Source organism: Stenotrophomonas sp. 01N47, from assembly GCF_056399165.1.
The window spans coordinates 1-850,497 of sequence record NZ_JBFTQU010000001.1 but is presented as its reverse complement, the minus strand read 5'-3'; the positions used below and the strand labels follow the sequence as shown (position 1 = coordinate 850,497).

The 850,497-nt window shown below is 65.9% G+C and carries 771 protein-coding genes, 10 tRNA genes and 4 pseudogenes; 420 read left to right on the top strand and 365 right to left on the bottom strand.

Annotation, left to right across the window (positions count from 1 at the left end):
• Nucleotides 1-165: 165 nt before the first annotated feature.
• From pgaD to AC1DKR_RS03880, 10 genes are all read right to left on the bottom strand, one after another.
• The gene (gene pgaD / locus AC1DKR_RS03925) at nucleotides 166-657 is read right to left on the bottom strand and encodes a poly-beta-1,6-N-acetyl-D-glucosamine biosynthesis protein PgaD (RefSeq protein WP_478031180.1); all 492 of its coding nucleotides are present in this window, start codon (nucleotides 655-657) and stop codon (nucleotides 166-168) included.
• Entirely contained in the window at nucleotides 654-1,901 is a 1,248-nt protein-coding gene (gene pgaC / locus AC1DKR_RS03920; protein WP_189914630.1) for a poly-beta-1,6-N-acetyl-D-glucosamine synthase, read from the bottom strand. The genes pgaD and pgaC overlap by 4 nt, the downstream gene beginning before the upstream one ends.
• Nucleotides 1,902-1,908: 7 nt before the next feature.
• Nucleotides 1,909-3,816 (bottom strand): poly-beta-1,6-N-acetyl-D-glucosamine N-deacetylase PgaB, encoded by a 1,908-nt coding sequence (gene pgaB, locus AC1DKR_RS03915; protein WP_363732596.1) that lies wholly within the window; start codon nucleotides 3,814-3,816, stop codon nucleotides 1,909-1,911.
• Between the two features lies 1 nt (nucleotide 3,817).
• Entirely contained in the window at nucleotides 3,818-5,857 is a 2,040-nt protein-coding gene (gene pgaA, locus AC1DKR_RS03910) for a poly-beta-1,6 N-acetyl-D-glucosamine export porin PgaA (protein ID WP_478031178.1), read from the bottom strand.
• A 372-nt stretch (nucleotides 5,858-6,229) separates the two neighbouring features.
• The gene (locus AC1DKR_RS03905; protein WP_223495754.1) at nucleotides 6,230-7,435 is read right to left on the bottom strand and encodes a CynX/NimT family MFS transporter; all 1,206 of its coding nucleotides are present in this window, start codon (nucleotides 7,433-7,435) and stop codon (nucleotides 6,230-6,232) included.
• 238 nt (nucleotides 7,436-7,673) lie between these two features.
• Nucleotides 7,674-7,750, bottom strand: a tRNA-Pro gene (locus tag AC1DKR_RS03900).
• A gap of 138 nt (nucleotides 7,751-7,888) precedes the next feature.
• Nucleotides 7,889-7,965 (bottom strand) — tRNA-Pro (locus AC1DKR_RS03895).
• A gap of 56 nt (nucleotides 7,966-8,021) precedes the next feature.
• Nucleotides 8,022-8,135 carry a cytochrome bd-I oxidase subunit CydX gene (gene cydX / locus AC1DKR_RS03890; protein ID WP_025876452.1) on the bottom strand — a complete coding sequence of 38 codons (114 nt, stop codon included), beginning with the start codon at nucleotides 8,133-8,135 and terminating at the stop codon, nucleotides 8,022-8,024.
• Nucleotides 8,136-8,189: 54 nt separating this feature from the next.
• Nucleotides 8,190-9,344, bottom strand: a complete 1,155-nt coding sequence (gene cydB / locus AC1DKR_RS03885; RefSeq protein ID WP_025876453.1) for a cytochrome d ubiquinol oxidase subunit II — start codon at nucleotides 9,342-9,344, stop codon at nucleotides 8,190-8,192.
• 15 nt (nucleotides 9,345-9,359) lie between these two features.
• Complete coding sequence (locus AC1DKR_RS03880) at nucleotides 9,360-10,943, bottom strand: cytochrome ubiquinol oxidase subunit I (protein WP_478031176.1); 1,584 nt, start codon at nucleotides 10,941-10,943, stop codon at nucleotides 9,360-9,362.
• Nucleotides 10,944-11,171: 228 nt separating this feature from the next.
• Between AC1DKR_RS03880 and cydD the strand changes: the two genes are divergently transcribed.
• Both cydD and cydC read left to right on the top strand, forming a co-directional pair.
• Entirely contained in the window at nucleotides 11,172-12,917 is a 1,746-nt protein-coding gene (cydD, locus tag AC1DKR_RS03875; RefSeq protein WP_313249766.1) for a thiol reductant ABC exporter subunit CydD, read from the top strand.
• Nucleotides 12,914-14,593 carry a thiol reductant ABC exporter subunit CydC gene (gene cydC, locus AC1DKR_RS03870; protein WP_478031174.1) on the top strand — a complete coding sequence of 560 codons (1,680 nt, stop codon included), beginning with the start codon at nucleotides 12,914-12,916 and terminating at the stop codon, nucleotides 14,591-14,593. The genes cydD and cydC overlap by 4 nt, the downstream gene beginning before the upstream one ends.
• A 49-nt stretch (nucleotides 14,594-14,642) precedes the next feature.
• On the opposite strand, the gene AC1DKR_RS03865 is transcribed toward cydC, so the two are convergent.
• The 11 genes from AC1DKR_RS03865 to ccmA all read right to left on the bottom strand — a co-directional run bounded on the left by AC1DKR_RS03865 (nucleotide 14,643) and on the right by ccmA (nucleotide 23,005).
• Complete coding sequence (locus AC1DKR_RS03865) at nucleotides 14,643-14,987, bottom strand: DUF1294 domain-containing protein (RefSeq protein WP_223495745.1); 345 nt, start codon at nucleotides 14,985-14,987, stop codon at nucleotides 14,643-14,645.
• The gene (gene metX, locus AC1DKR_RS03860; RefSeq protein WP_140225749.1) at nucleotides 14,987-16,099 is read right to left on the bottom strand and encodes a homoserine O-acetyltransferase MetX; all 1,113 of its coding nucleotides are present in this window, start codon (nucleotides 16,097-16,099) and stop codon (nucleotides 14,987-14,989) included. The genes AC1DKR_RS03865 and metX overlap by 1 nt, the downstream gene beginning before the upstream one ends.
• Before the next feature lie 155 nt (nucleotides 16,100-16,254).
• On the bottom strand, nucleotides 16,255-17,247 hold the full coding sequence (locus tag AC1DKR_RS03855; RefSeq protein ID WP_313249786.1) for a tetratricopeptide repeat protein: 993 nt from the start codon (nucleotides 17,245-17,247) through the stop codon (nucleotides 16,255-16,257).
• Complete coding sequence (locus AC1DKR_RS03850) at nucleotides 17,241-17,699, bottom strand: cytochrome c-type biogenesis protein (RefSeq protein WP_478031171.1); 459 nt, start codon at nucleotides 17,697-17,699, stop codon at nucleotides 17,241-17,243. Before AC1DKR_RS03850 ends, AC1DKR_RS03855 begins: the two co-directional genes overlap by 7 nt.
• 4 nt (nucleotides 17,700-17,703) lie before the next feature.
• Nucleotides 17,704-18,321 carry a DsbE family thiol:disulfide interchange protein gene (locus tag AC1DKR_RS03845; RefSeq protein WP_478031169.1) on the bottom strand — a complete coding sequence of 206 codons (618 nt, stop codon included), beginning with the start codon at nucleotides 18,319-18,321 and terminating at the stop codon, nucleotides 17,704-17,706.
• Nucleotides 18,322-18,330: 9 nt separating this feature from the next.
• Nucleotides 18,331-20,250, bottom strand: coding sequence for a heme lyase CcmF/NrfE family subunit (locus AC1DKR_RS03840; protein ID WP_312110977.1), 1,920 nt, complete (start codon nucleotides 20,248-20,250; stop codon nucleotides 18,331-18,333).
• Complete coding sequence (ccmE, locus tag AC1DKR_RS03835) at nucleotides 20,251-20,712, bottom strand: cytochrome c maturation protein CcmE (RefSeq protein WP_099784807.1); 462 nt, start codon at nucleotides 20,710-20,712, stop codon at nucleotides 20,251-20,253. It lies immediately after the preceding gene.
• Entirely contained in the window at nucleotides 20,709-20,894 is a 186-nt protein-coding gene (ccmD, locus tag AC1DKR_RS03830; RefSeq protein WP_312110982.1) for a heme exporter protein CcmD, read from the bottom strand. Before ccmD ends, ccmE begins: the two co-directional genes overlap by 4 nt.
• Nucleotides 20,891-21,655: a heme ABC transporter permease CcmC gene (ccmC, locus tag AC1DKR_RS03825; protein ID WP_025876477.1), complete on the bottom strand. Its 765-nt coding sequence runs from the start codon at nucleotides 21,653-21,655 to the stop codon at nucleotides 20,891-20,893. Before ccmC ends, ccmD begins: the two co-directional genes overlap by 4 nt.
• Nucleotides 21,656-21,698: 43 nt before the next feature.
• Nucleotides 21,699-22,394 (bottom strand): heme exporter protein CcmB, encoded by a 696-nt coding sequence (gene ccmB / locus AC1DKR_RS03820; protein ID WP_025876478.1) that lies wholly within the window; start codon nucleotides 22,392-22,394, stop codon nucleotides 21,699-21,701.
• Entirely contained in the window at nucleotides 22,391-23,005 is a 615-nt protein-coding gene (gene ccmA / locus AC1DKR_RS03815) for a heme ABC exporter ATP-binding protein CcmA (protein ID WP_425507119.1), read from the bottom strand. The genes ccmB and ccmA overlap by 4 nt, the downstream gene beginning before the upstream one ends.
• A 205-nt stretch (nucleotides 23,006-23,210) precedes the next feature.
• On the opposite strand from ccmA, the gene AC1DKR_RS03810 reads away from it, so the two are divergent.
• From AC1DKR_RS03810 to AC1DKR_RS03795, 4 genes are all read left to right on the top strand, one after another.
• The gene (locus tag AC1DKR_RS03810; RefSeq protein ID WP_154880851.1) at nucleotides 23,211-24,359 is read left to right on the top strand and encodes a pyridoxal phosphate-dependent aminotransferase; all 1,149 of its coding nucleotides are present in this window, start codon (nucleotides 23,211-23,213) and stop codon (nucleotides 24,357-24,359) included.
• Entirely contained in the window at nucleotides 24,299-24,982 is a 684-nt protein-coding gene (locus tag AC1DKR_RS03805; protein ID WP_478031165.1) for a DUF4304 domain-containing protein, read from the top strand. Before AC1DKR_RS03810 ends, AC1DKR_RS03805 begins: the two co-directional genes overlap by 61 nt.
• A gap of 59 nt (nucleotides 24,983-25,041) precedes the next feature.
• Nucleotides 25,042-25,848: an amidohydrolase gene (locus tag AC1DKR_RS03800; RefSeq protein ID WP_478031163.1), complete on the top strand. Its 807-nt coding sequence runs from the start codon at nucleotides 25,042-25,044 to the stop codon at nucleotides 25,846-25,848.
• Between the two features lie 105 nt (nucleotides 25,849-25,953).
• Nucleotides 25,954-26,391, top strand: coding sequence for a hypothetical protein (locus tag AC1DKR_RS03795; protein WP_301908859.1), 438 nt, complete (start codon nucleotides 25,954-25,956; stop codon nucleotides 26,389-26,391).
• Here AC1DKR_RS03795 and AC1DKR_RS03790 read toward each other — a convergent pair.
• Together AC1DKR_RS03790 and AC1DKR_RS03785 are read right to left on the bottom strand one after the other, a co-directional pair.
• Nucleotides 26,378-26,671 carry a hypothetical protein gene (locus tag AC1DKR_RS03790; RefSeq protein WP_478031159.1) on the bottom strand — a complete coding sequence of 98 codons (294 nt, stop codon included), beginning with the start codon at nucleotides 26,669-26,671 and terminating at the stop codon, nucleotides 26,378-26,380. The genes AC1DKR_RS03795 and AC1DKR_RS03790 overlap by 14 nt on opposite strands.
• Nucleotides 26,672-26,766: 95 nt before the next feature.
• Entirely contained in the window at nucleotides 26,767-27,894 is a 1,128-nt protein-coding gene (locus AC1DKR_RS03785) for an MFS transporter (protein ID WP_442244294.1), read from the bottom strand.
• Nucleotides 27,895-27,984: 90 nt separating this feature from the next.
• Here AC1DKR_RS03785 and AC1DKR_RS03780 point away from each other — a divergent pair, with 90 nt between their 5' ends.
• A complete protein-coding gene (locus AC1DKR_RS03780) occupies nucleotides 27,985-28,773 on the top strand; it encodes an AraC family transcriptional regulator (protein WP_442244295.1) in 789 nt (262 codons plus the stop codon).
• 64 nt (nucleotides 28,774-28,837) lie between these two features.
• Here the strand turns inward: AC1DKR_RS03780 and AC1DKR_RS03775 are convergent, their stop codons facing one another.
• The 4 genes from AC1DKR_RS03775 to AC1DKR_RS03760 are packed head-to-tail and all read right to left on the bottom strand — an operon-like array spanning nucleotide 28,838 to nucleotide 33,114.
• Entirely contained in the window at nucleotides 28,838-29,563 is a 726-nt protein-coding gene (locus tag AC1DKR_RS03775; protein ID WP_478031156.1) for a hypothetical protein, read from the bottom strand.
• A gap of 27 nt (nucleotides 29,564-29,590) precedes the next feature.
• A complete protein-coding gene (locus AC1DKR_RS03770) occupies nucleotides 29,591-31,330 on the bottom strand; it encodes a pseudouridine synthase (RefSeq protein WP_478031154.1) in 1,740 nt (579 codons plus the stop codon).
• A complete protein-coding gene (scpB, locus tag AC1DKR_RS03765; RefSeq protein ID WP_140227409.1) occupies nucleotides 31,323-32,195 on the bottom strand; it encodes an SMC-Scp complex subunit ScpB in 873 nt (290 codons plus the stop codon). The genes AC1DKR_RS03770 and scpB overlap by 8 nt, the downstream gene beginning before the upstream one ends.
• 13 nt (nucleotides 32,196-32,208) lie before the next feature.
• Entirely contained in the window at nucleotides 32,209-33,114 is a 906-nt protein-coding gene (locus AC1DKR_RS03760) for a segregation and condensation protein A (protein WP_140225759.1), read from the bottom strand.
• A 372-nt stretch (nucleotides 33,115-33,486) separates the two neighbouring features.
• Here AC1DKR_RS03760 and AC1DKR_RS03755 point away from each other — a divergent pair, with 372 nt between their 5' ends.
• From AC1DKR_RS03755 to AC1DKR_RS03710, 10 genes are all read left to right on the top strand, one after another.
• A complete protein-coding gene (locus AC1DKR_RS03755; RefSeq protein WP_025876500.1) occupies nucleotides 33,487-33,786 on the top strand; it encodes a YciI family protein in 300 nt (99 codons plus the stop codon).
• A complete protein-coding gene (locus AC1DKR_RS03750; protein WP_312785976.1) occupies nucleotides 33,783-34,058 on the top strand; it encodes a BolA family protein in 276 nt (91 codons plus the stop codon). The genes AC1DKR_RS03755 and AC1DKR_RS03750 overlap by 4 nt, the downstream gene beginning before the upstream one ends.
• Nucleotides 34,059-34,206: 148 nt before the next feature.
• On the top strand, nucleotides 34,207-35,244 hold the full coding sequence (locus AC1DKR_RS03745; protein WP_033831551.1) for a LacI family DNA-binding transcriptional regulator: 1,038 nt from the start codon (nucleotides 34,207-34,209) through the stop codon (nucleotides 35,242-35,244).
• Between the two features lie 76 nt (nucleotides 35,245-35,320).
• Entirely contained in the window at nucleotides 35,321-38,377 is a 3,057-nt protein-coding gene (locus tag AC1DKR_RS03740; protein ID WP_363732624.1) for a TonB-dependent receptor, read from the top strand.
• 244 nt (nucleotides 38,378-38,621) lie between these two features.
• The gene (locus AC1DKR_RS03735; RefSeq protein WP_478031150.1) at nucleotides 38,622-40,226 is read left to right on the top strand and encodes a glucoamylase family protein; all 1,605 of its coding nucleotides are present in this window, start codon (nucleotides 38,622-38,624) and stop codon (nucleotides 40,224-40,226) included.
• 64 nt (nucleotides 40,227-40,290) lie between these two features.
• Entirely contained in the window at nucleotides 40,291-41,571 is a 1,281-nt protein-coding gene (locus AC1DKR_RS03730) for a sugar ABC transporter substrate-binding protein (protein ID WP_363732929.1), read from the top strand.
• Nucleotides 41,568-42,449, top strand: coding sequence for a carbohydrate ABC transporter permease (locus AC1DKR_RS03725; protein ID WP_089236186.1), 882 nt, complete (start codon nucleotides 41,568-41,570; stop codon nucleotides 42,447-42,449). Before AC1DKR_RS03730 ends, AC1DKR_RS03725 begins: the two co-directional genes overlap by 4 nt.
• Nucleotides 42,446-43,282, top strand: a complete 837-nt coding sequence (locus AC1DKR_RS03720; protein WP_089236185.1) for a carbohydrate ABC transporter permease — start codon at nucleotides 42,446-42,448, stop codon at nucleotides 43,280-43,282. Before AC1DKR_RS03725 ends, AC1DKR_RS03720 begins: the two co-directional genes overlap by 4 nt.
• On the top strand, nucleotides 43,279-46,446 hold the full coding sequence (locus AC1DKR_RS03715; protein ID WP_478031147.1) for a discoidin domain-containing protein: 3,168 nt from the start codon (nucleotides 43,279-43,281) through the stop codon (nucleotides 46,444-46,446). Before AC1DKR_RS03720 ends, AC1DKR_RS03715 begins: the two co-directional genes overlap by 4 nt.
• A gap of 2 nt (nucleotides 46,447-46,448) precedes the next feature.
• Nucleotides 46,449-47,333 carry an endonuclease/exonuclease/phosphatase family protein gene (locus AC1DKR_RS03710; RefSeq protein WP_478031145.1) on the top strand — a complete coding sequence of 295 codons (885 nt, stop codon included), beginning with the start codon at nucleotides 46,449-46,451 and terminating at the stop codon, nucleotides 47,331-47,333.
• Nucleotides 47,334-47,447: 114 nt separating this feature from the next.
• Here the strand turns inward: AC1DKR_RS03710 and AC1DKR_RS03705 are convergent, their stop codons facing one another.
• Nucleotides 47,448-50,684, bottom strand: coding sequence for an Rne/Rng family ribonuclease (locus AC1DKR_RS03705; protein WP_478031142.1), 3,237 nt, complete (start codon nucleotides 50,682-50,684; stop codon nucleotides 47,448-47,450).
• Nucleotides 50,685-51,090: 406 nt separating this feature from the next.
• Between AC1DKR_RS03705 and AC1DKR_RS03700 the strand changes: the two genes are divergently transcribed.
• The gene (locus AC1DKR_RS03700) at nucleotides 51,091-52,065 is read left to right on the top strand and encodes an RluA family pseudouridine synthase (protein ID WP_313251239.1); all 975 of its coding nucleotides are present in this window, start codon (nucleotides 51,091-51,093) and stop codon (nucleotides 52,063-52,065) included.
• 503 nt (nucleotides 52,066-52,568) lie between these two features.
• Here the strand turns inward: AC1DKR_RS03700 and zupT are convergent.
• The 3 genes from zupT to AC1DKR_RS03685 all read right to left on the bottom strand — a co-directional run bounded on the left by zupT (nucleotide 52,569) and on the right by AC1DKR_RS03685 (nucleotide 54,239).
• On the bottom strand, nucleotides 52,569-53,378 hold the full coding sequence (gene zupT / locus AC1DKR_RS03695; RefSeq protein WP_025876721.1) for a zinc transporter ZupT: 810 nt from the start codon (nucleotides 53,376-53,378) through the stop codon (nucleotides 52,569-52,571).
• Nucleotides 53,379-53,475: 97 nt separating this feature from the next.
• Nucleotides 53,476-53,892: an energy transducer TonB gene (locus AC1DKR_RS03690; protein WP_312787851.1), complete on the bottom strand. Its 417-nt coding sequence runs from the start codon at nucleotides 53,890-53,892 to the stop codon at nucleotides 53,476-53,478.
• Complete coding sequence (locus AC1DKR_RS03685) at nucleotides 53,889-54,239, bottom strand: 4a-hydroxytetrahydrobiopterin dehydratase (protein ID WP_230110908.1); 351 nt, start codon at nucleotides 54,237-54,239, stop codon at nucleotides 53,889-53,891. The genes AC1DKR_RS03690 and AC1DKR_RS03685 overlap by 4 nt, the downstream gene beginning before the upstream one ends.
• Nucleotides 54,240-54,329: 90 nt before the next feature.
• Between AC1DKR_RS03685 and AC1DKR_RS03680 the strand changes: the two genes are divergently transcribed.
• Nucleotides 54,330-54,929 carry an NfuA family Fe-S biogenesis protein gene (locus tag AC1DKR_RS03680; RefSeq protein WP_025876727.1) on the top strand — a complete coding sequence of 200 codons (600 nt, stop codon included), beginning with the start codon at nucleotides 54,330-54,332 and terminating at the stop codon, nucleotides 54,927-54,929.
• Between the two features lie 10 nt (nucleotides 54,930-54,939).
• Entirely contained in the window at nucleotides 54,940-56,694 is a 1,755-nt protein-coding gene (locus AC1DKR_RS03675) for a hypothetical protein (protein WP_478031139.1), read from the top strand.
• 122 nt (nucleotides 56,695-56,816) lie between these two features.
• Here the strand turns inward: AC1DKR_RS03675 and AC1DKR_RS03670 are convergent, their stop codons facing one another.
• A complete protein-coding gene (locus AC1DKR_RS03670; RefSeq protein ID WP_223495712.1) occupies nucleotides 56,817-57,230 on the bottom strand; it encodes a barstar family protein in 414 nt (137 codons plus the stop codon).
• Nucleotides 57,227-57,682 carry a guanyl-specific ribonuclease gene (locus tag AC1DKR_RS03665; protein ID WP_312787990.1) on the bottom strand — a complete coding sequence of 152 codons (456 nt, stop codon included), beginning with the start codon at nucleotides 57,680-57,682 and terminating at the stop codon, nucleotides 57,227-57,229. Before AC1DKR_RS03665 ends, AC1DKR_RS03670 begins: the two co-directional genes overlap by 4 nt.
• A 223-nt stretch (nucleotides 57,683-57,905) precedes the next feature.
• On the opposite strand from AC1DKR_RS03665, the gene AC1DKR_RS03660 reads away from it, so the two are divergent.
• The gene (locus AC1DKR_RS03660) at nucleotides 57,906-58,517 is read left to right on the top strand and encodes a superoxide dismutase (RefSeq protein WP_089236174.1); all 612 of its coding nucleotides are present in this window, start codon (nucleotides 57,906-57,908) and stop codon (nucleotides 58,515-58,517) included.
• A gap of 153 nt (nucleotides 58,518-58,670) precedes the next feature.
• Here AC1DKR_RS03660 and AC1DKR_RS03655 read toward each other — a convergent pair whose 3' ends face one another.
• Nucleotides 58,671-59,507, bottom strand: coding sequence for an endonuclease/exonuclease/phosphatase family protein (locus AC1DKR_RS03655; protein ID WP_442244302.1), 837 nt, complete (start codon nucleotides 59,505-59,507; stop codon nucleotides 58,671-58,673).
• A gap of 162 nt (nucleotides 59,508-59,669) precedes the next feature.
• Between AC1DKR_RS03655 and AC1DKR_RS03650 the strand changes: the two genes are divergently transcribed.
• Nucleotides 59,670-61,235 carry a POT-type proton-dependent oligopeptide transporter gene (locus AC1DKR_RS03650; protein ID WP_033831542.1) on the top strand — a complete coding sequence of 522 codons (1,566 nt, stop codon included), beginning with the start codon at nucleotides 59,670-59,672 and terminating at the stop codon, nucleotides 61,233-61,235.
• Between the two features lie 7 nt (nucleotides 61,236-61,242).
• Entirely contained in the window at nucleotides 61,243-61,869 is a 627-nt protein-coding gene (locus AC1DKR_RS03645; protein ID WP_025876742.1) for a rhomboid family intramembrane serine protease, read from the top strand.
• A 58-nt stretch (nucleotides 61,870-61,927) separates the two neighbouring features.
• On the opposite strand, the gene AC1DKR_RS03640 is transcribed toward AC1DKR_RS03645, so the two are convergent.
• Nucleotides 61,928-62,089, bottom strand: a complete 162-nt coding sequence (locus tag AC1DKR_RS03640; protein ID WP_162887673.1) for a hypothetical protein — start codon at nucleotides 62,087-62,089, stop codon at nucleotides 61,928-61,930.
• A 208-nt stretch (nucleotides 62,090-62,297) separates the two neighbouring features.
• Here AC1DKR_RS03640 and AC1DKR_RS03635 point away from each other — a divergent pair, with 208 nt between their 5' ends.
• The 4 genes from AC1DKR_RS03635 (at nucleotide 62,298) to AC1DKR_RS03620 (ending at nucleotide 65,572) form a co-directional block, all read left to right on the top strand.
• Nucleotides 62,298-62,600 carry a GNAT family N-acetyltransferase gene (locus tag AC1DKR_RS03635; RefSeq protein WP_025876743.1) on the top strand — a complete coding sequence of 101 codons (303 nt, stop codon included), beginning with the start codon at nucleotides 62,298-62,300 and terminating at the stop codon, nucleotides 62,598-62,600.
• 36 nt (nucleotides 62,601-62,636) lie between these two features.
• The gene (locus AC1DKR_RS03630; protein WP_478031135.1) at nucleotides 62,637-63,518 is read left to right on the top strand and encodes a DUF3298 and DUF4163 domain-containing protein; all 882 of its coding nucleotides are present in this window, start codon (nucleotides 62,637-62,639) and stop codon (nucleotides 63,516-63,518) included.
• A 19-nt stretch (nucleotides 63,519-63,537) separates the two neighbouring features.
• Nucleotides 63,538-64,653, top strand: coding sequence for a cyclopropane fatty acyl phospholipid synthase (gene cfa, locus AC1DKR_RS03625; protein WP_478031133.1), 1,116 nt, complete (start codon nucleotides 63,538-63,540; stop codon nucleotides 64,651-64,653).
• Between the two features lie 160 nt (nucleotides 64,654-64,813).
• Entirely contained in the window at nucleotides 64,814-65,572 is a 759-nt protein-coding gene (locus tag AC1DKR_RS03620) for a hypothetical protein (RefSeq protein WP_447945353.1), read from the top strand.
• A gap of 103 nt (nucleotides 65,573-65,675) precedes the next feature.
• Here the strand turns inward: AC1DKR_RS03620 and AC1DKR_RS03615 are convergent, their stop codons facing one another.
• The gene (locus AC1DKR_RS03615; RefSeq protein ID WP_312107033.1) at nucleotides 65,676-67,844 is read right to left on the bottom strand and encodes a M3 family metallopeptidase; all 2,169 of its coding nucleotides are present in this window, start codon (nucleotides 67,842-67,844) and stop codon (nucleotides 65,676-65,678) included.
• Between the two features lie 159 nt (nucleotides 67,845-68,003).
• Here AC1DKR_RS03615 and AC1DKR_RS03610 point away from each other — a divergent pair, with 159 nt between their 5' ends.
• Entirely contained in the window at nucleotides 68,004-68,483 is a 480-nt protein-coding gene (locus tag AC1DKR_RS03610; protein ID WP_312107031.1) for a glutathione peroxidase, read from the top strand.
• Between the two features lie 75 nt (nucleotides 68,484-68,558).
• Here the strand turns inward: AC1DKR_RS03610 and AC1DKR_RS03605 are convergent, their stop codons facing one another.
• From AC1DKR_RS03605 to AC1DKR_RS03585, 5 genes are all read right to left on the bottom strand, one after another.
• Nucleotides 68,559-69,338: a ferredoxin--NADP reductase gene (locus tag AC1DKR_RS03605; protein ID WP_230110900.1), complete on the bottom strand. Its 780-nt coding sequence runs from the start codon at nucleotides 69,336-69,338 to the stop codon at nucleotides 68,559-68,561.
• A 79-nt stretch (nucleotides 69,339-69,417) separates the two neighbouring features.
• Nucleotides 69,418-71,289, bottom strand: a complete 1,872-nt coding sequence (locus AC1DKR_RS03600; RefSeq protein ID WP_478031128.1) for an ABC transporter ATP-binding protein — start codon at nucleotides 71,287-71,289, stop codon at nucleotides 69,418-69,420.
• Nucleotides 71,290-71,820: 531 nt separating this feature from the next.
• Entirely contained in the window at nucleotides 71,821-72,270 is a 450-nt protein-coding gene (locus tag AC1DKR_RS03595; protein ID WP_478031126.1) for a carboxymuconolactone decarboxylase family protein, read from the bottom strand.
• 172 nt (nucleotides 72,271-72,442) lie between these two features.
• Nucleotides 72,443-72,907 (bottom strand): hypothetical protein, encoded by a 465-nt coding sequence (locus AC1DKR_RS03590; RefSeq protein ID WP_478031124.1) that lies wholly within the window; start codon nucleotides 72,905-72,907, stop codon nucleotides 72,443-72,445.
• 57 nt (nucleotides 72,908-72,964) lie between these two features.
• Complete coding sequence (locus AC1DKR_RS03585; protein WP_478031122.1) at nucleotides 72,965-73,849, bottom strand: RNA polymerase sigma-70 factor; 885 nt, start codon at nucleotides 73,847-73,849, stop codon at nucleotides 72,965-72,967.
• Between the two features lie 148 nt (nucleotides 73,850-73,997).
• On the opposite strand from AC1DKR_RS03585, the gene AC1DKR_RS03580 reads away from it, so the two are divergent.
• The 3 genes from AC1DKR_RS03580 (at nucleotide 73,998) to AC1DKR_RS03570 (ending at nucleotide 76,757) form a co-directional block, all read left to right on the top strand.
• Nucleotides 73,998-75,515, top strand: a complete 1,518-nt coding sequence (locus AC1DKR_RS03580) for a fumarate hydratase (RefSeq protein ID WP_025876754.1) — start codon at nucleotides 73,998-74,000, stop codon at nucleotides 75,513-75,515.
• Between the two features lie 250 nt (nucleotides 75,516-75,765).
• Nucleotides 75,766-76,068 (top strand): hypothetical protein, encoded by a 303-nt coding sequence (locus AC1DKR_RS03575; protein WP_263292067.1) that lies wholly within the window; start codon nucleotides 75,766-75,768, stop codon nucleotides 76,066-76,068.
• A gap of 53 nt (nucleotides 76,069-76,121) precedes the next feature.
• Nucleotides 76,122-76,757: a glutathione S-transferase family protein gene (locus AC1DKR_RS03570; RefSeq protein ID WP_312107018.1), complete on the top strand. Its 636-nt coding sequence runs from the start codon at nucleotides 76,122-76,124 to the stop codon at nucleotides 76,755-76,757.
• Between the two features lie 49 nt (nucleotides 76,758-76,806).
• Here the strand turns inward: AC1DKR_RS03570 and arsC are convergent, their stop codons facing one another.
• The 3 genes from arsC to AC1DKR_RS03555 all read right to left on the bottom strand — a co-directional run bounded on the left by arsC (nucleotide 76,807) and on the right by AC1DKR_RS03555 (nucleotide 78,910).
• On the bottom strand, nucleotides 76,807-77,148 hold the full coding sequence (gene arsC, locus AC1DKR_RS03565) for an arsenate reductase (glutaredoxin) (protein ID WP_032978833.1): 342 nt from the start codon (nucleotides 77,146-77,148) through the stop codon (nucleotides 76,807-76,809).
• Entirely contained in the window at nucleotides 77,148-78,302 is a 1,155-nt protein-coding gene (locus AC1DKR_RS03560) for a phospholipase A (RefSeq protein ID WP_032978835.1), read from the bottom strand. The genes arsC and AC1DKR_RS03560 overlap by 1 nt, the downstream gene beginning before the upstream one ends.
• Before the next feature lie 122 nt (nucleotides 78,303-78,424).
• On the bottom strand, nucleotides 78,425-78,910 hold the full coding sequence (locus tag AC1DKR_RS03555) for a DUF456 domain-containing protein (RefSeq protein WP_033831531.1): 486 nt from the start codon (nucleotides 78,908-78,910) through the stop codon (nucleotides 78,425-78,427).
• 237 nt (nucleotides 78,911-79,147) lie between these two features.
• On the opposite strand from AC1DKR_RS03555, the gene AC1DKR_RS03550 reads away from it, so the two are divergent.
• Nucleotides 79,148-79,357, top strand: coding sequence for a cold-shock protein (locus tag AC1DKR_RS03550; RefSeq protein ID WP_025876765.1), 210 nt, complete (start codon nucleotides 79,148-79,150; stop codon nucleotides 79,355-79,357).
• 88 nt (nucleotides 79,358-79,445) lie between these two features.
• Here the strand turns inward: AC1DKR_RS03550 and AC1DKR_RS03545 are convergent, their stop codons facing one another.
• Nucleotides 79,446-79,940, bottom strand: a complete 495-nt coding sequence (locus tag AC1DKR_RS03545; RefSeq protein WP_032978839.1) for a glycine zipper 2TM domain-containing protein — start codon at nucleotides 79,938-79,940, stop codon at nucleotides 79,446-79,448.
• Nucleotides 79,941-80,070: 130 nt separating this feature from the next.
• Nucleotides 80,071-80,505: a cytochrome c gene (locus AC1DKR_RS03540; protein WP_363732673.1), complete on the bottom strand. Its 435-nt coding sequence runs from the start codon at nucleotides 80,503-80,505 to the stop codon at nucleotides 80,071-80,073.
• Between the two features lie 79 nt (nucleotides 80,506-80,584).
• Between AC1DKR_RS03540 and AC1DKR_RS03535 the strand changes: the two genes are divergently transcribed.
• Nucleotides 80,585-81,412, top strand: coding sequence for a tRNA threonylcarbamoyladenosine dehydratase (locus tag AC1DKR_RS03535; protein WP_312785629.1), 828 nt, complete (start codon nucleotides 80,585-80,587; stop codon nucleotides 81,410-81,412).
• 33 nt (nucleotides 81,413-81,445) lie between these two features.
• Here AC1DKR_RS03535 and AC1DKR_RS03530 read toward each other — a convergent pair whose 3' ends face one another.
• Together AC1DKR_RS03530 and AC1DKR_RS03525 are read right to left on the bottom strand one after the other, a co-directional pair.
• Nucleotides 81,446-82,219 carry a TatD family hydrolase gene (locus tag AC1DKR_RS03530; protein WP_478031119.1) on the bottom strand — a complete coding sequence of 258 codons (774 nt, stop codon included), beginning with the start codon at nucleotides 82,217-82,219 and terminating at the stop codon, nucleotides 81,446-81,448.
• Nucleotides 82,216-82,431, bottom strand: a complete 216-nt coding sequence (locus AC1DKR_RS03525) for a DUF6116 family protein (RefSeq protein ID WP_080148438.1) — start codon at nucleotides 82,429-82,431, stop codon at nucleotides 82,216-82,218. The genes AC1DKR_RS03530 and AC1DKR_RS03525 overlap by 4 nt, the downstream gene beginning before the upstream one ends.
• Before the next feature lie 163 nt (nucleotides 82,432-82,594).
• Between AC1DKR_RS03525 and AC1DKR_RS03520 the strand changes: the two genes are divergently transcribed.
• The 11 genes from AC1DKR_RS03520 (at nucleotide 82,595) to AC1DKR_RS03470 (ending at nucleotide 96,234) form a co-directional block, all read left to right on the top strand.
• On the top strand, nucleotides 82,595-83,434 hold the full coding sequence (locus tag AC1DKR_RS03520) for a glycine zipper 2TM domain-containing protein (protein ID WP_363732677.1): 840 nt from the start codon (nucleotides 82,595-82,597) through the stop codon (nucleotides 83,432-83,434).
• A 101-nt stretch (nucleotides 83,435-83,535) separates the two neighbouring features.
• Entirely contained in the window at nucleotides 83,536-84,078 is a 543-nt protein-coding gene (locus AC1DKR_RS03515; protein WP_363732680.1) for a GNAT family N-acetyltransferase, read from the top strand.
• A 178-nt stretch (nucleotides 84,079-84,256) separates the two neighbouring features.
• Entirely contained in the window at nucleotides 84,257-84,916 is a 660-nt protein-coding gene (locus AC1DKR_RS03510) for a glutathione S-transferase family protein (protein ID WP_025876778.1), read from the top strand.
• Nucleotides 84,917-85,005: 89 nt separating this feature from the next.
• A complete protein-coding gene (locus AC1DKR_RS03505) occupies nucleotides 85,006-87,285 on the top strand; it encodes a thiamine pyrophosphate-dependent enzyme (RefSeq protein WP_478031115.1) in 2,280 nt (759 codons plus the stop codon).
• A gap of 3 nt (nucleotides 87,286-87,288) precedes the next feature.
• Nucleotides 87,289-89,232, top strand: coding sequence for an asparagine synthase (glutamine-hydrolyzing) (asnB, locus tag AC1DKR_RS03500; RefSeq protein ID WP_478031112.1), 1,944 nt, complete (start codon nucleotides 87,289-87,291; stop codon nucleotides 89,230-89,232).
• Between the two features lie 66 nt (nucleotides 89,233-89,298).
• Nucleotides 89,299-89,859, top strand: coding sequence for an NADPH-dependent FMN reductase (locus tag AC1DKR_RS03495; RefSeq protein WP_033831525.1), 561 nt, complete (start codon nucleotides 89,299-89,301; stop codon nucleotides 89,857-89,859).
• A 212-nt stretch (nucleotides 89,860-90,071) separates the two neighbouring features.
• On the top strand, nucleotides 90,072-91,502 hold the full coding sequence (locus AC1DKR_RS03490; protein ID WP_099821134.1) for a replicative DNA helicase: 1,431 nt from the start codon (nucleotides 90,072-90,074) through the stop codon (nucleotides 91,500-91,502).
• A 223-nt stretch (nucleotides 91,503-91,725) separates the two neighbouring features.
• A complete protein-coding gene (locus tag AC1DKR_RS03485; protein ID WP_312108801.1) occupies nucleotides 91,726-93,969 on the top strand; it encodes a TonB-dependent receptor in 2,244 nt (747 codons plus the stop codon).
• On the top strand, nucleotides 93,969-95,558 hold the full coding sequence (locus AC1DKR_RS03480) for an alkaline phosphatase D family protein (RefSeq protein ID WP_478031109.1): 1,590 nt from the start codon (nucleotides 93,969-93,971) through the stop codon (nucleotides 95,556-95,558). The genes AC1DKR_RS03485 and AC1DKR_RS03480 overlap by 1 nt, the downstream gene beginning before the upstream one ends.
• Before the next feature lie 200 nt (nucleotides 95,559-95,758).
• Complete coding sequence (locus AC1DKR_RS03475) at nucleotides 95,759-95,977, top strand: hypothetical protein (protein ID WP_100552980.1); 219 nt, start codon at nucleotides 95,759-95,761, stop codon at nucleotides 95,975-95,977.
• Complete coding sequence (locus AC1DKR_RS03470; RefSeq protein WP_312108798.1) at nucleotides 95,974-96,234, top strand: hypothetical protein; 261 nt, start codon at nucleotides 95,974-95,976, stop codon at nucleotides 96,232-96,234. Before AC1DKR_RS03475 ends, AC1DKR_RS03470 begins: the two co-directional genes overlap by 4 nt.
• Nucleotides 96,235-96,346: 112 nt before the next feature.
• On the opposite strand, the gene AC1DKR_RS03465 is transcribed toward AC1DKR_RS03470, so the two are convergent.
• The 7 genes from AC1DKR_RS03465 to purB all read right to left on the bottom strand — a co-directional run bounded on the left by AC1DKR_RS03465 (nucleotide 96,347) and on the right by purB (nucleotide 106,950).
• Nucleotides 96,347-96,583, bottom strand: coding sequence for a hypothetical protein (locus AC1DKR_RS03465; protein ID WP_312108796.1), 237 nt, complete (start codon nucleotides 96,581-96,583; stop codon nucleotides 96,347-96,349).
• 276 nt (nucleotides 96,584-96,859) lie between these two features.
• The gene (gene lpdA / locus AC1DKR_RS03460; RefSeq protein WP_032951934.1) at nucleotides 96,860-98,296 is read right to left on the bottom strand and encodes a dihydrolipoyl dehydrogenase; all 1,437 of its coding nucleotides are present in this window, start codon (nucleotides 98,294-98,296) and stop codon (nucleotides 96,860-96,862) included.
• 63 nt (nucleotides 98,297-98,359) lie between these two features.
• On the bottom strand, nucleotides 98,360-99,559 hold the full coding sequence (sucB, locus tag AC1DKR_RS03455) for a dihydrolipoyllysine-residue succinyltransferase (RefSeq protein ID WP_478031107.1): 1,200 nt from the start codon (nucleotides 99,557-99,559) through the stop codon (nucleotides 98,360-98,362).
• A 39-nt stretch (nucleotides 99,560-99,598) separates the two neighbouring features.
• Complete coding sequence (locus AC1DKR_RS03450) at nucleotides 99,599-102,430, bottom strand: 2-oxoglutarate dehydrogenase E1 component (RefSeq protein WP_478031105.1); 2,832 nt, start codon at nucleotides 102,428-102,430, stop codon at nucleotides 99,599-99,601.
• A 186-nt stretch (nucleotides 102,431-102,616) separates the two neighbouring features.
• A complete protein-coding gene (locus tag AC1DKR_RS03445; protein WP_478031103.1) occupies nucleotides 102,617-103,519 on the bottom strand; it encodes a GNAT family N-acetyltransferase in 903 nt (300 codons plus the stop codon).
• 3 nt (nucleotides 103,520-103,522) lie between these two features.
• Nucleotides 103,523-104,920, bottom strand: coding sequence for a ribosomal protein uL16 3-hydroxylase (locus tag AC1DKR_RS03440; protein ID WP_478031101.1), 1,398 nt, complete (start codon nucleotides 104,918-104,920; stop codon nucleotides 103,523-103,525).
• A gap of 662 nt (nucleotides 104,921-105,582) precedes the next feature.
• On the bottom strand, nucleotides 105,583-106,950 hold the full coding sequence (gene purB / locus AC1DKR_RS03435; RefSeq protein WP_140225790.1) for an adenylosuccinate lyase: 1,368 nt from the start codon (nucleotides 106,948-106,950) through the stop codon (nucleotides 105,583-105,585).
• 236 nt (nucleotides 106,951-107,186) lie between these two features.
• Between purB and AC1DKR_RS03430 the strand changes: the two genes are divergently transcribed.
• Nucleotides 107,187-108,626: a class II fumarate hydratase gene (locus AC1DKR_RS03430; RefSeq protein ID WP_478031100.1), complete on the top strand. Its 1,440-nt coding sequence runs from the start codon at nucleotides 107,187-107,189 to the stop codon at nucleotides 108,624-108,626.
• 81 nt (nucleotides 108,627-108,707) lie between these two features.
• Here AC1DKR_RS03430 and AC1DKR_RS03425 read toward each other — a convergent pair whose 3' ends face one another.
• The 6 genes from AC1DKR_RS03425 to AC1DKR_RS03400 all read right to left on the bottom strand — a co-directional run bounded on the left by AC1DKR_RS03425 (nucleotide 108,708) and on the right by AC1DKR_RS03400 (nucleotide 113,053).
• Nucleotides 108,708-109,133 carry a hypothetical protein gene (locus AC1DKR_RS03425; protein WP_032951937.1) on the bottom strand — a complete coding sequence of 142 codons (426 nt, stop codon included), beginning with the start codon at nucleotides 109,131-109,133 and terminating at the stop codon, nucleotides 108,708-108,710.
• Between the two features lie 107 nt (nucleotides 109,134-109,240).
• Complete coding sequence (locus AC1DKR_RS03420) at nucleotides 109,241-109,843, bottom strand: DUF2884 family protein (protein ID WP_428705071.1); 603 nt, start codon at nucleotides 109,841-109,843, stop codon at nucleotides 109,241-109,243.
• 30 nt (nucleotides 109,844-109,873) lie between these two features.
• Nucleotides 109,874-110,758: a GIN domain-containing protein gene (locus AC1DKR_RS03415; RefSeq protein ID WP_312108555.1), complete on the bottom strand. Its 885-nt coding sequence runs from the start codon at nucleotides 110,756-110,758 to the stop codon at nucleotides 109,874-109,876.
• A 23-nt stretch (nucleotides 110,759-110,781) separates the two neighbouring features.
• Entirely contained in the window at nucleotides 110,782-111,807 is a 1,026-nt protein-coding gene (locus AC1DKR_RS03410) for a hypothetical protein (RefSeq protein ID WP_025876815.1), read from the bottom strand.
• A complete protein-coding gene (locus AC1DKR_RS03405) occupies nucleotides 111,804-112,694 on the bottom strand; it encodes an ABC transporter ATP-binding protein (RefSeq protein ID WP_025876817.1) in 891 nt (296 codons plus the stop codon). Before AC1DKR_RS03405 ends, AC1DKR_RS03410 begins: the two co-directional genes overlap by 4 nt.
• Nucleotides 112,694-113,053, bottom strand: a complete 360-nt coding sequence (locus AC1DKR_RS03400) for a GntR family transcriptional regulator (RefSeq protein ID WP_012511573.1) — start codon at nucleotides 113,051-113,053, stop codon at nucleotides 112,694-112,696. The genes AC1DKR_RS03405 and AC1DKR_RS03400 overlap by 1 nt, the downstream gene beginning before the upstream one ends.
• Before the next feature lie 623 nt (nucleotides 113,054-113,676).
• On the opposite strand from AC1DKR_RS03400, the gene AC1DKR_RS03395 reads away from it, so the two are divergent.
• The 6 genes from AC1DKR_RS03395 to AC1DKR_RS03370 all read left to right on the top strand — a co-directional run bounded on the left by AC1DKR_RS03395 (nucleotide 113,677) and on the right by AC1DKR_RS03370 (nucleotide 119,795).
• Complete coding sequence (locus AC1DKR_RS03395; RefSeq protein ID WP_312108552.1) at nucleotides 113,677-114,264, top strand: glutathione peroxidase; 588 nt, start codon at nucleotides 113,677-113,679, stop codon at nucleotides 114,262-114,264.
• 96 nt (nucleotides 114,265-114,360) lie between these two features.
• The gene (locus AC1DKR_RS03390; protein ID WP_223495665.1) at nucleotides 114,361-115,338 is read left to right on the top strand and encodes an FKBP-type peptidyl-prolyl cis-trans isomerase N-terminal domain-containing protein; all 978 of its coding nucleotides are present in this window, start codon (nucleotides 114,361-114,363) and stop codon (nucleotides 115,336-115,338) included.
• A gap of 23 nt (nucleotides 115,339-115,361) precedes the next feature.
• Nucleotides 115,362-116,711: a UDP-glucose dehydrogenase family protein gene (locus AC1DKR_RS03385; RefSeq protein WP_478031098.1), complete on the top strand. Its 1,350-nt coding sequence runs from the start codon at nucleotides 115,362-115,364 to the stop codon at nucleotides 116,709-116,711.
• Nucleotides 116,704-116,943 carry a SlyX family protein gene (locus AC1DKR_RS03380; RefSeq protein ID WP_025876828.1) on the top strand — a complete coding sequence of 80 codons (240 nt, stop codon included), beginning with the start codon at nucleotides 116,704-116,706 and terminating at the stop codon, nucleotides 116,941-116,943. The genes AC1DKR_RS03385 and AC1DKR_RS03380 overlap by 8 nt, the downstream gene beginning before the upstream one ends.
• A 10-nt stretch (nucleotides 116,944-116,953) precedes the next feature.
• Nucleotides 116,954-117,637 (top strand): DUF2058 domain-containing protein, encoded by a 684-nt coding sequence (locus AC1DKR_RS03375; RefSeq protein WP_447945333.1) that lies wholly within the window; start codon nucleotides 116,954-116,956, stop codon nucleotides 117,635-117,637.
• Between the two features lie 67 nt (nucleotides 117,638-117,704).
• The gene (locus AC1DKR_RS03370; protein WP_363732706.1) at nucleotides 117,705-119,795 is read left to right on the top strand and encodes an acyltransferase family protein; all 2,091 of its coding nucleotides are present in this window, start codon (nucleotides 117,705-117,707) and stop codon (nucleotides 119,793-119,795) included.
• A gap of 110 nt (nucleotides 119,796-119,905) precedes the next feature.
• Here AC1DKR_RS03370 and metH read toward each other — a convergent pair whose 3' ends face one another.
• From metH to AC1DKR_RS03355, 3 genes are read right to left on the bottom strand one after another with little or no spacing between them, the layout of a single operon-like run.
• Nucleotides 119,906-122,590 carry a methionine synthase gene (metH, locus tag AC1DKR_RS03365; RefSeq protein WP_478031096.1) on the bottom strand — a complete coding sequence of 895 codons (2,685 nt, stop codon included), beginning with the start codon at nucleotides 122,588-122,590 and terminating at the stop codon, nucleotides 119,906-119,908.
• A gap of 54 nt (nucleotides 122,591-122,644) precedes the next feature.
• Nucleotides 122,645-123,739 carry a homocysteine S-methyltransferase family protein gene (locus AC1DKR_RS03360; protein WP_428705068.1) on the bottom strand — a complete coding sequence of 365 codons (1,095 nt, stop codon included), beginning with the start codon at nucleotides 123,737-123,739 and terminating at the stop codon, nucleotides 122,645-122,647.
• A gap of 7 nt (nucleotides 123,740-123,746) precedes the next feature.
• Nucleotides 123,747-124,676 carry an ArsR/SmtB family transcription factor gene (locus tag AC1DKR_RS03355; protein WP_312110045.1) on the bottom strand — a complete coding sequence of 310 codons (930 nt, stop codon included), beginning with the start codon at nucleotides 124,674-124,676 and terminating at the stop codon, nucleotides 123,747-123,749.
• A gap of 163 nt (nucleotides 124,677-124,839) precedes the next feature.
• Between AC1DKR_RS03355 and AC1DKR_RS03350 the strand changes: the two genes are divergently transcribed.
• Complete coding sequence (locus AC1DKR_RS03350; protein WP_394196555.1) at nucleotides 124,840-125,988, top strand: acyl-CoA dehydrogenase family protein; 1,149 nt, start codon at nucleotides 124,840-124,842, stop codon at nucleotides 125,986-125,988.
• Nucleotides 125,989-126,133: 145 nt separating this feature from the next.
• Entirely contained in the window at nucleotides 126,134-126,421 is a 288-nt protein-coding gene (locus AC1DKR_RS03345) for a hypothetical protein (RefSeq protein WP_223495653.1), read from the top strand.
• Nucleotides 126,422-126,575: 154 nt separating this feature from the next.
• On the opposite strand, the gene AC1DKR_RS03340 is transcribed toward AC1DKR_RS03345, so the two are convergent.
• Genes AC1DKR_RS03340 through AC1DKR_RS03330 form a run of 3 tightly spaced genes read right to left on the bottom strand, consistent with a single transcriptional unit; the run spans nucleotide 126,576 to nucleotide 131,685 of the window.
• Nucleotides 126,576-129,749: a multidrug efflux RND transporter permease subunit gene (locus AC1DKR_RS03340; RefSeq protein WP_312110053.1), complete on the bottom strand. Its 3,174-nt coding sequence runs from the start codon at nucleotides 129,747-129,749 to the stop codon at nucleotides 126,576-126,578.
• 14 nt (nucleotides 129,750-129,763) lie between these two features.
• A complete protein-coding gene (locus AC1DKR_RS03335) occupies nucleotides 129,764-131,029 on the bottom strand; it encodes an efflux RND transporter periplasmic adaptor subunit (protein ID WP_033831510.1) in 1,266 nt (421 codons plus the stop codon).
• Nucleotides 131,029-131,685 carry a TetR/AcrR family transcriptional regulator gene (locus AC1DKR_RS03330; RefSeq protein ID WP_025876846.1) on the bottom strand — a complete coding sequence of 219 codons (657 nt, stop codon included), beginning with the start codon at nucleotides 131,683-131,685 and terminating at the stop codon, nucleotides 131,029-131,031. The genes AC1DKR_RS03335 and AC1DKR_RS03330 overlap by 1 nt, the downstream gene beginning before the upstream one ends.
• Nucleotides 131,686-131,935: 250 nt before the next feature.
• On the opposite strand from AC1DKR_RS03330, the gene AC1DKR_RS03325 reads away from it, so the two are divergent.
• From AC1DKR_RS03325 to AC1DKR_RS03315, 3 genes are all read left to right on the top strand, one after another.
• On the top strand, nucleotides 131,936-136,912 hold the full coding sequence (locus AC1DKR_RS03325) for an NAD-glutamate dehydrogenase (protein WP_478031091.1): 4,977 nt from the start codon (nucleotides 131,936-131,938) through the stop codon (nucleotides 136,910-136,912).
• Nucleotides 136,913-137,105: 193 nt separating this feature from the next.
• Entirely contained in the window at nucleotides 137,106-137,879 is a 774-nt protein-coding gene (locus AC1DKR_RS03320; RefSeq protein WP_312786435.1) for an NAD kinase, read from the top strand.
• A 46-nt stretch (nucleotides 137,880-137,925) separates the two neighbouring features.
• Nucleotides 137,926-138,870 carry a 5'-nucleotidase gene (locus tag AC1DKR_RS03315; RefSeq protein WP_033831508.1) on the top strand — a complete coding sequence of 315 codons (945 nt, stop codon included), beginning with the start codon at nucleotides 137,926-137,928 and terminating at the stop codon, nucleotides 138,868-138,870.
• 180 nt (nucleotides 138,871-139,050) lie between these two features.
• On the opposite strand, the gene AC1DKR_RS03310 is transcribed toward AC1DKR_RS03315, so the two are convergent.
• The 11 genes from AC1DKR_RS03310 to asnS all read right to left on the bottom strand — a co-directional run bounded on the left by AC1DKR_RS03310 (nucleotide 139,051) and on the right by asnS (nucleotide 148,613).
• Nucleotides 139,051-139,602 carry a DUF2939 domain-containing protein gene (locus tag AC1DKR_RS03310; RefSeq protein WP_223495648.1) on the bottom strand — a complete coding sequence of 184 codons (552 nt, stop codon included), beginning with the start codon at nucleotides 139,600-139,602 and terminating at the stop codon, nucleotides 139,051-139,053.
• A 73-nt stretch (nucleotides 139,603-139,675) separates the two neighbouring features.
• Entirely contained in the window at nucleotides 139,676-140,362 is a 687-nt protein-coding gene (locus AC1DKR_RS03305; RefSeq protein ID WP_478031089.1) for a DUF2461 domain-containing protein, read from the bottom strand.
• On the bottom strand, nucleotides 140,359-141,798 hold the full coding sequence (gene sbcB, locus AC1DKR_RS03300) for an exodeoxyribonuclease I (protein ID WP_312107246.1): 1,440 nt from the start codon (nucleotides 141,796-141,798) through the stop codon (nucleotides 140,359-140,361). Before sbcB ends, AC1DKR_RS03305 begins: the two co-directional genes overlap by 4 nt.
• A complete protein-coding gene (locus AC1DKR_RS03295) occupies nucleotides 141,798-143,165 on the bottom strand; it encodes an FAD-dependent oxidoreductase (protein ID WP_223495644.1) in 1,368 nt (455 codons plus the stop codon). Before AC1DKR_RS03295 ends, sbcB begins: the two co-directional genes overlap by 1 nt.
• A 29-nt stretch (nucleotides 143,166-143,194) precedes the next feature.
• Complete coding sequence (kynU, locus tag AC1DKR_RS03290) at nucleotides 143,195-144,469, bottom strand: kynureninase (RefSeq protein ID WP_394196547.1); 1,275 nt, start codon at nucleotides 144,467-144,469, stop codon at nucleotides 143,195-143,197.
• A 167-nt stretch (nucleotides 144,470-144,636) separates the two neighbouring features.
• Complete coding sequence (locus AC1DKR_RS03285; protein WP_363732727.1) at nucleotides 144,637-145,158, bottom strand: 3-hydroxyanthranilate 3,4-dioxygenase; 522 nt, start codon at nucleotides 145,156-145,158, stop codon at nucleotides 144,637-144,639.
• Between the two features lie 21 nt (nucleotides 145,159-145,179).
• Nucleotides 145,180-145,842: a carbonate dehydratase gene (gene can, locus AC1DKR_RS03280; protein WP_006376530.1), complete on the bottom strand. Its 663-nt coding sequence runs from the start codon at nucleotides 145,840-145,842 to the stop codon at nucleotides 145,180-145,182.
• Nucleotides 145,843-145,915: 73 nt separating this feature from the next.
• Nucleotides 145,916-146,554 carry an FMN-binding negative transcriptional regulator gene (locus AC1DKR_RS03275; RefSeq protein ID WP_363732730.1) on the bottom strand — a complete coding sequence of 213 codons (639 nt, stop codon included), beginning with the start codon at nucleotides 146,552-146,554 and terminating at the stop codon, nucleotides 145,916-145,918.
• Nucleotides 146,555-146,563: 9 nt separating this feature from the next.
• A complete protein-coding gene (locus tag AC1DKR_RS03270) occupies nucleotides 146,564-146,878 on the bottom strand; it encodes a hypothetical protein (protein ID WP_025876872.1) in 315 nt (104 codons plus the stop codon).
• 7 nt (nucleotides 146,879-146,885) lie between these two features.
• Entirely contained in the window at nucleotides 146,886-147,185 is a 300-nt protein-coding gene (locus AC1DKR_RS03265) for a hypothetical protein (RefSeq protein ID WP_006376524.1), read from the bottom strand.
• A gap of 33 nt (nucleotides 147,186-147,218) precedes the next feature.
• Complete coding sequence (gene asnS, locus AC1DKR_RS03260; protein ID WP_012511556.1) at nucleotides 147,219-148,613, bottom strand: asparagine--tRNA ligase; 1,395 nt, start codon at nucleotides 148,611-148,613, stop codon at nucleotides 147,219-147,221.
• 130 nt (nucleotides 148,614-148,743) lie between these two features.
• Between asnS and AC1DKR_RS03255 the strand changes: the two genes are divergently transcribed.
• Nucleotides 148,744-149,082, top strand: coding sequence for a HesB/IscA family protein (locus AC1DKR_RS03255; protein WP_033831500.1), 339 nt, complete (start codon nucleotides 148,744-148,746; stop codon nucleotides 149,080-149,082).
• A 61-nt stretch (nucleotides 149,083-149,143) separates the two neighbouring features.
• Here AC1DKR_RS03255 and AC1DKR_RS03250 read toward each other — a convergent pair whose 3' ends face one another.
• Nucleotides 149,144-149,377 carry a hypothetical protein gene (locus AC1DKR_RS03250; protein WP_478031079.1) on the bottom strand — a complete coding sequence of 78 codons (234 nt, stop codon included), beginning with the start codon at nucleotides 149,375-149,377 and terminating at the stop codon, nucleotides 149,144-149,146.
• Between the two features lie 29 nt (nucleotides 149,378-149,406).
• Between AC1DKR_RS03250 and AC1DKR_RS03245 the strand changes: the two genes are divergently transcribed.
• The 6 genes from AC1DKR_RS03245 (at nucleotide 149,407) to zipA (ending at nucleotide 156,091) form a co-directional block, all read left to right on the top strand.
• Nucleotides 149,407-149,952: a CbrC family protein gene (locus tag AC1DKR_RS03245; RefSeq protein ID WP_312786470.1), complete on the top strand. Its 546-nt coding sequence runs from the start codon at nucleotides 149,407-149,409 to the stop codon at nucleotides 149,950-149,952.
• A gap of 213 nt (nucleotides 149,953-150,165) precedes the next feature.
• Nucleotides 150,166-150,603: a 30S ribosomal protein S6 gene (gene rpsF / locus AC1DKR_RS03240; protein WP_025876882.1), complete on the top strand. Its 438-nt coding sequence runs from the start codon at nucleotides 150,166-150,168 to the stop codon at nucleotides 150,601-150,603.
• A gap of 11 nt (nucleotides 150,604-150,614) precedes the next feature.
• Nucleotides 150,615-150,845: a 30S ribosomal protein S18 gene (gene rpsR / locus AC1DKR_RS03235; RefSeq protein ID WP_002804494.1), complete on the top strand. Its 231-nt coding sequence runs from the start codon at nucleotides 150,615-150,617 to the stop codon at nucleotides 150,843-150,845.
• Between the two features lie 105 nt (nucleotides 150,846-150,950).
• Nucleotides 150,951-151,403, top strand: a complete 453-nt coding sequence (rplI, locus tag AC1DKR_RS03230; protein ID WP_025876905.1) for a 50S ribosomal protein L9 — start codon at nucleotides 150,951-150,953, stop codon at nucleotides 151,401-151,403.
• A gap of 400 nt (nucleotides 151,404-151,803) precedes the next feature.
• The gene (gene smc, locus AC1DKR_RS03225; RefSeq protein ID WP_478031076.1) at nucleotides 151,804-155,307 is read left to right on the top strand and encodes a chromosome segregation protein SMC; all 3,504 of its coding nucleotides are present in this window, start codon (nucleotides 151,804-151,806) and stop codon (nucleotides 155,305-155,307) included.
• A gap of 46 nt (nucleotides 155,308-155,353) precedes the next feature.
• On the top strand, nucleotides 155,354-156,091 hold the full coding sequence (gene zipA / locus AC1DKR_RS03220; protein WP_317220031.1) for a cell division protein ZipA: 738 nt from the start codon (nucleotides 155,354-155,356) through the stop codon (nucleotides 156,089-156,091).
• Between the two features lie 73 nt (nucleotides 156,092-156,164).
• Here the strand turns inward: zipA and AC1DKR_RS03215 are convergent, their stop codons facing one another.
• Nucleotides 156,165-157,289 (bottom strand): pyridoxal phosphate-dependent aminotransferase, encoded by a 1,125-nt coding sequence (locus tag AC1DKR_RS03215; protein ID WP_478031071.1) that lies wholly within the window; start codon nucleotides 157,287-157,289, stop codon nucleotides 156,165-156,167.
• Nucleotides 157,290-157,470: 181 nt separating this feature from the next.
• On the opposite strand from AC1DKR_RS03215, the gene ligA reads away from it, so the two are divergent.
• The 7 genes from ligA to AC1DKR_RS03180 all read left to right on the top strand — a co-directional run bounded on the left by ligA (nucleotide 157,471) and on the right by AC1DKR_RS03180 (nucleotide 169,015).
• A complete protein-coding gene (gene ligA, locus AC1DKR_RS03210; protein WP_478031221.1) occupies nucleotides 157,471-159,942 on the top strand; it encodes an NAD-dependent DNA ligase LigA in 2,472 nt (823 codons plus the stop codon).
• 51 nt (nucleotides 159,943-159,993) lie between these two features.
• On the top strand, nucleotides 159,994-160,479 hold the full coding sequence (locus AC1DKR_RS03205; protein WP_025876917.1) for a GNAT family N-acetyltransferase: 486 nt from the start codon (nucleotides 159,994-159,996) through the stop codon (nucleotides 160,477-160,479).
• Entirely contained in the window at nucleotides 160,476-161,432 is a 957-nt protein-coding gene (gene epmA, locus AC1DKR_RS03200) for an EF-P lysine aminoacylase EpmA (RefSeq protein ID WP_478031069.1), read from the top strand. The genes AC1DKR_RS03205 and epmA overlap by 4 nt, the downstream gene beginning before the upstream one ends.
• Nucleotides 161,433-161,566: 134 nt before the next feature.
• The gene (locus AC1DKR_RS03195; protein ID WP_223497277.1) at nucleotides 161,567-162,298 is read left to right on the top strand and encodes a DUF3011 domain-containing protein; all 732 of its coding nucleotides are present in this window, start codon (nucleotides 161,567-161,569) and stop codon (nucleotides 162,296-162,298) included.
• 48 nt (nucleotides 162,299-162,346) lie between these two features.
• Nucleotides 162,347-163,411, top strand: coding sequence for an S-methyl-5-thioribose-1-phosphate isomerase (gene mtnA / locus AC1DKR_RS03190; RefSeq protein WP_478031065.1), 1,065 nt, complete (start codon nucleotides 162,347-162,349; stop codon nucleotides 163,409-163,411).
• 233 nt (nucleotides 163,412-163,644) lie between these two features.
• The gene (gene gyrA, locus AC1DKR_RS03185) at nucleotides 163,645-166,359 is read left to right on the top strand and encodes a DNA gyrase subunit A (protein WP_478031063.1); all 2,715 of its coding nucleotides are present in this window, start codon (nucleotides 163,645-163,647) and stop codon (nucleotides 166,357-166,359) included.
• A 130-nt stretch (nucleotides 166,360-166,489) separates the two neighbouring features.
• A complete protein-coding gene (locus tag AC1DKR_RS03180; RefSeq protein ID WP_478031060.1) occupies nucleotides 166,490-169,015 on the top strand; it encodes a membrane-bound PQQ-dependent dehydrogenase, glucose/quinate/shikimate family in 2,526 nt (841 codons plus the stop codon).
• Nucleotides 169,016-169,099: 84 nt separating this feature from the next.
• Here AC1DKR_RS03180 and AC1DKR_RS03175 read toward each other — a convergent pair whose 3' ends face one another.
• Nucleotides 169,100-170,089 carry a zinc-dependent alcohol dehydrogenase family protein gene (locus AC1DKR_RS03175; protein WP_478031058.1) on the bottom strand — a complete coding sequence of 330 codons (990 nt, stop codon included), beginning with the start codon at nucleotides 170,087-170,089 and terminating at the stop codon, nucleotides 169,100-169,102.
• A gap of 122 nt (nucleotides 170,090-170,211) precedes the next feature.
• Between AC1DKR_RS03175 and AC1DKR_RS03170 the strand changes: the two genes are divergently transcribed.
• Genes AC1DKR_RS03170 through AC1DKR_RS03160 form a run of 3 tightly spaced genes read left to right on the top strand, consistent with a single transcriptional unit; the run spans nucleotide 170,212 to nucleotide 172,142 of the window.
• Nucleotides 170,212-171,120: a LysR substrate-binding domain-containing protein gene (locus AC1DKR_RS03170; protein WP_312107843.1), complete on the top strand. Its 909-nt coding sequence runs from the start codon at nucleotides 170,212-170,214 to the stop codon at nucleotides 171,118-171,120.
• A gap of 40 nt (nucleotides 171,121-171,160) precedes the next feature.
• Complete coding sequence (locus AC1DKR_RS03165; protein ID WP_478031055.1) at nucleotides 171,161-171,712, top strand: DUF4952 domain-containing protein; 552 nt, start codon at nucleotides 171,161-171,163, stop codon at nucleotides 171,710-171,712.
• A gap of 46 nt (nucleotides 171,713-171,758) precedes the next feature.
• The gene (locus tag AC1DKR_RS03160) at nucleotides 171,759-172,142 is read left to right on the top strand and encodes an energy transducer TonB (protein WP_157805975.1); all 384 of its coding nucleotides are present in this window, start codon (nucleotides 171,759-171,761) and stop codon (nucleotides 172,140-172,142) included.
• A 4-nt stretch (nucleotides 172,143-172,146) separates the two neighbouring features.
• Here AC1DKR_RS03160 and AC1DKR_RS03155 read toward each other — a convergent pair whose 3' ends face one another.
• The 4 genes from AC1DKR_RS03155 to AC1DKR_RS03140 form a co-directional block, all read right to left on the bottom strand.
• Nucleotides 172,147-172,539: a DUF3037 domain-containing protein gene (locus tag AC1DKR_RS03155; protein ID WP_312107845.1), complete on the bottom strand. Its 393-nt coding sequence runs from the start codon at nucleotides 172,537-172,539 to the stop codon at nucleotides 172,147-172,149.
• Nucleotides 172,517-173,293 carry a HipA family kinase gene (locus AC1DKR_RS03150; RefSeq protein ID WP_312107846.1) on the bottom strand — a complete coding sequence of 259 codons (777 nt, stop codon included), beginning with the start codon at nucleotides 173,291-173,293 and terminating at the stop codon, nucleotides 172,517-172,519. The genes AC1DKR_RS03155 and AC1DKR_RS03150 overlap by 23 nt, the downstream gene beginning before the upstream one ends.
• Nucleotides 173,294-173,357: 64 nt before the next feature.
• Nucleotides 173,358-174,788 (bottom strand): XVIPCD domain-containing protein, encoded by a 1,431-nt coding sequence (locus tag AC1DKR_RS03145; RefSeq protein WP_478031052.1) that lies wholly within the window; start codon nucleotides 174,786-174,788, stop codon nucleotides 173,358-173,360.
• A gap of 13 nt (nucleotides 174,789-174,801) precedes the next feature.
• Nucleotides 174,802-175,308 carry a hypothetical protein gene (locus AC1DKR_RS03140; protein WP_394196529.1) on the bottom strand — a complete coding sequence of 169 codons (507 nt, stop codon included), beginning with the start codon at nucleotides 175,306-175,308 and terminating at the stop codon, nucleotides 174,802-174,804.
• 760 nt (nucleotides 175,309-176,068) lie between these two features.
• Here AC1DKR_RS03140 and AC1DKR_RS03135 point away from each other — a divergent pair.
• The 4 genes from AC1DKR_RS03135 (at nucleotide 176,069) to AC1DKR_RS03120 (ending at nucleotide 180,363) form a co-directional block, all read left to right on the top strand.
• Nucleotides 176,069-176,404, top strand: coding sequence for a hypothetical protein (locus AC1DKR_RS03135; protein WP_025876944.1), 336 nt, complete (start codon nucleotides 176,069-176,071; stop codon nucleotides 176,402-176,404).
• 154 nt (nucleotides 176,405-176,558) lie between these two features.
• A complete protein-coding gene (locus tag AC1DKR_RS03130; RefSeq protein ID WP_312107849.1) occupies nucleotides 176,559-179,021 on the top strand; it encodes a S9 family peptidase in 2,463 nt (820 codons plus the stop codon).
• 121 nt (nucleotides 179,022-179,142) lie between these two features.
• On the top strand, nucleotides 179,143-179,904 hold the full coding sequence (locus tag AC1DKR_RS03125) for a hypothetical protein (protein WP_428705053.1): 762 nt from the start codon (nucleotides 179,143-179,145) through the stop codon (nucleotides 179,902-179,904).
• Between the two features lie 135 nt (nucleotides 179,905-180,039).
• Nucleotides 180,040-180,363 (top strand): hypothetical protein, encoded by a 324-nt coding sequence (locus AC1DKR_RS03120; RefSeq protein ID WP_312107850.1) that lies wholly within the window; start codon nucleotides 180,040-180,042, stop codon nucleotides 180,361-180,363.
• Nucleotides 180,364-180,376: 13 nt separating this feature from the next.
• Here the strand turns inward: AC1DKR_RS03120 and AC1DKR_RS03115 are convergent, their stop codons facing one another.
• The gene (locus AC1DKR_RS03115) at nucleotides 180,377-181,360 is read right to left on the bottom strand and encodes a hypothetical protein (protein ID WP_428705052.1); all 984 of its coding nucleotides are present in this window, start codon (nucleotides 181,358-181,360) and stop codon (nucleotides 180,377-180,379) included.
• Nucleotides 181,361-181,500: 140 nt separating this feature from the next.
• Between AC1DKR_RS03115 and AC1DKR_RS03110 the strand changes: the two genes are divergently transcribed.
• From AC1DKR_RS03110 to AC1DKR_RS03095, 4 genes are read left to right on the top strand one after another with little or no spacing between them, the layout of a single operon-like run.
• Nucleotides 181,501-182,463, top strand: coding sequence for a DUF2268 domain-containing putative Zn-dependent protease (locus AC1DKR_RS03110; protein ID WP_478031047.1), 963 nt, complete (start codon nucleotides 181,501-181,503; stop codon nucleotides 182,461-182,463).
• A 53-nt stretch (nucleotides 182,464-182,516) separates the two neighbouring features.
• Nucleotides 182,517-183,287: a hypothetical protein gene (locus AC1DKR_RS03105; RefSeq protein WP_478031045.1), complete on the top strand. Its 771-nt coding sequence runs from the start codon at nucleotides 182,517-182,519 to the stop codon at nucleotides 183,285-183,287.
• On the top strand, nucleotides 183,287-184,858 hold the full coding sequence (locus tag AC1DKR_RS03100; protein ID WP_223495589.1) for an FAD-binding protein: 1,572 nt from the start codon (nucleotides 183,287-183,289) through the stop codon (nucleotides 184,856-184,858). Before AC1DKR_RS03105 ends, AC1DKR_RS03100 begins: the two co-directional genes overlap by 1 nt.
• 13 nt (nucleotides 184,859-184,871) lie before the next feature.
• Complete coding sequence (locus AC1DKR_RS03095; RefSeq protein ID WP_223495587.1) at nucleotides 184,872-185,660, top strand: SGNH/GDSL hydrolase family protein; 789 nt, start codon at nucleotides 184,872-184,874, stop codon at nucleotides 185,658-185,660.
• A gap of 2 nt (nucleotides 185,661-185,662) precedes the next feature.
• Here AC1DKR_RS03095 and AC1DKR_RS03090 read toward each other — a convergent pair whose 3' ends face one another.
• Nucleotides 185,663-186,532, bottom strand: coding sequence for a LysR family transcriptional regulator (locus AC1DKR_RS03090; RefSeq protein WP_478031042.1), 870 nt, complete (start codon nucleotides 186,530-186,532; stop codon nucleotides 185,663-185,665).
• A 261-nt stretch (nucleotides 186,533-186,793) separates the two neighbouring features.
• Between AC1DKR_RS03090 and AC1DKR_RS03085 the strand changes: the two genes are divergently transcribed.
• Together AC1DKR_RS03085 and AC1DKR_RS03080 are read left to right on the top strand one after the other, a co-directional pair.
• The gene (locus AC1DKR_RS03085) at nucleotides 186,794-187,798 is read left to right on the top strand and encodes an agmatine deiminase family protein (RefSeq protein WP_478031040.1); all 1,005 of its coding nucleotides are present in this window, start codon (nucleotides 186,794-186,796) and stop codon (nucleotides 187,796-187,798) included.
• A 63-nt stretch (nucleotides 187,799-187,861) separates the two neighbouring features.
• Nucleotides 187,862-188,293, top strand: a complete 432-nt coding sequence (locus AC1DKR_RS03080; protein ID WP_223495584.1) for a hypothetical protein — start codon at nucleotides 187,862-187,864, stop codon at nucleotides 188,291-188,293.
• Between the two features lie 39 nt (nucleotides 188,294-188,332).
• On the opposite strand, the gene AC1DKR_RS03075 is transcribed toward AC1DKR_RS03080, so the two are convergent.
• The gene (locus AC1DKR_RS03075) at nucleotides 188,333-188,878 is read right to left on the bottom strand and encodes a thioesterase family protein (protein WP_478031038.1); all 546 of its coding nucleotides are present in this window, start codon (nucleotides 188,876-188,878) and stop codon (nucleotides 188,333-188,335) included.
• A 69-nt stretch (nucleotides 188,879-188,947) separates the two neighbouring features.
• Here AC1DKR_RS03075 and AC1DKR_RS03070 point away from each other — a divergent pair, with 69 nt between their 5' ends.
• Nucleotides 188,948-189,526: a TetR/AcrR family transcriptional regulator gene (locus AC1DKR_RS03070; protein WP_478031036.1), complete on the top strand. Its 579-nt coding sequence runs from the start codon at nucleotides 188,948-188,950 to the stop codon at nucleotides 189,524-189,526.
• Nucleotides 189,527-189,538: 12 nt separating this feature from the next.
• Here AC1DKR_RS03070 and AC1DKR_RS03065 read toward each other — a convergent pair whose 3' ends face one another.
• Nucleotides 189,539-189,847, bottom strand: a complete 309-nt coding sequence (locus tag AC1DKR_RS03065) for a hypothetical protein (protein WP_478031033.1) — start codon at nucleotides 189,845-189,847, stop codon at nucleotides 189,539-189,541.
• 166 nt (nucleotides 189,848-190,013) lie between these two features.
• Here AC1DKR_RS03065 and AC1DKR_RS03060 point away from each other — a divergent pair, with 166 nt between their 5' ends.
• The 4 genes from AC1DKR_RS03060 to AC1DKR_RS03045 are packed head-to-tail and all read left to right on the top strand — an operon-like array spanning nucleotide 190,014 to nucleotide 192,592.
• The gene (locus AC1DKR_RS03060) at nucleotides 190,014-190,391 is read left to right on the top strand and encodes a VOC family protein (RefSeq protein ID WP_478031031.1); all 378 of its coding nucleotides are present in this window, start codon (nucleotides 190,014-190,016) and stop codon (nucleotides 190,389-190,391) included.
• Entirely contained in the window at nucleotides 190,388-191,137 is a 750-nt protein-coding gene (locus tag AC1DKR_RS03055) for a hypothetical protein (protein WP_478031029.1), read from the top strand. The genes AC1DKR_RS03060 and AC1DKR_RS03055 overlap by 4 nt, the downstream gene beginning before the upstream one ends.
• Before the next feature lie 55 nt (nucleotides 191,138-191,192).
• Nucleotides 191,193-192,059, top strand: a complete 867-nt coding sequence (locus AC1DKR_RS03050; protein WP_478031026.1) for a hypothetical protein — start codon at nucleotides 191,193-191,195, stop codon at nucleotides 192,057-192,059.
• Nucleotides 192,035-192,592 (top strand): hypothetical protein, encoded by a 558-nt coding sequence (locus AC1DKR_RS03045; RefSeq protein ID WP_478031024.1) that lies wholly within the window; start codon nucleotides 192,035-192,037, stop codon nucleotides 192,590-192,592. The genes AC1DKR_RS03050 and AC1DKR_RS03045 overlap by 25 nt, the downstream gene beginning before the upstream one ends.
• A 46-nt stretch (nucleotides 192,593-192,638) precedes the next feature.
• Here the strand turns inward: AC1DKR_RS03045 and AC1DKR_RS03040 are convergent, their stop codons facing one another.
• The 7 genes from AC1DKR_RS03040 to hutI form a co-directional block, all read right to left on the bottom strand.
• On the bottom strand, nucleotides 192,639-194,747 hold the full coding sequence (locus tag AC1DKR_RS03040) for a TonB-dependent receptor family protein (RefSeq protein ID WP_478031022.1): 2,109 nt from the start codon (nucleotides 194,745-194,747) through the stop codon (nucleotides 192,639-192,641).
• A gap of 58 nt (nucleotides 194,748-194,805) precedes the next feature.
• Complete coding sequence (locus tag AC1DKR_RS03035; protein WP_478031020.1) at nucleotides 194,806-195,606, bottom strand: restriction endonuclease; 801 nt, start codon at nucleotides 195,604-195,606, stop codon at nucleotides 194,806-194,808.
• 96 nt (nucleotides 195,607-195,702) lie between these two features.
• Nucleotides 195,703-197,139: a serine hydrolase domain-containing protein gene (locus AC1DKR_RS03030; protein ID WP_478031018.1), complete on the bottom strand. Its 1,437-nt coding sequence runs from the start codon at nucleotides 197,137-197,139 to the stop codon at nucleotides 195,703-195,705.
• Between the two features lie 144 nt (nucleotides 197,140-197,283).
• Nucleotides 197,284-198,951 carry a urocanate hydratase gene (hutU, locus tag AC1DKR_RS03025; RefSeq protein WP_478031016.1) on the bottom strand — a complete coding sequence of 556 codons (1,668 nt, stop codon included), beginning with the start codon at nucleotides 198,949-198,951 and terminating at the stop codon, nucleotides 197,284-197,286.
• Nucleotides 198,948-199,802, bottom strand: a complete 855-nt coding sequence (gene hutG / locus AC1DKR_RS03020; RefSeq protein ID WP_025876972.1) for an N-formylglutamate deformylase — start codon at nucleotides 199,800-199,802, stop codon at nucleotides 198,948-198,950. The genes hutU and hutG overlap by 4 nt, the downstream gene beginning before the upstream one ends.
• Nucleotides 199,799-201,340: a histidine ammonia-lyase gene (gene hutH / locus AC1DKR_RS03015; protein WP_478031013.1), complete on the bottom strand. Its 1,542-nt coding sequence runs from the start codon at nucleotides 201,338-201,340 to the stop codon at nucleotides 199,799-199,801. The genes hutG and hutH overlap by 4 nt, the downstream gene beginning before the upstream one ends.
• Nucleotides 201,337-202,560: an imidazolonepropionase gene (gene hutI / locus AC1DKR_RS03010; RefSeq protein ID WP_478031011.1), complete on the bottom strand. Its 1,224-nt coding sequence runs from the start codon at nucleotides 202,558-202,560 to the stop codon at nucleotides 201,337-201,339. Before hutI ends, hutH begins: the two co-directional genes overlap by 4 nt.
• Before the next feature lie 67 nt (nucleotides 202,561-202,627).
• Here hutI and AC1DKR_RS03005 point away from each other — a divergent pair, with 67 nt between their 5' ends.
• Together AC1DKR_RS03005 and hutC are read left to right on the top strand one after the other, a co-directional pair.
• Entirely contained in the window at nucleotides 202,628-203,998 is a 1,371-nt protein-coding gene (locus AC1DKR_RS03005; RefSeq protein ID WP_478031008.1) for a formimidoylglutamate deiminase, read from the top strand.
• A 28-nt stretch (nucleotides 203,999-204,026) separates the two neighbouring features.
• Nucleotides 204,027-204,755, top strand: coding sequence for a histidine utilization repressor (gene hutC / locus AC1DKR_RS03000; RefSeq protein WP_165377534.1), 729 nt, complete (start codon nucleotides 204,027-204,029; stop codon nucleotides 204,753-204,755).
• Between the two features lie 131 nt (nucleotides 204,756-204,886).
• Here the strand turns inward: hutC and AC1DKR_RS02995 are convergent, their stop codons facing one another.
• The 3 genes from AC1DKR_RS02995 to AC1DKR_RS02985 form a co-directional block, all read right to left on the bottom strand.
• Complete coding sequence (locus AC1DKR_RS02995) at nucleotides 204,887-205,903, bottom strand: restriction endonuclease (RefSeq protein WP_478031005.1); 1,017 nt, start codon at nucleotides 205,901-205,903, stop codon at nucleotides 204,887-204,889.
• 238 nt (nucleotides 205,904-206,141) lie between these two features.
• A complete protein-coding gene (locus tag AC1DKR_RS02990; RefSeq protein ID WP_025876984.1) occupies nucleotides 206,142-206,633 on the bottom strand; it encodes a phasin family protein in 492 nt (163 codons plus the stop codon).
• 80 nt (nucleotides 206,634-206,713) lie between these two features.
• A complete protein-coding gene (locus AC1DKR_RS02985) occupies nucleotides 206,714-206,989 on the bottom strand; it encodes a polyhydroxyalkanoic acid system family protein (RefSeq protein WP_025876985.1) in 276 nt (91 codons plus the stop codon).
• Between the two features lie 125 nt (nucleotides 206,990-207,114).
• Here AC1DKR_RS02985 and AC1DKR_RS02980 point away from each other — a divergent pair, with 125 nt between their 5' ends.
• The 4 genes from AC1DKR_RS02980 to aroA all read left to right on the top strand — a co-directional run bounded on the left by AC1DKR_RS02980 (nucleotide 207,115) and on the right by aroA (nucleotide 211,797).
• Nucleotides 207,115-207,924, top strand: coding sequence for an FHA domain-containing protein (locus AC1DKR_RS02980; RefSeq protein ID WP_025876986.1), 810 nt, complete (start codon nucleotides 207,115-207,117; stop codon nucleotides 207,922-207,924).
• Nucleotides 207,925-208,087: 163 nt separating this feature from the next.
• On the top strand, nucleotides 208,088-209,173 hold the full coding sequence (gene serC, locus AC1DKR_RS02975; RefSeq protein WP_033831459.1) for a 3-phosphoserine/phosphohydroxythreonine transaminase: 1,086 nt from the start codon (nucleotides 208,088-208,090) through the stop codon (nucleotides 209,171-209,173).
• Nucleotides 209,174-209,224: 51 nt separating this feature from the next.
• Nucleotides 209,225-210,415 carry a prephenate dehydratase gene (pheA, locus tag AC1DKR_RS02970; RefSeq protein WP_025878757.1) on the top strand — a complete coding sequence of 397 codons (1,191 nt, stop codon included), beginning with the start codon at nucleotides 209,225-209,227 and terminating at the stop codon, nucleotides 210,413-210,415.
• Nucleotides 210,416-210,489: 74 nt separating this feature from the next.
• A complete protein-coding gene (gene aroA / locus AC1DKR_RS02965; protein ID WP_478031003.1) occupies nucleotides 210,490-211,797 on the top strand; it encodes a 3-phosphoshikimate 1-carboxyvinyltransferase in 1,308 nt (435 codons plus the stop codon).
• A 152-nt stretch (nucleotides 211,798-211,949) separates the two neighbouring features.
• Here aroA and AC1DKR_RS02960 read toward each other — a convergent pair whose 3' ends face one another.
• Together AC1DKR_RS02960 and AC1DKR_RS02955 are read right to left on the bottom strand one after the other, a co-directional pair.
• A complete protein-coding gene (locus tag AC1DKR_RS02960; RefSeq protein WP_033831457.1) occupies nucleotides 211,950-212,519 on the bottom strand; it encodes an energy transducer TonB in 570 nt (189 codons plus the stop codon).
• Between the two features lie 118 nt (nucleotides 212,520-212,637).
• Entirely contained in the window at nucleotides 212,638-213,282 is a 645-nt protein-coding gene (locus tag AC1DKR_RS02955) for an energy transducer TonB (protein WP_033831456.1), read from the bottom strand.
• A gap of 113 nt (nucleotides 213,283-213,395) precedes the next feature.
• Here AC1DKR_RS02955 and serS point away from each other — a divergent pair, with 113 nt between their 5' ends.
• Nucleotides 213,396-214,676 (top strand): serine--tRNA ligase, encoded by a 1,281-nt coding sequence (gene serS, locus AC1DKR_RS02950; protein ID WP_025878753.1) that lies wholly within the window; start codon nucleotides 213,396-213,398, stop codon nucleotides 214,674-214,676.
• A 206-nt stretch (nucleotides 214,677-214,882) separates the two neighbouring features.
• On the opposite strand, the gene AC1DKR_RS02945 is transcribed toward serS, so the two are convergent.
• A complete protein-coding gene (locus AC1DKR_RS02945; RefSeq protein ID WP_478030999.1) occupies nucleotides 214,883-215,233 on the bottom strand; it encodes an SH3 domain-containing protein in 351 nt (116 codons plus the stop codon).
• Nucleotides 215,234-215,363: 130 nt separating this feature from the next.
• Entirely contained in the window at nucleotides 215,364-215,951 is a 588-nt protein-coding gene (locus AC1DKR_RS02940) for an FMN-dependent NADH-azoreductase (protein WP_033831454.1), read from the bottom strand.
• A 122-nt stretch (nucleotides 215,952-216,073) separates the two neighbouring features.
• Between AC1DKR_RS02940 and AC1DKR_RS02935 the strand changes: the two genes are divergently transcribed.
• Nucleotides 216,074-217,066 carry a LysR family transcriptional regulator gene (locus tag AC1DKR_RS02935; protein WP_025878750.1) on the top strand — a complete coding sequence of 331 codons (993 nt, stop codon included), beginning with the start codon at nucleotides 216,074-216,076 and terminating at the stop codon, nucleotides 217,064-217,066.
• A gap of 85 nt (nucleotides 217,067-217,151) precedes the next feature.
• Nucleotides 217,152-217,241: transfer RNA gene (locus tag AC1DKR_RS02930), tRNA-Ser, on the top strand.
• Nucleotides 217,242-217,365: 124 nt separating this feature from the next.
• Here the strand turns inward: AC1DKR_RS02930 and AC1DKR_RS02925 are convergent.
• Nucleotides 217,366-220,119 carry a UvrD-helicase domain-containing protein gene (locus AC1DKR_RS02925; RefSeq protein WP_478031216.1) on the bottom strand — a complete coding sequence of 918 codons (2,754 nt, stop codon included), beginning with the start codon at nucleotides 220,117-220,119 and terminating at the stop codon, nucleotides 217,366-217,368.
• A 192-nt stretch (nucleotides 220,120-220,311) separates the two neighbouring features.
• Here AC1DKR_RS02925 and AC1DKR_RS02920 point away from each other — a divergent pair, with 192 nt between their 5' ends.
• Both AC1DKR_RS02920 and AC1DKR_RS02915 read left to right on the top strand, forming a co-directional pair.
• Nucleotides 220,312-221,046, top strand: coding sequence for a hypothetical protein (locus tag AC1DKR_RS02920; protein ID WP_442244348.1), 735 nt, complete (start codon nucleotides 220,312-220,314; stop codon nucleotides 221,044-221,046).
• Between the two features lie 488 nt (nucleotides 221,047-221,534).
• A complete protein-coding gene (locus AC1DKR_RS02915; protein WP_265951113.1) occupies nucleotides 221,535-221,942 on the top strand; it encodes a hypothetical protein in 408 nt (135 codons plus the stop codon).
• A gap of 67 nt (nucleotides 221,943-222,009) precedes the next feature.
• Here AC1DKR_RS02915 and AC1DKR_RS02910 read toward each other — a convergent pair whose 3' ends face one another.
• Nucleotides 222,010-222,369 carry a helix-turn-helix domain-containing protein gene (locus AC1DKR_RS02910; protein ID WP_265951112.1) on the bottom strand — a complete coding sequence of 120 codons (360 nt, stop codon included), beginning with the start codon at nucleotides 222,367-222,369 and terminating at the stop codon, nucleotides 222,010-222,012.
• A gap of 175 nt (nucleotides 222,370-222,544) precedes the next feature.
• Between AC1DKR_RS02910 and AC1DKR_RS02905 the strand changes: the two genes are divergently transcribed.
• From AC1DKR_RS02905 to AC1DKR_RS02895, 3 genes are all read left to right on the top strand, one after another.
• Nucleotides 222,545-222,760, top strand: coding sequence for a hypothetical protein (locus tag AC1DKR_RS02905; RefSeq protein ID WP_265951111.1), 216 nt, complete (start codon nucleotides 222,545-222,547; stop codon nucleotides 222,758-222,760).
• Between the two features lie 129 nt (nucleotides 222,761-222,889).
• Nucleotides 222,890-223,753 carry a Smlt3025 familytype IV secretion system inhibitor gene (locus AC1DKR_RS02900; RefSeq protein WP_363734387.1) on the top strand — a complete coding sequence of 288 codons (864 nt, stop codon included), beginning with the start codon at nucleotides 222,890-222,892 and terminating at the stop codon, nucleotides 223,751-223,753.
• Nucleotides 223,754-223,779: 26 nt separating this feature from the next.
• Nucleotides 223,780-225,105, top strand: a complete 1,326-nt coding sequence (locus AC1DKR_RS02895) for a Smlt3024 family type IV secretion system effector (RefSeq protein ID WP_478030992.1) — start codon at nucleotides 223,780-223,782, stop codon at nucleotides 225,103-225,105.
• Between the two features lie 46 nt (nucleotides 225,106-225,151).
• Here AC1DKR_RS02895 and AC1DKR_RS02890 read toward each other — a convergent pair whose 3' ends face one another.
• The 7 genes from AC1DKR_RS02890 to AC1DKR_RS02860 all read right to left on the bottom strand — a co-directional run bounded on the left by AC1DKR_RS02890 (nucleotide 225,152) and on the right by AC1DKR_RS02860 (nucleotide 232,105).
• The gene (locus AC1DKR_RS02890) at nucleotides 225,152-225,529 is read right to left on the bottom strand and encodes an EF-hand domain-containing protein (protein WP_265951108.1); all 378 of its coding nucleotides are present in this window, start codon (nucleotides 225,527-225,529) and stop codon (nucleotides 225,152-225,154) included.
• 31 nt (nucleotides 225,530-225,560) lie between these two features.
• The gene (locus AC1DKR_RS02885) at nucleotides 225,561-225,959 is read right to left on the bottom strand and encodes a hypothetical protein (RefSeq protein ID WP_478030990.1); all 399 of its coding nucleotides are present in this window, start codon (nucleotides 225,957-225,959) and stop codon (nucleotides 225,561-225,563) included.
• Between the two features lie 90 nt (nucleotides 225,960-226,049).
• Complete coding sequence (locus AC1DKR_RS02880; protein WP_478030988.1) at nucleotides 226,050-228,002, bottom strand: MacB family efflux pump subunit; 1,953 nt, start codon at nucleotides 228,000-228,002, stop codon at nucleotides 226,050-226,052.
• Between the two features lie 8 nt (nucleotides 228,003-228,010).
• The gene (locus AC1DKR_RS02875; protein WP_478030986.1) at nucleotides 228,011-229,201 is read right to left on the bottom strand and encodes an efflux RND transporter periplasmic adaptor subunit; all 1,191 of its coding nucleotides are present in this window, start codon (nucleotides 229,199-229,201) and stop codon (nucleotides 228,011-228,013) included.
• 136 nt (nucleotides 229,202-229,337) lie between these two features.
• Nucleotides 229,338-229,760 carry a hypothetical protein gene (locus AC1DKR_RS02870; RefSeq protein ID WP_478030984.1) on the bottom strand — a complete coding sequence of 141 codons (423 nt, stop codon included), beginning with the start codon at nucleotides 229,758-229,760 and terminating at the stop codon, nucleotides 229,338-229,340.
• 321 nt (nucleotides 229,761-230,081) lie between these two features.
• Nucleotides 230,082-231,431, bottom strand: coding sequence for a sensor histidine kinase (locus tag AC1DKR_RS02865; RefSeq protein WP_478030981.1), 1,350 nt, complete (start codon nucleotides 231,429-231,431; stop codon nucleotides 230,082-230,084).
• Nucleotides 231,431-232,105, bottom strand: coding sequence for a response regulator transcription factor (locus AC1DKR_RS02860; protein ID WP_080148505.1), 675 nt, complete (start codon nucleotides 232,103-232,105; stop codon nucleotides 231,431-231,433). Before AC1DKR_RS02860 ends, AC1DKR_RS02865 begins: the two co-directional genes overlap by 1 nt.
• A gap of 210 nt (nucleotides 232,106-232,315) precedes the next feature.
• On the opposite strand from AC1DKR_RS02860, the gene AC1DKR_RS02855 reads away from it, so the two are divergent.
• Nucleotides 232,316-232,597, top strand: a complete 282-nt coding sequence (locus AC1DKR_RS02855; protein ID WP_033831436.1) for a hypothetical protein — start codon at nucleotides 232,316-232,318, stop codon at nucleotides 232,595-232,597.
• Nucleotides 232,598-232,654: 57 nt separating this feature from the next.
• Here AC1DKR_RS02855 and AC1DKR_RS02850 read toward each other — a convergent pair whose 3' ends face one another.
• Together AC1DKR_RS02850 and AC1DKR_RS02845 are read right to left on the bottom strand one after the other, a co-directional pair.
• On the bottom strand, nucleotides 232,655-234,796 hold the full coding sequence (locus tag AC1DKR_RS02850; protein WP_478030976.1) for a TonB-dependent siderophore receptor: 2,142 nt from the start codon (nucleotides 234,794-234,796) through the stop codon (nucleotides 232,655-232,657).
• A 73-nt stretch (nucleotides 234,797-234,869) separates the two neighbouring features.
• Nucleotides 234,870-235,514, bottom strand: a complete 645-nt coding sequence (locus tag AC1DKR_RS02845) for a TetR/AcrR family transcriptional regulator (RefSeq protein WP_478030974.1) — start codon at nucleotides 235,512-235,514, stop codon at nucleotides 234,870-234,872.
• Between the two features lie 82 nt (nucleotides 235,515-235,596).
• On the opposite strand from AC1DKR_RS02845, the gene AC1DKR_RS02840 reads away from it, so the two are divergent.
• Nucleotides 235,597-237,132: an FAD-dependent monooxygenase gene (locus AC1DKR_RS02840; protein WP_478030972.1), complete on the top strand. Its 1,536-nt coding sequence runs from the start codon at nucleotides 235,597-235,599 to the stop codon at nucleotides 237,130-237,132.
• Between the two features lie 38 nt (nucleotides 237,133-237,170).
• On the opposite strand, the gene AC1DKR_RS02835 is transcribed toward AC1DKR_RS02840, so the two are convergent.
• The 4 genes from AC1DKR_RS02835 to AC1DKR_RS02820 all read right to left on the bottom strand — a co-directional run bounded on the left by AC1DKR_RS02835 (nucleotide 237,171) and on the right by AC1DKR_RS02820 (nucleotide 238,396).
• The gene (locus AC1DKR_RS02835; RefSeq protein WP_478030970.1) at nucleotides 237,171-237,419 is read right to left on the bottom strand and encodes a hypothetical protein; all 249 of its coding nucleotides are present in this window, start codon (nucleotides 237,417-237,419) and stop codon (nucleotides 237,171-237,173) included.
• Nucleotides 237,420-237,547: 128 nt separating this feature from the next.
• Nucleotides 237,548-237,817: a hypothetical protein gene (locus tag AC1DKR_RS02830; RefSeq protein ID WP_312106567.1), complete on the bottom strand. Its 270-nt coding sequence runs from the start codon at nucleotides 237,815-237,817 to the stop codon at nucleotides 237,548-237,550.
• Between the two features lie 144 nt (nucleotides 237,818-237,961).
• Nucleotides 237,962-238,138: a hypothetical protein gene (locus tag AC1DKR_RS02825; RefSeq protein WP_223482921.1), complete on the bottom strand. Its 177-nt coding sequence runs from the start codon at nucleotides 238,136-238,138 to the stop codon at nucleotides 237,962-237,964.
• A 9-nt stretch (nucleotides 238,139-238,147) separates the two neighbouring features.
• Nucleotides 238,148-238,396, bottom strand: coding sequence for a hypothetical protein (locus AC1DKR_RS02820; protein ID WP_117310721.1), 249 nt, complete (start codon nucleotides 238,394-238,396; stop codon nucleotides 238,148-238,150).
• A 177-nt stretch (nucleotides 238,397-238,573) separates the two neighbouring features.
• Here AC1DKR_RS02820 and AC1DKR_RS02815 point away from each other — a divergent pair, with 177 nt between their 5' ends.
• The gene (locus tag AC1DKR_RS02815) at nucleotides 238,574-238,861 is read left to right on the top strand and encodes a barstar family protein (RefSeq protein WP_478030967.1); all 288 of its coding nucleotides are present in this window, start codon (nucleotides 238,574-238,576) and stop codon (nucleotides 238,859-238,861) included.
• A gap of 91 nt (nucleotides 238,862-238,952) precedes the next feature.
• On the opposite strand, the gene AC1DKR_RS02810 is transcribed toward AC1DKR_RS02815, so the two are convergent.
• Nucleotides 238,953-240,161, bottom strand: coding sequence for an MFS transporter (locus tag AC1DKR_RS02810; RefSeq protein WP_099784627.1), 1,209 nt, complete (start codon nucleotides 240,159-240,161; stop codon nucleotides 238,953-238,955).
• A 77-nt stretch (nucleotides 240,162-240,238) separates the two neighbouring features.
• On the bottom strand, nucleotides 240,239-240,691 hold the full coding sequence (locus AC1DKR_RS02805; RefSeq protein WP_478030965.1) for an HD domain-containing protein: 453 nt from the start codon (nucleotides 240,689-240,691) through the stop codon (nucleotides 240,239-240,241).
• Nucleotides 240,692-240,813: 122 nt separating this feature from the next.
• Here AC1DKR_RS02805 and AC1DKR_RS02800 point away from each other — a divergent pair, with 122 nt between their 5' ends.
• The 19 genes and pseudogenes from AC1DKR_RS02800 to AC1DKR_RS02710 all read left to right on the top strand — a co-directional run bounded on the left by AC1DKR_RS02800 (nucleotide 240,814) and on the right by AC1DKR_RS02710 (nucleotide 259,146).
• The gene (locus AC1DKR_RS02800; protein WP_025878723.1) at nucleotides 240,814-241,071 is read left to right on the top strand and encodes a hypothetical protein; all 258 of its coding nucleotides are present in this window, start codon (nucleotides 240,814-240,816) and stop codon (nucleotides 241,069-241,071) included.
• A 36-nt stretch (nucleotides 241,072-241,107) separates the two neighbouring features.
• The gene (locus AC1DKR_RS02795; RefSeq protein WP_478030963.1) at nucleotides 241,108-242,787 is read left to right on the top strand and encodes a type IV secretory system conjugative DNA transfer family protein; all 1,680 of its coding nucleotides are present in this window, start codon (nucleotides 241,108-241,110) and stop codon (nucleotides 242,785-242,787) included.
• Nucleotides 242,788-243,203: 416 nt separating this feature from the next.
• Nucleotides 243,204-243,650: a hypothetical protein gene (locus AC1DKR_RS02790; RefSeq protein ID WP_025878721.1), complete on the top strand. Its 447-nt coding sequence runs from the start codon at nucleotides 243,204-243,206 to the stop codon at nucleotides 243,648-243,650.
• An 89-nt stretch (nucleotides 243,651-243,739) separates the two neighbouring features.
• A complete protein-coding gene (locus AC1DKR_RS02785) occupies nucleotides 243,740-244,786 on the top strand; it encodes a VirB8 family type IV secretion system protein (protein WP_033831429.1) in 1,047 nt (348 codons plus the stop codon).
• A complete protein-coding gene (locus tag AC1DKR_RS02780) occupies nucleotides 244,783-245,562 on the top strand; it encodes a TrbG/VirB9 family P-type conjugative transfer protein (RefSeq protein WP_033831428.1) in 780 nt (259 codons plus the stop codon). The genes AC1DKR_RS02785 and AC1DKR_RS02780 overlap by 4 nt, the downstream gene beginning before the upstream one ends.
• The gene (locus tag AC1DKR_RS02775) at nucleotides 245,559-246,830 is read left to right on the top strand and encodes a TrbI/VirB10 family protein (RefSeq protein WP_033831427.1); all 1,272 of its coding nucleotides are present in this window, start codon (nucleotides 245,559-245,561) and stop codon (nucleotides 246,828-246,830) included. The genes AC1DKR_RS02780 and AC1DKR_RS02775 overlap by 4 nt, the downstream gene beginning before the upstream one ends.
• Before the next feature lie 13 nt (nucleotides 246,831-246,843).
• Nucleotides 246,844-247,887, top strand: a complete 1,044-nt coding sequence (gene virB11, locus AC1DKR_RS02770; RefSeq protein ID WP_478030960.1) for a P-type DNA transfer ATPase VirB11 — start codon at nucleotides 246,844-246,846, stop codon at nucleotides 247,885-247,887.
• A 3-nt stretch (nucleotides 247,888-247,890) separates the two neighbouring features.
• Entirely contained in the window at nucleotides 247,891-248,862 is a 972-nt protein-coding gene (locus AC1DKR_RS02765) for a lytic transglycosylase domain-containing protein (protein WP_478030958.1), read from the top strand.
• Between the two features lie 73 nt (nucleotides 248,863-248,935).
• Nucleotides 248,936-249,364: a TrbC/VirB2 family protein gene (locus tag AC1DKR_RS02760; RefSeq protein ID WP_033831424.1), complete on the top strand. Its 429-nt coding sequence runs from the start codon at nucleotides 248,936-248,938 to the stop codon at nucleotides 249,362-249,364.
• Nucleotides 249,357-249,665 (top strand): VirB3 family type IV secretion system protein, encoded by a 309-nt coding sequence (locus AC1DKR_RS02755; protein WP_033831423.1) that lies wholly within the window; start codon nucleotides 249,357-249,359, stop codon nucleotides 249,663-249,665. The genes AC1DKR_RS02760 and AC1DKR_RS02755 overlap by 8 nt, the downstream gene beginning before the upstream one ends.
• A gap of 83 nt (nucleotides 249,666-249,748) precedes the next feature.
• A complete protein-coding gene (locus tag AC1DKR_RS02750) occupies nucleotides 249,749-252,196 on the top strand; it encodes a VirB4 family type IV secretion/conjugal transfer ATPase (RefSeq protein WP_478030955.1) in 2,448 nt (815 codons plus the stop codon).
• Nucleotides 252,193-253,044, top strand: a complete 852-nt coding sequence (locus AC1DKR_RS02745; protein ID WP_033831421.1) for a hypothetical protein — start codon at nucleotides 252,193-252,195, stop codon at nucleotides 253,042-253,044. The genes AC1DKR_RS02750 and AC1DKR_RS02745 overlap by 4 nt, the downstream gene beginning before the upstream one ends.
• A gap of 61 nt (nucleotides 253,045-253,105) precedes the next feature.
• On the top strand, nucleotides 253,106-254,254 hold the full coding sequence (locus tag AC1DKR_RS02740; protein WP_033831420.1) for a TrbL/VirB6 family protein: 1,149 nt from the start codon (nucleotides 253,106-253,108) through the stop codon (nucleotides 254,252-254,254).
• A gap of 39 nt (nucleotides 254,255-254,293) precedes the next feature.
• Nucleotides 254,294-254,836, top strand: a complete 543-nt coding sequence (locus AC1DKR_RS02735) for a DUF4189 domain-containing protein (protein WP_100436494.1) — start codon at nucleotides 254,294-254,296, stop codon at nucleotides 254,834-254,836.
• A gap of 506 nt (nucleotides 254,837-255,342) precedes the next feature.
• Nucleotides 255,343-255,528 (top strand): annotated as a pseudogene (locus tag AC1DKR_RS02730) (DUF4189 domain-containing protein); the annotation flags it as partial.
• A gap of 13 nt (nucleotides 255,529-255,541) precedes the next feature.
• Entirely contained in the window at nucleotides 255,542-255,664 is a 123-nt protein-coding gene (locus AC1DKR_RS02725; RefSeq protein WP_265182670.1) for a hypothetical protein, read from the top strand.
• 360 nt (nucleotides 255,665-256,024) lie between these two features.
• The gene (locus tag AC1DKR_RS02720) at nucleotides 256,025-256,561 is read left to right on the top strand and encodes a hypothetical protein (protein ID WP_478031209.1); all 537 of its coding nucleotides are present in this window, start codon (nucleotides 256,025-256,027) and stop codon (nucleotides 256,559-256,561) included.
• A 57-nt stretch (nucleotides 256,562-256,618) separates the two neighbouring features.
• Nucleotides 256,619-257,635 (top strand): XVIPCD domain-containing protein, encoded by a 1,017-nt coding sequence (locus AC1DKR_RS02715; RefSeq protein WP_478030952.1) that lies wholly within the window; start codon nucleotides 256,619-256,621, stop codon nucleotides 257,633-257,635.
• A gap of 95 nt (nucleotides 257,636-257,730) precedes the next feature.
• A complete protein-coding gene (locus AC1DKR_RS02710) occupies nucleotides 257,731-259,146 on the top strand; it encodes a hypothetical protein (RefSeq protein WP_478030950.1) in 1,416 nt (471 codons plus the stop codon).
• Nucleotides 259,147-259,207: 61 nt separating this feature from the next.
• Here the strand turns inward: AC1DKR_RS02710 and AC1DKR_RS02705 are convergent, their stop codons facing one another.
• Both AC1DKR_RS02705 and AC1DKR_RS02700 read right to left on the bottom strand, forming a co-directional pair.
• On the bottom strand, nucleotides 259,208-260,527 hold the full coding sequence (locus AC1DKR_RS02705) for an XVIPCD domain-containing protein (RefSeq protein ID WP_478030948.1): 1,320 nt from the start codon (nucleotides 260,525-260,527) through the stop codon (nucleotides 259,208-259,210).
• The gene (locus tag AC1DKR_RS02700) at nucleotides 260,524-261,177 is read right to left on the bottom strand and encodes a hypothetical protein (protein ID WP_478030946.1); all 654 of its coding nucleotides are present in this window, start codon (nucleotides 261,175-261,177) and stop codon (nucleotides 260,524-260,526) included. The genes AC1DKR_RS02705 and AC1DKR_RS02700 overlap by 4 nt, the downstream gene beginning before the upstream one ends.
• Nucleotides 261,178-261,512: 335 nt before the next feature.
• Between AC1DKR_RS02700 and AC1DKR_RS02695 the strand changes: the two genes are divergently transcribed.
• Complete coding sequence (locus AC1DKR_RS02695) at nucleotides 261,513-262,016, top strand: GNAT family N-acetyltransferase (protein WP_478030944.1); 504 nt, start codon at nucleotides 261,513-261,515, stop codon at nucleotides 262,014-262,016.
• 30 nt (nucleotides 262,017-262,046) lie between these two features.
• Here the strand turns inward: AC1DKR_RS02695 and AC1DKR_RS02690 are convergent, their stop codons facing one another.
• Both AC1DKR_RS02690 and AC1DKR_RS02685 read right to left on the bottom strand, forming a co-directional pair.
• Nucleotides 262,047-262,484, bottom strand: coding sequence for an acetyltransferase (locus AC1DKR_RS02690; protein WP_478030942.1), 438 nt, complete (start codon nucleotides 262,482-262,484; stop codon nucleotides 262,047-262,049).
• Between the two features lie 105 nt (nucleotides 262,485-262,589).
• Entirely contained in the window at nucleotides 262,590-263,312 is a 723-nt protein-coding gene (locus tag AC1DKR_RS02685) for an OB-fold protein (RefSeq protein ID WP_478030940.1), read from the bottom strand.
• 224 nt (nucleotides 263,313-263,536) lie between these two features.
• Here AC1DKR_RS02685 and tadA point away from each other — a divergent pair, with 224 nt between their 5' ends.
• Both tadA and orn read left to right on the top strand, forming a co-directional pair.
• Complete coding sequence (tadA, locus tag AC1DKR_RS02680) at nucleotides 263,537-264,061, top strand: tRNA adenosine(34) deaminase TadA (RefSeq protein ID WP_230111988.1); 525 nt, start codon at nucleotides 263,537-263,539, stop codon at nucleotides 264,059-264,061.
• Between the two features lie 75 nt (nucleotides 264,062-264,136).
• On the top strand, nucleotides 264,137-264,709 hold the full coding sequence (gene orn, locus AC1DKR_RS02675; RefSeq protein ID WP_312106505.1) for an oligoribonuclease: 573 nt from the start codon (nucleotides 264,137-264,139) through the stop codon (nucleotides 264,707-264,709).
• Nucleotides 264,710-264,808: 99 nt separating this feature from the next.
• Here the strand turns inward: orn and AC1DKR_RS02670 are convergent, their stop codons facing one another.
• Nucleotides 264,809-265,369 (bottom strand): DUF4189 domain-containing protein, encoded by a 561-nt coding sequence (locus tag AC1DKR_RS02670; protein WP_478030936.1) that lies wholly within the window; start codon nucleotides 265,367-265,369, stop codon nucleotides 264,809-264,811.
• A 120-nt stretch (nucleotides 265,370-265,489) separates the two neighbouring features.
• Between AC1DKR_RS02670 and AC1DKR_RS02665 the strand changes: the two genes are divergently transcribed.
• Together AC1DKR_RS02665 and AC1DKR_RS02660 are read left to right on the top strand one after the other, a co-directional pair.
• The gene (locus AC1DKR_RS02665; RefSeq protein ID WP_089236008.1) at nucleotides 265,490-266,362 is read left to right on the top strand and encodes an EcsC family protein; all 873 of its coding nucleotides are present in this window, start codon (nucleotides 265,490-265,492) and stop codon (nucleotides 266,360-266,362) included.
• A gap of 188 nt (nucleotides 266,363-266,550) precedes the next feature.
• On the top strand, nucleotides 266,551-267,666 hold the full coding sequence (locus AC1DKR_RS02660; protein ID WP_478030934.1) for an alkene reductase: 1,116 nt from the start codon (nucleotides 266,551-266,553) through the stop codon (nucleotides 267,664-267,666).
• A gap of 75 nt (nucleotides 267,667-267,741) precedes the next feature.
• Here the strand turns inward: AC1DKR_RS02660 and AC1DKR_RS02655 are convergent, their stop codons facing one another.
• Both AC1DKR_RS02655 and ppsA read right to left on the bottom strand, forming a co-directional pair.
• On the bottom strand, nucleotides 267,742-268,635 hold the full coding sequence (locus tag AC1DKR_RS02655; protein ID WP_478030932.1) for a mechanosensitive ion channel family protein: 894 nt from the start codon (nucleotides 268,633-268,635) through the stop codon (nucleotides 267,742-267,744).
• Nucleotides 268,636-268,785: 150 nt separating this feature from the next.
• On the bottom strand, nucleotides 268,786-271,164 hold the full coding sequence (ppsA, locus tag AC1DKR_RS02650) for a phosphoenolpyruvate synthase (RefSeq protein ID WP_025879263.1): 2,379 nt from the start codon (nucleotides 271,162-271,164) through the stop codon (nucleotides 268,786-268,788).
• Between the two features lie 145 nt (nucleotides 271,165-271,309).
• Here ppsA and ppsR point away from each other — a divergent pair, with 145 nt between their 5' ends.
• The 3 genes from ppsR (at nucleotide 271,310) to AC1DKR_RS02635 (ending at nucleotide 273,344) form a co-directional block, all read left to right on the top strand.
• Nucleotides 271,310-272,131 (top strand): posphoenolpyruvate synthetase regulatory kinase/phosphorylase PpsR, encoded by an 822-nt coding sequence (gene ppsR, locus AC1DKR_RS02645; protein WP_154880768.1) that lies wholly within the window; start codon nucleotides 271,310-271,312, stop codon nucleotides 272,129-272,131.
• A 171-nt stretch (nucleotides 272,132-272,302) separates the two neighbouring features.
• Nucleotides 272,303-272,815 (top strand): DUF1249 domain-containing protein, encoded by a 513-nt coding sequence (locus AC1DKR_RS02640; protein ID WP_478030926.1) that lies wholly within the window; start codon nucleotides 272,303-272,305, stop codon nucleotides 272,813-272,815.
• A 40-nt stretch (nucleotides 272,816-272,855) separates the two neighbouring features.
• Nucleotides 272,856-273,344 (top strand): NUDIX hydrolase, encoded by a 489-nt coding sequence (locus AC1DKR_RS02635; RefSeq protein ID WP_478030924.1) that lies wholly within the window; start codon nucleotides 272,856-272,858, stop codon nucleotides 273,342-273,344.
• A gap of 48 nt (nucleotides 273,345-273,392) precedes the next feature.
• Here the strand turns inward: AC1DKR_RS02635 and AC1DKR_RS02630 are convergent, their stop codons facing one another.
• Entirely contained in the window at nucleotides 273,393-274,043 is a 651-nt protein-coding gene (locus AC1DKR_RS02630; protein ID WP_140227276.1) for a class I SAM-dependent methyltransferase, read from the bottom strand.
• A gap of 345 nt (nucleotides 274,044-274,388) precedes the next feature.
• On the opposite strand from AC1DKR_RS02630, the gene AC1DKR_RS02625 reads away from it, so the two are divergent.
• From AC1DKR_RS02625 to AC1DKR_RS02580, 10 genes are all read left to right on the top strand, one after another.
• Nucleotides 274,389-275,003: a CDP-alcohol phosphatidyltransferase family protein gene (locus AC1DKR_RS02625; RefSeq protein WP_025879258.1), complete on the top strand. Its 615-nt coding sequence runs from the start codon at nucleotides 274,389-274,391 to the stop codon at nucleotides 275,001-275,003.
• Nucleotides 275,004-275,025: 22 nt separating this feature from the next.
• On the top strand, nucleotides 275,026-276,114 hold the full coding sequence (phaE, locus tag AC1DKR_RS02620) for a class III poly(R)-hydroxyalkanoic acid synthase subunit PhaE (RefSeq protein WP_312109537.1): 1,089 nt from the start codon (nucleotides 275,026-275,028) through the stop codon (nucleotides 276,112-276,114).
• 3 nt (nucleotides 276,115-276,117) lie between these two features.
• Nucleotides 276,118-277,185, top strand: coding sequence for a class III poly(R)-hydroxyalkanoic acid synthase subunit PhaC (locus tag AC1DKR_RS02615; protein ID WP_025879256.1), 1,068 nt, complete (start codon nucleotides 276,118-276,120; stop codon nucleotides 277,183-277,185).
• Nucleotides 277,182-277,550 carry a YfeK family protein gene (locus AC1DKR_RS02610; protein WP_140227273.1) on the top strand — a complete coding sequence of 123 codons (369 nt, stop codon included), beginning with the start codon at nucleotides 277,182-277,184 and terminating at the stop codon, nucleotides 277,548-277,550. Before AC1DKR_RS02615 ends, AC1DKR_RS02610 begins: the two co-directional genes overlap by 4 nt.
• 50 nt (nucleotides 277,551-277,600) lie before the next feature.
• The gene (locus tag AC1DKR_RS02605; RefSeq protein WP_340569739.1) at nucleotides 277,601-277,804 is read left to right on the top strand and encodes a PspC domain-containing protein; all 204 of its coding nucleotides are present in this window, start codon (nucleotides 277,601-277,603) and stop codon (nucleotides 277,802-277,804) included.
• Nucleotides 277,801-278,253: a hypothetical protein gene (locus tag AC1DKR_RS02600; RefSeq protein ID WP_478030920.1), complete on the top strand. Its 453-nt coding sequence runs from the start codon at nucleotides 277,801-277,803 to the stop codon at nucleotides 278,251-278,253. The genes AC1DKR_RS02605 and AC1DKR_RS02600 overlap by 4 nt, the downstream gene beginning before the upstream one ends.
• Before the next feature lie 803 nt (nucleotides 278,254-279,056).
• Entirely contained in the window at nucleotides 279,057-279,272 is a 216-nt protein-coding gene (locus AC1DKR_RS02595; protein ID WP_025879252.1) for a hypothetical protein, read from the top strand.
• 207 nt (nucleotides 279,273-279,479) lie between these two features.
• Nucleotides 279,480-281,873: a Tex family protein gene (locus tag AC1DKR_RS02590; RefSeq protein ID WP_478030918.1), complete on the top strand. Its 2,394-nt coding sequence runs from the start codon at nucleotides 279,480-279,482 to the stop codon at nucleotides 281,871-281,873.
• Nucleotides 281,874-282,073: 200 nt separating this feature from the next.
• Nucleotides 282,074-284,275 carry a PAS domain S-box protein gene (locus AC1DKR_RS02585; protein WP_478030916.1) on the top strand — a complete coding sequence of 734 codons (2,202 nt, stop codon included), beginning with the start codon at nucleotides 282,074-282,076 and terminating at the stop codon, nucleotides 284,273-284,275.
• Between the two features lie 64 nt (nucleotides 284,276-284,339).
• Nucleotides 284,340-284,579, top strand: a complete 240-nt coding sequence (locus AC1DKR_RS02580) for a hypothetical protein (protein ID WP_312107450.1) — start codon at nucleotides 284,340-284,342, stop codon at nucleotides 284,577-284,579.
• Between the two features lie 30 nt (nucleotides 284,580-284,609).
• On the opposite strand, the gene AC1DKR_RS02575 is transcribed toward AC1DKR_RS02580, so the two are convergent.
• Nucleotides 284,610-285,698: a DUF5694 domain-containing protein gene (locus AC1DKR_RS02575; RefSeq protein ID WP_478030913.1), complete on the bottom strand. Its 1,089-nt coding sequence runs from the start codon at nucleotides 285,696-285,698 to the stop codon at nucleotides 284,610-284,612.
• 160 nt (nucleotides 285,699-285,858) lie between these two features.
• Between AC1DKR_RS02575 and AC1DKR_RS02570 the strand changes: the two genes are divergently transcribed.
• Both AC1DKR_RS02570 and AC1DKR_RS02565 read left to right on the top strand, forming a co-directional pair.
• Nucleotides 285,859-286,152, top strand: coding sequence for a hypothetical protein (locus AC1DKR_RS02570; RefSeq protein WP_312107448.1), 294 nt, complete (start codon nucleotides 285,859-285,861; stop codon nucleotides 286,150-286,152).
• 254 nt (nucleotides 286,153-286,406) lie between these two features.
• On the top strand, nucleotides 286,407-288,248 hold the full coding sequence (locus AC1DKR_RS02565) for a methyl-accepting chemotaxis protein (protein WP_478030911.1): 1,842 nt from the start codon (nucleotides 286,407-286,409) through the stop codon (nucleotides 288,246-288,248).
• Between the two features lie 19 nt (nucleotides 288,249-288,267).
• Here AC1DKR_RS02565 and AC1DKR_RS02560 read toward each other — a convergent pair whose 3' ends face one another.
• Together AC1DKR_RS02560 and AC1DKR_RS02555 are read right to left on the bottom strand one after the other, a co-directional pair.
• Entirely contained in the window at nucleotides 288,268-288,834 is a 567-nt protein-coding gene (locus AC1DKR_RS02560; RefSeq protein WP_478030909.1) for a GNAT family N-acetyltransferase, read from the bottom strand.
• 81 nt (nucleotides 288,835-288,915) lie between these two features.
• Nucleotides 288,916-289,001: transfer RNA gene (locus AC1DKR_RS02555), tRNA-Leu, on the bottom strand.
• Between the two features lie 138 nt (nucleotides 289,002-289,139).
• Here AC1DKR_RS02555 and AC1DKR_RS02550 point away from each other — a divergent pair.
• Nucleotides 289,140-289,520, top strand: a complete 381-nt coding sequence (locus AC1DKR_RS02550) for a response regulator (RefSeq protein WP_025879243.1) — start codon at nucleotides 289,140-289,142, stop codon at nucleotides 289,518-289,520.
• 9 nt (nucleotides 289,521-289,529) lie between these two features.
• Here the strand turns inward: AC1DKR_RS02550 and AC1DKR_RS02545 are convergent, their stop codons facing one another.
• Nucleotides 289,530-290,486, bottom strand: coding sequence for an SOS response-associated peptidase family protein (locus AC1DKR_RS02545; protein WP_478030906.1), 957 nt, complete (start codon nucleotides 290,484-290,486; stop codon nucleotides 289,530-289,532).
• 78 nt (nucleotides 290,487-290,564) lie between these two features.
• On the opposite strand from AC1DKR_RS02545, the gene AC1DKR_RS02540 reads away from it, so the two are divergent.
• Complete coding sequence (locus AC1DKR_RS02540; protein WP_478030904.1) at nucleotides 290,565-290,981, top strand: GNAT family N-acetyltransferase; 417 nt, start codon at nucleotides 290,565-290,567, stop codon at nucleotides 290,979-290,981.
• A gap of 63 nt (nucleotides 290,982-291,044) precedes the next feature.
• On the opposite strand, the gene AC1DKR_RS02535 is transcribed toward AC1DKR_RS02540, so the two are convergent.
• The 7 genes from AC1DKR_RS02535 to AC1DKR_RS02505 all read right to left on the bottom strand — a co-directional run bounded on the left by AC1DKR_RS02535 (nucleotide 291,045) and on the right by AC1DKR_RS02505 (nucleotide 292,419).
• Nucleotides 291,045-291,120: transfer RNA gene (locus tag AC1DKR_RS02535), tRNA-Glu, on the bottom strand.
• Between the two features lie 49 nt (nucleotides 291,121-291,169).
• Nucleotides 291,170-291,245 (bottom strand) — tRNA-Ala (locus tag AC1DKR_RS02530).
• Nucleotides 291,246-291,288: 43 nt separating this feature from the next.
• A tRNA-Glu gene (locus AC1DKR_RS02525) sits at nucleotides 291,289-291,364 on the bottom strand.
• Between the two features lie 49 nt (nucleotides 291,365-291,413).
• Nucleotides 291,414-291,489 (bottom strand) — tRNA-Ala (locus tag AC1DKR_RS02520).
• Nucleotides 291,490-291,671: 182 nt separating this feature from the next.
• Nucleotides 291,672-291,747, bottom strand: a tRNA-Glu gene (locus AC1DKR_RS02515).
• A 53-nt stretch (nucleotides 291,748-291,800) separates the two neighbouring features.
• Nucleotides 291,801-291,876 (bottom strand) — tRNA-Ala (locus AC1DKR_RS02510).
• 144 nt (nucleotides 291,877-292,020) lie between these two features.
• On the bottom strand, nucleotides 292,021-292,419 hold the full coding sequence (locus AC1DKR_RS02505) for a heavy metal-responsive transcriptional regulator (protein ID WP_478030902.1): 399 nt from the start codon (nucleotides 292,417-292,419) through the stop codon (nucleotides 292,021-292,023).
• Between the two features lie 183 nt (nucleotides 292,420-292,602).
• Between AC1DKR_RS02505 and AC1DKR_RS02500 the strand changes: the two genes are divergently transcribed.
• The 8 genes from AC1DKR_RS02500 to AC1DKR_RS02465 all read left to right on the top strand — a co-directional run bounded on the left by AC1DKR_RS02500 (nucleotide 292,603) and on the right by AC1DKR_RS02465 (nucleotide 302,609).
• Entirely contained in the window at nucleotides 292,603-293,670 is a 1,068-nt protein-coding gene (locus AC1DKR_RS02500) for a GlxA family transcriptional regulator (RefSeq protein WP_478030900.1), read from the top strand.
• Between the two features lie 85 nt (nucleotides 293,671-293,755).
• The gene (locus AC1DKR_RS02495) at nucleotides 293,756-294,559 is read left to right on the top strand and encodes a redoxin family protein (RefSeq protein WP_478030898.1); all 804 of its coding nucleotides are present in this window, start codon (nucleotides 293,756-293,758) and stop codon (nucleotides 294,557-294,559) included.
• A 30-nt stretch (nucleotides 294,560-294,589) separates the two neighbouring features.
• Complete coding sequence (gene dsbG, locus AC1DKR_RS02490; protein WP_478030896.1) at nucleotides 294,590-295,432, top strand: thiol:disulfide interchange protein DsbG; 843 nt, start codon at nucleotides 294,590-294,592, stop codon at nucleotides 295,430-295,432.
• A 520-nt stretch (nucleotides 295,433-295,952) separates the two neighbouring features.
• Nucleotides 295,953-297,389, top strand: coding sequence for a DcaP family trimeric outer membrane transporter (locus AC1DKR_RS02485; RefSeq protein ID WP_478030894.1), 1,437 nt, complete (start codon nucleotides 295,953-295,955; stop codon nucleotides 297,387-297,389).
• Nucleotides 297,390-297,467: 78 nt separating this feature from the next.
• Complete coding sequence (gene adiC / locus AC1DKR_RS02480; protein ID WP_099821496.1) at nucleotides 297,468-298,820, top strand: arginine/agmatine antiporter; 1,353 nt, start codon at nucleotides 297,468-297,470, stop codon at nucleotides 298,818-298,820.
• 20 nt (nucleotides 298,821-298,840) lie between these two features.
• Nucleotides 298,841-301,129, top strand: a complete 2,289-nt coding sequence (locus AC1DKR_RS02475; protein WP_478030892.1) for an Orn/Lys/Arg family decarboxylase — start codon at nucleotides 298,841-298,843, stop codon at nucleotides 301,127-301,129.
• Nucleotides 301,130-301,157: 28 nt separating this feature from the next.
• On the top strand, nucleotides 301,158-302,060 hold the full coding sequence (locus AC1DKR_RS02470) for a cation diffusion facilitator family transporter (RefSeq protein ID WP_394197233.1): 903 nt from the start codon (nucleotides 301,158-301,160) through the stop codon (nucleotides 302,058-302,060).
• Nucleotides 302,061-302,174: 114 nt separating this feature from the next.
• Nucleotides 302,175-302,609 carry a RidA family protein gene (locus AC1DKR_RS02465; RefSeq protein ID WP_025879232.1) on the top strand — a complete coding sequence of 145 codons (435 nt, stop codon included), beginning with the start codon at nucleotides 302,175-302,177 and terminating at the stop codon, nucleotides 302,607-302,609.
• Here the strand turns inward: AC1DKR_RS02465 and AC1DKR_RS02460 are convergent.
• The 10 genes from AC1DKR_RS02460 to AC1DKR_RS02415 all read right to left on the bottom strand — a co-directional run bounded on the left by AC1DKR_RS02460 (nucleotide 302,606) and on the right by AC1DKR_RS02415 (nucleotide 311,110).
• Nucleotides 302,606-303,319: an energy transducer TonB family protein gene (locus AC1DKR_RS02460; RefSeq protein ID WP_447945271.1), complete on the bottom strand. Its 714-nt coding sequence runs from the start codon at nucleotides 303,317-303,319 to the stop codon at nucleotides 302,606-302,608. The two genes, AC1DKR_RS02465 and AC1DKR_RS02460, sit on opposite strands and share 4 nt — an antisense overlap.
• Complete coding sequence (locus AC1DKR_RS02455; protein WP_478030889.1) at nucleotides 303,312-304,112, bottom strand: ChaN family lipoprotein; 801 nt, start codon at nucleotides 304,110-304,112, stop codon at nucleotides 303,312-303,314. Before AC1DKR_RS02455 ends, AC1DKR_RS02460 begins: the two co-directional genes overlap by 8 nt.
• On the bottom strand, nucleotides 304,099-306,573 hold the full coding sequence (locus tag AC1DKR_RS02450; protein ID WP_478030886.1) for a TonB-dependent receptor: 2,475 nt from the start codon (nucleotides 306,571-306,573) through the stop codon (nucleotides 304,099-304,101). The genes AC1DKR_RS02455 and AC1DKR_RS02450 overlap by 14 nt, the downstream gene beginning before the upstream one ends.
• Before the next feature lie 79 nt (nucleotides 306,574-306,652).
• On the bottom strand, nucleotides 306,653-307,576 hold the full coding sequence (locus AC1DKR_RS02445) for a FecR family protein (RefSeq protein WP_478030884.1): 924 nt from the start codon (nucleotides 307,574-307,576) through the stop codon (nucleotides 306,653-306,655).
• Nucleotides 307,573-308,082 carry an RNA polymerase sigma factor gene (locus AC1DKR_RS02440; RefSeq protein ID WP_313250715.1) on the bottom strand — a complete coding sequence of 170 codons (510 nt, stop codon included), beginning with the start codon at nucleotides 308,080-308,082 and terminating at the stop codon, nucleotides 307,573-307,575. Before AC1DKR_RS02440 ends, AC1DKR_RS02445 begins: the two co-directional genes overlap by 4 nt.
• 159 nt (nucleotides 308,083-308,241) lie before the next feature.
• Complete coding sequence (locus tag AC1DKR_RS02435) at nucleotides 308,242-308,781, bottom strand: hypothetical protein (protein ID WP_478030882.1); 540 nt, start codon at nucleotides 308,779-308,781, stop codon at nucleotides 308,242-308,244.
• Nucleotides 308,778-309,332, bottom strand: a complete 555-nt coding sequence (locus AC1DKR_RS02430) for a hypothetical protein (RefSeq protein WP_223495424.1) — start codon at nucleotides 309,330-309,332, stop codon at nucleotides 308,778-308,780. Before AC1DKR_RS02430 ends, AC1DKR_RS02435 begins: the two co-directional genes overlap by 4 nt.
• Nucleotides 309,333-309,417: 85 nt before the next feature.
• Nucleotides 309,418-309,642 carry a hypothetical protein gene (locus AC1DKR_RS02425; RefSeq protein ID WP_025879228.1) on the bottom strand — a complete coding sequence of 75 codons (225 nt, stop codon included), beginning with the start codon at nucleotides 309,640-309,642 and terminating at the stop codon, nucleotides 309,418-309,420.
• A complete protein-coding gene (locus AC1DKR_RS02420; protein ID WP_394197227.1) occupies nucleotides 309,627-310,340 on the bottom strand; it encodes a glutamine amidotransferase in 714 nt (237 codons plus the stop codon). The genes AC1DKR_RS02425 and AC1DKR_RS02420 overlap by 16 nt, the downstream gene beginning before the upstream one ends.
• Nucleotides 310,337-311,110, bottom strand: a complete 774-nt coding sequence (locus AC1DKR_RS02415) for a YggS family pyridoxal phosphate-dependent enzyme (protein WP_033831385.1) — start codon at nucleotides 311,108-311,110, stop codon at nucleotides 310,337-310,339. The genes AC1DKR_RS02420 and AC1DKR_RS02415 overlap by 4 nt, the downstream gene beginning before the upstream one ends.
• A 75-nt stretch (nucleotides 311,111-311,185) precedes the next feature.
• Here AC1DKR_RS02415 and ptsJ point away from each other — a divergent pair, with 75 nt between their 5' ends.
• Nucleotides 311,186-312,469: a MocR-like B6 salvage transcription factor PtsJ gene (gene ptsJ, locus AC1DKR_RS02410; protein WP_478030876.1), complete on the top strand. Its 1,284-nt coding sequence runs from the start codon at nucleotides 311,186-311,188 to the stop codon at nucleotides 312,467-312,469.
• A 10-nt stretch (nucleotides 312,470-312,479) separates the two neighbouring features.
• On the opposite strand, the gene AC1DKR_RS02405 is transcribed toward ptsJ, so the two are convergent.
• The 7 genes from AC1DKR_RS02405 to AC1DKR_RS02375 form a co-directional block, all read right to left on the bottom strand.
• Nucleotides 312,480-312,986, bottom strand: coding sequence for a hypothetical protein (locus AC1DKR_RS02405; protein ID WP_025879224.1), 507 nt, complete (start codon nucleotides 312,984-312,986; stop codon nucleotides 312,480-312,482).
• A gap of 82 nt (nucleotides 312,987-313,068) precedes the next feature.
• Nucleotides 313,069-316,179 carry an error-prone DNA polymerase gene (locus AC1DKR_RS02400; RefSeq protein ID WP_478030874.1) on the bottom strand — a complete coding sequence of 1,037 codons (3,111 nt, stop codon included), beginning with the start codon at nucleotides 316,177-316,179 and terminating at the stop codon, nucleotides 313,069-313,071.
• Between the two features lie 5 nt (nucleotides 316,180-316,184).
• Nucleotides 316,185-317,594, bottom strand: coding sequence for a Y-family DNA polymerase (locus tag AC1DKR_RS02395; protein ID WP_478030872.1), 1,410 nt, complete (start codon nucleotides 317,592-317,594; stop codon nucleotides 316,185-316,187).
• Nucleotides 317,595-317,603: 9 nt separating this feature from the next.
• Nucleotides 317,604-318,218, bottom strand: coding sequence for a translesion DNA synthesis-associated protein ImuA (gene imuA / locus AC1DKR_RS02390; protein WP_363733609.1), 615 nt, complete (start codon nucleotides 318,216-318,218; stop codon nucleotides 317,604-317,606).
• A 287-nt stretch (nucleotides 318,219-318,505) separates the two neighbouring features.
• The gene (locus tag AC1DKR_RS02385) at nucleotides 318,506-319,513 is read right to left on the bottom strand and encodes a cyclase family protein (RefSeq protein WP_223495412.1); all 1,008 of its coding nucleotides are present in this window, start codon (nucleotides 319,511-319,513) and stop codon (nucleotides 318,506-318,508) included.
• A gap of 34 nt (nucleotides 319,514-319,547) precedes the next feature.
• The gene (locus AC1DKR_RS02380) at nucleotides 319,548-320,198 is read right to left on the bottom strand and encodes a DsbA family oxidoreductase (protein ID WP_478030870.1); all 651 of its coding nucleotides are present in this window, start codon (nucleotides 320,196-320,198) and stop codon (nucleotides 319,548-319,550) included.
• A 92-nt stretch (nucleotides 320,199-320,290) separates the two neighbouring features.
• Entirely contained in the window at nucleotides 320,291-321,241 is a 951-nt protein-coding gene (locus tag AC1DKR_RS02375; protein ID WP_478030868.1) for a LysR family transcriptional regulator, read from the bottom strand.
• 107 nt (nucleotides 321,242-321,348) lie between these two features.
• Between AC1DKR_RS02375 and AC1DKR_RS02370 the strand changes: the two genes are divergently transcribed.
• Nucleotides 321,349-322,227: a sterol desaturase family protein gene (locus AC1DKR_RS02370; protein WP_478030866.1), complete on the top strand. Its 879-nt coding sequence runs from the start codon at nucleotides 321,349-321,351 to the stop codon at nucleotides 322,225-322,227.
• An 8-nt stretch (nucleotides 322,228-322,235) separates the two neighbouring features.
• Here the strand turns inward: AC1DKR_RS02370 and AC1DKR_RS02365 are convergent, their stop codons facing one another.
• Nucleotides 322,236-322,940 carry a helix-turn-helix domain-containing protein gene (locus tag AC1DKR_RS02365; protein ID WP_478030864.1) on the bottom strand — a complete coding sequence of 235 codons (705 nt, stop codon included), beginning with the start codon at nucleotides 322,938-322,940 and terminating at the stop codon, nucleotides 322,236-322,238.
• 265 nt (nucleotides 322,941-323,205) lie between these two features.
• Complete coding sequence (locus AC1DKR_RS02360) at nucleotides 323,206-323,640, bottom strand: VOC family protein (RefSeq protein ID WP_025878496.1); 435 nt, start codon at nucleotides 323,638-323,640, stop codon at nucleotides 323,206-323,208.
• A gap of 336 nt (nucleotides 323,641-323,976) precedes the next feature.
• On the opposite strand from AC1DKR_RS02360, the gene AC1DKR_RS02355 reads away from it, so the two are divergent.
• Entirely contained in the window at nucleotides 323,977-326,772 is a 2,796-nt protein-coding gene (locus tag AC1DKR_RS02355) for a beta-glucosidase family protein (protein WP_132824855.1), read from the top strand.
• Between the two features lie 102 nt (nucleotides 326,773-326,874).
• On the opposite strand, the gene AC1DKR_RS02350 is transcribed toward AC1DKR_RS02355, so the two are convergent.
• Nucleotides 326,875-327,780: a LysR family transcriptional regulator gene (locus tag AC1DKR_RS02350; RefSeq protein ID WP_363733599.1), complete on the bottom strand. Its 906-nt coding sequence runs from the start codon at nucleotides 327,778-327,780 to the stop codon at nucleotides 326,875-326,877.
• A 104-nt stretch (nucleotides 327,781-327,884) separates the two neighbouring features.
• Between AC1DKR_RS02350 and AC1DKR_RS02345 the strand changes: the two genes are divergently transcribed.
• The 3 genes from AC1DKR_RS02345 to AC1DKR_RS02335 all read left to right on the top strand — a co-directional run bounded on the left by AC1DKR_RS02345 (nucleotide 327,885) and on the right by AC1DKR_RS02335 (nucleotide 331,696).
• Nucleotides 327,885-329,243, top strand: a complete 1,359-nt coding sequence (locus tag AC1DKR_RS02345; RefSeq protein ID WP_442244559.1) for an MFS transporter — start codon at nucleotides 327,885-327,887, stop codon at nucleotides 329,241-329,243.
• Nucleotides 329,243-329,629 carry a DUF4440 domain-containing protein gene (locus tag AC1DKR_RS02340; RefSeq protein WP_442244560.1) on the top strand — a complete coding sequence of 129 codons (387 nt, stop codon included), beginning with the start codon at nucleotides 329,243-329,245 and terminating at the stop codon, nucleotides 329,627-329,629. Before AC1DKR_RS02345 ends, AC1DKR_RS02340 begins: the two co-directional genes overlap by 1 nt.
• Nucleotides 329,630-329,785: 156 nt before the next feature.
• Entirely contained in the window at nucleotides 329,786-331,696 is a 1,911-nt protein-coding gene (locus AC1DKR_RS02335; protein WP_336029121.1) for a CocE/NonD family hydrolase, read from the top strand.
• Nucleotides 331,697-331,845: 149 nt separating this feature from the next.
• Here AC1DKR_RS02335 and AC1DKR_RS02330 read toward each other — a convergent pair whose 3' ends face one another.
• Together AC1DKR_RS02330 and AC1DKR_RS02325 are read right to left on the bottom strand one after the other, a co-directional pair.
• Nucleotides 331,846-332,799: a helix-turn-helix transcriptional regulator gene (locus AC1DKR_RS02330; RefSeq protein ID WP_478030857.1), complete on the bottom strand. Its 954-nt coding sequence runs from the start codon at nucleotides 332,797-332,799 to the stop codon at nucleotides 331,846-331,848.
• Nucleotides 332,800-332,890: 91 nt separating this feature from the next.
• Nucleotides 332,891-333,223 (bottom strand): hypothetical protein, encoded by a 333-nt coding sequence (locus AC1DKR_RS02325; RefSeq protein WP_312108752.1) that lies wholly within the window; start codon nucleotides 333,221-333,223, stop codon nucleotides 332,891-332,893.
• Between the two features lie 128 nt (nucleotides 333,224-333,351).
• On the opposite strand from AC1DKR_RS02325, the gene AC1DKR_RS02320 reads away from it, so the two are divergent.
• The 9 genes from AC1DKR_RS02320 to AC1DKR_RS02280 all read left to right on the top strand — a co-directional run bounded on the left by AC1DKR_RS02320 (nucleotide 333,352) and on the right by AC1DKR_RS02280 (nucleotide 341,886).
• A complete protein-coding gene (locus AC1DKR_RS02320) occupies nucleotides 333,352-334,110 on the top strand; it encodes an SDR family NAD(P)-dependent oxidoreductase (protein ID WP_025878504.1) in 759 nt (252 codons plus the stop codon).
• A 132-nt stretch (nucleotides 334,111-334,242) separates the two neighbouring features.
• Nucleotides 334,243-334,692, top strand: a complete 450-nt coding sequence (locus AC1DKR_RS02315) for an MgtC/SapB family protein (RefSeq protein ID WP_032975262.1) — start codon at nucleotides 334,243-334,245, stop codon at nucleotides 334,690-334,692.
• 177 nt (nucleotides 334,693-334,869) lie between these two features.
• Nucleotides 334,870-336,528: an L-lactate permease gene (lldP, locus tag AC1DKR_RS02310; RefSeq protein WP_478030854.1), complete on the top strand. Its 1,659-nt coding sequence runs from the start codon at nucleotides 334,870-334,872 to the stop codon at nucleotides 336,526-336,528.
• Between the two features lie 52 nt (nucleotides 336,529-336,580).
• Nucleotides 336,581-337,345: a transcriptional regulator LldR gene (gene lldR, locus AC1DKR_RS02305; RefSeq protein WP_100460307.1), complete on the top strand. Its 765-nt coding sequence runs from the start codon at nucleotides 336,581-336,583 to the stop codon at nucleotides 337,343-337,345.
• 4 nt (nucleotides 337,346-337,349) lie between these two features.
• A complete protein-coding gene (lldD, locus tag AC1DKR_RS02300; RefSeq protein ID WP_478030852.1) occupies nucleotides 337,350-338,489 on the top strand; it encodes an FMN-dependent L-lactate dehydrogenase LldD in 1,140 nt (379 codons plus the stop codon).
• Nucleotides 338,486-340,192 carry a D-lactate dehydrogenase gene (gene dld / locus AC1DKR_RS02295; RefSeq protein ID WP_478030850.1) on the top strand — a complete coding sequence of 569 codons (1,707 nt, stop codon included), beginning with the start codon at nucleotides 338,486-338,488 and terminating at the stop codon, nucleotides 340,190-340,192. Before lldD ends, dld begins: the two co-directional genes overlap by 4 nt.
• 92 nt (nucleotides 340,193-340,284) lie before the next feature.
• On the top strand, nucleotides 340,285-340,716 hold the full coding sequence (locus AC1DKR_RS02290; RefSeq protein ID WP_478030848.1) for an SMI1/KNR4 family protein: 432 nt from the start codon (nucleotides 340,285-340,287) through the stop codon (nucleotides 340,714-340,716).
• Entirely contained in the window at nucleotides 340,713-340,889 is a 177-nt protein-coding gene (locus AC1DKR_RS02285; RefSeq protein ID WP_478030846.1) for a hypothetical protein, read from the top strand. Before AC1DKR_RS02290 ends, AC1DKR_RS02285 begins: the two co-directional genes overlap by 4 nt.
• Nucleotides 340,890-341,019: 130 nt before the next feature.
• On the top strand, nucleotides 341,020-341,886 hold the full coding sequence (locus tag AC1DKR_RS02280; RefSeq protein WP_478030844.1) for a hypothetical protein: 867 nt from the start codon (nucleotides 341,020-341,022) through the stop codon (nucleotides 341,884-341,886).
• A gap of 49 nt (nucleotides 341,887-341,935) precedes the next feature.
• Here AC1DKR_RS02280 and AC1DKR_RS02275 read toward each other — a convergent pair whose 3' ends face one another.
• Nucleotides 341,936-342,229 carry a hypothetical protein gene (locus AC1DKR_RS02275; RefSeq protein ID WP_025878511.1) on the bottom strand — a complete coding sequence of 98 codons (294 nt, stop codon included), beginning with the start codon at nucleotides 342,227-342,229 and terminating at the stop codon, nucleotides 341,936-341,938.
• Between the two features lie 168 nt (nucleotides 342,230-342,397).
• Between AC1DKR_RS02275 and AC1DKR_RS02270 the strand changes: the two genes are divergently transcribed.
• Nucleotides 342,398-343,060, top strand: coding sequence for a decarboxylase (locus tag AC1DKR_RS02270; RefSeq protein ID WP_478030842.1), 663 nt, complete (start codon nucleotides 342,398-342,400; stop codon nucleotides 343,058-343,060).
• Nucleotides 343,061-343,128: 68 nt separating this feature from the next.
• Nucleotides 343,129-343,902 (top strand): CDP-diacylglycerol diphosphatase, encoded by a 774-nt coding sequence (locus AC1DKR_RS02265; RefSeq protein ID WP_478030840.1) that lies wholly within the window; start codon nucleotides 343,129-343,131, stop codon nucleotides 343,900-343,902.
• On the opposite strand, the gene AC1DKR_RS02260 is transcribed toward AC1DKR_RS02265, so the two are convergent.
• Nucleotides 343,899-344,423, bottom strand: a complete 525-nt coding sequence (locus AC1DKR_RS02260) for a GNAT family N-acetyltransferase (protein WP_478030838.1) — start codon at nucleotides 344,421-344,423, stop codon at nucleotides 343,899-343,901. The two genes, AC1DKR_RS02265 and AC1DKR_RS02260, sit on opposite strands and share 4 nt — an antisense overlap.
• Nucleotides 344,424-344,723: 300 nt before the next feature.
• On the opposite strand from AC1DKR_RS02260, the gene AC1DKR_RS02255 reads away from it, so the two are divergent.
• Complete coding sequence (locus AC1DKR_RS02255) at nucleotides 344,724-347,450, top strand: TonB-dependent receptor domain-containing protein (RefSeq protein WP_478030836.1); 2,727 nt, start codon at nucleotides 344,724-344,726, stop codon at nucleotides 347,448-347,450.
• A 113-nt stretch (nucleotides 347,451-347,563) separates the two neighbouring features.
• Nucleotides 347,564-348,196, top strand: coding sequence for a hypothetical protein (locus AC1DKR_RS02250; protein WP_478030834.1), 633 nt, complete (start codon nucleotides 347,564-347,566; stop codon nucleotides 348,194-348,196).
• A gap of 27 nt (nucleotides 348,197-348,223) precedes the next feature.
• On the opposite strand, the gene AC1DKR_RS02245 is transcribed toward AC1DKR_RS02250, so the two are convergent.
• Nucleotides 348,224-348,865, bottom strand: a complete 642-nt coding sequence (locus tag AC1DKR_RS02245) for a hypothetical protein (RefSeq protein WP_059064427.1) — start codon at nucleotides 348,863-348,865, stop codon at nucleotides 348,224-348,226.
• A gap of 184 nt (nucleotides 348,866-349,049) precedes the next feature.
• Here AC1DKR_RS02245 and AC1DKR_RS02240 point away from each other — a divergent pair, with 184 nt between their 5' ends.
• The gene (locus AC1DKR_RS02240) at nucleotides 349,050-350,210 is read left to right on the top strand and encodes an amidohydrolase family protein (RefSeq protein WP_478031207.1); all 1,161 of its coding nucleotides are present in this window, start codon (nucleotides 349,050-349,052) and stop codon (nucleotides 350,208-350,210) included.
• A 574-nt stretch (nucleotides 350,211-350,784) separates the two neighbouring features.
• Here AC1DKR_RS02240 and AC1DKR_RS02235 read toward each other — a convergent pair.
• Nucleotides 350,785-351,666, bottom strand: coding sequence for a LysR substrate-binding domain-containing protein (locus AC1DKR_RS02235; RefSeq protein ID WP_478030831.1), 882 nt, complete (start codon nucleotides 351,664-351,666; stop codon nucleotides 350,785-350,787).
• Nucleotides 351,667-351,760: 94 nt separating this feature from the next.
• Here AC1DKR_RS02235 and AC1DKR_RS02230 point away from each other — a divergent pair, with 94 nt between their 5' ends.
• On the top strand, nucleotides 351,761-352,462 hold the full coding sequence (locus AC1DKR_RS02230; protein ID WP_478030829.1) for an ankyrin repeat domain-containing protein: 702 nt from the start codon (nucleotides 351,761-351,763) through the stop codon (nucleotides 352,460-352,462).
• Nucleotides 352,463-352,511: 49 nt separating this feature from the next.
• Entirely contained in the window at nucleotides 352,512-353,978 is a 1,467-nt protein-coding gene (locus tag AC1DKR_RS02225; RefSeq protein WP_478030827.1) for an amidohydrolase family protein, read from the top strand.
• A 15-nt stretch (nucleotides 353,979-353,993) separates the two neighbouring features.
• On the opposite strand, the gene AC1DKR_RS02220 is transcribed toward AC1DKR_RS02225, so the two are convergent.
• Nucleotides 353,994-354,923 (bottom strand): LysR family transcriptional regulator, encoded by a 930-nt coding sequence (locus AC1DKR_RS02220; protein ID WP_313446976.1) that lies wholly within the window; start codon nucleotides 354,921-354,923, stop codon nucleotides 353,994-353,996.
• 94 nt (nucleotides 354,924-355,017) lie between these two features.
• Between AC1DKR_RS02220 and AC1DKR_RS02215 the strand changes: the two genes are divergently transcribed.
• On the top strand, nucleotides 355,018-356,214 hold the full coding sequence (locus AC1DKR_RS02215) for an MFS transporter (RefSeq protein WP_478030825.1): 1,197 nt from the start codon (nucleotides 355,018-355,020) through the stop codon (nucleotides 356,212-356,214).
• Between the two features lie 589 nt (nucleotides 356,215-356,803).
• Here AC1DKR_RS02215 and AC1DKR_RS02210 read toward each other — a convergent pair.
• Together AC1DKR_RS02210 and AC1DKR_RS02205 are read right to left on the bottom strand one after the other, a co-directional pair.
• A complete protein-coding gene (locus AC1DKR_RS02210; protein WP_025878524.1) occupies nucleotides 356,804-357,457 on the bottom strand; it encodes a response regulator in 654 nt (217 codons plus the stop codon).
• Complete coding sequence (locus tag AC1DKR_RS02205) at nucleotides 357,450-360,473, bottom strand: sensor histidine kinase (protein WP_478030822.1); 3,024 nt, start codon at nucleotides 360,471-360,473, stop codon at nucleotides 357,450-357,452. Before AC1DKR_RS02205 ends, AC1DKR_RS02210 begins: the two co-directional genes overlap by 8 nt.
• Nucleotides 360,474-360,577: 104 nt before the next feature.
• Between AC1DKR_RS02205 and AC1DKR_RS02200 the strand changes: the two genes are divergently transcribed.
• The 7 genes from AC1DKR_RS02200 to AC1DKR_RS02170 all read left to right on the top strand — a co-directional run bounded on the left by AC1DKR_RS02200 (nucleotide 360,578) and on the right by AC1DKR_RS02170 (nucleotide 367,355).
• Nucleotides 360,578-360,910, top strand: coding sequence for a hypothetical protein (locus tag AC1DKR_RS02200; protein WP_032975282.1), 333 nt, complete (start codon nucleotides 360,578-360,580; stop codon nucleotides 360,908-360,910).
• A gap of 78 nt (nucleotides 360,911-360,988) precedes the next feature.
• Entirely contained in the window at nucleotides 360,989-361,405 is a 417-nt protein-coding gene (locus AC1DKR_RS02195) for a helix-turn-helix domain-containing protein (protein ID WP_478030819.1), read from the top strand.
• Nucleotides 361,402-362,058 (top strand): hydrolase, encoded by a 657-nt coding sequence (locus AC1DKR_RS02190; RefSeq protein ID WP_033831352.1) that lies wholly within the window; start codon nucleotides 361,402-361,404, stop codon nucleotides 362,056-362,058. Before AC1DKR_RS02195 ends, AC1DKR_RS02190 begins: the two co-directional genes overlap by 4 nt.
• Before the next feature lie 2 nt (nucleotides 362,059-362,060).
• Nucleotides 362,061-362,486 carry a DoxX family protein gene (locus tag AC1DKR_RS02185; protein WP_478030817.1) on the top strand — a complete coding sequence of 142 codons (426 nt, stop codon included), beginning with the start codon at nucleotides 362,061-362,063 and terminating at the stop codon, nucleotides 362,484-362,486.
• Between the two features lie 119 nt (nucleotides 362,487-362,605).
• On the top strand, nucleotides 362,606-364,453 hold the full coding sequence (locus AC1DKR_RS02180) for an amidohydrolase (RefSeq protein WP_478031205.1): 1,848 nt from the start codon (nucleotides 362,606-362,608) through the stop codon (nucleotides 364,451-364,453).
• Nucleotides 364,432-365,715, top strand: coding sequence for an alginate export family protein (locus tag AC1DKR_RS02175; protein WP_478030815.1), 1,284 nt, complete (start codon nucleotides 364,432-364,434; stop codon nucleotides 365,713-365,715). Before AC1DKR_RS02180 ends, AC1DKR_RS02175 begins: the two co-directional genes overlap by 22 nt.
• Nucleotides 365,709-367,355 (top strand): MFS transporter, encoded by a 1,647-nt coding sequence (locus tag AC1DKR_RS02170; protein ID WP_478030813.1) that lies wholly within the window; start codon nucleotides 365,709-365,711, stop codon nucleotides 367,353-367,355. Before AC1DKR_RS02175 ends, AC1DKR_RS02170 begins: the two co-directional genes overlap by 7 nt.
• A gap of 123 nt (nucleotides 367,356-367,478) precedes the next feature.
• On the opposite strand, the gene AC1DKR_RS02165 is transcribed toward AC1DKR_RS02170, so the two are convergent.
• Nucleotides 367,479-368,303, bottom strand: a complete 825-nt coding sequence (locus tag AC1DKR_RS02165) for an alpha/beta fold hydrolase (protein ID WP_312786587.1) — start codon at nucleotides 368,301-368,303, stop codon at nucleotides 367,479-367,481.
• A gap of 192 nt (nucleotides 368,304-368,495) precedes the next feature.
• Between AC1DKR_RS02165 and AC1DKR_RS02160 the strand changes: the two genes are divergently transcribed.
• Entirely contained in the window at nucleotides 368,496-368,885 is a 390-nt protein-coding gene (locus AC1DKR_RS02160; RefSeq protein WP_033831347.1) for a DUF4124 domain-containing protein, read from the top strand.
• Between the two features lie 56 nt (nucleotides 368,886-368,941).
• On the opposite strand, the gene AC1DKR_RS02155 is transcribed toward AC1DKR_RS02160, so the two are convergent.
• The 13 genes from AC1DKR_RS02155 to AC1DKR_RS02095 all read right to left on the bottom strand — a co-directional run bounded on the left by AC1DKR_RS02155 (nucleotide 368,942) and on the right by AC1DKR_RS02095 (nucleotide 381,527).
• Nucleotides 368,942-369,646, bottom strand: coding sequence for a DUF2968 domain-containing protein (locus tag AC1DKR_RS02155; protein WP_088100167.1), 705 nt, complete (start codon nucleotides 369,644-369,646; stop codon nucleotides 368,942-368,944).
• 100 nt (nucleotides 369,647-369,746) lie between these two features.
• Nucleotides 369,747-371,897 (bottom strand): TadG family pilus assembly protein, encoded by a 2,151-nt coding sequence (locus tag AC1DKR_RS02150; protein WP_478030810.1) that lies wholly within the window; start codon nucleotides 371,895-371,897, stop codon nucleotides 369,747-369,749.
• A gap of 8 nt (nucleotides 371,898-371,905) precedes the next feature.
• On the bottom strand, nucleotides 371,906-372,370 hold the full coding sequence (locus tag AC1DKR_RS02145; protein WP_312786590.1) for a DUF3613 domain-containing protein: 465 nt from the start codon (nucleotides 372,368-372,370) through the stop codon (nucleotides 371,906-371,908).
• Nucleotides 372,367-373,251 carry a tetratricopeptide repeat protein gene (locus AC1DKR_RS02140; RefSeq protein WP_478030808.1) on the bottom strand — a complete coding sequence of 295 codons (885 nt, stop codon included), beginning with the start codon at nucleotides 373,249-373,251 and terminating at the stop codon, nucleotides 372,367-372,369. The genes AC1DKR_RS02145 and AC1DKR_RS02140 overlap by 4 nt, the downstream gene beginning before the upstream one ends.
• 5 nt (nucleotides 373,252-373,256) lie before the next feature.
• Complete coding sequence (locus AC1DKR_RS02135) at nucleotides 373,257-374,186, bottom strand: type II secretion system F family protein (protein WP_478030805.1); 930 nt, start codon at nucleotides 374,184-374,186, stop codon at nucleotides 373,257-373,259.
• 28 nt (nucleotides 374,187-374,214) lie between these two features.
• Nucleotides 374,215-375,156 carry a type II secretion system F family protein gene (locus AC1DKR_RS02130; RefSeq protein WP_478030802.1) on the bottom strand — a complete coding sequence of 314 codons (942 nt, stop codon included), beginning with the start codon at nucleotides 375,154-375,156 and terminating at the stop codon, nucleotides 374,215-374,217.
• A 2-nt stretch (nucleotides 375,157-375,158) separates the two neighbouring features.
• Nucleotides 375,159-376,508 carry a TadA family conjugal transfer-associated ATPase gene (locus AC1DKR_RS02125; protein ID WP_025878541.1) on the bottom strand — a complete coding sequence of 450 codons (1,350 nt, stop codon included), beginning with the start codon at nucleotides 376,506-376,508 and terminating at the stop codon, nucleotides 375,159-375,161.
• On the bottom strand, nucleotides 376,493-377,749 hold the full coding sequence (locus AC1DKR_RS02120) for a CpaE/TadZ family protein (RefSeq protein WP_033831342.1): 1,257 nt from the start codon (nucleotides 377,747-377,749) through the stop codon (nucleotides 376,493-376,495). Before AC1DKR_RS02120 ends, AC1DKR_RS02125 begins: the two co-directional genes overlap by 16 nt.
• 28 nt (nucleotides 377,750-377,777) lie before the next feature.
• Nucleotides 377,778-379,136, bottom strand: coding sequence for a type II and III secretion system protein family protein (locus AC1DKR_RS02115; RefSeq protein ID WP_025878543.1), 1,359 nt, complete (start codon nucleotides 379,134-379,136; stop codon nucleotides 377,778-377,780).
• 18 nt (nucleotides 379,137-379,154) lie between these two features.
• Nucleotides 379,155-380,204 (bottom strand): Flp pilus assembly protein CpaB, encoded by a 1,050-nt coding sequence (cpaB, locus tag AC1DKR_RS02110; RefSeq protein ID WP_478030798.1) that lies wholly within the window; start codon nucleotides 380,202-380,204, stop codon nucleotides 379,155-379,157.
• Between the two features lie 24 nt (nucleotides 380,205-380,228).
• Nucleotides 380,229-380,702 (bottom strand): TadE/TadG family type IV pilus assembly protein, encoded by a 474-nt coding sequence (locus AC1DKR_RS02105; RefSeq protein WP_025878545.1) that lies wholly within the window; start codon nucleotides 380,700-380,702, stop codon nucleotides 380,229-380,231.
• Nucleotides 380,699-381,244, bottom strand: a complete 546-nt coding sequence (locus tag AC1DKR_RS02100; protein WP_032975294.1) for an A24 family peptidase — start codon at nucleotides 381,242-381,244, stop codon at nucleotides 380,699-380,701. The genes AC1DKR_RS02105 and AC1DKR_RS02100 overlap by 4 nt, the downstream gene beginning before the upstream one ends.
• A gap of 100 nt (nucleotides 381,245-381,344) precedes the next feature.
• The gene (locus AC1DKR_RS02095; protein WP_025878547.1) at nucleotides 381,345-381,527 is read right to left on the bottom strand and encodes a Flp family type IVb pilin; all 183 of its coding nucleotides are present in this window, start codon (nucleotides 381,525-381,527) and stop codon (nucleotides 381,345-381,347) included.
• Between the two features lie 692 nt (nucleotides 381,528-382,219).
• On the opposite strand from AC1DKR_RS02095, the gene AC1DKR_RS02090 reads away from it, so the two are divergent.
• The 4 genes from AC1DKR_RS02090 (at nucleotide 382,220) to AC1DKR_RS02075 (ending at nucleotide 389,816) form a co-directional block, all read left to right on the top strand.
• Complete coding sequence (locus AC1DKR_RS02090) at nucleotides 382,220-383,200, top strand: AraC family transcriptional regulator (RefSeq protein WP_025878548.1); 981 nt, start codon at nucleotides 382,220-382,222, stop codon at nucleotides 383,198-383,200.
• Nucleotides 383,201-383,921: 721 nt separating this feature from the next.
• Nucleotides 383,922-388,493 carry a YadA-like family protein gene (locus tag AC1DKR_RS02085; RefSeq protein WP_478030796.1) on the top strand — a complete coding sequence of 1,524 codons (4,572 nt, stop codon included), beginning with the start codon at nucleotides 383,922-383,924 and terminating at the stop codon, nucleotides 388,491-388,493.
• Between the two features lie 62 nt (nucleotides 388,494-388,555).
• Nucleotides 388,556-389,404: an outer membrane protein assembly factor BamE gene (locus tag AC1DKR_RS02080; RefSeq protein ID WP_478030794.1), complete on the top strand. Its 849-nt coding sequence runs from the start codon at nucleotides 388,556-388,558 to the stop codon at nucleotides 389,402-389,404.
• 121 nt (nucleotides 389,405-389,525) lie between these two features.
• The gene (locus AC1DKR_RS02075; protein ID WP_170929478.1) at nucleotides 389,526-389,816 is read left to right on the top strand and encodes a DUF6959 family protein; all 291 of its coding nucleotides are present in this window, start codon (nucleotides 389,526-389,528) and stop codon (nucleotides 389,814-389,816) included.
• An 85-nt stretch (nucleotides 389,817-389,901) separates the two neighbouring features.
• Here AC1DKR_RS02075 and AC1DKR_RS02070 read toward each other — a convergent pair whose 3' ends face one another.
• Nucleotides 389,902-390,729, bottom strand: a complete 828-nt coding sequence (locus AC1DKR_RS02070; RefSeq protein ID WP_478030792.1) for a class I SAM-dependent methyltransferase — start codon at nucleotides 390,727-390,729, stop codon at nucleotides 389,902-389,904.
• Between the two features lie 64 nt (nucleotides 390,730-390,793).
• On the opposite strand from AC1DKR_RS02070, the gene AC1DKR_RS02065 reads away from it, so the two are divergent.
• A complete protein-coding gene (locus AC1DKR_RS02065; RefSeq protein WP_312787580.1) occupies nucleotides 390,794-391,198 on the top strand; it encodes a MerR family transcriptional regulator in 405 nt (134 codons plus the stop codon).
• A 15-nt stretch (nucleotides 391,199-391,213) separates the two neighbouring features.
• On the opposite strand, the gene AC1DKR_RS02060 is transcribed toward AC1DKR_RS02065, so the two are convergent.
• The 3 genes from AC1DKR_RS02060 to AC1DKR_RS02050 all read right to left on the bottom strand — a co-directional run bounded on the left by AC1DKR_RS02060 (nucleotide 391,214) and on the right by AC1DKR_RS02050 (nucleotide 395,926).
• A complete protein-coding gene (locus AC1DKR_RS02060) occupies nucleotides 391,214-391,930 on the bottom strand; it encodes an MgtC/SapB family protein (protein ID WP_025878554.1) in 717 nt (238 codons plus the stop codon).
• Nucleotides 391,931-392,014: 84 nt separating this feature from the next.
• Entirely contained in the window at nucleotides 392,015-393,781 is a 1,767-nt protein-coding gene (locus tag AC1DKR_RS02055) for a chloride channel protein (RefSeq protein WP_051562466.1), read from the bottom strand.
• A gap of 63 nt (nucleotides 393,782-393,844) precedes the next feature.
• Nucleotides 393,845-395,926, bottom strand: coding sequence for a TonB-dependent receptor family protein (locus tag AC1DKR_RS02050; RefSeq protein ID WP_478030789.1), 2,082 nt, complete (start codon nucleotides 395,924-395,926; stop codon nucleotides 393,845-393,847).
• 131 nt (nucleotides 395,927-396,057) lie between these two features.
• On the opposite strand from AC1DKR_RS02050, the gene AC1DKR_RS02045 reads away from it, so the two are divergent.
• Nucleotides 396,058-396,978: a M14 family metallopeptidase gene (locus AC1DKR_RS02045; RefSeq protein WP_478030787.1), complete on the top strand. Its 921-nt coding sequence runs from the start codon at nucleotides 396,058-396,060 to the stop codon at nucleotides 396,976-396,978.
• A 67-nt stretch (nucleotides 396,979-397,045) separates the two neighbouring features.
• Here the strand turns inward: AC1DKR_RS02045 and AC1DKR_RS02040 are convergent, their stop codons facing one another.
• Complete coding sequence (locus AC1DKR_RS02040) at nucleotides 397,046-397,897, bottom strand: LysR family transcriptional regulator (RefSeq protein ID WP_394197579.1); 852 nt, start codon at nucleotides 397,895-397,897, stop codon at nucleotides 397,046-397,048.
• A 161-nt stretch (nucleotides 397,898-398,058) separates the two neighbouring features.
• Between AC1DKR_RS02040 and AC1DKR_RS02035 the strand changes: the two genes are divergently transcribed.
• From AC1DKR_RS02035 to betT, 4 genes are all read left to right on the top strand, one after another.
• The gene (locus tag AC1DKR_RS02035) at nucleotides 398,059-398,412 is read left to right on the top strand and encodes an SMR family transporter (protein WP_032975306.1); all 354 of its coding nucleotides are present in this window, start codon (nucleotides 398,059-398,061) and stop codon (nucleotides 398,410-398,412) included.
• Entirely contained in the window at nucleotides 398,412-398,732 is a 321-nt protein-coding gene (locus tag AC1DKR_RS02030) for a DMT family transporter (RefSeq protein WP_032975307.1), read from the top strand. Before AC1DKR_RS02035 ends, AC1DKR_RS02030 begins: the two co-directional genes overlap by 1 nt.
• A 67-nt stretch (nucleotides 398,733-398,799) precedes the next feature.
• The gene (locus AC1DKR_RS02025; RefSeq protein WP_478030783.1) at nucleotides 398,800-399,180 is read left to right on the top strand and encodes a VOC family protein; all 381 of its coding nucleotides are present in this window, start codon (nucleotides 398,800-398,802) and stop codon (nucleotides 399,178-399,180) included.
• Between the two features lie 201 nt (nucleotides 399,181-399,381).
• Entirely contained in the window at nucleotides 399,382-401,361 is a 1,980-nt protein-coding gene (betT, locus tag AC1DKR_RS02020; protein WP_025878562.1) for a choline BCCT transporter BetT, read from the top strand.
• A gap of 69 nt (nucleotides 401,362-401,430) precedes the next feature.
• On the opposite strand, the gene AC1DKR_RS02015 is transcribed toward betT, so the two are convergent.
• Together AC1DKR_RS02015 and AC1DKR_RS02010 are read right to left on the bottom strand one after the other, a co-directional pair.
• On the bottom strand, nucleotides 401,431-404,052 hold the full coding sequence (locus AC1DKR_RS02015; protein ID WP_478030781.1) for a TonB-dependent receptor: 2,622 nt from the start codon (nucleotides 404,050-404,052) through the stop codon (nucleotides 401,431-401,433).
• A gap of 217 nt (nucleotides 404,053-404,269) precedes the next feature.
• Nucleotides 404,270-405,292 carry a zinc-binding dehydrogenase gene (locus AC1DKR_RS02010; protein WP_478030779.1) on the bottom strand — a complete coding sequence of 341 codons (1,023 nt, stop codon included), beginning with the start codon at nucleotides 405,290-405,292 and terminating at the stop codon, nucleotides 404,270-404,272.
• Between the two features lie 482 nt (nucleotides 405,293-405,774).
• Here AC1DKR_RS02010 and AC1DKR_RS02005 point away from each other — a divergent pair, with 482 nt between their 5' ends.
• The 4 genes from AC1DKR_RS02005 to AC1DKR_RS01990 all read left to right on the top strand — a co-directional run bounded on the left by AC1DKR_RS02005 (nucleotide 405,775) and on the right by AC1DKR_RS01990 (nucleotide 410,008).
• Nucleotides 405,775-408,102, top strand: coding sequence for a ribonucleoside-diphosphate reductase subunit alpha (locus tag AC1DKR_RS02005; protein WP_478031202.1), 2,328 nt, complete (start codon nucleotides 405,775-405,777; stop codon nucleotides 408,100-408,102).
• Nucleotides 408,103-408,176: 74 nt separating this feature from the next.
• Nucleotides 408,177-409,217: a ribonucleotide-diphosphate reductase subunit beta gene (locus AC1DKR_RS02000; RefSeq protein WP_025878567.1), complete on the top strand. Its 1,041-nt coding sequence runs from the start codon at nucleotides 408,177-408,179 to the stop codon at nucleotides 409,215-409,217.
• A gap of 13 nt (nucleotides 409,218-409,230) precedes the next feature.
• Nucleotides 409,231-409,710, top strand: coding sequence for a flavodoxin (locus AC1DKR_RS01995; protein WP_478031200.1), 480 nt, complete (start codon nucleotides 409,231-409,233; stop codon nucleotides 409,708-409,710).
• Complete coding sequence (locus tag AC1DKR_RS01990) at nucleotides 409,682-410,008, top strand: thioredoxin family protein (RefSeq protein WP_033831324.1); 327 nt, start codon at nucleotides 409,682-409,684, stop codon at nucleotides 410,006-410,008. The genes AC1DKR_RS01995 and AC1DKR_RS01990 overlap by 29 nt, the downstream gene beginning before the upstream one ends.
• A 93-nt stretch (nucleotides 410,009-410,101) precedes the next feature.
• Here AC1DKR_RS01990 and AC1DKR_RS01985 read toward each other — a convergent pair whose 3' ends face one another.
• On the bottom strand, nucleotides 410,102-411,433 hold the full coding sequence (locus tag AC1DKR_RS01985; RefSeq protein WP_025878570.1) for an Nramp family divalent metal transporter: 1,332 nt from the start codon (nucleotides 411,431-411,433) through the stop codon (nucleotides 410,102-410,104).
• A 117-nt stretch (nucleotides 411,434-411,550) separates the two neighbouring features.
• Here AC1DKR_RS01985 and mntR point away from each other — a divergent pair, with 117 nt between their 5' ends.
• Nucleotides 411,551-412,027 carry a manganese-binding transcriptional regulator MntR gene (gene mntR / locus AC1DKR_RS01980; protein ID WP_025878571.1) on the top strand — a complete coding sequence of 159 codons (477 nt, stop codon included), beginning with the start codon at nucleotides 411,551-411,553 and terminating at the stop codon, nucleotides 412,025-412,027.
• Between the two features lie 62 nt (nucleotides 412,028-412,089).
• Here the strand turns inward: mntR and AC1DKR_RS01975 are convergent, their stop codons facing one another.
• From AC1DKR_RS01975 to fabR, 3 genes are all read right to left on the bottom strand, one after another.
• Entirely contained in the window at nucleotides 412,090-412,638 is a 549-nt protein-coding gene (locus tag AC1DKR_RS01975) for a thioredoxin-like domain-containing protein (protein ID WP_154880672.1), read from the bottom strand.
• Nucleotides 412,628-414,787, bottom strand: coding sequence for a TonB-dependent receptor plug domain-containing protein (locus AC1DKR_RS01970; protein WP_312787738.1), 2,160 nt, complete (start codon nucleotides 414,785-414,787; stop codon nucleotides 412,628-412,630). The genes AC1DKR_RS01975 and AC1DKR_RS01970 overlap by 11 nt, the downstream gene beginning before the upstream one ends.
• 196 nt (nucleotides 414,788-414,983) lie before the next feature.
• The gene (fabR, locus tag AC1DKR_RS01965) at nucleotides 414,984-415,640 is read right to left on the bottom strand and encodes an HTH-type transcriptional repressor FabR (RefSeq protein ID WP_312787736.1); all 657 of its coding nucleotides are present in this window, start codon (nucleotides 415,638-415,640) and stop codon (nucleotides 414,984-414,986) included.
• A gap of 92 nt (nucleotides 415,641-415,732) precedes the next feature.
• Here fabR and AC1DKR_RS01960 point away from each other — a divergent pair, with 92 nt between their 5' ends.
• Nucleotides 415,733-416,803 carry a ferredoxin reductase gene (locus AC1DKR_RS01960; protein ID WP_051584920.1) on the top strand — a complete coding sequence of 357 codons (1,071 nt, stop codon included), beginning with the start codon at nucleotides 415,733-415,735 and terminating at the stop codon, nucleotides 416,801-416,803.
• Between the two features lie 13 nt (nucleotides 416,804-416,816).
• A complete protein-coding gene (locus tag AC1DKR_RS01955) occupies nucleotides 416,817-417,965 on the top strand; it encodes a fatty acid desaturase family protein (protein WP_100465628.1) in 1,149 nt (382 codons plus the stop codon).
• Between the two features lie 4 nt (nucleotides 417,966-417,969).
• On the opposite strand, the gene AC1DKR_RS01950 is transcribed toward AC1DKR_RS01955, so the two are convergent.
• From AC1DKR_RS01950 to AC1DKR_RS01930, 5 genes are all read right to left on the bottom strand, one after another.
• Nucleotides 417,970-418,308, bottom strand: a complete 339-nt coding sequence (locus AC1DKR_RS01950; RefSeq protein WP_478030776.1) for a tetratricopeptide repeat protein — start codon at nucleotides 418,306-418,308, stop codon at nucleotides 417,970-417,972.
• Nucleotides 418,308-418,883 (bottom strand): flavin reductase family protein, encoded by a 576-nt coding sequence (locus AC1DKR_RS01945; protein WP_032975319.1) that lies wholly within the window; start codon nucleotides 418,881-418,883, stop codon nucleotides 418,308-418,310. Before AC1DKR_RS01945 ends, AC1DKR_RS01950 begins: the two co-directional genes overlap by 1 nt.
• Nucleotides 418,880-419,509: a superoxide dismutase gene (locus tag AC1DKR_RS01940; RefSeq protein WP_478030774.1), complete on the bottom strand. Its 630-nt coding sequence runs from the start codon at nucleotides 419,507-419,509 to the stop codon at nucleotides 418,880-418,882. The genes AC1DKR_RS01945 and AC1DKR_RS01940 overlap by 4 nt, the downstream gene beginning before the upstream one ends.
• 222 nt (nucleotides 419,510-419,731) lie before the next feature.
• Nucleotides 419,732-421,255 (bottom strand): thioredoxin family protein, encoded by a 1,524-nt coding sequence (locus AC1DKR_RS01935; RefSeq protein WP_478030772.1) that lies wholly within the window; start codon nucleotides 421,253-421,255, stop codon nucleotides 419,732-419,734.
• Nucleotides 421,256-421,355: 100 nt separating this feature from the next.
• Nucleotides 421,356-421,835 (bottom strand): GNAT family N-acetyltransferase, encoded by a 480-nt coding sequence (locus AC1DKR_RS01930; protein WP_478030770.1) that lies wholly within the window; start codon nucleotides 421,833-421,835, stop codon nucleotides 421,356-421,358.
• Nucleotides 421,836-421,889: 54 nt separating this feature from the next.
• On the opposite strand from AC1DKR_RS01930, the gene AC1DKR_RS01925 reads away from it, so the two are divergent.
• The 10 genes from AC1DKR_RS01925 to AC1DKR_RS01880 all read left to right on the top strand — a co-directional run bounded on the left by AC1DKR_RS01925 (nucleotide 421,890) and on the right by AC1DKR_RS01880 (nucleotide 433,625).
• On the top strand, nucleotides 421,890-422,825 hold the full coding sequence (locus AC1DKR_RS01925) for a TIGR03571 family LLM class oxidoreductase (protein WP_394197556.1): 936 nt from the start codon (nucleotides 421,890-421,892) through the stop codon (nucleotides 422,823-422,825).
• Nucleotides 422,826-422,946: 121 nt separating this feature from the next.
• Entirely contained in the window at nucleotides 422,947-423,276 is a 330-nt protein-coding gene (locus AC1DKR_RS01920) for a DUF3817 domain-containing protein (RefSeq protein ID WP_312787966.1), read from the top strand.
• 152 nt (nucleotides 423,277-423,428) lie between these two features.
• Entirely contained in the window at nucleotides 423,429-424,625 is a 1,197-nt protein-coding gene (locus tag AC1DKR_RS01915) for an MFS transporter (protein ID WP_478030766.1), read from the top strand.
• Complete coding sequence (locus tag AC1DKR_RS01910) at nucleotides 424,622-425,815, top strand: isochorismate synthase (RefSeq protein WP_442244814.1); 1,194 nt, start codon at nucleotides 424,622-424,624, stop codon at nucleotides 425,813-425,815. The genes AC1DKR_RS01915 and AC1DKR_RS01910 overlap by 4 nt, the downstream gene beginning before the upstream one ends.
• Nucleotides 425,812-427,464: a (2,3-dihydroxybenzoyl)adenylate synthase gene (locus AC1DKR_RS01905; RefSeq protein ID WP_478030763.1), complete on the top strand. Its 1,653-nt coding sequence runs from the start codon at nucleotides 425,812-425,814 to the stop codon at nucleotides 427,462-427,464. Before AC1DKR_RS01910 ends, AC1DKR_RS01905 begins: the two co-directional genes overlap by 4 nt.
• On the top strand, nucleotides 427,464-428,096 hold the full coding sequence (locus AC1DKR_RS01900) for an isochorismatase family protein (RefSeq protein ID WP_394197549.1): 633 nt from the start codon (nucleotides 427,464-427,466) through the stop codon (nucleotides 428,094-428,096). The genes AC1DKR_RS01905 and AC1DKR_RS01900 overlap by 1 nt, the downstream gene beginning before the upstream one ends.
• A complete protein-coding gene (locus tag AC1DKR_RS01895) occupies nucleotides 428,096-428,353 on the top strand; it encodes a phosphopantetheine-binding protein (RefSeq protein ID WP_336028965.1) in 258 nt (85 codons plus the stop codon). The genes AC1DKR_RS01900 and AC1DKR_RS01895 overlap by 1 nt, the downstream gene beginning before the upstream one ends.
• Entirely contained in the window at nucleotides 428,350-432,228 is a 3,879-nt protein-coding gene (locus tag AC1DKR_RS01890) for an amino acid adenylation domain-containing protein (RefSeq protein ID WP_478030760.1), read from the top strand. Before AC1DKR_RS01895 ends, AC1DKR_RS01890 begins: the two co-directional genes overlap by 4 nt.
• The gene (locus AC1DKR_RS01885; protein ID WP_478030757.1) at nucleotides 432,219-432,983 is read left to right on the top strand and encodes a 2,3-dihydro-2,3-dihydroxybenzoate dehydrogenase; all 765 of its coding nucleotides are present in this window, start codon (nucleotides 432,219-432,221) and stop codon (nucleotides 432,981-432,983) included. The genes AC1DKR_RS01890 and AC1DKR_RS01885 overlap by 10 nt, the downstream gene beginning before the upstream one ends.
• Nucleotides 432,984-433,181: 198 nt before the next feature.
• On the top strand, nucleotides 433,182-433,625 hold the full coding sequence (locus tag AC1DKR_RS01880) for an REP-associated tyrosine transposase (RefSeq protein WP_478030754.1): 444 nt from the start codon (nucleotides 433,182-433,184) through the stop codon (nucleotides 433,623-433,625).
• 114 nt (nucleotides 433,626-433,739) lie between these two features.
• Here the strand turns inward: AC1DKR_RS01880 and AC1DKR_RS01875 are convergent, their stop codons facing one another.
• From AC1DKR_RS01875 to AC1DKR_RS01850, 6 genes are all read right to left on the bottom strand, one after another.
• The gene (locus AC1DKR_RS01875) at nucleotides 433,740-435,200 is read right to left on the bottom strand and encodes an esterase-like activity of phytase family protein (RefSeq protein ID WP_478030752.1); all 1,461 of its coding nucleotides are present in this window, start codon (nucleotides 435,198-435,200) and stop codon (nucleotides 433,740-433,742) included.
• A gap of 22 nt (nucleotides 435,201-435,222) precedes the next feature.
• Nucleotides 435,223-437,523, bottom strand: coding sequence for a TonB-dependent receptor (locus AC1DKR_RS01870; RefSeq protein ID WP_478030749.1), 2,301 nt, complete (start codon nucleotides 437,521-437,523; stop codon nucleotides 435,223-435,225).
• A gap of 261 nt (nucleotides 437,524-437,784) precedes the next feature.
• Nucleotides 437,785-438,162: a DUF2894 domain-containing protein gene (locus tag AC1DKR_RS01865; protein ID WP_478030747.1), complete on the bottom strand. Its 378-nt coding sequence runs from the start codon at nucleotides 438,160-438,162 to the stop codon at nucleotides 437,785-437,787.
• Nucleotides 438,152-438,811 carry an OmpA family protein gene (locus tag AC1DKR_RS01860; RefSeq protein WP_025874313.1) on the bottom strand — a complete coding sequence of 220 codons (660 nt, stop codon included), beginning with the start codon at nucleotides 438,809-438,811 and terminating at the stop codon, nucleotides 438,152-438,154. Before AC1DKR_RS01860 ends, AC1DKR_RS01865 begins: the two co-directional genes overlap by 11 nt.
• Nucleotides 438,808-441,072: a DUF802 domain-containing protein gene (locus AC1DKR_RS01855; protein WP_478030745.1), complete on the bottom strand. Its 2,265-nt coding sequence runs from the start codon at nucleotides 441,070-441,072 to the stop codon at nucleotides 438,808-438,810. The genes AC1DKR_RS01860 and AC1DKR_RS01855 overlap by 4 nt, the downstream gene beginning before the upstream one ends.
• A 10-nt stretch (nucleotides 441,073-441,082) precedes the next feature.
• Entirely contained in the window at nucleotides 441,083-441,736 is a 654-nt protein-coding gene (locus AC1DKR_RS01850; protein ID WP_032975341.1) for a DUF3348 family protein, read from the bottom strand.
• 144 nt (nucleotides 441,737-441,880) lie between these two features.
• On the opposite strand from AC1DKR_RS01850, the gene AC1DKR_RS01845 reads away from it, so the two are divergent.
• The gene (locus tag AC1DKR_RS01845) at nucleotides 441,881-442,798 is read left to right on the top strand and encodes a M14 family metallopeptidase (RefSeq protein WP_025874316.1); all 918 of its coding nucleotides are present in this window, start codon (nucleotides 441,881-441,883) and stop codon (nucleotides 442,796-442,798) included.
• 53 nt (nucleotides 442,799-442,851) lie between these two features.
• Here AC1DKR_RS01845 and AC1DKR_RS01840 read toward each other — a convergent pair whose 3' ends face one another.
• Nucleotides 442,852-443,202 (bottom strand): hypothetical protein, encoded by a 351-nt coding sequence (locus AC1DKR_RS01840; protein ID WP_478030741.1) that lies wholly within the window; start codon nucleotides 443,200-443,202, stop codon nucleotides 442,852-442,854.
• A gap of 109 nt (nucleotides 443,203-443,311) precedes the next feature.
• Nucleotides 443,312-448,222, bottom strand: coding sequence for a putative Ig domain-containing protein (locus tag AC1DKR_RS01835; protein ID WP_478030739.1), 4,911 nt, complete (start codon nucleotides 448,220-448,222; stop codon nucleotides 443,312-443,314).
• A gap of 457 nt (nucleotides 448,223-448,679) precedes the next feature.
• Here AC1DKR_RS01835 and AC1DKR_RS01830 point away from each other — a divergent pair, with 457 nt between their 5' ends.
• Genes AC1DKR_RS01830 through AC1DKR_RS01815 form a run of 4 tightly spaced genes read left to right on the top strand, consistent with a single transcriptional unit; the run spans nucleotide 448,680 to nucleotide 450,889 of the window.
• Nucleotides 448,680-449,204: a phage tail protein gene (locus AC1DKR_RS01830; RefSeq protein WP_033831298.1), complete on the top strand. Its 525-nt coding sequence runs from the start codon at nucleotides 448,680-448,682 to the stop codon at nucleotides 449,202-449,204.
• A gap of 30 nt (nucleotides 449,205-449,234) precedes the next feature.
• Nucleotides 449,235-449,765, top strand: coding sequence for a phage tail protein (locus AC1DKR_RS01825; protein WP_478030736.1), 531 nt, complete (start codon nucleotides 449,235-449,237; stop codon nucleotides 449,763-449,765).
• Nucleotides 449,766-449,802: 37 nt separating this feature from the next.
• Entirely contained in the window at nucleotides 449,803-450,336 is a 534-nt protein-coding gene (locus tag AC1DKR_RS01820; protein ID WP_447945213.1) for a phage tail protein, read from the top strand.
• 13 nt (nucleotides 450,337-450,349) lie between these two features.
• Nucleotides 450,350-450,889 (top strand): N-acetyltransferase family protein, encoded by a 540-nt coding sequence (locus AC1DKR_RS01815; RefSeq protein ID WP_478030734.1) that lies wholly within the window; start codon nucleotides 450,350-450,352, stop codon nucleotides 450,887-450,889.
• A gap of 42 nt (nucleotides 450,890-450,931) precedes the next feature.
• Here the strand turns inward: AC1DKR_RS01815 and AC1DKR_RS01810 are convergent, their stop codons facing one another.
• Nucleotides 450,932-451,228: a DUF6916 family protein gene (locus AC1DKR_RS01810; protein ID WP_025874322.1), complete on the bottom strand. Its 297-nt coding sequence runs from the start codon at nucleotides 451,226-451,228 to the stop codon at nucleotides 450,932-450,934.
• A gap of 371 nt (nucleotides 451,229-451,599) precedes the next feature.
• Here AC1DKR_RS01810 and AC1DKR_RS01805 point away from each other — a divergent pair, with 371 nt between their 5' ends.
• Complete coding sequence (locus AC1DKR_RS01805) at nucleotides 451,600-452,163, top strand: fasciclin domain-containing protein (RefSeq protein ID WP_478030731.1); 564 nt, start codon at nucleotides 451,600-451,602, stop codon at nucleotides 452,161-452,163.
• Between the two features lie 278 nt (nucleotides 452,164-452,441).
• On the opposite strand, the gene AC1DKR_RS01800 is transcribed toward AC1DKR_RS01805, so the two are convergent.
• The 5 genes from AC1DKR_RS01800 to AC1DKR_RS01780 form a co-directional block, all read right to left on the bottom strand.
• Complete coding sequence (locus AC1DKR_RS01800) at nucleotides 452,442-453,056, bottom strand: hypothetical protein (RefSeq protein WP_312787429.1); 615 nt, start codon at nucleotides 453,054-453,056, stop codon at nucleotides 452,442-452,444.
• Nucleotides 453,057-453,137: 81 nt separating this feature from the next.
• Entirely contained in the window at nucleotides 453,138-454,586 is a 1,449-nt protein-coding gene (locus tag AC1DKR_RS01795) for an efflux transporter outer membrane subunit (protein WP_478030728.1), read from the bottom strand.
• Nucleotides 454,583-455,467, bottom strand: a complete 885-nt coding sequence (locus tag AC1DKR_RS01790) for an HlyD family secretion protein (RefSeq protein WP_478030726.1) — start codon at nucleotides 455,465-455,467, stop codon at nucleotides 454,583-454,585. The genes AC1DKR_RS01795 and AC1DKR_RS01790 overlap by 4 nt, the downstream gene beginning before the upstream one ends.
• Entirely contained in the window at nucleotides 455,464-455,679 is a 216-nt protein-coding gene (locus AC1DKR_RS01785; RefSeq protein WP_478030724.1) for a DUF1656 domain-containing protein, read from the bottom strand. Before AC1DKR_RS01785 ends, AC1DKR_RS01790 begins: the two co-directional genes overlap by 4 nt.
• A 4-nt stretch (nucleotides 455,680-455,683) precedes the next feature.
• Nucleotides 455,684-457,642, bottom strand: coding sequence for an FUSC family protein (locus AC1DKR_RS01780; RefSeq protein ID WP_478030722.1), 1,959 nt, complete (start codon nucleotides 457,640-457,642; stop codon nucleotides 455,684-455,686).
• Between the two features lie 77 nt (nucleotides 457,643-457,719).
• Between AC1DKR_RS01780 and AC1DKR_RS01775 the strand changes: the two genes are divergently transcribed.
• The gene (locus tag AC1DKR_RS01775) at nucleotides 457,720-458,535 is read left to right on the top strand and encodes an AraC family transcriptional regulator (RefSeq protein ID WP_478030720.1); all 816 of its coding nucleotides are present in this window, start codon (nucleotides 457,720-457,722) and stop codon (nucleotides 458,533-458,535) included.
• A 37-nt stretch (nucleotides 458,536-458,572) separates the two neighbouring features.
• Here the strand turns inward: AC1DKR_RS01775 and AC1DKR_RS01770 are convergent, their stop codons facing one another.
• The 4 genes from AC1DKR_RS01770 to AC1DKR_RS01755 form a co-directional block, all read right to left on the bottom strand.
• The gene (locus AC1DKR_RS01770) at nucleotides 458,573-459,103 is read right to left on the bottom strand and encodes a nuclear transport factor 2 family protein (protein WP_478031198.1); all 531 of its coding nucleotides are present in this window, start codon (nucleotides 459,101-459,103) and stop codon (nucleotides 458,573-458,575) included.
• Nucleotides 459,104-459,141: 38 nt separating this feature from the next.
• Nucleotides 459,142-459,567, bottom strand: coding sequence for a YbbD-related protein (locus AC1DKR_RS01765; protein ID WP_478030718.1), 426 nt, complete (start codon nucleotides 459,565-459,567; stop codon nucleotides 459,142-459,144).
• Between the two features lie 57 nt (nucleotides 459,568-459,624).
• Complete coding sequence (locus AC1DKR_RS01760; protein ID WP_478030716.1) at nucleotides 459,625-460,245, bottom strand: hypothetical protein; 621 nt, start codon at nucleotides 460,243-460,245, stop codon at nucleotides 459,625-459,627.
• A 1,106-nt stretch (nucleotides 460,246-461,351) separates the two neighbouring features.
• Entirely contained in the window at nucleotides 461,352-461,726 is a 375-nt protein-coding gene (locus AC1DKR_RS01755) for a hypothetical protein (RefSeq protein ID WP_478030714.1), read from the bottom strand.
• A gap of 576 nt (nucleotides 461,727-462,302) precedes the next feature.
• Here AC1DKR_RS01755 and moaA point away from each other — a divergent pair.
• The 11 genes from moaA (at nucleotide 462,303) to AC1DKR_RS01700 (ending at nucleotide 470,241) form a co-directional block, all read left to right on the top strand.
• Nucleotides 462,303-463,283, top strand: a complete 981-nt coding sequence (gene moaA, locus AC1DKR_RS01750) for a GTP 3',8-cyclase MoaA (protein WP_478030712.1) — start codon at nucleotides 462,303-462,305, stop codon at nucleotides 463,281-463,283.
• An 8-nt stretch (nucleotides 463,284-463,291) separates the two neighbouring features.
• Nucleotides 463,292-464,290, top strand: coding sequence for a bifunctional molybdenum cofactor biosynthesis protein MoaC/MoaB (moaCB, locus tag AC1DKR_RS01745; protein ID WP_478030710.1), 999 nt, complete (start codon nucleotides 463,292-463,294; stop codon nucleotides 464,288-464,290).
• Nucleotides 464,287-465,540, top strand: a complete 1,254-nt coding sequence (locus tag AC1DKR_RS01740; RefSeq protein WP_478030708.1) for a molybdopterin molybdotransferase MoeA — start codon at nucleotides 464,287-464,289, stop codon at nucleotides 465,538-465,540. Before moaCB ends, AC1DKR_RS01740 begins: the two co-directional genes overlap by 4 nt.
• Nucleotides 465,540-465,800 carry a MoaD/ThiS family protein gene (locus tag AC1DKR_RS01735; protein WP_025874341.1) on the top strand — a complete coding sequence of 87 codons (261 nt, stop codon included), beginning with the start codon at nucleotides 465,540-465,542 and terminating at the stop codon, nucleotides 465,798-465,800. The genes AC1DKR_RS01740 and AC1DKR_RS01735 overlap by 1 nt, the downstream gene beginning before the upstream one ends.
• 3 nt (nucleotides 465,801-465,803) lie before the next feature.
• The gene (locus tag AC1DKR_RS01730; protein WP_478030706.1) at nucleotides 465,804-466,283 is read left to right on the top strand and encodes a molybdenum cofactor biosynthesis protein MoaE; all 480 of its coding nucleotides are present in this window, start codon (nucleotides 465,804-465,806) and stop codon (nucleotides 466,281-466,283) included.
• An 87-nt stretch (nucleotides 466,284-466,370) separates the two neighbouring features.
• Complete coding sequence (mobA, locus tag AC1DKR_RS01725; RefSeq protein WP_478031195.1) at nucleotides 466,371-466,925, top strand: molybdenum cofactor guanylyltransferase; 555 nt, start codon at nucleotides 466,371-466,373, stop codon at nucleotides 466,923-466,925.
• Nucleotides 466,922-467,287: a hypothetical protein gene (locus AC1DKR_RS01720; protein WP_478030704.1), complete on the top strand. Its 366-nt coding sequence runs from the start codon at nucleotides 466,922-466,924 to the stop codon at nucleotides 467,285-467,287. Before mobA ends, AC1DKR_RS01720 begins: the two co-directional genes overlap by 4 nt.
• A gap of 69 nt (nucleotides 467,288-467,356) precedes the next feature.
• Nucleotides 467,357-468,133 carry a helix-turn-helix domain-containing protein gene (locus AC1DKR_RS01715; RefSeq protein WP_478030702.1) on the top strand — a complete coding sequence of 259 codons (777 nt, stop codon included), beginning with the start codon at nucleotides 467,357-467,359 and terminating at the stop codon, nucleotides 468,131-468,133.
• A gap of 19 nt (nucleotides 468,134-468,152) precedes the next feature.
• The gene (modA, locus tag AC1DKR_RS01710) at nucleotides 468,153-468,896 is read left to right on the top strand and encodes a molybdate ABC transporter substrate-binding protein (protein ID WP_478030700.1); all 744 of its coding nucleotides are present in this window, start codon (nucleotides 468,153-468,155) and stop codon (nucleotides 468,894-468,896) included.
• Between the two features lie 3 nt (nucleotides 468,897-468,899).
• Entirely contained in the window at nucleotides 468,900-469,583 is a 684-nt protein-coding gene (gene modB, locus AC1DKR_RS01705) for a molybdate ABC transporter permease subunit (protein ID WP_025874355.1), read from the top strand.
• Nucleotides 469,573-470,241, top strand: a complete 669-nt coding sequence (locus tag AC1DKR_RS01700) for a sulfate/molybdate ABC transporter ATP-binding protein (protein WP_478030698.1) — start codon at nucleotides 469,573-469,575, stop codon at nucleotides 470,239-470,241. Before modB ends, AC1DKR_RS01700 begins: the two co-directional genes overlap by 11 nt.
• A 128-nt stretch (nucleotides 470,242-470,369) precedes the next feature.
• Here the strand turns inward: AC1DKR_RS01700 and AC1DKR_RS01695 are convergent, their stop codons facing one another.
• From AC1DKR_RS01695 to AC1DKR_RS01680, 4 genes are all read right to left on the bottom strand, one after another.
• Entirely contained in the window at nucleotides 470,370-471,905 is a 1,536-nt protein-coding gene (locus AC1DKR_RS01695) for a diflavin oxidoreductase (protein WP_478030696.1), read from the bottom strand.
• Nucleotides 471,902-472,330 (bottom strand): PAS domain-containing protein, encoded by a 429-nt coding sequence (locus AC1DKR_RS01690; RefSeq protein ID WP_478030693.1) that lies wholly within the window; start codon nucleotides 472,328-472,330, stop codon nucleotides 471,902-471,904. The genes AC1DKR_RS01695 and AC1DKR_RS01690 overlap by 4 nt, the downstream gene beginning before the upstream one ends.
• Before the next feature lie 187 nt (nucleotides 472,331-472,517).
• Nucleotides 472,518-472,832 carry an AzlD family protein gene (locus AC1DKR_RS01685; protein ID WP_428704728.1) on the bottom strand — a complete coding sequence of 105 codons (315 nt, stop codon included), beginning with the start codon at nucleotides 472,830-472,832 and terminating at the stop codon, nucleotides 472,518-472,520.
• Nucleotides 472,829-473,563, bottom strand: coding sequence for an AzlC family ABC transporter permease (locus AC1DKR_RS01680; protein WP_099842655.1), 735 nt, complete (start codon nucleotides 473,561-473,563; stop codon nucleotides 472,829-472,831). The genes AC1DKR_RS01685 and AC1DKR_RS01680 overlap by 4 nt, the downstream gene beginning before the upstream one ends.
• Nucleotides 473,564-473,687: 124 nt before the next feature.
• Here AC1DKR_RS01680 and AC1DKR_RS01675 point away from each other — a divergent pair.
• The 15 genes and pseudogenes from AC1DKR_RS01675 to AC1DKR_RS01605 all read left to right on the top strand — a co-directional run bounded on the left by AC1DKR_RS01675 (nucleotide 473,688) and on the right by AC1DKR_RS01605 (nucleotide 500,015).
• A pseudogene (locus AC1DKR_RS01675) lies at nucleotides 473,688-474,151 on the top strand (Lrp/AsnC family transcriptional regulator).
• A gap of 148 nt (nucleotides 474,152-474,299) precedes the next feature.
• Complete coding sequence (locus AC1DKR_RS01670; RefSeq protein ID WP_478031193.1) at nucleotides 474,300-474,980, top strand: TonB-dependent receptor; 681 nt, start codon at nucleotides 474,300-474,302, stop codon at nucleotides 474,978-474,980.
• Nucleotides 474,981-474,996: 16 nt separating this feature from the next.
• Nucleotides 474,997-475,527 carry an RNA polymerase sigma factor gene (locus AC1DKR_RS01665; protein WP_089237960.1) on the top strand — a complete coding sequence of 177 codons (531 nt, stop codon included), beginning with the start codon at nucleotides 474,997-474,999 and terminating at the stop codon, nucleotides 475,525-475,527.
• 69 nt (nucleotides 475,528-475,596) lie between these two features.
• Nucleotides 475,597-476,577, top strand: a complete 981-nt coding sequence (locus AC1DKR_RS01660) for a FecR family protein (RefSeq protein ID WP_428704726.1) — start codon at nucleotides 475,597-475,599, stop codon at nucleotides 476,575-476,577.
• Between the two features lie 53 nt (nucleotides 476,578-476,630).
• Complete coding sequence (locus tag AC1DKR_RS01655) at nucleotides 476,631-477,182, top strand: hypothetical protein (RefSeq protein WP_033831260.1); 552 nt, start codon at nucleotides 476,631-476,633, stop codon at nucleotides 477,180-477,182.
• Between the two features lie 119 nt (nucleotides 477,183-477,301).
• Entirely contained in the window at nucleotides 477,302-477,886 is a 585-nt protein-coding gene (locus tag AC1DKR_RS01650; RefSeq protein WP_428704724.1) for a hypothetical protein, read from the top strand.
• Between the two features lie 57 nt (nucleotides 477,887-477,943).
• Nucleotides 477,944-478,381 (top strand): type II secretion system major pseudopilin GspG, encoded by a 438-nt coding sequence (gspG, locus tag AC1DKR_RS01645; RefSeq protein WP_478030688.1) that lies wholly within the window; start codon nucleotides 477,944-477,946, stop codon nucleotides 478,379-478,381.
• Between the two features lie 9 nt (nucleotides 478,382-478,390).
• The gene (gene gspK / locus AC1DKR_RS01640) at nucleotides 478,391-479,296 is read left to right on the top strand and encodes a type II secretion system minor pseudopilin GspK (protein WP_478030685.1); all 906 of its coding nucleotides are present in this window, start codon (nucleotides 478,391-478,393) and stop codon (nucleotides 479,294-479,296) included.
• On the top strand, nucleotides 479,293-480,459 hold the full coding sequence (gene gspL / locus AC1DKR_RS01635) for a type II secretion system protein GspL (protein ID WP_478030683.1): 1,167 nt from the start codon (nucleotides 479,293-479,295) through the stop codon (nucleotides 480,457-480,459). Before gspK ends, gspL begins: the two co-directional genes overlap by 4 nt.
• Nucleotides 480,456-480,983, top strand: a complete 528-nt coding sequence (gspM, locus tag AC1DKR_RS01630; protein WP_363733483.1) for a type II secretion system protein GspM — start codon at nucleotides 480,456-480,458, stop codon at nucleotides 480,981-480,983. The genes gspL and gspM overlap by 4 nt, the downstream gene beginning before the upstream one ends.
• A complete protein-coding gene (gspD, locus tag AC1DKR_RS01625) occupies nucleotides 480,980-483,355 on the top strand; it encodes a type II secretion system secretin GspD (protein WP_394195533.1) in 2,376 nt (791 codons plus the stop codon). Before gspM ends, gspD begins: the two co-directional genes overlap by 4 nt.
• Entirely contained in the window at nucleotides 483,352-484,794 is a 1,443-nt protein-coding gene (gspE, locus tag AC1DKR_RS01620; protein WP_222389312.1) for a type II secretion system ATPase GspE, read from the top strand. The genes gspD and gspE overlap by 4 nt, the downstream gene beginning before the upstream one ends.
• A gap of 7 nt (nucleotides 484,795-484,801) precedes the next feature.
• Nucleotides 484,802-486,001, top strand: coding sequence for a type II secretion system inner membrane protein GspF (gene gspF / locus AC1DKR_RS01615; RefSeq protein ID WP_478030677.1), 1,200 nt, complete (start codon nucleotides 484,802-484,804; stop codon nucleotides 485,999-486,001).
• Nucleotides 486,002-486,228: 227 nt separating this feature from the next.
• The gene (locus AC1DKR_RS01610) at nucleotides 486,229-487,419 is read left to right on the top strand and encodes a substrate-binding domain-containing protein (protein WP_312112461.1); all 1,191 of its coding nucleotides are present in this window, start codon (nucleotides 486,229-486,231) and stop codon (nucleotides 487,417-487,419) included.
• 200 nt (nucleotides 487,420-487,619) lie between these two features.
• A complete protein-coding gene (locus AC1DKR_RS01605; RefSeq protein WP_478030674.1) occupies nucleotides 487,620-500,015 on the top strand; it encodes a filamentous haemagglutinin family protein in 12,396 nt (4,131 codons plus the stop codon).
• Nucleotides 500,016-500,353: 338 nt separating this feature from the next.
• On the opposite strand, the gene AC1DKR_RS01600 is transcribed toward AC1DKR_RS01605, so the two are convergent.
• The 3 genes from AC1DKR_RS01600 to gspH are packed head-to-tail and all read right to left on the bottom strand — an operon-like array spanning nucleotide 500,354 to nucleotide 501,770.
• Nucleotides 500,354-500,968 (bottom strand): prepilin-type N-terminal cleavage/methylation domain-containing protein, encoded by a 615-nt coding sequence (locus AC1DKR_RS01600; protein ID WP_478030672.1) that lies wholly within the window; start codon nucleotides 500,966-500,968, stop codon nucleotides 500,354-500,356.
• The gene (gene gspI, locus AC1DKR_RS01595; RefSeq protein ID WP_478030670.1) at nucleotides 500,965-501,327 is read right to left on the bottom strand and encodes a type II secretion system minor pseudopilin GspI; all 363 of its coding nucleotides are present in this window, start codon (nucleotides 501,325-501,327) and stop codon (nucleotides 500,965-500,967) included. The genes AC1DKR_RS01600 and gspI overlap by 4 nt, the downstream gene beginning before the upstream one ends.
• Nucleotides 501,324-501,770 (bottom strand): type II secretion system minor pseudopilin GspH, encoded by a 447-nt coding sequence (gspH, locus tag AC1DKR_RS01590; protein ID WP_313248213.1) that lies wholly within the window; start codon nucleotides 501,768-501,770, stop codon nucleotides 501,324-501,326. Before gspH ends, gspI begins: the two co-directional genes overlap by 4 nt.
• A gap of 116 nt (nucleotides 501,771-501,886) precedes the next feature.
• Here gspH and AC1DKR_RS01585 point away from each other — a divergent pair, with 116 nt between their 5' ends.
• Entirely contained in the window at nucleotides 501,887-502,345 is a 459-nt protein-coding gene (locus tag AC1DKR_RS01585; protein WP_447945190.1) for a hypothetical protein, read from the top strand.
• A 7-nt stretch (nucleotides 502,346-502,352) separates the two neighbouring features.
• Here the strand turns inward: AC1DKR_RS01585 and AC1DKR_RS01580 are convergent, their stop codons facing one another.
• On the bottom strand, nucleotides 502,353-502,694 hold the full coding sequence (locus tag AC1DKR_RS01580; protein ID WP_447945189.1) for a hypothetical protein: 342 nt from the start codon (nucleotides 502,692-502,694) through the stop codon (nucleotides 502,353-502,355).
• Between the two features lie 201 nt (nucleotides 502,695-502,895).
• Here AC1DKR_RS01580 and AC1DKR_RS01575 point away from each other — a divergent pair, with 201 nt between their 5' ends.
• From AC1DKR_RS01575 to AC1DKR_RS01550, 6 genes are all read left to right on the top strand, one after another.
• Entirely contained in the window at nucleotides 502,896-504,518 is a 1,623-nt protein-coding gene (locus AC1DKR_RS01575; RefSeq protein ID WP_313248218.1) for a ShlB/FhaC/HecB family hemolysin secretion/activation protein, read from the top strand.
• 37 nt (nucleotides 504,519-504,555) lie between these two features.
• The gene (locus AC1DKR_RS01570) at nucleotides 504,556-506,340 is read left to right on the top strand and encodes a DUF2341 domain-containing protein (RefSeq protein ID WP_478030665.1); all 1,785 of its coding nucleotides are present in this window, start codon (nucleotides 504,556-504,558) and stop codon (nucleotides 506,338-506,340) included.
• 10 nt (nucleotides 506,341-506,350) lie between these two features.
• The gene (locus AC1DKR_RS01565; RefSeq protein WP_265951371.1) at nucleotides 506,351-506,764 is read left to right on the top strand and encodes an ExbD/TolR family protein; all 414 of its coding nucleotides are present in this window, start codon (nucleotides 506,351-506,353) and stop codon (nucleotides 506,762-506,764) included.
• A gap of 3 nt (nucleotides 506,765-506,767) precedes the next feature.
• Nucleotides 506,768-507,466: a cell envelope integrity protein TolA gene (tolA, locus tag AC1DKR_RS01560; protein WP_478030660.1), complete on the top strand. Its 699-nt coding sequence runs from the start codon at nucleotides 506,768-506,770 to the stop codon at nucleotides 507,464-507,466.
• 42 nt (nucleotides 507,467-507,508) lie between these two features.
• Entirely contained in the window at nucleotides 507,509-509,248 is a 1,740-nt protein-coding gene (locus AC1DKR_RS01555) for a putative porin (RefSeq protein WP_478030658.1), read from the top strand.
• 97 nt (nucleotides 509,249-509,345) lie between these two features.
• A complete protein-coding gene (locus tag AC1DKR_RS01550) occupies nucleotides 509,346-509,675 on the top strand; it encodes a hypothetical protein (RefSeq protein WP_089235815.1) in 330 nt (109 codons plus the stop codon).
• Between the two features lie 34 nt (nucleotides 509,676-509,709).
• On the opposite strand, the gene AC1DKR_RS01545 is transcribed toward AC1DKR_RS01550, so the two are convergent.
• The 4 genes from AC1DKR_RS01545 to AC1DKR_RS01530 form a co-directional block, all read right to left on the bottom strand.
• Nucleotides 509,710-510,108, bottom strand: a complete 399-nt coding sequence (locus AC1DKR_RS01545; RefSeq protein ID WP_478030655.1) for an OsmC family protein — start codon at nucleotides 510,106-510,108, stop codon at nucleotides 509,710-509,712.
• An 80-nt stretch (nucleotides 510,109-510,188) separates the two neighbouring features.
• On the bottom strand, nucleotides 510,189-510,830 hold the full coding sequence (locus AC1DKR_RS01540; RefSeq protein WP_478030653.1) for a hydrolase: 642 nt from the start codon (nucleotides 510,828-510,830) through the stop codon (nucleotides 510,189-510,191).
• 80 nt (nucleotides 510,831-510,910) lie between these two features.
• Nucleotides 510,911-511,591 carry a hydrolase gene (locus AC1DKR_RS01535; RefSeq protein WP_100465562.1) on the bottom strand — a complete coding sequence of 227 codons (681 nt, stop codon included), beginning with the start codon at nucleotides 511,589-511,591 and terminating at the stop codon, nucleotides 510,911-510,913.
• Between the two features lie 70 nt (nucleotides 511,592-511,661).
• Entirely contained in the window at nucleotides 511,662-512,528 is an 867-nt protein-coding gene (locus AC1DKR_RS01530) for a pirin family protein (protein ID WP_478030651.1), read from the bottom strand.
• Between the two features lie 150 nt (nucleotides 512,529-512,678).
• On the opposite strand from AC1DKR_RS01530, the gene AC1DKR_RS01525 reads away from it, so the two are divergent.
• From AC1DKR_RS01525 to AC1DKR_RS01480, 10 genes are all read left to right on the top strand, one after another.
• Complete coding sequence (locus tag AC1DKR_RS01525) at nucleotides 512,679-513,605, top strand: LysR family transcriptional regulator (protein ID WP_442243670.1); 927 nt, start codon at nucleotides 512,679-512,681, stop codon at nucleotides 513,603-513,605.
• A 128-nt stretch (nucleotides 513,606-513,733) separates the two neighbouring features.
• Nucleotides 513,734-514,237 (top strand): RNA polymerase sigma factor, encoded by a 504-nt coding sequence (locus AC1DKR_RS01520; protein WP_478030646.1) that lies wholly within the window; start codon nucleotides 513,734-513,736, stop codon nucleotides 514,235-514,237.
• Between the two features lie 82 nt (nucleotides 514,238-514,319).
• On the top strand, nucleotides 514,320-515,273 hold the full coding sequence (locus tag AC1DKR_RS01515; RefSeq protein ID WP_478030644.1) for a FecR family protein: 954 nt from the start codon (nucleotides 514,320-514,322) through the stop codon (nucleotides 515,271-515,273).
• A 234-nt stretch (nucleotides 515,274-515,507) separates the two neighbouring features.
• On the top strand, nucleotides 515,508-518,618 hold the full coding sequence (locus AC1DKR_RS01510) for a TonB-dependent receptor (protein WP_478030642.1): 3,111 nt from the start codon (nucleotides 515,508-515,510) through the stop codon (nucleotides 518,616-518,618).
• 56 nt (nucleotides 518,619-518,674) lie between these two features.
• Entirely contained in the window at nucleotides 518,675-519,439 is a 765-nt protein-coding gene (locus tag AC1DKR_RS01505; RefSeq protein WP_478030639.1) for a Slam-dependent surface lipoprotein, read from the top strand.
• A 90-nt stretch (nucleotides 519,440-519,529) separates the two neighbouring features.
• On the top strand, nucleotides 519,530-520,990 hold the full coding sequence (locus AC1DKR_RS01500) for a surface lipoprotein assembly modifier (protein ID WP_478030637.1): 1,461 nt from the start codon (nucleotides 519,530-519,532) through the stop codon (nucleotides 520,988-520,990).
• 100 nt (nucleotides 520,991-521,090) lie between these two features.
• Nucleotides 521,091-521,432 carry a type II toxin-antitoxin system prevent-host-death family antitoxin gene (locus AC1DKR_RS01495; protein ID WP_478030634.1) on the top strand — a complete coding sequence of 114 codons (342 nt, stop codon included), beginning with the start codon at nucleotides 521,091-521,093 and terminating at the stop codon, nucleotides 521,430-521,432.
• A 3-nt stretch (nucleotides 521,433-521,435) separates the two neighbouring features.
• Nucleotides 521,436-522,089 (top strand): ATPase, encoded by a 654-nt coding sequence (locus AC1DKR_RS01490; RefSeq protein WP_478030630.1) that lies wholly within the window; start codon nucleotides 521,436-521,438, stop codon nucleotides 522,087-522,089.
• Between the two features lie 35 nt (nucleotides 522,090-522,124).
• Nucleotides 522,125-522,745, top strand: coding sequence for a hypothetical protein (locus AC1DKR_RS01485; RefSeq protein ID WP_478030628.1), 621 nt, complete (start codon nucleotides 522,125-522,127; stop codon nucleotides 522,743-522,745).
• 67 nt (nucleotides 522,746-522,812) lie between these two features.
• Nucleotides 522,813-523,412: a hypothetical protein gene (locus tag AC1DKR_RS01480; protein ID WP_312785528.1), complete on the top strand. Its 600-nt coding sequence runs from the start codon at nucleotides 522,813-522,815 to the stop codon at nucleotides 523,410-523,412.
• 49 nt (nucleotides 523,413-523,461) lie between these two features.
• Here the strand turns inward: AC1DKR_RS01480 and proP are convergent, their stop codons facing one another.
• Nucleotides 523,462-524,949 carry a glycine betaine/L-proline transporter ProP gene (gene proP, locus AC1DKR_RS01475; RefSeq protein WP_025874399.1) on the bottom strand — a complete coding sequence of 496 codons (1,488 nt, stop codon included), beginning with the start codon at nucleotides 524,947-524,949 and terminating at the stop codon, nucleotides 523,462-523,464.
• 587 nt (nucleotides 524,950-525,536) lie between these two features.
• Here proP and AC1DKR_RS01470 point away from each other — a divergent pair.
• Together AC1DKR_RS01470 and AC1DKR_RS01465 are read left to right on the top strand one after the other, a co-directional pair.
• A complete protein-coding gene (locus tag AC1DKR_RS01470) occupies nucleotides 525,537-525,953 on the top strand; it encodes a baeRF12 domain-containing protein (RefSeq protein ID WP_025874400.1) in 417 nt (138 codons plus the stop codon).
• A gap of 5 nt (nucleotides 525,954-525,958) precedes the next feature.
• A complete protein-coding gene (locus tag AC1DKR_RS01465) occupies nucleotides 525,959-526,282 on the top strand; it encodes a thioredoxin family protein (protein ID WP_478030625.1) in 324 nt (107 codons plus the stop codon).
• Nucleotides 526,283-526,348: 66 nt separating this feature from the next.
• On the opposite strand, the gene AC1DKR_RS01460 is transcribed toward AC1DKR_RS01465, so the two are convergent.
• The gene (locus AC1DKR_RS01460; protein WP_478030623.1) at nucleotides 526,349-526,597 is read right to left on the bottom strand and encodes a hypothetical protein; all 249 of its coding nucleotides are present in this window, start codon (nucleotides 526,595-526,597) and stop codon (nucleotides 526,349-526,351) included.
• A 586-nt stretch (nucleotides 526,598-527,183) separates the two neighbouring features.
• Here AC1DKR_RS01460 and AC1DKR_RS01455 point away from each other — a divergent pair.
• Both AC1DKR_RS01455 and AC1DKR_RS01450 read left to right on the top strand, forming a co-directional pair.
• A complete protein-coding gene (locus AC1DKR_RS01455; protein WP_478030621.1) occupies nucleotides 527,184-528,416 on the top strand; it encodes a hypothetical protein in 1,233 nt (410 codons plus the stop codon).
• A 125-nt stretch (nucleotides 528,417-528,541) separates the two neighbouring features.
• The gene (locus AC1DKR_RS01450; protein ID WP_478030617.1) at nucleotides 528,542-530,893 is read left to right on the top strand and encodes a GH92 family glycosyl hydrolase; all 2,352 of its coding nucleotides are present in this window, start codon (nucleotides 528,542-528,544) and stop codon (nucleotides 530,891-530,893) included.
• Nucleotides 530,894-530,966: 73 nt separating this feature from the next.
• Here AC1DKR_RS01450 and AC1DKR_RS01445 read toward each other — a convergent pair whose 3' ends face one another.
• A complete protein-coding gene (locus tag AC1DKR_RS01445; RefSeq protein ID WP_478030614.1) occupies nucleotides 530,967-531,710 on the bottom strand; it encodes an SDR family oxidoreductase in 744 nt (247 codons plus the stop codon).
• A gap of 106 nt (nucleotides 531,711-531,816) precedes the next feature.
• Here AC1DKR_RS01445 and AC1DKR_RS01440 point away from each other — a divergent pair, with 106 nt between their 5' ends.
• Nucleotides 531,817-532,710 carry a LysR family transcriptional regulator gene (locus AC1DKR_RS01440; protein ID WP_478030611.1) on the top strand — a complete coding sequence of 298 codons (894 nt, stop codon included), beginning with the start codon at nucleotides 531,817-531,819 and terminating at the stop codon, nucleotides 532,708-532,710.
• 33 nt (nucleotides 532,711-532,743) lie between these two features.
• Here AC1DKR_RS01440 and AC1DKR_RS01435 read toward each other — a convergent pair whose 3' ends face one another.
• Genes AC1DKR_RS01435 through dkgB form a run of 5 tightly spaced genes read right to left on the bottom strand, consistent with a single transcriptional unit; the run spans nucleotide 532,744 to nucleotide 536,800 of the window.
• On the bottom strand, nucleotides 532,744-533,745 hold the full coding sequence (locus AC1DKR_RS01435) for an aldo/keto reductase (RefSeq protein WP_478030609.1): 1,002 nt from the start codon (nucleotides 533,743-533,745) through the stop codon (nucleotides 532,744-532,746).
• Between the two features lie 24 nt (nucleotides 533,746-533,769).
• Nucleotides 533,770-534,099: a MoaF-related domain-containing protein gene (locus tag AC1DKR_RS01430; RefSeq protein WP_478030606.1), complete on the bottom strand. Its 330-nt coding sequence runs from the start codon at nucleotides 534,097-534,099 to the stop codon at nucleotides 533,770-533,772.
• The gene (locus AC1DKR_RS01425; RefSeq protein WP_336028801.1) at nucleotides 534,096-535,034 is read right to left on the bottom strand and encodes a cyclase family protein; all 939 of its coding nucleotides are present in this window, start codon (nucleotides 535,032-535,034) and stop codon (nucleotides 534,096-534,098) included. Before AC1DKR_RS01425 ends, AC1DKR_RS01430 begins: the two co-directional genes overlap by 4 nt.
• A 19-nt stretch (nucleotides 535,035-535,053) precedes the next feature.
• Nucleotides 535,054-535,983 carry a TIGR03571 family LLM class oxidoreductase gene (locus tag AC1DKR_RS01420; protein ID WP_478030604.1) on the bottom strand — a complete coding sequence of 310 codons (930 nt, stop codon included), beginning with the start codon at nucleotides 535,981-535,983 and terminating at the stop codon, nucleotides 535,054-535,056.
• A gap of 13 nt (nucleotides 535,984-535,996) precedes the next feature.
• Nucleotides 535,997-536,800, bottom strand: coding sequence for a 2,5-didehydrogluconate reductase DkgB (gene dkgB / locus AC1DKR_RS01415; protein ID WP_478030602.1), 804 nt, complete (start codon nucleotides 536,798-536,800; stop codon nucleotides 535,997-535,999).
• A gap of 112 nt (nucleotides 536,801-536,912) precedes the next feature.
• Here dkgB and AC1DKR_RS01410 point away from each other — a divergent pair, with 112 nt between their 5' ends.
• Complete coding sequence (locus AC1DKR_RS01410; RefSeq protein WP_336028794.1) at nucleotides 536,913-537,815, top strand: LysR substrate-binding domain-containing protein; 903 nt, start codon at nucleotides 536,913-536,915, stop codon at nucleotides 537,813-537,815.
• On the opposite strand, the gene AC1DKR_RS01405 is transcribed toward AC1DKR_RS01410, so the two are convergent.
• On the bottom strand, nucleotides 537,757-538,674 hold the full coding sequence (locus tag AC1DKR_RS01405) for a helix-turn-helix transcriptional regulator (protein ID WP_478030600.1): 918 nt from the start codon (nucleotides 538,672-538,674) through the stop codon (nucleotides 537,757-537,759). The genes AC1DKR_RS01410 and AC1DKR_RS01405 overlap by 59 nt on opposite strands.
• A gap of 123 nt (nucleotides 538,675-538,797) precedes the next feature.
• Here AC1DKR_RS01405 and AC1DKR_RS01400 point away from each other — a divergent pair, with 123 nt between their 5' ends.
• The gene (locus AC1DKR_RS01400; protein WP_478030598.1) at nucleotides 538,798-540,987 is read left to right on the top strand and encodes a TonB-dependent receptor; all 2,190 of its coding nucleotides are present in this window, start codon (nucleotides 538,798-538,800) and stop codon (nucleotides 540,985-540,987) included.
• Between the two features lie 7 nt (nucleotides 540,988-540,994).
• Here AC1DKR_RS01400 and AC1DKR_RS01395 read toward each other — a convergent pair whose 3' ends face one another.
• Nucleotides 540,995-541,471, bottom strand: a complete 477-nt coding sequence (locus AC1DKR_RS01395; protein WP_478030596.1) for a MerC domain-containing protein — start codon at nucleotides 541,469-541,471, stop codon at nucleotides 540,995-540,997.
• A 32-nt stretch (nucleotides 541,472-541,503) separates the two neighbouring features.
• On the opposite strand from AC1DKR_RS01395, the gene AC1DKR_RS01390 reads away from it, so the two are divergent.
• The 8 genes from AC1DKR_RS01390 (at nucleotide 541,504) to AC1DKR_RS01355 (ending at nucleotide 548,131) form a co-directional block, all read left to right on the top strand.
• Nucleotides 541,504-542,037: a ZrgA family zinc uptake protein gene (locus AC1DKR_RS01390; protein WP_478030593.1), complete on the top strand. Its 534-nt coding sequence runs from the start codon at nucleotides 541,504-541,506 to the stop codon at nucleotides 542,035-542,037.
• The gene (locus AC1DKR_RS01385; RefSeq protein WP_394195562.1) at nucleotides 542,034-542,729 is read left to right on the top strand and encodes an ATP-binding cassette domain-containing protein; all 696 of its coding nucleotides are present in this window, start codon (nucleotides 542,034-542,036) and stop codon (nucleotides 542,727-542,729) included. The genes AC1DKR_RS01390 and AC1DKR_RS01385 overlap by 4 nt, the downstream gene beginning before the upstream one ends.
• Entirely contained in the window at nucleotides 542,722-543,975 is a 1,254-nt protein-coding gene (locus AC1DKR_RS01380) for an ABC transporter permease (RefSeq protein WP_478030590.1), read from the top strand. The genes AC1DKR_RS01385 and AC1DKR_RS01380 overlap by 8 nt, the downstream gene beginning before the upstream one ends.
• A gap of 35 nt (nucleotides 543,976-544,010) precedes the next feature.
• Nucleotides 544,011-544,526: a DUF3299 domain-containing protein gene (locus tag AC1DKR_RS01375; protein WP_189914692.1), complete on the top strand. Its 516-nt coding sequence runs from the start codon at nucleotides 544,011-544,013 to the stop codon at nucleotides 544,524-544,526.
• Nucleotides 544,516-545,142: a DUF3299 domain-containing protein gene (locus AC1DKR_RS01370; RefSeq protein WP_478030588.1), complete on the top strand. Its 627-nt coding sequence runs from the start codon at nucleotides 544,516-544,518 to the stop codon at nucleotides 545,140-545,142. Before AC1DKR_RS01375 ends, AC1DKR_RS01370 begins: the two co-directional genes overlap by 11 nt.
• Nucleotides 545,143-545,152: 10 nt before the next feature.
• Complete coding sequence (locus tag AC1DKR_RS01365; protein WP_478030586.1) at nucleotides 545,153-545,908, top strand: hypothetical protein; 756 nt, start codon at nucleotides 545,153-545,155, stop codon at nucleotides 545,906-545,908.
• Between the two features lie 125 nt (nucleotides 545,909-546,033).
• Nucleotides 546,034-547,566, top strand: coding sequence for an MFS transporter (locus AC1DKR_RS01360; protein ID WP_312965941.1), 1,533 nt, complete (start codon nucleotides 546,034-546,036; stop codon nucleotides 547,564-547,566).
• Between the two features lie 4 nt (nucleotides 547,567-547,570).
• The gene (locus tag AC1DKR_RS01355; protein WP_478030584.1) at nucleotides 547,571-548,131 is read left to right on the top strand and encodes a TetR/AcrR family transcriptional regulator; all 561 of its coding nucleotides are present in this window, start codon (nucleotides 547,571-547,573) and stop codon (nucleotides 548,129-548,131) included.
• A 28-nt stretch (nucleotides 548,132-548,159) separates the two neighbouring features.
• Here AC1DKR_RS01355 and fdhD read toward each other — a convergent pair whose 3' ends face one another.
• Entirely contained in the window at nucleotides 548,160-549,017 is an 858-nt protein-coding gene (gene fdhD / locus AC1DKR_RS01350) for a formate dehydrogenase accessory sulfurtransferase FdhD (protein WP_478030582.1), read from the bottom strand.
• Nucleotides 549,018-549,229: 212 nt separating this feature from the next.
• Here fdhD and AC1DKR_RS01345 point away from each other — a divergent pair, with 212 nt between their 5' ends.
• Nucleotides 549,230-551,515, top strand: a complete 2,286-nt coding sequence (locus tag AC1DKR_RS01345; protein ID WP_478030580.1) for an FdhF/YdeP family oxidoreductase — start codon at nucleotides 549,230-549,232, stop codon at nucleotides 551,513-551,515.
• 9 nt (nucleotides 551,516-551,524) lie between these two features.
• On the opposite strand, the gene AC1DKR_RS01340 is transcribed toward AC1DKR_RS01345, so the two are convergent.
• On the bottom strand, nucleotides 551,525-551,959 hold the full coding sequence (locus tag AC1DKR_RS01340; RefSeq protein ID WP_478030577.1) for a hypothetical protein: 435 nt from the start codon (nucleotides 551,957-551,959) through the stop codon (nucleotides 551,525-551,527).
• Between the two features lie 53 nt (nucleotides 551,960-552,012).
• Between AC1DKR_RS01340 and AC1DKR_RS01335 the strand changes: the two genes are divergently transcribed.
• Both AC1DKR_RS01335 and AC1DKR_RS01330 read left to right on the top strand, forming a co-directional pair.
• Nucleotides 552,013-552,393 (top strand): CopL family metal-binding regulatory protein, encoded by a 381-nt coding sequence (locus tag AC1DKR_RS01335; protein WP_478030575.1) that lies wholly within the window; start codon nucleotides 552,013-552,015, stop codon nucleotides 552,391-552,393.
• A 117-nt stretch (nucleotides 552,394-552,510) separates the two neighbouring features.
• Nucleotides 552,511-553,071 carry a DUF411 domain-containing protein gene (locus AC1DKR_RS01330; RefSeq protein WP_478030573.1) on the top strand — a complete coding sequence of 187 codons (561 nt, stop codon included), beginning with the start codon at nucleotides 552,511-552,513 and terminating at the stop codon, nucleotides 553,069-553,071.
• Nucleotides 553,072-553,113: 42 nt separating this feature from the next.
• Here the strand turns inward: AC1DKR_RS01330 and blaL1 are convergent, their stop codons facing one another.
• The 4 genes from blaL1 to AC1DKR_RS01310 form a co-directional block, all read right to left on the bottom strand.
• A complete protein-coding gene (blaL1, locus tag AC1DKR_RS01325) occupies nucleotides 553,114-553,983 on the bottom strand; it encodes a L1 family subclass B3 metallo-beta-lactamase (protein ID WP_478030571.1) in 870 nt (289 codons plus the stop codon).
• A 93-nt stretch (nucleotides 553,984-554,076) separates the two neighbouring features.
• Nucleotides 554,077-556,503: a TonB-dependent receptor gene (locus AC1DKR_RS01320; protein WP_478030569.1), complete on the bottom strand. Its 2,427-nt coding sequence runs from the start codon at nucleotides 556,501-556,503 to the stop codon at nucleotides 554,077-554,079.
• 83 nt (nucleotides 556,504-556,586) lie between these two features.
• The gene (locus AC1DKR_RS01315) at nucleotides 556,587-557,447 is read right to left on the bottom strand and encodes a FecR domain-containing protein (protein WP_033831203.1); all 861 of its coding nucleotides are present in this window, start codon (nucleotides 557,445-557,447) and stop codon (nucleotides 556,587-556,589) included.
• Nucleotides 557,444-557,977, bottom strand: coding sequence for a sigma-70 family RNA polymerase sigma factor (locus AC1DKR_RS01310; protein ID WP_478030565.1), 534 nt, complete (start codon nucleotides 557,975-557,977; stop codon nucleotides 557,444-557,446). Before AC1DKR_RS01310 ends, AC1DKR_RS01315 begins: the two co-directional genes overlap by 4 nt.
• Before the next feature lie 209 nt (nucleotides 557,978-558,186).
• Here AC1DKR_RS01310 and AC1DKR_RS01305 point away from each other — a divergent pair, with 209 nt between their 5' ends.
• Together AC1DKR_RS01305 and AC1DKR_RS01300 are read left to right on the top strand one after the other, a co-directional pair.
• On the top strand, nucleotides 558,187-558,453 hold the full coding sequence (locus AC1DKR_RS01305; RefSeq protein WP_099784268.1) for a hypothetical protein: 267 nt from the start codon (nucleotides 558,187-558,189) through the stop codon (nucleotides 558,451-558,453).
• 14 nt (nucleotides 558,454-558,467) lie between these two features.
• Complete coding sequence (locus AC1DKR_RS01300; RefSeq protein ID WP_478030562.1) at nucleotides 558,468-559,646, top strand: low temperature requirement protein A; 1,179 nt, start codon at nucleotides 558,468-558,470, stop codon at nucleotides 559,644-559,646.
• Nucleotides 559,647-559,666: 20 nt separating this feature from the next.
• Here AC1DKR_RS01300 and AC1DKR_RS01295 read toward each other — a convergent pair whose 3' ends face one another.
• From AC1DKR_RS01295 to pip, 7 genes are all read right to left on the bottom strand, one after another.
• Nucleotides 559,667-560,182 carry a DUF1697 domain-containing protein gene (locus AC1DKR_RS01295; protein WP_478030559.1) on the bottom strand — a complete coding sequence of 172 codons (516 nt, stop codon included), beginning with the start codon at nucleotides 560,180-560,182 and terminating at the stop codon, nucleotides 559,667-559,669.
• Nucleotides 560,179-560,820: a response regulator transcription factor gene (locus tag AC1DKR_RS01290; RefSeq protein WP_033831197.1), complete on the bottom strand. Its 642-nt coding sequence runs from the start codon at nucleotides 560,818-560,820 to the stop codon at nucleotides 560,179-560,181. Before AC1DKR_RS01290 ends, AC1DKR_RS01295 begins: the two co-directional genes overlap by 4 nt.
• Entirely contained in the window at nucleotides 560,813-561,871 is a 1,059-nt protein-coding gene (locus AC1DKR_RS01285) for a sensor histidine kinase (protein ID WP_478030556.1), read from the bottom strand. The genes AC1DKR_RS01290 and AC1DKR_RS01285 overlap by 8 nt, the downstream gene beginning before the upstream one ends.
• Nucleotides 561,872-562,177: 306 nt before the next feature.
• Nucleotides 562,178-562,915 (bottom strand): MgtC/SapB family protein, encoded by a 738-nt coding sequence (locus AC1DKR_RS01280; protein ID WP_478030554.1) that lies wholly within the window; start codon nucleotides 562,913-562,915, stop codon nucleotides 562,178-562,180.
• Nucleotides 562,916-562,940: 25 nt separating this feature from the next.
• Entirely contained in the window at nucleotides 562,941-565,700 is a 2,760-nt protein-coding gene (gene mgtA / locus AC1DKR_RS01275) for a magnesium-translocating P-type ATPase (protein WP_478030552.1), read from the bottom strand.
• 60 nt (nucleotides 565,701-565,760) lie between these two features.
• Nucleotides 565,761-566,060: a hypothetical protein gene (locus AC1DKR_RS01270; protein ID WP_025874438.1), complete on the bottom strand. Its 300-nt coding sequence runs from the start codon at nucleotides 566,058-566,060 to the stop codon at nucleotides 565,761-565,763.
• Nucleotides 566,061-566,325: 265 nt separating this feature from the next.
• Nucleotides 566,326-567,273, bottom strand: coding sequence for a prolyl aminopeptidase (gene pip / locus AC1DKR_RS01265; protein WP_478030550.1), 948 nt, complete (start codon nucleotides 567,271-567,273; stop codon nucleotides 566,326-566,328).
• Between the two features lie 139 nt (nucleotides 567,274-567,412).
• Here pip and AC1DKR_RS01260 point away from each other — a divergent pair, with 139 nt between their 5' ends.
• Entirely contained in the window at nucleotides 567,413-568,093 is a 681-nt protein-coding gene (locus AC1DKR_RS01260) for a TraX family protein (protein ID WP_478030547.1), read from the top strand.
• Between the two features lie 10 nt (nucleotides 568,094-568,103).
• Here AC1DKR_RS01260 and AC1DKR_RS01255 read toward each other — a convergent pair whose 3' ends face one another.
• The 5 genes from AC1DKR_RS01255 to AC1DKR_RS01235 all read right to left on the bottom strand — a co-directional run bounded on the left by AC1DKR_RS01255 (nucleotide 568,104) and on the right by AC1DKR_RS01235 (nucleotide 574,472).
• Nucleotides 568,104-569,459 (bottom strand): AMP-binding protein, encoded by a 1,356-nt coding sequence (locus AC1DKR_RS01255; protein WP_478030545.1) that lies wholly within the window; start codon nucleotides 569,457-569,459, stop codon nucleotides 568,104-568,106.
• On the bottom strand, nucleotides 569,456-570,037 hold the full coding sequence (locus AC1DKR_RS01250) for a hypothetical protein (protein WP_478030543.1): 582 nt from the start codon (nucleotides 570,035-570,037) through the stop codon (nucleotides 569,456-569,458). Before AC1DKR_RS01250 ends, AC1DKR_RS01255 begins: the two co-directional genes overlap by 4 nt.
• 78 nt (nucleotides 570,038-570,115) lie before the next feature.
• Nucleotides 570,116-571,915 (bottom strand): hypothetical protein, encoded by a 1,800-nt coding sequence (locus AC1DKR_RS01245; RefSeq protein WP_346601971.1) that lies wholly within the window; start codon nucleotides 571,913-571,915, stop codon nucleotides 570,116-570,118.
• Complete coding sequence (locus AC1DKR_RS01240) at nucleotides 571,912-572,889, bottom strand: hypothetical protein (RefSeq protein ID WP_478030541.1); 978 nt, start codon at nucleotides 572,887-572,889, stop codon at nucleotides 571,912-571,914. The genes AC1DKR_RS01245 and AC1DKR_RS01240 overlap by 4 nt, the downstream gene beginning before the upstream one ends.
• Before the next feature lie 2 nt (nucleotides 572,890-572,891).
• Complete coding sequence (locus AC1DKR_RS01235) at nucleotides 572,892-574,472, bottom strand: AAA family ATPase (protein WP_312109781.1); 1,581 nt, start codon at nucleotides 574,470-574,472, stop codon at nucleotides 572,892-572,894.
• A gap of 268 nt (nucleotides 574,473-574,740) precedes the next feature.
• Here AC1DKR_RS01235 and AC1DKR_RS01230 point away from each other — a divergent pair, with 268 nt between their 5' ends.
• From AC1DKR_RS01230 to xth, 4 genes are all read left to right on the top strand, one after another.
• Nucleotides 574,741-575,241 carry a hypothetical protein gene (locus AC1DKR_RS01230; RefSeq protein WP_478030538.1) on the top strand — a complete coding sequence of 167 codons (501 nt, stop codon included), beginning with the start codon at nucleotides 574,741-574,743 and terminating at the stop codon, nucleotides 575,239-575,241.
• A gap of 1 nt (nucleotide 575,242) precedes the next feature.
• Entirely contained in the window at nucleotides 575,243-575,719 is a 477-nt protein-coding gene (locus AC1DKR_RS01225; RefSeq protein WP_478030536.1) for a hypothetical protein, read from the top strand.
• A gap of 65 nt (nucleotides 575,720-575,784) precedes the next feature.
• Complete coding sequence (locus tag AC1DKR_RS01220) at nucleotides 575,785-576,897, top strand: DNA glycosylase AlkZ-like family protein (RefSeq protein WP_346601973.1); 1,113 nt, start codon at nucleotides 575,785-575,787, stop codon at nucleotides 576,895-576,897.
• 78 nt (nucleotides 576,898-576,975) lie between these two features.
• Nucleotides 576,976-577,767 carry an exodeoxyribonuclease III gene (gene xth / locus AC1DKR_RS01215; RefSeq protein WP_313248334.1) on the top strand — a complete coding sequence of 264 codons (792 nt, stop codon included), beginning with the start codon at nucleotides 576,976-576,978 and terminating at the stop codon, nucleotides 577,765-577,767.
• On the opposite strand, the gene AC1DKR_RS01210 is transcribed toward xth, so the two are convergent.
• From AC1DKR_RS01210 to AC1DKR_RS01165, 10 genes are all read right to left on the bottom strand, one after another.
• Nucleotides 577,764-579,482 (bottom strand): sensor domain-containing diguanylate cyclase, encoded by a 1,719-nt coding sequence (locus tag AC1DKR_RS01210; RefSeq protein ID WP_313248336.1) that lies wholly within the window; start codon nucleotides 579,480-579,482, stop codon nucleotides 577,764-577,766. The two genes, xth and AC1DKR_RS01210, sit on opposite strands and share 4 nt — an antisense overlap.
• Before the next feature lie 70 nt (nucleotides 579,483-579,552).
• Nucleotides 579,553-579,747 carry a hypothetical protein gene (locus AC1DKR_RS01205; protein ID WP_025874451.1) on the bottom strand — a complete coding sequence of 65 codons (195 nt, stop codon included), beginning with the start codon at nucleotides 579,745-579,747 and terminating at the stop codon, nucleotides 579,553-579,555.
• Nucleotides 579,744-580,379 (bottom strand): DNA-3-methyladenine glycosylase, encoded by a 636-nt coding sequence (locus tag AC1DKR_RS01200; protein WP_312109768.1) that lies wholly within the window; start codon nucleotides 580,377-580,379, stop codon nucleotides 579,744-579,746. Before AC1DKR_RS01200 ends, AC1DKR_RS01205 begins: the two co-directional genes overlap by 4 nt.
• 70 nt (nucleotides 580,380-580,449) lie before the next feature.
• On the bottom strand, nucleotides 580,450-581,400 hold the full coding sequence (locus AC1DKR_RS01195) for a cation diffusion facilitator family transporter (RefSeq protein ID WP_478030532.1): 951 nt from the start codon (nucleotides 581,398-581,400) through the stop codon (nucleotides 580,450-580,452).
• A gap of 117 nt (nucleotides 581,401-581,517) precedes the next feature.
• Complete coding sequence (locus AC1DKR_RS01190; RefSeq protein ID WP_478030530.1) at nucleotides 581,518-582,114, bottom strand: nucleotidyltransferase family protein; 597 nt, start codon at nucleotides 582,112-582,114, stop codon at nucleotides 581,518-581,520.
• Nucleotides 582,111-583,103, bottom strand: a complete 993-nt coding sequence (locus AC1DKR_RS01185) for an XdhC family protein (protein WP_478030528.1) — start codon at nucleotides 583,101-583,103, stop codon at nucleotides 582,111-582,113. The genes AC1DKR_RS01190 and AC1DKR_RS01185 overlap by 4 nt, the downstream gene beginning before the upstream one ends.
• Nucleotides 583,100-585,301, bottom strand: coding sequence for an aldehyde oxidoreductase molybdenum-binding subunit PaoC (gene paoC / locus AC1DKR_RS01180; protein ID WP_478030526.1), 2,202 nt, complete (start codon nucleotides 585,299-585,301; stop codon nucleotides 583,100-583,102). The genes AC1DKR_RS01185 and paoC overlap by 4 nt, the downstream gene beginning before the upstream one ends.
• Nucleotides 585,298-586,254, bottom strand: a complete 957-nt coding sequence (locus AC1DKR_RS01175) for an FAD binding domain-containing protein (RefSeq protein WP_478030523.1) — start codon at nucleotides 586,252-586,254, stop codon at nucleotides 585,298-585,300. The genes paoC and AC1DKR_RS01175 overlap by 4 nt, the downstream gene beginning before the upstream one ends.
• Nucleotides 586,251-586,895 carry an aldehyde dehydrogenase iron-sulfur subunit PaoA gene (paoA, locus tag AC1DKR_RS01170; RefSeq protein ID WP_032974655.1) on the bottom strand — a complete coding sequence of 215 codons (645 nt, stop codon included), beginning with the start codon at nucleotides 586,893-586,895 and terminating at the stop codon, nucleotides 586,251-586,253. Before paoA ends, AC1DKR_RS01175 begins: the two co-directional genes overlap by 4 nt.
• Nucleotides 586,896-587,039: 144 nt before the next feature.
• Entirely contained in the window at nucleotides 587,040-589,835 is a 2,796-nt protein-coding gene (locus AC1DKR_RS01165) for a PAS domain-containing hybrid sensor histidine kinase/response regulator (protein WP_478030519.1), read from the bottom strand.
• A 158-nt stretch (nucleotides 589,836-589,993) separates the two neighbouring features.
• On the opposite strand from AC1DKR_RS01165, the gene AC1DKR_RS01160 reads away from it, so the two are divergent.
• Complete coding sequence (locus AC1DKR_RS01160) at nucleotides 589,994-590,776, top strand: CHAD domain-containing protein (protein ID WP_478030517.1); 783 nt, start codon at nucleotides 589,994-589,996, stop codon at nucleotides 590,774-590,776.
• Nucleotides 590,777-590,867: 91 nt separating this feature from the next.
• Here the strand turns inward: AC1DKR_RS01160 and AC1DKR_RS01155 are convergent, their stop codons facing one another.
• From AC1DKR_RS01155 to AC1DKR_RS01095, 13 genes are all read right to left on the bottom strand, one after another.
• Nucleotides 590,868-591,128 carry a hypothetical protein gene (locus AC1DKR_RS01155; protein WP_025874461.1) on the bottom strand — a complete coding sequence of 87 codons (261 nt, stop codon included), beginning with the start codon at nucleotides 591,126-591,128 and terminating at the stop codon, nucleotides 590,868-590,870.
• On the bottom strand, nucleotides 591,125-592,474 hold the full coding sequence (locus tag AC1DKR_RS01150) for a TFIIB-type zinc ribbon-containing protein (protein ID WP_478030515.1): 1,350 nt from the start codon (nucleotides 592,472-592,474) through the stop codon (nucleotides 591,125-591,127). The genes AC1DKR_RS01155 and AC1DKR_RS01150 overlap by 4 nt, the downstream gene beginning before the upstream one ends.
• Before the next feature lie 24 nt (nucleotides 592,475-592,498).
• Entirely contained in the window at nucleotides 592,499-593,647 is a 1,149-nt protein-coding gene (locus AC1DKR_RS01145) for an SPFH domain-containing protein (protein WP_442243623.1), read from the bottom strand.
• 218 nt (nucleotides 593,648-593,865) lie between these two features.
• Nucleotides 593,866-596,304 carry an aminotransferase class V-fold PLP-dependent enzyme gene (locus tag AC1DKR_RS01140; protein WP_478030513.1) on the bottom strand — a complete coding sequence of 813 codons (2,439 nt, stop codon included), beginning with the start codon at nucleotides 596,302-596,304 and terminating at the stop codon, nucleotides 593,866-593,868.
• A 191-nt stretch (nucleotides 596,305-596,495) separates the two neighbouring features.
• Nucleotides 596,496-597,029 (bottom strand): lipocalin family protein, encoded by a 534-nt coding sequence (locus AC1DKR_RS01135; RefSeq protein ID WP_033831173.1) that lies wholly within the window; start codon nucleotides 597,027-597,029, stop codon nucleotides 596,496-596,498.
• Nucleotides 597,030-597,043: 14 nt separating this feature from the next.
• Complete coding sequence (locus tag AC1DKR_RS01130) at nucleotides 597,044-598,120, bottom strand: SAM-dependent methyltransferase (protein WP_442243621.1); 1,077 nt, start codon at nucleotides 598,118-598,120, stop codon at nucleotides 597,044-597,046.
• A gap of 5 nt (nucleotides 598,121-598,125) precedes the next feature.
• Nucleotides 598,126-598,902, bottom strand: coding sequence for a DUF1295 domain-containing protein (locus tag AC1DKR_RS01125; RefSeq protein ID WP_032974665.1), 777 nt, complete (start codon nucleotides 598,900-598,902; stop codon nucleotides 598,126-598,128).
• Nucleotides 598,902-599,444, bottom strand: a complete 543-nt coding sequence (locus AC1DKR_RS01120) for a DUF2878 domain-containing protein (protein WP_394195693.1) — start codon at nucleotides 599,442-599,444, stop codon at nucleotides 598,902-598,904. Before AC1DKR_RS01120 ends, AC1DKR_RS01125 begins: the two co-directional genes overlap by 1 nt.
• 1 nt (nucleotide 599,445) lies before the next feature.
• Nucleotides 599,446-600,711: an SAM-dependent methyltransferase gene (locus AC1DKR_RS01115; RefSeq protein WP_218787557.1), complete on the bottom strand. Its 1,266-nt coding sequence runs from the start codon at nucleotides 600,709-600,711 to the stop codon at nucleotides 599,446-599,448.
• Nucleotides 600,708-601,475, bottom strand: coding sequence for a DUF1365 family protein (locus tag AC1DKR_RS01110; protein ID WP_088100037.1), 768 nt, complete (start codon nucleotides 601,473-601,475; stop codon nucleotides 600,708-600,710). Before AC1DKR_RS01110 ends, AC1DKR_RS01115 begins: the two co-directional genes overlap by 4 nt.
• Complete coding sequence (locus AC1DKR_RS01105; protein ID WP_478030508.1) at nucleotides 601,472-602,749, bottom strand: NAD(P)/FAD-dependent oxidoreductase; 1,278 nt, start codon at nucleotides 602,747-602,749, stop codon at nucleotides 601,472-601,474. The genes AC1DKR_RS01110 and AC1DKR_RS01105 overlap by 4 nt, the downstream gene beginning before the upstream one ends.
• Nucleotide 602,750: 1 nt before the next feature.
• The gene (locus AC1DKR_RS01100) at nucleotides 602,751-603,707 is read right to left on the bottom strand and encodes an acyl-CoA desaturase (protein ID WP_478030506.1); all 957 of its coding nucleotides are present in this window, start codon (nucleotides 603,705-603,707) and stop codon (nucleotides 602,751-602,753) included.
• 84 nt (nucleotides 603,708-603,791) lie between these two features.
• Nucleotides 603,792-604,559, bottom strand: coding sequence for a hypothetical protein (locus AC1DKR_RS01095; protein ID WP_478030504.1), 768 nt, complete (start codon nucleotides 604,557-604,559; stop codon nucleotides 603,792-603,794).
• Nucleotides 604,560-604,703: 144 nt separating this feature from the next.
• On the opposite strand from AC1DKR_RS01095, the gene AC1DKR_RS01090 reads away from it, so the two are divergent.
• The 4 genes from AC1DKR_RS01090 (at nucleotide 604,704) to AC1DKR_RS01075 (ending at nucleotide 607,084) form a co-directional block, all read left to right on the top strand.
• Nucleotides 604,704-605,327 carry a sigma-70 family RNA polymerase sigma factor gene (locus tag AC1DKR_RS01090; protein WP_025874474.1) on the top strand — a complete coding sequence of 208 codons (624 nt, stop codon included), beginning with the start codon at nucleotides 604,704-604,706 and terminating at the stop codon, nucleotides 605,325-605,327.
• Nucleotides 605,324-605,998 carry a ChrR family anti-sigma-E factor gene (locus AC1DKR_RS01085; protein WP_025874475.1) on the top strand — a complete coding sequence of 225 codons (675 nt, stop codon included), beginning with the start codon at nucleotides 605,324-605,326 and terminating at the stop codon, nucleotides 605,996-605,998. The genes AC1DKR_RS01090 and AC1DKR_RS01085 overlap by 4 nt, the downstream gene beginning before the upstream one ends.
• Before the next feature lie 19 nt (nucleotides 605,999-606,017).
• Nucleotides 606,018-606,701 carry an NAD(P)H-binding protein gene (locus AC1DKR_RS01080; protein WP_478030502.1) on the top strand — a complete coding sequence of 228 codons (684 nt, stop codon included), beginning with the start codon at nucleotides 606,018-606,020 and terminating at the stop codon, nucleotides 606,699-606,701.
• Nucleotides 606,702-606,772: 71 nt separating this feature from the next.
• On the top strand, nucleotides 606,773-607,084 hold the full coding sequence (locus AC1DKR_RS01075; protein ID WP_363733373.1) for a hypothetical protein: 312 nt from the start codon (nucleotides 606,773-606,775) through the stop codon (nucleotides 607,082-607,084).
• Here AC1DKR_RS01075 and AC1DKR_RS01070 read toward each other — a convergent pair.
• Nucleotides 607,081-607,566 (bottom strand): TspO/MBR family protein, encoded by a 486-nt coding sequence (locus AC1DKR_RS01070; protein ID WP_363733372.1) that lies wholly within the window; start codon nucleotides 607,564-607,566, stop codon nucleotides 607,081-607,083. The two genes, AC1DKR_RS01075 and AC1DKR_RS01070, sit on opposite strands and share 4 nt — an antisense overlap.
• 80 nt (nucleotides 607,567-607,646) lie before the next feature.
• Nucleotides 607,647-609,842, bottom strand: a complete 2,196-nt coding sequence (locus AC1DKR_RS01065; protein WP_478030498.1) for an AsmA family protein — start codon at nucleotides 609,840-609,842, stop codon at nucleotides 607,647-607,649.
• A gap of 120 nt (nucleotides 609,843-609,962) precedes the next feature.
• Between AC1DKR_RS01065 and AC1DKR_RS01060 the strand changes: the two genes are divergently transcribed.
• A complete protein-coding gene (locus AC1DKR_RS01060; protein ID WP_478030496.1) occupies nucleotides 609,963-611,822 on the top strand; it encodes an XVIPCD domain-containing protein in 1,860 nt (619 codons plus the stop codon).
• Between the two features lie 48 nt (nucleotides 611,823-611,870).
• Here AC1DKR_RS01060 and AC1DKR_RS01055 read toward each other — a convergent pair whose 3' ends face one another.
• From AC1DKR_RS01055 to AC1DKR_RS01035, 5 genes are read right to left on the bottom strand one after another with little or no spacing between them, the layout of a single operon-like run.
• Complete coding sequence (locus AC1DKR_RS01055) at nucleotides 611,871-612,860, bottom strand: alpha/beta fold hydrolase (protein ID WP_363733369.1); 990 nt, start codon at nucleotides 612,858-612,860, stop codon at nucleotides 611,871-611,873.
• Complete coding sequence (locus AC1DKR_RS01050; RefSeq protein WP_033831163.1) at nucleotides 612,857-613,183, bottom strand: DUF6958 family protein; 327 nt, start codon at nucleotides 613,181-613,183, stop codon at nucleotides 612,857-612,859. The genes AC1DKR_RS01055 and AC1DKR_RS01050 overlap by 4 nt, the downstream gene beginning before the upstream one ends.
• A complete protein-coding gene (locus AC1DKR_RS01045; protein WP_447945138.1) occupies nucleotides 613,176-613,712 on the bottom strand; it encodes a GFA family protein in 537 nt (178 codons plus the stop codon). The genes AC1DKR_RS01050 and AC1DKR_RS01045 overlap by 8 nt, the downstream gene beginning before the upstream one ends.
• 28 nt (nucleotides 613,713-613,740) lie before the next feature.
• The gene (locus AC1DKR_RS01040) at nucleotides 613,741-614,661 is read right to left on the bottom strand and encodes a TolB family protein (RefSeq protein WP_478030492.1); all 921 of its coding nucleotides are present in this window, start codon (nucleotides 614,659-614,661) and stop codon (nucleotides 613,741-613,743) included.
• The gene (locus tag AC1DKR_RS01035) at nucleotides 614,658-615,722 is read right to left on the bottom strand and encodes a hypothetical protein (protein ID WP_478030489.1); all 1,065 of its coding nucleotides are present in this window, start codon (nucleotides 615,720-615,722) and stop codon (nucleotides 614,658-614,660) included. The genes AC1DKR_RS01040 and AC1DKR_RS01035 overlap by 4 nt, the downstream gene beginning before the upstream one ends.
• A gap of 88 nt (nucleotides 615,723-615,810) precedes the next feature.
• Between AC1DKR_RS01035 and AC1DKR_RS01030 the strand changes: the two genes are divergently transcribed.
• Genes AC1DKR_RS01030 through AC1DKR_RS01015 form a run of 4 tightly spaced genes read left to right on the top strand, consistent with a single transcriptional unit; the run spans nucleotide 615,811 to nucleotide 617,868 of the window.
• The gene (locus AC1DKR_RS01030; RefSeq protein ID WP_363733366.1) at nucleotides 615,811-616,740 is read left to right on the top strand and encodes a LysR substrate-binding domain-containing protein; all 930 of its coding nucleotides are present in this window, start codon (nucleotides 615,811-615,813) and stop codon (nucleotides 616,738-616,740) included.
• Nucleotides 616,737-617,198: a helix-turn-helix domain-containing protein gene (locus tag AC1DKR_RS01025; RefSeq protein WP_025874482.1), complete on the top strand. Its 462-nt coding sequence runs from the start codon at nucleotides 616,737-616,739 to the stop codon at nucleotides 617,196-617,198. Before AC1DKR_RS01030 ends, AC1DKR_RS01025 begins: the two co-directional genes overlap by 4 nt.
• A gap of 11 nt (nucleotides 617,199-617,209) precedes the next feature.
• Nucleotides 617,210-617,641 carry a VOC family protein gene (locus AC1DKR_RS01020; RefSeq protein WP_336028635.1) on the top strand — a complete coding sequence of 144 codons (432 nt, stop codon included), beginning with the start codon at nucleotides 617,210-617,212 and terminating at the stop codon, nucleotides 617,639-617,641.
• The gene (locus AC1DKR_RS01015) at nucleotides 617,638-617,868 is read left to right on the top strand and encodes a hypothetical protein (RefSeq protein WP_099842541.1); all 231 of its coding nucleotides are present in this window, start codon (nucleotides 617,638-617,640) and stop codon (nucleotides 617,866-617,868) included. The genes AC1DKR_RS01020 and AC1DKR_RS01015 overlap by 4 nt, the downstream gene beginning before the upstream one ends.
• 81 nt (nucleotides 617,869-617,949) lie before the next feature.
• Here the strand turns inward: AC1DKR_RS01015 and AC1DKR_RS01010 are convergent, their stop codons facing one another.
• Nucleotides 617,950-618,690 carry a DNA/RNA non-specific endonuclease gene (locus AC1DKR_RS01010; protein ID WP_363733365.1) on the bottom strand — a complete coding sequence of 247 codons (741 nt, stop codon included), beginning with the start codon at nucleotides 618,688-618,690 and terminating at the stop codon, nucleotides 617,950-617,952.
• 659 nt (nucleotides 618,691-619,349) lie between these two features.
• Between AC1DKR_RS01010 and AC1DKR_RS01005 the strand changes: the two genes are divergently transcribed.
• The 4 genes from AC1DKR_RS01005 (at nucleotide 619,350) to AC1DKR_RS00990 (ending at nucleotide 622,085) form a co-directional block, all read left to right on the top strand.
• The gene (locus AC1DKR_RS01005) at nucleotides 619,350-619,931 is read left to right on the top strand and encodes a hypothetical protein (protein WP_478030483.1); all 582 of its coding nucleotides are present in this window, start codon (nucleotides 619,350-619,352) and stop codon (nucleotides 619,929-619,931) included.
• A 123-nt stretch (nucleotides 619,932-620,054) separates the two neighbouring features.
• Nucleotides 620,055-620,402, top strand: a complete 348-nt coding sequence (locus tag AC1DKR_RS01000; RefSeq protein ID WP_478030482.1) for a hypothetical protein — start codon at nucleotides 620,055-620,057, stop codon at nucleotides 620,400-620,402.
• Nucleotides 620,403-620,515: 113 nt separating this feature from the next.
• Nucleotides 620,516-621,280, top strand: a complete 765-nt coding sequence (locus AC1DKR_RS00995) for a DUF72 domain-containing protein (RefSeq protein ID WP_478030481.1) — start codon at nucleotides 620,516-620,518, stop codon at nucleotides 621,278-621,280.
• On the top strand, nucleotides 621,237-622,085 hold the full coding sequence (locus tag AC1DKR_RS00990; protein WP_478030479.1) for a DNA-formamidopyrimidine glycosylase family protein: 849 nt from the start codon (nucleotides 621,237-621,239) through the stop codon (nucleotides 622,083-622,085). The genes AC1DKR_RS00995 and AC1DKR_RS00990 overlap by 44 nt, the downstream gene beginning before the upstream one ends.
• Here AC1DKR_RS00990 and AC1DKR_RS00985 read toward each other — a convergent pair.
• The 4 genes from AC1DKR_RS00985 to AC1DKR_RS00970 form a co-directional block, all read right to left on the bottom strand.
• Nucleotides 622,055-622,648: a cysteine hydrolase family protein gene (locus AC1DKR_RS00985; RefSeq protein ID WP_478030477.1), complete on the bottom strand. Its 594-nt coding sequence runs from the start codon at nucleotides 622,646-622,648 to the stop codon at nucleotides 622,055-622,057. The two genes, AC1DKR_RS00990 and AC1DKR_RS00985, sit on opposite strands and share 31 nt — an antisense overlap.
• A 120-nt stretch (nucleotides 622,649-622,768) precedes the next feature.
• Nucleotides 622,769-623,023, bottom strand: a complete 255-nt coding sequence (locus AC1DKR_RS00980) for a hypothetical protein (RefSeq protein WP_051501597.1) — start codon at nucleotides 623,021-623,023, stop codon at nucleotides 622,769-622,771.
• 116 nt (nucleotides 623,024-623,139) lie between these two features.
• A complete protein-coding gene (locus tag AC1DKR_RS00975; RefSeq protein ID WP_478030473.1) occupies nucleotides 623,140-623,637 on the bottom strand; it encodes a YciE/YciF ferroxidase family protein in 498 nt (165 codons plus the stop codon).
• 147 nt (nucleotides 623,638-623,784) lie between these two features.
• Nucleotides 623,785-624,054 (bottom strand): hypothetical protein, encoded by a 270-nt coding sequence (locus AC1DKR_RS00970; protein WP_025874499.1) that lies wholly within the window; start codon nucleotides 624,052-624,054, stop codon nucleotides 623,785-623,787.
• Nucleotides 624,055-624,229: 175 nt separating this feature from the next.
• On the opposite strand from AC1DKR_RS00970, the gene AC1DKR_RS00965 reads away from it, so the two are divergent.
• Both AC1DKR_RS00965 and AC1DKR_RS00960 read left to right on the top strand, forming a co-directional pair.
• A complete protein-coding gene (locus AC1DKR_RS00965; protein ID WP_478030469.1) occupies nucleotides 624,230-624,697 on the top strand; it encodes a BLUF domain-containing protein in 468 nt (155 codons plus the stop codon).
• Nucleotides 624,694-625,140 carry a DUF1579 family protein gene (locus AC1DKR_RS00960; RefSeq protein ID WP_363733353.1) on the top strand — a complete coding sequence of 149 codons (447 nt, stop codon included), beginning with the start codon at nucleotides 624,694-624,696 and terminating at the stop codon, nucleotides 625,138-625,140. The genes AC1DKR_RS00965 and AC1DKR_RS00960 overlap by 4 nt, the downstream gene beginning before the upstream one ends.
• A 52-nt stretch (nucleotides 625,141-625,192) precedes the next feature.
• Here the strand turns inward: AC1DKR_RS00960 and AC1DKR_RS00955 are convergent, their stop codons facing one another.
• Nucleotides 625,193-625,432, bottom strand: coding sequence for a hypothetical protein (locus AC1DKR_RS00955; RefSeq protein ID WP_394195610.1), 240 nt, complete (start codon nucleotides 625,430-625,432; stop codon nucleotides 625,193-625,195).
• A 247-nt stretch (nucleotides 625,433-625,679) separates the two neighbouring features.
• Between AC1DKR_RS00955 and AC1DKR_RS00950 the strand changes: the two genes are divergently transcribed.
• The 11 genes from AC1DKR_RS00950 (at nucleotide 625,680) to AC1DKR_RS00900 (ending at nucleotide 638,886) form a co-directional block, all read left to right on the top strand.
• A complete protein-coding gene (locus tag AC1DKR_RS00950) occupies nucleotides 625,680-626,213 on the top strand; it encodes a sugar dehydrogenase complex small subunit (protein ID WP_313248408.1) in 534 nt (177 codons plus the stop codon).
• A gap of 46 nt (nucleotides 626,214-626,259) precedes the next feature.
• Nucleotides 626,260-627,897, top strand: a complete 1,638-nt coding sequence (locus AC1DKR_RS00945; RefSeq protein WP_478030460.1) for a GMC family oxidoreductase — start codon at nucleotides 626,260-626,262, stop codon at nucleotides 627,895-627,897.
• Nucleotides 627,894-629,291 carry a c-type cytochrome gene (locus AC1DKR_RS00940; protein WP_394195612.1) on the top strand — a complete coding sequence of 466 codons (1,398 nt, stop codon included), beginning with the start codon at nucleotides 627,894-627,896 and terminating at the stop codon, nucleotides 629,289-629,291. The genes AC1DKR_RS00945 and AC1DKR_RS00940 overlap by 4 nt, the downstream gene beginning before the upstream one ends.
• The gene (locus tag AC1DKR_RS00935; protein WP_312108179.1) at nucleotides 629,288-630,559 is read left to right on the top strand and encodes a carbohydrate porin; all 1,272 of its coding nucleotides are present in this window, start codon (nucleotides 629,288-629,290) and stop codon (nucleotides 630,557-630,559) included. Before AC1DKR_RS00940 ends, AC1DKR_RS00935 begins: the two co-directional genes overlap by 4 nt.
• A 260-nt stretch (nucleotides 630,560-630,819) precedes the next feature.
• On the top strand, nucleotides 630,820-631,230 hold the full coding sequence (locus AC1DKR_RS00930) for a hypothetical protein (protein ID WP_127563140.1): 411 nt from the start codon (nucleotides 630,820-630,822) through the stop codon (nucleotides 631,228-631,230).
• 111 nt (nucleotides 631,231-631,341) lie between these two features.
• Nucleotides 631,342-632,154: a hypothetical protein gene (locus AC1DKR_RS00925; RefSeq protein ID WP_312785859.1), complete on the top strand. Its 813-nt coding sequence runs from the start codon at nucleotides 631,342-631,344 to the stop codon at nucleotides 632,152-632,154.
• Between the two features lie 30 nt (nucleotides 632,155-632,184).
• Nucleotides 632,185-635,949: a hypothetical protein gene (locus tag AC1DKR_RS00920; protein WP_478030455.1), complete on the top strand. Its 3,765-nt coding sequence runs from the start codon at nucleotides 632,185-632,187 to the stop codon at nucleotides 635,947-635,949.
• A 217-nt stretch (nucleotides 635,950-636,166) separates the two neighbouring features.
• Complete coding sequence (locus tag AC1DKR_RS00915; protein ID WP_049470759.1) at nucleotides 636,167-636,349, top strand: hypothetical protein; 183 nt, start codon at nucleotides 636,167-636,169, stop codon at nucleotides 636,347-636,349.
• Nucleotides 636,350-636,367: 18 nt separating this feature from the next.
• Nucleotides 636,368-636,745: a hypothetical protein gene (locus AC1DKR_RS00910; protein WP_336028579.1), complete on the top strand. Its 378-nt coding sequence runs from the start codon at nucleotides 636,368-636,370 to the stop codon at nucleotides 636,743-636,745.
• A gap of 132 nt (nucleotides 636,746-636,877) precedes the next feature.
• The gene (locus AC1DKR_RS00905; RefSeq protein ID WP_478030449.1) at nucleotides 636,878-638,452 is read left to right on the top strand and encodes a S15 peptidase family protein; all 1,575 of its coding nucleotides are present in this window, start codon (nucleotides 636,878-636,880) and stop codon (nucleotides 638,450-638,452) included.
• Between the two features lie 80 nt (nucleotides 638,453-638,532).
• A complete protein-coding gene (locus AC1DKR_RS00900) occupies nucleotides 638,533-638,886 on the top strand; it encodes a hypothetical protein (RefSeq protein WP_312108175.1) in 354 nt (117 codons plus the stop codon).
• 99 nt (nucleotides 638,887-638,985) lie between these two features.
• Here AC1DKR_RS00900 and AC1DKR_RS00895 read toward each other — a convergent pair whose 3' ends face one another.
• A complete protein-coding gene (locus AC1DKR_RS00895; RefSeq protein ID WP_312108173.1) occupies nucleotides 638,986-639,390 on the bottom strand; it encodes a hypothetical protein in 405 nt (134 codons plus the stop codon).
• 162 nt (nucleotides 639,391-639,552) lie between these two features.
• Between AC1DKR_RS00895 and AC1DKR_RS00890 the strand changes: the two genes are divergently transcribed.
• From AC1DKR_RS00890 to AC1DKR_RS00875, 4 genes are all read left to right on the top strand, one after another.
• Nucleotides 639,553-639,711, top strand: coding sequence for a hypothetical protein (locus tag AC1DKR_RS00890; protein ID WP_346602009.1), 159 nt, complete (start codon nucleotides 639,553-639,555; stop codon nucleotides 639,709-639,711).
• Nucleotides 639,712-640,225: 514 nt separating this feature from the next.
• Complete coding sequence (locus AC1DKR_RS00885; RefSeq protein ID WP_478030445.1) at nucleotides 640,226-640,783, top strand: hypothetical protein; 558 nt, start codon at nucleotides 640,226-640,228, stop codon at nucleotides 640,781-640,783.
• Between the two features lie 121 nt (nucleotides 640,784-640,904).
• A complete protein-coding gene (locus AC1DKR_RS00880) occupies nucleotides 640,905-641,357 on the top strand; it encodes a GFA family protein (RefSeq protein WP_312785853.1) in 453 nt (150 codons plus the stop codon).
• A gap of 60 nt (nucleotides 641,358-641,417) precedes the next feature.
• A complete protein-coding gene (locus AC1DKR_RS00875; RefSeq protein WP_478030442.1) occupies nucleotides 641,418-642,539 on the top strand; it encodes a hypothetical protein in 1,122 nt (373 codons plus the stop codon).
• Between the two features lie 93 nt (nucleotides 642,540-642,632).
• Here AC1DKR_RS00875 and AC1DKR_RS00870 read toward each other — a convergent pair whose 3' ends face one another.
• Nucleotides 642,633-644,294, bottom strand: coding sequence for a fatty acid--CoA ligase (locus AC1DKR_RS00870; protein WP_478030440.1), 1,662 nt, complete (start codon nucleotides 644,292-644,294; stop codon nucleotides 642,633-642,635).
• Between the two features lie 25 nt (nucleotides 644,295-644,319).
• Nucleotides 644,320-646,158 carry a 3-hydroxybutyrate oligomer hydrolase family protein gene (locus AC1DKR_RS00865; protein ID WP_478030438.1) on the bottom strand — a complete coding sequence of 613 codons (1,839 nt, stop codon included), beginning with the start codon at nucleotides 646,156-646,158 and terminating at the stop codon, nucleotides 644,320-644,322.
• Nucleotides 646,159-646,246: 88 nt separating this feature from the next.
• Between AC1DKR_RS00865 and AC1DKR_RS00860 the strand changes: the two genes are divergently transcribed.
• Nucleotides 646,247-646,921, top strand: coding sequence for a response regulator transcription factor (locus AC1DKR_RS00860; RefSeq protein WP_099842518.1), 675 nt, complete (start codon nucleotides 646,247-646,249; stop codon nucleotides 646,919-646,921).
• Between the two features lie 7 nt (nucleotides 646,922-646,928).
• Here the strand turns inward: AC1DKR_RS00860 and AC1DKR_RS00855 are convergent, their stop codons facing one another.
• The 4 genes from AC1DKR_RS00855 to AC1DKR_RS00840 form a co-directional block, all read right to left on the bottom strand.
• The gene (locus AC1DKR_RS00855) at nucleotides 646,929-650,261 is read right to left on the bottom strand and encodes a hybrid sensor histidine kinase/response regulator (RefSeq protein ID WP_478030435.1); all 3,333 of its coding nucleotides are present in this window, start codon (nucleotides 650,259-650,261) and stop codon (nucleotides 646,929-646,931) included.
• 69 nt (nucleotides 650,262-650,330) lie between these two features.
• Nucleotides 650,331-650,816, bottom strand: coding sequence for a MaoC family dehydratase (locus tag AC1DKR_RS00850; protein WP_478030433.1), 486 nt, complete (start codon nucleotides 650,814-650,816; stop codon nucleotides 650,331-650,333).
• Complete coding sequence (locus AC1DKR_RS00845) at nucleotides 650,813-651,691, bottom strand: alpha/beta fold hydrolase (RefSeq protein WP_478030430.1); 879 nt, start codon at nucleotides 651,689-651,691, stop codon at nucleotides 650,813-650,815. Before AC1DKR_RS00845 ends, AC1DKR_RS00850 begins: the two co-directional genes overlap by 4 nt.
• A gap of 11 nt (nucleotides 651,692-651,702) precedes the next feature.
• Nucleotides 651,703-653,877 (bottom strand): TonB-dependent receptor, encoded by a 2,175-nt coding sequence (locus tag AC1DKR_RS00840; protein WP_478031191.1) that lies wholly within the window; start codon nucleotides 653,875-653,877, stop codon nucleotides 651,703-651,705.
• Nucleotides 653,878-654,058: 181 nt separating this feature from the next.
• Between AC1DKR_RS00840 and AC1DKR_RS00835 the strand changes: the two genes are divergently transcribed.
• A complete protein-coding gene (locus AC1DKR_RS00835; protein ID WP_478030428.1) occupies nucleotides 654,059-655,462 on the top strand; it encodes a GntP family permease in 1,404 nt (467 codons plus the stop codon).
• A gap of 87 nt (nucleotides 655,463-655,549) precedes the next feature.
• Nucleotides 655,550-656,554 carry an extracellular catalytic domain type 1 short-chain-length polyhydroxyalkanoate depolymerase gene (locus AC1DKR_RS00830; protein ID WP_312785750.1) on the top strand — a complete coding sequence of 335 codons (1,005 nt, stop codon included), beginning with the start codon at nucleotides 655,550-655,552 and terminating at the stop codon, nucleotides 656,552-656,554.
• 116 nt (nucleotides 656,555-656,670) lie between these two features.
• Here AC1DKR_RS00830 and AC1DKR_RS00825 read toward each other — a convergent pair whose 3' ends face one another.
• The 3 genes from AC1DKR_RS00825 to msuE are packed head-to-tail and all read right to left on the bottom strand — an operon-like array spanning nucleotide 656,671 to nucleotide 659,369.
• Entirely contained in the window at nucleotides 656,671-657,711 is a 1,041-nt protein-coding gene (locus AC1DKR_RS00825) for a methionine synthase (protein WP_478030426.1), read from the bottom strand.
• Between the two features lie 40 nt (nucleotides 657,712-657,751).
• Nucleotides 657,752-658,729, bottom strand: coding sequence for a DUF1852 domain-containing protein (locus AC1DKR_RS00820; RefSeq protein ID WP_223495140.1), 978 nt, complete (start codon nucleotides 658,727-658,729; stop codon nucleotides 657,752-657,754).
• A 58-nt stretch (nucleotides 658,730-658,787) separates the two neighbouring features.
• Entirely contained in the window at nucleotides 658,788-659,369 is a 582-nt protein-coding gene (gene msuE / locus AC1DKR_RS00815; protein ID WP_478030424.1) for an FMN reductase, read from the bottom strand.
• Between the two features lie 176 nt (nucleotides 659,370-659,545).
• Between msuE and AC1DKR_RS00810 the strand changes: the two genes are divergently transcribed.
• Together AC1DKR_RS00810 and AC1DKR_RS00805 are read left to right on the top strand one after the other, a co-directional pair.
• Nucleotides 659,546-660,460 (top strand): LysR family transcriptional regulator, encoded by a 915-nt coding sequence (locus AC1DKR_RS00810; protein ID WP_336028513.1) that lies wholly within the window; start codon nucleotides 659,546-659,548, stop codon nucleotides 660,458-660,460.
• Between the two features lie 20 nt (nucleotides 660,461-660,480).
• Nucleotides 660,481-661,368, top strand: a complete 888-nt coding sequence (locus tag AC1DKR_RS00805; protein ID WP_478030422.1) for a methylenetetrahydrofolate reductase — start codon at nucleotides 660,481-660,483, stop codon at nucleotides 661,366-661,368.
• A 14-nt stretch (nucleotides 661,369-661,382) separates the two neighbouring features.
• On the opposite strand, the gene gcvA is transcribed toward AC1DKR_RS00805, so the two are convergent.
• Nucleotides 661,383-662,294, bottom strand: a complete 912-nt coding sequence (gene gcvA, locus AC1DKR_RS00800) for a transcriptional regulator GcvA (RefSeq protein ID WP_478030420.1) — start codon at nucleotides 662,292-662,294, stop codon at nucleotides 661,383-661,385.
• Nucleotides 662,295-662,425: 131 nt separating this feature from the next.
• On the opposite strand from gcvA, the gene AC1DKR_RS00795 reads away from it, so the two are divergent.
• The 4 genes from AC1DKR_RS00795 (at nucleotide 662,426) to AC1DKR_RS00780 (ending at nucleotide 665,273) form a co-directional block, all read left to right on the top strand.
• Nucleotides 662,426-663,247, top strand: a complete 822-nt coding sequence (locus AC1DKR_RS00795) for an MBL fold metallo-hydrolase (protein WP_478030418.1) — start codon at nucleotides 662,426-662,428, stop codon at nucleotides 663,245-663,247.
• The gene (locus AC1DKR_RS00790; RefSeq protein ID WP_478030416.1) at nucleotides 663,244-664,110 is read left to right on the top strand and encodes an MBL fold metallo-hydrolase; all 867 of its coding nucleotides are present in this window, start codon (nucleotides 663,244-663,246) and stop codon (nucleotides 664,108-664,110) included. Before AC1DKR_RS00795 ends, AC1DKR_RS00790 begins: the two co-directional genes overlap by 4 nt.
• A 94-nt stretch (nucleotides 664,111-664,204) precedes the next feature.
• Complete coding sequence (locus AC1DKR_RS00785) at nucleotides 664,205-664,840, top strand: hypothetical protein (RefSeq protein WP_312400360.1); 636 nt, start codon at nucleotides 664,205-664,207, stop codon at nucleotides 664,838-664,840.
• Nucleotides 664,841-664,889: 49 nt separating this feature from the next.
• The gene (locus AC1DKR_RS00780; RefSeq protein WP_025874534.1) at nucleotides 664,890-665,273 is read left to right on the top strand and encodes a nuclear transport factor 2 family protein; all 384 of its coding nucleotides are present in this window, start codon (nucleotides 664,890-664,892) and stop codon (nucleotides 665,271-665,273) included.
• Nucleotides 665,274-665,288: 15 nt separating this feature from the next.
• Here the strand turns inward: AC1DKR_RS00780 and AC1DKR_RS00775 are convergent, their stop codons facing one another.
• The 3 genes from AC1DKR_RS00775 to AC1DKR_RS00765 form a co-directional block, all read right to left on the bottom strand.
• A complete protein-coding gene (locus AC1DKR_RS00775; protein ID WP_478030414.1) occupies nucleotides 665,289-666,221 on the bottom strand; it encodes an ABC transporter six-transmembrane domain-containing protein in 933 nt (310 codons plus the stop codon).
• Between the two features lie 127 nt (nucleotides 666,222-666,348).
• Nucleotides 666,349-667,425 carry an ATP-binding protein gene (locus tag AC1DKR_RS00770; RefSeq protein ID WP_478030412.1) on the bottom strand — a complete coding sequence of 359 codons (1,077 nt, stop codon included), beginning with the start codon at nucleotides 667,423-667,425 and terminating at the stop codon, nucleotides 666,349-666,351.
• Between the two features lie 3 nt (nucleotides 667,426-667,428).
• Entirely contained in the window at nucleotides 667,429-668,145 is a 717-nt protein-coding gene (locus AC1DKR_RS00765) for a response regulator (RefSeq protein WP_478030410.1), read from the bottom strand.
• A gap of 236 nt (nucleotides 668,146-668,381) precedes the next feature.
• On the opposite strand from AC1DKR_RS00765, the gene AC1DKR_RS00760 reads away from it, so the two are divergent.
• The 5 genes from AC1DKR_RS00760 (at nucleotide 668,382) to AC1DKR_RS00740 (ending at nucleotide 674,612) form a co-directional block, all read left to right on the top strand.
• On the top strand, nucleotides 668,382-669,563 hold the full coding sequence (locus AC1DKR_RS00760) for an efflux RND transporter periplasmic adaptor subunit (RefSeq protein ID WP_478031188.1): 1,182 nt from the start codon (nucleotides 668,382-668,384) through the stop codon (nucleotides 669,561-669,563).
• Nucleotides 669,564-669,565: 2 nt separating this feature from the next.
• Nucleotides 669,566-671,503, top strand: a complete 1,938-nt coding sequence (locus AC1DKR_RS00755; RefSeq protein WP_478030407.1) for a MacB family efflux pump subunit — start codon at nucleotides 669,566-669,568, stop codon at nucleotides 671,501-671,503.
• Between the two features lie 113 nt (nucleotides 671,504-671,616).
• Nucleotides 671,617-672,789 carry a serine hydrolase domain-containing protein gene (locus AC1DKR_RS00750; protein ID WP_478030405.1) on the top strand — a complete coding sequence of 391 codons (1,173 nt, stop codon included), beginning with the start codon at nucleotides 671,617-671,619 and terminating at the stop codon, nucleotides 672,787-672,789.
• A gap of 69 nt (nucleotides 672,790-672,858) precedes the next feature.
• A complete protein-coding gene (locus tag AC1DKR_RS00745; protein ID WP_478030403.1) occupies nucleotides 672,859-673,440 on the top strand; it encodes a hypothetical protein in 582 nt (193 codons plus the stop codon).
• Between the two features lie 302 nt (nucleotides 673,441-673,742).
• On the top strand, nucleotides 673,743-674,612 hold the full coding sequence (locus tag AC1DKR_RS00740; RefSeq protein WP_478030401.1) for a S1 family peptidase: 870 nt from the start codon (nucleotides 673,743-673,745) through the stop codon (nucleotides 674,610-674,612).
• A 64-nt stretch (nucleotides 674,613-674,676) separates the two neighbouring features.
• On the opposite strand, the gene AC1DKR_RS00735 is transcribed toward AC1DKR_RS00740, so the two are convergent.
• From AC1DKR_RS00735 to AC1DKR_RS00720, 4 genes are all read right to left on the bottom strand, one after another.
• Nucleotides 674,677-675,162, bottom strand: a complete 486-nt coding sequence (locus tag AC1DKR_RS00735) for a hypothetical protein (protein WP_478030399.1) — start codon at nucleotides 675,160-675,162, stop codon at nucleotides 674,677-674,679.
• A 50-nt stretch (nucleotides 675,163-675,212) separates the two neighbouring features.
• The gene (locus AC1DKR_RS00730; protein WP_478030397.1) at nucleotides 675,213-675,473 is read right to left on the bottom strand and encodes a hypothetical protein; all 261 of its coding nucleotides are present in this window, start codon (nucleotides 675,471-675,473) and stop codon (nucleotides 675,213-675,215) included.
• Complete coding sequence (locus AC1DKR_RS00725; protein ID WP_478030395.1) at nucleotides 675,470-684,181, bottom strand: glycoside hydrolase family 94 protein; 8,712 nt, start codon at nucleotides 684,179-684,181, stop codon at nucleotides 675,470-675,472. The genes AC1DKR_RS00730 and AC1DKR_RS00725 overlap by 4 nt, the downstream gene beginning before the upstream one ends.
• Before the next feature lie 336 nt (nucleotides 684,182-684,517).
• The gene (locus AC1DKR_RS00720; protein WP_394195637.1) at nucleotides 684,518-685,483 is read right to left on the bottom strand and encodes an AraC family transcriptional regulator; all 966 of its coding nucleotides are present in this window, start codon (nucleotides 685,481-685,483) and stop codon (nucleotides 684,518-684,520) included.
• 104 nt (nucleotides 685,484-685,587) lie between these two features.
• On the opposite strand from AC1DKR_RS00720, the gene AC1DKR_RS00715 reads away from it, so the two are divergent.
• Nucleotides 685,588-686,832, top strand: coding sequence for an MFS transporter (locus AC1DKR_RS00715; RefSeq protein WP_312106647.1), 1,245 nt, complete (start codon nucleotides 685,588-685,590; stop codon nucleotides 686,830-686,832).
• 71 nt (nucleotides 686,833-686,903) lie between these two features.
• Here AC1DKR_RS00715 and AC1DKR_RS00710 read toward each other — a convergent pair whose 3' ends face one another.
• The 3 genes from AC1DKR_RS00710 to AC1DKR_RS00700 are packed head-to-tail and all read right to left on the bottom strand — an operon-like array spanning nucleotide 686,904 to nucleotide 689,850.
• Nucleotides 686,904-687,914 carry an NADP-dependent oxidoreductase gene (locus AC1DKR_RS00710; RefSeq protein WP_312106650.1) on the bottom strand — a complete coding sequence of 337 codons (1,011 nt, stop codon included), beginning with the start codon at nucleotides 687,912-687,914 and terminating at the stop codon, nucleotides 686,904-686,906.
• Nucleotides 687,911-688,693: an SDR family NAD(P)-dependent oxidoreductase gene (locus AC1DKR_RS00705; protein WP_394195640.1), complete on the bottom strand. Its 783-nt coding sequence runs from the start codon at nucleotides 688,691-688,693 to the stop codon at nucleotides 687,911-687,913. The genes AC1DKR_RS00710 and AC1DKR_RS00705 overlap by 4 nt, the downstream gene beginning before the upstream one ends.
• Nucleotides 688,694-688,752: 59 nt before the next feature.
• Nucleotides 688,753-689,850: an alkene reductase gene (locus AC1DKR_RS00700; protein ID WP_478030383.1), complete on the bottom strand. Its 1,098-nt coding sequence runs from the start codon at nucleotides 689,848-689,850 to the stop codon at nucleotides 688,753-688,755.
• 133 nt (nucleotides 689,851-689,983) lie between these two features.
• Here AC1DKR_RS00700 and AC1DKR_RS00695 point away from each other — a divergent pair, with 133 nt between their 5' ends.
• Complete coding sequence (locus AC1DKR_RS00695) at nucleotides 689,984-690,565, top strand: TetR/AcrR family transcriptional regulator (protein WP_230109497.1); 582 nt, start codon at nucleotides 689,984-689,986, stop codon at nucleotides 690,563-690,565.
• A gap of 90 nt (nucleotides 690,566-690,655) precedes the next feature.
• On the opposite strand, the gene AC1DKR_RS00690 is transcribed toward AC1DKR_RS00695, so the two are convergent.
• Nucleotides 690,656-691,549: a LysR family transcriptional regulator gene (locus AC1DKR_RS00690; RefSeq protein ID WP_478030379.1), complete on the bottom strand. Its 894-nt coding sequence runs from the start codon at nucleotides 691,547-691,549 to the stop codon at nucleotides 690,656-690,658.
• Between the two features lie 108 nt (nucleotides 691,550-691,657).
• On the opposite strand from AC1DKR_RS00690, the gene AC1DKR_RS00685 reads away from it, so the two are divergent.
• From AC1DKR_RS00685 to AC1DKR_RS00665, 5 genes are read left to right on the top strand one after another with little or no spacing between them, the layout of a single operon-like run.
• On the top strand, nucleotides 691,658-692,716 hold the full coding sequence (locus tag AC1DKR_RS00685; protein ID WP_478030377.1) for an alpha/beta hydrolase: 1,059 nt from the start codon (nucleotides 691,658-691,660) through the stop codon (nucleotides 692,714-692,716).
• Entirely contained in the window at nucleotides 692,713-693,915 is a 1,203-nt protein-coding gene (locus AC1DKR_RS00680; RefSeq protein ID WP_478030375.1) for an MFS transporter, read from the top strand. The genes AC1DKR_RS00685 and AC1DKR_RS00680 overlap by 4 nt, the downstream gene beginning before the upstream one ends.
• 5 nt (nucleotides 693,916-693,920) lie before the next feature.
• A complete protein-coding gene (locus AC1DKR_RS00675) occupies nucleotides 693,921-694,406 on the top strand; it encodes a cyclophilin-like fold protein (RefSeq protein ID WP_478030373.1) in 486 nt (161 codons plus the stop codon).
• A gap of 37 nt (nucleotides 694,407-694,443) precedes the next feature.
• On the top strand, nucleotides 694,444-695,112 hold the full coding sequence (locus AC1DKR_RS00670; RefSeq protein WP_442243558.1) for a carboxymuconolactone decarboxylase family protein: 669 nt from the start codon (nucleotides 694,444-694,446) through the stop codon (nucleotides 695,110-695,112).
• Between the two features lie 50 nt (nucleotides 695,113-695,162).
• Complete coding sequence (locus AC1DKR_RS00665) at nucleotides 695,163-695,540, top strand: putative quinol monooxygenase (RefSeq protein ID WP_447945103.1); 378 nt, start codon at nucleotides 695,163-695,165, stop codon at nucleotides 695,538-695,540.
• A 92-nt stretch (nucleotides 695,541-695,632) separates the two neighbouring features.
• Here the strand turns inward: AC1DKR_RS00665 and AC1DKR_RS00660 are convergent, their stop codons facing one another.
• Nucleotides 695,633-696,805, bottom strand: a complete 1,173-nt coding sequence (locus tag AC1DKR_RS00660; RefSeq protein ID WP_478030369.1) for an acyltransferase family protein — start codon at nucleotides 696,803-696,805, stop codon at nucleotides 695,633-695,635.
• A gap of 223 nt (nucleotides 696,806-697,028) precedes the next feature.
• Here AC1DKR_RS00660 and AC1DKR_RS00655 point away from each other — a divergent pair, with 223 nt between their 5' ends.
• A complete protein-coding gene (locus AC1DKR_RS00655; protein WP_256993946.1) occupies nucleotides 697,029-697,841 on the top strand; it encodes a LytTR family DNA-binding domain-containing protein in 813 nt (270 codons plus the stop codon).
• Nucleotides 697,842-697,920: 79 nt separating this feature from the next.
• On the top strand, nucleotides 697,921-699,108 hold the full coding sequence (locus AC1DKR_RS00650) for a serine hydrolase domain-containing protein (protein WP_478030367.1): 1,188 nt from the start codon (nucleotides 697,921-697,923) through the stop codon (nucleotides 699,106-699,108).
• A 12-nt stretch (nucleotides 699,109-699,120) separates the two neighbouring features.
• Here the strand turns inward: AC1DKR_RS00650 and AC1DKR_RS00645 are convergent, their stop codons facing one another.
• The 4 genes from AC1DKR_RS00645 to AC1DKR_RS00630 form a co-directional block, all read right to left on the bottom strand.
• Nucleotides 699,121-700,722 (bottom strand): phosphoethanolamine transferase, encoded by a 1,602-nt coding sequence (locus AC1DKR_RS00645; protein WP_478030365.1) that lies wholly within the window; start codon nucleotides 700,720-700,722, stop codon nucleotides 699,121-699,123.
• Nucleotides 700,723-700,834: 112 nt separating this feature from the next.
• Entirely contained in the window at nucleotides 700,835-701,227 is a 393-nt protein-coding gene (locus AC1DKR_RS00640; protein WP_478030363.1) for a diacylglycerol kinase, read from the bottom strand.
• Nucleotides 701,228-701,287: 60 nt separating this feature from the next.
• Entirely contained in the window at nucleotides 701,288-702,544 is a 1,257-nt protein-coding gene (locus AC1DKR_RS00635; protein ID WP_312785668.1) for a sensor histidine kinase, read from the bottom strand.
• Nucleotides 702,545-702,553: 9 nt separating this feature from the next.
• On the bottom strand, nucleotides 702,554-703,249 hold the full coding sequence (locus AC1DKR_RS00630) for a response regulator transcription factor (protein ID WP_312785667.1): 696 nt from the start codon (nucleotides 703,247-703,249) through the stop codon (nucleotides 702,554-702,556).
• A 123-nt stretch (nucleotides 703,250-703,372) separates the two neighbouring features.
• Between AC1DKR_RS00630 and AC1DKR_RS00625 the strand changes: the two genes are divergently transcribed.
• The gene (locus AC1DKR_RS00625; RefSeq protein WP_478030360.1) at nucleotides 703,373-703,912 is read left to right on the top strand and encodes an NADPH-dependent FMN reductase; all 540 of its coding nucleotides are present in this window, start codon (nucleotides 703,373-703,375) and stop codon (nucleotides 703,910-703,912) included.
• 41 nt (nucleotides 703,913-703,953) lie between these two features.
• Here the strand turns inward: AC1DKR_RS00625 and AC1DKR_RS00620 are convergent, their stop codons facing one another.
• Nucleotides 703,954-704,409 carry a hypothetical protein gene (locus AC1DKR_RS00620; RefSeq protein WP_312785665.1) on the bottom strand — a complete coding sequence of 152 codons (456 nt, stop codon included), beginning with the start codon at nucleotides 704,407-704,409 and terminating at the stop codon, nucleotides 703,954-703,956.
• Between the two features lie 58 nt (nucleotides 704,410-704,467).
• Between AC1DKR_RS00620 and AC1DKR_RS00615 the strand changes: the two genes are divergently transcribed.
• Both AC1DKR_RS00615 and AC1DKR_RS00610 read left to right on the top strand, forming a co-directional pair.
• Complete coding sequence (locus AC1DKR_RS00615) at nucleotides 704,468-705,466, top strand: GlxA family transcriptional regulator (RefSeq protein ID WP_478030357.1); 999 nt, start codon at nucleotides 704,468-704,470, stop codon at nucleotides 705,464-705,466.
• 132 nt (nucleotides 705,467-705,598) lie between these two features.
• Complete coding sequence (locus AC1DKR_RS00610; RefSeq protein WP_263928844.1) at nucleotides 705,599-705,946, top strand: RcnB family protein; 348 nt, start codon at nucleotides 705,599-705,601, stop codon at nucleotides 705,944-705,946.
• 79 nt (nucleotides 705,947-706,025) lie between these two features.
• Here the strand turns inward: AC1DKR_RS00610 and AC1DKR_RS00605 are convergent, their stop codons facing one another.
• A complete protein-coding gene (locus tag AC1DKR_RS00605) occupies nucleotides 706,026-706,304 on the bottom strand; it encodes a hypothetical protein (RefSeq protein ID WP_033832140.1) in 279 nt (92 codons plus the stop codon).
• Between the two features lie 141 nt (nucleotides 706,305-706,445).
• On the opposite strand from AC1DKR_RS00605, the gene AC1DKR_RS00600 reads away from it, so the two are divergent.
• Nucleotides 706,446-707,093 carry a hypothetical protein gene (locus tag AC1DKR_RS00600; RefSeq protein WP_312785663.1) on the top strand — a complete coding sequence of 216 codons (648 nt, stop codon included), beginning with the start codon at nucleotides 706,446-706,448 and terminating at the stop codon, nucleotides 707,091-707,093.
• Nucleotides 707,094-707,184: 91 nt separating this feature from the next.
• A complete protein-coding gene (gene arsN2, locus AC1DKR_RS00595; protein ID WP_478030355.1) occupies nucleotides 707,185-707,577 on the top strand; it encodes an arsenic resistance N-acetyltransferase ArsN2 in 393 nt (130 codons plus the stop codon).
• A gap of 24 nt (nucleotides 707,578-707,601) precedes the next feature.
• Here the strand turns inward: arsN2 and AC1DKR_RS00590 are convergent, their stop codons facing one another.
• On the bottom strand, nucleotides 707,602-708,639 hold the full coding sequence (locus AC1DKR_RS00590; protein WP_478030353.1) for a LacI family DNA-binding transcriptional regulator: 1,038 nt from the start codon (nucleotides 708,637-708,639) through the stop codon (nucleotides 707,602-707,604).
• 15 nt (nucleotides 708,640-708,654) lie between these two features.
• On the opposite strand from AC1DKR_RS00590, the gene AC1DKR_RS00585 reads away from it, so the two are divergent.
• The 9 genes from AC1DKR_RS00585 to AC1DKR_RS00545 all read left to right on the top strand — a co-directional run bounded on the left by AC1DKR_RS00585 (nucleotide 708,655) and on the right by AC1DKR_RS00545 (nucleotide 722,521).
• Nucleotides 708,655-708,777 carry a hypothetical protein gene (locus tag AC1DKR_RS00585; protein WP_258954267.1) on the top strand — a complete coding sequence of 41 codons (123 nt, stop codon included), beginning with the start codon at nucleotides 708,655-708,657 and terminating at the stop codon, nucleotides 708,775-708,777.
• A gap of 268 nt (nucleotides 708,778-709,045) precedes the next feature.
• Nucleotides 709,046-712,177: a TonB-dependent receptor gene (locus AC1DKR_RS00580; RefSeq protein WP_478030351.1), complete on the top strand. Its 3,132-nt coding sequence runs from the start codon at nucleotides 709,046-709,048 to the stop codon at nucleotides 712,175-712,177.
• 65 nt (nucleotides 712,178-712,242) lie between these two features.
• The gene (locus AC1DKR_RS00575; protein WP_025877142.1) at nucleotides 712,243-713,001 is read left to right on the top strand and encodes a SapC family protein; all 759 of its coding nucleotides are present in this window, start codon (nucleotides 712,243-712,245) and stop codon (nucleotides 712,999-713,001) included.
• A 21-nt stretch (nucleotides 713,002-713,022) separates the two neighbouring features.
• A complete protein-coding gene (locus AC1DKR_RS00570; protein WP_478030347.1) occupies nucleotides 713,023-714,024 on the top strand; it encodes a cupin-like domain-containing protein in 1,002 nt (333 codons plus the stop codon).
• A 13-nt stretch (nucleotides 714,025-714,037) separates the two neighbouring features.
• A complete protein-coding gene (locus tag AC1DKR_RS00565; RefSeq protein WP_478030345.1) occupies nucleotides 714,038-715,567 on the top strand; it encodes a tryptophan halogenase family protein in 1,530 nt (509 codons plus the stop codon).
• Between the two features lie 64 nt (nucleotides 715,568-715,631).
• A complete protein-coding gene (xylB, locus tag AC1DKR_RS00560; RefSeq protein WP_478030343.1) occupies nucleotides 715,632-717,125 on the top strand; it encodes a xylulokinase in 1,494 nt (497 codons plus the stop codon).
• 43 nt (nucleotides 717,126-717,168) lie between these two features.
• Nucleotides 717,169-718,503: a xylose isomerase gene (gene xylA / locus AC1DKR_RS00555; RefSeq protein ID WP_478030341.1), complete on the top strand. Its 1,335-nt coding sequence runs from the start codon at nucleotides 717,169-717,171 to the stop codon at nucleotides 718,501-718,503.
• A gap of 47 nt (nucleotides 718,504-718,550) precedes the next feature.
• Entirely contained in the window at nucleotides 718,551-719,960 is a 1,410-nt protein-coding gene (locus AC1DKR_RS00550; RefSeq protein WP_100436295.1) for a sugar porter family MFS transporter, read from the top strand.
• A 5-nt stretch (nucleotides 719,961-719,965) separates the two neighbouring features.
• A complete protein-coding gene (locus AC1DKR_RS00545) occupies nucleotides 719,966-722,521 on the top strand; it encodes a glycoside hydrolase family 3 N-terminal domain-containing protein (RefSeq protein ID WP_478030338.1) in 2,556 nt (851 codons plus the stop codon).
• 20 nt (nucleotides 722,522-722,541) lie between these two features.
• On the opposite strand, the gene AC1DKR_RS00540 is transcribed toward AC1DKR_RS00545, so the two are convergent.
• On the bottom strand, nucleotides 722,542-723,600 hold the full coding sequence (locus tag AC1DKR_RS00540) for a LacI family DNA-binding transcriptional regulator (protein ID WP_032974760.1): 1,059 nt from the start codon (nucleotides 723,598-723,600) through the stop codon (nucleotides 722,542-722,544).
• A gap of 111 nt (nucleotides 723,601-723,711) precedes the next feature.
• On the opposite strand from AC1DKR_RS00540, the gene AC1DKR_RS00535 reads away from it, so the two are divergent.
• The 7 genes and pseudogenes from AC1DKR_RS00535 to AC1DKR_RS00505 all read left to right on the top strand — a co-directional run bounded on the left by AC1DKR_RS00535 (nucleotide 723,712) and on the right by AC1DKR_RS00505 (nucleotide 735,500).
• Nucleotides 723,712-725,826 (top strand): alpha-glucuronidase family glycosyl hydrolase, encoded by a 2,115-nt coding sequence (locus AC1DKR_RS00535; RefSeq protein ID WP_478030336.1) that lies wholly within the window; start codon nucleotides 723,712-723,714, stop codon nucleotides 725,824-725,826.
• Entirely contained in the window at nucleotides 725,823-727,805 is a 1,983-nt protein-coding gene (locus AC1DKR_RS00530; protein WP_478030334.1) for a sialate O-acetylesterase, read from the top strand. The genes AC1DKR_RS00535 and AC1DKR_RS00530 overlap by 4 nt, the downstream gene beginning before the upstream one ends.
• Nucleotides 727,805-729,496, top strand: coding sequence for a glycoside hydrolase family 43 protein (locus AC1DKR_RS00525; RefSeq protein WP_478030332.1), 1,692 nt, complete (start codon nucleotides 727,805-727,807; stop codon nucleotides 729,494-729,496). The genes AC1DKR_RS00530 and AC1DKR_RS00525 overlap by 1 nt, the downstream gene beginning before the upstream one ends.
• The gene (locus tag AC1DKR_RS00520) at nucleotides 729,496-732,165 is read left to right on the top strand and encodes a glycoside hydrolase family 3 protein (protein WP_478030330.1); all 2,670 of its coding nucleotides are present in this window, start codon (nucleotides 729,496-729,498) and stop codon (nucleotides 732,163-732,165) included. Before AC1DKR_RS00525 ends, AC1DKR_RS00520 begins: the two co-directional genes overlap by 1 nt.
• 10 nt (nucleotides 732,166-732,175) lie before the next feature.
• Nucleotides 732,176-733,645, top strand: a pseudogene (locus AC1DKR_RS00515) (MFS transporter); the annotation flags it as partial.
• A 3-nt stretch (nucleotides 733,646-733,648) separates the two neighbouring features.
• Entirely contained in the window at nucleotides 733,649-734,638 is a 990-nt protein-coding gene (locus AC1DKR_RS00510; RefSeq protein ID WP_478031186.1) for a glycoside hydrolase family 43 protein, read from the top strand.
• Nucleotides 734,628-735,500 carry an aldose epimerase family protein gene (locus AC1DKR_RS00505; RefSeq protein ID WP_312786796.1) on the top strand — a complete coding sequence of 291 codons (873 nt, stop codon included), beginning with the start codon at nucleotides 734,628-734,630 and terminating at the stop codon, nucleotides 735,498-735,500. The genes AC1DKR_RS00510 and AC1DKR_RS00505 overlap by 11 nt, the downstream gene beginning before the upstream one ends.
• A 295-nt stretch (nucleotides 735,501-735,795) precedes the next feature.
• On the opposite strand, the gene AC1DKR_RS00500 is transcribed toward AC1DKR_RS00505, so the two are convergent.
• Nucleotides 735,796-735,993, bottom strand: coding sequence for a hypothetical protein (locus AC1DKR_RS00500; protein WP_478030327.1), 198 nt, complete (start codon nucleotides 735,991-735,993; stop codon nucleotides 735,796-735,798).
• Nucleotides 735,994-736,228: 235 nt separating this feature from the next.
• Between AC1DKR_RS00500 and AC1DKR_RS00495 the strand changes: the two genes are divergently transcribed.
• The gene (locus tag AC1DKR_RS00495) at nucleotides 736,229-737,281 is read left to right on the top strand and encodes a sensor domain-containing diguanylate cyclase (RefSeq protein ID WP_478030325.1); all 1,053 of its coding nucleotides are present in this window, start codon (nucleotides 736,229-736,231) and stop codon (nucleotides 737,279-737,281) included.
• Between the two features lie 92 nt (nucleotides 737,282-737,373).
• Here AC1DKR_RS00495 and AC1DKR_RS00490 read toward each other — a convergent pair whose 3' ends face one another.
• Complete coding sequence (locus AC1DKR_RS00490; RefSeq protein WP_478030323.1) at nucleotides 737,374-738,621, bottom strand: arsenic transporter; 1,248 nt, start codon at nucleotides 738,619-738,621, stop codon at nucleotides 737,374-737,376.
• Between the two features lie 516 nt (nucleotides 738,622-739,137).
• On the opposite strand from AC1DKR_RS00490, the gene AC1DKR_RS00485 reads away from it, so the two are divergent.
• Nucleotides 739,138-739,662 (top strand): DUF6622 family protein, encoded by a 525-nt coding sequence (locus AC1DKR_RS00485; RefSeq protein ID WP_478030320.1) that lies wholly within the window; start codon nucleotides 739,138-739,140, stop codon nucleotides 739,660-739,662.
• 130 nt (nucleotides 739,663-739,792) lie between these two features.
• Nucleotides 739,793-742,444 (top strand): excinuclease ABC subunit UvrA, encoded by a 2,652-nt coding sequence (locus tag AC1DKR_RS00480; protein WP_478030318.1) that lies wholly within the window; start codon nucleotides 739,793-739,795, stop codon nucleotides 742,442-742,444.
• A gap of 26 nt (nucleotides 742,445-742,470) precedes the next feature.
• On the opposite strand, the gene AC1DKR_RS00475 is transcribed toward AC1DKR_RS00480, so the two are convergent.
• A complete protein-coding gene (locus AC1DKR_RS00475; RefSeq protein ID WP_478030316.1) occupies nucleotides 742,471-742,947 on the bottom strand; it encodes a hypothetical protein in 477 nt (158 codons plus the stop codon).
• Nucleotides 742,948-742,971: 24 nt separating this feature from the next.
• The gene (locus AC1DKR_RS00470; protein ID WP_478030314.1) at nucleotides 742,972-743,328 is read right to left on the bottom strand and encodes a hypothetical protein; all 357 of its coding nucleotides are present in this window, start codon (nucleotides 743,326-743,328) and stop codon (nucleotides 742,972-742,974) included.
• A gap of 577 nt (nucleotides 743,329-743,905) precedes the next feature.
• Between AC1DKR_RS00470 and AC1DKR_RS00465 the strand changes: the two genes are divergently transcribed.
• The 6 genes from AC1DKR_RS00465 to AC1DKR_RS00440 all read left to right on the top strand — a co-directional run bounded on the left by AC1DKR_RS00465 (nucleotide 743,906) and on the right by AC1DKR_RS00440 (nucleotide 750,734).
• Nucleotides 743,906-744,616, top strand: coding sequence for a hypothetical protein (locus AC1DKR_RS00465; RefSeq protein ID WP_478030312.1), 711 nt, complete (start codon nucleotides 743,906-743,908; stop codon nucleotides 744,614-744,616).
• Between the two features lie 590 nt (nucleotides 744,617-745,206).
• Complete coding sequence (locus tag AC1DKR_RS00460) at nucleotides 745,207-745,410, top strand: hypothetical protein (protein ID WP_478030310.1); 204 nt, start codon at nucleotides 745,207-745,209, stop codon at nucleotides 745,408-745,410.
• 191 nt (nucleotides 745,411-745,601) lie between these two features.
• Nucleotides 745,602-746,129, top strand: coding sequence for a CPBP family glutamic-type intramembrane protease (locus tag AC1DKR_RS00455; RefSeq protein ID WP_478030307.1), 528 nt, complete (start codon nucleotides 745,602-745,604; stop codon nucleotides 746,127-746,129).
• A gap of 176 nt (nucleotides 746,130-746,305) precedes the next feature.
• The gene (locus AC1DKR_RS00450; RefSeq protein WP_478031184.1) at nucleotides 746,306-748,426 is read left to right on the top strand and encodes a peptidase domain-containing ABC transporter; all 2,121 of its coding nucleotides are present in this window, start codon (nucleotides 746,306-746,308) and stop codon (nucleotides 748,424-748,426) included.
• Nucleotides 748,423-749,667 carry an HlyD family secretion protein gene (locus tag AC1DKR_RS00445; RefSeq protein WP_478030305.1) on the top strand — a complete coding sequence of 415 codons (1,245 nt, stop codon included), beginning with the start codon at nucleotides 748,423-748,425 and terminating at the stop codon, nucleotides 749,665-749,667. The genes AC1DKR_RS00450 and AC1DKR_RS00445 overlap by 4 nt, the downstream gene beginning before the upstream one ends.
• Before the next feature lie 656 nt (nucleotides 749,668-750,323).
• Nucleotides 750,324-750,734 carry a hypothetical protein gene (locus AC1DKR_RS00440; RefSeq protein WP_478030303.1) on the top strand — a complete coding sequence of 137 codons (411 nt, stop codon included), beginning with the start codon at nucleotides 750,324-750,326 and terminating at the stop codon, nucleotides 750,732-750,734.
• 307 nt (nucleotides 750,735-751,041) lie between these two features.
• Here AC1DKR_RS00440 and AC1DKR_RS00435 read toward each other — a convergent pair whose 3' ends face one another.
• Nucleotides 751,042-751,203: a hypothetical protein gene (locus AC1DKR_RS00435; RefSeq protein WP_478030300.1), complete on the bottom strand. Its 162-nt coding sequence runs from the start codon at nucleotides 751,201-751,203 to the stop codon at nucleotides 751,042-751,044.
• A gap of 63 nt (nucleotides 751,204-751,266) precedes the next feature.
• Nucleotides 751,267-751,473, bottom strand: coding sequence for an isochorismatase family protein (locus tag AC1DKR_RS00430; RefSeq protein WP_478030298.1), 207 nt, complete (start codon nucleotides 751,471-751,473; stop codon nucleotides 751,267-751,269).
• Between the two features lie 587 nt (nucleotides 751,474-752,060).
• Between AC1DKR_RS00430 and AC1DKR_RS00425 the strand changes: the two genes are divergently transcribed.
• The 4 genes from AC1DKR_RS00425 to AC1DKR_RS00410 all read left to right on the top strand — a co-directional run bounded on the left by AC1DKR_RS00425 (nucleotide 752,061) and on the right by AC1DKR_RS00410 (nucleotide 757,711).
• Complete coding sequence (locus AC1DKR_RS00425) at nucleotides 752,061-754,964, top strand: winged helix-turn-helix domain-containing protein (protein WP_478030294.1); 2,904 nt, start codon at nucleotides 752,061-752,063, stop codon at nucleotides 754,962-754,964.
• Nucleotides 754,965-755,577: 613 nt separating this feature from the next.
• Nucleotides 755,578-756,426, top strand: coding sequence for an EAL domain-containing protein (locus AC1DKR_RS00420; RefSeq protein ID WP_478030291.1), 849 nt, complete (start codon nucleotides 755,578-755,580; stop codon nucleotides 756,424-756,426).
• A complete protein-coding gene (locus AC1DKR_RS00415) occupies nucleotides 756,419-756,715 on the top strand; it encodes a hypothetical protein (protein WP_478030289.1) in 297 nt (98 codons plus the stop codon). Before AC1DKR_RS00420 ends, AC1DKR_RS00415 begins: the two co-directional genes overlap by 8 nt.
• Before the next feature lie 186 nt (nucleotides 756,716-756,901).
• Entirely contained in the window at nucleotides 756,902-757,711 is an 810-nt protein-coding gene (locus tag AC1DKR_RS00410) for an EAL domain-containing protein (RefSeq protein WP_478030286.1), read from the top strand.
• Between the two features lie 807 nt (nucleotides 757,712-758,518).
• Here AC1DKR_RS00410 and AC1DKR_RS00405 read toward each other — a convergent pair.
• Together AC1DKR_RS00405 and AC1DKR_RS00400 are read right to left on the bottom strand one after the other, a co-directional pair.
• Nucleotides 758,519-758,890 carry a hypothetical protein gene (locus AC1DKR_RS00405; protein ID WP_478030284.1) on the bottom strand — a complete coding sequence of 124 codons (372 nt, stop codon included), beginning with the start codon at nucleotides 758,888-758,890 and terminating at the stop codon, nucleotides 758,519-758,521.
• Nucleotides 758,891-759,582: 692 nt separating this feature from the next.
• On the bottom strand, nucleotides 759,583-760,125 hold the full coding sequence (locus AC1DKR_RS00400; protein WP_478031182.1) for a fimbrial protein: 543 nt from the start codon (nucleotides 760,123-760,125) through the stop codon (nucleotides 759,583-759,585).
• Nucleotides 760,126-761,640: 1,515 nt separating this feature from the next.
• Here AC1DKR_RS00400 and AC1DKR_RS00395 point away from each other — a divergent pair.
• The 4 genes from AC1DKR_RS00395 to AC1DKR_RS00380 all read left to right on the top strand — a co-directional run bounded on the left by AC1DKR_RS00395 (nucleotide 761,641) and on the right by AC1DKR_RS00380 (nucleotide 769,597).
• Complete coding sequence (locus AC1DKR_RS00395; protein WP_478030281.1) at nucleotides 761,641-762,183, top strand: fimbrial protein; 543 nt, start codon at nucleotides 761,641-761,643, stop codon at nucleotides 762,181-762,183.
• A gap of 52 nt (nucleotides 762,184-762,235) precedes the next feature.
• On the top strand, nucleotides 762,236-762,982 hold the full coding sequence (locus AC1DKR_RS00390) for a fimbrial biogenesis chaperone (protein ID WP_478030278.1): 747 nt from the start codon (nucleotides 762,236-762,238) through the stop codon (nucleotides 762,980-762,982).
• A gap of 110 nt (nucleotides 762,983-763,092) precedes the next feature.
• Entirely contained in the window at nucleotides 763,093-765,525 is a 2,433-nt protein-coding gene (locus tag AC1DKR_RS00385; protein WP_478030276.1) for a fimbria/pilus outer membrane usher protein, read from the top strand.
• 1,129 nt (nucleotides 765,526-766,654) lie between these two features.
• The gene (locus tag AC1DKR_RS00380) at nucleotides 766,655-769,597 is read left to right on the top strand and encodes an autotransporter domain-containing protein (protein WP_478030274.1); all 2,943 of its coding nucleotides are present in this window, start codon (nucleotides 766,655-766,657) and stop codon (nucleotides 769,595-769,597) included.
• Between the two features lie 411 nt (nucleotides 769,598-770,008).
• Here the strand turns inward: AC1DKR_RS00380 and AC1DKR_RS00375 are convergent.
• The 3 genes and pseudogenes from AC1DKR_RS00375 to AC1DKR_RS00365 form a co-directional block, all read right to left on the bottom strand.
• Nucleotides 770,009-770,251: pseudogene (locus AC1DKR_RS00375) on the bottom strand (DUF4158 domain-containing protein); the annotation flags it as partial.
• Nucleotide 770,252: 1 nt separating this feature from the next.
• Nucleotides 770,253-771,350, bottom strand: coding sequence for a UvrD-helicase domain-containing protein (locus AC1DKR_RS00370; RefSeq protein ID WP_478030271.1), 1,098 nt, complete (start codon nucleotides 771,348-771,350; stop codon nucleotides 770,253-770,255).
• Complete coding sequence (locus AC1DKR_RS00365) at nucleotides 771,328-772,908, bottom strand: ATP-dependent nuclease (RefSeq protein ID WP_478030269.1); 1,581 nt, start codon at nucleotides 772,906-772,908, stop codon at nucleotides 771,328-771,330. The genes AC1DKR_RS00370 and AC1DKR_RS00365 overlap by 23 nt, the downstream gene beginning before the upstream one ends.
• Before the next feature lie 484 nt (nucleotides 772,909-773,392).
• Between AC1DKR_RS00365 and AC1DKR_RS00360 the strand changes: the two genes are divergently transcribed.
• Nucleotides 773,393-774,919 carry an LA2681 family HEPN domain-containing protein gene (locus AC1DKR_RS00360; protein ID WP_478030267.1) on the top strand — a complete coding sequence of 509 codons (1,527 nt, stop codon included), beginning with the start codon at nucleotides 773,393-773,395 and terminating at the stop codon, nucleotides 774,917-774,919.
• Nucleotides 774,920-775,311: 392 nt separating this feature from the next.
• Nucleotides 775,312-776,127: an abortive infection family protein gene (locus tag AC1DKR_RS00355; RefSeq protein WP_478030265.1), complete on the top strand. Its 816-nt coding sequence runs from the start codon at nucleotides 775,312-775,314 to the stop codon at nucleotides 776,125-776,127.
• Between the two features lie 179 nt (nucleotides 776,128-776,306).
• On the opposite strand, the gene AC1DKR_RS00350 is transcribed toward AC1DKR_RS00355, so the two are convergent.
• The gene (locus AC1DKR_RS00350) at nucleotides 776,307-777,176 is read right to left on the bottom strand and encodes a hypothetical protein (protein ID WP_478030263.1); all 870 of its coding nucleotides are present in this window, start codon (nucleotides 777,174-777,176) and stop codon (nucleotides 776,307-776,309) included.
• Nucleotides 777,177-777,970: 794 nt separating this feature from the next.
• Here AC1DKR_RS00350 and AC1DKR_RS00345 point away from each other — a divergent pair.
• Nucleotides 777,971-778,687: a hypothetical protein gene (locus tag AC1DKR_RS00345; protein WP_478030261.1), complete on the top strand. Its 717-nt coding sequence runs from the start codon at nucleotides 777,971-777,973 to the stop codon at nucleotides 778,685-778,687.
• 392 nt (nucleotides 778,688-779,079) lie between these two features.
• On the opposite strand, the gene AC1DKR_RS00340 is transcribed toward AC1DKR_RS00345, so the two are convergent.
• Together AC1DKR_RS00340 and AC1DKR_RS00335 are read right to left on the bottom strand one after the other, a co-directional pair.
• A complete protein-coding gene (locus AC1DKR_RS00340; RefSeq protein WP_478030258.1) occupies nucleotides 779,080-780,216 on the bottom strand; it encodes a hypothetical protein in 1,137 nt (378 codons plus the stop codon).
• Between the two features lie 82 nt (nucleotides 780,217-780,298).
• Nucleotides 780,299-781,384 carry a site-specific integrase gene (locus AC1DKR_RS00335; RefSeq protein WP_478030255.1) on the bottom strand — a complete coding sequence of 362 codons (1,086 nt, stop codon included), beginning with the start codon at nucleotides 781,382-781,384 and terminating at the stop codon, nucleotides 780,299-780,301.
• 103 nt (nucleotides 781,385-781,487) lie between these two features.
• Here AC1DKR_RS00335 and AC1DKR_RS00330 point away from each other — a divergent pair, with 103 nt between their 5' ends.
• A complete protein-coding gene (locus tag AC1DKR_RS00330) occupies nucleotides 781,488-782,405 on the top strand; it encodes a DNA-binding protein (RefSeq protein WP_478030252.1) in 918 nt (305 codons plus the stop codon).
• A 69-nt stretch (nucleotides 782,406-782,474) separates the two neighbouring features.
• Here AC1DKR_RS00330 and AC1DKR_RS00325 read toward each other — a convergent pair whose 3' ends face one another.
• On the bottom strand, nucleotides 782,475-782,936 hold the full coding sequence (locus AC1DKR_RS00325; protein ID WP_478030248.1) for a hypothetical protein: 462 nt from the start codon (nucleotides 782,934-782,936) through the stop codon (nucleotides 782,475-782,477).
• Between the two features lie 383 nt (nucleotides 782,937-783,319).
• Between AC1DKR_RS00325 and AC1DKR_RS00320 the strand changes: the two genes are divergently transcribed.
• Nucleotides 783,320-783,736, top strand: a complete 417-nt coding sequence (locus AC1DKR_RS00320; protein ID WP_478030244.1) for a DUF3653 domain-containing protein — start codon at nucleotides 783,320-783,322, stop codon at nucleotides 783,734-783,736.
• 625 nt (nucleotides 783,737-784,361) lie between these two features.
• Here AC1DKR_RS00320 and AC1DKR_RS00315 read toward each other — a convergent pair.
• The 3 genes from AC1DKR_RS00315 to AC1DKR_RS00305 are packed head-to-tail and all read right to left on the bottom strand — an operon-like array spanning nucleotide 784,362 to nucleotide 785,088.
• Nucleotides 784,362-784,760: a hypothetical protein gene (locus AC1DKR_RS00315; protein WP_478030241.1), complete on the bottom strand. Its 399-nt coding sequence runs from the start codon at nucleotides 784,758-784,760 to the stop codon at nucleotides 784,362-784,364.
• Entirely contained in the window at nucleotides 784,757-784,918 is a 162-nt protein-coding gene (locus AC1DKR_RS00310) for a hypothetical protein (protein ID WP_478030239.1), read from the bottom strand. The genes AC1DKR_RS00315 and AC1DKR_RS00310 overlap by 4 nt, the downstream gene beginning before the upstream one ends.
• Nucleotides 784,915-785,088: a hypothetical protein gene (locus AC1DKR_RS00305; protein ID WP_478030237.1), complete on the bottom strand. Its 174-nt coding sequence runs from the start codon at nucleotides 785,086-785,088 to the stop codon at nucleotides 784,915-784,917. The genes AC1DKR_RS00310 and AC1DKR_RS00305 overlap by 4 nt, the downstream gene beginning before the upstream one ends.
• Nucleotides 785,089-785,237: 149 nt before the next feature.
• Between AC1DKR_RS00305 and AC1DKR_RS00300 the strand changes: the two genes are divergently transcribed.
• The 4 genes from AC1DKR_RS00300 (at nucleotide 785,238) to AC1DKR_RS00285 (ending at nucleotide 789,882) form a co-directional block, all read left to right on the top strand.
• Entirely contained in the window at nucleotides 785,238-785,864 is a 627-nt protein-coding gene (locus AC1DKR_RS00300) for a hypothetical protein (protein ID WP_478030235.1), read from the top strand.
• A gap of 250 nt (nucleotides 785,865-786,114) precedes the next feature.
• Complete coding sequence (locus AC1DKR_RS00295; RefSeq protein ID WP_478030232.1) at nucleotides 786,115-786,312, top strand: DUF3693 domain-containing protein; 198 nt, start codon at nucleotides 786,115-786,117, stop codon at nucleotides 786,310-786,312.
• Nucleotides 786,313-786,931: 619 nt separating this feature from the next.
• Nucleotides 786,932-787,558: a response regulator gene (locus tag AC1DKR_RS00290; RefSeq protein ID WP_478030229.1), complete on the top strand. Its 627-nt coding sequence runs from the start codon at nucleotides 786,932-786,934 to the stop codon at nucleotides 787,556-787,558.
• Nucleotides 787,555-789,882, top strand: a complete 2,328-nt coding sequence (locus AC1DKR_RS00285) for an ATP-binding protein (RefSeq protein WP_478030228.1) — start codon at nucleotides 787,555-787,557, stop codon at nucleotides 789,880-789,882. Before AC1DKR_RS00290 ends, AC1DKR_RS00285 begins: the two co-directional genes overlap by 4 nt.
• 1 nt (nucleotide 789,883) lies before the next feature.
• On the opposite strand, the gene AC1DKR_RS00280 is transcribed toward AC1DKR_RS00285, so the two are convergent.
• The 9 genes from AC1DKR_RS00280 to AC1DKR_RS00240 form a co-directional block, all read right to left on the bottom strand.
• Nucleotides 789,884-790,639: a SapC family protein gene (locus AC1DKR_RS00280; RefSeq protein ID WP_025877209.1), complete on the bottom strand. Its 756-nt coding sequence runs from the start codon at nucleotides 790,637-790,639 to the stop codon at nucleotides 789,884-789,886.
• 111 nt (nucleotides 790,640-790,750) lie between these two features.
• Nucleotides 790,751-791,023 carry a hypothetical protein gene (locus AC1DKR_RS00275; RefSeq protein ID WP_025877210.1) on the bottom strand — a complete coding sequence of 91 codons (273 nt, stop codon included), beginning with the start codon at nucleotides 791,021-791,023 and terminating at the stop codon, nucleotides 790,751-790,753.
• A gap of 275 nt (nucleotides 791,024-791,298) precedes the next feature.
• Nucleotides 791,299-793,341, bottom strand: a complete 2,043-nt coding sequence (fusA, locus tag AC1DKR_RS00270; RefSeq protein ID WP_478030226.1) for an elongation factor G — start codon at nucleotides 793,339-793,341, stop codon at nucleotides 791,299-791,301.
• 402 nt (nucleotides 793,342-793,743) lie between these two features.
• Entirely contained in the window at nucleotides 793,744-794,493 is a 750-nt protein-coding gene (locus tag AC1DKR_RS00265) for a hypothetical protein (protein ID WP_478030223.1), read from the bottom strand.
• A 69-nt stretch (nucleotides 794,494-794,562) separates the two neighbouring features.
• Complete coding sequence (locus AC1DKR_RS00260) at nucleotides 794,563-795,324, bottom strand: heme ABC transporter ATP-binding protein (protein WP_336028313.1); 762 nt, start codon at nucleotides 795,322-795,324, stop codon at nucleotides 794,563-794,565.
• The gene (locus AC1DKR_RS00255) at nucleotides 795,321-796,364 is read right to left on the bottom strand and encodes a FecCD family ABC transporter permease (protein WP_100436257.1); all 1,044 of its coding nucleotides are present in this window, start codon (nucleotides 796,362-796,364) and stop codon (nucleotides 795,321-795,323) included. The genes AC1DKR_RS00260 and AC1DKR_RS00255 overlap by 4 nt, the downstream gene beginning before the upstream one ends.
• Nucleotides 796,361-797,407 (bottom strand): heme/hemin ABC transporter substrate-binding protein, encoded by a 1,047-nt coding sequence (locus tag AC1DKR_RS00250; protein ID WP_088099888.1) that lies wholly within the window; start codon nucleotides 797,405-797,407, stop codon nucleotides 796,361-796,363. Before AC1DKR_RS00250 ends, AC1DKR_RS00255 begins: the two co-directional genes overlap by 4 nt.
• A 50-nt stretch (nucleotides 797,408-797,457) precedes the next feature.
• The gene (locus AC1DKR_RS00245) at nucleotides 797,458-798,837 is read right to left on the bottom strand and encodes a YncE family protein (RefSeq protein ID WP_478030216.1); all 1,380 of its coding nucleotides are present in this window, start codon (nucleotides 798,835-798,837) and stop codon (nucleotides 797,458-797,460) included.
• 121 nt (nucleotides 798,838-798,958) lie between these two features.
• Nucleotides 798,959-799,987 (bottom strand): alpha/beta hydrolase, encoded by a 1,029-nt coding sequence (locus AC1DKR_RS00240; RefSeq protein WP_478030212.1) that lies wholly within the window; start codon nucleotides 799,985-799,987, stop codon nucleotides 798,959-798,961.
• A gap of 258 nt (nucleotides 799,988-800,245) precedes the next feature.
• On the opposite strand from AC1DKR_RS00240, the gene AC1DKR_RS00235 reads away from it, so the two are divergent.
• The gene (locus AC1DKR_RS00235; protein ID WP_180167029.1) at nucleotides 800,246-800,620 is read left to right on the top strand and encodes a hypothetical protein; all 375 of its coding nucleotides are present in this window, start codon (nucleotides 800,246-800,248) and stop codon (nucleotides 800,618-800,620) included.
• Between the two features lie 84 nt (nucleotides 800,621-800,704).
• On the opposite strand, the gene AC1DKR_RS00230 is transcribed toward AC1DKR_RS00235, so the two are convergent.
• Together AC1DKR_RS00230 and AC1DKR_RS00225 are read right to left on the bottom strand one after the other, a co-directional pair.
• Complete coding sequence (locus AC1DKR_RS00230; RefSeq protein WP_180167028.1) at nucleotides 800,705-801,106, bottom strand: DUF805 domain-containing protein; 402 nt, start codon at nucleotides 801,104-801,106, stop codon at nucleotides 800,705-800,707.
• Nucleotides 801,107-801,193: 87 nt separating this feature from the next.
• Nucleotides 801,194-802,492 carry a replication-associated recombination protein A gene (locus AC1DKR_RS00225; protein ID WP_478030204.1) on the bottom strand — a complete coding sequence of 433 codons (1,299 nt, stop codon included), beginning with the start codon at nucleotides 802,490-802,492 and terminating at the stop codon, nucleotides 801,194-801,196.
• 319 nt (nucleotides 802,493-802,811) lie between these two features.
• On the opposite strand from AC1DKR_RS00225, the gene AC1DKR_RS00220 reads away from it, so the two are divergent.
• Nucleotides 802,812-803,975 (top strand): hypothetical protein, encoded by a 1,164-nt coding sequence (locus AC1DKR_RS00220; RefSeq protein ID WP_478030200.1) that lies wholly within the window; start codon nucleotides 802,812-802,814, stop codon nucleotides 803,973-803,975.
• Between the two features lie 198 nt (nucleotides 803,976-804,173).
• Here AC1DKR_RS00220 and lolA read toward each other — a convergent pair whose 3' ends face one another.
• The 3 genes from lolA to AC1DKR_RS00205 all read right to left on the bottom strand — a co-directional run bounded on the left by lolA (nucleotide 804,174) and on the right by AC1DKR_RS00205 (nucleotide 809,268).
• Complete coding sequence (gene lolA, locus AC1DKR_RS00215; protein ID WP_100552505.1) at nucleotides 804,174-804,812, bottom strand: outer membrane lipoprotein periplasmic chaperone LolA; 639 nt, start codon at nucleotides 804,810-804,812, stop codon at nucleotides 804,174-804,176.
• Nucleotides 804,813-804,922: 110 nt separating this feature from the next.
• Entirely contained in the window at nucleotides 804,923-806,863 is a 1,941-nt protein-coding gene (locus AC1DKR_RS00210; protein ID WP_478030196.1) for a DUF3857 domain-containing protein, read from the bottom strand.
• A 41-nt stretch (nucleotides 806,864-806,904) separates the two neighbouring features.
• Nucleotides 806,905-809,268 (bottom strand): DNA translocase FtsK, encoded by a 2,364-nt coding sequence (locus AC1DKR_RS00205; RefSeq protein WP_478030193.1) that lies wholly within the window; start codon nucleotides 809,266-809,268, stop codon nucleotides 806,905-806,907.
• A 232-nt stretch (nucleotides 809,269-809,500) separates the two neighbouring features.
• Between AC1DKR_RS00205 and trxB the strand changes: the two genes are divergently transcribed.
• Nucleotides 809,501-810,472 (top strand): thioredoxin-disulfide reductase, encoded by a 972-nt coding sequence (trxB, locus tag AC1DKR_RS00200; protein ID WP_428704413.1) that lies wholly within the window; start codon nucleotides 809,501-809,503, stop codon nucleotides 810,470-810,472.
• 111 nt (nucleotides 810,473-810,583) lie between these two features.
• Here the strand turns inward: trxB and AC1DKR_RS00195 are convergent, their stop codons facing one another.
• Nucleotides 810,584-812,167 carry an N-acetylmuramoyl-L-alanine amidase family protein gene (locus AC1DKR_RS00195; RefSeq protein WP_478030189.1) on the bottom strand — a complete coding sequence of 528 codons (1,584 nt, stop codon included), beginning with the start codon at nucleotides 812,165-812,167 and terminating at the stop codon, nucleotides 810,584-810,586.
• An 87-nt stretch (nucleotides 812,168-812,254) separates the two neighbouring features.
• Here AC1DKR_RS00195 and AC1DKR_RS00190 point away from each other — a divergent pair, with 87 nt between their 5' ends.
• A complete protein-coding gene (locus AC1DKR_RS00190; RefSeq protein WP_478030187.1) occupies nucleotides 812,255-813,379 on the top strand; it encodes a GNAT family N-acetyltransferase in 1,125 nt (374 codons plus the stop codon).
• Between the two features lie 61 nt (nucleotides 813,380-813,440).
• On the opposite strand, the gene AC1DKR_RS00185 is transcribed toward AC1DKR_RS00190, so the two are convergent.
• Complete coding sequence (locus tag AC1DKR_RS00185) at nucleotides 813,441-814,709, bottom strand: hypothetical protein (RefSeq protein WP_478030185.1); 1,269 nt, start codon at nucleotides 814,707-814,709, stop codon at nucleotides 813,441-813,443.
• A 71-nt stretch (nucleotides 814,710-814,780) separates the two neighbouring features.
• Here AC1DKR_RS00185 and aat point away from each other — a divergent pair, with 71 nt between their 5' ends.
• The 3 genes from aat to AC1DKR_RS00170 all read left to right on the top strand — a co-directional run bounded on the left by aat (nucleotide 814,781) and on the right by AC1DKR_RS00170 (nucleotide 816,423).
• Entirely contained in the window at nucleotides 814,781-815,521 is a 741-nt protein-coding gene (gene aat, locus AC1DKR_RS00180; protein WP_088100319.1) for a leucyl/phenylalanyl-tRNA--protein transferase, read from the top strand.
• Between the two features lie 86 nt (nucleotides 815,522-815,607).
• A complete protein-coding gene (gene infA, locus AC1DKR_RS00175) occupies nucleotides 815,608-815,826 on the top strand; it encodes a translation initiation factor IF-1 (protein ID WP_005409596.1) in 219 nt (72 codons plus the stop codon).
• 201 nt (nucleotides 815,827-816,027) lie between these two features.
• A complete protein-coding gene (locus tag AC1DKR_RS00170; protein ID WP_447945064.1) occupies nucleotides 816,028-816,423 on the top strand; it encodes a hypothetical protein in 396 nt (131 codons plus the stop codon).
• 73 nt (nucleotides 816,424-816,496) lie between these two features.
• On the opposite strand, the gene clpA is transcribed toward AC1DKR_RS00170, so the two are convergent.
• Nucleotides 816,497-818,779 (bottom strand): ATP-dependent Clp protease ATP-binding subunit ClpA, encoded by a 2,283-nt coding sequence (gene clpA / locus AC1DKR_RS00165; protein ID WP_032974818.1) that lies wholly within the window; start codon nucleotides 818,777-818,779, stop codon nucleotides 816,497-816,499.
• 138 nt (nucleotides 818,780-818,917) lie between these two features.
• On the opposite strand from clpA, the gene AC1DKR_RS00160 reads away from it, so the two are divergent.
• Nucleotides 818,918-819,730, top strand: a complete 813-nt coding sequence (locus tag AC1DKR_RS00160; RefSeq protein ID WP_478030182.1) for an APH(6) family putative aminoglycoside O-phosphotransferase — start codon at nucleotides 818,918-818,920, stop codon at nucleotides 819,728-819,730.
• Between the two features lie 46 nt (nucleotides 819,731-819,776).
• Here AC1DKR_RS00160 and clpS read toward each other — a convergent pair whose 3' ends face one another.
• A complete protein-coding gene (gene clpS, locus AC1DKR_RS00155) occupies nucleotides 819,777-820,103 on the bottom strand; it encodes an ATP-dependent Clp protease adapter ClpS (RefSeq protein WP_025879127.1) in 327 nt (108 codons plus the stop codon).
• Between the two features lie 113 nt (nucleotides 820,104-820,216).
• Between clpS and AC1DKR_RS00150 the strand changes: the two genes are divergently transcribed.
• The 8 genes from AC1DKR_RS00150 to AC1DKR_RS00115 all read left to right on the top strand — a co-directional run bounded on the left by AC1DKR_RS00150 (nucleotide 820,217) and on the right by AC1DKR_RS00115 (nucleotide 825,852).
• Entirely contained in the window at nucleotides 820,217-820,705 is a 489-nt protein-coding gene (locus AC1DKR_RS00150; RefSeq protein WP_230112093.1) for a hypothetical protein, read from the top strand.
• Nucleotide 820,706: 1 nt separating this feature from the next.
• Nucleotides 820,707-821,168: an NUDIX hydrolase gene (locus AC1DKR_RS00145; RefSeq protein ID WP_032974820.1), complete on the top strand. Its 462-nt coding sequence runs from the start codon at nucleotides 820,707-820,709 to the stop codon at nucleotides 821,166-821,168.
• Nucleotides 821,165-822,307, top strand: coding sequence for a tRNA 2-thiouridine(34) synthase MnmA (gene mnmA, locus AC1DKR_RS00140; RefSeq protein WP_025879124.1), 1,143 nt, complete (start codon nucleotides 821,165-821,167; stop codon nucleotides 822,305-822,307). The genes AC1DKR_RS00145 and mnmA overlap by 4 nt, the downstream gene beginning before the upstream one ends.
• Nucleotides 822,304-822,918 carry a high frequency lysogenization protein HflD gene (hflD, locus tag AC1DKR_RS00135; RefSeq protein WP_176020744.1) on the top strand — a complete coding sequence of 205 codons (615 nt, stop codon included), beginning with the start codon at nucleotides 822,304-822,306 and terminating at the stop codon, nucleotides 822,916-822,918. The genes mnmA and hflD overlap by 4 nt, the downstream gene beginning before the upstream one ends.
• A gap of 164 nt (nucleotides 822,919-823,082) precedes the next feature.
• Nucleotides 823,083-824,273, top strand: a complete 1,191-nt coding sequence (locus AC1DKR_RS00130; RefSeq protein ID WP_025879122.1) for a methyl-accepting chemotaxis protein — start codon at nucleotides 823,083-823,085, stop codon at nucleotides 824,271-824,273.
• A 98-nt stretch (nucleotides 824,274-824,371) separates the two neighbouring features.
• Nucleotides 824,372-824,587 (top strand): hypothetical protein, encoded by a 216-nt coding sequence (locus AC1DKR_RS00125; protein ID WP_230112099.1) that lies wholly within the window; start codon nucleotides 824,372-824,374, stop codon nucleotides 824,585-824,587.
• 161 nt (nucleotides 824,588-824,748) lie between these two features.
• Nucleotides 824,749-825,213: a hypothetical protein gene (locus AC1DKR_RS00120; protein WP_394198514.1), complete on the top strand. Its 465-nt coding sequence runs from the start codon at nucleotides 824,749-824,751 to the stop codon at nucleotides 825,211-825,213.
• A 111-nt stretch (nucleotides 825,214-825,324) separates the two neighbouring features.
• Nucleotides 825,325-825,852 carry a hypothetical protein gene (locus AC1DKR_RS00115; RefSeq protein ID WP_394198512.1) on the top strand — a complete coding sequence of 176 codons (528 nt, stop codon included), beginning with the start codon at nucleotides 825,325-825,327 and terminating at the stop codon, nucleotides 825,850-825,852.
• Nucleotides 825,853-825,876: 24 nt separating this feature from the next.
• Here the strand turns inward: AC1DKR_RS00115 and AC1DKR_RS00110 are convergent, their stop codons facing one another.
• Nucleotides 825,877-826,320, bottom strand: a complete 444-nt coding sequence (locus AC1DKR_RS00110) for a hypothetical protein (protein ID WP_394198510.1) — start codon at nucleotides 826,318-826,320, stop codon at nucleotides 825,877-825,879.
• A 124-nt stretch (nucleotides 826,321-826,444) separates the two neighbouring features.
• Nucleotides 826,445-829,204: a bifunctional diguanylate cyclase/phosphodiesterase gene (locus AC1DKR_RS00105; RefSeq protein WP_478030176.1), complete on the bottom strand. Its 2,760-nt coding sequence runs from the start codon at nucleotides 829,202-829,204 to the stop codon at nucleotides 826,445-826,447.
• 143 nt (nucleotides 829,205-829,347) lie between these two features.
• On the opposite strand from AC1DKR_RS00105, the gene AC1DKR_RS00100 reads away from it, so the two are divergent.
• Together AC1DKR_RS00100 and AC1DKR_RS00095 are read left to right on the top strand one after the other, a co-directional pair.
• Nucleotides 829,348-831,450 (top strand): sensor histidine kinase, encoded by a 2,103-nt coding sequence (locus tag AC1DKR_RS00100; RefSeq protein ID WP_428704403.1) that lies wholly within the window; start codon nucleotides 829,348-829,350, stop codon nucleotides 831,448-831,450.
• A 4-nt stretch (nucleotides 831,451-831,454) separates the two neighbouring features.
• The gene (locus AC1DKR_RS00095) at nucleotides 831,455-833,230 is read left to right on the top strand and encodes an EAL domain-containing protein (protein WP_088099874.1); all 1,776 of its coding nucleotides are present in this window, start codon (nucleotides 831,455-831,457) and stop codon (nucleotides 833,228-833,230) included.
• 88 nt (nucleotides 833,231-833,318) lie between these two features.
• Here the strand turns inward: AC1DKR_RS00095 and AC1DKR_RS00090 are convergent, their stop codons facing one another.
• The 4 genes from AC1DKR_RS00090 to flgA all read right to left on the bottom strand — a co-directional run bounded on the left by AC1DKR_RS00090 (nucleotide 833,319) and on the right by flgA (nucleotide 836,001).
• Nucleotides 833,319-834,536, bottom strand: a complete 1,218-nt coding sequence (locus AC1DKR_RS00090) for an ATP-binding protein (RefSeq protein WP_025879115.1) — start codon at nucleotides 834,534-834,536, stop codon at nucleotides 833,319-833,321.
• Nucleotides 834,537-834,628: 92 nt separating this feature from the next.
• Entirely contained in the window at nucleotides 834,629-834,967 is a 339-nt protein-coding gene (locus AC1DKR_RS00085; protein WP_025879114.1) for a flagella protein, read from the bottom strand.
• Nucleotides 834,964-835,269, bottom strand: coding sequence for a flagellar biosynthesis anti-sigma factor FlgM (gene flgM, locus AC1DKR_RS00080; protein ID WP_025879113.1), 306 nt, complete (start codon nucleotides 835,267-835,269; stop codon nucleotides 834,964-834,966). Before flgM ends, AC1DKR_RS00085 begins: the two co-directional genes overlap by 4 nt.
• Before the next feature lie 75 nt (nucleotides 835,270-835,344).
• Nucleotides 835,345-836,001, bottom strand: coding sequence for a flagellar basal body P-ring formation chaperone FlgA (flgA, locus tag AC1DKR_RS00075; RefSeq protein WP_033831051.1), 657 nt, complete (start codon nucleotides 835,999-836,001; stop codon nucleotides 835,345-835,347).
• Nucleotides 836,002-836,135: 134 nt separating this feature from the next.
• On the opposite strand from flgA, the gene AC1DKR_RS00070 reads away from it, so the two are divergent.
• From AC1DKR_RS00070 to AC1DKR_RS00005, 14 genes are all read left to right on the top strand, one after another.
• A complete protein-coding gene (locus AC1DKR_RS00070; RefSeq protein WP_025879111.1) occupies nucleotides 836,136-837,080 on the top strand; it encodes a chemotaxis protein in 945 nt (314 codons plus the stop codon).
• A 139-nt stretch (nucleotides 837,081-837,219) separates the two neighbouring features.
• Entirely contained in the window at nucleotides 837,220-837,615 is a 396-nt protein-coding gene (flgB, locus tag AC1DKR_RS00065) for a flagellar basal body rod protein FlgB (protein WP_478030172.1), read from the top strand.
• Nucleotides 837,616-837,618: 3 nt separating this feature from the next.
• A complete protein-coding gene (gene flgC, locus AC1DKR_RS00060; protein ID WP_025879109.1) occupies nucleotides 837,619-838,026 on the top strand; it encodes a flagellar basal body rod protein FlgC in 408 nt (135 codons plus the stop codon).
• Between the two features lie 23 nt (nucleotides 838,027-838,049).
• Nucleotides 838,050-838,733 (top strand): flagellar hook assembly protein FlgD, encoded by a 684-nt coding sequence (locus AC1DKR_RS00055; protein ID WP_025879108.1) that lies wholly within the window; start codon nucleotides 838,050-838,052, stop codon nucleotides 838,731-838,733.
• A 32-nt stretch (nucleotides 838,734-838,765) separates the two neighbouring features.
• Nucleotides 838,766-839,989: a flagellar hook protein FlgE gene (gene flgE / locus AC1DKR_RS00050; RefSeq protein ID WP_032974827.1), complete on the top strand. Its 1,224-nt coding sequence runs from the start codon at nucleotides 838,766-838,768 to the stop codon at nucleotides 839,987-839,989.
• Between the two features lie 32 nt (nucleotides 839,990-840,021).
• Nucleotides 840,022-840,771: a flagellar basal body rod protein FlgF gene (locus tag AC1DKR_RS00045; RefSeq protein ID WP_025879106.1), complete on the top strand. Its 750-nt coding sequence runs from the start codon at nucleotides 840,022-840,024 to the stop codon at nucleotides 840,769-840,771.
• 103 nt (nucleotides 840,772-840,874) lie between these two features.
• Nucleotides 840,875-841,660: a flagellar basal-body rod protein FlgG gene (gene flgG, locus AC1DKR_RS00040; protein ID WP_025879105.1), complete on the top strand. Its 786-nt coding sequence runs from the start codon at nucleotides 840,875-840,877 to the stop codon at nucleotides 841,658-841,660.
• A 22-nt stretch (nucleotides 841,661-841,682) separates the two neighbouring features.
• A complete protein-coding gene (gene flgH / locus AC1DKR_RS00035) occupies nucleotides 841,683-842,375 on the top strand; it encodes a flagellar basal body L-ring protein FlgH (protein ID WP_025879104.1) in 693 nt (230 codons plus the stop codon).
• Between the two features lie 2 nt (nucleotides 842,376-842,377).
• The gene (locus AC1DKR_RS00030) at nucleotides 842,378-843,520 is read left to right on the top strand and encodes a flagellar basal body P-ring protein FlgI (RefSeq protein WP_025879103.1); all 1,143 of its coding nucleotides are present in this window, start codon (nucleotides 842,378-842,380) and stop codon (nucleotides 843,518-843,520) included.
• 1 nt (nucleotide 843,521) lies between these two features.
• On the top strand, nucleotides 843,522-844,715 hold the full coding sequence (flgJ, locus tag AC1DKR_RS00025; protein ID WP_025879102.1) for a flagellar assembly peptidoglycan hydrolase FlgJ: 1,194 nt from the start codon (nucleotides 843,522-843,524) through the stop codon (nucleotides 844,713-844,715).
• Between the two features lie 8 nt (nucleotides 844,716-844,723).
• A complete protein-coding gene (gene flgK, locus AC1DKR_RS00020; RefSeq protein ID WP_312111250.1) occupies nucleotides 844,724-846,604 on the top strand; it encodes a flagellar hook-associated protein FlgK in 1,881 nt (626 codons plus the stop codon).
• Nucleotides 846,601-847,803, top strand: a complete 1,203-nt coding sequence (gene flgL / locus AC1DKR_RS00015; RefSeq protein ID WP_033831049.1) for a flagellar hook-associated protein FlgL — start codon at nucleotides 846,601-846,603, stop codon at nucleotides 847,801-847,803. The genes flgK and flgL overlap by 4 nt, the downstream gene beginning before the upstream one ends.
• A gap of 367 nt (nucleotides 847,804-848,170) precedes the next feature.
• Entirely contained in the window at nucleotides 848,171-849,391 is a 1,221-nt protein-coding gene (locus AC1DKR_RS00010; RefSeq protein ID WP_223485473.1) for a flagellin, read from the top strand.
• Nucleotides 849,392-849,463: 72 nt separating this feature from the next.
• Nucleotides 849,464-850,497, top strand: a 1,034-nt coding sequence (locus AC1DKR_RS00005) for a flagellin (RefSeq protein WP_478030166.1), incomplete at its 3' end; no start/stop codon positions are given.

Genomic DNA, 850,497 nt, shown 5'->3' with positions numbered 1-850,497 from the left:
GTGTCGGATTGCGGGGTGTCAGCCGCATGGATGCGGCTGCCAAGCCTACAAGGACGTACTTGCGGCGTCCCCGCAATCCGACACCGCCCCGCCTCCCACGGAATGCCAGCTGTTGCTGTTGCTTCGGCCTCTGCGGGTGCCGGGCGCCGCCCGGCCGAACCCTCGTTACCTCAACAGCTGCGCGGTCATGCCCAGCGGCCGTGCATGCTCATCCATGTGCAGGGTGATGGCCTTGGCACCGAACATCTGTTCGGCAAGCTGATCGCTGGCGCTCAGTGAATGGGCGATTTCCGCACGACTTGCGTCCTCGTGCGGGCCGCGCCGTTCCTTGCCGGCGAAGCGGTAGCGGTTGTACTCGGCCCAGGCGATCAGCAGCAGCGCACAGCACGCCAGGATCACCGGCAGGGCGATGATCACGAACGGGTCCAGATGCTGCTTGCGCTCGTACAGCTGCAGCCACGCCAGCTGCCCACCGAGCAACCAGGACACCAGCGTGAGCAGCGGTGCCCACAGGTAGAAGTAGAACCCCCAGAATGCCAGGGTCACAAAGCCCCAGGCAGTGCGCTGCAGGCGGGGCTGCTTGAGCGGTTTCTGGATCAGGCGCGAGTCGAAGCGGTTGGACGGCGTCCTGGCAGTCGTCTGGCGATGTGCGTTCATCGGATACCTCTGTCTGGGCTGACCCAGGTGGCACGCTTGCCACGCCGCCGGAGAAGGGTCTTCGGCAGCGCCACCAGCGTGGTGAACAGGCTGATCAACCAGTACGCCATCGGGTACCAGATGACCCAGAAATAGTTGCGGCCGATATGCGTTTCGTAACGCCTGTCGATGATCAGGCTGCTGGCGAACTGCAGCAGGCAGACCAGGGCCAGGATCACGCCATGCCATTGCGGCAGCAACGTGTCGATGTACAACGACGGCGGCATCGGGATGAACTTGCCCACTGCCCACAGCAGGATGATCACCAGCATGGTGTAGGCCCACAGCACGCTGAGGATGTATTCCAGCAGCACGCCCCACATCCGCCGCTTGCGCCAGCTGAACAACGATGAGCCGTGGCGCAGCAGGACTTCCACGCCGCCCTGTGCCCAGCGCAGTCGCTGCCGCCACAGGCCTTTCAGCGTTTCCGGCATCAGGATGAAGCACAGCGCATTGGGCTCGTAACGGATGTCCCAATGATCCAGCTGCAGCCGCCAGCTGATGTCGATGTCCTCGGTGACCATGTCATCGGCCCAGTAGCCGATGCGATGCAGGGCGGTGCGACGGAACGCGGCAATGACGCCGGACACGGTGAAGATGCGGCCGTACACGCGTTGGGCGCGCTTGATCATGCCGATGATCGAGGAGAACTCCGCCACCTGCAGGCGGCCGAGCAGGGTGGAGCGGTTGCGGATCCGCGGGTTGCCGGTTACCGCACCCACGCGTGGGCCGCTGGTCAGGTGCCAGACCATCCAGTGCATGGCGAACTCTTCCAGCATGGCATCGCCATCGATGCACACCAGGTACTCCGATCTCGCGGCCAGCGCGCCCATGCGCAACGCATTGGCCTTGCCCAGGTTGCGGTCCAGATGGACCACGCGCAAGCGCGGATGAAGCGCTGCAAGCGCGTCCAGGCGGGTGCCGGTGTCGTCGGTGCTGCCATCGTTGATGGCGATCACCTCGAAGTCCGGGTAGCGTTGGGCCAGTGCCGCGCCGAGGGTGTCGTCCAGGTTCGCCGATTCGTTGTGGCACGGGATCAGCAGGCTGGCGAACGGATACTCCGCCATCGGTGGTGGGTCGTTGCGCGGCCGCGACTTCCGCTCACGGCGGAAGAAGTAGTACAGGCCCCCGGACATCCAGAAGAACGCCATCACCATGGGGTAGAAGAAGGCGAACTGGAACATGGCGTTGAGCCACGGATTCATGTCCACGTCACTTCTCCGGATACGGGAAGTTGCGCGCGGACATCGCCGCGCGTGCATCCTGGGTCGACGGCTTGTCGGCGATGAAATCGTCCGGGTACCACGCGAAATGGCGCACGCCCTGTGCCTGCAGGCGGCGGATCTGCGCGCGCAGCTGTTCGCCGCTGATCGGCCGCTGCGTGCGCCAGTCCACGGTCTGCAGCTCGAACATCGTGTGCTTCAGCTCGGGGTCGTGCGCACGCACGGCCACCACCAGCTTGTCCAGCCAACGCTGCGGGCGGCGGCTGCCTTCCATCCATGGCATCGCCATCAGCGCGGTGCGGTCGTAGGCCTTGTTGAACAGGTCCAGGCGCTGGGCGAACCACGCCGCGCTCTGCGGCTCCAGCACCGGCTGCGCGTACAGGTTGCGCACGGTGCCCAGCTTGGGGCGCCAGCGTTGTGCGCTGTCACGCAGTTCCAGCGTGAAATCAATCAGCGCCTGGGTGCGGCCGCCGTCGCTGCCTTCCTGCGGCAGCTGGGCAAGTTCGGTATCGCGCACGTAGCCGTCATCGTGGAACAGCAGGCCTTCGAAATACGAATTGATCGCCAGGTCTTCGTAGATGTCCTTGATGATCTGTCGTGCCTGCGGCTTGGTGAAATCCAGGCGGTACATGCCATCGCGTTCCGGGCTCTGGATGCCCAGCGCCGCACGCTGCGCGGCGTCGGGCAGTTCATAGCCCAGCACCGGCAACCACGCATACACCTTCACCCCGGCACGGGTTTTCAGCTGCCAGGCGACGCGGTTGAACAGGTCCGCGCGCATCGGCAGGTGGCGGTTCGGGAAGTACAGGGCATCGGCGGTGTTATTGCCGTCCGGATCGGCGAAGGCCTGCAGGTAGACATGGGTCGGGCCGATCCGCTTCACCCGCTCGATCAGCGCATCCAGGTTGCGCGCCTGCTGTGCAGGGTCACTGTCGTAGACCGAGTCCATATCGATCTGCAGTGCACGGGTGCCGTCCAGATTGACGTTGCGGCGCAGCTCGAAGGCCAGCGAGGTGATGTTCGGATTGCTGGTCACCAGCAGGCGTGCCAGGCCATGCAGGTCAGCCGTCACCGGCGTGCTGCGACCTTCCAGGTCGAAGGACACTGGCATGCCCAGCTGCTCGGCGATGTCGTTGCTCAACTGGTTGTAGGCGGCATACGGCCAGACGATCGCTTTCGGGCGTACACCCAGTTCCTTCTCGATGCGCTGCACGCTGCGGCCGAGATCGTCGCGCAGGCGCTTCTCGTACTCCTGCGCGCTTTCATAGCGCTGCGCCTTGGGGTCGTAGATGCGGGTGATCACCGCCGGGGTCTGGTTGCCCTGCGGGTTGGACTGCACGCCGTGGTGCAGGTTGTCGGTATGGCTGGCCAGTTCGATCAGGCCGCTGGCCTGCATCTCGCGCAGCTGGTCCCAGGTCAGGAAGTCGTCACGGCCGAAGGGACGGTAGCCGTAGTCGATGGTGCGTCCCGGTGCCATGTCCACGTAGTCGGTGATCACCGCCACCAGCGCCGGATAGTTGTACGCGCGCAGCAGGGGATAGACGCGGCTGTACACGCTGCGCAGGCCGTCGTCGAAGGTCAGCAGCACCGGCCGCGGCGGCAGCGTTGCTTCGCCGCGCGAGGCCTTGATCAGCTGTGACAGCGACACCGGGTGATAGCCATGCGCGGACAGCCAGTCCAGGTGTGCGGCGAAGTTCTGCGTGCTGACCGCGTAGGCGTCGCCGTCGGATTTTTCCAGCACATCATCGCGCACGTCGTGGTAGCTGAGCACAAGCAGGCCGTTGTCGGCCGCGTCCAGTTCCGCGGCCGAGCTGGTGCGCTGGGCGGCGGCGGGCAGGGCGAGGGCCAGCAGCGCCAGCAGCAGTACGGTCGTCAGGTTGCGAAGCATCCGTTCCATCTCATTCTCCCCAGCGCAGCGCGGCATCGAAGCCGATATGTCGTTCTCGTTGGCCGTCGTAGACCGGCCGCGACCAACTCACGCCGTACTCGAGGATCCGCCCTTGATCGAACTGCCATTCGTGGCGATAGGCCACGGTCGGAATGATTGAACTGCCAAAGCCTTCCTGCCAGTAGTTGCCCACCGACATCGTCAGGCGATGGCGGAAGTGGCGCTCGTAATGGCGCCACAGCTGCTGGTCGATGCGCAGGCCTACTTCCACCGAGCGATCCCGCGAGGGGTTGAAGTAGGGCGCATCGTCGCGGCTGCCACGGCTGGTGTAGACGCTGCCCAGGCCATCGATCAACAGGCGCGGGCGGGTCAACAGCCGTTGTTCGATCGCACTGTTCAGCGTATCGCGGCGGTTGCCATCGTCGTAACGGAACTGGCTGCCACCGAAGCTCCAGTGGGTGCGCTCGTTGCGCGTGTAGTCCACTGCAACCGCAACGCTGTCGGCGGTGATGCCGGCCACGCGTGCCTGCATCGAGGCTTCCGGGTCATTGCGGGCAGCGGTTACGCCGGCGTGCCAGCGATCATTGAACTGCCAGCCGAAGCCGCCGCGCAGGCCGGTGTCGCCGATGCTGTCGTTGGGGCGCATCACCGCCGCCTCGGCATCGAGGCGGTCGAAGCGGTAGCGCACGCCGGCACCGATCCACAGCGGATCGATGTCCTGGTCCTGGAAGCTGACCGAACGGCGGTCGGCGAAGGCAAACAGGCGCCAGCGGTCGTTGAGAACCGGCGAGGCCACTTCCACGCCGTAGTGCAGGTCGTCGTTGCCCAGCGGCGAGGTGCCGCCACCGCCGGAACTGCGGCCACCCTCGACCTTGGCCAGCAGCTGCCAGCCGCGATGGGCGCGCCAGTCGCGGTCCATGCGCTGCACCGCCGGCTGGCTTGGATAGCGAGCCAGCAGGTCGTCATGCAGCGGCCGCGCCAGGTCGTCGCGTTGCAGCTGCACGTAGGATTCGTACATGCCCAGGCGCGGCGCGATGTCACGCGGGTCCAGGGTATAGGCCATCTGGTGGCGCTCAAGTGCCCGCCGTGGCCAGCCGCGCAGCTGGTAGACGCTGCCCAGTGAAGTCTGCAGGCTGCCATTGCCCGGGCCGACCTCGACCAGGGCTTCCAGTTCGCGCTGGGCCGTGGGCAGGTCGCCGCTGTAGGCCCGCACCATCCCCAGGTTCAGGTCGGCCTCGTAGCGCGCCCAGTTCTGGAAGGGGGTCTTGCCGCCGCCCCAGCGCCAGGCCGGTTCGTCCTTCTGCCAGGCCTGCAGGTAGCCCACCGCCTTCTCCGCCTGCTCGGTTTCCAGATAGGCATAGGCCAGCTCCGAGCGTGACTCGAAGCGTGAGGGATCGTTCTTTGCGGCGGCCTCCAGCAAGGGAATGGCCTCTTCCGGGTTCTGGGTGGCCATCAGCGAGTCGCCTACGGCTGGCAGCACGTAATCAGGCAGTGCATGGCCTTCGCGCTGCAGCGCCCGCGCCTCGTCGCGCACCTGCGCGTGGCGGGCCAGGCGGTTGAGCAGGATCAGCCGGTCCATGCGGATCCGCAGCGGCGCTTGCGCCAGCGCGGTGCCATCGCGCTCGACGTACTGCTCCATTTCCGCCAGCGAAGCCTCGGCCTCGTCCAGCCGGGTGTCTTCGCTTTCCCCGTAGGCCAGGCTCCAGTTGACCAGTTTGGCCACGTAGTTGGCCTCCAGCCGCGCTCTCTGGTCCTGGTCGAACAGGTTGGGCCGGGCCTGGTAAAGCCTCCAGGCACGATGGGCGTTGCCGATGTCGCCCAGGGTCAGTACCTGCAGCTTGTACAGCAGGTCGTCGTTGGGCTCGCGCAGCTGCGCCCGCTCGATCGCCGCCAGCGCATCGACCCAGCGTGCCTGGTCACGGTAGTGCCCGATCTCGGCGAGCCGGTCGGCGCGCGTTATCACGGTGGGCGGCGGGGCCGCATCGGCCCAGTACGCCAGAGTGGCGCAGGCCAGACCGACGCACAGCGCCAGTGGACGGTGAACAACCATGAGACCCCCTAAGCATCCATTGCTGAACGATGTGCTGAAAAGTGTGACGCACATCACATGCCAACTATAGCTGACGCTCTGCCAAAGCGCCTACTTCCTATCCGTACCTTGTTGACGGAGAGTCCTTGGATGACCGGCCAGCCCTGTCGCAACGCGTTGTCGCGCATACACTTTCCGCTGTCCACTGGAACGGCACGGGGCAGCCTGAGGCCGCCCTGTGGGGGCGCACCACGCTGGCAGGGCCGGTTCTGGACACGAAACGGGTCAGCTTTGGACACGCTACGTCACCCGCTGCGGTGGCGGTGTGTAGATCGCGGTAGTGGGGTGTGTGGGTCCAGCTTCACGGCGGCGGGCGTCAGCCCGCCGGTCCGGTCACCACAGGTCTTCCAGCTTGCGCGGCTTGCAGGCCACCCACGAGGCGCACAGCATCAGCAGCGCGCAGCCGAACAGGAAGGCGAAGGGCAGGGTCCAGCCCTCGCTGACGGTGTGCAGCCAACCGACCAGGAACGGGCCCAGGCAGCTGAAGCTGTAGCCCACGCCCTGCATGAAGCCGGACAGGGCCGCCGAACCGGTGGGGGTGCGCGTGCGCAGATTGATCAGGGTCAGCGCCAGCGGGAACGTGGACGGCCCGACGCCCAGCAGGCAGGCCCACAGCAACGGCGCCTTCATCGGGGCGAACAGCAGGCCGGCGAAAGCGATGACGAAGGCCGAGAAGCCGATCAGCACCAGTGGGAAGGGATTCTGCAGGCGTACCGCCAGCGATGGGATCACCAGCGATGGCAGCAGGCCCAGTGCCGAAAACACCGCGACCATCACCCCGCCGAAGGCAGGCGTGGCGCCGGCTTCGACCACGATGCGCGGCAGCCAGGTGAACATCGAATAGGTCATCAGCGAGGTCATGCCGAACATCAGCGTCATGCTCCAGCCCAACGACGTACGCCAGACCCTGCCGTGCGGCTGCGCGGTGGGATCGTTGCTGTCCAGCACCGGTTTCGGTGCGCGGCGCGCCAGCAACAGCCATGGCAGCGTGGCGGCCAGCGCCAGCAGCGCCCACATGCCCAGCGACACCCGCCAGCCTGCGGCGTTGGCCACCGGCACCGCCAGCAGCGCCGGCATCATCGTGCCCAGCTGCAGCACGCTGATGTACAACGTGCTCATGGTGCCGACCTTGTTGGCGAAGTAGCGCTTCACCAGCGGCGGCACCACCACGTTGCCGATACCCATGCCCGCCAGTGCGATCACCGAGCCCAGCAGCAGGGTGCCGACATTGCCGGCGCTGGAGCGCAGCAGCAAACCGGTGGCGGCCATCAGCATGGCCAGCAGGGTGGTGCGCTCAAGGCCGAGACGTCTTGCCAGCGCCGGGGTGGCGACGCCGAACAGTGCGAACGAAGCGGTCGGCAGCATGCCCAGCACGCCGGTCATGGTGGTGCCGAAGCCGAACTGCTGGCCCAGCACGTCCAGCAGCGGGGTGATCGAAGTGACGGCAGTACGCAGGTTGACCGCTGCCAGCAGGATTGCGGCGAACGCCAGCAGGCGACCGTGCAACAACGATGGCGAAGGGGAGGTGGGGGACGTCATGCGGTGTTCCTTGCAGGTGGCGCACGCCGCGCAGGTGGCGTGCAGCGCCCGCACCGGACGGGGCCGGTGTGGCAGGTGGGGGAGTTGCGGCCATTGTACGTGGCCGGCCGCGTCGGGTCCTCGACCCCGCTCCGTTGCGTACGTGGCTGATGGCAGCGCAGCCGGCTGTCCCGGATTCCGGATACAAAAAAACCCGGAGGACACTGATGTCTTCCAGGCTTCTTGGTGACCACCGAAGTGGTCGGGGAGACAGGATTCGAACCTGCGACCTCTACGTCCCGAACGTAGCGCTCTACCAGACTGAGCTACACCCCGAAGGGAGCCGCCTATTCTAGCCATTTCCCCCGATGGCGGCAAGGGGGAGGGCCGTTCTGCTTCGCTGCCGTGGCAGCGACTCCTGCGGGAACAAAAAAGCCTGGAAGACTTCACCAGGCTTCAATGCGACCACCGAAGTGGTCGGGGAGACAGGATTCGAACCTGCGACCTCTACGTCCCGAACGTAGCGCTCTACCAGACTGAGCTACACCCCGAAGGAGCCGCCAAGAATACGGTGTGAAGGCCGTATCGGCAACCCTTTTTTACAGTTTCAACGCACTTCCTTGTCGGCGCGGGCGCTTTCGCGCGCTTCGAACCACATCCCGTTGAGGATGGCCACGACCGAAGCCAGGCCGGCGCCGAGAATCCAAGCGAAATACCACATGGTCAATCTCCTGTGTGCGAGGGGTGTGCCGACCCTGGGCCGGCACACGGGCAATCAGTACGCGTTGGGGTTGTCGTCCATGTCCTCGACCGTCGTCTTGCCCTTCAGCACGCGGTACACCCAGGTGGTGTAGGCGAGGATGATCGGCAGGAAGATGGCCGTGGCCAGCAGCATGACCCACAGCGTGAGGTGGCTGGACGAACTGTCCCAGACGGTCAGGCTGGAAGTGGGCTGGCTGGAGGACGGCAGCAGGAACGGGAAGATCGCAAAGCCGACGGTGAGGATGATGCCGGCAATGGACGCGCCCGAGGCGATGAAGGCCAGGCCGCCACGACGCGCGCGCAGCAGCACCGCGCTGGCAAGCGCACCCAGCAGGCCCAGCACCGGGAACACCAGCGTTGCCGGCATGCTGCTGTAGTTGCGCAGCCAGCCACCTGCGGCGGACCCCAGTTCGGCGGTCTTCAGCAGCGGATTGGTCGGCCCGTCGGTCACCACCTGCGAGGTGATCTGGTAGCCCGGCAGGCCGAAGGCCACCCAGGCGCCGGCAGCGGCGAACAGCACGAAGCTGATGATGGCGGCGATGCTGCCGTAGCGCGCTGCACGTTCGGCCACCGGGCCGTCGGTCTTGAGCACCAGCATGGCCGCACCGTGCGACACCAGCATGGCCACGCTGATCAGGCCGGCGATGAGCGCGAACGGCGTGAGCAGGCCGAAGAACGAACCGGTGTAGGTCACGCGCAGTGTGTCATCGAAGTGGAACGGCACACCCAGCAGCACGTTGCCCACGGCGACGCCGGCAATCAGGCCCGGCAGCAGGCCACCGACGAACAGCACGCGGTCCCAGTTGTCGCGCCAGCGCTTGGACGGCAGCTTGCTGCGGTACTTGAAGCCGACCGGGCGCAGGATCAGCCCGAACAGCATCGCAAACACCGCCAGGTAGAAGCCGGAGAAGCTGACCGCATACAGCGGCGGCCATGCGGCGAAGATCGCGCCGCCACCCAGCACCAACCAGACCTGGTTGCCTTCCCAGACCGGGCCGACGGTGTTGATCACCAGCCGGCGTTCTTCATCGGTCTTTGCCACGAACGGCAGCAGCGTGCCGACGCCAAGGTCGAAACCATCCATGACGGCCCAGCCGACCAGCAGGATGCCGAGCAGCAGCCACCAGATCACGCGGAGCGTGGTGTAATCAAGTGCAATGAATTCCATCTGGATTCTCCTGCCTCAGGCCTGGCCGGGGGCAACGGCATTGGGGGAAACAGGGCGGATGTCGGCCTGCAGCGTCGGCAGGATGTCATCAGGACCCTTGCGGACCGCCTTCAGCATCAGCTTGATTTCGATGATCAGCAGCACCGTGTACAGGCTGGTGAACACCGCCAGCGTGGTCAGGATTTCATGCAATGCCAGGCCCGAAGCCGCATAGAAGGTGGGCAGCACGCCGTCCACTGCCCACGGTTGGCGACCGTACTCGGCCACGAACCACCCGCATTCGATCGCGATCCACGGCGCCGGCAGGCTCCACACGGCCAGCTTCAGGAACCAGCGCTTGTCCTGGAAGTTGTTGCGGCACGAGTAGTAGAAGGCCAGCGCGAAGAAGGCGATCAGGTAGAAGCCCAACCCGGCCATGATGCGGAAGGTCCAGAACAGCGGCGCCACGCGCGGCACGGTATCCATCGCCGCCTTGGAGATTTCCTCCGGCGTCGCGTTGAGGATGTCCTCGCGGTAACGCTTCAGCAGCAGGCCATGGCCGAGGTCCTGCCAATGGCGATCGAACATTTCACGCGCTGCAAGATCGTTCTTGTCCTTCTTCACCCGTTCCAGTGCGCCATAGGCGATCTGGCCACCGCGGATGCGGTGCTCGGCACGCTCCACCAGTTCCAGGATGCCCGGAATCGGCTGGTCCAGCGAACGGGTGGCGATCAGGCCCATCAGGTATGGAATCTTGATTGCGTAGTCGTTGGTGTGGGTGTCCTGGTTGGGAATGCCGAAGGCGGTGAAGTCGGCCGGCGCACGCTCGGTCTCCCACATCGCTTCGATCGCCGCCAGCTTCATCTTCTGGTGCTCGCTGGCGGCATAGCCGCTCTCGTCACCCAGCACCACCACCGACAGCGAGGACAGCAGGCCGAAGGCCGCGGCCACCGCGAACGAACGGCGGGCCATGTCCCTGTGCTTGTTGCGCAGCAGGTACAGGGCGCTGATGGACATCACGAAGATCGCACCGGTCACGTAACCGGCACTGACGGTGTGCACGAACTTGGCCTGCGCCACCGGGTTCAGCAGCACCGCGGCGAAGTCGACCACTTCCATGCGCATGGTTTCCGGGTTGAACACCGCACCGGTCGGGTTCTGCATCCAGCCGTTGGCGATCAGGATCCACACCGCCGACAGGTTGGTGCCCAGCGCCATCAGCCAGGTCACGGTGAGGTGCTTGACCGGGCTCAGGCGCTTCCAGCCGAAGAAGAACAGGCCGATGAAGGTCGCTTCCAGGAAGAACGCCATCAGGCCTTCGATGGCCAACGGCGCACCGAAGATGTCACCCACGTAGTGGCTGTAGTACGACCAGTTCATGCCGAACTGGAACTCCATCACCAGGCCGGTGGCCACGCCGATGGCGAAGTTGATGCCGAACAGGGTGCCCCAGAACAGGGTCATCTGCCGCCAGACCTGCTTGCGGGTCATGACGTACACGCTTTCCATGATGGCCACCATGAAGGACAGGCCAAGCGTGAGCGGTACGAATAGGAAGTGGTACATCGCGGTCAGAGCGAATTGCAGCCGCGACAGTTCTACGACTGTCTGATCAATCATGGCCTGGCTACCTCGTTGGATAGTGCCGTTGCAGGTGGCGGGAAGGGTGGTCTACGGGGTGAATGATGTGACCGACTACTTCAAACAGCCTTGATCCAGATCAATGTATGAACAGGTATTCAGGAGGATCGTATGCCAACCCGATGAAGACTGCGACCGCCGGCCGCAGGGGAAGGCTGTTGCCTGCGCCTACAATGCCGTCCATCCCCCTGCTGCCTGTGAAGAGCCTTGAGCGCTGCCGAACCGACCGCTGACGCCCCTGATCGGGATGACGAATCGACCCGCCTGCGGCGTGTGCGTACCGCCTGGCTGGCCGATCTGGCCCGTGCCGCGAAGGGGCGGCAGCGGCTGGCGTCGCTGTGCATCAGCGTGTCCGGTGCGCTGTTGATCGCTCAAGCTGCCGCCATCGCCTGGCTGGTGCAGCAGGTGCTGGTCGAGCGCGTGCCGCTGGCCCAGGGCCTGCCGGTGCTGGCCGCGTTGGCGGTGATCCTTGTCGTGCGCACCCTGCTGGGCAGTGCCACCCAGGCTGCGGCGGGTGACGTTGCCGATGCCGCACGCCTGTCCCTGCGCGAGCGTGTCTTCGCGCGTCTGCTCGGGCACGGCCCATTGTGGCTGCGGCAGCGCCGTACCGGTGAACTGGGCGAGTTGATGCTGCATCACGGCGATGCGATCGAGAACTACTACAGTGGTTTCCTGCCGGTGCGCACCGAAGTGGTGGTGGTGCCGTTGTTGATCCTGGCTGCTGTGGCCTGGGTGGATTGGGTAGTTGCACTGATCCTGCTGTTCACTGCGCCACTGGTGCCGTTTTTCATGATGCTGGTGGGCTGGGGCGCCGAAGCCGCCGGGCGCGCGCAGCTGGGCGAGCTGGCGCGGATGAGTGGGCACTTCGCCGATCGCATCAAAGGCCTGGGCCTGCTGCGCCTGTATGGCCGTGGGGAGGCCGAGCTGGCCGGCATCGAGGCTGCGGCAGAAGGTGTGCGCGTGCGCACGATGAAGGTGCTGCGCATCGCTTTCCTGTCGTCCACCGTGCTGGAATTCTTTGCCTCGGTCAGCGTGGCGATGGTTGCGTTGTATCTGGGCCTGAGTTATCTGGGCCTGATGTCGCTGCATGCGTCTGTGCCGACGCTGGGGGCGGGCTTGTTCTGCCTGCTGCTGGCACCGGAGTTCTACGCACCGTTGCGGCGCCTGGCCGCGCACTATCACGACCGTGCCAATGCACTGGCCGCCGCCGCCGAGGTGGAGCGTCTGCTGCAGGTGCTGCCGGAAGACGAGACAACTACAATCGATGGCAGTGTGCCGCTGGCACCGGAGCCAGCCGAGGCCGCCCTGCCGCCACTGCAGGCGCACGGTCTGGTATTGCGTCCGTTGGGCGCTGCCCACGATGTGCTGCAGAATCTGGACCTGCAGCTGGAACCGGGCCAGCGTCTGGCCCTGGTCGGCCCCAGTGGCAGCGGCAAGAGCACGTTGCTGGAGGCGCTTGCCGGTTGGCTGCCGCCGCGTGCCGGCCGGGTGCAGCTGCGGCCGGGGCTGCAGGTGGCCTATGCCAGCCAGCGTCCCTATCTGTTCCACGGCACCATCGCCGAGAACCTGCGACTGGCCGATCCCGGTGCCAGCGACGCGCGCCTGCGCGCCGTTGCCGAAGCCGCCCAGGTGCTGCAGTTCGCACAGCGCCTGCCGCAGGGGCTGGATACGCTGATCGGCGAGCGCGGCTTTGGCCTGTCCGGTGGCGAAGCACGTCGCATCGGCCTGGCGCGCCTGCTGCTGCGCGATCCGCAGGTGCTGCTGCTGGATGAGCCGACCGCGTTTCTCGATGCCGAAACCGAAGCAGCGCTGCTGCGCAGCCTGGCCGCCTATGCGCGCGGACGCAGCGTGGTGGTGGCCACCCACAGCCCGGCGGTGATCGCCTGGGCCGACCGCTGCCTGCTGTTGCCCGAAGGGCGCCTGGTTGAGCCGGCGCAGGCGGTACGCGCATGAGCCGCTCTGCCGATTCGCTGCGCACGGTATTCCTGCGTCATCGCCCGCGCCTGCTGCTGGCAGTGCTGCTGCTGTGGACCACGATGCTGGCCGGCACCGCACTGCTGGGCCTATCCGGTGCCTTCCTCACTGCTGCAGCGCTGGCCGGTGCAGCGGGCCTTGGCCAGGGCTTCAACTTCTTCACTCCGTCGGCCGGCATCCGCGGCCTGACCATGGCGCGCATCGCATCGCGCTACTTCGAAAAACTGGTGGGGCATGACGCCACCCTGCGCATCGCCCGCGACCTGCGCGTGTGGTTCTTCCGTCGCGCGCTGCCACTGGCCCCGGCACGGCTGGGTGCGACCCGCACCGGCGATCTACTGGCGCGGCTGCTGGGTGACATCGGTGAAATCGATGGCCTGCTGGTGCGTGCCATCGGCCCGCTGCTGGCGCTGGGCGCGTTGACGTTGGTGGGCGTGGGCTCGGCAGCGTTGATCCTGCCATCGGCAGCGGTGCTGCTGGCGGTACTGGCGTTGCTGATCGGCATCGGCGTGCCGTGGCTGGGCGTGAGGGGACATGACAGTGAAGAGGCCGACCGAGCCGCACATCGTGCGGCGTTGCGCACGGCCGCATTCGAGGGGCTGGAAGGGGCGGCTGATCTGGCCGCGCTCAACGCTGGCAATGCCTGGCAGTTGAAGGTGCGGGTGGCGGCCAAGCAGGTGGCCTCGCGCGATCGTCGTCGACGCCTGCGGCTGATCGCTGCATCAACGCTGCATGGTGTGCTGGCCGGGCTCGGTCTGGTAGCGATGCTGGCGCTGGCGCTGCATGCGGCCGAACAACAGCGCATCGCGCCGGAAATGGCCGCCGGGCTGGTGTTCCTGACCGTGGCGATGATCGAACTGTGGGCGGGCATGGGCCTGGCCTGGCAGTCGCTGCAATCGGGCCGCATTGCGGCCGCGCGCCTGCAGGGCATCGTCGAGCAGGCACCTTCGGTGCAGGAGCCGGTGTCGCCGCAGCCGCTGGCGCCGGCGGCGACCGTGCATTGGGACGATGTGCACTTCCAGTGGCCGGGCGCCGCACGGCCGGTGCTGCGTGGCCTGCAGCTGACGCTGGCACCGGGCGAGCGCATCGCCATCCGTGGCGACAGCGGCAGCGGCAAGACCACCTTGTCGAGCCTGCTGCTGCGCCTGTGGGATCCGCAGCAAGGGCGGTTGACCTACGGTGGCCAGGACCTGCGTGATGTCGCCCAGGCCGATTGGCACCGGCACCTTGCGTGGCTGCCGCAGAACGCGCCGGTGTTTGCCGGCAGCGTGGCCGCGAACCTGCGGCTGGGCGATCCCGAGGCCAGCGACGAGGCGTTGTGGGCGGTGCTGCAACGGGTACGGCTGGGTGAATGGGCCGAGCGCAACGGCGGCCTGCAGGCGTGGGTGGGCGAGAACGGCGCAACGATGTCGGCCGGCCAAGCGCGGCGTCTGGCGCTGGCGCGCGCGCTGCTGCGCAATGCACCGATCCTGCTGGTGGATGAGCCCACCGAAGGCCTGGACGTGGATACCGCGCGCGCACTGCTGCAGGACCTGCCGGCACTGCTGGAAGGGCGCAGCCTGCTGATGATCACCCACGATGACCTGCCCGCGGGTGTGGTGGATGTGCAGTACCGGTTGGTGGACGGGGTGCTGGTCCGCGAACCGCTTCGGTAGATGCCGACCTTGGTCGGCTATCCACGCGTGGCGTGGATCTACAGGGCAGCTAGCGCGAAAACGCGCGCAGCATCACCGCGATCGAGGCCACGTTGGCCAGGACGCACAACCAGAACACCCACTGGAACGGCGCCTTGCGATGTTTGTGGCGGAACAGCGCCTGGCCGAGCAGCGCGCCGGGCCAGCCGCCGGCAAAGGCCAGCAGCTGCAGCGTGCGTTCGGGCGTCCTCTGCTGTTTTCGCTGCGCGGCGCGCTTGTCGTGTCCATACAGGCCGAACGACACCGCACTGGCCAATGCACACCATGCGCCCAGCCACAGCGGAAACACGCCGGTTGCGGTCAAGCCGATCAACGCACCGAGCGCGGCCAGTGCGAGATTGCGCCGCCACGCCACTACAGTTCGTCGAGGAAGCCGCGCACGGCCGGGCCGAAGCGCTCGAAGTCGACCAGGAACGCGTCATGACCCTGTGGCGATTCCAGGCCGATGAAGCGCGCGTCCGCGCCACCAGCGCGCAGGCCATCGGCGACCTGTTGCTGCTGCTGCACCGGAAACAGGATGTCGGTGTTGGCGCCGATCGCCAGTGCCTTGCCGACGCGGATGCTGGCCAGTCCGGCCAGCACATCGCCATCGCCATACTCGGCCAGATCGAACCAGTCCATCGAGCGGCTCAGGTACAGATAGCAGTTGGGATCGAAAAAGCGCACGAACCGGCGTGCATGGCCTTCCAGATAGCTCTCGACCTGGAACTCCAGGCCGAACGGATCATCGTCGGCCTGGTCTGAATCCAGCCGCACGCGACCGAAGCGGCCATCCCATTCCAGCGCCGAGCGGTAGGTGATCACGCCCAGCTTGCGTGCCATGCGCATGCCCGATTCCGGGTACGCCTCATTGTCGTAGTGGCCACCGTTCCAGCGCGGGTCCAGGCGGATCGCTTCGCGCTGCAGCGAACGGATGGCGATCGAGAACGGCAGGGCCTGCGCGCTGCCGGAAATGTTGATATGGCTGCGGGCGATGCCCGGGTGCAGCAGCAACACCGCCAGCGCCGTCATCCCGCCCATCGAATTGCCGATCACGCAGGCGAGTTGTCCGATGCCCAGTGCGCGCACCACGTCGATCGCCGCGCGTGCGCCGTCTTCGATGGACAGTTCCGGGAAATCCAGGCGATACAGTTCACCGTTGGCCGGATTGATCGAGGCCGGGCCGGTGGAGCCCTTGCAGCTGCCCAGCGAGTTCACACAGACCACGAACCAGCGATTGGTATCGATCGGCTTGCCGGGGCCAACCATGGCTTCCCACCAGCCTGGCGCAGGATTGGCTTCGTTGGCCGCCGCATGCGCGTCGGGCGACAGGCCGGTGACGATCAGGATCGCATTGCTGGCGCCTGCGTCCAGCGTGCCCCAGGTTTCGTAGGCCACGCGCGCACCATGCAGGGCGCCGCCGCGTTTGCACGGAAAGGGTGAGGGCAGGGCATGAAAGCGGGTGCCGGGCGGAATGAATTCGGTCATGGGTGCATTCTAGCGGGGCGGCATGTGCAGCTGGCGACACGCTGGTTTCCATGCGCTGAGGCCCAGGTAGTACCGGCCGCTGGTCGGCAACCACGCATCCACATCGAACATCGTGACGTTGCCGGCCAGCGGCCGGCACTACCGGGGATGTCGTGTTACGGGAACCGCAGTTCGACCACACCGTCATGTGGCAGGCTGACCTTGACCGGCGTGGTTTGCAGGTCCTCCGCGCTGCGATTGGCGCTGCCGCTGCGCGAAATGCGCGCCAGTACTTCCACTTCGCGATGCGCCGACAGCGGCGCAGTCGGCATCGGGCTGTCGCCGTCGCCCAGGCCGACCGTTGCAGGGAAGCCGACCAGGGGCAGCCTGCGTGCAGCCACCGGCATCGGCGGGCCGCCCACTGCGCGTGCCAGCACGAACACTTGGGTGCTGGCCGGCCAATCACTCGCTTTCAACGATGCGGGCAGGTGCACCCGTACCTGCAGCAGCGCCGGTGCAACCGCTGTCGGAGTGTCCGACGGCTGGCCGGCCGCCTCGCGGGCGATGGCGATCTGCGCCTGCAGCGCCTGCGCGGCACCCGGCTCCAGGCGTGGCAGCAGCGTGCTCCAGAGTTCGGCGGCCTCGGCATTGCGGCCCCGCTGGCGCAGGGCAATGCCAAGCAACCAGCTTGCGCGCTCGGCCTCGGGCGACAAGGTACGTGCGCGCTGCAGCCATGCCAGCGCGGTGTCATCGAACTGCTTGCCAGGATCGGCCTGGGCCCGTGCCTGCGCGGCCTCGACCAGCACGCCCGGTTCGTCCGGTGCAAGGGCTGCGGCGCGGTTGAAGGCGTCGGCCGCAGCGGCGACATTACCCAGCTCAGCCTGCGAACGGCCCAGCAGCGCCCAGCCATCGGCGCGCTGCGGGTCACGCTGCAGCGCCTGCTGCAGTGCCTCTACGCCGTCACGCAGGGTGGCGACCGAGGGTGCGGGCTGCACCTGTGCCGCGCGGGGATTGCCGACCAACAGGTACAGGCAGGCACCGGCTACGCCCAGTGTCACCACCCCCAGCACGAAGCTGCGACGGCCTTGCTGGCGCAGCGGCCACAGCACTATTGCCGCCAACAGCGCAGCGGCCACTGCGGCGACCATCGGCAACCACTGCGTCACCAGTCCTCTCCCTCGGTTGAATTCGCCGCAGCGGATGCATCCATCTGCCGGCTGCGACGACGGACGATGCCCACCACCACCAGCGCGCCAGCCCCCAGTACCAGCAGCGGACCGCCCCACAGCAGCCAGGTGCCCGGTTGCAGTGGCGGTTGATAGAGCACGAATTCGCCATAGCGGGCGACCAGGAACTGCTTGATCGCGGCGTCGTCCAGGCCCTGCTGCATCAACTGCAGCACTTCACGGCGCAGGTCCTGCGCGATCTGCGCATTGGAATCGGCCAATGACTGGTTCTGGCACTGCACGCAGCGCAACTGCGCAGCCAGGTCGTGGAAGCGCGCTTCCTCGGCGGCATCGCGGAACACCAGCGGCCGCGCATCATGCACCGGTTGTTGGGCGAGGCCGGAGTTTGGCAGCGCCAGGGTCATCGCCAGCAGCAGTGGCAGCAGCCAGCGCATGCGCTTACGGCGAGGCGTGCAGGGTGTTGCCGGCATCGCCCTGGGCCTTTTCAAGCTTTTCCAGCGCCGGAATCAATTTTTCGTCCACTACCTTCTGGGTCATCGCGCCGCTGTACTTCCAGCGCACGATGCCACTGCCATCGACCAGGAAGGTCTCCGGTGCTGCCGTCACGCCCCAGTCGATGGCGGTGCGGCCTTCGATGTCGCTCAACACGACCATGAACGGGTTGCCCAGCTGTTCCAGCCAGTGCAGCGCGTCGGTCGGTTCATCCTTCCAGTTGTAGCCGATCACGCGTACGCGCTTGCTCTCGGCGAAGCGGGTCAGCACCGGATGTTCTTCACGGCAGGCCGCGCACCAGCTGCCCCAGACGTTGAGCAGGTACGGCGCGCCACGCAGCTCCTCGCTGCGCACGATCATCTGCGGGTCATGCAGCACCGGCAGCGCGAACGCCGGTGCCGGCTTGTCGATCAGCGCCGAGGGCAGCACATCGCGCTGCGGGTCGCCCGACTTCATCACCCCGTAGATCATCAGGCCAAGCAGGCCGAAGAAGAACAGGACGCCGATCACGATGGCTACCGGCGGCAGCGGGCGGGAAGGGCGTGGGGCGGGTGACTCGGACATGGGGGACTCCTACGGACGACGAAAGCGGCGATCGGCAGCGGTGATGAATCCGCCCAGGGCCATCAACAGCGCGCCCAGCCAGATCCAGCGCACGAAGGGCTTGATGTGCACCCGTACCGCCCATGCATTGTTGCCCAGCGGCTCGCCCAATGCCACGTAGACATCACCGCTGAGGCGTGCATCGATGCCGGCTTCGGTCATCACCTGGCCGCCGCTGGCGTACTGGCGCTTCTCGGGATGCAGCAGGGCCAGTTCGCGACCATCGCGCAGCACCCGCAGATGGCCGCGATCAGCGATGAAATTGGGGCCTTCGCGGTGATCCACGCCTTCGAAGCGCACTTCGTGGCCGGCAACCACTACCTGCTGGCCCGGTGACAGCGCGACTTCGCGCTGTACGTTCAATGCCTCCACCAGCAGCGCGCCGGCCAGGAACACGGCAACACCTGCGTGGGCGACGATCATGCCAAGCATTTCGGCGGTGAAGCGGCCATTGCCGCGCAGGCGCTGCCAGACGAAGCGGGCAGTGCCCAGACCGACCCAGGCTGCGGCCGCGACGCCGATGCCTGCCTTCCAGCCATTCTGCGGCGCCTGCCACCAGGCCCAAGCGCCGAGCAGCACGGCCAGGCCCGCCCATGGCAGCAGCAATGCCAGTGCGCGCGAGGGTTGGTCGCGCTGCCACTTCACCAGCGGACCGAACGGCAGCAGCATCACCATCGGTGCCATCAACAGCAGGAACAGGCTGCCGAAGTACGGTGGACCCACCGAGATCTTGCCCAGCGACAGCGCATCGGCCAGCAGCGGGTAGAGCGTGCCGAGCAGGACCATCGCGCAGGCGCTGGCCAGCAGCAGGTTGTTGGCCAGCAGCAGGGTTTCGCGCGAGGTGGCGGTGAAGCCACGGCGCGGATCGCCGGCATCCACGGCCAGGCGTGGTGCGCGCAGCGCATACAGCAGCAGGCTGCCACCCACCAGCACCGACAGGAAGATCAGGATGAACAGCCCACGCGAGGGATCGGCGGCGAACGAATGCACGCTGGTCAGCACGCCGGAACGGACCAGGAAGGTGCCCAGCAGCGACAGCGCGAACGCCGCGATGGCCAGCAGCAGCGTCCAGCTGCCGAAAGTGCCGCGCTTTTCGGTCACCGCCTGCGAATGGATCAGTGCCGCGCCAACCAGCCACGGCATGAAGCTGGCGTTCTCGACCGGGTCCCAGAACCACCAGCCGCCCCAGCCCAGTTCGTAGTACGCCCACCAGCTGCCCAGTGCGATGCCCAGCGTGAGGAAGCCCCAGGCGACGTTGGTCCAGGGCCGCGTCCAGCGTTGCCAGCGTGCATCGACGCGGCCTTCCAGCAGCGCCGCCACGGCGAAGGCGAAGGGCACTGCGAAGCCGACGTAGCCCAGGTACAGCATCGGCGGATGGATGATCAGCCCTGGATCCTGCAGCAGCGGGTTGAGGTCACGGCCTTCCAGTGGCACCGGGTTCAAGCGCAGGAACGGATTGGAGGTGAAGATCAGGAAGGCGAGGAAGCCGACGCTGACCACGCCCATCACCGCCAGCACGCGCGCCTGTACTGGTGCCGGCAGATGGCGCGAGAACAGCGCCACCGCGCCGGTCCACAGCGCCAGCACCAGCGCCCACATCAGCAGCGAGCCTTCGTGCGCACCCCACACCGCCGAATAGCGGTAGATCAACGGCAGCAGTGAATTGGAGTTCTCGGCCACGTAGCGCACCGAGAAGTCCTGCTGCACGAAGGCCGCGGTCAGTACGGCGAAGGCACCGGCCAGCAGCACCAGCTGGGCAAAGGCCGCCGGGCGGGCAACGGCCATCCATGCGTCATTGCCGCGCTGCGCACCCGCCAGCGGCAGCACTGCCTGCAGCAATGAGGCCAGCAACGCGCACAGCAGGAGGATCTGACCGAATTCGGGAAGCACTCAGCGCACCTCGGGCGCCGTGACCGGCACATCGTGCTTGCGATGCGCATCGCCCATCTTGTCGGCCACTTCCTTGGGCACGTAGTTCTCATCGTGCTTGGCCAGCACCTCGTCGGCGACGAAGGTGCCGTCCTGCAGGCGACCGCTGGCGACCACGGCGGTCCCCTCGCGGAACATGTCCGGCAGGATGCGATCGGTACTGACCGGCAGCGTCGCATCGCCGTCGGTGACCACGAAGTGGGCCTGCAACGAGCCGCTGGGTCGATCGAAGGAGCCCTTGACCACCATGCCGCCCAGACGGAAGCGCGACTGCGCATCCACGTCCCCGCGCAGCACTTCCGAAGGGGTGTACAGGTAGGCGATGTTGCGCTGCAGGGCGAAGGCGACCAGCGTGGTGGCCAGCCCGGAGGCAAGCAGCAGCAGGAGCACCCAGATCATGCGGCGTCGCTGTACCGGCGTCATCGGCTGAGCTCGGTTGCCAGCGGAGCCTGTGCCGACGCGTTGCCGCGCGCCTGCAGCCGCTGCTGGCGGCGTTGCGCCAGCTGCCGGGCGCTGCGCAGGCGCAGCCACGAGCCCAGGGCATCGCAGCCCAGCACCAGCAGGAATACCGCGAATGCGGCGATGAGGTAGGGCAGGTGGGTCATCGCCGTGCCTCCCCATCCGCGGTGCCGAAGCGCTCGCCGATCCAGGCCTTGCCGGCCTCGCGCGCGATGTTGTCGGCGCGCGCCTTGGCCAGCAGCGAGCCGACGAACCACAGTTTGGTGGCGACCACCATCCACCACAGCGGGGCGATCAGTTCCGGCCGCACGGCGTTCTCGCCGAACACGTTGATCGACTGGCGCTGGTGCAGCGCGCCCCACCAGTCCACCGAATAGCGGATGATCGGCAGCAGGCCCACGCCGACGATGGCCAGCAGGCCGGCCGCGCGTGCGGCGCTGCGGCGGTCTTCGATGGCGTGGTACAGGCCGATCACGCCCAGGTACAGGAACAGCAGGATCAGCTCGCTGGTCATGCGCGGGTCCCAGTCCCACCAGGTGCCCCAGGTGCCCTTGCCCCAGATGCTGCCGGTCAGCAGGGTGATCAGGGTGAAGCCGGCGCCCATCGGCGCACAGGCCATCGCCAGGATCTCGCAGATCTTGATGCGCCAGATCAGCGCGATGGCGGCGTAGGCGGCCATCAGCGCGAACACGAACAGGCTCATCCAGGCACTGGGTACATGGATGTAGATGATGCGGAAGGCGTCGTGCTGGTTCTGTTCCGGCGGTGCCACGAACAGGCCCTGCCACAGGCCGATCAGCAGCACCGGAACAGCCGCGGCGTAAAACACGCGGGACCAGCGTGCGGCGAAACGATCGAAGGTCGGGGGCGAACCGAGTTGATGGAACCAGCGGACGATCGGATTCATGCGTGGCGGCTATCCAGCAGGGGTGGATTGGCTCTCAGCTCGGTCAACTCAGAGAAATACGGATCGCAGCAGCGGTGGCAAGCGGTGCCAGCACCAGGGCGATCACCAGTCCAGCGCCCAGCATCAGCAGCGCACCGACCGGATCCTGCCCGCGGCTGGCTGCTGCCAGGCTGCCGGCACCGAAGACAAGCACCGGTACGTACAACGGCAACGACAGCAACGCCACGAGAATACCAGAGCGCCGGATGCCGACGGTCAGTGCAGCGACCACGCCACCGATCAGGCTCAACAACGGTGTTCCCAGCAGCAACGATGCCAGCAACATCGGCAGCTGGTCATGCGGCAGATGCAGCATTTCCGCCAGCAACGGGCTCAGCAGGATCAGTGGCAGGGCGGTGGTCGCCCAATGCAGCAGCACCCGCACCAGCACCAGCCACGCCAGTGGCACCGGCGCCAGCAGCCATTGTTCAAGCGAACCGTCTTCGGCATCGGAGCGGAACAGCGAATCCAGCGCCAGCTGCCCGGCCAGCAGCACCGCCAACCACAGCACCGCACCGGCGGTGGCGGCCAGCGGCTGCGGGTCCCGGCCCTGGGCCAAGGCGAACAGCACCACCACCAGCAGGGCGAACAGCACCGGCTGCAGGGCATCGCCGCGACGCCGCCAGAGCAGGCGCAGGTCGCGCGCAATCAGGGCGCGGGCGGTCTGCCACAGGCCTGGTTCGGTGCCTGGCGCGATCATGCTTCACCTCCCAGGTCGAGCTGGCGGGTGCGTACCGGCGGGGCGGCGTAGGCACCATGAGTAGTGACCAGGGCGGCGCCACCGCTGCGCAGGTGTGCGGAAATCATCCGGTTGACGAGGTTGATGCCTTCCAGGTCGAGGTTGGCATAGGGTTCGTCCAGCAGCCACAGTGGTGCCGGCGACAACCAGATGCGGGCCAGCGCCAGCCGCCGCTTCTGTCCGGCCGACAGGTGCCGCACCAGGGTGTCTTCGTAGCCGGCCAGTCCGACGATGGCCAGCGCATTGCCCGGCATCTGCCGGGCGCGGCGGCCGTGCAGGCCGCACAGGAAATGCAGGTTCTCCAGCGTGTCCAGGTCCGGCTTCAGTGCCGGCAGGTGGCTGAGGTAGGCAACATAGCGCGCACGCTCGGCGTTGCTGGCCGGCCTGCCGTCGATCAGCACCTGGCCCGCGCCCGGGCGCGCCAGGCCCGACAGCACGCGCAGCAGGGTGGTCTTGCCTGCACCGTTGCCGCCCTGCACCAGCAGCGCCTCGCCGGCATCCACGTGGAAGTCCAGCGGGCCGAACACCGGCTCGTCATTGCGGGAGAAGCTCAGGCCGCTGGCGGCCAGCAATGCAGGGGTGTTCAAGGCGCAGGGGTCTTCATGCGGGAGTGCGGCGGCAATTGTAACGGTGAAACCGCATCGGGTAGTGCTGGCCGCTGGCCGGCAGCTCTGCAAGGGGCCGGTGTGGCGGGTCGAGGTTGCCGGCCAGCGGCCGGCACTACATCAGCACGGATTGCGTAAACTCAGGGGTCTGTCTCCCCATCCCCCCAGGCCGATGCAACCGAACACCAAGCTGCCCAAGGTCGGTACCACGATCTTTACCGTGATGTCCCAGCTCGCCGCCGAACACGGCGCGGTCAACCTCGGCCAGGGGTTCCCGGATTTCTCCGCGCCGCAGCGCCTGATCGACGAAACCACCAAGGCGATGGCCGCCGGCCTGAACCAGTACCCGCCGATGACCGGCGTGGCACCGCTGCGCCAGGCCATCGCGCAGAAGTCGCTGGACCTGTACGGCGCGATGATCGATCCGGACACCGAGATCACCGTCACCAGCGGAGCCACCGAGGCGATCTTCAACGCCATCCACGCCGTGGTGCGTGCCGGTGAGGAAGTGATCGTGCTCGACCCGGCCTACGACTGCTACGAACCGGCCATCGAACTGGCTGGCGCCACGGCAGTGCATGTGCCGCTGGACCCGCAGACCTTCGCCGTCGACTGGGATCGCGTACGTGCGGCGATCACTCCGCGCACCCGCCTGCTGATGGTCAACACCCCGCACAACCCGTCCGGCGCGATGCTGGACGAAGCGGACATGCAGGCGCTGGCCGATGTGCTGCGCGGCACGCAGATCTACCTGATCTCCGATGAGGTGTACGAGCACATCATCTACGACGGCCGCCGCCACGAATCGGCGCTGCGCTACCCGGAACTGCGCGAGCGCACCTTCGTCATCTCCAGCTTCGGCAAGACCTATCACTGCACCGGCTGGAAGATCGGCTATGCGGTGGCGCCAGCGGCGATGACCGCCGAGTTCCGCAAGGTGCACCAGTACAACACCTTCACCAGCTTCGGCCCGGCGCAGTACGGTTTCGCCGCGATGATCCGCGACGAGCCGCAGCATCATCTCGAACTGGGCGCGTTCTATGAAGCCAAGCGCGACCGCTTCCGCGAGCAGCTGGCCGGCACCCGCCTGAAGGCGCTGCCGGTGCCGGGCGGCTACTTCCAGCTGGTCGACTATTCGGCCATCAGTGACCTGCCGGACCACGAGTTCGTGAAGTGGCTGACCATCGAGAAGGGCGTCACCGCCATTCCGCTGTCGCCGTTCTACGAAACCGCGCCGGTCGGCCAGCGCCTGGTGCGCCTGTGCTTCGCCAAGAACGAGGCCACCCTGGACGCGGCGATCGAACGCCTGCGCCTGCTGTGAGCGGAGTGAGTCGGGGTGCAGATAAGGGGAGATTCTTCGAACTCCTTGAGTCGGAGTTCTTTCCGCGTTTGCTCCGAGAGGGGTTCGTCCGACAAGGACGGACCTTTCGCAGAATTTGCACTCCGCTGATTCATGTAGTCGAGTTCCAGCACGGTTCCGGCGGACAGTGGTGCTACGTGGAGATGGGGGCGCATCTGGCGTTCTTGCCGCAGCAGGGCGGCGGCGAGTATTCGCCGGAGACAATTGTCGAATCCGGCTGTGTGTTTCGCGAGCGGATTGTTGGGGACGGCGCGGTTACAGGAGGTGGTTGGGCCTATGGGGCATCCGAACCGGAAACTTTCGCTTCAGCGAAAGCGCTTTTTTCAGCATGGGAAAGCGCCGGTAGACAGTTCTTCGCGGCACACCAGAACTTTCCAGTTGATTATGAGGCGATGCTGGACAGTGCAGATTTCGAACAGGTTCGTGCTGCTGAGCTGCTCGTCTTTGCACGTATAGCGGCCAGCCTGAAACGTCAGGAGCAGGCCTCGGCACTGGCTCGCCAGGGGTTGGAGCGGGCAGCGCCAGCTGCAAGCTCGCTCAGGGCGCATTTGCGCCGTTTCATCGAAACAGACGGGTGCGGCTAAGGCCCTTGGCCGCGTCACCGCACTGGCAATCCGACTTCAAATTCTGCGAGTCCACGACCATGAATGACCTGCGCATTTCCCTCGTGCAAGGCGACACCCGCTGGCACGACCCGGCCGGCAACCGCGCCTACTACGGTGCGCTTCTGGCGCCGCTGGCCGGGACCACCGATCTGGTGATCCTGCCGGAAACCTTCACCAGTGGCTTTTCAAACGAAGCCATCGCCCAGGCCGAAGGCATGGACGGCCCGACCGTGGCGTGGGTGCGCGCGCAGGCCAAAGCCTTGAATGCGGCAGTGATCGGCAGCGTGCAGCTGCGCGATGGCGAGGGCGTCTACAACCGCTTGCTGTTCGCCACCCCCGAGGGTGGCCTGCAGTACTACGACAAGCGCCATCTGTTCCGTTACGGCGGCGAGCACGAGCGCTATGCCGCCGGCCGCGACCGCCTGTGCGTGGAATGGAAGGGCTGGCGGATCAATCCGCAGGTCTGCTACGACCTGCGTTTCCCGGTGTTCTGCCGCAACCGCTACAACGTCGAGCGTGCCGAACAACTGGACTTCGACCTGCAGATCTTCGTCGCCAACTGGCCTTCTGCGCGCGCCTATGCGTGGAAGACCCTGCTGCGCGCGCGGGCGATCGAGAACCTGTGTTTCGTCGCTGCGGTCAACCGCGTAGGCGTGGATGGCAACCAGCTGCAGTACGCCGGCGACAGCGCGGTCATCGACTTCCTCGGCCAGCCGCAGGTGGAGATCCGCGAGCGCGAGCAGGTGGTGACCACCACCATCTCCGCCGAAGCGCTGGCCTCGCACCGGGCACGCTTCCCGGCCATGCTCGATGCCGACGCCTTCCACCTGGATGTGCAGGCCTGATACGGCGGCTGAACGCTTCCCGCCTCACCGCGCGCGCCTGCATCCAACGTGCACGCGCGCGCTGCTAGATTCGCCCACATTCCGACCGATGTGGATGTTTTGCCGATGAATACCAAGCCGTTTGCCCTGCTGCTGGCGCTGGCCGCAGCGTCCCTGGCCCCGACCGCGCACGCCGGTGGCAACCTTGACTGCCAGCTGCGCTACAACCTGTCCGGCTGGTCACTGATCTACAAGACCGCCTCGGGCAACGGCACCATCCACTGCACCAACGGTTCCAGCATGCCGGTGCGGATCCAGCTGAAGGGCGGCGGCCTGACCGTCGGCAAGTCGAAGATCACCGATGGCCGTGGCAGCTTCACCGGCGCCAGCAGCGTCGGCGAGCTGCTGGGCACCTACGCCTCGGTCGGCGCGCATGCCGGTGCGGTGAAGTCCAGCAACGCGCAGGTGATGACCAAGGGCGATATCTCGCTGGCCCTGTCCGGTACCGGCAAGGGGTGGGACCTGGGTGTGGACGGCGCGGCGTTCACCATCAGCCGGCGTTGAGGCGGGAGGGCTCCCCGGCTTCCCAGCTGATGCGGATGTAGTGCTGCTCGGCGTCGCTGGGCAGCTGTTCGACACTGAAGCGGTTCTCCAGCAGTTGCTCGACGACACCGTCGACGAGGCGCTCGCTGGCCAGCGCCTTGTTGAAGCCGAACACGATGTAACGGCGGCCGTTTTCCGAGCCGACCTGGATCGATTTGTCCAGATCCCTGTAGTACTGCTCGATCGGTCGAATGGCGGCGTCAGCGTTTGCGCGGGCCTGTTCTGCGGTGATGGTGATCATCGGCATCTGCGTGGTTGCGGAGAACACGCACCATAGCCAGCGCTGCCGCGCGGTTTCCGGCAGTGGCGCACAGTGCAGGGCGTTTGCAGCAATTCCTAGGCCAGCGCGCTCCGCGGACGCAGCAACCACAGCGCCAGCAGTGCACAGGCGATGATGGATGGCGCCAGCATCTGCAGTGCGCCGACAACGGCCATCGCCGCGCCGATCAGCAGGTAGTAGAGCAGGCCGAACAGGGCGCCGGCACTGCCCAGGCAATGTGCATAGCCGCGTAGTGCCTGCCCGAGCACGTTGGGGATGGCCAGGCCGAATCCCGCCACGACCGGCAGCATCGCCATCACGATGACCGGTTGCCCGCGCAGCAGCGCGGCCAGTACGCCACCAGCCAGTACCAGCGATGCCGCGATGCGGATGCGCGTCAACGCAGGAACGCCGGCACGCAACAGGCGGCCATTGGCCCACGCGCCCAACGCCGAACCCAGTGCCAGCACCGCACCGCTGGCGCCGAACCAGCTGGCCGGCCAGTGCAGGCGTGCGAACACGAACGGCCCCAGCGCGTACCAGCTGTACATGGCCACGTTGAAGGCCATGACCAGCAGCGCCTGCGACCAGATCCAGCGGTCGCCCAGCAGTTGCCGCAGCAGGGGCCGCAGCGCTACGGGCGCGATCTGCGCGGGGCGGCTTTCACGCAGCCCGGTCACGCAGCCGAGCATCAGCAATGCAGCGATCAGCAGCAGGCCGGCCTGCACGCCTGCATAGCCATCGGCAGCGACCAGCAGCGAGCCCAGCGCCAGCCCGATCGCCGGACTCAGCGCCAACGCCATGCCAATCCAGGAGAACGCCTGCGCCAGCGCGGACCCTTCAAGGTGGTCGCGCAGCACGGTCTGCGTCACCACCGAGGCGGCGGCGGCGCCCAGGGCGGCCAGCATCTGCGCAACCAGCACCTGGCCGAACGTGCCGGCCGCCAATCCGCCCAGTGCCGCCAGCACGAAAACGGACAGGCCACCCAGCAGGGCAGGGCGACGGCCAACGCGGTCGGCCAGCCTTCCCCACAGCAGGACGCCCAGCGCGAACCCCAGCAGGTACAGGCTCATCGCCTGGCTGGCAGCGCTGGCCGGCAGGGCGAAGCGTTGCGCCAGATCGGCCAGCGCCGGGCTGTACAGGGTCTGCGCCAGCTGCGGAAACATCAGCAGCGCAATGGTGAGGGACAGCAGGCGAGGCGACATCGGCGCGCTCCGGAAACAGGGGCGCGCATTGTCGTGGCCATGCCGATGGCGCACTCTAGTGATTACGACAGTAGATGGATGAAATCGGACATGGCGTGGCTGCAGCCCGACGCTCGCTTCGATGCCGATGCCTGGAGCGCCCCGGTGATCGGTATCGCTGCCACGCTGGCCGAGCATGACTCCGGTTGGCACCAGCACGCACGTTCGCAACTGCTGTACACGCGCGCCGGTTGCACGCGGCTGACGTTCGGCGATCGCATCAGTCTGTTGCCGCCATCGCGCGCGGCGTGGATTCCGGGTGGTCTGCTGCACCGCGCGCAGATGCGGCGGGCGGTGGACTATCGGTCGCTGTACTTCGATGCCACGCTGTCGGCGCAGTTGCCGCAGCAGCCAGCAATCATTGGTGTCGGTCCCCTGCTGCAGGCGCTGCTGGAGCCGATCGCGCAGGCGCCGTTCGCACATGACTGGCAAGCGCCGCGAGCGGGGCATCAACTGGCGCTGTGCGTGCTTGAGATTGCCGCTGCGCCGGTGGAGCCGATGGAGCTGCCATTACCGCGCGACCCGCGCATCGCCCGCTGCCTGCCGGTGGCCGAGCAGCTGCCGCCCGAACTGGGCGAGCTGGCCCAGCGCAGCGGACTGAGCGTGCGTACGATCGGGCGCCTGATGCAACGCGATACCGGCATGGGCTACCAGGCGTGGCGCCAGCAATGGCGGTTGATGCGGGCCATGGAACTGCTGCTGCTCGGCCATCGTGTCGCGCACGTGGCGCTGGAACTTGGATTCTCGGCAGAGAGTCCGTTCATCGCCTTCTTCCGCAGCATGGTCGCGACCACGCCTGCGGCGTTCCAGCGCGCCGAAAGCGCTCGAGCGGCAGGATGAGAGTGGAGTGGTCGCGGCCGAACGCGGGGAAGCGGGCGCGTGGGCCCGGCTTCCGTCGCCGTGTCTACTGCTGGGCCATCAGCCAGGCCAATGTGCCGCGATGTGGTTCGGGCACGGTGCTGGACGCGGCATCAAGCAGCATCAGCGATGCCCAGCAGACGTCGGCAGCCGGTGCGGTGTCCATCCGCGGCAGGACCGCCATGGCCCGCGCGCGCGTGCTTTCGTCAGCCATCGAGGCCAGCAGGGCCTCGGTCGCCTCGGCAATCTGCTGTTCACTGGCAGGGGTTGCGGGTCGCTGTTCGAGCTCGGCGAGGCTGGCCTGGTAGCTCATCTCGAACCAGAAATCGATGTCCTGCGACGGTCGCTTCTCCAGTTCGTTGAACAAGGTCCTGCCTACCTGTGCAATGTCCGACGCCGTGGTGGCGCGGGCGATCAGTGCGCATTTCTCTACCGGCATTCCGCGCAGCATTGCGGCCAGCAGCTGCGCACGCCGCTCCAGCATGGGGCGGGGCAGGCGGCCGATGCCATCCAGTGCAAGCTGTGCGCCGGCGACAGCAGCCTTGTCCTTGCTGCCGGCCTGCTTGATGCGGGTGAGATAGCGCTCATCGACAATCAGCCGACGCAGCATGCGGTCGGCCGGATCGTGCAGGGCCGAAGATTTCGGCCAGGGATTCTGCGTGGCGGCGATTTCCTGCTTGAGCCGGTCGGCAGCGCGTTGGCAGCCGCCGACCAGCAACAGAACCACCAGCACGGCGCCGATGCGGGCGCCGAGGGACAACATCCGTGTCATCGCTGTGTCCTTCATTGAAGATGGAGATCAGCCGCCGCGCGGGCCGCTGCGACGCGGGCCACCCGGACCGCGGTTGCCGCCGGGGCCACCCGGGCCGCGGTTGCCACCCGGGCCGCCGGGACCACGGTTGCCGCCGGGGCCACCCGGGCCGCGATTGCCGCCCGGACCACCCGGACCACCCGGACCACGGTTGCCGCCCGGACGTGCATTCGCATTGCCGCCCGGACGACCGTTGCCGGCCGGACGCGAGCTGCCGTACGGGCTGAAGCCTGGATTGGCGTGGTCGGACGGGAAGCTGGGGGCATTGCCCGGATGGCCGTAGGGGTGCTTGTTGCCCTGGCCCTGCGAGCGGTTGCCCGCACCGGCCGGACGACCCTGGCCGCCTGCGCCACCGGCGCCACCGCGTCCTTCACCACCGTAGCCACCGCGTCCTTCACCACCGTAGCCGCCACGACCCTGGCCGCCACCGGCGCCTGCGCCTGGGCCCTTCGGCTTGCCGTACGGACGGCCCTGGCCGCCTGCACCTGCGCCCGGACCACGGGCACCCGGGCCACGAGCGCCCGGACCGGCATTGCGGTGGCCGCTCGGGCCGGTGCTCACGCCATCCGGCACGTACCAGGTACGGAATGCGGCCGGGTTGCCTTCCGGCAGCGAGCGGTCGTTCTTCGGCGCGCGCTGCTTGAACGGGCGCTGCGACTGCTTGGCAGCAGCTTCACCGCTGACGGTCAGGCCGCCCTTGAAACCACCACCACCCTTGCCGCCGCGACCGCGGCCGCGGTCTTCGCGCACGTTGTCGAAGCGACGCAGTTCGCGACCTTCATCGGCGGTGTTGTGACCATTGACGTAAGCGTTGCCGCGGCCACCTTCGCGCACGCGCACGGTGGTCTTGGCGGCGCGACGCTGGCCGATCACCGGCTGCAGGGTCAGGGCCGACGGCGCGCCTTCTTCCAGCTTCAATTCGGCGCGCAGCGCTTCGACCTGGCTGCCCGGCAGTTCGACGGACTGGCCGCGGGCCAGTTCGCGCGGCAGGCTGACCTTGCCGTAGCGGGTGCGCTTGAGGCGGCTGACCTGGCAGCCCTGCGATTCCCACAGGCGGCGCACTTCGCGGTTGCGGCCTTCCTTCACCACGACGCGGAACCAGTCGTGCGAATCGGTGCCGCCGATGCGTTCGATCTCATCGAACTTGGCCGGGCCATCTTCCAGCGCGACACCACGGGTGAGGCGGTCGACGACGGCATCGGGCACCTTGTCCTCGCCTTCCGGGGCACGCACGCGCACCACGTACTCGCGCTCAACCTCGAACGAGGGGTGCATCATGGCGTTGGCCAGCTCACCGTCGGTGGTCGCCAGCAGCAGGCCGGTGGTGTTGATGTCCAGGCGGCCGACGGCGATCCAGCGGGCACCCTTCAGCGCCGGCAGGGATTCGAACACGGTCGGGCGACCTTCAGGGTCTTCGCGGGTGGTCACTTCGCCTTCCGGCTTGTTGTAGACCAGCACGCGCGACGGCTCGGCCAGCGCGGTGGCGACGAAGCCGCGACCGTCGAGCTCGATCTTGTCGCCGCTCTTGACCGACATGCCGGTCTGGGCGACTTCACCGTTGACCTTGACCAGGCCTTCGGCAATGCGCTGTTCCAGCGCACGACGCGAGCCGAGGCCGGCCTGGGCCAGGACCTTGTGCAGGCGTTCTTCCAGCTTGAACTGTTCGGACGTGGCTTCGCGCTTGAGCGAAAGCTTGTTCAACGAGGGCTTGCGGGGGGTGTCACTCATCAGTTTTGCTCCGGCCGACGGTTTCGAGGTCGGCCTCTGGTTCGGAATCGGCTTGGTCAACAGCCACGGTCGTCTTCGCGACGGCGTTGTCTTCGCGTTCGTTCACTGTCACCGCGCGCTCGCCCGGCGCGGAATCGGGGTGCCCATCATCGGAGGGCGAAGGTGCTTGCTCATCGTCGGCCGCCGCAGGGAGTGCGTCGGCAGAATCGGGGGTGTCGCCAGCGGTGGTGCTGGTGTCGTCATTTGCCGCGGTGTCCGGGTCGGCGCTCACGTCCGGGCCCTCGGCGCTGGCGGCGAGCGGGGCGTCGCGATCCAGCGCCAGCTGCGGCTCCAGGTCGCCCAGGTCCTTCAGCTCGGAAAGGGGCGGTAGTTCGTCCAGGCGTTTCAGCCCGAAGTAGTCCAGGAAGCCCTTGGTGGTGCCGAACAGGGCGGGCTTGCCGGGTACGTCGCGGTGGCCGACCACGCGGATCCACTCGCGCTCTTCCAGTGCCTGGATGATGTTACTGCTGACCGCCACGCCGCGCACCTGCTCGATCTCGCCACGGGTGATCGGCTGCCGGTAGGCGATCAGTGCCAGCGTTTCCAGGGTGGCGCGGGTATAGCGGGTCTTGCGTTCGGTCCACAGCCGGCTGATCCAGCCATGTACCTCGGCGGTCACCTGGTAGCGGAAGCCCGAAGCCACCTCCACCAGTTCCACGCCACGGTCCTGGCAGCTCTCGCGCAGCCGCTCCAGCGCACGTTCGATGCTGCCCGGCGGTGCCGGCTCGTCTTCCGGGAACAGGTCCTTCAGCTGGGCCAGGGTGAGCGGCTGGCTGGAGGCCAGCAGCGCACCTTCGACAATGCGGTTGATCAGCGTTTGATCCATCGGCAGTCAGCGCTCACTCGTTTTCATTGGCGGCGTCGTTGTCGTCGAACTCGCTGCTGAACTGCAGCGGGGCATTGGTATTGCCGGCGGCCAGGGACTTCACGTAGATCGGCGCCAGCGGTTCTTCCTGCACGAGGTCCAGCAGCTGCTCCTTGGCCAGTTCCAGCACTGCCAGGAACGTGACCAGCACGCCCAGCTTGCCTTCTTCGGCGGTGAACAGGTTTTCAAAACGATAGAACTTGCCGTCTTCAAGCCGCCCCAACACTTCGCCCATGCGCTGCCGGACACTCAGTGCCTCGCGCTTGATCGCGTGGCCGGTGAACAGTTCGGCGCGCTTGAGCACGTCGTGCAGCGCCATCAGCATTTCCTTCAGGTCCACCGGCGGCGGCAGCTTCACTGCGGCGCGCTCGGGCATGAAGGCATGTGCCACGGTGGTGTCACGGTCCTGCCGGGGCAGGGCGTCGATATCCTCGGCGGCCTGCTTGAAGCGTTCGTACTCCTGCAGCCGTCGTACCAGCTCCGCACGCGGATCGGCTTCCTCGCCCTCCACGCTGGGGGGGCGGGGCAGCAGCATGCGCGATTTCACTTCCGCCAGGATCGCCGCCATCACCAGGTACTCGGCGGCAAGCTCGAAGCGCAGCTCGCGCATCACGGTGATGTATTCCACGTACTGCCGGGTGATCTCGGCCACGGGAATGTCCAGCACGTCCAGGTTCTGCCGGCGGATCAGGTACAGCAGCAGGTCCAGCGGCCCTTCAAAGGCGTCAAGGATGACTTCCAGCGCATCCGGCGGGATGTACAGGTCCTGCGGAATCTGCAGGACCGGTTGCCCATGCACCACAGCCAGCGGCATTTCCTGCTGCTGGGGGGCGGGCGGCCGGGTTGGCGTGTTCGCGTCGAGCGCGAGTTCGGAAGTCATCTAATGGAGATCAGGATTGCAACGGACCAGTCGCGGCACCTGGCACACCGGGCAACTGCCACGGACCGCCAAGACACCAGGCGCGCCTGTCTCGGCGCGGTTCCACACATCAAACAACAGGACGCTCCGCAGGACACGGCAGCGACAGGACTACGGGAGGTCGTCTACGGGGCCCGGTCGGGTGGACCGGTTCGAAGCAGCGGGTCGGTCGTCGGGGGCTGCGTTGGCCGCAAAAACCGACGGGCTGCTGCATCCAGCCACGTGCAATGGTCCCTAGGGTAAGCCTTTGCTGCGCCAGTGTCCAGCCGGGGCCGGGCAGGGGGCTGGATTGGCTAGAATCGCGTCACCAGCAACGCGAGCGAGGAAATGCCGGTGTGGTATGTGATTGAAGGATATGACGGCCAGGATGTACTGGCCCAGCGGCTGCAGGCGCGGCCCGAGCATCTGGCGCGGCTGACCGCATTGCGCGATGAAGGCCGCCTGCTTCTGGCTGGACCGTGTCCGGCGATCGACAGCGAAGACCCGGGCCCGGCAGGGTTCAGTGGCTCGGTGGTGATTGCCGGTTTCGACTCGCTGCAGCAGGCCCAGGCCTGGGCCGATGCCGACCCGTACGTCGCGGCGGGCGTCTACGTGCGGGTGCAGGTGCGTCCGTTCCGCAAGGTGCTGCCGTGAACGCGAAACGGATCGAGCAGATTCGTGATGCGCTGCAACAAGCGCTGGCCCCCAGCGTGCTTGAGATCGAAGACGACAGCCATCGCCATGCAGGCCACGCCGGAGCGCGCGATGGTCGCGGCCATTTCAACGTGCACGTGGTCAGCGAGCGCTTCGCGGGAATGGCCCCACTGGCCCGTCATCGCGCGGTCTACGCGGCGCTGGGCACGCTGATGGAAACCGACATCCACGCATTGTCCATCCGCGCACACGATCCGTCAGAGCAAGGCTGAAACCCTGTCCAAGCTGTCCTGGCAGGTCCATCGAGAGGCCTGCCAAGGACAGATTTCTGTGTCCGTTTAGGGACATTCGCCTAACGGACTGTTTACAAGCGCAGATGGAAACGCTTACATTCCGCGCCATTGCTGGTAGATCCAAGCCGTGGAGGGCGGCTTCGTGAACAAAGCAGCCATAACAATCAAAGACGTCGCCCGTGAAGCCAAGGTCTCTGTGGCCACCGTTTCGCGCGCGCTCAACGGGCATGAAAATGTCGCCGAACCGGTCCGCCAGCTTGTGCTGGAGGTGGCCGCACGGCTGCGTTACACCCCGCACGCCGCCGCCCGCAGCCTGAGCAGCCGCCGCACCAATACGGTGGGCGTGGTGCTTCCGGACCTGTACGGCGAATTCTTCTCCGAACTGATGCGTGGCATCGACAACGTCGCCCGCAGCCGGCGCCAGCACCTGCTGGTGTCGAGCTATCACGGCGACCAGGAGCAGCAGGGCGCAGCCCTGCGTGCCATGCGCGGCCGGGTCGACGGTCTGCTGGTGCTCTCGCCCTATGCCGAGAGCCCCGGGTTCCTGACCGACAACCTGCCGCAGGCATTGCCGACGGTACTCATCAACACCTACCTGCCTGGGCAGGACCATCCGGTGTTGAGCATCGATGACCATGCAGGGGCGATGGCGATGACCCGCCACCTGCTCGATGCTGGCCATCGGCGCATTGCATTCATTTCTGGCCCGGACCTCAACTTCGACGCGCGCGAGCGCCTGCGCGGCTTCCGTGACGCGCTGGCGGCGTTTGGCAGCGGCGCTGAAGGCATCGAGCTGCCCGGTGATTTCGACGAAGCTTCCGGCCATCGCGCCGGTCAGGAGTTGCTGGCAGCCGGCACGCTGCCCGATGCCGTATTCGCCGCCAACGACATGATGGCCCTGGGTTGCCTGTATGCCTTCGCGCAGGCAGGTGTCCATGTGCCATCCGACGTCGCCCTGGCCGGTTTCGATGACATTCCGCTTGCGCGTTTCGTTCACCCATCGCTGACCACCATGCAGGTCAGCATCGCTGAACTGGGCGATCGGGCGATGTCGCGCTTGTTGCAGTTGATGGACGGCACCTCCACGGATGGGACAGGGGACAAGCAGACCCTGGTCCCGCGCCTGATTGTTCGCGATTCCACCACTCCGCCATCCGGCCATTGAAGCCAGAGGCGTTCCTTCTTTTTTGATTGATCGCAGGTGCCGCGCAAGCGGTCACCGCCACCCGGAGATTGAGTTGATGATGCATTCCACTATCCGCACGCCGGCGCGCCGGCTGCTGAGCACCGCACTGGTCAGCTGCCTGATGCTGGCCGCCGCCCCGAACGTCATGGCGCAGTCGGCCAACGCCAGCCTGCGAGGCCAGGTCTCCGGCGCGCAGGCCGGTGCCGAAGTCACCGCCACCAACGTCGCCACCGGTACCGTGCGTCGCGGCACCGTGCGCGCCGACGGCAGCTATTCGCTGATGGGCCTGGACCCGGGCACCTACAACGTCGTTGCCAACGGCCAGACCCAGAAGGTCACCGTCACCGTCGCCTCGACCTCGACGCTCAACTTCGCTGGCGCTGCCGCCGGTGGCACTGGTACGACCGCCGCCACCAACCTGGACACCGTCAACGTCGTCGCGCCGACCCTGCTGCAGGAAGTGCGCACCTCCGAAGTCGGCAAGACCGTCAGCCTGCAGCAGATCCAGACCACCCCGCAGGTGTCGCGCAACTTCCTGGAGTTCGCCGACGCGGTGCCGGGCCTGATCTTCACCCGTGATGCCAAGGGCAACACCTCGCTGCGCGGCGGTGCCACCAATGCCGACGGTACCAACGTCTACATCGATGGCGTGGGCCAGAAGAGCTACGTCAAGGGCGGCGGCGTGGCCGGCCAGTCCGGCAGCGCCGGCAACCCGTTCCCGCAGCTGGCCATCGGCGAGTACAAGGTCATCAGCGGCAACTACAAGGCTGAGTACGGCCAGGTGTCGAGCGCCGCAGTGACCGCTGCCACCAAGTCCGGTACCAATGAATTCAAGGGTGAGGCGTTCTACCGCTACACCGACGAAGACATGCGCGCCAAGACCCCGGCCGAGCGCCAGGGCGGCAAGGACAAGATGGTCTCGGCCGAGAAGGAATACGGCTTCGCGCTGGGTGGCCCGATCATCCAGGACAAGGCGCACTTCTTCGTGACCTATGAAGCCAAGCGCTTCGACCTGCCGGTCACCATCGCGCCGGACGGCGCGGTCACCGGTGCTGCCGGCCTGCTGCCGCCCGTAGGCGCCGCCGGCCTCGGCCCGGCCAGCCAGCCGTTCCAGCAGGATCTGATCTTCGGCAAGATCGACTTCGAGCCGACCGACAACGATCGCATCGAGCTGACCTTCCAGGACCGCGACGAAACCCAGTCGCAGTTCAGTGGCCAGACCTCGCCGGAAGCCGGTCGTGAAGTGGTCAACACCGACCGTCGTTACGCCCTGCGCTGGAACCACAGCGGCGAGCGTTACTACAACGAAATGATGGTCACCCATGAAGATTCGTTCAACAACCCGACCCCGCTGACTCTGGCCAACGGCATCACCTACACCGCACCGGACGGCACCGAAGACCGCACCGTGGTGAAGATCGGTGGCGCATCGGCACTGGATTCGCAGGTGAAGGGCCAGAAGGGCTGGTCGATCGAAGACAACCTGACCCTGGACGGCATCCAGTGGGCCGGCGACCACACCATCAAGATGGGCGTGAAGTACAAGGCGATCGACCTGTACGCCTCCGATGCGGCGCAGATCAACCCGACCTTCACCTACAGCCTGGGCGATCCGGACTTCCCCGATTCCATTCCGTACAAGGCGCAGTTCGTCAAGCCGGTGACCGGCGTGGACGGCGTGTCCGGTGAAGTGCGTTCGAAGTCCAAGCAGTACGGTGTGTTCATCCAGGACGACTGGCAGGTCAACGACCACCTGCAGATCAACCTCGGCCTGCGCTGGGACTACGAAAAGACCCCGTCCTACCTGGACTTCGTCACCCCGCAGGCCGTGGTCGACGCGATCTATTCGCAGGATCCGCGTGCTGCCGCCGGCCAGACCTACGCCGATTCGCTGGCGCTGGGCGGCCTGGACATCAGCGACTACATCAGCAACGGCCACAACCGCAAGGCATTCAAGGATGCCTGGCAGCCGCGCCTGGGCTTCTCGTATGACATCAACGCCGACGAGCAGCACGTGATCCACGGTGGTGCCGGCCGTTCGTACGACCGCGACCTGTTCGACAACCTGCAGCTGGAAACCACCAAGCTGGCCCTGCCGCAGCCGACCATCTACTTCCGCAACCCGGCCACCGGCACCTGCATCAACGGCCAGGCCGCCTGCTATGACTGGAACCCGAACCTGCTCAACGGCATCGGCAACCTGCAGAGCCTGGTCGGTGCGACCAGCAATGCCGGCCTGGAAGTGGATCTGCTGAACAACAAGCTGAAGGCTCCGTACTCCGATCAGTTCAGCCTGGGCATGAGCAACCAGATCGGTGACTGGCTGACCGACGCCACCATCGCCCGTACCCTGAGCTACGACGGCTTCGCCTTCACCCTGGGCAACCGCTACCCGACCGGCCAGTTCTTCGATGACCCGCGCCTGTGCGGTGGCACCGAGCCGGGCCTGAGCCAGGCCTGGAGCTGCAACGTGCCGGGCTTCGGCAGCCTGATCATCGGCCAGCAGGGCATCAAGACCCGTGCGACCCAGATCCTGCTGTCGGCGCAGAAGCCGTTCACCCAGGAAAGCGGCTGGGGTACCTCGATCGCCTACACCTGGACGACCGCGCGCCACAACCGCGACATCAACGAGAAGTACGCCTTCGACCGCGGCCTGATCGAGGATTACCCGACCATCCGTTCCAACGGCGCGCCGCGCCACCGCCTGGTGGTCACCGGTTCGTACGCGGGCTTCTGGGGCATCACCTTCGGTGGCAAGATCACCCTGGCTACCCCGACCGCCGTCAATGACTGGTACCCGGTGCCGCAGGCCAGTGGCTACAACCTGCCGACGCCGCAGGCGGCTGTGCCCAACGCCAATGGCAAGTTCTTGGTGGGTGGCAAGATCTTCGGCTACCGTTCGGTCGACCTGCAGGCGACGAAGACGTTCAAGCTGGCGGGCGATACCGAGCTGTACGCGCGTATCGACATCATCAACGTGTTCAACTTCGACAACTTCTCCACCTACAACTACGTCAAGACCAACGGCAAGCTGCAGGCCAGCTACAACGAGACCGGCGACATCATCGGTACTCCGCGTCAGGTCAAGGCCGAAGTGGGCTTCCGCTTCTGATCGCGGGAAGTTGATGCAGTACGGAGCCATCGGTTCGCCGATGGCTCCGGTTTCAACGGCAATGGCCGGCCTCCGGGCCGGTCCATTGCCCACGCCATTGCCGGGCAGGGGGCAATGGCGTGGGCAATGACCGCGGTGTCATCAACCACGTTTTCGTGGTTTTTTAAGACCGCACTTTGTAAACGATTTCAGGTCATTGGACGTTATGCTCTTTCATCGATCAGCCCACCGGAGGAACCGCGCCATGCAGGCACGCCACCTGATGACCGCCGCTGCGATGACCCTGGCCATCGCCGCCTGCAAACCGGCCCAGCAGGAGCCTGGCAAGCCGCGCCCGCCGGTGATCCTGATCGAGGCCGACGCACCGCCGCGGCCGATGAAGCCCGAGCTGCCGCCGCTGTTCGATGACATCGAGCGCCGCACCTTCCAGTTCTTCTGGGATACCACCAACGAGATCAACGGCCTCACCCCGGACCGCTATCCGTCGCGGCCGTTCGCCAGCATCGCCTCGGTCGGCTTCGCCCTGACCGCTTATCCGATCGGCATCGAGAACGGCTGGGTCAGCCGCAACCAGGCGATCGACCGTACCCTGACCACCCTGAAGTTCTTCCGCGACGTGCCGATGGGCCCGCAGCGCACCGGCAAGGCCGGCTACAAGGGCTTCTATTACCACTTCCTGGACATGCAGGAAGGGCGCCGCTACGACAGCTGGGTGGAACTGTCCTCGGTGGATACCGCGCTGCTGATGATGGGCGTGCTGTTCGCCCAGTCGTACTACGACGGCGAGGATCCGCGCGAGAAGGAAATCCGGCAGATCGCCGACACCCTGTACAAGCAGGTCGACTGGCCGTGGCTGCAGCAGCGTGCGCCGCTGATCTCGATGGGTTGGTTCCCCGAGAACGGCTTCATCGACCATGACTGGATGGGCTACAACGAGGCGATGATGGTCTACATCCTCGCCTTGGGTTCGCCCAGCCATCCGGTCAGCCCGGATGCGTGGACGGTGTGGACGCGCACCTACGACAACGACTGGGGCGTCTACCAGGGCCAGGAATACCTGTCCTTCGGCCCGCTGTTCGGCCACCAGTACAGCCACGTCTGGATCGATTTCCGCGATATCCAGGATGCGTACATGCGCGAGCGTGGCAGCACCTACTTCCTCAACAGCCGTTCGGCGGCGCTGGCCCAGCGTGAGTACGCCATCGCCAATCCGATGAACTGGAAGGAATATGGCGAGAACGTCTGGGGCCTGACCGCCAGCGATGGTCCGCAGAACACCACCCAGGAATACCGGGGTGAGCAGCGCCAGTTCCGCCATTACTCGTCGCGCGGCGCAGGCCTGCGCGAGAATTTCGATGACGGCACGATCGCGCCAACCGCAGCGATCTCCTCGGTCGTGTTCGCGCCCGAGGAAGTGATCCCGGCCACGTTGGAGATGCACAAGCGCTACGGCGACTACATCTACTCCAGCTATGGCTTCCTGGATTCGTTCAATCCCAGTTTCAACTACGACATCCCGATCAAGACCGGGCGCGTGGTGCCTGACCGCGGCTGGGTCGCCAGCGACTACATCGCCATCGACCAGGGCCCGATCCTGACCATGATCGCCAACTACCGCAACGACTTCGTCTGGGATGTGATGAAGAAGAACCCGTACATCCGCAAGGGTCTGGAACGGGCGGGCTTCAGCGGTGGCTGGCTGGCACCGGAAGGTTCCTTCCAGCCGCTAGAGCTGCAGAAGGATGAAAAGGCCGCAGCAGCACGTGCGGTCGGTATCGCTGAATCACGTGCGGCCGCCGCGCAGGAACAGAAAAACAATGCCAACCGCAACACCGGCCAGGGGAAGTAACAAGGTGCACGACTGGAAACACCGCCTGCGACGCTGGGCATTGCCTGCACTGGCCGCGCTGGTCATGGCCGGCTGCGCCCGCCCCGAGCAGGGCACCACCACCGTGCGCTTCTGGGCGATGGGGCGCGAGGCTGAGGTGGTCAGCGAGCTGATCCACGAATTCGAAGCGGAGAACCCCGGCATCAAGGTCGATGTGCAGAACATCCCGTGGACGGCCGCGCACGAGAAGCTGCTGACCGCGTTCGCCGCCGACGGCCTGCCCGACGTGTGCCAGCTCGGCAACACCTGGGTACCCGAATTCGCTGAGCTCAACGCGCTGACGCCGCTGCAGCCGTTCGTGCAGCGCTCGACCGTGGTGGATCCGAAGGACTACTTCCAGGGCATCTGGGATACCAACGTGATCCACGACGAGCTGGTCGGTGTGCCGTGGTACGTCGATACCCGCCTGATCTATTACCGCAAGGACCTGCTGGCCAAGGCCGGCTTCGACCATCCGCCGCGCACCTGGGCCGAATGGGACGAGCAGATGGCCGCGATCAAGCGCATGCAGGGCCCGAACCGCTATGCGGTGCTGATGCCGATCAACGAGTTCGAGCAGCAGCTGTCGCTGGCCCTGCAGCAGCCCGATCCGCTGCTGCGCGACGACGACACCCGTGGCAATTTCTCCAGCCCCGGCTTCCGCCGCACGCTGGGGTTCTACGCCAACATGTTCGAGCAGGGCTGGGCGCCGAAGATGTCCGAGACGCAGATCTCCAACGTCTGGGATGAATTCTTCCGCGGCTTCAACGTGTTCTACATTTCCGGCCCCTGGAACATCCGCGAGTTCAAGAAGCTGCAGCCGAAGGAACTGGAAGGGAAGTGGGGCACGGCCGCGCTGCCGGGTCCGGACGGTCCGGGCGCGGGCATCGCCGGTGGTACCAGCCTGGTGATCTTCCGCAAGTCGCAGCAGAAGGAAGCGTCCTGGAAGCTGATCGAGTTCCTGTCGCGGCCGGCAATCCAGGCGCGCTTCCACTCGATCATCGGCGACCTGCCGCCGCGCCGCAGCACCTGGAACGCGCCGTCGCTGGCCAACGATCCGCTTGCTGCCGCGTTCCGTGACCAGCTGGAGCGGGTCAAGCCCACCCCGAAGGTGCTCGAATGGGAGCGCATCGTGCAGGAAATGCGCATCGTCACCGAACAGGTGGTGCGCGGTGGCCTGCCGCAGGACAAGGCCGTGGCCGAGCTGGACCAGCGCGTGGACAAGGTGCTGGCCAAGCGGCGCTGGATGCATGAACAACAACGCCTGCAGCGCAGCGCACCCGCCTCGGGTTCGACCAGTGCAGTCGCGGCCGGGAGCCCGCAATGAAACGTTCTTCCCTTGCCGGCTGGATCTTCGCCGGCCCCTCGCTGATCGTGCTCGGTGTGTTCTTCGGCCTGCCGGTGGCCTCTGCGCTGGCGCTGAGCGTGACCGACTTCGATCTGTATGCGCTGGCCGACAGCAGCAACCTGCGCTTCGTGGGTCTCGGCAACTACATCGACCTGCTGCAGACCCCGATGTTCTGGAAGTCGCTGTGGAACACCACCTACTTCGTGGTGATCGGCGTGCCATTGTCGATCGGCGTGTCGCTGGGCGCGGCGATGCTGCTCAACGCCCCGGCTGCGCGCTTCAAGGCGCTGTTCCGCACCGCGCTGTTCGCCCCGGTGGTGACCACGCTGGTGGCGGTGGCAGTGATCTGGCGCTACCTGTTCCACACCAGCTACGGCCTGGTGAATTACGGCCTGGGCCACCTGGGCATCAGCCCGATCGACTGGCTGGGCGACCCCAACTGGGCGATGCCGACCATCATGCTGTTCGCGGTGTGGAAGAACTTCGGCTACAACATGGTGATCTTCCTGGCCGGCCTGCAGGCGATCCCGCATGACCTGTACGAAGCCGCGCGCATTGATGGTGCCTCACGCTGGAAACAGTTCCTGCACATCACCCTGCCGATGCTCGGACCGGTGCTGCTGGTGGTCGGGGTGATCACTGTCTCCGGCTACTTCCAGCTGTTCGCCGAACCGTACGTGATGACCCGCGGCGACCCACTGCAGAGCACCGTCAGTGTGCTGTATTTCATGTTCGAGGAAGGCTTCAAGTGGTGGAACCTGGGACGCGCCTCGGCTGTGGCGTTCCTGCTGTTCCTGATCATCCTGGCGGTGACCACCGTGATGCTGCGCTTTGGCCGCAAGAGGCAGTTGGTATGAGTCGTGAAATCGGCCAGTCACGCTGGCACCCGTGGATGATCAACGGCGCGCTGCTGGTGCTGGCCCTGGTCAGCCTGGCACCGTTGCTGTGGATGCTGTCGGTCTCGTTCATGCCGCAGGGTGAGGCCACCCACTTCCCGCCGCCGCTGCTGCCGTCCAGCATCACCACGCACAACTACACGGAGCTGTTCGCGCGTACCGGCATGGGCGGCAACTTCGCCAACAGCCTGTTGGTGTCGCTGGCGATCACCCTCGGTTCGCTGCTGCTCAACACGATGGCCGGCTACGCCTTCGCCAAGCTCAACTTCGTCGGTCGTGAGCGCCTGTTCCAGGTGCTGATGGCGGCGCTGGTGATCCCGGCACAGGTGGCGATGCTGCCGCTGTTCCTGCTGATGAAGCAGCTGGGCCTGGTCAACAGTTTCGGCGGCGTGATCGTGCCGGCGCTGGCCAGCGTGTTCGGCATCTTCCTGGTGCGCCAGTACGCCCGCTCCATTCCCGATGAGCTGCTGGAAGCGGCGCGCATCGACGGGGCAGGGGAGCTGCGCATCTTCTTCCAGATCGTGCTGCCGATGCTCAAGCCGGTGCTGGTGACGCTGGCGATCTTCACCTTCATGGGCGCCTGGAACGATTTCATGTGGCCGCTGATCGTGTTGACCGACCAGGAGCACTACACTTTGCCGGTGGCGTTGGCCACCCTCTCGCGCGAACACATCATGGACGTGGAAATGATGATGGCCGGCGCAGTGGTCACCGTGGTTCCGGTGCTGGCGCTGTTCCTGGTGCTGCAGCGGTACTACATCCAAGGATTGTTGCTGGGGAGCGTGAAGGGATGAAGCGTGCGATCGCCGTTGGACTGGGCCTGTTGTGGTCTTCCCTGGCGATCGCCGCACCACCGGCGCTCCCCGCGCCGAAGGTGCTGGATGATTTCGACGACATCAGCGCCTGGAAGCTGGTGTTGTCGGACCAGGTCAGCGGCTCGCTGCGGCCGGTCAGTGGTGCCGGCGGTGGCCGCGCGCTGTGCCTGGATTACGACTTCCATGAGGTCTCCGGTTACGTCGGCATCCGTCGTCCACTGAACATCGAGTACCCGGCCAACTATCGTTTCGGCTTCCAGCTGCGCGGTGATTCGCCGTCAAATGACCTGCAGTTCAAGCTGATCGACGCCAGCGGCGACAACGTGTGGTGGGTCAACCGTCCCGGCTACGCCTTCCCCAAGGCGTGGACACCGGTGGAGTATCGCCGCCGTCAGATCGACAAGGCCTGGGGGCCATCGCCAGAGAAGGACATGGCGCGCAGCGCGTCGATGGAATTCACGATCTACAGCAAGGTCGGCGGCCGCGGTACCGTGTGCTTCGACAAGCTGACCCTGCAGGGCCTGCCCGCGCAGGATGATTCCGCGCTGCGGCCCTCGGTGATCGCCGATACCGCAACCGCGCTGCAGGACCGGATGATCGACGGCAAGTCCGATACCTTCTGGATCAGCGGTGGGGTCAAGCAGCAGACCATCAGCCTGGACCTGCACAAGAGCCGCGAGATCGGCGGTGCGGTGATCGACTGGCTGCCCAGCCTGGAAGCGAACCGTTATACCGTTCGCACCTCCGAGGATGGCCGTGACTGGCGTACCGTGCGCGAAGTGACCGCCGGTGCCGGAGGCCGCGACTGGCTGGCACTGCCCGACACCGATGCGCGCTACGTGCGTTTCGACCTGCAGGGCGGGCCGAACTGGCGCTACGGCATCCGTGACATCACCCTGAAGCCGCTGGCATTCGCCGCGACCCCCAATGCCTTCCTGTCCTCCGTGGCGGCCGACCTGCCGCGTGGCGCATTGCCGCGCGCTTACGTTGGCGAGCAGCCGTACTGGACCCTTCTTGGCCTGGACGGTGGCCAGGAACAGGCATTGATCAGCGAGGACGGCGCACTGGAGCCGGCCAAGGGCAGCTTCAGCATCGAGCCATTCATCCGCCTCGACGGCAAGCTGCTGGATTGGGCCGACGTTGCCATCACCCAGTCGCTGCAGGATCGCTACCTGCCGATCGCCACGGTCGACTGGGTGCACGAAAAAGCAGGCCTTTCAGTGACCAGCTTCGTGCAGGGCACGCCCGAACGCGCGCAGCTGATCGGGCGCTACCGGTTGAGCAATCCGGACAAGGTCGCGCACGAATACACCCTGGCGCTGGCGATCCGCCCGTGGCAGGTCAATCCGCCTACCCAGTTCCTCAACACGGTAGGCGGCTTCAGCCGCATCGACAGCCTGGACGTGGGCGAGCAGCTGGTGCGCATCAATGGCGAACCGCGGCTGTATCCCCTGCAGGTACCGGATGCGCGCTTTGCCAGCAGCTTCGATGGCAAGCTGGATGCGATGCACCTGGCCAGCGGCAAGCTGCCCGGCACTACTGCGGTGAAGGACCCGACCGGCATGGCGTCCGGCGCACTGCTGTACACGATCAAGCTCGAACCCGGGCAGAGCCGCGAGGTGGCGATCGTGCTGCCGCAGACCGGCAGCTGGGCGCCGCAGGCGCTGGACGTGGCCAAGGCACAGCAGCAGGTCGCGACGATGTGGCGCGACAAGCTGGGCGTGGTGACCCTGCAGGTGCCCGCCGCCGGCCAACCGCTGGTGGAAACCCTGCGCACCGCGGTGGCGCACATGCTGATCTCGCGGGTCGGCCCGCGCCTGCAGCCGGGTACGCGCTCCTATGCGCGCAGCTGGATCCGCGATGGCGCGATGATCTCCGAAGGCCTGCTGCGGATGGGTCGCAGCGATGCCGTGCGTGACTACGTGACCTGGTATGCGCCCTATCAGTTTGAAAACGGCAAGGTGCCGTGCTGTGTCGATGCGCGTGGCAGCGACCCGGTGCCGGAGAACGACAGCCACGGCGAACTGATCTACAACATCGCCGAATATGGCCGTTACACCGGCGACACCGCCTTCCTCGAGCAGATGTGGCCGCACGTGCTGGGCGCCTACAGCTACATGGAACAACTGCGGGGCAGCGAGCGCACCGAGGAGAACCGCGCGCGCAATCCTGCCTTCTACGGGATGATGCCGGCCTCGATCAGCCACGAGGGCTATTCGGCCAAGCCGATGCATTCGTACTGGGACAACTTCTGGGCGTTGCGTGGTTACAAGGACGCTGCGCAGCTGGCGGCGCAGCTGGGCAAGGTCGAGGCGATGCAGATCAGCGAATCGCGCGACCAGTTCCGTGATGACCTGCAGGCCTCGTTGTTGGCGGCCATGCAGCAGCATCGCATCGACTACCTGCCGGGCTCGGCCGAGCTGGGTGATTTCGACGCTACCTCCACCACGATCGCGTTGGCACCGGGTGGCGAGCAGGGGCGGTTGCCGCAGGAGGCGCTGGACGCGACCTTCCAGCGCTACTGGAATGAATTCGTCGCGCGCCGCGATGGCAAGCGCGAATGGAAGGACTACACGCCGTACGAATGGCGCAACGTCGCCGCGTTCGTGCGCCTGGGGTGGCGCGATCGTACCCGGCAGGCCACCGAGTTCTTCTTCAAGGATCGTGCCCCGCAGGCCTGGAACCAGTGGGCCGAGGTGGTCTCGCGTACGCCGCGCAAGCCGTTCTTCGTGGGTGACCTGCCGCACGCCTGGGTGGCCTCGGACTTCGTTCGCTCGGCGCTGGACATGTTCGCCTACAACCGCGATGCAGATGAGGCACTGGTGCTGGCCGCTGGTATCCCGGTGTCGTGGCTGCAGGGCGAGGGCATTGCCGTGCAGGGCCTGCGCACGCCGCAGGGGCAGCTCAACTATCGCCTGCAGCGCAGCGACAAGCAGCTGGTGCTGGACGTGCAGCCCGGGCTGGTGCCGCCGGCCGGTGGCGTGGTGCTGCCATGGCCGTATGCAGGCGAGCCGGGCCAGGCGACGGTCAACGGCGAGGCGGCAGAATGGGTCAACAACGAGCTGCATGTGCACCAGTTGCCGGCACGCGTCGAGATCGATGTGCCCAGCGCGGTGCGCCGCGCCGAACGCAAGGAAAAGTAAGCATGCGAGGTCCGCTCGGAATCGGTCGCGGTTTCTGCGCGCTGGGGCTGGCGATCGCGCTGGCCCTGCCGGGATTGGCGGCAGCCGCTGAGTCGGCCAGCGCCGCCGATGTGGCCACTGCGGTCGGCGAGCCCGGCATGAGCATGGTGACATTCAACCTGCACCACGACCGCGAGGACTGGCCCAGCCGCCGCCGGACGATCGTGGCCGAGCTCAAGCGCCTGCAGCCCGATGCCATCGCGCTGCAGGAGGTGATCCAGAAGCGCAACGTGCGCAACCAGGCGCAGTGGCTGGCCAGCCAGCTCGGTTACCGCTACGTATTCGTGTCCACCGATCCGGTGGGTGCACCCAAGCGTTATGGCAATGCGCTGCTGACCCGGCGCCCGATCGTGGCGCATGGCGAGCACCTGCTGCTGCCGCTGGATGACTACCGCACCGTGGCCCATCTGCGCATCGACGTGGAGGGCAGGCCGGTCAATGTCTATGCCACCCATCTCAACGAGCGCAGTGACGACGCCGGCCAGCGCATCCGCCGCAGCCAGGTCGAGGATCTGCTGCGTTTCATCGCCGGCAGTTCTGCGGGGGCACCGGTGGTGATTGCCGGCGACTTCAACGCCCTGGTCGATGCCGGCGATCTGAGCGAACTGCGCAGCCACTACGGCGACAGCTACGGCAGCGTGCACGTCAACACCGACCTGGCGGGTGTGAGCACGCTCAACCGCCATTACTACCAGGCGCCGTCGCGGATCGACCACATCTTCTTCCAGCAGGACGAGATGGTCGCGCGCGAAGCGAAGATCCTGTTCGACCAACCCGATGACGGCGGCCGTTGGGCGTCGGATCACTACGGGGTGTGGACCCGGCTGCAGTTCGCGCCGAAGCCCTGATAACGGCTTAGCGTCGCGGCGCATCTGCGTTTGCTACGTCATTTGGTACGTCACAAACAGAAACGGCGGGGATCATCGATCCCCGCCGTTTCGTTGTTGCCGATCAAAGATCGATCAGGCGGCTGGCGGCGTGCGCTTGCCGGCGTCTTCGTCTTCTTCCGAAGCCTGCGCGTCGGCGGCCTGTGCGGCAGCGTCGGCGTGGCCATCGGCAATCGGGTCGACCGCCGCCGACACGACCGGATCGGCGACCGGTGCAGCGGTTTCCACCGGTGCGGCTTCGACAGCCACCGGGGTTGCCGGCTGCTCGACCACCGGGGCGACTTCAACCTCGGCCTTCGGTTCGACCACCGGAGCAGCTTCAACCACCGGCGCAACGTCAGCCACCACCGGCTTCGGCTCGGCTACCGGTGCGGCTTCGACCACCGCGGTCGGTTCAGCGACCGGGGCTGCTTCGATCGCAGCAGCGGTCTCGACCACCGGCGGCTTCGCCTCGATCACCGGAGCCGCTTCAGGTGCGGGCTGCACGGGCGTCGCTGCATCGATGGCATCCAGCATGCTGGTCTGCACCGGCGACGGGGTCGGTTCGATCTTGGCGACGGCTTCCACCGGAGCCGGAGTCTGCACTGCGGCGGCCACTGGAGCGGCTGCCTCGACCACGGCACTGCTTACGGCAGCGACCGGCGCAACCGCGGCGGCCACTGCAACCGGCGCACGTGCTGGCTTACCGGCATCAGCTGCGGCCGGCTCGACTTCGTCATCGAAATCGAATTCCGGCTGCGAACGCGACGGCTGCGCGGCGGCTGCCGGTGCGCCGACCGAAGCCGGGGCGGTCTGCTCGACGGAATCGCCGTCGTTGTCCTCGCCCTCGGCATCATCGCCGTCGTCCAGGTCATCACCCAGTACGTCACCGCCCGCAGCGTTCTCGGCGCCACCACGACGACGACGACGACCACCGCGACGGCCACGGCGGCGGCGGGTTGCGCCTTCGCCGGTCTGATCGCCTGCGGCATCTGCCGCAGCATCCTCGGCAGCCCCGGTCGCAACCACGACCTCTGCATCGGTCGTTGCGGCGGTGTCCACGGCCGCGACAGCGTCGGCCACGTTTTCAGTGGCAACGGCCGGTGCCAGTGCCTTTTCTTCCTGCACTGCAACCGTGGCCGCAACCGCAGTCGTGGCAGCCACGGCAGCAGCAGCGGTCACGCCATCGGCCGGGGCTTCGGCAGCGGCACGCTGGGGCTTCTCGGCCGGCTTGTCACCGTCCTGCGGGCGCGGCTGCTTCGGCTGCTTCAGCTTCGGCTGCTGCTGGCCCTGACCCTGGGCCTGTTCGTTGCGCGGCTTGTTCTGCTGCTGCGGCTGCTGGACATCCTTCGGCTTGCCCTGCTGCTGCGGCTGCTGCTGGCCATTGCCATTGGCCTGGTTGCCGCCGTTGCGGCCATCCTTGCGCTGCTCACCGCGGTCCTTGCGGTTGCCGCCGTCCTTCTGCTGCTGCGCATTGCCATTGCCGCCGTTGCCACGGCTGTCCTCGCGACGGTCCTTGCGGTCCTTGTTGCGATCCTTGTTGCGGTCACGGCGGCCGCCATCCTGCTGCTGGCGCGCGGCCGGTGCCGGTGCGGGAGCGGGAGCGGGCTCGCCACCAAAGATGCGCTTCAGCCAACCAACCACACCACCGCTGGCGGCGGCAGCCGGAGCCACTGCGGCCACCGGCGCGGGTGCCGGCGCTGCGGCCGGTTCCACTTCGTCCCGCACCGGGGCGGGGGAGTTGTGCTTGACCTGGGTCACCATCGGCGGCGGGATGTTCAGCTGGCCCTTGGTCAGTGCGTGTACCGGCAGCTTGCGCGGGGTACCGCGCTGGTAGCTCGGCTTGCCGCTTTCCTCGCCCAGTTCGTTGTCGCGCAGGCGGGTGACGGTGTAATGCGGGGTGTGCAGCTGCTCGTCGGCAACGATCACGATCGGCGCCTCGTGGCGCTTCTCGATTTCGCCCAGTGCGCCGCGCTTTTCGTTCAGCAGGTAATTGGCGATCTCCACCGGCGCCTGTACCAGCACCTGCCCGGTGTTCTCCTTCATCGCATGCTCTTCAGCGACGCGGATGATCGACAGCGACAGCGACTCGACGCTGCGCATGCGGCCATGGCCGTCGCAACGCGGGCAGACGATCTGGCTGGATTCGCCCAGGCTCGGACGCAGACGCTGGCGGCTCATTTCCAGCAGGCCGAAGCGCGAGATGCGGCCGACCTGCACGCGTGCACGGTCGTACTTGAGCGCGTTGGCCAGGCGGTTCTCGACTTCGCGCTGGTGCTTGTTGGACGCCATGTCGATGAAGTCGATCACCACCAGGCCGCCGAGGTCGCGCAGGCGCAGCTGGCGGGCCACTTCCTCGGCCGCTTCCAGGTTGGTCTGGAACGCGGTGTCCTCGATGTCGCTGCCCTTGGTGGCGCGCGAGGAGTTGACGTCGACGGCAGTCAGCGCTTCGGTCTGGTCAACCACGATCGAACCGCCCGACGGCAGGCGCACGTTGCGCTCGTAGGCGCCTTCGATCTGCGATTCGATCTGGAAGCGGTTGAACAGCGGGATGTCGTCCTTGTAATGCTTGAGCTTGCGCAGGGTCTGCGGCATCACCTGCTGCATGAACTCCCTGGCGTGCTCGTACATCTCCTCGGTGTCCACCAGGATCTCGCCGATGTCGGCGCGCAGGTAGTCACGCAGGGCGCGAACGATCAGGCGCGATTCCTGGTAGATCAGGAACGGGGCCGGCTTGCTCAGGGCGGCTTCGGCGATGGCGCGCCAGACGTTCAGCAGGTAATCCAGATCCCACTGCAGCTCTTCCGCATCGCGGCCGACGCCGGCGGTACGGATGATGACGCCCATTTCGTCGGGGATGTTCAGCTTGTCCAGGGCGTCCTTCAAGGCCGCCCGGTCTTCACCCTCGATGCGACGGGAAACACCGCCGGCACTGGGGGAATTGGGCATCAGCACCATGTAACGGCCGGCCAGGGAGATGAACGTGGTCAGGGCAGCGCCCTTGTTGCCACGTTCTTCCTTGTCCACCTGGACGACGATTTCCTGGCCTTCCCTCAGCAGCTCGCGGATGCCGGCCTTGTTGTGGTCGACACCGGCCTGGAAGTAATCGCGGGAGATTTCCTTCAGCGGCAGGAAGCCGTGGCGGCCGCCACCGTATTCAACGAAGGCCGCTTCCAGCGAGGGCTCGATGCGGAAGATCCGGCCCTTGTAGATGTTGGACTTCTTCTGTTCCTTGGACGGCTGCTCGATGTCGATGTCATACAACGACTGGCCATCCACGATGGCAACACGCAGCTCTTCAGCCTGCGTGGCGTTGATCAGCATTCGCTTCATTGTTGCGTTCCTCGCAAGCGGCTACCGCGCGGAACGCCATGGAGTTTCGCCTCTGGACACGGCTCGCCGCCCATTCGCGCAAGCGCGGGGAGGGCGGCTTGGGTTTCCAGCGCTACGACACCACGGCAGGCCGCGGGAGCGCTTCAATTTTCTGGTTTTGGGTGTTGCAGGGCCGGAGGCAGCTGTCAGCCAGGCTGGAGCGCCGCACGGGACATGTTCAGCGCGACTGCGTGTCAGGCAATCGGCGATGGCCGGGAACGCCGGTGAGCCGCTAACATGGCCGCCCCGCGGGCGGTGGTCGCGCACTGTGCCGGATTCGTCGGAAGCGGGGCTTCTGGCCCTGAGTAACTTCCAACGAAATCAATCCCTTATCTCGCCCCCCGAGTGTAACAGAATAAACAGGCTGATGACTGCACAAGACCCCACCAAGCCGGCCGGCGACAAGCCTTCCGTGCGCATGATCACCGTTCCGGCCGACCGCGCCGGCCAGCGCCTGGACAATTTCCTGCTCGGCCAGCTCAAGGGTGCCCCGCGCAGCCTGGTCTACAAGCTGGTCCGCAGCGGGCAGGTACGCGTCAACGGCGGCCGCGCCAAGGCCGAGCGCAAGCTGGAAGCTGGCGACGAAGTGCGGATCCCGCCGGTTCGTCTCAGCGATGAAGGAGACAAGGCGGGACCACCGGAGGCGTTCATGCGTCGGCTGGAGCAGGCCATCGTCTTCGAAGATGCCCGCCTTCTGGCGCTGAACAAGCCGACCGGCGTCGCCAGCCATGGCGGCAGCGGCATCAGCTTCGGCGCCATCGAGACCCTGCGCGCTCTGCGCCCCGGCCAGACCCTGGAGTTGGTCCATCGGCTGGACCGTGACACCTCGGGCCTGTTGATCGTGGCCAAGAAGCGTTCGGCACTGAGCGAGCTGCAGGCACTGCTGCGTGAAGACCACGGCGCCGGCATCCGCAAGCGCTACCTGACCCTGTTGGCCGGGCGCATGCCGGACGGGGTGATGACGGTCGACGCGCCGTTGCACGTGGGCCTGCGCCAGGGCGGCGAGCGCCATGTGCAGGTCAATGCTATCGGCAAGGAATCGATCAGCCATTTCCGGGTGCTGGAGCGCAAGGGCGGCCATTCCTATTGCGAGGTGCGCATCGAAACCGGCCGCACCCACCAGATCCGCGTGCACGCCCAGCATCTCGGGCATCCGGTTGCCGGTGACGACAAGTACGGCGATCCTGCGGTCAACAAGCGGCTTCGTGAGCAGATCGGACTGAAGCGCCTGTTCCTGCATGCGGCGTCGCTGGAGTTCGCGCTGGACGACGGCAAGAGCCCGTATGTGCTGAACGCGCCGCTGGCCGATGAGTTGGTCGAGGCGCTGGACAGGCTGAAGTAGCCCCTGCGGGGCTGACCGGCCAACGGGCGCAGCCCCCTCGCGGCTGGCGTCCAAAGCGGGATCCCGGTTTTGGTCGGTTCGGATGGGGTGGCGGGGGACGCCGTGAACCCATCCCTGGGGGCTTGGCCGCGGCATCCATGCCGCGGACACCCCCGCCAACCCATCCGGACCGCCCTTCGACAGATCGCGCGCGTGCCAGCCACGGAACATCAAAAGAAAAGCAGACCCCGTCCGCGCGGCGGCCCGGGTAGAGTCGAGCAACGCTCGACTCACGCGCGCAGCGCGGGCTTTGCTTTTAGTTCTTTCATCGCGCGGCTGGCACGCACGTAGCCTGTCAGGGGCCGGGCGAGGTGGGTTTGCGGGGGTGTAAGCGCCATGGATGGCGCGCCCAAGCCCCCATGGATGGGTTTACGGCGTCCCCCGCAAACCCACCTCGCCCGGCCCAACCGCAGCATCTCGCTCTGCCAGCCGCGAGGGGGCTCAGCCCGTTGGCCGGAAACCCTTCACCACTTGAACAGCACCAGGCTGATCGCCAGCGTGCCCATGCCCGCCACCAGCCCGTACACGGTCTCGTGCCCTTTGGCGTAGCGCTTGGCTGCCGGCAGCAGCTCGTCCAGCGCCAGGAACACCATCACACCGGCAATCAGGCCGAACACCCAACCAAACGTGGCGTGGGACAGCGAGCCGGACAGCAGGACATAGCCGATCGCCGCGCCCACAGGCTCGGCCAGGCCTGACAGCAGGCTGGCGGCGAACGCGTAGAACTTGTTCTGCGTGGCGAAGTACACCGGCACCGCAATGGCGATGCCCTCGGGAATGTTGTGTATGGCGATGGCGAAGGCCAGCGGCATGCCCACCGACGGGCTCTCCAGCGTCGCGAAGAACGTCGCCAGCCCCTCCGGAAAGTTGTGCGCGGTGATCGCCACCGACGTCAGCAGGGCGACCCGCTTCAGGTACTCGCGGCTGTTCTCGCGGAAAGCCGGGTCCTGCTTGTCCAGGCTGTCATGCGGGTTGGGAATGAAGTGGTCGATCAGCACGATCACCACAACACCCAGCAGGAAGGCGAGGGTGCCGTAGGTGAAGCCGGTGCGCTCACCATAGGCCAGCGCGAACGAGGCGATGGATTTGTTGAGGATCTCCGACAGCGAGACGTACACCATCGCGCCGCCGGCAAAGGCCAGGCCGAAGGCCAGCAGGCGCGGATTGGGGCGGCGTGAGAACAGCACCAGCAGGCTGCCGATGGCGGTGGCAAGGCCCGCAGCGAGGGTGACCGCCAGGGCGATCCAGATGTTTTCGGGGGGAATCTGCAGCATGTACCGACGCGTTCCTTGTCATCAAGCAATCGCCCCGGCACGGGCCGGGGCGGCAAAGGCGAGGCGGGCGTCGGCTGGCCTCGTCACCGGCAGGCGATCAGCCTCCGCGGCGCAGGCTTTCTTCGATGGCGAAGCACTGGTCCGGCTTCGGCTGCGGCGGGTTGAAGCTGACCGGCACCTGGATCGTGGCCGGCACAGCCTCCCCATTGCGGGTGGCGGCCTTGAACTGCCAGCCCTGCACCGCGGTCTTGGCCAGATCGTCCAGCTGCGGGTTGCCGGCGCCGGTCAGCAGGGTGACCTCGCTGGGTTTGCCGTCGGTGCCGATCACCACCTTGAAGGTGCTGGTGCCGCCCACGCCGGTGCAGGCCAGTTCCAGCGGATACTGCGGCGGCGGGGTCTTCACCGCAGCCACTTCGGTGGGGGCCGCGGCCGGCGCTGCCGGAGGCTCGGAGGAGCCGCAGCCGGCCAGGCTGGTCACGGCAAGCAGGGACAGGCTCAGCAATCGCACGTTCATTTCGGTTGCTCCGTCAGGGCTGAAGTCTTCGCTGCGCAGATGAAGTCGTTCTCGCTCAGGCCACCCACGTCGTGGGTGGAGTAGCGGACGACGGCACGGTCGTAGTGGACACCGAGGTCCGGGTGATGGTCCTCGCCGTGGGCGATCCAGGCCAGCGCGTTCACGAAGGCCATGGTGGCGTAGTAATCCTTGAAGCGGAACGTGCGCACCAGCGCCTGGCCGGCCTCCGCCAGCTCCCAGCCGGGAACCTGCGGCAGCAGTTCGGCCAGCCGGGCCTCGCCCAGCTTGTGGTCGCTGCCTTTGCGCGGCACGCAACGGGCCTGTGCCAGCGGAATCAGGTCGGCCATGGGTTCCTCCACCTCGTGTTGACTGAACAATGCGCCGGCCGGTGTATAAAACGAATGAGCGGCTGACGCTTACTTGGCTAGAATAGCCTGATGATCCAGATCTCCGACACTGCCCAGACCCATTTCCGCAAGCTGATCGAACGCGAGGGCGTGCCCGGCATGGGCGTGCGCTTGAGTGCGGTCGATCCTGGCACCCCGCGTGCTGATGCCCGGCTGGAGTTCGCCGAGCCGACCGACCTGCTCGGCGACGAGTGGGCGGTGGACTGCGATGGCTTCACGCTCTATGTCGACGCAAGCAGCGTTGGCTGGCTCGATGGAGCAGAAATTGACATCGTGCCCGGCACGGCCGGTACCCAGCAGCTGACGATCAAGGCGCCGCGGATCAAGGGCGAAGCGCCCGGCGATGCCGCCTCGCTGGTCGAGCGCGTGCATTGGGTGGTGGAAAACGAAGTCAATCCGCAGCTCGCTTCGCACGGTGGCAAGGTCGCCGTGCAGGAAGTCTCGGCCGACGGCGTGGTGCTGCTGCGCTTCGGCGGTGGCTGCCAGGGCTGCGGCATGGCCGACGTCACCCTCAAGCAGGGCATCGAGAAGACCTTGATGGGCCGTGTGCCGGGGGTGACCGCCGTGCGTGATGCTACCGATCACGACAGCGGCCACGCTCCGTATATTCCGCGCGGCAACGCCGCCTGATCGCCAACGCGTGCCTCTGCCCAGAGCCGAGCAACTCATCGACCTGCTGCTGGCGCGCCAGCAGCGACCGCCCATCCTCGAGAAGAACACTGGCCTGCCGTACGGCTGGGCGATCTGGCTGCGGACGCTGACGCCGCTGCCGCGTCCGTTGCACGCGCGCGAAGTGATCGCGGTGCTGCTGCCGCGACCGCTGCCAGGCCCCCCGGGGCAATTGCCGGCGCTGGGGCCATGGGCGTCCCTGCGCCGCCTGTTCTGGCAGGACTGGGATCCGGCGCCTCGCGACCAGCGTTGGATGCGCTGGACCTCGGCGCTGCTCAGCGCGCTGCTGCATCTGTTGTTCTTCCTGCTGCTGCTGTGGGTGGCGGTGATCCGCACGTCTTCGCCGGACGAGCAGGGCAGCGAGGGTGAGCGCGTGCAGATTGAATTCGTCGGCCGTGCTGCACAGGAAGGCGGCGGCGACCAGCCCGGTGCCGAGGCAGCTGCCGCCGCAGAGGCCGGTGCCGCAGCCGCAGGCCAGGATGCCGGAGCGGCGACAGCGCCCCGGCCGCAACCGTCTGCACCTGCGCCGTCTTCTACTGCCGCTGCCACGGCACCGACCGCCAGCGTGCCGCCGCCGCCCGAGGTGGAGCCGGCGCCGGTGGCCGCACCGCCGCCCTCACCGGTACAGGCCACCGAAGTTGCAGAGGCGACCGCCGAATTCGTGGTGCCGCCGGTCGCACTGCCGCGCACCGAGGTCAGCATCGTGCCTCGCGACACCATTCCGACGGTGCGCGAGCGCAGCGTGCTGCCGGTACAGGCTGCGCCGATAGCAACGCCGGTACGCACGCCCGACGTGGCAGTGCAGGCTCCGCGCGTGCGCGATGTGCAGGTGCAGGAGCGCGAAATCAGCACGGTCGAAGCGCCGGTGGCGCCGCAGCCGATGCGGACCACCGACATCCAGGTACGCGTACCGCAACGCGACGTACAGGTGCGCGAGCGCGAAGTGCAGGCCGTGACCGATCCGCAGGTGCGCATGGCCACCGTCGCAGGGCGCGAGCCCACGGTGCGTGCGCCTGCCGGGCGCGAGGTGCAGGTGCGCGAACGGGAGGTTGCTGCCGCTCCGCAACCTGCCGCGTCGACTGCGGCAGGCAGCGCGACCACGCCGACGCCGGCACCCGCCGGCAGTTCGGCCCAGAACAGCGCCAGCGTGGCGCGCCCTGCGACGACCAGCACCGCCGCGGCACAGGCGGGCGCCCGTCCGGCACCAACCCCGGGCAACTGGGCAACGCCCGCACGCGGTGACGACTGGGGCGCTTCCAGCCGCAATCGCGACGGCGCCAACCAGGGCGCCGCGCAAACCAGTGCGGGCAAGGGCGACGGTCTGTTCAACGCTGACGGCAGCGTACGCGTGGCCGGCCAGGACGGGGCCGGCAAGGCCGAGCGCGGCGCACCCGGTGGGGCCAACGACGGCTGGAGCAAGGAGCGCATCGCCGAGTCCGGCAAATGGTTGAAGCGGCCGCCGTACGACTACACGCCTACCTCGTTCGACAAGTATTGGGTGCCGCAGGAATCGCTGCTCGCCGAATGGGTGCGCAAGGGCGTCAAGGCAATGGAGATTCCGTTGCCGGGTACCAGCACGAAGATTTCCTGCGTGATCTCGATCCTGCAGGCCGGTGGCGGCTGTGGCCTCACCGATCCGAACATGCAGGACCAGCCCGCAGTGGCGCGTCCGCCGCCGGATATCCCGTTCAAGAAAGAGCTGCAGGAAGATAACGGCAGCCGGTAGGGTGCCGCATCCACGCATGGCGTGGATCTACTGTGCATCCAGCTGCGCCGGGTAGATCCACGCCATGCGTGGATGATCCATGCGCTTCACGTGCATGCCGACCAAGGTCGGCCTCTACCAGGTCATTCGCTCTGCGACAGGAACACCCAGAACGGGACGTCGCGACCTACCCAGTCACGGCTGGCTTCATCCAGGATGTCCAGCAGCGTGTCGAACTCCTTGCCTGCACCGGCGCGCAGGGCATCGACATCGGCCAGGAACAGCGCATAGCCATGGGCAGGCAACCACTGCAGGTCGCGCAGGTTGTCGGCCAGTGCATCCCAGTTGCCGCCGAAGCCGGCAGGGAAATCAAGCTGGGCGGCCAGCCGCGCCAGCAGGGTGCGCTTGTCGCTCACGCCATCCAGGTCGATCCGGATAACCTTCAGGTCGGCATCGCGCATCGCTGCCGACAGTGCGCTGATATCGGAGCTGTCGATCGCGTAGACGCCGGCATTGTTGATGTCATGCAGGCCGAGGCCGAAATCATCGTGGCTCATGGGCGTTCTCCGGAGGCCGGTACGGTGAAGCTGCGGAACGATTCGTAGTGATCATCGGTGTAGTACCAGGCATCGGGCGGGTTGCCACCGGTGACGATGCGCCGCGCGCCGCGGTTGCCTGCACCGGGCGTGTCGACGGTGTACTCGCGGTAGTAGCCACGCGGGCGCTGTGGCAGCTGTTGTTCGCGGTTGCCGAAGGTGCTGCCATCCTGCCGATGCGGGAACGGGCCGCCGCGCTGGATCAGCGCGATGGTCTGGCGGGCCTCGGCCGGAAGGAAGGCGGGCAGGCCGCTGTCGCTGCTGCTGTTGCGCAGCGCCGGTGCGTTGGTTGCCGGAGTGCCCTGCAGGTCGGGCGCGAACTGCGGCGGCGGCGGCCGCTGCAGAAAATGATTGACGACCAGGCCGAGCAGCAGCAGGACGATGGCAGTGATCAACAGCCGGGGGTTGCGCATGGGCAGGAGCAGGCGAGGGTGGTGCGCCCACTGTAGCGCCTGCGCGCTGCACCCTGCATGAGGGCACGCGCCGCGTCACCGCTGCGTAACAATTGCCGGCATGCTCACCTGCAGGACGCAATTTCCTTTACATCCCCCTTGGTAATCTGGCGGTCTGTCCCCATCATTCACCGCGCACCGCCCGACGATGCCGTCGGGTGCCCTCGCTATCAGGAGATGCATCATGGCCTACACCCTGCCCAAGCTGCCCTACGCCTACGACGCGCTGGAACCGCATATCGATGCGGCGACGATGGAAATCCATCACACCAAGCATCACCAGACCTACATCAACAACGTCAACGCTGCGCTGGAAGGCACCGAGTACGCCGACCTGCCGGTCGAAGAACTGGTGAAGAAGCTGAAGTCGCTGCCGGAGAACCTGCAGGGTCCGGTGCGCAACAACGGTGGCGGCCACGCCAACCACTCGCTGTTCTGGACCGTGATGGCCCCGAACGCCGGTGGCAACCCGGTGGGCGATGTGGCCAAGGCGATCGACAAGGACCTGGGCGGTTTCGACAAGTTCAAGGATGCCTTCACCAAGGCCGCGCTGACCCGTTTCGGCAGTGGCTGGGCGTGGCTGAGCGTGACCCCGGACAAGAAGGTCGTGGTCGAAAGCAGCGGCAACCAGGACAGCCCGTTGATGGAAGGCAACACCCCCATCCTCGGTCTGGACGTGTGGGAACACGCGTACTACCTGAAGTATCAGAACCGCCGTCCGGAATACATCGGCGCGTTCTTCAACGTCATCGACTGGAACGAAGTCGAGCGTCGTTACCAGGAAGCGATCGCCTGATCGCAGTGCCTGCGTGAAGTGGAAGGCCGGGGGAGACCCCGGCCTTTTTTGTTTGCGCATCGGTGGTGCCGGCCGTTGGCCGGCAACCTCACGACGGTCCTGGCAGGAATGTTGCAGTTGCCGGCCAGCGGCCGGCACTCCCCGCGGGCGAAGTCATTCGGTAGTGGCAGGCACGTCCTGCAGCCGCAGCGTCGCCATCACGCCCAGGCGCAGGCCGGGCAGGTCGCCGTCGGCAGGCAGCATGATCGCCTGCTGGCGGATGCCGCCGAAATGCTTGACCTGGAACAGCACATCCAGCCCATGGCCACTGGCGCCGCCGCCGCTGGCCGCCGGTGCGCCGGGATTGCGCCGGGCCGGCTGGAAGCCGGGCGTGCTGCGCACCAGCTCGACGGTGCTTGCGGAAAAATCCCCTGCGATCAGGCTCGGCATGCCCTCGGCCGTGGCGCCGATCCAGGTCATCAGGTCGCTGGTCTGGTGCTGCCGGGCCGTGGCCTCATCCGGCTCCGGCCGCAGGCGCGCGACGTAGACGTTGACGTCGTTGTCGCCCAGCCGCAGGCGCATCATGCCGGCGGCACTGAAGGTGCCCGGCGGATGCAGCAGGGTGACGCCGTCCTCGCTGACCGGCAGCCGGCTGAGCATCGCGTTGCCATGCCGGACCGGCTGGCTCGGCGGGTCTGCGGTGACGAAATCGCAGCTGTAGCGCAGCCGGCTGGCCAACCAGCAGGCCGGGTTGCGCCCTTGCTGCTGCAGGACCTGCTGCACCGAGATCACATCCGGCTGCAGATCGGTCAGCAGCTGCAGCACCTGTTCGCGGCGCTGCTTCCATTGCCCTTCATCACGGCTGGGCAGTTCCAGCGCGGCGACGGTCAATTGCCGCACCTCCGTGGCAAGGCCGGCCGCCGGCGGCGCCTGCGGTCGCGCCAATGCAGGCACGGCCAGCATGAGGGCGAGGCAGCTGGACAGGATGCGGGCAAAGGGGAGGGGGCGCATAACGATAAGTTTACGCTTTTGCCGTGCAGGTTCCGTGACTTCCGGCAGGGCCGCACATGCCTGCCATGCTTTGGCGCGCCTGTCATGCAGCCCTGCAGCGTGCTTCGCACGCACAGGTTCCGGTACTCTTGCGCCTTTCGTTTTGCAGGAATGCCTTACAGGATGAGCCACGACGCAGTCGCCCCCATCGCCGGCCAGGGAAAGATGCCGCGCCAGATCCCGTACATCATCGGCAATGAGGCCTGCGAGCGGTTCAGTTTCTACGGGATGCGCAACATCCTGGTGCAGTTCCTGATCACCTCCCTGCTGCTGCAGGAAATCACGGCCGAAGGCCGTGCCGGTGAAGCCAAGGACATCATGCACAGCTTCATGATCGGCGTGTATTTCTTCCCGCTGCTCGGTGGCTGGTTGGCCGACAAGTTCTTCGGCAAGTACCACACCATCCTGTGGTTCAGCCTGGTCTACTGCATGGGCCATCTGTGCCTTGCGCTGTTCGAGGGCAGCCGTGGCGGCTTCTTCCTCGGCCTGGGCCTGATCGCGCTGGGCGCCGGTGGCATCAAGCCGCTGGTGGCCTCGTTCATGGGCGACCAGTTCGACCAGAGCAACAAGCACCTGGCCAAGATCGTCTTCGACGCCTTCTACTGGATCATCAACTTCGGCTCGTTGTTCGCCTCGCTGCTGATCCCGCTGGTGCTGAAGAACTGGGGCCCGCAGTGGGCGTTCGGTATTCCGGGCATCCTGATGTTCATCGCCACCTTCGTGTTCTGGCTGGGCCGCAAGCGCTACGTGTTGGTGCCGTTGCCGCCGAAGGACCCGCATTCGTTCGCCAATGTGGTGCGCACCGCGCTGACCACGCGGGTGGCCGGCCAGGGCCGTCCGGGCCTGGTGATCGCCGTGCTCGGCCTGGTGCTGGCGTTGGCCTCGTTCGGCCTGGTCGGCTCGCTCGGCATCGTGATCTGCCTGTGCCTGGCGCTGGTCTCGATCCTGGCGGGCATCGGTGGTGGTACCTGGCTGCAGCTGGACCGCGCGCGCGGCCAGCATCCGGCCGAAGCCGTGGAAGGCGTGCGCTCGGTGCTGCGCGTGCTGGTGATCTTCGCCCTGACCACGCCGTTCTTCTCGCTGTTCGACCAGAAAGCCTCGACCTGGGTGCTGCAGGGCCAGCAGATGCAGATGCCGAGCTGGTTCACCGCCTCGCAGATGCAGGCGCTGAATCCGCTGCTGGTGATGATCCTGATTCCGTTCAACAACCTGGTGCTGTACCCGGCCCTTCGCCGCTTCGGTTTCGAGCCGACCGCGCTGCGCCGGATGACCGCCGGCATCGCCTTCAGTGGCCTGGCCTGGATCGTAGTGGGTGGCATCCAGGTGGTGATGGATGGCGGCAATGCGATGTCGATCTTCTGGCAGATGCTGCCGTACGCGCTGCTGACCTTCGGTGAGGTGCTGGTCTCGGCCACCGGCCTGGAGTTCGCCTACAGCCAGGCCCCGCAGGCGATGAAGGGCGTGGTGATGAGCTTCTGGAACCTGACCACCACCATCGGCAACCTGTGGGTGCTGCTGTCCAACGCGGCGGTACGTAACGACACGGTCACCCACAAGATCGCCAGTACGGGCCTGAGCGAAGCGGCATTCCTGATGTTCTTCTTCGCCGGTTTCGCCTTCGTCGCGGCGTTGGCCTTCGGTTGGTATGCGAAACGCTATCGTATGGTCGACAACTACCGCACCGCCTGAGCCTGACATGACCCCCGTCAATCTGCTGTTGATCGCCATCACCGCCATCCTGTCGTGGATGGCGTTCAACAACCGCAAGCTGGCTGACCGCCTGATCCTGTGGCCGCCGGCGGTGGATCGCCACCGCCAGTACGACCGCCTGATCACCTACGGCTTCATCCATGCCGACTGGTCGCACCTGATCTTCAACATGATCACCCTGTTCTTCTTCGGGGGGTTCATCGAGAGCGTGATGGTGCAGCTGACCGGCAGCTACCTGGTCTATCCGGCGTTCTATGTCGGTGCGTTGCTGGTCTCGATCCTGCCCAGCTACCTGAAGAACCAGAAGAACCCGAACTACCTCAGCCTCGGTGCGTCCGGGGCGGTGTCGGCGGTGCTGTTCGCCTTCATCCTGATCAAGCCGTGGTCGATCATCCTGGTGTTCTTCATCCCGGCGCCGGCGATCGTCTATGCCGCGTTCTACGTCGGCTACAGCATCTGGATGGACAAGCGCGGTGGCGATCGCATCAACCACAGCGCGCACCTGGCCGGTGCGGCGTTCGGCGTGATCTTCATGCTGGCCATGCAGCCGAGCATCTTCAGTCACTTCCTGCGCGAGCTGTCTAACCCGACCTTCCGCCTCGGCGGCGGCTGAGGGTGGCCGGGGTCGGATCCACTGGATCCGACCCCCGGGGCCGCGGCCCCGCTCCGGGTCAGGCCCGGGTCTGCTGACCGTAGGTATCGAGCAGGCGGGAGAAGACTTCCTCGCCGATGCTCTGGAACGCCTGGTCTTCGGTCTGTCCCTCCACGGCCAGTTGCAGCAGGCCCTCCAGCAGGGCGTGATCGGTATCGGATTGGGAATCGCTGGGGTGCATCACGGGCCTCCACGGCAGATCGCTAGGTCAACTGTCGCAAGGGGCATGCCAGGCTGGCGCACCCCTGCAGAGGGGGTAGCGGCCGGCTGGCCTGAAGCTTGAGGGCAACAAGTGACGCAACGGGCGCAGACTTGTCCCTGTTCAGACTTCACGCGATCATGGCGCCCGCGTGCGCACCATCCACGCAGTCGCCGCAGGAGACAGTCCCATGGCTTCGGTCACGCCCCCCGGTCTGGCTTACGAGGTCGAACACGATCAGGTCAACCACCGTTTCACCGCCCGCGTGCGCGGACAGGTGGCACTGTTGGAGTACCAGATCAAGCGCAGGCGGATGGTCATCACCCATACCGAAGTGCCCGAGCCGATCGCCGGACGTGGCATTGCCGGTGAGCTGACCCGGGTCGCACTGCGTTTCGCCCGTGAGCAGAAGTACAAGGTGGTGCCGGCATGTGCCTATGCCGAGGCCTTCCTGCAGCGGCACGAGGAGTACCACGATCTGCTTGTGGGCTGAATCCAGCGGGCCACCCTTCAGCCAGGGCAGGCGATGATGTATGAACATGAACAGGGGATCCCGATGAAGATTGGAAACAACCGGCCACTGCACGCCAGCGTGCTGGCCGGCGCTATGGGCGTGCTGTTGCTGGCTGGTTGCCAGCGCGAGAACGAGGCGGCTCCGGCCACCGATGCCGCACCTGCGGCCGAAACCACCGGCACCGCCGAGGCACCCGCAGCGGAAGCGCCGTTGGATCTGCGCGATGTGATCGAGAACAACGAACGTGAAGTGGTCGGGATCAGCTACCCGGCGGGCATCGATCGTTATCCGGGCCTGGCACGCGCGCTGCAGGCCTATGCCACCTCCGCCCGCAGCGATCTGCAGCAGGCGCTGGACGGCTTGGGCAACGACAAGCCGACCATGCCCTATGAGCTGTCGCTGAGCTTCGAGAAGCTGCTGGAGACGCCGCAACTGGTGGTGGTCAGTGCCGACGGCAGCCGCTACACCGGCGGCGCCCATGGCGAACCGCTGGTTGCTCGTTTCGTGTGGCTGCCGGCGCAGCAGCAGATGCTGAGCGCCGACAAGCTGGTGGCCGATGCCAAGGGCTGGAAAGCGATCAGCGATTTCGTCGCCGACCAGCTGCGCGAGCGTGTGGCCACCCGCCTCAGCGGCGAGGACATGGACCCGTCGCAGCTGCAGGAATCGCTGCGCAATGCCTCGCGGATGATCGCCGACGGCACCGGTCCGCAGGCCGATAACTTCAGCCAGTTCCAGCCGCTGACCGACGACAAGGGACAGATCACCGCGCTGCGCTTCGTGTTCCCGCCCTACCAGGTGGGTCCATACTCGGACGGTACCCAGACCGCTGATGTGCCGGCCTCGGTGGTGTTGCCGCACGTGGCCAAGGACTACGTGGAGCTGTTCGCACGCGGGTAACCGTAGACGAGGAGGTGACGTGGATACAGGGTTGCAGGAGCGGGTCACCGGCCTGCTCCACGAGGCCGGGGTCCAGATCGATGGAACCCGGCCACAGGATATCCAGGTGCATGACCCGCGCTTCTTCGCGCGGGTCATGGCGCACGGCTCACTCGGCTTGGGCGAAAGCTACATGGACGGCTGGTGGGATGCCAACGTCCTGGATGAATTCCTGTTCCACCTGATGCAGGCGCACCTGGACGAACGGGTGCACGGCTGGCGTGAGGTAGCCGACGCCCTGAGAGCGCGTCTGTTCAATCTGCAGGCCGGGCAGCGCAGCTATGAAGTCGGCCGCCGCCACTACGACCTCGGCAACGACCTGTACCAGGCGATGCTTGGCCAGCGCCTGGTCTACAGCTGTGGCTATTGGCGCAACGCCAACGATCTGGATGGCGCGCAGGAAGCCAAGCTCGATCTGGTGTGCCGCAAGCTTGGGCTGCGCCCCGGGCAACGCGTGCTGGATATCGGCTGCGGTTGGGGCGAGGCGCTGAAGTTCGCCGCTGAGCGCTATGGTGTCAGTGGCGTGGGCATCACCATTTCGCAGGAGCAGGCCGACTACGCGCGTGAGTTGTGCGCTGGCCTGCCGATCGAGATCCGGCTGCAGGACTATCGCGAACTGGACGAGCCGTTCGACGCGGTGTTCTCCATCGGCATGTTCGAACATGTCGGCGACAAGAACTACCGCCGCTTTTTCGACGTGGCCCGGCGCTGCCTTTCGCCGCGGGGACTGCTGCTGTTGCATACCATTGGCAGCAACATTTCGCGCCACCGCACCGATCCGTGGATCGCCCGCTACATCTTTCCCAATTCGATGCTGCCGTCGGCGGTGCAGATCAGCCGGGCGTTCGAAGGGCGTTTCGTGCTGGAGGACTGGCACAACTTCGGAACCGACTACGACCTGACGCTGCAGGCCTGGCGGCGCAACGTGGAAGCGGCGTGGCCGCAGCTGGACGCACGTTATGACGAGCATTTCCGGCGCATGTGGCGTTTCTATCTGGCCGGATCGATGGCCAGCTTCCGCTGCCGGCATGCGCAGCTGTGGCAGCTGGTGCTGTCGCCGGAGGGCGTGCGCGGCGGCTATGTGGCGCCGCGGTGATGCGTTTCTTTCCTGCGGCGCAGTGGCGTTCTCCCGGCGTGCTGATTGCGACGCTTTCTGACTTCATGTGCATCGGATGGGGGCGCTGGTCATGACCGGGCGAGGTCGACGCTAGAATCGCTGGCCGGCGGTTCGTCCGCATCACTCAGGGTTTGGCGGCATGGGCTGGGATATCACCTACCATCCGATTGCGGATTGCGAAATCCGCGACATCTATTTCCGGGCGCTCGAGGATCCTACGTTGGTCAGCGAGCTGCAGCAGCGCTTCCAGATCCATCCGTTCTATGTCGAACAGCTGCAGGAGCGACTCGAAGAAGCTCGCACGTTCGGTCTGGAGGTCCCCTTCGAGAAGGGGCACGCGCTGTATCTGGCGATCGTCGCCGGACATCTTCGGCGCTATCACTATCTTCGGGGAAGTGCGCTGTCGTTCTTCATCGACGATCCGATCGTGGCCCGCTACTTTGCTGACTGGCGCGAGCTGGTTCCGCCCGCCTGGAGGGATGCAGCGGCCGGTAACCACCTGCAGGAGAATTACGGTGGTGGCGTCTTCATCACGCACGGGCGACTGCGGCAGCTGCGCGCGGACTATGCGCTGGACGCGGATCTGAGCTCGCGGCTGGACGAGCTGTTTTCCGATGGCCGCCTGGCGGTGTTCTGGAGCGTGGTAGATGACGCGATCGCCAACGGATGCGGTCTGCTGGAAGCCACCGAGGTGGTCGAGCCAAACCCGATGAAACTGGAAGTGTCGACCAGCTTGAGCAACCTGCTGAACTGCAGCAAGGACGGGGCACTGCTGTATGCGCAGGCCGCCGCCACGCAATTGGCTGGCTTCCTTGCGGATCCTCCGCCTTCCGCCCCGGCTGCACCGGCCGCGACCGGCGCGGGGAAGCGCTGGTGGGAGCGCCTTTTCCGGCGTTGATCCGGGTGGCATCCGCGCATGTCGTGGATCTGCCGAGGGTATGCAAGCAAAAAAACCGCCCGGTCTCCCGGGCGGTTTTCATTTCACGCTACGGTGCCGGCGATCAGTTGCCGGTGCCGGTCAGGCCGCGCTTCTCAAGCAGCGGTTCGATCTGCGGCTCGTGGCCGGCGAAATCGCGGAACAGCTGCATCGCGTCCACGCTGCCACCCTTGGACAGCAGGGTCGCGCGGAAGTGGTCGCCATTCTTGCGGCTCAGGCCACCGTTGTCGCGGAACCACTTCTGGGTGTTGGCGTCGAGCACTTCCGACCAGATGTAGGCGTAGTAGCCGGCCGAGTAGCCGCCCATGATGTGGCTGAAGTACGGGGTCTTGTAGCGCGGCGGCACCGGCGCGTAGTAGATGCCGTCCTTCTCCAGCGCGGCGCGCTCGAAGGCCATCACGTCCTTGGCGGCCGGCACCTGGTCCGGGCCGATCTGGTGCCAGCGCTGGTCGAGCATGGCGGCGCCCAGGTACTCGGTGGTGGCAAAGCCCTGGTTGAACTTGGCCGCGGCCAGCACCTTGTCCAGCAGTGCCTGCGGCATTGCCGAGCCATTCTGGTAGTGCTTGGCGTAGTTCTTCAGGATGGCCGGGTTGTCGGCCCACATCTCGTTGACCTGCGAGGGGAACTCGACGAAGTCGCGCGGCACCGCGGTGCCCGAGAAGTACGGATACTTCACATTCGAGAACATGCCGTGCAGGGCGTGGCCGAACTCGTGGAAGGTGGTGCTCACTTCATCCCAGGTCAGCAGAGTCGGCTGGCCGGCCGGCGGCTTGGGAATGTTCAGGTGATTGGCCACCACCGGCTTGAAACCGGTCAGCTTGGACTGCGAGACGTACGAGTTCATCCACGCACCGCCGCGCTTGGAGGCACGTGCGTACGGGTCGAAGATGAAGATCGCCAGCTGGCTGCCATCGGCATCGAACACGTCATAGACGGTGACGTCATCGTGGTAGACCGGCAGGTCGGTGCGCTGCTTGAAGGTCAGGCCGAATTCCTGGTTGGCGGCGAAGAACACGCCGTTCTCCAGCACGTTCTTCATCTCGAAGTACGGCTTCAGCTGCGATTCGTCGAAGTTGTACTTGGCCTGGCGCACCTTCTCGCTGTAGAAGGCCCAGTCCCACGGCTCCAGCTTGAAGGTCGGCTTGCCGGCGGCCTTCTGTTCCTGGTCGATCATTGCCTGCAGGTCGGCGGCTTCGCGCTTGGCGTTGGCCACCGCTGCCGGTGCCAGCTTGCCGAGCATCGCATTGACCGCTTCGGGGGTCTTGGCGGTCTGGTTGGTCAGGTTGTAGGCGGCGAAGTTGGCAAAGCCCATCAGCTTGGCCTTGTCGGCGCGCAGCTGCATGATGCGCGCGACCAGCGCGGTGTTGTCGAACTCACCGCCGCGGCTGCCGCGGGTGGTGGACGCTTCGTAGATCTTCTGGCGCAGGGCACGGTTGGCCAGGTTGGTCAGCGGCGGCTGGCCGGTGGTGTTGAGCAGGGTGATCACGTACTTGCCGTCCAGGCCACGGGCCTTGGCGGCTTCGGCGGCAGCGGCGATCTGCTCCTTGGACAGGCCGTCCAGTTCCTTGACGTCGTTGACGGTGATCGCCGAAGCGTTCACTTCCGACTGCACGTTCTGGCTGAACTTGGTGCCGAGGTTGGCCAGCTCGGCGTTCATTTCCTTCAGTTTGGTCTTGTCGGCCTCGGACAGCTTGGCGCCGGCGCGCACGTAGTTGTCGTAGTACTTCTCGACCAGGCGAACGCCTTCAGCGTCCAGGCCCAGGGTGGCGCGGCTGTCATACAGCGCCTGGATGCGCGCGAACAGCTTGCCGTTCAGCGCGATCGCATCGCTGTGCGCGGCGAACTTCGCCGAATAGTCGGCCTGCAGCTTCTTGCGGGTGTCGTTGGTGTCGGCGCCGACCAGGCTGAAGAACACGGTGGTCGCGCGGTCCAGGGTGTCACCGCTCTTTTCCAGGGCGATGATGGTGTTGTCGAAGGTCGGCTTGGCCTTGGTGTTGGCGATCGCCTCCACTTCCTTCAGCTGCTGCGCCATGCCGGCGTCGAAGGCCGGGGCGAAGTCGCTGTCCTTGATCTTGTCGAACTGCGGGAAATGCAGCGGCAGCGGGCTGTCGGCGAAGAACGGATTGGCCTGCTGGGCATTGGCAGCGGTGGCCGGGGCGGCGGCGCTGGCCGAATAGGCGGGCAGGGCAAGGCCGAGGGTCATGGCCACGGCAAGGGCAAGGCGGGTGGTCAAGGTCGATACTCCGGTAAGGCAAACAAGGGCCCGAGGGTAACCCGGCCCGGCGCGCCCGCACTTGTGTCAAAAGGCATGTTGGCAAAGCCGCCCCGCAGCAGGGCCACCCTCTGGCTGGTTGCCCGGGTACCATGCAATCACCGCCCACGGCCCACCGCCATGACCACTGCCTACGATTTCAGCTTCCGTGACCTTGAAGGCCAGCCGCAGGTGTTGGCGCAGTACCAGGGCCGTCCGCTGCTGCTGGTGAACGTGGCCAGCCGCTGTGGCTTCACCCCGCAGTACACCGGGTTGGAACAGCTGTGGCAGGACTATCGTGATCGCGGCCTGGTGGTGATCGGCTTTCCCTGCAACCAGTTCGGTGCGCAGGAGCCGGGCGATGCTGCGCAGATCCGCCAGTTCTGTTCGATTGATTACCCGGTCAGCTTCCCGCTGTCGCAGAAGATCGAGGTCAACGGCGAGGGTGCCGACCCGCTGTGGGCATGGCTGTCGCACCAGAAGCGCGGGCTGCTGGGCATCGCCCGCATCAAGTGGAACTTCAGCAAGTTCCTGGTCGATCGCCAGGGCCAGGTGGTGGATCGCTATGCGCCGACCACCAAGCCGGAGCAGCTGCGCGGCGGCATCGAAGCGCTGCTCTGAAGGTAGTGCCGGCCGCTGGCCGGCAACCCCGTGGTTGCAGCAAAACCGGCCAATGGCCGGCACTACCGTTGCAGCTTATTTCTCGACGAACGCGCGCTCGAACACGTAGTGGCCGGGCGTACCGATGCGCGGCGAGGTCTGGAAACCGCGGCTGTCCAGCACGGTGCGCAGGTCGGCCAGCATCTGCGGGCTGCCGCAGATCATCGCGCGGTCGTTTTCCGGGCTCAGCTCCGGCAGGCCCAGGGTGCGCTGCATTTCGCCGCTTTCCATCAGTTGGGTCAGGCGGCCCTGGTTGGCGAACGGCTCGCGGGTGACGGCTGGGTAGTACAGCAGCTTGTCGCCGATCATCTCGCCCAGGAACTCATGCTCGCGCAGTTCCTTTTCGAAGTAGTCGCGGTAGGCCAGGTCCTTTTCGTAGCGCACGCCATGGCAGAGGATCACCTTCTCGAAGCGCTCGTAGGTTTCCGGGTCCTTGATGACCGAAAGCCACGGTGCCATGCCGGTGCCGGTACCCAGCAGGTACAGGTTCTTGCCGGGGTGCAGGTCGCTGATCAGCAGGGTGCCGGTGGGCTTCTTGCCGACCAGCACCTTGTCGCCCGGCTTGATGTGCTGCAGGCGCGAGGTCAGCGGGCCGTCCTGCACCTTGATGCTGAAGAACTCCAGGTGCTCTTCCCAGTTGGCGCTGGCGATGGAGTACGCGCGCAGCAGCGGCCGCGCGTCGGTCTCCAGGCCGATCATCACGAACTGGCCGTTCTCGAAGCGGAAACCGCTGTCACGGGTAAGGGTGAAGCTGAAGTAGGCGTCGGTCCAGTGGCGGACCTCAAGCACCGTTTCGGCGCCGAAAGCGGAGGACATGGGCGTATCTATCGGAAGTCGTCGGGACAATTCTATCTCAAATGAGACAGGTTCTCATTAGGCGGAACGAGAGGCGTTCTCAGCGGTAACCTGCCGCCTGCAGCTCGAACAGCTCGGCATAGCGGCCGCCCTGGGCCATCAGCTGCGCGTGAGTGCCGCTGGCCTCGATGCGGCCGTCAGCCAGCACCAGGATGCGGTCGGCCATGCGCACCGACGAGAACCGATGGGAAATCAGCACGGCAGTACGATTATCCGCCAACTCCCTGAACCGCTGGAACACTTCGAACTCGGCACGGGCGTCCAGCGCCGCGGTGGGTTCATCCAGGATCATCACCTGTGCATCGCGCATCCACGCACGGGCGATGGCGATCTTCTGCCACTGGCCACCGGACAGGTCCACGCCCTGCTTGAAGCCGCGGCCGATCTGCTGGTCGTAGCCGCCGGGCAGGGCCGCGATCACTTCCTCGGCCATGCCGCGGCGGGCGGCGTCGGTGATCCGCGCGCGGTCGTCCATCGCTTCCACCTGGCCGACACCGATGTTCTCGCCGGCACTGAGGTTGTAACGCACGAAGTCCTGGAAGATCACGCCGAGATTGGCGCGCAGGTCGTCCAGGTCGTAGTCGCGCAGGTCGCGGCCATCCAGCAGGATGCGGCCTTCGTCGGGTTCGTACAGGCGTGCCAGCAGCTTGACCAGGGTGGTCTTGCCCGCGCCGTTCTCGCCGACCAGCGCCAGTACTTCGCCCGCGTGCAGGTGGAAATCCAGGTGGCGCACGGCCCATTGCTCGGCATCGGGGTAGCGGAAGCCCACGTCCTCGAACACGAAGCCCTCGCGGATCGGCTGCGGCACGCGCACCGCGTCCTTTCGCGAATGGATTTCCGGTTCGATCTGGAAGAACGAATACAGGTCGTCCAGGTACAGCGCCTGGCTGGCGACCTGCGAGAACCCGATCAGCAGGCCTTCCAGCAACTGGCGCAGGCGCAGGAAGCTGCCGGCGAGGAAGGTCAGGTCACCGATCGAAAAATCGCCGCGCACCGTGCGCCAGGCGATATAGGCATACGCGGTGTAGTAGCCCAGCGTGCCCAGCGCGGCCAGCAGCGTGCCCCAGAACGCACGCCGCCGGGCGAGCGCGCGGTTGGCCAGGAACAGTGCCGCCGACAAGCTGCGGTAACGGTCGACCAGGAACCGGTGCAGGTTGAAGATCTTTACTTCCTTGGCCGTTTCCACGCTGGCGCCGAGCTGGCGCAGGTAGTCCAGCTGGCGGCGTTCCGGCGTCCAGAGGAAGTTGAGGCTGTAACCGGCCGCATTGAAGTGTGATTCGCCGATGAAGGCCGGCACCAGTGCCAGCGCCAGCAGCAGGATCAGCCACGGCGCGTAGACCAGCAGACCGACGGCCAGGCTGGCGACGGTGATCGCATCCTGCACCTGGCCGAACAGCTGGCTCATCAGGTTCATCCGGCCCATGGTCTGGCGCCGCGCACGGTCCAGCTTGTCCTGCAGGTCCGGGTCCTCGAAGTCCTCCAGGTCCAGGGTGGCTGCGTGTTCCATCAGGCGCACGCTGGTGACGTTGGCGAACAGTTCCGACAGCAGGGCATCGGCGTAGCTGACCAGACGGCCGAGCAGGTCCGAGGCGATGGCCAGGCCCAGTTCCAGTGCCAGCAGGCCGAGCAGCGGATTGAGCAAGCCACTGGACAGGGCCTCGCCCAGCGGCGGGAAGCCCGCGTCGTGCTGGCTGAGGTGCAGCGCGGTATCGATGATCAGCTTGCCGACGTACAGCATCGCCACTGGCAGCAGCGCACGGATCAGGCGCAGGCCAAGACTGGCCAGGGTCAGGGCGCGGCTGGTCTGCCACACCTGACGCAGGAATGGCGGCAGGTTGCGCATCGCCTTGAAGCGTTGACGCAGGCTGGGTTTCTTGGCGCCGGCGGCGCCGGCAATGGGGGAAGCAGGCATGCCGCTATTGTGCGCGCCTGATACGTGCAGGTGGGGTCAGCGCAGCCGTGTGGCTGACACCGGGGTCAGATCCCTTTGCGCGGCAAAGGGCTCTGACCCCCGCGACCCACAATGGGTCAGAGCCCTTCGCAGTGCGAAGGGATCCGACCCACCTCCATCCACGCATGGCGTGGATCTACTGTGTCGACCAAGGTCGACACCTACCGAACAGCAGCAGGAAACTTTCGAAGGCGGGGTGGGCCAGGTCGAAGGGGCGTGAGCCGCATGGGCCCGAGGCATGTCTCGGGCGGGTGGGGCAGGACGCCCAACCCCGGTCTTGCCGTGTGCGCAGGACAGCGCATACGCGCAAGCGGCGACCGAGCTTACATGGACGTACTTGCAGCGTCCCCTGCGACCTGGCCCACTCCGCCATCCCACAGGAAGCCAGCTTCTGCTGTTGCTGTTGCTGTTGAGGTTGAGGTTGAGGTTGAGGTTGCCGGCCAGCGGCCGGCACTACAGCGGGTGCCGGGCGCAGCCCGGCCGGCAACCCCCTTACGGCAGCGGCGGCAGCAGCCCGGCACCCAGCCGGTTCCAGGCATTGATCACCGCGATACCCATGCTCAGGTCGCTGATGCCCTTTTCATCGAAGTGCGGCGCCAACGCATCGAACGCCGCCTGCGACGGTGCACCGTCGGTCAACCGGGTCAGCGCCTCGGCCCAGCCCAGTGCCGCGCGTTCGCGTTCGTCGAAGAAGCGGCTCTCGTGCCAGGCCGGCAACGTATCCAGCTTGCGCGGCTCGATGCCGCCCTTGCGCAGCGCGGTGGCATGCATGTCCATGCAGTAGCCGCAGCCGTTGAGCTGCGAGACGCGCAGGAACACCAGTTCCATCAGGGTCGGATCGATCGAACTGTCATGCACCGCCTTGCTGGTGGCCAGCAGACCCTTGAAGGCTTCGGCGGCGAGGCGGGTGTAAGGAACGCGGGGAGAGGCATGGTTGGACATCTTCAGCTCCACGGCGGCCACGATGGCCGCCTTTCAGTACAAGGACGCAGTGCCGTTTCCGTTCGTGACACCAAGCTGCTAGAAGCGACATCTTGACGGGCCAAATGCGACTCCAGATGCGTCCTGCGATCTCAAAGAGCCCTGCAGTGGCATCAAACCCTGATGCATCGTCTCAGCTCATCACCTGGAATTCGGCAGCTGACGTGAGAATCAATGCTCTCAACTGGTCAATGTCGGCTTTAATGAGCGCGGGAAGAGTGTCCCATTCACCATATTTCTCAGAAGGAACAAAATCGCCCTTGACTACAACGAGCCTGACATCCGGGCGGATGGTTGATAGTTGTCTTCTTGGTGGTGCCCAGCTTGATTCTTCGTTCGGAAAGGGAAAAGAGGCGATTCTTGGCCAATCGCCTCTTTCAATGGCGGTGCGAATGGTCAGCACATCCATGAAGCTCTCCAACGTGGGAAGTTCGTACTCACGAAGCATTCTTCCCTTTGAAAGAAATGGAAGGATCGCTACGTCCGGATCTTGGTAAGTGCGCACATAGCCAAAAACAAGCTCGTCCATATTGAGCGGTACGGCAAATACATCACCGACGTTCACTCTGATTCTCTTTCTCGGCTTCTTGGGATTCATTGCCGTCAATTCCCTCTCCACTGCGCTGACAGGTTGCCCAAGTCCAGGGGCGTATGTCTAATCGGAGAATGCGCCTTGAACACCCTGCAGCTTTTCTGGATTCAGCACGCTGTAGAGATTGGCGATGCGGCCATCGACCACCTCGATGGTGGTGATCGAGTGCAGGTGGTCGCCTTCGAAACGCAGGATCGCCGGCTCGCCGTTGACGTAGCCGAGCTGTGCCGGATGCGCTGCGCCGCGGCGGGCGATCGCCCAGTACAGGCGGCCGATACGCTCGGCGCCCAGCAGCGGACGTACCGCCGCGGTGACCACGCCACCGCCATCGGAGACCAGCAGCGCATTGGCATGCAGCAGCGCCTGGATGGCCTCGCTGTCACCGCGCTGGGAGGCGTCCATGAAGCGCGCCAGCAGCTGCCGGTGCTGGCTGGCATCGGCATTGAAGCGCGGTCGCCCCGCCTGCAGGCGCTGCCGGGCACGGTGCACCAGCTGCCGGCAGTTGGCTTCGCTGTGGCCGATCAGGTCGGCAATTTCGCGGTAGTCGTGGTCGAAGGCTTCCTTCAGCAGGAACGCGGCGCGCTCCTCGGGGCCCAGTTGTTCGAGGAGGGTAAGGAAGGCCACCGAGACATCATCGGCCAGCGCGTGCAGCTGCGCCGGGCCGGGCGCCGGATCAGGTTCGAGGGTGATCGCCAGCGGTTCCGCCAGCCACGGGCCGACATAGTGTGCGCGCTCACGCTTGGCCGCGCGCAGCCGGTCCAGGCCCAGACGGGTGGTGGTGGTCACCAGCCAGGCCTCCGGGTCGGCGACGGCCGCGGTATCGGTGCCTGACCAGCGCAGCCAGGCATCCTGCACCACGTCTTCGGCGTCGGTGCGGCTGCCAAGAAGGCGGTAGGCCAGCGCCATCAGCCGTGGGCGGTGGGTCTGGAAGGCGGTTTCGGCGTTCATGTGGGCAAGGACGCGCCAGCGGGGCGCGGCGTGACAGAGGGCAGGGCTCAGATCTTGCCGGCCAGCGGCCGACACTGCCACCCCGCGGTCGAGGGAGGGGGTAAAATGGGCGGATTACCCCCGCCAGCCTTCAGCAAGCGAGCAATCCGTGACATCGATCAAGCAGGAAGACCTCATCCAGTCCGTCGCCGACGCGCTGCAGTACATCTCGTACTACCACCCGGTCGACTACATCAAGAACCTTGCCGCCGCCTACGAGCGCGAGGAGTCGCCGGCAGCGAAGGAGGCGATCGCGCAGATCCTGATCAACTCGCGGATGTGCGCCGAAGGCCACCGGCCGATCTGCCAGGACACCGGCATCGTCACTGTGTTCCTGGAAATCGGCATGGACGTGCGCTGGGATGACGCCACCATGGGTGTGGAGGACATGGCCAACGAGGGCATCCGTCGCGCCTACCTGTACCCGGACAACAAGCTGCGCGCCTCGGTGCTGGCCGATCCGGCCGGCAAGCGCATCAACACCAAGGACAACACCCCGGGCGTGGTCAACGTCAAGGTGGTGCCGGGCAATACCGTGGAAGTGATCGTCGCCGCCAAGGGCGGTGGCTCGGAAGCCAAGACCAAGTTCGCCATGCTCAACCCGTCCGACTCGATCGTCGACTGGGTGCTGAAGACCGTGCCGACCATGGGCGCGGGCTGGTGCCCGCCGGGCATGCTCGGCATCGGCATCGGCGGCACTGCCGAGAAGGCGATGCTGCTGGCCAAGGAAGCGCTGATGGAGCCGATCGACATCACCGAGCTGCAGGCCCGTGGTGCGTCCAACCGCATCGAGGAACTGCGTCTGGAGCTGTACGAGAAGGTCAACGCACTGGGTATCGGTGCGCAGGGCCTGGGTGGCCTGACCACCGTGCTCGACATCAAGATCAACGACTACCCGACCCACGCGGCCAACCTGCCGGTGGCGATGATCCCGAACTGCGCCGCCACCCGCCATGCGCACTTCACCCTGGATGGCAGCGGCCCGGTGATGCTGGACCCGCCGTCGCTGGAAGACTGGCCGAAGCTGACCTACGACGCGTCCAAGGGCACCCGCGTGGACCTGGACACGATCACCCCGGAAGACGTGGCCAGCTGGAAGCCGGGCCAGACCCTGCTGCTCAACGGCAAGCTGCTGACCGGCCGCGATGCCGCGCACAAGCGCATGGTCGACATGCTCAACAAGGGCGAGGAACTGCCGGTCGATCTGAAGGGGCGCTTCATCTACTACGTCGGCCCGGTCGATCCGGTGCGCGACGAAGTGGTAGGCCCGGCCGGTCCGACCACCGCCACCCGCATGGACAAGTTCACCGAGCAGGTGCTGGCACAGACCGGCCTGCTGGGCATGGTCGGCAAGGCCGAGCGCGGTCCGGCCGCGATCGAGGCCATCAAGAAGCACAAGTCGGCCTACCTGATGGCCGTCGGTGGTTCGGCCTATCTGGTGTCCAAGGCGATCAAGGCGGCCAAGGTCGTCGGCTTTGCGGACCTGGGCATGGAAGCGATCTACGAGTTCACCGTGGAAGACATGCCGGTGACCGTGGCCGTCGATTCCACCGGCGAGTCGGTGCACAAGACCGGCCCGCGCGAGTGGCAGGCCCGCATCGGCAAGATTCCTGTCGTGGTGGAGTGATCGGCGCGGCGTCGACCACGCCTGTCCGATTGCAGAACGGCGCCCGGGTGGCGCCGTTCTTCGTTTAACGATTGCAACCGCGCGGCTTTGCTAGGGTGTGCGCGTTGCCAGGCAAGGGAAGCTGTTTGTGCGTCAAGGAATACGCATTTTTTTCGCCGCAGTCGCCCTTGCCTGGCAGTCTTCCGGTCTATTGAACAAGGAGCGTCCTGTGAACCTGTTGCGTAGCCTTTCCCTTGTCACCCTGCTGGTCATGGCCGGCTGCAGTACGTCATCTTCGTCGTATGGCGGTGGCGGCGGCTTCAGCGCCGGTGCCCAGTGCCAGATGCAGTGCCAGGCCAGCTATCGCAGCTGCATGGCCGAAGACCAGGGAATCGGCAGCCGCCAGTCCAGTTGCGAGCAACAGGTGGCACCGACGCCGGACAAACGCTGCAAGGACATCGAGCATCCTGAACTGCGTCGTTCCTGCGAGTTGAAGGCGCACGACTGTGCGCTGCGGGCGCCGATGATGGGCTGCGGCGAGCGTCGTGATACCTGCATGAGCACCTGCGGCTGACCACGCCGGGGACAGCGCGCATAATCAGCCGTTCCCCGCCCAGGACAGGTCTTATGCGCACCACCTTGTATGGTTCCACCAGCACCGCCGCGCTGGTGGTGCATTGGCTGCTTATCGAGCTCGGCATCGAGCACGAACTGGTGCTGCTCGATTTCGAAACGCGCGAGCACAAATCAGCTGGCTACCTGGCGCTCAATCCGGCGGGCAGGGTGCCGACCCTGTTGATCGACGACCAGGTACTGACCGAGGCGGCCGCGATCGCGCTGTATCTGGCAGACCGTCATCCGCAGGCAGGGTTGTTGCCTGCCGTCGGCACGCCGGAACGCGGCGAGGCCTATCGCTGGATGTTCTGGTGCGCCAACACCGTGCAGCCGGCCTACCGCGCCTGGTTCTATCCGCATGAAGCAGCGGGGGGCGAGTGCATCGAGGCCGTGCGTACGATGGCACGGCAGCAGCTGGAGGCGGCCTGGCAGCACGTTGCCACACACCTGCAGGACGGCGGTCCCTACCTGCTCGGCGATGCGCCGGGCGTGGTCGATTTCATGCTGGTGATGTTGATGCGCTGGTCACGCAACATGCCCACGCCCAGCGACCACTGGCCGGTGCTGAAGGCGTATGCGGATCGCCTGAAGGCGCGCCCGGCGTTCGCCGAGGTCTATCGCCGCGAAGGCATCACCGACTGGCGGTAACCCGTTCTGTAGAGCCGAGCCATGCTCGGCTCTACCAAAGCGGGGCGGGTTACAGGATCTCCAGCACCGTTTCCGGGGGCCGGCACAGGCGGGTACCCTTCGCGGTGCGTACCACCGGGCGGTTGATCAGCCGTGGGTGGGTGGCCATCGCGGCCAGCAGGGCGTCGTCATCGCTTCCCTGCAGGCCCAGGGCGGCAAACTCGGGTTCCTTGCTGCGCACCAGTCCGGTCGCGGCCAGGCCGGATTCGGCCAGTACCTGGCGCAGCGTGGCCACGTCGGGCGGGCTGCCGAGATAGTCGATCACCACCGGTTCGAAGCCGGCGTCGCGGATCAGCTGCAGCGCCCCGCGCGAGTTGCTGCACGCGGGGTTGTGCCAGATCGTCACATCCATCAGAACCACTCCAGCAGGGACACGCCCACGCCGACGTAGGTCGCCTTGTGGTTGTAATCGATCAGGCTCTCGCCATAGCCGTCGAAGATCTGCACATGGCCGCGCAGCAGGTTGCTGATCGGGAAGCCGTAGTCCAGCTGCAGCGCACCGTGCGAGCGGTCACCGGTGCGCAACGAGTGGCGCGCCATCAACGAGACCTCGTGACCCTTGTGGTTCCAGGTCAGGGTCGCGTCGCCGCGGCCCATGTAGTCCTCGATGTCCGGGTTGTTGTCGTCGCTGCGGGTCTCGGGAATGCGGTACCAGGGGCGCAGCACCAGTGCCCAGTTCTCGCGGTCGAGGCCGACGTTGAGGATCACCCGGTTCCAGCTGCGCGACAGCGGATCGGCACGGCCGTTGGACTGGTGGTTGAGGCTGATGCCGGTCATCCGCCCACGCCAGCCACCGATCGAGTAGCCGTTGCGGAACACCATCATCACTTCCGGCTCGTAGTTGGTCTCGCGGAACGGGCGCGAGTCCTCGCCGTTGTAGGCCTGCCAGCGCGAACTCTGGGTGTAGCCAGCCCAGATGTCGCCGTTGTCGCCGAACAGGTTCTCGGCGATCTTGGTCTTGAAGCTGATCTGGAACTTCAGCTCGGCGCTGTCCAGCACCTGCGGGGTGGTCACGCTGTTGGCCGGGTTCGGCGAGTGCGGCATGGTGTTGCGATCACTGGTCCAGAAGGCCGGCAGCAGGTACACAGGCTTGTACGCACGCAGCTGGAACGGGCCCAGCTTGGAGTCCTCGGCCAGTTCCCAGCGGCTGTCCAGCAGCGAACCACGGCCGGCGTTGGCAAGTGCGCTGTCCGGCGCTTCGGAACGGAAAAGATCGCTGACACGTTCGCGCAGTTTTTCCTCGCCCTGGCTTACCCGCGTGGTGTCGCGCTGCTCACGGCGCGCCTGTGCGGCGGCTTCGGCGGCGGCGTCAGCTTCGGCGGTGGCCTGCGGCGTGCGCCCGAACTGGCGGTCGTAGCAGGCCAGACGTGCCGCATCGGTAGTGATGGCTGCGCAGGCGGCCGGCGAGGCCTCGGCGCTGGGCGCGAATTCCTGCGCTGCCAGTGGCGCGCTGGCCAGGGCCAACGCCAGCGGTGCAAGACGGGGAAACAGCGGAGAGAGGGTCATTGCAGCAGGCCCTTCGGAATGAATGCGGAAAGAGGGACAGTGTGGCGGCTGCATCCGGTAACGGCCAGCCCCACGGGTTTATGCCCGGCGTGTGCGTGCGCGCTGCGTGAAGGCCGCATGCCTCACAGGAACCAGGCGAAGGCGAACAGGCCCAGCATCGCGATCACCAGCGCCAGCTTCAGTGCCAGACCCAGCAGGATGCCAAGCCACGTGGCCAGCCCGACCTTGGTCGAGCGGCCAAGCTCGCGGGTATGCCAGTACTCGCCCAGCAACGCGCCGAGCAACGGCCCGGCGAACAATCCGATCGGCATGAAGAACAGGCCGACGATGCTGCCGATGAAGGTGCCCCAGAGCGCTTTGCGGCTGGCGCCTACGCGCTTGGCGCCGACCACGGTCGCCAGCACATCCACCAGCAGCGACAGCGCGGTCAGCACGCCGAGGATCAGCAGGGTGGGCCAGCCGACATGGACGAAGCCGTCTGCCCAGGCCGCCAGTACCAGCCCGATGAAGACCAGCGGGATACCCGGCAGGGCCGGCAGGACGATGCCTGCGATGCCGATGAGGACAAAAATGACCGCTAGCAGATACAAGATGAATGAGAGGTCCATGCTGTCCAGTATGGTTGTCTTTTTGGGGTTGACAGTGAAAGGTTTTTGCCAGTTGCTTTTTCGTTTTGGTCGGGTTAAGTTGCAGTCGCTGAGCTTGGCAAGGTCACCGTGGATCGTGGCCTGATGAAGCAAGATCGTTCCGATCCGCTGCATCGATGCACCTCGCTTCCCCCTTGCTTGTCAGCCGCCCAACAGGCGTATCCAACAACAAGTAGAGAGTCAAAGGGAGTTAGTGAGATGGCTGATCGCGAGAACGGTACCGTGAAGTGGTTCAATGATGCCAAGGGCTTCGGCTTCATCAGCCGGCAGAATGGCGAGGACGTGTTCGTGCACTTCCGTGCCATCGAGACCCAGGGCTTCAAGAGCCTCAAGGAAGGCCAGGCTGTGAGCTTTGAAGTGGTGCAGGGCCAGAAGGGCCTGCAGGCTGACAAGGTCCAGCCGGCGTAATACCTGCCGCTTGCCGGCATGAAAAAGGCCCGCGCAAGCGGGCCTTTTTTTGTTGCTCCGGTTCTGATCGGCCGGGGCCCGCTGCGGTTCAGCGCAGGATGACCTTGCCGTTGACCACGCGGACATAGGTGTTTTCGCGGATGCCGCCGAGGTCGCGCTGGTTGACCACGATGGTGCGGCCGTCATCCATGCGCACGCTGATGTCATACGTATCGCTGGTGACGTTCTTCTGGATCTGGTTGCCCGCCAATGCGCCACCCACGGCGCCGGCGGCGGCGGCGATGTTCTTGTTGCCGCGGCTGCCGCCGGTGTGGTCGGAGATCTCATGGCCGGCAACCGCGCCGACGATACCGCCGAGGATCGCGCCGGTGGCGGAGGGCGCGGTACGGCCAGACTGCACGGCATTGATGCGGGTGACGATGCCGCAGTCGGCGCAGCGGCCCTGGTTGTAACCGGAGTTGTTGCCGTAGCCGCCGTTGTTGTAGCCGTTGTTGTAACCACCACCGCCGTAGCCCGGCGAGGTGGCACAGCCGGCCAGGCCGACGGTTGCGATGACACTGGCGGCGATGAGCTGGATCTTCATGGGGCATCTCCTGGCCGTGAAGGCGGGTGCGTTGGGTGGTACTGCGTCATGCAGCAGGGTGAGCGAATCCTCCTCTTTCCAACGTGAACAAGGCGCCAACCACCTCGGCCTTCACCCACTCGAAGATGAATCAGCGGAAGTCCTGATGACAGGCCCGGCAATCGTCCTGCAGTGCCTGCACCTGCTGCGCCAACGCGGCGCAGTCGGTGGGAGGGCTGGCCAAGGCCGTATTGAGGTCGGCGCGGTACTGGCTGGCGTGCTGCTGGAACTGCCGGCTGTCCTTCAATCCGGGGAAGGCCTGGTCCAGATCGTTGGACAGCAGGCGCAGCACCTGCAGGCGCGGGACGCTGTCGGCCAGGCTGCAGCGGTTCTGCTGCTGAGCCTGCTGCAGCAGATCCGCCTGCCGCTGCATTACCTGCATCAGGCTGTCCGGGAACGGATCGCGGCGTGCCTGCAGTGCGCGGCCGACCATCACCGTGGCAATCAGGCCGATCAGCAGGCCCAGGCCGAGCACGAACAGATAGCGGTAGGCGGTGGACGGGCGGCGGGGTGGGCTGGCACTCATGGCGGGCGCTCCGGGCGTGCAACGGTGGGTTCGGCGTCGTCGTGCTGTAGTCAGGGGACCTGCACGTTAAAATAGCCCGATGAACGAACAGGTCAAACAACGCTTCGCCGGTATTGAACGGCTGTATGGCGTCGGCGCGCTCGAGCGCCTGCAGGGCAGCCGTGTTGCCGTGGTCGGCATGGGCGGCGTCGGCTCGTGGGTGGTGGAGGCGCTGGCGCGCTCGGCGGTGGGCCATCTGGCCCTGATCGATGCAGACGACATCTGCGTATCCAATACCAACCGCCAGCTGCCGGCGATGGAAGGCAACTACGGCCGCAACAAGGCCGAGGCCATGGCCGAGCGCTGCCGGGCGATCAATCCGCAGATCGAGGTCGACGCCGTGCAGGCGTTCCTGACCCCGGCCAACATGGCCGAACTGCTGGACCGCGGATTCGACCTGGTGATCGATGCCTGCGACAGCTTCCGGGTGAAGGTGGAAACCATCGCCTGGTGCCGCCGCCGCAAGCTGCCGTTGCTGACCGTCGGCGCGGCCGGCGGTCGTACCGATCCCACCCTGGTGCGCATCCGTGATGTCTCGCGCACCGAGCATGACGCGATGCTGGCGCTGATCCGCAAGAAGCTGCGCAGCGAATTCAACTTCCCGAAGAATGCCAAGCGCTATTTCGGCGTGCCGGCGGTGTATTCGCTGGAAAACGTGAAATATCCGCAGGCCGACGGGAGTGTCTGTGGCCTGCGGCCGAACCTGGGCGCGGATGCGGCCCTGAAGCTCGATTGCGGCGCCGGCCTGGGCGCGGCCACCCACATCACCGGTGCATTTGCATTCGCGGCCGTGGGCAAGGCGCTGGAGATGCTGCTGGAGCCGAAGAAGGTGAAGGCCGAATCGGTTGAGGCAGAGGCCGGGGTGTGATCTGGTAGTGCCGGCCAGCGGCCGGCACTACCTTCACGGTGCAGGCAGGTTGAACAGCCGCCGTGCGTTGTCCGTGGTGGCCCGCGCCACGTCTTCAATGTCCATTCCGCGCAGCGCGGCGATGTGGCGGGCGATGACCGCCAGCCGCGCCGGCTCGTTGCGCTGGCCACGGATACCCGCGTCGGGCTGGTTCGGCGCATCGGTCTCCAGCAGCAACTGCTCCAGTGGCATCGTGCGGACAAGCCGCTGCAGGCGCTGGGCACGCTCGTAGGTCAACGGTCCGCCCAGGCCAAGCAGGAATCCCAGCTTGTGCAATTGTGCGGCCTGTTCCGGGCTGCCGGAAAAGCTGTGCACCACGCCGCGCAGGCCACCGATGCGACGGATCGCCGCGATCACCGCATCCACTGCACGGCGGGCATGCACGATCACCGGCAGATCGAACTCGCGGGCCAGCTTCAGCTGGCCGAGGAAGTACTCCTGCTGGGCCTCGGCATCCAGGCTCTCGACGAAGAAGTCCAGCCCGCATTCGCCGATCGCGCAGGGCCGCTCCTGTTCGATCCATTCACGCAGCTGCGGCAGGTGTTCTGGCCGGTGCTGGTCCAGGAACATCGGGTGCAGGCCATAGGCGGGGTAGAGCCCCGTCGCCTGCTGGCAGACCTCACGCAGCTTTGGCCAGCTGGCCGCAGTGACCGCCGGAACCACCTGCATCTGCACGCCGGCAGCGCGCGCGCGGTCGATGACCGCCTCGCGGTCAACGTCGAATTCGCTGGCATCCAGATGGCAGTGGCTGTCGACCAGCAGGTTCAACGCTGCTCCAGGGGCGGTGGCGTGGTCGCGCTGCGGTTCTTCCAGTTGGCCAGCAGCAGGGTGCCCAAGCCCAGCATCAGTTCGTCGACGAACGGAATCGGGTCGGGGATGAACAGGGTCAGCGCGAACAGGCCCGCGGTCAGCTTGAACAGGGTGGGGTAGCGCAGCCGGCGCGCCCATTGTAGGACCGGCAGCAGCATCGGGTTGGCCATGGCGGAGGTCCTCCTGGGGAATGTGCAAACGCTACCACGGGCCCAACATTTCCAGATGCTGAATGGGTTACGGCAGTGAGCAGGAAATGTGGAGATTCCGTTCAGGCACCGCATGCTGCAATCTGGCCTGAGAACGTTGCGGACGGTCCGCAAGGAGCAGGTCATGAAAAGCACAACTACAACTGTCCTGGTCGCAGCGGGCGCGCTGCTGGTCGGTGGTATCGCAACCGCCGCCTTCATGAAGAGTGGCGACAAGTCGCCTGAGCAGCTCAGCGCCGGAAACCCGAGTGAATCGCGCCTGGTCGATGGCAATGCCACCGACGATGGCGCACGTGGCGACGCAGTGGACGCCAGTGCGCCGCGTGGCCTGGAATACGCCGATGTGCTGAAGGTCGATCCGATCACCGAGAAGCAGAAGGCCTATGCCACCGTGATCGGCACCGATCCGGTACGCGAGACGTCCACCACCCAGACCCCGCATGAGGTCTGCCAGGACGTGGTGGTGCAGGAACGCCTGCCCGAGCGTGACGGCAACGTCGGTGGCACCGTGGTCGGTGCGGTGGTCGGTGGCCTGCTGGGCAACCAGGTGGGCGGCGGCAATGGCAAGAAGGCCGCGACCGCTGCCGGCGCCGTGGCAGGTGGCTTCATCGGCAACCAGGTCGACAAGCGCCATGTGGGTGGCCGCGTGGTCAACCGCACCGAGCGCCAGTGCCACACCGAAACGGCCACCTCCGAGTCGAGCCGTGTCACCGGCTACAACGTGACCTACCGCAATGAAGACGGCACCACCGGCACCATGCGCATGGGCAGCAAGCCGGGCAACCGCATCGCCATGGGCACCAGCGATGTGGTCAAGGGCTATAACGTGACCTACCGCTACGACGGTGCAGAGAAGACCGTGCGCCTGGACAACAAGCCGGCCAGCGATCGCCTGCCGGTGGTGGATGGGCAACTGGTCACCCAGACGGCTGCAGCCGGCGACGCGACCGCGAACCGTCAGTAATTCTCCGGCAACATCGGTATCGAACAGGCCAGCCTCTGCTGGCCTGTTTTTTTTGCACGGGTGGGGTTCATCCACGCGTGGCGTGGCTCTACCATGACGCCATGAGCATCTTTGACCTGCGCATCGAAACCGAACGCCTGATCCTGCGTCCGCCGCAGCGGCAGGACTACGCTCCCTATCTGGCGTTCTGCGCCGATGAGGAAGTGATGCGCACGCTGGGCGGTGTGCAGGCACCCTCGGTGGCATGGCGCAGCTTCTGCAGCCTGGCCGGCGCATGGCAGCTGTTCGGCTTCTCGATGTTCAGCGTGATCGAGAAATCCAGCGGTGAATGGATCGGTCGCATGGGGCCGTGGCAGCCGCAGGACTGGCCCGGCACCGAGGTCGGCTGGAGCATCCGCCGGGCCAGCTGGGGCAAGGGCTACGCACCGGAGGCGGCGATCGCAGCCATCGACTGGGCGTTCGATACGCTGGGCTGGGATGAGGTGATCCACACCATCGCCGAAGACAACGAAAATTCGAAGGTGGTTGCACGCAAGCTCGGCAGTACGCTGCTGCGCATGGGGCAGTTGCCACCGCCCTATGAAGGCAAGCCGCTGGAAATCTGGGGGCAATCGCGCGGGCAGTGGCAGCAGCGCGCAAGCTGAGCGCTGCCCGGTAGTGTCGGCCGCTGGCCGACAATCGCACAAATCCAGCTGCATCAAGGTTGCCGGCCAGCGGCCGGCACTACCGAATCGCCATGCTGCACCCGCGCTTGGCAATCGCCAAGCTGCTTGCCAGACTGCGGACAGCCGGCTGCAGGCCGGGACCTCCCTGGAGCAGGCAATGGTGGAAGAACGCATTGCGTTGACGGTGCATGGCATGTCGGTCTCGGGCAATTGCCACAAGGTGCGCCTGTTGCTCGAACAGCTCGGCAGCCGCTACCGCTGGGTGGAGGTGGACAGTGCCCACGGCCAGACCCATACCGCGGAATTTCTCGCACTCAACCCCAATGCCAAGGTGCCGTTGATCGTGCGCGACGACGGCCGCGTGCTGACTGAATCCAATGCGATCCTGTTCTGGCTGGCCGAGGGGACGCCGTATCTTCCCGCCGACGGTTGGCAGCGTGCGCAGGCATTGAGCTGGATGTTCTTCGAGCAGTACACGCATGAACCCTGCGTGGCGGTGGCACGCTTCATCCGCGGTTGGACACCGGCCGACTCGCCACGCCGTGCTGAACTGCCGCGCCTGCATGAGCGCGCTGCCAGCGCGCTGGCGGTGATGGAGCAACATCTGCGCCAGGCGCAGTGGTTCACCGGCGATGACTACGGTATCGCCGATATCGCCTTGTTTGCCTATTCCGATGTCGCCGCCGACGGTGGCATCGCACTGGATCCATTCCCGCAGGTGCGGGCCTGGTTGCAGCGGGTGCGAGCGCAGCCTCGCTTCGTGCCCATGCCTGCGGTGACCGCCGAGGTGCGCGCGCGGTTCAACGCACCGGATTGATTCCCCTGCAGCGTCGGGCGTGCTCGACCAGCGGAAGGGTCGGGCAGCCTTGGCGTTGCGGACTGCAACAACGACACGGAGGGTGTTCGATGTTCGCTGTGGTTCCTGATCCCATTCCCGCACGCATGCGCGGTCTCAATCGCGCCGAGGTCTGTGACGTCAATTTCCTCGAGGCCGTACGCGCCTGGCGCGGCATCCCGCGTCCGCGCCCGGCGCCGGATGCGCCGATCCTGCCGGGCAGTACCCTCACCGCCGCCGCCTTCGGCGAACTGTTCGAATCGCAGCTGCTCAGTCGCCAGCTGGACCTGATGGCGCGCGTGCTGCGCGTGCAGAACAAGGTCTTCTACACCATCGGCTCGTCCGGTCATGAAGGCAATGCGCTGCTTGCGCGCGCCTGCCGCCACACCGACCCCGCCTTCCTGCACTACCGTTCCGGCGCCTTCATGGCCGAGCGTGCGCGGCTGGTGCCCGGCATGGATCCGGTACGCGACGCCGCGCTGTCCTTCGCCGCCAGTGCCGATGATCCGGCCAGCGGCGGCCGTCACAAAGTGTGGGGCAGCAAGCCGCTGTGGGTGCTGCCGCAGACCTCGACCATCGCCTCGCACCTGCCCAAGGCGGTGGGTACCGCGCTGGCGATCGAGAGTGGCAGGCGCCTGAGCCAGCCGCTGCCGATTCCCGCCGACAGCATCGTGATGTGCTCTTTCGGCGACGCTTCGGCCAACCATGCCACCGCGCAGACCGCGTTCAATACCGCGATGTGGTCGGCCTATCAGAAGCTGCCGGTGCCGATCCTGTTCGTCTGCGAGGACAATGGCCTGGGTATTTCGGTGAAGACCCCTGAAGGATGGATCGCAGAGCGCTTCAGCCGGCAACCGGGCCTGGACTATTTCTTTGCCGATGGCCTGGACCTGGCGGCCGGACACGCACAGGTGCAGGCGGCGGTCGAACATTGCCGGCGCATGCGGCGGCCCACCTTCCTGCACCTGCGCACCACGCGGTTGATGGGCCACGCCGGTACCGACTTCGAAGTGGAATGGCGGGCGTTGGCCGAACTGTGTGCGGCCGAGGCGCAGGACCCGCTGCTGCGCTCGGCGCAGATTGCGCTGGAATCGGGCTGGATGGATGCGGCGGGCGTCGAGGCTGCCTATGAAACCCTGCGCGCGCGCTGCATGGCCGCTGCCATCGATGCCGACACGCGGCCGAAGCTGCAGACATTGCGGGAAGTGATCACGCCGTTGGCACCCTATACGCCCGCAGCGGTGCAGGCTGAGGCCGAGCGCGTGGCGCCCATCGAGGCCCGGCAGGCGCTGTATGGCGGCGCCGATTCGCTGCCCGAACGGCAACCGCCGCGGCATCTGGCGATACAGATCAACCACGGGCTGCAGGAGCTGCTGGGCAAGTACCCGCAGGCGTTGTTGTTTGGCGAGGACGTGGCGCAGAAAGGCGGCGTTTACACGGTGACGCGCGACCTGCTGCGCCGTTTTGGCCCGCGCCGGGTGTTCAACACGCTGCTGGACGAGACCATGATCCTGGGCATGGCCCAGGGACTGGCCAACATGGGCATGTTGCCGATTCCGGAAATCCAGTACCTGGCCTACCTGCACAACGCCATCGACCAGGTACGTGGCGAGGCCTGCTCGCTGCAGTTCTTCTCCAACGACCAGTTCCGCAACCCGATGCTGGTACGGGTGGCCGGGCTGGGCTACCAGAAGGGGTTCGGCGGCCATTTCCACAACGACAATTCGATCACGGCGCTGCGTGACATCCCGGGACTGGTGGTGGGCTGTCCGTCGCGTGGCGATGATGCGGTGATGATGCTGCGCACATTGGCGGCATTGGCCCGCGTGGATGGCCGGGTAGCGGTGTTCCTGGAACCGATCGCCCTTTACATGACCAAGGATCTGCACGCGACCGGCGACGGCCAGTGGTTGTTCGACTACCCTGCGCCCGGGCAGGCGCTGGTGCTGGGCGAGGGCAGGGTGTACTCGCCGGATGCCACCGATCTGGTGATCTTCACCTACGGCAACGGTGTGCCGATGGCGCTGCGTGCAGCGGTCGCCATCGAGCAGCAGCTGGGCTGGCAGGTGCGTGTGGTCGACCTGCGCTGGCTGGTGCCGTTGAATGCGGCCTTCATCGACGCCCAGGCCGCCACTGCGCAGCGGGTGCTGGTGCTGGACGAGGGGCGGCGGAGTGGTGGCGTCGGCGAAGGCGTGATCACCGCGCTGGTCGAGGCCGGCCATGGCCACCTGCCCGTGCGCCGGGTCTGCGGTGCCGATACCTATACGCCACTGGCGGGGGCAGCAATGTTCGGGCTTCCAAGCGACAATGCGGTGATTGGCGCCGCCCTCGACCTGGCGCAGGAACCCTGATGCATGTGTGGATTGGCAGGTATGTTGTTGCCGGCGGCACAGACGCCGACCGAGGTCCTGCAGGCGCAGGCGCTGGCCATGGGCCAGGCGCTGCACCATCGCGGGCCGGATGACGGCGGTACCTGGGTCGATGCCGCCGCCGGCATCGCCCTGGCCCACCGGCGCCTGAGCATCCTCGATCTTTCACCGCTGGGCCACCAGCCGATGGCCTCGGTCGACGGCCGCTATGTGATGGCCTACAACGGCGAGGTCTACAACTTCGCCGCCCTGCGCGCCGAACTGGAGCCGCTGGGCCACGCGTTCCGTGGCCATTCCGATACCGAAGTGCTGTTGGCCGCGATCCTGCAGTGGGGCGTCGAGGACACCCTGCAGCGCGCCAACGGCATGTTCGCGATTGCCTTGTGGGACCGCCAGGAACAGTGCCTGTGGCTGGCCCGCGACCGGGTCGGCAAGAAGCCGCTGTACTACGGCTGGGCCGGTGATGCCCTGGTGTTCGGCTCCGAGCTGAAGGCGCTGTGGCAGCACCCGGACTTCGACAACGATATCGATCGCGATGCGCTGACGCTGCTGTTGCGGCTGGATTACATCCCCGCACCGCACAGCATCCATCAGCGCTGCTACAAGCTGATGCCTGGCCGCGTACTGCGGCTGGATGCGGCGGCGGTGGCGGCAGGGGCCAGCGCACATCGCCCAGAGCAGGCACAGCGCCCGTACTGGGACGCGCGTGCGCGCATGCAGACTGCACTGGCCGCACCATTCCAGGGCCGCATCGAGGAGGCCGAGGAGCAGCTGGATGGCCTGCTGCGGGATGCAGTGGCGTTGCGCATGGTGGCCGATGTGCCGGTGGGCGTGTTCCTGTCCGGCGGCACCGATTCGTCGCTGGTGGCGGCGCTGATGCAGGCGCAGAGCGGGCAGCCGGTGCACAGCTTCAGCATCGGCTTCAGCGGCTCGCACCACGACGAGGCACCGTTGGCCAGGGAACTGGCTACCCACCTTGGCTGTGATCACACCGAGCTGTATGTCAGTGGCGCCGATGCGTTGGCGGTGGTGCCGCAGCTGCCGGCGATGTTCGACGAACCCTTTGCCGATGCCTCGCAGGTGCCGACCGCGCTGGTCGCCCGCCTCGCCCGCCAGGGCGTGACCGTTGCGTTGTCCGGCGATGGCGGCGATGAGCTGTTCTTCGGCTATACCCGCTATGTGCGTGCGCTGCGCAACTGGCAGATGCTGGGACGGGTGCCCGCGCCGCTGCGGCGTTGGATGGGCGCGCGTGCGCATCAGCAGGGCGAGGCGTCGCGCACCGGCGGGCTGGCCGCGTTGCTGGCCGAAACCGGCGCACGTGGTATCGGCGATGTGTATCGCAACCGCATCTCGCGCTGGCGCGATCCGGCGGCCGCGGTGATCGGTGCACGCGAGGCGGGCAGCTTCTACGATCTGGCCGATCCGCTGCATGGTGCCGGTACGCCGGCCGACGCGATGATGCTGGCCGACTTCGTCAGCTATCTTCCCGATGATCTGCTGTGCAAGGTCGACCGCACCTCGATGGCGGTCAGCCTGGAGGCACGTGCGCCCTTGCTGGACTGGCGCGTGGCCGAGTTCGCGTGGTCGCTGCCGCTGGGCTTCAAGCGCAGTGAGTCGACCAGCAAGGTGCTGCTCAAGCGCGTGCTGGGGCGGTACGTGCCGCAGTCGATGGTGCACCGGCCCAAGCGTGGATTCGGCGCGCCGGTCAGTGATTGGCTGAAGGGCGATCTGAAGCCCTGGGCGGACGAGCTGTTGCAGCCGGCGCGACTGGAACGCGAAGGCGTGCTGTCGGCCGCCGCCGTGCAGCCGCTGTGGCAGCAGTTCCTGGGCGGCCAGCGCAAGTGGCACACGCACCTGTGGAACGTGCTGATGTTCCAGGCCTGGCAGGACCACTGGCGGCAGGTGCGCGCAGGCGTGAAGCGCGCTTGATCTTCACCGGCGGGGAAGGGCGCGGCGGCTAGGCTGGCCCTCCCGCACCGTGAGGAGTATGTCCTGATGTCCGTCCCCACCATTGCTGTATTCGTCGGCAGCCTGCGCAAGGACTCATGCAACCGCAAGCTGGCCCGCGCGCTGGAGAAGCTGGCCGGCGACAAGGCGCGCTTCCAGTATGTGCAGATCGGCGACCTGCCGCTGTACGACCAGGATTTCGACGCCAGCTACCCAGCGCAGGGCACGCGCCTGAAGGACCAAGTGCGCGCCGCCGACGCCGTGCTGTTCGTGACCCCTGAGTACAACCGTTCCGTGCCGGGCGTGTTGAAGAATGCCATCGACATCGGCTCGCGCCCCTACGGCGACAGCGCTTTTGCGGGCAAGCCAGCGGCGGTGATCGGTGCTTCCATCGGCCAGATCGGCACGGCGGTGGCCCAGCAGCACCTGCGCAACAGCCTGGCATTCCTGGACATGCACGTGCTTGGCCAGCCCGAGGCGTTCATCCACTTCAAGGATGGCCTGATCGATGCCGACGGCACGATCCACAACGAGGGCACGCAGACGTTCCTGCAGGGCTATGTGGACCGGTTCCTGGCCCTGATCGCGGTACATGCCAAGGGCGATTGACGCCAGCAGCGGCGGTTCCCATCTGCGATAATGGTCCACTCGGGCGTCGCAACGACGCCCGTCGCAGGCAATGCGACGCCCTCGCGCCAGTCTGGACAGGCTCAGGCGGATATCCCCCGTTTTTCCACGGCTTATCCACAGATTTGTCCATGGTCGCCGGGGTCGGCGCATGCCTACACTCGTCTGGCCCCTTTTGCAGGAAACACCGCAGCATGTCCGCCCGTTCCGGCTTCCGTTCCAACCGCAGAGAGCGCGGCGATGGCTTCGATCGCGATCGCGATGAATCGCGTATCGACCAGTTGCGCGTGCCGCCGCACTCGGTGGAGGCCGAACAGGCGGTGCTGGGCGGCCTGATGCTGGCACCAGACGCCTACGACCGGGTCAACGATCAGCTGACCGAGGGTGACTTCTACCGCCGCGACCATCAGATGATCTACCGGGCGATCCGCGAGCTGTCCGAGCGCGAGCGCCCCTTCGATGCGGTGACCCTGGGCGAGTGGTTCGAATCGCAGGGCAAGATGGAGCTGGTGGGCGATGGCGCCTATCTGATCGAACTGGCCAGCACCACGCCGTCGGCAGCCAATATCGTGGCCTATGCCGAGATCGTGCGCGACAAGGCGGTGCTGCGGCAGCTGATCCAGGTCGGCACCGACATCGTCAACGATGGTTTCCAGCCCGAGGGCCGTGACAGCAGCGAGCTGCTGTCCGCTGCGGAAAAGAGCGTGTTCGCCATTGCCGAACAGGGCGCGCGCGGCCGTACCGACTTCGTGGCCATGCCCGGTGCGTTGAAGGACGCGTTCGAAGAGCTGCGCAACCGCTTCGAGAATGGCGGCAACATCACCGGCCTGCCGACTGGCTACACTGATTTCGACGCGATGACCGCCGGCCTGCAGCCGACCGACCTGATCATCCTTGCCGCGCGTCCTGCAATGGGCAAGACCACCTTCGCCCTGAACATCGCCGAGTACGCGGCGATCAAGTCGAAGAAGGGCGTGGCGGTGTTCTCGATGGAAATGTCCGCATCGCAGCTGGCGATGCGCCTGATCTCCTCCAATGGCCGCATCAACGCGCAGCGCCTGCGTACCGGCCAGCTGGAGGACGAGGACTGGAGCCGGGTGACCGGTGCGATCAAGATGCTGAAGGAAACCAAGATCTTCATCGACGATACGCCAGGCGTGTCGCCGGAGATCCTGCGCTCCAAGTGCCGCCGCCTCAAGCGCGAGCACGACCTGGGCCTGATCGTGATCGACTACCTGCAGCTGATGAGCGTGCCGGGCAACAGCGAGAACCGCGCGACCGAAATTTCCGAGATCTCGCGTTCGCTGAAGGGCCTGGCCAAGGAACTGCACGTGCCGGTCATCGCGCTGTCCCAGCTCAACCGCTCGCTGGAAACGCGTACCGACAAGCGCCCGGTGATGGCCGACCTTCGCGAATCGGGCGCAATCGAGCAGGATGCGGACATGATCGTCTTCATCTACCGCGACGATTACTACAACAAGGAAAATTCGCCGGACAAGGGCCTGGCCGAGATCATCATCGGCAAGCACCGTGGTGGCCCCACCGGCTCGTGCAAGCTGAAGTTCTTCGGCGAATACACCCGTTTCGACAACCTGGCCCACGACTCGGTCGGTTCGTTCGAGTAACGGTAGTGCCGGCCGCTGGCCGGCAACGTCCACCAGGTAGCGTAGAGCCGAGGCCATGCTCGGCTCTTTTCGTTCCAGCGCACCCGGCGTCATATTCTCCACTCGGATCGCCAAAAATCCGTATGTGGCGTGTAAATGACATGTAACGCAACGCTTCTACGATTCCGCCGCTGCTGCTCCTTTGACGCCGCCCTTCGGCGTCCAGCGCGCCCAAGGAATCCCCATGTCTTGCCATGCTCCGCTTCGCCGCAATCTGCTGGCCCTGCTGGTCTGTGCCTCACTGCCATCGCTGGCCGCCGCTGAAACCGCTCCTGCCGTCGACGCGCAGTCGGCCACCACCCTGGATTCGGTCTCGGTGATCGGCCGGGGCGAGGCGCGCCAGGTCCAGCGCGTGACCGCCGAGGACATGAAGGTGCTGCCGCCCGGCGCCAACCCGCTGAAGCTGCTGGCCAGCAAGCCGGGCGTGCATTTCGAATCGGCCGATGCCACCGGTGCCTACGAGTGGTCCACCAGCATCAGTCTGCGCGGCTTCAACCAGAACCGCCTGGGCTACACGCTCGATGGCATCCCGCTGGGCAACATGAGCTATGGCAACAGCAACGGCCTGCACATCAGCCGCGCGGTGATCAGCGAGAACCTGGGCGGCGCCGAGGTCTCCACCGGCATCGGTGCGCTGGGCACGCCGTCGACCAGCAACCTGGGTGGGGTGTTCCAGTTCTATTCCATCGATCCTTCCACCGAATACGGTGTCGTGCTGGCGCAGAGCCTGGGCAGTGACAGTGCACGCCGCAGCTATGCACGCCTGGAAACCGGCGAACACCAGGGCTTCGCCGCCTACCTGTCCGGTGCGTATTCGGAGAGCGACAAGTGGAAGGGCAAGGGCTCGCATGAACTCAAGCAGTTCAACGGCAAGGCGACCTACAACTTCGGCGTCGACAGCCGCATCACCGCGCTGTTCAACGCCTCGCGCCGGGTTGAGGCCGATTACCAGGACCTGTCGCTGGAGATGATCGATCGCCTGGGCTGGAACTGGGACAACTATGCGCCGGACTGGAACCGTGCACTGGCAGCTGCGCGTGGCCAGTACAGCGGCGGCGTCAACAGCCCGTGGGATGCGTATTACTCGGGCCACGGCCTGCGCAACGATGATGTCTCCAGCATCGCCGGTGACTTCGGCCTCAACGAGACGATGCGCCTGAAGGTCAACGTCTACAACCACAGCAACCGCGGCCAGGGCCACTGGTTCAGCCCGTCCAATCCTTCCAACCCGGGCACCAGTCGCGAGATTCCGATCTCGATCCGCACGACCGAGTATGCGATCGACCGCACCGGCGTGACCTCGGCGTTCACCTGGAACGTCGGCGGCCACGAACTGGAGGCCGGCCTCTGGTACGAAGACAACGGCCACAGCGTGCAGCGCAACTTCTACTACATCGATGGCCCGATCACCGACGACTTCTTCTTGCGCAATCCGGACCAGCGCGTGTGGCACCAGCGTTACACCACCATCACCCGCCAGTTCTACGTGCAGGACCGCTTCCGCCTGTTCGACGACCGCCTGACCATCGACGTCGGTGCCAAGTCGCCCAACACCCGCACCAGCGTGCGCACGCCGCTGGGCAGCTATGCCAACAACAGCAGCCTCACCGCGAAGAAGGGGCTGTTGCCGCAGGCCGGCTTCAACTTCAAGCTGGACGAGCGCAACGAGATCTTCGGTTCGTATGCGAAGAACATCGCGGCCTACGCGCTGGGTGTGGGCAGTCCGTTCAATGTTCCGCAGGTAGCGTTCGATGCCAGCGCCAAGGACCTGAAGCCGGAACAGTCGCGCACCATCGAACTGGGTTGGCGCGGTTATGGCCAGGGGTATGAAGCCTCGGTCGCGGTGTACGACGTCAAGTTCGACAACCGCCTGCTGGCCATCGCCCAGTGCGTGGGCATCCTCGGTTGCCCGGCGCTGTATTCCAACGTCGGCTCGGTCACCAGCCGCGGTGCCGAGGCGACCCTGCAGTTGAAGCCGATGCGCGACCTGAGCTGGTCCAATGCGCTGTCGTGGAATGACAGCAGCTACGACAACGACTACGTCAACAACGGTGTGGTGCCGACCCGCGGCAAGAAGACGGTCGACACTCCGGAATGGATGTTCGCCAGCACCCTGGCGTGGACGCCGGGCCCGTGGGACCTGCGCCTGGCGGCCAACCATGTCGGCAAGCGCTACGTGACCTACACCAATGACGTCTCCGTGCCGAGCTACTGGCTGATCAATGCGTCGGTGGCCTATGACATGGGCAAGCTCGGCCCGGCGCAGAACCTGACCCTGGCGCTGAACCTGACCAACCTGGCCGACAAGCAGTATCTGGCGACCATCAACACCAACGGCACCTACGCTGCTGATCCCACCCGCAGCCTGGCGACCATGCAGGTCGGTGCGCCGCGGCAGGTGATGGCCACCGCGACCGTGCGCTTCTGATGAAGCGCATCGCCGATCCTGAAACCCGCCGTCGTCTGCTGCGCCTGGCCTGGCAGGGGACCGGAGCGGCGATCGCACTGGCGGCCATGCCTGGCGTAGCCGCCACCGGTCCGCGGCCGCGACTGGGGCGCGATCCGTTCACCCTCGGCATCGCCGCGGGTGATCCGGATGCGCAGGGCGCGGTGCTGTGGACGCGTCTTGCACCGGATCCCCTCAACGGCGGTGGCATGCCGTCGCGCGCGATCCCGGTGCGCTGGTTCATTGCCGAAGATCCGGCGATGCGCCGGCTGGTGCAGCGTGGCGTGGCGGCGGCCGTGCCGGAGTTGGCACATTCGGTGCACGTGGAAGTGATCGGCCTGCGTCCAGGGCGCGATTACTACTATCGATTCGCCTGCGACGGCGGCGAGGAGAGTCCGATCGGGCATTTCCGCACCGCGCCGCTGCCGGATGCGCAGCTGCAGCAGCTGCGACTGGCGTTGTGCACCTGCCAGGCCTGGAACAGCGGCTACTATCCGGTACTGGCGGATATCGCCCGCAGCGATGTCGATCTGGTGCTGCATGCCGGTGACTACCTGTACGAATACAGCCCGTTGCAGAATGCGCGTGGCAGCACCCTGGACGCACAGCGCTTCAGCGGTGAGACCCTCAGCCAGGAGCGTTATCGCGACCAGTACGCGCTGTACAAGCTCGACCCGGACCTGCAGGCCGCGCACGCCGCGCACGCCTTCGCGGTGATCTGGGACGACCACGAAGTCCAGAATGACTATTCCGGCATCCATCCGGAAAAGAGCGACGTGCCGACCGAGGACTTCATCGTTCGCCGCGCCGCTGCGTATCGCGCGTTCTACGAACACCTGCCGATGCGCAGCACGCCGGCCGGCAACGGTGGCCTGCGCGTGCACCGCCGCCTGCGCTACGGCGACCTGGCCCAGCTGACGCTGCTGGATTGCCGTCAGTTCCGTCCGGCCAACCCCTGTGGCGTCGGTGAATCGCCACGCTGCGAGGCGGCGCTGGACCCGCGCATGAGCATGCTCGGGGTCGGGCAGGAGGCCTGGTTCGCGCAGTCGATGGCGGCCGCGGCTGGAACACGCTGGAACGTGGTGGTGCAGCAGCTGCTGGTGGCGCAGTTGCGGTTGGAGCAGGGCACGCCGCGCGAACGTTTCTGGAACGACGCCTGGGATGGCTACCCGGCCGCCCGCAAGCGCCTGCTGCAGGCGATGCAAGCCGGTGGGCAGGGCAACGCCATCGTACTGGGCGGTGACTGGCACTCCACGTTCGTCAATGACCTGAAGCTGGATTTCGATGCCGTGGATGCACCGGTGATCGCAACCGAGTTCATCGCCCCAGCGATCAGCAGTGGCGGCGATGACACGCCGTATGGCCCGTACTACGGCCCGTCGATCCCGCAGAATCCGCACATCCGCTATTTCGATGGCGACCGCCGTGGCTGGTGGAAGCTGCAGTTGAACCGGCAGACCGTGGACGCGGAACTGCGCTTCGCCGACAGCGTTCTGCGGCGCGATGCTGACGTTCGCACTGCAGCCCGATTCCAAGTGGGCCACGGTCGCCCCGGCGCAGTGCCGGCGTAGACCCACGAACGACAGGGTAGTGCCGGCCGTTGGCCGGCAACCTCACCAACCCGCAGCGGCGCCATCACTGATATCGACCAAAAGCCGGCGCGACCCGTTTCATCGCCCCCAGCCGGGTTTCGTCGCAAACCGTTTGCCCGGGCTGGGGGCGGGGCGCCAAGGTGATGGCGGGCGGCGGGGTGCCGCCGAGGGAGCCTGTGATAAAGACCTTGTTCGCGCTCGGTGTGTGGTGCCTGTTGTTCGTGCTGTGCTGGCCGTTGGCGATCCTGGCGCTGGTGGCCTGGCCATTCGTGTGGCTGCTGAGCCTGCCGTTCCGCTTGGTCGGCATCACCTTCTCGGCGCTGTTCGCCTTCCTGCGCGCGCTGTTCATGCTGCCGGCACGCCTGCTGGGTGGTGGCCGCGGCGCGGTGACGGCATGAGGCCGCTTGCCATCACGACGCTGGCGCTGCTGATGGCGGCGCCGGCCTTGGCCAAGGATCCGCCGTCGGCCTACCTTGAGCGTCAGCATGCTGCCGGCAAGGCGGAAGTCAAAACGACCGACAAGGACACCGGGAAGGAAAGCTGCCGGGTGGTAAAGGAATGGAAGGTGGGTGAAGTGATCGCCCAACACCGGATCTGTGACGATCCGCCGAAGTCGGACACTACGGACCGGGAACGCACACCGCCGCAGCGTTGATGCAGGGCCACGCTGGGTCAGGCAGTCTGGGCATGCGGCCCGGTCTGCGCGGCCGGCCGTTCACTGATCCGCTGCAGATTGGCAGATGCTGCCGGGCCACACGACGAACGAATCAGCCCGATGGTGGTCGCTGGATGGCCAACGACCGGACCAGCTCTTCGCCGGTAGCGGCGATCTCGAAATCCACGCCGTCGAAGGTTACGGAATTGCCGTTTGCCAGCGCATACCTTGGCAGGCCTTCGGCCAGGTTTGTGCCGGGAAGAATCGTTGCGTCGAAGTGAGGCCAGAACTTGAATACCAACACCCTGCGGCCATCTTCGCCCCGAGTCTCGATTCGTTCGTTCTCCATGGAGATCTCCAATGTCTGAACAGCCCCACGAGCAGGTGCGGGAGCACCACCTGTCGCGCATCCGTGGCTTGGCGATGCAACGCGACCTCAGGCAGAGCCTACCGCACTGGAGGTCGACGCCCGCGTGAGGGCAGGGGGTGATCCGCTCGTCTGCCGCGCGCCGGGTGCCAATGGGTCCCGTCCTTGTTCTGGAGTCATCGTGTAACAAAAAACCCCGCCGAGGCGGGGTTTTCAGCATCCAGCGATGCCGGCCAGCGGCCGGCACTGCCCGATGGATCAGTTCGCCTTGTGGATCGCGCGCTTGCTCACGGCCATCGCCGCGTCGTGCACCACTTCCGACAGCGACGGGTGGGCGTGGCAGATGCGCGCCAGGTCGTCGGCCGAACCGCTGAACTCCATGGTCAGCACGCCTTCGTGCACCAGCTCGGACACGTTGGCGCCCACCAGGTGCATGCCCAGGATGCGATCGGTTTCGGCGTGGGCCAGAACCTTCACGAAGCCTGCCGGCTCGATCATCGCCACGGCACGGCCGTTGGCGGCGAACGGGAAGCTGCCGGCCTTGTACGGGATGCCCTCGGCCTTCAGCTGCTGCTCGGTCTTGCCGACCCAGGCCAGCTCCGGCTCGGTGTAGATGACCCACGGAATGGTGTCGAAGTTGACGTGGCCCGGCAGGCCGGCGATCAGTTCGGCAACCGCGATGCCTTCCTCGAAGCCCTTGTGCGCCAGCATCGGGCCGCGCACGCAGTCACCGACCGCCCAGACGCCGTTGACGCCGGTGTGGCAGTGCGCGTCGACTTCGATCTGGCCACGCTCGTTGATCTTGACGCCGGTACCTTCGGCCAGCAGGCCCTTGGTGGCGGCGCGACGGCCGACGGCCACCAGCAGCTTGTCCACGACCAGCGACTTCTCGCCTTCGGCGTCGGTGTAGGTCAGGGCGACTTCCTTCTTCTTGCCCTTGCCGGTCACTTCGGCCTTGGAGACCTTGGCACCCAGGCGGATGTCCAGGCCCTGCTTCTTGAATTCCTTGGCGGCGGTCTTGGCCACTTCGGTATCGGCCGCAGCCAGGAAGTCCGGCAGCGCTTCCAGGATGGTCACTTCCGAACCCAGGCGCTTCCACACGCTGCCCAGTTCCAGGCCGATCACACCGGCGCCGATCACGGCCAGGCGCGCCGGCACTTCGGTGAAGTCCAGGCCGCCGACGTTGTCGACGATGGTCTCGCCGTCGAACTTGGCGAACGGCAGTTCGATCGAATCCGAACCGGCGGCGATGATGACGTTGGTGCCCTTCAGCTCGACGACCGAGCCGTCATGCTGGGTAACCTTGACCACGTTGCCCGGCTGCAGTTCGCCGAAGCCGTAATAGGCGGCGACCTTGTTGGCCTTGAACAGCATGGCGATGCCGCCGGTGAACTGCTTGACGATCTTGTCCTTGCGGCCAACCATCGCTTCGACGTCCATCTTGGCATCCTTGAAGCTGATGCCGTGGTCGCCAAAGATGTGGCCCATGTTCCAGAACTGGCGCGAGGAATCCAGCAGCGCCTTGGACGGGATGCAGCCCACGCGCAGGCAGGTGCCACCCAGGGCCGGCTTGCCGTCCTTGCCCAGCGCTGCGTCGATGCAGGCGGTCTTCAGGCCAAGCTGGGCCGCGCGGATGGCAGCGTGGTAACCGGCCGGGCCGGCACCGATGACGACGACGTCGAATTGTTCAGCCATTGAAATAGTCCTTGTTGCATTACCAGAACCCCTCCGCGCAGGCGCGGAGGGGCGGGAGGTCTCTTACAGGCCGAACAGCATGCGGCCCGGGTTTTCCAGCTGGTTCTTGATGTCCACCAGGAACTGCACCGAGTCCTTGCCGTCGATGATGCGGTGATCGTAGGACAGCGCCAGGTACATCATCGGCGCGATCACGACCTGGCCGTTCTGGGCGATCGGACGCTCCTTGATGGCGTGCATGCCCAGGATGGCGCTCTGCGGCGGGTTGATGATCGGGGTCGACAGCAGTGAACCGAAGGTGCCGCCGTTGGTCACGGTGAAGGTGCCGCCCTGCAGTTCTTCCAGGCTCAGCTTGCCGTCACGAGCCTTCTTGGCGTAGTCGGCGATGGTCTTTTCGATGTCGGCGAACGACATGCGCTCGACGTTGCGCAGCACCGGCGTGACCAGGCCCTTCTCGGTCGACACGGCGATCGAGATGTCCGAGTAGCCGTGGTAGATGATGTCGTCGCCGTCGATGGAGGCATTGACCAGCGGGAAGCGCTGCAGCGCGTTGGCGGCGGCCTTCACGAAGAAGCTCATGAAGCCGAGCTTGATGCCGTGGGCCTTGACGAACTCGTCCTGCAGTTCCTTGCGCGCCGCCGACACCTTGGACAGGTCGACTTCGTTGAAGGTGGTCAGCATGGCGGTGGAGTTCTTCGACTCCATCAGGCGCTCGGCGATGCGCTTGCGGATGCGGGTCATCGGCACGCGTTCTTCCGGACGTGCGCCACCGGCCTTGCCGGCGCCACCGTTGCGGGCGAAGTTGACGATGTCTTCCTTGGTGACGGCGCCACGACGGCCGGTGCCGTCGACGTCGGCCGGGTTCACGCCTTCGGTGATGGCGCTGAAGCGGGCGCCCGGCGGCAGCGCGTCGGCAGCCGACTTGGCAGCCGGGGCCGGAGCAGCGGCCGCGGCCGGAGCAGCAGCGGCCGGAGCGGCCTCAGCCTTCTTCTCTTCGGCAGCCGGGGCCGGTGCAGCGGCCACGGCGCCTTCTTCGATGATCGCCACGACCTGGCTGGAGGTCACGGTCGCGCCTTCGGCGAACTTGATTTCCTTGATCACGCCATCGACCGGCGACGGCACTTCCAGGACGACCTTGTCGGTTTCCAGGTCAAGCAGGTTTTCGTCGCGCTTGACGGCGTCGCCCACCTTCTTGTGCCAGGTGGCGATGGTGCCGTCGGCGACGGATTCGGGCAGTACCGGGGCTTTGACTTCGGTGGCCATGCGGGAGCTTCCTGGTTTGTCTTCTAAATAGGGGGAGAGTTATTCAGCGAACGAGTCGTTGAACGGGTTGACCAGTGCATCGGCGACCAGCTGCTGCTGTTCGCGGACGTGGTCAGCCATGTGACCGGCAGCCGGCGAAGCCGAACGTGCGCGACCGGCGTAGTGCAGGCTCTGGCCATCGGCCAGGCAGAACTGCAGGTGGTGGCGGATCTGGTACCACGCCCCCTGGTTCTGCGGTTCTTCCTGCGTCCACACCACGTCGGTGGCCTTGCCGTACTTCTTCAGTTCGGCAGCCAGCAACGCACGCGGGAACGGATACAGCTGCTCCACGCGGATGATCGCCACGTCGTCCTGGCCACGCTTGGTCTGGTCTTCCAGCAGGTCGTAGTAGACCTTGCCCGAGCACAGCACCACGCGCTTGACCTTCTTGGCATCTGCATTGGCATCGCCGATCAGGTGCTGGAACTCGCCATTGGCCAGCTCGTCCAGGGTCGACACGGCCAGCTTGTGGCGCAGCAGCGACTTGGGCGACATCACCACCAGCGGCTTGCGGGTGGTCAGGTGCTGCTGGCGACGCAGCATGTGGAAGGCCTGCGCCGGGGTCGACGGCACCACCACCAGCATGTTCTCCAGCGCGCACAGCTGCAGGAAGCGCTCCAGGCGCGCCGAGCTGTGTTCCGGGCCCTGACCTTCATAACCGTGCGGCAGCAGCAGGGTCAGGCCGGAAATGCGGCCCCACTTTGCTTCGCCGGCAGCGATGAACTGATCGATCACCACCTGGGCGCCGTTGGCGAAGTCGCCGAACTGGCCTTCCCAGATGCACAGGGTGTTCGGATCGGTGGTCGAGAAACCGTACTCGTAGGCCATCACCGCTTCTTCGCTGAGCAGCGAATCGATGATGGTGGCCTTCTCCGGCGAATCCACCAGCTGCCGCAGCGGCAGGTAGTAGTTGTCGGTCTTCTGGTCGTGCAGGATCGCGTGGCGGTGGGTGAACGTACCGCGGCCGACGTCCTGGCCGACCAGGCGCAGCGCACTGCCTTCGTCCAGCAGGGTGGCGTAGGCCAGGTTCTCGGCAAAGCCCCAGTCGCCCGGGATCTCGCCGGCAGCCATCTTGCGGCGGTCGTCGTACACCTTGGACACGCGCGAGTGCAGCTGCACTTCTTCGGGCACGGTGTTGATCAGCTTGGCCAGCGCGACCAGCTTGTCCTTGTCGACCTTCGTCGACACCGGATCGGACAGCTTGCCTTCCAGCAGCTTCGGCCAATCAACGAACAGCGGGCTGGTCGGCGGGGTCTTTTCGACCTTGGCCAGCTCCGTGGTCACTTCACCTGCATCGAGCTTCTCGCGGTACGCGTCGACCATCGCCTTGCCGGCGCCGGCGGCGATCACGCCTGCCTTTTCCAGCTGCTCGGCATACATCTCGCGGGTGGTGGCGTGCTTGCGGATCACCTGGTACATCAGCGGCTGGGTGATCGCCGGCTCGTCGGCCTCGTTGTGGCCCCAACGGCGGTAGCACATCAGGTCGATGACCACGTCCTTGGCGAACTTCTGGCGGAACTCGAAGGCCAGCTGCGCGGCGAACACCACCGCTTCGGGATCATCGCCGTTCACGTGCAGCACCGGGGCGGCGATCATCTTCGCCACGTCGGTGGCATAGCGCGTGGAGCGCGTGTCCTGCGGATTGGAGGTGGTGAAGCCGACCTGGTTGTTGACCACGATGTGCACGGTGCCGCCAACGGCGAAGCCGCGGGCCTGTGACATCTGGAACAGCTCCATGACCACGCCCTGGCCGGAGAAGGCCGCGTCGCCGTGGATCAGGATCGGCATCACCTGCTTGCGTGCGGTGTCCTTGCGGCGTTCCTGGCGCGAACGCACCGAGCCGGCAACCACCGGATCGGCGATTTCCAGGTGCGACGGGTTGAATGCCAGGGCCAGATGCACCGGGCCACCCTCGGTGGCCACGTCGGCGGAGAAGCCCATGTGGTACTTCACATCGCCGGCCGAGGCGTGCTCGTCGTGCTCGAACTTGCCTTCGAATTCGTCGAACAGCTTGCGCGGGTTCTTGCCGAGGGTGTTGACCAGCACGTTCAGGCGGCCACGATGGGCCATGCCGACCACCACGTCCTTGACGCCGTCCTTGCCGGCGCTGCGGATGATGGTGTCCATCATCGGGATCAGCGAGTCGCCGCCTTCCAGCGAGAAGCGCTTCTGGCCGACGTACTTGGTGTGCAGGTAGCGCTCGAGGCCTTCGGCGGCGGTCAGGCGCTCCAGCGTGCGGCGCTGGGTGTCAGCGTCCAGCTGGTAGTTGCCACCGGCCAGTTCCAGCTGCTTGTAGATCCACTGGCGCTGCTCGACCTCGGAGATGTGCATGAACTCCGCACCGATCGAACCGGTGTAGGTCGCCTTCAGGCGCGCCAGCAGGTCACGCAGCTTCATGCGCGGCTGGCCGCCCACGCCGCCGGTGCTGAACTCGCTGTTGAGGTCGGCATCGGACAGGTTGTGGAAGGGCAGGCCGAGGTCCGGGGTGTTGACCGGAGCTGCCAGGCCCAGCGGGTCCAGGCGGGCGTCCAGATGACCACGCGAACGGTAGGCGGTGATCAGGCGACCGACATTGCGCTCGCGCTCATCGCCTGCACCGGTGCCGGTGCCTGCTTTCAGCGCATCCTTGGCCGCGTCCGCGATGTGGGAAATGACGGCCGAGTGCGGAATGTCGCCTGCTTCGCGGCCCTTGAAGCCGTCAAAGTAGGTTTTCCATTTGGGATCGACACTATCCGGGGAGACCAGGTACTGCTCGTACAGGTCCTCGACATAGGAGGCGTTGCCGCCGGCGAGTTGCGAAGATTGCGCAAACTGCTTCAGTTGATTGTCCACGATGGAGGGTGCTGATTCGCTTTGTGGGGTATGGCTTCAGAAGGACCCGGCACGAAGATGAATAGCCATGCACGGGCGCGTTCAAACGGCCAAATTGTACCCCCATCCGGACACGAAGGGGCAGCGACGAGGGCATCGGGCGTCCCCCGGTGTCGGTCCCAGACAGGTTGAGCGCACCGGTCGCGGTCAGATGCCGAGTGCGCGCAATTCGCTGCATTCGCGCGAACGGTCCCAGACACGCTGCAATTGCTGCTCGAACGGCTGCGAACGTGCCGGCAGCGCGATTGCCGATTCGCCGTCGAGGCGATGGCCGATGAGACGAAAGTAGAAGTCGCCTGCATCGTTGAGCAGGCAGGCCGAGGCCAGGGCGCGATCGATGGGGTCTGCGACCTCGCGGAACTGGATCACACTGGGCAGGCGCTGGAACAGCGCCAGCAGTGGCGCACCGGCACTGGCGATGGCTGCGGCGTCATGCACGATCACCCGCAGCTGCTTGTCGTGGCGGGCGGTGACGAAGCGGCGCAGGGCTGCCTGTACCGGTGGCGCGTCCAGCAGGCCGGGGTCCAGCTGCCGGCTGTGCAGCCACAATCGACGGCGGGCGCGGTGGATGATCGCCGTGGTGATCGCCACCGCTTCAGCGCGGCTGTCGATGGCGGAAACGGCCTGCAGCCGGCGCAGCATCTGCTGGTGGCCAATGCCGGCTTCTTCGAATTCGGGGCCTTCCGGAAGGAAGCCCTGGCGGGCGTAGAAGTCGCGTGCCGGCAGCTGCGCATGCAGGTGCAGCTCGGCCAGGCCGAGCTGGTGCCCGGCCTGCACCAGTGCCTCAAGCAGGGACTCGCCAATGCCGTGGCCGCGATACGCCGCCAGCACCGCCATGCGGCCGATGCGGCCATCCGGCGCCAGCCGCCCGGTGCCGACCGGATGCCCGTCGGCATCCAGCGCCAGCACGTGGGCACAGATCGGGTCCAGGGCATCGCGCTCCAGGGCGGCGTCGATGCCCTGTTCCTGCACGAACACCCGCTGGCGCACGTCGTGGATGGCGGCGTGCGCCTCGGCATGGCGTACCTGCTGGACCCGGAGCGGGCTCATGGCTCAGCCGCGGCTGGGGGTGCTGTCGTCTTCGTCGTGGTCGTCGAAGTTGACGATCACTTCAATGCCGTCGTCGTGCACGGTCACCAGATGGACGTCATCGGACATGGCGTCAGCGTCGATGACCTCGACCTGCTCACGACCCTCGATCACCTCACCCAGCACCTCTTCCTCCTCGTCGGCATACACCTCGTTCGGATCGATCAGCTGGAACACACCGCCGACCAGCAACTGCTGGACCACCGCACGGCCCTTGTCGGACAGGCCGCGGTAGGCAGCGGCGTCGAGCTGCTCGGCACCTGCCAGGCGTTGTGCGTCCTTGATCGGCAGGGCGAAATCCTGGCCGCTGACATACAGGCTGGCGCCGCGCTTGGCCCGGCGCCAGGCCAGGCGCGCCCATGGGTGACGCTGCAGCAGCAGGCCCGACTGCAGGGCCTCCAGCACTTCTTCCTGCGGCGGCGCGGCCTGGTGGGCCATCACCTCGCCGGCGGCGCGGTAGGTGGTGATGAAGCGGCCGAACCAGTCACCCAGCTTGTCCGGATCGTTCATGCGGATGGCGTTGAGCGCGGTGATCACCCGCGCCATTGCCACGGTGTCGATCTCGTTCGGGTCGGCCGGCGCCTTCAGGTCGGCGTCCTGGTAGCGGATGTTCTCGTCGGCGTCGGCGATCAACGTGTCCAGGTAGTCGCTGATCAGCTCGGCCGAGGACGGTGCGCGCATGCCGAACGAGAACGTCAGGCACGGGTCTTCGGCAACGCCGTGATGCGGCACGTTCGGCGGCAGGTACAGCATGTCGCCCGGCGCCAGCACCCAGTCGTGGGTCGGCTTGAATACTTCCAGCAGCTTCAGTTCCACGTCGGGGCGGAAGCCCAGCGGCGGGCGCTTGCCCTTGATCGATTCACTGGCATCGATCTGCCAGCGGCGGTGGCCGTGGGCCTGCAGCAGGAACACGTCGTACTGGTCGACATGGGCACCGACCGAGCCACCGGTAGCGGCGAAGCTGATCATCACATCGTCCATGCGCCAGCGCGGCAGGAAGCTGAAGTGTTCGATCAGGGCGCGCACGTCCTTGTCCCATTTGTCCACGTCCTGCACCAGCAGGGTCCAGTCGTGGTCGGGCAGGGCGGGGAAGATGTCTTCCTGGAACGGGCCGCTGCGCACGCGCCAGCTGTCCTGGGCCTTGTCGTGCTCGATCAGGCGGGCCAGCACGCCCTCTTCGCAGGCCAGGCCGGCCAAGTCTTCCGGCTGCACCGGGGTCTGGAAATCCGGGAAGGCATTGCGGATCAGCAGCGGGCGTTTCTGCCAGAAGTCACGCAGGAAGGTGGCCGGTGCCATGCCCAGCGGCTGGCCGCGGCGGGCGGTGACTTCGATCAGGGGGGAGGAGGACTTGCGGGCGGCCATGGGGGAGTTCCTTGCAGCGGAAAGCGGGAGGGGCGGCGTGGCGGGCCGCCAAGGGCTCCATTGTCCGACGTTCGATGGGATTGCGCACGTGTGCTGGTTTGTCGCGGGGTCCGGCCAACGGCTGAGCCCCTCGTGGCGGTCGAGTTCAAAGCAAAAGCCGCGCTTGGCCGGGCGGGTGGGCTGCGCGGGGGACGCCGTGAACCCGTCCCTGGGGGCTTGGCCGCGGCATCCATGCCGCGGACACCCCCGCGCAGCCCACCCGCCCGGCCCCTGACAGTTTCCTGCGGGGTCCGCCACGGAATGGAAGAAGAAAATCAAAGGCAACAGCAGGTCGCGCGCTGCGCTTGCTTCGCCCTGCCTGCGCCATAAACAAAGAGGGACGCGGCGAAGCCGCGTCCCTCTTTCAAAATTCCGTCCCGACAACCCAACGCTCTTCGATCCGTCACCGGGAATCTGTCAGAGGTGGGGCGGGATGGGCCAGCGGGACCGTTGGCGCCATGGATGGCGCCATCGAGCCCCCATGGATGGGTTCACGGCGTGTCCCGCTGGCCCATCCCGACCCGCCCAGCTAGCAGTAATCCAGAGCCGCTTTTGACGTTGCTGTTGCCGTTGCTGTTGCCTGCCGCAGGCAGCGCCCGCGGCCGCCGCCGCAAGGAAAACCCTTAAATCTTCTTCGCCAGCGACTCGGCCAGGCCGGTGTAGCTGCCCGGGGTCATCTCCAGCAGACGCTGCTTGGCATCGGCCGGCAGCTCCAGCCCCTGCACGAAGGTGCGCATCGACTCGGCCGTGATGCCCTGGCCACGGGTGAGCGCCTTCAGCTGCTCGTACGGGTTCGGCAGCCCATGGCGGCGCATCACCGTCTGCACGGCCTCGGCCAGCACTTCCCACGCCGCATCCAGATCGGCGTCCAGGCGCTGCGGGTTCACTTCCAGCTTGCCCAGGCCCTTGGCCAGCGAATCCAGCGCCACCTGGCTGTGACCGAACGCGGTGCCCAGCGCGCGCAGCACGGTGGAATCGGTCAGGTCGCGCTGCCAGCGGCTGATCGGCAACTTCGCGCTGAAATGCTCGAACAGCGCGTTGGCAATGCCGAAGTTGCCTTCGGCGTTCTCGAAATCGATCGGGTTGACCTTGTGCGGCATCGTCGACGAACCGACTTCGCCTTCCTTCAGGCGCTGCTTGAAATAGCCCAGCGAGACGTAGCCCCAGATGTCGCGGGCCAGGTCGATCAGGATGATGTTGGCGCGGCGGGCGGCATCACCGATCTCGGCGATGTTGTCGTGCGGCTCGATCTGGGTGGTGTACGGGTTGAACACCAGGCCCAGCCCGGTCACGAAGCGCTCGGCGAAGGCCGGCCAGTCCACATCCGGGTAGCTGGCGATGTGCGCGTTGTAGTTGCCGACGGCGCCGTTGATCTTGCCGGTCAGTTCAACCGCAGCGATCTGCCGGCGCTGGCGCTCCAGGCGGGCGACCACGTTGGCCAGCTCCTTGCCCAGCGTGGTCGGCGAGGCGGTCTGGCCGTGGGTGCGCGACAGCATCGGCTGGCCGGCCTGGGCATGGGCCAGCGTGCGCAGTGCAGTGGCGATGCCGTCCAGGGTCGGCAGCAGCACCTCGCGACGGGCCTGTTCCAGCATCAGGCCGTAGCTGAGGTTGTTGATGTCTTCGCTGGTGCAGGCGAAATGCACGAACTCCAGCGCCGGCGCCAGCTCGGCATCGTCCTTCAGCTGTTCCTTGATGAAGTACTCCACCGCCTTGACGTCATGGTTGGTGGTGCGCTCGATCTCCTTCACGCGCGCGGCCTGGGCCGGGCTGAAGCCGCTGGCCAGTGCACGCAGGCGGACGATGGCAGCGTCGGAGAACGCGGCCAGCTCGACGATGCCCGGCTCGGCGGCCAGGGCCAGCAGCCATTCCACTTCGACCGTGACACGGGCCTTGATCAGGCCGTACTCGGAGAAGATCGGGCGCAGGGCGTCGACCTTGCCGGCATAGCGGCCATCGAGCGGGGACAGGGCGAGCAGGGCGGATTCGGACATGTCGGCAGGGCTGGGACGAGCGGCGGGGGCCATATTCTACGACGTGCCGGTGAGGTAGTGCCGGCCGCAGGCCGGCAACCGATGGAATCGCGGGGCCCGCGGGGATGCCGGCCAGCGGCCAGCACTACCGAGCATCGGACAAGGGAGTATCGTTGTCGCAGCCGCCAGCCCGGGAAGCGACACCCTGCCAGCCGCCGCTTTCCTTTCCCCAACTGAAGTAGTGCGGAGTTGATGCAATGAGCAAAGCTGCAAGCAAGAGTGCCCCCAAGGGATTCCGGATCGAGCACGACAGCATGGGTGAGCTGCAGGTGCCTGCCGACGCCCTGTGGGGCGCGCAGACCCAGCGCGCTGTACAGAATTTCCCGGTGTCGGGCCAGCGCATGCCGCGCGGTTTCATCCGTGCGCTGGGCCTGGTCAAGGGCGCCGCCGCCGGCGTCAACGCCGAGCTGGGCCACCTGCCGAAGACCGTGGCCAAGGCCATCCAGTCTGCCGCGGCTGAAGTGGCGGACGGCACGTGGGACGCGCAGTTCCCGATCGACGTCTACCAGACCGGCTCGGGTACGTCCTCGAACATGAATGCCAACGAGGTCATCGCCACCCTGGCCAATCGCGCCGGCAAGGCCGACAAGACCACGGTGCACCCGAACGATCACGTCAACCAGGGGCAGAGCTCCAACGACGTGATTCCAACGGCGCTGCGCGTGTCGGCCGTGCTGGCCACCCATGAGCAGCTGCTGCCGGCGCTGGTGCACCTGCGCAGGACGCTGGACAAGAAGGGCCGCAGCCTGCGCAAGGTGGTCAAGACCGGCCGCACCCACCTGATGGACGCGATGCCGTTGACCTTCGAACAGGAATTCGGTGCGTGGTCGGCGCAGCTGGCCTCGGCCCAGGAGCGCATCGAGGACAGCCTCAAGCGCGTGCGCCGCCTGCCGCTGGGCGGTACCGCCATCGGCACCGGCATCAATGCCGACCCGCGCTTTGGTGCACAGGTTGCCAAGGCGCTGAAGCAGCAGACCGGCTTCAAGTTCGACAGCGCCGAGAACAAGTTCGAAGGCCTGGCCGCGCAGGACGATGCGGTGGAACTGTCGGGCCAGCTCAATGCGCTGGCGGTAGCCCTGATCAAGATCGCCAACGACCTGCGCTGGATGAACGCCGGCCCGCTGGCGGGCCTGGGCGAGATCGAACTGCCGGCACTGCAGCCGGGGTCTTCGATCATGCCGGGCAAGGTCAATCCGGTGATCCCGGAGGCGACGGTGATGGCCTGCGCGCAGGTGATCGGCCACCACACGGCGATCACCGTGGCCGGCCAGACCGGCAACTTCCAGCTCAACGTGACGCTGCCGCTGATCGCGGTGAACCTGCTCGATGGCATCGGCCTGCTGGCCAATGTGTCGACCCTGCTGGCCGACAGCGCCATCGCCGGCCTGAAGGTGCGCGAGGACCGTGTGGCCGAGGCGCTGGCGCGCAATCCGATCCTGGTGACAGCGCTGAACCCGATCATCGGTTACGAGAAGGCCGCAGCGATTGCCAAGCGCGCCTACAAGGAGCAGCGCCCGGTGCTGGACGTGGCGCTGGAAGACAGCGGCCTGGCCGAAGCCGAGCTGCGCCGCCTGCTGGATCCGGCCGCGTTGACGGCCGGTGGCATCCAGGCCGGTGGCGGTGGTGCCGGCGGCTGATCGAGCGGTGTGCGGGCCGAGGTCCGCAGCCACCACAGGCGAGAAGGAAGAACGCCGCCCGGGAGGGCGGCGTTGTTCGTTTCAGCGACGGTCGGCGACGATGTTGCCGAAAGTCTCGGTGTAATCCTTGAACTCGGGAATGGTCTGCACCAGGTCCGGCGGAATCACCTGCATGCCCTCCGGCGGCACGATCTTCACCGGCTGCATGTTGGGGTCGGCCGGTGCGGCCACCAGCGTGTTCTGGCGCAGCACCTGCAGCTTGCCGAACATCGTCTGCAGCATCTGCTTCTGTTCGGCGTTGAGCGGGATCAGGATCTCGTCGATCTTCATCTGCCCGTCCGGCAGGATGATGATGTTCGGTGCCGGCTGGCGGCGAACGGTCACGATGCTCTCGCTGACCGAGATCTTGGGTTTGCCACGCTCGGCGCGGTGGTTGCGGTAGTCCTGGTCACAGCCGACCAGGCCCAGGCAGAGCAGGGCGGCCAGCAGCAGAAACAGCTTTTTCATGGCGGTTCGATGAAGTGCATCCGGGGCCGCCATTGTAAGCCCGCCGGGGCGCAGCGGCCGGCAACGCAGGTGCGCGGCCGGCCGGGTGCGCTGATCTGTCACAGGGGTCAGCGGTTGACGACGGTGTCCTTGCCGCAGTCGTCCACATCGCTCTGGTCCATCGTGGCGTAGGGCTTGAACGCCGGCAGCGAGGCGGCCAGGGCCTGCTGGCTGGCCAGCATGGCCGGCATGCGGTCGCAGATGCGCTTGGCCTGCGCCTCGATCTTGGCGGCCTCGGCGTTGATCCGTTTCTCGATGCCTTCGCTGTCACCGCTGAAGATGCCCTTCAGTGCTTCACCGGCGGCGTTGGCGCCGAGCTTTGCGCCTGCCAGGCCGACATCCATGCCGTCCATCGCCACCGCCACCACGTGGCCGCGGTAATCAAGCAGCTGGCGACGCTGGCCATCGTCCAGCGCCACCTGCTTGCCACCGATCAGCAGCTGTCCCTGCGGGGTGATCTCCGCGCGCGGCTGGTTGTCGGCCGAGATCTTGATGTTGCCTTCGGCGATTTCCCTGCGGGCGTCATCCATCGCTTCCTTGACGGTCTGGCCGACGCCGCCCGCGGTCTCGGCCACCGCCTTGCCGGCGGTCTTGTCGGGGCTGGACGTGTCGCCACAGGCGATCAACGGCAGGCACAGCAGGGCAGCAGGCAGCAGGCGCAGCAGGTTCATGGCATTCCCCTCGTATCGGATGGTTGGGCGTTACTTGCCGCGCGGCAGGGTGATGGTGCCGGACACGTTGCGATGCTGGACATCGCCGCTGCCGCTGTGCTCGACGGTGAGGTTGCCGCGCACGCCGTCGACATCGATGTCGCCCGAGCCGTGGCTGCGCACGCGGACGTTGCCGCCGACCTGCTCGATATCGACGTTGCCGGAGCCGACCACGCCGACCTCGACGTTGCCCTGCACTTGCTTGAAGCCGATGTCGCCCGAACCGACGGTATCCAGCCGTGCGTTGCCACGCACGTCGGTCACCTTCAGGTCACCGGAGCCGACGGTGCCGACGCTGGCATCACCGCCGATGTTGCGGGCGTTGACGTCGCCCGAACCCAGCGAGAGCAGGTTGAACGATGCGGCACCATCGACGTCCAGGTCGCCCGAACCCACGGCGGCGTGCACGCTGCCACGGGTCCCGCGGGCGATGCCATCACCGGAGCCCACGTCCATGCTCAGCGACTGTGCGTTCTCGATGCTGCCATCGCCCGAGCCGATCTTGAACTGCAGCGGCAGGTTGTCCGGCACGCTGCCACGGATGTCCAGCCAGGCATAGCTGTTGCCCATCGACAGCGCGTCGCGGTTGTCGCGGCGCAGGCTCACCACCAGCTTGTCGCCCACGCGGCGCTGGTCCAGCACCAGCTGGTCCAGCCAGTCCTTGTTGGACGCGCAGGCGCGGCCTTCGAGCTGGCCGCCACCCGCGCTGGCAACCACCTTCAGGTCATGCTGGTTGATCTCGAACACCACCGCTTTGGCACCGGCCGCGTCGATCTTCAACGCGCGCGGCGCGGAGAATTTGCAGTTCGGTGCATCGGCGGCCAGCGCCGACAGCGGCAACAGCAACAGTGCAGTACAGGCAATCAAGGAACGCATGGGTGGTGCCTCCAGGTTGACGATCAGATTTCGCCAGCGCGCTTGCGCAGGCGGATGGCAATGAAGATGAAGGCTACGCCGAAGGCCGCGCCGATCCACAGGTCGGGCATCGCCAGCGACTTGAGCTGGGCAGAGGGCGCCATCAGCGCCACGATCGAGTCCAGATCCTGCCTGGATTCGCCGCCACCGGCGCGGTACAGCAGATCCATTCCCGGCATCGCACCCAGCAGCAGACGGCCGACGATGTGTTGCCAGAACCAGCCGGTGGTCAGGTCGAACAGGTGCATCAGCTTGGTGGTGCTGACGATGATGCCGGCGAACAGCGGCAGCATCACCGCCCAAAGGAACGGCTTGCTCCGTGCCCAGGCCGAGCACAGCAGCAGCCAGCCCGCAGTGGGCAGCGCCCACAGGGCGTACACCGGGATGGACACGAACATGCCCATGACCAGGCTCATCGGATTGGCAGGTCCCACGATCAGCTGCATCGCATCGCCGCCGTGGGAGACCACCACCAGGCACAGTATCAGCATGAAAACGAGCAGGGTCAGGCTGGAAGCGATGATGGCGATGAGCGGTGCGACGATCAGTGCACTGAGCACCTTGGACAGTACGGTCTGGGTGTCCGACAGCGGCAGCGACTTCCAGAACAGGATGCTGCGGTCGCGGCGATCGTCATACAGGGCGCCCAGGCAATAGAAGAACACCACAAAGGCAAGCACGATCAGTGGCCAGGACGAGGTCAATACCATCGCCAGGTCCAGGCCGTTGCCCAGGTCGGCCATGTCCTTGGCGCTGATGTCGCGGGTCAGCACGGCCAGATCCAGGCCGTTGATGTTCACGCTCTCGCCGTCGATGTGCAGGCCGCCGTCGCGGGCGGCACGATGCAGGGCGAACAGGCCCAGGCCGATGCCGATGCCGCTCATCAGCAGCGAGACGATGCCGGCGATCACGGGGGCGTACAGGAAACCACCGCGGTTTTCCCAGTATTCGCGCTTGAGCAGCCAGCGCAGGGTGCCTGCGGGGCTGACAGGATGGTTGACGGCATTCATGCGTAGGTCCCCTTCATGACAGCGACGAACAGATCGGCAAGGCCGGCGTTGCGGGTTTCACCCAGGCTGGCCAGCTGGCTGCGTGGCACCCCGTCGAACAGCAGGACGGTCTTGCCGAAGGCTTGGCTGCGCTCGTCGATGGGCTTCAGTGCGCGGGCGGTTTCAAGCTGGTCGGCACCGACCAGCAGTTCGGTATAGCGCTCGCCGACCTCGTCCATTTCCGCATTGAGCACGATGCGACCATCGCGGATGAACATCACGTCGGTGAGGATGTGTTCGATCTCTTCCACCTGGTGGGTAGTGACGATGATCGTCTTCTGCTCGTCGAAGTAGTCTTCCAGCAGGCGCTGGTAGAACTCCTTGCGGTACAGGATGTCCAGGCCGAGCGTGGGTTCGTCCAGCACCAGCACCTTGGCGTCGATGGCCATCACCAGGGCCAGGTGCAGCTGCACGATCATGCCCTTGGACAGTTCACGCACGCGCTGCTTGGGCTGCAGCTTGGTGTTGGCCAGGAAGCGTTCGCAACGGGCGCGATCGAAGCGGGGGTGCACGCCGGCGACGAAGTCGATCGCCTCACGCACCTTCAGCCAGCGCGGCAGCACGGCGACATCGGCGATGAAGCAGATGTCGTTCATCAGATCGTCGCGGTGCACGCGCGGGTCACGGCCGAGCACGCTCAGCTCGCCTTCCACCGAGGTCAGGCCGAGCACCGCCTTCAGCGCGGTGGTCTTGCCGGCACCATTGGGGCCGATCAGGCCGATGATGCGGCCCGCCGGAATGGAGAAGCTGGCGTTGTCGAGCGCGAGCGTGTTCTTGTAAGCCTTGCGAAGGCCACGGGCGGTAATGACAGCGTCGCTTGGCACAGCGGTAGTGGGACTGGCATTCATCAGAATTTCCCCTGGGGCAACAATTCGTCGAGACTCAGGCCCAGTCGCTGGATGCGTTCCAGTACGGCCGGCCATTCTTCATTGAGGAAGCGTTCGCGCTCGCTGCTGCGCAGCTGCGTGGCCGCCTGTTCGGTCATGAACATGCCCAGCCCGCGGCGCTTCTCGACCAGGCCTTCATCGGCCAGCTCCTGGTAGGCGCGCGAAACGGTGATGGGGTTGAGCTGGTAATCGGCGGCCACCTGGCGCACCGAAGGAAGGGCATCGCCCGGCTTGAGGATTCCGTCAAGCATCATCGCGATCACGCGTTCCTTCAGCTGGCGGTAGATGGGAGCGCCGTCGCTCCACTGGATGTCGCTCATATTCAGCTCCGTGGGGTCAGCGGCTGTGCGAACGAGAAATACGGCATGGACAGGGAGCTGTGCAGCCGACGCGGGGGGGAGGGGGAGGGAGCGGCATTCCCTGCCGTGGTTGCTGCTGCGTCCTGCGTACCGTCTTCGGAGAGGGCGGGGGAGGACGCGGCCGGCGGTGCCGGCATGGCCAGCCAGACCAGCACGAACAGGGTTGATACCGCGGTGACCGCGGGGGCGGCAAGGCTGCGACGCATCCGGCTGTTCATGGTTCCCCCTGTCTCAGGTGACTGGTGTTGTATGCAACTATAACACCGGCACGCCTGTGTGCAAGTCCTGCCCCCACCCAACTGATGGCAGGGGTGGTCATGGCGCTGCAATATTCGTTCAACCGCTTGATATGCATTGAAAAAATGAAACCGCGGAGGCGCGTTTTCTGTCGGCCTCCCATTCAGCCATGTCCATGCTATGTCATCAGCAGCGGGCGGGGACGCACGGCAGGACACTTCCGCCACGCCGTGCAAAGCGCGACAGCGCATGCGCTCCAGAGGCATGCAGACCCCGGTGCTATAGTTCGGCCGATTCCCGGCCGGTCACGGCCGGACCCCTGGAACGGCTACCGCGGAACGTCTCCCATGCCTTTGTCGCCTGCCTCCTCGCGCCGCCTTCGCGGCCTGTCCCTGTTGACCCTGCTGGCCACTGGCCTGGCCACTTCGGCCGGGGCGTTTGCCGCCGATCTGCTGGATCTGTCGTATCGGCCGCTGGCGGGCAAGCAGCAGGTCAACCTGCAGCAGCGCTACCACGGTCAAGTGCTGCTCGTGGTCAATACCGCCAGCAAGTGCGGCTATACCCCCCAGTACGAAGGCCTCGAAGCGTTGCAGAAGCAGTACGCCGGCAAGGGGTTTGCGGTGCTCGGCTTCCCGTCCAACGATTTCAAGGGGCAGGAACCTGGTGATGAAAAGCAGATCCAGGATTTCTGCACGCTTACTTATGGCGTGAAGTTCCCGATGTTCGAAAAGGTACACGTGACCGGCGCGCAGGCCACGCCGCTGTATCAGCGATTGACCGCCGCCACCGGCGTGGCGCCGGCCTGGAATTTCCACAAGTATCTGGTCGGACGCGATGGCACGGTCATTGCCCAGTTCGCCAGCAAGGTCACTCCGGATGATCCGCAGCTGAAAGCAGCCATCGACAAGGCGCTTGCAGCACCAGCTGTACATTGAACGCCGGCACGGATGCCTCGACATCGACGGCATGCGTGCGACAATACGTGTTTTCGCGCCGACGTCGGCGTCCAGTCACTTCCAGGAATGCAGCGAATGAAAATGGGAATGCGCGGCGCCGCGGCGTCGGTTCTGATTCTGGCGATGGGCACCTCCGGTGTCGCCCTGTCGCAACAACCGGCCGCTCCCTCGGCCGCCAAGGAGACCGCACCCTTGAATTCCCCCAAGCAGAAGCTCGGCTACGCCATTGGTCTGGATGTGGCCAAGTCGTTCGCGCCGATCGCCGATGAAATCGATGCGGCCGCGCTGCGCACTGCCGTGGAGCGTTCCTTCGAAGGCCTGCAGCCGCAGATCACCCAGGAACAGGCCAAGGCGACCGATGCCGCCCTGCGCCAGGTAGTGATGGCCCGCAGCGGCCAGCAGGTGCCGGGTGTTGCGCCGGGCTCGCAGCCGGCGAAAGTCGACCGGGTCAAGGTCGCGCAGATGATTGGCGCCTATTCGGTGGGTCCGTCGCTGGCACAGCTGAAGGACGATATCGATACCGCCTCGCTGTTTGACGCGATCAACACCGGCCTGAGCAAGGGTCAGCCGAAGATGACCGAAGCTGACGCCACTGCCACCATCCAGGCGTTCATGGGCACCAAGCAGGCCGAGATGCAGGCCAAGGCCGCACAGGCTGCGCAGACCAACCGTCAGGAAGGCAACGCATTCCTGGCCAAGAACAAGACCCAGCCGGGCGTGGTGACCACTCCGTCGGGCCTGCAGTACCAGGTGATCCGCCCGGGTAGCGGCGAGCGTCCGTTGCCGTCCAGCAAGGTGCGCGTGAACTACGAAGGCAAGCTGCTCAACGGCACGGTGTTTGACAGTTCCGCAGGCCGTGGTCCGGCCGAATTCGGTCTGGACCAGGTCATCAAGGGCTGGACCGAGGGCGTGGCCCTGATGCCGGTCGGCTCGAAGTACCGCTTCTGGATCCCGGGTGAACTGGCATACGGCGAGAACGGCACCCCGGGTGGTCCGATCGGTCCGAACTCCACCCTGACCTTCGACGTCGAGTTGCTGGGCGTTCTGCCGTAAGCCACCACGGAGTCAGCACGGATATGCGCGTTGCGATTTTTGGTACTGGTTATGTAGGTCTGGTGACCGGCACCTGCCTGGCCGATGTTGGCCACCAGGTGGTCTGCGTCGATATCGACCAGGCCAAGGTGGATGGCCTCAACCGGGGCATCATCCCGATCTACGAGCCCGGCCTGGAGCCGATGGTGAAGGCCAACCACGCCGCGTCGCGGTTGGTGTTCACCACCGACGCGGCGACCGCCATCGGCCACGGCCAGGTGGTGTTCATCGCCGTGGGCACGCCGCCGGACGAGGATGGCAGCGCCGATCTGCAGTACGTGCTGGCCGTGGCCCGCACCATCGGTCGGTACATTTCGGTGCCGACCGTGGTGGTCAACAAGTCGACGGTGCCGGTAGGCACCGCCGACAAGGTGCGTGCGGCCATTGCCGAGGAGCTGGCAGCGCGTGGAGCGGATATCGCCTTCGATGTGGTGTCCAACCCTGAATTCCTGAAGGAAGGTGACGCCGTTGCCGACTGCATGCGGCCTGACCGCATCATCATCGGTGCGACCAGCGCCGAGTCGGTCGCCGTGATGCGTCGCCTGTACGCACCGTTCAATCGCAACCACGACCGCGTGGTGGAGATGGATGTGCGTTCGGCCGAGCTGACCAAGTACGCCGCCAATGCAATGCTGGCAACCAAGATTTCGTTCATGAATGAAATCGCCAACATCGCCGAGCGCGTGGGCGCCGACGTCGAGCAGGTCCGCCAGGGCATCGGTTCGGATCCGCGTATTGGCTGGCACTTCATCTATCCCGGTGCCGGTTACGGCGGTTCGTGCTTCCCCAAGGACGTGCAGGCACTGGCGCGCACCGCGCAGCAGGCCGGCCTGGAGCCGAAGCTGCTGAACGCGGTGGAGGCGGTCAATGAATCGCAGAAGGGGCACCTGTTTGCCCTGATCCAGCGCCACTACGACAAGGGTGAAGACGAAGGCGTGCGCGGCAGGACGTTTGCCGTGTGGGGCCTGGCGTTCAAGCCCAATACCGACGACATGCGCGAGGCCTCCAGCCGTCGCCTGCTGGCCCAGTTGTGGGAAGGGGGTGCGACAGTGCGCGCGTACGATCCGGAGGCGATGCATGAATCGCAGCGGATCTTCGGCGATCGCGACGATCTGGTGTTGTGTGACAGCGCCGACGACGCGCTGCAGGGTGCCGATGCGTTGGTCGTAGTGACCGAGTGGAAGCAGTTCCGCAGCCCCGATTTCCAGATGCTGCGCGAGCGGCTGAAGGATGCGGTGGTGTTCGATGGCCGCAATCTGTACGAGCCGGCCGAAGTCGAGGCCGCTGGCCTTGCGTATTACGGCATTGGCCGGGGGCGTTCGCTGCATGTCTGAAGTACCGACCGAACGCGAGCAGGCGCTGGAAGCGCGCCTGGTCGAGCTGGAGATGCGCGTGTCCTTCCAGGAACACGCGCTGGCCGAACTGAGCGATGCACTTGCAGACGCGCGTATGGAAGGCAGCCGCAATGCCGGCATCCTGCGCGTGCTGCTGGAAGACCTGGGCAAGGTCCGCAATGCATTGAATTCTTCTGATCCGGCGAGCGAACCGCCGCCGCCGCACTACTGATCCATATCCTATGAGCGATACCCTCCGCGACCAGCTGATGGGCCTGGGCTTCAAGCCCGCGCCCAAGCCCGAGCGCAAGAATGATGCCCCCCGCCGTGATGGCCGCCCGCAGGGCAAGGGTGGTGCTGGCAATGGAAAGCCGCAGCAGGCTGGCAGGGGCGAACACAAGCCTGGCGAGCGGCGTGCGCATGGCAACGGCGCTCCGGGCAAGCCCGGCCAGCAGCGTGGCCAGGGCCACGGGCAGGGTCCGCGCAAGCCGCGTACCGCTGAGGAAATGGATCTGGCCAAGGCCTACGCGATCCGTGCCCAGCGCGAAAAGGAAGAGCGCATCGAGACCGAGCGCCTGAAGCAGGAAGAAGCACGCCAGCGCCGCGAGGCCAAGGTGAAGCTGGAAGAACTGCTGAAGGACAAGGGCCTGAATGCTGAAGCGGCCGATATCGCACGCCACTTCCCGTATGGCGGCAAGATCAAGCGCATCTACGTCACCGCTGAGCAGCTCAAGGCACTCAACGCCGGTGAACTGGGTGTGGTCCAGCTCAACGGTCGCTACCTGCTGGTGACGGCCGAGGTTCTGGCCCAGTCTGAAGCGGTGTTTGCGGCGTCGGTGGCGTTGAAGGTCGACCCGAACGCGCCGGCCGAGGACGATCCCTACGCCGACCCGCAGTACCAGGTGCCCGACGACCTGGTCTGGTAAGTCCGCGCGACCATTGTTGAACGCACTGGGCGCCGAAGGGCGCCCGTTGCATGTCAGGAGCAGGGCCATGCAGGAACGCAGTCCCGGGTATTTCCCGCATATCGATGGCCTGCGTGCGATCGCGGTGCTGGCGGTCATCCTCTACCACCTCAAGGCGAGCTGGCTGCCGGGTGGCTTTACCGGCGTGGACGTGTTCTTCGTCATCTCCGGCTTCGTGGTCAGTGCCTCGGTGGATCGTCTGCCGGCGATCGGAGGCTGGGCAGGGTTGGCGCGTTTCTATGCGCGCCGCATGCGTCGCATCGCCCCGGCGCTGGTGGTGTGCCTGCTGGTGACGGCGATGTTCAGCGCGTTGCTGATTCCCGAATCCTGGCTCAGCGAGACCAGTGACAAGACTGGCCGCATGGCGTTCTTCGGGTTGAGCAACTGGGTGCTGGCCAGCACCGGCAACGACTATTTCTCGCCGCGCACCGAGTTCAATCCCTACACGCATACCTGGTCGCTGGGTGTCGAAGAGCAGTTCTACCTGCTGTTCCCGCTGCTGTTCCTTGCTTGGGCCAAAGGCCGGCGCGGCGGCTGGCTGTCGGTGGGGCTGTTTGGCGCAGCAACTGTGGCATCGCTGGGGTATGCGGTGTTCCGCGCGGGGCAGGGCGGTCATGAGATCGATGCGTTCTACCTGACCACCACGCGGTTCTGGCAGCTTGGCGCTGGCGTGCTGCTGTTCCAGCTGTTGTCGCTGAGCGGCCGGTTCACGCCGCCGCCGGTGCCGCCACGGGGTATCAGTTGGCGCTCGCCTCTGCTGCTGCTGAGCGTGGTGGCACTGGGCTATGGGCTCTGGTCTGCGCGCCCGGGCCATTCGCCGTGGATTGATGGGCTGTGGCCGGTATTGGGCACGCTGGGATTGCTGGGCCTGCTGCAGCGCTCACCCGGGGGCTGGATCGGGCGCACGCTGGCGACCACACCGATGGTGACGATCGGCCGGCTGTCCTACTCGCTGTACCTGTGGCACTGGCCGGTCTTCGTCCTGTTCCGCTGGACGGTGGGCCTGGAGACGGTGGCCACCGGCGGCGCCGCGCTACTGTGCGTGGCAGTGTTGTCCTGGCTGTCCTGGCGCTGGGTGGAACAGCCCCTGCGGCATGGTGCGCGCTGGCGCGTCAACAACGCGCGCTGGGTGGTGGTCGGGCTGGGCGTACTGGTGCTCGGTGCCGGCCTGCAGTCGGCGCTGACCAAGACCCAGCGGTACACCTCGCTCAGCGTGGTCAGCCGTGCCTCGCTGGACTGGTACCCGTATGCCAAGGGGCTGAAGAAGGAAATCCCGGACTGCCGCGTGCGGGTCAGCAACGTGCCGGTACTGGGCGGACAGGCCCGCCTTTACGAGCGCGGCGAGTGCCCCGGACGCACTGCCTCCACCCGCCAGTTGTTCGTGGCCGGCGATTCGCATGCACTGGCCTACCACGAGATGCTGCAGCGCCTTGCCGTGCTCGATGGGGCGCCGATCCACCTGTACAGCAGTGGCGGCTGCGCGCTGGTCGGGTTACGAGCCTGGCAGGGCCCCAATCCGTCCTGCGAGGCCTATACGCGTAACGTGCTGGAAGATATCCAGGCACGCGCGCAGCCGGGGGATGTGGTGTTGCTGGCAGGGCTGCGCCTGCCACGCCTGTCTGAGTCGTACGCGCTGTTCGACATTGCCCAGGTGCGTGCCGAGCATCTGAGCGAGACGGCCAGCGCGGGTCGCAAAGCCGAGATCGGGCACTGGATCGAGCAGCTCACACCGCTGGCAGAACGCGGCGTGCGCATCGTGCTGGAAGCACCCAAGCCGGTGCTGCCGGCACCGCCGTACCGCTGCTCGGATGTGTTCAACCGGCACAACCCGATCTGTGCCAACGGCATGACGGTTGCGCGCAGCGAGATCGAGCAGTTGCGCGAGCCGGTGCTGGCCGGCCTGCAGCAGGTCGCCGCAGGTCTGCCGGGTGCATCCATATGGGATCCGATGCCGTTGCTGTGCCCGGGCGAGCAGTGCCTTCCCACCCGCGACGGCAAGCCGCTGTTCTTCGATGGCGACCATCTCAGCGGATACAGCAACCGTCTGCTGCTGCCTGATTTCCAGAATCAGCTGCAGCGTCTGCAGGCGTCGTCGCCGGCACCGGCGGTCGCCCCCTGATCGGGGGCGCGTGATCAGTTACGGGTCGCAGTGTCCGGGTTGGCCCGCTTCCTGTGGTGCCTATCGGTTCGTCGTGGACGCTGGCGCCTGATCCTTGCCAGGCGCGGCGATCATTCCGGATCGTAGTCCAGGTTGGACGCCAGCCAGCGTTCGGCCTGGGCGCGGTCCACGCCCTTGCGGCGTGCGTAGTCGGTGACCTGCTCACGACCGAGGCGGCCGACCACGAAATACTGGCTCTGCGGGTGGCTGAAGTAGTAGCCCGATACCGCCGCGGTCGGCAGCATCGCGAAGCTTTCGGTGAGCTGCATGCCGGCGTTGGTTTCGGCGTCCAGCAGGTCGAACAACCGGCGTTTTTCGCTGTGCTCGGGACAGGCGGGGTAACCGGGCGCGGGACGGATGCCACGGTACTTTTCGTCGATGAGCGCTTCGTTGTCGAGCGTTTCGGTGTGGTCGTACCCCCAGAACCCGGTGCGTACGCGCTGGTGCAGGCGTTCGGCCAGGGCTTCGGCAAAGCGGTCGGCGAGCGCCTTCAACAGGATCGCGTTGTAGTCGTCGTGGTCGGCCTCGAAACGGGCCACGTGCGCGTCGATACCGATGCCGGCGGTGACTGCGAAGGCCCCGATCCAGTCCTGCTTGCCGCTGGCGGCTGGAGCAATGAAATCGGCAAGGCAGAAATCCGGGCGTTCGGCAGGCTTGTCCACCTGTTGCCGCAGGAAGTGCAGGGTGGCCTCGCCATCGGGATGCTGCACACGGACGTCGTCGCCGATGCTGTTGGCGGGCCACAGGCCGAACACGGCCTTGGCCTGCAGCCACTTCTCGTTGACGATGCGGTCGAGCATCGCGCGCGCGTCCTGGTAAAGCTCGCTGGCCTGGGTGCCGACGATCTCATCGGTGAGGATGGCCGGGTACTTGCCTGCCAGTTCCCATGCCTGGAAGAACGGCGTCCAGTCGATGTAGGGCACCAGCTCGGCCAGCGGGTAGTCATCGAATACATGCAGGCCCGGCTGCTTCGGTGCGGGTGGCGTGTACGCCTGCCAGTCGCACTGGAACTTCTGGCCACGTGCATGTTCCAGCGAGACCAGGCGCTTGGCGTCACCGCGGTTGCGGTGGCGTGTGCGGATCTCGGCGTAGTCCGCCTCGTTGGCGGCGACGAACGCATCCCGCAGCTCGCGCGAGATCAGCGACTGCGCCACACCCACGGCGCGCGAGGCGTCCTTCACCCAGACCGTCGGGGCTTTGTAGTGCGGGTCGATCTTCAACGCGGTGTGCGCACGCGAGGTGGTCGCGCCGCCGATCATCAGCGGCAGATCGAAGCCCTGCCGCTGCATTTCACGGGCGACATGGCTCATTTCTTCCAGCGACGGTGTGATCAGGCCGGACAGGCCGATGATGTCGGCGTGGTGCTCGCGGGCGGCATCGAGGATCTTCTGCGCCGGAACCATCACGCCCAGATCGATCACCTCGAAGTTGTTGCAGGCCAGGACCACGCCGACGATGTTCTTGCCGATGTCGTGCACATCGCCCTTCACCGTGGCCATGATGATCTTGCCGTTGCTCTTGGCGGTGTCGCCGCTGCGGGCCTTTTCGGCTTCGATGTAGGGCAGCAGGTAGGCCACTGCCTTCTTCATCACCCGTGCCGATTTCACCACCTGCGGAAGGAACATCTTGCCGGCACCGAACAGGTCGCCGACCACGTTCATGCCGGCCATCAGCGGGCCTTCAATGACGTCCAGCGGGCGGCTGGAACGTTGCCGGGCTTCTTCGGTATCGGCTTCGACCCAGGCATCCAGGCCATGCACCAGCGCATGCGCCAACCGTGCATCCACCGGCTTCTCGCGCCAGGCCAGGTCTTCGGTCTTCGCCGCACCCTTGCTGCCCTTGTAGCGCTCGGCGATTTCAAGCAGGCGCTCGGTAGCGTCGCGGCGGCGGTTGAGGATCACGTCCTCCACCCGCTCGCGCAGGTCCGGCTCCAGTTCGTCGTAGATCGGCATGGTGCCGGCATTGACGATGCCCATGTCCATGCCCGCGGCGATGGCGTGGTACAGGAACACCGAGTGGATGGCCTGGCGTACCGTTTCGTTGCCACGGAACGAGAACGAAACGTTCGATACGCCACCGGACACATGGCAGTGCGGCAGCGTCTGCTTGATGATGCGGGTGGCTTCGATGAAGTCGACCGCGTAGTTGTCATGCTCTTCAATGCCGGTGGCGACGGCGAAGATGTTCGGGTCGAAGATGATGTCCTGCGGCGGAAAGCCGATTTCATCGACCAGCAGGCGATAGGCGCGGGTGCAGATTTCAACCTTGCGCGCGCAGGTGTCGGCCTGCCCGCTCTCATCGAAGGCCATCACCACTGCGGCCGCGCCGTAGCGCAGTACCTTGCGCGCATGCTCGCGGAACACGTCCTCGCCTTCCTTCAGCGAGATCGAATTGACCACGCTCTTGCCCTGCAGGCACTTCAGGCCAGCCTCGATCACACTCCATTTGGAGGAGTCGACCATCACCGGAATGCGCGCGATGTCCGGCTCGGACATGATCAGGTTGAGGTAGCGGGTCATCGCCGCTTCCGAATCGATCAGGCCCTCGTCCATGTTGACGTCGAGGATCTGTGCGCCGCTGGCCACCTGCTGCCGGGCCACATCCACCGCTTCCTCGTAACGGCCTTCCTTGATCAGCTTGCGGAACTGCGCGCTGCCGGTGACGTTGGTGCGTTCGCCGACATTGACGAACAGCAGGTCCGGGGTGATGACCAGCGGTTCCAGGCCGGACAGGCGGGTAGGGCGGACAGGCGTCATGATCGGCGGCAACTCAGCGGCAACAGGGGGGCGTGCGGGATGGGGCGGAGGTGTTCATGCCGCCTGCACCTGGGCGGCAGGCAGGGCGCGCGGCGGCAGCCCGGCCACCGCCAGCGCGATCGCGCGGATGTGGTCCGGGGTGGAGCCACAGCAGCCGCCGACCAGGTTGAGCAGGCCATCTTCGGCAAAGCCACGCAGGGTGGCGGCCATCTCCTCGGGCGTTTCGTCGTACTCGCCGAAGGCGTTGGGCAGGCCGGCGTTGGGATGGGCACTGACGTAGCAGTCCGACACCTGCGACAGGGTTTCCACGTGCGGACGCATGGCATCGGCGCCGAGCGCGCAGTTCAGGCCGATCGACAACGGCCGTGCATGCGCCAGCGACGCTTGGAACGCTTCGGCGGTCTGCCCGGACAGGGTGCGCCCGGAGGCATCGGTGATGGTGCCGGAAATCATGATCGGCAGCCGCGCGCCACGTGCATCGAAGGCTTCCTCGATGGCATACAGTGCGGCCTTGGCGTTGAGCGTATCGAAGATGGTCTCGACCATGATCGTGTCGGCGCCGCCATCGATCAGCCCGTCAATGGCTTCGCGGTAGGTACCGCGCAGCTCATCGAAACTGGTGTTGCGGAAGCCGGGATCATTGACGTCCGGGCTGATCGAGGCGGTGCGGCTGGTCGGGCCGAGCACGCCGATGACGAAGCGCGGCTTGCCCGGCGTGGTCGCCGCCACCGCATCACAACAGGCACGGGCAACGGCAGCGCCCGCCTTGTTCAGCTCGTACACCAGATGTTCGAGGTGGTAGTCGGCCTGGCTGACCGAGGTGGCATTGAAGGTGTTGGTTTCCACCAGGTCCGCGCCCGCTTCCAGGTAGGCGGTGTGGATGCCTGCGATGACTTCCGGTCGGGTCAGCAGCAACAGATCGTTGTTGCCTTTCAGGTCGTGGCCTTCGGGTGTCCCGCCATGGTCGCAGCCGGGGCCATGGGCGTGGTCGTAACCACCGGCGAAGCGCTCGCCCCGGTAATCGTCTTCCTGCAGGCCGTGTCGCTGGATCATCGTTCCCATCGCGCCGTCGATGATCAGGATGCGATCACGCAGGGCAGCGAGCAGCGATTCCACGCGTTCCGGGTGCAACCAGGGCAGGGCGGGCATGTCGGCCTCAGGGCTTGTTGGCGATCAGCGAAATCACTTCGAAATGCGGCGGGCGCTTTTCGCGGGTGACCGTTTCCAGGTTGGATACCTGCAGGCCTGCCTTGTCGACGAACTTCTTCAGCTCCTTGTCGCTGAAGCCGAGGTTGACGTGGCCATAGGCATCGACCGCGGCCTTGTGCTCATGACGGGCCAGGCTGCACAGCAGCAGGCGACCGCCCGGGCGCAGCACGCGCGCGGCCTCGGTGACCGCCTGCGCCGGCTTGCTGGCGTAAGTGAGCGCGTGCATCAGCACGACCAGGTCGAAGCTGCGGTCCTTGAAGGGCAGGGCATGCATGTCACCCTCTCGCACTTCAACGTTCGGCAGGCGGCGCAGGCGTTCGCTGGCGGCAGCCACCACGCGTGCGCTGGTGTCGATGCACACGTAGCGCCGTGCATGCGGGGCGACCAGTTCGGCCAGCACGCCGTCGCCGGAGGCGATATCCAGCACGTCGCCGGTTTCCAGCAATGGTAGCGCGGTGCGCGCCAGCGCTTCCCAGGTGCGGCCCGGGGAATAGTGGCGCTCCATGTCACCGGCCACGCTGTCGGCCCAGTTCTGGTCGGCAGCGCGGTGGGCAAGCACCGCAGCGACCCGTTCAGCATCCTGGCGCAGCAACGGGTCGTCGCTTCCGTTGCTCAGGGCATGCCACAATGCACGCTGCGCCGGGTCCAGCTGACCTTCGTCGAAGCGGTAATAGGCCGACACGCCCGCACGGCGGTCGCGCACCAGGCCGGCTTCCTTCAGGCGCGCCAGATGAGTCGATACCCGCGGCTGTGCCAGCCGGGTGATGGCCGAAAGCTCGGCCACGGTCAGCTCTTCCTGCTCCAGCAGCGCCAACAGGCGCACGCGGGTGGCATCGGCGAACACCTTCAGGCGGGTCGACCAGTCTTCCAGATCCATAAATATCTACCTATCGCGATATAGAGATATATTCGCCGACCAGCCCTCTTCCGGTCAAGTCGCGGCTCCCCGCGAGTCAGCCGCCGATGCCCGGCCCCGGTACAATCGGGGCACCTGGGCGCGCGCTGCGCGGCCCATAACATCATGTACCCGGGAGGGTGTTGTGGATTTCAGCTTTACCGAAGAGCAGTTGATGCTGCAGGACGTGGCGCGTCGCATCGCGCAGGAAAAGATCGCCCCGAGCGCGGAGCACCATGACCGTACGGGTGAGTTCCCGCTGGACAATATCCGCCTGCTGGGCGAGAACGGCCTGATGGGCATCGAAGTGCCGACCGAATACGGTGGCGCGGGCATGGACCCGATCGCGTACGTGCTGGCGATGGTGGAGGTCGCCGCCGGTGATGCTGCGCATTCGACCATCATGTCGGTCAACAATTCGCTGTTCTGCAACGGCATCCTGACCCATGGCAGCGAAGCGCAGAAGCAGAAGTACGTGCGCGCCATCGCCGAAGGCGAGGCCATCGGTGCATTCGCGCTGACCGAGCCGCAGTCGGGCTCGGACGCGACTGCGATGCGTTGCCGCGCGGTCAAGCAGGCCGACGGCAGCTATGTCATCAATGGCAAGAAGAGCTGGATCACTTCCGGCCCGGTGGCCAAGTACATCGTGCTGTTCGCGATGAGCGAGCCGGACAAGGGCGCGCGTGGCATCACCGCGTTCATGATCGACACCGACAAGGCCGGATTCGGCCGCGGCAAGACCGAACCGAAGCTGGGCATCCGTGCCTCGGCCACCTGCGAGATCGAGTTCAACGATTACGTGGCGCAGGCCGAAGACGTGCTCGGCCAGGAAGGCGAGGGCTTCAAGATCGCCATGGGCGTGCTCGACGCCGGCCGCATCGGCATCGCCTCGCAGGCGATCGGCATCGCCCGTGCCGCCTATGAGGCGACCCTGGAGTACGTGAAGGACCGCAAGGCCTTCGGTGCGGCCATCGGTACGTTCCAGATGACCCAGGCGAAGATTGCCGACATGAAGTGCAAGCTGGATGCGGCGCTGCTGCTGACCCTGCGTGCTGCATGGGTGAAGGGCGAGGGCAAGCGCTTCAGCAACGAGGCGGCCATCGCCAAGCTGACCGCTTCGGAAGCGGCAATGTGGATCACCCACCAGGCCGTACAGATCCATGGCGGCATGGGCTATTCCAAGGAAATGCCGCTGGAGCGCTACTTCCGTGATGCCAAGATCACCGAGATCTACGAAGGCACCTCGGAGATCCAGCGCCTGGTGATCGCCCGCAACGAAACCGGTCTGCGTTGATTTTCCCGTGCCGCGCCGCTGCAATGGCGGCGCGGCAGTAGATCCACGCCATGCGTGGATGGCGTTGTGTCCAGATGGCGTGCCCGCCTCTTGCCTGTCAGGATTCATGCTGCTCCAATGCGGATCGTTTTTCTGGAGATACCGCATGATCTACCGCGGCTGGGGCTTCATGACGCTGGTGACGCCGATCGCAGGCATCCTGTTGCTGGCGTACTTTTTCCCGCACGACGGCCCCAAGGGCAACATCCCGCTGCAGCAGGTGCTGCTGGGTGGTGGCATCGGTGCGGCAGTGAACGTGCTGCTGGGCCTGTGGCTTAACCGTGCGCCGCGGCATAAGGGTGAGGCCGCACCCCATCATTTCTTCTTCGTGCCCATGCAATGGGCCGCGCTGGTTCTCGTGGCGGTGTGCGCCGTGATCGCGCTGCTGCGCTGACACGTCGCCTTGGAGAGCGCCAACCAAGGTTGGCGGCTACCGGGCATGCCGCTGCTTTGGTAGATGCCAACCTTGGTTGGCATGGATTCAAAAGCAGCAAAGAAAAAGGCCCCGGATCGCTCCGGGGCCTTTCTCGTTTCAACTTACCGTCGGATCAACGATCCGGGCGGTGGGCGCTTTCCGCATCACGCTGGCGGCCGAGGAATTCCTTCGACGGTTCATCCAGCTTGTCGCCCAGCATGCGGCGCACCACCACGAAGAACACCGGGATCATCAGCAGGCCGAGCAGGGTGGCGAACAGCATGCCGCCGATCACGCCGGTGCCGATGGCGTGGCGCGAGTTGGCGCCGGCACCGGTGGAGATCGCCATCGGGATGACGCCCATGATGAACGCGAAGGACGTCATCAGGATCGGGCGGAATCGCAGGCGCGCCGCTTCGATGGTGGCATCGCGCAGGGTCTTGCCCGCCGCACGCTGCTCCACCGCGAACTCCACGATCAGGATCGCGTTCTTCGCGGCCAGGCCGATCACCGTGATCAGGCCGATCTTGAAGAACAGATCGTTCGGCAGGCCGCGCATCATCGACAGGGCGAGTGCGCCCAGCACGCCGAGCGGTACCACCAGCAGCACCGCCACCGGGATCGACCAGCTTTCATACAGCGCGGCCAGGCACAGGAACACCACCACGATGGACAGCACCAGCAGCAGCGTCGCGGCGTTGCCTGCCAGGATTTCCTGGTAGGACAGGCCGGACCAGTCGTAGCCGAAGCCCGCGGGCAGGTCGTCGTTGACGATGCCTTCCATGGTCTGCATCGCTTCACCCGAGCTGGTGCCCGGTGCCTGCGAGCCGACGATGTTGATCGCCGAGTAGCCGTTGTAGCGGCTCAGCGACGGCGGTGCCGAGACCCATTCGGACTTGACCACCGTGCTCAACGGAATCATCGCGTTGGTGCCATCGGCATTGGTGGTCAGGCTGGACGGGCTGTAGAAGCTCTTCAGCGATTCCTGGCCGGTGCGGTACGGACCATCAGCCTGCATGGTCACGCGCTTGATGCGGCCTTCGTAGAAGAAGTCGTTGACGTACACCGGGGCCAGCATCAGCTGGATGGTGCTGTACACGTCCGACACCGACATGCCCATCGACTGCGCCTGCACGCGGTCCACGTGCAGCTGCAGCTGCGGGGCGTTTTCCAGGCCGTTCGGGCGCACGCCCACCAGGTGGTCCGGCTTCTGCGCGGCCTGGCCGAGCAGGATGTTGCGGGCCTGGGTCAGCTGCTCGTAACCGGCACCACTACGGTCCTGCAGCCACATGTCGAAGCCACCGAACTGGCCGAGGCCCTGCACGGTCGGCAGGTTGACCACGAAGATCTGCGCTTCCTTGATGCCGTAGAACGCGCCGTTCATGTTCTGGATGAATTCCGGAGCAGTGAACTTGCGCTCTTCCCACGGCTTCAGGCGGATGAAGCCCATGCCCACGTTCTCGCCGGAGCCGACGAAGCTGAAGCCGGCCACCTGCAGCATGCCTTCATAGCCATCCTGCTTTTCCAGGATGCCGCGCATCTGGGCGAACGCTTCGTTGGTCTGGCTCTTGGTCGAGCCCGGCGGCAACTGCACGATCGCCAGTGCATAGCCCTGGTCTTCCTCAGGCAGGAAGCTGCCCGGCATGCGGGTGAACAGGAAACCGCACAGCGCGGTCAGCACCACGAACAGGATCATCCAGCGCGGTGCATGGCGCACCGCGGAGGTGATGTGGCCCACATAGGTGTGGCTGATCTTGTCGTAGTACTTGTTGAAGGTGCGGTAGATGATGTTCGGGTTGTCGTTGTGCGTCGGCTTGAGGAACGTCGCGCACAGCGCCGGGGTGAAGCCCAGTGCCAGGAACGCCGAGAACGCCATCGAGATGGCGATGGTCAGGGCGAACTGCTTGTAGATCTCACCGGCCGCACCGCCCTGCAGGGCCGAGGGGATGAACACCGCCGCCAGTACGACGGTGATGGCCACCACCGCGCCGGTGATCTGGGTCATCGCTTTCTGCGTGGCGGGCTTCGGCGCGAGGCCTTCCTCGGTCATGATGCGTTCGACGTTCTCGATCACCACGATCGCGTCATCGACCACGATGCCGATTGCCAGCACCATCGCGAACAGGGTCAGCTGGTTGATCGTGAAGCCGATCATCCACATGCCCAGGAACGTACCCAGCAGCGCTACCGGGATCACCAGCGTGGGGATCAGGGTGGCGCGGAAGTTCTGCAGGAAGATCAGCATCACCAGGAACACCAGCAACACCGCTTCGAACAGGGTCTTGACCACTTCCTGGATCGAGATCTTGACGAAGGTGGTGCTGTCATACGGCGAGAACCAGGTGACGCCGGCCGGGAAGCTGGGCTGCAGCTCGTCCATCTTGCCGCGCACGGCTTCGGCCACGTTCAGGGCGTTGGCGCCCGGCAGCAGCTGGATGGCGAAGGCACCGGTGGGCTTGCCGTTGTACTGGGTATCAAAGCCGTAGTTGTTGGCACCGAAGGCAACGCGGGCGATGTCCTTCAGCAGTACGCGCGAGCCATCGGCATTGGCGCGCAGGATGATGTTCTCGAACTCCTGCGGCGAGCTGAAGCGGCCTTCGGCCGACACCGTGGCGGTGAAGTGCTGGCCTTCCGGCGACGGGTCGGAGCCCAGCGCGCCGGCGGCGAACTGCACGTTCTGCGCGCGTACCGCCGCCAGCACCTGGCTGGCCGACAGACCATAGCCCTGCATCTTTTCCGGGTTGAGCCAGATGTTCATGGCGTACTCGGAACCGAACTGCTGGGTGCTGCCGACGCCGGGGATGCGCGAGACCTGGTCGAGCACGCGCGAACCGACGATGTCGTTCAGTGCGTCACGGTTGATGGTCGGCGTATCGGACTGCAGGGCCACCACCATCAGGAAGCCAGCGTTGGCCTTGGCCACCACCACGCCCTGCTGGGTGACTTCCGAAGGCAGTCGCGGCGTGGCCAGCGAGACCTTGTTCTGCACCTGCACCTGGGCGATATCCGGATCGGTACCGGTCTCGAAGGTCAGGGTGATCGAGGCGCGGCCGTTGGACGCGGACGAGGAGCTGAAGTACAGCAGGTGATCGATACCGGTCAGCTGCTGCTCGATCACCTGGGTGACCGATTTCTCCGTGGTATCCGCACTTGCGCCCGGGTAGGTGGCCGAGACGGTCACCTGCGGCGGGGCGATGTTGGGGTAGGACTCCACGCCGAGGTTGAGGATCGCGATCACGCCGCTGAGCGAGATCAGGATCGCCACCACCCAGGCGAAGACTGGATGTTCGATGAAAAATTTAGGCATGACGGAATGTCCCGTTACTGCTTGTTCGATTCGGTGGCGGCCGGCTCGGCCTTGTCGGCCTGGTCAGCCTTGGCCGGTGCCTTGGCGTCGGCCGGAGCTGCGGCAGGCGCGCCCGGAGCAGCACCGCCGGCGGCAGGCTTGCCGTTGGCGTCCTGGCCCGGGGTCCACGGCTTGGCCGTGGCCGGCGTACCCTCCTTGACCTTCTGCACGCCGGCGACGACCACCTTGTCACCGGCAGCCAGGCCCTCGCTGACCAGCCAGTTGCCGTTCTGCGCGCCGTCGGTCTTGACGTTCTTGCGGACGACCTTGCCGTCTGCGCCCACCACCATCACATAGCCGCCGGTGGTGTCACGCAGCAGGGCCTGCTGCGGCACCAGATAGGCGTTGTTGCGCTCGCCCAGGTTGGCCTGGAAGCTGACGAAGGCGCCCGGCAGCAGGATCTTCTGCGGGTTCGGCAGCACCGCGCGCAGCGACACCGCGCCGGTGGCCGGGTCGACCGTGGTCGAGGAGAAGTCCAGCGTGCCCGGCTCGCTGTAGGTGCTGCCGTCGGCCAGCTTGACGTTGACCGTGGCCTTGCCGTCGCCGGACAGGGCCAAGGTGCCCTTGGCCTGCTGCGCACGCAGCTGGGTCAGTTCATCCACGCTCAGCGAGAAGTTCACGTACAGCGGGTCGAGCTGGTCCACGGTGGTCAACAGGGTCACATCGCCCTGGCCCACCAGCGCGCCTTCGGTGACCTGCTGCTTGTTGGCCACGCCACTGATCGGGGCGGTGACTTCGGTGTAGCCCAGGCTGATGCGCGAGGACGTGACGGTGGCTTCGGCCTGCTTGACCGCAGCCAGCGCGGTGCGCTCGGCCGACTCGGCGTTGTCCAGGTCGGCCTTGGACACGAACTTCTGCGGCGCCAGCGAACGGGCACGGTCAGCGGCGACCTTGGCGTTGGCGTAGGTCGCGCGGGCCGAAGCCAGCTGGGCCTCGGAGGCGTTGAGCGAGGCGCGCAGCGGTGCCGGGTCGATCAGGAACAGAGTCTGGCCCTGCTTGACCTCGCTGCCTTCCTGATAGACGCGCTTGAGCAGCACGCCGGGCACGCGGGCGCGCACATCGGCGCTGCGGAAAGGCGACAGGCGACCGACCAGCTCGCGCTGCAGCGGCAAGGTCTGCGGCTTGGCGTCGATCACGCCCACCTCCGGCGGTGGGGGCGTCGGCTGTTCCGGCTTCTTGCAGGCAGCTACGGCGACAGCAACGGCGCACGTCAAGGCAAGGGTGCGGAGTGGGGCGGTCATCAGGAGGAACTCCGGGGTTGGTTTGAAGACGGGGCCGGCGAGGGCTGCGGCGCGAACGCGCGCAGGAAGCCATCGACGGAGAACTCTGCCCAGCGCCGACGCAACGCTGCGTCATCACGATGGGGGGTATGGAAGCGCTGTTTGTCGAAATCCTGACCGGCAATCATGCTCAGCAGCAGTTCGGCCATGAAGTGCGGGTCGTCATGCCGCAGCAGCCCGCGACTGCAAACGGTTTCAATCCATTCAGCAAGATGAAGCGTCAACGCGCCGGCGCCATGCCGGTACAGCGTACGCGCCTCTTCGGGAAACTGTGCTGCATCGGCGGCGATCAGGCGGCAGGCCTGACCGACGTGGGGCTGGTTGAAGTGCTCCAGGAAGTCGGTGGCGAACTGGAGCAGGCTGCCACGCAGGTCGTCACCGCGGAGTGCACGCAGCATGGCGCCGGTCGCGTGACCGACGTGGCGCTGCATCACCCGCCGCAGCAGGGCCTGCTTGTTGCCGTAACGCGAGTACAGCGTCTGCTTTGAACACCCGGCGTGCTGGGCAACCGCGTCCATGCTCATCTGCATGCCCTGTTGGGCAAGCAGTTCGCGCACGGCATCGAACACGCGCTCATCACGCGCGTCGAGGGCGACAGGAAGGTAGGCCGGATTCACGCGGTGGACTATACCGTCCAGTTCAGGATTGTGGAATCGCGCCGATGTTGCCGCATGTGTCTTCCGGTAACACGTTTTGCCGATCCTGTCGGCAACGCTGTGCGACTGCGACGCCCATACCGGTGCGAACTGAATAGGGCGTCTAAACCGCAGCAAACCCGAATCTGGTTATTCCGTCCTGCAGCAAGGCCTTTTCGTGCGGTAGGGCTACAATTTCATTTTCCCAACTGAGCAAGCGCGCCGCTCTGCCATGAAACCGCAAAAAACCGCAGCCAAGACCGTGAAAAACAAAAGCAAACCAGTTGAGTCGGAGGTCGCAGTGACCGCTGGTTTCTCCCTGGAGCCGGTGTACACGGCCTTGCGCAAGCGTTACCCCGCGGCCGCCCAGGCCGAGGCAGTGGCATTTGCCTCCAGCTTCTACAAGCGCATGGAGGCCGACGAGTTCCCCCATCACAGCGCTGAGGAATGGGCCGCGCTTGCCGCCGAAACGCTGGAATTTGCCCGCGCTCGCAAATCGGGCAAGGCCAATGTCCGCGTGTTCAATCCGACGGCGAAGGCCAACGGTTGGGAATCGCCGCACACCGTGCTGCAGATCATCAACGACGACATGCCGTTCCTGGTCGACACCGTGACCATGTCGCTGGCCGAGCATGGCGTGGGCGTGCATGTGCTGGGCCACCCGGTGCTGCATTTCACCCGTGACAAGGCCGGCAAGCTGACCAAGGTCGGCGAGGGCCAGCTGGAATCGGTGATGCTGCTGGAGATCGACCGCCAGCCGGCCGAAGCCATGGCAGACATCGAGCAGGCCATCAACAAGGCGCTGGATGAAGTGCGCGCCATCGTACGCGACTGGCAGCCGATGCAGGACAAGGCGCTGGCGCTGGCCGACGACCTCGGCAGCCGCCAGCTGCCTGTCGACGCTGCCTCGCGCAAGGAAGCACAGGAATTCCTGCGCTGGGCCGCCGACAACCACTTCACCTTCTTCGGCTACCGCGAGTACCGCGTCGAGAAGCAGGGCAAGGAAGACGTGCTGGCGCCGCTGAACGACACCGGCCTGGGCCTGATGCGCGGCAAGGACAAGTCCGCTGCACGTCCGGTCAAGACCTTGGCCGCGCAGGGCCTGAACACCACGTCCGGGCTGAAGGACGCGCTGATCCTGACCAAGACCAACGCCCGTTCGCGCGTGCATCGTGCCGGTTACATGGACTACATCGGCGTGCTGGAATTCGACGCCAAGGGCAAGATCATCGGCGAACAGCGCTTCCTCGGCCTGTTTACTTCCAGCGCCTACAGCCGCCGCCCGTGGGAAATCCCGCTGGTGCGCCAGCGCTACGAGCACGTGATGAAGCAGTCCGGCCTGGCTGGCTCCAGCCATAGCGGCAAGGCCCTGCGCCACATCCTGGAAACCCTGCCGCGTGAAGAACTGTTCCAGTCCAGCGAGGACGAACTGTTCCGCACCGCAATGGGCGTGCTGGGCCTGCAGGAGCGTGTGCGCAGCCGCCTGTTCCTGCGCCGCGACAAGTACAGCCGTTTCATTTCCGCGCTGGTCTACCTGCCGCGCGAGCGTTTCAACACCGACGTGCGCCTGCGCATCGAAGCGATGCTCAAGGAAGCGCTGCACGGCGAGTACGTGGACAGCTCGGTGGTGCTGGGTGAATCGCCGCTGGCCCAGGTGCACCTGATCGTGCGTCCGAAGCCGGGCGAAATGCTTGACGTCGACACCGCCGAACTGGAGCAGAAGCTGGCCCAGGTGCTGCGTAACTGGCAGGACGACCTGCGCGAAGCGCTGGTCACCCGCCATGGCGAAGCCGAAGGCCTGCGCATCGCTGCGCGTATCGGCAAGGCACTGCCGGCCGGTTACATCGAAGACAACAGCACCGCCGTTGCCGCCAACGATGTCAGCCAGCTCGATGCGCTGACCGGTCCGGACGACCTGCGCCTGAGCCTGCAGGCCGTGCCGCGCGAATCCGGCGATGGCCTGCGCCTGAAGCTGTATCGCCAGCTGGATGACATCCCGCTGTCGGACGCGCTGCCGATGATGGAAAACATGGGCCTGCGCGTGATCGCCGAGCGCCCGTACCGCCTGTCGGTGGACAACGCGCCGGTGTACGTGCAGGACTTCGAGGTCGAGTCGACTGCCGGTGCGATCGATGCGGCCAGCGTCGATGAAGCCTTCGGTGAGACCTTTGCCCGCGTCTGGCACGGCGATGCCGAGAACGATGGCTTCAACCGCCTGGTGCTGGCTGCCGGCCTGCACTGGCGCCAGGTCGCCATGCTGCGCGGCTACTGCAAGTACCTGCTGCAGACCGGCGTGCCGTTCTCGCAGGCTTACGTCGAAGGTACCTTCACCCGCTACCCGCTGCTGGCACGCCTGCTGGTCGAGCTGTTCGAAGCCCGCTTCGATCCGGCCACCGGTCATGAAAGCAAGGAAGACATCGCCACCGGTCAGGCGCAGCTGAAGGCCCACCTCGACGTGCTGGCTGCCGGCGACGAGGCCACCCTGAAGGTGCTCAAGACCGTGGTCGACGCCCGCAAGGGTGACCGCGATGCGCAGATGCAGGCCGCGCGCGAAGCGCTGCTGAAGCTGATGGACCGCGTGTCCAGCCTGGACGAGGACCGCATCCTGCGTTCCTTCATGGGCGTGATCGATGCGACCCTGCGCACCAGCTACTACCAGACCGATGCCAACGGCCAGCACGGCCATGTCATCAGCTTCAAGTTTGATTCGGCCTTGGTGCCGGACCTGCCCAAGCCGCGCCCGTACCGCGAAATCTTCGTGTACGGCCCGCGCGTGGAAGGTACCCACCTGCGCTTCGGTGCCGTCGCCCGTGGCGGCCTGCGCTGGTCGGATCGCCGCGAAGATTTCCGCACCGAAGTGCTGGGCCTGGTCAAGGCGCAGATGGTCAAGAACACCGTCATCGTGCCGGTCGGTGCGAAGGGCGGCTTCTTCGCCAAGATGCCGCCGGTGAACGGCGATCGCGACGCGATCTTCGCCAACGGCGTGGCCTGCTACAAGCTGTTCATCCAGGGCCTGCTGGACATCACCGACAACATCGTCAACAACAAGATCGTGCCGCCGGTGGATGTCGTGCGCCATGACATGGACGATCCGTACCTGGTGGTGGCCGCCGACAAGGGCACCGCGACCTTCTCCGACATCGCCAACGGCCTGGCCATCGCGCACGGCTTCTGGATGGGCGATGCGTTCGCCTCCGGCGGTTCGGTCGGTTACGACCACAAGGGCATGGGTATCACCGCGCGCGGCGCGTGGGAGTCGGTCAAGCGCCACTTCCGTGCACTGGGCCGTGACAGCCAGACCCAGGACTTCACCGCGGTTGGCGTCGGCGACATGTCCGGCGACGTGTTCGGCAACGGCATGCTGCTGTCGCGCCACATCCGCCTGGTCGCTGCGTTCGACCACCGCCACATCTTCCTGGACCCGAACCCGGATGCAGCGACCACGTTCGTCGAACGTGAGCGTCTGTTCACCGTGCCGCGTTCGAGCTGGGCGGATTACGACGCCAAGCTGATCAGCAAGGGCGGCGGCGTGTATCCGCGCAGCCTGAAGTCGATCGAGATCACCCCGCAGGTGCGTGAGGTGCTGGGTCTGGACGACAGCGTCAAGGCGCTGTCGCCGAACGATCTGATGAGCGCCATCCTGAAGGCGCCGGTCGACCTGCTGTGGAACGGCGGCATCGGTACCTACGTCAAGGCCGCCAGCGAGCAGCACAGCGATGTCGGCGACCGCGCCAACAACGCCCTGCGCGTGAACGGTGGCGAGCTGCGCTGCAAGGTGGTGGGCGAGGGCGGCAACCTGGGCATGACCCAGCTGGGCCGCATCGAAGCCGCCCAGGCTGGCGTGCTGCTCAACACCGACTTCATCGACAACTCGGCCGGTGTGGATACCTCCGACCATGAAGTCAACATCAAGATCCTGCTCAACGATGTGGTGCGGGCCAAGAAGCTGACCGTCGAGCAGCGCAACAAGCTGCTGGCATCGATGACCGATGAAGTCGCCGCACTGGTGCTCAACGACAACTACCGCCAGAACCAGGCCCTGAGCCTGATGGAGCGGATGGCGGTCAAGCGCTTGGGTTCCAAGCAGCACTTCATCCGTACCCTGGAACAGCAGGGCCTGCTGGATCGCCAGATCGAGTTCCTGCCGTCCGATGCCGAGCTGTCCCAGCGCAAGGCACGCGGCCAGGGCCTGACCCGTCCGGAACTGTCGGTGCTGCTGTCCTATTCCAAGCTGGTGGCGTTCGCCCAGCTGCTGGATTCGGACATCCCGGAAGATCCGTACCTGTCCAAGGAACTGCAGCGTTACTTCCCGACGCCACTGCAGAAGAAGTACGCCGACGCGATGGAGCGTCACCGCCTGAAGCGTGAAATCATCGCCACGGCCGTGACCAACCAGACCATCAACCGCATGGGCGCTACCTTCCTGATGCGCATGCAGGAAGACACCGGCCGTTCCATTGCCGAGGTCGCCAAGGCCTACACCATCAGCCGCGAAACGCTGGATGCACGCGCGCTGTGGGCGCAGATCGACGCCCTCGACGGCACCCTTCCGGAGTCGGTACAGATCGACGCGCTGGAAGTGATCTGGAAGCTGCAGCGTTCGTTCGTGCGTTGGCTGCTGTCGCGCCCGGGCCCGATGCCGGGCATCACCGAGGCGGTCAACCGCTACCAGGGTCCGTTCAACGACATCCGTGTTGCTTCGGGTGTGCTGCCGGATTCGCAGCGTCCGACCTACGAAGCCCTGGTGGCCGAGTGGAAGGAAAAGGGCCTGCCGTCGGCGCTGGCACAGCAGCTGGCCGAACTGCACTTCCTGGAACCGGCGTTCGACATCATCGAACTGGCCCGTACCCGCAAGCTGAAGCCGGTGGATGTGTCCAAGATCCACTTCCGCCTGGGCGATGCCCTGCAGCTGCCCTGGCTGTTCGAGCAGATCGACGCGCTGGAGGTCAATGGCCGCTGGCACGCCGTGGCCCGTGGCGTGTTGCGCGACGAGCTGGCTGCACACCACCGCAGCCTGGCCGGTCAGGTGCTGGCCACCAAGGGCAGCACCGCTGAAGCCAAGGTGGCCGCGTGGATCGGTCGTGACGACAGCAGCCTGCGCTTCACCTTGGCGATGCTGGCCGAACTGGCCGAGCAGAAGACCCTGGACTACCCGACCGTTTCGGTCGCGGTGCAGCGCCTGGGTCAGCTCGCTGCCCACGGCGCGTAAGTGATGTAGTGCCAGGCCACGCCTGGCATGCGTGAACCGGAACGGCCCCGCGAAAGCGGGGCCGTTCTTGTTTTGGGGGTAGCTCCGGCCGCTGGCCGGCAACCTCTTGGGCCTCTCCGCAGATAGGCGGTTGCCGGCCAGCGGCCGGCACTACCGGGTATGCTCTTGCTGGCACACCCACCCGGATCCACCGATGAGCAACACCCCCCGCATCGCTTTCCTGGCCAGTACCACCGAACCTGCACAGATGGCACGCGCAGCGATGGTCTCGCGCTATGGCGACCACGCCCCGGACCAGGCCGATGTGCTGTGCCCGCTGGGCGGCGATGGCTTCATGCTGCAGACCCTGCATCGTCACGGACACTTGGGCAGGCCGGTATTCGGTATGAAGCTGGGCACGGTGGGTTTCCTCATGAACCAGTACCGTGGCGACGACGACGTGCACGCGCGTATCGCCCGTGCCGAGCCGGCCCACCTGCGCCCGCTGGAAATGATGGCGCTGACCGAATCGGGCACAACCACCGGATCGCTCGCCTACAACGACGTCTCGCTGCTGCGCCAGACCCGGCAGGCGGCGCATATCGGCATCGACCTCAATGGCCAGGAGCGGGTGGGCGAACTGATCGGTGATGGCGTGCTGGTGGCCACCCCGGCCGGAAGCACCGCCTACAACTACTCCGCGCATGGGCCGGTGCTGCCGCTGGGCTCGCACACCATCGCCCTGACGCCGCTGGCCCCGTATCGTCCGCGGCGCTGGCGCGGCGCCATCCTCAAGGCCGACACCGAAGTGCGCTTCCGCGTGCTCGATCCGTACAAGCGTCCGGTCAGCGTCACCGCCGATTCGCACGAGACCCGCGATGTGGTCGAAGTGACGATCCGCGAGTCGCGCGAGCACCGGGTGACCCTGCTGTTCGACCCGGAGCACAACCTTGAAGACCGGATCCTGAGCGAACAGTTCGTTTTTTGACGACAATAGGCGGCCGGCACTGCCGACCGCTTGAAGGACCCCACCGATGGGCGACAACTCCCCCCGTTTGCTGACCGTCGCGGTGACCTCGCGTGCGCTGTTCGACCTGGAAGAAAGCCATGCGCTGTTCGAAAGCGATGGCGTGGCCGCCTATGCCGAGTACCAGCGCCAGCACGAGGACGACATCCTCGGGCCGGGCGTAGCTTTCCCGGTGGTGCGCAAGCTGCTGGCGCTGAACCAGGGCGCCAGCCCCGAGAACCCGCGCGTGGAAGTGATCCTGCTGTCGCGCAACTCGGCCGATACCGGCCTGCGCATCTTCAATTCCATCCAGCACTACGGGTTGGGCATCATCCGCGCGACCTTCACCGCCGGCGAGCCGACCTGGCCGTACGTGAAGCCATTCGGTACCGACCTGTTCCTGTCGGCCAATCCGGAATCGGTGCGCAGCGCGCTGCGCCACGGCATCGCCGCGGCAACCATCCTGCCCAAGCCACCGGGCGAGACCGCTGCTGCTGCCGCCGACCAGATCGACATCACCCGCCCGGCCGGGCAGCTGCGCATCGCGTTCGATGGTGATGCGGTGATCTTCGGGGACGAGAGCGAACGCATCTCGCGCGAGCAGGGCGTGGAAGCCTTCGGCCGGCACGAACGCGAGCGTGCGCGCGAGCCACTCAGTGGCGGTCCGTTCCGCGGTTTCCTCTCTGCGCTGCACACGTTGCAGGAAGTGTTCCCGGCCGGCGACAGCGCGCCCATCCGCACGGCGCTGGTGACTGCGCGGTCGGCACCGGCGCATGAGCGGGTGATCCGCACCCTGCGCGAATGGGGCGTGCGCCTGGACGAGGCGCTGTTCCTTGGCGGTCGACACAAGGGCCCGTTCCTGCAGGCGTTCGGTGCCGATATCTTCTTTGACGATTCGCAGCACAACATCGACAGTGCGCGTGAACACGTGGCTGCCGGCCATGTGCCGCATGGTGTCGCCAACGAGGGGTGATGCTTGCCCCGGTAGATGCCCACCTTGGTTGGCACTTCTTTGTATCGGTGCCCACCAAGGTGGGCATCTACCAGAGCAGCGCCCACCGAGGTGGGCAGCTACCAGAGCGTCATATCCCGGTAGTTGCCAACCTTGGTTGGCAGTCGTTTGTATCAGTGTCCTCAAAGGTGGGCATACCGCTTACGGAGTGCCTGACATCCCCAACTGCAGGTCCACCACCTTCCAGCGCAGGCCCTGCGGTTCCAGCACTACTTTCAACGGCGGCTGGCCGGGGCCGCGATCGACGTCGACCACGAAGCGGTCCAGGGCTTCGAAGTGGTGTTCGGCGTTCTTCAGCGGTCGCGCCGGCTCGGTTGCACCCAAGGCCTCGCCGCCCTGCAGTTCGTTGCGGCCGCGCTTCCACAGCACGTGGCCCTGCAACATCGCGCCGATTCCGGTGGGCGTGACCATCGTGTCCACCGCGGCGCCACCCAGCTGGTCACCCAACCCGTACAGCAGCGCGCCGAAGGGACTGGCAGCCACCTCGGGGCCGGCCTGGCGCACCAGGTAATCATTGAGCTGGGCGCGCAGGCTGGTACGCACGCGTGGGAAGTCCACGTAGCGCTCCAGACGGGCGGTGTCCCGTTGTTCGATGGCCTTGGACAGGCCATGCACGGTCAGGTAGGGGCCGCCGAACCACCAGGCGGCCACCACAGCGATCAGCAGAACGAGGGCGCCAATGAGCTTCTTCATGGTGCACAGCCTGCCGCAAGTACGGCTGCCGGTGGTGAACGGCGGGTGATCCCAGCAATGCCACCGGCGCCGGTCAGAACTCCAGATCGAGCGCAGCGCACAGGTAGTCGACGAACGGGCCCAACGCCGCCAGGTCCTTGCCGAGCGTGGACAGCAGGCGCGGGCCGGTCATCGTGGCATCGTCCAGCGAACGCCACATCACCCAGTTGCGGTGCTTGAGGTCATCAATGAACTCGAAGTCAGCCGGGAAGCCGCGCGGTGGGCGCACCAGCTTCTCGGTTTCCTCGAAGTCGAAACGCCTGCGCAGCGCCAGTGCGTGCGCAGCCGCCTTCCAGCTGCCCGGGTTGTCGAGGATGAAGTGGCGGACGCGGCGCTGGGTTTCCGGTTCGGGATGCCACAGCCCGGCACCGACGAAGCTCTCGCCCGGCTGCAGGTGCACGTAGAACGAGGGCGCGGCCACTTCGCGGCGACGCTCATGGAACAGGCGCGCGCCCTGCCAGGTCTTGTACGGCGATTTGTCGTTGGAGAAACGCGCGTCGCGGTGGATGCGGAACAGCGAGCCGCCCACGCCACGCGTGTCTGCGCGGAAGTGTCCGCTGACCTCGGCCAGCGCCGGTTGCAGGTCGCCCAGCAGGCGCAGGAACGGCTGCCGCACGTGGTCTTCGTACTGCTGGCGATGGTCGTTGAACCAGGTCTTGTCGTTGTGCAGCGCCAGGCTGCGCAGGAACTTGAAACTGGCATCGGAGAAATAGGTGCTCACAGCTCCTCCTGCAGGTGTTGGCCCCAGTCGCGAAGCGATTGCAGCAGCGCGGCGCGGCGGGCGTCGTCGGGTGCTTCGGCCGCCAGCGCATCCAGCTGCTGCTGGTACTGGGTCAGGTTGAGTTCGCCCATGCCTTCCTCGCCGAACAGGCGCTGGCGGCGATAGGCTTTCCAGCGTTCGCGTTCTTCCGGTGCGAGGCTGTCGGGATGATTGCGGGCGCGATAGCGGAACAGCAGTTCCGGCAGGCGCGGATCGCGGAAGCGGCCTTCCAGTGCGGCCAGCTGTTCCGGTGGCGTGGTCCGTGCCAGTGCCAGCAGGGGCTTGTCGCCGGCACCGAGGAAGCCGTCGTACAGCGAAGCGTCCACGTCGGAGACGCTCGCCGCACGCGGCTGGTTGTAGACCTGGCGCGCCTTCTCGGCCAGCTGCGGTGCGAACGCGCGCAGTCTTTCGGCCTTGGCCTCGATCGCCGCCACGTCCAGCCCGAGTCGTGCGTGGTCATCGGCGCGCAGGTGGTTCCAGGCCACCAGCGCTGGCACCTTGTTCAGGTGCACTTCCTTCAACGGCACCCGCGCGACGCCTTCGGGCAACTCGCTGGCACGCAGGTACAGGCGCTGGGCGATCACTTCGGCGGGCAGTTCCAGCAGGTCATCGATGTCGCCGTCGAGGTCGAACACGATCACCCGGTTGTTGATTGTCGGATGTACCGCCAGCGGCAACACCGGTGCCGCGCACAGGCGGCTGGCCGGGTAGCGCATCGAGATATGCAGCACCGGCTTCAGTGCGGTGATGTCGAGCAGGCTGCCGACGAAACGCTTGTCGCGCAGCTTCAGCGCGTAGTCCCACAGGCGCGGCTGCGACTGCTTGAACAGGCGCGCCATGCCGATCGTCGCGCGCACGTCCGACAGCGCTTCGTGGGCATCGCCCTCGCGCACGCCGTTGGCCTCGGCCAGATGCTCCAGCTTGAACGAGGTGGCGCCGTCCTCGCGCTTGGGCCAGTGGATGCCGTCCGGGCGGATGGCGTGCATCAGCCGCAGCATGTCCAGCAGGTCCCAGCGCGAGTTGCCGTTGCGCCACTCGCGTTCGTACGGATCGTGGAAGTTGCGGAACAGGCCGTAGCGGATGAACTCGTCGTCGAAGCGCAGGGTGTTGTAGCCCAACGCGCAGGTGCCGGGGCGCGAGAGCTGCTCGTTGATGCGATCGAACGCCTCGGCTTCGCTGATGCCCTCAGCCAGCGCCTGCTGCGGAGTGATGCCGGTGACCATCGTCGCCATCGGCGATGGCAGCAGATCATCGGCCGGGCGAACGAAGAAGCTGACCGGCGTGTCGATCTCATTGAGGTCGCTGTCGGTACGGATTGCCGCGTACTGGGAGATACGGGTACGACGTGGATCCTGGCCGAAGGTTTCCAGGTCGTAGAACAGGAAGCTGTCGGCCATCAGTGCGCGCCCTCCAGCACCGGCAGCCGCGCATGGATCTGCGCCTCCAGTGCGTTCCAGTCGATGTTGTCCAGGGTATCGTGGCCTGCAGTGGCGGCGATCAGCATCTCGCGCTGGATGTCGGTGCGACGCAGTGCCTCGGCATAGGGCGTGTGCAGGAAGGTCACCATCGTGTAGTGCGGGACGAAGCGCGTGGGCCAGCGCCGCTGCAGTTCCTGTTCCAGCTCACGCTGCAGCAGGAAGGCCGGATCGGCCACCCGGTCGCGCATTTCCAGATAGTTCTCCAACGCCATCTGCTGGATCGCACGCGCGTTCGGCTTGCGCTCGGCCTCGAATGCGGCGAAGGCGCTCTGCAGGTCGTCCGCCGCCATCAGGTGGCGGGCCAGCGACACGCAGTCCTCGAAGGCACAGTTCATGCCCTGGCCGTGGAACGGCACCATCGCGTGCGCGGCATCGCCAATCAGCACAGCGCGGTCCTGTTGGTGCCAGCGTTCCAAGGTAAGCGTACCGAGCAGGCCCGGCGGATGCTGCTCCCAGTCCGCACGCAGGTTGGGAATCAGCGGCAGGGTATCGGCGAACTCGCGCGCGAACAGTGCTTCGGCCTGGGCGCCGGTGGTGACCGTGGCGAAGCTCGGATCGCCCTGGTTGGGCAGGAACAGGGTCACGGTGAACGTGCCCTCGTGGTTGGGCAGGGCGATGCACATGTAGCGGCCGCGCGGCCAGATGTGCAGGGCATTGCGCTCGATGCGGAAGCCGCCATCGTCGCTCGGCGGAATCTCCAGTTCCTTGTAGGAATGGTCGAGGAAGGCAATGTCCTCGCCCAGCGGTTCGCGCCGGTTCATCGCCGCACGCAGCGCCGAGCCGGCGCCGTCGGCACCCACCAGCGTATCGAAGCGGATATCGTGCGGGCTGTCGTCACGATCATCGATGAATCGTGCGTAGCCGGCATCGAAATCGACGGTGTGCAGGCGGCGGTGGAAATGCACGGTGGCACCGGCCTGCTCGGCCAGTTCCAGCAGCGTGGTATTCAGGTCGCTGCGATGGATCGACCAGATCACTTCGCTGTCGTCGCGACCATAACGCTGCAGCTGCGGCTCGCCCTCGCGCGGATGCACCATGCGCCCGCGCATCATCACCGCACGCGCCATCACTTCGTCTTCCACGCCGGCCTGGCGCAACGCGTTGCGCCCGCGCTCGGCCAGGGCCAGGTTGATCGAACGGCCGCTTTCGTAATCGGCGATGCGCGGATCGCCACGGCGTTCGTACAGGGTGATGCGCCAGCCCTGCCGTGACAGCAGGATGGCCAGCAGGGATCCGGCCAGGCCGGCGCCGACAATGCTCAGCGAGCGGGATGCATGTGCGATCAACGAACTGTCCAGCAGTAGGGGAGGGCGGCTTACAGGCCAGCCCAGGCTTCCACTTCCTCGACGAAGTGGTGCACGTCGAGGTAACGGTTGTAGAGCGGAGTGGGCGAGATGCGGATCACGTCCGGTTCGCGCCAGTCACCCAGCACGCCGATGGCGCGCAGATGTTCGAACAGGGCGCGTCCGCGCTCGCGGCCGCCGATGACCCGCAGCGACAGCTGGCAGCCGCGGCGCTCCGGCTCGGCCGGGGTGACGATCTCCAGCACCTGCGGCAGGCGCGCGCGTACCAGTGCGTCGAGCATGCCGGTCAGTGCCAGCGACTTGCTGCGCAGCGATTCCATCCCAGCGCGTTCGAACAGGTCCAGCGATGCCCGCAGCGGTGCCAGGCCGAGGATCGGCGGATTGCTCAGCTGCCAGCCCTCGGCGCCGACCGCGGGCTGGAACTGCGGGGCCATCTGGAAGCGGGTGGCTTCGTCATGGCCCCACCAGCCGGCAAAGCGCGGCAACGTGGTGTCGCGATGATGGCGCTCGTGCACGAAGGCACCGGCCACGGCGCCCGGGCCGCTGTTGAGATATTTGTAGTGGCACCACACGGCGAAGTCCGGGGCGACGTCATGCAGGTGCAGCGGCAGGTTGCCGACCGAGTGCGCCAGGTCGAAGCCGATGCGCGCGCCCTGCAGGCGTGCGGCACGGGTGATCGCATCGAGGTCGAAGGCCTGGCCGCTGCGATACTGCACGCCGGGCCACAGCACCAGCGCCAGGCGCGGACCATGTGCGGCGATCGCGCGCTCGATTGCGGCCATCGAGATCGTGCCGTTGGTTTCATCCGGCTGCACTTCCACCAGGCAGTCGGCCGGGTCGAAGCCATGGAAGCGGATCTGCGCTTCCACTGCATGGCGGTCGGTCGGGAACGCGCCGGCTTCCATCAGGATCACCGGGCGTTCGGCTGTCGGCCGGTAGAAGCTGACCATCATCAGGTGCAGGTTCACGCTCAGCGTGTTCATCGCCACGACTTCGCTGGGCAGTGCACCGACCACGCGCGCCAGCTGCGCGCTGACCAGACGGTGGTACGACAGCCATTGGGTCGGTCCGGTGAAGTGGCCTTCCACTGCCAGTTCGCCCCACTGCTTCATCACTTCCTGCACCGCCGCCTGCGCGCCGCGCGGTTGCAGACCCAGCGAGTTGCCGACGAAGTAGGTCTGCTCACCACCGCCGTGACGCGGAATCAGGAATTCCTGCCGCAACGGCCGCAGCGGATCGGCGGCATCAAGGGCAATGGCGTGGGTGCGGCTGAGCAGGTCGGACATGGTCGGGCAACAGGCTGCAACGGGGCTGCCAGTGTAGCGCCTGGGGCATCACCCGGTAGCTGCGCACCCAGCGCCAGCGCCGCATGATCCGGTAGTGGCCAACCTTGGTTGGCGCACGTGCGACCAAGTGCCCACCAAGGTGGGCATCTACCGGGGGCGGAGCGCCGTCAGGCCGCCACTGGTCCCGGCAATGGATCCACGTGGCCGCACTCGCTGCAGGTGCGCAGTTCCAGGCTGGCCTGGTAGCGCGCGAACACCTTCGGCAGGTCGGTCTCGATGTTCTGCAGCGTGAAGTACTCTTCGTACAGCTTGTGGTTGCAGCGCTCGCAATGCCAGATCACGCCATCGCGTTCATGCGGCAGGCGCTTGCGCTCGACCACCAGGCCGATGCCACCGGGCGGGCGCCGAGGCGAGTGCGGCACCTTGCCCGGCAGCAGGAAGATTTCGCCGGCACGGATCGGGATATCGCGCACCGCGCCATCCTCCTGCACCTTCAGCACCATCTCGCCTTCCAGCTGGTAGAACCACTCCGGGCCTTCGTCGTAGTGGAAATCGGTGCGGCTGTTCGGCCCGCCGACCACCATCACGATGAAATCGCCGTTGTCGATCATCTTGTTGCCGACCGGCGGCTTCAACAGATGCCGGTTTTCCTCGATCCAGCCCAGCAGGTTGATGGGGGAGGCAAGCATGGGGGTGTCCGTAAGGGAGGGTCAGTCGCGCCGGCCGCGGCGCGGAACGTAGGACAGGGCCTTCTCGTAGGCCGGCTGCAGTTCTTCAGGTGCGCCCACGTCGATGCCCATTTCGCGCACGCGGCCGTCCTTCAGGCTGTACACCCAGCCGTGCACCATCAGCTTCTGGCCGCGGGCCCAGGCGTCCTGCACGATCGTCGAGCGGCAGGCGTTGACCACCTGCTCGATCACGTTCAGTTCGCACAGGCGGGCATGCTTCAGCTCCGGCTCCTCGATCGCATCCATGATCGCGGCGTGCTTCTGTGCCACGTCACCGACATGGCGCAGCCAGTTGTCGGCCAGGCCCACCCGCGTGTTGTTCAGGCTGGCGTGCACGCCACCGCAGCCGTAATGGCCAACGATCAGGATGTGCTTCACCTTCAGCTGGTCCACGGCGTACTGGATCACGCTCAGGCAGTTCAGGTCGGTATGCACCACCACGTTGGCCACGTTGCGATGCACGAACACCTCACCCGGGGCCATGCCGATGATCTGGTTGGCCGGCACGCGCGAGTCGGAACAGCCGATCCACAGGTATTCCGGATGCTGCTGCTTGGCCAGCTGATGGAAGAAGTCCGGATCTTCCTTCTCGATCCGGTCAGCCCATTCGCGGTTGTTCTGCAGCAGCTTGTGGATGTCTTTCATGTTCGGGGTCCCTGACGTCGGGTGGGGGCAAGGCGCGGCCGTTCTGGTCGCGTCGTCGCGGGAAACAGAGCGCTCAGCTGCCTGCGGCGGCTTCGTCGCGATACCGGCGCATCCACTGCGCCAGTTCGGTGGAATGGGGATTGTCCAGGCGTTCCAGTTCGGTCATCACCGCCTGCTGGTTGGCCTCGGGGTGGTTCTGGCTCAGCTTCAGCGTCAGCTGCACCTGCTCGACGGTGAAGCGGAAGCCGACGATGCCGCGCAGCTGGCGGCGGTGGTCGTCACGCTCGGGTTCGAACCGCCAGTCCTGGCCGACGCTGGCTTCGAAGTGGTCGCCGATGTCGCTGACCAGTTGGGCCAGGGCATCGGTATCGTCGAACGGCTGCAACTGGCCGCGCAGCTCGGCGGCGGCGTAGTTCCAGGTGGGCACCCGCGCGGCAGGCTCCTTGTCCGGGTACCAGCTGGCCGACACATAGCCGTGCGGCCCGTCCACCAGCAGTTTGGCTGCGCCGGTGTGACGTGCCTGCGGGTTGGCACGGGCCCAGTGGCCGCGCAGCTCGATGTGGTCGCCGTCGCGTTGGTACAGCACCGGCAGCCGGGTCAGTTCCGGCAGGCCATCGCCACCGGCGGTCAGCACGGTTACGAACGGATCACGCGCCAGCAGGCGATCCAGCCACAGCAGGTCGGTCTCGGCGAAAGCGCGCGGGGTGAACATCGGTTGGCCTCAGGCGCGGCTGCCAAGCGACTGCACCATGCGCCCGCGCAGGCCTTCGTCGCTGCCTGCCTGCGGTGGCTGCACTTCATGCAGCGAGAAGCCGCGCACCAGCGCATCTTCTTCATCCAGGCCGTCGTACTCGACGAACTCGGCATCGAACAGCTGCGAGCGGGCAGTGTCTTCGCTGTCGTAGCTCAGCGTATTGCCATCGCTGTCCAGTACTTCGGCAGTGCCGGCCTCGCGGATGCGCAGGCGCGCCCAGATCAGGGTGTTGCCGAGGCTGGCCAGCCACCAGCTGTCGCGGACGTGGGAAAGGTCGTTCATGTATGTCTTACCAGAGCGAGGCCAGCCAGAGCAGGGCAGCCATGCCCAGTCCGGCCAGCAGGGTCAGCAGCGATACCCAGGCGGGCGTCGCCAGCCCGGACAGCGAGCGGTCCGGCTGGGTGCGGTATTCGCGCCGCAGCAGCCAGCCCAGCGCATCGGGCTTGAGGAAGGCGCCACTGCCGAAGCGCTGCGCCAGCGCCGGATGGCGATCGCGCACATGCACCAGGGTCAGCGGCCAGAAAATCACGAAGGCACTGAACCCGGCCACTGCAACGCCGACGAAACACAGGGCGAAGAACAGGGTCATGGGGGCAGTACCTCCGTGGTCGTGCGTGTGGGCTTAGAAGTCCGCGCTGCCCGGGGCGCGCGGGTAGGGGATCGCATCGCGGATGTTGGACAGGCCGCAAACGTAGACCACCAGGCGCTCGAAGCCCAGGCCGAAGCCGGCGTGCGGTACCGAGCCGTAGCGGCGGAAATCGCGGTACCAGCTGTAGTGCTCGCGATCCAGGCCGAACTGCGCCATGCGTGCATCCAGCACGTCCAGGCGCTCTTCGCGCTGGCTGCCACCGATGATCTCGCCGATGCCCGGGGCCAGCACGTCCATTGCCGCGACGGTCTTGCCGTCATCGTTCAGGCGCATGTAGAAGGCCTTGATGTGCTCGGGGTAGTTGGTCACCACCACCGGGCGACCGACGTGTTCCTCGGTCAGCCAGCGCTCGTGCTCGGTCTGCAGGTCCAGGCCCCATTCGACCGGGAAGTCGAACTTCTTTCCGGACTTCTGCAGCAGGCTGACCGCATCGGTGTAATCGATGCGTTCGAACGGCGCGTTGATGAAGTCTTCCAGCTTGGTGATCGCGTTCTTGTCCACGCGCTCGGCGATGAAGGCCAGGTCGTCGCCGCGCTCGTTGAGCACCGCGCGGAACAGGTACTTCAGGAATTCCTCGGCCAGACGTGCGTCTTCGGCCAGGTCGGCGAAGGCGATTTCCGGCTCGATCATCCAGAACTCCGCCAGGTGGCGGGTGGTGTGGCTGTTCTCGGCGCGGAAGGTCGGGCCGAAGGTGTACACCTTGCTCAGCGCCAGGCAGTAGGCCTCGACGTTCAGCTGGCCGGACACGGTCAGGAAGGTTTCCTTCCCGAAGAAGTCGCGGCTGAAGTCGATCCCGCCCTGGGCGTCACGCGGCAGGTTCACCATGTCCAGGGTGGACACGCGGAACATCTGGCCGGCGCCTTCGGCATCGGAGGTGGTGATGATCGGGGTGCTGATCCAGTTGAAGCCGTTCTCGTGGAAGAAGCGGTGCACGGCCTGGGCCAGGCAGTTGCGGATGCGGGTGACCGCGCCGAACAGGTTGGTGCGCGGGCGCAGGTGCGCCACTTCACGCAGGAACTCCGGCGTCATCGGCTTGGGCTGGATCGGGTAGGTGAGCGGGTCTTCGACCCAGCCGACCACCTCGACCGCGCTGGCCTGGATCTCGAACGACTGGCCCTTGCCCTGCGACTTCACCAGCGTGCCGGTGGCCACCAGCGAGCAGCCGGTGGTCAGGCGCTTGATCTCGTCGAAGTTGGCCAGCGCGTCGCCGGCCACGACCTGGATCGGGGCGAAGCAGGAGCCGTCGGTCACATTCACGAAAGCCAGATTTGCTGAACCGCGCACCGTGCGCACCCAACCGCGTACCGTGACTTCGCCACCTTCCGGGATCTTCCCGGCAAGCGCATGTTCAACGCTGACCACCGTCATGACTTGAATCCTCTGCTGATCGACTCGATCTATGAACACGGGAGTTTACCGGTTGCAGCGTTCTGCTTGCGAGGCATTTCTGCGGTCATCGGCTCCCTATAATGTCCCGGTACCTCTGGAGTGATCCACCATGGCTGTCAGCCTGACCCCTATTGCCTTCGAGCGCGTGCAGCGCTTCGTCGCCCAGACCCCCGGCGCGCTGGGCCTGCGTTTTGGCGTGACCAAGACCGGCTGCTCGGGCTGGGGCCACATCACCGACCTGGCCCGCGACGAGCGCGCGGACGACACCGTGTTCGACCAGGACGGGGTGAAGATCTATGTCGACGCCAAGAGCCTGGCCCTGGTGGACGGCACCGTGATCGACTTCGGCAAGCACGGCCTGAGCGAGACCTTCACGTTCAGCAACCCGAATGCCACCGCCGAGTGCGGCTGCGGCGAGAGCTTCACAACCGACGCCGACAAGGCCTGAGCCCCGCTTGGGTGGGTGCTGACCTTGGTTGGCACCGATGTTGGAGCGCCCCTTGCCGTGGTCAACGGTGGTTGCGGCAGGCATCCCAGGCCAGCAACGCGCCGGCTATCGTCAGGCAGGCCGCCGCATAGCTACCTGGCAACCCTGTGGCTTCGCGCAGAAGATGCATCAGCAGTGCCGCCACCAAGCTCAGAGAGCCCAGGGCCGTAGCGCCGCTGATCGGGCCGTTGCCCACACGGAACAGGCGTCCATCGTCGCGGTTGATCCAGCGTCGGATTCGTGTGAGGCGGTCCATGGCTGGACGTTAGCGCAGAGGATCCACGGATGGAACGACCGGTTTTTGCTTATTCTCCCAACGCCTACGCGATCTCCTTCGAGGAGGTGGCGGGTGTCTGCGATTGCTGTGGCGAGCCGCGAACGCTGCGCTACCTGTGCAGCTTCCATTGTGCCGGCGATGCGCCGGACTACCTGTGCCCCTGGTGCATCGCCGATGGCCGGGCGGTTGAGCGTTTCCAGTGCGATTTCATCGGCTGGAGCGACATCGAGGGTGTGTCGCCGGACCCGGCCGATCCGCCACCGACCATTCCCCGCGAGCAGTTGCTGGAGATCTGCGAGCGCACCCCAGGTTACTTCTCCTGGCAGCAGCCGGTCTGGCTGACCCACTGCAATACTCCTTGTGCCTTCCTGGGCTATGCCGGCCGTGATGACCTGGCGCCGATCCTGGACGAGGTCCGGCCCGACGTGGAAGCGGTCAACCCGCGTGATGCTGGCTGGGTGCTGCAGCACCTGACTCGTGAGGGGATGTTGGTGGGGTGCCTGTTCCAGTGCCTGCAATGCGGCCAGCACCGCCTGCATGTGGATCTGGGGTAGTTCAGGTAATTGAATTTTAAGGGAATGTTTTGGATTTCGGGGCGCTTCCTGCGGTCCCTCGGTGGACCCTGAAGGTCCGTGCCTTGTTCACGCCCCCCAATCTGCGCAATAATGCGCGGCTTCCTGCCTCCCTGGCAGGATCCCTTGCCCCACCGCGGTATCAACGGCGGGGGGCTGTCCGGCCGCAAGGCCACATCCGAAAGGTAGAAAAACATGAGTCGTCATTACGAAATCGTGTTCATGGTCCACCCGGACCAGAGCGAGCAGGTCCCGGCCATGATCGAGCGCTACAAGTCGCTGGTCGAGAACGGCAACGGCACCATCCACCGTCTGGAAGACTGGGGCCGCCGCCAGCTGGCGTACCCGATCCAGAACCTGGTGAAGGCGCACTACGTGCTGCTGAACATCGAAGTCGACCAGGCCGTGCTGACCGAGCTGACCGAAAGCTTCCGCTTCAACGACGCCGTCCTGCGCAACCTGGTCATCAAGCGTGACGAGGCTGACACCGAGCAGTCGCTGATCATGAAGAGCAAGGACGAGAAGGGCGACAAGCCCGAGCGTGGTGAGCGTCGTCGTCGTGATGACGAAGAAGGCGAAACCACCCCCGCCGCTGACAACGATGCCGGCGACGACGCCGCTTCGGCCGCCTAAGGAGCACTGACATGTCCAAGTTCTTCCGTCGCCGCAAGTTCTGCAAGTTCACGGCCGAAGGTGTCAAGGAGATCGACTACAAGGATCTCAACACCCTGCGCCAGTACCTGACCGAGAACGGCAAGATCGTGCCGAGCCGCGTCACCGGTACCAAGTCGAAGTACCAGCGTCAGCTGGCGACCGCCGTCAAGCGCGCTCGCTTCCTGGCCCTGATTCCGTACACCGACAACCACGACGTCTGATGCCGGCGGGGCAGCTTCGCGCTGCCCCCGCTGTGCCAGCTATTCGGACAGCCTTTGTTGCGGGGCCCGCGCCTCGCTAACGAATAACTTATCTGGAGCAATACCATGCAGCTGATCCTCCTGCAGAAAGTCACCAACCTCGGCAACCTGGGCGACCTGGTCGACGTGAAGCCGGGCTACGGCCGTAACTTCCTCGTGCCGCAGGGCAAGGCCGTTCCGGCCACCGAGAGCAACAAGGCCGAGTTCGAAGCCAAGCGCGCTGATTACGAAGCCAAGGCCCAGTCCATCCACGCTGAAGCCGAAGCCCGCAAGGCCAAGCTGGAAGGCGCGAGCGTGACCGTCGCCGCCAACGCTTCGACCGAAGGCAAGCTGTACGGCTCGGTCGGCGCGCGCGAAATCGCCGATGCCTTCACCGCTGCCGGCCTGGCGCTGAGCAAGAGCGAAGTCATCCTGGGCGAAGGTGCCTTCCGCAACATTGGCGAGTACGAAGTCCTGGTGCACCTGCACGCGGACGTCGAGACCACCGTCAAGGTCGTGGTTGAAGCCGAAAAGGCCTGATCCCACGCCGCAAGGCTTGGTGTCACCAGAACGGGCGCCCGCAAGGGTGCCCGTTTTGTTTTGGGGCGGCCCGTCCGGCCGGGTCGGTGCTTGGCGTGCGACGCCCGTGCCGATAGATCCTGGATGAATCCATGAAGATCAATGCGTTGGTCTCATTTTCCGGACCCGGGTCGGTTTACGGGGCGGCCCCCGGCAGAGCCGGGAAGCACGAGCGGGCGTGAGCGCTGAGCCTCCTCCCCCGGTCATCCCGCCCGTGGAACATTGGCCCCGCTATACTCATTCCATTGCGTCACCCTTGGCCTTGTTGAATTCTTTTGAAATCAAGGGCTTGAGGTGCTGGCTGACCTGACATCCACTATGGTGGCGGCCGTAAGGCCCTTGCCCGGAACCCAATCACGCCATGCGTCTTTCCACGATCAAGCTGTCCGGCTTCAAGTCCTTCGTCGATCCGACCACCCTGCACCTGCCGACCAACATGACCGGCGTGGTGGGCCCCAATGGCTGTGGCAAGTCGAACATCATCGACGCGGTGCGTTGGGTCATGGGCGAAAGTTCGGCCAGCCGCCTGCGTGGTGACTCGCTCACCGACGTGATCTTCTCCGGTTCCAATGCCCGCAAGCCGGTCTCGCAGGCCACCGTCGAGCTGATCTTCGACAACTCCGACCACACGATTTCCGGCGAGTACGCCTCGTTCAACGAGATCTCGGTCAAGCGTACCGTCAGCCGTGACGGCAGCAGCAACTATTACCTCAACGGCACCAAGTGCCGTCGTCGCGACATCACCGACCTGTTCCTCGGCACTGGCCTGGGCCCGCGCAGCTACTCGATCATCGAACAGGGCATGATCAGCCAGATCATCGAGGCGCGTCCGGAAGACCTGCGCGTGTACCTGGAAGAGGCCGCCGGCATCTCCAAGTACAAGGAGCGCCGCAAGGAAACCGAGACCCGCATCCGCCACACCCGCGAGAACCTGGACCGCCTTGGCGACCTGCGCGAGGAAATAACCAAGCAGCTCGAGCACCTCAAGCGGCAGGCCAAGCAGGCCGAGCAGTACCAGGCGTTGCAGGAAGAACGCCGGGTCAAGGATGCGGAGTGGAAGGCGCTGGAATACCGTGGCCTGGATGGTCGCCTGTCCAAGCTGCGCGAAGGGCTGTCGCAGGAAGAAACCAAGCTGCAGCAGCTGATTGCCGACCAGCGCGACGCTGAGGCGCGGATCGAGACTTCCCGCGTGCGCCGCGAGGAGGCTGCCGACGCGCTCAATGCCGCGCAGGCCGAGGTCTACCAGGTGGGCAGCACGCTGGCCCGCCTCGAACAGCAGATCCAGCACCAGCGCGAACTGTCGCAGCGCCTGCACAAGGCGCGCGATGAAACCCGCCAGGCACTGGCCGAACTCGGCCAGCACATCAGCGGCGATGAAGCCAAGCTGATGGTGCTGCGCGAAGCGGTCGATGCGGCCACCCCGCAGCTGGAAGCGCTGCAGGAAGAAAACGAGATCAAGCAGGAAGGCCTGCGTGAGGCCGAAGCGCGGTTGTCCGATTGGCAGCAGCGTTGGGAGCAGCACACCTCGCAGAGCTCGGAAGCCTCGCGCGCTGGCGAGGTCGAGCGCACCCGCGTGGACTACCTGGACAAGCAGATCCTTGATGCCGATCGCCGCCGCGAAGCGCTGGCGGCCGAACGTGCTGGGCTGGACGTGGATGCACTGGATGAAGTCTTCGAGCAGCTGCACCTGCAGCACGATACGCAGAAGACCGCGCTGGATGAGCTGACCGAGCAGGTCGAGGAGCGCAAGCACGGTGTCGCCGCCGTGCAGGAGCAGCAGCGCAACGGGCAGAACGAGCTGGCCGAGCTGCGCAAGCAGGTCAATGGCTTGCGCGGGCGCCTGTCTTCGCTGGAAACCCTGCAGCAGGCTGCACTCGGCCAGGAGCAGGGCGCGGCGGTGGCGTGGCTGAAGTCGCGTGGCCTGGATTCGGCCGCGCGCGTGGGCGAGCGCCTGGACGTCGATGCCGGCTGGGAAAACGCAGTGGAAAGCGCCCTCGGCCAGTTGATCGAAGGCGTGCTGGTCGATGACCCGGCCAGCTTGGTCGACGCGCTGGGCGAACTGGGCGAAGGCCGCATCGCGCTGGTTGCCAATGACGGCGCGGACCTGAAGGTTGCGCCGACCTCGCTGGCTGCACGCGTGCGTGGCCCGGCGCCGATCCGGCGCCTGCTTGCGCGCCTGCACGGTGCGCGCGACCTGGCCGAAGCCAATGCACTGCAGGCCAGCCTGCCTGAGGGTGATTCCATCATTACCCAGGGCGGTGAACGCTTGGGCGAAGGCTGGGTGCGCGTATCGCGCTCCGGCGCCGCCAAGCAGGGCGCCTTGCTGCGCGAACGCGAAATCAATGAGCTGCGCGAGCAGATAGAACAGCTGCAATCGCGCGAAGCCGAACTGGAAGAACAGTTGGCCGGTTTCCGTGAGCACCTGCTGGCGGCCGAACAGCAGCGCGAGGATGCGCAGCGCGCGCTGTACCTGGCGCACCGCGCGGTGTCCGAACTGGCCGGCCAGCTGCAGGGCCAGCAGGGCAAGGTCGAGGCGGCACGTACGCGCATCGACCGTATCGAAGGCGAGCTGAGCCAGTTGCTGGAGACCCTGGACATCAATCGCGAGCAGGCGCGTGAAGCGCGTTCGCGGCTGGAGAATGCGGTCAACAGCATGGGTGACCTGGAGTCGAACCGACAGGGCCTGGAGGGCGAACGCCGTCAGTTGACCGAGGCGCGTGATCTGGCCCGCGACGCCGCCCGTGCGGTGCGCGAGCGGTCGCACGCGTTGGCCCTGACCCTGGAATCACAGCGCGCCCAGGTGGCGTCGTTGAGCCAGGCGCTGGAACGCATGAGTACGCAGCGTGGCCAGCTTGATGCACGCCTGGGCGAACTGCATTCGCAGCTGGACGAAGGCGATACCCCGGTGGAATCGCTGCAGGCCGAGCACCAGAACGCGCTGGAAGAGCGCGTGCGTGCCGATCGCGTGCTGACCGAAGCGCGCACGTTGCTGGATGGCATCGATGCCGAACTGCGCAACTACGAGCAGACCCGCCACCAGCGCGACGAGCAGGCGCTGTCCCAGCGCGAGCGCATCTCGCAGCGCAAGCTGGACCAGCAGGCGCTGGTACTCAGTGCCGAAACCCTGCAGGGCGCAGTGGAGAAGGCCGGTTTCGTGCTGCAGGATGTGATCAACGCGCTGCCCGAAGAGGCCCGCCTGGGCGACTGGGAGCAGGCGGTGCACCAGATCGACGGTCGCATGCGCCGGCTGGAGCCGGTCAACCTGGCCGCGATCCACGAGTATGGCGAAGCCTCGCAGCGCTCGGAGTATCTGGATGCGCAGCACGTGGACCTGACCACCGCGCTGGAGACCCTGGAAGATGCGATCCGCAAGATCGACCGCGAAACCCGGGGCCGCTTCAAGGACACCTTCGACCGTGTCAACGCTGGTGTGCAGGCGCTGTATCCGCGCCTGTTCGGTGGCGGCCACGCCTACCTGGAGCTGACCGGCGAAGACCTTCTCGATACCGGCGTGACCATCATGGCGCGTCCCCCGGGCAAGCGCGTGTCGAGCATCTCGCTGCTGTCCGGCGGCGAAAAGGCGATGACCGCCGTGGCGCTGGTGTTTGCGATCTTCCAGCTCAACCCGGCACCGTTCTGCCTGCTGGACGAGGTGGACGCGCCGCTGGATGAAGCCAACGTCGGCCGCCTGGCCAACATGGTCAAGGAAATGAGCGAGAAGGTGCAGTTCCTGTTCGTCAGCCACAACAAGGCCACGATGGAAGCGGCGCACCAGTTGTCGGGCGTGACGATGCGCGAGCCGGGAGTCAGCCGCCTGGTCAGTGTGGACCTGGAAGAAGCCGCGCGATTGGCGGGCGCGGCCTGACGTGCCATCCTAGTTACCTGAATGAACTAGCCGGAGAACCTAACGAATGTCCGACACGGCACTGTTGCGCATCGGCATCCTGGCCGCCGGCCTGCTGTTGGTCGCTGCGATCTTCCTGTTTGGCCGCCCGAAAAAGAAGCCCCAGGGCCGTCGCCTCGATAGCGCTGAACCGACCAGCGGCGAACGCCGCGAGCCGGTGCTGGGCGAGGATGGCGTGCCGGTGGCCGGCGACCGCGTCGAGCCTGGCATGGGCGACGCGGTCGAGCAGGCCGAACTGGGACTGTCCGACGTCGATGGCGCGGCCAACGACCTGGGCAAGCGTGCGACCCAGGATTTCGACAAGATCGTTTCGCTGTTCGTCGCCGCCCGCGCCGGCGAACAACTGCGCGGCGAAGACATTGTCGTGGCAGCGGAAAAGACCGGTCTGGTGTTTGGCCACATGAATGTCTTCCACCGGCTGGTCGAGGGTCATCCCGAACGGGGCCCGATCTTCTCGATGGCCAGCATCATGAAACCGGGAAGCTTCGACATGGGCAACATCCGCGCCATGGAAACCCCGGCCATCGCCTTCTTCCTCACTCTTCCGGCGCCGCTGACCGCGCTGGATGCCTGGGAGAAGATGCTGCCGACCGTGCAGCGCATGGCCGAGCTGCTCGATGGCGTGGTGCTGGATGACGGCCGCAACGCGCTCGGTCGCCAGCGCATCGCCCACATCCGTGATGAGCTGCGCGCCTATGACCGCCAGCACCAGGCGCCGCCGCTGACCAAGACCCCGCGCTGGTAAGCGCGGCAGGTCCTGGCGTGCCGACCAACGGTCGGCACCCACAACAGTAGATCCACGCCATGCGTGGATAGGGTCAGGCCGGTACGCCTGCCACCCTCGCGAACGCGCTGCGGAAGCGCACCATCTCTTCCTCGGTGCCCACGGTCACGCGCACGCGCTGCGGCCAGATCGGCCAGCTGCGGCCGATCACCACGCCGTTGTCCGCCATGGCCTTGGCGAAGGCAGCGCCGTCGCGCTGCACATCCACCACGAAACAGTTCGCTTCGGTCGGCAGGCAGTGGAAGCCACGCTTGCCCAGCCAGGCGATGGTGGCCTGCCTGACCTTGGCATTCTGCAGGCGTCGCTGCGGGATCAGTTGGGGGTCACGCAGGCTGGCCAGGGCTGCCGCAAGCGCAGGCACGGGCAGCGGGTTCTCGCCCAGGCTGGCCAGCTCGCGCAGGCGTTCGGGATGTGCTGCAGCCACGCCGAGGCGTAGGCCGGCCATGCCGTAGAGCTTGGAGAAGGTGCGCAGCACGATCAGGTCATCGCGCCGGGCTACCTGTGCAATCAGGCTGGGCTGTTCGCTGTACTGCAGATAGGCCTCGTCCAGCAGCACGCGGGTGCCGGCTGGCTTGTTGGCCAGTAGCCAGGCCAGTTCTTCGGCGGGACTGATCGAGCCGGTGGGATTGTTGGGATTGCACACGTACAGCAGGCCGGTCGGCTGCGCGTGCGCGGCGGCAACCATCGCGCGGAGGTCGTGCGCACCATCGCTGCGCAGCGGCACCTTCTGCACATGGGCGCCACGCGCGGCTGCCATCTCACCCAATGTCTCGAAGGTCGGGTCGGCCACTACCAGGCCCGCCTGCGGGCCGGTCCACAGCGTCGCCGCACGGTTCAGCGGTTCGCTGGAGCCCGGATACAGGCGCACGTGGTCGGCGGGAATGCCGGCCTGGGCAACGAAGGCATCGCGTACCTCACCGGCCAAGGCGAAGCGGTAACGCCCGCAGCTGGCGATGCTGTCGCGTGCCGCCTGCTGGGCGGCGGGCGAGGGGCCATAGGGGCATTCGTTGAAGTTCAGCAGCACCGCGCCTTCATTGGCGTTTGGCGAAGTCACGGTCGCTGGCTGTGCCTGGGCCGACCTGGGCAGGCCGCTGCTGGCGAGGGCGAGTCCGGCGCCGGCCAGTTGCAGGAAGTGACGACGGGAGGCAGGCAGGGTCACAGGGGTGGTTCCGGAAGGGCGACCGACGCACGCTAGCGCTGGCAGTGATTGCCGGCAAGCGGTCGTGCAGAGTCAGGCCGCGCTCGGCTGCTGTTCGCCACCCGTTGAGCCGGGCTCGACGCTACAGACAGGCCCTGACGCGCAGGCGCGGTAGAATTCCCGGCCATCCCAGAACCCGCGGATTCCGATGAGCCCCAGCCCCGCCGAACGTGCCGAAGACCTGCGCCGGCAGATCGCCCAGGCCAATCGCGCCTATCACGAGCTGGATGCGCCGGAGATCCCCGACGTCGACTACGACCGCCTGGTGCGCGAGCTGGAGGCGCTGGAGCGCGAGCATCCTGATCTCGCCCGTGCCGACAGCCCGACCCAGCAGGTCGGGGCACGTCCGTCGGGACGTTTCGCCGAAGTCACCCATGCAGTACCGATGCTGTCGCTGTCCAATGCCTTCAGCGATGAGGAAGTGGCCGACTTCGTGCGCCGCATCGATGAGCGCCTGCGCCGCGGCACCCTGCGTTTTTCCGCCGAACCGAAGATGGACGGCCTGGCGATCAGCCTGCGTTATGAGGACGGTCATTTCGTGCTGGGCGCCACCCGGGGCGATGGCAGCACCGGTGAGGACGTGACCGCCAACCTGCGCGAGATCGGCGACATTCCCAAGCGCCTGAAAGGCAGGGACTGGCCGGATGTGCTGGAAGTGCGCGGTGAGGTCTACATGGCCCGCGCCGACTTCGAGGCCTACAACGAGCGCGCGCGCCTGCATGGTGGCAAGGTGCTGGCCAATCCGCGCAATGCCGCGGCCGGTTCGCTGCGCCAGCTTGACCCGAAGATCAGTGCGCAGCGCAGGCTCAGTTTCTTCACCTACGGTACCGGTGAAGTGCAGGGTGGTGAGTTGCCCGATACGCATTCGGGCACGCTGGCACAGCTGCGCGAATGGGGCTTCCCGGTCAGCGATCTGTGCCAGGTGGTGGAAGGTAGCGAGGGTCTGCTGGCGTACTACCGGGACATCGGCGAGCGTCGCGACGGCCTGGCATTCGACATTGATGGCGTGGTCTACAAGCTTGATGATCGCGCCGGTCAGCAGAGCATGGGCTTCGTTTCGCGCGCACCGCGCTGGGCCATCGCGCACAAGTTCCCGGCGCAGGAACAGAGCACTACGCTGGAGGCCATCGAAATCCAGATCGGCCGCACCGGTGCTGCCACCCCGGTGGCGCGCCTTGCGCCGGTCGCGGTGGCCGGTGTGATCGTCTCCAATGCGACCCTGCACAACGCCGACCAGATCGCGCGCCTGGATGTGCGCGTGGGCGACAGCGTGATCGTGCGCCGTGCCGGCGATGTGATCCCGGAAGTGGTCAGCGTCATCCTCGATCGCCGCCCTGCGGGCACCACGCCCTGGCAGATGCCGACCAGCTGCCCGGTCTGCGGCTCGGAAATCGTGCGCGAGGAAGGGGCTGCTGCCTGGCGTTGTTCGGGCGAGCTGTCCTGCCCGGCGCAGCGCAAGGAGGCCATCGCCCACTTCGCCTCACGACGGGCGATGGATATCGACGGCCTTGGCGACAAGTACATCGAAACCCTGGTGGACGCCGGCATCGTCAGGAGCGTGGCGGATCTGTACCGCCTCACCCGCGACCAGCTGCTGCACCTGAAGCTGGTGTTGGACGCAGAAGACCCTTCGGCACTCGCAGTCAGCCTGAAACTGCACCTGCCGGCCGAAGGCAGCGGCGCGGTGCTCAACGCCGTGTTGAAGCTCGATGGCAACGATGCGGGATGGCGCGCGCAGGCATTGGCGCAGCCGGCAGCCTTCGAATGGAACACGAAGAAGATCGCTACCAAGTGGGCCGACAACCTGATTGCTGCGATCGACGCCAGCCGTGATGCGACGCTGGAACGGCTGCTGTTCGCGTTGGGCATCGAGCACGTCGGCGAGAGCACCGCCAAGGCGCTGGCACAGTGGTTTGGCGATCTGGCGTTGATCCGCCGTCTGCCGTGGCCGCTGTTCAAGCGCGTTCCGGATATCGGTGGCGAGGTGGCACGTTCGCTGGGTCACTTCTTCGAGCAGGAGGGCAACCAGCAGGCCATCGATGCGCTGCTGCAGGTGGGGCAGGTACGCATCAGTGACGTGCATCCGCCGAGCGCAAAGCTGCGCGAAGGTCTTGACCTGGCCCAGCTGCTGGTGGAAGCGGAGATTCCCGGCATCACCCGCCTGCGCGCCGAAAAACTGGTCGCAGTACTGCCCAGCGCGCAGGCGGTGCTGGACGCCGAGCACGGCCAGTTCGTCAACGCCGGCCTGCCCGATGACACTGCGCGCGGCGTCGCTGACTGGCTGGACAGCGAGGGCCATGGCGCGATGTTGCTGGCCGCCGAAGTGGAGATGAAGCACATCCTGTCCAGTGCGCCGGCCCTGGCCGAAGTGGTGGCCGGTCCGCTGGACGGGCAGACGGTGGTGCTTACCGGCACGCTGGCCCAGCTCAATCGCGATACCGCCAAGGAGCGCCTGGAGGCGCTGGGCGCCAAGGTGTCGGGCAGCGTGTCGAAGAAGACCAGTTTCGTGGTGGCCGGCACCGAAGCGGGTTCAAAGCTGGACAAGGCGCAATCGCTGGGCGTTCCGGTGTGGGATGAAGAGCGCCTGCTGGCCTACCTGGCCGAACACGAGTGATGAACCGGTCGGGTGCGCAGGCACCCGGCACGCAACCGCAAAGGAACACTGATGCAGACCGCTCCGCTGGATTTCCGCCTGGCCACCCGTGCCGACGAGGAACTGCTGATCGCGCTGATGCGCGATTTCTACGCCGAAGACAAGATCGAATTCGACGATGCGCGCGTGCGCCGTGGTGTCGATGCGCTGCTGGCCGATCCGCGCAACGGGGAAGTGCTGCTGTGGCTGGACGAGGCCGCGGCCGTCGTTGGCTATGCGGTGATCGCGATGGGCTTCAGCCTGGAGCAGGGCGGCCATTTCATGCTGCTCGACGAGCTCTACCTCAGCCATCGCGCACGTGGCCGTGGCCGTGGCAAGCGGGCACTGGCCATCTGCGAACAACGCGCGCGCGGGCGCGGGGTCAGCCGGCTGCGGCTGGAGGTCAACCATCACAACGAACTGGCGCGCCGCCTGTACTTGGCCAGTGGCTACATCGATGACACGCGCGATCTGCTGACCCTGCCGCTGGACCATCCGCGCCCGGAGGGCATCCTGTGAGCGAGGCACTGCTGCGCAGCCTGCAACAGCGTGCCAGCCTCAATGCGCTGGTGCGACGCTTCTTTGCCGAGCGTAGCGTGCTGGAAGTGGAAACGCCGATCCTTTCCGTGGCCGGCAACACCGAGCCGAACATCGACAGCTTCCACACCGATTTCAGCGGCCACGTCGATGCGGGCGGACGCCGACGCTGGCTGCGCACCTCGCCGGAGTTCCCGCTCAAGCGCCTGCTCGCTGCCGGCGTGGGCGACTGCTATGAGCTGGGCCGGGTGTTCCGCAATGGCGAAGCCGGTGGCCGCCACAATCCCGAGTTCACCATGCTGGAGTGGTATCGGGTTGGCTGGGACCACCATCGGTTGCTGCAGGAAACCGCAGAACTGGTGGGGCAGGCGTTGGCGCTGGTTGGCCGCAGCGCGACGCTGCGCGTGCTGAGCTATCGCGAGCTGTTCCAGCAACAGGCCGGCGTGGACCCGTTCGATGCCGATGAGGGCCAACTGCGCGCCGCGCTGGGCGAGGTGCACATCGATCCGGTAGGCCTGACCCGCGATGATTGGCTGGATCTGTTGATGACCCACCGTATCCAACCGCACTTCGATGACGCGGTCATGACCGTGGTCCACGACTGGCCCGCCAGCCAAGCGGCACTGGCGCGCATCCGCCCCGGCACACCGCCATTGGCCGAGCGTTTCGAGCTGTACCTGGGCGCGGTGGAACTGGCCAACGGTTATCACGAACTGAATGATGCGGCTGAACAGCGCGCGCGTTTCCAGCATGACCTGCAGCGTCGCCATGCACGGGGGCAGGTACAGCCCGCGCTGGATGAAGCGTTGCTGCGTGCACTGCCTTCAATGCCTGCCTGTGCCGGTGTTGCCGTTGGCATTGATCGCCTGCTGATGGCGATGCACCGCACACCGCGCATCGCCGACGTGCTTGCATTCGATTTCGCCCACGCATGAGCCGATTTCCCCTGGACCTGGCAGGCTGAACGAAAACACGCGTTTGCGCGCTTGATTCAGCAAGCACGATGATGCTTTTATCACAGCCGATACCGCACACTTGCGTCGTGGTTCATCCATTCATGGGGAAGGCTTTGGTCAAGTGGTTTGCGGTCGTAGCGGCACCGATGTACTCCGTGGCGATATGGGGTGGCCTGCTTCCGTCGACCGCATCGGCGCAGTCACTTGGCTATGACAACGAAGTAGTGACCTGCGAATCCCGTGACATGGGTTGGGTGCATTGCGACATCGATGTCAGCAACGGCGTCGACCTGATCCGCCAGTTGTCCAGCAACAGCTGCATCCGTGGCAGCGAGTGGGGCACCGACCGCAGTGGCGTGTGGGTGACACTGGGCTGCCGCGCCGAGTTCCGCGCGCGCCGTGCAGAGAATGATGTCGCGCCCTCGGCCGAGGGTCGCAAGCGCCTGGTGCGACGGGTGGTGCGCTGCGAGTCCAACGGTCGCCCGCAGAGCTGCCCGGTACGCCTGGACGGTGCGCCGGTACGGTTGCTGCGGCAGCTGTCGGTGCTGCCGTGCCGGGAAGGGCAGGGCTGGGGCTACAAGCGCAATGAGGTGTGGACCACCCGCGGTTGCCAGGGTGACTTCGAGGTGGCCGACGAGCAGGGCCGTTTCGTCGACATGCCGCGCCGGCTGACCTGCGAATCCAAGTCCAAGAAGCGCCGCTTCTGTGGCGCCAGCATCTCCACCAGCGCCACCCTCTCCAACCAGCTTTCCAGCACCCCGTGCGAGGAAGGCAGCACCTGGGGCTGGAACCGCAACGGCATCTGGGTCGACGGCGGCTGCCGCGCCGAATTCTCGGTGAACTGACCCCGGACGGGGGGCCATCCGTGCGTGGCGTGGCCCTACAATGGGGCCATGAATACCGCCACCGACCTCGACTACGCCCGCTACGACCACATCCGCCCGATCCTGTGGACCGGCGATGCCCTGCAACTGCTTGACCAGCGCAAGCTGCCGTTCGTGGTCGAGCATGTGGCTTGCCATGACAGCGATGAGGTGGCCGCGGCCATCCACGCCCTGACCGTGCGCGGTGCGCCGGCCATCGGCATCGCCGCTGCCTGGGGTGTGGTGCTGGCCGCACGTGATGTGCAGGCGTCCGATGGCGCGCATGCCCTGCAGCAGCTGGAACCGGCGCTGCAGCGGCTGAATGCCTCGCGCCCGACCGCGGTCAACCTGGCCTGGGCGCTGGCACGCATGCGACGTTGCCTGAGCGCTGCCGGCGCCGACTGGAAGGCGCTGCTGGAGGCTGAAGCGCAAGCGATCGCCGAAGAAGACCTGGCCGCCAACCGCCACATGGGCGCACTCGGTGCCGGCCTGATCGAGGCCGGCAGCGGCGTGTTGACCCATTGCAATACCGGCTCGCTGGCCACCGCCGGCTTCGGTACGGCGCTGGGCGTGATCCGCGCCGGCATGGCCCAGGACCGCATTGCCCGGGTGTTTGCCGGCGAGACCCGGCCGTGGCTGCAGGGTGCGCGCCTGACCGTGTGGGAGCTGCAGCAGGACGGCATCGACGCGACGCTGATCGCCGACTCGGCCGCCTCCCACCTGATGAAGACCGGTGCCGTGCAGTGGGTGATCGTGGGCGCCGACCGGATCTGCGCCAACGGCGATACCGCCAACAAGATCGGCACCTACCAGCTGGCCATCGCGGCCCGCCACCACGGGGTGAAGTTCATGGTCGTGGCACCGTCCTCGACGGTGGACATGGATACCGTGGACGGCAGCCAGATCGAGATCGAGCAGCGTGATCCGGGCGAACTGTACGGCGTGGGGGGCACCCGCACCGTGGCCGAGGGCATCGCCGCCTGGAACCCGGTGTTCGATGTCACCCCGGGCGAGCTGATCGATGCCATTGTGACCGAGCGGGGGGTGATCCTGAACCCGACCGCAGAGAACATGCGTACCGCCTTCGGCGGTTGACGCGGGCAGGGGCGGGTGCCTTTCCGCTGGAAAGGGCTCCGACCCCGGCGTCCGGTAGTGCCGGCCGCTGGCCGGCAACCCCCTAAGTTCCTGATTTGTGCCGGTAAAATCACCGTAAAGGCAGGCGGAAAACGGCCCCGTGTGGTAGAATCCAGCGGTTGAATCGAGGTTCCGGCACGACCACCCCCGGGTGGATGCGCCGGACTGGACCGCTACCAGACAACGGAACCCGAATGGCAGAAACCGCCAAGGAAATCATCCAGGTCAACCTGGAAGACGAGATGCGCAAGAGCTACCTCGATTACGCCATGAGCGTGATCGTGGGGCGCGCGCTGCCAGATGCGCGCGATGGCCTCAAGCCGGTGCATCGTCGTGTGCTGTTTGCGATGAATGAACTCAACGCGCACAGCAACAAGCCCTACTTCAAGTCGGCACGTATCGTCGGTGACGTCATCGGTAAGTACCACCCGCATGGCGACCAGTCGGTGTACGACACGCTGGTGCGATTGGCACAGCCGTTCTCGCTGCGCTACATGCTGGTCGATGGCCAGGGTAACTTCGGTTCGGTCGACGGCGACTCCGCCGCGGCGATGCGATACACCGAGGCGCGCATGTCGCGGCTCGCGCATGAGCTGATGGCGGACATCGACAAGGAAACCGTCGATTTCCAGCCCAACTACGACGAAAAGGAACTGGAGCCGACGGTCATGCCGACCCGGTTCCCGAACCTGCTGGTCAATGGTTCGGCCGGTATCGCGGTGGGCATGGCGACCAACATTCCGCCGCACAACCTCACCGAATCGATCAATGCCTGCATCGCGCTGATCGACAATCCGGAAATCGATATCGACGGCCTGATGGAGTTCATCCCGGGCCCGGATTTCCCGACTGCGGGCATCATCAACGGCACCGCCGGCATCATCGCCGGTTACCGCACCGGCCGTGGCCGCGTGCGCATCCGTGCCAAGGCGGATGTCGAAGTGGCCGACAACGGCCGCGAATCGATCATCGTCACTGAAATTCCTTACCAGGTGAACAAGGCGCGTCTGATCGAGAAGATCGCCGAGCTGGTCAAGGAAAAGAAGATCGAAGGCATCAGCGAGCTGCGCGATGAGTCCGACAAGGACGGCATGCGCATCTACATCGAAATCAAGCGCGGCGAGTCGGCCGAGGTTGTGCTCAACAACCTCTACCAGCAGACCCAGATGGAGTCGGTGTTCGGCATCAACATGGTGGCGCTGGTCGACGGCCGCCCGCAGTTGATGAACCTCAAGCAGATGCTGGAGGCCTTCGTCCGCCACCGTCGCGAAGTGGTCACCCGCCGCACCGTGTTCGAGCTGCGCAAGGCGCGCGCCCGTGCCCACGTGCTGGAAGGCCTGACCGTTGCGCTGGCCAACATCGACGAGATGATCGAACTGATCAAGACCTCGCCGAACCCGGGCGAAGCACGCGAGCGCATGCTTGCGCGCCTGTGGGAGCCGGGCCTGGTGGGTTCGATGCTCGGCGCCGCCGGTGCCGAAGCCTCGCGTCCCGATGACCTGCCCAAGGGTGTGGGTCTGATCGAAGGCGGCTACCAGCTGACCGAGATCCAGGCGACCCAGATCCTGGAAATGCGCCTGCACCGCCTGACCGGGCTGGAGCAGGACCGCCTGACCGAGGAATACAAGCAGCTGCTGGAAGTGATCGCCGGGCTGATCCACATCCTGGAAGATCCCGATCGCCTGCTGCAGGTGATCCGCGAAGAGCTGATCAACGTGCGGGCCGAGTTCGGTGACGAGCGCCGTACCGAGATCCGCCACAGCGAAGAAGATCTGGACATCCTCGACCTGATCGCCCCGGAAGACGTGGTGGTCACCGTCTCCCACGCCGGCTACGTGAAGCGCCAACCGGTGAGCGTGTACCGCGCGCAGCGCCGTGGCGGCCGTGGCCGCAGCGCGGCGTCGACCAAGGAAGAGGATTTCATCGAACAGCTGTGGCTGGTCAACACGCACGACACGCTGTTGACCTTCACCAGTTCGGGCAAGGTGTTCTGGCTGCCGGTGTACCAGCTGCCCGAAGCTGGTTCCAACGCCCGCGGTCGTCCGATCATCAACTGGATCCCGCTGGAGCCCGGCGAACGCGTGCAGGCCGTGCTGCCGGTGCGCGAGTACGCCGATGGCCAGTTCGTGTTCTTCGCCACGAAGAACGGTACGGTCAAGAAGACCCCGCTGGGTGAGTTCGCCTTCCGTCTGGCGCGCGGCAAGATCGCGATCAACCTCGACGAGGGCGATGCCCTGGTCGGCGTCGGCCTGACCGATGGCGAGCGCGACATCCTGCTGTTCGCCTCCAACGGCAAGACCGTGCGCTTCGGTGAAGACAAGGTCCGCTCGATGGGTCGTACCGCTACCGGCGTGCGCGGCATCAGGATGCCGGCCGGCGAGGAAGTGGTCAGCCTGATCGTGGCCGAGAGTGCTGGCGGCATCGAGGACGAGAACGAGGACGACAACGGTGTCGAGGAGGCCATCGCCACGGGCGATGCGCTGATCGAAGGTGCCGACGACGCCAACCTGCGTTACATCCTCACCGCCACCGAAAACGGCTACGGCAAGCGTACCCCGCTGCCGGATTACCCGCGCAAGGGTCGTGGCACGCAGGGCGTCATCGGCATCCAGACCACCGAGCGCAATGGCAAGCTGGTTGCCGCGGTGCTGATGGGTACCGACGATGAAGTCCTGCTGATCTCCGATGGCGGCACCCTGGTGCGTACGCGTGGTTCGGAAATCAGCCGCGTCGGCCGCAACACCCAGGGCGTGACCCTGATCCGCCTGTCCAAGGACGAGAAGCTGCAGGCGGTGGAGCGCATGGATGCCTCGATCGACGAGGACGAGGACGAGGTGGCCGCCGCCGCCCCGGCCACGACCGACGGCGCACCGGCTGCTGCCAGCAGCGAGGACGCCGCGCAGGAGTGATCCTGCCGCGATGCTGAGGTACCCGACGACGCCGGCCTTGTGCCGGCGTCGTCGTGTCTGCAGTCGAAAATACGCACGCACTTCACGGTGACGGTGGCATAAGGGCGCATGCTGCCCCCGGAGATCGACGATGTCCGCCACGCCGCAGTCTGCTTACGCGCCTCCGCCCCGCCATCCTCTCGTTACCGTGCTGGCCCTGTTGCTGATCGTGCTCGGCCTGGTCATCGGCGGCCTTGGTGCGTGGCTGCTCAGCCTCGGTGGCTCCTGGTACTACGCCATCGCCGGCCTGGGCCTGCTGGTCTGCGGCATCCTGTTGTGGGGCAATCGGCGTAGCGGTGCACTGCTGTATGCACTGGTGTTCATCGGCAGCCTGCTGTGGACCTGGTGGGAATCGGGCAGCGATTACTGGCGCTGGGTACCACGGCTGGGCCTGGTGACCGCCCTCGGCATCGTCCTGGCATTGCTGGCGCCGACCCTGCAGGCGCCGGTGCCCAGGCGGCTGTCGCGCAGCGTGGCCGCTGTACTGATGCTGGTCTTCGTGGCCGCCTTCGGCCTCGCGTTCACCCCGCATGGCATGGTCGACGGGCATCAGCCGTTCCCGGAGCCGGCGGTCAGCGCCGGGCTTGATCCCACCCGTGACACCACCGGCCTGCAGCCTGCCGACCAGCCGGCAGAAGGAGACTGGCCGGCATGGGGGCGCAGCAATGCCGCCACCCGCTATTCGCCGCTGCAGCAGGTCACCCCGGAAAACGTGGGAACCTTGCAACTGGCATGGCAGTTCCGCACGGGCGACCTGCCGAAGAAGCGCTGGGGTGCGGAAACCACGCCACTGAAGATCGGTGATCGGTTGTACCTGTGCACCGCACGCAATCAGTTGATCGCCCTCGATGCCGGCAGCGGCAAGGAGCTATGGCGTTTCGACCCGAAGGTGAAGGATGCGTCGATCCCGTATACGGCCGCCTGCCGTGGCGTGTCCTATTACGAGCTGCCCAGCGCGCCGACCCTCGCCGATGCCGCACTGGCTGACGTGGCCGCCGATCTCGCGCTGCCCGCACCGCCGCCGACCCGCACCAGTCGAAGTGCGGCGCCCGGCAGCCGCGCAGCCTGCAGCGCGCGCATCATCGAAGGCACGCTGGACGGCCGCCTTATCGCGGTGGACGCCGACAGCGGTCGCCCCTGCGCGAATTTCGGCAACAACGGCCAGGTCGACATCACCCTGGGCATGGGCGAGGTGCCGCCGGGTTACGTATCGATCACCTCGCCGCCGGCGATCGTCCGCGGTGTCATCGTTACCGGCCACCAGGTACTGGACGGCCAGCGCCGCGACGCGCCCTCCGGCGTCATCCAGGCCTACGACGCGATCAGCGGCAAGCTGCGCTGGGCGTGGGACATGGACCAGCCCGAGCGCAGCGGCCTGCCACCGCGCGAGCAGACCTATACACGTGGCACACCGAACATGTGGACCACCGCTACCGGCGATGAAGCACTGGGCCTGGTGTACCTGCCGATGGGCAATTCCGCAGGCGACTACTGGAGTGGCTCGCGCACCGAAAACGAGAACAGGTACGCGACCTCGCTGGTCGCCATCGATGTGGCTACCGGCAAGCCGGTCTGGCATTTCCAGGCCGTGCGCAAGGACGTCTGGGACTACGACCTGGGTTCGCAGGCCAGCCTCATCGACTACCCGACGGCATCGGGCAAGGTGCCGGCGATCCTGCTGCCCACCAAGCAGGGCGACATGTACATCCTCGACCGTCGCAACGGCCAGCTGCTGACCCCGGCCGAAGAGCGCAAGGTGCCACAGGGCGGCGTGGAGCCCGAGCAGCGCGCCGCCACCCAGCTGTTCTCGCTGTACCACACGCTGCGGCGCGACGACGCGCTGACCGAGCGTGACATGTGGGGCATCACCCCCATCGACCAGCTGGTCTGCCGAATCCAGTTCCGCAAGGCACATTACGAAGGGTTCTACACACCGCCCAGCAGCGATCACCACTCCATCGAATACCCCGGCTACAACGGTGGCTCGGACTGGGGCAGCGTGGCCATCGATACGCGGCGTGGCGTGATAGTGGCCAACTACAACGACATGCCCAACTACAACCGGCTGGTGCCGCGCGCCGAAGCCGACCGCAAGGGCTGGCTGCCGCGCGAGCAGATGCGCGCCGACAAGGGCGGTGCCGAAGGGGCAGGGGATCCGCAGGTCGGCACGCCCTATGGCATCGACGTCAACGCCGGTTGGCGGCTGCCGTTCACCGGCCTGTTGTGCAAGCAGCCGCCCTATGGCGGTATCCGTGCGATCGACCTGCGCAGCGGCAAGCTGCTGTGGGACCGGCCGTTCGGCAGCGCGCGTGGCAACGGCCCCTTCGGCATCCGCTCCGGCCTGCCCATTGAAATCGGCACGCCGAACAATGGCGGTTCGGTGGTGACCGCCAGCGGCCTGATCTTCATCGCCGCAGCGACCGACGACCTGCTGCGTGCCATCGACCTGAAGACCGGCAAGGAGCTGTGGCACACCAAGCTGCCGGCGGGCGGCCAGGCCAACCCGATGGTGTACGAGCACGGCGGGCGGCAGTACTTGGTGATCATGGCCGGTGGGCACCATTTCATGGAGACGCCGGCGGGGGATTACGTGATGGCGTATGCGTTGCCGCGATGAGCCGCAGGGCAGGCAACACCGACGGTCAGCAGCGACGACCCCTGTGGGCACATTCCCAACGCCACAGGGGTATCGCGCAAGCGGTTAAACCGTGACCACCACCTTGCCGATCTGCTCATTCGATTCCAGGTAACGGTGTGCGTCCTGGATCTGCGCGAACGTAAACACCTTGGCGATCAGCGGCACCAGCACGCCCTTGTCCAGGCCATCGACGATGAATGCCTTTGCACGCGCCAGCGCCGCATCGTCAGACACGATTTCCGAGTACAGGTAGCCCTTCAGCGTCAGCGACTTGCCCAATACATTGAACAGCGGGAACGGCGTCGGCTCGCTGCTCAGCGCGCCATATTCCAGCAGGATGCCGCCGCGTGCCATCGCTTCGGTGAGCGGCACGAACTGCGGGCCGCCGATGGGATCGAACACCACGCGCGCGCCAGCACCTGCGGTGATGCGGGCAACTTCGGCCACCAGGTCCTGCTGTTGAGTGGCGATGACATGGGCGGCGCCGGCATCGAGCAGCGCCTGGCGCTTGCCCGGGCCCCGGGTTATCGCAATCGGCGTTGCGCCCACCGCATTGGCGATCTGGATGGCAGCCAGGCCAACGCTGCTTGACGCTGCAGTGATGATGACGAAATCACCGGCACCCAGCTTGGCCTGCTCCAGCAGCGCACCCCAGGCGGTGACGTACTGCATCCACACCGCTGCGGCCTGCTCGAAGCCCAACGAAGACGGATGCTTCACCACCAGTCGCGCCGGCACGTTGGCCAGCTCACCGTAGGTGCCCCAGCGGGCGATATCCAATGGCGGCACCACGCTGATAGCCTCGCCTGCAGCGAAGCCGCTCACCGAGCTGCCAACCGCTTCGATCACGCCGGCCGCCTCATAGCCCAACCGGCTGGGGAACTGTGCCTCCTGCAGATAGGCGCCGTTGCGGAACATCACCTCGGCGCGATTCAGACCGATCGCTTTCACCCGGATCTGGATCTCATCAGCGGCAGGAGCAGGTACTTCAATATCGTCAACGCGCAGCACATCGGCGTCGCCATAGGCGTGGATGCGGACAACCTGGGTCATGGGGATCTCCAAGGGGAATGCCGGCCGGTGGCCGGGCAGGGGGGGCAGAGCGCTACTGTGCGCGTGGCCGGCAGGCGAAAGAAGGGGTAATCTGGTGTTTCATTGGAAAACAATAGTTTGTAATGGATCTTATTGTGCCCCTGCGCAGCTTCACCAAGGTGGCCGAGGTGGGCTCCTTCGCTGCAGCTGCCGACGCATTGGACCTGTCCCCGCAACTGGTCGGCAAGCATGTGCAGACGCTGGAGCAGCATCTGGGTGTGCGCCTGCTCAACCGCACCACGCGCAGGCAGAGCCTGACCGACTTCGGGCAGGCGTATCTGGCACGTGCCCGGATCATCCTGGAGGACGTGGAGAGTGCCGAGCAACTTGCCGAAATCGCGCGCGGGCGACCGATGGGCCGGCTGCGAATCAGTGCGCCGGTCACCTTCGGTGTGCATGCGCTGGGGCCGGCGGTGGTGGCCTACATGCAGCAGTATCCGGATGTGCAGGTGGATCTGAACCTGTCCAACAGCCTGGTCAACCTGATTGAAGACGGCTACGACCTGGTGTTCCGCACCGGTGATCTCGCCGACAGCGGCCTGGTCGCGCGGCGGCTGGGCCCGTACCCGCTGGCGCTGTGCGCTGCCCCCGGCTATCTGGCCGCGCGCCCACCGATTGTCCACCCGCAGGATCTGAGCCGCCACGAATGCCTGGGCTTCGCCCACTCGGTGATCCGTACGCGGTGGAGCTTCCACGACCCACAGGGCGGCGTGTTGACCGTGCCGGTGTCCAGTCGCTTCATGGTCAACCAAGCCGAGCCGCTGCTGACCGCTGCGGTCGGTGGCCTGGGACTGATCCTGCAGCCGTTCGAGATGATGTCCACCGCTCTGGCCAGCGGCGAACTGGTGGAAGTGCTGCCTCGATTCGTACCGGTGTCCACATCGATCAACCTGTTGTATCTCCGCGATCGCCAGGTGACGCCGAAGCTGCGCAGCTTCCTGGATTTCTGCGTGGCGCGCTTCACCGAACAGAGCATGGCGCGTGAGCGTTGATCGAAGCGTTCGCACCGGGTGGTCACGTCGGTCGATTACGATGGCATTTCGTCACGCCCACGAAGGATCTGCCATCGCCCTGCTGCATCCCCCTGCGTCCTGTTTCGTCCGCCTCCGCTGCGGCGTCGGGTTGCTGCTGCTGATCGGCAGCGCCGTCACTGCCAGCGCGCAGACGCCTGCCGGTGCGCTTGCAGAATGGGAACTGCACGGCCGTGTCGAAGGCCTGGCCCGGCCCGACACCGTCTGCCAGGATTTCCTGCAGGCGATGGGACGAAAACCAGCCGAGCTGGAATACGTAGGCTGCACGCAGGACGACGATTCCTACATCCAGCCGATGGAAGCGCGGTATCGCGTCAGCGGCGCCTCGGCGGCGAAGATCGAAGCCTATCTGCAGCAGACCTTCGGTATGCCGCCACTGAAGTACGTCTGCTGTGGCTGGAGCAACGGCGCGCCTTACGTCTGGCGCGAGCGGCCGGGCAGCGTGAAGTACCAGATCGGCATGGGCGTGGAATCGCTGCATCATCCGCGCACGCAGTGGAGCGCGATTCCCTACTTCATGGTGACCGTTGCGGTGAACCGGAAAGGCCCCTGATGGCGTACGCTTGAAACCAACCACTGGCGTACAAGGAATGACAACCATGCCTCCCATGCTGCTCCGCGCTGCCGCCCTCGCGCTCACCCTGGCGATGAGTCCGATGGCCATCGCCGCGTCTCCCGAGCCGCTGCAGCTGCAGCAGGCCGAAGCGCTGACATACTGGAAGCCGGTGGAAGGCACCTTCCGCCCACGACTGAATGCCGATCCCGGGCGTGTGCAGTTTGCAGAGGAAGTGACCGTGGCCTATTCGGTCAACAAGCGCGGCCGCACGTATGACGTAAAGGTGGTGGATGCCAAGCCGTCGACGGCCTTCAGCGGCTGGGCGTTGAACGCGGTCAAGGCGATGCGCTTCACCGCCACGGACAGCAACACCGAACGCACGCCGATCCGCAGCGAAATGACCGCACGCTGGGGCGGCGGCAAGTAGCGCGCTAGGTCGGCACCCGCACCATCTTCGACATCAGGTGTTCGACCACTCCCGCCGGGTCCGCCGTGCGGCCCACATGTGTGCTGGACATCTGCACCACCGAGCTGCGCTTGGCGGTCAGGAAATGGAAGCGCGCGCGCGCGGGAAGCTGCGCGATCGGGCCGGCGCCGGCATCGCCCCGGCAGATCGCCACGATGGCATCCAACCACGGCTGCAGCGCTTCAATATCCAGCGCCGGCGCGAAGGCGTGCAGGCGGGCGGCATCGATCTCGATTGCCGCTTCCAGGTGACGTGCACCCGGGCAGGACACGATCACCCCGACGTTGATGAACTCCTCGCGTTCCACCCGTGGTACCACGCGGATGACGGCATAGTCATACGTGTGCAGCGTGGGCACGGATGGCCTCCTGCACGAACACCGCACGCACCTTCAGGCGATGCTTCAGGTAGTTGATGTAGCCCTGCCGGTAAGCCTGGGGGCTGTCGAAGGCCGGCTCATCGACCAGCCAGCTGTCCGGCACCAGGCCGACGATGCGCTCGATTTCCGCATCAGGCAGGCGCGCAGCCATTTCGGCATCCACCTCGGCGATGCGGCTGGCGAACGACAGCAGCACGTGGTCACGGATCAGTACGAAGGGCTTCTCGCAGGCGTCGCCAGCATTGGCCCAGTCGTGATGGAAGTACATCGCCGCACCGTGGTCGATCAGATACAGCTTGCGATGCCAGACCATCAGGTTCGGATTGCGCGTGGTGCGATCGACGTTGCTGGTGAATGCATCAAACCAGACGATGCGCGAGGCCAGGTCGGCGTCCACCGGCATCGCCGCCGGATCGTAGTTGATCGCGCCGGGCAGGTAATCCAGGCCCAGGTTCAGGCCTTCGCTGGCGCGGATCAGGTCCTGGATCTCCGGGTCCGGCTCGGTGCGGGCGAACTCGCTGTCCAGCTCGACGAACAGGATCTCCGGAATCGGCAGGCCCACCGCGCGTGCCATCTCGCCCGCAATCAGCTCGGCGATCAGCGCCTTGGGCCCCTGGCCAGCGCCCCGGAACTTGAGCACCGCCATACCGTCGTCGTCGGTCTCGACCACGGCGGGCAGTGAGCCACCTTCCCGCAAGGGGGTGATGTAGCGGAGGGCATGGACGGTACGCATGGGTGCATTCTAGCGTGGCCGATGCATGGGGTGCGCCGGGCGATGCCCGGCGCCGTCCCTGACCTCAGTGCGACAACGCGCTGCGCTGCTGTTCCTGCACCTGCTGGCGCGTCTGTTCCTGCGAGGCGTGGTCGGCCTGGCGCTGGTTGACGATAGCGAGGCTGTCCAGGCTTTCCTGCACCGGCCGCTGTGCGGCTTCAGCCGTAGCTGCCGATGCGCGCAGCGACGCAGGATCATCCAGCGCGCCCTTCACCACGAACACGTTCTGTGCCGCGGCGACATCTCCCGCCTGGCGGCTGAGCACCACATGATCCACGCGGTCCAGGCCGTTCTCGCGGGCCAGCACCAGCAGGCTTGCGCTCAGGCGTTCACTGGAGGCGTCGAAGCTGCGGCCATTGGCGGCATCCAGTTCTGCCACCTTGCCGCGGATCTGGTCGTGCAGGGCGCGGTCGTTGCCGCCCGCCAGCGGCGCAGCGTGGGCCTCGACCGAGGGAGTGGCGGTCGCCTGCGCGGTGATGGGCACGTGGGCGTAAGTGCCCTCGGTGTGGTCGAAATAGTGCAGCGTGGACGGCGAGGTGCTGGTATCGAAGTAGGGCTGCCGTGGCTGCGTGCCCTCACCCAGAGACAGGCCGTTCTGTTCCAGCAGGCTTTCCTGCAGGCCGAGCTTTGCCATGTTCACCGACATCCGGCTGATGCCATCGGGTGCCGGGTTCCTGGCCTCTTCCTCGCAGACCCGGCCGATGGCATAAGCAGCGTAGAAGTTCTGGTAGTCCGAATTGCCGTTGGGACCCAGCCGCGACGACACACCTTCATCGTAGTAGTGCTTGCCCATGCCCTCGATGTTGGCGGCAGTGGCGGTCATGCTCAGGTCTGCATTGAGTGTGAGGTCCGGGTGCGCGGCATAGGTCATCGGCGGGCCGGGCTGCACGCGCACGAACTCCTCTGCACGGTTACTTGCTTTGTAGAGATCTTCCAGAGTGGCGTCCGGGTTGGCGGTCTTGACCATGCCTACCAATGCGTTCCAGCCCTCGATGTTCGCCGATGCCTCGTCGCGCCGGTTGGCTGCGAGCAGGGTGCCGATGGCCTGGGTGTAGTCGTGGGTCGAATCGCGTGCGGCAATGTCTGCAATATCGGAATCAAACTGCTTATAGGCTCGTTCGGTCGCTGCATCATTGAACCCATGCTGTAGCTCATGGCCCAGTACGAAAGTCAGCTCTGCAGCGTCGTGCCTGTCCCGCGCTGGTGTGGACAGACTGGATGCCGGCAGGCTGATCGTCTTTGCGCCGCCGTCGTACTCGCCGCCCACACTGCTGTCGGCAGGCAGCAGCTCAAAGCGCTGCAGATGACCGGCGGCGATGGCCGAGTCGACCTGGGCTGCCAGCGCCGGAGAGTTGGCGATGGCCTTGCGAAGGTTGTCGACCTGATCGGTCGTTACATCGGGTTTTCCTGCAAATTCGGTCAGCAGGCGTTCCGTATCCGCTGAAAGCGTAGGCATGGTGCGGTGCTCCTTACTGCACGGTGACAAGGCGGACGCAGGCATGCGCCGGCTCGCCAGACGGGGTCGGATTCTCAGCCATCGTGTCGACCTTGATGCTCAGGTTCGGGCGATCGAAACGGTCATGGATGATGCGGCCGTGCTCGCCGCGGATGGTTTCACGCTTGAAGCCCGCGGCCTGCAGACCCGAGGCGAACTGGTCGAAGTCGACCTGGCAGATCGCCGATGCGTTGGCTTTACGCTCGGCGGTGGTGTCGATGAAATTGAGATCGAGACGCGTATCGGCGGCGCCAGCCGTCTTGATTTCGAGGCCGTAGCTCCATTCCGGCGTCAGCGTGCCGCCGTAGCCGAAGTGCCCCAGGCCGAAACTCTGCGCGGGCGCCTGCATGGCCTGCGATACCCGTTCAAGGGTCAGTTCGCGGGTGGAGGTGGTGTCCTTGATCAGATCCAGCAGGCGCAACAGGAGTTGGTCTGCGGTGAGCGCAGACGGCGTTGCGGCGTCGGAGGCAGTCGATGCCATGGTAGCGGGTCCTTGAGAAGTCGACGAATGGTCAGTCGCGTGTGCGCAGGCGCAGAGCGAGGCCGCACTCAGGACGATCGTCCACGGCCGTGTGAATGCGTACCCAAGCATAAGCGTTCCTTGCATGTTGAGCGCTGACCGTAAAGTGGGCCAGGTGAATCACAGGTTAAATGTAATTGACGATTGCAGGCATCGGGGCCGGGCGCTTCGGACCTCAGGTGTTTGCTGCAAGCGGAGTTGCCAGCGCCGGGCTCTGCCTGGCAGCGCGCAGTCGGCTCTGGATGCCATGGAATTTTCTTCACTTCCTCATTCCGTGAGAGGTGGCAGCATCCAGCCGTGAGTCGATCAAGCACTGGCGTGGCCTTGAATTGCAGGCCTCCCTGCCGCTTTCCCGCGACCGACACCCGGCAGCTTGTTTCCGGCAAATTTGCGCAGCGTTGAACGTGGTCCTGCGAGGCCACTCCCCTCGGCAAGGAGGCCCGCGATGCACAGTCCTGTTCACGCGTATACCTACCGCATCAGCAACCAGCCTGTCGCGCAGGCAGCGTGCGCTGGTGTTGGCAGACATGCTGAAGACGTTGCTGCGGTTCATGCAGCCTCAGACAGAATTCTTCCGTGAGTTGAGCACCGATGGTTGGCTCTGCATCCCGCAGTGCGCAGAGCCACTACATGCATGCGAGTCGCCCCACGACGTTGCTTTGTTCGCAGCACTGGGCGCGCATCTCGTCCACGATGTCCACGCAGGCTTCCGAGGTGCACGATGAGCAACGAATCGAGAGGAGCCCTGCCGCCCCTGGATCTGGATGATGCCAAGGCCGCGCAGATGATTGGCAAGCTGGTGCTGGTGGGCGTTACCCGTTTTGGTGGCGATGGTCAGGTGCAGGGGCTGGAGCAGTTTGCCGGCACCGTGCTGAGGGTCAGTGCCGAAGAAGGGCTGGTGCTGGCCGATGGCGATGACGGCCATGAGCGCTACCTGCCGCCCATGCTGGACCAGTACCTGCCGGCTGCGCCGGGTGAGTACCAGTTGCGGTCCAGTGGGGTGACGGTGATCGATCCCGATTATCTGTCCACCTGGGAGTTGCACGCGCGGCAGTAGGCGAGGGGCACCAGAGAGGGGCCGGGCCAGGCAGGGCCACGCTTTGCAGGATGGGGCGACTAGCCCTTCCGGCCCATTTCCCGGTGGGCAGGGGGTGTTAGATTCGGCCCATGCCCGCCGTGCGGGTACCCAAATCACACCCCAGGGGAAAAGGATGCTCATCCGTCGTACCTCTCTGGCGGCGGCCGTTGCCGTTGCCACGCTCGGCCTGCTGGCCGCCGGCCCGGCCTTTGCCGACTACGCCAAGCCGCCGGAACACCTGCTCAAGGTGCTCAAGGCGCCGCCGCCGCCGGCACCGAACATCGACCCCAGCGGCCAGCGCCTGCTGCTGACCACCGCGCAGACCTATCCGTCCATCACCCGCGTCGCCCAGCCGTACCTGAAGCTGGCTGGCGTGCGCCTGGAACCGAAGAACCGCAGCCGCCACGACACCCCCGGCGGCTATGGTATTCCGGCCTGTGTGGCCGACTTCACCCTGGTCGAGATCGTCAGCGGCAAGAGCACCAAGGTGAACCTCCCGCAGGGGTGCGCAGGTGGCGCACAGTGGTCGGCCGATGGCAGCCGTTTCGCCTTCCAGAATGCCGTCGATACCAGCGTGCAGCTGTGGGTGGGCGACGCCGCCACCGGCCAGGTGAAGCAGGTGCCGAACGTGCAGTTGAACCCCATCTTCGGCAGCACGGTGCAGTGGCTGGGCGGCAGCCAGAACCTGCTGGTGAAGCTGGTGCCGGCCAACCAGGGGCCGGCGCCGTCCAACGGCGGTACGCCCACCGGTCCGGACGCGCAGGAGTCGCTGGGCAGCAGTGGCGAGAGCAGCACCTATGAAGCGCGCGACACGCTGACCAGCGTGCACGATGAAAAGCTGTTCGCCTATTACGGTGCCTCGCAGCTGGCGGTGGTCGATGCCGCTGCCGGCAGCGTGCGCCCGGTTGGCCAGCCGGCGCTGTACAACGACGTCAACGCCGCGCCCGATGGCGTGCATGTGCTGACCGAAACCCTGAAGGCGCCGTTCTCGCATGCGGTCACCTACCAGCGCTTTGCCAACGATGTGGCGGTGCTGGACCTGGCCAATGGCCGCAATACGGTTCTGGCCAGCCTGCCGCTGGCCGATCGCGTGCCGGTACACGGTGTGCCGGAAGGCCCGCGGGGTTACGACTGGCGCTCCACCGATCCGGCCACCCTGGTCTATGCCGAAGCGCTGGACAAGGGCGACTGGAAGGTGAGCGTGCCGCATCGCGATCGCGTGCTGATGCTGAAGGCCCCGTTCACCGGCAAGCCGGTGGAAATCGCCCGCACTGCACAGCGCTTCGAGGGCTTTGCGTGGTCGGCCGACCCGGCCGTGTCGTTCCAGTTCGAGAACGACGAGAACCGCCACTGGATGCAGGCCCGCATCGTGGATGTGGACCAGCCGAAGAAGGAAGGTCGCCTGCTGTGGGACATGTCCAGCGATGAGCTGTACGGCAACCCGGGCAACCTGGTGTTCAAGCGCCTGCCCAGCGGTGCGCCGGTGGTGCGCCAGGAGGGCAACACCGTGTTCCTGCGTGGGCAGGGGGCCTCGCCGCAGGGCGACCGTCCGTTCCTGGATGCGCTCGATCTGGCTACGTTGAAAACCGAACGCCTGTTCCGCAGTGATGCCGATGCGTACGAGCAGTTCCTGGGGTTCAGCAATACACCGGGTCGCTTCCTGACCTGGCACCAGTCGGTGATGGACCCGCCGAACGCATTCGTGCGTCTGCTCGGTGAGCGCATCAACGATGCCAAGGCCGGCGAGGCACAGTTCCAGTCCAAGCCTGCTGCGTTGACCAAGCTGCTCGACCCGACCCCGGAAGTGCGGCAGATCCAGAAGCGCCTGGTGACCTACAAGCGCGCCGATGGCGTGGACCTGTCGTTCACCCTGTACACGCCGCCGGGCTACAAGGAAGGCCAGCGCGTGCCGGCGATCCTGTACGCATACCCGGCCGACTTCGCCAATGCCGCGCAGGCCGGGCAGGTCTCTGGTTCGCAGCAGACGTTCACCCGTCTGCAGCCGTACCGCCTGATGCTGCTGGCCGGCTACGCGATCATCGACAACGCCTCGTTCCCGATCGTGGGTGACCCGAAGAACGCCTACGACACCTATCTGGAACAGCTGGAAGCCGACGCCAAGGCAGCAGTGGACAAGGCCGTGGAGCTGGGCGTGGTCGACCGCAACCGCATCGGCGTGACCGGCCACAGCCATGGTGGCCTGATGACCGCCAACCTGATCGCCCACACCAACCTGTTCAAGGCCGGCGTGGCGACCAGTGGCTCGTACAACAAGACCTTCACCCCGTTCGGCTTCCAGAACGAGCGGCGTTCGGTATGGCAGGCGCAGGATGTGTACCTGAAGGCGTCGCCGTTCTTCTATGCCGACAAGATCAAGCTGCCGCTGCTGCTGGTCCACGGCGAGGACGATGCCAACCCGGGCACCGAGCCGTTCCAGTCGCGCAAGCTGTACCAGGCGATCCGCGGCAATGGTGGTACCACCCGTCTGGTGATGCTGCCCAACGAACCGCATTGGTATACGGCGCTGGAATCGAACGAGCAGTTGGTGTCGGAAATGCTGAATTGGTTCGACACCTACGTGAAGAACGCGAAGTAATCCGGCAAGGCCGCCCTCCGGGGCGGCCTTTCTGTTTCAGGCGTCCAGTAGCACCGAGCCATGCCCGGTTGCTATGCACGAAGGCTGCATGTGCCACAGAATCTGCTTTCCAAGGAGCGTCATGAAGGCCTGGTTTCTCGTCGTCGTAGCCCTGTGTCCGGCCGCTATGGCTGCTGCAGCCGATGGGCCCATGCGCATCGATGTGGCCTACGACTGGTCCGGTTGGGGAGGTGTTTCGGAGCACTGGCTTATCGAGCGCGATGTACGTGGAATCACCTCGCGTGTTCGTGTCACAGATTCGGCGGGAAGCCAGGAATTGCCCAAGCAGATATTGCCGGCTGCTGCGGTCGAAGCGTTCGAAGCGGCTATTGATGCTGCCCCGCTGTCCAAGGAGGCCACGATCAGTCTGATTGCCGGCCGCCTCGATCGCGCCGAGATGCTGGAGTTGGATCCGAAACTGACTTCAATGCCTCCGGCATCGTGCACCTTCGCCGATCAGCAGGCGTGGGCCCGTCGGACATTGACTGTCCAGGGGCTGCACCAGCGGGTGCAGCAGCACTTCAGGGGGGACGGGGTGGCGTGGACTGACGATTATCCGGTGATGTCGGTAACGGTGAAGCGCCAGGGCAAGCCTGACGTGGTGTTTCTGTCGAGATCGCAGAAGGCCTTGATGTTGCCATGGAAGCAGCTGTCTAGTGGGCAGGTGAATCAGCGATCACTGTCGCTCGCGCCGGATCAGTGGCGCCCCGCGCTGAGTGACGCGTTGACCCGGTTGCTGCCAGAGGGGGAGGCAACACGTGCCCGCTTCAAAAGCACCTGGCTGCAGCATCGCTTGAAACAGGAGCTTGAGCTGGAGGCCTTGAAGTGCACGACCGGGCCATGAACAGGGGGGACTGCGACGGCACATCCAGTCCAGGTATCCCCCTGTGGGTGTTGCGTAACCATCTGTGATGAAGGCATGGATCGGCCGCAAAGCTGCGGTACGCTGCGCATCTGATGTCCGCTACGGGTTCGCTCCATGAAGGCCTTCATCCTCGCCGTATCGCTGTCGATTTCCGTTGTCCCGGGCATAGCATTCGCCCAGCCGCTGCCGGCTGAGCTGGCAGCGTTGGGCATCACTGCCGGCATGCCCTACAGCAAGGCCAAGCGCCTTCTTGATGCCGCAGGATGGCAGGCCAGCCCGCCACGCGACGCGGCCGAAGTGTTGGACGGTTTCCCGGAAGTGGGTTGCCAGAAGGGCGGCAACAATTGCAGCAGCACCTTCGCCAAGGATGGGCAGCAGGTTGCTCTGCAGGTGGGAACCACGCTGGCGGGCCAACCCTTCGTGCAGGGCGGCCGCTGAGCAGGACGCGCACTCAGCCCAGCGGCAGGTTATCCAGCGCACGCGACATCCGGTCATGCAGGTCGCGCACGCGTTCGGCCTTGGCATCCACGCGGCGCTCATCGCCGAAACTGCGGACATAGGCGCATGCAGCGAAGCCGGCGCTTTCCCTTTCGTATTCGGCGATCCACGCCAGGCGGTCGGGGTTGCTGGCCTGCTCGGCCGACCAGGCCGCTACCGGCGGGCGGATGCGCGCGATGATGCCAAGCCGCCACGGTTTGGGTGTCAGCCGCGCACGGAAGCAATGCTGCAGTGTGCACATGCGTGCATACAACGTGTCGGTGCCCAATGCCTTGAAGAAGGCATGCACCTGCGCATCCTGTGGTTCGAACGTGGCATGCATCGCCAGTATGCGCAGCCCGGCTGGGGTGCGGTAAGCGCGCAGGTGCCAGTCGGGGTGGTGCTCGACAAACGCCTGCACGCGCTGCAGTGCGATGCCCTCGACGCCGCCGGCCCGGGCGAGCCGTCGCTTGCGCCGCCCCGACAGGATCTGGTTGACCACCACCATCGTAATGCCGCCGGCGGCCAGGCCGATGTTGAAGTTGCCCAGCGCACCGCCGATCAGCGCACCGGCCGCCAGCAGCCCCAGCGCACCGAGCAGCGGCAATGCGCAGCCTGACGGAGTGGACACGTGGTCGATATCCGCAAACAGTACGTCCGGGGTGTTCAGGCACAGCGCGCCGTAGCTGTTGCGGGTAACGATGACGTCATCGCTGCGCTGCACGATCTGCTCGCGGATCGGGATGCCTTCGACACCGTAGTTGGTCCGTCGCTCGCGACGCGGCACGGACTGGCCACTGAGGATGGCATCAAGCGCTTCGCGTGCACGTGCATCGGCGTGGGCCTGCGCGGCGTCCTGGTCGTCGTCGGACCAGCCGAATCGGCGTACCACCAGCGGGCGTCCCTTGTACCTGTCCTGCAGGCGGGCTTCGGCCCAGTACGCTGGAACGATCATCATCCTGTCTTCCCCTTGCTTCCATGGCAGCCGCTCGCCGCGAGTCTGGCACAGTAGGGGAGGCCGTTGCACGATACGGCAGCGCATGCGCCGACGCGGTGGTAGATTGCGCGCTTCGCGTGCACTCCACCAAGGACGGAGCCATGTTCGTGTCATTGCGCTGCCTGCTTGCCCTGGCCCTTGGCGGGGCCCTTGTGTCGGCCCACGCTGCAGGTCCGGGGCCGGAGATCCTGACCGCCGATGCCACCGGCTTCTACGCGCTATACGAGGCGACCGCCGGCAAACCCAGCGTGGCCCAGCTGGAGCAGTATCTGGCCGAGGGCACGCCCAGCCTGCGTGAATTCGCCAAGCTGCGCCGGGTGACCGCCCAGCGTATCGCCGAGGCGATGGCGCGCGACCCGTCGATGTACGCCAATGGCCGCACCTGCCTGGCCGAGTTGCCGGCCGTGCGCCAGCGGCTGGTACAGGTGTTTGCCAAACTGCAGGCGATCTACCCGCAGGCGACGTTCCCGCCGGTGGCCATCGTGGTCGGCCGCAGCAAGCCGGTTGGCATGACCCATCCGAAGGGCGTGGTGATCGGCCTGGAGGCACTGTGCGCAGCGGAGTTCATGAACCCGAACGCGCAGGACCGCCTCGTGCACGTGATCGCGCATGAGTACGTACATATCCAGCAGACCGGCGTGGTCGAGTACGAGCCGGGCGATCCAGCGGCGACGGTGCTGCGCGAGTCGCTGGGCGAGGGCATCGCGGAGTTCATTGCCGAACTGGTTTCAGGCAACGTCGGCAATGGGCGGCACGCAGCGTGGACGCGGGGCAAGGAAGTGCATATCGAAAGTGCGTTCGCGCTGGATGTGGACAGCACCGACCTCACGCCCTGGCTGTACAACCACACGCCCGGTTCGCAGGAGCCCTACGACCTGGGCTACTGGGTGGGATATCGCATCGCCAAGGCGTACTACCTGCAGGCCAAGGACAAGCACGAAGCGGTACGCGCGCTGATCGAGCAGGACAATCCGAAGGCGATTCTGGAGGCCAGCGGCTGGACACCCGGCATGTGGATGCCGGCAAAGGTGACCGGGGTTGCGGCGCGTGCTGCCGGGCGTTGAACTGTTGCACAGGAATGTAACCATGATCGCAGGAACGCGGAAGGGCAGTGGACATGCATCAATTTGATCCGAATGAAAATCCGTACGTGGATGATCTCCTGCGCCTGCTGGATACGCTGAGGGGGCCATTCTCGCGTGCGCAGATCCGGACGCTTGCGCGGGTCTACGTATCAAGGCTGTATGGCGTGGATACGGGTGGCTTTTTCGAGTATGCGCGCAGACAGATGGGTGGCCTGGTGCGCTGCAGCGTTCGCGTGGTGCTGGATGGAGACGACCTCCTCCTATCGCAGATTCTTCAGACAACTCGCGGTGAACAGCTGCAAGGCCGTCTGCCTTACGAAGCGAGGCTGGTCCTGGTCCATGTCGGCTATGGAGGCGTGATCGAACTCTTCAACGGGCGACGGAGTGTGTTCGAAGATAGCCTGAGGGAGCTTGGGTTCGATATCGATCCCCGGCGACGCGATGTGATCCACGCCCATGATCTGTTCCGGGTGATGGCTCGACTCGGTGATGAGGAAGGACGTGTCCTACCGCTTGATGGCACCACGTACTGGGACGCCCACTGGCTTGGTGACGCCGGTGATGATGTGGGCGCATGGGAGCATCGCGAGTACGATCCTCCGCCTGCGGACACAGACAACGGTCGCGGTCGTTACGGGGGTTCCGACGGCGGTGGACGCGGCGGAGACGGGGAGGGGCCGCAAGGCCCCGATGATCGCGGCGGACCGGGGTCGGGGCGTGGCGGCGTGATGGAAGTGCTTGACCATCCGGTTCTGTTTTCAGCCGACCCGCAACTGCTGGCCGACATTCTGGAGGATCTGTGATGAGCGCGGTAATCCCTGGTTCCGCACCTGACGACGCGCTGGATGTGCTGACCCTGCTTGCGCTGAAGATCGCGCCTCGGCAGTTCGACCTGAGCTATCGTTTTTCCAACATCAGCATCCGCGACCAGATCGTGCGGGCACAGATGCTCATCCAGCAACTCGAGCACTTGGGTGCAGTGGGCCGGGGCGCTGCGAAGAGAGATCCCGATACGCCCTTCGATCTGCTCATCTGCGGCGCCGGCGCGGCGGGCCTGGCTGCGGCTCTGGAAGCGGAACGGCTGGATCTGCGTTTTGTACTCATGGATACCGATTCCCAGGCAGGAGTGGGCGGGGTGCTGCGCTCCCCTGCGGCCAGGTATGTCAGCGCGGCCATGTACGAATGGCCACACAGCAACCACACAGACCACCGTTACCCGCTTCGGTCGGCTGCATTCGGCGCAGCGAAGGTGGCACTGAAGCTGGACATGGTTGCGCCCTTGCCGGCAGCGAAGGTCGGCAATGCGATCAATGCTGTCTACACCACGGAAGTGAAGAACTGGACCCAGCGCGCGTTGAACTGGGGCACGCAATCCTGCGCTCGCAGCGAGTCGTGTTTCGTGCGGGATGCGAAGCTTGAACGGTGGTCCAAAGAGCGCCTGCAGGAGATGGCCAGCGGGCCTTTGAGCGTGCACGGTCTGCCGCTGAAATGCCGCTTGCTGCCAGCGCTGCGCATCACCTCTGGCGGAAAGACGGAGACACATCGTTTCCGCTTTGTGATCTACGCCATGGGCTATGCGAAAGAGAAGAATCAGTACGCCGAAGGCAAGGACTGTCCACCCGCCTACGCTAACACAGGCTTCTGGGAGGTTGACAAGGTCCTGGATCCCGCCCTGGGATTCGGGGTGCCCCCGCGGGTGGCTGTTGTGGGTTCCGGCGACGGGGCCCTGCAGGATGCATTGCGGTGTCTGTTGAAGGTCGATCATCCGCTTCGCGCATGGGAAAAAATATCCAAGGCTCCTGGGGTGGCTGCGTCCGTCGAGATCAGCCAGGCGCTGCGCGAGCTGGCCACGTTGGACATGCACGCGACGATGGCAGCCACGTGGAGCTCGTCGCCCCGGATCTACAAGCGCCTGGACCTTCGCTTTGCAAGGATCGCAAAGGAGCTGCTGGCATCTTCCAAGATCGGCAAAGCCATCACAAAGGCGGTGATGCGGATGCTGCGCGCTGACGTCCAGCAGGTGATGCTGATCACCCAGTCGGGATACTTCAGCAAGGCCTATGCGCTGAACAGGTTCCTGGTGATCCTCCTGTATCTGGTATTGAAGGACAACGCAGCAAAAGGCGTACCGGGTCTGCTCTTCAGGCGTGGGCCTGTGGAGAATTTCAGCGTCGCCGGAAGTACCACCGGACAACGCGGCGGGAAGCTGCAGCTCGCCTCGGGCGAAGAGAGCTTCGACCTGATCATCATCAGGGGCGGATTGAAGACGGATACGCTCGATGCCTTCCCGCACAGGATCGGCCTGACAGGACGGGATACGGGACGTGCGGGTCTGGGGCGCATTCCGCTGCCGATCCGCCCGCCGCTGCTCTGAAGGAGAGTCCACGATGGGACATGAAAAATGCCTGGGGTTTCTGCTTGGCCTGCTCGTCGCCAGCGGCGGTGTCCATGCCGATGAAGGGGCCGCTGTCGCCAGGGTGCTGGTGATGCCCGTGGATCAACTCAGCAGGGATGAGGTGCGCTACCTGCAGCGGAGCGTTGCCGATTTCGGGCAATTGCAGCGCTATCGCGCCGCCAACGCCGCGCTGCCGGCAGCCCCGGCCGGCAAGCCGCGCGTGGTGTTCTTTGGCGACTCGATCACCGAAGGCTGGGGCGCAGAGGGCAGCAGCACGTTCTTCCCCGGCAAGGGCTATCTCAACCGCGGCATCAGTGGACAGACCACCGCGCAGATGCTGCTGCGCTTTTCGCAGGACGTGCTGGCACTGCGCCCGCGCGTGGTGGTGATCCTGGCCGGCACCAACGACATTGCAGGCAACACCGGGCCGGCCTCGCAGGCGATGATCGAAGACAACCTGCATGCGATGGTCGAGCTGGGACGTGCGCAGGGTATCGCCGTGGTGCTGGCGTCGGTGCTGCCGGTCAGCGAGTACCCGTGGATGCCGGGCATCGCCCCGGCGCCGAAGGTGCGTGCACTGAACGCCGCATTGAAGCGCTATGCCGAGAGGCGGAAACTGGTCTATCTGGATTACTACTCACCGATGGCCAATAGCGCAGGCGGTCTCGATCCGCAGTTGGCCAAGGACGGCGTGCACCCGACGGCGAAAGGCTATGCGCTGATGGCGCCGTTGGCTGAAGTGGCGATCGCGCGCGCGTTGGAGAGCCGGTCTCCGCGTTGAGTTCAGCGCGGCGCAGTGTCCGGCAACGCCTGCAGCAGCCACTCACAGAAACTGATCACCAACGGATCGGCCGCGCTGTCTTCATGCAGCAGCCAACTCCAGCGCGGTCCGCGCACTCGGGCCGCATCGAGCGGATGCAGCAGTCCCTGTTCGCATGCGCGTGCCGCCAGCAGTTCGCTGACCAGTGCGATGCCGAGACCCTGGCACGCTGCATCCAGCAGTTGTCCGGGTTCGGAAAAATTCAGTCCTTCGCGTTGCTGGCCAACGTCGGCACCGCCCTGTACCTGCCACTGGCTCCAGTCCATCTCGCGCTCGCCGTGCAGGGTGGTGCGCGCGTCCACGGGCAAGGCCAGCACGCTGGGGTGGCAGGCCGGATACAGGCGATCCTGCAGCAGCACGCGGTGTGTGCAGTGTGTCTGCGCATCGAGGTCATCACGGATGGCGATGTCCAGCGTCTGCGTTGCCATGTCCGGCGCCTCCTCGCTGGTCAACAGCCACAGATCGGCCTGCGGCTGCTGGCGGCGGAACTCGCCCAGCCGGGGCACCAGCCAATGGCGGGCGAAGGCGGGGCTGGTGTTGACGATCAGCTGATGCGGCTTGCGGTATTGATCCAACCGGCGGATGCCGCTGGCCAGCTGCCGCAGAAGAGCCTGGGTGGTGGCGAGCAGGTCGGCGCCGGCGTCGGTGAGGCTGACGCTGCGGCCCTGGCGGAAGAACAGGGGCTGCTCGAGCGAATCTTCCAGACCGCGTATCTGCTGGCTGATGGCCGACTGGCTCAGGTGCAGTTCCTCTGCGGCGCGATGGAAGCTGCCCAGCCGGGCAGCGGCTTCAAAGCCGCGCAATGCATTCAATGGGGGCCAATGTTTGAGCATGAATGGTAAGTGGGGCTTATCAAAAGTCGGATGAATTAATCGTTTGTTCTTATGTTTGTGTCGACGCAGCATAGTCCCATTCGGTATCGAGCGCCGTGCTTGATCGATCAGCTGGACGTCACCGTCCGCCCCTGGAGCCCCTCATGACGACCCGTCGCCACTTCCTTACCCAACTGGGCAGCAAGCCTCGGTGGTCTGGCCAGCCTCGGCTTGGTCGGCTGGCCCGCGCGTGCGGCCGCTGCCAATGCCGGCGCATGGCATATGCCCGACGAGCACGGCCCGCAGGAACGGGTGTTCCTGGCCTTCGCAGCGCAGCCGCTGGTATGGGGTGAGCAGGCCGACGCGGTGAACACAGCGGTGGCCCGCCTGGCACGCAGCATCGCACGCCACCAGCCGGTCAGCGTGTTGTGTCGTCCGGCGCAGCGCAGGCAAGCGCAGGATCGTTGCGGCAACGACAACATCGAGTTCCTCGACGTGGCGCTGGATGACATCTGGGTGCGCGATTACGGCGGCTGTTTCGTCACCAACGATCAGGGTGGCCTCGGCCTGGTCGATTTCAACTTCAATGGCTGGGGTGGCAAGCAGAGCGCGCGCAACGATGGCGCGGTAGCACCGTGGCTGGCGCAGATGACCGGCGCGACGCTGCTGGAAAGCGATCTGGTGGGCGAGGGCGGTGGCATCGAAGTCGATGGCCATGGCACCGCGATCCTGACCGAAAGCTGCTGGGTCAACCGCAACCGCAATCCCGGCTGGTCGCGCGCGGATATCGAGGCCGAGTTGAAGCACCACCTTGGACTGCGCAAGGTCATCTGGCTGCCGGGCATCGCCGGAGAGGACATCACCGATGCGCACGTGGACTTCTACGCACGCTTCGTGCGCCCCGGCGTGGTGATCGCCAACCTGGACAACGACCCGGAATCGTACGATTACGATCTGACCCGCGAGCATCTGCAGATCCTGCGCGAGGCCACTGATGCCGACGGTCGCAGGCTGCAGGTGCACACGCTTCCGCCGCCGCTGGGCGGCCGCGATAACGTACATACCCGTGACAATGATGATCTGGCGCGTGGTTACATCAACTATCTGCCGATCAACGGCGCGGTGATCGCCCCGCAGTTCGGTGATGTGCGCGCCGATGGCTATTGCCGCGAACTGCTGGAAGACCTGTATCCAGGACGGGTGATCGAGCAGGTCGACATCGATGCGATCGCCGGTGGCGGCGGCGGCATCCACTGCGTGACCAAGAACATGCCGAAGGTGGGGTAAGTACCTTACCGGCGCTGCCGACGCCATGCGATGATGCGGCGAAAGTGGCATGCCGAGTGACGGATGGATCTGGATGCGGCGGTATGGAGTGGCATGGTTGGCGGCAGCATCGCCACGCTGATTGCGCGGCGAGCGGCTGAACGGCTTCCCAGTCACTACCGCGGCCGCAGCCTGGCGTATCTGCGGCGCAGGCATCGTGTTGCGGTATGGAGTGCGAACGCGCTGTTCCTGCTTGGGATCGCCGGCAGCCTGCTGATCTGGCCGTTGGGCCACTACGCCCATACCGATTCGCGTCCGTTGCTGCTGGGCATGGGCATCAGCTGCGGTTCTGCGCTGCTGGCGCTGGTACTGGTTTCCTGGGTGTTACGTCGCCCGATGCGCGAGGCGCTGGTGACCTACGGTTACGCGCAGGGCGGCCCGGTATGGCTGGTCTATTCGATCATGCTGGCAGGTGTGGCCGCTGGCGTGGTCGGGTTGGTGCAGGTGCTGCGCTGAACGCGTGACCGTGCCAGCGTGTGCTACGGGTCGTGTTGCTCACGCATCATCGCGCTTCAGTGCTGCATCCGCTGCCAGCAGCGCCTCGGCTGCCGCACTCAGGGCCGGCGAGGGTGGAGCAACCACGCCGATCGATTCCATCATCTGTGGCATGCCGACGAACTGACGTGCGCGGCGGTCGTAGATGCCGGTGATCAGCAGTGCACGCGTGGCGGTTTTCTGCTCCTGGCCGATCAGTACGCGCTGCTCCATGATGCCGCGTGTGCCGACCCAGCCGACCAGTCGCGTTTCCAGGGTGAAGCGCTGGAACGGCTTCAGCTCGCGCCGGAACTGGATGGTGCCGGCGCCAACGATCGGCGACCACTTCTCACGCAGCGCCACCTTGCCCAGGCCCATGCGCAGGATCAGGTCCAGCCGGCCCAGGTCGAAGATGTTCCAGTAGCGGCCGTTGGTCATGTGCAGGTTGCTGTCCAGGTCGTTGGGCAGCACCCGGAACTGCAGGCGGGAGACGCCGAACGGGGCCTCCAGCTTCGGCCGGAACAGGCTGCACAGCAGCAGGTGGAGCAGGCGGAACCAGAGATTCATGGTTATGACGACTGTTATAGAACGGTCGATACGCTAGTCTATGACGACTGTCTTAGCAAGGAGCAGGCCGTGAGCCCGCGATCGTCCGATGCCCCCCAGCGTGTGATCGATGCCGCAGCGCAGATGCTCGCGCGGGTGGGCCTCAACGCGACCAGCATCCGCGAGGTGACTAAACTGGCTGATGCGCCGCTGGGGTCCACGTATCACCACTTCCCGGGCGGTAAGCAGGAATTGTTGGCACGGGCCACCACGATGGCCGGCGACAAGGTGGAGGCGCTGCTGATCGAACTGCTGAAGGGCGGCGCGGTGCAGGGGTTGCAGCAGTTCCTGGCGCTGTGGCGCGAGCGCCTGCTGCGCACCGGTTTTCGTGCCGGCTGCCCGGTGCTGGCGGCAGCCGTCGAGGAGCCGGTGGAGGCCATGCCGAGCCAGCCACGTGCGGCGGCCGCCGAGGTGTTTGCCCGCTGGCAGGGGCACCTGGCTGAGGCGTTCGTCGCCGATGGGCACGCGCCTGCCCAGGCGACCGGCTTGGCCAGCCTGGTGATTGCCAGTGTGGAAGGCGCAGTGGCGATGAGCCGTGCACTGCAGGACATCACCCCGTTCGACCAGGTGGCTGCGCAGTTGTTGAAGGCAGCCGCACCGCCTGCCTGAGCGGCGCGCGGACTACTTGAAGAACATGTAGACCCACCCGGCAAACATGGGCACCATCACAGCGATACTGGATGCCACCAGCCAGCGTACATAGCGGCTGGCCGCATCGGCCCCTTGCCGTTTCAGTGCCCAGGCATGCAGAGGCAAGACCAGCAGGGTCTGCAGGAACAAGGCCGCCATTGCGCCAAGCCAAAGTGCAAACACGCCCAGGCAGCCGTCACTCATGCAATAGGTCGCGAACCAGGACCCCCAGCCTGCCAGGCCGATCATCGGCAGGAACATGACGATGGCAACAGGGCGGGTGAACTGGGACGCTTGCATGCAGGAGCCGATCCGTTCCGTGGCTGCCCAGAATATAGGATCCACACCGGACTGCGGTTGCCGTGGATCCGACGGGAACTGGATGGGACGTGACCTGTAGACGCGGCGCCACGGCAGGGTAGAATCCGGCCAGCGCAGCCCGCGCGTGCTTGGCAAGGATGTCTGCATGCTGCACCACCTCTCGTTGGGTGTCCGCGATCTCGAGCGTGCAGGTCGCTTTTACGATGCCGTTCTTGCAGCACTCGGTTACCGCCGCGTTTTCGAAGACGACACTGCGATCGGCTATGGCCTGGTCGAGGATGAAGACCTGTTGTGCCTGAAGCTGCGCGAGGGTGCGAGCGCACCGGGGCCCGGCTTCCATCTGGCGCTGGCGGCAACCACGCGCGGCGCCGTTGATCGGTTCCATCATGCGGCCTTGGCCACCGGAGGCCAGGACAACGGACCTGCCGGTCTGCGCCCGGACTACGGCGAGCGCTACTACGCTGCGTTCGTGATCGATCCAGATGGCCATCGCATCGAGGCGGTGACCAAGGCGGCGGCATGAAACACGCACGCCAGCCCGTTTCGATGACGGGCAGCCGCAGCAGCGAAGCGATGCGTGCACGTCGGCAGCTGCAGCATCGTGGCTGGCCACGGTTGCAGATGGCCGTGATTGTCGTGCTCACCGGCGCCGCTGGGTTCCTCTTCTCGCACCTGCTGCGGCTGGCGGGCATGGATGCGATGCTGCTGCGCTATCCACTGGCCGTGCTGATCGCCTATGGCGTGTTCCTGCTGCTGATGTGGATCTGGATCCGGTGGCGCTGGGATGCAGTGGCCGATGGGTTGGGCTCCGCGCCCGGCGGCGGTGACAGCCAGGCATCGCCGTGGACCAGCAGCGGCGGGCATTCCGGCGGTGGTGGCGCATCCGCCTCCTGGGGCGAAGCCGCAGCGTCCTCCAGCGCGAGCGCCGACAGCGCATCGTTGCTGGACGTGGCCGACGGCGAGGCAGGCCTGCCGTTGCTGGCCATTCTCGGCATCATCGCGCTGGTGGCTACAGTGCTCGTGGCCAGTGTCTGGGTAGTCTGGTCTGCGCCGGTGCTGATGGCCGAGCTGCTGGTGGATGCGGCCATCGCCGGGGGTCTGTACAAGCGGATGCAGGGCATGCAGGCACAGGGGTGGTGGCGGCTGTGCCTGTCCCATACGATCTGGCCGCTGCTGGGCCTGCTGGTGTTTTTCGCCGGGCTGGGCTGGCTTGCGCAGCAGTTGGCGCCGGATGCGGTCAGCCTGATGCAGGTGTTCAAGGCGTTGTAACGAAGGTATGTCAGCCATCGCAAAGTCACGTCCTCTCCTTCAATCCGGTTCGGTCATGCGCAAGCGCATTGCATGGAAGCGTATATGGGTGATCAGCACGGCCTTGGCTGCAGTGCTGCTGTTGCCACTGGCCTGCAGCCTTCGGCCCTGGCAGAACCGGGCAGTGGGGGCCGCTGCGGTCAACCTCGGAACTGCCCAGATGCAGGCTGAGGTGATGGCGCTGGCGATCAGGTTTCCCCTGGTCCCGCCTCCTCCCGAGCCAATTCCGATGGTGATGAAAGCTCCGATGGCGCGCTCGGCCCCGCAGCTACCTGCGCAATCTACGGTGCAGGGCGTTGCCACGGTACCCGTTGTGGACAGCAACGCGGCGGCTGCCGTGGACAGGTGGCGACCAGAGTTTCAGCCCCGCTTGACCGATCCGGTGGACGAACGGATGGTGGTGATCGAGCGGACGCTGCCCTACTGCTGGCCGGGAAATCGAATGCAGGTCTGTCAGGACAACGATGATCTGGTCACATGGACCGATGACAGGCATATGTACGCATTGCGCAGGCAGTTGGTGGCGCAGTTGCCGCTGGCCAACCGACGCAGCGTCCGGGTGCCGGACGCTGCGGTGGTGGGAACTCCCCACATGAGCCTGGAGCACCTGCAGCTGATCCAGAAGCAGGGAAACGACGGATGCAGGGACGGGGACCGGTACGGCGGACACCTGATTGTCCATCTGTCGATGCCCGTTTTCAGCACAGACAATCAATGGGCAATGATTGCCGTGACCAACGGCTATTGCGCCAGCGAAGGGGGCTACCGCGCTCGAATCCTGTTCCATCGGGAAGGTGGGCGCTGGGCTCTGGAGAGAACCGAGCTAGCGCTTTGGGGTATTCGTCAGGGTCACGCACCGTGGCCCAAACACAGGCAATTTTGATCGCAAAGGAGAAGCGCATGGATGTCGCTGCACGCAGGAACAGGAAGTTCGTTCGTTGGTTGATGGTGGCGTTGCTGGCCCTGTTGATGCCCCTCGCGGTGATGGCCCAGTCCCGGCCCACAGCGACCCCACCCACCACAGACGTCGCCGCCGAAGAAGCCCAGTGCCGCGCCTGCACCTATGAACGCATCGGGCACAAGGTCGACATCGGCCTGGTGGCCTTGGTGTCGCTGCTGGTGGTCGGCCTGCTTGTAGCCATTTCCCGCGAATGGGGGACGACCTCGCAGCGCTGGACCTGCCGCACGATGGCCATGCTGCTGGTGGGTATCGGGGTGGCCCTGCTGTGGTGGGCGGGCAGCATCATTTACCTGGGCTACAACCCCTGGCAGGAGGACGCGGCTCCGCTGGATGCCGCATTGGCTTCTACACTGCTCAGCACGTCGCCGAAGTGGCTGGCAGCAATGGTGTTGATCGCTTTTGCGCCAGCCATCTGGAAGCGCAGCGAACGCCTGCCAGCGTGGCGTATCGGCTGACCTGGGGTCAGCGGCGCCGGATCGGGTCCGGCGCCGCCTGCTGCAATCAGTCGAAGCGCCAGCGCACGCCCGCATACACGCCGCGGCCTTCGCCGGGCGTCGAGCGCGCCACGTCCTTGCCGGCATCGTTGTAACCGGGGGTGACGGTGGCGGCGTAATGGCGGTCACCGATGTTGCGCATCTCCGCCCACAGCTGCCAGCGGCCGCCCGGTGCGTCGTAACCGATGCGTGTACCGAAGATGACGTGGCTGTCGGCCCAGTAGCTGTTGGCGTAGTCCACCGCGATGCGCGAGGCGTACTCGGTGTTCAGTGCTGCATACAGGCCCGAGGCGTGGTCGAAGCGCAGCTCGGCCTGGTAGGCATGGCGCGGCAGACCGGGCAGGCGGTTGCTGCCGAAGCGCGTGTCATGGCGATAGCGGAAATCGCTGAAGGTGTATGCCTGGCGCAACGACAGACGGCCCGGTGCAGCCTGCCACAAGGTGCTGTCCAGACCGGCCTCGATGCCACGGTGCACGGTGGGGCTGGCGTTGTTCTCAGCGATGAACAGGTTCGGCACCGGCTGCAGTTCCACGCTCAGCAGCTCGTGGTTCACGCGCGCGTAGTAGCCGGTCAGTTCCCAGCGGCCCAACGGCGCGTCGCCGCGTGCGCCGAGTTCCAGCGTGGTGCCGGTCTGGTTCTGCATCGGCACCGGCGCACGCTGGCGGCCGGTGGAAGGACCATTGCCTGCGCTGAAGTACTGGTTCGAGCCCCAGATCATCGACCACGGATGCGGCGCTTCCACCGAACGACTGAGGTTGCCGAACCACTGCGTCTGCGGCGTCTGCTGCCAGGTGAAGCCCAGCCGCGGCGCGTAGTCCCAGTCGTGGTCGCGCAGGCGTCCGCCGCTGCTCGGCCAGGTGACCTGCACATCGCGGCGGGTGTTGATCAGTGCAAAACCGGTCTGTACGCGCAGGCGATCATTCACGGCCAGGTTGTTGCCGATGTGCAGCGTGCTGTCGGTGCCGTGGTGGCGGAAATCGCGCGTGCGGGTGCCGGCGGCATAACCGTTGTTGGCAAAGCGCAGCGACTCGCGCACATCGGCATCCAGGTCGTGGGTAACGCGCAGCCCGATGGTGGTCTCGCTGTCCAAACCGAACAGCGTGTGCCGGCGACGGTAGTCCAGCGTGGTATTGAGATTGGCGTAGTCCAGCTGCTGGCGGTACAGGCTTTCGTTCAAGTCCATCGGATACTTGTGATAGACCAGCCCGGCCTGCAGCGAGGAATCCTCGTCGATCTGCAGGGTGGTGACATTGCCCACCCAGGTGCTCCCCGGTTGCGGACGGCGCGCATCGATGGCCAGGTTGGCCGCGTTCGCCGCGCGCGGGTCGTTGCGGATCTGCTCGCGGGTCAGGCGCCCGGGTGTCTCGTGGTTGGTTTCGCGGTAGCGCACGAAGAAGCGGGTCTGCAGATCGGGGGTGATCTGCCAGCCGATGTTGGCCATTGCGCCCTTGCCATCGCCGGCCGCATGGCGCTGGTAGCCATCGAATTCGGTATCGGTATAGGCCAGGAAGTAATCGACATCGCCGCTAACGCCGCCCCAGCTGATCCCGCGCTTCTGGTAGCCGCGGCTGCCGGCTTCGTAGTGCAGCTGCACGCCCGCCGAGTCGCGACCGCTGCGGCTGATGTAGTCGATGGCTCCGCCCAGGGCCAGCGCGCCGCGTTCGAAGCCGTTGGCACCGCGCAGCACTTCCACGCGCGACAGCCACAACGGTTCCAGCAGTTCGTACGGTGTGCCGCCCGGGCCGGTCAGTGGAAGGCCGTCGATCGACACCGCGATGCCGGAAGCATGTGCACCCGGGCCGCGGTTGATGCCCGACCCGCGGATCGACACCTTGGTGCCTTCGTTGCCCGGCGACTGCGCGCTGATGCCGGGCTGGTAAGCCAACACGTCGGCGCTGCTGGACAGGCGGCTGTCCGACTTGGCCACGTCGATCACGTTGCTGGCGCCCGGCACGCGCTTCAGCGCCTCGCGCGCCTGCGCGCTGGCATCGGCGGCAGTGACCTGCACCGCGTCCAGCGTGGTGGGCTGTGGGGTGGCGTGGGCGGCGGTGGACAGGCCAAGCAGGATGGCCAGCGACATCGGGGAGCGGGTGGGGCGGTGCGGCAGGAAGGGCATGCGGACAGTATGTAAACCAAAAAACAGGCGCGCAAGTTAACAGGTCGGGTGCGGTACGTCACCCCCGGCAGGCCGGGAATCGGCTACACCCCATGAACAACTCGCCGGTAGTCCGGTTCTTGCGCTCAACCAGCGGCGCAGCGCACTTCCGGCAGGTTGCGGCAGTTGCGGCTTGCGTGGGCGTTGCCAGGGTTGGCTCCAGCCGTTCCAACGGTTCGGTGATCGGCCGAGTCTGCACTTCGCGGATCATCCGCAGCAGCTCGGCGCCGGGCACCAATGCGACGGGTTTGCCCGCCACGAAGGCTTGGGCATCACGGCTGAACTTGCCCGAGCTGACAACCATTGCCGCGTCCGCCTTGTGGTGCGCGAGCAACCCGTACATCTCGCGCACGACCGCCACGCCTACCTGCTGCCGTCGCCATTGCTTGCATTGCACCAGCGTGCGCTTGCCGTTGCGTCGCAGGATCAGGTCGATGCCACCGTCCGCGCCGCCCAGTCCGGTTTCTTCGACTGCATAGCCTTGGCGCCGGAAGGCTTCGCCGACAAGAAGCTCGAAGTTGCGCCAGCCCGTCGTGGCCAGGCTTTCCAGCCCGGTTCGGGTATCCAGCAGCCGGCGTCGCCGATAGGCGCCAGCCAAGGAAAGCAAGGTGGCAAGCATGCAGATCGCCAACCAGGCCCAGGCAAATACCGGTTGGGCAAGAACCTGAAGGAGGATGTCGCCAGCGGGGGCAATGACAGGTTGGCGCCACGCCGGTAACAACCAGCGCAGAGTGGCAAAGCCGAGCCCGCCCGCCGCTGCGTTGATGTACCACGGCCATGTGGCCATGACATCCAGAAGACTGTTGCGCCTGCGTCCCATGCATTTTCCTCCGACGTGCTCGGCGTTGTTCAGTCGAGCCTTCCGATTGGTTTTCCGGTTTGCCTCACAGCAAATTCCAGTAGAAGAGGCTCGACTCTACAAAGCGGATTTCACCAGTGCTTTAGATTTCGCGTATAGCGTTTTGGCCATCTCAGCGTTACCGAGCGCAGAATGGCATTCGGCAAGGCTGTCCCAGGCATTGGCCGAGGTGGGATACAGGGCAGTGTTGAGGGCGAAGACCTTCAGTGCGGGTCGATCACCCAGATTGTTGCGGATCGCGTAGCCGGTTGCATTGATGGCCCGCTCCAGTTCGTTGGATGCAATGCCACTGTTCTCGCTCAGCCACGCACGCAGGCTACTTTCACTGCTGTTGTCGCCGATCATGGCATAGCCGATCAAACGTTCGGACAGTGCTGCATGCGGAAACTCGCCTGGCGCAGCCACTGCCATCGTGCTTTCCACCAGCGTGCTCGACCAGGCATTGCGGGCGCTGCCATTGGTCAGGTACACGAACACCCAGTAGCCGCTGGCCAGCGTGCCTTTGTAGGCCAGCCGCGCACGCACGCGGGTGCCACCGTCGTGGCCGACCTGTGTATAGCCATCGCTGCGGGTCGTATCCCAGCCGGTGGAGAAGAAGTTGCTGCCGCCGCCGGTCAGCGTCTGTGGCTGCCACAGCGCTTCCAGCGTGGCCGTGCGCACCAGCTTGCCGGTCGCCAGTGCCTGCAGGAAACGGTTCAAGTCGCCCACGGTGGTCTGCAGATCGGCATGGCCCCAGCCGTAGTTCGGCCAGGGATCTTCATTGGCCGGCTGCAACAGGCCTTCCTTGCCAATGTATGGCACTGCCGCGCGCTGCGCCGGCACGCTGGCTGCTCCCCACGAGGTGCTGGTCATTTTCAGCGGCTGCAGGATGCGTTCGCGTGCAATGACCGGATAGGGCTTGCCGTAATGGGTTTCCAGCAATGCGGTGAGCACCAGGTAGTTCGCCTGCGTGTACTGCACGCGGCTACCGGTGGCGAACTGCATCGGTGCCGAACCAGCGACCTTCAGTGCGGCGGCAAGGTCCGGTGCTACGCCGGTGTAGCCCTTGCTCACCCAGCGGTTGTCCACGCGGTCGTAGTATTCGCCGATGCCAGAGCTGTGGTTGAGGAAGTCACGCACGTGGATGACCTGCCACGCGGTCGGCAGGTCCGGCACATAACGACTGGCGGGGGCATCCAGATCCACCTTGCCCTGGTCCACCAGCTGCATCACCAGCGTGCTGGTCAGCAGCTTGGCCATCGACTGAGCAGCGAAGACGGTATCGACGGTGGCAGGCGCGTGGGTGGCCGGGTCGCGTTCACCACTGGCGCCCTCGTACAGCACGTTGCCGTTGTGTGCGACCAGTACCGCCTGGCCGGCAATGCCATAGCGTTCGCGGTTGATCTGCAGCTGGCTGTTGAGCTGGGAAGCAAGATCTGGCGGAACATCCCGCGCCGAAGCGAACGGGGTGGCGAACAGGGCGCAGAGCAATGCAGAAGCGAGCGTGCGGTACATCGCGGTGATCCGTCAGCGGCGATGGCGCATCTTGGTCACGGCGCGGGATAGGGTCAAGCCAGGAGGGTTGTGCCGACCAAGGTCGGCATCTACCAGAGCCAAAGTGCATCGGGCGATGCCGGCCAGCGGCCGGCACCCCTGCGATCAGCCGAGGATTCCCGGCAGATCCAGACCCTTTTCCTTCGCGCACTCAATCGCGATCTCATACCCGGCATCGGCATGGCGCATCACGCCGGTGGCCGGGTCGTTCCACAGCACGCGTGCAATGCGCTTGGCCGCCGCTTCAGTGCCATCGCAGACGATCACCATGCCGGCGTGCTGCGAGAAGCCCATGCCCACGCCGCCGCCGTGGTGCAGCGACACCCACGTCGCGCCACTGGCGGTGTTGAGCAGGGCATTGAGCAGCGGCCAGTCAGACACTGCATCGGAGCCGTCCTGCATGGCCTCGGTTTCGCGGTTCGGCGAGGCCACGCTGCCGCTGTCCAGATGGTCGCGACCGATCACCACTGGCGCCTTCAGTTCACCGTTGGCCACCATCTCGTTGAAGGCCAGGCCCAGTCGATCACGATCGCCCAGACCAACCCAGCAGATGCGCGCGGGCAGGCCCTGGAACTTGATCTTCTCGGCGGCCATGTCCAGCCAGCGGTGCAGGTGCGGGTTGTCCGGAATCAGCTCCTTCACCTTGGCATCGGTCTTGGCGATGTCTTCCGGGTCGCCGCTCAGCGCGGCCCAACGGAACGGGCCGATGCCGCGGCAGAACAGCGGGCGGATGTAGGCTGGCACGAAACCCGGAAAATCGAACGCGTCCTCGACACCTTCTTCCAGCGCCATCTGCCGCAGGTTGTTGCCGTAATCCACGGTAGGCACGCCCAGCGAGTGGAAACCGAGCATGGCGCGGATGTGGTTGGCCATCGACGCACGCGCGGCCTTTTCCACGTCCTTCGGTGCGGTCACGCGCTTGGCATCCCATTCTTCCACCGTCCAGCCCTGCGGCAGGTAGCCGTTCACCGGGTCGTGGGCGGAGGTCTGGTCGGTCAGCAGGTCCGGCTTCACGCCGCGGATCAGCAGTTCGTCCAGCACGTCGGCAACGTTACCGAGCAGGCCCACCGACAGCGGCTTTTTGGCGGTGCACGATTCTTCGATCAGGCGCAGGGCCTCGTCCAGATCATCCGTCCAGGTATCCAGGTAGCCGGTACGCAGGCGCATTTCGATGCTGCTCTTGCGGCATTCCACTGCCAGGCAGGAGGCGCCGGCCATCACCGCGGCCAGCGGCTGCGCGCCACCCATGCCACCCAGACCGCCAGTGAACAGCCACTTGCCAGCCAGGCTGCCGTTGTAGTGCTGGCGGCCCATTTCCACGAAGGTCTCGTAGGTACCCTGCACGATGCCCTGCGCGCCGATGTAGATCCAGCTGCCGGCAGTCATCTGGCCATACATCGCCAGGCCTTTCTTATCCAACTCGTTGAAGTGATCCCAGTTGGCCCAGCGCGGTACCAGGTTGGAGTTGGCAATCAGCACGCGCGGTGCATCGGCATGGGTGCGGAACACGCCCACCGGCTTGCCCGACTGCACCAGCAGGGTCTGGTCATCGTCCAGGCGCTTGAGGGTTTCGACGATGGCATCGAAGCTCTCCCAATCGCGTGCGGCACGGCCGATGCCGCCGTACACCACCAGTTCCTGCGGGCGCTCGGCCACGTCCGGGTGCAGGTTGTTCATCAGCATGCGCAGCGGCGCTTCGGTCAGCCAACTCTTTGCGGTAAGCGTGGTGCCGGTCGGTGCGGCGATGGTGCGGGACGGGTCGTTGCGGGTCATGCGGCGCTCCGGTTCGTAGCGAATTCAAGGCAGGCATTGAGCACCTGCGCCAGGGTATGGCGCAGCGGTGCGGCGTGGTCGGGGTCGAGCGGGGTGGGCCAGCTGTGCTCGTCCACCTGGTCGGGCAGGGGCTCGTGCATGTAGCCGCGGCAGGCCAGTTCCATCTGCAGGCTGTGCACACCACCGGCAATGCTGCTGTAGTGGCGGGTGATCCAGCCGCCCTTGAAGCGGCCGTTGCGCACCTGGCTCATGCCGCTGAGCGCCAGCAGGTTTTCCACCACATCGCTCAGTGCGTTGTCGCAGGAGGTGTCCGGTGCACCGGACGGCCCGGCGGTGCCGAGATTGAACTGCGGCAACTCGCCCTCGAACAGGTGCGGGATGTGCGAACGGATCGAATGCGCGTCGTACACCACCACGGTGCCGTGCCGCGCACGCAGGCGTGCGATCTGCGTGGCCAGTGCGTTGTGGTACGGCGCGAAATACGTGTCGCGGCGCCGGGCAATCTCAGCGTCGTCCGGCTCGCGACCGGCGTGGTACAGCGGCTGGTTGTCGAAGGTGGTCAGCGGGCATAGGCCGGTGGTGTTTTGCCCCGGGTACAGCGACACGCCGCTGGGGTCGCGGTTGAGGTCGATCACCGAACGCGAGATGGCCGAGCGCACGGTGGTCGCGCCCATGCCGCGTGCGAAGTCGTACAGCTCATGCACCCACCAGTCGGCATCGCGGCGCGCCAACCACGGCGAGTGGAAATCGCCGATCAGGTCATGCGGCAGTTCGCTGCCGGTGTGCGGGAAGCTGACGATCAGCGGCGCATCGCCTTCGTGCACGGTCAGCCATTCGGGATGGCCGTTCATGCCTGCGGTTCCACCGTGGGCAGCAGCTCGGCCAGGCCCTTGGCCAGCACGCCGCTGCGAACCAGATCGGTCGCGATCACCATGTCCGGGTGGAAGTAGCGATCTTCTTCCAGCGTCGGCACCTGTGCACGCAGCGTGGCGCGCACGTTCTCCAGTGCGTTGCTGGAGCGCAGCGGCGCATGGAAGTCGCAGCCCTGCGCAGCGGCCAGCAGCTCGATGCCGATCACGTTGGCCGCGTTCTCGGCCATCTGCATCAGGCGGCGTGCACCGTGCGCGGCCATCGACACGTGGTCTTCCTGGTTGGCCGAGGTGGGAATCGAATCGACGCTGGCCGGGTACGCGCGCTGCTTGTTTTCCGACACCAGTGCAGCGGCGGTCACCTGTGGAATCATGAAGCCGGAGTTCAAACCCGGACGCGGGGTCAGGAAGGCCGGTAGGCCGGACAGCGCAGGGTCGACCAGCATCGCCAGGCGGCGCTCGCTGATCGAACCGATTTCGCACACCGCCATCGCCAGCATGTCGGCGGCAAAGGCCACCGGCTCGGCATGGAAGTTGCCGCCGGACAGTGCCTCGCCGGTATCGGTGAACACCAGCGGGTTGTCGGACACGCCGTTGGCTTCGATTTCCAGCGTGGTCGCGGCCTGGCGCAGGATGTCCAGCGCCGCGCCCATCACCTGCGGCTGGCAGCGCAGGCAGTACGGGTCCTGCACGCGCACGTCGTTGTCGCGGTGCGATTCGCGGATACCCGAATCCTGCATCAGCGTGCGCAGGGTGGCGGCGGTGGCGATCTGCCCACGCTGGCCACGCAGCGCATGGATACGCGGATCGAACGGCGTATCCGAGCCCTTGGCCGCTTCCACAGACAGCGCGCCGGTGACCAGTGCGGCCTGGAACACGGTTTCGATTTCGAACAGACCGGCCAGCGCATAGGCGGTGGAGAACTGGGTGCCGTTGAGCAGGGCCAGGCCTTCCTTCGCGCCCAGCTCGACCGGCTGCAGGCCGGCACGCGCCAGTGCGTCGACCGCCGGCAAGCGCTCGCCACCGACGAAGGCTTCGCCAACGCCGATCATCACCCCTGCCAGATGCGAGAGCGGAGCGAGATCACCCGAAGCACCGACCGAGCCCTGCGCTGGCACCGCCGGCACTACCCCCTTCACGAGCAGCGCTTCCAACAGCAGCAGCGTTTCCTCGCGCACGCCCGAAGCGCCCTGGGCCAGGCTGACCAGCTTCAGCGCCATCATCAGGCGCACCACGTTGGCCGGCATCGGCTCACCGACGCCCGCTGCGTGCGAAAGCACGATGTTTCGCTGCAGGGTGGCCAGGTCCTCGCGCTCGATGCGCACGCTGGCCAGCTTGCCGAAACCGGTGTTGATGCCATACACCGGTGCGCCCTTGGCGACGATGGCAGCCACCGTTGCGGCACTGGCACGCACCGCCGGCAACGCGGCCGGGTCAAGCGACAGCGGCGCACCGCGATACGCCTGCCGCCACTGGGCGAGGGTGACATGGCCGGGGCGAAGAACCAGGGTGTTGCTCATGTGTTGCTCCAGGAGGCAGGCAGGTCGGGCTGTCCGCGCACCACGCGCGCGTGCAGCGGGTTGAATCCAATGCGATAGACCAGGTCGGCGGGGGCGTCGATGTCCCAGATCGCCAGGTCGCAGTCCATGCCGACGGCCAGGCGGCCGATGCGCTCGCCATGGCCCAGCGCACGCGCCGCTTCACGGGTGAAGCCGGCGATGCACTCGTCCACGGTCAGGCGGAACAGGGTGGCGCCCATGTTCATTGCCAGCAGCGGGCTGGTCAGCGGCGAGGTGCCGGGGTTGCTGTCGGTGGCCAGTGCCAACGGCACGCCGGCCGCACGCAGCGCGCCGATCGGCGGCAGGGTGGTATCGCGGGTGAAGTAGAACGCGCCCGGCAGCAGTACGGCGACGGTACCGGCGGCGGCCATCGCGGAAATGCCGGCGTCGTCCAGATGTTCGATATGGTCGGCCGACAGCGCACCGAAGCCGGCCGCCAGTTCGGCGCCATGCTGGTTGCTCAGTTGTTCGGCATGGATCTTGATCGCCAGCCCGTGCGCACGCGCAGCTTCGAATACCTGACGGGCCTGCGCCGGCGAGAACGCGATGTTCTCGCAGAAGATGTCCACGGCCTCGGCCAGGCCTTCTGCAGCGATGGCCGGAATCATCACCTCGCACACCTCATCGGTGTATTCCTGCGCCTCGCGACCGGGCGGCACCGCATGCGCACCGAGGAAGGTCGGCACCACGTTCACCCGGCATTCCTCGCCCAGCGCGCGGGCCACCTGCAGCTGCTTGCGCTCGTCCTGCAGGGTCAGGCCGTAGCCGGACTTGATCTCGATGGTGGTTACGCCTTCGGCACGCATCGCCAGCAGGCGCGGCCGGCTCTCGCGTGCCAACTGCTCTGGCGAGGCAGCACGGGTGGCGCGCACCGTGGAGACGATACCGCCTCCGGCACGGGCGATCTCGGCATAGCTCACGCCCTGCAGGCGTTGCTCGAATTCGTTGGCGCGGTTGCCGGCGTAGACCAGGTGGGTGTGGCAGTCGATCAGGCCCGGCGACATCCAGCGACCTTCGCCGTCGATGCGGGTGGTCGGCTGCAGATGGGCATCGCTGCCGGCGGGGCCGACGTGCACGATGCGGCCATCGGTGGCGGCCAGTACGGCATCGCGCAGGACACCCAGGCCCTCGCCATCGAGGGTCATCAGGTGGACGTTGGACCAGAGGGTATCGACGTGCATGGCATCCACAACGCGGCTGTGCTTATATGTCTATACAATATAGGCGTCCAATTCGGGTTGTCCAGCCATGTCCGATTCGCGTTCCGCGCACTCCTTCCATGCCGCCCACACCCTGCTGGCCGACGGCTGGGCCGCCGACGTCCGCTTGCAGGTGCAGGAGGGACGCATCGCCGCGGTCACGCGTGGGCAGGCTGCGCAGCAAGGCGATACCCGCGTGGGCATCCTGGTGCCGGGCCTGCCGAACCTGCACAGCCACGCCTTCCAGCGCGGCATGGCCGGCCTGACCGAGATCGGTGGCGGCGACGGCGACAGTTTCTGGAGCTGGCGCGAACTGATGTACCGCTTCCTGGCCCATCTGCGCCCGGACGCAGTGCAGGCCATCGCCGCCCAGGCCTACATGGAAATGCTGGAAAGCGGCTTCACCCGTGTCGGCGAATTCCACTACCTGCACCACGATGCCGATGGCCGCCCCTACGCCGATCGCGCCGAGATGAGCGCGCAGATTGCAGCTGCAGCCGCGCAGACTGGCATCGGCCTGACCCTGCTGCCGGTGTTCTATGCACACGCCGATTTCGGTGGGGCGCCGCCGAACCCGGCACAGCGCCGCCTCATCCATGACGTCGAAGGGTTCGCGCAGCTGCTCGATGGCGCCCGCACCGCGCTGGCCACGCTGCCCGATGCGGTGCTGGGCATCGCCCCGCACAGCCTGCGCGCGGTGACGGGCGAGGAGCTGAGCGCACTGCTGCCGCTGACCGATGGCCCGATACACATCCATATTGCCGAGCAGGTACGCGAGGTCGAGGCCTGCCTGGCGTGGAGTGGCCGGCGACCGGTGCAGTGGCTGTACGAGCATGCCCCTGTCGATGCGCGCTGGTGCCTGGTGCACGCCACCCACATCACCGACGACGAGCGCACGCAGATGGTCGCCAGCAACGCCGTGGCCGGGCTGTGCCCGATCACCGAGGCCAACCTGGGCGACGGCCTGTTCCCGATGCAGGCCTTCGCGCGCGAGGGCGGGCGCTTCGGTGTCGGCTCCGATTCCAACGTGCTGATCGATGCCGCAGAAGAGCTGCGCCTGCTGGAATACGGCCAGCGCCTGACCCTGCGGGGTCGCAACGTGTTGGCCCCGGATGCCGGCCGCAGCACCGGGCGCTTTCTGTTTGAAGGGGCACTACAGGGCGGTGCACAGGCGCTGGGTGTGGCTGCCGGCCTGCAGGTGGGTGCCAGCGCAGACATGGTTGAACTGGACGCCGCGCACCCCGCGTTGCAGGCGCGACACGGTGACGCATGGCTTGACAGCTGGGTGTTCGCCGCACGTAATGGCGCGCTGCGATCGGTCTGGCGCCATGGCCGCCAGTGCGTGGCCGAGGGCCGCCACCTGCAGCGCGAGGCCATCACCAGCGCCTTCGCCGCTGCCCTGCGTGGCGTGCTGGGCTGATCGCCTCCCACCATCGAGACTCCACCACGTGAAGGCCAGCAAGTCCGCCACGCTCAACCAGCGCATCCGCAGCGACCTGGAAAGCCGCATCCTCAGCGGAGAGTGGGCGCCGGGCTTCCGTATCCCGTACGAGCACGAACTGATGGAGCAGTACGGGTGCTCGCGCATGACGGTGAACAAGGTGCTGACCGCGTTGGCCGAGAGCGGCATGATCGAGCGCCGCCGCCGAGCGGGCTCCTTCGTGGCTCGGCAGCCACCGCACCTGGAGCAGGTGGCGCTGGAGATCCCGGACATCGCAATGGAGGTCGGCTCGCGCGGACATCAGTACGGCTACCGGCTGCTGCAGCGTGAACTGCGCCTGGCCGAGGCAGCCAATGCCGGCGAAGTGGAACTGGCCGGCAGTGAGCAGTTGCTGGCGATGCGCTGCCTGCATCTGGCCGATGGCCGGCCGCTGGCGCTGGAGCATCGCCTGATCAGCCCGGTCGGCGTGCCCGAGGTGCTGGAGGTGGATTTCAGCACCACCGCGCCGGGCAGCTGGTTGCTGCAGAACGTGTCGTGGACGCGCGCCCAGCACCGCATCAGCGCCTGGGGCGCCGATGCGCCCACCGCCAAGCTGCTGGACGTGAAGCCCGGTACCGCCTGCCTGGTGATCGAGCGCCTGACCTGGCGCGGCGAACAGCCGATCACCCGCGTGCGTCAGATGTTCCTGGGTGATGCCTGGGATCTGGTCGCCCGTTTCGCGCCTGGGACGCGATAGGGGCGAACCCACGCTCGGCTTCTTCCCAGGGCGCTTTCAGCCAAGCGGGAATGAATCGCCGTGAGTAGATCCACGCCATGCGTGGATGTGGTGCCGAGCAGCCGAGCTCGGCACCATCACGCCTCAGTCCATCAATACGTCGCGCACTGCCGCCAGCGCACCGGCTCATCCACACCGGGGCGGGCGTTGAGCTGCACGCGCACGTTGCGCAGGGCGGGGTAGCGCAGCACTTCCTGGCACACGCGTGGCCACACCGTTTCCAGTTCACCGGTGCGGTTGATGGCCAGCGTCTGCCGGGTCAGCCAGACGCCGCTGGCGATGCCGGATTGCCCCGCCAGCGCGCGGGCCAGTTCGGCCTGGTAGCGGTCCAGCGTGGCAGCGTCCGGGTTGAGATTGCTGCGCGTGTCGTCGCCATTCTGCGGCGCGGCTGCGGCGTCCATGGGAGCGGGCGCATTCGCGGCGCTTTCCGGCGCGGCGGGCGTCGGCACAGGACGTGCAGCCGGCGGCGCTACAGGTGCAACGGCCGGTGCTGGGACCGAGTCCGCCTGTTCCGGGCGCAGGCCCTGCAGGCCAAGCCCGACCAGCAGGCCCAGCGTCACTGAGGCCAGTGCGGCAATGGCGATGCGGCGCAGCGCCTCATGGCGGGCGATGGCGCGCACGCGGGTCTCAACATCGGCCGGCAGGTAGGGCTGCAGCAGTGGCCACAGGCGCGGACCATCGATTACTTCCACTGCCTGCTTTTCCGCCGCGCCCAGGCCATCGCGTTCAACCCGGCCTTCGGTGATCAGCATGCCGCCCTTGGCGCCTGCCAGCCGCGCGGCAGCACCCAGTTCGTTCACCGCAGCGGTGCCGATGCGATAGGCCAGGCCGTGCTTGCACGACACCCGCCAGTTGTTCGGACCATCGCTGAGCAGGAAATCGCTGCTCGGCTCACGGCTTTCCTCGCTCGGGTCCTGCAGTTCACGCAGGCCGCGCTGCTCGCGCAGCATGCGCTTGATCAGGGTGGAAAACTCGCGCCAGTGCATGCCAGCCAGGGCCTGCAGGCCCAGTTGCATTTCGGTACGTCGGCGCTTGAACCACCAGAGATAGACGGTGGCCAGGGTGCAGGTAAGCAGGGCCGACAGCAGGGCCAGAATCCAGGGAAGCATGCAGGGCGACGACGGAAGGGGCGAAAACGGAAGCCCACAGTGTAAAGGGCCGACCGGTTGATTGCGTCAGGGTGTTCCCGACAACAACCGTGATGCAGCCCGCAGATCTGCATGCGCCAGACACGAAAAAACCCGCCAATCCTGAAGCCGTGAGGGGAGGGAACAAACGGCAGCCGAAGCGATTGGCGGGTTCTACGCGATTGTCAACGAAAATTTATTGCGTTGCAACAAAGGCGGTTCAGGGCGTGCTGCCCGGCGACTGGTGGCTGCCCGGCGAGGGAGCATCCACGTCGGTGGAGGCACGGTGTTCGAGCTTGGCCAGGCGTGCGGTCAGGGCATCGATGCGGGCTTCCAGCGCGGTCACCTGATCGGCGGTCGGCACGTGCAGTCGCTTGAGTACGCCCTGCACCTGGTCATCGAAGGCCTTGTTGACCTTGTCCCAGGTTCCGGACGCCTTCTCGCGGGCTTCGTCCAGCGAGTGCTCGACGTTGTCGCGCCAGCCCGGTTCCTGCTCGCCGCTGCGTTCACGGCGGCGGGCTTCCCAGGCTTCGCCTTCCTTCACCAGGCCATCGAAGAACCGGCCTCCCTCTGCCTGCGCGCGCCCCAGGGCGCCCAAACCAGCCAGCCAGACCTGCTGTGCCGAATCGCTCAGCTTGCGCGAAAAGCGCTCTGCCTGGTCGCCGAAGCCGGCATCGTCGTCGCGGCGATCGTCATTCTCGTAACGGTTCATTGCATTCCCCGTGGGAGTTGGGCCTATCCCGAGAGTAGCGCGGCGCGCCGTTGCTGGGCCGTGATGGCCGCAGCGCAGATTCAGCCCAGCTTTTCCTTCAACACGCGCTGGATCTCGCTTTCGACCATGCCCTTCATTGCCGACAGCAGGAAGCCCAGCTTGGCCGTGACCCGCACCGCGCCCGGCTGCAGTTCGATCGCACCGTCCACGCCACTGCCGGAGAAATTCAGCACGTCGGCGGCCCACGACGACTTCAGGCCGAAGCGTTCGCCCAGCTTGGCGGCAACCTGCTCGATCGCTTCACGTGCCTGGGTGTCGGGCAGGGTGTGGGCGTGGCGGACATCGATGGTGGACATGCAGGCTCCTGGCGCAGGGCGGGGATCAATTGAGAGGGCGAGCATTGTGCGCATCGACGGCGCCCACGCCAAGCGCTCATCGCAGGTTCTTCTTCGTGGGCGGCCAACCTGCTAGTCTGCGCCGCGTGCAGAACCTGCTAGTTCACTTCAGTCAACAACAACAGCCCGACCAGCCGCTGCGGCCCGGGGTGCAGCGCATCGTGCGCCAGGCAAACGGCAGCGTGCGCCTCGGTGATGCCGGCAACGGCGCGCTGCTGCTTGCGCAGTTCTGCATGGACGACCGCGGCCTCTGGCTGCAGGTCGGCAACGGTATCCGTGGCATCCATGTGAATGGTCGCCCGGTGCGGCGCATGGCCCTGCTGAGGGCGGGCGACGCGGTCTACGTCGATGGCGTGGAAATGGTCCTGCAGGGCGAGGTCGACACCCTGCTGCAGGCACCGGCGCCGGCAGCCAGCGTCGAAGGCAGCGGTGACGAGCAGCGCCTGCTGCGCGGTGTGGGCGGCCTGCACCACGGCCGCAGCTACCCCCTGTCGCGCGCGCGGGTGATCGGCCGTGGCAGCGATGTCGACATCGAGATCGATGAGCCCGCCTTCGCCGAACAGCACGCGCGGGTGGAAGTCCACGGCGAGCGGGTACTGCTGCGCGACCTGGGCAGTGCCGATGGCACCCGGGTCAACGGCGTTGCCGTACGCCACTGCTGGCTGCAGGCCGGCGACCAGGTCGTGTTCGACGGCCAGCACCGGTTCGTGCTGGAAGTGCCGCACGACCCGCGCCGGCGACCGCCACTGGCCGATGACGAAGGCAGCGACGAAGCCGAACAGGCACCGGTGGTGCCGGTCGCCCCGCGTCGGGTGCGGCGCTGGCCGTGGCTGCTGGGCAGTGCGTTGCTGCTGGCAGCCGTGCTCAGCCTGCTGCTCTGGTTCGGCGCGCGCTGAATTCGTTCCGCCGGGCATGGCCCGGCGCTACCGCCCGGACCAACCCGCTTTGGGTAGTGCCGCCGCGGCAATGGATACGGATGCAACCAAATTTCCCTTGCGCCACAAGGCCGCAAGGCTGGTGCAGTGCGGCATACTAGGGGTCTTGCCCCACAGGTGTGCCATGACGCGCGCGTTCAACTTCAGTGCCGGCCCTGCAACGTTGCCGGAATCGGTCCTGCGCCAGGCGCAGGCGGAAATGCTGGACTGGCACGGTAGCGGTGCCTCCATCGTGGAAATGAGCCATCGCGGTCCGGAGTTCATGTCCGTGGCCGCCGAGGCCGAGGCCGACCTGCGTCGCCTGCTCGACATTCCCGAGGACTATGCGGTGCTGTTCCTGCCCGGTGGCGCCACCACCCAGCAGGCGTTGATCCCGCTCAACTTCGCCAGCCCCGGCCAGCGTGCCGACTACGTGGTCACCGGCCACTGGGGCAAGACCGCAGTCAAGCAGGCCAGCCCCTACGTGGACGTCAACATCGCCGCCAGCAGCGAGGCCGAAGGTTATCGCCAGCTGCCCGAGCGCGCCGGTTGGCAGCTCTCTCCCGACGCCGCGTACGTGCACATTACTGCCAACGAGACCATCCACGGCGTTGAGTTCCGTGATGTGCCCGAGACCGGCAACGTGCCGCTGGTGGCCGACTTCAGTTCGTCCATCGCCAGCGAGCCGCTGGACGTGCGCCGCTACGGTGTCATCTATGCCGGTGCGCAGAAGAACCTGGGCCCGGTCGGCATCGCGGTGATGATCATCCGTCGCGACCTGCTGGAGCGTAGTGGCCAGCCACGCGCGGACATCTTCGATTACCGCTCGCACGTCGCCCGCGATTCCATGCTCAACACCCCGCCCACCTGGAACTGGTACCTGGCCGGTCTGGTGTTCAAGTGGATGCTGGCCGAAGGTGGCGTGGTCGAGTTCGCCAAGCGCAACGCCGCCAAGGCCGCGCTGGTGTACGGCGCCATCGATGCCTCCGGCGGCTTCTATCGCAACGAGGTCGCCCATTCGGCTCGCTCGCGGATGAACATCCCGTTCTTCCTGCCCAGCACCGACCTCGATGCCCGTTTCGTCGCCGATGCCAAGGCCGCCGGCCTGCTGGCGCTGAAGGGTCACAAGGTGGTCGGTGGCATCCGCGCCTCGCTCTACAACGCCATGCCGCTGGCCGGGGCCGAGGCGCTGGTCGCCTTCATGGCCGATTTCCAGCAGCGTCACGGCTGAGCAATGAACGGCGCGCATCGTCGGGTGCGCGCCCCGCAACAAGGAATTCCGATGGCAAGCAAACCCAGCAAGAAGGCGTCGAAGAAGGCCGAGCCGGCCAAGGACAGCGCCACTTCCAAGCCCAAGGGCAAGTCGAAGGCAACCGCGGTGCCGACCCTGGCGCCACTGGCACTGGCCGATGTGCGTTCGAAGATCGACCAGATCGACCGTGACATCCAGAGCCTGATCGCCGAACGCGCACAGTTCGCCCACCAGGTCGGCAAGGCCAAGGGCAAGCTCGCCGCCGCCGTCGACTACTACCGCCCCGAGCGCGAGGCGCAGGTGCTGCGCATGGTGGTGGATCGCAACGAAGGCCCGCTCAGCGATGAGCTGCTGGTGCACGTCTACCGCGAAATCATGTCGGCCTGCCTGGCCCAGCAGGAGCCGTTGAAGATCGGCTACCTCGGTCCGGAAGGTACCTTCAGCCAGCAGGCCGTGCTCAAGCACTTCGGCCGCTCGGCGCTGGGCCTGCCGATGGCCAGCATCGAAGAAGTGTTCCAGGAAGTGGAAGCGGGCAACGCTGATTTCGGCGTGGTGCCGGTGGAAAACTCGGGGCAGGGCACCATCCAGATCACCCTGGACATGTTCCTCACTTCCAACCTGAAGATCTGCGGCGAAGTGGAACTGCGCGTGCAGCAGTACCTGATGTCGCGCAGTGGCCGCATCGAGGACATCGAACGCGTCTACGGCCATCCGCAGTCGTTCATGCAGACCTCGGCATGGATGCGCGCCAACCTGCCCAAGGCCGAGAAGATCCCGGTGGCCAGCAACGCCGAAGGTGCGCGCCGTGCGCGCAACGCCGACGATGCCGCGGCCATTGGCGGCGAGAGCGCCGGCCATGTGTACGGCCTGAAGAAGGTCGTCACCAAGCCGATCCAGAACGATGCCGACAACACCACCCGTTTCCTGGTGGTGGGGCGCAACATCTTCCCGACCTCCGGCCATGACCGCACCTCGGTGCTGGTGTTCATCCATGACAAGCCCGGCGCGCTGTTCGATGTGCTCAGCCCGTTCGCGCGCCATGGCATCAGCATGAACCGCATCGAGTCGCGCCCCTCGCACCACGGCAAGTGGGAATACGGCTTCTTCATCGACCTGGCCGGTCACATCGACGACGCGCCGATGCAGGCCGCACTTGCCGAACTGGAAGCGCACTCGGCGCAGATCAAGGTGCTTGGCTCCTATCCGGTAGCCGTGCCCTGATCCCTGCTGCGGCGGCTGCGGCCGCCGCCCCTGATGCACCGCCGGCGATCCGGCGTTTACGGAACCATTCAACGATGAGCAACGCGCAGCACTGGATCGCCCGCAAGGGCCAGCCCCTGCAGGGCAGCCTGACCATTCCCGGCGACAAGTCGGTCTCGCACCGCTCGGTGATGTTCGCCGCGCTGGCCGATGGCACCTCGCATATCGAAGGCTTCCTGGAAGGCGAAGACACCCGCGCCACCGCGCGCATCTTCAGCCAGCTGGGCGTGCGCATCGAAACCCCCAGTGCGTCGCAGCGCATCGTGCACGGCGTCGGCATCGATGGCCTGCAGGCACCCAGCGCACCGCTCGACTGTGGCAATGCCGGCACCGGCATGCGCCTGCTGGCCGGCCTGCTGGCCGGTCAGGCATTCGACTGCACGCTGGTCGGCGACGAATCGTTGTCCGGCCGTCCGATGCGCCGCGTCACCGGTCCGCTGTCGCAGATGGGCGCGAAGATCGACACCGAGGAAGACGGCACGCCGCCGCTGCACGTGCATGGCGGGCAGACGCTGCACGGCATCGACTTTGCCTCGCCGGTGGCCAGTGCGCAGATCAAGTCCGCCGTGCTGCTGGCCGCCCTGTACGCGCACGGCGAAACCAGCGTGACCGAACCGCACCCGACCCGCGACTACACCGAGCGCATGCTGTCCGCGTTCGGCGTGGACATCGCGTTCTCGCCGGGCAACGCCCGCCTGCGTGGTGGCCAGCGCCTGCGCGCGACCGATATCGTGGTGCCGGCCGACTTCTCCTCGGCCGCGTTTTTCCTGGTCGCGGCCAGCATCATTCCCGGCTCCGAACTGCGCCTGAAGCAGGTCGGCCTCAATCCGCGCCGTACCGGCCTGCTGCACGCGCTGCGCCTGATGGGCGCGGACATCACCGAAGAGAACCCGGCAGAGCAGGGCGGTGAACCTGTGGCCGATCTGGTGGTGCGCTACGCGCCGCTGAAAGGTGCGCGTATTCCCGAAGAGCTGGTGCCGGACATGATCGACGAGTTCCCGGCATTGTTCGTGGCCGCTGCTGCCGCCGAAGGCCAGACCGTGGTGACCGGCGCCGCCGAGCTGCGGGTGAAGGAATCCGATCGCCTGGCCGCGATGGCGACCGGCCTGCGGGCGCTGGGCATGCAGGTGGACGAAACCGAAGATGGCGCCACCCTGCACGGCGGCGTATCGCTGGGCAGTGGCACCATCGAAAGCCACGGTGATCATCGCATCGCGATGGCCTTCGCCATTGCCGGCCAGATCAGCCACGGCGAAGTGCGCATCAACGACATCGCCAATGTCGCAACGTCCTTCCCGGATTTCGACGGACTGGCTCGCAGCGCCGGCTTCAACCTGGCCTGATCGGGGGGAGTGCCGGCCGCTGGCCGGCATCTCGCGCGTCCCGCCAAAGGTTCATGGGGTTGCCGGCCAGCGGCCGGCACTACCGGTCTCCGGCAGGCGCAAAAAAAACGGAGGCCCAGGCCTCCGTTTTCATTTCAGGCGTCAATCGGTGATCAACGCTGCTCGGTACGGAAATCCACCGGCACGCGTACCACGCTGGCCACCGCACGGCCCTGATGCATGGCCGGCTCGAACTTCCAGCCCTGCACGGTGTTCAGCACGGCACGGTCCAGGTCGCGGCTGCGCTCACCACTGCGCGACACGATCGCAGCGTCGGTCACGTTGCCGCGGGTATCCACGTTCAAGCTGGCAACCACGCTGCCCTGCACGCCGCTACGCAGCGCAGCAGCCGGATAGTTCGGCTTGCTGTTGCTGGCCAGCGGACGCGCCTCACGGTTGCGAACGGCCGGGGCCGCCTTGCGCTCACTCTGCGTGGGTGCGGCCTGTCGTGCAGCCGGGACAGGCGCGGTAGCAACCGGCGTTTCCGTGGCCGGCAGCATGCGCTCGCTTACCGGCGCAGGCGCAACGTCGTCATGGCTGGAGAATCGCAGCCAGACCAGTGCCGCGGCGAACATTGCCACGATCAGGGCCAGCCAAAGCCAAGGGGAGGCGGAGCGCGGCTCGAGCGCACCGTCCTGCTGCAGTTGCGGCGAATGAAGGTTCTCGTGGGTGGTGGCAGTCATCGCAAACTCCTCACGTCAGTAACGACGCCCAGAGTGTTGCCCGAGGCGGCGTCGCAGCGTGTCAGCATTGCGTCAACGCGACCTGCAAGGTTCAGCTTTTCTGCGGGGAAGCGTTCAGTTACTGCGGCTTGAAGTCGAACGGCACTTCAATGCTGCCGGGTACCGGCTGGCCATTGCTGACTGCGGGGCTGAAGCGCCAGCGACGCACCGCGTCCGTCGCTGCACGGTCCAGTTCGCGCGAACCGCTGCGCTGGATCACCGTCACGTTGTTCGGGTAGCCGGTGGCGTCCACCTCCACCCGCACCACCACGCTGCCCGCTTCACCGCGTCGCAGGGCGGCGGCCGGGTAGGCCGGCGGCGGCGACTGGCCGGCAATCGGCATCGGCTGCGCATTGGCGGTTGCCGGTGCCGCAGTACCCGGCGCGGCCGGAGCGGGTTCAACCGTGGCCGGTGGCGGGGGCGGGGCGGTTTCCACCAGCTTCGGCGCATCTCCCTCGTCCGGCACCGGGGCCGGCTTGGCGTCTGGCATGTCGCTGGAACCTGCCGCCGCGGCCAGTGGTTCGGGCAGCGGTTCCACCTGGGCGGTTTCCTGCGGCGTCTGCGCGGCCGGGTCGGCACGGAAGAATTCCTTGTCGCGTCCGGTCAGCCAGACCAGCACGAACAGCAGGATGCCCACGCCGAAGGCGATGCCGGCGATCTTCAGGGCGTTGCGCGGGATATGCACGGTGAACGACTTGGCAGGCGACGGACGGGGAGCAGACATGGACCAGACCAGTACGGAATGCCTCGATTCTGCCACGGCCGGAATGAACCGGGCGGCAGAATTCCGTATAACAGGCGATAATCCCGTTCCTGTTACCCACCACGACGCCTGCCATGCTTGATCCAGCCCTGCTCCGCCACCAGCCCGCCGACCTCGCCGAACGCCTGCGCACCAGCCGCGGCTTCGAGCTCGACGTGTCTGCCCTGGAGTCACTGGAGGCCGATCGCAAGCGCATCCAGGTGCGGACCCAGGAGCTGCAGAGCCTGCGCAACAGCCGTTCCAAGGCTATCGGCCAGGCCAAGGCCAAGGGCGAAGACGTTTCGGCCATCATGGCCGAGGTCGCCGCGTTCGCCGATGAGCTGAAGGCCTCGGAAGTGGCCCTGGACGAGCTGCGCGAGAAGATCGACACGATCTCCATGGGTATCCCGAACATTCCCGCCGATGACGTGCCGGCCGGCGCCGACGAGAGCGAGAACGTCGAGCAGTCGCGCTGGGGTACCCCGCGCCAGTTCGATTTCAAGGTGCTCGACCACGTCGAACTGGGCGCCCGCAACAAGTGGCTGGACGGCGAGACCGCCGCCAAGCTGTCCGGTTCGCGCTTCACCGTGCTGCGTGGCCCGATCGCCCGCCTGCATCGCGCCCTGGCCCAGTTCATGCTCGACCTGCACAGCGGCGAGCACGAGTACCAGGAAACCAACGTGCCGGTGATCGTCAACGCCGACAGCCTGTACGGCACCGGCCAGCTGCCCAAGTTCGAAGAGGACATGTTCATCACCCAGCTGGGTGAGCAGAAGCGTTACCTCATCTCGACCTCGGAAATCTCGCTGACCAATATTGCCCGCGACGAGATCCTCGACGCCGAGCGCCTGCCGCTGCGCATGACCGCCCATTCGCTGTGCTTCCGTTCCGAAGCCGGCAGCGGTGGCCGCGACGTGCGCGGCATGATCCGCCAGCATCAGTTCGAGAAGGTCGAGCTGGTTTCGATCTGCCGCCCGGAAGACAGCGACGCCGAACACCAGCGCATGACCCGCTGCGCCGAAGTGGTGCTGGAAAAGCTGGGCCTGCCGTACCGCAAGGTGCTGCTGTGCACCGGCGACATGGGCTTCTCGGCCATCAAGACCTACGACCTGGAAGTCTGGCTGCCGTCGCAGGAGACCTACCGCGAGATTTCCTCGTGCTCGAACTGTGGTGACTTCCAGGCCCGCCGCATGCAGGCCCGCTGGCGCAACCCGGCCACCGGCAAGCCGGAGCTGGCGCACACCCTGAACGGCTCGGGCGTGGCCGTCGGCCGCGCGATGATCGCGGTGATGGAGAATTACCAGAACGCCGACGGCAGCATCACCGTGCCTGAAGCCCTGCGCCCGTACATGGGCGGTATCGAAACCATTGGCTGAACCCGGTAGATGCCATGCTTGCATGGCACTGCTCTGGCTTTGGTGGGTGCCATGCTTGCATGGCACCTCATCCACGCATGGCGTGGATCTACTGGGCGGTGTGGCATCCACGCATGGCGTGGATCTACTGAGGCGGTGCGGCATCCATGCGCTGGGGGCTTAGGGCTTTGCAGTAGATCCACGCCATGCGTGGATAGCGCAATCCATCAACCCGCTGCGCGCAGCTTTTCCAGCGGCACCCAGCCCGCTTCCCCCGCCTGCGGCACACACCACGCCCACCCATTGAGCGTGCGCACGCCGCGCAGGTGCTGCCCCGGGTCCACATCAAGCTCCCGCGCGCAGTAATCCTCCGTGGCAAACGCGCCACCCTGCGAATCGCGACCGATCACCGGCGCCGGCACGAACCCCGGCTGCTGCCCCTCGGCCTCGCACAGAAACCAGTCCTCCCAACCCTCGGGTCCCTCATAACGTTCGCCCACCACCAGTGCCTGGCCACGGTGCAGGGTGATCGGGTGCGGAAATTCGCTGCGGTGCGCAGCCATCACGATGTAGTCCATCGCCCCATGATGGCAAAAAAAAGCGGCCCCGCAAAAGCAGGACCGCCAGGGTGGGCCGGGATGGGGGAGGGAATCCCGGCCCGCGTTCAGCGCCCAGACGAGGGAGAGAGGCGCCGAACGCTGGAACGCGTTAAGCCGCTGCCACTTCCGCCGCCTCATGCGACGGCAGCGCTGCCAGCGCACCGGCAATCGCGTCTTCGCGGTGCTGCGGCGAATAGGCAATGCCCTCGGCACGCACGAACTCGATGTCGTTGATGCCCCAGAAGGCGAACGTCTGGCGCAGGAAGGGCTCCTGGAAGTCCGCCGGCGAATCGGTGTAGATGCCGCCACGGCTGCTGACCACGATCACCCGCTTGCCACCGGCCAGGCCCACCGGGCCGTTCTCGGTGTACTTGAACGTGCGCCCGGCCACCGCCACGCGGTCGATCCAGGCCTTCAGGGTGGAGGGCACGCTGAAGTTGTACATCGGCGCACCGATCACCACGATGTCTGCGGCCAGGAACTGCTCGAGCACCTGTTCAGCATCAGCGGCCTCGGCCGGGTCGGTCTTGGCCAGCGAACCGCTGCGCAGATGCGGTACCGGATTGGCGTCAAGATCGCGATAATCAACCTGCAGGCCGTCGATCTGCTGCTTGAACTGAGCCACCACGGCGGCGGTCAGGTGGCGGGAGACGGAGTTGTCGCCAAGCACGCTGGCGTCGATGTGCAGAAGCTTCATGGCAGTACCTATGTTCGGGAGAGGTGGCGGGCTTGCCGCCGACGGAGAGAACGATAGGTTGTTGCATCGACGGGATAAAGGTGGTTGAATGCCACGTATTGTTCTATCAATGGAACTCGGGTATGCATGACCTGAATGATCTGTACTACTTCGCGATGGTGGTCGACCACGGCGGTTTCGCCGCCGCCGAGCGCGCACTGGGCATCCCCAAGTCGCGCCTGAGCCGCCGTATCAGCCAGCTGGAAACGGACCTGGGCGTGCGCCTGCTGCAGCGCTCCACGCGCCGCTTTGCCGTCACCGACGTCGGTACCAGCGTGCACCGCCACGCCCAGACCATGCTGGCCGAGGCGCAGGCCGCGCGCGAGGTGGTGGACCGCCTAAGCGCCGAGCCGCGCGGCCTGGTGCGCGCCAGCGTGCCGGTGTCGCTGGCGCAGATGCAGCTGCCCAAGCTGCTGCCCAAGTTCCTCGAGCAGTACCCGAAGGTGCGGCTGCAGCTGAACATCAGCAACCGCCGCGTGGACATCATCAACGAAGGCTACGACGTGGCCCTGCGCGTGCGCTCGCGGCTGGATGACGACGGCAGCCTGGTGATGCGCAGCTTCGGCCAGGTGCAGGAACTGCTGGTGGCCAGCCCGAAATACCTGGACCGTGCGGGCCGCCCGAAGGACCCGGAAGAGCTGGCGAACCATGTCACCTTGAGCATCAGCGAGGACGAAGCGCGCCAGCGCTGGGAACTGCATGGGCCGGAAGGCGCGGTGCGCCGGGTGGACCTGCAGCCGCGCGTGGCCGGTTTCGACTTCCCGCTGCTGCAGAGCATGGTGAAGGACGGCTTCGGCATCACCATGCTGCCGGAAACCGTCTGCGCCGATGCCGTGCGCAACGGCGAGCTGGAAGTGGTGCTGCCGGACTGGTCGCTGCCGCAGGGCGTGTGCCATGCCGTGTTCGCCTCGCGTCGCGGCCTGCTGCCGGCGGTGCGGGTATTCATCGACTTCCTGGCCGAACATCTGCCGCCGCAGCTGGAGGCCTCGCGCCTGGATTGCGGTGGCGCCTGCGAGAAGGCCAAGGAGCGGATCAAGGCCAGTGCGCTGGGTGCGTTGGCGGTGGACGCGGGCTGAGGGTTGCCTCCTAAGGAACAACGGTCTTGGGCAAATCGCCCGGCCGTGCGAGAATGCGTGCCCGGCCAGCAGGCTGGGCCGATACGGAGAGATGGCCGAGCGGTTTAAGGCACCGGTCTTGAAAACCGGCGAAGGGTTAAACCTTCCGTGGGTTCGAATCCCACTCTCTCCGCCAGCTTTTTCAAAAAGCCCCTGGAAACAGGGGTTTTTGTTGTCGCCGCAGCTGCGCGCCCATCGGACCGTCAGATCAGCATGCGCCCCTGATGTATGCACGCGCGCGTGGATGAGGCCGGGTGCGCTTACCCACGAAAACCACCTTTCGGCTTGCTATGGCACAACGGGTAACTGGAGCATGACCTGAAAGGCCCATGCGGTCCCGTTCTGTCGACAAACACCCCCACCTTGCATACGGGGCAGCGCTCGTCGTTGATAGCCGTCCCTGAAATCCCGGTGACCTCTACGGCACCTTCGTTCACCAGCTCGTCCAGGAACGGTGAGTGCTTCCCCTGCAGAGTGAACATCGCAACCGACCGTCGCGCACGCGTCAGCGCGACATAGAACAACCGTCGTTCTTCGCTCAGTGGATAAGTATCACCATCCGGCATTGCCAGGGAAAGCACCGGGTCATCCGAGCGTAGGCTCGGGAAGCTGCGATTGATCATGCCCGGCAGGATCACGTAGTCCGCCTCGCGCCCCTTCGATCGATGTGCTGTGAGGAACTCGACATCCATCGTGCTGCCGAAGGTCGTCTTCCAATCCGAAGGCACTGCACCGCGATCCGCGCGGTAGCGCCCCAGAACAAAAACGCTAACGCGCCCGTCGCGTCCCTGCGGAACCGCACCTGACAACAGCTGCTGGTGCAGCTTGGCAAGGTACTGGCGAACACCATCCTGCACCTCCTCACGCCGGTTCATCTGGAACGCCTGCAGCACCGGGCCCATTGCCGGCGTAGCAGAACGAACCGTCTTGGCAATCTGCGTCGGATTGCGGCTGATGAAGCGACTGGAGATGTCGCACAGCTCCTGCGGACAGCGGAAAGTCTGCTCCAGTTTCAGCACTTGCCCGTGCCCCACCCATTCGCGGAAATCGGTCATCACTGAAACATCGGCGCCGGCGAAGCGGTTGATCGACTGCCAGTCGTCGCCCACGGCAAACAGATAGCGGCCCGGGCGGTTGACCAAGGCGCGGCACAGGCGGGCGCGGGCGCGCGAGGCGTCCTGGAATTCGTCGGCCATCACCAGTTCGTAGGGCGATTCATAGTGGCCTTGTTCCAGCAGCTCGGCGGCCATGTTCAACATGTCTTCGAAGTCGATGCTGCGCTCATCGGCCAGCGCGTCATCCCACGCCTGGAACACAGGCCCCGCGATTTCAAGGAAGCGCCGGTAACGTTCCTTGAACTGATCCTCGGGCATCTGCCGCAGACGCTCGGACATGTCTTCCAGGCTCAGGCAGTTGCTCTTGGCGTGTGCAATGAAAGTGCGCATCAGCCCGATCAGATCGGCATCGGGCATGGGCTTGGCGCCGGTATCGGGCAGTTCGCGGTCCGGGTTGGGGTCCAGCTCGATGCGTGATTCGCCCAGCCGTTCCGATAGGTGGTGCAGGGCCTCGCCACTGCGTAGCCCGAACGAGGTGGTCTCGACCAGCGCGGTACCGCGTGCGGCATGCTGCTCGCGTTTCCAGCGCACGCCATCGGCGTAGTTGACAAACTGCTGCGGCGGCTGGCCGTCGGCATCCAGCGCGAGGTGCTCGTGGTACAGCTCGGCGTCCGGGTAATAGAAGTCCGGGTGATACTGGCGATGGGTATCCGTGGCGGTGTCGAACTCGTAGCGCCGCTCGTAGTCGTACGCCACGCCGTTGTAGAACAGCCAATCGGCAATCACGCACTCTTCCAGGCTCTTCACCCGTTCGCCCTGCAGGGTGCGGATGTAGGGGGTGCCATCTCGGTCGTAGCCATCGGCCAGCATCTGCGCGCCCAGTGGCGGCAGATCGCGCCCGAATACCAGCCGGAACATGTCCCACTGGGTGCGGAAGTGGGTCGAGCGGTCCTTCAGGTTGTCCACCAGCTCGGCCAGCTTGTTGAAGCCCAGCGTTGCATCGATGGCCCATTCGGGAATATCGGGCTTGCGCCCCGTCGCCTTGGCGATGATGGACAGGCCAAGTGCATGGAAAGTGCGCGCCTCCACCACGGTATCGCCCATGCCTAGCCGCTCGAAGGATCGCTGTGCCCGATCTTCCAGCTCTTTGGCGGCATCCTTGTTGAAGGCCAGCATCACGATGCGCTCGGGGGTCACAAAGCCACGGTCGATAGCGTAAGCAGCCTTGGCCACCATAGTGGAGGTCTTGCCGGAGCCGGCTGAGGCGACCACCTGCACGCGGTTGTCGAAACAGATGACCGCGCGGGCTTGTTCTTCGGTAAGCGGCTTGCTCTCCACCCGTTGCAGGAAGTTCCTGGCCAGCACCAGTTCGCGCGTTGCCATGGACGCGTTGGCCTCGGCCCAGACGGATGGCCAATCCAGTTCCCAGTCGCGCAGGGCGTCCAGCGCGGCACGGTGGCTGTGCGCGTGCAGGTCTTCGTGTACGGCGTCATCGAGGAACAGCTGCTGCAGCTCGGACGGCTGCAGGGGCAGGGCGGGGCGCTCGGCCAGCAGTGCTTGCTGCTGTTCGTGGGTGATCCAGCGGCGGTCGGCGCTGCCGCGGTCTGTCAGGGTGTCTGCCTTGGCCAGCCAGCAGTGGATCTGCGCGAGGATGTCTGCAAAGAGCGCTTTGCGACCGCGGGTCGTGCAGGTAAACAGGACCTGCTGCACGGCGGCCGAAAGCTGGGATGCTTGGCGGTTGGGCAGGCCATCGACGGACACCGTGTGATGGTCTTCAGTCTGCAGCTCGACCCGGGCCCAGAACAGGCCCGGAATGATCCGCACGCGCGCATCATCGTCCACGTGCTGGCGGTAGTGCTTGCCACCCATGCGAATCTCGACGTATTCGCCTTCCAGCCGCAGCAACCAGTGTGCTGAACGGGTCAAACGCTGGCCCCAGCCCGAGGGGCGCCATTCCATAGACATCCAGAAACTGCCTTGCATACGTCAATGGGCGTAAAGTGCCCTTACGAGCCAATGATAAGCGGGCTTGGTGTCGCTTGTGGCTTGTACCGCCTCCGTCTGGGCGAACGCAGGCTTGCACCGGGTTACCATGGGGCCCGCAACCCGAGCTCGCCGTCGTTCAATGGTTGCAATCCAGGAAGGATTCCAATGTCGAAGCTGATGCAGCATTTCCCGCGCCGAATCCGTGTGTTGGCCGTCGCGCTGTTGGCCGCAGCACTGCCCGCCGCTGCGCAGGCAGCCGTCCAATCATTGGCGTGTGGTCTCTGGTCGGAAGAGGCTGACGGGACTTGGGACGCCCTGCGCTATGTGGATGGAGCCACCGGGGCTACGGAATCGCGCGACACTTATCAATGGACATCGAAGCAGGTCTCTTTCGGCACCGGTGCCTCGTTCAGTTGGAATCTGATCTACCACTGGCCGAGTGATGCGACCCGTCAGAAGACCGTTCCCGAGCGCGACGTGGTTGTGGGCATGGAGTTCCGGTTCAACGCAAAGGAGATCGGCCAGCCACTGAAAGACCCGGGGCATACGTGGATTCATCTGTACCGCTTCGCCGATCCGGCCAGACGGTTCTCGGTTCACTCCACCAGCCTGACCAACACCATGGACTGGACGCGCCTGCAGGATGGAAGCCTGTATGGACGAGCGTTGTTGTCGCTGGACACGGTGCTGGCATTTGGTACGGACTTGGATGCACTTGTCTGGAACATCCGTCGTGGTCCCGATCCGCTGGGTGTGACCGAGTCCGAGTTTGCGGGCGCGCTGCCCGTGTTAGCGATGCGCGGCAAGATGGCGCGGGTTCCGCAACTGCGCCTAGCGCTGGACCGCAAGGCGGCGAACTTCCGCAGTGAATGCAAGGCGCCCATCATGATGGGGCAGTAGTGACCGTGGTCATGCCCCATGCGCGCCCGTAGCAGTCTGTGGCGGAACGCGTCGAACCTGTAGGCGGGTCGTGATCTGCATGATGGCGGCGCTTTGGGTAATCCGATCGTCGTAATCGGCCATGCCGTGGGCGACGGTCGACTGCTCCGGTGCGTGCGCTTCGTCACGGCTCCACTTCGCAGAAGGCCCCGGCTGTCGCAGGCTGCACACAATGCTGTTTCTGCCTCTTTTCAGCGCCGGACGGCACGCGAATCATGGCCTCGCCAAGGCACCTGCCTAGGCCGGGATTGGCGTCCCGAACTTACGTATCACTACGGATCGTGTTGCAGCCGCAACTGCAATCACGACAATGCACCGTCTGCCAGTCCATGGCGGGCGGTGCGTGGGGATCTCTCGATCCGCCGGCTTTAGTGGTACGTATCCGGCACGCCAACCCGCACCGTCCGCCACCTTGCATCTGCAGGTGGCTACACCGCGAGGTTGCCACCATGTCTGACCTGCTTCCCGACTATCCTCGTCTGCACGCGCTGCTCGGCGATGCCGTGCGCGATCTTCCCAATGCTCTCGCCGAAAAGATGGAAGACGCACTCAGTGATGTCGCCGAGTCCGCGCCTCCCTCTGCGTTCTTCACGTTCCTGCGAGGCCACGGCAAAGGCCATCGTGCGGACGGCACACCGTGGTCCGAAAACCGCCTCACGCCCGGTCGCGCTTTCGACTTGGCCTTGGCCACCCGCAGTGCCTCGGGCATCACCGCGCTCACTGCCATGTTGCACGCCGCACACGTAGCTCGGGAGAACGATGATCCGGGCTTCTATCCGTCGGCGGCCATGGTCGATGGTCTGTTCGATGCCTGCGAGGCGCTGTCACTACAGGTAGAGCGCTGTCTTGACCCTTGATTCACCGGTGCGCGGGCAGGGTGGGGACCTCCAACCTGGTCCCCATGCCTGCGGTTCAAGCGCCGTGCTACTCGTTATCGCTTTCTGCTTGATCTGCGCCGCTCGACCGCTTCGCGCGCTCTTTTAATTCAGCGACCAGGCGTCGCTGTTCTGCGTGCGGCATTTTGGCGGCGGCGAGAATGACATTGGCCAGTGCGTCGCTATCGGCCAGAAGATAGGCCAGCGGAACACCCAGTTCGGCAGCCATCTTTCCGGCAGTGGCAAAGTCCGGCTCCGACGTGCCCTGTTCGTAACGTGTCACCCGGCTGGACACCACGTCCTCAGACAAGCCAATGCGCCGGCCCAGCTCGCGCTGGGAGATGCCCATCGCCAAGCGCGCTTCTTTGAGGCGCTTGGTGAACTGGTCGCGGAGAGGTGTGGGCGACATTACCCGCCTGGGCGCATTCTGTAACGGTCTACAGGATGGCAATCGCCCCACAATTCGTATGCTACATTATGTGTAGCATCGTGGGTCGGAGTAGCGTATGAAGCCGTCTTCGCGGCCAGCGCCGCCTGGCAGCACAACATCGACAATCTGCCTTGCCTGCGGATACCGCGGCCCGATGGCCATCCGCAATGGCCGCGTGCATTGGTCTGGCTCGGGGTGGGCATTCACGCTTCTCGCGCTGCTTGGCGGTGCAGTTGGTTTCGTATTGATGGGCGTCATCGGGATGCTGGCCATGTCGATACTGATCGGCATTGTGGGTGCACTCGCGGTCCGCCCGGCATCTGCCTACCACTCCTGCCCGCAGTGCCGCGTCGATCTGCAGTGGCGTTGAAGGTGCCAACTGGCACGGCGATGGAGGTGCGTAGGAAAAATCTGATCGTGGGCGGGTAGTGATGACGTTCCTGTCCCGTTGATCGGCCTTTGCCTATAGTGGAGCCAAACCCCGCAATGGAATGGCCCGATGCACCCGATGTCCTCCGGCCGGTGCCTGGCACTCGCAATCGCCGTCGCTGTGAGCGCCAGTGCCTGCGCACGACCGCCATCCACCGAACACGAAAGGAATCCCACCATGCCTGGCGCAACGCAGACCGGCCGCACCCTAAACGGCCACACCTACACCGACGCGCCCGTGGATGTGAAGCTGGGGCCGAATACCTTCCGCATCCCCGCCAATTATCTGGACAGCCAGATTGCGCCTTGGCCGGGGGAGGGGGTGACGCTGGTTATCGAATGGCCTGACATGAAGCCGACGGCGCCGGGCGCACGGGCGAATCCGAGGACCAATGATTTCCGCAAGGAGATCGCGGTGGCGGTGAACTACATCGACAGGATTCCAATCGAAACGTCGCTTGCGCGACTGTCGTCCAACGAGGCCATCACCGAGGAGGGATCGGTGGAACGTGGTGATCCACGGGCACGCCTGGACCTGCGGATTGCCCGGCCAGCGACGCTGGGGCTGGTCCCTTATGCCATCGATGAAGAGAAGATGGCCCGCTATTCAAAGGACTACGAGGCCCGCTACGGCAAGCCTCCTGTTCGAAACCCGGCCTATGAAGATGACTGGTATGTTGCGCGCAACGAAGATGGTCAGCTCACCACATTCATAAAGTGCGAGACCATCTCGTTCCGGGGTGATGGCGTGCGCCTGGAAGGCGATCAGGTCATCGACCTCGACGACCCGGTGGCGGCAGGATGTACGCACTATTTCGTGGATGTCGAGAACAAGCTCTCGATCACCTTGAACTACAAGCGGGCATTCCTGAAGGACTGGAAGCGCATGGAAGACGCGGTACGGGATGCCTTGGCACGCACCAAGGCCAGGTGATCCGAAGACAATTCAAGGAGTAAGTCATGGGTGGACTGACCCAGAAGGACATCAGGATCCTCACTGCCTATGCGGATTCGGGCAACCGGGAGCTCTACTGGAACTATCTCTCGCAACTTCCCGGTGCAGACGGTTATGGAACGCTGGCGTTGGGTGTTGTGCGCAACGACAGCCTGCCCGGGCGGGTGGCAAACAGCTACGCCCAGGAACATGCGAGAACGCAGCACGACGATGGTTCACGCTTCCCCAATGCGGTGTTGAGTGAACGGCAATGGGAAGCCTTCGGACAGAGTCTGCTCAAGCAGGACCTCGTGTTGCGGCAGTACTGGTCGCAGCAGCAGCGCCCGGATCTTGCCTTGAACCTGCCCGGCAAGGATGTGATGACCGCGCACGACCGCGCGTTCGAGCAGCATCGCATGGATCCCAATTGCTGGACACCCCGCGTGCTGCTTCAGGCCGCACTGGAAAAGAGTGGCCCGCAGAAGCTCGAGCAGATCTGGAGCAACATGCTCGACAACGATGGGGCCGGATTGCCTCGGGTGGGAAGTACCAGCCGCGATGCGATCACCCAGATGGGATTGAGCAAGGGGAGCCAGTACCTCGGCACGCTGACGTTCCATGAAGTCACCCAGGCCCTGGGTGGCCACTCCTCGGTCGACCCCAACGTCATCGGCGGCCTCAATTCCTACGCGCTCTACTTTGAAAAGGACGGCAAGTGGGCCAGTGTCACCTCCGGCGGCGGCCACAGTTCGCTGCGCGAGATCACCAATCCGGCCCGCATCGCCGAACTCGATGATGCCCGCGAAGTCCGCCTGGAACGCCAGCAGAAGGCCACCCAGTTCCACCCGGAAGACCCGTATCGAACCATCACACGCAGCCCGCTTACTGCATCGGTCGACGGCATGCCCGACCTCCAGCGCGGCCCGATGCGTCTGGCAGACATCGGACCGGGCCACGCCGATTACGGTCTGTTGCAGCAGGTCAGCGGACATGTCGCCGGCATCGACGCGAGAGCGGGGCGCACGCCGGACGAAAACAGTGAACGACTGACGGCCAGCGTGATGGCCCTTGCTCGGCAGAACAACCTGGACCGTGCCGACCATGTGCTGCTCAGTGTGCAGACCGCGGACAGCCCTGCCGGCCGCAACGTGTTCGTGGTGCAGGGTGATATGAACGACCCGGCGCACCTGAGGGCGTCCATGCCCACCGATGTGGCCGTGCAGACACCGGTAGAGCAGTCGTTGCAGCGGCTGGAACTGGCCAGCGCGGAACGACAACAGGCCCTGTCCCAGCGTCAGCAGCAGGAATTGGACAACCAAGTGCGCGAGCATCCGGCAATGCGGCAGGCATAGTGCGCAGCAAGGGGGCAGTGGGGTATTCCCATTGCCCCCGCACCCGTCACTTGCCCGGTGCGTCGGCTGTCTGGGCAGCCACCATCGCCTGCTGCATTTCCTTCAGCGACAGGTAGCCATCGCCGTCGGTATCCAGCCCCGTGAAGTACTTCGCGATTTCCGGCACCACGGTCGCTTCTTCCTTGCTGATCTTTCCGTCCTTGTTCTTGTCCATCGCAGCGAACGCGGCATCGATCGAGTCAGCCTGCTTGCTGAAGCGCGCCTGCTGATACGTAGCAAACTCGGCCTTGTCGACGCGACCGTCCTTGTTGCTGTCCATCGCGGTGAAGGTGGAATCGACATAGGCCTGTTTCGGGTCGGCGGGCGCGGCCTGTGCAAGCAGCGGGGCGGCGCACAGCGCGATCAGCAGGGCGGTTTTGTTCATATGCATTGCATGTAGTCCTTGAGCGAGGGAGTCAGCGGCAGGGGTAGGTGTAGCCATCGCGGTCGCGATAGCTGTCGGTACGACGGTCGTAGTTGCCGTAGCGGTTCATGCAGTAATCGGCGCGCTCACGTGTTTCCCGCTCGCGCTTCGCCGCTGCCGCAATCACGCCCGCCACCACGGCCGCACCCACGACGCCGACCACTACGCCTGTGGCCTTGGCGTCGTGTCGGCGCTCACGTTCGCGGTCACGCTCCCGCTCCCGTTCTCGGCGCTGCCAGTCATCGCGATCACGATCACGATAGTCCTGGTTCCACTGCGGGTTGTAGCGGTCACTACGCTGCGCATGGGCATCGCCGGAATACGGCATCAGCACCAGCAGTTGTGTGGCTGCTGCCAGCAGCAGCGCAGTCCTTCCTGTTTTCAGAAACATCGTCCAGCTCCTGTGCGGACATAGTCGGTAGCTGCAGTACACACCGCAGACATTGCGCGAACCTGCCGTCACGACAGGTAATTGCAGCGCCTACCGGACCAGCGCCTCCACCGGGTCCAGCTGCGCCGCACGACGTGCAGGCAGGAAACCGAAGCCGATGCCGATCAGGCTGGAACACGCGAACGCCGCGATGATTGAATTCGCTGAAAACACCAGGCTGAAGCCCACGTCGGCCAGTGCCAGCACTGCGCCCAGCAGCAACGCCACACCAATGCCCAGCACACCACCAAGCAGGCACACCAGTACCGACTCGATCAGGAACTGCTGCAGGATGTCGCTGCGGCGCGCGCCCACGGCCATGCGTACGCCGATCTCACGGGTGCGCTCGGTCACTGATACCAGCATGATGTTCATCACTCCTATACCACCCACCACCAGCGCGATGGCGGCAATGGAGCTGATCATCATGGTGAGGATGCCGGTGGTCTGTTCAATCGAGAGGCGGATCTGCGCGTTGTTGCTCATGTAGAAGTCGGTACTGCCGTGGCGGCGGGTCAGCAATCGTGCGATGGCCTGCTCGGCCGCTTCCATGCTGATCGCATCGGATACGCGCACGGTGATGCTGGATACATGGCTCTGGCCCAACACCCGCGCCATGGCGGTGGTGTAGGGCATCCACACCCGTAGCAGCGAGGCGTCGCCGGCGGCGCCGGCATCTTTCTTCACCACACCCACCACGCGCACCGGCACGGTGCCCAGCAGCAGGGTCTGCCCGATGGGGTTCTCGGCTGCGGCGAAGAAGCGCGCGCGGGTGTTGGCGTCGATGATCGCCACCTGCTGATAGCCAGCCACACCCCGCGCGTTGAAGAAGGTGCCTTCGCCCAGTTTCAATCCATGCACGCGGAAGTACTGTTCGCTGACGCCCTGCACCTGCACGCTGGCGGAGCGGTTGCCACGCATCGCGGTACCCGTGGTGGCTACGCCGGGGGTGGCACTGTCCACGAACGGTTGCCCGGCCAGGGCCACGCTGTCACCTGGGGTAAGGGTCTCCACCCGCGCCGCGTGCAGGTCGCCAAAGCCGGAGCCTGGATAGATCTCGATGGTGCTGGTACCCAGCGAAGAGATGTTGGACAGGATGGCCTGACGCGCGCCCGTACCCAGCGCGACCACCGACACCACCGAGGCGATGCCGATGATGATGCCGAGCATGGTCAGGAAGGTACGCATGCGGTGTGCATTCATGGCGCGCAGGGCCATGCGGAAAGCCTCGGAGAAGCGATCACGCACGGCCTGCCAGCCGCTGCCATCGCCGCGTTGCGGCAGAGCGGTCGGCGCCACGCGCGCTGCCGACGCAGTAGCCGTGGCACGGTCATCGACAATCCGCCCATCGCGGATCTCGATGATGCGCTGGGCGTGCTCGGCCACGGCCATGTCGTGGGTCACCAGCACCACCGTGTGGCCTTCGGCATGCAGTTCGCCGAGGATCTTCATCACTTCCTTGCCCGACTGTGTATCCAGTGCGCCGGTAGGTTCGTCAGCGAAGATCACCGCACCACCATTCATCAGTGCGCGGGCAATCGACACGCGCTGCTGCTGGCCACCCGACAGCTCGCCGGGCAGATGCTGCATGCGTTCACCCAGGCCAAGCCGCGCCAGCAGCTCGGCGGCCCGTGCGTGACGCTCAGCGGCGGGCATGCCGGCGTAGATCGCTGGCACTTCCACATTGCTCAACGCGGTCAGGTCGGTCAGCAGGTGGTAGCGCTGGAAGATGAAGCCGAAGTGTTCGCGGCGCAGCTCTGCCAGCTCGTCGGGCGACATCTGCGCGGTCTGGCGTCCCGCAATCTCGTACGCGCCCGCAGAGGGCCGATCAAGGCAGCCGAGGATGTTCATCAGCGTGGACTTGCCAGAGCCGGACTGGCCGACTATGGCCACCAGTTCACCGGCATGGATGTCCAGGTCCACACCGTCCAGTACCACCAGGGTCTGTTCACCGGCGGCGAATTCACGGCGCACCCCACGCACGCTCAGCAGTGGCTCGCTCATGGCTGCGCTCATCGGGGCTGCGTGGGCGCGGTGGCGGCTTCGTCGCTGGCTTGAGCCAACACGACCTGCTCGCCTTCCTTCAAGCCGCTGCGCACTTCCACCTGGATCTGGTCGTCCAGTCCGATGGTGATACGCCGCGCCACGGCGCGCCCGTCTTCACCGCGAACCTGCACGCTGTAGCTGCCATCGCCGGCCCGCGCACCCAGCGCGGCGGAGGGGATGGTCAGCACGTTGCGGGCACGGCCGAGCACAATCCGCACCTGCGCGGTCATGTAGCTGCGCAGGCGGCCGTCGGCGTTGTCCACGTCGAACTGGCCGTTGTAGTACATGGCGGTACGACTGCCACCGGAAAGCGCTGGCGACGCGAGGCTGGACGTATCTTCGTTGGTGATCGATTCGGGCGCTGGCGCGATGTCGCGCAGGGTGCTGCTGTAGCGGCGGCCTGCGTCGCCCAGGATGGTGAAGAAGACCTCCTGGCCGACCGTGGTGTGCACAACATCGGCCTCCGAGATCTCGGCATAGACGGTCATCACGTCCTGGTTGCCCAGCATCACGATGGTGGGTGCGCTCTGTACCGCGTTCACCGTCTGCCCTTCGCGAGCGACCACCGCCAGCACCGTGCCGTCGGTAGGTGCGGTGATGCGGGTGTATTCCAGATTGGTCTGCGCGATGTCCACGTCGGTCTGCCGCTGCACGATCTCACCCTCCAGCGCTTTGATCTGTTCGCGGGTTGCCTCCACCTTGGCGTTGGCCGCGTCGAAGTCGGCACGAGCAACCAGCTGCGATGCGACCAGCCGTTGCTGCCGCCGCAGGGTCAGTTCGAACTGGCGTAGATCGGTGGCCAGTGCATCGCGGTTGGCGCGTGCGGCGCGCTGTGCCGCCTGCGCACTCAGCAGTGCATTGCGTTGCGTGCGTGAATCGATGTCGGCAATCGGGTCACCGGCCTTCACCTTGTCGCCCAGCTGCACGTGCAGTGTTTCGATACGACCGGAGACCTGCGCACCCACGCTCACCAATCGCGATGGCTTCAGGGTGCCGGTGGCCTCCACCACCTGTGCGATGTTCCCACGTACCACCGGCGCGAGTTGCAGCGATGGCGGTGGCGCCGGTCGGAGCCAGAGCCAGGCGGCAATGGCAGTGCACAGTACTGCAGCAGCGATGAGCAGCAGTCGGCGGTGGTTGCGTGGCGCGGTGCTCATTCGCACAGCATCCGGAAAGGGCAGGTCATCGGTGGTCCTCGCGGCAGGAGAGATGCACGCGCCGGGTACCGGGCGTGGATGGCCGTCGAGTCTCAAGGTGATGGATTGCGTGAACCTTGCGGCGCTGTCGTGGTTGTCAGGTCACTTCCATGGCGATGACCAGCGCCACGGCGACGAACTGCAAGGCACTGCCCAGCACCAGCAACGCGCTGCGCAGACGGTCGGATGTCATGCGCAGGCTGCAGAGCTGGCACAGCGTGCCGATCACCAGGCCTGCGGCAGCGAGTGTGCTGGTCGGCTGCACGTGCACGCGTTGTATCGCCAGCGGGACCCATGCACCGGCCAGCATCATCCAGGCTGCATGCCTGTCGACGGTGCGCAGAGGAGCGGGGAGGGTTCGCTCTGTGGTTGATCGCCATGCGGACAGCGCGTGCAGCGCGGCATGTGCGACGACGAAGAGCAGCACCGCGCTGGTCAGGGCTGCGTGTGCATGGCGGTGCGTTGAAACCACCAGTGCACCGCCTGGCAGCAACAGGAACAGCGCGGCAAAAAGGCGCATCAGTGCGTTCGGACGCTTCGCCGCAGGGATCGCGCGCAGCCACTGAGGCCAATGCGGCATTCCGCGCGCGCGATCGGCATGCGAGCGTCTATTCCACGCAGCCGCGGTCAGGCCGGATGTGGCCGGTGTCGCGCGGGATCGGGCAGAAGAGGAGGGGGGAGGAACTCCTTCGGTCACGTGCAGGCTTCCTGTCAGGACGGAACGCGATGGCACCGCAGACGCCATCGATCCGATGCTGCGCAGCGAACATTGCCGCAACCTTGCCTGTCATCGCTGTCTGCCGCGCATGGACAGGCGACAGTCACGGATGTGTGGACGTCTTCAGTGCTCTACCGGTGGCGCAGAGGCAACGCCCGGATGCAGCGGGAAATCGACGCGGATCAGCGCGCCGCCACCTGGGGCATCCAGAATCGTGACGTGGCCGCCGTGACGGTCGATCACCTGCCGCACCAGGTTCAGTCCCAGGCCTGCGCCGGTCTGGCGGGGACGCAGCCGCTGGAAAGGTTCGAACACGCGCTCGCGCTGGTCCACCGGAATGCCGGGGCCATCGTCTTCCACTTCCAGGCAGCTGCCCTGCACCCGCACGATGATATGGCGGCCACCGTGCTCGGCGGCATTCAACACCAGGTTGGAGATCACCCGCTCGACCGCACCGGCTTCGCCCAGCACCGGGAAGTGGGGCTCCACCGCCACTGCCACCGTCTTGTCCGACTGGATCAGCAGTGGCGCCAGATCGGCAGCTACCCGTTTTGCCACCCGGGCCAGGTTGAGGGTTTCCTTCGGACCGTCCTCTTCCATGCGATGCAGGTCCAGCAGCTGCTCGGCCAGCGTCGCCAGACGCGCGACTTCCACGGCCAGGCTGCGCGAAGTCGAATCATCCGCGGCATCGATCTTTACCCGCAGGATCGCGATCGGCGTGCGCAACTCATGCGCCGCTGCGGCGATGAAACGGCGTTGCCGCTCGTGTCCTTCATCCAACCGGCCCAACGCATCGTTGACGGCGGTCACCAGCGGCGCGATCTCCACCGGCACTGCGGTCTCGGTCAGGCGGATGCCGCGACGGCTGGCCGAGATGTTGCGGGCTTCCTGCGCGATGCGCTCAACACCGGCCAGTGCCCGCCGCACGATGATCGGCGTCAGGATGATGGTGGCCAGCGCCAGCAGCAGGAAGATCGGCAGGGTGATGATGTGCGCGGCCAACGCCATCTGCATGGTCAGCGAATCGGTTTCGCCATGGGCCATGATGGTCAGTCTGCCGGCCGGGCCGCTGTGCTGGCGTACCACGACCGCCAGGCCATCGCTGCGATCACGGCCGCGCAGGTCGCCATAGGGGATGCCATCAAGGGCGCCGACCAGCGAGGCATAGGCCGGAGGCACATGGCCGAAGGTGACGTGGTGCCCATGCTCGTCCTCGGCGATGAACCAAGCACCCGGGACGATCTTCAGCAGTTCCGCCAGCTCTGGCGTGTGCACTACGTACAGTTCGCCGGCGCGGTCGCGGTGCACCGCCTCGGCGGCCACCGGTGCGAAGGTCTGGATGGTGTAGTAGCCACCGCTGTCGGCACGAACCAGCACCATCAGCAGGGCGAAGAACGCCACCAGCAGGGCCAGCAACTGGTAGATCAGCGTCTTGACGATCAGCGGGCGCTTCAACGACGGGCGACGCGCCATCACTTGCTTTCCCGCATCAGATAGCCAACCCCGCGAATGGCGTGGATCTCCACGCCCGCATCGGCGTCAGCGAGTTTTCTGCGCAGGCGCGAGACGTGCGAATCCAGGGTGTTGGAATGGATGCCGTCGTCGAAGCCATACACCGCCATCTCGATGGATTCACGCAGCACGGTGCGGCCCAGGCGCCGTGCGAGGGCGGCCAGCACCCGGATCTCGCGCCGCGGCAGCTCCAGCCGCTGGCCGCCCACACTGGCCTCGCCCGAGGCGGGGTCGAACACCAATCGGCCGATGCTGATGGACTCCACCTGCAATCCGCTTGGGCGACGGCCCGCAGCACGGATCCGCGCGAACAGCTCCTCCAGCGCGAAGGGCTTGGCCAGGTAGTCATCGGCGCCTTCATCCAGGCCGGCAATCCGGTCCGGCAACTGGCCCAGCGCGCTCAGCACGATGATCGGCACCCCGGGATTGCGCTCACGCAGCAGGGAAATCAACGCCAGGCCATCGCCATCGGGCAGGGTGCGGTCCAGCAGCACCAGATCGTGCAGGCCGCACAGGGCCGCCTCCCGCGCCAGTGCCAGGGTATTGGCCACGTCCACCACATAGCGCTCGCGCTGCAGGGCGGACTTGAGGGTGGCGGCCAGTTCGGCTTCGTCTTCGATCAGCAGGATGTGCATCAGCAGGGCTTGGGCAGGGAGAGGCCGCAGAAGGGCGGTTCGGCACGCGCCGGCACCGTATTACAGGAACATTGCGTGAACATGGCGTGCCTCCGCATCTGCCGGAAGGCCATGGCGGCAGGTGGTGAAGCCGAAGGTCCGGCGCAAGGTTCACGCAATCCAGGCGCTCCAGCCTTGGCGCCCTTCGCAGTTCCCATCCCTGGAGTCACCATGAAATTGTTCGTTCCGCTGCTGTTCCTCGCCACGCTGACCGGCTGCACCACCGCCAAGATGACCGTCACCCCGGATGGCCGCCGCGGCGTTTCCATCGACTGCAGCGGCTCCAGTTCCTGGAGCGGTTGCTACGAGAAGGCCGGGCAGATGTGCCCGGGCGGCTACGTGGTCTTCAGCAAGGATGGCGATGAGGGCAATGCCATCGCGGTGGGCAACAAGAACGGGTTCACCTCCACCCAGATGGCCACCCGCTCGATGCTGGTGTCCTGCTCGGGCTGACGCCGGTCGGGGAAGTGGCCATGCCACTTCCCCGTCGCGTTGCTCTGCAGCGCTGGCCTAGAAGCTGTAACCGGCCTGCACATACACCCGACGCGGCTCGCCCGGGAAATGGCCGTTGCGCTCGATGAATCCGCTGGCGGCATAGACCTTGTCGAACAGGTTCTTGACGTTGGCCTGGAACTGCCACTGCTTCCACGTGGTTTTCCAGCTCATGTCGAACACGGTGTACGGCTTCACGCGCTGGCCATCCAGGCTGATGCGCTCATCCACGTAGTCGGCACCGAAGCCAACGGCCGAGTTGATCGCCGGCAGGTCGTAGCGCGTCCACAGGCCCAGCTTGTTGCGCGGTGCATTGGCGAAGCGATCGCCGGAGGCATTGGTGATGCCATTGGGGCCCGCGTCCTTCACCCGCGCGTCGTTGTAGGCGTAGGTCAGGTTCAGCACCCAGCGCTCGGTCACGTCGGCCAGAAGATCCAGTTCCATGCCGGTGCTGCGCACCAGGCCCAACGCCGCCAGCTGGTTCACTCCATTGATGACCTCGCCAGTGGCCTGCACGATGTTGCTGCGGTCGATACGGTAGGCCGCCAGGTTCAGGCTCAGGCGCTCGGCAAGCAGCGATTTCATGCCCACTTCCCACTGCCTGCTGCGCTCGGCATCGAACGGGCCGCCTGCGGCGGAATTCTGGTTGGCCGCCGACTGCGGCACGAAGCCGCTGGCCACGTTGGCATACAGGTTCAGACCATCGCGCACGGTGAACGTACTGCCCAGCCGCCAGCTGATGTCATTGCCATCCACGCTGCTGCCGGCAAGGCGGTCGTCGTCCTTGAAACCGTCCCAGCGCAGGCCGGCCAGCACGTGCCAGCGCGGGGTCAGGGCCAGCTCGTCCTGCAGGTAACCGCCATAACGCCTGCTGCGCGTGCTGGTGCTGCGCCAAGGCAGGGTGGACAGGTTGTAATCGTGCCAGGTACTGGCGCCGTACACCGGATTGAACAGGTCGATGCCACGCACCGGGCCGGCGCCGCGCGCGAGGTCGGCGCTGTTGGCGGTCTGCGCGGTGAAGTCCGCATCCAGTTGGTACACGTCCGCACCGAACAGCACCTTGTGTTCGACAGCACCGGTACTTACCCGCCACACCGCATTCGTGTTGGCGGTGAACGCCTCGTTGTCGCGGATCTGGTTGCGCAGCTGGCGCGTCATCCATTCGGCCACGCCATCACGGTCGCGGTCGATCAGGCCCATCGGCTCGTGGTACATCTGGTGTTCGTTGTTGCTGAACCAGCGTGCGGCGACGTCCACGTCCAGGTCGTCGCGCGGCGCGAAGCGGTACTGCGCCAGCGCCACCTTGGCACGCATGTCCAGGAAATCGCTGGCTTCGTTGTGGTTCCAGCGGCGGTCAGTCAGGAAATTGCCGTTGTCATCGACCGGCACACCGCGTAGGCGGTTGCCGCCAAGGTTCTGGGTGATGTCGGTGAATTGCAGCGTCAACTCGCCGGTGTCGCCCACGTCGAAAGCCAGCGAGGCATCGCCGATCACGCTTTCACTGTCGGTGTTCCAGCGTACGCCCTGCTCGCTGTCGCCATACAGGCCGGCGCGGTAGCGCACCGTGCCGGCGGCATTCAATGGGCCGGTACCTTCGATCGAGCCGGCGCGGAAATCCTTGTTTCCCATCTGCAGTTCAACGCGGCGTTCGGCAGTGGCCTTCGGCTTGCGGGTCACGTAGTTGATGACGCCGCCAGCGTCGCCACCCCCGTACAGTGCGCCGGCCGGCCCCTTCAGCACTTCCACCCGCTCGATGTTGAACAACTGCGGTACCGAGAATCCCGCATAGGGGTCGCCCCGCAGCCCGTCATACAGCACGTTCTCCTGGCGGAAACCGCGTAGGGTCACCCCGGCATAGCTGAAGTAGCTGATGCCGCTGATGCTGCGATAGAGATCGGTCACCTGGCGTGCAGCCTGGTCGTCGATCAGCTCGCGCGGCAATACCTGGATGGACTGCGGCACCAGTTCCAGCGGTGTATCGGTGCGGGTGCCGACAGCCGCGTCATCCACCCGGTACAACGTCTGTGCGCGGCCACGCACCTCCACCTTGTCCAGCTCCTGCACGCGGCTGGGCGGGGCGTCGGCGGCGTATCCGGGGATGGCAAAAGCCAGTGTCGTCGCCAGGCACAGAATGCTGCGGCGGGGCAGGAAGTGGGGCATCGGTGTATCGGGCTTTTCTGTAAATGAGAAAGATTAGCATTTGCAATGAACGGGTGCCCATCCCCCGATTGCGCTATGGACGCGCGGACGGATCCGTATACGGCGTACCGGCCAAAGCCACCAGCACGCCGGTGGCGCCGCGCACGATCAGCGGCAGCATCGCCTGCCGCGGATCGCCGCCGAGCGACAGGACGCGCAGTCCCTGTTCATAGGCGGCCACCATCGATGCCATCAGCATCGAGGCGCCCAGTCGTGCCTCGGCATCATCCGCGGGCCGCCGCGCCGACGCGGCCATCAGCTGTGCCAGGTCATCGGTCAGCAGCGCCTGCAGCTGCCGCGCATGGGCCGCCAGTACGGTGCTTTGGGCCACGGTTTTCCAGAACGACGCCGCACCGGCGTTGATCCGCAGCAGCGGATGGCCAGTGTCCAGCAATTCCCGCACCAGCGCCTGGAAGGCGGCCAGCGGCGTCATGGATGTGCGCGCGGCCATGCCTTCGCGCAGCAGCTGGCGCGCCTCCTCATCACGGTCGAACACCAGCTGTTCCTTGCTGGCGAAGTAGTTGAACACCGTCTTGCGCGAAACCCCGGCGGCATCAGCGATCTCGCTCATCGACACCGCTTCGAAGCCGCGATCGATGATCAGCCGGGTAGCGACGTCGGAAATCGCCTGTCGGGTCTCGGCTTTGCGCTGCTCGCGGCGGCCGGGTGGCGGGGGCATGGGCGGGTCACTTGTGGAAAAGTACACCGAGTGTAACATTGCGACCGCCAGAGCGCCGACCCGGTGCTCACGAGGATTGCCAATGCGGTACGACGTCGTCATTGCCGGGGCTGGCCCGGTGGGACTGCTGCTCGCCTGTGAACTGTGTCAGGCAGGAAGCGCGGTGCTGGTACTGGAGCAGGCGGCCTCGCCGGATTCGCCGCTGAAGCGCCTGCCGTTCGGGCTGCGCGGTTTGAATGCCCCGACGCTGGAGGCGCTCGACCGGCGCGGTCTGCTGGACGCGGTGGCAGCCGGCCAGGTGCTGAAGCCGGAGAAAGGCCCGCCGCCGCCGGGAACCGCGCACTGGCTCTCGCAGCCACGCAAGCTGGGTGGGCACTTCGCGGGTATTCCGTTTGCACTGGACAACGTCGACAGCGGTCGCTGGCCCTGGCGCCTGCCCAGCCCGGTCGGCACGCAGATGGCGGTGGAACTGCAGGCGCTGGAGGCCGTGCTGGCCGAGCGCGCGCAGGCGCTGGGCGCAGTGATCCTGCGTGGTGCGGGCGTGCAGAGCGTGCGGATGGGGGCCGACGAGGTCCAGATCGAGGCGGGTGGGCAGACCTTCCGCGGGCGCTGGCTGGTCGGCTGCGATGGAGGCCGCAGCACCGTGCGCAAGCAGTGTGGTTTCAGCTTTGCTGGTACCGATCCAGAGTTCACAGGCCACTCGCTCAGTGTTGAACTGGAAGATCCGACGGCACTCAGCCCGGGGCGTCACACCACCGCGCAGGGCATGTGCAACTTCAATCCGCCGGGCACGATCGCCCTGGCCGACTTCGACGGCGGCGCGGGCCACCGCCAGCCACTTGATCGCGAATCGGCACAGGCGCTGCTGCGCCGCATCTCCGGCCGCGAAGCAACGATCACCGCGCTGCATCTGGCCACCACCTGGACCGACGGCGCACGGCAGGCCACCGCCTATCGTCGTGGCCGCGTGCTGCTGGCCGGCGATGCCGCACATGTGCATTCGCCGCTGGGTGGGCAGGGTCTGAATCTGGGCCTGGGCGATGCGATGAACCTTGGCTGGAAGCTCGCCGCCGTCGTGCGCGGCGAGGCAGCTGATGCGCTGTTGGATACCTATCAGGCCGAACGCCATCCGATCGGCGCGCGCGTGCTGGAATGGTCGCGCGCGCAGGTCGCATTGATGCGCCCAAGCGCGGGCTCACGTGCACTGGCTGCCATCGTGGCCGATCTGGCAGAAACACGTGATGGCGCCACGTATCTCGCCGAGCGCGTGTGGGGTGTGGGCCAGCAGCTGGACCTCGGCCATACCCATCCGCTGGTGGGCCGCAGCACGCCGGATTTCCTGCTGGTCGATGGTCGCCGCATGGGTGAACTACTGCGGGCAGGGCAGGCGGTGCTGCTGGTGTTCGATGCTGCTGCCTCGTTGTGCGAGGCGGTTGATGTTGAACGGGCCCGCATCCTGTCCATCGCGCAGCCCGCCGTCGATTCGCTGGGCCTGTCGGCGCTGCTGGTTCGTCCGGACGGCATTGTTGCCTGGGCCAGTGATGGCGCCGATGCGGCAGGACTGGCGCAGGCGGTACAGGAATGGACGAGCTCAGCTGGCAGGGAAGCGATTGCCTGAGTTCCGGCGCAGCCCATGCAGGGCTGCGCCGCCCTCTTTCAGAGGTCCTTCTTCTTGCCGCTCAGGTCCAGCGGTTGGTCACTGCCTTTGCGCTCGCTCGACCAGACCTCGACGCTCTTGCTGCATCGGCTTTCGCGGGCGGCAACCTCAGGCGGCAGGTCCTTCACATGCGGCGAGTCCTGGCAGGCGGCATGCATGGCGGAGTCATCATAGGTGGCACAGGCGCCGATCGAGGCAAGTGCAAGAACGCCGAGGGCGGAGCGGAGCAGAGGCTGCAGGAGGCGCATGGGGGGCTCGAAAGGTGGGCGGTCTGGTCATCGAATTCAATCCGTGACCCGGCACACGCGCAACCCGACTGGCAGCACTTGTTATTGAGTAACAATTATGGGGATACTCGGGAGCTGCCGACCGCCGATCAGGCAATGCAGATCAGGAACACCGTCGACAGCGCCAGCATCAACACGAACACGCGCCGGCTCAAGGCCAGGCAGGTCAGGCAGGCCGCCAACGCCCATGCCGCCAGCAGCATACATCCCAGCAACCACAGCCCGACCGTCATCATCGAGCCGGCCGCTGCGGCGGACAACGCAAAGGCCTTGAACAGCGCCACGCCCAGCACACTGCCCAGCGCGCCGGCCCGCAGGGCAATAGCATCGTGGCAGGTGGGGGAAAGCTGGCGGTGCATGAGGGCTGTGTCGCGCGTGGGAAGCTGGCGTACGCAACTCTGCAGCAAGGCGGATCTACGCCGCGTGTTCGTCGCACCGCCAGCGCGCAAATGCCGTGATGAGCTCACCACGGCATGTGCATGCTGCATGCCAGTGCTGCCCGGTCAGCGCGCCGGTTGGGAGGCCAGCATGTCGCGCCCGTGTGGGGTCAGGTCGATATCCGCATCTTCCGCCTGCACGGCCAGGCCTTCCTTCACGGCCCACGTTGCCGCATCGCTTCCCACAGGGTGCGCATCGGCAATGGCGCGCAGGATGGTGAACTGTTCTTCAGTCAACGGCATGGTACGTCCTCATACGCCCAGCAGGGGCGGCAGTTGCCAGTCCGAAAGGCGCGCATTGCTGATGGCCTGATGGCAGCCACAGGCATCACAACGGAACAGCGTACCGCCCGGCAGGTGCAACAGGTTTGCATCCTGGGCGCAGGTGATTTCCGCACAATGACGGCATGACACGGTAAGCGAAATGATTCGCTCCACATCGCCGGAAATAGTGAACGCGGCCTCGAAGGCATGGATGGCGAAGTGGCCGGTGTCCGGCATGGTGTTCTCGGTTGCAGAGAGATGTCTCCATCCTCGTTTTCCCACCGTGATGAGGCTGTCAGGCCAGCGCGGTGGCGAAGTCAACGAGGTCCGCTGCTACGCTTCAGGACTGCGCATGCGGCTGGGATAGCATGCAGGTTGAATTTCCACTCGCCGCTGGCAACGGAGTAGCCCGCAATGGACATCGAACTGGACGGCAACCGCATCCACAGCGAGCGGGCATTCCACGAGACGCTGGCGCTCGCACTGGGTGTCGAGCGCGGTTATGGGAACAATCTCGACGCCCTCTGGGATCTGCTGAGTGCCAGCGTCGAGCGCCCGCTGCAGCTGACCTGGAACGGCCATCAGGTTTCCAGAGAGGCGCTGGGGCCTCGCTTCCAGCAGATCGTCGACGTGCTTGAGCGGGTGCAGCGCCAGGATGAGGCCATGGGACTGGGCGAACGCTTCAGCTATTGCCTGCGGTAGGTTCGGTGTGCAGCCGGTGCCAGCGCGGTGCTGCCTGTTGCCTCCAGGGCAACACCGTCGCCTGGGCGACCGCTGACGAACCGTGCGCAGTTCAGCGGCTGCCGGCGATGGCAATCCTGCGCTTCTCCAGCATCACCGACACGCACCACAGCAGCAGGCCGCCGACCGCCGTCGCCGCACCTACGTAACCGGTGGTGGCCGGGCTGAAGCCGGCGCTGATCGCCATGCCGCCCAGCCACGGGCCGAGTGCATTGGCGGTGTTGAACGCCGCATGGTTGGAGGCGGCGGCCAAGGTCTGCGCTTCGCCCGCCACGTCCATCAGGCGCGTCTGCAGTACCGCAGCCAGGGCGCCCATCGTGCCCACGGTGATGATCATCGGGCCGATGGTCCACACCGATTCTGCAGCAAGCGGGTACAGCAGCAGCATCACGATCGACCACACCAGCACCACGGCGGCGGCCTTGAAGTGGAACTTGTCGACCAGCCAGCCGCCGGCGATGTTGCCGATGATCGCGCCGATGCCGAACACGCCCACCGCCAGCGGCATCCACGACTCGGCCACGCCGGTCACCTGCACCAGGGTCGGTGCCAGGTAGGTGAACACGCAGAACATGCCGGCAAAGCCCACCGCGCCGATCGACAGCGCCAGCCATACCTGGGTGGTGTTGAATGCGCGCAGCTCGCGCATCGGCGAGGTCCGCACCTCATCCGGGTCGGGCAGCAGGAAGCGCGCGATCATCGCCACCGTGGCGATGGCCAGCACGCTGACCAAGGCGAAGGCGGTGCGCCAGCTCAGCTGCTGGCCCAGCCAGGTGGTCAGCGGATTGCCGATGAGGATGGCCACGGACAGGCCGAGCAGCACGCGCGACATTGCTTGGCCGCGCTGGCCGGCCGGGCTGATCGCAGCCGCCACCAGCATCGCCACGCCGAAGTAGGCGCCATGCGGCAGGCCAGCGACGAAGCGCGCCACCAGCATCGTGCCGTAGTTCGGGGCCAATGCGCTGGCCAGATTGCCGACGGCATAGAACCCCATCAGTGCCAGCAGCAGCTTGCGGCGCGGGAAGCTGGCGCCAACGAACGCCAGGATTGGTGCGCCCACCACCACGCCGATGGCGTATGCGCTGATCAGGTGGCCGACCTGTGTTTCGCTGATCGACAGGCCGCGGCTGATCTCCAGCATCAGGCCCATGCTGGCGAATTCGCTGGTGCCGATGGCAAAGCCACCCAAAGACAGGGCGAGGATGATCAGGGTGCGCTGGCGCGGCGTCAGCCGAGCGGCCAGAGGGGAGTTGGGGCTCATTCGGGGGCGCAAAGGGGCGGGGAAGCGCCCCATTGTACTGCTGCACCGCAACAGGCATCAGCCGGGCTGGGGGTAAATCAGTGTTCGATGGGTGGTGCTGCCGGCGTGGCCGGCTGGCCAAGCGCCGCCAAGGCCCGTCGGTATTTGTCACGCAGGCGCTCGGCGGTGGCGGCATCCAGCGATTCCAGCCGCGCTTCATCGGCATTGTCGGCGATGTCGGCCAGCTTGACCTTCAGTGCCAGCGGATCCGCCGAAATTCGTGCGTAGTACGCGTCGGAATCCGCCGCAGACGTCCGGCTCAGCAGCCGGACCGCGTCCTGCAACGGGGCGGGAAAGGCCCGCACCTGCCCAGCGAAGGCGGGGCAGTCCTCGACCACATCATGCAGCCAGGCCACCACCTCGGCTTCATCATCGCCGCGCACTGCAGCGGCCACGCGGCCGACGTGGCCGATGTAAGGATGTCCTGCCTTGTCGACCTGGCCCGCATGGGCCTCCATTGCCAGCGTGCGTGCGCGTGCCACCCAGTCCATTGCGATCTCCCCGGTCCAAGCGTGTATTGTCGTACGGGTCGTCTACATGCCGCCACCACGGCCGTGCAGGCATCATCGGACGCTGCAGGAATGGCATCTGGATTCCATCAGGGAGATGAGACATGCAGGAATACACCCATCAGCTGGAACTGCGCGGCCGCTTCCGTCTGGTAGCGGTGACCCACGAGCCGGTGTACGCTCCCGGCGATGTGGTCGGCCATGCGGTCATCGTCGACGGTGGGGAACGTCTGACCGACCTGATGTCGTTGGCCGATGCGCGCCGGTACCTTGAGGAACTGGTGCGGGAAGAGGGCGTGGAGCCCGGGCTGGAGAATGAAGTCAACCTGCGGAGGAAGGCGTCGCAGCGACGCCGCCGCTAAGCCGTCGCGCCCTCGGGCGCATCATGGAGGATTCGGGTGTTGTCCAGTAAGAAGTATCTGCTCATCGCCATCATCACGCTGGCGACCCTGCTGCTCGGGTTCGTGCTTTCCGGTTACCTGACGCTGCTGTTGCTTGGTCTGGATACCAAGCTGCTCACCTGGAATACCTATTACCAGTATTTCCACGCCATCGGCCAGCCGCAGGTTGCCCCGTTCGTGGGGAAGATCAAATGGGCCGGTTACCTCGGCTTTGGCCTGCCGCTGCTGGTGCTGGCCATCGTCGGCCTGGTCGTGCTGTTGAAGAAGGACAAGCGCTCGCTGCACGGTGACGCGCGCTTTGCCACCAGCGCCGATCTGGCCAAGCATGGCATGTTCAAGAAGAGCGGCCAGAGCATCGTGGTCGGCAGCCATGGCGGCAAGCTGGTGCGGCTGGATGGCCAGCAGTTCGTCATCCTGGCCGCCCCGACCCGTTCGGGCAAGGGCGTCGGCGTGGTCATCCCGAACCTGCTGGAGTACGGCGAATCACTGGTGGTGCTGGACATCAAACAGGAGAACTTCGACCTGACCAGTGGTTGGCGCGCCAGCCAGGGCCAGGAAATCTACCTGTTCAATCCGTTCGCCGAAGATCGCCGTACCCATCGCTGGAACCCGCTCAGCTACGTCTCCGACGACCCGGCGTTCCGTGTCTCGGACCTGATGAGCATCGGTGCGATGCTCTATCCCGATGGCTCGGAAGACCAGAAGTTCTGGATCAGCCAGGCGCGCAATGCCTTCATCGCCTTCACCCTTTATCTGTTCGAGAACTGGGATGACGAGCGCAACAGCGGCTTCCCGGGCGGGCAGGGCACGCCAACCCTGGGCGCGGTCTACCGCCTGTCCTCCGGCGATGGCAGCGACCTGAAGAAGTTCCTCAAGGGCCTGTCCGAGCGTCCATTCCTGAGCAGCAACGCGCGTTCGGCGTTTGCCAACATGCTGTCCCAGGCCGACGAGACCTTCGCCTCGATTCTGGGCACCTTCAAGGAACCGTTGAATCCCTGGATCAACCCCGTGCTGGACAAGGCCACCAGCACCAACGACTTCCTGCTCACCGACGTGCGCAAGAAGAAGATGACCATCTACATCGGCATCCAGCCCAACAAGCTGGCCGAAAGCCGATTGATCATCAACCTGTTCTTCAGCCAGCTGATCAACCTCAACACCAAGGAACTGCCCAAGTCCAATCCGGACCTGAAGTACCAGTGCCTGTTGTTGATGGACGAATTCACCTCGATCGGCAAGGTCGAAATCATCGCCTCGGCGGTGTCCTACATGGCCGGTTACAACGTGCGCCTGCTGCCGATCATCCAGAGCATGTCGCAGCTCGATGCCACCTATGGCCGCGAAGTCTCACGCACGATCATCACCAACCATGCGCTGCAGATTCTGTACGCCCCGCGCGAACAGCAGGATGCCAACGACTATTCGGACATGTTGGGTTACACCACCATCCGCAAGAAGAATGTCACCCACGCGCGTGAAAAGACCCATAGCTTCACCGAGGAGCGCCGCGCGCTGATGCTGCCGCAGGAGCTCAAGGCGATGGGGCCGGACAAGGAAGTCTTCCTGTACGAAGGCATCCCGCATCCGGTCAAGTGCGACAAGATTCGCTATTACAAGGATCGCTATTTCACGTCACGTCTACTGCCAAAGGTTGACGTGCCGATGCTTGATGTCTAAGTTGCAGACTTGAAAGTGTGATGGATGCACGCATTCATTGATGTGAATTAGTGAAGCGCGTCAAAGAAACGCCATACGTTGGTCAAAATTCAGATTTGTCTGACATCGAATTGACGCGTAGTTGTGCGACTCTATGCGTGGCTTGCGAATCTGTGTGATTCGTCATGCTTTCAGAGTGGCCAGGAGTTTCAGCCATGGGAACAGGGATGGTTCCGACGTTGGTGAGGGTGCGTGAAAGGGGCCTCGGATGAGGTTGCTTCACGCGACTTGGTTGGCAGCTTTCGAGCTGCAGGGGAACCGTGCCCATGTGCTGTTAAGCAGTGCATTCGTTACGTTTTCGGCGTGCATCGCGCAGTGCCGAACGACCAAGGGACCAACATCGGGACTGCTTTTTCGTACGTCAAAGTGAAGCCCGTATGAATCAGGCGTTTATTGCAAAAATGTCCATCGCCGCAGTGGCGGCGTTGATGGTGGCAGGTTGTGCTACCAAGCCCGCACCCGACTTCGGAGGGCGCTGGAAGCCGGTCAACCGTTTCGCGACGGCTCCGACCGAGATTCCGCTGTACTCCAGTTACGTCTATCAGGCGTCGCCGATGGATCGTACGCTGAAGGCGATGCTCGAGCGCTGGGCCAAGGATTCCGGTCGCACGCTGGACTATCGCCTCAGTTCGGATTTCACCCTGTATGGCGCGGTGTCGGAGATCGACACCACCAACGCACAGCAGGCCGTGATCGATCTCACGGCGGCCTATGCGGCGCAGGGCGTTTCCGTCTCCATCGTCGGCAACCAGATCGTCGTGCAGAGCGCTGGATCGACGCCAACCGCGTCGGCCCAGGATCCCGAAGCCAGCAGCGGCAGCTGAGACCGCGTCGAAATCATCGAACGTGCCGCACCCCGCGCCTGGCGCAGGGGCGTCGCGCCCATTGATGTTTCAGCAGTACGGAAGAATCCATGTTCCGCAAGAAGGATGCAGGCAACAGCCCCAAGGTCGAGCAGTCGGTCGCCAAGGCGGTCAGCTACGAGATCACCGTGGCCGACATGGCCCGGCGCAGCGAGCGTCGTGCCTGGTGGGTCGCCACCGGTTCGTTGCTGATGTCGCTGGCGTTGGCCGGTGGCTACTACTACATGCTGCCGTTGAAGGAGAAGGTGCCGTTCCTGGTGATGGCTGATGCCTATACGGGCACGGCAACGGTTGCGCGCCTGCGCGGCACGTTCCAGGGCGAAACCATCACCAGCAACGAAGCGGTCAATCGCAGCAACGTCGCCCAGTACGTGCTGGCACGTGAGTCGTATGACTCGGCGGTGATGGGCCTGCGCGACTGGGAGCTGGTGTTTGTGATGTCCAGCGATCCGGTGGCGCAGAGCATGAAGTTGCGCTATGCCGGCAACAATCCGCAGAACCCGTTCGTAATGTACGGGCGCGGAAAGGCGATCCGGGTCAAGATCCTCAGCATCACCCCGCTCGGTGCACAGGCAAACGGCAGCTTCCGTGGCGCCTCTGTGCGCATCCAGCGCAGTCTGCTCGACAAGCGCACCGGTGCCGCGGCCTATCTGGACAACCAGCTGGTGACGATGCGCTTCGAGTACAACCAGAACCTCGCGCTATCCGAGCAGGATCGCGTGCTCAATCCGCTGGCTTTCCAGGTTACCGAGTATCGCGTCGACAACGATTACGCCCGTGGCGTGCCGGTGCCGGACGACAGCGCCATGCAGGAGCAGGCACAGCAGGCCGCACAGCAGGCGCAGTTGGCCGCGCAGCAGGCACAAGGGATCTACGATCCGAACAATCCGGCCGCTGCGACCATGATCGATCCGACTACCGGGCAGCCCGTGGCGGCACCGGTCAATGGCCAGATGCAACAGATGCAGGGGCAGCCGGTGCAAGGCCAGCCGATGCAGGGTCAAGCGATGCCAGGGCAGGCCATGCCCGGGCAGCCGGCGATGCCGCCGGCACCGAACAATTCCACCGGAAATGCTGATGGAGCAAGCAACCGATGAGTAGTCGAAAAGTCAGGGGGAGCGCATTGGCGCTGCTGTCGTTGCTGTCGCTGGTGTTTTCCACCGCGGCGATGGCACAGGCGGTAGACCATTACGAGTATGAGAAGGATCGCATCTATCCGGTTCGCACCGGCCTGGGCTTGACCACCCAGATCGAACTGAGCCCGAACGAAAAGATCCTCGACTACAGCACTGGTTTCAGCAACGGCTGGGAGCTGACACGTCGCGAGAACGTGTTCTACATCAAACCGAAGAATGTCGACGTCGACACCAACATGATGGTGCGCACCGAGACTCATTCCTACATCTTCGAATTGAAGGTCGTGGCAACGGACTGGCGTCAGCTGGAACAGGCCCGTCGCGCCGGTGTGCAGTACAAGATCGCCTTCACCTACCCGAGCGACACCGAATTCGGGTTGGCACAGGAGGCGGTCGAGGAGGAGGCCAAGCCGCTCCTGAGCACCGAGCTGGCCAAGGATCGCCAGTACAACTTCAACTACTCTTACTCGACCAGCAAGGCGAAGAAGATGGGGTGGCTGATCCCGGTCAATGCCTACGACGACGGTAGCTTCACCTATCTGAAACTGCCGAATTCGCCCGAGTACAAGACGGGCATTTTCCCGGCCGTGTTTGGGCGCGAGAAAGAGTACGGTGAGGACTTCGTAGTTAACACCACCGTTGAAGGCAACACCTTGATCGTCCACGGGACCTACCCGTACCTGGTCATCCGCCACGGCGATTACGTCGTTGGTCTGCGAAGGAACGTGAAGAAATGAGCCAGCAGAACACTCCCGGAAACGATCCGAACAACGAGCGGGACCAGGCCAACAGCCCTTACGGCGGCAGCTCTGGTGCCGCTCCCGAGGCATCGTCCAATCCTTACTTCGGAACCGCCCAGGCTGAGCCGGCACCCGACTTGGACGCCGGCGCACCGCAACTGCGTTCGGCTGAGGAGCAGCGCCTGAATCGCAAGGCGCTTCTGTTCCTTGGCGGCATTGTTGTTCTGCTGGTGGCCATGGGTTTCCTGCTGTTCCGCAAGGGGCAGGACGACAAGGGGGCGCAGGACACGCCGCGTGAAGTGGCCCGCGTCACCACGCCTGATCTTCCGAACGTGGAACCACCGCCGCAGGCACCGCCTGCAGCAGCAGCGCCCATTCCCATGCTGCCGACGCTGCCGCAGGACGACGGCCCGCAACTGGTGCCGGTCGCGCCGCGTCAGGAAGCAATGGTGCCGCGTGGTCCGACCTTGCTGGAGCGCCGGATCGCCGGTGTCGACGACGCCGCCGTCGGGGCAGGTAACCGCCCTGGTGGTGCGCCGCAGTCCCAGCGCAGCGCGTTGGACGAACAGACCCGCCAAGCGCTGCTCGCGAATATGATGCCGAACCAGCAGGGAACGCAGAAGGTCCGTCGCGGCCCGGATGTCGAAGACATCTCCACGGCGTCCTTCATCCGCAGCCCCGATGCCCTGCTGGTGCGTGGTACCTACCTGCGCTGCGTATTGGAGACCCGCATCATCACCGATCTGGCCGGGTATACCTCGTGCCTGCTCACCGAGCCGGTCTATTCGATCAATGGCCGCACCCTGCTGCTGCCCAAGGGTTCGAAGATCTATGGCGCCTATGGCGGCGGTCCCGCCGGCAAGCGCGTGGAAGTGATCTGGGATCGCATCACGACCCCGAATGGTCTCGACGTGGCGATGTCCAGCCCTGGCGTGGACGGCCTGGGTGGCGCCGGTCACCCGGGTCAGTACAGTGCGCACTGGGGCGCACGCATTGCCTCGGCACTGATGATCAGCCTGATCGCCGATGCCTTCAAATACGCCGCCGCCGAACACGGGCCCGAGACCACCACGGTCGCCAACAACGGCATGACGATCCAGTCGCCGTATGAAAGCGCCACTGCCCGCACCATGGAGCGTCTGGCCAACGAAGCGCTCAGCAGCAGCCGCCGTCCGCCGACGGTCACCATCAACCAAGGCACCATCGTGAATGTCTACGTCGCAAAGGACGTTGACTTCACCAGCGTGCTGAACACCCGTAGGTAATCCAAGAGCCACCATGGACGCCGAAGTGTCACCCCTCGCCCTCGTCTCCAGCGATTTCCTGCGCTATCAGTACGAAGTGCTGGGCATCGCCGAGTACATGACTTCGCCCGAAGTGACGGAAATCTGCATCAACCGTCCGGGTGAGCTGTATCTGGAGACGCGGGCAGGGTGGCAGCGCGTGGATGTGCCAAGTCTGACGTTCGAACGTGCGCGGCAGTTCTGTACCGCGGTGGTCAACGAAAGCAACACAGGCCAGCGCATCACCGATGCAGACCCGGTGGTGTCGTTGACCTTCCCGACCGGGCAACGCGCGCAGTTCGTGATCCCGCCTGCCTGCGACGCTGGCAAGGTGTCGATCACCATCCGCCTGCCGTCCAAGCACACCAAGTCGCTTACCCAGTATCACGAGGATGGGTTCTTCAACCAGATCCTCGAGCAGGATGGCAGCCTGAGTGAGCAGGATCGTGAGCTGATGGAGCTGCGGCAGCAGCGTGAGTACGCCGAATTTTTCCGGCGTGCGGTGATGTACCGCAAGAACATCGTCGTATCCGGCGCCACCGGTAGCGGCAAGACGACTTTCATGAAGGCGCTGGTCAACCATATTCCGGACAGTGAGCGGCTGGTCACCATTGAAGATGCGCGCGAGCTGTTCCTGACCCAACCCAACGTGGTGCACCTGCTGTACTCCAAGGGCGGGCAGAGCGCGAGCAGCGTGACGGCCAAGAGCTGCATGGAAGCCTGCCTGCGCATGAAGCCTGAGCGCATCATTCTGGCAGAGCTGCGTGGCGATGAGGCGTTCTACTTCATCCGTAACTGCGCGTCTGGTCACCCTGGCTCGATCACCAGTTGCCATGCAGGCAGCCCGGAGCAGACGTGGGACCAGTTGGCGCTGATGGTGAAGGCATCGACCGAAGGATCGGGTCTGGAATTCAACGTCATCAAGCGGTTGCTGATGATGACCATCGATATCGTCGTGCATATCAAGGCGCATGCGGGTTCGCGCTATATCACCGGCATCGATTTCAATCCTGGGCGTGCCCAGGGGCAGGAGGGTTGAGTAATGTTGCCAGGACTGGAAATGATGGCGTGCCCGGAGATGGCCGTCTCGATGGATGTGATGCAACACGTCATCAACGTCGAATCCTCCCGTAATCCGTACGCCATCGGCGTGGTCGGTGGAGCACTGGTGCGCCAGCCCAAGGCCTTGGATGAGGCGTTGGCAACAGTCCGCATGCTCGAAGAGAAGGGCTACAACTTCTCCATCGGACTGGCTCAGGTCAATCGCTACAACCTGGCCAAGTACGGTCTGGATTCATACGAAAAAGCATTTCAGCAGTGCCCGAACCTGCAGGCGGGCTCGCGTATTCTTGCCGAGTGCTACAAGCGCTCGGGAAAGGATTGGGGAAAATCTTTCAGCTGCTATTACTCGGGCAACTTCGAAACCGGGTTCCGCCACGGTTATGTGCAGAAGGTCTATGACTCGATCCGTCGTGGGCAGCAGGTTGCTTCCAATGGCGTTGTACCCATCGACGTCGTAGCCCGCGGCGAGCGGCGTACCGTCAAGATCGAGCATCATCCGCAGCTCGCCTCCCCGGCACAGGCGCGGATAGTGGCCCAGGCAAATGGCCCGATTTATGTGCCGTCCAATGATCCAGCTCGAGCCTACACCGTCTATCCCTCCACGGGAGCGATGGCGCGCGGGAGCCTGGTCAACCTCGCTGACCAGGCATTGTCGCGGGTCGTGCTGGGCTCAGTCGACCGCATGATGCAGCCGCAGGCGCAGCCGGAGAGTGGCTACCCGCCGCAGCAGGGCTATCCGCAGCAGGTTGCTGCAGGGCAGGTGGGTCAGCCGCCGATGCTGCCGCAGCAGCTGCCTGGCGCGACGGTCGGCAGCGGCGAAAGCCCGGTCATGCTGCAGCCGTGGGGTGAGCAGAGCACGCCCGCCGCTGCGACCGACAACATGTACAACGCGCCGGCACAGCCAATGCCTGCGCAGCAGATTCCCGCAGGGGATGCGGCCTTCGTATTCTGACGAAGTCGTGGTGCGGCCAGTCCCCCGGCTGGTCGATTCAGTTGTGTTAGTCCATCAACAAGGAAATCAATCCATGAAGCGATCCAATCTCGACCTCGTCCAGGCCCAGCGCACGCTGAAGACCATGCTGATGGCCGTTGTGTTCGTGGGTGCGGTGTTTGCTCCGCAAGCCTTTGCCACCAGTGGAGGTACCAACTATGGCGGCACTGACGGCAAGGTCTGCGGCTTCTTCTCCAGCGTCAATGGTCTGCTGAACATGGCCTCGATCGCGGTGGTGACCATCGCCGTTATTTTCGCCGGCTATCAGATCGCATTCGCGCACAAGCGCATCGGCGACGTTGCTCCGATCATCATCGGTGGCGTGCTGATTGGCGCCGCTGGCCAGATCGCGCGCATGCTGCTGGGTGACGAGTTCGGCAACTGCGACAGCGCGGGCTCCGGTGGCGGTGCTGGTGGCATGGCATATCACATCCAGAACGCCATTCAGTACTACCGTGCATAAGAACGTCCTGTTCCGTGGTTGCACACGCCCAGCAATGTTTCTGGGCGTTCCCTACCTGCCATTCTTCATGGTGGCGGGTGGGTTGTTGCTCCTGAGCATGTATACCAACTTCTGGTTCCTGCTGACTATTCCGGTGGCTATTTTCATCATGCGCCAGATGGCCAAGCGTGACGAGATGATCTTCCGTTTGCTGGGTCTGCGACTACTGTTCAAGCTGCGGGTCCGCAACGTGCAGGAACACGAAGGCATGTGGGTGTTCAACCCGAATCACTATCGCAACAAACCAGCCCGAATGGATTGAGGGCTGGATCGGACCAGGTGGGTTCAGACGCCCACCTGGTCTACTCCGAATTTTCGTCGGCAGTACCCTTTGGAAGCAGTCGTATGTTCAGCCCAGATACGTCCATCAGCGAATTCATTCCTTTGTCGTCGCATGTATCTCCGAACGTGGTGAAGACCACGGGCGGCGACTATATGCTGACCTGGCACCTGGAAGGATTACCGTTCGTGGGGCGCGAGGAGTGGGAGCTGGAGCACCGGCACAACACGTTCAATCGGTTGCTGCAGACGCTGCGCGCGCCGGATTTCGTCAACGTCGCCTTCTGGGTGCATGACATCCGTCGTCGCCGCACGCTGAAGGGCAAGAGTAGCTACAGGCAGCGATTCAACCAGGACGTGTCCGACCAGTATATGGGCATGCTGTCCTCGCAGCGCATCATGCAGAACGAGTTGTACCTGACGATGATCTACCGTCCTGTCGTGGCCGGTAAGCGTTTCGTGGAGAAGTCGGCCAACGTCGACAAGCTCCGTGCCGAGCAGGAACAGGCTGTCGAAAAGCTGATGGAACTGGCAGGTAATGTTGAGGCGGTCATCCGTGACTATGCGCCGTATCGCCTTGGTATGTATGAGGCCAAGAACGGCGTGGTGTTCTCCGAAACGTTGGAGCTGTTTGGCTACCTGATCAACCGTATCGACGAGCCGGTCCCGGTGCTGTCGGCGCCGGTCAAGGACTATCTGCCGGTCAGTCGGCACATGTTCTCGGCCAAAACTGGCGACTTCGTCATCAATACACCAAGCGGTGTAAATCACTTCGGCGCCATTCTGAACATCAAGGAGTATGCCGAAGGCACGTATCCCGGCATTCTTAATGGTCTGAAGTATCTCGACTTCGAGTACGTCATCACCCATTCGTTCAGCCCTATGGGACGTCAAGACGCGCTCAAAGTGCTTGACCGAACCAAGGGCATGATGATTTCCTCTGGCGACAAGGCGGTCAGTCAGATCGTTGAGCTCGACCAGGCGATGGACCAGCTGTCCTCAGGCAACTTCGTACTTGGCGAGTACCACTTCATCATGGCGGTGTATGGCGACAGCCAGGCCAAACTCTCGCAGAATGTGGCTACGACTCGTGCCGAGTTGTCCAACGCCGGCTTCGTATCCACCAAGGAAGATCTGGCGGTCACCTCGTCGTTCTATTCTCAGCTGCCGGCAAATTGGCGCTTCCGTACTCGCCTGGCCAATGTCAGCTCGCTAAATTTCCTCGGCCTGTCGCCGCTGCACAACTTTGCCACCGGCAAGCAGCACAACAACCCGTGGGGCGACTGCGTCACCACGTTGCAGACGACCAACGGCCAGCCGTACTACTTCAACTTCCATGCCACACACCCCTCGGAGAATTCGCTGGGTGAAAAGGCGATTGCCAACACCATGGTGATCGGTAAGTCGGGTACCGGTAAGACCGCGCTGATCAACTTCCTGCTCAGCCAGGTGCAGAAGTACGAGCCGTCGCCGACCATCTTCTTCTTCGACAAAGACCGCGGCGCGGAGATCTTCGTGCGTGCCTGTGGCGGCAACTACTTGGCCCTCGAGAACGGTGCGCCGACCGGCTTCAATCCGTTCCAGTGCGAGAACAACGAAAGCAATGTGCAGTTCCTGGCCGACCTGATCAAGGTGCTGGCAGGCAAGCGCGAGTACAGCTCCCGCGAAGAAGAGGATATCTACCGCGCGGTCGAGAGCATGCTCGATACGCCGATGCATCTGCGCAGCATGACCAATTTCCAGAAGAGCCTGCCCAACATGGGCGATGACGGCCTGTACGCGCGCATGCGGCGCTGGACTTCAGGGAATTCGCTGGGGTGGGTGTTCGACAACCCGGTCGATACCGTGGATTTGAGCAAGGCCAACATCATCGGTTTCGACTACACCGACATCATCGACAACCCCGAAGTGCGTGTGCCGGTCATCAATTACCTGCTGCACCGTCTGGAGTCGCTGATCGACGGTCGCCCGCTGATCTACGTGATGGACGAGTTCTGGAAGATCCTTGACGGTGAGGGGGGTCTGAAGGAATTCGCCAAGAACAAGCAGAAGACCATCCGTAAGCAGAACGGTATGGGCATCTTCGCGACGCAGAGTCCAGAGGACGCGCTGAAGAGCGATATCTCCGCGGCGCTTATCGAGCAGACCGCCACGCTGATCCTGCTGCCCAACCCCAATGCCAGCAAGAGCGATTACATGGACGGCCTGAAGCTGACCGAGGCCGAGTTCAAGGTGGTCACCGCCTTGGATGAGCGCTCGCGCTGCTTCCTGGTCAAGCAGGGGCACGCGTCAAGCGTGTGCCAGCTGAATCTGCGCGGGATGGACGACATTCTGTCGGTGATCTCGGCCTCGACCGACAACATCGACATCATGCACCGCGTGCTGCAGACCGCAGCGGTGCGCGCGCGGGTAACGGTGGATGAACTGACGCCGGAACAGTGGCTGGAAGATTTCTACAAGAACCGCAAGGGCTCCGGAAAGCCCGCATCCAACAATAAGGAGGTTGCAGCATGACTGTCGCAACGGACGTGAACGCAGCAAGCCCCTTGAATTCGATGGAGAAGAACATGGAAACCATTGCCCGTATCACCAAAACGTCATGCGCAGTCTCACGGGTCCGCTGCACGATAGTGGCGATTTCTATTGCCGCAATGCTCAGTTTTCCTGTGAGGGGCTACACGTTTCCAGTGGTCGAAGTCGGCTTGAACACTTTTAACAGTACGCTGACCGAAGTAAACACACTGGCTAGCCAAGCGGAGGCATTTGCAGAATACGGCCTGCAGTATCAGCGCTTCTACGATACGACGCAGAATTGGCTGCAAAAGCTCGCTAAATTCAATCAGATTATTGCATCGCCATTGATGCCTAAGGGTGTGAAGCTAGAGCCGGTACCGCTTGAGTGGAACGTTGCGGAGCGATGCGGTGCGGGAAATATCATGAGTCTGAGTGGGATCCTGACGGCATTGGATCTCAGTCCGGGCGGCGACATCATTGCCCAGCAGCGCAATATATGTGCGGCAATTCAGGTGCTGGAGAACCAAAAATACAACGAGACCGTCGAGGTTGTGCAGAAGACAATGCCAGATATGCGGCGAGTGCTCGACAAGATCAAGGATATCCGCACCTTGTGGAGCGGTGAGGGCGCGATGGCAGAGGCGTCCGCCAACGCAGTCGTGTCTGACGCGTATATGCAGGCTGACTTTGCCACATGGGAAAAGCAGACTGAAGGCTATGACAAGCAGATCCAAGCGCTGACCAAAATGCAGCAGATACTTGCGCAGCGTGCATTGAAGGGTACCGGCCAGTCACCTCTCGGCACCGTAGTGAAGGCGGCGGCACTGAAGGCAGCGCTCTCCAACTGATTAGACGCTGCTCCGGTCGAGCTGCAATCACATACTAGGTGAAGTTATGGATCTTGGGCTGATGGATGGCATGTTGGGGCAAGGCCCGCTGCACATGCTGCAGAATCTGCACGCGTCATCCTCAATTGGTGACTTTGTATTTTTCCGACTTATTCTCGATTACCTGCATAAGGAAATCGCGGAGTATGGCGTCAAGCTATTGGGACGGATGATGGCATGGGTCGGTGGCATCGCACTGACTCTCATGACGCTCTGGGTACTGATTCAGGGCTTCCGTATCGCCACCGGTCGCAGCCGCGACTCGATGATGGTGCTCGTGACCAACATGGCCAAGGCTGCGCTGATCGTGTCGGTTGCCACGACCATGGGCATGTTCGGTCGCGAGATGCATGGCTTTCTCATCAATGACGTGAAGAACGAGATCACTTACGTCGTGACCGGGAAGAAAGACTCACCGGAAGATCTGATCGATGAGAACCTGGGTTACATGCAGCTGGCGCTATCCAGTGTTGACGCGCTGGACGTGATGAGCGATGTGACGCTGGACAACGCAAAGACCCGCGCCATGTGGTTTATTGGCATGGGCACGGGGGGGCCGGCAGTCACGGCTGGCTCAATGCTCTTGCTATACGAGGTCGCGCTGGCGTTGTTCATCGGCCTAGGGCCATTGTTCATCCTATGCTTGCTGTTTGACCAGACCAAGCAGCTGTTCCAGAAATGGCTGCTCTACGGCATAGGCACGATGTTTTCCATGGCGGTTCTAGCGGCTATGACCGGCATCGCGATGAAGATGGTGTCCAAGGTTGCGCTCGCCTTCTGGGGGAGCACGTTAACGGGTACGCTGATGGGTGAAAATTTCAGCGAAGGTATGTCGAGCATGGCACTGCAGCAGGGTGGCATGGGCCTGATCCTGACCACTCTGATCCTGACTGCGCCCCCAATGGCGGCAATGTTCTTCCAGGGAACATTGGGCAGCTTCATGGCATATTCGCAGATAGGCGGTAGTGCAGTACCGGCATCGCCGGGCCCGAATGGTCAGCCGCCGGGTTCGACGGGCGGAGGTCAGAGTTACAGACCGGAAGCGCCATCGTCGGCTGCGGGATCGCAGTTGGGCGGAGGGCAGGGGGTAATGCCAAGATTGCAAGGCGGGTATGAGCCTCAGCAGCCGTCTTCTGGCGTCAGGGGGAACGCCAATTCAGGAACTGCCTAGTCCGATTACTTGGGTGGAGATGTTGGAGGTACGTTAGCTATGAAGTTGATTGCATATTGGGTGCTGCTTGTCTCGTGTCTTCTCCTGCTGGGCGGTATTGATCGCGCGTGGGCGGAAGGAAACTGCCCGCCTGGGTATTACCCTATTGGCGGGCAAGGTGCACGGGGATGTGCGCCGATTCCCGGAGGTGGCGCTGGAAGCACTGGCTCCTCGGAGATCCGTCTCGCAACTCCGACCGGTAAGTGGACCAAAACCTGGGGCGCAGTTGCGGAGTCGAAGAGCACTCAGGATGCTGGGGTTTCAACGGGGTTGCGATCCAAGAATGAGGCCGAGCGCGAAGCAGTTTCAAAGTGTGGAGCGTCAGGTGCCCGAGACTGCACAGTCAGCATGAGCTATTTCAATCAGTGTATTTCCTGGGTCATTCCAAGCGGGCGATCCGGTGCAGGGCGTGCGGGACTTGGGACAGGGGCTACCCCTGAGTTGGCGCAGGTCGCTTCGCAATCCATGTGCCGCAATGATCGTGCAGGACAATGTGAGGTGTTCTACTCGAACTGTACCAAGCCATTATTTGATGAGTTCTGACAGAGGGCGTACGGCAAGGCAGGTCAGCGCAATGGCGCACACGAGGCAGAGGCCAGGCAGGCTACGCGTCTGACTCGCCGGGTGTGCTGAACCGGACGCCGAGTGCATCACTCCTGGCGCGAGCAGGTCTCAGGGAACAAGGACAGTCGTGAATCCCAAGCCCCCCAATGGGAGTGCTTGAGTCCCATTGGCCTCTCGCCAGAGGGGTATCCCAACGTCGTAACCAACTGGTTTTGGTAAGGCATTGTGGCCTTGAGGGTGGCGCGTGAAACTGCACGTTGACCCGGAACGCGTGCAACGGGCCTCGGGCCTCTAGCGCCGAAGTTGACGCTGATACGTGCGCAGCCTGTATCGGATGATGGCGGTCGAGAGATTGGAGGACGTTGGAGAATGAAGCTTCAACATCACGTAGTTTCCTTATCGTTCCTTTTCCGGGGGCCACGGAGTTCATCGCAAAGCCGCTCGACAAGCGAGGTGCGTCCCCGGGAACCGCAAAGGATGGCCGCATGGTGGCCAACATGGCCCAGTCTTGGAGCGCGATCGCTGCAGGCAGTGCGCCCAAGGCCTACGCGATCCATATGGGGTTGAACGAGCGTGATGCACGTGACACCGCGGTCAGCCAGTGCGGGGCAGGTGACTGCAAAGTGGTGGCTGCGTTCACGCTTGGCCAGTGCGCCGCAGTGGTCCGTGCCCGCAGCAGGGGCAGTGACGTTGCAGACCTATTCTGCCGTGGCCGGGACGCTGCCCGAAGCGGAGGAAAAGGCAGTGGGAGAATGTATCGATGCCGATGCGAAAGCCTGTCCTCTGGTATTCAACAACTGCATGTGAGGCTACGGGCGATTTGGGGGCGCTGTGCCGCCCGCGTCCCTCTTGCTTCGTGGATGTGGGCCCGGATTTTGTGACTGGTGGCTCCATTTCAAGCTTGCGCTCTTCGACGCAATAGACCTCCTCGCGCTAAGCTCTCTTGGCGTCAGAAAAATGACGCTTCGGCGCTACCGATTGCAGGAGCTTTTCCGTCCATGAGGACCCTGTCTGCCCGTCCGACGGGTGACGCTTGCCACCATCGCTGCCACGGTGCTCCCGGAGCTATCATCCGCATCTGCAGGGTGACCGGCGCGGCCGGGCAACGCCAGCATGCCCGTCATCGACGCGAGCATCGGCAAGACGACATTGAAGGAGTGGGAGGGGATGGAAGACAGGTTTGGCGCACATATGGACGATGCCCTGGCATTTGTTCCGTCCGGTGCGAACCTGCTGGAAGCCGTCAGGGGCGAGCTCAACGGCGATGGCATCGAGTACCAGCTTCTGGTCATCGACCAACCAACGCCGGAAGGGCTGGTGGCCGGCCAGCACGGACCAAACCGGGTGCTGCTGTTGCTGCGCGGTGACGGGCGCGGGCGCTGGCAGCTGGCTGCGCGCAACGACAAGCTGGTGCCGTGTTCTACCCGTGGTGGCCTGGCTGGCGACCCTTTTGCGTATGCAATGGTTGAGGAAGACACCTTCAGCGTGATCACCAACGGCGGCAGCCGCGAGCGCTGGAGCAGCACGTACCGGTTCCGCTATGCATCGGCGGACAAGGCCTGCTGGGTGGATGGGGTGAGACGCAAGGTCGTGGATATCGAGACTGAAGCGACCAACATCCGGGACTTCTCGGTGGCGGAACTGGGCAGGGTGCGGTTCGAGGACTTCGACCCGTCCAGTGTCGCCGAGGTGTCGCTTCCATGAGCCAAGCTCCAACCGGCGGAAAGGAATCCGCGCTGATGAACATTCAGGAGTTGCACTGTGTCGACCGATAGAGAGTCGCAACTGCTGCGGCAGGCGACCAACGCCGGCATCGACTCCCCCCTTGAACTGGCCAATTTCATGGCGCAGGCAGGGCACGAGTCGCGCGGCCTGAGCCGGCTCAACGAGAGCTTCAACTACACCCGGGGCATCTCGCAGATCCCGGTCGAGGCGGCGTGGCGCAATGGCACCGAGGCGCTGGAGTCCGCGCGCCAGGAAGCCCTGCGAGGGCGTCCGGATGACCTGGCCGAGCTGATGTATGGCGGCCGGATGGGCAACGATGCGCCCGGTGATGCGCTGAAGTACCACGGGCGCGGTTATCTGCCGCTGACCGGCAAGGAAAGCTACGAGCGTGCCGGCAGTGCGCTGGATCTGGACCTGGTCAATCAGCCAGAGCTGGCGTCGCAGCCCGAACACGCTGGGCGCATCGCCGTGTGGCAATGGCAGAACCGTGTGCCGGAACAGGCGCGCGAGGACGTGCGTGAGGCGACCTACGCCATCAACGGTGCCGTCAACGGGGTGGAGGACCGGCTCAAGCGTTTCGAAGCGTGGCAGCAGAAGCTGACCCCGGATGTGATGGACCGGCTTGCCCGCGGCGAAGTGGGTGAGCGCGCACAGTTGCCGGAGCCCGCGCGTGATATGACCGATCCGGCCCATGCTGGCAACCGGCTGTTCACCGACGCTCGCGGCCATCTGCAGCAGATGGGGCCGCAGAGCGGCCTGCGCAGCCAGCAGGAACTGGACAATGCGGCCGGCGCCCTGGCGCTGAGCGCGCAGAAGGCCGGCATGAGCCGCATCGACCACGTGGTGGCGGGCACCGATGGCAGGGCACTGTTTGCGGTGCAGGGCGCCATGGGGGACCCGGCGATGCAGCGCTCGATGGTGGAGCGTGAGGCCGCCGCCCAGCTGCCTTTGGAGCAGAGCAGTCAGCAGTTGGCGGCCGAAGCCCCTTCCCGCCTGGAACAAGCTGCTTCGGTTACCCGCGAGCAGGAGCAGAACCGCCCGCGATCGCTGTAATCTGGGCACCGCCTGCAGGTCGGAGACCGGCGGGCCCATCGCACGACACCGAGCACCCTCGGGTGCCTACATGGATCTCTTTGTAAGGACACAACATGCGAAACACTTTCCTGCGTTCCAACGTGGCCCAGCGTGGTCGCGCTTCGGCATTGTGGTTGCTGCCGCTGGGACTGGCTGCCGCCATGGCCCACGCACAGCAGGCACCGGACGCCCCGGCGGCTCCCGCCGTCAAGGAGGCGGTGCCAGCACCGGTAGTGGCCGCGGCGGACGCGCAGACGCCCGCTAACACCGCAACTGATGCCGTAGCTGCACCGGCTCCCGTCGCCGCAGCTGAGCCGGTGCCTGCCCTGGTTGCTGCACCTGTGCCGTCCATGCCGCCCGCACCCGAACCCGCACCGCAGCCGCAACCGGCGACGGGCGTCGCTCCGGAAGCCGTCGCCGCTGAACCAGCACCAGCACCTGCACCAGCACCTGCGGCAGCGCCGATGGCGCCGGCGGCCGACGTTGCCTCCACCAATGCTGCGCCTGCCGCAACGGCTCCTGTCGCAGCCCCGCCGGCTCCCGCGCAGGTGCCGGCCCCCGTTGCCGCCATCGCACCGGCGCCCGACACCGCACCAGCCTCTGCCCCGGTCCCGCCGTCCGTCCCGGCCCCCGTCGCACCGCCGATCATCCCGCTCGCACCAGACCTGGCCGCCGAGCGCCAGCTCGGTGCGCGCTGCCCGGTCGATCTGGCCGGTCGCCTGGCGCCGCAGGGTGATCTGATGATCGGCGCCTGCCAGGGCGCGTTGCCGCCGCACCTGGCGGCGCTGCTGGTGGCATTGCCTGAGCAGGACATCCACCTGCCGCGCAGCTGGCGCGAGCGCGAAGTGCGCCAGAAGGCGTGGTTCAAGGCCGTGGCCGGCATGGGCCAGCGCCCAGACTTCATCGGCCGCCTGGGAGACATCTGGGTGCGTTCGTTTGAAGGCGCCGATGCGTCGACGACCACCTACCTGGTCTCGGCGCCGTTCGACTGTGCCGATGGCGCACTGCCAAACGAGAACACCGCAGAGCCCGTCCGACTCGCAGCCGGCAGCTGCGGGCAGGCCTACGTACGCCAGCGCGTGTACCAGGTGGGCAGCGATGGCGTCCCGCAGGACATCACTGCAATGGCAATGCCGGCGGCACCGTCGATCGCCGAGGCCGATCGTGCCCGTCACCGCACCCGCGAAGGCAAGATCAGCCTGGACCACAGCAAGTTGCAGTACGGGCCGGCCATGCGCTGGTTCGTGCAGTACCCGGAATCACCGCAGAAGACCGGTCCGCACAGCTTCAGTGACTGGAACCGCGAACATCTGGCCTTCGTGGTGTGGAACGGCAACCGCTTCGAGCTGCGCGATACCGTGACGCGCGCGCAGTGGCCGTGTGATCCGGTGGCGCCGGGCGACAAGGCCTGCGGCGGCTTCCCGGACTCGGGCCCGGATGCGTACGTGCTGGCAGGGCCGGCGGCGAACTCGGCGGTCTCCAGCCCCTGATCGACCGGAGAAATGACGGGAGCCGGCAGTGCCGGCTCCCGTTTTCATTCCAGCAAGCGTCTCAGGCGTGCAGGTTGCGCTGGGTCGCTTGGGTCTGTTCCAGCTGCTGCTCGCGTGCAAGGGCTTGGCCGGCAGCCTGCTGCTCGATGCGCTGGCTGCTCTGCTCCAGCGGCGTGTTCATCGCGCGGGTGGTGTCGACGGACACGCGCAGATGGCCGGGGTCGCCGCCCTCACCCTGCAGGGCGAAGCTGCGTGACGCGTCGGCACTCATCAGTACCTCATCGATCCGCTGTCCGCCGGCGGCATGCATTTCCGCAGCCAGCGAGCCTGCCAGTTGCGCGCTCATGCCATCGGGTGTGCGGCCGACGCGGGCGTCCTGTGCGTGCACGCCGCGCAGGGCATCATTGAACAAGGGGTTGCCGACGTGGCCGGCATCGTCGATGCGCAGCATGCCGATCGGGCGTCCCGGCCGTTCGGCTTCACGGCGCGCGGGTTCGCCCGGTTCCAGGGGGCCACGCAGATGGTCGAAGAGATCCTTGACGCCGCCCGGCAGGCCGCGCGTACCGGTGGTGACGCCACTGCGCAGCAACTCCATCTTGTCCCGGTACTCGTCGATCATCTTGACGTTGTCGCGGGCCAAGGCCTGCGTCTCCGGCCTGCCCAGCACCGAGTCTTCGCCGAGGAAATTGACCAGCTTGTGCGAACCAAAGGAGTTGGCGGCCGCGCCAAGTGCACTGTCGGGAATCAGGATGCGCAGACGGCTGTTGCTGAAGCCCCAGTCGCCCAGCGTGTCGATCTCCCGGGGCGTGGCGTAGACGCGCACCTGGCCGAAGTGCGGCGAAGCGGCGCTGACCGGGTCTGCTGCCATGACGTGGTTGACAACGCTGGTGCCGCCTTCGGGAATGCGGTAGCCAAGACTGGCCGCGCCATAGGCGTTGAAGGTCTCGCCCTTCAGGTTGTAGTGGTGTGCGCTGATCTGGGCCAGCGCGCCGCCGAGCGAATGGCCAGTGACGGTGACCTCAGGTGCCTGGCCGAGGTCCCGCCCTTCCTTGGCAGCGTAGGCGAGGGCGCGCTGGGTCAGTGCAAGTGCATCGGCGGCCTGCACGTTGTAGCGGGCGACCACCATGCCGCCATCGGCGAGGAGGCCATCGCGGGCGATCTGCTCGGTGCCGCGATGTGACACCACGATCTCCTGCGTGTCCACGCGCTGGTAGATCGTGCCTTGATAGCCATTGAAGCGATTGCTGACGTGCTCGAGCACCTTGTAGTCATGCCCGTTGAGGGAAACATGCTCTTCCTGTCCGGGTGCGCGTCGACCAACTTTCAGGTCGCGGTAGGCATCGTTGGACAGCGCGGCGTAGTCCTGGCTGCCGAGGGTCACGGCTGTACCTCATCGGCCGTCAAGGTGGCAGAGAACAGCGTGTCCTGCAGTTCCGGGCGGAACCGGCTGGCGTCCTTCTGGCCGGTAGCGCCGTAGTCGGGCAGGTCCGCAACGCGCGGATAGTCGCCCTGCGGATAATGGCGCGTCTCACTCTGGCCCTTGAGGAACGGATCAGCCTCGATGAAGGACAGGAAGCGCGTTTCGCCATCGGCGCCGGTCGCCTTCAGCATTGCGCCGGCGCCACTGAAGGCCCAATGGCAGACGCCGCGGCCGTAGTAGTCCTCGTCAAGCATGCGGTCGAGGTAGACGGTGCCGCGGTACTCGTTGTCGGTGACCCTGCGCAGCGTCACCGGCTCTTGGCTGGTGATGCGTGCGGGAGCGCCGGTGGCGGGCTCGATGTAGCCGCACTGCGCTTCGTTGCTGACATCGTACTGGGCAACGCCTTCGACCACGGCAAAGCTGCCCGGCGGGTTCTGCAGGCGCAGTACCAGTTCATAGGCCTTGCGCGGTGAGGGGTTGAGCTTGGCCAGGCCACGTCCTCCCTGGGCGACGTCGGACTCGGCGGAAGCAAGTTCCTGGTTCATGGCGGTCTCCGGGCTGCAGGCAATCAGTAGAAGCAAGGCAAGACACGGGAGGGATGTGCGGCGCACCGTCAGCCTCCGGTCGGAGGAGTGAGCGCGTTCGCGACGGGGCACGCTGCAGGCGACGAAGGTGCGCGCCGCACTGGCGAGGAAAGACGGGCAATCACGGCATGTCTCCTTTCCTTGGTGACCACGATCCCGGACCCGGGAAGGCTAGATTGCGCGATTCTCGCGGCAGAAAAGTGAAATAGTCGAAATTTTGACGCTATCAAACTGGATTGGATGCAGCGAACTGTGATTCGTATCCGGATTTCACGCGTGGGGTACGGGCATCAGGCGCGGGCCGTTGCGTCCTCGATGCGGCATGATCAAGGTGCTTACTCCGTTCCGACGACGTGCCGACGATGCTCTCCATCCGCCCTGAACTGCCCGCAGACGCTGCTGGAATCCACTTCCTGACCGAGGCGGCCTTCCGCAATGCGCCGCACAGCAGCCGCACCGAACAGCACATCGTCGACGCATTGCGTGAGCGCGGCGAGTTGAGCATCTCGCTGGTGGCAGAGGATGCGGGCCAACTGGTGGGTCATGTCGCGCTGTCCCCGGTCAGCGTGCAGGACGGCAGCCAGAACTGGTTCGGGCTCGGGCCGATTTCGGTGCTGCCGCAGCAGCAGGGGCGCGGCGTGGGCACGGCATTGATGCGGGCCGCGATCGAGGCTCTGCGCAAGAGGGGCGCGCGGGGCTGCGTGCTGTTGGGCGAGCCGGCCTACTACGGGCGTTTCGGCCTCCGTGCCGTGCCGGATCTGGTACTGCCCGGCGTACCGGCGGAGTATTTCCAGGCTCTGTGCCTGCAGCCACCGATGGCACAGGGGGAGGTGCGTTACTCGCCGGCGTTCGACGTGGTTGCCTGACCGGGGAACGGCCGGCGTTCCAACCGCCGGTCAGCCTGGATGGCGCAGGTGGATGAGGGGATACGGACGACCCTGCGAATCCACCGGCGAGCGTCCGGTTTCGATGAAACCCATGCGCCGATAGAAGCCCACGGCCTGCGCATTCTGCGCGTTGACGTCTGTGGTCAGTTGCGGCTGCAGTGCCAACGCATGCTGCAGCAGCTGGCGGCCGATACCAGTCCCGCGCACGTCGGGATCGATGAACAACGCTTCCATGTGCGAGCCGTCGATCAGCATGAAGCCCTGCGGCTGGTCCTGGTCGCCGACGGCCACGACCAGCGGGGCCTGCGGCAGGAAGCCAGCAACTTCAGTATCGATCGCCTGGCGGTCATCGGTACTGAGGAAATCATGTGTAGCATCGACGGCGCGACGCCAGAGATCGACGAGAGCGTCACCATCGGTGGCGCGGGAAGGGCGCAGGGTGGTCATGGGATCGGCCAAGGTGCTTTGCAGTACCCGGATTGTACCGGTGCGATGCCCGCAAACAGAAAGCCCCGCCGAAGCGGGGCTTTGGATGTCACCGTTCGCTGCGCCTTACTGCACGGTGCAGCCGGACAGTGCCGGGAAGCCGACGACTTCGCCATTGCCGGTGCAGGCCAGCGTGACCTTCTGGCCCTTCTTCAGGGTGGCAGCCACGTCCTTGGGCAGGTCGCTGGCCTGTACGAAGCCGAACGGCTTGGCGCTCAGCTGCACGACCGGCTTGTCCATGAAGTCCGAGCTGATCGAGTCGACCGTGCCGGAAACCAGCAGCGCCTTGCCCTTGTACTTGCCATCGGCAGCGATCTCGTTGTCCTGGTAGTCGCTGAACATCGTGGTGGCGGTCACTTCCACAGCCGAGGCGGAGGCCGCAGCGGCATCGTTGGTGACGGCGGTGGCTGCAGGCTCTGCAGCCTTGGCGGCAGCATCTGCCTCCGCAGCGGCGGACGAGACGCTGGCTTCAGCAACGGCCGCATCGTACTGGCCCTTGCTCTGCGCGCTGATGCCGCTCACGGTGCCGGCAAAGATCGCCAGGCCGACGAAGTACACGATCGGCGAAACGATGATCGAGCCCAGCAGCTGGAACAGGCCCTTCATGGCGCCGCCCTTGGCCATCGCGACGATGGCGAGGATGAAGGCCACCAGGTTCAGTGGCCAGCCCAGGAACAGGCCCAGGCCGGGGAACGGTACGAGGAAGCACAACCAAGCGATCGCCAGCGTGATCCATGCGGCTTTTCCGGCAGGGCTTGCCTGCACGGTGGTATCTGCAACTGCGTTCAAAACTACCCCCTGTAGAGATCGAAAGGTGAAATCGTTGCCGGCAAGCGGCAGTGCACAATCGTCAGATGACGAAAGCGCGGTCGTAGCGTGAAGGAGTCTTCACGGCAGATCAAGCGGCGCTGCACCGTTGGCCGGGCCAAGGCTCATCGCATCCAGTCGGCGGAAGCTCCAAAAGTCCTGCGTTACACTAGCCACGCGCTCACTCCTTGAATCCGAGAAACGCCATGACTGATACCTTGGGCGTGCCGGTGCACGACGTCGACGAGAGCTGGATGCGTCACGCATTGGCATTGGCCGAACGTGCGCAACGCGAGTTTGACGAGATCCCGGTCGGTGCGGTGCTGGTGGGTGCCGACGGTCAGCTGCTGGGCGAGGGCTGGAACCTCAACATTGCCTCGCACGATCCCAGCGCGCATGCCGAGATCGTGGCCATGCGCGAGGGCGGGCGGTTGCTGGCCAATCACCGCCTGATCGGCAGCACGCTGTATGTCACCCTGGAGCCGTGCGCGATGTGCGCGATGGCGATCGTGCATGCACGTGTGGCGCGCCTGGTCTACGGCGCCAGCGATCCGAAGACCGGCGCCTGTGGCAGCGTGTTCGATCTGGTCGGTGATGCCCGCCATAACCATCGGGTCGAGGTCCATGCCGGCGTGCTGGCCAAGGAGGCGGGCAACCGCCTGACCAACTATTTCCGGGCCAAGCGCGGCAAGCCGCCGCTGCTGCTGGAGGACCACGCTGGCGAGGGCTGAGTGGCGAAAGGGTATGATGGCCGCCACTTTCCTTTACCGGCCGGCCTCGTGCCTGCCCAGCAACGAGGCGACACGATGGCAGAGAACGGCGCGGCCAACGAGCGACTGATCTGGATCGACCTGGAAATGACCGGGTTGGATACCGACAACGATTCGATCATCGAGATCGCCACCGTGGTCACCGATGCCCAGCTCAACGTGCTGGCCGAGGGCCCGGAGTTTGCCATCCACCATCCGCTGGAAACACTGGAAGCGATGGACGAGTGGAACCGCAACCAGCATCGTCGTTCGGGCCTGTGGCAGCGTGTCATCGACAGCACCACGACGCTTGGCCAGGCCGAGGCGCAGACCGTGGCCTTCCTGGCACAGTGGATTCCGGCTGGCGTGTCGCCGATGTCGGGCAACTCCATCTGCCAGGACCGTCGCTTCCTGCACCGGCAGATGCCGCGGCTGGAGAAGTACTTCCACTACCGAAACCTGGACGTGTCCACGGTGAAGGAACTGGCCAAGCGCTGGGCGCCGACCGTGGCCGCTGGCGTGGGCAAGAACAGCAACCATACCGCGCTGAGCGATGTGCACGATTCGATCAACGAACTGCGCCACTACCGCCAGTTCATGGGCGCGCTGTCGGGGCTGCCGGACGCCTGATGATCGCGGTAGCGCCGGGCCATGCCCGGCCAGCGGCACGCGGGCGCTGACGAGAAAATCGTCAGCCACGCGCCGCGCAGCGATGCGTTCCTCTTTCCGTCAAGGAGACCAATTCGGCCCTTGGTCTGGGCCACTGCCATACAGGTTGAACGCCCTGGCGCACTCGAAATGGACAGGTCGGCAGCCGTTCGGGCAGGTCTGGCGAGCGATCTCGCTGCCCATTGCCACTTCGTTGTCGTTGCGGAACACCACCTCGAACTGACCGGTTTCGTAGTGCTGCAGCGCATAGGCGCACCTTTCGGTGAATGAGGCAATGACTTCGCATTGCTCCCCGCTGCGCTTGTTGCAGGTCTTCAGCGCCTGTTTGTCGGCTGCCTTCTGCTTGTGCTGGCGAACACTCCAGCCAATGACCTGACCGTTCGGCGAACGGGCAAATGCGACCCACTGAGGAACCATTTTGACTCTGTTGCCCTGAGTGGGAGGTCCGATGCCAGCGCTGCTTTCACCACCAGCGCCAGGAATCGGCGCGCACCCCATCACCCCCGTCTCGCTGCCGATGGGGTAGGAGCCGGGCGGGCAGCGGCCTTCGGCGTTCACCTGGCCTGCCCAGCCGAGGCTGGCAAGGATGAGGGTTCCGATCAGCAGCATTCGTGCGTACATGGCGCGTCCTTGTAGTGATTCATCCATGCCGCCCGGCATACGGGGCGGCTGGAGGAATCATAGCCGCTTCCGACCGGGCCACCACGAACCGTTCAACTCTCCAGCGCTAAGATCGGCCGTATGAACGAGCCCATCCTGCTGCCCCGTGATATCGCCCACGACGCTGGCGACTGGTCCGACCTGCAGCGGGCGGTCGCCCTGCTGGAAGCGCCCACGATCACCGCGCGCATGGCCAACCTGGTCGGGACGCCGCTGGAGTTCGCGGTGAAGGCGCTTCCCACCTCGGTATCCAACCGCATCCACGGTGCGGTGCAGGCGGCGTTGTCAAAATCGGTGCAGGCCGCGCTGTGGAGCATGGACAACACCCCGGGCAAGGGAGCCTCGACACGCTGGCACAAGCTGGCGGCAGCGACATCCGGTGCGGTCGGTGGTGCGTTCGGCTTCGCCGCGCTGTTCATCGAGCTGCCGGTGTCGACCACGATCATGATGCGTGCGGTGGCCGATGTCGCCCGCAGCGAAGGCTTCGATCTATCGCAGTTCAGTACTCGCCAGGCCTGCCTGGAGGTGTTCGCACTGGGCGGCAATTCGCCGCGCGACGATGCCAGCGAGACCGGCTACTACCTGGCCCGTGGCTTCACCACTGATGTGATGCGTCACCTGTCGGCCGAACTGGCCGGGCGCGTGGTCACGGGGCGCGACCTGACCCTGGGCGTGGCGCCGAAGGAAGCCGGCAAGCTGTTGGCCAAGCTGGTGGAAAAGGTCGCCGCGCGCTTCGGTGTGGTGATCACCGAGAAGTTTGCCGCGCAGGCGGTGCCGATCGTTGGTGCGGCAGCCGGCGCAACGCTCAATACCATGTTCACCGACTACTACCAGGACATGGCCCGCGGCCATTTCATCGTGCGCCGGCTGGAGCTGAAATACGGCGAGGAAGTGGTTCGCAGCTGCTATGACCGCATCGCGCACGGCGGGGCGTTGATCGAGCCGACGTTGTAACGATGGGGTCAGAGCCCTTTCCTGCGGAAAGGGATCCGACCCCGACCTCGCACAGGGTCGGATCCCTTTCCGCAGGAAAGGGCTCTGACCCTTKCCTGGCAGGCACAACTGTTTTGCACAAACGCGCCTGTTGCGCGCGCAGCGCGATCCCCATCCTTGCTGGCAATCCCCCGCAAGAGAATGCCGTCATGTTGTTCACTTCCCATCGCCTGGGCGCGCTGACGCTGCCCAACCGCATCGTGATGCCGCCGATGACCCGCTCGCGCGCGGCTGCCGGCAATGTGGCCACCGCACAGATGGCCGAGTACTACGCCCAGCGTGCTGGTGCCGGGCTGATTGTCAGCGAAGGCACCCAGATCAGCCCGCAGGGCCAGGGTTACGCGTGGACCCCGGGCATCCACAGCGAAGCGCAGGTGCAAGGCTGGCGCAGGGTCACCGATGCCGTACACGCGACCGGTGGTCGCATCTATGCCCAGCTCTGGCATGTAGGACGGGTGTCCCATGTCGCCCTGCAGCCGGACGGCGCGGCCCCGGTCTCTTCCTCGGCACTGCTGGCCGAAGGGGTGAAGGTCTTCGTCGACCCCACCGGCGCCGGTCCGGAATCCGGCGTGGGCGAGATGATCCAGCACTCGATGCCGCGCGCGCTGGCCGAGGGGGAGATTCCGGGCATCGTCGCCGACTATGCGCAGGCCACCCGCAATGCACTGGCCGCCGGCTTTGATGGCGTCGAGCTGCACGGCGCCAACGGTTATCTGATCAACCAGTTCATCGACTCGCAGGCCAATCAGCGTACCGATGGATACGGTGGCGAGCTGCAGAATCGCCTGCGCTTTCTGCGCGAGGTGGTGCAGGCGGTGGTCGATGTCGCTGGCGGCGAGCGTGTCGGCGTGCGTCTGGCGCCGCTGACCACGCTGCAGGGGGCGGTGGATGACACGCCGCAGGCGACCTATCTGGCTGCCGCACACCTGCTGGGCGAGCTGGGTGTGGGTTACCTGCACATCGCCGAGGCCGACTGGGAGGATGCCCCGTTGATGCCCGTCGCGTTCAAGCAGGCGCTGCGGATGATCTATCCGGGCACGTTGATCTACGCCGGCAAGTACACCGCCGAGCGTGCCGCGCAGGCGCTTGCGGAGGGCTGGGCTGATCTGATCGGCTTCGGCCGGCCGTTCATCGCCAACCCGGATCTGCCTGAGCGCCTGCGCGTGGGCGCGGAGCTGAATCTTCCTGATCGCGCGACGTACTTCGGCGGTGGCGCGGTCGGGTTCACCGACTACCCGGTGCTGGAGGAGGCCGTGGAGGCCTGATTCCGCGCCCGCCGGGCATGGCCCGGCGCTACCGATGCTGGTGGGTGGGTGCCGACCGTTGGTCGGCACTCCCGATCAGGGCTTGTCGCGCACCAGTGCGTCGGCCTCGACCACTCCACCATCCTTGCCATGCAGGTACAGGTGCATGTCCTGCTGCGGATACGGAATGTTGATACCGGCCTTGTCGTAGCCCAGTTTGATCTGTTCGAGCAGGGTGACCTTGGTGCCGAAGTGATCGGCCGACTTCACGTAACAGCGGATGCCCAGGTTGATCGCGTGCGCACCCAGCTCGTACACCACCACGTCCGGTGCCGGCGTCTGCAGCACGCGCGGGTCGGCCTTCATCAGCGCCAGTGCGGTATAACGCGCCAACTGGATGTTGTCTTCGTAACCGATGCCCACCACCAGCTCGACGCGGCGGGTGGGCTCTGCGGTGAGGTTGATGATCGGTGCGGCGGTGATCAGCGTGTTCGGAATGGTGGTGTGCTGGTTGTCCGCGCCGGTGATCACGGTCTGGAAAATGCGTACCTCGCGAACCGTGCCGGTCTGCCCGGCGATGGTCACCACATCACCCACGCGGAACGGACGCAGGGTCACCAGCATCACGCCCGAAGCAATGTTCGACAGCGAATCCTTCAGCGCCAGGCCAACGGCCAAGCCGGCGGTACCGAGCACGGCCAGCAGCGGAGTGATCTGCACGCCCAGCGTGCCGATGGCCAGGATCACCACGATCACCAGCGAGGCCGCGTAGACCACGTTGCGCAGGAAGCTGCCCAGCATCGGGTCCACGCCCATGCGCGAGGTGGCGCGCGGCATGGCATTGGACAGTCGTCGTGCCAGCCACATGCCGACCAGCAGCACCACGATCGCGGCCAGCAACGGCACGCCGTAGGTCTCCAGCAGGCGTTCCCAGTCGAGTGAGCGGAACCAGGAGGTCGTGGCGGGGGAGGGTGGGGCAGCGGCGATCATGCGGACTCCTTTGCAACGGGAACAGGTGCGACGGAAACATGGCGTACGCGGACGCCAGAAACAGCAAGCCCCGCAGAGGCGGGGCTTGCGTGCAGCTTCAGTATGGGCAGACGTCGATGAAAGCGACGTCAGCCATCACACGTCAACAGGTCAACCTTTGGCCTTCAACTTGGCCAAGCGCAACCAGGTATCGACCACGGTATCCGGATTCAACGACACCGACTCGATGCCTTCCTGCATCAGCCATTCGGCCAGATCCGGATGATCGGACGGGCCCTGGCCGCAGATGCCGACGTACTTGCCCTTGGCACGTGCCGACTTGATCGCCATCGACAGCAGCTTCTTCACCGCCGGGTTCCGCTCATCGAACAGGTGCGCCACGATCGACGAATCGCGGTCCAGGCCGAGGGTCAGCTGGGTCAGGTCGTTGGACCCGATCGAGAAGCCATCGAAGATCTCCAGGAACTCATCGGCGAGCAGTGCGTTGGACGGCACTTCGCACATCATGATGATCTTCAGGCCGTTCTCGCCCTGCTTCAGGCCATTCTGTTCGAGCACCTGGACGACCTTGCGGCCTTCTTCCAGGGTGCGCACGAACGGGATCATGACCCACAGGTTGTCCAGGCCCATCTCGTTGCGCACGCGCAGCACGGCCTTGCACTCCAGTGCGAAGGCGGCCGAGAAGCTCGGATCGACGTAACGGCTGGCGCCGCGGAAGCCGATCATCGGGTTCTCTTCGTGCGGCTCGTAGTTGCTGCCGCCGATCAGGTTGGCGTACTCGTTGGACTTGAAGTCCGACAGTCGCACGATCACCGGGTTCGGCGCGACCGAAGCGGTCAGGGTGGCGATGCCTTCGGCCAGACGGTCCACGTAGAAGCCGACCGGGTCGGAATAACCGGCGATCTTCTCGTCGATCTTCTTCTTCGTCGCCGCATCCTGGCGGTCGTATTCCAGCAGCGCGTTGGGGTGGATGCCGATGTGGCTGGCGATGATCATTTCCAGGCGCGCCAGGCCGATGCCCGCGTTCGGCAGCTGGCCGAAATCGAAGGCACGTTCCGGGTTGGCCACGTTCATCATGATCTTCAACGGTGCCGGCGGCATGTTGCCCAGATCGGTGGTGGTGCGCTCGAAGCCGAGCTTGCCTTCGTAGATGAAGCCGGTATCGCCTTCAGCGCAGCTGACGGTGACCAGCTGGCCATCCTCGATGACCTTGGTGGCGTTGCCCGAACCGACCACGGCCGGCACGCCCAGCTCGCGCGCGATGATCGCCGCGTGGCAGGTACGGCCGCCGCGGTTGGTGACGATCGCCGAGGCACGCTTCATCACCGGCTCCCAATCGGGATCGGTCATGTCGGCGATCAGCACGTCGCCCGGCTGTACGCGGTTCATGTCTTCCAGCGTCTTCACCACACGCGCCACGCCGGCACCGATCTTGGCGCCCACGGCACGGCCTTCGGCGAGAACGTTGCCGCCCTTCTCGGTCAGCGCGAAACGCTCGATCTGGGTGGCATGGCTGCGCGACTTCACGGTCTCCGGGCGCGCCTGCACGATGAACAGCTTGCCGCTGACACCGTCCTTGGCCCACTCGATGTCCATCGGGCGGCCGTAGTGCTTTTCGATGGTCAGCGCCTGGCGCGACAGTTCGGCCACGTCTTCATCGTTGATCGAGAAGGTGGTGCGCAGTTCGGCCGGGGTGTCCTCGATCCTGACGCGCTCGCCGGGGACATCCGAGTACACCATGCGGATCGCCTTGCTGCCGAGCGAGCGGCGCAGGATCGCCGGCTTGCCGGCCTGCAGGGTGGGCTTGTAGACGTAGAACTCGTCGGGGTTGACCGCGCCCTGCACGACCATTTCGCCCAGGCCGAACGAGGAGGTGACGAACACCACGTCGCGGAAGCCGGACTCGGTGTCCAGGGTGAACAGCACGCCGGACGCGCCCACGCCCGAACGCACCATCAGCTGCACGCCTGCGGACAGGAACACATCCTCGTGCTTGAAGCCATGGTGCACGCGGTAAGCGATGGCACGGTCGTTGTACAGCGAGGCGAACACTTCCTTGACCTTGTGCACGACATCGTCGGCACCGGTGACATTGAGGAAGGTTTCCTGCTGGCCGGCGAAGGAGGCATCGGGCAGATCTTCGGCGGTGGCCGAGGAGCGCACGGCCACGGCCACGTCGCCGCCGCCGTTGTCGGCGCTCAGCTTGGCGTAGGCAGTGCGGATGTCCTGGTCCAGCTGCGGCTGCAGCGGTGCATCGATCACCCAGCCGCGGATTTCCTTGCCGGCTGCGGTCAGCGCGTTGACGTCCTCGACGTCCAGCGTGGCCAGCTTGTCGAAGATGCGCTTGGACAGGTCGTTGTGCGCGATGAAGTCCTTGAAGGCTTCAGACGTGGTCGCGTAGCCCCCCGGAACGGAGACGCCCAGACCGGCAAGGTTGCCGATCATCTCGCCCAGCGAGGAATTCTTGCCGCCTACGCGGGCCAGGTCGGCCAGACGCAGTTCGTGCAACCACAGGATGTTCTCGTTCAAGCGCGATGCTCCGTTTGGCCATCGCCCGAGGCGGGCTTTGATGGCCGCGTCCGTAGGAAGAAGCCGATATGATGCCGGGCAGACCACCGTCGGCACAAGCTTGTGTTGGCGGCCCTTTTAGGCTTCGTAGGGGGTAAATGCGCGCATGTCGACCATCCGTCCGGTGTTCTACGTTTCCGATGGAACCGGTATCACCGCTGAAACCATTGGGCATAGCCTGCTGACCCAGTTCTCCGGGTTCAGCTTCATTACCGACCGGATGTCATTTGTCGATGACCCCGAAAAAGCTCGGGAAGCCTGTGTCCGGATCCAGGCGGCGGGGGAGCGCTACCAGGTCCGGCCGATCGTGGTGAACTCCTGCGTGGACCAGAGCCTGAGCGTGATCCTGTCCGAAAGCGGGGCGCTGATGCTGGATGTGTTCGCCCCGTTCATCGAGCCACTGGAGCGCGAACTGTCCAGCTCGCGCCTGAACCGGGTCGGCCAGGCCCACGGCATGGTCGACTTCGACACCTACCACCGGCGCATCAACGCGATGAACTTCGCGCTGACCCATGACGATGGCATCGCGGTCAATTACGACGACGCCGACGTGATCCTGGTGGCGGTGTCGCGGGCGGGCAAGACGCCTACCTGCATCTACCTGGCCCTGCATTACGGGGTGCGCGCGGCCAACTACCCGTTGACCGACGAGGATCTGGAGAGCGACCGCCTGCCGCCCCGCCTGCGCAACTACCGGCGCAAGCTGTTCGGCCTGACCATCGACCCGGACCGCCTGCAGCAGATCCGCCAGGAGCGCCGGCCCAATTCGCGCTACGCCAACCTGGACACCTGCAAGCGCGAGGTGGCTGCGGCGGAGGTCATGTTCCAGATGGAACGCATCCCGACCCTCAGCACCACCCATACCTCGATCGAGGAGATCTCCAGCAAGGTGCTCGGCACGCTGGGGCTGCAGCGCGAACTGTATTGACGGGGGGGCCACGACCAACGGTCGTGGCCCACCTGCGCGGTTGACGGGTGCGCTACGACCCACGGTCGTGGCCTACCTGCGCGGTGGGTATCGACCGTTGGTCGATACAGGGCCCCTTTGGCCGGGGCCGATCAGTCCCCACGTTGAAGGGCCAACGTGTAGGATCAACCCATGGCCCGAGCATTGCCCCGTACCGAGCGCATTCCCCGCCTGAGCCGGCTGAGCTGGCTCATGGGGCTGTACGCAGAGAACTACCGTCACCTGGTGCGCCTGTTCGCGCCGGCCGAGCTGGTGGCGGGAAGCTATGTCTCTTCGGTGGGCGATGGCCTGGACGTGCGCCTGGACGTGATCGAGTGCCACCGCTACACGGTCGAGCTGCGCCTGACCTATGACCTGGCCGACCCGGTGACCGGTGAACCGGACCCATCGGCCTTTGTCCGCCTGTACCGGGACGCGCGCCAGGCCGAGACCACCCACTGCTACGTCGGCCGCCGCTGGCAGGACACGATGGGCCTGTACCCACCGCCGGCCGAGCTGATCAGCTATCGCATGCGGATGAACACCTTCCTCGGCAAATGGCTGGAATACCTGGCCGAACGCGGCCATGGCGTGGCCACCCTGCGTCGTGACCCTGACGGCAACGCCGTGGGTGCCGGCGACCGTCGCCTGTCGCTGGTGCGTTGATCGGCCATAATCCACGGCTGACCCGCCGCCGGACCCGCACATGCCGTATACCCCGATCGTCGCCACCCTTGGCTACGTGCTCTCGCCCGATCGCCGCCAGGTGCTGATGATCCACCGCAATACCCGGCCGGGCGACCACCATCTGGGCAAGTACAACGGCCTGGGCGGCAAGGTCGAGCCGACCGAGGACATCGCCGCCGGCATGCGCCGCGAAATCGCCGAGGAAGCCGGTATCGACTGCACGGCCATGCGCCTGCGCGGCACTATCAGCTGGCCGGGTTTCGGCAAGCACGGTGAAGACTGGTTCGGTTTCGTGTTCGTCATCGACAGCTTCCAGGGTGCCCCGCACGGGGGCAATCACGAGGGCACCCTGGAGTGGGTGGACGTGGACAAGCTCGACCAGCTGCCGATGTGGGAGGGCGACCGCAACTTCCTGCCGCTGGTGTTCGATGCCGATCCGCGGCCGTTCCACGGAGTGATGCCATACCGGGATGGACGCATGCAGAGCTGGTCCTTCAGCCGGCTTTGACACAACCGGCACTACCGTGCTCCCCGGTAGCGCCGTGCCCGGCGGGCACTACCGCCGGCGCGCCAGCAGCAGGTGGAAGTGCTTTTCCCGCTGCTGGCCGTCATTGCCGGCCGTGCATTCGCGATGCGAGCGCCATGCCGTGACGGTGAAGCCGGACACCCGCAGCGCCAGCTCCACTGCGTCCAGCTCATGCAGCTCAAAGTCGGCGGCAAAGGGCAGGCTACGCATGAATCCGGCATCGCCGAAGGCCAGGCATAGCCGGCCGCCGCGATGCAGCACCCGTGCCAGTTCATCCAGTACCGGGGCCAGGTTCGGCCAGAAGTACAGGGTGTTGACCGCCAGCGCAGCATCGACGCTGGCATCAGCCAGGGGCAGGGCATGGGCATCACCCTCGCGCAGCGCGGCACGGCCAGCCAGGCCGCTGGCGGCAAGGTGCTGGTTGCCGGCGTCGACCATGGCACTGGACAGCTCGACACCCACGTAGCGACTGCCACTGGCCTGCAGCAGCAGCGGCGCAAAGGCGGCGTTGCCTGGACCGATTTCCAGCACCTGCTCTCCGGCAGCGACGGCCAGCAATGCGATAGCCGCCTGGTTGAGGGCGCCGTTGCTGCGGTTCATCGATTCGCCCACGGCCAGCGCGGCCTCGCCATGGGGCTGCCGCAACTGCGCGGCCAGGGTGCGTGCATCCAGCATCAACATCGTCCGTCGGTAAGGAGTCGGACGTGGCGGCGGCGGGTCCGCCGCAGACCATAGCGCTGGCGGATCGGCTTGGGAAGTAGGGAAACCCCGGCTTGTGGTGATGAGGAAATGTCCAGCGTCGCAGTCGGTGAGAACCAGTTGTCCACAGGGGGTGTGGATTACGCGTGGGCAACTTTGTGGATAAGCGCTGACAGGCGCCACCCCCCTAGGCTGTCAAGATGGGTGGCGAAAAATTCACCGCTGGTGAGGATCGGTGAGTGAAGGGTGAAGGACAGGGGCAGCCCACGCTGTTGCCGGTGGCGGCGCTCGCGGTACCCTGTGGGCCTTGATGCCCCGTGAGACTTCATGAAACGTCACTTCTCGATGCTGCGCGAGTTCCATCTGGCGGACTGGTTCACCCTCGCCAACGCTTTCTGCGGCACCGGCGCGGTGTTTGCCGCAATGCGTTTCCTGCAGGATGGCGAGCGCGGCTACCTGCTGTTCGGCATGGCGCTGATCCCGCTGGCTTTCATTTTCGACGCACTGGACGGCCGCATCGCGCGCTGGCGCAAATCCAGTTCGACCCTGGGCCGCGAGCTCGACTCGCTGTCGGACGTCATTTCCTTCGGTGTCGCGCCCGCAGCGCTGGCCTATGCCTGTGGCATGCAGGGGGGCTGGGACTGGCTGGTGCTGAGCTACTTCGTCTGCTGCGGCGTCAGCCGCCTGGCCCGTTACAACGTGACCGCCGAGGCAATGAGCGGTGACGAAGGCAAGGTGAAGTACTTCGAAGGAACGCCGATTCCCACCAGCCTGGCGCTGGTGATCGTGCTGGCGATCGCCGCCGGCACCGATGCCATCGGCCACGACCTGTGGCTGGGCCAGTGGCAGATCGGCCCCTGGCAGCTGCATCCGTTGGTGCTGCTGTTCGCGTTGTCCGGGTCGCTGATGATCAGCAAGACCCTGCGCATTCCCAAGCCATGACCCAGCCCTGCGGAGGAGCGCGATGACCAGCTCGGCCAATGACGCCGGCAGCAGCGATTTCGAGAACCTCGCCCGGCAGTACTTCGGCGCCTGGGGTGATGCCTTGCGCCATGCAGCCGTGCCGGGAACCCCGGCTGGCGACGACCCGGGCAGCTGGAAGCGCCTGTTCGACTGGTGGGGCCAACTGCTGCCCGGGACCGGTGCTGCCGCGCCCGAAGAGGCGGTGCGGCGGTTCCGCGAGCAGGCTGGCAGCTGGTACGGCACCATGCAGGAAGTCGCTGCACGCTTTGCCGGCCGCGATGCCAGCAGTGCCGAGGTCGCCCAGGCCTGGCGTGAAGCGGTGAAGGGGCAGGGCGACGGCATGCTGCAATGGATGCTGCAGGGGGCCCGCGGCAGCACCCATGTGGACGCTGCTCCGCCCGAGTTTACGGCGTGGTTCCAGCAGTTGCAGACGCTGGCTGGCCCTTGGCTGCAGAGCCCGGCGTTCGGGCCCGGCCGCGAGCACCAGGCACGGTGGCAGGCCCTGCTGCGCGCGCAGGAGGAGTACCAGCAGCATTCGCAGGCCTATGTCGAGCAGATCAAGCAGGCACTGGAAGAGGCGTTCGACCTGTTCGAGCAGCGCCTGGCCGAACACGAGCAGCCCGGCAGCCAGCTGACCAGCGCCCGGGCGATGTTCGATCTGTGGATTGAAGTGGCCGAGGAGGCCTACGCCAAGGTGGCCATGTCCGAGCCGTTCCAACAGGTGTATGCCTCGCTGGGCAACGCACAGATGCGCCTGCGCGCAGGCCTGCAGCGCGAGGTTGAACAGATGAGTGAACGCATCGGCCTGCCCACCCGCAGCGAGATGGATGCCGCCCACCGTCGCATCGCCGAGCTCGAGCGCAGCCTGCGCCGGGTGCAGGCACAGGTGGCGGTGCTTGCCGGTACCGATACGGTCGATCCGGTGGCCCAGCCGGCGCCTGCCAGGGTCAAGCCCGCCGCGCGCAAGCCTGCGGCGAAGAAGGCGGCGAGCAGGGCCGCGCCGGTGAAGAAGCCTGCAGCGAAGAAGGCTGCAGCGAAGAAAGCGTCAGCGAAGAAGTCCACCACCCGCGCGACCACGCGGAAGTCGTAAGCCATGAAAGGACCGCTGGGCTTCAATGCCGATGACCTGATGCAGGAGACCCTGGCCATGCAGCGCAAGCTGATGGAAGGGTTGAAGCTGTTGCCGCAGGTGGAGGATGTCGACTATGGCGCCACCGCCCGCGAGGAAGTCTGGCGCGATGGCAAAGTTGTGCTGTATCGCTTCGTCGGCGAGAACGCGCCGGTGCGCCGCACACCGCTGCTGATCGTGTACGCACTGGTCAACCGACCGTACATGGTGGACCTGCAGGCCGATCGGTCGCTGGTGCAGAAGCTGCTGGCCTTGGGCCAGGACGTATATGTGCTGGACTGGGGTTATCCGGACCGTTCCGAACGCTACCAGACGCTTGAGGACTATCTGCTGCGCTACATCGATGGCGCGGTGGATGCGCTGCGCGCGCGCAGTGGTGGAACGGTCGACATGCTCGGCATCTGCCAGGGCGGCGTGTTCGCCCTGTGCTACGCCGCACTGCGGCGGCAGAAGCTGGGCAACCTGATCACCATGGTCACCCCGGTCGACTTCCAGACCGCCGACAACATGTTGTCGCACTGGGCCCAGCAGGTGGATGTGGATCTGCTGGTGGATACGCTGGGCAACATCCCGGCCGATCTGATGAATGCCAGCTACCTGATGCTCAAGCCATTCCGCCTGAACGTGCAGAAGTACGTGGGCCTGCTCGACATCCTCGATGACAAGGCGGCGCTGGAGGATTTCCTGCGCATGGAAAAGTGGATCTTCGACTCGCCGGACCTGGCGGGTGAAGCCTTCCGTGAGTTCATCAAGCAGTTCTACCAGGGCAACGGCCTGGTCAATGGCACCGTGCGCATCGGCGAAGAGGCGGTGGATCTGTCGCAGGTGACCCTGCCGGTGCTGAACATCTACGCCGAACAGGATCATCTGGTGCCACCGGATGCATCGCGCGCGATGCGTGGCCGGCTGGGCACGCAGGACTACACCGAATCCAGTTTCCGCGGTGGGCATATCGGCATCTACGTCTCCGGCCGCGCACAGCGCGAAGTGCCAGCGACCATCGACAACTGGCTGAAGGAACGCACGCCATGAAACATTCCCCTCTGCTCGCGCTTGCTCTGGCCCTTGCGCCCGGCGTCGCCAGTGCTGCGCCGAGCGCCGATGCGCGCCGCGAGATCGCGCAGTTGATCGGAAGCCTGGACGGCTCCCAGTGCCAGTTCCAGCGCAATGGCAGCTGGTACGGTCCCGCCGATGCGCGTTCGCACCTTCAGCGCAAGTATGACTACCTGCTGAAGAAAGACATGGTCGACACCGCCGAGCAGTTCATCGAGCGTGCCGCGAGCCAGAGCAGCATGAGTGGCAAGGCGTACCGGATCCGCTGCCCCGGCCAGCCCGAACAGACCTCCGCGGCGTGGTTCGGCGCGCGCCTGCAGGCCTTGCGCCAACGCACGCCGTAGACACGGCAGGCGCTACAGTGGCAGCAGCCAGTCAGCCGGGAGACCTCGCCATGAACGCTGTGCCGCGCACCCTGTCGCGCTCGCTGAACGACCGCATGATTGCCGGGGTGATGGGCGGCATCGCCCATCGTTTCGGCTGGAACCCGACCCTGGTACGGGTGCTGTACGTGGTGGTCTCGCTGGCGTCGGCCGCCTTCCCCGGCATCCTGATCTACCTGCTGCTGTGGCTGCTGATCCCCAACGAGGCCGATTGAACACCGCGTCCCGGCCCTGGCCGATCTGGCTGCGCGCGCTGCAGCTGCTGGGCGCGCTGTGGACCGTGCCCAATAGCCTGATCGGCCTGCTTGGCGGTCTGGCCGGGTTGCTGGGTGGTGCGAAGATGCGCTGGAGCGGTCGCGATTGCGCGGTGGTTTTCGACCATTGGCCGTGGGGCCCTGGCGGAGCGATCACCCTGGGCAACGTGATCCTGCACACCGGCCACGACCTCGGCATGTGTTGCCGTACCTACGCCCATCAGGCGGGATGGGGCGTGGAGCCATTGATCCGGCTGGATGACCATGAGCGTGCGCACGTGTACCAGTATCTGGTGCTGGGGCCGCTGTACCTACCGGTGTATCTGCTGTGTGGTGGTGTCAGCGCGCGTAATCCGTTCGAGCGTGCGGCAGATCATTACGCGCGGTTCGGGCACGGCTGGTGGCCGTAGTTTCCAGCCAACGGCGCAGCCCCTCGTGGGTGGTCGCGTAGAGCGATTCATGTGATTGGGCCGGGCAGGTGGGTTGCGCAGGGGCCGCTGCAAGTACGTCCCTGTAAGCTCGGTCGCCGCTTGCTCGTGTGCGCTGTCCTGCGCACACGGCAAGACCGGGGTTGGGCGTCCTGCCCAACCCGCCCGAGGCATGCCTCGGGCCCATGCGGCTCACGCCCCTGCGCAACCCACCTGCCCGACCCCTGACAGTTTCCGGGTGCGTCCAGCCACGGAGAAGAAAAAGAACAGCAGAAGCGGGTCGCGCGCTGCGCTTGCTCGTGCAGAGCCGAGCGTGGGCTCGGCTCTACAGAAAGCGGCCAACCAGGCCGCTTTTGCTTTTGATCTTCTTTTTCTTTTCCGTGGGTGGCGGCAGGCACCAGGAACTTGTCAGCGGCCGGGTGGGTAGGCATTGCGGGGTGTCCGCGGCATGGATGCCGCGGCCAAGCCCCCAGGGATGGGTTTACGGCGTCCCCGCAATGCCTACCCACCCGGCCAGCCCCAGTAATCTGGCTTTTGCATTCCGCGACCAAGCAACCCCACCCACGAGGGGCTGCGCCGTTGGCTGAAACCCCCGTATTCGTTAGCCGGAAGTTAAAGATCCGTAAGCATTCTGCTGCTATCCCGCAGTCATCTGCATGCAACCGATCGTCATTAGTCTTCGTGACGTTCCAGTCAGCTTGGTCGCGGTAAGCTCTATCCCGATGAGCCAACAAGTACCGCTCATCGTGTGCAGTACGCAGTAGCAATTTGGAGGAAGACATCACATGGCAATCGTTCTTTATGTCGGTGGTAGCAAGGATGGCGAGAAGGGCGTGGTGCCCTACGGCTTCAGCAAATCCCGCGCCGATACCGCGCTGGGGCCGGAGTTCTACACGGAGCGGTTCATGGAACTGCAGGGTGTCGGCAAGGTCCGCCTGATGGCGCTGGAGAGCCTGCGTGACGACATCGTCATGCAGCGTGCCGCCCGCCACTACCGCTGACCTTCGCAGTACGCGGCAGGACGCGCCCCACCATCGCGCGTCCGCGCCGGCATCCCAGCCCCGGGGCCAGTCCTAGCCCCTTTTGCCAAGATGCCGGCGTCCAATCCGGACCCACCGCCTGAACCGCCGCTCTGTCAACGCCTTGTCCCTGCCGCCCGCGCATTGCAAGAATGGGCCTTTCCCGCAATGCGGCCCAGGCCGGAAACAATGCACGACGCCAAGCACGCCCAGCGCCAGCTCGCCCAGCAGATCGCCCAGACCATCGCCGATGAAATCGGTGCCCAGACCGCACAGGTCAGCGCCGCCGTCGGCCTGCTCGATGAAGGCGCCAGCGTTCCGTTCATCGCCCGCTACCGCAAGGAAGTCACCGGCGGCCTGGACGACACCCAGCTGCGCAACCTGGAAACCCGCCTGACCTACCTGCGTGAACTGGAAGACCGCCGTGCGGCGGTGCTGGCCAGCATCGGCGAGCAGGGCAAGCTCAGCGATGAGCTGCGCAACGAGATCCTCGCCGCCGACACCAAGAGCCGGTTGGAAGATCTGTACCTGCCGTACAAGCCCAAGCGTCGCACCCGCGCGCAGATCGCCCGCGAAGCAGGACTGGAGCCGTTGGCCGACGGCCTGTTGGGCGACCCGACACAGGACCCGCAGGTCTTTGCCGCCACGTTCGTGGATGCCGACAAGGGCGTAGCCGACACCAAGGCCGCGCTGGAAGGGGCCCGCGCGATCCTGATGGAGCGCTGGGGCGAGGACGCCACGCTGGTTGGCGAGCTGCGCAGCTGGTTGAGCGAGCAGGGCGTGATCCGTGCCCGCGTTGCCGAGGGCAAGGAAACCGAGGGCGCCAAGTACCGCGATTATTTCGAGCACGCCGAGTCGTTGGCGAAGATTCCCTCGCACCGGTTGCTGGCGTTGTTCCGTGCGCGCCGCGAGGAGATCCTGTTCCTGGAGCTGGACCCAGGCAAGGATGCCGAGGCCGGACATCAGTACGCCGAAGGGCGCGTGGCGCACAACGCCGGTATCCGCGATGCGGGACGCCCCGCTGATCGCTGGCTGCTGGACGCCTGCCGCCTGACCTGGCGGGCCAAGCTGCACATGCACCTGCTGCTGGACCTGTTCAACCAGGCCCGTGAGAAAGCCGAGGCCGAAGCCATCGCGGTGTTCGGTGACAACCTCAAGGACCTGCTGCTGGCCGCACCGGCCGGCCCGAAAAGCGTGCTGGGCCTGGACCCGGGCATCCGCACCGGCTGCAAGATCGCCGTGGTAGACGCTACCGGCAAGCTGGTCGCCACCGACACCATCTATCCGCACGAGCCCCGCCGGCAGTGGGAGCAGTCGCTGCAGACGATCAAGCAGCTGTGTGCCAAGCACAACGTGCAGCTGATCGCGATCGGCAACGGCACCGCCAGCCGCGAGACCGACAAGCTGGCCGGTGAAGCCATCAAGGCGCTGGGTGACAACGCGCCGCAGAAGATCGTGGTCAGTGAAGCCGGGGCTTCGGTGTATTCGGCGTCGGAAACGGCGGCCAAGGAATTCCCGGACCTGGACGTGTCGATCCGTGGTGCGGTATCGATCGCGCGCCGCCTGCAGGATCCGCTTGCCGAACTGGTGAAGATCGAGCCGAAGGCGATCGGCGTGGGGCAGTACCAGCACGACGTGGATCAGTACCGCCTGGCGCGTGCGCTGGATGCGCGCGTGGAGGACTGCGTGAATGCCGTTGGCGTGTACGTCAACACGGCGTCGGCTGCACTGCTGTCGCGCGTTTCGGGTCTGTCGTCGACGGTAGCCGAGAACATCGTGCGCCATCGCGATGACAACGGTCCGTTCAAGCGTCGCAAGGACCTGCTGAAGGTGTCGCGCTTGGGCGAGAAGACGTTCGAGCAATGCGCAGGTTTCCTGCGTATCGCCGATGGCGATGAGCCGCTGGATGCATCGTCGGTGCACCCGGAAGCCTATCCAGTGGTCGAGCGCATCGTGGCCAGCACCGCGCGCCCGATCAAGGCGCTGATCGGCGACGGCAGTTTCCTGCGCGGCTTGAAGGCCGAGCAGTTCACCGACGAGACATTCGGTGTGCCGACGGTGCGCGACATCCTCAAGGAACTGGAAAAGCCGGGCCGTGATCCGCGCCCGGAATTCAAGGCGGCCCGTTTCGCCGATGGCGTCGAGGACATCAAGGACCTGCGCGAGGGCATGGTGCTGGAAGGCGTGGTCAGCAACGTGGCCGCGTTCGGTGCGTTCGTCGATATCGGCGTGCACCAGGACGGCCTGATCCATATCTCGGCGCTGTCTGATACCTACGTGAAGGATCCGCGTGACGTGGTCAAGGCCGGCGACATCGTCAAGGTGAAGGTGCTGGAGGTGGACGTGCCGCGCAAGCGCATCGCCCTGACCCGTCGTCTGGAGGACACGCCTGGCCAGGCCACCAGCCGCCCGGGCAGCCGTGACGAACGCAGCCAGGGGCAGGCGCCGCGCCGCGACGCCGCCAACCCCGGGCAGGGACGTGGCCAGGGGCGCAACCCGGGCAATGGCGGACGCCCGGCACAGGCCGCGCCGCCAGCCAACAATGCCCTGGCCGAGGCGTTCGCCCGGGCCAAGCGCAGCTGAGTCCGCCGTCCCCCTCCTGGCGCGATCCGGGCGGGGGACTTGTCGATGTTCCCCGGCAATGCGCACACTTGCGCCGGAAGGGGCGCTTGGGCCCCTGCTGTCGCTGGGGAGTCCATGCCGTCAGCACCATCCGCGCTGTTCCGTGACCGCTGTGGCTCGCCACGGCCTGCGGGCAGCTGCGTCGGCAGGGGAGGCGGCTGATGGCCGATCAGGGCAACAGCGGCAACGCACTGCTGGAGCGCCGGCTGCAGGAACTGGCCGAAGAGCGCCGTCGCCTGGCGATGATCATCGAGGGCACTGCGGCTGGCACCTGGGAATGGAACGTCCAGAGCGGACAGATGCGGGTCAACGAACGGTGGGCCGAGATCGTCGGCTACCGGTTGGACGAACTTGAACCGATCTGCCAGAAGACCTTCATCGCGCTGGTCCATCCGGATGATCTGGCGCTGTCCGATGCGGCCCTGCAGGACCACTTCGATGGCCGCACCGACCATTATGTCTGCCTGTTGCGGATGCGCCACAGGAATGGCCAATGGATCTGGATCCACGATCGCGGACGGGTATTCGAATGGGACGGGCAGGGCAGGCCACTGTGGATGGCCGGCGCCCATGCCGACGTCACCGAACTGCAGCAGGCGCGCCAGGACGCGGCCGAAATGCGGCAGCGCCTGCAGGCGATGGTGGATGCTTCCGACGAAGTCGCGGTGATCGCGACCGACACCGATGGCATCATCACCATTTTCAATACCGGCGCGCAGCGTCTGCTCGGCTACACCGCCGCTGAAGTAGTGGGTGCGCGCCGCCTGGATGCCTTCCACGACCCGGTTGAACTGCAGGCGTGGCTGCGACCGCTGGCGACCGCCGATGGACAGGTTCCAGGTGTGTTCGAGGCACTCAGTGCACGTGCCGACGGCCAGACGTATTCGCGGCAGTGGACACTGCTGCGCAAGGACGGTCAGCGTCGCCAGGTACGCCTGTCAATCAGCCGCATGGATGGCGCCCATGGCGAGCGCATCGGCTATGTCGGCATGGCCATCGACATCACCGAGATCCTGCAGGCGCGCGCCGAGGCTCGTCTTGCGGCGGAAAAATTCGCCGGTGCGTTTACGTCGGCGGCACTGGGCATGGCGCTGGTGTCGCTGGAAGGGCGCTGGCTGGATGTCAACGATGCGCTGTGCCGCATTCTCGGCTACACGCGGGAGGAACTGCTGCAGGTCGATTTCCAGCGGTTGACCCATCCGGCCGATCTGCAGACCGACCTGGCCCTGGTGCAGGACCTGCTGGCGGGGCGACGCACGCACTATCACCTTGAAAAGCGTTACCTGGGCCGTGAGGGCAACACCATCTGGGCACGGCTGTCGGTATCGCTGGTACGCAATGAGCGCGGTGAACCGTTGCATTTCGTGTCGCAGATCCAGGATGTCAGCGCCCAGCGCAGCAGCGAGCAGCGCCTGTTCGAAAGCGAGCAGCGCAGCCGCATCACCCTGGATGCGGTTGCCGACCTGGTACTCAGCGTGGCCCTGGATGGCCACATCGAATATGCCAATGCGGCCGCCGTGCGAATGCTTGCCGGCGATGGAGCGCTGTCGCTGGCCGGGCATCTCGTGCAGGACGTGCTGTCCTTGACCACCGAGTACGCACCGCAATCGCAGCTCGACGTCAGCGTGCTGTTGGACCCGGAAAGCAACGCCGTGGATCTGCATGCCGATCTGCTGCTGCAGATGGGCACCGCCGTGGTGCCGGTTGACCTCACCCGGGCCTGGCTTCGCGACGACGAGGGCCAGGTGCGTGGTGCAGTGTGGGTCCTGCGCGATGACACCCAGCAGCGTGCACGCGAGCGCGAGGCACGGCACCTGGCGGAGATGGACCCGCTGACCGAACTGGGTAATCGCCGCGGCTTCGAAGTACATCTGCAGCAGGCGATCACACGGGTCGAGCGGACCGGGCAGGCGGCGTCACTGATGTACATCGATCTGGACCGGTTCAAGCCGGTCAACGATACCTTTGGTCATCTGGCCGGCGACGCCGTGTTGTGGGCTGTGGCCAGCGTATTGCGCCATGGTGTACGCGACTCGGATGTGGTGGCGCGCCTGGGCGGTGACGAATTCGCGGTGATCCTGTCCGGGTGCAGCCCGCGGCGAGCGGCGCGCATCGGCGGCGAGCTGCTGCATACCCTGGCCAACCTGTCCATTCCGTGGGACCAGCACCAGCTGCGGATCGGCGCCAGCATCGGCATCGCACCGCTTGCTGCCGGCATGAGCGTGGACCAGGCCGTCGCCGCCGCCGATGCCCAGTGCTACCGGGCCAAGGCGATGGGCCGCAACAATGTGCAGGTGCAGGGCGAAATCGGCGAACTGCCCGGGGGCTCGCCGGCGGACGGCGGCGACCTCAGCGACGGCTGATCTCAACCTGTGAGAGGGGCGCGGCGAATACTGCGCCAACGCCCCACCTTTGCAGGAAAACAACATGACGTCCTGGAACCTGAGTGCAGTCCGTGCCTATGCGCCGGCCATTGTCGGCTGGTCCCTGGCTCTTTCCGGCTGGCTCCGGCTGGAGCAGCTGCGCAACGACCAGCAGGCCCGGATGCTGGTCCCCGTAGTCCAGTGGGGCGTGGCGCTGATGCTGCTGGTCACGCTGGGCTGCATCGTCGCTGCCAGCGTGATGATCTGGCGCGCCGGGCGTCGCGATGCGCAGCAACGTGGGTAGCGGATCTGCTGCGTTGATCAGGTGCGGGCCTCAGCGCAGCACCTCTTCGGCATCCACCAGATGCACGTCGTGCATCATGTTGAGGTAGGCCTCGTAGTAGCCTTTGTGCGAAGCGCCAACGATGGCCAGCAGGCGCGTTCCCGGCCGCTGGCCCAGCACTTCGCGGATGTTGGCGACCATGCGCAGGTTGCGGGTTTCCCAGTAGCCCACATAGTTGCGACCAAAGCCCTGGGGAGAGGGTTCGACCAGCGCGGCTCCGAAGTCCGCCTGGTAGGCCTGCAAGCCGACGCCGGGGCGATTGTAGGCACGGTACAGCTCCAGCACGCCTCCGACCTTGCCGACATTTGCATACAGCGGTTCGTCGGCGTCCCGCCGTGCGTTTGCATGTGGATTGTCCCAGGCCGACATGATCGCTTCGCGTGCTGCCTTCTCGTCCTTGGGCGCGGTTGGCGAATCGGCGGTGTGGTCGTCCACTGCCCACAGGCGTTCCAGGCCCAGGCGGGCAGCGAGGACTGCCGCCACCAGGTTGGTTTCATTGCGGCGGGTCAGGCTCTTGTCGAGAATCTCGACCAGCGCAGCATCCAGCCCGTCGCCGGCGACGCGCTCCTGCACAGGCAGGCGCAGCCATTGCACCTGCGCCGATCCGCGCTCGCCAGCGGCCAGGAACACCGCGGCCAGATGCCGACGCTGCGCTGCTGTGGGGCTTGCCGGCCACGCCGACAGCAGGCGTCCCATCTCGACGTTGGCGTCGGGCACGTCGAGGCCGGTGGCGACGCGGGCCGCGTCGGTGTCGAAGCAGTAGGTTTCAACGCTTTCGGCATAGCGGCCGGGATTGCGACGCATGAAGTCGCACTGCAGGCCGGACAGGTTTTCGGTGGCAATCGCCTCCGGGCGCCAACGTGCCAGGCGCTGCAGCAAGGGCTCCAGCAGGGCCGGCTCGAAGGTCTTTGGCAGTTCCGACAGATGTGCTGTCCCAAGCACCAGTACTTCGTTGTGGCGACCGGCGGGTGGCCCCTTCAGCTGGTCAGGATGGAAGCTGGGCCGGAACCCCGCGTCACTGGCCAATGCGCCGGCACTGCACAGGCTGAGGATGATGATGGCGCTCAAGCGTCGAAGCATGCTGCCTCCCAGGAAAGATCCAGTCAGTGGGCGCATGCTGCCGGCAGTGCGCAGGCAAGGGATGTCCCGATGGTCATTGCAACCTTATGCGTGCTTGCCGCATCCCCTTTCCGTCGGCGCTGGTCCAGAATGGTGGCTGGAAGACTTCCGGAAGCGCGTCATGGATGAAATCGCCACCATCGTAGCCGCAGGTGCCGTGCTGGGTGCACTGGCCGGCTGGATCGGGCCGGGCAGATGGCGGTGGCAGCTGTTGCGGCTGGCACCGTTGCTGCTGGTGCCGTTCGCGTTGTACATCCTTTCCACCCGCAACTGGTTCCTAGGTGGCGGCGGGCCACTGGTGGAACCCTCCCTGCTGGTCGTCTGCGGCAGTCTGGGCTACCTGCCGGGCGTGCTGGCAACGATGCTGCTGCGCTGGATTCTGCGGCGCGCTGCCGACCAGGGGCTGGCCCCCTAAAGTAGTTGGCCGCCCCGCCGATACCTTCTCTGGAGCCCGCTGCTGGCTCCCGCTGCCGGACCCGAGGCTGCCTCCGATGGGCGGCCCGTGCCGTGTGCTTTGCCGCTGTTTGATGACGATCGCAGCTGCCTTACTGTTTCTGCCAGTCGCTCGAGTGACGCCTTCCGGCGTCTGCAGTCCCAGGCAATCGAAGTTGCCGCCGGGCATCCCGCCCGGCGGGTCGCAACCGCTACCCGGACACCGAGGATCAGACGATGCTTATTTCAGGCTCCATGGAAGGTGCTCAGGCGCCGGCCGAAGTGCTCACCCGTTGGTCTCCCCTGCGCGCGCTGCGGGGGGTGTTGGGCAGGCAGCGCCGCGCCACGGAGGTGGCCGATCAGCATCGGCGGCACGTCGAGCTTGAGGCCCAGGTGGCCGCACTGCACCGGGTGCAGGCGGTCATCGAGTTCGCCCTCGACGGCACGATCCTGCAGGCCAATGACAACTTCCTGCAGGCAGTGGGATATCGCCTGGATGAGATCCAGGGCAGGCATCATTCCCTGTTCGTCGATTCCGAGGACGCGCGCAGTAGTGGATACCGCGACTTCTGGGCGCGACTGGGTCGCGGTGAATTCGATGCAGGGCAGTACCGGCGCTTCGGCAAGGGTGGGCGCGAGATCTGGATCCAGGCGTCCTACAACCCGGTGCTTGACCAGCACGGGCGGCCATACAAGGTGGTCAAGTTCGCGACCGATATCACGGTGCAGAAGCAGCAGGCGGCCGAGTCGGCGGGGCAACTGGCGGCCATCGACAAATCGCAGGCGGTGATCGAGTTCAGCATGGATGGCCGCATCCTGGCGGCCAATGCGAACTTCCTGGCCGCCACCGGCTATACGCTGGAAGAGGTGCGTGGCCAGCATCATTCGCTGTTCGTCGAGCCCGACTACCGGGCCAGTGTCGAGTATCGGCGCTTCTGGGAGAAGCTCGGCTCCGGCGAGTACGACGCAGGCCAGTACCGTCGGCTGGGCAAAGGTGGCCGTGAAGTGTGGATCCAGGCGTCGTACAACCCGATTCTCGACGCCGGCGGGCGACCGTTCAAGGTCGTCAAATACGCCACCGACATCACCGCACAGGTGCATGACAGCCAGGCCATGCAGCGCGCCGTGGCGCAGACACGCGAGGTGGTGGCGTCGGCAAAGGAGGGCGACCTGACCCGAAGCATTGCCATGGCTGACAAGAGCGGCCCGATCGCCGAACTCTGTGGCGGCGTCAACGCGCTGGTCGAAGCGATGGCGGCCATCATCGGTCAGATCAAGTTCGCCGCAGACACCATTGCGGTCGGTGCGAGCGAGATCGCCGAAGGCAACAATGACCTGTCCCAGCGCACCGAGCAGCAGGCGGCGTCGCTGGAAGAAACCGCCGTGTCGATGAAGGGGCTGGCCGAGACCGTGCAGCGCACCGCGACCAACGCGCGCCAGGCCAGCCAACTGGCCGGCGGCGCCGCCGATGTGGCCGCACGGGGTGGCCAGGTGGTACATGAAGTGGTCTCGACGATGGAGCTGATCAACGCGTCCTCGCGTCGTATCGTCGACATCATTGGTGTGATCGATGGCATTGCCTTCCAGACCAACATCCTGGCATTGAACGCGGCGGTGGAAGCGGCGCGTGCCGGTGAGCATGGTCGTGGTTTCGCCGTGGTTGCCACCGAGATCCGCGAGCTCTCGCATCGCTCGGCGGGTGCGGCAAAGGAAATCAAGCAGCTGATCGATGCGTCGGTTGCCAACGTCGGCGCCGGAACGGCGCAGGTCGAGAGCGCAGGGCGGACCATGGACGAGATCGTGGTCGACGTGCGTCGGGTCAGTGACCTGATGACCGAGATCAGTGCCGCTGCGCAACAGCAGAGCGACGACATCCAGCAGATGAACCACGCGGTGGATCTGATCGACCAGGGCACGCAGCAGAATGCGGCGCTGGTGGAAGAGGCCTCAGCGGCCGCGCGCAGCATGGAGGAGCAGTCCTCTCAGCTGTTGCAGACGGTGGCAGGGTTCCGTGTGCACGCGGGGGCCGGTGCAGGACATGGCCATGGCGTGCATGCGCCGGCGCTGCGGGTGGTGTAGCGCGTAGAACCGCGCCGGCCTATGGGGCGGCGCGGCTTTCGCCCTGGCCGCCATGCAACTGCGGGGGAGTGTGCGCATACATCCAGAAGTCGCGCGGTTGCCCGCGGACATGGCGATAGGAACGCAGCAATCCCTCGCGTTGCATGCCTGCGCGTTCGAGCACGGCAATCGATCGCAGATTGCTGTCGAGCACCGTGGCCTGGACGCGCACGCAACCCAGTGCGGTATGCGCCCAGGCAATGACCGCGCGCGCCGCCCCGGTCGCCAGCCCGCGTCCCTGATGGGCTGGGGACAGGTCGTAGGCCAGTTCAGCCCGGTGGTGCTCGATGTCGATGTCGTTGAGGCCGACAGTGCCCAGCAACTGATCGACACTGTCGAGGATCGCCCAGCGGCGGCATCGTGTGTTGCGCGCATGATCGACGATCTGCCGCTGCAGAGCCTCTGCAGAGACATCGCCCCAGCTGGTGTGCTCGATCACGCCCGGCAGCGACAGGTAGTTCGACCAGGCGACCGCGTCTGGAAGGACCAGTTCGCGCAGGTGAGCCTGGAACGCTGGGGGAAGGGAGGGAGCGGAGTGCGATGCCATCGCTCCAGTGTCGACGGCGTTGGTCGGGCAGGGCAAGGCCGGAAACGACAAAGGCCAGGTCGTAGACCTGGCCTTTGATCGTGGTGCCGGTGAAAGGACTCGAACCTTCATGGGGTCACCCCCGGCTGATTTTGAGTCAGCTGCGTATACCATTCCGCCACACCGGCAGCAGCGGGCTAGTGTACCCGAGCCGGGCGGGCGTTCATAGAGGTGCGGACGAACGGAGTCGAAATGGCATTCAACTGTCGGTATCGGCCGACTGCTGGCTATACTGGCAAGGCTTAACAGGCACGGAGCGATAGCTTATGTCAGCGTTGCAGGACCTGCGGGTGCTGGTAGTGGAGAACGACGAGATGAGTGCGGCGCTGCTGCAGATGCAGCTGGTGCATTCCGGTGCTCTGGTCGTTGGTCTTGCCGCGTCCGTTGCCGAGGCACTGCGCCTGCTGGAAGAGGCCAGCCCTGACGTGGCCCTGCTGGATTACCGGTTGGCCCACAACGAGACCAGTGAACCGGTCGCTGCGGCGCTGGCCGCGCGCGGGGTGCCGTTCGTTCTCGCCACCGGCATGACCGCCGAACAACTGCCGGTCGCGATGCGATCGGGTGTGCTGTTGATCAAGCCCTATCTGTCGGCGGAACTGTCCAAGGCATTGGTCCGCGCAGTGGGGCGCTCCAGCGCAAACGCCTGATCCGACCGCTCAGGCGGCTTCTTCGTAGACATAACGGATCTCCTCGCGGTCGTCGAGGATGGCGTACTGCGCCGCCAGGTTGTCCGGGTCCGGGTTGAGCCAGGCGTCCAGATGCTCGGCGCGGATCGGGAGTACACCCCGGTCATGGCCGGCAGCGGCAACATCGATTGACGGTCCATCGGTGATGGTGGCGAACGACAGCAGGCGTCCGTCCGGGCCCTCCCATTCCGCCCACAGGCAGGCCAGCAACAAGTCGCGCGGCGGATCAGGGCGGAACTCCAGCACCACGTCCTGTTCCTTCTCGTCGTTGTGCAGGGTGCGGCCGGCAATGGCGTGGCGAGGAACGTGCTCGTAGAAGGCCTGTACCACCACCACGCCGTGGCGCAGCCCGAAGGCTCCGCGCCAATAGCCTTCCAGGCTGTCCCGCCGCGCATTGTAGGTGCCGGGATAGAGGACATCGTTGCGCGCGGGCTTGTCCGGAAGCCGGCATTGATAGCGCATCGGCTTGATCACGCGCCGGCCATTCTCGCTGACCATCACCGGCGCGTAGGTGCCGGGAAAAATACGGTTGTCGCGTGGCAGCAGCTGTTCCCGATGCAGGTCGTCCAGACGTGCCTGCGCGCGGTCGATGCGGTTGCCGGCAACGCGCAGGTCATTGCGCGCCTTCTGCGTGGGTCGGGTGGCCAGGGTCGCATTGGCGATGTCGCGACGCTCAAGCTGCCGCTCCAGCTCAGCCTGCAGCTGCTGCCGCTCCTGTGCATGCCATTGCCGGATCTTCGCCACGATGTCGCGGCCCAGTTCGGTGCGCGCACCGGCAAATCCGTCGTCCATCGCTTTCGGCGTTTTCGGTCGTTTCTTGCCGGGATCATGCGCATAGAGTTCGGCGAACTCCTCCAGGGAGAGGACGGCGCCGAACTCGCGCACCAGTTTGGCGTAGTCGGCGCGGATCAGGGCGGAATAGCACATGGGACTCTGCCGGAAGATGGGTCGCAGCGGCTGCGACGTGGATGCGGCAGGATAGCTCGACCTTCCAGGAGACGTTGCATGAATGATCCAGAGACGATCCAGTTCCGCGAGGCGGTGCCGACGGTTGAGGACTACTGCCAGCTGCGTGCGCTGGCCGGGCTCAGTGCAAGGACCCATGAGGCGGCGACGCGGGCATTGCCCAATACCGTTTTCGGTGTCTGTGCCTACCAGGGCAGCGAGCTGGTAGCGATGGGCCGGATCATCGGCGATGGTGGTTGCCACCTGCAGGTCTGCGATATCGCCGTGCTGCCGCGCCTGCAGGGGCAGGGTCTGGGCAAGGCGGTGATGCAGCGTCTGAGCGACTGGATGCAGGGCAACCTGCCGCCGTCGGCGTATGTGAGTCTGTTGGCCGATGGCGAGGCACATCGGCTGTATGCGCAGTTTGGCTTTGCGGCGACCGCGCCAGCCTCGATCGGCATGTATCGCCGGTTCTGAAACGCGGTCACCAGGGAATCGCAGGCAAAGAAAAACCCCGGCCGAAGCCGGGGTTTCAAAGATTGGCGTCCCCACGGGGATTCGAACCCCGGTCGCCACCGTGAAAGGGTGATGTCCTAGGCCTCTAGACGATGGGGACGCACGAAAAACTTTGAGTTGTAGAACTTTCGACGGCCTAATGCCGAAAGTGGTGGAGCCAAGCGGGATCGAACCGCTGACCTCCTGCATGCCATGCAGGCGCTCTCCCAGCTGAGCTATGGCCCCATGAAACCAGGATTCCTGCTGGGAGCAGGGTCCTCTTTGAAACTGGCGTCCCCACGGGGATTCGAACCCCGGTCGCCACCGTGAAAGGGTGATGTCCTAGGCCTCTAGACGATGGGGACGCACGAAAAACTTCAAGTTGTAGAACTCTCGACGGCCTAATGTCGAAAGTGGTGGAGCCAAGCGGGATCGAACCGCTGACCTCCTGCATGCCATGCAGGCGCTCTCCCAGCTGAGCTATGGCCCCGTGTTACCGAGCCGCCTATCATACCTGCCTGTTCACATTTGTGGAAGCTTTTTTTGAAGCTTTTTCATCGAATCGTTCATTGCCACAAGGGCAGGAGCGTTCCGACGCCACAACCTGAATGCCGGTGGGCGGTGAACAAAAAAGACCCGGTTATCGGCCGGGTCCTCGTTGTTCATGATGAGTGGCGTCCCCACGGGGATTCGAACCCCGGTCGCCACCGTGAAAGGGTGATGTCCTAGGCCTCTAGACGATGGGGACGCAGATCTCATCAATGTTCTTTGCGACCTTTCGACGGCCTAATGCCGAAAGTATGGTGGAGCCAAGCGGGATCGAACCGCTGACCTCCTGCATGCCATGCAGGCGCTCTCCCAGCTGAGCTATGGCCCCACGTCGCTGAGGAGCGAAATAATAGCTGTGCCCCCGGGGGTTGGCAAGCGCTTTGTTGCACTTTTCTTCACGTAACGCGCGCGATGGCGCAGCTGCGTTTTCCGCCTGCCGGGCGGCACATGTGTCGATGCACAAGCGAAGGGTTCAGCGGTCTTCCCCGGTGAGCGCTGCCAGGATCGGGCACTGGTCGAGCGCGCCATGTCCGGGGCAGGCATCGACCAGTTGCGAGAGGGCGCCATGCATGCGCTGCAGTTCGGCCATCCGCAGTTCGATGTCCTGCAGTCGAATCCGCGCGGTGTCACGCACGCTGCCCATGTCCTGCGGAGGATGATCGCTGAGGGAAAGCAGTTCACCGATCTCCTCCAGGCTGAAGCCCAGAGTCTTTGCCCGGCGGATGAAGCGCAGGCGTCGTAGATCCTGCTCGCCGAAGATGCGATAGCCACCTGCCGTACGTGCCGCGGTGGGCAGAAGCTGCTGACGTTCGTAGTAGCGGACGGTGTCGATGGGGACGCCGGCTTGGCGTGCCAACTGACCAATGTTCACGGCGGACTCCTCTGGACCTGCCGTGCATAGTCATCCCTGGACTCTGGTCAAGAGTCAAGGCTTTGCCTGCGTCGCCCATTCAGCACACTTTGCAACTTTCTTCATAGCCCCCGGGGCAAAGCAGTTCCTACCCTCAACCTGAACCGGCCGCTCGACGGCCTGAACCGGAAGAGGAGGTGGGGAGTGGAGGGAATCAGCAACGAAGGATTCGTCGAGGTTGCGGTGGTTGAATACCCCGGAGGCGACCCGTCGGCTGCATCGGTGCTTGCCGAAATGGCGCACGTCGCCAATCGTCTGGCGCAGCAGCAACGACGGCCCTGCAAGCGGGTGCTGGTCACCCGCTGGATTGTGCCTGCCAGCAATACCGGCGTGCATCGCATTGCCGGTGCCGAAATGCTGGACGCGGCAATTCCCGCAGTGATCGCCTTGCCGGGCCAGGTCAGTTCCGGTGCGTCGCTGCGCGCCGAGGATGTCCTGCTGGATTGGTTGCGGGCCCACTACGACGGCGGCAGCCTGCTGGCCGCCGCAGGTGACGGGGTGAGTGTGCTGGCGCGGGCCGGTCTGCTGACCGGGCGCACGGTATCCGGCCCTGACCTCAACCGTCATCCGGCGCTGCAGGTGCAGGTCGGCAGCTGGGCACCCAGTGAGCGGGCACTCGTCGATGATGGCGATCTGCTCACCGTGGGCGGGGCCCAGGCCTGGCGCTTCCTCGGTCTGCGCCTGCTGTACCGGCTGCACGGCCAGGGCGTGGCCAGCGCGGTGGCACAGCAGTTGGGGATAGTGGTGCCAGTGGGGATCCAGCAGGATCTCGAGCGATTCAGTGCCAACTTCGCCCATGGTGACCGTGACGTGCTGAAGGCGCAGCGCTGGCTGCATACCACGGCTGCACGTGGGGCGACGCTGGGGGCAATCTGTGAGATCGCCGGCCTGGAACCGCGCACCCTGCAACGCCGTTTCCTGAAGGCGACCGGGCTGCGGCCCATCGAGTACTGCCAGCGACTGCGCGTGGCCAAGGCGCAGACGTTGCTCCAGCAGGGCGCCAGCATCGACGAAGTTGCCTGGGGGGTGGGCTACGCTGATCAGAGCGCATTCCGCCGGCTGTTCCTGCGCATCGTCGGCATGACGCCCGCCAACTATCGTCGCCACGTCAGCAGCAAACGCCGCGATCGACCGCTGACGTCTGCCGTGGCCGGCAGCCTGCGTGGGTTGAGCGCCTCACCGGGCACGCAACTGGGGCGCAACGCCGCTTGATGAACGATGTTGGATGCGTCGTGCTTGCATCGCGGGCACGACGATTTGACCATGCAGGTCTCTGCAGGCGAGAGCGGGTGAATTGATGTCGAGTATTGGGCCGGTGCCGATGCCGGTGGTGTTGATCCTGATCTTCCTGTTTCTGGCAATGGCCATTGCGCGGATCTGGTCGCGTGGTGAGCCAGGGCAGGTTCGGCCGCCCGTGGCTGGAATGGTGCTGGACATGTTGCTGGTGGGTCTGCTGTGTGGCCGACTGTCCTTTGTCGCAGCGCATTTCAGCCTCTACCGTGAAGCTCCCTGGAGCGTGCTGCAGATTGCCGATGGCGGGTACCACCTGCCCGTCGTCGTTGGCACTGGATTTGCCTGGGCGCTGTGGCGGCTGCGCGGGCAGCGCCCGTTGAGGGCGCCGGTGCTGGCAGGTGCCCTGGCTGGATTGCTGTTGTGGGGCGGCGCAAGCCAGGGGCTCGCGTACTGGCAGGCACAGCAGATGCCGCTGCCCACATTGCAGGTGGTCGACCTGCAGGGCAGGGCGATTGACCTGAAGCAGTTTCATGGCAAGCCGCTGGTGCTGAATCTGTGGGCCAGCTGGTGTGGCCCGTGCCGCCGGGAGATGCCGGTGCTTGCGACGGCGCAACAGAAACATGCCGATATCCAGTTCGTCTTCCTCAACCAGGGCGAGACTCTTGTGGAGGTCCAGACCTTTCTTGCCGCTGAACACATCGCGCTGGGCAACGTCCTGCTGGATGAGTCATCGGCTGCGTCGACCACGCTGGACGTCCGGGCTTTTCCTTCCACGCTCTTCTTCGATGCGCAGGGGCGGTTGCGGGAACTGCATCTCGGCGAACTGACCCAGGCCGGTCTTGAACACAAACTGCGCCGGCTACGGTAGCCTGCGCTGGCATCCCACTACGGAGTTTCCATGTTGTCGATTTCCCCGCGCATCGCGCATACGCTGATGCTGCCGGCCATGCTGGCGCTGGCTGCCTGCAGCCAGGCACAGACCCCACCGGGCAAGGGTGCCGCTGCACCGGCAACGGCTTCGGCAACGGCAGCCGCCAGGAAGGGTGAGTTGCCGGCTGTCCTGAAGGGCATCGAGAAGCATGGCTTCGAGGTGGTCTCCGAGTTCGACGCGCCGGGCGGCCTGCGCGGCTTTGCCGGCATGGTTGGCGGCCAGCAGCCGGCGGCGGCTTACGTGACCGCCGATGGCAAGCATGTGCTGGTGGGCAGCCTGTTCGACGCCGAGGGCAACGAAGTTGCAGCCGAGACGCTGGAGAAGCTGGTTGCCGCGCCGATGTCGGCCAAGATGTGGAGCAAGCTGGAGACCAGTGCCTGGGTACGCGATGGCAGGGCCGAAGCGCCGCGCGTGGTGTACACCTTCAGTGATGCCAACTGTCCTTATTGCCACAAATTCTGGGAGGCGGCACGGCCCTGGGTCGACGCAGGAAAGGTGCAGTTGCGCCACATCATGGTCGGCGTGATCCGTGAGGACAGTCCGGCCAAGGCGGCGGCGATCATGGCCGCACGCGATCCCAGTGCCGCACTGCTGGAGAACGAGCATCAGTTCGATCGTGGTGGCATCAAGCCGCTGCCCAGCATCAGCCGGGAGATCGCGGCCAAGCTGGATGCCAACCAGGTGCTGATGGTGGAGATGGGCTTCCAGGGCACGCCGGGCATCCTGTTCCAGGATGCACAGGGCCAGGTGCAGCGACGTGCCGGCCTTCCGCAGGGCAATGATCTGCAGGCGGTACTCGGCCCGCGCTGAGGCCCCCGGGCTGCGGAACCGAGTGACAGGCCCACATGGCGACATGTGGGCCTGTTGCTTTCTGCGACAGTCCCGGCGAAGAGGGCTGCGCACGTCACGAACAGATGTCACGTCTGAATCGTGACTGACATCAAGCATTTCGCTTTGATCCCAATCAAGGCCAAAAACGACAGTCGAACTAGCCTTGGCGCATGGAATACAGCGTCACTGCGCTATGGATGCCGCACACGTCATGCCCTCGAGAGGGCGTGCGCGCAATGCCATTCACGACACTCTCACCCAGCGCTTGTTACCCAGACCCCTGCGGTCGCCACCCCTTAGGCAGCGCTGCCGCAGTGGAAGCGACTCCGGCGCTGTCCGGGCAGGTGGGGCAATGTCATCGCCCTGTTGCCTGCATCGCGCAGGCTGGCGACGGTCGTCCACGCAGTACCCGCATTTCCAGCAACGGCTCGTTGAGGTCGGGGCGGCGCACGCGCGCTGCACGGCCGGACCGCCGCAGTTTCAGTCCAGGGAGGATGCAATGCGCTTGGCGGTACTGAGTCTGGGGTGTCTGACGGCGATGGCAGCGATGCCGTTGCACGCACAGGATGATGCGCAGGCATTGCGTCGGGAGATCGACGCGATGCGGCAGACGCTGCAGGGCATGCAGCAGCGTCTGGACCAGCTTGAACGACGAGAAGAGCACGCGGCTGCGGCTCCCGTTGTACTGCCGTCGCCCACTGCACCGCAGGCGACCACGACGGTGTCAACCGCCAGCGGCATCCTGCACCCGACCCAGGTTCCCGGCGTGTCGCCGACCGTGCTGCCCCAGCGTGAATCGGTGGCCGATCCGTCAACGGCGGCCTCGCGCCCGGACAGCGCCGCCGGCCCGACCGATCCGGACCTGAAAGGCTTCTTCGCCATTCCCGGCACCGACACCGTGATCCGCATCGGTGGCTATGCCAAGCTCGATGCGATCGCGGATTCGCGCGGCGCCGGGGACGAGGATCAGTTCATTCCCTCGTCGATGCCGGTGGGCGGCAGCCATCGCGACGTCTCGAACTTCAATATCCACGCCAAGCAGACGCGTTTCAGCTTCGAGGCGCGGCGTCCAACCACGCACGGCAACCTGCGCTTCTATCTGGAGAATGATTTCTTCGGCAGCAGCGATGGCTATGAATTCCGCCTGCGCCATGCCTACGGTCAGCTTGGCAACACCTACGCAGGCTATGGCTATTCCAGCTTCATGGATCCGGACAGTTTGCCCGACACGCTGGATTTTGCTGGGCCCGGCGGTGCCGGCTACCTGCTTGTGGCCGGCATCCATCACAGCTTTGCACTGGGCAAGGGCAACACCCTGACGCTGGCCGCCGAAGACCCGGACACCGAGCTGGCCGGCGCCAGCGATGCGATGGCGGCAGTCAATCGACTGCCGGATGTGAGTGCCATCGCGCGCATGGAGCGTGACTGGGGCCACCTGCAACTGGGCGTCGTGGCGCGCAGTCTGGCCTACGACGGCGATGCCCGCCGTGACCGCGTCTTTGCCGGTGGCGCGCAGCTCAGTGGCTCGGCCTCGGTGGGGGAACGCGATCTGTTGCTGTTCGGCGCGCTGGGCGGCCGCGGCCTGAGCCGCTATACCGCCGATCTCACCGGTTCCGGTCTTGACGCGGTGGTAGGTGCCGATGGACGCATCGATGCGCTGGACCTGCACGGTGGCTTCGTCGGTTACACCCATTACTGGTCGGATCTGTGGCGCTCGAACCTGATCTACGGCCAGCTGACCCTGGAACGCAATGCGGCGCTGCCCACCGATGCATTCCGGCAAAGCCGCTACGGCGTGTTCAACCTGATCTGGAGCCCGGCACCGTCGTGGACGATGGGCATGGAACTGCTGTACGGCCGCCTGCAGCAGCAGAGCGGAGCGCGCGGCGACACGGTCCGGGTGCAGGGCAGCCTGCAATACAACTTCATCAAGTAAGCGCCAGCGGCAGCACGCCAGCGTAGCCATTCCCCACGCCCGGGTTCACCGGGCCCATGCCAGGTACAGGAGATTGTCATGGCAGAAGCAAAGAAAATCGGGGTGGTCGGAGCCACCTTCCTCGTCGCCGGCAACATGATGGGCTCAGGGGTGTTCCTGCTGCCCTCCAGCCTGGCCAAGATCGGTACCGCCTCGATATGGGGGTGGCTGATCACCACGGCCGGTGCGCTGCTGCTGGCTTTCGTGTTCGCCAAACTCGGCAAGCTGGCGCCCAAAGCGGGTGGCCCGTATGCGTATGCACGCGATTGGTTCGGTCCCTACATGGGCTTCCAGACCAACACCATCTACTGGTTCGCCAACTGGATCGGCAACGTTGCCATTCCCATCGCGGCGGTGGGCTACTTCAGCTACTTCTTCCCGATCCTGTCCGAGCCGCTGGTGCGCTGCATCGCGGTGCTGATCCTGGTGTGGGCGTTGAGCTTTGCCAACATGATCGGACCGGCGTTCGTCAGCCGCGTGCAGACGGTCACCACCAGCTTCGCGCTGGTGCCGATCCTGGGCATCGCCATCTTCGGCTGGTTCTTCTTCGATGCCGACATCTTCAAGGGCGCGTACAACGTGTCCGGCGAATCGAACTTCGGTGCGATCTCCAGTGCGGCGGCACTGACCCTGTGGGCCTTCATCGGCGTCGAGTCGGCCTCGGTCACGGCCGGCGTGGTTGAAAACCCGGAGAAGAACGTCGCCCGCGCCACCCTGGCGGGTGTGTTCCTGGCCGCCATCGCCTACATCGCCAGCTCGTCGGTGATCATGGGCATGGTGCCCAACGGCGAACTGCAGACCTCTGACGCACCGTTCGCGCTGGCAGCGGCCAAGGCCGTCGGAGGCTGGGGTGGTGCGCTGGTCAGCCTGTGTGCCTTCGTCGGCGCGGCCGGTTCGCTGGGCGGCTGGATCCTGCTGACCGCGCAGAGTGCCAAGGCGGCTTCCGATGATGGCCTGTTCCCGAGCATCTTCAGCAAGACCAACAAGGACGACGTGCCGGTCAAGGGCGTGCTGATCGTGGCCGTGCTGATGACGCTGGCGGTGCTGGTGACCTCCACCTCGAAGACCGCTTCGGCCCAGTTCGACGTGATCACCTCGGCGGCGGTGGTGTTGACGCTGCTGCCGTACATCTACTCGTGCGTGGCCTGCTATTTCGTGGTGGAGCGTTCGCACACGCTGGTGCACACCGGTGCGTTCTGGACCCTGACCAGCCTGACGGTCGTGTACTGCCTGTGGGCGATCTACGGCTCGTCGGGAACGATCGTGCAGTACGCCTTCCTGTTCGTGCTGTTCATCACTGTGTTCTATCCCTTCTTCAGCGAGGAGCGTCGCCAGCAGCGGCAGCGTTCCCGCGAGGCGGCGGCGATCTCTGCCGGCGCCCAGCGTTCCTGAGTTAGACAAGGAGAATCAACGTGTATTTCAAGTCCCTGGACTATCCGGTCATCGTCATTGACGGCGACTACGATTCGCCGCGTATCGGCGGCATCCTCATCCGTGCACTGGTGGAAGAGCTGCGCAGCAATGACCAGCGCGTGCTGTGCGGTCTGAACCTGGATGACGCGCGCGCCGGCGCCCGTACCTACGTGGCCGCTTCGGCGGTGCTGATCTCGATCGACGGCAGCGAGGAGGTCGATGGCGAGTTCCAGCGCCTGACCGCCTTCCTGCGCGAGCAGAGTGCGCGCCGGGCCAACCTGCCGGTGTTCCTGTACGGCGAGCGACGCACCATCGAGAAGGTACCGAGCAAGCTGCTCAAGTACATCCACGGCTTCATCTTCCTGTTCGAAGACACCAAGAGCTTCATCTCGCGGCAGGTGATGCGTGCGGCCGAAGACTACATGCAGAACCTGCTGCCGCCGTTCTTCAAGGCGCTGATCCACCACGCGGCCGAGTCGAACTATTCCTGGCATACACCGGGCCATGCCGGCGGCGTGGCCTTCACCAAGTCACCGGTCGGGCGCGCCTTCCACCAGTTCTATGGTGAGAACACGCTGCGCAGCGATCTGTCGATTTCGGTGCCGGAGCTGGGCTCGCTGCTGGACCACACCGGCCCGATCAAGGAGGCCGAGGACGAGGCCGCGCGCAACTTCGGCGCCGACCACACCTTCTTCGTCACCAACGGTACGTCGACGGCCAACAAGATCGTGTGGCACGGCACCGTGGCCCGTGGCGACGTGGTGTTCGTCGACCGCAACTGCCACAAGTCGCTGCTGCATTCGCTGATCATGACCGGCGCGGTGCCGGTGTACTTCACGCCCAGCCGCAATGCGCACGGCATTATCGGCCCGATCAGCCTGGACCAGTTCACCCCGGAAGCCCTGCAGCAGAGCATCGCGGCCAATCCGCTGGCCAGCAAGGCCTATCAGGCCGGCTCCAAGCCACGTATCGCGGTGGTGACCAACTCGACCTACGATGGCTTGTGCTACAACGCCGAGAAGATTGCCGAGGAGATCGGCAGTGCGGTCGACTTCCTGCATTTCGATGAGGCCTGGTACGCCTATGCCGCGTTCCATCCGTTCTACGAGAACCACTACGGCATGGCCAAGGGCAAGCCGCGCGAGCAGGACGCGATCATCTTCACCACCCATTCCACGCACAAGCTGTTGGCCGCGTTCTCGCAGGCATCGATGATCCACGTGCGCAATTCGGCCAGCCGCGACCTGGATGCCGAACGCTTCAACGAATCGTTCATGATGCATACCTCGACCAGCCCGCATTACGGCGTGATCGCGGCGTGTGATGTTGCCTCGAAGATGATGGAAGGGGATGCGGGGCGTTCGCTGGTGCAGGAAATGCATGACGAGGCGATCGCCTTCCGCCGGGCGATGCTGCATGTACGCGACGATCTGGGCCGCGATGACTGGTGGTTCAGCGTGTGGCAACCGACAAAGGTCGAGCGCAGCCTGGACAAGGGCGATACACCGGCGCCGCTGGTCGCCAAGCGCGAGGAGTGGTACCTGCAGCCCGATGCGCATTGGCACGGGTTCGAGAACCTGGTCGATGACTATGTGCTGATCGATCCGATCAAGGTGACCCTGTTGACACCGGGGCTGTCGATGGACGGCAGCATGGGCAAGCTGGGCATCCCGGCTGCGGTGCTGAGCAAGTTCCTGTGGGGCCGCGGCATCACCGTGGAGAAGACCAACCTGTACTCGGTGCTGTTCCTGTTCTCGATGGGCATCACCAAGGGCAAGTGGAGCACCCTGGTTACCGAGCTGATGGCGTTCAAGGAGCTGTACGACCGCAACGCGCCGCTGACCCAGGCGCTGCCGTCGCTGGCTGCCGACTATCCCCATGCTTATGCCGGCTGGGGCCTGCGTGACCTGTGCGACGCACTGCATGCGTTCAACCAGGAGTTCGCGGTGGCCAAGGTGATGCGTGAGATGTACGTGGACCTGCCGACACCGGTCATGACCCCGGCCGATGCCTACAACCACCTGGTGAAGGGCGAGATCGAGCGGGTCGACATCGAGCAGATCAGCGGCCGCATCGCTGCAACGATGCTGGTGCCGTATCCGCCGGGCATCCCGACAATCATGCCGGGCGAGCGCTTCGGCGACCGCGACGAACCGATCATCCAGTCGCTGCGCATTGCCCGCGAGCAGAATGCGCGCTTCCCGGGCTTCGAGTCGGATGTGCATGGCCTTATCATCGAGCGCGATGGCGACGTGCCGTCCTACAAGGTGGAGGTGCTGAAGGCCTGAGCCGGTACGGTCGGCCCTTCGGCGAACGATGGATACCGCGCGCGAGCAACGCATCCTGAAGTTCTCGATCGGGGTCACCGTGGCGGTCAGCGCGGTCGGCTTCATCGGTGGTCTGCTGGTGGGATCGCAGGCCATCCTGTTCGACGGCATCTACAGCCTGGTCGACGTAGCCCTGACCCTGGTGTCGTTGTCAGTGCTGCGGCTGGTGGCGCGGGAGCATAGCCCGCGCTTCCAGTACGGTTATTGGCACCTGGAGCCGATGGTCGAGGCGCTGGGCGGAGTGATCCTGTCGTTGGCCTGCGTCTACGCACTGGCCAACGCGGTGATTGGATTGACCACCGGCGGGCACGAAGTGAAGTTCGGGCCGGCGCTGTGGTGGGCGGCGCTGCTGAGTGCCAGCAACCTGGGCATGGCCGCGTTCGTGGCCCAGCGGGCCCGCAGGCTGCAGTCGGCATTGCTGTGGCTGGATGTACGTGGCTGGATGCTGGGCGGATTGATGAGCCTGGCGGTGGTGCTGGCCTTCGTGTTGGCGCTGGTGCTGCATGGCGGTAAGTGGCACCACTGGGTGCCCTATCTGGACTCGATCGTACTGGCGCTGATCAGCCTGGCGGTGCTGCCGGTGCCGGCGCGCAGTGCGTGGAAGGCCATGCGAGAAGTGCTGCAGGTGGCACCCGATGATCTGGACGAACGCGTGCAGCAGGTGATGCAGGCGTTCGTGGCCGAGCATGACTATGCCGGCTTCACCAGCCATGTGGCGAAGATGGGGCGGATGCGCTTCATCGAGATCCACATCCTGACGTCGCCGTCGACGCCGCTGGGCACGGTGGGTGAGGTGGACGCGATGCGCGATGAGATTGCAGTGCGGTTGGACGCGCGAAGCAGCACGTTCTGGCTGACGATCGATTTCACCGCGGACCCGGCGTGGACCTGATGTTGTTCCTGCCGATCGTTGCGTGTGGTGGACCGCTTTGTTGCATGCAGGCGGTTTGACCTCAACAGCAGTTGAGGTCGCAGACTGCGTCGCATTCCCCACGAGGCATGCGGTATGAACCTGCTGACCACCCCGGACTTCAGCCATGGCCTGCTGGATCTGTTCGATCCGCCTGGCCTGCACGATCCCAGTGCCAACGGATATTCGCACGTGGCGGTGGTGCGACTGCCAGCGCGTGTGATCCATATCGCCGGACAGGGGGGCGAGGACGACCAGGGAAGCCTGTCGCCGAGCTTCGAGGAGCAGGTGTCGCAGGCACTGGACAATCTGCAGACCGCGCTGCGGTCGGCGCATGCGGATCTGGCCGATGTTGCACGACTGCGGATCCTGGTGGTCGACCACGACGAAGATCGCCTGGGCATCATCGCCCGCCAGGTGCGGCGACGTTGGGCTAATCGCGCAGCGCCGACCTGCACGTTGATTCCGGTGCCGCGGCTGGCGTTGGACGGAATGCTGTTCGAGATCGAGGCAGAGGCCTACAGCGCTTAGCGCAGGTAGTACTCCACCGGCACCACCAGTTCCTGCGGAGCTGGCAGTTCTTCTGGAATCCGGGGCAGAGGCTGCGCGCGGCGGAATGTCTGCAGCGCGCTTTCATCCAGCATCGGCTGTCCACTGGACTGTTCCAGGCGCAATGCCCGCAGTTGGCCGTCGCGGTCGATGCTGGCCCTGACCCATGCGGTGCCCTGCTGGCGCCGCGACCTCGCTACGGCGGGGTAGTAGCGGTAACGCTCCAGCCGCGCCATCAGGCGGGCTTCCCACTGGTCGCTGGCGGCGCCGGCCTGGAAGTCCGCCGGTGGTGCGTCCGGGGTGGGCGGTGCGGCCGTGATCGATGCCGGTGCGGAACGGGCATCGGTCGCGGCCGCAGGCGGGGCCACAGGCAAGGGCTGGTGGCCGTCGCCATTCTTCTGGCTGGCGGCGAGGTTGCCTTCGGGTGCCGCCGTGGCGCGCGGTGGCGGGGGGGCTTTCCGCGTTTCGGCCGCCCGTGATTGCTGCGCTTGGCTGGGGCGCTCGGACTGCAGTTCTTCCACCGGCTGCGGTGGCGTGGCCGGTGCCAGCAGGCGCAGGCTGATGCGCACGTCCTGTTCCGGCGGCGGCAGCAGCGGCGGGGTGGACACCCAATGGACGAACAGCAGCAACGGCAGCAGGTGCAGCCCGATGCTGATCGTCACCGCTTGCCAGTGCTGCCGACGCTCACTCATCGCTGACTACCCACAACAGGTCGGCGTCATCGCCCGCCACATCTTCGTCGGTTGATGCCAGCGTGATCACCAGCGCTGGCGCAGATGCTGGCAGATAGCCGGGCACGCCGGTGCCACGCAGCACATGCCAGCGGCCGGCGACGAGCAGGGCGGGTGCCGGCGACTGCATCAGCACCCGTGCCATCCGAGTGTCGCGTGCGTGCTGAACGGTGAGCATGCCATCGAGCATGGGCGCAGCGTCGGCGTGCTGCGCCAGCACCACTGCTGACAACCGCTGCCGCGCGCCGGTGGTCGGGAACATCACCTCGGGCGATGACGCCAGCAGCGTGTTTACGTCAGCGCGTGACAGGTTGCCGCCCTGCAGGCGAATGCCGCTGTCGGTGGCGATCTGCACCAGTCCGCCATAGCGTGGCCAAGGCCAGCGGGGATCCCAGTCCAGCAGTTCGGCCAGGCGTTGCGGTTCGACCTGATGGCCCCTGTCCAGCCAGCGCTGCACGCGCTGCAGCCGTGGCTGGCGGTCGCTGGCGATCATCTCCAGCACCAGCGCACCCTGTGGACGCTGCTGCTGCAATGCCTGCAACAGCCAGCGTTGGGCTGCATGGTCGGCATCGATATCGTGACGTTCGCCGAGCAGCACGCGCTCAGCGGCGGCAACCCGCTGCACGAAGGCCGCCTGATCCAGTTCCTTGCCACTGGCAAGATCGATCACCTTGCCGGGCATCGGCTGCGCGTTGGTCACTGATGCAAGCGCGATCAGCCCCAGCGCCAGCCAGCGCTGGCTAGAACGCCACATTGACGCCCACCGAGACGGTACGGCCGCGGCCGTTGCCGCGGTCCAGGATCGGGCTGAAGATGCTGTCGATGGAGGCGTTGTTGTCATAGGCCTTGTTCTGCAGGTTTTCGATGTTCAGCCACAGCGTGGTGTTGGCCTGTGGCTTGAAGCTGGCATAGAAGTCCAGTAGCACGCCGGTGCCGCCGGTCTTGCGGGTCTGGAAGAAGTCATAGCCTTCTTCGGTGGGGCCGGAGTACTCGGCGCGCACACCCGCCTGCAGGAGCTGCTGCCACCAGCGGCCGCCGACATCCAGCGTCCAGTAGCGGTCGGGCAGGGCGGTGATGTCTTCCAGGTTGACGAATTCGATGGCCGGCGCGCTGGTACGCGAGCGCGTCCAGCTGAGGGTGGCGTGGTAGTGCTCGCTGGCGTAGTGCGCTTCCAGCTCGAGGCCACGCATGCGCACCACGCCGGTATGATTCATCCATCGCGTGGTGGTGCTGAAGTCGTCCACGTCCAGGTTGTCGGTCCACGCGTTGAGCTGCGGGTCGCTGTCGATCGGCACCACGAACGGTTCGACTTCCGGCGGATGCACGATCAGCAGATACTGCGGCTTGATGTAGTCGCGGATTCGGTTGTCGAAGCGGGTCAGGCGCAGCTGCGCCAGGTCGCCGTCGACCAGCAGCGAGCTGGTGCTGAGGTTGGCGCCAAACTGCAGGTTGCGCGAACGCTCGCGGCGCAGGAAGGGGTTGGCGCCGACGCCGTCGGCATCGCTCATCCCTTCCAGCGGGATCTTCTCGAAGAACATTTCCTGCACGCGCGGCGGCCGCGAGGTACGCGAGACCTCGGCAAACAGCTGCAGCCAGTCAGTGGCCTGCACCGACAGCGAGAGGCTGGGGCTGAGCGCATGCTGGGTGCGATCGACGTCGATGCCACCGCCCCCGATCTCCAGGCATTGCCCAGGCACATCCGAACAGGTGGGGACGTGGCCACGGATGCCATAGCGGTCCTGGCGCAGGCCCGCCGACAGCGCATAGATGTCGTACTGCAGCTCCAGCGAGGTGAACACGCTGTCGAGTTGGCTGCGCCCTTGTGGGTTGGCGCCACGCAGGGTCGGGGTATCGGCAATGAAGACGTCCGATTGATGCTTGATGCCGGTGTTCCAGCGCGCCTGTACGGCGCCGATGTCGAAGCGGCTGGTGTTGTCCACGTTCCAGCTGCTCAGGCTGCTGTGGGTACGCCGGCCGATGTAGCTGGAATCTTCCACGGGCGGATAGAACAGCCGGGTCTTGTTGGCGGCGAAGCCGGCGCGCAGGTCGATCCACGGCGAGTAGGGCGTGTAGTGGTAGCTGGCGCGCTGGTTGCGAGCGGAAATCTGCCAGGGATAGTTGTGGTAGAAGTCGTTTTCATAGCGCATGTGGCTCAGGTCCAGGCGGTGCTGGTCGCTGGGCTGCAGGCGCGCCTTCAGCAGCCAGCTGCTGGGCTGCTGGCTGCCGGGGTCGGCACTGTTCTTCTGGCCATGGGACGTTGCGTATTCACTGCTGCGGCTGCTGCTGGCTGCTGCCAACAGGCCGAACTGGCGATCGCCGCCGTCTTCGCTGTGGCGCCAGGCGCCGGCGAAGGTGCGTCCGCTGCCATAGCCATTGTTGCCGTGCCGGTAGCCTGCGCGCAGGCCCCAGTCGTGGTCGTCGGAGATCAGGTCTTCGATGTCCAGGGTGCGGAAGTTGGCACTGCCGGCCAGCGTACCGGCACCATCGCCACCACTGACTGCGCCGCGCTGTACGTCGACGCCTGCCAGCAGGAACGGGTCGACGTAGGCGAACGGGCCGCCCGAGCCATGGCCGGCGTTGTTGCGGAAGGTCTGGGTGACGCCGTCGATCATGGTGTTGACCCGGCCTGCGCCGGCCATGCCGCGGATTTTGACCTGCAGGCCTGGCTGGCTACGCGAGTGGAAGGTGTGGGTGCCGGGCATCGAGCGCAGCAGACTGTTGCCGTCCTGGCGCTCGGCCATGGCGACCCGTTCGCTGCCGATCTTCGGCGCGAAGCCATCCTGCGCGGCCGGAACGTACTGGCTCGCCCCGGCACCCGGTGCAATGGCATGGGCGGTGCGCCCCTGCACGCGCAACGGGCCGGTCTGGCGGCTGCCATCGTCGGTGCTGGCCGGGGCCGGTTCGAGAGTGGCACGGCGTGCATCGATGAAGCGCGCACGCAGGCCGCTACCGGTCAGCAGCCGTGCCAATGCCTGAGTGTCGTCGAAGTCACCCTGCAGCGCAGGTGCGCTCTGGTTGCCCGGCAGGGCACGGCCGATCACCAGATCGACACCGCTGAGGCGGCTGTAGGCGTCCAGCGCGGTGACCAGCGGCTGGGCGGGAATGTCGTAGCGGCGGGTTGCGCTGGTCTGTGCCTGGGTGTTGGCAGCAAGCTCGGGGGCGATACCGGCGCAGGCAAGGGACAGCGCAAGAACAAGGGGGCGGTGGGACAGCATCATGGGCTCCAGGGGGTGACGCAGTGCGTCGTCACCCTGGGAAGACGCAGCGGCAGCCCGGATGTCAGGGTCGATGCGTTCAGCGCGCATCGGACGATGCCTTCGCCGGCAGCCACACCTGCAGGTTGGGCCCGATACGGACAACGCGCACGTGCAGCTCGGCGGCCAGCTGGTCGCGGCTGCGCGCGGCCGTATCCGCGTCGGCCAGTACCGTGACCGGTTGCTGCCGCAGTGCGTCGCCGGCGATCCAGGTATGGCCACCATGCCAGCGATCCAGATCCTGGACGACGTCAGCCAATGGCGCGGAGACCCAGGCCAGCCGGCGTTCGCGCCATGCCAGCTGCGCCGGGTCTGCTGCAAGCGCGGGCGAGGGCGCAGTGCCGTCGAAGCGCAGCTGCTGGCCGGCGGCCGCTTCGCTGCTGCCCAATCCACTGTCCACGCGCACCTGGTGCTCGGTGACGGTCACTACGCTGGCATCGCCACTGACCGCAATGTCGAAGGCAGTACCCAGCGCCGTGACCGTACCGTGCGGCGTATGCACCTGGAACGGACGGTCGCGATCAGGTACGACCTGGAACCAGGCCTGGCCGTGCCGCAGCTGCAACGCACGCCGGTTGGCATCGATGCGCACGCCCAGTTCGCTGTTCGGCGAGAGCTGCAGGCGTGAACCGTCCTGCAGGCGCACCTCCTCGATCTTGCCCGATGCCGTGCGCAGTATCTGTTCCGGCAGGGGGGCGTTGTGCCGGCTGTAGAGGCCGAGCGCACACAGCAGCAGCACGGCGATGCCGGCTTCGCGCAGTCGTCGGCGCTGGCGACGCTGCTGCTGCCGCTGCAGGCTCGGCAGTGCTGCACCGGCCTGCCACAGCTGCAACAGGTGCTGGTACTGCGCCGCGTGGCGCGGATCGGCCTCATACCACTGGGTGAAGGCGGCTTCGTCGCGCTGTTCGTCGTGCGCATGCAGCCACCAACGCGCTGCTTCGCGGGCGATCGGATCCTGGCTCATGCGGTCGGCACCTGCTGCAGGGCCACCAGTGCGCGCAGCAGATGGCCATGCGCGGTCTGCCGGCTGATGCCGAGCTGGCGGCCGATGTCGGCCAGGCTGCACTGCTCGACGCGTGCCAGCAGGAACACCTCGCGCGAGCGCGGCGGCAGGGCCGCGATGATCGCATCGAGGTGACGCAGTTGTTCGGCATCGAGCAGGCGTTGCTCGGGCAACGGGGAGGGATCGGCGATGGCCTGCAGTTGCGCGTCGTCCAAGGCCTCTTCGCGACGGCGCTGGATCAGGCGATAGTGGTCGGCGATCAGGTTGTGGGCAACGCGATACAGATAGGCGCGGCCATTGCTGAGCAGGCCGCTGGCGGCGACTTTGACGACACGCAGCCAGGTTTCCTGGACGACATCATCGGCGTCACTGCGTTGTGGGAGTTTGCGACGGACGTGGGCGTGCAGCGGCCGATAGTGGGCGGCGCACAGCTGCGCGACATCCGTCGATTCGACAGGTGTGGGCACGGGGCGGGCGAAGGCTGGGGAAGGGAACAGCCCGCGGCGGCAAGGGCAGCGGCATTACCTTACAGTAAAGAAGAATCATTTGCATCCAGGTGCGGGGACGCAGGCTGTGCCTGTCTTGCTGGAGTACCGAGCGGACGTGCGCTGGCGGTACAGAGAGCGCTACGGCGAGCGCGCGGCGTGCGCCATCTGCAGCAGCAGTCGGTGGGCCGGGAACATGCGCAGGCTGGGGTAGCGGGCGCGGTAGTAGGCATTCCAGTAGCTGGCGGCGCGTTGTCGGCAGAGGTCGAAGAATGCGCGGTTCTCGCCGATGAGCGCGGCATAGCGCTGCAGGCCGGTCTGTTGCGCCTGGATCGCCACGGCCGATGCGATCTCGTCCACGTACTCACCCAGCAAGGCCAGCTGGAAGGCATGCACCCAGGGCATCGGCGAGGGACCCAGCGTCTCGACCACACGTTGCCGTACATGTCCGTCACAGTGACGCGAAAGCAGGCAGAGGCAGAGGGCGCGCGCATCGCCCTGCAGATGGGATGCGAGCCGGAACAGGTCCGTGGCGTCGGCGTAGATGCGATAGGGGAACCGCAGCAGCTCTCCCCCGAGGATGAGGCTGCGTTCACCATTGCCCGACAGATTATCGATCCGGCCCAGCCGTTGCTGGAGGTCGGTGCAGGTTGCCTGCAACGCGCGGGGAACGTCGATCAACGCGACGGTTCCGCCAGCGTGGTGCCGCGATGGTCGCAGTGGATCTGCAGGCTTTCCGTGGCGTTGGGGTGCAGATCGAAGCCGCACCGCTGCAGTGCATCCTTGGCCGCTGCAACGGCGTCTGCATGACGGCTGACGCGGTGCTGCTGCCAGCGCAGTGGAGTGAACACGCCCAGCGGAAGCAGGCGTACGCGCCGGCCGTGCAGGACCAGTGAGACATCCACATGGCGACCGTCCAGATCATGGCCGTTGGCGCCGAAAATGGCGTCGATCTCATCGTGGCGATGCCGATAGCAGCAGCGGAACACGGCGATGCCGAGGCGCCGTACCAGACGCCGGAAGCCTCCCAGCTTTCCCTGGCTGCATTCGAAGCCGCGGGTGACCAGCAGGCGCAGCGTGGATGGCAGCAGTGCCTGCGCATCAAGCAGGCACTGCAGGACCTCGGCCTCGAGGATGACCTGTGACGCGGGCCAGCGCGGGGCAATGCGCAGGCCGTCGATGGTGCCGCGTGACAGGGACAGTCTGGAGGTTGGCGGGAGGTGGTCTGGCATGGGGGCGTTCCTGCGGCATCGAGCGGGAACGACTCTACAGGACGTTGCGCAGCATGCGTTGAGTCAATGCCGCATCACCTGGGGATCAGAGATCGCGGTATTGGATCTGCGCGGCCAGCACGCGCAGGCCATCGGCAGTGCTGGAGAGGATGCGCTCCTCGCCGATGCCCTTCTGCCGTTGCAGGCTGAAGCCTTCGGCAGCGGGCAGGCGTGCGGCGATGGCGTCGATGCGTTGCAGCGCATTGGGACCGTCACAGTCGAAATGGCCCCAATGGATGCCGTTGTGCTGGATGGTCAGGCGGTAGTGCATGGGCGGGTCTCCGGCAGGTCGTGCAGCCACTGTTGGAACATCGCGGTCGCCGCGGCGGCGAGAGGCCCGCCGTAGCGGCGCGCCTGCGCGCGCAGGTCGATGGGATCGATGCCGGCCGCGGCCAGTTCCAGCGCGTGGCCGATCAGCCAGCGCTCGAACTGGCGCGCATCCAGTTCGGGATGGCATTGCAGGGCGAGCGCATGGTGGCCGATGGCGAAGGCCTGGTGGCGACAGGCGGGCGTACTGGCGAGGCGGCGTGCGCCCTCCGGCAGTTCGAAGGCTTCACCATGCCAGTGCAGCACCGGGATGCCCTGCAATGCCTGCAAAGGTGAGCGCTGGCCTTCATCGGTGAGCAGCAGCGGTGCGAAACCAATTTCCTTGCCGCCGGTGGGGGCAACGACAGCATGCAGTGCGCGCGCCATCAACTGGGCGCCCAGGCAGATGCCCAGCGTCGGCCGCTGTTGCTGCAGGCGACGCTGCAGCAACGCGATGCTGTCGGCGAGGAACGGGTAGGCCGCTCCATCGTTGACGCTGATCGGGCCACCCAGCACCACCAGCAGATCGGCATCTTCGGCAGCATCGAGTGCATCCACGCCTGCCTGCACGACCTTGACCTGCCATCCTTGCGCGAGCAGCAGCGGCTGCAGGGTGCCGAGATCTTCAAAGGCCACGTGCTGCAGGGCAACGGCGCGCTTCATGCCGGTGCTCCCGGGGTGGGCCAGTAGAAGCTGTCGGGCGTGGAGCGTGCACCGAAGATCGCCTGGCCAACGCGGACGACGGTGGCACCTTCCTCGATGGCGACTTCAAAATCACCGGACATGCCCATCGACAGCTGCGACAGGTCCAGGCCTGCCGGCGCCGTCTGCTGAAGCTGGTCGCGCAGCTCGCGCAGGCGCACGAAGCAGGCGCGTACGCGTTCCACCTCGGGGGTGAAGATGGCGAGGGTCATCAGGCCACGCACGCGCAGGCGGTCGAAGGCGGGCAGCTGTTGCACGAAGTCGGCCACCGCCGCCGGCTCCAGGCCGTATTTGCTGGGCTCGGCCGAGGTGTTGACCTGTACGAACACATCCAGCGTACGGTCCTCCAGCAGCAGCCGCTGCTGCAGCGCCTCGGCCACGCGCAGGCTGTCCAGCGCCTGGAACTCGCTGGCGAAGCGTGCGACGTACCGGGCCTTGTTGGTCTGCAGGTGGCCAATGACCGACCAGTGCACGCCAAGGTCAGCCATGGCCTCGGCCTTGCGCTGCGCCTCCTGCACCTTGTTTTCCCCCAGCTGGTGGCAACCGGCGGCTACGGCCATGCGGATGCGTGCTTCATCGACGGTCTTGCTGACCGGTAGCAGGCGCACGCTGGCCGGATCACGACCGGCGCGGGCACAGGCGCTGGCGATGCGCTGGTGCACGGTGGCGAGATTGGCGGCGATCTGTTCGACGGACTGGGCGACGGGCCAGTCGGCGGCGGCGAGGGACATGGGGCACCTCCGGTGCGGGGTCGCCAGGGTGGGATACACTGGCACAGGACAAGAGATAGTTTGGCATAGGACAAAATGAAAATCACCGGGAACAGCGCCGAAGCGATCTTCGACAGCATCCGCGAGGGCATCGGTAGCGGCCATCTGGCGGCCGGCAGCGTGCTGCCGCCGGTGCGGGATCTGGCCGATCAACTGGGGGTCAACCGCAATACCGTAGCCGCTGCCTACAAGCGGCTGGACGCGGCGGGCCTGGCCAGTACGGCGGGACGTCGCGGCACTGTGGTGCGCGGCCTGCCGGCGACGATGGCACGCGAGGGCAGTGCACCGGGATTGGCCCTGCACGATCTGGCCGGCGGCAATCCGGATCCGCGCTGCCTGCCCAGCCTGCGGGTGGCTGCGACGTCCTCGCGCCTGTATGGGGTGGAGACGGTTGATCCACGCATGCAACGCCTGGCACGGGCCTCGCTGGATGCCGATTGCCCGCCGGGCTATGCGCTGGAACTGACCCATGGCGCGGTCGATGGCATCGAGCGCCTGCTGTCGGCGTGGCTGCTGCCGGGCGACCGCATCGCGGTGGAGGATCCCTGTTTCCTGGGCAGCCTCAATGTCCTCGGTGCGGCCGGGCACGTGCCGTTGCCGGTGGCGGTGGATACGCACGGCATGCAGGTGGAATCACTGCGGCAGGCGTTGGATGCGGGTGCACGCGCGGTGCTGCTGACCCCACGCGCGCACAATCCCACCGGTGCCAGCCTGGATGCGAAGCGTGCGCGTGCGCTGCGCCAGTTGCTGGCCGGCTATCCGCAGGTGGCGGTGCTGATCGACGATCACTACGCGCTGCTCTCGCAGCAGAGCTATCACTCGGTGCTGCCGATGGACGGTCGGCGTTGGGCGCTGCTGCGTTCGTTGTCCAAGGCATTGGGCCCGGACCTGCGCGTGGCCTGGTTGGCCTGCGATGGGCAGACCGCGGTGCGCCTGCGCCTGCGCCTGGCGGCGGGCACCGGCTGGGTCAGCCATCTGCTGCAGGATGCAGCCAGTTCGGTATTGGAGTCGGCGCAGCAACGGGCGAAGGTGGCTGCCGCCGGTGAGCGCTACCAGCAGCGGCTGCAGGGTCTGCAGGACCTGCTGCAGGCGCGCGGGCTGCCGACACCGATGCCGATGGAAGGCTTGAATCTGTGGCTGCCACTGCCGGCCGACAGCACGCCGCAGGTGCTGGCACTGGCGGCACGTGGCTGGCATGTGCGTGGGGGTGAAGTCTTTGCGGTGTCTGCACCGGCGCATGGGTTGCGCATCACCTGTGCGGCACTCGGCCCGCCGCAGCAACGTCGGTTGGCCGATGACCTGGCGGCGGTGATGCGCTGAGCGTGCGTACTCAGGGCGCGGCGCTGGCGCCGGGGCGCACGTAGTAGGACTGGCCGCTGTCGTCGAGGAACACCAGCTCCGGCTTGCCCTGCCAGGAACTCAGCATGGCGCCGGTGTTGTTCTGGTGCTTGACCATCAGGCTGGCGCCGCGGTCCGGGTTGGCGACCACCTTGAAGACTTCGGTGGTGCCGGTGGCGTCGTCAAGGGTCAGCAGGGCTTCGCCACCCCGGTCGCTGGTGCCGTAGCCGCCGCGCTCGGAGCCATCGGGGCCGAGCAGGATCAGGCCGGACAGGGCGGTGGCACGCGGCCCCTGCGGGCGGCCCCGGCTGAGGGGGTCGGGAACCGGGGCGCCGAGGATCACCCGCGGCTGGCCGCTGGCATCGTGGATGATCAGGCCGCGCGCTTCGATCACGCGGTGCGGTGACTGGCTGCGATGCAGGTTCCAGGCGGTCCAGCCGGAAACGAGCAACGCGAGCATGGCGACCACCAGGGTGGTCAGGGTCAGGGCACGAGCCATTGTGTATTCCTTCCTTGGACGTGGCCGACGATAGCGGAATCCGGTCGGCCGTGGCCAGTTCGGTGTGTGACGGTGTGTATCGTCAATGGAAGTCGCGGCTGTGGCTGCGCAGTCCCTGCAGCAGTTCGTCCAGGCAGTGCATGCGCTGCACGATCACATGCTGCACGCCATCCACGCGTTCCAGCCGGCCGTCGATCTGCATCAGCTGCGTATCTACCAGGATGTGGTGCTGGCGGTCGGCCAGATGTCGCCAGACTACGGCGTTGACCATGCCGGTTTCATCTTCCAGGGTAAGGAAGGTGACACCGCTGGCGGTCTGCGGGCGCTGGCGCATGCGTACCAGGCCGGCGATGCGTACGCGCCGGCCATGACCATGGTTGGCCAGCTGCGCGGCATCCAAGCAGCCACGGGTTCGCAGCTGCGCACGCAGGAACGACATCGGATGGCGGCCGAGGGTGGTGCCGGTGCTGCGGTAATCGGCCTGCATGTCTTCCCAGGCGCTGGGCAGGGGCAGGGCCACGCGCGCTTCGGCGGTGGCGCGGGCCTGGTCGAACAACGGCAGGCGGTTCTCCACGCCGGAGATATCCCAGCGTGCGCGGTGGCGATGGCCGCTGAGGCCGCGCAGCGCGCCGGCATCGGCAAGCAGGCCCTGCTGGCGGCGATCCAGTGCGGTGCGCTGGCAGAGGTCGCCAACATCGTCGAAGGGGCGCCGCGCGCGTTCGCGCATGATGGCCTGCGCGGCCGGTTCGCTGCAGCCATCGACCAGGCGCAGGCCGAGGCGGATTGCCGCCGCGCCTTTGCTGAAGTCCAGCGTGCAGTCCCAGTCGCTGTGGCGCACGTCCACCGCCAGTACCGTGATGCCATGCCGGCGAGCATCCTGCAGCAGCTGGTCGGGGCTGTAGAAGCCCAGCGGCTGGCTGTTGATCAGGCTGGCGGCGAACGCGGCCGGGTGATGGCACTTCAGCCAGCAGCTGGCATAGGTGAGCAGGGCGAAACTGGCCGCGTGGCTTTCCGGGAAACCGTAATCGCCGAAGCCCTTGATCTGTTCGAACAGGTGCTCGCCGTATTCCAGGCTGAAGCCGTTTTTCAGCATGCCGGTCAGCAGCTTTTCGCGATGGGGCTCCAGGCCGCCACGACGCTTCCAGGCAGCCATCGAGCGGCGCAGGGCATCGGCTTCACCGGCGGTGTAGTTGGCCGCATCTACCGCCAGCTGCATCACCTGCTCCTGGAACAAGGGCACGCCCAGAGTGCGCGCGAACACGCGTTCCAGTCGCGCTGGATACAGCGGGTTGTCCGGATCGTTCAACGCATCCGGGCCTTGTTCGCGCAGGATCCGCCGACGTTCCAGGTAGGGATGGACCATGTCGCCCTGGATCGGGCCAGGGCGCACGATCGCCACCTCGATCACCAGGTCATAGAAATTACGCGGCTGCATGCGTGGCAGCATCGCCATCTGCGCGCGCGACTCGATCTGGAACACGCCGATGGTGTCGGCGGCGCAGATCATGTCGTAGGTCGGCTTGTCATCGTCCTCGATTGCATCCATGCGGCCACTGTGCAGGCCGTGCTGGTGCAGCAGGGCCAGGCATTTGCGGATGGCGGTGAGCATGCCCAGTGCCAGGCAGTCGACCTTCATCAGGCCGGTGGCGTCCAGGTCATCCTTGTCCCACTGGATGACGGTGCGGTCGGCCATCGCCGCGTTCTCCACCGGCACCAGCGTCGACAGCGGATGCTCGGAAATCACGAAGCCGCCCGGATGCTGCGACAGATGGCGCGGAAAATCGATCAGCTCGGCGGTCAATGCCAGCAGCCGGCGCATCAACGGTGTTTCCGGATCGAAGCCGCGCTCGCGCAGGGTTTCCGGCAACGGAATGTTGCCGCCCCAATGGTCCATCGCCGCGCCCAGTTCGTTGACCTGGTCCATCGGCAGGCCCAGCGCGCGGGCGACATCGCGGATCGCGCTGCGGCCACGGTAGCTGATCGCCACCGCCGTCAACGCGGCACGCTCGCGGCCATAGCGGTTGAACACGTACTGCAGTACTTCCTCGCGGCGCTCGTGCTCGAAGTCGATGTCGATGTCCGGTGGCTCATCACGCTCGGCGGAGATGAAGCGCTCGAACAGCAGGTTGCTGCGCGCCGGGTCGATCTCGGTCACACCCAGCACGAAGCACACCGCTGAATTAGCGGCCGAGCCACGGCCCTGGCAGAGGATGTCCTGGCTGCGGGCGAAGCGCACGATGTCCTGCACGGTGAGGAAATAGGAGGCGTACTGCTTCTGCTTGATCAGTGCCAGTTCGTGCTCGATCTGCTTGCGCTGGGCTGGCTCGATGCCCTTTTTCCAACGCCAGGGAATGCCGCGCTCGACCAGCACGCGCAGCCAACTGTCCGGGTCGTGGCCTTCGGGCACCAGTTCGCGCGGGTAGGTGTATTTCAGCTGGTCCAGGGAGAAGTGGCAGCGTTCGGCGATGCGCAGGGTTTCTGCCAGCAGGCCGGGCGGATACAGCTGGGCCAGTGCAGTGCGCGGGCGCAGATGGCGCTCGCCGTTGGCAAACAGGCGCCAGCCAGCCTCGGCCACGCTGCAGCGGTGGCGGATCGCGGTCAGCGTGTCCTGCAAGGCACGACGCCGGCGCACGTGCATGTGCACGTCGCCACTGGCGACCAGCGGCAACTGGTGGCGCTCGCCGAAGGCCTGCAGCTGCTGCAGCCGGCGCGTGTCGTCGTGTTCGTGGTGCAGCTCCACGGCCAGCCACAGGCGCAGCGGAAAACAACGGCGCAGCAGTTCCAGTTCGGTGGCCGCCGGTTGCCGGTCCAGCCACAGGCACAGCAGGCCCTCGGGCAGTCCCTGCAGATCCTCGCGCAGGCAGCGGTATCCGCCCTTGGCTGCCCGCCGGCGACAGGTGGTGATCAGCTGGCACAGCCCGGCATAAGCGGCCTGGTTGGTGCACAGCAGGGCCAGCTTGGGCCCGTCTTCAACCTGGAATTCGGCACCGACGATCAGCGCCACGCCGTGCGTCTTCGCCGCCTGCCATGCGCGCACGATGCCAGCCAACGAGCATTCGTCGGTGATGGCCAACGCGCGGTAACCCTGGCCGGCAGCGCGTGCGAACAGTTCCTCGGCGGTGGACGCGCCACGCTGGAAGCTGAAGGCCGACAGGCAGTGCAGTTCGGCGTATCCGGGCAGATCGGTGTGCATGGGGCTCAACCGAACCAGCCGTGCAGCATCCACGGCGCATGCGGATCATTGCGCGTGCGGAAGGCCCAGCCCCGCTGGCCCTGCGCGGTTTCCACCACGTAATAGTCGCGGCGTGCATCGGCCTGGTCCCACCAACCCGATTCGATACGTTCCGGCCCGGCGACGATACGCAGGCGCGGATCGCGCAGCGGCTGTGGCGTCTCCAGCAGCCAGCCGGGGCGCAGCGGCCACCAAGCGGGTGGCTTGGCCGGTGGCTGGGTGCCACTGGCGCGTTCGGGGCGGTGGTCGGCCTGCACGGCCAGTGGCTGCACGGCGTCATCGCCGAGGCGGGCACGCAGGCGCTCGCGCAGCTGGGTCCATGGCATCGCCTGCGCCGGGCGGGTATCGAACAGGTCACGTGCGGCCGGCACGAACGGCGGCAGCTGCTCGGCCTGCAGGCGCAGCGCACGGCTGCCGGCGGGCAGGGCGAAGGCTTCCATGCGGTTGCGTGCGATCTCGAACAGCAGCGCCGCATCGCGTTCGGGGGCCAGCAGGCCGATGGTCAGCACGCTGGCCGGCAGCAGGTCGTGCTCGAAATGCAGATCGAAACGCTGCACGCCACCATCGCGCGAACACAGGAATGTGGCCAGATCCAGCAGCAGGCGCCGCAGCGGGAACAGCAGGGCCTGGCTGGATTCGATCTCGTATTCGAATTCGATGCGCGCATCGAACCGGTCCGGCGGCTGGTAATAGCGCAGCGGCGCGTTGCCCAAACCGCGCACGGCATCCAGCTGCTGCAGTACCTCGGGGGCGAAGCGGCGGGCCAGGCTTTCGCGCGGCAGGTCGAAGGCCGCCCCCAGCGTGCGCAGGCCGGAGCGTGCCAGCACGGTCACCGCATCAACGGGCAGGCCACTACGCGCCAGCGGCAGCTGTGCCAGTGCGGCGGGCAGCTGCTGCGCATCGATGCCAAGGCCATCGTGCACATTGGCCAGCACGCGCGCGGCATGCGGGTTGGGGGCAGCGACCAGGCGATGGCGGAAGCCCAGGTCGTGCAGGCCGTTGCGCAGGCGTTGTTCGATCGTCAGCCAATCGCCGAAAAGGGCACGGCTGGCACCGATTTCCAGCACCAGCGCATGCGGAAAATCGAGGCTGACCAGCGAGCTGGTGCCATACAGCCAGCTGGCCAGCAACTGCCGGGTGTGCTGTTCGGCGCTGGGATCGTAGTCATGCAGCTGCAGGTCCTGCACCAGCACCTGCGCGGCCGACAGCAGCATGCCCGGGCGCAGCCCCGCTGCCCGCGCGGCAGGGCTGACCGCACGCAGCACACGACGCTGCGCCGGCCCCTGCAGCAGTACCAGCGGCCGCTGCGGATCCGGCTGCAGGCGCAGCACGCTGTCCAGCGCCAGCTGCGGCAACAACAGGCAGGCCCAGTGCATGGCGCGGCCTCAGTGGGCGATGGCCAGCGGCAACGGCTGCGCCGGTGGCAGCCCGCCGCGGCACTTCAACACCCGCACCTGGCCGTGGTCGAGCTGCAGGCGCAGGCTGGCCGGGGAGGGATTGCGGGCGGCGCGGGCCTCGCGGAACACGAAACCCAGGCACTGGCCGCTGTCGGCGGCGACCTGCAGGCGGCGCAGGGCGCGATCGTCGGCCTGCTGCGGCCAGCACAGCACGGCGGCGCAGGCAGCAGAGCGCAGGCACTGCTCGGCCGCCCACAGCGCCTGCTTCGGTGCGGCGTGGATGATCTGCAGCTGGGCCAGGTCGAGTCCGGCGGCAGCCCATGCCGGGGCATGCGGGCGGTAGGGCGGGGCGACCAGCACGATCTGCCGTTCGCGCTGGCTCAGTTTCGCCAGCGCCGGCCAGACCAGGGCCAGTTCGCCGACCCCGGGCGCGGCCTGCAGCACTTCGCACAGCCCGCTGGCCGGCCAGCCACCGCCGGGCAGGCGCGCGTCCAGCGCCGGGTGGCCACTGGCCAGATGGTCACTGGCCTGCCCCTGGCGTGCCGGCCCGCGCCAGACCTGGCGGCCGTCCAGCAGGCGGTCGAGGGCGACGACGGCGCCCATCAGCCGGTCCTCCGAGTGAGGCGCCGGGCGGGCTGGAAGCGGCAGGAGAGGGCGGAAACGGCAGGCATGGAGCGAGTATCGACAGGCCGGTATCAGGGGCTGAGACCGGACATGCTACTCGGCTTGTGAGTAATATTACTAATGAAATCGAAGGGTGGGGTTTCAGCTTGCTGAAGGGGGTAGAGCATCCACGCATGGCGTGGATCTGCTGGGGAACGGGGGGCCTGGATGCGGGAAAAGCGGTGCCGGCCAAGGTCGGCACCGCCCACCCTGGCCGGGCTATCGGGTCACGGGCGGACCGGCAGGGCCACCGGGCGCAGCGGCGCGGCGTCGCCGCCGCGGATCTTCAGCGGGCCACCGATGAAGGCGAACTCATAGACCTTGTCGCGCGCCAGTTCATCCAGCGCCACCAGCTCGATGATCGGCGCGCCCTGCTGCGCCAGCAGGTAGGTGTGCAGCGGCACGTAGTCGTCGGACACTTCGGAAGGGAAGGTCTCGAAGCTGAGGTTGTCGGCGCCGACGATCATCGCGCCGCTGTCCTCGACCAGGAAGCGCGCCGCATCCAGGCCCATGCCCGGCGGGTTGGCCATGTAGGCCTTGGGCTGTTCGAACAGGCGCATGCGACCGGTGCGGATCAGTACGATGTCGCCCTGCTGCAGCTTCACCTGCTGGCGTGTCAATGCATCCTTCAGGTCCTGGCGGGTGACGCGGTAGCTGTCCGGCAGCATGTCCACGCCCTTGGCACCGGCCACGTCGATCAGCACGCCACGCGCGATCAGCGGCGGGAATTTCTCGATGCCGGTGACATTCCAGCCGCGATCGCCGAGGTGCTTGTCGGCCTCGAAGCCGTTCCAGATCTTTCCGTGGATGCCGAAGTGGTTCAGCGCATCGATATGGGTGCCGGTGTGGCTGTACATCGAGAACGCGGTGCCGGTGTAGCTGCGGGTGAGGTTCATGGTCTCGCCCACGCCCATCGGGTCGTCCATCACCGTGCCGCGCGGGGTGTGGGTCATCCAGAACTGGTAGTGCGGGTCGCCGGCGTCCTGCCAGCTGGGCATGCCAACGTAGTACTCGGTAGCCAGGTCATAGGCCTTGCCGCCGCTGACCCGCGACAGGATCGCCGCGCGCGAGGCCTCGGTGATCAGGTTGAGGCGGCCGATCTCGTCCTTCGGCCCCCAGGGGCTGGTGCCGACCTGCTGGCCGGAGGGAGCGCGTTCGTGCGCGGACACGGTGGTGGAAGCCGCGGCGCCGGCCAACAGCAGGGCCAGTGCGGTGCCCAGGGTACGTGGGGTCATGGGAATCTCCTTGAGGGTGGGGGAACGGTGCGGCTCAGGCCGCGACCAGCGGCGCCAGGGCCTGGCGCAGTTGCGGCAGCGGCAGGGTCTGCAGGCGCAGGCCGTTGCCGGTGATGACGGTGGGGATGGAGCGGATGCCGAGCGCGGCAGCTTCAGCGCGGTCGGCCTGCACGCGCTGGCGCACCTCATCGCTGCGCATCCGGTCGGCGAAGACGCCACGCCGATGCCCCAGCTGTTCGGCGATGTCCAGCAGCGCCTCGACGTCACCGATGTTTCGGTGCTGGTGCAGGTGCGCCCACTGCACGGCATCGAACATCGCGCCGTGTGCGGCGTTGCCGCCGAGCATGCCGGCGGCCTGGCAGGCCAGTGCACCCAGCCAACCGGAAGGGTATTCGAAGTCCTGGGCACGCATGCCTTCGATGTCGATGCGCGCGCTGTCGTCATGCGCGGCGCAGTCGGCCCAGTGGCGCAGGATGATGGCCTTGGCGCGCGGCATCGAGCCGAACACCTCGATCATCTGTTCGCGCGAGTCCTGCAGCACGAAGCTGCGGTGGCGGACCTGGATGCCAAGTTCGACCGAGACCTGCTGCAGGCGCGGGGCCAGCACGAAGCACCAGCCGCAGACCACGTCATGAAAGAAATCGACCACCGGTGTAGTGGTGGTCAGCGAAGGAGAGGCGATCATCGGCCTGCCGTCCGTGAGAGGGGAGGCGGCAGAGTAGGCCGTGGCGCCGGGCCGAAACAGCACGCGGCGGGCAGCTCAGTTTTCGCTGGCGGTTACGAATCCAACCCGGCGCAGGCGGGCAGTTCGGCGTGCAGGAAATCGATGAAGGCGCGTACCTTCGCTTGCAGGTGGCGCGCGGTGGGGTAGACCGCGTAGACGAACCGCGGCGGATAGCGATGGTCGGGCAGCACCTGCTGCAGTTCGCCGCTGGCCAGTGCCGGTGCGGCCAGGAACGAGGGCAGCGCACCGATACCGAGGCCGGCGACCAGCAGGTCACGCAGCAGCAGACTGTTGTTGGCGGTGACCCGTGTCGGCAGGGTCACCGTGACCTGGCCATCTGGGCCGAGCAGCGGCCAGCTGCCGGGTGAATCGGACAGGCTGTAGCCAAGCACGCTGTGCGCCTGCAGTTCTTCCACCACCTGCGGTGCCGGATGCTGCTGCAGATAGGGCGGTGCTGCGCACAGCACCTGCTGCAGTGAAGCCAGGCGGCGGGCGACCAGCCGCGAATCTTCCAGCTCGGCGCGGATGCGCAGGGATACATCGAACCCTTCGCCAACCGCATCGAGCAGACGGTCTTCCATCACCAGGTCCAGTGCAAGTTGCGGATGCTGCTGAAGGAAGCGTGGCAGCAATGGCGACAGCGTGCTCAGCGCGAATGACTGCGGTGCATTGACGCGCAGACGTCCGCTTACTTCGCCGCGCTGCTGGGCGATGCCGCGCTCCAGTGCGTCCAGCTCATCGAGCAGGCGGCAGCATTCGCGGTAATAGGCATGGCCGGTTTCGGTCAGGCTCATGCGGCGGGTGGTCCGCTGCAGCAGCACTACGCCCAGGTGCGTTTCCAGCGTGCGCAGCTGCTTGCTCAGCCCGGCTGGCGACAGGCCCAGGTCTTCGGCAGCACGGGCGAGGCTGCCGCGTTCGACGATGCGGCGGAAGGCGCGCATCAAGGTGAAGGAATCCATGCCGGTCCCGGACGCGATGAGGTCGTCATTGTAGATCCACGCCATGCGTGGATGGACGACGCGGGGTGTTGCGCCGTTTGTTCAAGCCGACAGTCTGTACGCCCCGCCAACATGCAGGCCTCTCACTTCCCGGGTTGCCCATGAAGCACTGGATGCTCCGCCTGTATGCCCCGTTGTTCCTGCTGGGTTTTGTCACTGCCGCCATCGTATGGGTGGGTCACCATCACGGTGACCCATTGTGGCTGCTTGCCTTGCTGGCTGTCGCCATCGCGGTGTCGTTCGCTGCCGAGCGGCTGTGGCCATACGATCCGGCGTTCAACCATGACCAGGGTGACCGCCTGCGCGATGTCCTGCATGCGCTGGTCAATGAAAGCCTGAACCTGCTGTCGATCACCACGGTGCCGCTGCTGGCGGCAATCGTGCCCTGGCACGTCTGGCCGACGCAGTGGCCATTCGCGCTGCAGGTGCTGGTGGCGATCATCGCGGCTGACCTTGGCATCACCCTGGTGCACTACGCCAGCCATCGCATCGGCTGGTTGTGGCGGTTGCATGCGGTGCATCACAGCGTGACCCGCATGTATGGCTTCAATGGTTTGATGAAACACCCACTGCACCAGGCCGCCGAAGCGGTGGGCGGCGTACTGCCGCTGCTGCTGTTGGGCATGCCGATGCCCGTGGCCGCGGTGCTGGCGTTCGCCATCGCGATCCAGCTGCTGCTGCAGCATTCCAACGTGGACATGCGCCCGGGTGTGTGGGGCCGGGTGATGGCATGGGCACCGCTGCACCGCTTCCACCACATCCGATATGGCACTGCAGGTGATGTCAATTTCGGTTTGTTCTTCACCGTGTGGGACCACCTGCTGGGGACCGCGTTTGATGCACCGGGCTATCGGTTGCGGCAGCGTGATCTGGGCATCGGCAGCCAGCCGGACTATCCGCAGGCGTATTCCGCACAACTGCTGGCGCCCTTCCGCGCGCTGCCCCATGGCGAGGTGCCGAAGCTTCCGGAAGGACTGCGCAGGCGCGGGTGATCGATGCGTCAGGCCGCGCGCAGCTGCAGGCCCTGCAGTTGCGCGGCACCAATGCCGAACATGCGGCGCAGGCTGCGCGAGAGGTGGGGAAGATCGGCGAAACCGGCGGCATGCGCGCTGTCCGTCAGGCTGTGCCCGCGCAGATGATGCGCCAGCGCACTGCGCAGCCGTTGCCACAGCACCCAACCGCGCAGGGTCACTGCCAGCTCGGACTGGAAGCGCCGATGCAGCTGGCTGGTCGACAGATGCGCGGCCTCGGCGATATCGGCGGCCGGCACCGGGCCGGGCAGGTGCTGGGTGATGCGGGCCAGCGCCGCCTGCACACGGCGGTCCAGGGGCTGTGGGCGGCTCAGTCGCGGCAGCCACTCGTGCAGCTGCGCAGCATTGCCGGGCAACGACTGCAGATGCTGCTGGATCTGTTCGAGGTCGGCATGTGCCGGTTCGAGGAACACCGTGCAGCCGTCAGCGGGCGCCGACAGGATCGCGTGCGATTGGAAGGAGCGCAGCCACAGCCGTTGGCCCTGCTGCTGCACGCCATCGATCTCGATCTGCCAAGGGTCACCCCCGCTCAGCAGCAGCTGATGGGCGTAGTGCGCGTGCGCGGCGCTGTCACCGGCGTGGCCCTGCAGCACAGCCACGTGTGCATCCAGCAGCAGGGTGCCATTCCAGGGTAGAGCGGGGGAGGACATGGAGGAATTGTAGATCCACGCCATGCGTGGATGACCCCATCGAGATCGATATTTCGACAATTGCTGGAAGAGCATCCACGCATGGCGTGGATCTACTGCTCGCGGGAATCTGTCGAAGGCGGGGCGTTGTGGGTTTGCGGGGTGTGAGCCGCATGGATGCGGCGACCAAGCCCCCAGGGACGGGTTCACGGCGTCCCCGCACACCCACAGCGCCCCGCCATCCCACGGAATGTCCGCTTTTGCTGTTGCCGTTGCCTCTGCGGGTGCCGGGCGCAGCCCGGCCGCCACCTCACCGCCCCTGCGGGTCCGGCCGGTGGTGCACGTACTCGACCACGGTTCCATCGGGATGCACCGCATTGAACGCCGCGCCGGTGGGTACCACCTGCAGTGGAAAGATGATCTCGGCGCCAGCGGCCACCAGCTTGTCGTGATAAGGCCGAACGTCGTCGACCAGCAACGTGCCCGTGGTCGAAGTGAACGGCGCCAGCGCCTCGTCGCAGCCTTCGATCAGCAGGAACGCACCGACCATCGCCAGCCGCAGGCCCGCATCGGGAAACGGAAAGCCGGCATCGGCGACCACACCCTGCAGCTGCTCGTAGAAGGCCACGCTGCGTTCCAGTTCGCCGGGGGCGACGAACACCCGGATCAGCACGCGCGGGCTGCGCTGGCTGGAGGTGTCACAGCGGTCGCGCCAGAGATGGTCGAAGTCGCGATGTACGGTCATGGGCTCGATTCGTCGCCGGGGAGAACCATTATCGGCAGCGCCGTGCAGCCCGTTGATGACCGCCGGTGATGGGCTGATAACCAGTCCGCACATCGCGCCTGTGACTTAGGTCCTGTTGACAGCGATGAACGCCCTCGCACACTCTTCACATGATGGGTCGCCCTGCGCGGCCCGGACAGGCAGGTTGTCACGCACGGGAGGAGGGTCCCGCGCGCAGACCGGCCCGTCCTCTGGCCTGCAAGGCGTTGCCCGGCAACGCATGCCCGGCATGACGCTGCACCCTTCGGCGGCACTTTCCCTGGACCGATTGCCTTGGCAACGGAATTACGCCCGCCGATGAAAACGTTTACAAAGCCGCTCGCCCTGTCCCTGGCCCTGTCTGCCGCACTGGCCACCCCGGCCTGGGCCGACTCCGCCGCCTTCACCGTGCTGACCCTGGAACAGGCGCCGACCGCGGACGCGATGCCGGCCCTGGCTGCCCAGTTGAAGACCCTGCAGGTGGATGCGGTCAGCGTTCGCCAGGTACAGCGCGGCATCGGCCAGGTCGATCCGCTGCAGCTGCTGGCCGATGGCCTGGGCTACCAGTACCGCTTCATCGCCGCCGGCAAGGATGACGGCCAGACCCAGCACGGCCAAGCCGTGCTGACCCGGCTGCCGATCGCCGCCGAATCCGGCCCCGACCAGCCGGGCCTGAACTACCTGCGCCTGGATGACGGCCGCCATGCAGTGGCGGTGTACACCGACGCTGGCGCCGGTGCTTCGCAGTTGCCGGCACTGGTGTCGCGTTCGCGACTGGGCGCGCCGGCGGTGCTGCTCGGCGCGGTGGCCGGTGAATCGGCCAAAGCGGCCGGCTTCGATCCGGCACGCGTGGCCCTGGAGGCCGATGCCAGCTATTTCAGCGATGGCTTCCAGGCCGCCAGCAGTGCGCCGTTCAAGGTTGAAGGCAGCGCGCTGCGTGCAACCCTGCTGACCCTGGCCTATGCGGCTGACAAGGGCGGCGAGCAGCCGTGGATGGATACCACGCTCACCGCCGATGCGCGCGCTGCGCTGCTGCTGAAGGCGATGACCGAGGACGAGAAGTTCCAGATGCTGCACAGCTACTTCGGGCTGGGCAAGGACGGTGGCAAGCTGCCGGAAGGTGCGGTGGGTTCGGCCGGTTTCGTGCCGGGCGTAGCGCGCCTGGGCATTCCGTCGCAGCAGTCGGCCGACGCCGGCGTGGGCGTGACCAATCCCGGTGGCATCCGCCCGGGCGATTTCGCCACCGCCATGCCGTCGGGCCCGTCCACGGCGTCCACCTGGAACCGCGGTGTTGCCTTTGCCGGTGGCGCGACGATGGGCCGCGAAGCCTGGCAGCAGCGCTTCAACATCCTGCTGTCCGGCAGCGTCAACCTGCAGCGTGACCCGCGCAATGGCCGTAACTTCGAATACGCCGGTGAAGACCCGCTGCTGGCCGGTTCGATGGTCGGCGCAGTGATCCAGGGCGTGCAGAGCCAGCACGTGATCTCCTCGATGAAGCACTTTGCGCTGAACGACATGGAGACCCGCCGCAACTTCCACGACGTGCGCATTGGCGAGCAGGCCATGCACGAGTCGGATTTGCTGGCGTTCGAGATCGCGCTGGAAGCCGGCCGTCCGGGCGTGGCGATGTGCTCGTACAACAAGATCAACGGTACCTACGGCTGCGAAAACGGCTACCTGATGAACCAGGTGCTGAAGCAGGAGTGGAAATTCCCCGGTTTCGTGATGTCCGACTGGGGCGGCGTGCACAGCGGTTCGAAGGCGGCGCTGGCCGGCCTGGACCAGCAGTCCGCCGGTGAAGTGTTCGATGCGGCGGTGTTCTTCGATGAGCCGCTGCGCCTGGCCGTGCACGGCGGCGTGGTACCGCAGGCGCGCCTGAACGACATGGTCGCGCGCATCCTGCGCACGATGTTCCTGCACGGCAACTTCGACAACCCGCCGCAGCACCAGAAGGTCGACGCTGAAGCCGGTTTCGCCGTGGCCCAGCGCACGGTGGAAGAAGGCAGCGTGCTGCTGCGCAATGAAGGCAGCCTGCTGCCGCTGGCCGACAGCGCCAAGCGCATCGTCATCATCGGTGGCCATGCCGACAAGGGCGTGATCGGTGGCGGTGGTTCGTCGATGGTGGGCGTCACGGCCAAGGGGACCAACGCGGTGCCGGGCGTGCTGCCGACCACCTGGCCGGGCCCGGTGATCTTCCACCCGTCCTCGCCGTTGGAGTCGCTGCGTGCCGCGCGTCCGGATGCCACCATCACCTATGTGGACGGCACCAATGCCGCCGCTGCGGCCAAGGCTGCTGCACAGGCGGATGTGGCCATCGTGTTCGCCACCCAGTGGGCGGCTGAATCGGTGGACCTGCCGGACATGCAGCTGCCGGACAACCAGGATGCGTTGATTTCGGCGGTGGCCAAGGCCAACCCGAAGACCGTGCTGGTGCTGGAAACCAACGGCCCGGTGCGTACGCCGTGGCTGGCGCAGGTGCCGGCGGTGCTGCAGGCCTGGTACCCGGGTATCCGTGGCGGTGAAGGCATTGCCGCACTGCTGACCGGCCAGGCCAATCCGTCCGGCCGCCTGCCGGTGACCTGGGTGGTGGACGAATCGCAGTTGCCGCGCCCGCACATCGATGGCCTTGGCTTCAAGCCGGCCAAGCCGTTCGGCGATGTGTTCGATTTCGATATCGAAGGCGCCAACGTCGGCTACAAGTGGATGGCGGCCAAGGGCCTGACCCCGACCTTCGCCTTCGGCCACGGCCTGTCCTATACCTCGTTCGCCTATGAAAACCTGAAGGTGAGCGTGGAGGGTTCGCGCCTGGTTGCCAGCGTCGACATCCGCAACACCGGCAAGCGCGCCGGTGCCGACGTCGCCCAGCTGTACCTGAAGCTGCCGGCCGGCAGCGCCACGCCGATCCGCCTGATCGGCTACGACAAGGTCGAGCTGCAGCCGGGCGAACAGCGCCGCATCCGCATCGAAGCCGAGCCGAAGACCCTGGCGCATTACGATGCGCAGGCACGCCAGTGGAAGATCGCTGGCGGCACCTACCAGGTGCAGTTGTCGCGCAACGCCGCCGAGCCGCTGCAGACGGTGGACGTGCAGCTGGTGGAGCAGGTGTTGCGCTGATCCGCCGCGGTACTGATGGTTGAAGACACGGCCCCGCAAGGGGCCGTGTCTGTTTGCGGGGTGCCGCTGCGCTCGCCGGGCCATGCCCGGCGGGCGAAGGATTCAGCTGGCGTCGTCACCAAACCACCCGCGCAGGAAATCGATCAGCTGCCGCACCTTCGGTGAGGGCTGGCTGCTGTGCGGGTACACCGCGTACACGCTCTGCTGCGGGAAACGATGCTGGCGCAGCACCGGCCGCAGGCGGCCGTGGGCGAGATCGTCCTCGATCAGCCAGCGTGGCAGCACGGTCACTCCTGCACCGGCCACGGCGAACGCGCGCAAGCTGCTGGCCCCATCCACGCGTATCACCGCGTTGCCCGGATTGGTGGCGAACAATGCATCGCTGCCATCCGGCGCGACCACTGGCACATCGGCCAGGCGCGGATAGCCGAGGCGGGGCAGGGTGCCCAGCAGTACCGGATCATCCGCCGCCTCGGCGGATCCCAGTCGCGCCAGCAATGCCGGAGCGGCCACCGCGCACAGCGGGTGACGTTCCAGCTCGGTGGCATGCAGTTGCGAATCGGGCAGGCGACCGAGGCGGATCGCCAGGTCGAAGCGCTCGGGAATCAGGTCAGCCGGTGCCGGCGAGGTCGATAGATGCAGCACCAGCGCTGGATGCTGCGCGCGGAAGGCTTCCAGTGCTGGAATCAGCCGCAGCTGCGCGTACTCCGGGGTGGTGGTCAGGCGCAGCACGCCCTGCAGCTGGTGCTGGTCGCGGCGCGCGGCATCGATGGCGGCCTGCGCGGCATCCAGTGCCTGCACGCAGTGCTGCAGGAACTGTTCGCCGGCCTCGGTCAGCGCCAGATGGCGGGTACTGCGCAGCAGCAGGGTTACCCCCAGCTCCTGCTCCAGCCGCTTCAGGTTGAAGCTGACCACGGCCCGGCTCAGGCCCAGGCGCTCGGCGGCGGCGGTCAGGCTGCCGGCCTCGACCACGGCACGGAAGATATCGAAGCGATCGAGGCTGACCATGGTGGGTGATTGTCAAAACAGGTTTGACAGTGTTGCAGCTGCCGTCGTGTTTTTCCAACAACGCTGGTCCGCGATGCTGTCGCCTTCGTTGCTGGAGCCTGCTGATGCCTTCCCCACGCCTGCGCCATGAGGCGATCTTCCTGCTGGTGTTCGCCCTGGACCTGGTCAACATGTTCATCGCCACCGTGGCCTACCCGGCGCTGGCGGCCGAGCTGCATGCGGACATCGGCACCCTGGCCTGGGTGGGCACGGCCTACATGCTGGGCCTGAGCGTGGTGATTCCGCTGGCCCCGTGGCTGGCCGCGCGCTGCGGCGAGCGTCGCCTGCTGCTGGCTGCCTTGGTGCTGTTCGCGGTGGCTGCGGGCCTGGCCGGCGCCGCGCCGTCCATCGGCTGGCTGCTGGGCTGGCGGCTGCTGCAGGGGTTGGCTGGCGGGCTGCTGATTCCGGTGGCGCAGGCGGCGGCGTACCGGCAGTGCACGCCTGAGCAACGCGGTGCGCTGACCCGGCGCATCCTGCTGGTGGCGTTGCTGGTGCCGGCACTTGCACCGGCTCTTGGCGGCCTGCTGGTGAAGTGGCTGTCCTGGCGCGGCGTGCTGTGGGCCAGCCTGCCGCTGGCGGTGCTGGCGATCGCCCTGGTGCTGGCGTGGATGCCGGCCGATGGCCTGCGCAGTGCGCCACGCCTGCAGGGCTATGCACTGGCCACCGCGATGTCTGCGCTGGGCGCGTTGCTGCTGGCATTGACCTGGCTGGGTGAGCCCGGCCATCGCTTCGCCGGCGCAGGGTTGCTGCTGCTGGCAGCAGTGCTGGCCGTCGCCCACCTGCGTAATGCACGCCGGCAGCCGCAGCCGCTGCTGCGCTGGTCGCTGCTGTCCCATCGAGGCCTGCGCATGGCGATGCTGGTCTATCTGGCGGTGCCGGGTGTGTTCATCGGCAGCCAGCTGGCCAGTACCCTGCAGCTGAACCACGCCGGTTACAGTGCCGCGCAGATCGGCGCCCTGATGCTGCCGTGGGCGTTGGCCTCGGCACTGGCGATCACCGGCAGCCGGCGCTTGCTGGCGCGCTTCGGGCCGGGCTCGGTGCTGCGGCTGGGCATGGTCCTGCAGGCCAGCGGTCTGCTGCTGATGGCGCTGCAATCGCAGCCCCCCTTCGCGCTGGCCGCCATGCTGTTCGCCCTGATGGGTGCTGGCGGCAGCCTGTGCAGCAGCACCGCGCAGACGCTGGCGTTCCATGGTGTGGACGCCGAGGCGCTGGGCGATGCCAGTGCACTGTGGAACCTCAACCGCCAGCTCAGCTTCTGCCTGGGCACCGCCGCCATCGCCCTGCTGCTGGCCTTGGCCATGCAGTGGTGGCCGGCGCATGCCACCAGCGCGGCGCTGGGCCTGGCGGCCGTACTCACCCTGTTGCCGCTGGTGCTGCTGCGCCGGTCGCAGCTGCATTCCCTTTCCACTCCGGAGACTGCTTGATGGACATGACCGCCGAACACGAAATCCACCTGCTGCACGACAAGCTGCAGGCCTGGTTCCGGGCAGAGATCGAGGCCGATGCACTGGCTGATCTGATGGGACATTTCTGCGCGGACTTCAGCATGGTCGGCATCTCCGGTCGCAGGTTGGACCGCGCCGCCGTGCAGGCGCTGTTCGTGGGCGGACACGGCGCCCGGCCGGGACTGCGGATCGCCATCGAGGCCGTACAGGCGGTGGAAGCGCCGTCGCCGCTGGCGGCGCTGCGTTATCGCGAGGGACATGCCGTGGGTGAGGGAGAAACCGCGTGGCGGGAATCGCTGGCAGTGCTGCGGCAGGAAGGAGGGCGCTGGCGCTGGCTGGCCCTGCATGAAGTACCGGTGGCGTGATGGATCCGCCGGGCATGGCCCGGCGAGCGCAGCGGCGGCAGACCGCACATGTGCCATCAGTCCTGCCTGTAAACGCCGCAGAATGCAAAGCAGGCACACGCTTTGCCGGGGTCTACGGGAGTAGGCTGGGGCCTTTCCTGCCGGGAGGTGATGTCCATGCGTGTGCGTGCCGTTGCTGTTGCCGTAGCCCTGAGCCTGTCCAGCGCCGTGCTGGCCGCCGACACGCCGCCGATGACCCCGGACATCAGCGGAAAACCCTTCGTCGCCCCCGATGTGGGCCGCGACTACGACAAGCGCGTGGTGATGGTGCCGATGCGTGATGGCACCAAGCTGTACACGGTGATCGTGGTGCCCAAGGGCGCCCGCAATGCACCGATCCTGCTGACCCGCACGCCGTACGACGCCGCCGGCCGCGCCAGCCGCAGCGATTCGCCGCGCATGCGCGATCTGCTGCCGCAGGGCGATGAAGTGTTCGTCGATGGCGGCTACATCCGCGTGTTCCAGGACATCCGTGGCAAGTACGGTTCCGAAGGCGATTACGTGATGACCCGGCCGCTGCGTGGGCCACTGAACGGTACCAAGGTCGATCATTCCACCGATGCGTGGGACACCATCGATTGGCTGGTCAAGCATGTGCCGGAGACCAACGGCAAGGTCGGCATGCTCGGCTCATCGTACGAAGGCTTCACCGTGGTGATGGCGCTGACCGATCCGCACCCGGCACTGAAGGTGGCCGCGCCGCAGAGCCCGATGGTCGATGGCTGGATGGGTGACGACTGGCTCAACTACGGCGCCTTCCGCCAGGTCAATTTCAACTACTTTGCGATGCAGACCGAGAAGCGTGGCAAGGGCACGCCGCTGCCGTCGCTGGGCTACGACGATTACAGCACTTTCCTGCGCATCGGCTCGGCCGGCGACTACGCCCGCTTCACCGGTGTGGACCAGCTGACCTGGTGGAAAAAGCTGGTACAGCACCCCGCATACGATGCGTTCTGGCAGGGCCAGGCGCTGGATGCGGTGATGGCGAAGACGCCGCTGAAGGTGCCGACCATGTGGCTGCAGGGCCTGTGGGACCAGGAAGACATGTGGGGTGCCAACCACGCCTACCAGGCGATGGAAGGGCGCGACACCGGCAACACCCACAACTACCTGGTGATGGGCCCGTGGCGGCACAGCCAGGTGAACTATGACGGCAGCCAGCTTGGGGCGCTGAAATTCGATGGCGATACCGCGCTGCAGTTCCGCCGCGACGTGCTCAAGCCGTTCTTCGACCAGTACCTGGTGGATGGCGCGCCGAAGGCCGATACGCCACCGGTGCTGATCTACAACACCGGTGAAAACCACTGGGACCGCCTGCAGGGCTGGCCGCGCAGCTGCGAGAAGGCGTGCGCGGCAAACAGCAAGCCGCTGTACCTGCGTGCCGGAGGCAAGCTGGCGTTCCAGGCGCCGGCGGCAGGCGAGGGCGACTTCGAGGAATACGTGTCTGATCCGTCCAAGCCGGTGCCGTTCGTACCGCGCCCGGTGCGCTTTGGCGACCGCGACATGTGGACCACCTGGCTGGTCAAGGATCAGCGCTTCGTCGATGGCCGCCCCGACGTGCTGACCTTCATCACCGAGCCGTTGACCGCACCGCTGCGTATCGGAGGTACGCCGGTGGTGAACCTGCAGGCGTCCACCAGTGGCACCGACAGCGACTGGGTGGTGAAGCTGATCGACGTGTATCCCGATCAGGAAGCATCGACGCCGGAGATGGGCGGCTATGAGCTGCCGGTGTCGCTGGCGATCTTCCGCGGCCGCTACCGCGAGAGCTTCAGCGACCCCAAGGCGCTGGCGGCCAACCAGGTGCTGCCGTACCGTTTCGACCTGCCCAACGCCAACCACACCTTCCAGAAGGGCCACCGGGTGATGGTGCAGGTGCAGTCCAGCCTGTTCCCGCTGTACGACCGCAACCCACAGACCTACGTGCCGAACATCTACCTGGCCAAGCCGGGTGACTACCAGAAGGCCACGCAGCGGGTATGGCACAGCGCCGCGCAGGCCAGCTACATCGAACTGCCGGTGTACTGAGACAGAGGGGATGACGCCGGGCACGGCCCGGCGCTACCCCGGTCGCGCGATGTCGGTAGCGCCGGGTGGGTAGTGCCGGCCGCTGGCCGGCAACGCGATGGTGCGAAAGCGTGTCGACCAAGGTCGACACCTGCCCGGGCAGATGCGCTTCAACCAACCTTCGAAGGGCCGGTGCGCCAGCGGCTGGGCACCAGCCCGAAGCGCTTGCGGAATGCGGCAGCGAAGTTGCTGGGATGCCGATAGCCGGTTTCCGCAGCCGCCTGTTCCACGCTCCAGCCAGATTCGCGAAGGCCCTGCTCGGCATGTCGCATGCGTTGTTCGTGCAGGTAGTCGAACACCGAGCAACCATACTCCTGGACGAAGTGCCGGCGCAGTGCGCTGGGGCTCATGCAGGCCAGTTGGGCAAGTTCCAGCAGGCTGTGCGCATGGCCAGGGTCGTCGTGCGGGAACGTCCGTACGCGCTCCAGCCGCGCCCGCTGGCCACTGCGCAGCGCACGCGCACCTTCGGCGTGCAGATCATCGGCCTGCAGGCCGGTGGACAGCAACTGCAGGGCAATGCCCTCGCGCCACAGCGCATCCAGGCCGTCCTGCCAGGGGCTGTCGAACAGCTGCGCGAGAGGCGGCAGCATCGCGTGCGGAATGGCCCAGTGCCTGCATTCCATGTGTGAACCCAATGCCCGCTGCAATTGCGGTTGCCGCAGCAGGTCCGGGTCCAGATCGGCTGGCACCATCAGGCTGATGCCACGCAGGCGCATATTGCCCGGATGGACGCCGACCATTGCCACATGGTCGCGGTGGCTGGTGGTCACTGCGGTGCCTGCGCGCAGGCTGAAGTCACTGCGGTTGGGAACCTGCACGTCGACCTGGCCCTGCAGCATCACGCGGATGACCAGGCCGGGCCGTTCGTGCGCTGTGGCGGTGTAGGCGATGCGGTTGTGCACATCCGATGCGAGCAGGCTCATGCCGCCGCGCAGGGTCTGTTCGTGCAGGTCGCCGTGACCGGCCCACTGTTCTTCGCGCAGCTGGCTTGGATCGGCACGGTAGTCATAGCCGTGTCGCTGGCCAAAACGGCGGTAATCGGCAAACGTGAAATATCGGGACATCGCTCGGCGCTCAACCATAGATGATGGGTGCCGGCGACGATGTGCCCGCACGTTCCATCGTGCACCTGCAGCGCGGATCGGTCCTGCGCTTTCAGAGTTGGAAATAGATTCCTGTCATTTTCTCCAATGCCAGCCCGAATGCGATATCCAACGGGTCAATCGATTGGCATTTACGGCCAAGTTGAAGATCGCGCAGCAATGCGCGTGCGTACTGTAACTGCTCGGGGCGGGTGATCGATTCGTCTTCGTAGTGGTCAAAGAGCAGGCCGAACCGGGTATTGAGGGTAGTGAGGAAGCCGCTGTCGAACAGCAGATCGACCGTGGCATCGCTGAGCATCACTTCGTACAGGTGGCCAGGCAGGCAGGAATCGGTATCCAGCCGCCGTTCGGCATCGGCAGAAAGTGGAACGCAGGCTGTACGCATGGGAGCTCAGGTGGCGGGCACGCGCGCAAGTATCACGCATGCAGCGCTTTCGTCACGACGAAGGGCGTAGTGTCGGTGAGGTCGGACGGTTCTGTCCGCATCGATTTCCCAACAGATGGAGACCACAGATGATTGATTACCGACTCAACGGAAAAACCGCGATCGTCACCGGCGGTGTATCCGGTATCGGCCTGGCGGTAGCTGAAACGCTCGCTGCATCGGGCGCGCGCATATCGGTGTGGGACCTGAAGCAGGATGCGGTGGATGCCACGGTGGCCACGCTGCGCAACCAGGGGGCCGAGGCCATCGGTGTCGCGTTGGATGTCACCGACGAGGCGGCGGTGGAAGCGGCGGTGCAGCGCACGGTGAAGGAACTGGGCGGCGTGCATGTTGCAGTGAATAACGCTGGCATCGGCGGGCCAGCGGCAAGCAGCGGCGACTATCCCATCGATGGCTGGAAGCGCGTGGTCGATGTGAACCTGACCAGCGTGTTCCTGTGCCAGCGGGCGCAGATCCAGGCGATGCGCACGGCGGGCAGCGGCGGCAGCATCATCAACATGGCCTCCATCCTGGGCCAGGTCGGGTATGCCGGTTCGACCGCCTACGCGGCGGCCAAGCACGGCGTGGTCGGCCTGACCCAGACGGCTGCATGGGAGCACGCTGCCGATGGCATCCGCATCAATGCGGTGGGCCCGGGCTTCATCAACACGCCGTTGCTGGAAAAGATGGACGCCAAAGTGCGTGCCACCCTGGAGGGCCGGCACGCACTCAAGCGTTTGGGAACGCCGCAGGAAGTGGCCGCGCTGGTCGCCTGGCTGGCCAGCGACGATGCCTCGTTCGCGACGGGTGCCTACTACGCCATCGACGGTGGTTATCTGGCGCAGTAGTGCCGGCCGCTGGCCGGCAACTCCCGTTGCATGGAACAAGGCGGCATCGCCCGGTGAAGAGGGCGTGCCATCGCCTTCACCCCCGTCCCACGGCCGCCGAGCAACGCTCCGGGAAACTTCCGGAGCCTCCCCATGGAACTTACCCAGGACATGTCCATTCTGCTGCGCGTGGCCGCCGCCATGGTATTTGGCGGCGTGCTGGGCGTTGAACGTGAGATGGGCAAGCACGCTGCCGGCCTGCGCACGCACATGCTGATTGCCGGTGCCGCTGCGCTGATCGTCGGCCTCGGTGATTCGGTGGCCGAACACTTCCAGCAGGAACGCTACCGCGATCTGCTGCAGGTCGACCCGGTGCGATTGATCGAAGCGGTGGTGGCCTGCGTGGGCTTCGTTGCCGCAGGCACCATCCTGCGCGGCAATCGCGAAGACCAGGTCAGCGGGCTCACCACCGCCAGTTCGCTGGTGATGGCCGCGGCCATCGGTATTGCCGTGGGCATCGGCAAGTACGTGATCGCGCTCGGTGTCAGCGTACTGTGCGTGCTGGTGCTGGCGTTGATACGGCGGGTGGAGAAGAAGTTGTAATCGCTAAATGGTACTACCAATAATTCCGTATAGCCCTATGGTCTAATAGGCTGTCGGCAGGATTGGAGGTTCAATTCGCGCCTGTGGTCCGATTGTTGGTCAATGTGGTACGACCAATATATGGCGGGCCCGACGCCCCCACCCGGTGGGGAACCTCCTGTTCCTGTCGAGAGCCCTATGCAGCCCTGGCAACACGTGTACGACCCCGCCGGCAACCTGTGGTTGTCGAGCCTGATCGCGCTGCTGCCGATCGCCTTCTTCTTCATCGCCCTGGCCGTGCTGCGCATGAAGGGCTGGATCGCCGGTACCATCACGGTGGCCATCGCGCTTGCCGTGGCGCTGCTGTTCTATCGCATGCCGGTGGCGCAGGCGCTGGGCGCGGCCGGCTTCGGCTTCGTCTATGGCCTGTGGCCGATCGCCTGGATCATCATCGGCGCGGTGTTCCTGTACAAGGTTTCGGTCAAGACCGGCCAGTTCGACATCATCCGTGCCTCGATCCTGTCGGTCACCGAGGACCAGCGATTGCAGATGCTGATGGTCGGCTTTGCCTTCGGCGCCTTCCTGGAAGGTGCAGCCGGGTTTGGTGCGCCGGTGGCAATCACCGCCGCGCTGCTGGTCGGGCTGGGCTTCAAGCCGCTGTATGCGGCCGGCCTGTGCCTGATCGTCAACACCGCGCCAGTAGCGTTCGGCGCAATGGGCATCCCGATCATCGTGGCAGGGCAGGTGACCGGCCTGGATGCCTTCGAGATCGGCCAGATGGCCGGCCGCCAGCTGCCGTTCCTGACTGTCATCGTGCTGTTCTGGATCATGGCGATCATGGACGGCTGGCGCGGCGTCAAGGAAACCTGGCCGGCGGTGCTGGTGGCAGGCGGTTCGTTCGCCATCGCCCAGTACCTGACCTCCAACTTCATCGGCCCGGAACTGCCGGACATCACCGCCTCGCTGGCGTCGCTGGTCTGCCTGACCCTGTTCCTGCGCCGCTGGAAGCCGGTACGGATCTTCCGCTTCGATACCGAAACCAGCGCTGAGGCGGCCGCACAGGCAATGGAGGCGCCGCGCCACAGCGTCGGCCAGATCGCCAAGGCGTGGTCGCCGTTCCTGATCCTCACTGCGATGGTCACCGTGTGGAGCATCAAGCCGTTCAAGTCGCTGTTCGCAGCCGGTGGCCCGCTTGAAGGCTGGGTGCTGAAGATTCCGGTGCCGGGCCTGGACCAGATGGTGCAGAAGATGCCGCCGATCGTCGATGCGCCGCTGAGCTATGAGGCGGTCTACAAGTTCGACTGGTTCTCGGCCACCGGCACGTCGATCATCCTGGCGGCAGTGATCGCGATCATCGCGCTGCGGATGCCGGCCAAGGCTGCGCTGCAGACCTTCGGTGAAACCGTGCGCGAACTGCGCATGCCGATCTTCTCGATCGGCATGGTGCTGGCCTTTGCCTTCATCGCCAACTATTCGGGCCTGTCGGCCACACTGGCGCTGGCATTGGCGCACACGGGCAAGGCGTTCCCGTTCTTCTCGCCGTTCCTGGGCTGGCTGGGCGTGTTCCTGACCGGTTCGGATACCTCGTCCAACGCACTGTTCTCGGCGCTGCAGGCCACCACCGCGCAGCAGATCGGCGTGTCCGACGTGCTGCTGGTAGCGGCCAACACCACCGGCGGCGTCACCGGCAAGATGATCTCGCCGCAGTCCATTGCCATTGCCTGCGCAGCGGTGGGCCTGGCCGGCAAGGAATCGGACCTGTTCCGCTTCACCGTCAAGCACAGTCTGATCTTCACCACGATGGTCGGCCTGATCACCCTGGCCCAGGCCTACTGGCTGACCTGGATGATTCCCTGAGCATGCACAACAGGCCGACCAACAGCGGCGTGCTTCGGGCCACAATGGCGCCATGAGCACACAACGGGTTTCGGACAAGGTGGCCGCGCAGCTGCGTGCGCTGGTGCAGGAACGGCAGCTGCAGCCGGGCGACAGGCTGCCGGCCGAACGCACGCTGGCGGTTCAGCTGGGGGTCTCGCGCACCGCGTTGCGCGAGGCCATTGCACAGTTGGCCAGCCACGGTCTGCTGACCGCACGCGTGGGTGGTGGAACCTATGTGAGCGAGCCCGCCGCACGTGCGCGGCAGGCGCTGGATGAGCCCCTGGTGCCGTACCTGCCGTTGTTCCAGGGCGACCCGGAATATCGCTTCGACGTGCTGGAAATCCGCCACGCGCTGGAAGGCGCCACCGCCTGGCACGCGGCGCTGCGCGCTACCGACGAAGATCGTGCGCGTATCGCCCAGGCGTTCCAGACCATGATGGACGCGCATGGCAAGGACGACCCCACCGGTGAAGCCGAAGCCGATGCGGCCTTCCACCTGTCCATCGCCGAGGCATCGCACAATCTGGTGCTGCTGCAGGTGATGCGCGGTCTGTTCGAGCTGCTGCAGACCAACATCTCGCAGAGCCGTGAAAAGCTGTACACCTCGGCCAGGACCTTCTCGCCACTGTCCGACCAGCACCGCGAAATGATGGATGCGGTGCTGGCCGGCGACCCCGAACGTGCGCGCGCCGCCGCGCATGCCCACCTCGAGTTCGTGCACACCACGCTGCGCACGCTTGATGACAACGAAGCCCGGCGTACGCGGGCTTCGCGCCTGCCTTCCCCACACGGTTGAACCCATGATCATTTCCGCCTCCACCGATTACCGTGCAGCAGCCGAGCGTCGGCTGCCGCCGTTCCTGTTCCACTACATCGATGGCGGCGCGTATGCCGAGCACACGCTGAAGCGCAACGTGTCCGATCTGTCAGACATCGCGCTGCGCCAGCGCATCCTGCGCAACATGTCCGACCTGAGCCTGGAAACCGAGCTGTTCGGCGAGAAACTGGCGATGCCGGTGGCGCTGGCCCCGGTCGGTCTGACCGGCATGTATGCCCGCCGTGGCGAAGTGCAGGCGGCGCGCGCGGCCGACAGCCGTGGCATTCCGTTCACGTTGTCCACGGTGTCGGTGTGCCCGATCGAAGAAGTCGCGCCGGCGATCCAGCGCCCGATGTGGTTCCAGCTGTATGTGCTGCGCGACCGTGGTTTCATGCGCAACGCGCTGGAGCGCGCACAGGCGGCGGGTGTGACCACACTGGTGTTTACCGTGGACATGCCTGTACCCGGGGCGCGCTATCGCGACGCACACTCAGGCATGAGTGGCCCGAATGCTGCAATGCGCCGTATCCGCCAGGCGATCACTCATCCGCGCTGGGCGTGGGACGTGGGCCTGCGCGGACGCCCGCACGATCTTGGCAACATCTCCACCTACCGTGGCAACCCTACGGGCCTGGAGGACTACATCGGTTGGCTGGGCAGCAACTTCGATCCGTCCATTTCGTGGAAGGATCTGGAATGGATCCGCGAGTTCTGGAAGGGCCCGATGGTGATCAAGGGCATCCTCGACCCGGACGATGCGCGTGACGCAGTCGCCTTCGGCGCCGATGGCATCGTGGTCTCCAACCATGGCGGCCGCCAGCTCGATGGTGTGCTGTCCACTGCACGTGCCTTGCCTGCCATCGCCGATGCGGTGCAGGGCGACCTGAAGATCCTCGCCGACTCGGGCATTCGCACCGGCCTGGACGTGGTGCGCATGCTGGCGCTGGGCGCCGATACCGTGCTGCTGGGTCGCGCCTTCGTCTATGCGCTTGCCGCGCAGGGCGAGGCCGGCGTGGCCAACCTGCTGGACCTGATCGCCAAGGAAATGCGCGTGGCGATGACCCTGACCGGCGCGCACCGCATCGCCGATATCGGCCGTGATTCGCTGGTGCGCCTGCCATGAGTGATCGCAACGCGGTGCTGGCGCAGTTGCGTGCCGCGGTGGGGGACCGCCACGTGCTGACCGGCGACAAGTCCACCCGTCGCTTCCGTCGCGGCTATCGTTTCGGCGACGGCCCGGTGCTGGCGGTAGTCCGCCCGGGCACGCTGCTGCAGCTGTGGCAGGTGCTGCAGGCGGCGGTGCAGGGCGGCGCGGCGATCATCCTGCAGGCAGCCAATACCGGCCTGACCGGCGGCTCCACCCCCGATGGCGACGACTACGGCCGGCCGATCGTGCTGGTCAGCACCCTGCGCCTGGCCGGCATCCAGCTGTTGAACGAAGGCCGCCAGGTACTGTGCCTGCCCGGCGCGACGCTGGACCGTCTGGAGCAGACGCTGGCACCGCTGGGTCGCGAGCCGCACTCGGTGATCGGCTCGTCGTGTATCGGCGCCTCGGTGCTGGGCGGCATCTGCAACAACTCCGGTGGCGCACTGGTACGCCGTGGCCCGGCCTATACCGAGCTGGCACTGTATGCGCAGGTCGACGCACAGGGCGAACTGCAGCTGGTCAACCATCTGGGCATCGCGCTGGGTGATACGCCCGAGCAGATCCTGCAACGCCTGCAGGACGGCGACTACCGCGCCGCAGATGTCAGCAACGGGGAGGGCCGCGCCGCCTCCGATCCGCGTTACGCCGAGGAAGTACGCAAGGTGGATGCAGATACGCCGGCACGCTTCAATGCCGATCCCAGCCGTCATTTCGAGGCGGCCGGATCTGCCGGCAAGCTGGCCGTGTTCGCGGTGCGTCTGGACACCTTCGAGAAGGAGGCCGCCGAGGTCTTCTATATCGGCAGCAACCGCACCGACAGCCTGACCGCGATCCGCCGCCAGCTGCTGACCGGCTTCGAGCGCCTGCCTATCGCCGGCGAGTACATCCACCGTGATGCCTATGACATCGGTGAGCGCTACGGCAAGGACAGTTTCCTGCTGATCGACAAGCTCGGCACCGCGCGCGTGCCGGCCGCGTTCGCGCTGAAGAGCCGGGTCGATGGCTGGTTCGAACGGCTCGGCCTGCGTGGTGTCACCGACCGGGTGATGCAGGCGCTGACCGGTCTGCTGCCTTCGCACCTGCCCAAGCGCATGGGCGAGTTCCGCCAGCGTTACGAACATCATCTGCTGCTGAAGGTTTCCGCACAGGATGCGGCCGCCACCGAGACGTGGCTGCGCAGCTTCTTCAGCGATCACGAAGGTGGTTACTTCCACTGCACGGCGGACGAAGGACGCAAGGCCTTCCTGCATCGCTTCGCCGTGGCCGGTGCCGCCGTGCGCTATCGCGAAGTGCACCGCGAGCAGGTGCAGGACATCGTCGCGCTGGACATCGCGCTGCGCCGCGATGACGCCGACTGGTTCGAGCAGCTGCCGGCTGATATCGATGGCCGCCTGCTGCACAAACTGTACTACGGCCACTTCCTGTGCCACGTGTTCCACCAGGACTACATCGCGCGCAAGGGCGAAGACCCGATGGCCATCGAGCACGCGATGTGGGCGTTGCTGGACCGCCGCGGTGCCGAGTACCCGGCCGAGCACAATGTCGGTCATCTGTATCCGGCCAAGCCGGCGCTGGCCGGCTTCTACCGCACGCTGGACCCGAGCAATACCTTCAACCCCGGCATCGGCCAGACATCGAAGGCGAAGGGCTGGGGTGGCTGCGACTGTGACGGGCACTGATGGCAAACGCGTCGAAAATTCGGATTCTTTGTATTCCAGACTCATCGCCTTGGCATTAGCCTTAGCCCTTGCCTGAGACGGATACAGGATCGATGCAGAGCGCAAATGAAATATGGCTTTCCATCAAAGTATCGCTTTTCGAGAAGAACTGTCTTGATGAGATGCAGCTACGGCCAGGAGCTTCCGAAAGTGAATTGATTGAGATGGAGTCCCAGTTGGGAGTTGTTCTGCCAGATCTGCTGAAGCAGATGCTGATGATTCACGACGGACAGGATGGGTTCGGGCTTCTTTTCGGAAATCAGATGCTCTCGATAGCGGAGATCCTGCGACAGTGGCAGGGATGGCGGGAGATCGAGGCTGACGGGATGAACGAAGACTGCGCTGAGTTCATGGGGGCTAGCCCTCCTGGGGTGGTGAAGGCCATGTACACGAATGCGCGCTGGATACCGCTCACGCATGATGGTGGTGGAAATCATATGGCCTGGACTTCGATCCGGATGCGGGAGGGGCTGAGGGTCAGATGATTGCATTTGGCGCCGACGAAGATACGAAATATCTTCTCGCACGTACTTTTGATGATTTTGTGGCGAAGGCCTTGGGGTGGATCCAACAGTCGCGTTGGAATGACGGCGACCTGCAATCCATGGCCGATGATGGTTTTGCTCCTCCTGCGATTCTGCGTAGCATCAGCGGATAGCCTTGGATTTCGCTCTCTTGATGGCTCCCTGCATTGCTCGCGACGTGATCGGAAATTGATTCGGGGAGCCCGTTCTTCTCTGCGTTACCATCCGTGTTCCCTAGGCACGCACCGATGCGCAGGAATTGCGATGCAGAGAACGATTATTCGCACCGTGCTGAGCACGCTGCTGCTGTCCGCTCCGCTGCTTGCGGAGGCTGCCGCACCCGTTCAACACGATGCCGCAGGCAACCGACTTGAAGCGCTATTGCTGCAGGGCGGGCAGGGGCCGGACGGCCCGGAGCGCTACTGCACTGCTGATGGCCAGTGGTGCGTGCAGGCGCTGCCTTCAGCGGGCGAAGACCGGCCAGCCTCGCTGGAAGTTGCCGAGCGCGCGGATGCTGAAGGCGAGCCGCAGATGCGCTACGTGCCCATCGACGTGGTTGACGATGGCGACCTGCGGGTCTGGCCCTTCATCGTGCGCCTGGCTCCCGGTCCCGGGGCAGCTCAGGCCGTGGCCGATCCACAACAGGCCGCATTGCAGAACGTGCTCGTCGGCGGTCTGGTGGAGGCCCGTGCGATGTATTCCGGTGGCGGTGCCAGCGCATCGACCCTGCACCTGGCGCGCATCCGTCATCTCGACGATGGCATCCAGGTGGACGCCGACGTGCTGTCCGTTGCGTGGTCGGCCAACAAGATGATCCGGGCCTGTTTCAGCGAACGCGATTTTGATCAGCGCGCCGGCGCCTGCCATGACGAGTACAGCTTCGATGCGGAACTTGCGCTGGCGGCCGAAGCGCAGGACATGCCCGTACTGCGCTACCAGACCGGGGCCACCAACTATCCGGCCGGGGTATCACCGCAGCGGGACTCGCTGGCCAAAGGGCGGTTGACGAAGAAGGACCTGCGCACCGAACAGGATGCGCAATGCAGCTACACGCGCACCTTCCGCTTCACGTCAGGGGCGTACCAACCGGACCAGCCGCTGCCGGAGTGCTCGGCCTACACCGAGCCCTGAGCCATGGAGCCGGGCGCATGCCCGGCTCTGCGCAACGGCCGTGACGCGCTTACTCGCAGCGGGTGGCGGTGATGATGTTGTCCTTGTCCACGAACACGCGCAGGCGGTCCTGGCGGATGTCCTTGGTGGTGATGGTGGCCGGGCCGATGGGGTTGACCATGCCGGCGCCGCTTTCGCTGGACAGGCGGCGGATGTTCGGCTCGTTGGCCGGCTGGCCGATGGCCCAGCCCAGCTGGCTGGCATCGCAGCGGCCACTGCCCTTGACCTCCGGGCCGGGAGTGCTGACACAGGCCGACAGCAACAAGGCCGAGGCGGGCAGCAACAGAGTCAGGCGGATGGTCATGCGGGCGCTCCTGCGCAGGGGATTGGCGGCACGATAGCACTGACCGCGCGAAACCCGGCAGCGTTCGGGTCATTGCCCGCGCGGCCGCCGCACTGCATAGTGGCCGGCGTTGCCGGCAACGTGCCGGCGGGCAGGCCGGGCCACTCCGGTGCAGGTGTTGGGTCCGGTATGAGGTCAGGCAGTTTCCGTGGCAGGCAGAACGCAGTGAAGGCGATGGCAGTACTGTCGTTGCTCTGCATGGCAGTGGCAGCCATGGCTGCCGAACCGACGCCAGCGCCCGCGGCCGAAGCGCCGGTGTTTGGTGGCTGGCGCAACCTGCAGACCGAAGCTGGTTACCAGCCGGCGCAGCGCAACCTGGCGTTCGCGATGCTGCCGCAGGCCGCAACCCGTGGTGATCGCTTCGCCATCCTCGACCGTGAAGGCAAGCGCACGGTGTGCTGCCTGCAGGTGGCCAGCGAGTCGCTGGGTGTTGCCGCGCTGCGCGAGCAGTACCACCTGCCGCAGGCCGGGGTGACCGATCTGAGCAACGGCCGCAGCCCCGCGCGCCCGTATCTGCCGCATGTCTATGCGATGCAGCGGGTGGATGAACTGGCCGATTATGGTTTCGCCGATGTTGCCGGCGCCTACAGCGACCTGGGCGGGCTGCTGCTGCCCGACGCCGCCGCCTTGGCTGCCGATGGCACTGAAGTGCGCGTGGGCGAGGGCCATTATCGCCTGCAGTTCCAGCGCCAGCCGCTGGCCGATGATGACGGCGCACTGGACCGGTACACCCTGCAGTTGCTGCCTGCCGGCGCCCCGGTCGTGGTTGAAGTGCCGTTCGGCACCTACTGATTGCCACATTCCACTGGCTAGAATGGCGCGCGGCGCTGCCTGCGCGCCTGATCCTGCGAGTTGTTGCCGTGCGATTTCTGTTGCTGCCCCTGCTGTTGCTGGCCGGTTGTGCCAGCGTGCCCCCTGCGCCGCCACCGGCCCATTCGGATGCGCTTTGGCGCCTGATCGAACGCGATTGCCAGGGCGCACAGTCGCCACGCGGCGATTGCCTGCAGGTGCGCCCGGCCGTTGATCACCGCGACGTGCTGGTCAAGGACGCGCACGGCCGCTATCAGTTCCTGCTGATGCCACTGGACAAGGTCAGTGGCATCGAGAGTCCCGCGTTGTATCGGCGCGGGGCACCCAATTACTTTGCTGCCGCCTGGCAGGCCCGCACTCGCACCGAGCAGGCACTTGGCCAGCGGTTGCCGCGCAGCGTCGCCAGCCTGGCATTGAACTCGCCGCATGGACGTTCGCAGCACCAGCTGCACATCCACGTCGATTGCCTGCGCGCCGACGTGCTGCGGGCGCTGGAAGACAATCGCGTGGCCCTCGGCACGCAGTGGGCACCGCTGCCGGTACGGCTGCGCGGCCATCAGTACCAGGCGCGGCTGCTGCCGGGCGAAGCATTGACTGCCAATCCCCTCAACCTGCTGGCCTATGGCCTGAGCGGTGTGGACAGGGTTGGTCAATGGAGCCTGCTGGTGGCGGGGCACGAGGACGTGCATGGCGCGCCGGGTTTCATCCTGCTTGCCACGCAGCTGGATCCCGGCAGCGACAACGATGCCAGTGCTGAGGAGCTGCAGGACCATGCCTGCAGCGTGTTGACCGGCGCGGATGCTTCGCTGGAGCGGGTGCGCTAGTTCTCTGCTGACTGCCGTTGCCGCCAGGCAGGTGCTGTCAGGGCGTAGAGCTGGCGGTCCTGCCAGCCCTCGATATCCAGATGGTGGTCGCGCAGCAGGCCTTCGCGCTCGAAGCCGATCGCCTGCAGGGTAACGACCAGCGCGCTGCCTGCATCGGGCGGCAGCAGCACGAACAGGCGACGGATCCCCACCTGTTCGAACAGGAACGTGCACAGCGCCTGCGACGAAGCGTGCAGCTGCCGCCGCTGGGGACAGCCTGCGGCATGCAGCCAACGCAGTTCAACGCTGCGCGCATGCGCGCAATGCAGGCGCAGGTTCAACTGGTCCAGCAGCTCACCCGCTGCGTCGAAGCTGCCCAGCAGCAGCTGATCGTTGTCGTGTTGCAGCTGCGAACGCTGCACACCGCAGAGGAAATGGGCTTCGGCATCGAAATGGTCAGGCGGGTTGCCGCTGCGTTCTACCTGACGATAGTGGTGACGCCAGGCGGAAAGGTCTGAACGCTGCAGCGGGCGCAGCACCACAGGCCCGTGCTGGAGCAGCAGGAGGTGGCGGCGCAGCACCGGTCGCAGCGGTGGCAAGGAAGTAGGGAAATACCGATTCATGGGGTGGGACGATGCCGCAGGCCGCCGAGGGGGAACAATGAAAGAAGTTGCAAATGCAGTGCGGTCGCTGCCTGCGGTCTGATTCGGTTCAGGCATAACGCCATCAAGCCTGGTCATTTCCGTTGCAACCATCCGTTCAGGACACTTTCGTTACGGGATCGTTATGCGCGCACCGTCGCCAACGCCCCGGACCACCCGCCCAACTCCCCCAGGAAGCCCATGTCCGCCTCTTCCCTGGCGCTGCGCCCGCGTCCGCTGGTGCTTGCCTTGTCGTCCCTGATGCTGGCCTCGTTGCCGGCCTTCGCGCAGGAAAGCGCACCCACCTCATTGCAGGAAGTGAAGGTCACCGGCTCGCGCATCCCGCGTGCCGGCGTCGAGGGGCCGTCGCCGGTCACGGTGATCAGCCGCGAGCAGATCGATGCGCAGGGCTACCGCAACGCATTCGATGCGTTGAGCGCGCTCACCGAAAACACCGGCAACGTGCAGGGCGAGGACTTCGGCAACACCTTCACCCCGGCGGCGAACACCATCAACCTGCGTGGCTTGGGCCCGAACCGCACGCTGGTGCTGGTCAACGGCCGCCGTCAGGCCGATTATCCGCTGGCCTACGAAGGCTCGGTGAACGTGGTCAATCTGGCCAACATTCCGAGCGCGCTGATCGAGCGCATCGAGGTGCTGGCCGCTGGCGCATCGGCGGTGTACGGCTCCGATGCCATCGCCGGCGTAGTCAACATCATCCTCAAGGATCGCTTCGACGGCGTGGACGTCAACGTGCGTGCCGGCGGCACCCAGCAGGGCGGTGGTGACAACCAGCGCGTGCAGGTGGTGGGAGGCAGCTCGGGCGAACGCTGGGAAGGCCTGTTCGGCTTCGAACTGGACGTGCGCAAGGCGATCCACGCGCGCCAGCGCGATTTCATGGATTCGCTGGACGATGACCCCACCGGCAAGGCGCCGCAGCCGACGGCCGTCGCCTATCGTCGCAATGCAGCCACCGGTCGCAACATCGATCCGGGCACCGCCGGCTGCGATGCGGCTTCGGCCATCTACGGTGGCAGCGTGCTGCGCGCCAACAACCCGCGGCAGGGCTGGTACTGCGGCAGCAACGAAGCCGCTGCCAGCTACTGGACCGTGCAGACCGAGAAGCGCAACCTCAACGGTTACGGCCTGCTGACCTTCCACGTCAACGAGACCACCGACCTGTTTGCGGATGTCGCGCTGGGCAGCGCACGGATCAACAACAATACCCGTGCGCCCACCTGGACCTCGTCACGCAACTACTTCTACAACCAGAACACGGGCAACCTGGAGAGCTGGTACCGCCGCTTCGCGCCGGAGGAAATCGGGGGCCTGCCGCGCAATGCGAACCGCTTCCTGGAAAACTCGTGGTCGTTCAACGTCGGTGCGCGGGGCCAGATCGGCGACAGCGGCTGGGACTACGAGGCGGTCTACAGCCGCTCGCGCTACGAGAACCACACGCGCCGCCCGGTGCTGCTGGCCGGCATCAACGAGTACCTGCTGGGCCCGCAGCTGGGCGTGCGCAACGGCGTGGAGGTCTATGCACCAGACCCTGCGCGCCTGTTCCAGCCGTTGACGCCCGATGAGTACGGCCGCCTGTCCGACTACCAGGAGAGCCGCAATGCCGCGTGGCTGCAGACCTTCAGCGCGACGGTCAACGGCCGCCTGTTCGCGTTGCCCGGTGGCGATGCCGCATTGGCCGCGGTGGTCGAAGCGGGCAGCCAGGGCTACCGCAATCGCCCGGACCCGCGCTTGGGCACCGGCGAATTCTGGAACACCAGCGCCGGCATCGGTGCTGGTGGCGAACGTGACCGCTATGCGGCCGGTGTTGAACTGCAGCTGCCGTTGCTGCAGTCGCTGACCACCACCCTGGCAGGTCGCTACGACCAGTACCGCGCCGGCGGCGAGCATATCGGAAAGGCGACCTGGAGCTTCGGTGTCGAATTCCGTCCGATCGAAAGCCTGTTGATCCGCGGCACCGCGGCCACCAGCTTCCGTGCGCCGGACATGAACTATGTGTTCGCCACCGAGACCCGAGGCTACAACCCCGGCATGACCGATTACTGGCGCTGCCGCACCGCCGGCCAGTCGTATGACAACTGCGACTACAACGGCCTGTCGATCGACTACAGCAACCGCGCCAACCCGCAGCTGCAGCCGGAGTCGGCCAAATCGTACGGCTTCGGCGTGGTCTGGTCGCCACTGTCCGGGCTGGATTTCAGCGCCGACTACTACGACATCCGCATCGACAACGAAGTGACCAGCCTCGACACCAGCCGCATCCTGCGTGATGAGGCCGATTGCCGGCTGGGCCGCACCCTCGGCGGCGAAACGCGCGACATCAGCTCGTCGCTGTGCCAGGACGCGCTGTCGCGGGTGATCCGCAACCCCTCCACTGCCACCGTGCAGCCGGACCAGGTGACCCGCGTACTGATCAACCCGATCAACGCGGCATCGGAGTCGGTGCGCGGCATCGACCTGAAGGGCAACTGGCGCTTCGATGGGGGCCGCTATGGGCGCTTCACCACGCGCCTGGCCTACACCCTGGTGCTGGAGCATGAGTACAAGCAGTTCGCCGATGACGAAGTGCGCGACATCCGCAATTCGCTGGATGACTACCAGTGGCGCAGCAAGGCCAATGGCAGCATCACCTGGAACCAGGGCGATTGGACCGCAACGATCTATGGCAACCGCTATGGCTCGTTGCCGAAGAGCGATGGCAGTGGCCGCATCGCGCCGTACATGACCTACAACGCCAGTGTGTTCCGCCAGTTCGGCGAGAACCTGACACTGGGTGTGATCGTCAACAACCTGCGCGACAGCCGGCCGCCGGCGGACAAGAACGGTGGCGGTTGGCCGTTCTATCCGGTCGGCAACTACGACCCGTATGGCCGTCAGTTCTGGGTGCAGCTGGATTACCGGTTCCGTTGATGAAGCGGTGAAAAACGAAAGGCCCGGCATTGCCGGGCCTTTCTTTGTGTGGCACTTCGCTTCCAGCGCCATGGAGTGGCATGCTCACCCAATCAGCAGGGAGGAAACAACGCATGGACGTTCGTCATCTGATGGTTGTGGTGCTCGCAGTTGCAGGCTGCAGCAACAAAGAAGAATCACCGGCAGCCGCTGCCCAGAATGCCACGATGGCGCCTGCTGACCGGGTTGAGGCAGCAACACCGATACGCGCTGCTGCGACATCCTTGCACACCGCTCCCGGTTCGCCCGGGTCTGCAGTCATTGCTGCGGCGGCCAAGCCAGCGGAAGGAACGTTCCTCACCGGCGAGCGCAGCCTGTTGAGTGAGGGGGCGATGTCCGTTGAACGATTCCATGCGGTGGTCGGTTCCAACAGAGCATTCGCACAGGCGGTCAGCCAATTCGAGCAGGATGCCGCACGCCAACCGGAAGCACAGGATCTGACCGGGCTGTACAGGTCAGCGGTGACTGCGGCGCTGGACGGGAATACGGACGTGGTCTCGTTCGCATGCGGCTACAGCTTGTGCCTCGGCGAGATCCGCAGCCGGACCGAAGACGGTTTCAGCGCCTGGGCGCGCTCCTTCGGGAAGGGCAACACGCCTCCCGTCTATGCATTCGCAACGGCCGAGTACACCCTGGGCCGGAACCTGCATTCGGGACGCTTCGTGTTCTCCACCGATCCGGCTGCCAACGGCATCACCACCCAGTAGGTCGGGACATGCCGGGCGGATGAAACGTTACGGCAGCGCCTGCACCAGGTACGACTCGATGACGTAGCTGAAAGGCTGCTGCTGGCGGTCGCGCAGCAGTGCGCGCACTTCCAGGATCACACCATGGTCGCCTTCGCCGCGCGGCGGCCAGAACGTCTGGTCGGTCACGGTCTGGCGCTGGAAGCCGAGCGGACCGACCACGCGCCCGAACGGCTCGTCGGTGGTGTCGAGCACCTGGTTCATGGCCGGGCTGAGATGGTCGGGCAGGTACCAGTTGTCGGCCTCGGACAGCACGCGGCTGCCGCAGGCCAGCTGCACGCGCCGGTAACGCAGGGGCGTGGAGGCAGTGGCGCCCAGGGCCTGCAGTACGTCGGCCGGCGCGGTCTTGTCCTGGCCGTGCACACGCACGGCACGGACCCGGGCCTGCTCGGCCAGGCCGTGCTCGGCGCACCAGCTTTCCAGGGTGGCGGTGGCGCTCTGGCCGGCCAGCACGCGCTGGTGCAGTACCTCCACCAGCGCAGCCGAGGCGATCCGCTGCTGGCCCGGCGGCGCCTGCAGGGGCGCGCTGGCGCTGGCATCGGTGGCGGACAGGCTGGCGATCGGGGCAGCGGCCAGCAGGGACGCGGCCTGCCAGCGGCGAAGACGATCGTGGCGGTCGGACGGGCCCATGCGGCATCACAGCGGAAACAGGTGCCCATGTTACCCGTTCAGGCGTGTATCCGGCGTCCCTGCGGCGCACGGTCGCGGACGGGATTCATCGCGCCGGTGAATGCATGGCATGCAGATATTTCGTTGGCCGATGGACGCGGCGGCGGGCAGGATGGCGCCAGTGTTGGCTTTCCGGGAGAACCTGATGACCCTGCAGTTCGTCCATGGTGGCGTCGATCGCGACGGTGCCCCGCTGCATTTCCACATCCGTGATGGCCGGTTTTTCGGCATCAATGGCGACAATGCAGCAGCACAGGGAGCCGAAAGCGTCGATCTGACCGGCTTTACCGTGCTGCCTGGACTGGTCGACGGCCATATCCACCTGGACAAGAGCTTCGTCGGCGACCGCTGGCATCCGCATCAGCCGGTGAACAGCCTGCGCGAGCGTCTGGCGGTGGAAAAGGCCGCGATTGCCACCGCCGCACCCATGGCCGATCGTGCCGAGGCCCTGATCCGCCAGTGCAGCGGATTCGGTACGGTGGCGATGCGGTGCCACGTCGACATCGATGGCAGCACCGGCCTGCGTCACCTGGAGGCGGTGCGTGAAGCGGCGCTGCGTTGTGCCGACATCATGCGCATCCAGTTGGTGGCATTCCCACAGGCCGGCGTGATGTCGTGCCCGGGTACGGCGGCCATTCTGGAACAGGCGATTGCTGCCGGGGTGGAGGTGCTTGGAGGCATCGACCCGAGCACGCTGGACGGGGATGCCGAAGGCCAGCTTGCGTTGTTGTTCGGGCTGGCCGAGCGCTATGGCGTGCGTCTGGACATCCATCTGCACGAGCCGGGCGAGACCGGGCTGGCGCAGCTGCTGCGGATCGCCGCGCGCACACGCGCGGCGGGCCTGCAGGGCAGGGTGGCGATCAGTCACGCCTATGCGCTGGGCGAGGTGCGGTTGGCGCGGGCGCTGCAGGTGGGTGAGGCCTTGGCTGCCGCAGGCGTAGCGATCATGAGCAATGCGCCGGGCGACCATCCGTTCCCGCCGCTGCGTGCTCTGCACGACGCTGGTGTGCGCGTGTTTGCCGGCAACGACAACATCCGCGACTGCTGGTGGCCTTATGGCAATGGCGACCTGCTGCAGCGGGCGATGCTGCTGGGCTATCGGTCGGGCTTCTACACCGATGCGGACCTGATGCTGGCGCTGGACATGGTCACCACCCATGCGGCGGAGGTGATCGGGTTGCCGCAGTACGGCATTGCAGAAGGTCGTCCGGCTACCTTCGTGGCGGTGCGTGCCGACCATGGCCCGGCGGCGGTGGCCGCAGTGCCGGCCGAGCGACGCGTGGTGGTCGACGGCCGTTGGCTGTAGCGGCCGGGCCGTGCCCGGTAGCACCTGGTAGTGCCGGCCGCTGGCCGGCAACTTCAACAGCAACAGCCGAAGCAACAGCGGCATTCTGAGGTAGGGCGGTGCGGTGTCGGATTGCGGGGACGCCGCAAGTACGTCCCTGTAGGCTCAGCCGCGCCATCCATGGCGCGGATGCCCCGCAATCCGACACCGCCCCACCTTCGACAGCTTCCCGTTGTCTGGCACATCCACGCCATGCGTGGATGAATCTCCATCGAAATCGAATATTTCGATATCTGATCGAAGAGCATCCACGCATGGCGTGGATCTACTGGTCGACCAAGGTCGACACCTCCCAACAGCATCACAGAGCGCCGTCCCGACAGCTCGCGGAGATCTGTCGAAGGCGGGGTGGGTCCGGTTGCGGGGGCGTGAGCCGCATGGATGCGGCGACCGAGCTTACAGGGATGTACTTGCAGCGCCCCCCGCAACCGGCCCCACCCCGCCGTCCCACGGAATGCCAGCTTCTGCTGTTGCTGTTGAGGTTGCCGGCCAGCGGCCGGCACTACCCATGGGGTGCAGGGCGCAGCCCTGCCGACTATTCCGGCTCGCGCTGCACCTGTCGCCACAACTCGCTGGCCAGCGCACGCACCGCATCATCGGCATCGGCGCGATGCAGCAGGCCGATCTCGTAGTTGTCGACAAGTGGCAGGTCGCGCTGCCCATCGATGATGCGGTGTTCGCGGTTGACCGCGCGCCGTGGCAGCAGGCTGATGCCGATGCCGTCGGCCACCGCGCCCTGGATGCCGCTCAGCGAGGAACTGGTGAACGCGATGCGCCAACGCAGGCCCAGCGCCTCCACGGCCTGGATCATCTCGTCGCGGTACAGCCCGCGCGGCGGGAAGGTGACCAGTGGCAGCGGGTCCTGCTGCAGGCTGCTGCTGCGCAGGCTGTCGATCCAATGCATCGGTTCGCGCCGGCAGTGCACGGCCTGGCGGGTGTTGCGACGCTGCTTGACCAGCACCAGGTCCAGCTCGCCATGGTCGAAGCCGTGGGCCAGATCACGGCTGAGGCCGCTGCTGATTTCCAGCTTGACCTGCGGGTGGCGGCGGCTGAAGGCGGCGAGCATGCGCGTGGTCTGTGCGTTGACGAAGTCCTCCGGCACACCGATGCGCACTGCGGTCTCCACGGTGGCGCCGGCCAATGCCTGGGCCAGCTCCTCGTTCAGATCCAGCATGCGCCGGGCATAGCCCAGCAGGGTGTGACCGGAATCGGTGGGATGCACGTCGCGGTGGCCGCGCTCGAGCAGGCGGTGACCGGCGAGCTCCTCCAGGCGGCGGACCTTCTGGCTGACCGTGGACTGGGTCGAGTGCAGGCGGGTGGCCGCCGTGGTGAAGCTGCCGCAGTCGGCGACCATCACCAGGGCCCGCAGCAGGTCCAGTTCGAACACTGTTCTATTCGATTTGGCACTGTCTTGCATTTGAACATTTCACTTCTGGATACCCGTGCCGACTTCTACCATGCAGGGCAGGGGCCGGCAATGGCCGGCGCCATCGCGCATGAGGAGAGTCACGATGCATCCCCCTCGCTCCCGGCAGCATCGTTCGGCATTGGGTCGCATGCTGTTGCTGTGCCTGTTGGTCATGGTGATCCCGGCGTGCACGGCGACTTCCCGAGGCGACGCCGATGCGCAATTGCGTGATGCCGCCAGCCGCGGCGATGTCGAGGCCGTGCGCGAGGCACTGGACGCGGGTGCCGATCTGGAGGCCCGTGACGGCCAGGGTCGCACGGCCCTGTTGCTGGCCACCCACGGCAACAACGTGGACGCGGCGCGCGAACTGATCGAGGCCGGCGCAGACGTCAATGCCAAGGACGCGATGCAGGACAGCGCGTACCTGTATGCCGGCGCGCGCGGCCTGGATGAGATCCTGGCGCTGACGCTCGCGCACGGCGCAGACCTGCGCAGCACCAACCGCTATGGTGGTACCGCGCTGATTCCTGCTGCCGAACGCGGCCATGTCGCCACCGTGCGCACGCTGCTGCGCGCTGGCGTGGCCGTTGACCATGTCAATCGCCTGCACTGGACGGCGCTGCTGGAGGCGATCCTGCTCGGCGATGGCGGCCCGCGCCACGTACAGATCGTGCAGCTGCTGCTTGACGCCGGTGCCAACCCCGAGCTTGCTGATGGTGACGGCGTAACGCCGCTGGCGCATGCTCGGCAACGCGGTTACGCCAACATCGAAACCCTGCTGCGCCAACACGGCGCGACGCGCTGACAACCGCCCCTTCCACCCGCACGCTGCCGTGCCTACCAGGATGCTGTCCATGTTCCGTTCCCGTCCGTTGTCCCTTGCCATCCTTCTTGCCGTTGCACCGCTGTCGGCGTCTGCGGCAGAACGCGCCGATCTGCTGATCCGCAACGCCACGGTGGTCGATGTCGAACACGCGCGCAGCGTGCCGGGGCAGAGCGTTGTCATCCGTGGCGAGGACATCGTCGCAGTCGGCCCCGATGCGCAGGTGCGCAGCCAGTGGAGCACCAGCCGCCAGATCGACGCCAAGGGCAAGTACCTGATTCCGGGCCTGTGGGACATGCACGTGCACTTCGGCGGCGGCCCGGCGCTGGTGGAAGAGAACAAGGCGTTGCTGCCGCTGTACATCGCCCACGGCATCACCACCATCCGAGACTGCTCCGGTGACCTTCCGCAGCAGGTACTGCAGTGGCGCGGCGAAATCGCCAACGGCACGCTGTTCGGTCCGCGCCTGCTGACGTCCGGTGCGAAGATCGAAGGCATCAAGCCGGTCTGGAAGGGCACGATCGAGGTGGGCAGCAAGGCCGACGCGGACAAGGCGATCGAGCGCCTGCAGCACGACAAGGTCGACTTCGTGAAGATCACCGACAGCACGCTGACCCCGGAGCTGTTCCTGTACTCGGCCAGCGCCGCCCGCAAGGCGGGTTTCAAGGCTTCAGGCCATATTCCGATGGCGTTGACGGTGGAGCAGGCAGTGGATGCAGGCCTGGCCTCGATCGAACATCTGGACTATGCCTTCAAGGCGGGCAGCAAGGATGAAGCGCAGATCGCCGCCGATTTCGGCGCCGGGCGCATCGACCGCGCCGAAGCCAACCGCCGGCTTGACGCCAGCTTCGATCGCGAAACCGCGCTGCATGCTTATCGTGATTTCGCCAAGCGCGGCGTATTCGTGACGCCGACCCTCAACGGCGGTCGTATCCTCGACTTCCTCGACCAGGACGACCATGCCAACGATCCGTATCTGGCCTATATCGGCCCGGGCCTGCGCGCGACGTACGCCTGGCGGGTGGAGCGCGCTGCCAAGGCGACACCTGCGCAGATCGAGGCGCGCCATGCGCAGTACCACCAGGTGGCCGCAGTGCTGCCGCTGCTGCAGGAAGCAGGGGTGACGATCATCGCCGGTACCGACGCGGGCTTCCTCAATTCGTTCAACTACCCCGGCATCGGCCTGCACCAGGAACTGCAGCTGTTCGTGAAGGAAGGCCTGAGCGCACCGCAGGCGCTGTCGGCCGCGACCCGTTCGGGCCCGGCCTGGTTCGGCCAGATGCAGCGCTATGGCGGCGTCGCCACGGGCAAGGCGGCCGATCTGGTGTTGCTGACCGCCAACCCGTTGCAGGACATCGCTGCCACCGAAAAGATCGACAGCGTGATCCTGCGCGGTGATGTGTACGATCGCGCGGCGCTGGACAAGATGCTGGCCGACACCAAGGCAAAGGTCGCTGCATGGAATGCCGTGGCGAAGCAGGACCACGCTTCGCAGTGATGCGGCCGGTAGCGCCTAGCGCGGTGCCGGCCGCATGCCATGCAGCTGCGGCAGCGTGGTTTTCATCGCATCGATGAAGGCGCGCAGGCGCAGCGGTTGCTGTCGCGCAGCGGGGAACACCAGATGCACCGGCAGCGGTGGTGCCTGCCAGTCCGCTAAAAGCTGCACCAACCGACCTTCGGCCAGATCCTCGGCCACCAGCCAGGCTGACACCACTGCGGCCCCCAATCCCGCACGTGCGGCCTGCTGCACCACGAACAGGTTGTCACTCAGCAGGCGCGGCGTGATCGACAGCGTGTGCGCACGGCCCTGCGCATCGTGCAGCAGCAGACGTTCGCGGTAGTAGGTGACCAACGAGATCCACGGCAATGCCTGCGCCTGTTCGGGGCTGGTGATCGACTCCGCATCGGCCAGCGACGGTGCGGCCACGACAATGCGAGGTACTTCGGCCAGCGGCAGGGCAACCACGCGCGGTTCATCGACCGCGCCGACCCGCACCGCGCAGTCGATGCCTTCGGCGATGAAGTCCGGGCGGCGGTCCTCGAGGATCCACTCCAGGCTCAGTTGTGGATGCTGGGCCAGGAAGTCGAGCATGGTGGGCAGCAGCTGTGCCTGGCCGAACGCATGCGGCACCATCACCCGCAGGCGACCGCTGAGCCTCTGTGTCTGCCCGTGCAGCTCGGCCTGCAGCGCTTCCCATTCGTCCACCACCCGCTGCGCATGGCGTTGGCAGCGCTGGCCGTCCTCGGTCAGCAGCAGGCCGTGGGTAGAGCGCTGCAGCAGGCGCAGGCCCAGCTGCCGTTCCAGGGCTTGAAGCCGACGGCTGACGGTGGGCTGGGTGGTGCCCAGCTGCACGGCGGCGGCCGAAAGGCTGCCGCTGTCGACGATGCGCAGGAAGGTACGCAGCAGGTCCAGGCGGTCGCCGCCCGATGCAAGGTCGTTCATGCGTATGGCGTATGTAAAGTATGTTGTTGAGCCTACTACAGACGCCTTGCGAATGTAGGCACGCTAGGCTCCAATTCTCTCCCTGGTGCCTTCCATGCCCGCTCCCTCGCTCTCAGCCGTCGTCTCTGCGCCACGCGCTGCGCCCGCCCCATCACTGGTACTGGCCATGGCCGCCGGCGCGGGCTTTTCGGTGGCCTCGCTCTATTACAGCCAGCCGATGCTGGGCCTGATCGCGCAGGATCTGGCTACGGGCGAGCGTGCCGTGGGCCTGGTGCCGACCCTGACCCAGCTGGGCTATGCGCTGGGCATCCTGCTGCTGGCTCCGTTGGGCGACCGCTTCGACCGGCGCAACCTGATCCTGCTGAAGTCGGTGCTGCTGGCGTTGGCCCTGGGGGCGGCCGCCTTGGCCGGCCAGTTGCCGGGGCTTCTGGTTGCCAGCCTGCTGGTGGGGCTGATGGCCACGCTGGCACAGGACATCGTGCCGGCCGCCGCGGTGCTGGCACCGGATGCGCAGCGCGGGCAGGTGGTGGGCAGGGTGATGACCGGTCTGCTGCTGGGCATCCTGCTGTCGCGCGTGGTCAGCGGCGTGGTGGCCGAAGCCTGGGGCTGGCGCGTGCAGTTCGGCCTCGCAGCGCTTTCGGTGATGGCGATGGGGGCGGTGATGGCACGCGCACTGCCGCACTTCGCTGCGACCAGTACGCTGCGTTATCCGGCGCTGCTGGGTTCGTTGCTGGCGCTCTGGCGTGAACAGCCGCAGCTGCGCCGCGCCGTGGCCAGCCAGTCGCTGCTGGCGGTGGGCTTCAGTGCGTTCTGGTCGACGCTGGCGCTGATGCTGCACGCACGGCTGGGCCTGGGCAGTGCCGCCGCGGGTGCGTTCGGCATTGCCGGTGCTGCGGGTGCATTGGCGGCACCGGTTGCCGGTCGTTTTGCAGATCGGTTGGGCAGCCCCGCGGTCGCGCGGTTGGCGATTGCCGTCGCCTTGGTTGGCTTTGCGCTGTTGCTGGTCGATTCGTGGCTGCCGGCCGTGGCGCTGCTGCCGTTGCTGGTGGTCAGCGCGCTGCTGTTCGACTTCGGTTTCCAGTCGGCGCTGGTCGCGCACCAGACCCTGGTCTATGGCCTGGTGCCGCCGGCGCGCAGTCGCCTCAATGCACTGCTGTTCACCGGCATGTTCATCGGCATGGCTGGCGGCGGTGCGTTGGGCAGCCTGGCGCTGGCTCAGTGGAGTTGGCACGGCGTGGCGTGGCTGGCGACGATCTGCGCCGGTGGCAGCCTGCTGATCCGTCTGCGTTGAGGGTGGTTCGGCAGGGCTGCGCCCTGCACCTGCTGTAGTGCCGGCCGCTGGCCGGCAACCTCAATCTCAACAGCAACAGCAACAGCAACAGCAACAGCGGGTATTCCGTGGGGGGCGGGGCGGTGTCGGATGGCGGGGACGCCGCAAGTACGTCCTTGTAGGCTTGGCAGCCGCATCCATGCGGCTGACACCCCGCAATCCGACACCGCCCCACCTTCGACAGTTTTCCGGTGTCTGATGGATCCATCCCAAGCTGGATGAATCTCCATCAAAATCCAATATTTCGATAATTGAACGAAGAGCATCCACGCATGGCGTGGATCTACGTGTCGACCAAGGTCGACACCTACCAAAAGCAGGCCATGTCATCCAGACAGATTGCGGAGATCTGTCGAAGGCGGGGTGGGTCCGGTGGCAGGGGCGTGAGCCGCATGGATGCGGCGACCGAGCTTACATGGACGTACTTGTAGCGGCCCCTGCCACCGGACCCACCCCGCCATCCCGCAGAAAACCCGCTGTTGCTGTTTCAGTTGCCGTTGCTTCGGCCGTTGATTCGGCAGGTGCCGGGCGCAGCCCGGCCGAAACACCTTCACTCCTGACCGGTGTCATCCAGGCTGATGATTCCGCGACGCAGTGCTTGCGTTACCGCGTGCGTCCGGTCGCCAACGCCCAGTTTTTCCATCAGGCTCTTCATGTGTGCCTTCACCGTCTGCTCGGAAATCTGCATGCGTTCGCCGATGCGCTTGTTCGACAGGCCGCCGGCCACGTGGCGCAGCACTTCGGTTTCGCGTGGCGACAGCCGGTCTTCCACCACGTGCGCGGCGATGCTGGCCGCCACTTCCGCCGGTATCGGTGCGCGGCGGCCACTGGCCACGGTGCGGATGGTGGCCACCAGTTCGTGGCGCAGCATGTCCTTCAGCAGGTAGGCGCTGGCACCGGCCTGCAGCGCACGCACGGCGCGCACGTCGCCGCGGTAGGTTGTCAGCACGATGATGCGTGCGCGGGGATCGATCGCACGGATCCGCACGATCGCTTCCACGCCATCCATGCGTGGCATCTGCAGGTCCATCAGCACCACATCCGGGCGCAGCTGCTGGTAGCAGGCAAGAGCCTCCTCGCCGTCGGCTGCTTCGCCGAGCAGGCGCAGGTCGGCATGTGCGCCGAGCAGTGCGGCCAGGCCATCGCGCAACAGCGGATGGTCATCAACCACCAGCACGCCGATGGGAGGAAGGGATTCAGTCATGGGAGGTTCTGCTCCAGGGCCAACGCCAGCGCGGTGGACGTCGGTGATACAAGCGACGGGCCGGCACGGACAGCGCGACTTCGGTACCCAGGCCGGGGCGTGTCCACAACTGCAGCTCCGCACCCAGCCGTTGTGCGCGCTCGCGCATGCCCTGCATGCCCCAGTGTCCGCCGCCGGCGTTGTCATTGGCGATGCCGACGCCATCGTCGCGCACATGCAGCAGGAAGCAGCGGGCGCCGTAGGACAGTTCCACTTCGATGGCACTGGCCTGCGCATGCCGCAGCGCGTTGCGGATGGCCTCGCGCCCGATCAGGAACACTTCCTCGGCGGCTTCGGCCTGCAGCGGCGGCGGTGTGCCTTCCATGGTCAAACGCAGTGGATTGGTGCCTTGGCCTGCATATTCCGCATGCACGTCGGCCAGCGCAGAGGCGAGATCGCGGCCGGCAAACGGTGCGTCGCGCAGCGCGTTGACCCGTTCCCGGCCTTCGGCCAGATTGCGCTCGGCCAGCAGCATCGCCGACTCCAGCTGGGTGCGTACCGGCTCTGGTGTCTGTGCCGACTGGCTGATGGCGTGCAGGCGCAGGATGAGCCCCTGGCTGCCCTGCAGCAGGGTGTCGTGCAGATCGCGCGCAATGCGCTCGCGCTCGCCGTTGCGTTCCTGCAGGCGGGCGCGGAACAATGCCGCCAGCTGCCGGCTGCGGACCCGCACGGCCAGCGCCAGCGCAGCCATCACCACGCAGACGCACAACAGTTTGAACCAGGCGGTCTGCAGGAACGTCGGTGCGATGTGGAAGCTGCGGCTGGCTGGCGTGCTGCTCCAGATGCCATCTTCGTTGGCTGCTTCCACCTCGAAGCGGTAATGGCCCGGTGCGAGGTTGGTGTAATAGGCGCGCGTGCTCGCGCCGGCCTCCTGCCAAGCGTCGTCCACGCCGGACAGTCGGTAGCGATAGCGGTTGCGCTCCGGCCGCGCCAGCGACAGCGCGACATAGTCGATCTGCAGCTGGGTAGTGCCGGCCGGAAGGCGCAGTCCCTCCTGCAACGGGGCCTGTGTACTGCCATACAGCACGTCACCGATGCGCACGCCAGGCGCCATGGTGTTGATGTGCGACTGCCGCGTGTCCAGCCACGCCAGGCCTTGATTGGTGGCAAGCCACAGCAGGCCATCAGCAGCCAGTACCGCAGTGGGGATGGGGCCGCTCTGCAGGGCGATGCCCGGCATGCCGTCAACCGCGTCGAACAGGCGGGGGGCTATCGCCTGGTCGTTGCGCAGTGCGCTGCGCAGGGTGGCAACCTGCAGCCGCACCAGGCCGCGGCTGCCGTTGAGCCATAGCAGCCCGTTCGCATCGGCGACCATGCCGGTGATGCCTTCCAGCACGCCGGCCATGTCGGTGCGCACCGGCAGGAAGCGGCCGTTGCCGAAACGCGCGGCCAGGCCGGCCTCGCCGGCGACCAGCAGCAGATCCTTGTGCTGCAGCAACGCGGTTACCGGGCCTACCGACAGTCCTTCGGCGGCGCCGAAGGTGTTGACCGTGCCGCCGTGCAGGCGGCGCAGGGTGCCATCGGCGTAGCCCAGCAGCAGCGCACCGTCATCGGTACGCGCCAGCGACGAACAGGCCTGCTCGGGAAGCCGGGTTTCGCGACGCCAGCGGTTGTCCGTGTAGTGCAGCACCGCGCGCTCGCCGGCGCAGGCCCAGGCCTGGTCCGCATCGGCAAACAGCATGGCGTGCAGTGGCTGCCCGGTGAACGGTGCCGGCAGCGGTATGAGGGTGGTGTGGCCGCTGACGGTGCGCGCCAGATTGATCCAGTCGAACTGCCACACCGGAGTGGGTGCCTGTCGTGCCGCGGCCTGCAGCTGCGCAGCACTGCCGCCCAGCAGCGGACGCCGCAGGTCGAACAGCTTCAGGTCTTCGCCATAGCCATACACTCGGCCATCACTGGCGCGTACCAATGACCGGTAGGGATCGGTAGGGCCCACGGACAAGGTCTGCACGCTGTGCGCACGGAAGCGGTTGAGGCCGAGGTTGGTGCCTACCCAGATGTTGCCTTCGCGATCGGCAAGGACCGGCACTGCCGACGTCGCGGTAAGGCCCTGCGCGGCATCGAAGCGCTCCATGCGCACAGCCTGCTGGCCGTCGAAGGTGACCCGGGCCACGCCACCGTGCGGGCTGAGCGTGGCCCACAGGGCCCCGTCGGCCGTGAACTGCAGACGCGAGGCGACCAGCCCGGGCAGCCGCCGTGCTTCACGTTCCTCGGCGGGCAACAGGCCATGCGCGTTGGCCAGCGGCGACGTGCCGCGCACGCGGTCGGCCAGCCAGATTTCGCCGAGCGGGCTCTCGACCAGCGAGGCCATCTGCGAGACCGCGATGCCGGTGGCTTCGAAGCGGGCCGCGCCAGGAGGGCGACGCCATATCTGCAGGTCCGCCAGCACCCAGAACGTGCCGTGGCGGTCCTGCAGCACCCATTGCACGCGTCTCTGCGGCAGGCCGAAGGAAGCCGGCGGCTGCTGCCAGCGACGTCCATCGAACCAGCGCAGGCCGCCATTGACGGCAGCCCACAGGCGGCCGTTGCGGTCATGCGCGAAGCGGGGGACCACACCCACCGGCACGCCCTGCGGGCGGCCGAAGCTGCGCAGGCGTTCCTGCGTGAACTGGCTGATGCCTGCCTGGAAGTAGCCGATCCACAGGCCACCATTGTCGCCATCGAGGCCGAGGGTGACCATGTTGGTGGAGGGAAAACGGGTGCCCGCCGGTGCGGCCTGCCGCTCGAAACGCCGGCCGTCGAAGCGGTACAGGCCCGAACCCGTCGCCAGCCACAACATGCCCTGGCGGTCCTGGACGATATCCCAGATATCCCCCGGGGCGCCCTCGCCGACGCGCCAGGCGGTGTGCTGATAGCCGGGCATGCCATCGCTCACTGCGGGTTGCTGCACGGCGAAGACGGGCAGGGCAGTCAACAACAGCAGGCACGACAGCAGCGCCGGCAGGCGACGCAGGAAGGGGAAGGGGCGGCCACGCATGCGGTCATTCTGGCAGGTGCGGGGCAGGCCGGGGTGACCCGTTCGGGGTAGGCGTACCGCTTCGGTGTCCGCTATCACGCCGTGATGGATGACGGAGCCCGGCGATGCAGCGCTTGTATGTGATGTTCCCTGATCGCGGCCCCGGACTGGGATTGCTGTGGCTGCGCCTGTGCGTGGCAGGAGGGCTGTTGGCGGGCGGAAGCCCGGCCGGTGTGCCGGGACTGATGTGCCTGGCGGCGATCGGCCTGCTGCTGCCTGGGCTGCTGACCCCGCTGGCGGTGCTGCTGGCGGTGCCGGGGTTGTACGGACAGGGCGCGGCGCTGCCCTGGCTGCTGCTGCCGTTGGCCCTGCTCATGCTGGGGCCGGGTGCGTATTCGCTGGATGCGCGGTTGTTCGGCCGCCGCCTGCTGCAGCGCCGGCCTCCCCCGAATGGGTGAGCGCCGGCCTCGACCGACGGGGGTAGGGCGATCGCAGCCGGCGGCACACCATGGGTACTCCCGTCGCGGCGCTCCTTCATGGCTACCGTCCAGCCTCCTGCCCTGTCCGCAACCACGTTGGCACCGCACCAGTCGGCTGCCCTGCAGCGTGCGCTGCGCTACATCGACGAGCACCTGTCGCAGCCGCTGCGGGTGACCGAGCTGGCTGCCGTTGCCTGCGTAAGCCGGTTCCATCTGGTGCGGTTGTTCCGCATGGGTACCGGCGCCAGTCCGCTGCGTTACGTGCGCCGTCGGCGCATCGAACGCGCCACGCAGTTGCTGCCGACGGCCGCGCAGTCGATGACCTGCCTGGCCCAGCATCTTGGCTTCTTCGACCAGAGCCACTTCGTCCGCAGCTTCCGCGCCGAGACCGGCTGCAGTCCCGGCCAGTATCTGGCCGATGGCGCGGCACGTTCCCAGCCCCCTGTTGTTTCCTCCACCGGAGTCCACCTATGAGCCTCGCCACCGCCACCCCCGCCAAAGCACTGCTGTCACCGGCCGACCACGCCCTGATACTGATCGACTACCAGTCGCAGATGGCATTTGCCACCCACACCATCGACATCTCCGCGCTGCGCAACAACGTGTCGTTGATCAGCAAGGGCGCCAAGGGTTTCAAGGTGCCGGTGGTGCTGACCACGGTGGCCGAGAAGTCGTTCTCCGGCCCGATGTTCCCGGAGCTGCCGGCGATCTTCCCCGGCCAGGCGGTGTTCGATCGCACGTCGATGAACACCTGGGAAGACCAGCCGGTGATCGATGAGGTGAACCGCATCGGCAAGCGTCGGCTGGTGCTCGCCGGCTTGTGGACCAGTGTGTGCATCGTCGGCCCGGCGCTGTCGGCGCTGGAGCAGGGGTTTGAGGTCTACGTGATCACCGATGCCTGCGGCGATGTGAGCGAAGAGGCGCACGAACGTGCGATCGCCCGCATGGTGCAGGCCGGTGCCGTGCCGATCACCAGCGTGCAGTACCTGCTGGAACTGCAGCGCGACTGGGCGCGTGCTGAAACCTACGACCTGACCACCGGCATCGCCCGTGACCATGCGGGTGGCTATGGCGTCGGCATCCAGTACGCCAAGACCATGTTCGGCGCGCAGGAAGGCGGGCACTGAGCGTGCGCGATGGCCATGGCCTCGACCTGGCCTTGTTGATCCTGCGGGTGGCGGCGGGAGGATTCCTGCTGCCGCATGCGCTGGGCAAGTTGTTCGGCTGGTTCAACGGGCCGGGCCTGGCAGGTTTTGCCGGCGAACTGCGTGGCTTCGGTCTGCCGTCGTCGGCGCCGCTGCCACTGCTGCTGGCGCTGCTGCAGGTGGTGGCCGGTAGCGCTGTGATGCTGGGCTGGCAGGCCCGGATCGCCGCGCTTGTCGCTGCCGCCTTCATCGCCTTCACCGCCCTGCTGGCGCTGCGCAACGGGTGGTTCTGGATGAGCGGTGGTGCCGAGTATCCGTTGTTGTGGACGCTGGCACTGCTGGCCATCGCCCTGGCCGGGCCGGGTGCATGGGCGGTGGATGGTCTGCTTCTTTCTGGAGACATCGCGTGAACAACGAACCTCTCGATCCTGGCCGCCGCAATGTGGTGATGGCCACCGGTGCCGCGCTGGCGCTGGGCCTGGCTGGCGGTACCGCCGCGGCCATCCAATCCCCTTCCAAGGAGCGTCGCATGAGCAAACTGGTCATTCGCAACGCACGCATCACCACGCTTGATCCGCAACAGCCGCATGCGCAGGCACTGGCCGTGCAGAACGGCCGCATCGTTGCCGTGGGAAGCGACGAGGACATCATGCGCGGTTGGGGCGGCGAAGCCACGATCGTCGACGCGCAGGGGCGGCGCATCGTGCCCGGCCTCAATGACAGCCACACCCACCTGATCCGCGGTGGCCTGAACTACAACCTGGAACTGCGCTGGGATGGCCTGCGTTCACTGGCCGATGCGATGGCCATGCTGAAGGCGCAGGTTGACCGCACGCCCGCGCCGCAGTGGGTGCGCGTGGTCGGTGGATTCACCGCGACCCAGTTCACCGAAAAGCGCCTGCCGAGCCTGCAGGAGCTGAACGATATCGCTCCGGATACGCCGGTGTTCCTGCTGCACCTGTACGACCGCGCGCTGCTCAATCGCGCCGCGTTGCGTGCCTGTGGCTATACCAAGGAAACGCCGGACCCGCCCGGCGGGCAGATCGTGCGCGATTCGCTGGGCAACCCGACCGGCCTGCTGCTGGCCAAGCCGAATGCATTGATCCTGTATGCGACCCTGGCCAAGGGGCCGAAGCTGCCGGTCGAGTACCAGGCCAATTCAACCCGCCATTTCATGCGCGAGCTGAACCGCCTGGGCATCACCTCGGTGATCGACGCCGGAGGCGGTTTCCAGAACTACCCCGAGGACTACCAGGTCATCGAGCAGCTGCATCGCGATGATCAGCTGACCGTGCGCATCGCCTACAACCTGTTCACCCAGAACAAGGGCAGCGAGGTCAGCGATTTCCGTGGCTGGAGCGAGATGCTGCAACCGCGCCAGGGCGATGACCTGCTGCGCCACAATGGTGCCGGCGAGATGCTGGTGTTCTCCGCAGCCGACTTTGAACTGTTCAACGAGCCGCGCCCGGAGCTGCCGCCGGAGCTGGAACCGGAACTGCACGACGTGGTCAAGCTGCTGGTGGAAAAGCGCTGGCCGTTCCGCATCCACGCGACCTACGACGAGAGCATCAGCCGCATCCTCGACGTGTACGAGCAGGTCAACCGCGAGGTGCCGTTCGATGGCCTGCACTGGTTCATCGACCACGCCGAGACCATCACCCCGCGCAACATCGAGCGTATCCGCGCATTGAACGGCGGCATCGCCGTGCAGCACCGCATGGCCTACCAGGGCGAGGCATTCGTGCAGCGCTATGGCGTGCAGGCGGCGCGGCACACGCCACCGGTGAAGCGGATGCTGGCCGAGGGCGTACCGGTCGGCGCCGGTACCGACGCTACCCGCGTGGCCAGCTACAACCCGTGGGTGGCGCTGTCGTGGCTGGTGACCGGGCGCACCGTTGGTGGCCTGGCCCTGTACGGCGATGAGAACCTGCTGGAGCGCGAGCAGGCCCTGCGCCTGTGGACGCAGGGCAGTGCCTGGTTTTCCGGCGACGAAGCGGTGAAGGGCACGCTGAAGGCAGGCCAGCTGGCCGACTTCATCCTGTTGTCGGCCGATTTCTTCCGTGTCGATGAGCAGCAGATCGCCGACATCACCAGCCTGATGACCGTGGTGGGGGGCCGCATCGTGCATGCCGACGGCGACTACGCCGGGTTGGCGCCGCAGCTGCCTCCCGCGATGCCGGACTGGTCGCCGGTGAACCGCTTCGGCGGCTACCACGTCGGCGGCGCCGCCACTGGCCTGGCGGCGGCCCATCATCACCATCACGGCGCCGCCTGCAGCACCCATGGTGGGCATGGACATGCGGCCCGCCATGCCGCGCCAACCGATGACCTGACCGCGTTCTGGGGCGCGATGGGATGTTCGTGCTTCGCGTTCTGACCCTGGCTTCACTGGCGTTGCCGTCGTTGGCACTTGCCTGCGACGGTGGCGCCTGTGTCGCGGTTGGCGATGGCCAGTTGCAGTGGGATGCATCGCTGCGCCTGCGTGGCATGTACTACGACCCGAGCCGGTTCGGCGTTGGTGGCGGCGAGGATGGCTATGGCCTGCTGCGTGCGCTGGCATCAGCCACCTTCGCCCGCAATGACTGGCAGGCGAAGCTGCAGCTGAGCGCGCATGCCGAGCGCGGCAAGGCCGGTGGCCCAGGTCGAACCGATCGCGGCGCGCTGGACGTGCAGCAGGCGTACTGGCGCTGGACTGCTGGAGGCATGCACGTGCAGCTGGGCCGGCAGGAAGCGGGCTATGGCAGCTCGCGCCTGCTGTCGGTGCGCGACGGGCCGAACATCCGCCTGGCCTTTGATGGTGCACGGGTGGGGTGGCAGGGCCGGCTGGGCGCGCTGGACCTGATGGCGCTGCGTCCGGTCGAGAACCGCCCGGGTGCGTTCGATGACCGCGGTGAGCGCGGTGCACACCTGATCGGCGTGTATGCGACGACGGCGAAGGGCACAGGCGGCAGCCAGTGGGATCTCTATCTGCTGGACTATCGTCGCGAGGGCGCGCGCTTCGCCGCAGGCAGCGGTGCCGAGCGGCGGCAGACCCTGGGCGCGCGCTGGTTCGGCCAGTCCGGTGCGCTGGACTGGAACACCGAGCTGGTGGTGCAGGGCGGTGAGCTGCGGGCAGAGACCGGCGATCTGGATATCCGCGCATGGACCCTCGCCACCGATACCGGCTGGCGCTGGGTAGCGCTGCCGCTGCAACCACGCGTGGGCCTGAAGGCCGATATCGCCAGCGGCGATGGCGATCCGCGAGATGGTCGACTCGGTACGTTCAATGCGCTGTTTCCCAAGTCCGCCTATTTCAGCGAAGCCAGCCTGTTGGCACCGGCCAACCTGATGGATCTGCAGCCGACACTGGCGCTGCGCCTGCATGACGCGGTGACCACCGAGCTGGGTGTACAGCTGGCCTGGAAGCAGCGGCGCGCCGATGCGGTCTATACCACGCCGGCACCGTTGGCAGCGCTGCCCGGCAGTGCCGGAGGCGCACGCCGCATCGGTACCCAATACAAATCCGAAACCCGCTGGCAGGTCAATGACCGCTGGCAATGGCAGCTGCAGCTGGCCTGGGTCGACGCGGGCCCTGCACTGAAGCAGGCCGGTGGCCAGGACACGCTGTTCGCCTCAATCGTTGGAGCATGGCAATGGTGAACGCATCCGCGTCACAACACTCCCCACAGGCCGATGGCGCCTGGTCGCCACTGAAGATCCGCATGTTCCGTTCGATCTGGCTGGCGATCCTGGCCAGCAACATCGGCACCTGGGTCAACGACGTGGCTGGGGCCTGGGTGATGGCCGAACGCACCGGCTCGGCACTGATGGTGGCGCTGGTGCAGTCGGCCACCACCGTGCCGATCGTGCTGCTGGCGCTGGCTGCCGGCACCCTGGCCGACATCGTCGACCGCCGCAGGTACCTGCTGTTCACCCAGGGCTGGATGCTGTTGGTGGCTGCAGTGACGGCGGTGCTTACGGCGATGGACCTGCTGACGCCGCAGCTGCTGGTGCTGCTGACCTTCTGCATGGGCTGCGGCGCGGCGATGGCGATGCCGGCGCAGGCCGCGATCGTCTCCGAGCTGGTGCCGCAACCGATGCTGGCGTCGGCGGTGGCACTCAATTCCATCGGCATCAACATCGCCCGTTCGATCGGTCCAGCCATCGGCGGCGTGATCGTGGCCCAGCTTGGTGCGGTGTGGGCCTTCGGGTTCAACGCCATCACTTTTGCAGCAATGCTGTTCGTGGTGTGGGGCTGGAAGCGCGATCCGAAGGCATCCAGCCTGCCTCCGGAAGGATTCGGTGCTGGCCTGAAGGCCGGCCTGCGCTATGCAAGCCGCGCCGGACGCCTCCAGGCGGTACTGATCAAATCGGCCGGCTTCTTCTTCTTTGCCGCAGCGATGAACGCGATGCTGCCGGTGGTGGTGCGCGGGCAGATGCACGGTGGGGCGGGGCAGTACGGCGTGCTGCTGGGCTGCATCGGCATTGGCGCGGTGGGCGGTGCACTGCTGCTGCCGAAGCTGCGGGCCAGGCTCGACCGCGACCTGCTGGTGCTGCTGGCCACCCTGTCGCTGGCTGCAAGCCTGGCCGGTCTGGCGCTGACCCGCAGCTGGTACGTGTTGCCGCCGGTGATGCTGGTCAATGGCTTTGCGTGGATCACCGTGTTGTCTTCGTTGCAGATTGCGGCGCAGACCGCGGTGCCGGCCTGGGTGAGGGCGCGGGCGCTTGCCCTGTACATCATGGTGTTCTCGGCCGGCATGGCAGCGGGTGGCCTGAGCTGGGGCGCCCTGGCGCAACGCACATCGCCGGAACTGGCATTGCTGGTGGCCGCAGCAGGCGCGGTCATCGGCGGCCTGCTGGTGTGGCGCGTGCGTATTGCCGGCGCCGAGGATCTGAACCTGAGTCCTGCCGGCCACTGGCCAGCGCCGGAGCTGTCGGTGCCGGTGTCGAATGATCGTGGACCGGTGCTGGTGACCATCGAATATCGCATCGATGCCGCCGACCGTGCCGCGTTCCAGGCGCAGATGCGCACGCTGGGGACGATCCGTCGACGCGATGGCGCCGTGGTCTGGGGCGTGGTCGAGGATGTGGCGACCCCGGGCATCCATCTTGAATATTTCGTGGCGGCGTCGTGGTTGGAGCACTTGCGCCAGCACGAGCGCATCACCGCCGACGACAAGGCGATCCAAGAGGCGCTACGCGCGCTGCATCGCGGTGAGCGCGCCCCGGTGGTGCGTCATTTCGTCGGCGGCCATGATCCGCTGCCGGCGGCAGCGCCCCATCACCACAGCGACATCTGATGGCCCCGTGGTAGAGCCGGCCGCTGGCCGGCTGATCGCGACTTTGATCGAGGTTGATGGGGTTGCCGGCCAGCGGCCGGCACTACCGCAGGCGCGGCGGCGCCGGAGCGCCGCCGCGATACGTCATTTACGTGCGAACGCCAGCAGGTCGGCGTTGAACTGATCCGCATGGGTAAGGGTGAGGCCGTGCGGTGCACCGGCATACACCTTCAGTTCGGCGTCCTTGATGATCTGCGAGGACAGCTTGGCGGAGGCGTCGAACGGCACGATCTGGTCATCATCGCCGTGCACCACCAGGGCCGGAACGTCGATCTTCTTCAGGTCTTCGGTGTAGTCCACTTCCGAGAACTCGTGGATGCAGTCGTACTGGCCCTTCACGCCGCCCAGCATGCCCTGCAGCCAGAACGAATCACGCATGCCTTCGGTGACGCTGTTGCCATCACGATTGGCGCCGAAGAACGGCGTGGCCAGGTCCTTGAAGAACTGCGAACGGTCGCCGCCGGTGCCTTTGCGGATGCCGTCGAACACCTCCAGCGGCGTGCCGGCCGGATTGCCGGCGGTCTTCAGCATCAACGGCGGCACGGCGCCGACCAGCACCACCTTGGCCACGCGCGCGCTGCCATGGCGGCCGATGTAGTGGGCCACTTCGCCACCGCCGGTGGAATGGCCGACCAGGATCGCGTCCTTCACGTCCAGCGCATCCAGAACCGCAGCGAGGTCGTCGGCGTAGGTGTCCATGTTGTTGCCGTCCCAGGTCTGGCTGGAGCGGCCATGGCTGCGGCGATCGTGGGCGATCACGCGGTAGCCGTTCTGGCCCATGAACAGCATCTGCGGGTCCCAGGCATCGGACGACAGTGGCCAGCCATGGGCGAATACGACAGGCTGGCCGGTGCCCCAGTCCTTGTAGAAGATGCGGGCGCCATCATTGACGGTCACGAAATTGCTCATTGCAGGTTCCTTGGCGGAAGGGAGGGAAGACGCCTGCGGGTTCGCCGGCGCCTGCGGCAGTACAGCGCACGATGTGCCGTGTGCATTGCACGGCTGTGGCGGATTGACGGGTTCGTTGCGCTGACGCGACTCGCTCTGGCGGCAGGTCGGTGCTGATGGCAACCATGGCCATCGGACGCGCGAGGGCCAGTCATGAAGATGCCGAGGTGGGGAGTGTTGCCTGGACTGCTGTGGGCGGCTGTCGCGGCGGCGCAGACCAACGTCTACAAGTGCACCGATGGCGGGCATCCGGTCTACCAGCAGACGCCCTGCCAGGGACGGGCGGAATGGCGCTGGGAAGTGCCTGCTGTGGAGTCGAAGGCGCGTGGGCCGGCGCCTTCAGTCATACGACCTGCCCGCAGCGCAACCAGGCGGACGCCACGGCGCGGACGCGCGCAGGGCGCGCTGATATCGATCACGGCCGACCCGCAAGCCTGCGAGCGGGCGCGCCAGCAGCAGGTGAAAACGCTGGCCAAGCCGCGCAGGCTCGATTACCTGCAGCGCAGGCAGCTGGATGACGCGGTGCGCGAGGCCTGTCGTTGATCACAACGAAAAACGGCACCCGAAGGTGCCGTTCTGGTCTACAGGCCAGGTAAGCCTCAGCGTCCGTCGCTGGCGGCGGCCGGCGCCGCGGCTGCATCCGGCTTGGGCAGGCTCAGCTCCGGGTTGCCCTGTTCGGCCTGCAGGATCTGGATCCGGCGCTGCAGCGCATCGAGCTGGCTGTTGGTGCTCTGCACGTCGGTGCTCAGGCTGACCGCCTGCTGCTGCGCCTGCTGCAGCGCTGCGCTGACCTGCGCCGACTGCGCCTGCTGCTGTTCCATTTCCTGCTGCAGGGTACGCAGGCGTTCTTCGTTGTAGGCCACCAGGCGCTCGGTGTAGCGCTTGCCGGCTTCCAGCCGGGTGGTGTCGATATAGACCTGCGCCAGCTGTTCGGACTGCTGCGCGAATGTGCGGTAGACACGTTCGGCGTTGTCGACGGCATCGGTCTTGATCACCCGCCAGAAGTTCTTCTCCTGGAACAGGGCCACGTAGTAGGTCAGGGTATTGGCGTTGAACAGCAGGCTGGCGCCGTAGTTGCCGTTGTAGGTGGTACGCAGCTCGGTGAGCTGCTGCGCATCCATCAACTGCTTGAGTTCGTCGACGGTGTTGCGTACCACCGGTGCGGCCTTGGCCGGCTCGACGGTGGCAGTGCGATCGCCACGTGCGGCCAGCGCCGACGGCGCCACCACGATCATGGCCACGGCCAGCAGTGCTGCGCCGCGCGGATACCGGGCGAAGACGGTGCCCCCTGAAGTTTCTCGCATGTCTAGACCATCCACGAATGTAGTGTGGGTTGAGTTGAAAGTGGTTCCCCGCCGCGAGTCTAGCATGGGCACGGACGCCGCCAACCCGCGCCCGCGCGGCTCAGAAGACCAGCTGCGCCGAGCTGCACTGGATCGACTGCATGCTGACATCGGTGCGGCCCAGTTCCAGCCCGAGCAGGCTGGCCAGGGTGTTGGTCAGCAGGGTGCCGACGCTGTTGAGTACGGGCTTGAGCGCCGCCAACACCGGGTTCAGCAGCGCACACAGCAGGCCACTGCAGGTGACGTTGTTGCCGGGGGTGGTCACGCCGCCGCCGTTCTGCCCATCCAGGAATCCGGCCGGGGCGGTCTGGATGTAGGACGCCAGGTTGGTACGCACGCAGCCGTTGTAGTCGATCAGGTTGCCCAGCAGGCTGTCGCAGCGGTTGATCAGCAGGCCGCCGACCAGCGAGCCCAGCAGGCCGTCGAGCAGGCCCAGTCCCTGGCCAGTCACGGTGGCGCGGTAACCGGCCCAGACCGATCCATCTTCCCAGCAGGTGGTCAACCCGAGTGGGCAGGGTTTCGGTACACCCTTGGTAACGGTCCAGTTGCCCAGTGGTGCGAGGTTGCGTGACGGATCGCCATCGCGCAGCAATGGAATCACCTGGTCCACGTTGTAACGCCCGCCGCTGGGGAAGGCCGCCTGCAGGTAACGGTCGGCCAGTGCCTTGGCGGTGTCATTGGCGCTCATGCCTTGCTTGGGTGAACTGAGCATGCCTGACAGCACCCGCAGCAGTTCGTTGACCAGGTTTGACACGGCGGTGCCGACAGCCAACGGGTTGATCCGGGTCGAGCCGGTCTGGCCTGCGGCCAGGGTCAGGCTCTGCGTGCTGGTCAGTGCCGGCAGGGTGACCTTGTCGTTGATCAGGGGCTGCCCCAGAAGCTTCAACAGCTGCTCGTTCTGCAGGGTCGCGTCACAGACGTTGCTCTTGGAGAAGCGATCGGCCGCGTTGACCTTGCCGACGCAGGCGCGCAGTACCGAGGAATGGACCTGGACGGTGGCCGTCGGCGGCGTCGCACCGCACTGGATGCTGGTCAGTGTCCCCATCGCATTGGCCACATCCACGTGCAGTGGCAGATGCAGGCGGGTGCCGAGCAGGTTCAGCAGCGGGCCGATCGCGAACAAGCGGTCGCTGTCGACGTCCACCATCAGCCGCACCTGCGCGTTGTACGCGCGTGCGCCCACACCGCCGATGGCGATCGACGGCGGCTCCACCACGCCGGCCTTGACGTCGATGCCCAGCAGGTTCAAGCCCTGCACCTGCACACCATTGCCATCGTTGGCGATGGAGATCGCGGCGGTGACAAGATCCAGCACGTTGACCCTCGAATCCAGTGCGCTGCCGATGGTGCCGTCCGGTGAGATCACCTGCGCGAACAGGCCGCCGCCGCCGTTCTGGCTGCCCAGCAGAATGTTCAGCTGGTTGATGTCCAGCCGCGTGCCGACCAGGTTGGACAGCGCCTGCAGCTGTACGCCGACGGCGGTCTCGCGGCCCACCACCGTGGCAGTGGCATTGACCAGCTGTGCCAGTGATATGCGGTTGACCGACAGCAGCCGGTTGAAGTCGGCCACGCTGAGGTCGGCGGTGACCGGGATGCCCAGTGCCGCCAGCAGCCCCGACGGGGTGACGGTGGCCTGTGCCAGGCCGTCGTAGGACAGAATTGTTGCGTTGTTGACGTCCAGGCCGACCAGCCGAAGGGTCGCCATCAAGGGGGAGTTGCCGTTGGTGCGCAGCAGCTGCGAACCCACTGCAAACACGGCGGTGGGTTCCGAACGCTTGGCCACCGCCTGCACGCGCAACGTGGGCAGCGTGCTGTTCTGGCCGAAGAACGGCAGTACGCCGCGTTCGGCGATGACCCGCACCGCGTTGCGTGGATTGCCTGCGTCTACGCTCGGGCTGAAGTGGTCAGCCGTTCCGCGGGTGGCATTCCAGTTGCCGCACTGAATCTGCACCTGCCCAGGAAATGTGTTCTGTGCGAACGCATTCTGCCGGGCCGCGCTGTTGTCGGCGTTGTCGGGCCGGCACAGGTCCAGCCGTTGTGCGCCTGCCAGCGCAGCCAGATCGACCACCTTCTGCGCATCGCGCTTGGCCCAGAACAGGAAGCCGATCTCGATCAGGCCGAGCATGGCCAGCAGCGCGATCATCACCAGCATCATGGTGACCGACATACCGCCGCGCGGGCGACTGAAGCTGATGTGGCGTGCTCGGTTCATGGCGGGCCTCAGCGTCCGGATCGGGAGGATCCTGCGGACTTGGCGACGTCGGTTTCGAAGAATTGCGGAATGTCGTACTGGAAGCTCTTCAGGTAACGCGCGTAGCTGGATGTGGCCTGGTCGCCGAGGATCGGCAGGCGGGCACCGGCCACCTCGCCGGACGCTTGCAGGCGGAACAGGCTGCGAGTGGTGTCACCGATCTGCGAGGTGTTGGGCTGCAACTGCGTGCCGCCGAAATCAGGCTTGGTTTCAGGGGCTGCGGGGGCTGCGATGGGCGCTGCGGCTGGTGGCGGCGATACGTCCACGGTAGCCAACGGCTCGCTGTGCAGGGGAGCGGCTGCCGGCGCGGGCGCGGCACCACCCAGCATCTGCCCGGTCAACGGTTGCTGCGGCGTCTGCGCCTGCACAACCGCAGCGAGAGACAAGCCGGCAAGCACCGGCAGCAGGCAGCGGATCAGCGGCTTCGAGGTCATGGCGTGTTCCCGGTGGGATGGTCGGTGGAGCCGAAGCGTTCCAGCATCGAGGGCGGCAGTCGTGGTGGGTCGCGTTGGTCGCGGCCATCGCGGCGCGGTTCGGCGGCCAGGCGTGGGCTTGCGTTGGCGGGGGTGGCAGCTACCGAAGCAACTGGCCGTGCCGCTGGCGCCGCTGCAGCAGTGGCAGCGGCCTGGCGTTGCTGCAGCCGCGCGCGGATCTGCTGCGCCTGCTGCTCGACGCTGCTGCGGGTCTCCTCGCTGAAGCTGGCCTGTTGGGCCAGCCGTTCGACGGTGGCAGTGTCGCCACGCAACAGTGCCCACAGGGCAAGATTGGCGGTGGCCTTGGCATTGCCCGGCGACAGTTCCAGCGCCTTGGCCAGTGGCTCGCGTGCCTGTTCGAAGCGGCCGGCACGAAGCCGTGCATAGCCCAGGTCGCCGAGGTAATCGGTGTTCAGCGGGCTCAACTGGGTGGCACGTGCCAGCGCCTGTTCGCCGCCCTGGTCGTCGTCGCGGAGGGCAGCGATCAGGCCCATGCCGTGTGCAGCGGCCGCGGCCTGCGGGCCATTGCCGAGCTCGCGGTACAGCGCCAGAGCCGCATCGACCTGGCCGGTCTGGCGCAGTGCGTCGGCCTGCAGCAGGCGCAGTGCCGGGGTATCGCCGTAGCGCTGGCGGAACGCATCCACGTGCGCCAGCGAAGCGTACCAGGCGCCCTGCTGCTGCATCCGCTGGATCAGTTCCAGGTAGGCGTTGCGGCTGTCCTGCGGGGCCGGGGTCGGCTCGGCCAGGCTCGGCGCACGCAGGTACTTCGGCGTGGTGGAGCTGCAGCCGGCAGCAGCGGCAACCAGGGCAAGCAACAGGCAGGCAGGGCGCAGGACAGGCATGAAGGTCATCCCATTTTCGACAAGGTAGTGGCCAGCGCGACCAGCGCCGGTCCGGCCAGCACCAGCATCAGTGCCGGCAGCAGGGTCAGCATCATCACCACGGTCATCTTCACCGAGAGCTTGCCGACCTTTTCCTTCAGCGCGTTGCGGCGCTGCTCGCGCAGGCGGACGCTGAACTGGCGCAGCGGTTCCTGCACGGCACCGCCGTGGGCGTGCACCTGCAGGATCAACTGCACAAGGCTGGACAGATCGTCATCGCCGTACACATCGCTCAGCCGGCGCAGCGACTGCGCGCGCGTGCGCCCATGGGTGTAGGACACATTCGCTTCCTGGATTTCCCCACCCAGCACCGGCAGTGCGTCGCGCAGCTTGTCGCCCAGTGTCTGCAGGCTCTGATCCATGCTGTAGCCCACGCCCTGCAGCAGGCGCAGCAGGTCGATCAACAGCGGCAGCTCATTGTTCACTGCGCGTCGCCGCCGCTTGACCCATGCACTGAGCGCGAACTTCGGCAGCAGCAGGCCAGCAGCCAGCGCGACAATCACCACCATGATCCTCGACAACCCCGTGGCGTCACTCAGCGTCAGCGCAATACCCAGTACCAGCACCGCCAGCAGCAGCCGCAGGCCGAGGTAGATGGCGGTGCCGCGGCGAGTGTTCCAGCCGGCGAGGTCCAGCAGCAGGCGATCCTCACCGGCCAGCAGCGCCGCTTCCAGGCGTCCGCCGCTCAGTCCGCGGCCGAACTGCTCCAGCCAGCCGAGTGAGTCCTTGCGTGCGTCAGCCGCTGCGTCTTCGCTTTCGCGCGGACGCAGCGCTGTTTTCAACGTGGCCTCGCTGCGGTCCTCGCGATGGCTGCGCACCCAGCTGCCAAGCCCCAGCAGGGCCACGCCGGCGGCCAACACCAGCAGGGCAGCCACGAACCAGATGCTGGCGCTCATTGGATGCCTCCTGCGTGGTCGGGGATGTTCATAGTGATTTGGCCAGGCGGTACAGCAGGAAGGCGCCGGTCAACTCCAGCGCCAGCGCGATCAGCAGGATCTTGTGGCCCAGTGGGTCATGCAGCACCGGCTGGAAGAACTCGGGGCTGGAGATCGCCATCAGCACTGCGCTGGCCGGTGGCAGGAGGCCCAGTACCCACGCCGACATGCGGGTTTCAGAAGTGGTTGCGGCCAGTTCCTGCTGCGCCTGTTCCAGGTCACGCATGAAGTCGCCCATGCGCTGCAGGATCTGGTCGGCACGGCCGCCGATGCGCACGCTCACGCCCATCACCACCGCCAGCACCTTCAGCACGTCCATGCGGTAGGGCTGTGCGGCCAGGTTGAGCGCACGGTCAAGGTCCATGCCGCCACGTGCATAGCGCACGGTGGTGTCGAGCAGGCCGCGCAGCGGCGCGTTGGTCTGCATCGACGCGACCTGGAAGGCGGCCTGCAGGCTGTTGCCGAGCGCGGTAAGGCGCACCAGGTTGTCGAGGAAGTCCGGCAGCTGGTGCAGCAGCTGCGCCTGCAGCTTGCCGATACGGCGCATCAGCCACAGCCAGCAGCCCAGCAGGTACAGCAGCAGGGTCAGCGGGAACATCCAGAAGGTGCCCAGGCGCAACACCGCGAACGCGGACAGGGCGATGCCCGGCAGCAGCATCAGCAGCGGCAGCTTCCAGCCCGGTGCCAGGCCGGCACGCTGCAGCAGCCCGTTCCAGGGCAGGGCGCGGCGACCCGGCGCAGGCAGCGGCGCCTGCCGTGCTCCATCGGCCGGCGCGGCGGCAGCGCCGGTGCCGCGCGCCAGCTGCTGCTCGGCATGCTGCAGCGAGGCCTGGCGCTGTTTGCGGCTGCTGGCCGTCCCCCACAGCCACACCGCCAGCGCCAGCAGCACCGACACGATGCTCAGCACACCCAGCAGCAGGCCGGTACCCATGCTCAGAAGTCTCCGTACAGGGATTCGCGCAGCAACTGCCGGAACGGCTCCAGCTTGTGCGAATGTGGCTGGAAGCCGAGGCCGATCCAACGGTCGATTTCCTTGCCGCTGCCATCGATCTGCACTTCGTGGCGGAACATCTCCTGGGTGGTGATCAGGTTGTCGCTGACGCCGGTGATTTCAGTAATGGATACCAGCACCCGGCGGCCGCTGCCCAGGCGCGAGATCTGCACGATGAAGTCGATGGCACTGGCGATCTGCCGGCGCAGGCTGTCTTCGCTGCCCTGGAAACCGGCGAAGCCGGCCAGCATCTCGATGCGGTACAGGCAGTCGCGCGGTGAATTGGCGTGGATGGTGGCCATCGATCCGTCATGGCCGGTGTTCATCGCCTGCAGCATCTCCAGCACCTCGGCGCCACGCACTTCGCCGACCACGATGCGGTCCGGGCGCATGCGCAGGCTGTTGCGCACCAGGTCGCGGATGCTGACCGCGCCCTGGCCTTCGGCGCCACCGATGCGGCTCTCCAGGCGCACCACATGCGGGTGGTTGAGCGAGAGCTCGGCGGTGTCTTCCACGGTGATGACGCGTTCGTTGGCCGGCACATAGCTGGCCAGCGCATTGAGCAGCGAGGTCTTGCCCGAGCTGGTGCCACCTGACACCAGGATGTTGCAGCGGCCCAGCACCATCGCCTTCAGCAGCGCCTGCATCGGCGCATCGAAGGTGCCCTTGGCCAGCAGTTCGTCGGGGGTGAACGGATCCTTGCGGAACTTGCGGATGGACACCATCGGCCCGTCCACCGCCAATGGCGAGATGATCGCGTTGAGGCGGCCACCATTGGGCAGGCGTGCATCGACCATCGGATTGGAATCATCCAGGCGGCGGCCGAGCGGGGCGATGATGCGGCGCAGGATGCGCAGCAGGTGGGTGTCATCGGTGAAGCGCTGTGGCGCGCGTTTGAGCTGCCCGCCCTGGGAGACATGCACATCCTTGAAGCCATTGATCAGGATGTCTTCGATGGTGGGGTCATGCAGCAGGTCATCGAGCGGGCCGAACCCGGTCAGCTCCTTGACCAGGCCTTCGGCCACCACCTGCATTTCTTCTTCGTTGATGGGGATGCGCCATTCCTGGATGAAACTGACCGTCTGCACTTCCACCCAGCGGGCGATGGTGTCGGGGGCCCAGGAATCGATGTCGATGCGCTCGTCTTCGATGCTGTTGAGCAGATGCTCGTGCGCGGCCGACAGCACCTTCTGGTACTGCTCGGTCTGTGCGAACGGCAGGCTGCCCGGTGCATGCTCCGGCACCGTGCTGCGGGCGACAACGTGCGGGAACGGGGTCACTTTGTCTTCCATTGCGATCCACCCAGGGCAAGGGCAAGTCTTTCCCGCAGGCCGTGCGCCTGGACCGGGCAGGCAGCCGGATCCAGGCGTTGCACCAGCGGGGCGAGGGCACGCAGGTACGGGTCGCGCGGCGCATCCTGCAGCAGCAGATGGCCATGGCTGGCGGAGGCGCGTACCCGCGACCGCTCGGGCAGGGTGGCCAGCAGCGGCAGCTCGAAGCGGCGCGCGATCTGTTCGGGGCTCATGCCACTGTTGTCGTCGTGGCGGTTGATCACCAGCTGCAGTCGCTTCTCGCGGTCGCGCTGGCCGGAAAGGTGCTTCAGGGCGTGGTCCAGCGACACCAGGGTGGCGATCGATGCGTCGGCCACCAGCCAGATTTCATCGGCCTGGTCCAGCAGCAGCGGCGGCAGCTGCCGCAGCGGGCAGCCACCGGCATCGCACAGTACGCTGGAAAACACGCCGCGCAGTCGTTGCAGCAGCGCACCAGGATCGGACGGCGGCAGTGCGTCGCTGCCACTGGCACGGTCGAGCAGGACCAGTCCGCTGGTGTGCCGGGCCATCGCCGTGCGGGCCAGGGTGGCATCGATGCGGCTGGCATTGCGCAGCGCATCTTCGTAGTGGAAGCGGCTGTCCAGGTTGAGGTACAGGGCGAGGTCGCCGGCCGGCTGCGCCAGCTCCATCAGCAGCCCGTCCTGCACGGCGGCATCGCCCTGGGCCAGGGTGCGGGTCTGCTGTGCGAGCACCGACAGGTGTGCGGCCAACGTGCTGGTGCCGACGCCGGCGCGCACGCCCAGCAGCACGATCAGGCGCGCCTTGTGCGCCTGCTGTGCGCTTGCGGCGGGGCGCGGTGACAAAGCGCGACGCAGGGCGGCTTCGATGCCGGTGTTGTCACTGTCCAGGTCCAGTACATCGCGCAGGCCGGCGCGCAGCGCCATCACCACGCCTTCCACCTGGCCGGCGCTGGTGGCGCCCACGGCCACCAGGGTCAATTCGGGTTGGGTCTGCTGCAGCTGCTGCGCCAGTACCGTCGATGCCGAGGCATGCTCCGGGCGGAAGTCCAACAGTACAAGGTTCTGCGGGCCACGCTGCAGGTCCTGGGCCGAGGTCGGCTCGCTGCTGTCCTGCCAGTGCAGTGCCGTGGCAGGCGGCAGCTTGGCAGCCAGGCGTGGCAGCAGTTCACGGTCGATCCCGTACAGGACCAGGTTCATCGGTGGTCCTTGCGGGTGCAGCGGCAGGGCAGTGGCGTAGGGCATGGGCGTAGTACCGGAGACGTCATGCAGGTCAGCGCGAGAAACCGGGAACCGGATCGCGGCTGATCGGGCCAAGCAGCCACGCGCCCCATTCGGGCATGTTCGGCTTGGCTTCGCGATCGCCGGGCAGCGGCAGTTCGGTATTGCGGGCAATCGGCTGTACCAACCGCGGGGTGACGATGATCACCAGTTCCTTGTCCTGGCGCTTGTAGTCGAAGTTGCGGAAGAACGTACCGATGATCGGCAGGTCGCCGAGCAGCGGAATCTTGTTGACCGTCGAAGCCACGGTGGAACTGACCAGGCCGCCGATGACGAAACTCTCACCATCGCCAAGCTCGACGGTGGTGTCGGCGCGGCGGGTAGTGATCGAAGGGATCTGCACGCCGTTGAGCGCGATCGCATTGGTGTAGTCCAGGTCGCTGGCTTCCGGGGCAACCTTCAACGCAATGCGGTTCGGTGAGAGCACCGTGGGGGTAACGGTGAGGCCGATGCCGAAGGGCTTGTAGGTGACCGTGGTCGTGCCGAGCCCCTGCGGCTCCAGGATCGGCAGTTCGCCACCGGCCAGGAAGCTGGCGCTCTGCCCGGACAGCGCGACGAGAGTGGGCTCGGCCAGCACGCGCGCCATGCCGTTGGCCTGCAGCAGGTCGACATCGGCGTTCCACAGGCCCTTGGTCGAACCGAACACCAGCCTGAACGCCGAGGAGATCGGGGACTCGCTTTCGTTGCTGGACTCACCTTCCTTCATGCCAGGCAGGATGCCGGTGTTGCCTGGCAGCTGCCCGCCCGGCCGCGCGAATCCATAGGCGAAACCACCGTTGCGGTTCTGGAAGTTGATGCCGATCTGCTTCAGCGCGGTCTTGTTGAACTCGACCACCTTCACCTCGACCTGCACCACGCCGCCGCTGCTGATGGTGGAGGCATCGGCCAGGCTGCCGTCCTTGCCGAGCGCCATCACCGCGGTCTTCTGCTCCTGCATGTGCGCCAGCACGCTGTCGCTGCTTCCCTGCAGCAGCCCCTGCTGGTCCTGCTGGGTGAACACCAGTCCGCTGGAGCCGGCATCGGCGGCGCCCTGCACGGCACTCTGCACCCGCACCTGCACGCGCTGCGGTTCGCTCTGCTTGCGATGCCAGAGCAGCAGGGTGGTGGTGCCGGGGGCCTTGCCTACCAGCAGCGCCTGGCGTGCGCCGCGCAGCATCACGATGTCAGCTACGCCGGGGTCGGCGATGGCAACCCGTTCCAGGTCGGCCGGCAGCGTCCATGGCCGCTGTTCGCGGGTCTGCAGCAACAGATCGTCGGCAGCCACGCTCGCACCCGGTGCCAGCAGCACCAGCAGCAGGGCCAGCCAGCGCTGGCGGACAGTGGGGCGTAGGCGGTGGCGACGTTCAGTCATGTGCGCTCTCGGCAAGGGTCAAAGGGAGCCACGGGGGGCAGTAGTGTCGCCGCGGATGATTTCGATGCCCGCCGGTCGCGGCGTAGAGCGACGCTGCACCGGTGCACGTGCCGGCGTTTCGTGGACGCTGCGCTGCGCGCTGCTGCCGCGGCCAGCCAGCGCATCGCCATCCAGGCCGGCGTAGGCGCTGTTCTCCGGTCGCTGCAGGGCCTGCTGCTGCTCGTTGTCCAGGCCGCGCACCGGGTCCAGCACGCCGCGCGCCTGTGGGAACAACGCCACATCCGGCAGGCCGGTATCGGCGGGATTGCGCAGGGCGAGGAACAGCTTGCCCTGCTGTGCGCCGAGCAGCAGGCGGTTGGCGTCGGCCACCGGCACCGCCAGCACCGCGGTGCGCGCCGGCTGCGTGGCATCGCTACCGTTTGCGTTGCTGGGGGCGCTGCTGGAACCGCTGGTGATATCGGCTGCACGTGAGTCGTTGCCTGTCGTGGCTGGGGCCTCGCCCTGGCTGCTCGTCGGGGCTGCCGCGATGTCCTGCTGTCCGTAGCTGAGCACGCGCAGGCGTGACAGCAGCAACCGCGTCTGTGCGATGTCCTGCTGGCCGTTGTAGCTGGTAGCGGCGCTGCGCAGGTTGAGGAAGACGTCGACGAAATCACCGGGCAGGATGCGGTTGCCTGCCGCGACCAGCTCATCGACCGGCACCGCCAATGCCCGTTCACCCGGCCGCAGCTGCAGCGAGAAGCCCTGTGCCAGCAGGCTGGCAGCAATCGCGCTGCCTTCGCTGATGTCCTGCACCGGCACCTTGCCGACCACCGCTGCCAGGTCGGCAACGGCCCCCGGCACTTCTGCGGTGCGTTGCGTCAGCCGCACGCCATTGGCGCTGATCGGCTCGCCGGCGGGTAGCCGCGCGGTGGCTTCAACGACACTGAAGGTCTGCGCATCGGCCTTCACGATCGTGCTCGGGTTGTCCGCCGAGGCCGCAGGCTTGCGCCCGATCACGAAGGCGACCACGGCCAGCAGCACGGCGAGCGCGATCAGTGCGATGGCGGCGATGCGGGTCAACTTGAGCATGAAAATCGTCTCCTGTACCGATCGTCAGTTGCTGCCGAGGTCCAGCTGGGCGACCGCGACGCTGCGGATGGGGGCCTGCATCACCCAGCCATAGAGCGTGGCGGTGCCGGGCAGGAAGGGATGGGACGCATAGTCGTAGCTCACCGTCACGGTCATGCATTGCACTGTCGCCAGGCCGGCGCAGGGCGCCTGCGGCGAGACCACGATGGCGCCGGTGCCGCCGCCGCTGCAGTCCGGGTTCTGCCCGGAAAACTGCAACAGCCATTGCATGGAGCGGCGGGCCGCCAGGCAGGCGGCGGTGCGCCGCTCGCCGGCGTTGCCAAAGCGCAGCGAAGCACGCGCGCCCTCGGCCGAGGCCGTCGCCAGCGTCTGCTGCGCGGCCATGATCAGCACGCCGGAAAAGGTGAGCAGCAGCAGCGGCACCAGGCCGAGCAGCAGCATCAACGCGAATTCGATGCTGGCCACGCCGCGTTGGCGTTGGCGCGCGAACGCTTTCATGCGACGCCTCCATAGGTGGTTGCCAACACCCAGCCAATCGCCGCGAAGGCCAGGTAGGCTGCGTAGGGAATGCCCTGTCGCCCCTCGCGCGCGGCATGCAGTTCGCGCAGGGCAGCGTGGCCATTCAAGTGCGTGCTGGCGCGGTTTACCTGCATCTGCAGGCGCAGCGGCAGGTGACCGGCCAGCTGCCGACCGGCCAGCACCAGCACGGCGTGGGCGCCTGCGGCCAGGCTGGCCAGCACCCAAACCGGCAGCAATGCCTTCCAGCCCAGCAGCAGGCCGAGCACGGCGAAGAACTTCACATCGCCGGCGCCCATCCAGCGCACCGCATAGAACGGCAGCAATGCCAGCAGGCCAACGACTGCGCCCAGCAGGTGTGGCGCCCAGGCCGTGCGCGTGGCATTGAACTGGCCGGCGATGATCAGGGGCACGGCGATCGCGCACGCGGCCAGCAGCCAGGTGTTGGGCACGCGGCGGGCATACAGATCGCTGATCGCAATCCGCAGGCACACTCCCATGGCCAGCAATCCCAGCAGTGTCATCGCACACCCTCGTTGTCCGTCACTGGACAGTTGCAGAACCCCTCATCGGCCACCGCGGCCGCCATCGAAGCGACCGCAGGTGCTGCACCCTGCGCGCTGGCTAGGTGGTGGTGGCGTCGGTGGCAATGGCCTGCAGGCGGGTGAACAACGTGGTGAAGAACGCGGTGATCTGGGTTCTGCCCACCACGATCAGGATGCCGGCGATCACGGCGGCCAGCAGCCCGTATTCGAGCGCGGTCACGCCATCTTCTTCTTTCAGGAACTTGCGGATCGATGCGTTCATGACGGTTGTCTCCCTCTACCTGTCAGTTGCTGCAGGACACCTGCATGGCCGGTGGCCCGGCTCCGCCGGGACCGTCCGTAGGCCCCCGCCATCCTGGCGGAGGAGGCACGGCGGGCAATCCCGCTGTGCTCAAGCAGGGTGATCATTCCCGGGCAGGGCAGCGGCCGCGCAACCACGACCACCCAGCTCCAGGCCGGTGGTCGAAACGGTATCTCGTACGTGCATGGTCATGCTGTCCCCCTGGGTGTGGCCGCTGTCTGCGTGCCCGATCACCGTGTATTCGACTTTGCCTGAATGGCGGTTCCCTGCAACCGGAACCTATATGCAAATTCGGCAGATTCGCTGGATGCCTGAATATTCCGGCGCGGATCTGTGACGTAAATCCGTTCCTGCGCAAAACGATTCATGGTCGTGCAGATAATGTGAGGTCCATCGGCACGCATGCGAAAACCATGCCATCGGCGCGCACATTTTCTTCACGCAGTTGATAATTCCGCAGCGTAGAAACATCCTGTTTACGACCGCCGATTATCGGGCATACTCGCATTCAAGGTTTTGCATTTTCAGGGAGGGACGCGCGTGCATCGCAGCGTCCATCTCGGCAACGGACGATGCTCTTGGAAACGGCGTGCGCCCTGTCAGGCAGTGGGGGCGGGGTCGTGCGGCAGGCCAAACGGGGGGACGACACTGTCATGGTCGATGGTGGGGTGGAAGACAACGACGACGGCGATCTCAGGTCAATCGACCTGGCCACGCTGAGCGGCGTGCTCCGCGTGTGCGATGTGGAACTGTTGCTGCTGGATGGCAATGGTCCGCGCGCGGCATTTGCTTCGCGCGTTCACGAGGAAGCCCTGTTCTGCAGCATCACCTGTGGCTTCCACTGCCGCGGCCGTTTCATGCTGCCGCCGGACTGGGCAATGCTCGGCTACCTGCACACCACCGATGATGCATTGAGCTGGTGCCATGGCGTGCCGCTGACGCCGGGCATGGCCTTGACCGTGATGCCCGAAGGCATCAGTGAATTCACTCTCAGCCCTGGTACCCAGATGACGCTGATGCTGGTGCCGGTCGCGCGCGTGCAGCGCAAGTTGACCGAGCTGAGCCTGCGCAGCACGCCACCGGCGGGGCAGGCGCTTTCACTGTTCAACCTTGGCGATGATGCGATGCCGCTGGTACGCCATTACCAGCAACTGCACGCGCAGCTGGGGCAGGGTGGTGGGCTGCAGCCGGAAGAAACCGAGCGCCTGCTGCACGAGCATGTCCAGGCGCTGCTCGGTGCCGGCCCAGCCGATCGGCCCAGTTGCAGCCGCGCCCGCCGCACGCATTACCTGATCGCGCAGCGGGCGGAGAACTTCATGCGCCTCAATCTTCGCCGCAATATCTACATGAATGAAATCTGCGACGCCGCCGGCGTCAGCGAGCGTGGCCTGCGCTATGCGTTCGAGGATCTGTTCGGCACCTCGCCCAATCGCTACCTGTCGATGCTGCGGCTGTGCGCGGCCTGCCGCAGCCTGTCGATGGCCGATTCCAACCGGCGCTCGGTCAAGGCCATCGCCCTCAGTTGCGGGCTGTGGGATCTTTCGCGCTTTGCCGACAACTACCGGAAAGTGTTCGGCGAACTGCCGCGTGACACGCTGATGCGCGCGCCGGCACAGCTCGGCCAGCCAGCCTGAGGGGTATCGGCCGGGCTGCCGCCCGGCACCCGCAGAGGCCAAAGCCAAAGCCAAAGCCAAAGCAACAGCCGGCTCTGGGTTTTCCGTGGGTTGGCGGGGCGGTGTGGACTTGCAGGACACGCCGTAAACCCGTCCATGGGGGCTCGATGGCGCCATCCATGGCGCCAACGGTCCTGCAAGCCCACGCCGCCCCACCCCTGACAGTTTCCCGATGACGGTTGGATTGGCCATCGCGCATTCGAAAGCGTGAGTGAATCTTCGATTCTGATTGATTATTTCGATCTAAATGAAAAATGGTGATCCGACTTTCTCCTCAGCCGGGCATGGCCCGGCCCTGCTACAACGCGTGCAGGAAACTGTCGAAGGCGGGGTGGGTCCGGTTGCGGGGGCGTGAGCGCCATGGATGGCGCGACCGAGCTTACATGGACGTACTTGCAGCGTCCCCCGCAACCGGACCCACCCCGCCAACCCCCAGGAACCCAGCTTTTGCCGTTGCTGTTGCCTTTGACGTGGCCTCTGCGGGTGCCGGGCGCAGCCCGGTCAGCCCTCCCTGCCGGATTTGCATATGTGGCTGCCGAATCCGGCCGTGGATTTGCCGGAATGCGCGATTGCCCTGCCGGAATGAAGTGCTCAGCCCTCGCTGAAAGGCGCGAAATGTCAGTCACCTGCCTAACGGCAAGTCCACTGACATTCAAGTTGTCCGCCTACGGGGGAAATGCTCATGAACCGCATCTACCGGCGTGTATGGAACCGCCAGCTCAATGCTCTGGTTGTGGCCTCGGAACTGGCCACCGGCGATAGCGGTGGTACCGCACCGCGCGACCGTCGTGCCAGCCTTCTGGTGCCCAGCACCCTGGCCATGGCACTGCTGTGCGTGCTGGCCAGCGGACCTGCGGCGGCGACAGAAGCCAATCAATCGCTGCGCGACCTGCAGGCGCTGGCGGCCAAGTACACCCAGCCGATGCCGGTGAAGGTGGATGCCGAAGTGGCGCTGGCCGCGGCTGCACGACAGGCCCAGGCGAACCCGGCGATCAGTGCCAACGCACGCGTCGGCTTGCAGCTGAGCACAACGTCATTGCCGGTCGTGCGCGACGTGCTGCCGGCCACCGTGCAGGTCAAGCTGGCGGCCGGCGCCGCGCCGCGCCAGGTGCCTGCACCGGTGCTGGGCGCCGACGTGCGCGCCAACATCGGTGTTGGCACTGCAGCCGCTACCCGTGTCGATGCCGCGCTTGCGGCGAACGTCGCACCGGCCGCACAGGCGCCGTTGGGTCTGGCCGCCAACGCGGCAGCAAAGGCCGATGTCGGCATCGCCGGCAAGCCGGTTGCCAGTATTGACGCCGGCACCCGGGTTGCCGCGGCAGCGGGTGCAACGCCGTCCGGCTTGAAGGCGGCCGTGGATGGCAAGGTCGATTCGCAGCTGGTCGTGGCCGGCAATCACATCGAAGGCCAAGGCCAGGTCGGTGCCACCGCAGCGGTCACACTGCCGGCCAAGGAAGAGCTGCCGGGTGACACCGATGACCGCGCGATCACCGCAGCGTTCGATACCGGCGTGGCAGGCAAGGTACGGGTGCAGGGCAAGGACGGCGAGGAAATCGTCGCCGATCGCAATCTCAAGCTGGCCGGCACCGCAACCGTCGCCGCGCAGAACAGCGCGCTGGGCCTGGGCGGCCTGCTCAACGGCGTCGGCACTGCGCTCAACGGCGTTGGCAGCGCAGTCGGCAGCCTGCTCAATGGTGACCTCAACGGCACCGTCGGCAACCTGACCGGCGCCGTGGGTGGCCTGGTCGGCAATACCCTGGGCAGCCTCGGCCTGACCTCGCCGTCGGCCATTCCGCCGACCAGCCCGAAGGCGCCCGCCGCTGCCGACCCGAACGCGGGCCTGGTGATCGGTACCGGTGGCCTGGTGGGCGGTGTCACCGAACTGCTCGGACCGACCACCGCCAGCCTGTTCGGCGGCACCGGTTACCTGTCCAACGGCAACCTGAAGCTCAGCACCGCCAACGTCATGCAGACCTATTCCACGGTCAACGTGCTCGGCCTGCCGGTGGTCAATGCAACGCCGGTCGGCACCACGCTCAACGGACTGGGTGGCGCGGTCACCGGTGGCAGCTCGCACCTGACCCTGATCGGTGGCGTCACCTCCGACAGCTACATCTACAACATCAACAACGGCAATCCCGGTGGCCTGCTCGGCCTGCTGCTGCCGACGGACTCGCCGGCCTGGGCGGCCAAGTGCCTGGACATCGCGCTGGCGGACATCTCCTGCTGGGCGGTCAACGCAGCTCAGGACTACCAGGTGCTGATGGGCGATGGCGCCTATGCCAACGGCTCCAAGGAAGTGGTGATCGGTGCCAACGCCCGCCATGAGCTGCCCAAGGTCGATGCCAACGTCGCCTTCCCGGGCGCGGGCGCCAATGATCCGAGCGATCCGACCGGTGTTCCCACCGCCGACTATGCAGCACGCATGGGGCACTCGGTGGTGGTCGGCGACAGTGCCAGCGGCACTGCCAACGGGCAGACCCTGCTCGGCGCAGAGAGCACCTCCAACCAGGCCAACTCGGTGGCGCTGGGCTATCGCTCGGCCGCACTGCGCGGCGCGCAGGCCAGCTACAGCGCTTACGGCCTGACCACCGCACAGGTGTCGGCGGGCGAAGTGTCGGTGGGCACCGCAGGCGGTGGCGAGCGGCAGATCACCAACCTGGCGGCCGGCAGCGCCAACACCGATGCAGTCAACGTGGCCCAGCTGAAGGGTGCGATCAGCCAGATCGACGCGGTCGGCGCGGCGGCGGTCACCTATGACCTGGATGGTGCAGGCGACCCCGACTATCGCCGTGTCACCCTCGGCAATGGCACCGGCACCACCACCATCGGCAACCTGGCCGCCGGCGCGGTCAACGCCACCAGCAGCGAGGCGGTCAATGGTGCGCAGCTGTTCGCCAGTAACGACACGATGGCAAAGTTCTTCGGCGGACGCGCAGCGTTCGATCCGCTCACCAGCACTTTCACCGCACCGCTGTTCGAGATCAGCACCATCTCCACCGGTGGCGCCGTGGCCCCGGGGCTGTATGACAACGTCACCGACGCCTTCGATGCGGTGGATGGTTCGCTGGTCAACCTCAACACCCAGATCAATGACATCCGCAACACCGGCACCCGGTACCTGCGGGTGAACTCGACCGGTGCCGACGCCGTGGCCAGCGGCGCCGAAGCAATCGCCGTTGGTGCCGGTGCCAGCGCAACCGCCGCCAACAGCATCGCGGTCGGTGCCGGCAGCCTGGCCGACCGTGCCAACAGCGTGTCGATCGGTGCTGCGGGCGCCGAACGCCAGGTCACCAACGTCGCCGCCGGCACCGCCAGCACCGATGCGGTCAACCTGGGTCAGTTGCAGGCTTCAGAAGAGGGCGCGCTGCGCTACGACCTCAACGGCGACGGCAGCGTCAACTACGCAAGTGCGACGCTCGGCCAGTCCGGCACCGCCACCACGCTGCGCAACCTCGGCCCGGGCCAGATCAGCGCGGCCAGCAGTGAAGCAATCAACGGTGCGCAGTTGTTCGCGGCCAACCAGACGGTGGCCACCCACCTCGGCGGCGGCGCTGCAGTGGATGCCAATGGCGTGGTCACCGCGCCGACCTACACGCTCAACAACGTCGCCGCCAATGGCACGGTCAGCCAGGGCAGCTACAACGACGTCGGCACGGCCTTCGATGCGGTCAGCAATTCGCTGGCCAATGTGGCCGAGCAGACCGATGACCTGGACGCGCGCGCCGTGAAGTACGACGTGGACGGGAGTGGCAACGTGGTCGATACCGTGACCCTCAGCGGTACCGGCGGTGCACCGGTGAAAGTCACCAACGTGGCCGCCGGCAGCATCCTGGCGGGCAGCAGCGATGCCATCACCGGCGACCAGCTGTTCAGCACGCACCAGACGGTGGCCAGCTACTTCGGTGGCAGCACCGTGTACAACGGCAGCACCGGGCTGTGGACCGCGCCGACCTTCAACATCTCCACCATCGCCACCGATGGCACCATCACCGGCAACGACTACAGCAACGTCACCGCTGCGTTCTCTGCAGTGGACGGCTCGCTGCGGGTGCTCAACCAGCGCATCAGCAGCGGCGGCGGCAGCCCGTACCTGGCGGTCAACTCCACGGCTGCCGCAGCCACGGCCACCGGTGCCGATGCACTGGCGGTCGGCCCGCAGGCCAGCGCAGCCGGTGCGGGCAGCGTAGCGGTCGGCAACGGTGCCAATGCCAGCGCGGGCAACAGTGTTGCGCTGGGTGCCGGTTCGGTGGCCAGCGTCGGTGCGCAGACCGGCTATACCGGTGCCTATGGCCAGGCCGGCGCCAGCAACTCGTCCGGTGAGGTGGCGGTGGGCAGCAGTGGCAGCGAGCGCAAGATCACCCACGTGGCCGATGGCTCCGACGACCACGATGCGACCAACGTCGGCCAGCTGAAGAACGGCGTGAACTACGCCATCGACCAGTCCAAGGCCTACACCGACCAGAAGATCCAGAACATCACCAACGTTGCCGGCAGCTTCCGCGCCAACAACAGCAACAACCTGGCCGATCCGGCCGCCACCGGCGCCAACTCCGCCGCGGGCGGTGCCGGCTCCACTGCGGCCGGGGCCAACTCGACCGCATTGGGCAACGGCTCGCAGGCGCAGGCAGACAACTCGGTGGCGCTGGGTGCGGGCTCGGTCGCCAACCGCGCCAATACGGTGTCGGTGGGTGCAGCCGGTGCCGAACGCCAGGTGGTCAACGTGGCCGATGGTTCGCAGGCGACCGATGCGGTCAACGTGCGCCAGCTGCAGGCTTCGCAGCAGGGCACGATCCGCTATGACACCACCACCAACGGCACCACCAACTACAACAGCGTGACCCTGGGCAGCACCAGCAGCGGCCCAACCACGGTGCGCAACGTCGCTGCCGGCACCGCCGGTACCGACGCGGTCAACGTCGATCAGCTGAAGTCGGGCATGGCGCAGACCCTGGACTGGTCCAAGGCCTACACCGATGAGCGCATGGGCGGCTTCGAACGCGACCTGCGCAAGACCGACAACCGCGCTTCGGCCGGTATCGCCTCGGCGATGGCAACCGCATCGCTGCCGCAGCCCAGCGAGGCTGGCCGCAACATGGCCTCGATCGCCGCCGGCAGCTACAACGGCGAATCCGGCGTGGCCCTGGGCATCTCCGGTGTCTCCGAGGGCGGTCGCTGGATCTACAAGTTCAGTGGTTCCACCAACAGCCGCGGCGAGGCCGGTGTGGCCGTCGGTGCCGGCATCCAGTGGTGATCGCCTGCGCCGGGTCGCATTCGCGGCCCGGCGCAGCGGGCAACGTCTACAGGGGGAATGACATGAAACCGCATCGCATCGCTCGCAGTGGCCGCGTCGCCGCCACGCTGGGCCTGATCCTGGCCGCGGGGCTGCTGGTTGCCTGCCGCAGCCACGCACCGGCCGCCGACGGCCCCGCCGACAGCACCGCCGACAGCACCGCCGTCACCTTCCCGGAGGCCAGCAAGGCATCGCTGAAGGAAGGCATCTATCCGGATATCGCCGACCTGCGCCGGTTCGCACCGGGCATGAGCAAGCGCCAGCTGTACACGTTGCTCGGCACCCCGCACTTCAACGAAGGCATGTGGGGCGTGCGCGAGTGGAACTACCTGTTCAACTTCCGCACCGCACAGGGCGCGGAGTACTTCACCTGCCAGTTCCAGGTGCGCTTCGACAACAAGGGCATCGCCCAGGGCGGCTACTGGAAGCCTGAATCGTGCGCAGCGGTCCTCGACCCGCCGCGTCCGCCGCCACCGCCGGCGCCGGCGCCCTTGCCGGAGCAGCCGCTGCGGCTGGCTGCCGATGCACTGTTCGGCTTCGACAGTGCCGTACTCAGTGCCAGCGGCCAGCAGGCCGTGCAGGGTGTACTGGCGCAGGTGCGTGAGGCCAGCCAGGTGCAGTCGATCCAGGTGGTCGGCTACACCGACCGCATCGGCAGCGCTGCCTACAACCAGACGCTGTCGCAGCGACGTGCCGAAGCGGTGCGCATGGCGCTGGTACAGGGCGGCGTATCCGCGGCGAGCATCAGCGCTGAAGGGCGGGGTGCGGCCGAACCGCTGGTGCAGTGCGACCAGCGCAACCGGCGCGAGCTGATCGCCTGCCTGGCGCCCAATCGCCGGGTGCAGATCGCGGGCGTGGCCCGGTCGCACTGAATCCCCGCGCCGGGGCGTGCCCCGGCATCCCGAGTCCCCCCTGTTCTGCCGGCAGGACGTGGAAACGTCTCCCCCGTTTTCCACGCCTGCCGGTGGGCAGGTTTCTTCCCTGGTGCACCTGATGAATGCCCAATTCCTGCCCTTGTCCATGAAGACGGAAGCCACTCTCAGCGTGTACGGCCAGCTCGGCAACCATGCGGTCGTGCGCATTCCCGGGCGCCGGCTGCCGGGCCTCATCCTGCAGGCCGACACCGTTGCCGGCTTCCTCACCCAGCTGCAGGAAGCACAGGCATGCCTGCGCAGCGGCCGCGCGCAGCGTGCCGACGCCGAGCTGGACATGCTGGTCGACATGCTCGAGCAGTGGTACGCGCTCATCGAATCGCGCCTGGCCGATGCCGGCGAGGCCTTGTAGAGAAACAGGGGAAGGAGGGGATCAAGTCGTTTCCCGCACAACCGGGGCATGAACGACTTGATCCCCTCCGTCCCCTTTTCTGTTGCTATGCGCGGGCGCGGATCATCCAGCAGGCGGTTTCCACCCGCACACGGTCACCGTCGATGAACGGTGCGAACGCGGTCAGTGCCTGTTGCAGCAGTGCATCGGCGCGTTCGGCCGGCAACGCACGCAGGGCCAGACCCACAGGTCCGAGCTGGCCGACGTAGCTGGCCAGCCCATCACGGCTGAGGAAACAGGTCAGGTCCAGCGGCGCGATGTCCACGTCCTGCCATCCGGCACGTTGCAGCAGCTGGCGTACCTGCTCGCCATCGGCGAAAGCGAACTGCCCCGGTGCACCCGGTACCCGCGCCGGCAGCACCAGCTGGTCTGCAAGGGCGCGCTCGGCGGTGGTCATGAACGGATTTTCCTGCGCGCTGCGCCAGGCGATGCAGCGCAGGCCCGCGCCTGTTCGGGCGGCACGGTGCAGGTTGGAGAAGGCGGCCTGCGTGTCCTCGAAGAACATCACCCCGAAGCGCGACTGGATCCAGTCGTGCCGCGCCGTTGCGAAGGGATGGCGCTGGGCATCGGCAACGATGAAGTCGATCCCGCGCCCGATCGCGGCGGCGCGCTGGCGGGCCAGGTCAAGCATCGGTGCGGAGATGTCCACGCCCGTGCAATGGGCGTCAGGGCGTGCTGCGGCGGCGCTCAGCGTACTGGCGCCGGTGCCGCAGCCCACGTCCAGCAGTTCCGTGACGATAACCGGCAGCTCGTCGCGCAGGGCATCGGCCATCGGTTGGAACAGGTCGTCCAGCAGGGTCTGCTGCGCGACCCAGTTCTCACCGGCGGCGCCGTTCCAGAGCGTGTTCTGATCGAGCGGGAGTGAATCGTCCATGGTCTTGCCTTGCGCGGGGAGTGCGACCATGGTGGCGCTTGAAGCCCACTTGAGGTCAAGCACGATGCAGGAACTGGATATCGGTGAGGTGGTCCGCCGCAGTGGCGTGCCGGCCTCGACGCTGCGCTACTACGAGCAGCTCGGCCTGTTGCAGGTGCTGGGGCGTCGCGGCCTGCGCCGGCAGTACCACGAACAGGTGCTGGATCGGCTGGCACTGATCGGCCTGGGGCAATCGGCAGGCCTGTCGCTGCAGCAGATCGGCGCAGCGATGCCGCAGGGGGCAGGGCTTGCACTGGATCGCACGGCATTGCTGGCCCGGGCCGATGCGCTGCAGCTGCAGATCCGCAGATTGCAGCGGGCGCAGGATCGGCTGCGGCGGGCCGCCGCCTGTCCACACGCCGAGGATGCTCGGCGCTGCGCCTCGTTCCGCAGGTTGCTGCGAGCGCAGCAGCGCGTAGCGCGCGGATGAACTGCCGACACCCGCTCAATCGCGGGTGCTGACTTCCCAGGTGGCATGCAGCACGCCCGGCACCTGTTCCATCCGCGCCAGCACCACGTCCAGTTCGTCGGCGCTGACCGCGGTGCTGACCAGCACTGCGATCACATCAGTGGGCGCATCGGCGTGCTCCACCAGTTGCACGTCGCCAACGGGGTACTGCGCGGCTTCCAGCGCATCGACCAGGCGCTCGCGCACGCGCGGCACCGCGTCGGCATCCACGCTCAGGCGCACTTCGTAGGTCGCTTCGCTGGCGGCTTCGTTGATCGGGATGCGGTTGATCGCGTTCACCAGTGGCCGCAGCAGGGTATTGCCGGCGATGATCAGTACGGTCAGCAGCACGCCTTCGGCCAGCATGTCCGCGCCGGTGCAGCTGCCCACGGCAGCCGAGCACCACAGCGTCGCGGCGGTGTTCAGGCCGCGCACGTTCATGCCTTCCTTCATGATCACGCCGGCGCCGAGGAAGCCGACGCCCGAGACGACGTAGGAGATGACCCGCACGGCCTCGGCGCTGCCGGCGATGCGCATGCCCAGGTCAACGAAGGCGGCAGCGCCGACAGCCACCAGCACGTTGGTGCGCAGGCCAGCGGTGCGTTGCCGGTACTGGCGTTCGGCGCCGATCAGGGTGCCGAGCACGAACGCCGCCAGCAGGCTGACCACGGTGTCGGCGAAGGGGCCGGGCTGGAAGGTTTCAATGAAGCGCATGGCCGCAGTCTACCTCCCGCAGGTGACAGTAGAACCACGCCACGCGTGGAGGGGCAGGGGGCATCATCCACGCATGGCGTGGATCTACTCGTCGACGCGCTCGCCCATCATTTCGCGCTGGCGCTTGTCCAGTTCCTCCGCATAGCGCTTGCGCACGAATGCTTCAGACACCACGCCCAGCACCTGGCCATCGTCGGCCACCACCGCCAGCTCGTCGGCCTGGGTCTGGTCGAACCGCTGCATCACGGTCACCACGTCGGCGCTGGCGGCGAGTGCCACGTCGCGGTTCTCGGCGAACGTACCTACGACGTCCTCGGGCTTCACGCCGTCGCCGAACAGGCGCGGAATCTGCACGATGCCAGCGTAGTGGCCTTCACTGTCGATCAGGATCACCCGGCTGCCCGAGCCCAGCGGGAAGCGCTGGCGGAAGGCGGCGGCATCGAGGTCGGCCGGGGCGGTGGCCACACCCTTGCGCATCATCCGCCCGGCATTGAGGTTGTGCACCCAGCCGATGTCACGCGCGCTCTTGATGGTTTCCCCGCGCAGGTGCATGCGCCAGGTCGAGAAGGAATAGCCGAACCACTGCCGCACCAGGGTGCTGGACACCAGCACGGCGCTCATCACCACGCTGGTCAGCAGGAAGTCGTGGGTGCCTTCCAGCACCAGCATGGCCATGGTCATCGGCGCGCCAACCACCGCCGCGGCCAGTGCAGCCATGCCTGCCAGCGCTGCCGACGTGGCGTCGACCACCGGGACGCCGGTGGCCATCGCCAGCAGCCCGGCAAACAGCGTGCCGACCAGGGTGCCCATGAACAGCGAGGCGAAGAACAGGCCGCCGCGGAAACCGAAGCCCAGCGAAATGCCGGAGGCCAGGCATTTCAGCGTCAGCAGTCCGCCGATCCAGATCAGCGGCAGATGGGTGGTCAGGTCCAGGTGCAGCGCTCCGTGGCCGGACGACAGTACCTGCGGGCTGGCCAGGGCCAGCGGAATCAGCAGCAGGCCGCCCACCACCGGGCGCCCCCACAACGGCAGCGGGCTGCGCTTGACCGTGCCTTCGATGGAGGCGATCAGGCGCATCACCACGATGCCGACCATCGCACAGCAGCAGCCGAGCAGGCCGTAGATCGCATAGTCGGCTGCGCGCACGTCGATGGTCGATGCCGCCGGCAGCAGATAGGCGTCCACGCCGGCCTGGTCGGCAACGAAGGCACCGGCCAGCGCGGCCACCGCAACCGGCGCCAGTGCCGCCGGCGTATAGGCACCGATGACGATCTCGAAGGCGTAGAACGCCCCGGCCAGCGGTGCACCGAAGGCCGCGGCGATCGCACCGGCCGCGCCAGCACCGACCAGGATGCGCACGTCGTTGCGGCGCAGGCGCATCACCCGCCCCAGCTGCGAACCGCTGCCGGCGCCCATCTGCGTATACGACGCCTCCAGTCCGACCGAAGCACCACAGCCATTGGAGACCAGGGTCTGGGTCAACACGATCAGGTTGTCGCGCATCGACATGCGACCGCCATGCAGTGCATTGGCTTCCACGGCATCCAGCAGGGGGCGTTTCAGGCGCGTGGCAGCCAGGCTGACCAGGCCCACCACCAGGCCACCCAGCGGCAGCACCAGCAGGGCAGTCCAGGTCAAAGCGGGCAGCGAGCTCAGGCGCATGCCCTCGTCCAGCCCATACAACGCCGTCTGCAGGGTGCGTGCCAGCCCAGCCTGCAACAGGGTCAGGCCGCCGGCGATCAGCCCGACCACCAGCGCCAGGGCGATGAACCACAGGTCGCTGCCGCGCAGGCGCAGGCGCAGGCCCTGGAAGGCCAGATGCAGGCGCGATGGCGAAGCGGTGGAGGACATGGTGGCGGCATGATACGCCGCCACCGTGAGCGCTACCGTCACCGCATCAGGCGGTTGCCATGCTCAGAAGCGGTAGCGGCCCTGCACGTAGAACGTGCGCGGCGCGGCCACCATGCGCCCGGCGTTGCCATCCACGTTGCGGGTGTACCAGCGCTTGTCGGCCAGGTTGTTCACGCCCACCGCGACCTCGCTGTCGGCCAGCCAGGGCAGCTGCCAGGCGGCCTGCGCGTTCCACAGGCGTACGCCGGGTACACGGCCTCCGCGCGCGTCGGCGGCTTCTTCCCAGGTGTTGGCGGCATCGGAGAACTGGCCGCTCTGGTGGGTGCTGGACACGTTGAAGGTCCAGCCGGCCAGCGCATAACGGGCACCTACGCTGTCGGTATCGCGCGCGTAGAACGGCACATCGAGGCCGCGGTTGTCGCCGGACTGCTGGATGGCCTTGGTCCAGGTGTAGTTCGCGTACAGTTCCAGCCCGGCCAGCGCGCTGCTTTCGGCAAAGCGGTACTCGATCGCGCTTTCCACGCCCTTGTGGTCGGTGGCGCCGATGTTCTGGAAGGTGGGCGGAGTGATGCCCGGCACCTGCAGGATCTGGTTGTCGAAGCGCATCTTGAACACGGTCACTTCCGCACGCAGCCCGCCATCCTGCCAACGCGCGCCCAGCTCGGTGGTCCTGGCGATTTCCGGGTTCAGCGGATTGGTCGCGCTCTGCGAGTTCAACTGGATGTTCTGCACCGGCCCGAACGAGGTGGTGTAGTTGCCGAACACGGTCAGCTGCGGGGTCAACAGGTAGGCGACGTTGAGCGAGGGCAGGGCCTTGTCGTTGCGGCTGCTGAAGGTCGCGCCGCCGCCGGCCTGGCGGCGGTCCATGTCGATCCACTCCATGCGCACGCCGGGCGTGATCCGCCACCGACCGATGGCGATGCGGTCATCAACGTAGAACGAGTGCGCATCGGTGGCGTTGTCGAAGCGGGTGGTCGCGCCGGTCGCACCGGTACGGCGGGTAACGGTGTAGCTGCGGTCGTTGCCGCGCTCGCGCAGGAAGCGGTAGCCGGCGGTGATGTCGTGCACGCTGCTGCCCCAGTGCAGGCGCTGGGTGTAGCGTGGCTCGATGCCGAGCACACGGTAGTCGCGCGGCTGCACCGTGATCTGTGTGTTGGCCGCGTTGATCAGCGAACTGGCCCGGTTGCTTTCGTTGTAATACGCCAGCACCTCGAACTCGCTGTTCTCCGACAGCGTGTTGGTGTAGCCCAGGTCGATGCCGGTGCGATGGCCCTTCCAGAAGTCGGACGGGCGGGTGTTCTGGAACGGATCGGCCTGGTACTGGGCGCGGGTCAGGCCGCCCGGAGTCAGAGAACGCACGTCGTAGTACGACAGCTTGGCGCGCAGCTCCTGCTGTGCGTCGATGGCATAGGCGAACTTCAGCGCCAGATCATCGAAGCGGTCATCGCTGCCCTGGCGCCAGCCGCGGCCGTCCTGCCCCGAATACAGCAGGGCCATGCCCAGGCCGTTGTCGGCGGTGCCGCCGAGGAACGCGTTGTACTGGGTGCTGTCGCCGCCGCCGTGGTCGTAAGCGCTGTAGCGCACGCCGGCCTCGCCGTGCAGGCCGGGCGCAGTCGGAATCGCGCGGGTGCTGAAGTTGATGATGCCGCCGACATTCTGTGGCCCGTAGCGCACCGCACCGCCGCCGCGTACCACGTCGATCGATTCGATGTTGGCCAGGCTGGCCGGGGCGAAGGAGAGCTGTGGCTGGCCGTACGGCGCAACCGCCAGTGGCACGCCGTCCAGCAGGACGGTCGAGCGCGGCGAGTAACGGCCGGTCAGGCCGCGCACGCCGATGTTGAGCGAGACCGAGCTGCCAGCGGTGCCGGAGTTGTCGGTGACCTGCACGCCGGGAATGCGGCGCATGGCATCGCCCAGGCTGGCGGCGCCGCTGGCCTCGATGCGCTGGCGATCGACCACGGTACGCGCGCCAGCGAAGCTCTTGACGCTGTCGTGCAGGCCGGTGCCCAACCAACTGCCCGACACCTGGATGCTGTCGAGCGTGGTGGCGCTGTCCTGCGCGAGCGCGCTGGCGGCCGGAAACACGCACAGGGCGAGGACGGCAGCCAGGGGCAGGCGGGCCGGTTGCGGGGCAGGAATGGGCATCGGTGCAGAGTGTGGAAGGTCGTAAATGAGAATTATTGCTGATTCCATTCGCCATTGGAATCGGTCCGCCGTTCAGCGCTTTGGCCCGGTGGTAAAGTGGCCGATTGCCTCCTGACCCGCTGAGAACTGCCATGTCCACTGCTGCTTTCTACCCGGTCGGTACCCCTGGCCAGCCGTGGGGCGTTGCGGAAAGGGAGCAGTGGCGTGCGCGCCAGCAGCGCCTGCGCCGTTACGACGAAGAGGTGCTGCCGCGCATCGATGCACTGGCCGGGCACTTCGACAAGGTGGCCTACGGCCAGCTCGACTATGCAGGCGAGACCTACACCCTGTTCGCCCTGCGCAGCCGCGACTGGAACCCGGCGTTGCCGGCCGCGCTGGTGACCGGCGGCGTGCATGGCTACGAGACCAGTGGCGTAATGGGCGCGCTGGAGTTCCTCGAAAAACATGCCGCCCACTACGCCGGCAAGGCCAACCTTCTGGTCGCGCCGTGCGTGAATCCGTGGGGCTTCGAGCGCATCAACCGTTGGAACTTCGATGCGATCGACCCGAACCGCAATTTCCGCGCGGACGGCCCGGCCCGTGAATCGACGGCGCTGATCGAACTGATCGCACCGTTGAAGGGCCAGTTCGTGCTGCACATCGACCTGCACGAAACCACCGACAGCGACGAGAGCGAGTTCCGTCCCGCACTCGCCGCGCGCGATGGCAAGCCGTTCGAACCGGGCCTGATTCCCGATGGCTTCTACCTGGTGGACGACAGCGGGAATCCGCAGCCGGCCTTCCAGCAGGCCGTGGTCGCCGAAGTGGAGAAGGTGACCCATATCGCACTGGCTGACGACAAGGGCGAGATCATCGGTTCGCCAGTGGTCGCGCATGGTGTGATCGAGTACGCGCTGGTGCCGCTGGGCCTGTGCGCCGGCATCACCGGGGCGAAGTACACCACCACCACCGAGGTCTATCCGGACAGCCCGCGCGCGACGCCGCAGCAGTGCAACGACGCGCAGGTGGCGGCGGTGTGCTCGGCGCTCGATTACGCGCTCGCCCATCGTTGATCGGTAGCGCCGGCCGCTGGCCGGCAACCACGGGGCAAGGGGATGCCGGCCAGCGGCCGGCACTACCTCACCCCAACGCCTCGGCCCACCACAACGCTGCCGGCCCAGGCGGCGTATCGCGGCGCCACACCAGGTCGCTGTGGATGCGGCGCGGCCAGCCCGGCACGCGCAGTTCCAGCAGGCGGCCCCGGTCGTAGCGCTGCACCAGCGCACGCGGTAGTTCGGCCCAGCCGATGCCGTCCTCGGCCATCTCCATCACCATCAGGTAGTCCGACGCGGTCCATGCCGGCCCGCTGATCGGCGGCGCGTGGTCGGCCTGCGCGCTCAGCCGCACCTGCCGATGCCGAGCCAGTTGCGCGGCTGCGCGCACGCCTGCCTGCGCCAGCGGATGTTCGCTGGCCACGTACACCGCCAGTTCGCTGTGGTGGGCCAGGGGCTGGGCCACCAGCGCATCGGGGTACTGCGCCTGGCGCGGCAGCAGGCCCAGCCCGGCGCGGCCAGCATCAACCAGTTCCAGCACGTCCCGACCCTCGGCATCCAGCCATTCCAGCTCGATCTCGGGAAATGCCTCGGCAAACCGCTGCAGCACACGTTGCGCCGGATCGAGCTGGTAGACATCGGAGAACACCACGGTCAGGCGTGGCTCCACGGGAGCGGACAGGCGCACGCTCAGTTGCTGCAGGCGCGCGTCGGCGGCAAGGATTTCCTGCGCGTGGCCCAGCACCTGGCGGCCGGCGTCGGTCAGCTGCGGATAGCGGCCGCTGCGGTCGAACAGAACCATGCCCAGGTCCGCTTCCAGATGGGCAATGGCAGTGCTGACCGTGGACTGGGTCTTGCGTAGCCGGCGGGCGGCCGCCGAGAACGAGCCCAGCGCGGCGGCCTCGACGAAGGCCTGCAGGGATTCGGGAGAATAGGGCATTGATCCATCGCTCCTGTCGATGGAATCCATTTTGATACCACCGTAAAAGACGATGATACTGGCCGCCGTCGCCCCTGTCTGCGGGGGCGTTCCGGATCATCCACGCACGGCGTGGATCTACTGATGACGGGGCGCGGCCCCCGTCCCGCAAGGAGCTTCACATGTCCCGTACTGTTCCCGCCCGTGGCGCCTTCGTCGCCTGGGCCTGCCTGACCGTGGCGATCGTCGCCGAAGTGGTCGGCACGTCCTTCATGGCCCATGCCGCCCGCGATGGCGGCTGGACCGGCTATCTGGTGATGGCCGCCGCGCTGGCGCTGTCCTATTACTTCCTGGCGCTGTCGGTGCGCCGCATCGCCGTCGGCGTGGCCTATGCGGTGTGGGAAGGCCTCGGCCTGACCCTGCTGACCGTGGTCGGCATCAGCGTGTTCGGTGAGAGCCTGTCGCTGCAGCAGCTGGCCGGTCTGGTGCTGGCGGTGGTCGGCATCGTCTGTGTCACCCTCGGGGAGGCGCACTGATGAACTTGATGGCCTTGTTTTTCGTGATCTGCTCGGCGCTGATCGATGTGGCCGCGAACATGATGGTGGCCAAGTCCGATGGCTTCCGTCGCTGGCGTTGGGGTGTCGGCGCCATCGTGCTGGTCTGGATCGCCTTTGCCCTGCTGGGCCAGGCCGTGCGCTACATGGACCTGGCGACCGCCTATGCGATGTGGGGCGCGATCGGCGTGATCGGTACGGCCACCTGCGGTCGCCTGCTGTTCGGCAACCGCCTGCGCCCGATTGGTTGGATCGGCATCGGCCTGGTCACTGCGGCCGTGCTGCTGCTCAGTACGGCGTGATCCCGGCTTGATTGCGGCGATCAGTGAGGTGGCCGACACTTGGGCTTTCCCGCAACGGAGTGCCCGCATGTTCAGTCACGTCACTGTCGGAACCAACGACATGGCGGCTTCCCGCCGCTTCTACGATGCCTTGTTCACTGCCATCGGCGGTCGCGCAGGCGTGTTCGATGACGAGAGCAAGCTGGTCTATATCAAGGATGGACGGATGTTCATGGTCATCCCGCCCATCGATGGCGAGGCGGCGTGCCATGCCAACGGCGGCACCATCGGCTTTGCGCTGGCAGACCCGCAGGCGGTGCATGCCTGGCAGGAAGCGGGGGTCGCCCACGGCGGTACCGCGGTGGAAGACCCGGCCGGCGTGCGGCACAAGGCCGGGCGCCAGTTGTACCTGGCCTACCTGCGTGATCCCGACGGCAACAAGCTGTGCGCCGTGCATGTGATGGGGTGAATCGTCGGTGCCGGACGCGGCGTGTCGTAATCGGACCAAAGTGACAACGCCGCCCGGCACGTCCGCCGGTCTGCAGGCGCGCGCGTAGCACGGAAATCCAGCCGATCGTGCCTGCGCGATGCCACGACTTCATCCTGTGTCCACTGCGATTCAGCCAGAATCGGTCGGCTTACTCTTTGATCGATCCGGAGATGGCTGCCCATGGAAGCACTGGAGCCTCAACATCAGCCGGTGCGAACCCTGCGGCCCGTCTTCGCCTTCGCGGCGATCGTTGTCGTTGCCTTCGCACTGTTCGTCAGCCTGTATCCGATCGGCGCCGGTCGCCTGCTGGTCAAGGCGCAGGACTGGGCCGCGCTCAACGTCGGCTGGTACTACCTGCTGGCGATGACCCTGTACCTGGTGTTCGTGGTCGGCGTGGCGCTGTCCAAGTACGGCGGCATCAAGCTCGGTGCCGACCATGACGAACCGGAGTTCAGCTACCTCTCCTGGGCCGGCATGCTGTTCGCAGCAGGCATCAGCATCACCCTGTTCTTCTTCTGCGTTTCCGAGCCGCTGACCCACTACCTGCAGCCGCCGCAGGGCGATCCGGCCGCGGGCGAGGCCGGTGCGCGCCAGGCCATGCAGCTGCTGTTCCTGCACTGGGGCCTGCATGGCTGGGGTGTGTTCGCGCTGGCGGCGATGGCGATGGCCTATTTCGCCTACCGGCACAACCTGCCTTTGGCATTGCGGTCTGCGCTGTATCCGCTGATCGGCAAGCGCATCAACGGCCCCATCGGCTATACCGTCGACGCCCTGGGCATCGTCGCCACCGTGTTCGGCATCGGCGCGGACATGGGCTTCGGCGTGCTGCATCTCAACGCTGGGCTGTCGCACCTGTTCAACGTGCCGCACTCGAACATGGTGCAGATCCTGCTGGTGGTGGCGATGATGGGCGCGGCGGTCGCAGTGGCCGTGTCCGGCGTGGAGAAGGGCGTGCGCTGGATGGCCAACATCAACATGCTGCTGGCGATCGCGCTGGTGCTGTTCATGCTGTGCGCCGGTCCCACCCAGTACCTGCTCAGCACGCTGATGCAGAACCTGGGCGACTACCTGGGCAGCGTGGTGGGCAAGAGTTTCGACGTATACGCCTATGGCGGCCGGCCGGAATGGCTGGGCGGCTGGACGGTGTTCTACTGGGCCTGGTGGATCGGCTGGGCGCCGTTCGTCGGCCTGTTCATCGCGCGCATCTCGCGCGGCCGCACCATCCGCGAGTTCGTGTTCGGCGTATTGCTGATCCCGCTCGGCTTCACCCTGGCGTGGCTGTCGATCTTCGGCAACAGCGCGCTGGACCAGGTGCTGCACCATGGCCAGCAGCAGTTGGCGCAGCTGGCGGTGGATGACCCACCGACGGTGCTGTATGCGTTGCTGGATGGCTACCCGTGGAGCAAGGCGGTGATCGGGGTGACCGTGCTGGTCAGCTTCATCTTCTTCGTGACGTCGGCCGATTCCGGGGCGGTGGTGCTGTCCACGCTGTCCTCGCATGGCGGTGCGCCGGAGGACGATGGCCCGCGCTGGCTACGCGTGTTCTGGGGCACGGTGATCGCGGTGCTGACCGCTGGCCTGCTGCTGGCCGGCAGCATCGATGCCCTGAAATCAGCAGTGGTGCTGGCCTCGTTGCCGTTCTCGGCGGTGCTGCTGTTGATGATGTGGGGCCTGACCCGTGCCTTCAGTGACGAGTCGCACCGCAAGCGCGCGCAGCAGTTCAGGCCATCGCCGCTGATCGGCGATGACCGCCACCACCAGGGCTGGCGCCAGCGCCTGACCCAGGCCATGCACTTCCCGGTACGCGACCAGGTGTACCGCTTCATGGATGACACGGTGAAGCCGGCGATGGAGGCGGTGGCCGAGCAGCTGCGCGAGCAGGGCTGGGACGTGCAGACGCGGTTCGAAGCGGGCGACATGGAGCTGTCGGTCAACCACGGCGAGCAGCAGGACTTCCAGTACCGGGTGATCCTCAGTGGCTACCTGACCCCGTCCTTCGCCGCGCAGCAGCTGCGCAACCAGCGCTACTACCGCGCCGAGGTGCATCTGTACGAGGGTAGCCAGGACTACGATCTGGTCGGCTACAGCCGCAAGCAGATCATCAACGACATCATCAGCCAGTACGAACGGCACCTGCAGTTCCTGCACCTGAGCCGTTGATGCAGCCACGCCGGGCATGGCCCTTGCCTTTGGAGGGTGCGGACCGTTGGTCCGCGCCCTCCTGTTCAATCAGAACCGGTAGCGCGCGCCCAGCGAAACGAACTGCCCGCGCAGGTTGTACTGGCTGATGTCGAAGCCGTTGGAACCGCCGGCCGGATCGAACGGCGGGTCCTTGTCGGTCAGGTTCAGCACCGACAGCGACAGCGTGGTCTTCGGAATGCCTTCATAGGCCACGTACAGGTCCAGCTGGTGGTACGGCTTGACCCGATCGCGCAGGCCCGGATTGCTGGTGGCCGTGGCTACGCGCTGGTCATAGCCGCTCATGTACTGCAGGCTCAGCGTGCTGCTCCAGTCGCCCACCGCCCAGTTCAACGAAGTGGTGCCGCGGGTGCGTGGCAGCGCGCCATGGCGGTTGTTGCCGGCGCCGTCATAGGGCGCCTGGCCGGCCACCAGCGGCTGCTTGAAGCTGAGCAGGTGGGTCCAGCTGCCGGCCACGGTGAAGTTGCCCCAGCCGTCGGTGCGGAAGGTACGGTTGGCTTCCAGGTCGATGCCCGAGGTGGTCAGCTCGCCCTGGTTGGCGTACTGGTTGGTGATGATCTGGATGCGGCCCTGCGCATCGCGCTGCACGCGACCGGGGAACAGGCCCGGGTTGTCGACGATGAACTGCGCGCTGTCCGGCTTGACCAGGTTGTCCTGTTCGATGCGGTACCAGTCCAGGCCGATGCTGGAATCGGCATCGGGTGACCACACGGCGCCGACGTTGAGGTTGCGCGAGCGCTCGGCCTTCAGGTCCGGATTGCCGGTGCGCAGGTTGGTCACGCCGCGGCTGCCGCCGGGCTGCAGCGGATCGAACGGGTCGACCACCGAGCCGTAGCTGATGGTCTGCCCCGGTGCGATCTCCGGCAGCGACGGTGCACGGAAACCACGCGAGAACGAGCCACGCAGCAGCAGGCTGTCCAGCGGTTGCCAGCGCAGCGCGAACTTCGGCGAGAATGCCTTGCCGAAGTCATCGTAGTGGTCACCGCGGCCGGCTACCTGCAGCTCCAGCATGCGATGCAGCGGCACGCTGAACTCGGCATAGGCGGCACTGACCTGGCGCTCACCGTCGACGATGTTGATCGCCGGGCGCAGTTCGGTACCGGACAGCACCTGCGCACTGGTGCGCGCGTCCAGCGATTCCTTGCGGAATTCCGCGCCCCAGGCGAAGCCGATCGCACCCGCCGGCAGTTCCCACAACGAGGTCGATGCCTTGACGTTGAGCGAGTGCAGCTTGTACCAGCCCGGGCGCTTGGTCTGCAGGCGCAGATCGTCCAGTGCGCCCGGCGTGCTGGACGGATCGAGGAAGTTGTAGCTGCCGTCGCGCAGGATCTGCTGGAAGGCGTAGCGGTCAACGAAGTTGTCCACGTACTCGCGCTGCGCACTCTGCGAGGTCAGTGCGGCCACTTCCCAGTCCCAGCGTTCACCGGTGCCACGTACGCCGGCCAGGGCGCGGTAGAACACTTGGGTGTTGTCCTTCAGGCGCGGGCCGAGATCGAAGAAGGTGTACTCGAACGGCAGTGGCGTGCTGCCCGGATTGTTCGGATGGCCGACCGGCAGGACAGCGGCGATATCGCTCAGCGTACCGGTGGCGGGATTGTAGGCACGCAGGCCCGGGCCGACCGTCAGCGGGGCGCTGAAGATCTGGTCGGCCTTGTTGTGGCTGTACAGCACGTCGGCGAAGGCTTCGACGCTGTCACTGAAGCGATAGGTCGCGCTCAACGATGCCTGCAGGCGCTCGGCGCCGGGCTGCAGGGTCTTGAACGGCTGCGCGTTGAAGGCGCAGGCCTGGCCGGGCAGGGTGCTGCCGAAGTCGCTGTAGGGACGCAGCTCGCTGCCCTCGGGGCAGGGCGAGAACGGCTGCGGTGCGCGCGGATTGGACAGCCAGTTGCCACCGGCGGTGGACCAGCCGGCCAGGCGGCCACCGGGCTTGTCGCGGAAATCGCCGTCGCGGGTGTACGCGCGCTGGTCGGCGTCGAGGCGGTCGCGCTTGAGCAGGTCCAGCCCGAACAGCACGTTCCAGCCTTGCTGCTCGAGGTCACCGAATCCGGCCAGCAGGTTGGCCTTGCGCTCGTTCAGGCCGCCCTGGGTGGCGGTGCCGAAACCACCGCCGACTTCCACGCCCTGGAAGTCGCGACGCAGGATGATGTTGATGACGCCGGCGATGGCGTCCGAGCCGTACACCGCCGAGGCGCCATCCTTCAGCACTTCGATGCGCTCGACCGCGCTGATCGGCAGCGCATTGAGGTCGACGAAGGTGTCCTGGGTGTTGAGCGCAAAACCGAAGTTGGCCACGCGGTAGCCGTTGACCAGTACCAGCGTGTTCTTCGGTGACAGCCCGCGCAGGCCGATCGAAGCCGAGCCTGCAGCGAAGCTGCCGGTGTACTGTTCGTCGAAACTGTTGCCGGCGTTGGCCGACAGGTTGCGCAGCACGTCGGTAAGGGTGGAGCGGCCGGTCTGCAGGATCTGCTCGCGGGTGACGATCTGCACCGGATTGGGACCGGCGGTGTCGCTGCGCTTGATGTTCGAGCCGGTCACCAGCACGGTGCCGAGGGTGGTGCTGTCCTTGCCGATGTCGGCGGTTTCAGCGGCGCCGGCGGTGCCAGCGACGAGGGCCAGCGCGACCGCGCTGGAAAGCAGGGTGGTGCGATACATGGAAGCGACTACGCCAAACGGTGGAGGAGCCGTCAGTACCGCACGCGGGTGAGTGCGCCTTCCAATGACGAAAGCGCATTCAGTTATACATCACAGGTTTTTAACGAAAGTCGGCGGCCTCGGTGGGGCAGATCATCCCGGTGGGCGCGGACCGTTGGTCCGCACGGGCAGACCATCTCGGTGGGTGCGGACCGTTGGTCCGCACACTCCTGCAGGGTCAGAGCCCTTTCCTTTCGGAAAGGGATCCGACCCCGTGGGCATCACACGCGCGCAGCAGCACCTTGCCATTGCGGCCCGAGCCGGCGCCGGCTTTCGCCGCCTGGGCGATGTCGTCCAATGCGAAGATCTGCTCCACCGGCAGGGTCAGTTCACCCCCGGCCGCACGCTTCAGCAGTTCACCCACCAACCGCCGCTTGTCTTCCACCGCCATTGCCTGGCTGACCTTGCTGCCCCAGAAGCCCTTCACCGTGGCTTCCTTGTAGATCAGGCCGCCGGCGGGAATGCGCATCGGTTCGCCGCTCATCACACCGAAAGAGACCAGGGTGCCGTGGTGGCCGAGCAGGTCGACCAGGTCGCCGCTGGCATCGCCACCGATGGAGTCGACTGCAGCAGCGGCCTGCGCTTCGCCGGTGGCTTCGCGCACGCGGTCCTTCCAGCCGTCCACCGAGGTATCGAACACGTGATCGATGCCCAGTGCCTGCAGTTGCGCCACGGCCTCGGCATTGCGCACCAGATTGGCCACGTGCACGCCGCGCGCCTTTGCGAGCATCGCCAGCGATTTGCCGACGGCACCGTTGGCGGTGTTCTGCACGATCCACTGGCCCTGCTCGACGTGCAGGAATTCCAGCAGCATCAACGCGCTCAGCGGCATGGCGATCAGCTGTGCGGCCATTTCATCGGCGATCGCGTCCGGCATCGGGATCACCATCCGCGCCGGTGCGATGAACGCTTCGGCCCAGGTGCCGTGCACCGAGGCGGCGGCAACCCGCTGGCCGATCTGCAGGCCGTCGACGCCTTCGCCGAGCGCATCGACCACGCCCAGTGCTTCGCTGCCGCCGATCGCCGGCAGCGTCGGCTTGTAGCCGTACAGGCCACGCACGGTCAGCAGATCGTGGTTGTGGATCGAGGCCAGCACGGTGCGGATGCGTACTTCGCCGGGACCGGGTTCGGGCAGGGGGGCATCGGCAACGGCGAGGACCTGGGCTGGATCGCCGAAGGAGGAGTACAGGGCAGCGCGCATGGGGGGTGTTCCAATGAAAGTTGAAGTTGTACCGAACTGGGGATGCGTCCGGCGTCGACAAGGTCGCGCACGTGCAACACGGCATCCTGCGACCGATGGTCGCGTTGGCGCGCGATCACCGCATCTTGTGTTGACGGCTAGGAACATCCCCACTATGTTGTGGCTGTCACTCCCGGTCAGCCGCCGCCGCCGGACATGCAGCAAACGTCCCGCGGCCCGCCCCTGAAGGCTTGCCGTGTCGACGCGGCCGCCACCGTGCGGACGCAGGTCGCCCCCACGGCCCGGATACCGGCCGCAGGCGCAGGCAGATGCCGACGACCTACGTTCCTGCACCCTGGCACTTCACCCGTTCGCTCCGCGCGCCGGTATCGCGTGCAGGGCCGCCATGGCATCGGGCGCCGACGCGCGTACGAGCCTGGAGTTCCACCACCATGACCGACAGTACCTTCCGCGTGGCCGACCTGGCCGGCGCCGGCGACGCCATGCGCGCCAGCGGCGAGCGCGTTCCGACCTGGATCACCAAGGAAGCCGGCAATCGTCGCCTGCCGTACGATGCGGCACGCCTGCTGCGCAGCATCGACACCATCCACGCCGAGCTGCCGCAGCTGGATGTGGCCGACTACCGCCGCGTGGTGCTGGCGATGGTCGAGCGCAAGCCCAGCATCAGTGCCGATGATCTGGTGGATCTGCTGATCCGCGAAGCGGAGTCGCGCGTCGATCTTGTCGCACCCGAGTGGGAACAGTTCGCCGCACGCCTGTACCTGCGCCGGCTGTACAAGCGCGCCAGCCGCAACCGCTTCTACGACGTCAGCCTGAAGTACGGCTCCTTCGTGGGCCTGCAGGAAAGCCTGGCCGACCGCGGCGTCTACAGCAACGACATCCTGCGCTGCTATTCGAAGGAAGAGCTGCAGCAGGCCGGTGAGATGATCGACCCCGAGCGCGACCGGCTGTTCGCCTACAACGGCCTGTACCTGCTGGCCACGCGCTATCTGGCCACTGATCGCAGCCGCGAGGTGTATGAGCTGCCGCAGGAACGCTGGCTGACCATCGCCCTGTACCTGATGCAGAACGAGGGCGGGTCGGGTGAGAGCGGCCGCGTGCGCCGCATGCAGCTGGTGGGCGAGGCCTACTGGGCACTGTCCAACCTGTACATGACGGTGGCCACGCCAACCCTGGCCAACGCTGGCAAGGTGGGTGGTCAGCTGTCGAGCTGCTTCATCGATACCGTCGATGACAGCCTGCAGGGCATCTATGACTCCAACACCGATATTGCCCGCGTGTCCAAGCACGGCGGCGGTGTGGGTGCGTACCTGGGGTACGTGCGCAGCAGTGGCGCGCCGATCCGCGGCGTACCCAACTCGTCCGGCGGCGTCGTGCCGTGGATCAAGCAGCTCAACAACACCGCGGTGTCGGTCGATCAGCTCGGCCAGCGCAAGGGCGCGGTGGCGGTGTACCTGGACATCTGGCATCGCGACATCGAAGCCTTCATGGACCTGCGCCTGAACAACGGCGACCAGCGTCTGCGTGCGCACGATGTGTTCACCGCGATCTGTGTGCCCGATCTGTTCATGGAGGCGGTCGAGCGCCGTGCCGACTGGTACCTGTTCGATCCGCACGAGGTGAAGCAGGCCAAGGGCTGGTACCTGCAGGATTTCTACGACGAGAAGCGTGGCCAGGGCAGCTTCCGCGACCGCTACGCCGAACTGGTGGCCGACGAACGCATCAGCCGTCGCACGGTGAAGGCGATCGACCTGTTCAAGCGGATCATGCTCAGCCAGCTGGAAACCGGCAATCCGTTCCTGTTCTACCGCGACGAAGTGAACCGGAAGAACCCGAACAAGCACGCGGGCATGGTCTATTCCAGCAACCTGTGCACCGAGATCCTGCAGAACATGAGCCCGACGCGGATGATCCAGGAGATCGTCAGCGGCGACCAGATCGTCACCACCCGCCGCGCGGGCGACTTCGTGGTCTGCAACCTGTCGTCGATCAACCTCGGCCGTGCCATCACCGCCCCCGAGGATCTGCTGGCCAAGGATGTGCTGGAACGGTTGATTCCGATCCAGGTGCGCATGCTCGACAACGTGATCGACCTCAACGCGCTGCCGGTGCCGCAGGCCACCATCACCAACCGCAAGTACCGCGCCATCGGCCTGGGCACGTTCGGCTGGCACCACCTGCTGGCACAGCAGGCGATCCACTGGGAATCGCCCGAGGCCGAGGAACTGTCCGATCGCCTGTTCGAGCGCATCAACTTCCTGACCATCCAGGCCAGCGCGCAGTTGGCCAAGGAGAAGGGCAGCTACCCGATGTTCGCCGGCAGCGACTGGCACAACGGCAACTATTTCCGTGACCGCGATTACAGCGGCGCGGCCTGGGACAGTCTTGCACGCGAGGTAGCGAGCAACGGCCTGCGCAACGGCTGGCTGCTGGCAGTGGCACCGAACATGAGCACCGCGCAGATCGCCGGTTCCACCGCGTCGATCGATCCGATCTACAGCGCGTTCTACTACGAGGAAAAGAAGGACTTCCGGCGGCCGGTGGCTGCGCCCGGGCTGTCGCTGGAAACCTGGCCGTACTACGAGAAGGGCGCCTACAAGGTTGACCAGTTCGCCAGCGTGCGGCAGAACGCGCGCCGCCAGCGCCATGTGGACCAGTCGATCAGCTTCAACCTCTACGTGCCGAGCACGATCCGCGCCAGCACCTTGCTGGAGCTGCACCTGAGTGCCTGGCGGGAAGGGCTGAAGACCACCTACTACGTGCGCTCCAACGACATCGACATCAGCGAATGCGAGTGGTGCTCGAGCTGATCAGCCCGACCCCTCGGTGGTAGTGCCGGCCGCTGGCCGGCAACCCGTCAGCAACAGAACGAAGGCAGAAAACCATGGCAACACCCCTCGACCGCATCAAGATCCTGGAACCGCGCCACCCCAACCGCAGCACCGGCATCATCAACGGCCGCACCAGCGGCATCCTGAACTGGAACGACATTCCCTACCCGTCGTTCTATCGCGCCTACAAGGAGCTGTCGACCAACTTCTGGATCCCCGACGAGGTGGACATGAAGGTGGATGCACGCCAGTACGGCGAGCTCAACGCGCGCGAGAAGAACGCCTACGATTCCATCATCGGCCTGCTGGCTACTCTTGATTCGCCGCAGACGCGTTTCATCTACAACGTCGCCGAGTACATCACCGACCCGGCCGCGCACGCCAACGCAGCGATCATCGGCCAGCAGGAAGTGATCCACAACGAGAGCTACAGCTACGTGCTGGCTTCGATCACCGACCTGCCGAACCAGAACCGCATCTTCGAGATCGCCCGTACCCACCCGACCATCATCAAGCGCAACGCGCCGATCATGGGGGCCTACGACGACTTCATGCGCGAGAAGACCGCCGAAACCCTGCTGAAGTCGTTGATCCAATCCTCGATCCTGGAAGGCATCAACTTCTATTCTGGTTTCGCGTACTTCTACAATATGGTGCGGCAGAACCGCATGAACGGCACCGGCAAGATCATCAGCTTCATCAACCGTGACGAACTGGCCCACACCAAGTTCATCAGCGAGCTGATCCGCGCCATCATCGGCGAGAACCCGGAACTGCAGACCAACGAGCTGACCGCCTACGTGCACCAGTCGTTCGAACATGCCATCGAACTGGAAACCCAGTGGTCGGCGGAGGTGCTCGATGGCATCGATGGCATCGACGTGGACGAGATGGTGCGCTACGTAAAGTACCGCGCCAACAAGATGGCCGGCATGCTCGGCATCGAGCGCCTGTACAGCGACACCACCGACAACGTGATGCCGTGGATCAAGGCCTATGCCGACAACTTCACCGAGACCAAGACCGACTTCTTCGAGATGCGCAATGCAAGCTACAAGAAGACCAACGTCGACAACGGCTTCGACGACCTCTGAGCGCGGCCCGGCGCTGCGCATCCTGATCGTGGTGGCCTCGCTCAGCGGCAACACCCGTGAGCTCGGCCGCCACATCGCCGCGCGTTGCCGGGCCGCAGGCCACGCCGTGCACTGGCAGGAGGTCGACGACCTGCGCCAGGGCCCGCCGCTGCCGGTGGACGAGGCCGACCTGGTGCTGCTGGGCTGCTGGACCGACAACGCCGGGCGCACGCCATCGGAGATGAAGGCCTGGGTGGCAGGCATCGCCGAGCGCGGCCAGCGGCCGCGGCAGGTGGCGGTGTTCGGCACCGGTGAAACGCAGTGGGGGCAGGAGTACTACTGCGGTGCGGTGCACCGGCTGATCCGCTATTTCCACAGTGGTTACCCGCCGCTGGAGATCGAACAGATGCCACATGGCCGGCGGCATGCCGCGGCCATCGATACCTGGACCGATGCGGTCCTGGATCACTACTGGAGTACCACAGATGCAGATCATCGACGCCACCACGCCTGAGCAGTTCCAGCAGTTGCTGGCCGACCATCCACGCGTGCTGGTGGACTTCCACAAGGACCAATGCCCGGGCTGCCGGATGCTGGACATGTCGCTGCAGCGGGTGGCCACCGGCACTGCAGGGCAGGGCACGACCCTGCTGCGGGTGCAGCTGGAGGTGGTGGGCGAGGCGTTCTTCCGCGAGCTGGGCCTGCGGCAGACCCCTACGTTGTCGCTGTTCCTGGACGGTGACGAGCGCATGCGCATGCCGGGTTTCCAATCGCCGCAGCAGATCGAAGCGGCCATCGCGGAGTTCCTGTAGCGCCGGTCATGCCACATCCACGCATGGCGTGGATCTACTGCAGGTCGCCAGCGGTAGCGCCGGGCCATGCCCGGCGGATTCCCACCGCGCGGATCAACCGGCTGCGAACGTATCCACCAGCAGCTTCACGTTCAGCACCACGATCACCAGCGCGATCACCCAGGCAATGCCGCCCAGCCAGCGCGGTGCCACCAGCGCGCCCATCGTCACCTTGTCGGTCACGATGCGTACCAGCGGGATGATCGCGAAGGGCAGCTGCATGGACAGCACCACCTGGCTCAGCACCAGCAGCTTCACCGCGCCCTGGTCGCCGAACAGCATGATGACCACCACCACCGGAATGATCGCCAGCGCGCGGGTGATCAGCCGCCGCAGCCACGGCGGCAGGCGCAGGCGCAGGAACCCTTCCATCACGATCTGCCCGGCCAGTGTCGCGGTCACCGTGGAGTTCAGGCCGGAGGCGAGCAGTGCCACCGCGAACAATGTCGAGGCCAGGCCGACGCCCAGCATCGGTGCCAGCAACTGGTGCGCCTGCTCGATGTCTTCCACGTCAAAGCGGCCGTTGGCATGGAATACCGCCGCTGCCAGGATCAGGATGCTGGCGTTGATGAACAGCGCCAGGGTCAAGGCAAAGGTGCTGTCGGTCACCGCCCAGCGCAGCGCGCTGCGACGGCCTTCATCGGTGCGTGGATAGGCACGGGTCTGCACGATGGAAGAATGCAGGTACAGGTTGTGCGGCATCACCGTTGCACCGATGATGCCAATGGCGATGTACAGCGCATGCGGATCGGTGACCACCTGCGCGCGCGGAATGAAACCGCCCAGCACCTGCATCACCGGCGGCGCGGCCAGCGCGATCTGCACCATGAAGCAGCCGAAGATCACCAGCAGCAGTGCGATCACGAAGGCTTCCAGCGCGCGGAAACCGCGGTTCATCAACAGCAGCACCAGCAGCGTGTCCAGCGCGGTGATCACCGCGCCCCACAGCAGCGGCAGATCGAACAACAGTTTCAGCGCGATGGCCGTGCCGATCACTTCGGCCAGGTCGCAGGCGATGATCGCCGCTTCGCACAACGCCCACAGCGCCAGGTTCACCGGCTTGGGGTAGCGCGCACGGCAGGCCTGCGCCAGGTCCATGCCGGTGGCGATGCCCAGCCGCGCCGACAGCGCCTGCAGGATCACCGCCATCAGGTTGGAGATCAGGATGACCGACAGCAGCAGATAGCCGAAACGTGAGCCACCTGCGAGATCGGTCGCCCAGTTGCCCGGATCCATGTAACCCACCGACACCATGTAGCCGGGGCCCAGGAAGGCCAGCAGCCGGAACCACCAATGGCCCTTTTCGGGTACGGCGATCGACGCGTTGAGCGCACCCAGGCTGGCCGCGGTGGAGGCCGGAGAGTCGGTGGGCGCGACAGTGTTCATGGCTGCCAATATAGCCACTGCTATATCGCATAGCAATGTGAAACAATCGTCTTTACTGCGTCACTGGTCCAGAATTCAGGTTCGCACCCGGATGACAACTGCAGGACAGGCACACGCGTGGGCAAGACGGACGATTCGACATCGCTGAAAAGCACCCCCTTGATCGAGGCCGAGCGCCAGGTCGAGAGCTTCCGGCAAGTGCGCGAAGCACACCGGATGGAGCTGGTGGAGGATTATGTCGAGCTGATCTCCGACCTGCTGGCCGACGGCGGCGAGGCCCGCCAGGTCGACATCGCCACCCGCCTCGGTGTGGCCCAGCCGACCGTGGCGAAGATGCTGCGCCGGCTGGCCCGCGATGGCTGGGTGGTGCAGCGCCCGTACCGCGGCGTGTTCCTGACCCCGGAGGGCGAGGCGCTGGCCCATGCCAGCCGCCAGCGCCACCAGACCGTGGAGCGCTTCCTGCTGGCGCTGGGCGTGGACCCGGATACCGCGCGACGTGATGCCGAGGGCATCGAGCACCACGTCAGCGAACAGACGCTGGCACTGTTCGACGCATTCGTGCGCAAGGCCGAGGGCGGTTCCGCCGAACGGTAGCGCCGGGCCATGCCCGGCGGGCGCGCTGCCGCCTCACGCATTTCGCCGGGCATGGCCCGGGGCTACCGGGGTTGAATGCCGTCACTGGGGCAGTGCGCCTGCTGTTGCGCACACGCCCGCTTCCACCATTCCTGCAGTACCGGTTGCAGCCCGCGGTAATGGCGCCCCTGCCAACCATTGGCCAGCACCGTGCCCTGCGCATCGATCAGCACCAGGTTGGGCGGGGCCGGGCCCGCCAATGCCTGCAGCGCTGGCATGCGCTGCGCACGACGCGGGTCCAGCACCGGCCACGGCATCTGCTGCAGGTGCATGTAGCGCCGCAACGCCGCCTCGCTTTCATCCAGGCTGACATACACCACTTCGGTATCGGCGCCGGCCTCGCGCAGCGCGTCGCGCACGCCGCGCAGGGTCGGCACGAAAGCGTGGCAGGGCGCGCACCAGTCGGCGCCGAAGTACAGCGCGATCAGCGTTGGCGGTGGCGACCACTGCATCGGGCGCAGGGCACGTGGCTCAGGCCGCATCAGCGAGGCGGAGACCTGCGCATGCAGGTCGGCAGCCACTGCCGGCCATGCCAGTGCCAGCAACAGCGCGGGCAGCCAGCTAGAACGCATAGCGCAGGTTGACGTACCACGAGCGGGCGAAGCGAGGACCGTACACGTAATCGCTGTCGCGCAGCGCGCCGCTTTCCAGATCCTTCTGCCGCTGGTCGAACACGTTCTTGACCCCCGCCGCCACCGACACTTCCTGCTGTGCCTGGGCACCCAGATGGCGATGCCAGCGCGCGCCGAGGTCGGTGACCAGGAAGGCGCGGGTGCGATGCAGCTCGCCCAGCCGGTTGTTGAGCACCGGCATCGATCCGGTGTGGCGCAGCGCCAGGAACGTCTCCCAGGGCTCGGCCGGCATCCAGCTGAGTTGCGCCAGGCCGGTCCAGCGCGGGGTTTTCAGATAGTCGCGGCTGTCGATGACGGTGTCGCCGCCGTCGGCGGTGTCGTCGAAGATGCGCTGCGGCTCGCGGAACTGCGAGCGGTACCACGATGCGCCGGCAGTCAGCCGCCACTGCGGGGAGGGCTGCCAGCCGAGGTTGGTTTCCACGCCCAGCACGTTCGAGCCGGAGGCGTTGTAGCGCAGCTGCGTCAGCTGGCCATCATCGCCGCGCTGGATCTCACCCAGCGCGAAGGTATCGCGGATGCGTGCGTAGGACGCGGTGGCATCCCAGCTCCATACCGGGTCGGCCGGGTCGGAGCGCCAGTCGAACCCGAACAGGGTGGTCAGCGCGCGCTCCTCCTTCAGGCCACGGGTGTTGCGCACGCGCACCTGCTCGCCGCCGAGGGTATCGACGTGGACATCCTCGACGAAGATTTCCGGCGCACGGAAGCCGGTGGCGATGCCCGCTCGCCATTTCAGCCGTGGCGTCGCCTGCCAGGCCAGGGCGATGCGCGGTGAGAACACGGCGCTGTCCAGTTCCGAACTCTTGTCCACGCGCGCGCCCAGCACCAGGTCGACGTCCTCGCGTACGCTCCATTCGTCCTGCACGAACGCGCCGAGGTTGTGGAAGGTTGCATCCTCGAGCACGGCCAGGCGCTGGCCGGCACCATCGCGATTGTCGTCACGCAGGCCCTCATGCTTGTACTGAACGCCGAACGCCAGCGTGTGTGCACCCAGCCGCCAGTTCAACTGGCTGTCGATGTAGTGCAGCGGGTTGTGGGTGCGCCCGTACTGGCGCCATGAGCGTGATGCGGCGCTGCCCGGTACGTTCGGGTCCAGTTGCGAAGGATCGTAGCCGGGTGCGGACGGATCGGTGACCACGTCGCCGAGTCCGCCATAGAAACTGTCGCGGTCGATGTCGGCGAAGGCATAGGCCAGGCGGAAGTCGACGTTGCCGCTCACCTCCTGGTCCCATGACAGGCTGCCGCGACGGTAGTTCGTGTCCAGCGATTCGGAGATGTTGGCCAGGTGTTCGGGCTGGTCCAGGCGGTTGCCACCGCGACGGCTCTCATCGGTCACCTGCAGGTCCAACCGCAGGCGCGTGCCCGGAGTGGGCGCATACCAGGCCTGCAGGCCACCGACCTTGAGGTTCTTGCGGGTGATCTCGGTATAGCCGTCGCCGTTGTAGTCGATGCCGCTGTTCCAGTTGCGCTGGGCGATCACCGACAGTCCCGCGTCGGCCTCGCTGGCGACCAGATCCAGGCGCACGTCGGCGTTCTTCTGCGGCGTGCCTTTCAGAACATCCACGCCCGCCTGCACATGGCCGCCGCTGCGTGCCGGCAGCGGCGGAACCAGATTGATGACACCGGCTACAGCGCCCGGCCCGTACAGCGACGAACCACCGCCCTTGACCACTTCAATGCGGTCGACGAAGCCGGCGGGAATCTGTTCCAGCCCATACACACTGCCCAGCGTGGACAGCAGTGGAATGCCATCGAACAGCAGCTGGTTGTAGGCACCGGGAAGGCCCAGCAGCTGCACTTCGCTGGTGTTGCAGTTCTGGCAGTTGCTCTCCACACGCAGGCCGTTGATCAGCTCGACCGCGCGGGAGAAGTCGGTGGCCGCGCGCAGGGCAATGTCTTCCTTGCGCAGTACCTCGGTGCGGATCGGTACGTCCGACAGCAGGCGTTCGCTGCGGGTGGCGGTGCTGACTTTCACCTGCACACGGTCAAGCTCGGTGGGTGACGGCGGTGCAGCGACTGCGGCCAGTGGCAGCGCGGCGGCGATACCGGCAGCCAGCGGCAGCCGGCGGAGAAGGGAGGCAGCAATGCGCATGAGGGCGTCGTCCTTGGGGAGGGAGGGCGGCGAGGGCGACCTGGCTGGCGCACATGAAAGCAGAAGGTCATCAATATAGCAATTGCTATATTGCCGTTTCAGCTTGCGGCGGGACCGTGGTCTTTACTCGAATTCGAGTGTTATAACATTACACAATGCGCACGGAAGCGTGCCGGTGGTCATGCACCGGAAGGGGTCAGCCGCGACGGAAGGCGGCGGGAGTGCGCGCGCCGACGATGATCATGCGGATCATCGTGGAGATCTGGTCGACCAGTTCCGGGTCGTTCTCAGGAGGCTGGTCCATGGCCGAAGCGCCCATCGCAAACACCAGCCGGGTGATCGCCATCGACACCAGTTCCGGCTTGTACAGCACCGCGCCATCCAGTGCGGCCAGGCGCACCAGGTCATGCTGCAGTTCTTCTTCGAAGTAGTGCAGTTCGCGTTCGACCGCGTGCTTGAAATCGTCAGAGCCGACCGCGCCTTCGCGCAGCAGTACGTGCAGCAGCTTGTCGTCGGCACGCAGCTGTTCCATGAAGGTTTCCACCGACACGCGCACCACGCTGGTGGCGCTGGACGTAGCGCGCTGGCGGGCTTCGCCGATGATGGTGCGCAGCGAGCGCCCAGCCACGTCGATCAAGGCGACGGCCAGTTCGTCCATGTCGCGGAACTGGCGGTAGAAGCTGTTGGGTGCGATGCCCGCCTCGCGCGCGACTTCGCGCAGGCTGAGGGTGGAGAGGCTGCGATGCGGGCCGATCAGTTTCAACGCGGCGGCCAGCAGATCTTCGCGGCTCACCGTACGGCGGGCCGGGCTGCTGGCATCTTCAGGCGGAGACAGAACGGTGGCGGCGGCCATGGTACTTCCGGAGGGGCAAGGCTGAATCATACCCAATCCGGTGCAATATACACATGTATACACAGATGTGTGTGCGGCCGTATAGTGCATCCATGAGCGCTGTCGTCCGTCCTTCCCTGTTTTCCCCGTACCGCTGGCTGTCGCCGTCGCTGTTCGACTTCTGGGCGGGCCAGCTGAATCCGTTGTGGACCCTGCGTGAGCCGATGGCCCGCCTGGTGCGGCGCGAGCCGGCCGGCGAGGGCGCCGCCACCCTGGTCCTGCGCTGCAACCGGCACTGGGCCGGGATGCGCGCCGGCCAGCACGTCACCCTGGGCGTCGAGCTTGAGGGGCGTGTATTGCGCCGCAGCTACAGCCCGACCCGCCTGGGCCGTCGTGAGCTGGCCATTACCGTCAAGGCGGTGGAAGGCGGCAAGGTCAGCCAGCATCTCGTAGCGCATGCCAAGCCAGGCGACCTGTTCCGGCTGGATGCGGCCTTCGGTGATTTCCACATGCCCGCCGCAGCGCCGGTACTTCTGCTGGCGGCCGGCAGCGGCATCACGCCCATGCGCAGCCTGCTGCGCGACGCCTGCCAGCGCCCGCTGGCGGCGCCGGTCGACCTGTTCTACTGGGAGCGCAGCGCCGCGGCGTTCCAGTTCCGTGATGAACTGCAGGCGCTGGCCGCAGCGAACCCGAACCTGCGCGTGCATCTGCTGACCACCCGCGAAGGCGAGGTGCCGGCCGCGCGCATCGACAGCCACACGTTGGCCGTTGCCGGTGACGACACCCCGCTGGCGCAGCGCCATGTGCTGGCCTGTGGCCCGGATGGCTTCGTTGCCGCTGCGCGCACGCGGCTGGCGCAGCAGGTGGCCGGTTTCCAGGCTGAAGCCTTTACGCCGCCTGCGGCACTCAGTGATGCCGACAGCCTGGGTGAGGTCGCATTGACCCTGGCCCGCAGCGGCCGGCGGCTGATCGTGCCGCGTGGCCGCTCGCTGCTGGAAAGCCTGGAGGCGCAGGGCATCGCGCCCAAGCACGGCTGCCGCATGGGCATCTGCAACAGCTGTACCTGTGAACGCGTCAGTGGCACCACCCGCCACCTGCGCACCGGCGACACCCAGTCCGAAACGGCCGTGCCGGTGCGGATCTGCGTGAGCGCGCCGACCACCGACCTGACCCTGGATCTCTGAGGACTCCGCTGCCATGACCCGCGCTACCGACCGTGCCCTGAGCCCTGCCGAGATGCAGACGTTTGGTGAGGAACTCGATGCGATCCGCGACCGTGTGATCGGCAGCCTCGGCGCCTCCGACACCCGTTACATCCGCCGCGTCGCAGCGGCTGTGCGCTGGTCCGGCGTGCTCGGCCGCAGCCTGCTGTTCCTGGGCGCGTTCTCTCCGTTGTTCTGGGCGCCGCTGCTGTGGCCGGCCTGCATCGCCGGCACGCTGCTGCTGGCGCTGGCCAAGATCCTGGAAAACATGGAGCTGGGCCACAACGTGATGCACGGCCAGTACGACTGGACCGGCGATCCCAAGCTCAACGGCAACACCTACGAATGGGACATCGTTGCCACCGCCGACAACTGGCGCAAGACCCATAATTTCCGCCACCACACCTACACCAACGTGCGTGGCATGGACGATGACATCGGCTATGGCCTGCTGCGCATCTTCCCGGAACAGCGCTGGAAGCCGTTCTACCTGCTGCAGCCGATCATCGCACCGATCTTCGCGCTGCTGTTCCAGTGGGGCGTGGCGGCGCAGGACCTGCGCCTGGGGCGCTGGTTCAAGGGCCGCATCAGCAGCCGTGCGATGTGGCTGCAGACCCGTCCGGTGGCACGCAAGATGATCCGCCAGGTGCTGAAGGACTACGTGTTCTTCCCGCTGCTGGCCGGTCCGTTCTTCCTGCCGGTGATGCTGGGCAACATGGTGGCCAACGGCCTGCGCAACATCTGGACCTACGTGATCATCTTCTGCGGCCACTTCACCGCCGAATCGGAAACCTTCCCGAAGGAATGCCTGCGCAATGAATCGCGCGGCCACTGGTACCTGCGCCAGCTGCGCGGTTCGTCCAACATCAGCGGTGGTTTCGTGATCAACGTGCTGTCGGGCAACCTCAGCCACCAGATCGAGCACCACTTCTATCCGGATCTGCCGGCCAACCGCTATGCGGCGATCGCCAAGGAAGTGAAGGATATCTGCCGTCGTTACGGCCAGCATTACAACAACGGCTCGCTGCCGCGGCAGTTCACCCAGGTGGTCTGGCGCATCCTGCGCCACGCCTTCCCGAGCAAGCCGCGCCGCCTGCCGATGCCGGACATCATGCCGGCACCGGCGTCGGCCAACGCCGGCTGAGTCTTCAGCCGGCCTTCGCCAACAGCGCAGGCGAATCGCGATCCAGCCTGCGCAGGAACACCTGCATTTCCTTGCGGGCCTGCTGGTCGCCCTTGCTGCCGGCCACGCTGAGCCCGCGCTGCCACGCTTCGCGCGCCGCCTGCGGCTGGCCACCAGCCAGCCAGGCCTTGCCCAGCAGCTTCCACGCCGCCGAGTAGTCCGGGTCCAGAACCACGCAGCGGCCCAGATGGGTGGCTGCGCGTACCGGGTCGCCGGCATCGAGCCAGCTCTTGCCCAGGCCGAAGCGCAGCAGTGCGCTGTCCTTGCCGGCGGCAAGCATCCCCTCCAGCGTGTTGATGTCCATCAGCGCACCTCCAGCAGGGTTTCCACCGGTCCCGCCTGGAAGCGGCCGCGATGGAACAGCAGTGGTGCACCGCCTGCTTCCTGCACATCGACAATGCGCCCTGCCAGCAACAGGTGATCGCCGACCGGCCACTGCGCGTGGCGGGTGCAGGTGAGGTGGACCACGGCACCGGCGATACGCGGTGGCGCATCTTCGCCGTCGTCCAGCAAGGGCACATCGGTGAATCGATGGCGCACCTGCGGATCGGCGAACCGGCGCGCCAGGGCTTCCTGGCCAGCGCCGAGCACGCTGATCGCGAAGCGGGTGGCGCGCTGGAACGTGGACAGGCTCTGCGCATGCAGGGCGAGGTTCCACAGCACCAGTGGCGGCTGCAGCGAGATCGGCACGAACGAGTTGATGGTCAGCCCCTGCGGTTTTCCCTGTGCGTCGCGGGCGCAGACGATCGCCACGCCGGTAGGGAAATGGCCGAGCAACCGCCGCAGCGCACGCGGTGGCAGGCTGACCGATGGCACCGGTGCCGGAGCGGGGAACACCCCCGCCCACGGCCCGGCGTATGCACCGGAGTCCGCGTTCATGCTGCCCTGGCCTGGCGGTAGCGCCGGCCGACCTCGGCCCAGTTGATGAGGTTGAAGAACGCGCCGATGTAGTCCGGGCGACGGTTCTGGTAATGCAGGTAGTAGGCGTGCTCCCAGACATCCAGGGCAAGGATCGGGGTGTTGCCGGAGGCGCCAGCCGCCACGCCCATCAGCGGGCTGTCCTGGTTGGCGGTGCTTTCGACCTGCAGGCGGCCTTGGTGATCGACGGTGAGCCACGCCCAGCCACTACCGAAACGGGTCTGTGCCGCTTTGCTGAACGCCTCCTTGAAGGCGTCGTAGCCACCGAGGTCGCGATCGATGGCCGCGGCAAGCTCGTCATCGGCGGTGCCGCCATTGGCGCTGAGCACGGTCCAGAACAGGCTGTGGTTGGCGTGGCCGCCGCCGTTGTTGCGCACTGCACCGCGGATCGATTCGGGCAGGGCGTCGAGGTCGGCGATCAGGGTTTCCACCGGTTGTGCCGGCAGGCTCGCCTGTTCCAGCGCGGCATTGAGGTTGTTGACGTAGGCCTGGTGATGCTTGCTGTGATGGATTTCCATCGTGCGCGCATCGAAGTGCGGCTCGAGGGCGTCGTAGGCATAGGGGAGGGCGGGAAGCAAGTACGGCATCGAGACAGTCTCCGTGGGGAAGGCCAGGGGTATGGCCGTGGGGAGACTGTTATCGCACCTCAACATTGGTTGAGGTCAAGCGGGCAACGCAGCTTCAGTAGTGCCAGCCCATGGCTGGCAGCTTCATGTACTTCGAGCTGCCAGCCATGGGCTGGCACTACTGAACCCGCTTTTAGAACCCTCGCCGGCACTACCTGTATCCGTCGAATCCTGCGTCTGGCGTCAGCTCAACCATTCCTTGCAGCCGCTATCAACCTGATCACCACAGGCCGCCTGCATCCGCTGCTGCAACCGTGCCAGCGTGTCCGCACCCTTGTGCTTCGCGCTCCACGCATGCAGCTGCCCCGCCAACCGCTCGAAGCGCTGACGCGTGCGCTGGTGGTAGCCGGATGGCTGCTTGTCCAGCTCGGCGATCAACGCCTCGGTGGCCTGCTCGATACGCGGTGCATCATCCGGCGCCAGCCGCAGCAGGCCCTCCACGTACAGCACGCCCCACTGCACGCGCGTCGCAGGACCCTGCGCGCCTTCGTAGGCACGCTTCAACCATTCCAGGGCGCCGGCGGTATCACCGCGCTGCTCGGCCAGTTCGGCCAGCTCCGGCATGTAGTAATAGGGCTGCTCGCTGCGCTTCAGCTCGGCCAGCAGCAAGGTCTCGGCGCCTGCATCGTCATCGACTTTACGCAGCGCGTAGACGGCGCTGCTGATGGTGGCCTGGCGCGCGTGTGCGTCCGTGGCGGCGGCATCGGCGGCGGCCACGCGTTGCTTTACCCGCTCAACCAGGGCTGCCGGCAGCGCGCCCTCGGGCTGCTGCTGGCGGGCCAGAGCCAGCTCGGTCAGCGCACGTGACAGGGCATCATCAGCGCGATCACCACGCGCGGTATCGGCACGTTCCAGCGCGACCAGCAGCTGCTGGCCGAGGGCATTGGTGCTGGCCGGACCGGCGCTGGCCTGCTTGACCAGCCCGGCGCCGGCATACCCCAGCAGCTCGCGGTTGCGACGTACTTCCGCCGGTTGCGCCAGCACGGCCTGCAACAGCTCGCGTACCTGGGTGGGCGCTGTCGTCGGTTTCTCGGCTGTAGCCAAGGCGAGCAACCCGAAGCGACGCTGCAGCGCAGGTTCGGGTGCGGCCTTGGCAAGCTGCTGCAGCACGTCCTGGGTGCTGCGCTTGCCGGCCAGGCGGTTGGCATCCACCTCCCAGCCGTAGTCACCCATCACCTGCCAGTCTTCGGCGCCAAGCTTGGCCGGCGTGGCCAGCGCGGTCGCGAGCGTTTCAGCAACGGCGCTGCGGCGGCTGGCGGCGACGGTCAGTGCCCGGGTCAGTTCGGCCGCGTCGTTGCCGCCGGCCACGCGGGTGATTTCGTTGCGCTGCGGGTCGAGCACGATCAGGGTCGGATAGCCGCGCACGCCGAAGCGTTCGCCCCACGCCTGCGCGCCTTCCTCGTCGCCGTCCAGGTACACCGGCACGAATTTGCCGGTCAGGGCGATGAAGGCCGGATCCTTGAACAGCCCGGCCTTGAGCTGGTTGCACGGTGGGCACCACACCGCGCCCCAGTACAGCAGCACCGGCTTGCCACTCTCGGCGGCTTCGTTGAAGGCATCATCCACATCGCCCTGGCGCCAGGCGATGGCGGAGGCCGGCGCGGTGGCTGCCGCCTGCGCCGTCGGCACCGGAGCGGAAGCGGGGGAGCAGGCGCTCAGGGCCGAGGCCAGCAGCAACATGGAAAGCGCGACGCGCATCGGCAGCATCTCGAAGGACAGGGTGATGGGGCCATTGTAGGAACGGTCAGGGTGCTGGCTGATGCAGTTTGCTTATGTCGCCCGCGCAGCACGGCATGTGGGCTGGGCATCAGTGCGGACCAAGGGGCGCAGCCACCGGAGCGGGCACGGTCAGCACCAGCGGCTGGTAGATCAGGCCGTTGAACTGGCCGACGTCACCATCCAGCACGAATCCATAGTGTTCGTAGGCGGGCACGGCGTTGAGCGAGGCGCGCACGGTCATCTGCGGACCACGCACCTGCGGCAGGACCGCCTGCAGCAGGGCACGACCAATGCCTTGCCCCTGCAGTTCCGGCGCGACGAACAGCATTGCCAGATGCTGGCCGGCCTTCAGTTCCACCACGCCGACCACCCGGCCTTCCTGTTCAGCCACGAGGATGTCGTTGTCGCCCTGCAGGCGTTCGGCGAACGCAGACGCTGCGGCCACCGTGCCGAACGTGGCGATGCCCTCGGCGGTGAGCATGGGCGCAACGGCTGCAGTGAACGCCGTCATGCACACCGCGCTGATCGCGGGCAGGTCATCGAGGTGGGCGGGGCGGATCCTGGTCATGCGCTGTACTTCCTGTGGCGGGACGACATCAATGCCCCACGCTAAGCTGGCGGCATGACTGATTTCAATCCCGCCCATGCACGTCTGTTTCCAACGCAGGGCCTCAGCCTTGGCCTGATGACGCCGGTGGCCGCACACGGCCTGGCCGCTCCACATGAGGCGCGACGCATTGCGCGGCTGGCCGATGATCTCGGTTTCGCCGCGCTGTGGACCCGCGATGTGCCGTTGATGGTGCCGCAGGGGCCGGATGCGACTGCCAGTGCGCTGGATGATCCGTTCCTGTGGTTGGGCATGCTGGCCGCGGCGACCGAACGCATCGTGATCGGCACTGCGGCCATCGTGCTGCCATTGCGGCAACCGCTGCAGGTGGCGAAGTCGGCGTTGAGCCTGGACCGGATCAGCGGTGGGCGCTTCGTGCTGGGCCTTGGGTCGGGCGATCGACCTGAGGAATTCGCAGCATTCGGCGAGGATCTGCAGGGCAGGGCAGGTACCTTCCGCGAACGCTGGTCGCTGCTGCGTGCGGCGCTGTCGCCAGAACCGTCCGAGCGTGCGCCAGTGTTGCAGGCAACCGGTGGATACGACGTACTGCCCGCGCCGACGACGCGCATTCCGATGCTGGTGGTCGGTACTGCACGGCAGAGTCTGCAGTGGATCGCGCGCGAAGCCGAAGGCTGGGCGACCTATCACCGCGAAGAGACCGCGCAGGAAGGGCGCATCGGGCTGTGGCAGCAAGCTCTGGCTCAGCGCGGCGGCACGCCCAAACCGTTCGTGCAGTCGATGCTGCTGGACCTGCAGGCCGACCCGGCGGCGCCGGCAGAGCCGCTGCCGCTGGGCCTGAAGGTGGGCCGCGATGGCCTGCGCGACTACCTGTTGCGGGTGCACGCGCAGGGCGTGGCCCATGTGATGTTCAACCTGGTCGACAACGGCCGGCCGATTGACGACGTGCTGCGAGAGATCGGGGAGCAGATCCTGCCGGATGTGCTTCGGTAGGTGTCCACCTTGGTGGACACAGCGTTACCGTTCGCCGGGCGTGGCCCGGCGCTACCCTCAGTGTTCGGATCGTTCGCATCTGCGTATCATTCGCATTTGATATCCACTGTTGGAGCCTTGCGTGACCCACCGCAACCCGCTGCATCCGACCGGACGCCTGTTCGCGATCGTCGCCTTCATCGAGGCCATCACCTGGGCCGGTCTGTTGGTCGGAATGTGGCTCAAGTACGGCCCGCAGGCCAACGTCGCGCTGGTGAAGCTGTTCGGGCCGCTGCATGGCGTGGCGTTCATGGTCTACGTGGCGGTGACCCTGTTTGCGGCGCTGCGCCTGCGCTGGCCCTGGTGGGCAACGGGGCTGGCCTTGCTGGCCGCGATTCCGCCGCTGGTGACCCTGCCGCTGGAATGGTGGTTCAAGCGTCGCGGCCTGCTGTCGGTACGCGCAGGGCAGTGATGCACCCGCGGGTGCATGCCCGTTAAGCGAATGGGTATCAAATGCAAATGCGAGCCGTTATCATTTAAGGATGGCGTCGCCGCCTGACAGGGCGACGTCGCGCGGGGTGCGGAAGCGCCCGGCGTTCCCTCCTTGGTTACGGTTGGTGTTCCATGCATGCACGTCCCGTGGTTCCCGGCTTGCCGGCGCTGGTGTTGGCTGCCCTGATCGGCACCATGGCGATGATGTCCTTCGTCGCCGTCATCGGCCCGGTGGTCCGCCTGCTGGGCCTGTCTGAATGGCATGCCGGTCTATCGGTCACGGCCGCGGGTGTGTTGTGGATGCTGGCCGCTCGCCCGTGGGGCCAGCTCAGCGATCGCATCGGCCGCAAGCGCGTGCTGGTGCTGGCCATGAGCGCCTACACGCTGGTCTACATCGCGTTGGCGGTGTTCATCGATGTCGCGCTGCAGACGATACCGCCGGTGCTGGTCTCGGTGCTGGTGCTGGTAGGTGCGCGCGGGCTGGTGGGCCTGTTCTATGCGGCCGTGCCGCCGACCGCTGCGGCGCTGATCGCAGACCAGGCCCCGCCCGGCCAGCGCACCAAGTTCCTGGCCCGGCTGGGCAGCGCCAATGCGCTGGGCATGGTGCTGGGCCCGGCTGCTGCCGGATGGCTGGCCTACAAGAACCTGCCGTTGGCGCTGTACGTGGCGGCGCTGTTGCCGCTGCTCGCGCTGGGCCTGCTGGCGTGGCGCTTGCCGGCCACGCCCCCGGTGGCTGCCGCACAGAACCGCAAGCGCGTACCACTGTCGCGCCTCGACCCGCGCCTGCGCCTGCCGCAGATGGCCGCGTTCGTTGCGATGGTGTCGGTGACCATCGCCCAGGTCACGGTCGGCTTCTTCGCCATTGATCGTTTCGGCCTGGATGCAGCCGAAGGTGCACGCATGGCCGGCATCGCACTGACTGCAGTCGGCGTGGGCCTGATCCTCGCGCAGGGGCTGGTGATGAAACTGGACGTGCATCCCCGGCGCTGGATCATCCTCGGCGCACTGATCGCAGGCATCGGCTTTGCGTCGGTGGCGGCGGTGCAGCAGACCTGGCAGTTGCCGGCAGCCTACGCGCTTGCAGCGTTCGGCATGGGCTTCGTGTTCCCCTCGTTCCAGGCGTTGGCCGCCGATGCGGTGCAGGCGCACGAACAGGGTGCGGCGGCCGGCACCGTCGCGGCGGCACAGGGGTTGGGCATGGTGGCCGGGCCGATGCTCGGCACCCTGTTGTATCGCGGCGGTGCCAGCCTGCCTTACCTGCTGGTCGGCGTGCTGCTGCTGGTGCTGTGCGTGCTGGCCGCAGCGTATCGGATGAAGGAGACCCCATGAACGATTCCCTGATTCAGGACGCGTGGCCGGAGGCTGCGTCGATGCTGTCCGAGCCCACCGCCGAAGCGTCGCTGTTCCTGCTGCGGCAGGCCGATCAGCAGATGCACGCGCGCGGCTGCCGCGCACCCTTGCCGACCGGTGCGCTGGCCACGCTGGCCGAGCGCGTGGCGACGTTTTTCGCGCAGCAGCGCGGTGGGCCGGGTCTGCTGGTCGGCGCGGTGCCGTTCGAGCCGCGCGCCGATGATGCGTTGTACCAGCCCGAGCGCCTGCTGCCGGCGTTGCCCGTGCAGTCGCAGGCGGCGCCGGCGCTGTCCGGAGCGCTGACTGCCGAGCCCTCGGCGCAGGCGTATGCAGCGGCCGTGGCCGACGCAGTCAGCGCGATGCGCGCGCCGGACCCGGAGCTGCACAAGGTGGTACTGGCGCGCAGCCTGTTGGCGCACACGCAGCAGGCGCTGTCACCGGAAATGCTGCTGGCCCGCCTCGGCACCGATCCTTCGGTAGCAACCTACGCCGTACCGCTGCCGGTGGACGTTGGCCAGGCGCCGGCATGGCTGGTGGGGGCGACACCGGAGCTGCTGCTGCGCAAACGCGGTGCGCAGGTGCTGTCGCATCCGCTGGCCGGTTCGGCTAGGCGCAGTGCCGATCCGGTTGCGGACGAGCGCGCCGCGCAGGCGTTGCTGGCATCGGCGAAGGATCATGACGAACACCGGCATGTGGTCGACGCCATTGTCGATGGCCTGTCGCCCTGGTGCAGCCATATCGAAGCGCAGCCGCGCCCGGTGCTGCACGCCACCGCCAGCATGTGGCATCTGGGTACGCGCATCCACGCCACGCTGAAGGACGCTGCTACGTCGGCGGCGACCCTGCTGGCCGAGCTGCATCCCACCCCGGCCGTCTGCGGTACCCCGCGGCTGCAGGCACTGCAGCGCATCCGTGCGCTGGAACCGGTGCCGCGCGGCTTCTATGCCGGTGCGGTGGGCTGGCTGGATGCACAGGGGGACGGCGACTGGTATGTGGCGATCCGCTGCGCGCGCCTGCAGGGCACCCAGCTGCGCCTGTATGCCGGCGCCGGCATCGTCGCCGACTCGCAACCCGAGGCCGAAGTGGCCGAAACCGCCGCCAAGTTTGCTGCCCTGCTGAACGCATTGGGCGTGCAGGACCCGCTGTCCCTGATCGAGGTATCCGCATGACGCCGTCCACCGTTGATTCGCGCCTGCCGCTGCAACAGCAATGGCCTGAAGCGCTGGTCGCGCGCTATCGGGCCGCAGGTCATTGGCGTGGCGAAACCTTCCCGGGTTTCCTGCGCGAACGCGCCGAGCGCCATGCCGATGACATCGCGGTGGTGGCTGGCGATGTGCGCCTGAGCTATGCGCAGCTCTGGCATGAGGCCGGGCGCATCGGCGCCGGGCTGCTGGCGCTGGGCCTGCAACCCGGCGAGCGCGTGCTGGTGCAGCTGGGCAATACGGCCGGTTTCATCGCGACGGTCTGTGGCCTGTTCCGCGCCGGGCTGGTGCCGGTGTACGCGCTGCCGGCACATCGCATCACCGAACTGGCCCACTTTGCGCGCAAGGCCGAGGCCAGTGCCTACATCAGCGCCGATGTCCATGAAGGCTTCGACCATCGTGGCCTGGCGCGCGCGCTGCAGGCGGAAGTGCCGGCGGTACGCCACGTGCTGATCGATGGCGATGCGGCCGAGTTCGTCGCGCTGGAATCGCTGCAGGGCGATCGCAGCCAGCTGCCGGCCGATCCTGATCCGCAGTCGGTAGCGTTCCTGCAGATCTCCGGCGGCAGCACCGGGCTGTCAAAGCTCATTCCGCGCACGCACGACGACTACATCTATTCGTTCCGCGCGAGCAACGAAATCTGTGGCATCGACCGCGACAGCGTGTACCTGGTCGCGCTGCCGGCAGCACACAACTTTCCGATGAGCTCGCCGGGTTTCTTTGGTGCGCTGTACGCCGGCGCCCGCGTGGTGCTCAGCCCAGGCCCCGGCCCGGATGCGGCATTTCCGTTGATCGCACGCGAGAAGGTGACCTGCTGTGGTCTGGTGCCGCCCCTGGCGCTGCTGTGGGCGCAGGCGGCGGCGACCAGCAGGCACGATCTGTCCAGCCTGCAGGTGCTGCAGGTCGGGGGAGCGAAGCTGGTGCCGGAAGCCGCGCGGCGGGTCAACGATGGCCTCGGTTGTACGCTGCAGCAGGTGTTCGGCATGGCCGAAGGCCTGGTCAACTACACCCGGCTGGATGACCCGCAGGACCTGGTCGTCGCCTGCCAGGGCAGGCCGATCAGCGAGGATGATGAAGTGCGCGTGGTCGACGACCACGACCAGCCCGTTGCCGAAGGCGAGGTCGGTCATCTGCTCACGCGCGGTCCGTACACCATCCGCAGTTACCACAATGACGCGGCGGCCAACGCGCGCTCGTTCACCGACGACGGCTTCTACCGCACCGGCGACCGCGTGCAGCAGCTGCCCGGCGGCTATCTGGTGGTGCAGGGCCGTGCCGGCGACCACATCAACCGGGCGGGCGAGAAGATCTCCGCCGAGGAGATCGAAGACCATCTGCTGGCCCATCCCGGCGTATTCGATGCCGCCGTGGTCTCCATTCCTGACGACTACCTGGGCGAGCGCAGCTGTGCCTTCGTGATCCAGCAGGGCGAGGCCATCAAGGCGCCGGCGCTGAAGGCGTGGATGCGCGGGCGTGGCCTGGCCGCCTTCAAGGTGCCCGATCAGATTGTTTTCGTGGACAGTTTCGACACCACGGCGGTTGGCAAGATCAGCCGCCGCGAACTGCGCGCGCAGCTGCGCGCGCGTCATCTGCAACAGACAGGAGGAACGCGCTGATGGCGCTGCCCCGCATTACCCCGTATTCCCTGCCGACCGCTGCGGAACTGCCGCAGGCGCGAGGCGCCTGGCGCCCCCAGCGTGATCGTGTTGCCTTGCTGGTACACGACATGCAGCGCTATTTCCTCGCCGCATTCGACGCCGGCAACGCGCCGCTGCAGCCGGCGGTGGACAACATCGCGCGCCTGCTGGGACAGTGCCGTACGCACGGCATTCCGGTGTTCTACACCGCCCAGCACGGCGACCAGGACCGCCGCGACCGCGGCCTGCAGGCAGACCTGTGGGGCCCGGGCATGGGCCGGCGTGCCGACCACGAGCCGATCATCGACGCACTCGCGCCGCAGCCGGGCGAGCATGTGCTGGTCAAGCACCGCTACAGCGCGTTCCAGCGCAGCAATCTGGAAACGCTGATGCGCGTGCGTGGCCGCGACCAGCTGCTGATCACCGGCGTCTACGCGCATATCGGATGCACCGCGACGGCGGTGGAGGCATTCCAGCGTGACATCGAGACGTTCATCGCTGCCGATGCCGTGGCCGATTTCTCGCGTGCCGACCATGACCAAGCGCTGCACTGGATCGCCCGCACCTGCGGCGTACCGATGACCACCGACCAGTTGCTGGAGGCAATGTGATGAACGCGACGACCGAAACCCTGACCCTGGAGCGCATGCGCGCCGACGTCGCGCGCGTGCTGGACTGCCACGCGGCCGACATCGGCGATGATGACAACCTGATCGATCTGGATCTGGATTCGATGCGCATGCTGGGGCTGGTGCTCGCCTGGGGCAACACCGGGCTGCCACTGGAGTTCTCGCAGCTGGCCGAACACACCACGCTGCGCCAGTGGTGGGCGGTGGTGCAGCAGCTGCAGGCCGCGCAGACGGCATGAACGGATCGCCGCTGCCGCTGACCGAGGCGCAGGCCGGGCTGTGGTTTGCCCAGCGGCTGGCCCCGCAGAATCCTGCATTCAATACCGCGCACGCGGTGTGGATCGAGGGTCCGCTGGATGTGCCGGCGTTCACCGCTGCCGCCAACCAGGCCGCCGTCGAGGCCGAGGCGCTGGCGTTGCGTTTCGCCGAGGCCGAGGACGGCCAGCCCGTGCAGTGGCACGAGCCCGCGCGGGTGCCATTGCTGCAGCTGCGCGATGTCGCCGCGGCCGATGATCCGCAGCAGACGGCGCGTGCGGCGATGCTGGCTGACCGCTGCAGCGCGGTCGACCCGACCCGCGACCGGCTGAGCCAGCAGGTGCTGTTCGACATGGGCGGCCAGCGCTGGGCCTGGTACCTGCGCGTTCATCATCTGGCCACCGATGGCTATGGCATGGCGCTGTTCACTGACCGCGTCTGCGCCCTGTATGCGGGCCGCACCGGTAGTGCGCTGCCAGGGCTGGCGGGCGTGCTGGCCGATGATGCCAACTACCGCAGTGATGCGCGCCGCAACGTCGACAGGCAGTGGTGGTTGCAGGCGCTGCAGGGCGCCCCGGCCTCCACCGGTCTGGCCGGCACCGCCGCGGCCAGTGAGGATGCACTGCGCTGGGTGCAACCGGTGGACCCCGCCTTGCGCGAGCGCCTGCTGCAGGTCTCGGCATCGTGGCTGCAGCCGTGGCCGGATGTGCTCGCTGCGTTGGCCGCAGAGTATGTGCGTCGCATGAGCGCGTCCGAGGAAGTCGTGCTCGGGGTGCCGTACATGGCGCGGCTGGGCAACGCGGCGGCGCGGGTGCCGGCGATGGTGATGAACGTGCTGCCGCTGCGGGTAGCGGGCGGCGAGGGCGGCGTCGACGAATTCTGCCGGCGCATCGGGCGCCAGCTCAGCCAGAGCCGCAAGCATGGGCGCTACCGTGGCGAACAGCTGCGTCGTGACCTCGGTCTGGTCGGTGCACAGCACCGTCTGCATGGGCCGTTGATCAACGTACAGCCGTTCTATAAGCCGCTGGCGCTGCTGGGTGTGCAGGCCTCACTGGAAGTGCTGAGCACCGGCCCGGTTGACGACCTGACACTGGGCTTCCGTGGCGATGGACAGACCCTGCTGGATCTGGAGATTGAAGCAAACCCGGCCCTGTATGGGCTGGATGACATGAAGGCGCATGCCCGGCGGCTGCTGCATTTCGTGTCGGCCGCGCTGCTGGCCGAAGACATCGCGACGGTGCCACTGGCCACGCCGGAAGAATCCAGGCAGGTCGTGCATGGCTTCAATGCCACCACGCATGCGCTGCCTGACACGACCCTGGTCGAACTGCTGCAGCAGGGCATGGACCGCGATCCGTCGGCAGCGGCGCTGGTGTTCGGCGATACGACGCTGGAACATGCTGCGCTGGAGGCGCGCAGCTTCGCCCTGGCCGCGCAGCTTCGCTCGCTGGGCGTGGGCCCGGGCACGGTCGTTGCCGTAGCGCTGCCGCGTTCGCTGGAACTGGTGATTGCGTTGCTGGCGGTGCTGCGCGCAGGCGGCGCGTACCTGCCACTGGACATTGCCCATCCCGCGGAGCGTCTGGCGCGCATCTTGGCGTCGGCGCAACCGGTCTGCGTATTGGCAGAGGCCGGCGTGCAATCCCGTCTTTCAGATGTGCCGGTGCTGCCGCCGGAGCAGTGGACCGATGTGAGCTTTACCGCACCCTGGCCGGGCCCGACGGGCGACGATGCGGCCTATGTGATCTATACCTCCGGTTCGACCGGCGAGCCCAAGGGCGTGGTGATCGAACACCGCGCCATCGTCAATCGCCTGCTGTGGATGCGCGAGCACTATGGCATGGGCGCCGACGACCGGATTCTGCAGAAGACCCCGGCAACGTTCGACGTATCGGTCTGGGAATTCTTCCTGCCACTGCTGTGCGGCGCGACGCTGGTGTTGGCGGGGCCGGACGCACACCGCGACCCGACCGAGCTGGCGCGATTGATCCGCGTGCATGGTGTCACCACCGCACATTTCGTACCGTCGATGCTGGATGCGTTCCTGGCTGCACCGGCCTCACAGGACCTGCGGCTGCGGCGCGTGTTCACCAGTGGCGAGGCGCTGGATGCCGCGCTGCGCGACCGCTTCCATGCGCGGGTGCATGCCGAACTACACAATCTGTATGGGCCGACCGAAGCGGCAGTGGATGTGAGCTGGTGGCCAGCCTCGGCTGATGACCGCTCGCGACCGGTGCCGATCGGTTTCCCGGTCTGGAACACCCGCCTGTATGTGCTGGACGCACGGATGCAGCCCGTGCCGGTGGGCGTGGCCGGTGGCCTGTACCTCGGCGGTGTGCAGTTGGCGCGCGGCTATCTCGGCCGCGACGATCTGACTGCCGAGCGCTTCCTGGCGGATCCGTTCCTGCCGGGTGAGCGCATCTACCGCACCGGCGACGTGGCACGCTGGCGGAACGACGGTGCGGTCGAGTACCTGGGGCGCAGCGACCATCAGGTAAAACTGCGCGGCCTGCGCATCGAACTTGGCGAGATTGAAGCAGCGTTGCGCGAGCTGCCTGGCATGGACCGGGTGGAAGTGCTGTTGCGCGATGATCTACCCGGCGAGGCGCGGCTGGTCGCCTATGTGCCGACGGCGCTGCTCGATGCAGCGGCGCTGCGCAGCCATCTGCTGGCGCGGGTGCCGGACTACATGGTGCCGTCTGCGTTCGTGGGCGTGGATCATTGGCCGGTGACCGCCAATGGCAAACTGGACCGGTCTGCGCTGCCGAAACCACGGCAGCAGGAGGCCGCCGGGCAGGCGCCGCGCACGCCGCTGGAGCGGGAACTGGCCGGGCTGTTCGCGCAGGCGCTGGGGCGTGAATCGCCGGTGGCGGTTGATGTGGATTTCTTCAGCATCGGTGGCGACTCCCTGTCGGCCGTGCACCTGCTGCTGGCCATCGAGCAGCGCTGGCGTTGCGAGCTGGGCCTGGGCGCGCTGTTCGCGCAACCGACCGTAGCCGCGCTGGCGGCACGCATTGCCGAGCCGCCCGCACGCGCCGATCACGCGCTGGGGCCGGTGATTGCGCTGTCGGCATCCGACGAGGCAACCGCAGCCCCCCTGTTCGTGCTGCACCCGGCAGGCGGCATTGCCTGGAACTATCGCGCACTGGCCCGGGCGCTGCAGCCAACGCGCGCGGTGTACGGGCTTCAGTCGCCCGCGCTCGATGCCACGCAACCGCTGCCAGGCAGCATCGAGGCCATGGCCAATGACTATGTGCAGCGGGTGATCACGCTGCAGCCACAGGGGCCGATCCATCTGCTCGGTTGGTCGGTGGGGGGCATCCTCGCGCAGGCGATGGCCGTGCGCCTGCACGACATCGGTCGCGAGGTCGGCGAACTGGTGCTGCTCGATGCCTATCCCAGCGAATGCTGGCGCGCCGAACCGGAGCCCGACCCGATCGCGGCGCTGCGGGCGCTGCTGGCCATCGCCGGGCATGACCCGGACGCGCATCCGGAACTGGACGATCGCGAGCGCATCCTCGCCTTCCTGCGGCGCGGCGGCAGCGCGCTGGGCAGCCTGCCCGAGGTTGTGCTCGACGGCGTGGTACGGGCGGTGACCGGAACCAATCGACTGATCCGCGAACACCAGCACCGACCTTTCGTAGGAACGCTGGCGCATGTGCGGGCCGGACGCGATCATCAGGCACGGCCGCAGTTGCAGTCCGCGCTGTGGAAGGCACATGCGCTGCAGGTGGATGCCATCGAGCTGCCGTTCCTGCACGCCGAACTGACCGGGCGTGATGCGGTGGCGCAGTTGGCACCGTGGTTGTCGGCGCGGCTGCAGCAGTGGGACAGGCAACAGGAGAGCGCAACATGCAGCTGACGGGTTTTGAAGGAAATGTGGCGCTGGTGACCGGCGCAGCCGGCGGTATCGGTGCGGCGCTGGTGGGGCAACTGCTGGACGCAGGGTGCCGGGTCGTGGCAACCGATCGCGAGCGACCTGCGCTGGCGACCGACGATGGGCGCGTGCAGGCTTTCGCACTGGACGTCACCGACGGTGCGGCTGTGGACGCGCTGGTAAACGAGGTGGAAGCCACGGTGGGACCGATCATGTTGGCGGCCAGCGTGGCGGGCGTGCTGCATGTCGGCGAGGTCGTGGACACCCGTGACGCGGATTGGCGCAGGGTGTTCGCGGTCAATGCCGATGGTGTGTTCCATGTGGGCCGCGCACTGGCACGGGTGATGTCGCCGCGCCGGCAAGGCGCCATCGTGACCGTCAGTTCCAACGCGGCGGGCGTGCCACGGCATGGCATGGCCGCCTATGCTGCCTCGAAGGCGGCGGCGACGATGTTCACCCGCTGCCTGGGCCTGGAGCTGGCGCCGCTGGGCATCCGCTGCAATATCGTTGCGCCGGGCTCCACGCTGACCCCGATGCAGACCGGCATGTGGGAAGACGAGCAGGGCGCGGCACGGGTGATCGCTGGCAATCCCGTGACCTACAAAGCGGGCATTCCCTTGCGCAAGCTGGCCACGCCGGAGGACATCGCGCAGGCGGTGATGTTCCTGCTGTCCGAGCAGGCCGGGCACGTGGCGATGAGTGACCTGTACGTGGACGGTGGCGCTACGCTGCGCGGGTGACGGGGCCGGGCGCCGCCGGGCAGGGTTCATGAGTTGCCGGCCAGCGGCCGGCACTATCACGGGGCGGACGTGACGGGCTTTTGCGTTGGGTAGTGCCGGCCGCTGGCCGGCAACCCCAGCAGACTGTCAGCAGCATCGTCATGGAATCTCGCGCTGTTCCCCGACAGCCAGCGATGTCTGCCTGATCCACGATGGGCCATGAGCAGCGATCTCCTGCGCCACGGGCGGCGTTCCATCATCGGTCAGGTCTACGTGCTGACCACAACAACATGCCAGCGCCGCCGACGCTTTGAATGCGGCGCTACGGCAGGTTGCGTCTCCAGCCAGTTTGAGGAACTGGAGCGACAAGGCCTGGTCCAGTCGCTTGCCTGGGTGGTGATGCCGGATCATGTGCATTGGATGTTGCAACTGCGTGCGTCGGAGCTGGCGGGCATCGCCCGTCGGTTCAAGTCATCCAGCGCGTTGGCCTTGAATCGGCTGACCGGTCATCGTGGGGTGGTCTGGCAGCCCGGGTACTTCGATCATGCGGTCAGGGCAGAGGAATCGTTGCATCGCCAGGCTCTGTATATCCTGGGCAATCCCATTCGGGCGGGCCTGGCCAGGGAGATTGGCGAGTATCCCTACGCGTGGTCGATCTGGTAGTGCCGGCCGCTGGCCGGCAACCAGGTGGTGCGTCCGGAGGTTCATGAAGTTGCCGGCCAGCGGCCGGCACTACCAGCGGTCGGGATTCATGGGGATGCCAGCCAGCGGCCAGCCCTACGGCAGGGTGAGCCGATACACCAGCACCCGGTTGTCGTTGTCGTACGCACTGTCGCAGTGCTCGCCCTGCATGCGGCAGTTGCGGGCGGTGAAGTCGTTGTCGTTGCCGATCAGCAGCAGTACGTCGTTCGGGTGCTCTGGATCAAGCGCAGGCAACACATCCATCGCCTCCCATTTCTCCGACAGCAATCCCGGGTGAGGGCCACGCCCTGTATCCAGGTCCAGCCCGGCCCGGGCCAGCTGCGGCCGGTCGAGCAGGTTCAGCACCTCTTTGACGTTGGCGGGCACGATGCCGGTCTTCAACATCGCGTCAGCCGGATCGGCCAGCACCGATGCCGTGCCGGTCTCATATTCCGTGTCCACCAGATTGGAGGCCTGCGCCACGTTCACCAGCAGCACCGATTTATAGACGATCGGTTCGTTGCCCTCCTTGCCCAGTCCATTGCCATCGCGCGCCAGCATCAGGAAACGCTCGTTGTCCAGCGCACGCAGCTCGCTCTGCGCAGCGGTACGGTCGAGCTTGCCTTTGCCATCATGGGCGTAGGCGGGCAGGATCATCACATGGTGGCCCACCGGTTGCGTCGGCGTCGGGTTGCTGGACACCTCGTAGACCAGCACGCGGGTGTTGATGCGGCCGGCGGCATTGCCTGCCGCGCTGTCCTGCATCAGCGCGCTCTGCAGGGCAACGAACAGCCGTGTGCCGTCGGGCGACAGGCCCATGCCTTCCACGCCCTGGTTGTTGCGGCGCCCGGTCTGCGGCGGGGCCAATGATCCAAAGGCAGGCTTGCCATCACGTTGTGGCTGGATCGCCTGCGGTGCCACGATCACGCCCTGCAGCTGGCCCTGTGCGTTGAAGTAATAGACGTTGGCGGTGTACTCGTCGCCGATGTAGAAGTGGCCGTCCGCAGTGAACTGCAGCGATTCGGCATCAAGCGCGACCTTGCCGGCCCCCGCGCCCACGGCCGGCGAGGGCAGCACAACGCCACGCTGGATGATTGTGTGATCACCCGGGTCGGCACCGGTGAATGGCTGGCCGTTGTAGTCCTTAAGCACCAGCCCCTTTTCCGGCTTCATCGTCAGCGTGCCGACGCTCGCTGGCTTGTCCGTCGGCCAGTCGATGCGCAGCTGCATGCGCTCCAGGCGACCGGCGTAGTCGTAGAACAGGCCGGCCTCCGGATCGTTGCGACCGCGGTCGGGCAGGGTCCACAGCACCCCTCCATAGCCATGCGCGGTACGCCGCCACGTGCCCGGCTGTACCGCCAACGACGAGAACGAGCCCAGCGTATCGCCGAGGAAGTCCACGGTGCCGGCCGGCAATCGTCCGGCGGCGACCAATCCCTTGTCCACGTAAGTGAAGCTGGCCACGTCCACCGCGCGTGGCGGCACGCCGCGGGCTTCATGCGGTGCGTTGTAGCCGCTGACCGAGAGCGCGGCCAACAGCAGGGCAGTAGTGGACATCAATGGACTCCTCGGCCGGCGATCAGAAACGGATGTCGATGGTACCGAACACCTGGCGAGGTGCCGACGCATGGAACACATACAGTTTGCCGGCGGGGTCGCTGGGTGCGAACACGCTCGAGTCCAGGTTGCTGGCGTAGCGCTTGTCACCCACGTTGGTCACGTTCAGCGACAGGCGCATGCCCTTGGCGAAGCCAACCTGACCGAAATCGTAGCCACCGGCCAGGTCGAACACGGTGAAGCCACCAAAGCCCTGGTCGTTGGTATAGGTGTAGAAGCGTTCGCCGGTGTACTTGCCGCGCAGGCTGGCGAACCAGCCGTTGTCGCGCCAGGTGATTTCGGTGGCCAGCAGCTGCTTGGGCGTGTCGGTCTGGATCTTGCCCTTGATCTGCTGCTCGACGCCGGCCTGCGTGTAGTTGGAGGCATACGTCGAGCGGTTCAGCGACGCCGAGGTGTACCAGCTGAAGTGCTCGTTCGGTGTCCACAGCACGGTCAGTTCAGCACCGCGACTGTCGACGCCGCCGACGTTGTAGAAACGGTTGCCGCAGGTGGGGCCGACCGGCTGCCGCGAATCGCAGGGGTTGTACTGCAGCAGGCGATTGTCAAAGCGCACGCTGTAGGCAGCGACCGATGCCTGCAACGTATCGGTGACGAAGCGATAGCCCGCCTCCAGCGAGCGTGATTCTTCCGGCTTCAGGTTGCCCTGCGCGTTCCAGGTGGCCTGGCTGACCGCCTGCGGGCCGAGTTTGAAGCCGCCCTGGAACATGGCGATGTTCTCGGCGTAGCTGGCGAACACTTCGTGATGCTCGCTGAGGCGGAAGTTGGCGCCAACGCTGGGCAGGAAGTTCTTGCTGGCCTTCAGCGAGCCGGTGGCGAACTGGTTGTTCGAGCTTGGCGAGATCGGTGTCTTCGCATCGCCGGGCAGCGCCTGCGCGTCGGAGGTGGCATGCGGACTCTTGGCGCCGAATTCCAGGGTCAGACGGTCGTCAAGCAGGCGCCAGGTGTCCTTCAGGTAGAACTGGTGGGTTTTCCAGCGCGTACGCTGGGCGAACACACCCACATCCGAGGGCAGGGTGTTCATGCCGCTGAGGTCGCGTGGTCCGTCCACCGCGGTCTGGTAGCGTTCGGCGCTGCTGGTGTTGCGTTCGTACCAGACGCCACCTTCGATGCGGTGTGCACCCAGCTCCCAATCGAACGACAGCGTGCCGCCATCGCGGTCGATGGTGTAGATGGTGTTGCGGAAGATGATCGGGATTTCCTGTGCAGTGCCCTTGTTCGACCAGGCGCCGCTGTTCCAGTTGTGGCCTTCGCCACGGTCGTCGTGGTGGTAGGCCAGCGCCCGCAGGGTGAAGCCGTCGGCGAGGAAGAAGTCGCCGGCCAGGTAGTACAGGTTGTCATCGCGCAGGATCTGCCCGGCGGTGAAGGCGCCGTCGGCGTCCTTGTCCGGACCGCTGTTGTCGCACCTCTTCGCGTTGAGGCTGGCGGTGTTGCAGTAGGCCTTGGCCACGGCCTTGTTCCAGTCCGGTGCGTAGCCGCCCCAGTCCCAGCCGAGGCCGCGGGACATCTCGTCCTTGGACAGGTAGAAGTAGTCGGCCTGGCTGGTGCGCGAGGTGTCGACGAAGCCGGTGATCTGGCCGCTGTCGAAGTTCCACACGCCCTTGGCGTTGAACTGCTTGGTGGTGGATTTGTTGTACGCGGTCTGGTCGTTCCAGAGGTCCGAGACCGCGTTCATGCCCGACACGTAGCCGGAGAATCCGTTGTACTCGCCGCTGTCCACGCGCACGAAGGTGCGGCGGTTGGCATCGCTGCCGAAGGTCTGCACCACGCGGCCGCCCAGTTCCTGCGCTGGGCGGTCGGAGGTATAGGAGATGGTGCCGCCGAGGTTGCTGGTGGACGGCGTGCCGAGGCTGCCGATGCCCACCGCCAGTTCGGCGCCCGCCATGTTCTCGCTGATCAGCGCACGGTTGATGGTCAGGCCGTTGTAGTTGTTGTACGCACCATCGCCCAGCGGCACGCCGTCCAGCACGTAGCCCAGGCGGGTGGAGTTGAAACCGCGCAGGCTCAGGGTCATCGACTGTTCGTTGGTGCCCAGCGCGTCGGCCGACTGCGCGTTGACGCCGGGCAGCAGGTTGAGCGTCTTCTGCAGGCTGGTACCCGGCGGCAGGATGTCCAGGTTCTCGCGGGTGATGCGCTGCACCTGGCGCGCCTCGCCACTGCCGATGACTGAAACCGCATCGAGTTCGGTGGCCGACGGCGCCTGCTGCGCCCATGCGATCGGCGCAAGGGCAAGGGACAACGCAGCAGCCAACAGGGTCTTGGTCATGGAACAGGCATTCAGGCAGGCGCGAGCCGCCGCGTGGAAGCGGAGCTCAGGCAGATGAAAGGGGAAACACGCGATGCGATCACGGGCGCCTTGGGCGCCGCGCGATCAACGTGAAAATGGTGCGCTAGACAGATGACTGTCTGGTGACATGGTCAACTGCGGACATCACGCGCGGGTAGTGCCGGCCGCTGGCCGGCAACTGCGGGATGCTGCGGAGGGTTCATGAGGCTGCCGGCCAGCGGCCGGCACTACCGCTATCCGTCAACCCGCGTTGCGTGGCTTGCGCGTGCGCTTGGGCTTTGCTGAGTCACCGCTGCTGGCGGCGCCATCCAGCAACGCCTGCAGCCACGACAGCGTATCGACATAGTCGATGAAGTGGCGCAGATACCCGGGGCTGGTCGCCTGCATCGTGTCCAGCATGCGCTGCACCAGCACTGCCGAGTTCAGTGGGCCGCCGTCGGCCGGGGCTTCGGTGCGCAGCGAGCGGCGCACCTGCAGTTCGCTGCGCAGCTCGGACCACTCGCGGCGCACGTCGTCCAGCATCGGCACCTGCGGGTAGTGCAGCAGCGATCGCGACCCGCTGTCGAGGTCGCGCACCAGGGCACGCAATCCCTCCAAAGGCGAGGACTCAGCTGCCATTGCCGTTCTTCTCGCCCGGCGCAGCAGCCTTGGGCTTGGGAATCGGCGCGATCTCCACACGGCGGTTGCGCGCGCGGCCATCTTCGTTGGCATTGGAGCTGACCGGCTGCTCGCTGCCGAACGCCGCGGCGAACACCGCATCGGCCGGTACGCCGTCGGCGATCAGGGTACGGGTCACCGTCAGCGAGCGCTGCGCGGACAGCTCCCAGTTGTCGGCGAAGCGGCGGTTGCCTTCCCGCACCGGTGCGTCATCGGTGAAACCGCTGACCATCAGGATCTCTTCGCGCGTGCCGAGATAGGCCGCCAGCGGCGCGGCCAGGCTGCGCAGCAGCTCCTGGCCTTCCGGCTGCAGCTGGTCCGAGTTCAGCGCGAACAGCACGCTGCCGCTGATGCCGATGCGGCCATTCACCAGCGTCACCCGGCCGGCGGCGAGCGGGCCGGCCAGCGCCTGCTCCAGCGTCTGCAGGCGCTTGGCTTCGGCCTGGCGCTGCTTGACCTCCTGGTCCAGGCGCTGCGACAACTCCAGCTGTACGGCGACCACGCCGACCAGGATCAGCACGAACGCGCCCAGCAGCACCGACATCAGATCGCCGAATGCCGCCCAGATCGGGGCGTGTGAGCCGCCGTCGACCTCCAGCTCGTCGCTCATGCGCTGCCGGCCTTGCCGCGGCGCGCGGCCAGCTGCTGCAGTTCTTCCATCACTTGTTTCTGTGACAGCAGGCTGAGGTCGACCACCTCGCGCGCCTGCGCCACGTAGTACGCCAACTGCTCATCGCTGCGCGCCAGCGAGGCGTCCAGCGCACCGCCAATCTGCTCCAGGCGTCCGGAGAGCTCTGCCGAAGCGGTGCCGAACTGCTCGACGGCCGCCGCGAAGGTGCCGGCGAGCTGGCCCACTTCACCGGCACTGCCATTGAGCAACGTGGCGATGCCATCGAGCTTGCCGGTCTCGGCCGCGATATGGTCGCTGAAACGGTTGCCGACGCGTTCCAGCAGTTCGGCCGAGCCTCCGACCAGTGCATCCACAGCGGTGCGCTGCTCGTGCGAGGCGTGGTTGATCGCCTCCAGCAGGGTCTGCACGGTGGCCAGCAGGTGACCGCGCTCTTCCAGCATCGCGTTGTCGCGCACCAGACTTTCGGACAGGGTGCTGCGCAGCTCGTTGATGACCTCGGCGGCGGCCTTCGGCGCCTCGGCGGCGGTCTGCAGCAGGGTGGACACTTCGGCCAGCGTGGCGCTGGCCTGGGCGCGGCCGTTCTCGCCGATCTGCTGCGCGGTCTGTGCCAACGTGTCGCAGACCTGCTGCTGCTGTTCGGCAAGGCGCTGGCCATTGGCCTGCAGGCGCTCGGCGAGATCGGCCGAAACGCTCTGCAAAGCGTCGCTCCAGCGCTGCAGGCGCTGCTCGTCGCCTGCCAGCAGCTGGGCCTGCAACGCCGCGTGCGCCTGCTGCAGCTCGGTACTTACCGCGTCCCAACGCAGCTGGCGCTGCTGTTCGCGTGCATCCAGGCCCGCCTGCAGTTCGGCATGCGCCGTGGCGGTGGCGGCCTGTGCGGCCTGCCAATCCTGCAAGCGCTGTTGCTCGTGTTCCTGCAGCAGCGACTGGCCGGCGGCGTGGCGCTCATCCAGGGCATGCAGCAGCGCCTGCGCACGGTCATCCAGATGGCTGCCGGCATGCAGCAGCGCCTGCTGCTGGCGCTCGACCAGTTCACTGTTCAATGCATGCTGCTGTTCGGCAGCAGCGCGCCAGGCCTCGGCGTTGCTGCTGGCATCGGCCTGCAGGCGCTCGCCGATGCGTGCCACCAGGGCTTCACCCTGCGTGCTCTGGCCTTCGCTGAAGGACTGCAGATGCTGGCGCAGTTCGGCAACCAGCGCCTGCTGCGCGCCGGTCTGCTCGGCCACTACCCTGGCCCAGCTCGCTTCGGTCGCCACGCGGCTGCGCTCGAAGCCCTCGGCCAGACCATTCAACTGCTGCTGCACGGCCTGTTCGACACGCGAATGCAGCGCCTGGCCGTGGCTGGCCAGACCGGCCAAGGTGGTTTCGGCCATCGGTTGCAGCGCGCCACCAATGGCCGCAGCACTGGCTTCGGCCCCCTCGCGCAGCGACTGCTGCAGCGAGGTTGCCAGGCGTTCCTGCAACGCCTGGCTCTGCGTCAGGAACTCGGCCTGACCGGCCAGCAGGCGCTCATTGGCGGCCGCGCTGTGCTGTTCGAAGGTGCTGGTCATCGCCTGCAGGCGATCGATCAGCGTAGGCAGCGCCGCAGACTGCGACTGCAGCAGGCGCAGCGACTCGGCACGCTGCCAGGCTTGCGAATACGGATGCAGGTCAGTGGCGATGGCGCGGTCCAGCTGCTGCACCACCTGCAGGCGGTCGCGGCGCAGCAGTGCCGACAGCAGGCCCAGCATGGCCGAGCTGGCCACGCCGGCGATGGACGTGCCGAAGGCCACCGCCAGCCCCTGCACTGGCGAGGCCAGCGAGCCGCGGATGGCCGCCATGTCGGTGGCGCTCTGCAGCGCCAGGCCGGTGCCGCGCAGGGTGTCCATCATGCCCAGCAGCGTGCCGAGCATGCCCAGCAGCACCAGCAGGCCTACCAGATAGGGCGTCAGCACCGGCGAGGGCAGGGCGGTGCGTTCGCCTTCCACGCGCAGGCGCACGGCATTGCGCAGGCCCAGCGGCACACGCTCCAGCCACGGTGCCAGGCTTTCCTTGGCCAGCGAAAGGTCAGCCAGTGCGGCGCGCAGGCCATTGCTGGCCTGCCGGTAGCGGTACAGCTCCACGCCACCGGCGATGTAGCAGGCTGCGATGATCGCTGCCACGGCTGCACCCAGCGGGTGCACCGAGACATAGCCGACGCCGATCCAGCACACGGCCAGCAGGCCAGCAAGGAAGACAAGGACGTGGAAAACAGTTCTGGACATGGTGTTCCGGTCAGTGTGAGCGCAGGGCGGCAAGCAGCCCCTGGATCGGGTGGAAGCGCAGTTGCAGCTCGGCGAGCAGCAGCGTGCGCATGTCGTGGCGGAAGGACGCGCGCCAGCCGGGCTGGCCGTGCACGCGTTCGAATCGGGCACCCAGCACCGCCGGGGCGGTGGCAAGCAGGCTGTGCTCGCGCGGGCTCAAGGTCTGCTCCATCACCGCATCGACCTCGGCCAGCCGCGCCAGCTCCGGTGACGCCTGCACCAGCTGGTCGCGCAGGCGGCCGCGCAGACGGCCGGTAGCGGTCTGGATGGCCTGCTGCAGCACCCGGTAGCGCTGCCGCAACGAAGCGAAGTTCGGCGCGGCGGCGGCCTCGGCCAGGTCCAGCAGGCGCTCGGCCTCGGCATCCTCGCTCAGCGAGGCCAACAGGCTCGCTTCGGCCTGGGCGCAATCGGCCAGCAGATCATCCAGCGCTTCGGCGGCCTCGGCCGGTTCAGCCAGGCGGCCATCCAGCGCCCCGGCAAGGGCCACGGCACGGCTCCAGTCCACCCACTGGCCGAGGCGATCGGTCAGGGCGGGACTGGAGGCCGGCATCGCGCCGTCGCTGAGACGGGCGAGCAGACGGAGGAAGTCCGGTCCATCCACGACCGGCTGCGCTGCGTTCGCCATCAAGGGGGTGGGGGCCAAAAACCGTTGATTTTACAACCAGATGAGGCCGGCCGTATGAAGGCGGGGGCGAGGGGCAGCACCGATCGGGCCACAAGGCTTAAAATGGTCGGCTGTACCACCGCACCCCGACTTCTGGAGCTTGAGATGACCGTTGCGCAGTTCTACCCGATCGGCACCCCCGGACAGCCCTGGGGCGACGCCGAACGCGCGCAGTGGCGGGCCCGCCAGCAGCGGCAGCGCAGCTACCACGAAGACGTGGTGACCGCGCTGGAACGGCTGGACGAGCGCTTCGACGTGGTGCAGTACGGCCAGTTGGACTACGCCCCGGACCACTACCCGCTGTTTGCGGTGGTGAACCACGACTGGAACCCGGCCCTGCCGACCGCGCTGGTCACCGGCGGCGTGCATGGCTACGAAACCAGCGGCGTGCATGGCGCCCTGCAGTTCCTGGAGCAGCACGCCGAGCGATACCTGGGCCGCTTCAACCTGATCGTGGCCCCGTGCGTGAGCCCGTGGGGCTATGAGCGCATCCAGCGCTGGAATCCCAATGCCATCGATCCCAACCGCAGCTTCCGTGACGGCGGCCTGATCGAGGAAGCCGCCTCGCTGATGCGCTGGGTGGCCGAACGCAAGGCCAACATCCGGGTCCACCTGGACCTGCACGAGACCACCGACAGCGATCTGCACGAGTTCGACCCGGCCCGCTGTGCCCGCGATGGCAAGCCCTTCGAGCGCGACACCATTCCCGATGGCTTCTATGTGATCGGCAACAGCGAAGACCCGCAGCACGAATTCCAGAAGGCGCTGATCGCCGCCGTGGCGCCGATCACCCACATTGCCCCGGCCGACGCCGAAGGCAATCTGGTGGGCATGCCGCTGCAGTCGCTGGGCGTGGTGTGGGGCGAGTCGCGCTCGATTGGTGCATGTGCCGGCTTCACCGATGCGCTGTATGCCACCACCACCGAGGTGTACCCGGACAGCCCGCGCACCAACCCGCAGGAATGCAACGACGCCCAGGTGGCGGCGGTGTGCGCGGGGTTGGATTTCGCTCTGGCCAATTGACGGCTGCGTCGTAGCGCCGGGCCCATGCCCGGCGACTTCCAACGGCTGCAGGATCAGCCGATGCCTTCGGCCTGCAGGCGCAGGCTGTCGGCTTCGTCCACCCGTCCAAGCGACTGCAGGTAATCGGCAAGAATGGCGAGGTACAGTTTCTCGGCTACTAGAAACTCGTACCCGCCGTGCGCCGGTCCCCAGAAGCCGTAGAGCTCGACGTGACCGTCGGGGATTAACATCCCTTCCACCTCACGCTGGTACTCGTCCAGGCTATGGGGATACACGACGCCGAAGCCTCCGTTCGAATCGCCAAATCCTCGTCGCTTCAGCGCGAAGGCGGCGACCTCGGCGGGGTTGCTCCATGCGTCGATGACTTCCTTGACGCGTGCGATGGTTTCGGGTGTGGGCTGCATGCTGCAAGGATGCACCAATGGGCAACCTGCTGCAGGCCATTGCCCGTATCTGCGACGTGCAGGCCCGGCGTTGCCGGGAGGGTGGGGCGCGTCGCCGCGCCCCACGTGATCAGTACTTCTTTTCCAGGTTCAGCTGCACACCGTGGTCGGTGTCTTCGCTGCTGCCGAACAGGCCGCGGTACTCGATCCGCAGGCTGAAGTCGCGCTCAGTCTGCAGCACCGCACCCAGACCGAACACGAACCGGTTGCGCTTGAGCCCATCGATTTCGCCGCGGTAGAACGGCCCGCCCGGCAGATCGGCGTAGCCCATCGTCACCGAGCTGGCGTCCTGGAAGTCGTGCTGGTATTCGAGCCGCAACTGTGGCGAGAGCGTGCCGAAGCGCACCGGGAAGCGATAGTCCATGCGCAGGCCCAGGCTGGCGGTCGTGGTGTCCACATCCTGGTCCTGGTAGCGCAGCGCATGGATCGCGTCGCCGCGTTCGGCGTAGCCATCCAGTGTGGCGCGGGCCATATCCAGGCGCGCGTACGGGCTCACCGACAACCGGTCGCGGCGGTAGTCGCCGCCGACCGACAGCGAGGCGAACCACTGCTTGCCGTCGCGGTCGCCTTGCACCATCGCACCATTGGCGGTCACGTAGCGGCGCGAGTCGAACGACAGCAACTGGTAGCCCAGCAGGCCATCAACGAAGAAGTACTGGCCCGGGTGATAGCTGCCGTACACGGCCAGGGTGTAGCTCTCGCCGTGGCTGCGGGTGTCGTTGTGACCGACGTCGGTAGTGTCGCGGCCGTAGCCGATACCGCCGCCGAAGGCGAAGGCCTGGCTCACACGGGTGTCGGCGCCGGCACTGATGCCGCTGGTCTGGAAGTCGAAGCCGGCGCTGCCCGAACGGCGATCGCGATCGCCGCTGTTGATCGAGCCGCCGGTCCACAGGGTCAAGGCGCCGATATCGGCCCCGCCGCTACGGTTGCCGCGTTCGCCAACACTGGGCGCGACAACAACATCGTCCCTCAGCGCAGATTCGTCCAGCGCGGTCACCTGGCGGCAGTCACCGCCGGGCATGCGTCGCACCTCATCCTGGCAGCGACGGTCGCGGTCGACGCCGAAGCTCAGCCCGTTCTCGAAGCGCTCCCCTCTGCCAGCACCATGCAGGCCCTCCATGCGGCGCTGGAAGTTGCCGATCTGGGCAGTGGCGAAACGCCGCGTGGAAGCGGTCTGTGCGCCCAACATTCCCATCACTTCCGCGTCCAGGGTCGGGTCCGGTCGGCCGATTACATCAAAGTCGATGGTCGCCGGCGCCGACGTCGCGAACGTGTTGCTCAGGGTGAAGGTGGCCGTGGCGGTACCGGCGAAGGTGGCCGCCGGAGTGAAGGTCAGACGATAGCCCGCGCTGGCACCGCTGCCGGAAGGCGCGACGGTGGCCGTGCCCGCACTGGCCGGCGACAGCGACACCAGCGTGGCCGCAGTGAACGGACCGCCCGTTGCATCCGTCGTCAGCTCGACCACCGCCGCAACGCCCGCATTTGCACTGACCCGGCGCGAGACCGCCACAGGCACCTGATTGATGGTGATCGTGGTGGTGATCGGAGCCGAAGCGCCATAGGCGTTGTTCAATGTGTAGACGATGCTCACCGTGCCCGAGGCGGTGGCCAGCGGGGTGTAGGTGATGTTGGTGCCGGTCACGGTCGTGGTTCCGGTTGCCGGCGGTATCACTAGCGTCACGCCGGTGAACGGACCGCCGGTGGCACCCACCGTGGTGTCGATGGTCACCGGCTGCCCCGCCACGGTGGTGACGGCCGCGCGCGGCTGGCCCGCAGGCACGGGCAGAGCGGTGATCGTGATCGACACGGTCGCCGGCGCCGAAGTGCCGCCCGGACCGGTCGCGGTGTAAGTGAAGCTGTCGGCGCCGAAGTAGGTGCCGGATGGCGTATAGACAACGCTCATGCCGCTGACCGTGGCAGTGCCGTGCGCTGGCGCGCTGGCCACAGCGATCGAGGTGATCACGCTGCTGTCGTTGGCGGCGACCGGAATGGTCACCGCCTGCTGCGACGGCGTGGTGGCGCTGTCGTCCACAGCCACCGGCACCGCATTGGCGATGACGATGGTGTAGCTCTGGGTAGCGTTGTAGCCGGCGTCGTCGGTGGAGCGCACCACCACGGTGTAGCTGCCGGCCGTGACCGGCGTGCCACTGAACACGCCCGCTGAGCTGAAGGCAATGCCGGGGGGCAGGGCGCCGGAGACGATCGCGTAGGTATAGGGCGCAATACCGCCGCTGCTGCTCAGGCTTTGTGAGTAGGCGGTGCCGACTGCGCCGCCTGCGAGGGGGGCCGGTGCGAGCACCACGGTCGCCGGAGTGATCGTGAAGGTGTACACGCGGCTGGCGGTCTGGCCGTTGGAATCGGTGGCACCCAACGTGATGCTGAAGTTGCCATCGGAGCGGGGGATGCCGGACAGGGTGCCTGCAGAGGTGAAGGACACGCCGGTCGGCAGCGCACCACTGAGCAGCGTGTAGCTGTATGGCGCTATGCCGCCGCTGGAACTCAACTGCGCGTTGTAGGCCACGCCAGCGCTGCCGTTGGGCAGGCTGGGCGGATCGATGCTGATCGTCGGCAGGCCTACGACGATGGTGTAGTTTTGCTGCAGCGAGAACGGCGCACCCGCGCCGGTGCTTGAATCTGCGGCACGCACGGCGATGTTGTAGTTGCCCGGCGCGGTCGGCGTACCGCTGAGCACACCGGCCGAGTTGAAGCTCACACCCGCCGGCAACGAGCCGGCCGCCAGTGCGTAGCTGTACGGCGCGGTGCCGCCGCTGCTGGCAAAGTTGATGGTGGTGGCGGTGCCGTAGTTCATCGGCAGGTTGCCCGGCGCCGGGGTCATGCTCAGGGTCGGCGCGCCAACGGTCAGCGTGAAGCCCTGGCCGGTGGTGAACGGACCGGTGCCGGTGCTGCTGTCGGTGGCAGTGGCGACGAGGCTGAAGCTGCCCGCCGCGCTCACCGTGCCGCTTACGGTCACGCTGGTGGCGGTAGTGCCACCAACGCTGAGGCCTGCTGGCAGGCCGGTGACAGTGAAGCCGCTATAGGGTGCAGTGCCGCCATTCCAGGTGAACGTCTGGCTGTAGCTGGCGCCGACCTGCGAGCTCATGGGGCCACCCGCAGTCACGGTGATGGTCGGGTTGCCGACAGTGACACTGACCGTGGCGGGCGACGAGGTGCCGGCGGTGTTTGTTGCGGTGTAGGTAAAGCTGTCCGGGCCCGAGTAACCCGCGGTGGGCTGGTAGGTAATGGAGGTGCCGCTGGCGTTCGCACTGCCATGGAGCGGCGCGGTACCGACGGCCACCGAGGACGGCACGCCGCCAGAGATGTTCAGCGTGATCGGATTGGCGCTGCTGTTGTAGGCCACGCTCGCCGACAGCGGATTGGCGACAGGCGGGGTGTTGATGATCTGCAGCGTATAGCCGCGCGGCGCGGAGCTGTAGGGCCCGGTGCCGGTGCTGCTGTCGGTTGCGGTCACGGAGAAATTGAAGGTGCCCGATGCGGTAGGTGTACCGGTCAATGCGCCCGTTGCGGTGTTCAGCGTCATGCCCGCTGGCAGGGCGCCTGCGGTGAACGCATAGGAGTACGGCGAGGTGCCGCCGCTGGCCGGGTTCAACGTGGCGCTGTACGCCGTGTTCTGGGTACCGTTGGCCAGCGTGGTGGCCGGCAACAGGACCGTGGCCGGAAGGAACGTCGTCGAATAGGCACGCGAGCCGCTGTGCGGGGCGCCGACGCCGGTGCTGCTGCTGGTGGCGGTAACGGTGAAGTTGAAGGTGCCGCCTGCGCTGGGTGTACCGCTGATGACGCCGCTGCTGCCATTGAGCGTCAACCCCGCCGGCAGGGCACCGGCAGTGATCGCATAGCTGTACGAGGGGATGCCGCCGCTGGCAATGAAGGTATCACTGTAGGCCGCGCCGACTGTGCCGCCTGTCAGCGCGGACGGCGCGATCAGGATCACCGGCGGCGCCACCACCAGGGTGTAGGCGCGGGAACCGTTGAAACTATTGGCGTCTGTTGCGGTCACGGTGAAGTTGAAGGTGCCGGCCGCGGTCGGCGTACCGGTCAGTGCGCCGGTGCCGGTGTTGAGGCCCAGCCCTGCGGGCAGAGCGCCTGCGGTGATGGCGAAGCTGTACGGCGCAGTGCCGCCGCTGGCGCTGAGAGTCTGGTTGTAGGCCACGGCGACGGTTGCGCCCGGAACGGTGGCCGGGCTGATCGAGATGGTCGGCGGTGGAATCACCTGCAGGGTCACGGATTTGACCTCGGCATAGCTGCCGGTGCCGGTGCTGCTGTCAGTAACGCGGATGCCGAAGGTGTAGCTGCCCTGGGTGGTGGGCGTGCCGCTCAGGGTCGCGCCGCTCAGGCTCAGGCCGGGCGGCAGGGTGCCGTTTTCATACGCGAACGTGTAGCCGGGCACGCCGCCGCTGGCAGTGAAGGTCACCGAGTAGGCAAGGCCCTGCGCCGCAGAGGGCGTCGACGGCGCGATGGCAAGGGTCGGGTTGGCTGCTGAACCGCTGAAGGCGCGCACGCCGCTGGCAGAGGCGCTGTCGGTGGCGCGGATGGTGAAGGCGTAGGCGCCGCGCTGGGTCGGCGTACCGCTGATGGTGTTTCCGCTCAGGCTCAGCCCCGGCGGAATGGAGCCGCTGTCCAGGCTGTAGGTATAGGGGCCGGTGCCGCCACTTGCACTGAGGCTGGTACTGAAAGGCACGCCCACCGTCAGGTTGACCGCGGGCGTGGCGACGAGGGTGATGGCCGACGCCGGAGCGATCGTTACGGTGACAGTGATGTCACCGCCGAAGTCGTCCTGGATGACGAAGGTATCGGTGGAGGCGCTGTCGCCGTTGTGGGTGTAGGTGAGCGGCAGGTTGGCGCCGGATTGCACGCCCACGGTGCGGGTGCCGTGCGGGGTGCTCGCCGTGCCTGCTGAGATGCCGAAGCCGCCATGGCAGTTGTTGATGTTGAGCGTCTGCGAGCCACTGTTGGCGACTGACATGCTCAGCGTTGGGCAGAAGGTCGATGGCGCGGCGGCCGCTGGCTGCGGCCACAGACTGCCCGCGCACAACAGCGCGATAGCGATCCAGGAGCAGAACCAGGAAAAGAAAGCGTGCGAACGCGCACGCGGCGTCTCCACGCGTAGCGCCGATGACTGATGCATGTCCTGCCCCTGTTGGCACCGCACCGGCTCGAATGCCCCAGGGCTTTCGAGTCAATGTGGCGAGACTTAACCCCTGTCCGCGGTAACCGGGATTTTCCCCGGACCGCACCCCTTGCGAACTGCTGGCGACCATTCAAGCAGCATTCATGGTAAAAAAGAAAGTGCCGCATGGTTCATGAAGCATTAATGTTGAAATTGCACAAAAGTTTTACTTGTGCCGGCCTCGGCGTGTGAGCCAGAGTTACTCCCGCACCGGACATGATGTCCGTGCCACCAACCTTTCGGGGGAAAAGGTATGACCGAAGTCTTCCTCGGGCAGATAATGCTCACGGGGTTTGCGTTCGCACCCAGGGGATTCGCCCTCTGCAACGGACAGCTGCTATCCATTGCCCAGAATCAGGCGCTGTTTTCGCTGCTGGGCACCCAATACGGTGGTAACGGCACCACCAACTTCGCCCTGCCCAACATGCAGTCGTGTACCCCGGTTGGTGCCGGCAGTTCGGTGGATCCCAACTGGAGCCCAGCACCTTACGTCCAGGGCCAGCTTGCGGGTGCGGAAAGCGTGACACTGCAGGGCACGCAGGTGCCACTCCACAGTCCTGTGGTCAATGGCACCACCAGCGCGGGGACGGCGCGAAATCCCACCAATGGCCTGTACGGCACCAATGGCAGCGCGATTTTCGGACCCGCCAGCGGCACCCTGGTGCCACTGCAGGGCGTGGGGGCGGGTGGGGGCAATCAGCCACACTCGAACCTGCAGCCCTACACCGTGATCAGTTTCGTGATCGCGCTGTCCGGCATCTATCCGTCACGCGGCTGAACCGCCCGGCATCCACTACAGGAGTTAATCATGAGCACCCCTTACGTCGGAGAAATCCGGATGTTCGGCTTTGCACGCGTGCCCAACGGCTGGTTCGCATGCAATGGTTCGCTTCAATCGATTGCCGAGTACGAAGTGCTGTATACCCTGATCGGCACCACGTTCGGCGGTGACGGCGTCACTACGTTCGGCGTGCCCGACCTGAGCGGCCGCGTGCCGATCCATCAGGGCCGTGGCCAGGGCTTGAGCAACTATGTAATGGGGCAGAAGGCCGGCACTGAAAGTGTCACCCTGCTGCAGACGCAGTTGCCGCAGCACACGCCATCGCTGATGGCAACCACGGCGCTGGCAACCACCGGCGCGGTCGGCACTGCCGTGCTGCCGGCGGCGCTCTCGGGCGAAACCATGTATGTCACCGACATCACCGGCGCCAATGCTGCGGTCATGTCGCCCAATGCAGTTGTCAGCACGGGTGGCAACCAGCCGCACGACAACCAGATGCCTACGCTCACGGTGCAGTTCTGCATCGCGTGGGCGGGCATCTTCCCGTCGCAGAGCTGAGCCGCAACCCGCGCATACCCGCCTCCAGGACACGACCATGACCGAACCCTTCATCGGCGAAATCCAGTTGTTCGGCTTCAACTTCGCGCCACAGGGCTGGGCCAGCTGCAATGGCGCCACCTTGGCGATCCGGCAGAACACCGCCCTGTTCTCGCTGCTGGGCACTCAGTATGGCGGCGACGGACAAACGACGTTCCAGTTGCCCAACTTCGTCAACCGCGCAGCCACCCAGCAGGGCCAAGGCCCTGGCCTGACCCCGCACAGCATCGGCGAGGCTTTCGGCAGCAATGGGGTGACGCTGACCCAGAACGAGATGCCGTCGCACAGTCACTCCCTGACCATCTATAACCAACCTGCCGAGAGCAAGCGCACCAGCGTCCCGGCAGCGGGCAACTACCTTGGCCTGCCTACGTCGGGCTCACCCTTCGTGCCCGGCAACACCGCCAATACGCAGTTCAGTCCCAACATGATCGGTCCGTCTGGCGGCGGCCAGCCCCACGAAAACCGCCAGCCCTACCTCGCGACGAACTTCTGCATCGCGTTGGAGGGGGTGTTCCCCAGCTTTGGCTGACAACATGCAAGCGATGTCGCAGCTCACTTCGTTTCCGGCGGGCCGCAACGATCACCTGGCCGTCCCCGCGCTCCTTGGCGAGCGCGGGTACGCTTTGCGGCCACTGTGCGACGATGACCTGAGCTGGCTGCGCGAACTGTATGCCAGCACCCGCGCGGAGGAACTGGCGCCAGTGCCTTGGCCCGAAGCGAGCAAGCGCGCGTTTCTGGATAGCCAGTTCGCACTGCAGCACCAGCACTACCAGGCGCACTACAGCGACTCTGATTTCCTGGCCATCGAACGCCACGGCGTAGTGGTGGGCCGTTACTACCTGCAGCGCAGTGCGCCGGATCACCTGATCGTCGATATCTGCTTGTTTCCCGGTGAGCGCGGTCACGGTGTGGCCGCGGCCCTGATTGCTCACAGCCAGGGCGAGGCCGCTGCGCTGGGTCGCGGCATGACCCTGCACGTGCAGGCCGACAACGTTGCTGCGCAGCGCCTGTACCGGCGCGCAGGCTTTACCGTAATCCACGACCAGGGCTCGCATCTGTTGCTGCGCTGGGCGCCGGACTGAGCCGGCGACACGCCACCGCACGCTTGTCGGCGGGGCACATTCTCAGTTGAAGATCGCCTGATACAGGAATCCGGCCTGCTCACGCGCGACCGGCACCAGGAAAATCCCCACTTCACCGATGTCGGCATGGCGCATCAGATAGATCTGCTGCGGAAACAGGAAGGCCGAGCTGTTGCGGAACAGCAGCGAAAAAGGCGCCCGCGCCGCACTTGGCGGCAGTTGCGATGGATTCAGCGCCCGTGCCTCCACAAGCACGAATGGAATCTCGCCGTCGTTGATGACTGCCGAGAAGGTCTGATCAACGTGGCGGGCGAAATGATCGAGTGTCAGCAATTCCATGCAGGGTTCCCCTAAACCGAATCGCATCGTCGCCGCGCTGCACGCCCGATGCAAGTGTGCGGGCGGCCATGTTCCTGTTCGCCAGGGTTGAATGCGCGGACCATCAACACACGCCCGCAGCCGGTGACTGGTAGCCTGCGGCCGGGAAATGGCGCTCGCGACGCGCTGTGCACGTTGTTGAACCGTTCACTACCCCAGCGCCAGGCGATGCATCCGGTCATCGGCTTGCGGCGTATGCCCTTATGCACGCAACGCTCCTTCCCTGCTGCTACGGATGCCCTGCATTCCCGCATGGCTGCAAGGTGGTGCAGTGACGGCAGCGAATGCTGCGCATTTCCCAGCCCGGTAGGGCGATCAACGAGGACACGAACATGCGTACCCAGATCCAGCGCCTGACCCTTGCCGCCACCGTCGCGGTTGCCTGCGCAATTGCCCCGGCCGCCTTTGCCGCCGACAACCCGATGGTGGGTGGCGTGCCGATGTACGCGAACAAGACCATTGTCGAAAACGCCTCCACCGCCCAGAACCTGAGCACCCTGGTGACTGCGGTGAAGGCGGCCGGGCTCGTTGACACGCTCAGCGGCAAGGGTCCTTTCACCGTATTTGCTCCCGACAACCAAGCGTTCGCCAAGCTGCCCGCAGGCACCGTGGAAACGCTGCTGAAGCCGGAAAACAAGGCCAAGCTGACCCAGGTCCTGACCTATCACGTGGTACCGGGCACCTACACCTCCACCCAGCTGACCGCAGCAGCGCGCAGCCACGGTGGCAGCAGCACGCTGAAAACGGTGCAGGGTGAAGCGCTGACGGTGAAGCTGCAGGATGGCAAGGTCTGGGTGGTCGACGCCAAAGGCGGCAAGTCTGCAGTAACCACCGCCGACGTGAGGCAGTCCAATGGCGTGGTGCATGTGGTCGATTCGGTGCTGATGCCGAAGTAAGCCCAGGGCCGCAACATCGATGGCAGTGCGGGAGCGGCTGGTTTCACAGTCCAGCCGCTCACGATGCCGGCGCGGCATCGGCGTTGTGCCCGCCAGAATCCACCCGCGCCTGGGTTGCGCGACGATTCGGCCGCGATACGTGTGAGCAGCGGTCCGGGGATGCGCTGACACGGTCGTTGCTCAACAGCTGCTTGAATGAACCTGCTTGGTGGATGTTTCGTGGCACAGCAACGCGCGTCCGTTGCAGGTCTGCACGCTTGGGTACCGGTGATGGCTGACTACCATTTCATATAGTGCATCAGCGACGGCGATGGCGAAATGTCCTTCGGCGCAGGCGGCTTCGATGCAGGTGGCACGGCGGGTTGGGTCAGGTTGCAGGTCTTCTTGTGCCGATACATCGCCAGGATCGGCCGTATCGCAGCGATGCGATAGAACGGCAGGCATTCCTGTGGGTAGGCCGGTCCCATGTCATCGAACCAGATCGCAATGCGGCCGTCGCGCGTGCGTGCATTGGGCACATAGGTGTGGCCAGCCACGGTGTCTATCGTGACCTCCAACCTGGCGACCTTCATGCTGGATGTCAGCATTCCCATCTCCGAACCCGCGCGCAGTTCGGAGGTCGCCTGCACGCTAAAGGTATGCTGCCCCGGCGGCAGGTGGTAGCTGGGCGTGCGCAGTCCATTCACCGACGTACCATCGATGGTGAAGACATTCAGCGCCAACTCGCGTTCGGGGTAGATTCCCTGCCCAGAGATGACCACCTGTTGTTCGGCCGGAAGCCGCGCGCTCCCCAACATTGCCGGATTCTTCAACGTGCAGCCGGTGGCACCGAAGACCATGATGGCTGCGGCCACGCACAGAGGAACGGTACGGCCTTGCTTGGCGTACATCATTCAAGTGATCCCTGGTTGTGCCCAGCGCTCCCCGCCAGGTCCGCGCCACTCTACCGCAGGCAATGGAAATGCGGCAGTGTTCTATGGCGCGACCAGCGTGGTCGATTCCGGGGCGGCAGCCGGTCCCGCCCAGCCCCCACCCAGCGCCAGGAACAGATCCACCTGACGATCCCCCAACTGCGCGCGCGATGCTGCCAGGGCAGACTCTGCATCGGCCAGCGCGGCCTCGGCAGACAGCACGTCGATGAAGTCGATCCTGCCGAACTGGTACAACTGCCCGGCCTGATCGCTGGCACGTGCCGCGTCGTCGCGGGCGAGGGCAAGGCTGTGCTCGCGATCGATCTCCTGTGCGTAGGCCGACAGCGCGGTTTCGGTCTGCCGCAGCGCGTCCAGCACCACGCCATCGAACGATGCCAGCCTGGCATCGGCGTTGGCGCCGGCCGCATCGATCCGCGCCCGGGTTGCGCGGCGGTTCGGCCAGCGCCACGACAGCAGCGGTCCGAAGGACGCGCCGAGGCTGTCGCTGCTCAGCAGCTGCTTGAATGAACCTGCCGTGCCGGCGGACGCGCCGATGCTCACCTGTGGGTACAGGGCTGCCGTTTCCACGCCGATCATCGCGGTGGCGGCCGCCAGGCTGCGCTCGGCCGCGCGGACATCCGGGCGGCGCTGGATCAGCTGGCCACCATCGCCGACCGGAACCGGTTGCTGCAGGCGCGGCGGTTGTTGGCAGTTGGCGACGTCCTGCGGATAGTCGGCTGGTACGCGTCCCATCAGCGCCGCCAGCGCGAACAGGGCCGCCTGCCGTTCGGCAACCAGATGCGGCACCGCCGCCGCACTGCGATTGGCCGCCGCGCGCGCCCGGCTGACGTCGAATTCGGTTCCGCGCCCGCCGGCCGCCAAGCGCGTGGTGGCGTCCAGCGTGGCGCGCTGCGTATCGAGCACACGCTGCGTCGCCGCCAGGGTGAGGTTGGTCGAACAGATGCCGACATAAGCGCGGGTGACGGCGGCGGCGACCACCACCCGTACTTGGTCACGTGCCGCAGCGACGGCCTCTGCATCGGCGCTGGCTGCTTCGATACCTCGGCGGATGCCACCCGCCAGGTCCAAGGGGTAGGACAGATGGATGCCGAGCGCATATACCTGCGGTGGCGAGGTGGGCGAGGTGTATCCCCCGGCATGGTCCAGCGTGGCCGATGCATCTGCGTCGGTGCTTGCCGAGCCCTCGGCCCGGTACTGCAGCACCATCGCCGTGGCGCGGCGCAGGTTGGCATCAGCCGCGCGCAGATCGGTGTTGGCTCGCAGTGCTTCGCTGACGTAGGCATCAAGCCGTGGATCGTCATACAGCTGCCACCAGCGGTCCGGCAGCTCGGCCTGTGCGTAGGCCGCTTGGTGGCTCGATACGAATGCGCGGCGAGCTGCCGGGGCGGCGGCAACCGCGTTGGCCGGCAGCGTGTAGTCCGGGCCGGACACGCAGCCGGCCAGCGACAGCGCACAGGCGAGCACACCCACGCGTGATGCGGTGCCGATCACTTGCAGGCTCCCTGCGTGCGCGGAGTGATGGTCACGCTGGCGGTTCTGCCGACGATCAGGCGCGTATCCGGTGCCACGTCGTCCAAGCGGATACGCACCGGGATCCGCTGCGCCAGCCGCACCCAGGTATATGTTGACGCAACCGATGGCAGCAGGTTGTGGGTGCTCGCGCGCTGATCGTCGGCAATGCCGGCGGCGATGCTCTCCACATGCCCATGCACGTCGCGGACATCGCCCATCAGGCGGGCGACAGCGGCATCGCCTTCGTTGATGCAGTTGAGCTTGGTTTCTTCGAAATAGCCTTCGACCCGGAGGCTGGCGCTGTCGATCAGTGCCAGCGCCTGGGCACCCGGCTGCAGGAAGTCGCCCGGGTGCAGGTCCAGGTTGGTGACGATGCCATCGGCGCTGGCGCGCACTTCGGTGCGCTGCACGTTCAGCAGCGCCACCCGCCGCTCCGCTCGGGCCTGTGCAAGGCCGGCCACTTCGGTATCGACCTTGGCGGCATTGCGCTCCCGCGTTTCCGAAGCCACCAGGTTGCCCAGCGTGATGTCCCGCTTCGATTCACGGCGGGCAAGGGCAAGCGTGGCCTGCGCGCTGTTCACTGCGGCATCGGCCTTGTCCCGCGCGGCGGCGTAGCGTGGCTGGTCCAGCACCAGCAGCAGCTGCCCGGCTTTCACCCGCTGATTGTCCTGCACCAGCACCTGGGTGACCAGCCCGCCCATGTCCGACGCCACGCGGATCATATCCGCGCGCACGCGGCCGTCGCGCGTCCACGGCTGCGTTTCGTAGCGGTTCCACAGGGACAGGGCCGCGATGACGGCAACGGCGAACAGGCAGAGCGTTGCGCTCCAGCGGCCAATGACACTCAACAAGTGCTTCATTTCAGTTTCTCAAGCAGGGGCGCGAGCTGGATCAGCAGCTCCTCCAGGATCACGAACAGCGAAAGGCCCACCAGCGGGCGATAGGCGAACAGCCGGTACAGCCCGAGGCTTGCCAGCAGCCGCGAGGCCACCATCGACAGCGCCAGCGCGATGAGCGCCACCGCCAGCAGCCCGGGAACGAAGACGCCGTCAATGGAGATATCGGAGAACATCGACTCAGTCCCCATGTACGATCAACGGAGCGATCAGGTCACGGCGCAGGCCGCAGAGCAGCGGAAGAACACGTTTGGATGCGCCGTTGTTGCCAGCGATGATCACCTCGCGTGTGCGCTCGAGTGATTCCAGCAGCGGCGTATCCACTGTGCGGCATGTGGAGGTACGGATACGGAAGTGGGCAGACGCGCTGTGCAGCAACTGGGCCAGGCAGTCGCGGCTGCGGCGGTCAGTGAACGCCCCGCCAATTACGCGCAGTTCGGCCACGGCACTGGCCGCGCGCATGTCCGCAAACAGCGTCCGCAACGTGGGGGCTGCGTCCGGATGGCCGCGCAGGCGAGGGGCAAGCAGCGCAAGCCGATCCACCATGCGGCTTGTCCAGTCGCTGGCATTTCGCACCTGCCCGGCGGCGCGGCGTGCGATGTCCCGCCGGATCACATCCTGCAGGCGCGCGCGGCTGCGATTGCTGTCCAGCGTCTGCAACAGCGACATGCTGCACAGCGCCGCCGCCGTGCCCACGAACAGCGCTACGCTGCTGTTGAGTGCGCCCGCGATGTGGGTGGCATTGGTGGCGCCCAACCCGGCGATGAGGGGGAAGGTGAGCACTACCCCCAATGCGCCCATGATGAACGGCGGGCGGGCGAGGAACGAGCCACACACCAGCAGTGCCGGCGCCAGTGCCATGGCCAGACCGACGAAATCGGACAGACCCGGAAAGATCACCAGCGCGTAGAACAGCCCGATGACCACGCCGATGATCGACCCGATCAGATAGCGCATCACATGCCCGGCAGGTGCCTCGGTGGTTCCGAACAGCACGCAGGCGGTGCCGATGATGGAGACGGCGGTTGCACCGTCGGACCACGCAGTAGCGATCCACAGCGCGCAGGCCAGTACGATGCCAACGAAGGCGCCCAAGGCGCTGCGCAGGGCGATCCGGTGGTCACGATGCAGCACATGACCGTTCGCCTTCCCGGCAAGGTGCACGGGCACATGCCGGCGCCAGTCCGGGCGGGCAGTGTGCAGCTGCTCTTCCAGCAACCGGCAGTCGTGATGCGCAGCATCGAGTTCGGCCTGACGTGCGCAGAGATCTGTACGCAGCAGGTCCGGCCATGCTGTGCGCACCGTGCCGGCGGGCTGCGCGCGCAGCTGGGCCAGTGATTCGTCCACGGCGCTGGACAGCATCAGCACATCGAGCATCCGGTCATGCAGTGCGCGCAGGATCTGAACCTGGGCGACGCCGTGCACACTGTCGAACGGCAGGTGGATGGACAGCGTGTGCAGGTCGAGGAGATCCGCGGCTACCTTGGAGCGATCCGCAGCCAGTACCGTCTCGTTTGCGCCAGCGCGCATGTCCCGCGTCCAGCGCTCCGCATCGGCGAGGATCGATGCCACGCGCGCGTGCACACGCGGCGAGACCCGGCGTGGCAACAGCAGGCCATGGACCAGCGTCGCCGCAAGAATGCCGATGGAGATTTCCTGCACGCGGGTGATGGCGATGGTGAAGACGTCATCGGGCACCATCACCGCCGGGAAACCAATCAGGCTGGTGGTGTACCCGGCCAGCAGGAAGGCGTACGCACGCGGTGTGCGGTCGAGCATGGCCAGGTACAGGCACAGGCCCATCCAGGCGGCCAGCACCAGGCTCAACACCATCGGCGCGTTGGCGAACCGCGGCACCAGCAGCACCGTAGCAACCGCACCGCCGACCGTTCCCATCAGGCGGAACAGGCCACGGCTGAGTGTCGCGCCGGACATCGGCTGCGACACCAAGTAGACGGTGCCGATCACCCAGAACGGGCGGGTAAGGCCAATGCGCAGCGAGACATACAGCCCGAGGATCGCGGCGAGCAGGCATTTGAGCGAGAACAGTACCGCTTCGCGGTCGACCTTCAACGCGGGCGACGTCAACAGCGCGATGGGGCGCGAAAGCCAAGGGCGGTTGGGGGCGGGGATGTGCATGCCGCCATCGTATTCAGCGAGCCCCTCCACCGAATTTCGCTATAATGTCAATCTATCGCTGAATCCGGTCATCGAGAATGACTCGCATTTCTCTGCCTGGCTTTGATCTGGACCCGGACGCGACGGATCGGCCGGCAGTGGCCAGTCGCCTGCAGGTGGCCGACCACGATGCTGAGATTCCGGTGCATGACCACCGGAAAGGGCAGCTGATCCTGGCACTTCATGGCGCGGTGACCTGCGAGGTGGCCAATGCGCTGTGGATCGTGCCGCCGCAGTGCGGCGTGTGGATTCCCGGCAGCATGCCGCACAGCAACCGCGCGACCGCCAACGCGCGCCTGTGCTATCTGTTCGTCGAGCCAGGCGTTGCCGACCTGCCACTGCACTGCGTGACGCTGTCGATCTCGCCGATGGTGCGCGAGATGATCCTGCACCTGGCCGATGCGCCGCACGACTACCCGCGCGGCGGGCACACCGATCGACTGGCGCGTGTGCTGCTGGACGAACTGGTGCAGATGCCGGCCGAGCGGCTGTACCTGCCGGTGAGCGATCACCCCAAGATCCGTGCGCTGGCTGCGGCGCTGTCGGCCAATCCGGCCGATCGCAGCACCATCAGTGAATGGGCCAAACGCCTGGCATTGGGTGAGCGCACGTTGACGCGGTTGATTGATCGGGAAACCGGTCTGTCGTTCGGACGCTGGCGACAGCAGCTGCATCTGCTGGTTGCAATTCGCGAGCTTGCAGGCGGCGCGGCGGTGCAGCGGGTTTCTGAAAGCCTGGGCTACGAGTCGGTGACGGCGTTCATTACGATGTTCAGGAAGGCGCTGGGGCAGTCGCCTACGCGGTATTTTGCGGCGCGGCTGCGTGGGCAGGATTCTGCTGCGCGTGGTGGTTGATGGTGACTGGCTGACGTTGCTTGGCTGAAGCGGAGCATCAGCTCTCTGCAGAACTTCGTTTGTCACGTATCGAATAGATCACTGAAAAGATCTTCCAGCCCCGCTCGGTGCGGACCAGCTGCCACATTTCCCGGCCCCAGTTTGCCTTCACGCCGTTGGCGTGGAAGCTGTAGTCGAACGACACCGATGCCACATCGCCATCTGTATCGATTTTCGCGTTGAAGAACTTCTCCTCCCGTGGCTCTGCCGTGGCCACTGCCTCATCGATGAGCGAGATGAAGTTGTTCGACGGAATATTGCGTGCCTTGATTGCATCAGGCTTGGTCCTGCGGATGTTTGCCAATCGCCGGTCCTCGGACACGAACTGCCAGCCGATGTCTTCCGGCTTGTCCGAAAAGAACAAGCTCATGTAGGTCGGTTTGTCCTTGTTGATCAGCGAGGTGCGGAAGGACTCGATCACCTGTTCGATCGCTTCCACGTCGCCAGAGGTGCTTTGCTCTGCGCAAGCCGGAAAGCTGGCCAACAGGCAAAGGGCGAGGGTGGTGAGGACCGTTCCTGGAGTGTGCATCTGTAGTGTCGGGTTGCAGGGGAGGGCGGGCATGCGCATCAGCGAGCGTACGTGCGCCAGAAGAGCACATGATCGCCGGTCCTGCTTGTTGCGACGAATACCGACTTGTCGAACTCGGGCTCGCAACGGAAAAAGGTGTAGGCGCGCTTCAGAGCGGCATCACTCGGCCACCAGCTCCGATTGAACAGTGCCGGCTGGGTAGCGCTGTGGTTGACGGGCCGGCAACCAGACGGCAACAACAACTGCTTGCTGCGGGGCTTGCTGAAGGCAAGCGCGCTCACGTTTGAATCGAGGTCGTGCACCTCACGCAGGTCGGTCGCCTCCTGGGGCACCCACGCAGGAATCCAGCCCTTGGCAATCATTTCGGCGTCAACGGCTTCCTGCTTCGTGGCGTAGGAGCTGTCCATTACCAGATCACAGGAGGTGAGTATCAAGCAGAGCGCGAAGAGGATGGGCAGCCTCATGCTGCTGCTTCTGGCAAGTTCTCGGAACGTCATTGCTGCCATGCCTTGTCTCGCGACCTACTGGGTCAAGGCCTCGAAAAGACGGTTTCGATCCGCATCGGTCATAGACCACGATTGCCCAACCGGCGCCATGCGCACGGTTTCCACCCGGCCGCAGTCCCGGTACTGCCAGGTCTCCGAGCCGTCCGCCTGCGTTGCCACATCGATTCCGTCCAGGCGCGCGCATTGCAGCCTTGCCAGTGCCATTGGCGTGAAATGGAACATGTAATGCTGCACTCTCTCGGCCGGCATTGCCGAGCCTGTCGGCAGCGGATGGGCCGGCGAATACTCGCCCAGAAGGCTGATGCAGGTTGCGGCGGCAGACAGCGTATTGCGGCCGAAGGCTCGGGAGGCGTCACGTTCGACCTCCTTGCCGAGCCTCTTTCCCTCCTTGCTGGCGGCGTAGGCCTGCGCCGCCTGAAGCTGGGTGGGCTCGAAGGTCGACAGCCACCGTTCGCGGCCGTCCTGCAGCTGTAGTTTCAGGCCAGGCAGGATCTTCTGGCAGCGCGCCGAGATCGCGTGTGTCTGCACGAAGTCCTGGGCCCGCTCGCCGGGAGTTGCGGCAGGCGGTGCTGCCGGCGCGTCCGTCGCCAGGAAGGCGAAGGTGATGACCAGGCCATATCCAATCCTGCTGCGCATCCTTGCACCTGTTGGAGAGTGTGATGGTGCACGCTATCACGGATGTGGGGCGGGACACATTTTGGAATGAGGATCTGATTGGAAAGAGGATCTGACCCCGAACAGGATCGGCAACCGCTTCCGCTGTCTATACTCGTGCCTATATGGGGAATCCGTCTTCATCCGCACGGAATGTCGTCCAGAGAGGGCTGTCCAGTGTGGGATGTACGCTTCGAAGGAGCGGCAGGCAATGCGATGCATATCGCCACCCTCCTGACGTGGTTGTTGCCGAGCTTGCCAGACGGGGGTTGGATGGTCGCAGGTTGATTCATAAAACAGTCTGGGGCTCGATCACCAACTGGGAGATTCTCCCTGCGGGATCGTCGATCAATCGCATGCCTCCGCCAGATTCGTATGTGAACGTCTGGATGGGGGAGGACGGCTCCGTTTCCGTCAGTACAGGTCGCCCATTATGTTGGAGCATGAGCTGATGCTCGAGCATCGGGTCAGCGCCATTGGATCGTATGATCGCTACATGGGCCTGCTGGATTCATGCCGGAAATGAAAGACAGTGTCGACCGTGGCTTGCCAAAGCGCAGTGGACTGGCTTCATCGCGCCAGGGAAGTTCTGATCAAAACCCAGCGAGCACAGGGTGCGTGGGCGCTGTAGCTTCCAAAGGGGAGGGGTTATGACCTGGGTGTTGGTTGTGTTCTATGCGGCCCTCTCGGTGCTCGCTTATTCCGCAATGGTCGGCAGAACTCACACCAGACGGCTCTTCTCCGCGATTGGAATCATTGCGGTTCAGATAGCTTCGCTTGTGTGGATTCAGATCATTGCAAGAGCGCTAGGCTCGCAGTCCAATCATGGTTCTTATTCTGTGGGAGTTGGTGAGCTCTACCTCGCCATACGGCCCATCCTCTTGTTCAACCTGGCGGTATGCATCGCCCTTGTTCTGATCTTTCTGGTTGCTCTATCCGGAAAGAGAGCAACAGGCGAGTGAGCGTGGGGCAATGCCATTGTTGAGTCGGAGGAATGCGGGAGACAAAGCGGCGTGTGGTATCGACGGGTTTTTTCCCGTTCGCTGGTGAGCGCTGGAGGCGCAGGGTGCATTCCAAACGGTTCGCGTTTACCGTTCCACCTGCAATCGCCCCACAGCCTGCGCACTCAGCGCCAGGCACGCCAGCATCAGCCCTTCCATCACCCGGTCCCCCACATAATCCTCGGGCTCGCCGTTCTGCCGGGTCCGCTCTGCCGCCAGCAGCACCTCCTGCACCACCCGCAAGCCGGCCAATGCGCAATCGGCATCGGCCAGCGCCATGCAGCGCCCGGGCAACTGGTGCCGCTCCGGCCAGGGCTGCCCGTCGGCGGCGGCGCCTTTGCCGATGCGCTTCAGGTTGGCAATCAGGGTGTTCGCATCCGTACAGGGCACGGCCTCTGCCAGGTCATCGGCGTTGGCCGGGTCACTGTAGGCGTGCCGATGGGGAAGGTCAGATCCGTTCATGGCGAGGCTCCGTTCAAGGCAATCGGTAGCCGCCACACAGAGGTGGCGGACGGTACGTGGTTCGAATCCGGGTTGACGTCAAGCCGGTGGGCGCGAACGCCCCCACGCACCGCCCGCCATAGCCGGCAGACGGATTGCCAGCCGGCGCCACGGAATGTGGACGCCGACTGGCAAGCGCAATCACTCAACGCCAACACGGGATTCGAAACCCGGCCACCCGTTTTCGGTGGCACGCCATCTGAGCCCGCGTCGCTGTGCAATGCCAATCAGACGAGTTGTAAATAACTCGCGATTGAAGACGCTTTCGGCATTGAACCACGCTGTTAAGTACTGGCAGCGCTGGCTGCCGCGTTGGTCCACCGCGACCAGGCAATCTGCGACAGGTGTCGTGGTTGGGTGAAGAAGCGGGACGTAGCGGCCGGTTCGAAAACGACAGGGTTGAAGGCCGTACCCTCCAGCGCCACCGCAGTCGAGCGCCGGGTTGACGCTTTCAGCGCCCCGGCGCACTCTGAGGGCTCGGGTCGACAACCCGTTCAGGCGCCCGGCGGCACGGTGGAGTCAGGAGGTGGAACAGCCATGAGCCAACTCACCGACGGATTCGGGCGCAGCTTTCCTTACCTGCGCCTGTCGTTGACCGAGGCCTGCAACTTCCGTTGCAGTTACTGCCTGCCCGATGGCTACCAGGCCGACGGCCGCCCGCGCTTCCTGGCGGTGGACGAGATCGCGCGCCTGGTGCGCGCCTTTGCCATGCTGGGGATGACCAAGATCCGCCTGACCGGTGGCGAGCCCAGCCTGCGCAAGGACCTGGACGAGATCATCGCCACGGTGGCGTCCGTGCCGGGCATCCGCAAGGTGGCCATCACCACCAATGGCACGCTGCTGCCGCGGCGCCTGCCGGGCTGGCACCGGGCCGGCCTGACCGCGCTGAACGTGAGCATGGACAGCCTGCAGCGCGAGCGCTTCAGCACCATCACCGGCCATGACCGCCTGCCGGAAATCCAGCAGGGGCTGGAGATGGCACAGGCATTGGGTCTGCCAGCCATCAAGCTCAATGCAGTGCTGCTGCGCGGCCTGAACGACGGCGAGCTGCCGCAGTGGATGGCGTTCCTGCGCGACCGCCCCTTCAGCGTGCGCTTCATTGAACTGATGCGCACCGGCGACAACGAAGCCTATTTCCAGCGCCACCATCTGCGCGCCGAACACGTGATCGACCAGTTGGCCGAAGCCGGTTGGAGCGAGCGTGCGCGCGCGGCCGATGCCGGCCCGGCGCGCGAGTTCAGCCACCCGCAGCATCGCGGCACGGTGGGCATCATCGCCCCGTACTCGCGTGATTTCTGCACGGGCTGCAACCGCCTGCGGGTGACCGCCAAGGGTGACCTGCGGCTGTGCCTGTTCGGAGAATTCGGCGTGCCGCTGCGCCCGCTGTTGCAGAGCGACGACGACCAGGACGCGCTGCTGGCACGCATCACCACACAGCTTGGCCTGAAAGCGGCCGGGCACGGATTGCACCAGGGCCAGACCGGGTTGACCCCGCATCTGGCTTCGATTGGAGGATGAGGAACACGATGAGTGGTGAATTGACTGCGGCCTTCCATATGGCCGATGTGCGTGACAAGCGCGTTACCCGTCGCCGCGCAGTGGCGGTGGGCGAGCTGCATGCCGGACCGGTGGCCTACCCGCTGATTGTCGACCGCCGCCTGCCCAAGGGCGATGCGCTGGTGATGGCCGAGATTGCCGGCCTGCAGGGGGCGAAGATGGCCTCGATGCTGATGCCGCTGTGCCACCCGCTACCGCTGGAACTGGTGCAGGTGTATTGCGCACCGGTGCCGGAGCGGCAGGCGATACGCGTGTGGTGCGAGTGCGCCAGCGAGGCCCGCACCGGTGTGGAGATGGAGGCGCTTGCCGGCGTCAACGCGGCACTGCTGACCCTGTACGACCTGAGCAAGCCGGTGGAGCCGGCGCTGCGCATCGAGGGCATCCGCCTGTTGTTCAAGGAGGGCGGCAAGCGTGGCCTGTGGCTGCACCCTGAAGGCATGGACGAGGGTGAGCGCGAGCGCTTCAGACCGCGCCCGCCGAAGGGCCTGAGCGGTGCGGCCTGCGCGGTGATCACCCTGAGTGATCGTGCCAGCGAGGGTAGCTATGCCGACGAGTCCGGCCCGAAGCTGGTGAGCGGGCTGCAGGCGCTCGGTGGCGAGGTGGTGGCTGTCGAGGTACTGCCCGATGGTGTCGAACCGCTTGCGGGTCGCCTGCGTGCGCTGGCGGGCGAGGGCGTGCGCCTGTGCCTGTGTACCGGCGGCACCGGGCTGGGCCCACGCGACCTGACCCCAGAGGCGCTGCGTTCGTTGAATGCGCGACCGGTGCACGGCTTGGCGCAGATGCTGCGCGCGTTGAGTTCGCAGCACACGCCGATGGCCTGGCTGAGCCGGGCCGAGGTGGTGCAGCTGGATGACATGCTGGTGTTTGCGCTGCCGGGCAGCCCGCGTGCGGCCGCGCAATGCCTGGACATTCTGGCGCCGGTGCTGGGCCACGCGCTGGCGATGGTCGATGGCGGTGGCCACGCATGATTGCCTACAGCGAAGCGCTGCAGCATCTGATGGAAGCGGCTGCACCGCTGCCGGCCGAGCGGCTGGCATTGCATGAGGCTGCGGGTCGCATCCTGGCCACGGACATCATCAGCGGGCAGTCGTTGCCGCCGTTCGACAACTCGGCGATGGACGGCTTCGCGTTGCGCGCCAATGGCACGCCGTTCGAAAGCGATACCGAATTTGTGGTGCAGGGCTGGCAGGCGGCGGGCGACGCCGGTGCCGAGGGCGGCGACGGCGCCTGGGAAATCATGACTGGCGCGCGCATGCCGGTTGGGCTGGATACGGTGGTGCCGATCGAGAACGTGGAGATCCTTGCCAGCGAGCAGGGTCGCCCGACCCGCATTGCGTTGAAGAGCGGGGTGAAATCTGGCCAGAACGTGCGCCTGCGCGGACAGGACGTGGAAGAAGGCGAGCGCGTGCTGCAGGCCGGGCAGGCGCTGGACATCAATGCACGCACCCTGCTGCACGCCATCGGCGTGGCCGAGGTGGCGGTGGTGGCACGGCCGAAGGTCGCTGTCATTGCCACTGGCAAGGAGCTGGTGACCGAAGCGGCGCAGGCGCTGGACTCCGGACAGATCCGTGACAGCAACCGGCCCTACCTGATCGGCCGCCTGCAGGCCGCCGGTGCCGAGGTGGTGTGGCAGGGCACGGTAGGCGATGACGTGGCTGCCTTCGATGCGGTGCTGGACGACGCGCTGGCTGCGGGTGCGAAGGTGCTGATCAGCACTGGCGCGGTGTCGGCCGGCCGCTACGACTTCATTCCCGATGCGCTGCGCGCCCGCGGCGCCCGCATCGTGTTCCACAAGGTGGCGATCCGCCCGGGCAAGCCGCTGCTGTTTGCAGTGCTGCCCGATGGCGCGCTGTATTTCGGCCTGCCGGGCAACCCGGTGTCGGCGGCGGTGGGGCAGCGTTTCTTCGTTGAACCGGTGTTGCGTCGCCTGCTGGGCCTGGTCGCAGAGCCGCTGCTGCAGCTGCCGTTGCAGGCCGATGTGCGCAAACCGCCGGGCCTGCGCTTCCACGCGCGTGCGCGGGTGGACGTGGACGCGCAGGGGCGCTTGAGCGCGCGCGTGCTGTCTGGGCAGGAATCGTTCCGTTTGAAATCGATGCTGCAGGCCAACGCCTGGGTGGTGCTGGAGGGCGAGGGTGACCTCGTCGCGGCCGGCACACCGGTGCGCGTGCAGGGCTGGGGCCATCAGGACCCGCTGCAGCTGGCAACCCAGGAGTCATGATGAAACAGGTGAATCTGCAGTTGTTCGGTGCATTTTCCGATCTGGATGACAGCCGCGAGATTGCGCTGGAGGTGGCCGGTGGCACGGTGGCCGATCTGCGCCAGGCGCTGCGTGAGCTGCTGCCGGTGCGCTTTCCCGGTTTCCGCGCCGGGTTGCTGGACTATTCTGCCTTTGCCGACCAGCAGCGCGTGCTGCGTGACCACGAGGCGCTGCCTGCCGATGGCAAGGTGGCGATCCTGCCGCCGGTGAGCGGGGGCTGAGCCATGAGCAGCAACGTGACCGCAAAGGTGGTGGACCGTGCGCAGCACGCCATCGACCCGGCCGAAGGCATCGCGGCGGTGTCCGACCCGGCATTCGGCGGCATCGATGTGTTCATCGGCAAGGTGCGCGACTTCAATGTGGGGCGGCCGGTGACCGGCATCACCTATGACCTGTTCGAGCCACTGGTGCTGAACGAGATCCAGCGCCTGGCGGCGGAGATCGAGGCGACGTTCGGGCCGAGGCTGAAATTGTATGTGGCACATGCCAAGGGCCGCTTGGGCATTGGCGATGTGGCGGTGGTGGTGGCTGCGGGCAGCCCGCACCGTGATGAAGCGTTCCGCGCGTGCCGGCAGTTGATCGAGGCGGTGAAACACCAGTGCCCGATCTGGAAGCAGGAACATTACGAGGACGGCGACAGCGAGTGGAGCGAAGGCTGCACGCTGTGCCACGCCGACGGTGAACCGGCGCATGAGCATCATTGACGCCAGTAGATCCACGCCATGCGTGGATGGAGCCTTTCCCTCGCGCCCGACAGGAGCGGTCACGCATGGCGTGGCTCTGCCGTGGGCATGACCTTGCTCAGCCCCATTGCCGGCATCGTGCTGGCCGGCGGCCTGTCCAGCCGGATGGGCCGCGACAAGGCGTTGCTGCCCTGGCAGGGGCGCACGCTGCTGGAGCACATGCGCGGCACGTTGCGGCTGGCCGGGGCAGACCGGGTCTGGGTGAGCGGACGTTACCCGGCTTTCGGTGGCGTGCCCGACCAGATCACGCGCTGTGGGCCGCTGGGTGGCCTGTACAGCGTAGCGATTCAGATGCCTGATGGCCCGGCCTGGGTGGTGCCGGTGGATACGCCGCGGTTGACGCCGGAGCTATTGCAGCAGTTGCGTGAGCGACATCGCGGCGCTTGCACGATCTTTGACGGGCATCCGCTTCCGATGCTGTTTAATGTAGGCAATGAAAGCCGCACGATCCTCGAAACCATGATCCACGATCCCCTCGGCCCGCGCTCCCTGCAGGCCCTGCAACACCGGCTGGACGCGCAGACCCTGCGCCTGGCCCATGCCGATGAAGGCGCCCTGGTCAACTGCAATACCCCCACCCAATGGGAGGACGTTGCCTCATGAAGGTGCAGTTGCAGGAACAGACAATGCGCTTGCGCCTGGACGAGGCCGAGCTGGCCCGGCTGCTGGCCGGTGAAACGGTAGAGAACCTGACCCGGTTCGGTGGCAGTGGCGGTTGGGGCACGGCCGTTTCGCTGCATGGCGGTGAAAGCGCTGTGCTGCTCGACAGTGGCACCGATTGCCGCCTGGTGCTGCCACGCGGTTCGGTGGAGGACCTTGCCGGGCGCCTACCATGCCGTGATGGCCTGGCCTTTGCGCTGTATCTGGTCGACGGCACCACGCTGCAGCTGCAGTTTGATGTGGATGTGCGCGACAGCGTGCGCCAGCGCGGCGCAGGCCGGCGCGGCACGTCACCGGCGGCGTGACCTGTGCAGTGCACGGAAGGCGATGGGGCCGTGCCGTATGATGGATGCTTCCGTTCGAGCGTTGCCGTGATGTCTTCGATTCCGTCCCCTCAGCCGCGCCCCGGCCGGGCCACGCCGAATCCCGCCGCCGCCGATGATGGCGACGCGCTGCATTTCTGCAGCACCTGTGCCTTCTCGGATGCGTGCATGTCGCAGGGCTATGACAAGACGGCGCTGGGCGAACTGCATGTGCTGGTCGACCACGTGGGGCCGTTCCATTCGGGTGATTACATCTTCCGTGCGGGTGAGGCCTTCGATTCCATCGCCGCTGTGCGCGCAGGCATGGTCAAGACCTTCGTCGACGACAGCCAGGGCAACGAGCAGGTGCTGGGCTTTGCTCTACCGGGCGAGGTGATCGGGCTCAATGCGATTCACGGTTCGCGTTTCCCCTGCAATGCAGTGGCACTGGATACGGTGCACCTGTGCCGCATTTCGTTCCCCAAGCTGAGCCTGCTGGCCACCCGCATGCCGGGGCTGCAGGCCAAGCTGTTCAGCCTGCTCAGCGCGGAGATCGGCAAGGTCGCCACGCTGGCGGCCAACCACCGCACCGAGGAGCGGATGGCAGCGTTCCTGCTGGATATGTCGGCGCGTTACGCGCGGCGTGGTTTTTCCGCGACCCGCTTCAACCTGACCATGGCCCGCACCGAGATCGCCAATTATCTGCGGATGGCGCCGGAGACGGTCAGCCGGGTGCTGCGGCGGCTGAGCGATGAGGGTGTCATCGCAGTCAACCAACGTGAGATGCTGCTGCTGCAACCCGAGCGGCTGGCGGCGTTGGCCGTGGCCAGGGATTCCGAACCGGACTGAACGCGGTCAAGGAGCCGATATGAAGACGCTGGGCGTGTTGTTGCTGGGGATGGTGGCTGCGCTGCCAGCGTGGTCGGCCGAGCTGACGGTGTCGGCGGCATCCAGCCTTACCGAAAGCTTCCGCGAGTTGGGCGCAGCCTATGAGAAGGCGAACCCGGGCAGCAGGGTCGACTTCAACTTTGCCGCTTCCGGCGTACTGCTGCAGCAGATCGCGCGCGGCGCGCCGGTGGATGTGTTCGCTTCGGCCGATGAAGCAACGATGGACCAGGCTGCGCAGCAGAAGCTGCTGGCGGCCGGTACGCGTGAGGTCTTCGCGGTGAACGCGTTGTGGGTGGTCGTGCCGCCGCAGGCGAAGGCGCCGCCGCGCGCACTGGCCGATCTGGCGGGTGCAGGCGTGCAGCGCATCGCAGTGGGCAACCCGGACAGCGTGCCGGTGGGCCGCTACGCGCGGGGAGCGCTGCAGGCCGCCAAGCTGTGGCCGGCCGTGCAGGGCAAGGTGATCAGTACGCAGAACGTGCGGCAGTCGCTGGATTACGTTGCGCGGGGTGAGGTGGATGCGGGCTTTGTCTACGCCACCGACGCGCAGGCAATGCCTGATCGCGTGCGGCGCGCGTTCCAGGTTCCGGTTGCCGGACGCATCGCCTATCCGCTGGCGGTGGTGCAGGCCAGCACGCAGCCGGTGGAAGCCAGGCGCTTCGCGGCGTTCGTGCGCTCGGCGCAGGGCCAGGCGATCCTGCACAAGCACGGGTTCGGCAAGCCCTGACGGATGGACCTGGACTGGAGCGCACTGGGATTGTCGTTGAAGGTGGCCGGCTGGGCCACGGCGATCAATCTTGTTGCGGGCGTGGCACTCGGCGCGCTGCTGGCGCGACGGCGCTTTCCCGGTCGGGAACTGCTGGATTCGATACTGACCCTGCCGATGGTGCTGCCGCCGACGGTGCTGGGCTATTACCTGCTGGTGCTGATCGGGCGCAATGGCCCGATCGGCGCCTGGTTGCAGTCGTGGTTCGGCATCAACCTGGTGTTTACCTGGCAGGCGGCGGTGATCGCTGCTGCGGTGGCGTCGTTTCCGCTGGTGTTCAAACCGGCACGCGCTGCATTCGAGGAAGTGGACGGTCAGTTGGAGCAGGCCGCGCGCACGCTGGGCGTGTCCGAAGCGGCGGTGTTCTTCCGCATCACCCTGCCGCTGGCATGGCGCGGGATTCTGGCGGGCCTGCTGCTGGCGTTCGCACGGGCGATGGGTGAGTTCGGCGCCACGCTGATGGTGGCCGGCAGCATTCCGGGCCGCACGCAGACGCTGTCGATCGCCATCTATGAAGCGGTGCAGGCGGGGCAGGATGGCAAGGCCAATGCGCTGGTGATCCTGACGTCGGTGGTGTGCATCGTGATCCTGCTGCTGGCCGCGCGGCTGGTGGGCGGGCGCCGTCGGGAGCTGCGCGATGTGGCTTGACCTGCAGGTGCAGCGGCGATTGCAGGCGTCCGGCCAGACGTTCGAGCTGGACGTTGCACTGCAGTGCACGCAGCGGCAGGTGGTGCTGTTCGGGCCTTCCGGCGCCGGCAAGAGCCTGACGCTGAAAGCGGTGGCCGGCCTGCTGCGCCCGGAGCATGGGCATGTGCGCCTGCACGGGCAGACACTGTTCGATGCGGGAGCGGGGGTCGATCTGCCACCGCAGCGTCGTCGACTGGGTTACGTGTTCCAGGACTACGCGCTGTTTCCGCACCTGAGCGTGCGCCAGAACGTGGCGTTCGGGCTGCAGCGGGGCTGGTTGAATCCACCGCGCGGCACCCGTATCGAGGCAGTGGAGCAGTGGCTGCAGGCATTCCGGATCGAGCACGTGGCGGATCTGCTGCCGTCACAGGTATCCGGCGGACAGCGCCAGCGCACGGCGTTGGCGCGTGCACTGGTGACCCGGCCACAGGCGTTGCTGCTGGACGAACCGTTCGCAGCGCTCGACCACGACCTGCGCCAGCACCTGCGCCAGGAGCTGGAAACCGTGCTGGATGAAACCGATATTCCGCTGCTGCTGATCAGCCACGATCCGCAGGATGTGGCGGTGTTCGGCCAGCAGGTAGCGCGGGTGGTGGACGGGCGCATCGTCGGCGGATGACGCGCGGCGGTCATGCCGGGCCATATCCTGGCGCGCCATGTATCCACGCAGGTAGTGCCGGCCGCTGGCCGGCAGCTTCATAGCGCCAAGAGCAGCCGGCCAGCGGCCGGCTCTACCCGAGGGACGGTTCAATACAGCTCGCAGTGGGTGCGGCCCTCATCGCGCAGGGTATCCCAATGGCCTTCGCCGCCGATCGCGTCGATGGCTTCGCGCACCGCACCTTCCAGGTGGCTCTTGTTGCCACACAGGTAGATGTGGCCGCCACGGGCCAGCACATCCTGCATCTGCGTGGCCTGCTGCTGCAGCACATGCTGCACATAGACCTTCTGCGCAGCATCGCGCGAGAACGCGGTGTGCAGGCCAGCGAGTACGCCACGCGCCTGCCAGTCCTGCAGCTGCTCGTGGTACAGGAAGTCGTGCTCGCGGTGCTTCTCGCCGAACACCAGATGGACCTCCCGTGCATCGCCGGTGGCCTGCAGTTCCTGCATCAGGCCCATCAGCGGCGCGATGCCGGTACCGGTGCCCACCAGCAGCAGAGGTGCGTTGCCGCCTCCGGGCAGGTGGAAGCCCGGATTGGAGCGGCAGTACACGCGCGCCGTGTCGCCGCCGTGCAGCAGGCTGCCGGTGGCGGTGCCGAAGCGTTCGCGGCCACGCAGGGTGTAGCGCACTTCGCGTACACACAGGCTCAGCTGGTCATCGCGCGGATGCGAGGCAATCGAGTAGGCGCGCGGCAGGCAGGGTGATAGCAGCTCGCGCAATCGCGCCAGCGGAACCGACTGCGAGGTGGCGTGGTCCTGCAGCACGTCCAGCAGGTCCAGGCCATGCAGGTAGGCGTCGAGTTCGCGTTTCTGGCTGATCTTCAGCAGGCTTTTCAGTACGTCGCTACCCCCCAGCCTGGCCAGTTCGCGCAGTACGCCCTTGCTGAGCAGGCGCAGTTCGCGGTCGCGCAGCGCGTCGACGGCGCTGGAATCGCCATACCAGCTGGCCAGGGCCTGCAGCAGCGCAGGATCGTTTTCTGCAACCAGATGCAGGGTGTCGCCGGCCCGGTAGGCCATGCCGCTGCCCGCGATGTCCAGCTGCAGGTGCCAGGCGGCGGGGGTGCTGTGATTCAGTCGGCGCCGTTCGACAATGCCGGCGACGAACGCGTTGTCTTCGCCGTAGGCCGTCACTTGCAGGCGCAGATCCTGGCCGGCGGTCGCATCACCGTCCAGTACCTGGCCCAGCACCGGCCGCCACTGCTGGAAGAACTGTTCGTAGCCGAGGTCGGCGTCGACACGGTGCAGCAGTGGCTGCGCCTGACGATCACTCAACGCTGCATCCAGCGCCTTGGTGAAACCGCAGAAGCTGGGGTAGCCGGTATCCCCCAGGCCGAACACCGCGTAGCGCAGTCCGGGCAGGGCGGGTGCCTGTCGCAGCGACTCGAAGAAGCGCTCGCCATTGGCCGGTGGCTCGCCGTCGCCGAACGAGCTGGAGATGGCCAGCAGCACATCGCCGTGGCCGAGGCCGGCCACATCGATGTCATTGAACGGCAGGACCTGCGGTCCATGCGGCTGCAGGTCCGGGTCCGCACCCAGGCGTTGGGCCAGGGCGCGGGCGTTGCCCGACTCGGAGGCGAAACCCACCAGCAGCCGGCTGATGGGCCTGCGTGTGGGGATGGCGTTCACGCAGCCTCGTAGAAGTCGTCGAACGTTTCCTTGCTGAACTCGACAAGGTCGTAGTTCTGCATCAGGTCGTTCACCACGCGGCGGATGCTGATGTACGAGGTGATGTTGCCATCGGCGTCGAACAGTGGCTGCACGGTGGTGTCGACCACGTAGAGCACGCCGCCCTTGCCAAGGTTGGGGACGATGCCGGTCCAGGTCTTGCCGGCCTTGATGGTGTCCCACATGTCCTTGTAGACGGCCTTGGGTACGTCCGGATGGCGGACGATGCTGTGCGGCTGGCCGATCAGTTCCTCGCGCGCGAACCCGGTGAGCGTGCAGAACAGGCCGTTGGCATAGGTGATGTTGCCCTGCAGGTCGGTGGTGGAGATCACCATCACGTTCTGCATGGCGTTGAGCAGCTGGGCGTTGTCGGGGGTGTAGCTCATCGCAGGTCCTTTGGATGCCGGTGACGCCGGCGTATTGGGTTCCTGCATAGAGATACGCGCCCGTGGCATGGGGCGGATTGATATAGGTCAAGCGTGTGCCGGGAGGGGCCTGCGACTGGCTGTCGCAGGGGCAGCTACCGATGGCCCGTAAAGCCGAACATAGGCTCGGCTTTACAGGAAATCCTGCTCACCCCATCACATACCGCAGCACACCCGCCGATACCACGCCGACCACCACCGTCGGCAGCATCGACAGCCGCGTGGCCGCAAGCAAGGTGATCGCCAGCGCGGCCAGGTCGGCCGGCTTGTCGGCCACGAAGTCCGGGGCGATCACCGAGATCAGCACGCAGCCCGGGGCGGCTTCCATCACCGTCACCGCGCGCTTGCTCAGGGTGCGGTTGCGCAGCGCGAGAAAACCGATGATGCGGGTGAGATAGGTGGCGGCGGCCATCAGGATGATGGTCAGCACCGAGGTCCAGTGGATCAGGCCGTTGAAGATCATGCGGCGTCCTCGGCCAGCAGCCACGCAGCGGCCAGACCGGCCAGCGCGCCGCTGGCGACGTACCAGGCGCCGGGCACCAGCAGGTATGTGCCCGCAGCCACCACCAGGCTGACCAGCCATGGCCGGGCGGCGCGCATGCCTTGCCACATGCCGCGCAGCAGCACCAGGAACACGGCGGGGAAGGCCATGTCGAAGCCATAGGCGTGGATGTCACCGAGCAGTGGGCCGACGATCGCGCCCAGCGCGGTGCACAGCACCCACACGGTGTACAGGCCGGCCGACACGCCGAGGTAGTAGGACAGGCTGAAGCCCAGTGCGCGACGGCGCGCATCGGCCACGCCCAGTGCCCAGCTTTCATCGCACATGAAGAACAGCGCCGGCAGCACGCGACGGCGCGGCAGGTGCTGCAGCAACGGCGCCAGGCTGGCGCCCATCAGCAGGTGGCGGCTGTTGACCAGTGCGGTGATCGCTACGATCAGCGCGATGTGTGGCGGCGAAGTCCACAGTTCGACCGCGGCGAATTCAGACCCACCGGCAAAGTTGAGGCCGGTCATCAGTGGCACTTCCAGCGCCGACAGGCCCTTCTGGGCGGCCTGGGCACCGAGCACCAGGGCGAAAGGAATGAAGCCGATCATCACCGGCACGGCGGCGCGCAGGCCGCGCAGGAATTCGGCGCGCGGTGCGGTGTCGCACACGGGATCAGGCAGGGGCAGGGTGGTTCGGGCGTCCATGGATCAACAACGGGTGGGGGTGGCCCATGCTAACGGTCCGATCACGAAATCGGGTTGCGTTGATGCCATTGAGCCGACGGAATGTGGAATATCATGCGGCCATCAGCCTGATGGGTGAAATTTCATGCAGTACCAGCTCGACAACCTGGATCGCCGCATCCTCGACGCCCTGCAGCGCGATGGTCGCCTGCAGAACCTGGAGCTTTCGCGACAGGTGGGGCTGTCGCCGTCCGCCTGCCTGCGCCGGGTCCGCCTGCTGGAAGAGGGCGGCTACATAGATCGCTACGTGGCCCTGCTCAACGCGGCGAGGATCGGGCGTGGGTTCACGGTGTTCGTCCGCGTGTGGCTGCGTGGCCAGGACGAAGACACCACCAACCACTTCATCAACAGCATCAAGTCCTTCCCGGAAGTGCTTGAATGCCATCTGATGGCGGGCGACTGCGACTTCCTGCTGCGGGTGGCGGTGGCCGACCTTGATGCGTACCGGCAGTTCCAGATACAGCACCTCAACCGGATCGCCGGGTGCAGAACACCAAGACCGAAATCCCCATGCAGCGGATCAAGCAGACCACTGAACTGCCTGTCTGAACGGCCCGGCGCGTCCCCTGCGCGTCGCCGTCATCGCAATGACACGTGACGCCGCTACGGTTTGACCCGCTTGCCGGCCGTGCGCAGGTCGACCCGCCTGGTCGCACCGCGCTTCGCCGCTGCAGCTGATGTCGCTGCCGAGGGTCATGTGTTCTACGTCAGGGGGCTGAATGGACAGCATGCGATCAGACGTTGGAGGGTGGCGGCCGCCGCCGGGTTGCTGTTCGCCTTCGCTGCCGCCGCACAGGACGACATCCGCGCCTATGACATTCCCGCGCAGCCGCTGGAACAGGCGGTCGAGCGCTTCAGCGTCGTCAGCGGCTGGTCGGTGATGTATCCCGGCGACCTCGGCACGGGCCGCAGCAGCCATCCGCTGCAGGCCAGCCTGCCGCCACTGCAGGCGCTGCAGGTGGTGCTGCAGGATACGGGTGTCGAGGCCGAGCTGATCGGCGCGCAGCGCGTGGTCCTGCGCCGCGCCGCACGCGCCGCTGCCGAGGCCTCTGCGACCGGTGTGGCCAACGACCTCGGGCAGCGTCGCCGCTTCGGCGACCTGCAGCAACGGCTGCGCGCCGCGTTCTGTGACGACCCTGACCTGGCGCCGGGCGCCTATGCGGCGACGCTGCGCTTCCGCATTGCCAACGATGGCCAGGTGCAGGAACCCGAACTGCTTGCCGGCAGCGGCAGCACACGCCGCGATGCGCGCCTTCTGCAGGCGATGCAGGCCCTGCGCCTGGGCGCCGATGCTGCCGCGCTGCCGCAGCCGGTGACTCTGCAGATCCGTCCTTCCAGCGCGGGCCACGACTGTGGCCGGCGCCCGCCCCAACCATGACGTCAAGGAATCGAACATGAGCAACAGCACGGCTGGGGCGGTAGACCTGATGGACCATCTGCTGGGCGCCTACGACGAACTGAAGCGCCGGCTGGTGCGCAAGCTGGGCTCGGAAGAGCTGGCCGGCGACGCGCTGCAGGACACCTGGATGCGCCTGAGCACGCGCCGACACCGCCTGGACCCGGTGCAGAACCCCGCGGCATATCTGCTGCGCATGGCGATGAACACCGTGATCGACCGCCAGCGCGCCGACCATCGCCTGCTGAGCCTGGAAGAAGTGGATACGTTGATGGACATGGCCGATCCCGGCCCGGGGCCGGCACAGGCGGCCGAGCAGGAGATGGCGCTGGAAGACATGGTCGGCCTGCTGCAGCGGATGCCCGAGCGCCGCCGCCGGATACTGCTGGCGATCCGCGTGGACGGCCTGCAGCAGCGCGATGTGGCCGAGCACCTGGGCGTGTCGTTGCGGCTGGTGCAGCGTGAGCTGAAAGCCGCACAGGATTACCTGGCCGAACGCAGCGGGCAGGGACGGCAGGTGCGGTTCTGAGGCACGGCATCCGTCTACACTTTGACGCCGAGCAGAACCCCGCAGCGTGCGGGGACGGCAAGAGCCCTCATGGACGCTGACGATCAACCGCACCGCCCGCTCGACGCCGTGGAGCGCCAGGCCCACGCGTGGGTGGTGCGGTTGACCTCGGGCGAGGCCACGGCGGCCGATGCCAGGAAATTCCGCCAATGGTGCGAGGCCGATCCCGGCCATCGGCAGGCCTTTGCCCGCGCGAAGCGGCAATGGGAACAGGTACGCCTGGCCGGCGAGCAGCTGCCTGCCGCCGCACGCCAGCCGCAGGCGGCAACCCCGGCGCAACGCTGGAGCCGGCGCGCATTCCTGGGGGCGGCGGTGGCGGCACCTGCGAGCCTGGCCGTGGTGGCTGCGCTGCACCCGCCACTGGGCCTGTGGCCTTCGGTGACGGCGATGACCGCCGATTTCCATACCGGTACCGGCGAGCGGCTGCAGATTGCGCCGACGCCGCACCTGAAGATCGAACTGGATACGCAGAGCAGCCTGCGCCGGCGCAGTGATGCCCAGGGTGAAGGCTTCGAGCTGGTGCAGGGACAGGCGGCGATCGAGGCCGCTGCGGGAGCGCGCCTGGCGCTGTTCGCCGGGCCGGGTTGCCTGGTGGCCGACGAGGGCGCAGCACGCCTGGATGTGCGCAATACCGATGGCCAGGTGCGCGTGACCTGCCTGCGCGGCAGCGTGCGCATCGAGCATCCGCAAGGTCGCCTGCAGCTGCAGGCCGGCCAGCAGACGGTGTATGACGAGCGCCTCAGTGGCGTGGTGGCCGAAGCCGTGGCGGCCGAAGTCAGCGCGTGGACCGAAGGCATGCTGGTGTTCCGCCGCGCGCCACTGCGTGAGGTGGTGGCCGAGATCAACCGCTACCGGCGCGGCAAGGTGCTGCTGGGCGAATCCGCATTGGCGCGGGCGCCGGTCAGTGGTCGCTTCCGCATTGATGATCCGGATGCGGCGCTGGAGCAGCTCGGGCAGACGATGTCGCTCGGCCTGCGTCGCTTTCCCGGTGGAATTGCCGTCTTGGGGTAAGACCCTGGCTGCGCGCGACGCGCACGCCCGCTGCATGCATGGAGAGGCCAAGGATGCGCAACGAGACCATCGGTGTGTTGGATCTGCGCCGCAATCTGTCGGCGCTGCTGGAAACCACCCAGCGGCGGCCGCTGATGGTGCACCGCTATGGCGCGCCGTGGGTATGCGTGGTGTCCGACCCGCAGTGGCGGCAGCAGGCGGTGCTGCTGGAGTTCGAGCCACAGGACCATCCGTTGGCGATGCTGCTGCGGTTGCAGCGGCAGGCGCTGCCACTTTCGGAATCGGGAATGCTGCCTGCCGCTGCACTGGCACGTGCCTTGTTGCTGATGGCCATGCACGGCATCGAGGGTCTGGCGGCACTTCACGATCACGTGCGCTACCACCGGTTGTGGCACTGGTTCGTGGCCGCCAGCGATGCACAGATGGAGGGATGGCAGCTGCCACTGCTGCAGGCGGCGACGGCGGCGCTGCTGGATGACGCGGACGCGATGCACGCGCTGGCGGCATTCGCGCAGCGCAGCGACGTTGCCGTGCTGGCCCGGCGGTGTGGCGGAGAGGCGCCGCGCCTGGACCTGCAAGCCTGCAGGCGGATGACGTTGCGGTGACATTCCCGCGATGCTGCCACGCACTGCTCAACATCGCATTCGTGCTGTCGCTTCGGTTGCCTTGCTGACGTCTTCTGCAGAGTACGACGCTCCCGCGTCGCGGAGCGCAGGCGACGCCGATGAACGACAGTCGCAGGATCAGCATGCTGGAGCTGGACCGCCACCTGAGCCAGTCGCTGGAGCAGGCGCGGCACGCCCCAGTGAATGTGCAGCGCTATGGGCAGCCGTGGGTGTGGATGCTGTCCAGCGATGCCTGGGCTGATGCGGCAAGGTGGTCAGCGCTGGATGTCAGCGGCCATCCGTTGATGCTGCTGCGGCAGGCGCTGGACGCATGCCTGCAGCCGTGGCCTGAAGCCGCCTTGGCCACGCTTGCGCAGGAGAGCGCGGAGATGCGCATGGTGCAACGTGCGGTGCTGCTGATCGCGCTGTGCGCCCCTGGCAGCGTGCAGCGCCTGCACGACGATCTTCGCTATCACCAGGTGTACCGGCAATTCATCGGCTTCGATCATGGCATGGCCTGGTCGCCCCTGCAGTGCATGCGCCTGCTGCAGGCGTGTGCCGCGCCACTGCTGCAGCGCTGCGTGGAGGAAACGCTGGCGCGCGTTCCGTCTTCGCTGCTGGACGCTGCCTCCGTAGCGAACGCGCGCCGTGTGGGTGATCGGCTGCAGGAACGGCCGATTTCCGCAGGATGTTTATCGTACTGACACATGCGCCGCTGACCATGGGGCGGCGGTCTCTTCCAGGATGATGAGGGCGGAACAATGGCAACGCAGATGGGTGGTCGCAGGGCTCGGCAGCAAGGCTTCAGCCTGATCGAGATCATGGTGGTGGTGGTCATCATCGGCATTCTGGCTGCACTGATCGTGCCGCGGCTGATGGATCGCCCCGACCAGGCCCGCGTGGTGGCGGCACGCCAGGACATCGCCGCGCTGATGCAGGCCATGAAGCTGTACCGGTTGGACAATGGCCGTTATCCCAGCGCCGGGCAGGGCTTGCAGGGGTTGGTGAAGCCGCCGCAGGGCAGCGGCGCGATGCCGGTCACACCATACCTCGACCGCCTGCCGGATGACCCGTGGGGGCATCCCTACCAGTACCAGAACCCCGGCACGCACGGTGATATCGACGTGTTCTCGCTGGGGGCCGACAGCAAGCCCGGCGGTGAGGCTGGCAATGCGGACATCGGCTCCTGGCAGTTGTGAGGCCGAACAATGGCACGCCGGAAAAATCCAGGTACGTTTGCCCGCCAGCAGGGCATGGCGGTGATCGTGGCGATGCTGGTGGTGGCACTGGTGGCGGTGATCGCCACTGCACTGCTGACCCGTCAGGCAGCACAGTTGCGTGCGGTACGCAGCGATCAGCTGCGCATGCAGGTGCGCATGGCGGTAGATGCAACGCTGGAGCGCGCGGCGCAGCAGTTGCGTGACGACGCACGCGAGCAGTTGACCACCGTCGGCAACGGGCGCTGGGCACGGCCACTGCAGCTGCAGGCGCCACTGCCGGTGCACCTGCAGCTGGTGGACGCGCAGTCGAGGTTCAACCTGCGCACGCTGCTGGCTGACGGCCAACCTGCCGCAGAGGCACTGCGTGCGTTCACTTCGCTGTGTGTGGGGCAGGGGCTGCCCCGCGCGGCCTGTGCCAGCGTCGCAACGCAGGTCCAGTCGCGCCTGCGCGATGGCGATCGGCAGGCGCGTGCACCGTTGCCGCGTGAGTCGCTGATCGAGCAGGTGCTGGCAGGCGCCGATCCGGTGGCGATACAGGCACTGGCGCGGCGTACGGTGGTGCTGCCAGCGCAGACCCTGGTCAACGCCAATACAGGTGACATCGCCGTACTGCAGGCGGTTGCACCGGGGGTGGATGCCGGGCGCCTGCAGGCGCTGCTGGGCGAGCGCGATCGTGGCCACTGGCTGCTCAACCGCGGTGACATCGCCAACCGGCTGCAGCTGAGCAACGAACAGATGGCGCTGATGCCGCTGGGTATCCACAGCGAGTGGTTCCTGGCGGTAGGGCAGGTACAGGCAGACGGCGCATCGGTGGATTTCCGCGCATTGATCTGGCGCGAGTACCGTGACGACAGCGTGCGTGTGCAACGGGTATGGACAAGGATCGGTGCATGAGCCTGCAGCTGAGAGTGCGCCTGCCGGCGCTGGAACGATTGGATGGGGACAGCGCGGTTGAGTGGGCGCAGCTGCACAAGGACCGCGTGCTGGCCACGGGCAGCGACCCTCTGTCGACGCTGGGCCAGCGCTTTCCGCAGGCGAGGGTGCATGCGAGCCTTGATCCGCAGGACCTGATCCTGCTTGAGCTGCAGCTGCCGCCGCTGCCCGGGCGACGCCTGCAGGCGGCCCTGCAGGGTGAAGTGGAAGCGATGCTGCTGGATGATCTGCAGGAGGTGGCGCTGGGCCATGGCACCCAGGCGGTCGATGGCACGGTGGCGGTGGCGTGGCTTGGCCTGCAGGCGATTGCGCGCGTACAGCAGCAGCTGCAGGAGTGCGGGCTGCAGTTGCAGGCGCTGCACCCAACGCCCTTGCTGCTGCCGTGGACGGTCGGGCAGGCCACCCTGCAGCTGTGTGGTGAGCAGGTACTGGTCCGCTGTGGCCGTGATCGTGGCTTCGTGCAGTGGTGCGGTGGGCGTGACCTGGCCTCGGTGATGCAGGTGCTGGCCGTGCGCCTGCAGCAGGCCGGGGTGCAGGCAGTACAGTGGATCGATGCCGTGCCGCCCGCTTGGGCCGAGCGTCTGCCGGCCAGCGTGCTGACGCAGGCGGTGCAGTGCAGCGGTCCGCTGCCTGGCTGGTCACTGCCGTTGCCGGCCTCGCGTGCAGGTGCGCCACGCCTGGCCATCGGTCTTGCGCTGGCGGCGGCAGTGCTGGCTGCGCTGGGCCTGCAACTGCAGGTGTCGCGCTGGCACAGCGAGGGTGAAGCCTTGCAGCATGACATGGCGCGGCAGTTCAGCACGCACTTCCCCGAGATCGACGATGTGGTCGATCCGGTGGTGCAGGCGCGGCGGGCACTGGCGGTGCCGGCAGTGCCACGGGCACTTCCCGCCGTGCAGCAGCAGGTTGCCAGCGTGCTGCAGGCCATCCCCGAGTTGGCTGGCCAGGTCCGCAGCCTGCGCTATCAGCCGGGCCAGCTGGAGATGGAGCTTGATGCCGACGCGCAGGCCTTGGCCGAGGACGCGCAACGGCTGGAGCGCTGGCAGCAGGCGATGCAGGCACAGGGGTTGCAGCTTGCGCACGAAGCCGGTGGCCGCTTGCGGATCAGCCGCGGGACTGCGCCGTGACCACAGCGGAACTACGGCCGGCGGGCTTCGTGCGCGGACTGTCGCAGCGTTGGCAGCGGCTGGCGGCGCGCGAGCGCGCGATGCTGCTGTTGATGGCTGCGGCGATAGCGGCGGCCGCACTGTGGCTGGGCTGGCTGCAGCCGCTGCTTAAGCAGCGCAGCCATTGGCAGGCTGAGCTTCCACGGCTGCAGGCGCAGGCGGCAGCACTTGCACCGCTGCTGCGCGCCCGTGAACAACAGCAGCAGGCGCAAGGCCGGCGGCCGACACTTGCAGGCCTGCGCCAACAGATCACCGCTGCCGGCCTGGCGGGCGGCCTGCATATCGAAACGCGCGACGGGCGCTGGCACCTGCAGGTACGCAGTGTGCCCGCCGATGCGCTCTGGAACTGGCTGCTGCCTCTGCTGGCCGACCCGGCCATCGAACTGCAGCAACTGCAACTGCAACGGACAGGGGACGCGAACATGCCGGCGGCACGGATTTCCGGAAACATCGTGATGGCCGCCCAGGGCGGTGGCCATCCATGAAGGCGATGCGCAGCCTGGGCTGCAGCGCGGCATTGGCACTGGTGGTGGGCCTGGCCCATCTTCCGGCGCCGGCGCAGGCGCAGGACGCCAATGGCGAACCGGTGCAGCTGAACCTGGTGGACACCGATATCGGTGGGGTGCTGCGCATGGCGGCACGCTTCACCGGCCGCCAGTTCCTGGTCGACCCCCGGGTGAGCGGCAAGATGACCGTGGTCTCCGATGGGCCGGTCAGCCGCGTGCAGGCTTACCAGCTGCTGCTGGGTGCATTGCGCATGCGCGGTTTTGCCGTGGTTGAAAGCGGGGGCGTCAGCCGGGTGGTGCCGCAGGCCGATGCCAAGCTGCTGGGCGGCCGCGTTGGTGCCGGTGGCGCGGGCGGCGAAATAGCCACGCGCACGTTTTCCCTGCGCTACGAGAGTGCCGCGGCGCTGGTGGCGGTGCTGCGGCCGATGATCACCGCGGACAATCCGATCACCGCGAACCCCGGCAACAACACGCTGGTCATCACCGACTACGCCGACAACCTGGAGCGCATCGCGCGGGTCATCGCCAGCGTGGATACACCGGCCGGCATGGACACCGACGTGGTGAAGCTGCAGCAGGGCATTGCCGTGGACGTGGCGGCGATGGTGGCACCGCTGCTGGATGCGCAGGGCGCGGAGCCGGCGCAGAAGGTGGTGGTGATGGCCGACCCGCGCAGCAACAGCGTGCTGCTGCGTTCCAGCAGCCCGGGCCGCACGCGCCTGGCGCGGCAGCTGGTGGAGAAGCTGGACAAGGCCCAGGATGAGTCCGGCAACCTGCATGTGGTGTACCTGCGCAATGCGCAGGCCACTCAGCTGGCCGGGGTGCTGCGTGGCGTGGTGGCAGGGCAGAGCGATGCGCCGGCAATGGGCAGCAGCGCCGGCATCACTGCATTGCCGGGCGAGACCAGCCGCAATGCCAGCCCGCCGGCGCAGCCTGCACAGGGCAAGAACAAAGGGAATGCGCTGGAATCGCCGCGGCTTGATCCCGGCCGTCGCGAACCGACCGATGCCGGCAGCACCGGCTTCAGCCAGAACGGCATTTCGGTGCAGGCCGACATCGCCACCAACACCTTGCTGATCTCTGCCCCGGAGCCGGTGTACCGCAACCTGCGGCGGGTGATCGACCAGCTGGACCAGCGTCGGGCGCAGGTGCTGGTGGAGAGCCTGATCGTGGAGGTCAACCAGACCGACGCCGCCGAGCTGGGCGTGCAATGGATGCTGGGCAACGGCCGCACCTTCGGTGGCACCCATTTCGGCGGCACCACCGGTGGTAGTGGGCTGAACACCACCGCGCGCACCACACTCGACGTGCTGCCGAAGGACGGGCTGAACATCGGCGTGATCGACGGCACGATCAACCTGCCGGGCGTGGGCCAGATCCTCAACATGAAGGCACTGGCCAACGCACTGCAGAGCAAAGGCGGCGCCAACATCCTCTCCACGCCGAACCTGATGACGCTGGACAACGAGGCGGCCAGCATCATGGTCGGGCAGACCGTGCCCTTCGTCAGTGGCCGCTATGTGACCGATGGTGGTGGTGGCAGCAACAACCCGTTCCAGACCATCGAACGCGAGGACGTGGGCCTGAAGCTGCGGGTGCGCCCGCAGATTTCCGAGGGCGGCACGGTGAAGCTGGACATCTACCAGGAAGTCAGCAGCATCGATGCGCAGAGCTCGGGCAGCGCCGGCATCATCACCAACAAGCGCGCGCTGGACACCAGCGTGCTGCTGGACGATGGCCAGATCATGGTGCTCGGTGGGCTGCTGGAAGACAGCGTCAGTCATGGCCGTGATGCGGTGCCGGGCCTGGGCAAGATTCCAGTGCTGGGCGCACTGTTCCGCAGTGACACCCGCAAGCGCGCCAAGACCAACCTGATGGTGTTCCTGCGCCCGCACGTGGTGCGTGACCCGGCTGCCGGCCAGCGCCTGACCCGCGACCGCTACGACTACATGCGCAATGCACAGGCAGGCGCGCAGCCGGTGCAGAGCTGGGCATTGCCGGCGCTGTCGGCGCCGCAGCTGCCACCGCAGGACCTGTCGGTGCTGGGCCAGGGCAATGCACGCGATGGCCAGGGCCAGCCGCCGCAGAACGGCAGCCTTGCGGCGTTGTATCCGGCCAGCGAGGGCACTGTGCAGGTGGTGCAGTTCGCGCAGGGGCTGGATGCAGCGCGTGCCACGCAGGCCGTGGCACAGGTGCGCGCGCTTGGCCTGCAGGCCTATGCCGAAACCACGCCGGGCGAAACCGGACAGCGACTGCGGGTGCGGGTGGCACGCGACCCGGCCACGCTCGACCCGGCGCTGCAGCAGCTGCGCGGGCTGGGCTACACCCCGGAACTGGTCATCGGCCCATGAGCATGGCCACGCCGCCGCCAGCGCTGCCGTATGCCTGGGTGCGCAGCCACGGCGTGATGCTGGCCGAAGCAGGCGGCGCGCCGGTCCTGCTGGGAACTGCCGAGACCGCGGCCTGGGCGGTGGCCGAACTGCGCCGCCGGCACGGGCCGCTGCCGTTCCAGGTGCTGGATGCGGCGGCCTGGCAGCAGCGGTTGGGCGAGCAGTATCGTGACGGTGGCGATGCCGCTGCGGTGGTGGGCGCGGCCGAAAGTGAAGTCGATCTCGACCGGCTGATGCAGGACATGCCCGAGGTGACCGATCTGCTGGATGCACAGGACGACGCGCCGGTGATCCGCATGATCAACGCCCTGCTGGCACAGGCCGCGCGTGACGGTGCAAGCGATCTGCACATCGAACCTTTCGAAACCCATTCGGTGGTGCGCTACCGCGTCGATGGCACCCTGCGTGACATGGTGCAGCCACGACGTGCGTTGCACGCGGCGCTGGTCTCGCGCATCAAGATCATGGCCCACCTGGATATCGCCGAGAAGCGCCTGCCGCAGGATGGGCGCATTGCGATCCGCGTGGGGGGCCGGCCGCTGGATATCCGCGTCTCCACCGTGCCCACCGGGCACGGCGAACGGGCGGTGCTGCGCCTGCTGGAAAAGGATGCCGGGCGGTTGCAGCTGCAACGCCTCGGCATGGCCGACGATACGCTGGCCACCTTCACCGGATTGATCCGCCAGCCGCATGGCATCGTGCTGGTGACCGGGCCGACCGGCAGTGGCAAGACCACATCGCTGTATGCGGCACTGGGGCAGCTCGACAGCAGCACCAGCAACATCCTCACGGTGGAAGACCCGGTGGAGTACGACTTCGCCGGCATCGGCCAGATCCAGGTCAACGCGCGCATCGGCATGAGCTTCGGCACGGCATTGCGCGCGATCCTGCGCCAGGATCCGGACACCATCATGATCGGTGAGATCCGTGACCTGGAAACGGCGCAGATCGCGGTGCAGTCGTCGCTGACCGGTCACGGCGTGCTGGCATCGCTGCATACCAACGATGCGATTTCGGCGGTGACCCGACTGGCGGACATGGGCGTGGAGCCTTTCCTGCTCGCCTCATCGTTGCGTGGCGTGCTGGCGCAGCGGCTGGTGCGCAGGCTGTGCCTGCAGTGCCGGCGTGCCGAAGTGGATGCCGAGGGCCGCACCGTGTGGCGGGCCGTAGGCTGCCCCGCCTGTGCGAACAGCGGCTACCGTGGGCGCACCGGTATCCACGAACTGTTCGTGGTGGATGAGCGCGTGCGGGCACTGATCCATGAAGGGCAGGGCGAACCCGCGCTGCGCGAGGCCGCGCGGCGCGCCGGCATGCGCACCCTGCGCCAGGACGGGCAGCGCTGGGTCGACAGCGGGGTGACCACGCTGGAGGAGATCCTGCGCGTGACCGGCGACGATTGAGGCGCGCATGGCACTGTTCGACTACCAGGCCGCCAACGCACAGGGGCGCATCGAGAAGGGGCAGCTGGACGCGGACAGCGCGCGCGGCGTGCGCCAGCAACTGCGCGGGCGTGGGCTGACACCGGTACAGGTATCAGCCGCACGCAATGCCGGCAGTGGCTGGGGCACGCGCAGGCTGTCGGCCAGCGAACTGGCCTGGGCCACGCGGCAACTTGCCAGCCTGCTGGCCGCCAGCCTGCCGCTGGAAAGCGCGTTGAGCGCGGTGATCGAACAGGCCGAACGCCCGCACGTTGCACAGGCACTCACTGCGGTGCGTGCCGATGTGCGCGCCGGCCAACGGTTGACCGTGGCGCTGGCGGCGCGGCCGCGCGACTTTCCTGCGATCTATCGTGCCCTGGTGGGTGCGGGCGAAGATTCCGGCGATCTGGCGCGGGTGATGGAGCGCCTAGCCGACTACATCGAAGAACGCAATGCACTGCAGGCCAAGGTGCTGACGGCATTCATCTACCCGGCAGCGATCAGCCTGGTGTCGGTGGCGATCGTGATCTTCCTGCTCAGCTACGTGGTTCCCCAGGTAGTGACTGCGTTCGTGCAGGCGCGCCAGACGCTGCCGATGCTGACCCAGGTGATGCTGGCGGCCAGTGCGTTCGTACGCGCGTGGGGTGCATGGACGGGGATCGGTATCGGCGCGTTGGTGGTGGGCTGGCGGCTGGCCCTGCGGCGGCCGAATCTTCGCCTGCGCTGGGACACCCTGCTGCTGCGCGTACCGATGGTGGGTCGCTTCGTGCTGGGCGTGAACAGCGCACGCTTCGCATCGACACTGGCGATCCTGCTTGATGCCGGTGTGCCCTTGCTGCGCGCACTGGACGCCGCACGGCAGACACTGGGCAATGCGCTGCTGGCGCGCTGTGCCGCTGATGTGGCCGCACGCGTGCGCGAAGGTACTTCGCTTGGCGCTGCGCTGAAGGTGCAGAAAGTGTATCCGCCGATCCTGGTGCATCTGGTGGCCAGTGGCGAGAAGACCGGTTCATTGGCGCCGTTGCTCGACCGCGCTGCACAGACCATCTCGCGCGAGATCGAACGCCGCGCGATGGCACTCACTGCATTGCTGGAGCCCACGATGATCCTGGTGATGGGGGGCGTGGTGCTGACCATCGTGCTGGCCGTGCTGATGCCGATCATGGAAATGAACCAGCTGGTGCAGTGACGTGCATCCACGCATGGCGTGGATCTACTGAAACCCCGTTTCTCCACACAATCCTCCACACCTTTTTTCGATCTTCCACAGGTTTCTTAAGCGGCCTGTCATCGGCGACGACCAGCATGTCCCTGTCGCCGCAGAGTGGGCTGGGAGGCCCTCGGCGGCAGCAGGCGTGTAGTGACCGTTCCTCCCTTGGTGTTTCACCTTCGCAGTAAACCCTTCAGGAGAAGATCATGAACAAGTACAAGACCCTGGCCGCGCTGGTTGCTACCGCGCTGCTCGCCACTGCCGGTGCCGCTTCGGCGCAGACCGTTACCGGTGGTGGCGCTTCGCTGCCGGCCGACCTCTACAAGGGTCAGGCGGACAGCATCCTGCCGAGCAACTTCAGCTACGCCGTGACCGGTTCGGGCACTGGTAAGAAGGCCTTCCTGCAGAATGATTCGCAGCTGTTCTCGACCACCGGCACCGTGCACTTTGCCGGCAGCGACTCGGTGTTGAGCTCGACCGAACTGAGCACCTACACCACCAACTACAACCAGACCAGCAATGCCAACCGCTATGGCAACCTGATCCAGGTGCCGTCGGTGGCTACCTCGGTGACCATTCCGTTCAACAAGGCCGGCTCGGCGGTTGACCTGAGCGTGGCACAGATCTGCGGTGTGTTCTCCGGTGCGATCACCGACTGGTCGACCATCGATGCCAACCGTAGTGGCCCGATCCAGGTGGTCTACCGTCCGGAAAGCAGCGGCACCAGCGAGATGTTCACCCGCTTCCTGACCGCCGCCTGTGCGCCGGAAGTGGCTGCCACTTCGAACCTGGTCGATGGCAAGTTCGCCATCAAGTCGACCTTTGCCGATCTGTACAAGCGTGATGCCAACAACAACCTGCCGGCTTTCCTTGTGGCCGCGCCGGCCACCGGTGGCACCTCGCTGTACAACGCCGTGTACGCGCAGGCCGGTCGCATCGGCTATGTGGGTCCGGACGTGATCCCGAGCCTGACCGATGCCACCAAGGTTGCAAAGGTCAAGGGCTTCTCGCCGGACCAGGTGAGCGTGCAGGCCACCCTGGAAACCGTCGCGCCGCCGACCGGCACCGCTGCCGAGAACCCGGCCAACTGGGTGCCGGTGTTCGGCAATCCGTCGGCTGGCTATCCGATCGCCGGCTACACCAACCTGGTCATCGGCCAGTGCTACAAGGATTCGACCGTCGCCAACAGCCTGCGTGGCTTCCTGATGCGCCACTACGCCACTGACTACACCGCCACCCCGGCGCTGGTGGCCCATGCCAAGGCGATCACTGACCACGGTTTCATCCCGCTGACCAAGGCTTGGCGCGATGCGATCCGCAACCGCTTCGTGCTCGCCGGCAACGCCGCTGGCCTGAACAACCCGAGCACCTGCGCTGGCATCGGCCGTCCGCTGTAATCGCGCCCGTTGGTTGCAATCTGTGTTGACCGACGCCGGCCCCTTGGGCCGGCGTCTCCTTTTCGGCGACGGTGCGGGCCGGTGCAGCGCATTGCTGTCGGCTTCATGTCACGTGAACCGTCTATCAGTGGCAGGGCATGCGTTGCGCGTGCCTCCCGATCGCTGCCGCAGCTGCGGCCCACCAGGTTGATGAGGTTCCGATGTCGCTCCCGCACACGTCCGCTGTTCATTCGGCCGCGCCGATGCGCCGCAACCACCCGATGGCCTGGGCCATCGCGGTGGCATTGGGAACCCTGGCTGCCCCCGCCAGCCATGCGCAACAGGCATTCAGCCCGGGCTGGTTCGCCGACCGCGGCGCGGCGCAGGGTGCGGCCGCACAGAGTGGGCGCATGCCCAATGGCGTGCCCATCCAGTTCCAGTTGCCCGCGCAGCAGCAGGACGCCGCGCGGCAGAAGCTGCAGCAGTCGATCGACAACCTGGGTACCGCGGCGCAGGCGATCGCCCTGCAGCAACGCATGCAGGAACAGGCCCGGCAGTCGCGTCGCGAGGCCGGCTTCGTGGTGGCCGATGGATTGGGCAAGGATGGACTGAAGGTCGATGAGAACCCCCTGACGCGCGGCTGGGTGAATGCGCGCGAGGCGATCCAGTCGCAGGGCAGCGATGGCCGCGTACAGGTCAGCATCGAGCAGACTGCGGACCAGGCGATCCTGAACTGGGAAACCTTCAACATCGGTGGCAACACCACCCTGAACTTCCTGCAGAACCCCGACTGGGCGGTGTTGAACCGGGTCAACGACCCCAACGCGCGGCCCAGCCAGATCCTGGGCCAGCTGAAGGCCAACGGCACGGTGTTCGTTGCCAACCGCAACGGCGTGGTGTTCGGCAACAACAGCCAGGTCAACGTCCGCAACCTGGTTGCTGCTGCTGCACGCATCAGCGACGCGCAGTTCCGTGACAACGGCCTGTACAGCGCCGACACGAGCACCTCGGCCCTCACCGATGCAGTGGGCAAGGTCATGGTTGAACGTGGCGCGCGCATCACCACGCATGAACCAACCAGCGCAACGCGTGGCGGCGGCTATGTGTTGCTGGCCGGCCACAGTGTGGAGAACGCTGGCCAGATCGAGACGCGCAAGGGCCAGGTCCAGCTGGCGGCCGGCGACAGCTTCGTGATCCGCCGTGGCGTGGGTACTGCGGCCAATACCGCTTCGACCACACGCGGCAACGAAATCGCGCCGCGCCTGGTCAACGACAGTAGTGCCGGCAGCGTCCGCAATACTGGCCTGCTGCTGGCCCGCGAGGGCGACATCACCCTGGCCGGACGCAGCGTCGAGCAGGCAGGTGTGGCCGTGGCCAGCACCACGCTGGGCCAACGCGGCACCGTGCACCTGCTGGCCTCGGCCAGTGACACCCGGGCCAAGGTCACCTTGGCCGAAGGCTCGACGACAGCGGTGCTGATCGAAGACGATGGCAAGGCCAGCGCGCTGGATACCCAGCGCGATGCACTGCTGAAGGAGTCGGCCGAACAGGATGCGCTTCGTGCAGCGTCGCGGACGACGACCTTCGACAATCTGTCCCTGCACAGCGATCGGCGCGACCAGTCGCGGGTGGAGATCGTTTCCGGGGGCGACATCCATTTCCAGGGCAACTCGCTGACGGTGGCTACCGGCGGCCAGGTGATCGCCGATGCCGGTCGCCGCAGCCAGCTGGACAACGGCGCGCGTGTGGATGTCTCCGGCGCGGTAGGTGTGCATATGGCTATGGAAAGCAACAACGTACAGGTCAAGGTGCAGGGCAATGAACTGCGCGATTCGCCCGACAACCGCGACAGCGGCAAGCTGACCAGCAGCGAAGTATGGATCGACCGCCGGCAGCTGATCCACGTGCCGGCGGGCACCGGCGGCCACGAAGGCGATCGCTGGTATGCCGCCGGGGGCCTGCTGGAGGTGGGCGGCTATCTGGACAACCAGGGCCACTCCATCAGCGAATGGGCTGCGCAGGGCGGCACCGTGTTGCTGGGCGGCAGCGAGGTGGTCGCGGCCGCGGGCTCGCGGATCAATCTGGCAGGCGGCAGTCTGGATGTGCAGAGCGGGGCGATACAGCAGAGCTGGTTGCGCGGCATCGATGGGCAGGTATACCTGCTGGACGACGCGCCGGCGGAGATGCTGTTCGATGGCCTGTACAAGGGCTACGAGGTGAAGCAGGAGCGCTGGGGTGTCACCGAGGCGTTCCGCAATCCCATCGTTTTCGCTGCGCAGCGGACTGACAGCGGCTACACCGTCGGCCGCGATGCCGGGCGCCTTGTAGTGTCCGCGCCGACTGCGGTGCTGGACGGCCAGGTGGAGACCACCACCTTCCAGGGCGCGCAGCAGGGGCGACGGCCGGATGCTGCGTTGGAAGGCTATGCGCAGGCGCAGACGGCGGTGGCGCGCAACGCAGGGCTGTATCTGGGGCGCTATGACGCCCAGGGTCGCAACGGCGTGTTCGATTCGGACGTGCATGTGCGCGGCGCGACGACAGGGACAGCGACAGCGGGTGTGTCGCTGCAGTCGCCGATCGTCAGTGAGCGGCGCAATACGGTCTGGCTGGATGCCGGACTGGTCAACGCGCAGCAGTGGGGCTCCATGGACCTCGCCAGCGCAGGCAGCGTCGCGGTCGATGCACCGCTGGCGCTGCAGGCGGGCGGCGCGCTCAACCTGATCGGCAGCACGGTGAACGTGGCCGGTGACATCCGCATTGTCGGTGGCCAGCTGCAGGTGGGCAATCTGCTGGACGTGCTGGGGCGGCCGACAGCGCTGCTGCGCGATGGCCGCGCCAGCGTCGCCATCGCCGACGGTACCCGCATCGATCTTGCCGGTGGCTGGAGCAATGCATCGTTCGGTGCCGGGCAGGACAGTGGCCGTGCGTGGACCGACGGTGGCAGCCTGCGCCTGCAGAGCAGCCATGACGTCACTGTGGGCAGCCGGGTGGCCGTCGATGTCGACGCCGGTGCTGCGCTGGACATGCAGGGCAAGGGCCGCATCGGCAAGGGCGGAGGCGTGAGCCTGCAGGCCAACACTGCCGAGGTGGCTACCGACGGCAGTGGTCGCGTGCGATTGGGTGAAGGCAGCTATTTCAGCGGCCGTGGCGAGGGCGGCGGCACGTTCGCGCTGGGTACCGGAGGCAAGGCGGTCGTCGGCGCAGCGGAGCAGGACGTGACGGTGCTGCAGCTTGACACCGCGTTGTTCGGCAGTGGTTTCGCGCAGTACGACATCAACGCGCACCAGGGCCTGGACGTCGCCGACGGTACCCAGCTGGTCGCGCGCATGCCGGGTCTGCGCCTGGCTGAAGACGCACGCACGGCGCGGGATCGTGCCTCCGCGCTGCAGCCGTGGTCGGCACCGTTGTATGCCGCCGATCCGCAGAGTGGGCGCATCCGGCAGCGCAGCGGGGCCAGCATCACCCTGCGCTCGGACCGCAACAGCGTGGGCGGCGACCTGCGGGTGGGCCGCGATGCGCGGGTCGCCGTTGATCCGGGCCAGGCGATCACCCTGCTCGGTGCGGGCAACATCGACGTGGAGGGCACGCTGCAGGCACGCGGCGGCCGCATCAGCATCGACGATGTGCGCCCGGACACGGCGCTGTACGCCGGCCAGCGCAGCGAGCGTACCTGGCGGATCGGTGACGGTGCGGTACTGGACGCCAGCGCTGATTCGGTTTCGATGGTCGATGCTGCTGGCCGCCTGCGCGGCCAGGTGCAGACGGGTGGGCGCATCGAGATCGGTGGCGCGCTCGACTGGGAGACGTCGGCCTTCGTCGACAACCGGCCGCCGGAAGCCTTCGTCGTAGTCGAACGCGGTGCACGCCTGGACGCGCGCGGTGCCTCGGCCGAGCTGGATATTGATGGACAGGGCCGTACCCGGGTCGACAGCGACGGCGGCCAGATAGTGCTGCGTTCGGCCAATGCGCTGTACCTGCACGGGGCGATGGATGCGGCGGCCGGTGGCAGTGGGGCGCGTGGTGGCACCCTGGGCCTCGCCTTTGGCGGCAGCGTGCATGCACGCGGAGCAACCGAGGAGGTGTTGCGCGAACGGGCGATCAGGCTCAGCCAGCAGACTGCGGCCGAGACGGCGTTGCCAGCGCGGCTGGACTATGGGCATGCCGCACTGTCGGTGCAGCAGATCCAGGCCGGCGGATTCGACAATCTCTCGGTCTTCGGCGACCTCCGCACGCTCGGCAATGTCGACCTGCGCATGGCCGAGTCCCTGCGCATCTATGGGCAGGGGCAGTCCAGCCTGGGCGTGGCCGCAGGCGCAAGCGCAAGTACGCCCAGCGCGATCTCGCTGTCGGCACCGTATGTGCGCTTGGCGCAGGCGCGCTGGAAGCAGTTGTCGGGCGAGAGCCTGCAGTTCACCCAGGGTGCGGTGTCAGCGACTGCGGGCGATCATGCGCTGGCGGTCAATGGCGATCTCATCGATCTTCGCGATGTCACCTGGCTGCCCAGTTTCGACCATCTTTCGTTGAACAGCCGCAGTGATGTACGCCTTCTTTCCAGCATCGCCAGCAACGCGGCGGTCAGTTCGCTGCTGGCACCGGGCTCGATCGACCTGACCGCGGCGCGCCTGTATCCGACGTTCGGGGCGGTGGGCCGGATGGTGGCGGGTGCATCGGCGCAGACCGTGGACACCGTCGACTACTGGGCGAACCCGGATGCGGTGCTGCGCATCCAGGGCAACGGCACGGCATCGGGTGTCCCTGCATCGGCGTTCGGTTCGCTGCGACTGGTGGCCGCTACCGTGCAGCAGGGCGGTGCGGTGTGGGCGCCGATGGGAACACTGCAACTGGGTGGTCTGGCCGTGGGCGGTACTGCCGGCGGGCGGGTGGAACTGCTGCCCGGCAGCATCACCTCCACCAGCGGTGCCGGCCTGGCGCTGCCCTATGGCGGTACCGCCGATGGCGTCAACTGGCGGATCGGCAGCCGAAGCGTGGATTCCTTGACCGCTGGTGGCATCAGCTCGATGGGCGTCACCCTGAAAGCCAACCAAGTGAACGTGAGCCCGGACGCGCTGCTGGACATGTCCGGTGGCGGCGACCTGACCGGTGCAGCATTCATCTCCGGGCGGGGCGGTTCGGTGGACGTACTGCGCACCGCGTTGGCCGATGCCAATCCCCGCTATGCGTTCAGTGCCTCGGGCAACCCGGTGTATGCCATCGTGCCCGGCTATACGGGCGCGTTCGCGCCCACCAGCACCGACGGCTTCGCCGCGCCCGGTATCGGTCAGCAGATCACCGTGCCGGCGGGTGTTCCCGGATTGCCAGCGGGTACCTACACCCTGCTGCCGGCCAACTTCGCCCTGCAGCCCGGTGCGTTCCGTGTCGAGCTTGGCGCGACCGGTGCGTCCGGCGTCTCCCGGCCGCTGCAGACCGGCACCGGCACCTGGCGTGTGTCCGGCCACCAGCGTGGCGATCTGGGCGGCGTGGAATCGCCACTTCTGACCGACCTGCTGTTGACACCGGCGGCGGTGGTGCGGCGGCATTCGGGTTACAACGAAACCAGCTACAACGCCTTCGTGCAGGCAACGGCCGACCGCCGCGGCGAATCGCGCGGCTGGCAGACCATCGATGCGCTGGGCCTGACCCTGGCGCTGGGCGAGGGCGCCGGACGCCAGGGCGCGGCGGCAATCGACTTCGCCGGTACCGCGCGGTTTGCCGCCGCCAACGACAAGGGACGGGGCGGCACCCTGGTTGCTTCGATGGCCAACCCGGCCATCGGCACGCTGGAGATCATCGGTGCGGACGGCGTTGCGCAGGCGCCCGATCGCGGCGTGACCTTCACCGACCAGGCACTCAATGCGTTCCAGCCCGCGCGCATGGTGATCGGTGGTCAGATCAACCAGGCGGCGTCGCAGGTGGCAGTGACCGGCCAGGCCCGCAGCGTGGCGATCCGTTCCGGGGCCACGCTGCAGGCGCCGGAAGTCCTGGTGGCAGCAGCCTCCGGTGGCAGTGGCATCCTGGTCGAAGCCGGGGCGACCGTGGACACATTGCCCTACGCACGCGCTGGTGGCGACGCCGTCGACACGCTGCCCTACCAGGTCACGGGCGGCCTGCTGGCGGTGTCCAACCAGCGGCTGAACCTGATCACCGGTTCCACAGGCGTTGCCGCCGGCCCGGTGGCGATCGATATCGGCGGTTGCCAGGACGCGTGCGAGGGACAAGCGCGCCTGGTGTCCGACGGCAGCATCGCCGTCGCCACCGACGGCACCCTGCAACTGCGCGATTCGGCCAGCTACGGCACGCGCCAGCTGGGCGTCAGCATGGCTGCATTGAACCTGGGCAGCGCCGAAGCCATCGCACAGGCGGCAGCAGCGGGTGCACTGCCCGCCGGCATGACCATGAACCAGATGGTGCTGCAGCAACTGTTGCGTGGCAACGTGGCTACCGGCGCACCTGCGCTGGACACGCTGAGCCTGGTGGCGCGCGATTCGGTGAATGTGTTCGGCAGCGTCGACCTGGATGCGCGCGACAGCGCCACCGGCGTTGGCAGCCTGCGCACGCTGGTGCTGGGTGCGCAGGCGATCCACGGCTATGGGAACGCCAGCGACCGTGCGCGCATCCTGGTGGATACGCTGGTGTGGGATGGTGCGCTGGCGGCCACGCAGGCCACGGGCAGCAACGTGGCCGTGCCGCCGTCAGAGCCGATGGTGGATCGCTTGGGCGACGGCCAGCTGGATATCGTCACGCGCACCCTGACGCTGGGGCGTGCGCCGTACAGCAGGCCCAGCTCCGAGGTCGCGGCCAACCGCCAGGTACTTGGCTTCAGCGCGTTGAACCTCGGGGCTTCGGAACAGATGGTGTTCTCGGCGAAGGGAACACTGGATGTGTACCAGCAGCGCGGCGAGTACCTGGCAGACAAGGGCTGGCAGTACAGCGGCGGCAGCGTGGCCATCAGCACGCCCCTGCTGACCGCCGACCCCGGCGCGCAGCTGGCCCTGCGCACCGGCGGCAGCTTCGCCCTGCATGGAGGCAACGGCAAGGCCGGTGGTGATGCGCTGGGCAGCGAACTCAGCATCGACGCCGATCGCATCCTGCTGGACAGCACGATTGCGCTGGCCTCCGGCCGCCTGTCGGCCAGTGCACGCCAGGGCATCGGCGTGGGTGCGCATGCGGCGCTGGATCTGGCGGGTCGTAAGGTCAGCCTGTTCGACGTGGACAAATACAGCTGGGGCGGCGATGTGCTGCTGTCCAGCGACAGTGGCGGGGTGACCACCGATGCCGCCTCGCGCATCGATGTGTCGGCGCGCAACAACCGCGGTGGACGATTGACGGTCAATGCCCTGGCCGGTCGCGCGGATCTGGCCGGACGTGTGGACGGCGCGGCCAGCGGCCGCTACGACGCCGGTGGCACCGTGGTGCCCTACGACGCGGGCGAACTGGTGGTGCGTGCACGCCAGCTGCAGGATTTCGCAGGGTTGAACCAGCGGCTGAACAGCAGCGGCGTGACCGGCGCGCGCACCTTCCAGATCGGCGAGGGTGACCTGCAGATCGACGACGAGGTGAAGGCGCGACGGGTGGACATCAGCGTGGACAAGGGCAGCCTGACCGTGGCCGGGCGCATCGACGCCAGCGGCGAGCAGGTCGGCAGCATCCGCCTGTACGCCCGCGACGCGCTGCAGGTGAACGGCACGCTCGACGCGCATGGCAGTGGCCTGCGCGTGGACAGCTACGGCAAGATCATCGACAGCCCCAACCGGGCGACGGTCGAACTGGGCAGCGCGGCGGGCCAGGTCGGCATCGGCGCCGGCGCCGCCATCGACCTGCGTGCCGGCAGCGGCGTCGCCGTGGGCAGCCAGCCCGGGCAGAACGATGGCGCTGCGCGCGGTACGCTGAAAATCGATGTGCCGCGGATCGGCACCGATGACGCGGCCATTGCCGTTGCCGACGGTGTGCGCATCACCGGTGCGGCCGACATCCAGGTCAACGGCGTGCGCCGCTATGACGATGCACCGCTGGCCTCCAGCGTGGATGTGCACGGCAACCGGCCGCAGGTGGTCACCCAGCAGTGGCTGGACCAGATCGTCGATCCGGACAACCGCACGTGGATGGACGGGGCGCTGGCCAATGCCGATCTGCAGCAGCGCACCACAGCGCTTGGCAGCCACCGCCTGCGTCCGGGTGTGCAGGTGGTGGCGCGCCGTAGTGCGGACAACCCCGGCGGCGACCTGACCGTTTCCGGTGACATCGACCTGTCCGGTTATCGCTACGGTCCCGATGCCGACCGTCTCGATCCGGCGCGGCGCGGGTTTGGCGAATCGGCCTCGCTGGTGCTTCGGGCCGAAGGCAACATCAACATCCATGGCAGTATCAACGATGGCTTCGCGCCACCGCCCGCCAACCCGGATGAAGCCGGCTGGGAACTGATCGAGGGTCGCAGCAGTGGTGCCGCCAGCACACCGTTCGGTGGCGGCCTGGTGGTGCCGGTGGACGGCGTACAGCTGCAGCCGGGTACCGAATTCCCGGCGGGCACCACGCTGAACTATGCGGTGCCGGTGGAATCGGCCGTGCTGCCAGCCGGTACCGTGCTGCCCGCAGCGATGACACTGGCCGACAGCCTGCGACTGCCTGCCGGCACCGTGCTCGGTGCGGCGGTTACCACCCGTGATGGGCAGACCTTCGCCGCCGGCACCCTGCTTGACCAGCCGTTGCAGCTGGAGGCGGGCGCGCGCCTGGGCGGCGGCTTCCGTCTTCGCAGCAGCGTGCAGATGGCCGCACAGGAGTGGCCCGCCGGTGCCGTGCTGCCGATCGCGTTGCGCCTGGCACGCGCGGTGGACCTGAAAGTAGGCGCATACATTCCCTCCATGACCAAGGTGGAGCTGGCCGGCGATGCACCGGTGAAGCTGCGACCTGCCGATGCCAATGGCAACCAGGGCCGCAACTGGGCGCTGGCGCCGATGCTGGCGGAAGGCACGACGTCGTGGGACCTGACCGCTGTGGCCGGCGCGGACAGCGACGCTGCCGATCCGCGCACGCGTCGCTGGGGCAGTGACGGCAGCGTGGTGCTGGCCGATACCCATCAGGGATCGGTGGGCACGGTGAAGACCGAGATCATTTTCGTCGGCGACCGCGTGCTGACCGAGCAGGCCTCGCTGGACTGGATGGGGGACACCTCCTATGCCGGCCGCCCGATCGCCGAACTGGCCGATATCTTCGGTTACACCGAAGAGGAGTTCTGCGCACTGGCAGACGGTTACTGCGGCCCCGCGCCGCGGCAGGTGGCCGCACAGGGCTCGCTGGATTTCTGGGGCGATGAATCCTACGTCGGCACGTCGGCCAAGGACTTCGCGGCGATCTTCGGCATGACCGAAGACGAGTTCTGCGGATCGGCACCCACCTATTGCTTCGGCGGAGGCACGCAGACCGAGGTGACCACCTACGGCAAGCGCCCCGGCACACCCGCGTGGAGCGTGCTGCGCACCGGCAAGGGAGATCTGGAACTGCTGGCGGCCGGCGACGTGGTGATGAAATCAGGATTCGGCGTCTACACCGCAGGGACACCCACCTCGCTCGGCAACGGTCGTGATGCGGACTTCAATTCGCCGCGTGCGCCGGCACCCTGGAACAGCGCTGTGCTCGGCAAGGGCGTGGTGCCAGGCAGCTACGACGCTGCACTGGCGGGCTACCAGGCATGGTATCCGGACCATGGTGGCAACCTGCGCGTGGAGGCCGGGCGAGACATCGTCGGCGACGTGTGGACCGCGCGCGCCGAGTCGGGCAGCACCGACCGGGACATGGCCCTGCATGGCAGTGCCGCAGTGGGCAACTGGCTCTGGCGGCAAGGCACGGGCAGCACCACCGGGGTGACGCCGGTACCGACCAGCTGGTGGGTGAACTTCGGCACCTACACCAACGTCTCGGCCACCGCAGGCAGCACGCCGCGGATGGTGGGTTTCACCGGTTTCGGTACGCTCGGTGGCGGCAATCTCACGCTCGACGCCGGCCGCAACGCCGGTGTGCGCGAGGCGATGGGCGATGCCCTGGGGTTCATGACCGCACCGCACTCGGGTGCGATCGTTGCCGCGGTCGGTTCCACCGGACGGGTCAGTGATGGCCAGCTGTACCTGACCGGCGGTGGCGATCTGCGCTTGCGCACCGGGGGTGTGCTGAATCCGGAGCTGACGGCCACGTTCTCCAGCCTCAACACCGCCAGGGCAGCGCAGGACCTCGATCTCAACGGCACCTTCAGCAACCTGCGGGGCAGCCTGCTGCTGGAGGCCGGTCGCATCGGTGGCATGGGCGTGACGCTGGAGAACTACGGCACACTCGGTCGCCAGCGTGCGGCCGATCTGTTCGCCGCCGACAGTGCACGTGCGATGGGCGGTCCGGTGCTGGTGCTGGGCGATGCCACGGCATCGCTGCAGGCGCGCGGTGACGTAGTGCTGGGTGGTGTTGGCGATGCTGGCCGGGTAGCGGTGGCGAACTACAGCGGTGTGACCCAAGACAACGGCAGCCGCGCCGCCGGCACCACGTGGTTCTCGCTGTGGACCGCATCCACCGCCGTGGACCTTTTCAGCGCTGGAGGCGATCTTTCGCCGGGCGTGGTCGGACCCCTGAATCTCAACGGCAGCAACCTCGGCGCCGAGCAGGTGCAGCTGCAAGCCGGCGGGCGCGATCTACTGCAGTACTGGCTCTATCCTTCGCGGTTCAGCGCGGTTGCCGCACAGGGCAACATCACCTTCGACCGCCTTAGCATGCAGGACAACACCCAGGACGTACTGCTGCTGGCACCCTCGGCCAGTGGTCGCCTGGATGTACTGGCCGGCGGCGGCATCTTCGCCCAGCCGGGCGCCACCCAGATCGCGCGTTCGGCCGCGGATACACGTATGCCGGGGCCGTTCGATCCAGCCTTCATGGCCCAGGTGGGCGATGGCAACGGCAACCTCACCCGGCCGCACCACAATCTGTCGGTGGATGGCCATTCGGCGACGCCGGAGGCGGCATTACCTCTGTTCGCGTTCGGTCCCAATACACCGTTGTCGAATCTGCCGGGTGCACTATCGCCCAGCCGCTTCTATGCCGTGGGCGGCGACATCATCGGCCTGCAATCGGGTGCGCAGCGTACCTTGGATCGTTCCGGCAGCCAGCGCACGCAGTTTGCTCTGTTCGAGGCGGCCGGTGCGGTGCAGATGCGCGCCGGGCGCGACATCCTGGGTGTTTCGCTGACCGCCCTGAACAGCACAGCCACCGATGTTTCGGTGGTGGACGCAGGGCGCGACATCGTACACCTGGATGCCGTGGTGGCCGGTCCCGGCAATCTGGAGGTCAGTGCGGGTCGTCAGCTGCGGCAGGAGGACGTGGGCAGCATCGTGACGCTGGGCGGTATCGTGCAGGGCGATGCCCGCTCGGGGGCGAGTGTCGGCCTGACCGCCGGCAACCAGCAGATCGACTTCGCCGCACTGCGCGCGCGCTATCTCGACCCGGCCAACCTCGCCGATCCAGCGCAGTCGCTGGCGGCGCAGCCGGGCAAGGCGGTGAAGATCTATGACAAGGAACTGAAGCAGTGGCTGCAGCAGCGCTTCGGTACCTCCAGCGAAGGCTCGGATGCACTGGCCGCGTTCGACGCGTTGCCGAAGGAACAGCAGCGCATCTTCCTGCGCGAGGTCTACTACGCCGAGCTGCGCGAAGGTGGTCGTGAGTACACCCATGCGGAAGGGCCGCGTTTCGGTTCCTACCTGCGCGGTCGCGAAGCGATCGCCACGCTGATGCCGGACAAGGATGCCAATGGTGCAACGATCAACCGTACTGGCGATATCGTGATGTATGGCGGCTCCGGTGTGCGCACCGAAGCGGGTGGCAACATCGAGCTGATGGCGCCAGGCGGGCAGATCGTGGTGGGCGTGCAGGGCGTGGTGCCTCCGGCCAGCGCGGGCCTGGTCACCCAGGGCCAGGGCGACATCCGTCTGTTCAGCCAGGACAGCGTGCTGCTGGGCCTGTCGCGGGTGATGACCACCTTTGGTGGTGACATCCTGGCGTGGTCCGAGCAGGGCGACATCAACGCCGGCCGTGGCTCGCAGACCACGCTGCTGTACACCCCGCCGCGTCGGGTCTACGACACCTGGGGCAACGTGATCCTGTCGCCGCAGGCACCGGCCAGCGGCGCCGGCATTGCAACGTTGAACCCGATCGCCGAAGTGGCGCCGGGCGATGTCGACCTGATCGCGCCGCTGGGCACCATCGATGCCGGCGAGGCGGGTATCCGCGTGTCGGGCAACATCAACCTGGCGGCACTGCAGGTGCTCAACGCCGCCAATATCCAGGTGCAGGGCGACAGCAAGGGCCTGCCGGTACTGGCCTCGGTGAACGTCAACGCGCTCGCGTCGGCAAGCGCTGCGGCCAACAGCGCCAGCCAGGCCGCACAGGACGTGATGCGCAAGAGCCAGGACGATGCGCGGCGCAACCAGCCGTCGGTGATCAGCGTGCAGATCCTGGGCTTCGGCAGTGCCAGCAGCAGCATCGATCCGCCAACGCGCGGAAACACGGCCGCCGCCACGGGCTACGACGTCAACAGCGCCTTCCAGTTCCCGCAGGCCCGGGCAGACGCGGGCAAGCAGCAGGTGCAGTAGATCCATGCCATGCGTGGATGGAGGAACGGTGCGGACCAAGGACCGCACCCACTACGCGCAGAACACAGGATCGGGCCAGCTGCCAGGGAACGGTGGCGGCCCCAGCCAGGACGGCACCGAGGGCACGGAGCAGCCATCAGCGGTGAGGACCACCGACACGGCGCCGCCGGGCGCGGGACAGCGCCCGGCGGCATGCGTGGACGCCTCTCGGTAGATCAACGCCATGCGTGGATGGCTGGGTCAGCTTCAGTGCCGACCAACGGTCGGCACCCACCAGAGCAGGCCTGGCAGCAGAAGCAGGCCTGGCAGCAGATCCACGCCATGCGTGGATGCTCCTCTCAGAGCGCCAACACCCGCCGATAATTCAACGGCCCGCGCCCATCACGCAACCCCAACCGCAACTCCAGACCGGTCGCCGGCAAAACCTCCCCCTGGCTCGGCAGCATCGCCCAACCCACCCCTGGCTGCCACGCCCGCACCTCGAAGCGCTGCACATCACGCGCCACCAGCAGCCCGCGCGTCGGCTCGGGCGCCGGCAGCGGATAGTGATCGGAAGGCGCACCGCTGGCACGCCACAACGTGCTGCCCTGCCGCCACCAGCGAACGCGCTGCCACCGCAGCCCATCACTGCCGACGCTGCGGGTGATCTCCAGCGTGAAGCCACCATCGGGGTGGCGCTCACTGGTCAACGACGGCGGCAGCAGCCGCGCGGGTTGATCGGCCGGCCGCACCGCGCCGTTCATCAGCGCATCGTCAGCGCGCATCTCGATATCGCGCTGGAACTGCTGCAGCACCCGCATCGCCGTGCTGGTCTCGGCATCCGCCTGGCGCAGGCGCTGGTCCGTATTGGCAACGCTGTCCAGTGCGCGCCAGCAGATCACCGCAAGCACGCCCATGATGGTGATGGCGATCATCACCTCGATCAGGGTGAAACCGCCCGCCGCGCGTTTCATGGCGCCGGCGTCCACGGCAGCTGCAGGCGTGTCAGCGATTGTTTCGGTGCATCTTCGGCCACCACGCTCAGCTCCAGCTGCGGTTGCCCGTCGGCGCCACTGCCCAGGTGCTGCTGCACCAGGAAGCGGGTGCGCCCCTGCAGGCACAGCAGGCGCGCATCGCTGGGTGGCTGTGCGGACAGACGCAGCTCCTGCCAGCGGTCCTGCGCGCACAGCAGGGCCAGCCGGCGGTCCCGCAGGCGCGACTGGTCATCGGTCGCCACCGCCACCGAGCGCATCACCGCTGCCAGCGCGATGGCCACGATGGCCAACGCGATCAGCACCTCGATCAACGTGAATCCGTGTTGCTGCCGCTTCACTGCATGACCTGCAATTGTCCACTGCCATCATCACGAAGACGCAGTCGACGACCGTCCAGCGACAACGCCAGCTCCCACGGCACACCAATCCATTCGGGGCTCAGCTCGATGGCGGCCGTGGGTTGCACGGTGATGCCACGGGTCTGCCACTGCTGGGGGCGCAGCAGGTCATCGCGCCGCAGCTCGACCCAGCCCTGGCTGTCGCGGCGGCTGAAGCGGTAGCCCTCCGCAGTGGCCTGCCAGCGGATCGGCCGACCATCGATGCGAGCTTCGTCGCGAGCGACCTGCAGGCGCTGCGCCAGCCGCTCGGATTCCTGCCGCAGCTGCCGCGCGGGGTCGAGCAGGCTGCCCAGGCCGAGGCCGATACCCGCCGTGCAGATGCCGATGATGACCAGCACCACCATCAGTTCGATCAGGGTGAAACCGCGTGGCCTGCGTTGCATCGCACATCGCCTCCCGTCCTTGCCGATACCTGCCAGCGTAGGCGCGGATGATGAAACAAAAGCGTCAGCGTCAGCTGCTAGCGTGGCCGCACAGGAACCTGGCGAAGGTGCGGAACATGGACGGCAGGCGTTGGGATCGCAATCGCACGTTGACCCTGCTGGCGGCCATGCTGCTGCTGACCGTGGCGGGATACTGGAGCATGGCCCTGTTCATGGCGCCGGTTCGCATTGGCGCCGCCACAGTGCGGGTCGCCGTACCCGCTGCCCCGGCCTTCGACGACGCAGCGAGCGCGCCGCTGGTACGGCTGCTTTCGCCAGGTGCAGTACAGACCGAGGTGACCGTGCTGGGGGTGATGGCAGGGCGGCAGGCGCCACTGGCATTGCTGTCGGTGGATGGGGCACCTGCCCAGGCCTATGCGCCGGGCCAGCGGCTGGGTCCATCCACCGTACTGGCCTCAATCAGCGCCAACGTGGTGGAACTGCAGCAGGCAGGGCAGGCGCGTTCGCTGCCCGTGCCCGGACTGCCGCCGCTGCCCACCGATGGCATCGTTCCCGCCGCCGTGGGGCGGCACTGAACACGGCTCAGCGCGCTGGACGCTGCGGCACCACCGAACGCCCGAATGCATCACCCATGCGCTGCCGCGTGCCCTCCAGGTTGTACTGCAGCAACTGGTTGCCGGGCTTGCGCATCAGGCGTTCGGCTTCGGGAAGGTTGGGGCGGCCGGCCGTGCCTGCTGCCGGTGCCAGCTTGCGTTGCAGGCAGTCCCAGGCGGGGATGCGCTCGCCGTTGACCTGTACTTCGATGCATGGCGCTGCTTCTGCCTGTTTGGCAGCCTGCTCAGCCCGCGCCCAGGGCGCAGCCAGAGCCAGAACCAACGCCACACAGAGGGCAGGGCGGTTTGGTGTAGCCAGGGTGGCGTGCATCTTGAATCTCCCGAGGCAGCAGGCGCTTTGCAATGAAGACGTGTGCCAGGCGAAGTGTCCGCCTGCGCCTGTTTCAGCATCGTCAACAGATGACAGTGCTGTCACAAAACTGTTGGCGGTTTTGACGCGGCCTGCACGTCCTGTTGGTAGACCCACGCGCCGCTCCCTGGCCACTCCCTTCGATACGACGCGATGCCTTCGATGACTCCCGTTCCGTGCCGTGCCGTTCGCCTTCCGCTGCGCCTGCATCCTTTGCTGCTGGCCCTGTCGTCGTTGCCATTTCCAGCGCTCGCGCAGGACGCCGCACCAGCGTCCACGGTGAACATCAACGAGTACATCGTGCGCGGCAACACCGTGCTTGATGCGCGCCAGATCGAACGTGCAGTCGAACCGTTCCTCGGCCCCGGCAGGACGCTGGCCGATGTCGAGAAGGCACGCGATGCAGTCAACGCGCTGTACCAGCAGGGCGGCTACCAATCGGTCTATGTGGAGCTGCCCGAGCAGCAGGTCAACGCAGGCGTGGTGCTGCTGAAGGTGCAGCAGACGCCCATTGGCCAGCTGCGCGTGGTCGGTGCCCGCCATGACTCACCCGAGCGCATCCGCGAACGGGTACCGGCATTGGCTGAAGGGCGCGTGCCCGACTTCGACCAGGCACAGAAGGAACTGACGGCACTGAACGAAGGGGGCCGCCGCCAGGTGCTGCCGCTGGTACGCGAAGGCCAGGTGCCCGGCACCATGGATGTGGACCTGCAGGTAGAAGAAAAGTCACCTTGGCGTGCCAGTGCAGCGCTCAACAACGACCACAGCGCCGATACCGAGAAGCTGCGCCTGAGTGCATCGCTGGCCCACGACAACCTGTGGCGGCGAGGACACAGCGCGAGCATCGGCGTGTTCATCGCGCCGGAAGACACCGACCAGGCAAAGGTGTTCTCCGCGTCCTACACGGTCCCCTTCGAGGGCACGCCGTGGAGCCTGGAAGCATCGGGCTACAAGTCCGACAGCCGCGTACTCAATGCCGGCGGGCAAGGCGGCGCAGGCACGGGCACCGGCACCAACGTGATCGGCAACGGTCATTCGATCGGTCTCAAGCTCAACTACCGCCTGCCGGGCAGCAGCGCTTGGTGGCGCCAGCTCAGCCTCGGCGTGGACTTCAAGGACACCGAAGAAGACACGCAGATGGGCAAGGACAGCCTGAAAACGCCGTTGAAGTACGCGCCGGTCACCCTGGCCTTCGTCGGCGTGCGCCAGGGCGAGAACGATCAGCTGAGCATCAACACGCAGCTGGTGGCGGGAACCCGGCGTCTATTCGGTTACGGCAGCAACGCCACTGATTTCGGTCAGAAGCGCTACTGGGCCGATCCGAGTTTCGTGGCGTTCAAGGCCGATGTCTCCAACACGCACACCTTCGGCAACGACTGGCAGTGGTATGCGCGTGGCTCGCTGCAGGCGACCGACGCGCCGCTGGTCTCGGCCGAACAGTTCGCCGCCGGCGGCATGTACACCGTGCGTGGCTACCTGTCGGCCGAAGCAATCGGCGACTACGGTGGCCTGGTCAACCTGGAATGGCGCACCCCGGCGTGGTCGCTGTGGAGCGGTACCGACCTGCGGCTGTACAGCTTCGCCGACGCGGCCTACCTGCGCCTGCGTCAGCCGCTGCCGGAACAGCGCGACAAATACAACCTGGCGTCGGTCGGGCTGGGCGCGCAGCTGCGCCTGGGCGAACACCTGCAGCTGCGCCTGGACTACGCCTGGCCCTACGCCGATGGCCCGGTCACGCGCAAGGACGACCCGCGGCTGCATTTCAACATCAGCACCAGCTACTGACCCTTCCCTTGAGATGCGTTCTCCGGAGACCTTTTGCATGGACCGTCTGCTTTCCCGAATGTTGCTGCTGTTGGCTGCGCTGATCGCGCTGCCCGCCGCCGCGGCCGATGCCAACTGGTGGCAGGCCGAATGGAAGTACCGCAAGCCGATCACCGTCGACGCAGGCCCACAGGGCGCGGGGTTGACCGGCAACCCCGGGCGTACGCCGCTGCTGCTGCGCCTGCATACCGGCAACTTCGGCTTTGATGGCACCCAGGAGGGTGGCAACGACCTGCGTTTCGTTTCTGCCGACGGTCGCACCGTGCTGGCCCATCAGATCGAGCAGTTCGACCCGAACTTGGGCCTGGCCCTGGTCTGGGTGGACGTTCCGGTACTGACTGCCAGCGCGCCGCAGACGATCTGGATGTACTACGGCAACGCGAAGGCGCCGGCCAGCGGCAATGGCCAGCAGGTGTTCGATCCGGACTACACGCTGGTCTACCACTTTGCCGAAGCCAATGCACCTGCGCGTGATACCACGGCCTACGGCAACACGGCCGGGGCGGTAGTGCCTGCGGCGGAAAGTACGGTGATCGGGCGGGGCGTGCAGCTGGGCGCTGGTCCACTGCCGCTGCCGGCCAGCGCTTCGCTGGCACAGGAAGGGGGCGCGCCGCTCACCGTTTCGGCCTGGATCAAACCGGGCGCGCTGACCACTGCGCAGGCGCTCTATGCCCGACGCGATGGTACTGCCGAGCTGGTGATGGGCATCGACAACCGCGTGCCGTTCGTGCAGCTCAATGGTCAACGCAGCACCCCGGCGCAACCGATCCCGGAAGGACAGTGGGCGCATCTCGCGCTTACCGCCGAGAAGGGGGCGCTGCAGCTGTATCTGAACGGTCGCGTGGTGGCCCAGCTCAGTGGTGAGCTGCCGGCATTGACCACCGCAGCGGTGGTGGGTGCCGACGCACCGGGTGCGACGCAGCCGCTGGCCAACTTCGATGGTGCGCTGGATGAACTGCGGATCTCACGCGTGGCGCGCCCGGCGGCGCTGCTGCTGGCCGATGCCACCGCACAGGGCGCCGACTCGCGCCTGATCAGCTACGGTGCCGACGAGCAATCGGCCGGGCAGAGCCACTTCGCCTTCATCCTCAAGGCCATGCCGTTCGACGCCTGGGTGGTGGTTGCCATCCTCGGCCTGATGATGCTGTTGTCGTGGGCGATCATGATTGCCAAGAGCCGTCATTTCGGCCGCACCAGCAAGGCCAATGCAGTGTTCACCGAGAGCTTCAGCAAGCTCTCCGGCGTGCCGCTGCGCACCTTGTCCGAGATGGATCGGCAGGGCAAGGTGCCGACGGCGATGCACGACGGCTCGCTGTGGCGCATCTACCAGGTGGCCATCGATGAAATGCAGCAGCGCCATCAGCGCGACGGCAACTCCGGCTATCTGAGCGCGGCCACCATCGCCGCCATCCGCGCGTCGATGGATGCGGTGATGGTGCGCGAACAGGAAGCAATGGCACGGCGCATGAACTGGCTGTCGACCACCATCGAAGGCGCGCCGTATGTGGGTCTGTTCGGCACTGTGATCGGCATCATGCTGGTGTTCGTGGTGGCGGCGATGGCCGGTGCGGTGGACATCAACTCGGTGGCGCCGGGCATGGCGGCAGCGCTGCTGTGTACCGCCGCCGGCCTGGGCGTCGCGATCCCGGCACTGTTCGGCTACAACTGGCTGGGCGCACGCGCCGAAGCCATCGGCGCCGACATGGCGGTGTTCATCGACGAGTTCGCCGCCCGCCTGGCCGAAGAGCAGGACGGGCGCGGCCCGGCCGCGGTCCAGGGCTGAGGGACCGGCCATGGCCTACAAGGCGAAGTTCGGCATCAAGAAACGCGAGAAGGGCATCAACGTGACGCCCTTCGTCGACGTGCTGCTGGTGGTGCTGGTGATCTTCATCCTGACCAGCAACGCCTCCATTCCCGGCATCGAGGTCAACCTGCCGAAGGCCAGCAACAGCACCGCACTGGAGAAGCCCAAGACCAAGGCGATCACCATCGACCCCAGCGGCCAGGTGTTCCTGGATGCGTACCCGGTGACGATGACCGAGCTGGAGGACCGCCTGCGTACCGAACGTGCGACCTCGCCGGATTTCCCGGTGATCGTGCGCGGTGATGCGCAGGTGCAGTACGCGCGCGTGGTCGAGGTGCTGGACCTGCTGCGGCGGCTGGAGCTGGCCCAGGTCGGCTTGGTCACCGGCAAGGCGCAGGGCTGAGGCATGGCCGGCCATCGACCACCCCTGCAGGAGCCTGGTACGCGCGGACGCCAGTTGCTGGCGACGATCGCGCTGGTGCTGGCGGCGCTGCTGGTACTGGGTGTTGCCCTGTGGTGGCTGCTGTTCAAGGACACCGCCAGCACGCGTCGGCCGGTGGTGCAGCCGCCGATGCTGGCGTTGCCACCACCGCCGCCGCCGCCACCGCCACCGGAAAAACCGCCCGAGCCAGAGACGCCGCCGGAAGAGACCGTGCCTGAGCCGGAACCGCTGGACCAGCCAACGCCGGCCGAAGAGCCGACGCCGACGCCGGACAACGCCGACCCGGTAACCATGGACGCCGATGCACAGGCAGGCGGAGACAGCTTCGGCATCCAGTCGGGCAGCGGCGATGGCTCGTCCGGTGTCGGCCGTGGCGGTGCCGGCAATGCCAGCTATGGCCGCTACCTGGGTTATCTGATGCAACAGGCGATTTCGCGCGATGCGCGGGTCAAGCGTCTGGCGTTCCAGCTGCAGGTGAATGTGTGGCTGGCGCCCGATGGCCGGCTGGAGAAGGTCGAGCTGGTGCGTGGCAGCGGTAACGAGGAGGCCGACGTGGCCGTGCTCGATGCGCTGCGGCAGATCGGCAAAGTCGACCAGATGCCACCGGCGTCGCTGGATTTCCCCGCGCGCGTGCTGATCCAGGGGCGCCGTCCCGGCGCTTGACCGATGACTTCCGTGATTTCCCTTCTTTCGATGAGAACCGTGATGAACGACCACGACCGCGCTCGAACCGCATCCCGCCGCCCGCGGCCGGCCCGACGGGCGCTGCTGTGCTGCGCCGTACTGCTCAGCCTGGCCGTGCCGGCCAGTGCGATGGCTGCCGAAACCACCATGGTCAAGCTGATCAGGGGCCTGATCGCCAGTGGCGCGCTCAAGCCCGAAGACGGTCAGGCCCTGCTGGTCCAGGCCGAGGCCGAGGCGGCGGCTGCGCAAGGCGGCACTGCGGGCAGCGCCGCCAGCAGCGGTGGCGTGGCGCTGGAAGCCGGCGACGTACGTGTGCCGTACGTGCCGCAGAGCGTGCGTGATGGCATCCGCGATGAAGTGCGCCAGGACGTGATGGCGCAGGCCAAAGCCGAGGGCTGGGCCGCGCCCAACGAAGTGGCCGAGTGGACCAAGCGCATCAAGGTCACCGGTGACATGCGCGTGCGCAGCGAGTCGCGCTTCTACTCCGAGCGCAACAGCGACATCGAGACCAACTGGGCCTCGGTGAATGCCGGCAGCGGTTTCGATACCAACAACAACACCAACCTGCAGCTGCCGCCGCTGCTCAACACCCGCCAGGACCGCCGCAACCTGTGGCGCATCCGTGCACGGCTGGGCATCGAAGCGATGATCGGCGAGCACACCAGCGCAGGCGTGCGCCTGGCCAGCGGCAGCAGCAACGGGCCGGTGTCCACCACCGAACAGCTTGGCGGCGGCCTGGGCAAGAAGGACGTGTGGCTGGACCAGGCATGGCTGGCCTACAGTCGGGCCGACTGGGTGACGGTGCGCGGCGGACGCTTCGGCAATCCGTTCTGGACCAGCGACACGCTGTTCTCCAACGACCTGAACTTCGATGGCCTGGCGGCCAATCTCAGGTACGACATCGCTGATGACGTCGGCCTGTTCGGCAACCTGGCGGTGGTGCCGTTGGAGTACACCTCCGACAGCGCTCCCAGCCAGAGCCGGGTGAAGACGCCCAACGAGAACAAGTGGCTGTCCGGTGCACAGGTGGGGGTGAACTGGCGCTTCAACGATGACAACAGCCTGCGCGCGGCGCTGGGCTACTACGATTTCAAGAACATCAGCGGCCGCCTGTCGTCGCCGTGCGCGCTGTATGCAGGCGCCGTTGGCTGCGATACCGACTGGTCGCGGCCGGCATTCATGCAGAAGGGCAACACCCTCATGCTGATCCGCGACATCGCCCGCAATCCGCTGGATCCGGCCAACACGCCCACGCCGCAGTACGTGGGCCTGGCCTCGGCATTCCGTCTGGCGACCTTCAACCTGCGCTGGGATACACAGCTTGCGCAGGACATCGGCATGCGCCTGGACGCGGACTACATCCGCAACCTCGCCTATGACAAGCAGGCCATGTTCGCCCGGGCCAACAACGGCATCGTCAACAACTATGGCGCCGGTGGCACTGCCAGCATCGATACCTTCCGCAGCGGCGACACCGCCTGGATGCTGCAGGCCACCTTCGGTGCCACCGAGCTGAAGGAGAAGGGCCAGTGGCAGGCCCTGCTGGGCTACAAGCGGATCGAGGCCGATGCGCTGCCCGACGCCTACAACGATCCGAACTTCCACCTGGGCGGCACCAATGCGCGCGGCTACTACGTCGGCGGTGCCTATGCGCTGGATGCGCGCAGCTGGATCAGCGGCAAGTGGATGGCGGCCAAGGAAGTGTCGGGCCCGCCGTTGTCGATCGACGTTTTCCAGCTGGAGTTCAACACCGGTTTCTGATCGGACAGCGTGACCGCAGTCACGACAGGCGTGGCGGGGGCGCGGCGATGCGCCCGTCTAAGGAAGGAAGACCACGCGTTGCACAAAGGAGGAGTGGATGAGCCGTCGCAAGCTGTTCGAGAGTTCCGAGCCCGCCGCACAGACACTGGGCATCGGGCCGGCCTATGTCTCGGTGGAGGGGTTGCGCCAGCACCTGGCCGAATTCCTGCTGTATGCAGGGCGCCCGGTCGTCATCATGCGCGGGCGCAGCGAGGTCGGCTATTTCCTGCCGGCACGCTGCTGGCGCCAGCGCGAGGATGATCCGCTGGCTGCCGCTGCCGCCGATCAGCTGCTCGATGCCGCCGGCTTCCAGGCCGAAGACATCCAGCAGGTCGAACAGGAGTTCAACGCCATGCGCCAGCGCACCGTGCTGCATTCACGGCGTTGAAGGGCCAGTAGATCCACGCCATGCGTGGATGCGTTTATCCGACCGCCCCGCGCTCGCTGGTGATCCGTGCACCCTCGCGCATCACCAGCGTCACCGGGGTCTTTTCCACCACCTCCAGCAGGCGCTGCCACTGCGCATCACTCAGCTCGGCGGTGGCATGCAGCACACGGTGCACATGGAAGCGCCCGTCCGCATCGCGTTCGGAACGCAGCTCGGCGTGGAACTCGCCCAGCTCCCAGCCCTTGCGCTGGGCATACATGCGCAGGGTGATGGCGGTACACGCGGCCAACGAGGCCAGGTACAGGTCGAACGGGGCAAAGCCCTTGCCCTGGCCACCGAGCGAGGCGGGCTCATCGGTCGCAACATCGAAATGGCCGTTGCTGATGTGGTGCAGGTAGTTGTCGGCGGTCGAAACAATGCGTGCGTAGGCCATGGAAATCCCTGGTTGTAGAGCCGAACCATGCTCGGCTGCAGGAGAAGGCGGCGCCAGCCGGAGCCGGAGCCGCCACGGAATCACTCCGTACGATCGTACGAGAACTGGATACCCGCCGTACCACCGGTTTCGATGAAGAGATTCATGAAGGCCGGCACCGTCTCCGCCCGTGCCCAGTCGCGCTGCAGTTCGCAGAACAGCTGCGTCACGCTGATCAACTGGCCACCAGCCTGTTCGATGCGGCGCAGCGCGGCATCATGCGCGGCCAGCGAGGTGCCGCCCACCGCATCGACCACCACGTAGACTTCATAGCCTTCCTTCAGCGCATCCAGTGCCGGGAAGGTGAGGCAGGCTTCGGTCCACAGCGCGGTCATGATCAGTTTCCTGCGGCCGGTCGCTGTCACCGCCTTGCGGAACTCGACGTCTTCCCAGGAATTGATGGTGGTGCGGTCGTAGGTCGGGTAGTCGCCCAGCACCTTGCGCAGCTGCGGGATCGGCGGCTTGTTCAGGCCGGTCTGCACGTTCACGGTCGAATGCACGATCGGCAGGCCGTAGGCGACCGCCGCCTTGGCGGTGCCGACAATGTTGTTGACCAGCAGCTGGCGGTCCATCGATGCGATGGAGTTCACCTGTACCGGCTGGTAGTCGATGATGATGAAGGCGGAATTCTGCGGCGTCAGCAGGTGGTCGCTGACGGGGTCACGGATCGGTTCACTGGCCATGAGGGTGTCCTGGTCGGGGTTGGCTTGCGGTGGAGCCGGTGGCGTGCCGGCAGGCGGAAATCGCCGTGGATGCAGTGGGCTCAGCTGCGCTGCGAATCCAGCTGCTCGTGGTTCTTCTGCACGTCCTGCGCCTTCTGGTAGCTCTCGATCAGCAACTGGTAGTTGGGGAAGATCTGCGTGTAGATCGCAGCCCACTGCTGGGCGTCCTCACGGTTCCAGGTGCGTTGGATTTCCGAGGCGACCGCAGCGGTATCCATCGGCACCACGCCGGCCTGCACCACGCGCGCCAAGGTGATTTCCTCGGCCATCTTCGAGTAGGTGCCGGAGGCATCGACCACCGCGAACACCTGGTATCCGTCGGCGACGGCGGCAATGGAGGGGAAGGCCATGCATACGCTGGTGATGGTGCCGGCGATGATCAGCTGCTTGCGGCCGGTGGCCTTCACCGCGGCGACGAACTCGGGGTTGTCCCACGCATTGATCTCGCCGCGGCGTGCCACGTACTGCGCATGTGGTGCGGCGTCGTGGATCTCCGGGATCAGCGGACCGTTCGGTCCCTGCGGTACCGACGCGGTGGTGATCACCGGCATCTTCGCCAGCGTTGCCATCTTCGCCAGTGCGGTGGCGTGCGCGCGCACGGAGGTGAACGGCATGTCACCGATGGTCTGGAACAGGCCACTCTGGTGGTCGATCAGCAGCATCGCGGCGTTATCCGGGTCGATCACCGGGCGGGCGCCGTTGAAGTTGGCGGGGGTACTCATGGTCAGTTTCCTGGGTAGGGGGCGAAAGCCCGGAATGCGGCGGGCCGGTTGCCCGCCGCAAGGCACTGGATCAGTGCGCGATCTGGCCGAAGCGGCCGCCGTTGAAATCCTTCACGGCCTGGCTGATCTCGGCCTGGGTGTTCATCACGAACGGCCCATAGCCCACCACCGGCTCGTCGATCGGTTCGCCGCTGAGCAGCAGCACCGTGGCGTCGCTGTCGGCGTCGATGAACACGTCTTCGCCGCTGCGGTCGAAGGTCACCAGCTGTGCTTCGCCGACTGCCTGGCCGCCGTTGATCCGCACCGTGCCCTTCAGCACCACCAGCGCCAGGGTGCGGCCATCGGCCACCGGCAATTCGGCGTGCTGGCCCTGCAGCAGGCGGATGTCCCACACATCCATGGGGGTATGGGTACGTGCCGGTCCAGCATGGCCATCGAATGCCCCGGCGATGACGCGCACGCGGCCGGCACCGTCGGGCAAGGCCACCGAAGGAATCTGCGCATCGAGCAGGGTCTGGTAGCCCGGCGCACCCATCTTGTCCTTGGCCGGCAGGTTCACCCACAGCTGCACCATGTCCAGCGTGCCGCCGCGCTTGCTGAATTCCGGCGTGTGGAATTCCTCATGGAGGATGCCGGACGCAGCGGTCATCCACTGCACGTCACCCGGGCCGATGGTGCCGCCGGCGCCGGTCGAGTCGCGATGGGCGACTTCGCCTTCGTAGACAATGGTGACGGTCTCGAAGCCGCGGTGCGGATGCTGGCCGACCCCGCGCGGGGTTTCGCTGGGCGGGAAGCTGTACGGCCCGGCGTAGTCCAGCAGCAGGAACGGGCTCAGGTGCTGGCCATGGGTGTTGTAGGAGAACATCGAACGGGCGGGGAAGCCGTCGCCCACCCAATGCGGGCGGGGGGCGCTGTAGGTACCGGTGACACGCTTCATGGCGATCTCCTGACCGGGGCAACCGGTCGCTGTTTTTCGTTGCGGAGACGATATCGCCGTGACAATGGCCCCGGTAGTGGGCAGAATTTGCCGTCATAGTCCTATTTTGTGAACGATGAAGGCCCGGCAAGGGCCGCAGGAGATCGTCCCGTGTTCATCGCCGACATCCGCCGCTGCGACCTCAACGACCTCTTCTACTTCGCCATGGTGGTCGAGCATGGCGGCTTCTCGCAGGCAGGGCGTGCACTTGCCATGCCCAAGTCCAAGCTCAGCCGCCGCATTGCCTTGCTGGAGGAACGGCTGGGGGTCCGTCTGATCCAACGTTCCACCCGCCGCTTTTCGGTCACCGAGATCGGCCAGGACTACTACCGGCACTGCAAGGCGATGCTGGTGGAGGCCGAAGCCGCCGAGGAGGCCATCGCGCTGTCACGCGCCGAGCCACGGGGTACTCTGCGGCTGGCCTGTCCGATCGCACTGCTGCACGCGCGCATTGGCGACATGCTGGCCGACTTCCTGGCCCTGCATCCGCAGGTGACCCTGCAACTGGATGCCACCAACCGTCGCGTGGACGTGGTGGGCGAGGGCGTGGACGTGGCCATCCGTGTGCGCCCGCCACCCTTGGAAGACAGTGATCTGGTGGTGCGCGTGCTGGCCCGTCGCGTCTGGTGCACCGCTGCCAGTCCGACCCTGCTCAAGCGCCTGGGTACGCCGAAGGTGCCGGCCGATCTGGCGATGATGCCGACCGTGGACCTGGCATCGCCAGCACAGGTGCATGCCTGGGAATACGCCGGGCCAGAGGAGGTGACGGCCAGCGTGCACCACCGCCCGCGGCTGGTCAGCGATGACATGATCGCCCTGCGCAGTGCGGCAGTGGCCGGTGTCGGCGTGCTGATGCTGCCGCGGATGATGATCACCGACGAACTGGCCAGCGGCGCGCTGGTGCCGATCCTGCCGCAGTGGCAGCCCAGGCATGGCATCGTGCATGCCGTGTTCCCCTCGCGGCGCGGCCTGCTGCCGGCGGTGCGCGCGTTGATCGACTACCTGGCCGAGCGCTTCGATGCGCTGCAGGAACCGTAGGCAACACATCCACGCAATGCATGGATGAGGTTCGGGGATTCGCTTGCCGCGCATCGCCGCGCGGCCCACAATCCACGTCCGGACCGTCGCCATCACGCCCATCATTCCCCGGTCCGGCCTTGGCACTTATGTCTCCCAATGCCCTGGCGCTGATCGAGCTGTTGATCCGCGAGCGCCGTGCGTTGTCCCGCTTCATTGCCCGCTACCTCGACCCGGCCAGTACCGAGGACACGCTGCAGAACCTTTATCTGAAGGCCAGCAGCGTGCCCGGCGACCCGCCGATCCTGGAACCGCGCGGGTATCTGTACCGCATGGCTTATCACCACGCGCTCAACCGCAGCCAGGCCGACGCACGCGAACGGCGGGCGATGGCGGAGTACGCGAGCGACCTGGCCGATGCCAGCAATGATGGCGAGGCGCAGGCGCTGGACCAGGCGCAGCTGCGCGAGATCAGCCAGACCATCCTGGCGCTGCCGCCACAGGTGCGCGAGTGCTTCGTGCTCAACCGCTACCTTGGCCTGAGCGAGCGCGAGATCGCCCTGCGCCTGGGTATTTCCAAGAGTGTGGTGGGCAAGTACGTGCTGCGCGCGGCCCTGCTCATCCAGCAACAGCAGCGGGGAAGCCGCGCATGACCTGCAGGTGCCGTGGGCAGATGCCGCTCGCCGTTGTCTCAACTGTAAGGCGCACCCATTGGTGGTGCCGCAGGCCACAATCATGACTACGTCCATACCCTCGCCGCGTCAGGCCAGGCAGGCGTTGCGCTGGGTGATACGGTGCAATGCGGGCCGGTTGCCGGAGCGCCAGCAACGCGCCCTGCAACGCTGGCTGCAGGCCGATCCCCGGCATGCCGATGCCTGGCGCCAGCAGCAGGCCTTCTGGCAGGGCCTGGACGCTGCCGGTCCGGATGTCCTGGCTGCGCTTCCGGAACTGACTGCCGAACCCGCGCTGCGGCCGCTGCCGCCGCGTCGTCGACTGCCTTGGCTGCTGGCCAGTGCGGCGGTGCTGCTGCTTTCGGTGACAGCGGCGCCGCACGCGTGGCTGCTGGTCCGCAGCGATGTGCGCAGCGGCAACGCGCCGCGCACTGTGCAGCTGCAGGATGGCAGCACTGCCATATTGGATGCAGGCAGTGCGCTGTCGCTTGATTTCAGCGCCGGCCAGCGCCGCCTGCAGTTGCTGCTTGGCAGCGCCTGGTTCCAGGTCGCGCACGAAGCACGACCGTTCCGGGTGGAGGCCGGCGGTGGCGAGATCCGTGACATCGGCACGGCATTCAGCGTTGCCTTGCAGGATGCCGTGGTGACCACCGAGGTCAGCCAGGGTGAAGTCGAGATCCGGCCGGGTCATGTCGCCGCGCAGCGGTTGCAGGCCGGGCAGGCACGCGCGTTCCGTGATGGCCGCTGGCTGCAGCCGCTGCAGCTGACCGATGTGGAGGCCATCGCACCGTGGCGACGCGGCGAGATCGTCATTGATGATCTGCCTGCGCAACAGGCGATCGAGCGCCTTGCCCGCTATCGGCGTGCGCCGGTCTGGGTTCTGCGCGGGCAGGGCGCGCAGGTGGCGGTGAGCGGCTTGTTCCATCTGCAGCAGCCGGATGCGGCGATTGCCGCCGTGGCCCAGCAGGCCGGTCTGCGCAGCCAGCGCCTGCCGGGCGGCGCGTTGTTGCTGTGGTGATGCCACGGGGGTAGCGGGTGGGTTCATCCACGCATGGCGTGGATCTACTGGGGTGCATGGTAGATCCACGCCATGCGTGGATGATCTGTCGATCAACAAAAAAACCGTGGGCAGATCCGATCCCACCTTGTCTCTAGTGGTATAGCCAGAGCGAAACCGCGTTTCTTCTCAAGCCAACCGAACCGCGTGCACCCGATGTGCGCACGGTCCCGCCACCTTGAGGAGTCACCGTTCATGCCGTTCCCGGCATCCGCCCGTCATCGCCGCGCCACCATCCTCGCCCTGGCCATCGCCACGGCACTGGTTCCCTTTGCTTGGGCGCCGACCGCCCGCGCCCAGGCCGCTACTACGTCCGTGCGCGCGTATGCCATTCCCGAACAAGCCTTGGCCGACGCAGTGCGCAGCTTCGGTCGCCAGTCGCAGGTGCAGGTGGTGTTCCGCAGCGATCTGGTGGAAGGGCGGCGCTCGCGCGCAGTGCAGGGCCAGTACAGCCCCGCCGAGGCACTGGACCAGTTGCTGCAGGGCAGTGGCCTGCGCGCGCAGCAGGAGCCGGGCGGTACCTGGACCCTGCAGGCCGCCGCCGATGACGGCGGGGTGGTGGTCACCGACACGCTGAAGGTGGGCGGGCGCCTGCAGGCCGACGGCGGCGAAACACGCGATCGTTGGGGATACGACGACGTGTTCGCGCTCGACCTGAGCACGGCCTATTCCGGTCGCGACCGGGTGGAGCGCTATCGCGGCGCCAACCCGGCCGACGTGGTCAAGGACCTGGTCGGTGTGTTCAGCGGCGACGCCCGCAACAGCGGCGCACTGGACCTCAACATCCGCGGCATCCAGGGGCCGGGACGGGTGCCGGTCAGCATCGACGGCGGCGAGCAGGCACTGACCGTATGGCGGGGCTACAACGGCGTCAGCAACCGCAACTACATCGATCCCAACCTGATTGGTGGCATCCAGGTCATCAAGGGGCCAGCGGTGGTACGCGATGTACACAGCGGTATCGGCGGAGCGATGGTCATCAAGACCCTCGACATCGACGACATCGTGCCGGCCGGCGAGCGCTTCGGCGGGGAGCTGAAGATCGAAGGCAGCAGCAATGCGGTCTCGCCGCGCCTGCCACGGCTGCACACTGGCGAGGACTACCGCACGGTGGAGGGGTTCCCGCAGTCGTCGCCGGCCTCGCCCTATGCTGACCGCACCCTGGTGGTGCCAGTGAAATCGCGCAGTGGTGACAACCCGTTCGATGGCGATGACCAGGCCTGGCGCCTGGCGCTGGGCTGGCGGGGTGAGCGGGTGGACGTGATGGCCGCCTACGCGTGGCGCAAGCGCGGCAACTATTTCTCCGGCAGCAAGGGCAGTGCGTACTACGACCAGGACCCGCGCGAGCAGTACGAATACCAGGGCATCGATTACATCACCACGCTGGCGCGCTACTTCAAGCCGGGGGATGAAGTTCCCAACACCTCCAGTGAACAGGAGTCGTGGCTGCTGAAGGCCACCTGGCAGATCACCGACGACCAGCAGCTCAAGGCCACCTGGCGGCGCACGCTTTCGCACTACGGCGAGATCATGCCCTCGCGCATTCTGTCCGCACCGGATTACGGGCGCATCCAGTGGCCGCTCAGCCGGGTCGATTCCGACGCCTGGAACCTGGAATACCGCTGGCAGCCGGCCGGCAGTCGTTGGCTCGACCTGCGTGCCAATCTGTGGCGGACTGAAACCAACAGCGATACCTACACCGCCGGCGGTTTCCCCAACTTCGCCTCGGGCAACCCTGATTGGGATTCCAGCCGCAGCCCGATCCTGCGCAACACCGCTCTGGCCAATGCCCGCAACGACCGTACCGGCCTGACCCTGAGCAACCGCTTCGGCCTGCATTCCACGCTTGACCTGACCGTGGGCGGCAACTGGCAGTATGAAACGCTGCGTTCAGGCGATCCGTACTTCGGCGTGACCGACGGCTGGCGCATGTACCCGCGCGCCGGGCGGCGCCAGGAAGGCGAGGGCTACCTGAGCCTGGAATGGCGGCCGGTCGAGTTCCTTACCCTCAACGCCGGTGTGCGCTACAGCCGCTACTGGGCGTTCGACGATTTCCTGCAGGCGCATCCGGAGCTGCTGACCCGCAGTGTCGGCAGCAAGGAGGCGCGCTACCGGGTCAATGAGCTGCCGCCACGCCCTGCCAGCTTGCAGGGAGAGATCGATGCGATCGAATCGGAGCGTGAGTTCTGGGAAAGCATCGGCATGGGCTCGCTGGTCGACGACCTGTTGAAGAACCTGCTGAGCAAGTACGAAACGCCGGTGCCGGTGGAACACAGCATCGCCTGGGCAGCCGATGCCGATGGCAACTACACGCGTGCCAGCAACCCGTGTCTGAACGGCCAGGTGGCCGCGATCCCCGGGCTGCTGCCGATGGTGCTCGGTACCGACCAGACCTGCCGCGTGCAGAACGCCGTGCAGGGGCAGGCGGTGCAGGCGCACAACAGCCGCCGCCGCGACCATGCCTGGCTGCCCACGTTCTCGGCCACCGTGCACTTCTCGCCCGCCGCGCGCCTGTATGCCCGCTACACCGAGGCCAAGCGCTTCCCCAGCATGTTCGAAAGCACCATCGCGTTTTCCAGCAGCCTCAATCCGCTGTATCCGCTCAAGCCCGAACACGCCTACAACTACGAGCTGGGGTATGTGCACAACCTCTCCGCGTTGTTCGGCGGCACCGCCGACGCGGACGTCAAGCTCAGCTACTACGTGCAGAAGACGCGCGATGTGATCGAGCGTGATGCGTATTTCCTGTTCGACAACATCGACAAGCAGACCCTGCGAGGCGTTGAGCTGCAGGCGCGGTTCGACAACCGCCGCTTCTTCAGCGACCTGGGCATCGCCCGCACCCTGGAGAACGAGGTGTGCGACGAAAGCACCGCGGTGCAGCTGGATGCCAACCGCGGCCTGGTGCCCAACTGCGTGCAGGACGGTTTCGTCGGCGGCTATCTGCTGACCCAGGCTGTTCCGAAGCTGTCGGTGAACCTCTCGCTGGGCACCCGCCTGTTCGACGAACGGCTGGAACTGGGCAGCCGCATCGTGCACTACCGGCGCCACGACAACCCGGACCTGCAGGCCTACCGCGACCGCCTGCTGGCCGGCGGCAGCAGCCTGCTGTGGCAGAACGTGCCGTTCACCTGGGGAAACATCACCACGGTGGATGCCTATGCGCGCTGGCGCTTCAACGACCATGCCAGCGTCGAACTGGTCGGCAGCAATCTCGGCAACCGCTACTACGTCGACCCGGCCACGCGCTCCACGCTGCCGGCGCCCGGTCGCACCCTCAAGCTCGCGGTTACCGCGCGCTTCTAATGCCTCACCGATTCAAGCGTTGTACCTGTAGTTCCCTCAATCCAAGGAGTTTTTCCATGAAAACGTTCTCCCGCTCCCTGCTCACCGTGGCCGCCAGCCTGGCCCTCGCCGGTGCCGCCCATGCCGCCGATATCGTCGGTGCTGCAAGCGCCGTCACCGATCCGCAGTTGAACGTCAACGTCGGCGAATCGCAGGTCAATGGTGGCCCGCACGTCGCTGGCAAGGCCGGCATCGGCGTCGGCACCGTGTCCGGGGGCACCCGCGTCGACTTCCAGGGCCTGAGCGCCTATTCGGCACCCACCACCATCAACGGCACCACCGTACGCACCCTGGCCATGCCGATCACCGGCACCCCGGGCAACCACGCCGGCATGGGCCACTTCAACTTCGTCAAGGTGGGTAGTGGCGATGTCTGGTTCGGTGAATGGTCCAAGGATGGCGCCGCCGGTGGCTTCAACAACCGCCAGGTCTACTTCGCCGGTGACCGCGCAGGCACCACATTGCCGGCAGGCGTAGCCACCTACAGCGTGGCGGGCCTGAACAAGTTCAACGGCAGCAACCTGCTGACCGGTGCGTTCCGCGCCGACTTCGGTGCCGGCACCCTGCGTGGTCAGATCGCCGGTGGTGGCCTGACAGTCGGCGTCAGCGCGGCTATCAACAGCGCCACTGCGTCCTTCGCAGGCACGGCCGTAGCCAATGGCTCGGTGTCGGGCAGCACCCAGGGCCAGTTCTTCGGCGCCAACGCCGCCACCCTGGCCGGCATCGCCACCTTCGCCGGCAACAGCCAGTACGACACCGCCTTCGGCGGCAGCAAGAACTGATCGCCACGCCCCTGACGGGGCAGGGCAGGGACAAGCCGCGATCCGCCAGTCCCTGCTTCGGCCCGCGATAGTGCTTCAACCGGATCGAACATGCGCCACCTTCTCCTTCTTGTCGTTCTGTTGCTGGCATGGCCGGTCAATGATGCCCGCGCCCAGCAGGATGATCTGCGCCGTGTGCTCGAACAGGGCAGCGAGCTGCGTCATCAGCAGCAGGATCAGCAACGCCTGCGCCAGGCCGAGCACGAGCGGCCGACCATCACCCTCGATGGCCAGCAGTACCGCGTGGAGCGCACTGTCGACGACCTCGGCCAGGCGCTCTATCTCTCGTTGCAGCACCAGCAATGGCAGGCCGTGGCCGCCTTCCTCGCCGAGTACATCGAACTGCCAGGCCACGATCCGTTGCTGCGCCACTACGCGCAGGGCGCGCTTGCGCGGGTGGCTGGCCAGCACCGCAAGGCGGCGGCCGAATACGAGGCCGTGCTCGCCGCGCAGCCGGACTTCCTGCCGGCGCGGCTGGAACTGGCACGTGTCTATGCCGAAGACCAGCGCGACCGCGATGCCATTGCACTGTTCGAGGTAATCGCAGCCGGCATCGATGGCGACGATCCGGCAACGGCGGGTGTGCGTACGCGGGTGGACGGTTACCTGCGGGCCCTGCAGGCGCGCCAGCGCTGGAAGGGTGCGATCGCTGCTGGCCCCGCGTGGAGCGACAACATCAACCGCAGCTCGGCCAGCCGCACCTGCCTGTTCGGTGACGGCACCACCTGTTTCATCGAACGTCGGTTGCCCGATGCACAGGCAGCGTTCGGCCTGGACTACGACGCCAGCCTGGAACGGCGCCTACCGTTGGCCGGCCACCATGGGCTGTACCTGCGCGGGCTGGCGTTCGGCCAGGCGTGGCGCGGGCACAGCGACTACAACGAGCTCAATGCCAGCGTGCAGGCGGGTTACAGCTGGCGCAGCGCGCGGCATACCCTGCTGCTGGCACCCAGCTACGATTACCAGGGGCTGGGCAACCACGCGCTGCAGGGCGGTGCCGGCGTGCATGGCGAATGGCAGTTCGCCGCCGATGCGCGCAGCCTGCTGAAGCTGGAAGCCGACTGGAAACGCCAGCGCTATCGACAGCAGGGGTTGGCCAGCAACTACGACGGCGAACTGGCGGCGATCTATGCCACCTGGTTCCGCGCGCTCAACCCACGCTGGACGGTGTTTGCCGGGTTCGACCTGAGTGACAGCAGCGCTGCCGATCCCGCCAATGGCTACCGGCAACGCGGCCTGCGCCTGGGTGCAGCACGCCAGTGGAGCGGCACCACGGCCACCGTGTTCGTGTCGCTGCGTGAGCGTGACTACGATGCCTGGAGCCCGTTGCTGGAAGCGCGTCGGCAGGACAGCGAGCAGAACCTGATCGCCATCGTGCGCAGCGAGCGCCTGGCCGTAGCCGGGCTGGTGCCCAGCCTGAGCCTTCGGTACGCCCGCATCGACAGCAACGTGGACTGGCTGTACAGCCACGACCGCAGCCTGCTGAGCCTGAAATGGGAACGGGCGTTCTGACCCGTCGGCCGGGGCGGGAGGGCAGGCGGGAGGGTTCATTTATCCCCAATTTGGCCAAATTGGGTATAGTGGCCTCATATCCTTCCGCTGGAGCCGTGCCATGACCCTCCCGCTCGACCTGCCCGGCCTCGACAAGGCCCCGGCATCCTCGGTCAAGACCCGTGGCTGGCCCAGCCTGATGCGTACCGTGCGCGAGAAGCAGGCGCTGGTCATCACCAACCACAATCACCCCGAAGCGGTGATCGTGGACATCAAGACCTATCAGGAGCTGCTGGCCAGGGCCAGCGGCAGCGATACCGAAGAGCGCAGCGACGTGCTCTCGCGCCTGCGTAACGAATTCGACCAGGCGCTGGCCGAGCTGCAGCAGGGTGAGGGGCTGGGCAAGGTGATGGGCAAGCCGATCCGCCGCGGCCACAAGGTCGCGCTCGGCCGTCCGCTCTGACTCATGGGGCGGATCCTGGCGTTGGCCGGCGTCAACGGCGCCGGCAAGAGTTCGCTGCTCGGTACCTGGCTGGAGGCCGACGGCCTGGGCTGGTACAACCCGGACAGCTTCACCCGACGGCTGGTGGAGGCGGGCTGGCCGTTGGCCGAAGCCAACGCTGAAGCGTGGCAGGAAGGCGCACGACGGCTGCGCCAGGCGATCGCCGACGGCAGCGACTTCGCCTTTGAAACCACCTTGGGCGGCAACACCATTCCGCGCCTGTTGCGCGAGGCCTGCAGCCAGCACGACGTGGCGATCTGGTTCTGCGGGTTGGCCACCGTCGAACTGCACGTTGCCCGCGTGGAGGCCCGCGTTGCTGGCGGTGGTCACGACATTCCGCAGGACAAGATCCGCGCACGTTTCGACTCCGCCCGCGAGAACCTGCTGGCATTGATGCCGCACCTGGCCGAACTGCATGTGTATGACAACAGCGCGCCAGCGGATCGCTACGGACGTGTTGCCCCCTTGCCGGTGCTGGCGCTGGATCGCCAGGGTCTGCAGTATCCGGTGTCGGTGGTGGAGCTGCTGCACACCCCGGACTGGGCCAAGCCCATCGTCATGCGCGCGATGGAACTGCATGCCGACAGCACGCCGCTTGCCGGCCCGCCTGTGCGATGATCCGACTCCGCAGATTCATTGATCGAGGGACAGGGATGTACGAGCGGAAGCACTGGCAGGCCATTGGCCTGCGCGCGCTGGTGGCGGCCATGGTATTGACGGTGGCGACACCGTTGCTTGCTCAGGATGCAACGCCGGCCGACGCCAAGGCCGAGGCGCCGAACGAGCCGATGAGCTACGACAAGGCACGCCGCACCGCCGAGGCATCGCTGCGCCTGCACCCGGGCACCGACAGCCAGTACGACTACCGCCCGCTGTGGGCCGGCAATGCCGACCTCGATGGCGACGGCCGCCCGGAGATCATCTATCTCTACACCGCGACCCAGACCGGCAGCGCGATGCAGCTCAACGAGCTGGTGGTGATGACCCCGCTGGCCGAAGGCGATGCACGAGGCCAGGCCACGTCACCCGGCAAATCCGCCTATGACGATGAAACCTACGCGTTGATCCGCGCTTCCGGCTACGCCGATGACGCTGTTGTGCACATTCCCGGCGAAATGGAAACGATCACCATGGACGGTGACCGCATCCGCGTGACCTTCAACAGCACCCGCAGTTCGAAGCTGTGCGTGCGAGGCAAGGTGGCCTGCCCACCGGAAGGTCAGCATGCCTGGGTGTATCGCTGGAGCCCGGGCAAGTTGACCCGCGCCGACTAGTCCGCATCAACGGCAGCGCTAGGCCATGCCAGGTGTATGCACGCAACGAATCACCAAGGAGAACACCATGCACGGACCTGCATTTTTTCATCCCGTCCTGCTGCCTTCCGCATTGGCGCTTTGCGCGCTGGTGGGCGGTGGCCCGGCATCTGCGGCATCGCAGGCATCGCCACCGAGCCTGGTACAGGCGTTCCACGCAGCCGAAGCTTCGCTGCGGCGTATCCCAGGCGATGACATCGAGAGTGATTTCCGTCCCGTGTGGACCGCCGTTGCCGATCTGGACGGTGATGGCCGCGCAGAGGTCATCTATCTCTACACATCGACCTATACCGGTGGCTCGTTCGCGCAGAGCAATGTGGTGGCGGTGATGACCGCGTTGAGCAGGAACGACCCGCGTGGCCAGGAGAACCCGAAGAGTCTGTCGCCGGTGGAGGCAGAGGATTTCGCCGCCATCCGCGCTTCAGGCTACGGCGATGACGCGGGTGAGCAGATTCCTGGTGCGGTGCACTCCATCAGGATCGAAGGTGACCGCATCATCGTCGCGTTCAAGGTCGCTGCCGGTGCACGCACGTGCGATGTCGTGGATTACAAGCATGTCTGCCCGCCGGATGGCGACTATGTCTGGACCCTGCGCTGGAGCCCGGGCAAGCTGACCCGCGCCGACTAGCGCTGGGCACCCGGCAGCGCCAGGCAATGCCTGGCGCCACCCCGGCCAGTCAGGCCGGGGTCACCTGTTCCGGTTCGGCCACGTCCGGCAACGGCGGCAGGGCGCGGTCCACCGTGACCGGTGCATCGCTCTTCAACAGCGCAGCCGCCTCCTTGTCGCAGCCCACGGCCGGCGGCGAACCGCGCAACGGCAGGCCGGCGGTTTCCTTCACGAAGATCATCGTGATCAGGCCGATCACCGCCGCGCCCATCAGGTAGTAGGCCGGCACCAGCGGATCGCCCGTGCGTTCCACCAGCCAGGCGGTCACCAGCGGCGTTGTGCCACCGAACAGCGACACAGAGACGTTGAAGGCGATCGACAGCGCGCTGTAGCGCACCGGTGTATAGAACAGCGCCGGCAGCGTGGACGGCATCGAACTGGTGAAGCACACCAGCGCCAGGCCCAGCAGCATCAGGCCAAGGAAGATCAGCCCGTCGTTGCCGCTGCCCACCAGCAGCAGGCTCGGCACCGCCAGCACCAGCAGCGCGATGCAGGCGCCGATGATCATCGGCCGCCGGCCCAGCTTGTCGCTGAAAAGGCCACCCACGATGTTCAACGGCATCATGACCAGCATCACGATGATGATCAGCAGCAGGCCCTTGCTCTCCGCATATCCCATGGTCACGCTCAGGTAGCTGGGCATGTAGGTCAGCAGCATGTAGTCGGTTACGTTGAACACCAGCACCAGGCCCATGCAGACGATCAGCTGGCGGCCGTGCACGCGGAACAGGTCGACCAGGCCGGGGCGCTCATGGTCGCGCTTCTCGGCCTCTTCGGCGAACGCGCGGAACGCTGGCGTTTCCTCCAGCCGCATGCGCATGTACAGACCCAGCAGGCCGAGTGGGCCGGCCACCAGGAACGGAATGCGCCAGCCCCAGTCCAGCATCTGTTCGCTGCTCAGCAGCATGTGCAGTGCGGTCACCGTACCGGCACCGGCGATATAGCCGCCCAGCGTGCCGAACTCCAGCCAGCTGCCCATCAGGCCGCGGTTGCGGTCGGTGGAGTACTCGGCGATGAAGGTCGCCGCACCGCCGTACTCGCCGCCGGTGGAAAAGCCCTGCACCACGCGTGCGAGCAGCAACAGCACCGGCGCCCAGATGCCGATGCGCTCATAGGAGGGAATCAGGCCGATGGCGAACGTGCCCAGTGCCATCATGATCATGGTGAAGGCCAGTACCTTCTGGCGCCCGTAGCGGTCGCCCAGGGGCCCGAAGACCATGCCGCCCAGCGGACGTACCAGGAAGGCCACCGTGAACGTAGCGAACGCGGCGATCACCTGTGCGGTGGGGTTGCTGGACGGGAAGAACACCTGGCCGATGGTGACGGCAAGATAGCCATAGACACCGAAGTCGAACCATTCCATCGCATTGCCCAGTGCAGCGGCGCCGACGGCGCGCTTGAGCATGGGTTTGTCGACAACGGTGATCTCGTCGACCTTCAGATGGCGGCGGCGTTTGAACCAGCCGAAATGGGCATGGGCATCGGAGTTGTCCTGCATGGGGACTCCCTTGGAAGAATGGAAATGGCGTTGGAATGGGCGGTACGAATGTCCCGGAATTCGGAAACGGCGATGCTGGCGCAGCAGGCGCAGGGGCATCGGATGGAAGACCCGGAAGGGGGCGAAAGGCGTGTGCGATGAAACGCCGCGCACGCAACATGCATTGCCCGCTGCCAGAACGCAGAGCGACATGCAGGACGAACGGATGGGTCCGATTACGTGTCAGTGCACGCGCGGGTGGGGCAGGCGCAGGGAACAGGCGGGGCAGGGCCCGCAGGCGTCATCCGCCGGGATCCAGCGCGAGGCGATGGAAAGGCGAGGGAGAGGCAATGATGGAAAGCGAAGCGCCGGTCGGCAGTGCTTCCCGCAGGCCAGCAACAGGTGCTGACGTGCAGTGGGTCGTGTCGATCATGCGTTCATGATAACGGTTACAGTGTGAGCGTGCCGAGAATGGCGCAAGTACGAACGCAGCGTTCCAAGTTGCCTGTTCACGCACATGACCCACGCACATCGAATGAACATGTTGTGCTCGCTTCGCTCACGCCACGGCTTTTACGGTGGTCACGAACCAACGCAAGGAGTAACGCATGACCCGTCGCATTCCCGAAGGCACCCTGGTTATCGTCGCCGATGGTGGCTCGGCCCGCGTGTTCACCAACGTCGGCAACGAGCACAAGCTCACCCTGAAACAGGAAGGCGAGCTGCGCCTGCAGGACATCAGCGAACAGGGTGTGTCCGGTCAGGGGCCATCCGGCGCGGTGCCCAAGGACATGTCGATCTCGCAGCTCAACGAGGCGACCTTCGCCAAGCAGGTGGCCGAGCAGCTCAATGAAGACGCGCTCAACAACCGTTATGCGCATCTGGTGCTGATTGCCGATCCCACCACGTTGGGCCGCATCCGTCCGTTGCTGCACAAGGAGACGCAGGCGCGCTTGCTGGCCGACATCGCCAAGGATCTTACCAACGCGCCGCTGGAAGACATCCAGCGCACGCTGCAGGCGTAACCGGCATGCCGTTCATGCGTGACCATGTGGCAGCCGAGCCGGCCCGCGCGAAGGTGGATGCGCAGGCCGGTTGGCTGTTGCTGGAATTCGGTGCACCCTGGTGCGGCCATTGCCAGGCTGCGCAACCGGCACTGCAGGCCTTCATCGAGGCACAGGATCTGCCGCACTGGAAGGTCGAAGACGGCAAGGGCAAGCCGCTGGGCCGCTCGTTCCAGGTGAAGCTGTGGCCCACCGTGATCCTGTTGCGTGATGGCACGGAAGTGGCGCGCGTGGTGCGGCCGGTGGATGCGGCAGATCTCGCCACACTGCAGAGCGCGCTGCCCGATTGAGTGGACTCTTCAGTGGCCTCCATGGAGCCGAGCCACGCTCGGCTCATTTCCCCGGCGATGTCCGCTTCAATGCAGCGTCACCCGCACATGCCGCTCGCGCAGTTCATGCAGCAATCGCCGGCCATGCTGGCTCAGCGCCATCATCGCAACGGTGATCTTCTGCACGCTGTAGCCCGGGCGCAGATGCGCCTGCGGGTCGGCCGGTTGGTTCTCGCCGATCATCATCGCCATGCCCTCGGCGGTGTTCAGGGCGTGCTCGATGCGGAAGAACAGGGATTCCATTTCCGTGGTCAGGATGGGCGGTTCATGCGACATGCGATGGCTCCTTGAGGGGAGGTGGCCACCGCAAGGGTGGCGGGCGGTGCGGGGTTGGAACTTCGGCTGAGCTCTGGGAAAAGCCGGAGGGCCATGCGGCCGCCGCGCACCGCCCGCCGTAGTCACGGCAAGCAGCTCCCAAAGCCCGTTTCGGGGTTCCACACCCGGCAGCGTGTGTGCGCTGCGGTGCCATCGTGCGCAGGTCGCGGGCCGGATTGCCAATCTGTAGAACCCTTGCCGCATTCGCGTGCTCGCCACCGGTAGCGTCGGCCCCGGCCTGATTTCATCTGTGTGGCTTCAATCGCGATATGCAGCGTCATCAAAGACCTTCCCGTTGTCGCCAATGGTTCGAAAAGGATCTCAGGCGAGCCGCGTGGTTTCCATGCAACGGCTTGTACTTCTGCAAGGCCATATGCGTCAGAGGCATGCCCTGGACGACGTCCTCCCGGGCACGGGCAGGCCGTGGCGTGATGCGGTATAACGGCGGGGCCGGCGCCGGGGAAGGCGTCGGTACCGAACCCGCAGGACCGTTGTCTGCCGTTGCAACTGCATCGATGGGCGGCTTGCCGCGCCCATTTGTCGATCATTGGACGAACAGGGGGTAACGATGAACAGGTTTCTGAGCAACATGGTGATGCTCGCCGCGACGCTCGTGGTCAGCACGGCACACGCCGCCAACGTGGTGTACCCGGACGGAGAGAGGCAGCAGGCGCCCGATGCCATCTTCCTCGACCGCGCCGGCGATCTGTATCCGCCGTTCGGTGTGCCGGTTGATACCGCGGCGATGCTGACCCTCGACCCGGACGTGGGTGCCGTAGCGCCACTGGAAGTGGTGACGCTGCGTGGCATGTACCGATGGCAGGCCAGTACCGGCGAGCCCGGATGGAAGAAGCTGCTCGCGCATGCGCAGGTTGAAGGCAGCAGCGATTTCGACCGTGATTGGGAGGCGGTGCAGGACGCGCTGCGAAGGATGGTAGTGAAGCAGTTGAATGCACAGAAGGGCACGGACGTGCTGCTGGTGGTGCACGGGTTCAACAACGATTTCCGCGGTGCCAACAAGTGGCTCGTGCCCTTCGAAAAGGCGGTGTTGGAGGCTTATCCGCAAGTGCGCAGCACTCGCGTGTATTGGGATGGGCTGCTGGGAAACGACGCCGGCATCGGCATCTGGGGCGAGGCCCAGTACAACGGCCCGCGCGTGGGACAGCAATTGCGCCGTGTGCTGAATCAGCTGGATGCAGACCTGCGGGTGAGGATATTCACCCACAGCTCCGGGGCCTACGTGGTGACCAACGCGTTGGGCGATGGCAGTCACAGCTATCGCGGCTTCGAGGGGTCGGTACAGCTGAAGGAGCGTGCCGGGGCGCTTGATGGCGTCTACGCCGTGCCGAGGAACATCACGGACCTGCGAGTGGCCATGTTGATTCCGGCGCAGCCACTGAGCGCCTTCGATGGCTTCGCCCAGGGCACGAAAGGCGTAGTGCCGACGCGCTTGATCCTCGGCACCAGCCCACGTGACAAAGCGGCCACCAAACTGGGTGTGTCATGCGCGATCGGCGGGAACACCTGCATGGCCGTGCGCACCGCCGAAGCATTCCAATGGTCACGCAAGGCGCTCGCACCGCAGGCCGGGCAACTGATGGTGATCGGCTTCCCGGCGCCGGCGACAGGCCACCATGAGCACGGCGTGGAGTGGTACATGGAGGACCGGGAGCAATGGCAGGCACTGCTCGGCCAGTTGTTGGGCGATGCCAGTGGATGCCCGGCGAGCGGCAAGACCTGGTGCCAGGCCAGCGATGGAAAGGAGCTGGCAGCCCGCTGATGATTCGGCCCGCCCTGTCGCCGCATCCTTGGCCCGGCAGGGCGGGTCGTCATGCATGACCGCAGCGCAACATGCGACACCGCCAGCCCGGTGCTAGGATCTGACGATCACCTGAATCGATCCAAATGCCGATGCCCACGCTGGACCGTCGTCTCCTGATCGCTGTCGCCGCCACAGCGATGTTCGCCTCCGGCCTGGCTGCGGCCGCCCCGGCCAACACCGCCGCCGACAAGGCCTATGCCTCGGTCGATCCCTTCATTGGCACCGGCGGTGAGGGGCATACCTACCCCGGCGCAACGGTGCCGTTCGGCATGGTCCAGCTCAGCCCGGACACGCGCATCCAGCCGCGCGAGAAGGCCTACGGCTGGGCGGCGGGCTACCGTTACGACGACAGCAGCATCGTCGGTTTCTCGCACACGCACTTTTCCGGCACCGGTCATTCCGATTTGGGCGATATCCTGCTGATGCCGTTCACCGGCAACCCTGGCCTGGAGCGCGGCGACCCCGAAAAGCCACGCAGCGGTTACGCCTCGCGTTTCCGCCACGATGACGAGAAGGCCGAACCGGGCTATTACGCGGTCACCCTGGACGACTACAAGGTGCGCGCCGAGCTGACCACCAGCGCCCGCGTGGGCGTGCATCGCTATGCGTTCCCGAAGGGCAGCGAAGGCAAGGTGCTGCTGGACATGCGTACCAGCATGTATGACTACCCGGGCAAGATCCTGTGGTCGCGGGTACGCGTGCGTGGCGATGGCACCATCACCGGCTTCCGCGAGACGCGTGGCTGGGCCGCCGGCCGCCAGCTGTATTTCGCGATGCGCTTCTCGCGGCCGCTGGCCAGCCACGCGCTGCACAACACCGAACAGGACATCGTCTACAAGGGCTTCGCGCCCCCGGGCGAGAAGGACCCGGCGCAGCGCGCGCAGATCGAGGGGCGGCAGCTGGTGGGCACCTTCGACTTCGGCAAGCTGGATGCACCGCTGGTGGTGAAGGTGGCCATTTCGCCGGTCAGCGAGGCGGGCGCCATCGCCAACCTCGATGCCGAAGTGGCCGACTTCGATTTCGACCGTGTGCGCGCGCAGGCGCGGCAGGAATGGACGCAGGCGTTGTCGGTGCTGGATATCGATGCACCCGAACACGCGCGTCGCAGCGCGTACACCGCGCTGTACCACACGCTGCTGGGGCCGACGCTGTTCATGGATGCCGACGGCCAGTACCGCGGCGCTGACAACGCCGTGCACCAGGCCAAGGGCTACACGAACTATTCGACGTTCTCGCTGTGGGATACCTACCGGGCGCTGCACCCCCTGCTGACCCTGGTGCAGCCGGAGAAGCGCAACAGCGATTTCGTCAATTCCATGCTGGCCCATCACGAGCACAGCCCTTACGGAATGCTGCCGGTGTGGTCGTTCCATGGCCTGGAAGACTGGTGCATGATCGGCTACCACGCGGTGCCGGTGATCGCCGATGCCTACGTGAAAGGCATTCGTGGCTTCGACGCGGACAAGGCGCTGAAGGCGATGGTGCAGACCGCCAACTACGGCCCTTACGATGGCATCGCGCAGTACCGTGAGCTGGGCTACGTGCCGATCGACGAGGAGGGCGAAGCAGCCAGCAAGACGCTGGAATACGCGTTCGATGACTGGACAATCGCGCGCATGGCGCAGGCGATGGGCAAGACCGATGTGGCCGCAACCTTCGACAAGCGCGCGGGCAACTGGCGCAACGCCTTCGACAAGGACACCGGCTTCATGCGTGCGCGCAAGCGCGATGGCAGCTTCCGTACGCCGTTCGACCCCAGCGCCAGTGGCTACGGCACCGACTACACCGAAGGCAATGCCTGGCAGTACTCATGGTACGTGCCGCAGGATGTGGCCGGCCTTGCCGCAGCGCATGGTGGCAGCGACAAACTGCTGGCGCGCCTGGATGAAGTGTTCAACGCGAAGGTCGATCCGGCCATCTTCGAGCACATGGAAGACATCACCGGCCTGATCGGTTGGTATGCGCATGGCAACGAGCCCAGCCACCACGTCGCCTACCTGTACTCGCATGCCGGCCAGCCGTGGCGCACGCAGGCACGCCTGAAGCAGATCATGGACACGCAGTATGCCGATCGTCCCGATGGCCTGGCCGGCAACGATGACGTGGGCCAGATGTCGGCGTGGTACGTGTTCACCGCGCTGGGTTTCTACCCGGTAGCGCCGGGCTCGGGCGAGTACATCCTCGGCCGCCCGTTCCTGCCGAAGACCGCAATGCGGCTGCCCAACGGCAAGACCTTCACCATCGTGGCCGAAGGGCTGGACGACAAGCACACCTATGTCGGCAGCGTGACCCTCAACGGCAAGCCGTTGCAGCGCACCTTCCTGCGCCACGATGAGATCCTGGCCGGTGGCGAGCTGCACTTCACCATGCAGGCCGAACCGAACAAGGACTGGCCGGGGCAGGGCGCGCAGGCACCGTATTCGATGAGCCCGTGACGGAGCGCCCACCAAGGTGGGCGACTACCGATGTGGCGTGATCTGGTAGGTGCCAACCGTGGTTGGCACGCCGTTACACCATCCCACCATTGGCCCGCATCACCTGGCCATTGATCCAGCCGCCATCGGCACCGGCCAGGAACGCTACCGCGCCGGCGATGTCTTCCGGCGTACCCAGCCGCTCCAACGGATTCATCTTCGCCAGCCGATCGATCAGTTCCGGCGACTTCCCGTCCAGGAACAGATCGGTGGCGGTCGGCCCGGGCGCCACCGCGTTCACGGTGATGCCGCGCCCACGCAGTTCCTTGCTGAGAATCGCGCCCATGGTCTCCACCGCGGCCTTGCTGGCAGCATACACGCTGTAGTTTTCCAGCTTGATGCCAACCACGCTGGTGGACAGGGTGACGATGCGGCCACCATCGCGCACGCGTCGCGCGGCCTCGCGCAGCACATTGAATGCACCCTTGAGGTTGATGCCGATCACGCGATCGAACAGGGCATCATCGCTGTCGGCCAGTGCGCCCAGCTGCAGCACGCCGGCACTGTTGACCACCACATCGATGCCACCGAAGCGTGCCTCGATGGCGTCGAACAGCGCGTGCACGGCCTGCGGGTCGGCGACATCGGCCTGCAGGGCGATGGCATGCCCTCCGCTGGCGGTCAATTCGGCAGCCAGTGCTTCGGCCTCATTACGGCGGCCGGCATAGTTGATCACCACGGCATGGCCGTCGGCGGCCAGCCGGCGCGAGATGGCAGCGCCGATGCCACGGGAGCCCCCGGTGACCAAGGCGACAGAGTGGGAAGCAGAGGAGGTCATGGCAGATTCCAGAAGGGCGCGCCGGCATGGCGCACGGCCATCTTCGTCTCTCCGCCGTCGCGGATAATCATGGATAATCCGGAAACATCATCCGGCCGCCCGAACAATGGACAGATTCACCGCCCTGCGTGCGTTCGTGCGGATCGTCGAGCGCCGCAGCTTCAGCCGTGCCGCCGAAGACCTGGGGCTGCCGCGGGCCACGGTGACCGACGCGATCAAAGCACTGGAGCAGCGTCTGGGCGTGCGCCTGCTGCACCGGACCACGCGCGTGGTGGTGCCGACGCTGGAAGGCGAGGCCTTCTATGGCCGCTGTCTGCGCCTGATCGCGGACATGGACGATGCCGAAGCCGCATTCCGTGACGTGCCGCCACGCGGGCCGCTGCGCATCGAGGTGCACGGTACGCTGGGGCGCCACCTGTTGTTTTCGCATCTGCCGGATTTCCTGCAGCGGTACCCGGACATCGAACTGGAGGTCAGCGAGGGCGACCGCTATGTCGACCTGCTGCGCGAGGGGGTGGATGGGGCCATCCGCGTGGGCACCCTGGCCGACAGCGATCTGGCCGCACGGCGCCTGGCGTTGCTGCGCGAGGTCACGGTGGCGTCGCCCGCCTATGTGAAGTCACACGGGTGGCCGGAAAACATCGCGTCGCTGGCGGCGGGACACCAGATGGTCGGCTACCGTTCCAGCGCCACCGGCCAGCTGATTCCGCTGGAGTTCCAGCAGGGCGGGCAGGTTCGCCACGTACCACTGCCGGCACGCGTGCGGGTGTCCGGTGCCGACGCCTTCCTCGGTGCCGCGCTGGCCGGGTTGGGCATCATCCAGGCACCGCGTTACCGGATGGACCCTTACATCGCGCGCGGGCAGTTGCTGGAGCTGTTGCCCGGGATGCCACCCACACCGAGCCCGGTCAGCCTGGTCTATCTGCGCAACCGTACGCCATCGCCGCGGCTGCGGGTGTTCATCGACTGGGTGGCGGCTGTGTTCGAGGACGCAGGCTGACGCCGACCGTGGCCGGCGTCGCCGACCTGCCGCTCAACCCAGGCCGGGCAACGGCGCGTGCGATGACACCAGCTGGCGGTCGCGCAATGCCTGCCAGAACGCGGTGCGAATCGTCGCCCTGGCCAACGCCAGGTTCTCGGCGATGCGCTCGGGACGGCTTGCACCGGGAATCGCCGCTGCCACTGCCGGGTGCGCCAGCGAGAACTGCAGCGCGGCGGCGCGCAGGTCCACCTGGTGTTCTGCCGCAACGTCGCGCAATGCCTGCACGCGGGCCAGCACCTCTGGCGTGGCGGTCTGGTATTCGTAATGCGCGCCACCGGCAAGGATGCCGGAGTTGTACGGCCCGCCGACCACGATGCCGACGCCACGTGCGGCGCTGGCCGGCATCAATCGCTGCAGGGCCTCTTCGTGGTCGAGCAGGGTGTAGCGCCCGGCAATCAGGAAGCCATCCGGGTCGGCCTGCTGCAGCGCCATCTCGCAGGGCTGCACGCGGTTGACGCCCAGGCCCCAGGCCTTGATGACGCCCTCCTCGCGCAGGCGGGTGAGCGCCACGGCGGCGCCGTCCATCGCCTGCTGGAAGACCTCTTTCCAGGCATCGCCATGGAAGTCACGCGCCGGATCGTGGATCCAGACGATGTCCAGGCGATCGGTACGCAGGCGCTGCAGGCTCTCCTCGATCGCGCGCAGGGTGCCGTCAGCGCTGTAGTCGTAGACGATGCGGTTGGGTAGGCCATGCTCGAACAGGCCGCCTTTCTCACCAAGGTCGCGCAGGGTGGTGTCTTCCACCTCGTCCAGCACACGGCGGCCGACCTTGCTGCTCAGTACATAGGCATCACGGTCGTGATGCTGCAGGGCCTCGCCCAGGCGCAGTTCGGCCAGGCCAGCGCCGTACAGCGGTGCGGCGTCGAAGTAGCGGATGCCCTGCTGCCAGGCTGCCTCGACGGTATCCAGCGCCTCCTGCTGGGGGATGTTGCGGTACATGTTGCCCAACGGTGCGGTGCCGAAGCCGATGGGCGAGGGAATGGAAAGTCGCATGGGAATCTCGTGGGGAAGGGACATTCAGTCGTGCGGGGGCAGCGCCTGCAGCGTGCCCTGCATGCGGTGGAAGCGGCCATCGGTGGCGGTGAACCACGCCAGCGAATGGCCGTGCAGGAAGTCATCGACGTGCACCACGGTGGCACCGTCGGCTTCCTGCCAGGAAATGGCATAGATGCCCTCGGCAACCTGCCGCCACTCGCAGCTGGCTTCGCCGTGGGCACCGGCATAGGCACCGGAGGCGATGGCGTAGTGCACGCGATGGCCATCAGCGCTGTAGCGGTTGTCGGCGGCCAGGCCGTCATAGCTGACCCGGAACCGGCGACCGGCAAACATCGGCGGGGCGTCGCTCATCGGATCGCCACCGGGTTGATGTTGACCTGGGTGGAGCCGACGTACAGCGGCTGGCCGAGCACGAACAGGAATTCCCAGGCCTTGTCGCGCACCAGCGCGCGGCTGTCGATCAGTTCCAGGTTGTAGATGCCGCGCTTGGCCAGCATGTACTGGTTCACCGGGAACTCGTCGGCGCCGTGCGGATTGGGGTAGACCTCCGAGGCCCAGGTGTCACCGCCGAAGGCGACGATGCCCTGGTCGGCCAGCCACTTCGCCGCGTCCATGCCGATGCCCGGCTCGACCTCCAGGAACTGCGTGTTGTCCTTGCCGATCAGCTCCAGCCAGCCGGTGTTGAACAGCACCACATCGCCCTTGCGCAGGGTCAGGTGCTGCTGCTTCAGCACGGCCTGGATGTCGGCGACGCTGAACTCGGTGCCGCCGGGCACGATGGGCTTGCCGTAGTACGCGGTCATGTCCAGCACCACGCCGCGTGTGACCAGCGGCGGTACCTTCTCCACGCCCAGCCTGCGCACGCCATCGACGCTGACGAAGTCGGCGGCCTTGTTGCCGTTGTAGTACACGTTGTCGATGCCGATGTGGCCGATGCCGTTGAGCTGGGTGCCGACACCGGTCCAGGCGTTCACCAGTTCATCGTTGAAGGTGAACCTGTTCGGGCCCAATGACTTGCCGGCCTGTTGCCCGACCTGCACGTTGTACAGGCGGAAGCTGCGATGGCGGAAGGCGGGCAGGTTCTTGTCTACCGGTACCGCCAGCGGATAAGTCTTGCCGGTCTTCACCAGCGACACCGCCTGCTTGACCACATCGGGGGTGAGCAGGTTGGCCGCGCCGATCTCATCGTTGGCGCCGTATACCGAGGGATACCAGTCCGCAGCGAGAGCGGCGGAGGGCAGCGGGAGCGAGGCCAGTGCAAGCAGGGTCAGGGAGGTGATGTTCATTGCGGGGCTCCAGTGCCGGTCACGCGTGCGCCGCGAACTGCGGCAACACGTACTCGGCGATTTCGTGGAAGGTGTCGGCCAAAGGCCGTTCGTTGCGGCGGAACTGCAGGCCGATGTGGTCGACGCCGGCGGCCTGCATCGCCTGCAGTTCGGCCAGCAGCGCATTGCGGCCGCCGCGCAGGCCGAAGCGCCAACGCTGCAGCGGTGCGTCGGCCCGTTCCAGCAGATCCAGGTGGATGAAGCTGGCATAGGGTTTGTTGCCGGCTACCGCGCGCCACGCCGCCACGCGGTGGGCGTGTTCCTGGGGCGTGCCGGGGTAAGCCAGGCAGCCGTCCATATGCGCGCCGATCCAGGCCGGCTGCTGCTGCGCCAGGCCGGCCACCAGCAGCGGCAGCGCCCGACCATCGGCAGGCAGTACTTCCAACCCCTGCGGCAGCCGTGCAGCGGCGCCTTCGCGCAGCAGCCCGATCTGCTCGCGGAAGCGCGTGCCACGGGTGTCGAAGTCGCGGCCGAACAGCGGGTACTCCACCGGCCGGTCGCCGCTGGCAACGCCCAGCAGCAGGCGATCGCCACTGAGCTGCTGTACGCTGCGTGCCGACTTCAACGTCAGCAGAGGTTCGCGGATCGGCAGCACCACCGCGCCGGTCCCCAACAGGATCTCTTCGGTGATGCCGGCCAGGTAGCCGAGATAGGTGAACACTTCGAACACCTGCGCGGCATCGCCGAATGCCGGGTCGTACACCGGCACGTCGCGCACCCACAGCGCACGGAAGCCGAGGCGGTCGGCCAGCCTGGCAAGGTCGGCGTGCTGCTGCAGGTCCGGTTCGCCCGGCAGGCGGCGCGCAATGCGTCGTGCCTGTTCGCCCAGCGGCGTCCAGTCGTTGTCCAGCGGCGCTTCAATGCCAATGCTGAAGCCGCCCGCCTGCAGTCGTGTCAACGCAGTAGCCATCAGCGCGTGCTCCTCAGTCCCAGGCAGGCGCCAGGCCCGGCGGGTCGACTTCGCGGCCGTTGCGCTCGAGTGCGGCGATCGCAGCCATGTCTTCGGCATCCAGCTGCAGCTCGCGGGCAAGCAGGTTGCTGGCCAGGTTTTCGCGCTTGGTCGAGGACGGAATGACGGCGTAACCCAGCTGCAGCGCCCAGGCCAGTGCGACCTGGGCCACCGTGGCCTGGTGCTTGTCGGCGATGGTGGCCAGCACCGGGTCCTTCAGTACCTTGCCGTAGGCCAGGGTCATGTAGGAGGTCACCGCGATGCCCTCTTGCTGCAGGAAAGCAGTCAATGCCGGGTTCTGCAGATAGGGGCTGAGCTCGATCTGGTTGGTGGCGATCTGGCCCTGGCCAACTACGGCGATGGCCTGGCGGGTCAGTTCGATGTTGAAGTTGGATACGCCGATCTGCCGGGTCAGGCCCAGCGTCTTTGCTTCGGCCAGTGCGGTCATGTACTCGCGCAGCGCGACCGCGCTGCCCGGTGCCGGCCAGTGGATCAGCAGCAGGTCGACATGGTCGGTGCGCAGCTTGGCCAGGCTCTCGCGCAGGCTCGGCAGCAGTCTGTCGGCGGCATGGTTGTCGACCCAGATCTTGGTGGTGATGAACAGTTCGTCGCGCGGTACACCGGATTCGGCGATGGCCTGGCCGACCTCGGCTTCATTGCCGTAGATCTGCGCGGTGTCGATGGCGCGATAGCCGAGCTCGAGGGCGTTGCGCACTGAATCGATGACGGTCTGGCCGGTCAGGCGGAACGTGCCGACGCCAAAGGAAGGAAGGCTCATGGGAACTCCAGCTGGGTAGGGAGCGGTGTGCTCCGATGGGGGCCAGTCTGGTCGCTTTACATTTGCAGATTAAGCCGTGTATACGGGAAATGCTTTTGCGCCGAGGTAAAGAATGAAAACCACCCTGGATGAGCTGAAGGCGTTTGTCGCCGTGGTCGACAGCGGCTCGATCACCGCCGCCGCCGAGGTGCTGGGACTGACCATCTCGGCCACCAGCCGCACCCTGGCGCGCTTGGAGGACAAGCTGCAGACCACGCTGCTGCGGCGGACCACGCGACGGCTGGAGCTGACCGAAGAGGGCGCGGCGTTCCTGGAATACGCGCGCACGATCCTGGCCACGGTGGACGAAGCCGAGGAACAGATGGCGGCGCGCCGGCAACAACCGGTAGGGCGGTTGCGGGTGGATGCGGCCACGCCGTTCATGCTGCACGTGATCGTGCCGCTGCTGGCCGGCTTCCGCGAGCGCTATCCGCAGGTGCAGTTGGAGCTGAACTCCAACGAGGGCATCACCGACCTGATCGAGAAGCGCACCGACGTGGCGTTCCGCATCGGCGTGCTGCGCGATTCCACCCTGCATGCGCGGCCGATCGGCCACAGCCGCATCCGCGTGGTCGCCAGCCCGGAGTACCTGCGGCAGTACGGTACGCCCACCCGAATCGCGCAACTGCGCGCGCACACGCTGCTGGGTTTCACCCACCCGGGTTCACTCAACGAGTGGCCGCTGACCGACGCCGATGGCGGTCCATTGGTGATCCAGCCGGCCATTGCATCTTCCAGCGGAGAAACGCTGCGGCAGATGGCGGTGAACGGGCTGGGCATCGCCTGCCTGTCCGATTTCCTGACCCGCCAGGACCGGCGCGAAGGGCGCCTGGTACAGCTGTTCGCCAAGCAGACCCAGGAGGTGCGCCAGCCGATCAACGCGGTGTACTACCGCAACACCGCGCTGGCCGCGCGCATCACCTGTTTCGTCGACCACGTGACGCAGACGCTGGGTCAACGCCCGTTCGACGAATAGCGTCCTGGCGGCCGGTGCCTTGCGCGGCCCAGGTGCTGGGCGTGCAACCGGCCACGCGCTGGAAGGCCGCCGCGAACTTGCTGGGATTGGCGTAGCCGCAGGCAAGCGCGACCTCGGTGACGCGCTGCCCCTTGGACAGCGCGTACTGCGCCCAGTGCATCCGGCGCTGGGTCAGGTAGGCATACGGTGGCATGCCGGTAGCGGCGCGCAGGGCGCGGCTGAAAGTGGTCGGTTCCATGCCGAGTACGTCTGCCAGCGCTGCGACATCCAGCGGCTGGGAACGGTGTTCATCGATGAAGTCCTGCAGCTGGCGCAGTTGCCGCGATGACAGCGGTGCAGCCATCCGCGGCCGGGCGGGCGGTTGGCCGGCAAGCTGCGCCAATCGCCGCACCACGACTTCTGCGCCGTACTGCAGGAAGCCGGGCACGCTGGCGTCAGCCTGCGCGCTGGACCACAGCGCGTGCAGTACGGAAGCGATGACCGGGTCGCGATGCAGCCGCAGGGAAAGGGCGTGGATGTCCGGGAAGCCGCCAGGCGCATCACGCCACTGCGCGGTATCGATGGCCATTCCCAGCAGCTCCACCGCTGGGCTGGCGTAGTGTCCATGATCGCCGGGCAGTACCACGTTGAACTGGCCCGGATGCCACGGCGCCTGCAGGACCCCGGCAGTGGTGCGTTGATACAGGTTGCCGCCACCGGCCAGCGCCAGGCCCAGCCGCAGCTGGTGCGGGTTCCCCATGGGGCCTTCGCTGGCCTGGAAGCCATGGCGCAGCAGAACGATCGAGCCATCCTCGCTGGTGACGGTGCCATCACTGGGCAGGGTGGCTTCCCGGTGCAACTGGTCGGCGAGGGCGGGCATGGCAGGTCCAGGAATGGAGCAGCACTGACTGCAATGGAGTGGCGGCGGATGCGGAATGTTACAGGATAACAGTTTGCGTCAGCTGGCCCGCCAAGCGCGTTTCCGTTCCTCATGAGGTCTACCTTGAAATCCCCCGTATCCTCCGTTGCCCTTGTCGCAGCGTCGTTGCTGGTTCCTGTTGTTCCTGCCCACGCGCAGTCCGCCGATGCCACCACTCTTGATGGGGTGGTGGTCACCGGCTCCAAGCGCGACACGCCCTACCTGAAGAGTGACCTGTCGGTGACCGTGCTTGATCGGCAGGCACTGAAGGAAGCCGGTGTCACCGAGTTCCGTGACCTGGACAAGCTGGCCCCCAATGTGAAGTTCAACGTGATGGGCCAGCTGAGCAACATGTTCATTTCCATCCGCGGCATCGAATCCAATCCTTTCCTGGTCAACCGCGCGTCGGTCTACATCGATGGCATTCCGTTCCGCGAGCTGAGCAATGCGGTACTCAACCAGGTGGAATCGGTCGAGGTGCTGCGGGGGCCGCAGGGCACCCTGTACGGCGCCAACAGCGAATCGGGGCTGGTGCTGGTGCGCACGCGCGGGCCGGCCGACACCCGCGAGGGTGAGGTGAACCTGCGCAGCACCTGGTTCGGCAACGGCAACGGTACGGCCGTGGATGGCTTCCTGGCAGGCCCGCTGAGCAAGGACGGCACGCTGTCGGGCTCGGTGGCGTTCATGGGGTCCGATGAAGATGCCCACCTCAAGAACCTGACCCCGTACGGCGCGCGCGGCGAAGTGAAAGAGGGCTACCTGCAGGGCAAACTTCGCTGGCGGCCCAGCGATTACGTGACCGTCAACGCCTTGGCCTATCACCTGCGCACGCGCGCACCGGGCATGTTCGAGTACGAGTACCTGCCGCTGGATACCGGCCTGTACAACCGCACCTATGGCGACCGCCTCAATGGTGGCCGCCATGCAGGTGATTTCACCTATATCAACGATGCGCCCAAGCGCACCGAAAAGGACGAGACCGTTGCCGGCCTCAGCGCGCAGTGGCAACTGCAGTCCGGCACCCTGGATGTCGCCGCCTCGTACCGCAGCGAGGAAACCACCTCGGCCGGCTACGACTTCGACATGACCGCCAGCTCGGCGCTGGCCGGCTACATCTACGACAAGAAGAATGCCTGGAACGCCGAGGCGCGCTTCAGCTCGCCCAGCGATCAGGCGCTGACCTGGATGGCCGGTGTGTCAACCTATCGCATCGACAAGGATTCGATCCAGGGCACCTTCGTCGGCCCGGCGCTGCGCGGGCTGGACAGTTACAACCTGGCGCCGCGGCAGACCTCCAAGGGTGAGGACTACAGTGTTTTCGCGACCGCCAGCTACACGCTGCCGGCACTGCCGAAGCTGACTGCCAGCCTCGGCATCCGCCACGAGCAGGCCCGCCGTTCCACCGAGCAGCGTGCCGGATTCCTCGACCTGGGTGCGGGGGGCCTGGTGCGCTACCGCGACGCCGCCCTGGCGCATACGTTCTCGGCGACGTTGCCGCGCGTCTCGCTGCGCTATGACGCCAGTGATGACCTCTCGTTCTATGCGGCCTCGGCCAAGGGCTACATCCCCGGTGGCTTCAACCTGGCCGCCGCGCAGAGCGATGTGATCAACGACAAGGTGCTCCGCTACGAATCCGAACGCATGTGGAGCCATGAAGTGGGCTTCAAGATGAACCTGGCGGGCGGCCGTGGCCATATCGGCGGCGCGCTGTTCCATATCAGCTCGGACAACTGGCAGGAAATCCAGGTGGCCACCGATGCCAACGGCCGGCCGATCTCCTCCGACTACGTGGGCTCGGATGCCTCGATACGCTCGCGTGGTGCAGAGCTGGAAGGCGTGTTTGAAGTCGCGCCCGGGTTCACGGTGATGGCCAATGTCGGCTATGTCGATGCGACGTACACCAAGCTGTGGGTGAGCCCGCAGGAGAACCTGAACGGCAAGCGGGTCAAGCTGACGCCGCACTACACCGGCTACCTGGCGGCGCGGTATCAGTTCGATTCCGGCATCTATGCCCGGGTGGAATCGCAGTTCACCGGTTCCAGCGCGCTGGACGAGCGCAACCGCGCGTTCCAGCCGGCCGTGGCCGTGCTGGGCGTGCAACTGGGTTACGAGCAGGGCCCGTGGAGCACGCGCGTGTTCGTGCAGAACCTGACCGACAAGCGCCGCATCAACGGCCTGATCTTCGACAACCTGGCCTTCGGCCGCGATGGCAACTACTACGGGCCGGTGGACAGCCCGCGCATTGTCGGTGCCGAGGTCGGCTACCGGTTCTGAAGGGTCATCAGCCGGCGGACCGCAGGGCCCGCCGGTTGCGCAGATGTGCGATGGCCAGCATCACCCCACCGCAGGCGGTGGCAGCGCCATGCCAGAGCAGCGATTCCTTCAACGGCAGGTACAGCGAGGCGGACAGCAGCAGGATCGCGCCTGCAAGGGCGACGCACAGCGGCAGTGCCCGTTGATGGCGGCGCTTGCCGGCAGCGGTGCTGAGCAGGGCGATCGTCGAGGCCAGCAGCGCGAACAGCCATTCCCAGCGCGACATCACCAGCAGCGCGGTCATCGCCGCGTGGCCGGGATGCTGGAACGAGCGCAGTGCCATCATCGCTGCGGGCGTGAAGGCCAGCAGCAAGGGCAGGGCCACGCAATGCGCGGCACAAGCCAGCGACAGCCAGGCGCCTGCCAGATCGAAGTGGGGATGCCAGCGTGCCGAAGCTGGCGGCTGGGTGCGGGCCCTTGCGGGCGAGGTCGGGATGTGGTCCATAATGTTACATAGTAACAATACGGAGCCTCCCCATGAAACGTTCTGCCGCCCTTCTACTGCTGCTTGCTGCCCATTCTGCGAATGCCCACGACGTGCGCCATCACGAGGTACATGTCCATGGCCAGGCCGATGTCGATCTGGCCGTGGACCAGGGAACGCTGGAACTGGCACTGCGTGCACCGGGCATCGGCATCCTCGATTTCGAACGACCACCTGCCGACAGCCGCGAACAGGCCGCATTGGCGCGGGCGCGATCGATCCTGCAGAGCGGCAGCTGGGTCACCTTGCCGAGTGCTGCACAGTGCCGGCTGGACCATGCCGCGGCGACTGCGGAGGGCTTTGCGCCAGTGGCGGTGGCAACGCAGCCCGGCCAGCACACGCATGCCGGATTCACCGCCGCACTGCGCTACCACTGCGCCAACCCGGCAGCACTGCGCGGGCTGGCATTGCCGCTGCCTACGCTGTTTCCGGGGCTGCACGAGGTGATCGTCAACACCGCAACATCGACCGGGCAAGGCCGCAGCGTGGTTACTGCTGACAGCCTGCGGGTGCCGCTGGCGCCATGAACGACGATGCCATCATCGACCTGCAGGGTGTGCAGTTCGGCTACGCAGGGCGTGCGGTGCTGGACATCGCACAGCTGCAGGTGCGCGCAGGCAGCAGCGTGCTGCTGCGCGGGACCAGCGGCTCGGGCAAGAGCACACTGCTGGGCCTGTTGGCGGGTATTCTGCTGCCAGCCAGCGGCAGCATCCGGGTTGCCGGCCATGGGGTGAACACGCTCGGTGCTGCCGCGCGCGATCGCTTTCGTGCCGACCAGCTGGGCGTGATCTTCCAGCAGTTCAACCTGCTGCCATTCCTGAGCGTGCGCAACAACATCGCCCTGGGCGTGCGCTTTTCGCCATTGCGCAACGCGCGCATTGAAGGTGGGCTGGACGCGGAAATCGCACGCCTGCTGCGTGCGCTGCAGCTCGATCCGGCACTGATGCCGCGCGCGGCAGGCACGCTCAGCGTCGGCCAGCAGCAGCGCGTTGCCGCTGCCCGTGCCTTGATCGGTCGCCCGGCGGTACTACTGGCCGACGAACCGACCTCGGCGCTGGACCCCGAAGCGGCCACGGCGTTCGTGCAGCTGATGTCCGCGCAGTGCCGCGCCGCTGGCACCACCGCGCTGGTGGTCAGCCACGATGATCGCCTGCAGCCGTTGTTCGACCAGGTGTTGTCGCTGGGTGATCTGAACCGGGCAGGGGGTGCACATGTTTGAGTTGGCCTGGGCCAGCCTGCGCAGCCGCGCCTTGAGCGTGAGCTTGACCGTGCTGGTCATCACCCTGAGCGTGGTCCTGCTGCTGGGCGTGGAGCGCATCCGCACGCAGGCCCACGAAGGCTTTGCCAGCACCGTCTCGGGTACGGACCTGATCGTGGGCGCACGCTCGGGGCCGGTGAACCTGCTGCTGTACTCGGTCTTCCACATCGGCGACCCGACCAACAACGTGTCCTGGCAGTCCTACCAGGAACTGTCCGCGCTGCCGCAGGTGAAATGGGCGGTGCCGCTGTCGCTGGGCGATTCCTGGCGTGGCTATCGGGTGATCGGCACCACCGCCGGTTATTTCGAACATTACCGGCATGGCACAGGGCATGCGCTGGCATTCGCGCAGGGCCAGCCGTTCGACGACCTGTATGACGCGGTGGTCGGCGCTGAAGTCGCGCAGGCCGCGCACATCGGCCTGGGCACTGAGATCGTGCTGGCCCATGGCACCGGTGTAGTAACGCTGGCCACGCATGCCGACAAGCCGTTCCGCGTGGTCGGCATCCTGGAGCGTACCGGCACGCCGGTGGATTCGTCCGTGCTGGTGTCACTGCCGGCGATCGAAGCGATCCATGTCGATTGGCGCTCCGGCGTGCAGCTGCGCAGCCAGCATGTCAGCGCAGAACAGGCACGGCAGCTTGACCTGACCCCGACCAGCATCACCGCCTTCATGCTCGGGCTGAACTCGCGCATCGCCACCTTCGGCGTGCAGCGCAGCATCAATGAGTATCCAGACGAAGCACTGCAGGCGATCCTGCCCGGCGTGACGTTGCAGCAGCTATGGCAGTCGCTGGGCACTGCCGAGCGCGCGCTGCAGCTGATCAGTGCGATGGTGGTGCTGCTGGGCATGGTGTCACTGATGGCGCTGCTGGTATCGACGCTGCAGGAGCGCCGTCGTGAGATGGCGGTGCTGCGCGCCACCGGTGCGCGCCCGGCCTATGTGGCCTGCCTGCTGGTCGTTGAGGCCGTGGCCACTGCAGCAATGGCCTGCGCGTTGGCGCTGGCGGTGCTGACCTGTGCCAGCGCGGCCGGGCGCAGCTGGGCGCTGGCCAATTTCGGTCTGTCGATCACCCACGTCTGGCCGGACGCGCGCGAACTGGCCTGGGTGGGCGGCGTGCTGCTGATCAGCGCGGTTGCCGGCTTGCTGCCTGCGCTGCTGGCCTACCGGCGCACCCTGGCCGATGGCCTGGCGCCTGCGTCGTGAGCGCGGGCGTGCGCTGGTTGCTGCTGGCTGCGGCAATGCTGCTGGTTGCCTGCACGCGGCCGACCGATACCGGTGTGCAGGCACTGCCGCCGTCGCCGGTACAGAGCAATGCTGGCACGCAAAGCGAGCAGGAACTGGACTGGCTGCAGATGCTGCCCAGCGATGAACTGGCAGCACTCGAGCGCGGTGAGGGGCCGGAGGTGCAGCACAACGGCAACCGGCGCATGGCCCAGTTCGGTACGTTCCGTACGGTGGACGCGGTACTGGATCGCGCAGTGCGGTTGCCGGGCTACGTCGTGCCCCTGGCCAATGCGGCAGATGGCCGACTGGTCGAATTCCTGTTCGTGCCGTACTACGGCGCGTGCATCCACGTGCCGCCGCCGCCACCGAACCAGATCGTGCATGTGGTGCTGCCGCGGCCGATCGCCATGCCCGACATGTACTCGCCGTTCTTCCTGGCCGGCGTGCTGCGCGCCGAGCGGGTGGACGATGATCTTGCCGGCTCGGCATACAGCATGGCCGACGCCGAACTGAGGCCTTATGAACCGTAGCGCGAAGCTGCTTGGCTGTGTGCTTGCCGGTGTAATGCTGACCAGCTGTGGCCGGCCCGCCGTGGAGACCCCGCCACAGGCCAGCAACGCTGCAGCTTCGCCAGCGGCGCCGTCTGCAGTGATCGACCGCTGGAACGCGCTGATGCCCGAGGAGGACAGCTTCCAGCGTCCACCGCCGCAGATCGGGCTGTCGCGTGGCAACGGCATGGACGGGGTAGGAGGCTTGATCGACGACACCGGTTCGGGGTCGCTGCCGGGGCAGACCATCGATCATTCCAGCCCTCTGCGCGCGCAGCAGTTCGGCTCGTCGGCGGTGGTCGATGGCGTGGATGGCCGGACGCTGGACCTGGATGGCTATGTGGTGCCGCTGGCGATGAACGATGCCGGGCAGGTGGACGAACTGCTGTTCGTGCCGTTCTATGGCGCGTGCATCCACGTGCCACCGCCACCGCCGAACCAGATCATCCATGTGACCCTGGCCACCCCCATCACGATGGGCGCGCTGTGGGATCCCTACCGGCTGTCCGGGCGCCTGCAGGTGAAGCATTTCGAGGCGGATATCGCCAGCGCGTCCTATGACGCTGCCGCAGCGACGCTTTCCGCGATCAGCCAATGACGAGCACCCGATGACGAGGCTCCGCGCACGCACCGTCGCGCTGCTGATTGTGGTGCTGCTGGCCGGGAGCGGGGTGGCGCTGCTGTGGAACGCAACGCACGCGCCCTCGCCACCGGCCGTTGCATTTCCCGCACCAGTGGCGGAAGCGCAGGTACGCATCGAACATCACCTGGCTGCCAACAAGGCCTTTCGTGATGACCTGCTGTTCCTGCTGGTGGCGACGCTGCGCGACCGCTGCGAACCCGCGCAGGCGGGAGTGCTGGCGCGCATGGCCAACCGTGCTTCGCTGCCGGTGCTGGCGGCGGTCAGCGCGGTGACCGCGCAGGATGCGAGCCTGGACCGACCGATCTACCAGTACATCCAACACCGCGCCGACGCCACCGGCTGCGGTCAGCCACTGCGCGTGCCGGCAGGCGAAGGCGGCACTATCGAGGTGGACATCGAACAGTACGCGCGCACCTTCCCGGACAGCTACTTTGATCTGCAGCGCAGCAGTGTGCCGCGTGACTTCGGCGGGCGTCCGCTGGCGGAACGCGCCGGCAACGCCTGCAACAGCGTGGTCTATTCAGTGCTGCCGCTGGGAGGGGTCGATTGGCGCTGCAGCACGCTGCGCAGCAACGCCCGCGCCCGGGTGCGGGCGCTGTGCGAAGAGGAGATGCAGCGGCAGCACGGCCATCTGCGTGGCGAGCTGGATGCCGCGGTGGGACGCGCCATGCAGGACCCGATAGTGCAGGCGGTCGCTGCATTGCCTGCGGAGTGCAGGTAGGCCCAGGGTTATGAGGCAGGGAGCATTGCGCCTCCCGGCAGCTGAATGGCTTTCGCTGGGACATTCATAACTATACAGGACATCCTGTATAGTTATGGGCGTACTCCTTCCCCATCCAGGTTCCCATGGCTCTCTCCCAGCCCTTGGACGGTGCTCCGTCCCTGTCGCGCGCCCGACGCTGGTCGCTGCTGTTCACCGTCGCCGCCGGCCTGCTGCTGGTCACGCTGGACAACTCGGTGCTGTATACCGCGCTGCCGACCCTGACCGAGGAGCTCTCGGCCAGTGCCGGGCAGGCGCTGTGGATCATCAACGCCTACCCGCTGGTGATGGCCGGCCTGCTGCTGGGGGCGGGCACCCTGGGCGACCGCATCGGCCATCGCCGGATGTTCCTGGTCGGACTGGTGGTGTTCGGCATCGCCTCGTTGGCAGCGGCGTTCTCTGCAACCGCAGGGCAGCTGATCGCAGCGCGCGCCTTCCTCGCCGTGGGTGCGGCGGCGATGATGCCGGCCACGCTGGCCTTGATCGGGCTCAGCTTCCATGAAGAACGCGAGCGCAACATCGCCATCGCGATCTGGGGTTCGGTGGCCATCGTCGGTGCGGCGCTGGGGCCGATCATCGGTGGCTTGCTGCTGCAGCACTTCTGGTGGGGCTCGGTGTTCCTCATCAACGTGCCGGTGGTGGTGGTCGCCTTCATCGCGACCCTGTTGCTGGCACCGGAAGGGCAGCGCGACAGCACCCGCCCATGGGACCTGCTGTCCTCGCTGCTGGCACTGGCCGCGCTGTCGGGCCTGGTACTGGCGATCAAGTCACTGATCGCCACGCCGCCCTCGTACAGCGTGGGAGCGGTCTCGCTGCTGCTGGCGGTCATCTCCGGCATCGCCTTCAGCCGCCGCCAGCAGCAGTTGCCGTATCCGCTGCTGGATTTCGCCATCTTCCGTAATCCGGCCTTCCTTGCCGGCACCCTGTCGGCGGTGTTCACCCTGTTTGCGATGGCCGGGCTGCAGCTGCTCACCACCCAGCGTTTCCAGCTGGTGGCCGGCCTCAGCCCGTTGCAGGCCGGCCTGCTGGTATCGGTGGCGGCGCTGGGCAGCCTGCCCAGCGCGTTGCTGGGCGGCAGCGTGCTGCATCGCGTCGGCCTGCGGCCACTGATCTGCGGTGGCCTTGCGGCCGGTGCGGTAGGTGTGGGCGTGGTGGCGCTGGGCTTCCCGCATGGGCTGGGCTGGGTGGTGGCCGGCATGGCGATCACCGGCTTCGGCATGGGTGCTGCCATCTCGGTGGCGTCCACCGCCATCCTCAACAACGTGCCGCCGCATCGTGCGGGCATGGCCTCGTCGGTGGAGGAAGTGTCCTACGAGTTCGGCGGCCTGCTGGCCGTCGCGCTGCTGGGCAGCCTGAGCGCTGCGATGTACGGCGCTTTCCTGCCGGAGTCGGCGGGTATTCCCGCCGCCGCGCGCGAGGGCTTCACCCAGGCGCTGCACGTGGCGCGTGAGGTGGGGCAGGGCGAGTGGTTCGCGCTGGCCACCGCGGCCTACGATCGCGGTTACCAGATCGTGCTGCTGGTGATCAGTGCGGTGCTGGCGGCCGGCGCGGTGATCATCGCGCGCCTGCTGCGTGGACGCGCCGGTGGCCGCGACGGCGCCGCCGATCGCGTAAAATAACGGCATGAGAACCAGCAAGCGCGAGCGCATCCTCGACGCCGCCGTCAGCGTGATCAACCGCGACGGCGTGCGTGCGGTCACCTTTGAATCGGTGGCGGCCGAGGCGCAGTTGACCCGTGGCGGCCTGCTGTACCACTTTCCTTCGCGCGAAGCGTTGCTGCGCGGCATCGACGAGCACCTGGTGCAGAGCTGGGAAGCATCGATGGAGGCGCTGCTGGGCAAGTCGGCCGGCGAGGCCACTGCGCTGGAGCGCTACCAGACCTTCGTGCGCGTTTCGGCGCAGAGTGCCACCCGTGCCGAGCTGATGTTCATGCTGGACTCGGTGGACCCCGAATTCCCCAGTGAGCGGCCGTGGGCACCGGTGGTGCAGCGCTGGGCGCCTTCGCCACCGGCCGCCGGCTGCGACGACCCGGCAGCGCTGGATAATTTCGTGGCACGGCTGGCCGCCGATGGCCTGTGGATCTACGAGGCCATGTACGAAGGCCAGCTGGACGAGAACGTGCGCGCGCAGGTGACCGAACGGATCGGCGGGCTGCTCTCTCCCGAGCGGTCTCGCAAGGCGTAGCAGCCAGTCCATCCGCTGAGGGCGCCCGTCAGGCAGGCGGATGCCCGTGCAGGCCATACCCCTGCAGCCGCTCCGGGTGGGTATACACGTTGAAGCCTTCTTCGCGGGCGAAGCCCACCAGGCACAGGCCGGCACTGCGGGCCAGATCGATGGCGAGCGCAGTGGGGGCCGAGACGGCGGCCAGTACGCTGGCACCGGCGCGCGCGGCCTTGCTGACCATTTCGTAGCTGGCACGGCTGGATACCACCAGCAGGCCGCCATCGATGCTGTGTTCGTTGTGGTGCAGTGCACCGATCAGCTTGTCCAGCGCATTGTGGCGGCCGACGTCTTCGCGCACCCAGCCGATGCGGCCACTGGCATCGGCCCAGGCCGCTGCATGGGTCGAACCACTGGCAGCATTCATCGGCTGGCGTAGGGCCAGCCCAGCCAATGCCCGCTGCAGTGCAGCCGTCTGATACGTACGGCGGTCCTTTACCGGAGGCAGCGGACGCAGCACGTCCTCCAGCTGGCGTGCACCGCATAACCCACAGCCGCCGCGACCCGGCAGCAGGCGCCCGTTGTCAGGATCCAGTGCGGCGCCGGGGGCGTCGGCGGACACGCTCATATTCAGCTCGATGCCCTCCAGTTGTGGCTGCACCTGGATGGACAGCAACTGGTCAGGACGCTCGATCAACCCTTCGCTGAGCGAGAAGCCCAGCGCGAAATCCTCCAGGTCGCATGGCGTGGCCATCATCACCGAGAAGGCCGCGCCGTTGTAACGCATCGCCACCGGTACTTCTTCGGCGATCGTATCGACCCGTTGCTCCTGCCCCGTGCTGCGCCAGCGTTGCAGCGTGCGCAGGGCCGTGCCGGCGGGCGGGGGCGAAGGCAACGTCGATCCGGGCATGCGGCACATCCTGGGTAAAGCAGAAGGGCAGGCTACGCCCGGAGGATAGCGCAGCCATCCAGTGAAGACGCGGCGGTAACCGTTGCCATGGCAGCCTGCTGTACCCGGGCCGGGCCATGGCGCTGGGGTTGCCGGTGTGCTTGACTGGCCACGGCAGCCGGGCGTGGTCCCGGCACTGCAGGCAGGCACTCCACCAACGCAGGTTCCCGACCATGTCCGAACAGAAGCCGCCGCGTTACAAGCCTTACAACCAACCGGCAGGCGGCTGGGGGGCCGCCGGTGCGACCGCCAAGGTGCTGCTGCAGCAGAGCGTGATCGGCAAAGGATCCAAGGCGCTGCTGGCGATGAACCAGCCGGGCGGATTCAAATGCCCCAGCTGCGCGTTCCCCGATGCCGACCACCGCAAGAAGCTGGAATTCTGCGAGAACGGTGCCAAGGCCCTGGCCTGGGAAGCGACCCAGCACCGGGTGACCCGTGAGCTGTTCGCCCAGCACACCGTCACCGAGCTGATGGCGCAGACCGACTACTGGTTGGAGCAGCAGGGCCGGCTGACCGAGCCGATGCGCTACGACGCCGCCACCGATCACTACGTGCCCTGCGAATGGGACGAGGCGTTCGCGCTGATCGGCCGTCATCTGCAGGCGCTGGACAACCCTGACCAGGCCGAGTTCTACACCTCCGGCCGCACGCCCAACGAGGCGGCGTTCCTGTATTCGATCTTCGTGCGCGAGTTCGGTACCAACAACTTCCCGGACTGCTCGAACATGTGCCACGAGCCGACCAGCCGTGGCTTGCCACCGGCGATCGGCGTGGGCAAGGGCACCATCGTGCTGGACGACTTCGAACACGCCGAGGCGATCTTCGTGATGGGCCAGAACACCGGCACCAACTCGCCGCGGATGATGAGCAACCTGGTGGAAGCGCGCAAACGCGGCGTGCCGATCGTGGCGGTCAACCCGATGCCGGAGCGTGCCCTGATCCGCTTCACCGAACCGCAGGACGTGGTGCAGATGGCCACGTTCGGTTCCACCGAGATCACCAGCGAGTTCGTGCACGTCCGTATCGGCGGCGACCTGGCGCTGATCAAGGGCATGATGAAGGTGATGTTCGAGCGCGAGGCCCAGGGTGAGCAGGTGCTGGATCATGCCTTCCTGGCCGAACACACCGTTGGCCTGGAGGCGCTGCGCGAGGACGTGCTGGCGCAGGACTGGGATGAGATCGTGCGGGTGTCGGGCATCGCGCAGGAACAGATCCGGCGCTGCGCGGAGATCTACATCCGTTCGCAGGCGACGGTCATCTGCTATGGCATGGGCCTGACCCAGCACCAGCAGGGGTCGCGGCTGCTGCAGCAGGTGGCCAACCTGTTGTTGCTGCGCGGTAATTTCGGCAAGCCGGGCGCGGGTATCGGTCCGATCCGTGGCCATTCCAACGTGCAGGGCGACCGCACCGTCGGCATCGACGAGAAGCCGACGGCGCGCTACCTGGATCGCGTGCAGCAGGTGTTTGGTTTCGATCCGCCGCGCGAGCACGGCCACCATGTGGTCGAGTCGATCGCGGCGATGCTCGATGGCAGCGCCAAGGTGTTCATCGGCATGGGCGGCAACTTCATCCATGCCGTGCCCGATACCGAGCGCGCCTACCAGGCCATGCGCAAACTTGAACTGACCGTGGGCATCGCCACCAAGCTCAACCGGGGGCATCTAGTGCACGGTCGCGACGCGCTGATCCTGCCGGTGGTGGCGCGCTCGGAGTGGATCCGCACGCCGAAGGGCGAGCAGTTCGTCACCATCGAAGATGCGATGTCCAACGTGACGGCGTCGCGCGGCGTGCTGGAGCCGGCCAGCGAGCACGTGCTGCCGGAGGTGGAGATCGTCTGCCGCATGGCGATGGCGGCGTTGCCGGACAGCAAGGTTGACTGGGCCGCGTACATGCATGATTACGGCCCGATCCGCGACCTGATCGCCGCCGTTTACCCGGACATCTACGCAGGCTTCAACGAACGCATCCAGGCACTGCACGGCTTCCACCTGGATATTCCGCCGCGCCGGCGCGTGTGGCCGACGCCGAACGGCAAGGCCAACATCCTCGTCATGCCGGGCCTGGAAGTGAACACGGTAGTCGATGACCCGGAGATGCTGCGGCTGGCCACGGTGCGTTCGCACGACCAGTACAACACCACCATCTACAGCTACAACGACCGCTACCGTGGCGTGTACAACGACCGCATGGTGGTGTTCATGAACATCGAGGACCGTCTGGCGCGCGGGCTCGGCAAGGAAGCCCTGGTAAGCCTGGAAACGATCAGCGACGACGGCGTGACGCGGCGAATCGAAGGCCTGACCGTGCTTGACTACCCGATGCCGCGCGGGGCGCTGGCGGGCTACTACCCGGAGCTCAACCCCCTGCTGCCGCTGGACTACTACGATCGGATCAGCGGTACGCCAGCGGCGAAATCCATTCCGGTACGGATGCGCGCGCAGGTCGACGTGCCCGCGTAGGCGCCGATCCTACAATTGCTCGTTGTCGCTCAGCACGATGCTGCCATCCAGCAGCACCGGCACCATCTGGGTCCAGCCCTTGGCGTTGTAGTCGAGGCTGACCAGGTACACCCAGCCGCGCGCTGCGTCTTCGGCAGGCGGCGCCGCGCCGGCGGTGAAGCGCTGCAGGCTGACCTCGGAGACCACGAAGTCATCGCTGGGATAACGCTGGCGTGCGTGGGCCAGCGCTGCCGCCGTCGCCTGGTGCACTGACAGCGGCGGCTCGGCGCGTGCCGGGTCGAAGATGGGCAGTGTATGCAACCGCGTCGCGCTCACCTGCCAGCGCTCATGGGTGTCGTCAGCATCGCCGCTGGACAGCACGGTCCATTGGCGTCCGCCTGCCATGGCCGGAAGGCTCAGCAACGAAGACAGCAGGAGGGCAGCAGAGGCGCAGCGGGCAGGCATGGAAAAGCTCCAATGAACGTCCTCCATGATGACATCCGGCAGCGGCGACGGGCATGTCGTGCGTCGGCTATCATCAGCCCGTGGATAAATCCGGCCTGCTGCTGCGACTGATGCTGCTTCTGACCCTGGTGCTGAATGCACCGGCGTTGGCGCTTGCCTCGGGCGGGGTCAACGGTCAGGCCGGCGATGGTCATTGCGGTGCGCCCCACGAGAGCGCCAACACTGCGATCTCTGCCGCGCCCGCCTGCTGCGATGAACGGAACGCAGCCGCGTGCAGCAGCGAGGATTGCGAGTGCGTGCCGGCGACTGTGGCCATGCTGCCGTCGGCGGCAAGCCTTGCTGCATGGCCGCTGCGTGCAGTGCCCGGCGACGCGCTGCCGCCGGCTCATCCCGCGCCTGCGCTGCCTCACCTGATTCGTCCGCCGATCGCCTGATCGCGCGCAGGTTGCGTACCTGCCGTCCTGCAGTACCCCTCATCTACTTGACCCACGCGCATCCGTCGCGTGGATGGCAGGCGCTCGCGCCTGCGATTGCAAAGGACAACCTGACACATGAACCGCACGCTTTCCCTGAGCCTGTTGCTTACCACCGTTCTGCTGGGCAGCGCCTGCGCGCGCGCCTCCGAAGAAGCCGTGTCCTCGCCCGCAGCCGCCACCGAAACTGCCTCGGCGGTCGCGGTCGCGGTCGCGGTCGCGGTCGCGGCTGGGCCGACGATCGATCCCGAACTGCCGCTGGCCATCGTTCACAAGACGGCCAGTTGTGGTTGCTGTGGCGTGTGGGCCGACCACCTGAAGGCTGCCGGCTTCCCGGTTGAGATACGCGACACCGATGACATGCATCCGGTCAAGCAGCGCCTCGGCGTACCGGCCGGCAAGGCGTCCTGTCATACGGCTGAGATCGATGGCTACGTGGTGGAAGGCCATATTCCGGCCAGCGACATCAAGCGCCTGCTGACGGAACGGCCGACGGCGCGTGGCCTGGTGCTGCCAGGCATGCCGGCCGGATCTCCGGGCATGGAAATGCCTGATGGCCATGTGCAGCCGTATACCGCAGAGCTGGTGCGCACCGACGGCAGCACCGAGCCCTTCGCACGGCATGGGCAGGGCGGCTGACAAGGTTCAGCGGGCGCGGCGGCGGATCGCCGCCGCGCCTGGTCAACGCTGCTTTTCGCGTTGCTTCTTCAACTGCGCGTCGAAATTGCGTTCGGCCGTGTCGGCGTAGTCCTGGCAGGTCATTGCCTTGGCTCCCGCCGATGCACCCGCACTATAGTTCCAGCCGCTGGCACCGGGATGCGGGGTCAGCAGGATGTCGCAGGGCAGAGAGCGCACCGTGGCGAAGCTGCGGCGATAGTCCTCGATCAAGTGCGGGTAACGCGGGTTGGCCTGCAGCTGATAGCCCGGCGCACTCAGGCTGTCGGCGTAGACCATGCGCACCGGCTTGCCGCCCCGGGTGTCGGTCCAGGTCCAGGCGGTGCTGCCCGGGGTATGGCCGGGCACGAAGTGCGCGGTGAAGTCGACGCCACCGAGCGAGACTACCTCGCCGTCCATGATGATCCTGTCCGCGGTTGCCGGCGGATAGATGATGTCGTCGCCGAAGTGCAGGTCGTTGCTGCCGCCACGTGCCAGCAGCACCGCGGATTCGGCATTTGCGACGATCTGCGCACCGGTACTGCGCTTGAGCGCTGCAACCGGGCCGGCGTGATCGGCGTGGGCATGGCTGAGCAGGATCAGGTGCAGACCCTGCGGCGCAACGCCGCGCAGCTTCATGTTGCTCAGCAAGTGGTCGGCCATCTGCGGCATGCCGCCGTCGAGCAGTACCGCGCCCTGCGGCGTCTGCACCAGCAGCGCGGTCAGGTCTTCGGTGCCGATCTGCCAGGTGTGGTCGGCAATCTGCAGCGGCGCCATCGGCTGCAGCCAAGACGCATCCACGGTGTAGGCACGCAGCTGTGGAAGCGTCGGCTCGGCGGCAGAAGCCGCAGCGGGAAGCAGGGCAGCGAGCGTGATGGCGAGGGTCTGCAGGCGCATGGGAGGACACCGATGAAGGAGGCTCAGAAACTAGCATGGGCCTCCTTCGTCGCGTCACGCATAGAATTCATGGCACCCATAAGGCGCCATGTCTCAGTAGCGGTACTGCCACCCCAGCGTCAGTACACGCCCGCGCCCGGCAAAATAGCTCGGGTTGGATGGCGTGGTCTGCGAGTAGTAGGTGATGTACTGCTTGTTGGCGAGGTTCTGCACGCCCAGGGTGAAGCTGCTCTTGTCCAACGCATAGCGGGCGACCAGGTCGAACGTGGTGTAGCCCTTGAAGCTGGCCACCGGCACGCCGCGCAGGTCGAAGTCGCGATCGAAGGCCTGGCTGGCCTGCAGGCGGGTGCTGAGCTGTGAGGTCCAGCCCTGTTCCCAAAACGCAGTCAGCCGGTTCGGGGCGATGTTGACGCCCGCCAGGTCGCTTTCCAGTTGACCATCCAGATTGGCGTCGTAGCGGCCGTTGGCGCGGGCATAACCCAGGCCGAGGCGGCTGTCACCCAGGCGCAGGCGCAGATTGGTCTCGAAGCCTTCCACCCGGGTAGCCTGGCGCTGCACGTTGTAGGCATCGATGCCGGCGTCATAGACCAGTACCGAACCCAGCTTGGATTCGGACGTGTAGTACGCAATGTCGCCGCTGAAGCGACCATCGTCATATTCCAGTCCGATCTCTCGGTTGTCCGACACTACCGGCGACAGGTCCACCAGGTTGTCCACGCGCTGGCCATCGCGATTGATCGCGCGCAGCACGCGGCCAACATCGGCCACGGTGTAGCCCTCCGAATACGACGCGTAGGCATTGAGACGGTCATTGATGTACCAGACCGCGCCGAAGTTCGGCAGCGTCTCGCTCATCGTCGGCTTGCCGCCTGCCACCTTGCGTGCGCCGTAGCGGGGCAGGGTGGTGTAGTCGCCCACCTCCAGCTCGCCCTTTTCGTAGCGCAGGCCAGCGGACAGCATGACGTGGTCGGTGGGCCACCACTGCAGCTGCAACAGCGGCGACAGGCTCTGGTAGGTGGTCAGCGGCACCCAGTTCAGGCCACTGGCCAGCAGCACCTGGTGGGTGCGGTCACGCAGGCCATCCAGGCCCAGGGTGACGTCCAGCGACGTGTCGCCGATGCGGCGCCAGCTCTGGGTCAGCTTGAAGCCACGCTTGTCCGACTCGTTCTGGGTCTGGTCCCAGGCAGCGTTGGCACCCGTGTTGCCCCACGGGTCCCACTGGCTGGCGCCGTAACGCCCTTCGAAATCAACCGCGAAGGCCTGCGCCAGGAACTGGCCGCCGAACAGATCGGCGTTGCTGTAGTCCAGGGTCAGCGAGCGTGAGCGGTTCATCGGCGGATCGAGCGGCGTATCGCCGGGCACCGACGTGGCCGGGCGACCGGTGCGGAAGTTGCCATCCACAGGCAGGTAATTGTCCAGGCCGCGCAGTTCGTAGCGGTTGGCCATCACCTGCAGGCGCTGGCCTTCGGCGATGTTCCAGCCAAGCTTCGCGAAGATGTTGCTAGAGGTCGAATCCATCAGTTCGCCCTGCGCATTGGTGCCGATCGCACGGCCGTCGCCGTCGTAGTACAGGCCCTGCCGCTCATGTGCCAGGCCGGCAACGAGGTCGAACTGTTCGCCGCGGATACCCACCAGTGCCGAAGCACGCTGGCCATCATCGTCGCGGCGGCGCGGCGAGGCGGCGGTGAGCGAAAGGCTGCTGTCCAGCAGGAAAGCACCCGGTTCGCTCGGCGCGCTGCGGGTGATGATGTTGACGATGCCACCGGTGCCGCCGATACCCTGCAGCGCGTTGGCGCCGTGGATCACTTCGATGCGTTCGATCATCGCCGGATCGATGGTATGTGAATCACGCGAACCATCGCGCAGCGGCGTGGACTGTGGCACGCCGTCAACCATGTACAGGATGCCGCGCCCGCGCATGCTTTCGCCATAGTTGGACATCTTCTCGCGCGCCGGGGCGAAGGCCGGAATCTGCGAGGACAGTACGCGCGACACATCCGAGCCCAGCGCCAGCTGTTGCTGGACGTCCTCACGGGTGAGCACGGTGATGGTGTTGGGCATGGCGGTCTCGCCCTGCGGCATGCGCGCGGTGGACGCCGACACGGTCACTCTGCCGAGCGAGGTTGCGGCTGCCGGCGCTGGCGCAGTGCGCGGGCGGTCCGTGTTTGCCGCCGCGGCTGCCGTAGCGAGCGCGCTGCGGATCACGAACACGCCTGGCGAGCGTTCTTCGACGTCCAGGCCTTGGCCGGCAATCAGCCTTTGCAGTGCCTCGCGCGGGGCATAGCGGCCGTCCAGTGCTGGCGCCTGGCGGCCGGCAACGCTGTCCGCAGCGAACAGCAGCTGGATGCCGCTCTGCCTGGCCACCGCATTGAGTGACTGTTGCAGCGGGGCGGCCGGAAGATGGACGTCCACCGCCGTGGGGGTGGACTGCGCCGCCGCCGGAAGGGCGGAGCACAGGCTGACGGCCAGCAGGGCAGGCGTCAAGCGGCGCAGGACGGCGGGCAGGGCAATGCGGGTCATGCGGGGTCCTTCAGAGGGGTTCAAGCAGCAGCCGGATGAGCAGGGCCACAACCCACCCTCGGTGCCGAATTCAGTGGCGTGATTCAGTGATGTGCGGAGATGTGGACGCTGCCATCGTCGCGGGGGTGGACGGCGACCGGCAGGATCTCCGGCAGCAGCGCCAGCGCGGTGGCGGCATGGTCGCCATCAAACACGCCCGAAACCTGCAGCGTGGCCAGACCGGGTTCGTCCAGTACGATCACGCCGCGGTGATAGCGCTGCAGGCTGCGTACCACTTCGCCCAGCGGGGTCTGCGCGAACTGCAGTCGGCCCTGGGTCCATTCCCCGCTGCCAGTGGCGATCGGCTGCGGCAGCTGGACCGGCCCTGTGCCTGCCAGCAGCTGCTGGCCAGGCTGCAGGTGCTGCTCGCCATCACGGCCAGCCACGCGCACACCGACCTTGCCGCGCCACAGGCGGACTTCACTGCGGTCACCGCGTCGATCCACATCGAACACCGTGCCGTAGTTGCGCACCTGCACCGGGCCGGCATCGACCTGGAACCGGCGCCAGCGCGAGGGCGCAACGTCGAAGCGGGCGCGTCCGGAGACCAGCACCATGCGGCGCGAACGCAGATGGCTGCGCACCTGCAGATGGCTGTCTGCATCCAGCTGGATACGGCTGCCATCGGCCAGCAGCACGCTGCGACGCTCACCGATGGCCGTCTGGTAATCGCTCTGTTGCCAGCCGGGATCGACAGCGTAAAGCCCGCCCAATCCAGCCACCAACAGCAGGCCGAGCAAGGCGCCGCCGATCCGCCGGCTGCGATGAGGCCGATACAGCTGCGCCGGATCGGGCACCGGAAACAGTGCCTTGAGAGTGTCCCGATGTTGATCCAGCACACGATCAGGCGAAGGTGCGCCGGTCTTGTCCGGGCGTGGGGGGCGCGGGCGGCGTGGTGCTGTCACGTCAGTGCCCGCACATCCAGCGCCTGCCGGCAATCGACCATCGCCAACCGCAGATGCCGCTCGACCGCCTTCAGGCCGATGCCCATGCGGCGGGCAACCGCAGCCTGCGGCACGTCATGGATCTTGTGCAGGATGAACACCTGGCGGCGTCGACAGGGCATCGCACGGATGACGTCGACAAGCCGTGCCAGTTCCTGCGCGGCAACGGCCTGTCTGGCCGGGCCGGCACCTTCGCAGGCGGCATCGGGCAGTTCGGCACGGGGTTCCACCCACTGGCGGCGCAGGTCTTCAGCACGGCAACGATCAATCGCGGCGTCATGCGCCATACGCCGCAGCAGCGCCATCGGCTGCCGCACATCTGCCGGGGAGGGGCGTTCCAGCAGGCGTACGCAGACGTCGTGCACCACCTCGCGGGCCAGTCCGGGCGAGGCGAAGCGACGGCGCAGGTAATCCACCAGATCCTCGTAGTGGCGCACCAGCGAGGACACCAGCGGCAGCGCAGGTGGTGGGGAGGGCGGGGGCGTGGACATCCGGGGGAGGCAGTGCAGGCGGGAAGGGTGAGCCACACAAGGCCAGCCCTGCGCGGTGCCACGATAGTAATGGGAACTGTTCGCATTTGCTATCATGGTGCCCGGTGAGGGGATTGTTCGCGGCCCCCGGAAAGTGAATCCACGATCACCCTCTGCAGCGCACACTCGGCCGCAGATAGGCTGCAGGGCAGCCATCGGGGAGAGTGACCATGCACGTGCTTCTGGTGATCGTCGGCGGGTTCCTGTTGCTGGGCGTCTTCGCCCTGTTCGGCAAGCTCTGGAGCACAAGCAGCCCGCAGCTGCCAACGGCGCTGTTGGCCTTCATCGGCACCTGGCTGCTGGTGTCGGTGGCCAACATGTGGGTGGGGGTCAGCCGGGCGGGCTATACCGTGCGCGAGGAATTGCCGATCCTGCTGCTGGTGTTTGCCGTTCCGGCGTTGGTAGCCGGTGTCATTTTCTGGCGGTTGGGCCGCTGAACCGAGGATCCGCGATGCCGGCAACGCCCCGTCTTCCTGCCCTGCGTCGTCGCGACGGCCATCATGCACGGGTGACCTACGAAGAACTGTTCTTCGACCTGGTCTATGTGTTCGCGGTCACCCAGCTCAGCCACCACCTGCTGCACCACCTGGGTCTGATGGGCGTGTTGCAGACGCTGGTGCTGTGGTTTGCGGTCTGGCTTGGCTGGCAGTACGCGTGTTGGGTCAGCAACTGGTTCGACCCGGAGGCGCCGCGTATACGTGGTCTGTTGTTCGTCACGATGCTGCTGGCGTTGCTGATGTCTTCGTCCATCCCCGAAGCCTTTGCCGGACGCGCATGGATATTCGCTGGCGCGTACGCCACGATGCAGGTGGGCCGGACGCTGTTTGTGCTGCTGGAAGTAGGGCGCGCGCACCCGCTGGCCGCCAATTTCAGGCGCATGCTGGCCTGGGTCTGCGTTTCGGCCTGCTTCTGGCTGGCCGGTGCAGCGGTCGAGGGCAATGCGCGGCTTGCATTGTGGGCGCTGGCTGTTGCCTGTGAATACATCTCGCCGATGTTCGGCTTCGCGTTTCCTGGTCTCGGCCGCTCGCGTACCCGCGAGTGGACCATCGAAGGCGGGCATCTGGCCGAGCGCTGCCAGCTGTTCGTGATCGTCGCACTGGGTGAGACGCTGCTGGCAACCGGTGGCGTGCTGAGCGAGGTGGAGCACTGGAGTGGAGAGGTGGTTTCGGCGGTGCTGGCGACCTTCGCCGGTACGATCGCGATGTGGTGGCTGTACTTCGGCATCTCCAGCCGGGACGCCACCGACACCATCACCCGTTCCGACGACCCCGGTCGCATCGGCGCCTATTTCCACTACGTGCACGCGCTGCTGATCGCCGGCATCATCGCCACCGCCGTTGGCAACGACCTGGTGATGGACGAACCGGAGGCGACGGTGACCCTGCCGTATGCCGCGATGCTGGCAGCGGGGCCGTTGATCTACCTGCTGGGCAGCGCACTGTACAAGCGGGCGGTCTACGGCTGCGTGCCGCGCTCGCACCTGGTGGGGGCAGGGGCTCTGGTCGTCCTCGGCTTCGTGCTGCCATGGATGCACCTGCTGGCCGCTGGGTGGCTGACCAGCATCGTGCTGCTGGCGGTAGGGCTGGCCGATACACGGTTGAAGCGAAGCATTGCAGCGCCGCGGAGTTAGGGGGGCCGGCAGACCTGACCTCAGTCCAGCTCCGCAGCCATCGCCGCCAATCGAGTCACGGTATTGATGTTGCGGCCGGTTCCGTTTGCTGCGAAGGGGATGCGCAGGCGCGAACCGGCCATGCCATCGCCGTAGTGGATGAACAGCTCGCGCTGGCCAAGAGTGAGCTGTTCTTCGCCAATACCCGTCACGCCGTGCAGCGGATCCTTGGGCAGCGCCGCATCGATGAACAGGGCGACGACACGGTTGCCGGCGGCGTCCTTGAACGGGTTGCGGGCGACCACTTCGGCCATCTCAGCAGCGGTACGCACCAGCACGCCGACCGGCTTGCCCGCATAAGCATGCAGGCTTTTCGCCAAACTGCCGCGCACACCCGCCTCGTCGAGCGGACTGCTGAACACGGCATTGCCGCTGGCGATATAGGTGCGGACGTCCCGGAATCCGGCGTTCTCGCACATCCGCACCAGCTCGGTCATCGGTAGCTTGCCGGTGCCGCCGACATTGACCGCGCGCAGCAGGGCCACGTAGGCGGTCATGGCGCAGCGGCCTGCAGCCGGTCGTACATGCGCACCAGATCGACCAGCGTGCGTGCTTCCATCTTGCGCATGACCTGCGCGCGACGCACCTTCACGGTGATCTCGCTGACACCCAGGTCGGCGGCGATCTGCTTGTTCAGGCGTCCGCGCACCACGCCGGCAACCACCTCGCGCTCGCCGGCGTTCAAGGTGCTCCAGCGCAGCTGCAACGCACCCAGCGCGTCACCGTCGCGGCGCCGCTGGCGATCGATCTCGATGCCCCTGTGGATCGCGTCCAGCAGTTCCTGGTCGCGGAACGGCTTGGTCAGAAATTCGATGGCGCCGTCCTTGATCGCATTGACGCCCATGGCGATGTCGCCGTGGCCGGTGATGAACACCACCGGCAGGTGCAGATCGTGGCTGGCCATGTTGCGATGGAAATCCAGTCCGCTCTGCCCAGGCATGCGCACGTCCAGCACCAGGCAAGACGGAGCGTCGTCCCGCGGGTGGGCAAGAAATTCCCCGGTGGAGGCGAAGGCCCGCACCTGCAGGCCCATCGATGCCAGCAGGTCCTCCAGCGCGGCGCGAACCGAGGCGTCGTCGTCGATCACATAGACGATCGGTGCCGGTTCCATAGGTGCTGTGGTGGGTTTACGCATGCGCAGCCTCCGTGGCCGTGGGCAGCTCGAAGATGAAGCAGGCGCCGCCACCGGGCGGTCGTTCGGCGCGGATATGGCCGCCGTTGGCTTCGATCATCGAGCGGCTCAGGCTGAGGCCCAGGCCGAGGCCGTTCGCCTTGGTGGTCCAGAATGCATCGAACACGCGGTCAGTCTGCTCAGCGGGCAGCCCGACGCCGCGATCGCGCACGCTCAGGCTGACGTGGCCGCGACCATCGTACGCCGTCAGCAGGGACAGCCTGCGCTCGCTTACGGGCGTGTCCGACATCGCATCGACGGCGTTGAGGATGAGGTTGCCGATCACCTGCTGCACCTGTACGCGATCGGCATGGGCAGGGGGGAGTTCATTGCCCAGCACCAGCGCCACGGTCACACCATGCTGTTCCAGTTCGCTGCGCGAGAGTGCCAGCATTTCCTCCACGGCCAGGTTGAGGTCGAAGGCCTGGCGCTCTGGCGCGGCGCCTTGGGTCAGGCCGCGGATTCGGGCGATCACGTCACTGGCGCGATGGGCATCGGCGACGATGCGGGCGATGGTCTGGCGCGCCTTGTCCAGGTTTGGCGGCTCCTGGGCCAACCAGCGCTGGCTGGCTTCGGCGCTGCTGGCGATGGCCGCCAGCGGCTGGTTCACTTCATGTGCGATGGAGGTGGTCAGCTCGCCGACGGTGGAGGCGCGGGCCACCCGCAGCAGGCGCGCCTGTGCATCCTGCACCGCGGCCTTGGCCGCTTCCATCTTCAATGCCAGGTAGGTGGTGATGCCGATCACCAGCATGCCGATCGCTGAATTGACCAGGCCGATGCGGTAGGTGCCGAAGCGGGTCAGGAAGAAGCTGAGGCCGGTCAACCCGATGCAGACTGCCGCAAGCGCGATGAGGCCGCGGGCGGGCAGCCGCCGCGACGCTGCGAGGATGACGGCAGCGTAGAAGCAGGCAGCAGCAACGGCGTAGTCGGTAACCGTATCGACCAGGAAGATGGCCGCCATCACGATGATCAGGGCCAGCACGACCAGGGGGCGGCGGGGCGACAGCGATGGCATCGGGACGGCTCCCTGGCGTGGGTGGAAAGGATAGCAAAGCGCTGTTCAGTAGATGCCGACCTTGGTCGGCATGCGCCAGAGAGATGCAGGGTAGTGCCGGCCGCTGGCCGGCATCTGCAGGGTGTTCCCGCAGTTCATGAGGTTGCCGGCCAGCGGCCGGCACTACCCCGGCGTTGGACGCGCTGTTCCTCCAGGCTGGCCGTCCAGCACCAGCGCTATGCACGGTAGTGCCGGCCGCTGGCCGGCACCTGCAGGATCGTTCCGGAGTTCATGAGGTTGCCGGCCAGCAGCCGGCACTACCGGGCGTCATTCCTCCAGGCTGGCGTTCCAGAATCCCTGCAGCACGCCCGGCGTGGCGGCCAGCGTTGCCAGCACTGCATCCAGTTCAGCGCCATCGACCGTGGTGGCGTACAGCACCGCTTCGATCTCGACATCGCGCTCGCCGAACGGCCGCTGGTCGACCGCGCGTACCGGGTACTGCGCCTGCTCCAGCAACAGCAGCAGCCGGTCCAGCACCTCGGCCTGCTGCTCACGCTGGCAGACCACGTTGATGGCATAGGTGGCCTCGCTGAACGCTTCCGGCAGCGGCTGCCGCTGGATGCGGTTCACCACCGGCCGCAGCAGGGTATTGGCAGCCAGCACGAACACCGCAGCCAGTACCGCTTCAGGCAGCAGCTTGATGCCGGCGCAGGCGCCGACCGCCGCCGAGCCCCACAGCGTGGCGGCGGTGTTCAGGCCCGACACCTGGGCGCCATCCTTCATGATCGCGCCGGCACCGAGGAAGCCGACGCCGGAGATCACGTAGGCCACCACATGCAGTGGCGACGGCGGCCCGCCGTACAGGTCGTGGAAGCGCACGGCCAGGTCGACGAACACCGCTGCACCCACCGCTACCAGCGTATTGGTGCGCAGGCCGGCGGTGCGCTGGCGGAACTGCCGCTCCAGGCCGATCAGCGCGCCCAGCACGAAGGCGACGGACAGGCTGATCAGCGAGCTGAGGGTGGCGCCCGCGTTGAACGGGGGCAGGTGGGGGTTGAAGTCCATGAGGGTTCTCCCTGCGCCGATGCGCTTACTGCCAGCCGTAGCGACGGATGTAGAGCTTCTTCAGCGCGGTGGTCAGCACCGCATAGCCGAACAGGATCGCCACCAGGAACGGCCAGTAACCGGCCGGCAGTGCCTGCAGCTTGAAGTAGCCGGCCAACGGGCTCATCGGCAGGATCACGCCGATGGCCATGATCGCCCCGGTCATCAGCAGCAGCGGCGGCGCGGCGATGCTCTGCAGGAACGGTACCTTGGGCGTGCGGATCATGTGCACGATAAGCGTCTGGGTCAGCAGCCCGACCACGAACCAACCCGACTGGAACAGGCTCTGGTCGGCCGGCGTGCGTGCATCGAACACGTACCACATCAGGGCGAAGCAGCTGAGGTCGAAGATCGAGCTGATCGGGCCGAAGAACACCATGAAGCGGCCGATGTCCGCCGGGTTCCACTTCAGCGGCCTGCGCACCAGCTCCTCATCCACGTTGTCAAACGGAATGGCGATCTGCGAGATGTCATACAGCAGGTTCTGCACCAGCAGCTGCAGCGGCAACATCGGCAGGAAGGGCAGGAACGCCGAGGCCACCAGCACCGAGAACACGTTGCCGAAATTGGAACTGGCGGTCATGCGGATGTACTTGAGCATGTTGCTGAAGGTGCGCCGCCCCTGGATGACACCTTCCTCCAGCACCATCAGGTTCTTTTCCAGCAGGATGATGTCGGCGGCCTCCTTGGCGATGTCCACCGCACTGTCCACGCTGATGCCGATATCGGCGGCGCGCAGTGCGGGAGCATCGTTGATGCCATCGCCGAGAAAGCCGACCACCTTGCCCTGCGCGCGCAGCTCGCGCACCAGCCGTTCCTTGTGCAGGGGCGTGAGGCGGGCGAACACGCGATGCTCCTGCAGTGCACGCGCCACGGCAGCGTCGTCCATGCGCTCGATCTGCGGGCCGGTCACGATCGTGTCGGCGTCCAGGCCGACCTGGGCGCAGATCCGGGCGGTGACCAGTTCGTTGTCGCCGGTGAACACCTTCACTTCGACACCATGCGCGGCCAGCGCCTGCAGTGCGTGAGCAGCGGATTCCTTCGGCGGATCGAGGAAGGCCACATAACCCACCAGGGTCAGATCCCGCTCGTCGGCCTGCGAGTAGACCGTCTGGCTGGCGGAGGTCTCCTTCATCGCCACCGCCACCACGCGCAGGCCCTGTTCGTTCAGTTCCTCGGTGGTCTGCCGCACCCGGGCCAGGCGCTGCTCATCCAGCGGCATATCCTTGCCGTTCTCGCGCACGGTGCTGCACACCGCCAGCATTTCCTCCACCGCGCCCTTGCAGATCAATTCGTGATGGTCCTCGCGCTCGGATACCACCACCGACATGCGGCGGCGCTCGAAGTCGAACGGGATCTCATCGACCTTCCGGTAGTCCTGTGACAGGCGCAGCGAGCTCTGCAGCTCCACATGCTCCAGCACCGCACGATCCAGCAGGTTGATCAGGCCGGTCTGGAAGTGGCTGTTGAGGTAGGCGAAGGTCAGCACATCCTCCGAATCCTGCCCGAACACATCGGTGTGCCGCTCCAGTGCGATCTTGTCCTGGGTGAGGGTGCCGGTCTTGTCGGTGCACAGCACTTCCATCGCACCGAAGTTCTGGATCGCATCCAGGCGCTTGACGATCACCTTGCGCCGCGACAGCAGCACCGCGCCCTTGGCCAGGGTGGAGGTGACGATCATCGGCAACATTTCCGGGGTCAGGCCGACCGCCACCGACAGCGCGAACAGGAACGCTTCTGTCCAGTCGCCCTTGGTCCAGCCATTGACCAGCAGCACGAACGGCACCATCACCAGGGCAAAGCGGATCAGCAGCCAGCTGACACTGTTGACCCCGGCCTGGAACGCCGTCGGCGCGCGATCGCTGGCACTGCTGCGCTGGGCGAGGGTGCCGAAGTAGCTGGTGTTGCCGGTGGCCAGTACCAGCGCTGTTGCCGTCCCGGACACCACATTGGTCCCCATGAACAACAGGTTGGCCTGTTCCATCAGGCCGGCGTCGACGTTGCCCGGCTGCACGAACTTCTCCACCGGCAGCGATTCGCCGGTCATCGCCGCCTGTGCGACAAACAGATCCTTGGCGGCGAGCACGCGGCAGTCGGCCGGGATCATGTCGCCGGCCGACAGCACGATATGGTCACCCGGTACCAGGTCGCGGATCGGCAGATCCAGCAGCCGTGCCGGCCGCCGGCTGTGCAGCTGTGCGCCGAAATACTGATCGGCCACTTCTGCCGCCTCGGTGCCCGCAGCGCGGCGCAGCACGCGGGCGGTGTTGCCTACCAGCGCCTTCAGCCGTTCGGCGGCGCGGTTGGAGCGCCCTTCCTGCACGAAGCGGATCAGGGTGGACAGCACCACCATCGCACCGATCACCACCGTCGCCTTGGCGTCTTCGGTCAGCCAGGACACGGCCGCCAGCACCGTCAGCAGCAGGTTGAACGGGTTGCGATAGCACTGCCACAGATGGCGCCACCACGGCAGTGGCTTCTCGTGATCGACCTCGTTGGGGCCGAAGCGCAGCAGGCGCTCTTCGGCCTCGTGCGGGCTGAGACCATCGACATGTGACTGCAGGGTGGCCAGCGCATCGGCTTCGCTGCCCTGTGCAAGCGCTAGCAGTCCAGCAGTGAGCGCGGTGGGCGCGGCCTGCGTGCTGCCACGGCCGTACCCGGCTTCGGGCATCGCGCGACGACCGAACAGGTTGCCCGCGCGACGGCTGCGCAGGAAGGCGTTGAACCAGGCGTTGAGCAGGCTCATGGGAAGGTCCTCTTGGAGCGGCGCCGGGCGCAGCCGGCGCGTGGAGCGGAAGGGGTGGTATCAGGCGTGGCGCATGGCCAGCACCGACGGCGACCAGGGCTGCATGCGCAAGCGTTGGCTGCCGCCGATGCACAGCGGCTTCATCGCATCGCGCAGCGGGTAGGGCAGGTGGCGCAGCACGTTGATGCGCTCACTGATCGGCAGCAGCGACAGTGCGTCGGCCACCACCCGTGGCGAGCCGAGGGCCAGCGAACGGGCGAACAGGACAGGGCCGTGCTGCAGCAGCAGGCTGCGCAGGGCGGAAACATCGCGCTCGCCGATCAGGCGGCGCACGGTGATGTAGAGAATCTTGTAGGACATGGGATTCCTCCGGGCAGGCGCTGCCCTGGGCTCCCATCCCTTACACGGACAGGAACCGGCCGTCAGTCGCCAGCAGTGAACAAGTAGGCAGGCAGGGGCGCGCGTTGCGCCCGGCAGGGTCGGGATCCATCTGCGTCTCCGCGTGGGGCGGCCAGTCGCTGGCCAGTGGCGCTATTGTCCGCGCTCGTATTCAGCAGGCCTAGAGGCCCGTGGGTTAGCCCGGCTATACCTTGGTATAGAAAAAGAGGCCGTTGGCCCCTTTTGTTCAGCTGCGGTCCGCGAAAGCGTCGGTGGCCCGCACCAGGGCATCGGTCGTGGCCGCTTCGTTGGCACTGTGGCCGGCGATGACCATCTCCAGCCGGGCTTCCGGCCACGCCTGCGCCAGGTCCCAGGCACTGCGCGGCGGACAGATGATGTCGTAGCGCCCCTGCACGATGACCCCCGGCAGATGGCGGATGCGATCGATATCGCGCAGCAGCTGGCCTTGATCGAGGAAGCTGTTGTGACAGAAGTAGTGGGCCTCGATGCGTGCCTTGGCCAGTGTATCGAGCGGATCGGTAGCGGACACCGCGTCGACGTCGTGCAGCAGCGTGGCGGCATTGTCTTCCCACCCCAGCCACGCCTGTGCCGCGGCGATGCGGATGGCTTCGTCGGCGTGGTCCAGGCGCTTCCAGTACGCGTCGAGCATGTTGCCGCGCTCGCTTTCCGGAATGTGCGCCTGGTAGCGATCCCAGCGCTCCGGGAAGATCCAGCGCGCACCGCCGTTGAGCTCGGCGAACCAGCGGTTCTCTTCCTCGCGCCCCAGGAACACGCCGCGCACGATCAGCCCGGTGGCGCGGTCGGGATGCGCCTGTGCATAGGCCAGCGACAGGGTCGAACCCCAGGAGCCGCCGTACACCAGCCAGCGCTCGATGCCCAGGTGTTGGCGGACCTTCTCGATGTCGGCCACCAGATGCTGCGTGGTGTTGTCGCGCAGCTCGCCGAAGGGCGTGGAGCGGCCGCTGCCGCGCTGATCGATCAGCACGATGCGGTAGCGCCTGGGGTCGAAGAAGCGGCGATGGGTGGGCGAGATGCCAGCGCCCGGGCCGCCGTGCAGGTACACCACCGGAATGCCATCGGGCGTGCCGCACTCTTCGATATGGAGGGTGTGCAGTGCATTCACGGGCAGCGTGTGCTCGCGGTACGGGGAAATCGGCGGGTACAGCGTGCGCATGGCGGTGCCTCACAAGCAGGGAGTACAAGGATAGCGGGGCACATCGACCAGCGTCATCCGCCCCAGGTTCAAGTATTCTTTGCGTTCAAGGGGTAATTCCGTCGATGCCCGGCGATATCGACCCTGCAGGACGCAGAGAATGAATGGCATGAACGCGCAGGACGTCGCTGCACGATACCCCCCGGCGCGCAGCGCCCTCGGCGGCGGCGCCCGCGAGCTGCTGAAGTGGCTCGCGCTGCTGTCGATGACCGGCGATCATGTCGCCAAAGTGGTTTTCGGCGGCTATGTACCGGTGGTCAGCGAGCTAGGGCGCATCGCCTTCCCGCTGTTCGCACTGGTGATGGCCTGCAACCTGGCACAGCCAGGGGCGGATCTGGGCAAGTCGATACGCCGGCTCGGGATGTGGGGGCTGGTCGCGCAACCCTTCCATGTGCTGGCCTTCGGCTACTGGCTGCCGTTGAACATCCTGTTGACGTTCTGCCTGGCCGCTGTGGCCGTGCATGCGCTGGCCAACAACCGGCAGCTGTTGCTGTTGGTAGCGGGAGGCCTGCTGCCGTTCTTCGTCGACTATCAATGGGCCGGGGTCGCATTCGTGATGCTGGGCTGGATCGCCTTCCGCCATCGGGCGTACTGGCTGCTGGCCTTCGGATTCGGTGGGCTGTGCTGGGTCAATGGCAATGGATGGGCATTGCTGGCCATCCCGCTGGCGCTGGCGGCCGCGCGCGTGCAGTGGCGGCTGCCACGATGGCGCTGGGCGTTCTACGTCTACTACGTGGCGCACCTGGCGGTGCTGGCCGCCTATGCGCACTGGCTGCGCTGACGCAGGGCACTCATCGCGGCGGCGAACTGCTCCCGGCTACGTCGCTGGAGTACTGCAGAACCTTGTCTTCGCGCTGCAGCGCAATGACATCCACCGGCTGTCCTCGCAACACCGCGCGCAGGCAGCGGATCGCCTCGGCGGAGTAGCCCAGCTCTGCAGGTGGCAACGACAATGCAACGCGGCCATCGCTGTGCTGATGCACCACGTATCGTGACAACGGCAGCGCAGCCAGTGCATGTGTCAGGTCGATGTTGTTGATCCACTGCTGGTCGGCGGTCAGATAGCGTACCGGACGTCGCCCCTGCAGGCCGACGATCATCGGCGTATCGCCGGCCATGGCCAGCGCACCGCGGTCGCCGGTGCGGTAGCGCAGCAGCGGCAGGCAGAAGTTGAATCCGCCGCTGAGCGTGATCTCACCGGTCTCCCCGGGCGGCAACGGCGCCCCGTCAGCACCGAGAATTTCCACATACATGCGCGGCTGCAGCAGTACGTGGCCGCCGGCAGCATCGTCATACACGGCCAGCGGGCCCGCTTCGTTCATCGAATACAGATCGAGCACCGCGCAGCCAAAGCGCGCGGCCAGGGCCTGGCGCAGGCCCGGAGACAGCGCCATCGATACCGACAGCAGCGCCTGCGGCCGGTGTCGTACGGGCAATTCCAGCAGCGCTGCGAAGGAAATCGGATCGCCGGCGATCACTTCCGGCTGCATCTGGTCGATGTAGCGTGCGCGGTCCTCAGGATGGCGCCAGTCATCGGGATGCAGGTTGATCTTGGCCAGGCCGGATTCGTCCATCGTCGGTGTCACCGAAACATAGGTGAAGCACCGCTGCTGCATGCCCAGCAACATCACCCCCATCTGGCCGCGGCCGTGCGCCAGGGTGATGCCGAAGCGCTGCAGGGCACGCTTGTGATGGGCCAGATAGCGTGCCGCCACCACCGGATGCGATGGCAGTACCAGTGGATGGCCGGTGGTGCCGGTGGTGCGGAAATTGATCATCCGCTCCAGCGGTACCGGGTCCGGCACGAAACGGGCGATGTCCGCTGCGAGGTCGCCGCGGTGGACCGGTGCAATGTCGGTGAAGGCAGCTGGCATCGCCTGCGCGCGGTAATACGGCACCTGCGCGAATACCTCGGTCACATGCGCCTGCAGCCACGGTGGTGGTTGATCTGGCGTCCACTCGAAGCGCGCGCAGGCGATCTCCCGTTCGTAGCCACGCAATGCCGTCACCTCATCGGCACGCAGGCGGTTGCCGCTGGCATTGCGGAAGATCGGCGCCGCCGGGTGCTCGCGCATCTGCTGCAGCATCGCCTGGCCCGCCGTGCTCAGCGTGGGATAGCGATCGGCATCGGTCGGCTCGCGGCTCACTCGCGGGTCCACTTGTCCGCAGACTCTTCCGCCGCCTTGCGCGCCAAGGCCTCGCGGATCGCACGCGCGCGCTCTTCAGTGGCGCGGCTGGCATCGAGCAGACGCTGCCGTTCCACGCCGCTGACCCGGGCCAGGCGATCGGCCGCCTGGGCCGCCGTTTCACCCTGCGGCAGCAGGCCCAGCCGGGCCACCACGGTGCGCACCAGTTCTTCGCGGCGCTCCGGATCGAACACGAACCGCTCTGCGCTGGTACTGGTCGCCAGCGCCGGCACTGCTTCGGCGAACAGAGGCATCCACGCCTCGGGAGCAATATCCAGTTCATTCCAGTACGCATCTGCCATCAGCCATGCGGTCACTGCTGACAGCGAGAGCTGGTTTCCATCCACGCCGGCCAGATCACCCGACAGCGTTGCCCGCAGTGCAGGGGGCAGGTGCAGCGAGCGTGCGGCAAACACATCGCCCACCACCGCCGCGACGTGCAGCCGGCCGTTGCCGGCGCGGCGCGGTGGCTCGAGGAAATCGGGCGGCATGTCCAGCAGGCGCCGCAGCAGAACATCAAGGGAGGGGCCGGAGAGCATGGTCAGGTTCCAGACTTGGCAAATACCTGGGTGGAAGGGCAATCGTCACAGGTGCTGCGGGCGCAGCGCGGTCCACGATCATCGCTGCACCCGCATGCCGGCAGGGCCGTAGTGCTGCTGGCTGAAGGCGCGCGCGAACTGCAGCAGGTCGGCCATGTCACGCACCACATGGATGTTCCATCCCGCGTCGCGTGCGCGCAGCAGATCGCCGGTCCATCCCGCGTTGCCGGCATCGGCGATGCGGGACGGCAGCGGACTGTACAGGTTCAGTGCCATGGTGCCGCCACCGCCGGCCACACGCAGCGCTTTGGCGGCCACGTCCCAGCCGCTGTTGCCGCGCTCATCCTTATCGAACATCGTGGTGATGCCGTCGTCGGAGATGTGCAGGATATGCACCGCCCGTGCATGCGGCGGACGCTCGGCGTAGGTGTCACGCAACCGGTGGATCGGAAACGCGGTGGCGCCACCGAAATAGCCGGTAAGCACCTTGAGGATGTCGTCTTCCGAACGCACGAAGCCGTCGGTGTGCAGGTGCTGCCCGGTGCCGCTCCACAGCGTGGCCTGTACGCGTGCACCCACGCGCAGCGCCGACAGCGCGATGATGGCGCCGGCCAGCGTCAGGAACGAGGTCCATGCCTGCGGGTTGGGCATCGAACCGGAACTGTCCACGTACAGATCCAGGTCCACCGGTTCGGCAGCGGGTTCACGGCCGGGTGCCAGCCCGTGCACACGCTGTACCGTCGTCAGCCCGGGAATCACATGGGGTGACTGCAGCACCGATTGCAGCCAGTCCACTGCGTCCAGTGCATCGCCGGCTTCCCAGGGCTGCAGCCCCTCCGGCAGCGGCTCCAGGGCCTGCGGCTGTGGCCGCGACGGATAGCGGATCAGGTGTGGCAGCGCGCGCTCGCGGTAGTAGCGCACGGCGATCTGATGGTCATCCAGGTCCAGGCCGGCCGCGCGCAGGATCTGCCCGTACTCGAACGGCTCGCGCATCTGTCCTGGCGGGTGCGCGGGGTCCCCGGCAACTGCTTCGGCAGGGAGATCGCTCTTCTGCTGTGCACCGCCGTCGCGCTCATCGCCGGTGATGCGTGGGTCGGATGCGGGGTGCGGCGCCGGCGCCAGCTCGTCGTCCTCCAGCTGCCCCAGGCCGACCGGTTGGCTTCCCTGGCCGGCGTGCCGGGTATCCATCAGGGCATCCACCCGCGCATCCTGCTGTGATTCCAGCAGCCAAGGCAGCAGCAGCGTGGCGAAGCGGCCAGCGCCGCTCATCCAGTCGCTGGCGTAGACGCGCACGACGCGTGCGCCGAGCCAGGCATCGCCCTGCAATGCGCTATCGTCGGTCGAGCCGCCCAGCGTGCCGCGCGGCTGCTGCCACAGTTCCTCGTAGATGCCCATGTACAGCTGCCAGACCGGCGAGCTGGCCTGCGCCGGTTGTCCGGCCAGGCTTCGATAGATCGCATCCATGCGCAGCCCGCTCTGGCGCTGCAGGCGATCGTTGATGAGCAGGTCGGTGTAAAGATTGGCGACCATCGGTGCATGCGCTTCCAGCGTCGGCAGCGCACGGCGGATGCGCGCCAGCAGTCGTGCATGGTCGCTGGCGGTGGCAGGCGCCAGCACGTGGTGGCCGATCTCGTGGGCGAGGATCTCCAGCGCGTAGGGTTGCAGCTGCAGGCGCTGTACTTCTTCCAGGTCGATGACGATGCGCTGGTCGGCGAGGCGGATGGCCGCGAAGCTGCCGGTCAGGCCCTCGGCGGCCGCCTGCATGCGCGAATGGCACAACTTCGGGTCCTGCAGCCGGGTGAAACGGCTCCATGTGGCCAGTGCCTGTGGCCAGGCCTCGCGCCAGGGCTGCAGCGGATCAGCGACCGTGGCACTCATTGGGGTGGCAACACATGCACATGGTGCGACCACGGCGAGAACAGGGCGATGCCCGACGCGCCGGAGACCGCACACAGGTTGTCCTTGGACAACGCCGGCGCCATCCACTGCACGCCCAAGCGGGCGGTCACATCCGGTGCCGGTCCGCTGCTGCTGCCCGCTGCGTACTCGGCGGCGCTGGCAGGAAGCAGGACGGCACCGAAGGCATCGGCGAGCAGCAGGAAGTACCCGCCAGCGCTTTCGACCACGAAGCCCTCGGCCGCTGCACGGACCTGTGGCGGTGCCGGAAACGCGCCGTCCAGGCCGCTGAAGCTGCCGACACGATGCCCGCGCAGGTCGACGCTGCCCTGCCGCGGATTCCACCAGCGGTCCTGCTCAAGCTGGACCCGGACCGAGGCCAGATCACCCGCATCGATGCCCAGCACGGCGGCGACCGTATTCGCGGGCAGGGCATCGATACGGGCAAGGGCAGGGCGGCGCAGCTGCACCATCCCCGCCTGCCAGGCACAGAGCGCCCCGATGTCGCGCAGTTCCGGCAAGGATGTGCACACGCCTGCATGCGCAGCCATCGCATCGATCCACTGCGCGACGCGAACGTCCGGACTGGCGCCCAGCCGCACCACCGCATTGCTGATGGTGCCCAGGGTCTCGCGCGGAGCGTGGGCCAGCAACGGGGCAAGGGCCGGGGCCAGCGAGCGCCAGGCCTGCTCGACCCACGGGAGACGCGCCTTCGGGCCGGCATGGCCTTGCGCCACCAGCTCCAGACCGATCTCGAAGGCGGCCTCGCACATGCTCTGCGTTGCCGACGGGTGGTGGCGCTGGACGGCCTGGCAGAGGGGGTCGATGGTCTGGGTGACGAACGCGCTGAAGGCGGCCATGTCCAGGCCGGGCCAGCGGTGGCGGGCATCGGCCACGGCCTGGTTCAGCACGGAACGGCGCGCGGCCAGCAGCTCGGCGAGAACGGCGGAAACCACGATCAGCGTGCCCGCAGCCAATGCAGGTAGTTGGTGTAGCGCTGGTGCAGGTACTTCAGCTTCAGCAGGTCGTCGTACAGATGGCCGTACAGCTTGCGTCCCTTCACCCGTTCCTCCACCAGACGCTCGATGCGGGTCAGGCGCTTGCGCGTTTCCGTCTCGGTCATCCCATCCAGGCCCCGCTGGAACTGTGCCGACAGCTCGCCCACCGGATCGTCGCGATCCAGATCCAGCCGGTCATATTCGGCATTGGAGGCATCGAGCAGCCAGCGCAGCCAGCTGAGCCGATCGCTGCGATAGGGCGCATTCTCCGGCAGGGCGAAGAAGGGAGCATCAAGGTCCGGTTGCAGCTTGTCGTTCAGCACGAAGGGCAGTACCTGGCGCACATCCTCCAGGGCAACGGCAGGGCTGCCGCGGAAGTACGCCATGGCCTTGGCGAACATCAGCAGGGTCATCAGGTTGCGCACCGACAGGCCGTTGCGGGTCTGGCAACCCAGGTCCTTCATGCGATCGCGGCCGCTGTCGGCGGCCGTTGCCTGCGCCCATTCGGTGCCGGCCAGGCGCACGGTGTCCTTGGTCAGGTACTCGAACTGGGCGCCAGCGGTTTCCATCAGCTCGAACTGGCTGCTGAAGAATTCGATGCGGCGGCGCACGTCCTGCGGTACCTCGACCGCGCGGATCTCCTGCAGCAGCTGGTCGCCCTCGGCCTCGCTGAAGATGATGTCACGCGGCACGACTTCTTCCGGGCGGATGTCCTGCTCGATGCGCAGCAGCATCTCTTCCAGGAACCGCGGGTTGAATGCCAGTGCCTGCACCACCACGTCGATGCGATCGCGCAGGGCTTCGATCACCTGATAGGTGCCGCCGCCGCGATCATCATTGGCGGTCAGGTACCACGCCGATTCCGGGCATTCGTAGACGTGGTTGAGGATCTCGGCGTAGTTGTCGCCCATCACCGTCAGCAGGGCGCTCTGGGTGCGGGTGGGAATGCGGTTGTATTCGTCGATGATCTTCACCCGCATGCCCAACCACGACCGCCAGGCAATGCGGATGTCCGCCATGTCCTGCGCGGCCACCAGGTCGGCGGGCAGGGGGTTGCCGAGCAGATCGGCGATGGTCATCTGCGGGTGCCCGTGCTGCATCGCCCGGCGCACCTCGCGGACCGGATAGCCGGCCAGGACGCCCATCAGGATCGCGCTGGCGGTCTTGCCGCGCCCTGGCCCACCCACGAACAGGCACTTGCGGCGGGTGGCGAAGGTCAGCAGCGGCAGCAGCACGTAACTGGAATAGCTCTGCGCCGATGGCAGGGTCAGCGGCCGCCGTGTGTCACCCACCGCGAACGAGGCGGAGGGGCCTTCGTGGTACTCGATATCGTAGTGCGGGCTGATGATCGCGTTGTTGACGATCCAGAAGTAGGCCTGGCGCAGCTTCTCGTCCAGCCGCAGCGGGGCGGCGGCTGCATCGTCCTGCAGGCGCACCGGCCCTTCGTACAGCTCGGCCACATCGAACGTGCGCGGCGCAGTGTCGGTGCGCGGGTTGGTCGGCGCCTGCGACAGGCGCTGGAACAGGTTGAACGGTGGCACGCGATTCCCTTGGCTGTAGCCTGCTGGGGAGATTGTAAGCGGCGGGCCAGCACATCCGGTGCGCAGCGAGCGCTGGCGGTGCGGCCAGTCGCGGATCCCGAGACGCCGCTTCTAGGAATTTCCCTACGCAGTTTCGTGGACGTTTCCGATGGTTACCTGGGTGTTCGAGGCCTAGACTGAGGCGATAGCGACACTATTGGATGGCGTGGTCTGCTGGGGAAGGCAGGCGCGCGCGATACATCCCCAGCCGGGAGCTGTTCGAGTGCACATGAAAGGATTCCTGCCGGGCGCTCTCGCCTGCGCCCTGTTGGCTGCGGCCGGTGCCGCAGGCGCGCAGGCGCTGGGCGCCGCCGCCAGAGCGAGCGCCGATGGATGGATCGGGCGCGAGGCATCGCAGCTGTTGATGCAGCTGCGCGTGGATGGCGGCCGGGTGCAGATCGAGGAAGACGATGCAACGCTGGAAACACGCTACACCTGGCGCACGGTCGTACCGGCCTACACCGAGCAGGTGAAGGTGGGCGGTGGCGAGTTCCTGTACATGGAACCGACCGGTACCAGCGGCGAGCGTCCGGTGTTCGCACCGATCATCGTCGAGGACGTGCACCATGCCGAGCAACACCGCTGCGACATCACCTACATCGCCGACCGTGATGGCGTGGTACGGCGCTGGCAGCACCGCGGGCCCCACTGCGATACCGATATCGTCGGCCCGGACGCGCGTCGCCCAGGCAGGTCAACCCCGACCGTTTCCCGCAACCAAGGACACTGACATGAGACAGCACACCCCCTTCCGTGTTGCCGGACTGCTGGTCATGGCGATCGGCGCATCACTGTTGATGCCGACGGCCTGGGCCAAGCCTCGGCATGGCGTGGTCGAAGACATGCAGCCGATCGAGAATCGAGGCGAGGATACCTCCGAGCGCACCAAGCGCGGCCGCAGCATCGGCGAGCGGCTGGGCAAGATCGGGGGTGTTCTGGCAGGGGTCGGCCTCAGCAGTGCCGGGCAGACCGAAGCAGGCTATGTGGTCACCAATGTCGCCGCCAACAGTGGTGACAAGATCGGTGGCTCCATCGGCGAGAAGATCGCCGGCGAAGGCCCGACCACCCGCTACATGGTGAAGGTGCGCCTGGACGAGGGTCGCGTGCTGTCAACCACGCAGTTGCGTGAACAGGTCGCAGGCCTGCAGGTCGGCAGCCGGGTCATCGTCGACGGCACCGGTGACGATGCCCGCATCGTGGCCGAGTAAGGCCAGGCGCGCCTTGCGCGGATGACGTCCTGCAGCGGGGCGGCCGGCAGTCCTACAATCGGCCCATGCCGACCTCGCCGACCCTCGATGATCTGCGCCGCTACGCCGTAGCACGCACGCTGTTCACGCCTACCACGTTGCTGACAGCGATCCGTCGGCTGGGCTTCGTGCAGGCCGACCCCATCCGTGCGCCCGCACGTGCCCAGGACCTGACCCTGCGGCACCGGGTGAAGGGCTACCGGGCCGGGGACCTGGAGCGCCGCTACAGCCGACTGCCGATCGAGGAAGACTTCCTCGTCAACTACGGCTTCCTGCCGCGCGAACACCTGTCCCTGATGCATCCCCGGGTGTCCCGCAGGCCATGGGACGCGAGCACGCGGCGCAAGGCGGCCGACGTGCTGGCGTTCGTGCAGGAGCGGGGTGCGGTGCATCCGCGCGAAGTCGACCAGGCGTTCGCGCATGGCCGGGTGACCAACTACTGGGGTGGCACCAGCAATGCCAGTACCCACCTGCTGGACGGCATGCACTATCGCGGCATGCTGCGCATCCATCGTCGTGACAGCGGTACCCGCATCTATGCCGTTGCGGCACATGCCCCGGCCGATGGCGGCAAGGCTGCACGCCTGCAGCGTGCTACCGCACTGATCGATCTGGTGGTGCGCAAGTACGCGCCGTTGCCTTCGGCGAGCCTCACCTATCTGGCGCGATTGCTGGGCTACGGCGCACCGCATCTGGCGGAAGAGATCCAGCAGGCATTGCGGTTGGCGCGCGAGCAGCTGGCGGGCTGCAGCATCGATGGAGCCACCTGGTACTGGCCGGCCGACGAGAACCCCCGTTCGCGGCGCTACCAGGCCGATGAACAGGTGCGGCTGCTTGCACCATTCGATCCCGTGGCCTGGGATCGGCGACGGTTCGAACTGCTCTGGGGCTGGGTGTACCGGTTCGAGGCCTACACCCCGGCGGCCAAGCGTCGCTTCGGCTACTACGCGCTGCCGCTGTTGTGGCGCGACCAGGTGATCGGCTGGGCCAATGTCGCGGCGAAGGATGGGCAGCTGCAGCCCAGCTTCGGTTATGTCGATGGCAGCGCACCAAGGGACGTGGCATTCAGCAATGCGCTGGAGGACGAGCTGGAGCGGATGGCGAACTTCCTGCCAGGGACGGGCCCGGCAACGCCGTGAACCTGCGTGCGGCGTCCTCCACGCTGCCTGCATGCCTCCCTGCCAATACTGCAGGCCCGCCGCTCGGGTACTTCCGCAATGGCTCGCCGCAAGACACTGCGCATTGCCACGTTCAACGTCAATGGCATCGGCACGCGCTTGCCGCATCTGCTGTCCTGGTTGCAGCGTGAAGCGCCCGACGTGGTGGCACTGCAGGAGCTGAAGGCGGTCGATGCCGCCTTTCCGGTCGACGCGCTGGAGCGGGCAGGGTATGGCGCACTGTGGCTGGGCGAGGCGCGCTGGAACGGGGTGGCGATACTGGCCCGCGATGCCATGCCGATCGAAAGCCGGCGTCGCCTGCCCGGCGAACCGGCCGATACGCAGAGCCGGTACCTGGAAGCTGCCGTGCATGGCGTTGTGGTTGCGGCGCTGTACCTGCCCAACGGTAATCCGCAGCCGGGGCCGAAGTTCGACTACAAGCTGCGATGGATGCAGCGGCTGATCCGCCATGCACGCACCCTGGTCGATCTTCCGCACCCGGCGTTGCTGCTGGGGGATTTCAATGTCATTCCAGACGACGAGGATGTGTACGACCCGGCCTCGTGGCGGCGCGATGCGCTCATGCAGCCGGAGGTCCGCGATGCCTTCCAGCAGTTGCTGGCGCAGGGGTGGACCGACGCCCTGCGCACGGTGCATGGTGACCAGCGCATCTACACCTTCTGGGACTATTTCCGCCAGCACGCCGAACGCGATCGCGGCCTGCGCATCGATCATCTTCTGCTGAACCCGGTACTGGCCAAAGGGCTTGAGGATGCGGGTGTCGATCGTTGGGTGCGGCTGCAGGAGAAGGCCAGCGATCATGCGCCTACGTGGGTCACCGTTACCCGCTAGTCGGCACTCCCCTGCGGACGCATCTCGCGACGTACCCTGGCCCGCGTGCGATACAGCCGGCTGTCGGCCTTGTGGATGGTGTCGGCCACGGGTTCGCCGGGGACGTTGACGGCGGCGCCCATCGAGAACGCGGTGGGAGCACGCGCGGCGTTGCCCGCATACCAGGCTTCCAGCGCAGCCAGCCGCCCGGCCGCCGGTTCGATCAGCGCCACCAGGAACTCGTCGCCGCCCAACCGCACTGCCGCCTCATTGGCCTGCAGCGGCGCGCGCAGGAAGTCGGCGAACTCGACCAGCACCGTGTCGCCACGACGGTGCCCCAGGGTGTCGTTGACCTGTTTGAAGTGATCCAGGTCGAACACCAGGCAGGCCCACGACCGTGAGGCGACGTCGTCGAGCCGATGCAGGTACCGGCGGTTGTGGCACTGGGTCAGCGGATCCTTCAGCGACAGTTCGCGCAAGCGCTCTTCCTGCAGGCGCAGCGCGGTCACGTCCTGGGCGTGGCCGAGCACGAACGGCGGATGGGTCTCGGTGTCCAGTACGTTGTTGTAGGCCCAGTAGCGGCGGGTGCCGTCGGCGGCGAGCAGTTCGATCACGCCTGCGTCGGTATGGTTGGCTTCGATGCGCCGCAGGTAGGCCTTGAAGGCCTCGCGCTTTTCCGGCGGCATCAGGTCGCACAGGCTGCGGCCAACCATCTCGCTTTCCGGGTAGCCCAGCGACTGCACGGCTGCCGGATTCACCGATGTCACGGTGCCGTCCAGCATGTGCGTGCAGATCAGGCCCAGGCTGTAGTGGAAGAGACGGCGATAACGCACTTCGCTGGCTTCCAGCGCGTCCACCACCGCGCGTTCTTCGGTGATGTCCTGGATGGCACCGACCAGCCGTGGCAGGCCCTCCACCTGTTGGCGGGTGCCCACCACGCGGGTCCAGATGCTGCGGCCATCGGCGGTTGTCATCGGCAGCTGCACTTCCCAGGGCGTGCCCTGTTCGGTGCAGCGCTGCACCGCGGCCTGGATGATGCTGCGGCTGTCCGGACGATAGAACGACAAGGCCGATTCGAATGTCGGCTGGTAGCTGGAACGCACGCCGTGGATCTGCTTGGTCTCGCGCGTCCAGCGCACTTCGCGGGTGGCCAGCTCCAGCTCCCAGCCGCCGACCTTGGCCGCGGTGTTGGTACGCTCCAGGAAGTCCTCGCTGCGCTTGAGATCGCGATGCAGCGCCTGTGCCTGGTCGATCTGCCGCAACAGCGCACTGCGCTGCTCCAGCACCTGGGTCGTGACCCGGCCAAGATGGACCATCAGCTCACGTTGCGACGGTGACAGCACGCCAGGCAAGGTGTCGAGCAGGCACAGCGTGCCGATGCGCGCGCCATGGGCAGTGGCCAGAGGGATACCGGCATAGTGGCGCACCCTGGGCCCGGCGGTGACCAGCGGGTTGTGGGCGAAGCGCGGATCCTGCCGCGCATCCGGAATCTCCAGCAGCGCGTCCTGTTCGATGGCGTAGGTACAGAACGAGATGGAGCGCGGCGTTTCGCTGACATCGCCCAGGCCGATGCTGGATTTGAACCATTGCCGTTGCTCGGCAACGATGGAGACCAGGCCGATGGGCATGCCGGTGGCGGCGCGCGCGGCGGCGACGATGGCATCGAATACCGGCTCGGGCGGCGTATCCAGCACGCCCAGCCGTTCGATTTCGCGAAGTCGGGTGGCCTCATCCATGGCTGTCCACGCTAGTACCCGGTCTGTTAGCGCCCTGCGTACGGCAGTGATGCCGTCGTGATGCGCCTGCTCATGGCTGTTGCAGGGACGCCTGCAGGGCGCTGGCCAACGCGGCGTCACCGGAGACGAGGTCTTCCCAGCGCAGTTCCAGGCCTTTCCGCCGCCCCTTCTCGACCAGCTTCAGTCCGCTCGGGTCCAGGGTCAGCGTATAGGCCTGGCCGGCGATGGTCAGTTCACGGCGCAGCGGTTTGTCGAGAGGTGTCATCGGGGGCTCCTTCGCGTTGAGGCGCGGGCAGGGCGCACTGAAACGTGACGATGATCGCGAACATGCCAGCGCCAAGGAAAATCCACTGCCCGGGTGATGCCGATGCGTGGGCCTACCACCGGATCGTCGGGGGGCCGCGTGCCGTCATCCACGAGGGTGATGCCGTGGCTGGCGGTGACCAGATCGGCGCCGTCAAAGCGCCGGTCCAGGCCGAACGCCTGCGACAGTTTGCCGGGGCCGCTGGCGAGGTCGTGATCGTGGCGGGCAGCTGGCCGCAGCGGGTACATCCGTTCCTGTCCGGCAACCGGCTCTGCCGCGCGCAGCAGTACCGCAACACCCTCGCCGACCTCGCCGCAGACCACATTGCTGCCCCAGTGCATGCCGTAGGTGAAATACACATACAGGTGCCCGGCCTCGCCAAACATGCTGGCGTTGCGTGCGGTCCTGCCGCGATACGAATGCGCAGCGGGATCTTCACTGCCGGCGTAGGCTTCGACTTCGACGATACGCGCTGCACGGCCGTCGCTGCGTACCAGCAGCTTGTTGAGCAGGTCCGGTGCAACCACCGTCGACGGGCGCCGGTAGAAGGTGCGGGGTATCGGTATCCAGGTATCCGGCAGCCAATCCATCATGTCGCGGCAGTGCTCGCTTCCCAAGCCTGCGTCAGTGTGGCGTGGAGCGGGTGAAGCCGCCGCCATCGATTCACTCCGGTTCAGCCAGCGCCGCGCGCCGCGTGGCGAAGACCTCCGGTGTCTGTGGTTTCACGAACAGCGCCACCAGTTCCGGGAACTCCTGCTTCACCGCACCCTCGATGCGGGTGATGCAGGCTTCGATCTGTGGGGTGGTGCGGTCGTCCTCGAATTCGGCGCTGAGCATCGCCACCACCTGGTCCGGGCCCATCTGCATGGTGGTCACGCCGTTGGCACGGCGCAGGTCCGGATCGTTCACGGCCACCGCCATGATGCGCTGGGCAACGGCCGGGTGCGCAGGTTCGCCCACCAGCAGGCCCTTGGTCTCGCGCGCGAGCAGGAACGCGGTCAGCGCCAGCACACCGGCAATGCACAGCGAGGCGACCCCATCCAGCACCGGCATTTCCAGCAGCTGCGCGGCCAGCAACCCGACCAGGGCAAAGCCGAGGCCGAGCAGGGCGGCACTGTCCTCCAGCAACACGGTGAAGGTGGAGGGGTCCTTGCTGCGGCGGAACGCCTCGAAGTATCCCAGTGAGCCCTTGCTGCGGCGGAATTCGCGTAGCGCAACCCACCATGAAGCACCTTCGAACAGGATGGAGATGCCCAGCACGCTGTAGCTGATGGCGTGGTTGGTGGCCGGTTCCGGCTGGCGGATGTGCTGGATGCCCTCATAGGCCGACACCCCGGCGCCGGCGGCAAAGACCAGCAGGGCGACGATGAAGCTCCAGAAGTACAGCTCGCGGCCGTAGCCGAACGGGTGCAGGGTGTCGGGAGCCTTTTCGGCACGGCGCAGGCCGTACAGCAGCAGCACCTCGTTGAGGGTATCGACCAGCGAATGCACGCCTTCGCTGAGCATCGCGGAGCTGCCGGACAGGCCGGCGGCGATGAACTTGGCAACGGCGATGGCGAGGTTGCCGGCCAGCGCGGCGTAGATGACAAGGCGGGAGCCTGAGGGTGCGGCCATGTGCGGGAATGCTGGCAGGTAGCGGGCGCACCATCCTGCGCGGCGGAGCGTCCGCGCAGCGTGTATGCCGAGCGCCCGCGCAGCGCGGTCGGGCCAGTTCAACTGTCGCCGCCGCCCTCAGGCGGACGCAGGATCCAGCCAGCCGAGCGCGCGCGCGCGGCGCAGGTCCTCGGGTGTATCGATATCGCATTCCAGCCCGGCGCCGGAGCAGCGCGCAATGCCCTCGGTCTGCCGCAGCCGCCGGCCAAATCCCCCGTCTGCAGGTTGCAGTCCTGTGCCGGCAAACCAAGTGCCCGGCACCACCGCCGGCACGCCGATGGTGTCGCCCAGTACCGTGGCGGCGCAGCCGGACGGTGCAGCGGTTGCCGCGCCCAGCAGCGCGCGCAGGTGCTCCACGCGCAGCGTCGGTTGATCGCAGATCATCACCAGCACCCTGGCGGCGCTGTACACGTGCGTAGCGGCCAGCGACAGGCTGCCGCCGACGCCAAGTCCAGGGTTGGGATTTCGAAGCCACTGTGCCGGCAGGCCGTGGAGTTCTTCTTCGAAGCGTGGGTGCTGGGGCAGTACCACGACCAGCGTGTCCGGCAAGGTTTCCAGCGCCAGCCGCACGCTGCGTCGCAACAGCGTCTCTCCGCCCGCGCGCAGCAGCTGCTTGGGCTGCCCCAGGCGCTGGCTGCACCCGGCTGCGAGCACCACGGCCGCATGCCCGGTCATGGCGTGGCCAGGGGCGTTCCGTGCCGCCATGCCTGCAGCTGCGCGGCAATGCTCAAGGCAATCGCTTCGGGACCACGTCCGCCCAGGGGCAGGCCGATCGGTGAGCGCAGGCGCGGTTCCAGCGCACGGCGCGTATGGGTATCCAGTACGCTGAAAAGGTCGTCCTTGCGACGGCGTGGCCCCAACAGCCCGATGAAGGGCACGCGCGAGCCTGCCAGCCGTTCGAGCGCGTCACGGTCGAGCTCGAAATTGTGATGCATCACGAGTGCGGCATCGGCCGCGCCGGCGGCAGCTGAAGAAGAATACGAACCAGCGGCAAGGGGCAGGTGCTCGCGCCAGCGGGGTCGCGGTTCCTCAACATGCGCGCACCAGCCCAGATGGTCCAGCAGGGGTAGCAGAAGCGCGGCCTCCGGGCCTGCTCCGTGCACGTGCACGACAGGCGACCGGTGCCACTGCAGCCGCCAGCGGTGGCTGCCGTCCAGCGGCTGCAGGGCGGCCGGGGGCACCGTGCGGGTGAAGGTGAAGCCGGCGCAGCGGGCGTCCAGCCGTCCATCGGCCTGCAGTGCCAGGTGCAGCGTGTGCGGCCCTTGCAGCCACGCATCGAGAAGCTGTTCGATGCCGCCGAGCTGCGGCAACGGAAGCAGTGCCAGCCACTGGCGACCCCGGCATCCGGTGGCATTGCCGGAGAACAGCGCAGCGTCGTCGCGGTTGTCGATCTCCATCCATGCGATGCGCCCGGCATCCACCGCGTTGGCGGCCTGTCGCGCCAGCTCCGGTTCCAGGCAGCCGCCGCTCAGCCAGCCCACCTGTCGACCCGGTTCGAACAGCGCACAGGTGCCCGCGCGGCTGTAGCTGGACCCTTCCGTCTGCAGCACCACTGCCAACGCAGCCGCGCGGCCGGTACGCGCCGCGTCGGCTGCGGCCTGCAGCACCGGGCGCGGGTTGCCGCCGTCCAGATCCAACGGGGCAGGGTGCAGCGCACTGGTCATGCGATGTCCGGCAGGCCGGCGAGCAGCTTGTCCAGGGTCAGCGGATAGTCGCGCACGCGGATTCCGGTCGCGTTGTACACCGCGTTGGCCACTGCCGCGCTTACGCCGCACAGGCCCAGCTCGCCAACGCCCTTGGCCTTCATCGGCGACGACACCGCATCGCTTTCATCGAGGAACACCACCTCCTGGTGCGGCACGTCGGCATGTACGGGTACTTCGTAGCCGGCCAGGTCGTGATTGACGAAGAACCCCAGCCGCCGATCCACCACCAGTTCCTCCGACAGCGCTGCGCCGATGCCCATCGTCATCGCGCCGATCACCTGGCTGCGCGCGGTTTTCGGGTTGAGGATGCGGCCGGCTTCGCACACGGCCAGCATGCGGCGGATCCGGCTTTCGCCCGAGGCCACATCCACGCCCACCTCGACGAAATGCGCGGCGAAGGTGGACTGCTGGTACTTCTCCTGCAGCGTGTCGAACTCGATGCTGTCTTCGGCCACCAGCTCGCCGGCCTGAGCGGCATCGGCAAGGGCGCGGCTGCGGCCCCCTGCGGTCACCTTGCCGGCTTCGAACTGCGCTGCCGCCGGGTCCATTCCCAGCGCCTGCGCGACCTTCGTACGCAGTGCCATGCATGCGGCGTAGACGCCCGCGGTGGAGCTGTTGGCGCCCCACTGGCCACCGGAGCCGGCAGCCACGGGATAACGGGAATCGCCCAGCTTGACCGTGACCTGCTGCAACGGAACGCCGAGCATTTCCGCGGCCGTCTGGCCGATGATGGTGTAGCTGCCGGTGCCGATGTCGGTCATGTCGGTTTCCACGGTGACCTGGCCATCAGCGGCCAGGCGGACGCGTGCGCCGGATTTCATCACCAGGTTGTTGCGGAAGCCTGCGGCCACGCCCATGCCGACCAGCCAGCGTCCATCGCGCACGGCGCCCGGGGTGGCGCTGCGCCGCTGCCAGCCGAACCGTTCGGCGCCCGTGCGCAGGCACTGCACCAGCTGCCGCTGTGAAAAGGGGCGCTCGGGATTGGACGGGTCGACCTGGGTGTCGTTGCGGATACGGAATTCGATCGGGTCCAGGCCGAGCTTGATGGCCATTTCGTCCATGGCGATTTCCAGCGCCATCAGTCCCGGCGTTTCGCCCGGCGCGCGCATGGCATTGCCCTCGGGCAGGTCGAGGGTGGCCAGGCGCAGTGCGGCCAAGCGGTTGGGCCCCGCATACAGCAAGCGGGTCTGCTGCACCGCTTCCTCCGGCGAGCCCCCTGGCAGGTTGCCCGACCATGATTCGTGACCGATGGCGGTCAGGCTTCCCTCCGGCGTTGCGCCCAGCCGGATGCGCTGCAGCGTGGCCGGGCGGTGCGTGGTGTTGTTGGCGATCAGCGGCCGCTGCAGGGCCACTTTCACCGGCCGCTTGGCAGCGCGTGCGGCGAGCGCGGCCAGCAGCGCATCGGAGCGCAGGAACAGCTTTCCGCCAAAGCCGCCGCCGATGTAGGGCGACACCAGCCGTACCTTGTCCTTGGCGATGCCCAGGGTGCGGGCCAGATCGGTGCGGCCCCAGTCGATCATCTGGTTGGAGGTCCACACCGTCAGCTGGTCGCCTTCCCAGGCGGCCATCGTCGCGTGCGGCTCCATCATTGCGTGCGACTGGTCCGGGGTGTGGTAGGTCGCATCGAGCGTAACCGCCGCCTGGCTGAAGGCCTTCTCGAAATCGCCGACGCGCGCATCGGGCTCCGGCGTCTGCAGGGAAGCGCCTGCCTGCTTGGCCTCCGCTAGATCGAAGTGGCCGCGCTGCGGGGCATAGCGGATGCGGATCTGTCCGGCCGCAGCCCGGGCCTGTTCGAACGTTTCGGCCACCACCACCACCAGTGCCTGGTGATAGTGGTGCACCTTCGGACCACCCAGCAGCGGCGCCGCGTTGCGCTTGACCGGATGCAGCGGCCCGGCGGTGTCGGCGGTGACGATGGCCAGAACGCCGGGCGAGCGCCGCGCTGCGTCCAGCTCCATGCGGGTCACGGTGCCGGTGGCAATGCCCGCCCCGACCACCACGCCATAGGCGGGGGCGGACGGGGTGGCGTCATGCCATTCGTGTGCGTAGGTGGCCTTGCCGGTGACCTTCAACGGGCCGTCGATGCGATCGTGCGGCTTGCCGATGACGGTCTGCGCATCGATCGGATTGCGACCTGCAGGGGTGTCGAATTTCATGCCTCGGCCCTCACGTCCTGCAGGATGGAAGCCAATGTGCGTTCGGCCAGCGCCAGTTTGAAGGCGTTCTGTGCGGTGGGCGCAGCACCCTGCAGCAGCACCGACATCACGGCGGCGGCGCCCTGCGGCAGGGCCGCATCGGCCGCAGCGCTGTGCCACGGCTTGTGCGCGACACCGCCAAGGGCGATCCGGCCGCTGCCATCGGGCCGCAGGATCGCCGCCACCGACACCAGGGCGAACGCATACGATGCGCGGTCGCGTACCTTGCGGTACACGTGCACGCCCCCCGGGGGCGGCGGCAGGATCACGGCGGCGATCAGCTCGCCCTTGTCCAGCATGGTGTCGATATGCGGCGTACGGCCAGGAGCGCGATACAGGGCGTCCAGCGCGATGTTCCGGCGCGATCCGGCGGCGCGGACGGTCTCCACCGATGCATCCAGCGCCATCATCGCCACCGCCATGTCGCTGGGATGGGTGGCGATGCAGTGCTCGCTGGCACCGATCACGGCCAATTGCCGGCTGAAACCTTCGCGCGCGCCGCAGCCACTGCCGGGCAGCCGCTTGTTGCAGGGCTGTGCGGTGTCGTAGAAATAGGGGCAGCGTGTGCGTTGCAGCAGGTTGCCGGCGGTGGTGGCCTTGTTGCGCAGTTGACCCGATGCGCCGGACACCAGTGCGCGGGTCAGCACCGCATAGTCGCGCCGGATGCGCCGGTCGGCCGCCAGATCGGTATTGCGTACCAGCGCGCCGACGCGCAGGCCTCCCTCGCTGGTGGGCTCGATGGTGTCCAGATCCAGCCCGTTGACGTCGATCAGGTGGGCGGGCGTCTCGATCTCCAGCTTCATCAGGTCCAGCAGGTTGGTGCCGCCGGCAATGAACCGAGCGCCCTGGGTACGCGCCGCTGCCGCTGCCGCCTCGGCGGGAGACCGGGCGCGCTCGTAGCTGAAAGCTCTCATGCGCTGGCCTCCCCGACGTCCTGGATGGCCTCGATGATGTTGGAATAGGCGCCGCACCGGCAGATATTGCCGCTCATGCGCTCGCGCAGTTCTTCGGCGGTGAAGGCGCTGGGCGCGTCCAACGCTGCGCTGACGTGGCTCGGTATGCCGGCCTTGATTTCCTGCAACACGGCGACGGCCGAGCAGATCTGCCCCGGGGTGCAGTAGCCGCACTGGAAACCGTCATGCTTGACGAAGGCCGCCTGCATCGCGTGCAGCCGGTCTGGCGTGCCGAGGCCTTCGATGGTGGTGATCTTCGCGCCCTGGTGCATCACCGCCAGCGTCAGGCAGGCATTGATGCGCCGGCCGTCCACCAGCACCGTGCAGGCACCGCACTGGCCGTGGTCGCAGCCCTTCTTGCTGCCGGTCAGGTGCAGGTGCTCACGCAGGGCGTCGAGCAGGGTGACGCGGGTGTCCAGCCGCAGCGATCGCGCTGTTCCGTTCACCTCGAAGTCCACCTGCATCAGTTCCGGTGCCCGTGCACCTGTCCGGTCCGGCTCCGCCGCAGCGACCACGGCAGGCAGGGCCATGGTGGTGGCCGATCCCGCGCTCAACTTCAGCAGTTCCCGGCGCGAAAGGGGAAGGTGTGACGGTGGGCTCATCGTGGCTCCTCGCTGGCTGCGGCAGGCTGGCTGGCGGATTCAATGCCGGGACAGCATGGCCGTGCCGCGGTAGGCATGCGGTGAAGCATGACCCGGTCGCGCATTCATCCGCTGCCGGCTGCGGCGCAACCTGCGTGGCGGCCTTCAGCCATCGCCGGCCAGCGCGATCCTTACCCGCGAGGCCAGTTCGCCGATGGTGAACGGTTTGCCGATCAAGTGAACCTGCGCATCCAGCACGTTGTTGTCGACCAGCGCGTTGCGGCTGTTGCCGGTGGCGAACAGCACCTTCAGCTGCGGATGGCGCGCGCGTGCCTGCTCGGCCAGCTGCCGCCCATTGACCTCGGGCATCACCACGTCGGTAAACAACAGCGCGATCTCCGGATGGGCCTGCAGCAGCGCCAAGGCGCCGGCGGCGCCATCTGCGGCCAGTACCCGATAGCCGAGTTCAGTGAGGGCATCGACCGAGAACGCGCGGACGGCCGCATCATCGTCCACGACGAGAATGTGCTCGCGCCCACCGTGCAGGGTCGGCGCATCGTCATCCGATGCGGCAGCGGGCATGTCGACGTCGGCCAGCAGCCGCGGCAGGTAGACCTGCACCCGCGTCCCTTTGCCGGGCGCGGAATCGAGTTTCACATGCCCGGCCGATTGCTGGACGAAGCCATACACCTGCGACAGCCCGAGCCCGGTACCCTGGCCGACCTGCTTGGTGGTGAAGAACGGATCGAACGCGCGCGCCATCACCTCCGGCGTCATCCCGTTGCCGTCGTCGGTCACCGCGATCACGACGTAGTCGCCTGCAGGCACGCCGGCATGCGCCGATGCGGTGTCGAGGTCGACGCGCTGGTTGCGGGTCTCGATCTTCAATCGGCCGCCGGAGGGCATCGCATCGCGCGCGTTGACCGCCAGGTTCAGGACCACGTTCTCCAGCTGGTTGGCGTCGGCATGGGTCCACCACAGGCCCGCGCCGAGTGCGGTTTCAAGGATGATGCTGCTGCCAAGGGAATGCACCAGCAGGTCGGTCATGCCGGCCACCAGGCGGTTGGCATCCATCGCCACCGGCTGCAGCGGCTGCTGGCGCGAGAACGCAAGCAGGCGCTGGGTCAGCTGGGCGGCGCGCTGCGCGCCATCAAGGGCCATTTCAATGTACCGGCTGGCGCGCGCGTCGCTGTCGCCGAGGCGCAGCGTCAGCAGGTCGAGCGGCCCGATCACCGTCGCCAGCATGTTGTTGAAGTCATGGGCGATACCTCCGGTCAGCTGGCCCACCGCCTCCATCTTGCGGCTCTGCCGAAGCGCCTCTTCCACCCGCAGGCGCTCGGCGACTTCGGCCCGAACACGCGCCTCCAGCTGCCCGTTCAGCTCCTGCAGGCGCGCGTCGGCGGCCTTCCGCGCGGTGATGTCGATGGCCACGCCCAGCACGCGCACGCACCTGCCGAACTCGAAGATGCCGCGGCCCTTGGCGGCGACCCAGCGGACGATGCCATCCTCCTTGCCGACGGTGCGGTACTCCACGTCATAGGTCTCGCGCCGCTCGGGATCGCAGGCGGCGGCGAACGCGGCCAGGGTTGCCGCGCGGTCATCCGGGTGCAGTCCGGCACGGAAGTCGTCCATGGTCACCGGCGCACCGGCGGAGATGCCGAACATGGCCTTGGTGCGCGCCGGCCAGATCAGCACGTCCTGCACCATGTCCACGTCCCAGAACCCTTGCTCGCCTGCTTCGGTGGCCAGCCGCAGGCGCTCTTCGCTGTCGGCCAGCGCCGCTTCGGCGGCCTTCCGGCCGGTGAGATCCAGCATGGCCCCGATCATCCGCAGCGGGGTGCCATCGGCGTCGCGCAGGACCGTTCCGCGATCCAGCACCGACGCATAACTGCCATCCGCGCGCTGGAAACGGTACTCGTCCGTCCAGCCGCTGCCGTTCCCGTCTATCACGGCGTGGATGCCGTGATCGATACGCGCGCGGTCATCGGGGTGGATGTGCTGCAGCCACCATTGCGCGGTCGTGTTCTTCTCCGTGTGGCCGAACAGGCTGGCCAGCGCTTCGTTCCAGATCACCTGGCCATCGGCGATGCGCCAATCCCAGATGGCATCGTTGGTGGCCTGTGCGGCCAGCCGGTAGCGTTCTTCGATATCGCGACGCTCGGCTTCGGCGGCCTTGCGGTCGGTGATGTCCAGCGACGTACCGACCAGGCCGATCACGGCGCCATCGGCGTCGCGCAGCGGCGATTTGGTCGACAGCCACCAGGCCCGGCGACCATCGGGGAAGCTCACTTCCTCCTCCAGCTGCTCGCTGTTGCCGCTGGACATGATGCGCTCGTCGGTCGCCATCACCGACGCCGCTTGGGCGGGGTCGCCCAACAGCTCGGCATCGGTGCGCCCGATATATTCTCCCGGCGGCAGGCCGATCAGCTCGGTGGTGCCGTGGTTGCCGATCAGCAGCCGGCCTTGCCGGTCCTTGGCATACATCACGCCCGGTGCCGCCTCCACGAACGAGCGCAGCAGCGCCTGCGCCTGGTCGCGCTCGGCCTCGACGCGCAGGCGCTCATCGATGTCGATCAGCACGCCCGGGAAACCCAGCGCGCGGCCCTGGGTATCCAGATCGACCCTGCCGATGCTTTCCAGCCAGTGGTAGCTGCCATCGGTGGCGCGCGCGCGGTACTGGTGGGCAAAGCGCCCGCCCGCCTGCACGGTCTGCTCAATCGCCGCCGACAGCGCGGGCAGGTCCTCGGGATGCACGGCGCCCAGTACGTCCTGCAGGTGCAGTTTCCGCTGCGCCATTGCCGGATCCAGGCCGAAGGCGCGGGCCAGGGCTTCATCGACCGTGAGCTGGTCGGCCTGGACGTCCCAGAACCAGGTGCCGACGATGGCCCCGGCGGCCAGTGCCATGTTGACGCTGTCGGTGGCCCGGCTGTCGCGGGTGGCAAATGAGGGCAGGGACGTCACGTTGATCTCGAGCGGGAGGAGGGGTGCTGCGCCAGCGTGGCGGGATCAGCACGGGCGAAGGGGCGCAAGTCTAGGCAGCGCCGCGTCACGGCTGCGTGGTGCCGGTGCCCGACGGGGCGCAGGCTACACTGCGGCTCCCATCCCGGCAGGGAACATCGATGTCCGCAGCAGAAGCCGGCGAGGCCTTTCGCCAGAGAGCGCTGCATGAGTGTGCCGCGATCGCTGCGGCGTTGTCGTCGGCATCCGACCCGCACCCGGCCATCCATTCCGCGCGCAAGGCCATCCGCCGATTGCGGTCCCTGTTGGCGCTGCTGGAGCACGCAGCGCTGGACGTCGAGGCTGCCGACCTGGGATTGAAGCGCCTGAGCGATGGCCTGTCCCGCCTCCGTGATGTGCATGTGGTGGTCGAGGTCGCCCGGCAACTGCAGGAGCGGGTTGCCGATCCGCGATGGAAAGGCGTCATCCGGATGCTGGTCCTGCGTCGTGAGGGGCTGCTGCAGGCGACCCTGCAGCGTGACCCGGGGTTTGCACGCCGCCTGCGTGTCCTGGCAGCGGTGCAGCAGCAGTTGGCGGTTCAACCCTGGCATCAGCTGCGGCGTGGCCCGCTGCGCCAGAATCTTGAGCGTAGCTGGCGCCGCGTGGACAAGGCTGCCGCACGGGCGAAACGCGACGGCGGTGCCGCGGCGGTCCACCGCTGGCGCCGACGCGTGCGCAGGCTGCGCATGCAACTGGATATCGCCTGCGACCTGCAGCTGCACGTGCCGCACAGCAGGTCGCTGCACGCCTCGGGGCATCGTTACAAGGCGCTGCATCGGCTCAGCGACGAGCTTGGCCGGCAGCAGGACCTGCGGCTGCTGCGCAACCTGGTGCGGGCGATGCCTGCCAGTGACGGCAAGCGCTCAGTGATGCAGCAGATCAACGGAGAGGTGGCGCCGGACTGAATCGAGGGGCGTCGGGACGTACGGCCACCTGACGTCCCGGTTTGCTTCGGAGGCTGGGATGGCCCCAGCCCCCGAAGCGCTGGCGGAGCGTTCAATCGTCTCCGCTGCTCACCCGCGCCACCCGCTTTCGATACTCATACACGTTGTCGCCGCGGATCCGCTTTTCCTGCGTGCCCGAGATCGAATCGACCCGGCGATCCGAGCCGGTCACCGGCTTGGCATCGATCTCGGTCTCGTGCTCGAACGAATGCGATTTGTCGGTATTGCGGTAGAAGCGGTACAGCGCCCAGTACAGCGCAGTTGCGCCGGCCGGGCCTGCGGCCAACAACCAAAGACCACTGTCATCACTCATGTGCTGGCCACCAGGAAGGCAATTGCGAGGGCTTCGATGATCGTACCTGCGGTCAGCGCCGCCAGCAGCATCTTCCACTGCTGCACCGGCACGCTGCCCATGGTTTCACCGGTCCGGCCGTTCACCGCGATGTAGTGCAGCATGCCGCCGTTCTTGCCGGGCTGGTGGTACGAATACAGCCACACCGGCAGGTACATGGCCACCCAGCGGGTGCCGTGCACTTCCAGTTGCTCCTGTTCCCAGCGCACGCCACGGTCGTAACGGCGCACCGTGCCTTCCACCTGCGCGCGGGCGATCGACAGCAGCTGGTCTTCCAGGCGCGGCCGCAGCTTTTCGACGTCCAGGTTGCGCTTTTCCGAAGTGAACCCGGCCAGGTACGAGGCGTTCCACTTCACCGCGTTCTTGGTGTCGAACGGCAGAATCGTGTTGATGATGTTGTTGGTGTTGGCGCGCGTGTCCAGGTTGCCGCGCTCGGCAGAGGATTCCAGCGGCAGGTCGTCCACGGTGAAATCGACCTGGCGTTCCACCTGGTAGATATCCGCGTCGTAGTAGGTCTGCTTGTTCTTCTCGGTGCCACGGGTGTACTCGCGGGTCTTGATCTCACCCTTGCCAGCCACCGCTGCGCTGACATTGCCGTCGACGATCATGTAGGGCAGGTACACGCCCACCACGTTTTCCGGGGTGTACTGTTCCTTGAACGCCTTGAGCGCGAACATCCGGCGCTTGTCGACGAACTGGCGGATGCGCGCGACCGCATCCTCCTTCTTGATATGGAACGGCAGCACGGCGTCGGGCACCGCGCCGTTGGCGATCTGTTCGTTCACGCCGAACACATGCCGGCACCAGTGGCAGCGCGCCGTCATCGTGCTTTCGGTGTTGACCGTGACTTCGGCGCCGCAACCGGTGCACTTGAAGGTCATCAGCGCCGAGGTGTCGGCATCGATATCGCGTGCGCCCGATGCGATGACGGTGCCACGCAACTGGTCGATGGCTTCACCCAGCCCGAATTCCTCCTCCACCCGCGCGCCATGCCATTCGTGACGGCAGTACAGGCAGACCAGGATGTCGGTGCCCAGTTTGGGCCTGATGTCGGTGGCGCCGCACTTGGGGCAGCGGTTGAGGCCGTCTTTCAGTTCGGCCGCAGCGGTGTCGATGGCGACCGGGTCGGGCGCCTCGACTTCGTTGCGGATGGCCTCAGGCAGCTTGGAGGTATCCAGCGGGAAGCTGCCGGGCAGGGGAGGAACATCCTGCGGCGAACCGGGGCCGTCCAGCACCGCCGCCGGCAGGGGCGGGGGTGCTGAAGCGGATCGGGGCAGCGGCGGAGGCGTGTTTCTGGGATCGGACATGGTGGTTGCGCGTCCTGCGTCTTCTTACAGTCCCAGCGCCTTGGCCTTCAGCGCGTCGTAGTCGGTCTGGGTGATCAGGCCCAGGTCGAGCATTTCCTTGGCCTTCTTCAGCTTGGCTACCGGGTCGTCGGCGGCAGGGGCGACCGGGGTTGCCGGCTGCTGCAGGTTGCCCGCGCCGAACATGCCCGACGCCATGCCCACGCCGACAAGGCCGGCGGCACCGCCGTTCTCACCGGCGGACTGGATGCCCTGGGCGACGCTGGCCTGCAGGTTGGAATTGCCACGCGAGCCGGACAGCGCATCGGCGCGCTGCACGGTCTTCAGCAGTTCGCGGGTGTTGGCGTCGTACTCGATCGAGACGATGGCGGTCTTGACGATGGCCAGGCCACGATCGGACTTCCACTGGTAGCCCTGTTCGACGGCGGCCGACAGGCTCTGCGCAAAGCCCAGCGAATCCTGCTGCAGCTTGGTGATGCGGTTGCCCTTGCCCGGATCGTTGGTGTACAGGCTGAACGCCGGCGCCAGCGAACCCACCACTTCATTGAACAGCTGGCTGGCAGCAGCATTGTCCAGGTCGGTGAAGTCGAACACCTGGCCCGGCCGCAGGTAGCTGGCCGGCACGAAGTTCTTCACGAACAGGATCGGGTCCACGATCTTCAGCGTGTACGAACCACGAGTGACCGCGCCGACCTGGGTGTTGAGGAAACCGTCGTCCCAGTAGATTTCCGACTGGGTGCCGAAGCGGTTGTCCGGCAGTTCCTTCAGCGAAACGAAGAAGGCAGCCTGCTGCGAGCCCGGCTGGCCGCCGAACTTGAAGCGCTCCCAGCTCTGCTTGATGAAGGTGCTGACCAGGCCGTCGCCGGCGAAGATCGACTGCGAGTTCAGATCGTCCGAGCGCCACTCGTAGCCACCCGGCTCGGCCACGAAGGCAGTGATCGCGCCATCCTGGAACAGCAGCAGGCCGTAGCCCTCGGGCACGACGATCTTCGAACCGTTGCTGATGATGTTGGAGGAGCCGCTGGTATTCGAACCGCGCCCGGCATTGGTGCCCTGCGGCACCGCCGCGAACAGGGCTGCCGTGGACGGCAGGCCGGTCGGCACGGTGTAGAAGTCCTTCCACTGGTCGGCCAGCACACCGCCGACTGCACCCTTCACCGCTTGTACCAGACCCATGACCCACTCCCTGTAGTTGCCGGACAGGCACCACGCCTGTCGTGCTCGGCTGACTATAGAGGAGGCGGGCTGCATGCGGCTAGCGGCCGGGCGGACCCCCATTCATCTTGCGTCACAGGCCAGGGTGCGGTTGATCCGGCCTGGCCGATCAGCGGCACCCGTTCCGGAGCCCATCGCCGCAATGCGACAGTCCGGCCTGGGCACGGCCCCGCAGCGACTCAAGCCTGCACAGTGCTGGCAACCCGGGGTTCCGGAGCCGGTGCCGATGATTGCTCCATCACACATTCCAGGCCTGAAGCATCTGTGTCCAGCAGGCAGGTGGCGAACAGCAGGAAGCGATACGCATCGGTGAAATTCGATCCCAGCCCGAACGAAATCCTGACCGCACCGCAATCACCCTTCTCCAGGATCTTCTCGTCGAATGTGGTGCAGTCGAGAATCTTCCCGGTCTTGTCCAGTTCACAGTGCTCGGCGCCTGCGGTAGCGTAGGTCGCCTGCTGGACGGCGCCCAGGTTGCAGAAGCAGCCATTGCGCAGGGTGATGCCGAACCGGTCTGCGGCGCGCTTGATGCGGGCGTGCGGCAGGATCGAACCATAGCAGTCGAAGAAGTTCAGCATCAGCGTCGCGCCCCGCTGCGCAGCGGGCGGGCCATAGATCTGGCACAACGGCAACTCGCCACGGATGTGGTGGCGAAGCGATGACAGCTGCGCCTGCAGCCACTCGGCCAACGCACGCGAGCGCAATGCGACCGCTTCCACTCCGCCCAGCGCAGCCACGAATTCAAAGCCTCTGGCGATGGCCGGGAAGGCGGCGTAGTTGGGCGTGCCGACTTCGAATCGCTGGCCCGCATCGCGGTACAGCAGGCGATCGGTGGGTGACCATGGCCCGGAGTAGTAGCACACGCCACCACCGGCAAACGACGGCGGTTTCAGCAGGTCGAGTGCGGCCCGCCGGGCGAGCAGGCAACCCGCGCCGGTGGGGTAGCCGAATATCTTGTAGAACGATGCCACCACGAAATCGGGGTGATGACGGCCGCAGTCAAGCCGGTATTGCGGCACCAGGGCTGCCGCGTCACACAGCACCGTCGCGCCATGCGCCTGGGCCCGCTCGATCCAGGCCAGATCGTGCCGGGCGCCGGTCGCATTGGATTGCGCGGGAAAGGCGAGCAGATGCGGGGCGCCGGGCTGCAGCCGCTGCAACGCGCGCCACATCAGCCCTTCATGCAACAGCAGCTCGTCATCCAGCGGAATGTACTTCACCTGTGCGCCCTTCGCCGTTGCGTACTCGCGCAAGCCGTGTACCGAGGTGTGATTGTCCTTGGTCAGCAGTGCCTGCGACCCGGCCTGAAACGGGAATGACTCGGCCACCAAACGGATTGCGCTGCTGGCATTGGCGGTGAACAGTATCTCGTACTCCTCCGGCGTGGTTCCGAAGAAGGCGTGGATCTGCTCACACGCCCCATGAAGCGCGTCCTGGGATGCTTTCGATCCGCTGTGCGGATTGCCGAGAATCGTCCGCTTGAGTGCCTGGTAATCCTGCTCAAGCAGGCTGTCGGGTGGCAATGTTCCGCCCACGTGATCCAGATAGGTCACCTGTTGCTCATCCAGCCGCGCGTATTCCTGTTGGCGCATGGCCTCGACCTGATCATGGGGATATTCGGGATGGTCGGCGAGGAACTGTGCGCGAGCGCTTTCGAAGCCGCGCATCGCGCGCGCATCCTGCTGCAGCGGCAGGTGGAACGCCAGCAGGGGTGAGAAATCCGGCGCCCGGATTGCAGCCTGCGCTGGGGTGTGTGCAGCATCCACACAGCCGCGCAGCAACCAGGCTTCCACCTGGTAGCGCCGGTCTGGCACTGCTGCATGGACGGCGTCCAGCATCGCGTCCAGATAGCGCTCCCTGCTGGGGGCGTCGCACTGGTTGAACTCCTCCAGAAGGATGCAGGCGTTGAACAGGAACTCGCGCACATCGGCGTCCCCCATGGCAAACGCGAGGGGCCGCAGTTCAGCCATCTCGCCCTCGCGCGGGGAAAGTCCTTCGATCGCGAACGCGCGTGTGATGGGCGACGGGTCGGTCAGGCTCAGGGCTGCATCCATCAGCCGGGAGGGCATGCCGAAGTGCTGCCGTGACTGCTCGCGGGCCAGCGCGAACAGCTGGTTGTAGTGGAATGCCGTGGCGTAGACCCGTCCGCCAGGGCGGAGCACGCGCCTGAACTCGCGGGCGACGCGCGCCTTGTCCGGCGGGAACATCAAGCCGAACCCGCAGACGATGACGTCGAAGCTGGCGTCGGCGAAGGGCAGCTCCGCCATGTCCACGTCGGCAAGGAGGGGCACGTTGCGCTGCACCTCATCGCTCAGCACGCCGCGTGCCACGTTCACGGCGATCGCCGACAGATCGGTGGCGACCAACCGTAGGCCGAGCGGCCTGCTCAGGTGCTGGTAAAGGTTCGCGGTGATGACCCCCGTGCCGCAGGCGACCTCCAGAACGTCGGACGCGTTGAAACCGGCCCGGATGTCGCCAGCGATCTCCTCGGCCAGCAGCTTTCCGTAGGGACCGAAAATGCGCTGGCTCAGTACGCGCTCATAGAACTCCATGAACGTGCTGAGAGACCATTTCCGTTCGGATACAACCTTGCACTGATGCGGCGAGACATCCTGCATGGCACGCTCCCTGTGGCCGGAGGCCGGTGAATCTTCGCCGCCTTTATTGCATCGGAGTAAATGTCTTTAAGTGATATTAATCACATAAAGCAGGATTGATAATCCGTGAAAGGCCGGATAGCCCTTTATTCCCCCATTCATGGGGCAACGGCCCCATTCGGCGCTTGCATCATTCCGTTCTGCAACATCGCTCAGCGCACCGACTGCGGCACCCGGCGCAGCTTGCCGGTGTCGTAGCCCATTGCCTTGATGCGGGCGACCGCCTGCTGGTAGTCCGCTTCGCTCACCTGCGGCGTGCGCGCCATGTACCACACGTAGTCACGCTTGCTGCGGGCCACGATGGTCTGGGTGTAGCCCTCATCCAGCCAGGCAATCAGGTATTCGGCCTGGATGGGCCAGATGAACTGCATTCCCCAGACCGCACCATTGCCGTGTTTTTCCACACGGCCCACCGGGTGCATCGACTTCTGTGGCGACTGGAAGCTGCCCTTGCGATAGGTGAAAGTGGTCTGGATGCGGCCATCGGCCTGCAGCGCGTAGCTTTCCACCGCGTCGAAGGCCTCGCGCTCGGGCCGGGACGGAATATGGGCGATGACATACCAGTCGCCCATGAAGCGCGGCACGTCCACCTTCGGAGGCAGCGGAATGGGGCGGGTGTCGTGGCTGCTGCAGCCTGCGCCGAACAGGGCAACGGCCAGCAGCGGGAACAGCGATGCGATACGCATGAGGGCGGTCTCCTTCAACGCGGGCGGAACAGGTAGTGGGCGACCAGCCATTGCTGGCCGTCGTCGTAGCCGAACAACTCGGCGCAGGCCATCCAGAACATGCGCCAGCGCTGCCACCAGATGCGTGCCGCCGCTTCGTCGCCATAGGTCTGTGCCAGCACCGGCAGCAGCTGTTCACGGGCGTCATCCTGGTTGGCCAGCCAATGGTTGGCCGTGCGCTGGTAGTGCGTGCCGTCCAGCAGCCAGCGCTGGTCCAGCACCAGGTCGCGCTGGAAGTGCAGCAGCGTGTCCGCTGCCGGCATCAGGCCGCCGGTGAAGAAGTGCCGGCCCATCCAGTTGTCGTCGCCCTCGGTCTCGAACGGATACATCAGCGTGCGATGGGCGAAAATGTGCACGAACAGCGCACCGTCCGGCTTCAGCCAACGGGCAATGCGGCCCAGCAGGCGGTCGTAGTTGCGGACATGCTCGAACATCTCCACCGACACGCAGCGATCAAACGCAGCGGCAGGCAGGTCCAGCTGGTTGACGTCCCGGGTGAGTACCTCGACGTTGCCGAACCCGCGCGCCTCGCACTGGGCCAGGATATGGCTGCGCTGGCTGTGCGAGTTGGACACGGCGGTGATGCGCGCGTTCGGGTAGCGCTCGGCCATCCACAGTGTCAGCGAGCCCCAGCCGCAGCCCAGCTCAAGAATGTCCTGGCCGTCGGCCAATCCGGCGCGCTGCCCGTACAGCTCCAGCATCGCATCCTCGGCCTGGTCCAGCGTCTCGCGGCCGGTGCGGTAGTAGCAGCTGCTGTACTTCAGGCGACGCCCCAGGCAGCCCTGGAAGAAGGCGGCAGGCACTTCGTAATGCTGGCGGTTGGCCGCATCCACGTGCAGTGCCAGTGGGCTGCCAGCGAGCTCGGCGATACGGCGGCTGAAGCGATGCGCCTGCTCCTCCATGCTGCCGCTCGACTCCTCGGCCAGGCGTTGCGCACACAGGCGGCGTATGCCCGCGCGCAGCGCCGCATCGGGCAGCCAGCCACGCTCGGCCCAGCCGGTAAGGCCGGCTTCCGTATCGGCAACCGGAGCAAGGGACGGGGTGCTGTTCATCGGGATCACTCCTTGGGGCTGCGCGGAAACCAGGGGAAGAACATCGGGGTACTGCGCTGGTAGTCGCGATAGTCATCGCCTCGACTGCGCAGCGCCTGTTTCTCGGTGAAGGGAACGCCACTGAGGTAGCGCAGGAACACGTACATCAGCACCGGCCCGGACCAGGCCAGCCACCACAAGGGTGAGCCGGCTGCCAGCAGTACATAGGTGAACCAGTGCAGCCACTCGAAGAAGTAATTGGGATGGCGCGTGTACCGCCACAGTCCTTGGCGGCAGGTCCGGCCCCTGTTCGCCGGGTCGGCCCGGAAGCGTGCCAGCTGACGGTCGGCCAGTGCTTCGCCGCCCACGCTGAGCAGCCACACGACGACCGCCGCTGCGATCCAGCCAGGCATGTCGCTGTGGGGATTGCCGGCCACGGCCGTGAACGGCAGCGCAAACAGCACCACCAACAGCGCCTGCGCCATGAAGAAGCCGAAGATCCTGCCCTGGTGGCCGTGCCAGTGTTCGCGCAGATAGCGGTAGCGACCGTCTTCCTCCTCGCTGCGTACGCGGCGCCACAGATGCAGGGCGAGACGACTTCCCCACAGGCCACCGAGCACGGCCAGTGCGATGCGTGGCTGCAGCGCGCCATCGCCCAGCCATGCAAGCAGCAGCGCGCCTGCCGCCACGCCCTTTGCCCACAGGACATCGACGATGCCGATGTTGCGCTGCCTGCGCTGCCAGGTCCAACCCCAGGCCATGATCAGCACGGCGTACAGCAGTACCCACCACAGAATGCTCATCAGGCTGCTCCGATCAATGGGGTGTCACGATTGCCGGGCGTTCCGCGACGGGCGACGGCGCACAGCAGCGACAGTGCCACGCACCAGCCCAGCGCCAGTGTTGCCACGCCCAGCCAGGCCGGGGCGGTGAAATGTACGGCCTGGAAACCCCGCGCCGCGGACAGATACGCCAGCGGCGCCAGCAGGCCCAGGGCCACCGGCAGCATCCAGTGCCGCTGCAGGAACGCCATCGACGCCGTCAGCGTCATCGCAAAGGCCGCCCACAGCGCGAAAATCCACGGTGGCGGCACCCATCCAAGCGGTGCGGCGGCGTACTGCACAGCACCGCTGGCTGCAGCGCTGCCATCCACCAGCCAGGCACACCCCAGCGCGAGCAACAGCAGGCGCAGCTCCAGGCGTGGCCGCGTCGAGGCAAGCAACTGGCTGCCGACATAGAGTGTGGCCGACAGCAGGGCCGGCCATTGCCAGCCGCGGCCGGCTCCGGCAACGGCGCACAGCCATACCAGCTGGTTGCCGATCACGTTGACCCAGGTGCGGCGCATGTCAGCCGGCCCGTTGGCCATGGACGTCCGTCTCGGGACGGTAGCCCGGCCGTGCCAGCAGCAGATGGGACACGCCGATCGAGCGCTCCAGGAAGCCGCCCTCGCAGTAGGCCAGATAGAACTCCCACAGCCTGCAGAAGCGGTCATCGAAACCCTGCGCACGTACCGCCGGCAACTGCGCCAGGAAGCGCTGCCGCCAGGCGCGCAGGGTGAGTGCATAGGAGTGGCCGAAATCCTGCTGGGCGATCAGCTGCAGGTCGCAGGCCCGGGTCTTGGCGGCCAGGATGGCGTTGATCGAGGGAATGAAACTGCCGGGGAACACGAAGCGCTTGATGTAGTCCACGCTGCGACGCGCCTGCTCGTAGCGCTGGTCCTCGATGGTGATGGCCTGCAGCAGGGCCACGCCATCGGGCTTCAGCAGCCGCTGCAGGGTGGCCATGTAGGTGTCCAGATACTCGGCACCGATGGCCTCGATCATCTCGATCGACACCAGCTTGTCGAACTGGCCCTGCAGATCACGGTAGTCCTGCATCAGCAGGGTCACGCGCTCCTGCAGGCCCGCCTCGGCCACACGCTGGGCGGCAAGCGCGTGCTGTTCGGCGGAGATGGTGGTGGTGGTCACATGGCAGCCGTAGTGCTGGGCGGCATGCAGGGCGAACCCGCCCCAGCCGGTACCGATCTCGACGACGCGATCACCGGGTTGCAGCTGCAGCTGCTGGCAGATGCGGTCCAGCTTGCGGCGCGAGGCGGTTTCCAGCGAGTCGCCGGCATCGCTGAACACCGCCGAGGAGTACATCAGGTCCGGCGACAGGAACAGCGCGAAGAAGTCATTGCCCAGATCGTAGTGGGCGGCGATGTTGCGGCGACTGCCTTCGCGGCTGTTGCGCCGCAGGCGGTTCCAGCCGCGCAGCAGCCAGCCACCGATCCGCGCCGGCCCGCGTTCCATGCCATCCAGCAGGTCGCGGTTGCGTACCAGCAGCCGCACCAGGGCCACCAGGTCATCGCAGTGCCAATCGCCGTGGATGTAGCTCTCACCCGCGCCGACGCTGCCCTGCGCGGCCACCTTGCGGTAGAACGCCATATCGCTGATGGTCACCGTGGCCTGCAGTGCGCCGGCACGATCACCGAGGACGACCTCGCCCAAGGGGTCGCGCACCCGCAGCCCGCCTTCGCGCAGCGGCGCCAGTACCGCCAGCAGCCTCCGGCGCAGGAATGCGTCCACCGCGCCGGGGCGGGGCAGGGCAACGGAAGGATTCAGCTCGTTCATCGCGGTTTCTCGGCAAGAGCGGGGTGGTCATGCACGGGATTGCGCTTCAGCCACAGGCGCAGTGCCTGCCAGTGGATGGCGGCTACCACCTGCACGGTCATCAACGGGTAGAACGCCAGTACCCGGGCCAGGCCGCGGCCATCAAGTGGGCGTCGCTGCATGGCCTGGGTGGCATCGAACTGCCGGACACCGTCGCGCCAGACCTGCATATGTACGCGCAGGTCATCGCCGGGCGCGGTGAAGCGCCAGTCGTAGCGGCAATCCATTGGCATGAAGGGGGAAACGTGGAAGGCTTTGTCGAACTGCCAGCGCAGGGCGCGCCCCTGCGGCTGTGCGCTTTCAACAGGCAGAACATAGGCGTGCCGTTCCTTCCACGGCGTGTTGGTGATGTCGGCGACGATGCAGTCCAGGGTGCTGCCGTCGGCCCGGTAGCAGTAATAGAAGCTGACCGGATTGAACACGTGGCCACCGAAGCGCAGGTGCGCCAACAGACGCACCGGGCCGTCCGGGCGCCGCCCCAGCACGGTCGCGGCATGGTCACGCACGGCGTCTGCAAGTGGTGTCCTGGGATCGCCGAGATAGTCGCTGCGGCGGAACTCTGCCAGGTTGCGTCGCCCGACCGACCACAGCCAGCGCCCGGCAAATACCTGGTCCAACTCGTCCAGGTCCAGCAGCAGCTGCGCGATGGGGTAGCGGAAGGCATGAGGATGCGGATGGTGCCGGCGGTGCACCACCTGCCCGAAGTAGAGGGCGCTGGCGCTCACGCGGCCACCTCCACCTGCAGGGGAGGCGGCGCGCCGGCGTCGCGCATCTGCAGTGCATCCACAACGCGGCGGGCACTGCGGATTCCATCTTCATGGAAGCCCCAGCCCCAGTACGCACCCGCAAACCAGGTATGCCGCCGGCCCTGCAGTTCGGCCCAGCGCCGCTGCGCGTTCACCGCAGCCGGATCATGCACCGGATGCGCGTACTGCAGACGGCGCAGCACCTTGGCCGGATCGATGGCTTCGCTGCGGTTGAGGGTCACCACCAGCGGCGTATCACCGGGCAGCCCCTGCAACAGGTTCATGCAGTAGCTGACCGTGCAGGGTGCGGTCGGGTCGCGCGGTACATGCGCGTTCCAGGCCGCCCACGCCTTGCGGTTGGCGGGCAGCAGGGAGGCGTCGGTGTGCAGTACGGCCTCGTTGGGCTGGTAGCGGATCGCGCCGAGCACCGCATGCTCGATCGGATCGGCGTCGGCCAGCAGGGCAAGGGCCTGGTCGCTATGGCAGGCCAGGATCACTTCATCGAAGCCTTCAATGCCGGTTGCGGTGTGTACGCGTGCCCCCCAGGGCATGCGCTCGACCGCATGCACCGGGCATTCCAGCCGCTCATGCACCCGCCAGCGCGCACGCAGGGCGTCCACGTAGCGCGCCGAGCCGCCCTTGACCACGCGCCAGGGCGCGCGCCCGGTCATCTGCAGCATCTGGTGATTGGCCATGAACTGCACCAGGTAACGCGCCGGGAAGTCCAGCACCTGCGCGGTCGGCGAGGACCACAGCGCCGAGGCCATCGGCAGCAGATGTTCCTGCACGAACGCTTCGCCATAGCGCTGGCTGTGCAGGTACTGGCCCAGCGTGGGGCCCTGCTCCTCGCCCAGCAGCAGGGGCGCGTCGCGATAGAAGCGCCGCAGGTCGGCCAGCATTCCCCAGAAACGCGGCGAGAGCAGGTTGCGGCGCTGGCAGAACAGGCCATCGAGCGATGTGGCGTTGTACTCCACGCCGCTGCGCTCGCTGTGCATCGAGAAACTCATCGTGGTGGGCTGCGAGTCCACGCCCAGTTCGTCGAACAACGCCGACAGCAGCGGGTAATGGTGCGGATTGAAGACGATGAACCCGGTGTCGACCGCCATCCTGCGGCCGTCCACCGTCACCTCGTGGGTGTGGGTGTGGCCGCCCAGGTAGTCGTTGGCCTCGAACAGGGTGACGTCATGCTCGCCGTCCAGCCACCACGCGCTGGCCAGACCCGCGATGCCGGAACCGATGATCGCGATACGCATGTCAGTGCCTTCCCTTGGCCAGTACCCAGGCCGGGATCGGCTTGAGGCCCTTCACCAGGCCCACCGCAGCCATCGCGCGCAGGCCATACCAGCTGATGTCGATCTCCCACCAGCGGAAGCCCTGGCGCGCGGTACCGGGGAAAAAGTGATGGTTGTTGTGCCAGCCTTCGCCGAAGGTCAGCAGCGCCAGCCAGAGGTTGTTGCGGCTGTCATCACGGGTCTTGAAGCGGCGCCGGCCGAATCGGTGCGCCAGCGAATTGATGGTGACCGTGGCGTGGAACAACACCACGGTGGAGATGAAGAAGCCCCAGACCAGCAGCTGCGGGCCGGAGGTATGCAGGCCTGGCGCCACACGCTCGAGCACCGCACCCACACCATACAGCGCAGCGGCCAGCAGCACCGGAACCACGGTGTCGAACCGGTCCAGCCAGCGCAGCTCGGGGTAGCGGGCCAGATCGGGAATGCGCTGCAGATCGGTGGCAAAGGCGCTACGGGTGAGGAACCAACCCATATGGCTGCGCCAGAACCCGCCCTGGCGCGGGGAATGCGGGTCCTGCGGTTGATCGGCGTGGCGGTGGTGGTGGCGGTGGTGCGCTGCCCACCAGAGCGGGCCACGCTGCACGCTGGCGGCGCCGATGACCGCGAACACGAACTGCACGGTGCGCGATGCCTCGAACGTCCGGTGCGAGAAGTAGCGGTGATAGAACGCGGTGATGGCGAACATCCTGATCGCGTACAGGAATACTGCAACGGCAACCGCTGTCCAGGACACGCCCACCCAGATCACCCCGAGGCAGGCCACGTGCAGCAGCGCGAAGGGCAGGGCGCGCAGCCAGTCGATGCGGTCACCCTGGCTGCCGTCGATCGCCGCTTCGCTTCCGGCATCGGTGTCGAACCAGCGCTGGAAGGTGCGCAACAGGCGCGAACGTCTGCGGAGTGGAGGCGCTGCGGATGCCATGGACGGAAGCCCGAGGAAGTCGATTGCCTACCTCTACGCGTTGCAGTGCAGGTTGGATGCAGTGGATTGCAGCTGACTGCATGTTCACCTGCTCGTAACACCACAGCTCGCTACCAGCGGTCGCTGCAGCTCAGTGCGCCAGCGCTGCTCCGGCTGCTCGGTTGCGGGTGCGGCGAAGCGCACGGTCACCTGCGGATAATCGCCACGTGCATCGCGCAGGTTGCTGGTACCACGGAACTCGAGCAGGCGGCGATCAGCATCGGCGTAGACCAGCGACAGACGTGGGGCCACCGCGCCGAACCAGGTATCAAGGCGGACATTCACCGCATGGGCGGAAAGCCCCTGCCAGCGCACCGGGCCCTGGTACTGCACCTGCACGGGGTAGAAGCGTTGCCGGCCGGGCACCAGAAAAGGCAGGCTGACCGACGCTCCACCCTGCAGCGTCCGCCAGTGGGCCCGCACGGCGGCATCGAAGCCGGCGTCGATCACGGCATCCGGGGGCAGCGGCAGCTGCTTGGTTCGGGAAGGCGTGGACGTGTCCTCCTTCCAGTCGACCCGGACCACGCCGGGGTCGACCCTCACATCGGCCGCTTGGCCGCTGCGGGCGTCCTGCAGCACATAGCCCCGCACCTGCGGCCGGGTGGCGGCGGGCATCTGCTTGCGGGCGAAAGGTTGGCCCGCAGGGCAAAGGTATTCCACCCAGCGTTCGCTGCCATCGCCGGCGCCGCGCTGCCAATGCACTTCGCGGTAGGCAATGACTCCGTTGGCCAGGGTGGCCACGCCCTCCGAACGCAGCAGCGGCGCGGCCGAAGCGGCGCAGGGCATGCAGAGCAGCAACCAGGCAAGACGCATCGGGGCGATCCATGGGAGGCTTGCGGGCCTGTACGCGCGACGGCGCCGGCTGGATGCACGTTGGCACCCATCCCGGGTGCATCCAACAGGCGCCACCGTGCGTAGAGGGAAGGACTCCTCTTCACCCAACGGCAGCCCCCGCCGATGTACCGTCCTCCCGCCAGTCCCTCCCATCCCTTCGACACCGCGCGGATCGTGTCCAGTTCACAGCAGCCCAGCAACGAGCCAACGAACTGGAACGGCGAGATGGATGGCGTCGCCCGGCTGCGCGATCGTGACTGCTTCATGCGCATCTACGACCATTTCATGCCGCGCCTGTGCATTTATCTGCGTGGCCTTGGGGCACCCGCAGCGGTGGCCGAAGAGCTGGCCCAGGAATGCCTGCTGCGCCTGTGGCTGCGCGCGGCCGAGTTCGATCCTGCCCAAGGTGCGCTGAGCACCTGGTTGTATCGCATCGGCCGCAACCTGCACATCGACCGCGTGCGTCGCGAACGCAGCTGGATGCAGGTGCAGGAAGCCGTGGAAGACGCCGCTGCCGCCGACGTCGGCGAGCGCAGCAGCGCCGAGCAGTTTGCCGACCATGCCCGCCTGCGCCAGCGCATCAATGAACTGCCGGCCACGCAGGCGCGTCTGGTTCGCATGTCCTACTTCGAGGCCAAGAGCCACAGCGAGATCGCGCAGGCGCTTGGGATGCCGCTGGGCACGGTCAAATCACACCTGCGACGAGCGTTCCTGCAGTTGCAGTCGAAGGTCGGGGGTGCACCATGAATCCGCACCACCACCTGCATGAGTCGACGCTGATGAGCTACGCCGCCGGTGCTCTGCCGGCACCGTTGAGCATCGTCGCCGGCACCCATCTTGAGCAGTGCCCGCACTGCCGCCAGCGGCTGCGCGAAGCGGAGGCCATCGGTGCCGCACTGCTGGAGCAGACCCAGCCCGTGGCGGACGAGGCGCGGCGGGCGGGCCTGCGCGAAGCGATGCTTGCCCAGCTCGTCGAGGTCCAGGCCGACGCGGTGCCAGGCCCGCTGCGGTCGATGCCGCGCGAACGCCCCGAGGCGGATCCGGACCATCTGCCGACGTCGCTGCATCCGTACTTCGGCGATTCGCTGGGCCGGCTGCACTGGCGCTGGATGGCGCCGGGAGTGCATTGCATCCGTGCCGAGCAGATGCCGTCGCTGATCATGCTGAAGATCGCGCCGGGCAAATGCCTGCCGATGCACAGCCATGGCCGCAGCGAACTGACACAGATCCTGCGGGGTTCCTACAATGATGCGCTGGGTCTTTTCGCGCCCGGCGATGTGGCCGACCTGGACGAGGAGGTCGAGCACCAGCCGGTAACGGCGCCTGGTGTACCGTGCATCTGCGTTTCCGCGCTGGATGCGCCGCTGGTATTCAGTGGTTGGCTGGCCCGCCGGATCCAGCGCTTCGTGAAACTCTAGGCTTCTTCAAGGTCAACGCATGTACGAAACACGCCCGCTGCGGATTCTGCTGACCGGCGCGACCGGACTGGTCGGGCAGGGCGTTGCCCGTGCCTGCCTCGCTTCGCCGCAGGTGGCGCGCACCGCTGCCCTGGTCCGCGGCAAGGCCCGGCTCGACGCGCGTATCGAGCAGATCGTGCTGGCCGATTTCCAGCATGCCCGTGGTGTGGGCCCGCAGTTGGCCGGATTCGATGCGTGTTTCTATTGTGCCGGAGCACCGCCGGTCGGCACCGCCGAGGACGAGTATCGGAAGGTGACGCTCGATGCCACCCTTGCCGTGGCTGCAGCATGGGCCGAGGCGAATCCGGACGGCCGGTTCCTGTATGTCTCCGGCGCCCATGCCAATCCCCACAGCCGGATCATGCCCCTGCGCATCAAGGGCGAGACCGAGGCCGCGTTGGCGCAGCTCGCGGTGCGCACCGTCATGCTGCGTCCCGCCGGGGTGCGCCCGGTGACGGGCACCGGCACCCGTCATGCGGCGTTGAAGCCGCTGTATCGCTTTGGCGGTCCCCTGATGGCGGCGGCGGGCCGCGTCCTGCCCTCACTGGTGACCAGCAACGAAGCCATCGGCCGCGCGATGATCGTGCTGGCGACGATGCCGGACCCGCCGCCGGTGCTGGAATGTGCGCAGATCAACCGACTGGGGGGCGTTGCTGCAGCCTGATGGGTGTGGTGCACATCTGCTGCACATCGCGCCTACTACAGTCGTCGCTCATCCTTCTGTGACGCATCGACGTGAACCTGCAGCCATCGTCTTCCCTGCTTCGCCCATCGCGCCCAGCGCCTGAAAACGGCCGTTTCGACCTGCTGGATGTCAATGCACTGCAGGATCCCGGCAGCGGCCGCATCGTCCATCTGTATTCGCTGGTGGCGCGTTGCCTGTGCTGCGAGGTCGTATTCAAGGCGCAGGAGGGCGATGGGCTTGTCAGCACGTCTGCCGCGCGTGTACTGCGCTGCCCGACCGGCTGCGGTGAGCAGGCCTTCAGGGGCAGCGCGCTGCGCCAGTGGCGGCCCGCAGCGCAAGGCCCTCAGGCATTGCGCGGCTAAAGCACGGCCGGATTGGCCTGCCACACCGCGTAGTTGAGCGCGCTGGCGAACGTCACCCATGCCAGGTAAGGCAGCAGCAGCCATGCCGCCGCCGGACGCACGCGATGGAAGGCAACGATCGTGGCCACGATCAGCGCCAGCAACAGTGCGATGTCAGCGAACGCCAACGCCCCCTGTTTCCAGCCGAAGAACAGCCAGCTCCACAGCACGTTGAGGGCCAGCTGCAGCAGATAGAGTGCCAGCGCAGGCGCGGCCGCGCGCCATCCGCCCTGGCGCCACACCAGCCACGCCGCCAGCGCCATCAATGCGTACAGCACCGTCCACACCGGACCGAACACGCTGGCCGGCGGTGCCCATGCCGGCAACGTCAGGCTTGCGTAGAAATCCGCTGCCGAGATCGAGGCACGCGCGCCCAGTGCGGCCGCCAGAAAAGTGACGCTGGCCCAGCCCAGAAGGCCAACTGCTTGCCTGCGGACATTCATGGTGTCTTTCCTCCTGCACAATCGCGAACTTCGGTAGTGCGTTGTACGTAAAGGCGTCGCGACTGGATGCAGCCTTCGGGTCAGTCCGCCGTGCCACCGTCGCTGGCCGCTGCAGCACCGGGCAGCAACGCGGGCCGACCGTCGAACCATTCCCGCGCACCGGCCAGATGCCATTGGCGGCGCTGCCCATCCAACTCGATGCCGGCACCTAGCAGGCCCCAGCGAAGGTAGAGGTCGCCACGCTTGCGCTGGTCCAGCAGATCCAGCCGCGCACGCAGCGAAAGGCGCTCGTTCTCCGCCTGCAGTCCATCCAGTACCAGATGCCCGGCGCGCCAGCGCAGGCGGGTATGTGCATCCACCTGGCCGGAGTCGAGCAGCGACAATGCCCAGCGCGGGTAATCGCTGCGCTCGGCAAACAGCGCCAGCAGCGGGCCCGCGTCGCGCATGGCAAGATCCGCGCGTGCGTCCACCTGGAACGGTGACTGCGCATCGATGTCACCGCGGGCGATGGTGACCCGGCCCCACCACGGCTGTGAACGCTGCTGCTCACCCACCTGCACGTTGCGCAGCTCGATCACGCTCCCGCCCAGATCGAACCGGCGCTGGCTGAAATCGCCACGTCGCAGCCTGCCATCAACGCGGGCGTCGCCCTGCAGGCCAAGCCCGGCCACCTGCAGGCGTGCGCGTTGGCTGCGCAGGCGGACACTGCCATTGCCAACCCGGCCCTGGGTATCGAGTTCAACGTCGCCGCTCACATGGCCAGCGCCTCCCAGCAGCCGCACCTGGCCGTTGCCCAGGTAGCGGTTGTAGGCGGTGAGGTCTGGAATGCTTGCGTCATCGAAGCGCAGCTGCGCGCGCACGCCCTTGCGCAGCTCGCGCAGGCGACCGTCACCGGTGAGTGTCAGTGCCAGGTCGCGCCCATCGAACAGCGTGGCACCCTTGGCGCCGCCTGCACGCGCATTGAACGTGGGAAGCTTCACTGCCAGTACGGCGTGCGTCGGCGTCCCGGCCTGCAGTTGGCCATGGGCGCTGGCCGTTCCCTGCATGTGCACGCCGGCCACTTCGGCCACCGCCCGCGCCGCAGGAATGTCGACGCTGCTGCCAGCGGCCAGCTCGCCGTTCTGCAGGCGCAGGTCGGCGCGCAGCACGCCACCACCCTGCAGCTGGAACCAGGGTTTCTGCACGAACAGTGCGGGAATCCAGTTGAGCGAGGTGAAGGTCCATTCGCCCTTGACCGTTCCGGAGGTGCGGCCCAGCATCTCGCTGGGTTCGGCGAATGGAATGTGCCGCCCGGTGATGGTCAGATCCGCGTCCAGCGCAGCGCCTGTGCCCTCGCGCTGCGGCAACCGCGCCTGCAGGCGGATGTCGCGGGCGGTATCCAGCTGCACTGCCAGCGTTCCGCGGTCGGGGGCGCCAGCTCCCATCTGCAGGGGAACCCGCCAGACCGCATGGCTGCCGGGCTGAAGCGCGCCCTGGTCCAGGGTGATCGCGGCCTGCAGCTGCCCCGGCACGGCGGCGCTGGCAATGGAAGGACGTTGCGTGTCCGTATCCAGGCGCAGGCCCTGGCTGCGCGCCTGCACCTCCAGCACGGCATGCAGCAGCCCCAGCTTTGCCAGCCCGGGTGCCTGGTCGCGGTAATGCCGTGGGTAGGAGAACTGCGTCTTCAGCTGCATGTCGCCGAGCAGCTGGGTGCCGTCAAGGCTGACGTCGGCATCAGCGAACGCCACCTCCGAGTCCAGCAGTTCCGAGGGACCACCACGCAGCTGCTTCACGAAACCGACCGTGCCGCTGCCCTGGCCAACGATCAACAGCTTGCCCACGCGGACGCTGCGGATGGTTTCGCTATGAATGCCATCGAACCGCAACGTCCAGCCGCGATCGCCGCGCGGTGGTGAGGGAATGGCCTCCTCCACGCGCGCGATCTCGGCGGCCACCCCGGTCGCGTGCAGCGACGGCACGCGCACCTCGCGCTGGAACAGCGGCAGCAATGCCAAGCGTGCACTGGCGCGGTCCGCGTGCAGCACATACACCGTGTGATTGACGTGGCCGCGCATCTGCACATTCCAGGCGATGACATGCCCCGGCAGCAGCGTGATCGCCGGGCCAGTGGTCATCACGAACTTGTGCGGCTTGCGATTGGTGACCTGGTCGAACAGCGGCGTATTGAGGAAAACATTGCCTGCCAACAGGTACAGCAGATACAGGCCCAGCAGGTACGGCAGCAGCTTGCGGCCGTGACGGCGCCATCGCTGCGGGCGGGCGAGGGAGTGGGGCATGGACCCTCGGCGTGGAATGGGATGGCCATCACTATCGTGGATGCGGCTGCGGCGCGATGTGAACGTGCTGCGCACACCGCGTCCTATAATCAGCGCGTCACTGTTCAAGGAGGTCACGGCATGAATGCCCAGACCAGCAAGGAAGGCGCAACCCAGGATGCGCCGCGCGATGCCGCCTCGGCGTCGTTCGATCCGACCTACACCTCGGCCAACAGCGAGGTGCGGGCCGCCGCCGGTGGTTACTCGGTCACGTTGAACGAGGGCGACGGCGCGTTGAAAGTGGGTACCGAGCACAAGCGCGCAGCGTCCAGTCTCGCATCGCAGTTCCAGGGGACGTCGCTGAACATGGCCGGCAGCCCGACGCCCGATGGCGGCAGGGATTACCTGCTCACGATGGAGTCGGTGGTCGGGGCAAGCGCGAAAGGTGCCGGCTTCCAGGACACCAGCAGCACCGGCGTACGCGGGCGCTACAGGGTCAGCCTGCCCAGCGAGGCGGTGGACGTCGATCCCACCCGCATCAACCCGTTCGATCCGCAGACCATTCCCAAGGGGGGCAGCGTCACCCTGGATGGCCAGCAGTTCACCGGCACCGCACTGGAAGGCAGCTTCCGCAACATCGCCATGCAGAGCCAGACGACCGAGGCGAGCGGTGCCAGCTACCGCGTGGATCGCCTGGATGATGGCCGGGTGCGCGTCACCACCGGGCCGAACGAGGCGGTTGAAGCGTTCAACGGCATGGGATTCAGTGCCGGCAGGTTCAGCGCGATTGCCGGTCGCCAGGACGCGCTCGGTCACGCTGCCGTCCGCACTGCCACGTTCGACCTGGATCAAGCCGAAGGCCGCCAGGCCTATGAACAGTTCATCGACAACGGCACCCTGAGCGGCCAGACCCTGGGCGTGCAGGATCTGGCGACGGTCGAGCGGCTGGGCATGAGTTCGCAGACGCGGCTGAAGGTCGGCTATGGCGACACGTTCGGCCTGGACCTGGCGGGTGCACGCAACAGCGGCGACGTGGTGCAGGTCAGTCGCGAGGACGGCAGCCGCACCGAACTGCGCAGCGTGCAGTACAACGGCAACCTGCCGGCAACCCGGGTCAGCGCCTACGGCGCCGACGGCCAGGAAGACAGGGCGCAGCGCCGCTATGAATTCACCTTCGACCTGCGCGGGCATGCGCAGGGTGAGCAGATTGCCGGAATGGCCAATGCGGCGCTGTCCGGCGACCCCAGCGGTGATCGCGGACCGGTGAAGGCCGGTGAACTCACTACCCTGAGCTTCAGCGAGGCCCAGATGCGCACGCTGATGGAGCGTACCCAGTCGATGGTCGGGGACAACCCGATGCTGGGGCCATCGTGGCAGGTGCTTGCAGAGGACGGCAACGGCAGGCCGCAGCAGGATGTGGACGCCTTTGCACTGGGGCTGGCGCGCAACCAGGGGCAATCCACCTATGGCATGGCCGAACGCCTGTTCCATATCGCTGCGGCGGGTGGCAAGGATCTGCAGAAGATCGATGCTGCCGTGCAGGGCGAGCACCTGCAGTCGCTCGCACCGCCCTCACCGCTGCTGCCCCGGCAGGACCCACGGCACACCGCCAGCCCGGACCACGGCATGTGGCTGCAGAGCCAAGGCGCGGTGAGCAGCCTCGACCAGGCGATGGGGCGTCAGCCTGATGAGATGAGTGAACGGCTGGGCATGGCCCTGCTGGTCGCGGCCAAGGGCAAGGGCATGGAGCGAATCGACGAGGCCGTGCTCAGTGACGACGGTAGGTACGCGTTCGCGGTGCAGGGCCAGCCGCACGCTGCCGATCGTCAGATCGCCCGCACCGATACTGCGCAGGCAGTGGCTACGCCGGTCAGCGAGCACGTGCGCGGGCTGCAGCAGGGCCAGTCGCTGGCGGCAAGCTCTGAGCGGGCGAGCCAGCAACAGGAGCGGGAGCAGGAGCAGATGTCCCAGGAACACGCTGCACGGGCCATGGCGCGTTGAGTCGGGCGCGCCAGCCCAGTGGCTGGCGCATCGGGTCAGGCAGGCCAATCAGGCTCGCCAGAGCGCCCGGGCCTCATCGGCAAGCAGCGCAGGCTGTTCCTCAGGCCAGAACAGGCGTCCGCCTTCCACCCAGCGGATGCCGCGCGATGCCGGCAGCGTCTGGTGCAGCCACTCGGCCCAGCGGCCCGGAAAGAGTGGGTCGGACGTTCCCCACACCATGCGCGTGGGAATCGTACTGCGTTGCAGCGAGGCTTCGATGGCCACCAGCGGATTGGGCTCGAACGCCGCGAGGTGGTCATTGAGCTGCTTCTGGCGCAGGGGCGAGGACACCAGCGGGCGGAAACTGTATTCGATGGCCTCATCGCTGAAATGTGCCGGATCCACATAAGCCGAGCCACCGATACCGGCCGCTGATCGCGCGTAGCGGCGATCCTGCAGGTGGCGGACAATCTTCTGGTGATAGGTGCCTGCGCGTGCGGCGGCCAGCGAGTTCTTCATCTGCACCGGCGGGCTGTTCTGGTGCACGTCGCAGTTGGTCAGCAGCATCGTGCGCACGCGGCTAGGGTGCTGCACAGCGAACAACTGGGCCACGGTGCCGCCACTGTCATTGGCAACCAGGTCGACAACCGCAACGGACAGCGCATCAAGCAACGCAACGAGCATGTCGCTCTGTGCCTGCGGAGACAGGTCCTGCGTGGCCGCCACCGCGCTGTGGCCCAGGCCCATGAAATCCGGTGCAATGCAGCGGCGGGACGAGGAAAGCTGCGCGATCGCATGCCGCCACTGGAAGCCGCTCAACGGGAACCCGTGCAGGAACAGTGCGGCCGGACCCTTCCCTTGTTGCACGCAGGCGATGCGCCCGAACGGTGTGCGGACCCAGCGCCGGCGGGCGGCGAATGCTGCGGCATCCATGGGCTCGCGCAGGCCCGCGCTGGCGCCGCGCACGGTGGGTGGCCATCCCATGGCCAGCAACAGTCCAGCACCGATCAGCAGTGACCTGCGCGACGATGAAGGCGCATCGTTGGATGGACCGCTCATGACGTCACCGCCGTTCGACCGACGACCGCATGCTTGAACAACCGCACGGGCTTGCCCGCTGCGCGCTCGATCACGCCCTTGGCTTCCAGATCCAGCTGCACGGCCTTCAGCCACCAGCCTGCGGTCGCGCCTGCGGGGAACAGATCTGCAGGCAGCGCTGGCAGCAATGACTGCTTGGCAATGGCAACGGAAACCCCGGGCGGCGTCTGCGGCAGCACGCCGAGCAGGGCGCTGCGCATGGCGCTGTACTTGCCCCGGTCGACCCACTGGGTCCTGCCGGGCGAGGTGATGCTCTCGATCTCGATCTTGTCTGGCTCAGCCATGGACCTCTCCTTCAATGCGGATATCCGGGCTGCGCAGGCCCATCGCAATCCAGGCCTTCATCAACCGGGCATAGAAGCGCAGCGAGTGTTGCTTGAGGTTGGGTACATCGGCGGGCAGCACGGAGGGGTCGGGCAGATCGCCCACCATGGTGCGCATCTGCAGCGGCGGCCGGGTATCCTCCGGCCACAGCCCGCCATACAGGCTCAGCCAGTGGCCGCCGGTCAGTTCAAGAAACAGTGGCGTGTTGCAGCAGGTGGCCAGCACGCGACGGGTGCCGGCATCGGCTGAGAGGCGGAACGCGGCCAGTCGCTCCACTCCTGCCAGGAACTCCACCCGGTCCTTGCGATACATGACGAAACGGGTAGTTCCATGCGGTCCGAGCAGCCGCTGGGCGCCGGGCAGGCGCTGCAGGCGCAGGCCTGCGGCGCGGCAGCTGTTGCAGCAGCAGTCGACGCAGGCGATGGGTGTGCCGGTCAGGTTCAACGTCACTTCGCCACAGCGGCAGGCAACCTGTTGTGCGGAAGGCATGTGGATGCTCTCTTCGGGGGCTCTTTTTCTATCGACGAACCGGGGGCCCCGGAATCGACAGGGGCGGTGGCAGCCGATAGCTCACCCGGTACAGGTCCAGGCTGGCGCCATCGCCGCGACGCGCTGAATAGGTGAGCGTGCCAGGGCGGGACCAGTCGAGCATGGCGCCATAGCTGTCGCTCGCACCGTCGTTGACGGGTGGGGGCAGTCGCATGCCGGGCGCGTAGCGGTCACCGAACGCGCGTGCCGCGAACTGCTCGACCCGCGAACTGCCGAAGTCCTGTGCACGTGCGAAAACGATGGTCCGGCCATCGCCCAGGAAGGTGGCGTCGAACTCCTGCGCGGCCGTGTTGACCGCGCCTTCCACCGGCCGCGCAGGTTGCAGTTGTCCATCGTCCACCCGCGCGACATACAGATCGTGGCCACCGGCGCCACCTGCTCGGTCGCTGGAGAACAGCAGGGTGCCACCGTCGGGTGCGAGCATCGGCGCAAACTCGTTGGCGGGGCTGTTGACGGCAGACCCGAGATGCTCAACGGCACCGAACTGCAGGCCCTGCACGGGCACCCTGTACAGGTCATCGCCGCCCAGGCCACCGGGGCGATCGGAGCAGAACAGCACGAAGCGGCCATCGGCGGTAAACGCAGGGTCGAAATCGCGGCCGGGTGTGTTGAACGGAACCGGGCGCGCGGCACTCCACTGGCCGTGCTGCAGATGCGAAACCCAGATGTCATGGCCGCCTTCGCCGCCAGGCCGGTCACGGCTGAACCAGAGCGCCGTGCGTCCGTCGGGGCTCAGCGTCAGGCGGACTTCGCTGTATCGGGTCGACGCGATGCCTGGTGCGAAACGCTCTGCGTGAGGGTCGAGTGCCAACGCCTCCCGGCTGGCATCACCCCCCAGCAGTCCAGCGACCGCGACCGCAAGCGCGACCAGTGAGGCAAGCGCATTCATGCCTGCCGCTCGAAATCGCTGATCCAGTTGGTCTCCCAGGTCGCTCCGCCGTCTGCGGATGCCGCCTGTTCCCAGCGTGCGGAACGCGAGGTGATCCGCGACCAGATCACCCGCGTTCTGATCGGTTGTCCCCGCAGCTGGTCGTCTCCCATGAACGTGCCGACGCCATCGACAAAACCGCCGCGGACCGGTGCGCCGATCCGCGTGGGATCGCGGCCATCCAACCACCAGCTCGACCACTGGCCACTGCTGGCATCCCATGCGCGGATGCCCATGCCGCGTACGGTCGCAGCGGGGAAGTTCATGACGTTGTCGCCAACGTTGCCAAAGCCGCCCAGCACCGGCCAGTTGTGCAGCGTGCCATCGAAGTGGTCCCAGCGGTTGCTGCCAGACAGGCGTTCGCGCAGCCGCTGGTGCTGCACGGTCCAACGGCCGACCAGGAAGTCGAAGTCGCGGGGCGCATCCGACTGCAGCGGCAGCGGCGAGGGTATCGCTGCCGTGCGGGTGAACCAGTTGCGCCAGTTCACTTCCCAGTGCACGCCGTTGTCCGCGGAGAATGCCTGCTCCCACCACGGCTGCGCAGCGTGGATGTCGTGCCAGCGGAACCAGACCTGGATGGGCTGGCCCTTGAAGGAATCCACGCCACGGAAGCTGCCGCCTGTACCGCTGAAGCCGCCACGCACCGGCGCTTCGAAGCGGCTGGGAGCGCGGCCATCCAGCCACCAGATTGCCCAGGTGGCGGAAGCCGGATCGAAGGCACGTACACCCAGGCCGCGGTAGGCGCCGCCGGGCAGCTGCATCAGGTTGTCATCGATCGTGCCCAGCCCGCCCAAGGTCAGCCAGACCGCACTGGTGCCAGTGAAGTCCACCCACCGCGTGTCCGCCACCAGGCGTTCCTGCAGCCGGCGGTGACGCACGTTCCAGTTGCCCTGCAGCCAACGCCAGTCATTGGCATGGTCTCTGCCGGCATGGGCAGGGGTGGCGCCCAGCGGCAGGCACAGCCCGAAGGCGCCGGCACCGTACAACGCGGCAAGGCCGCCCAGAAATCCACGTCGCTGCATGTCTGATCCCCGTTGTCCGAGGCCTCATCTTCGGCGTCGTATGGGGGATTGACCACGCGGATATCGAGGCTCAGGCTAAGCCACACTTATGGTCGCCCACCGCCACCTGCCGTCGCTCGTTGCCATCCGTGCCTTCGAGGCCGCGGCGCGGCTGGGCAGCTTTGCGCGGGCCGCGGAAGAACTGGACACCACGGCGGCATCGGTCAGCTATCACGTCCGGCGCCTGGAAGAGCAGACCGGTGCACGACTGTTCCTGCGCCACGCCCAGCACGTCGAACTGACCGAGGCCGGTGCCAGCGTCGCAAAGGAGGCGACCCGCGCCTTCGATGCCCTGCGTGCCAGCTTCATGCGCGCCGCCGACATGGATGCCACGCGCCTGCGCCTGACCGCACTGCCTACGTTGGGCACCAGTTGGCTGACGCCGCGGCTGGGTGGCTTCCGCGCCCGGCATCCGCAACAGGTGCTGGAGCTTGATCTGTCGGCGGAGCCGCAGGACTTGGCAGGCGGACGTTTCGATGCGGCCATCCGCAATGGTCACGGCGACTGGCCGGGGCTGCACGCGGTGGAGCTGTTCCCCAGCGTGTTCACGCCACTGTGCGCGCCCGCGCTGCTTGAAGCCGCCACCGGCCTGGGCGGCGCGCGGCTGCTGGATGTGCCATTGCTGGGGCGTCCGGACTGGTGGGCGCTATGGTTCCAGGCATTCGCGCAGACACCGGCACCCGGGACGGAGCGCTTCGCCACCAACTTCGCTGCCGAGCACCTGGACGTAGCCGCAGCGATCGCCGGCCAAGGCATCGCCATCGGCTCGCCGATCCTGTTCAAGGCCGAGCTGGATGCGGGACGCCTGGTACAAGCCCACGAAGGCGTGGCCAGCGATGGCCGCAGCTTCTGGTTTGCCAGCCCGGCAGGACGCAGCAACGCCCCGAAAATCGCGCACTTCCGTGAGTGGCTGTGCACCGAGGCAGCGGCGGCCCGGCATGCTGCACGATCCCTGCTGCGCAGGGTGGCCACGCCATGACCCAGAGCCCGGAACTGCTGCGCCGCCTGCTGCGTGCAAAAGACCACATGGACCGGGCCAGCCATGAAGACTGGCCGGTGGCGCGGCTGGCCGGGATCAGTGCGGTTTCCGCGGCCCATTTCGCGCGCTCGTTCAAGGACGCGTTCGGGGTGCCGCCGCATCGCTATCTGCTCAGCCGCCGCATCGAGCGCGCTGTCGCCCTGCTGCGCGATACCGACCTGCCGATCACCGAGATCGCACTTCAGACCGGGTGGACCAGCCTGGGCACCTTTGGCCGCATCTTTCGTGACATCACCGGCGACAGCCCCGGCGCCCTCCGCGACCGTGAGCGGACCGATGCCCCGGCGCAGGGCCCGGTGCCGGAGTGCCATGCGCGTGCCGCACGGCGCCCGGACCTGAAGATCGCAGTTTTGGAGAAGCGCCGCCGCACCGGCCTTGTTAGCGTAGATCCCACCTGAGGGAGGATCCTATGACTGGCATGGTGAATGTGGTCGGCCTGTATGTGCACGACCAGGATGCGGCACTCGATTTTTACGTCAACACACTCGGCTTCCAGGTGCATACCGATGTCGGCAACGGCGACTATCGCTGGCTCACGGTGCATTCGGGCGGCGAGGGTGGTTTCCAGCTCGGCCTGTTCAAACCGGGGCCGCCGGTACACGATGCGGCCACTGCGCTGACCCTGCAGCAGATGGTGGCCAAGGGTGCGATGCCGCCGCTGGTGCTGGCGGTGGACGATTGCCGCGCCAGCTACGAGCGGCTGCTGGCACGTGGGGTGGAATTCACCCAGGAGCCGGTGGAGCGCTATGGTGCAGTGGATGCCGGATTCCGTGATCCGTCCGGCAATGGCTGGAAGATGATCGAGCGCCCTGGGAAGACTGTCGCGAGGACGCCGCAGTGAGGGCCGGCAGCTGGGCGCGTCCCGTGCACCGCTGGACGTCTATCGTCTTCACCCTGACAGTGATAGCCAACTTCGTGGCGCGCTGGATGGGGCAGGGCGAACCACCGGACTGGCTGACCTACTCGCCGCTGCCGCCGTTGTTCCTGCAGCTGTTCACCGGGTTGTATCTGTTTGCGTTGCATTACCGCCGCAGGCCGGATGCCGCGCGCGCCGGCGTCGCACCCTGACGCGGGGCGCGGAGTCAGATCAGGCAGGGTCCTCACGCAGCGCAGGCCCGGCGGAGAAGGCTCTGCCGGGCCATCCGGCGCTCAGCTCAGATCACATTCGCTCGGCAGCGGCCAGCTGGCACTGGGCAGCATGTTCTTCAGCGACGCCGGTGCATTGATGGCCACGTAGCTGGCGCCCAGCAGCTCTTCCAGATCCGCGATGGTGACCAGATAGCTATCCAGGCCACCCAGTCCCGCTTCATTGGGAATGATCCAGCTGATGGCCTTGGCGGTCCCGGTGTTTGGATCCTTGGTGATGATCGTCTTCCAGAAGAATTCCGGGGTCGGAATACCATGGCTGGCCAGGAAATAGTCATTGGACGCATCGCCGTAGACAACGCCACCATAGACGTCTACCGGAGCGATGTCCCTATAGCATTCGGCCACGTTCTCGGCCTTGACCCAGGCGCCCTGATTGAAGCTGGAAACCTGCGGCACGATGTTTGTCATGTAGTTGGCGCGACGGATGTAGGTGGCGTCGTAGTCCATGTGATTGGACGTCACCAGATGTCCCCGGTCATAGCCGGACCGCACGCTGGCATACGAGGCGGTGCTGGCCTGGCCGAGGCAGCCTGCCGGCAGGTCCGGGTCCTTGTAGAAGCTGGACGGGCGGGCCGCCGAGCCGGTGTCAGCCACCAACGTGTATTCGTACCGTGTCGCGCTGTGGATGCTGCAGTCATAGGTCAATACGAACCCACCCTTGTTGAGGGTCACAACCTGGGCATGCGCAGCCCCGGCAAAAGTGCTGAAAACAAGGGCAAGGAAGAACGTGGCAAGGCGCATTGCGGATCTCCATGGATATGGGCAAGGCGCAGCCGTCCACCACGGCAGGCCAGGCCTTTCCGTGTGAAGGACGATGCGGTGACAGGTGTTGGGGATGCGTCCCGGCCGTAGCCGGTACTGCCTGGGATCTCGACCGCGCACTGGCGTCAGGAAAGCTGTCGCGGTGTCGTTAGCGTCATTTTTTGGCGTCAACAGGTCAACGACCAAAGTGCGAAGGTGTGACTGCGCGCAAGCACTGGGCTCCTGTCAGATCAGAGTGCCCATGCATGAAAGGAAGACCTGTTAGTGGCGTGGCCGTTGCCCGGTTGATAGCTGTCCGCAGGGCGCGTGCCGACGATTGACGTGACGCATCACGGCCGGGCAACGCGATGCCCGTAGCGGCCGCGTCGCGCTGGCGCTATGCTCGCCGGAAAAAGGGCATTCCCAGATGAAATGGACTTCCATCGCGGCCGCAACACTCTGCGCGCTGCTCACGAACAGCTGCTTGCGCGATATCCCTTCCAACGCCAGTTGGCCGTTCCTGCGCCGGGCGCACCGTCCACCGACGCGCTTGAAGAAGAGCTGAGAACCTCGGCGAGAACTGCAACGTCTACCTCGCGGCGCCTCTGCAGATGCGGTAGAACCTGCATGTCGCCCGGCATTTCAATGGAACCGGACAGATGAAGCAAACGATTGCAATGGTAGCGCTGTTGATGCTGTCGACAGCGGCGAGCGCGGGCGTGGAAAACATCAAGGAATCGAAGAAACTCAAGCAGGACGAAGGCATCCTGGTCACTTCGGTCACCTGCGCAGATCAGATCAACTTCGTGCAGCTCTACCTGTCCGGAAACGCGTCGACCGGCTTCTGGGGTCCGTACAGGTTCGATTCCGTAGCCACCTGCGCAAAGGGCCTGAAGACCCGCCCCGTCAAGGCTGGCCGCTACTACATCGGCTGGGTTGGCATCGGGCAGCAGGGCGTCGCCATTGCCGAGCCCCAGGCGGTCAGCTTCACGATCGAGGCAGGCAAGCTCAATTACATCGGTGACATCTACGTCGGCGACGTTTCACCCTTCCGCCTGGACAACGAAACACTGTTGCGGACAGCCGGCAATCTGGTCAGCGTCGTCGATCAGGAGGCACGGGCGCGAGCTGCCTTGGCAGCCGATCATGCCTGGTTGCTCTCACGCTATGAATTTGTCAGTGCTCCCGCGGCGGCGCCGCCGAGAGTTGAAGAAGGTAACCAGCATCCGGCCAGGCCTTGAGATCAACGGCTCACGCGGGGAAGCAGGCAGGGATCGACCTGCACGCAACGGCCATCCCTTCTTGACGGCGCCTTGGCGCCGGACGTGGATACTTCCGCCGTCATTGGCCGAGGAGGACTGGAAATGGGTAGCACCGAGACCACCAGGGCGCCGCGCATTCTGCGCGTGGAAGTGATGCCGCTGGACTGCGGGGAAACCGCAGTCGTGGTGGAACTGGCATCGCCCCCCGGCAGGGCCTGGGAGAAGGCACTGAAGCGCGTGATTTCTGAAGCCGAGGGGCTTGAATCGGCGCAGTCGCGCTGTGACGGCCGCTTCGTCTACATCATCGGTATCGAGCCCGGTGGCCGTGGCACGCTCCATCGGGTGAACCAAGTCCTGGCCGCCACCCACGAACGCATTGCACCGCGCAACGGGCATTCCATGCCGATGCCACAGCAACCGGCAGGCGCCATGGTCAACGCCAGCCTCTGAGCAGCGATGGCCGATACACGGCAACCTGACGGCTGCAGGCCGCGGCACAGGCTTCACGCCGCAGCCAACGTGTGTTCACCATGTTGCTACGAGCCTGTCGCCACCGTAGCGCCATGGCACGTGAACTCCGTCATCCGCGACCGGGCCACCCGGTCGCTGTGGGCTGCGCAGGGTGGTCGCTGCCCAAGGACATCGCCCACGCGTTCGCGGCGGGAGACAGTGCGCTGCAACGCTATGCATCGCGCTTTCCGATCGTGGAGATCAATTCGTCGTTCTACAGACCACATCAGCCCGCCACGTATGCGCGCTGGGCGGCCAGCGTGCCGCACGGTTTCCGTTTCTCGGTGAAGATGCCGCAGGCCATTTCCCATGACGCGCGCCTGCGCGGTGCTGCGCCGTTGCTCGACACGTTCCTGCATGCGGTGGGGCATCTGGGGGATCGGCTGGGCGCCCTGTTGCTGCAGCTGCCGCCGAGCCTGGCCTACGATGGCCGCACGGCCTCGGCCTTCTTCCGGGCGGTGCGCCGGCGCAGCGCCATGCGGGTCGCCTGCGAACCACGCCACCCGAGCTGGTTCGACGACAAGGCCGACGCGCTGCTGGATGACCACGGCATTGCCCGGGTCGCGGCCGACCCCGCCCGGGTTGCAGGGGCTGATCAGCCGGGTGGAGCCAGGCACTGGAGCTACTGGCGGTGGCACGGGCAGCCGCGCATGTACTACAGCGCCTACCAGCAACCGCAGCTATGCAGTCTGGCGGCCGCCGCGATACAGGCGGCCCAGGCGGGGGAGGCGTGGATCATCCTTGACAACACGGCGCACGGCCACGCCGTGCCCAATGCACTGCAACTGCAGTCCATGCTGGAGCACGCCAACGCCTGAAGGTCCTTCCATCGTGCTGCTGCGCGAGGCCGCCGCCAGGTTCAAGGGAAAGACCGTCCGTGGCGTCAGTGGCAACAGCACGCTCGACCTGGCCTGCCTGGAGGGACGCCGGGTGCGGGCCGTGCGCAGCTGGGGCAAGCATTTCCTGCTGGAGTTCAGCCACGTCAGTCTGCGCATCCACCTGATGATGTTCGGCAGCTGGCGCATCGACGAACGCAAGGAGACGCCAGCGCGGTTATCGCTGCGCTTTGACAACGGCGAACTGAACTTCTACACCTGCTCGGTGAAGCTGATCGATCAGCCGTTGGACGAGGTCTACGACTGGCGCGCCGACGTGATGAGCGACCTGTGGGACCCCCGGCTTGCCCGCCGTCGCCTGAAGTCGATGCCCGATGTCCTGGTCTGCGATGCCCTGCTGGACCAGACGCTGTTCTCCGGCGTGGGCAACATCATCAAGAACGAGGTGCTGTTCCGCATCCGGGTCCACCCGGCCAACCCTGTTGGTGATCTTCCGCCGCGCAAGCTTGCCGAACTGGTCAAGCAGGCCCGCGAATACAGTTTCGACTTCCTACGCTGGAAGCGCGGGTTCGAGCTGAAAAAGCACTGGCAGGTGCACACCCGGCGGACATGCCCCCGTTGTGGTGGTCCGGTCAGCAAGGTCTACATGGGCACCACGCATCGGCGCACCTTCTTCTGCCCGGTATGCCAGGTCGATTATCGCGCTGGGACGCCGCGGCCGCCGGCGAAGAAGCGCACCCTGGCGAGAGGACCGGTTCAGCGCGGTGGTGTCAGGCCCGTGCGTTGATATGAGGACGTGGATGACAGCGAAGTTATGATCTGACGGTTGCTGAGTACTTCGACGGCGCCCGATCGCTGCAGGGTCTGCAGGGCCGGCTGGCGGCGGTACGGCAGGGCGGCGACCGCTTCCCGGGCGACCACCGCCGCGTACTCGCGCGAGTTGGCATCGATGGCAGTGGCCAGCACGCACGCGTCCAGTGCCATGCCGGCCAGCACCAATCGCCGGGTGCCGAGCTTGGCCAGCAGCACCGGCAGTGGCGTGGCGAGGAAGGCGGAGTGCTTCGGCTTGAGGATGAAGTAGTGTTCCTCGCTGGGGGCAAGGTACTCGACGATCCGCGCCGAGGCTCCGCCCCTCTGCCGGCAGGCCTCGACCAGCTGCGGGAAGTCGCGCTGCCAGTTGCCGAAGTTGTCATTGGCGTAGATCACCGGCGAGCGGTGCGCGTCAAATGCAGCACGCAGGCGGGCGGTGCGCTGGGCTGCACGTACGGCGTACGGAGCCAGTTGCCGCCCCTGTGGAAAGTCGAACAGGCTGAAAAGATCGATGATGAGCAGGGCGGTGGGCTGTTCCATGGCGGGCTCCGAGGTGTCAGGCCTCGACTGCCTGTTCGTCTTCGGCACCACGCACCAGCGCGCCGGAGCCGCCTGACGGGCGCGGGCTGCCCGGCCCCCTCGGCGGGAGCGCAGGCCCGATCACTGGCCAGCTCCGTCGTCCCCCTCACCCTTGTCGTGCCGAGCGGGCGCCACGCGCTTGCCAAGCCGTTGCGCCTGCTCATCCGGCGTGGCGGCGGCGACGAAGGGAGAGATCGGATCACTGGCCGGGAACGTCTCCGTCAACGCCTGATCATGATTGGCACTGTTGTGGGCCTTGGCCTGTCCAGCGCTGCCAGCAGGCACCGCGGCCGTGTGGTCATCCGGGTGGGGCAGGTCTTTCTGATCGCGCTGCATGACATTTCCTCATTGATTGGACCGCATCGTGCGGGGGGCATTACAACGGTATCCTCGTGCAGAAACGCGCCGCCCCCTGGGGGCGACGCGTAGGCTGATCTGCGGTGCAACTGGGCTCACGCGGCCTGGGCGGCCTTGGCGTTGCCGCCGCTCTTGGCCAGCAGGGTCAGCTTCTCGTCCGTGGCCTTTTCTTCTTCCAGCGTTTCCAGCAGCAACGGCACAGCGTCCTTGTATGCGAGCTGCTTGGCCAGCGCGGCGATGGTGCCGTAGGAAGCGATTTCGTAATGCTCGACTTTCTGCGCGCCGCCAATCAGTGCTGCATCGCGCACCGGGCCCTTTTCAATGCTCTCGATGACTTCCTTGCCTTCTTCCACCAGGCCCTCCATCGCCGCACACTTGATCCGCTTCAGGCGGATGCCCAGTACCTCCACGACCTGGTCGATGCGCTCGATCTGGCCCTGGGTCTCCTCCAGGTGCGTCTCGAACGCGGCGGCAAGTGCGGGGTTCTCTGCGGCGCGGGCGAGGCGCGGCAGGGCCTTGGTCAGCTGCTTCTCGGCACTGTAGATGTCGGACAGTTCGTGGATGAAAAGGTCTTCAGCGGTCTTGATGGCCATGGTGCGCTCCAGCAGGGAAGGAGCGACGAGGCTATCCCGGCCGGTGTTGGGGTGCGGGGTAGATGCAGTGAACGGCGGATGCGCATCGAGCGCGCAGATGCATGCATTCCCCTCACGCCGGGCACTGGGCGCGCGTCGGAACCGAGCTCAGCGTGGGTCGGCCGCTGCTGCAGAGTGGCCGGTTGCCGCCAGGTGTTCGCCGTCCACCAGGCGCGCATTGCTGACGGCCTGGTGAGAGCCGCACCTTCCGCAGGTCAGCAGCGTGCCCCCTGTCATCCGCTTGAGCTCCGCGTCGGCGCGGGACACGTGGTGGCACTGGTTGCAGCGGAAGGCGATAGCGGTGACCTGATCGATGCAGCCTCGTGCATCGGTCGCGTAGTCCACTGAAAAGACGTAGAAGAGTCCGGTGTCAGGCATGAAGTCGATCTCGCGGGCGGACCTGTTTCATGCCATGGGGCAGCAGTGCATGGCGTGAATCCTTTTCGGGTTCGTTTTCACATTTCACTGAATTGTTCTGTTTCAGGCTGCGCCTGCTGCGCTGCCTCAACCGGCCTTCTGCTACGGTTGGGAGCCCACTGCAGGGAGGTCGAACGTGCCCATCAGAGCCGTTGTGTATACCAGCGAGGCGGCAGCGGATATTGCTGCCAGCCGGCTGGGCCAGATCGGTGGCAGGCTGTGCGGAATCGTGGATGACGCAGCACGTTTCAACCGTGATGCCGGCGTCACCGGCGTACTGCTGTTCGATGGCGCGCGCTTTGTGCAATACATGGAAGGCCCGGACGATGGCCTGCAGGTGGCATATTCCCGGGTGCTGGGTGCCAGCAGCCACGGCGGCCTGATCGAACTGCAGCGGGGCAGGGTGGGGCAGAGACGGCTGCCTTTCTGGCCCATGCGTTGGCTGCCGGTGGAACCGACGGAGCTGAGGCGGGTGGCCGGCGCGGACTGGACCGGTTTCGTCCAGCGCGAAGGCACCGGTGCGTCCACCAGTGCCACGGGCATGGAGCTGCTGCGCGCCCTGGTTGAACCCTATACCGCCTCACCCAGTACGGAGTCGCCATGACACAAGCAACTTTTCACAGCGAACACCACCGCCGGCTGGACGTTCTTGCCGGAGCCTGGGAGACCACCCTCATCGCGCTGCAACCCGACGGCAGCACGGGCGGGGTGTCGTTCGCATCGGACGTTTACACGTGGATGCCCAATGGTCACTTCCTGGTGCATGAGGTCGACGCGATGATGGACGGGCAGCGTGTGCGCTCCACGGAAATCATCGGCGTCGATGTTGAAGCCGGTGGTTTCTTCAGCCGCAGCTACGACGCTGATGGTGGCACCAGCGATTTCACGTCACGACTTGATGGCGGCAGGTACACCATCCAGGGCCAGTCCCAGCGGTTCGACGGCGTGATCAGCAGCGACCGGCAGTTGCTGACCGGGGAATGGGAGCATCGGGTCGGCGATGACTGGATACCGTTCGTCCGCATCGTGCTTGAAAGGGCCGAGTAGATTCGCTTGTTCCGCGGGCGCCCCCGATCGGGGGCTTCGCTGTTGGCCGCGCCTAGCGCTTGGGCGGTGACGGCGGCGCGGCTTCTTTCCCGCGTTCGGCCTCTGGCCCCGAGGCCTGGTCTTCGGAGGCGGCGGTGCCGCTGCCGCCGCCGGGCACGTTGCGCGCCGGCGCGCTGGCCGCTGGTGGGGTTTGCCGAACCGCATCGGCATGTTGTGCCTTATCGGTCGGTTCGCCTTGATTGCAGGCCGACAATACCATCGTCGCCACGGCACACAGCAGCAGTACCCGCATGGCCACTCTCCAGAGTAGGAAACCCCTTGTTTCTAGCGCTGAGCGCGTTGTGCGGGCGTGACGGGGGCGGCAGCGCACCGGCTGGAATCTGCCTCTGCTGGTGCCGGGAAGAAGGGTGCTTTGCCGCGCTGCGGCTCTTCCTGCTCACTCCGCGACGACGTTCAGGTGCGTTAAAGTTGCCCGCGTAGGTGCCCCCCGCGTCGCGGTCAGGGGCAGCCGAAGAAGTGACGCATCAGGAGTCCACATCATGAGTGTTCCCGAGGGATTGGAAGGGAGTGGGCAAGGCCTGACGCGCAGAACCTTCCTGCTGGCCGTTGGCTCTGCTTCACTGCTGGTTGCCTGCAACGGCAAGGCGCCAGCAACCCATGCCGGTGCCACGCCAGCGAAACGGACGGACGGGCGCTTTCTGCAGCTCTCCCAGGCACTGACCGGCAAGTCCGACCTTGATCCGGCAACCGCCGGGCGCATCGAAGCCGCCTTCGCCAAGCTGCATCCCGACATGCACGCCCAGTTCCCCGCACTCGCGGCGAAGGCGCAGCAGGTGCAGGGCCCTGAAGCACTGCTGGCGGCTGTTGGCGATGCACGGCCGACAGCGCTGGCCATCATCACTGCCTGGTACACCGGCAGCGTAGGCAAGGGGCCGCAGGCCATCACCGTTTCCTATCGCGATGCGCTGATGCAGCGCCCGGTGGACGATGGCCTGTTCCCGCCCACCTACGCACAAGGCGGTCCCGCATGGTGGACGGCCGAACCGCCGGCGGCGGTACGCGCGCACGGCTGAGCCTGCGCTTCCAGCTCTTTTCCCGTAATTGTTATGGATTCCCCTCATGAAAGCTCCGGTTTTCCGTGATGGCGACGCCGATGCCGATGTTGTGATCGTCGGTTCGGGCGTCGTCGGCGCATTGATCGCCCACCAGTTGGTTCGTGCCGGAAAATCGGTTCTTGTGCTGGAGGCGGGCCCCCGCCTGCATCGTTCCGACGTGGTCGAGAACTGGCGCAACGTCAGCTTCGAACGGCGCATCGGCAGTGATTTCCAGGGGCCGTATCCGCAGTCACCGCTTGCCACCGCGCCGCTGTACTTCCCGGCCAATGACTACGTGGGCCTGACCGGCCCCGACGCCAGCAGCTTCCATCAGGGCTTCATCAAGGCCGTGGGTGGCACCACCTGGCACTGGGCCGCCTCCTGCTGGCGCCACCTGCCGGTGGACTTCAGGATGCAGAGCACCTACGGGGTGGGGCGCGACTGGCCGATCAGCTACGACGACATCGAGCCTTATTACTGCCGCGCCGAGGAGGCGATGGGCGTCTCCGGGCCGAATGATCCGGACAAGCAGAGCCCCTCCGAGCGATCCAGGCCCTACCTCGCCGACATGATCCCGTGGGGCAACGGTGACAAGGTGTTCGCCGAGGTGGTCAATCCGCACGGCTACAACCTGGTGCCCATTCCGCAGGGTCGCATGGTCACGCCCTGGAACGACCGGCCCGCCTGCTGCGGCAACAACAACTGCCAGCCGATCTGCCCGATCGGCGCGATGTACAACGGCATCCATACCATCGAAGCGGCCGAGAAACTGGGTGCGCAGGTGCTGGCCGACGCAGTGGCCTACAAGATCGATACCGACGCGCAGAACCGGGTCACGGCCATCCATTGGTATGACAACAACAAGGTCAGCCACAAGGCCACCGGCCGTAGTTTCGTGATTGCGTGCAATGCACTGGAGACGCCGCGTCTGCTGCTCGCCGCCAATGAGCAGAACCCGAACGGCATCGCCAACAGTTCCGACCAGGTGGGGCGCAACATGCTCGACCATTCCGGTTTCCACTGCTCGTTCATTGCCGACAGGCCGATCTGGCTGGGCCGTGGACCGGCGCAGTCCAGCTGCATGGTTGGCCCGCGCGACGGCGCCTTCCGCTCGCAGTACTCGGCCACCAAGATCATCCTCAACAACATCAGCCGGGTGGCGATCGCCACCGACCAGGCGCTGAAGAAAGGCCTGGTCGGCGACGCGCTGGATGCGGAGATCCGCCGCCGTGCCGTCTTCGGCGTGGATCTTTCGATCAGCCTGGAACCCTTGCCGGATCCCAGCAATCGCCTGACGCTGTCCAAGACGCGAGTGGATGGCCACGGCCTGGCCTGCCCGGATATCCACTACTCGCTGGGCGACTACGCCCGCAAGGGCTATGACGAGTCCTGCAAGCAGTTGCGTCACATCGGCTCGCTGTTCAACGCCGAGGAATTCGTCATCACCACGGCGCTCAACGCCAACAACCACATCATGGGCTCGACCATCATGGGCGCGGATCCGCGCGATTCGGTGGTCGATGGCGATTGCCGCGCACACGATCATCCCAACCTGTGGCTCCCGGGCGGCGGCCCGATGGTGTCGGCCAGCGTGGTCAACAGCACCTTGACCATGGCCGCGCTGGCGCTGAGGGCAGCTGATGCCATCGAGCGTGCAGCATGAAGACCTTCGCCTCGGCTCTGCTGATGCTGCTGGCCGCAGCCAGTCAATCCGCGCGCGCAGACGAGGTTGCCGAGCGTGGGCGCTACCTGTCTGTCGCTGCGGACTGCGTGGCATGCCACACCAGCCCCAAGCAGGGCAAACCCTACGCAGGCGGCTACGCGATTGCGTCGCCGCTGGGTGAGATATGGGCAAGCAACATCACGCCCTCCAGAAGCCATGGCATCGGCCTCTACAGCGAAGATGATTTCGCCAAGGCGGTACGCGAAGGCGTGCGCAAGGATGGCGCCCACCTGTATCCGGCGATGCCCTATACCTCGTATGCCAAGCTGACCGACGAGGACATCCACGCGTTGTATACCTACTTCATGAAGGAGGTGGTGCCGGTCGATGAAGAAGCACACGCGACCGAGCTGCCGTTCCCCTTCAGCATCCGCCAGTCCATGGCGGTGTGGAACCTGCTGTTCCTGGACAAGGAAACGTTCAAGCCCGATGCGGGCAGGAGCGCGCAGTGGAATCGCGGCGCCTATCTGGTGGAGGGCCTGGCGCACTGCTCCAGCTGCCACAGTCCGCGCGGGCTGATGATGCAGGAGGTGGACGGCAAGGCCTTCGCCGGCGGATCGCTGGGTGACTGGTACGCCCCCAACATCACCTCCCACCCCACCAGCGGTATCGGGGGTTGGAGCGATGCCGAGCTGGCCCAGTACCTGAAGACCGGCCGCGTCGCCGGCAAGGCACAGGCCGGTGGCGGCATGGCCGAAGCGGTGAGCAACAGCCTGTCCAGGCTGCAGGACGAGGACATCGCCGCCATCGTCGCCTACCTGCGCACGGTGCCGGCCGTGGCCGACCCTGATGCCACGCGGGCCGCCTTTGCCTGGGGCGATGTCGCCTCGACGGCGGGCGAGCAGCCGGTACGAGGTACGGGAGCGGCACTGGCATCGGGCGGCGTACTGTACTCGGGCTTGTGCGCAAGCTGCCATGGATCGCGGGGCGAGGGCAGCAGGGACGGGTACTACCCCTCCCTGGTGCACAACACCACCGTCGGCATGACCCGCCCGCAGAACCTGATCGCCACCATCATCGGCGGCATTGACCGCGATGTGCACGGCGAACACGCGTTGATGCCGCACTTCTCGAAAGGCTCGTTCGTACAGGACCTGAGTGACGCCGATATCGCAGCGGTTGCGACCTACGTGCGCACGCAGTTCGGGCCGGGCGACCAGGTCACCGAGGCGCAGGTTGCGCTGACCCGTGCCGGCGGCGAGAAGCCACTTCTGGCGAAGATTGCACGCTTGTGGCTGCCGATGCTCATCCTTGCCGTGCTGGCGTTGGTAGGCATCGTGCTGCTGGTGCGACGCGCCTGGAAGACCCGAAAGGCGCGGAGGGCGGCCGCATGAATTTCGTATCCTTGACCGGCATCGGGCTGCTTGCCTTCATCGTCAACGGGTCGGTGTCGGCTGCCGAATCAAGTGCCACCGCCAAGCCCAAATCGGTCGACAGCGTCGCGCAGACGCCGCTGAGCGCGGATTGGGCAGCGCGCCTCTGGCTGCAGGACCACGGCGTTACCCCCAGCGCACGCATCGTGATCGGCAGCGGCGTCAACAGCGATGGTTACAAGGGCAGTGGCTGGTCCACCGCCGAGCACATCGACCTGGGCGCGACGATCGACACCGGCAAGGCATTCGGCTTCGACGGCACCTTGCGCGTGGTGTTCTCCGATCGCTTCGGCAACGCCATCAACGAACGATCCACCGGTTCCTACATCCAGAACCAGGCCTTCTATGGCCAGGGCCAGAACCTGCGTTTCAACGAGCTCTCCTACGAGCGTTTGCTGCTGGACAAGCGGTTGAGCCTGAAGGGTGGCTTCTACTCGATGGGCAACGACTTCGGTGGCTTGCCTTACACCTGCAACTTCAACAACAACGGCCAGTGCGGGCATCCGCTGGGCCCGATCTACAGTTCTGGCTGGCTGGACAATCCGACAGGCCAATGGGGCCTGCGGGTAAAGTGGAACGATCCTTCAGGCTGGTACGCGCAGACCGGCATCTACGACGTCAATCCAACGCGCAAGCAGGCCAACAGCGGCTTCCGTGTATCGACGAGGGGAAAGACCGGCCTGTTCCTGCCAGTCGAGCTGGGCTACAGCCATGGCAAGTCCGGAGAGGACTACGGCGGCACTTACAAGATCGGTTACTACCTGGATACCTCCAACGCCGATGATATCGGTGACCCGACGGCACCTCGCGCTTCGCATCGCAGCGGTTCGTACGTGCAGGCCGCACAGCGGGTGTGGAAGCCCGAGGGTGACACGGTGCGCGGCATTTCGGTGTTCGGCGTGGCTACCCGTGCCGACGCAAAAACAGGGCTGATGCGCTACTCGTGGGAAGCGGGCGTGAGCTGGCGCGGCGTGATCGCGTCGCGCGAGGATGATGTGCTCAGCCTGGCCTGGAACCGGCTGGACATCTCCGACCGGCTCGCCCGCCATCAGCAGCTGACCGGAAAGGATGTGCAGAGCAACGAGCAGTTCGTCGAGCTGAACTACGGCGTGCAGGTCGCCCCGTGGCTGGTGCTGCGGCCGGCGGTGCAGTACGTGGCACGGCCCGGCGCCTATGCCAGCCGGCCTGACAGCTGGGTGTTCACCCTGCAGGCGCAGGCGACGCTGTAGCGCCCGCGTCAAATAATTGACCATTTTCCCCGGCGATATTCCGGGGTCCAATGGATTATCTGCACTTTCTAATTTTGCGACGCCGCGCACGATATTCATTGATTATAGGATCATACTTCGCCGCAACTGCAGGAGCGGATGCAAGGTTCGCCCTCCGGCCTGGATTCAACGAACGGGCCGCATGCAGAAGCGGGAATACACGATTGGCGTAACAAGAATTTCAGGCTTGTACATACGTCCAAATGCGAAGGGGGCAGGGGATGCGCACGCGAACCTTTGGAATGCTGGCCGTCGGCATGGTCGCCTTGTTGGGATTTGAAGGGGCGGCCCTGGCGGACTTGCCGAAGAACATGATTTTCTTCATGTCCGGAACTGCTTGCCCGGCAGGCAGCAGCCGGCTCACCAATGCGAATGGCAGGATGCTGCTGGTGGCCAACGATACAGGTGCGATCGGGTCGACCTCGGGAAAGGCGCTGGCAGACCGCGAAGATCGCAGGCACAAGCACAAGGCGAAGGTTTCAGCCAATTTGAACGAGCATTCGATATCGGCCGCCAGCAGTTGCTGCAACAGCCAATCGACCCGCAAGGGAGAGCACTCTGCGGAGCTGGAGACCGACGAGTCGACATCCGCGCTGCCGTTCGTTCAATTGCTTGCCTGCAAGGTCGATTGACTTCTCCTTCAAGCTGCACGTTTCCAACACCAAGCGCCGTGCTGCGACCTCGGGTCCAGTACATGCCTGACCACGACCGCTCTCGCCTCACGCTCACTCAAAAGGTGCGACATGGCTACCACGCGTCGTCTTTCCCGGCCAACCCAGGCCCCGCTGCTCGCAGCTTTTCTCCTGTACGCATCCGCGCCGCAGATCGTTGCAGCAGCTGATGCCATGCCATTCTTCACGCAGGCCTATTTTGCCGGCACATGCCCAGAGGGCTGGACATCGGTCGATGGTGCCAAGGGACGCTTTGTGGTGCCCGCGCCCCTGGGCGCCGGTGTCGGCGGCTTTGCCGGAGATGCGCTCGATGGAAAAAAGCCTCCGGCGCACAGGCATCAGCGCATCAACGGCAAGATCAATCTCCCATCGAAGAACTTCGTGCTGATCGGCGGTTGCTGCAATGGCAGCCTGGGTGATTCCGGGGATTATGCGGTGAGCGGTGCCTCCGAGGAGGCGAGCGGCGACCTGCCTTACGCCCAGTACGGCCTCTGCATCAAGACCTCCAATGGCGATGGTTCTGCCATCCCCTCAGGTCTGATGACCTTCATGGCACAGACGATGTGTCCGACATCGTGGGAGGTGGAAAATTCAGTTGCGGGGCGCTATATCGTAGCGCTCCCCGATAATGGCACGCCCTACTACCAGTTCGGCGGGAAGCCGCTGGATCCAAGCGAAGTGCGCAGCCACGTGCATGGCGTGCAGGGAAAGATTCCGTTCAGCGGCCATGACATCGCGGGCGCCAGCGGCTGCTGCGCCAGCGGCTATGCGTCCAAGGGCGATTTCAACATCGTCGACACCAAGACGGCGCCGGTTGCCGGGCAGCCGTCCGACAGTGCGGTGCAGGCGCCGTACTACACCGCGCTGATGTGCCGGAAGCACTGAGTCCGGCTTTGGAAGGGCAGGGAGAGCATCATGAGCTGGGGTCACTTTGGCGGCGAACGGGATCGGGAACGTGCCGATGCCTCCGATCGTAATGCGCCAGGCGCGGCCGCCGTACGGGTGCTCAATCGCGCTTGCCCATCGTTGATGCGTGCAGTTGTGGCAATGTGCTTGGCTGCGGCAGCGCTTGCCAACGTTGCGGCGGCACAGCAGGTAATGCAGGTGCACCGGGAAAGCGCTGCTGAGGTGCGCCCCGGTGAAGTGGATCCCATCACCAACCCGAAGCGGCTGACGATGTTCCCGGTCAGCACCATCGGAATGCTGGCGAGTCAGAACTCATCGCTCTACAGCGATCTGTTCGACTACGCCGCAGCCAACGCAGAGCTCACCCAGTGGAGCGTGTCGGCGCAGAAGCTGCAGCCGGGAGATTCCTGCCAGCAGTCACAGCGGCGACGCCTTGCCAATGGCCGCGTATCCACGCCCGATTTCGAGCAGGCGGTGTGCATGACCAACTTCGGCATCACTGTTTATACAAGCCCTCTGAAGATCAACGATGGTCAGCGCGCAACGCTGTCCTTTGCCAATCCCTCCACCAGCATGGCGGGGCGCAATTTCGATCTGGCGGTCGGGGAGATCCTGCGGCGCCCCAACCAGGATGAACAGCCCCAACAGATGATTGTTGCCGCCTATGCCAACCTGCAGCAGCGACTGCAGGTCGACGTGATCCTCTGGACGCCAGGAGAGGGTTCGCAAGGCGGACTGGAAGTGGCTGCCTCCTATGTCGGCCCGGCCGATGAGGCGCCCACCGGCGACGTCGCGGTGACGCTGGGGGACTACATGAACGACGGCACCCTGCAGATCGTCACTGCCGCCGATGCGTCTGCTGGCGCCGGCGCCGGACGCATCCGCCTGGCGGCGTACCGCTATGCGAGCGACGGCAGCAAGCACGCCCTGCAGCGAGTCGGCACCTCCTATGCGTACGATGTCCCCAGCGGCCGCCCGAGTTCGATCGGGCTCGCCTCGGCGGACTTCGTTGGCCGAGGCCATGAGCAGTTCATCGTGAGCTATCTCGCCCAACGGGACGCCGGCGCCGACCAGATGCTGTCACTGGCCTATTTCGATCCGGCTAAGCTGGAGCAGATAGGGCCGCCGAGGGCAAAGTCCCTGGTCGGACCTGTCGCCGGCAACTCCTACGCCGATCTCGCCACTGGCCTGTTCCAGTTCGATCCCAGGACAGCCACTCCGGCAAGCGATCCATTCTTCAGGCGGCAGCTGGCGATCGCCTACGTGTCACCCGACGGCAGAGTAATGGGGCGCGTACTGCAGGTCCGTGATGGCACGCCGCCATCCTTCCATGCCGGTCCGGAAGCTCAGTTCTCGTCGGACCGATCGCCGGTCGCGACCACCGGGTTGGGCCCGATGGTCGCGGCAGGCAATTTCATCGGCCTCAAGAACGATGGCGTCGATCCGCGGCACCAGCTGGCGGTGGCACTGCCCCAACGGGGTGACCAACCCGGGCGCATCCTGCCGGAGATCGTTGTCGCCCGTGTCAACAACGAGTCGTTTGCACTTGATCCGGTGTATCGCCACCGCATGCCCAACTACGAGAGCACCGGCCTGGTCTTCGGCGTGCCGATCATCGCCTATGATCGTGGTGGCGATTCCCTGTATCTGGGAAATCCAGCGCACATCACCATCCAGGACATGATCGATCCGCAGTACGTGGTCGGCATGCCGCCGCGCCACGTTGATGCGCTGCCTGACCCCGGTGGTGATTCTCCCTACAGGATCGTCAACCTGCTTGGCGGCTTCGGTCCATCGGCGTTCAGTGTCACCTTGCGTGACAGCGCAGACAGCACGCTCACCGAGACATCAACCAACTCCAGCTCGTCCCGGTTCGGTGGCGGCCTTACGCAGACCGTGGGCAGCACCGTCGGTGGCGGCTTCATGAACATTGCCAACTTCGAGACGTCGCTCTCGGTAAGAACGGCGGCATCGTTCGAGACCAACAGCATGGAGCGCACGCTCAACAACGACTACCAGTCGATCACCACCCAGAAGGCCGCCACCACCACCCAGGACGACCACTTGGTATTCAACATGCGCCTGATCGATATCTGGCGCTATCCCGTTTACGGCGTAAACCAGGAGCGCTCGGGCCGGTTCCCCTTCTACGACATCGTCATACCCGGGCAATTGATGGAGTACAGCGGCGGCGGCCTGAACTACGACTGGTACAACCCGTCGCACCAGAACTACAACGCCACCAGCTATCCGGAGATCCCGACGCAGGGTTTGTTCGCCACCGACATCGGCATGTTCAGCTTTCGCGATGAGGCGGGGAAGACCGTCGAGGTGGCGGGAAAACCGCTCAACAGCCCCATCGCGCGTGCCTTCGATGGCAATGCCCAGACGTTCAGCCTCGACTACACCAGGGAATCCGGCTCCAGCAGCGAGAAGTCCTTCTCCTATTCGCTCAGCAGGAGCATCGACATCACCACCGGATTCCGGGCGTCAGCAGACGTGCGCATGTTCAGCGGCAGCGCGAACTACGAAGGCACCGTCAGCCTGTCTGACGCATCGAACTGGGAAAGCAGCGTAGTCGCGCAGCGTACGATGCGCAACTCGCGGGGAATCACCCTCGATCAGCCGGATGTGCCCGGAATTGCCTCACGGGCCTATCACTACCAGACACTGATCTATGTCACCGGCAATGGCGGCATCAAGGTCGCGCATGGTACCGACTTCCTCCGCTCGTCCGGTGGATCGCAGTGGTGGAAATCCACCTATGGCGGACGACCGGATCCTGCCCTCAACCTGCCGTGGCGCATGGCCTACGACCCGACGCAAGGCGCGTGGACACTGGCGCCGCAGGACGAGTACTTCCGGTTGCGTGGACTGACGCTCACCGAGGCCTTGCCGGACGATGTCACCGGCGAGTACGCACCGCTGCTGGGTGGCGTGGATGCAGGAACCAAGGTCAGGGTCGTGGTACCGGTGCACAACTACTCTCTCGATACAGCTGCGCAGAAGGTCGTCGTCGCCTTCGCCTATCGCGCAAGGGCGCCGGACGCCGACAGGCTGGGCGGGCGCGAACCGGTCTCTGCACACGAAGAGGACTATGTCGAGTTCGCTCGTTCAAAGCCGATCACCATTGCGCCGCGCGGTGTCGCCAACGTCGACGCGCTGTGGAATACCGCCAACCTGGGCGGTAGTGACGCCGGCACTGCCTATGAGTTCAAGATCACCGTGGACCCGGACGATGCGATTCCCGACAAGTTGCACGGATCGGATCCCGCCGCCGGTGCGCAGACCATCGGCCATTGGCCATGGAATGGCGGCTTCTGGGTATTCAATGCCCAGAAGCCCGGCGCGAAAACGCGGCGCCATGACCTCCGTCAATCGCCACAGACGCCTCGATTGACGCTGAGCGTGCCGGCGCCCGCGCGACCGGCAGGTGAGGGCAGGGCGGCTGAAGGCAAGCGCACTGACGTTGCCACCGTGATCATCGATATGCCGGCAGCGGACCGCTCTCTGCGTCGACTGATCATCGGTGGCATCGACGCCGACGGCAGACGCGTCGCGCTGGCGTCGCGCTCCCTCTATGGACTAGGGCCCGGCCAGCATCGGTTTGACATCAGGCTTGGGGCCGCAGATGGCCCGGTCGCCCTAGCATCGCTGCACGCCTGGATGTCCTCGGGTGCGCTGCGCGGAGAATCACGCGCCGGCATCAGCACGCAGGGCGTGGATGCGGTGCATTCCGGTGCAAAGGAATCGAACCCAACAGAAGGGGAGTGATGCGTGACGAGGCGAGGCAGTCGCCTTCGGTGATCTACCCGTACCGGTTGGCGCGAGGCTATGCCGCCGGAATATCGACTTCAATGCATGGAGGGGTATCCCGATGAGAACGACCATTGTTGTAGCGATGCTGCTTGTGGCTGGCTCGATTTCCACAGCGAATGCCGCACAGTGTTATCAGGGGAGGGCCACGGTGCGACAGAACGCGCCAGCGAACATGTGCACGCAGCCGGAAAAGGGCTATGCCAACACCGGCAAAGGTCCATTGACCCATGACGGTTGCACGGCAGCCAAGAACCAGGCCGCCACCAAGCTGAGAGCGCGCCTGCAGCAGAGTTGTCGCGCCTATGTGCAGACCAATGAATCGTGCACCGTCATCACCGCTCCGACCTGTACCTGACAAGGGTGGTGAGGTGGTTTGCGGATTCATGCCTGCTGGCGGCGGGTTGGCTCGGGCCGGATGCCGGGGCCGATCCGACTGCTGGCGCTCGAACATACAACAGGGACTACTGCGATGACGGACTGCAGAACCTTCAACGGGGTCACCGAGGCCATCTTCAGCTGCGTCAAGAAGAAGAGCTTCGAGGAGCACGGCACGGTCTACGAACCGGCGAATGCGAACCAGGGCAAGGCAACGACGAAAGTGCCGGTGGTCGGGACGGTGGTCGTCAGCTTCAGCTTCGATCCAACTGCGGGAACGATTGTCTACTGCATCATCTCAAAGCCCTGGATCGTGTCCGCTTCCCAGGTCTTCGATGGCATCGGCGACACCATCAATTCCTGCCGGAAGTCGTAGGGCCTGCGCAGGCACGCCGATGGCATGTCTTGCGCCTCCTTGCCCCAGCCATGCTGCAACGCAAGGTGTAAGCCACCATTCGCACTGGTACGGTCCTGCCCGTTGCACCACCAACGACGGGGAGAGACGACGATGCGCAAGGTATTGCTGCTGTTGATCCTGCTGACCGGACTGGCGCCCACCGCCTGGGCTGCCACGGTCAAGACCACCCACCGCACCCTTCCCAGCTGGGACGGCACGCCCCTCGGGGTCTTTGTCATCGAACCCCAGGACGCAGGTGGCGGCAAGTACCCGCTGCTGGTGATGCCCAGCAGCTGGGCCGTTCCCAGCGTGGAGTACGTAGGGGTGGCACAGTCGCTGGCCAAGCGCGGCTATGTGGTCCTCAGCTACAGCTCGCGCGGCTTCTGGGAGTCCGGCGGGGCCATCGATATTGCCGGGCCGGCCACGGTCGAGGATGTCAGCGCATTGATCGACTGGGCGCTGGACAACACCCAGGCTGACCCGGCGCGGATCGGCGTCTCGGGCATCTCCTACGGCGCCGGCACCAGCCTGCTGGCGGCGGCACGCGATCCCCGCATCAAGGCGGTGGCCGCGCTCAGCGGGTGGGCCGATCTGCAGGCGTCGCTGTACGCCAACGACACCCCCAGTGCACAGGGAATCGCGCTGCTGGTGGCCGCCGGCCTGGTCACCGGCCGATCCGGGGCAGAACTGGCCACGATCAATCGCAACGTGGTGGTTGGCAACTACCAGGGGGCAGTGGAATCGCTGCTGCCCGTGGCCGCCATCCGCAGCCCCGCTGCGAGCATCAGCGAGATCAACGCCAACCAGCCGGCCGTGTTCCTGGCCAACGCCTTCAACGACAGCCTGTTCCCGCCGGGTCAGCTGGTGGATTTCTTCAACCAGCTGAAAGGCCCCAAGCAGCTGCAACTGCGCCACGGCGACCATGCCCTCAACGAGGCCTTGGGCGCACTGGGCATTCCCAACGAGGTCTATGACTCGGTGGGTGACTGGTTCGACCATTACCTCAAGGGCGTTGCCAATGGCATCGACCGCGAACCGGCGGTGCAGTTGAAGTCACAGAAGGGCAGCTGGAGCAGCTACCCGAACTGGCAGGCGACCAAGAGTGGCGCGGTCAGCTATGCGTTGACCGCACCGGGCGGCCTGCTTCTGCCCACCGGGGGGCTGGTTGAAAACGGGCGCAGCAATGGCTGGAACTACCGCATCGGCAGCGGCCTGGGGACCGCCGCCAATTCCGGCGTGGCGATGGTGTCCGGCTCGCTGCAGATGATCAACCTTCCGCCGGGTGCGTACGTGCCTTTCATCGGGCGCAACGCCGCCGGCGTCTGGCAGGGGCCGGTGTACTGGAACGCACGCCGCCTGGACGGCGCGCCGGAAGTACGGGTGACCGTTACCCCCAGCCGCGCCAACACCACGCTGTATGCCTATCTGTACGCGGAAGATGTGCTGGGCAATGGCCAGCTGATCAGCCACAAGCCCTACACCCTGCGAGGCGTTGCGCCCGGCCAGGCGACCACCCTCGATCTGCGCCTGGAAGCGAGCAGCTGGAACATTCCGGCGGGCAGCCGGCTGACGCTGGTGGTCGATACGGTGGACCTGCGCTATGCAGGCATCAGCCAGTTGGGCGGGGCGGTGACCTTCAGTTCGCCCGCGTCCGCGCCATCGGTGCTGAAGGTGCCGTTGCATTGAGTTGCAAGCGGGCGCCCGTCGTTGCGGGCGCCTGCTTGCGTTGGTTACGCTGTTCGCATTCATGACGCATGGAGTATTCGATGGGGCCGGAAACGCTGATCGGCATAGCGGCAGCCGCCATCGCGCTGGTGGTAGTGCTGGCCCTGTTCAACAAGAAGCGACAGCCACCTTCGCGGATCTTCAAGTGCGGTCGCTGCGGCAGCGCCGCTCACCACAATGATCGCACCAGCAACGCCTGGCGCAATGGCAAGACCCGGTTCTTCTGCCAGGCCTGCCATCGCCAGTGGCTGCAGTCACAGCCGCCGTCCGAGCGGAGAAGCGGCGACGCCCGGAGCGATTTCACATCCAGCACCAGCAACGGCGGCTGCCTTGGCGTGCTCGCGCTGCTCGCCGTGTTGCCACTGGGCGGATGGCTGGCCTGGGCCTGTATCTGAAACTACGTGTTGTGCCGTCCTGCAGCGTGCGGGGCCTCCTGCCATCCTGTCAGATCCAGCTGAGGACACCAGAAGACACCTGCGGACCGCGTGTTGCACTCAAAGCTTGCCAGCCGTCCTGTAGCGGGACACGCCCTGTTCGATCAGCATCTGCAGCTCACGCAGAAGAGTCGGGTCCCAGGCATCGAAGTTGAAGCAGGACTTTCCTTGCATATGCTTCTTCAGGGCCGGGCTGATGTCCGCCAGCAGCTCGGGAAAGGTGTAGACGGGCATGAAGTGGAACGAATGCCTGCGGCCCGATGCCTTCACCGCGCCGAAGAACTGCGCCTTGCCCTTGGCGTCTGCGTTCCTGCAATTGGCGTAGAAGTGATCGTCCTCGTCATGCACGACGAGAAGATCGGTCTTGTAGGGAAGCAATAGATCACGCAGGGCGACGAACAGGTCCGTCGCGGCACCGTCCATGTTGAGATTCGACTGGGCAGCAGATGCTTGCGGGATTTTCATGGAAGTAGCCCGGAAGGGAGCGCGGGTGAGAGATCGTGCGCAGGTTCTGCTGGGCAAGCCTATCACGGGGCAGTAAGCCGACAGCGGCAGATGGCTATGGACTTATAGCCACGAGCACCTGACCATGGCGCTCCAAGAAAACCCCCGCAACCTGGCAGCTCGATGAAAACACTGGCGCTGATCGCACTTTCCCTCTCCATCTGCATCAGCCTGGCTGGCTGCATTGCGCCATTTCGCGTAAAGGCGCGCGAGTTTGCGTCTGCCGACGTGCCGTCGCCAGAAAAGCGCGATGCGCCCGTTCCGTCAGCGCCGCCGCAGTAACGAAGCAGGAGGCTGCTGCCGGGCAGATATGGCGTATCAAGTGATCGCGCTGTCCACCAGCACCACATTGGTGAGGGCGCTGGAAGCGATCGCACAGCCCTACCCGTTGCCTGAGCTGCATCATCTTCAGCCAGGCAATTCGCACTTCATCCTGCCGTCAACATAGTTCAGCGCTGTTGATCAGGTTCACCGTTTTGGCAGAGGCCAGCGGGCTGAAGGCAAGCATGCAGCCGGCAATCATCAGGGTCTGCAGCTTGGTCATGTGGTTGCGCCCTGCAGAAGTCCAATGAAGTGTCAGCATGGTTCGGCGCCGTTAACAGCATGTGGTTGCGGCTTCGCTGGCCGCGGAACCATCAGGGGCGCAACCCTCAAGAAAGATGCACGGCAGCCGCTAATGCTCGGGAGAAGGTCGTGTCGCCCTCTCGATTTCGCAATCCTGATCCGGATACAAGGACGTAGTTCTGTGAGAATCACTGTAGTTTTGGCGCTGGCGCTGTCTGTCAGCGGATGCGGGATGCTTCCAAAGAAGGAAACGCCCGAACAGACGGCGGCTGCATCCCGCTTCTATCCGGGCAAGTCAATCGACCAGGTTCGTGCCGCATCGACAGAGGTCTTGAATCTACTGGCGCCGGGGAAGATGAAGTACGACGCTGGCGCGGCCGGTATCGCGGCCAAGCGTGAATATGGCTATGTGGAACGGCGCATGGGTTACCAGGGGAGCATGACGACGTTCTACAACGTGAGTATGACGGCGGTTAGCTGGTATACCGTTGTCTTCTCCGAAGAAGCTGGTGGCACGCGGGCCCGCTTTGCGGTGCAGACCCGTGCCGATGACCAGGGTTCGTACTGGTCCAATCCGGCGATCCCGGAGATTCACCGCAGCTTCCGCCAGAATCTCCCGCTGGACGGCCGTTACGGCGTTGCCGATCTGAAGCTGTTCCATGACCGCGTCGAGTACCTGCTGGGGCTGCGTCCGCAGTGGACATCGTGCAGCGACGTAAAGGAGCCGGGCATGCCCCTCGAGTTCTGTGATCGCGCCGGTGCCAACGACGTGGGTCCAGCTCAGCCGTGACCGAACCGGGGCCGGCCTCTGTTTGATGTGCAGGGGCGGGCCCGGACCAAGAGGCGTCCTCTTGTGAAGGACGAGCGGTAACAGCACACTCCTCGCCAGCCACTCCCATAAAGAAACATCCATGTCCCTTTGCATCACCTGCCTGTGCGGCGCAAATACCATGGAACTGCATGGCCGTCCCGCTGCGCAGGCGAACTGCCACTGCGCCACCTGCAGGGATTTCTACGGCGTTGCGATGCTCTCGGCCACCGCATGGTCGGCCGAATCGGTGAGCGTTTCGGGGACGAAGAATGCGCGTTTCCAGCACCCGGCCAAGCAGCTTTCCAAGACCTTCTGCCTGACCTGCGGGGACGTCTTGTTTGGCACCAATCGCCTGGGCATGCGCGTGGTTCCCAACACTCTTGTTGCGCGAGCTGCCGAGGGCGTGCTGGGTGCAGGGTTTGCGCCAACGATGCACCTGTTCTACCGGGAGCGTGTCATCGACGTTGCAGATGCGCTGCCGAAGTACCTCGATGGGTGGGATGGTCCGCTTCATGTGAGCCAGAAACATCCGCAGCCATGTCCTGGCCCCTGACGATACGAGGCCGCAATGTCCATGGATGAATCGTGGGGCAAGATCAAAAGGACTGCGCAGATGAGCTCGCCAATCACTCACGACCTGGTACTGGATACGCTCCGGAAGAGCCTTGAAGGCCTGCCCGCGACCGATGGTGTGGGCCTGCCATTACTTGCAGTCTGCGCAGCATTTGATGACTTCAACGCGCTTTCCATTGGAAGGAAGCTCGATGAGGAAGCGCTTACCAGCCTGTTCCTGGGGCACTTGGGGTCGAGCATCCGCCATGCAAGCTGCATCTGGCCAGAAGGCGACGTTGGCGGCAATCGCATGGGCCTGCGCTGGCTCCATTACAGCCGCCCGGCAGAAAACACCTTTGGCAGTGACTTCGCGCTGCTGATCGCCGCACCTGGGCAGGACGAGCGCTACCGGTTGGCGGTCTTCCAGGCCAAACGCTGCGATGGGTCTGCCGTTGACCTGAAGCGGGCACCCGCATGGGATCTGGGTGAGAGTCCCGATGGCAATGGGGCTCCTGCGTCGGTCAGCAAAGCCAGTAGGGATCAGCTGGAGAAGGAACGCAAGGCAAAGCGTGTGGAGGAAGCCGACGCCGAGCTTGAACGCTATCTTGGGTGGTTACAGAAAACAGATTCCGTGCTTACCGCTGACCAGCTTTCGGAGATCGAACAGCGACAGCCCGGCAAATGCTGGCAACTTACCAAACTGGTCATCCTTGCCCTCAGGCTGAGGCACCAGTTCAACAGGCCGGCGGCGGCGAGCGTGAATTATGTGCTGTGGCCAGAGCAGACCGGCAAGCCTGTGACCTATGCGCCCGTGGCCCATGCCAGATTGGAGCGTCTGGTTGACAGCAAGAGACCCACGACAGTGCAGGTGGCGCAGCGGGATATGGCGTCCGGGGAAACGCTTGGGCGTAGCAGGCAACGTCTGGAACCACCCCAAAGCGAGCTTCGCACGCTTTTGATGGCGTGGCTGACGGAAGACGGGGGCAGCGGCGACTCCTTGAGCGTGGACGAAGCTGCCGACGCCTGCCAGTTGATCACTGACTGTGTCGGCTCGGTCGCCATCGTCGACCTTCGCAGTTCAGGGCCCGCACTCACCCTGGATAGCAGGATCGGGCTGGTAGAACCTGCTGCAGCACTGTCCACCTACGAACACTCGTTCGAAGGCACCGGGTACACGCCCTGATGCAGATGGGCGAAAGGTGCACGGGCTCTGCGATGCTGCAACCCGCATCGTGCGGGTTGCAGCAGAACCGTCTTCGCCCTGCAGGTGCTGGTCTCAGCGGGCGTCGGTGGCACCACCTGAATCATGCAGGCTGCGCAGCTTCTTCTTGTTGATCTTGCCCACGCTGGTGCGTTCCAGTGAATCGACGAAGCTGACGCGGTCGGGGATCGCGTAGCGGGAGATATCACCGGAGCGGCTGCGTGCTGCGACCAGTTCGATGATCTCCGCCTCGGTCACATCGCTGCCATGCTGCCGGACCACCAACGGCAGCGGTCGTTCGCCCCATTTCGTATCGCTGATGCCGATCACCGCGACCTCGTTGACCGCCGGATGCAGGGCGATGATGTCCTCCAGGGCGAGCGAGGAGATCCACTCGCCACCGGTCTTGATCACATCCTTGATGCGGTCGGTCACGCGCAGGTAGCCGCTGCCATCGATGTTGCCGATGTCGCCGGTGTGCAGGTAACCGCCGGCCCATAAAGCCGTCGAAGCGTCCGGATTGTGCAGATAGCCCTGGGTGAGCCAGGGCGTGCGCACCACCACTTCCCCGGTGGCGATGCCATCGTGGGCAACATCATTCATGTGTTCGTCGACGATGCGCAGGTCAACCAGCGGCACCGGAATGCCGGCCTTGGTGCGCAGGGAAAGCTCCTCGTCCGGGCCGTCCACGGCGTCGGCATCGATCTGTGCGAGGGTGAGCAGCGGGCAGGTCTCGGACATGCCGTAGCCGCCGAAGATGTCGATGCCACGGGCCAGTGCCTGCTGCGCCAGTGCCCGCGGTAGGGCTGCACCGCCGATGATCACCTTCCAGTTGCGCAGGTCGGTATCGGCAGCAGTGGGATGGCCCAGCAGCATATGCAGGATGGTCGGCACGCAGTGCGAGAACGTCACCTTCTCGCGGGCGATCAACGCCAGCAACGCGCCCGGTAGGTAGCGGCCGGGGTAGACCTGCTTGATGCCCAGCAGCGTGGCCACGTACGGCATGCCCCAGGCATGGACATGGAACATCGGCGTGATCGGCATGTAGACATCGTCGCGGTGCAGGCGGCCCTGGCTGGACGCGCTGCCGAGGGCTGCCATCGCCGCAAGCGAGTGAAGTACCAGTTGCCGATGGCTGAAGTACACGCCTTTGGGCAGGCCTGTGGTGCCGGTCGTATAGAACGTGGTGGCGCGGGTGTTCTCGTCGAAGTCCGGGAAGCGGGTGATGGGCGTGGCCTCGCGCAGCCCGGCCTCATACTCGGTCACGAAACCCGCTGGCAGCGGGCCCTCATCATCATCCAGCAGGATGCGCGTGCGTACGTCCGGCAGCTGTTCTTCGATGGCGTTCAGCACCGGCAGGAACTCGCGGTTGGCCAGGATCACCCGCGCACCGCTGTGATTGAGCGTATAGGCAATCTGCTCGGGCGCCAGGCGGATGTTCACCATCATCAGCACCGCTCCGATCATCGGCACGGCGAAATAGCTCTCCAGGTAGCGGTTGCTGTCCCAATCCATCACTGCCACGGTATCGCCGCGCTTTACCCCGAGCGAAGTCAGCAGCCCGGCCAACTGGCCGATGCGCGCCTGCAGGGTGCGGTAGTCGAAGCGGACCTTGTCGCCGTAGACGATTTCCTGCTGTGGACGCACTGCCAGAGGTGTCAGCAGCAGCTGCTTGATCAGCAGGGGGTAGGCGTGAGGCTCGGCGGCGGGCGCGTCTGCGGCGGTGGCGAATGACATGTGATCTTCCTGATGGGGCGGCGCGTCAGCGGCCGGGGGGCGCGGGAATGGACAGCTGCTCGCGCAGCAGCGGTGCTTCCGCGCGTGGGCTCGCCTGGATGAGTGCATCCTGCGGCAGCGCTCGCGCTGGATCTTCAAGGTGTTCCCACACCTGGTCCATCGCCGCGAACAGGTAGGGCAGCAGCGGGACGTAGCGCTTCCGGTAGTCCGGGAAGGCCAGCAGCGAGTCGAAGTGCTGTGCCTTGTTCACCCGCCAATAGGCGATCTGCGCCCCGGCCTTGCGGGCAAGTGGCACATAGCGATCACTGGTCATGCTGATCGGTACCAGCCCGTCGTCCAGGCCATGGATGACCACGATCGGCAGGCCGCGACGCGGCGCCTTGGCAGTCGCTGCGGTGATGCCGGCGCGTACCCGTCGGGCATCAGCGCTGTCGCCACGGCCGAGCGCGCGCAGGCAGTTGACGCCCTCCAGCGGATCCTCTGCCGCCGCGTTGCCATCCACCAGCACCACGCCGCTGCCCGGCGGGATGCCACTGCCCTCGCTCCACCAGGTTGCACGAACCTCGGCCGTGGCCGCGTGGGGTCTGCCTTCTGTCCCGGCGGCCGAGAAGCTGTACGCGCAGGGATGTTCGCCCGCGGCGTAGCGTCCATAGGCTGACGAGTAGGTCGCTGCGATGGCCCGCCACAGATCGAAGCCGGTGGAGAATGCGCCGGCGCGAAGTGCATCGGCGCTCAAACCCGCGTCGAGCAGCTGCTGCCGTGCCGACCGTGCCTGTGCTGCAGTGTCATCGCCTTGCACCAACCCAGCGGATTTCAGCGTGGCACATCGCTGGGTCCACTCCGGCACGGCCTGCGCCCGCATCGGCGGTTGTGGTAGATCGTCCTCCGTCAGCAGGGCACAGGGCATCAGCAACGCGGCCTGGGTGACGAAGTCGTACAGCGGCGGAGCGCCTGCCACCGAGACATTGGGTTCGCCGGCCACCATTGCATCGAACCAGTCGCCTTCGATCTCCGCCGCACGCAGCACGGCGCCACCGCCATTGGATACGCCCACGCCCAGCGTGCGTGTGTTGGCCGCAGTGAACGGGGCCGATTGCGGATAGGCGCGGTCCAGCGCCTGCAGGCCGAACTGCAGCGCCTGCAGCAGATGGCGTCCCCAGTCTGCTTCCGGGTTGTCACCCGAATGGGCATGTTTGAGGGCGATTCCCTGCGCGGCTGTCGCACCCGCAGGAATGAAGGCCAACGCGCCTTGGCTGGCTGGCGTGCCGTCTGCCTGGAAGCCGGCCTTGGCGTCCAGATCGTAGTAATCACTGCCGGCGCCCTTGTCGGTATAGGCGACCGCGCAGCCATGTGCCAAGCCCCAGCTACCGGCAACCGCGATCGCGCCATGGATGCCACGCGAACCGGAAGATGCCGCGACGACCAGGCAGCGCCGCGCGGCGTCGAAGCTGTCGGGCACCTGCACCAGTACCCGATGGGGATGGCGGGCGCCGGGAACGCGCGCATAGGCGGAGAATTCGCGGCCGGGTACCGCCTGCAGGCTGCCGTAGACATCGCCAAAGCCGCCGCCGGGTGTCAGGTCGGCGATGCCGCGCCAGCTGCTCCAGATCGCACGACGCCGTGCTTCCTCGGCCGTGGGCTGGGCCGGGTTGGCAAACGCCGGCGCGGTGGCCGAGCGCAGGGCGTCGATGCCCAGGCCTGCGGTCAGCAGTTCGTCGCTGCCGCGATGCACGGTTTCCCGCCACTGCTCGAACACCGGAACAGCGGTAGTGGGGCGGGGCGGGGCGGCGTGGGTGCTGGAGATGCTGCCCAGAAGCAATGGCAGCGCGGCGCACAGCAGCATGACGGGGCGGTGGATGTTCATTGCTCCACCCTAACCATCCGGGCGGCGCACGCCAGCGTACCTTGGTACCCGTGCCCAGGCGCAGGCGATTTGCTAACCTCGGCTGGACATGCCGACCCTGCTTATCGCCGATGACCACCCCTTGTTCCGCGCGGCGCTGCATCGCGCCGCTGAAGAAGCGGTGGCTGACCTGCAGATCAGCGAGGCCGATTCGCTGCACGGCGTGCTCGAAGCGATCGAGAACCAGCAGATCGATCTGATGCTGCTGGACCTGCACATGCCGGGCAACCACGGCCTGGCCGGACTGGCGACCATACGTGCGCTGCAACCGGGGCTGGCGATCATCATCGTTTCGGCCAATGAAGAGCCGCACGTGATCCGCCGCGCCATCGACCTGGGCGCAGCCGGGTACCTGCCCAAGAGCTCCGGCCTGACCGACCTGCAGTCCGCACTGCAGACCGTGCTGGAAGGTGAGCGCTGGATACCGGCGCTGCTGCGCGAGCCGGTGGCGCGGGTGGCGCCCTTCAGCAAGGACGCCGATCTTGCCGCGCGCTTGTCCAGCCTGTCCGCGCATCAGTACAAGGTGCTGAGCCTGGTGGCCGAAGGGCTGCTCAACAAGCAGATCGCCGACCGGCTGGGCGTGCAGTTGCGCACGGTCAAGGCACACATGACCCGCATCATGGGACGACTGGGCGTACGCAATCGCGCGCAGGCCATCCGTGTGCTGCACGAGATGGGGTTGACCGACCCATCCCGGCAGATCGAAGACGCGCAGGACGCCTGATCCTTCGTCAGGTCCTTTCCGTGCTGGCCGTTGCCAGCAGATGGTTGATCGCCCAGCGCAGCGCCAGCGGCTTGAACGGCTTGTTCAGCAGTGACAGGCCCACACTGCGCACCGCATCGCGCGTGTCGCTACCGGTATCGGCGCTGAGGATCACCGTCGGCCGCGCGCCATGCGCGGCGACGAGGCGCTTCCACAGTGCGACGCCGGTATCGCCCTCATCAAGGTGGTAGTCGAACAGCCACAGTGCCGCCTCATGTGCGGATGCATCCAGCGCAGCGACATCGCGCGCCGCGATGACATCGCAGCCCCAGGCAAGCAGCATCTGTCGCAGTGCCTCCAGCGCCTCCGCATCGTTGTCGACCACCAGCACGCGGATGCCCTTGATGCTGCTGTTGCCAGCGGCGGGTTCAGTGCGTGGGGCCTCAGGCGGCGCTGCACGCGCCACGGTGATGGAGAAGGCCGAGCCGCGATCCAGTTCGCTTTGCAGTTCCAACGGTGCATGCAGCAGGTCGGCAATGCGGTGCGCGATGGTCAGGCCAAGACCGAGGCCCTGGCCATTGCTGCGGTCGCCACGGTGGAATTCCTCGAACACCACGGCTTGTCGCTCCGGCGCAATGCCGGGACCGCTGTCATGCACGCCGATCGACAGTGCCTGGCCGTGCCGGCGAACGCCCAGCAGTACGCCGCCACGGCGGGTGTAGCGGATGGCGTTGGCCAGGAAGTTCTGCAGTACGCGGCGCAGCAGCAACGGGTCGCTGTGCACCCACACGCGGGTGCGCACATGGCGGAACTGCAGGCCGCGTGCTGCGGCCAGCACGGCGAACTCCTGCGCAAGCGGCTCCAGCACGGTCGACAATGCGAACGGGCGCGGATCGGCCACCAGGCCACCGGCTTCCAGTCGCGAAATATCCAGCAGGCCCGACAGCAGATCATCGGTGGAATCCAGCGCGCCGCGAATCTGGCGCAGGAAGCTGTCCAGGAATTCCGATTCGATGTGCTGCGACATGGCGTCGGTCAACAGCTGCGCCGCATGCAGGGGCTGGATCAGGTCATGGCCGACCGCGGTCAGGAAGCGGGTCTTGGCCACGTTGGCCCGCTCGGCTTCATGCACGGCCTGTTCAAGCCGGGCGGTGCGGTCCTGCACGCGGCGCTCCAGGGTTTCGTTGCTGCGCTTGAGCGCGTCCTCTGCCCGCCGGAACGCGGTGACATCAGTGAAGGTGGCCACATAGCCGCCACCGGGCATCGGGTTGCCTCGGATCTCAACGATGGTGTTGTCCGGGAAAATCCGCTCGGAAAGGTGCGGCGTGCCGCGCCGCATGTGCACCACCCGCCGCTGCAACGCCTTGTCGCGCGAGTCGCCAGGGGTGTCGCCGATCTTCAGCTGTCCCAGTGCCCACGCCGTCAGGTTCGACACCGGCTGCCCCACCTGCAGCAGCTCCGGCGGGAACTTGAACAGCGCGGCGTAGCGGCTGTTCCAGGCCACCAGCTGCAACTGCGCATCGACCACGCTGATGCCCTGGCTCATGTTCTCCAGGGCAGCCTCCAGCAGGCGTTGGTTGAAGCGCAGCACCTGGGTGGCTTCACCGACCGCGCGGGTAACAGCGTCCAGCGGCGCAGCACCACCATCGCGTGCCGCCTCCACCAGCAGCCGCGCCATGCCTGCACCGACCACGGCGGTCAGTTCGCGCTCGATGGCGGTCACCCGGTCGTCGTCCAGCATCTGCCCGGCGTGCCCGTCCATCAGCTGGCGTGCCCGTTCCTGGCCGAGGAAACGACCAGCCGTCTTGCGCAATGACGCCGCGGCCACCGCGTCCCGCTGCCGAGGCATCGGTGGACGCACCGCACGCGACACCAGCACCACGGTTACCAGGTTGACGGCCAGGCTGGCGCCCATGCTGATGGCGATATGGCCCGGCTGCATGCGCAGCGAGAACATCGCCAGCCAGTGCAGTCCGTCGGGACCGGCCGACGCCAGCGGGGCAGGGAGCACCATGGGCAGCAGCACCAGCCACAACCAGACCAGCGACCCCAGTACGATGCCGGCGATGATGGCCGGGGAGGGCGTGCGCGGACGGTACACCGCCAGCAGCACCGCCGGTGCCAGCTGCGAGAGCGCGGTGAACGACATCAGGCCGAAATCGCTGAGCGCCTCGGTGCCGCTCATCGCACGGCTGTACAGCCACGACATCAGGAACACGGCGAGGATGCCGGCGCGCCGGAAGGCCAGCACCCGCGGCCGCAGATCGGCACCGGAGTTGAAGCCATTGACGCCGCTCAGCAGGCGCGAGCCCACGCCGTGGTTGCCGAGCATGATCGACAGGGTCAGCCCGGACAGGATCATCATGCCGGTGGCGGCACTCAGACTGCCCAGGTATGCCAGCAGTGCCAGCAGGTGATGGCCGCGCTCCTGCGGAAGGGCCAGCACATACAGATCCGGCGTCATCGAGGGCGGCAGCTGCGCGGCACCGGCCAGTGCCATCGGCACCGACGGCAGGCCGATCAACAGCAGGTAGACCGGGAACAGCCAGCGCGCCGTCTTCAGGTCCGACGACTGGCGCAGCTCGACCACGCCCACATGGAACTGATGGGGCAGGGTGAACGCGGCCATGGCACCGAGCGCCACCATGGTCAGGTAATCCGGCACCACTGCCGGCGGCGGCAGGTGCGCCATCTTCTCAAGCAGCGGCGTGCCGGCCTTGTGCACCGATAGCGCGGCATACAGGCCAATGGCCAGCAGTGCCGTCAGCTTCAACAGTGATTCCAGGCCCAGCGCGACCACGATGCCGCGGTTGTGCTCGGTCGCCGACGCCTTGCGTGCACCGAACAGGGTGGTGAACGCCGCCATCGTCAGCGCGAACCAGAACGACACGTCCAGCTGCCAGCCAACGGGTGCGAACTGATCACCGAGCAGGGCGGCAAGACCCTGGCTGACCGCTTTGAGCTGCAGCGCAATGTAGGGAATGATGCCGAACAGCGCGACCAGGGTGATGGTGATGCCCAGCCCTTGGTCGGCGCGCAGGCGCGCGACCACCAGGTCGGCGATGGTGGCACTGTTGTGCTGTTTGGCCAATCGCCCCAGCCGCACCAGGAACGGCAGGCCGAAGGCAAAAATGAGGGCCATGCCGATCAGTGTCGGCGGGATCGGGAAGCCCCACTGCACGCCCTGCGAGGCGGCCCCGTAGTAGGTCCACGCCGTGCAGTGCACGCCCAGTGACAGCGCGTAGATGGCTGGCCATACCTTCGACAGGCGATGCCCCTGGCGTTCCCCCCACAGGGCGACGCCGAACAGCAGCACGGTCCACGCGATGCAGGCGAACAGGACGATGGAGGGCGTCAACATCGCTCCAGTGTAGAGAGAACCGCGGCCGGCGGGCAGCCGGCGCGCCCCGCGCGGGAGGACGGTGCGGCGCTAGTCGGCGAGCACGATCAGCGACAGCTGTTCGGCGACCACTGCTGCCTCGCCGGCGGGAACCACTTCCACGGTCTTGTGCTGGGTCAGCAGCCACTGCCCGGGCCTGCGCGCTTCCAATGACATCAGCTGCGAGCGCACCCGTACCTCGGAACCGCTCGGCACGGGCGCCAGGAAGCGGACCTTGTTCAAGCCGTAGTTCAGTACGTGGGCGATGCCGGGAAAGCCGGCCAGGGCCGCCACGTCGTCCTCTACGGTAAGCGAGAGCAGAAGGAAGCCATGGGCGATGGTCTGCCCGCCCGGCAGGCTGATCCGTGCGCGGGCAGGATCGGTGTGGATCCAGTTGTGGTCCCCGGTGGCGTCGGCGAAGGCATTGATGCGCGACTGCGCGATGCGCGTGCTGCCGCTCAGCCGCTCGCTTGCCGCCCATTGCCGCAGGTCCTGCAGGGCGGCGGGCAACGCATCCATCGAAACGCCGGAACTCATCGCACGCGCTCCAGCAATGCCAGGATCGCGTCACGCGCCTCGGGCTCGGACAGCATCGGCGCATGGCCTACCTCCGGTACTTCAACGAGGCGGGCGTTGGGCGACGTGGCGGCCATCTGCTGCGCGACATCGGCAGGCAGGATGTCCGACAACGCTCCGCGGACCACCAGCACCGGCACCCGCGAGGTCAGGCCACGCACCGCGCGCCACAATACCGGGCGCAGCAGCCACAGCACCCACGGCCGCGTGGTACGGATCACCGCCGGGTCGTAGTCCAGTTCCAGCAGGCCATCGCTGCGCTGGCGGAACGTGCGTACGGCCATCGCCCGCCAGTCGTCGGTGGTGAAGCGCGGAAACGCGGCCTTGCCGATGGATTCCACATAGGTCGTGGCCTGTGCCAGGTCCATCGGTGGCACGGGCTTGCCGGCGTACTTGCCGATCCGCGCCAGCGCTTCGCGCGGCACCTTGGGGCCGGCATCGTTCAGAACTGCCGCGGCGATCAGCCCGGGCGCACGCGAGGCCAGGGTGATGGTGACCAGCACCCCCAGCGAGGTGCCGACGAATACCGCCTTGTCGATGTTCTGCGACCGCAGCAGCGCCACCACGTCGTCGGCATAGGTGCGCGGGTTGTAGCTGGACGGGTCCGATGCGCGTTCCGAACCTGCGCGTCCTCGCAGGTCAACCGCGATCACCCGCCAACCCGCAGCAGCCAGCGATGCGGCCAGCGCATCGAAGTCGGCGCCATTGCGGGTCAGGCCGGGGATGCAGACCACGGTGCCGCGCGCCGGCTGTGCGCCTGCAGGAGCATGGTCACGCGCATGCAGGCGCAGGCCATCGTCACTTTTCCAGTACAGATCATCGTAAGACGGTGTCATGCAGAAGCTTCCTAGAAATCGTAACGGACGCTGAGGCTATATTGGCGCGGCGGCCCATAGAAACCAATCAGCGTGCCGACCGCCGGAATGTTGTAACCGGTGGTGCGGTACTCCTTGTCGGCCAGGTTGGTGCCCTGCAGCGAGAAGGACCAGGCGTCGTCAAGCTTCCAGATCACGCCGGCATTGACCAGCCCGTAGCCGTCCTGGCGGATCACCGGGCTCAGATCGGTGGTCGGCCATACTTCGCTCTGATAGCTGTAGCTCACTCGTGCGGACAGGTTGCTGCCATTGGCCAGGTCGGTGCGGTACTCCACGTTCAACGCGCCCGAGAAGTCCGGTGCGTTGGTGAACTTCATCTGCTTGGCCACGTTGACGCCGCGGTCCACGTACTCGTCATACTTGGCATCCAGCCAAGCCAGGTTGCCGGAGATCAGCCAGTGCTGGCTGGGCAGGTACTGGTACTCGATTTCCAGGCCATTGATGGTGCCGGCGCCGGCATTGGTGAAATCGCCGAAGAAGGCATCGTCGACACCGTCGCCGTTTGTATCGATGCCGGTGAACACCGACAGCTGGATGTCCTTGTACTTGTTGTGGAACGCCGACAGGTTCAGGAACAGGCGCTGATCGAGGAAGGCCATCTTGCTGCCGATCTCGAAGCTGTCCACCGTCTCGTCATCGAACGGCTCGGCCGAGCGTGGCACCGCAACGGCATTGGCGCGGATGTTGTAGCCACCCGACTTGAAGCCACGCGTGGCCAGGCCGTAGACCATGATGTCCGGGGTGATCTGGTAATCCAGCGACACCTTGGGCGAGACGTTCTTGAAATTGGTCTTCTTGTCGAAATCGGCGGCGACCGCGATCGGACGGGTGAACGTCGCATCCGAGTAGAAGCGGTTGAGCACGATCGCGCGCTTGTCCTCGTCGGTGTAGCGGGCGCCGACGTCCAGCTTCAGCTTGCTGGTCAGGTCGAACGTCCAGTCGGCGTACAGCGCGATGCTGTCGGTCAGCACCTTGCCGCGGGTGTCGCCGAACTGCAGGTTGAAGAAGTTGTTGCGGATCTGTCCGCCGGCCTCGCCACTGAACTGGTACAAGCCCACCACGCCCCGCACGCGGCCGCCGGCATCGTAGTTCAGCTGCACCTCGTTGCTGACCTGGTCATCATGATAAGTGCCACCCACATCGGCCAGCTTGACCGGCGTACTGTCGAAGTCGATGTTCGCGTCGCTGTCCGACTCGCGCTTGGCCACCACGTACTTCAGCGCAACGTCTTCGCTGGGCCGCCAGTTCACCGTGGCCGAGGCGCCCTTGGTCTCCACACTGTTGAGGTTGCGCATGCCCGAGCGGATGTCGTAGCGGTCATCCATCGGCGGGTAGGCGCGCACGAACGGGTTGGGTGCCAGCATCTTCGAGCCACGCATGCCGGACTGGTCATCGATCCAGTCCAGGGCGAACTGCACGTCGAAGTCGTCGCCCGCATACGCACCCAGGTTGAAGCGTGCAGCATTGATCTGCTTGTCACTGACCGGCTGGTTGGTGAAGGTGTTCTCGCCGAAGCCGTCACGATTCATGCTGGCGACCGCCACGCGCGCGCGCAGGCCGCTGTCGGCCCCGCCGATCGGGCCGCCGATCGCCGCCTTGGCGTCCAATTGGCTGTAGTTGCCCACGGTGATCTGGGCGAAGCCTTCGGTCTGGGGGGGCAGGCCGCGCGAGATGTACTTGATGGCCCCGCCGATGGTGTTCTTGCCGTACAGCGTGCCCTGCGGACCGCGCAGCACCTCGATGCGCGAGACGTCGAACACGTCCAGCAGCGCACCCTGCGGACGGGCGATGTAGACGTCGTCCAGGTAGATGCCCACGCCCGGGTCAGCGCCCCAGGTGGGGTCGGACTGGCCGACGCCGCGGATGTAGGCGGTGACCGTGCTGCTGGCGCCGCGCGCCGCGTAGATGGTGAGGTTGGGGACCTGTCCATCAAGGTCGCTGATGTCCTGGACGTTCATCTTGTCCAGGGCTTCGGACGTAAAGGCGGTGACGGCAACCGGAACCTCCTGCAGGGTTTCCTCGCGCTTGCGTGCGGTCACCGTGATGCTGTCCAGGTTGGTGGCCGAAGCGGTGCGGGCGGCTGCCGGCGCGCCCTGCGGTGCGTCCTGCGCCAGGACCGGCCCGGTGGCCAACAGCGTGCCGATCATCAGGCTCAAGCAATTCCGTTTCATTCGGTCCTCCCCCAAGGCATGTACGCGGCGAATGGCCCATTGCCACCCATGGACGCTAGGCTAGCGGCGCGGTTGCGCACCGGCGAGTGGACCTAGGTCCAGTCGGCAGCGGTCACCAGATCCGGATACTGGGCGCGTCCCCATCCGGAAGCGCCGTATGTCGTTACTGATCGTACTTGCAGCGCTGGCCTTCCTCATCCTGGTGGCCTACCGCGGTTACAGCGTGATCCTGTTCGCGCCCATCGCCGCGCTTGGCGCAGTGCTGCTCACCGATCCCTCGCTGGTGGCACCGATGTTCACCGGCTTGTTCATGGACAAAATGGTCGGCTTCCTCAAGCTCTATTTTCCGGTGTTCCTGCTGGGCGCGGTGTTCGGCAAGCTGATCGAACTGTCCGGCTTCTCCCGCTCGATCGTGGGTGCGGCGATCCGCTTGTTCGGACCGCAGCGGGCGATGCTGTCGATCGTGCTGGTGTCGGGCCTGCTCACCTATGGCGGCGTGTCATTGTTCGTGGTGGTGTTCGCGGTCTATCCGTTCGCGGCCGAGATGTTCCGCCAGAGCAACATCCCCAAGCGCCTGATTCCGGCCACGCTGGGGGTGGGCGGCTTCAGCTTCACCATGGACGCATTGCCGGGCACGCCGCAGATCCAGAACATCATCCCGACCACGTTCTTCGGCACCGATACCTGGGCGGCTCCGGTGCTGGGTACGCTGGGCAGTGTGTTCGTGCTTGCGGTGGGCATGGCCTACCTGGAGTGGCGCCGTCGCGCGGCGGTACGAAGTGGCGAGGGCTACGGAGACCCGGCCACCCTGGTGAACGAGCCGGCACCGTTCGCAGGCACCCATCTGGCGCACGCGGGTATTGCCGTGCTGCCGCTGGTGCTGGTGTTTGTGTCCAACAAGCTGTTCACCCTGGGCATACCGAACTGGTACGGCGCGGAGCACAGCTTCGTGCCGTCTATCATGGGCAGCTCGGCGCCGGTGGTGCAGGGCGTGGCGAAGATCACCGCAATCTGGGCCGTGCTGGGGGCGCTGCTGGTTGGCATCCTGTCGGTGCTGGCGCTGGCCTGGCGCCCGGTAGTCACGCAGTTTGCCGAGGGCACCAAGGCGGCGATCGGTGGTGCAGTGCTGGCCGCCATGAACACCGCCTCGGAATATGGCTTCGGCGCGGTCATCGCCGCGTTGCCCGGCTTCATGGTGGTGGCCAACGCGCTGGGGGCGATCAAGGCCCCCCTGCTGCATGAAGCGGTCACCGTAACCGGTCTTGCCGGCGTCACCGGCTCTGCATCGGGCGGCATGAGCATCGCCCTGGCGGCAATGTCGGAGACCTTCATCGCCAACGCGCAGGCTGCCGGCATCCCGATGGAGGTGCTGCACCGCGTTGCCGCGATGGCATCGGGCGGCATGGACAGCCTGCCGCACAACGGTGCGGTCATCACCCTGCTGATGGTCACCGGGCTGACCCATCGCCAGGCCTACAAGGACATTTTCGCAGTGACCATCATCAAGACCCTCGCGGTGTTCGTGGTGATCGGCATCTACTACGCCACCGGCTGGGTTTGACAGCGGCGTCGCAGCACCCTCTGGAAGGTCGGTCCACGAGGATTTCCGGTACCACTTCATCCACGACTCACGCATGAGGATCTGGTCATGAAATCTGGAATCGATTCAATCAAGGCGCTGATGCTGCTGCTGTGCACCTGGCTGGCCACCACGGGTACCGCCTCCGCGGCAGACCCATCCGGACATTGGGATGTTGGCCTGTACGGCAATCTGTTCGGCGCCCGCGAGTACCAGGTGTGGGTGCCGGCCGGCTACGATGAAACGCGGCCACTGCCCCTGCTGCTGGTACTGCACGGCTGCGTGACCGGGCCGAACCTGATGGGCGAGGCCTCCGGCTTCAACGAGGTCGCCGACACCGAAGGCTTCATCGTGGTCTACCCGCGGCAGAACGTAACCTCCAACCCCGCACGCTGCTGGAACTGGCAGCTGCCGATCAACCAGGCGCGCGACAGTGGCGAAGCCTCCATCCTGGCCGGCATCGTGGACAAGGTGAAAGCGGGCTACAGCATCGATCCGCACCGGGTGTACGTCACCGGCATTTCCGCCGGCGGGGCGATGACTTCGATCATGCTTGCCTGTTATTCGGATGTGTTCGCGGCGGGCGCGATCCATTCCGGCGGCATGTACAAGGGCGCGACCACGATTTCCGGCAGTGCCTATGCGCTGTTGGCCGGCAGCATCTACTCACCGGACAGCAACGGGCGGCTGGCGTGGCAGTGCTCGGGCTCGCCGTCGCCGCGGCCGATCCCGGTGCTGGTCTTCCATGGCACCGCCGACGCCACGGTGAACCCGATCAACGGGCAGCAGGCCGTGCGCCAGTTCCTGCAGACCAATGACCTGGCCGACGATGGCCTGGACAACGACTCGGTGAAGTACGTGCCGACCAGCACCTTCCACGGCCAGGTGCCGGGTGGGCGTGCCTACACGGTTGACTCTTACACCTATGGCGGCAGGACGCTGGTCCAGCATTACGTGGTGCAGGGGATGGGGCATGCCTGGAGCGGCAGCCAGTCCGGGTTGCCGTTCACCGACCCCAAGGGCCCGGATGCCACGTTGATTACCTGGCTGTTCCTGAAGGATCAGCAGCGCTGAGTTTCGGGCGCAGGAGTAGGGGAGGCGGCGCCAGTGTGGGAGCGGTGGGCTCCCGCACTGGCGCGCGGCCTTGGCCTCATCCATCCAAACGTGTCCGCCCGCATGCGCACTCGTGCTCAGCCGCGGGCCAGAAGCTCGTCGCGGATGATCTGTGCACCTGCGCTGAGCGCGCGCAGCTTGCCTCGTGCCACGTCACGCGACAGCGGTGCCATGCCGCAGTTGGTGCTGGGGTAGAGCTTGTCAGCATCCACGAACTGCAGGGCCTTGCGCAGCGTTTTGGCCACCTCCTCCGGCGTTTCGACCGTGCTGGAAGCCACATCGATGGCACCGACCATCACCTTCTTGCCGCGCACCAACTCGATCAGGTCAATCGGCACGTGCGAGTTGTGGCACTCCAGCGAGATGATGTCGATGCTGGACGTCTGCAGCTTCGGGAACGATTCTTCATACTGGCGCCATTCCGAACCCAGCGTCTGTTTCCAGTCGGTGTTGGCCTTGATGCCATAGCCGTAGCAGATATGCACTGCGGTTTCGCACTTGAGCCCTTCGACCGCGCGCTCCAGTGCAGCGACACCCCAATCGTTCACTTCATCGAAGAACACATTGAAGGCCGGTTCGTCGAACTGGATGATGTCGACGCCGGCCGCCTCCAGTTCCCTGGCTTCCTGGTTGAGGATCCCGGCGAACTCCCAGGCCAGCTTTTCGCGGCTCTTGTAGTGCGCGTCATACAGGGTGTCGATCATGGTCATCGGGCCCGGCAGCGCCCATTTGATCGGCTGCGTAGTCTGCCTGCGCAGGAACTTCGCATCTTCCACAAACACCGGCTTCGGGCGGCTGACAGCGCTCACCACGGTGGGCACACTGGCGTCGTAGCGGTCGCGGATGCGGACGGTTTCACGCTTCTGGAAATCGACGCCACTGAGGTGTTCGATGAAGGTGGTGACGAAATGCTGCCGTGTCTGTTCGCCGTCACTGACGATGTCGATGCCGGCGTGCTGCTGTTCCTGCAGGGACAGGCGCAGGGCATCCTGCTTGCCTTCAATCAGGCCGTCATCCTGCAGCTTCCAGGGCGACCAGAGCTTTTCGGGCTCGGCCAGCCAGGAGGGCTTGGGCAGGCTGCCTGCGGTGGAGGTGGGGAGCAGTTTCTTCGTCGACATTGCGTCTTGTGTCCTGAGGGGCGAATGGAAAAGCGGTGGATCAGCGGGCGGCCCACTGCTCAAGCACGGCGCGGTACGGCTTGATGAAATGTTCTTCGGTGAACCGGCCTTGCTTGACCGCCAGCTGGCTGCGTTCTTCGCGGTCGTAGACGATGCGGGTGGACGAATAGTCCTGGTGCTTCAGGCTGGGCTGGTAGACCTTGCCCGCTACGGAATTGGCGTTGTAGATCTCGGGGCGGTAGATCTTCTGGAAGGCCTCCATCGTGCTGATGGTGCCGATCAGTTCCAGGTTCGAGTAGTCGCCCAGCAGGTCACCCTGGAAGTAGAACGCCAGTGGCGCGACGCTGCCTGGCGGCATGAAGTAGCGCACCCGCAGGCCCATCTTGTCGAAGTACTGGTCGGTAGGGGAGAACTCGTCCTGTCGGTACTCCACGCCCAGGATGGGGTGGTGGTTCTCGGTGCGGTGGTAGGTCTTGCTGCTGGAAACGCTGATGCAGATCACCGGCCCCTTGCTGAAATTGGCGTGGTAGGCGTCCGATTCCAGGAAGTGCTTGAACAGCTTGCCGTGCAGGTCGCCGAAGCCTTCGGGAATGCCGAAGGTGGCCTTGCCTTCGTTGCTGGCGGGCAGCACGACGCTGAAATCGTAGTCGCGGACGTAGGACGAGAAATTGTTGCCGACGATGCCTTCCGTACGCACGCCGGTACGCGTGTCTACGATGGTCGGCCTTAGCACCTCGATCAGCGGGAACGGATCGCTGCCCTCATCGCCATCGATGTGCATCTCCACCGAGATGATGTCCAGCTCGACCGCGTAGCGATCCGCGCTGGGGTTGTCCCAGTGCGCCAGATCGTTGAAGCGGTTGTTGATCATGCCGAGCGTGTTGCGCAGGTTTTCCTGGCGGGATTCGCCGCGGGCCAGGTTGGCGAAGTTGGTGGTGATTCGCGTGCCGTCAGCGGGCTGGTAGTCCTCGTTGAAAGGAATACGGGTGATGCTGAAGGTGAAGTTCTCGGTCGTCATGGGCGGTGTTCCGGGTTGCGGGGGTGACATCCGAATGCAGGTCGATGGCATTCGGTATTCAGAGGACTGCAGCGGCCTCAGTAGCTGCAGGCACTGCACGATGGGAGAGGGCAAGCAGGGGCATCGCTCGCTGCACCGCCAGCCGCGCCCGCTGCATCAGGGCCTCGTTCTGCACGCAGCCGTCGGCGAAATCCTTGTCGGTTGCGTAGACACCCAAGGGCAGGGTTCGGGCCTGGAAGAAGCTGAAGAGCGGTCGCAGCTGGTGGTCGATCACCAGCGCGTGGCGTTCGCTGCCGCCGGTGGCGGCCAGCAGGATCGGGGTATCGACCAGCGCGTCCTGGTCGATGAAATCGAAAAAGTGCTTGAACAGGCCGGTGTACGAGCCGCGATAGACCGGCGTGGCCACCACCAGTACATCGGCCTGCTCGACAGCGGCCAACTGCCGCTCCACGGTTTCGGGCAACTGCGAGCGCCGGAGCGCACCGGCCAGTTGCGGCGCCAGTTCACCCAGTTCAATCAGGTACTGATCGCAGGGGACGCCTTCGCCGATCAGGTCCAGCAGGTGCTCGGCCAGGGTCGCTGCCCTTGAAGGGCGCTGCAGCCCGCCGGAAACGGCGACGATACGGAGGGGGCGGGTCATCTCTTCGCTTCAGCAGGGGAGGGGCTGCTTCGGGGTGATCTGCAGGGGCGCAGTCCTGCTGGCCGGCGGGGTAACCGGGCTGGCAGGTATCCCGAAGGCGTGAGCCGATGCTAGCCAGCCCGTCCCATGACGTAAAATGGTATTACTTCACCAATCCATGAGTGAGATTCATCGTCATGTTGGAGCGGATCCATCTCAGCATCGTGCAGCAGGTCGAACAGCAGGGGTCGCTCACGGCCGCCGCCGGTGTGCTGAACCTGACCCAGTCAGCCCTGAGCCACAGCATGAAGAAGCTGGAGCAGCAGTTGGGTACCAACGTCTGGCTGCGCGAAGGCCGCAGCCTGCGCCTGACCCAGGCGGGCCAGTACCTGCTGGCGGTGGCCAACCGGGTGCTGCCGCAGCTGGACCTGGCCGAGGAACGGCTGGGCCAGTTCGCGCAGGGCGAGCGTGGCGCGCTGCGCATCGGCATGGAATGCCACCCCTGCTACCAGTGGCTGCTGAAGATCGTCTCGCCCTATCTGGCCAGCTGGCCCGACGTCGATGTGGACGTCAAACAGAAGTTCCAGTTCGGCGGCATCGGCGCCCTGTTCGGCTATGAGATCGACCTGCTGGTCACGCCCGACCCGTTGCTGAAGCCGGGCCTGAAGTTCGTCCCCGTCTTCGATTACGAGCAGGTGCTGGTGGTGGCTAAGGGCCACGCGCTGGCGTCGGTCGAGTACGTCAAACCCCGCCAGCTCAGCCAGGAAATACTCATCAGCTATCCGGTGCCGTTCGAGCGGCTGGATATCTACAACCAGTTCCTGCTGCCTGCCGGGGTCACGCCCCGGCGCCACAAGGCCATCGAAACCACCGACATCATGATGCAGATGGTGGCCAGCGGTCGCGGCGTGGCCGCCATGCCGCGCTGGCTGGTGGAGGAGTACGCCGCCCGCATGGACGTGGTGCCGGTGCGTCTGGGTGCGAAAGGCATTCCCAAGCAGATCTACCTGGGCGCGCGTGAGGCCGATACCGGTATCGATTACCTGCAGGCGTTTGTCGAACTGGCACGGAACAGCTCCACAAGCGCCGGCAACCTGCGTGGAGCCGGCTGATGTCAGCAGGCGTTGGCCGCATGGAGCCACTGGCGCAGACCTTCGTCAACGCCTTTTCATTGGAAGTCAGTGCCAAGGCCATGCCTGCGTTGCGCGCCGAAGCCGCCCGCATTGCACGGGGGACGACGATTTCCATTCCCTACCTGCCGAGCGAGGACGATGCTGCGCGAATGGCCGCGGCACGCAGGGTGCGCGAACTGGGGTTCGAGCCGATGCCGCACCTTTCCGCACGCCGCATCGGCTCGCGGGCGGCGCTTGAGCACTTCATCGAGCGTGCCGTCATCGACGCCGGCATTGAGCGCTGTTTCGTGATCGCAGGCGATCTTGCTACGCCTGCCGGGCCGTTCGCCGACAGCACATCGATCATCGAGAGCGGCATTCTCGAGCGCGCCGGCATCAAGGTCGTGGGGGTGGGCGGGCATCCGCAAGGCCATCCGGTGATGACCAGCGCCGAGAGGTGGCGCGTGCTTGAAAACAAGTGCCAGCGTATCGAAGAGCGAGGCATGGCACCGCTGGTCATCACCCAGTTCGCATTCGACGCCGATATCGTTCTGGCCTGGTTGAATGAACTGCGCGCCCGTGGCATCACCCATCCGGTGCTGGTGGGCGTTCCCGGGCCAGCCAGCATCGCGCGGCTTGTACGCTATGCGGCCATGTGCGGCGTCGCTGCAAGCACCTCGATGCTGTCCCGCTACGGCATCTCCATCGGCCGCCTGCTGGGAAGGGCCGGGCCGGATGTGTTCGTGGACCGCCTGGCAGAGGGCTTGACCGAAGCCCATGGGCAGGTCAGCCCGCATCTGTTTCCCTTCGGCGGTATCGCACCAACCATGGAGTGGGTGGAGCACTACCGGAAGCGTGCAGGCGATGCGCGCACGACCTGCTTACCTGGCGCCGATGAACTGCCGTAACACGCATGGGCCTGTCATGGCCGATCACTGCACTCCTCACCCAGCCATTGGCAGAACGCCTGCACATCGGGGCGGTCCTGAGCCATCTCGCGACGGATCAACCAGAATGCGTAACGGTTCTCCAGCTCCAGGCTGAAGGGTTTCACCAGCCTGCCTTGGCGGAGATCATCTTCCACCAGCGGCGCCACGCCAAGCGCCACGCCATGGCCGGCCACCGCCGCTTCCTGCGCAAGATAGATGCTGGGAAAGACCGGCCCGGCGCTTGCGTTGACGTTGGTGGCGCCGGCGGTCTCCAGCCAGTGCAACCATGCCGGCACGCCGGGGCGGTCCGTGGCACTTTCATCGTGCAACAAGGTGCAGTGGCGCAGATCATCAGGCTGCTGCAGCGGGCCAGCAGTGCCGGCCAGCAGCGTGGGCGAGCACACAGGGAATACCGGCGCCTTCAACAGCAACGCTGCGCGCACGCCGGTGTAGTTGCCTGCACCGTAGCGGATGCCGATATCGAATCCTCCGCGCAGAAAGTCGGCATGTTCATTGCCGGTGTCGATGCGCACCCGGACATCGGGGTGCGCATGGTGAAAGCGGTGCAGCCTTGGGGCCAGCCATTTGGCGGCGAACGACTCCATGGTTGTCACCCGCAGCTCGTGTGGTGCGCGCGTCCTGGCGCGCTCCAACGCCAGGTCCAGCTGCCCAAGTAGATCGCCGACCGTTGTTGCCAGCGCCGCGCCCTCTGATGTGAGCGCCACGGCGCGGTGATTGCGCTGGAACAGGCTTACGCCCAGATAGGCCTCGAGGTGTTTGACCTGATGGCTGACCGCAGCCGGGGTGACGAACAGTTCGCGCGCCGCCTGATTGAAGCTGAGGTGGCGGGCAGCCGCTTCGAACGTGCGCAGCGCATTCAGTGGGGCAGTGGGGCGGGCTTTCACGGGCACCATCCAACGCAGGGGCCCTGTCATCGTAGCGCATGAATTTTTCTAACGCGAAGCGTAGAACTACTCGTTTGCCGGGTGCCGGATGAGCTGGTGATGATGCCGATCCCCCACCCGGAAAACCCGCCGTGCGTATTCAGGAGCTTGCCCCAGATGTGCTGATGTTCGTCGGTGACCAGGTTGAATCGGTCGCTACCGCCTTCGTCAACGGAGACCAGGTGCTGCTGGTGGACGCGTTGGGCAGCGAGGAGGATGCCGCCTGGCTGCGGGACGTGCTGCACAGGCAGATGGGCAGAAAGGTGCGACTGGTTGCCGCCACCCATTTCATGAGCGACCACATCTGTGGCATGACGCTCTTTCCAGAGGCACTGACCCTGGCGCACCGCCATCACCGGCATGCCTTTCTTTCGCAGAACCAACCGGTGGCATCACGCTACCGCGATCCCGATATCGTGTTCGACAATCTCGCCATGCGCTGGGGGCGCCACCAGCTGCGCTTCCTGTACAACCCTGGCAAAACGATGGACCACATGAGCGTAGATGTGCCGAGCGCCGATCTGGTCTGCGTGGGCGACAACATCGTCGGCAACATCGTCTATCTCTCCCGGTCGGACCCGGCGCTGCAGCGCGCCGCCATCGGCCGTATCCAGCAGTTCGGGCGCAGCAGGGTGGTCGGCGGGCATATCGGGGTCTTCGATGCGGCGGTGCTGGGCAATGCACTCCACTATCTGCAGCGGATGCAGGAGATCGTCGTGGACATCTGGCTGCGAGCCGCACCGACGGAAGCCACGGTGCTGATAGCAGCCATCAGACTGGAGGATTGCATCGCGTCGGGGGTAGCGCCGACGGCATTCGAACGAGAATGGCATGGACACAATCTCACGGCGATCGTCGCGCAGTCGATCTTCTCCCTGGATGCTGCGCTGGCAGCAAGGGAGCAGGCCGCATGAAACACGATTCCGTCAACGCGCCGGCGCTGGGTAGTCGCAGACGCTTCCTTGCCAGTTGCGCCGGTGTGGCCGCTGCTGCGCTGGTCCCTGCCGGCGCCGCAGCGCCACCGGCGGCGATGCGCAGCCTGCGCGCCCAGCGATTGGCGTGGGCCGGGGTGCGGCTGCAATTGCCGGAGAGCACGCTGCTGATTGATCCGCTGGTGAATCCCGCAACGTGGGGCAAGGCGTTGCCGGACCGGCTGGTGCCGGTGAACGATGTGCTGGGCGAAAGCCACGTGCTGGTCACCCACACCCACTCCGATCACTTCGATGCAGATGCGGTTGCGGCGGCGCTCAGCAAAGGGGGAACACTCGCATATCCAGCCGGCCTGCAGCCCATGCCGCTACCGGCAGCCGCACGTGCACGGCCGAGCGCGCTATGGGAGCCCCAACTGCTGGGCGACTTCACTGCAACGCCGGTACCGGCATCGGACGGCTACGGCGATACGCAGGTGTCCTGGGTGGTAACAGCAGGCGGCCGACGCATCTTCCATGGCGGCGACACCCAATGGCACGGCCATTGGTGGCGTATCGGGCGCCAGTTCGGACCGTTCGATGCGGCCTTCCTCCCCATCAATGGCGCCACGTTCGGCTGGCGCAAGCCAGTAAGTGACCAGCCTGGCGTACTGACGCCGGAGCAGGCGGTGGCAGCGGCGGCAATTCTCGGCGCACGCACGCTGGTGCCCATTCACTATGGCATCAGCGGAATGGACAACTATGCGGAAGTGGACGACCCGCTTGGACGACTTCGCAAGGCAGCCGGTGACCGTGCCGTGGCCGTGCAGTTCGTCGAGCCGGGCGCGTGGCTGACATGGCCGGCGTAGTCCCGTTTCCGCGCGTGCATCATTCCTGGCCCTGGAAGAACCCATGAATCGAACACACTGCATTGCAACCGCCATCGCATTTTCTTCTTTTTCCATGGCCGCCCTGGCAGCGGAAACAAACAGCCCCAAACGCCCTTCGGTCGAGCAGCTGCAGAAGGTGATCGTCAGCACCTCGCCGCAGACCCGTGTGGATGCTCCGGACAAAGAACGCATCACGGCGCGGCGGATCGATATCGTCGACGAGAACGGGGTGATCCGGATGACGCTCTCGGGGCAGACGCCACCGCCCATCATCGATGGCATCCAGTACAAGCGAGCCTTCAATGTGGCGGGCATGGTGCTGTACGACCACAAGGGCAGCGAGCGCGGTGGCTTCGGAACCGCAGACGTGGAGGGCGGCATGGCCGTACTGGCGCTTGACCACCCGGCCATGGATGCAATTGGCTGGCGTGTGTCGCCCGACGGCGACGTGCGGTTCTCGATCAACCAGGCGCCGCCGCTGATTCGCGAGCCGCGGCTGGGCAATCGCCTGATTCCGGGTGTGCAGACGCCAACTCGCATCGAGATGGCCGTGGCTGCCGATGGCACCCCTGCCATCGCGCTGAACGATCAACAGGACCGCGCCAGGCTGCGCCTGACCGTAACGCCGGAAGGCTACGGGGCCATCGAGTTCCTGGACGCGCAGGGCAGGGTGATCCATACCCTGGCGCCCGAAGCCCATCGGCAGTGATGGCAGGTTGTCACTGACGCAGCAATCGCACAACTACCATGGAGCCGGCATGGACACTGAAATACGGCAGCTCGAAGAAGCGCTGCGCATCGCGATGCTCACCAGCGATGTGGCCGCGCTGGATGGCCTGATTGCAGACGCCCTGATCTTTGTGGGGCCTTCGGGCGAAGTGTTTGGCAAGCAGGATGACCTGGCCCTGCATCGTTCAGGGCGCCAGAAGCTGAGCATGGCCGAATGGCAATCGGTGGAGATTGCCCTGCATGATCAAACCGCTGTTGCACTCACCACTGCGGACCTGGCCGGAACCTTCGATGGCGCAGCCTTCTCTGGCCGCTTCAGGTACTGTCGCTTCTGGGGGAAGACGGCCGGTGTCTGGCAAGTGCTGGGCGGCTCGGTTGTCGCTCTGCCCGCAGCAATGGAGACAATCGCCTAGACAGCCGGCGTTGACTCATGGCCCGGGGTGGACGTTGTTCTCCGCATCCTCCATTCCCGAGCTCACCCGGCGGCCGATGTCCTTCAGCCTTGCCAGCTGGTCGACCATCGACGGTGCATCGTCCAGGCTGCCGACAAAGGTCCACAGGTAGGTCATCACCGCATAGACGTGCCCAGGGGTCACGCCATCGGTCGTGGCGAGGCGGCCGATGGTCAAGGCAAACAGCACCGCAGCGGCCGCGCCGACCACCACGAAGGCACCAGCCTCGCGATCGGACAGCAGGATGCGCAGTCGCGACAGGGTGCGGTAGTGGCGGCGCAGCACGGACGGGCCAACCCGGTCGACCAGCCGGATTTCATGCTCCAGCCGGTTGTTCAGGCGGCCGTGCAACTGCTCGTTGCGGCGAGCGAACGAGGGCAGCAACACCAGCGCACCGAGCAGGGCGATGAGGCTGGCGGCCCCCACCAGGGGTTCGATTGCCAGCAGCATCGCCGCCGCGCCGAACATGGAAACGAGCGCAGTGGCGATGATCGGCACGTGCTTCTCGAAGAAGTCGACGAACTCGCGGGCCAGTACCACCCGCGCCGCCGAGGTGGAGGTGGCCTGCCCCAGGCGCCGCTGCGCCTGCACCACGTTTACCGCCAGATCGGCGTAGATGCGGGTGAAGGTGCGTGTATCGACCGCACGGCGGGCGGCGCCTACCAGCCAGAACAGCAGCACCACGCCGGCGTAGGAAATGGCATGGCCGACGTTGCCACGGATGATCGCATCCACCGCGAAGCCGGCGAACAGCGGATAGGCCAGCAGCAGCGCATTCTCCAGCGCCACCAGCGAAAAGGTGCCGGTGAGCTGCCAGGGGTAGGTGCGCAGGATGGCTTTCAGGGTGGCGGCCGCATTCTGCTGGCCGATGCTGCCGGCTGCGACGGCCGGATCGTGTGGGGGCTTCATGGGGACCTGGGCAGATCGAGGATGGGGCAGGGGATGGATGGAGGGCCCCCGGCTCTGCCCAGTATCGGCAGCGCCTTGGAGTGGAGATGGAGGAACGATGGAGATCGCGTGGAGGAACCGACGGCGTTCAGCGACGGGCGTGCACCGGCCAGCGGATCTCGAACGCACTGCCGCCACGCCCGCTCGGCCGGCACTGTGCCGTTCCGTGATGGGCGACAGCGATCGCACGCACCACCGCAAGGCCGAGCCCGGAACCGCCGCCCTGGCGGGAACGTGAGACGTCGGTGCGCTGGAAGGCTTCGAAAATGTTGTCGCGCAGCTCATCCGGCACGCCAGGCCCGCCGTCGTCCACGGTCACCGTGCAGTGCCCTTCGGCCAGCTTCACATACACCCGCAGCGGGCAAGGCGTAGCGTGGCGGCGTGCATTCTCCAGCAAGGCCAGTACCGCCTGGCGGATGCGTGCGGGGTCGCAGTCCACCAGCGCCGGCCGCGCGTCCAGCGTCACCGAGAAACTGCTCTCGGCCAGGGCATCGGACATCGCTTCCACTACCGCGCCCACCTGAACGCTGACGTCGCTGCGCTGCAGGCGCAGGTCCAGATGACCACTTTCGGCCAGGCTCACCACCCGCAGGTCTTCGATGATGCGCGTCAGGCCTTCCAGCTGGGTCAGCATACTGGTGAACTGCTCCGGCCGTGGCTCGAACACACCGTCGGCGATGCCCTGCAGGCGGCCGCGCAGAATGGTCATCGGCGTGCGCAGTTCGTGCGCGATCGCGGCGTTCCAGAACACCCGGTTCTGCGACATCCGGCTCAGCCGCTCGGCCATGGAATTGAAGTCGCTGACTAGCGTGGCCGCTTCAGTCATCGAGGTGTGGTCGCCGCGTGCACGCGCATCCAGATCACCGCTGGCCACGCGGCGAAGGCTTTCGGCCACCGAGTTCAAGGGCGTGATGATGCGCCAGGTCAGGCGCGAAGCGATCAGCGAAGCCAATACGATGACCAGCGTGGCAGTGAGGCCGATCCACAGCCATTCCAGCCCCGACGGCAGCATCGTCTGAGGCGTGTCGTACCAGCGCGGATAGAAGACTTCCATCAGGTAATAGAACAGATAGAAGCCGGCGATCGACAGGACCGTCGAACACAGTGATGCCACCACGATCGAAAGCGTGATCTGGCGGCCGATGCTCTTGCCTTTGGTGGTCATCAGTCAGCCCAGCAAGCGGTAGCCAACGCCGCGGATGGTCGCCGGAACGCCGTGTACGCCCACATCCTCCAGCTTGCGGCGCAGCTTGCTCACGTGGCTGTCTACGGTGCGTTCCTGGGCATCGCCTTCGGGCAGGCAGGCGTGCAGAAGATCGGCGCGCACATGTACCTGGCGCGGTGCGCGGGCCATGTGCACCAGCAGGCGGAATTCAGTGAGGGTGACAGTCAACGCACGTCCTTGGCCTTCGACATGGACCGTCACATCGTGGCTGCGCAGATCGATCTCGAACGGCCCTTGGCGGATCACGCCGTTGGGCACATCGGCGCCAGAGGGCGCGCTACGGCGCAGCACCGCCTGGATGCGCGCGACGATCTCGGCCGGGTTGAACGGCTTGGCTACATAGTCGTCGGCGCCCACGCGCAGGCCGGTCAGCTTGTCCAGGTCCTGGTCGAGTGCCGTAAGCATGATGACAGGCGTATTGCCGCGCCGACGCAGTTCGCTCAGCACCTGCCAGCCATCCTTCTTCGGCATCTGCACATCCAGCAGTACCAGGTCGGGCCGCAGCTGGTGGTGGCTCGCCAGTGCGGCCTCGCCATCGCTCGCCCTGACACTGCGCATTCCGGACCGCGCAAGGTAGGCGCCAAGGATATCGGCGATTTCGCCTTCATCTTCGGCAATGAGGATCAACGGCATCTGATGGGTGCGGATATCTCGCTTCATTGCAGGCAGGGGGCGGACGACCCCAGCGAGGCTAGCGCCGCTTGATGGAGACCCGGTCGAGATTGTGTCGAGATTGTGTGGACCCGCGCCGGTGGGTTCAGCGGCGGGTGGTCCACCTGAACGCAGGCCCCGGCTCCATGCGATCTCCACACTGGCTCCAGGAAACGTCCAACTACGGCTCCCAGACTGAGGCCTCGGCGGTCGCGATGGGTGACCGCAAGCAGCCGGGCATCTCGATGAACACCCGCAAGACTCTGATCATTGCCACTGCCGTGGCCGCCGTTGCGGGCAGCGCCGTGTGGTGGGCGTTCGCCGATGGCGATGAGGGCGCCCTGATCACCGCGCCGGCAAGGGTGGCCGATCTCGAGAAGACCGTCCAGGCGGTGGGTCGAGTCAATCCGAAGGAACTGGTGGCGGTCGGCGCGCAGGTATCCGGGCAGGTCAAACGCCTGCACGTGGTGCTGGGCCAGCGCGTGCACGCCGGCGACCTGATCGCCGAGGTCGATTCGCAGCCGCAGCGTATCGCCCTGCGCAGTGCCGAGGCGTCCACCAATGCGCTGCGGGCGCAGCATGCCGCAAGCCTGGCCCGCTATGCGCAGGCCAGCCGCATGCATGATCGGCAGTCGCAGCTGGTGGTATCGCAGCTGGTCTCGCAGGAGGGCTTCGAGGCCGCCCGGGTTGCACGCGATGCGGCACGCTCGGAGGTGGCTGCATTACAGGCGCAGATCGATCAAGCAGTGACCCAGGTGGAAACGGCCCGGATCAACCTGGGCTATACCCGCATTCTCTCGCCGACCGACGGCTACATCGTCGCCATCGTCACCAAGCCCGGGCAGACACTGAACTCCATGCAGACCACGCCGACCATCGTGATGCTGGCACAGATGGACACGATGACCGTACGTGCCGAGATCGCCGAGGCCGACGTGGAACTGATCGCACCTGGCCAGCCGCTGTGGTTCTCGACGCTGGGGCCGAGCGGACGCCGTTACGAATCCCACCTGCAGCAGTTGGAGCCCGCGCCATCCTCGATTGCCGACGTGGCCTCCGGCAACCCCGGCAGCTCAGCGCAGACACCGAAGGCGGTGTACTACGCAGGCCTGTTCGACGTGGCCAACCCCGGTCTGAAGCTGAAGCCATCGATGACGGTGAAGGTAACCCTGCAGCTGGCGCGGGTGGCCAACGCGCTGCAGGTACCGTTGACGGCGCTGGACGAACAGGATGAGAGGAACAGCACTGAAAGCACCGTGCGCGTAATGGATGGCAAGGGGCGCATCCAGCAGCGCGTGGTGACCACGGGCCTGCGCACTGCTACCGCCGTGCAGATACTGTCCGGGCTGCGGGCCGGCGAGAGCGTTGTGATCGGGCAGGCACCCAGTGGCGGCGAACCGCAGGCCACCAGCCTGCTGGGGATGTGAGCGTGACCCACGCGCTGCTTGAACTGCACGGCGTATCGCGCGCCTACCACACTGCCGCCGGTGAGGTGGTGGTGCTGAAGGATGTATCGCTGCGCATCGATGCCGGCGAATTCATTGCCATCATCGGCCCATCGGGCTCTGGCAAGTCCACCCTGATGAACATACTTGGCTGCCTGGACCGGCCCACCCAAGGCAGCTATCGCGTGGACGGTGCGGCCACCGAGCAGATGCCACCGGACAAGCTGGCATGCCTGCGGCGCGAACACTTTGGATTCATCTTCCAGCGCTACAACCTGATGGAGAACCTGAGCGCCATCGAGAACGTGGCGCTGCCAGCGGTGTACGCGGGCGTGGATGCCCAGGCGCGCACGGCGCGAGCACACACACTGCTGGAAACGTTGGGGCTGGGCGAGCGTGCCGGCAACCGGCCGAGCCAGCTGTCCGGCGGCCAGCAGCAGCGCGTGTCCATCGCCCGTGCGTTGATGAACGGCGGTGCCATCGTGCTGGCCGACGAACCCACCGGTGCCTTGGACAATGCCAGCGGCCAACAGGTGATGGCCGAACTGAAGCGCCTGCATGCGCAGGGCCACACGGTCATCCTGGTGACCCACGATGCATCGGTTGCCGCCCACGCGGCGCGGGCAATCGAGATTGCCGACGGGCGCGTCGTAGCGGACCGCGGGGTGGGCGGTCGGTTGTCCGCGCACTCCGAATCGCCACCCGAACGCTCATCGCGTGCCGAGCGGCGTGCTCAACTGGATGGCGTGCGCGAGGTTGCGCACATGGCGGTGCGCTCGATGCTGGCCCATCGCCTGCGCACGTTGCTGACCATGCTCGGGATCATCATCGGCGTCGCCGCTGTGGTCACCGTAGTGGCATTGGGCAAAGGCGCACAGGCGCAGGTTGAATCACAGATCAACGAGCTCGGTGCCAGCACCCTGGAGATCTTCCCGGGCACTGATTTCGGTGACCCGCGTTCGGCGGAAATCGAAACACTGGTGATCGCCGATGCCGACCATCTGGCCGCACTCAGCTACGTGGACAGCGTCAGCCCGTCCTTGAGCGGCTCGGTGGCCGCGTTGCAGGGCAGCCGGCGTGCCAACACCCAGGTGATGGGCGTTGGTGCGGATCTGCCACGCGTACGCGGCCTGCGCCTGAAGGCCGGGCGCTTCTTCACCGATGCTGAAGTGGACGCACACCGCGCAGTGGGGGTGGTCGACCAGAAGGCTGCCACCGCACTGTTTGCCGGCAGCCCGATCGGCAGCACGGTGCTGCTGGGCGGCATGCCGGTAGAGGTGATCGGCGTGGTCGGCGCCAGCGCCTTTGCCGGCGGTGCAACGCCCACCGTCTATGTGCCGTATACCTCGGCGTCCTCGCGCCTGCTGGGCAACCAGCGGCTGGAGAGCATCACCGTGCGGGTGCGTGACAACGTCTCCACAGGCGCCGCCGAAGCCTCCTTGGCCGCCGAACTGCAGCACCGGCACGGCAGCCGCGACTTCTTCATCTACAACGCCGACCAGATCCGCAAGGCGGTGATGAAGTCCAGCCAGACCATGGCCGCGCTGGTGTCAGCCATCGCCGCCGTCGCCTTGATAGTGGGTGGGGTAGGGGTGATGAACATCATGCTGGTATCGGTGAAGGAACGCGTGCGCGAGATTGGCGTGCGCTTGGCCGTGGGCGCGCGGCAGAGTGACATCCTGCGCCAGTTCCTGATCGAAGCGGTGCTGATCTGTCTCTTCGGCGGCGTACTCGGCGTGCTGTTCGCCTTCAGCGTGGGTGCGTTGTCCAGCCTGTTGTCGCTGGGCGTACCGCTCCTGTTTACCGCCGCGCCCGTATTGGCCGCGCTGGCGTGTTCGTCGGCTATCGGCTTGGGCTTCGGCTACTTCCCCGCACGCAGTGCCGCGCAGCTGGACCCGATCCAGGCCCTGGCTGCGGAGTAGGGGGATTCTGACCATGCCGCGACTACAGGCACAGGCGTCAGTCTCAGCCATCGGCTATCTTGAGAGCCCTTTCCCCACATCTCTTCAAGCGCCTACGCATGCATGCGAATCCGATGACTGTTCGAAACAGGCGATGGCTCGGCAGCGTGGTCGTATCCGCGGCGCTGTTGGCGGCAGGCTGCGCCAGCGAGAAGGCCGCAACGAAGGATCTCGGGGCGGAGATCGACGAAGTTGCCGCGACGCTGATCCAGCGGCCGCTACTTCATTCGACCTCGATCGGCGTCGTGTACCGGGGCGAGGAATTCGTCCGTCATCGCGGCGACATGGAAACCGGCAAGCCTGGCCCTCCAACCGATGCGACCCTCTACGAGATCGGTTCGTTGAGCAAGACCCTGGCCGGCACCCTGATGGCCAATGCCGTTCTGGAACACAAGGTCAGCCTGGACGACGACGTCCGGCAGTACCTGCAGGGGGACTATCCGAACCTGCAGTACAAGGGCGAGCCCATCCGAATCCGCCATCTGCTGTCGCACACCAGCGGCCTGCCGAACATGCTGCCGGAACGCGCGAACACGGTGTTGGAGGACTTCACCGATCATCGTACGCCCAGCGAACTCAACACCCTCTATGCACACTACGGCAAGGCTGACTTCTTCAAGGATCTGCACGCCGTCGAGATTGACCGGGCACCCGGCAAGGACTACGCCTACTCCAGTGCCGGAACGGAACTGACAGCGCATATCCTGGAAACCGTCTACAACAGCGACTACGAGTTGCTGTTACGCGGATTCCTTGGCGATTCCGCGGCGATGACGGGTCTCAGAATCAGACTCAGCGACAGCGAAGCATCCCGGCTTGCGGTCGGCTATCACAGCGACAACCCGATACCGACCACGCCGATGCCACAGTTGCCGTGGGGCGCCTCCGGGAACGTGAAGGCAACTGTCCCGGAAATGGTGAAGTACCTCAGGTTCCAGCTGGCCAACGGGCCGGTGGTAAAGGAGTCGCATCGCCCTCTGGTCACGTTCGATTCGGAGTTCAGCATCGGCTACTTCTGGAACATCGTTTCCGGTGACCGGCTGAAGGGCGTCTACCATGCGCATCATGGTGGCGTACCGCGGTCGCAGTGCTACATCTACATCGTGCCCAAGTACGATCTTGGCATCTTCATCATCACCAACCAGAGCGGCGACCAGACGGCGCGCGCCATGGAGGCTGCGATCGATACGCTGGTCGAAAGAATCGCCGCGCGGGAAGCGCTCGCTGGTAATGATGTTTCCCGATAGAGAGGGTGTTTCCCAGCTGTCCGGTGTGGTGCCGAACAGTGTTGGCACCCCAGGCAGGAGCATTGCGCGTTGATCACCCGTACGTTGAACAGGATTCTACTGCTCGCAGGCTTGGGGCTTGTCGTTGCGCCGAACGCCCCGGCAGCAGAATCGATCCGCAGCACCGTTCCCAGGCAGGATGAAATCGATCAGGCGCTGGGGCTTGTGTCCTGCAAGGCGGATCGCACCTCATTCCGGGCGTTGGCCCATCAATTGCGTGACATCGCAACCCGCGGGAAGCCATCGGGTGGCTGGCAGCCGATCGCCGGCAAGGGTGGGGGTTACAGCAATGCATTGGGCGACATGCCCGGCGTTGTCGCGGAAATGAAGCTTCCAGCACCGGCTCTGGTCTTCGGTCATCCGTCCACGCGGCTGATACTGTCGCGCAGTTCCGTGGTGGCTGTCTTCGATGCAGCCCTTGCTGCAGACCTCACCAAATCGCTTTCCCTCGATGGGCCGGGGACGCAGGGCGAACCCGGAGGAATGCGCGTAGTCCAGTCAGTACCGGAAGCCCAGGGCGATGGCATTGAAGTGATGGCACTGGTTGCCCAGCGCATCGAGGCCGACCCGATGCCGATCGCCGTGGCCGGGTGCCTGTACTTCACCCGGTGAAGTGCGCGACGTTTTCATGGACGGGGGGCCTTGCTCGTTCCCGATCTTCGCTCCGGGGCTGCGAACAGAGGGATTCAAGGGCGCGAACCAATCTCGAAATCCTGCGCACGTACGACCTGTTCGATCCGCAGGAATGCCAGGCTCGCCTTGCGCGGTGAACACTAAACGTCTCGGCGCGTCCCGGTTTCAGACGCGGTTTCCATCCCTTCGTCGGTCACCACGGGAATTGGTCGCGCGTCCATCAGCAGTGTCGATGCGTTTTGCTAGGCTGGATCGATCGACCACAAGGATGAATGCTTTCGATGAATCGCTGGCTCTTTCTGCTGCTTGCCGCGCTCCCGTTCGCTGCCGGGGCCATCGTCATCCGTGATGATGTCGAAGATGGCAGGTACCGCATCCAACGATCTGACTTCCCGGCGCTGGCGGACATGCCGGGAGAGGGGCACGGCGTTCTCATCGCCCCGCGTTGGGTGCTGACCGCAGCGCATGCAGCGCCGATGGAAGGAATGGGAGCAACGATCGCGATCAATGGCAACGCGTATGGCGTTGAACGCGTATTCCTGCATCCCGGCTACCGGAGGATGCCCGAGGCCCTGGGCAAGGAGGCGATGGCAACAGGAAGTCCTTCCCGGATCCATGCCTTCCTGGCGGCCTCGGATGACATCGCGCTGATCAAGCTTGCCGCGCCGGTGACCGATGCCACGCCCGTGGCGCTGTATCGGGGTTCAGCAGAGGTCAGGCAGGTCGCCGTCTTGATAGGGAAGGGCGCCACCGGCAACGGTGCGGTTGGCCAGTTGCCGGATGCGCCGCACCGTACATCCCTGCGGCGGGCCCACAACACGATTGCCGGCGGCAATCAGCGGTATCTCTGGTATCGGTTCGATCCGCCGCCGCAGGGCCTGCCGCTTGAGGGCGTGCTGGGAAGTGGAGACAGCGGTGGTCCGCTTGTGGTCAACGACCACGGCACCTGGCAATTGGTGGGGCTGGGGTCCTGGATCACGGCCGTACCCGAGCATGCCCTTGAAGCGGGTTTCTATGGCCAGATGGTCCACAACGTTCGCGTGTCACGCTACGTCGACTGGATCGAGGCGGTCATGCGGCAGGGGGACGATAGCCTGCCGCCCAGTAAAGCCGGACGCGCCAATGGCTCACTTGGAAATGGACGCCCGTAACAGGTCCGATCGTGGAATCCCGCACAAACTGTTCTGAAGCGGAGCGCGCGCAGATGTGCCGCGCTCACCGCACCGCGCATGTCGCTGAGGTGGCCCGCGGGGTGGGCACCCGCCACACCTGTTCACCTTCCTCGTCATTGCCCACGTAGAACGCGATGCGCCCATCCTCCTCGCGGCGAAGCGTGGGACTGAACGTGATGGTGTCCATTTCGCCGCCCTTGCCGACGAAGCGCATTTCACCGCCGCAGACAAAGTTCGAACCGGCCTGCTCTCCCAGCGCACCACAGTTCAGTGGCGAGGATTCGGCGCGGACCAACGGCTTCACCCGAGGCTGGATGCGCCCCTGGTCGGCCAGCTCGCAGAAGTGGTCGGCGATGGCGTTGCGCATCTCGGCCTGTGAGGGCATCCATGCGGGGCAGCGGGACGCGTCGTCCTGGCAGCTGCTGGCCGGGGCGGTGGAGGCGGGCTGGGTGGACGGTGCTGCGATCGTCCCGGAAAGCGGCAGCAGGGAAGCTGCGATGGCAAGCAACAGGCGAGTGGAGACGGGCACGCGTATCTCTGGTCAGTTGAGCCCGGCATCGTAACGCAGCGCGCTGGCCATCACTCTCCTGGCGTCCCCGGCGGCAGGCTGTCATCACGCTCGTACCAGGATGGAAGCTCCAGCGCGTGGCTTTTGAGCATGGCCTGGATGCACGCGTGCGCCTGGTCCCTTTCTGCGTGCTCGCATTGGTCCAGAATCTCCGCAGCCAGCGTTTCAAACTGCGGCCAGAACTGCGCCGGATGGCGCGAGCGCGCCAACCAGTGCTCCAGCATCTCGGCCAGTGCATCAAGCTGCACCTGTACTTCAGGGCGCACGTTCATCCCGGGGCCGCACCCAGGTCAAGCGCGACGCGGTAGTGATGGCCGTCGTCGCGCAGCAGGACGGTGAGGTCCGGCTGCAGCACGCCATCCACGTGCAGCGTGGGCTGGTCCTGCGCAGTGCGGGTCACCACGAACTCGTAGAAGCTGCGGCCGAAGCGGTAGCTCAGTTCGAATGACGGCCAGTGATCGGGCAGGCACGGTGCCAACGAAAGACGATCGCCCTGCCGACGTATGCCCAGCAGCGATTCGACCAGCAGGCGATACATCCAACCGGCCGAGCCGGTGTACCACGTCCAGCCGCCTCGCCCGACGTGCGGAGGCACGGCGTAGACGTCGGCTGCCAGCACATAGGGCTCGACGCGGTAGGTCTGGATCGCCTCCGGGTCCAGCGTGTGACTGAGCGGGTTGATCATGCCGGCCAGCTCCCAGGCACGCACCGCATCGCCCTGCTGTGCGAATGCCATGGCCGCCCACACGGCCGCGTGGGTGTACTGGCCGCCATTCTCGCGCACGCCCGGTACGTAGCCACGAATGTAGCCGGGGTCTTCCGGGGTCTGGTCGAAGGGCGGATCGAGCAGCTGGATCAGCTTGGCGTCCTTTCGCACCAAGTGCGTGTACAGCGAATCCAGCGCTTGGGAGGCACGTTCAGGCGCGGCGACGCCTGACAGCACCGACCAGCTCTGCGAAATCGAATCGATGCGGCATTCTTCGTTCTGTGACGAGCCCAACGGGGCGCCGTTGTCGAACCAGGCGCGGCGATACCATGCCCCGTCCCAGGCATGCTGTTCCAGGTTCTGGCGCAGGCTTTCGGCCTGCTGTTGGCACCACTCTGCACGGGGTGCATCGCCATGCGCGTTGGCCAGCCCGATGAAGCGGCGGAGCGTGTCATGCAGGAAGAAGCCGAGCCACACGCTTTCACCGCGCTGCTGGTCGCCGACGCGGTTCATGCCGTCGTTCCAATCCCCGCTGCCCATCAGTGGCAGGCCGCGCTCGCCGAGCAAGCGGCAACCGCGCTCGAGCGCGAGCACGCAGTGCGCATACAGCGTGCCGCGCTGCGTCGAAGGCGTGGGCATGTCGTAATACCCTTCCTCTTCGGGTGTCACCGCGCGCCCCTCGATGTAGCCGACCACTTCGTCCAGCACGCTGGCGTCGCCGGTAACCTCCAGGTAGCGGCATGCGCCCTGCGGTAGCCAGAGGTAATCGTCCGAACAGCGGGTGCGCACGCCGCGACCTTGCGGAGGGTGCCACCAGTGCATCACATCGCCTTCGGTGAACTGGTGTGCAGCGCATAGCAGCAGGTGCTCGCGGGTCAGGTCCGGGCGAGCGTGCACGAGGGCGAGTGCATCCTGCAGCTGGTCGCGGAAACCGAACGCACCGCCTGATTGATAGTAGCCACTGCGTGCCAGGTAGCGGCAGCCCAGCGTCTGGTATACCAGCCAACCATTGGCCAGTGCGTCTAGCGCCGGGTCTGGCGTGCGCACCTGCACCGTGGCCAGCACGTTGCGCCAGTGGATGCGCACGGCGTCCAGCGCATCGATGGCCTCATGGGCGCCCTGGCGGCTTCGTGCCAACGCCAGCGTTTCCTTGCGGTTGCGCCCGGCGCCAAGGCGGAACGTCGTTTCGCTGCGGTCGCCTGCAGCCAGCAGCAACGGCACCTGGATCGCCGCGCAGGGATCCAGGCCCGCACCCAGCCGCGAATCCAGGCGCTCGCGACGCAGCGCCGCCGGTGCGTGCAGGCTGCCGTTGCGGCCGATGAACTCCAGTCGGTCACAGGTCCAGCCGCAGCCATCGGCATCGGTGTCGAAGAAAGCCATCCGGCCACCGAAGTCGGTGCTGTAGGTGTTGCGCGCCAGCAGCGCGCCACTCTGCGGGTCGCGTTCGGTGAGCACGTGCATGCGCGACTTCGCGCGCAGGTCACCCATCACCCATTCAACGTAGCCTATGGCCGACAACCGCCGTGGCCGGCCCGACAGGTTGTGCAGCCGCAGGACCGAGAACTTCAGCGGCGCGGCGACGTCGACGAAGACCCACAACTCGCTGGCGATGCCGTCTTCAACATGCTCGTAGACCGTGTAGCCGAAGCCATGGCGCGTACGGTACGCGCCGGTGCCACGGCGCGGCAGCGGCATCGGTGACCAGACACGACCGGTGTCCTCATCGCGCACGTAGAAGGCTTCGCCGCCAGTGTCCGACACCGGATCATTGAGCCAGGGCGTCAGGCGGAATTCGTGCGCATTCTCGAACCATGTGTAGCCCGGTGCACTCTCGCTGACGACCGTGCCCAGGCGGGCGTTGGCGATCACGTTGGCCCATGGCGCCGGCGTCGGCGCGCCTTCGCGTACCACCACCACGTACTCGCGGCCGTCCTCGCTGAAACTGCCGGTGCCGTTGTCGAATCGGCCGGTGCCGCGGTAGGGAAGGAAAGGCCACGGGTCGTCCACTTCTTCGTCGTGCTCGGCGCTCGGCGGCAGTCCGGGCTCCGGGCCCAGGTCGGCAACGATGGGCAGCCCGGGCGTCGCCTCCATCGACAGGGCCAGCTCCTGCTGCAGCGCCTGCGGCACCAGGGCCGGGATCCGTCGCGGAGGCAACGGCTGACGCCCCACCTGCGCGACCAACGTACCGTCTTCGTCGCTGATGACCGCCCGTGCCACCGCCTGCAACAGAATGCGGTCCTCGTGGGTCATGTTCTGCACCGGCCGCACGAAAATGCCGCCGGGGCGGTCGAGCAGGCCGGTCTCCGAACTGGCGGCCACCATCCCCAGAATCTGGTCCTGCAGCTCCTGCCGATAGCCGGCCTTGCTGTCGTTCCAGATGACAAGGTCGGTGTTGAGGCCCTTCTGGCGCCAGTAGGCATGCGCCTGCACCAGTTGCCGGACCAGTTCCACGTTGTCCGCGTCGGTGACCTTCAGCAGCACGATGGGCAGGTCACCGGAGATGGCATGGCCCCACAGCCCGGATTGTCCTCGCTGGTTCTGCTGCAGGACGCCTGCACCGGCGCGCAGCAGCGGACCGGCATACAGCACGTGGCTGGCCAGGCGCTCATACAGCGATGCCTCGGCCTGGCTTGCGTTGATCTGCCGGCGCACCACCTGGCTGTGTGTCCAGGCCAGGTCGAAGACGCGGTCGGCCAGGCGGCGATCACGGTATTTGTCCACCAGTGCTTCGCAACCGCCGCGACTGGCGCCGATGCCATACACCATGTCCAGCTGTACGGTCTGCTCGGGCTCAAGCACCACGCGGACGCGGATGGCCACGATCGGGTCCAGCACAGAGCCATCGGTGCCGGACAGGTCGGCATCGGTGGTCAATGCCTGCGGCGTCCGCGGCGTGTTGCCACGGCCCAGGAAGCGCGCACGGTCGGTTTCATAGGAGATCGCCACCACTTCCGCATCGTGCACCGCCACCAGATGGAACATCCACGGCGGCACCTCGTCGTGCGAACGTGGCCGGCGCGTGCACAGCACCGCCTGCTTGGCGGCCAGGATCTCGCTCTGCACGAAGAGGTTGCTGAAGGCCGGGTGCGCATCGTCGGCCGCCGCGGGTGCCAGCACCACTTCGGCATAGGTGGTGATCTCCACCGTGCGCGGGCGACGGCTGCGGTTGGTCAGGCGCAGGCGCCTGAGCTCGATGTCGTCCTCGGCGGAGATGGCGACCTGCAGGTGGCTCTCGCAGCCGCGACGCACACCGCGGAATTCCGCCTTGGCGTCAGAGAAGATCGCCTCGTAATTGTCCACTGCCACGCAGGTGGGCTGGTAGGCGGCAGACCAGAACTCGCCGCTGTCCACGTCGCGCAGATAGCAGAACGTGCCCCAGGCATCGGTGGTGCCGTCCTCGCGCCAGCGGGTAAGCGACAGGTCGCCGTGGCGGCTGTAGCCGCCGCCGGCATGGGTCAGCATGCCGTGGTAGCGACCGTTGGACAGCAGCTGCACTTCCGGGCGCGGGCCACCCGGGTCGCGCAGGACACGCAGGGACGTCTCGTGCTCGGCCAGTGCCGAGTGCTCGCCAAGCGCTTCGACCTCATGTGGATGGAACACGCCCACGCGCGGGATACGTTCCTGCAGCAGCAGCAAGGTCGCCTGGAACTCGACATCGGCAAGGAAGCGGCGCTGCATCGGCTGGTCGCGCAACAGGTAATCCAGCGACAGCAGGCCCATGCCCTGATGGTGGGCCATGAACGAACGCAGCAGGACGTGATCCTGTCCCGGCGGCACCCGGGTGGGCGTGTAGTCGATCGCCTCGTACATGCCGAAACGCCCGCAGAAGCCCAGTTCTTGCAGCGCCTGGAGGTTCTGGCAGGCCGCTTCCGGCGCCACCATCAGTGCCATCATGCTGGCATAGGGCGCGATGACCCGATCCTGCCCAAGGCCGCGTTTGAGCCCCAATCCGGGCACGCCGAACGCCCGGTACTGGTAGTTCAGGCGGGCATCGACGGCGTTGTAGCCGGACTCGGATACGCCCCATGGCAGGTTCAGCGTACGGCCGTAGACGATCTGTGCCTCGACCGCGTGCCGTGCGGTCTGGTCCAGCAACGTGTCCGGATAGCTGGGCATCACCAGCTGCGGCATGAGGTACTCGAACATCGAGCCACTCCATGACAGCAGTGTCGGCGTGCCGTTGACCTCGGTGAGCATGCGGCCGAGCGCAAACCAGCTTTCCTGTGCCAGCTGGCCCTGCGCAATGGCAACGAACGCGCCCAGCCGCGCTTCGGAAGCCAGCAGGTCGTAGAAGCTGTTGTCGAGGCGGTGGTCGTCTACGTTGTAGCCGATCGAAAGCAGGTTGCGGGTACGGTAGAACAGGAACCCGTATTCCATCAGCGAGAACTGCCCGGCGCGGTGCGCCAGGTCCTGCAGCTGCTCGATGCGTGCGCGCGCGTCCGCGCCGGCCGTACCTGGCAGGGCGGCCAACTGGCGCAGGCTTGGCACCGGTGCATCGACGGCCGCGTTGGCATCGGCAGGGATATCGGCCAGCGAGGCGTGGGCGGCATGGCATTCGGCGGCGAACAGCGCCGGCCAATGCAGCTCACCGTCTTCGGGCGAGGGCGGTGCCGGCCATTGCAGCAGCACGGCGTCGGCCAGACCGGCCAGTTCCTGCAGACGGGCCAGCGACTGCGCCGTCCCGATGGGACGGTCGACACGCGTAGACGCCAAGCGCTGGCGAAGATGATTGAGCGCCTCGACCAGCGGCGCATCGTCGGCGCGATGACGCTGCCGCTCCTCTTCCAGCACGCCCAGCGTATCGGCCAGGCCATCGAACGTGTGCGGCGCCAGCACCGGCGCATCCACCAGCGCGAGCAGGCCTTGGCGCAGGGTAAGCAGGTGGCCGGCAAGGTTGCCGCTGTCCACGGTGGAGACGTAGCGCGGCGGTAGCGGCGCCAGGGTTTCGGTGTCGTACCAGTTGAGGAAGTGGCCGCGATGGCGCGGCAGCTGGTCCAGCGTATCGAACGTGCGGGCGGTACGTTCAGCCACCGCGCCCTGCTGCAGATAGCCGAAATCCCACGCAGACAGATTCGCCAGCAGGGACAGGCCGATGTTGGTCGGCGAGGTCCGCCGCGCGACCACCAGCGCAGGATGCTCCTGGATGTTGTCCGGCGGCAGCCAATGATCCTGCTCGCGCACCCAGGCCTGGAAGAAGGACCAGGTGCGCCGCGCCAGCCGACCCAGGAACGCCCGTTGCGTGACCGACAACTCGGCCACGCTTGCCGCCGGCGGGCGGCCCAGCCACGCCATCAATGCCGGCGCAAAGGTCCATGCCAACAGCAGCGGCAGGGCGATCGGCAATGCCTGCGGACGCACGCCGGCCACCACAGCCACCAGCGCGAGCGCCAGCAGCGAGGCCGGCGCCATCACCCGCCATTCCGCGCCACGGTCGCTGCCAAGGCGGCGCTCGACTTCGCTGGAGGGATTCCATTGCAGCAGGTGACGGCGTGTGACGGCCATGCGCCAGAGCGTGCGCAGCACGGCGTCACTGGCCAGCAGTGCTTCGTAGGGCAGGCACGCAATCTGGGTGGATGCGCGCAGCAACGACTGCAACGTACCGCGCCCGACCTTGATGTAATGCGCTTCCAGCGGAGTGTCTTCCGGAACGCTCAGGCCATCACGCAGCATGCCTATCAGCGGCGGCGCGAACCACAGCGCCAGCACCCACGCGGTCCACGCAGCAGGGTTCCGCGCGTACAGCCAACCGGCTACCAACAGCGCCAGGGCAGCGATCGGCACCACGCTCCGGCGCAGGTTGTCCAGCAACTTGCCGCGCGAGAGCAGGCTGAGCCGGTTGCGTTCCCAACCCAGGCCCGGGCGCGGTGTCCACGGCAACAACCACGGCAGCAGCTGCCAGTCGCCACGGATCCAGCGCGCACGGCGCTTGGCGTCGGCGGCGTAGCGCTCGGGATAGTCCTCGTACAGGCGCACATCACTGACCAGGCCTGCGCGTGCATAGCAGCCTTCCAGCAGATCGTGGCTGAGGATGCGGTTCTCGGGCAGGCGGCCCTCCAGCGCATGCTCGAAGGCGTCGACGTCATAGATGCCCTTGCCCACGAACGAGCCTTCGCCGAACAGGTCCTGGTAGACGTCCGAGACCATGCGCGTGTACGGATCGATGCCGGGCTCGCTGCCGAACATCCTGGCAAAACGCGAGGTGCGGCGCCTGCCCAGGCTGGTGCCGACGCTGGGCTGCAGGATGCCGTAGCCCTCCACCACGCGTTGCAGCTGCGGATCGAAGCGCGGGCGGTTGAGCGGGTGCGCCAAGGTGGCGACGAACGCGCGTGCCGCATCCCGCGGAAGCTGCGTGTCCGAGTCCAGCGTGATGACGTAACGGACGCCGATCAGGGCCACCGCGTCTCCGACGATGCGCATGAACGCAGCCGCATCGCCTTGGCGGAGCAGGGCATTGAGCGCGGCCAGCTTGCCGCGCTTGCGCTCGTGGCCCATCCACACACCTTCGCCCGGGTTCCATTGCCTGGGCCGGTGCAGCAGGTAGAAGCGGTCGCCGCGCTCGGGCGCGTAACGATGGTTCAGTTCCTCGATCCGTGCCACGGCGTGCGCAAGCAGAGCGTCGTCCATCGGCGCCTGTGCTGCTGGGGCATCGAGAAAATCCGTCAACAACACGAAGCGCAGGTGGGGATCGCGGTTGGCCAGGAAACGCACCTCCAGCGCTTCGACCAGAACGTCGATGCCGTCGACGCTGGATAGCATCGAGGGGACCGCGACCACGGTGGCGCACGCGGCAGGAATGCCTTCGCTGAAATCGAGCTTGGGAAGCGGCCTGGGGGCGACCAGCACCGTCGCGGTCCAGTTCACCAGCACGATGCCCAGCTCACTGAACACCAGCAGCCCGAGCAGCGCCGCCAGCCAGACAGGTACCGAGCCGCTGCCGGTTGCCAGCAGGCCGCTGGTGGCCAGCACCGCCAGCAGGCCGATCGGCAGCAGGTACAGCGCAAGCGGCACGCGATGCGCCAGTCGCCGTGCCTTGCGGTGGCGCGGTGCTGCCTCGGCCACCGCCGCAACAGTGGTCTGCAGGCCTTCGCCGACCAGCCAGTAGCCCACGTGCGTGCGCGGGCCGTCCGCCGGCGTAGCCGCCCGTGCCAGGTCCAGCGCGATGGTCGCAACGCGCTCCTCGGCGATGCGGCTGCCGCGGGCAATCTTCTCCACCACGTGGCGGTAGGCATCGCGGGTGCCGAAATCCATCTGCGCATAGACGGCCATGGGGTCTTCCCGCAGCCGCTGCTCGACCACACTCATGTCTTCGACAAAGGTGCGCCAATCCATGGTGGAGAGGAAGCGCAGGCTGCCGATGCTGTTGCCGATGGAGACCTGGTCGGCCGCCTGCTGTTGCCCCTCGGCGGCAACCAGTTCGTCGATGCGCTGCCCAGCCGCTGCCGCCCACTGTTCCAGCCAGGCGATGGGCATGGCCCACGCGCCGCCGCGCCCCTGCAGCGAGCGCGTCAGTTCGGCGATGAACGCGCCGGTCAGCGGCGGCGCGGATCGCGCCATGTCGGCAACCACCAGGACCACATCGGTAGGGGTGTCGGACGCCGCGCGATTGAGGTTGTCAGCCCACTGCGTAGCGAGGCGGCGGTCGGTCCCATCGCGCATCACCCGCGCGGCCATGCGCCGCAGGTTCTCCAGCAGTGCCAGGCGCAGCATGATCGGAACGGCCCACAGTTCGCCCAGGCTCAGCGGCGCGAGCGACTGGTACGAGGCGATGAAGCGGCCCAGCGTATCGGCGTCAATGCGGCCGTCACCGTGCGCGATCGCCTGCATCGACAGCTCATACACCCGTGGCAACCCGGCCGATGGGCCGGAGGCAAGTGAAGGCAACTGGCGGCTGTAGCCGCGCGGCAGGTGGCGTCGCGCGGTCTGGATCTGTTCTTCGACCAGGTAGTAGTTGTCGAGCAGCCATTCCCCGGCCGGGGTCACCGGCCGCTGTTCGCGCACTACGCTGCTCAGCAGCGTGTTGGCGTCTTCCAGCACACGCTCGTTGGCCTGCAGCCGTTCTAGCAGGCGCTCCGGGCTGGGGCGCAACCGCACGCGATGCTGTCGCGCAAGCGCGCGGCCGTACTCCTCCATCTGTTCAACGTTGTACAGCGCGGCACGCAGTGGGCCCTCGGTGGCCTCGATGGCCGGGGCCGAGGCCTGGTGCTCACGCCAGCGCCAACGCACACGACGACGCAGGCGCAGCCAGCGGCCAAAAAGACGACGAAGGTGGGGCATAGGTTACCGATGGGGGCAGGGCGCGTCCTGCATGGTTGCATTGCAGGGGCCGTGGTAACTGTGAAGGCCGGGCCCGGTTGGCGTGGTCGCCGCTCAATGCGGTCTGATCCTGAGGCGACCCGCAGTCAGCAAGGCAAGGGGAGTGCCGGCCGCTGGCCGGCAACGCGCCATCCATCGCGCTCGCGCTCCTCGACTACGATGGATGTCAGCCTGCCCGGCGCACTGCTGGTCTTCGGGAACGTAGTGCGCATTGATGATGAAGCGCGCTGCAGAGCTGCAGCGGCGATGAACCGCACAGTGCGAGACGGGTGTTCGGAGGCAGGGCGGCAGGTCTTTCTATGTCGAGGCCAAGGCGCGCCCGCGCCGAGTCGCCCCAGGCGAGTGCCCCATAATGCGCTTGTAGGCGCGACTGAAAGCGGCCTGCGACGCGTAGCCGAGACGCTCTGCCACTACCTCGATCGGTAGGCTCTGGTGGGTCAGCCATTGGCTCGCCAATTGCATTCGTAGCTCAGTCACGTACCGCAGGGGGGCGGTTCCAATAACGGTCTGGAACCGATCTGCAAAGACAGAGCGTGAGATGTTGGATTCTGCGGCCAGCGCTTCGACGGTCCAGTCACGCCCGGGGTCTCTGTGCAGGGCAAGCAACGACAGCGATAGACGCGGGTCGCGCATGGCCATGACCAGGCCGGATGCGCCGTCGCAACCGCGCTCGACCCAGTCACGAACGATCATGGCGGCCACTGCATCCGCCAGCCGGGAGAGTATTCCTGCATATCCGATACGTCCGGAGCAGACCTCGCGCTTCATCGCGTCGACCATAGGCAACAGCCCAGGGAACTGCGTGCCGTTGCCATCGGCCAACATCACCGCCGGCATCACCTTGCTCAACCCTTGCATGCCGCCCAGATCGAACACCATGCAGCCGTGGAAGAGCACTGCGCTCGGCACGGCATGCGTGCTCGGGCATGTGTCTATGCCGCTCACCGCGTCACCCAACGGGGCTGCGTCTATCGTTTCCAGGCACTGGACGAGGTGGTCGTCGCCCGACAGCAACGCGTGTTCGTCTCCGCGGGGAAGAAGCACGACGTCCCCGGCGGAGAGCAGGTGCTGGCTGCCGTCCGCGCCGCGAAGAATCGCCGTGCCCACGGCCAGGTAATGGAAGTAGGCATGGCCTGGCTTCGGAGGAAATCCAAGCCCAAAGGTCGGCCCGGTCTGAATGCGCCGATATTGAACGCCATGCAGCCGCATGCCGGTCAGCAGCTCGCTGATCAGATCGGTGGGCTGGGGTGGGGCGTAGCTCATTGAGACGATCCGGGGTTTCGATCAAAAATACAGGATAGACAATCATAGATCATCCGGACATGGCTCCCTAGACTCTCGGCTGCACGATTGCACTGGGATCTTTGATGAGTAATGACGTAGTTGATGCCGCAGGCGCACCGGATTCTGTGGCCTGGAGTAGCGGGGAGCCTTCTTCATCGGCATGGGTGGCGGTGTTTTCGCTGGCCATGGGTGTATTCGGGCTGCTCACGGCCGAATATCTGCCTGCCAGCCTGTTGACGCCGATGGCGGCGAACCTGGGGGTGTCGGAGGCGCTGGCCGGGCAAGCCGTGACCGTCACAGCGGTTGTGGCCCTGTTCGCTGGCCTGCTGGTGCCGCGCCTGACCCGTTCGATAGACCGGCGGCTGGTGCTGCTGAGTTTCACCGGCTTGATGATTCTCTCCAACGCCTTGGTGGCGTTGTCGTCCAGCATGGGCGTGCTGCTGGTGATGCGCGTTCTTCTGGGCGTCGCGCTGGGCGGCTTCTGGAGCATGGCAGCGGCAGTGGCCATGCGGTTGGTGCCGCCGCAGCGCGTGCCTCGCGCGCTCTCCATCATCTTCAGCGGCATTGCGGTCGGCACGGTGGTCTCCGTTCCGTTGGGGAGCTACCTCGGCGGGCTGCTGGGTTGGCGCAGCGCGTTCTGGGCGGCGACGGCGGTAGGTGGACTCACGTTTGCGTTCCAGTGGTTCACGCTGCCCCGCATGGCCCCGCGCAAGGCGGCAGTCCCCGAGTCGGTGGTGGGGCTCCTGCGCCGGCCTGGCGTTGCGGTGGGAATGCTGGGCTGCGTTCTGGCGCACACCGGTCAGTACGCGCTCTTTACGTACATCCGTCCCACCTTGGAGAGCCTGGGGCAGATGAGCGCGGATGGCCTGGCGCTGATTCTGCTCGGATTCGGTGTGGCGAATTTCGTTGGCACCCTGCTGGCCGGCTGGCTCATGGAGCGCAGCTTGAAAGTCACGTTGGTGATCATGCCCGCCTTGGTTGGCGCAGCCGCGCTGGGCATGCTCCTGTTGCCGGTGGGCGTTGGCGGGCTGTCGATCCTGGTCGCGCTCTGGGGCCTGGCCTTCGGTGGCGTGCCCGTGGCCTGGTCGAGCTGGGTTGCACGTGCGGTGCCCGATCAGGCCGAGAGTGCCGGCGGGATGGTGGTTGCTGCTGTGCAGTCCTCGATCGCGGCGGGGGCGGCCTTGGGCGGCCTGGTGTTCGGGCTGGGAGGCATCGTTGCTGTCCTCACCGTTGCCGCGGCAGTGATGCTGCTCGCCAGCGTGCTCATTGCGTTCCGTGTCAGGGTGAGCTCGGCGACGCTCTCGTCAGGTCCGGCGTTTCACCTCTAGCCGTCATCTGTCCTGAGCGTCCTGTTGGCCAACTGAAGGTGGTCGCACCCGCAGTTGGCCAGCGGGCCGCATTAGTCCAACCAAGGCAGCTCCACCACCACTTTGCCCTTCGCCCGCCCGCTCTCCACGTAAGCCAACGCGCCTTGGGCATCCTGAAACGGAAACACCCGGTCAATGACCGGGCGGATCGCACCGGACTCGACCAGCGGGGTGATCCCGCGCAACTGCTGCCCGTCGGCCCGCATGAAGACAAAGGTGTAGGTCACGCCTTTCTGCCTTGCCTTGCTGCGGATGCCACGGCTGAGCAGGCGCAGGACCTGCTTGAGCGGCCAGCCGAGCCCGCGCGCGGCGGCAAAGGCCGGCGTCGGTGGCCCGGAGATGGAGATGAGATGTCCGCCCGGCTTGAGGATATGCAGCGAGCGCTCCAGCTCCTCTTTACCCAGGCTGTTGAGCACCACATCGTAGTCGCGGAGTTCCGAGGCGACGTCCTGCCGCCTGTAATCGATGACAACATCCGCGCCCAGCGCCTTCACCCACGCGACGTTGGCCGTGCTGGTCGTGGTCGCCACGAAGGCTCCCAGATGCTTGGCCAGTTGGATGGCCACGGTGCCGACGCCGCCGGAGCCCGCCTGGATGAAGACCTTCTGTCCTGGCTTCAGCTGTGCGGTTTCCACGAGCGTCTGCCACGCGGTCAGTGCGACCAGCGGCAGCGAGGCGGCCTCCACCATGCTGAGGTTGCCGGGCTTTGGCGCCACAGAGCCCGCGTTGACCGCGATGAACTCGGCGAACGTGCCGATGCGATCATCGTCGGGACGTGCATATACCTCATCGCCCGGTTTGAACTGGGAAACGCCCGCGCCCACACGCTCCACCGTACCGGCCAGGTCGTTGCCCAGAATCAGCGGCAGGCGATACGGCAGGACCGCCTTGAACTCGCCACGCCGGATCTTCGTGTCCAGCGCGTTGACGCTGGCTGCGTGCACGCGGATGAGCACATCGCCGTCGCGCAGCGGTGGCGTTGGTACCTCACCGACGTGCCCCGTTTCCTGCTTGCCATAGCGGTCGATGAGGAAGGCTTTCATGCGCGGTAGCGCTCCGCTGCCTGCGCCTGGCGGAGATCCGAGAGCAGGCCCTGGCGCGATGCCTCCAGCGTGTCCCAGCGTTCGGCCACATGCAGCGGCGGAATGGTCACCGGTTCGCGGCGATCAAAGCCGACCAGGGCGGCATCGACCAGTTCGCCAACGTCCATCACTTCGGGCAGCGTGTTGATGTCGATCCCGGCACGCTCCCAGATCTCGGTGCGGGTGGCCGCCGGCAGGACGGCCTGCACGTAGACGCCCTTGGGCGACAGTTCCAGGCTGAGGCCCTGCGACAGGAACAGCACGAAGGCTTTGGTCGCGCCGTAGACGGTCATGCCAAGCTCCGGTGCCAGGCCGACTACCGAGCCGATGTTGACGATTGCGCCTTCGCCGGCGTTGGCCAGCCGCGGGGCGATGGCCGCGGCCAGGCGCGTCAGGGCGAGGGTGTTGAGGGTGACCAGGTGTTCGATGCTGTCGGCCGACTGGTCGGTGAAGCCGCCGGACTGGGCCACGCCCGCGTTGTTGATCAGGATGCCGATGCGGGTATCGTCGCGCAGGCGGGTTTCCACGTTGGCCAGATCGGCGCGCTGGGTGAGGTCGGCCGGCAGGACGTCTACCGCGACCCCAGTGTCCTGGCGCAGGCGGGCGGCCAGGGTTTCCAGGCGCGCCGTGTCGCGCGCGACCAGCACCAGGTCGTGGCCGCGGCGGGCGAAGCGTTCGGCGTAGACGGTGCCGATGCCGCTGGAGGCGCCGGTGATGAGAACGGTGGGAAGCAGGCTCATGGTGTGTCTCTTGGAATGGGGGGGGCGAAAAGGGCGTGCGGCGTGAAGCCGTGTGAGGGTTACTGCGGCGTCGTATCGGTCAACGCGGGGTAGTCGGTGTAGCCTTCCGCGCCGCCGCCGTACAACGTGGCGGGGTTCAAGGCGTTCAAGGGCGCGCCGGTCCTCAGGCGTTCCACCAGGTCGGGATTGCTGATGAAGGCGCGGCCAAACGCGATGAGGTCTGCCTTGCCCTCGACGAGGCGTGCGCTGGCCAGGTCCACGTCGTAGCCGTTATTGGCCAGATAGGTCCCCTTGAAGCGGGCGCGCAGCCCATCGAAATTGAAGGGCGCCACGTCACGCGGGCCGCCGGTAGCGCCTTCAACCACGTGCAGGTAGACGATGCCCAGCGCGCTGAGCTGGTCGACGATGTAGTCGTACTGCGGCTGCGGGTCGCTGACCGTGGCGATGGCATTGGCCGGCGAGACCGGGGAAATGCGCACGCCGGTGCGGTCTGCGCCGATCTCCCCGGCGACGGCGGCGGTGACCTCCAGCAGCAGGCGCGCGCGGTTCTCGATGGAGCCGCCGTAGGCGTCGGTGCGCTGGTTGGCGCCGTCCTTGATGAACTGTTCGAGCAGGTAGCCGTTGGCGCCGTGGATTTCCACGCCGTCAAAACCGGCGGCGATGGCATTGGCGGCGGCCTGGCGGAAGTCGTTGACGATGGCGGGCAGCTCGTCGATCTCCAATGCGCGCGGTTCGGACACATCGACAAAGCCGTTGTGGACGAAGGTTTTGGTCTGCGCGCGGATGGCCGAGGCGGAGACAGGCGCGGCATTGCCGGGCTGCAGATCCACGTGCGAGATGCGGCCCACGTGCCACAGCTGCACGAAGATGCGCCCGCCGCGGGCGTGCACGGCATCGGTGACCGCGCGCCAGCCGTCGATCTGGTCCTGGGTGTAGAGCCCCGGCGTGTCCTGGTAGCCCTGGGCCTGCGCCGAGATCTGGGTGGCCTCGGTGATGATCAGGCCGGCCGAGGCCCGCTGGGCGTAGTAGGTGGCCGCCAGCGGGCTGGGCACCAGGCCGGCATCGGCGCGGTTGCGCGTCAGCGGTGCCATCACGATACGGTTGGCCAGCGTCAGCGGGCCAAGGGGGTAGGGCTGGAAGAGTGTGGTGGTCGTCATCTGATGCGGGGCTGGTGGTCGTTGCCGCAATGATGATGACCGTAATCCATGATGTCAATGGTTTGATGATGAGCGTAATCCATATGTGTTAGACTGCCGTCCTTCCGCAGCACAGCCCCTGGGGCATCGGGTCATGAAGGTCACCAAGGCACAAGCGCAGACCAACCGGGCGCACATTGTCGAAACCGCATCCACGCTCTTCAGGGAGCGGGGCTACGACGGTGTAGGCGTCGCAGACCTGATGGCGGCTGCAGGGTTTACCCACGGCGGCTTCTACAAGCATTTCGGCTCCAAGACCGACCTCATGGCCGAAGCCTCCATCTGCGGCCTGGCGCAATCTGCCGACGCCGCAGCGGGCATGGATCTGGCGGGATTTCTTGGCTACTACCTTTCCCGGGAGCATCGGGATGACCCAGGCCACGGCTGCACGATGGCCGCGTTGAGTGCAGACGCCGCGCGCCAGCCGGCAACGGTCAAGGCAGCCTTTGCCGCCGGCATTGAAGCCCAGGTAGGGCGCCCTGCCGGCGAGGATGATCCGTCAAGCGAGGACGCCAGCCCGGAGGCGCGTGCGCGCCGGATAGCCCTGATGGCCATGGCCGTGGGCGCGGTGGTGCTGTCCAGGTCCTGTCCGGATGATTCGCCGCTGGCGGACGAAATCCTGGATGCGTGCCGGGCGGCTGTCATGGCGCGCCTGTCGGATACGCCCGATCGCTGAGTCGCGCCTGCGCGCGTGCGTCTGGGCCGTCAGCCGGCGCGCGCAATGCAGGCCGCCGTGCTTCGGTCCGACCTGGCACCACCGCGGACCTTAAGCGTCCCGCTTCAGCCAGGCCACCAGCGCCGAAAATGCTGGCGAGGGCTGCCGACGGTTCGGGTAGTACAGGTGATAGCCGGGGAAAGGCAAGCACCACTTGTCCAGCACGGCAACCAGCCGCCCCTCGGCAATGTGGTCGGCCACCATCGGCTCGGGCGCATACGCCAGGCCCAGTCCATCCAGTGCGGCATTGATGACGTGGATCATGCTGTTGAACACCAGTGGCCCGTCGCCGCGCACGGTGAACTCCTTGCCCTTCTCCTCGAACTCCCACGCATAGATGGCGCCATTCGGGCGATGCCGGATGTGCACGCAGCGATGTTGCGTGATATCGGCGGGCTTCCTTGGCTTGGCGTGCTTCTGGAAGTAGTCGGGGGATCCAACCACCACCAGGCGCCAATCCGGTCCGACCCTGACCGCGATCATGTCCTTGCTGAGCGCCTCACCCAGCCGGATGCCGGCGTCGAAGCGCTGTTCAACCACATTGGTGAAGCCGTAGTCGACGTAGAACTCAAGTGTGATGTCCGGATACTCGGCGAGGAACCCGGCAAGGCGAGGGCGGACGATGGTCTCCATGGAATCGTCCGTACAAGAGATACGAAGAGTTCCGGCCGGGCGGTCGCGCAGATCCCCCAGTGCCTCGACGCTGGCGACGATGGCCTCGAAATGCGGTGCAATGGAGCGCATCAGGCGCTCGCCCGCCTCGGTCAGGGAGACGTTGCGCGTGGTCCGGGCCAGCAGGCGGATGCCCAGGCGCTCTTCCAGCAGCCGCATGGAATGGCTCAGCGCTGAGGGCGTAACACCGAGGCGGACAGCTGCCCTGGTGAAGCTCTGCTCCTGTGCCACCATCAGGAAGGCTTGCAGATCATTGGTCTTCACGCCGTTCATGAGCCAATTGTGAGCGAAACTCAATAATGCATCAACTTTCAGCTGGCTTATCGCGGTAGCGGGTGGCGCCTATCGTGGCGACCTGAGTCCCACTGAGGCCGTCCGCACATGAAACCCACCACGCTGCTGCTGGCACTGATCGCCAGCCATTTCGTTCCGCAGTCGGCCTTGTCCGCTGAGGCGCCGGCGGCCACAAGAACCGCCGGCGCCGACAATTTCTACAGAAGCGCCAGCGTAAAAGGCGAGCGCGTCAGCTTCCGCAACCAGTACCAGATGGAAGTGGTCGGGACGCTGTACCGGCCTCAGGGCCTGACGCGTGGAGGCCGCGCACCCGCCGTGGTGGTCGGACACCCGATGGGCGCGGTGAAGGAGCAGAGCTCACAGCTGTATGCGCAGAAGCTGGCGGAGCAGGGTTTCGTTACGTTGGCGATCGATCTTTCCTTCTGGGGAGAGAGCGCCGGTACCCCGCGGCACCTGGTGTCGCCGGAAATCTATTCGGACGACGTCAGCGCGGCGGTTGACTTCCTGAGCACGCAGTCGTTCGTGGATCCGCAGCGGATTGGTGGCTTGGGCATCTGTGGCAGTGGCAGTTTCGTGATCAGCGCAGCCAAGATCGACCCGCGCATCAAGGCAATCGCTACGGTCAGCATGTATGACATGGGGGCCGCCGCGCGCCAAGGGCTGAACCACGCGCAATCGCTGGAGCAGCGCAGGCAGATGATCAAGGCTGCAACGGATCAGCGTCTGGTCGAGTTCAACGGCGGGCCGGCAGTCCATGTACCTGGCACCGTGAACAAGCTCGAGGCCGATACGTCCGAAGTGCAGCGCGAGTTCTTTGATTTCTACCGCACGTCGCGTGGCGCTTACACTGCCGAAGGCGAGCGCAGCGACTTGACCACCCAGCCGCTGTTCAGCAGCTTGGTCAAGTTCGTCAATTTCTACCCCTTCAACGATATCGAGACCATCTCGCCCAGACCGATGCTGTTCATCTCTGGCGACCACGCCCACTCGCGTGAGTTCAGCGAGGACGCGTACCGCAGGGCAGGGCAGCCGAAGGAGCTCTACTGGGTGAAGGATGCCGGTCATGTAGACCTGTATGACCGCACCGACCTGATTCCCTTCGCAAGGTTGGCGACGTTCTTCCAGCAAGGTCTCGCTGGGAAATGAGCAGCAACGACGCGACGGCCGACCGGGCCAACTGGGGCGGGGTGCTGGCAATGACGCTGTGCGTGTTCGCACTGATCGCCTCTGAATTCATGCCGGTGAGCCTGCTTACGCCCTTGGCGGCTGACCTTGGCGTGAGCGAAGGGCTGGCCGGGTATGGGATTGCCATCTCTGGTGCCTTCGCCGTGCTGACCAGCCTGTCGATCTCCCGCTTGGCCGGGAGCATCAACCGGAAGACAGTGCTGCTGACGCTCACCGCATTGATGGCGGTATCCGGCGTGGTGGTGGCATTGGCTCCCAGCTACCCGATCTACATGATGGGCCGGGCATTGATCGGCGTGGTGATCGGTGGCTTCTGGTCGTTGTCTGCGGCCACGGCCATGCGGCTGGTGCCAGCAGCGCGGGTGCCGCGAGCACTGGCGATCTTCAATGGCGGCAACGCGCTGGCAACGGTAGTGGCTGCCCCCTTGGGCAGCTACCTTGGCGGCGTGATCGGATGGCGTGGGGCATTCCTGTGCCTCCTGCCTGTGGCCGCCATCGCGCTGGCATGGCAGTGGCTGTGTCTTCCTTCCATGGCCGCGGAACGACGGCAATCCCGGGGCGGGGTGCTGGCCCTGCTGCGGCGGCGGGTGGTGATGTTGGGAATGGCGGCGTGCGGCATCTTCTTCATGGGGCAGTTTGCCTTGTTCACCTATGTGCGCCCGTTCCTGGAGAAGGTCACGGGTGCAGGGGAATCCGCCGTTCCGCTGGTGCTGCTGGCCATTGGTGCAAGCGGCGTTGTCGGCACGCTCGCGATCGGGGCATTCATCAGGCGTGGTCTTTATCGCACACTGGTGGCCGTCCCGATCCTGATGGCGGTGATTGCCGCGGCGCTCGTGACGCTGGGGCCTCAACTCTGGCCGACGGCCGCACTGTTTTCGGTATGGGGTCTGCTGGCCACGGCTGCGCCGGTGGGTTGGTGGAGCTGGCTGGCACGCACGTTCACCAACAACGCTGAAGCGGGCGGCGGGCTGATGGTAGCGGTGGTGCAGTGCTCGATCGCGCTGGGTTCCAGCCTTGGCGGCGTGCTGCTGGACAGTGTTGGTTTCGCCTGCACATTCCTGGCCAGTGCGGGCTTGCTGCTGTTCGCGGCATTGCTCGCCTATGTCACGGCCGCCGATGCTGCGTCCGCATCCGGCTCGGCGGTCGCCGTAGAGGCATGAGGCTGATGAGGCGCGCGACGAGGATCATTGGTCAGCTGCTTTCGCTTTGCCTTGCCTTCGCGGCGGTGTCCGCATGCTCTGCCGAGCAGAGACATCACACCGTCGCGCCCATGAAAAACGCATCCAACCCGGAGGTCCCCTCAGTGAAGGTTCGACTCATCATCAACAACCAGACGTTGTCGGCCACGCTGGAGGACAGCGTCCCTGCACGCGAATTCGCCGCACAGTTGCCGATTACGCTGCAGCTTGAGGACCATGCAGCTACGGAGAAGATCGCGCAGCTCCCGTACTGTCTCAACATCGCCGGCGAACCGGATGGGTTCACGCCAGTGGCCGGCGATATCGCCTTCTACGCGCCGTGGGGAAATCTGGCGCTCTTCCACAGGCCGTTCCGTTACTCGAAGGGTTTGGTGCGGTTGGGCCGCATCGAGGGGGACTTAAAGGCGCTTCGCGCGGAGGGACCGGTGGAAGCGCGGATCGAGTTCGAGTAGACGTCTGGCTACGTCCCCTGCACACGAAGGAGCAGCTATGAACAGCAACTACAGCCGGTTCTCTGTCACCGGGCTGAATGCCCACCAGCAAGCCATCATTCCAATCAGCGCCTGCGCAGCGGCGGGCAACATGAGTGCCCTTGATCAGGCGTTGAATCAAGCTCTGGACGCGGGCCTGAGCGTGGCAGAGGTGCGCGAGATCCTCGTGCAGGTCTATGCCTATGCAGGTTTCCCACGGAGCCTGAACGCGTTGAGCGAACTGATGAGGGTGGTGCAGGCGCGCAGGCAGCGGGGCATCCAGGATGAAGCTGGCCGCGAGCCGGGCAGGCCGATCCCCAAAGGAGACGCACTGCTCGCCGCAGGCACGGCCAATCAGACCAGGCTGGCTGGCGGCCCGGTCTCAGGGCCTTTGTTCGATTTCGCACCCCAGGCAAATGAGTACCTGCGTACGCATCTGTTTGGCGACATCTTCGAGCGCGACAACCTTGATTGGCAAATCCGCGAGTTGGCCACGGTCAGCATGCTGGCTGCCATGTCCGGGGTGGAGCCGCAGTTGCAGTCTCACATTGGCATCAGCATGAACATAGGGCTGCGCCCAGAGCAGCTGTACGCGCTGGCTGCTGTTCTCGAAGCGCGCTTCGGCCTGGAGGCCGCGGAACGTGTTCGTGTCGGTATTCAATGCCAGCTGGACGTTCGGCACGAATGATGTTCAGACGGGAGATTCCGTCGCATGGCGCGCGCGCATTGGAGGATTGAATGAAAAAGATGATCATCGGCACGTTGATCAGCATGCTGGCAGGACCCGTCAGTGTTGGAGCGCAGGAGGTACAGATGACAAGGCTCTCGAAGATCACCGTCAATGCAGACCATCTGCCTGCCTATCGAGACGCCTTGGCTGAGGAGGTTCGCGCTTCAATGGAGCTGGAGCCCGGCGTGCTGTCGTTGTATGCGGTCTTTGACAAGGAAGATCCGACCCGGCTGACAATCCTTGAAATCTATGCGAGCCGACAGGCTTACGAACAGCATGTGAAGAGCTCGCATTTCCTCAAGTACAAAAGCGGGACGCTGCACATGGTCAAGTCACTGGAACTGGTTGATGTTGATCCTCTTCTGCCGGAGTTGAAGATCAAATAGCCGCCGGGTGGCTGGTGGACCTAAAGACTCCCCGGGAACATTGAGTCGATGCCTCAAGGCCATCCGGCTTTCGCCATGGCCCCGCCAGGCATTCAGCGCACGCTTGATTTCAGTCCAAACAGGGGCCGCAGCCAGCGGGAACGTCGGATCAGCAATTCGTGCAGCAGCAGGCAACCGCCTACCGTGCCGAGCAGCACCAGCGCCGGCTCCATCCAAGGCCCAAGCTGCATCGGCTTCAGCCAGAACAACACGGCGATCATCAGGCTCTGATGCAGGACATACCAAGGGTAGATGGCCTCCGTGCAGTACGGCAGCCAAGGGAAGGGGCGATCCAGACAGTGCTTGCCCCAGCCGAGCAGGGTCAGCAGCATTCCCCACGAGTACACCACCTCGCAGTACTGCGACTGCAGGCGCCAGAAAGGTTCCGGCCACTGGCGCAGTGGTGATGCCGGAGGCAACCAGCGCCCGAGCGCTTCCAGGAACAGGTACCACGCAACAGCACCCAGTACCGTGGCCAGTGTTGCCCAGCGAAGCGCCTCGATCCGTTCCCAGAAGCGCGGCTCACGGCCGAGCAGGTAACCGGCAAGGAACACCGTCCCATACTTGGCATGTTGATGGACATCGTCCACCAGGGTGTTGGTGGCAGGGTAGGACGGGACGAGCCACACCAGCAACAGCAGCAACAGCAGCGCCGGAAGCCCGGTCAGCATCCAGCCCGGGGCGTTGGCAAACCGCCGGCTGGCCGATCGCAATGGCGCCGAATCCAGCACCGGCAGGGCGATGGCCAGAATCGTCGTATACACCCAGAGATAGGCCAGGTACCACAGATGGTTCCAGGTGATGCCGAAACGATCACCGGCGAAACTGCCTTCCGGCCATGGGCGCACCTGCCAGTAGCGCAGCAGGAATTCCCAGAATCCGGGCGCGACCATGCCTCTGCTTACACCCTCGCAGTACGGCTGGATGGGCACGACCACGAACATGCCGAAGGCGAGTGGCAGCAACAGCCTCCCTGTCCGCTTCAGAATGAAGCGGCCGCGTTGCAGCCGGTTTCGTGTCAGCGCAATGGCCACCCCGGAAATCAGAAACAACAGTGACATGCGCCAGCCGTTGAGCAGGCGCATGGGCCATTGAAGTGCGTCGGTCGTGAAGCTGCCCTTGAGATGAAAGCCCCATTCGCCCACGTACGCCATGGCGGTGTGGTAGAGGATCAGCAGGGCGAAGGCGATGATGCGAAGAGCATCGATATCGTGGCGGCGCGTCATGATGGTTCTGGTGGAGGCAAGATCGGGCCAATGTGCGGCACGTGGCTGGCAGCGCCAGCGGCGAAGGGATGGCCCGCTGCCGGAAAGTGACCAATGGCGGGGTTCGTGGGATGGATGGCGCGGCTAGAATTGCCACCTTGTCGCGTTATGCGCCGTTCTGTGTGGCCACCACCCCATGCCTGTCCCTTCCTCCCCACGCTTGCCCCTGGCCTCCCGTCTGCTGATGTGGGCAGGGATCCTGCTGGTGGTGGCCGTGGCCAATGCCGTGGTGGAAGTCATGGACGCACAGCGCCGTGGCGATGTACTTGCGCTGTGGGAACCGCTGGTCTGGGAGCTGAGCAGCGTCGGTGTGATCCTGGCCTGCCTGCCGATGCTGTGGTGGGGCTGCAGGCGCTGGCCCCTGCACATCGACACCTGGAAGCGGCGCCTGCCGCTGTACCTGCTGGCCAGCGTGGGATGGTCGTTGCTGCATGTGCTGGGCATGATGGCGGTGCGCAAGGTCACCTACCTTGGGCTTGGTACAACGTATGTGGATGGCTCCAGCTGGGCGTCACGGCTGCTGTATGAGTACCTGAAGGACGTGCGGGTCTTCTTCAGCTTCGTGGCGCTGGAGCATTTCCTGAGCTGGTTCGGCCGCCGCCGTCAAGGCGAAGCCCATCTGTTGGCAGCGCCGGAAGATGGCCCGCCAGTCGAGCCTGTTCAACGGCCCCAGAATTTCCTTGTGCGCAAGTTGGGCAAGGAATTCCTGGTGGCCACCGAGGAGGTGGAGTACGCCCAGGCCTCCGGCAACTATGTGAACCTGCGGGTGCGCGGATGTGACTATCCGCTGCGGATGACGATGGCCGCACTTGAGGAGCGCCTTGATCCTTCCGTTTTCCTGCGCTGCCACCGCAGTTGGCTCATCAACCGACGTCATCTGCGCTCGATAGAACCTGCCGATGGCGGTGAAGCCCTGCTGCACATGGCCGATGGTGCACGGGTGCCGTGCAGCCGCCGCCAGTTGCCAACGCTGCGGCAGGCACTGGGAGGAGGGTGATGGATGAAGCATGACTTCATGCACTGCAGATTGACTACAAATGTAGTCATTGTCTCTGTGTCCATTGAAGGAGCCCGCGATGAGAGCACCTCTGCTTGCCTGCCTGTTCTTCCTGGCGCTACACCCGTTTGTGGCCGCAGCCAACACGCCTGATGCCTTGGCAGCGATAGAGCGGAATGCCCGCAACGCGCATTCCGACGCGGTCTACATTGAAAGCGGGCGCGGGGTGCTGCTGCAGATCGCGCCGGCAGCCGGTGAAGACCGCATCCACCTGATGTCGGCGACCAAGTCCGTCGTCGCCCTGGCCATCGGGCTGCTGCTCGATGACGGCAAGCTCGCATCCATCGACGAACCGGTCAGCACGGTGTACCCGGAATGGCGCCAGGGCAGGAAGCGGGACATCACGATCCGGATGTTGATGGACCACACCTCCGGCCTGCAGAACGTGGCCAACGCGGGGGTGGAACTGGAGGGCGCGCCGGATCTGGTGAAGCTGGCGCTGGCGGCCGAGGTGTCCAGCGATCCAGGCACCACCTTCGCCTACAACAACAAGGCGACCAATCTTCTGCCGGACATCGTGCAGCGGCTTGCCGGCAAGCCACTGGATGTCTATCTGGACGAACGGTTGTTCAAGCCGCTTGGCATCACCGGCCATGCATGGATGAAGGACCAGGCCGGGACGCCCATGGGCATGGCCGGACTGTCGTTGTCGGCGGTTGATCTTGCAGCGATCGGACGATTGATGCTGGACGGCGGCGTCACCCCGGACGGCAAGCGTTTGCTGAGCGAACGCTCGGTAGCGTTGATGACCGCCGAAAGCGCGCGTTCCCCCGACGTCGGCCTGTTGTGGTGGCGCATCCCCGCATGGGAGCACTACCGATTGAAGGCCGGTGCAGCCACGCTTCTGAGCGCTCGCAGCATGGATGCCGTGATGCTGGACGCGCTGCTGGCCGCCGACGGCCAGGTATTTGACAGCAAGTCAGCGCTGATCAGCTTCCTGGCCGAACGGCTGGGACCCAGCTGGCCACAGCGCTACGCTGCGGAAATCACCGGGCGTGGACTGAAGCTCGGCGACATCTTCGACGTCGACCGAGGGCCGGTAGCGGCCTACGCCGCCAACGGCTATCTCGGCCAGCACCTGGTCATTGTTCCCGACAAGGGCGTGGTGGCGGTAAGGCAGATTCAACGGCGGGAGAGCCACAGCGCCCCGCTCGACGATTACGCCGCGTTTCCCATGGATGTACTGCGATTGGCAGAGACGCTGTGACTGGCCAGTACGCTAGGGAATGCGGCAGCCCGCGAACACATCCAGTCCCGGCTGGTAGATACCGCTGCTGATATCGAACAGTCCCAGCAGGGAGTGGAAGAGATTGTCGTGGCTGTAGGATCCGGTGCCCGCAGCATGGCGCAGGCAGGCCAGATCAAGGCGGGCATGGGTTGCAAAGCCCGGGGAGAACCACATCACCATCGGTACCTGGGTCTGCTCGCGTGGCGCGATGAAGTAGGGCGTTCCGTGCAGATACAGGCCGCGCTCGCCAAGCGACTCGCCGTGATCGGAGACATAGATCAGTGCAACGTCACGCTGCTCCGAATAGGTCTGCAGCAGGTCGATGGCCTTGCCCAGCAGCCGGTCGGTATAGACCAGCGTATTGTCGTAGGTGTTGGTCAGTGCTTCGTTGCTGCACTTCTGTATCTGGTTGCTGTCGCAGGTAGGGCTGAATGCCCTGGAGTCGGCGGGATAGCGTTCAAAGTAGGTGGGGCCATGGCTGCCCAGCTGGTGCAGTACGATCAGACCATCACCCTGCATGGCCGCGATGCGCGTGTCCAGCTGGTGCAGCAGGATCTCGTCATGGCAGGTGCCGTCCTTGTTCACGCACAACCCTGGCACCTTCAGCGGCGGCATGTCGTCGGTGGGAATGCGGTTGCACACGCCCTTGCAGCCACCGTTGTTGTTGTCGCGCCAGAGCACGCTGGCGCCGGTGCGCTGCAGGATGTCCAGTACGTTCTCTTCCGATGCCGCAGCGACGCCCTCGTACTGCGACCGCGGCATCTGCGAGAACATGCACGGCAGTGACACCGCTGTTGATGTGCCGCAGGACGCAACGTCCCGGAAACTGATGACGCCGTCCTTGCGTGACAGCTGCGGGTTGGTCGGGCGCGGATAGCCGTTGAGCTGGAAGTTCTTTGCACGTGCCGTCTCGCCGGCCACCAGGATGACCAGGCGCGGGCGCTCGCCGGGCGCCCGCGCGGCGTCTTCGCCGATCGTGCGCAGCGGTTGTGCCTTGGCGCTGTAGCTGCTTCGGAGGTAGCCATAGGTGTGACGAAGGACGTTCATCGGCAGCACCTGCTCGCGGATGTAGCGGTTGTTGCGGAGCAGCGATGAATACTCCTTGTAGAACGCCAGGCTTACCGCTGCCAGCACCATCAGCGTCGCCAGCACGTTCCCCAACCACACCAGCGCCGCCCGCAAAGGATGCCCGCTGTTTCCACTGCGCATGATCAGCAGAACGCATGTGGGCAGCGCGCCCAGCAACAGCACCGTCAACAGCAACGGCAGCGACAGGTAGGAGGTCATTTCAGCCTGGTTGGTCTCCAGCGCGTTCTGCACCATGTCGCGGTCGATCAGTACGTTGTAATGCAGCATGAAGTAGGTGCACGCAGCGCTGACGACAACCAGCAACGCCAGCATCGGTTTGCGCGCATAGGGAAGCATGCCGATGGGCGTGAACAGCAGATTGAACAGGCACAGCAGCAGCACCGGAAGGCTGCAGAAGAACAAAGCGCTGCGCAGATCATGGATATCGATGAGAGACCAGAGCGTCTTCCAGAGAGCGATGTTTCCCAGCGTGGTGAAGAACAATGCCGTGCACCAGACAAGCATGATCGGATGTTGCGGGACAGACCTGAAGCATGAACGCACGTGCAGAATCCGCTGAGCCAGAAGTGCGCGCAGTATCTGGACGCGTTCATCAGGAAGTTGTCAGGTTCCTTGCTCATCCCATCAGGACCACGGCCCATACCGTAGCCACCATCAGCAGGGCAGTGCTCTGTGCGGCACTGCCCATGTCCTTGGCGTTCTTGGAAAGTGGATGGTGTTCCAGAGAGATGCGATCCACCACCGCTTCGATGGCCGAGTTGAGCAGCTCCACCAGCAGGCTGATGAAGCAGACCATCAGCATCAGGGCGCGCTCGCTGCGGTTGACGTCCAGCAGGAGCGCGACGGCTGCCAGCGCGCCATGCAGCAACAGCAGCTGCCGGAACGCGGCCTCACCCTTGAATGTCGCGACGAAGCCGTCGCGGGAATGGATCACGGTATGCAGGATGCGGCGCAGCCCGGTCTTGCCGTGCGCGTACTTGCCGTTGCCCTTGGGTTGCCCTGGCTGCATTTCGTACCTGCCTTCATGAAGAGATCCGGCAAGGGTGGAAGGGGCAATGTCAGGAAGCTGTCAGGTATCGGCCGCGGCTGGGCGCATCTGCAGGGTGAAGCAGCAGCCTCGCGCCGAGGTCTCGACCGTCATCTGCCAGCCAAGATGCTCGACTACGCGTTGCACGATGGACAGGCCCAGACCTTCGCCACTCTGCCGGGCGCTGGTCACGAAGCGCTGGAACTGCTGCGCGTCGATGCTGGACGGCAGCCCCGGGCCGGTATCGGCAACCCGCAGCGTGCTGCCACGCAGTTCCACCCGTACCTCGCCTTCCTCCGTGTACTGGCACGCATTGCGCAGCAGGTTCCAGATCACGCTCTGTGCCAGCACGTCATTGGTCAGCAGCTGCTCGTCCTGCGCTGCATCAAGGGTCAGGCGCACCGGCTTTCCTGCCAGCCACGGCACGCATCGCGCCATGCATTCCTCGAGCACCGGTCGCAGCAGCAGGTTGCTGCGTGGCACCGTCCTGGGGTCGCGGGAAAGCAGCAGCAGGCAGGTCAGCTGGCGCTGCATTTCCTGCGTGGTCCGCACAATGCGCTCGGCACTGGCCAGCAGCCGGCTGTCGGCCGGCAACTGGTGCAGCAGCGTTTCGGCGGCACCACCGATGATCGCCAGTGGTGTGCGCAGTTCATGGCTGGCGTCGCCGGCGAAGCACTGTTCACGCTGCAGGAACTGCTCAAGTTCGTCGCTGTGCAGGGCGAAGGCGCGCGCCAGAACGCCGATCTCGTCGCGCGCGTCCTGGAAGGGGAAGGGCTTGTGCTTGTTCTGCACGGCATCAGCCAGGCGCGTAATGGGCGCGATGACGTGGGCCGACGTCCGGCGACCAATCCAGAACGCACAGAGCACGCAGGTCAGGATCACCAGCGCAGCAAAGGCGTTGATCAGGTGCTCGAGGTAGGCGTAGTGATCACCGTGCTGCAGCAGGTAGTAGCGCTGCCCGCTGCTTTCGAAGACCCGAAGGTGCCATTCGTTCGGTGCGGCTTCACCGTGGTAACCCAGCCCGTACCGGCGCAGCACCTGCGGAACCGTATGCGGATCAAACAGCTGGCTGCCTTCCGGCAGGTCCGGTTGCACGCCTTGAGCCAAGGCCACCTGCAGCCTGCGGACCTCCCGGTCCTGACTCATCGAAACCACGGAGGCCCTTACTTCGTCATAGTCCACCAGTTCGACCAGTACGATGAAGCCCATGGCACCGGCCATCAGCAACACGAACGCAACGGTGATGCGCGTTCTCAGGGTCAAGCTTCGATAGAGGGACTTCAGCGAGCGGGCATTCATGGGTGGCGACTATTCCGCGTGTGCTGGCGCAGGCATGCCCAGGCGCCAGCCGACACTGTGCACGGTAGCAATGAGAGCAGGGTCGAACGGCCTGTCCACCTGAAGGCGCAGCTCATGGATATGCGTACGTAGTGCGCCGCTCTCCGGCGGCTCGTCGCCCCATATCAGGTACTCCATCTCCTGCTTGCGCACCACCGCCGGCGCGGCCCGCATCAGGCACATCAGCAGCTTGTGCGTGGTCGGTGTCAGATTGAGGGCCTGGCCCTGACGCCATGCCTGTGGCGAACGGGTGTCGACCCGAAGGTCCGCCCAGGCCAGCACGCTCTGCACCTGCCGGCCCTGGGCACGGCGGACCAGCGCCTTGATGCGCGCGTCCAGCTCCTTCAGGGAAAAAGGTTTGACCAGGTAATCATCCGCACCCAGCGCGAGCCCCTGCACGCGGTCTTCCACCGGATCACGGGCGGTCAGCATCAGGATCGGCACCGGGTTCTGGAATTCCTGACGTAGCGCCTGGCACAACGCCATGCCGTCAAGGCGGGGCAGCATCAGGTCGAGCAGAATGGCGTCGTAATGGTTCTGGGTTGCCCTGCGCAGGCCGGTGGCCCCATCCCGCGCATCGTCAAGCACGTAGCCCAGTGGCTCGAAGAAGGCGTAGAGATTTGCAACCAGCTCGGGGTTGTCTTCAATGATGAGCAGACGTGTCATGGGCTATGCGCATCCGTGCATGATCAATGGACGTTGAACGACCACCGCTAGTTTGCCACGTGCAACGGGTCGCTGCGGGTCATTGCCGGACACGGCGGCAGGTGCCTGTGATAGCGTGCCGGGATGAAGATCCTTGCCCTATCCGGTAGCGCTCGCCGGCTGTCCACCAACACCGCATTGCTGAGGGCGCTGGAAGAACTAGCGCCACCGGATATCGCACAGAGTACCTACGCCGACCTCGGCGGACTGCCCGTTTTTTCTCCCGATCTTGAAGATCTGCCCTTGCCTGACAGCGTTGTGCACTTCAAGCGCTGCATTGAAGCCTGCGATGGCATTCTGATTTCGAGCCCCGAGTACGCACGAGGCATTCCGGGCGGCCTGAAGAACGCCATCGATTGGCTCGTATCGGGCGACCTTGTGATTGCAAAGCCCATCGCGCTGGTGCACGCATCCCATCGCGGCGACGACATGCTCGCGTCTCTGCGGCTTGTGCTGTCGACAATCAGCTCCCGCTTCAACGAAGAACTGTTCCTGCGCTTCCCCTTCATGAAGATGGAGCCGGAGGCCATTGCCGATGCCGTAAGGCAGCCGGTCAATCGCGGACCGGCGGAGGCCTTTCTTCAGGAATTTTTCCGCTACTGCCAGCGACCAGAGGGTGATTGAACATGATCGTTGGTGCAGTCTGCTGACAAGGGCTTGTGGCGTCAGCGGTTCACCGGTGCTTGCAGATGGGAATACCCCGCGGCCTCCACGAACTGCGGCAGTGTCCACAGCTGGCCGTTGGGCCCCCACGTGCCATCGGTGACATCGCTCACCATGATCGAAGCAGCCAGCCGCTGCGTATCCGGCAGGGCCAGCGATTCCAGAATGGCCTGGTGCACAACCGCCGCGTAACGGGACCGGTGCTGTTCGTCGAGTACGCCGGCGGGTGCGAAGACGTGGACCAGGCACGGAATGACGTGGAGGAAGTCGGCACTGCCGCCACAGCGCCAGAAGCCGGCCGGCACCTCCTCGGCAATCACCCAGCACAGGCTGCGTTGGCGGGGATCAGGCCCCAGGCCGCTGCATTGCGTTGCAGCGGTATTCACCGCGGCGATCATCCGCTCGCGCTGAAGAGCGGTCAGTGCGTCGGCGGGTGTCTTGATGAGGATGGTGGGCATGGATAGCGCTCGTGGGTGAGGGAGCGCCCATTCAACCGCGCTGCGGCGCGGGTCTTAAGTGGCCGATTTGCCAACAATCGCGCAGAATCAGCCAATGCATGATTTCGTCCTGGTGGTGCCGCGCGCACCCTTTGCCTCCAGCGTCACCCTCACCCTTGATCTTCTGACCACCGCGGCCAAGCTGGCGTGCCGGGTCGGGGTTGCACCGCCGCGTTGGCGGGTCTGCGCGGTGACGCCAGGAAGCATTCCGCTTGGCAACGGCCTGCACCTGCAGGTGGACACGTTGCCTGCGCGCTCCTCTGCGCATGAATGCTGGATCCTGCCGGGCCTGGACATCGACGATGCCAGCCAACTCGACGCGCGCTTGGCCCAGCCGGACATTCCGCCTTTGGTCGCTGCGCTGCGTCGCCATGCCAGAGTGGGCGGCACGATTGCAGGCTCCTGTTCGTCCGTGTTTCTGCTCAACGCAGCCGGATTGCTGGAGGGACGCTGCGTGACCACAACGTGGTGGTTGGCCTCTGCGCTGCGGCGCGTGGCGCCAACCACCCGCGTCGAACCCGATCGCATGGTGCATGCGGATGGCACGCTGGTCACTGCCGGCGCCGCGATGGCACACATGGACCTGGTGCTTTACGTGCTGCGCCAGCGCTTCGGCGAGCAACTCACGGCCATGCTGGGCCAGGCGCTGCTGGTCGAGCAGCGTCGCCTGCAGTCGCTGTATATGTCGCCGGCGATGATGGTGCCCGAGAACAACCTGATTGCGCTGTTGACCCGCCACATCGCAGAGACGCTCCCGGAACCAGTCACCGTGGGCACGCTTGCCGCGCGGGCCAACATGTCCACACGCACCCTCAACCGCCAAGTGAACAAGGTGCTCGGCTACGGGCCGCAGCAGTTGATCCAGTCGGTGCGCTTGAACCGGGCGCGGCTGATGCTGGAAAGCAGCAGGCTTTCGGTGGAAGAGGTGGCCGCGCAAGTGGGCTTGGGCGATTCTGCGACACTCAGGCGATTGCTGCGCCGCCGATTGGGCCTGACTCCCACCCGGATTCGAGGGTGAGGGCGCCGCATTGCTGGCTGCGGGTTCGCGGGCGCCCATCGGGTCCGGCCGGGCTCACGGATTCATTCACAGGCGCTGCCCTATATTCCGGGTCACAACGCCGCATACCGCGGCTGGACCGGGAGCATTCCCATGAAAACCGGACATTTGCTTGGCATTGCCCTGGGCGCTGCAATCACCCTGGTGGCTACCCCTGCCTGGGCCGATCCGCCGCACCATGCACGTGGCAACGGACCGCCGCCCCACGCAGGCGGCCCCCACAACCGCGACGCACCGCCGCCGGGCTGGCAGAAAAAGGCATGGCGCCGCGGCGATCGCTTGCCCTGGGCCGAGGTTGACCGCCGCTACTGGGTGGACGACTACGCGCATTACCGTCTGCGCGATCCCGGCCGCGGTCAGCGGTGGGTGCGGCAGTCGGATACGGAATACCTGCTGGTGGAGATCGCCACCGGCGTGATCATCGACGCCTTGCGTCGCTAGGGATTCCGGCACGAGCCCCCGGGCGGCGCGCAGCCGCCGCAGGGGTAATGGCGGCACGGCCGCCGGTGACATCGCGCTCTCACCCCGGTAACTCGCACTTCATCTTGCCGTCCACGTAATACGGCTTGGGGACGTTCGGGTTGTCGCTGGTCTTCTCAAAGACCACTTCGAACGACGCTGCGTCGGGCGAGCCCTTGCGATCGGTACACGCGTCGTGGAGTTTTTTCTTGACCGCGGCAATGCCGGCCTCGCGGTTGGCACCGTCGGCGCTGTTGGTCAGGTTCACGGTTTCAGCCAGGGCCAAGGGGCTGAAAGCAGACAGGCAGCCGGCGATCATCAGGGTATGCAGCTTGGTCAAGGGTGCACCTCGCGGAAGTCCAATGAGGCGGTCAGCATAATGCGGGAGCGTTAACAGCACGTGCCCGGTTGCCGCAGTTGGCTTGGCTGACGTTGTTTGGTACAAGCCAAGCTGTCGGAGATCAGAGAATGGGCGCGAGCCATGTCCGAACCCTATTCGGCCCTGCTCAGGCTGCAGCTGCCGCGCGAGCGTCTTGCGCGCTGGTTGGCGGCCCCGGTGCCTGCAGCATCGAGGTGGAATGACTGGCGATCCATCGCCGGCCGGTGGCGCCTGCCCGGCGGCGTCGATCTGGCTGCGTCCAGTGATGTGGAGCTGGGTGAATTCCTCTCCGATTGCACTGCAATGCTGGCCCGGCATGCGGACAATCGCGCCGCGTTGGTCGCCCTCCTGGAATCGGCGCAGGCGGAGAACATCAAAGTTGCGGCCTACGATCGGGCCGGGGCGTACTTCGTTGCAGGGTCACTGACGTATTCCGAGAACCTCTATGATCTGGTCGTGTTCCTGGCCATGGCGCGCGGCGCCGCCGATTTCCTTGAGCCTGGCGAGCAAGGCGTGGCACTGGTGCACGACTACCTATGGGCCGAGGACGGTGAGCGGGAGACGGTTGCTGCGGTCCACCTCGCCGGCAAGGGCGATTCGGGCTTCATGACGCCGGCGCAGGCCGGCGAGACCGCTGCGACCTTCGATGCAATGGTCGCGCTCATGCTGGACGGAGCGGACGACCCGCAGTTCACCCCACGCAATCAATTCGACCGTATCCTGGAGCGCGGCCATGCCGCGCAGATATGACGATAAGCCCGCGCCTCCGCTGCATGTCGCCGGACCGGAATGAAGAGGCTGCTGCCGCATGCGAGTGATGGAGACAGCGTTGTCTGCCGACGTGCTGGCCCTGCTGGAGACCAGCGGCCTGCCTACGGAGGATCTGCGTGCAGGCAGGCCGATCACCTTTCTGGCAGCGTCGTTGAATGGAGAGCTGCTCGGTTGCGTGGGCTATGAATCGAGCCGCGACGTCGTGCTCCTGCGCTCTTTGGCGATCCAGCCGATGTCGCAGGGCAGGGGCCTGGGGCGGCAACTGGTGGTGGAACTGGAGCAGCATGCCAAGGCGGCGGGTGGCAGGACCGTGTTCCTTCTCACGACCACGGCAGCACCGTTCTTCGAGCAGCTTGGCTATGTGCGCGTCGCGCGCGATGCAGCACCGGGATTCATCGCTGCGTCGACGCAGTTCAGTGAACTGTGCCCAGGCTCGGCCCAGCTGATGATGCGTCGGCTGTAGGCCGGCCGGGACCCGGCGGGTTCTTCAGCCCCCTTGTCCATCGATGTCCGGGGCTTGCCGCGTTGCGATCCGGGATGCCCGGCGTGCAGAGGACAGCTGCGGTGCCGATACCGAGGCGCGCGTGATCAACTGGTGCGCAAGTACGTGGTTGACGGTGGCGCGCCTTGAAGACGCGGGGCGGCGCATTTCCCGCAGCAGGATGTCTATCGCGTTGTCCGCCATCTCTGCGACCGGCTGATGGATGGTGGTCAGTTCCGGCCACACCATGGTCGCGGCGGAGGTGTCGTCGAAGCCCACCACCGAAAGATCCCCCGGCACCTGCAGGCCGCGGCGGTGGGCCACTGAAACAACCGCCGATGCCATGTCATCGTTGCTGGCGAAGATCGCACTGGGTGGCGGGCCCTGGGCCAGCAGCCGCTCGGCTGCCTCCAGGCCGGAACGGTAGGTGAAGCAGCCGGGTTGCACGAGCGCGTCGTCGTAGCCGATGCCGGCATTGGCCAGTGCATCCCGGTAGCCCTGCCAGCGATGCGCGCTGGCGGTCTGGTTCGGGTCGCCCTTGATATAGCCGATGCGGGTATGCCCGTGGGCGATGAGGTGCGACACCATGTCATGGCTGGCCTGGCGGTCGTCGATGCGCACGCAGGAGATCCTGTTGCTGAAGCGGCTGGAGGCGATGGAGACGACGGGAATGCCCGCGTTGACGAATACCTCGACGATGTCCTTCGATTCACACAGCGGCGGCGGAAGAATCACGCCTGCCACGGTGGTGGCGAGTTGCCGTGCCGCCTCGCGACGCGCCGGGGTGCCCAGCTCATCCCAGGCAGCGATGACCAGCTGCGCCGCCGACCGGGTGGAACCGCGCAACGCGCCGACCAGCAGTTCGCGCAGGTAGCTGGAGCTGGGGTTGGTGTAGATCAGGGCGATGCAGGTGTGCTGTGCCGCAGCCAGGGCGGAGGCAGCAGGGTTGGGCCGGTAGTCCAGCGCCAGTACGCTGCGCAGGACGCGTTCGCGGTTGCCTTCGCGTACCCCGGCATGGCCGTTGATGACGCGTGACACCGTCATGGCGGAAACACCTGCATGGGCAGCGACGTCATCGATGGTGACGGCGCTTGCTTTTCGACGGACCGCTTTATGGCCGTTTTTCAAGGCTGGATTCCTTTGCTGCGCTGCATGATGACAAGCGCGATTGCGGATGAGTAGTCTGCGCCGTGACGCGATGGTAGCGCTACCACTGAGCCGGTGTAAGGCCAGCGGATGCCCCCCCCTTTACCGCGCGGCTGTTCCGGCAAGTCTGAAAGCGAGTTTGAGTCGCGGTGGGTGCAAAGCGCACTGCGATGTTCGGTGTGGAAGACGGGCGTCGCCCGTACGTGCCCCCAGGAGGGGCGGTACATCCATTCGATCGTATGTCAGAGGGGAGAGTCATGAGCGCTGCTACTTTCCGTCGTACCCCAGGCCGGAGGGCTCGTCGATGAGCCGGACGCTGGCGAAGTTCACTTCCAGGGCCATGTTCACCTTTGTCGGTGGCGTCCTGGTCATCAATCCCGCATTCGCACAAGAGGCGTCAACGCCGGCACCCGTCGCCGGGCAGCAGAATCCGCCCAGCCCGACACAGCTGGACACCGTCCAGGTCACCGGCATCCGCAACAGCCTCAGCCAGGCCATGGACATCAAGCGTGATTCGGCCGGCGTGGTGGATGCGATCAGTGCGGAGGACATCGGCAAGTTCCCCGATACCAACCTGGCCGAATCCCTGCAGCGCATCACCGGCATCTCGATCGAGCGCCGTGATGGTGAGGGCGCACAGGTAACGGCGCGTGGTTTCGGCCCTCAGTTCAACATGGTGACGCTCAACGGGCGGCAGATGCCCGGCGCCGATGCGTTCGGTGCGTCGGGGCAGGTCGCCATCGGTGGTGTCGACGGCGGCACCCGTGCCTTCAACTTCGCCCAGTTGGCCGCTGAAGCCATCAATGGCATCGAGGTCTACAAGACCAGCCAGGCCAATGTCCCCAGCGGTGGCATCGGTGCCACCATCAACATCCTGACCTCCCGGCCGTTTGACCACGAGGGCATCGTCGCCAGTGCCGAGGCGAAGGCCGTCTCCGACCGCAGCCAGCCGTTCGGCGACGACCTGACGCCGGAACTGTCCGGCATCTTCAGTTACGCCAATCCCGACAAGACCTTCGGCGTGGGCGTGAGCGCCAGCTACCAGAAACGCAAGGGCGGTTCGGTGCAGGCCACCGACAACTACTGGAACGTGCAGCCTTGGACCGGCACGATGCCGGGCAACCCGAGGGTGGTCAATGCGCCGGCGATCGGTGCGCTGTATGCGCGGCCGAACGACCTGCGCTATGCCTTCTCCGAATTCGAGCGTGAGCGCATCAACGGCCAGGCCGTGCTGCAGTTCGCGCCGACCGATGCGGTGACCTTGACCCTGGATTACACCTATTCGACCAACGAGATCACTGAAAATCGTGGCGAGCAGGGCATGTGGCTGCAGAACAGCAACTACACCGACGTCGAATTCGATACCAGCGGTGCGGTTGCCACGCCGATCTACATCCGTGAAATCGCCGGCACCAAGGATTTCGGCCTTGAGCAGCAGCGCAGCATGCAGAAGTACAAGCTGGGTTCGCTCGGCCTGAACGCGGTCTGGAATGTGACCGACCGCTTCAAGCTCAGCTTCGATGCGCACAACTCGAAGAACGAAAGCCGCCCGAACGATCCGCTCACTGGTGGCGGCTCCATCTTCAGCAGCATCGCCGGCACCAACAACTGCACCGCCGGACCGCATTGCGGTGGGTCATGGGTGCAGGAAATGGTCTTCAACAGCGGCCTGCCGGTGGGCACCCAGGTCTGGTACCCGAGCACGGCCGATGCCATCGCCAACACCAACGGCGTGGTCAATCCGGGTTTCGCGCCGGGCGAGATCGGTTCGCAGGTGCTGCGCATCAACTCGCAGACCCAGATCAGTGAGATCAAGCAGGGGCGTGTCGACGGTGAGTGGAGCTTCGACAAGGGGCGCTTCCAGTTTGGCGTGGACTCGAGCAAGCAGACCACCCACCGCATCCAGGCAGCGGAGAATTACAACACGCTGGGCGATTGGGGCGTGGCCAACGTTGACGGGGATGTTGCCAACGGGCTGATGGACCTGCTGCAGCCGGTCAACATCGTCGGGCTGTTCAACGACTTCAATGCCAACAGCTTCACGGCCTGGCGCGGCGATGCAGGTCGCCTTGCGCAGTGGGCGGCGGACAACTATGGCGCCAATCTCGGCGTGAGCCCGCAGCGCGCCGCCGACAACCTGGTGGAAGAGAAGACGAAGTCGGCCTACTTCCAGGTGGAGCTGGATGGCGAGCTGGGCGGCATGCGTACCAATACCCGCCTGGGTGTGCGCTATGAAACCACCGACGTTGTCTCCACCTCGAACATCGCCATCCCGGAAGCCATCGAGTGGCAATCCAACAATGACTTCCGCGTGGTGTTGTCCGATGAACAACAGCCGTTCACCGAGAAGAACAGCTACAGCTACATCCTGCCCAATCTGGACTTCAGCATCGATCTTCGTGAGGACCTGAAGGGGCGTGTCTCATTCGGCAAGAGCATCGCGCGCGCGCCGATCGGCAACCTGTATGCCGGCCCGACCGCCCAGCAGCCGTTCGGCTCGGTCCTCATCGACCCGTCCTCGCGGGCCAGCGGTACCGCACAGAACCCGCAGCTGAAACCGCTGGAATCGGACAACCTGGATCTGGCGCTGGAGTGGTACTTCGCCGATGCGAGCTACGTCTCGCTGACCTACTGGAACAAATCGGTCGACAATTTCGTCGGCAACACCATTGTCCAGGAGAATCTGTACGGCCTGCGCGATCCTACCGCCGGTCCGGATGCGCAGGCGGCGCTGGCGTTCCTCACCAGCGGTGCCTGCGTCACACAGGTCGGCGCTGCCAATGCAGCGGCGTGCTCGGCCAATGACACCTCGCTGTTCACCGCCCTGGCCCTGCTGCGCAACAATCCCGCCGGGTTGGGCGCCTACAACGGTACCGACGCCCAGGTGCTGGCCACTGAAGCAGCCTACGACCTGTACGGTACGGCCGGCGATCCGCTGTACCAGTTCAACGTCAATCGTCCCATCAACCAGAACAAGGCCAAGCTCCACGGCTGGGAACTGGGTGGGCAATACTTCTTCGGCGATACCGGCTTCGGCATCCTGGCCAACTACACCCTGGTCAATGGCGATGTGGGCTTCAACAACGCAGGCGACCCGGGCATCGACCAGTTCTCGCTCACCGGCCTGAGCGACACGGCCAATGCGATGTTGATGTACGAGAAGTATGGTTGGTCGGTACGACTGGCGTGGAACTGGCGTGACCAGTACCTGATCCTGGCCAACCAGGGGGCCAGCCGCAATCCGTACTATGTGGAGGCGTACGAACAGTGGGATCTCAGCGTGAACTACACCCTGGATGACCACTGGTCGTTCGGCCTGGAGGCGATCAACCTGACCGGTGAGGACGTGCGCTGGCGTTCGCGTACCTCGCAGATGATCGTGAAGCTGGCCGACCAGAGCCCGCGTTACATGCTGGGCGTGCGTTACAGGTTCTGAACCGTGGGGTGCCGCTGCCACGGCAGCGGCACCCGTTCCAGGCTGCTGACGGATTGGACAACACCATGTCGCGTTACGAAATGCTCAACAACATTGCCCATCGGGACCTGCGTGTGGCCACCGGCTTCGGCGCCGAGTTCGGCGATGCGGTGGGCATGGTGCCGGCCTATCCGAGCGAGTTCGCCGAACTGCAGCGTGAATATCCCATCTTCCTGCGCAAGGACCCCGCCACGGGCGGCTGGCAGGCGGTGGCCCTGCTGGGGTTCGAACAGCACGAGAACCTGTTCCTGCAGGACGGTCGCTGGAACGCCTCCTACCTGCCCGGCGCCGCGGCGAAAGGGCCATTCCTGATCGGTTTCCAGGAAGGGCACATCGATGGTGCGCTTACCCGGGAAGCGGTGCTGCACGTGGATCTGGATCATCCGCGCGTGACCGCAATGCACGGCGAGCCGGTGTTCCTGCCACAGGGCGGGAACTCGCCCTATCTGGACCATATCGCCGGGGTGCTGCGCGGCATCCACGACGGCCATGCCTTTGCCGCGGACATGTTTGCCACGCTCGACGCGAAAGGGTTGATCCAACCGATCACGCTGGATGTGCGGATCGACGCTGAGCATCGGGTCGGCGTCAACGGCCTGCACGCGGTCGACCGTGACCGCCTCGCGCTGCTGGAGGGTGCGGCGCTGGCCGAACTCAACCGCGCCGGCTACCTGGAGGGCGCCTATCTGATGCTGGCATCGCTGCACAACATGCGCCGCCTGATCGCCGAGAAGCAGCGACGCCTGCGCGCAGCGGATACCGCCGTCGCGGGCGGCAGGAACTGACCGGTGCTGGACGGCGTCGCCATGCGCACAATGGAAGGCCTGGATCCCGCGGCGCTGCCGCTGCAGGCGCTGGTGGCAGCCGGCGAGCCAGTGGTGCTGCGCGGCATCGCGCGCGACTGGGCATTGGTGCAGGCCGGGTCGCGTTCCCTGCAGGAGGCCATGGCCTACCTGCGCGGGTTCGAAGCAGGCGTGCCTGTTCCCTATTCCTTCGGCGGCCCCGAGATCGAAGGGCGTCCGTTCTACAACGCGGACTTCACCCGCTTGAACTTCGAGGTCCGGCGTGGCCTGCTGACAGAGGTGCTGGACGCAATCGCCGACCACCTCGATTCGCCGAGCCCGCCCACCTATTACGTCGCTTCGCTGCTGATCGCGCGTGCGCTGCCCGGGTTCGCCCAGCACAACGACGCCGGACTGACCGGGCAGGGCATCGATGCTTCGGCCAGCATCTGGGTCGGCAACCGGGTGACGGCCTCCTGCCATTACGACATTCCGGACAACCTGGCGTGCTGCGCGGTGGGCCGGCGCCGCTTCACTCTGTTTCCGCCGGAGCAGATCGACAACCTCTACCCGGGGCCGATGGAGCCCACCCCGGGTGGGCAGGTGGTCAGCGTGGTGGATTTCGACCAGCCGGATTCCGACCGCCATCCGGGCTTCCGTGATGCCCTGGCAAGCGCGCAGACCGCCACGCTTGAGCCCGGTGATGCCATCTTCATCCCAGGCCTGTGGTGGCACCACGTGCGCAGCCTGGAACCGTTCAACGTGCTGGTGAACTACTGGTGGCGCAGTGCGCCTGGCTATCTCGGCTCACCCCTGCCGGCGCTGCAGCATGCGATGTGGGCCCTGCGCGATCTACCGGCGCGCGAGAAGCAGGCGTGGGCAAAGATCTTCCAGTACTACGTGTTTGGTCCCGGCGAGCAGGCAGGGCAACACCTGCCCGAAGCGGCCCGGGGTGAGCTGGCACCGTTCGACGAGACGCAGGCGCGGCGCATGCGCGCGCAGCTGCTGGGTCGACTCAACCGCTGATGGGAGCATCGCATTGAACGCTGCGGACACTACACAAGGGCCGATCCGGAGAGTGGTGATCGCCGGTGGCGGCACTGCCGGCTGGCTGGCCGGCTGCGCACTGGCGCACCAGTTCCGCCAACAGCTGGACATCACCCTGGTGGAGTCCGAGCAGATCGGTACCGTGGGTGTGGGAGAATCCACCGTGCCGCCCATCCGCACGTTCCACCGTTTCCTGCAGATCGATGAGCAGGAGTTCCTGCGTGCGGTCGCCGGCACGTTCAAGCTGTCGATCTCGTTCGAGAACTGGCGTCGCCCCGGTGAACGCTTCATCCATCCTTTCGGCACGATCGGGCAGGGCACCTGGGCCACGCCGTTTCATCACTTCTGGCTGGACAGCCTGCGCCGCGGCATGCACTCCGAGCTGGGCGACTTCTGCCTGGAAAGCGCCGCTTCCCTGGCCGACAGGTTCTCGCTGCAGACCCAACCCCAGGTCAACTACGCCTACCATTTCGACGCCGGGCTCTATGCCAGGTTCCTGCGCGGCAAGGCCGAAGCAAACGGCCTGCGGCGGGTGGAAGGCAAGATCCGCGAAGTCCGCCAGCATCCCCATGACGGCTCGGTTGCGTCGCTGGTGCTGGACGACGGGCAGGTCATCGAAGGCGATCTGTTCATCGACTGCACCGGCTTCCGCGGCCTGTTGACCGAGCAGACCCTGCATACCGGCTATGAAGACTGGAACGAATGGTTGCCCAGTGATCGCGCCGTTGCCGTGCAGACCGACTCGGCCGCGCCGCCGGTGCCCTACACCCGTGCCATCGCGCACGAGGCCGGGTGGCGCTGGCACATCGCGCTGCAGCACCGGGTCGGCTGCGGGCTGGTCTTCTCCAGCCGCCACATGTCCGATGACGAGGCGCAGGCCAAGCTGTTGCGTGATGTCGACGGACAGCCCCTGCGCGATCCGTGGCTGGTGCCGTTCCGCAGCGGGCGCCGGTTGCAGGCCTGGAACAGGAACGTGGTGGCGCTGGGGCTGGCCAGTGGCTTCATCGAGCCGCTGGAATCGACCAGCATCCACCTGACCATCAGCGCCGTGGTGCGCCTGATCCAGCTGTTCCCGTCCGACGGCATCACCCCTTCGCTGGTGGCGCTGTACAACGACGTGAGCCGCCAGGAGATGGAGCACGTGCGCGATTTCATCATCCTGCATTACCACGCCAACCAGCGCGACGAGCCGATGTGGAAGGCCTGCCGCGAGATGGCGCTGCCTGAATCGCTGCAGGTCCGCCTGCGCGCGTGGCGCGAGCGTGCCCATGCCTGGCAGGACCCTGGCGAGCTGTTCCGGGTCGACTCCTGGACCAGCGTCCTGATGGGCCAGGGCATCCAGCCCGGACCGCCGCACCCGCTTGCGCGGGCCATCGGCGATGCGGACCTGCGCACCCTGTTGCATCGCATCCGGCAGCCAGTGCAGGAAACGGTGGCGAAGATGCCGACGCAGGCAGAGTTCATCGAGCGCTACTGCAAGGCGGCGCCGGACGCATGGCAAAGGGGCAGGGCAGTGGCGTAGCCGCAGTGCGCGCTGTTGCATCGAATTGGTAGCGCTACCTTCAAACCACTACGGGGTGCAGTGAATGGAATTGGTTGCGGGTGTCGACGCTGGTACGCAAAGCCTGAAGGTGGTCGTCTACGACCCTGAAGGGCGCAGTCTCGTGGCCAGCGCCAGCGCGCCATTGCAGCTGACCAGCGCTGCAGACGGCAGCCGGGAACAGCGGCCGGCCGATTGGGTGACGGCACTGCACGCCTGCTTTGCTGCGATCGATCCGGCGGTGCGCTCCCGGATTGCCGCGCTGGCAGTCTCAGGACAGCAGCATGGGTTCGTGCCGGTCGATGCGGCCGGGGAGGTGCTGGCTCCGGCCAAGCTGTGGTGCGACACCAGCACCTCGGCCGAATGCGTGCAGATCATGGACGCCGCAGGCGGCACGGCGCGCACCATCGCGTTGACCGGCAACCCGGTGCTTGCCGGTTACACCGCCTCCAAGCTGCCGTGGACGAAAACGCACCGGCCCGACGCCTACGCGCGACTTGCCACCATCCTGCTGCCGCACGATTACCTCAATTTTGTGTTGACCGGCGAGCGTTTCTGCGAATACGGCGATGCGTCGGGCACCGGCTGGCTGGATGTGCGCACCCGAACCTGGTCGGCCGAGCTGCTGCACGCGACCGATCCGCAGCGCGATCTCGCCGACTGCCTGCCACGCATCGCCGCAACCGAAGAGATGTTCGGCATCACCCCCGCCGCGGCGGCGGCGTTGGGCCTTCCCGCATCGGTGAAGGTGGCCGTCGGCGGTGGCGACAACATGATGGCGGCCGTGGGTACCGGCTGCGTCGTACCCGGTCGCCTGGTGATGAGCCTGGGTACGTCCGGCACCCTGTTTGCCTTCTCGGACACGCCCGTGGTCGACCCGGGCGGGGCATGGGCCGCGTTCTGCTCGTCGACCGGCGGCTGGCTGCCGCTGGTCTGCACGATGAACTGCACCGTGGTGACCGGACAGGTCGCCGACGCCTTCGGCTTCAGCAGCCGCGAGGGCGACCGGCACCTGCAGGCCACGCCGCCCGGTGCCGACGGCCTGGTGATGCTGCCGTTCCTCAACGGCGAACGCACGCCGGACCTGCCGCAGGGCAAGGGGGTGCTGGCGGGCCTGGACACGACCAACATGACGCCGGCGCACATCTACCGCGCGGCCATGGAAGGGGCCACCTACGCCCTGAAGTATGGCTACGACGCATTCGTCGGCGCGGGCATGCAGTTCGAACGCATCGTGCTGACCGGCGGCGGCAGCAACAGCGCGCAGTGGCGGCAACTGGTGGCCGATGTGTTCGGCCTGCCGGTGGACGTGCCGGCCCAGTCCGAAGGCGCGGCATTCGGTGCGGCATTGCAGGCCCTGTGGGCATTGGGCCACGGCCGCGGCGATGCCGCCTCCATCGCCGACGTCGCCGACCGCCACGTTGCGCTTGACCCGCTGCGTTCGGCACGCCCGGACCCGGCACGCGCCGAAGCCTACGCCACGGCCTACGCCCGTTTCCTTCGACATCTCGACGCGATCACGCCGCTGTACCGCGGCTGATCTCCTTTCCGCGACACCTCGCACAACGACAGGAAGACGCACCATGAGCACGCAACCTTTCATCGGCGCCAAGGAATACTTCCCCGGCATCGGCCGCATTCCCTTCGAAGGCCGGGACTCGGACAACCCGCTCGCGTTCAAGGTCTACGACGCGGACAAGGTCATCGGCGGCAGGACCATGCAGGAACATCTGCGCTTTGCAGTCTGTTACTGGCACACCTTCTGCAATGCCGGGCACGATCCGTTCGGTCCGGGTACCCGTCATTTCCCCTGGGAGGCCGGCTCGCCGATGGCCACCGCCGAGGCGAAGGTGGACGCGGCATTCGAGTTCTTCACCAAGCTGGGCGTGCCGTACTGGTGTTTCCACGATATCGACCTGGCGCCGGACGCCGAGGATGTCGGGCAGTACGAAAAGAACCTGAAGCACATGGTGGGCCTGGCCAAGGCGCGCCAGGATGCAACCGGCATGAAGCTGCTGTGGGGCACGGCCAACCTGTTCTCGCACCCGCGCTACATGAACGGTGCGTCCACCAACCCGGATTTCGCAGTGGTGGCGCGTGCCGCCGTGCAGGTAAAGGCGGCGCTGGAGGCCACCGTTGAACTGGGCGGCGAGCATTACGTGTTCTGGGGCGGCCGCGAAGGCTATGCCGCGCTGGCCAATACCCAGATGAAGCGCGAAGTCGACCACCTCGCGCGGTTCCTGACCATGGCGCGCGACCATGGCCGCAGCATCGGCCTGAAGGGCAACTTCCTGATCGAGCCCAAGCCGATGGAACCGATGAAGCACCAGTACGACTTCGACAGCGCCACCGTGGTGGGGTTCCTGAAGGAACATGGCCTGGACAAGGATTTCAAGCTCAACATCGAGGCCAACCACGCGACGCTGTCCGGCCACACCTTCGAACACGATCTGCAGGTCGCCTCGGACCACGGCCTGCTCGGCAGCATCGATGCCAACCGCGGCAACGCCCAGAACGGCTGGGATACCGACCAGTTCCCCACCGACCTGTACGACACCGTGGGCGCGATGCTGGTGGTGCTGCGCCAGGGCGGTCTCGAAGGCGGCTTGAACTTCGACGCCAAGGTGCGCCGTGAATCGACCGACCTGGAAGATCTGTTCATTGCCCATGTCGGCGGCATGGATGCCTTCGCCCGCGGGCTGGAAGTGGCCCATGCGCTGCTGAACGACTCGCCGCTGGAGCAGTGGCGCAAGGAGCGTTACGCCAGCTTCGACAGTGGTGCCGGCAAGGACTTCGCGGGCGGCGCGCTCAGTCTGGCAGAACTGGCTGCGCTGGGTGCCAAGGGCGGCGAGCCCAGGCAGATCAGCGGCAAGCAGGAGCGCTACGAGAACCTGATCAACCAGTACCTGCTGCGTTGAGCACAACGGCTCGCATCGATGACACCGAACCGGGGAGGGGCACGGCAATGCAGCAGGCAATGAGCGGTGGAGAGAACACCCGGCTGATCGTATTGATCAGCGTGGTGGCGACGATTGGCGGATTCCTGTTCGGGTTCGACAGCGGCGTGATCAACGGCACCCAGGACGGCCTGCACCAGGCGTTCAGATCCGGCGAGTGGATGCAGGGGTTCGAGATCGCCTCGATGTTGCTGGGCTGCGCCGTGGGTGCCTTCAGCGCCGGCCGGCTGGCCGACCGTCTCGGCCGCCGCAACGTGCTGATCGTCTCGGCAGTGTTGTTCCTGCTGTCGGCGATCGGCGCCGGCGCCGCATCCTCCTCGGCGATGTTCATCGTCGCGCGGGTGTTGGGGGGCTTTGCGGTGGGGGCCGCCAGTGTCATCTCCCCGGCCTACATCGCCGAAGTCGCGCCGGCGCGCTACCGTGGCCGGCTCGCCACGGTCCAGCAGATCGCCATCATCAGCGGGCTGACCGTCGCGTTCCTGTCCAACTATCTGTTGGCAGCCACCGCCGGTGCGTCCACCGAGGCACTGTGGGGCGGGCATGCAGCGTGGCGCTGGATGTTCTGGATGCAGGCCGTGCCCTCGCTGCTGTTCCTGGCACTGCTGCTGACCATTCCGGAAAGCCCGCGCTACCTGATGGTGAAGCGCCGCAAGGACGAGGCGCTGCAGGTGCTTGCGCGGCTGTACGGCGGTGTGGAGGCGCAGGCGAAGCTTGCCGAGATCGACGCTTCGCTGTCGACCGACCACCATCGGCCGCGGCTGTCGGACCTGCGTAACAAGGCCACCGGCAGGATCCGCCCGATTGTCTGGGTCGGCATCGGCCTGGCCACCTTCCAGCAGCTGGTCGGCATCAACGTGGTGTTCTACTACGGTGCCGTGCTCTGGCAGGCCGTCGGCTTCTCCGAGAACGACGCGCTGCTGATCAATGTGCTTTCCGGTGCGCTCAGCATCGGCGCCTGCATCGTCACCGTGCTGCTGATCGATCGCATCGGGCGCAAGCCATTGCTGTGGGTTGGCTCGGCCGGCATGGCGGTGTCACTGGCACTGCTGGTGGCCGCATTCGCCAGCGGCTCGCTGGTCGATACGCACCTGCAGCTGCCTGCGGGCATGGGCACGCTGGCGTTGGTGGCGGCCAATGCCTATGTCGTGTTCTTCAACATCTCGTGGGGCCCGGTGATGTGGGTGATGCTGGGCGAGATGTTCCCCAACCAGATCCGCGGTTCGGGCCTGGCGGTGGCCGGTGCGGCGCAGTGGACCGCCAATTTCGCCGTCACCGTGACCTTCCCGATTCTGCTGGCCGCCACCGGACTGGCAGCCACGTACAGCATCTATCTGGTGGCGGCGGTCATTTCGGTGTTCTTCGTGCTCAGGTACGTGCACGAAACCAAGGGCAAGGAACTGGAGCAGATGGAAGGATGAACGCGATGACCCATCGACACGTTGGCCGCGCCCACGCTGGCGTGCTGCTGACCACGCTGCTGCTGGCACTGGCGGCCTGTGGCAAGGATGAAGACGTTGCCGCAACTGCAGCCGCGACGCCGGACCCGTGGCCGCAGGTCGCCTGGCCACTGGCCGAGGACCCCGCGCTGGAAAAGCGCATCACCGACCTGATGGCCACCATGACGGTGGAGGAAAAGGTCGGCCAGCTGGTGCAGGGAGATATCGCCAGCATCACGCCCGACGACGTGCGCCGCTATCGGTTGGGTTCGGTCCTGGCCGGTGGCAATTCCGATCCCGGTGGCCGTTACGATGCCGCGCCGGCCGAATGGCTGGCGCTGGCCGATGCGTTCTACGCAGCGTCGATGGACACCTCCACCGGCGGCAAAGCCATCCCGGTGCTGTTCGGCATTGATGCCGTGCACGGGCAGAGCAACATCATCGGCGCGACGCTGTTCCCGCACAACATCGGCCTGGGCGCGGCCCGCAACCCGGATCTGCTGCGCCGGATCGGCGAGGTGACCGCGCTGGAGACCCGTGCGACCGGGATGGAGTGGGCGTTCGCACCGACCGTGGCGGTACCGCAGGACGACCGCTGGGGGCGCACCTATGAGGGCTATTCCGAATCGCCCGAGGTGGTGGCCAGCTATGCCGGTGCAATGGTCGAAGGCCTGCAGGGCAAAGTGGGTACGCCCGCGTTCCTCGATGGTCGTCATGTGATCGCCTCGGTGAAGCACTTCCTCGGCGACGGTGGCACTACCGATGGCAAGGACCAGGGGGATACCCGGATCAGCGAAGCGGACCTGGTGCGCATCCACGCGGCCGGGTATCCGCCGGCGATCGCTGCAGGCGCACAGACCGTCATGGCCTCCTTCAACAGCGTCAACGGCGAAAAAATGCATGGTCACAGGCAGTACCTGACCGATGCGTTGAAGGGCCGCATGCACTTCGGTGGGTTCGTGGTGGGCGACTGGAACGGCCACGGGCAGGTCAAGGGCTGCACGACCACCGATTGCCCGGCCACCATCAATGCGGGCCTGGACATGGCCATGGCCTCGGACAGCTGGAAGGGCTTCTACGAAACCACGCTGGCCGCCGTGAAGAACGGCACCATCAGCCAGCAACGGTTGGACGAGGCGGTGCGCCGGATCCTGCGCGTCAAGATGCGGCTGGGTCTGTTCGAGGCCGGCAAGCCGTCCACACGTGCGGTCGGCGGCCAGTTCGCTCTCATCGGCGCACCGGAACATCGTGCGCTGGCACGGCAGGCGGTGCGCGAATCGCTGGTACTGCTGAAGAACCAGGGGGGCGTGTTGCCACTGTCGCCCAAGCAACGGATCCTGGTCGCCGGTGACGGTGCCAACGACGTGGGCAAGCAGGCCGGCGGCTGGACACTGAACTGGCAGGGCACCGGCACGACCCGCAAGGACTTCCCCAATGCGGACACGATCTACGAGGGCATCGCCCAGCAGGCGTCGGCCGCGGGTGGCGAGGCAGTGCTGGCGGTCGATGGGAAATATGTAACGAAGCCGGATGTGGCCGTGGTGGTATTCGGCGAGAGCCCGTATGCCGAGTTCCAGGGCGATCTGCCGACGCTGGCCTACAAGCCGGGGGACGATGCCGACCTTGACCTGATCAAACGGCTGAAGGCCGACGGCATTCCGGTGGTGGCCGTGTTCCTGAGCGGACGCCCGCTGTGGGTCAACCGCGAGATCAACGCCGCTGATGCGTTCGTGGCGGCGTGGCTGCCCGGCTCGGAAGGTGCTGGCGTTGCCGACGTGCTGCTGCGCAGGCCTGATGGCAGCGTGCAGCACGATTTCAAGGGCAGGTTGAGCTTCAGCTGGCCGCGCACGGCGACGCAGTATGCCAACAATGTGGGGCAGAAGGATTACGACCCGCAGTTCGCCTTCGGCTTCGGCCTGTCCTACGCCGACAACGGCGATCTGGCGGCGCTGCCGGAAGTCTCCGGGGTAACCGGCAATGAAGGTGCCAGCGGCGTGTTCTTCGCGCGCGGCGAAGCCGGTTCAGGCATGGCCCTGCGCCTGCAGAACAGCACGGGGCAGGGCGTCACGGTCACCAAGGTGCCGGAGGCCCTGGAGGGCGATCTGCTCAAGGTCACCGGCGTGGACCACCTGGCACAGGAAGATGGCCGCCGCCTGGCCTGGTCGGGCAAGGCTGAGGCAGTTGCCGCGCTGCAGTCGCACACGGCGCTGGACCTGCAGCGCGAAAGCAACGGCGACCTGATGCTGCTGACCACGCTGCGGGTGGAGTCTGCACCCCGTGGCGAGGCCTGGTTGGCGGTGGGCTGCGGCACGGGCTGCTCGGCCCGCATTGCGCTCACGCCGACGCTGGCAAAACTGCCGGTGGGCCAATGGACGCGCGTGGGCGTGCCGCTGAAGTGCCTTGCAGCCGCAGGTGCGGACGTCGGCAAGCTGGATCGCCCGTGGTCGATCGGAACGGCGGGGGCGATGACACTATCGGTGTCACGTGTCGCGCTGGGCGCCCTGAACGAGGCGGAGACCAGCATCGGGTGCGCAGGCGCGTGACCGTGACGCTGCGTCCTGCGCTATCGGGAACCGGGTGGGCGCGTAACCGAATCGCGCACGACCAGCCGGTGCGGCACCACGTGGTCGGTCAACACGCGCACGCCCTCGCTGCGGCGGCGGATGGTGCGCAGCAGGATCTCGATGGCGGCATCGGCCATCGAGGCGATGGGCTGATGGATGGTGGTGAGCTCGGGCCAGACCGTCGTGGCGGCGGAGCTGTCATCGAAGCCGACCACCGACAGGTCGCGGGGCACCTCCAGGCCACGCCGGTGCGCGACGGAGATCGCCGCCGCGCCCATGTCGTCGTTGCTGGCCAGGATTGCGGTGGGCGGCCTGGGCTGGCACAGCAGTTTCTCGGCAGCGGCCAGCCCGGAGCGGTAGGTGTAGTCGCCCTGTTCGACCAGGGCGGGGTCGACCTCCAGCCCGGCGTCGTGCAGCGCGCTGACAAAGCCGTCATAGCGCCGCGCGCTGGCACTGAGGTCGGTGCGCCCGCAGATGAAGCCGATGCGGCGATGGCCCTGCTGGATCAGGTGTTCAGCCAATTCCCTGCCGGCGTGGAAGTCATCGATGCGCACGCAGGAAATGTCATTGCCGAGGTGACCCGGCGCGATAGCCACCACCGGGATGCCGGCCTTGACCAGCTCGGTCACCACCGGCTTCGATTCGCACAGCGGCGGCGGCAGGATGACGCCGTCCACCCGCCCGGCCAGAGCACGCGCGGCCTTGCGCTGGGCCGCGGGGCCCGGCTCGTCCCAGTAGTCGATGACCAGCTGGATGGCAGCGTTGGACGCTACGCGCAGCAGGCCGACCAGCAGTTCGCGCAGGTAGGCACCGCTGGGGTCGGTGTAGATCAGTGCAATACGCGTGTGCTGCGCGGCGGCCAGCGAACTGGCGGCGAGGTTGGGCGTATAGCCCAGTTCACGCACTGCGCGCATCACGCGCTCGCGGGTGACGTCGCGCACCTTGCCCTGGTTGATCGCCCGCGACACCGTCATAGGCGACACTCCGGCCAGGGCCGCCACCTCGTCGATCGTCACACCACTGGTTTTGCGGCGGACCGATTTCTTCGGCTTGTCCAATACGCGCTCCCGTTCTTCTCTGTGACGCTGCCGAAGCCCGCGCACGTTTGGAGCTTACAAGGTTTGCCGGCCGCCCAACGGTCCGGTCCGGATGGCGAGCGGTGTCATTGGATGTTCGCTGCCGTGCTGGCGCTGCTGGCCTGCATCGGCGACGCGCGCGCAGAGGATGGCCATGCCCTGTGGATGCGCTACGTTCCGCTCGAACCGGCCCTCGCTGCCGACTACCGCACCCGCCTGGGGCAGGTGGTGGCCCCTGATCACACAGCCACGCAGCGCGCCGCGCGCGATGAACTGCAGCGTGGACTGGCCGGGCTGCTCGGCAGCGCTCCGCAGTTGCCGGGTACGGCAGCCACCGGCCCCATGCTGGTGCTGGGTACGCCGCAGTCGTCGGCGTTGATCGCGCCGTTGCGTGCGCAGATGCAGCCGCTGGGCGAGGAAGGCTACCTGCTCAAGCGCACACGGGTGGGCGGACGCGATGTGCTGCTGGTCGCCGCACCGCGGGATATCGGCGTGCTGTACGGGGTGTTCCATCTGCTGCGGCTGCTGCAGACCGGCGCGGCACTGGACGCTCTCGATGTGCGTCAATCGCCACGGCTCCGGCTGCGCGTGCTCAATCACTGGGACAACCTGGATGGCCATGTCGAACGTGGCTACGCAGGCCGTTCGCTGTGGGACTGGCAGACGTTGCCGGAGTGGCGCGACCCGCGCTACACCGACTATGCACGCGCCAACGCATCCGTAGGCATCAACGGCACCGTGCTCAACAACGTGAATGCAAACGCACAGAGTCTTGCGCCGAACTATCTCGACAAAGCGGCGACACTGGCGGATCTGTTCCGGCCGTATGGCATCCGTGTCTACCTGAGTGCACGCTTCAGCGCACCCATCGAGCTGGGCGGGCTCGACACCGCCGATCCGCTCGACCCGGCCGTGCAACGCTGGTGGCGCGACAAAGCCGACCAGATCTATGCGCGCATTCCCGATTTCGGTGGCTTCCTGGTGAAGGCCAATTCGGAAGGGCAGCCCGGCCCGCAGGACTACGGCCGCTCGCACGCCGACGGCGCCAACCTGCTGGCCGATGCGCTGGCCCCGCACGGCGGCGTGGTGATGTGGCGCGCCTTCGTCTATGCGCACGACGTTCCTGCGGACCGCGCCACGCAGGCCTACAGCGAATTCGCCGGCCTGGATGGTGCGTTCCGCCCGAACGTGGTGCTGCAGGTGAAGAACGGGCCCATCGACTTCCAGCCGCGTGAGCCTTTCCATCCGCTGTTCGGGGCCATGCCGCGCACGCCGCTGGTGATGGAAGTGCAGATCACCAAGGAGTACCTGGGCTTTGCCACGCATCTGGTTTACCTGGGGCCGTTGTACGAGGAAGTGCTGCGGGCCGACACCCGCACACGCGGCAAGGGGGCCACCGTGGCGCAGTCCCTGGCCGGCATGGCCGGGGTCGCCAACATCGGCACCGACCGCACCTGGAGTGGATCGCACTTCGACCAGGCCAACTGGTACGCCTTCGGGCGTCTTGCGTGGGATCCGCGGCAATCGGCCCAGGACATCGCGGCGGACTGGGCGGCGCTGACGTTCTCGGCCGATCCCGGCGCGGTGCAGCCCATCGTCGGGATGATGATGGGCTCGCGCGAGGCTGCGGTGAACTACATGACGCCACTGGGCCTGCACCATCTGATGGCGCGGGGACACCACTATGGTCCCGGTCCATGGGTCGATGGCGGCCCGCGCGCGGACTGGACGTCGGTGTACTACCACCGTGCGGATCACAACGGCATCGGCTTCGACCGCACCGCGCGCGGCAGCAACGCCGTGGCCCAGTATTCCCCCGGCGTGGCCGAGCAGTATGGCGACCTGGCGCGGGTTCCGGAGCCGCTGCTGTTGTGGTTCCACCACGTGCCGTGGGATCACCGCATGGCCTCTGGGCGGACGCTGTGGGACGAACTCGTCGGGCGCTACTCGCGGGGTGTACGGCAGGTGCAAGGCATGCAGGCCACCTGGGCGGGGCTGCAGGGCAAGGTGGATGCGCAACGACATGCGCAGGTCACGGCCTTCCTGCGTATCCAGCAGCGCGAAGCACAGTGGTGGCGCGATGCCAGCGTGGCGTACTTCCAGTCGGTGAGCGGCAGACCGTTGCCCGCAGGCGAAGCCGCGCCGCCGCATCCGCTGGCCTGGTACCAGGCCCTGCAGTTTCCCTCCGCGCCAGGAGATGGCCAATGAAGCCGACGTCGTGGGTGGGATGGCTGCTGCTGGTTGCCATGGGCGGCAGCGCCACGCGTGCAGCGGCACAGGAACCAACGATGGCGCTGCTGCATCCGCTGTTCCAGGATCACGCCGTGCTGCAGCGTGACCGGCCGATTCCGGTATGGGGCCAGGCCACGCCGGGCGCCTCGGTTTCCGTTGCGTTTGCAGGGCGCGCTGTCAGCACGCACGCGGCTGGCGATGGCCGCTGGCACGCAACGCTGCCGTCTGCCGCAGCCGGCGGACCTTACGAAATGTCGGTCCGGTCCGGGCATGCCAGCCAGATCGTGCGCGACGTGCAGATCGGCGATGTCTGGTTGTGTTCCGGGCAGTCGAACATGGAGCTTCCGGTGTGGCGCGCGCTTGATGCAGGCAGCGAGATCGCCTCCGCCACGGCACCGGGAATCCGCCTGTTCACCGTGCCGAAGGCGGCGGCGGTTTCACCGCAGAGTGATTTTTCCGCGTCTGTGGCATGGCGCCCCGCGTCACCGGACACCGTGCGTGACTTTTCCGCCGCGTGTTTCTACTTCGCGCGTGAACTGCGCAAGACCGTCGACGTTCCGATGGGGCTGATCCAGGCAGCGTGGGGCGGCTCGCGTATCGAGGCCTGGACCAGCAGCAATGCCCTGCGCATGCAGGGTGGCCTGGGCCCAGCGCTTGACGTGTTCGTGCTGTACGCGCGTGATCCGGCTACGGCAAACGAACGTTGGGGCCAGCAGTGGCAACACTGGTGGACAACACGCGCCGATGCCGTCGCCGCCGATGCACCCTGGCAGCCAGGCAACGACAGCCGTGGATGGCAACGCGCACCCGCCACGCTCGGGGCGTGGGAGCGCTGGGGTGTGCCAGCGCTGGCCGGCTACAACGGCATGGTCTGGTACCGCACCCAGGTGACACTGAGCGCCGACCAGGCAGCCAAGCACGCACAGCTTGAGCTCGGCCCCATCGACGAGACGGACATGACCTGGGTGAACGGCGTGGCCGTGGGCAGCCAGTACGGTGCGGGCGAGCGGCGAACCTATGCGCTGCCAGCCGGCTTGCTGAAAGCCGGCGCCAACACCGTGGTGATCAATGTACTGGACACCTACGGTGAGGGTGGCCTTGCAGGGCCCGCGAGCGCGCACGCCATCGGCCTGGATGACGGTACGCGCATCGAGCTGGATGCCCGCTGGCAGTACCGGCTGGCGCCCGGCGCACAGGCGCCGCCGCTGGCACCGTGGCACGGCGCCACGGGACTGTCGACGCTGTACAACGGCATGATCGCGCCGCTGGGTGCCTATGGCCTGCGCGGCATGCTGTGGTACCAGGGTGAATCCAACACCGGTGACGCAACGGCATACCTCGCACGCCTGCGCAGCCTGCGTGACGACTGGCGGGGGCGGTTCGGCGCGCACACGCCGCTGCTGCTGGTGCAGCTGGCCGGCTATGGCCAGCCACCCGTGGCGCCGGTTGAAAGTGGCTGGGCGCAGGTGCGCGAGGCGCAGCGGCTCGCTGCGGCGGAAGACCCGCGCACCGGGCTGGCCGTGGCCATCGACATCGGCGATGCCTACGACATCCACCCGCCGAACAAGCAGGAACTGGGCCGGCGGCTGGCGCGGGCAGCGCGCCATGTGGTCTATGGCGAGCGCAGCCTGGCGCCCGCCGGCCCAACTGCACACACAGCATCGGCCACGCGCGCCGGCGTGCGTATCCGCTTCAACGGGGTCACCGGCACCTTGGTCACGACCGGCGCCAACGGCCCCATCGGCTTCGAGCTGTGCGACGCCGATGCGCACCACTGCCGCTACGCCGACGCGGTGCTGCACGGGCACGACGTCGTGCTGCGCAGCCCGCTGGCAGACGCGGGCGGGCGCGTGCGCTACTGCTGGGCCGATGGCCCGGTGTGCACCCTGCGCGACAGCAGTGGGGCGCCCGCCGGCCCGTTCGAGCTTTCCATCACCCCTGCGGAGGTTCCCTGATGCGTCTGCTGCTGGCTCCAGTACTCGTGTTGATGTCGTTGCTGCCGCAGGCGTGGGCAGCGCCGCCCGCGCCGCCGGTCTACTTCGACTGGTTCGAGTACAGCGGTCGCGACGCGGCCTTCGATGCGCCGTTGCCGGCCGGGCACTATCGCAACCCGATTCTTGCCGGGTTCCATGCCGACCCCAGCATCGTCGCCGCAAACGGGCGCTTCTATCTGGTCAATTCCAGCTTCACCTACTTCCCGGGCATCCCGGTATTCGAAAGCGTGGACCTGGTGCACTGGAAGCAGATCGGCAATGTGATCGACCGACCGTCGCAGCTGGACTTCGACGGACTGGGCGTGTCGCGCGGTATCTTCGCGCCGGCCATCAGTTACCACGACGGCATGTTCTACGTGGTCACCACGGCCGTCGACAGCGGCGGCAACTTCATCGCTACCGCCCGTGATCCTGCCGGTCCCTGGTCCGACCCGCACTGGCTGCCTGGCATCGATGGGATCGATCCGTCATTGTTCTTCGACAACGACGGCGCCGTGTATCTGCTCAACAACGATGTACCGCCTGGCCCGCCACGTTACGAGGGCCACCGTGCCATCTGGATGCAGCAGATTGATCTGGCGACCTTCACCCCGGTAGGCCCCCGCAAGGTGTTGATCGACGGCGGGGTGGAGCCGGCCAGGAACCCGATCTGGATCGAGGGGCCGCACATCTACCAACGCGATGGCTGGTACTACCTCTCCGACGCGGAAGGCGGCACCGGGCCGCAACATTCGCAGGTGGTGCTGCGCAGCCGTGATGTGTGGGGGCCCTACGTGCCGTATGCGGGCAATCCGATTCTCACCCAGCGTGACCTGCCCGCCGACAGGCCGTTGCCGATCACCAATGCCGGGCATGCGGATCTGGTGGAGGGGCCGGACGGCTCATGGTGGGCGGTGTTCCTTGCCAGCCGCAACTACGACACGCGCCACTACAACACCGGGCGCGAGACCTATCTGCTGCCGGTGCAATGGCGTGACGGCTGGCCGGTGATCCTGCCGGCCAACCAGGCCATTCCGTATGTGGCCAGAGCGCCCTCCTGGATGCAGGGCGAAGCGTCGCAGGCGCCGTCCACCGGCAATTTCACCGAACGCGACGAATTCGATGCGCCGACACTCGGCAGCGGCTGGCTGCGCGTGCGCATCCCCAGGCAGCCGTGGGCGGACCTGCGCGAGCGACCGGGGGCCTTGGCCGTGCATCCTCTGGCGGAGAACCTGGACACGCTGCGCAACCCCGCGTTCCTCGGCCGGCGCCAACAGCACCTGCGCTTCGAATCCAGCACGGCCATGACCCGGCCGGCGGCGGGCGTGGCCGCAGGCCTGGCAGCTTTCCAGAGCGAGACCCACTGGTATTTCCTTGGCGTGCGCAGCCTCGGCGGTGACCGCGTGGGGATCTTCCTGGAAGCGCGCGACGGCAGTGGGGTCACCCGCACCCTGGCAACGCGCCAGGCAACGGCAGCGACGTCGCTGCGTCTGAAGATCGCCGGTGACGAAGGCCGCTATGCGTTCGCCTTCGACAGCGGCGACGGGCGTGGCTGGCAGACACTGGCCGATGACGTGGACGGAACGGTGTTGAGTACGGATCGTGCAGGCGGCTTCGTCGGCGCCCTGCTGGGACCATTCGCGCGCGACGAGCGTGCATTGAGGAGCAAATGATGACGCGCACTCCCATCTTCCGCACGCTGGCCCTGTGCGCTGCCATCGCGCTGGCGGGCACGGGTTACGCCGCCGAGCCCGCGCCCTGGCTCGACACCTCGGACAGCTTTGAAAACCGCGCCGCTGCCCTGGTCGCACGGATGACCCTGGAGGAGAAGGCAGCGCAGATGCAGAACGCCGCGCCCGCGATCGAGCGCTTGGGCGTTCCCGCCTACGACTGGTGGAACGAAGGCCTGCATGGCGTGGCGCGGGCAGGGCAGGCCACCGTGTTTCCGCAGGCCATCGGCCTGGCGGCCACCTTCGATGTGCCGCTGATGGGGCAGGTGGCCAGCACCATCAGCGACGAGGCCCGTGCCAAGCATCACCAGTTCCTCCGTGAAGGCTCGCATGGCCGCTACCAGGGGCTGACCTACTGGTCGCCGAACATCAACATCTTCCGCGACCCGCGATGGGGCCGTGGCCAGGAAACCTACGGCGAGGACCCGTACCTCACCGCCCGCATGGGCGTGGCCTTCGTGCACGGTCTGCAGGGCGATGACCCGGTGTACCGCAAGCTCGACGCCACCGCCAAGCACCTGGCCGTGCACAGTGGCCCCGAGGCCGACCGCCACCACTTCGATGCGCGCCCGAGCAAGCGCGACCTGTACGACACCTACCTGCCCGCGTTCGAGGCGCTGGTGAAAGAGGGGCAGGTGGACGCGGTGATGGGCGCCTACAACCGGGTGTACGGCGAGTCCGCCAGCGCCAGCCGGTTCCTGCTGCGCGACGTGCTGCGCCGCGACTGGGGCTTCAAGGGCTACGTGGTGTCCGACTGCTGGGCCATCGTCGACATCTGGAAACATCACCGGATCGTTCCAAGCCGCGAGGCGGCTGCCGCGTTGGCGGTCCGCAACGGCACCGAACTGGAGTGCGGCCAGGAGTACGCCACGCTGCCGGCGGCAGTACGGCAGGGCCTGATCAGCGAGGCGGAGATCGACGATGCGGTGACCCGCCTGTTTGCCGCGCGGATGCGGCTGGGCATGTTCGACCCACCCGAGCGCGTGCGCTGGGCGCAGATTCCCGCGTCGGTCAACCAGGCTCCGGCGCACGATGCGCTGGCCCTGAAGGCCGCCCAGGAATCGCTGGTGCTGCTGAAGAACGATGGCGTGCTGCCGCTGTCTCGCAACCTCAAGCGCATCGCCGTGATCGGCCCCACGGCCGATGACACCATGGCACTGCTCGGCAACTACTTCGGCACCCCGGCCGCGCCGGTCACCCTCCTGCAGGGCATCCGCGATGCCGCCAAGGGAATCGAGGTGAGCTACGCACGCGGCGTGGACCTGGTTGAAGGGCGCGACGATCCTAGCGCCACACCCTTGATCGAAGCGACCTACCTGCGCCCGTCGGCTGACTCCCCGGAGCGCGGGCTGCGCGGCGAGTACTTCCGTACCGCCGATCTTTCCGGCACTCCCGCCCTGGTCCGCACCGATGGCCAGATCGGATTCCGCTGGGATCGGGGCTCCCCGACCGACAACCTGCTGGCCCGTGGTGAAGCCGCACCGGGGCAGGGCATCCCCAGCGATGGTTTCAGCATCCGCTGGACTGGCCAGTTGCTGCCGCCCGTCTCGGGGCGCTATCGGATCGAGGCGGCCGCCGACGATGGTTTCCGCCTCTACGTTGACGGCAAGCGGGTGCTCGACCACTGGGCCAACAGTGATCGCCTGCACGGCGATGGCGTGGACCTGGACCTGCAGGCCGGCCGCGCCTATGACCTGAGGCTTGAGTACTTCGACGCCGAGCGCGATGCCGGCGTCCGCCTGGGGTGGCGCATGCCCGGAGCCAAGCCGCCGTTCGAAGCGGCACTGGAGGCCGCGCGCAACGCCGATGTGGTGGTGTTCGTGGGCGGCCTCACCGGCGACGTCGAAGGCGAAGAAATGAAGGTCAACTACCCGGGCTTCGCCGGCGGTGACCGTACCGACCTGCGCCTGCCCGCGCCCCAGCGCTCGCTGCTGGAAGCGCTGCATGGCACCGGCAAACCGGTGGTGATGGTCCTCACCGGCGGCTCTGCCATGGCGGTGGACTGGGCGCAGCAGAATCTGTCCGCCATCCTGATGAGCTGGTATCCCGGGCAACGCGGCGGCACTGCCGTCGGCCAGGCGCTGTTCGGCGACGTCAATCCGGGCGGGCGCCTGCCGGTGACCTTCTACAAGGCGGACGAGGCGATGCCGGCCTTTGACGACTACACGATGGAAGGACGCACCTACCGCTACTTCCGCGGTACCCCGCTGTATCCGTTCGGGCACGGGCTGTCGTACACCCGCTTCGACTACGGCAGGCTGCAGCTTGATTCGCCGCGCATCACCCACGACGGCAAGCTCAGGGTGCAGGTCGAGATAGCCAACACCGGCAAGCGTGCCGGCGACGAAGTGGTGCAGCTGTATGTACGACGGCTGGAGGCGGGTCCCGGCGACGCACGCCAAACATTGCGCGGCTTCCAGCGCGTCCACCTGGCCGCCGGCGAGCGGCGCACCGTAGCGTTCGATCTGCAGGCACAGCAGGACCTGCGCCAGTATGACGAAGCGCGCGGCGGCTATGCGGTGCCGGCGGGTGCGTATGAAGTGAGGGTGGGAAGCTCCAGCGCCGACATCCGTGCGAAGGGCGGGTTCCGCGTGGAGGCCAACCGTGACTGATGCACGTCGCATGGAAAGCACCGAGCACACGCTGTCCATCCGGGAGAAGCTCGGCTACAGCCTGGGCGACCTCGCGGCGAACCTGATCTTCCAGACGCTGATCACGTACCTCGCGTTCTTCTACACCGATGTGTTCCGGCTGCCGCCGGCCACGGCCGCAACGATCATCTTCGTGATCGGCGTGCTCGGGGCGTTCGTGTTCACTCCATTGATCGGCATCGCTGCCGACCGGACGGCCAGCCGGTGGGGCAAGTTCCGGCCGTGGATCCTGTGGACAGCACTTCCATTCGGGGCGCTGTCGCTGCTTGCTTTCAGCACCCCCGACCTGGCGCCGCGCGGCAAGATCATCTACGCCGTGACCACCTACGGCCTGCTGATGCTCGTGTATGCGGCCAACAACCTGCCGTATTCGGCGCTCAGCGGCGTGCTCACCGGCAGCATGGCCCAGCGCAACAGCCTGTCGGCCTACCGCTTCGTGGCGGTGATGGTCGCGCAGTTCATCATCCAGGTGCTGCTGTTGCCGCTGGTGTTGATCCTCGGCGACGGCGACCGCGTGCTGGGCTTCGAGCGGGTCATGACCGTGTTCGCGGCAGTGGGAACGGTGTTCTTCCTGATCACCTTCGCCACCACGCGCGAGCGCATCGTACCGGCGAAGGAACAGACCGCCGGCGTGCTGCAGGACCTGTCCGATCTGCTGCGCAACCGTCCTTGGAAGGTGATGCTGGCCCTCACCATCCTGGTTTTCATCAACCTGTCCCTGAAGGGCGGCACCTACGTCTACTACTTCCAGTACTACATGAGCGAAGCCGCCCTGGCGGGTTTTCTCGACAGCTCCGGGTTCAACCGCTTCATCGCTGCCGTCAACGCGGCGCTCAACGGCATGGGCCTGTCCGGGTTCGCCTGGCCGAAGGACCCGGCAACGTCAGCATTCAGCCTGTTCAACGCCTGCGGCATCGTCTGCATGATCCTGGGCATCGGCGTGTCGCGCCGCCTGGCCGACCGGTTCGGCAAGCGTGATGTCTTTGGTGGTGCACTGTTCGTGTCCACCGTGTTCCTGCTGGCGTTCTATTTCTTTCCGCCCACGGCGGTTGCCGTGGCTTTCGCTGCCTTCATGCTGCACGGGTTCTGCTACGGCATCACCATCCCGCTGCTGTGGGCGATGATCGCCGACGTCGCCGACTATTCCGAATGGAAGAACCATCGCCGTGCCACCGCGATCGTCTTCTCGGCAATGCTGTGTGGCCTGAAGATCGGGCTCAGCATCGGTGGTGCGCTGGTCGCCGGCATCCTCGCCCACCATGGCTACCAGGCAGGCGCGCCGCAGCAGCCGCAGGCCGTGGTGGACGGCATCCGCCTGACGGTGAGCGTGTACTGCTCACTGCCGTTCCTGGCTGCAGTAGCGCTGCTTCTCCTCTACGAGATCAACAAGCGCATGGAAACCCGCATCGAGCAGGACCTGCAGTCGCGGCGACAGGGCAGCAGTTTGGACCAGCTGGCAGCACACGCCATCTCGCAACCACTGGTAACGCACATCTACACCGCCGACCCTTCGGCGCACGTATTCGAGGGGCGACTGTACATCTATCCGTCGCACGACATCGACAGCGGCGCGCCCTTCGACGATGAGGGCGGGCACTTCGGCATGCAGGACTACCATGTGCTGCGGATGGACACGCCCGACAGCGAGGCCAGCGACTGCGGCGTGGCGCTGCATGTGCGCGACGTGCCCTGGGCCAGCCAGCAGATGTGGGCACCGGATGCCGCCTCCCGCGATGGCCGCTATTACCTGTACTTCCCGGCCAAGGACGCCCACGGCATGTTCCGTATCGGCGTTGCGGCGGCGGATCGGCCGGAGGGCCCGTTCACCGCCGAACCCGATCCCATCGAGGGCGCGTACTCGATCGACCCGGCCGTGTTCGAGGACGACGACGGCGCGCACTACCTCTGTTTCGGTGGCATCTGGGGTGGCCAGCTGCAGAAGTATCGCGACAACCGCTACGACCCGGCGCATGAAGAACCTGCCGGCGAGGCGCCGGCACTGGGCCCGCGTATCGGGCGACTGGATGCCGGCATGACCCGGCTTGCCGAACCCACCCGGGAGATCGTCATCCTGGACGAGCACGGGCAGCCGCTGCGCGCCGACGACCATGCCCGTCGCTTCTTCGAAGGACCGTGGCTGCACAAGCACCAAGGCCGGTATTACCTGTCGTACTCCACTGGTGATACGCACCTGCTGTGCTATGCCACCAGCGACAGCCCGTACGGGCCGTTCACCTATCGCGGCGTGATCCTCACCCCCGTGGTGGGCTGGACCACCCATCACTCCATCTGTGCGTTCCAGGGGCGGTGGTACCTGTTCTATCACGACGCGTTGCTGTCCGGCGGGGTCACCCACCTGCGTTCGGTCAAGTGCACACCGCTGCACATGGAAGCAGACGGCAGCATCCGGACGATCCATCCCTATGGCACCTGAGCCGACTTCGCCCACGGATGATGCGCAGGCGGCACTGCCTGCCGGCCCACTGCACTGGTTGCGGGCAGGCAGGCTGGAGGTCGCGCTTGCACCGGAAGCTGGTGGGCGCATCGCCCAACTACGCTGTGACGGTGTGGACTGGCTCGTCAGCGAACATGAAGTAGGGCAGGCGGGCATTGCGTGGGGGTGCTATCCCATGCTGCCCTGGGCCGGGCGCATCCGGCACGGGCGCTTCGCCTTCGAAGGCAGGCCCTATCAGCTGCCGGTGAACTTCGGAATGCACGCCATCCATGGCGTCGCCTTCTCACGGCCGTGGCGCATCGACCGCCTTGAACCGGACGGCGCCTCGCTGTCGCTGGACCTGCCTGAGGACGCCTATTGGCCCTTCGGAGGCAGGGCATCGCAGCATCTCCTCGTGCAACCCGACCGCCTGAAGCTGCGCCTCGCAGTGCAGGCCGGTGCCATGGCAATGCCAGCCGTGCTTGGCTGGCATCCCTGGTTCCGCAAGCCGGATCGACTGCTGTTCGTACCCAGCGCGATGTACCCGCGCGACGGGGAGGGCATCGCCACCTTGCCCTGCGTGCAGCCAACGCAGGGGCCGTGGGATGACTGCTTCATCAACCAGACAGAAGTGACGCTGGTTGCCGCCGGCCAGCGGCTGCGGCTGAGCGCCGACACCGATCACTGGGTGGTCTATGACGGGGCAGCGCACGCCACCTGCGTGGAGCCGCAGACCGGCCCACCCGACGGATTCACGCTGGCGCCGACCCGGTTGCAGCCGGGACAACAGCTGGAACTGAACTTCGAGCTGCGTTGGGAGATCGGCAGCGATGGCGATCTGGCTGGCGTCGACGCCAGCTGATCACCTGTCCGCAGCAGAAGCCAGGAACTCCCCACGGCTGTTCCACCGCATCGAATGCCTGCCGGCCCTTCTGTTCTTCGCATCCGCCGGGCATGGCCCGGCGCTACCCATCTTTGCGTCCGCCGGGCATGGCCCGGCGCTACCCATGCGTCGCGTCCGGTAGTGCCGGCCGCTGGCCGGCAACACGCGATCCGGCGCGCGCTTACAGCGCGCTCTGCGGGCGCACCTTCAGCAAGGAGGCCCGCCATGCCGCGTGGCACGCACATTGGCTTCAATTGGCGTCAACCCGCCGTGCCTACCCGGTCGGATCGGGATCAGGCCGTTCGTAGTCGTCGGGCGTAGCTTTGGGGTCATCACCATCATCGGGCATGTCGTGCTCCTTCCATGTCGCGTTGTCATTCCTGAGCCTGTCCGGGGTATGGCTCTTCGACGCATCGTCCACGTCGGCGCCAGGGTTGAAAGGTAGGTCATCCCGCAGCTTCTTCTCGTTCACTGGAGTGTGCTCCTCGGGCGTGTTGACCAGCCTCTGCCACGGGGCGTTAACGCTGCAACACAGGCGGATGAAGGGCTGCCGCACGGCCCATCAACCCATGTGCGCAGCCTCGGCATGCGGCTGCGATGCAGCGCGCCTTGCCTCATTGACCTGTCGTTGACGCACAGATGTCAGACTCGCGCACAAAGGGGTGTCCGGGTGAATTGCAGGGGAGTGATCATCAGGAGAGCTGGCAATGCCGTTCCTCACTGACTCAACAGAAGTCGCCGTCGAGGGCGTCGGTGCAGCCCGGCGCATCGGCTGGATGCGCTTCGTGGGGAACGGCTTGGGCGCGCTTCCGATTGCCTCGATCATTCTGGAGCGTCAGGCGGATGCTGCGCCCTGGGTGCTGCTGTTGCTCAACGCCATCGCATGGCCGGCGCTGGCGATGCTCCTGACACGTCGCGCCCGCGAACCTGCAGCAGCGCAGTTCCGCTGCATGATCGTCGACTCTCTCTTTGGAGGCGCATGGATCGCCTTCATGGCCCTCAGCACGGTGCCCAGTGCGTTGTTTGCCGCGCTGCTGGTGGCCGACAAGATCGCCGCTGGCGGCATCCGCCTGGCAACGAGGGCAACCCTGGCCCTGGTGATCGGGTTCGCCGCCACCTGGCTTGCCCTGGGCCTGCCTTATCAACCCATCACCTCGCAGCGCACCGTTGTCCTCAGCCTGCCTTTCCTGTTCGTCTACGGCATCGGGTTGAGCGTGCTGAGCTGGCGGCTGGCGCGCCGGGTGAAATCACAGAATCGCCAACTGCAGCGCCTGAGCCGGATGGATCCGTTGGTGGAGCTGGCCAACCGCGGCTTCCTGATCCAGCGCGCCCAGCAGGTGCTGCAGACGGGGCAGCACCACGGCGGCGACGCCTGCCTGCTGATGCTTGATGTTGATGATTTCAAGCGGATCAATGACTCGCATGGCCATCGTGCCGGCGATGAGGTGCTTCGCCGCATCGCGGTAGTGCTGCGTCAGCTAGCCCAGCCGGGTGACATGCCGGCGCGTCTGGGCGGTGATGAGTTCGCCGTCCTGCTGCGCCAGCGGATACCGGCAGAGGCCATGGATGTGGCCGAGCAGATAAGGCACTACCTGCAGGAGCCGGGCGCCTCTGAAACAGCCCATATCCAGTTCAGCGTCAGTATCGGCATCGCCGCAGCGGCTGGCACGGGCAGCGCAGAAGATTGGCTGGCGAAGGCGGACAAGGCGCTCTATCACGCAAAACGGCACGGCAAGAACACCGCAAGCTACGCCGAGTGATCTGCGCCGGGGCAATTGTCTGTGAAGCAGTTGCCGATCCTGGGCGCTGCGCTGGTCGCGATAGGTGGCCTGGCGTTCCAGCCCGCGCCAGATCAGAGCAGCAGCAACGCCCCGATCAGCGCGGGCGGCATCACCAGCGCGCCGACACGCAGGAAATCGAGCGCGCTGACATGCTCGCCTTCGCGGCGCAGCGCCACCAGCCACAGCATGGTGGCCAGCGAGCTGGTCACCGACAGGTTCGGGCCCAGGTCCACGCCGATCAGCAACGCCGCGCGTGTCTGCGCCGGCAGCTCGGCCATCTGGCCCAGCGAGCCCGCAGCCAGGCCCACCGGCAGATTGTTGGCCACGTTGCTGAGCAGTGCGGCAGCGCCTCCGGCCAGCCAGCCCGCCTGATGCGGCGAGGTCTGCGCCAGCGCCTGCAGGTTGCTGGCCGCTGTCTGGATGACACCGGTCTGCGAAACCGCTTCAACCAGCACGAACAGGCCGGCCACCAGCGGCAGGACGCCCCAGGAGACGTGGCGCAACAGCGGCAGCGGGCTGCGGCGCTGGCGGATCGCCACCACCGCTACGCTCAGCGCGCCCGCACAGAACGTTGTCAGGCCCAATGGGCCGTTCAGTGCGGAGGTCACCAGCAGCACGGTGCCGGTGAACAACACGCCCAGCGCGCTCAGGCGGCCACCCTCGGTAAGCGGGCGATGCTCGGGCGATGCCGCCAACGGCTGCGCGATCTCGCGGCGATGCACCCAGCGCAGCACCAGATACGTGGTACCGATCGCGGCCAGCGAAGGCAGCGCGAACTGCGCCAGCCACTGCAGCAGCGGCGGCATGTGGTTGCCGTACACCACCAGGTTGGCCGGGTTGGAAATGGGCAGCACGAAGCTCGCCGCATTGGCGATGAACGCGCAGACAAACAGATAGGGCAGGGGGTTGGTGCGGGCCGCCTTGCACGCCGCATAGACTGCAGGCGTCAGCACCACCGCCGTGGCATCGTTGGACAGGAACACCGTCACCACCGTGCCGACCAGGAACACCAGATCGAACAACCGCCGCCCCGAGCCGCCCGCATGCCGTACCGCATACAGCGCCAGCCAGTCGAACAGGCCCTCGCGCCGCGCCAGCTCGGCCAGCACCATCATGCCGACCAGGAACAGGTAGACATCCCGCCCTTCGGCAACCGCGTGCCAGGTCGTGCCGAGCGACACCGCCCCAAGCAGCGGAAGCAGCGCGGCCGCGCCCAGCGCCCACACGTACTCCGGAATGCGGAACGGCCGGAACAGCAGGCCGACGGTGGCAACGGCCACGGCCGCCCAGATGATGAAGGGGGAACAGGAAGCGAGCATGGAGTGGGTGGGGTCTCAGCTGCGCCGGCGCGAGCCAACAGCAACGCGCGCTACAGCGATGGCAAGTGCGAGAAAGTCGGCATCATACCGTGCTGGCTGCAGCGCCGGCCCCGCCAGCAAAGGGCCCTATCAGAACCCGGCGTGCGCCCGATTGAAGGCGCATGCCATTCACCGTGACGCGTCACGGTAATGCCGATTCCGGACATCCGCATCGCAAGAGTAGTGCCGGCCGCTGGCCGGCAAGACGCCAAGTGGCGCCGCCTCAACTACGATTCGGTGAGCGGCACAACGCCGGTGGAGCAGGGGTGCAATGGACATGCGGACAGGAACCGAATTCGATTCATCCGTTCGCTGGTCACGGTGACACGATAGGACACGCGTACATCGCCGAGCGCCGCGCAGAGGACGGGGTGCAGGCCGTATCGCTGACACCTGTCACTTGTCCGGGCAATGCGTACCGCCAATAGTGAGCGCCACCGCCGCCTGCCTGGCCGGCACTCACCGAAAGGACCTCCCGTGAACCTGCTGCAGCAACTCCTCTGGCAGACCCCCATCTGGGTCTGGGTGCTTCTGGCGTTCCTGGTCTCGCGCGGCATCGCGGCCATGCGGCCGGGGCAGACCTCGCTGCGGAAGCTGGCCATCGTGCCGGCGCTGTTCAGCGGCTGGGGCATCTGGTCGATCAGCCACCGCTATGGCGGCTCGCCGGTGGCGTGGGGCGAATGGCTGGCCGGCATCTGCGCGGGCGCAGCAGTGGGCTGGCTGCTGCTGCGCCGGGCAACGCTGACCGTGGACGCCTCCACGGGCACGCTGTGGCGCAGTGCCGACTACAGCCTGCTGCCACTGCTGCTGGTCACGTTCGTCATCAAGTACGGTTTTGAAACGGCGCTCGCCGTGGCGCCAGGCCTGAGCAGCAACGCAGGTTTCAGCGCCGCCTATCTCCTGCTGTCTGGCGGATTCACCGGCATCTTCATCGGCAAGTACTGCCGGTATCTGGCGGCGTCGCGCGGGGCAACGCCCAGCGGGATGCAGCCTGCGGGCTGAATCCAGCCCAGGATGAGGGGGCGGTGCACGCGCTTCGGTCGTGCCCTCACCACATTCACCTCGCAGCAGCGAAAATGCGTCCTTGGGCGCGCTCCAGGGCGCACCGCTCACTGCCTGCAGGAACGCAACGATGTCCAACAACCCTTTCGGTGAATCCTCATGCGCTGCCGCAGCCAGCGGTTGCGTGGAGGTGCGCGGCGCGCGCGAGCACAACCTCAAGAATGTCGATGTCTCCATTCCGCGCAATGCACTGGTGGTGTTCTCCGGGGTGTCGGGTTCGGGCAAGTCGTCGTTGGCCTTTGGTACCGTCTTCGCCGAGGCGCAGCGGCGTTACTTCGAGTCCGTAGCGCCGTACGCGCGGCGCCTGATCGACCAGGCCGGCGTGCCCGATGTGGACGCCATCGACGGGCTGCCGCCGGCGGTTGCCCTGCAGCAGCAGCGCGGCGCCAGCAATGCACGTTCCTCGGTGGGCAGTGTCACCACGCTGTCCAGCCTGGTGCGCATGATGTATTCGCGCGCCGGGGCCTACCCGGCCAACCAGCCCATGCTGTACGCGGAGGATTTCTCGCCCAATACGCCGCAGGGCGCCTGCAGCACCTGCCATGGCCTGGGGCATGTGTACGAGGTGACCGAAGCGCTGATGGTTCCGGACCCGTCGCTGAGCATCCGTGAACGCGCCATCGCCTCCTGGCCGCCGGCATGGCATGGCCAGAACCTGCGCGACATCCTGGTCACGCTGGGCTACGACATCGATGTGCCGTGGAAGAAGCTGCCGAAGAAGGACCGCGACTGGATCCTGTTCACCGAGGAAACGCCAACCGTGCCGGTCTATGCCGGTTTCACGCCCGCAGAGACCCGCGCCGCGCTGAAGCGCAAGCTGGAACCCAGCTACATGGGTACCTATACCGGTGCGCGCCGCTACGTGCTGCACACCTTTGCCAACACCCAGAGCGCGCTGATGCGCAAGCGCGTTTCGCGCTACATGGAAGGCAGGTTGTGCCCGGCCTGCCACGGAAAGCGCCTGAAGCCGGAAGCGCTTTCGGTCACCTTTGCCGGTGTGGATATCGGTGAGTTCATGCGGCTGCCGCTGGACCAGCTGGCGGACCTGCTGGGGCCCATCGCGCAGGGTGATTTCAGCGCGCACAGCCGCGGCGCGCGTACCAGCGGTAGCGCCACGAAACGCGATCGCACGCAGCGGGCTGCAAGCGGCCGCCCTGTCCATGCTGGGGCCCCCGACGTGCGGCTGACCTCGGCCCTGTCGGAGGAGAAGCGCTTGGCCGCGCAGCGGCTGGCAGGCGGCGTCATGGCGCGTGTACACCAGCTGCGAGGCCTGGGCCTGGGGTACCTCTCGCTGGATCGCGCCACGCCGACCCTGTCGGCCGGCGAACTGCAGCGCCTGCGGCTGGCCACGCAGCTCAGCTCGTTGCTGTTTGGCGTGCTGTACGTGCTTGATGAACCCTCGGCCGGCCTGCACCCCGCCGACAGCCAGGCGCTGTACGACGCGCTGGACCGTCTGCGCGACGGCGGAAACTCGGTGTTCGTTGTCGAGCACGACCTGGAGCTGATGCGCCGCGCGCAGTGGCTGGTGGATGTTGGCCCGGAGGCGGGTGAGCACGGCGGGCGCGTTCTCTACAGTGGCGAGCCCGACGGCCTGCGCAAGATCCAGGAGTCGCGCACCGCCCGGTATCTGTTCGACCAGGTGCCCGCGGCCGCCAGCCGGCAGCGCACCGCCAGCAGCTTGCTGGAGCTGAAGGGCATCCACCGCCACAACCTGCAGGGTGTGGATGCGCAGGTGCCGCTGGGGTTGCTGACCGCAGTGACCGGCATTTCGGGGTCGGGCAAATCCAGCCTGATGGCGCAGGCACTGCCCGAGCTGGTGCTGCTGCACCTGGGGCATGAGCCCGAAGACAACAGCGCCGAGAGTGCGCCCACCGACGCGCCGACCGTGATCGAAGCGACCCGGGGCCGGTTGGCTGGCGATGTGGACGCCATCCAGCGGGTAGTGCAGGTGGACCAGAAGCCCATCGGCCGCACCCCACGCTCCAACCTGGCCACCTATACCGGCCTGTTCGACCACGTGCGCAAGCTGTTCGCCGCTACGCCCGCCGCGCGCCGCCGGCGTTTCGATGCCGGCCGTTTTTCGTTCAACGTGGCCAAGGGCCGATGCGAGACCTGCGAAGGCGAAGGTTTCGTCAGCGTCGAACTGCTGTTCATGCCCAGCGTCTATGCGCCGTGCCCCACCTGCCATGGCGCCCGCTACAACGAGGCCACGCTGAAGGTGTTGTGGAATGACCGCAACATCGCCGAGGTCCTGCAGATGACGGTGGACCAGGCGCACGCATTCTTCATCGAGGAAGAGGCCATTGCCCGCCCGCTGCAGTTGCTGCAGGAGATCGGCCTGGGGTACCTGCGGCTGGGCCAGCCGGCCACAGAGCTTTCAGGCGGCGAAGCACAGCGCATCAAGCTGGCGACCGAGCTGCAGCGCAGCCAGCGCGGGCGCACGCTCTACGTACTGGACGAACCCACCACCGGCCTGCATGCATCGGACGCGGACAGGCTGCTGGTGCAACTGCAGCGGCTGGTGGACGCGGGCAATACGGTGGTGATGATCGAGCATGACATGCGCGCGGTCGTGCAGGCGGACTGGGTGATTGACGTCGGGCCTGGCGCAGGCGCTGCGGGCGGCACCATCGTGGCGAAGGGAACGCCGCAGCAGGTGGCGCGCGCCAAGGGCAGCAGGACGGCGCCGTTCCTTGCGCGCGAGCTGGGGCAGGGTGGGTGAGGCGGGGGCGTCGCCGGGGTGTACTGCTACTGCCGCACGCCACACCGCTCATCCTCAGGCACATCGCCAGCAAGCGTCAGTAGCAGTCGATCCTGCAGCGTAGGTTGCTGCACGCCAGACAGGACCTGCTCCAGATAGGTCAACGGCACCAGTGACCACTGCAGCGTGGCTTGCAGGGGGTAGATCGCAGGCGCCCGTTGCTCGGTACCCAGCGCAACCCGGATCAGCAGAAGGGGCGGCTGCCTCTCCACGTGCAGCACCGGCACACCCTTGCACAGGATCTGGAAGGAAGCCGAAGCGGGCGCCCCCTCCAGGAACTCGAAGCCCTCCCGCGCCCGCGCCTCTGCGAATCGATATGCATGGCGACGCAGCGTCCAGAATGTCTCATCGGGTACATCACGGTAAGCGAGTACTTCCGGCTCAACAGGCTCTGGCGAGTGCATCTGTACGGCAACGACCAGCGCCAGAAAGAGCATCCACATCACCCCATGGCGCACCTTCATTTCAGGCCCCACCGAAGTGATCCTTCACTCTGCCGGCTGCAGCCGTTCGCTTGCGTGGGCTGCCAGCCCAAGGCCGGCCATGATCAGCCCTTCCATCACCCGGTCGCCAACGTACTGCTCCGGCTCGCCGTTCTGGCGGGTGCGTTCTGCCGCCAGCAGCACTTCCAGCACCACGCGCAGGCCCGTCAGCGAGCAGTCGGCATCGGCCAGCGCCATCTGCCGGCCACGCAGCTGATGCCGCTCTGGCCAGGGCTGGCCGTTGGCGGCCACGCCCGAGCCGATGCTGTGCAGCAGCGCGATGAAGGTGTTGGGATCCACGGTAGGCCCGGCCGAGGGCGCCTCGTGGATGGGCTGTGGGGCAGGGGAGTAGGGCGTGGTCATGGCAGGGCTCCTTGCGTGCAGGCAGAAGCCGCCACCGATGAAGGTGGCGGACGATGCGTGGTTCGAAACCCCGTGTGTGGTTAACCGGGCGGGCGCGAGGCCCCCACGCACCGTCCGCCATAGCCGGCAGACGGATTGCCAGCCGGCACCACGCGGTGGTGGTGCCGGCTGGCAAGCGTAAACATCAACCACACAACCGGGGTTTCGAAGCCCGACCACCCGTTTTCGGTGGCATGGCAAGGAATACGCCCGGTTGCGCGCGATGCCAATACAGTAAGGGCAATGCCGTCACCGTTTTCGACGTTTTCAGAATCGTTGTATGCCGGGGAAGGATGTTAGACGCTTGCCCTGCAAGGGCTGCCGACGGTGGCGGTTGGCCCGCATACTTCGTGCCGGCACCGACATGCTCTGACCGGGAGTAGGGCAGACGCGACAAATGGATGGACGGGGCGAACCCTCGATGCCCCTTCAGGGGAGCCCTGGTTCGCGGCAATCAGAGTGCGCTGTGTGGCTGACGCCGCGCTCCACGCCATGGCAATATCCGGGATGCGTCAGGGGCGCTTGAAAGGGGGAGTACATGGAAAGTACGCAGAAAGCACTAACGATGGCCGACGTGGCTGGCTGGGGTTCGGCTGTCGTCACGTTTGGCCTGATTCAAGGCGCGCTCTATCTGAAGGCGTACTGGGGCCACTTTGGCCTTGATCCCTTTCAGTTTGTTGCCGTGAGCGAACTGGCCCTGGCTGGCCTGGCCGGCATCGGCATGGTGTTGTTTCTCTTGCTGGTGGCCTTGCTGTTTGGCGGCTGGGTGGAGACGAAGGTGACGAGCGGCAGCGCCAAAAGCAAGCTGTTCGCATGGCTGTTTCCGATACTTTTCTTCACTGGCCTGGGGCTGCTGCTCTGGTGGTCGAACTCGTGGCCTCTTCTGATAGGGCTTCTTCTGACGATCATCTGTGCGCTGATCGTGCAGCTTTCGCCGGTGGTGCCCGCGACGGTGAAGGATTCTCCTTGGCTGATCTATGCATTGGTGATGCTGGTCTACGTTTCGATAGTGTCGAGCATGCTTGGTTCTGAGCGTGCCGGGACGATTTCCTCTGGGGGCGGCAAGCACGTGACGGCTGTGACTGTTGATGGAAAGGTACAGGGCGGCCTTAGCCTGATTGGTCGGCTTGGTGATAGCTATGCGCTGTGGGACCCGGCGCGGAAGGCTGCTGTGCTCGTGCCTGTTGGCGATGTTGGAAGGTTGGAGATTGCGCGAAAGGGTGTGATGCCTGTCCCTGCTGCGAAATAGGGCTGGGTTTCCGTAGGCGTCAAGCTGGGAGTTGCAGTGCACCTCAGTTCGGGGAACAGCGATAAACGCTCGTTATCGAGGGTAGGGCGCTTGTCTGCCCCCACTCCCACCCGTGTGCAGGCTGCTGCTTTTCGCAAAACCCAGGCTTCTCTTTCCGACGCCTCCGTCACGGTAAATGCCCGGCGGATCAAGGCCCCGATAGACTGCTTTACCTGGACGCGGGGCCGGCGTAGGTGGAGGAGTGCAGTTGGGGTGTCCGCTTTTCCACTCGATCCGAAAAGCTGCAGTTCAGCCCCTCGAAGGTGCAGGGTGATCCAGAGGATGTGGCCTATCTCCTCGGAACAGACCTTGTCTCAAACCTCCATAGCCTTTACTGCAGCGAAGTCGCAATTGCATTGAGAGTGCCATGGTCAGAAGGGGGCTCGGCTGTCACTAACTCGGCAGTATTGCATGTTACGACATAACATAACAAGTGGCTTGAGTTGCGTTGCATAGAAGGGCCGTCACAGTCTTGAATGAAAGCGCCAGCTTGGTGCATCGCCGTCAACCTTGTTGGCTATCCCAAAATAACTCGAAAATGGAGCCTGTAAATGCGTGAGTTAAACGAAACTGAAGTTGCAGAAATTTCGGGTGGTTCGGGTGGTGTTCAATTCCAGATTGGCCAGAGTAGCGGCAGTCACGTGCGAGGGAATTTTGGCGACCTCGGGGAGATGGCGTATCGCTATGGAAGAATCGCGCCATTCAGTGGAATCGGCGCTGGAGGCATGATCTGGAAGCACATCATGATGAAGTAAGGTAACAACCTAGGCCCAGGCCCCGGCTTGGGCCTAGGCAAAGGAGAACGGAATTTGTGATCAATAGAATGGCGCTCTGGAAGCCTCGCCCCATCGCAGAGAACAAAGTATTCGTAGCGGCAATCGCAATAGTTGGCGTCGGTGCATCGCAAGGAATTCTAAACTCTTTCGACGTATTCGGATCAAAAGCAATGACCGAATTGCTCGCCTTCCTTGCTTGCGTTTGGTTATTCACCGATGAGCCTCGGAGAAAATGGACATTCCTTTTGGGGGTTGGCCTGGTAGCTGTTGGGCTGTTGGGCGGGGCAATTTGGGTGTTTTTTATTGGATTCCCCGGGAGGCACGAAACCAACTTCATGCCCCTATCGGACGTGCCTTTGAGGTTCTATGTCCTCGGTCTAGTGACAAGCTGTATCGTCACGCCACTATTTGAGGAGAAAGTTGTGAGGCATCTCCTTTTGGATGGAGCCTCTCATTACTTTGGGAGGCTGGTTGCCACTATAGGCGTAAGCGCGCTATTTGCAGCGGTTCATGTCGACGGGGTGGTATCGGCCTTCCTGCTCTCGGTAGTCCTTTGCGTTGGAGCGCAATTATTCAATCTCAATTCAATACAGCGATCAATAATTCACGGCATCGTCAATTTTTCTATTCTGCATTGGGTTCTTCTGTATCCGACGCTTCGGGAATTTATTCAGTCGGCTTTGGGTCCGCCACCGTAACAGTAGGGGCGCAATTGGTGCGTATGGAAGTGGAGCATCACTAGCGCATGGGATAACGGGAGCAAACAAGTTCCGCCCATACTTCTGCCCAATTGGCGATTCTTCTAGCAAATTTCTATTGCGCCTCCTTTGCCTCCCTTGCCATTCCCAAGATCGCATTTTTGAGGGCTCAGCTAATTAACGTTGTGATTCAGTCCGAGGCAGCAGAATGCGGTCTTGCATGCTTGGCCATGGTTGCGTCGCATCATGGCAACAACATTGGACTCCGAGAACTCCGCCGCCGCCATGCCCTTTCGCTTAAAGGCGCGACGCTTGCTCAAGTCATTGAAATTGGGGGGGCGCTCGGCTTTCGTTGCCGCCCGCTACGCCTGGACTTGGAGCATCTGAGCCAACTTCAACTGCCCTGCATCGCGCACTGGGACCTCAATCACTTCGTCGTGATCAAGAAGAGCCATGACAATGGCGTTACCGTTCTGGATCCGGCCTTTGGCAAGCGCAGGCTTTCCTTGGAGGAAGTCTCAAGGCACTTCACTGGAATCGCTCTGGAGTTGCACCCAGCTGCCGAGTTTCGGGCGATCCCCCGCCCCCCGGCCGTCTCGCTTGCACAGCTGACGGGAAAGATCGATGGGCTCTGGCAGGCTCTTGGCCTGCTGCTGCTCTTGTCCGTTGCTCTTCAGGTGTTCGTCCTGATGGCACCATTCTTCATGCAATGGACCGTGGACCAAGCGCTCATTGCCCATGACAGAGACTTGCTGACTGTGCTGGGCACTGGATTTGCCCTGGCGCTGCTGCTGCAAGTCTGCATCGGGCAGATCCGAGGTCGAGCGGTCATCTATCTGTCAAACCGGCTCAACCTGCAATGGACCGGCAACGTCTTCCGGCACCTGTTGCGTTTGCCCCTGGATTTCTTTGAGAAGCGTCAATTAGGCGATGTCACCTCGCGCATGGGAAGCGTCCAAGCCATCCAGCAAACGTTGACGACCAGCTTCGTAGAGGCGCTCATTGATGGCCTCATGGCAGTGGTGACGCTGGGAATGATGCTGATCTACAGCTGGAAGCTTGCGCTAGTCACGCTGCTTGCGGTTGCTCTGTATGCAATCGCGCGTGCCTGTGCCTTCGCGCCCCTCCGGCGCGGCACAGAGAAGCAGTTGATCGCAGGGGCACGACAGGAGAGCCATCTGCTTGAGTCCATTCGCGGAGTTCAGTCGGTGAAAGTTGCCGGCCGGGAGCCGGTTCGCCAAGCCGGCTACTCAAACCTCATGAACGAGACGGTCAATCACGACGTTTGGCTGGCAAAGTTTGAGCTGAGCTTCGCCGGGGCCAGTCAGTTGCTGCTCGGCTTGGAACGCATTGCGGTGATTTGGCTGGGTGCACTACTGGCGATGGAGAACGTGTTCTCCGTCGGCATGCTGATTGCCTACCTCGCCTATAAGGATCAGTTTTCACAGCGGGTGGGAGCCTTGATCGACAAGTGGGTGGAGTTCCGCATGCTCCGCCTGCACGGCGAACGGCTCTCCGACATTGTTCTTGCCGAACCAGAGAACCTCACTTCCAACGCGAGTGACCTGCAACCGGACGGACTACGCATTGAGGTGGAAGGGCTTGGCTTCAGCTATGCCTCCGGAGAACCGTGGGTGTTGAGGAACTGCAGCTTTGTGGTTGACCCTGGTGAATCAGTGGCCATCATCGGCCCGTCTGGCTGCGGAAAGACCACACTGGTCAAGATACTCCTTGGCCTTCTCCAGCCGACCGAAGGTGAGATTCGCATCGGAGGCGTGCCTCTCTCAAAGGTCAGCGTAAGCGATTACCGCCGTATGATCGGAGCGGTGATGCAAGATGACCAGCTCTTCGCGGGCAGTGTCAGCGAGAACATCGCCTTCGAGGACGATCACCATGATGAGGCCGGGGTGCGTGAGGCCGCAGAGTTGGCGGCTGTGCATGACGACATCGCAGCGATGCCCATGGGCTACAACAGCTTGATCGGCGACATGGGGACGACTCTTTCCGGAGGGCAGAAACAGCGGGTGATCCTCGCTCGCGCCCTGTATCGCAAGCCCCGGTTGCTTTTCCTGGACGAGGCAACCAGCCATCTGGATGTTGAGCGGGAACGGCTAGTGAATGAAGCCGTCCGGCGACTCGAGCTGACCCGGGTAATCATCGCCCATCGCCCTGAGACCATCGCCAGCGCCGACCGGGTGCTGATCATGCACGCAGGTGCAGTGGCACGCGTTCTGACGCAGAACGCGTCAAGCTCCGTGAAGGCTGCACGGGGTGGCGTCGAGGAGGTCTCCGCATGAGCGGCCTCTTCCGTCAGGAAGCCATCGATGCCCAGCGACGAAGCTGGCTAGGTGGAATATCCCTGGCGCAACCGCCCCGTTTCTGGATTCTGGCGCTGTTCGCGGCGGTGGCTGGCGTGGTCATTGTCGGCTTTCTTTGCCTTGGTGAGTATTCACGCAGATCGAGGGTTTTGGGTGAGCTTGTGCCCGATCTCGGGCTCTCCACCGTGGTCGCTCCGTCGGCAGGCGTGGTTGCGAGACTGGATGTTGAGGAAGGGGATCACGTCCAGCGCCAGGATGGGCTGGTGACAGTCAACGTGCCGCGGGTAACCTCCTCAGGACAGGACGCCGTGTCCACGTTGCTTGAAGCACAACGCTCTCGTATGACCAGTGTGGAGGCGATGAGCGAGTTTCAGGACAGGCAGCTCACAGCACAGCAGGAGGGTGCAAAGGCCCAACGCACTGCGATGCTGCGCGAGCTTTCGCAGATCGAGGCAGAGATCCACACCCGCGGCGAGCAGGTGAGAATTGGCCGCGTGACCCTCGCCCGTTATCGGAGCGTTGAGGATGAGGGCTACGTAAGCCTGGTTCAGATCAACCAACAAGAGCAATCGATGCTCGAGGCGGTCAACGCGCAACAAGCCCTTCAACGCCAAGCGACCACGATTCGGCGGAGCCTGGCTGAACTGGATCAGCGGCTTGCAGAAATTCCCCATCAGAGGCTCTCCGCCAAGGCAGCCTCTGAACGTGATCTGGCAACGTTAAGTCAGGAGACCGTCCGGATGGAGGCCGATGGAGAGCTACTCCTTCGCGCACCGGTAAGTGGACTGGTGGCAAATCGACTCGTTGAGGCCGGTCAAGCGGTGCAACCGGGGCAGCCCATTCTCAGCCTGCTTCCCAAGGGCTCCGAGCTCCGAGCACAACTGCTGGTGCCCAGTTCGGCCATTGGTTTCGTTAAGTCGGGCGACCGAGTTCTCCTGCGCTACCAGGCCTATCCCTATCAGAAGTTTGGAGCACACGAAGGAACGGTCATCCGCGTCTCTCGCAGCGCGTTGACGGGATCCCAGAAGGACGGCGATTCAAAGCAGTCCCTGTATCGAGTCCTGGTCTCGTTGGACCAACAGGGAGTGCTGGCATACGGGAAGACGGAAGCACTCCGCCCAGGCATGCAGCTTGAAGCCGATATCATGGGCGAGCGTCGCAAGCTCTACGAATGGCTGTTGGAGCCTCTCTACTCCGTGACCGGGAAGCTGGGAGGCTAGTAGTAGCAGCTAGCAGTGCTGTTCTGAAAATCAAGCTCATTTTTCGCTGGAAGGGCAGCGGATAGATGACAAGCAAGGCCGCCGACAGCGCTGGCCAGCACGCCCAGCAGTTCGGCCAATGTAGATCCACACCGCGCTCTGTTCATGGGATCAATGTCTTTTTGACGACGCGCTTCCTGGCCCCCGCGGCCACGGTGACGGCGGCGTGCTCGCGCGCCCGCGCCAACCGTTCTTGATGGCGCCCGGCTTGATGCTTGTAAGCGAGCAGTTGTCGCTACAACCGATGGTGATGGCGACTGCACAGACCACGACGGCTGTACGGGGCCCGGACGGGGCCGGGAACGGGCGAGGGCGGTGATTGGGGGCGACGGTGGCGCGCCGGGACCGCCAACAGGCCGCCTCTACAAGAAATCCGGCAAGACGGTGCAGAAGGGCCTCGCCGAGTTCAAGGCGGCCATTGAAGGCGCCCCGATCCTGTCAGAAGGTGAGAGGGTTCTTCGGTAGCTGCACTGGCGGCGGCAGTTGTCGCTTTCCTGCATTCGAGCCTGGGGAAAGACTCGGTTTTCATTAATTGTCCTTTTACTGCCGACTACAAGCAGCTATTCCATTCAATCATCTTCACTGTACTCTCCTGCGGCTTTCGACCGAGAGCCGCTATGGAGGCGGGTGATGCGGGTGATGTTCGTCTCGACAAGATCGCGCGGCTGATCACCGAGTCGGCCTATAGCATTCATGACCTTTCCGCCGTTGAACTAGACCAAACAAACCAACTGCCAAGGTTCAATATGCCATTTGAGCTAGGCATGGTCGTTGGTTGCAAGAAGATCGCTCGCGCACACTACGCACAGCGTCCCATGCTGATCATGGAACGGACAGCCTACACGTCCCAGAAGTGTTTATCTGATATCGCCGGGCAAGACCTGAAGGCGCACGCGGGATCGGTTTCAAGAACGATCAGAATCGTCAGGGGCTGGCTTCTCCAGCAATCGAACAGGAAAAACATCCCTGGCCATGTGCGCATACAGAATGCGTTCAATGATTTCTATGCGTTGTTGCCAGAGCTCTGAGGCGAAGCTGAGCTCGAAGCTGACGACATTTCTTAGCCGGATTTCGTCACCCTTGCTCAGCAATGGTTAGTCCAACGCAATGTCGAGAACGCCACCGGACGCTTTACCAAAGCCGACGCCGGTTCTCAGTAGCGTAGTTCAGACGTCGTTCGTTCTCAGCTTGCGGCATAGCGCAGAAGCTTGCGGGGCGGGGATTTGGAAGATTTATCTGGGGTAGGGAAGTCCAAGCCCTTAACACGATCATCGGCGAGACGGGACCGAACCCCAGCCCTTGCATTGCCCGCCTGTCCAGGATTGTCAAAAGCCATCACGTGGCAGGTTGGAGAGCATCAGCAAGATCGCGGACTGGCGCACCCAGGTCGCGCCAGCGGTCCGGATGGCAGGTCATCATCAGCACCTGATGGCGCTGGGATGCGTCGTACAACACGCGCTTAAGCCGGTCGAGGCGATCCTTGTCGGAGTGGACCAAGGCATCGTCCAGGACAAGCGTCGAAGTCGAGTGCCAGACGCGCAGCGGCGCGGCCGCAGATGATCAGCCGTTGCGAAGGAGAGATGCGACACTCGCCACGCTTGCCGCATTTGATTCTGACAGTGTCTGCAATGCCCAACGCTTCCGCGCGGGTTGTCCCCCAGTTGCCTCGCGTGCGACAGGAACCTCGTACTCACGCGCATTGGCGTCGCGTGCCGTAGCCAGCACGCATGAGTCGGCAGTCATGCCGCTCAGCCAGAGGCGACGCACGCCCAATAGCCCGCAGTGCTATTCCTTGGGGGGCTGGCCTCAGTCACGAACTCAGACCTGAGTCTGTGCCCCCCCCCTCCAAGCCCGGCCACGCTTGCCCGTCGCTGCACGATTACACCCGCGGCGGCGGGTGATAGGGCACCCCTTCGCGTAGTACCCAGAATCGCGCGGCCTCCAAATCGAGTGCCTCCACGTAGCCGGAGCGCATTTGCCGGCCAGTTCCTTACCGCACACCACGCCCTCCATCAATCAATCGGGGCGGCAAGATCTTCGAAGGGTAATAAAATCAATGACTTGTGAAGGAATAGATTTAATTTAAGCCAAGTTGAGATTTTGGTAAAGTGCAACTGCATCTGCCCGCCTACACTGCGTCCGTTGCCCGCCCAGCTGTAGTCAATGCGGGCCGCCCAGACTCCCGGCAAGTGCACGGTTACCTCCCAGACCCGCTTGGGGCTAGGTCACCATGCACAATCATCCTCACGTCTTATGGCTTGCCGTTGACCAATGCGCATCGCTGATTCCTCGGGAGAATTTTGTTTGACTGTAGAGCTCTCCCCAACTCCTGCCACACGCTCTGAAGGTTGCCGGTGACGCTTCCCTGGCCAACGGGGGCGCATGCCCTGCAGATTGGCGATCTGCTGATCGACCTTCGCTATCGCCGCCTTGTCTCGGCCGATGGGAGCGTGGAGTTGCAACAGCGGATCTTCGACCTGCTGTTGCTGCTGATTTCCGAGCCAGACAAATTGTTCACCCGGCAGGAGCTGTTCGATCGGCTCTGGGCCGGCCTGGTGGTGGACGATTCCAATCTGTCTCAGAGCATCTGGCTGCTGAGGAAGGCGCTGGGAGAAGCGCGCCGTGAGTGGATACGCACCATCGCCAAGCGCGGCTATGTGTTCCATCCCCCTGGCCCGGTCCAATGGCTGGAAGCGATGCCCTCCGCCAACGCCTACGCGCAGCCGGCGACTGGCGACCCGCAATCTGACATTGACAAGAACAATGACGCCACGCAAGCGGCGGATGCTGTCAGCGAAGTTGTCTCCCCCGAAGAGGCCTCTCCACGTGTCCCTGATCCGCTGCCGGCTGCGCCGCCCATTCCCGATGCCGCACCGGAACAACGGCGCCGGGGCCTTCCGATGCTGGCTGGGGCTGCACTGGTGTTGGCAGCTATCGTCGTGGCGGTTTGGGCGATTTGGACCCCCGTTGGTGCTCCGGTGGCGGTGGCCCTGATGCAGGTGCAGACCCGCTCCGATGCCGACGTGCCCTGGGCATCAGAGCTGCTCCGGCAGTGGAGCGGCTGGAAGCTTGAGCAGCTGCCCCAGGTGCGCCTGCTGAGCAGCGAAGATCTGGCCTCCGGAAAGGACGTCGTCGCGCCCAGAGTGGTGCTGCTCAGCGCCGTGCGGAGCGGCGCAGCAGGGCAGTTGACCCTACGCGCGCGTATCCAGCAGGATGGCCGCGACCACGTTTTTGAGAAGACGGTGGACACTGCCGGGGTTCCTGCGGCCATCGACACGCTGTCGCGCCAGCTGGTGAGCGATCTGGTGCCTGGGCAAAGCGATCATTGGCCTGCACTGGAAGTGGATAGTGACGCGGCCCAGCACTATGCGGCCGTCTCTGCCAACTACGAGCGCGGCGACTGGCGCGCCGTGCAGGAGGGCGCGAAGGATGTGCTGACCCGCGCACCGCGCTTCGGGCTGATGCATATGCAGCTGGCCATCGCCCAATCGAACCTGGGTGAAAACCTGGACGCTGTCAGGCATATGGAGATTGCCGGCACGCTGCTGACGCCACTGCCCGAGGCGGGGCGGCTATCTTTGCAGGCGTTGCAACTGGAGGTGGATCCGCGCCGTGCTCGTGAAGCTGAAAAGGCCATGCGAGCCCTGGTGACAGCGCATCCGGCGCAGGCCTCCTATCAGCGACGCTATGTCCGTCTGCTCATCACTACCGGCCAGTACCGCAAGGCCATCGGCCACCTTGAACAGACAGCGAAGACCGAAGATCCCCCGATTCATGTGCGCTACGAACGCGCCCTGGCCTACAGCGACGCCTACTACGGACTGGGGGATATCAAACTGTCACAGGAAGCCGCACGGACCGCGCGGCGGATCGCCGAGACCGCAGGCCCGAGCATGCGCACCCAAGCATCCGAAGCTGCGCTGCTGGAGGCACGCGCGAAGGCCACCGCCGATCCAGCGCAGGGTGGGCAGGCGTATCGTCAGGCTGCGCAACTGCTGCGGGATGCAGGCCTGCAGCACAGGGCGGAGTACGCAGAGGTGCTCGCAATCGTGCATGTCGGTCAAGTGGCACACGACAGCGGCCTGGTCAATTCTGCCCTGCAGCGCGCCTTGCGCGCTGGAGACCTAGCGCTGGCCGCAGACATACAGGTCACACTGGCCAATCTCAGTCCCACTCCTGATGGCCGTCTGCATTGGCTGCGCGAAGCGCTTCAGTCGGCCAGATCACTGGGAAACCTGAACATGCAAGGTGAGATCGAGGCAGAACTGGCGCTGGAAGATTTTGTCGAGCTGCGGCTGTCCCAAGCGCAGGCACGGGCCACTCAGATGCAGGCACTCGGGCTGGAAGGTACCCCAGGCATCCGAGTCAACCTGATGCTGTCGCGGATCTTTGAAGTGCAGGGTCATCTGCGCGATGCCGCCCGGGCCAGCGATTTGGCACTGCAGGCATCGCCTGCTGCCGGCGAACACAGCAACAGCGAGCGCGTCGAGGCAGCGTGCCAGGGGCTTCGGGTGAATACCCTGCTGGGCACGAGGGATACCTCACAGCTCTCTTCAGAGTGTGGTCGCGCTGACGATGCCCCTTCCCGTTTCACTACCGCTTGGTCGAAAGCGGAAGTTGCGCTTCTCTTGAACGATACCGAGGCAGCGCGGACCCAGTATCAGATGGCCAAGGCACTCGTCGACAACGGAGATGCAGCACCGCACGTGCTTGGGCGTCAACTCCTGGACGTCGCCCGTCTACGAGTGGCGATGATCGGCCTGCGCATGGGTGACATCGAAACTGCGACGCGGATGGTGTCCGTAGTCCAGGCGGCCGAGGCAGGCAAGGAACTCCCATTACTCCATCGGGCATGGCTGGCCGTGTTGCAGGCCGAACTGGACGCTCGCCAGGGTGATTGGGCCGCCAGCCGTCAGCAGGCCAGCCGCGCTCGCGACATGCTTCCCGAAGGTGAGCGTGAACTGCGACAGCGATTGAAGCTGCTGCAGATCGCTGATGACCAGCGCCATGCCCGGCCGGCCGAGGCCCTCTCCCAGGCCAAGCAGCTGTACGCCCAAGCGGGCCGCGAAGGCGATGTCCGTACCCAGCAGCAAGTGGCAAGCCTGATGTCGGCGTCGGACCGTCGATCATTTGGTGCGGTTGGCACCAGCCTAGAGGCTGGCCGTCGCGCCCTGCCGGGCGCTTCAATGGCGTGGCTGATGGACAATGAAGGCGTCAATCGTGACCGCCTGCCAACGCCGATGGCCAGCCAAAGGTAGGTTCAGTAGAGAATAATTGAGACGCCGTTAGAAGCCGGGGGCGGGTAGGGCGGCAATGCTGCCGACCCTCGTCTCCCATTCGCGCGTGCGAAGGATTTCGGCATGAACCCTCTGATAGGTCCCGTTGCCCTGGCATTGGCTGCATCGTTCTGGCTGCCTGGCTGGCCGGTGACACTACAGTCGCCTAGCGACCTGCCGCGCCCCGCAGTGAATGGGTCAACACCGGCACTTCCTCCCATCCCGGCAGCACTGAGTCCGCCCCTGGCCAAGCTGCCACCCGGGATGATCCTTCCGCCCCTGGCGCACACAAACGCCCTGCCCCTGGCCGGGACAAAGCGTCCGCGAGAGGTCGCGCCGATCTGCGACCCCTCGATGGATGAGGTGCAGCCCAGCGTAGTCCGCAATGGCAAGGCAATACCTGAAGGCGCGGCCTTTCCCGCGTCGCACGCGACGCCCCCCAAGCTCTGGCAGAACGGCCGCTGCGCCGGTGAAAGGATGCGATAGACGATCCCGCCCCGTGAGATGAGATGAATTGACATCGATTGAGGCGGTGCCAGAAGCCTTGCTGGCGCATCGTTGCTCAACATCGCCGCTCCCCGATGGAGCCGCAACCATGCCCAACCTCTCCGATGCAATATCCGCTGGCACACGGCCGGCACCCGAAGACCTGCTGCGGGCTCTGGAGAATGGCCAGCTGCATCTGCTGTATCAACCCAAGGTGGATTGCGGAAGCGGCCGCGTGGTGGGCGCCGAGGCCCTGGCGCGGTGGGCGCATCCACGTCTTGGCCTGGTTTCACCAACCGATTTCATTCAGCTGGCGGAGCAATCAGGCCTGATCGATCGTCTGGGGCTATGGGTGCTGCAGGCAGCCTGCCGACAGCTTCGGCGGTGGCGCGAAAGCGGTAATGACCGGTGGTCGGTGGCAGTGAACATCTCACCCCTGCAGCTGCGCTGCGAGCGATTCTCCCAACGCGTCTTGGAATGTGCGGCCTGGTACGGAATCCCCAACAACCAGTTGACCCTCGAGATCACAGAATCACATTTCATTGAGGACGGGGATGCAGCCAAGGCTCAGCTACTGAGGTTGGCGGCGGCGGGCATCCAGATATCCCTGGATGATTTCGGTACCGGCTTCTCCAGTCTGGCGCGGCTCAAGCACCTGCCCGTGCACGAGCTGAAGATCGATCGCGCATTTGTCAACGAAGCAGACCGGAACGAAATCGACCCGTCGATCATTGCTGCCATCGTGGCCATAGCCACCATTCTGGAGGTGCGGGTGGTGGCTGAGGGTGTGGAGCGCACGGAGCAGCTGTCGATCCTGCGGCGACTGGGCTGCGGTCAGACCCAAGGGTTCCTGCACGCACCGCCGATCAGTGGCGAACTCTTTCTGAGCCGTTTCGGCGCCAGGCACAACGGCGGCGGGACCACAGGACCATGGCTCGGTGAGGTGGCGTATGGATGAGCGTGTGGATGGGCGTGGCCAGCCGGCCACGCCGTTGCCGCTATGCCACCTCCTGCTGCGACGATTCCGGATCGCCCGGCCGGGGGTGAGGGTCGCCGAAATCGTTCTGAATCGACATTCCTCCCGCGACATCCGCAATGAGTTCCAGCAACTGCGCCGACGTGGCTGGCTCGACGTTGGGGTTCTGCGCGATATCGATGGCAATCGCTTTTCCGGGTGGGCGGTGGCGCTCACCCCGATGGGCCGGTTGGCGTTGGAGGCGCTGGATCGCCAAAGCTCCACTGTATAGCCGGTTTGGGCTCGCCTCCAGGCATCACCGCTGCACCAGAAGGGGGCTGCGGTCGCCTCTCTTTTCTCATTTCCGGGAAAAGAAACGATTGAGCCTCAGCCAGGAGCGGCTATTGGCTGGATTCGAACAATAAGCGGCGCATCGGTCGGCGTCGGCTTCAGTTGGTGAGTATGGGGAGACATTCCAATGTCCTGCTTGATATCTGCTGAACCCTTCGGATTGATCACGCGCGGCGATCTGCGTCGCTGCATCGATGAAGGGCAGTTGCAGTTGCACTATCAGCCGATCATCGACTTGGTGGGCGGCGCGGTTTCCAGTATGGAAGCCGTGCTGCGCTGGCGGCATCCAGACCTGGGATGGGAGTCGCCACAGGATTTCCTCGCCTTGGTGGAGGCCTCCGACCTGACCCATCACCTTGGCTTCTGGGTATTGGACACAGCAAGCCTGCAGATCGCCCGGTGGCGCGCGCAGGGGGCGAACTGGGGCCTGTCTGTCGGTACGTCGCTGAGACAACTGCAATATCTGCCTTACCGCAGTGGACTGCAACGAATTCTCGTCGAACAGCGACTGAGCCCCAGTCAGCTCACTCTTGTGTTGAGCGCTCCAGAACTGCCCGACGGCGCAAGGAGCCTCCGCCAGCTGTCGGGGCTGTCTGCACTGGGTGCGGAGTTGTCGCTTGCGGTTCTCAATCTAGGCAGCGTCGAACCTTCGTGGCTGCAATCGCTACCCATTCAGGAAATAAAGCTTGCCCCGTTTGGTCCGACGGGCCGCGGCGCTCGCCCGACCGCCACGCTGGCGCCCTTGCTGAAAGCCGCGCTCGGGCGCCGACTGCGCGTGGTAGGCATGAACGTAGACACCGGGCGCGAATTTCACACTTCGCAGGAACTGGGGTTGGACCTGGCGCAAGGGGATTTCGTCTGCCCACCGATGGCTGCCGATGCCATGTTGGAGCATCTCTCCCGCATGGGTGCGATCGCAGGCTTACCGGGTCCATGACGAAATCCGGAAAAGAAGAACTGAACGGAGGAATTTTCACCTATCCCGCAACTTGACAGCAATCGGACGCTGACAATGCAGCGGACAGCCATCCGCACGGCGGCAATCTTCATCGTTCCTGGCTGTCTTTCTTCTAGGGGGAGGGTGCCGCACAGGCATCCTGCATCCTGCGGGACGAGACCTATCTGTGTTCCGGCAGCCAGGTAGACAATCGAAGCCTTACGCTGTCCTCTCGTCCTGACCATCCCAACCACAACGTGGTGACCAACGCGACTTACCTGCGCAGGAACAGCAACACACTTCATCCCAATGGACATGGATTGATGTTGAACATGCTGCCCAATCACGGCGGCCTGCACGTCACCCAGAATCCAGGGACACTTATATCCGGCGGCAACCATGGCCTGTATGGTTTGCCTGCAGGAAGGGGAGACACTGATCTGTCATTGTCCGGAGCAGCTGCCAGTCCGACCGGATGGGCTGGCCAGATTTCTGCCGGCGCCAACTCGGGTGAGATGAGGATTTCGCATCCGGCCGGGGCAATCGAACGAGGTACGGGCGGTCTTTCAGCCACGTTTCTTCGCATGGCGATCTGGACATCGACTCAGCGGGGCGCATAAGCGCAGACACTGCCAGCACCGTTCTGATCACAACCAAGTCCAACAGCGATGACGTGCGAATCCGCCAAGCTGGGACCGGCATCATCCAGACCAGCACCGACATCGCCGACGCAATGAAAGCCACCCATGGCGGCCAGGGCGACCTGCTTCTCGAAATTGACCGCATGGTCTCCTATCTCAACCTCAATCAGCTGGGAGGCATGATCGAAGGCGGCGAAGTCGGGTTAGCGCGGGCAAGAACGGGATGACCCGGATACTGCTTGAAGGCGCGGCTGTCGGAGGAAGCGATTCCGCCATTGTTACTAAATTGAGCACGCGTCTGGATATCGGTTTCGGCGCCTACGTCGATGGAACCCTCTCTGGTGTTGCGATCAGACGGCAGGAGTAGATGAATCCATTCGATGGAAACCCGGTGTGCGGCAAGTTCCACGTAAACAATGCTGGTACGGTCATCGGGGATTCGTACCTGGGCAAAGGCAATGACACGATTGCGTTGATCGGTGGCCACTACAAAGGGCGCATCTACGGCGACCAATGCATGACAGCAACGGTCGGGCATGGATAGCTCCGCCGGAGGCAATGACGCGTTTGTATGGTCTGGTACGGAGAGCGCGATATCGTTGAACTCCGAATCGTTTCGGTGCATTTGGCTCTGCCAGTCAGCACCGACGAGCTGCGCTCATTAGCCGGGCTCGCAGAACACCAGAGCGAGGCTCGCCACGCCATACATTGTCCAAAAAGCCATGAAGAATCAGTCGAATGTGGACCCGAGTGAATGGGCTACCCAGCCACTTGGCGCAAGAACATATCCCGCAGCACGGACGATAACTGGAGCCATCGTACAACGGGACTCGAGTCACGAGCGTAACTTGAGCGCGATGCGGATCAATGATTCATAACCCAAAAGGCCAGAACGTCACGGGCGACTGATGCGGCTGCGCCCCTAAGACCCTGACGCGTACACGACGCGTTGACGGCCGCCTGATTCAATCAACGATCTCGTCCAGAGCAATGGCAATAGGCGGAACCAGCTTCATCGCTGGCTCCGCCTGATCAATCCAATCAATTGTTGCTAATAATTTTCGCAAAGCTCTTCCGGCGTTCGAGCTACTGCGCCACACCCGCTACGAAGGACGCCAAGCATTCGGGCAATTCGCAATAATGTACGCACAAGACACCGTTCACGTGCAAAGTATACTATCCGAAGCAACGTACATTGACGACGACTCCAGGCCGGGGCCAGATTCACGATCAATTATAAATGATCGTGAAGGTCGCAGAACTCGTAGCTGGACCAGGCGCAAGCACCCCCTTACTACGAACATACCGAGCACGAAGAGGAATTGAATAGTTCTGCGAACTCGACCTCAAGCTCAATCCGCTGGAGTGGACCTTACCCAAAGGTAATGGAGCACCCGCGTGATTTGATATTTGGATACCAATTCCAGAAGCCGAGGCGGAACCCCCCTTGCGTACGGGATCCAAAGTCAGGACGCCGCGTGCCGAGTCGATCGGTGTTGAGACTGGATCTATTCGGAAGGACATAGTGCTCGGGGTAGTGCCGCTCCGGGAGAAGCTGCCTGGGAATTTATTATTGATCTGCCCGATGGATCCCAAACCCTGAACTGTCCACACTGGACCCGCCTGGGTGAAGCTACCGGTAAACCCGGGGCAGCCAAGCAGACGAATCGAAAATTCCTTCCATGGTGATGCTTGGGCTTCTGTAAACGTTTCAAGGCCGTGGCTTCCCATTGGCACCACGACATCGGGTGTGCTGCAGGTAGAGGACAGCATAGAGATGCTGCCGCTAATCGGCACCATAAGCCTTACAGGCTCCACCGACACATCCAACCCTGGATCACCTACTGACACACGGATCACAGCAGTCGGCAACGACGACGCATTAACCAGACCAGGAACCACGTCCCCAATCTTCACCAAAAGCAAGTCGAAGGACAGGTTGCTCTCAAAACTAACGTCGCACCCCCTCGTCTGTAGTCTTTGATCGGCGGTGACTTCGCACTGCTGCGCACCTGCCACAGAGCTCTGAGGAAAGGGCGAGCCAGTGTTTGCTCTTGTATAAACGACACCGAGGCCCGAAACATTGGTTAGATACACCTTTCCTGCATATGGACCGTGATTCCAATTGCTAAGCGGAAGCGGAGGCAACGAGTAATCGAAGGAATAAACAGGATAGAAAATTGGGTGCACCAGTTCAACACGCCTGGTTGTCCGGTTCGCAACCCGTCCAGCGTGCCCAGTGCAATGGACATAGGATCCTGCTTGCCGGTCAAAGCGCTGCCTGTAAACAACACTGCCTAGAGCGACATCTGGCCCCACAGATAGCGTTCCGGCTTGAAGTGGCATGGGCCTAGTCTCAGTACCCACTGGCTTGCAGAGGATCCCCTGAGCCGCTGCTTTACCTGGAGCGAACGCGGCGGCGCATGCGCTGATTATGAGGCAGGCCCATGCTCGGGAGGAGGTGGTCCTTCTTCTGTCTTTAGTTGATTTCATACACTTTTGCAATTCCATCCTGGGAGCCAAATTCGCAATTACGGCTGCACATTTTCATTTCATAGATAGTTGCGGAAAATTCAATCTGATCCGCTCCGATAGGGCCCGTAGATCACATCGCCCGATATGCAGCTCATCTAGAGCACGGGATGTACCAGTAGTCTAGGTTGCGCACGGACGCGTTGAAATATGGGGGGACTCATTTCTTCTCAAGCCTTCACGGATATCGCGAACTCCGCGATGGAAACGCTTCCTTCAGATACAGTTCTGATGAAGGTGATGAACGACGCGACTGTTCATGCCACCACCGCTGTCAACTTGGCTGAGGCCGCGCCGCTCGCCTGGCGTCCGCCCTGCGCTGCACTCCAAAGCGGACGTGGCTACAAGCACCATTGACGGAAGCAGCTCCGATATCCGAACGAGCTCTGACAGACCCAGGGCGGCTGATTCTACGCTGTCAAGACCGGCGACCGCCCCGGCCATTCTGATTTCATCTCATTGAAAATACTACGAAAGATATGAGCGTGAGATCAATTGAGAACAACTGATCCTCCGTAGATTCCATGCGTCGCCGTACAGGATCAATGTCTTCCTCGGACCGGTCGGTCATCCAGTGTCAAATCTTGAAGCAGGCCCCCTCCCTGCACGCAGATGACGGTCCTCTTCCTCAATCGATGCATCAACTCAGCTACTGGCGGGCCATCTGGCACGCCCTCTCTGTAAGGCTGCCCGCTGCTTGCAAGTCCGCAATGGCCACGCGTTACGGCACCCGTTCCTACAACCTGGAGAAAAAACGTGTTGAGCAACACCCGTGCTATCTCGTTCCTCGTCCTTTCGGCGGCGTCCACCGCTGCCTACGCGTCCGATGGACGAATCAACTTCACCGGCGAGCTGACTGCTCAGACCTGCACCATCACGGTAAATGGCCAAGTAAGCCCGGCCGATGCCACCGTCACGCTGCCCAAGGTGTCTACCAGCAATCTGTCGGCTGCTGGTCAGGTGGCCGCTCAGACAGGTTTCAATATTTCACTGAGCAATTGCAATCCGGCGACGGGTACCGCAGCCGCGTTCTTTGAAGCCGGTGCTTCGGTCGACCCACTCAGTGGCAATCTGCGTAACACCGGTACCGCCACTGCTGTGCAGTTGCAGCTGGTCGATGCCACCACGGGCAACGCCATCAAGGCAGGTGATTCAGGACAGACCACCAGCACGAGCCGCCTTCCTCTGCAGACTGACGGCAGTGCACTCCTGCCGTATGCAGTGCAGTACTACGCAACGGGCGCGACGACACCCGGCACGGTCCTCAGCTTTGTGACCTACTCAATCAACTATCAATAAGGCACTGCGGCCCGATCCCGTCTCCGTACGGGGCCGGGCCGCATTCAATCCCATGGCACATCTGAACTTTCTTGCCCGCGCGCTTCTGGTCGCCACGTTGCTTTCTGTATGCGGCACGGCTGCGGCCTCGGTTGTCATTACCGGGACGCGCCTAATCTATCCAGCCGATGCTTCAGAAATTACTGTAAAACTCAACAACAACGGCGCGCGTCCGGCATTGGTCCAGTCATGGGTCGACCGTGGAGACATTGCTTCAACGCCGACCAGCGCCGATGCGCCCTTCCTGCTGACTCCACCCGTAACCCGAATTGATCCAGGAAAGGGGCAGTCACTGCGCTTGATGGCCACTGCAACTAGTCTTCCAGATGATCGTGAGTCGGTGTTCTGGCTCAATGTTCTGGATATCCCGCCGGAGGCACAGGCTGAGGCAGAAGCAAATCTGTTGCAGATGGCGTTCCGTTCGAGAGTAAAGATCTTCTTCCGTCCACCTGGGCTGCCGGGCAGCTCGACAGAATCAACGTCGCAACTCGAGTGGCACTTGTCAGCTGCCGAAGACGGTAGGGGCCATGTGCTGCAAGCATTCAATCCAACGGCCTTCCACGTTTCGTTTGTGGGTCTGACCGTTGGTTCGGGACAGAGGCTTGCTCCCTCCGAGGACGGCATGGTTGGCCCTAAAGAAACCAAACATTTCTTCGTAAAGGAGTTGGCACTGCCGCTACCTGAAAATACCGAAGTTGTCTTCTCAGCGATCAACGATCACGGCGCGCTGCTGCAGGTTCGTGCGCGCTTGCAGCGCTGAGGTGCGCCATGCTCTGCCACTCCTACGACACACTCAACAGGCCGGTGACCAAACACGGCCCATTTCGCCTTCTACCCAAGCGCATGTTGGCAGTGCGGATTGTACAGGCCATGCTGCTCTCTTCGGCAACGCAGATGACGCCTGCACATGCCAAAGGCGTTCAGTTTAACCCTGCATTTCTACCGGAGGATTCCCGCGACTTGGATCTCAGCCAGTACCGCGAGGGCAATCCAGTGCCTCCAGGGACCTATCGCGCTGACGTGGTGCTCAACGGTGCCTTGCGGACGCGGCAGGACGTCCGTATCGCTGGCGCAGAGGATGGCGGAGCCCCGTCTATTTGCGTAACCCTCGGCCTGCTGGAGATGCTTGAGGTAGATCCGAGCTATGTGAACGCAACACGGGATGTCGGTGAATGCACTGAGCTGCCTTCGCTGGTCCATGGCGCCACTTCGAGATTCTCGTTGGAAGATCTTCAGTTGGAACTGACGATTCCCCAAGCAGCACTGCGGCGTCAGGCTCGAGGGTACGTCAGTCCTGAGCTATGGGACGCAGGGGTTACGGCGGCAGTGCTTGGTTACAGCTTCAGTGCGCACTCTGTGCAGACGCGCGGGAACCGACACGATTCGGCGTCTCTCTGGGTGGATGGTGGTTTCAACGCGGGAGCATGGCGCCTGCGTCATCTCGGCTCGGTGCGCTGGAATAACCAGACGAGGGCGAAGTATGACGCTCTGGACAGCTACGCTCAACGCGATTTGACGTCATGGACGAGCCAGCTGACCGTCGGCCAGACGAGCACCAACGGCGACATCTTCGAGACACTTCGGTTCGAAGGAATTCAGTTGGCCAGCGACGACAGGATGGTGCCAAGTTCGATGCGTGGTTACGCACCCACAGTTAGGGGAATCGCACGCACTACGGCACGCGTGCAGATACGCCAAGCTGGAAACCTGCTGCTTGAGACTACGGTAGCTCCGGGCGCATTCGTTATCGATGACCTGTACGCAACAGGCTATGGCGGCAACCTTGACGTCACTGTGGTGGAAGATGATGGTACGCAACAGAAATTCGTTGTTCCCTACGCGTCGGTCAGCCAATTGCTGCGACCCGGGACAACTCGCTATGCAGCCTCTGCTGGCAGGCTTAGAAGTCCGTACTTGGATAAGTTGCCGATGTTCTTCCAGGGTGCCCTGCAGTACGGCCTGAACAATCGGCTTACGACCTACGGTGGCCTGCAGGTGGCTGAAGATTACCTTTCATTGATCGGGGGCATGGCATTTTCAACGCCGATTGGCGCGATGGCCGTCGATCTGAGCCATGCCACTGCAGTTGTCGGCGACAAGAGGCGTGATGGGCAGAGTTTAAGGCTGTCGTATAGCAAGCAGCTTCTTGCGCAGGGCACCAACTTTTCGCTGGCGGCGTATCGATTCTCTACGCGCGGCTATCTAGATCTTGCTACGGCAGCGCTGCATCAGGAGGCCAGTGGACGCGCGTTCGAATCTGCCAATCCGCAAAGCCGTTTGGCGGTCAATATCGATCAGCAACTCGGCCGGTTTGGCAACATTGCCTTGAGTGGTTTCGGGCAAACTTACTGGCAGGGCAAGAGGCGTGAACTGCAATATCAAGTTACCTACAGCCGACAAATTGGGAACGCGAGTTTTGGCTTGAGTTTGTCACGAAGTCTAACGGACCACGGCATCTCCGATAGGCGCTTCCTTGCGACGCTGAGCCTGCCGCTGGGGTCCCGATACAGCGGGGCATCGCCGCAGTTCACGACGCAGCTTGGCCACGACGCCCGGACCGGCGGCGATGGCCGCCTGGCAATCAGTGGAACGGCTGGCTCTGATCGCGAGTATGCCTACGGCGTGTCGCTTGCGCGGGATGCTTCTGGTGGGAACAGCGTCGCTGCAAATGGTCAATGGACTGGCGCTACAGCTTCACTGAGCGGAACTCTATCGCGCGGAGGCAGCTATCGGAGCGCCTCGCTGGGTGCCAGCGGAACGCTTGTCGCGCATCGTTCCGGCTTGACGTTCAGCCCATTCAAGGGCGAAACGATGGCAGTGATTCGCGCCCCAGGCGCTGCAGGTGCCAGGGTCGTCGGATATCCCGGACTGCGCCTTGATCAGAGAGGACAAGCGGTGGTTCCTTATTTACGGCCCTATGAACTGAATGAAGTAGCGATTGACCCTGTGGGTACACCACTCAGCGTGGAGCTGCGCGAGACCAGCCAACAGGTTGTCCCGCGAGCCGGCGCGATTCTGATGGTCGACTACGACACGCACATGGGACGTGCCGTCTTGTTCAAGACGCACCAAGAAGATGGTCAGGCGGTACCTTTTGGAGCGACCGTAGTAGATGGGGCAGGCGTTGCAGTGGGAGCAGTCGGGCAGGGAGGACAGTTGTACGCACGTGTAGCCGACGAAGTTGAGCAGCTTTATGTTCGGTGGGGAGGCAGCGGCCAGCGGTGCTCAGTTTCGGTGCCTTCGGTGCCCAGTGCATCCGATCCTGTGCTTTGCATCCATGGACCTGCTATGCAGACAAACTGAGGCAACTGACATCCATTGACAGCAAGTACACGCGGCCGCCGGACAGCCTGGGACGCACAAGCTGCGGAGAATCGCAACCCGAGCAAGATGCGGTCACAACGACTTTCTGGACGTTGACAACGCTGGTAGTGGCCTGCGCGCCTGCGGTGGCGGTGGCGCAGGAGTCTGGTCCGGCCCGGCCGTAACGGATCTGAGCAGGACTAGCGTGACGGCGCGTGCATCAAGCGTACCAGCGCGGAAGCATCGCAGCCGGCGCTCTTGCTGAGCCGTGAGCGGAGCCAGGCGCAAAGCCAGACTTCAATTGGCGACATCACCAGAACATCAGCACCAAAATTTTCGCAGTCAACTCCGCAGTTAACACCAACCCCAACAACGGTTGTAGCCGGGGAGGCCCGGGGCAACGTGCGCAACCAGAACGCGGGACGTACGCTGATGCTGGACCACGGCCGCTGCTCGGTGGGTGGGCGGGACCGGGCCAAACTTGAGAACCTATGAGATGAGTGGGTAGAACCCAATCCAGCAATCGCGCGCCTCCCTAATGCCAACAGGGCAGGGCACTTGCAAGCTGACAAGTTGGTTGACCGTCAATGCTGCATCGAGGCTGCCCACGCCGCTTCACGGGCGGCTCATCACCGCATGGACATGGTCCGGGGCGCGACTGCGTCCAGATGGGTGTGGGCTGGACTGGGGGAGGAGCCCCCCCCGACCCGTTAGCGTTGCACTGATTCGCCGGTCTAGCTCTGTGACTAAACACACATTGTGCATCCGTAAATGCAATTTTACAGCGCTTCTTTACATGCCTCGTGCGGCGGTCGCTTCCGACGAGGAGTCCCGGGGATAGGTGTGTGAATTTTCGTTTGCATTTTCTCCCTGACGTCTGCGGGGAGGCGCAATCAGTTGCTGTGCAAATCCACCACCACGCCTGACCCTTCCCATAGCCTTCAGGAACAAAAGAATGAAGAGCGTTGCCTTTTCGCCTCGATTCCGCCGCCCCTGCCTGCTCCACGCTGCCATCTGTGTCGCGTTGACTACAGCTACTTTGCCGACCGTCGCATCGGCATACACCTTCCACGTCAATGGTGATCGAATCATCGCGAAAGGGGGCGTCAACTACGATGATCACACAAGGTTGCGCCGGATACTGGATGCGGCGGCCAGCAACGGCAAGGTCATCAGCCAGGTAGTGTTCCGCGACAGCCCTGGTGGCGATGCGGCCGCGGGTCGAGGGACGGGTGAACTGCTGCGCCAGCGCGGGATTACCTCGGTGTTCCAGGGGAAGTGCATCTCAGCTTGCGGCACCAGCTTCATTGGTGGCGTCGAGCGACGCATTGCCAACTACGACCTTCCTGAGCTCGATTCCCGTTTTCCTGACAACATCTTCATGATTCATGGCAGCACCAGCGGAGACGGCAAGGTGGTGCCGGTCGCGCAGCAGGTGTCAGACGAGCACTATGCCAAGATGATGCAAGGCGTTGCATCACCGGAAGCGATCGCGCGCGTGGTGGGTGCCATCAACGGCATGGTGGTTCCCTACGACTCATTCCTTTACTACTACGATCCGAAGACTGGCAAGCCTGCGCAGTTCTGCCCCACCAAGGACAATTGCACCGTCTATGACGGTGTAGACATCCTCAGCGACCGGATCATCACCAACGCGGATCGCGTTGATCTGTCCGCCGACTATCTCCGCGTGGCGGGAAGCGTGCGTGGTGATCTGAATCCCAACTTCTATGCAAGGCAATATGAGTTCGCCTCCGGCTTTGGTGCGGACGGCTACGGTGCGGCCCCGTTCGACGCAGCCAAGATCGCCTCGGGTGATGTCTTCGGCATGATCCGGCTTGAACGTGGCGGCACATGGCTGGCTGATACGTCCAGCGGGACAGAGATTCTCTGGGCAGAGGCCGGCAACGTGAATGTGACCAGCGGCGCCCGTTTGGTCACGCTGCACACCATCGTGGGAGCAGCAGGCGCCGTGACGCTTCAGGGCGGACAACTGAAAGCTGAGAATACAACGGTCTCGGGCCTGCTCGGCATTGGCGCTGGCGGTGAGCTGGACAACAAGGCGGCGGTTCTGGTCAATAAGGGGGGGCAGGTGGCGATGGCCGGAGGGACCATTAAAGCCCAGTACACGATCCTGAATCCGGGATCGCGATTGGAAGGCCATGGAACCATTGCAGCTACCAGCTTTGTGGGCTTCCCGAACGAACCCGACTATGCCTGGAATGCTCCGACAGTGACGCAAGTAGCCGTGAGCGGCGGTGATCTCCATCCGCAGGGCGGGCAGCTGAAGGTCGATGGCCTTGTGTTCTTTGGCAAGGGGGGGAGATTAATGTTCAACATCACACCGGAAACACGCCAGGCTGGCCTGGCGCTGGGTGAATTCGAAGTACATCGTTGTGGGAGTTTCCTCAACTTCTTCGAGTGCGGAAATGGACGGGCCGTCACGGCGCCGGGTTTCCTGATCGGCGGCACCGCAGGCAAGCTCGCTCTGGACATCGCACCGGGCTACTACCGGCAGGATCTTTCGATTCCCCTTGTGGACGGACGCATCTATGGCAGGAACGAAGGTATTCAGTTAGTCGGCAAGCTGTTGAACGATCGCGACAGTGAGTTCGATGCCAGCGTGCCGCAGCTGCAGCCCGGCCAGGTCGCCTTCACCCGGGCTGAGCGCCAGGACGGTTCAGGCTACAGCGTCGATCTGACCAGTGCCGACGCGGCGCAGCGCGTGTTCCACCCGCGCAACAATTCGCTGCTCAGCTTCAGCATCAGGCAGACGGGAAATGGGATCTGGGCGGTCGCCAATCCCGCTTTCAACGATGTCTCATTGTTCGCCAATGCCGCATCGGGCGCAGGTCTCGGTGAAGCATTGAGGACGGCGGCATCACAGCAGACGTCGGCACTGCATCCACTGCTTGGGATCCTGCAGTTTGCTGACCGCGATGTGATCGCACAGCAGGCCGGTGCACTGCGCGGTGATGGCCACGCCAGCCTGCGCCTGGCCGACAACACGCTGGTGGGCCGCATCGGCAGCGTGGTGCAGCAGCACCAGGCCGCACGACGCAGCGGCAGCGGTGACGCCGGCGGCTTGGCCGCGCAGGCAGCGCAGGCGGCTTCGGCGCAGCCCGGCATGGTCAATGGCAGCCTGTTCAACCAGTTGGCGATGCACCTGGTGGAGCCGGCGGGGGCGGGCGGTGGCAACACCAACTTCGGCAGCGACGCGCCACGCAACCATGGTCTCTGGGGGCGCGGTTTCGGCAGCCACGGCCGCATCGACGGTGAGGGCGGCGTGGCGGGCCTGATCCATACCGTGGGCGGCATCGTGCTCGGTGCCGATACGCAGCTGGCCGATGACCGGGTGACCCTCGGCGTCAGCGTTGCCGCCGCGGACATGTCGACCAAGGGCCGCGATGGCTCCGGGTTCACCGGCGACGTGCGCGCACTGGATGTGGGCGGCTACCTGGATGCCACCTACTCGCGTGGCTACCTGTCGGCCTCGGTGCGCTACACCGATCTGCGCCACGACACCCGGCGCAGCATCGAAGGGATCGAGGGCCTGCAAGACCCGTTGCGTGCCAAGTACAACAACGATGCGATCTCGGCCAGCCTGGAACATGGCTTCTCGTTCACCATCGCCAAGGGCGTAGTGATCCAGCCACTGCTGCCGGTGGTCGATTACGCGCGCACCTCGGCCACCCGTTTCAATGAAGGGCAGGGTGCCGGCGCGCTGCGCGGGCGTGGTGACAGCCAGGAGAGCATCCGCGTCGGCGCGGGCCTGCAGTTGTTCAAGACCTTCGAAGGCAACAACGGCGAGCGCATTACTCCGCGCGCGCGCGTGGTCTGGCAGAAGGAACTGGGCGACACCCAGGCCCGTTACAGCGCCGGCTTCGCCGCTGCGCCGGACTTGGTGTTCGGTGCCAGTAGCCAGACCGTGGGCGAGCAGGTGCTGGCCTGGAACCTGGGTGTGACCAGCCGCGCTAGCGATCGCCTGTCGGTGATGGTCGACTACGTGGGCGAGCGCCGCAACGGCCAGTTGCAGAACGGCGTAATGCTGGGCCTGGGCTATACGTTCTGATGTGATGAACTGCCCTGTCCAGAAGGACGGGGCAGTTCTGGTCCCGCAGTCCACACGTGAAGCCGTTTAAGTTGTGTTCCAGCCTCCTTCGCAACTCCCCATCCCTACGAGCAGGAGTTCGAAGGGCTAGCCGCCTTGCTGTCCAGCAACACTTTTGCGACGGCCTCATCGGCCGTCAACGGCTCGCCTTGATTAGACCTAATGCCGATTGAGGCTTGGAATCCATTGAACCTACCTAATGTCGGCCAGATGCGCTCTGAGATGCCTGCTCCACACCAGCAGCCTTTGGCGGCAGTCAATTTCTGGCCGAGAGCGGGCACCCAGAGGGCAGCAGATTAGGGAGATTTATCGGGGGTAAGGTTGAGTGGTTCCCAGCCCCGTGCTGACAACCGTGCCATTTCCGCATAACCGCATAACCGCGGAATCGGCGCTCGGGAAGCCGGGAAGTTCATAGCGATGGTGCACCAGCTCTTTGAGCAGGACGTTCACGGTGTCCGGGATGGTGTGCTTGGTCTGGGCTGCAGCGGTGGCCACGGTGTCTAGCCAAGGCGACCCGGCTTTGTCCAAGGGACGTATCCTAATGAACTACCGAAGTTGCGGCATTTGCCGGCGCTTGCTGCCGGAGGCGTCGTAGCGTTCGAGCTGGTCAGTGGCTCTACGCGTCTGCGCTGGCAGGAGCGTAGAGCTGATGACCCGGCAACGCACACGCGCCGGCATACACAAAGGCCACGCTTTGCCGCGCCCGGGTCAAGGCCACGTAATATTTCGGTGGCGCGGTGATACGAGATGCATCGGCCGTGCGCATGTACAGCGTCAATGGCCCGTTAGGGAAGATCAGTACACGCCCATAGGTCCGGCCCTTGCACTGGCCGAAGTTCACGGCCGGCAATCCGTCACAAGCTTGCCGCCGGTCGTACCGAAGCACGGTGGGAGCAAATTCCTGCATGTACGCAGTCACATGCTCGGGAGCGACGAGGTAGATGCCATCGTGCCCGGTGACCTCGCCATTGCCTGACTCGGTCCGTGGCATCTGCGGATAGAGCGCGTCGGCCAAGTCGCAGAGCGTCTGGACACAGCGCAAGCTGATGAGGCGGTGACCGAGCTGGCATAAGCCATCCGCTTCCCAAATCCGGAACAACGCTGCCATGTTCGGCCCACGATATTGACTGTGCCGCGGTGCGTAGTTGGTCGCGTACGTGGCTTGGCGCGTATCGCCTACCAACGTGATGGCGATGTCGCTCTTCAACAGCCGCTCGACCAGATCCAAGTCATAGCCGGCCAGGTCCTGGACCTCGTCGATGTAGAGCTCGTCGTACATGGCCGCCAGGCGTGCCATGACCTGACCGTGGGTCAGCTCATCGCAGCACACAGCAAAGTCGGCCGCCCGGTCGGAATACATCCGGTTGCCTGCCAGATAGTGGCGCGCCACTTGGGTGCGTGGAGCGCGGTTATCAGTGCGACCTTCCACGAACAGGATCGTCTCGATCCGAGGCTCGGGGCAAAGCGCACCCTGGTACGGGCGGATGCACTCGCGTAGCAGAAAGCCATACCAGCTGTGCAAGGTAACGTGCGCGGGGACCGCGCCGGCGTGAACCTCAAACGAGCGCCGGATCTCCTCAAGGTTTTCCAGAGTGTAGGTGACAATCGCAATGCGGCGCCCAGGCCGCTCCAAGGCCTGCCGGACCAGCAACGTGGTCTTGCCCGAGCCGGCCGCTGAGAGCAGTACCAGGTTAGGTGATGGCACGCTGGACATAGTCTGGGAACCTGATCGACTGCGGGCTGTTGAAGATTGCCAGGGCCGTATCGGTCTTGTGGCCTTTCATGTACTTGAGCAGCGCCACCTCATCGGCAAATGTCTTGCCCAGCACAGTATTGAGCTCGGCCAGCGAATTGGCCTTGATCAGCTGCTCTTCCAGCGATGGGGCGTGCTCGTCGGAATCGTAGTAGATCGCGTTGATGTGCTCGGCATAGCGCTCCTGCACAACGGCGACGTCGCCATCGTTGTCGGTGATCACCTTGGCCTGAATCTTCAGTCGATCTGCAATCTGCAAGAAGCGCTTGAATGCCAACGACTTGACCGAAATGATGTCTACGCCGTGAGCCATCGGCGCCACGCCGTGGTGGTCGCTGTAGGCACGCTGCACGATCAGCTCATCGGAAGGGCCCTCCACCAGGATTGCTTGCTTGGCCAGGATCAGCCGCAGCGTATCGTGGCCAGGCAGCTTCATGAAATAGTCGTGCGTATCGCTCGGCAGCTGGTCCAGCTTCATCTGGCCCTGCGCGCTGAACAGGATCACGTTGTCCACGCCCAGCTTGTTCAATACGAAGCTGCTGTGGGTGGCGATGATCACCTGTTGGGCGGTGGAGAGGGCCGCAATCTTGTCGATCAGTTGGGTCATGCTGGAGAAGGACAGATGGTTCTCCGGCTCCTCGATCAGCAGCACATGGGCAGCGCCCGCCGCATGCATTGCCAGCTTCATCTTCACCGCGCTTTGTTCGCCCTTGCCGGCTTGGGTGAAAGGGAGCTCATCCAAGTACGGTGACAAGCTGGTTTCCCACGTTGAGCGCGGCGATGTGTCCACACCCACCGTCAGCGCTCGGTGGCTGATGTCCCCGGTGTGCTCGGTGAGGTAGGCATTGATCGCCGCCACATCCGCTTCTTCGGAAAAACTCTGCCGCATGCGGCGGAAGCTCAACGACAGCGAAACGCGTTGCGCAGGCGTCAGTGCCTGTTCGATGATGCCTGCGATATAGCGATCGGCACCGGACAAGGTCTTGATGCCGTGCGTGTCGATGATGGTCGAGTCGAACGGAATACTGCGGGCCGTGACGCCATTGTTGGCGAAGGAATACCAGCGCACCGTGTAGTACTCCACCGGGAGGCTGACCGCACCTTGGTGCTGCTGCAGGTAGGCGTTGAACTCCTCGAGGTAGTCGTCGTTGAGCTCAACCAGCAGCCGGATGCCGGCCGTATCTAGGCGCAACGAGTTGTTAGTGCCGCGCAACGATGCCAGCGCGGCGTCTGCGCCTAGATACGCTTCGATGGAGATCCGCGGCGGCGACGCCGGCGTGCCTGCTGCAAGCGCCGCCAAGTACTCTTGCACCGTCGGCTGGTGGAACAGGTAGGGCGTGAGCTCGTAGGCGAGATTGCGCCCATGGAGCTGGCCGGTGACCACCGCGTGGATGGCCTCCAGCAGGGTGGACTTGCCAACCTCGTTATCGCCCACCACCAGGTTCATGTGGGCGTTGAGGGGCAGGTCCAGATGGTGAAACGACTTGAAGTTGTCGATAACGATACGTTCGATCGGCATGCGCAGTCCTTTGATGGCCAACGAGCCCGGTGGCGAAGCCTGCCCGCACCCTGACTGGCCTCCTTTCCGATCTCAGTCATACTACACAAGCGCCAGGCTCACCAGTTCGCTGCCCGTTACATCGGCCCACTCGGTGTCTAGGAAGTAATACGAGGTAACCATGGTCGAATGGTGCCACAGCTCTCGGGTTATGGCCTAGCTCAGTGGAGCGGCCCAGTTTACAGTTTCATAGACGTGCCTACGGGTCTTGGGAGCGGCTCGGCATACGTTGATCGATCGGGCCGTCGACGGGGCTGGGGTTGATCAACGAAATCGTGGTCATTATGACGTGACGGGGGCCTCTAATTCCTGCACGACGCACCACTTACCGAATTCCCGTGCTGGAACTCGCAACCGATAGCGGCAGCGGCCGGCCTAATCGGCCACTACTGGTAGCAACCACGACAAGGGGGAGAGAATGGGGCTTGCTGCAGGACTTAGACAGTTGGAGGAGGATTCCACTCAAGGGCACCTCGACACGGAATCCTGGGAGCTGTACGCAGAGCTTGTGGATTTGGCAAGCGATGCATGCAACGAAGATGAGCTCACTCGGCTCATAACATTGGGCGCGCAGGTAGCGGCAGCATCCACAGGCTGGTCGATTTGTTGGGTTCTGTACTGCATTGCTAACGCTTGGAGCGCGCTCTACAGCATTCATCGCTATCCCGGCCAAGTGCTGTCCTGGCAACAGCCCGAATTGGTTAATCAGCTCTTCTACCTGCGTTCCGCACTTCAGCATGAAGCAGCGGCGGAGCTTCCGAAGGCGCGGCGTGCACAGATAAGGATCAACTTGGCTAATGCATACAACTCGGCGGGCCGCATCATCGATGCGCTGGACGAGTGGGGATCTGCGCTGCAGGACCGGCCAGGCATTGCGATGGCGTTCGGCTCTAGGGGCAAAGGCCTGCTGTACTACGGTCGTCATCTTTATGACAACGGCCATACGCTCTGGTTCTTGGACGAGGCGAGAAGGAATCTAACAGCCGCCGTGATGATCGGCGTGGGGCGGGACGAAGCAACCTATCCGGGGGCGATTTCACACTTCACAAGCGAACTCGCACAACTTCAAGCCTTCCTGACACGCTGCGGCTATCCGGATGAGCTGGACCATTCGGTCATGCATGACTTCTCCCTAGGTGACTCCGAAAAAGAACGAGGCTACCGGCGATGGTGCCTCGATCATCGACTGTTTCTCAATCCGATGAATGACGCTTTCACCACCCCGATAGCCGCGCACGACCCGCTGGGCCTGCCCGATCACATGGCAACTGGTGTTGGGATTACGTACTTGGCATTCTTCAACCAGATGAAACAGGAGTACGCATACGCGCGATGGTGTCTCTACGCCGGGTCGACCTCTGAGGAGGTCCACTGCGCTGACCGAGAGGTCATGTTGACGATGAATGGTGATTCGGCACGCTACTCCATAGCATTGGAGCAGGTGAAGACCAGCTTCCGCGCCGCCTACTCAGTGCTGGACAAGGTGGCCTATTTCATCAATCACCGCTGGGCGTTGGGAGTTCCCGAGACGCGTGTGGACTACGCTACGATCTGGACACAGGGCAAGGGTCCACAGAAGGGCCAAATCTGGCCTCAGCTGGAGGCGTCGCAGAATCTCTGGCTTCAGGCGCTGTATGGCCTGTCGCTGGACATTCACAACAGCGACGATCAGGCGGTAGCGGCACCCGACGCCCGTGACATCAGAATTCTTCGCAATCACCTGGAACACAAGTTCGTCAAGGTGGTTGATGCTAAGGCCGACCCACACACGCCCGACATCCTCAAGGATCACTTGGCGTACGAACTAGATTCACAGGAATTAGATTCCAAGGCGCTGCGGATGCTGAGGACTGCACGCTCTGCGCTTATCTACCTATCTTTGGCACTACACCGAAGTGAGACGTTGCGCGAGCGAAACGAGCCTGTGCTTTCATTTGAAGTGGCTACATTCGAGGACGAGAACAAGTTCTAATTCCGGCCGCAGCATCCACGCGGAGCACAGGGGCAATGCCGATGGCTTCATTGAATGATTCCCCGCCGACCCTCACACTCATCTGGAGGAGCTCGCGGATGCCATCGAGGCGTTCTAGCACACCTCCCGACTGAGCTAGTGTTCGATGCCAGCAAGGATCTGGACGTTCCGGACGAGATCGCAAAGGGCTGCCGCAAGGACACGGCCGGGCCCTGAGGCCTAACGCGCCCGGATGAGTCCACCACAACGCAGGGTGTAGGGGGCGATGTATTCTGCTAGTTCATCGCCTGCACCGGTCGGTGCTGCTCGCCGCGGCGTACGCTGTGGGTGGTAGCTTGCCCGGGCATCGTTGTCAATAATCACAGTAGACGCCTATCGAAAGAGTGTCCGGTATGTCGAGTTTGGCCCCGCGTGAGAAGCGCAAGTTGGAAGATCTGTTCGGTATGAGCAGTGGCTATGTGTTGGACTTTTCCAACAACACGTTTGCTCGGTTCTTTGAGGAAGAGGTCAACCGGGACATCTACAACGGAGCGTACAGTAACAACGGTCCTTCGAAAGCCAACCACCTGCGCAGCTTCTGGAACAAAGAGGACGATGCCTTGGTAGGGCGGGTCATTGCCGGTCTCATTGAACATTGCCGAGACACCGGCCACCCTGCGGTTGAGCGGCAAGCGCTCTTCCTAGGCTGTGAGGCGATCGCCGCAAGGCTGACACAGGCAAAGCCGGTGCCAGACATCGAGACGCTAGAAGGAGGCACCGAGGACTTCCAGAGGGTGGCCAAGGCGGCACGAGAGTGTTTCGAACGTAACGAGCCGGAGCAAGGCTTAGATCGGCTGCACACCTTCCTGGTCAAGTTCCTCCGCAAACTTTGTGAAGAGCACGGCATTCCCAAAGACCGTTCGGTGCCTTTGGGCGGCTTAATGGGGGCCTACGTCAAGCGGCTGAAAGAGGATGGTTTAGTTACTTCGCAGATGGCCGAGTGCATCCTGAAGGCGTCCATAGCAGTCTTCGGGCAATTTGACCATGTGCGGAACAACCATTCAATGGCGCATGATAACCCCGTATTGGCCTACGACGAGGCCCTGCTGATTGCCAGTAATGTCACCAGCACGGTCCGCTTCATCAAGGCATCGGAGGAGCGTTGGAAGGCGGCGCTCCGTGTCCGTGAAACTGAAGCCACTCGCCAGGATCAAGGCTTGCAGTTCTGATGGTCCACGCCTCCCTGCAGACGGCTGCGGTTCTGATCCGAAGGGGGCTGCGCCGACGTTCGGCGAACTCCTCGATCTGGATCGCGAGCGTGGGCCGCGGGGGGCACCTGAAGGCGACAGGCTATCACCCGCAATTGGGACGGTCTGGATCAGCCCCGCTCCTTGAGAGTAAGAAGCCGCTACGGATCCATGTGCTCCTCGTCCTCCCATTCCAGCGATGACTGTTCCTTCAGGAAGCGCGACGCTTTGAAAGAGGGGGCAGGGGGAGGGCGCCGAGCTTCATTGAGCAGCCGATGAAACCACCAGTGCTCGGGAGAATCGGGGGCCACTCCCGGAAGAGGAAGAAAATGATACATCCCGGGTATCAGTCCGTCCTCATAGACCACCGACCGGTGGTAGACGGGTTGGATGTAACGATACAACGCCCATGTGATGTTATTGATCAGTTCTGCCAGCCAGCTTCCGTAGTAGATAAAGACGTTCTCTCCCAAGTGCTCACGGAAGTCATCCAACGCGAACGGGATCTGGGCCAATGGAACGTTGTGGCCATGCTCAGCAAGCAGGGCTTGCACCTGCTGCGCAACGCCCGTCAGGCGCGCCAGGTTGTGCTTGGCTTGATTCCCTGTGATTTTCAGTAGTTGCAGGCGGGTGACTGACAGCCTCGCATGGACGTTTATGTTTCCCAGCCAGAACTTTGGATGAATCACTTCATCGAGCCAAGCGCGTAGATCTGCGACGGCGTCGGCAAGAGCGTGAGCGTGCCCCGCGCCGGATAACCTCGGGTTGGCGCCGGCCCGCTCCAGCACCTCCAGGCACGACATCTTTTCGCCTAGAAGTGCCTTGCCACCCCCCTCATGAACGAAGTCCAGCAAGCGGATGTAGAACAGATCGCGATGGGGCGTCGATTTGAAGAGCACCTGCACTTCCCCGGGGTGGCCGGTCAAGGGCAAGAACTCCATCAGCAGCCGGTTCACCAAATCGCGCAGCGCCTCAAAGGCAACGCTCAGGCCGATGGCTTCCAAGGTTTCTGGGGACGAGGAGCTGGACATGGCTTGCTAAGAGAGGGAAGCTTCATGCAATCATGGCCCATCCGCACTCTGGCGGACAGCGATGGACAAGGCTAAGCATTCCCTCAAGACGGTGAACGCCTACACGGACTCCTTTCGGGATATGGTCAACGCGCGTGTGCGGTGGCGAGGAGAGCCAGCCATGCGGCTCCGGTGCCTGCTTCGACATCTTCTGAGTCCCAACACTTGTTGTGGGCGAGTGGCATGGTATCGGCGGTCCCCGAGCAACATGCCGTTGGCGGAACGATAGCTACCGAACTACCTACCGGCACCCTAGCGTGCCGCACCGCCATCTCAGCAGTTGCGACGGCGCTAATCGAGTAGGTGTGAGACCAGGGTGCTGGCGGACTGAAAGTGGTCCTTCGCCTGCCTGATCGACCGATGGTCGGTCGGGACCATCAGTGTGGGTAGAGCGACTCCCTGGCGACCACCCTCAAGGCGTTGAAGGCCCGACTCACCATGCTAGGCCCGGAAGCAGTCGGCCGGCTCCGGGCCAACGAGCAGGGGAGGGGGCATGCCGAGACCAGCCGAACGAGGGCCGCGAGCGACCTCGCGACGGTGCAGGCCCGCCTGGCGACGCGGTTCGGGCCAAGCCTTCGGGAGCGCCAGGCCCGGGACAAGCCCCCTGGATTGGCCAGACTTCGCGCCCGCGCGCAGCGATAATGTGCCGGCCATCTACACAAACACCCCGCTCTCGAGCACGCGCGCAAGTTCCTAGAACATGCCACCAACCAAGAGATCGCGGCATGCCGCACCGCCAATATACGGAGTCCGAGTTGAGCGTCATCAATATTCCTCGCGATGAACAAGAGGCCCTGCGAGAGGTCAATGTGCAGGCGTTGGATCGGGAGATTTCAGCTTCCCTAGACGCCCGGCGACTAGGATCGCCATTGCGCGACTTACGGCTGGACAGTTGCGGGCCGTTTATCGCCGCCAGGCTTCGCGAGTTCGATGTGGCGCTACAGGCCTACGCGGGAGCCAAGGCGACGAAGAAGCTAGCTGACACCGGTGAGCGCGCCCGCCGTGCCGGCAGCAACTTGGGCAACGCGGTTCGGCAGATGCATCAGCGGATTGAGACGCAGGAACAGGAAGGTCAGCGCTTCTTCGTCGACGACCAAATCATTCCACCGAGCAATTTCACGAGGACGCTGTCGGTGCGGGTGGACTACCGCTGGCGCCCGTCGGCCGAGGCCGAGTGGGCGCACGGTACTATCACGTTCACTCACTCGCATGATCCACGCCCTGACTACTCAGTACCGGCCCCAAAGCGAAAACCGAGCGCCAGTCAGCGTGCGCAGGATTTGCAGGACGAACTTTGGCGCGAGTGGGAGCAACTAATGAACAACGGGCTCCATTCGCTTGCCGAGTACTTCCGGCAGGGCGGCGACGGCGCAGCGATCCCGAAAACTTTCCAGGCGCGCGCCGACGCCTTCCATCGTCGGCTCAACAACTTCAGCTGCCGGTTTTGGCTCGAGCCAGCAGGTAGGACGTAGCAGGCTACGGAGCGATGGATTCTGGAGGCGCCATGGTTCGCGCCAAGGCAAGGTCGGCGCGTACGGGGCGCCGCTGGGATGGCCGTCGGCATGTGGCTCCGCGGTCGCCAAAGCGCCGGTGACGAGCGATCCTTGCTTATCCGAGAAGATGTCCGAATCTTCGGGAACCTCGCCAGCGACAGGGACAGCACCGAAAATGACGGTTGCGGTTGCGGTTGCGGTTGCGGATGCGGAGCGTGCCAAGTTGTTGCCGAAGTGGGAGCCGCCCAAGTGGCCCTCCCAGCAGACCATTCCGACTCGGGCCTTGCGCGTCCTCAACGGGTGCACCCAAGATCCCTATGCCGCCGCCAAGTCCGCCATCCATGAACAGGGACCTGCGCTGGCGCTTCAGCTCAATTTAGCAGTCGGGCGACCTTCGTCTTGAGCGCGGCGATGCGTCGCGAAACCGACGCGTGGCCGCGCAGACCCGACTCGCGCGCGATGGTGGAGGCACTCTTGCCGAGCCGCAGGGCTATCACAAGGCGACGCTCTTTCTGATCGAGCATTGCGATCACATCGCGGAACAGAACCTGCTCGTACGGCTCGTTGGGCTCCAGCGCATAAGCCGGTGCATCGTCGATGGTCTCGACTAGGTCGACTTTCAATTTCGCCCGTTTGGAATAAAAGCTGCGCTCGAAATCCTCTTTGATCCAGGAGTTCGCGCCCGAGAAGTCCTCGTGCGTCCGGTGGCGGTGCAGCAGCTCGACCACCGGATCGAGCGACTCGAGGACACCGTCGCCGTCGATCGCGCTCTGAAGCACCTCCTCGCGCTCGTCGGCATCAAACTCGTCCCAGACGTCGCCGCCCATCAGCGGCCGCTGGATATCGAACAGGTGTCTCTCTTCCTCAGGCAGGCCGGCCAAGATACCGGCGCGTAACTCTGCGAGCGGCTTCCAGGTCTCGTCTTCGTGCGTCGTGGGAGCGAAGAATTCATCGCGCCTGGCCAGTGCCAGGCGATATAGGCGGTGTGCCCAGTATGGGGTGTCGCCGGCGAGCAGTCGCAGTGGCGAGCGCGCGTTGAAGGCGCCTTGACCCAAACGCGCTCGCGGAGACAAGCGCGTCCAGATGTAGTGCGCAAATGCAGCTCGTGCCCGCGCGCCGTAGTCCGCAGGCAAGTCGTTGTGCATGTACATCAGGCCCATCATAGAGCGTCGGCGCTCGAGACCGGCCTTGGTCAGGATGTCGTCGGGCAACAGGCCGGCCAGCATGACGTCGAGCTCGGAGTTCCCGCCGTAGGTCGGCACTAGGATCATGTTCGGGTTGCGCCGCTCCTCGAGGTAAGGAACGAACGGCTTCAACCCTTCGATGGCTTCTCCCGACCGCACAAATCCGGCCCTTTGCGTGGCATTCCAATTGTGCAGGTGGGCTGTCCATTCTAGGCGACCTGTCGCTGGCTCGGACAGGAACGCGAGCTCGAGTGGACCGTGCTCCCATCGATCTATCTGGGTAATTTCGGCCTGGTGAAAGAACGCATTGGAAATTGAACGCATGGAGATCCTCGGAATAGGGGGTGTACTCCTATCCGGCACAAGTATGAGCAATTGTGACCTCGAGTTGGCAGCATCGCGTTAGTCAGTCTTCGAGCAGGCGGGCAGCCGGGTTGGCTGTTGCTCCGCCTGCTTGAAAATACCCCACGACACTCGACACCGACCTATGCTCGGTCAACTGCATGATCGCCGGCAGCGACACGCCTTGGCGACTGGCCTCGGTCACGAACCCAGACCGCAAGCTGTGCCCGCCAAAATCTCCCTCCAGTCCGGCCAGTCGCGCCCGCCGCTGTACGATCTCGCCTACCGCGGCCGGAGACAGGGCAGGGCCGACGCGATGCTTCCACAGCCGTCGGAAGATCGCCCCTTCGGTGATCCCGGCTGCGTCCAGCCAGTCCTGCAGCGCGAGGGCGGCCCGATCGAGCACCGGCTTGTCCGGGGTCGAGCTCGCGGTGATGCCGGCCTGCTGGGTCTTGCTGTGCTCCAGGCGGTAGATGTAGCCCGCCTCGCCGATCCGGCGCAGGTCGCGCAGGTCGGCGGCGGCGATCTCACTGCGCCGGCGCCCACCGCTGGCAAACCCGAAGCAGAGTAGGGCGCGATCCCGTATTCCTTCCAGGCTGTCGTCGCAGGTGGACAGCAGGGCTTCCAGCTCGGGCAGGGTGATCGCGGTCTTCTTGCGCGGGCGCTCGCCGCGTTTGACTGCGGCTCGGGCGGCGCGGCTGAGCACGGTGCGGATCGCTGGCTGTTCGCAGGGATTGGTCACCTGTTTGAGCCTGTGCGCGGTGGACAGCACGGCGACCCGATGCCGCACGGTGGCCAAGGTCCAGGGCCCAAGCTTGGCCTTCATGCCGGCCGCCACCAAGGCTTGGTCCACGATCGGCGGCAGCTCCCACGCCAGCTCACCGTCAGTCGAGCGGCGCTGCACGTGGTCGACCACAAACTGCAGCACGGTGGCTTCGGGCACCGGCAATGCGAGGTCGATGCCGTAGCGCGCCGCATGCCAGCCGGCCCAGTAGCGCAGGGCACTGGTGTAGCTGCGGGTGGTGTTCTCGGCGGCTGCTTCGGCCAGCAGCTCGCGCACCGCGTCCGCCGCCTGTTGCGCCAGCTGTTCGGGCAGTACCAGCTGGTGGACGGTCTGGACGAGGGCGGCACTAGTGGAATTAGCATTCATAGTATGTAATGTACGCTACGAATAAGCAGGCGTAGCCACGATAATCATCACTTATCGCGAGTACGTTACCAGCAGAGCAGGGCGCCAGTACAGGAGACTTCGCATGGCCCGCGGTATCACCGAATCTGACGTCCACACCGCCGCCGACGAACTGGTGGCCAAAGGCGAGCGCCCAACCGTTGAGCGAATCCGGACTCACTTGGGGACCGGCTCTCCGAACACAGTCACTCGCTGGCTAGAGACTTGGTGGAATCGACTCGGCACACGCCTGCAGCCACGACGTCCGGACTTTGAAGACGCCCCGGCGGTGTTGGCGGAACTGGCCGGGCAATGGTGGGAGCTGGCGCTGAAGCACGCCAGGGAGGCAGCCCTTCGAGAGTTCGCAGAGACTGAGCAGTCGCTGGCTACCCAACGTGAAGCGCTAGATGCTAGGTCACGGGTGGTGGCTGACGAACTGAGTCAAATGAACTCAGAGCGCGCCGCTGCTATCGCCGGCGAACGCGTAGCTAGTACGCGAGCTGCAGAACTGGAGCGGCTGGTCGAGCAGCTACACCTGCAGATCTCAGAGCTCACGGAGCAGCGGGATCTCGGGCTTCGGAGAGCCGATCGAGCTGAGGCAGCAACACAGCATCTTGATGCCCGGCTTCACGAAACGCTGGGAACGGCGAAATCTGAGCGAGAGGATTGGACCGAGTACGTCAGATCTGTCGAGAATCGGGCGCTGGGCGATGTAGATCGAGCACGCCAGGAGGTGAAGGAACTCCAGGCGCAGCTAAGCAAGACATCCGAACACCACAGGACACTTGAGAACCAATTGCGTCAGAATCTCCAGGTCGCCCAGTCGGCGGCCGCAACGGCCAGCCAGTCGGCGGATATCCTACGTGGCAGATGTGATGCTCTCGAGGGGCAACTTTCGAGCCTCCGAGATCTCCCAACGCAGCTAGAGGCAGCACTCAAACGATCCGAAGAAATTCGCATCACTGCTGATGTTCGGCCCAAACGAAAGCGCTCGAAACAGTGAAAACATAGCTGCCAAGTGCCTGCAAAGGAGCCAGAACGCTAAACGCTTTCCAGTGCATCGGCTGCACCGTCAGGCCTCGCCCTGAAACTCCACACACGCGGCCCGCAGAACGCGGCAGGGATCCGCGGCCAAAATTTGGGATGGAGTCGCGCCATCGAGCATCGCGTGGGACGACAGGAACCACTCGAGCTCTCCCCAATAAGTGCTTCGCCGCAGTCCGCCTAACTCACGTTCAAAAGGACCGAACTCCCGCAGCAAAGCCAAAATCTCAGCCAGGTGGTCCACAGGCTGGCCGCTTGGGAGGAACTGCCAAGCCGGATACCGGTAGCTGGGCGACGGGTGGGTGACGTAGACCCCCAGGAGCTTGCCAGCGCGGCGCAACTGGCTGACCAGGTGGCTACCGTTGGGCGCATGAGAGCCAAGCCCCTGACTGACCTGCGCGGCACTTAGCCATTGCGAAGCAAGTGCTTGTCGCGCGGTAGCCGCATCGCGGAAGATCCATTGAGCGGGCGTAAAGGTGCCAAAGTGCATTCAGCCGCCTCGAACTTTAGAGACTACACAGGATGTGAGTCTAGCAAGCCGGAAGAAATGTGCGCGAGTTTCCGGCCCAAATCAGGCGCCCAGGCACCAATGTACGGGTCGGGCGGGCTTCAGTTTTAGTTGGGCGGACTTGAGAAAAAGTCTTTTTGCGGCACCTTTACTGCAGCTCATCGAAATAAGGGGGACCTTGTCCGTAGGCCCAACAAAACTGGGGCGAAAGACCGTAGCAAATGGGGCGACTTTCGGGTGTAGGTGTGGCAACTCCTTAGCGTCAATCACCATTGCCAAGCGGAGCCGACGAAGGCTTCAACAGACCGATACAGCATTTCGCATAATGTATATTATGTTCTAAAACTTTTGGCTGGACTGGCAAGGTGCTTGCCCCAGCCATCGGCCCCGCTTCGGTATGGAGCCTGATCGTGCGTGATCGCAACCTAACCGGCCCTTGGGCCGGTTTTTCGTTTAAGGGCGGCCGACTTGTCACGCCCGAAGGCCGTGAACTGTACCCCGAAGATCTGGCCCGGCTATCGTTGACCGCCGCACAGGCTCAGGAATGGCGCCGGATGATGGGACAACTCCGCTGCGATCATCGATCGGGACACTCTCGAAACCGTTGCAGCACTGAGGCTGCCGGAAACACGTTTCCTGCAGGGCGCGCTGAGGTGGTCACCCTGAGCACCCTCACGGCCAACCGCAGAAAGCGGTCTGTGGTGGCGATGCCTGGCCCCGACGCCGATCCTCCAACTGCCGTAGATGTAGAAACGGGGCCGAAGCCCCGTGTGCTCGTGTGAGGCGTTTTCCGTAGGGGCATAGCCCCTACACCCCAAATTCCGCCCAAAACATCCCTAAAGCGACGTCGCCCTGATGAGGCTGTCGAGAACCCCCGCATAAGCAACGTGCGAGTCGTTGCCGCGCCTATGACCCAAAAGGCTGCTCGCAAGCCGCGACTTTTGATCGGGCGTTAGCTCTCGAATGAGAGATTCAAGGGCAACACGAAGCGCCAAGTTCTCTTGGCCGACTTCCAGAAGGCTGGTGCTCTGACCTTGCATTGGTGTGTTAGACATCTCGGTTTCCTAGCTTCCATGTAGAAAGTTGAGAGGATGTCAGGCGTCGCCCGACCCCCTTACCATACGCCACCCCGGCTAGAATGCGCGCAGGACGCTTAGGGGGAATCCTGGATAAGGCTGGGTGGCAGGTGGAGAGCGGCGTACTGGCGATGGCACTGGTGGGCACAGGCTTCGCCCTGATGGCGACGCGTGGCGTCCTGGCCCAGGACAGAAACGACCGTCATACGCGGGAGACTCAGGGGAGCTACCCATAGCCCGGTCACCCCGCTGGCTCGCCCTCCCCTTGTCGGGCCTTGGCCGCGCATCGCCTTGACGCGCAATCTGCGGATCCTTGAACGGATTGTACGACTCACCCCCATGAAGTCTTGCTTCGGTGATGACGTCTTTCGCAGCAACGGACCGGCGTGTCACTTGTTTTGTAATAGACAAGCCCAAGGGCGTCGGCCGCTGCGCGGCCGTCGCCCTTCAGCAGTTCCCCGACACGGAAATACTCTTGCAGGGGCGTGCCAGAAGCGCGCTGCGGGCGACGCATGTCCTCATCGGCGATTTCCACGCTGCGCTGCCCTGCCCCATCCATAGCAAGGGACAGGTCAAATGCCCGAAGCTCTGCGGAGCGCTGATCAACCGGCGTGGTTGGTATTTCGATACGGCCGTCAGATTCGGTGCATTCAAAGCAGCAGCCACCCTTGAACAGGTAGGTGGCGACGTTGCCGCAGAAGGCGCATTGCAACTGTTGGACGGCGCTCATCGCCCGCCCTCGCGGTCGCCGGCAAGCCACATGGCAACGCAGGCGCAAAGAACGAAGACGCCGAATGAGGTCACGTTAACGCGCAGGAACAGATCGAGTGGATCGCCTGCCACGTTGATGATCGGGGCGGTGACGAAGGTAGGCGCGGCCGGGATCATCGGCGCACCTCGTTCAGTGCTTGGGCAATGACGGCGGCCTCAGCGGCCGGGCTGGAACGAGTCGCAGCCAGTGCGACAGCAAGGCGGCGCGGAATCAGCGCCAACCCGACGGAAACGGAAACGACCGCAATGGACGCGAGCAACACGAACGCCAGAAATGCTTCGGCCATGACAGAATCCGCGGTAGGGAATGAAGGCCACAGGGGGCTGTATGAGCTGGTGGGGTCGCTTTTGGGTGCGTCGGCGGGAAACGACAGTTTCCGAAGGCTTGGCAACATTTGTCGCCGTAATCGCGCTCCTTATAGGCGTAGGGCTCGGCATGTCCATCGTGACCGGCGGAGATGCGCCGTTCGCATGCCTTGAAAAGGGGAATGCAGCCGATTGGGTCGCAGCAGTCGGAACGTGGGTGATCGGCTCGGGTGCATGGAAGTACGCAAGGGAAGCCCATCGCCTGCGCATCTACGAGGTGAGTAGCGACAAGATCGACAGGATTGAGCAAAGGCAATTTGCCCTCAACAACATCTATAGCCGACTCGAGATCACCAACTTCTGTATGAAGCTCCATGCAGACGACGCAAACGAGGATGGCACCGCCATCCACGCCAATAAGCTGCTCGCGACCATTAGGACAAACGTCGCGGAGATAAACCGGCTTGCATGGGACGAGCCTGCGGATCTGATTTTGGGTGCTGACATCAAGGATGGCTTGATGGCGTTGCGCATTTCGCGCGAAAGCTACTTCGCCGCCTGCAAAGATGCAGAGGAAGCGTTCCAGAATCGGGCCCGGGAACTGGTCAGCCCAGAGGAAGTCGAGATCGAAGAGCTGCTGGAGTTCGCGGAGATAGTGGCAAACGAGACTGAAGACTTGATGGCCCAGCTCGCCACAGTGCTTGCAGAGTGCGAGCACGATATCGCTGCGCTCCGGCGTGGGGCGCTGATCCAGTGAAATTGTGACGCCGACTTTTCTCGCCATTGCGGCGCGCCCTCACTCTTCGCCCCTGCATGAGCAGCGTCAACGATCTACTCGACAAAGTCCGGGAAGCCGGAAACTTTCCGTCAGACAGTGGTTTAGCTCAGCGACTGGGCTGACGCGTGCGGTGGTCAGCACTTGGCGTTCCGGGCGGAATCCCATCCCGGATGAACGAATTGCGCAGCTTTGCGCGCTTGGAAAGCTGGACGGTCCCTTGTGGATCGCGATGATCCACGCCGAACGTGCGCAGTCGGCGACCGAGCGTGCGCTATGGCGCTTAATGCTTGACAGAATGAGCGCGGCCGCCGCGGTGCTGGCCCTGGTGGCGCTATCGTTGTCGAGCATCGGGGACGCAAAAATCCCACCAAATCAGGCGGTTAGCGACGGCCTAATGGCTCGTTCTGTATATATATGTTCAAAGTAGACTGAGCATCGACTCCGCTACCAAGCCCGGCCATTGGCATCCCGGGCATCACCCGGGGTCCAGCCCCAGCCATAGCGCCTCTGCACCCTTGGTCGCCGGCGCCCCAGGGGCAACCCGGCATATCCTGGCAGCACACGCCCAAACAAGCAGTCGCACGGTCCAGTCTCCACCAGTCAGGCGCACCTCGCCGGACCAACGTTCAATTCTGAGGGAAACCCAAGCCCTCAGCCCTGCAGAATTCAACGCCGACAGACCTGCGGCCACTGTGACGCGTCACGTTAATGGCGCCCGCCAACCCGTCAATCGCGCCGGCCTGAAACTTCTCGTGATTGGACCTGTCCTTGACCAGAGCGTGGACGCTGGCATTTCGCCAGCGGAGCCCGCACTCGACTTGCGCAGCGCACGCAGTCCGCGCGCTCATTGCAGATGCGATTCAAAAATCATCAGACGCAACAGGCTACTTCGCTGCACCCGCGTTGTGCAGATCCCGACACGAACCTCCAACTTTTCCTACTTCCACTCTAGGAAAAGTCTCAAAAATCGAACGTTTTCGATGCTCGACGCGACAGCAGCGCCAGAATGAGCGCCACGCCACTGGGCGCTGACAACACTCCTGCGCATGAACGGATTCCCTGCACCGCGCCGGCTTCGCCTGGCCCTGCTTGATGACCATGACGTCGTCCGCCGCGGCACGGCCTTCCACCTGGGCAACGACAGCCGCTTCGAGATCGTCGCCAGCCACAGTGACAGCCAGGCGTTCGTGCAGGCGCTGCAGCAGCGTCATGCCGATGTGGCCATCGTCGACATCACCCTGGCGCCCGGTGATATCAGCGGCACCGAGCTCGTCGAGCACCTGCGGCAGGCATTGCCGAGGGTAACGCTGCTGGGTTTTGCCGGACAGACCTCGGTGGCGATCATCAACCACCTGCTGGATGCCGGAATCAGCGGTTTTGTCGGCAAATCCGAGCCGTTGATTGAACTGTCCGACGCGGTCGTACGCGTGTCCCAAGGGCTCTGCCGCATTCCGCCGTCGTGCAAGCTGCTGACGCCCTGCGATGCACTTAGCCGCAACGAGCGCGAGGTCATCCGGCTGGTCCTGGATGGGCTGACCGTCTCGGAGATCGCCTTGCATCGCCACCGCAGCATCAAGACCGTCAGCACGCAGAAGATTGCCGCGCTGCGCAAGCTGGGGTTGCGCAATGACGCGGAGATCTTCGCGATACGGCAGCAGTTGGAGGCGCTGTGACCGCGCTGTTCAAGCGTGGCCGCAGGTTCATGCTGCTGGCACTGTTTACCCTGCTTCCCTGTACGTCCGCAGGCGACATCCAGCACGGAAAATGGACAGCGGGGCGCGTGGTCCGGGTGGCCGCGGCCCCCACGCTGCACCCTGTGCCCGAAGATGCTGCCGACCCCGAGGTGCTGCAGACGCTGGCGCATGGCTATGCCGCGCTCGTGGCCCGCCATTCCGGCCTGACCTTCGTCGAAGTCCCTTTTCCCAGCACCCTCGCCGCGATGACCGCCGTCTGTGAGGGGCGGGCCGATCTTGTGCTGGCGATGGGTGCTGACGATGGGGCACGCCTGCCCTGCCCCAGCCTGGCGCCCTCGCGCAGTTTTCCTGGCGGTGCCAGCGTGCTTGCCGGCCGCATTGGCGAGCGCTTGCCGCGGCGGGTTGCCGATCTCGGCACGCTGCGCATCGCTGCTGTTGAAGGAGGCCCCTACCCTGTGTGGCTCGCACAGCATCACCCTGCAGTGCCTGTGCTGCCGCACCCCAGCATGCGGGCGGCATTGGCTGCCGTGGATGCCGGCATTGCCGACGTTGCGATCGGGCTGGAATCCACTGCAGGTGCGATAGCACGACGTCAGTTCTCCCACAGCCTGCGGTTGCAGACAGTGGATGCCGATCTTTCGACCCAGCTGCATCTGCTTGCCCGGCGCGAAGACCAGGCGCTGCTTGATCGTATCGAGGCGGCACTGGATGACATCACCATCGAAGAGCATGCGCAGTTGCTGCAGCGCTGGGCGCGGCAGACGCTGCCGGCCGCGCTCGGCCAGAAGGTGCGCGAAGGCCTCGATGGCACCGTGCTCTGGCTGTTGCCAGCCGCAGCCCTGCTGCTGGCATTCCCGTTGCTGGCTGCACGCAGGCTGCGCCAGCAGCAGGGTCTTGATCAGAAGCAGGCGCAGATGACGGGCATGATCAGCCATGAGGTGCGCAATTCCGCACAGGCCGTCATGGCGTCGATCGACCTGCTGGGCCAAGCACCACTGCCAGCCGGTCAACGCGAACTGGTAGCCGCTGCGGCCACCGCCAGCCAGACATTGCGCGGATTGCTCAACCGCACGCTGGACTTCTCCCGCCTGGCCAGCGGCACTTTCCGGCCAAAGCTGGTGCCCTGCAACGTCCCTGCGATCTGCACGCAGGCGCTGCAGGCCATTACGCCCCTCGCGCAGAAGAAGGCGCTCAGCCTGCAGCTCTGTGCACCGCAGGCGCCGTTCCCGATGCTGGCAACGGACCCGGACTGCCTGCGCCAGCTGCTCGACAACCTGCTCGGCAATGCCGTCAAGTTCACCGACGTAGGCGGCGTTGAACTGCGCCTGCAGCTGGATGCGCCCACGAAGAACGCATCACTGTTGATAGAGGTCATCGACAGTGGCATCGGCAGCGCGCCAGCGCAGATGAGCGCCCTGTTCGAGCCCTTCCGGCAGGCCGATGCAGGCAGGCAGCGCGGTGGCAGCGGCCTGGGCCTTTCCATCTGTCGCACGTTGGCCGAGGCCATGGGCGGCACCCTGGATGTCCATAGCGTGCATGGCCGTGGCAGCCGCTTCATTCTTCGCCTGCCCGTGCAGCAGGTGCAGGAAGATGCGCCGGCCACTGCCGCTGCGTCCGCCCTGCCCCGGCTGGCCGGCACGCGCATCCTGCTGGTGGAGGATCACGCGCTGACCCGGCAGGTCATTGCCGCCCAGTTGCGGCGCTGGGGCGCGACGGTGCAGGAGGCTGCCAATGCCGAAGATGCCTTGGCGACCCAGATGCAGGCGCCCTGCCCGCTGGTGATGCTGGACATCGGTCTGCCGGGAATGGATGGCTACGCGCTGGCCCGGCAATTGCGGCTGCATGAAGCAGAGGGCGCGCCGCGCGCCCGGCTGATCGCGCTTTCCGCCTTCACTGGCGACGATCACACGATGCGCTGCCAGGTTGCCGGCATCGACGCGGTATTGCTCAAGCCGTTGCAGGCCGATGCGCTGCTGCAGGCGCTGGACCAGCCTGTGCTCGGCCGTGCCTTCGAAAGCACTGCCCGCGAACTGGTGGCCGCCTACGAAGAAGATATCGATCGCGAGCTGCAATGCCTGCACGAAGCGATCGTTCGTTGCGATGCCGCGCAGCTGCGCCATCATTCGCATCGCCTGCAGGGCGTGCTGCAGATGCTCAACGCGGGCGGCATGGATGCACGCGCCGGCGAACTATGGGAGCTGGGCGATCGCGTACCGCCCGGCTGGGACGATGCGCGCCAGCTGCTGGCCGAGCTGCAGTCGTGGCGCGGCTCCCGGGGTGCGGGAACCGCGCCGTCGCCCTGAATCAGGCGGCGTTGCGGCCTGCCTGGCGGCGGGTCAGGTCGTTGAAGCGACCCAGCGACATCAGGTGCTGGTGGATCAGCGCCAACCAGCCGTTGCGGTGCCATTCGATGACGGTCGCATCCGGCAGCGCAATGAACTTCTCGACGTCGACCACGAAGAAGCCATTGAGGTTGAACTCGCGACCATCGGGCAGGCGCACGGTTGCATTGCGCTCGACCAGCAGGCCGTTGTCGACCAGTGCCTTGGAGAAGGCCTGGGTCTGCTCGTGCTCGCGGGTGAACTGGCCGCAGAACTCAAGCGCCTGCTGCACCATCTCGGTGGCCTTGCCATCGACGAACAGCGGCTGGCCTTCTTCGCCGCCACGGACGATGCGCGGGCTGTCTTCGTCGATGCCGAGCAGGAAGTCATTGTCCGCGCCGGTGTCGATGAAGATGAAGGGATGGCGGCGCAGGTAGGCCGGGATGTAGGTCTCGTCGTCCCACAGGCCATCGGTGATGAACAGGTTGTCGGTGGTCACGCCCACGGCGGCCATCGGCACCGCGCTCGGGCCTGCGAACAGGATCGGGAAGTGGTGCAGCGCCAGCGAGAATTCGCCCAGCACCAGCGGGATGGAGTTGCTGCTGGCAGCGAACTCGAGCTTGCCCGGCAGGATGCGCAGATCGGCGTGCAGGTCTGCCTGCAGCGGCACCGGGCGGGTGTAGAACAGGGGCGCGCTGCTCGGCGCAGCTTCGGTGGTGGTGTCGCTGGTGGTGGTCATCGTGGAAACCATGTCGATCATGCGCGCCTGCCATCCCGGGCGCGCCAGCGGGAACAACCTGAATCCCGCATTATCAACAAGGCAGGTGACAACGGCCACCCCGCCGCCGACTTATTTCAGCTGCAACGGGTAGCGCTGCCACAGTACGTGGACCAGGAAGCCGGCCAGTTCGGTGTCGCGCGCACTGACCGCTGCGCGGATCTTGTCCAGCAGGACCATGTCGCTGCAATGCCGCACATCGGCGTGGTTGGCCTGGCCAGCGCGCCGTGCCCGATAGCGTGCAGCCCGCTGTGCGTCGCTCATTGCGTACCCGAACTTGGGCGGCCGACCGCGTTTGCGCGGCAGGGTCAGCTCCAGGGTTCCGGGATCATTGTCATCACGCATGGGCAGGGTGCGGGCGGCGGCAAGCAACGGGGGGTGCGCAATTTATCGTGAGGCATCACTTTAATCCAGCTTTTTCTGCAGTTTTGTTGCAATGCAATGCAATTGGGCGACGCACGGATGGCACCCATCCACGCATGGCGTGGATCTACCGAAGGCCAGCAAGGCCAGCAAGGCCAGCAAGGCCAGCTTTGCAGTAGATCCACGCCATGCGTGGATACGGATCCCGATATCACACAAAAAAAGGGAACCCGCGAACGGGCTCCCCTGCTCCTTCCTTACGACGCACGCACCGGCTCGTAGCCATGCAGGTGCGATTCGCTGCTGGCCCGTCCCTGGCTCAGCGAACGCAGCGAGGTCGTATACCCGACCAGCTGCGCCAGCGGCGCGAATCCACTGACTTCGGCGCGACCGTCCTGGTCGTCGATGCGGGCAACGCGTCCATGGCGGCGATTCAGATCACCCACCACGTCCCCCACCGCGGCGGACGGCGAATGCACCGTCACCGCCATCACCGGCTCCAGCAGCTGCGTACCGCTGGCCGCCAACGCGGCCTTGATGCCCTCGCTGCCGGCCCGATGGAACGCCATCTCCGACGAATCCTTCGCGTGGGTCTGGCCATCCACCAGGCTGACTTCGATGCCGACAACCGGATGGCCCTGCGGGCCTTCCGACAGCGCGGCACGAACGCCCTTCTCCACGGCAGCGATGAAGTTGCGCGGCACCACGCCACCGACGATGCGGTCATTGAACACAACCTCGCCGTCGTCGCGCGGCACCACATCCAGCACCACGTGCGCGAACTGGCCCTGGCCACCGGTCTGCTTGACCAGGCGGCCCACAACGCCTTCCACGGCACGCTGCGGCGTTTCCTGGTAAGCCACGCGCGGCGCGCCAATGCCGATGTCCAGCTTCCATTCGCTGCGCAGGCGCTCGACCATCACCTCCAGGTGCAGCTCGCCCATGCCCCAGGCCAGGGTTTCACCGGTCTCGCGATCGGTTTCCACCCGGAACGAGGGATCTTCCTGCGCCAGGCTGGCCAGGCCCTGCGCCAATCGGATCAGGTCGGCCGCACGTGCAGGCTCCAGCCGCCATGCCAGCACCGGGGCCTGCGCCTGAATGCTCTCCAGGCGCAGCGGCTGCCCTCGCCCGCTCAGCGTTTCACCGCTGACCGCATCCTTCCAGCCCAGCACCGCCACGATGTCGCCGGCCACGGCCTGCCCGATGTCCTGGGTCTGGTCGGCCTGCACGCGCACCAGCCGGCTGATGCGACGCCCTTGCGGGTGCTGCGAGCTGGCCACGTTGTCGCCTACCTTCAAGGTACCCGAGTACAGCCGCACGAAGCTCAACGCACCGTGCTGCTGGTGGGTGATCTTGAACAGCAGGCCAGCCAACGGACCGTCCGGGTCCGGCGGCAGCAGGACGTCGCCGCCCTCGCCTTCGGCAGTGACCGCAGGACGATCCAGCGGCGACGGCAGGTAATCGACCACCGCATCCAGCAGCGTTTCGATGCCCTTGTCCTTGAAGGCAGCACCCGCCAGCACCGGTACGCCGGCGCCCGCCAGCGTCGCGCGACGGATCGCTGCGCGCAGCGTCGCCGCGTCGATGTCACGACCTTCCAGCCATGCCGTTGCCAGCACATCATCATGGTCGGCCACGGCTTCGACCAGCGCATTGCGCTGCGGTTGCCACTGCGCGCGCTCGGCCTCGCTCCATGCCGTCACCGTCGCCGCGGCCGCGTCCTGCCACTGCAGCACGCGGCCATCGACCAGGTCGACCCAGCCGTGGAAGTCGCCCTCACTGCCCAACGGCACGCCCAGCGCCCACGGTCGCGCGCGCAGCTTGTCCTGCAGCTGCTCCAGCACGCGCTCGAAAGAAGCGCCGATGCGATCCATCTTGTTGACGAACGCAATCAACGGCACGCCATGCCGGCGCGCCTGGCGCCACACGGTTTCCGATTGCGGCTGCACGCCGTCCACGGCCGAGAACACGGCCACGGCACCGTCGAGCACGCGCAGCGAGCGCTCGACCTCGATGGCGAAGTCGATGTGGCCGGGTGTGTCGATCAGGGTCAGCTGGTGCAGCGGCAGATCGCGTGGCGCCCACTGTGCGTGCACGGCGGCCGCACCGATGGTGATGCCACGTTCGCGCTCGATCGCCGAGAAGTCGGTGGTCGCGTTGCCGTCATGCACTTCGCCGACGCGGTGGATCTCGCCGGTCTTCCACAGAAGGCGTTCGGTAAGGGTGGTTTTGCCAGCGTCGATGTGGGCAATGATGCCGAGGTTGCGAAGACGCGACAGCGTCTGGGTGTTGGTGTTCATGAGAAAGGTTCCTGCTGGGCCAACTTCGGGGGCCGCACACGCTGGTTGGCAACGGCGTGTGCGGCTAGCGTTCGGTCTCGGCGATCTGGTGCATGGCACGTTCTCCTTGCGGTGGAGCGGGTTGAGGGATGGGGACGGAAACGAAAAGAGCGCCCCGGAGGGCGCTCTGTGGATGGTCCAGCGAAGGCCGCGATCAGCGGCCTCGTAGGGCTCCAGGCAGACACGCCCGTTCCGCGCTTGCGCGGGTCAGGGTGAAAAACTTCAGGAGCGGCATCCGGTTCATGCGGCGCATTCTAGACCTGTCAATCTGGCGCGCAAGTGAATATTGCGCACATGGATGGAACGATGAACCCCAAAGTAGAGCCACCCCATGGGTGGCTGCAACCCAGGTCGTCAGGCGCATTACTTGCAGTCGTGCAGCCGGCGGGCATCGCCCACGGTCGCCGCGTGCTGCTCAACGGTCGACACCCAGCCCTTTAGCGACATGGCCGGATCGTTGCCCTGCTTGCGCGGACCGCCATGGATCAGCACTTCGGTCCAGCTGCCGGTCGGCGCCAGTTCGGCCAGGCGTGCGGCCTGGTCCTCGTCGGTACTGAAGGTGTCGTCAGGCGAGGAGGGTTTTGCGTTGTTGACCGTCGCCTGCTTGCGTACGCGCACACGCAGGGCGCCATCCGGCATGCGCTGGGTGGCCACCTCGTAGCGCTCCACGCCGTAGGCCCACTTTGATTCGCCGGGGCGACGTGTCTCAGTGCCGTCATCGGCAACCTCGACCGACTCGCCGGTGACCGCGCCCAGCGCGGCAATGCCGCCGAAGCCAGCCATCATCGCCTCGTAGGCCACCATCTGCCGCTGTTCGACCGACAGCTTGCTGGCGTCCGGCTTCATGCCAGGCAGGTTGAGATAGGCCGCTTTCTTGCACAACAGCAGCACACGCTTGTCCTCCCAGGACATGCCGATCTCACCATTGCCGAAGTACTCGGTGGTGAACGATGAAACCACGGCACCCTCGCCGGTCGAATGCCGCGTCTCGATCAGCGACGCCTGCTCGGATGCAGTCATCAGCGAGACCTTGCTGGTCGCAGCGGCGCTTGCGGCGCCGACAACGCCGATCAAGGCGAAAAACAGCGCGCAACGCGGGCGGGAGAGATTCATCAGGCCATTCCTTTGCAAAAAATCGAGCCGCACATGATACGCGGCACAGCCTGGCGTGCCCTCTTCGCCTCAGGTAACCACCACCAGCGGCACACCTCGGCGCGGATGCTGCAGCACCACCACGTCCTGCTGGTAGACGCGCTGCAGGTTGTCTTCGGTCAACACCTGCTGTGGCGTGCCATCGGCCGCCACCCTTCCCTGCTCCAGCAACACGATGCGATCGGAGTAACCGGCCGCCAGGTTGAGGTCATGCAGCACCACGATCACGCACGCACCGGCTTCGGCGCAGGCACGGACGCTGCGCAGGGTGCGCTCCTGGTGGCGCAGATCCAAGGCAGCCGTGGGCTCATCCAGCAGCAGCAACGGCGTGTCCTGTGCCAGCACGCGCGCGAACGTGGTGCGCGCCGATTCGCCGCCGGACAACTGCTGCACTTCGCGCAGGCGCAGCGCCTGCAGCTCGGCAGCATCGATCGCCCGCTCCACCTGCGCTTCATCCACCTGCGGATCCGGCGGGTGCGGCAGGCGTCCCATCGCCACCACTTCTTCCACGCTGAAGGCGAAGCGCACGCCGTGCTCCTGCGGCATCACCGCACGTTCGCGAGCAAGCGGCCCGGCCCTGTAGTCGCGCAACGGACGTCCATGCAACTGCACATCGCCGCCGTCGGCACGCAGATCGCCAGCCGCCACGCCCAGCAGGGTCGACTTGCCGGCACCGTTGGGCCCCACCAGCGCCGTCACCGTGCCCGGCTCGAATGCGAGGGTGATGCCATGCAGGATCTCGCGCTGCTGGCGACGCACCACCACGTCGCGCAGTTGCAGGAAGGCGCTCATGCGGCCGCCTTGCGGCGCTGCTGCAGCACCAGCCAGAGGAAGAACGGCGCGCCCAGCGCGGCGGAGAACAGGCCCAGCGGAATCTCGGCAGGCGGGTCCAGGGTGCGCGCCGCGGTGTCGGCCACCACGATCAGCAGTGCACCCAGCAGGCCCGACAACGGCAGCAGCCAGCGATGGCCAGGGCCAACCAGCAGGCGCGCCACGTGCGGCACCACCAGGCCGACGAAACTGATCGAGCCGGCGAACGCCACCGCAGCGCCGACCAGCAACGCACTGAAGGCCACCAGCAAGCGCCGTGTACGCGCCACGTCCAATCCCAGATGCTGTGCCTGGCGCTCGCCGAGCGCCAGCATGTCCAGCGGTGTGGCCAGGCGCTGCAGTGCGAACGCGCCGATGGCAAACAGCGGCAGCACCGCCACCACATCAGCCCAGTTCGCCCGCGCCAACGAACCCATCTGCCAGAACACCAGCGATTGCAGCTCGCTTTCGTTGGCGATGTAGGTCAGGAAACCGATCAGTGCAGAGCAAAATGCCGCCATCGCAATACCCACCAGCAACAGCGTGGCATTGCCACTGCCCTTGCCCGGCCGCGCCAGCGCGTAGGTCAGCCCGATCGCGGCGGCACCGCCGCCGAAGGCCGCCACCGGCACCAGCCAGCCGGCCGCACCCGCAGCGCCCAGCACGATCGCCGCCACGGCACCCAGCGCGGCGCCCTGGCTGACACCGACGATGCCCGGATCGGCCAGCGGATTGCCGAACAGTCCCTGCAGGCTGGCACCGGCCATCGCCAGCGCCGCGCCGACCATCGCCCCCAGCAATGCACGCGGAATGCGCAGCTGCCAGACCACGGCCAGGTCACGGCTGCTGACCGATTGCGGATCCAGCAGGCCCAGCTTCACCGCCAGTGCCTGCATCACTTCCAGCGGCGGCAAGCGCAGCGGCCCCACGGCGAACGATGCCAGCACCGCGCCCAGCAGCGCGAGCAGCGCAATCAACAACATCGTCCGCCCGCGACGGCGGCGTCGATCCGCAGGGCTCATGCCTTCGGCAGCGCCGCCAGCGCCTGCGCCAGGGCCAATGCCCCCGCACCGGAACCGATGCTGGCGTACTTCAACTGCGCATCCGGCATCACCCAGACCCGGTTGGCCTGTCCGGCCGGGGTCTGCTTCAGCGTCGGGTAGGCCTTCCACAGGCCTTCGGCACCACCGAACAGCTGCAGGTCGTGCTCGGTCACCAGGATCACGTCCGGTGCCGCCGCGACCACACCTTCGTTGCTCAGCTGCGAATAGTTGGCCACGCCAGCCTCGGTGCCGATGTTCAGGCCGCCGGCCAGGGCGATCAGCTTGGCCGATGCGCTGTCGGCACCGGCCACGGTGGGCGAACCGCCCGCTCCCGTCGCCGACACATGGATCACCCGCGGCGCATGCGCCAGGCCCTTGCCGATCGCGGCGGCCTCATCCAGCTGGCGCTGCACCTGCGTGGCCAGGGCCTGCCCTGCGTCGGCCACGCCGAGCACGGCGGCGATCTTGCGCACCTTGTCCGGCGCCGGCTGCAGGTCATCGATCACCACTGCAGGCTCGCCCACTTCGCGCAGCTTCTTTGCCAGTTCGGTGTGGCGACGCAGGCTGTTGCCGATGAACAGCGACCCCTGCAGGCTGAGAACCCCCTCCACGCCGGTCGTGCGGTTGAACAGGAACTGGTGCGGTGCGGCCAGGCCTGCCTCGGTGGTGGTGTTGGTCGGCGCGGCGAACACCTGCTTGCCCAGGCCCAGCGCCTCGATCACCGCGATGATGTCGTCACCGCCGGCAATGATCCGGCTGCTGTCATCCACCTCCACATCGGCGCCATCGTCGGAGTGCACCTTGCTCGGCAGCACCGCCTGCTGCCCCGGCAGTGTCGGCACATCGTTGCCTGCCACCCGCTGCCAACCTGCGGGAAGTGCTCCCGCCTTGGCGGTGGCGGCCGCCGGTGCTGCTGCGTCTGGGTTGCCGACAGACGGCGGCGCTTTATCGCCACAGGCGGCCAGCACCAATGAAACGGCAATCGGGAGCGCGCACTGGCGCAGGCGGGAAGCGATGTTCATGCAGATTCTCCTTGCTGGCAGGGCGGCGGGGTGCCGCCCTGCCCTGTGGCTTACGGCTGACGCAGGCTGATGCGGGTGATGCGGTCACCCTTCGGATCTTCAGCGCCACGCGACTTGTTCACGGCGAAGACATTGCCCTTGCCATCGGCGCGGACGTGATTGGGGAAGGTGCCGCCATCGAGGTTGCCGACCACCTTGCCATCACGGTCGACGGCAGTGACGGTGCCGGCACCGCGATTGGTGACGTAGGCCAGGCCACTCTTCGCATCGAAGGCCACGTTCAGTGCGCCGGCGCCGACCGGCACGTCGTGCACGACCTTGCCGCTGGCCACGTCGACGATCAGCAGGTTGTCGGTGCCCTGCGAGGCCACGTAGAGGCGGTTGCGCTCGGCATCGAAGGCAACGCCCGAAGCGCTGATCGCATTGCCCAGGTCGATGACCTTGTCGACCTTGCCGCTGGCCACATCGATCACCGCCGCTTCCGGCGTACCGATGCTGACCGTGAACAGCTTGCCGCTGGACTCATCCAGCACCAGGCTCATCGGCACGAACTTCTCGTCGTCCACGCCGGAGGCCAGGGTGATCGGCTCCAGTGCCTTCAGCGTCTTCGCATCGAACACCGACAAATGGTCCTCACCGGCGGCCGAGGCGAACACCTTGCCGTGCGTGCTGTCGACCACCACGTCGCGGGCGTGCGGCACGGTGCCGACCGGGAACTGATGCACCAGCGACAGATCCGCCTGGCGATAGACGGCCACGGTGTCCTGGCGAGTGTTGCTGACCCAGACGTTGCCATTGGCATCATCCACACCGACGCCATACACCGCGAACACTGCGCCGTTGGTGCTGCCCGGCACCTGTGCCGGGGTGATGGCCTTGGTCACCTTCAGCGACTTCGGGTCCAGCTTCAGCAGCTGCGACTGGGTGACCGGCGGGCGGCCGACGGCCGAGGTCACGAACACTGCGTTGCTGGCGGCGCTGTAGGCCGACTGGTACAGGCCCGGCACCAGCTTGTTGGACTGGGTGGCGAACTGCGCCTGGCCCGACAGCGGCAACTGCGGCGACACGCGCAGCTTCAGCACGGCTGCGGCGGCGGGCTGGCTGGCGCGCACCACCACCGGGTGGGTGCCCGGCACCGCGTCGGCCGGAATGGCCAGCTGGGTCTTGAAGTTGCCATCGGCATCGACCACCACCGGCTGGCTGTTGAGCACGGTATCGCCACGCAGCAGGCTGACCTGCTGGCCCGGCACGAAGCCGCGGCCGGTGACGTCGGCGGTGCTGCCGGGAACTACGTTCTCACCGCGTGAGACAACCTGGCCCTTGAAGGTGGCGCTGGCCGGCTGGTCGAACACCGGCTGCGCGGTGGCGATCACTGCCAGCAGCAGGCCGGCAGCAAGGGAAGTGAGACGGAAAGACGGACGGAACGACATGGAAGGCTCCTTGCACACGTAGGCCGCGCCTCGTGGCGCGGGATTCATCGGTTGCCTTGGCCGCTGCACGTCGACAGTCCGCCTGGGTAGTGGGGTCGCACGGCACTGCCGTGCGAGGAATTCATTCGGCGGCGTTGTCACCACCGGTTGACTGGCCGTCATCGGCACTGCGATCGGTCACGCCATACAGTTCATGCAGCGCCGCGTGGAAGGACGCCGGCAGCATCGGGCCATGGCCGAGGCCGGGGAACTCGCGGTACTGCACGCTCAGCCCCGGCACGTTGCCCAGGCGTTCGGACAGCTGCATTGCCGCATCCGGGGTGGCGCCACCAATGCGGCGCAGATGCGCGACCACGCGCGGATTGCTCATGTCGCGCTTGCCGCGGTCGCCGACGCGCTCGGCACCGCCGAGCATCAGCCACACCTTCGCGGGCTGGCCGTGTGCGTTCTGCACGAACTGCTGCTCGGCATCACCCAGCGGCGCGCCCTGGCTCCACCACAACGACGGGCTGGCGCTGAGGTAGTACTGGAAGGCGGCCGGACGGGTGTACAGGCTGCTGAGCACGAACAGGCCGCCCAGCGAGTGACCCCACAGCGCCTGCTGCTGGTGATCGATATTCGCGCGGCGCTCGACTTCAGGCTTGATGCGGCGCTCGATCACGTCCAGGAACGCCGCCGCCCCGCCGCCGACGGCCTGGGTCCTGCCGCTTTCATCATCGGCGCGATCGATCCACGCGGTGTAATCGCGGGCGCGCGCGGCCGAATCGATGCGCAGGTCGTTGTCGTAGCCGATCAGCACCAGCACCGGCGGCGACTTGCGTGCGGCCAGCTCGGCCAGCAACGGCTGGTCCAGCACCATTGCCACGGCGTTGCCGTCCAGCGCGTACAGCACCGGCGCTGGGGTCTTCGAGGCCTTGGCCGGGATCGCGACATTCACCCGCCAGCGGCGTTGCTGGTCGGGGCTGTCGATCACGAAACGCTCGAAGCGGTAGCTGACCGCCGGCTCATCGAGCACGGTCTGGCCCATCTTCTGCAGCGGATTGCGTTGCTGCGCGTATGCGTACGGGGTAGCCAGGAGCAGGCCCATCATCAAGGCGGCCAGGCCGGATACCAGCGGGCCACGGCGCGGTGGCAGGACGGAAGACTTCATCAGTGACGGCGAAAGCGGCACACGGCCACCGGTTCACAAGGGACCGCAGTCTACCTTAAACGCGAATGATTATCACATCGATCAAACGTCACACTGTGTATCACGCGCGCGCCAGCGCTTGCGCCGGAAGTCCGTGTTCATCTACTTTTCCCGCCATCGGGGCGCAGGAATCGCCCCGCCTCCGCGGGTGCCTGCCCGGCCCCTGCCCATCAGCTCCACAACCCCCGTGGGATCGGATCCCATGATTGTGAGAACACCTTGAAGCACAAAGTACTGATCGCACTTGCCGTTGGCCTCCTCGCTCCGCTGGCCGGCCACGCCGCGCCAAGCCTTGCCGGGCTGTATTCGGCCTATGAAGAGGCTGGCTATTCCTCTCTCGGGCTGGAAGAGCTCAACCAGACCGTGCAGTTCACGGCGGTAAGCCTGGGCGCCTCCAGCAACCTGCAGGGCGAGCCGGTCCTGGAAGCCGGCGACGAAGATGGCCAGGTATTGGCCCGCCTGACCGCTTCCGATGACGAGCAGAACGCCAAGCTCGCAGCGATGGAGGAAGGCGTCTCCTTCACCGCCAGCTGCACGCTGCAGTTCAGCTCGGGATCGGATTACCTGGCGTTGGGTGACTGCGTTCTGCAGTAAGCAGCTCGGCACCACTGACAGCAGCGCAGAAACGACGAAGCCGGCTCAGAGCCGGCTTCGTTGCATGAGGCGACGTTGGCGACCTCAGGGGCCAGTAGGCACAGGGCCGTACGGGTTGTCCTGCGGCGTGCCTGGCAGCAGCGCAAAGATCAGGATCACCAGGCCACCACCCGGCACCAGGGCCAGCAGATACAGCCAGCCGGACTGGCCGCAGTCATGCAGGCGGCGCACAGTCACTGCGATAAGCGGCACGATCGTGGCCAGCCAGAGCAGACCCACCAGCGCCAGTGCCCCGATCGTGATTCCGGCCATCCAGCTGGAATCGGCGTCCAGGACGAGGCCAGCCACAAGCGCCACCGTCAGCGCGATCAAGCCCACCGCAGTTCCCGCCAGCAACAGGAACAGCTGGAACATCCAGTACTCGCGGCGGTTGGCGCGGCCCTCGAACTGGGCGTAGCGCTTCAACGGCAGAATCATTTCCTGCACGGCATCGTTCCTTGAAAAACGGGGCCGCGCAGTCTGCCAAATGCGCACAGGCAGGGCAATGAGAAGCCCTGCATGAAGCGAACCGGACTATCCGCCCTTCGCTGCCCTCGCCGCCTCGCGCTCAGCGCGCAGCCGGTCCAGCTTTTCCTTCAGCTTGATCTCCAGCCCGCGCGGCACCGGGTTGTAGTACACCCGTTCGCCCATTGCATCGGGGAAGCCGGTCTGGTCCAGCGCGATGCCGCCCTCGGCGTCGTGGTCGTACTGATACTCGGCGCCGTAGCCCAGCTCCTTCATCAGTTTGGTCGGCGCATTGCGCAGGTGCAGCGGCACTTCTTCGGTTCCGCTGTCGCGCACATCGGCCTTGGCCTGGTTGAAGGCGGCATAGCCGGCATTCGACTTGGCGGTGCTGGCCAGGTACAGCACCAGCTGGGCGAAGGCGAGCTCGCCTTCCGGGCTGCCCAGCCGTTCGTAGATGTCCCATGCCTCCAGCGCCATGCTCTGCGCGCGCGGGTCGGCCAGGCCGATGTCTTCGATGGCCATGCGGGTCAGTCGACGTGCCAGATACGACGGATCACAGCCGCCGTCGAGCATGCGTGTGAGCCAGTACAGCGCGGCATCGGGATTGGAGCTGCGCACGGACTTGTGCAGCGCCGAGATCTGGTCGTAGAACTGCTCGCCGCCCTTGTCGAAGCGGCGGGTACGGTCGGCCAGCACCTGGGTCAGCGTCTGCGGGGTGATGCGCCCGCCCTCCCCGCCCGCCAGCTCGGCGGCGATTTCCAGCAGGGTCAGCGCACGGCGCACGTCGCCGTCAGCCGCGGTGGCGATTTCCAGCAGCAGTTCCGGTGCGACCTCGATGCGTTCCTCGCCCAACCCGCGCTCGCGATCACCGAGCGCGCGTTCCAGGGCTTCGACGATGTCGGTCGGCGAGACACCTTCCAGCACGTGCACGCGGCAACGCGACAGCAGCGCCGAGTTCAACTCGAACGACGGGTTCTCGGTGGTGGCACCAACAAACAGGATGGTGCCGCGCTCGATGTGCGGCAGGAACGCATCCTGCTGCGCCTTGTTGAAGCGGTGCACTTCGTCGACGAACAGCACGGTGCGACGACCTTCAGCGAAGCGCTGAGCGGCCTCGGCCAGCACCTGGCGCACCTCCGGCAAGCCGGACAGCACGGCAGAAATGGCACGGAATTCGGCGTCGGAGTATTCAGCCAGCAGCAACGCCAGCGTGGTCTTGCCGCAGCCGGGCGGCCCCCACAGGATCATCGAATGCACGCGACCGGATTCGACGGCGCGGCGCAGCGCGCTCTCTGGCGCGAGCAGACGCTTCTGCCCGACCATTTCGTCCAGGGTGCGGGGGCGCATGCGCTCGGCCAACGGGCGCATGTGTTCCCGATCGACACTCAGCAGATCGGGCCCGGGGAATGAAGTGGAGCGATGTCTTGGCACGTGCTCATTGTACCGCGAGAGCGTGCCAACCAAGGTTGACACCTACCAATGGCGGCAGCGCCTGGCCGTGCCCGGCGGACCATGAGCGGTAGTGCCGGCCGCTGGCCGGCAACCTCGGAAACTGTCGGAAATGGGCCGTAACCGCCGAAGCCAATCCAATGGTAAGTGACTGATTCAACGGAGCTTACCTCTCCTCAGCGCCACGCGCCGTCTCCAGCAACCGAGAATCCGAAACTCAACCATCCAGGACCTGAGCATGCGCGACCCCGAATCCAATGTCCTTGAGTTCGTTGCCGGCTGCGCTGTCGATGCGGATATCTACTATCTCGCCGCCGCCATTGGCCCCGGGCATGAGTACTACGATCCAGACCCAGGCCCACCGACCCGCATGTTTCTCTATCAGCGACAGACAGCGGAAAAGTGGTTCTACCATGACCTCCCGGACTTTCAGGTCATGTCCGCGCAATTCATGCCCGAAAAGAACGGCCGTCCTCGGCGAGTGCTTGCGCTGGACTTCTATGGGCAGCTGGAAGACTACTCCAGAGTCGGCGCGACGATAGAGCACATCTCGCCCGAGGGTCCAGAATTTTCGGGCGGCCTTACTGCTCTTCGACGGGTGGGCGAGGAGATTTTCTGCTGCGGTGTCGGCGGGATGATCTTCCATCGCGCCGCAAGTGGGTGGCGGCAGCTTCCCACCAACTTCCCTGCGCGTGAGCGGATTGAGTCTGAAGACGATGACATTCTTGACGACTTCGAGAGCTGGCTCGACTGCGTCGGCCACCTGTTTGAAGCGGTGGGCGCCAACCCACTACCAGAGAACCCTGCGGAGCGCGAAGCGGTTCTTCGCCGATTGTTTGAAGATACATGCTCCCAGCTGCGCGACCAAGGTTCCCGCTCCATCATTGAACAAGTAGATGCCCTTTCCGCGGCAGTGCTGAATGATCTGTGCGGATCGGGATATGACGACCTGTATGCGGTCGGCCTTCATGGACTGATCTCGCACTGGAATGGCTCCGCATGGCAAACGCCCAAGAGCGTGACCACGTCGCATCTTCTGAACGCAGTCATGACTGAAACCGGCGACATGCTCGTTGTTGGCCACCAGGCAACCATCGTCATCGGCAACATTGGTACCAGTTTCGAGTGCCTGCCGCATGAGATCAGCGAGGACGTCGACTTCTACTGCGCCTGCCAACACAGGCAATCCATCTACATTGGCTCAGATAATGGACTCTATCTCTACAGCCCCAGTTCTGGAGTAGTCGAGCGTCTGGAGGTGGGCATTCCTGAAGAACTGAGAGATGCGACGATCGTCGACATCAGTTCCGTCGGTAGCGTGCTGTGGGTGCTGACGCCCTGGGACCTGATGCGATTTGATGGCGCTGCGTGGCAGGTCATTGTTCACCCGGACAACGGATGAGCCAGCCGAAAGCGTGCCAACCAAGGTTGGCACCTACCAGAGCAGATCAGGGCCGATCGCGGTAGCGCCGAGGCATGCCCGGCGGATCAGGCCGCAGTGGTCGGTAGTGCCGGCCGCTGGCCGGCAGATCAAAAGCGTGTCAACCAAGGTTGACACCCACCAGAGCAGGTAGCGCCGGGCCATGCCCGGCGGCCACGATCAATTGCCGATGACGTCGGTGCCGGCCGGCGGGGTGAAGCGGAAGGTGTTGGCGGCGAAGCTGGGGTTGCGCTTCCAGCCACTGAAGCTGATCACGGTGCGCTGGCCCACGGCATCGGTGATCTCCATCTTCGCCAGGCCCTGCGCATTGAAGCCCAGCGCGGCGTACTGGAAGCTGGCTTCGGTATCGCGCTTCGGCGACAGCGACAGCCACTGCAGGCCATCGCGCTGTGCAGCCTCTTCACTTACGTCGTACTGCTGCTCCAGCAGCGCCGGGTTGATCAGCGCGGTCAGCGGGCTGTTCTGCTCTTCCTTGCCCTGCTCGCGCACGGTCGCCTGTTCCAGGTCCGGCTCGAACATCCACACCTTCTTGCCGTCGGCCACGATCAGCTGTTCATGCGGGCGCACGTATTCCCAGCGGAACAGGCGCGGCGCCGACAAGGCAACGCGGCCGCTGGTGGATTCCTTGACCTTGCCGCGGCTGTCGAACACCTGCTGGCTGAACTGCCCATCCAGACCCTTCAGGCCGGTGGTGAAGGTCTTCAGGTCATCACGGGCGCCGGCCCAGGCGCTGCCGGCGGCGGCGCAGGCCACGGCCAGGGTGGTGGTGGCAAGGAAACGACGGAGGCGAAGGTTCATGCAGTAATCCTGTGGGCGCGCGGCCAGGAAAGTTGGGTGCCAGTGTGCCCGGCAAAAGATGAATGGGCGATCAGGACGCCATTATGACGCCCTGATCGCTGATCGGCGATTCAGCCGCCAGCGCCCGGCAGCTTGCCGTACAGCACCTGGCCACGAAAGCCCCGGCGCACCTCGCGGAACAGCGCACGGAACGCGGCATAGTCCTGCGGCTGGCACAGCGCCTCGGCGCCGCGCACCGCGTTCTGCTGCAGGCGGTGGTGCACGGTCACTTCCTGGCCCTGCCGGCTCCAGTCGACCCGATACTCGCCGGCCGCATTGGCAAACCGCTGGCTGCCGGGAATCGCAATGATCGGGGCATTGGCCGGGAACTGCAGGCGATAGGTTTCCTCGCGCAGGCTGGCATTGCAGTAGAACGGCGTCTCGTTGTCCGGTGCCGAGGCGCTGGCATACAGCCCGCGTACCGATTCACCACCGGGCGGATCGGGCACGGCCATGCCGCCGGCCACATCGAAGTCCACGTAGTCCTCGGCCTGGAAGGCCATGCGATAGCCAAACGGCCGGGTCAGGTCGACCGGCACACCCTGCAGCTGCAGCTGGCCGCGGCCATCGAAACCGGACGCGGCCATGATCGATTCTTCAGCGCGCGCCCGGTTCTGTGCATTGAGCTGGGCGAACTGCGCGCGCATGCCGATCTCGGCGTTGTCGCTCAGCTGCGGCACCGTCTCGCCACGCAGGTTGCCCTGCGCGTCGAAGGTGAAGCGCACCTCCATCACCGTGGCGTTGCGCTGCGGATCATTGGCCGGCGTGCGCGCCAGGGTGGCATCACGGGTGTGCAGCACCGGCGCACCGAGGTCGCCATCGGGCAGCTGGCCGAAGCGCGCCCAGGCACTGGTCGAATCCAGGTACAGGTCGAACTCGGGCACGTAGGTGATGGCGTGGTTGAAGCGGCCCAGCAACGGAATCTTCGGCAGCGTCGGGCCGCCACCGGCACCGATCAGCACCGGCGAACTGGTGATGCCCTTGGCCGCCAGCAGCGCCTCGAGGATCGTTACGTGGTCCTTGCAGTCGCCATAGTGGTTGTCGAGGATGCTCTGCGCACTGTTCGGCTCCAGGCCGCCATTGCCCAGGTACACCGCCACGTAGCGGATGTTCTGCGCCACCCAGCGGTACAGCGCATCGGCCTGCGCGCGACGGTCGCTGATGCCGGCGGTGACTTCATCGGCCAGCGCCTGGATCTCCGGGGTGACCTGTGCGGCCGGCCCTGCTTTCAGTTGGTAGGCGCGACCCATCTGCGCCCAGTCGCGATAGGTGCTGGCCATGATGTTCGGCCCGAACTCCCACACCGCCGCCGACCAGTTCTGCGCCTGCATCGGCTCGCGGCGCTGGTAGCGCCAGCGCCATTGCGCCTGGCCGTTCTTCACCACCGGTCGGTCACTGCCCTGCACGCCACGGCTGTCCACGAACATGGGCAGATTGGCCGGCGCGCTGAGGGTCACTTCGGCATCGTCGTACTGGGTGAACACATTGAAGGTTTCCCACAGGCCGAAGTAGCCTGGGAAATAGGGCGTCAACTGGGTCCGGCGCACCTGGTAGAACAGCCGCGTGCCCGGCGCCAGGTTCGGGAACACGATCACCCGCACCTTGCGGTCGGCATACATCGCCGCCGAGGCACTGGAATAGCTTTCCTGGGTGTAGATGCGATCGGCCGGCACTTCGCGACGCTGGCCGTCGGCGGTCAGCGTATAGGCGTTGACCACATCCAGCGTTTCCATCTTCTCGCTGTAGCTCAACCGCACCTGGCTGAACTGCTCCACCGCTGCCTTGGTCTTGAGCAGGATCTCGTAGGTTTCGGTCTGCACGTTGCCGGCATCGGCGCGCACCTGGTAGTCGGCGCGATAACGTACAAAGCTGAAGTTGTTGCTGGCCTCGGCATCGCTGCCGGTGGACGGCGGCGCGACTGCGGGTACAGCCGTCGCGGCGGCGTCGGCCAGCGCCGGGCCGGCTGCCAGCAGGCAGGCAAGCGCCAGCGCGCAGGAAACGGGTTGAAGCATGCGTCGGTTCCTTGGACGTCGGGAATGCGGCAGGGCTTGGCTTACTTCGGCGGCGGCGGTGCCAGCACCGTACGGTCGCCGTTGTGCTCGGGCGGACTGACCACACCGGCCGCTTCCATGGCCTCGATCAGTCGTGCCGCGCGGTTGTAGCCAATCTTCAGGCGACGCTGCACACCGGAAATCGACGCGCGGCGGGTCTCGGTGACCACGCGCAGCGCTTCGTCGTACAGCGGGTCGGACTCATCGCCGCCGCCGGAACTGGTCTCCGGCAGGCCGGTCGCACCGACCACCACGCCATCGCCCATCGTCTGTACTTCGTCCAGCACGCCGTCGACATAGTCCGCCGGCCCCATTGCCTTGAGGTGCTCGACCACGCGATGCACTTCCTCATCGGACACGAAGGCGCCGTGCACACGCTCGGGCATCGCCGTGCCCGGCGGCAGGTACAGCATGTCGCCGTGACCGAGCAGCGTCTCGGCGCCGGACTGGTCGAGGATGGTGCGCGAATCGATCTTCGAGCTGACCTGGAAGGCGATGCGGGTGGGAATGTTGGCCTTGATCAGGCCGGTGATGACGTCCACCGACGGGCGCTGGGTGGCCAGGATCAGGTGGATGCCGGCCGCACGCGCCTTCTGCGCCAGTCGCGCGATCAGCTCTTCGACCTTCTTGCCGACGATCATCATCATGTCGGCGAATTCGTCGATGAAGATGACGATGAACGGCAGCGTCTCCAGCGGGCGCGGCGCCTCGCCCAGCTCCGGGTTCGGCTTGAACAGCGGGTCCATCATCGGCTGGCCGGCGTCCTGGGCGTCCTTCACCTTCTTGTTGAAGCCAGCCAGGTTGCGCACGCCCACCGCGCTCATCAGCTTGTAGCGGCGCTCCATCTCGGCCACGCACCAGCGCAGGCCGTTGGCAGCCTCCTTCATGTCGGTGACCACCGGCGCCAGCAGGTGCGGAATGCCCTGGTAGACGCTCAGTTCGAGCATCTTCGGGTCGATCATCAGCATCCGCAGGTCTTTCGGCGACGCCTTGAACAGCAGGCTCAACACCATCGCATTGACCGCCACCGACTTGCCCGAACCGGTGGTACCGGCCACCAGCAGGTGCGGCATGCGCGCCAGGTCGGCCACGGTCGAGCGGCCGGCGATGTCCTTGCCCAACGCGAGGGTCAGCGAACTGGCCGACTTGTCGTACTCCTTCGAGCGCAGCAGTTCGGACAGGTAGATCATCTCGCGGGTGACGTTGGGGATTTCCAGGCCGATCACCGACTTGCCCGGGATCACATCGACCACACGCACCGACTTGACCGACAGGCCGCGGGCGATGTCCTTGTCCAGCGAACTGATCTGGCTGACCTTGATGCCGGGGGCCGGCTCGATCTCGAAGCGGGTGATGACCGGGCCGGGGTTGGCGCCGACCACCTGTGCATCGATGCGGAAATCCTTGAGCTTGAACTCGATCTGCCGCGACAGCGCGTCGAGGGTGTCCTTGTCATAGCCCACGGGCTGCGGCTTGGGATCATCCAGCAGGGCCAACGGCGGCAGGTCCGAGCCGTCGCCATTGACGCCGCGGAACATCGGGATCTGGTTGTCGCGCTTGGCCCGGTCGCTCTTTTCGATCACCGGCTCCGGGCGCGGCTCGATCTTCACCGGCTCGCGCTTGGCGCGCACTTCGGCATCGGCCTTGCGCACTTCCTGGCGCTCCTCGCGCAGGACGCGGGTCTGCTGCCACTCGCTGGCCTGTTCCTTCTTGCGCTCCAGCAACGGCGCCAGCGACATCACGCCGCGACCGATCTTCTCCATCACTACGAACCAGGACAGGCCCGTGGCCAGGGTGATCGAGGCCAGCAGCAACACCAGCACGAACAGGTTCGCCCCCAGCGCACCAAAGCCCACGCTGAGCGAATTGCCAACCAGCTTGCCGAGGATGCCGCCGGCACTGGAAACATCGCCACTGAACAGGCGCACGTGCAGGAAGCCGGTGCCGGCGATCAGGAAGCCGACCAGGCCGACCAGCCGCAACGCGGGGTCCAGATCGTTCTCGCCCTTGCTCTCGCGCTTGAGGCCGAACATCGCAATCCAGGCCAGCGCACCCAGCACCACCGGCAGCAGGAAGGCGATATAGCCGAACAGCTGCAGCAGCACGTCGGCGATCCACGCGCCCGCGCGGCCGCCCATGTTGTGTACCGGTGCGACAACGCTGCCGGTGTGTGACCAGCCCGGATCCGTCGCTGAATAGGTGAAAAGGCTGGCAGCCAGATACAGCAGCGCCGGCGCGATGGCGATCAGACCCAGGTCGCGCCACAGGCGCTGACGGCGTGGATTGTCGGTCGTGGCCGCTGCCGCCGAGCGACGCGATGCCTTTTTGTCGTCGGACTTGGAGCGTTCGGGGACCTGCTTCGCCACCTTAGACCATACCTTTGGAATGCGCTGTTAGTGTTTGATAATAAACGAGACGGCGTCAGTTTTCAGTTATCCGTTTCCGCACAAGCGAGGACAGGGCCTGAAACCGCCCATGGATGACGGCGTTCTGTTCATCGGCTTGAATCGCCCTGCCCCAGCCGCCACTCTATGACCAGCCAAGGATGCTGTGCAAACATCGCCGCGCCTTGTCCCATCTACCTTTTCGCGAGTCTACATGAGCACCAGCCTGCCCTCCCGCCACCAGCGTCTTGTCATCCTCGGTTCCGGCCCGGCCGGCTGGACTGCCGCCGTCTACGCTGCCCGCGCCAACCTGAAGCCGGTCGTCATCACTGGTCTGCAGCAGGGTGGCCAGCTGATGACCACCACCGAAGTGGACAACTGGCCGGGTGACGCCCATGGCCTGATGGGCCCGGACCTGATGGCGCGCATGCAGGCCCACGCAGAGCGCTTCGAGACCGAGGTCATCTTCGACCACATCCATACCGCGGACCTGTCGCAGCGCCCGTTCAAGCTGATCGGCGACAGCCACGAGTACACCTGTGATGCCCTGATCATCTCCACCGGCGCGACCGCCAAGTATCTGGGCATCCCGACCGAAGAGGAGTTCAAGGGGCGCGGTGTGTCCGCCTGCGCCACCTGCGACGGCTTCTTCTACCGTGATCAGGACGTGGTCGTGGTCGGCGGCGGCAACACCGCCGTGGAAGAAGCGCTGTACCTGTCCAACATCGCCCGCAAGGTCTATCTGGTCCACCGCCGCGACACCCTGAAGGCGGAAAAGATCATGCAGGACAAGCTGTTCGCCAAGGTTGAAGCCGGCAAGATCGAAACCGTCTGGCACCACCAGGTGGAGGAAGTACTGGGCAACGAGGCCGGCGTGACCGGCGTGCGCGTGAAGTCGACCCTGGACGGCAGCACCCGCGACATCGATGCCCACGGCTTCTTCGTGGCCATCGGCCACCACCCGAACACCCAGCTGTTCGACGGCCAGCTGACCATGAACAACGGCTACCTGGAAATCCGTTCGGGCCTGGGCGGCAACGCCACCCAGACCTCGGTGGAAGGCGTGTTCGCCGCCGGCGACGTGGCCGACCAGCACTATCGCCAGGCGATCACCTCGGCCGGCTTCGGCTGCATGGCCGCACTGGATGCAGAGCGTTACCTGGATGCACAGGGCAAAGCCAGCTGAGGCTGGCCCGGCACTGGGGAGTCGAGCTGCGCTCGACTCGGGACGGGCGCGAAAGCGCCCGTTTTTTTGGGGGCTATTTACCCGCCTCCGTAGAGAACACCAAACCGACGATCAGACCTGCACACACGCGTGCTGGAATACGACAGGTGGTGTTGCGACACCATCCGCATCCCGGAGCACAACGCTCCAGCGGGCGACCCCTGGGTTGGATCCTTTGCACGTCAGTTCTGCCCTGATCGGCTTGGTGGGATCTTCGAACAGCGTTCTGGTTGGCGTGCACGCGCCGGGTTTGGAACATGATGCGGAGGTGAACTCGATGGTGACCGGATACTGAGGGTTGCCCTGATAGCCAAGCTCGATCTCCTTGGCTGACTGTGTGGGAATCTCAACATCTGCGATGGGCGCCAACGTCAGTGGCTCGCAGGACTTTCCGGTAGCCCACAAGCGATAGCCTTTCTCAACGCCCTTCATGGCAGCAGACCGGAAGACGGGATCCTGCAGTGCCGCAACATCCTCCGGATTGGAGTGATAGGCCGTCTCGACGATCACCGACGGCATCGTGCCAATGCGGTTCTCACCGTGGCCTTCAGCAACCGATTCGGCTCGAACTGGAAAACTCTCGTACCCGGGCTGCGCATGGATCACCTCTCTCATGCCGCACAGGATGCTGTCACCCAGCGCCTTGTCCTCTGGCTTGGTCCGATGATGATAGACCTCGGCACCGCGAACGCCGGGGGCGGCGTTTCCGTTTGTGTGCAGGCTCAGCATTACATCGACGCCAAGGTGATTGGCGTAGTTGGGACGAGCACGGATGTCCTCCTTCACCTCCCGATCACTGCTGGGACTATTTGGAAGCTCATTCCATATGTCGGCACGTTCGGGGAAGAGCGCTTTCAAGTGATATCTGGAAGACATCTGTTCCCAAGGATGGCCAGACTCCGGATGCGGGTCTTTAGAACGACTGCGAGCGCGATGCACCACCAATCCACTTCGCTGCTCCAGCAAATCCTGCAGTTCGTCGCCGTATGTAGGGCTCAATACGTCCTCCTGCAGGCCGAGCGGAGCAGGGCGCTGGAATTCCCACGCCCTGCTGGGATGCAAGGCAATATATCCATGACTCGATGAAACCAGAGCCTGCGTATGCGCGGCTCGGGATTTCGCCGCTCTCGGCATAGGGTGATCTTCTGGAAAATGCGCCTCTATTGGCTTGCCCTGAAAAAGGAACTCCACATCCAGAATTTCCAAGCCCGCCTGGTCCGAGTAATGCCGAAGATCAGCGGCCAATGGGATGAGGAGAAGTTCTCCATAGTTCTGTTCATCGCCCGGAAGGTATCCGGGGCCGAAGTCGACGACTATCCTGCGTTTTTGCGGATCGACTGCCACACTCACAGTCACTTGCCGCAGCCTGCCCTCCTCTTGCAGATGACGCGTCAACTGGGCGCCAATCTCGCGCTCAAGCAGCGCCAACAGCTCGGCATAGGTGCCGGGGTCTTCCGCTGCCCTTGAGGCCTCGGCTCTAGAAGCCAACACTGGTGACACAAGGAACAGGCTGCACGCGACTACGGCAGTTGCAAGCTTCAATCCCTTCATTATTGATTTCTCCATGTGGTGGGATACACGCCGCTCATGCAGCGCCCCGCCACCCTGCCCAGCCGTGCGCCAGCGATTCCGCATCAGGCGCACACCGATGGACATTTCAAACTTCCCTCATCCCCAACCAGAACAAACCAACCCAGCCCCGCCAACACCGTTCGTGATCCACCTGGCCTATCCTTGCCAACCATGCCCACCGCCCGCTTCCTCGACTCCCTGCAGTCCGTTCCCGCCACCGCCTGGGACGCCCTGCACGATGGCCGCAATCCATTCGTCAGCCACGCCTTCCTGTCCGGCCTGGAAACCTACGGCTGCCTGCGCGAGGACTGGGGTTGGCAGCCGCAGCATCTCACCCTGTGGGACGGCGATGCCTTGCTCGGTGCCATTCCCGGCTACCTGAAGACCAACTCGCATGGCGAGTTCGTGTTCGACCACGCCTGGGCCAATGCCTATGCGCGCCATGGCCGCGACTACTACCCGAAGTGGCTCGGTGCGGTGCCGTACTCGCCGGTGACCGGCCCGCGACTGCTGGCCCGTGATGCGTCGCAGCGCACTGCCCTGCTGACGGCACTGCGCGAACAGATGCCCGCACTCGCCGTGTCGTCAGCGCACATCAATTTCCACACGGCAGCTGACGAAACAGCCTTTGGCGACGACTGGCTGTTGCGCGAGGACATCCAGTTCCAGTGGCAGAACCCAGGTGACTGGAGCACGTTCGAGCAGTTCCTGGGCGCGATGAACCACAAGCACCGCAAGAACATCCGCCAGGAGAGGTCCAAGGTGAACCGGCAAGGCATCACTTTCCGGGTGGTGCATGGCGACGAAGCCACCCGCGCCGATCTGCAGGCCATGTACCGCTTCTACCTGCAGACGTTCCTGGAATACGGCAACGCGCCGGCGCTGACCGAGGCGTTCCTGCGCCATCTGGCAATTTCACTCGGGCGCGGGCTGGTGCTGTTCCTGGCCGAGCAGGACGGTGAGCCGATCGCCGGCGCGCTGTGCCTGCGCGGCGGCGACACGTTGTACGGCCGCTATTGGGGCGGCGCCACCCTACCCGGCCTGCACTTCGAGGCCTGCTACTACCAGGGCATCGAGTACTGCCTGCGCGAGGGCGTGGCCCGCTTCGAGCCGGGTGCGCAGGGCGAGCACAAGCTGGCACGTGGTTTCCTGCCGACCATCGTGCGAAGCCGGCACTGGGTGGCCGATGCGGAGTTCGCCGAAGCGCTGCGCGACTGGTGCCGGCAGGAGCGGCGGGATGTGCGGCGCTACCAGCAGGAGCTGCAGGGGCATGGCCCGTTCCGCGCGGAACCGTAGCGTCGGAGAAGCGTGCCAACCAAGGTTGGCATCTACCACGGCAATGGCGGGAATGCTGCGCTCAGGTGCACTGCCAGAAGTGCCCGCTCACCCGGCACTTCGCGCACCAGAAGCTGTACAGCATGCCGCCACTACCCCACAGCAACATGCCTTCATTGGTAGTCGGCAACGTTGAGTCCAACTGCATCACGAAAGGCATCTGCTCGCCGCAATCGATGCACGCCGGGTAGTGCGCGCTCTGCACCCAGCTCGGTGCGCCCCCCACCCGCGACAGGTTCTGCCGGTGATTGGACTGGCCCCAGTCCTGCTGCTGCCAGCGATGGCCTTCCATCGCGGCAAGACCCACCTCGGCCTGCAGCAGGTCGCCGCTGTCGGTGGGATTGATAGGCACCTGGCAGTGCTGGCTGGGGTGACAGCTCGGCATGCCTTCTGCATCGTGCCGATAGAAACGCACGGGCGGGTCTTCCCAGCCACAGCAGTCCAGGCACAGCCCGAGCGTGATCTCACCCTCCGCGTCCGGCTGCAGCGCCGCAGCATCGGACTGCAGCAGACGTTGCAGCGGCGCATGACAGCTGCCGCACAAGGCATCGAGCAGCCCGCCCATGCGCCCGGCGTGACGCACCTGCCCGCCATTCCAGGTGGGATGCAGCCGCCAGATCCGCTTGCGCCAGGCAGGCTCTTCGGCCACCTGTGCACGATGCTGTTCGCGCCCGAAGCGCAGGTGCAGCGGTTGCCGGCCATGCAGATGGCGCAGACGCGGGCCATCGGCCAAGCCCGCCCAGTGCGCCCAGACCTCGGCATCCAGGTCGCTCCAGTCGGCCAGGTAGCCACGGGCGGCGGCATAGGTCTCCGGCTGGGTGGCCAGCAGCACTGCCTTGGCGCGTTCCAGTTCGCGATCGTCGTCGGCCTCGGTCAACCGGTGCGCCCATTGCGCCGCGAGCGGCGGCGGCAGTGCCTGCCAGACCTGCGGGGCCAGTTGGATGTCATCCTCGATGGCGACCTCCAGCAGCGCCTCCCAATCGCCCTGCAACGTGTGCGGCGCCTGGTAGCTGGCAAATTCCAGCACGCTGGTCAGCAGCTCGCCGCGCTCGCCGTCACGATAGCGCCGCCAAGCGTCAATACAGACCGGGGCGACAGCCTCGTCCGGCAGCAGATCCAACGCCGTGTCGAGGAAGGTGGAGCCGGGTGAGCGCCGATCCAGCGCCTGCAGCAGCAGCGCGCCAAGCTGTGGGCGGTCTTCGCTGGCCAGAGCCAACAGCATGGCCAGGCTGTCATTGCGTGTGCGCGGCGCATCGTGCGCATCGAGGATGGCGGTGATCGGATCGCTCATGCGGGGCTCCTTGCCGGTAGTGCGTGATGGTGCCAGACATCGCGCATCGCCACGACGAATACAATGCCGGCATGACCCGTCAGTTGCCCTGGCGCCTGGCCGATGCGCCGGATGCCCCCTTCCCGCCGGCCGAGACAGCGCTGCGCCAACCCGATGGCCTGCTTGCGGTGGGCGGCGACCTGCATCCGCTGCGCCTGCTCAATGCCTATGCCGGCGGCATCTTTCCGTGGTTCAGTGAAGGCGAGCCGATCCTGTGGTGGTCGCCGGACCCGCGCATGGTGTTCCGTACCGACGGCGTGCACCTGAGCAGCAGGTTCCGCCGGCAGCTGCGCGGCAACCGCTGGGAAGTGACCGCCGATACCGCCTTCAGCCAGGTGATGCGTGCCTGCGCCAGCGCGCCCCGCCCCGGCCAGGACGGCACCTGGATCAGCCCGGCGATGGTGGATGCCTACAGCCAGCTGCACGACCTGGGTTTCGCACATTCCTTCGAGGTGTGGGATCGGCAGACGCTGGTCGGCGGCATCTATGGCGTGGCCATCGGCACGATGTTCTTCGGTGAAAGCATGTTCAGTGGCGAAAGTGGCGGCTCCAAGGTGGCACTGGCCGCACTGGCACGAACGCTGCACGGCTGGGGTTGGCCGCTGATCGATGCGCAGGTGGAAAATCCGCATCTGCTGCGCATGGGCGCCGAGCACCTGCCGCGCGCGCCGTTTCTGCAGCAGGTCCGCAGTGCGGTGCAGGCGCAGGGCCGGGAAGGCGCCTGGACCCGGCTCGTCGGGCGCGTGCCGGCAGCGGATTTTGCCGGGGAATAACACAATCTTTGCAAGCCGGGCGTTTGACGCGTAAAATACTGCGCCTTAGGCCCAGCGTGGCCGTTTTCTGAACCGCACAGGACTACATGTCGAAAGACGATTCCATCGAGTTCGAGGGCACCGTCAGCGAGACGCTGCCGAACACCACTTTCCGCGTTCGTCTGGAAAATGGGCACGAAATCATTGCCCACATCTCCGGCCGCATGCGCAAGAACTACATCCGCATCCTCACCGGTGACCGGGTCAAGGTTGAAATGACCCCGTACGACCTGACCAAGGGTCGTATCACCTACCGAATGAAGTAAGCGGCTGGCGCGTTGCGCCACCTCGACAAGGCCAGCCCTGGACGCTGGCCTTTTGTCATGCCTGGAATCCGGCCCTGCCGGACGGCACCCTGACCGAATGCACCGTGACATCGGTCAGCCATGCTTGCGGCAGATTCGCATTCGCAGCTGTGGCGGCATCGTGGCATCCGATCCAGTCCGGATCGCCACCCCTGCCCCGCCATGAACATGCCCTCCCTGCCCGCCGGCTTCGCTGCCCTTGCACTCATTACTGCCACCCTGATCGCACCCGTCGCCCAGGCCGCCGATACCCCGGCGGCAAGCACCGGCGACAGCTGCATTGCTTTGAGCGAGGACCAGCAGATCGTCCGCGCCGGCGCCGATCGTGATGTGCTGCTGCGCAATGGTGACCAGCACTATCGCGTTGTGTTCAAAACCTCCTGCAACAACGCAGTGACCTCGCGCCGGCTGGCGTTTGAAACCCAGGGCGAGAGCAACCAGCTATGCGGCGACTCACGCAGCGAGCTGAAGACCGACCGCGCCAACTGCACGGTCGAGCGTATCGAGCCACTGGACGCCGCCGCCTTCAAGCGCATGGCCCGCCAGCGCAGCCGCTGAAGGGCTGACACGACAAGGGCGGCCTGAGCCGCCCTGTCGTTGCTTCCGTCGCCGGGCAATGCCCGACAGGCGCTTACTCAACCGTGGCCGGCAACAGCCGCTCAGGCTCGGCCTGCGCCTCGACAACCAGCTCGTCGTTGCGCACGTCGATGCTGACCTTGCCGCCGTTGACCAGCTTGCCGAACAGCAGTTCGTCGGCCAGCGGGCGCTTCACCTTGTCCTGCAGCACCCGCGCCATCGGGCGGGCACCCATCAGCGGGTCGAAACCGTGGTGGGCCAGCCAGTCGCGCGCAGTCGGCGTGGCCGACAGGCTGACGTGCTTCTCCTGCAGCAGCATCTCCAGCTCGATCAGGAACTTGTCCACCACGCGCAGGATGTGTTCGAAGCCCAGCGGCTGGAACTGCACCACCGCATCGAGGCGGTTGCGGAATTCCGGGGTAAACGCACGGCGGATGGTCTCCATCGCATCGGTGGCGTGGTCCTGCTTGGTGAAACCGATCGAGCGCCGCGAGGCCTGCGCCGCGCCGGCATTGGTGGTCATCACCAGCACCACGTTCTTGAAGTTGGCTTCGCGACCATTGGTGTCGGTCAGCACGCCGCGGTCCATCACCTGCAACAGGATGTTGAAGATGTCCGGGTGCGCCTTCTCGATTTCATCCAGCAGCAGCACGCAGTGCGGCGTCTTGACGATCTTCTCGGTCAGCAGGCCACCCTGGTCGAAGCCGACGTAGCCCGGAGGGGCACCGATCAGGCGGCTGATCGAATGCGGCTCCATGTATTCGGACATGTCGAATCGGACCAGCTCGATGCCCAGCTGCAGCGCCAGTTGCTTGGTCACCTCGGTCTTGCCGACACCGGTGGGGCCGGCGAACAGGAAGTTGCCGATCGGCTTTTCCGGATTGCCCAGGCCCGAGCGTGCCAGCTTGATGGCCGACGCCAGGGTGCCGATGGCAGGATCCTGGCCGAAGATCACCATCTTCAGGTTGCGCTCCAGGTGCTGCAGCACATCCTTGTCGGTGGCACTGACCTGCTTGGCCGGGATGCGCGCCATCTTGGCGACGATGGCCTCGACCTCCTCGACGTCGATCAGCTCCTTGCGCTGGCCTTCCGGCATCAGGCGCTGGCGGGCACCGGCCTCATCGATCACGTCGATGGCCTTGTCCGGCAGCAGGCGGTCGGCGATGTGCTTGACCGACAGGTCGACAGCAGCCTGCAGCGCCTCGTCGGCATAGGTGACGCCGTGGTGGGCTTCGTACTTGGACTTCAGGCCCTGCAGGATCTCGTAGGTTTCGCCCACGGTCGGCTCGACGATGTCGATCTTCTGGAAGCGACGGGCCAGCGCCCGGTCCTTCTCGAAGATGCCGCGGTATTCCTGGAACGTGGTCGAGCCGATGCAGCGCAGCTCGCCCGACGCCAGGGCCGGCTTGATCAGGTTGGAGGCGTCCATGGTGCCGCCCGACGCCGAGCCGGCGCCGATGATGGTGTGGATCTCGTCGATGAACAGCACCGCATTGGGCACCTTCTTCAACGCGGTCAGCACACCCTTCAGGCGCTTTTCGAAGTCGCCGCGGTACTTGGTACCGGCCACCAGCGCGCCGAGGTCGAGCGAATAGATGACCGCATCGGCCAGCACGTCCGGCACCGAGCCTTCCACGATGCGTCGGGCCAGGCCCTCGGCAATCGCGGTCTTGCCGACGCCGGCCTCGCCCACGTACAGCGGGTTGTTCTTGCGGCGGCGGCACAGGACCTGGATGGTGCGCTCGATCTCGTCGGCACGGCCGACCAGCGGGTCGATGCGACCGGCACGGGCCTGCTCGTTGAGGTTGCTGGCGAACTCGGTCAGGGCATCGCCCTTGGGCTCGCCCTCGCCCCCTTCCATGCGGCCCTCCCCCTCGGACGAGGACGGCTGCTCGCCCTCCTCGCCCAGCTTGGCGATGCCGTGGGACAGGTAATTGACCACATCCAGCCGGGTTACATCCTGCTGATTGAGGTAGTAGACGGCGTGGGAGTCCTTTTCGCCGAAGATGGCGACCAGCACGTTGGCACCGGTGACCTCCTTCTTGCCGGAGGACTGCACGTGGTACACGGCCCGCTGCAGCACACGCTGGAAGCCCAGGGTCGGCTGGGTATCGCGGCCGTCATCTTCGGCCAGGCGGGACACGGAGGCCTCGATGGCCTGCTCCAGCTCCTGGCGCAGGCGGTCGGCATCGGCACCGCAGGCTTTCAGTACGGCCTGGGCGGACGGGTTGTCGAGCAGTGCCAACAGCAGGTGTTCGACCGTCATGAACTCATGTCGGGCCTCACGGGCGCGCTTGTAGCACTGGCCGATGGTGTGTTCGAGGTCTTTGCTGAACATGGATTACTCCGGCGGCAGTTGGGGACAATATGCGGCCTGACTACGCGATTTCCATCACCCTAGCGGATTGCGACGTTCAGATGGCGTTAGCGCTACGAACCGCTTGATCATCGTTCACTCCAGGACAGCACACTCACCATGAGCGAACCCTACCTGAGCCGCTGGCGATTGCGACGTGATGGTCCTTCGATCCGTACCCCCCATGCCCGGCTCTGGCCGGTACTGACCGCCTCTGGCGAGGCGGCCATGTTGAAGGTGAGCACGGAGACAGAGGAACAGAACGGCCATCGCCTGCTGCGCTGGTGGAACGGCGACGGTGCCGCACGCCTGCTGGCCCACGAGGGGCCGGCGATCCTGATCGAACGGGCGCGCGGCGATTCGCTGCGGCAACGCTCGATCAAGGGCGAGGACGACACCTGCACCATCATCCTGTGTCAGGTCCTGCAGCAGCTGCACCGGCCACGGAGCGCACCGCCAGAAGACCTGGTCTGCCTGGGTAGATGGTTCGCAGATCTGCTGCAACCAAGGGCATCGCTGCCGCCATTGCTGGAACAGTGCAGATTGCTGGCGATGGCACTGCTGGAGAACGAGCAGGAGATACGGCCCCTGCATGGCGACCTGCACCACGACAACGTGCTGGATTTCGGCGCGCGGGGTTGGCTGGCGATCGACCCGAAGCGGCTGCTGGGTGACCGTGCGTTCGACTACACCACAATGTTCAGCAACCCGGACCTGTGCGGGCCGGGCATCCATGTAGCAACGCGGCCCGAGCGCTTCCATGCCCGGGTGGAACAGGTCTGCCGGCTGGCCGATCTCGAACGCGCGCGGCTGCTGCGCTGGGTCGCGGCCAGTGCCGGCCTGTCAGCGGTGTGGTTCCGGGATGATGGCGACCCGGCCGACATCGATGAGGCGGTGGCCGTGATGGCCCTGCAGGCGCTGGCGGAGTCGTGAATCGAACCTGGCAGGTGCCCACCCTGGTGGGCACGCCGCGCCAGGATCAGGCCTTTTCCATCGTGCACAGCAGCGGGTGCTGGTTCATCCGCGCGTACTCGTTGACCTGGGCCACCTTGGTTTCGGCCACTTCGCGGGTGAACACACCGCAGACGCCACGGCCACGGGTGTGGACATGCAGCATCACCTGGGTGGCCTTGTCCAGGTCCATGTTGAAGAACTGCTGCAGGACATCCACGACGAAATCCATCGGGGAGTAGTCGTCATTGAGCAGCATGACCTGGTAGAACGGCGGCGGCGCCACTTCCGGGCGCGCGGGCTCCACGGCAACGCCGTGCTCGTGGTGGGAATCGGGGGCGGATTCGCGAGGCATCTGCCCATTATAAGGGGTGCGACGGCCCTGCGTCGGCCCGCTGCAGAATGGACGGCACGGACGCCCGCCGTCACAATTGCACCTTCCCACATTCTTGGTTTCACAGGATCTTCATGAAAAGGACCCTTCTCCCCGCCCTGCTGATCGCCCTGGCTGCTGCCGGCACCGCTGGCGCCGCAACGACCGCTGACAGTTCGAAGGCCGACAAGGCTATCGCCCGCCAGCTGGAAAAGCTGGGCTACACCTTCGAGGTGGACGAAGACGGCGATTACCAGATGGTGTTCGACGTCGAAGGCGATCGCACCCAGATCGTCTATGTGCGCTCGTCGGTGGAAGACTTCGGCACCCACAACATCCGTGAGATCTGGTCGCCGGGTTACACCTCGCAGACCAAGCAGTTCCCGGTGGCCGTGGCCAACCGCCTGCTGGAAGACTCGCAGGACGCCAAGATGGGTGGCTGGGTGAAGCAGGAATCGACCGCGATGTTCGTGGTGAAGATCGACGCCGCCGCTACCTCCGACCAGCTCAGTGACGCCATCGATGCGGCCATCCGCACCGCCGATGCAATGGAGCTGGAGCTGACCAAGAAGGACGACCTCTGAGTTGAACAGCTCGCCGGACCCGCGCTGGGCACCGCATGCAACCGTCGCCACCGTGGTGGTCGACGGCGGCAGGGTGCTGCTGGTGGAAGAAACCATCGAGGGCCGGCAGGTGCTGAACCAGCCGGCCGGGCACCTGGAGCCGGGCGAAAGCCTGGCCGAGGCCGCCCTGCGCGAGACCGTCGAGGAAACCGGCTGGACGGTGGAACTGACCGCCTTCATCGGCTGTTACCAGTGGACCGCCGGTGACGGCACCCCGTTCCTGCGCTTCTGTTATGCCGCGCGCCCGGTCTCGCACGACCCGGCGCGGCCACTGGATGCCGGCATTGATCGGGCGCTGTGGATGACCCCGGCCGAACTGCAGGCCGCTGCCGGACGCCAGCGCAGCCCGCTGGTCTGGCAGGTGCTGGCGGACTACCTGGCCGGCCAGCGCTACCCGCTTGCACTGGTCCGGGAGGTCGCATGAGCAGCCCACGGGTGATGGTTGGCGTTTCTGGCGGCGTGGATTCTTCCGTGGCTGCCTGGCGGCTGGTGCAGCAGGGCGAGGCCGTGGCTGGTCTGTTCATGCAGAACTGGGCCGACGATGGCAGCGGTGACTGCCGCGCCGAGGACGATCGCCGCGATGCGGTGGCGGTCTGTGGACTGCTGGGCATTCCGTTCCATTTCCGCGATTTCTCCAACGAGTACTGGCAGGGGGTGTTCGAACACTTCCTGGCCGAGTACGCCGCTGGCCGCACGCCGAACCCGGACGTGCTGTGCAACCGCGAAGTGAAGTTCAAGCACTTCCTTGATGCGGCCCGCGAACTGGGCGCCGAGCGGATCGCCACCGGCCATTACGCGCGCATTGCCCAGCGCGGCCATCAGTGGCTGCTGCTGCGTGGCGCCGACCGTTCCAAGGACCAGAGCTACTTCCTGCACCAGCTGGGGCAGGAGCAGCTGGCGGCTACCCTGTTCCCGATTGGTGACCTTGAAAAGAGCGACCTGCGCCGGATCGCCCGCGACGTCAGCCTGCCGACCCACGCCAAGAAGGATTCCACCGGCATCTGCTTCATCGGCGAGCGCGATTTCCGTGAGTTCCTTGGACGCTACCTGCCGGCCAAGGCCGGGCAGATCCTCGATCCCAGCGATGGCAGCGTGATCGCCGAACATCCGGGCGTCTTCTATTTCACCCTGGGCCAGCGCGAAGGCCTGAACATCGGCGGCGTGCGCGGCCGCCCTGCCGCGCCCTGGTATGTGGTCGGCAAGGACGTGGCCAGCAACGTGCTGTACGTGGACCAGGACCGTGACAGCCCGTGGATGCTGTCCAACAGGCTGCGCTCGGAGACCGCGCACTGGATTGCCGGCGCACCACCGGCACGGCGTTTTGAATGCACCGCGCAGACCCGCTACCGCCAGCCCGATGAGCCGTGCACGGTGGATGTGCTGGACGATGGCAGCGTACAGGTCACCTTCGCCCGGCCGCAGCGTGCAGTCACCCCCGGGCAATCCCTGGTGCTGTATGACGGTGAGGTCTGCCTGGGTGGCGCGGTGATCGCCGCCACCGACGCGCCGCTGGAACAGCGCCTGCGCACCACCCCTTCTCCTTTTGAGGTAATCGCTGCATGAGTTTCACTGTCGACGACCGCGTTCTGGCTTTGGCCGGCATTGCCCAGGCCCTGCAGCAGGTACGCCGTATCGCCGATACCGGCCACTCCGACGCCGCTGCCGTGCGCACTGCCGTGGACAGTGTGTTCCGCATCGATGCGTCCTCGCCGCAGGCGGTATTTGGCGATCGGCATGCACTGAAGTCCGGCCTCCGCCTGCTGCACAACCATTTCCGCAACCAGGGCCAGGACCCGATCCTGCCCAAGCTGGCCCTGTCGGTACTGCAGCTGGAGCGCCGCTTCGTGCAGGACGGGGCCACCGTAAACAAGGTCGCCTCGGGCATCGAGCGCGCGCAGCGCCAGGCCACCGAGCTGGGTGACAGCGGCCACCCCGATGTGCTGGCCGCGCTGGGCGGCCTGTATGCAGATACCATCAGCCACCTCAAGCCGCGGGTCATGGTGCAGGGCAACCCGCATTACCTGGGCCAGGCCGGCGTGGTGGCCGAGATCCGCGCGCTGCTTCTGGCCGCCGTGCGTGCCGCTGTGCTGTGGCGGCAGCTGGGTGGCAGCTACTGGGACTTCCTGCTCAGCCGCAAGGCCATGGTCGAGGCCGTGGACCGGCAGCTGGCCTGAGGCCATGGGGTCGGATCCCTTTCCGGCACGGAAAGGGCTCTGACCCCGAACAGCCCGGCAGCGCCGGAAAACCGGCGCATTCAGAATGCATTTCGAAGCACATCGACGTTAAAGAGAAAGGGGGTACGGCCGATACATCCTCCGTGCACCTCCCGAGAACGTCCATGTACTCACGCATTTTCATCCGTCTGGCCGCCCCCCTGGCTCTGACCCTGCTGCTCCCCTTCGCCATCGGTTTCGAATGGCCGGTCGCCCTGCGTTGGGCGATCCTGACCACGATGACGCTGAGCTGGCTCGGCTTTGCGTGGTGGACCGCCCGCGCCCAGGCGCACCGTTCCCCGGAACATGCCCGTGTCCTGCGTGAGCAGGACCAGCTGCTGACCGAACTGCGCAACTTCGTCGGCAACGAGATCGACGGTTCGCGTGGTGAAGTGGAACGCGCCCGCGACCTGATCCGCCAGGCCGTCTCCAGCCTCGGCGGCAGCTTCGATGCCATGAACCGCAAGTCGCGCCAGCAGAGCCAGGCCCTGTCACGCATCGTCGACCGCGCCGGTGACGAAGGCGGCGCCGGCCTCGACGTTGCCCGCTTCGCCCAGCACGCCAGCCACCGCATGGAACAGCTGGTGGAAGCGCTGGAGCAGGTCAGCGGCCAGAGCAGCACCACCGTGCAGCACATCGACCAGATGGCGCAGCACCTGGATGGCATCTTCGCGCTGCTGGAAGACGTCAAGTCGATTGCCGACCAGACCAACCTGTTGGCCCTGAACGCCGCCATCGAAGCAGCGCGTGCCGGTGAAGCCGGTCGTGGTTTCGCGGTGGTTGCCGACGAAGTGCGCAACCTGTCCGAGCGTTCGACCACGTTCAACGAGCAGATCCGCAAGCTGGCGCACAGCTCCAAGGATGCCATCGCCAAGGTCCGCGAGACGGTTTCGCACATGGCCTCGCGCGATATGGACCGCTCCCGTGAAGCGCGTCAGGAAGCGGCGGCGATGCTGGACAACGTGGCGCAGATCAACGCTTCGCTGGGTGACGGCATGCGCGAAGTGTCCGACTGCGCGCGCTCGATCGATGGCAGCGTGGCCGAAGCCGTGCGCGCCCTGCAGTTCGAGGACATCGCCACACAGGCCCTGGGCGGCGTGCATACCCACCTGGACCGCCTGACCGCGATCAACCGCGAAGCGGTGGCCCTGCAGGAACTGCTGCACCGCAACGGCGGCGTGTTCGACGAAGAAATCGCCTCTGCCCTGCAGCGCACCGGCAACCGCCTGCGCGAACTGCGCAGCGAATGGGAGCGTCCGCCGCACAAGCCGGTTGCCCAGCAGAGCATGGGCGCCGGTACGGTCGAGCTGTTCTGATCCTGATGTCCGCTGCCTCTTCCGGCAGCGTGCAAGGCCCCGGTTCTGCCGGGGCCTTTGCGTGTGACCCGCCTTTGGATGCATCCTGCAAGCGCACCATGACCCTGATCCGCGCCCTGTCCCCGATCAACGAGAACGAGCGTCCGCGCAATGCGGGCGTACGTGAGCAGCTGCGGCAGCTGGAAGACGTGGCCCGCGAAGAAATACAGGAGCTGCAGCAGCTGGCCGATGCGCGCCCTGCCCCGGTTGTGGCCGGCGACGACCTGCTGGGGTTGGCGTGGGACCTGGGGCTGGATGGCAGTGCGTTGAAGTAGATCCACGCCATGCGTGGATGGCTTTCACCTGAACGACTGCAGTCTCAAATCTACTGCATCGATCGGCGCTCTCTGCCGACAGTGCTTTCAGATTTATTGCATGGCTTGAGCTGCGAAAGCGGGACAGACTCCCCGCTCCGCCCTGCTGCTCAGGATTCAAAATGGCGCTCGACCTTGGAAAGGCCCGCGAGGTCTTCGATGACTTTCTGATGATCATGGACGACCAGATTGAGTGGCTGGTCGCGCAGGCTCAAATGCATGGCATTGAACTGGATAGGAGCCCCGAAAGCTTCGACAGGCTGGAGCGCCTGCATGACTTGATGGCAGCCACGCTGTCCGAGGACGAGCGGGACTCCCTGAGGGTCATACTCGCCCGATATCTAGGGGAGACCGTCAGGCTGGCACACGGTGGAAGGTGGACCTTGCCATTGGACGACCCCAAGGACGTCCACTTCAACAGACCCGTGATCGTGGGGCACTCGACCTATCCCATGGAAGAATTCAGTCCCATCCATACGATGCGTGCCTACTCGCTTCGTGGCCGCCCGGGATTGATCAGAAGCATCGTTGCCAGCAGCGTCAATCCGCAGATCCTGGATCTAAGCGACCTGGTAGAAGAAGATTGACCCAAGTCAGTCCCGAAAGGCGTCTGACCTGCTGCACGCACTCGGGCCCACAGCGCCGCTGCCCGTCGCTCTCCCATGGCATGATGCGCCGGTCCCGTTCATGGAAGACCGATGGCCATCGCCTTGATTACTTTGCTGCTGGTCGAGGTCCTGCTGCTGGTGATGTGGGCGCCGTTTTTCTTCCGTACCGGTATCGTCCTGTTCAACCAACGCATCGCTGCTACGCCTGCAGAGCTGGCCCAGCTTTCGCTCGCTGGCCTGGAGCATGACCTGCCGACCGACACCTGGTTGCGCCTGGTATTCCATGCGCTGCCTGACGGCAGCATCGCCTTTCGCGAGAGCTTCGCCCCCAGCTTCGGCGGTCGCTACTTTCCGCTGATGCGCGGTCGGGTGGTGATTGACGCGCGGCGCCGGGAGGTGCAGGTAGTCGGGCTGTGCAGCTGGTTCGCGCTGGGCCTGACGCTGATGCTGGTGCCGATCGTTCTGATCCGGCCAGCGGCGTGGCCGATGCTGGTGGCCCTGCTGCTGTTCTACATGGGCTACTACATCCAGCTGCGACGCTATGCCAACGTGGTCGAAGCGGTGCGCGCACGGCTGCGGTCCGAGTTTCCACAGCGGCTGGTTACCGAACCGAAGTAGATCCACGCCATGCGTGGATGCGCTTCAATTGGTACTCCCTTTGGACTGTGGCGCCTCCCGGCTGTGGCGGCTGACGACACTCGATGCAATCCCGGCACCGATGGCACCGAAGCCGAATGCGATCACGTTTTTCACAGTTGATGCCAGCAGCGTCAAGTTCAACTGCCATGAGGTACCGGGCCACCACGTTGATATCTGCGCCAAGCGGTCTGTCAACTGCTCGAAACTCAGGTAGTTCACGCTTGCACTGAGCACCAGCAATATGCCAAAGGTGAATTTTACGCGGTCACTCTGGAGCCGCCGTCTGAAAAAGAGATACAGCACAAGATAGGTATTCGTCACGAACGAGACGATGCTACCAATGAAGTCAAACGAAGCAGTAACGATCATCGCATCCGGCAATTGCGCCTGAAGTTCGACGATGCCGGCCCATGTGCCGAGCCCCATGAGCACGAACAGCTCGATCATGCGCATATCGCTGGCAACATCTGGATCGTCGAGCCATTCGCCAGCGCGGCATCTGAGCGTACTCCAGCATCCGCGAGCACTACGACTGCACTTTTCTTCCGGAAGGGACTTGCTCTTCATCGCCTCAGCGCGCCAGCATCACTTCGCTGGCGGCATCGGTGCGGCCTGGGGCGAGGTGCTGCTGTCGCAGCCACTGCGCCAGGTCGCGCGGTGTGAGCGGGCGCGAGTATAGGTAGCCCTGGATCTCGTCGCAGCCCTGGCGGCGCAGCATGTCTTCTTCCTGGTGCGTTTCCACGCCCTCGGCCACCACCTTCATGCCCAGTGCGTGGCCAAGATGGACGATGGCCTGGGTCACCTCGGCGGTGCCCGAGTCATGCAGCATGCCCTGCACGAAGCTGCGGTCGATCTTCAGGCGGCCGACCGGGAAACGGTTGAGGTAGTTGAGGTTGGAGAAGCCGGTACCGAAGTCGTCCACTGCCAGCGGCACACCGTGCCGTTCCAGCACATCGAAACAGTGGCGCAGGATGTCGGTGTCACGGATCAACGCCGATTCGGTCAGCTCCAGCTCCAGCCGCTGCGGTGGCCAGCCGTGCGCGTGGCAGATCTCGATCACGCGCTCGGCAAAGCCACGATCACGCAGCTGCACCGCCGACACGTTTACGGCAATGCGCTCGAAATGCAGGCCGGCACGATCCCACGCGGCTGCCTGGCGACAGGCTTCGGACAATACCCAGTCGCCGATGCGGACGATTTCGCCGCACTTTTCGGCGATCGGAATGAACTCCGCCGGGCTGCAGTAGCCGATGCCCGGGCGATGCCAACGCAGCAACGCCTCGATAGCCGGTGGCTCGCCATGATGGGCGTGCAGCAGCGGCTGGTAGGCCAGGCTGAACTCGTCGCGCTCGATGGCGCCATGCAGCCCGTGCTCGATCTCCAGCCGGCGCTGGATCCGCGCCAGCGCGTCCTGGCTGTAGTACTGATAGGTATTGCGACCAGCTTCCTTGGCCGCGTACATCGCCGCGTCGGCAGCGCGCAGCAGTGAGTCGAAGTCGGTCTGGCTCTCGCCAAGCATGGCGATGCCCACGCTGGCGCCAACTTTCAAGGTGGTGTCGCCACGGCGCAGCGGCTCGGCCAGCGAATTGATCAGCTTGCGCGCTACATGGCCGGCATCTTCCGGCTCGGCCAGGTCGCGCAGCACCACGATGAACTCGTCACCACTGAAACGACCAAACAGGTCGTTGTTGCGCAGGTTCTGGTGCAGCCGGGTTGCGGCGGCCTTCAGCAGCGCATCGCCGGTGGCGTGGCCGAAGCTGTCGTTGATGTTCTTGAAGCCGTCCAGATCGATGAACAGCATCGCCAGCGAGGTGCCGCGATCACGCGCTTCCTCGATGGCTTCGGAGGTCTGCTCGCCCAGCAGCACCCGGTTGGGCAGTCCGGTCAGCAGGTCGTAGTGGGCAAGCAGTTCAATCCGCTCGTTCGCTTCGCGCTCGCGGGTGATGTCACGGAACAGAACCACGAAGCGCGGCGGCAAGCCATCACGACGGTCCAGTTCGATCAGTACCTGCACCCATACGCGCAACCCGGACTGGCGGTAGAAGCACAGATCCAGCTGCTCAGGCAGGCCGCCACCGGCGATCCGCCCCAACGCGCCTTCGAAGGCCGCACGCGAATCCTCGGCATACAACGCGAGCGCCTGGTCGAGGGTGATCGGTTCCTTGCGCAGGCCGTGGATGCGATAGCACTCCTCGGTCCATTGCATGTTGCGCGTCGCCACTTCGATCTCGCAACCACCGATGCGCCCCAGCGCGGACACGCGGTTGAGCAGCTCGGTACGCCAGCGGATGAGGGCATCGGTCTGATGCTGTTCGGTGATGTTCTGCACCTGCCCCAACAGGCGCTTGGGCTGCCCGTCCATGTCCAGCAACGGTTGCATCCACAACCGCAGATGCTGCGAGGGTTCGTTGCCGCGGGTCAGTTCAAGTTCCAGGTTGGCGGCGCGACCATCGCGCCACAGGCGGCGCCAGGCCGCACGCAGTGCACCACGTGAGCGCGGGTGCAGCTGCTTGAGCCAGCGTCGCTGCCCCGGGATGCTGTCCTGCCGTAGTGCCAGCAGCGAGCGCAGTTCCGGCGACCACCAGAATTGGCGGCTGTGCGGATCGAACGACCAGCTGCCCATGCTGGCGATGCGCTGGGCTTCGCGCAGATGCAGCTGTTGCTCCTGCAGCATGGCTTCCAGCTGCTTCTGCTGCTCGATGTCGGTATGGGTGCCGACCATGCGCAGCGGCTGGCCATCGGCGGTACGGGCCACCACCCGGCCGCGGTCCAGCACCCATCGCCACTGGCCATCGGCCTGGCGGAAGCGGAACTGGGCGCTGTACTGCTCACTGTCGCCGTGCAGGTGTTCATCCAGCGCGGCGCGCACCTGGGTGATGTCGTCGGCGTGCACGCGCGCCAGGATCTGGGTGGCCGTTTCCTCACCCAGCGCGGGCGTGCGCGCCACCCGGTCGCTGGGGATGTCCCAGTCCCACAGGCTGTGGCCGGCGCTGTCCAGTGCAAGTTCCCAGCGACCGCCGCCATCAACCGGAACCGGCTCGGGCACGCTGAGGGTAAAGGCGAGCAGGTTGCCGCTGCCGTCATGCACGGCACGCAGGTGGCCATCGTAGTGACCACGTGGGCCGCCCGGCAGCGTGCAGGCGACGATGCCACCGTCGGCCGCCAGCAGGCGCAGGTCTTCCAGCATTGGCGCGTACGCGGCCACCGTGGCCGGCAGGCCATGCTCGCGCGCAGCCGGATTGGCCGCGAGCGGGCGCCCGCTGCGGTCGACGATGACCAGCGCCGAGGCGAGCGGATGCTGCAGCAGGCTGGCGATGATCCCTTGGTCCACGCGATCTTGCTCCGGATGAAACGCCCGACAGCGGGGCACGCAGTGGTTAACGGCGCCTGCGGCGGATAATTGAGTGGCCAGGGCACACCTGCGCGGTAAGATGGCCCGCACCCCTTCTTCCCTGCCGCCTCCCTGCCCTGTCCATGCCCGTAGAACCGACCGGCACCGCCCCTGTTCCCGACCCGCGGATGGCGCAGGCGCTGGGCCGCGACCGTCGTCGCGTGGTGCTGAGCTACCTGGCGATGGCGCTGGCCTGGATGATCGCCACCGACGGCGCGGTGACGGCACTCGTACCCGACCCACAGCAGGCGGCACTCTGGCAGAGCATGAAGGGCGCATTTTTCGCCCTTGCCAGTGCTGGCCTGCTGTACCTGCTGCTGCGGCCGCTGGCCGAGCACGTGCTGCACACCCATGCCCGCCTGCAGGCCTCCGAGCTGCGCCTGCGGCAGATGTTCGAAGGCAACCCGGGCCCGATCCTGGTCTATGACCTGGACAATCTGACCATCCTCGATGCCAACCCGGCCGCCTGCAGCACCTTCGGCTGGGACCGTGACGAACTTCTGGCGCAGACCATCGACGTGCTCTGGCCACCTGGCCAGGACCAGGCGTTGCAGACCAAGCTGGAGGAGATCCGCGGCGCGCCCGAGCAGCTGTGCATCCTGCGCGCGCAGTTGCAGCTGCGTGATGGCAGCCTGCGGCAGATGGAACTGCGTTCGAACGCGATCGACTACGACGGGCACACTGCGCGCCTGCTGATCGCCATCGACCGCACCGCCGAAGACCTGGCCCAGCTGCGGCGCGACCAGGCATTGGCCCGCGTGGAAGAAGCCCACGAGCTGGCCCGGATCGGCGCGTGGGAGCTGGACCCGTCCACCGGCCAGGGCCGTTACTCCAACCAGGTCTATCGCCTGCTGGGCCGTCGCCCGCCCGAGGCGCGACGCTGGCATCGTTTCGACGAGCTGCTGGTGGCAGCCGATCCGGCCACGGCCGCACAGACCGATCAGGTGCTGGCCGAGCTGTGCTCGGGTGAGCAGGTGCAGGTGGACGTGCTGCTGCCGGTACTGGCAATGGATGGCCGTGCGCTGATGGTGCACCTGCGTGCCGCCAGCGGCGTGGATGAAGCCGGACGTGACCGGATACTGGGCACGTTGCAGGACGTGACCGAGCGTGAGCAGTCGCGGCGCCTGTTGCGCGAACGCGAAGAGCAGTTCCGCGAGCTGGTGCGGGTGCTGCCCGATGGCGTGGTGATCCTGTCCGACGAACATGTGCTGTATGCCAATGCGTGGGCGGCCGGCCTGTTCGGCTACGGCAGCCACACGCTGCTGGGCGAGCCGCTGTCGGCCCTGGTGGCAGGCGGCGATCTGGCCCGGATGCGCGCGCAGATGCGCGCCGGGCAGCCGCAGCACAGCCCGGGCCACAGCAGCGTGGTGGCCATGCAGCGCGCCGATGGCCGCAGCTTCCAGGCTGGCATTGCGGTGGGTGACGTGCGCTACGGCGGGCGCGACTGCAAGCTGCTGATCGTGCGCGACCTGAGTGAATCCGAACAGACCCGAAGCGCGCTGGAGACCAGCAACCGCGAGCTGCAGGCGATGGCTGGCCGCCTGTTCTCGCTGCAGGAGGACGAGCGCCGGGCGATCTCGCGCGACCTGCACGATGACATCGGCCAGGCGATCACCGCGATCAAGCTGTCGGCCTATGCGGCGCAGGACGAGGACGATGCGCAGCGGCGCGGCGAGGATCTGGCGCAGATCGTCAGCCTGGCCGATACCACCGTTGCCAAGCTGCGCGACATCTCCACCCTGCTGCGGCCGCCGCAGCTGGATGCGCTGGGCCTGGAGGCGGCGTTGAGCTGGCAGGCGCGCGTGCTGTTCCGCTCGTCCACCGTCGAGCTGCAGGCCGAGATCGAATCGCTGCCCACGCGCCCGGACAACAGCATCGAGCAGGCCTGTTTCCGCATCGCCCAGGAAAGCCTGACCAATGCACTGCGCCACGCGCGCGCCAGCCAGGTGGTGCTGCAGCTGCGCGACGTCGACCAGCGCGGGCTGCACCTGATGATCCGTGACGATGGCGAAGGGTTCGACCCCGATGGCCCACGCGGCCTGGGCCTGATCGTGATGCGCGAGCGTGCGCAGAGCGTGGGCGGCCATGTGCGGATCGAGTCGGCGCACGGCGCCGGCACCCTCGTCGATGTCCACCTTCCTTACCAGGCCGCTGTTACGGCGGCCGTCGAGTCAGCGGAATACTGAGCCCATGTGGAACCCCAACCTGCCCCCGGTCAGCATCGATGATGCACCTGATCGCCTCGGCGCCGGCAACCCCGAGCTGCAGGCGATGGTCGCCGAAGCCGCCTCCGGTGGTACCCCGCTGATGCTGATGCATGTGGACATCGACCACTTCGCCTCGGTCAACGAGAACATGAGTGCGGAGGTTGGTGACCAGGCACTGGTGCTGGTGGCCCAGCGCCTGCAGTCCTACCTGCGCGGACGCGGCATGCTGTGGCGGCATGGCAGCGATGAGTTCCTGATTGCCGTGCCGCGCACCGCCGATCTGCCCCTGGCCGAGGATTTCGCCGAAGAGATCCGCCAGCAGATGGAACTGCCGCTTTCAGTTCTCCCCTATACGCTGTTCATGACCGGCAAGCTGGGCGTGAGCCTGTGCCCGGAGCACGCCAGCAGTGCCTCACGCCTGCTCGACCATGCCGAGGACGCGCTGTACCAGGCCGCCCGCGAAGGCGGCAATGCGGTGCGCATCCATGCGGTGGACACGCCGCCGAGCGCTCACAGCGAGAGCATCATCGCGCGGCAGATCGTCGATGCGATTCCCAACGGCGAACTGAAGCTGCGTTACCAGCCGCTGGTCAGTGCCCGCGATGGCCACGTGGTGGGCATGGAGGCGCTGCTGCGCTGGCAGTCGCCGACCCTGGGCATGCTGGTGCCGGAGCGTTTCATGCGCACCGCCGAGCGACTGGGCATCATCGTGCAGATTGGTACGTGGGTGCTGGAAGGTGCGTTGAAGCAGGCCCGGCTGTGGCGCGACCAGGGCTTTGATGACTTCACCATCGCGGTGAATGTGTCCACCCTGCAGCTGCTGCGCCCGAATTTCTTTGCCGAAGTGATGGGCGTGATCCAGGCCTCCGGCGTGCCGGCACAGATGCTGACGCTGGAAATCAACGAAAGCGCGCTGACCAACAACGTCAACTTCGTCCACGAAACGCTGGCCAACCTGCGCAACGAAGGCATCAGCCTGAGCCTGGACAACTTCGGCACCGGCGATTCGAGCCTGAGTGCGCTGGTGCGCTACCCGGTGGACAAGCTGAAGATCGACCGCAGCTTCATCAAGAGCGCTCCGGCCGGCAACCGTGAAGCGGCGATCGCACGCGCGATCATTGCGATGGGTCATCAGCTGGGCATGACGGTGATCGCCAACGGCGTGGAATCGCAGGCACAACTGGGCTTCCTGCGCCGCAACGACTGCGACGTGTTCCAGGGCTACCTGTTCGGCGAACCGATGTCCGCCGATGCCGCCGGCATGACCCTGCGCCGGCGTTACCTGCGCCCGGAAGCGTTCGCCGAAACCCGCCCGGACCGCACCCTGCTGCTGCTGGACGACGAGGAGAACGTGCTGCGCTCGCTGGTGCGCCTGTTCCGCCGCGATGGGTACCGCATCCTGGCGGCAGGCAACGTGCGCGATGCGTTCGATCTGCTGGCCATCAACGACGTGCAGGTGATCCTGTCCGACCAGCGCATGAGCGACATGAGCGGCACCGAGTTCCTGGGCCGGGTGAAGATGCTGTACCCGGACACGATCCGGCTGGTGTTGTCGGGCTATACCGACCTCAACACGGTGACCGATGCGATCAACCGCGGTGCGATCTACCGGTTCCTGACCAAGCCGTGGAATGACGACGAACTGCGCAAGCACATCCACCAGGCCTTCCGCACGTACGAGGAACAGCGGCGCAGCAACGGTGGCCTGGCGGCTGTCGAGCCGGCCGACGGCGGTGAGGATCGTTCGCCGCTGCGCTGAACCCGGGTAGTGCCGGCCGCTGGCCGGCAGATGCGGGGCTTCCAGGTTCATCGGGTTGCCGGCCAGCGGCCGGCACTACCGTGCTGCTTCAGCGCGGCTGCTTGATCGGCAGCACGAGGCGGAAGCGCGAGCCGACGCCTGGGGTGCTGTCCAGATCGATGCGGCCGTGGTGCTTGTTGATGATGCTGTAGGAGATCGACAGGCCCAGGCCGGTACCGCTGCCCACCGGTTTGGTGGTGAAGAACGGATCGAAGATGCGCTGGCGCAGTTCCGGCGAAATGCCACCGCCGGTGTCTTCGAACTCGACCCACACCGTGTCGCCGTCCACGCCGGTGCGCACGGTGATCGTGCCGCGCTCGGCGATGGCATGGCCGGCGTTGAGCAGCAGGTTCATGTAGACCTGGTTCAACTCCGAGGGCAGGCATTCCACCAGCGGCAGCTGGCCGAACTCGCGCACCAGGTGCACCTTGTACTTGAGCTCGTTCCAGATGATGTTGATGGTCGATTCAAGGCCGGAATGCAGGTCGACCAGCTTCCACGACTCGTCGCGGCCGGAATAGGAGAAGTCCTTCAGGTCGCGCACGATGCGGGTGACGCGCTCGATGCCTTCGCGTGACTCGGCCATCAGCTGCGGCAGATCGCGGCTGATGAAATCGATGTCCAGGCGGTCACGGATATCGTCGATTTCCGGAATCAACGCCTTCGGGTCGGGCGCACGCAGGGCGCGTTCGTAGGCTTCGATCACCGTGAACAGGCTGCGCAGGTATTCCTGCAGGCTGCCCAGGTTGGAATGCACGTAGCCGATCGGGTTGTTGATCTCGTGCGCCACGCCGGCGGCAAGCTGGCCGATGGAGGCCATCTTCTCCGACTGCAGCAGCTTTTCCTGGGTGCCGTTCAAGCGCAGGTAGGCCTGGCGCAGTTCGGCATGGCGCTGCTGCAGTTCGCGTTCGTAGTCTTCCTGGCCTTCGATATGGCGGAACAAGGCCAGGTAGTGCCCCGAACCGGGTTCGCCATGGAAGTACAGATGGGCGATGACCACGCCCTCGCCCAGCGGCAGGCTGCCGTTCCAGTGACCGTGCTGGCGCGCATGTTCGAGCGCATCCGGCGGCAGCAGCTGGCGCAGGCGCTGTGGCGGCGGCAAGGTGCCTTCATCGCTGCCCAGCAGGCTCTGCGCGGCCGGGTTGGCCAAGGCGACCTGCCCATCTTCGGTGAACAGCAGCAAGCCCTCGCGCAGGCGCTCAAGCAGGGCCTGCAGCACCGGTTGCGGCGGAAGGGGGGCGGTAACCAGAACGTTGGCGGCAGACACGGCGGCTCGGGGCGATCAAACAGGCGCCCAATATACGCGTTCACGCGGCGGCCTACAGCCGCCATCGGGCGGTCAGCCGACCGCCGGTCCTGTCAGGCGACGGCGAGCGGCCGCCGCGCGGTGACGGTATGCGACTGGCCCTTGGCATCGTAGGCCGAGGACTCTTCGGTGCGGCCCATCTGGCGCAGTGCCCAGTTGACCTCGCGCCGGCGCCGCGACAGCAGCACACCGTTGGCGCGGTTGCGCTCGGCCAGTTCCTGCAGCTGCTCGCCCTCGCCCACCGGTGGCGCGCCTTCCAGCGCACGCAGCGCTTCCAGCTTCGCACCGGTGGCACGGATCAGGGCATGCACGTCGTGCTCGACCAGGGCCTGGCGTTCAACGTCCAGGGCCTGGGCAAGGCGCTGCAGCGGCTCGCTCATCGCCGCGGTCATCCTTGCAGCTGCTGGTCCAGTTCAAGCATGCGCGAAGCGATCGCGTCCGGATTGATCTTGTAGGTGCCGTTCTGAAGCGATTCGCGCACCGCTGCAACACGCTGGGCGTCGATCGCCGGAGCGGTGCTCAGCTCACGCTCGATGGCCTGCAGGTTGGTGGCTTCGCCGGTCAGGCGCAGGCTGTCGGCCGCCTCGACTGGACGTGCCGCCGAATCGGTGCTGACGCCGGGCTTGGCGGCCGGGGTGGTCACGCTGCGCAGTGCCTGGGGGACCTGCAGGTTGCCGTCGATTTTCTGGCTCATGGGGTGTCCTGGAGTTGCCGTACACAAGGGATAACGGCCGCAGGGCCGTGATCTTTAGGGGAATTCTGCATTATTTCAACGCGCCACGATTACGTCACCGGTCGCGTCCACCGTGCCCTGCACGATACGGCGAGAGGACAGGTTTTCCACCGAGACGCGCTCGTTCTGGCCGGCATCGCCCAGTGCGCGGCCGGCGATGCGGACCTCGACCGAACCACGCCGCGATACCAGTGCCACACTGTCTCCTCGCTTGATGAGACGCTGTGCAACCAGATCGTTGCTCGACAACAGTGTTCCTGCCGGCAACGGCCGACGGGCGATGCGGCCGATCGCTGCGGCGGGATCGGCCAGCACTGCGCCGGCAATCCGTGCCGCGTCACGCTGGGCAGTACTGATATCGGCAGCGGCGATGGATTCTCCAGTGCCGATGCCACGGGTCAGCACCAGCACGGTCTGGTTGCGGCGCACCTTCACCGGCACGAACAGGCGCCAGCCACCGGCGTCGGGACAACTCACTTCCACGGTGGTGTTTGCCGTGGGCTGCACCTGCAACGCGCCGCCGCACCGCGGAAGGCGCAGCGCATCAGCAACCACGGCCTCACCTTCAGTGCCGGCGGCCAGGGTCGACAACGCGGCAGCACGGATGCTGGCCACCGGCTGCCAGTCGGCAGCGGTTGCCCACGGCGCGGCCACGGCCATTGCAATGGCAAGGAAAGAAGCAATGCGGCGCATGGCGCCTCCTGTCGGTAAGACCTGGCCCAGACGCGTGCAAGCTGCGTGCCACAGGAACAGGGCGAACATCTTCTCGGGACCCGCCCTGCATACAGGCCCTCAAGTTCCACCCTGCCCGCGCCGATACAGCAGCCATGTCCCATGACCTGCTCAACCGGATCGACCAGCGAACCCGACTGGCCGGCCACAATCGCCTGGCGCTGCTGCTGTTCCGCCTCGGCGGACGTCAGCTTTTTGGCGTCAATGTCTTCAAGGTGCAGGAAGTGCTGCGCCGCCCGGAACTGTTCCAGGTGCCCGGCCTGCCCGGCCAGTTCGCCGGCGTGGCCGACGTGCGCGGCCGTTCGGTGCCGGTGCTGGACCTGGGCCTGGCCATCGGCCACCCGGAGCGCGAGCCCGACGCTGACACCGCACCCGGTTACCTGGTGGTGACCGAGTTCAACCGCTCGATCCAGGGCTTCCTGGTCAGCGGCGTGGAGCGCATCGTCAACATCGCGGTGGAAGACATCCACCCGCCGCCGGAACTGGGCGCTGAATCGAGCTACCTGACCGCGGTGACCCGCTTCCAGGGCGAGCTGATCCAGGTGATCGACGTGGAAAGCGTGCTGGCCGACATCGCCCAGGTGCGCGGTGAGGCCGTGCTCGACCCGGCCATGGCGATGCCCGCCGACGCCCCGCAGCTGCAGGTGCTGGTGGTGGATGATTCGCGGGTGGCCCGCCAGCAGATCCGCAGCGTGCTGGACCAGCTGGGGGTGGGCGCGACCCTGCTCTCGGACGGCAAGCAGGCGCTGGACCACCTGCTGCAGATCCATGCCTCGGGTGAAAACCCGGCCGAACGCTACGCCATGGTGATCTCGGACATCGAGATGCCGGCGATGGACGGCTACACGCTGACGACGGAAATCCGGCGCCATGCCGGCCTGTCCGGGCTGTACGTGCTGCTGCATACCTCGCTGTCGGGCGTATTCAACAATGCGATGGTCGAGCGCGTGGGTGCCAACGCCTTCGTCGCCAAGTATTCGCCGCACGAGCTGGCCGACTTCGTGCTGGACCGCCTGCGCAAGGTGGCGATGGCGGCGTAAGGCCGCCTCGATACGGTAGTGCCGGCCGCTGGCCGGCACCCCGTTGTGTCTGAGGTTGCCGGCCAGCGGCCGGCACTACCCCTCAGGGTTTGGCACACCGCTTGCAGCTTCCCGGGCAACGTTCCCGTGGGAGTGCACCGTGCGCAACCTGATTACCGACTACCTGGGCGTCCATGCCCAGGCAATGCCGTTGCGCGAACAGCGCATGAAGCTGCTCGCCAGCAACCTCGGCAATGCCGACACCCCCGGCTACAAGGCCCAGGACCTGGACTTCGATTCGGCCCTTCGCCATGCGCAGGGGCTGGATGCCAACGGCCTGATGACCACCACCAACGAGCAGCACTACGAAATCGGTAGTGGCCTCAACCCGTTCCAGGTGGCCCGCGAGGGCGTACAGCCCAGCATCGACGGCAACACCGTCGACCCCGATGCCGAACGCGCCGCCTATGGCCGCGCTGCACTGGAATACCGCGCTTCGCTGAGCTTCGTCGAAAGCAAGGTGCGTTCCATGCTCACCGCGATCACGGGGCAATAAGCCATGAGCAACCTGCCGATCTTCGATATCGCCGGCTCCGCGCTGCAGGCGCAGTCGGTGCGCATGAGCACCATCGCCTCCAACCTGTCCAACGCTGACAGCATCGCCGGTTCGGCCGACGCGGTGTACAAGCCGCTGGAACCAATTTTCCAGGCGGTGACCAGCAAGACCGATCCGAACATCACCTCGGTGCAGGTGAAGGAGATCACCCAGAGCAACGCGGCGCCGATCAAGCGCTACGAGCCAGGCCATCCGCTGGCCGACGGCGATGGCTACATCTACCAGCCCGACGTCGATCCGGTGGCGCAGATGGTCAACCTGATCTCGACCTCGCGCAATTACCAGGCCGGCGTGGAGATGTTGACCACCGCCAAGGAACTGGCCCTGGCCACCCTGACCATGGGCCGCTGAGGCCCGCTGCACCGGACACCGCCATGACCACTGCCGTCAACAACCAGAGCAACCAGGACGTCTACGCCGCACTCGGCCTGAACGCCCCCAACAGCAACGCCACCAAGAAGAAGAACACGTTGGACCAGGCCGATTTCCTGCGCCTGATGACCGAGCAGCTGCAGCACCAGGATCCACTGAAGCCGATGGACAACACGCAGATGGTCTCGCAGATGGCGCAGATGTCGACCGTGCAGGGCATCACCGATCTGAACAAGTCGGTGAAGGGCTTCCAAGAGTCGATGGCCAGCGACCAGGTACTGCGTGGCGCCGCGCTGGTCGGCCACCAGGTGCTGGTGCCGTCGGAAAAGCTGGTGCTGGAGAAGGAAGGTTCGGTGGAAGGCACGGTTGCCGCGCCGGCCGCGGGCATCGTCACCGTGGACGTCACCGACGCCAACGGCGCCAAGGTCACCTCGATCAGCGTTGAAGCCAAGGCCGCCGGCGAGACCGCGTTCACCTGGGATGGCAAGGATGCCAACGGCAAGCGCATGGAGCCGGGCAAGTACAACATCGTCGCCAACCACGTCGACACCACCGGCAAGAGCACCAAGCTGTCCACCTTCGTACAGGCACCGGTGGAAAGCGTGACCGTCGGCTCCGACGGCCTCTACCTGAACCTCAAGGGCCTGGGCACGGCCCCTCTCGACTACGTGCTCCGCGTCAGCTGAGCCGCACCTACCGCATCCAACAGGAGCATCCCATGGGCTTCAACATTTCCCTGTCCGGCATCAACGCTGCCAACTCGGACCTGAGCGTCACCGCCAACAACGTGGCCAACGTCAACACCACCGGCTTCAAGCAGTCGCGTGCGGAATTCGCCGACCTGTTCGCCGCCACCAGCTACGGCCTGTCCAAGAACGCGATCGGCTCGGGCGTGCGTGTTTCCAACGTGGCCCAGCAGTTCATCCAGGGCAACAACGAGCAGACCGGCCGCAGCCTGGACATGGCCATTTCCGGTGAGGGCTTCTTCACCATGAACATGAACGGTGCACGCGTGTACTCGCGCGCCGGCAACTTCCAGACCGACGCCGCCGGCTACGTGGTCAACCCGCAGGGCGCACGCCTGCAGGTGTTCGCTCCGAACGCCGACGGCACCAACTTCGACGCCGGCCGCCTGGTCGATCTGCAGTTGCTGACCACCGACAGCCCGCCCAAGCAGACCAGTGAGGTCAAGGTCGGCTTCACCCTGCCGGGCAATGCCAAGCAGCCGACGGTGACCACCTTCGACCCCACCAATTCCAACAGCTACAGCCATTCCAGCGGCGGCATCACCGTGTATGACTCGCTGGGCGTCAGCCACACCCAGGTGTCCTACTTCGTCAAGGAAGCGGCCACCAACGCCTGGACGGTGCACAACTACGTCGATGGCCAGCCGGCCGGTACGCCGACCCCGCTGACCTTCGACAACGCCGGCAAGCTGACTGCACCGGCCAACGGCAAGATCAGCCTGGGCACCTTCACCCCGACCACCGGCGCCGGCGTGCTGAACATGACGCTGGATGTGAGCGGCTCGACCCAGTACGGCGAGAAGTTCGCCCTGCGCAACACCCAGCAGGATGGCTACGCGGCCGGCAAGCTCAACGAAATCACCGTTTCGGAAACCGGCGTGGTGTTCGCCCGCTATTCCAACGGCGACGACAAGCCGCTGGGCCAGGTTGCACTGACCAGCTTCAACAATCCGCAGGGCCTGGAACAGAAGGGCAACAACCTGTGGGTGGAGACCTTCGATTCGGGCACGCCGCGCACCGGCGCCGCCGACACCTCCAACCTCGGCAAGATCCAGGCCGGTTCGCTGGAATCCTCCACCGTCGACCTGACCGAACAGCTGGTCAACATGATCACCGCGCAGCGCAACTTCCAGGCCAACGCGCAGATGATCACGACCCAGGACCAGATCACCCAGACCGTCATCAACATCCGTTGATGACCTGCTGACCCTGTCACGGAACTCCCCGCATGGATAAAGCCCTTTACGTGGCGATGACCGGTGCCCGCGCCTCCCTGCAGGCGCAGGGAACGCTCAGCCACAACCTCGCCAACTCGGACACCCCCGGCTTCAAGGAAGCGCTGGCCAACACCGAAGCCTTCCCGATCCGTGGCCCGGGCTTTGCCTCGCGGGTGGATGCACTGCATGTCGATGCGGGCTTCAACCGCACGGCCGGCGCGCAGCACATCACCGGCAAGCCGCTGGACCTGTCGTTGCAGACCGGCACCTGGCTTGCCGTGCAGTCCACCGATGGCAGCGAGGCGTACACCCGTGGCGCCGCGCTGTCGGTGACTCCGAACGGCCAGCTGGTGACCTCCAGCGGCCGTCCGGTGCTGGACGACAACAACAACCCGATCGCGATTCCGCCCTACCAGGCGATGGAGATCGGCAACGACGGCACGATCTCGATCATCCCGCAGGGCGAAGGCCCGCAGACGATGGCGATGATCGGCCGGATCAAGGTGGTGCAGGCGCCGGATGATCGCCTCGAACGCGGCCTGGATGGCCTGTTCCGCAATACCGATCCGCTGCAGCCGTTCGCCCAGGCGCAGGGCACGGCGGTGCACAGCGGCCAGCTGGAAGGCAGCAACGTCGATGCCGCCGGCGCGCTGGTGCAGATGATCCAGCTGCAGCGCCAGTACGAAATGCAGGTGCAGGTGATCAAGCACGGCGATGACAACGCGCGCAGCGCCAACAGCCTGTTGCGCCTGGGCAGCTGACGGAATTCCGGCACCGGCCCGCGCCGGTGCTGGCACGCCGCTTGCACTCACTACCCCATGGGCCGCACCGCGCGGCCGGCTTCACCCAGACAGGACTCCGAAGATGAACCAGGCATTGTGGATCGCGAAAACCGGACTGGATGCGCAGCAGATGCGCATGTCGGTGGTTTCCAACAACCTCGCCAATACCAACACCACCGGCTTCAAGCAGGACCGCGCCAGCTTCGAGGACCTGCTGTACCAGCAGGTGCGCCAGCCCGGCGGTTCCTCTTCGGCACAGACCCAGCTGCCCACCGGCCTGCAGATCGGCACCGGCGTGCGCGTGGTGGCCACCGCCAAGAACTTCGAGCAGGGCAGCCAGCAGCAGACCGGCCGCGCGCTTGACGTGATGGTCAACGGCCGCGGTTTCTTCGAAGTGCAGATGCCCGACGGCAGCTCGGCCTACACCCGCGACGGCTCGTTCAAGATCAACCAGGACAGCGAGCTGGTCACCAACAGCGGCTACCCGGTGCAGCCGGGCATCCAGATTCCCGAAGGCGCGCAGTCGGTGACGATCGGTACCGACGGCACCATCAGCGTGAAGATGGCCGACGGCGCGGCATCGGTGGAAGTCGGTGCATTGACCCTTACCGACTTCGTCAATCCGGCGGGCCTGCAGGCACGTGGTGAAAACCTGTTCCTGGAAACCACCGCCTCCGGCCCGGCGCAGAACGGCAATCCCGGCCTGAACGGCCTGGGCACCGTGGTGCAGGGTGCGCTGGAAGGCAGCAACGTCAACGTGGTGGAAGAGCTGGTGTCGATGATCGAAACCCAGCGCGCTTACGAAATGAACGCCAAGGCGATCTCGACCACCGACTCGATGCTCGGCTACCTCAGCAACAAGCTCTGACCGCCCTCACCGGGAAACTGCCATGTCGCCCCTTTCTTCCTTCGCCCGTACTGCCCTCGCCTGCGCCGTGGCTGCCCTGCTCGGCGGCTGCGTGATCGCTGGCGACGTGCGCCCCTATCCGACGATGGCGCCGTTGCAGCCGATCATGCCGCCGCAGGCCGAACCGACTGCCGGCGCGATCTACGCCGCCGGCCCGACCCTGCAGCTGTATTCGGACCGCCGTGCGCGCGATGTCGGCGACCTGCTGACCATCACCCTGCTGGAAAACACCACCGCGCAGACCAGCGCCAACACCGCCACCAACAAGGAATCGAACCTGAGCCTCGGCACGCCGTCGATTCTCGGCGCACCGGTCACCCTGGGCGGTAAGGACATCCTGAGTGCAACGGCCAAGGGCGCACGCGACTTCACTGGCAAGGGCAACAGCGCGCAGAGCAACCGCCTGCAGGGCAACGTGACCGTGACGGTGGTGCAGCGCCTGCCCAATGGCAACCTGGTGGTGCAGGGGCAGAAGAACCTGCGCCTGAACCAGGGTGATGAGCTGGTGCAGGTACAGGGCATCGTGCGCCCCGGCGATATCAGCGCGGACAACACTGTGCCTTCCAGCCGCGTGGCCGAAGCGCGCATCGTCTATGGCGGCCGCGGCCCTGTTGCGCAGTCCAACGCGATGGGTTGGCTGAGCCGCTTCTTCAACTCCGGCCTGACGCCGTTCTGAGTATGGCCATGAAACTCTCCTTCTCTTCTTCCTGGCAGCGACGCGCGGCGTCGCTCTACTGTGCCGTGTTCATGGTCTTTGCGGTGGCTGCCCCCGCCAGCGCCGAGCGCATCAAGGACCTGGCCCAGGTGGGTGGCGTGCGCGGCAATGCACTGGTGGGTTACGGCCTGGTGGTCGGCCTGGATGGCAGCGGCGACCGCACCAGCCAGGCGCCCTTCACCGTGCAGAGCCTGAAGAACCTGCTGGGCGAGCTGGGCGTCAACGTACCGGCCAACGTCAACCCGCAGCTGAAGAACGTGGCGGCGGTGGCGATCCACGCCGAACTGCCGCCGTTCGCCAAGCCCGGCCAGCCGATTGACATCACCGTATCCTCGATCGGCAACGCCGTGTCGCTGCGCGGTGGCTCGCTGCTGATGGCGCCGCTGCGCGGTGCCGACGGCCAGGTCTACGCGATTGCCCAGGGCAACCTGATCGTGGGCGGCTTCGGTGCACAGGGCAAGGACGGTTCGCGCGTCTCGGTGAACGTGCCCAGCGTCGGCCGCATTCCCAACGGTGCGACCGTTGAGCGCGCCCTGCCCGATGTGTTCGGCGCCAGTGGCGAGATCACCCTGAACCTGCACAACAGCGATTTCACCACCATCTCTCGGATGGTCGGTGCGCTCAACAATGCCTTCGGCGAAGGTTCGGCGCGTGCCGTGGACGGCGGCACCGTTGCCGTGCGTGCGCCCACCGACGCCGGTGCGCGCATCGGCCTGCTGGCCCGTATCGAAAACCTGGAACTGACCCCGGGCGCTGCACCGGCCAAGGTAGTGGTCAACTCGCGTACCGGCACCGTGGTCATCGGCCAGCAGGTGCGTGTCGGCCCGGCCGCGATCTCGCATGGCTCGTTGACGGTGACCATCCAGGAAAACACCAACGTCAGCCAGCCCAACGCTTTTGCCGGTGGCCAGACCGTGGCCACGCCGCAGTCGACCATCACCGCCACCAACGATGGCAGCCGGATGTTCAAGTTCAACGGCGGCACCACCCTGGACGAGATCGTGCATGCGGTGAACGCCGTTGGCGCGGCGCCGGGTGACCTGATCGCGATCCTGGAAGCACTGAAGCAGGCCGGCGCCCTGAGCGCCGAGCTCGAGGTGATCTGACATGCGCATCACTCCCGCATTCGAACTCAGCCCGGCCCAGCAGAACGACCCGGCCAAGATCGACAAGGTCGCGCGCCAGCTTGAAGGCCAGTTCGCGCAGATGCTGGTCAAGAGCATGCGTGACGCCAGCTTCGGCGATTCGCTGTTCCCGGGTGAAAACAAGATGTTCCGGGAGATGTACGACCAGAAGATCGCCGAGGCGATGACCCGCGGCAAGGGCCTGGGCCTGTCGAGCATGATCACCCGCCAGTTGTCCGGCGCGCAGGCCGATGGCCCGGCGCTGGATACCCGGGTGGACCCGGCCAAGGCCAGCCGCGCCTACCAGCTCAATGCGCCGGCGGCGCCGTCGCTGCCGCTGCAGGATGCCGGCCAGGCCGTGCGCATGCTGCAGCAGATGGCGGCCGGTGTGCAGGATGGCGCGCAGTCCTCTGTCGCCCCGATGGAGCAGGCGCTGGACCTGATTGCGGGCCGGGAAAGCAGCGGCATGCACCGTTCGCTGGGTACCGACGATCCCTATGCCGGTGCCATCGGTGGCGCCGATTGGGCCGCTGCCAGCGACCAGTGGGCGCCGACCGCCAGCAACCGCGGCAGCAGCGGCACCCCGGCCGATGCGCTGGCCACGCGCACCGCCGTCGCCCAGCTGGGCGCACATACCCCGGAAGGCTTCGTCGCCAGCATCTGGCAGCACGCGCAGAGCGCGGCCAAGGAACTGGGCGTGGACGCCCGCGCCCTGGTTGCCCAGGCAGCGCTGGAAACCGGCTGGGGCAAGCGCCAGATCAAGCATGCCGATGGCAGCACCTCGCACAACCTGTTCGGCATCAAGGCCACCGGCTGGAAGGGCCAGAGCGCTACCGCCGGCACCCATGAGTACGTCGATGGCGTGCGCCGCAACGAGACCGCCAGTTTCCGCGCCTACACCTCGCCTGCAGAGAGCTTTGCCGACTACGTGCGCCTGCTGAAGACCAGCCCACGCTACCAGCAGGCGCTGCAGGCCGGCACCGATGTGCAGGGCTTCGCGCGCGGCCTGCAACGCGCCGGCTACGCCACCGACCCGCGCTACGCGGCCAAGATCGCCGCGATCGCCGGCGGCCCGACCATCGAGCGCGCCGTGGCCGCCGTGGCCGACGCCGGCTCACGCATCGGCCAGACCTTCGCCAGCACCGCAACCGCGGCGCTGGGTATCACCCGTCGTTGAGGAACCCCATGTCCAGCGTACTTTCCACCGGTACCAGTGCCCTGCTCGCCTTCCAGCGTGCGTTGGCCACCACCAGCCACAACGTGGCCAACCTCAACACTCCCGGCTACAGCCGGCAGAAGGTCGACTTCGCCACCGCCACCCCGCAGAACTACGGCTATGGTGACGTTGGCAACGGCACCCGCATCGTCGACATCCGCCGCGCCGCCGACCAGCTGGCGATCTCGCGCCTGCTCGACAGCGGCGGCGAACTGGCACGCCTGAAGCAGCTCTCGGGCATGGCCGACCGGGTCAATGCCCTGTTCTCCGACGCGGCCACCAACGTGGCCGGGGTCTGGTCGAACTTCTTCGATACCGTCAGCGGCCTGTCCTCCAACGCAGCGGGCACGGCCGACCGGCAGAACATGCTCGATGGCGCCAAGGCCCTGGCCAACCGCTTCAGCCAGCTCAACACCCACCTGAACAACCTCAATGGCGAGGTCAACAACGGATTGATGGCCGGTGCCACCGAAGTCAACCGGCTGGCGTCGGAGATCGCGCAGATCAACGGTGCCATCGGCACCAACATCGCCAACGCGGCGCCCGACCTGCTGGACCGTCGCGACCAGCTGATCTCGCAGCTGGTGGGCTACACCGGCGGCACCGCGGTGATCCAGGACGGCGGCATCATGAACGTCTACACCGCTGGCGGCCAGGCGCTGGTGGTGGGCACCACTGCATCGAAGGTCACCACGGTGGCCGACCCGTACCAGCCCGAGCGCCTGCAGCTGGCGCTGCAGACCCAGGGCGGCACCATCACCCTGGACCCGAAGGCCGTGGGCGGCCAGATCGGAGGCCTGCTCGAATTCCGCGACACCGTGCTGACCCCGGCCCAGGCCGAACTGGGCAAGCTGGCTGTGGGCCTGGCCGAGACGTTCAACAGCACCCATCGCCAGGGCGTGGATCTGTACGGACAGATGGGCGGCGACTTCTTCAACATCGGCACGCCGCGTGTCACCGGCAATGCCGGCAACACCGGGACCGGTTCGATCACCGCCAGCTATGGCGACCTCGGCAAGCTGGAAGCACAGAACATCGTGCTCAAGTTCGATGGCAGCAACTGGGCCGCCAGCCGCGCCGACACCGGCGCCAGCGTGCCGCTGACCGGCACCGGTACCGCTGCCGACCCGTTGATCATCAACGGCGTGAAGCTGGTGGTGGGCGGCACCCCGGCGGCCAACGACCGCTTCCTGCTGCAGCCGACGGCTGGCGTGGCCGGCAGCCTGGAGATGGCGATCACCGATCCGTCGCGCATTGCCGCGGCCGCCGCCATCAAGGGCGCTGCCGCACTGGCCAACACCGGCACCGGCAAGCTGAGCGGCGTGACCGTGACCGATGCGGCCAACGCCAACCTGCGCAATCCGGCTGCGATCGTGTTCACCTCGGCCACCACCTACACCATCGATGGCGGCCCACCGCAGACCTACACGCCCGGGCAGACCATCAGCGCCAACGGCTGGAGCTTCGTGCTCGATGGCGTGCCGAAGAATGGCGACACGTTCAACATCACCCCGACCCCGGCCGGCTCGTCGGACAACAGCAATGCCACCAAGCTGTCCAAGGTGGAATCGGCCAAGGCGTTCAACGCCGGCACGGTGACGCTGGGTGGCGCATTGGGCGGGCTGACCACCCAGGTCGGTGCGGCAGCGCGTTCGGCGGAGTATTCGCTGGGGGCGCAGCAGGTGATCGCCGACCAGGCACAGGCAGCGCGTGACGAAGTGTCCGGCGTCAACCTCGATGAGGAGGCAGCCGACATGCTGCGCCTGCAACAGGCCTACCAGGCCGCCTCGCAGTTGATCTCCACTGCCGATTCCATGTTCCAGACCATCCTGGGAGCCGTGCGCCGATGAGCAACCGCATCTCCACCGGAATGATGTACAGCCAGTCGGTAGCGCTGATGATGGCCAAGCAGGCCAAACTCAGCCACCTGGAACAGCAGATCGCCACCGGCAGCAAGATCGTCAGCGCCAAGGACGATCCGGTCGCCGCAGGCGCTGCGGTGGGCCTGGACCGCAGCCTGGCCGCACTGGAACGCATGAAGCTCAATGGCAACAACGTGCAGAACCGCCTGGGCGTGCAGGAAAACACCCTGGCCCAGGTCAACGACCTGATGGCGCGCGTCAACGATCTGACCATCCAGGCCAGCAATCCCGCCTTGAGTGCGCCCGACAAGAAGACCCTGATCACCGAGTTGAACCAGATCCGCGAGGGCCTGCTGTCGCTGGCCAACAGCAGCGACGGCACCGGCCGCTACGTGTTCGGTGGCACCAACGACAGCGATCCGCCGTTCGCCAAGATTGACGGCAAGGTCGTCTATCGCGGCGACCAGACCCAGCGCCAGGTGGAAGTCGGCCCGGATACCTACGTGCGCGACGCCCTGCCCGGCAGCGAGATCTTCCTGCGCATCCCCACCGGCGATGGCTTCGTCGATGGCAGCGCAGCGGCAGGCAACGCTGGCAATGGCGTGCTGACCAACATCACCCGCGACGGCAGCGACAGCTGGAACGGGCAATCGTTCAGCGTGCGCTTCACCGCGGCCGACCAGTACGAAGTGCTCGACGGTGCCGGCAACGTAACCGGCACCGGTACCTACAAGGCCGGCAGCGAACTGGAGATCAATGGCGTTCGCCTGCAGATCGCTGGCGCGCCAGCAACAGGTGACAGCTTCAACGTGCAGGCCGCCAGCAGCCGCGACATCTTCGGCACCATGGACAAGCTGATCGCCGCACTGGATGCCGATACCGGTACCCCGGCGAAGATGGCCGCGCAGCAGAACGAGCTGCAGAGCGCATTGCGTGATGTCGGCCGCGCGGCGGAACGGATGATCGATTCGCGCGCTGCCGGTGGCGCGCAGCTGAAAGCGCTGGACAACGCGGCGGAGATGCGTGAGGCCAATGGCGTGACGCTGAAGACCACGCTGTCGGAGATGCGCGACCTGGACTACGCCGATGCGTTGAGCCAGTACCAGCTGGAAAGCACCGCGCTGCAGGCGGCACAGACGCTGTTCTCGCAGATGCAGTCGATGTCGCTGTTCAACAAGATCCGCTGATTCCACGCGCCAGCGCTGGAACCCAAGGCCGCGATGCCCTGCATCGCGGCCTTTTTCGTTTCTGCCGGGCATACGCCCCGCCGCCACCATTCAGCTTGCCTGGCAGGCGCCGATACCCCTTCTGGCGCCGGCCAGGTCCTGCCTGGCCGCCCGTTCCAGGCTTCACGCCGGCCCTTCCGTGTCGGCGGAAATCCCCGGAAAAACAGCTTTCAGCGACGAAATTCGGTTGCAACGAAATTCCCGGCTAAAGGTTGTTGACAAAGCGCCGTTATTCATTTGGCAACGGCGAAGCACACAGCCAAACAAAAAAATCAGGCGGCGCTTCGTTCCATTCACCAACGGGTTCCACATAAGAGGAGACGACCCCATGGCACAGGTAATCAACACCAATACGATGTCGCTCAACGCTCAGCGCAACCTGAGCACCAGCGGCAGCTCGCTCGCCACCACCATCCAGCGCCTCTCGTCCGGCCTGCGCATCAACAGCGCGAAGGACGACGCAGCCGGCCTGGCCATCAGCGAGCGCTTCACCACCCAGATCCGTGGTCTGGACGTAGCCATCCGCAACGCCAACGACGGCATCTCGCTGGCCCAGGTCGCCGAGGGCTCGCTGAACGAAGTCGGCAACAACCTGCAGCGCATCCGCGAACTGGGCGTGCAGGCCTCCAACGCCACCAACTCGGCCAGCGACCGCAAGGCGCTGCAGGCTGAAGTGACCCAGCTGGTCAGCGAAATCGACCGCGTCGCCAAGCAGGCCGACTTCAACGGCACCAAGCTGCTGGACGGTTCGTTCACCAGCCAGCTGTTCCAGGTGGGCGCCAACGCCGGCCAGGCCATCGCCATCAACAGCGTGGTCAACGCCAAGGCCGATTCGCTGGGCGCGGCCAGCTTCGCCAACGTCTACACCGGCACCAGCCTGGCTGCAGCCGACAAGGCCACCGCCGATACCACCTACTCCGGCCTGCAGATCTCGGTGACCCCGCCGGGCGGCGCCGCCACCACGGTCACCGTCAGCGACTTCACCGTGAAGGCAGGCGAATCGATCACCTCGGCCACCGCGGCCGCGATCAACAACAAGCTGGGCGAGACCGGCGTAGTCGCCTCCGTCAACGCCGGCGTGGTCAGCCTGGCCTCGGTCAAGGACGGCCAGACCTTCGCTCTGGGCGTCAGCGCGGCGACCCCGCCGACCGGCGCCACCGCCGCCACCATCGCCGGCCTGGGCCTGACCGAGACCAGCACCAACGGCGGCACGCTGACCGGTGCAACGGCCAGCTTCGTCAAGGACCTGAACGTCACCACGGCCGAAGGCGCACAGAAGGCGATGTCGATCGTCGACAAGGCCCTCGAATCGGTCAACAGCGTGCGCGCCGACCTCGGCGCGATCCAGAACCGCTTCACCTCGGTGGTCGCCAACCTGCAGACCTCCTCGGAGAACCTGTCCGCATCGCGCAGCCGCATCCGCGATACCGACTTCGCCAAGGAAACCGCCGAGCTGACCCGCACCCAGATCCTGCAGCAGGCCGGTACGGCCATGCTGGCCCAGGCCAACCAGGTACCGCAGAACGTGCTCAGCCTGTTGCAGCGCTGACATGAGCCGCCCCCGGGGCACGTCGGGGGCGTCTAACCCAACTCACGTGCAACCGCTCAAGGACCTCTCCTCATGGCACAAGTAATCAACACCAACACGATGTCGTTGAATGCTCAGCGTAACCTGAGCACCAGCGGCAGCTCGCTGGCCACCACCATCCAGCGCCTGTCCTCCGGTTCGCGCATCAACAGTGCCAAGGACGATGCGGCCGGCTTGGCGATCTCCGAGCGCTTCGGCACCCAGATCCGCGGCACCGACGTGGCCATCCGCAATGCCAACGACGGCATTTCGCTGGCACAGGTCGCCGAAGGTTCGCTGACCGAAATCGGCAACAACCTGCAGCGCGTCCGCGAGCTGTCGGTGCAGGCCTCCAACGCCACCAACTCGGCCAGCGATCGCAAGGCGCTGCAGGCCGAAGTGACCCAGCTGGTTTCGGAAATCGACCGCGTCGCCAAGCAGTCGGACTTCAACGGCACCAAGCTGCTGGACGGCACCTTCTCCAGCCAGCTGTTCCAGGTCGGCGCCAACGCTGGCCAGGCCATCGCAATTGATAAGACCATCGATGCCAAGGCCAATGCCCTGGGCGGTGCGCAGTTCGCCACCGGCGCTCTGGCCGTCACCGTGCCGGCTGACGGCACCACCGCTGGCACCATTACCGGCCTGTCGATCACCGACAGCAAGGGCAACGCCGTCAGCTTCGCCGACCTGAAGGTAGAGGCTACCGGCACCGCCGCCGGCACCCAGAAGGCTACGGCCACCGCGCTGTCGGCAGCGATCAACGCCAAGATCGGTGAGACTGGCGTCTACGCCGAAGTCAACGCGGCCGGCACCGGCGTGGACCTGACCTCGGTCAAGGACAGCGTGGACAAGGACGGCGCCTTCAAGGGCTTCGCCGTGGCCGTCACCGGTGGCACCTTCACCGCTGGCCAGACCGCTCCGGCCGTAGCTGCCAAGCAGTTCGCGGACAAGCTCGACGTGTCCACCGTGAAGGGTGCACAGCAGGCAATGGAAGTGGTCGACAAGGCCCTGGGTGCGATCAACAGCACCCGCGCCGACCTCGGTGCGATCCAGAACCGCTTCACCTCGGTGGTTGCCAACCTGCAGAC

Bases quoted from the DNA above. Each gene is read 5' to 3' on its own strand.
- AC1DKR_RS00975 (WP_478030473.1), bottom strand. From the start codon at position 623,637: ATGGCCATCAAGACCGCTGAAGACCTTTTCATCCACGAACTGTCCGAC.
- AC1DKR_RS01830 (WP_033831298.1), top strand. From the start codon at position 448,680: ATGACCGAAGTCTTCCTCGGGCAGATAATGCTCACGGGGTTTGCGTTC.
- AC1DKR_RS02180 (WP_478031205.1), top strand. From the start codon at position 362,606: ATGAGCAAACTGGTCATTCGCAACGCACGCATCACCACGCTTGATCCG.
- AC1DKR_RS03810 (WP_154880851.1), top strand. From the start codon at position 23,211: ATGCAACCGAACACCAAGCTGCCCAAGGTCGGTACCACGATCTTTACC.
- AC1DKR_RS01990 (WP_033831324.1), top strand. From the start codon at position 409,682: ATGCAGATCATCGACGCCACCACGCCTGAGCAGTTCCAGCAGTTGCTG.
- AC1DKR_RS02140 (WP_478030808.1), bottom strand. From the start codon at position 373,251: ATGCCTGTCCTGCGCCCTGCCTGCCTGTTGCTTGCCCTGGTTGCCGCT.
- AC1DKR_RS00290 (WP_478030229.1), top strand. From the start codon at position 786,932: ATGAACGGATTCCCTGCACCGCGCCGGCTTCGCCTGGCCCTGCTTGAT.
- AC1DKR_RS01375 (WP_189914692.1), top strand. From the start codon at position 544,011: ATGCTGCTGGTTGCCTGCACGCGGCCGACCGATACCGGTGTGCAGGCA.
- AC1DKR_RS02065 (WP_312787580.1), top strand. From the start codon at position 390,794: ATGCAGGAACTGGATATCGGTGAGGTGGTCCGCCGCAGTGGCGTGCCG.
- AC1DKR_RS03075 (WP_478031038.1), bottom strand. From the start codon at position 188,878: ATGAATCTCTGGTTCCGCCTGCTCCACCTGCTGCTGTGCAGCCTGTTC.
- AC1DKR_RS01295 (WP_478030559.1), bottom strand. From the start codon at position 560,182: ATGACCGCCTACGTGGCCCTGCTGCGCGCGGTCAATGTCGGCGGCACC.
- AC1DKR_RS00385 (WP_478030276.1), top strand. From the start codon at position 763,093: ATGCTGCTCTCTTCGGCAACGCAGATGACGCCTGCACATGCCAAAGGC.
- AC1DKR_RS00725 (WP_478030395.1), bottom strand. From the start codon at position 684,181: ATGCCCCACCTTCGTCGTCTTTTTGGCCGCTGGCTGCGCCTGCGTCGT.
- AC1DKR_RS02640 (WP_478030926.1), top strand. From the start codon at position 272,303: ATGGCCCGAGCATTGCCCCGTACCGAGCGCATTCCCCGCCTGAGCCGG.
- AC1DKR_RS02345 (WP_442244559.1), top strand. From the start codon at position 327,885: ATGCCTTCCCCACGCCTGCGCCATGAGGCGATCTTCCTGCTGGTGTTC.
- AC1DKR_RS02760 (WP_033831424.1), top strand. From the start codon at position 248,936: ATGAAGCGATCCAATCTCGACCTCGTCCAGGCCCAGCGCACGCTGAAG.
- AC1DKR_RS03650 (WP_033831542.1), top strand. From the start codon at position 59,670: ATGAGCCACGACGCAGTCGCCCCCATCGCCGGCCAGGGAAAGATGCCG.
- AC1DKR_RS01085 (WP_025874475.1), top strand. From the start codon at position 605,324: ATGAATCCGCACCACCACCTGCATGAGTCGACGCTGATGAGCTACGCC.
- AC1DKR_RS03850 (WP_478031171.1), bottom strand. From the start codon at position 17,699: ATGCGCTGGCTGCTGCCACTGCTGCTGGCGATGACCCTGGCGCTGCCA.
- xylB (WP_478030343.1), top strand. From the start codon at position 715,632: ATGGAATTGGTTGCGGGTGTCGACGCTGGTACGCAAAGCCTGAAGGTG.
- AC1DKR_RS01600 (WP_478030672.1), bottom strand. From the start codon at position 500,968: ATGAAACGCGCGGCGGGCGGTTTCACCCTGATCGAGGTGATGATCGCC.
- AC1DKR_RS00915 (WP_049470759.1), top strand. From the start codon at position 636,167: ATGTGCACGCAGCCGGAAAAGGGCTATGCCAACACCGGCAAAGGTCCA.
- AC1DKR_RS03620 (WP_447945353.1), top strand. From the start codon at position 64,814: ATGGGCTGGGATATCACCTACCATCCGATTGCGGATTGCGAAATCCGC.
- AC1DKR_RS01440 (WP_478030611.1), top strand. From the start codon at position 531,817: ATGGACAGATTCACCGCCCTGCGTGCGTTCGTGCGGATCGTCGAGCGC.
- AC1DKR_RS02625 (WP_025879258.1), top strand. From the start codon at position 274,389: ATGAAACGTCACTTCTCGATGCTGCGCGAGTTCCATCTGGCGGACTGG.
- AC1DKR_RS03285 (WP_363732727.1), bottom strand. From the start codon at position 145,158: ATGCTTGCCTCCCCCATCAACCTGCTGGGCTGGATCGAGGAAAACCGG.
- AC1DKR_RS00765 (WP_478030410.1), bottom strand. From the start codon at position 668,145: ATGAAGCGAGATATCCGCACCCATCAGATGCCGTTGATCCTCATTGCC.
- AC1DKR_RS03160 (WP_157805975.1), top strand. From the start codon at position 171,759: ATGCCTCCCATGCTGCTCCGCGCTGCCGCCCTCGCGCTCACCCTGGCG.
- AC1DKR_RS01535 (WP_100465562.1), bottom strand. From the start codon at position 511,591: ATGAGTACCCCCGCCAACTTCAACGGCGCCCGCCCGGTGATCGACCCG.
- AC1DKR_RS02905 (WP_265951111.1), top strand. From the start codon at position 222,545: ATGGCCATCCGCAATGGCCGCGTGCATTGGTCTGGCTCGGGGTGGGCA.
- AC1DKR_RS02050 (WP_478030789.1), bottom strand. From the start codon at position 395,926: ATGCCCATTCCTGCCCCGCAACCGGCCCGCCTGCCCCTGGCTGCCGTC.
- AC1DKR_RS03090 (WP_478031042.1), bottom strand. From the start codon at position 186,532: ATGCTCAAACATTGGCCCCCATTGAATGCATTGCGCGGCTTTGAAGCC.
- AC1DKR_RS02015 (WP_478030781.1), bottom strand. From the start codon at position 404,052: ATGTATCGCACCACCCTGCTTTCCAGCGCGGTCGCGCTGGCCCTCGTC.
- AC1DKR_RS01780 (WP_478030722.1), bottom strand. From the start codon at position 457,642: ATGCACATCCCCGCCCCCAACCGCCCTTGGCTTTCGCGCCCCATCGCG.
- AC1DKR_RS02220 (WP_313446976.1), bottom strand. From the start codon at position 354,923: ATGAACGACCTTGCATCGGGCGGCGACCGCCTGGACCTGCTGCGTACC.
- AC1DKR_RS01490 (WP_478030630.1), top strand. From the start codon at position 521,436: ATGGGGCGGATCCTGGCGTTGGCCGGCGTCAACGGCGCCGGCAAGAGT.
- AC1DKR_RS02210 (WP_025878524.1), bottom strand. From the start codon at position 357,457: ATGACTGAATCCCTTCCTCCCATCGGCGTGCTGGTGGTTGATGACCAT.
- AC1DKR_RS03740 (WP_363732624.1), top strand. From the start codon at position 35,321: ATGATGCATTCCACTATCCGCACGCCGGCGCGCCGGCTGCTGAGCACC.
- AC1DKR_RS02135 (WP_478030805.1), bottom strand. From the start codon at position 374,186: ATGAGCGCCAGCATCTGGTTCGTGGCTGCCCTGCTGGTGTTGGCCGCC.
- AC1DKR_RS01540 (WP_478030653.1), bottom strand. From the start codon at position 510,830: ATGGCCAGTGAACCGATCCGTGACCCCGTCAGCGACCACCTGCTGACG.
- proP (WP_025874399.1), bottom strand. From the start codon at position 524,949: ATGCAGGACAACTCCGATGCCCATGCCCATTTCGGCTGGTTCAAACGC.
- blaL1 (WP_478030571.1), bottom strand. From the start codon at position 553,983: ATGCGCCTGCAGACCCTCGCCATCACGCTCGCTGCCCTGCTTCCCGCT.
- AC1DKR_RS00305 (WP_478030237.1), bottom strand. From the start codon at position 785,088: ATGGCCGAAGCATTTCTGGCGTTCGTGTTGCTCGCGTCCATTGCGGTC.
- AC1DKR_RS00400 (WP_478031182.1), bottom strand. From the start codon at position 760,125: ATGCTGTCCTCTACCTGCAGCACACCCGATGTCGTGGTGCCAATGGGA.
- AC1DKR_RS02270 (WP_478030842.1), top strand. From the start codon at position 342,398: ATGAGGTCAGGCAGTTTCCGTGGCAGGCAGAACGCAGTGAAGGCGATG.
- AC1DKR_RS02225 (WP_478030827.1), top strand. From the start codon at position 352,512: ATGTTCCGTTCCCGTCCGTTGTCCCTTGCCATCCTTCTTGCCGTTGCA.
- AC1DKR_RS00420 (WP_478030291.1), top strand. From the start codon at position 755,578: ATGCCCAACCTCTCCGATGCAATATCCGCTGGCACACGGCCGGCACCC.
- AC1DKR_RS02205 (WP_478030822.1), bottom strand. From the start codon at position 360,473: ATGCGTGGCCGCCCCTTCCCCTTCCTGCGTCGCCTGCCGGCGCTGCTG.
- AC1DKR_RS03670 (WP_223495712.1), bottom strand. From the start codon at position 57,230: ATGAGCCACGATGATTTCGGCCTCGGCCTGCATGACATCAACAATGCC.
- AC1DKR_RS03405 (WP_025876817.1), bottom strand. From the start codon at position 112,694: ATGAATGCCAGTCCCACTACCGCTGTGCCAAGCGACGCTGTCATTACC.
- AC1DKR_RS01425 (WP_336028801.1), bottom strand. From the start codon at position 535,034: ATGAACATCACCTCCCTGACCCTGCTTGCACTGGCCTCGCTCCCGCTG.
- AC1DKR_RS01955 (WP_100465628.1), top strand. From the start codon at position 416,817: ATGACCCGCGCTACCGACCGTGCCCTGAGCCCTGCCGAGATGCAGACG.
- AC1DKR_RS02820 (WP_117310721.1), bottom strand. From the start codon at position 238,396: ATGCCGGACACCGGCCACTTCGCCATCCATGCCTTCGAGGCCGCGTTC.
- AC1DKR_RS03705 (WP_478031142.1), bottom strand. From the start codon at position 50,684: ATGAAGCGAATGCTGATCAACGCCACGCAGGCTGAAGAGCTGCGTGTT.
- AC1DKR_RS00730 (WP_478030397.1), bottom strand. From the start codon at position 675,473: ATGAACGTGCGCCCTGAAGTACAGGTGCAGCTTGATGCACTGGCCGAG.
- hutU (WP_478031016.1), bottom strand. From the start codon at position 198,951: ATGACCCGCAACGACCCGTCCCGCACCATCGCCGCACCGACCGGCACC.
- AC1DKR_RS00710 (WP_312106650.1), bottom strand. From the start codon at position 687,914: ATGAAAGCCTTCCTCATCGACCGCTATGGCAAGCAGGAAACGGGGCAC.
- AC1DKR_RS00195 (WP_478030189.1), bottom strand. From the start codon at position 812,167: ATGTCCATCGGTGTGCGCCTGATGCGGAATCGCTGGCGCACGGCTGGG.
- AC1DKR_RS03385 (WP_478031098.1), top strand. From the start codon at position 115,362: ATGCGCGTTGCGATTTTTGGTACTGGTTATGTAGGTCTGGTGACCGGC.
- AC1DKR_RS03150 (WP_312107846.1), bottom strand. From the start codon at position 173,293: ATGCGTACCGTCCATGCCCTCCGCTACATCACCCCCTTGCGGGAAGGT.
- AC1DKR_RS00280 (WP_025877209.1), bottom strand. From the start codon at position 790,639: ATGACCACCACCAGCGACACCACCACCGAAGCTGCGCCGAGCAGCGCG.
- AC1DKR_RS03495 (WP_033831525.1), top strand. From the start codon at position 89,299: ATGTCCGTCCCCACCATTGCTGTATTCGTCGGCAGCCTGCGCAAGGAC.
- AC1DKR_RS03730 (WP_363732929.1), top strand. From the start codon at position 40,291: ATGGCCGGCTGCGCCCGCCCCGAGCAGGGCACCACCACCGTGCGCTTC.
- AC1DKR_RS02540 (WP_478030904.1), top strand. From the start codon at position 290,565: ATGAATGATCCAGAGACGATCCAGTTCCGCGAGGCGGTGCCGACGGTT.
- AC1DKR_RS02815 (WP_478030967.1), top strand. From the start codon at position 238,574: ATGGACATCGAACTGGACGGCAACCGCATCCACAGCGAGCGGGCATTC.
- AC1DKR_RS01010 (WP_363733365.1), bottom strand. From the start codon at position 618,690: ATGCGCCTTGCCACGTTCTTCCTTGCCCTTGTTTTCAGCACTTTTGCC.
- AC1DKR_RS00115 (WP_394198512.1), top strand. From the start codon at position 825,325: ATGGCCATCGCCTTGATTACTTTGCTGCTGGTCGAGGTCCTGCTGCTG.
- AC1DKR_RS02010 (WP_478030779.1), bottom strand. From the start codon at position 405,292: ATGCGCGCTGCCCTGTACTCCTCCTTCGGCGATCCAGCCCAGGTCCTC.
- AC1DKR_RS02245 (WP_059064427.1), bottom strand. From the start codon at position 348,865: ATGGGCCCGTCCGACCGCCACGATCGTCTTCGCCGCTGGCAGGCCGCG.
- AC1DKR_RS03380 (WP_025876828.1), top strand. From the start codon at position 116,704: ATGTCTGAAGTACCGACCGAACGCGAGCAGGCGCTGGAAGCGCGCCTG.
- AC1DKR_RS01655 (WP_033831260.1), top strand. From the start codon at position 476,631: ATGCGCAACGAGACCATCGGTGTGTTGGATCTGCGCCGCAATCTGTCG.
- AC1DKR_RS02595 (WP_025879252.1), top strand. From the start codon at position 279,057: ATGGCAATCGTTCTTTATGTCGGTGGTAGCAAGGATGGCGAGAAGGGC.
- AC1DKR_RS01470 (WP_025874400.1), top strand. From the start codon at position 525,537: ATGACCCGTCGCATTCCCGAAGGCACCCTGGTTATCGTCGCCGATGGT.
- gspG (WP_478030688.1), top strand. From the start codon at position 477,944: ATGGCAACGCAGATGGGTGGTCGCAGGGCTCGGCAGCAAGGCTTCAGC.
- AC1DKR_RS03310 (WP_223495648.1), bottom strand. From the start codon at position 139,602: ATGAAGAAGCTCATTGGCGCCCTCGTTCTGCTGATCGCTGTGGTGGCC.
- adiC (WP_099821496.1), top strand. From the start codon at position 297,468: ATGGCAGAAGCAAAGAAAATCGGGGTGGTCGGAGCCACCTTCCTCGTC.
- AC1DKR_RS01430 (WP_478030606.1), bottom strand. From the start codon at position 534,099: ATGAGCGACGCCCCGCCGATGTTTGCCGGTCGCCGGTTCCGGGTCAGC.
- hflD (WP_176020744.1), top strand. From the start codon at position 822,304: ATGAGTTTCACTGTCGACGACCGCGTTCTGGCTTTGGCCGGCATTGCC.
- AC1DKR_RS00335 (WP_478030255.1), bottom strand. From the start codon at position 781,384: ATGAATGCTAATTCCACTAGTGCCGCCCTCGTCCAGACCGTCCACCAG.
- ccmC (WP_025876477.1), bottom strand. From the start codon at position 21,655: ATGAATCCGATCGTCCGCTGGTTCCATCAACTCGGTTCGCCCCCGACC.
- AC1DKR_RS01480 (WP_312785528.1), top strand. From the start codon at position 522,813: ATGCACGGACCTGCATTTTTTCATCCCGTCCTGCTGCCTTCCGCATTG.
- AC1DKR_RS03715 (WP_478031147.1), top strand. From the start codon at position 43,279: ATGAAGCGTGCGATCGCCGTTGGACTGGGCCTGTTGTGGTCTTCCCTG.
- AC1DKR_RS00210 (WP_478030196.1), bottom strand. From the start codon at position 806,863: ATGCTTCAACCCGTTTCCTGCGCGCTGGCGCTTGCCTGCCTGCTGGCA.
- AC1DKR_RS02025 (WP_478030783.1), top strand. From the start codon at position 398,800: ATGTTCAGTCACGTCACTGTCGGAACCAACGACATGGCGGCTTCCCGC.
- AC1DKR_RS02855 (WP_033831436.1), top strand. From the start codon at position 232,316: ATGAAATTGTTCGTTCCGCTGCTGTTCCTCGCCACGCTGACCGGCTGC.
- AC1DKR_RS01335 (WP_478030575.1), top strand. From the start codon at position 552,013: ATGTCGTGCGTCGGCTATCATCAGCCCGTGGATAAATCCGGCCTGCTG.
- AC1DKR_RS00470 (WP_478030314.1), bottom strand. From the start codon at position 743,328: ATGACCACGCCCTACTCCCCTGCCCCACAGCCCATCCACGAGGCGCCC.
- AC1DKR_RS02150 (WP_478030810.1), bottom strand. From the start codon at position 371,897: ATGAACCGAGCACGCCACATCAGCTTCAGTCGCCCGCGCGGCGGTATG.
- AC1DKR_RS02870 (WP_478030984.1), bottom strand. From the start codon at position 229,760: ATGCGCCTTTTTGCCGCGCTGTTCCTGTTGCTGCCAGGCGGTGCACTG.
- AC1DKR_RS01140 (WP_478030513.1), bottom strand. From the start codon at position 596,304: ATGCAGGATGTCTCGCCGCATCAGTGCAAGGTTGTATCCGAACGGAAA.
- AC1DKR_RS03570 (WP_312107018.1), top strand. From the start codon at position 76,122: ATGCGCACCACCTTGTATGGTTCCACCAGCACCGCCGCGCTGGTGGTG.
- AC1DKR_RS00480 (WP_478030318.1), top strand. From the start codon at position 739,793: ATGTCCAACAACCCTTTCGGTGAATCCTCATGCGCTGCCGCAGCCAGC.
- AC1DKR_RS01380 (WP_478030590.1), top strand. From the start codon at position 542,722: ATGTTTGAGTTGGCCTGGGCCAGCCTGCGCAGCCGCGCCTTGAGCGTG.
- AC1DKR_RS03605 (WP_230110900.1), bottom strand. From the start codon at position 69,338: ATGTCCTCCGCTTTCGGCGCCGAAACGGTGCTTGAGGTCCGCCACTGG.
- AC1DKR_RS02495 (WP_478030898.1), top strand. From the start codon at position 293,756: ATGTCGAGTATTGGGCCGGTGCCGATGCCGGTGGTGTTGATCCTGATC.
- AC1DKR_RS03780 (WP_442244295.1), top strand. From the start codon at position 27,985: ATGGCGTGGCTGCAGCCCGACGCTCGCTTCGATGCCGATGCCTGGAGC.
- AC1DKR_RS01755 (WP_478030714.1), bottom strand. From the start codon at position 461,726: ATGAACGGATCTGACCTTCCCCATCGGCACGCCTACAGTGACCCGGCC.
- AC1DKR_RS03645 (WP_025876742.1), top strand. From the start codon at position 61,243: ATGACCCCCGTCAATCTGCTGTTGATCGCCATCACCGCCATCCTGTCG.
- AC1DKR_RS03785 (WP_442244294.1), bottom strand. From the start codon at position 27,894: ATGTCGCCTCGCCTGCTGTCCCTCACCATTGCGCTGCTGATGTTTCCG.
- AC1DKR_RS03905 (WP_223495754.1), bottom strand. From the start codon at position 7,435: ATGACGTCCCCCACCTCCCCTTCGCCATCGTTGTTGCACGGTCGCCTG.
- AC1DKR_RS02575 (WP_478030913.1), bottom strand. From the start codon at position 285,698: ATGCTTCGACGCTTGAGCGCCATCATCATCCTCAGCCTGTGCAGTGCC.
- AC1DKR_RS00830 (WP_312785750.1), top strand. From the start codon at position 655,550: ATGAAATCTGGAATCGATTCAATCAAGGCGCTGATGCTGCTGCTGTGC.
- moaA (WP_478030712.1), top strand. From the start codon at position 462,303: ATGAGCCAACTCACCGACGGATTCGGGCGCAGCTTTCCTTACCTGCGC.
- AC1DKR_RS02255 (WP_478030836.1), top strand. From the start codon at position 344,724: ATGTCCGCCTCTTCCCTGGCGCTGCGCCCGCGTCCGCTGGTGCTTGCC.
- AC1DKR_RS01545 (WP_478030655.1), bottom strand. From the start codon at position 510,108: ATGGCCTACGCACGCATTGTTTCGACCGCCGACAACTACCTGCACCAC.
- AC1DKR_RS02250 (WP_478030834.1), top strand. From the start codon at position 347,564: ATGGACGTTCGTCATCTGATGGTTGTGGTGCTCGCAGTTGCAGGCTGC.
- serC (WP_033831459.1), top strand. From the start codon at position 208,088: ATGACGCGCGCGTTCAACTTCAGTGCCGGCCCTGCAACGTTGCCGGAA.
- AC1DKR_RS01550 (WP_089235815.1), top strand. From the start codon at position 509,346: ATGAGCCGTCGCAAGCTGTTCGAGAGTTCCGAGCCCGCCGCACAGACA.
- AC1DKR_RS00990 (WP_478030479.1), top strand. From the start codon at position 621,237: ATGCACTGCAACTGCAGTCCATGCTGGAGCACGCCAACGCCTGAAGGT.
- AC1DKR_RS02695 (WP_478030944.1), top strand. From the start codon at position 261,513: ATGCTCTCCATCCGCCCTGAACTGCCCGCAGACGCTGCTGGAATCCAC.
- AC1DKR_RS02670 (WP_478030936.1), bottom strand. From the start codon at position 265,369: ATGTACGCACGAATGCTGCTGATCGGAACCCTCATCCTTGCCAGCCTC.
- AC1DKR_RS02665 (WP_089236008.1), top strand. From the start codon at position 265,490: ATGAACGAGCCCATCCTGCTGCCCCGTGATATCGCCCACGACGCTGGC.
- AC1DKR_RS01860 (WP_025874313.1), bottom strand. From the start codon at position 438,811: ATGAGCGACGAGCTGGAGGTCGACGGCGGCTCACACGCCCCGATCTGG.
- AC1DKR_RS00995 (WP_478030481.1), top strand. From the start codon at position 620,516: ATGGCACGTGAACTCCGTCATCCGCGACCGGGCCACCCGGTCGCTGTG.
- lolA (WP_100552505.1), bottom strand. From the start codon at position 804,812: ATGAACCTTCGCCTCCGTCGTTTCCTTGCCACCACCACCCTGGCCGTG.
- AC1DKR_RS00315 (WP_478030241.1), bottom strand. From the start codon at position 784,760: ATGAGCGCCGTCCAACAGTTGCAATGCGCCTTCTGCGGCAACGTCGCC.
- AC1DKR_RS02395 (WP_478030872.1), bottom strand. From the start codon at position 317,594: ATGCACTGGGCCTGCCTGTTGTTGCCGCAGCTGGCGCTGGACAGCGTG.
- AC1DKR_RS02615 (WP_025879256.1), top strand. From the start codon at position 276,118: ATGAAAGGACCGCTGGGCTTCAATGCCGATGACCTGATGCAGGAGACC.
- AC1DKR_RS02400 (WP_478030874.1), bottom strand. From the start codon at position 316,179: ATGCACACCGATCTGCCCGGATACGCCGAACTGCACTGCCTGTCGGCC.
- AC1DKR_RS01185 (WP_478030528.1), bottom strand. From the start codon at position 583,103: ATGACCAGTGCGCTGCACCCTGCCCCGTTGGATCTGGACGGCGGCAAC.
- AC1DKR_RS00865 (WP_478030438.1), bottom strand. From the start codon at position 646,158: ATGAACATCCACCGCCCCGTCATGCTGCTGTGCGCCGCGCTGCCATTG.
- hutG (WP_025876972.1), bottom strand. From the start codon at position 199,802: ATGAACGGCCATCCCGAATGGCTGACCGTGCACGAAGGCGATGCGCCG.
- AC1DKR_RS03520 (WP_363732677.1), top strand. From the start codon at position 82,595: ATGAAAAGCACAACTACAACTGTCCTGGTCGCAGCGGGCGCGCTGCTG.
- AC1DKR_RS03265 (WP_006376524.1), bottom strand. From the start codon at position 147,185: ATGACCCTGTTCTTCGCCCTGTGTTTCGTCGGCGTTGCAGTGGCCGGG.
- AC1DKR_RS03035 (WP_478031020.1), bottom strand. From the start codon at position 195,606: ATGGGACGCAGGCGCAACAGTCTTCTGGATGTCATGGCCACATGGCCG.
- AC1DKR_RS03445 (WP_478031103.1), bottom strand. From the start codon at position 103,519: ATGAGCCCGCTCCGGGTCCAGCAGGTACGCCATGCCGAGGCGCACGCC.
- AC1DKR_RS00760 (WP_478031188.1), top strand. From the start codon at position 668,382: ATGAACACCCGCAAGACTCTGATCATTGCCACTGCCGTGGCCGCCGTT.
- AC1DKR_RS00445 (WP_478030305.1), top strand. From the start codon at position 748,423: ATGAGCGGCCTCTTCCGTCAGGAAGCCATCGATGCCCAGCGACGAAGC.
- AC1DKR_RS01730 (WP_478030706.1), top strand. From the start codon at position 465,804: ATGAGCAGCAACGTGACCGCAAAGGTGGTGGACCGTGCGCAGCACGCC.
- AC1DKR_RS01685 (WP_428704728.1), bottom strand. From the start codon at position 472,832: ATGATCTTCAACGGCCTGATCCACTGGACCTCGGTGCTGACCATCATC.
- AC1DKR_RS01435 (WP_478030609.1), bottom strand. From the start codon at position 533,745: ATGCGACTTTCCATTCCCTCGCCCATCGGCTTCGGCACCGCACCGTTG.
- AC1DKR_RS01080 (WP_478030502.1), top strand. From the start codon at position 606,018: ATGTACGAAACACGCCCGCTGCGGATTCTGCTGACCGGCGCGACCGGA.
- AC1DKR_RS00840 (WP_478031191.1), bottom strand. From the start codon at position 653,877: ATGATCGGCACGCTGTTGGCCACCGGGCCGGTCCTGGCGCAGGACGCA.
- AC1DKR_RS00460 (WP_478030310.1), top strand. From the start codon at position 745,207: ATGCGTGAGTTAAACGAAACTGAAGTTGCAGAAATTTCGGGTGGTTCG.
- AC1DKR_RS03535 (WP_312785629.1), top strand. From the start codon at position 80,585: ATGAACGAACAGGTCAAACAACGCTTCGCCGGTATTGAACGGCTGTAT.
- AC1DKR_RS01765 (WP_478030718.1), bottom strand. From the start codon at position 459,567: ATGAGGCTGCCCATCCTCTTCGCGCTCTGCTTGATACTCACCTCCTGT.
- AC1DKR_RS02720 (WP_478031209.1), top strand. From the start codon at position 256,025: ATGGAAGACAGGTTTGGCGCACATATGGACGATGCCCTGGCATTTGTT.
- AC1DKR_RS03595 (WP_478031126.1), bottom strand. From the start codon at position 72,270: ATGTCCAACCATGCCTCTCCCCGCGTTCCTTACACCCGCCTCGCCGCC.
- AC1DKR_RS00645 (WP_478030365.1), bottom strand. From the start codon at position 700,722: ATGCTTGTCTGGTGCACGGCATTGTTCTTCACCACGCTGGGAAACATC.
- flgC (WP_025879109.1), top strand. From the start codon at position 837,619: ATGAGCAACCTGCCGATCTTCGATATCGCCGGCTCCGCGCTGCAGGCG.
- AC1DKR_RS00370 (WP_478030271.1), bottom strand. From the start codon at position 771,350: ATGTCCAGCGTGCCATCACCTAACCTGGTACTGCTCTCAGCGGCCGGC.
- cydB (WP_025876453.1), bottom strand. From the start codon at position 9,344: ATGGAATTCATTGCACTTGATTACACCACGCTCCGCGTGATCTGGTGG.
- betT (WP_025878562.1), top strand. From the start codon at position 399,382: ATGGAAGCACTGGAGCCTCAACATCAGCCGGTGCGAACCCTGCGGCCC.
- AC1DKR_RS00170 (WP_447945064.1), top strand. From the start codon at position 816,028: ATGAACATGCCCTCCCTGCCCGCCGGCTTCGCTGCCCTTGCACTCATT.
- AC1DKR_RS00390 (WP_478030278.1), top strand. From the start codon at position 762,236: ATGGCACATCTGAACTTTCTTGCCCGCGCGCTTCTGGTCGCCACGTTG.
- AC1DKR_RS03270 (WP_025876872.1), bottom strand. From the start codon at position 146,878: ATGAACGACCTTTCCCACGTCCGCGACAGCTGGTGGCTGGCCAGCCTC.
- AC1DKR_RS01225 (WP_478030536.1), top strand. From the start codon at position 575,243: ATGAGACAGCACACCCCCTTCCGTGTTGCCGGACTGCTGGTCATGGCG.
- AC1DKR_RS01100 (WP_478030506.1), bottom strand. From the start codon at position 603,707: ATGGCATCCGCAGCGCCTCCACTCCGCAGACGTTCGCGCCTGTTGCGC.
- AC1DKR_RS01035 (WP_478030489.1), bottom strand. From the start codon at position 615,722: ATGCAGCGACGTGGATTTCTGGGCGGCCTTGCCGCGTTGTACGGTGCC.
- AC1DKR_RS03110 (WP_478031047.1), top strand. From the start codon at position 181,501: ATGTTCGTGTCATTGCGCTGCCTGCTTGCCCTGGCCCTTGGCGGGGCC.
- AC1DKR_RS00490 (WP_478030323.1), bottom strand. From the start codon at position 738,621: ATGCTCGCTTCCTGTTCCCCCTTCATCATCTGGGCGGCCGTGGCCGTT.
- AC1DKR_RS01500 (WP_478030637.1), top strand. From the start codon at position 519,530: ATGCGCCACCTTCTCCTTCTTGTCGTTCTGTTGCTGGCATGGCCGGTC.
- AC1DKR_RS00890 (WP_346602009.1), top strand. From the start codon at position 639,553: ATGAAAACACTGGCGCTGATCGCACTTTCCCTCTCCATCTGCATCAGC.
- gspL (WP_478030683.1), top strand. From the start codon at position 479,293: ATGAGCCTGCAGCTGAGAGTGCGCCTGCCGGCGCTGGAACGATTGGAT.
- AC1DKR_RS02735 (WP_100436494.1), top strand. From the start codon at position 254,294: ATGAAGTTGATTGCATATTGGGTGCTGCTTGTCTCGTGTCTTCTCCTG.
- AC1DKR_RS02175 (WP_478030815.1), top strand. From the start codon at position 364,432: ATGTTCGTGCTTCGCGTTCTGACCCTGGCTTCACTGGCGTTGCCGTCG.
- AC1DKR_RS00870 (WP_478030440.1), bottom strand. From the start codon at position 644,294: ATGTCATTCGCCACCGCCGCAGACGCGCCCGCCGCCGAGCCTCACGCC.
- AC1DKR_RS01300 (WP_478030562.1), top strand. From the start codon at position 558,468: ATGCCGGCAACGCCCCGTCTTCCTGCCCTGCGTCGTCGCGACGGCCAT.
- AC1DKR_RS01720 (WP_478030704.1), top strand. From the start codon at position 466,922: ATGAAGGTGCAGTTGCAGGAACAGACAATGCGCTTGCGCCTGGACGAG.
- AC1DKR_RS02340 (WP_442244560.1), top strand. From the start codon at position 329,243: ATGGACATGACCGCCGAACACGAAATCCACCTGCTGCACGACAAGCTG.
- AC1DKR_RS02790 (WP_025878721.1), top strand. From the start codon at position 243,204: ATGAATCAGGCGTTTATTGCAAAAATGTCCATCGCCGCAGTGGCGGCG.
- AC1DKR_RS03760 (WP_140225759.1), bottom strand. From the start codon at position 33,114: ATGACTTCCGAACTCGCGCTCGACGCGAACACGCCAACCCGGCCGCCC.
- orn (WP_312106505.1), top strand. From the start codon at position 264,137: ATGGCAGAGAACGGCGCGGCCAACGAGCGACTGATCTGGATCGACCTG.
- AC1DKR_RS02845 (WP_478030974.1), bottom strand. From the start codon at position 235,514: ATGCCCCCGCCACCCGGCCGCCGCGAGCAGCGCAAAGCCGAGACCCGA.
- AC1DKR_RS03050 (WP_478031026.1), top strand. From the start codon at position 191,193: ATGCGCAAGCGCATTGCATGGAAGCGTATATGGGTGATCAGCACGGCC.
- AC1DKR_RS03770 (WP_478031154.1), bottom strand. From the start codon at position 31,330: ATGAGTGACACCCCCCGCAAGCCCTCGTTGAACAAGCTTTCGCTCAAG.
- asnS (WP_012511556.1), bottom strand. From the start codon at position 148,613: ATGACGGTGGTCAGCGTTGAACATGCGCTTGCCGGGAAGATCCCGGAA.
- AC1DKR_RS02030 (WP_032975307.1), top strand. From the start codon at position 398,412: ATGAACTTGATGGCCTTGTTTTTCGTGATCTGCTCGGCGCTGATCGAT.
- AC1DKR_RS02865 (WP_478030981.1), bottom strand. From the start codon at position 231,431: ATGGCGCGTCGCCCGTCGTTGAAGCGCCCGCTGATCGTCAAGACGCTG.
- AC1DKR_RS01680 (WP_099842655.1), bottom strand. From the start codon at position 473,563: ATGGACGCCCGAACCACCCTGCCCCTGCCTGATCCCGTGTGCGACACC.
- AC1DKR_RS00820 (WP_223495140.1), bottom strand. From the start codon at position 658,729: ATGACGACCGAGAACTTCACCTTCAGCATCACCCGTATTCCTTTCAAC.
- AC1DKR_RS03505 (WP_478031115.1), top strand. From the start codon at position 85,006: ATGTTCGCTGTGGTTCCTGATCCCATTCCCGCACGCATGCGCGGTCTC.
- AC1DKR_RS00030 (WP_025879103.1), top strand. From the start codon at position 842,378: ATGGCCATGAAACTCTCCTTCTCTTCTTCCTGGCAGCGACGCGCGGCG.
- AC1DKR_RS01605 (WP_478030674.1), top strand. From the start codon at position 487,620: ATGTCGCTCCCGCACACGTCCGCTGTTCATTCGGCCGCGCCGATGCGC.
- AC1DKR_RS03685 (WP_230110908.1), bottom strand. From the start codon at position 54,239: ATGGCCGACCTGATTCCGCTGGCACAGGCCCGTTGCGTGCCGCGCAAA.
- AC1DKR_RS02320 (WP_025878504.1), top strand. From the start codon at position 333,352: ATGATTGATTACCGACTCAACGGAAAAACCGCGATCGTCACCGGCGGT.
- gyrA (WP_478031063.1), top strand. From the start codon at position 163,645: ATGGCAGAAACCGCCAAGGAAATCATCCAGGTCAACCTGGAAGACGAG.
- AC1DKR_RS01005 (WP_478030483.1), top strand. From the start codon at position 619,350: ATGAAGCAAACGATTGCAATGGTAGCGCTGTTGATGCTGTCGACAGCG.
- ppsR (WP_154880768.1), top strand. From the start codon at position 271,310: ATGTCGACCATCCGTCCGGTGTTCTACGTTTCCGATGGAACCGGTATC.
- AC1DKR_RS02190 (WP_033831352.1), top strand. From the start codon at position 361,402: ATGAGCCTCGCCACCGCCACCCCCGCCAAAGCACTGCTGTCACCGGCC.
- AC1DKR_RS02315 (WP_032975262.1), top strand. From the start codon at position 334,243: ATGGAACTTACCCAGGACATGTCCATTCTGCTGCGCGTGGCCGCCGCC.
- AC1DKR_RS02070 (WP_478030792.1), bottom strand. From the start codon at position 390,729: ATGGACGATTCACTCCCGCTCGATCAGAACACGCTCTGGAACGGCGCC.
- AC1DKR_RS01060 (WP_478030496.1), top strand. From the start codon at position 609,963: ATGAATGCCCAGACCAGCAAGGAAGGCGCAACCCAGGATGCGCCGCGC.
- AC1DKR_RS01570 (WP_478030665.1), top strand. From the start codon at position 504,556: ATGGACCGTCTGCTTTCCCGAATGTTGCTGCTGTTGGCTGCGCTGATC.
- AC1DKR_RS00980 (WP_051501597.1), bottom strand. From the start codon at position 623,023: ATGCAGCGCGATCAGAAAGACCTGCCCCACCCGGATGACCACACGGCC.
- AC1DKR_RS00295 (WP_478030232.1), top strand. From the start codon at position 786,115: ATGATCCACGCCGAACGTGCGCAGTCGGCGACCGAGCGTGCGCTATGG.
- AC1DKR_RS02335 (WP_336029121.1), top strand. From the start codon at position 329,786: ATGCGTGTGCGTGCCGTTGCTGTTGCCGTAGCCCTGAGCCTGTCCAGC.
- AC1DKR_RS02745 (WP_033831421.1), top strand. From the start codon at position 252,193: ATGACTGTCGCAACGGACGTGAACGCAGCAAGCCCCTTGAATTCGATG.
- AC1DKR_RS02240 (WP_478031207.1), top strand. From the start codon at position 349,050: ATGACCCTGCAGTTCGTCCATGGTGGCGTCGATCGCGACGGTGCCCCG.
- AC1DKR_RS00705 (WP_394195640.1), bottom strand. From the start codon at position 688,693: ATGAGCCTGCTTCCCACCGTTCTCATCACCGGCGCCTCCAGCGGCATC.
- AC1DKR_RS02330 (WP_478030857.1), bottom strand. From the start codon at position 332,799: ATGTCCCGATATTTCACGTTTGCCGATTACCGCCGTTTTGGCCAGCGA.
- AC1DKR_RS02235 (WP_478030831.1), bottom strand. From the start codon at position 351,666: ATGCAAGACAGTGCCAAATCGAATAGAACAGTGTTCGAACTGGACCTG.
- AC1DKR_RS00960 (WP_363733353.1), top strand. From the start codon at position 624,694: ATGACACAAGCAACTTTTCACAGCGAACACCACCGCCGGCTGGACGTT.
- AC1DKR_RS00845 (WP_478030430.1), bottom strand. From the start codon at position 651,691: ATGACACCGTCTTACGATGATCTGTACTGGAAAAGTGACGATGGCCTG.
- AC1DKR_RS03790 (WP_478031159.1), bottom strand. From the start codon at position 26,671: ATGATCACCATCACCGCAGAACAGGCCCGCGCAAACGCTGACGCCGCC.
- AC1DKR_RS00985 (WP_478030477.1), bottom strand. From the start codon at position 622,648: ATGGAACAGCCCACCGCCCTGCTCATCATCGATCTTTTCAGCCTGTTC.
- AC1DKR_RS02100 (WP_032975294.1), bottom strand. From the start codon at position 381,244: ATGACACTGCTGGGATTGCTGGCCATGGGAGTGTGCCTGCGGATTGCG.
- gspE (WP_222389312.1), top strand. From the start codon at position 483,352: ATGAGCATGGCCACGCCGCCGCCAGCGCTGCCGTATGCCTGGGTGCGC.
- AC1DKR_RS02430 (WP_223495424.1), bottom strand. From the start codon at position 309,332: ATGCCAGACCACCTCCCGCCAACCTCCAGACTGTCCCTGTCACGCGGC.
- rpsF (WP_025876882.1), top strand. From the start codon at position 150,166: ATGAGTCGTCATTACGAAATCGTGTTCATGGTCCACCCGGACCAGAGC.
- AC1DKR_RS02550 (WP_025879243.1), top strand. From the start codon at position 289,140: ATGTCAGCGTTGCAGGACCTGCGGGTGCTGGTAGTGGAGAACGACGAG.
- AC1DKR_RS01910 (WP_442244814.1), top strand. From the start codon at position 424,622: ATGAACGATTCCCTGATTCAGGACGCGTGGCCGGAGGCTGCGTCGATG.
- asnB (WP_478031112.1), top strand. From the start codon at position 87,289: ATGTGTGGATTGGCAGGTATGTTGTTGCCGGCGGCACAGACGCCGACC.
- pgaC (WP_189914630.1), bottom strand. From the start codon at position 1,901: ATGAATCCGTGGCTCAACGCCATGTTCCAGTTCGCCTTCTTCTACCCC.
- AC1DKR_RS00455 (WP_478030307.1), top strand. From the start codon at position 745,602: ATGACCGAATTGCTCGCCTTCCTTGCTTGCGTTTGGTTATTCACCGAT.
- AC1DKR_RS00805 (WP_478030422.1), top strand. From the start codon at position 660,481: ATGGAGCCACTGGCGCAGACCTTCGTCAACGCCTTTTCATTGGAAGTC.
- AC1DKR_RS02445 (WP_478030884.1), bottom strand. From the start codon at position 307,576: ATGAGCCAGGATCCGATCGCCCGCGAAGCAGCGCGTTGGTGGCTGCAT.
- AC1DKR_RS00950 (WP_313248408.1), top strand. From the start codon at position 625,680: ATGAGTGTTCCCGAGGGATTGGAAGGGAGTGGGCAAGGCCTGACGCGC.
- AC1DKR_RS03575 (WP_263292067.1), top strand. From the start codon at position 75,766: ATGGCCGGCTGCAGTACGTCATCTTCGTCGTATGGCGGTGGCGGCGGC.
- AC1DKR_RS02040 (WP_394197579.1), bottom strand. From the start codon at position 397,897: ATGCCCTATTCTCCCGAATCCCTGCAGGCCTTCGTCGAGGCCGCCGCG.
- AC1DKR_RS00690 (WP_478030379.1), bottom strand. From the start codon at position 691,549: ATGAACGGCGTGAAGACCAATGATCTGCAAGCCTTCCTGATGGTGGCA.
- AC1DKR_RS00520 (WP_478030330.1), top strand. From the start codon at position 729,496: ATGACGCGCACTCCCATCTTCCGCACGCTGGCCCTGTGCGCTGCCATC.
- AC1DKR_RS03510 (WP_025876778.1), top strand. From the start codon at position 84,257: ATGGTGGAAGAACGCATTGCGTTGACGGTGCATGGCATGTCGGTCTCG.
- tolA (WP_478030660.1), top strand. From the start codon at position 506,768: ATGGCCGGCCATCGACCACCCCTGCAGGAGCCTGGTACGCGCGGACGC.
- AC1DKR_RS02655 (WP_478030932.1), bottom strand. From the start codon at position 268,635: ATGATCGCCGCTGCCCCACCCTCCCCCGCCACGACCTCCTGGTTCCGC.
- AC1DKR_RS03060 (WP_478031031.1), top strand. From the start codon at position 190,014: ATGCTGCACCACCTCTCGTTGGGTGTCCGCGATCTCGAGCGTGCAGGT.
- AC1DKR_RS02915 (WP_265951113.1), top strand. From the start codon at position 221,535: ATGTCTGACCTGCTTCCCGACTATCCTCGTCTGCACGCGCTGCTCGGC.
- AC1DKR_RS03335 (WP_033831510.1), bottom strand. From the start codon at position 131,029: ATGACCGCCCCACTCCGCACCCTTGCCTTGACGTGCGCCGTTGCTGTC.
- AC1DKR_RS00695 (WP_230109497.1), top strand. From the start codon at position 689,984: ATGAAGGTCACCAAGGCACAAGCGCAGACCAACCGGGCGCACATTGTC.
- AC1DKR_RS03340 (WP_312110053.1), bottom strand. From the start codon at position 129,749: ATGCCTAAATTTTTCATCGAACATCCAGTCTTCGCCTGGGTGGTGGCG.
- AC1DKR_RS00970 (WP_025874499.1), bottom strand. From the start codon at position 624,054: ATGCCTGACACCGGACTCTTCTACGTCTTTTCAGTGGACTACGCGACC.
- AC1DKR_RS00685 (WP_478030377.1), top strand. From the start codon at position 691,658: ATGAAACCCACCACGCTGCTGCTGGCACTGATCGCCAGCCATTTCGTT.
- AC1DKR_RS01820 (WP_447945213.1), top strand. From the start codon at position 449,803: ATGACCGAACCCTTCATCGGCGAAATCCAGTTGTTCGGCTTCAACTTC.
- AC1DKR_RS00780 (WP_025874534.1), top strand. From the start codon at position 664,890: ATGGACACTGAAATACGGCAGCTCGAAGAAGCGCTGCGCATCGCGATG.
- AC1DKR_RS02095 (WP_025878547.1), bottom strand. From the start codon at position 381,527: ATGAACGCATCGATCCGCAAGTTCCTGAAAGAAGAAGATGGCGTGACC.
- AC1DKR_RS00250 (WP_088099888.1), bottom strand. From the start codon at position 797,407: ATGAACATCGCTTCCCGCCTGCGCCAGTGCGCGCTCCCGATTGCCGTT.
- AC1DKR_RS01145 (WP_442243623.1), bottom strand. From the start codon at position 593,647: ATGGGTCTGGTACAAGCGGTGAAGGGTGCAGTCGGCGGTGTGCTGGCC.
- AC1DKR_RS00220 (WP_478030200.1), top strand. From the start codon at position 802,812: ATGCGCGACCCCGAATCCAATGTCCTTGAGTTCGTTGCCGGCTGCGCT.
- AC1DKR_RS03490 (WP_099821134.1), top strand. From the start codon at position 90,072: ATGTCCGCCCGTTCCGGCTTCCGTTCCAACCGCAGAGAGCGCGGCGAT.
- msuE (WP_478030424.1), bottom strand. From the start codon at position 659,369: ATGACCCGCCCCCTCCGTATCGTCGCCGTTTCCGGCGGGCTGCAGCGC.
- fabR (WP_312787736.1), bottom strand. From the start codon at position 415,640: ATGGCCGCCGCCACCGTTCTGTCTCCGCCTGAAGATGCCAGCAGCCCG.
- AC1DKR_RS00340 (WP_478030258.1), bottom strand. From the start codon at position 780,216: ATGCGTTCAATTTCCAATGCGTTCTTTCACCAGGCCGAAATTACCCAG.
- AC1DKR_RS01445 (WP_478030614.1), bottom strand. From the start codon at position 531,710: ATGACCTCCTCTGCTTCCCACTCTGTCGCCTTGGTCACCGGGGGCTCC.
- dkgB (WP_478030602.1), bottom strand. From the start codon at position 536,800: ATGAGCCTTCCTTCCTTTGGCGTCGGCACGTTCCGCCTGACCGGCCAG.
- AC1DKR_RS03635 (WP_025876743.1), top strand. From the start codon at position 62,298: ATGGCTTCGGTCACGCCCCCCGGTCTGGCTTACGAGGTCGAACACGAT.
- AC1DKR_RS00190 (WP_478030187.1), top strand. From the start codon at position 812,255: ATGCCCACCGCCCGCTTCCTCGACTCCCTGCAGTCCGTTCCCGCCACC.
- AC1DKR_RS02230 (WP_478030829.1), top strand. From the start codon at position 351,761: ATGCATCCCCCTCGCTCCCGGCAGCATCGTTCGGCATTGGGTCGCATG.
- AC1DKR_RS00675 (WP_478030373.1), top strand. From the start codon at position 693,921: ATGAGGCGCGCGACGAGGATCATTGGTCAGCTGCTTTCGCTTTGCCTT.
- pip (WP_478030550.1), bottom strand. From the start codon at position 567,273: ATGCGCACGCTGTACCCGCCGATTTCCCCGTACCGCGAGCACACGCTG.
- AC1DKR_RS03560 (WP_032978835.1), bottom strand. From the start codon at position 78,302: ATGACCCTCTCTCCGCTGTTTCCCCGTCTTGCACCGCTGGCGTTGGCC.
- AC1DKR_RS00010 (WP_223485473.1), top strand. From the start codon at position 848,171: ATGGCACAGGTAATCAACACCAATACGATGTCGCTCAACGCTCAGCGC.
- AC1DKR_RS02960 (WP_033831457.1), bottom strand. From the start codon at position 212,519: ATGACTGCCACCACCCACGAGAACCTTCATTCGCCGCAACTGCAGCAG.
- AC1DKR_RS00860 (WP_099842518.1), top strand. From the start codon at position 646,247: ATGCCGACCCTGCTTATCGCCGATGACCACCCCTTGTTCCGCGCGGCG.
- AC1DKR_RS03390 (WP_223495665.1), top strand. From the start codon at position 114,361: ATGAAAATGGGAATGCGCGGCGCCGCGGCGTCGGTTCTGATTCTGGCG.
- AC1DKR_RS01520 (WP_478030646.1), top strand. From the start codon at position 513,734: ATGTCTCCCAATGCCCTGGCGCTGATCGAGCTGTTGATCCGCGAGCGC.
- AC1DKR_RS03775 (WP_478031156.1), bottom strand. From the start codon at position 29,563: ATGACACGGATGTTGTCCCTCGGCGCCCGCATCGGCGCCGTGCTGGTG.
- AC1DKR_RS03375 (WP_447945333.1), top strand. From the start codon at position 116,954: ATGAGCGATACCCTCCGCGACCAGCTGATGGGCCTGGGCTTCAAGCCC.
- AC1DKR_RS03125 (WP_428705053.1), top strand. From the start codon at position 179,143: ATGAAGGCCTGGTTTCTCGTCGTCGTAGCCCTGTGTCCGGCCGCTATG.
- pgaA (WP_478031178.1), bottom strand. From the start codon at position 5,857: ATGGTTGTTCACCGTCCACTGGCGCTGTGCGTCGGTCTGGCCTGCGCC.
- ptsJ (WP_478030876.1), top strand. From the start codon at position 311,186: ATGAAAATCACCGGGAACAGCGCCGAAGCGATCTTCGACAGCATCCGC.
- AC1DKR_RS01330 (WP_478030573.1), top strand. From the start codon at position 552,511: ATGAACCGCACGCTTTCCCTGAGCCTGTTGCTTACCACCGTTCTGCTG.
- AC1DKR_RS02830 (WP_312106567.1), bottom strand. From the start codon at position 237,817: ATGCACCGCCAGCTTTCCCCCACCTGCCACGATGCTATTGCCCTGCGG.
- AC1DKR_RS00110 (WP_394198510.1), bottom strand. From the start codon at position 826,320: ATGATCGAGCTGTTCGTGCTCATGGGGCTCGGCACATGGGCCGGCATC.
- AC1DKR_RS02105 (WP_025878545.1), bottom strand. From the start codon at position 380,702: ATGAAAGCGTTCGCGCGCCAACGCCAACGCGGCGTGGCCAGCATCGAA.
- AC1DKR_RS03245 (WP_312786470.1), top strand. From the start codon at position 149,407: ATGGAACGACCGGTTTTTGCTTATTCTCCCAACGCCTACGCGATCTCC.
- AC1DKR_RS03410 (WP_025876815.1), bottom strand. From the start codon at position 111,807: ATGAATGCCGTCAACCATCCTGTCAGCCCCGCAGGCACCCTGCGCTGG.
- AC1DKR_RS01135 (WP_033831173.1), bottom strand. From the start codon at position 597,029: ATGCGTATCGCATCGCTGTTCCCGCTGCTGGCCGTTGCCCTGTTCGGC.
- AC1DKR_RS02470 (WP_394197233.1), top strand. From the start codon at position 301,158: ATGGATACCGCGCGCGAGCAACGCATCCTGAAGTTCTCGATCGGGGTC.
- AC1DKR_RS03255 (WP_033831500.1), top strand. From the start codon at position 148,744: ATGGCTGTCAGCCTGACCCCTATTGCCTTCGAGCGCGTGCAGCGCTTC.
- infA (WP_005409596.1), top strand. From the start codon at position 815,608: ATGTCGAAAGACGATTCCATCGAGTTCGAGGGCACCGTCAGCGAGACG.
- AC1DKR_RS01410 (WP_336028794.1), top strand. From the start codon at position 536,913: ATGAAAACCACCCTGGATGAGCTGAAGGCGTTTGTCGCCGTGGTCGAC.
- AC1DKR_RS02215 (WP_478030825.1), top strand. From the start codon at position 355,018: ATGCCCGCTCCCTCGCTCTCAGCCGTCGTCTCTGCGCCACGCGCTGCG.
- AC1DKR_RS03735 (WP_478031150.1), top strand. From the start codon at position 38,622: ATGCAGGCACGCCACCTGATGACCGCCGCTGCGATGACCCTGGCCATC.
- AC1DKR_RS00900 (WP_312108175.1), top strand. From the start codon at position 638,533: ATGGGGCCGGAAACGCTGATCGGCATAGCGGCAGCCGCCATCGCGCTG.
- moaCB (WP_478030710.1), top strand. From the start codon at position 463,292: ATGAGTGGTGAATTGACTGCGGCCTTCCATATGGCCGATGTGCGTGAC.
- AC1DKR_RS00225 (WP_478030204.1), bottom strand. From the start codon at position 802,492: ATGCGCCCGTTGGCCGAGCGCATGCGCCCCCGCACCCTGGACGAAATG.
- AC1DKR_RS00585 (WP_258954267.1), top strand. From the start codon at position 708,655: ATGGGCAGCGACGTCATCGATGGTGACGGCGCTTGCTTTTCGACGGAC.
- AC1DKR_RS03680 (WP_025876727.1), top strand. From the start codon at position 54,330: ATGATCCAGATCTCCGACACTGCCCAGACCCATTTCCGCAAGCTGATC.
- AC1DKR_RS02580 (WP_312107450.1), top strand. From the start codon at position 284,340: ATGACGTCCTGGAACCTGAGTGCAGTCCGTGCCTATGCGCCGGCCATT.
- AC1DKR_RS00945 (WP_478030460.1), top strand. From the start codon at position 626,260: ATGAAAGCTCCGGTTTTCCGTGATGGCGACGCCGATGCCGATGTTGTG.
- imuA (WP_363733609.1), bottom strand. From the start codon at position 318,218: ATGGGCGCCGTCGTCGCCCTCGACCGCCTGCTGGACGGCCGCCAGGTC.
- AC1DKR_RS02200 (WP_032975282.1), top strand. From the start codon at position 360,578: ATGCAGCGCTTGTATGTGATGTTCCCTGATCGCGGCCCCGGACTGGGA.
- AC1DKR_RS03175 (WP_478031058.1), bottom strand. From the start codon at position 170,089: ATGACCCAGGTTGTCCGCATCCACGCCTATGGCGACGCCGATGTGCTG.
- AC1DKR_RS02035 (WP_032975306.1), top strand. From the start codon at position 398,059: ATGTCCCGTACTGTTCCCGCCCGTGGCGCCTTCGTCGCCTGGGCCTGC.
- AC1DKR_RS01030 (WP_363733366.1), top strand. From the start codon at position 615,811: ATGGTCGCCCACCGCCACCTGCCGTCGCTCGTTGCCATCCGTGCCTTC.
- AC1DKR_RS00635 (WP_312785668.1), bottom strand. From the start codon at position 702,544: ATGAATGCCCGCTCGCTGAAGTCCCTCTATCGAAGCTTGACCCTGAGA.
- metH (WP_478031096.1), bottom strand. From the start codon at position 122,590: ATGACGCCTGTCCGCCCTACCCGCCTGTCCGGCCTGGAACCGCTGGTC.
- AC1DKR_RS02290 (WP_478030848.1), top strand. From the start codon at position 340,285: ATGCAGAGCGCAAATGAAATATGGCTTTCCATCAAAGTATCGCTTTTC.
- AC1DKR_RS01775 (WP_478030720.1), top strand. From the start codon at position 457,720: ATGACTCGCATTTCTCTGCCTGGCTTTGATCTGGACCCGGACGCGACG.
- AC1DKR_RS01020 (WP_336028635.1), top strand. From the start codon at position 617,210: ATGACTGGCATGGTGAATGTGGTCGGCCTGTATGTGCACGACCAGGAT.
- AC1DKR_RS03135 (WP_025876944.1), top strand. From the start codon at position 176,069: ATGAGCAACGAATCGAGAGGAGCCCTGCCGCCCCTGGATCTGGATGAT.
- AC1DKR_RS02885 (WP_478030990.1), bottom strand. From the start codon at position 225,959: ATGTTTCTGAAAACAGGAAGGACTGCGCTGCTGCTGGCAGCAGCCACA.
- trxB (WP_428704413.1), top strand. From the start codon at position 809,501: ATGAGCACCAGCCTGCCCTCCCGCCACCAGCGTCTTGTCATCCTCGGT.
- AC1DKR_RS03525 (WP_080148438.1), bottom strand. From the start codon at position 82,431: ATGGCCAACCCGATGCTGCTGCCGGTCCTACAATGGGCGCGCCGGCTG.
- AC1DKR_RS01870 (WP_478030749.1), bottom strand. From the start codon at position 437,523: ATGACCAAGACCCTGTTGGCTGCTGCGTTGTCCCTTGCCCTTGCGCCG.
- AC1DKR_RS01105 (WP_478030508.1), bottom strand. From the start codon at position 602,749: ATGCGTATCGCGATCATCGGTTCCGGCATCGCGGGTCTGGCCAGCGCG.
- AC1DKR_RS02060 (WP_025878554.1), bottom strand. From the start codon at position 391,930: ATGCGCTTCATTGAAACCTTCCAGCCCGGCCCCTTCGCCGACACCGTG.
- AC1DKR_RS03345 (WP_223495653.1), top strand. From the start codon at position 126,134: ATGATCTACCGCGGCTGGGGCTTCATGACGCTGGTGACGCCGATCGCA.
- AC1DKR_RS00905 (WP_478030449.1), top strand. From the start codon at position 636,878: ATGCGCAAGGTATTGCTGCTGTTGATCCTGCTGACCGGACTGGCGCCC.
- AC1DKR_RS02325 (WP_312108752.1), bottom strand. From the start codon at position 333,223: ATGCGTACAGCCTGCGTTCCACTTTCTGCCGATGCCGAACGGCGGCTG.
- fusA (WP_478030226.1), bottom strand. From the start codon at position 793,341: ATGAACACCAACACCCAGACGCTGTCGCGTCTTCGCAACCTCGGCATC.
- hutH (WP_478031013.1), bottom strand. From the start codon at position 201,340: ATGAGCAACACCCTGGTTCTTCGCCCCGGCCATGTCACCCTCGCCCAG.
- AC1DKR_RS01940 (WP_478030774.1), bottom strand. From the start codon at position 419,509: ATGCCGTACTTGCTTCCCGCCCTCCCCTATGCCTACGACGCCCTCGAG.
- AC1DKR_RS01660 (WP_428704726.1), top strand. From the start codon at position 475,597: ATGGACGCTGACGATCAACCGCACCGCCCGCTCGACGCCGTGGAGCGC.
- AC1DKR_RS02405 (WP_025879224.1), bottom strand. From the start codon at position 312,986: ATGGCTCGTGCCCTGACCCTGACCACCCTGGTGGTCGCCATGCTCGCG.
- AC1DKR_RS03430 (WP_478031100.1), top strand. From the start codon at position 107,187: ATGAGCAAAGCTGCAAGCAAGAGTGCCCCCAAGGGATTCCGGATCGAG.
- AC1DKR_RS01580 (WP_447945189.1), bottom strand. From the start codon at position 502,694: ATGCACGCCACCCTGGCTACACCAAACCGCCCTGCCCTCTGTGTGGCG.
- AC1DKR_RS03440 (WP_478031101.1), bottom strand. From the start codon at position 104,920: ATGGCCGCCCGCAAGTCCTCCTCCCCCCTGATCGAAGTCACCGCCCGC.
- AC1DKR_RS03250 (WP_478031079.1), bottom strand. From the start codon at position 149,377: ATGGACCGCCTCACACGAATCCGACGCTGGATCAACCGCGACGATGGA.
- AC1DKR_RS02775 (WP_033831427.1), top strand. From the start codon at position 245,559: ATGAGCCAGCAGAACACTCCCGGAAACGATCCGAACAACGAGCGGGAC.
- AC1DKR_RS00825 (WP_478030426.1), bottom strand. From the start codon at position 657,711: ATGTCGACGAAGAAACTGCTCCCCACCTCCACCGCAGGCAGCCTGCCC.
- AC1DKR_RS00405 (WP_478030284.1), bottom strand. From the start codon at position 758,890: ATGCCCGACCGTTGCTGTCATGCATTGGTCGCCGTAGATGCGCCCTTT.
- AC1DKR_RS01945 (WP_032975319.1), bottom strand. From the start codon at position 418,883: ATGAACGCGGACTCCGGTGCATACGCCGGGCCGTGGGCGGGGGTGTTC.
- AC1DKR_RS02075 (WP_170929478.1), top strand. From the start codon at position 389,526: ATGAATGCCCAATTCCTGCCCTTGTCCATGAAGACGGAAGCCACTCTC.
- AC1DKR_RS00410 (WP_478030286.1), top strand. From the start codon at position 756,902: ATGTCCTGCTTGATATCTGCTGAACCCTTCGGATTGATCACGCGCGGC.
- AC1DKR_RS00935 (WP_312108179.1), top strand. From the start codon at position 629,288: ATGAATTTCGTATCCTTGACCGGCATCGGGCTGCTTGCCTTCATCGTC.
- rplI (WP_025876905.1), top strand. From the start codon at position 150,951: ATGCAGCTGATCCTCCTGCAGAAAGTCACCAACCTCGGCAACCTGGGC.
- AC1DKR_RS02080 (WP_478030794.1), top strand. From the start codon at position 388,556: ATGAAACCGCATCGCATCGCTCGCAGTGGCCGCGTCGCCGCCACGCTG.
- AC1DKR_RS02565 (WP_478030911.1), top strand. From the start codon at position 286,407: ATGCTTATTTCAGGCTCCATGGAAGGTGCTCAGGCGCCGGCCGAAGTG.
- sbcB (WP_312107246.1), bottom strand. From the start codon at position 141,798: ATGGCCGACAGCTTCCTGTTCTACGACCTGGAAACCTTCGGCCAGGAT.
- AC1DKR_RS02840 (WP_478030972.1), top strand. From the start codon at position 235,597: ATGCGGTACGACGTCGTCATTGCCGGGGCTGGCCCGGTGGGACTGCTG.
- AC1DKR_RS02385 (WP_223495412.1), bottom strand. From the start codon at position 319,513: ATGACCCCACGTACCCTGGGCACCGCACTGGCCCTGCTGTTGGCCGGC.
- AC1DKR_RS02120 (WP_033831342.1), bottom strand. From the start codon at position 377,749: ATGCCCTACGCCACTGCCCTGCCGCTGCACCCGCAAGGACCACCGATG.
- AC1DKR_RS03180 (WP_478031060.1), top strand. From the start codon at position 166,490: ATGTCCGCCACGCCGCAGTCTGCTTACGCGCCTCCGCCCCGCCATCCT.
- AC1DKR_RS02805 (WP_478030965.1), bottom strand. From the start codon at position 240,691: ATGGACTGGGTGGCACGCGCACGCACGCTGGCAATGGAGGCCCATGCG.
- AC1DKR_RS02750 (WP_478030955.1), top strand. From the start codon at position 249,749: ATGTTCAGCCCAGATACGTCCATCAGCGAATTCATTCCTTTGTCGTCG.
- AC1DKR_RS00300 (WP_478030235.1), top strand. From the start codon at position 785,238: ATGTCCATCGTGACCGGCGGAGATGCGCCGTTCGCATGCCTTGAAAAG.
- AC1DKR_RS00465 (WP_478030312.1), top strand. From the start codon at position 743,906: ATGGAAAGTACGCAGAAAGCACTAACGATGGCCGACGTGGCTGGCTGG.
- AC1DKR_RS02810 (WP_099784627.1), bottom strand. From the start codon at position 240,161: ATGAGCCCCAACTCCCCTCTGGCCGCTCGGCTGACGCCGCGCCAGCGC.
- AC1DKR_RS00790 (WP_478030416.1), top strand. From the start codon at position 663,244: ATGAAACACGATTCCGTCAACGCGCCGGCGCTGGGTAGTCGCAGACGC.
- AC1DKR_RS00550 (WP_100436295.1), top strand. From the start codon at position 718,551: ATGCAGCAGGCAATGAGCGGTGGAGAGAACACCCGGCTGATCGTATTG.
- AC1DKR_RS00655 (WP_256993946.1), top strand. From the start codon at position 697,029: ATGTGGGCAGGGATCCTGCTGGTGGTGGCCGTGGCCAATGCCGTGGTG.
- AC1DKR_RS02900 (WP_363734387.1), top strand. From the start codon at position 222,890: ATGCACCCGATGTCCTCCGGCCGGTGCCTGGCACTCGCAATCGCCGTC.
- AC1DKR_RS02380 (WP_478030870.1), bottom strand. From the start codon at position 320,198: ATGATCGCCTCTCCTTCGCTGACCACCACTACACCGGTGGTCGATTTC.
- AC1DKR_RS02785 (WP_033831429.1), top strand. From the start codon at position 243,740: ATGTTCCGCAAGAAGGATGCAGGCAACAGCCCCAAGGTCGAGCAGTCG.
- AC1DKR_RS01770 (WP_478031198.1), bottom strand. From the start codon at position 459,103: ATGCACACTCCAGGAACGGTCCTCACCACCCTCGCCCTTTGCCTGTTG.
- AC1DKR_RS00770 (WP_478030412.1), bottom strand. From the start codon at position 667,425: ATGACCACCAAAGGCAAGAGCATCGGCCGCCAGATCACGCTTTCGATC.
- AC1DKR_RS01970 (WP_312787738.1), bottom strand. From the start codon at position 414,787: ATGCGCATTGCTGCCTCCCTTCTCCGCCGGCTGCCGCTGGCTGCCGGT.
- AC1DKR_RS01485 (WP_478030628.1), top strand. From the start codon at position 522,125: ATGTACGAGCGGAAGCACTGGCAGGCCATTGGCCTGCGCGCGCTGGTG.
- paoC (WP_478030526.1), bottom strand. From the start codon at position 585,301: ATGAAATTCGACACCCCTGCAGGTCGCAATCCGATCGATGCGCAGACC.
- dsbG (WP_478030896.1), top strand. From the start codon at position 294,590: ATGTTGTCGATTTCCCCGCGCATCGCGCATACGCTGATGCTGCCGGCC.
- AC1DKR_RS01095 (WP_478030504.1), bottom strand. From the start codon at position 604,559: ATGCGTCTTGCCTGGTTGCTGCTCTGCATGCCCTGCGCCGCTTCGGCC.
- AC1DKR_RS00185 (WP_478030185.1), bottom strand. From the start codon at position 814,709: ATGAGCGATCCGATCACCGCCATCCTCGATGCGCACGATGCGCCGCGC.
- AC1DKR_RS00850 (WP_478030433.1), bottom strand. From the start codon at position 650,816: ATGAGTTCCGGCGTTTCGATGGATGCGTTGCCCGCCGCCCTGCAGGAC.
- AC1DKR_RS00920 (WP_478030455.1), top strand. From the start codon at position 632,185: ATGAGCTGGGGTCACTTTGGCGGCGAACGGGATCGGGAACGTGCCGAT.
- AC1DKR_RS03880 (WP_478031176.1), bottom strand. From the start codon at position 10,943: ATGATTGATCAGACAGTCGTAGAACTGTCGCGGCTGCAATTCGCTCTG.
- dld (WP_478030850.1), top strand. From the start codon at position 338,486: ATGAGTGATCGCAACGCGGTGCTGGCGCAGTTGCGTGCCGCGGTGGGG.
- AC1DKR_RS01895 (WP_336028965.1), top strand. From the start codon at position 428,096: ATGAACGCGACGACCGAAACCCTGACCCTGGAGCGCATGCGCGCCGAC.
- xth (WP_313248334.1), top strand. From the start codon at position 576,976: ATGGCTCGCCGCAAGACACTGCGCATTGCCACGTTCAACGTCAATGGC.
- AC1DKR_RS01845 (WP_025874316.1), top strand. From the start codon at position 441,881: ATGACCGTTGCGCAGTTCTACCCGATCGGCACCCCCGGACAGCCCTGG.
- AC1DKR_RS02005 (WP_478031202.1), top strand. From the start codon at position 405,775: ATGCGCGCCAGCGGCGAGCGCGTTCCGACCTGGATCACCAAGGAAGCC.
- AC1DKR_RS03145 (WP_478031052.1), bottom strand. From the start codon at position 174,788: ATGCCTACGCTTTCAGCGGATACGGAACGCCTGCTGACCGAATTTGCA.
- lldR (WP_100460307.1), top strand. From the start codon at position 336,581: ATGAGCACACAACGGGTTTCGGACAAGGTGGCCGCGCAGCTGCGTGCG.
- AC1DKR_RS02045 (WP_478030787.1), top strand. From the start codon at position 396,058: ATGTCCACTGCTGCTTTCTACCCGGTCGGTACCCCTGGCCAGCCGTGG.
- AC1DKR_RS01390 (WP_478030593.1), top strand. From the start codon at position 541,504: ATGAAACGTTCTGCCGCCCTTCTACTGCTGCTTGCTGCCCATTCTGCG.
- AC1DKR_RS03095 (WP_223495587.1), top strand. From the start codon at position 184,872: ATGGGACATGAAAAATGCCTGGGGTTTCTGCTTGGCCTGCTCGTCGCC.
- ccmB (WP_025876478.1), bottom strand. From the start codon at position 22,394: ATGATCGCGCCAGGCACCGAACCAGGCCTGTGGCAGACCGCCCGCGCC.
- AC1DKR_RS00630 (WP_312785667.1), bottom strand. From the start codon at position 703,249: ATGACACGTCTGCTCATCATTGAAGACAACCCCGAGCTGGTTGCAAAT.
- mnmA (WP_025879124.1), top strand. From the start codon at position 821,165: ATGAGCAGCCCACGGGTGATGGTTGGCGTTTCTGGCGGCGTGGATTCT.
- AC1DKR_RS00530 (WP_478030334.1), top strand. From the start codon at position 725,823: ATGAAGCCGACGTCGTGGGTGGGATGGCTGCTGCTGGTTGCCATGGGC.
- AC1DKR_RS01190 (WP_478030530.1), bottom strand. From the start codon at position 582,114: ATGACCGGGCATGCGGCCGTGGTGCTCGCAGCCGGGTGCAGCCAGCGC.
- AC1DKR_RS01270 (WP_025874438.1), bottom strand. From the start codon at position 566,060: ATGTCCTACAAGATTCTCTACATCACCGTGCGCCGCCTGATCGGCGAG.
- purB (WP_140225790.1), bottom strand. From the start codon at position 106,950: ATGTCCGAATCCGCCCTGCTCGCCCTGTCCCCGCTCGATGGCCGCTAT.
- modB (WP_025874355.1), top strand. From the start codon at position 468,900: ATGGACCTGGACTGGAGCGCACTGGGATTGTCGTTGAAGGTGGCCGGC.
- AC1DKR_RS01385 (WP_394195562.1), top strand. From the start codon at position 542,034: ATGAACGACGATGCCATCATCGACCTGCAGGGTGTGCAGTTCGGCTAC.
- AC1DKR_RS01360 (WP_312965941.1), top strand. From the start codon at position 546,034: ATGGCTCTCTCCCAGCCCTTGGACGGTGCTCCGTCCCTGTCGCGCGCC.
- AC1DKR_RS02375 (WP_478030868.1), bottom strand. From the start codon at position 321,241: ATGGCGTGGATCTACAATGACGACCTCATCGCGTCCGGGACCGGCATG.
- AC1DKR_RS02835 (WP_478030970.1), bottom strand. From the start codon at position 237,419: ATGCGCCTCCTGCAGCCTCTGCTCCGCTCCGCCCTCGGCGTTCTTGCA.
- AC1DKR_RS00930 (WP_127563140.1), top strand. From the start codon at position 630,820: ATGCGCACGCGAACCTTTGGAATGCTGGCCGTCGGCATGGTCGCCTTG.
- AC1DKR_RS03325 (WP_478031091.1), top strand. From the start codon at position 131,936: ATGAAACCGCAAAAAACCGCAGCCAAGACCGTGAAAAACAAAAGCAAA.
- sucB (WP_478031107.1), bottom strand. From the start codon at position 99,559: ATGGCCACCGAAGTCAAAGCCCCGGTACTGCCCGAATCCGTCGCCGAC.
- AC1DKR_RS02130 (WP_478030802.1), bottom strand. From the start codon at position 375,156: ATGGGTACCGGCCTGCTGCTGGGTGTGCTGAGCATCGTGTCGGTGCTG.
- AC1DKR_RS02000 (WP_025878567.1), top strand. From the start codon at position 408,177: ATGGCAACACCCCTCGACCGCATCAAGATCCTGGAACCGCGCCACCCC.
- AC1DKR_RS01865 (WP_478030747.1), bottom strand. From the start codon at position 438,162: ATGGCAGCTGAGTCCTCGCCTTTGGAGGGATTGCGTGCCCTGGTGCGC.
- AC1DKR_RS00700 (WP_478030383.1), bottom strand. From the start codon at position 689,850: ATGACGACCACCACACTCTTCCAGCCCTACCCCCTTGGCCCGCTGACG.
- AC1DKR_RS01925 (WP_394197556.1), top strand. From the start codon at position 421,890: ATGACTGATTTCAATCCCGCCCATGCACGTCTGTTTCCAACGCAGGGC.
- AC1DKR_RS02455 (WP_478030889.1), bottom strand. From the start codon at position 304,112: ATGTGGCGTTCTAGCCAGCGCTGGCTGGCGCTGGGGCTGATCGCGCTT.
- AC1DKR_RS00355 (WP_478030265.1), top strand. From the start codon at position 775,312: ATGTCGAGTTTGGCCCCGCGTGAGAAGCGCAAGTTGGAAGATCTGTTC.
- AC1DKR_RS00070 (WP_025879111.1), top strand. From the start codon at position 836,136: ATGTCCCATGACCTGCTCAACCGGATCGACCAGCGAACCCGACTGGCC.
- AC1DKR_RS03515 (WP_363732680.1), top strand. From the start codon at position 83,536: ATGAGCATCTTTGACCTGCGCATCGAAACCGAACGCCTGATCCTGCGT.
- AC1DKR_RS00265 (WP_478030223.1), bottom strand. From the start codon at position 794,493: ATGAATCTCTCCCGCCCGCGTTGCGCGCTGTTTTTCGCCTTGATCGGC.
- AC1DKR_RS00085 (WP_025879114.1), bottom strand. From the start codon at position 834,967: ATGACCGCGGCGATGAGCGAGCCGCTGCAGCGCCTTGCCCAGGCCCTG.
- AC1DKR_RS03420 (WP_428705071.1), bottom strand. From the start codon at position 109,843: ATGAACCTGCTGCGCCTGCTGCCTGCTGCCCTGCTGTGCCTGCCGTTG.
- AC1DKR_RS02610 (WP_140227273.1), top strand. From the start codon at position 277,182: ATGAAACATTCCCCTCTGCTCGCGCTTGCTCTGGCCCTTGCGCCCGGC.
- AC1DKR_RS03610 (WP_312107031.1), top strand. From the start codon at position 68,004: ATGACCACTGCCTACGATTTCAGCTTCCGTGACCTTGAAGGCCAGCCG.
- AC1DKR_RS03040 (WP_478031022.1), bottom strand. From the start codon at position 194,747: ATGCCCTTCCTGCCGCACCGCCCCACCCGCTCCCCGATGTCGCTGGCC.
- AC1DKR_RS01305 (WP_099784268.1), top strand. From the start codon at position 558,187: ATGCACGTGCTTCTGGTGATCGTCGGCGGGTTCCTGTTGCTGGGCGTC.
- ccmE (WP_099784807.1), bottom strand. From the start codon at position 20,712: ATGACGCCGGTACAGCGACGCCGCATGATCTGGGTGCTCCTGCTGCTG.
- AC1DKR_RS00775 (WP_478030414.1), bottom strand. From the start codon at position 666,221: ATGAAGCCCCCACACGATCCGGCCGTCGCAGCCGGCAGCATCGGCCAG.
- virB11 (WP_478030960.1), top strand. From the start codon at position 246,844: ATGGACGCCGAAGTGTCACCCCTCGCCCTCGTCTCCAGCGATTTCCTG.
- AC1DKR_RS02740 (WP_033831420.1), top strand. From the start codon at position 253,106: ATGGATGGCATGTTGGGGCAAGGCCCGCTGCACATGCTGCAGAATCTG.
- AC1DKR_RS01055 (WP_363733369.1), bottom strand. From the start codon at position 612,860: ATGAGCGGTCCATCCAACGATGCGCCTTCATCGTCGCGCAGGTCACTG.
- rpsR (WP_002804494.1), top strand. From the start codon at position 150,615: ATGTCCAAGTTCTTCCGTCGCCGCAAGTTCTGCAAGTTCACGGCCGAA.
- AC1DKR_RS02420 (WP_394197227.1), bottom strand. From the start codon at position 310,340: ATGAAGCGCGCCGTTGCCCTGCAGCACGTGGCCTTTGAAGATCTCGGC.
- mtnA (WP_478031065.1), top strand. From the start codon at position 162,347: ATGAATACCGCCACCGACCTCGACTACGCCCGCTACGACCACATCCGC.
- AC1DKR_RS00580 (WP_478030351.1), top strand. From the start codon at position 709,046: ATGAGCCGGACGCTGGCGAAGTTCACTTCCAGGGCCATGTTCACCTTT.
- AC1DKR_RS00620 (WP_312785665.1), bottom strand. From the start codon at position 704,409: ATGCCCACCATCCTCATCAAGACACCCGCCGACGCACTGACCGCTCTT.
- phaE (WP_312109537.1), top strand. From the start codon at position 275,026: ATGACCAGCTCGGCCAATGACGCCGGCAGCAGCGATTTCGAGAACCTC.
- lldD (WP_478030852.1), top strand. From the start codon at position 337,350: ATGATCATTTCCGCCTCCACCGATTACCGTGCAGCAGCCGAGCGTCGG.
- AC1DKR_RS01610 (WP_312112461.1), top strand. From the start codon at position 486,229: ATGAACAAGTACAAGACCCTGGCCGCGCTGGTTGCTACCGCGCTGCTC.
- AC1DKR_RS02280 (WP_478030844.1), top strand. From the start codon at position 341,020: ATGCAGAGAACGATTATTCGCACCGTGCTGAGCACGCTGCTGCTGTCC.
- AC1DKR_RS02925 (WP_478031216.1), bottom strand. From the start codon at position 220,119: ATGGAATGGCGCCCCTCGGGCTGGGGCCAGCGTTTGACCCGTTCAGCA.
- AC1DKR_RS01810 (WP_025874322.1), bottom strand. From the start codon at position 451,228: ATGGAATTGCTGACACTCGATCATTTCGCCCGCCACGTTGATCAGACC.
- AC1DKR_RS02780 (WP_033831428.1), top strand. From the start codon at position 244,783: ATGAGTAGTCGAAAAGTCAGGGGGAGCGCATTGGCGCTGCTGTCGTTG.
- mobA (WP_478031195.1), top strand. From the start codon at position 466,371: ATGACCTTGCTCAGCCCCATTGCCGGCATCGTGCTGGCCGGCGGCCTG.
- AC1DKR_RS00640 (WP_478030363.1), bottom strand. From the start codon at position 701,227: ATGCAGCCAGGGCAACCCAAGGGCAACGGCAAGTACGCGCACGGCAAG.
- AC1DKR_RS01800 (WP_312787429.1), bottom strand. From the start codon at position 453,056: ATGATGTACGCCAAGCAAGGCCGTACCGTTCCTCTGTGCGTGGCCGCA.
- AC1DKR_RS01815 (WP_478030734.1), top strand. From the start codon at position 450,350: ATGTCGCAGCTCACTTCGTTTCCGGCGGGCCGCAACGATCACCTGGCC.
- AC1DKR_RS02055 (WP_051562466.1), bottom strand. From the start codon at position 393,781: ATGTCCTCCACCGCTTCGCCATCGCGCCTGCATCTGGCCTTCCAGGGC.
- AC1DKR_RS01850 (WP_032975341.1), bottom strand. From the start codon at position 441,736: ATGGCGAACGCAGCGCAGCCGGTCGTGGATGGACCGGACTTCCTCCGT.
- AC1DKR_RS03140 (WP_394196529.1), bottom strand. From the start codon at position 175,308: ATGGCATCGACTGCCTCCGACGCCGCAACGCCGTCTGCGCTCACCGCA.
- clpA (WP_032974818.1), bottom strand. From the start codon at position 818,779: ATGTTCAGCAAAGACCTCGAACACACCATCGGCCAGTGCTACAAGCGC.
- AC1DKR_RS02920 (WP_442244348.1), top strand. From the start codon at position 220,312: ATGTCGAAGCTGATGCAGCATTTCCCGCGCCGAATCCGTGTGTTGGCC.
- AC1DKR_RS01320 (WP_478030569.1), bottom strand. From the start codon at position 556,503: ATGACCCGCATTGCCCTGCCCGCCGTCCTGCGCCGCTTGACGCCTGCC.
- aat (WP_088100319.1), top strand. From the start codon at position 814,781: ATGACCCGTCAGTTGCCCTGGCGCCTGGCCGATGCGCCGGATGCCCCC.
- AC1DKR_RS00625 (WP_478030360.1), top strand. From the start codon at position 703,373: ATGAAGATCCTTGCCCTATCCGGTAGCGCTCGCCGGCTGTCCACCAAC.
- AC1DKR_RS01000 (WP_478030482.1), top strand. From the start codon at position 620,055: ATGGGTAGCACCGAGACCACCAGGGCGCCGCGCATTCTGCGCGTGGAA.
- AC1DKR_RS02800 (WP_025878723.1), top strand. From the start codon at position 240,814: ATGCAGGAATACACCCATCAGCTGGAACTGCGCGGCCGCTTCCGTCTG.
- AC1DKR_RS00125 (WP_230112099.1), top strand. From the start codon at position 824,372: ATGACCCTGATCCGCGCCCTGTCCCCGATCAACGAGAACGAGCGTCCG.
- AC1DKR_RS01915 (WP_478030766.1), top strand. From the start codon at position 423,429: ATGCATGCACGTCCCGTGGTTCCCGGCTTGCCGGCGCTGGTGTTGGCT.
- AC1DKR_RS03800 (WP_478031163.1), top strand. From the start codon at position 25,042: ATGAATGACCTGCGCATTTCCCTCGTGCAAGGCGACACCCGCTGGCAC.
- AC1DKR_RS03700 (WP_313251239.1), top strand. From the start codon at position 51,091: ATGACTGCACAAGACCCCACCAAGCCGGCCGGCGACAAGCCTTCCGTG.
- AC1DKR_RS01565 (WP_265951371.1), top strand. From the start codon at position 506,351: ATGGCCTACAAGGCGAAGTTCGGCATCAAGAAACGCGAGAAGGGCATC.
- AC1DKR_RS02630 (WP_140227276.1), bottom strand. From the start codon at position 274,043: ATGTTGATGCTGGATGCACGCACCCTGGCCGCGCAGTTGCGGCAGCCC.
- AC1DKR_RS02350 (WP_363733599.1), bottom strand. From the start codon at position 327,780: ATGGTCAGCCTCGATCGCTTCGATATCTTCCGTGCCGTGGTCGAGGCC.
- AC1DKR_RS01460 (WP_478030623.1), bottom strand. From the start codon at position 526,597: ATGTCGCATGAACCGCCCATCCTGACCACGGAAATGGAATCCCTGTTC.
- kynU (WP_394196547.1), bottom strand. From the start codon at position 144,469: ATGTCCGACCTGCTCAGCCGCACCCACGCCATTGCCCTTGATGCCGCC.
- AC1DKR_RS01700 (WP_478030698.1), top strand. From the start codon at position 469,573: ATGTGGCTTGACCTGCAGGTGCAGCGGCGATTGCAGGCGTCCGGCCAG.
- AC1DKR_RS01120 (WP_394195693.1), bottom strand. From the start codon at position 599,444: ATGCGCCGCACCTGGGTCAACGTGATCGGCAACCAGCTGGTATGGCTG.
- AC1DKR_RS00785 (WP_312400360.1), top strand. From the start codon at position 664,205: ATGGCCGCCCTGGCAGCGGAAACAAACAGCCCCAAACGCCCTTCGGTC.
- AC1DKR_RS02765 (WP_478030958.1), top strand. From the start codon at position 247,891: ATGTTGCCAGGACTGGAAATGATGGCGTGCCCGGAGATGGCCGTCTCG.
- AC1DKR_RS01930 (WP_478030770.1), bottom strand. From the start codon at position 421,835: ATGACCAGGATCCGCCCCGCCCACCTCGATGACCTGCCCGCGATCAGC.
- AC1DKR_RS01875 (WP_478030752.1), bottom strand. From the start codon at position 435,200: ATGTCCACTACTGCCCTGCTGTTGGCCGCGCTCTCGGTCAGCGGCTAC.
- AC1DKR_RS00955 (WP_394195610.1), bottom strand. From the start codon at position 625,432: ATGCGGGTACTGCTGCTGTGTGCCGTGGCGACGATGGTATTGTCGGCC.
- AC1DKR_RS00575 (WP_025877142.1), top strand. From the start codon at position 712,243: ATGTCGCGTTACGAAATGCTCAACAACATTGCCCATCGGGACCTGCGT.
- AC1DKR_RS00350 (WP_478030263.1), bottom strand. From the start codon at position 777,176: ATGTCCAGCTCCTCGTCCCCAGAAACCTTGGAAGCCATCGGCCTGAGC.
- AC1DKR_RS02890 (WP_265951108.1), bottom strand. From the start codon at position 225,529: ATGAACAAAACCGCCCTGCTGATCGCGCTGTGCGCCGCCCCGCTGCTT.
- AC1DKR_RS02985 (WP_025876985.1), bottom strand. From the start codon at position 206,989: ATGTCCACCATCGATGTCCGCCACGCCCACACCCTGCCCGACACCCAG.
- AC1DKR_RS02275 (WP_025878511.1), bottom strand. From the start codon at position 342,229: ATGACCATCCGCCTGACTCTGTTGCTGCCCGCCTCGGCCTTGTTGCTG.
- AC1DKR_RS03585 (WP_478031122.1), bottom strand. From the start codon at position 73,849: ATGAACGCCGAAACCGCCTTCCAGACCCACCGCCCACGGCTGATGGCG.
- AC1DKR_RS01420 (WP_478030604.1), bottom strand. From the start codon at position 535,983: ATGGCTACTGCGTTGACACGACTGCAGGCGGGCGGCTTCAGCATTGGC.
- AC1DKR_RS02570 (WP_312107448.1), top strand. From the start codon at position 285,859: ATGGATGAAATCGCCACCATCGTAGCCGCAGGTGCCGTGCTGGGTGCA.
- AC1DKR_RS01555 (WP_478030658.1), top strand. From the start codon at position 507,509: ATGAACGACCACGACCGCGCTCGAACCGCATCCCGCCGCCCGCGGCCG.
- AC1DKR_RS02710 (WP_478030950.1), top strand. From the start codon at position 257,731: ATGCGAAACACTTTCCTGCGTTCCAACGTGGCCCAGCGTGGTCGCGCT.
- gspK (WP_478030685.1), top strand. From the start codon at position 478,391: ATGGCACGCCGGAAAAATCCAGGTACGTTTGCCCGCCAGCAGGGCATG.
- cpaB (WP_478030798.1), bottom strand. From the start codon at position 380,204: ATGCTCAAGTTGACCCGCATCGCCGCCATCGCACTGATCGCGCTCGCC.
- AC1DKR_RS01665 (WP_089237960.1), top strand. From the start codon at position 474,997: ATGAGCAACAGCACGGCTGGGGCGGTAGACCTGATGGACCATCTGCTG.
- gspD (WP_394195533.1), top strand. From the start codon at position 480,980: ATGAAGGCGATGCGCAGCCTGGGCTGCAGCGCGGCATTGGCACTGGTG.
- AC1DKR_RS03600 (WP_478031128.1), bottom strand. From the start codon at position 71,289: ATGCCTGCTTCCCCCATTGCCGGCGCCGCCGGCGCCAAGAAACCCAGC.
- AC1DKR_RS00260 (WP_336028313.1), bottom strand. From the start codon at position 795,324: ATGAGCGCCTTCCTGCAACTGCGCGACGTGGTGGTGCGTCGCCAGCAG.
- AC1DKR_RS03720 (WP_089236185.1), top strand. From the start codon at position 42,446: ATGAGTCGTGAAATCGGCCAGTCACGCTGGCACCCGTGGATGATCAAC.
- AC1DKR_RS00150 (WP_230112093.1), top strand. From the start codon at position 820,217: ATGAAAAGGACCCTTCTCCCCGCCCTGCTGATCGCCCTGGCTGCTGCC.
- AC1DKR_RS02895 (WP_478030992.1), top strand. From the start codon at position 223,780: ATGGGTGGACTGACCCAGAAGGACATCAGGATCCTCACTGCCTATGCG.
- AC1DKR_RS00610 (WP_263928844.1), top strand. From the start codon at position 705,599: ATGAAAACCGGACATTTGCTTGGCATTGCCCTGGGCGCTGCAATCACC.
- AC1DKR_RS03590 (WP_478031124.1), bottom strand. From the start codon at position 72,907: ATGAATCCCAAGAAGCCGAGAAAGAGAATCAGAGTGAACGTCGGTGAT.
- metX (WP_140225749.1), bottom strand. From the start codon at position 16,099: ATGACCGAATTCATTCCGCCCGGCACCCGCTTTCATGCCCTGCCCTCA.
- AC1DKR_RS01960 (WP_051584920.1), top strand. From the start codon at position 415,733: ATGAGCGCTGTCGTCCGTCCTTCCCTGTTTTCCCCGTACCGCTGGCTG.
- flgK (WP_312111250.1), top strand. From the start codon at position 844,724: ATGTCCAGCGTACTTTCCACCGGTACCAGTGCCCTGCTCGCCTTCCAG.
- AC1DKR_RS01790 (WP_478030726.1), bottom strand. From the start codon at position 455,467: ATGAAGCACTTGTTGAGTGTCATTGGCCGCTGGAGCGCAACGCTCTGC.
- AC1DKR_RS00875 (WP_478030442.1), top strand. From the start codon at position 641,418: ATGAGCTCGCCAATCACTCACGACCTGGTACTGGATACGCTCCGGAAG.
- pheA (WP_025878757.1), top strand. From the start codon at position 209,225: ATGGCAAGCAAACCCAGCAAGAAGGCGTCGAAGAAGGCCGAGCCGGCC.
- AC1DKR_RS01045 (WP_447945138.1), bottom strand. From the start codon at position 613,712: ATGCCTTCCGCACAACAGGTTGCCTGCCGCTGTGGCGAAGTGACGTTG.
- AC1DKR_RS01115 (WP_218787557.1), bottom strand. From the start codon at position 600,711: ATGAACGAGCTGAATCCTTCCGTTGCCCTGCCCCGCCCCGGCGCGGTG.
- AC1DKR_RS00440 (WP_478030303.1), top strand. From the start codon at position 750,324: ATGGAGGCGGGTGATGCGGGTGATGTTCGTCTCGACAAGATCGCGCGG.
- AC1DKR_RS01450 (WP_478030617.1), top strand. From the start codon at position 528,542: ATGCCGATGCCCACGCTGGACCGTCGTCTCCTGATCGCTGTCGCCGCC.
- AC1DKR_RS00245 (WP_478030216.1), bottom strand. From the start codon at position 798,837: ATGTCGTTCCGTCCGTCTTTCCGTCTCACTTCCCTTGCTGCCGGCCTG.
- AC1DKR_RS01090 (WP_025874474.1), top strand. From the start codon at position 604,704: ATGTACCGTCCTCCCGCCAGTCCCTCCCATCCCTTCGACACCGCGCGG.
- AC1DKR_RS00715 (WP_312106647.1), top strand. From the start codon at position 685,588: ATGAGTAATGACGTAGTTGATGCCGCAGGCGCACCGGATTCTGTGGCC.
- AC1DKR_RS00895 (WP_312108173.1), bottom strand. From the start codon at position 639,390: ATGAAAATCCCGCAAGCATCTGCTGCCCAGTCGAATCTCAACATGGAC.
- AC1DKR_RS03655 (WP_442244302.1), bottom strand. From the start codon at position 59,507: ATGCGCCCCCTCCCCTTTGCCCGCATCCTGTCCAGCTGCCTCGCCCTC.
- ccmD (WP_312110982.1), bottom strand. From the start codon at position 20,894: ATGACCCACCTGCCCTACCTCATCGCCGCATTCGCGGTATTCCTGCTG.
- AC1DKR_RS00855 (WP_478030435.1), bottom strand. From the start codon at position 650,261: ATGTTGACGCCCTCCATCGTCCTGTTCGCCTGCATCGCGTGGACCGTG.
- AC1DKR_RS01505 (WP_478030639.1), top strand. From the start codon at position 518,675: ATGAAAACGTTCTCCCGCTCCCTGCTCACCGTGGCCGCCAGCCTGGCC.
- AC1DKR_RS00570 (WP_478030347.1), top strand. From the start codon at position 713,023: ATGCGCACAATGGAAGGCCTGGATCCCGCGGCGCTGCCGCTGCAGGCG.
- AC1DKR_RS03630 (WP_478031135.1), top strand. From the start codon at position 62,637: ATGTATGAACATGAACAGGGGATCCCGATGAAGATTGGAAACAACCGG.
- AC1DKR_RS01405 (WP_478030600.1), bottom strand. From the start codon at position 538,674: ATGCCCGCCCTCGCCGACCAGTTGCACCGGGAAGCCACCCTGCCCAGT.
- AC1DKR_RS01515 (WP_478030644.1), top strand. From the start codon at position 514,320: ATGACTACGTCCATACCCTCGCCGCGTCAGGCCAGGCAGGCGTTGCGC.
- cydX (WP_025876452.1), bottom strand. From the start codon at position 8,135: ATGTGGTATTTCGCTTGGATTCTCGGCGCCGGCCTGGCTTCGGTCGTG.
- AC1DKR_RS02605 (WP_340569739.1), top strand. From the start codon at position 277,601: ATGAACGCTGTGCCGCGCACCCTGTCGCGCTCGCTGAACGACCGCATG.
- AC1DKR_RS00365 (WP_478030269.1), bottom strand. From the start codon at position 772,908: ATGCCGATCGAACGTATCGTTATCGACAACTTCAAGTCGTTTCACCAT.
- AC1DKR_RS03360 (WP_428705068.1), bottom strand. From the start codon at position 123,739: ATGCCCGCCCTGCCCTGGTTGCACCCGGAACGCGTGGAATCGCTGCTC.
- AC1DKR_RS03395 (WP_312108552.1), top strand. From the start codon at position 113,677: ATGCCTTTGTCGCCTGCCTCCTCGCGCCGCCTTCGCGGCCTGTCCCTG.
- flgL (WP_033831049.1), top strand. From the start codon at position 846,601: ATGAGCAACCGCATCTCCACCGGAATGATGTACAGCCAGTCGGTAGCG.
- AC1DKR_RS01125 (WP_032974665.1), bottom strand. From the start codon at position 598,902: ATGAGCATTCTGTGGTGGGTACTGCTGTACGCCGTGCTGATCATGGCC.
- AC1DKR_RS03165 (WP_478031055.1), top strand. From the start codon at position 171,161: ATGGCATTTCGTCACGCCCACGAAGGATCTGCCATCGCCCTGCTGCAT.
- AC1DKR_RS03550 (WP_025876765.1), top strand. From the start codon at position 79,148: ATGGCTGATCGCGAGAACGGTACCGTGAAGTGGTTCAATGATGCCAAG.
- AC1DKR_RS01205 (WP_025874451.1), bottom strand. From the start codon at position 579,747: ATGACACCTCTCGACAAACCGCTGCGCCGTGAACTGACCATCGCCGGC.
- AC1DKR_RS02195 (WP_478030819.1), top strand. From the start codon at position 360,989: ATGGCTACCGTCCAGCCTCCTGCCCTGTCCGCAACCACGTTGGCACCG.
- AC1DKR_RS02285 (WP_478030846.1), top strand. From the start codon at position 340,713: ATGATTGCATTTGGCGCCGACGAAGATACGAAATATCTTCTCGCACGT.
- AC1DKR_RS03085 (WP_478031040.1), top strand. From the start codon at position 186,794: ATGCCCGACGAGCACGGCCCGCAGGAACGGGTGTTCCTGGCCTTCGCA.
- AC1DKR_RS00240 (WP_478030212.1), bottom strand. From the start codon at position 799,987: ATGAAGTCTTCCGTCCTGCCACCGCGCCGTGGCCCGCTGGTATCCGGC.
- AC1DKR_RS00415 (WP_478030289.1), top strand. From the start codon at position 756,419: ATGGATGAGCGTGTGGATGGGCGTGGCCAGCCGGCCACGCCGTTGCCG.
- AC1DKR_RS02825 (WP_223482921.1), bottom strand. From the start codon at position 238,138: ATGCCGTTGACTGAAGAACAGTTCACCATCCTGCGCGCCATTGCCGAT.
- xylA (WP_478030341.1), top strand. From the start codon at position 717,169: ATGAGCACGCAACCTTTCATCGGCGCCAAGGAATACTTCCCCGGCATC.
- AC1DKR_RS02370 (WP_478030866.1), top strand. From the start codon at position 321,349: ATGCTCCGCCTGTATGCCCCGTTGTTCCTGCTGGGTTTTGTCACTGCC.
- AC1DKR_RS01260 (WP_478030547.1), top strand. From the start codon at position 567,413: ATGAATGGCATGAACGCGCAGGACGTCGCTGCACGATACCCCCCGGCG.
- AC1DKR_RS00330 (WP_478030252.1), top strand. From the start codon at position 781,488: ATGGCCCGCGGTATCACCGAATCTGACGTCCACACCGCCGCCGACGAA.
- hutI (WP_478031011.1), bottom strand. From the start codon at position 202,560: ATGCACGTCGATACCCTCTGGTCCAACGTCCACCTGATGACCCTCGAT.
- AC1DKR_RS02125 (WP_025878541.1), bottom strand. From the start codon at position 376,508: ATGGAAGACAAAGTGACCCCGTTCCCGCACGTTGTCGCCCGCAGCACG.
- zupT (WP_025876721.1), bottom strand. From the start codon at position 53,378: ATGCTGCAGATTCCCCCCGAAAACATCTGGATCGCCCTGGCGGTCACC.
- AC1DKR_RS03400 (WP_012511573.1), bottom strand. From the start codon at position 113,053: ATGAGCGACATCCAGTGGAGCGACGGCGCTCCCATCTACCGCCAGCTG.
- AC1DKR_RS00525 (WP_478030332.1), top strand. From the start codon at position 727,805: ATGCGTCTGCTGCTGGCTCCAGTACTCGTGTTGATGTCGTTGCTGCCG.
- AC1DKR_RS01495 (WP_478030634.1), top strand. From the start codon at position 521,091: ATGACCCTCCCGCTCGACCTGCCCGGCCTCGACAAGGCCCCGGCATCC.
- AC1DKR_RS00160 (WP_478030182.1), top strand. From the start codon at position 818,918: ATGAGCGAACCCTACCTGAGCCGCTGGCGATTGCGACGTGATGGTCCT.
- smc (WP_478031076.1), top strand. From the start codon at position 151,804: ATGCGTCTTTCCACGATCAAGCTGTCCGGCTTCAAGTCCTTCGTCGAT.
- AC1DKR_RS00740 (WP_478030401.1), top strand. From the start codon at position 673,743: ATGAATCGCTGGCTCTTTCTGCTGCTTGCCGCGCTCCCGTTCGCTGCC.
- flgE (WP_032974827.1), top strand. From the start codon at position 838,766: ATGGGCTTCAACATTTCCCTGTCCGGCATCAACGCTGCCAACTCGGAC.
- AC1DKR_RS01175 (WP_478030523.1), bottom strand. From the start codon at position 586,254: ATGAGAGCTTTCAGCTACGAGCGCGCCCGGTCTCCCGCCGAGGCGGCA.
- AC1DKR_RS01740 (WP_478030708.1), top strand. From the start codon at position 464,287: ATGATTGCCTACAGCGAAGCGCTGCAGCATCTGATGGAAGCGGCTGCA.
- AC1DKR_RS02460 (WP_447945271.1), bottom strand. From the start codon at position 303,319: ATGAGTGAGCGTCGGCAGCACTGGCAAGCGGTGACGATCAGCATCGGG.
- AC1DKR_RS01365 (WP_478030586.1), top strand. From the start codon at position 545,153: ATGACGAGGCTCCGCGCACGCACCGTCGCGCTGCTGATTGTGGTGCTG.
- AC1DKR_RS02170 (WP_478030813.1), top strand. From the start codon at position 365,709: ATGGTGAACGCATCCGCGTCACAACACTCCCCACAGGCCGATGGCGCC.
- AC1DKR_RS03370 (WP_363732706.1), top strand. From the start codon at position 117,705: ATGCAGGAACGCAGTCCCGGGTATTTCCCGCATATCGATGGCCTGCGT.
- AC1DKR_RS00100 (WP_428704403.1), top strand. From the start codon at position 829,348: ATGCCCGTAGAACCGACCGGCACCGCCCCTGTTCCCGACCCGCGGATG.
- AC1DKR_RS02365 (WP_478030864.1), bottom strand. From the start codon at position 322,940: ATGGCGTGGATCTACAATTCCTCCATGTCCTCCCCCGCTCTACCCTGG.
- AC1DKR_RS02090 (WP_025878548.1), top strand. From the start codon at position 382,220: ATGGTCGATGGTGGGGTGGAAGACAACGACGACGGCGATCTCAGGTCA.
- AC1DKR_RS01210 (WP_313248336.1), bottom strand. From the start codon at position 579,482: ATGGATGAGGCCACCCGACTTCGCGAAATCGAACGGCTGGGCGTGCTG.
- AC1DKR_RS03115 (WP_428705052.1), bottom strand. From the start codon at position 181,360: ATGATGATCGTTCCAGCGTACTGGGCCGAAGCCCGCCTGCAGGACAGG.
- AC1DKR_RS03275 (WP_363732730.1), bottom strand. From the start codon at position 146,554: ATGTTCACCCCGCGCGCTTTCGCCGAGACCGACCTGCTGTGGCTGGAT.
- flgH (WP_025879104.1), top strand. From the start codon at position 841,683: ATGTCGCCCCTTTCTTCCTTCGCCCGTACTGCCCTCGCCTGCGCCGTG.
- AC1DKR_RS02355 (WP_132824855.1), top strand. From the start codon at position 323,977: ATGAAAACGTTTACAAAGCCGCTCGCCCTGTCCCTGGCCCTGTCTGCC.
- AC1DKR_RS02940 (WP_033831454.1), bottom strand. From the start codon at position 215,951: ATGAAGCTTCTGCACATCGACGCCAGCGTGCTTGGCGACAACTCCGTC.
- AC1DKR_RS01310 (WP_478030565.1), bottom strand. From the start codon at position 557,977: ATGTCCACGCCCCCGCCCTCCCCACCACCTGCGCTGCCGCTGGTGTCC.
- AC1DKR_RS03065 (WP_478031033.1), bottom strand. From the start codon at position 189,847: ATGCAAGCGTCCCAGTTCACCCGCCCTGTTGCCATCGTCATGTTCCTG.
- AC1DKR_RS00650 (WP_478030367.1), top strand. From the start codon at position 697,921: ATGAGAGCACCTCTGCTTGCCTGCCTGTTCTTCCTGGCGCTACACCCG.
- AC1DKR_RS03665 (WP_312787990.1), bottom strand. From the start codon at position 57,682: ATGCGCAACCCCCGGCTGTTGATCACTGCCATCGTCCTGCTGCTGCTC.
- AC1DKR_RS02910 (WP_265951112.1), bottom strand. From the start codon at position 222,369: ATGTCGCCCACACCTCTCCGCGACCAGTTCACCAAGCGCCTCAAAGAA.
- AC1DKR_RS03555 (WP_033831531.1), bottom strand. From the start codon at position 78,910: ATGGACCTCTCATTCATCTTGTATCTGCTAGCGGTCATTTTTGTCCTC.
- AC1DKR_RS01805 (WP_478030731.1), top strand. From the start codon at position 451,600: ATGCGTACCCAGATCCAGCGCCTGACCCTTGCCGCCACCGTCGCGGTT.
- AC1DKR_RS02485 (WP_478030894.1), top strand. From the start codon at position 295,953: ATGCGCTTGGCGGTACTGAGTCTGGGGTGTCTGACGGCGATGGCAGCG.
- AC1DKR_RS02955 (WP_033831456.1), bottom strand. From the start codon at position 213,282: ATGTCTGCTCCCCGTCCGTCGCCTGCCAAGTCGTTCACCGTGCATATC.
- AC1DKR_RS00880 (WP_312785853.1), top strand. From the start codon at position 640,905: ATGTCCCTTTGCATCACCTGCCTGTGCGGCGCAAATACCATGGAACTG.
- AC1DKR_RS03425 (WP_032951937.1), bottom strand. From the start codon at position 109,133: ATGAAAAAGCTGTTTCTGCTGCTGGCCGCCCTGCTCTGCCTGGGCCTG.
- AC1DKR_RS02415 (WP_033831385.1), bottom strand. From the start codon at position 311,110: ATGTCCCTCGCCGCCGCCGACTGGCCCGTCGCCCAGTCCGTCGAACAG.
- AC1DKR_RS01050 (WP_033831163.1), bottom strand. From the start codon at position 613,183: ATGGCTGAGCCAGACAAGATCGAGATCGAGAGCATCACCTCGCCCGGC.
- AC1DKR_RS00940 (WP_394195612.1), top strand. From the start codon at position 627,894: ATGAAGACCTTCGCCTCGGCTCTGCTGATGCTGCTGGCCGCAGCCAGT.
- pgaD (WP_478031180.1), bottom strand. From the start codon at position 657: ATGAACGCACATCGCCAGACGACTGCCAGGACGCCGTCCAACCGCTTC.
- AC1DKR_RS02155 (WP_088100167.1), bottom strand. From the start codon at position 369,646: ATGCGAGAAACTTCAGGGGGCACCGTCTTCGCCCGGTATCCGCGCGGC.
- AC1DKR_RS02590 (WP_478030918.1), top strand. From the start codon at position 279,480: ATGCACGACGCCAAGCACGCCCAGCGCCAGCTCGCCCAGCAGATCGCC.
- AC1DKR_RS01345 (WP_478030580.1), top strand. From the start codon at position 549,230: ATGTCCGAACAGAAGCCGCCGCGTTACAAGCCTTACAACCAACCGGCA.
- AC1DKR_RS03690 (WP_312787851.1), bottom strand. From the start codon at position 53,892: ATGAACGTGCGATTGCTGAGCCTGTCCCTGCTTGCCGTGACCAGCCTG.
- AC1DKR_RS00720 (WP_394195637.1), bottom strand. From the start codon at position 685,483: ATGAGCTACGCCCCACCCCAGCCCACCGATCTGATCAGCGAGCTGCTG.
- AC1DKR_RS00810 (WP_336028513.1), top strand. From the start codon at position 659,546: ATGTTGGAGCGGATCCATCTCAGCATCGTGCAGCAGGTCGAACAGCAG.
- AC1DKR_RS03080 (WP_223495584.1), top strand. From the start codon at position 187,862: ATGGATCTGGATGCGGCGGTATGGAGTGGCATGGTTGGCGGCAGCATC.
- AC1DKR_RS02995 (WP_478031005.1), bottom strand. From the start codon at position 205,903: ATGCTTCCCTGGATTCTGGCCCTGCTGTCGGCCCTGCTTACCTGCACC.
- AC1DKR_RS02850 (WP_478030976.1), bottom strand. From the start codon at position 234,796: ATGCCCCACTTCCTGCCCCGCCGCAGCATTCTGTGCCTGGCGACGACA.
- AC1DKR_RS01855 (WP_478030745.1), bottom strand. From the start codon at position 441,072: ATGTCCAGAACTGTTTTCCACGTCCTTGTCTTCCTTGCTGGCCTGCTG.
- AC1DKR_RS01585 (WP_447945190.1), top strand. From the start codon at position 501,887: ATGGACGGCAGGCGTTGGGATCGCAATCGCACGTTGACCCTGCTGGCG.
- AC1DKR_RS03470 (WP_312108798.1), top strand. From the start codon at position 95,974: ATGAGGCCGCTTGCCATCACGACGCTGGCGCTGCTGATGGCGGCGCCG.
- AC1DKR_RS00475 (WP_478030316.1), bottom strand. From the start codon at position 742,947: ATGAAGGTGCGCCATGGGGTGATGTGGATGCTCTTTCTGGCGCTGGTC.
- AC1DKR_RS00095 (WP_088099874.1), top strand. From the start codon at position 831,455: ATGTGGAACCCCAACCTGCCCCCGGTCAGCATCGATGATGCACCTGAT.
- AC1DKR_RS02560 (WP_478030909.1), bottom strand. From the start codon at position 288,834: ATGGCATCGCACTCCGCTCCCTCCCTTCCCCCAGCGTTCCAGGCTCAC.
- AC1DKR_RS03725 (WP_089236186.1), top strand. From the start codon at position 41,568: ATGAAACGTTCTTCCCTTGCCGGCTGGATCTTCGCCGGCCCCTCGCTG.
- AC1DKR_RS00835 (WP_478030428.1), top strand. From the start codon at position 654,059: ATGTCGTTACTGATCGTACTTGCAGCGCTGGCCTTCCTCATCCTGGTG.
- mgtA (WP_478030552.1), bottom strand. From the start codon at position 565,700: ATGAGCCTGCTCAACGCCTGGTTCAACGCCTTCCTGCGCAGCCGTCGC.
- AC1DKR_RS01835 (WP_478030739.1), bottom strand. From the start codon at position 448,222: ATGTCAGTCGCCAACAGTGGCTCGCAGACGCTCAACATCAACAACTGC.
- AC1DKR_RS00045 (WP_025879106.1), top strand. From the start codon at position 840,022: ATGGATAAAGCCCTTTACGTGGCGATGACCGGTGCCCGCGCCTCCCTG.
- AC1DKR_RS01985 (WP_025878570.1), bottom strand. From the start codon at position 411,433: ATGAACACTGTCGCGCCCACCGACTCTCCGGCCTCCACCGCGGCCAGC.
- flgM (WP_025879113.1), bottom strand. From the start codon at position 835,269: ATGAGCCAGAAAATCGACGGCAACCTGCAGGTCCCCCAGGCACTGCGC.
- AC1DKR_RS03480 (WP_478031109.1), top strand. From the start codon at position 93,969: ATGAAGCGCATCGCCGATCCTGAAACCCGCCGTCGTCTGCTGCGCCTG.
- AC1DKR_RS00120 (WP_394198514.1), top strand. From the start codon at position 824,749: ATGGCGCTCGACCTTGGAAAGGCCCGCGAGGTCTTCGATGACTTTCTG.
- AC1DKR_RS02875 (WP_478030986.1), bottom strand. From the start codon at position 229,201: ATGAGCACCGCGCCACGCAACCACCGCCGACTGCTGCTCATCGCTGCT.
- AC1DKR_RS03315 (WP_033831508.1), top strand. From the start codon at position 137,926: ATGGGCGACAACTCCCCCCGTTTGCTGACCGTCGCGGTGACCTCGCGT.
- arsC (WP_032978833.1), bottom strand. From the start codon at position 77,148: ATGGATGTGACGATCTGGCACAACCCCGCGTGCAGCAACTCGCGCGGG.
- AC1DKR_RS03030 (WP_478031018.1), bottom strand. From the start codon at position 197,139: ATGTACCGCACGCTCGCTTCTGCATTGCTCTGCGCCCTGTTCGCCACC.
- AC1DKR_RS02450 (WP_478030886.1), bottom strand. From the start codon at position 306,573: ATGCTGTCCCACCGCCCCCTTGTTCTTGCGCTGTCCCTTGCCTGCGCC.
- AC1DKR_RS01355 (WP_478030584.1), top strand. From the start codon at position 547,571: ATGAGAACCAGCAAGCGCGAGCGCATCCTCGACGCCGCCGTCAGCGTG.
- AC1DKR_RS02880 (WP_478030988.1), bottom strand. From the start codon at position 228,002: ATGAGCGAGCCACTGCTGAGCGTGCGTGGGGTGCGCCGTGAATTCGCC.
- AC1DKR_RS01040 (WP_478030492.1), bottom strand. From the start codon at position 614,661: ATGAATGCGCTTGCCTCACTGGTCGCGCTTGCGGTCGCGGTCGCTGGA.
- AC1DKR_RS01950 (WP_478030776.1), bottom strand. From the start codon at position 418,308: ATGGACATCAACACGCTGGAGGGGATGCTTGCCGCCGGCAAGGACAGC.
- AC1DKR_RS01150 (WP_478030515.1), bottom strand. From the start codon at position 592,474: ATGTCCGATCCCAGAAACACGCCTCCGCCGCTGCCCCGATCCGCTTCA.
- AC1DKR_RS01905 (WP_478030763.1), top strand. From the start codon at position 425,812: ATGACGCCGTCCACCGTTGATTCGCGCCTGCCGCTGCAACAGCAATGG.
- AC1DKR_RS01975 (WP_154880672.1), bottom strand. From the start codon at position 412,638: ATGCGTTCTAGCTGGCTGCCCGCGCTGTTGCTGGCACTGGCATGGCCG.
- zipA (WP_317220031.1), top strand. From the start codon at position 155,354: ATGTCCGACACGGCACTGTTGCGCATCGGCATCCTGGCCGCCGGCCTG.
- AC1DKR_RS01650 (WP_428704724.1), top strand. From the start codon at position 477,302: ATGAACGACAGTCGCAGGATCAGCATGCTGGAGCTGGACCGCCACCTG.
- AC1DKR_RS03540 (WP_363732673.1), bottom strand. From the start codon at position 80,505: ATGAGTGCCAGCCCACCCCGCCGCCCGTCCACCGCCTACCGCTATCTG.
- AC1DKR_RS01690 (WP_478030693.1), bottom strand. From the start codon at position 472,330: ATGAGCTACACCCCCGACAACGCCCAGCTGCTCAACGCCATGCAGAAC.
- AC1DKR_RS03355 (WP_312110045.1), bottom strand. From the start codon at position 124,676: ATGGATCTGGAAGACTGGTCGACCCGCCTGAAGGTGTTCGCCGATGCC.
- AC1DKR_RS01395 (WP_478030596.1), bottom strand. From the start codon at position 541,471: ATGGACCACATCCCGACCTCGCCCGCAAGGGCCCGCACCCAGCCGCCA.
- lldP (WP_478030854.1), top strand. From the start codon at position 334,870: ATGCAGCCCTGGCAACACGTGTACGACCCCGCCGGCAACCTGTGGTTG.
- AC1DKR_RS02945 (WP_478030999.1), bottom strand. From the start codon at position 215,233: ATGGACTACATCGTGATGGCTGCGCACCGCAGCGAATTTCCGCACCCG.
- AC1DKR_RS00925 (WP_312785859.1), top strand. From the start codon at position 631,342: ATGGCTACCACGCGTCGTCTTTCCCGGCCAACCCAGGCCCCGCTGCTC.
- cydC (WP_478031174.1), top strand. From the start codon at position 12,914: ATGAGCCGCTCTGCCGATTCGCTGCGCACGGTATTCCTGCGTCATCGC.
- AC1DKR_RS00660 (WP_478030369.1), bottom strand. From the start codon at position 696,805: ATGACGCGCCGCCACGATATCGATGCTCTTCGCATCATCGCCTTCGCC.
- AC1DKR_RS01290 (WP_033831197.1), bottom strand. From the start codon at position 560,820: ATGCGTAAACCCACCACAGCACCTATGGAACCGGCACCGATCGTCTAT.
- AC1DKR_RS01280 (WP_478030554.1), bottom strand. From the start codon at position 562,915: ATGGACTTCAACCCCCACCTGCCCCCGTTCAACGCGGGCGCCACCCTC.
- AC1DKR_RS00255 (WP_100436257.1), bottom strand. From the start codon at position 796,364: ATGAGCCCTGCGGATCGACGCCGCCGTCGCGGGCGGACGATGTTGTTG.
- AC1DKR_RS02660 (WP_478030934.1), top strand. From the start codon at position 266,551: ATGTTGTTCACTTCCCATCGCCTGGGCGCGCTGACGCTGCCCAACCGC.
- fdhD (WP_478030582.1), bottom strand. From the start codon at position 549,017: ATGCCCGGATCGACGTTGCCTTCGCCCCCGCCCGCCGGCACGGCCCTG.
- AC1DKR_RS01250 (WP_478030543.1), bottom strand. From the start codon at position 570,037: ATGCTCTCCGGCCCCTCCCTTGATGTTCTGCTGCGGCGCCTGCTGGAC.
- AC1DKR_RS03640 (WP_162887673.1), bottom strand. From the start codon at position 62,089: ATGCACCCCAGCGATTCCCAATCCGATACCGATCACGCCCTGCTGGAG.
- AC1DKR_RS03660 (WP_089236174.1), top strand. From the start codon at position 57,906: ATGGCCTACACCCTGCCCAAGCTGCCCTACGCCTACGACGCGCTGGAA.
- AC1DKR_RS03205 (WP_025876917.1), top strand. From the start codon at position 159,994: ATGCAGACCGCTCCGCTGGATTTCCGCCTGGCCACCCGTGCCGACGAG.
- AC1DKR_RS01510 (WP_478030642.1), top strand. From the start codon at position 515,508: ATGCCGTTCCCGGCATCCGCCCGTCATCGCCGCGCCACCATCCTCGCC.
- AC1DKR_RS00130 (WP_025879122.1), top strand. From the start codon at position 823,083: ATGTACTCACGCATTTTCATCCGTCTGGCCGCCCCCCTGGCTCTGACC.
- AC1DKR_RS03485 (WP_312108801.1), top strand. From the start codon at position 91,726: ATGTCTTGCCATGCTCCGCTTCGCCGCAATCTGCTGGCCCTGCTGGTC.
- AC1DKR_RS02145 (WP_312786590.1), bottom strand. From the start codon at position 372,370: ATGACCTCGAAGCCGCTGATCCGCTGCCTGCTGCCGGTGCTTGCCGGC.
- AC1DKR_RS03055 (WP_478031029.1), top strand. From the start codon at position 190,388: ATGAAACACGCACGCCAGCCCGTTTCGATGACGGGCAGCCGCAGCAGC.
- AC1DKR_RS00535 (WP_478030336.1), top strand. From the start codon at position 723,712: ATGTTCGCTGCCGTGCTGGCGCTGCTGGCCTGCATCGGCGACGCGCGC.
- AC1DKR_RS01220 (WP_346601973.1), top strand. From the start codon at position 575,785: ATGCCGACCTCGCCGACCCTCGATGATCTGCGCCGCTACGCCGTAGCA.
- pgaB (WP_363732596.1), bottom strand. From the start codon at position 3,816: ATGGAACGGATGCTTCGCAACCTGACGACCGTACTGCTGCTGGCGCTG.
- AC1DKR_RS01195 (WP_478030532.1), bottom strand. From the start codon at position 581,400: ATGGCCGCACCCTCAGGCTCCCGCCTTGTCATCTACGCCGCGCTGGCC.
- AC1DKR_RS00505 (WP_312786796.1), top strand. From the start codon at position 734,628: ATGGCACCTGAGCCGACTTCGCCCACGGATGATGCGCAGGCGGCACTG.
- lpdA (WP_032951934.1), bottom strand. From the start codon at position 98,296: ATGGCTGAACAATTCGACGTCGTCGTCATCGGTGCCGGCCCGGCCGGT.
- clpS (WP_025879127.1), bottom strand. From the start codon at position 820,103: ATGCCTCGCGAATCCGCCCCCGATTCCCACCACGAGCACGGCGTTGCC.
- AC1DKR_RS00665 (WP_447945103.1), top strand. From the start codon at position 695,163: ATGAAAAAGATGATCATCGGCACGTTGATCAGCATGCTGGCAGGACCC.
- serS (WP_025878753.1), top strand. From the start codon at position 213,396: ATGCTTGATCCAGCCCTGCTCCGCCACCAGCCCGCCGACCTCGCCGAA.
- AC1DKR_RS01935 (WP_478030772.1), bottom strand. From the start codon at position 421,255: ATGCTGCCGATGCGCGTCGCGCTTTCCATGTTGCTGCTGGCCTCGGCC.
- AC1DKR_RS01900 (WP_394197549.1), top strand. From the start codon at position 427,464: ATGGCGCTGCCCCGCATTACCCCGTATTCCCTGCCGACCGCTGCGGAA.
- AC1DKR_RS02635 (WP_478030924.1), top strand. From the start codon at position 272,856: ATGCCGTATACCCCGATCGTCGCCACCCTTGGCTACGTGCTCTCGCCC.
- AC1DKR_RS02165 (WP_312786587.1), bottom strand. From the start codon at position 368,303: ATGAGCAATTTCGTGACCGTCAATGATGGCGCCCGCATCTTCTACAAG.
- AC1DKR_RS01230 (WP_478030538.1), top strand. From the start codon at position 574,741: ATGAAAGGATTCCTGCCGGGCGCTCTCGCCTGCGCCCTGTTGGCTGCG.
- AC1DKR_RS01245 (WP_346601971.1), bottom strand. From the start codon at position 571,915: ATGAGTGCCACGGTCGCTGATCCGCTGCAGCCCTGGCGCGAGGCCTGG.
- AC1DKR_RS00750 (WP_478030405.1), top strand. From the start codon at position 671,617: ATGACTGTTCGAAACAGGCGATGGCTCGGCAGCGTGGTCGTATCCGCG.
- flgG (WP_025879105.1), top strand. From the start codon at position 840,875: ATGAACCAGGCATTGTGGATCGCGAAAACCGGACTGGATGCGCAGCAG.
- AC1DKR_RS01160 (WP_478030517.1), top strand. From the start codon at position 589,994: ATGTCCGCAGCAGAAGCCGGCGAGGCCTTTCGCCAGAGAGCGCTGCAT.
- AC1DKR_RS03415 (WP_312108555.1), bottom strand. From the start codon at position 110,758: ATGCGTTCCTTGATTGCCTGTACTGCACTGTTGCTGTTGCCGCTGTCG.
- AC1DKR_RS01130 (WP_442243621.1), bottom strand. From the start codon at position 598,120: ATGAACAGCACCCCGTCCCTTGCTCCGGTTGCCGATACGGAAGCCGGC.
- AC1DKR_RS02465 (WP_025879232.1), top strand. From the start codon at position 302,175: ATGAACCTGCTGACCACCCCGGACTTCAGCCATGGCCTGCTGGATCTG.
- AC1DKR_RS00670 (WP_442243558.1), top strand. From the start codon at position 694,444: ATGAACAGCAACTACAGCCGGTTCTCTGTCACCGGGCTGAATGCCCAC.
- AC1DKR_RS01155 (WP_025874461.1), bottom strand. From the start codon at position 591,128: ATGAGTGATGACAGTGGTCTTTGGTTGTTGGCCGCAGGCCCGGCCGGC.
- AC1DKR_RS03710 (WP_478031145.1), top strand. From the start codon at position 46,449: ATGCGAGGTCCGCTCGGAATCGGTCGCGGTTTCTGCGCGCTGGGGCTG.
- AC1DKR_RS02935 (WP_025878750.1), top strand. From the start codon at position 216,074: ATGCATGACCTGAATGATCTGTACTACTTCGCGATGGTGGTCGACCAC.
- AC1DKR_RS00325 (WP_478030248.1), bottom strand. From the start codon at position 782,936: ATGCACTTTGGCACCTTTACGCCCGCTCAATGGATCTTCCGCGATGCG.
- AC1DKR_RS00495 (WP_478030325.1), top strand. From the start codon at position 736,229: ATGCCGTTCCTCACTGACTCAACAGAAGTCGCCGTCGAGGGCGTCGGT.
- AC1DKR_RS00545 (WP_478030338.1), top strand. From the start codon at position 719,966: ATGACCCATCGACACGTTGGCCGCGCCCACGCTGGCGTGCTGCTGACC.
- AC1DKR_RS01070 (WP_363733372.1), bottom strand. From the start codon at position 607,566: ATGAATGTCCGCAGGCAAGCAGTTGGCCTTCTGGGCTGGGCCAGCGTC.
- AC1DKR_RS00885 (WP_478030445.1), top strand. From the start codon at position 640,226: ATGCTTCCAAAGAAGGAAACGCCCGAACAGACGGCGGCTGCATCCCGC.
- AC1DKR_RS01890 (WP_478030760.1), top strand. From the start codon at position 428,350: ATGAACGGATCGCCGCTGCCGCTGACCGAGGCGCAGGCCGGGCTGTGG.
- AC1DKR_RS02585 (WP_478030916.1), top strand. From the start codon at position 282,074: ATGGCCGATCAGGGCAACAGCGGCAACGCACTGCTGGAGCGCCGGCTG.
- AC1DKR_RS00310 (WP_478030239.1), bottom strand. From the start codon at position 784,918: ATGATCCCGGCCGCGCCTACCTTCGTCACCGCCCCGATCATCAACGTG.
- AC1DKR_RS01530 (WP_478030651.1), bottom strand. From the start codon at position 512,528: ATGAAGCGTGTCACCGGTACCTACAGCGCCCCCCGCCCGCATTGGGTG.
- AC1DKR_RS01065 (WP_478030498.1), bottom strand. From the start codon at position 609,842: ATGCCCCACTCCCTCGCCCGCCCGCAGCGATGGCGCCGTCACGGCCGC.
- AC1DKR_RS01285 (WP_478030556.1), bottom strand. From the start codon at position 561,871: ATGCCATCGCTGTCGCCCCGCCGCCCCCTGGTCGTGCTGGCCCTGATC.
- AC1DKR_RS03130 (WP_312107849.1), top strand. From the start codon at position 176,559: ATGCTCATCCGTCGTACCTCTCTGGCGGCGGCCGTTGCCGTTGCCACG.
- scpB (WP_140227409.1), bottom strand. From the start codon at position 32,195: ATGGATCAAACGCTGATCAACCGCATTGTCGAAGGTGCGCTGCTGGCC.
- gspF (WP_478030677.1), top strand. From the start codon at position 484,802: ATGGCACTGTTCGACTACCAGGCCGCCAACGCACAGGGGCGCATCGAG.
- AC1DKR_RS03105 (WP_478031045.1), top strand. From the start codon at position 182,517: ATGCATCAATTTGATCCGAATGAAAATCCGTACGTGGATGATCTCCTG.
- AC1DKR_RS00275 (WP_025877210.1), bottom strand. From the start codon at position 791,023: ATGCGTGATGACAATGATCCCGGAACCCTGGAGCTGACCCTGCCGCGC.
- AC1DKR_RS02425 (WP_025879228.1), bottom strand. From the start codon at position 309,642: ATGCACTACCGCCTGACCATCCAGCACAACGGCATCCATTGGGGCCAT.
- AC1DKR_RS01880 (WP_478030754.1), top strand. From the start codon at position 433,182: ATGAGCAGCGATCTCCTGCGCCACGGGCGGCGTTCCATCATCGGTCAG.
- AC1DKR_RS00680 (WP_478030375.1), top strand. From the start codon at position 692,713: ATGAGCAGCAACGACGCGACGGCCGACCGGGCCAACTGGGGCGGGGTG.
- AC1DKR_RS00055 (WP_025879108.1), top strand. From the start codon at position 838,050: ATGACCACTGCCGTCAACAACCAGAGCAACCAGGACGTCTACGCCGCA.
- AC1DKR_RS02360 (WP_025878496.1), bottom strand. From the start codon at position 323,640: ATGACCGTACATCGCGACTTCGACCATCTCTGGCGCGACCGCTGTGAC.
- AC1DKR_RS02860 (WP_080148505.1), bottom strand. From the start codon at position 232,105: ATGCACATCCTGCTGATCGAAGACGAAGCCGAACTGGCCGCCACCCTC.
- AC1DKR_RS03320 (WP_312786435.1), top strand. From the start codon at position 137,106: ATGAGCAACACCCCCCGCATCGCTTTCCTGGCCAGTACCACCGAACCT.
- AC1DKR_RS01760 (WP_478030716.1), bottom strand. From the start codon at position 460,245: ATGCGCAGCAGGATTGGATATGGCCTGGTCATCACCTTCGCCTTCCTG.
- flgJ (WP_025879102.1), top strand. From the start codon at position 843,522: ATGCGCATCACTCCCGCATTCGAACTCAGCCCGGCCCAGCAGAACGAC.
- AC1DKR_RS01340 (WP_478030577.1), bottom strand. From the start codon at position 551,959: ATGCCTGCCCGCTGCGCCTCTGCTGCCCTCCTGCTGTCTTCGTTGCTG.
- tadA (WP_230111988.1), top strand. From the start codon at position 263,537: ATGACTGATACCTTGGGCGTGCCGGTGCACGACGTCGACGAGAGCTGG.
- AC1DKR_RS02690 (WP_478030942.1), bottom strand. From the start codon at position 262,484: ATGACCACCCTGCGCCCTTCCCGCGCCACCGATGGTGACGCTCTCGTC.
- AC1DKR_RS01370 (WP_478030588.1), top strand. From the start codon at position 544,516: ATGAACCGTAGCGCGAAGCTGCTTGGCTGTGTGCTTGCCGGTGTAATG.
- AC1DKR_RS00600 (WP_312785663.1), top strand. From the start codon at position 706,446: ATGTCCGAACCCTATTCGGCCCTGCTCAGGCTGCAGCTGCCGCGCGAG.
- AC1DKR_RS02160 (WP_033831347.1), top strand. From the start codon at position 368,496: ATGAAGATGCCGAGGTGGGGAGTGTTGCCTGGACTGCTGTGGGCGGCT.
- aroA (WP_478031003.1), top strand. From the start codon at position 210,490: ATGAGCAACGCGCAGCACTGGATCGCCCGCAAGGGCCAGCCCCTGCAG.
- AC1DKR_RS01825 (WP_478030736.1), top strand. From the start codon at position 449,235: ATGAGCACCCCTTACGTCGGAGAAATCCGGATGTTCGGCTTTGCACGC.
- flgA (WP_033831051.1), bottom strand. From the start codon at position 836,001: ATGCGCCGCATTGCTTCTTTCCTTGCCATTGCAATGGCCGTGGCCGCG.
- AC1DKR_RS03170 (WP_312107843.1), top strand. From the start codon at position 170,212: ATGGATCTTATTGTGCCCCTGCGCAGCTTCACCAAGGTGGCCGAGGTG.
- AC1DKR_RS00590 (WP_478030353.1), bottom strand. From the start codon at position 708,639: ATGACGGTGTCACGCGTCATCAACGGCCATGCCGGGGTACGCGAAGGC.
- AC1DKR_RS01715 (WP_478030702.1), top strand. From the start codon at position 467,357: ATGTCTTCGATTCCGTCCCCTCAGCCGCGCCCCGGCCGGGCCACGCCG.
- AC1DKR_RS03005 (WP_478031008.1), top strand. From the start codon at position 202,628: ATGTCCGATTCGCGTTCCGCGCACTCCTTCCATGCCGCCCACACCCTG.
- can (WP_006376530.1), bottom strand. From the start codon at position 145,842: ATGAAAGACATCCACAAGCTGCTGCAGAACAACCGCGAATGGGCTGAC.
- AC1DKR_RS01200 (WP_312109768.1), bottom strand. From the start codon at position 580,379: ATGATGGATTGGCTGCCGGATACCTGGATACCGATACCCCGCACCTTC.
- AC1DKR_RS01785 (WP_478030724.1), bottom strand. From the start codon at position 455,679: ATGTTCTCCGATATCTCCATTGACGGCGTCTTCGTTCCCGGGCTGCTG.
- AC1DKR_RS02115 (WP_025878543.1), bottom strand. From the start codon at position 379,136: ATGACTGAACGTCGCCACCGCCTACGCCCCACTGTCCGCCAGCGCTGG.
- AC1DKR_RS02990 (WP_025876984.1), bottom strand. From the start codon at position 206,633: ATGAACCGTTACGAGAATGACGATCGCCGCGACGACGATGCCGGCTTC.
- modA (WP_478030700.1), top strand. From the start codon at position 468,153: ATGAAGACGCTGGGCGTGTTGTTGCTGGGGATGGTGGCTGCGCTGCCA.
- AC1DKR_RS03545 (WP_032978839.1), bottom strand. From the start codon at position 79,940: ATGAAGATCCAGCTCATCGCCGCCAGTGTCATCGCAACCGTCGGCCTG.
- AC1DKR_RS03100 (WP_223495589.1), top strand. From the start codon at position 183,287: ATGAGCGCGGTAATCCCTGGTTCCGCACCTGACGACGCGCTGGATGTG.
- AC1DKR_RS02085 (WP_478030796.1), top strand. From the start codon at position 383,922: ATGAACCGCATCTACCGGCGTGTATGGAACCGCCAGCTCAATGCTCTG.
- AC1DKR_RS01465 (WP_478030625.1), top strand. From the start codon at position 525,959: ATGCCGTTCATGCGTGACCATGTGGCAGCCGAGCCGGCCCGCGCGAAG.
- AC1DKR_RS03465 (WP_312108796.1), bottom strand. From the start codon at position 96,583: ATGGAGAACGAACGAATCGAGACTCGGGGCGAAGATGGCCGCAGGGTG.
- AC1DKR_RS01575 (WP_313248218.1), top strand. From the start codon at position 502,896: ATGACTCCCGTTCCGTGCCGTGCCGTTCGCCTTCCGCTGCGCCTGCAT.
- paoA (WP_032974655.1), bottom strand. From the start codon at position 586,895: ATGAGCCCACCGTCACACCTTCCCCTTTCGCGCCGGGAACTGCTGAAG.
- AC1DKR_RS01885 (WP_478030757.1), top strand. From the start codon at position 432,219: ATGCAGCTGACGGGTTTTGAAGGAAATGTGGCGCTGGTGACCGGCGCA.
- AC1DKR_RS02545 (WP_478030906.1), bottom strand. From the start codon at position 290,486: ATGTGCTATTCCGCCCTGATCCGCGCCGACTACGCCAAACTGGTGCGC.
- AC1DKR_RS01735 (WP_025874341.1), top strand. From the start codon at position 465,540: ATGAAACAGGTGAATCTGCAGTTGTTCGGTGCATTTTCCGATCTGGAT.
- AC1DKR_RS01840 (WP_478030741.1), bottom strand. From the start codon at position 443,202: ATGCAGCCCACACCCGAAACCATCGCACGCGTCAAGGAAGTCATCGAC.
- AC1DKR_RS03845 (WP_478031169.1), bottom strand. From the start codon at position 18,321: ATGTCCGAGTCACCCGCCCCACGCCCTTCCCGCCCGCTGCCGCCGGTA.
- gspH (WP_313248213.1), bottom strand. From the start codon at position 501,770: ATGCAACGCAGGCCACGCGGTTTCACCCTGATCGAACTGATGGTGGTG.
- AC1DKR_RS03120 (WP_312107850.1), top strand. From the start codon at position 180,040: ATGAAGGCCTTCATCCTCGCCGTATCGCTGTCGATTTCCGTTGTCCCG.
- AC1DKR_RS03795 (WP_301908859.1), top strand. From the start codon at position 25,954: ATGAATACCAAGCCGTTTGCCCTGCTGCTGGCGCTGGCCGCAGCGTCC.
- AC1DKR_RS01025 (WP_025874482.1), top strand. From the start codon at position 616,737: ATGACCCAGAGCCCGGAACTGCTGCGCCGCCTGCTGCGTGCAAAAGAC.